The 908,315-nt window shown below is 71.1% G+C and carries 828 protein-coding genes, 9 tRNA genes, 3 rRNA genes, 4 pseudogenes and 3 riboswitches (2 of these 847 only partly in view); of the genes and pseudogenes, 499 read left to right on the top strand and 345 right to left on the bottom strand.

The features are described 5' to 3' along the window. Positions 1 to 369: the final stretch of a tetratricopeptide repeat protein gene (locus STRCI_RS12095; protein ID WP_269658906.1), read on the top strand. 3,039 nt of this gene lie to the left of the window's left edge; the window shows 369 of its 3,408 coding nt (coding positions 3,040-3,408); its start codon lies beyond the left edge, outside the window; the stop codon is at positions 367 to 369. A 163-nt stretch (positions 370 to 532) separates the two neighbouring features. Here STRCI_RS12095 and glnA read toward each other — a convergent pair whose 3' ends face one another. Continuing rightward, positions 533 to 1,942: a type I glutamate--ammonia ligase gene (glnA, locus tag STRCI_RS12090; protein WP_269658905.1), complete on the bottom strand. Its 1,410-nt coding sequence runs from the start codon at positions 1,940 to 1,942 to the stop codon at positions 533 to 535. Between the two features lie 209 nt (positions 1,943 to 2,151). Here glnA and STRCI_RS12085 point away from each other — a divergent pair, with 209 nt between their 5' ends. The 3 genes from STRCI_RS12085 to STRCI_RS12075 all read left to right on the top strand — a co-directional run bounded on the left by STRCI_RS12085 (position 2,152) and on the right by STRCI_RS12075 (position 4,453). Further along, complete coding sequence (locus tag STRCI_RS12085; protein ID WP_269658904.1) at positions 2,152 to 2,619, top strand: RDD family protein; 468 nt, start codon at positions 2,152 to 2,154, stop codon at positions 2,617 to 2,619. A 112-nt stretch (positions 2,620 to 2,731) separates the two neighbouring features. Then, positions 2,732 to 3,883, top strand: a complete 1,152-nt coding sequence (locus STRCI_RS12080; protein ID WP_269658903.1) for an acyl-CoA dehydrogenase family protein — start codon at positions 2,732 to 2,734, stop codon at positions 3,881 to 3,883. 63 nt (positions 3,884 to 3,946) lie between these two features. After that, positions 3,947 to 4,453: a flavin reductase family protein gene (locus STRCI_RS12075; protein ID WP_269658902.1), complete on the top strand. Its 507-nt coding sequence runs from the start codon at positions 3,947 to 3,949 to the stop codon at positions 4,451 to 4,453. Positions 4,454 to 4,457: 4 nt separating this feature from the next. Here STRCI_RS12075 and STRCI_RS12070 read toward each other — a convergent pair whose 3' ends face one another. The 4 genes from STRCI_RS12070 to lipB form a co-directional block, all read right to left on the bottom strand. Further along, entirely contained in the window at positions 4,458 to 5,159 is a 702-nt protein-coding gene (locus STRCI_RS12070) for a DUF4191 domain-containing protein (protein WP_269658901.1), read from the bottom strand. A 69-nt stretch (positions 5,160 to 5,228) separates the two neighbouring features. Next, positions 5,229 to 5,429, bottom strand: coding sequence for an SCO2195 family GlnR-regulated protein (locus STRCI_RS12065; protein WP_269658900.1), 201 nt, complete (start codon positions 5,427 to 5,429; stop codon positions 5,229 to 5,231). Between the two features lie 248 nt (positions 5,430 to 5,677). Then, positions 5,678 to 6,643 (bottom strand): lipoyl synthase, encoded by a 966-nt coding sequence (gene lipA, locus STRCI_RS12060; protein ID WP_269658899.1) that lies wholly within the window; start codon positions 6,641 to 6,643, stop codon positions 5,678 to 5,680. Positions 6,644 to 6,749: 106 nt separating this feature from the next. Next, positions 6,750 to 7,547: a lipoyl(octanoyl) transferase LipB gene (gene lipB / locus STRCI_RS12055; RefSeq protein ID WP_269658898.1), complete on the bottom strand. Its 798-nt coding sequence runs from the start codon at positions 7,545 to 7,547 to the stop codon at positions 6,750 to 6,752. A gap of 234 nt (positions 7,548 to 7,781) precedes the next feature. On the opposite strand from lipB, the gene STRCI_RS12050 reads away from it, so the two are divergent. Next, positions 7,782 to 9,218, top strand: a complete 1,437-nt coding sequence (locus STRCI_RS12050; protein ID WP_269658897.1) for an NsdA family TPR-like regulatory protein — start codon at positions 7,782 to 7,784, stop codon at positions 9,216 to 9,218. A gap of 43 nt (positions 9,219 to 9,261) precedes the next feature. Here STRCI_RS12050 and STRCI_RS12045 read toward each other — a convergent pair whose 3' ends face one another. Both STRCI_RS12045 and STRCI_RS12040 read right to left on the bottom strand, forming a co-directional pair. Continuing rightward, positions 9,262 to 10,608: an NAD(P)/FAD-dependent oxidoreductase gene (locus STRCI_RS12045; RefSeq protein WP_269658896.1), complete on the bottom strand. Its 1,347-nt coding sequence runs from the start codon at positions 10,606 to 10,608 to the stop codon at positions 9,262 to 9,264. A gap of 171 nt (positions 10,609 to 10,779) precedes the next feature. Continuing rightward, the gene (locus STRCI_RS12040) at positions 10,780 to 11,676 is read right to left on the bottom strand and encodes a TIGR01777 family oxidoreductase (protein WP_269658895.1); all 897 of its coding nucleotides are present in this window, start codon (positions 11,674 to 11,676) and stop codon (positions 10,780 to 10,782) included. Between the two features lie 70 nt (positions 11,677 to 11,746). On the opposite strand from STRCI_RS12040, the gene STRCI_RS12035 reads away from it, so the two are divergent. Beyond that, positions 11,747 to 12,247: a GNAT family N-acetyltransferase gene (locus STRCI_RS12035; protein ID WP_269658894.1), complete on the top strand. Its 501-nt coding sequence runs from the start codon at positions 11,747 to 11,749 to the stop codon at positions 12,245 to 12,247. Here the strand turns inward: STRCI_RS12035 and STRCI_RS12030 are convergent. Then, positions 12,228 to 12,350 carry a hypothetical protein gene (locus STRCI_RS12030; RefSeq protein WP_269658893.1) on the bottom strand — a complete coding sequence of 41 codons (123 nt, stop codon included), beginning with the start codon at positions 12,348 to 12,350 and terminating at the stop codon, positions 12,228 to 12,230. The two genes, STRCI_RS12035 and STRCI_RS12030, sit on opposite strands and share 20 nt — an antisense overlap. A 57-nt stretch (positions 12,351 to 12,407) precedes the next feature. Continuing rightward, positions 12,408 to 13,592, bottom strand: coding sequence for a MarP family serine protease (locus STRCI_RS12025; protein WP_269658892.1), 1,185 nt, complete (start codon positions 13,590 to 13,592; stop codon positions 12,408 to 12,410). 187 nt (positions 13,593 to 13,779) lie between these two features. Here STRCI_RS12025 and STRCI_RS12020 point away from each other — a divergent pair, with 187 nt between their 5' ends. Both STRCI_RS12020 and STRCI_RS12015 read left to right on the top strand, forming a co-directional pair. Next, complete coding sequence (locus tag STRCI_RS12020) at positions 13,780 to 14,598, top strand: peptidoglycan recognition protein family protein (RefSeq protein ID WP_269658891.1); 819 nt, start codon at positions 13,780 to 13,782, stop codon at positions 14,596 to 14,598. 91 nt (positions 14,599 to 14,689) lie between these two features. Beyond that, positions 14,690 to 14,878, top strand: coding sequence for a hypothetical protein (locus STRCI_RS12015; protein ID WP_269658890.1), 189 nt, complete (start codon positions 14,690 to 14,692; stop codon positions 14,876 to 14,878). Here the strand turns inward: STRCI_RS12015 and STRCI_RS12010 are convergent. The 7 genes from STRCI_RS12010 to STRCI_RS11980 form a co-directional block, all read right to left on the bottom strand. Then, positions 14,875 to 15,393, bottom strand: coding sequence for a DUF4240 domain-containing protein (locus STRCI_RS12010; RefSeq protein ID WP_269664532.1), 519 nt, complete (start codon positions 15,391 to 15,393; stop codon positions 14,875 to 14,877). The genes STRCI_RS12015 and STRCI_RS12010 overlap by 4 nt on opposite strands. Positions 15,394 to 15,459: 66 nt before the next feature. Next, the gene (locus STRCI_RS12005; RefSeq protein ID WP_269658889.1) at positions 15,460 to 16,455 is read right to left on the bottom strand and encodes a helix-turn-helix transcriptional regulator; all 996 of its coding nucleotides are present in this window, start codon (positions 16,453 to 16,455) and stop codon (positions 15,460 to 15,462) included. Between the two features lie 58 nt (positions 16,456 to 16,513). Continuing rightward, the gene (aceE, locus tag STRCI_RS12000) at positions 16,514 to 19,216 is read right to left on the bottom strand and encodes a pyruvate dehydrogenase (acetyl-transferring), homodimeric type (protein WP_269658888.1); all 2,703 of its coding nucleotides are present in this window, start codon (positions 19,214 to 19,216) and stop codon (positions 16,514 to 16,516) included. Positions 19,217 to 19,542: 326 nt separating this feature from the next. Then, positions 19,543 to 20,172, bottom strand: a complete 630-nt coding sequence (locus tag STRCI_RS11995; protein ID WP_269658887.1) for a GntR family transcriptional regulator — start codon at positions 20,170 to 20,172, stop codon at positions 19,543 to 19,545. A gap of 290 nt (positions 20,173 to 20,462) precedes the next feature. Then, a complete protein-coding gene (gene sucB / locus STRCI_RS11990) occupies positions 20,463 to 22,205 on the bottom strand; it encodes a 2-oxoglutarate dehydrogenase, E2 component, dihydrolipoamide succinyltransferase (protein ID WP_269658886.1) in 1,743 nt (580 codons plus the stop codon). A gap of 60 nt (positions 22,206 to 22,265) precedes the next feature. Beyond that, on the bottom strand, positions 22,266 to 23,654 hold the full coding sequence (lpdA, locus tag STRCI_RS11985; RefSeq protein ID WP_269658885.1) for a dihydrolipoyl dehydrogenase: 1,389 nt from the start codon (positions 23,652 to 23,654) through the stop codon (positions 22,266 to 22,268). Positions 23,655 to 23,937: 283 nt separating this feature from the next. Next, positions 23,938 to 25,461 carry a leucyl aminopeptidase gene (locus STRCI_RS11980; protein ID WP_269658884.1) on the bottom strand — a complete coding sequence of 508 codons (1,524 nt, stop codon included), beginning with the start codon at positions 25,459 to 25,461 and terminating at the stop codon, positions 23,938 to 23,940. A gap of 343 nt (positions 25,462 to 25,804) precedes the next feature. On the opposite strand from STRCI_RS11980, the gene STRCI_RS11975 reads away from it, so the two are divergent. From STRCI_RS11975 to STRCI_RS11955, 5 genes are all read left to right on the top strand, one after another. Then, positions 25,805 to 27,835 carry a hypothetical protein gene (locus STRCI_RS11975; protein ID WP_269658883.1) on the top strand — a complete coding sequence of 677 codons (2,031 nt, stop codon included), beginning with the start codon at positions 25,805 to 25,807 and terminating at the stop codon, positions 27,833 to 27,835. 117 nt (positions 27,836 to 27,952) lie between these two features. After that, positions 27,953 to 29,491: a GT4 family glycosyltransferase PelF gene (gene pelF / locus STRCI_RS11970; protein WP_269658882.1), complete on the top strand. Its 1,539-nt coding sequence runs from the start codon at positions 27,953 to 27,955 to the stop codon at positions 29,489 to 29,491. Next, positions 29,488 to 30,963 carry a hypothetical protein gene (locus tag STRCI_RS11965; protein ID WP_269658881.1) on the top strand — a complete coding sequence of 492 codons (1,476 nt, stop codon included), beginning with the start codon at positions 29,488 to 29,490 and terminating at the stop codon, positions 30,961 to 30,963. Before pelF ends, STRCI_RS11965 begins: the two co-directional genes overlap by 4 nt. Further along, positions 30,960 to 31,610 carry a spherulation-specific family 4 protein gene (locus STRCI_RS11960; protein ID WP_269658880.1) on the top strand — a complete coding sequence of 217 codons (651 nt, stop codon included), beginning with the start codon at positions 30,960 to 30,962 and terminating at the stop codon, positions 31,608 to 31,610. Before STRCI_RS11965 ends, STRCI_RS11960 begins: the two co-directional genes overlap by 4 nt. Beyond that, complete coding sequence (locus STRCI_RS11955) at positions 31,607 to 32,389, top strand: endo alpha-1,4 polygalactosaminidase (protein ID WP_269658879.1); 783 nt, start codon at positions 31,607 to 31,609, stop codon at positions 32,387 to 32,389. The genes STRCI_RS11960 and STRCI_RS11955 overlap by 4 nt, the downstream gene beginning before the upstream one ends. Positions 32,390 to 32,412: 23 nt before the next feature. Here STRCI_RS11955 and STRCI_RS11950 read toward each other — a convergent pair whose 3' ends face one another. After that, entirely contained in the window at positions 32,413 to 33,198 is a 786-nt protein-coding gene (locus STRCI_RS11950; RefSeq protein WP_269658878.1) for an adenosylcobinamide-GDP ribazoletransferase, read from the bottom strand. Between the two features lie 68 nt (positions 33,199 to 33,266). On the opposite strand from STRCI_RS11950, the gene STRCI_RS11945 reads away from it, so the two are divergent. Beyond that, positions 33,267 to 34,025 (top strand): hypothetical protein, encoded by a 759-nt coding sequence (locus STRCI_RS11945; RefSeq protein WP_269658877.1) that lies wholly within the window; start codon positions 33,267 to 33,269, stop codon positions 34,023 to 34,025. A gap of 17 nt (positions 34,026 to 34,042) precedes the next feature. Here STRCI_RS11945 and cobT (STRCI_RS11940) read toward each other — a convergent pair whose 3' ends face one another. Continuing rightward, positions 34,043 to 35,149 (bottom strand): nicotinate-nucleotide--dimethylbenzimidazole phosphoribosyltransferase, encoded by a 1,107-nt coding sequence (cobT, locus tag STRCI_RS11940; RefSeq protein ID WP_269658876.1) that lies wholly within the window; start codon positions 35,147 to 35,149, stop codon positions 34,043 to 34,045. A gap of 140 nt (positions 35,150 to 35,289) precedes the next feature. On the opposite strand from cobT (STRCI_RS11940), the gene STRCI_RS11935 reads away from it, so the two are divergent. After that, a complete protein-coding gene (locus tag STRCI_RS11935) occupies positions 35,290 to 35,988 on the top strand; it encodes a class I SAM-dependent methyltransferase (protein ID WP_269658875.1) in 699 nt (232 codons plus the stop codon). A gap of 3 nt (positions 35,989 to 35,991) precedes the next feature. Here STRCI_RS11935 and STRCI_RS11930 read toward each other — a convergent pair whose 3' ends face one another. Beyond that, entirely contained in the window at positions 35,992 to 37,194 is a 1,203-nt protein-coding gene (locus tag STRCI_RS11930) for a bifunctional adenosylcobinamide kinase/adenosylcobinamide-phosphate guanylyltransferase (RefSeq protein WP_269658874.1), read from the bottom strand. Between the two features lie 81 nt (positions 37,195 to 37,275). Here STRCI_RS11930 and STRCI_RS11925 point away from each other — a divergent pair, with 81 nt between their 5' ends. Continuing rightward, complete coding sequence (locus tag STRCI_RS11925; protein WP_015660978.1) at positions 37,276 to 37,485, top strand: hypothetical protein; 210 nt, start codon at positions 37,276 to 37,278, stop codon at positions 37,483 to 37,485. Positions 37,486 to 37,549: 64 nt separating this feature from the next. On the opposite strand, the gene STRCI_RS11920 is transcribed toward STRCI_RS11925, so the two are convergent. The 3 genes from STRCI_RS11920 to STRCI_RS11910 all read right to left on the bottom strand — a co-directional run bounded on the left by STRCI_RS11920 (position 37,550) and on the right by STRCI_RS11910 (position 40,117). Further along, positions 37,550 to 38,617, bottom strand: a complete 1,068-nt coding sequence (locus STRCI_RS11920) for a S1C family serine protease (RefSeq protein ID WP_269658873.1) — start codon at positions 38,615 to 38,617, stop codon at positions 37,550 to 37,552. An 85-nt stretch (positions 38,618 to 38,702) separates the two neighbouring features. Next, positions 38,703 to 39,404, bottom strand: coding sequence for a class I SAM-dependent methyltransferase (locus STRCI_RS11915; protein ID WP_269658872.1), 702 nt, complete (start codon positions 39,402 to 39,404; stop codon positions 38,703 to 38,705). A gap of 83 nt (positions 39,405 to 39,487) precedes the next feature. Beyond that, positions 39,488 to 40,117: a DUF3043 domain-containing protein gene (locus STRCI_RS11910; protein WP_269658871.1), complete on the bottom strand. Its 630-nt coding sequence runs from the start codon at positions 40,115 to 40,117 to the stop codon at positions 39,488 to 39,490. Between the two features lie 250 nt (positions 40,118 to 40,367). Between STRCI_RS11910 and STRCI_RS11905 the strand changes: the two genes are divergently transcribed. From STRCI_RS11905 to STRCI_RS11880, 6 genes are all read left to right on the top strand, one after another. Further along, positions 40,368 to 41,165: a PspA/IM30 family protein gene (locus tag STRCI_RS11905; RefSeq protein WP_269658870.1), complete on the top strand. Its 798-nt coding sequence runs from the start codon at positions 40,368 to 40,370 to the stop codon at positions 41,163 to 41,165. Positions 41,166 to 41,187: 22 nt separating this feature from the next. After that, on the top strand, positions 41,188 to 41,466 hold the full coding sequence (gene pspAA / locus STRCI_RS11900; RefSeq protein WP_269658869.1) for a PspA-associated protein PspAA: 279 nt from the start codon (positions 41,188 to 41,190) through the stop codon (positions 41,464 to 41,466). A 146-nt stretch (positions 41,467 to 41,612) separates the two neighbouring features. Next, positions 41,613 to 42,833, top strand: a complete 1,221-nt coding sequence (locus STRCI_RS11895; RefSeq protein WP_269658868.1) for a sensor histidine kinase — start codon at positions 41,613 to 41,615, stop codon at positions 42,831 to 42,833. After that, a complete protein-coding gene (locus STRCI_RS11890; protein WP_269658867.1) occupies positions 42,830 to 43,513 on the top strand; it encodes a response regulator in 684 nt (227 codons plus the stop codon). The genes STRCI_RS11895 and STRCI_RS11890 overlap by 4 nt, the downstream gene beginning before the upstream one ends. Positions 43,514 to 43,643: 130 nt before the next feature. After that, positions 43,644 to 46,766 carry an efflux RND transporter permease subunit gene (locus STRCI_RS11885; protein WP_269658866.1) on the top strand — a complete coding sequence of 1,041 codons (3,123 nt, stop codon included), beginning with the start codon at positions 43,644 to 43,646 and terminating at the stop codon, positions 46,764 to 46,766. 94 nt (positions 46,767 to 46,860) lie between these two features. Then, positions 46,861 to 49,104, top strand: a complete 2,244-nt coding sequence (locus tag STRCI_RS11880) for a protein kinase domain-containing protein (protein WP_269658865.1) — start codon at positions 46,861 to 46,863, stop codon at positions 49,102 to 49,104. Positions 49,105 to 49,118: 14 nt separating this feature from the next. Here STRCI_RS11880 and STRCI_RS11875 read toward each other — a convergent pair whose 3' ends face one another. Then, on the bottom strand, positions 49,119 to 49,544 hold the full coding sequence (locus STRCI_RS11875; protein WP_269658864.1) for a hypothetical protein: 426 nt from the start codon (positions 49,542 to 49,544) through the stop codon (positions 49,119 to 49,121). 150 nt (positions 49,545 to 49,694) lie between these two features. After that, the gene (gene nadA / locus STRCI_RS11870; RefSeq protein ID WP_269658863.1) at positions 49,695 to 50,879 is read right to left on the bottom strand and encodes a quinolinate synthase NadA; all 1,185 of its coding nucleotides are present in this window, start codon (positions 50,877 to 50,879) and stop codon (positions 49,695 to 49,697) included. A 324-nt stretch (positions 50,880 to 51,203) separates the two neighbouring features. Between nadA and STRCI_RS11865 the strand changes: the two genes are divergently transcribed. After that, the gene (locus STRCI_RS11865; protein WP_269658862.1) at positions 51,204 to 51,560 is read left to right on the top strand and encodes a HesB/IscA family protein; all 357 of its coding nucleotides are present in this window, start codon (positions 51,204 to 51,206) and stop codon (positions 51,558 to 51,560) included. Between the two features lie 89 nt (positions 51,561 to 51,649). On the opposite strand, the gene STRCI_RS11860 is transcribed toward STRCI_RS11865, so the two are convergent. Further along, the gene (locus STRCI_RS11860; protein ID WP_269658861.1) at positions 51,650 to 53,203 is read right to left on the bottom strand and encodes a flagellar basal body-associated FliL family protein; all 1,554 of its coding nucleotides are present in this window, start codon (positions 53,201 to 53,203) and stop codon (positions 51,650 to 51,652) included. 94 nt (positions 53,204 to 53,297) lie between these two features. Further along, entirely contained in the window at positions 53,298 to 53,507 is a 210-nt protein-coding gene (locus STRCI_RS11855) for a hypothetical protein (RefSeq protein ID WP_269658860.1), read from the bottom strand. Positions 53,508 to 53,642: 135 nt separating this feature from the next. On the opposite strand from STRCI_RS11855, the gene STRCI_RS11850 reads away from it, so the two are divergent. After that, positions 53,643 to 54,617, top strand: coding sequence for a carbohydrate kinase family protein (locus STRCI_RS11850; protein ID WP_269658859.1), 975 nt, complete (start codon positions 53,643 to 53,645; stop codon positions 54,615 to 54,617). A gap of 59 nt (positions 54,618 to 54,676) precedes the next feature. Here the strand turns inward: STRCI_RS11850 and STRCI_RS11845 are convergent, their stop codons facing one another. Continuing rightward, positions 54,677 to 56,053 (bottom strand): cysteine desulfurase/sulfurtransferase TusA family protein, encoded by a 1,377-nt coding sequence (locus STRCI_RS11845; protein WP_269658858.1) that lies wholly within the window; start codon positions 56,051 to 56,053, stop codon positions 54,677 to 54,679. A gap of 242 nt (positions 56,054 to 56,295) precedes the next feature. On the opposite strand from STRCI_RS11845, the gene ctaC reads away from it, so the two are divergent. From ctaC to STRCI_RS11825, 4 genes are all read left to right on the top strand, one after another. Continuing rightward, complete coding sequence (gene ctaC, locus STRCI_RS11840) at positions 56,296 to 57,255, top strand: aa3-type cytochrome oxidase subunit II (RefSeq protein WP_269658857.1); 960 nt, start codon at positions 56,296 to 56,298, stop codon at positions 57,253 to 57,255. Then, entirely contained in the window at positions 57,252 to 58,988 is a 1,737-nt protein-coding gene (gene ctaD, locus STRCI_RS11835) for an aa3-type cytochrome oxidase subunit I (protein WP_269658856.1), read from the top strand. Before ctaC ends, ctaD (STRCI_RS11835) begins: the two co-directional genes overlap by 4 nt. Next, positions 58,985 to 59,383, top strand: coding sequence for a cytochrome c oxidase subunit 4 (locus tag STRCI_RS11830; protein WP_269658855.1), 399 nt, complete (start codon positions 58,985 to 58,987; stop codon positions 59,381 to 59,383). The genes ctaD (STRCI_RS11835) and STRCI_RS11830 overlap by 4 nt, the downstream gene beginning before the upstream one ends. A 130-nt stretch (positions 59,384 to 59,513) precedes the next feature. Further along, on the top strand, positions 59,514 to 60,776 hold the full coding sequence (locus STRCI_RS11825) for a L,D-transpeptidase (protein WP_269658854.1): 1,263 nt from the start codon (positions 59,514 to 59,516) through the stop codon (positions 60,774 to 60,776). A 17-nt stretch (positions 60,777 to 60,793) separates the two neighbouring features. Here STRCI_RS11825 and STRCI_RS11820 read toward each other — a convergent pair whose 3' ends face one another. After that, entirely contained in the window at positions 60,794 to 61,195 is a 402-nt protein-coding gene (locus STRCI_RS11820; RefSeq protein ID WP_269658853.1) for a response regulator, read from the bottom strand. 145 nt (positions 61,196 to 61,340) lie between these two features. Between STRCI_RS11820 and ctaE the strand changes: the two genes are divergently transcribed. From ctaE to STRCI_RS11785, 7 genes are all read left to right on the top strand, one after another. Further along, positions 61,341 to 61,961 (top strand): aa3-type cytochrome oxidase subunit III, encoded by a 621-nt coding sequence (gene ctaE, locus STRCI_RS11815; RefSeq protein WP_269658852.1) that lies wholly within the window; start codon positions 61,341 to 61,343, stop codon positions 61,959 to 61,961. Positions 61,962 to 62,045: 84 nt separating this feature from the next. Then, on the top strand, positions 62,046 to 62,858 hold the full coding sequence (gene qcrC / locus STRCI_RS11810) for a cytochrome bc1 complex diheme cytochrome c subunit (RefSeq protein WP_269658851.1): 813 nt from the start codon (positions 62,046 to 62,048) through the stop codon (positions 62,856 to 62,858). Continuing rightward, positions 62,855 to 63,910 carry a cytochrome bc1 complex Rieske iron-sulfur subunit gene (gene qcrA / locus STRCI_RS11805; RefSeq protein WP_269658850.1) on the top strand — a complete coding sequence of 352 codons (1,056 nt, stop codon included), beginning with the start codon at positions 62,855 to 62,857 and terminating at the stop codon, positions 63,908 to 63,910. Before qcrC ends, qcrA begins: the two co-directional genes overlap by 4 nt. Then, entirely contained in the window at positions 63,907 to 65,544 is a 1,638-nt protein-coding gene (gene qcrB, locus STRCI_RS11800; protein ID WP_269658849.1) for a cytochrome bc1 complex cytochrome b subunit, read from the top strand. Before qcrA ends, qcrB (STRCI_RS11800) begins: the two co-directional genes overlap by 4 nt. Before the next feature lie 122 nt (positions 65,545 to 65,666). Then, a complete protein-coding gene (trpD, locus tag STRCI_RS11795; RefSeq protein ID WP_269658848.1) occupies positions 65,667 to 66,731 on the top strand; it encodes an anthranilate phosphoribosyltransferase in 1,065 nt (354 codons plus the stop codon). A 75-nt stretch (positions 66,732 to 66,806) separates the two neighbouring features. Further along, a riboswitch (SAM riboswitch) is annotated at positions 66,807 to 66,923 on the top strand. Positions 66,924 to 67,027: 104 nt separating this feature from the next. Next, on the top strand, positions 67,028 to 68,389 hold the full coding sequence (locus tag STRCI_RS11790; RefSeq protein WP_269658847.1) for an aminotransferase class V-fold PLP-dependent enzyme: 1,362 nt from the start codon (positions 67,028 to 67,030) through the stop codon (positions 68,387 to 68,389). A 57-nt stretch (positions 68,390 to 68,446) separates the two neighbouring features. After that, positions 68,447 to 70,534: a protein kinase domain-containing protein gene (locus STRCI_RS11785; protein WP_269658846.1), complete on the top strand. Its 2,088-nt coding sequence runs from the start codon at positions 68,447 to 68,449 to the stop codon at positions 70,532 to 70,534. A 155-nt stretch (positions 70,535 to 70,689) separates the two neighbouring features. Here STRCI_RS11785 and STRCI_RS11780 read toward each other — a convergent pair whose 3' ends face one another. Both STRCI_RS11780 and STRCI_RS11775 read right to left on the bottom strand, forming a co-directional pair. After that, entirely contained in the window at positions 70,690 to 70,971 is a 282-nt protein-coding gene (locus STRCI_RS11780; RefSeq protein WP_015661006.1) for an Lrp/AsnC family transcriptional regulator, read from the bottom strand. Next, a complete protein-coding gene (locus tag STRCI_RS11775) occupies positions 70,968 to 71,705 on the bottom strand; it encodes a rhomboid family intramembrane serine protease (protein ID WP_269658845.1) in 738 nt (245 codons plus the stop codon). The genes STRCI_RS11780 and STRCI_RS11775 overlap by 4 nt, the downstream gene beginning before the upstream one ends. A gap of 154 nt (positions 71,706 to 71,859) precedes the next feature. Between STRCI_RS11775 and STRCI_RS11770 the strand changes: the two genes are divergently transcribed. The 5 genes from STRCI_RS11770 (at position 71,860) to STRCI_RS11750 (ending at position 77,269) form a co-directional block, all read left to right on the top strand. After that, positions 71,860 to 72,099 (top strand): hypothetical protein, encoded by a 240-nt coding sequence (locus tag STRCI_RS11770; RefSeq protein WP_055541554.1) that lies wholly within the window; start codon positions 71,860 to 71,862, stop codon positions 72,097 to 72,099. A gap of 69 nt (positions 72,100 to 72,168) precedes the next feature. Then, complete coding sequence (locus STRCI_RS11765; protein ID WP_269658844.1) at positions 72,169 to 73,512, top strand: NYN domain-containing protein; 1,344 nt, start codon at positions 72,169 to 72,171, stop codon at positions 73,510 to 73,512. A gap of 210 nt (positions 73,513 to 73,722) precedes the next feature. Then, a complete protein-coding gene (locus STRCI_RS11760) occupies positions 73,723 to 74,757 on the top strand; it encodes a C40 family peptidase (protein ID WP_269658843.1) in 1,035 nt (344 codons plus the stop codon). 219 nt (positions 74,758 to 74,976) lie between these two features. Then, positions 74,977 to 75,990, top strand: a complete 1,014-nt coding sequence (locus STRCI_RS11755; RefSeq protein WP_269658842.1) for a C40 family peptidase — start codon at positions 74,977 to 74,979, stop codon at positions 75,988 to 75,990. A 94-nt stretch (positions 75,991 to 76,084) separates the two neighbouring features. Further along, a complete protein-coding gene (locus STRCI_RS11750) occupies positions 76,085 to 77,269 on the top strand; it encodes a hypothetical protein (RefSeq protein WP_269658841.1) in 1,185 nt (394 codons plus the stop codon). On the opposite strand, the gene STRCI_RS11745 is transcribed toward STRCI_RS11750, so the two are convergent. Beyond that, the gene (locus tag STRCI_RS11745; RefSeq protein ID WP_269658840.1) at positions 77,257 to 77,802 is read right to left on the bottom strand and encodes a PadR family transcriptional regulator; all 546 of its coding nucleotides are present in this window, start codon (positions 77,800 to 77,802) and stop codon (positions 77,257 to 77,259) included. The genes STRCI_RS11750 and STRCI_RS11745 overlap by 13 nt on opposite strands. 95 nt (positions 77,803 to 77,897) lie before the next feature. Between STRCI_RS11745 and STRCI_RS11740 the strand changes: the two genes are divergently transcribed. Next, the gene (locus STRCI_RS11740) at positions 77,898 to 79,196 is read left to right on the top strand and encodes an MATE family efflux transporter (protein WP_269658839.1); all 1,299 of its coding nucleotides are present in this window, start codon (positions 77,898 to 77,900) and stop codon (positions 79,194 to 79,196) included. Here the strand turns inward: STRCI_RS11740 and STRCI_RS11735 are convergent. Then, positions 79,157 to 80,392 carry a glycosyltransferase family 87 protein gene (locus STRCI_RS11735; protein WP_269658838.1) on the bottom strand — a complete coding sequence of 412 codons (1,236 nt, stop codon included), beginning with the start codon at positions 80,390 to 80,392 and terminating at the stop codon, positions 79,157 to 79,159. The two genes, STRCI_RS11740 and STRCI_RS11735, sit on opposite strands and share 40 nt — an antisense overlap. Before the next feature lie 131 nt (positions 80,393 to 80,523). On the opposite strand from STRCI_RS11735, the gene STRCI_RS11730 reads away from it, so the two are divergent. Together STRCI_RS11730 and STRCI_RS11725 are read left to right on the top strand one after the other, a co-directional pair. After that, positions 80,524 to 81,666 (top strand): glycosyltransferase family 4 protein, encoded by a 1,143-nt coding sequence (locus STRCI_RS11730; protein WP_269658837.1) that lies wholly within the window; start codon positions 80,524 to 80,526, stop codon positions 81,664 to 81,666. Positions 81,667 to 81,731: 65 nt separating this feature from the next. Further along, positions 81,732 to 83,348, top strand: coding sequence for a GMC oxidoreductase (locus STRCI_RS11725; RefSeq protein ID WP_472926756.1), 1,617 nt, complete (start codon positions 81,732 to 81,734; stop codon positions 83,346 to 83,348). A gap of 16 nt (positions 83,349 to 83,364) precedes the next feature. Here the strand turns inward: STRCI_RS11725 and STRCI_RS11720 are convergent, their stop codons facing one another. Further along, positions 83,365 to 85,161 (bottom strand): AMP-dependent synthetase/ligase, encoded by a 1,797-nt coding sequence (locus tag STRCI_RS11720; RefSeq protein ID WP_269658835.1) that lies wholly within the window; start codon positions 85,159 to 85,161, stop codon positions 83,365 to 83,367. 310 nt (positions 85,162 to 85,471) lie between these two features. Between STRCI_RS11720 and STRCI_RS11715 the strand changes: the two genes are divergently transcribed. The 6 genes from STRCI_RS11715 to STRCI_RS11690 all read left to right on the top strand — a co-directional run bounded on the left by STRCI_RS11715 (position 85,472) and on the right by STRCI_RS11690 (position 90,368). Then, positions 85,472 to 86,287, top strand: a complete 816-nt coding sequence (locus STRCI_RS11715) for a metallophosphoesterase family protein (RefSeq protein WP_269658834.1) — start codon at positions 85,472 to 85,474, stop codon at positions 86,285 to 86,287. 66 nt (positions 86,288 to 86,353) lie between these two features. Further along, positions 86,354 to 86,797 carry an SRPBCC family protein gene (locus STRCI_RS11710; RefSeq protein WP_269658833.1) on the top strand — a complete coding sequence of 148 codons (444 nt, stop codon included), beginning with the start codon at positions 86,354 to 86,356 and terminating at the stop codon, positions 86,795 to 86,797. A 29-nt stretch (positions 86,798 to 86,826) separates the two neighbouring features. Next, positions 86,827 to 87,987, top strand: a complete 1,161-nt coding sequence (locus STRCI_RS11705) for an ArsA family ATPase (protein ID WP_269658832.1) — start codon at positions 86,827 to 86,829, stop codon at positions 87,985 to 87,987. Positions 87,988 to 88,044: 57 nt separating this feature from the next. Next, positions 88,045 to 88,524 (top strand): DUF5304 domain-containing protein, encoded by a 480-nt coding sequence (locus STRCI_RS11700; protein WP_269658831.1) that lies wholly within the window; start codon positions 88,045 to 88,047, stop codon positions 88,522 to 88,524. A 54-nt stretch (positions 88,525 to 88,578) separates the two neighbouring features. After that, on the top strand, positions 88,579 to 89,532 hold the full coding sequence (locus tag STRCI_RS11695) for an ROK family glucokinase (protein WP_269658830.1): 954 nt from the start codon (positions 88,579 to 88,581) through the stop codon (positions 89,530 to 89,532). Positions 89,533 to 89,648: 116 nt separating this feature from the next. Beyond that, positions 89,649 to 90,368 (top strand): endonuclease/exonuclease/phosphatase family protein, encoded by a 720-nt coding sequence (locus STRCI_RS11690; protein ID WP_269658829.1) that lies wholly within the window; start codon positions 89,649 to 89,651, stop codon positions 90,366 to 90,368. Here the strand turns inward: STRCI_RS11690 and STRCI_RS11685 are convergent, their stop codons facing one another. From STRCI_RS11685 to STRCI_RS11670, 4 genes are all read right to left on the bottom strand, one after another. Continuing rightward, positions 90,369 to 91,379 (bottom strand): CU044_5270 family protein, encoded by a 1,011-nt coding sequence (locus STRCI_RS11685; RefSeq protein WP_269658828.1) that lies wholly within the window; start codon positions 91,377 to 91,379, stop codon positions 90,369 to 90,371. After that, entirely contained in the window at positions 91,372 to 91,995 is a 624-nt protein-coding gene (locus STRCI_RS11680; protein WP_269658827.1) for an RNA polymerase sigma factor, read from the bottom strand. The genes STRCI_RS11685 and STRCI_RS11680 overlap by 8 nt, the downstream gene beginning before the upstream one ends. Positions 91,996 to 92,186: 191 nt before the next feature. Continuing rightward, complete coding sequence (locus STRCI_RS11675) at positions 92,187 to 92,741, bottom strand: hypothetical protein (RefSeq protein ID WP_269658826.1); 555 nt, start codon at positions 92,739 to 92,741, stop codon at positions 92,187 to 92,189. Next, a complete protein-coding gene (locus STRCI_RS11670) occupies positions 92,734 to 93,513 on the bottom strand; it encodes an alpha/beta hydrolase (RefSeq protein WP_269658825.1) in 780 nt (259 codons plus the stop codon). The genes STRCI_RS11675 and STRCI_RS11670 overlap by 8 nt, the downstream gene beginning before the upstream one ends. A 148-nt stretch (positions 93,514 to 93,661) precedes the next feature. On the opposite strand from STRCI_RS11670, the gene STRCI_RS11665 reads away from it, so the two are divergent. From STRCI_RS11665 to STRCI_RS11645, 5 genes are all read left to right on the top strand, one after another. Next, positions 93,662 to 94,423: a lysophospholipid acyltransferase family protein gene (locus tag STRCI_RS11665; RefSeq protein WP_269658824.1), complete on the top strand. Its 762-nt coding sequence runs from the start codon at positions 93,662 to 93,664 to the stop codon at positions 94,421 to 94,423. A gap of 31 nt (positions 94,424 to 94,454) precedes the next feature. Further along, positions 94,455 to 95,663: a MacS family sensor histidine kinase gene (gene macS / locus STRCI_RS11660; RefSeq protein ID WP_418953325.1), complete on the top strand. Its 1,209-nt coding sequence runs from the start codon at positions 94,455 to 94,457 to the stop codon at positions 95,661 to 95,663. Beyond that, positions 95,663 to 96,346 (top strand): response regulator, encoded by a 684-nt coding sequence (locus STRCI_RS11655; protein ID WP_269658822.1) that lies wholly within the window; start codon positions 95,663 to 95,665, stop codon positions 96,344 to 96,346. The genes macS and STRCI_RS11655 overlap by 1 nt, the downstream gene beginning before the upstream one ends. Before the next feature lie 108 nt (positions 96,347 to 96,454). Then, entirely contained in the window at positions 96,455 to 97,483 is a 1,029-nt protein-coding gene (locus tag STRCI_RS11650) for a 6-phosphofructokinase (protein ID WP_269658821.1), read from the top strand. Positions 97,484 to 97,543: 60 nt separating this feature from the next. Continuing rightward, positions 97,544 to 98,539 carry a 2-hydroxyacid dehydrogenase gene (locus tag STRCI_RS11645; protein WP_269664531.1) on the top strand — a complete coding sequence of 332 codons (996 nt, stop codon included), beginning with the start codon at positions 97,544 to 97,546 and terminating at the stop codon, positions 98,537 to 98,539. Here STRCI_RS11645 and STRCI_RS11640 read toward each other — a convergent pair. From STRCI_RS11640 to STRCI_RS11635, 3 genes are all read right to left on the bottom strand, one after another. Further along, positions 98,491 to 100,371, bottom strand: coding sequence for an anthranilate synthase family protein (locus STRCI_RS11640; protein WP_269658820.1), 1,881 nt, complete (start codon positions 100,369 to 100,371; stop codon positions 98,491 to 98,493). The two genes, STRCI_RS11645 and STRCI_RS11640, sit on opposite strands and share 49 nt — an antisense overlap. A gap of 88 nt (positions 100,372 to 100,459) precedes the next feature. Further along, entirely contained in the window at positions 100,460 to 100,522 is a 63-nt protein-coding gene (locus tag STRCI_RS43545; protein ID WP_106435942.1) for a trp operon leader peptide, read from the bottom strand. 9 nt (positions 100,523 to 100,531) lie between these two features. Then, positions 100,532 to 101,125 (bottom strand): TetR/AcrR family transcriptional regulator, encoded by a 594-nt coding sequence (locus tag STRCI_RS11635; protein ID WP_269658819.1) that lies wholly within the window; start codon positions 101,123 to 101,125, stop codon positions 100,532 to 100,534. A gap of 46 nt (positions 101,126 to 101,171) precedes the next feature. Between STRCI_RS11635 and STRCI_RS11630 the strand changes: the two genes are divergently transcribed. The 3 genes from STRCI_RS11630 to STRCI_RS11620 all read left to right on the top strand — a co-directional run bounded on the left by STRCI_RS11630 (position 101,172) and on the right by STRCI_RS11620 (position 103,838). Continuing rightward, positions 101,172 to 102,056, top strand: a complete 885-nt coding sequence (locus STRCI_RS11630) for a DUF2867 domain-containing protein (protein ID WP_269658818.1) — start codon at positions 101,172 to 101,174, stop codon at positions 102,054 to 102,056. A gap of 38 nt (positions 102,057 to 102,094) precedes the next feature. Further along, a complete protein-coding gene (locus STRCI_RS11625; RefSeq protein ID WP_269658817.1) occupies positions 102,095 to 103,447 on the top strand; it encodes a class II 3-deoxy-7-phosphoheptulonate synthase in 1,353 nt (450 codons plus the stop codon). 145 nt (positions 103,448 to 103,592) lie between these two features. Continuing rightward, positions 103,593 to 103,838: a (2Fe-2S)-binding protein gene (locus STRCI_RS11620; RefSeq protein WP_269658816.1), complete on the top strand. Its 246-nt coding sequence runs from the start codon at positions 103,593 to 103,595 to the stop codon at positions 103,836 to 103,838. 2 nt (positions 103,839 to 103,840) lie between these two features. Here the strand turns inward: STRCI_RS11620 and bfr are convergent, their stop codons facing one another. Continuing rightward, positions 103,841 to 104,317: a bacterioferritin gene (gene bfr / locus STRCI_RS11615; protein ID WP_250070345.1), complete on the bottom strand. Its 477-nt coding sequence runs from the start codon at positions 104,315 to 104,317 to the stop codon at positions 103,841 to 103,843. Between the two features lie 186 nt (positions 104,318 to 104,503). Here bfr and STRCI_RS11610 point away from each other — a divergent pair, with 186 nt between their 5' ends. Next, a complete protein-coding gene (locus STRCI_RS11610; RefSeq protein ID WP_269658815.1) occupies positions 104,504 to 105,136 on the top strand; it encodes a sulfite oxidase-like oxidoreductase in 633 nt (210 codons plus the stop codon). An 11-nt stretch (positions 105,137 to 105,147) separates the two neighbouring features. Here the strand turns inward: STRCI_RS11610 and STRCI_RS11605 are convergent, their stop codons facing one another. The 5 genes from STRCI_RS11605 to thiO form a co-directional block, all read right to left on the bottom strand. Then, on the bottom strand, positions 105,148 to 106,005 hold the full coding sequence (locus STRCI_RS11605; protein ID WP_269658814.1) for a deoxyribonuclease IV: 858 nt from the start codon (positions 106,003 to 106,005) through the stop codon (positions 105,148 to 105,150). Positions 106,006 to 106,022: 17 nt separating this feature from the next. Next, positions 106,023 to 107,963, bottom strand: coding sequence for a Stk1 family PASTA domain-containing Ser/Thr kinase (gene pknB, locus STRCI_RS11600; protein ID WP_269658813.1), 1,941 nt, complete (start codon positions 107,961 to 107,963; stop codon positions 106,023 to 106,025). Positions 107,964 to 108,057: 94 nt separating this feature from the next. Then, a complete protein-coding gene (locus tag STRCI_RS11595; protein ID WP_269658812.1) occupies positions 108,058 to 108,852 on the bottom strand; it encodes a thiazole synthase in 795 nt (264 codons plus the stop codon). 3 nt (positions 108,853 to 108,855) lie between these two features. Beyond that, the gene (thiS, locus tag STRCI_RS11590) at positions 108,856 to 109,056 is read right to left on the bottom strand and encodes a sulfur carrier protein ThiS (protein WP_269664530.1); all 201 of its coding nucleotides are present in this window, start codon (positions 109,054 to 109,056) and stop codon (positions 108,856 to 108,858) included. 44 nt (positions 109,057 to 109,100) lie between these two features. Continuing rightward, positions 109,101 to 110,258, bottom strand: coding sequence for a glycine oxidase ThiO (thiO, locus tag STRCI_RS11585; RefSeq protein ID WP_269658811.1), 1,158 nt, complete (start codon positions 110,256 to 110,258; stop codon positions 109,101 to 109,103). Continuing rightward, positions 110,256 to 110,367: riboswitch (TPP riboswitch) on the bottom strand. Its footprint overlaps the gene before it by 3 nt. Positions 110,368 to 110,419: 52 nt before the next feature. Between thiO and STRCI_RS11580 the strand changes: the two genes are divergently transcribed. The 6 genes from STRCI_RS11580 (at position 110,420) to STRCI_RS11555 (ending at position 115,221) form a co-directional block, all read left to right on the top strand. Then, positions 110,420 to 110,770 (top strand): avidin-fold protein, encoded by a 351-nt coding sequence (locus STRCI_RS11580; RefSeq protein ID WP_269658810.1) that lies wholly within the window; start codon positions 110,420 to 110,422, stop codon positions 110,768 to 110,770. An 86-nt stretch (positions 110,771 to 110,856) separates the two neighbouring features. Then, the gene (locus tag STRCI_RS11575; RefSeq protein ID WP_269664529.1) at positions 110,857 to 112,020 is read left to right on the top strand and encodes an NAD(P)/FAD-dependent oxidoreductase; all 1,164 of its coding nucleotides are present in this window, start codon (positions 110,857 to 110,859) and stop codon (positions 112,018 to 112,020) included. Positions 112,021 to 112,087: 67 nt separating this feature from the next. Beyond that, positions 112,088 to 112,453: an Rv2175c family DNA-binding protein gene (locus tag STRCI_RS11570; protein WP_269658809.1), complete on the top strand. Its 366-nt coding sequence runs from the start codon at positions 112,088 to 112,090 to the stop codon at positions 112,451 to 112,453. A 74-nt stretch (positions 112,454 to 112,527) separates the two neighbouring features. Next, positions 112,528 to 113,175: a thiamine phosphate synthase gene (thiE, locus tag STRCI_RS11565; RefSeq protein WP_269658808.1), complete on the top strand. Its 648-nt coding sequence runs from the start codon at positions 112,528 to 112,530 to the stop codon at positions 113,173 to 113,175. A gap of 109 nt (positions 113,176 to 113,284) precedes the next feature. Further along, positions 113,285 to 114,208, top strand: a complete 924-nt coding sequence (gene metF / locus STRCI_RS11560; protein ID WP_269658807.1) for a methylenetetrahydrofolate reductase [NAD(P)H] — start codon at positions 113,285 to 113,287, stop codon at positions 114,206 to 114,208. Positions 114,209 to 114,264: 56 nt separating this feature from the next. Further along, positions 114,265 to 115,221: an SCO2102 family sporulation regulator gene (locus STRCI_RS11555; RefSeq protein WP_269658806.1), complete on the top strand. Its 957-nt coding sequence runs from the start codon at positions 114,265 to 114,267 to the stop codon at positions 115,219 to 115,221. Positions 115,222 to 115,273: 52 nt separating this feature from the next. Here STRCI_RS11555 and STRCI_RS11550 read toward each other — a convergent pair whose 3' ends face one another. The 5 genes from STRCI_RS11550 to STRCI_RS11530 form a co-directional block, all read right to left on the bottom strand. After that, positions 115,274 to 116,785: a phytoene desaturase family protein gene (locus STRCI_RS11550; protein WP_269658805.1), complete on the bottom strand. Its 1,512-nt coding sequence runs from the start codon at positions 116,783 to 116,785 to the stop codon at positions 115,274 to 115,276. Positions 116,786 to 116,815: 30 nt separating this feature from the next. Next, positions 116,816 to 117,433: a DUF4126 domain-containing protein gene (locus tag STRCI_RS11545; RefSeq protein WP_269658804.1), complete on the bottom strand. Its 618-nt coding sequence runs from the start codon at positions 117,431 to 117,433 to the stop codon at positions 116,816 to 116,818. 380 nt (positions 117,434 to 117,813) lie between these two features. Further along, positions 117,814 to 118,443, bottom strand: a complete 630-nt coding sequence (locus STRCI_RS11540; RefSeq protein ID WP_269658803.1) for a TetR/AcrR family transcriptional regulator — start codon at positions 118,441 to 118,443, stop codon at positions 117,814 to 117,816. A gap of 23 nt (positions 118,444 to 118,466) precedes the next feature. Beyond that, complete coding sequence (locus tag STRCI_RS11535) at positions 118,467 to 120,551, bottom strand: YhgE/Pip domain-containing protein (protein ID WP_269658802.1); 2,085 nt, start codon at positions 120,549 to 120,551, stop codon at positions 118,467 to 118,469. Further along, a complete protein-coding gene (locus STRCI_RS11530; protein ID WP_269658801.1) occupies positions 120,523 to 121,317 on the bottom strand; it encodes an ATP-binding cassette domain-containing protein in 795 nt (264 codons plus the stop codon). The genes STRCI_RS11535 and STRCI_RS11530 overlap by 29 nt, the downstream gene beginning before the upstream one ends. A gap of 176 nt (positions 121,318 to 121,493) precedes the next feature. On the opposite strand from STRCI_RS11530, the gene STRCI_RS11525 reads away from it, so the two are divergent. The 3 genes from STRCI_RS11525 (at position 121,494) to STRCI_RS11515 (ending at position 123,627) form a co-directional block, all read left to right on the top strand. Beyond that, the gene (locus STRCI_RS11525) at positions 121,494 to 122,060 is read left to right on the top strand and encodes an SAV_6107 family HEPN domain-containing protein (RefSeq protein WP_269658800.1); all 567 of its coding nucleotides are present in this window, start codon (positions 121,494 to 121,496) and stop codon (positions 122,058 to 122,060) included. 129 nt (positions 122,061 to 122,189) lie between these two features. Beyond that, on the top strand, positions 122,190 to 122,960 hold the full coding sequence (locus STRCI_RS11520; protein ID WP_269658799.1) for a methyltransferase: 771 nt from the start codon (positions 122,190 to 122,192) through the stop codon (positions 122,958 to 122,960). A gap of 277 nt (positions 122,961 to 123,237) precedes the next feature. Next, positions 123,238 to 123,627, top strand: coding sequence for a DUF3040 domain-containing protein (locus STRCI_RS11515; protein ID WP_269658798.1), 390 nt, complete (start codon positions 123,238 to 123,240; stop codon positions 123,625 to 123,627). Between the two features lie 169 nt (positions 123,628 to 123,796). Here STRCI_RS11515 and STRCI_RS11510 read toward each other — a convergent pair whose 3' ends face one another. The 4 genes from STRCI_RS11510 to STRCI_RS11495 form a co-directional block, all read right to left on the bottom strand. Next, on the bottom strand, positions 123,797 to 126,175 hold the full coding sequence (locus tag STRCI_RS11510; protein WP_269658797.1) for a transglutaminase TgpA family protein: 2,379 nt from the start codon (positions 126,173 to 126,175) through the stop codon (positions 123,797 to 123,799). After that, entirely contained in the window at positions 126,172 to 127,536 is a 1,365-nt protein-coding gene (locus tag STRCI_RS11505) for a DUF58 domain-containing protein (RefSeq protein WP_269658796.1), read from the bottom strand. The genes STRCI_RS11510 and STRCI_RS11505 overlap by 4 nt, the downstream gene beginning before the upstream one ends. Further along, entirely contained in the window at positions 127,536 to 128,573 is a 1,038-nt protein-coding gene (locus STRCI_RS11500) for an AAA family ATPase (protein ID WP_269658795.1), read from the bottom strand. The genes STRCI_RS11505 and STRCI_RS11500 overlap by 1 nt, the downstream gene beginning before the upstream one ends. A 237-nt stretch (positions 128,574 to 128,810) precedes the next feature. Beyond that, a complete protein-coding gene (locus STRCI_RS11495; RefSeq protein WP_269658794.1) occupies positions 128,811 to 129,359 on the bottom strand; it encodes a beta-class carbonic anhydrase in 549 nt (182 codons plus the stop codon). Between the two features lie 419 nt (positions 129,360 to 129,778). Between STRCI_RS11495 and rsmH the strand changes: the two genes are divergently transcribed. From rsmH to STRCI_RS11415, 16 genes are all read left to right on the top strand, one after another. Further along, on the top strand, positions 129,779 to 130,735 hold the full coding sequence (gene rsmH / locus STRCI_RS11490; RefSeq protein WP_269658793.1) for a 16S rRNA (cytosine(1402)-N(4))-methyltransferase RsmH: 957 nt from the start codon (positions 129,779 to 129,781) through the stop codon (positions 130,733 to 130,735). Positions 130,736 to 130,789: 54 nt separating this feature from the next. Then, entirely contained in the window at positions 130,790 to 131,248 is a 459-nt protein-coding gene (gene ftsL, locus STRCI_RS11485; RefSeq protein WP_269658792.1) for a cell division protein FtsL, read from the top strand. Between the two features lie 7 nt (positions 131,249 to 131,255). Continuing rightward, positions 131,256 to 133,211 carry a peptidoglycan D,D-transpeptidase FtsI family protein gene (locus tag STRCI_RS11480; RefSeq protein ID WP_269658791.1) on the top strand — a complete coding sequence of 652 codons (1,956 nt, stop codon included), beginning with the start codon at positions 131,256 to 131,258 and terminating at the stop codon, positions 133,209 to 133,211. A gap of 163 nt (positions 133,212 to 133,374) precedes the next feature. Continuing rightward, the gene (locus tag STRCI_RS11475) at positions 133,375 to 134,895 is read left to right on the top strand and encodes a UDP-N-acetylmuramoyl-L-alanyl-D-glutamate--2,6-diaminopimelate ligase (protein WP_269658790.1); all 1,521 of its coding nucleotides are present in this window, start codon (positions 133,375 to 133,377) and stop codon (positions 134,893 to 134,895) included. A 4-nt stretch (positions 134,896 to 134,899) separates the two neighbouring features. Then, positions 134,900 to 136,315, top strand: a complete 1,416-nt coding sequence (locus STRCI_RS11470; RefSeq protein ID WP_269658789.1) for a UDP-N-acetylmuramoyl-tripeptide--D-alanyl-D-alanine ligase — start codon at positions 134,900 to 134,902, stop codon at positions 136,313 to 136,315. Beyond that, the gene (gene mraY, locus STRCI_RS11465) at positions 136,312 to 137,385 is read left to right on the top strand and encodes a phospho-N-acetylmuramoyl-pentapeptide-transferase (RefSeq protein WP_269658788.1); all 1,074 of its coding nucleotides are present in this window, start codon (positions 136,312 to 136,314) and stop codon (positions 137,383 to 137,385) included. The genes STRCI_RS11470 and mraY overlap by 4 nt, the downstream gene beginning before the upstream one ends. Further along, on the top strand, positions 137,382 to 138,806 hold the full coding sequence (gene murD / locus STRCI_RS11460) for a UDP-N-acetylmuramoyl-L-alanine--D-glutamate ligase (RefSeq protein ID WP_269658787.1): 1,425 nt from the start codon (positions 137,382 to 137,384) through the stop codon (positions 138,804 to 138,806). Before mraY ends, murD begins: the two co-directional genes overlap by 4 nt. A gap of 99 nt (positions 138,807 to 138,905) precedes the next feature. Continuing rightward, entirely contained in the window at positions 138,906 to 140,267 is a 1,362-nt protein-coding gene (ftsW, locus tag STRCI_RS11455) for a putative lipid II flippase FtsW (RefSeq protein WP_269658786.1), read from the top strand. Positions 140,268 to 140,273: 6 nt separating this feature from the next. Next, positions 140,274 to 141,365 carry an undecaprenyldiphospho-muramoylpentapeptide beta-N-acetylglucosaminyltransferase gene (murG, locus tag STRCI_RS11450; RefSeq protein ID WP_269658785.1) on the top strand — a complete coding sequence of 364 codons (1,092 nt, stop codon included), beginning with the start codon at positions 140,274 to 140,276 and terminating at the stop codon, positions 141,363 to 141,365. Between the two features lie 24 nt (positions 141,366 to 141,389). Then, complete coding sequence (locus STRCI_RS11445; protein ID WP_269658784.1) at positions 141,390 to 142,184, top strand: cell division protein FtsQ/DivIB; 795 nt, start codon at positions 141,390 to 141,392, stop codon at positions 142,182 to 142,184. Between the two features lie 287 nt (positions 142,185 to 142,471). Beyond that, a complete protein-coding gene (gene ftsZ / locus STRCI_RS11440; RefSeq protein WP_015661075.1) occupies positions 142,472 to 143,662 on the top strand; it encodes a cell division protein FtsZ in 1,191 nt (396 codons plus the stop codon). Then, positions 143,659 to 144,387 carry a peptidoglycan editing factor PgeF gene (pgeF, locus tag STRCI_RS11435; protein ID WP_269658783.1) on the top strand — a complete coding sequence of 243 codons (729 nt, stop codon included), beginning with the start codon at positions 143,659 to 143,661 and terminating at the stop codon, positions 144,385 to 144,387. The genes ftsZ and pgeF overlap by 4 nt, the downstream gene beginning before the upstream one ends. Positions 144,388 to 144,393: 6 nt before the next feature. Continuing rightward, the gene (locus STRCI_RS11430) at positions 144,394 to 145,113 is read left to right on the top strand and encodes a YggS family pyridoxal phosphate-dependent enzyme (RefSeq protein WP_269658782.1); all 720 of its coding nucleotides are present in this window, start codon (positions 144,394 to 144,396) and stop codon (positions 145,111 to 145,113) included. A gap of 129 nt (positions 145,114 to 145,242) precedes the next feature. After that, positions 145,243 to 145,884, top strand: a complete 642-nt coding sequence (locus STRCI_RS11425) for a cell division protein SepF (RefSeq protein WP_269658781.1) — start codon at positions 145,243 to 145,245, stop codon at positions 145,882 to 145,884. A gap of 85 nt (positions 145,885 to 145,969) precedes the next feature. Beyond that, on the top strand, positions 145,970 to 146,254 hold the full coding sequence (locus STRCI_RS11420) for a YggT family protein (protein WP_007448661.1): 285 nt from the start codon (positions 145,970 to 145,972) through the stop codon (positions 146,252 to 146,254). A 56-nt stretch (positions 146,255 to 146,310) separates the two neighbouring features. Then, positions 146,311 to 147,471 (top strand): DivIVA domain-containing protein, encoded by a 1,161-nt coding sequence (locus STRCI_RS11415; RefSeq protein ID WP_269658780.1) that lies wholly within the window; start codon positions 146,311 to 146,313, stop codon positions 147,469 to 147,471. A 158-nt stretch (positions 147,472 to 147,629) separates the two neighbouring features. Here STRCI_RS11415 and ileS read toward each other — a convergent pair whose 3' ends face one another. Next, positions 147,630 to 150,767: an isoleucine--tRNA ligase gene (gene ileS / locus STRCI_RS11410; RefSeq protein ID WP_269658779.1), complete on the bottom strand. Its 3,138-nt coding sequence runs from the start codon at positions 150,765 to 150,767 to the stop codon at positions 147,630 to 147,632. Between the two features lie 595 nt (positions 150,768 to 151,362). Between ileS and STRCI_RS11405 the strand changes: the two genes are divergently transcribed. The 5 genes from STRCI_RS11405 to STRCI_RS11385 all read left to right on the top strand — a co-directional run bounded on the left by STRCI_RS11405 (position 151,363) and on the right by STRCI_RS11385 (position 155,918). Continuing rightward, positions 151,363 to 152,130, top strand: a complete 768-nt coding sequence (locus STRCI_RS11405; RefSeq protein ID WP_269658778.1) for a TraR/DksA family transcriptional regulator — start codon at positions 151,363 to 151,365, stop codon at positions 152,128 to 152,130. Between the two features lie 61 nt (positions 152,131 to 152,191). Next, positions 152,192 to 152,791 carry a signal peptidase II gene (gene lspA / locus STRCI_RS11400; protein ID WP_269658777.1) on the top strand — a complete coding sequence of 200 codons (600 nt, stop codon included), beginning with the start codon at positions 152,192 to 152,194 and terminating at the stop codon, positions 152,789 to 152,791. Positions 152,792 to 152,843: 52 nt separating this feature from the next. After that, positions 152,844 to 153,788, top strand: coding sequence for an RluA family pseudouridine synthase (locus STRCI_RS11395; RefSeq protein ID WP_269658776.1), 945 nt, complete (start codon positions 152,844 to 152,846; stop codon positions 153,786 to 153,788). Then, positions 153,785 to 154,255, top strand: coding sequence for a GNAT family N-acetyltransferase (locus tag STRCI_RS11390; protein ID WP_269658775.1), 471 nt, complete (start codon positions 153,785 to 153,787; stop codon positions 154,253 to 154,255). Before STRCI_RS11395 ends, STRCI_RS11390 begins: the two co-directional genes overlap by 4 nt. An 88-nt stretch (positions 154,256 to 154,343) precedes the next feature. Further along, entirely contained in the window at positions 154,344 to 155,918 is a 1,575-nt protein-coding gene (locus tag STRCI_RS11385) for a Na+/H+ antiporter (RefSeq protein WP_269658774.1), read from the top strand. A 24-nt stretch (positions 155,919 to 155,942) separates the two neighbouring features. Here the strand turns inward: STRCI_RS11385 and STRCI_RS11380 are convergent, their stop codons facing one another. Next, positions 155,943 to 157,055 carry a mechanosensitive ion channel family protein gene (locus STRCI_RS11380; RefSeq protein WP_269658773.1) on the bottom strand — a complete coding sequence of 371 codons (1,113 nt, stop codon included), beginning with the start codon at positions 157,053 to 157,055 and terminating at the stop codon, positions 155,943 to 155,945. Positions 157,056 to 157,084: 29 nt separating this feature from the next. Here STRCI_RS11380 and STRCI_RS11375 point away from each other — a divergent pair, with 29 nt between their 5' ends. After that, positions 157,085 to 157,678 carry a dienelactone hydrolase family protein gene (locus STRCI_RS11375; RefSeq protein ID WP_269658772.1) on the top strand — a complete coding sequence of 198 codons (594 nt, stop codon included), beginning with the start codon at positions 157,085 to 157,087 and terminating at the stop codon, positions 157,676 to 157,678. Here STRCI_RS11375 and STRCI_RS11370 read toward each other — a convergent pair. From STRCI_RS11370 to STRCI_RS11350, 5 genes are all read right to left on the bottom strand, one after another. Then, a complete protein-coding gene (locus tag STRCI_RS11370; protein ID WP_269658771.1) occupies positions 157,660 to 158,652 on the bottom strand; it encodes a zinc metalloprotease in 993 nt (330 codons plus the stop codon). The two genes, STRCI_RS11375 and STRCI_RS11370, sit on opposite strands and share 19 nt — an antisense overlap. Before the next feature lie 233 nt (positions 158,653 to 158,885). Next, entirely contained in the window at positions 158,886 to 160,547 is a 1,662-nt protein-coding gene (locus STRCI_RS11365; RefSeq protein ID WP_269658770.1) for an alkaline phosphatase D family protein, read from the bottom strand. 95 nt (positions 160,548 to 160,642) lie between these two features. Further along, on the bottom strand, positions 160,643 to 161,482 hold the full coding sequence (locus STRCI_RS11360) for a thioredoxin domain-containing protein (protein ID WP_269658769.1): 840 nt from the start codon (positions 161,480 to 161,482) through the stop codon (positions 160,643 to 160,645). A 68-nt stretch (positions 161,483 to 161,550) separates the two neighbouring features. Beyond that, on the bottom strand, positions 161,551 to 162,246 hold the full coding sequence (locus tag STRCI_RS11355) for a hypothetical protein (protein ID WP_269658768.1): 696 nt from the start codon (positions 162,244 to 162,246) through the stop codon (positions 161,551 to 161,553). A gap of 95 nt (positions 162,247 to 162,341) precedes the next feature. After that, complete coding sequence (locus tag STRCI_RS11350) at positions 162,342 to 163,667, bottom strand: DUF2252 domain-containing protein (protein ID WP_269658767.1); 1,326 nt, start codon at positions 163,665 to 163,667, stop codon at positions 162,342 to 162,344. A gap of 170 nt (positions 163,668 to 163,837) precedes the next feature. Here STRCI_RS11350 and dnaE point away from each other — a divergent pair, with 170 nt between their 5' ends. Then, complete coding sequence (gene dnaE / locus STRCI_RS11345; RefSeq protein WP_269658766.1) at positions 163,838 to 167,377, top strand: DNA polymerase III subunit alpha; 3,540 nt, start codon at positions 163,838 to 163,840, stop codon at positions 167,375 to 167,377. A gap of 91 nt (positions 167,378 to 167,468) precedes the next feature. Here the strand turns inward: dnaE and STRCI_RS11340 are convergent, their stop codons facing one another. Continuing rightward, positions 167,469 to 167,633 carry a hypothetical protein gene (locus STRCI_RS11340; protein ID WP_015661094.1) on the bottom strand — a complete coding sequence of 55 codons (165 nt, stop codon included), beginning with the start codon at positions 167,631 to 167,633 and terminating at the stop codon, positions 167,469 to 167,471. A gap of 224 nt (positions 167,634 to 167,857) precedes the next feature. Here STRCI_RS11340 and STRCI_RS11335 point away from each other — a divergent pair, with 224 nt between their 5' ends. From STRCI_RS11335 to STRCI_RS11320, 4 genes are all read left to right on the top strand, one after another. After that, positions 167,858 to 169,075 carry an NYN domain-containing protein gene (locus STRCI_RS11335; RefSeq protein WP_269658765.1) on the top strand — a complete coding sequence of 406 codons (1,218 nt, stop codon included), beginning with the start codon at positions 167,858 to 167,860 and terminating at the stop codon, positions 169,073 to 169,075. A 106-nt stretch (positions 169,076 to 169,181) separates the two neighbouring features. Further along, a complete protein-coding gene (locus tag STRCI_RS11330; RefSeq protein WP_269658764.1) occupies positions 169,182 to 170,156 on the top strand; it encodes an ABC transporter ATP-binding protein in 975 nt (324 codons plus the stop codon). 85 nt (positions 170,157 to 170,241) lie between these two features. Next, positions 170,242 to 171,066: an ABC transporter permease gene (locus tag STRCI_RS11325; RefSeq protein WP_269658763.1), complete on the top strand. Its 825-nt coding sequence runs from the start codon at positions 170,242 to 170,244 to the stop codon at positions 171,064 to 171,066. A gap of 34 nt (positions 171,067 to 171,100) precedes the next feature. Then, positions 171,101 to 171,793 carry a DUF2567 domain-containing protein gene (locus STRCI_RS11320; RefSeq protein ID WP_269658762.1) on the top strand — a complete coding sequence of 231 codons (693 nt, stop codon included), beginning with the start codon at positions 171,101 to 171,103 and terminating at the stop codon, positions 171,791 to 171,793. A gap of 183 nt (positions 171,794 to 171,976) precedes the next feature. Here the strand turns inward: STRCI_RS11320 and ybaK are convergent, their stop codons facing one another. From ybaK to STRCI_RS11300, 4 genes are all read right to left on the bottom strand, one after another. Then, positions 171,977 to 172,468, bottom strand: coding sequence for a Cys-tRNA(Pro) deacylase (gene ybaK / locus STRCI_RS11315; protein ID WP_269658761.1), 492 nt, complete (start codon positions 172,466 to 172,468; stop codon positions 171,977 to 171,979). A gap of 8 nt (positions 172,469 to 172,476) precedes the next feature. Then, on the bottom strand, positions 172,477 to 173,217 hold the full coding sequence (locus STRCI_RS11310) for an LON peptidase substrate-binding domain-containing protein (protein WP_269658760.1): 741 nt from the start codon (positions 173,215 to 173,217) through the stop codon (positions 172,477 to 172,479). Positions 173,218 to 173,228: 11 nt separating this feature from the next. Next, positions 173,229 to 174,245 carry a hypothetical protein gene (locus STRCI_RS11305; RefSeq protein WP_269658759.1) on the bottom strand — a complete coding sequence of 339 codons (1,017 nt, stop codon included), beginning with the start codon at positions 174,243 to 174,245 and terminating at the stop codon, positions 173,229 to 173,231. 107 nt (positions 174,246 to 174,352) lie between these two features. Beyond that, entirely contained in the window at positions 174,353 to 175,930 is a 1,578-nt protein-coding gene (locus STRCI_RS11300; protein WP_269658758.1) for an oxidoreductase, read from the bottom strand. A gap of 171 nt (positions 175,931 to 176,101) precedes the next feature. On the opposite strand from STRCI_RS11300, the gene hisD reads away from it, so the two are divergent. From hisD to STRCI_RS11250, 10 genes are all read left to right on the top strand, one after another. Continuing rightward, positions 176,102 to 177,427: a histidinol dehydrogenase gene (gene hisD, locus STRCI_RS11295; protein ID WP_269658757.1), complete on the top strand. Its 1,326-nt coding sequence runs from the start codon at positions 176,102 to 176,104 to the stop codon at positions 177,425 to 177,427. Continuing rightward, positions 177,424 to 178,560, top strand: coding sequence for a histidinol-phosphate transaminase (locus STRCI_RS11290; protein WP_269658756.1), 1,137 nt, complete (start codon positions 177,424 to 177,426; stop codon positions 178,558 to 178,560). Before hisD ends, STRCI_RS11290 begins: the two co-directional genes overlap by 4 nt. Continuing rightward, entirely contained in the window at positions 178,557 to 179,150 is a 594-nt protein-coding gene (gene hisB, locus STRCI_RS11285; RefSeq protein WP_030318918.1) for an imidazoleglycerol-phosphate dehydratase HisB, read from the top strand. The genes STRCI_RS11290 and hisB overlap by 4 nt, the downstream gene beginning before the upstream one ends. Further along, positions 179,147 to 179,311 carry a hypothetical protein gene (locus STRCI_RS11280; protein ID WP_269658755.1) on the top strand — a complete coding sequence of 55 codons (165 nt, stop codon included), beginning with the start codon at positions 179,147 to 179,149 and terminating at the stop codon, positions 179,309 to 179,311. The genes hisB and STRCI_RS11280 overlap by 4 nt, the downstream gene beginning before the upstream one ends. After that, positions 179,302 to 179,952 carry an imidazole glycerol phosphate synthase subunit HisH gene (gene hisH / locus STRCI_RS11275; protein ID WP_269658754.1) on the top strand — a complete coding sequence of 217 codons (651 nt, stop codon included), beginning with the start codon at positions 179,302 to 179,304 and terminating at the stop codon, positions 179,950 to 179,952. The genes STRCI_RS11280 and hisH overlap by 10 nt, the downstream gene beginning before the upstream one ends. After that, entirely contained in the window at positions 179,952 to 180,680 is a 729-nt protein-coding gene (gene priA, locus STRCI_RS11270; protein ID WP_269658753.1) for a bifunctional 1-(5-phosphoribosyl)-5-((5-phosphoribosylamino)methylideneamino)imidazole-4-carboxamide isomerase/phosphoribosylanthranilate isomerase PriA, read from the top strand. The genes hisH and priA overlap by 1 nt, the downstream gene beginning before the upstream one ends. Further along, on the top strand, positions 180,677 to 181,081 hold the full coding sequence (locus STRCI_RS11265) for a RidA family protein (RefSeq protein ID WP_269658752.1): 405 nt from the start codon (positions 180,677 to 180,679) through the stop codon (positions 181,079 to 181,081). The genes priA and STRCI_RS11265 overlap by 4 nt, the downstream gene beginning before the upstream one ends. Next, on the top strand, positions 181,078 to 181,833 hold the full coding sequence (hisF, locus tag STRCI_RS11260) for an imidazole glycerol phosphate synthase subunit HisF (protein ID WP_269658751.1): 756 nt from the start codon (positions 181,078 to 181,080) through the stop codon (positions 181,831 to 181,833). The genes STRCI_RS11265 and hisF overlap by 4 nt, the downstream gene beginning before the upstream one ends. A gap of 118 nt (positions 181,834 to 181,951) precedes the next feature. Continuing rightward, positions 181,952 to 182,539, top strand: a complete 588-nt coding sequence (locus STRCI_RS11255; RefSeq protein WP_269658750.1) for a winged helix-turn-helix domain-containing protein — start codon at positions 181,952 to 181,954, stop codon at positions 182,537 to 182,539. Between the two features lie 13 nt (positions 182,540 to 182,552). Beyond that, positions 182,553 to 183,815: an MFS transporter gene (locus tag STRCI_RS11250; RefSeq protein WP_269658749.1), complete on the top strand. Its 1,263-nt coding sequence runs from the start codon at positions 182,553 to 182,555 to the stop codon at positions 183,813 to 183,815. Positions 183,816 to 183,819: 4 nt separating this feature from the next. On the opposite strand, the gene STRCI_RS11245 is transcribed toward STRCI_RS11250, so the two are convergent. Further along, on the bottom strand, positions 183,820 to 184,455 hold the full coding sequence (locus tag STRCI_RS11245; protein ID WP_269658748.1) for a TIGR03085 family metal-binding protein: 636 nt from the start codon (positions 184,453 to 184,455) through the stop codon (positions 183,820 to 183,822). Positions 184,456 to 184,538: 83 nt separating this feature from the next. Between STRCI_RS11245 and hisI the strand changes: the two genes are divergently transcribed. From hisI to lgt, 11 genes are all read left to right on the top strand, one after another. Beyond that, a complete protein-coding gene (gene hisI / locus STRCI_RS11240) occupies positions 184,539 to 184,928 on the top strand; it encodes a phosphoribosyl-AMP cyclohydrolase (protein ID WP_269658747.1) in 390 nt (129 codons plus the stop codon). A gap of 11 nt (positions 184,929 to 184,939) precedes the next feature. Further along, positions 184,940 to 186,418 carry an anthranilate synthase component I gene (locus STRCI_RS11235; RefSeq protein ID WP_269658746.1) on the top strand — a complete coding sequence of 493 codons (1,479 nt, stop codon included), beginning with the start codon at positions 184,940 to 184,942 and terminating at the stop codon, positions 186,416 to 186,418. A gap of 52 nt (positions 186,419 to 186,470) precedes the next feature. Next, positions 186,471 to 187,109 (top strand): TIGR02234 family membrane protein, encoded by a 639-nt coding sequence (locus STRCI_RS11230; RefSeq protein WP_269658745.1) that lies wholly within the window; start codon positions 186,471 to 186,473, stop codon positions 187,107 to 187,109. A 176-nt stretch (positions 187,110 to 187,285) separates the two neighbouring features. Continuing rightward, a complete protein-coding gene (locus STRCI_RS11225; RefSeq protein WP_269658744.1) occupies positions 187,286 to 187,528 on the top strand; it encodes an HGxxPAAW family protein in 243 nt (80 codons plus the stop codon). Positions 187,529 to 187,589: 61 nt separating this feature from the next. Continuing rightward, a complete protein-coding gene (locus STRCI_RS11220) occupies positions 187,590 to 188,036 on the top strand; it encodes a DUF2752 domain-containing protein (RefSeq protein WP_269658743.1) in 447 nt (148 codons plus the stop codon). Between the two features lie 123 nt (positions 188,037 to 188,159). Continuing rightward, positions 188,160 to 188,969: an indole-3-glycerol phosphate synthase TrpC gene (trpC, locus tag STRCI_RS11215; RefSeq protein ID WP_269658742.1), complete on the top strand. Its 810-nt coding sequence runs from the start codon at positions 188,160 to 188,162 to the stop codon at positions 188,967 to 188,969. A 22-nt stretch (positions 188,970 to 188,991) separates the two neighbouring features. Beyond that, positions 188,992 to 189,219, top strand: a complete 228-nt coding sequence (gene trpM / locus STRCI_RS43540; RefSeq protein WP_418953324.1) for a tryptophan biosynthesis modulator TrpM — start codon at positions 188,992 to 188,994, stop codon at positions 189,217 to 189,219. A gap of 79 nt (positions 189,220 to 189,298) precedes the next feature. Then, positions 189,299 to 190,582 carry a tryptophan synthase subunit beta gene (trpB, locus tag STRCI_RS11210; protein WP_269658741.1) on the top strand — a complete coding sequence of 428 codons (1,284 nt, stop codon included), beginning with the start codon at positions 189,299 to 189,301 and terminating at the stop codon, positions 190,580 to 190,582. Then, positions 190,579 to 191,397, top strand: coding sequence for a tryptophan synthase subunit alpha (gene trpA / locus STRCI_RS11205; protein WP_269658740.1), 819 nt, complete (start codon positions 190,579 to 190,581; stop codon positions 191,395 to 191,397). Before trpB ends, trpA begins: the two co-directional genes overlap by 4 nt. A gap of 62 nt (positions 191,398 to 191,459) precedes the next feature. Continuing rightward, positions 191,460 to 192,236 carry a DsbA family protein gene (locus STRCI_RS11200; protein WP_269658739.1) on the top strand — a complete coding sequence of 259 codons (777 nt, stop codon included), beginning with the start codon at positions 191,460 to 191,462 and terminating at the stop codon, positions 192,234 to 192,236. 81 nt (positions 192,237 to 192,317) lie between these two features. Continuing rightward, positions 192,318 to 193,280, top strand: coding sequence for a prolipoprotein diacylglyceryl transferase (gene lgt / locus STRCI_RS11195; protein ID WP_269658738.1), 963 nt, complete (start codon positions 192,318 to 192,320; stop codon positions 193,278 to 193,280). Between the two features lie 73 nt (positions 193,281 to 193,353). Here lgt and STRCI_RS11190 read toward each other — a convergent pair whose 3' ends face one another. From STRCI_RS11190 to STRCI_RS11160, 7 genes are all read right to left on the bottom strand, one after another. After that, positions 193,354 to 194,166: an HpcH/HpaI aldolase/citrate lyase family protein gene (locus tag STRCI_RS11190; RefSeq protein ID WP_269658737.1), complete on the bottom strand. Its 813-nt coding sequence runs from the start codon at positions 194,164 to 194,166 to the stop codon at positions 193,354 to 193,356. Then, the gene (locus STRCI_RS11185; RefSeq protein WP_269658736.1) at positions 194,163 to 195,353 is read right to left on the bottom strand and encodes a CaiB/BaiF CoA transferase family protein; all 1,191 of its coding nucleotides are present in this window, start codon (positions 195,351 to 195,353) and stop codon (positions 194,163 to 194,165) included. The genes STRCI_RS11190 and STRCI_RS11185 overlap by 4 nt, the downstream gene beginning before the upstream one ends. Further along, positions 195,350 to 196,243, bottom strand: a complete 894-nt coding sequence (gene rbsK, locus STRCI_RS11180; RefSeq protein WP_269658735.1) for a ribokinase — start codon at positions 196,241 to 196,243, stop codon at positions 195,350 to 195,352. The genes STRCI_RS11185 and rbsK overlap by 4 nt, the downstream gene beginning before the upstream one ends. Further along, positions 196,240 to 197,601, bottom strand: coding sequence for an ADP-ribosylglycohydrolase family protein (locus STRCI_RS11175; protein WP_269658734.1), 1,362 nt, complete (start codon positions 197,599 to 197,601; stop codon positions 196,240 to 196,242). Before STRCI_RS11175 ends, rbsK begins: the two co-directional genes overlap by 4 nt. Then, complete coding sequence (locus STRCI_RS11170) at positions 197,589 to 198,767, bottom strand: ADP-ribosylglycohydrolase family protein (protein ID WP_269658733.1); 1,179 nt, start codon at positions 198,765 to 198,767, stop codon at positions 197,589 to 197,591. Before STRCI_RS11170 ends, STRCI_RS11175 begins: the two co-directional genes overlap by 13 nt. Before the next feature lie 8 nt (positions 198,768 to 198,775). Then, positions 198,776 to 199,921: an ADP-ribosylglycohydrolase family protein gene (locus tag STRCI_RS11165; protein WP_418953323.1), complete on the bottom strand. Its 1,146-nt coding sequence runs from the start codon at positions 199,919 to 199,921 to the stop codon at positions 198,776 to 198,778. Between the two features lie 353 nt (positions 199,922 to 200,274). After that, positions 200,275 to 201,315 carry an ADP-ribosylglycohydrolase family protein gene (locus STRCI_RS11160; RefSeq protein ID WP_269658732.1) on the bottom strand — a complete coding sequence of 347 codons (1,041 nt, stop codon included), beginning with the start codon at positions 201,313 to 201,315 and terminating at the stop codon, positions 200,275 to 200,277. A 271-nt stretch (positions 201,316 to 201,586) separates the two neighbouring features. On the opposite strand from STRCI_RS11160, the gene STRCI_RS11155 reads away from it, so the two are divergent. From STRCI_RS11155 to STRCI_RS11145, 3 genes are all read left to right on the top strand, one after another. Continuing rightward, positions 201,587 to 202,318 (top strand): VIT1/CCC1 transporter family protein, encoded by a 732-nt coding sequence (locus STRCI_RS11155; protein WP_269658731.1) that lies wholly within the window; start codon positions 201,587 to 201,589, stop codon positions 202,316 to 202,318. Positions 202,319 to 202,729: 411 nt separating this feature from the next. Beyond that, positions 202,730 to 207,322, top strand: coding sequence for a glutamate synthase large subunit (gene gltB / locus STRCI_RS11150; protein WP_269658730.1), 4,593 nt, complete (start codon positions 202,730 to 202,732; stop codon positions 207,320 to 207,322). After that, entirely contained in the window at positions 207,315 to 208,778 is a 1,464-nt protein-coding gene (locus STRCI_RS11145) for a glutamate synthase subunit beta (protein ID WP_269658729.1), read from the top strand. Before gltB ends, STRCI_RS11145 begins: the two co-directional genes overlap by 8 nt. 108 nt (positions 208,779 to 208,886) lie before the next feature. Here STRCI_RS11145 and STRCI_RS11140 read toward each other — a convergent pair whose 3' ends face one another. From STRCI_RS11140 to STRCI_RS11130, 3 genes are all read right to left on the bottom strand, one after another. Continuing rightward, complete coding sequence (locus tag STRCI_RS11140; protein ID WP_269658728.1) at positions 208,887 to 209,540, bottom strand: 3-keto-alpha-glucoside-1,2-lyase-like domain-containing protein; 654 nt, start codon at positions 209,538 to 209,540, stop codon at positions 208,887 to 208,889. 17 nt (positions 209,541 to 209,557) lie between these two features. Next, positions 209,558 to 210,700: a non-hydrolyzing UDP-N-acetylglucosamine 2-epimerase gene (wecB, locus tag STRCI_RS11135; protein WP_269658727.1), complete on the bottom strand. Its 1,143-nt coding sequence runs from the start codon at positions 210,698 to 210,700 to the stop codon at positions 209,558 to 209,560. A 108-nt stretch (positions 210,701 to 210,808) separates the two neighbouring features. Next, positions 210,809 to 212,053, bottom strand: coding sequence for a glycosyltransferase family 2 protein (locus STRCI_RS11130; protein WP_269658726.1), 1,245 nt, complete (start codon positions 212,051 to 212,053; stop codon positions 210,809 to 210,811). 398 nt (positions 212,054 to 212,451) lie between these two features. Between STRCI_RS11130 and STRCI_RS11125 the strand changes: the two genes are divergently transcribed. Then, positions 212,452 to 214,326 carry a polysaccharide deacetylase family protein gene (locus STRCI_RS11125; protein WP_269658725.1) on the top strand — a complete coding sequence of 625 codons (1,875 nt, stop codon included), beginning with the start codon at positions 212,452 to 212,454 and terminating at the stop codon, positions 214,324 to 214,326. Positions 214,327 to 214,333: 7 nt separating this feature from the next. Beyond that, positions 214,334 to 215,338 (top strand): glycoside hydrolase family 113, encoded by a 1,005-nt coding sequence (locus STRCI_RS11120; protein ID WP_269658724.1) that lies wholly within the window; start codon positions 214,334 to 214,336, stop codon positions 215,336 to 215,338. On the opposite strand, the gene STRCI_RS11115 is transcribed toward STRCI_RS11120, so the two are convergent. Both STRCI_RS11115 and STRCI_RS11110 read right to left on the bottom strand, forming a co-directional pair. Then, positions 215,335 to 216,240, bottom strand: coding sequence for a chitosanase (locus STRCI_RS11115; RefSeq protein ID WP_269658723.1), 906 nt, complete (start codon positions 216,238 to 216,240; stop codon positions 215,335 to 215,337). The genes STRCI_RS11120 and STRCI_RS11115 overlap by 4 nt on opposite strands. Then, positions 216,237 to 217,148, bottom strand: a complete 912-nt coding sequence (locus STRCI_RS11110) for a rhomboid family intramembrane serine protease (RefSeq protein WP_269658722.1) — start codon at positions 217,146 to 217,148, stop codon at positions 216,237 to 216,239. Before STRCI_RS11110 ends, STRCI_RS11115 begins: the two co-directional genes overlap by 4 nt. A 164-nt stretch (positions 217,149 to 217,312) precedes the next feature. Between STRCI_RS11110 and STRCI_RS11105 the strand changes: the two genes are divergently transcribed. Beyond that, the gene (locus STRCI_RS11105; protein ID WP_269658721.1) at positions 217,313 to 218,041 is read left to right on the top strand and encodes a vWA domain-containing protein; all 729 of its coding nucleotides are present in this window, start codon (positions 217,313 to 217,315) and stop codon (positions 218,039 to 218,041) included. Positions 218,042 to 218,129: 88 nt separating this feature from the next. Next, on the top strand, positions 218,130 to 219,785 hold the full coding sequence (gene qcrB / locus STRCI_RS11100) for a cytochrome bc1 complex cytochrome b subunit (protein WP_269658720.1): 1,656 nt from the start codon (positions 218,130 to 218,132) through the stop codon (positions 219,783 to 219,785). On the opposite strand, the gene STRCI_RS11095 is transcribed toward qcrB (STRCI_RS11100), so the two are convergent. Together STRCI_RS11095 and STRCI_RS11090 are read right to left on the bottom strand one after the other, a co-directional pair. Continuing rightward, positions 219,760 to 220,689: an acyl-CoA dehydrogenase family protein gene (locus STRCI_RS11095; RefSeq protein ID WP_269658719.1), complete on the bottom strand. Its 930-nt coding sequence runs from the start codon at positions 220,687 to 220,689 to the stop codon at positions 219,760 to 219,762. The two genes, qcrB (STRCI_RS11100) and STRCI_RS11095, sit on opposite strands and share 26 nt — an antisense overlap. Next, complete coding sequence (locus STRCI_RS11090; RefSeq protein ID WP_269658718.1) at positions 220,689 to 221,828, bottom strand: acyl-CoA dehydrogenase family protein; 1,140 nt, start codon at positions 221,826 to 221,828, stop codon at positions 220,689 to 220,691. The genes STRCI_RS11095 and STRCI_RS11090 overlap by 1 nt, the downstream gene beginning before the upstream one ends. A 49-nt stretch (positions 221,829 to 221,877) precedes the next feature. On the opposite strand from STRCI_RS11090, the gene STRCI_RS11085 reads away from it, so the two are divergent. The 3 genes from STRCI_RS11085 to STRCI_RS11075 are packed head-to-tail and all read left to right on the top strand — an operon-like array spanning position 221,878 to position 224,471. Beyond that, positions 221,878 to 222,660 (top strand): SDR family oxidoreductase, encoded by a 783-nt coding sequence (locus tag STRCI_RS11085; protein WP_269658717.1) that lies wholly within the window; start codon positions 221,878 to 221,880, stop codon positions 222,658 to 222,660. A gap of 15 nt (positions 222,661 to 222,675) precedes the next feature. Further along, positions 222,676 to 223,287: a TetR/AcrR family transcriptional regulator gene (locus STRCI_RS11080; protein ID WP_269658716.1), complete on the top strand. Its 612-nt coding sequence runs from the start codon at positions 222,676 to 222,678 to the stop codon at positions 223,285 to 223,287. Positions 223,288 to 223,313: 26 nt separating this feature from the next. Further along, complete coding sequence (locus STRCI_RS11075; RefSeq protein WP_269658715.1) at positions 223,314 to 224,471, top strand: acetyl-CoA C-acetyltransferase; 1,158 nt, start codon at positions 223,314 to 223,316, stop codon at positions 224,469 to 224,471. 28 nt (positions 224,472 to 224,499) lie between these two features. On the opposite strand, the gene STRCI_RS11070 is transcribed toward STRCI_RS11075, so the two are convergent. Genes STRCI_RS11070 through STRCI_RS11050 form a run of 5 tightly spaced genes read right to left on the bottom strand, consistent with a single transcriptional unit; the run spans position 224,500 to position 228,472 of the window. Continuing rightward, entirely contained in the window at positions 224,500 to 225,144 is a 645-nt protein-coding gene (locus tag STRCI_RS11070) for an SIMPL domain-containing protein (protein ID WP_269658714.1), read from the bottom strand. Then, on the bottom strand, positions 225,141 to 226,205 hold the full coding sequence (locus STRCI_RS11065; RefSeq protein WP_269658713.1) for an NAD(P)H-dependent flavin oxidoreductase: 1,065 nt from the start codon (positions 226,203 to 226,205) through the stop codon (positions 225,141 to 225,143). Before STRCI_RS11065 ends, STRCI_RS11070 begins: the two co-directional genes overlap by 4 nt. Further along, entirely contained in the window at positions 226,205 to 226,921 is a 717-nt protein-coding gene (locus tag STRCI_RS11060) for a CoA-transferase subunit beta (RefSeq protein WP_269658712.1), read from the bottom strand. The genes STRCI_RS11065 and STRCI_RS11060 overlap by 1 nt, the downstream gene beginning before the upstream one ends. Beyond that, positions 226,918 to 227,727, bottom strand: a complete 810-nt coding sequence (locus STRCI_RS11055; RefSeq protein ID WP_269658711.1) for a CoA transferase subunit A — start codon at positions 227,725 to 227,727, stop codon at positions 226,918 to 226,920. The genes STRCI_RS11060 and STRCI_RS11055 overlap by 4 nt, the downstream gene beginning before the upstream one ends. Before the next feature lies 1 nt (position 227,728). Next, a complete protein-coding gene (locus STRCI_RS11050) occupies positions 227,729 to 228,472 on the bottom strand; it encodes an enoyl-CoA hydratase family protein (protein WP_269658710.1) in 744 nt (247 codons plus the stop codon). Between the two features lie 53 nt (positions 228,473 to 228,525). On the opposite strand from STRCI_RS11050, the gene STRCI_RS11045 reads away from it, so the two are divergent. Together STRCI_RS11045 and STRCI_RS11040 are read left to right on the top strand one after the other, a co-directional pair. After that, entirely contained in the window at positions 228,526 to 229,278 is a 753-nt protein-coding gene (locus tag STRCI_RS11045; RefSeq protein ID WP_269658709.1) for an SDR family oxidoreductase, read from the top strand. Position 229,279: 1 nt separating this feature from the next. Further along, a complete protein-coding gene (locus tag STRCI_RS11040) occupies positions 229,280 to 230,185 on the top strand; it encodes an SDR family oxidoreductase (RefSeq protein ID WP_269658708.1) in 906 nt (301 codons plus the stop codon). A gap of 4 nt (positions 230,186 to 230,189) precedes the next feature. On the opposite strand, the gene STRCI_RS11035 is transcribed toward STRCI_RS11040, so the two are convergent. Next, positions 230,190 to 231,071, bottom strand: a complete 882-nt coding sequence (locus tag STRCI_RS11035; protein WP_269658707.1) for a hypothetical protein — start codon at positions 231,069 to 231,071, stop codon at positions 230,190 to 230,192. Positions 231,072 to 231,233: 162 nt separating this feature from the next. Between STRCI_RS11035 and STRCI_RS11030 the strand changes: the two genes are divergently transcribed. Continuing rightward, positions 231,234 to 232,034, top strand: coding sequence for a S1 family peptidase (locus STRCI_RS11030; RefSeq protein ID WP_269658706.1), 801 nt, complete (start codon positions 231,234 to 231,236; stop codon positions 232,032 to 232,034). A 41-nt stretch (positions 232,035 to 232,075) separates the two neighbouring features. On the opposite strand, the gene STRCI_RS11025 is transcribed toward STRCI_RS11030, so the two are convergent. Beyond that, entirely contained in the window at positions 232,076 to 233,812 is a 1,737-nt protein-coding gene (locus STRCI_RS11025) for a glycoside hydrolase family 35 protein (protein ID WP_269658705.1), read from the bottom strand. An 86-nt stretch (positions 233,813 to 233,898) separates the two neighbouring features. Here STRCI_RS11025 and STRCI_RS11020 point away from each other — a divergent pair, with 86 nt between their 5' ends. The 6 genes from STRCI_RS11020 (at position 233,899) to STRCI_RS10995 (ending at position 241,303) form a co-directional block, all read left to right on the top strand. Beyond that, positions 233,899 to 234,789, top strand: a complete 891-nt coding sequence (locus STRCI_RS11020; protein WP_269658704.1) for a helix-turn-helix domain-containing protein — start codon at positions 233,899 to 233,901, stop codon at positions 234,787 to 234,789. A gap of 11 nt (positions 234,790 to 234,800) precedes the next feature. Then, on the top strand, positions 234,801 to 235,151 hold the full coding sequence (locus STRCI_RS11015; protein ID WP_269658703.1) for a chorismate mutase: 351 nt from the start codon (positions 234,801 to 234,803) through the stop codon (positions 235,149 to 235,151). A gap of 140 nt (positions 235,152 to 235,291) precedes the next feature. Beyond that, positions 235,292 to 235,825: a response regulator gene (locus STRCI_RS11010; RefSeq protein WP_269658702.1), complete on the top strand. Its 534-nt coding sequence runs from the start codon at positions 235,292 to 235,294 to the stop codon at positions 235,823 to 235,825. A 56-nt stretch (positions 235,826 to 235,881) separates the two neighbouring features. Next, a complete protein-coding gene (gene pepN, locus STRCI_RS11005; protein ID WP_269658701.1) occupies positions 235,882 to 238,377 on the top strand; it encodes an aminopeptidase N in 2,496 nt (831 codons plus the stop codon). 86 nt (positions 238,378 to 238,463) lie between these two features. Then, on the top strand, positions 238,464 to 239,897 hold the full coding sequence (locus tag STRCI_RS11000) for a pyridoxal phosphate-dependent decarboxylase family protein (protein WP_269658700.1): 1,434 nt from the start codon (positions 238,464 to 238,466) through the stop codon (positions 239,895 to 239,897). After that, the gene (locus STRCI_RS10995; protein WP_269658699.1) at positions 239,894 to 241,303 is read left to right on the top strand and encodes a lysine N(6)-hydroxylase/L-ornithine N(5)-oxygenase family protein; all 1,410 of its coding nucleotides are present in this window, start codon (positions 239,894 to 239,896) and stop codon (positions 241,301 to 241,303) included. Before STRCI_RS11000 ends, STRCI_RS10995 begins: the two co-directional genes overlap by 4 nt. A 23-nt stretch (positions 241,304 to 241,326) precedes the next feature. On the opposite strand, the gene STRCI_RS10990 is transcribed toward STRCI_RS10995, so the two are convergent. Next, on the bottom strand, positions 241,327 to 243,132 hold the full coding sequence (locus STRCI_RS10990; protein WP_269658698.1) for a bifunctional metallophosphatase/5'-nucleotidase: 1,806 nt from the start codon (positions 243,130 to 243,132) through the stop codon (positions 241,327 to 241,329). A 179-nt stretch (positions 243,133 to 243,311) separates the two neighbouring features. Here STRCI_RS10990 and STRCI_RS10985 point away from each other — a divergent pair, with 179 nt between their 5' ends. Both STRCI_RS10985 and pyk read left to right on the top strand, forming a co-directional pair. After that, a complete protein-coding gene (locus STRCI_RS10985; protein WP_269658697.1) occupies positions 243,312 to 244,004 on the top strand; it encodes an SIMPL domain-containing protein in 693 nt (230 codons plus the stop codon). A 148-nt stretch (positions 244,005 to 244,152) separates the two neighbouring features. Beyond that, on the top strand, positions 244,153 to 245,589 hold the full coding sequence (pyk, locus tag STRCI_RS10980) for a pyruvate kinase (protein WP_269658696.1): 1,437 nt from the start codon (positions 244,153 to 244,155) through the stop codon (positions 245,587 to 245,589). A gap of 39 nt (positions 245,590 to 245,628) precedes the next feature. On the opposite strand, the gene STRCI_RS10975 is transcribed toward pyk, so the two are convergent. Further along, complete coding sequence (locus tag STRCI_RS10975) at positions 245,629 to 246,405, bottom strand: helix-turn-helix domain-containing protein (RefSeq protein ID WP_269658695.1); 777 nt, start codon at positions 246,403 to 246,405, stop codon at positions 245,629 to 245,631. A 106-nt stretch (positions 246,406 to 246,511) separates the two neighbouring features. Further along, positions 246,512 to 246,584: transfer RNA gene (locus STRCI_RS10970), tRNA-Leu, on the bottom strand. Positions 246,585 to 246,688: 104 nt separating this feature from the next. Here STRCI_RS10970 and STRCI_RS10965 point away from each other — a divergent pair. Then, the gene (locus STRCI_RS10965; protein ID WP_269658694.1) at positions 246,689 to 247,345 is read left to right on the top strand and encodes an ANTAR domain-containing response regulator; all 657 of its coding nucleotides are present in this window, start codon (positions 246,689 to 246,691) and stop codon (positions 247,343 to 247,345) included. A 74-nt stretch (positions 247,346 to 247,419) separates the two neighbouring features. Here STRCI_RS10965 and STRCI_RS10960 read toward each other — a convergent pair whose 3' ends face one another. From STRCI_RS10960 to STRCI_RS10925, 8 genes are all read right to left on the bottom strand, one after another. After that, positions 247,420 to 248,136, bottom strand: a complete 717-nt coding sequence (locus STRCI_RS10960; RefSeq protein ID WP_015661169.1) for an ABC transporter ATP-binding protein — start codon at positions 248,134 to 248,136, stop codon at positions 247,420 to 247,422. Further along, complete coding sequence (locus STRCI_RS10955; protein ID WP_269658692.1) at positions 248,133 to 249,017, bottom strand: ABC transporter ATP-binding protein; 885 nt, start codon at positions 249,015 to 249,017, stop codon at positions 248,133 to 248,135. The genes STRCI_RS10960 and STRCI_RS10955 overlap by 4 nt, the downstream gene beginning before the upstream one ends. A gap of 6 nt (positions 249,018 to 249,023) precedes the next feature. Further along, a complete protein-coding gene (locus STRCI_RS10950) occupies positions 249,024 to 250,832 on the bottom strand; it encodes a branched-chain amino acid ABC transporter permease (protein ID WP_269658691.1) in 1,809 nt (602 codons plus the stop codon). A gap of 4 nt (positions 250,833 to 250,836) precedes the next feature. Continuing rightward, positions 250,837 to 251,766 carry a branched-chain amino acid ABC transporter permease gene (locus STRCI_RS10945; protein WP_269658690.1) on the bottom strand — a complete coding sequence of 310 codons (930 nt, stop codon included), beginning with the start codon at positions 251,764 to 251,766 and terminating at the stop codon, positions 250,837 to 250,839. Positions 251,767 to 251,916: 150 nt separating this feature from the next. Further along, the gene (locus tag STRCI_RS10940) at positions 251,917 to 253,146 is read right to left on the bottom strand and encodes a branched-chain amino acid ABC transporter substrate-binding protein (RefSeq protein WP_269664527.1); all 1,230 of its coding nucleotides are present in this window, start codon (positions 253,144 to 253,146) and stop codon (positions 251,917 to 251,919) included. Positions 253,147 to 253,372: 226 nt separating this feature from the next. Next, positions 253,373 to 254,047 carry a hypothetical protein gene (locus STRCI_RS10935; protein WP_269658689.1) on the bottom strand — a complete coding sequence of 225 codons (675 nt, stop codon included), beginning with the start codon at positions 254,045 to 254,047 and terminating at the stop codon, positions 253,373 to 253,375. Positions 254,048 to 254,137: 90 nt separating this feature from the next. Further along, the gene (locus tag STRCI_RS10930; RefSeq protein WP_269658688.1) at positions 254,138 to 254,626 is read right to left on the bottom strand and encodes a PaaI family thioesterase; all 489 of its coding nucleotides are present in this window, start codon (positions 254,624 to 254,626) and stop codon (positions 254,138 to 254,140) included. 60 nt (positions 254,627 to 254,686) lie between these two features. Continuing rightward, positions 254,687 to 256,966, bottom strand: a complete 2,280-nt coding sequence (locus STRCI_RS10925; protein WP_269658687.1) for an FdhF/YdeP family oxidoreductase — start codon at positions 256,964 to 256,966, stop codon at positions 254,687 to 254,689. Positions 256,967 to 257,144: 178 nt separating this feature from the next. Here STRCI_RS10925 and polA point away from each other — a divergent pair, with 178 nt between their 5' ends. Beyond that, complete coding sequence (gene polA, locus STRCI_RS10920) at positions 257,145 to 259,874, top strand: DNA polymerase I (protein WP_269658686.1); 2,730 nt, start codon at positions 257,145 to 257,147, stop codon at positions 259,872 to 259,874. A gap of 233 nt (positions 259,875 to 260,107) precedes the next feature. Here polA and STRCI_RS10915 read toward each other — a convergent pair whose 3' ends face one another. Next, a complete protein-coding gene (locus STRCI_RS10915; RefSeq protein WP_269658685.1) occupies positions 260,108 to 260,938 on the bottom strand; it encodes a DUF4184 family protein in 831 nt (276 codons plus the stop codon). A 283-nt stretch (positions 260,939 to 261,221) separates the two neighbouring features. On the opposite strand from STRCI_RS10915, the gene STRCI_RS10910 reads away from it, so the two are divergent. The 5 genes from STRCI_RS10910 (at position 261,222) to STRCI_RS10890 (ending at position 269,453) form a co-directional block, all read left to right on the top strand. Then, on the top strand, positions 261,222 to 262,946 hold the full coding sequence (locus STRCI_RS10910; RefSeq protein ID WP_269658684.1) for a lytic transglycosylase domain-containing protein: 1,725 nt from the start codon (positions 261,222 to 261,224) through the stop codon (positions 262,944 to 262,946). 141 nt (positions 262,947 to 263,087) lie between these two features. Beyond that, positions 263,088 to 263,222, top strand: coding sequence for an SPW_0924 family protein (locus STRCI_RS10905; protein ID WP_269658683.1), 135 nt, complete (start codon positions 263,088 to 263,090; stop codon positions 263,220 to 263,222). A 41-nt stretch (positions 263,223 to 263,263) separates the two neighbouring features. Further along, complete coding sequence (gene pgfA, locus STRCI_RS10900) at positions 263,264 to 264,256, top strand: cell envelope lipid trafficking protein PgfA (protein ID WP_269658682.1); 993 nt, start codon at positions 263,264 to 263,266, stop codon at positions 264,254 to 264,256. A gap of 65 nt (positions 264,257 to 264,321) precedes the next feature. After that, a complete protein-coding gene (locus STRCI_RS10895; protein WP_269658681.1) occupies positions 264,322 to 265,173 on the top strand; it encodes an alpha/beta fold hydrolase in 852 nt (283 codons plus the stop codon). Then, positions 265,170 to 269,453 carry a caspase family protein gene (locus STRCI_RS10890; RefSeq protein ID WP_269658680.1) on the top strand — a complete coding sequence of 1,428 codons (4,284 nt, stop codon included), beginning with the start codon at positions 265,170 to 265,172 and terminating at the stop codon, positions 269,451 to 269,453. The genes STRCI_RS10895 and STRCI_RS10890 overlap by 4 nt, the downstream gene beginning before the upstream one ends. Here STRCI_RS10890 and hrpB read toward each other — a convergent pair. Together hrpB and STRCI_RS10880 are read right to left on the bottom strand one after the other, a co-directional pair. Further along, entirely contained in the window at positions 269,435 to 271,930 is a 2,496-nt protein-coding gene (gene hrpB / locus STRCI_RS10885; RefSeq protein WP_269658679.1) for an ATP-dependent helicase HrpB, read from the bottom strand. The two genes, STRCI_RS10890 and hrpB, sit on opposite strands and share 19 nt — an antisense overlap. Positions 271,931 to 271,934: 4 nt before the next feature. Next, positions 271,935 to 272,771 carry a class I SAM-dependent methyltransferase gene (locus STRCI_RS10880; RefSeq protein ID WP_269664526.1) on the bottom strand — a complete coding sequence of 279 codons (837 nt, stop codon included), beginning with the start codon at positions 272,769 to 272,771 and terminating at the stop codon, positions 271,935 to 271,937. Between the two features lie 381 nt (positions 272,772 to 273,152). Here STRCI_RS10880 and rpsA point away from each other — a divergent pair, with 381 nt between their 5' ends. From rpsA to STRCI_RS10860, 4 genes are all read left to right on the top strand, one after another. Then, the gene (gene rpsA, locus STRCI_RS10875) at positions 273,153 to 274,649 is read left to right on the top strand and encodes a 30S ribosomal protein S1 (protein ID WP_015661187.1); all 1,497 of its coding nucleotides are present in this window, start codon (positions 273,153 to 273,155) and stop codon (positions 274,647 to 274,649) included. Positions 274,650 to 274,887: 238 nt separating this feature from the next. Further along, the gene (locus STRCI_RS10870) at positions 274,888 to 275,826 is read left to right on the top strand and encodes a PAC2 family protein (protein ID WP_269658678.1); all 939 of its coding nucleotides are present in this window, start codon (positions 274,888 to 274,890) and stop codon (positions 275,824 to 275,826) included. A 30-nt stretch (positions 275,827 to 275,856) separates the two neighbouring features. Next, a complete protein-coding gene (coaE, locus tag STRCI_RS10865) occupies positions 275,857 to 276,465 on the top strand; it encodes a dephospho-CoA kinase (RefSeq protein ID WP_269658677.1) in 609 nt (202 codons plus the stop codon). 50 nt (positions 276,466 to 276,515) lie between these two features. Further along, positions 276,516 to 276,896, top strand: coding sequence for a tetratricopeptide repeat protein (locus tag STRCI_RS10860; RefSeq protein ID WP_269658676.1), 381 nt, complete (start codon positions 276,516 to 276,518; stop codon positions 276,894 to 276,896). A 3-nt stretch (positions 276,897 to 276,899) separates the two neighbouring features. Here the strand turns inward: STRCI_RS10860 and STRCI_RS10855 are convergent, their stop codons facing one another. Continuing rightward, a complete protein-coding gene (locus tag STRCI_RS10855) occupies positions 276,900 to 277,160 on the bottom strand; it encodes a DUF6343 family protein (RefSeq protein WP_269658675.1) in 261 nt (86 codons plus the stop codon). Between the two features lie 65 nt (positions 277,161 to 277,225). Here STRCI_RS10855 and STRCI_RS10850 point away from each other — a divergent pair, with 65 nt between their 5' ends. Together STRCI_RS10850 and STRCI_RS10845 are read left to right on the top strand one after the other, a co-directional pair. Beyond that, positions 277,226 to 278,143, top strand: a complete 918-nt coding sequence (locus tag STRCI_RS10850) for an acyltransferase domain-containing protein (protein WP_269658674.1) — start codon at positions 277,226 to 277,228, stop codon at positions 278,141 to 278,143. A 75-nt stretch (positions 278,144 to 278,218) separates the two neighbouring features. Next, positions 278,219 to 278,668 (top strand): DoxX family protein, encoded by a 450-nt coding sequence (locus STRCI_RS10845; protein WP_269658673.1) that lies wholly within the window; start codon positions 278,219 to 278,221, stop codon positions 278,666 to 278,668. 87 nt (positions 278,669 to 278,755) lie between these two features. Here STRCI_RS10845 and STRCI_RS10840 read toward each other — a convergent pair whose 3' ends face one another. From STRCI_RS10840 to STRCI_RS10830, 3 genes are read right to left on the bottom strand one after another with little or no spacing between them, the layout of a single operon-like run. After that, a complete protein-coding gene (locus tag STRCI_RS10840; protein ID WP_269658672.1) occupies positions 278,756 to 279,199 on the bottom strand; it encodes an RNA-binding S4 domain-containing protein in 444 nt (147 codons plus the stop codon). A 9-nt stretch (positions 279,200 to 279,208) separates the two neighbouring features. Further along, a complete protein-coding gene (locus tag STRCI_RS10835) occupies positions 279,209 to 279,688 on the bottom strand; it encodes a GNAT family N-acetyltransferase (RefSeq protein ID WP_269658671.1) in 480 nt (159 codons plus the stop codon). Then, positions 279,685 to 280,095: a RidA family protein gene (locus STRCI_RS10830; RefSeq protein WP_269658670.1), complete on the bottom strand. Its 411-nt coding sequence runs from the start codon at positions 280,093 to 280,095 to the stop codon at positions 279,685 to 279,687. The genes STRCI_RS10835 and STRCI_RS10830 overlap by 4 nt, the downstream gene beginning before the upstream one ends. 133 nt (positions 280,096 to 280,228) lie before the next feature. Here STRCI_RS10830 and STRCI_RS10825 point away from each other — a divergent pair, with 133 nt between their 5' ends. The 3 genes from STRCI_RS10825 (at position 280,229) to STRCI_RS10815 (ending at position 283,473) form a co-directional block, all read left to right on the top strand. Next, positions 280,229 to 280,612 carry a hypothetical protein gene (locus STRCI_RS10825; protein WP_269658669.1) on the top strand — a complete coding sequence of 128 codons (384 nt, stop codon included), beginning with the start codon at positions 280,229 to 280,231 and terminating at the stop codon, positions 280,610 to 280,612. A 24-nt stretch (positions 280,613 to 280,636) separates the two neighbouring features. Beyond that, positions 280,637 to 281,407 (top strand): nucleotidyltransferase domain-containing protein, encoded by a 771-nt coding sequence (locus STRCI_RS10820; protein ID WP_269658668.1) that lies wholly within the window; start codon positions 280,637 to 280,639, stop codon positions 281,405 to 281,407. 146 nt (positions 281,408 to 281,553) lie between these two features. After that, positions 281,554 to 283,473 (top strand): FUSC family protein, encoded by a 1,920-nt coding sequence (locus STRCI_RS10815; RefSeq protein WP_269658667.1) that lies wholly within the window; start codon positions 281,554 to 281,556, stop codon positions 283,471 to 283,473. Here the strand turns inward: STRCI_RS10815 and STRCI_RS10810 are convergent. Further along, a complete protein-coding gene (locus STRCI_RS10810) occupies positions 283,466 to 284,416 on the bottom strand; it encodes an endonuclease/exonuclease/phosphatase family protein (protein WP_269658666.1) in 951 nt (316 codons plus the stop codon). The two genes, STRCI_RS10815 and STRCI_RS10810, sit on opposite strands and share 8 nt — an antisense overlap. Positions 284,417 to 284,554: 138 nt before the next feature. Between STRCI_RS10810 and STRCI_RS10805 the strand changes: the two genes are divergently transcribed. The 4 genes from STRCI_RS10805 to STRCI_RS10790 all read left to right on the top strand — a co-directional run bounded on the left by STRCI_RS10805 (position 284,555) and on the right by STRCI_RS10790 (position 288,134). After that, positions 284,555 to 285,907: an amidohydrolase gene (locus tag STRCI_RS10805; RefSeq protein ID WP_269658665.1), complete on the top strand. Its 1,353-nt coding sequence runs from the start codon at positions 284,555 to 284,557 to the stop codon at positions 285,905 to 285,907. A gap of 10 nt (positions 285,908 to 285,917) precedes the next feature. Further along, positions 285,918 to 287,129 (top strand): cytochrome P450 family protein, encoded by a 1,212-nt coding sequence (locus STRCI_RS10800; protein WP_269658664.1) that lies wholly within the window; start codon positions 285,918 to 285,920, stop codon positions 287,127 to 287,129. 57 nt (positions 287,130 to 287,186) lie between these two features. Then, on the top strand, positions 287,187 to 287,828 hold the full coding sequence (locus STRCI_RS10795; RefSeq protein WP_269658663.1) for a DUF899 domain-containing protein: 642 nt from the start codon (positions 287,187 to 287,189) through the stop codon (positions 287,826 to 287,828). Positions 287,829 to 287,951: 123 nt separating this feature from the next. Further along, positions 287,952 to 288,134 carry a hypothetical protein gene (locus STRCI_RS10790; RefSeq protein WP_269658662.1) on the top strand — a complete coding sequence of 61 codons (183 nt, stop codon included), beginning with the start codon at positions 287,952 to 287,954 and terminating at the stop codon, positions 288,132 to 288,134. Between the two features lie 2 nt (positions 288,135 to 288,136). On the opposite strand, the gene STRCI_RS10785 is transcribed toward STRCI_RS10790, so the two are convergent. The 3 genes from STRCI_RS10785 to STRCI_RS10775 all read right to left on the bottom strand — a co-directional run bounded on the left by STRCI_RS10785 (position 288,137) and on the right by STRCI_RS10775 (position 291,245). Next, a complete protein-coding gene (locus STRCI_RS10785; protein ID WP_269658661.1) occupies positions 288,137 to 290,086 on the bottom strand; it encodes an ABC transporter ATP-binding protein in 1,950 nt (649 codons plus the stop codon). A 137-nt stretch (positions 290,087 to 290,223) separates the two neighbouring features. Continuing rightward, positions 290,224 to 290,649, bottom strand: coding sequence for a hypothetical protein (locus tag STRCI_RS10780; RefSeq protein WP_269658660.1), 426 nt, complete (start codon positions 290,647 to 290,649; stop codon positions 290,224 to 290,226). After that, positions 290,646 to 291,245, bottom strand: coding sequence for an ATP-binding protein (locus STRCI_RS10775; RefSeq protein WP_269658659.1), 600 nt, complete (start codon positions 291,243 to 291,245; stop codon positions 290,646 to 290,648). Before STRCI_RS10775 ends, STRCI_RS10780 begins: the two co-directional genes overlap by 4 nt. A gap of 204 nt (positions 291,246 to 291,449) precedes the next feature. Between STRCI_RS10775 and STRCI_RS10770 the strand changes: the two genes are divergently transcribed. Together STRCI_RS10770 and STRCI_RS10765 are read left to right on the top strand one after the other, a co-directional pair. Continuing rightward, the gene (locus tag STRCI_RS10770) at positions 291,450 to 292,310 is read left to right on the top strand and encodes a helix-turn-helix domain-containing protein (RefSeq protein ID WP_269658658.1); all 861 of its coding nucleotides are present in this window, start codon (positions 291,450 to 291,452) and stop codon (positions 292,308 to 292,310) included. Then, positions 292,311 to 292,565 carry a DUF397 domain-containing protein gene (locus STRCI_RS10765; RefSeq protein WP_015661207.1) on the top strand — a complete coding sequence of 85 codons (255 nt, stop codon included), beginning with the start codon at positions 292,311 to 292,313 and terminating at the stop codon, positions 292,563 to 292,565. A 117-nt stretch (positions 292,566 to 292,682) separates the two neighbouring features. Here the strand turns inward: STRCI_RS10765 and STRCI_RS10760 are convergent, their stop codons facing one another. From STRCI_RS10760 to pdxR, 4 genes are all read right to left on the bottom strand, one after another. Next, positions 292,683 to 293,387: a fused DSP-PTPase phosphatase/NAD kinase-like protein gene (locus STRCI_RS10760; RefSeq protein ID WP_269658657.1), complete on the bottom strand. Its 705-nt coding sequence runs from the start codon at positions 293,385 to 293,387 to the stop codon at positions 292,683 to 292,685. Positions 293,388 to 293,511: 124 nt separating this feature from the next. After that, complete coding sequence (locus STRCI_RS10755) at positions 293,512 to 294,441, bottom strand: hypothetical protein (RefSeq protein ID WP_269658656.1); 930 nt, start codon at positions 294,439 to 294,441, stop codon at positions 293,512 to 293,514. Beyond that, complete coding sequence (locus tag STRCI_RS10750) at positions 294,438 to 296,576, bottom strand: PEP/pyruvate-binding domain-containing protein (RefSeq protein WP_269658655.1); 2,139 nt, start codon at positions 296,574 to 296,576, stop codon at positions 294,438 to 294,440. The genes STRCI_RS10755 and STRCI_RS10750 overlap by 4 nt, the downstream gene beginning before the upstream one ends. Positions 296,577 to 296,774: 198 nt before the next feature. Further along, complete coding sequence (gene pdxR, locus STRCI_RS10745) at positions 296,775 to 298,196, bottom strand: MocR-like pyridoxine biosynthesis transcription factor PdxR (protein WP_269658654.1); 1,422 nt, start codon at positions 298,194 to 298,196, stop codon at positions 296,775 to 296,777. Between the two features lie 47 nt (positions 298,197 to 298,243). Here pdxR and STRCI_RS10740 point away from each other — a divergent pair, with 47 nt between their 5' ends. Then, positions 298,244 to 298,726: a carboxymuconolactone decarboxylase family protein gene (locus STRCI_RS10740; RefSeq protein ID WP_269658653.1), complete on the top strand. Its 483-nt coding sequence runs from the start codon at positions 298,244 to 298,246 to the stop codon at positions 298,724 to 298,726. Between the two features lie 34 nt (positions 298,727 to 298,760). Here the strand turns inward: STRCI_RS10740 and STRCI_RS10735 are convergent, their stop codons facing one another. From STRCI_RS10735 to STRCI_RS10725, 3 genes are all read right to left on the bottom strand, one after another. Further along, positions 298,761 to 300,248 (bottom strand): glutamate synthase subunit beta, encoded by a 1,488-nt coding sequence (locus STRCI_RS10735; RefSeq protein WP_269658652.1) that lies wholly within the window; start codon positions 300,246 to 300,248, stop codon positions 298,761 to 298,763. Positions 300,249 to 300,352: 104 nt separating this feature from the next. Further along, positions 300,353 to 300,832: an anthrone oxygenase family protein gene (locus STRCI_RS10730; protein ID WP_269658651.1), complete on the bottom strand. Its 480-nt coding sequence runs from the start codon at positions 300,830 to 300,832 to the stop codon at positions 300,353 to 300,355. A 153-nt stretch (positions 300,833 to 300,985) separates the two neighbouring features. Next, positions 300,986 to 301,681 (bottom strand): DUF2293 domain-containing protein, encoded by a 696-nt coding sequence (locus STRCI_RS10725; RefSeq protein WP_269658650.1) that lies wholly within the window; start codon positions 301,679 to 301,681, stop codon positions 300,986 to 300,988. Between the two features lie 60 nt (positions 301,682 to 301,741). Between STRCI_RS10725 and STRCI_RS10720 the strand changes: the two genes are divergently transcribed. Together STRCI_RS10720 and STRCI_RS10715 are read left to right on the top strand one after the other, a co-directional pair. Further along, complete coding sequence (locus STRCI_RS10720; RefSeq protein ID WP_269658649.1) at positions 301,742 to 302,392, top strand: nucleoside/nucleotide kinase family protein; 651 nt, start codon at positions 301,742 to 301,744, stop codon at positions 302,390 to 302,392. A 135-nt stretch (positions 302,393 to 302,527) separates the two neighbouring features. Further along, the gene (locus STRCI_RS10715; protein WP_269658648.1) at positions 302,528 to 302,956 is read left to right on the top strand and encodes a CBS domain-containing protein; all 429 of its coding nucleotides are present in this window, start codon (positions 302,528 to 302,530) and stop codon (positions 302,954 to 302,956) included. A 52-nt stretch (positions 302,957 to 303,008) separates the two neighbouring features. On the opposite strand, the gene corA (STRCI_RS10710) is transcribed toward STRCI_RS10715, so the two are convergent. After that, the gene (gene corA / locus STRCI_RS10710) at positions 303,009 to 304,136 is read right to left on the bottom strand and encodes a magnesium/cobalt transporter CorA (RefSeq protein WP_269658647.1); all 1,128 of its coding nucleotides are present in this window, start codon (positions 304,134 to 304,136) and stop codon (positions 303,009 to 303,011) included. Positions 304,137 to 304,345: 209 nt separating this feature from the next. Here corA (STRCI_RS10710) and STRCI_RS10705 point away from each other — a divergent pair, with 209 nt between their 5' ends. Then, positions 304,346 to 305,140 (top strand): methyltransferase, encoded by a 795-nt coding sequence (locus STRCI_RS10705; RefSeq protein WP_269658646.1) that lies wholly within the window; start codon positions 304,346 to 304,348, stop codon positions 305,138 to 305,140. A gap of 57 nt (positions 305,141 to 305,197) precedes the next feature. On the opposite strand, the gene STRCI_RS10700 is transcribed toward STRCI_RS10705, so the two are convergent. Further along, positions 305,198 to 306,112: a carbohydrate kinase family protein gene (locus STRCI_RS10700; RefSeq protein WP_269658645.1), complete on the bottom strand. Its 915-nt coding sequence runs from the start codon at positions 306,110 to 306,112 to the stop codon at positions 305,198 to 305,200. Next, positions 306,109 to 307,017 carry a pseudouridine-5'-phosphate glycosidase gene (locus STRCI_RS10695; protein ID WP_269658644.1) on the bottom strand — a complete coding sequence of 303 codons (909 nt, stop codon included), beginning with the start codon at positions 307,015 to 307,017 and terminating at the stop codon, positions 306,109 to 306,111. The genes STRCI_RS10700 and STRCI_RS10695 overlap by 4 nt, the downstream gene beginning before the upstream one ends. 100 nt (positions 307,018 to 307,117) lie before the next feature. Between STRCI_RS10695 and STRCI_RS10690 the strand changes: the two genes are divergently transcribed. After that, positions 307,118 to 307,546 carry a VOC family protein gene (locus tag STRCI_RS10690; protein ID WP_269658643.1) on the top strand — a complete coding sequence of 143 codons (429 nt, stop codon included), beginning with the start codon at positions 307,118 to 307,120 and terminating at the stop codon, positions 307,544 to 307,546. Positions 307,547 to 307,556: 10 nt separating this feature from the next. Here the strand turns inward: STRCI_RS10690 and STRCI_RS10685 are convergent, their stop codons facing one another. Both STRCI_RS10685 and STRCI_RS10680 read right to left on the bottom strand, forming a co-directional pair. Continuing rightward, complete coding sequence (locus STRCI_RS10685) at positions 307,557 to 308,111, bottom strand: methylated-DNA--[protein]-cysteine S-methyltransferase (RefSeq protein WP_269658642.1); 555 nt, start codon at positions 308,109 to 308,111, stop codon at positions 307,557 to 307,559. Positions 308,112 to 308,185: 74 nt separating this feature from the next. Then, positions 308,186 to 309,061, bottom strand: a complete 876-nt coding sequence (locus STRCI_RS10680) for a glycerophosphodiester phosphodiesterase (protein WP_269658641.1) — start codon at positions 309,059 to 309,061, stop codon at positions 308,186 to 308,188. Positions 309,062 to 309,340: 279 nt separating this feature from the next. Here STRCI_RS10680 and STRCI_RS10675 point away from each other — a divergent pair, with 279 nt between their 5' ends. The 7 genes from STRCI_RS10675 (at position 309,341) to STRCI_RS10645 (ending at position 318,040) form a co-directional block, all read left to right on the top strand. Beyond that, positions 309,341 to 310,210, top strand: coding sequence for an MHYT domain-containing protein (locus STRCI_RS10675; protein WP_269658640.1), 870 nt, complete (start codon positions 309,341 to 309,343; stop codon positions 310,208 to 310,210). A gap of 39 nt (positions 310,211 to 310,249) precedes the next feature. After that, entirely contained in the window at positions 310,250 to 312,376 is a 2,127-nt protein-coding gene (uvrB, locus tag STRCI_RS10670; RefSeq protein ID WP_269658639.1) for an excinuclease ABC subunit UvrB, read from the top strand. A gap of 150 nt (positions 312,377 to 312,526) precedes the next feature. Next, positions 312,527 to 313,105: a TerD family protein gene (locus STRCI_RS10665; RefSeq protein ID WP_269658638.1), complete on the top strand. Its 579-nt coding sequence runs from the start codon at positions 312,527 to 312,529 to the stop codon at positions 313,103 to 313,105. 62 nt (positions 313,106 to 313,167) lie between these two features. Beyond that, a complete protein-coding gene (locus STRCI_RS10660; protein WP_269658637.1) occupies positions 313,168 to 315,180 on the top strand; it encodes a TerD family protein in 2,013 nt (670 codons plus the stop codon). A gap of 256 nt (positions 315,181 to 315,436) precedes the next feature. Beyond that, on the top strand, positions 315,437 to 316,438 hold the full coding sequence (locus STRCI_RS10655) for a TerC/Alx family metal homeostasis membrane protein (protein ID WP_269658636.1): 1,002 nt from the start codon (positions 315,437 to 315,439) through the stop codon (positions 316,436 to 316,438). A gap of 129 nt (positions 316,439 to 316,567) precedes the next feature. Continuing rightward, positions 316,568 to 316,870 carry a hypothetical protein gene (locus STRCI_RS10650; protein ID WP_269658635.1) on the top strand — a complete coding sequence of 101 codons (303 nt, stop codon included), beginning with the start codon at positions 316,568 to 316,570 and terminating at the stop codon, positions 316,868 to 316,870. 69 nt (positions 316,871 to 316,939) lie between these two features. Then, positions 316,940 to 318,040, top strand: a complete 1,101-nt coding sequence (locus tag STRCI_RS10645; protein WP_269658634.1) for a calcium:cation antiporter — start codon at positions 316,940 to 316,942, stop codon at positions 318,038 to 318,040. Here STRCI_RS10645 and STRCI_RS10640 read toward each other — a convergent pair. Together STRCI_RS10640 and STRCI_RS10635 are read right to left on the bottom strand one after the other, a co-directional pair. Beyond that, entirely contained in the window at positions 318,030 to 319,301 is a 1,272-nt protein-coding gene (locus STRCI_RS10640) for an MFS transporter (protein WP_269664525.1), read from the bottom strand. The two genes, STRCI_RS10645 and STRCI_RS10640, sit on opposite strands and share 11 nt — an antisense overlap. A gap of 95 nt (positions 319,302 to 319,396) precedes the next feature. Beyond that, positions 319,397 to 320,443, bottom strand: a complete 1,047-nt coding sequence (locus STRCI_RS10635; RefSeq protein WP_269658633.1) for a S66 family peptidase — start codon at positions 320,441 to 320,443, stop codon at positions 319,397 to 319,399. Between the two features lie 102 nt (positions 320,444 to 320,545). Here STRCI_RS10635 and aroQ point away from each other — a divergent pair, with 102 nt between their 5' ends. Next, on the top strand, positions 320,546 to 321,019 hold the full coding sequence (aroQ, locus tag STRCI_RS10630) for a type II 3-dehydroquinate dehydratase (protein WP_269658632.1): 474 nt from the start codon (positions 320,546 to 320,548) through the stop codon (positions 321,017 to 321,019). 273 nt (positions 321,020 to 321,292) lie between these two features. Here the strand turns inward: aroQ and STRCI_RS10625 are convergent. Beyond that, positions 321,293 to 321,484 (bottom strand): annotated as a pseudogene (locus STRCI_RS10625) (MBL fold metallo-hydrolase); the annotation flags it as partial. 362 nt (positions 321,485 to 321,846) lie between these two features. Between STRCI_RS10625 and STRCI_RS10620 the strand changes: the two are divergent. From STRCI_RS10620 to STRCI_RS10610, 3 genes are all read left to right on the top strand, one after another. Then, a complete protein-coding gene (locus tag STRCI_RS10620) occupies positions 321,847 to 322,440 on the top strand; it encodes an RNA polymerase sigma factor (RefSeq protein WP_418953322.1) in 594 nt (197 codons plus the stop codon). Position 322,441: 1 nt separating this feature from the next. After that, positions 322,442 to 323,389, top strand: a complete 948-nt coding sequence (locus STRCI_RS10615; RefSeq protein WP_269658630.1) for a CU044_5270 family protein — start codon at positions 322,442 to 322,444, stop codon at positions 323,387 to 323,389. 720 nt (positions 323,390 to 324,109) lie between these two features. Beyond that, on the top strand, positions 324,110 to 324,475 hold the full coding sequence (locus STRCI_RS10610; RefSeq protein WP_269658629.1) for a DMT family transporter: 366 nt from the start codon (positions 324,110 to 324,112) through the stop codon (positions 324,473 to 324,475). Between the two features lie 198 nt (positions 324,476 to 324,673). On the opposite strand, the gene STRCI_RS10605 is transcribed toward STRCI_RS10610, so the two are convergent. Then, positions 324,674 to 325,876, bottom strand: coding sequence for an IS110 family RNA-guided transposase (locus tag STRCI_RS10605; RefSeq protein ID WP_269658628.1), 1,203 nt, complete (start codon positions 325,874 to 325,876; stop codon positions 324,674 to 324,676). 209 nt (positions 325,877 to 326,085) lie between these two features. On the opposite strand from STRCI_RS10605, the gene STRCI_RS10600 reads away from it, so the two are divergent. Then, positions 326,086 to 326,331 carry a hypothetical protein gene (locus STRCI_RS10600; protein ID WP_269658627.1) on the top strand — a complete coding sequence of 82 codons (246 nt, stop codon included), beginning with the start codon at positions 326,086 to 326,088 and terminating at the stop codon, positions 326,329 to 326,331. A gap of 197 nt (positions 326,332 to 326,528) precedes the next feature. Here the strand turns inward: STRCI_RS10600 and STRCI_RS10595 are convergent, their stop codons facing one another. Both STRCI_RS10595 and STRCI_RS10590 read right to left on the bottom strand, forming a co-directional pair. Further along, positions 326,529 to 327,182: an MBL fold metallo-hydrolase gene (locus tag STRCI_RS10595; RefSeq protein WP_269658626.1), complete on the bottom strand. Its 654-nt coding sequence runs from the start codon at positions 327,180 to 327,182 to the stop codon at positions 326,529 to 326,531. Positions 327,183 to 327,191: 9 nt separating this feature from the next. After that, positions 327,192 to 327,878 (bottom strand): maleylpyruvate isomerase family mycothiol-dependent enzyme, encoded by a 687-nt coding sequence (locus STRCI_RS10590; protein ID WP_269658625.1) that lies wholly within the window; start codon positions 327,876 to 327,878, stop codon positions 327,192 to 327,194. 223 nt (positions 327,879 to 328,101) lie between these two features. On the opposite strand from STRCI_RS10590, the gene uvrA reads away from it, so the two are divergent. After that, positions 328,102 to 331,182, top strand: coding sequence for an excinuclease ABC subunit UvrA (gene uvrA, locus STRCI_RS10585; RefSeq protein ID WP_269658624.1), 3,081 nt, complete (start codon positions 328,102 to 328,104; stop codon positions 331,180 to 331,182). A gap of 62 nt (positions 331,183 to 331,244) precedes the next feature. On the opposite strand, the gene STRCI_RS10580 is transcribed toward uvrA, so the two are convergent. Further along, complete coding sequence (locus STRCI_RS10580; RefSeq protein ID WP_269658623.1) at positions 331,245 to 331,799, bottom strand: YceI family protein; 555 nt, start codon at positions 331,797 to 331,799, stop codon at positions 331,245 to 331,247. Between the two features lie 100 nt (positions 331,800 to 331,899). On the opposite strand from STRCI_RS10580, the gene STRCI_RS10575 reads away from it, so the two are divergent. After that, a complete protein-coding gene (locus STRCI_RS10575) occupies positions 331,900 to 332,754 on the top strand; it encodes a helix-turn-helix domain-containing protein (protein WP_269658622.1) in 855 nt (284 codons plus the stop codon). On the opposite strand, the gene STRCI_RS10570 is transcribed toward STRCI_RS10575, so the two are convergent. Together STRCI_RS10570 and STRCI_RS10565 are read right to left on the bottom strand one after the other, a co-directional pair. Beyond that, a complete protein-coding gene (locus tag STRCI_RS10570) occupies positions 332,744 to 333,667 on the bottom strand; it encodes a carbohydrate kinase family protein (protein WP_269658621.1) in 924 nt (307 codons plus the stop codon). The two genes, STRCI_RS10575 and STRCI_RS10570, sit on opposite strands and share 11 nt — an antisense overlap. Then, entirely contained in the window at positions 333,664 to 334,698 is a 1,035-nt protein-coding gene (locus tag STRCI_RS10565; protein WP_269658620.1) for a LacI family DNA-binding transcriptional regulator, read from the bottom strand. Before STRCI_RS10565 ends, STRCI_RS10570 begins: the two co-directional genes overlap by 4 nt. Positions 334,699 to 334,884: 186 nt before the next feature. Between STRCI_RS10565 and STRCI_RS10560 the strand changes: the two genes are divergently transcribed. Further along, the gene (locus STRCI_RS10560) at positions 334,885 to 335,313 is read left to right on the top strand and encodes a Rieske (2Fe-2S) protein (RefSeq protein ID WP_269658619.1); all 429 of its coding nucleotides are present in this window, start codon (positions 334,885 to 334,887) and stop codon (positions 335,311 to 335,313) included. A gap of 16 nt (positions 335,314 to 335,329) precedes the next feature. Here STRCI_RS10560 and STRCI_RS10555 read toward each other — a convergent pair whose 3' ends face one another. Beyond that, complete coding sequence (locus STRCI_RS10555; protein WP_269658618.1) at positions 335,330 to 336,322, bottom strand: hypothetical protein; 993 nt, start codon at positions 336,320 to 336,322, stop codon at positions 335,330 to 335,332. Positions 336,323 to 336,512: 190 nt separating this feature from the next. Between STRCI_RS10555 and uvrC the strand changes: the two genes are divergently transcribed. The 12 genes from uvrC (at position 336,513) to pgi (ending at position 352,075) form a co-directional block, all read left to right on the top strand. Next, on the top strand, positions 336,513 to 338,576 hold the full coding sequence (uvrC, locus tag STRCI_RS10550; protein WP_269658617.1) for an excinuclease ABC subunit UvrC: 2,064 nt from the start codon (positions 336,513 to 336,515) through the stop codon (positions 338,574 to 338,576). Then, entirely contained in the window at positions 338,573 to 339,577 is a 1,005-nt protein-coding gene (rapZ, locus tag STRCI_RS10545) for an RNase adapter RapZ (RefSeq protein WP_269658616.1), read from the top strand. The genes uvrC and rapZ overlap by 4 nt, the downstream gene beginning before the upstream one ends. Then, complete coding sequence (locus STRCI_RS10540) at positions 339,574 to 340,641, top strand: gluconeogenesis factor YvcK family protein (protein WP_269658615.1); 1,068 nt, start codon at positions 339,574 to 339,576, stop codon at positions 340,639 to 340,641. The genes rapZ and STRCI_RS10540 overlap by 4 nt, the downstream gene beginning before the upstream one ends. After that, positions 340,632 to 341,621, top strand: a complete 990-nt coding sequence (gene whiA / locus STRCI_RS10535) for a DNA-binding protein WhiA (RefSeq protein ID WP_269658614.1) — start codon at positions 340,632 to 340,634, stop codon at positions 341,619 to 341,621. Before STRCI_RS10540 ends, whiA begins: the two co-directional genes overlap by 10 nt. Before the next feature lie 145 nt (positions 341,622 to 341,766). Then, positions 341,767 to 344,721, top strand: a complete 2,955-nt coding sequence (locus tag STRCI_RS10530; protein ID WP_269658613.1) for a M14 family metallopeptidase — start codon at positions 341,767 to 341,769, stop codon at positions 344,719 to 344,721. Between the two features lie 228 nt (positions 344,722 to 344,949). Then, positions 344,950 to 345,957, top strand: a complete 1,008-nt coding sequence (gene gap, locus STRCI_RS10525) for a type I glyceraldehyde-3-phosphate dehydrogenase (protein WP_269658612.1) — start codon at positions 344,950 to 344,952, stop codon at positions 345,955 to 345,957. A gap of 134 nt (positions 345,958 to 346,091) precedes the next feature. Further along, the gene (locus tag STRCI_RS10520) at positions 346,092 to 347,303 is read left to right on the top strand and encodes a phosphoglycerate kinase (protein ID WP_269658611.1); all 1,212 of its coding nucleotides are present in this window, start codon (positions 346,092 to 346,094) and stop codon (positions 347,301 to 347,303) included. A gap of 6 nt (positions 347,304 to 347,309) precedes the next feature. Then, complete coding sequence (gene tpiA, locus STRCI_RS10515) at positions 347,310 to 348,086, top strand: triose-phosphate isomerase (protein WP_269658610.1); 777 nt, start codon at positions 347,310 to 347,312, stop codon at positions 348,084 to 348,086. Between the two features lie 102 nt (positions 348,087 to 348,188). Then, the gene (gene secG / locus STRCI_RS10510; RefSeq protein ID WP_015661252.1) at positions 348,189 to 348,419 is read left to right on the top strand and encodes a preprotein translocase subunit SecG; all 231 of its coding nucleotides are present in this window, start codon (positions 348,189 to 348,191) and stop codon (positions 348,417 to 348,419) included. A gap of 246 nt (positions 348,420 to 348,665) precedes the next feature. Beyond that, complete coding sequence (locus STRCI_RS10505; RefSeq protein WP_004002138.1) at positions 348,666 to 348,953, top strand: RNA polymerase-binding protein RbpA; 288 nt, start codon at positions 348,666 to 348,668, stop codon at positions 348,951 to 348,953. Between the two features lie 147 nt (positions 348,954 to 349,100). Next, positions 349,101 to 350,369 (top strand): MFS transporter, encoded by a 1,269-nt coding sequence (locus tag STRCI_RS10500; RefSeq protein ID WP_269658609.1) that lies wholly within the window; start codon positions 349,101 to 349,103, stop codon positions 350,367 to 350,369. 53 nt (positions 350,370 to 350,422) lie between these two features. Continuing rightward, positions 350,423 to 352,075, top strand: coding sequence for a glucose-6-phosphate isomerase (gene pgi, locus STRCI_RS10495; RefSeq protein ID WP_269658608.1), 1,653 nt, complete (start codon positions 350,423 to 350,425; stop codon positions 352,073 to 352,075). Between the two features lie 54 nt (positions 352,076 to 352,129). Here the strand turns inward: pgi and STRCI_RS10490 are convergent, their stop codons facing one another. The 3 genes from STRCI_RS10490 to STRCI_RS10480 are packed head-to-tail and all read right to left on the bottom strand — an operon-like array spanning position 352,130 to position 355,716. Beyond that, positions 352,130 to 354,412, bottom strand: a complete 2,283-nt coding sequence (locus STRCI_RS10490; RefSeq protein WP_269658607.1) for an ABC transporter permease — start codon at positions 354,410 to 354,412, stop codon at positions 352,130 to 352,132. 39 nt (positions 354,413 to 354,451) lie between these two features. After that, positions 354,452 to 355,204, bottom strand: a complete 753-nt coding sequence (locus tag STRCI_RS10485; protein ID WP_269658606.1) for an ABC transporter ATP-binding protein — start codon at positions 355,202 to 355,204, stop codon at positions 354,452 to 354,454. Next, the gene (locus STRCI_RS10480) at positions 355,201 to 355,716 is read right to left on the bottom strand and encodes a PadR family transcriptional regulator (RefSeq protein ID WP_269658605.1); all 516 of its coding nucleotides are present in this window, start codon (positions 355,714 to 355,716) and stop codon (positions 355,201 to 355,203) included. Before STRCI_RS10480 ends, STRCI_RS10485 begins: the two co-directional genes overlap by 4 nt. 122 nt (positions 355,717 to 355,838) lie before the next feature. Between STRCI_RS10480 and STRCI_RS10475 the strand changes: the two genes are divergently transcribed. The 5 genes from STRCI_RS10475 (at position 355,839) to STRCI_RS10455 (ending at position 362,385) form a co-directional block, all read left to right on the top strand. Then, complete coding sequence (locus STRCI_RS10475) at positions 355,839 to 357,101, top strand: ABC transporter substrate-binding protein (protein WP_269658604.1); 1,263 nt, start codon at positions 355,839 to 355,841, stop codon at positions 357,099 to 357,101. A 91-nt stretch (positions 357,102 to 357,192) separates the two neighbouring features. Then, positions 357,193 to 358,803: a glycoside hydrolase family 13 protein gene (locus STRCI_RS10470; protein ID WP_269658603.1), complete on the top strand. Its 1,611-nt coding sequence runs from the start codon at positions 357,193 to 357,195 to the stop codon at positions 358,801 to 358,803. 67 nt (positions 358,804 to 358,870) lie between these two features. Continuing rightward, positions 358,871 to 360,196 carry an ABC transporter substrate-binding protein gene (locus STRCI_RS10465; RefSeq protein ID WP_269658602.1) on the top strand — a complete coding sequence of 442 codons (1,326 nt, stop codon included), beginning with the start codon at positions 358,871 to 358,873 and terminating at the stop codon, positions 360,194 to 360,196. Positions 360,197 to 360,202: 6 nt separating this feature from the next. Further along, positions 360,203 to 361,549, top strand: a complete 1,347-nt coding sequence (locus STRCI_RS10460; protein ID WP_269658601.1) for a carbohydrate ABC transporter permease — start codon at positions 360,203 to 360,205, stop codon at positions 361,547 to 361,549. Beyond that, on the top strand, positions 361,546 to 362,385 hold the full coding sequence (locus STRCI_RS10455) for a carbohydrate ABC transporter permease (RefSeq protein WP_269658600.1): 840 nt from the start codon (positions 361,546 to 361,548) through the stop codon (positions 362,383 to 362,385). Before STRCI_RS10460 ends, STRCI_RS10455 begins: the two co-directional genes overlap by 4 nt. Before the next feature lie 56 nt (positions 362,386 to 362,441). Here STRCI_RS10455 and pgl read toward each other — a convergent pair whose 3' ends face one another. Genes pgl through tkt form a run of 5 tightly spaced genes read right to left on the bottom strand, consistent with a single transcriptional unit; the run spans position 362,442 to position 369,040 of the window. Then, entirely contained in the window at positions 362,442 to 363,224 is a 783-nt protein-coding gene (pgl, locus tag STRCI_RS10450) for a 6-phosphogluconolactonase (protein ID WP_269658599.1), read from the bottom strand. Continuing rightward, positions 363,221 to 364,276, bottom strand: coding sequence for a glucose-6-phosphate dehydrogenase assembly protein OpcA (opcA, locus tag STRCI_RS10445; protein ID WP_269658598.1), 1,056 nt, complete (start codon positions 364,274 to 364,276; stop codon positions 363,221 to 363,223). Before opcA ends, pgl begins: the two co-directional genes overlap by 4 nt. Beyond that, a complete protein-coding gene (zwf, locus tag STRCI_RS10440) occupies positions 364,273 to 365,799 on the bottom strand; it encodes a glucose-6-phosphate dehydrogenase (RefSeq protein ID WP_418953458.1) in 1,527 nt (508 codons plus the stop codon). The genes opcA and zwf overlap by 4 nt, the downstream gene beginning before the upstream one ends. A 1-nt stretch (position 365,800) precedes the next feature. Next, positions 365,801 to 366,919, bottom strand: coding sequence for a transaldolase (gene tal, locus STRCI_RS10435; RefSeq protein ID WP_269658596.1), 1,119 nt, complete (start codon positions 366,917 to 366,919; stop codon positions 365,801 to 365,803). A gap of 33 nt (positions 366,920 to 366,952) precedes the next feature. Further along, positions 366,953 to 369,040: a transketolase gene (gene tkt / locus STRCI_RS10430; RefSeq protein ID WP_269658595.1), complete on the bottom strand. Its 2,088-nt coding sequence runs from the start codon at positions 369,038 to 369,040 to the stop codon at positions 366,953 to 366,955. 340 nt (positions 369,041 to 369,380) lie between these two features. On the opposite strand from tkt, the gene STRCI_RS10425 reads away from it, so the two are divergent. From STRCI_RS10425 to STRCI_RS10410, 4 genes are all read left to right on the top strand, one after another. Beyond that, entirely contained in the window at positions 369,381 to 370,349 is a 969-nt protein-coding gene (locus STRCI_RS10425) for a heme o synthase (RefSeq protein ID WP_418953321.1), read from the top strand. A gap of 55 nt (positions 370,350 to 370,404) precedes the next feature. Continuing rightward, the gene (locus STRCI_RS10420) at positions 370,405 to 370,737 is read left to right on the top strand and encodes a hypothetical protein (RefSeq protein WP_269658594.1); all 333 of its coding nucleotides are present in this window, start codon (positions 370,405 to 370,407) and stop codon (positions 370,735 to 370,737) included. 74 nt (positions 370,738 to 370,811) lie between these two features. After that, entirely contained in the window at positions 370,812 to 371,918 is a 1,107-nt protein-coding gene (locus STRCI_RS10415; RefSeq protein WP_269658593.1) for an amidohydrolase family protein, read from the top strand. 18 nt (positions 371,919 to 371,936) lie between these two features. Beyond that, positions 371,937 to 372,671: a nucleotidyltransferase domain-containing protein gene (locus STRCI_RS10410; protein ID WP_269658592.1), complete on the top strand. Its 735-nt coding sequence runs from the start codon at positions 371,937 to 371,939 to the stop codon at positions 372,669 to 372,671. On the opposite strand, the gene STRCI_RS10405 is transcribed toward STRCI_RS10410, so the two are convergent. Genes STRCI_RS10405 through STRCI_RS10390 form a run of 4 tightly spaced genes read right to left on the bottom strand, consistent with a single transcriptional unit; the run spans position 372,629 to position 376,225 of the window. Next, positions 372,629 to 373,639 carry a COX15/CtaA family protein gene (locus tag STRCI_RS10405; protein ID WP_418953320.1) on the bottom strand — a complete coding sequence of 337 codons (1,011 nt, stop codon included), beginning with the start codon at positions 373,637 to 373,639 and terminating at the stop codon, positions 372,629 to 372,631. The genes STRCI_RS10410 and STRCI_RS10405 overlap by 43 nt on opposite strands. A 55-nt stretch (positions 373,640 to 373,694) precedes the next feature. Further along, positions 373,695 to 374,411, bottom strand: a complete 717-nt coding sequence (locus STRCI_RS10400) for an ABC transporter permease (RefSeq protein WP_269664522.1) — start codon at positions 374,409 to 374,411, stop codon at positions 373,695 to 373,697. 47 nt (positions 374,412 to 374,458) lie between these two features. Continuing rightward, entirely contained in the window at positions 374,459 to 375,382 is a 924-nt protein-coding gene (locus STRCI_RS10395) for an ABC transporter ATP-binding protein (protein ID WP_269658591.1), read from the bottom strand. Between the two features lie 45 nt (positions 375,383 to 375,427). Next, on the bottom strand, positions 375,428 to 376,225 hold the full coding sequence (locus STRCI_RS10390) for an AAC(3) family N-acetyltransferase (protein WP_269658590.1): 798 nt from the start codon (positions 376,223 to 376,225) through the stop codon (positions 375,428 to 375,430). 172 nt (positions 376,226 to 376,397) lie between these two features. Here STRCI_RS10390 and STRCI_RS10385 point away from each other — a divergent pair, with 172 nt between their 5' ends. From STRCI_RS10385 to STRCI_RS10350, 8 genes are read left to right on the top strand one after another with little or no spacing between them, the layout of a single operon-like run. Next, positions 376,398 to 377,108, top strand: a complete 711-nt coding sequence (locus tag STRCI_RS10385; RefSeq protein WP_269658589.1) for a helix-turn-helix transcriptional regulator — start codon at positions 376,398 to 376,400, stop codon at positions 377,106 to 377,108. Further along, positions 377,105 to 378,526, top strand: a complete 1,422-nt coding sequence (gene sufB / locus STRCI_RS10380) for a Fe-S cluster assembly protein SufB (RefSeq protein WP_269658588.1) — start codon at positions 377,105 to 377,107, stop codon at positions 378,524 to 378,526. Before STRCI_RS10385 ends, sufB begins: the two co-directional genes overlap by 4 nt. Positions 378,527 to 378,584: 58 nt before the next feature. Next, entirely contained in the window at positions 378,585 to 379,772 is a 1,188-nt protein-coding gene (gene sufD, locus STRCI_RS10375) for a Fe-S cluster assembly protein SufD (protein WP_269658587.1), read from the top strand. After that, positions 379,769 to 380,086, top strand: a complete 318-nt coding sequence (locus tag STRCI_RS10370) for a non-heme iron oxygenase ferredoxin subunit (protein ID WP_015661280.1) — start codon at positions 379,769 to 379,771, stop codon at positions 380,084 to 380,086. Before sufD ends, STRCI_RS10370 begins: the two co-directional genes overlap by 4 nt. 7 nt (positions 380,087 to 380,093) lie before the next feature. Next, positions 380,094 to 380,858, top strand: coding sequence for a Fe-S cluster assembly ATPase SufC (gene sufC / locus STRCI_RS10365; RefSeq protein WP_269658586.1), 765 nt, complete (start codon positions 380,094 to 380,096; stop codon positions 380,856 to 380,858). Further along, a complete protein-coding gene (locus STRCI_RS10360) occupies positions 380,855 to 382,111 on the top strand; it encodes a cysteine desulfurase (protein ID WP_269658585.1) in 1,257 nt (418 codons plus the stop codon). The genes sufC and STRCI_RS10360 overlap by 4 nt, the downstream gene beginning before the upstream one ends. Positions 382,112 to 382,127: 16 nt before the next feature. Further along, a complete protein-coding gene (gene sufU / locus STRCI_RS10355; RefSeq protein WP_269658584.1) occupies positions 382,128 to 382,595 on the top strand; it encodes a Fe-S cluster assembly sulfur transfer protein SufU in 468 nt (155 codons plus the stop codon). Further along, positions 382,592 to 382,924, top strand: a complete 333-nt coding sequence (locus STRCI_RS10350) for a metal-sulfur cluster assembly factor (protein WP_269658583.1) — start codon at positions 382,592 to 382,594, stop codon at positions 382,922 to 382,924. The genes sufU and STRCI_RS10350 overlap by 4 nt, the downstream gene beginning before the upstream one ends. A 77-nt stretch (positions 382,925 to 383,001) precedes the next feature. On the opposite strand, the gene STRCI_RS10345 is transcribed toward STRCI_RS10350, so the two are convergent. Continuing rightward, positions 383,002 to 383,790 (bottom strand): AbfB domain-containing protein, encoded by a 789-nt coding sequence (locus STRCI_RS10345; RefSeq protein ID WP_269658582.1) that lies wholly within the window; start codon positions 383,788 to 383,790, stop codon positions 383,002 to 383,004. A gap of 209 nt (positions 383,791 to 383,999) precedes the next feature. Between STRCI_RS10345 and STRCI_RS10340 the strand changes: the two genes are divergently transcribed. The 4 genes from STRCI_RS10340 to dapD are packed head-to-tail and all read left to right on the top strand — an operon-like array spanning position 384,000 to position 386,926. Then, positions 384,000 to 384,989, top strand: a complete 990-nt coding sequence (locus STRCI_RS10340) for a sulfotransferase family protein (protein WP_269658581.1) — start codon at positions 384,000 to 384,002, stop codon at positions 384,987 to 384,989. A gap of 18 nt (positions 384,990 to 385,007) precedes the next feature. Next, entirely contained in the window at positions 385,008 to 385,328 is a 321-nt protein-coding gene (locus STRCI_RS10335) for a DMT family transporter (protein WP_269658580.1), read from the top strand. After that, a complete protein-coding gene (locus tag STRCI_RS10330; protein ID WP_269658579.1) occupies positions 385,328 to 385,882 on the top strand; it encodes a TetR/AcrR family transcriptional regulator in 555 nt (184 codons plus the stop codon). The genes STRCI_RS10335 and STRCI_RS10330 overlap by 1 nt, the downstream gene beginning before the upstream one ends. Before the next feature lie 54 nt (positions 385,883 to 385,936). Beyond that, positions 385,937 to 386,926 (top strand): 2,3,4,5-tetrahydropyridine-2,6-dicarboxylate N-succinyltransferase, encoded by a 990-nt coding sequence (gene dapD, locus STRCI_RS10325; protein ID WP_269658578.1) that lies wholly within the window; start codon positions 385,937 to 385,939, stop codon positions 386,924 to 386,926. 60 nt (positions 386,927 to 386,986) lie between these two features. Here the strand turns inward: dapD and STRCI_RS10320 are convergent, their stop codons facing one another. Further along, positions 386,987 to 387,490 carry an HAD domain-containing protein gene (locus tag STRCI_RS10320; RefSeq protein WP_269658577.1) on the bottom strand — a complete coding sequence of 168 codons (504 nt, stop codon included), beginning with the start codon at positions 387,488 to 387,490 and terminating at the stop codon, positions 386,987 to 386,989. 136 nt (positions 387,491 to 387,626) lie between these two features. Here STRCI_RS10320 and STRCI_RS10315 point away from each other — a divergent pair, with 136 nt between their 5' ends. Beyond that, positions 387,627 to 388,172 carry a SigE family RNA polymerase sigma factor gene (locus tag STRCI_RS10315; protein WP_269658576.1) on the top strand — a complete coding sequence of 182 codons (546 nt, stop codon included), beginning with the start codon at positions 387,627 to 387,629 and terminating at the stop codon, positions 388,170 to 388,172. After that, positions 388,169 to 389,392: a WD40 repeat domain-containing protein gene (locus tag STRCI_RS10310; RefSeq protein ID WP_269658575.1), complete on the top strand. Its 1,224-nt coding sequence runs from the start codon at positions 388,169 to 388,171 to the stop codon at positions 389,390 to 389,392. The genes STRCI_RS10315 and STRCI_RS10310 overlap by 4 nt, the downstream gene beginning before the upstream one ends. On the opposite strand, the gene dapA is transcribed toward STRCI_RS10310, so the two are convergent. Continuing rightward, on the bottom strand, positions 389,393 to 390,289 hold the full coding sequence (dapA, locus tag STRCI_RS10305) for a 4-hydroxy-tetrahydrodipicolinate synthase (RefSeq protein ID WP_269658574.1): 897 nt from the start codon (positions 390,287 to 390,289) through the stop codon (positions 389,393 to 389,395). A gap of 173 nt (positions 390,290 to 390,462) precedes the next feature. On the opposite strand from dapA, the gene STRCI_RS10300 reads away from it, so the two are divergent. Together STRCI_RS10300 and STRCI_RS10295 are read left to right on the top strand one after the other, a co-directional pair. Next, complete coding sequence (locus STRCI_RS10300; RefSeq protein ID WP_269658573.1) at positions 390,463 to 390,612, top strand: hypothetical protein; 150 nt, start codon at positions 390,463 to 390,465, stop codon at positions 390,610 to 390,612. Continuing rightward, positions 390,609 to 391,280: a hypothetical protein gene (locus tag STRCI_RS10295; RefSeq protein WP_269658572.1), complete on the top strand. Its 672-nt coding sequence runs from the start codon at positions 390,609 to 390,611 to the stop codon at positions 391,278 to 391,280. Before STRCI_RS10300 ends, STRCI_RS10295 begins: the two co-directional genes overlap by 4 nt. Positions 391,281 to 391,358: 78 nt before the next feature. Here STRCI_RS10295 and STRCI_RS10290 read toward each other — a convergent pair whose 3' ends face one another. Then, positions 391,359 to 392,090: a helix-turn-helix domain-containing protein gene (locus tag STRCI_RS10290; protein WP_269658571.1), complete on the bottom strand. Its 732-nt coding sequence runs from the start codon at positions 392,088 to 392,090 to the stop codon at positions 391,359 to 391,361. Between the two features lie 260 nt (positions 392,091 to 392,350). On the opposite strand from STRCI_RS10290, the gene STRCI_RS10285 reads away from it, so the two are divergent. The 6 genes from STRCI_RS10285 (at position 392,351) to STRCI_RS10260 (ending at position 397,076) form a co-directional block, all read left to right on the top strand. Then, positions 392,351 to 393,016 carry a DUF4097 family beta strand repeat-containing protein gene (locus STRCI_RS10285; RefSeq protein WP_269658570.1) on the top strand — a complete coding sequence of 222 codons (666 nt, stop codon included), beginning with the start codon at positions 392,351 to 392,353 and terminating at the stop codon, positions 393,014 to 393,016. Positions 393,017 to 393,102: 86 nt separating this feature from the next. Next, positions 393,103 to 394,074, top strand: coding sequence for an ATP-binding cassette domain-containing protein (locus STRCI_RS10280; RefSeq protein WP_269658569.1), 972 nt, complete (start codon positions 393,103 to 393,105; stop codon positions 394,072 to 394,074). Then, the gene (locus STRCI_RS10275) at positions 394,071 to 394,862 is read left to right on the top strand and encodes an ABC transporter permease (RefSeq protein ID WP_269658568.1); all 792 of its coding nucleotides are present in this window, start codon (positions 394,071 to 394,073) and stop codon (positions 394,860 to 394,862) included. Before STRCI_RS10280 ends, STRCI_RS10275 begins: the two co-directional genes overlap by 4 nt. 112 nt (positions 394,863 to 394,974) lie before the next feature. Next, positions 394,975 to 395,655 (top strand): antibiotic biosynthesis monooxygenase, encoded by a 681-nt coding sequence (locus STRCI_RS10270; protein ID WP_269658567.1) that lies wholly within the window; start codon positions 394,975 to 394,977, stop codon positions 395,653 to 395,655. 75 nt (positions 395,656 to 395,730) lie between these two features. Next, entirely contained in the window at positions 395,731 to 396,327 is a 597-nt protein-coding gene (locus STRCI_RS10265; RefSeq protein ID WP_269658566.1) for an ArsR/SmtB family transcription factor, read from the top strand. Between the two features lie 14 nt (positions 396,328 to 396,341). After that, positions 396,342 to 397,076 (top strand): SRPBCC family protein, encoded by a 735-nt coding sequence (locus STRCI_RS10260; protein ID WP_269658565.1) that lies wholly within the window; start codon positions 396,342 to 396,344, stop codon positions 397,074 to 397,076. A gap of 27 nt (positions 397,077 to 397,103) precedes the next feature. Here the strand turns inward: STRCI_RS10260 and STRCI_RS10255 are convergent, their stop codons facing one another. Continuing rightward, positions 397,104 to 398,933 (bottom strand): endonuclease/exonuclease/phosphatase family protein, encoded by a 1,830-nt coding sequence (locus STRCI_RS10255; protein WP_269658564.1) that lies wholly within the window; start codon positions 398,931 to 398,933, stop codon positions 397,104 to 397,106. A gap of 274 nt (positions 398,934 to 399,207) precedes the next feature. Between STRCI_RS10255 and STRCI_RS10250 the strand changes: the two genes are divergently transcribed. The 7 genes from STRCI_RS10250 to STRCI_RS10220 all read left to right on the top strand — a co-directional run bounded on the left by STRCI_RS10250 (position 399,208) and on the right by STRCI_RS10220 (position 407,964). Continuing rightward, positions 399,208 to 400,635, top strand: a complete 1,428-nt coding sequence (locus tag STRCI_RS10250) for a hypothetical protein (protein WP_269658563.1) — start codon at positions 399,208 to 399,210, stop codon at positions 400,633 to 400,635. A gap of 9 nt (positions 400,636 to 400,644) precedes the next feature. Further along, a complete protein-coding gene (locus STRCI_RS10245) occupies positions 400,645 to 401,391 on the top strand; it encodes a Crp/Fnr family transcriptional regulator (RefSeq protein WP_336298795.1) in 747 nt (248 codons plus the stop codon). Between the two features lie 116 nt (positions 401,392 to 401,507). Further along, a complete protein-coding gene (locus STRCI_RS10240) occupies positions 401,508 to 402,860 on the top strand; it encodes an RICIN domain-containing protein (RefSeq protein WP_269658562.1) in 1,353 nt (450 codons plus the stop codon). A 132-nt stretch (positions 402,861 to 402,992) separates the two neighbouring features. Next, a complete protein-coding gene (locus STRCI_RS10235; protein WP_269658561.1) occupies positions 402,993 to 403,475 on the top strand; it encodes a Pycsar system effector family protein in 483 nt (160 codons plus the stop codon). Between the two features lie 113 nt (positions 403,476 to 403,588). After that, entirely contained in the window at positions 403,589 to 405,037 is a 1,449-nt protein-coding gene (locus STRCI_RS10230) for an alkaline phosphatase PhoX (protein ID WP_269658560.1), read from the top strand. Between the two features lie 336 nt (positions 405,038 to 405,373). Beyond that, positions 405,374 to 406,966, top strand: coding sequence for a TROVE domain-containing protein (locus STRCI_RS10225; protein WP_269658559.1), 1,593 nt, complete (start codon positions 405,374 to 405,376; stop codon positions 406,964 to 406,966). Between the two features lie 53 nt (positions 406,967 to 407,019). Then, the gene (locus STRCI_RS10220) at positions 407,020 to 407,964 is read left to right on the top strand and encodes a 1-aminocyclopropane-1-carboxylate deaminase (RefSeq protein ID WP_472926755.1); all 945 of its coding nucleotides are present in this window, start codon (positions 407,020 to 407,022) and stop codon (positions 407,962 to 407,964) included. Positions 407,965 to 408,041: 77 nt separating this feature from the next. On the opposite strand, the gene STRCI_RS10215 is transcribed toward STRCI_RS10220, so the two are convergent. The 8 genes from STRCI_RS10215 to STRCI_RS10180 form a co-directional block, all read right to left on the bottom strand. After that, a complete protein-coding gene (locus STRCI_RS10215; RefSeq protein ID WP_269658558.1) occupies positions 408,042 to 409,244 on the bottom strand; it encodes a TerD family protein in 1,203 nt (400 codons plus the stop codon). 65 nt (positions 409,245 to 409,309) lie between these two features. Further along, positions 409,310 to 409,531 (bottom strand): hypothetical protein, encoded by a 222-nt coding sequence (locus STRCI_RS10210; RefSeq protein WP_269658557.1) that lies wholly within the window; start codon positions 409,529 to 409,531, stop codon positions 409,310 to 409,312. 195 nt (positions 409,532 to 409,726) lie between these two features. After that, the gene (locus tag STRCI_RS10205) at positions 409,727 to 410,716 is read right to left on the bottom strand and encodes a zinc-dependent alcohol dehydrogenase family protein (protein WP_269658556.1); all 990 of its coding nucleotides are present in this window, start codon (positions 410,714 to 410,716) and stop codon (positions 409,727 to 409,729) included. Then, a complete protein-coding gene (locus STRCI_RS10200) occupies positions 410,713 to 411,537 on the bottom strand; it encodes a carbohydrate ABC transporter permease (RefSeq protein ID WP_269658555.1) in 825 nt (274 codons plus the stop codon). Before STRCI_RS10200 ends, STRCI_RS10205 begins: the two co-directional genes overlap by 4 nt. Continuing rightward, positions 411,534 to 412,475, bottom strand: coding sequence for a carbohydrate ABC transporter permease (locus STRCI_RS10195; RefSeq protein ID WP_269658554.1), 942 nt, complete (start codon positions 412,473 to 412,475; stop codon positions 411,534 to 411,536). Before STRCI_RS10195 ends, STRCI_RS10200 begins: the two co-directional genes overlap by 4 nt. Continuing rightward, the gene (locus tag STRCI_RS10190; protein WP_269658553.1) at positions 412,472 to 413,839 is read right to left on the bottom strand and encodes an ABC transporter substrate-binding protein; all 1,368 of its coding nucleotides are present in this window, start codon (positions 413,837 to 413,839) and stop codon (positions 412,472 to 412,474) included. The genes STRCI_RS10195 and STRCI_RS10190 overlap by 4 nt, the downstream gene beginning before the upstream one ends. Positions 413,840 to 413,919: 80 nt before the next feature. Further along, positions 413,920 to 414,687, bottom strand: a complete 768-nt coding sequence (locus tag STRCI_RS10185) for a DeoR/GlpR family DNA-binding transcription regulator (RefSeq protein WP_269658552.1) — start codon at positions 414,685 to 414,687, stop codon at positions 413,920 to 413,922. A 316-nt stretch (positions 414,688 to 415,003) separates the two neighbouring features. Then, positions 415,004 to 415,813 (bottom strand): NAD-dependent epimerase/dehydratase family protein, encoded by an 810-nt coding sequence (locus STRCI_RS10180; RefSeq protein ID WP_269658551.1) that lies wholly within the window; start codon positions 415,811 to 415,813, stop codon positions 415,004 to 415,006. Positions 415,814 to 415,973: 160 nt separating this feature from the next. Here STRCI_RS10180 and STRCI_RS10175 point away from each other — a divergent pair, with 160 nt between their 5' ends. Both STRCI_RS10175 and STRCI_RS10170 read left to right on the top strand, forming a co-directional pair. Then, positions 415,974 to 416,918 carry a 5-dehydro-4-deoxyglucarate dehydratase gene (locus tag STRCI_RS10175; protein WP_269658550.1) on the top strand — a complete coding sequence of 315 codons (945 nt, stop codon included), beginning with the start codon at positions 415,974 to 415,976 and terminating at the stop codon, positions 416,916 to 416,918. Continuing rightward, positions 416,915 to 418,069 (top strand): hypothetical protein, encoded by a 1,155-nt coding sequence (locus STRCI_RS10170; protein WP_269658549.1) that lies wholly within the window; start codon positions 416,915 to 416,917, stop codon positions 418,067 to 418,069. Before STRCI_RS10175 ends, STRCI_RS10170 begins: the two co-directional genes overlap by 4 nt. Here STRCI_RS10170 and STRCI_RS10165 read toward each other — a convergent pair. Continuing rightward, the gene (locus STRCI_RS10165) at positions 418,006 to 419,238 is read right to left on the bottom strand and encodes an MFS transporter (RefSeq protein WP_269658548.1); all 1,233 of its coding nucleotides are present in this window, start codon (positions 419,236 to 419,238) and stop codon (positions 418,006 to 418,008) included. The two genes, STRCI_RS10170 and STRCI_RS10165, sit on opposite strands and share 64 nt — an antisense overlap. A 135-nt stretch (positions 419,239 to 419,373) precedes the next feature. Here STRCI_RS10165 and STRCI_RS10160 point away from each other — a divergent pair, with 135 nt between their 5' ends. From STRCI_RS10160 to STRCI_RS10075, 18 genes and pseudogenes are all read left to right on the top strand, one after another. Next, positions 419,374 to 419,961: a TIGR03086 family metal-binding protein gene (locus tag STRCI_RS10160; RefSeq protein WP_418953457.1), complete on the top strand. Its 588-nt coding sequence runs from the start codon at positions 419,374 to 419,376 to the stop codon at positions 419,959 to 419,961. Between the two features lie 122 nt (positions 419,962 to 420,083). Continuing rightward, positions 420,084 to 420,740, top strand: a complete 657-nt coding sequence (locus STRCI_RS10155; protein WP_269658546.1) for a GntR family transcriptional regulator — start codon at positions 420,084 to 420,086, stop codon at positions 420,738 to 420,740. After that, on the top strand, positions 420,737 to 421,648 hold the full coding sequence (locus STRCI_RS10150) for a dihydrodipicolinate synthase family protein (RefSeq protein WP_269658545.1): 912 nt from the start codon (positions 420,737 to 420,739) through the stop codon (positions 421,646 to 421,648). Before STRCI_RS10155 ends, STRCI_RS10150 begins: the two co-directional genes overlap by 4 nt. Next, on the top strand, positions 421,645 to 423,399 hold the full coding sequence (gene araD / locus STRCI_RS10145) for an L-arabinonate dehydratase (RefSeq protein WP_269658544.1): 1,755 nt from the start codon (positions 421,645 to 421,647) through the stop codon (positions 423,397 to 423,399). The genes STRCI_RS10150 and araD overlap by 4 nt, the downstream gene beginning before the upstream one ends. Positions 423,400 to 423,481: 82 nt before the next feature. Continuing rightward, positions 423,482 to 424,417, top strand: coding sequence for a carbohydrate ABC transporter permease (locus tag STRCI_RS10140; protein WP_015661326.1), 936 nt, complete (start codon positions 423,482 to 423,484; stop codon positions 424,415 to 424,417). Then, positions 424,414 to 425,307 carry a carbohydrate ABC transporter permease gene (locus STRCI_RS10135; RefSeq protein WP_418953319.1) on the top strand — a complete coding sequence of 298 codons (894 nt, stop codon included), beginning with the start codon at positions 424,414 to 424,416 and terminating at the stop codon, positions 425,305 to 425,307. The genes STRCI_RS10140 and STRCI_RS10135 overlap by 4 nt, the downstream gene beginning before the upstream one ends. Continuing rightward, the gene (locus STRCI_RS10130) at positions 425,304 to 426,584 is read left to right on the top strand and encodes a pectate lyase family protein (RefSeq protein ID WP_269658543.1); all 1,281 of its coding nucleotides are present in this window, start codon (positions 425,304 to 425,306) and stop codon (positions 426,582 to 426,584) included. Before STRCI_RS10135 ends, STRCI_RS10130 begins: the two co-directional genes overlap by 4 nt. Next, positions 426,581 to 427,735: a Gfo/Idh/MocA family protein gene (locus STRCI_RS10125; RefSeq protein ID WP_269658542.1), complete on the top strand. Its 1,155-nt coding sequence runs from the start codon at positions 426,581 to 426,583 to the stop codon at positions 427,733 to 427,735. The genes STRCI_RS10130 and STRCI_RS10125 overlap by 4 nt, the downstream gene beginning before the upstream one ends. Next, positions 427,735 to 428,580: a DUF6807 domain-containing protein gene (locus tag STRCI_RS10120; protein WP_269664519.1), complete on the top strand. Its 846-nt coding sequence runs from the start codon at positions 427,735 to 427,737 to the stop codon at positions 428,578 to 428,580. The genes STRCI_RS10125 and STRCI_RS10120 overlap by 1 nt, the downstream gene beginning before the upstream one ends. Beyond that, positions 428,577 to 430,079 carry a glycoside hydrolase family 43 protein gene (locus STRCI_RS10115; RefSeq protein ID WP_269658541.1) on the top strand — a complete coding sequence of 501 codons (1,503 nt, stop codon included), beginning with the start codon at positions 428,577 to 428,579 and terminating at the stop codon, positions 430,077 to 430,079. The genes STRCI_RS10120 and STRCI_RS10115 overlap by 4 nt, the downstream gene beginning before the upstream one ends. Before the next feature lie 45 nt (positions 430,080 to 430,124). Continuing rightward, positions 430,125 to 431,168 (top strand): annotated as a pseudogene (locus tag STRCI_RS10110) (pectate lyase family protein); the annotation flags it as partial. Between the two features lie 79 nt (positions 431,169 to 431,247). After that, a complete protein-coding gene (locus STRCI_RS10105; protein WP_269658539.1) occupies positions 431,248 to 432,591 on the top strand; it encodes an ABC transporter substrate-binding protein in 1,344 nt (447 codons plus the stop codon). 93 nt (positions 432,592 to 432,684) lie between these two features. Next, positions 432,685 to 433,473 (top strand): rhamnogalacturonan acetylesterase, encoded by a 789-nt coding sequence (locus tag STRCI_RS10100; protein WP_269658538.1) that lies wholly within the window; start codon positions 432,685 to 432,687, stop codon positions 433,471 to 433,473. Between the two features lie 36 nt (positions 433,474 to 433,509). Continuing rightward, positions 433,510 to 434,829: a pectate lyase family protein gene (locus tag STRCI_RS10095; RefSeq protein ID WP_269658537.1), complete on the top strand. Its 1,320-nt coding sequence runs from the start codon at positions 433,510 to 433,512 to the stop codon at positions 434,827 to 434,829. A gap of 72 nt (positions 434,830 to 434,901) precedes the next feature. Continuing rightward, a complete protein-coding gene (locus tag STRCI_RS10090; protein WP_269658536.1) occupies positions 434,902 to 436,017 on the top strand; it encodes a pectinesterase family protein in 1,116 nt (371 codons plus the stop codon). A 1-nt stretch (position 436,018) separates the two neighbouring features. Beyond that, the gene (locus STRCI_RS10085; RefSeq protein ID WP_269658535.1) at positions 436,019 to 437,038 is read left to right on the top strand and encodes a pectinesterase family protein; all 1,020 of its coding nucleotides are present in this window, start codon (positions 436,019 to 436,021) and stop codon (positions 437,036 to 437,038) included. Positions 437,039 to 437,078: 40 nt separating this feature from the next. Beyond that, positions 437,079 to 438,191, top strand: coding sequence for a right-handed parallel beta-helix repeat-containing protein (locus STRCI_RS10080; RefSeq protein WP_269658534.1), 1,113 nt, complete (start codon positions 437,079 to 437,081; stop codon positions 438,189 to 438,191). A gap of 385 nt (positions 438,192 to 438,576) precedes the next feature. Next, positions 438,577 to 439,731, top strand: coding sequence for a right-handed parallel beta-helix repeat-containing protein (locus tag STRCI_RS10075; protein WP_269658533.1), 1,155 nt, complete (start codon positions 438,577 to 438,579; stop codon positions 439,729 to 439,731). Between the two features lie 139 nt (positions 439,732 to 439,870). Here the strand turns inward: STRCI_RS10075 and STRCI_RS10070 are convergent, their stop codons facing one another. The 3 genes from STRCI_RS10070 to STRCI_RS10060 form a co-directional block, all read right to left on the bottom strand. Then, on the bottom strand, positions 439,871 to 440,701 hold the full coding sequence (locus STRCI_RS10070; protein ID WP_269658532.1) for a pectate lyase: 831 nt from the start codon (positions 440,699 to 440,701) through the stop codon (positions 439,871 to 439,873). An 86-nt stretch (positions 440,702 to 440,787) separates the two neighbouring features. Further along, positions 440,788 to 441,648 (bottom strand): hypothetical protein, encoded by an 861-nt coding sequence (locus STRCI_RS10065; RefSeq protein ID WP_269658531.1) that lies wholly within the window; start codon positions 441,646 to 441,648, stop codon positions 440,788 to 440,790. Beyond that, on the bottom strand, positions 441,645 to 442,211 hold the full coding sequence (locus tag STRCI_RS10060) for a SigE family RNA polymerase sigma factor (protein WP_269658530.1): 567 nt from the start codon (positions 442,209 to 442,211) through the stop codon (positions 441,645 to 441,647). Before STRCI_RS10060 ends, STRCI_RS10065 begins: the two co-directional genes overlap by 4 nt. A 267-nt stretch (positions 442,212 to 442,478) precedes the next feature. On the opposite strand from STRCI_RS10060, the gene STRCI_RS10055 reads away from it, so the two are divergent. Beyond that, positions 442,479 to 443,879, top strand: coding sequence for an NCS2 family permease (locus STRCI_RS10055; RefSeq protein ID WP_269658529.1), 1,401 nt, complete (start codon positions 442,479 to 442,481; stop codon positions 443,877 to 443,879). A gap of 11 nt (positions 443,880 to 443,890) precedes the next feature. Here the strand turns inward: STRCI_RS10055 and STRCI_RS10050 are convergent, their stop codons facing one another. The 5 genes from STRCI_RS10050 to STRCI_RS10030 all read right to left on the bottom strand — a co-directional run bounded on the left by STRCI_RS10050 (position 443,891) and on the right by STRCI_RS10030 (position 449,137). Beyond that, the gene (locus tag STRCI_RS10050; protein ID WP_269658528.1) at positions 443,891 to 445,348 is read right to left on the bottom strand and encodes a peptidoglycan D,D-transpeptidase FtsI family protein; all 1,458 of its coding nucleotides are present in this window, start codon (positions 445,346 to 445,348) and stop codon (positions 443,891 to 443,893) included. A gap of 92 nt (positions 445,349 to 445,440) precedes the next feature. Continuing rightward, positions 445,441 to 446,103 carry a response regulator transcription factor gene (locus STRCI_RS10045; protein ID WP_269658527.1) on the bottom strand — a complete coding sequence of 221 codons (663 nt, stop codon included), beginning with the start codon at positions 446,101 to 446,103 and terminating at the stop codon, positions 445,441 to 445,443. Continuing rightward, positions 446,100 to 447,353, bottom strand: a complete 1,254-nt coding sequence (locus tag STRCI_RS10040; RefSeq protein ID WP_269658526.1) for a sensor histidine kinase — start codon at positions 447,351 to 447,353, stop codon at positions 446,100 to 446,102. Before STRCI_RS10040 ends, STRCI_RS10045 begins: the two co-directional genes overlap by 4 nt. Beyond that, positions 447,350 to 448,276, bottom strand: coding sequence for a hypothetical protein (locus tag STRCI_RS10035; RefSeq protein ID WP_269658525.1), 927 nt, complete (start codon positions 448,274 to 448,276; stop codon positions 447,350 to 447,352). Before STRCI_RS10035 ends, STRCI_RS10040 begins: the two co-directional genes overlap by 4 nt. An 87-nt stretch (positions 448,277 to 448,363) precedes the next feature. Next, positions 448,364 to 449,137, bottom strand: coding sequence for an IclR family transcriptional regulator (locus tag STRCI_RS10030; RefSeq protein WP_269658524.1), 774 nt, complete (start codon positions 449,135 to 449,137; stop codon positions 448,364 to 448,366). A gap of 132 nt (positions 449,138 to 449,269) precedes the next feature. Between STRCI_RS10030 and STRCI_RS10025 the strand changes: the two genes are divergently transcribed. The 6 genes from STRCI_RS10025 to STRCI_RS10000 all read left to right on the top strand — a co-directional run bounded on the left by STRCI_RS10025 (position 449,270) and on the right by STRCI_RS10000 (position 455,088). Beyond that, a complete protein-coding gene (locus STRCI_RS10025; protein WP_269658523.1) occupies positions 449,270 to 450,799 on the top strand; it encodes an aldehyde dehydrogenase (NADP(+)) in 1,530 nt (509 codons plus the stop codon). 4 nt (positions 450,800 to 450,803) lie between these two features. Beyond that, entirely contained in the window at positions 450,804 to 451,412 is a 609-nt protein-coding gene (locus STRCI_RS10020; RefSeq protein ID WP_269658522.1) for a DUF1349 domain-containing protein, read from the top strand. 93 nt (positions 451,413 to 451,505) lie between these two features. After that, positions 451,506 to 452,219: a DsbA family oxidoreductase gene (locus STRCI_RS10015; RefSeq protein WP_269658521.1), complete on the top strand. Its 714-nt coding sequence runs from the start codon at positions 451,506 to 451,508 to the stop codon at positions 452,217 to 452,219. Between the two features lie 96 nt (positions 452,220 to 452,315). After that, positions 452,316 to 453,368: an aminotransferase class V-fold PLP-dependent enzyme gene (locus STRCI_RS10010; protein ID WP_269658520.1), complete on the top strand. Its 1,053-nt coding sequence runs from the start codon at positions 452,316 to 452,318 to the stop codon at positions 453,366 to 453,368. Positions 453,369 to 453,413: 45 nt separating this feature from the next. Next, a complete protein-coding gene (locus tag STRCI_RS10005) occupies positions 453,414 to 454,031 on the top strand; it encodes an RNA polymerase sigma factor (RefSeq protein WP_015661359.1) in 618 nt (205 codons plus the stop codon). A gap of 40 nt (positions 454,032 to 454,071) precedes the next feature. Beyond that, positions 454,072 to 455,088, top strand: a complete 1,017-nt coding sequence (locus STRCI_RS10000; RefSeq protein WP_269658519.1) for a maleylpyruvate isomerase family mycothiol-dependent enzyme — start codon at positions 454,072 to 454,074, stop codon at positions 455,086 to 455,088. A gap of 3 nt (positions 455,089 to 455,091) precedes the next feature. Here STRCI_RS10000 and thpD read toward each other — a convergent pair whose 3' ends face one another. The 6 genes from thpD to STRCI_RS09970 all read right to left on the bottom strand — a co-directional run bounded on the left by thpD (position 455,092) and on the right by STRCI_RS09970 (position 460,079). After that, positions 455,092 to 455,976: an ectoine hydroxylase gene (thpD, locus tag STRCI_RS09995; protein WP_269658518.1), complete on the bottom strand. Its 885-nt coding sequence runs from the start codon at positions 455,974 to 455,976 to the stop codon at positions 455,092 to 455,094. 6 nt (positions 455,977 to 455,982) lie between these two features. Then, positions 455,983 to 456,387, bottom strand: a complete 405-nt coding sequence (locus STRCI_RS09990) for an ectoine synthase (protein ID WP_269658517.1) — start codon at positions 456,385 to 456,387, stop codon at positions 455,983 to 455,985. Positions 456,388 to 456,407: 20 nt separating this feature from the next. Continuing rightward, positions 456,408 to 457,679 carry a diaminobutyrate--2-oxoglutarate transaminase gene (gene ectB / locus STRCI_RS09985; RefSeq protein ID WP_269658516.1) on the bottom strand — a complete coding sequence of 424 codons (1,272 nt, stop codon included), beginning with the start codon at positions 457,677 to 457,679 and terminating at the stop codon, positions 456,408 to 456,410. A 29-nt stretch (positions 457,680 to 457,708) separates the two neighbouring features. Further along, the gene (gene ectA / locus STRCI_RS09980; RefSeq protein WP_269658515.1) at positions 457,709 to 458,215 is read right to left on the bottom strand and encodes a diaminobutyrate acetyltransferase; all 507 of its coding nucleotides are present in this window, start codon (positions 458,213 to 458,215) and stop codon (positions 457,709 to 457,711) included. 253 nt (positions 458,216 to 458,468) lie between these two features. Next, positions 458,469 to 459,002 carry a DinB family protein gene (locus STRCI_RS09975; protein WP_269658514.1) on the bottom strand — a complete coding sequence of 178 codons (534 nt, stop codon included), beginning with the start codon at positions 459,000 to 459,002 and terminating at the stop codon, positions 458,469 to 458,471. Between the two features lie 18 nt (positions 459,003 to 459,020). Next, positions 459,021 to 460,079, bottom strand: a complete 1,059-nt coding sequence (locus STRCI_RS09970; RefSeq protein ID WP_269664518.1) for a pyridoxal-phosphate-dependent aminotransferase family protein — start codon at positions 460,077 to 460,079, stop codon at positions 459,021 to 459,023. A 171-nt stretch (positions 460,080 to 460,250) separates the two neighbouring features. On the opposite strand from STRCI_RS09970, the gene STRCI_RS09965 reads away from it, so the two are divergent. The 6 genes from STRCI_RS09965 (at position 460,251) to STRCI_RS09940 (ending at position 467,078) form a co-directional block, all read left to right on the top strand. After that, positions 460,251 to 461,096, top strand: a complete 846-nt coding sequence (locus STRCI_RS09965) for a basic amino acid ABC transporter substrate-binding protein (protein WP_269658513.1) — start codon at positions 460,251 to 460,253, stop codon at positions 461,094 to 461,096. A 4-nt stretch (positions 461,097 to 461,100) separates the two neighbouring features. Next, positions 461,101 to 461,934 (top strand): amino acid ABC transporter permease, encoded by an 834-nt coding sequence (locus STRCI_RS09960; protein WP_015661368.1) that lies wholly within the window; start codon positions 461,101 to 461,103, stop codon positions 461,932 to 461,934. Then, positions 461,931 to 462,722 carry an amino acid ABC transporter ATP-binding protein gene (locus STRCI_RS09955; protein ID WP_269658512.1) on the top strand — a complete coding sequence of 264 codons (792 nt, stop codon included), beginning with the start codon at positions 461,931 to 461,933 and terminating at the stop codon, positions 462,720 to 462,722. The genes STRCI_RS09960 and STRCI_RS09955 overlap by 4 nt, the downstream gene beginning before the upstream one ends. Before the next feature lie 20 nt (positions 462,723 to 462,742). Next, entirely contained in the window at positions 462,743 to 463,831 is a 1,089-nt protein-coding gene (locus tag STRCI_RS09950; RefSeq protein WP_269658511.1) for an amidohydrolase family protein, read from the top strand. 159 nt (positions 463,832 to 463,990) lie between these two features. After that, positions 463,991 to 464,884: an SCO1860 family LAETG-anchored protein gene (locus tag STRCI_RS09945; RefSeq protein ID WP_269658510.1), complete on the top strand. Its 894-nt coding sequence runs from the start codon at positions 463,991 to 463,993 to the stop codon at positions 464,882 to 464,884. 91 nt (positions 464,885 to 464,975) lie between these two features. After that, a complete protein-coding gene (locus tag STRCI_RS09940) occupies positions 464,976 to 467,078 on the top strand; it encodes a zinc metalloprotease (protein WP_269658509.1) in 2,103 nt (700 codons plus the stop codon). Here STRCI_RS09940 and cobC read toward each other — a convergent pair. Genes cobC through cobM form a run of 6 tightly spaced genes read right to left on the bottom strand, consistent with a single transcriptional unit; the run spans position 467,070 to position 473,357 of the window. Further along, positions 467,070 to 468,152 carry an Rv2231c family histidinol phosphate aminotransferase CobC gene (gene cobC, locus STRCI_RS09935; RefSeq protein WP_269658508.1) on the bottom strand — a complete coding sequence of 361 codons (1,083 nt, stop codon included), beginning with the start codon at positions 468,150 to 468,152 and terminating at the stop codon, positions 467,070 to 467,072. The genes STRCI_RS09940 and cobC overlap by 9 nt on opposite strands. Next, a complete protein-coding gene (locus tag STRCI_RS09930; protein WP_269658507.1) occupies positions 468,142 to 469,059 on the bottom strand; it encodes a sirohydrochlorin chelatase in 918 nt (305 codons plus the stop codon). The genes cobC and STRCI_RS09930 overlap by 11 nt, the downstream gene beginning before the upstream one ends. Continuing rightward, positions 469,056 to 469,643, bottom strand: coding sequence for a precorrin-8X methylmutase (locus STRCI_RS09925; RefSeq protein ID WP_269658506.1), 588 nt, complete (start codon positions 469,641 to 469,643; stop codon positions 469,056 to 469,058). Before STRCI_RS09925 ends, STRCI_RS09930 begins: the two co-directional genes overlap by 4 nt. Then, positions 469,640 to 471,313, bottom strand: coding sequence for a precorrin-3B C(17)-methyltransferase (gene cobJ / locus STRCI_RS09920; RefSeq protein WP_269658505.1), 1,674 nt, complete (start codon positions 471,311 to 471,313; stop codon positions 469,640 to 469,642). Before cobJ ends, STRCI_RS09925 begins: the two co-directional genes overlap by 4 nt. Further along, positions 471,310 to 472,542 carry a precorrin-6y C5,15-methyltransferase (decarboxylating) subunit CbiE gene (gene cbiE, locus STRCI_RS09915; protein WP_269658504.1) on the bottom strand — a complete coding sequence of 411 codons (1,233 nt, stop codon included), beginning with the start codon at positions 472,540 to 472,542 and terminating at the stop codon, positions 471,310 to 471,312. The genes cobJ and cbiE (STRCI_RS09915) overlap by 4 nt, the downstream gene beginning before the upstream one ends. Then, positions 472,539 to 473,357 (bottom strand): precorrin-4 C(11)-methyltransferase, encoded by an 819-nt coding sequence (gene cobM / locus STRCI_RS09910; RefSeq protein ID WP_269658503.1) that lies wholly within the window; start codon positions 473,355 to 473,357, stop codon positions 472,539 to 472,541. Before cobM ends, cbiE (STRCI_RS09915) begins: the two co-directional genes overlap by 4 nt. Before the next feature lie 123 nt (positions 473,358 to 473,480). On the opposite strand from cobM, the gene STRCI_RS09905 reads away from it, so the two are divergent. Beyond that, positions 473,481 to 474,209 (top strand): ZIP family metal transporter, encoded by a 729-nt coding sequence (locus tag STRCI_RS09905; RefSeq protein ID WP_269658502.1) that lies wholly within the window; start codon positions 473,481 to 473,483, stop codon positions 474,207 to 474,209. Positions 474,210 to 474,229: 20 nt separating this feature from the next. Here the strand turns inward: STRCI_RS09905 and cobI are convergent, their stop codons facing one another. The 7 genes from cobI to STRCI_RS09870 are packed head-to-tail and all read right to left on the bottom strand — an operon-like array spanning position 474,230 to position 485,008. Beyond that, positions 474,230 to 474,976 (bottom strand): precorrin-2 C(20)-methyltransferase, encoded by a 747-nt coding sequence (gene cobI / locus STRCI_RS09900; protein ID WP_269658501.1) that lies wholly within the window; start codon positions 474,974 to 474,976, stop codon positions 474,230 to 474,232. After that, on the bottom strand, positions 474,961 to 476,322 hold the full coding sequence (locus tag STRCI_RS09895) for a cobyrinic acid a,c-diamide synthase CobB (protein WP_269658500.1): 1,362 nt from the start codon (positions 476,320 to 476,322) through the stop codon (positions 474,961 to 474,963). Before STRCI_RS09895 ends, cobI begins: the two co-directional genes overlap by 16 nt. After that, complete coding sequence (gene cobO, locus STRCI_RS09890) at positions 476,322 to 476,921, bottom strand: cob(I)yrinic acid a,c-diamide adenosyltransferase (RefSeq protein WP_269658499.1); 600 nt, start codon at positions 476,919 to 476,921, stop codon at positions 476,322 to 476,324. The genes STRCI_RS09895 and cobO overlap by 1 nt, the downstream gene beginning before the upstream one ends. Beyond that, positions 476,921 to 478,912, bottom strand: coding sequence for a putative cobaltochelatase (locus STRCI_RS09885; RefSeq protein WP_269658498.1), 1,992 nt, complete (start codon positions 478,910 to 478,912; stop codon positions 476,921 to 476,923). The genes cobO and STRCI_RS09885 overlap by 1 nt, the downstream gene beginning before the upstream one ends. After that, positions 478,909 to 482,562, bottom strand: coding sequence for a cobaltochelatase subunit CobN (cobN, locus tag STRCI_RS09880; protein WP_269658497.1), 3,654 nt, complete (start codon positions 482,560 to 482,562; stop codon positions 478,909 to 478,911). Before cobN ends, STRCI_RS09885 begins: the two co-directional genes overlap by 4 nt. Continuing rightward, the gene (locus tag STRCI_RS09875) at positions 482,559 to 484,070 is read right to left on the bottom strand and encodes a cobyric acid synthase (RefSeq protein WP_269658496.1); all 1,512 of its coding nucleotides are present in this window, start codon (positions 484,068 to 484,070) and stop codon (positions 482,559 to 482,561) included. Before STRCI_RS09875 ends, cobN begins: the two co-directional genes overlap by 4 nt. Further along, positions 484,067 to 485,008, bottom strand: coding sequence for a cobalamin biosynthesis protein (locus STRCI_RS09870; protein WP_269658495.1), 942 nt, complete (start codon positions 485,006 to 485,008; stop codon positions 484,067 to 484,069). Before STRCI_RS09870 ends, STRCI_RS09875 begins: the two co-directional genes overlap by 4 nt. A gap of 101 nt (positions 485,009 to 485,109) precedes the next feature. Beyond that, positions 485,110 to 485,249: riboswitch (cobalamin riboswitch) on the bottom strand. 187 nt (positions 485,250 to 485,436) lie between these two features. Between STRCI_RS09870 and STRCI_RS09865 the strand changes: the two genes are divergently transcribed. Continuing rightward, a complete protein-coding gene (locus STRCI_RS09865) occupies positions 485,437 to 485,793 on the top strand; it encodes a CU044_2847 family protein (RefSeq protein ID WP_269658494.1) in 357 nt (118 codons plus the stop codon). Further along, positions 485,774 to 490,039 carry a serine protease gene (locus tag STRCI_RS09860; protein WP_269658493.1) on the top strand — a complete coding sequence of 1,422 codons (4,266 nt, stop codon included), beginning with the start codon at positions 485,774 to 485,776 and terminating at the stop codon, positions 490,037 to 490,039. The genes STRCI_RS09865 and STRCI_RS09860 overlap by 20 nt, the downstream gene beginning before the upstream one ends. Positions 490,040 to 490,077: 38 nt before the next feature. Here STRCI_RS09860 and STRCI_RS09855 read toward each other — a convergent pair whose 3' ends face one another. From STRCI_RS09855 to STRCI_RS09845, 3 genes are all read right to left on the bottom strand, one after another. Continuing rightward, positions 490,078 to 490,299, bottom strand: coding sequence for a hypothetical protein (locus STRCI_RS09855; protein WP_269658492.1), 222 nt, complete (start codon positions 490,297 to 490,299; stop codon positions 490,078 to 490,080). A gap of 28 nt (positions 490,300 to 490,327) precedes the next feature. Continuing rightward, a complete protein-coding gene (locus tag STRCI_RS09850; RefSeq protein WP_269658491.1) occupies positions 490,328 to 491,563 on the bottom strand; it encodes an inorganic phosphate transporter in 1,236 nt (411 codons plus the stop codon). Positions 491,564 to 491,727: 164 nt separating this feature from the next. Next, on the bottom strand, positions 491,728 to 492,477 hold the full coding sequence (locus STRCI_RS09845; protein WP_269658490.1) for a lysozyme: 750 nt from the start codon (positions 492,475 to 492,477) through the stop codon (positions 491,728 to 491,730). 196 nt (positions 492,478 to 492,673) lie between these two features. On the opposite strand from STRCI_RS09845, the gene STRCI_RS09840 reads away from it, so the two are divergent. From STRCI_RS09840 to STRCI_RS09830, 3 genes are all read left to right on the top strand, one after another. Then, on the top strand, positions 492,674 to 493,405 hold the full coding sequence (locus STRCI_RS09840) for a class II aldolase/adducin family protein (protein ID WP_269658489.1): 732 nt from the start codon (positions 492,674 to 492,676) through the stop codon (positions 493,403 to 493,405). Positions 493,406 to 493,532: 127 nt separating this feature from the next. Beyond that, positions 493,533 to 494,660, top strand: coding sequence for an alpha/beta hydrolase family protein (locus STRCI_RS09835; RefSeq protein WP_269658488.1), 1,128 nt, complete (start codon positions 493,533 to 493,535; stop codon positions 494,658 to 494,660). A 172-nt stretch (positions 494,661 to 494,832) separates the two neighbouring features. Beyond that, a complete protein-coding gene (locus STRCI_RS09830) occupies positions 494,833 to 496,233 on the top strand; it encodes a hypothetical protein (RefSeq protein WP_269658487.1) in 1,401 nt (466 codons plus the stop codon). Here the strand turns inward: STRCI_RS09830 and STRCI_RS09825 are convergent. Continuing rightward, complete coding sequence (locus STRCI_RS09825; protein WP_269658486.1) at positions 496,230 to 496,643, bottom strand: VOC family protein; 414 nt, start codon at positions 496,641 to 496,643, stop codon at positions 496,230 to 496,232. The two genes, STRCI_RS09830 and STRCI_RS09825, sit on opposite strands and share 4 nt — an antisense overlap. A 458-nt stretch (positions 496,644 to 497,101) precedes the next feature. Here STRCI_RS09825 and STRCI_RS09820 point away from each other — a divergent pair, with 458 nt between their 5' ends. The 3 genes from STRCI_RS09820 (at position 497,102) to STRCI_RS09810 (ending at position 500,155) form a co-directional block, all read left to right on the top strand. Further along, positions 497,102 to 498,700: an ABC-F family ATP-binding cassette domain-containing protein gene (locus tag STRCI_RS09820; RefSeq protein ID WP_269658485.1), complete on the top strand. Its 1,599-nt coding sequence runs from the start codon at positions 497,102 to 497,104 to the stop codon at positions 498,698 to 498,700. Positions 498,701 to 499,035: 335 nt separating this feature from the next. Beyond that, on the top strand, positions 499,036 to 499,254 hold the full coding sequence (locus tag STRCI_RS09815) for a helix-turn-helix domain-containing protein (protein ID WP_019758351.1): 219 nt from the start codon (positions 499,036 to 499,038) through the stop codon (positions 499,252 to 499,254). Between the two features lie 109 nt (positions 499,255 to 499,363). Next, positions 499,364 to 500,155 (top strand): enoyl-CoA hydratase/isomerase family protein, encoded by a 792-nt coding sequence (locus STRCI_RS09810; protein ID WP_269658484.1) that lies wholly within the window; start codon positions 499,364 to 499,366, stop codon positions 500,153 to 500,155. A 4-nt stretch (positions 500,156 to 500,159) separates the two neighbouring features. On the opposite strand, the gene STRCI_RS09805 is transcribed toward STRCI_RS09810, so the two are convergent. Next, on the bottom strand, positions 500,160 to 500,882 hold the full coding sequence (locus STRCI_RS09805; RefSeq protein WP_269658483.1) for an Asp23/Gls24 family envelope stress response protein: 723 nt from the start codon (positions 500,880 to 500,882) through the stop codon (positions 500,160 to 500,162). Positions 500,883 to 500,970: 88 nt separating this feature from the next. Here STRCI_RS09805 and STRCI_RS09800 point away from each other — a divergent pair, with 88 nt between their 5' ends. The 6 genes from STRCI_RS09800 to STRCI_RS09775 all read left to right on the top strand — a co-directional run bounded on the left by STRCI_RS09800 (position 500,971) and on the right by STRCI_RS09775 (position 505,271). Further along, complete coding sequence (locus STRCI_RS09800; RefSeq protein ID WP_269658482.1) at positions 500,971 to 501,444, top strand: Asp23/Gls24 family envelope stress response protein; 474 nt, start codon at positions 500,971 to 500,973, stop codon at positions 501,442 to 501,444. Positions 501,445 to 501,475: 31 nt separating this feature from the next. After that, positions 501,476 to 501,658, top strand: coding sequence for a hypothetical protein (locus tag STRCI_RS09795; protein ID WP_269658481.1), 183 nt, complete (start codon positions 501,476 to 501,478; stop codon positions 501,656 to 501,658). Positions 501,659 to 501,663: 5 nt separating this feature from the next. Next, positions 501,664 to 502,032 carry an Asp23/Gls24 family envelope stress response protein gene (locus tag STRCI_RS09790; protein ID WP_269658480.1) on the top strand — a complete coding sequence of 123 codons (369 nt, stop codon included), beginning with the start codon at positions 501,664 to 501,666 and terminating at the stop codon, positions 502,030 to 502,032. Next, positions 502,029 to 502,721, top strand: a complete 693-nt coding sequence (locus STRCI_RS09785; RefSeq protein ID WP_269658479.1) for a DUF6286 domain-containing protein — start codon at positions 502,029 to 502,031, stop codon at positions 502,719 to 502,721. The genes STRCI_RS09790 and STRCI_RS09785 overlap by 4 nt, the downstream gene beginning before the upstream one ends. Continuing rightward, the gene (gene amaP, locus STRCI_RS09780) at positions 502,718 to 503,305 is read left to right on the top strand and encodes an alkaline shock response membrane anchor protein AmaP (protein WP_269658478.1); all 588 of its coding nucleotides are present in this window, start codon (positions 502,718 to 502,720) and stop codon (positions 503,303 to 503,305) included. Before STRCI_RS09785 ends, amaP begins: the two co-directional genes overlap by 4 nt. 514 nt (positions 503,306 to 503,819) lie before the next feature. Beyond that, positions 503,820 to 505,271 (top strand): nitronate monooxygenase, encoded by a 1,452-nt coding sequence (locus STRCI_RS09775; protein WP_269658477.1) that lies wholly within the window; start codon positions 503,820 to 503,822, stop codon positions 505,269 to 505,271. Positions 505,272 to 505,524: 253 nt separating this feature from the next. Here STRCI_RS09775 and STRCI_RS09770 read toward each other — a convergent pair whose 3' ends face one another. The 5 genes from STRCI_RS09770 to STRCI_RS09750 form a co-directional block, all read right to left on the bottom strand. Next, positions 505,525 to 506,280 carry an SDR family oxidoreductase gene (locus STRCI_RS09770; RefSeq protein WP_269658476.1) on the bottom strand — a complete coding sequence of 252 codons (756 nt, stop codon included), beginning with the start codon at positions 506,278 to 506,280 and terminating at the stop codon, positions 505,525 to 505,527. Between the two features lie 5 nt (positions 506,281 to 506,285). Beyond that, complete coding sequence (locus tag STRCI_RS09765) at positions 506,286 to 508,070, bottom strand: glycoside hydrolase family 15 protein (RefSeq protein WP_269658475.1); 1,785 nt, start codon at positions 508,068 to 508,070, stop codon at positions 506,286 to 506,288. Between the two features lie 74 nt (positions 508,071 to 508,144). Next, complete coding sequence (locus STRCI_RS09760; protein ID WP_269658474.1) at positions 508,145 to 508,939, bottom strand: SURF1 family cytochrome oxidase biogenesis protein; 795 nt, start codon at positions 508,937 to 508,939, stop codon at positions 508,145 to 508,147. A 49-nt stretch (positions 508,940 to 508,988) separates the two neighbouring features. Continuing rightward, entirely contained in the window at positions 508,989 to 509,222 is a 234-nt protein-coding gene (locus STRCI_RS09755) for a hypothetical protein (protein ID WP_269658473.1), read from the bottom strand. Positions 509,223 to 509,297: 75 nt separating this feature from the next. Further along, the gene (locus STRCI_RS09750) at positions 509,298 to 510,281 is read right to left on the bottom strand and encodes a DEDDh family exonuclease (RefSeq protein WP_269658472.1); all 984 of its coding nucleotides are present in this window, start codon (positions 510,279 to 510,281) and stop codon (positions 509,298 to 509,300) included. A 160-nt stretch (positions 510,282 to 510,441) separates the two neighbouring features. Here STRCI_RS09750 and STRCI_RS09745 point away from each other — a divergent pair, with 160 nt between their 5' ends. Then, positions 510,442 to 511,152: a VIT1/CCC1 transporter family protein gene (locus tag STRCI_RS09745; protein WP_269658471.1), complete on the top strand. Its 711-nt coding sequence runs from the start codon at positions 510,442 to 510,444 to the stop codon at positions 511,150 to 511,152. Between the two features lie 2 nt (positions 511,153 to 511,154). Here STRCI_RS09745 and STRCI_RS09740 read toward each other — a convergent pair whose 3' ends face one another. Then, the gene (locus STRCI_RS09740) at positions 511,155 to 514,220 is read right to left on the bottom strand and encodes an NACHT domain-containing protein (RefSeq protein ID WP_269658470.1); all 3,066 of its coding nucleotides are present in this window, start codon (positions 514,218 to 514,220) and stop codon (positions 511,155 to 511,157) included. Between the two features lie 153 nt (positions 514,221 to 514,373). Between STRCI_RS09740 and STRCI_RS09735 the strand changes: the two genes are divergently transcribed. Genes STRCI_RS09735 through STRCI_RS09725 form a run of 3 tightly spaced genes read left to right on the top strand, consistent with a single transcriptional unit; the run spans position 514,374 to position 516,976 of the window. Further along, on the top strand, positions 514,374 to 515,234 hold the full coding sequence (locus tag STRCI_RS09735; protein WP_269658469.1) for a sterol desaturase family protein: 861 nt from the start codon (positions 514,374 to 514,376) through the stop codon (positions 515,232 to 515,234). Next, positions 515,231 to 515,896, top strand: coding sequence for a lysoplasmalogenase (locus STRCI_RS09730; protein ID WP_269658468.1), 666 nt, complete (start codon positions 515,231 to 515,233; stop codon positions 515,894 to 515,896). Before STRCI_RS09735 ends, STRCI_RS09730 begins: the two co-directional genes overlap by 4 nt. 36 nt (positions 515,897 to 515,932) lie before the next feature. After that, positions 515,933 to 516,976 (top strand): zinc-dependent alcohol dehydrogenase family protein, encoded by a 1,044-nt coding sequence (locus STRCI_RS09725; RefSeq protein WP_269658467.1) that lies wholly within the window; start codon positions 515,933 to 515,935, stop codon positions 516,974 to 516,976. Positions 516,977 to 516,995: 19 nt separating this feature from the next. On the opposite strand, the gene STRCI_RS09720 is transcribed toward STRCI_RS09725, so the two are convergent. From STRCI_RS09720 to STRCI_RS09705, 4 genes are all read right to left on the bottom strand, one after another. Then, positions 516,996 to 517,997: a CopD family protein gene (locus STRCI_RS09720; RefSeq protein ID WP_269658466.1), complete on the bottom strand. Its 1,002-nt coding sequence runs from the start codon at positions 517,995 to 517,997 to the stop codon at positions 516,996 to 516,998. A 100-nt stretch (positions 517,998 to 518,097) separates the two neighbouring features. After that, positions 518,098 to 519,411 carry a CoA transferase gene (locus STRCI_RS09715; RefSeq protein WP_269658465.1) on the bottom strand — a complete coding sequence of 438 codons (1,314 nt, stop codon included), beginning with the start codon at positions 519,409 to 519,411 and terminating at the stop codon, positions 518,098 to 518,100. A gap of 57 nt (positions 519,412 to 519,468) precedes the next feature. Beyond that, positions 519,469 to 520,977 carry a S8 family peptidase gene (locus tag STRCI_RS09710; RefSeq protein ID WP_269658464.1) on the bottom strand — a complete coding sequence of 503 codons (1,509 nt, stop codon included), beginning with the start codon at positions 520,975 to 520,977 and terminating at the stop codon, positions 519,469 to 519,471. A gap of 25 nt (positions 520,978 to 521,002) precedes the next feature. After that, entirely contained in the window at positions 521,003 to 522,526 is a 1,524-nt protein-coding gene (locus STRCI_RS09705) for a S8 family peptidase (RefSeq protein WP_269658463.1), read from the bottom strand. Between the two features lie 321 nt (positions 522,527 to 522,847). Here STRCI_RS09705 and STRCI_RS09700 point away from each other — a divergent pair, with 321 nt between their 5' ends. From STRCI_RS09700 to moaA, 3 genes are all read left to right on the top strand, one after another. After that, positions 522,848 to 523,204 (top strand): DUF485 domain-containing protein, encoded by a 357-nt coding sequence (locus STRCI_RS09700; protein WP_269658462.1) that lies wholly within the window; start codon positions 522,848 to 522,850, stop codon positions 523,202 to 523,204. Then, a complete protein-coding gene (locus STRCI_RS09695) occupies positions 523,201 to 524,823 on the top strand; it encodes a solute symporter family protein (protein WP_269658461.1) in 1,623 nt (540 codons plus the stop codon). Before STRCI_RS09700 ends, STRCI_RS09695 begins: the two co-directional genes overlap by 4 nt. Positions 524,824 to 524,982: 159 nt before the next feature. After that, positions 524,983 to 525,972 carry a GTP 3',8-cyclase MoaA gene (gene moaA, locus STRCI_RS09690; RefSeq protein WP_269658460.1) on the top strand — a complete coding sequence of 330 codons (990 nt, stop codon included), beginning with the start codon at positions 524,983 to 524,985 and terminating at the stop codon, positions 525,970 to 525,972. 36 nt (positions 525,973 to 526,008) lie between these two features. On the opposite strand, the gene STRCI_RS09685 is transcribed toward moaA, so the two are convergent. Then, entirely contained in the window at positions 526,009 to 526,227 is a 219-nt protein-coding gene (locus tag STRCI_RS09685) for a hypothetical protein (RefSeq protein WP_269658459.1), read from the bottom strand. 212 nt (positions 526,228 to 526,439) lie between these two features. Beyond that, a complete protein-coding gene (locus tag STRCI_RS09680) occupies positions 526,440 to 526,838 on the bottom strand; it encodes a DUF3099 domain-containing protein (RefSeq protein WP_269658458.1) in 399 nt (132 codons plus the stop codon). A 246-nt stretch (positions 526,839 to 527,084) separates the two neighbouring features. Between STRCI_RS09680 and STRCI_RS09675 the strand changes: the two genes are divergently transcribed. After that, positions 527,085 to 527,363: a GlsB/YeaQ/YmgE family stress response membrane protein gene (locus tag STRCI_RS09675; RefSeq protein ID WP_269658457.1), complete on the top strand. Its 279-nt coding sequence runs from the start codon at positions 527,085 to 527,087 to the stop codon at positions 527,361 to 527,363. 58 nt (positions 527,364 to 527,421) lie between these two features. Here the strand turns inward: STRCI_RS09675 and tyrS are convergent, their stop codons facing one another. The 3 genes from tyrS to STRCI_RS09660 are packed head-to-tail and all read right to left on the bottom strand — an operon-like array spanning position 527,422 to position 531,636. After that, positions 527,422 to 528,690: a tyrosine--tRNA ligase gene (tyrS, locus tag STRCI_RS09670; protein WP_269658456.1), complete on the bottom strand. Its 1,269-nt coding sequence runs from the start codon at positions 528,688 to 528,690 to the stop codon at positions 527,422 to 527,424. Between the two features lie 43 nt (positions 528,691 to 528,733). Beyond that, positions 528,734 to 530,116, bottom strand: coding sequence for a metallopeptidase TldD-related protein (locus tag STRCI_RS09665; RefSeq protein WP_269658455.1), 1,383 nt, complete (start codon positions 530,114 to 530,116; stop codon positions 528,734 to 528,736). Further along, positions 530,113 to 531,636, bottom strand: a complete 1,524-nt coding sequence (locus STRCI_RS09660; RefSeq protein ID WP_269658454.1) for a TldD/PmbA family protein — start codon at positions 531,634 to 531,636, stop codon at positions 530,113 to 530,115. Before STRCI_RS09660 ends, STRCI_RS09665 begins: the two co-directional genes overlap by 4 nt. Before the next feature lie 244 nt (positions 531,637 to 531,880). Here STRCI_RS09660 and fabG point away from each other — a divergent pair, with 244 nt between their 5' ends. The 3 genes from fabG to STRCI_RS09645 all read left to right on the top strand — a co-directional run bounded on the left by fabG (position 531,881) and on the right by STRCI_RS09645 (position 533,862). Then, positions 531,881 to 532,585 (top strand): 3-oxoacyl-[acyl-carrier-protein] reductase, encoded by a 705-nt coding sequence (gene fabG / locus STRCI_RS09655; protein WP_269658453.1) that lies wholly within the window; start codon positions 531,881 to 531,883, stop codon positions 532,583 to 532,585. Positions 532,586 to 532,590: 5 nt separating this feature from the next. Beyond that, the gene (fabI, locus tag STRCI_RS09650; protein WP_269658452.1) at positions 532,591 to 533,358 is read left to right on the top strand and encodes an enoyl-ACP reductase FabI; all 768 of its coding nucleotides are present in this window, start codon (positions 532,591 to 532,593) and stop codon (positions 533,356 to 533,358) included. Positions 533,359 to 533,523: 165 nt separating this feature from the next. Further along, positions 533,524 to 533,862, top strand: a complete 339-nt coding sequence (locus tag STRCI_RS09645) for a hypothetical protein (protein ID WP_269658451.1) — start codon at positions 533,524 to 533,526, stop codon at positions 533,860 to 533,862. Here the strand turns inward: STRCI_RS09645 and STRCI_RS09640 are convergent. Continuing rightward, positions 533,843 to 534,532: a FadR/GntR family transcriptional regulator gene (locus STRCI_RS09640; RefSeq protein ID WP_269658450.1), complete on the bottom strand. Its 690-nt coding sequence runs from the start codon at positions 534,530 to 534,532 to the stop codon at positions 533,843 to 533,845. The genes STRCI_RS09645 and STRCI_RS09640 overlap by 20 nt on opposite strands. Positions 534,533 to 534,602: 70 nt before the next feature. Between STRCI_RS09640 and STRCI_RS09635 the strand changes: the two genes are divergently transcribed. The 4 genes from STRCI_RS09635 (at position 534,603) to STRCI_RS09620 (ending at position 537,149) form a co-directional block, all read left to right on the top strand. Next, on the top strand, positions 534,603 to 535,895 hold the full coding sequence (locus STRCI_RS09635; RefSeq protein WP_269658449.1) for a CynX/NimT family MFS transporter: 1,293 nt from the start codon (positions 534,603 to 534,605) through the stop codon (positions 535,893 to 535,895). A gap of 111 nt (positions 535,896 to 536,006) precedes the next feature. After that, complete coding sequence (locus tag STRCI_RS09630) at positions 536,007 to 536,123, top strand: SGM_5486 family transporter-associated protein (RefSeq protein ID WP_269658448.1); 117 nt, start codon at positions 536,007 to 536,009, stop codon at positions 536,121 to 536,123. Between the two features lie 235 nt (positions 536,124 to 536,358). Then, on the top strand, positions 536,359 to 536,565 hold the full coding sequence (locus tag STRCI_RS09625; RefSeq protein WP_269658447.1) for a hypothetical protein: 207 nt from the start codon (positions 536,359 to 536,361) through the stop codon (positions 536,563 to 536,565). Positions 536,566 to 536,630: 65 nt separating this feature from the next. Continuing rightward, entirely contained in the window at positions 536,631 to 537,149 is a 519-nt protein-coding gene (locus tag STRCI_RS09620) for a SixA phosphatase family protein (RefSeq protein WP_269658446.1), read from the top strand. Between the two features lie 92 nt (positions 537,150 to 537,241). Here STRCI_RS09620 and serB read toward each other — a convergent pair whose 3' ends face one another. Beyond that, positions 537,242 to 538,450: a phosphoserine phosphatase SerB gene (serB, locus tag STRCI_RS09615; protein ID WP_269658445.1), complete on the bottom strand. Its 1,209-nt coding sequence runs from the start codon at positions 538,448 to 538,450 to the stop codon at positions 537,242 to 537,244. Between the two features lie 176 nt (positions 538,451 to 538,626). Beyond that, complete coding sequence (locus STRCI_RS09610) at positions 538,627 to 540,477, bottom strand: streptophobe family protein (RefSeq protein ID WP_269658444.1); 1,851 nt, start codon at positions 540,475 to 540,477, stop codon at positions 538,627 to 538,629. A gap of 240 nt (positions 540,478 to 540,717) precedes the next feature. On the opposite strand from STRCI_RS09610, the gene STRCI_RS09605 reads away from it, so the two are divergent. Further along, positions 540,718 to 543,234: an ABC transporter ATP-binding protein/permease gene (locus tag STRCI_RS09605; protein ID WP_269658443.1), complete on the top strand. Its 2,517-nt coding sequence runs from the start codon at positions 540,718 to 540,720 to the stop codon at positions 543,232 to 543,234. Between the two features lie 77 nt (positions 543,235 to 543,311). Here STRCI_RS09605 and STRCI_RS09600 read toward each other — a convergent pair whose 3' ends face one another. The 3 genes from STRCI_RS09600 to STRCI_RS09590 all read right to left on the bottom strand — a co-directional run bounded on the left by STRCI_RS09600 (position 543,312) and on the right by STRCI_RS09590 (position 546,137). Further along, positions 543,312 to 544,058 carry a transglycosylase SLT domain-containing protein gene (locus STRCI_RS09600; RefSeq protein ID WP_269658442.1) on the bottom strand — a complete coding sequence of 249 codons (747 nt, stop codon included), beginning with the start codon at positions 544,056 to 544,058 and terminating at the stop codon, positions 543,312 to 543,314. Between the two features lie 298 nt (positions 544,059 to 544,356). Continuing rightward, positions 544,357 to 545,442: an S-adenosylmethionine:tRNA ribosyltransferase-isomerase gene (locus STRCI_RS09595; protein WP_269658441.1), complete on the bottom strand. Its 1,086-nt coding sequence runs from the start codon at positions 545,440 to 545,442 to the stop codon at positions 544,357 to 544,359. Then, a complete protein-coding gene (locus STRCI_RS09590; RefSeq protein ID WP_269658440.1) occupies positions 545,439 to 546,137 on the bottom strand; it encodes an SDR family NAD(P)-dependent oxidoreductase in 699 nt (232 codons plus the stop codon). The genes STRCI_RS09595 and STRCI_RS09590 overlap by 4 nt, the downstream gene beginning before the upstream one ends. Positions 546,138 to 546,337: 200 nt before the next feature. Between STRCI_RS09590 and STRCI_RS09585 the strand changes: the two genes are divergently transcribed. From STRCI_RS09585 to chpE, 3 genes are all read left to right on the top strand, one after another. Further along, positions 546,338 to 547,483, top strand: a complete 1,146-nt coding sequence (locus STRCI_RS09585; RefSeq protein WP_269658439.1) for a GAF domain-containing sensor histidine kinase — start codon at positions 546,338 to 546,340, stop codon at positions 547,481 to 547,483. After that, positions 547,476 to 548,117, top strand: a complete 642-nt coding sequence (locus tag STRCI_RS09580; protein WP_269658438.1) for a response regulator — start codon at positions 547,476 to 547,478, stop codon at positions 548,115 to 548,117. Before STRCI_RS09585 ends, STRCI_RS09580 begins: the two co-directional genes overlap by 8 nt. Positions 548,118 to 548,274: 157 nt before the next feature. Further along, a complete protein-coding gene (chpE, locus tag STRCI_RS09575; RefSeq protein WP_269658437.1) occupies positions 548,275 to 548,517 on the top strand; it encodes a chaplin ChpE in 243 nt (80 codons plus the stop codon). Between the two features lie 92 nt (positions 548,518 to 548,609). Here chpE and STRCI_RS09570 read toward each other — a convergent pair whose 3' ends face one another. Next, entirely contained in the window at positions 548,610 to 549,398 is a 789-nt protein-coding gene (locus STRCI_RS09570; protein ID WP_269658436.1) for a hypothetical protein, read from the bottom strand. Between the two features lie 150 nt (positions 549,399 to 549,548). Between STRCI_RS09570 and STRCI_RS09565 the strand changes: the two genes are divergently transcribed. From STRCI_RS09565 to STRCI_RS09555, 3 genes are all read left to right on the top strand, one after another. Further along, positions 549,549 to 550,340, top strand: coding sequence for an ABC transporter ATP-binding protein (locus STRCI_RS09565; RefSeq protein ID WP_269658435.1), 792 nt, complete (start codon positions 549,549 to 549,551; stop codon positions 550,338 to 550,340). A 54-nt stretch (positions 550,341 to 550,394) separates the two neighbouring features. Beyond that, on the top strand, positions 550,395 to 550,826 hold the full coding sequence (locus STRCI_RS09560; protein WP_269658434.1) for an NfeD family protein: 432 nt from the start codon (positions 550,395 to 550,397) through the stop codon (positions 550,824 to 550,826). A 132-nt stretch (positions 550,827 to 550,958) separates the two neighbouring features. Next, positions 550,959 to 551,900 carry an SPFH domain-containing protein gene (locus STRCI_RS09555; RefSeq protein WP_269658433.1) on the top strand — a complete coding sequence of 314 codons (942 nt, stop codon included), beginning with the start codon at positions 550,959 to 550,961 and terminating at the stop codon, positions 551,898 to 551,900. A 75-nt stretch (positions 551,901 to 551,975) separates the two neighbouring features. Here STRCI_RS09555 and STRCI_RS09550 read toward each other — a convergent pair whose 3' ends face one another. The 3 genes from STRCI_RS09550 to STRCI_RS09540 form a co-directional block, all read right to left on the bottom strand. Further along, positions 551,976 to 552,482 carry an HNH endonuclease gene (locus tag STRCI_RS09550; protein WP_269658432.1) on the bottom strand — a complete coding sequence of 169 codons (507 nt, stop codon included), beginning with the start codon at positions 552,480 to 552,482 and terminating at the stop codon, positions 551,976 to 551,978. A gap of 146 nt (positions 552,483 to 552,628) precedes the next feature. Continuing rightward, entirely contained in the window at positions 552,629 to 553,168 is a 540-nt protein-coding gene (locus STRCI_RS09545; RefSeq protein WP_269658431.1) for a YbhB/YbcL family Raf kinase inhibitor-like protein, read from the bottom strand. Positions 553,169 to 553,209: 41 nt separating this feature from the next. Next, positions 553,210 to 553,992, bottom strand: coding sequence for a sporulation protein (locus tag STRCI_RS09540; protein ID WP_269658430.1), 783 nt, complete (start codon positions 553,990 to 553,992; stop codon positions 553,210 to 553,212). A gap of 143 nt (positions 553,993 to 554,135) precedes the next feature. Between STRCI_RS09540 and STRCI_RS09535 the strand changes: the two genes are divergently transcribed. The 6 genes from STRCI_RS09535 to STRCI_RS09510 all read left to right on the top strand — a co-directional run bounded on the left by STRCI_RS09535 (position 554,136) and on the right by STRCI_RS09510 (position 562,423). Next, the gene (locus tag STRCI_RS09535) at positions 554,136 to 554,786 is read left to right on the top strand and encodes a DNA-3-methyladenine glycosylase (RefSeq protein WP_269658428.1); all 651 of its coding nucleotides are present in this window, start codon (positions 554,136 to 554,138) and stop codon (positions 554,784 to 554,786) included. A gap of 503 nt (positions 554,787 to 555,289) precedes the next feature. Beyond that, positions 555,290 to 556,815: ribosomal RNA gene (locus STRCI_RS09530) — 16S ribosomal RNA — on the top strand. A 313-nt stretch (positions 556,816 to 557,128) separates the two neighbouring features. After that, positions 557,129 to 560,254, top strand: a 23S ribosomal RNA gene (locus tag STRCI_RS09525). A 103-nt stretch (positions 560,255 to 560,357) separates the two neighbouring features. Next, positions 560,358 to 560,474, top strand: a 5S ribosomal RNA gene (gene rrf, locus STRCI_RS09520). Together the 16S, 23S and 5S rRNA genes form the textbook arrangement of a ribosomal RNA operon. 153 nt (positions 560,475 to 560,627) lie before the next feature. Then, positions 560,628 to 561,779, top strand: a complete 1,152-nt coding sequence (locus STRCI_RS09515; protein ID WP_269664517.1) for a hypothetical protein — start codon at positions 560,628 to 560,630, stop codon at positions 561,777 to 561,779. After that, entirely contained in the window at positions 561,671 to 562,423 is a 753-nt protein-coding gene (locus STRCI_RS09510) for a tetratricopeptide repeat protein (RefSeq protein ID WP_269664516.1), read from the top strand. Before STRCI_RS09515 ends, STRCI_RS09510 begins: the two co-directional genes overlap by 109 nt. A gap of 48 nt (positions 562,424 to 562,471) precedes the next feature. Here STRCI_RS09510 and STRCI_RS09505 read toward each other — a convergent pair whose 3' ends face one another. Further along, positions 562,472 to 563,764 (bottom strand): DUF1015 domain-containing protein, encoded by a 1,293-nt coding sequence (locus tag STRCI_RS09505; protein ID WP_269658427.1) that lies wholly within the window; start codon positions 563,762 to 563,764, stop codon positions 562,472 to 562,474. A 72-nt stretch (positions 563,765 to 563,836) separates the two neighbouring features. Between STRCI_RS09505 and STRCI_RS09500 the strand changes: the two genes are divergently transcribed. The 4 genes from STRCI_RS09500 (at position 563,837) to STRCI_RS09485 (ending at position 567,863) form a co-directional block, all read left to right on the top strand. Beyond that, on the top strand, positions 563,837 to 564,865 hold the full coding sequence (locus STRCI_RS09500) for an HAD hydrolase-like protein (RefSeq protein ID WP_269658426.1): 1,029 nt from the start codon (positions 563,837 to 563,839) through the stop codon (positions 564,863 to 564,865). A 61-nt stretch (positions 564,866 to 564,926) separates the two neighbouring features. Further along, positions 564,927 to 565,970 (top strand): FecCD family ABC transporter permease, encoded by a 1,044-nt coding sequence (locus STRCI_RS09495; protein WP_269658425.1) that lies wholly within the window; start codon positions 564,927 to 564,929, stop codon positions 565,968 to 565,970. Continuing rightward, positions 565,967 to 567,004 (top strand): FecCD family ABC transporter permease, encoded by a 1,038-nt coding sequence (locus tag STRCI_RS09490; protein ID WP_269658424.1) that lies wholly within the window; start codon positions 565,967 to 565,969, stop codon positions 567,002 to 567,004. The genes STRCI_RS09495 and STRCI_RS09490 overlap by 4 nt, the downstream gene beginning before the upstream one ends. Before the next feature lie 13 nt (positions 567,005 to 567,017). Beyond that, positions 567,018 to 567,863 carry an ABC transporter ATP-binding protein gene (locus STRCI_RS09485; RefSeq protein ID WP_269658423.1) on the top strand — a complete coding sequence of 282 codons (846 nt, stop codon included), beginning with the start codon at positions 567,018 to 567,020 and terminating at the stop codon, positions 567,861 to 567,863. A gap of 1 nt (position 567,864) precedes the next feature. On the opposite strand, the gene STRCI_RS09480 is transcribed toward STRCI_RS09485, so the two are convergent. After that, on the bottom strand, positions 567,865 to 568,212 hold the full coding sequence (locus STRCI_RS09480; RefSeq protein ID WP_269658422.1) for an SCP2 sterol-binding domain-containing protein: 348 nt from the start codon (positions 568,210 to 568,212) through the stop codon (positions 567,865 to 567,867). Between the two features lie 42 nt (positions 568,213 to 568,254). Here STRCI_RS09480 and STRCI_RS09475 point away from each other — a divergent pair, with 42 nt between their 5' ends. From STRCI_RS09475 to STRCI_RS09450, 6 genes are all read left to right on the top strand, one after another. Then, entirely contained in the window at positions 568,255 to 568,536 is a 282-nt protein-coding gene (locus STRCI_RS09475; RefSeq protein ID WP_269658421.1) for a hypothetical protein, read from the top strand. A gap of 7 nt (positions 568,537 to 568,543) precedes the next feature. Then, positions 568,544 to 569,359 (top strand): TlyA family RNA methyltransferase, encoded by an 816-nt coding sequence (locus STRCI_RS09470; protein WP_269658420.1) that lies wholly within the window; start codon positions 568,544 to 568,546, stop codon positions 569,357 to 569,359. Then, positions 569,356 to 570,261, top strand: a complete 906-nt coding sequence (locus STRCI_RS09465; protein WP_015661465.1) for an NAD kinase — start codon at positions 569,356 to 569,358, stop codon at positions 570,259 to 570,261. Before STRCI_RS09470 ends, STRCI_RS09465 begins: the two co-directional genes overlap by 4 nt. 136 nt (positions 570,262 to 570,397) lie before the next feature. Beyond that, complete coding sequence (gene recN, locus STRCI_RS09460; RefSeq protein ID WP_269658419.1) at positions 570,398 to 572,140, top strand: DNA repair protein RecN; 1,743 nt, start codon at positions 570,398 to 570,400, stop codon at positions 572,138 to 572,140. A 101-nt stretch (positions 572,141 to 572,241) separates the two neighbouring features. Then, complete coding sequence (locus STRCI_RS09455) at positions 572,242 to 572,970, top strand: hypothetical protein (RefSeq protein ID WP_269658418.1); 729 nt, start codon at positions 572,242 to 572,244, stop codon at positions 572,968 to 572,970. Positions 572,971 to 573,234: 264 nt separating this feature from the next. Beyond that, positions 573,235 to 574,377 carry a glycosyltransferase family 4 protein gene (locus STRCI_RS09450; RefSeq protein ID WP_269658417.1) on the top strand — a complete coding sequence of 381 codons (1,143 nt, stop codon included), beginning with the start codon at positions 573,235 to 573,237 and terminating at the stop codon, positions 574,375 to 574,377. 139 nt (positions 574,378 to 574,516) lie between these two features. Here the strand turns inward: STRCI_RS09450 and STRCI_RS09445 are convergent, their stop codons facing one another. Further along, positions 574,517 to 576,166 (bottom strand): PucR family transcriptional regulator, encoded by a 1,650-nt coding sequence (locus tag STRCI_RS09445; RefSeq protein ID WP_269658416.1) that lies wholly within the window; start codon positions 576,164 to 576,166, stop codon positions 574,517 to 574,519. A gap of 92 nt (positions 576,167 to 576,258) precedes the next feature. Between STRCI_RS09445 and STRCI_RS09440 the strand changes: the two genes are divergently transcribed. Beyond that, entirely contained in the window at positions 576,259 to 577,212 is a 954-nt protein-coding gene (locus STRCI_RS09440) for an LLM class F420-dependent oxidoreductase (protein WP_269658415.1), read from the top strand. 61 nt (positions 577,213 to 577,273) lie between these two features. On the opposite strand, the gene STRCI_RS09435 is transcribed toward STRCI_RS09440, so the two are convergent. The 11 genes from STRCI_RS09435 to STRCI_RS09385 all read right to left on the bottom strand — a co-directional run bounded on the left by STRCI_RS09435 (position 577,274) and on the right by STRCI_RS09385 (position 593,611). Further along, positions 577,274 to 578,659 carry an FAD-binding oxidoreductase gene (locus STRCI_RS09435; RefSeq protein WP_269658414.1) on the bottom strand — a complete coding sequence of 462 codons (1,386 nt, stop codon included), beginning with the start codon at positions 578,657 to 578,659 and terminating at the stop codon, positions 577,274 to 577,276. A gap of 88 nt (positions 578,660 to 578,747) precedes the next feature. After that, complete coding sequence (locus STRCI_RS09430) at positions 578,748 to 579,710, bottom strand: TauD/TfdA dioxygenase family protein (RefSeq protein ID WP_269658413.1); 963 nt, start codon at positions 579,708 to 579,710, stop codon at positions 578,748 to 578,750. 30 nt (positions 579,711 to 579,740) lie between these two features. After that, the gene (locus STRCI_RS09425; RefSeq protein WP_269658412.1) at positions 579,741 to 580,691 is read right to left on the bottom strand and encodes an AEC family transporter; all 951 of its coding nucleotides are present in this window, start codon (positions 580,689 to 580,691) and stop codon (positions 579,741 to 579,743) included. A 21-nt stretch (positions 580,692 to 580,712) separates the two neighbouring features. Beyond that, positions 580,713 to 581,612, bottom strand: a complete 900-nt coding sequence (locus tag STRCI_RS09420; RefSeq protein WP_269658411.1) for an aminotransferase class IV — start codon at positions 581,610 to 581,612, stop codon at positions 580,713 to 580,715. A gap of 10 nt (positions 581,613 to 581,622) precedes the next feature. Beyond that, a complete protein-coding gene (locus tag STRCI_RS09415) occupies positions 581,623 to 582,441 on the bottom strand; it encodes a hypothetical protein (RefSeq protein WP_269658410.1) in 819 nt (272 codons plus the stop codon). Then, entirely contained in the window at positions 582,438 to 584,276 is a 1,839-nt protein-coding gene (gene asnB / locus STRCI_RS09410) for an asparagine synthase (glutamine-hydrolyzing) (protein WP_269658409.1), read from the bottom strand. Before asnB ends, STRCI_RS09415 begins: the two co-directional genes overlap by 4 nt. A 3-nt stretch (positions 584,277 to 584,279) precedes the next feature. Further along, the gene (locus tag STRCI_RS09405) at positions 584,280 to 585,230 is read right to left on the bottom strand and encodes a peptidase (RefSeq protein ID WP_269658408.1); all 951 of its coding nucleotides are present in this window, start codon (positions 585,228 to 585,230) and stop codon (positions 584,280 to 584,282) included. After that, positions 585,230 to 586,495 carry an ATP-grasp domain-containing protein gene (locus STRCI_RS09400; protein ID WP_269658407.1) on the bottom strand — a complete coding sequence of 422 codons (1,266 nt, stop codon included), beginning with the start codon at positions 586,493 to 586,495 and terminating at the stop codon, positions 585,230 to 585,232. Before STRCI_RS09400 ends, STRCI_RS09405 begins: the two co-directional genes overlap by 1 nt. Then, positions 586,492 to 590,208: a non-ribosomal peptide synthetase gene (locus tag STRCI_RS09395; protein ID WP_269658406.1), complete on the bottom strand. Its 3,717-nt coding sequence runs from the start codon at positions 590,206 to 590,208 to the stop codon at positions 586,492 to 586,494. Before STRCI_RS09395 ends, STRCI_RS09400 begins: the two co-directional genes overlap by 4 nt. A gap of 113 nt (positions 590,209 to 590,321) precedes the next feature. After that, entirely contained in the window at positions 590,322 to 591,542 is a 1,221-nt protein-coding gene (locus STRCI_RS09390) for an MFS transporter (RefSeq protein WP_269658405.1), read from the bottom strand. A 266-nt stretch (positions 591,543 to 591,808) separates the two neighbouring features. Then, positions 591,809 to 593,611: a glycoside hydrolase family 15 protein gene (locus tag STRCI_RS09385; RefSeq protein ID WP_269664515.1), complete on the bottom strand. Its 1,803-nt coding sequence runs from the start codon at positions 593,609 to 593,611 to the stop codon at positions 591,809 to 591,811. A gap of 509 nt (positions 593,612 to 594,120) precedes the next feature. On the opposite strand from STRCI_RS09385, the gene STRCI_RS09380 reads away from it, so the two are divergent. From STRCI_RS09380 to STRCI_RS09310, 15 genes and pseudogenes are all read left to right on the top strand, one after another. Next, a complete protein-coding gene (locus STRCI_RS09380; protein WP_269658404.1) occupies positions 594,121 to 595,788 on the top strand; it encodes a CTP synthase in 1,668 nt (555 codons plus the stop codon). Between the two features lie 81 nt (positions 595,789 to 595,869). Continuing rightward, a complete protein-coding gene (locus STRCI_RS09375; RefSeq protein WP_269658403.1) occupies positions 595,870 to 596,496 on the top strand; it encodes an NUDIX domain-containing protein in 627 nt (208 codons plus the stop codon). A 162-nt stretch (positions 596,497 to 596,658) separates the two neighbouring features. After that, positions 596,659 to 598,723, top strand: a pseudogene (locus STRCI_RS09370) (tetratricopeptide repeat protein). Positions 598,724 to 598,857: 134 nt separating this feature from the next. Next, entirely contained in the window at positions 598,858 to 599,982 is a 1,125-nt protein-coding gene (ald, locus tag STRCI_RS09365; protein WP_269658401.1) for an alanine dehydrogenase, read from the top strand. A 372-nt stretch (positions 599,983 to 600,354) separates the two neighbouring features. Beyond that, positions 600,355 to 601,533, top strand: a complete 1,179-nt coding sequence (locus tag STRCI_RS09360; protein WP_269658400.1) for a ParA family protein — start codon at positions 600,355 to 600,357, stop codon at positions 601,531 to 601,533. Continuing rightward, positions 601,518 to 602,093, top strand: a complete 576-nt coding sequence (locus STRCI_RS09355; RefSeq protein ID WP_269658399.1) for a hypothetical protein — start codon at positions 601,518 to 601,520, stop codon at positions 602,091 to 602,093. Before STRCI_RS09360 ends, STRCI_RS09355 begins: the two co-directional genes overlap by 16 nt. 18 nt (positions 602,094 to 602,111) lie before the next feature. Further along, positions 602,112 to 603,143 carry a segregation and condensation protein A gene (locus STRCI_RS09350; RefSeq protein ID WP_269658398.1) on the top strand — a complete coding sequence of 344 codons (1,032 nt, stop codon included), beginning with the start codon at positions 602,112 to 602,114 and terminating at the stop codon, positions 603,141 to 603,143. Next, positions 603,140 to 603,784, top strand: a complete 645-nt coding sequence (scpB, locus tag STRCI_RS09345; RefSeq protein ID WP_269658397.1) for an SMC-Scp complex subunit ScpB — start codon at positions 603,140 to 603,142, stop codon at positions 603,782 to 603,784. Before STRCI_RS09350 ends, scpB begins: the two co-directional genes overlap by 4 nt. Then, entirely contained in the window at positions 603,784 to 604,863 is a 1,080-nt protein-coding gene (locus tag STRCI_RS09340; protein WP_269658396.1) for a pseudouridine synthase, read from the top strand. Before scpB ends, STRCI_RS09340 begins: the two co-directional genes overlap by 1 nt. 77 nt (positions 604,864 to 604,940) lie before the next feature. After that, positions 604,941 to 605,900: a sigma-70 family RNA polymerase sigma factor gene (locus STRCI_RS09335; RefSeq protein ID WP_269658395.1), complete on the top strand. Its 960-nt coding sequence runs from the start codon at positions 604,941 to 604,943 to the stop codon at positions 605,898 to 605,900. Continuing rightward, complete coding sequence (locus STRCI_RS09330; protein ID WP_269658394.1) at positions 605,897 to 606,442, top strand: TIGR03086 family metal-binding protein; 546 nt, start codon at positions 605,897 to 605,899, stop codon at positions 606,440 to 606,442. The genes STRCI_RS09335 and STRCI_RS09330 overlap by 4 nt, the downstream gene beginning before the upstream one ends. 51 nt (positions 606,443 to 606,493) lie before the next feature. Continuing rightward, positions 606,494 to 607,921 carry an MFS transporter gene (locus tag STRCI_RS09325; protein ID WP_269658393.1) on the top strand — a complete coding sequence of 476 codons (1,428 nt, stop codon included), beginning with the start codon at positions 606,494 to 606,496 and terminating at the stop codon, positions 607,919 to 607,921. A gap of 63 nt (positions 607,922 to 607,984) precedes the next feature. Continuing rightward, positions 607,985 to 608,701: an NUDIX hydrolase gene (locus STRCI_RS09320; RefSeq protein WP_269658392.1), complete on the top strand. Its 717-nt coding sequence runs from the start codon at positions 607,985 to 607,987 to the stop codon at positions 608,699 to 608,701. After that, entirely contained in the window at positions 608,698 to 609,717 is a 1,020-nt protein-coding gene (locus tag STRCI_RS09315; RefSeq protein WP_269658391.1) for an ADP-ribosylglycohydrolase family protein, read from the top strand. The genes STRCI_RS09320 and STRCI_RS09315 overlap by 4 nt, the downstream gene beginning before the upstream one ends. Positions 609,718 to 609,720: 3 nt before the next feature. After that, entirely contained in the window at positions 609,721 to 610,473 is a 753-nt protein-coding gene (locus tag STRCI_RS09310) for a nucleotidyltransferase domain-containing protein (protein WP_269658390.1), read from the top strand. Here STRCI_RS09310 and STRCI_RS09305 read toward each other — a convergent pair. Further along, positions 610,399 to 611,142, bottom strand: coding sequence for a nucleotidyltransferase domain-containing protein (locus STRCI_RS09305; RefSeq protein ID WP_269658389.1), 744 nt, complete (start codon positions 611,140 to 611,142; stop codon positions 610,399 to 610,401). The two genes, STRCI_RS09310 and STRCI_RS09305, sit on opposite strands and share 75 nt — an antisense overlap. Positions 611,143 to 611,164: 22 nt before the next feature. Beyond that, entirely contained in the window at positions 611,165 to 611,608 is a 444-nt protein-coding gene (locus STRCI_RS09300) for a Rieske (2Fe-2S) protein (RefSeq protein ID WP_269658388.1), read from the bottom strand. Between the two features lie 183 nt (positions 611,609 to 611,791). Here STRCI_RS09300 and aroH point away from each other — a divergent pair, with 183 nt between their 5' ends. The 5 genes from aroH (at position 611,792) to der (ending at position 616,216) form a co-directional block, all read left to right on the top strand. After that, positions 611,792 to 612,154, top strand: a complete 363-nt coding sequence (gene aroH, locus STRCI_RS09295; RefSeq protein ID WP_269658387.1) for a chorismate mutase — start codon at positions 611,792 to 611,794, stop codon at positions 612,152 to 612,154. Next, positions 612,151 to 613,236, top strand: a complete 1,086-nt coding sequence (locus STRCI_RS09290) for a prephenate dehydrogenase (protein ID WP_269658386.1) — start codon at positions 612,151 to 612,153, stop codon at positions 613,234 to 613,236. Before aroH ends, STRCI_RS09290 begins: the two co-directional genes overlap by 4 nt. Before the next feature lie 99 nt (positions 613,237 to 613,335). Continuing rightward, positions 613,336 to 614,022 carry a (d)CMP kinase gene (gene cmk / locus STRCI_RS09285; RefSeq protein WP_269658385.1) on the top strand — a complete coding sequence of 229 codons (687 nt, stop codon included), beginning with the start codon at positions 613,336 to 613,338 and terminating at the stop codon, positions 614,020 to 614,022. Next, positions 614,019 to 614,666, top strand: a complete 648-nt coding sequence (locus tag STRCI_RS09280) for a lysophospholipid acyltransferase family protein (RefSeq protein WP_269658384.1) — start codon at positions 614,019 to 614,021, stop codon at positions 614,664 to 614,666. Before cmk ends, STRCI_RS09280 begins: the two co-directional genes overlap by 4 nt. A 74-nt stretch (positions 614,667 to 614,740) precedes the next feature. Beyond that, positions 614,741 to 616,216, top strand: a complete 1,476-nt coding sequence (gene der / locus STRCI_RS09275) for a ribosome biogenesis GTPase Der (protein ID WP_269658383.1) — start codon at positions 614,741 to 614,743, stop codon at positions 616,214 to 616,216. 59 nt (positions 616,217 to 616,275) lie between these two features. Here the strand turns inward: der and STRCI_RS09270 are convergent, their stop codons facing one another. Together STRCI_RS09270 and STRCI_RS09265 are read right to left on the bottom strand one after the other, a co-directional pair. Beyond that, a complete protein-coding gene (locus tag STRCI_RS09270; protein WP_418953318.1) occupies positions 616,276 to 616,593 on the bottom strand; it encodes a hypothetical protein in 318 nt (105 codons plus the stop codon). 61 nt (positions 616,594 to 616,654) lie between these two features. Further along, positions 616,655 to 617,437, bottom strand: a complete 783-nt coding sequence (locus STRCI_RS09265; RefSeq protein WP_269658381.1) for a hypothetical protein — start codon at positions 617,435 to 617,437, stop codon at positions 616,655 to 616,657. Positions 617,438 to 617,983: 546 nt separating this feature from the next. On the opposite strand from STRCI_RS09265, the gene STRCI_RS09260 reads away from it, so the two are divergent. Next, complete coding sequence (locus tag STRCI_RS09260) at positions 617,984 to 618,613, top strand: LysM peptidoglycan-binding domain-containing protein (protein ID WP_269658380.1); 630 nt, start codon at positions 617,984 to 617,986, stop codon at positions 618,611 to 618,613. Positions 618,614 to 618,733: 120 nt separating this feature from the next. Further along, positions 618,734 to 619,321, top strand: coding sequence for a LysM peptidoglycan-binding domain-containing protein (locus STRCI_RS09255; RefSeq protein WP_269658379.1), 588 nt, complete (start codon positions 618,734 to 618,736; stop codon positions 619,319 to 619,321). On the opposite strand, the gene STRCI_RS09250 is transcribed toward STRCI_RS09255, so the two are convergent. The 3 genes from STRCI_RS09250 to STRCI_RS09240 are packed head-to-tail and all read right to left on the bottom strand — an operon-like array spanning position 619,260 to position 623,091. After that, positions 619,260 to 619,946: an ABC transporter ATP-binding protein gene (locus tag STRCI_RS09250; RefSeq protein WP_269658378.1), complete on the bottom strand. Its 687-nt coding sequence runs from the start codon at positions 619,944 to 619,946 to the stop codon at positions 619,260 to 619,262. The two genes, STRCI_RS09255 and STRCI_RS09250, sit on opposite strands and share 62 nt — an antisense overlap. Beyond that, positions 619,943 to 622,615, bottom strand: coding sequence for a branched-chain amino acid ABC transporter permease/ATP-binding protein (locus STRCI_RS09245; protein ID WP_269658377.1), 2,673 nt, complete (start codon positions 622,613 to 622,615; stop codon positions 619,943 to 619,945). The genes STRCI_RS09250 and STRCI_RS09245 overlap by 4 nt, the downstream gene beginning before the upstream one ends. Further along, the gene (locus STRCI_RS09240; RefSeq protein ID WP_269658376.1) at positions 622,615 to 623,091 is read right to left on the bottom strand and encodes a hypothetical protein; all 477 of its coding nucleotides are present in this window, start codon (positions 623,089 to 623,091) and stop codon (positions 622,615 to 622,617) included. Before STRCI_RS09240 ends, STRCI_RS09245 begins: the two co-directional genes overlap by 1 nt. 131 nt (positions 623,092 to 623,222) lie before the next feature. On the opposite strand from STRCI_RS09240, the gene STRCI_RS09235 reads away from it, so the two are divergent. The 3 genes from STRCI_RS09235 to STRCI_RS09225 all read left to right on the top strand — a co-directional run bounded on the left by STRCI_RS09235 (position 623,223) and on the right by STRCI_RS09225 (position 626,173). Then, positions 623,223 to 623,771: an MTB12 C-terminal domain-containing protein gene (locus tag STRCI_RS09235; protein ID WP_269658375.1), complete on the top strand. Its 549-nt coding sequence runs from the start codon at positions 623,223 to 623,225 to the stop codon at positions 623,769 to 623,771. Continuing rightward, positions 623,740 to 625,032 (top strand): ABC transporter substrate-binding protein, encoded by a 1,293-nt coding sequence (locus STRCI_RS09230; protein WP_269658374.1) that lies wholly within the window; start codon positions 623,740 to 623,742, stop codon positions 625,030 to 625,032. Before STRCI_RS09235 ends, STRCI_RS09230 begins: the two co-directional genes overlap by 32 nt. Before the next feature lie 115 nt (positions 625,033 to 625,147). After that, positions 625,148 to 626,173 (top strand): helix-turn-helix transcriptional regulator, encoded by a 1,026-nt coding sequence (locus tag STRCI_RS09225; protein WP_269658373.1) that lies wholly within the window; start codon positions 625,148 to 625,150, stop codon positions 626,171 to 626,173. On the opposite strand, the gene ctaD (STRCI_RS09220) is transcribed toward STRCI_RS09225, so the two are convergent. After that, entirely contained in the window at positions 626,064 to 627,743 is a 1,680-nt protein-coding gene (ctaD, locus tag STRCI_RS09220; protein WP_269658372.1) for an aa3-type cytochrome oxidase subunit I, read from the bottom strand. The genes STRCI_RS09225 and ctaD (STRCI_RS09220) overlap by 110 nt on opposite strands. A gap of 428 nt (positions 627,744 to 628,171) precedes the next feature. Here ctaD (STRCI_RS09220) and STRCI_RS09215 point away from each other — a divergent pair, with 428 nt between their 5' ends. After that, complete coding sequence (locus tag STRCI_RS09215; protein WP_269658371.1) at positions 628,172 to 628,387, top strand: I78 family peptidase inhibitor; 216 nt, start codon at positions 628,172 to 628,174, stop codon at positions 628,385 to 628,387. Positions 628,388 to 628,497: 110 nt separating this feature from the next. Here the strand turns inward: STRCI_RS09215 and STRCI_RS09210 are convergent, their stop codons facing one another. Beyond that, positions 628,498 to 629,490, bottom strand: coding sequence for a phosphatase PAP2 family protein (locus STRCI_RS09210; protein WP_269658370.1), 993 nt, complete (start codon positions 629,488 to 629,490; stop codon positions 628,498 to 628,500). A 239-nt stretch (positions 629,491 to 629,729) separates the two neighbouring features. Further along, positions 629,730 to 630,962 carry a mannosyltransferase family protein gene (locus STRCI_RS09205; RefSeq protein ID WP_269658369.1) on the bottom strand — a complete coding sequence of 411 codons (1,233 nt, stop codon included), beginning with the start codon at positions 630,960 to 630,962 and terminating at the stop codon, positions 629,730 to 629,732. A 261-nt stretch (positions 630,963 to 631,223) separates the two neighbouring features. On the opposite strand from STRCI_RS09205, the gene STRCI_RS09200 reads away from it, so the two are divergent. Together STRCI_RS09200 and STRCI_RS09195 are read left to right on the top strand one after the other, a co-directional pair. Continuing rightward, the gene (locus STRCI_RS09200; protein WP_269658368.1) at positions 631,224 to 632,822 is read left to right on the top strand and encodes an MFS transporter; all 1,599 of its coding nucleotides are present in this window, start codon (positions 631,224 to 631,226) and stop codon (positions 632,820 to 632,822) included. An 89-nt stretch (positions 632,823 to 632,911) separates the two neighbouring features. Beyond that, positions 632,912 to 634,090 carry an acyl-CoA dehydrogenase family protein gene (locus STRCI_RS09195; RefSeq protein ID WP_269658367.1) on the top strand — a complete coding sequence of 393 codons (1,179 nt, stop codon included), beginning with the start codon at positions 632,912 to 632,914 and terminating at the stop codon, positions 634,088 to 634,090. A 37-nt stretch (positions 634,091 to 634,127) separates the two neighbouring features. On the opposite strand, the gene STRCI_RS09190 is transcribed toward STRCI_RS09195, so the two are convergent. Further along, positions 634,128 to 634,565: a cell division protein SepF gene (locus STRCI_RS09190; protein WP_269658366.1), complete on the bottom strand. Its 438-nt coding sequence runs from the start codon at positions 634,563 to 634,565 to the stop codon at positions 634,128 to 634,130. 314 nt (positions 634,566 to 634,879) lie between these two features. On the opposite strand from STRCI_RS09190, the gene STRCI_RS09185 reads away from it, so the two are divergent. From STRCI_RS09185 to STRCI_RS09170, 4 genes are all read left to right on the top strand, one after another. Beyond that, positions 634,880 to 636,049 carry a DUF5685 family protein gene (locus tag STRCI_RS09185; RefSeq protein WP_269658365.1) on the top strand — a complete coding sequence of 390 codons (1,170 nt, stop codon included), beginning with the start codon at positions 634,880 to 634,882 and terminating at the stop codon, positions 636,047 to 636,049. Between the two features lie 221 nt (positions 636,050 to 636,270). Then, positions 636,271 to 637,179 (top strand): S1 family peptidase, encoded by a 909-nt coding sequence (locus STRCI_RS09180; protein ID WP_269658364.1) that lies wholly within the window; start codon positions 636,271 to 636,273, stop codon positions 637,177 to 637,179. 156 nt (positions 637,180 to 637,335) lie between these two features. Then, positions 637,336 to 638,193 (top strand): slipin family protein, encoded by an 858-nt coding sequence (locus STRCI_RS09175; RefSeq protein ID WP_269664514.1) that lies wholly within the window; start codon positions 637,336 to 637,338, stop codon positions 638,191 to 638,193. A 274-nt stretch (positions 638,194 to 638,467) separates the two neighbouring features. Beyond that, a complete protein-coding gene (locus STRCI_RS09170; RefSeq protein ID WP_269658363.1) occupies positions 638,468 to 639,550 on the top strand; it encodes a S1 family peptidase in 1,083 nt (360 codons plus the stop codon). A gap of 89 nt (positions 639,551 to 639,639) precedes the next feature. Here STRCI_RS09170 and STRCI_RS09165 read toward each other — a convergent pair whose 3' ends face one another. After that, positions 639,640 to 640,674, bottom strand: coding sequence for an ABC-2 transporter permease (locus tag STRCI_RS09165; RefSeq protein WP_269658362.1), 1,035 nt, complete (start codon positions 640,672 to 640,674; stop codon positions 639,640 to 639,642). A 134-nt stretch (positions 640,675 to 640,808) separates the two neighbouring features. Here STRCI_RS09165 and STRCI_RS09160 point away from each other — a divergent pair, with 134 nt between their 5' ends. Genes STRCI_RS09160 through STRCI_RS09150 form a run of 3 tightly spaced genes read left to right on the top strand, consistent with a single transcriptional unit; the run spans position 640,809 to position 646,350 of the window. After that, positions 640,809 to 644,222, top strand: a complete 3,414-nt coding sequence (locus STRCI_RS09160) for a DNA polymerase III subunit alpha (RefSeq protein ID WP_269658361.1) — start codon at positions 640,809 to 640,811, stop codon at positions 644,220 to 644,222. After that, on the top strand, positions 644,219 to 645,193 hold the full coding sequence (locus tag STRCI_RS09155; RefSeq protein ID WP_269658360.1) for a DNA polymerase Y family protein: 975 nt from the start codon (positions 644,219 to 644,221) through the stop codon (positions 645,191 to 645,193). The genes STRCI_RS09160 and STRCI_RS09155 overlap by 4 nt, the downstream gene beginning before the upstream one ends. Before the next feature lie 17 nt (positions 645,194 to 645,210). Further along, entirely contained in the window at positions 645,211 to 646,350 is a 1,140-nt protein-coding gene (locus STRCI_RS09150; protein WP_269658359.1) for an NADAR family protein, read from the top strand. Here the strand turns inward: STRCI_RS09150 and STRCI_RS09145 are convergent. After that, positions 646,328 to 646,702, bottom strand: coding sequence for a cupin domain-containing protein (locus STRCI_RS09145; RefSeq protein WP_269658358.1), 375 nt, complete (start codon positions 646,700 to 646,702; stop codon positions 646,328 to 646,330). The genes STRCI_RS09150 and STRCI_RS09145 overlap by 23 nt on opposite strands. Positions 646,703 to 646,802: 100 nt before the next feature. On the opposite strand from STRCI_RS09145, the gene STRCI_RS09140 reads away from it, so the two are divergent. Both STRCI_RS09140 and STRCI_RS09135 read left to right on the top strand, forming a co-directional pair. Further along, positions 646,803 to 647,246 carry a MarR family winged helix-turn-helix transcriptional regulator gene (locus tag STRCI_RS09140; RefSeq protein ID WP_269658357.1) on the top strand — a complete coding sequence of 148 codons (444 nt, stop codon included), beginning with the start codon at positions 646,803 to 646,805 and terminating at the stop codon, positions 647,244 to 647,246. Positions 647,247 to 647,419: 173 nt separating this feature from the next. Next, entirely contained in the window at positions 647,420 to 648,283 is an 864-nt protein-coding gene (locus STRCI_RS09135) for an esterase/lipase family protein (protein WP_269658356.1), read from the top strand. Between the two features lie 63 nt (positions 648,284 to 648,346). On the opposite strand, the gene STRCI_RS09130 is transcribed toward STRCI_RS09135, so the two are convergent. Both STRCI_RS09130 and STRCI_RS09125 read right to left on the bottom strand, forming a co-directional pair. Further along, the gene (locus STRCI_RS09130) at positions 648,347 to 649,351 is read right to left on the bottom strand and encodes a lytic polysaccharide monooxygenase auxiliary activity family 9 protein (protein WP_269658355.1); all 1,005 of its coding nucleotides are present in this window, start codon (positions 649,349 to 649,351) and stop codon (positions 648,347 to 648,349) included. Between the two features lie 190 nt (positions 649,352 to 649,541). Continuing rightward, the gene (locus STRCI_RS09125; RefSeq protein WP_269658354.1) at positions 649,542 to 649,679 is read right to left on the bottom strand and encodes a hypothetical protein; all 138 of its coding nucleotides are present in this window, start codon (positions 649,677 to 649,679) and stop codon (positions 649,542 to 649,544) included. 140 nt (positions 649,680 to 649,819) lie between these two features. Between STRCI_RS09125 and STRCI_RS09120 the strand changes: the two genes are divergently transcribed. Beyond that, a complete protein-coding gene (locus STRCI_RS09120) occupies positions 649,820 to 650,434 on the top strand; it encodes a class I SAM-dependent methyltransferase (protein ID WP_269658353.1) in 615 nt (204 codons plus the stop codon). On the opposite strand, the gene STRCI_RS09115 is transcribed toward STRCI_RS09120, so the two are convergent. Next, complete coding sequence (locus STRCI_RS09115; protein WP_269658352.1) at positions 650,431 to 650,931, bottom strand: ribonuclease FAU-1 family protein; 501 nt, start codon at positions 650,929 to 650,931, stop codon at positions 650,431 to 650,433. The two genes, STRCI_RS09120 and STRCI_RS09115, sit on opposite strands and share 4 nt — an antisense overlap. Next, complete coding sequence (locus STRCI_RS09110; protein ID WP_269658351.1) at positions 650,912 to 651,841, bottom strand: GNAT family N-acetyltransferase; 930 nt, start codon at positions 651,839 to 651,841, stop codon at positions 650,912 to 650,914. Before STRCI_RS09110 ends, STRCI_RS09115 begins: the two co-directional genes overlap by 20 nt. Positions 651,842 to 651,912: 71 nt before the next feature. Here STRCI_RS09110 and STRCI_RS09105 point away from each other — a divergent pair, with 71 nt between their 5' ends. Next, positions 651,913 to 652,284: a GntR family transcriptional regulator gene (locus STRCI_RS09105; protein ID WP_269658350.1), complete on the top strand. Its 372-nt coding sequence runs from the start codon at positions 651,913 to 651,915 to the stop codon at positions 652,282 to 652,284. A gap of 35 nt (positions 652,285 to 652,319) precedes the next feature. On the opposite strand, the gene STRCI_RS09100 is transcribed toward STRCI_RS09105, so the two are convergent. Both STRCI_RS09100 and STRCI_RS09095 read right to left on the bottom strand, forming a co-directional pair. Beyond that, positions 652,320 to 653,090 carry a DUF72 domain-containing protein gene (locus STRCI_RS09100; RefSeq protein WP_269658349.1) on the bottom strand — a complete coding sequence of 257 codons (771 nt, stop codon included), beginning with the start codon at positions 653,088 to 653,090 and terminating at the stop codon, positions 652,320 to 652,322. A gap of 15 nt (positions 653,091 to 653,105) precedes the next feature. Further along, positions 653,106 to 654,200, bottom strand: a complete 1,095-nt coding sequence (locus tag STRCI_RS09095) for a DUF5925 domain-containing protein (RefSeq protein WP_269658348.1) — start codon at positions 654,198 to 654,200, stop codon at positions 653,106 to 653,108. A 155-nt stretch (positions 654,201 to 654,355) separates the two neighbouring features. Here STRCI_RS09095 and STRCI_RS09090 point away from each other — a divergent pair, with 155 nt between their 5' ends. Further along, complete coding sequence (locus STRCI_RS09090; protein WP_269658347.1) at positions 654,356 to 655,777, top strand: GH39 family glycosyl hydrolase; 1,422 nt, start codon at positions 654,356 to 654,358, stop codon at positions 655,775 to 655,777. Positions 655,778 to 655,790: 13 nt separating this feature from the next. Here the strand turns inward: STRCI_RS09090 and STRCI_RS09085 are convergent, their stop codons facing one another. The 7 genes from STRCI_RS09085 to STRCI_RS09055 form a co-directional block, all read right to left on the bottom strand. Next, the gene (locus STRCI_RS09085; protein WP_269658346.1) at positions 655,791 to 659,471 is read right to left on the bottom strand and encodes a lipopolysaccharide biosynthesis protein; all 3,681 of its coding nucleotides are present in this window, start codon (positions 659,469 to 659,471) and stop codon (positions 655,791 to 655,793) included. Beyond that, positions 659,464 to 660,282, bottom strand: coding sequence for a polysaccharide deacetylase family protein (locus STRCI_RS09080; protein ID WP_269658345.1), 819 nt, complete (start codon positions 660,280 to 660,282; stop codon positions 659,464 to 659,466). Before STRCI_RS09080 ends, STRCI_RS09085 begins: the two co-directional genes overlap by 8 nt. Then, positions 660,275 to 661,264, bottom strand: coding sequence for a glycosyltransferase family 2 protein (locus STRCI_RS09075; protein ID WP_269658344.1), 990 nt, complete (start codon positions 661,262 to 661,264; stop codon positions 660,275 to 660,277). The genes STRCI_RS09080 and STRCI_RS09075 overlap by 8 nt, the downstream gene beginning before the upstream one ends. Further along, complete coding sequence (locus STRCI_RS09070) at positions 661,261 to 662,082, bottom strand: glycosyltransferase family 2 protein (protein WP_269658343.1); 822 nt, start codon at positions 662,080 to 662,082, stop codon at positions 661,261 to 661,263. Before STRCI_RS09070 ends, STRCI_RS09075 begins: the two co-directional genes overlap by 4 nt. A gap of 336 nt (positions 662,083 to 662,418) precedes the next feature. Then, on the bottom strand, positions 662,419 to 663,516 hold the full coding sequence (locus STRCI_RS09065; RefSeq protein ID WP_269658342.1) for a GNAT family N-acetyltransferase: 1,098 nt from the start codon (positions 663,514 to 663,516) through the stop codon (positions 662,419 to 662,421). Position 663,517: 1 nt separating this feature from the next. Then, entirely contained in the window at positions 663,518 to 663,892 is a 375-nt protein-coding gene (locus tag STRCI_RS09060) for a hypothetical protein (protein WP_336298794.1), read from the bottom strand. Positions 663,893 to 664,102: 210 nt separating this feature from the next. Then, complete coding sequence (locus tag STRCI_RS09055; RefSeq protein ID WP_269658340.1) at positions 664,103 to 665,311, bottom strand: S8 family peptidase; 1,209 nt, start codon at positions 665,309 to 665,311, stop codon at positions 664,103 to 664,105. Between the two features lie 260 nt (positions 665,312 to 665,571). On the opposite strand from STRCI_RS09055, the gene STRCI_RS09050 reads away from it, so the two are divergent. Then, positions 665,572 to 666,366: an SGNH/GDSL hydrolase family protein gene (locus STRCI_RS09050; RefSeq protein WP_269658339.1), complete on the top strand. Its 795-nt coding sequence runs from the start codon at positions 665,572 to 665,574 to the stop codon at positions 666,364 to 666,366. A gap of 26 nt (positions 666,367 to 666,392) precedes the next feature. Here STRCI_RS09050 and STRCI_RS09045 read toward each other — a convergent pair whose 3' ends face one another. The 4 genes from STRCI_RS09045 to STRCI_RS09030 all read right to left on the bottom strand — a co-directional run bounded on the left by STRCI_RS09045 (position 666,393) and on the right by STRCI_RS09030 (position 672,560). After that, entirely contained in the window at positions 666,393 to 668,003 is a 1,611-nt protein-coding gene (locus STRCI_RS09045; RefSeq protein ID WP_269658338.1) for a serine/threonine-protein kinase, read from the bottom strand. A 33-nt stretch (positions 668,004 to 668,036) separates the two neighbouring features. Next, positions 668,037 to 669,608 carry a HoxN/HupN/NixA family nickel/cobalt transporter gene (locus STRCI_RS09040; protein ID WP_269658337.1) on the bottom strand — a complete coding sequence of 524 codons (1,572 nt, stop codon included), beginning with the start codon at positions 669,606 to 669,608 and terminating at the stop codon, positions 668,037 to 668,039. Further along, complete coding sequence (locus STRCI_RS09035; RefSeq protein WP_269658336.1) at positions 669,605 to 670,906, bottom strand: tetratricopeptide repeat protein; 1,302 nt, start codon at positions 670,904 to 670,906, stop codon at positions 669,605 to 669,607. Before STRCI_RS09035 ends, STRCI_RS09040 begins: the two co-directional genes overlap by 4 nt. A 118-nt stretch (positions 670,907 to 671,024) precedes the next feature. Continuing rightward, positions 671,025 to 672,560, bottom strand: coding sequence for a DUF4331 domain-containing protein (locus STRCI_RS09030; RefSeq protein ID WP_269658335.1), 1,536 nt, complete (start codon positions 672,558 to 672,560; stop codon positions 671,025 to 671,027). 208 nt (positions 672,561 to 672,768) lie between these two features. Here STRCI_RS09030 and STRCI_RS09025 point away from each other — a divergent pair, with 208 nt between their 5' ends. From STRCI_RS09025 to STRCI_RS09015, 3 genes are all read left to right on the top strand, one after another. After that, the gene (locus STRCI_RS09025; protein ID WP_269658334.1) at positions 672,769 to 673,311 is read left to right on the top strand and encodes a sigma-70 family RNA polymerase sigma factor; all 543 of its coding nucleotides are present in this window, start codon (positions 672,769 to 672,771) and stop codon (positions 673,309 to 673,311) included. After that, the gene (locus STRCI_RS09020; protein WP_269658333.1) at positions 673,308 to 674,096 is read left to right on the top strand and encodes an anti-sigma factor; all 789 of its coding nucleotides are present in this window, start codon (positions 673,308 to 673,310) and stop codon (positions 674,094 to 674,096) included. Before STRCI_RS09025 ends, STRCI_RS09020 begins: the two co-directional genes overlap by 4 nt. A 126-nt stretch (positions 674,097 to 674,222) precedes the next feature. After that, positions 674,223 to 674,492 (top strand): hypothetical protein, encoded by a 270-nt coding sequence (locus STRCI_RS09015; protein ID WP_269658332.1) that lies wholly within the window; start codon positions 674,223 to 674,225, stop codon positions 674,490 to 674,492. Positions 674,493 to 674,523: 31 nt separating this feature from the next. Here the strand turns inward: STRCI_RS09015 and STRCI_RS09010 are convergent, their stop codons facing one another. The 3 genes from STRCI_RS09010 to STRCI_RS09000 all read right to left on the bottom strand — a co-directional run bounded on the left by STRCI_RS09010 (position 674,524) and on the right by STRCI_RS09000 (position 677,533). After that, complete coding sequence (locus tag STRCI_RS09010; RefSeq protein WP_269658331.1) at positions 674,524 to 675,720, bottom strand: CaiB/BaiF CoA transferase family protein; 1,197 nt, start codon at positions 675,718 to 675,720, stop codon at positions 674,524 to 674,526. 65 nt (positions 675,721 to 675,785) lie between these two features. Further along, positions 675,786 to 676,568, bottom strand: coding sequence for an ABC transporter permease (locus STRCI_RS09005; RefSeq protein ID WP_269658330.1), 783 nt, complete (start codon positions 676,566 to 676,568; stop codon positions 675,786 to 675,788). Beyond that, positions 676,565 to 677,533, bottom strand: a complete 969-nt coding sequence (locus tag STRCI_RS09000) for an ATP-binding cassette domain-containing protein (RefSeq protein WP_269658329.1) — start codon at positions 677,531 to 677,533, stop codon at positions 676,565 to 676,567. Before STRCI_RS09000 ends, STRCI_RS09005 begins: the two co-directional genes overlap by 4 nt. A gap of 63 nt (positions 677,534 to 677,596) precedes the next feature. Between STRCI_RS09000 and STRCI_RS08995 the strand changes: the two genes are divergently transcribed. Continuing rightward, entirely contained in the window at positions 677,597 to 678,313 is a 717-nt protein-coding gene (locus STRCI_RS08995) for a TetR/AcrR family transcriptional regulator C-terminal domain-containing protein (RefSeq protein ID WP_269658328.1), read from the top strand. A gap of 7 nt (positions 678,314 to 678,320) precedes the next feature. On the opposite strand, the gene STRCI_RS08990 is transcribed toward STRCI_RS08995, so the two are convergent. From STRCI_RS08990 to hmgA, 3 genes are read right to left on the bottom strand one after another with little or no spacing between them, the layout of a single operon-like run. Next, on the bottom strand, positions 678,321 to 679,469 hold the full coding sequence (locus tag STRCI_RS08990) for a type ISP restriction/modification enzyme (protein WP_269658327.1): 1,149 nt from the start codon (positions 679,467 to 679,469) through the stop codon (positions 678,321 to 678,323). 26 nt (positions 679,470 to 679,495) lie between these two features. Then, positions 679,496 to 680,245, bottom strand: coding sequence for a GntR family transcriptional regulator (locus tag STRCI_RS08985; protein ID WP_269658326.1), 750 nt, complete (start codon positions 680,243 to 680,245; stop codon positions 679,496 to 679,498). A gap of 27 nt (positions 680,246 to 680,272) precedes the next feature. Continuing rightward, complete coding sequence (gene hmgA, locus STRCI_RS08980; RefSeq protein WP_269658325.1) at positions 680,273 to 681,589, bottom strand: homogentisate 1,2-dioxygenase; 1,317 nt, start codon at positions 681,587 to 681,589, stop codon at positions 680,273 to 680,275. A gap of 152 nt (positions 681,590 to 681,741) precedes the next feature. Here hmgA and STRCI_RS08975 point away from each other — a divergent pair, with 152 nt between their 5' ends. The 11 genes from STRCI_RS08975 to STRCI_RS08925 all read left to right on the top strand — a co-directional run bounded on the left by STRCI_RS08975 (position 681,742) and on the right by STRCI_RS08925 (position 694,421). Then, a complete protein-coding gene (locus tag STRCI_RS08975) occupies positions 681,742 to 682,323 on the top strand; it encodes a hypothetical protein (RefSeq protein WP_269658324.1) in 582 nt (193 codons plus the stop codon). Further along, on the top strand, positions 682,320 to 682,937 hold the full coding sequence (locus tag STRCI_RS08970) for a TetR/AcrR family transcriptional regulator (RefSeq protein ID WP_269658323.1): 618 nt from the start codon (positions 682,320 to 682,322) through the stop codon (positions 682,935 to 682,937). The genes STRCI_RS08975 and STRCI_RS08970 overlap by 4 nt, the downstream gene beginning before the upstream one ends. Positions 682,938 to 683,075: 138 nt before the next feature. Next, the gene (locus STRCI_RS08965) at positions 683,076 to 685,307 is read left to right on the top strand and encodes a molybdopterin oxidoreductase family protein (RefSeq protein WP_269658322.1); all 2,232 of its coding nucleotides are present in this window, start codon (positions 683,076 to 683,078) and stop codon (positions 685,305 to 685,307) included. 98 nt (positions 685,308 to 685,405) lie between these two features. Beyond that, positions 685,406 to 686,842 carry a CitMHS family transporter gene (locus STRCI_RS08960; RefSeq protein ID WP_336298793.1) on the top strand — a complete coding sequence of 479 codons (1,437 nt, stop codon included), beginning with the start codon at positions 685,406 to 685,408 and terminating at the stop codon, positions 686,840 to 686,842. Between the two features lie 41 nt (positions 686,843 to 686,883). Continuing rightward, on the top strand, positions 686,884 to 688,140 hold the full coding sequence (locus tag STRCI_RS08955) for an MFS transporter (RefSeq protein ID WP_269658320.1): 1,257 nt from the start codon (positions 686,884 to 686,886) through the stop codon (positions 688,138 to 688,140). A 102-nt stretch (positions 688,141 to 688,242) separates the two neighbouring features. After that, positions 688,243 to 688,854, top strand: a complete 612-nt coding sequence (locus STRCI_RS08950) for a hypothetical protein (protein ID WP_269658319.1) — start codon at positions 688,243 to 688,245, stop codon at positions 688,852 to 688,854. A gap of 118 nt (positions 688,855 to 688,972) precedes the next feature. Next, positions 688,973 to 689,755 (top strand): class F sortase, encoded by a 783-nt coding sequence (locus STRCI_RS08945; RefSeq protein WP_269658318.1) that lies wholly within the window; start codon positions 688,973 to 688,975, stop codon positions 689,753 to 689,755. A gap of 175 nt (positions 689,756 to 689,930) precedes the next feature. Further along, positions 689,931 to 691,280 carry an ABC transporter ATP-binding protein gene (locus STRCI_RS08940; protein WP_269658317.1) on the top strand — a complete coding sequence of 450 codons (1,350 nt, stop codon included), beginning with the start codon at positions 689,931 to 689,933 and terminating at the stop codon, positions 691,278 to 691,280. Positions 691,281 to 691,300: 20 nt separating this feature from the next. Then, a complete protein-coding gene (locus STRCI_RS08935; protein ID WP_269658316.1) occupies positions 691,301 to 691,771 on the top strand; it encodes a DUF3574 domain-containing protein in 471 nt (156 codons plus the stop codon). A 166-nt stretch (positions 691,772 to 691,937) separates the two neighbouring features. Beyond that, complete coding sequence (locus STRCI_RS08930; RefSeq protein ID WP_269658315.1) at positions 691,938 to 693,323, top strand: aldehyde dehydrogenase family protein; 1,386 nt, start codon at positions 691,938 to 691,940, stop codon at positions 693,321 to 693,323. 15 nt (positions 693,324 to 693,338) lie between these two features. Beyond that, positions 693,339 to 694,421, top strand: a complete 1,083-nt coding sequence (locus STRCI_RS08925) for a Zn-dependent alcohol dehydrogenase (protein ID WP_269658314.1) — start codon at positions 693,339 to 693,341, stop codon at positions 694,419 to 694,421. Here STRCI_RS08925 and STRCI_RS08920 read toward each other — a convergent pair. The 3 genes from STRCI_RS08920 to STRCI_RS08910 all read right to left on the bottom strand — a co-directional run bounded on the left by STRCI_RS08920 (position 694,418) and on the right by STRCI_RS08910 (position 696,852). Next, positions 694,418 to 695,374: a DMT family transporter gene (locus STRCI_RS08920; RefSeq protein WP_269658313.1), complete on the bottom strand. Its 957-nt coding sequence runs from the start codon at positions 695,372 to 695,374 to the stop codon at positions 694,418 to 694,420. The two genes, STRCI_RS08925 and STRCI_RS08920, sit on opposite strands and share 4 nt — an antisense overlap. 50 nt (positions 695,375 to 695,424) lie before the next feature. Then, the gene (locus tag STRCI_RS08915) at positions 695,425 to 696,135 is read right to left on the bottom strand and encodes an ArsR/SmtB family transcription factor (RefSeq protein WP_269658312.1); all 711 of its coding nucleotides are present in this window, start codon (positions 696,133 to 696,135) and stop codon (positions 695,425 to 695,427) included. A gap of 75 nt (positions 696,136 to 696,210) precedes the next feature. Further along, positions 696,211 to 696,852 (bottom strand): TetR/AcrR family transcriptional regulator, encoded by a 642-nt coding sequence (locus STRCI_RS08910; RefSeq protein ID WP_269658311.1) that lies wholly within the window; start codon positions 696,850 to 696,852, stop codon positions 696,211 to 696,213. 77 nt (positions 696,853 to 696,929) lie between these two features. On the opposite strand from STRCI_RS08910, the gene STRCI_RS08905 reads away from it, so the two are divergent. From STRCI_RS08905 to STRCI_RS08895, 3 genes are all read left to right on the top strand, one after another. Further along, positions 696,930 to 698,081 (top strand): acyl-CoA dehydrogenase family protein, encoded by a 1,152-nt coding sequence (locus STRCI_RS08905; protein ID WP_269658310.1) that lies wholly within the window; start codon positions 696,930 to 696,932, stop codon positions 698,079 to 698,081. Positions 698,082 to 698,142: 61 nt separating this feature from the next. Continuing rightward, entirely contained in the window at positions 698,143 to 698,388 is a 246-nt protein-coding gene (locus STRCI_RS08900) for a YiaA/YiaB family inner membrane protein (protein WP_269658309.1), read from the top strand. Between the two features lie 73 nt (positions 698,389 to 698,461). Then, complete coding sequence (locus STRCI_RS08895) at positions 698,462 to 699,085, top strand: TetR/AcrR family transcriptional regulator (RefSeq protein WP_269658308.1); 624 nt, start codon at positions 698,462 to 698,464, stop codon at positions 699,083 to 699,085. A gap of 22 nt (positions 699,086 to 699,107) precedes the next feature. On the opposite strand, the gene STRCI_RS08890 is transcribed toward STRCI_RS08895, so the two are convergent. After that, the gene (locus STRCI_RS08890) at positions 699,108 to 699,569 is read right to left on the bottom strand and encodes a MaoC family dehydratase (RefSeq protein ID WP_269658307.1); all 462 of its coding nucleotides are present in this window, start codon (positions 699,567 to 699,569) and stop codon (positions 699,108 to 699,110) included. A gap of 104 nt (positions 699,570 to 699,673) precedes the next feature. On the opposite strand from STRCI_RS08890, the gene soxR reads away from it, so the two are divergent. Continuing rightward, a complete protein-coding gene (gene soxR / locus STRCI_RS08885) occupies positions 699,674 to 700,144 on the top strand; it encodes a redox-sensitive transcriptional activator SoxR (RefSeq protein WP_269658306.1) in 471 nt (156 codons plus the stop codon). A gap of 29 nt (positions 700,145 to 700,173) precedes the next feature. On the opposite strand, the gene STRCI_RS08880 is transcribed toward soxR, so the two are convergent. Together STRCI_RS08880 and STRCI_RS08875 are read right to left on the bottom strand one after the other, a co-directional pair. Continuing rightward, entirely contained in the window at positions 700,174 to 700,893 is a 720-nt protein-coding gene (locus STRCI_RS08880) for a 3-keto-5-aminohexanoate cleavage protein (RefSeq protein WP_269664513.1), read from the bottom strand. 183 nt (positions 700,894 to 701,076) lie between these two features. Next, entirely contained in the window at positions 701,077 to 701,682 is a 606-nt protein-coding gene (locus STRCI_RS08875; protein ID WP_269658305.1) for a hypothetical protein, read from the bottom strand. Positions 701,683 to 701,925: 243 nt separating this feature from the next. Between STRCI_RS08875 and STRCI_RS08870 the strand changes: the two genes are divergently transcribed. Beyond that, on the top strand, positions 701,926 to 704,724 hold the full coding sequence (locus STRCI_RS08870) for a penicillin acylase family protein (protein ID WP_269658304.1): 2,799 nt from the start codon (positions 701,926 to 701,928) through the stop codon (positions 704,722 to 704,724). 33 nt (positions 704,725 to 704,757) lie between these two features. Here STRCI_RS08870 and STRCI_RS08865 read toward each other — a convergent pair whose 3' ends face one another. Together STRCI_RS08865 and STRCI_RS08860 are read right to left on the bottom strand one after the other, a co-directional pair. After that, on the bottom strand, positions 704,758 to 706,080 hold the full coding sequence (locus tag STRCI_RS08865) for a serine-threonine protein kinase (protein WP_269658303.1): 1,323 nt from the start codon (positions 706,078 to 706,080) through the stop codon (positions 704,758 to 704,760). 81 nt (positions 706,081 to 706,161) lie between these two features. Further along, entirely contained in the window at positions 706,162 to 707,397 is a 1,236-nt protein-coding gene (locus STRCI_RS08860) for an exo-beta-N-acetylmuramidase NamZ family protein (RefSeq protein ID WP_269658302.1), read from the bottom strand. Positions 707,398 to 707,562: 165 nt separating this feature from the next. On the opposite strand from STRCI_RS08860, the gene STRCI_RS08855 reads away from it, so the two are divergent. Genes STRCI_RS08855 through STRCI_RS08845 form a run of 3 tightly spaced genes read left to right on the top strand, consistent with a single transcriptional unit; the run spans position 707,563 to position 710,605 of the window. Continuing rightward, positions 707,563 to 708,327, top strand: a complete 765-nt coding sequence (locus STRCI_RS08855) for an SDR family oxidoreductase (RefSeq protein ID WP_269658301.1) — start codon at positions 707,563 to 707,565, stop codon at positions 708,325 to 708,327. Continuing rightward, entirely contained in the window at positions 708,276 to 709,985 is a 1,710-nt protein-coding gene (locus STRCI_RS08850; RefSeq protein WP_269658300.1) for a class I adenylate-forming enzyme family protein, read from the top strand. Before STRCI_RS08855 ends, STRCI_RS08850 begins: the two co-directional genes overlap by 52 nt. 26 nt (positions 709,986 to 710,011) lie before the next feature. Beyond that, positions 710,012 to 710,605: a TetR/AcrR family transcriptional regulator gene (locus STRCI_RS08845; protein ID WP_269658299.1), complete on the top strand. Its 594-nt coding sequence runs from the start codon at positions 710,012 to 710,014 to the stop codon at positions 710,603 to 710,605. On the opposite strand, the gene STRCI_RS08840 is transcribed toward STRCI_RS08845, so the two are convergent. The 7 genes from STRCI_RS08840 to STRCI_RS08810 form a co-directional block, all read right to left on the bottom strand. After that, the gene (locus tag STRCI_RS08840) at positions 710,602 to 711,819 is read right to left on the bottom strand and encodes an acyl-CoA dehydrogenase family protein (RefSeq protein ID WP_269658298.1); all 1,218 of its coding nucleotides are present in this window, start codon (positions 711,817 to 711,819) and stop codon (positions 710,602 to 710,604) included. The two genes, STRCI_RS08845 and STRCI_RS08840, sit on opposite strands and share 4 nt — an antisense overlap. Before the next feature lie 6 nt (positions 711,820 to 711,825). Further along, positions 711,826 to 712,848, bottom strand: coding sequence for a phosphotransferase family protein (locus STRCI_RS08835; protein ID WP_269658297.1), 1,023 nt, complete (start codon positions 712,846 to 712,848; stop codon positions 711,826 to 711,828). A gap of 154 nt (positions 712,849 to 713,002) precedes the next feature. Further along, the gene (locus STRCI_RS08830) at positions 713,003 to 713,299 is read right to left on the bottom strand and encodes a hypothetical protein (protein ID WP_269658295.1); all 297 of its coding nucleotides are present in this window, start codon (positions 713,297 to 713,299) and stop codon (positions 713,003 to 713,005) included. A 137-nt stretch (positions 713,300 to 713,436) separates the two neighbouring features. Beyond that, the gene (locus tag STRCI_RS08825) at positions 713,437 to 713,754 is read right to left on the bottom strand and encodes a DUF202 domain-containing protein (RefSeq protein ID WP_269658294.1); all 318 of its coding nucleotides are present in this window, start codon (positions 713,752 to 713,754) and stop codon (positions 713,437 to 713,439) included. Next, positions 713,751 to 714,143 (bottom strand): YidH family protein, encoded by a 393-nt coding sequence (locus STRCI_RS08820; RefSeq protein ID WP_269658293.1) that lies wholly within the window; start codon positions 714,141 to 714,143, stop codon positions 713,751 to 713,753. The genes STRCI_RS08825 and STRCI_RS08820 overlap by 4 nt, the downstream gene beginning before the upstream one ends. Positions 714,144 to 714,153: 10 nt before the next feature. Further along, on the bottom strand, positions 714,154 to 714,678 hold the full coding sequence (locus tag STRCI_RS08815) for an NUDIX hydrolase (RefSeq protein ID WP_269658292.1): 525 nt from the start codon (positions 714,676 to 714,678) through the stop codon (positions 714,154 to 714,156). A 34-nt stretch (positions 714,679 to 714,712) separates the two neighbouring features. Next, positions 714,713 to 715,606, bottom strand: coding sequence for a DMT family transporter (locus tag STRCI_RS08810; RefSeq protein ID WP_269658291.1), 894 nt, complete (start codon positions 715,604 to 715,606; stop codon positions 714,713 to 714,715). 373 nt (positions 715,607 to 715,979) lie between these two features. Here STRCI_RS08810 and STRCI_RS08805 point away from each other — a divergent pair, with 373 nt between their 5' ends. The 4 genes from STRCI_RS08805 to STRCI_RS08790 all read left to right on the top strand — a co-directional run bounded on the left by STRCI_RS08805 (position 715,980) and on the right by STRCI_RS08790 (position 719,967). Then, positions 715,980 to 716,930 (top strand): hypothetical protein, encoded by a 951-nt coding sequence (locus STRCI_RS08805; protein WP_269658290.1) that lies wholly within the window; start codon positions 715,980 to 715,982, stop codon positions 716,928 to 716,930. Positions 716,931 to 717,000: 70 nt separating this feature from the next. Continuing rightward, a complete protein-coding gene (locus STRCI_RS08800) occupies positions 717,001 to 718,545 on the top strand; it encodes an APC family permease (protein ID WP_269658289.1) in 1,545 nt (514 codons plus the stop codon). 92 nt (positions 718,546 to 718,637) lie between these two features. Beyond that, positions 718,638 to 719,363 (top strand): molybdopterin-dependent oxidoreductase, encoded by a 726-nt coding sequence (locus tag STRCI_RS08795; protein ID WP_269658288.1) that lies wholly within the window; start codon positions 718,638 to 718,640, stop codon positions 719,361 to 719,363. Further along, on the top strand, positions 719,347 to 719,967 hold the full coding sequence (locus STRCI_RS08790) for a cytochrome b/b6 domain-containing protein (RefSeq protein WP_269658286.1): 621 nt from the start codon (positions 719,347 to 719,349) through the stop codon (positions 719,965 to 719,967). The genes STRCI_RS08795 and STRCI_RS08790 overlap by 17 nt, the downstream gene beginning before the upstream one ends. Positions 719,968 to 720,033: 66 nt before the next feature. Here the strand turns inward: STRCI_RS08790 and STRCI_RS08785 are convergent, their stop codons facing one another. Both STRCI_RS08785 and STRCI_RS08780 read right to left on the bottom strand, forming a co-directional pair. Next, entirely contained in the window at positions 720,034 to 721,431 is a 1,398-nt protein-coding gene (locus STRCI_RS08785) for a GntP family permease (protein ID WP_269658285.1), read from the bottom strand. A gap of 47 nt (positions 721,432 to 721,478) precedes the next feature. Further along, positions 721,479 to 722,006 carry a gluconokinase gene (locus STRCI_RS08780; RefSeq protein ID WP_269658284.1) on the bottom strand — a complete coding sequence of 176 codons (528 nt, stop codon included), beginning with the start codon at positions 722,004 to 722,006 and terminating at the stop codon, positions 721,479 to 721,481. Positions 722,007 to 722,152: 146 nt separating this feature from the next. On the opposite strand from STRCI_RS08780, the gene STRCI_RS08775 reads away from it, so the two are divergent. Then, positions 722,153 to 722,854: a FadR/GntR family transcriptional regulator gene (locus tag STRCI_RS08775; protein WP_269658283.1), complete on the top strand. Its 702-nt coding sequence runs from the start codon at positions 722,153 to 722,155 to the stop codon at positions 722,852 to 722,854. Between the two features lie 28 nt (positions 722,855 to 722,882). Here STRCI_RS08775 and STRCI_RS08770 read toward each other — a convergent pair whose 3' ends face one another. The 4 genes from STRCI_RS08770 to STRCI_RS08755 form a co-directional block, all read right to left on the bottom strand. After that, entirely contained in the window at positions 722,883 to 723,248 is a 366-nt protein-coding gene (locus STRCI_RS08770) for a YchJ family protein (protein ID WP_269658282.1), read from the bottom strand. Beyond that, positions 723,245 to 724,624 carry a M1 family metallopeptidase gene (locus STRCI_RS08765; RefSeq protein WP_269658281.1) on the bottom strand — a complete coding sequence of 460 codons (1,380 nt, stop codon included), beginning with the start codon at positions 724,622 to 724,624 and terminating at the stop codon, positions 723,245 to 723,247. The genes STRCI_RS08770 and STRCI_RS08765 overlap by 4 nt, the downstream gene beginning before the upstream one ends. A 68-nt stretch (positions 724,625 to 724,692) precedes the next feature. Continuing rightward, on the bottom strand, positions 724,693 to 728,547 hold the full coding sequence (locus STRCI_RS08760; RefSeq protein ID WP_269658280.1) for a Pls/PosA family non-ribosomal peptide synthetase: 3,855 nt from the start codon (positions 728,545 to 728,547) through the stop codon (positions 724,693 to 724,695). Between the two features lie 360 nt (positions 728,548 to 728,907). Then, a tRNA-Leu gene (locus STRCI_RS08755) sits at positions 728,908 to 728,995 on the bottom strand. A 187-nt stretch (positions 728,996 to 729,182) separates the two neighbouring features. Here STRCI_RS08755 and STRCI_RS08750 point away from each other — a divergent pair. From STRCI_RS08750 to STRCI_RS08740, 3 genes are all read left to right on the top strand, one after another. Continuing rightward, positions 729,183 to 730,508, top strand: a complete 1,326-nt coding sequence (locus tag STRCI_RS08750) for a M20/M25/M40 family metallo-hydrolase (protein ID WP_269658279.1) — start codon at positions 729,183 to 729,185, stop codon at positions 730,506 to 730,508. A gap of 167 nt (positions 730,509 to 730,675) precedes the next feature. Further along, a complete protein-coding gene (chpH, locus tag STRCI_RS08745) occupies positions 730,676 to 730,909 on the top strand; it encodes a chaplin ChpH (protein ID WP_269658278.1) in 234 nt (77 codons plus the stop codon). Between the two features lie 117 nt (positions 730,910 to 731,026). Further along, complete coding sequence (locus STRCI_RS08740) at positions 731,027 to 731,878, top strand: chaplin (RefSeq protein ID WP_269658277.1); 852 nt, start codon at positions 731,027 to 731,029, stop codon at positions 731,876 to 731,878. A gap of 64 nt (positions 731,879 to 731,942) precedes the next feature. Here STRCI_RS08740 and STRCI_RS08735 read toward each other — a convergent pair whose 3' ends face one another. Next, positions 731,943 to 732,131 carry a DUF5703 family protein gene (locus tag STRCI_RS08735; RefSeq protein WP_005485166.1) on the bottom strand — a complete coding sequence of 63 codons (189 nt, stop codon included), beginning with the start codon at positions 732,129 to 732,131 and terminating at the stop codon, positions 731,943 to 731,945. Between the two features lie 47 nt (positions 732,132 to 732,178). Here STRCI_RS08735 and STRCI_RS08730 point away from each other — a divergent pair, with 47 nt between their 5' ends. Then, positions 732,179 to 732,847, top strand: a complete 669-nt coding sequence (locus STRCI_RS08730) for a hypothetical protein (RefSeq protein ID WP_269658276.1) — start codon at positions 732,179 to 732,181, stop codon at positions 732,845 to 732,847. A 115-nt stretch (positions 732,848 to 732,962) separates the two neighbouring features. Here the strand turns inward: STRCI_RS08730 and STRCI_RS08725 are convergent, their stop codons facing one another. Together STRCI_RS08725 and STRCI_RS08720 are read right to left on the bottom strand one after the other, a co-directional pair. After that, positions 732,963 to 735,137 carry a helix-hairpin-helix domain-containing protein gene (locus tag STRCI_RS08725; RefSeq protein ID WP_269658275.1) on the bottom strand — a complete coding sequence of 725 codons (2,175 nt, stop codon included), beginning with the start codon at positions 735,135 to 735,137 and terminating at the stop codon, positions 732,963 to 732,965. Continuing rightward, on the bottom strand, positions 735,134 to 736,120 hold the full coding sequence (locus tag STRCI_RS08720; protein WP_269658274.1) for an aldo/keto reductase: 987 nt from the start codon (positions 736,118 to 736,120) through the stop codon (positions 735,134 to 735,136). The genes STRCI_RS08725 and STRCI_RS08720 overlap by 4 nt, the downstream gene beginning before the upstream one ends. Before the next feature lie 171 nt (positions 736,121 to 736,291). Between STRCI_RS08720 and STRCI_RS08715 the strand changes: the two genes are divergently transcribed. Both STRCI_RS08715 and STRCI_RS08710 read left to right on the top strand, forming a co-directional pair. Beyond that, entirely contained in the window at positions 736,292 to 737,347 is a 1,056-nt protein-coding gene (locus tag STRCI_RS08715; protein WP_269658273.1) for an LLM class F420-dependent oxidoreductase, read from the top strand. Between the two features lie 225 nt (positions 737,348 to 737,572). Continuing rightward, the gene (locus STRCI_RS08710) at positions 737,573 to 738,361 is read left to right on the top strand and encodes a ferritin-like domain-containing protein (protein ID WP_269658272.1); all 789 of its coding nucleotides are present in this window, start codon (positions 737,573 to 737,575) and stop codon (positions 738,359 to 738,361) included. 12 nt (positions 738,362 to 738,373) lie between these two features. Here STRCI_RS08710 and corA (STRCI_RS08705) read toward each other — a convergent pair whose 3' ends face one another. After that, a complete protein-coding gene (gene corA / locus STRCI_RS08705; protein ID WP_269658271.1) occupies positions 738,374 to 739,372 on the bottom strand; it encodes a magnesium/cobalt transporter CorA in 999 nt (332 codons plus the stop codon). Positions 739,373 to 739,434: 62 nt separating this feature from the next. On the opposite strand from corA (STRCI_RS08705), the gene STRCI_RS08700 reads away from it, so the two are divergent. The 4 genes from STRCI_RS08700 (at position 739,435) to mshC (ending at position 742,922) form a co-directional block, all read left to right on the top strand. After that, entirely contained in the window at positions 739,435 to 740,121 is a 687-nt protein-coding gene (locus tag STRCI_RS08700; RefSeq protein WP_269658270.1) for a histidine phosphatase family protein, read from the top strand. 79 nt (positions 740,122 to 740,200) lie between these two features. Further along, a complete protein-coding gene (locus STRCI_RS08695; RefSeq protein WP_269658269.1) occupies positions 740,201 to 740,791 on the top strand; it encodes a DUF3090 domain-containing protein in 591 nt (196 codons plus the stop codon). Further along, on the top strand, positions 740,755 to 741,573 hold the full coding sequence (locus STRCI_RS08690) for an SCO1664 family protein (protein WP_269658268.1): 819 nt from the start codon (positions 740,755 to 740,757) through the stop codon (positions 741,571 to 741,573). The genes STRCI_RS08695 and STRCI_RS08690 overlap by 37 nt, the downstream gene beginning before the upstream one ends. Before the next feature lie 119 nt (positions 741,574 to 741,692). Then, on the top strand, positions 741,693 to 742,922 hold the full coding sequence (mshC, locus tag STRCI_RS08685) for a cysteine--1-D-myo-inosityl 2-amino-2-deoxy-alpha-D-glucopyranoside ligase (protein ID WP_269658267.1): 1,230 nt from the start codon (positions 741,693 to 741,695) through the stop codon (positions 742,920 to 742,922). A gap of 58 nt (positions 742,923 to 742,980) precedes the next feature. Here mshC and STRCI_RS08680 read toward each other — a convergent pair whose 3' ends face one another. Next, positions 742,981 to 743,526: a hypothetical protein gene (locus tag STRCI_RS08680; RefSeq protein ID WP_269658266.1), complete on the bottom strand. Its 546-nt coding sequence runs from the start codon at positions 743,524 to 743,526 to the stop codon at positions 742,981 to 742,983. Positions 743,527 to 743,563: 37 nt separating this feature from the next. Next, positions 743,564 to 745,279, bottom strand: a complete 1,716-nt coding sequence (locus STRCI_RS08675) for a S8 family peptidase (protein WP_269658265.1) — start codon at positions 745,277 to 745,279, stop codon at positions 743,564 to 743,566. A gap of 294 nt (positions 745,280 to 745,573) precedes the next feature. Here STRCI_RS08675 and STRCI_RS08670 point away from each other — a divergent pair, with 294 nt between their 5' ends. Beyond that, the gene (locus tag STRCI_RS08670; protein WP_269658264.1) at positions 745,574 to 746,533 is read left to right on the top strand and encodes an SMP-30/gluconolactonase/LRE family protein; all 960 of its coding nucleotides are present in this window, start codon (positions 745,574 to 745,576) and stop codon (positions 746,531 to 746,533) included. A 57-nt stretch (positions 746,534 to 746,590) separates the two neighbouring features. Here the strand turns inward: STRCI_RS08670 and STRCI_RS08665 are convergent, their stop codons facing one another. The 6 genes from STRCI_RS08665 to STRCI_RS08640 form a co-directional block, all read right to left on the bottom strand. Continuing rightward, positions 746,591 to 747,565 carry a PAC2 family protein gene (locus STRCI_RS08665; RefSeq protein WP_269658263.1) on the bottom strand — a complete coding sequence of 325 codons (975 nt, stop codon included), beginning with the start codon at positions 747,563 to 747,565 and terminating at the stop codon, positions 746,591 to 746,593. A 142-nt stretch (positions 747,566 to 747,707) separates the two neighbouring features. Continuing rightward, positions 747,708 to 748,379, bottom strand: a complete 672-nt coding sequence (locus STRCI_RS08660) for a FadR/GntR family transcriptional regulator (RefSeq protein WP_269658262.1) — start codon at positions 748,377 to 748,379, stop codon at positions 747,708 to 747,710. A 165-nt stretch (positions 748,380 to 748,544) separates the two neighbouring features. Further along, positions 748,545 to 750,161 carry a glycerol-3-phosphate dehydrogenase/oxidase gene (locus STRCI_RS08655; RefSeq protein WP_269658261.1) on the bottom strand — a complete coding sequence of 539 codons (1,617 nt, stop codon included), beginning with the start codon at positions 750,159 to 750,161 and terminating at the stop codon, positions 748,545 to 748,547. A 77-nt stretch (positions 750,162 to 750,238) separates the two neighbouring features. After that, a complete protein-coding gene (gene glpK, locus STRCI_RS08650; RefSeq protein ID WP_269658260.1) occupies positions 750,239 to 751,783 on the bottom strand; it encodes a glycerol kinase GlpK in 1,545 nt (514 codons plus the stop codon). 85 nt (positions 751,784 to 751,868) lie between these two features. Next, a complete protein-coding gene (locus STRCI_RS08645) occupies positions 751,869 to 752,669 on the bottom strand; it encodes an MIP/aquaporin family protein (RefSeq protein ID WP_269658259.1) in 801 nt (266 codons plus the stop codon). A gap of 337 nt (positions 752,670 to 753,006) precedes the next feature. Further along, complete coding sequence (locus STRCI_RS08640; protein WP_269658258.1) at positions 753,007 to 753,771, bottom strand: IclR family transcriptional regulator; 765 nt, start codon at positions 753,769 to 753,771, stop codon at positions 753,007 to 753,009. Positions 753,772 to 754,078: 307 nt separating this feature from the next. Between STRCI_RS08640 and metH the strand changes: the two genes are divergently transcribed. The 4 genes from metH to STRCI_RS08620 all read left to right on the top strand — a co-directional run bounded on the left by metH (position 754,079) and on the right by STRCI_RS08620 (position 762,192). Beyond that, a complete protein-coding gene (gene metH / locus STRCI_RS08635; RefSeq protein ID WP_269658257.1) occupies positions 754,079 to 757,594 on the top strand; it encodes a methionine synthase in 3,516 nt (1,171 codons plus the stop codon). 188 nt (positions 757,595 to 757,782) lie between these two features. Continuing rightward, complete coding sequence (locus STRCI_RS08630; protein WP_269658256.1) at positions 757,783 to 758,484, top strand: HAD family hydrolase; 702 nt, start codon at positions 757,783 to 757,785, stop codon at positions 758,482 to 758,484. 443 nt (positions 758,485 to 758,927) lie between these two features. Next, positions 758,928 to 760,532, top strand: a complete 1,605-nt coding sequence (locus tag STRCI_RS08625) for an ABC transporter substrate-binding protein (RefSeq protein ID WP_269658255.1) — start codon at positions 758,928 to 758,930, stop codon at positions 760,530 to 760,532. 73 nt (positions 760,533 to 760,605) lie between these two features. Beyond that, positions 760,606 to 762,192 carry an ABC transporter substrate-binding protein gene (locus STRCI_RS08620; protein WP_269658254.1) on the top strand — a complete coding sequence of 529 codons (1,587 nt, stop codon included), beginning with the start codon at positions 760,606 to 760,608 and terminating at the stop codon, positions 762,190 to 762,192. A gap of 68 nt (positions 762,193 to 762,260) precedes the next feature. Here STRCI_RS08620 and STRCI_RS08615 read toward each other — a convergent pair whose 3' ends face one another. Further along, positions 762,261 to 762,932, bottom strand: a complete 672-nt coding sequence (locus STRCI_RS08615; protein WP_269658253.1) for a response regulator — start codon at positions 762,930 to 762,932, stop codon at positions 762,261 to 762,263. A gap of 14 nt (positions 762,933 to 762,946) precedes the next feature. Next, entirely contained in the window at positions 762,947 to 763,897 is a 951-nt protein-coding gene (locus tag STRCI_RS08610; RefSeq protein WP_269658252.1) for a RecB family exonuclease, read from the bottom strand. Positions 763,898 to 764,053: 156 nt separating this feature from the next. Here STRCI_RS08610 and STRCI_RS08605 point away from each other — a divergent pair, with 156 nt between their 5' ends. From STRCI_RS08605 to STRCI_RS08595, 3 genes are all read left to right on the top strand, one after another. Continuing rightward, positions 764,054 to 765,595 (top strand): site-2 protease family protein, encoded by a 1,542-nt coding sequence (locus tag STRCI_RS08605; RefSeq protein ID WP_269658251.1) that lies wholly within the window; start codon positions 764,054 to 764,056, stop codon positions 765,593 to 765,595. Between the two features lie 51 nt (positions 765,596 to 765,646). Further along, a complete protein-coding gene (locus STRCI_RS08600; RefSeq protein WP_269658250.1) occupies positions 765,647 to 766,549 on the top strand; it encodes a tRNA (adenine-N1)-methyltransferase in 903 nt (300 codons plus the stop codon). Positions 766,550 to 766,764: 215 nt separating this feature from the next. Beyond that, complete coding sequence (locus tag STRCI_RS08595; RefSeq protein WP_269658249.1) at positions 766,765 to 767,337, top strand: hypothetical protein; 573 nt, start codon at positions 766,765 to 766,767, stop codon at positions 767,335 to 767,337. Between the two features lie 21 nt (positions 767,338 to 767,358). Here the strand turns inward: STRCI_RS08595 and STRCI_RS08590 are convergent, their stop codons facing one another. Beyond that, positions 767,359 to 767,661, bottom strand: coding sequence for a ferredoxin (locus STRCI_RS08590; protein ID WP_269658248.1), 303 nt, complete (start codon positions 767,659 to 767,661; stop codon positions 767,359 to 767,361). Between the two features lie 427 nt (positions 767,662 to 768,088). Here STRCI_RS08590 and arc point away from each other — a divergent pair, with 427 nt between their 5' ends. The 6 genes and pseudogenes from arc to prcA all read left to right on the top strand — a co-directional run bounded on the left by arc (position 768,089) and on the right by prcA (position 774,223). Next, the gene (gene arc, locus STRCI_RS08585; protein ID WP_269658247.1) at positions 768,089 to 769,855 is read left to right on the top strand and encodes a proteasome ATPase; all 1,767 of its coding nucleotides are present in this window, start codon (positions 768,089 to 768,091) and stop codon (positions 769,853 to 769,855) included. 234 nt (positions 769,856 to 770,089) lie between these two features. After that, on the top strand, positions 770,090 to 771,601 hold the full coding sequence (gene dop / locus STRCI_RS08580; protein WP_418953317.1) for a depupylase/deamidase Dop: 1,512 nt from the start codon (positions 770,090 to 770,092) through the stop codon (positions 771,599 to 771,601). A 188-nt stretch (positions 771,602 to 771,789) separates the two neighbouring features. Beyond that, the gene (locus tag STRCI_RS08575) at positions 771,790 to 772,008 is read left to right on the top strand and encodes a ubiquitin-like protein Pup (RefSeq protein WP_019757212.1); all 219 of its coding nucleotides are present in this window, start codon (positions 771,790 to 771,792) and stop codon (positions 772,006 to 772,008) included. Between the two features lie 8 nt (positions 772,009 to 772,016). Continuing rightward, positions 772,017 to 772,615 (top strand): annotated as a pseudogene (locus STRCI_RS08570) (endonuclease VII domain-containing protein). After that, positions 772,567 to 773,412 (top strand): proteasome subunit beta, encoded by an 846-nt coding sequence (gene prcB, locus STRCI_RS08565; protein ID WP_269658246.1) that lies wholly within the window; start codon positions 772,567 to 772,569, stop codon positions 773,410 to 773,412. Before STRCI_RS08570 ends, prcB begins: the two are co-directional and overlap by 49 nt. A gap of 61 nt (positions 773,413 to 773,473) precedes the next feature. Then, positions 773,474 to 774,223: a proteasome subunit alpha gene (prcA, locus tag STRCI_RS08560; RefSeq protein ID WP_269658245.1), complete on the top strand. Its 750-nt coding sequence runs from the start codon at positions 773,474 to 773,476 to the stop codon at positions 774,221 to 774,223. 62 nt (positions 774,224 to 774,285) lie between these two features. Here prcA and STRCI_RS08555 read toward each other — a convergent pair whose 3' ends face one another. Continuing rightward, positions 774,286 to 775,302 carry a LacI family DNA-binding transcriptional regulator gene (locus STRCI_RS08555; RefSeq protein ID WP_269658244.1) on the bottom strand — a complete coding sequence of 339 codons (1,017 nt, stop codon included), beginning with the start codon at positions 775,300 to 775,302 and terminating at the stop codon, positions 774,286 to 774,288. A gap of 110 nt (positions 775,303 to 775,412) precedes the next feature. Here STRCI_RS08555 and STRCI_RS08550 point away from each other — a divergent pair, with 110 nt between their 5' ends. The 17 genes from STRCI_RS08550 to STRCI_RS08470 all read left to right on the top strand — a co-directional run bounded on the left by STRCI_RS08550 (position 775,413) and on the right by STRCI_RS08470 (position 792,608). Continuing rightward, the gene (locus tag STRCI_RS08550) at positions 775,413 to 776,672 is read left to right on the top strand and encodes an MFS transporter (RefSeq protein WP_269658243.1); all 1,260 of its coding nucleotides are present in this window, start codon (positions 775,413 to 775,415) and stop codon (positions 776,670 to 776,672) included. 9 nt (positions 776,673 to 776,681) lie between these two features. Then, positions 776,682 to 778,043: a Pup--protein ligase gene (gene pafA / locus STRCI_RS08545; RefSeq protein ID WP_269658242.1), complete on the top strand. Its 1,362-nt coding sequence runs from the start codon at positions 776,682 to 776,684 to the stop codon at positions 778,041 to 778,043. A gap of 130 nt (positions 778,044 to 778,173) precedes the next feature. Further along, positions 778,174 to 779,175, top strand: a complete 1,002-nt coding sequence (locus STRCI_RS08540) for an FKBP-type peptidyl-prolyl cis-trans isomerase (protein ID WP_269658241.1) — start codon at positions 778,174 to 778,176, stop codon at positions 779,173 to 779,175. Between the two features lie 64 nt (positions 779,176 to 779,239). After that, positions 779,240 to 779,611: an FKBP-type peptidyl-prolyl cis-trans isomerase gene (locus STRCI_RS08535; protein ID WP_015661657.1), complete on the top strand. Its 372-nt coding sequence runs from the start codon at positions 779,240 to 779,242 to the stop codon at positions 779,609 to 779,611. A 145-nt stretch (positions 779,612 to 779,756) separates the two neighbouring features. After that, complete coding sequence (locus STRCI_RS08530) at positions 779,757 to 780,734, top strand: helix-turn-helix transcriptional regulator (RefSeq protein ID WP_269658240.1); 978 nt, start codon at positions 779,757 to 779,759, stop codon at positions 780,732 to 780,734. A 19-nt stretch (positions 780,735 to 780,753) separates the two neighbouring features. Further along, positions 780,754 to 781,773: a helix-turn-helix transcriptional regulator gene (locus tag STRCI_RS08525; protein ID WP_269658239.1), complete on the top strand. Its 1,020-nt coding sequence runs from the start codon at positions 780,754 to 780,756 to the stop codon at positions 781,771 to 781,773. A gap of 85 nt (positions 781,774 to 781,858) precedes the next feature. Further along, complete coding sequence (locus tag STRCI_RS08520; protein WP_269664511.1) at positions 781,859 to 782,128, top strand: hypothetical protein; 270 nt, start codon at positions 781,859 to 781,861, stop codon at positions 782,126 to 782,128. 10 nt (positions 782,129 to 782,138) lie between these two features. Next, the gene (locus tag STRCI_RS08515; RefSeq protein WP_269658238.1) at positions 782,139 to 782,333 is read left to right on the top strand and encodes a hypothetical protein; all 195 of its coding nucleotides are present in this window, start codon (positions 782,139 to 782,141) and stop codon (positions 782,331 to 782,333) included. Between the two features lie 259 nt (positions 782,334 to 782,592). Continuing rightward, on the top strand, positions 782,593 to 782,874 hold the full coding sequence (gene tatA / locus STRCI_RS08510; RefSeq protein WP_015661662.1) for a Sec-independent protein translocase subunit TatA: 282 nt from the start codon (positions 782,593 to 782,595) through the stop codon (positions 782,872 to 782,874). Between the two features lie 47 nt (positions 782,875 to 782,921). After that, positions 782,922 to 783,869: a twin-arginine translocase subunit TatC gene (tatC, locus tag STRCI_RS08505; protein WP_269658237.1), complete on the top strand. Its 948-nt coding sequence runs from the start codon at positions 782,922 to 782,924 to the stop codon at positions 783,867 to 783,869. Positions 783,870 to 783,900: 31 nt separating this feature from the next. Continuing rightward, positions 783,901 to 784,791, top strand: coding sequence for a diacylglycerol kinase (locus tag STRCI_RS08500; RefSeq protein ID WP_269658236.1), 891 nt, complete (start codon positions 783,901 to 783,903; stop codon positions 784,789 to 784,791). Positions 784,792 to 784,831: 40 nt separating this feature from the next. Beyond that, the gene (locus tag STRCI_RS08495) at positions 784,832 to 787,687 is read left to right on the top strand and encodes a DEAD/DEAH box helicase (RefSeq protein ID WP_269658235.1); all 2,856 of its coding nucleotides are present in this window, start codon (positions 784,832 to 784,834) and stop codon (positions 787,685 to 787,687) included. Between the two features lie 362 nt (positions 787,688 to 788,049). Next, complete coding sequence (locus STRCI_RS08490; protein ID WP_269658234.1) at positions 788,050 to 789,666, top strand: sensor histidine kinase; 1,617 nt, start codon at positions 788,050 to 788,052, stop codon at positions 789,664 to 789,666. Next, positions 789,663 to 790,070 (top strand): roadblock/LC7 domain-containing protein, encoded by a 408-nt coding sequence (locus STRCI_RS08485; protein ID WP_015661667.1) that lies wholly within the window; start codon positions 789,663 to 789,665, stop codon positions 790,068 to 790,070. Before STRCI_RS08490 ends, STRCI_RS08485 begins: the two co-directional genes overlap by 4 nt. After that, a complete protein-coding gene (locus tag STRCI_RS08480; RefSeq protein ID WP_269658233.1) occupies positions 790,067 to 790,477 on the top strand; it encodes a DUF742 domain-containing protein in 411 nt (136 codons plus the stop codon). The genes STRCI_RS08485 and STRCI_RS08480 overlap by 4 nt, the downstream gene beginning before the upstream one ends. Further along, on the top strand, positions 790,458 to 791,078 hold the full coding sequence (locus STRCI_RS08475) for a GTP-binding protein (protein WP_269658232.1): 621 nt from the start codon (positions 790,458 to 790,460) through the stop codon (positions 791,076 to 791,078). The genes STRCI_RS08480 and STRCI_RS08475 overlap by 20 nt, the downstream gene beginning before the upstream one ends. A gap of 54 nt (positions 791,079 to 791,132) precedes the next feature. Further along, positions 791,133 to 792,608 carry a cytochrome P450 gene (locus STRCI_RS08470; protein ID WP_269658231.1) on the top strand — a complete coding sequence of 492 codons (1,476 nt, stop codon included), beginning with the start codon at positions 791,133 to 791,135 and terminating at the stop codon, positions 792,606 to 792,608. Here the strand turns inward: STRCI_RS08470 and STRCI_RS08465 are convergent. The 3 genes from STRCI_RS08465 to STRCI_RS08455 form a co-directional block, all read right to left on the bottom strand. Then, positions 792,602 to 793,549, bottom strand: coding sequence for an RluA family pseudouridine synthase (locus tag STRCI_RS08465; RefSeq protein WP_269658230.1), 948 nt, complete (start codon positions 793,547 to 793,549; stop codon positions 792,602 to 792,604). The genes STRCI_RS08470 and STRCI_RS08465 overlap by 7 nt on opposite strands. 37 nt (positions 793,550 to 793,586) lie before the next feature. Then, positions 793,587 to 794,429 (bottom strand): siderophore-interacting protein, encoded by an 843-nt coding sequence (locus STRCI_RS08460; protein ID WP_269658229.1) that lies wholly within the window; start codon positions 794,427 to 794,429, stop codon positions 793,587 to 793,589. A 145-nt stretch (positions 794,430 to 794,574) separates the two neighbouring features. Next, positions 794,575 to 795,504 (bottom strand): 5'-3' exonuclease, encoded by a 930-nt coding sequence (locus STRCI_RS08455; protein WP_269664510.1) that lies wholly within the window; start codon positions 795,502 to 795,504, stop codon positions 794,575 to 794,577. A gap of 190 nt (positions 795,505 to 795,694) precedes the next feature. Between STRCI_RS08455 and STRCI_RS08450 the strand changes: the two genes are divergently transcribed. The 4 genes from STRCI_RS08450 (at position 795,695) to STRCI_RS08435 (ending at position 800,877) form a co-directional block, all read left to right on the top strand. Continuing rightward, positions 795,695 to 796,744 carry a quaternary amine ABC transporter ATP-binding protein gene (locus tag STRCI_RS08450; RefSeq protein WP_269658228.1) on the top strand — a complete coding sequence of 350 codons (1,050 nt, stop codon included), beginning with the start codon at positions 795,695 to 795,697 and terminating at the stop codon, positions 796,742 to 796,744. Continuing rightward, positions 796,737 to 799,346, top strand: coding sequence for an ABC transporter permease/substrate binding protein (locus STRCI_RS08445; RefSeq protein WP_269658227.1), 2,610 nt, complete (start codon positions 796,737 to 796,739; stop codon positions 799,344 to 799,346). The genes STRCI_RS08450 and STRCI_RS08445 overlap by 8 nt, the downstream gene beginning before the upstream one ends. 245 nt (positions 799,347 to 799,591) lie before the next feature. Further along, positions 799,592 to 800,158: a helix-turn-helix domain-containing protein gene (locus STRCI_RS08440; protein ID WP_015661676.1), complete on the top strand. Its 567-nt coding sequence runs from the start codon at positions 799,592 to 799,594 to the stop codon at positions 800,156 to 800,158. Then, entirely contained in the window at positions 800,158 to 800,877 is a 720-nt protein-coding gene (locus STRCI_RS08435) for a helical backbone metal receptor (RefSeq protein ID WP_269658226.1), read from the top strand. The genes STRCI_RS08440 and STRCI_RS08435 overlap by 1 nt, the downstream gene beginning before the upstream one ends. On the opposite strand, the gene STRCI_RS08430 is transcribed toward STRCI_RS08435, so the two are convergent. Next, on the bottom strand, positions 800,789 to 801,934 hold the full coding sequence (locus STRCI_RS08430) for a TDT family transporter (protein ID WP_269658225.1): 1,146 nt from the start codon (positions 801,932 to 801,934) through the stop codon (positions 800,789 to 800,791). The two genes, STRCI_RS08435 and STRCI_RS08430, sit on opposite strands and share 89 nt — an antisense overlap. Before the next feature lie 70 nt (positions 801,935 to 802,004). On the opposite strand from STRCI_RS08430, the gene STRCI_RS08425 reads away from it, so the two are divergent. Beyond that, positions 802,005 to 802,913, top strand: a complete 909-nt coding sequence (locus STRCI_RS08425) for a LysR family transcriptional regulator (RefSeq protein WP_269658224.1) — start codon at positions 802,005 to 802,007, stop codon at positions 802,911 to 802,913. Positions 802,914 to 802,924: 11 nt separating this feature from the next. Here the strand turns inward: STRCI_RS08425 and STRCI_RS08420 are convergent, their stop codons facing one another. From STRCI_RS08420 to STRCI_RS08410, 3 genes are all read right to left on the bottom strand, one after another. Beyond that, on the bottom strand, positions 802,925 to 803,635 hold the full coding sequence (locus STRCI_RS08420; protein WP_269658223.1) for a gamma-glutamyl-gamma-aminobutyrate hydrolase family protein: 711 nt from the start codon (positions 803,633 to 803,635) through the stop codon (positions 802,925 to 802,927). A gap of 35 nt (positions 803,636 to 803,670) precedes the next feature. Next, positions 803,671 to 805,119, bottom strand: coding sequence for an ethanolamine permease (gene eat, locus STRCI_RS08415; RefSeq protein WP_269658222.1), 1,449 nt, complete (start codon positions 805,117 to 805,119; stop codon positions 803,671 to 803,673). A gap of 165 nt (positions 805,120 to 805,284) precedes the next feature. Next, a complete protein-coding gene (locus tag STRCI_RS08410; RefSeq protein WP_269658221.1) occupies positions 805,285 to 806,031 on the bottom strand; it encodes a FadR/GntR family transcriptional regulator in 747 nt (248 codons plus the stop codon). Between the two features lie 86 nt (positions 806,032 to 806,117). On the opposite strand from STRCI_RS08410, the gene STRCI_RS08405 reads away from it, so the two are divergent. From STRCI_RS08405 to STRCI_RS08390, 4 genes are read left to right on the top strand one after another with little or no spacing between them, the layout of a single operon-like run. Continuing rightward, a complete protein-coding gene (locus STRCI_RS08405) occupies positions 806,118 to 807,476 on the top strand; it encodes a glutamine synthetase family protein (protein WP_269658220.1) in 1,359 nt (452 codons plus the stop codon). A gap of 8 nt (positions 807,477 to 807,484) precedes the next feature. Next, positions 807,485 to 808,858, top strand: coding sequence for an aldehyde dehydrogenase family protein (locus tag STRCI_RS08400; protein ID WP_418953316.1), 1,374 nt, complete (start codon positions 807,485 to 807,487; stop codon positions 808,856 to 808,858). Continuing rightward, entirely contained in the window at positions 808,855 to 809,637 is a 783-nt protein-coding gene (locus STRCI_RS08395) for a 3-oxoacyl-ACP reductase (protein ID WP_269658219.1), read from the top strand. Before STRCI_RS08400 ends, STRCI_RS08395 begins: the two co-directional genes overlap by 4 nt. 27 nt (positions 809,638 to 809,664) lie before the next feature. Next, positions 809,665 to 810,567 (top strand): DUF2510 domain-containing protein, encoded by a 903-nt coding sequence (locus STRCI_RS08390; RefSeq protein WP_269664508.1) that lies wholly within the window; start codon positions 809,665 to 809,667, stop codon positions 810,565 to 810,567. Here the strand turns inward: STRCI_RS08390 and STRCI_RS08385 are convergent. Continuing rightward, complete coding sequence (locus tag STRCI_RS08385) at positions 810,564 to 811,766, bottom strand: amino acid deaminase/aldolase (protein WP_269658218.1); 1,203 nt, start codon at positions 811,764 to 811,766, stop codon at positions 810,564 to 810,566. The genes STRCI_RS08390 and STRCI_RS08385 overlap by 4 nt on opposite strands. 227 nt (positions 811,767 to 811,993) lie before the next feature. Between STRCI_RS08385 and STRCI_RS08380 the strand changes: the two genes are divergently transcribed. Next, positions 811,994 to 813,733, top strand: a complete 1,740-nt coding sequence (locus STRCI_RS08380) for a hypothetical protein (protein WP_269658217.1) — start codon at positions 811,994 to 811,996, stop codon at positions 813,731 to 813,733. Next, positions 813,730 to 814,905, top strand: coding sequence for a type VII secretion-associated serine protease mycosin (gene mycP, locus STRCI_RS08375; RefSeq protein ID WP_269658216.1), 1,176 nt, complete (start codon positions 813,730 to 813,732; stop codon positions 814,903 to 814,905). The genes STRCI_RS08380 and mycP overlap by 4 nt, the downstream gene beginning before the upstream one ends. Here mycP and STRCI_RS08370 read toward each other — a convergent pair. Further along, positions 814,902 to 815,831 carry a serine hydrolase gene (locus STRCI_RS08370; protein WP_269658215.1) on the bottom strand — a complete coding sequence of 310 codons (930 nt, stop codon included), beginning with the start codon at positions 815,829 to 815,831 and terminating at the stop codon, positions 814,902 to 814,904. The two genes, mycP and STRCI_RS08370, sit on opposite strands and share 4 nt — an antisense overlap. A 150-nt stretch (positions 815,832 to 815,981) precedes the next feature. Here STRCI_RS08370 and STRCI_RS08365 point away from each other — a divergent pair, with 150 nt between their 5' ends. After that, on the top strand, positions 815,982 to 816,710 hold the full coding sequence (locus tag STRCI_RS08365) for an SseB family protein (protein WP_269658214.1): 729 nt from the start codon (positions 815,982 to 815,984) through the stop codon (positions 816,708 to 816,710). A 4-nt stretch (positions 816,711 to 816,714) separates the two neighbouring features. On the opposite strand, the gene STRCI_RS08360 is transcribed toward STRCI_RS08365, so the two are convergent. Further along, the gene (locus STRCI_RS08360) at positions 816,715 to 817,083 is read right to left on the bottom strand and encodes a DUF1844 domain-containing protein (protein ID WP_269658213.1); all 369 of its coding nucleotides are present in this window, start codon (positions 817,081 to 817,083) and stop codon (positions 816,715 to 816,717) included. 353 nt (positions 817,084 to 817,436) lie between these two features. Here STRCI_RS08360 and infC point away from each other — a divergent pair, with 353 nt between their 5' ends. The 10 genes from infC to STRCI_RS08310 all read left to right on the top strand — a co-directional run bounded on the left by infC (position 817,437) and on the right by STRCI_RS08310 (position 828,300). Next, the gene (infC, locus tag STRCI_RS08355; protein ID WP_269664507.1) at positions 817,437 to 818,117 is read left to right on the top strand and encodes a translation initiation factor IF-3; all 681 of its coding nucleotides are present in this window, start codon (positions 817,437 to 817,439) and stop codon (positions 818,115 to 818,117) included. A gap of 112 nt (positions 818,118 to 818,229) precedes the next feature. Further along, positions 818,230 to 818,424, top strand: coding sequence for a 50S ribosomal protein L35 (gene rpmI / locus STRCI_RS08350; protein ID WP_015661694.1), 195 nt, complete (start codon positions 818,230 to 818,232; stop codon positions 818,422 to 818,424). 95 nt (positions 818,425 to 818,519) lie between these two features. Then, positions 818,520 to 818,903, top strand: a complete 384-nt coding sequence (rplT, locus tag STRCI_RS08345) for a 50S ribosomal protein L20 (protein ID WP_004933571.1) — start codon at positions 818,520 to 818,522, stop codon at positions 818,901 to 818,903. Positions 818,904 to 819,058: 155 nt separating this feature from the next. Continuing rightward, complete coding sequence (locus tag STRCI_RS08340) at positions 819,059 to 819,907, top strand: TrmH family RNA methyltransferase (RefSeq protein ID WP_269658212.1); 849 nt, start codon at positions 819,059 to 819,061, stop codon at positions 819,905 to 819,907. Between the two features lie 51 nt (positions 819,908 to 819,958). After that, the gene (locus STRCI_RS08335) at positions 819,959 to 821,095 is read left to right on the top strand and encodes a sensor histidine kinase (protein ID WP_269658211.1); all 1,137 of its coding nucleotides are present in this window, start codon (positions 819,959 to 819,961) and stop codon (positions 821,093 to 821,095) included. 127 nt (positions 821,096 to 821,222) lie between these two features. Then, positions 821,223 to 822,344: a phenylalanine--tRNA ligase subunit alpha gene (pheS, locus tag STRCI_RS08330; RefSeq protein WP_269658210.1), complete on the top strand. Its 1,122-nt coding sequence runs from the start codon at positions 821,223 to 821,225 to the stop codon at positions 822,342 to 822,344. Further along, positions 822,344 to 824,857, top strand: coding sequence for a phenylalanine--tRNA ligase subunit beta (pheT, locus tag STRCI_RS08325; protein ID WP_269658209.1), 2,514 nt, complete (start codon positions 822,344 to 822,346; stop codon positions 824,855 to 824,857). The genes pheS and pheT overlap by 1 nt, the downstream gene beginning before the upstream one ends. Before the next feature lie 153 nt (positions 824,858 to 825,010). After that, positions 825,011 to 826,045 carry a PP2C family protein-serine/threonine phosphatase gene (locus tag STRCI_RS08320; RefSeq protein ID WP_269664506.1) on the top strand — a complete coding sequence of 345 codons (1,035 nt, stop codon included), beginning with the start codon at positions 825,011 to 825,013 and terminating at the stop codon, positions 826,043 to 826,045. A 276-nt stretch (positions 826,046 to 826,321) separates the two neighbouring features. Continuing rightward, on the top strand, positions 826,322 to 827,662 hold the full coding sequence (locus tag STRCI_RS08315; RefSeq protein WP_269658208.1) for an NsdA family TPR-like regulatory protein: 1,341 nt from the start codon (positions 826,322 to 826,324) through the stop codon (positions 827,660 to 827,662). Positions 827,663 to 827,757: 95 nt separating this feature from the next. Then, complete coding sequence (locus tag STRCI_RS08310) at positions 827,758 to 828,300, top strand: NUDIX domain-containing protein (protein ID WP_269658207.1); 543 nt, start codon at positions 827,758 to 827,760, stop codon at positions 828,298 to 828,300. Positions 828,301 to 828,303: 3 nt separating this feature from the next. Here the strand turns inward: STRCI_RS08310 and STRCI_RS08305 are convergent, their stop codons facing one another. Together STRCI_RS08305 and STRCI_RS08300 are read right to left on the bottom strand one after the other, a co-directional pair. After that, positions 828,304 to 828,561: a hypothetical protein gene (locus STRCI_RS08305; protein ID WP_269658206.1), complete on the bottom strand. Its 258-nt coding sequence runs from the start codon at positions 828,559 to 828,561 to the stop codon at positions 828,304 to 828,306. Positions 828,562 to 828,755: 194 nt separating this feature from the next. Then, positions 828,756 to 829,616: a 3-hydroxybutyryl-CoA dehydrogenase gene (locus tag STRCI_RS08300; protein ID WP_269658205.1), complete on the bottom strand. Its 861-nt coding sequence runs from the start codon at positions 829,614 to 829,616 to the stop codon at positions 828,756 to 828,758. Between the two features lie 174 nt (positions 829,617 to 829,790). Here STRCI_RS08300 and STRCI_RS08295 point away from each other — a divergent pair, with 174 nt between their 5' ends. Next, on the top strand, positions 829,791 to 831,011 hold the full coding sequence (locus STRCI_RS08295) for a glycoside hydrolase family 10-like protein (protein ID WP_269658204.1): 1,221 nt from the start codon (positions 829,791 to 829,793) through the stop codon (positions 831,009 to 831,011). Position 831,012: 1 nt separating this feature from the next. Here STRCI_RS08295 and STRCI_RS08290 read toward each other — a convergent pair whose 3' ends face one another. Both STRCI_RS08290 and STRCI_RS08285 read right to left on the bottom strand, forming a co-directional pair. Further along, positions 831,013 to 831,207 (bottom strand): DUF1918 domain-containing protein, encoded by a 195-nt coding sequence (locus STRCI_RS08290; protein WP_015661705.1) that lies wholly within the window; start codon positions 831,205 to 831,207, stop codon positions 831,013 to 831,015. Between the two features lie 93 nt (positions 831,208 to 831,300). Then, entirely contained in the window at positions 831,301 to 832,239 is a 939-nt protein-coding gene (locus tag STRCI_RS08285) for a DMT family transporter (RefSeq protein ID WP_269658203.1), read from the bottom strand. Here STRCI_RS08285 and STRCI_RS08280 point away from each other — a divergent pair. Both STRCI_RS08280 and STRCI_RS08275 read left to right on the top strand, forming a co-directional pair. Beyond that, positions 832,238 to 833,671, top strand: a complete 1,434-nt coding sequence (locus STRCI_RS08280) for an aminotransferase-like domain-containing protein (RefSeq protein WP_269658202.1) — start codon at positions 832,238 to 832,240, stop codon at positions 833,669 to 833,671. The two genes, STRCI_RS08285 and STRCI_RS08280, sit on opposite strands and share 2 nt — an antisense overlap. Before the next feature lie 129 nt (positions 833,672 to 833,800). Further along, positions 833,801 to 834,394 carry a histidine phosphatase family protein gene (locus STRCI_RS08275; RefSeq protein ID WP_269658201.1) on the top strand — a complete coding sequence of 198 codons (594 nt, stop codon included), beginning with the start codon at positions 833,801 to 833,803 and terminating at the stop codon, positions 834,392 to 834,394. Here STRCI_RS08275 and STRCI_RS08270 read toward each other — a convergent pair. Genes STRCI_RS08270 through STRCI_RS08260 form a run of 3 tightly spaced genes read right to left on the bottom strand, consistent with a single transcriptional unit; the run spans position 834,383 to position 835,933 of the window. Continuing rightward, complete coding sequence (locus STRCI_RS08270; protein WP_269658200.1) at positions 834,383 to 834,919, bottom strand: hypothetical protein; 537 nt, start codon at positions 834,917 to 834,919, stop codon at positions 834,383 to 834,385. The genes STRCI_RS08275 and STRCI_RS08270 overlap by 12 nt on opposite strands. Further along, positions 834,916 to 835,461 (bottom strand): hypothetical protein, encoded by a 546-nt coding sequence (locus STRCI_RS08265; RefSeq protein ID WP_269658199.1) that lies wholly within the window; start codon positions 835,459 to 835,461, stop codon positions 834,916 to 834,918. The genes STRCI_RS08270 and STRCI_RS08265 overlap by 4 nt, the downstream gene beginning before the upstream one ends. 10 nt (positions 835,462 to 835,471) lie before the next feature. Next, the gene (locus STRCI_RS08260; protein ID WP_269658198.1) at positions 835,472 to 835,933 is read right to left on the bottom strand and encodes a DUF6314 family protein; all 462 of its coding nucleotides are present in this window, start codon (positions 835,931 to 835,933) and stop codon (positions 835,472 to 835,474) included. A 127-nt stretch (positions 835,934 to 836,060) separates the two neighbouring features. Between STRCI_RS08260 and STRCI_RS08255 the strand changes: the two genes are divergently transcribed. Then, positions 836,061 to 838,535: an alpha-L-arabinofuranosidase C-terminal domain-containing protein gene (locus STRCI_RS08255; protein ID WP_269658197.1), complete on the top strand. Its 2,475-nt coding sequence runs from the start codon at positions 836,061 to 836,063 to the stop codon at positions 838,533 to 838,535. On the opposite strand, the gene STRCI_RS08250 is transcribed toward STRCI_RS08255, so the two are convergent. Next, a complete protein-coding gene (locus STRCI_RS08250) occupies positions 838,522 to 840,333 on the bottom strand; it encodes a helix-turn-helix domain-containing protein (protein WP_269658196.1) in 1,812 nt (603 codons plus the stop codon). The two genes, STRCI_RS08255 and STRCI_RS08250, sit on opposite strands and share 14 nt — an antisense overlap. A gap of 275 nt (positions 840,334 to 840,608) precedes the next feature. On the opposite strand from STRCI_RS08250, the gene STRCI_RS08245 reads away from it, so the two are divergent. Then, entirely contained in the window at positions 840,609 to 840,899 is a 291-nt protein-coding gene (locus STRCI_RS08245) for a hypothetical protein (protein WP_269658195.1), read from the top strand. On the opposite strand, the gene STRCI_RS08240 is transcribed toward STRCI_RS08245, so the two are convergent. From STRCI_RS08240 to STRCI_RS08230, 3 genes are all read right to left on the bottom strand, one after another. Continuing rightward, entirely contained in the window at positions 840,896 to 841,873 is a 978-nt protein-coding gene (locus STRCI_RS08240) for an MvdC/MvdD family ATP grasp protein (RefSeq protein ID WP_269658194.1), read from the bottom strand. The two genes, STRCI_RS08245 and STRCI_RS08240, sit on opposite strands and share 4 nt — an antisense overlap. Positions 841,874 to 842,021: 148 nt before the next feature. Further along, on the bottom strand, positions 842,022 to 842,201 hold the full coding sequence (locus tag STRCI_RS08235) for a hypothetical protein (RefSeq protein WP_269658193.1): 180 nt from the start codon (positions 842,199 to 842,201) through the stop codon (positions 842,022 to 842,024). Next, positions 842,198 to 842,866 carry a 2OG-Fe(II) oxygenase gene (locus tag STRCI_RS08230; protein ID WP_269658192.1) on the bottom strand — a complete coding sequence of 223 codons (669 nt, stop codon included), beginning with the start codon at positions 842,864 to 842,866 and terminating at the stop codon, positions 842,198 to 842,200. Before STRCI_RS08230 ends, STRCI_RS08235 begins: the two co-directional genes overlap by 4 nt. 147 nt (positions 842,867 to 843,013) lie before the next feature. Here STRCI_RS08230 and STRCI_RS08225 point away from each other — a divergent pair, with 147 nt between their 5' ends. The 8 genes from STRCI_RS08225 (at position 843,014) to STRCI_RS08190 (ending at position 853,416) form a co-directional block, all read left to right on the top strand. Beyond that, positions 843,014 to 844,414: an esterase/lipase family protein gene (locus STRCI_RS08225; RefSeq protein WP_269658191.1), complete on the top strand. Its 1,401-nt coding sequence runs from the start codon at positions 843,014 to 843,016 to the stop codon at positions 844,412 to 844,414. A gap of 8 nt (positions 844,415 to 844,422) precedes the next feature. Next, positions 844,423 to 847,764: an SUMF1/EgtB/PvdO family nonheme iron enzyme gene (locus STRCI_RS08220; protein WP_269658190.1), complete on the top strand. Its 3,342-nt coding sequence runs from the start codon at positions 844,423 to 844,425 to the stop codon at positions 847,762 to 847,764. Next, positions 847,761 to 848,480: a class I SAM-dependent DNA methyltransferase gene (locus STRCI_RS08215; RefSeq protein ID WP_269658189.1), complete on the top strand. Its 720-nt coding sequence runs from the start codon at positions 847,761 to 847,763 to the stop codon at positions 848,478 to 848,480. The genes STRCI_RS08220 and STRCI_RS08215 overlap by 4 nt, the downstream gene beginning before the upstream one ends. Before the next feature lie 78 nt (positions 848,481 to 848,558). Continuing rightward, positions 848,559 to 849,587 (top strand): N-acetyl-gamma-glutamyl-phosphate reductase, encoded by a 1,029-nt coding sequence (argC, locus tag STRCI_RS08210; RefSeq protein WP_269658188.1) that lies wholly within the window; start codon positions 848,559 to 848,561, stop codon positions 849,585 to 849,587. Next, positions 849,584 to 850,759, top strand: a complete 1,176-nt coding sequence (gene argJ / locus STRCI_RS08205; RefSeq protein WP_269658187.1) for a bifunctional glutamate N-acetyltransferase/amino-acid acetyltransferase ArgJ — start codon at positions 849,584 to 849,586, stop codon at positions 850,757 to 850,759. The genes argC and argJ overlap by 4 nt, the downstream gene beginning before the upstream one ends. Continuing rightward, on the top strand, positions 850,756 to 851,667 hold the full coding sequence (gene argB / locus STRCI_RS08200) for an acetylglutamate kinase (RefSeq protein WP_269658186.1): 912 nt from the start codon (positions 850,756 to 850,758) through the stop codon (positions 851,665 to 851,667). The genes argJ and argB overlap by 4 nt, the downstream gene beginning before the upstream one ends. Further along, entirely contained in the window at positions 851,664 to 852,851 is a 1,188-nt protein-coding gene (locus tag STRCI_RS08195) for an acetylornithine transaminase (RefSeq protein WP_269658185.1), read from the top strand. The genes argB and STRCI_RS08195 overlap by 4 nt, the downstream gene beginning before the upstream one ends. A 19-nt stretch (positions 852,852 to 852,870) precedes the next feature. Next, on the top strand, positions 852,871 to 853,416 hold the full coding sequence (locus tag STRCI_RS08190; protein WP_269658184.1) for an arginine repressor: 546 nt from the start codon (positions 852,871 to 852,873) through the stop codon (positions 853,414 to 853,416). A 79-nt stretch (positions 853,417 to 853,495) separates the two neighbouring features. On the opposite strand, the gene STRCI_RS08185 is transcribed toward STRCI_RS08190, so the two are convergent. From STRCI_RS08185 to STRCI_RS08160, 6 genes are all read right to left on the bottom strand, one after another. Continuing rightward, on the bottom strand, positions 853,496 to 854,236 hold the full coding sequence (locus tag STRCI_RS08185; RefSeq protein WP_418953456.1) for an FAD:protein FMN transferase: 741 nt from the start codon (positions 854,234 to 854,236) through the stop codon (positions 853,496 to 853,498). A 55-nt stretch (positions 854,237 to 854,291) separates the two neighbouring features. Beyond that, positions 854,292 to 855,095: an FMN-binding protein gene (locus tag STRCI_RS08180; protein ID WP_269658182.1), complete on the bottom strand. Its 804-nt coding sequence runs from the start codon at positions 855,093 to 855,095 to the stop codon at positions 854,292 to 854,294. Positions 855,096 to 855,124: 29 nt separating this feature from the next. Further along, a complete protein-coding gene (locus STRCI_RS08175; RefSeq protein ID WP_269658181.1) occupies positions 855,125 to 856,507 on the bottom strand; it encodes a ferredoxin reductase family protein in 1,383 nt (460 codons plus the stop codon). A 75-nt stretch (positions 856,508 to 856,582) separates the two neighbouring features. Next, positions 856,583 to 857,278, bottom strand: a complete 696-nt coding sequence (locus STRCI_RS08170) for a L,D-transpeptidase family protein (protein ID WP_269658180.1) — start codon at positions 857,276 to 857,278, stop codon at positions 856,583 to 856,585. Between the two features lie 3 nt (positions 857,279 to 857,281). Then, complete coding sequence (locus STRCI_RS08165; RefSeq protein WP_269658179.1) at positions 857,282 to 857,869, bottom strand: pyridoxamine 5'-phosphate oxidase family protein; 588 nt, start codon at positions 857,867 to 857,869, stop codon at positions 857,282 to 857,284. Positions 857,870 to 857,993: 124 nt separating this feature from the next. After that, on the bottom strand, positions 857,994 to 858,830 hold the full coding sequence (locus STRCI_RS08160) for a hypothetical protein (protein ID WP_269658178.1): 837 nt from the start codon (positions 858,828 to 858,830) through the stop codon (positions 857,994 to 857,996). 191 nt (positions 858,831 to 859,021) lie between these two features. Here STRCI_RS08160 and STRCI_RS08155 point away from each other — a divergent pair, with 191 nt between their 5' ends. From STRCI_RS08155 to STRCI_RS08135, 5 genes are all read left to right on the top strand, one after another. Beyond that, positions 859,022 to 860,377 carry an argininosuccinate synthase gene (locus STRCI_RS08155; RefSeq protein ID WP_269658177.1) on the top strand — a complete coding sequence of 452 codons (1,356 nt, stop codon included), beginning with the start codon at positions 859,022 to 859,024 and terminating at the stop codon, positions 860,375 to 860,377. A gap of 99 nt (positions 860,378 to 860,476) precedes the next feature. Next, positions 860,477 to 861,904, top strand: coding sequence for an argininosuccinate lyase (gene argH, locus STRCI_RS08150; protein WP_269658176.1), 1,428 nt, complete (start codon positions 860,477 to 860,479; stop codon positions 861,902 to 861,904). Between the two features lie 57 nt (positions 861,905 to 861,961). Then, on the top strand, positions 861,962 to 862,933 hold the full coding sequence (locus STRCI_RS08145; RefSeq protein WP_269658175.1) for an aldo/keto reductase: 972 nt from the start codon (positions 861,962 to 861,964) through the stop codon (positions 862,931 to 862,933). 81 nt (positions 862,934 to 863,014) lie between these two features. Beyond that, entirely contained in the window at positions 863,015 to 863,566 is a 552-nt protein-coding gene (locus STRCI_RS08140) for a TetR/AcrR family transcriptional regulator (protein ID WP_269658174.1), read from the top strand. Continuing rightward, positions 863,563 to 865,086 (top strand): MFS transporter, encoded by a 1,524-nt coding sequence (locus STRCI_RS08135; protein ID WP_269658173.1) that lies wholly within the window; start codon positions 863,563 to 863,565, stop codon positions 865,084 to 865,086. Before STRCI_RS08140 ends, STRCI_RS08135 begins: the two co-directional genes overlap by 4 nt. 74 nt (positions 865,087 to 865,160) lie before the next feature. Here STRCI_RS08135 and STRCI_RS08130 read toward each other — a convergent pair whose 3' ends face one another. Continuing rightward, positions 865,161 to 865,835, bottom strand: coding sequence for a lysophospholipid acyltransferase family protein (locus tag STRCI_RS08130; RefSeq protein WP_015661728.1), 675 nt, complete (start codon positions 865,833 to 865,835; stop codon positions 865,161 to 865,163). Positions 865,836 to 866,227: 392 nt separating this feature from the next. On the opposite strand from STRCI_RS08130, the gene STRCI_RS08125 reads away from it, so the two are divergent. The 3 genes from STRCI_RS08125 (at position 866,228) to STRCI_RS08115 (ending at position 868,518) form a co-directional block, all read left to right on the top strand. After that, positions 866,228 to 867,394: a glycerophosphodiester phosphodiesterase gene (locus STRCI_RS08125; RefSeq protein WP_269658172.1), complete on the top strand. Its 1,167-nt coding sequence runs from the start codon at positions 866,228 to 866,230 to the stop codon at positions 867,392 to 867,394. Between the two features lie 74 nt (positions 867,395 to 867,468). Next, the gene (locus tag STRCI_RS08120; protein ID WP_269658171.1) at positions 867,469 to 867,975 is read left to right on the top strand and encodes an RNA polymerase sigma factor; all 507 of its coding nucleotides are present in this window, start codon (positions 867,469 to 867,471) and stop codon (positions 867,973 to 867,975) included. 45 nt (positions 867,976 to 868,020) lie between these two features. After that, a complete protein-coding gene (locus STRCI_RS08115) occupies positions 868,021 to 868,518 on the top strand; it encodes a GNAT family N-acetyltransferase (protein ID WP_269664505.1) in 498 nt (165 codons plus the stop codon). Here the strand turns inward: STRCI_RS08115 and STRCI_RS08110 are convergent. Both STRCI_RS08110 and STRCI_RS08105 read right to left on the bottom strand, forming a co-directional pair. Further along, the gene (locus STRCI_RS08110) at positions 868,508 to 868,924 is read right to left on the bottom strand and encodes a hypothetical protein (RefSeq protein ID WP_269658170.1); all 417 of its coding nucleotides are present in this window, start codon (positions 868,922 to 868,924) and stop codon (positions 868,508 to 868,510) included. The genes STRCI_RS08115 and STRCI_RS08110 overlap by 11 nt on opposite strands. 1 nt (position 868,925) lies before the next feature. Next, positions 868,926 to 869,285: a hypothetical protein gene (locus STRCI_RS08105; RefSeq protein WP_269658169.1), complete on the bottom strand. Its 360-nt coding sequence runs from the start codon at positions 869,283 to 869,285 to the stop codon at positions 868,926 to 868,928. A 69-nt stretch (positions 869,286 to 869,354) separates the two neighbouring features. Between STRCI_RS08105 and STRCI_RS08100 the strand changes: the two genes are divergently transcribed. The 9 genes from STRCI_RS08100 (at position 869,355) to STRCI_RS08060 (ending at position 881,393) form a co-directional block, all read left to right on the top strand. Beyond that, positions 869,355 to 870,005, top strand: coding sequence for an HAD family hydrolase (locus tag STRCI_RS08100; RefSeq protein ID WP_269658168.1), 651 nt, complete (start codon positions 869,355 to 869,357; stop codon positions 870,003 to 870,005). A 333-nt stretch (positions 870,006 to 870,338) separates the two neighbouring features. Next, complete coding sequence (locus STRCI_RS08095) at positions 870,339 to 871,373, top strand: methionine ABC transporter ATP-binding protein (protein ID WP_269658167.1); 1,035 nt, start codon at positions 870,339 to 870,341, stop codon at positions 871,371 to 871,373. Further along, entirely contained in the window at positions 871,370 to 872,095 is a 726-nt protein-coding gene (locus STRCI_RS08090; protein WP_269658166.1) for a methionine ABC transporter permease, read from the top strand. The genes STRCI_RS08095 and STRCI_RS08090 overlap by 4 nt, the downstream gene beginning before the upstream one ends. Before the next feature lie 72 nt (positions 872,096 to 872,167). Then, positions 872,168 to 872,998, top strand: coding sequence for a MetQ/NlpA family ABC transporter substrate-binding protein (locus STRCI_RS08085; protein ID WP_269658165.1), 831 nt, complete (start codon positions 872,168 to 872,170; stop codon positions 872,996 to 872,998). Between the two features lie 204 nt (positions 872,999 to 873,202). Then, positions 873,203 to 873,838, top strand: a complete 636-nt coding sequence (locus STRCI_RS08080; protein ID WP_269658164.1) for a GNAT family N-acetyltransferase — start codon at positions 873,203 to 873,205, stop codon at positions 873,836 to 873,838. A 67-nt stretch (positions 873,839 to 873,905) separates the two neighbouring features. Further along, positions 873,906 to 875,117 carry a precorrin-6y C5,15-methyltransferase (decarboxylating) subunit CbiE gene (gene cbiE / locus STRCI_RS08075; RefSeq protein WP_269658163.1) on the top strand — a complete coding sequence of 404 codons (1,212 nt, stop codon included), beginning with the start codon at positions 873,906 to 873,908 and terminating at the stop codon, positions 875,115 to 875,117. 367 nt (positions 875,118 to 875,484) lie between these two features. Beyond that, a complete protein-coding gene (gene cobT / locus STRCI_RS08070; protein WP_269658162.1) occupies positions 875,485 to 879,090 on the top strand; it encodes a nicotinate-nucleotide--dimethylbenzimidazole phosphoribosyltransferase in 3,606 nt (1,201 codons plus the stop codon). A 187-nt stretch (positions 879,091 to 879,277) separates the two neighbouring features. Continuing rightward, positions 879,278 to 880,510: a uroporphyrinogen-III C-methyltransferase gene (cobA, locus tag STRCI_RS08065; RefSeq protein ID WP_269658161.1), complete on the top strand. Its 1,233-nt coding sequence runs from the start codon at positions 879,278 to 879,280 to the stop codon at positions 880,508 to 880,510. A gap of 64 nt (positions 880,511 to 880,574) precedes the next feature. Next, complete coding sequence (locus STRCI_RS08060; protein ID WP_269658159.1) at positions 880,575 to 881,393, top strand: TrmH family RNA methyltransferase; 819 nt, start codon at positions 880,575 to 880,577, stop codon at positions 881,391 to 881,393. Here STRCI_RS08060 and STRCI_RS08055 read toward each other — a convergent pair. Further along, complete coding sequence (locus STRCI_RS08055; RefSeq protein ID WP_269658158.1) at positions 881,360 to 882,754, bottom strand: serine/threonine-protein kinase; 1,395 nt, start codon at positions 882,752 to 882,754, stop codon at positions 881,360 to 881,362. The genes STRCI_RS08060 and STRCI_RS08055 overlap by 34 nt on opposite strands. A gap of 196 nt (positions 882,755 to 882,950) precedes the next feature. On the opposite strand from STRCI_RS08055, the gene STRCI_RS08050 reads away from it, so the two are divergent. The 4 genes from STRCI_RS08050 to STRCI_RS08035 all read left to right on the top strand — a co-directional run bounded on the left by STRCI_RS08050 (position 882,951) and on the right by STRCI_RS08035 (position 885,116). Further along, positions 882,951 to 883,226 (top strand): hypothetical protein, encoded by a 276-nt coding sequence (locus STRCI_RS08050; protein WP_269658157.1) that lies wholly within the window; start codon positions 882,951 to 882,953, stop codon positions 883,224 to 883,226. A 194-nt stretch (positions 883,227 to 883,420) separates the two neighbouring features. Next, positions 883,421 to 883,600, top strand: coding sequence for a hypothetical protein (locus tag STRCI_RS08045; protein ID WP_015661746.1), 180 nt, complete (start codon positions 883,421 to 883,423; stop codon positions 883,598 to 883,600). A gap of 203 nt (positions 883,601 to 883,803) precedes the next feature. Then, positions 883,804 to 884,745: a phosphotransferase family protein gene (locus tag STRCI_RS08040; RefSeq protein WP_269658156.1), complete on the top strand. Its 942-nt coding sequence runs from the start codon at positions 883,804 to 883,806 to the stop codon at positions 884,743 to 884,745. A gap of 80 nt (positions 884,746 to 884,825) precedes the next feature. After that, entirely contained in the window at positions 884,826 to 885,116 is a 291-nt protein-coding gene (locus STRCI_RS08035) for a TFIIB-type zinc ribbon-containing protein (RefSeq protein ID WP_015661748.1), read from the top strand. A 47-nt stretch (positions 885,117 to 885,163) separates the two neighbouring features. Here STRCI_RS08035 and STRCI_RS08030 read toward each other — a convergent pair. From STRCI_RS08030 to STRCI_RS08010, 5 genes are all read right to left on the bottom strand, one after another. Continuing rightward, a tRNA-Val gene (locus tag STRCI_RS08030) sits at positions 885,164 to 885,235 on the bottom strand. Positions 885,236 to 885,269: 34 nt separating this feature from the next. Next, a tRNA-Val gene (locus tag STRCI_RS08025) sits at positions 885,270 to 885,341 on the bottom strand. A gap of 34 nt (positions 885,342 to 885,375) precedes the next feature. Beyond that, positions 885,376 to 885,447: transfer RNA gene (locus STRCI_RS08020), tRNA-Val, on the bottom strand. 1 nt (position 885,448) lies between these two features. Further along, positions 885,449 to 885,522, bottom strand: a tRNA-Cys gene (locus STRCI_RS08015). A 39-nt stretch (positions 885,523 to 885,561) separates the two neighbouring features. Further along, positions 885,562 to 885,634: transfer RNA gene (locus tag STRCI_RS08010), tRNA-Gly, on the bottom strand. Between the two features lie 178 nt (positions 885,635 to 885,812). Between STRCI_RS08010 and STRCI_RS08005 the strand changes: the two genes are divergently transcribed. The 3 genes from STRCI_RS08005 to STRCI_RS07995 are packed head-to-tail and all read left to right on the top strand — an operon-like array spanning position 885,813 to position 888,555. Then, entirely contained in the window at positions 885,813 to 886,853 is a 1,041-nt protein-coding gene (locus STRCI_RS08005; protein WP_269658155.1) for a chorismate-binding protein, read from the top strand. 3 nt (positions 886,854 to 886,856) lie between these two features. After that, positions 886,857 to 887,678, top strand: a complete 822-nt coding sequence (locus STRCI_RS08000) for an aminotransferase class IV (RefSeq protein ID WP_269658154.1) — start codon at positions 886,857 to 886,859, stop codon at positions 887,676 to 887,678. 52 nt (positions 887,679 to 887,730) lie between these two features. After that, positions 887,731 to 888,555, top strand: coding sequence for a GNAT family N-acetyltransferase (locus STRCI_RS07995; protein WP_269658153.1), 825 nt, complete (start codon positions 887,731 to 887,733; stop codon positions 888,553 to 888,555). A 50-nt stretch (positions 888,556 to 888,605) separates the two neighbouring features. Here the strand turns inward: STRCI_RS07995 and STRCI_RS07990 are convergent, their stop codons facing one another. Next, on the bottom strand, positions 888,606 to 889,133 hold the full coding sequence (locus STRCI_RS07990; RefSeq protein WP_269658152.1) for a DsbA family protein: 528 nt from the start codon (positions 889,131 to 889,133) through the stop codon (positions 888,606 to 888,608). Positions 889,134 to 889,372: 239 nt separating this feature from the next. On the opposite strand from STRCI_RS07990, the gene STRCI_RS07985 reads away from it, so the two are divergent. Together STRCI_RS07985 and STRCI_RS07980 are read left to right on the top strand one after the other, a co-directional pair. Then, complete coding sequence (locus STRCI_RS07985) at positions 889,373 to 889,804, top strand: hypothetical protein (protein ID WP_269658151.1); 432 nt, start codon at positions 889,373 to 889,375, stop codon at positions 889,802 to 889,804. Between the two features lie 154 nt (positions 889,805 to 889,958). Next, complete coding sequence (locus tag STRCI_RS07980; RefSeq protein WP_004002639.1) at positions 889,959 to 890,111, top strand: hypothetical protein; 153 nt, start codon at positions 889,959 to 889,961, stop codon at positions 890,109 to 890,111. Between the two features lie 69 nt (positions 890,112 to 890,180). Here the strand turns inward: STRCI_RS07980 and STRCI_RS07975 are convergent, their stop codons facing one another. Together STRCI_RS07975 and STRCI_RS07970 are read right to left on the bottom strand one after the other, a co-directional pair. Continuing rightward, positions 890,181 to 890,741: a CGNR zinc finger domain-containing protein gene (locus STRCI_RS07975; protein WP_269658150.1), complete on the bottom strand. Its 561-nt coding sequence runs from the start codon at positions 890,739 to 890,741 to the stop codon at positions 890,181 to 890,183. A gap of 291 nt (positions 890,742 to 891,032) precedes the next feature. Beyond that, entirely contained in the window at positions 891,033 to 891,446 is a 414-nt protein-coding gene (locus STRCI_RS07970; RefSeq protein ID WP_004002642.1) for an SsgA family sporulation/cell division regulator, read from the bottom strand. A 191-nt stretch (positions 891,447 to 891,637) separates the two neighbouring features. Between STRCI_RS07970 and STRCI_RS07965 the strand changes: the two genes are divergently transcribed. From STRCI_RS07965 to STRCI_RS07935, 7 genes are all read left to right on the top strand, one after another. Then, positions 891,638 to 892,090: a TIGR02611 family protein gene (locus STRCI_RS07965; RefSeq protein ID WP_269658149.1), complete on the top strand. Its 453-nt coding sequence runs from the start codon at positions 891,638 to 891,640 to the stop codon at positions 892,088 to 892,090. Positions 892,091 to 892,179: 89 nt separating this feature from the next. Beyond that, positions 892,180 to 892,251, top strand: a tRNA-Val gene (locus STRCI_RS07960). 462 nt (positions 892,252 to 892,713) lie between these two features. Next, positions 892,714 to 894,000, top strand: coding sequence for an ABC transporter substrate-binding protein (locus STRCI_RS07955; protein ID WP_269658148.1), 1,287 nt, complete (start codon positions 892,714 to 892,716; stop codon positions 893,998 to 894,000). A gap of 14 nt (positions 894,001 to 894,014) precedes the next feature. Beyond that, a complete protein-coding gene (locus tag STRCI_RS07950; RefSeq protein ID WP_269658147.1) occupies positions 894,015 to 894,971 on the top strand; it encodes a carbohydrate ABC transporter permease in 957 nt (318 codons plus the stop codon). Beyond that, positions 894,968 to 895,843 (top strand): carbohydrate ABC transporter permease, encoded by an 876-nt coding sequence (locus STRCI_RS07945; RefSeq protein ID WP_269658146.1) that lies wholly within the window; start codon positions 894,968 to 894,970, stop codon positions 895,841 to 895,843. The genes STRCI_RS07950 and STRCI_RS07945 overlap by 4 nt, the downstream gene beginning before the upstream one ends. 2 nt (positions 895,844 to 895,845) lie before the next feature. Next, a complete protein-coding gene (locus tag STRCI_RS07940; RefSeq protein ID WP_269658145.1) occupies positions 895,846 to 896,436 on the top strand; it encodes a hypothetical protein in 591 nt (196 codons plus the stop codon). 83 nt (positions 896,437 to 896,519) lie between these two features. Further along, positions 896,520 to 899,258, top strand: a complete 2,739-nt coding sequence (locus tag STRCI_RS07935; RefSeq protein WP_269658144.1) for an exo-rhamnogalacturonan lyase family protein — start codon at positions 896,520 to 896,522, stop codon at positions 899,256 to 899,258. 7 nt (positions 899,259 to 899,265) lie between these two features. Here STRCI_RS07935 and STRCI_RS07930 read toward each other — a convergent pair whose 3' ends face one another. After that, positions 899,266 to 901,647 carry an SCO7613 C-terminal domain-containing membrane protein gene (locus STRCI_RS07930; protein WP_269658143.1) on the bottom strand — a complete coding sequence of 794 codons (2,382 nt, stop codon included), beginning with the start codon at positions 901,645 to 901,647 and terminating at the stop codon, positions 899,266 to 899,268. Between the two features lie 48 nt (positions 901,648 to 901,695). Between STRCI_RS07930 and STRCI_RS07925 the strand changes: the two genes are divergently transcribed. Next, positions 901,696 to 902,142 (top strand): SRPBCC family protein, encoded by a 447-nt coding sequence (locus STRCI_RS07925; RefSeq protein ID WP_269658142.1) that lies wholly within the window; start codon positions 901,696 to 901,698, stop codon positions 902,140 to 902,142. 39 nt (positions 902,143 to 902,181) lie between these two features. Further along, positions 902,182 to 902,253: transfer RNA gene (locus STRCI_RS07920), tRNA-Val, on the top strand. A gap of 66 nt (positions 902,254 to 902,319) precedes the next feature. On the opposite strand, the gene STRCI_RS07915 is transcribed toward STRCI_RS07920, so the two are convergent. After that, entirely contained in the window at positions 902,320 to 903,045 is a 726-nt protein-coding gene (locus STRCI_RS07915) for a 3'-5' exonuclease (RefSeq protein WP_269658141.1), read from the bottom strand. A gap of 168 nt (positions 903,046 to 903,213) precedes the next feature. On the opposite strand from STRCI_RS07915, the gene STRCI_RS07910 reads away from it, so the two are divergent. The 3 genes from STRCI_RS07910 to thrS all read left to right on the top strand — a co-directional run bounded on the left by STRCI_RS07910 (position 903,214) and on the right by thrS (position 907,071). After that, positions 903,214 to 903,780, top strand: a complete 567-nt coding sequence (locus STRCI_RS07910; protein ID WP_269658140.1) for a DUF4365 domain-containing protein — start codon at positions 903,214 to 903,216, stop codon at positions 903,778 to 903,780. Beyond that, the gene (locus STRCI_RS07905; protein ID WP_269658139.1) at positions 903,777 to 905,003 is read left to right on the top strand and encodes a hypothetical protein; all 1,227 of its coding nucleotides are present in this window, start codon (positions 903,777 to 903,779) and stop codon (positions 905,001 to 905,003) included. The genes STRCI_RS07910 and STRCI_RS07905 overlap by 4 nt, the downstream gene beginning before the upstream one ends. A gap of 91 nt (positions 905,004 to 905,094) precedes the next feature. Next, positions 905,095 to 907,071, top strand: a complete 1,977-nt coding sequence (thrS, locus tag STRCI_RS07900) for a threonine--tRNA ligase (protein ID WP_269658138.1) — start codon at positions 905,095 to 905,097, stop codon at positions 907,069 to 907,071. Positions 907,072 to 907,111: 40 nt separating this feature from the next. Here thrS and STRCI_RS07895 read toward each other — a convergent pair whose 3' ends face one another. Then, positions 907,112 to 907,771: a potassium channel family protein gene (locus STRCI_RS07895; RefSeq protein WP_269658137.1), complete on the bottom strand. Its 660-nt coding sequence runs from the start codon at positions 907,769 to 907,771 to the stop codon at positions 907,112 to 907,114. Positions 907,772 to 907,849: 78 nt separating this feature from the next. On the opposite strand from STRCI_RS07895, the gene STRCI_RS07890 reads away from it, so the two are divergent. Continuing rightward, positions 907,850 to 908,315: the 5' portion of an HIT family protein gene (locus tag STRCI_RS07890; protein ID WP_269658136.1), read on the top strand. It continues 83 nt past the right edge of the window; the window shows 466 of its 549 coding nt (coding positions 1-466); its start codon is at positions 907,850 to 907,852; the stop codon falls past the right edge of the window.

The raw sequence follows: 908,315 nt of genomic DNA, 5'->3' as shown, positions 1-908,315 counted from the left end.
GAGCCGCTACTGCCCGACCATGTTCGAGTGCTGGGTGCGGACCACCTCGAAACCCTGAACACTCGCCACGAGCTCGCCTACTGGCGGGGAGAGGCGGGAGACGCAGCCAGTGCCGCCGCCGAGTTCGAGCGGCTACTGCCCGACTATGTCCGGGTGCTGGGTGCGGACCATCCCCGCACCTTGATCACTCGCAGCAACATCGCCTACTGGCGGGGAGAGGCGGGAGACGCCGCCGGCGCCACTGCCGCGTACGAGCAGCTACTGCCCGACCGGATCCGGGTGCTCGGTGCGCACCACCCCGACACCCTGAACACCCGCCAGGGGCTCGCCTACTGGCGACGGAAGGCGGGAGTGCCACCCAGCGCCTGAAGAGCTGGTGCGATCCGACGCTGTCCTCGTGGCGAGCAGGGGTTGGTCCGGAAGTCGGCGGTGACAAGCCGAAGGCCGGCTCTCCCGTGTGCTGGGAGAGCCGGCCGACGGCCCACAGATGGTGGCCCAGGAGCGCGGGAACCCGCTCTGACCTGGGGCGATATCACACGTCGAAGTACAGCTCGAACTCGTGCGGGTGCGGACGCAGCTGGAGCGGGGCGATCTCGTTGGCGCGCTTGAAGTCGATCCACGTCTCGATCAGGTCGGACGTGAAGACGTCACCGGCGAGCAGGAACTCGTGGTCGCGCTCCAGGGAGTCGAGGACGGCCGGGAGCGAGGTCGGGACCTGGGCGACGTTGGCGTGCTCCTCGGGAGCCAGCTCGTAGAGGTCCTTGTCGATCGGCTCGGCCGGCTCGATCTTGTTCTTGATGCCGTCCAGGCCCGCGAGCAGCAGCGCCGAGAAGGCCAGGTACGGGTTGCCGGAGGAGTCGGGCGCGCGGAACTCGACGCGCTTGGCCTTCGGGTTGGAGCCCGTGATCGGGATACGCATGGCCGCGGAGCGGTTGCGCTGCGAGTACACCAGGTTGATCGGCGCCTCGAAGCCCGGCACCAGACGGTGGTAGGAGTTCACCGTCGGGTTGGTGAAGGCCAGCAGCGACGGGGCGTGCCGCAGGATGCCGCCGATGTAGTAGCGGGCCATGTCCGACAGACCCGCGTAGCCGGCCTCGTCGTAGAACAGCGGGTCGCCGTTGCTCCACAGCGACTGGTGCACGTGCATGCCCGAGCCGTTGTCACCGAAGATCGGCTTCGGCATGAAGGTCGCGGTCTTGCCGTTGCGCCAGGCCACGTTCTTCACGATGTACTTGAAGAGCTGGAGGTCGTCGGCCGCGGCGAGCAGCGTGTTGAACTTGTAGTTGATCTCGGCCTGGCCGGCGGTGCCCACCTCGTGGTGCTGGCGCTCGACCTTCAGGCCCTGCTTGTCCAGCTCCAGGGAGATCTCGGCGCGCAGGTCGGCGAAGTGGTCGACCGGCGGGACCGGGAAGTAGCCGCCCTTGTAGCGGACCTTGTAACCACGGTTGTCCTCCAGCGCGCCGGTGTTCCAGGCGCCGGCCTCGGAGTCGATGTGGTAGAAGCTCTCGTTCGCCGAGGTGGCGAAGCGCACGCTGTCGAAGACGTAGAACTCGGCTTCGGGACCGAAGTACGCGGTGTCCGCGATACCGGTCGAGGCGAGGTAGGCCTCCGCCTTCTTCGCCACGTTGCGCGGGTCACGGGAGTACTGCTCGCCCGTGATCGGGTCGTGGATGAAGAAGTTGATGTTCAGCGTCTTGTCGCGGCGGAACGGGTCGACCCGGGCGGTCGACAGGTCCGCGCGCAGCGCCATGTCGGACTCGTGGATGGCCTGGAAGCCGCGGATCGACGAGCCGTCGAACGCGAGCTCCTCGTCCGGGTCGAACGCCTCGACGGGCACCGTGAAGTGCTGCATGACGCCCGGCAGGTCGCAGAACCGGACGTCAACGAACTTGACCTCCTTGTCCGCGATGAACTTCTTGGCCTCGTCGGCGTTCTGGAACATCCAGCTCCTCCTACTCCCGAGCGCCTCGCCGGGGTGGTAGTTCGGTCGTGCGGCCAGTGCGGTGGCACACGCTGTCCACGACCCTAGGGACGCGTGATTTCTCGGGCGTGACCCATTTGTTTCGCACAAGTTAACCGGCCCGGCTTCCACCGTAGCCCCGACGCACCCCACCTGTCCTTGCTCATATCCGGGCGCAGTACCTTGGACGGGTGGACAACAGGCAAGCAATCGGATCGTGGCTTTCCGGGCCCCGCGCGGCCATGGAAGAGGCCGGTGTGGACCTCGGATACCGGGGCGAGCAGCTCGGTCTGCCGGAGCACGGGCCGGGCTCGATCGCCCGCCCGGGTCGGCGGCTCGGCGCCCTGGTCGTGGACTGGGGTCTGTGTCTCTTGATCGCATACGGCCTCATCACGCAGAGCTATAACGAGGCGGCCCAGATCTGGGCGCCGATCCTGCTCTTCGCGCTGATCGTGCTCACCGTCGGCACCCTCGGCTTCACGCCCGGTAAGCGGCTCTTCGGCCTGCGCGTGGTCGCCCTCGACACCGGCCGCGTCCACCCGCTCCGGGTGCTGCTGCGCACGGTCCTGATGTTCCTCGCCGTCCCCGCCCTGATCTGGGACCGCGACGGCCGGGGCCTGCACGACCGGCTGGCGCGCACGGTCGAGGTCCGCGGCTGATTCCCGCCGGGCCGCCGGTCGGGTGACGCCGACCCCGGCCACGGCCCGGGGTCCCGCCCCCGTCGAACCCTGTTCGAAACACTGCCGCCATACCGGCGGAGGTGGTGGAACAGTGGCGTACGAGAACACGTCGACGATCGTGACCCGGGCAGCCGAGGTCGCCGAGCTCGCGGCCCGGCACGCGGAGGAGGCGGAGGCCGCGCGGCGGCTTTCGGCGCAGGTGGTCCACGCGGTGCGGGACGCGGGCTTCGCACGGCACTTCGTGCCCCGGGCCCACGGCGGTACGGCCGGCGGCTTCACCGAGCTGACCTCCGCGGTCTTCCTGGTCGGCGAGGGCTGCACCTCGGCGGCCTGGGCGGCGTCGCTGTCCGCCTACGCCGGCCGGTACGCGGCCTTCCTGCCCGAGGGGGGCCAGGAGGAGATCTGGGCGGACGGCCCGGACGCGCTGCTGGCCGCCGCGCTGATGCCCTCCGGCACGGCGGAGCGGGTGCCCGGGGGCTGGCGGCTGAGCGGTGAGTGGAAGTACATCAGCGGCGTGCACTTCGCCGACTGGGCGCTCGCCTGCGCGGCCGTACCGGACGAGCCGTCCGCCGACCCCGACGGACGGCCCGCGGTGCGGTACTTCGCGGTCCCGGCGGCCGACTTCACGATCAAGGACAGCTGGTACTCCGTGGGGATGCGCGGCACCGGCAGCGACACCCTGGTCCTCGCCGACGTCCTCGTGCCCGAGCACCGGACCCTGGCCCGCTCCGCCGTCCACGCGGGCCGGGCGACCGGCTCGGACGCGCGCTGTCACCTCGTGCCGATGCACGCCGTGAACTCCCTGCCCTTCGCCGCCCCCCTGGTCGGCGCCGTGCGCGGGGCGACGCGGTCCTGGGTCGAGCGCACCGGATCCCGCGTCGACCGGCGCGGCCGGGCCGTGGCGGAGCTGCCCGCCACCCAGGTCTCGCTGGCCCGCTCGGCCGCCGAGGCGGACGCCGCGGAACTCCTCGTACGGCGCACCGCGGCCGTCGCCGACGGCACCGAGACCCCGTCGGAGGGGGAGGCGGCCGTGCGAGGGGCCCGGGATCTGGCGCTCGCGGTGGAGCTGCTGGTCTCGGCGGTCGACCGGGTCTTCCGCACCAGCGGGACCTCCGGACAGTCCTCGACCGACCCGGTGCAGCGCTTCTGGCGCGATGTGAACAGCGCCGCCTCCCATGTGGCGCTCTCCTTCGAGACCACGGGTGCGGCGTACGGCGCCTGGGCGCTGTCCGCCCGGCGGTGACGTCCGGTTGCCGGGCCATGACGGTACGCGCATAGTCGACGTGAACGCGGAGGTGGTGCGGCCGTGAGGACGGAGCAGGACACGGACATACCCGAGGCGACGGTGGCCCCCGAGGAGTTCCGGGCCGCGATGAGCCGCTTCCCCTCGGGCGTCGTGGTGGTCACCACCCGCTGTCAGGACGGCACGCCCCGCGGATTCACCGCCAGCTCGTTCTGCGCGGTGTCGCTGGAGCCGCCGATGGTCCTGGTGTGCCTGGCGAACTCGGCGGACTCGGCGGCGTCGTTCGCCGGCTGCGACCGCTTCGCGGTGAGCGTGCTCTCCCCGGTCCACCGGCCGCTCGCGGAGCGCTTCGCCACCAAGGGCGCCGACAAGTTCGCCTGCGGCGGGCTGCGGCTGAGCCCCGGCGGGCTGCCGACGGTCGAGCGGGCCCTGTCCGAGCTGGACTGCGTGGCACACGCACGTCACCCGGCCGGGGACCATACGGTCCTGATCGGCCGGGTGACGGATGTACGACTGGGTGAAGGAGCCCCGATGGTGTATTACGACCGGTCCTTCAGAACACTGGCCTGAGGGCTCAGCGGGCCTTCGGGCCGCCCTTGGGGAGCTTCATGCCCTTGGGCATCGGACCCTTGGGCAGCGGCATGTTGCTCATCAGGTCGCCCAGGGCGCGCAGCCGGTCGTTGGTGGCGGTCACCTGCGGGCCGGAGAGCACCCGCGGCAGCTTCAGCATGGTCGTGCGCAGCTTCTTCAGCTCGACCTGGCCCTCGCCGACACCGACGATCAGATCGTGCACCGGCACGTCCGCGACGATGCGGTTCATCTTCTTCTTCTCGGCGGCCAGCAGGCTCTTCACCCGGTTCGGGTTGCCCTCGGCGACCAGGACGATGCCGGCCTTGCCGACGGCCCGGTGCACCACGTCCTGGCTGCGGTTCATCGCCACCGCGGGGGTGGTCGTCCAGCCCCGGCCGATGTTGTCCAGCACGGCCGCCGCGGCACCCGGCTGGCCCTCCATCTGCCCGAAGGCGGCCCGCTCGGCCCGGCGCCCGAACACGATCGCCGTGCCGAGGAAGGCAAGGACGACGCCCAGGATGCCGAGGTAGATCGGGTGACCGATCAGGAAGCCGATCGCGAGAAAGACACCGAGGATGAGGAGGAAGACTCCCGCGAGCACAAAGCCGATCGTCTTGTCGGCCCTGCGGGTCATCTTGTACGTCAGGGCGATCTGCTTCAGACGCCCGGGGTTAGCGGCATCCGCCGCGCTGTCACTTCTCGCCATGGCACGAAGTCTACGTGGCCCCGGGAGTGCCGACGACGGCAGTGCCGGTCACCGAACGGTCGGCGACGGTCAGGTGCGGACGGAGTGCGCCCGCTCCAGCACCTGCTGCGCCTCGACCCGGTCCTTGGCGCGGCGGCGGTCCTCCAGGACGGACGTCCAGGCGTTGCGGCGGGCCGTGCGCTGGCCGCCGCTCATCAGCAGCGACTCGACGGCACGGAGTGCAGTGGTGAACGACGGGATGGCGGTGGCGCGAACCGGCGCGGCCTGCATGGTGGAGGTCCCCCCTCGGGAGCGGCTTCGGGTGTACGTGGTGTGAGTCCAGCGTCACTGATTGGTGTTACCAGGGCGTGACCGACCGGTCAAACGCCAATGAAGCCTTGATATGTGGCCCGAAAACACTGACGCGGCCCTGACGGCGCCCCCATCTGCGGGGACGCCCGGGACCGCGTCAATCGGCCACTACCGCCCGGTAGTTGCTTGTGCCCGGATTCACACACATCCGGTGACACTGCGTGCCATCAGACCGCCTGGGAGGCGATGAAGGCACCCCGCTTCTCGATGGCCATCTGGTACAGCCGTCCGGCGCGGTAGGAGGAGCGCACCAGCGGGCCGGACATCACACCGGAGAAGCCGAGCTGCTCGGCCTCCTCCTTCAGCTCCACGAACTCCTGCGGCTTGACCCAGCGCTCGACGGGGTGGTGGCGCACGGAGGGGCGCAGGTACTGCGTGATGGTGATCAGCTCGCAGCCCGCCTCGTGCAGCTGCTTGAGCGCCTCGCTGACCTCCTCGCGGGTCTCGCCCATGCCGAGGATCAGGTTGGACTTGGTCACCAGGCCGAAGTCGCGGGCGTCGGTGATGACCTTCAGCGAGCGGTCGTAGCGGAAGCCGGGGCGGATCCGCTTGAAGATCCGCGGGACCGTCTCCACGTTGTGCGCGAAGACCTCGGGGCGGGACTCGAAGACCTGCTGGAGCAGCTCGGGGACCGCGTTGAAGTCGGGGGCGAGGAGTTCGACCTTGGTGCGGCCGGCCTCGCGGTCGGCGGTCTGCTGGTGGATCTGGCGGACCGTCTCCGCGTACAGCCAGGCGCCGCCGTCCTCCAGGTCGTCGCGGGCGACGCCGGTGATGGTGGCGTAGTTCAGGTCCATGGTGACCACGGACTCACCGACCCGGCGCGGCTCGTCGCGGTCGAGCGCCTCGGGCTTGCCGGTGTCGATCTGGCAGAAGTCACAGCGCCGGGTGCACTGGTCGCCACCGATGAGGAAGGTCGCCTCGCGGTCCTCCCAGCACTCGTAGATGTTGGGACAGCCGGCCTCCTGGCAGACCGTGTGCAGCCCCTCGCTCTTCACGAGCTTCTGCATGGCGGTGTACTCGGGACCCATTTTCGCCCGGGTCTTGATCCACTCGGGCTTGCGCTCGATGGGGGTCTGGCTGTTCCGGACCTCCAGGCGCAGCATCTTGCGTCCGTCGGGTGCGACTGCGGACACATCGGCTCCCTGTAGCTTCGATTCTTCGGCGTACACCAGGGTACGCCCGTGCTTACTCAGCTCTGCTGTGAGGCCAACCCCAACACCGCAGGGCTGATTCCCCGCGTCAGGCGCTGGCCTTCTCGATCTCCCGCGGCTTCAGCTCCGCGTTCTCCAGTACGTCGGTCAAGTGCCGCTCGACGACCGGCAGGACCTCGTCGATCGTGACGTCCCGGCCGAGCTCCGCGGCGATCGAGGCGACGCCCGCGTCCCGGATGCCGCACGGGATGATCCGGTCGAACCACTTGTTGTCCGGGTTCACGTTCAGCGCGAAGCCGTGCATCGTGACGCCCTTGGCGACCCGGATCCCGATCGCCGCGATCTTGCGGTCCTCACGGCGCTGGCCCGCGTTGGACGGGGCGTACTCGGGGCCGTTCATCCGCGGGTCGAACTCCTCGTCCTGGAGACGGGGGTCGAAGTCGAGCGAGAGCCCGCCGATCGCCGGGCGCTGCTCGACCGGATCGCCGAGCACCCACACCCCGCTGCGGCCCTCGACCCGGGTGGTCTCCAGGCCGAACTCCGCGCAGGTGCGGATCAGGGCCTCCTCCAGGCGCCGTACGTGCGCCACTACGTCCACCGGGCGCGGGAGCTTCTGGATCGGGTAGCCGACCAGCTGGCCCGGGCCGTGCCAGGTGATCTTGCCGCCGCGGTCCACGTCGATGACGGGGGTGCCGTCGAGCGGGCGCTCGTTGTCCGCCGTGCGCCGGCCGGCCGTGTAGACCGGCGGGTGTTCGAGCAGCAGCACGGTGTCGGGGACCTCGTCGGCGAACCGCGCCGCGTGCACCCGGCGCTGCTCGTCCCAGGCCTCCTGGTACTCGACGGCGTCGCCGCCGAACCCCATACGGACGAACCGCAACTCACTCACGGCAAGCGCCTCCCTGGACGTCGTAAGGCACGAAGGGTGCCTACGCCACTGTACGACTGCCGGTCGAGCGTCAGTCTGGCGGCCAATCCTCACACGATCGGATGAACGGGTGAGGAAGGGTGCGATCACCTGCTCACTCTCCGCTACATTCGCGCCGTTCGCAGAGGCCATAAGGGCTGCTCACAGGCAATCCGGGCATGTCAAAGGCCTGGAAGGCAGGAGACCGCACCGCAGATGACGGAACGACCCGCGCAGCGCACTCCCAACCGACAGCTCGCCGCGCTCATCGCAGAAGCGGGGTTCTCCAACGCGGGTCTCGCCCGACGCGTGGATCAGCTCGGACTCGAACACGGGCTGGATCTGAGATACGACAAGACATCCGTGACCCGGTGGCTGCGCGGACAGCAGCCCCGCGGCACCACCCCCGCCCTGATCGCCGAGGTCTTCACCCGCCGCCTCGGCCGTCGGCTCAGCGCCCAGGACCTCGGCCTGGACGCCTGCGCTCCCGTCTACGCGGGCCTGGAGTTCGCCGCCACCCCCGAAGAGGCCGTCGACATCGTCAGCGGCCTGTGGCGCAAGGACTCCGGCAGCCATGCCGAGCTGCGCAAGATCGCCTTCACCCCGGCCGGTCTGGTGGTGCCCAGCCGGGACTGGCTGATCGGCCGGGCCGACGACAAGGTCGCGCACGGCGAGTCCACCGCCCGGGTGCCGGTCCAGGGCCGTCCCGCGGTGCCCCGCCAGCGCGGCCAGGCCGAGCGCGGACCCGGCCAGAAGGTCACCGGGGGCGACATCAACGCCCTGCGCTCGGTCGGCGAGCTCTTCCGCACCCTGGACAACATGTACGGCGGCGGCCACGCCCGGCAGGCCCTCGTGCGGTATCTGGAGCACGAGTGCGAGCCGATGCTGCGCGGCACCTACGGCGAGCAGACCGGGCGCCGGCTGTTCGCCGCGGCGGCCGATCTGACCCGGCTCGCGGGCTGGACGTCGTACGACATCGCCGCGCACGGTCTCGCGCAGCGGTACTACGTCCAGTCGCTGCGGCTGGCCCAGGCGGCGGGGGACCGGGCGTACGGCTCCTATGTGCTGGTCACCATGAGCCGCCAGGCGGTGTATCTCGGGCACGGGCGGGAGGCGGTGCAGCTCGCCCGGGTCGCCCAGCAGGGTGTCGGGACCAGTGCCCCGCCCACCGTCCAGGCGCTGCTGCACTCCGCCGAGGCGCGCGGACACGGCGTACTGGGGGAGGTGCGGGCCTGTACGGCGTCCCTGGTGCGGGCCGAGCGTGCGCTGGAGGCGGCGCGGCCCGCCGACGAGGTCCCGCACTGGGCGCGGTTCTTCGACGAGGCGCAGCTCGCGGACGAGTTCGGCCACTGCCACCGGGACCTGCAGCAGTTCCGGGCCGCGGCCCAGCACGCCGAGCGGTCCCTCCAGCTCCGGGCGCCCGCCTTCGCCCGCAGCCGCCTCTTCTGCCGGGTCGTCCTCGCCTCCGCCCGCCTGGGCCTCGGCGAACTCGACCAGGCGTGCGCGCTGGGCGTGGAGGCGGCGGGCCAGGCGGCGGAGATGCGGTCGGTCCGGGCGGCGGAGTACATCCGTGACTTCGAACGCCGCCTGGAGCCTTACAAGGACGCGGCACCTGTGAGGGGGTATCGGGACAAGGTGTCGGCGTTGGGCTGAGGACGGTTCGGCACCGCTGAGCGCGGTGCCGAACCCATGGTCGTCACGCGGCCTTCGACACCGCCGGCAGTGGGTCCGCCCGGTGCAGGGAGCCTGTTGCGCCCAGGTCCGTCAGCAGGGCGTCGGTGGCCCGGTGGGCCGAGCGCAGGGCGCCCTGGACCGGGGTGCCGGTGTCGCGGTGGTCGCCGCAGACGTAGAGGCCCGCCAGGAGGCGTACCGGGCGGGTGGCGTCGTAGGGCGGCCGCATGGCCGGGACCGCGTCCGGGGTGCGGTGGACCGCCAGGGTCTCCCAGCGGGACGTGGAGGTGCCGTAGAGGCGGGACAGGTGTTTGCGGACCGCCGTGTCGAGGTCGGCCGGGGGTGTGCCCAGCACCGTCGAGGACACCAGGGCCCGGCCCGCGGGCGCGCGCGTCGAGTCCACCGCGCTCAGCAGCGCCGTGTGCGCGACCGGACCGCCCCGGTCGGCGTCCAGCAGCAGCGCCCCGCCGGTCGTGGGCGGCTCGTCCGTGGTGTGGTGGACCACCGTCACCGGGTGGAAGTCCGGTACCCGCAGCCCCGGCAGCAGGTCCGCCGCCGTCCGCGCCCCCGTGGCGAGCAGGACCGCCCGGCACCGGAACACCCCGTGCTCCGCGGTGGTCACCGCGGTCGTCGAGACCGAGGTGACGCGCACCCCGGTGTGCACGGTCCCGGGCGGCAGCGACCGGATGAGGAGGTGCGGCAGTGCCTCCGCTCCGCCCTCCGGCAGGCACAGCCGCCCGCTCGCGAAGGAGTGCAGCGCCAGATCCGCGCACCGGCTGGACGACGTCAGCTCCGGATCGCACAGGAGCGCGGCCAGGAGCGGCCGCAGGAAGCCGTCGACCGCGCGCGCCGGCAGGCCGCGCTCGGTCAGCGCCTGCCCGGCCGGTGCCTCGGCGCGGGCCAGCAGCCGCTCGGCCGGCGTCCCCGCGATCCGGACCAGCGCGGCGGCGAGCCGGGCCTGGTCGACCGCCGTACCCAGCGGCGCACGCGGCGCGGCAATGGGCCGGGGGGCGCTCGCCAGGGCGCGCACCGCGTGGAGTGCGCCCCTCGCGCCACCCTGAGCCGCCGGAGCGCCCACCCGATGGCGGTGCCCGTCGCTGTGCAGCAGGACCCCCGGTGCGAAGGTGCACAGGGCGAGCGCGTCGAGTCCCGGGGTCAGCCGTAGTTCGGGATACGACGTGGACATCAACTGCCCGATGCGGTCGAGCCGGAAGCCGTCGACTTTCTCGGTCGACATACGGCCGCCCACGTCATGGGCGGCCTCCAGGACTACGGTCGTCACTCCTGCGCTGGTCAGCCGATGGGCCGCGGCGAGGCCGGCGATCCCGGCTCCCACCACGACGACGTCCGCCTGGTACGCGGGCTCAAGCACGTGCCCCTCCTCGACGTTGCGCGGCCGGTGGAGACGTCATGCCCCCAACAGGCTCCGGGGATACCCGAGTTCGGGTCGAGGTTAGGGCTGTGATCGGTCAAGGGAAGTCGCGCATCGACAGGGCACGGTCGCACAACGGTCGCATACGGACGCGCGGTGGGTCGTACGCCGTCACAGCGCTGCTCGTACCGCCCCCTCGATGTCGGGGAACGCGAAAGTGAACCCCGACTCCAGCAGCCGCTTCGGCACCACCCGCGCACTGCCGAGCACATCCCCGGCCAACTCCCCGAGCACCGTGCGCAGCACCGGCTCCGGCACCGTGAACACCGTCGGCCGGTTCAGCACCCGGCCCATCGCCGCGGTGATCTCACGGTTCGTCAGCGGCTCGGGCGCGGTCACGTTGAACGGCCCCGACAGATCGTCCGAGTCCAGCAGATGCCGGATCGCCGCCACCTCGTCATGCAGCGAGACATACGACCAGTACTGCCGTCCGCTGCCCATCCGCCCGCCGAGCCCCGCCTTGAACACCGGGAACAGCCGCCCCCAGGCCCCGCCGTGCCGGGCCACCACCAGACCGGTGCGCACGAACACCGTCCGCACGCCCACCCGTTCCGCCGGGGACGCCGCGCCCTCCCAGGTCACGCACAGCTCGGGCAGGAAGCCCTCCCCGGGCGGCGCGCTCTCGTCGACCACCCGGTCGCCGGTCTCGCCGTAGTAGCCGATCGCGCTGCCGTTGACGAAGACCCGCGGCGGGGTGTCCATGTTCGCCATGGCCTCCGCGAGCGCCGCCGTGCCCAGCACCCGGCTGCACCGGATCCGCGTCTTGTACGCCTCCGTCCAGCGCCGCGAACCCACCCCGGCCCCCGCCAGGTTGACCACCGCGTCGCACCCGGCGAGATCGGCCACGTCGACGAATCTGGCCTCCGGGTCCCAGCGGATCTCGTCCTTCGTCCGCGGCAGCCGCCGCACCAGGCGCACCACCTCGTGCCCGTCCGCTGTCAGGGACCGGGCCAGCGCGCTCCCGATCAGCCCGGAGGCCCCTGCCACCGCGATTCTCGATCGTTCCATGACCCCATCCTGTGTCGGGCGCCGAAAATGCCTGGTCGGACCGGCCGGTCGGCGCCGTAAGGTGACCCGCATGCCCGAGTCCCGCCAGTCGCCCCACATACGCACCGCTCTGCCCGAGGACGAGCAGGAGCTGGCCCGCCTCGACCGGGACACCTGGTCGACGCTGCACGCGGTCACCCCCCGACCGCAACCGCCGTACAACCCCTTCTTCGACGAGCGCCACCTTCCGGAGGACTATCTCGTCGCCGAGCTGGACCGGAGCCTGGTCGGCTACATCCGGCTCGCCTTCCCCACACCGCTCGCCTCGAACGCGCATGTCCGGCAGATCCAGGGCCTCGCGGTCTCCGACGCGGCGCGCGGACGCGGCGTCGGACGGGCGCTGATCCGGGCCGCCGTCGAGGAGGCCCGCCGGCGCGGCGCCCGCCGGCTCACCCTGCGCGTCCTGGGCCACAACGCCCCGGCCCGGGGGCTGTACGAGTCCGAGGGGTTCGTGGTGGAGGGCGTGCTGCCCGAGGAGTTCCTCCTGGAGGGCGATTTCGTCGACGACGTCGTCATGGGGCTCCGTCTCTGAACCTGGCCTCCTGGTCGAGGGCCGCGGCCGCCCGGCGCCGGCGCACCGCCAGGCCGAGGGCGGCGCCCGCCACGAGCAGGGAGATCAGGAAGAAGACGGCCATGGGAACCTCCTGGAGCCGGGGGCCTGAGAGGTTTCCATGATCGTGGAGCGGGTCGCGCTACGACGTGACCAGCTCGCCCGTGTCCACCGGCGCCGTCGCGTCCGCGGCCCGCTCGGCGTCCTCGGCGACCTCCGCCGCGGTCAGCACATAGCCGGTCTCGGCGTCGGAGGTGGAGCGGGCGAAGACCACGCCGTACACCTTGCCGTCGGTGGTCAGCAGCGGGCCGCCGGAGTTGCCGGGGCGGACGGTGGAGCGGATCGAGTAGATCTCGCGGGTGACGGTCCCGTCGTTGTAGATGTTCTGGCCGTTCGCCCGCACCCGGTTCGCGACCGTGGCCGCCTGGAGGTTCAGGTCGCCGTCCTGCGGATAGCCCGCGACGACCGCGGAGTCCCCGCGCTCGGCACTGTCGTCCCACGCCAGCACCGGCGCGCTCAGCCTGGGCACGTACAGCACCGCCACGTCCTTGTCGGGGTCGAACAGCACTACCCGCGACTCGTACGCCGGTCCCACCCCGCCGACCCGCACGCTCGGCTCGTCCAGCCCGGCCACCACATGGGCGTTGGTCATCACGTGCCGCGGCGCGTACACGAAGCCGCTGCCCTCGCGGCCCTGGGTGCCCGAGACGCCCTCGATCTTGACCGTGCTCCGCTTGGCGGCGCCGGTGGCGGCGGCGGTGACGCTGTCGCCGGTCGGCTTGGCGACCTCGGCGGTGGACTCGTTCTCGAACGGGTTGAACACCTGCGGGAACCCCGCCTCGGTGAGCGCGGAGGTGGCCCGCGAGAACCAGGCCGGCGTGGTCTCCGGCATCGCGTCCTGGACTGTCCCCAGCACCCGGGAGTCCCGGATCGCCGAGGTCAGCAGCGGCGAGGAGGAGGCGGCCAGCACGCTCGCCGCGACCCAGGCCACGATCAGCACGGCCACCGTGTTGGCGACCGCCCCGCCGACCCCGTCGGCCACCCTCAGCGGCCCCTGGTCCAGCTCCCGGCGCAGCCGCAGCGCGAGCCGCCCCGCCAGCTCGTGCCCCACCGCCGCCGGGACCAGCACCGTCAGCACCGCGGTCACCGTCGCCGCGGTGGTCCCCGGCTCCACCAGGTCCATCACCCACGGCAGCACCCACACGCCGATGACCGCGCCGCCCACGAACCCGGCGAGCGAGACACAGCCCGCGACCAGACCGCGCCGGTAGCCGGATGCCGCATAAGCCAGGATCACCAGCAACAACAGGATGTCGAGCAGGTCCACGGAGCCGCCTTTCTCTCGGACCATCCAGTACGCACGGAACGGGCCCAGTGATCAGCCACGCGCGCCTGCCCGCCGGAACCGGTCACGCGTGCGTGTACCCCGGAAAACGCCGCAGACCATGACGATGGTTCCACCAGGTGGCAGAGCACACATCGCGGGCGGAGCCGATCCGTCGGACAGTGGGTCCATGCGTGTCTTCCGACCGGCCTTCCGAAGAACGCGGGCGGCGCGGAGGCGTCGCGCCCCCCGAATACCCGGCGCGGCCCTCGTCGCCCTCGGCTGTCTGCCGGGGCTCGCCGCCGTCACGGCGCTGGCCCTGTGCGCGAGCGGCGTGGAACGCCCCGCCGCGACCGCCGCACAGGCCCTGGCGGCCCGTCCGGCCGCCGCGCACACCGCCGCCCGGCCGCCCATCGTGCCGCGCTCCGCGTGGCTCGACGAGGACACCCGGCGCCATCAGCCGCCGCCGCGCTACGACGACAAGGTCGTCGCCGTCTTCGTCCACCACACCGACTCGCCCAACGCCTACGACTGCGCCGAGGCGCCCCGCATCATCCGCTACCTGTACGCCGGGCAGACCGGCTCCCGGGACTGGGACGACATCGGCTACAACTTCCTCGTCGACCGCTGCGGCACCATCTACGAGGGCCGCGCGGGCGGCGTCACCCGCCCCGTCACCGGCGCCCACACCCAGGGCTTCAACCACCGCACCGCCGGTATCGCCGCCCTCGGCACCTTCACCGCCGGCGCCGAGGTGCCGAAGGCGATGACCGACTCCATCGCCGCCCTGGCCGCCTGGAAACTGGGCCTGTCCGGCACCGACCCGCGCGCCGAGGTACGCCTGGTCTCCAGCAACAACGGCAGCCGCTACGCCCGCGGCACCGCGGCCACCCTGCACGCCCTCGCCCCCCACCAGGAGGGCTACATGACCAGCTGCCCCGGAGCGGCCCTCAGCGCCCGGCTCCCGGAGATCCGCGAACTGGCCGCCCGCCTCCAGGGCCGTCACTGAGGCTCACAGGCACGCCACAGCGCTCCCGCAGGGCAATCCGAACCCGCCGCCCTACCGTCGTGCCCACAAGCCGACCGGAGGGGTGGGGATCATGAGCAGCAGCAACAGCAGTCGGGTGTGGACGGTGGTCTGTGCGGTCGCGACGGTCGTCCTGGGACCGGCCGCCGTCACGGCGTCGGCGCTCGACCAGGCCAACGCGGCACCGCAGCACCGAGCGGTGAAGGCGGCCGAGCCGACGCAGGCGTACATCCCGTCCGACTCGAGCCGGCGGCGCTTCTAGTCCCGGAACCGTTCCCACAGTTTGGGATAACGATCCGCCAGCGCGCCCTCGCTCTCGAAGGCGACCGGCGCCCCCGCCGGTTCCGCCGCGGCGGGCGGGATACCGAGGTCCGGGGCGACCGTGCCGGTGAGCTGCTCGTAGGCCTCGTCCGCCGCGTAGCCGAGCTCCTCGCCGTCGCCGTCGAACTCCTCGTCGAACTCGTCCAGGAGATCGGCGAGCGAGTCCGGATCGTGCACCCCACCCTCGTACACGTCCCGGCCCTGGCCGATCAGCCAGCACCGGAAGAAGTCGAAGGCGTCGTCGCTCGCGCCGTCCAGCAGGACCCAGGCGGCGCCCCACAGGTCCCAGGTGTAGGCGCGGTTGTAGCGGGCCTCGAAGTGACGGGCGAAGTCCAGGACCATCTCGGGGTCCAGCTGGAGGAGCCGGTCCACCAACAGGTCGGCCTGCTCCTCCGGGTCGCCCTCGGCGGTCTCACGGCTGGCGTCCACCAGCTCCCAGAACTCCGTCTCGTCCATCACGGGTCCAGCATCGGCCCTGGACGGGTGGGGCGCACGTGGAGTCTGGTGGAGTGTGGCGGATTGTTATCGGGCGTCCGCGCCGCCGTAGAGGGCGGCCAGCCGTACGGCGTCGGCCACGAACCGCGCCCGCAGCGTCTCCGGCGCCAGCACCTCCACCTCGGGCCCCAGCGAGGCGAGCTGGGTGTGCGCGACCTCCTCCGACTCCACGGGGACCGTCACGGTCACCCAGCCCCGCGCGTCCGGTGCGCCGGCCTCGGCGAGCCGCTCCCGCGCGGACTGCGGATCGAGGGCGTAAGGCAGCCTTCGCACACCGTCCGGGGAGAGCCGTACCACGATCTCGGCGTGCAGCAGGGAACGCGCGAACTCCTCCGCGCGCTCCGCCCAGAAGGCGGGCAGCTCGAACCCCTCGTCCCGGTCGAAGCGCTCCTCACCCGACTCGACGGGCTCGACGGCGGTGAACCGGTCGATGCGGTACACCCGGTAGGTCCCGTGCCCGGCGACCCGCGCGCACAGGTACCAGACCCCGGCCTTCAGCACGAGCCCGTACGGCTCCAGCTCCCGCCGCACCTCGCCCTCGCCGCGCCGGTACGCCGCGACGACCCGCCGGTCGTCCCACACCGCCTCGGCGACCGCGGGCAGCAGCGCGGGCGCCTTCGGCTCCGTGAACCAGTTGGGCGCGTCCAGATGAAAGCGCTGGGACGCGGTGCGCGAGGCGTCCCGGAGCGAGGGCAGCAGGGCGGCGGACACCTTCAGCCGCGCGGCGGAGGCGGCGTCCTCAAGCCCCATCTCGCGCAGCGCCCCCGGAACCCCGCTGAGAAAGAGCGCCTCGGCCTCACTGCGGGCCAGCCCGGTCAGCCGCGTCCGGTACCCCCCGATGAGCCGGTACCCCCCGGCCCGCCCCCGGTCCGCATAGACCGGAACCCCGGCCTCCGACAACGCCTGCGCATCCCGCGTCACCGTCCGCTCGGACACCTCCAGCTCCCGGGCCAGCTCGGCGGCGGTCATGGAGGGCCGGGACTGGAGCAACAGAACCATTTTGATGAGGCGGGCGGCACGCACAGGACCATGATGCAACGAGGCCCCCGCCGGGGGCGGGGGCCTCATCGCACAACCACTACTACAGGCCGTAGCGCTCGCGGGCTTCCTTCACCGCCGTCGCCTTGGCCTCGCCGCGCTTGGCGAGCTGGGCCAGGGCCGCGACGACGATCGACTCGGCGTCGACACCGAAGTGGCGGCGGGCCGCCTCACGGGTGTCGGACAGACCGAAGCCGTCGGCACCGAGCGAGGACCAGTCCTGCTCGACCCACTGCGCGATCTGGTCCGGGACCTGGCGCATGTAGTCGGAGACCGCCAGCACCGGGCCCTCGGCACCCTGGAGCGCCTGCCGCACGTACGGCGTCCGCTCCTCGCCGCGCAGCAGCGCCGCGTCCGCCTCCAGGGCGTCCCGCCGCAGCTCGGTCCAGGACGTCGCCGACCACACGTCGGCCGCGACACCCCACTCCTCGGCGAGCATCCGCTGCGCCTTCAGCGCCCAGTGGATCGCCGTACCGGAGCCCAGCAGCTGGATGCGCGGGGCGTTGGCGGGGACGGTCACGCCCGCGGACTCGGCCGTGTTGAAGCGGTACAGGCCCTTGACGATGCCCTCGTCGACACCGAGCCCGGCCGGCTTCGCGGGCTGCGGCAGCGGCTCGTTGTAGACGGTCAGGTAGTAGAAGACGTCCTGGTCCTCGCCCGGCGCCGCCTCGCCGTACATCCGGCGCAGACCGTCCTTGACGATCGCCGCCACCTCGTAGGCGAAGGCCGGGTCGTACGTCAGCGCGGCCGGGTTCGTCGCGGCGATCACCGGCGAGTGGCCGTCGGCGTGCTGCAGGCCCTCACCCGTCAGCGTCGTACGGCCCGCGGTGGCGCCGACCAGGAAGCCGCGGCCGAGCTGGTCGCCGAGCTGCCACATCTGGTCGGCCGTGCGCTGCCAGCCGAACATCGAGTAGAAGATGTAGAACGGGATCATCGTCTCGCCGTGCGTGGAGTACGCGGTGGACGCGGCGATGAAGTCGGCCATCGAACCGGCCTCGGTGATCCCCTCGTTGAGGATCTGGCCGTTCTTGGCCTCCTTGTAGTACATCAGCTGGTCACGGTCGACCGGCTCGTACGTCTGGCCCTTGGGGGAGTAGATCCCGAGCGACGGGAACAGCGACTCCATACCGAAGGTGCGCGCCTCGTCGGGGACGATCGGCACCCAGCGCTTGCCGGTCTCCTTGTCGCGGACGAGGTCCTTGACGAGCCGGACGAAGGCCATGGTGGTGGCCACGTTCTGCGAGCCGGAACCCTTGTCGAAGGAGGCGAAGGCCTTCTCGGCGGGGGCGGGCAGCGGGGCGACGAGGTGCACCCGCCGCGCGGGGGCCGGACCACCGAGCGCGGCCCGGCGCTCCTGGAGGTAGCGGACCTCGGGGGAGTCGGCGCCGGGGTGGCCGTAGGGGACGACCCCGTCGACGAACTGCGCGTCGGAGATCGGCAGCTCCAGCAGGTCACGCATCGTCTTGAACTCGTCCACCGTCAGCTTCTTCATCTGGTGGTTGGCGTTCTTCGACGCGAAGCCCTCGCCGAGGGTGTGGCCCTTGACCGTCTGGGCCAGGATCACGGTCGGCGCGCCCTTGAACTCGACGGCGGCCTTGTACGCGGCGTACACCTTGCGCGCCTCGTGACCACCGCGGGAGAGGTGGAAGCACTCCAGGATCTTGTCGTCGCTCAGCAGCTTCGCCATCTCGGCGAGCGCCGGGTCCTTGCCGAAGAAGTCGGCGCGGATATAGGCGGCGTCACGGGTCTGGTACGTCTGCACCTGCGCGTCCGGTACCTCGCGCAGCCGCCGTACCAGCGCGCCGGTGGTGTCGAGCTGGAACAGCTCGTCCCAGGCGGAGCCCCACAGCGTCTTGATGACATTCCAGCCGGCGCCGCGGAACTGGGCCTCCAGCTCCTGCACGATCTTGAAGTTGGCGCGAACCGGACCGTCGAGGCGCTGCAGGTTGCAGTTGATGACGAAGGTCAGGTTGTCCAGGCCCTCACGGGAGGCGAGGGCGAGAGCCGCCGTCGACTCGGGCTCGTCCATCTCGCCGTCACCGAGGAACGCCCACACGTGGGAGGCCGAGACGTCCTTGATTTCGCGGTTGGTGAGGTACCGGTTGAAGCGCGCCTGGTAGATCGCGGAGAGCGGGCCGAGACCCATCGACACCGTCGGGAACTCCCACAGCCAGGGCAGCCGGCGCGGGTGCGGGTACGACGGGAGGCCGTTGCCGCCCGACTCCTGACGGAAGTTGTCGAGGTGCTGCTCGCCGAGCCGTCCGTCGAGGAAGGCGCGGGCGTAGATGCCGGGGGAGGCGTGCCCCTGCATGTACAGCTGGTCACCGGAGCCGTCCGCCTCCTTCCCCTTGAAGAAGTGGTTGAAGCCGGTCTCGTACAGCCAGGCCGCGGAGGCGAAGGTGGCGATGTGGCCGCCGACGCCGTATTTGCTGCCCCGGGTCACCATGGCGGCCGCGTTCCAGCGGTTCCAGGCGGTGATCCGCGCCTCCATCGCCGGGTCACCGGGCAGGCCCGGCTCCGCGGCGGTGGGGATGGTGTTGACGTAGTCGGTTTCCAGGAGCTTGGGCAGCGCGATGCCGTTGCCCTCTGCCCTTTCCAGCGTGCGGCGCATCAGATAAGCCGCACGGTGCGGGCCGGCCGCCTTGGCGACCGCGTCCAGCGAGGCCTGCCATTCGGCGGTCTCCTCGGGGTCGCGGTCGTGGAGCTGGTCGAGCTCGCTCGGCTGGATGGCGTTGGGGTCGGTCATGTCGCCGCCTTCCTCAGTCGAAGGGGGTTCCCTCATCGGTAAGGGTTCGGGTGTGCCCTTGGTCTTTGGCAGGACAGGGCGGAGGACCTCGGTGGAGGTCCGTCGGCGACAATAACTCCCTGATCGATGATCGATCAAAGGGTTGAGGGGGAAAACCTCTTGATCACGAGAAAGTCGGCACCGGGTGCCTTGACCGGAGACACCGGGTGCCTTGTTTTCGAACGGTTTTCGCAGGTGAGGGCAACTTTTGAGCGAGGGCGCGCTCAGGGATCGCGGGGCGTGTCTCAGGGGTCGCGGGGCGTGTCTCAGGGGTCGCGGGTCGCGTCTCAGGGTTCGTGACGCGGCGCGCAGCCCAGCACATGGGCCTTCACCAGATCCGCGATCCGCGGATCCCGGCGCCGGAACGCCTGCACCAGCTCCTCGTGCTCCTCCGCGTACGACTGCTGGACCGTCCCCAGCCACCGGATCGACAGCGCCGTGAAGACCTCGATGCCGAGGCCCTCCCAGGTGTGCAGCAGCACGGAGTTCCCGGCCGCCCGCACCATCTCGCGGTGGAAACCGACGGTGTGCCGGACCTGGGCGGTGCCGTCCGCGTTCCGGTCCGCCTCGTACAGCGCCGAGACATGCGGCTCCAGCGCCGAGCAGTCCTGCGCCAGCCGCTCCGCCGCCAGCTCCGCGGCAATGGCCTCCAGGCCGGCCCGGACGGGGTAGCTCTCCTCCAGATCGGCGGCGGTCAGATTCCGCACCCGCACGCCCTTGTTGGGCGCCGACTCGATCAGCCGCAGCGACTCCAGCTCGCGCAGCGCCTCACGCACCGGCGTCTGGCTGACCTCGAGCTCGGTCGCGATCCGCCGCTCCACGATCCGCTCGCCCGGCTGCCAGCGCCCACTGATGATCCCTTCCAGGATGTGCTCGCGGATCTGTTCGCGCAGCGAGTGGACGACGGGCGCGGTCATGAGAGCTCCTTAGGGAGGGGCCGCCCAAGAGGCCGCCCATCGGCCCCGGAGGCGTTTGACGTTTAGACAATAAGGCCGCGGGGCCGTCCCGGAGGGGCGCACAGGGGGGCTTTCGTGCAGGTGAGACGAGACTTACACGTCCGCATGACGGACGCCCCGGCCGCAGACCCGACCCGGCCCGCCGGGCAGCGGCTTCTCGGTCCGGCACCGGCAGGGGAATGCGACGCCCCCGCCCGGAGAACTCCGGACGGGGGCGTCGTACCAGCGAAGCGGCTTGTCGGCGTGGCCTGTTACAGGCCGAGCTCGACCTCGAACTCGCCCGCCTCAAGGATCGCCTTGACCGCGGTCAGGTAACGGGCCGCGTCGGCGCCGTCGACCAGACGGTGGTCGTAGGAGAGCGTCAGGAAGGTCATGTCACGGATGCCGATGACCGAGCCCTCCTCCGTCTCGATGACGGCCGGGCGCTTGACCGTGGCGCCGATGCCGAGGATCGCGACCTGGCCCGGCGGCACGATGATCGTGTCGAAGAGCGCACCGCGCGAACCGGTGTTGGAGATGGTGAAGGTCGCGCCCGACAGCTCGTCCGGCGTGATCTTGTTGGCGCGGACCTTGCCGGCCAGGTCGGCGGTCGCCTTGGCGATACCGGCCAGGTTGAGGTCACCGGCGTTCTTGATGACCGGGGTCATCAGGCCCTTCTCGGAGTCCACCGCGATACCGATGTTCTCGGTGTCGAAGTAGGTGATGGTCCCCTCGGCCTCGTTGATCTTGGCATTGACCGGCGCGTGCGCCTTCAGCGCCTGGGCCGCGGCCTTGACGAAGAACGGCATCGGGGAGAGCTTGACGCCCTCACGCGCCGCGAACGCGTCCTTGGCACGGGCGCGCAGCTTCATCAGACGCGTGACGTCGACCTCGACGACCGACGACAGCTGGGCCTGCTCGTGCAGCGCCTTGACCATGTTGTCGCCGATGACCTTGCGGATGCGCGGCATCTTGACGGTCTGGCCACGCAGCGGGGAGGCCTCCAGGACGGGGGCCTTCTTCGCGGCGGCGGGCGCGGCGGCAGCGGCGGCCGGAGCCGGCGCGGCCTTCGCGGCCTCGGCGGCGGCGAGCACGTCCTGCTTGCGGATACGACCGCCGACGCCGGTGCCCTTGACGGTGGCCAGGTCGACGCCGTTCTCGGCGGCGAGCTTGCGCACCAGCGGGGTGACGTAGGCACCCTCGTCGGTCGCCTGCGCGGCGGCGGGCGCCGGAGCGGCCGGGGCCGGGGTGACCGGAGCCGGCGCAGGGGCGGCGGGGGCCGGGGCGGCGGCGACCGGGGCGGGCGCGGGAGCCGGAGCGGCGGGCGCGGCCGGAGCCGGGGCGGGCGCCGGAGCGGCGGCCGGGGCCGGGGCGGCGGGGGCCGGGGCAGCGGCCGGAGCCGCACCCGGGGCGCCGATGACGGCGAGCTTGGCGCCGACCTCGGCCGTCTCGTCCTCGCCGACCACGATCTCCAGCAGCACGCCACCGGTGGGCGCCGGGATCTCGGTGTCGACCTTGTCGGTGGAGACCTCGAGCAGCGGCTCGTCGGCCTCGACGCTGTCGCCGACCGACTTCAGCCAGCGGGTGACGGTGCCCTCGGTGACGGACTCACCGAGCGCGGGCAGCACCACGTCGGTGCCGACGGCGGCACCGGCCGGGGCGGCGGCGGGCGCGGGGGCGGCGGGGGCCTCGGCCACGGGGGCCGGGGCCTCGGCGACCGGGGCCGGAACCGCGACGGGCTCGGCGGCCGGGGCCGGGGCGGCGGCGGGCGCGCCCGTGCCGTCGTCGATGACGGCCAGCTCGGCGCCGACCTCAACGGTCTCGTCCTCGGCGACCTTGATGGAGGCCAGGATGCCGGCGGCGGGGGAGGGGATCTCGGTGTCGACCTTGTCGGTCGACACCTCGAGCAGGGGCTCGTCGGCCTCGACGCGCTCGCCCTCGGCCTTCAGCCAGCGGGTGACAGTGCCCTCGGTGACGCTCTCGCCGAGCGCCGGAAGGGTTACGGAAACCGCCATGGTTTCGGTTGCTCCTAACGGATTGCGGAAGTCTGTGTCGTCGCGTTCGTCGACCGAGGGTCAGTCGTGCGCGTGCAGCGGCTTGCCGGCCAGGGCCAGGTGGGCCTCGCCGAGCGCCTCGTTCTGCGTCGGGTGGGCGTGGATGAGCTGGGCGACCTCGGCCGGCAGCGCTTCCCAGTTGTAGATCAGCTGGGCCTCGCCGACCTGCTCGCCCATGCGGTCGCCGACCATGTGGACGCCGACCACGGCACCGTCCTTCACCTGGACGAGCTTGATCTCGCCCGCGGTGTTCAGGATCTTGCTCTTGCCGTTGCCCGCCAGGTTGTACTTCAGAGCGACGACCTTGTCCGCACCGTAGATCTCCTTGGCCTTGGCCTCGGTGATGCCCACGGAGGCGACCTCGGGGTGGCAGTAGGTCACCCGCGGGACACCGTCGTAGTCGATCGGCACGGCCTTCAGACCGGCCAGGCGCTCCGCCACCAGGATGCCCTCGGCGAAGCCGACGTGCGCGAGCTGGAGGGTCGGGACGAGGTCACCGACGGCGGAGATGGTGGGCACGTTGGTGCGCATGTACTCGTCGACGAGGACGTAGCCGCGGTCCATCGCGACGCCCTGCTCCTCGTAGCCGAGACCGGCCGAGACCGGGCCGCGGCCGACGGCGACCAGCAGCACCTCGGCCTCGAACTCCTTGCCGTCGGCGAGGGTGACCTTGACACCGTCCTGGGTGTACTCGGCCTTCTGGAAGAAGGTGCCCAGGTTGAACTTGATGCCGCGCTTGCGGAACGCGCGCTCAAGAAGCTTGGAGGAGTTCTCGTCCTCGACCGGGACGAGGTGCTTGAGGCCCTCGATGACGGTGACGTCCGCACCGAAGGACTTCCACGCCGAGGCGAACTCGACGCCGATGACACCGCCGCCGAGGATGATCGCGGACTTGGGCACGCGGTCCAGGACGAGGGCGTGGTCGGAGGAGATGATGCGGTTGCCGTCGATCTCCAGGCCCGGCAGCGACTTCGGCACGGAGCCGGTCGCCAGCAGGACGTGGCGGCCCTGGACGCGCTGGCCGTTCACATCGACGGAGGTGGGGGAGGACAGCCGGCCGGCGCCCTCGATGTACGTCACCTTGCGGGAGGCGACCAGACCCTGCAGGCCCTTGTACAGACCGGCGATCACGCCGTCCTTGTACTTGTGGACCCCGGCGATGTCGATGCCCTCGAAGGTGGCCTTCACACCGAACTGCTCGCTCTCGCGGGCCTGGTCGGCGATCTCACCGGCGTGCAGCAGAGCCTTGGTGGGAATGCAACCCCGGTGCAGGCAGGTGCCGCCGACCTTGTCCTTCTCGATCAGGGCGACGTCCAGGCCCAGCTGCGCCCCGCGCAGGGCCGCGGCGTAACCACCGCTACCACCGCCGAGGATCACTAGGTCGAAAACGGTGCTGGCGTCGTTCGCCACGTCACGTCCTCCATGCATGTGCGCCACCGGTCTCCAGTGACCGGTCGGCGGCTGGTGTCCGGCCGCTCGTTCATTCGGCCCTTGGTGGGGCCCTGTCCTGCCGAGCCCCATCTTCGCACTTGTCGGAGACGAACGAGACGCGGGGCCGACGTGTGAGACACCACACGCTCATAAGGGAGCGCGTCATGAGCAGGGGACGGGGCCTCGCACTACCCGCACGCGAGGCCCCGTCGAGTGGATCAGCCCGGGTTGGGTCGGACCGGGCGGATCAGTGCCGGGCGGATCAGCCCAGCTCCCCGCCGGCCGTCAGCTCGGCGAGCCGGACCAGCGTCCGCACCGCGGAGCCCGTACCGCCCTTGGGCGTGTAACCGAAGGGACCCTGCTCGTTGAAGGCGGGCCCGGCGATGTCAAGGTGCGCCCAGGTGATGCCCTCGCCGACGAACTCCCGCAGGAAGATGCCCGCGACCAGGCCGCCGCCCATCCGCTCGCCCATGTTGGCGATGTCGGCGGTGGGGGAGTCCATGCCCTTGCGCAGGTGGTCGGGGAGCGGCATCGGCCAGGACGCCTCGCCGACCTCCTCCGCGGCCTCCACGATCGCCGTGCGGAACGCGTTGTCGTTGGCCATGACACCGAAGGTCCGGTTGCCCAGCGCGAGCACCATCGCGCCGGTCAGCGTCGCCACGTCCACGATGGCGTCCGGCTTCTCCTCCGACGCGGCCCACAGCGCGTCGGCCAGCACCAGCCGGCCCTCGGCGTCGGTGTTCAGCACCTCGACGGTCTTGCCGCTGTACATGCGCAGCACGTCACCCGGGCGGGTGGCGGTACCGGACGGCATGTTCTCGGCGAGCGCCAGCCAGCCGGTCACGTTGACCTCAAGGCCGAGGCGCGCCGCCGCGACGACGGCCGCGAACACCGCGGCCGCGCCGCTCATGTCGCACTTCATCGTCTCGTTGTGGCCCGCCGGCTTCAGCGAGATGCCGCCCGAGTCGTAGGTGATGCCCTTGCCGACGAACGCGAGGTGCTTGCTGGCCTTGGAGTGCGTGTACGACAGCTTCACCAGCCGCGGCCCCGCCGCGGACCCGGCGCCGACGCCGAGGATGCCGCCGTAGCCGCCCTTGGTGAGGGCCTTCTCGTCGAGCACCTGCACCTTGATGCCGTGCTCCTTGCCCGCCGCCTGCGCGACGGCGGCGAACGCCTCGGGGTAGAGGTCGTTCGGCGGGGTGTTGATCAGGTCACGGGCGCGGTTGAGCTCCTCGGTGACGGCGGTGGCCCGCTCGACCGCGGCCTTGAACGCCTTGTCCCGCGGCTTCCCGCCGAGCAGGGTGATCTCGCCGAGCGGCGCCTTGCCGTTGCCCTTGGCGTTCTTGGCGCTGTCCTTGTAGGCGTCGAAGGAGTACGCGCCCAGCAGCGCGCCCTCGGCGATCGCGCCGGCGTCGGCGGCGTCGGCGAGGGGCAGGGCGAAGGCGGCCTTCTTGGACCCGGCGAGCGCGCGGGCGGCGGCACCGGCGGCCTTGCGCAGCGCCTCCGCGTCGTACTCGGCGTCCTTCTCGGGCTCCGCGCCGAGGCCGACGGCGATCACGAGGGGTGCCTTGAAGCCGGCCGGGGCGGGGAGCTTGGTCACCTCGCCCTCGCCGCCGGAGGCACCGAGGGTCTCCAGGACACCGGCGAGCCTGCCGTCGTAGGCCTTGTCCAGGGCTTCGGCACCCGGGGCGACCACGGGGCCCTTGGCGCCCTTGGCGACACCGATCACGATCGCGTCGGCCCGCAGGCCGGGCGCCGCGGCGGTGCTGAGAGTGAGAGCAGTCACGGTGGTGAATTCTCGCTTCCGATGTGAAGTTGCAGTGGCCGAAATGTGGTGGGTCGACCGGGCCCGACGGCCGACCCTAATTCCGACCTCGGGGTCCTGGCTCAGCGGGGCCTTCCCCGGTGCGGCCTGACACTCGGCATGAGCCTACGCGCGTGTGTCCCGTTCGCTCATTCCTACGGCCGTTCACCTGTCAGTGGCGTCGTGGCCACTTCCCAACCCTCACTCCTGGTGACCTGAGACACACTCATCGCGTTCCGGTGAGCCGACGGCTTGCCGCTTCGCGTAATTTCCAATGATCCCCCCGGATTTACCACAGGGGGATCTTCTGGGGGGAGGACCACACATGGCGCACCGTGCGCACGGATGGAGAAACGCCGCAGCCGCCCTGTCGGCGGCGGGAGTGATGACGCTGGGGCTGGGGGTGCCCGGCGCCTCGGCGGCGGTGGAGCCGCGCGTCGATCTGCGGGTACTGGTGGTGGACGACGGCGGCAGCGCCGTACGCGCCATCGCCGCCCAGCTGACCAGCACCGGCATCCCGTACACCACGATCGATCTGAACGACTCCGCCCGTCCGGCGGTGACCGCGAGTTTCCTCAGCGACACGGTCAACGGCCGGCCGCGGGCGAAGTTCCAGGGCGTGGTGCTGCCCAACGAGGCCCCGTTCGGCTCGGGTTCCACCGAGCAGTCCGCGCTGGAGACCTACGAGCGGACCTACGGCATCCCGCAGGTCGACGCCTACACCTGGGCCCACCCGGGCGTCGGCCTCGACTACACGAGCGAGGGCGGCTGGACCGGCAGCCTCGACGGCCGCGCGGCCTCCGTCACCACCGCCGGGAAGTCCTCGTGGTTCGGGTACCTCGACGGCGCCCTCACCTTCGAGGACAACGCCCCCTCGGTCCAGGAGAGTTACGGCTACGTCGCCCGCCCCCGCGCCGGGTTCACCAGCTATGTCGACCTCCCGGTCCCCGAGGGCACCGGGCGCGGCAGCCTGGTCGGCGAGTACGCCCACGACGGGCGCCGCGAGCTGGTCGTGACCTTCGCCTACAACCAGCACCAGCGGCAGTTCCGGCTGCTCGCCCGGGGCATCGTGGAGTGGCTGACCCAGGGCGTCCATCTGGGCCAGGACCGCAACTACTTCGCGGTCCACATCGACGACGTCTTCGCGCCCGACGCCCGCTGGGACACCGAGCGCAACTGCACGCCCGGCGACATCGACTGCGTCGGTGGCGGCGAGGAGACCAACCCGATCCGGATGACGGCCGAGGACGCGGCCTACGCGGCGCAGTGGCAGCGCACGCAGGGCTTCACCTTCGACATGGTCTTCAACGCCGGTTCCGGCGAGGAGTGGAAGTCCGAGCACGGCGGCACCGACCCGCTCGCCGCCCGGCTGCTCGCGGACCGCGCGCAGTACCGCTGGATCAACCACACCTACACGCACCCCTTCCTCGGCTGCGTCCAGGACACCTCCACGGTGCCGTGGACCTGCGCGAAGAACCCCGACGGCTCGACGAAGTACATGAGCCGCTCCGAGATCGCCGCGCAGATCCGCGACAACCACAACTGGGCAGTCGGCAAGGGCCTCCCGATCGACCGCACCGAGCTGGTCACCGGCGAGCACTCGGGTCTGAGGACGCTGCCGCAGCAGCCGAACGACAACCCGAACCTGGCCGGCGCCCTCGCCGACAACGGCGTGAAGTGGGTCGCCTCGGACAACTCCCGCGAGCCCGAACAGCGCGCGGTGGGAGCCGCCCTGACGGTGCCCCGGCACCCGATGAACGTGTACTACAACGTCGGCACCGAGGCCGAGATGACCGACGAGTACAACTGGATCTACACCTCCGCCGAGGACGGCGGCAGCGGGGTCTGCTCCACCAACCCCGCCTCCACCTGCCTCGACGCACCGCTCGACCCGGCCACCGGCTACGACGACCACATCGTCCCGCAGGAGGCCCGGATCGCCCTCGGGCACGTCGTCAACAACGACCCGCGCCCGCACTACGTCCACCAGTCCAACCTCGCCGAGGACCGCATCCTCTACCCGGTGGTGGACCAGGTCCTGGCCGACTACCGGGCCCTGTTCGCCGACAACACCCCGGTGCAGAACCTCTCGCAAAAGGCGATCGGCACCGAGTTCCAGCGCCGCGCCGCCTGGCGTACGGCGGTGGCGAACAACAAGATCACGGCGTACCGCATCGGCAACACCGTCACCGTCAGCGCACCGTCGGGGACCCAGATCCCGGTGACGGCGCCGGAGGGCACCAGGCAGCAGCAGGTCCTGGGCACGACCACCTTCGGCACGTCCTACGCGGGCCTGCGCTCGGCATGGGCGGCACGCGGCGCGCTCCAGTCGGCGCTCACGCTGAAGCTGCCGTAGGGGGAACGCCCTCAGGGGCGCGGGGAACTGCGCGACCAGCCACGACGATCCCGCAGCCGGGATCCGGGGCCGCAGTTCCCCGCTCATCATCCGCAAACAGGGGGGAACAGCCCAGCCATGCGTTCGGGCCGCCATGTCACCATGCTCACCGAAGGCACCTACCCGCACGTCCACGGCGGCGTCAGCACCTGGTGCGACCAACTCGTCAAGGGCATGCCGGAAGTCGACTTCCACGTGGTCTCACTCACCGGCACCGGCAGAGAACCGGTGACCTGGGAGCTGCCACCCAACGTCCGCCGGCACGTGTCGGTGCCCACCTGGGGACCACGGCCAGGACGCGCCCGCGCCCCTCGCGGCCGGACCCGCCGCCGCTTCCTCGACTCCTACGAGCGGTTCCTGCTCTCCTTCCTGGACCCCGCCACCCAGACCGGCGCCGACACCGGCGCCGACTTCGGGGAGGCACTGTATGAGCTGGCCGAACTCGCCCGCGCCGGACGGCTGTCGGCGGCACTGCGCAGCGAGTCCGCACTGCGATCGCTGATGTGGATCTGGAGCATGCCGCATCTGCCGACGGCCGCCGCCGAGCCCACCGTGCACGACGCGCTCACCGCGACCGACCTGCTGGAACACGCCCTGCGTCCGCTGGGCGTACGGATCCCCGAGGACTCGGTGGCGCACGCGGTGAGCAGCGGCCTGGCGACCCTGCCCGCGCTCGCCGCCCGCAAGCTGGACGGCGTACCGTTCCTGCTCACCGAGCACGGCATCTATCTGCGCGAGCGCTATCTCGGTTACCGCAGCGCCGAACAGCGCTGGCCGGTGAAGGCGTTCATGCTCGGCTTCTACCGTGAACTCAATTCACACGGCTATCGCTCGGCCGATCTGATCACACCGTGCAACCGGTACAACCGCCGCTGGGAGGAGCGCGGCGGCGCCGACGCCGACAAGATCCGCACCGTCTACAACGGCGTCGACCCGCACGCCTTCCCGCACGCCGGACCCGAACCCGACCTCCCCACCCTCACCTGGTGCGGCCGCGTCGACCCCATCAAGGACCTGGAGACCCTGCTCCGCGCCTACGCCATGGTCCGCGCCGAACTCCCCGAGACCCGCCTGCGCCTGTTCGGCCCGGTCCCGCCCGGCGGCGAGGCCTACCGCACCCGCCTGGAGAAGCTCGCCGCCGAACTCGGCGTCACCGACGGCCTCAGCTTCGAGGGCCGCATCACCGAGGTCTGGCGCGCCTACGCCGCCGGCCACGTGGTCATGCTCTCCTCCATCTCCGAAGGCTTCCCGTTCTCCATCATCGAGGCCATGTCCTGCGGCCGTACCACGGTCTCCACGGACGTCGGCGGAGTGCGCGAGGCCGTCGGCGACACCGGCCTCGTGGTCCCGCCCCGCGAGCCGGAGAAGATGGCCGCGGCCGCGCTGACCCTGCTGAAGGACGACGAACGGCGCCTGAGGCTCGGTGAGTTGTCCCGCCAGCGGGTCATCGACCGATTCACCCTGCGCCGCTCGGTGAACGCCTTCCGCACGATCTACCAGGAGCTGGCGGGCCTGCCCGAGGTGTACGAGCCGACCGTCGAGACCGTCGCCGACTGGACCGTGGAACTGCGGGACCCCTGGTACGAGAAGGTCGCCACGGACGGGACCGGCTGGTGAGCGGCGGCCTCTGGATGCCCGCGGGCGCCCGCTCCGACACCCTGCCGACCATCCCCCGGCAGCGCACGCCCAGCTGGGCCGAGCCGGACCCGGTCGACGAACTCGCCGCCCGCCTCGACGACTTCGTCGCCGCCGCGGTCCACCCCGACGAGATCGCCGCGCTCCTGGAGTCCGACGGCCTCTCCGACGACCAGATCCGCGAGCGCTACGGCGTCAAGAACTCCTTCGCGCTCGCCGAGGTGCTGTACGACCGCGTCCCGCGCCGTTACCCGGAGCCCCGGGACCCCGCCCCCGACCCCTGGCGGACGAGCCTGCTCGGCTGCCTCCTCCGCGGCGTGGTCTTCGCCCTCCCCGGCTTCGGCTACGTCCTCGGCGCGCCCCTGCTCGCGGGCCCCCGGGGCGACTTCGGCCTCCCGGCGGGCACGGTCCCGCTGCTGGCCGCGGCCCTGTTCGGGTGGACCTGGAACCAGGGCCTGTCCCATCGGGCGTACACCTGGCTGGGGCTGGCCGACAAGCCCGCGGCCCGCCGCACCCTGCTCCTGGGCGCCCCCACGGGCGCACTGCTGGGCACCCTGACCGCCCTCGCCTGCGCGGGCACGGCCACCCCGGCGGCGGTCCTCTTCGCGGCGGGCCAGTCCTGCTACCTGGCCGCGGCCACGGCCCTGCTGGTCCTGAGCCGTGAACGAGCCCTACTGGCGGCACTGATCCCCTTGACGGCGGGCGCGCTGCTCGCCCTCGTCCACCCGATCCCGGAGACGGCGAGAATCGTGCTCCTGGCGGGCTCACTGCTCGCGGTGGCGGCCCTGGCCCTGCGGGAACTGGTCGGCGGCACCCCGCCGGCGCGGGCGAGCGCACCCGCCCCGACGGTGAGCACCACGCCGGGCAACGTCGCACTCGCCGCCTCTCTCCCGTACGCCCTCTTCGGACTGGGCAGCGGTGCCCTGGTCGTGTACGCGGCCCTCGGCGACGTACTCGCGGGCGCCGAACCCTCCGCCATGGCCGCGCCCGCCGCCGTCGCCCTCACCCTCAGCATGGGCCCGGCGGAATGGCTGCTGTACCGGTTCCGCAGCGGCAGCCTGGCCGGGCTGCGCTCCGCAGGTACCCCGAGGGCGTTCCGCCGCGGCACCGTCCACAGGCTCGCCGGCTGCCTCGCCGCCTACCTGACCGCACTGGCAGCCCTCGCCACCGCCACCGCCGCCCTGTGGCCGCACACCCCCACCCTCGACGGAGTCCGCCTCGCGGGCCTGCTGCTGCTCGGCGTGGTGATCTGGACCGGCCTGTTGCTCCAGTCCTTCGGCGCGGTCGCGGGCGCGGCCCTGGTCTGCGTCCTCGCCGCCCTCGCCCAGACCCTCGCCCTACTCACCCACACCGGCGCGCCGCACACCGTGGGCGTGGCCGTGTACGGCGCGGCGGCCGTCGCCCAGTCGGCCCTGGTCGGCGTCCTCATCGGAAGGGCGACCACCCACCGATGAGCACCCTGCTGGTCCCGTACTACGAACACCCCGCCGTCCGCCCGGCCGAGTGGGACGCGATCATCGCCGCCGCGCCCCGCCTCCACAGCGTCGTCCTCAACCCCGCCAGCGGCCCCGGCGACCGCCCCGACCCGGCCTTCGCCGAACTCGCCGCCCGGCTGCGGGCGGCGGACGTCCGGGTCCTCGGCTACACGGACACGGCGTACGGCCGCCGCCCGACTGCCGACGTCGTCCGCGACCTCACCCGGCACCGCGACTGGTACGGCACGGACGGCGCCTTTCTCGACCAAGTGGCCACGGGACCGGAGGAGTTCGCGCACTACCAGCGGCTGGCGACGGCGGCCTGGGGCCTCGGCTCCGGCACCCTCGTCCTCAACCACGGCGCCCCGCCCCACCCTTCCTACGCCCGCCTCGCCGACGTACTGATCACCTTCGAGGGACCCTGGACGACGTACCAGGCCCTCCCACGGCACCCGCACCCCTACGGCGGCGGAGTGCGGGTGGGCCATCTGCTGTACGGCGTCCCGGCCGGCGCCGACGCGGCGGGAGCGGCGCGGGCGCGCGGGGCCACGGTGCACTGCGCGGTACCCGGAGTGGGAGATCATCCCTGGGGTACGTTGCCGCACGCCCTGGAGCCCACCCGGTGAGACGCCTTCCCGCCCTGGCCGCCCTGTTCACCCTGCTGCTGACGGGCTGCACGGCCTCCTCCGACGGCAAGCCGCCCGCCGAGCGCTGGCGGCCGCGCCCCGGCACGGACTGGCAGTGGCAGCTCAGCGGCCGGCTCGACACCTCCGTGGACGTGCCCGTGTACGACATCGACGGCTTCGACCACCCGAAGGAGACGGTCGACGAACTGCACCGGGACGGGCGCCGGGTGATCTGCTATCTCTCCACCGGCGCCTGGGAGGAGTTCCGGCCCGACGCGAAGGAGTTCCCCGCGTCGGTGCTGGGCCGCGGCAACGGCTGGGAGGGCGAGCGCTGGCTGGACATCCGCCGGGTCGACGTCCTGGAGCCGTTGATGGCGGACCGGCTCGACATGTGCCGGGACAAGGGCTTCGACGCGGTCGAGCCGGACAACATGGACGGCTACCGCAACCGCACGGGCTTCCCGCTGACCGCCCGCGACCAGCTCCGCTACAACCGGCTGATCGCGAAGCTGGCGCATGACCGGGGCCTGGCCGTGGGCCTGAAGAACGACCTGGACCAGATCCCGGAGCTGGTCGGGGACTTCGACTTCGCGGTGAACGAGCAGTGCGCGCAGTACGGGGAGTGCGGGGCGCTGACGCCGTTCATCGAGGCGGACAAGGCGGTGTTCCACGTGGAGTACGAACTGCCGACGAGCCGCTTCTGCCCGGAGTCCCGGCGGCTGGGACTGAGTTCGCTGCTGAAGAAGTACGAGCTGGGGGTGTGGCGGAAGGCCTGCTAGGGCGGTGCTGCCGAAGTCTCTGTTCAGAGGCCCAGCGTCAGAACCACCAGGGCCGTCGTGGCCGCCGTCTCCGCCAGGCCGCCGAACACGTCGCCGGTGACTCCGCCGAAGCGGCGGACGCAGCGGCGCAGGAGGAGTTCCGCGAGCGCGAGGGCGGCCGCGACGGCCAGGGCGGTGCGGACGACGTCGTCGGCGCCGAAGAGGGCGCCGGAGGCCGCCGCGGCCAGCGTGACGCCGATCGCCACGGCCCCCGCCCAGCGCACGGGCACCACACCGGCGACCGCCGCCCCGAGGCCCTCCGGGCGGGCCGGGGGCACCCCCGTGCGGGCGGCGAGGGTGAGGGCGAGGCGGGCGGCGACGGCCGAGACGACGGCGGCGAGGGCACCCCGGGCCCAGGAGTCGTCGTACAGCCGTGTGACGGCGGCGACCTGGGTGAGCAGGACGAACAGGAGGGTGATCACGCCGAACGGCCCGATGTCCGACTGCTTCATGATCCGCAGAGCGTCCTCGGCGGGCTTGCCGCTGCCGAGCCCGTCCGCGGTGTCGGCGATCCCGTCCAGATGCAGACCCCGGGTGAGCAGCGCGGGGACGGCCACGGTGGCCACGGCGGCGAGCAGGGCGCCGGTACCCACGAAGAGCGCGGCCAGTCCGGCCGCCGCGGCGACTCCACCGACGACCAGCCCGACGACGGGCGCACAGAGCATGCCGCCGCGCGCGGCGTCCCGGTCCCATCGCCCGACCTTGACGGGGAGGACGGTGAGGGTGCCGAACGCGAAGCGCAGGCCGTGGTCGAGCGGGGATATGAGCACGGCGGAAGGTTACGTCAGGCAGCCCAACACCAGGCGCGCGCCCGCACCACCACAGTCACACTCAGGACATGGGGCACTGGCTGGAACGCAACATCATCGAACCGGGCAAACTGCCCCTGCTGCTCGCTCTCACGGCCTTCGTGGTGACCTTCCTCGTCACCCGGCTCGTCACCCGCCTCATCCGCGCGGGCAAGGGCCCTTTCGGGAACGTCAGCGCGGGCGGTGTGCACATCCACCACGTGGTCCCGGGCGTCATCCTCACCGTCATCGGCGGCTTCGGCGCGGTGGCGAGCAGCCGCTACGGCTTCGGTGCCGCGGCCTTTGCCGTGGTCTTCGGCATCGGCGTGGGTCTGGTCCTCGACGAGTTCGCCCTGATCCTGCACCTGGCCGACGTCTACTGGACGGAGGAGGGCCGCAAGAGCGTCGAGGCCGTGATCCTGACGGCGGCCCTGGGCGGCCTCCTGCTCTCCGGCTTCTCCCCGTTCGGCGTCAACGACCTGAGCGAGGACGAACTCCAGGACCGCGGCACGGTCATCTGGACGGTGGGGACGAGCTTCCTCTTCTCGCTCATCGCCCTGTTCAAGGGCAAGGTCCGCCTCGCGGTCTTCGGCGTGATCGTCCCGTTCCTCGCCCTGATCGGCGCGATCCGCCTGGCCCGCCCCGACACCCCCTGGGCCCGCCGCTTCTACGTCCGCCGCCCCCGGGCCCGCGCCAGGGCGATCCTGCGCGCCTACCACCACGACCGACGCTGGACGGGCCCCGCCCGAAAATTCCAGGACTGGCTCGGCGGCAAACCGGACCCGGAACGGGCCCTGGAGCACCGCTGACCGACCTGGACGGAGTCCTACTCCGGCTGTGAGACCTCGGCGTCGTCCGTTTCCGCCGCCTTCTCCTCTGACTTCTCCTCCGCCCGCTCCGGCAGTTCCGCCGACAGTGCCGCCGCGGCCTGCACCACCGGCAGTGCGAGCAGCGCGCCCGCCCCTTCACCGACCCGCACGCCCTGCGTGAGCACCGGCTCCAGCGCCATCCGGTCCAGCGCCTTCGCCTGGCCCGGCTCCCCGCTGTCGTGCGCCGCCAGCCACCAGTCCGGCGCCCGGAACGCGACCCGCTGTCCGACCAGCGCGCAGGCCGCCACCACGACCCCGTCCAGGATCACCGGCATCTTCCGCACCGCACTCTGCAACAGGAACCCGGTGATCGCCGCGAGGTCGGCCCCGCCCACCGTCGCGAGCAACTGCAACTGGTCCCCGAGCACCGGCCGGGCCCGCCGCAGGGCGTCCCGGATCGCCGCGCACTTGCGCATCCACGCGAGGTCGTCGATGGCCAGACCACCACGCCCGGTCACCACCGACGCGTCGGTGCCGCACAGCGCGGCGACCAGCACACCCGCCGCCGTCGTACCGCCCACGCTCACATCGCCGAGCACGACCAGATCCGTACCGGAATCGGCCTCCTCGTCGGCCAGCGCGACCCCGGCCCGGAAGGCCGCCTCGGCCTCCTCCGGCGTCAGCGCGTCCTCGATGTCGATCCGCCCGCTGCCGCGCCGCACCCGATGCCGTACGACATCCTCCGGCAGCGTCTCCGGGTCGCAGTCCAGCGCCATGTCCACGACCCGCACCGGCACCCCGAGCCGCCGCGCCAGCACGGACACCGGCCGGGCGCCCTCCAGGACGTCCCGCACCAACTGGCCCGCACTGCCGGCGGGCCGCGCCGAGACACCCAGTTCGGCGATCCCGTGGTCACCGGCGAACAGCACCACCCGCGGCCGTTCCACCGGCCGCACCGGCACGGTGCCCTGTGCCGCGGCCAGCCACTCACCCAGGTCATCGAGGCGGCCCAGCGATCCGGGCGGCACGATCTGACGCTCCCGGCGCGCCTCCGCGTCGCGGCGCACCCCGCCGTCGGGGCGCTCGATCAGATCGGTGAAGTCGTCGAGATTAAGCGAGCTCATTCGCCGAACAGTACCGGCACCGGTCGAACGGAACGCCGCCACATCGCCACCACACGCATGCGACGTCATTGCACCCAAGATCGCGATCCCATACGTTCCGTTTTGCAGTGGAATGTCGTACGTCCTCAGGGGAGCCGCCCATGCCGCCCGCACGCCGCGACGACTGCCCCTGGTGCGGCTCGGAGCACCTGCGCACCCGCATCGCCACCGACGGCTTCACGCTCGACGAGTGCCACGACTGCGCCCACGCCTTCCAGAACCCCGGCACCGAGGACCCGGACGAGCGCCGGCCGGGCCGCCGACGCCTGCTGGCCACCGCCCGGGTGATGCTGCCCTTCCCGGAGCCGGAGAGCTGGCTGGACGTCGGCACCGGCGACGGAGCGTTCCCGGCGGCGGCGAAGGAGCTCTTCCCGTACACGTCCTTCGACGGGGTGGACCCCACGGGCAGGGTGGAGCGGGCACGGGCGGCGGACCGCGTGGAGGAGGCCTACGCGGGCGACCTGACCAACCCCCACCTCATGGCACATCTGCGCGCCCGCTACGACGTGGTCAGCGTCCTGCACCACCTGCCGGACACGCCGAACCCCCGCGAACACCTGCGAGCGGCCCTGACGGCACTCCGTCCGGGCGGCCACCTCCTGCTCGAACTCCCCGACCCCCAGGGCACGTTCGCGCAGCTCCTCGGCCGCTGGTGGCACCCCCGCACCCGGCCCCGCCACCTCGTGCCGCTGGACAACATCCGCGCCGAACTGGACACCCAGTCCTGCACGGTCCTCACCGCGACCCGCCCCCGCCTCGCCCCGACGTACCGGATCATCGCCCGCAGACAGGCCGCCTAGGCCCTACCCCCGCAACGTCACCGCCTGCCCCGCCACCACCAACAGCACGTGCTCGCACTCACCCGCGAACGCCGCGTTCAACCGCCCCAGTTCATCCCGGTACCGCCGCCCCGACGCGGTCGCCGGAACAATCCCCGACCCCACCTCGTTCGACACCGCCACCACGGTCCGCCGAGCGGCACGCACCGCCGACGTCAGCCCCCGCACCCGGTCCCGCAGGGCACGCTCCCCGCCGTCCGCCCACACCGCGTCGTCCCACGCCCCGACGGAGTCCATCGCGTCCGTCAGCCACAGCGACAGACAGTCGATCAGCAACGGCGCCCCGTCCTCCGCCAGCAACGGCACCAGGTCGCACGTCTCCTCCGTACGCCAGGACCCCGGCCGCCGGTCCCGGTGCGCGGTCACCCGGGCCGCCCACTCGGCGTCCCCGCCGCGCAGCCCGCCGGTCGCGACGTACAGCACGTCCGGGAACGCCTCAAGACGACGCTCCGCCTCCACCGACTTCCCGGACCGCGCGCCGCCCAGCACCAGCGTCCGCCGCGGCACGTCCGGCACCTCCCCGTACGCCCCCACCACGAGCGTCGTCCCGTCCGGCACCGCCCGCGCCCCCAGGGACGCCAGCCGACGCCGCAACTCCGCCCCCGGCGGCACGTCATGGTCCAGATGCACGGCGATGACATCCGTCGTCGGCCGAATCGCCCCCACCGCCCGCAACCGGGCCAGCGCGTCCGGCCGCACCGTCACATCGGCGACGACCATGTCGTACGTACCGACGTCGCCGTCCTCGACCCCGGCCGGCGCGCTCCCGGGCGGCAGGTACAGCAGCCGCTGACCGTCGGGCCCGGTCACCGCGTACCCCGTGCCGCCCGCGTCCATCGCCAGCGCCCGCACGCGATGTCCCGTCAGCAGCGCCAACTCCCGCCCGTCCGGCACCCGGCCGGGCGCGGGCAGCCCGGCGGGCACCTCGACAGCAGGTCCGTCGTGCGGATGCGAGAGCAGCACCTGCCGTACGCCGCCCAGGGACTTGCCCGCCCGCGCCGCCGCGAACGCCGCGCCGGGCGTCAGGTCCAGCAGCAGCGCCCCGTCGAGGAGCAGCGCGGTCGCCGCTCGTACGTCGGCCCCGAGGGCGGTCGCGCAGGCCGCACAGGGACAGTCGGGGCGGGGGAGGCCCGCCGGGGCACCGGTGCCGAGCAATGTCAGTTCCACACCATGATTTTCACCGGTCACCGGCCGACGAGCGAGCCCCGATAGTCTGACCTGCACCAGTGCTCACCCAGGGAGGCCTGCATGGCGACATGGACGTGGCGGTTCGAGAAGTCCGACGGGACGGAGACCGCCCCCGCGGTGGAGCCCGAGGAGTTCACGACACAGGGAGACGCCGAGTCCTGGATCGGAGAGGTCTGGAAGGACCTGATGGCCGGAGGCGTGGACCAGGTCCGTCTGTTCGAGGACACCACGGAGATCTACGGGCCGATGAGCCTGCACGCCGACGAGTAGGCCGGGAGCGGAGAGGGGGCGGCCGTACGCGAACGGCCGCCCCTTTCTCATCGCCCGCCTGGGCCTATTGCTCGCCCAGCGTCACGTCCACCGTCTTCTCGCCGCTGCCGCGCGTGTACGTCACCGTCGTCCGGTCGCCCGGTTCCGCCGCGGCCAGCACCTCGGCGAGCGAGGTGATGGTCGTGATGTCCGAGTCGCCCAACCCGGTGATGACGTCCCCCGGCCGGATCCCGGCGTCGTCCGCCGCCCCGCCCTCCCGGACCTCGACCACGGCCACCCCCGCGGCCCGGTAGTCGTCGTTCACCACCGTCCGCCCGGTGATGCCGAGCGCCGCCCGCCCGGAGTCCGTGACCCTGCCGTCCTCGATGATCTGGTCGGCCACCGTCTTCACCATCGACGCCGGGATGGCGAACCCGATCCCGGGCGCCGAGCCCTCCCCGAGACGGGGGTCGACGGCGGCCAGCGTCGGGATGCCGATCACCTCGCCGTCCAGGTCCACCAGCGCGCCCCCGCTGTTGCCGGGGTTGATCGCGGCCGAGGTCTGCACCATGTTGGCGATGGTCGCGCCGATACCGCCCTCGTCGCCGGACTCGGTGACGGTCCGTCCGGTCGCCGAGACGATGCCCTGGGTGACGCTGGAGGACAGACCCAGCGGGGAGCCCATCGCCAGCACGATCTGGCCGACCTCGACCTTCGCGGAGTCCCCGAACCGGGCGGGCTTCAGACCGTCCGGCACCCGGTCCAGCCTGATCACCGCGAGGTCCTGCTCGGGGTAGGAGTACACGAGCCGCGCGGCCAGCTCCTCCTCGCTGTTGGCGGTCGTCACCCGGAAGGTCTTCCCGTCCCCGACGACATGCGCGTTGGTGACGATGTGCCCCCGGTCGTCGTAGACCACCCCCGAGCCCAGATCGCCGGCGGCCTGGATCTGCACGACCGACGGCAGGACGTCCCTGATCACCTTCAGGTAGTCGTCCTGGAGTTCACCGGCCGCGGCGGGCACGGCCGCCTGCGTCGTCGTGGCGCGCGCCGCCGCCCCCGAACCGGACCCGGCGCCGGTGCACCCCGGGACCAGGCCGACCGGACAGACCAGGGCCACGGAACACAGCAGCGCGCGGGCACGGGAGGCACTCATGCCCCCGAGTCTCACTTCGCGAGGTGGCTCCGGCCCCCGCTGAACGCCCGAATGGGGCCCGGCACGGGGGTCGGCACAGGAGGGCTCAGCCCCGGACCCCGCACAGATGCAGCAGCGCCGCGACACCCCGGTACGGATCCGTCCGCCCCGCCCGCTCCTCGGCCGCCAGCAGGGCCGTCAGGCCAGCGGGGATCGGGGCGTCGTCCGGCGCGGTGTCCGTGAAGACCCGCACGCCGTACCAGGAGTGCAGCGGGGCGCCGATACCGGCCAGCGTCGCCGTCAGGGTGGCCAGCCGGTCCGCCCGCACGTCCAGGCCGAGGCGGTTGCGGTAGGCGGTGGTGTCGAAGGCGGCCAGCGCCCCGGTCCAGTCGCCGGACAGACCCGGGCGCATCGCCAGCGCGTCGGCATTGCGGACCAGCAGCGAGAGCAGCCCGCCCGGCGCCAGCATCCGGGCCATGCCCGCCAACAGCGGATCGGGCTCCTCGACGTACATCAGCACGCCATGGCAGAGCACCACGTCGAAGCTGCCCGGCAGGAAGTGCACCCCGGTGTCCCGGCCGTCGCCCTCGATGATCCGCATCCGCTCGCGGATCCCGTCCGGCTCCGACGCCAGCGACCGCCGCGCCTCGGCGATCATCGTCGAGTCCTGCTCCAGGCCGGTCACCTGATGACCGGCCCGAGCGAGCCGCAGCGCCTGGGTGCCCTGACCCATACCGACGTCGAGGATCCGCAGCCGCTGCCCCACCGGGTACCGCCCGGCTATCTGCTCATCGAGCTGCCGGGCCACCAGCTCCTGTCGTACGACGTCCCGCAGTCCGCCCAGCCCGCTCAGCCAGGCATCCGCCGCGCCCCCGGAGAACGGCGTCGTGCTCAGGGCCGCTCTCCGCGCTTGACCTGCGGCTTCGGCAGCCGGAGTCGGCGCATCTGGAGGGAGCGCATCAGGGCGTAGGCGACCGCGCCACGCTTGTTGTCGTCCGGGAAGCGTTCGTTCAGCTGCTTCTTGAGGCGGAAGCCGGTGACGATCGAGTCGAGCACGATCAGCACGATCACGACCAGCCACAGCAGCAGCGCGATTTCTTGCAGGGAGCCCACCCGGACCATGCTCAGCACGAGGATGATCACGGCCATCGGGAGGAAGAACTCCGCGACGTTGAAGCGCGAGTCGACGAAGTCACGGGCATGCCGGCGCACCGGGCCCTTGTCACGAGCGGGCAGATACCGCTCGTCGCCGCTCGCCAGCGCCTCGCGCTGCTTGGACAGCGCCTGTCGGCGCTCCTCGCGGGAACGCTTGGCCGCCTCCTTGCGCGTGGTCGGCGTATTGGCGACGCTGCGGCGCTGGGACTGGGCCTCACTGCGCTTGGGCGTGGGCCTGCCCTTCGGGGCCTGCGGGTCGCGGGTCTGCTTGGAGTCGGTCAGCGGCGCCTTGTCGGCGGCCGATGCCTTCTCTTCCTTGGCACGGCTACGGAACACAAAACCCAAGGGTACGGGGTACCCGCGCATGGACCCCAGTCCGGTGGGGAACGAATCGGCAACACCAGTCGTCAAGTAGGGGACAGAGGGGACGTTGCCAGCGTTTCCGGGAACCCCGGGGAACACCTACTCCCTACGCCGGAGCCCGAGCGTCAGCAGTCGTCCTTGGGGATGAGCGCATCCGTCCCCGAACAGTGCGGTAATGGATGCAGGGCCCGTACTGTGGGTTCTGTCGCAGGAGCTGGAGCTGGAGTCCGTCAGAAGGGGGCGCGCGAAGCCCATGAGCGGTGTCATGAAGCGTATGGGGATGATCTTCCGCGCGAAGGCGAACAAGGCCCTTGACCGGGCCGAGGACCCGCGCGAGACCCTCGATTACTCGTACCAGAAGCAGCTGGAACTGCTCCAGAAGGTGCGCCGCGGCGTCGCGGACGTGGCGACCAGCCGCAAGCGCCTGGAGCTTCAGCTCAACCAGCTTCAGTCGCAGTCGTCCAAGCTGGAGGACCAGGGCCGCAAGGCGCTCGCGCTCGGCCGGGAGGACCTGGCCCGCGAGGCGCTCTCCCGTCGCGCCGCCCTCCAGCAGCAGGTGACCGACCTGGAGACCCAGCACGCCACCCTCCAGGGCGAGGAGGAGAAGCTCACCCTCGCGGCCCAGCGGCTCCAGGCCAAGGTCGACGCCTTCCGTACGAAGAAGGAGACGATCAAGGCCACCTACACCGCGGCCCAGGCGCAGACCCGGATCGGCGAGGCGTTCTCCGGCATCTCCGAGGAGATGGGCGACGTCGGCATGGCGATCCAGCGCGCCGAGGACAAGACCGCGCAGCTCCAGGCGCGGGCCGGCGCCATCGACGAACTGCTCGCCTCCGGTGCCCTCGACGACCCCACCGGCATGCACAAGGACGACATCCAGGCCGAGCTGGACCGGCTCTCCGGTGGTACGGATGTAGAGCTGGAACTGCAGCGCATGAAGGCCGAGCTGGCCGGCGGCACATCGTCGCAGCAGCAGGCCATCGAGGGCGGCAACGGCCAGAACCAGCAGTCCCAGCAGCCGCAGGACACCCCGCGGTTCGACAAGCAGTAGGTCCCACGCCTAGGAGGGCGACATGATCGTACGGATCATGGGGGAGGGGCAGGTGAGGCTGGACGACAGCCACCTCACCGAGCTGAACAAGCTGGACGACGAGCTGCTCGCCGAGATGGAGAACGGCGACGGCCCCGGCTTCCGCCGCACCCTCCAGGCCCTCCTGACGAAGGTCCGCGACCTGGGCGACCCCCTCCCGGACGACGCCCTGGAACCCTCGGACCTGATCCTCCCGTCCCCGGACGCGACCTTGGAAGACGTCCGGGACATGCTGAGCGACGACGGCTTGATTCCGGGCTGAGGATGTCTCCGGTGCGGTGTCGCGCCCCGTCAGGGGCGCGGGGCCGGATCGATGTGCGGCTCCGCCGCGTGGGCGCGACCAGCCCCACCGGTCCGCAGATTCATCACGGTTCTTCCGCCGGAGGCAAGCGGCTACCGTAATCAGCCGTGAACACCCTCGACCGAGCCCGAGCCCACCTCAAGGCCCACCCCCTCGCCCTGGACGCGGCCCTCGCCGCCGCCGTCCTGCTCTGCATGGTGGCCGGCTCGTTCGTGGACCCGCACGGCAAGGACGGCGTCACCTGGGGCGTCCGCACCCCCGACACCCCGAGCCTGGTCCTGATCACCCTCGGCGCCATGGCCCTGGTCTTCCGCCGCATCGCCCCCAGAACCGTGCTCGCCGTCACCGGCGCCTTCACCGTCATCGAGAACATCACCGGCGACCCCCGAGCCCCCGTCGCCATGGCCGCGGTCGTCGCCCTCTACACCGTCGCCTCCGCCACCGACCGCCCCACCACCTGGCGCATCGGCCTGCTCACCATGACCGTGCTGACCGGCTCCGCCATGTTCGTCGGCCCCCTGCCCTGGTACGCCCAGGAGAACCTCGCGATCTTCGCCTGGACCGGTATGGCCGCCACCGCCGGCGACGCCATCCGCAGCCGCCGCGCCTTCGTCGACGCCATCCGGGAACGCGCCGAGAGAGCGGAGCGCACCCGCGAGGAGGAGGCTCGCCGCCGGGTCGCCGAGGAGCGCCTGCGCATCGCCCGGGATCTGCACGACGTCGTCGCCCACCACATCGCCCTGGTCAATGTGCAGGCCGGAGTCGCCGCCCACGTCATGGACAAGCGCCCCGACCAGGCCAAGGAGGCCCTGGCCCACGTACGCGAGGCCAGCCGCTCCGCGCTCAACGAACTGCGCGCCACCGTCGGCCTGCTCCGCCAGTCCGGCGACCCCGAGGCACCCACCGAACCCGCCCCCGGCCTGGAGCGCCTGGACGAACTCGTCGGCACCTTCCGCAGCGCGGGCCTCCAGGTCGAAGTCGCCCGCGCCGACCAGGGCACGACCCTGCCCGCCGCCGTCGATCTCGCCGCCTACCGGGTCATCCAGGAAGCCCTCACCAATGTCCAGAAGCACGCGGGGGGCGAGGCGAAGGCCGAGGTCAGCGTCGTCCGGGTGGGACCCCATGTGGAGATCACGGTCCTCGACGACGGCACCCACGACGAGCCGGCCCCCGCCTCCGGCGGCGGCCACGGACTGCTCGGCATGCGCGAACGCGTCACCGCCCTGCGCGGCACCCTGACCACGGGTCCCCGCTACGGCGGTGGTTTCCGGGTCCATGCGATCCTGCCGGTCAAGGCCCGTACCGCCGCCACGGGGGAGACCGTATGACCATCCGTGTCCTGCTCGCCGACGACCAGGCTCTGCTGCGCAGCGCCTTCCGTGTCCTGGTGGACTCCGAGCCCGACATGGAGGTCGTCGGCGAGGCGTCCGACGGCGCGGAGGCGGTGGTACTGGCGAAGGAGCAGCGCGCCGATGTCGTTCTCATGGACATCCGGATGCCCGGCACCGACGGCCTCGCCGCCACCCGGCTGATCAGCGCGGACCCCTCCCTCGCTCACGTTCGCGTCGTCATACTCACCACCTTCGAGGTCGACGACTACGTCGTGCAGTCGCTGCGCGCCGGGGCCTCCGGCTTCCTCGGCAAGGGCTCCGAGCCCGACGAACTGCTGAACGCCATCCGGGTCGCCGCCGGTGGCGAGGCGCTGCTCTCCCCGGCCGCCACCAAGGGCCTGATCGCCCGCTTCCTCGCCCAGGGCGGCGCCGGGGACGAGGACCACGACCCGGCCCGGGCCGAACGGCTCGACGCGCTGACCGTCCGGGAGCGCGAGGTGCTGGTGCAGGTCGCGGGCGGCCACTCCAACGACGAGATCGCCGAGCGCCTGGAGGTCAGCCCGCTGACGGTGAAGACCCACGTCAACCGGGCCATGGCCAAACTGGGCGCCCGGGACCGGGCCCAGCTCGTGGTGATCGCGTACGAGTCGGGGCTGGTCCGTCCAAGGGTGGACTGAGCGCAGGCCGTGTACTGCGGCCGGAGTATGCGCGGGATAAGGAAACGGGACCTCGGGGCTACGAATGAGGGGTTCCGGATGGCTCAGGGTGTAGAGGCCGCTCGCTCTACGGAAGAGAGACCCTGATCCCATGTCCTGGCTGTCCAGATTCAGCCTCGCGCAACGAGCCCTGATCGGGCTCATGTCGATCATCGCGCTCGCCTTCGGAGCGATCGCGATACCCCAGCTCAAGCAGCAGCTCCTGCCGTCCATAGAGCTGCCCATGGTGTCGGTGCTCGCGCCGTACCAGGGCGCGTCCCCGGACGTGGTGGAGAAGCAGGTCGTCGAGCCCATCGAGGACAGCCTCGAAGGCGTCGACGGCATCACCGGAGTCACCTCGACCGCCAGCGAGGGCAACGCCCTGATCATGGCGTCCTTCGACTACGGCAACGACACCCAGCAGCTCGTCGCCGATGTCCAGCAGGCCGTCAACCGGGCCCGCGTCCAGCTCCCGGACGAGGTCGACCCGCAGGTCGTCGCCGGTTCCACGGACGACATGCCGACCGTGGTGCTCGCCGTCACCGCCGACAAGGACCAGCAGGCCCTGGCCGACCAGCTCGACACCACGGTCGTACCGGAGCTGAAGGACATCGACGGCGTCGGCCAGGTCACCGTCGACGGTGTGCGCGACCTCCAGGTCACCATCACCCCGGACGACAAGAAGCTGGCCAAGGCCGGGCTGACCGCGCAGTCGCTCACTCAGGCCCTCCAGACGGGCGGCGCGACCGTGCCGGCCGGCTCCTTCGACGAGGACGGCGCCAACCGGACCGTCCGGGTCGGCGGCGGCTTCACCACGCTGGAGCAGATCGAGAACCTCCGCATCAAGGGCGACGGCAAGCCGGTCCGCCTCGCCGAGGTCGCCGCGGTCGAGCAGGAGGAGGCCCCGGCCGACTCCCTGACCCGCACCAACGGCGAGCCGAGCCTCGCGGTCATGGTCACCATGGACCGCGACGGCAGCGCGGTCGCCATATCCGACGCGGTGAACGACAAGCTCCCGCAGCTGCGCGCCGACCTCGGCGCCGGTGCCGAGGTGACCGTCGTCAGCGACCAGGGCCCGGCCGTGGCGAAGGCCATCGACGGCCTGACCACCGAGGGCGCGCTGGGCCTGCTCTTCGCGGTCCTGATCATCCTGGTCTTCCTGGCGTCGGTCCGCTCGACACTGGTGACGGCGGTGTCCATCCCGCTGTCGGTCGTCCTCGCGCTGATCGTGCTGTGGACCCGGGACCTGTCCCTGAACATGCTCACCCTGGGCGCCCTGACCATCGCCATCGGCCGGGTCGTGGACGACTCGATCGTGGTGCTGGAGAACATCAAGCGCCACCTCGGCTACGGCGAGGAGCGTGAGCAGGCCATCCTCAAGGCGGTCCGCGAGGTCGCGGGCGCGGTGACGTCCTCGACGCTCACCACGGTCGCCGTCTTCCTCCCGATCGGCCTGGTCGGCGGCATGGTGGGCGAGCTGTTCGGCTCCTTCAGCCTGACCGTGACCGCGGCGCTGCTGGCGTCCCTGCTGGTCTCGCTGACGGTCGTCCCGGTGCTGTCGTACTGGTTCCTGCGCGCCCCGAAGGGCACCCCCGAGGACGCCGAGGAGGCCCGCCGCCGGGCGGAGGAGAAGGAGGCGAAGAGCCGCCTCCAGCGCCTGTACGTCCCCGTCCTGCGGTTCGCCACCCGGCGCCGGCTGACCAGCGTGGCCCTCGCGGTCGTCGTCCTGCTCGGCACCTTCGGCATGGCGCCGCTGCTGAAGACGAACTTCTTCGACCAGGGCGAGCAGGAAGTCCTCACCGTCAAGCAGGAGTTGAAGCCCGGCACCAGCCTGGCGGCGACCGACGCGCAGGCGAAGAAGGTCGAGGAGCTGCTCGGGAGGACCGAGGGCGTCAAGGACTTCCAGGTCACCATCGGCTCGTCCGGCTTCATGGCGGCCTTCGGCGGCGGCACGGACACCAACCAGGCGTCCTACTCGGTGATGCTGGAGGACTCCGCGTCCTCCGCCGACGTCATCGACCGCGTCGAGGACGGCCTGGCCGAGCTCGACGGCATCGGCACGACCACCATCGCGGCCGGTGACGGCTTCGGCAGCCAGGACCTGAGCGTGGTCGTGAAGGCCGCCGACAGGGACGTGCTGCGCGAGGCCGCCGAGGACGTCCGCAAGGCGGTCGCCGGTCTGGACGACGTCACCGACGTCACCAGCGACCTCTCCCAGAGCGTGCCGCGGATCTCGGTCAAGGCCAACGACAAGGCGGCCGCGGCCGGTTTCGACGACGCGACCCTCGGCGCGGCCGTCGCCCAGGCGGTCCGCGGCACCACCGCGGCGCAGGCCACGCTGGACGACGCCGAACGCGACATCGTGATCCGCTCGGCGCAGCCCGCCGAGACCCTCGCCCAGCTCAAGTCGCTGCGCCTGGGCCCGGTGAAGCTGTCCGACGTGGCCACGGTGGAGCTGGTCGACGGACCGGTGTCGATGACCCGGATCGACGGTCAGCGGGCCGCGACCGTCACGGCGAAGCCGACCGGCGAGAACACCGGCGCGGTGAGCGCGGACCTCCAGTCGAAGATCGACGGCCTGGACCTGCCGGCCGGCGCCACCGCCTCCATCGGCGGTGTCTCCGAGGACCAGGACGAGGCGTTCGCCAACCTGGGCCTGGCCATGCTCGCGGCCATCGCGATCGTGTTCATGCTGCTGGTGGCGACCTTCCGCTCGCTGGTCCAGCCGCTGATCCTGCTGGTCTCGATCCCGTTCGCGGCGACGGGCGCGATCGGCCTGCTGATCGTCACCGGCACCCCGATGGGCGTCCCCGCGATGATCGGCATGCTGATGCTGATCGGCATCGTGGTGACCAACGCGATCGTGCTGATCGACCTGATCAACCAGTACCGCAAGCAGGGGTACGGCGTCGTCGAGGCCGTGATCGAGGGCGGCCGCCACCGGCTGCGCCCCATCCTCATGACGGCCCTGGCGACGATCTTCGCCCTGCTCCCGATGGCGCTCGGCGTCACCGGCGAGGGCGGCTTCATCGCCCAGCCGCTGGCGGTGGTCGTGATCGGCGGTCTCATCACCTCGACGCTGCTCACCCTGCTCCTCGTCCCGACGCTCTACGCGATGGTGGAGCTCCGCAAGGAGCGCCGGGCGACGAAGCGCGAGGCGAAGCGGCAGAAGAAGGCGGGCGTCATCGCCCAGCCGAAGGAGAAGTCGGACGAGCCGGAACCCGCGGGCGTCTGACAGCACGACCGGCGGCCGGGTCCCGTACACGCAGGTACGGGACCCGGCCGTATCCTTTGTTCCCAACTGACGTACGGGGGAGAGGGATCGGGGCGTGCCGCTGCACAAGGACGATCCGAAGTCGGTCGGCGGGTACCGACTGGTCGACCGGCTGGGCGCCGGCGGTATGGGCGTCGTCTACCAGGGCAGATCGCGTTCCGGCCGTGAGGTCGCGGTCAAGGTGGTGCACGCGCAGTACGCCTCGGACCCCGTTTTCCGGACCCGGTTCCGGCAGGAGATCGAGGCCGTCCGCAAGGTGAGCGGCGCCTTCACCGCGCCGGTCGTGGACGCCGACCCCGAGGCGGCCCGGCCCTGGATGGCCACGCAGTACGTGCCCGGCCGCTCGCTCGCCTCCCGCATCCGCGAACTGGGCCCGCTGCGCGAGGACGAACTGCGGGGGCTCGCCCTCGGCCTGGTGGAGGCGCTGCGCGACATCCACCGGGCGGGGGTCATCCACCGGGACCTCAAACCCGCCAACGTCCTGCTGGCCGACGACGGCCCCCGCGTCATCGACTTCGGCATCTCCCGGGCGGCGGAGAACAACACCCTCACCGAGACCGGCCAGATGATCGGCACCCCACCGTTCATGTCGCCGGAACAACTCACCGACGCCCGCTCGGTGGGCCCCGCCTCCGACGTCTTCTCACTCGGCGCGCTGCTGGTCTACACCCTCACCGGCCGCGGCCCCTTCGACGCGGACAGCCCCTACCTCACGGCATACCGGGTGGTCCACGACGAACCGGTCCTGGACGGCGTACGACAGCCGCTGCGCACGATCCTGGAGAGCTGCCTGGCCAAGGAGGCGGTGGAGCGGCCCGGACTGGAGGACGTGGCCCAGGAGTTGACGCGGGTGCTCCCCGAGACGGACACCGACGACGCGCAGACGGTGACCCTGCGCGGAGGCATTTCCGTCCTTGCCGACACCGACGGCCCGGACCCGAAGGCAGCCACCTCATCCGGGCGCCGGCGCCGACTGCGCCCGCTGTGGGCGGCGGCCGCCACGATCGGCGCGCTGGCCCTCGGACTGACGGCGTATCTGCTCAGCGGCCCGGGCTGGGCGGACAGCGAGGGAGAGGGCGGCGCGACCCGCGCCCAGGCGGCCGCCTCCCGCTGGACCGAGCAACTCCCGGACGGCTGGCAGCCCTGGCAGACGACGGTGTACGCGACGGCCGAGGAGGGCGTGAAGAAGGGACGCGATCTGGTGGCCGAGGGGGTGGACAGCGGCCCGGAGTGCGAGATGTACGAGGGCTCCGTCTACTGCGCGGGCGACGGGGTGCTGCCCGAGCGTCTCGACGGGCCCACCGGACGGACCGACTGGCGCTCCGACGTGGTGCGGTCCACCAAGGGCAAGGCGTCGTACGTCTACGTGCTGCTCGGCGTCGTGGACGACGCGATGCTCGTCGAGTTCCGGCCCCAGACGGGGCAGGATTCCATGGGCTCGGTCACCGCCTTCGACACGGGGTCCGGGAAGCGGCTCTGGGATCGCGCGGTGAACACCGAATGGACCAGCCCGCACCTCTTCGGCGACCTCGTGATCCTCCCGGACGAGAGCGGCGACGCGGTGACCGCCCGCTCGCCGCGCAGCGGCACCGAACGCTGGACGACGCCGCTGCCGACGGAGCGGTACTGCGATCCGGTGGACAGCGTCGAGGGCTTCTACCTGGAGTGCGTCCCGGACCTCACGAGGCCCGCCGAGGGCATGCTGCTCCTGGGCCTCGACCCGTCCGACGGATCCGGGCGCCGCCTGACGGTGCCCCACCGCGGGACCCTCCTCGGAATGGACGACGGTCACCTGCTCTACCTCGACCCGGCCGAGGACGAGGACGGGAACATCGTCGCGGGCGACGAGGGCCCGTACTCCCGGATCCGGCTGGTGCACCCGGAGACCGGCGCCGGGGCGACGACGAAACTGGCGGAGAACTTCGAGGGCAAGGTGACACTGGCGGACGGCACGCTGTGGTTCACCGGCTCCTCCGGCCAGGTGACCGCGGTGTCGGCCCGGACCGGCCGGCAACTGTGGCAGACGTCGACGAGTCTGGAGCAGCCGAGCGCCGTCACTCACGACCCGCGCACCGGTGTGGTCTACCTGTCCAGCGCCAGCGGCCGAGTCGCCGCCATGGACACCCGGAAGGGCACGCTGCTCTGGGAGACCCTGCCGCGCGCCAAGTGGGTGGCAGGCCAGTCCTCAACGCTGCCCAAGGTGCTGCTCCACCAGGGCGCCCTGGTCGTCCCGACCCCGGCCGGCGACATCTTCACCCTCGACCCGGCCCACCCCGACCGGAAACCCGTGCCGGAGTGAGCGCGCAGTCGAGGTCAGCAGCGGTTGTCCGTGCGAGCCGAGGGGTCTCGCTGCGGGTTGCCGTACCAGATCTGTCCGAAGGCCCGGGTGCACACGGACAGCGTGTTGGTTCCCTCGGACCAGACTTCGCTTCCCGTCGAGCTCCTCGTCCCCAGTAGCTGCGACGACGTCTGGATCGCGGTGCTCACCTTCCATGAGCCCCAGGTGTCACGGAAGCTCTTCCAGACGTAGACGTACGCCCAGTTCTTGCCGCAGCCCGCGAACTGCTTCACAGAGGCGGCGGTCTGGCCGGACGGAGTGGTGATGTACGCGGTCTCCCCGATCTGGGGGACGTCGCCGCAGCCGGGTGCCGATTCGGCGGCCGCCGGGCTTGAGGTGCCTATGACAATGCAGGCTGCAAGTGTGAGTGTGCTGACGGCTGTTGAGAGAAGTCGTCTCATGGTTTCCCCGCTATGAAGCTCGGTTTCCGAGCGTTGGAGACCACATCTCACTACGAGTCGGTGGCGAGCCGCAAGATCAGGAGCGGGGCCCGTGACGCCGCTCACCCCGGCCGGAAACCCGTGCCGGGGTGAGCGCGAGGCAGGTATGACCTACGGCAGTGCCAGCATCCGCTCCAGCGCCAGCTTCGCGAACGCCTCGGTCTCCTTGTCGACCTCGATGCGGTTGACGAGGTTGCCCTCGGCCAGGGACTCCAGGGTCCAGACCAGGTGGGGGAGGTCGATGCGGTTCATGGTGGAGCAGAAGCAGACCGTCTTGTCGAGGAAGACGATCTCCTTGCCCTCCGGCGCGAACCGGTTCGCCAGTCGGCGGACCAGGTTCAGCTCGGTGCCGATGGCCCACTTGGAACCGGCCGGGGCCGCCTCCAGCGCCTTGATGATGTACTCGGTCGAGCCGACGTAGTCCGCCGCGGCCACGACCTCGTGCTTGCACTCCGGGTGGACCAGGACGTTGACGCCCGGGATGCGCTCGCGCACGTCGTTGACCGAGTCCAGCGAGAACCGGCCGTGCACCGAGCAGTGGCCGCGCCACAGGATCATCTTGGCGGCGCGCAGCTCCTCGGCGGTCAGGCCGCCGTTCGGCTTGTGCGGGTTGTAGAGGACGCAGTCCTCCAGGGACATGCCCATGTCGCGGACCGCGGTGTTGCGGCCGAGGTGCTGGTCGGGCAGGAAGAGGACCTTCTCGCCCTGCTCGAACGCCCAGTCCAGGGCCCGCTTGGCGTTGGAGGAGGTACAGATCGTGCCGCCGTGCTTGCCCGTGAACGCCTTGATGTCGGCGGACGAGTTCATGTACGACACCGGCACGACCTGCTCGGCTATCCCGGCCTCGGTCAGCACGTCCCAGCACTCGGCGACCTGCTCGGCGGTGGCCATGTCGGCCATCGAGCACCCGGCGGCGAGGTCGGGCAGGACCACCTTCTGCTCGTCACCGGTCAGGATGTCCGCGGACTCCGCCATGAAGTGCACACCGCAGAAGACGATGTACTCGGCCTCGGGGCGCGCGGCCGCGTCCCGGGCGAGCTTGAAGGAGTCGCCGGTGACGTCCGCGAACTGGATGACCTCGTCGCGCTGGTAGTGGTGGCCGAGCACGAAGACCTTGTCGCCGAGCTTCTCCTTGGCCACGCGGGCGCGCTCGACCAGGTCCGGGTCGGACGGCGAGGGCAGTTCGCCGGGGCACTCCACACCGCGCTCGCTCTTCGGGTCGGCCTCACGGCCGAGGAGCAGCAGGGCGAGGGGCGTCGGCTGTACGTCGAGCTCCTGGGTCTGGGCGGTGGTCACGACACGCACCCTTTCTGTTCTGCGGCTCGCCGGCCGGCGTTCACCGGTCGGCGGGGTCACCATCTGGCTTCTCGTCGAAATGACGCTATCTATCATAACTGCTTCACGTCACTTTGACGATGGGCCATAGCGTCCATGTGACGTGAATCCCTGTGCCCGGCCTTTCATTCCCGAAAGGGCCGTTTTCCGCTTCCCGGCGCGTGTGCGAGCATGAAGAAGGAACCGCACGAACCGGTAAGACAAGCCCCGGCTCGGAATGAATCCGTGGCCCCGCGGGTTGCAACCGTCGGCAAGCAGTCTCCGTACAACCCGGGAGAGATGTAGATGTCCGTATCGGACGAGACCAGCACCGTCACCGACGGCATCGTCCTGACCGACGCCGCCGCGTCCAAGGTCAGGGCCCTGCTCGACCAGGAAGGCCGGGACGACCTCGCCCTGCGCGTCGCCGTCCAGCCCGGCGGCTGCTCCGGCCTGCGCTACCAGCTCTTCTTCGACGAGCGCTCTCTCGACGGCGACGTGGAGAAGGACTTCGACGGCGTCAAGGTCGTCACCGACCGCATGAGCGCGCCGTACCTGGGCGGCGCCACCATCGACTTCGTCGACACGATCGAGAAGCAGGGCTTCACGATCGACAACCCGAACGCCACCGGCTCCTGCGCCTGCGGCGACTCCTTCAGCTGAGCCTGCCTCAGCCTCGCTGAGCCTCGGTTCTACGACGAAGGCGGCGGCCCCCTCCGACGGGGCCGCCGCCTTCGTGCCTTCCGGGGCGCCTACCGGGCCCCGGAGGTCTCCGGCAGCCGGGCGCCCTCCTTCTCCAGCGGTACCGCCTTGCCGTCCGAGCCCACCACCCGACGGTCACCGAGCGGCTGCTCCAGCTGAACCGTGCGGTGGTAGAACTTGGCGATCTGGATGCAGATCTTGTCGGGCCACGGCGTCTCGGTCACCGTGACCCGCACCTCGTCACCGCTCTCGCGCGCCGTCACCTCGTAGTCGGCGCAGACACCCCCGGTGAAGGCGACGGTCAGCTCCTTGCCCTCGGCCGTGTAGCCGTCGACGTTCACGTCCTGGGTGGCGGTGCCGGTGCCCGCGCTCGGCCCGGTCGGCCGCGGGCTCGGCTGCTCGGTCGGGGTGCCGGACGACGCCGGGGAGGCCAGGAACTTCGGGTCGATCGCCGGATGCGTCACCGTGAAGCTGTCCTGCGCGCCCGGCGCCCGCACCTGGAACAGCCACGACGGCACCAGCGCCTGCTGGGCGTCCACGTGGTGCGCGGCCAGCCCGAACACGGCCTTCTCGACCTCGATGGTCTCCTGCTTCGCCGGCTTCCCCGGCTCCGCGCAGGGGTCCTGCTCCTCCAGCGGCACCGGACTGGCACAGCCGCCGATGCCCGCCTGCGGATCGCCGGCGGGCGCCGTGTTCATCAGTGCGAGCGTCTTCTCCGCGCTCAGTACGGGATAGGTGTCGCTCTTCACCAGCGCCTTCAGCTGACCGCTGCCGGCGACCACCTCACCCTGCGCGCTGACGGTCACCCCGGTCGTCCAGCCGTAGGTGGGCAGCCCGCCGACCACCGGCTCGGCGTTCACCACCCGCTGGGCGTCCATGACCTGGCTCGCGTCGAGCTTGGCGTCGTCCTGCCCCACCGCCTTCAGCACCGGCGCCGCGGCCTTCTTCGCCGCCGCCTCGCTCACCGGGTCCACGGTGGCACCGCCGGGCTTCTCGGCGCACCAGGTCGTGCTCTGGCAGTTGTCGGTGCCGGGGGCGTAGCGCTGGAAGGTCCAGGTGCCCGGCGCCTGCTGGTTCACCTGGAGGGACGGACCCGTCCCGTCCTTGCCGCCGATCCGCCAGGCCTGCCCCTGGAGCACCGGCTTCCCGGTCACCCCGAGCGCCTTGGCGAGCCGCGCCACCTCGTCCTCGGTGACCTGACCCCGGGCCCGGTACACGGCGGCCGAGTCGGGCCCGTCGGGCAGCGCGCCGTCCGCCTTGAAGGTGGCGCCGTACGGATTCGGCTCCCCGGGCGCGATTCCGCCGCCGGACCCCTCGGAGTACCCGTCGAGCGCGAGCGGCGGGGGAGTGTCGGCTCCGGGCGCCCCGGAGGACGTACCCCCGTCGGACCCGTCCGAGCCGTCGGACGCGGTGGTGGCGAGGTAGGCCCCGCCGCCGCCGACGAGCAGAACGGCGGCGGCGACGGAGGCGATGATCACAGGGGAACGGCGCCGCCCGGGACCGGAGCCCGCGGCGGGCTCCGTGCTCTCGTCGGCCCCGACGACGTCGGGCTGCGCCGGGTCGGGCTCGGCCGCGTCGTCGTTGTCGGGTCGCTCGGTGTTCACCGCATCGCTCCTTGGGTCGTATCCCGCATCCCCTTCCCAGGGGACGTCGATGGGACGCGGCACACGAGCCTGCGGTTCCCCCGAGCGAGCCGAATCAGTCGCCGTAGTCCGACATGGCGTCCAGCAGCCGTGCGGACGTGCTCGGCACCTTCACTCCGTGGATGAGCGAGGGGGAGACCGGCAGTGCGGCGATCCGGTCCGGGGCGTGCCAGTGGGGAGCCATCCGAGCGCAGTCACCGCGCAGCGTCGCCAGGTCGCCTTCCGCGTCCACCGGGACGGGAACCGGAGCCTTGAGTTTCGTCATAGCGGAACCGTAAGCACGGCATGGCCGGCGAAGAAAGATCTACTATCAGGTAGTTTTGGCTGCTTCTGAGCGGTCCCTCTGACCCGGTAGCGTTAACTGTCAATCCGCCTCCGCATCCGCAGGAGAATCCCAGCCGTGCGCATCGCAGTCACCGGCTCCATCGCCACCGACCACCTCATGACCTTCCCCGGCCGCTTCGCCGACCAGCTCGTCGCGGACCAGCTGCACACGGTCTCGCTGTCCTTCCTGGTCGACAACCTGGACGTCCGCCGGGGCGGCGTCGGCGCGAACATCGCCTTCGGCATGGGCCAGCTCGGCACCCGGCCGATCCTGGCCGGCGCCGCGGGCTTCGACTTCGACGAGTACCGCGCCTGGCTGGACCGCCACGGCGTCGACACCGACTCGGTGCGCATCTCCGAGACCCTGCACACCGCGCGCTTCGTGTGCACCACCGACGCCGACCACAACCAGATCGGCTCCTTCTACACCGGCGCGATGAGCGAGGCCCGCCTCATCGAGCTGAAGACCGTCGCGGACCGGGTCGGCGGCCTCGACCTGGTCCTCATCGGCGCCGACGACCCCGAGGCGATGCTCCGCCACACCGAGGAGTGCCGCTCCCGCGGTATCCCCTTCGCCGCGGACTTCTCCCAGCAGATCGCCCGGATGAACGGCGACGAGATCCGGATACTGCTCGACGGGGCGACGTACCTCTTCTCCAACGAGTACGAGAAGGGCCTCATCGAGACCAAGACCGGCTGGTCGGACGCGGAGATCCTGGCCAAGGTCGGCCACCGTGTCACGACCCTCGGCTCGCGGGGTGTCCGTATCGAGCGGCAGGGCGAGGACCCCATCGAGGTCGGCTGCGCCGAGGAGGAGCGCAAGGCCGACCCCACGGGTGTCGGCGACGCGTTCCGTGCGGGGTTCCTGTCCGGTCTCGCGTGGGGGGTCTCGCTGGAGCGGGCGGCGCAGGTGGGCTGCATGCTGGCGACTCTCGTCATCGAGACCGTGGGTACGCAGGAGTACCAGCTGCGCCGTGGGCACTTCATGGAGCGGTTCACGAAGGCCTATGGCGATGAGGCTGCGGCCGAGGTCAAGGGGTATCTGAGCTGATTCGCCGCCTGCGGGCGCGTGGGAGCTGGTCGCGCAGCTCCCCGCGCCCGTGAGTGGGTTCAGGTCAACCGGCGTACTACATACGCCGTCCCCCGCTCCGCCGGCTCCTCTCCTACGTACTCCTGGTCCCGCATCTCGCACCACGCGGGGATGTCCAGGCGGGCCGCCTCGTCGTCGGAGAGGACCCGGACGGTGCCGCCGATCGGCACCTCTCCGATGACCTTCGCCAGTTCGATGACCGGGATCGGGCACCGCTTGCCCAGGGCGTCGACGACCAGGGTGTCCTCCTGTACGGCGGTCCTCGGCGCCGGTGCGCCCAGCTTCTCCCGTACCGAGGCCACCGCTCCCGGCAGCACCTCCAGGAACCGCGTCACGTCCTCCTCCGGAGTCCCCAACGGCAGGGAGACCCGGACATTCCCCTCGCTCAGTACACCCATCGCCTTCAGCACATGGCTGGGCGTCAGGGTGCTGCTCGTGCAGGACGATCCGGACGAGACGGAGAAACCGGCACGGTCCAGCTCGTGCAGCAGAGTCTCCCCGTCGACATAGAGACAGGAGAAGGTGACGATCCCGGGCAGCCGCCGCACCGGATCGCCCACCACCTCCACGTCCGGCACCAGTTCCGGCACCCGCGCCCGGATCCGCTCCGTCAGCTCCCGCAGCCGCGCCGCCTCCTGGACCGCCTCGGCCCGCACCGCCCGCAGCGAGGCGGCCGCCGCCACGATCGCCGGCAGGTTCTCGAACCCCGGCGCCCGCCCGGACTCCCGCTCGTCCACGGGCCCTTGAGCGGCGAACCGCACCCCTTTACGCACGACGAGCAGCCCGACCCCGGACGGCCCACCCCACTTGTGCGCACTGGCCGCCAGCAACGACCAGTCTCCGCCGACCGCCCCCCACCCCAACGACTGCGCCGCGTCCACCAGCAACGGCACCCCGGCCTCCCGGCACACCCCGGCCACCTCGGCCACCGGCTGCTCGGTCCCCACCTCATGGTTCGCCGTCTGAAGGCAGGCCAGCGCGGTGTCAGGGCGAAGGGCTGCCGCGTAGACGGCGGGATCCGCGGCTCCCGACCGGTCGACGGTCACCCGGGTGACCGAGCCGCCCTCCCTCTCATGGATTTCGGCCGAATGGAGCACGGAAGAGTGTTCAACGGCTGACACGATGAGGTGACGTCCCACCCGCCGCCGCCCGGCCAACGCCCCCGCGATCCCGGCATGCACGGCCTGGGTGCCGGAGGCGGTGAAGCTCAGCTCATCAGGCCGGCATCCCACGGCTTCGGCAGCGGCTTCCCGGGCAGCGTCCAGCAGCATCCGAGCCCGTCGCCCTTCCCGGTACAACCGCGCAGGATCGGCCCACCCTTCATCAAGGGAGGCCAACAGCGCCTGACGAGCGACGGAATGGAGCGGAGCACTGGAAGCAGCATCGAAATAGGACACACGACCACGCTAACTCCGCAGGGCGCGGGGAACTGCGCGACCAGCCACTACGCACCCGCAGCCGCCAATCCAGCGAACCCCCAACCCACTAGGCACCCCTCCCCGCGAACCCTCGGAGAGCGTCGGCTAGGGTTTGGTCCGCATAAACATCCAAACCCCTGCCCGACGCAGGGCGGCGACCGACCACCGAGTAAGGCAGGCCGCAGCCAATCGCGCGGGCGAGACTCTCGGGAAGGCGCTACGTGAGTCCCAACGGCTCCGACCGCTCGCCGCGGCGCCCGATGCGGCGGAAGCTGCTGCAGGCAATGACCGCGGGCCTGGTCCTGGCGACCGCCACCGGTTGCACATACAAGGACTTCCCCCGCCTTGGTATGCCCACCCCGACCACGGAAGAGGCTCCGCGGATCCTCTCCCTGTGGCAGGGATCGTGGGCCGCCGCGCTGGCCACCGGCGTGCTGGTGTGGGGCCTGATTCTGTGGAGCACGATCTTCCACCGGCGCAGCCGGACCAAGGTCGAGGTTCCTCCGCAGACCCGGTACAACATGCCGATCGAGGCGCTGTACACGGTCGTCCCGCTGATCATCGTCTCGGTGCTGTTCTACTTCACGGCCCGCGACGAGTCGAAGCTCCTCGAGCTCAAGGACAATCCCGACGTCACCATCAATGTCGTCGGCTTCCAGTGGAGCTGGTGCTTCAACTACGTCGAGAACGTCGACGGTTCCACTGGTGACGCCACCAAGAGCAAGGAACTGAACGCGATCCCGGACCGCTTCAAGGACGACTTCCCGGCCAACGCCGGCGGCGTCTACGACTGCGGCACCCCGGCCACGCGGAACCCGCAGACCGGCAACCCGGGCCCGACCCTGTGGCTGCCGGAGGGCAAGCGGGTCCGCTTCGTGCTGACCTCGCGTGACGTCATCCACTCCTTCTGGGTGGTGCCGTTCCTGATGAAGCAGGACGTCATCCCGGGCCACACCAACGCCTTCGAGGTGACGCCCAACCAGGAGGGCACCTTCCTGGGCAAGTGCGCCGAGCTCTGCGGCGTCGACCACTCGCGGATGCTGTTCAACGTGAAGGTCGTCTCCCAGGAGCGCTACGAGCAGCACCTTCAGGAACTCGTGAAGAAGGGGCAGACCGGTTACGTTCCCGCCGGCATCGCGCAGACGAGCCACGAGAAGAACCGGGAGACGAACAACCTGTGAGCATCCTCAACGAACCCCAGGGTGCCGCGGCAGCAGAGTCCCACTACGCGGACGAGTTGCCGGTCAGGCGCAAGCAGCCCGGCAACGTCGTGATCAAGTGGCTCACCACCACTGACCACAAGACGATCGGAACGCTGTACCTCGTCACGTCGTTCGCGTTCTTCTGCATCGGTGGCGTCCTGGCGCTGTTCATGCGCGCGGAGCTGGCCCGTCCGGGTCTGCAGATGATGTCGAACGAGCAGTTCAACCAGGCGTTCACGATGCACGGCACGATCATGCTGCTGATGTTCGCGACGCCGCTGTTCGCCGGTTTCGCGAACTGGATCATGCCGCTGCAGATCGGTGCCCCCGATGTGGCGTTCCCGCGGCTGAACATGTTCGCCTACTGGCTGTACCTGTTCGGCTCGCTGATCGCGGTGGGCGGCTTCCTGACCCCCGACGGTGCCGCCGACTTCGGCTGGTTCGCCTACAGCCCGCTCTCGGACGCGGTCCGCAGCCCGGGCATCGGCGCCGACTTGTGGATCATGGGTCTGGCCTTCTCCGGCTTCGGCACCATCCTCGGCTCGGTCAACTTCATCACCACGATCATCTGCATGCGCGCACCCGGCATGACGATGTTCCGCATGCCGATCTTCACCTGGAACGTGCTGCTGACCGGTGTGCTGGTCCTGCTGGCCTTCCCGGTCCTGGCTGCGGCGCTGTTCGCGCTGGAGGCGGACCGCAAGTTCGGCGCCCACATCTTCGACTCCGCCAACGGCGGCGCCTTGCTGTGGCAACACCTCTTCTGGTTCTTCGGACACCCAGAGGTGTACATCATCGCCCTGCCGTTCTTCGGCATCATTTCCGAGGTCATCCCGGTCTTCTCCCGCAAGCCGATGTTCGGCTACATGGGCCTGATCGCGGCGACCATCTCCATCGCCGGCCTGTCCGTGACGGTGTGGGCGCACCACATGTACGTCACCGGCGGAGTCCTGCTGCCGTTCTTCTCCTTCATGACCTTCCTGATCGCGGTCCCGACCGGTGTGAAGTTCTTCAACTGGATCGGCACCATGTGGAAGGGCTCACTGAGCTTCGAGACACCGATGCTCTGGGCCACCGGCTTCCTCATCACCTTCACGTTCGGTGGTCTGACCGGTGTCATCCTGGCCTCGCCGCCGATGGACTTCCACGTCTCCGACTCGTACTTCGTGGTGGCGCACTTCCACTACGTGGTGTTCGGCACCGTGGTGTTCGCGATGTTCTCCGGCTTCCACTTCTGGTGGCCGAAGTTCACCGGCAAGATGCTCGACGAGCGCCTCGGCAAGATCACGTTCTGGACGCTGTTCGTCGGCTTCCACGGCACCTTCCTGGTCCAGCACTGGCTGGGCGCCGAGGGCATGCCGCGGCGTTACGCGGACTACCTCGCGGCCGACGGCTTCACCGCCCTGAACACGATCTCGACGATCAGCTCGTTCGTCCTCGGTCTGTCGATCCTGCCGTTCTTCTACAACGTGTGGAAGACCGCCAAGTACGGCAAGAAGATCGAGGTCGACGACCCGTGGGGCTACGGCCGCTCGCTGGAGTGGGCGACGTCCTGCCCGCCGCCGCGGCACAACTTCCTCACCCTGCCGCGGATCCGCAGTGAATCCCCGGCGTTCGACCTGCATCACCCTGAGATCGCCGCTCTCGACCAGCTCGAGAACGCCCCTCACGGTGACAAGGCCCTGGCTGGTGGCAAGGAGGCCGGCAAGTGAAGATCCAAGGCAGGATGTTCATCTGGCTGAGCGTCTTCGTCCTCGCCATGGCGGTCGTCTATGGCGTGTGGTCGAAGGAGCCGGCCGGTACGACGGCCCTCTTCCTGGCCTTCGGCCTGTGCATCATGATCGGCTTCTACCTGGGCTTCACGGCCCGCCGGGTCGACGCCGGAGCGCAGGACAACAAGAACGCGGACGTGGCGGACGACGCCGGCGAGGTCGGGTTCTTCAGCCCGCACAGCTGGCAGCCGCTCTCGCTGGCCGTGGGTGGCGCGCTCGCCTTCCTCTCGGTCGCCATCGGCTGGTGGCTGATGTACTTCTCGGCCCCGCTGATCCTGGTCGGTATCTACGGCTGGGTCTTCGAGTACTACCGCGGTGAGAACCGCACCCAGTAACACGCGCCGAGCGCTCTGGAGCCCGGACACTCCGTCAGGAGAGTCCGGGCTCCTCCTTTTGCCACGCCTTTGGTCCCTCGTAAGGATTACTCGGCGCGCCGCGCTTGACGTGTCTCCCTAGCGTGAAGTCATGAACACAACTCCGCGCACCCGCACCGTAGTCGGCTGCACGCTGCTGGTGATCGCGCTCGGCGCGAGCGGCACCGCGTGCGGCGGCGACGGCAACCCGCTGTCGGCCGCGCCGTACGACGCGGCGGACCAGATCGCCTTCAACGGCCCCACGGAGGATGGCAAGAAGGCCGACCCCGACAAGCCCCTTGAGGTCACCACGGAGGGCTCGGACGGGCGCATCACGGACGTCACGGCCATGGACGCCACAGGACGCCACGTGAGCGGCGAACTCTCCGCCGACGGCAGCCGGTGGCACAGCACCTCCCCGCTGGCCGCCAACGCCCGCTACACGGTCCGCGTGTCCACCGAGGACGACGACGGCGCCCCCGGCCGCCGGGTCCTGTCCTTCGACACCGGCAAGCCGCTCACCAAGAAGCGCCTGGACGTCACCTTCGGGCCCAAGGCGGGCAAGTACGGCGTCGGACAGCCCGTCACGGCCGAACTGAGCAAGCCCGTCAAGGACGAGGCCCAGCGCGTCATCGTCGAGCGCGCCCTGAGGGTCGACTCCACGCCCGCCGTCGCGGGCGCCTGGCACTGGGTGGACGACAAGAAGCTGCACTACCGCCCCAAGGAGTACTGGCCGACCCACGCCACCGTGCGGGTCCGCAGCAACCTGGACGGGGTCAAGATCAGCGACCGGCTCTGGGGCGGCCGGGCCAAGCCGTTGAAGTTCACCACCGGGGACCGCGTCATCGCCGTCACGGACGCCTCGTCGCACCAGATGACGGTGTACAGGAACGGCAAGGAGATCAACTCCATCCCGGTCACCACCGGCAAGCCCGGCTTCGAGACCCGCAACGGCGTCAAGGTGGTGCTGGGCAAGGAGTACTTCGTACGGATGCGCGGTACCAGCATCGGCATCGCGGAGGGTTCGGCGGAGTCGTACGACCTGCCCGTCTACTACGCCACCCGCGTCACCTGGAGCGGCGAGTACGTGCACGCCGCCCCCTGGTCCGTCGGCTCCCAGGGCTCCGCCAACGTCAGCCACGGCTGCACCGGCATGAGCACCGACAACGCCTCCTGGTTCTTCAAGAACGTCCGCGAGGGCGACCTGGTCAAGGTCGTCAACTCCTACGGCGACACCATGGAACCCTTCGGCAACGGCTTCGGGGACTGGAACGTCGCCTGGCAGAAGTGGCGCAAGGGCAGCGCCCTGGTGGGCGGCGAGCCGGAGACACCGAGGCCGGAAGAGGCGGCACGGCTGAGGCCGGCGGCGGTCTGACCCACCCGGGCGCGGCCCTAGGCGCTCTGAAGCCTCTGCGTACGCAACAGAGAGGCCAGGGCGGCCGCGAACTCAACCGGCTCCACCGGCAACGTCACCGCGCCCTCGGCCCGGCTCCAGGTGGCCAGCCACGCGTCCTGCGGCCGCCCGATGAGCAACAGCACCGGCGGGCAGTTGAACACCTCGTCCTTGACCTGACGGCACAGCCCCATGCCCCCCATGGGCACGGACTCGCCGTCGAACACGCACACATCGATCCCGCCCTTGTCCAGCTCGCTGAGCACGGCCGCGGGTGTCGCGCACTCCACGAACTCGACCAACGGGACATCAGGAGCCGGCCGTCGGCCGGAGGCCAGCCGCACCTGCGCGCGGGTGTTGGAATCGTCGCTGTAGACCAGCACCGTGGCGGTCGGCTGCATTGTTCCTCCGTGACGTCAGCGTCGTAAGGACAGGCCCGTTGGGGCGGATGCTACTCCCTTGAACACCACGTCAACACCGGTATGGAGCAGGGAGACACTCCGAACGGCACCCCCCGGAGTGAGGGCGGGATAAGCGACCGACATAATGTCGGTCGTGGCGACAGCAACGACAGTAGAAACCGGGCACGCGCACCCGTCGGTCAACCGGCCGAACCTCACCAGCGTCGGAACCATCATCTGGTTGAGTTCCGAGCTGATGTTCTTCGCGGCCCTCTTCGCGATGTACTTCACCCTGCGATCGGTGACGGGTCCCGAGTTCTGGAAGGAGAAGGCAGACTTCCTGAACTTCCCCTTCTCGGCGACCAACACCACGATCCTGGTGCTCTCCTCCCTCACCTGCCAGCTCGGCGTGTTCGCCGCCGAGCGCGGTGACGTGAAGAAGCTCCGGATGTGGTTCCAGATCACCTTCGTGATGGGTGCGATCTTCATCGGCGGCCAGGTCTACGAGTACACCGAGCTGGTGAAGAAGGACGGGCTCTCGCTCTCCTCCGACCCGTACGGCTCGGTGTTCTACCTGACCACCGGCTTCCACGGCCTGCACGTGACGGGTGGCCTCATCGCCTTCCTGCTGGTCCTCGGCCGCACCTACGCGGCCAAGAGGTTCACTCACGAGCAGGCGACCGCCGCCATCGTCGTGTCCTACTACTGGCACTTCGTCGATGTCGTCTGGATCGGCCTCTTCGCCACGATCTACATGATCAAGTAGGCGGGCCCGCTCCCGCGCGCTGCACACGAGCAAGCGCACATCCCAGAAGCATCGACGCAGAAGATCCTGACACCGGGGTAATCCGTGAAAAAGCTCTCCGCACGACGACGCCATCCGCTGGCGGCGGTCGTCGTCCTACTCCTCGCGCTGGCGGCCACTGGGGGGCTGTACGCCTTTGTCGCGCCCACGGGCAAGGCGCAGGCAGAAGAAACCGCCCAGTCTCTCGCCATCGACGAGGGTAAGAAGCTCTACGCCGTAGGCTGCGCCAGCTGCCACGGAACCGGCGGTCAGGGCACCACCGACGGTCCGAGCCTCGTGGGCGTCGGCGCCGCGGCCGTGGACTTCCAGGTCGGCACCGGCCGTATGCCGGCCGCGACCTCCCAGATGGCCCAGGCGCCGAAGAAGAAGGTCGTCTACACGCAGGCCGAGATCGACCAGCTCGCGGCGTACATCGCCTCCCTGGGCGCCGGTCCGAACATCCCCACCGAGGCGGAGTACGGCCCCGAGGGTGCCGACATCGCCAAGGGCGGCGACCTGTTCCGCACCAACTGCGCGCAGTGCCACAACTTCACCGGCAAGGGCGGTGCGCTGACGCACGGCAAGTTCGCGCCGGACCTCGAGGACGTGGACCCGAAGCACATCTACGAGGCCATGCAGACCGGCCCGCAGAACATGCCTTCCTTCCCCGACACCACGCTGTCGGAGCAGAACAAGAAGGACATCATCGCGTACCTCGACGCGGTCAACAGCGACGACACCGAGAGCCCCGGTGGTCTTGAGCTGGGCGGACTCGGTCCGGTCAGCGAGGGCCTGTTCGCCTGGGTCTTCGGACTCGGCGCGCTGATCGCGGTCGCCGTCTGGGTCGCCGCTCGGACCGCAAAGGCCAAGAAGTCATGAGTAGCCAAGACATTCCAGAAGAGAACCTGCCCGCAGAGCAGGACGCACACGGCGAGGCGAGCGTCGCCGACGACAAGGATCCCTTCGCGGACCCCGGCCTGCCGCCCCACGAGCACCGGATCCAGGACATCGACGAGCGGGCCGCCAAGCGGTCCGAGCGCGCGGTCGCCTTCCTGTTCACGGTGTCGATGCTGGCCACCGTCGGCTTCATCGCCTCCTACGTGGCGATCGACGCCGACAAGTCGGTCTACATCTTCCCGCTGGGTCACATCAGCGCGCTGAACTTCGCGCTGGGCATGACCCTGGGCGTCTCGCTGTTCTGCATCGGCGCCGGCGCGGTCCACTGGGCCCGCACGCTGATGTCGGACGAAGAGGTCGCCGAGGAGCGGCACGCGGTCCAGTCGCCGCCCGAGGTCAAGGCCAAGGTTCTGGCCGACTTCGCGGACGGCGCCCGGGAGTCCGCGATCGGCCGTCGCAAGCTGGTCCGGAACACGATGTTCGGCGCGCTGGCGCTGTTCCCGCTCTCCGGTGTCATCCTGCTGCGCGACCTCGGCCCGCTGCCCGGGACCAAGCTCCGCCACACGCGGTGGTCCAAGGGCAAGCTGCTGGTCAACATGAACACCAACGAGCCGCTGCGTCCCTCGGACGTCGCGGTCGGCTCCCTCACCTTCTGCAAGCCGGAGGGCCTTGAGGAGCACGACCACGACTTCCAGGTCGAGATCGCCAAGGCCGCCCTGATGATCGTCCGGATCCAGCCGGACAACATCAAGGACAAGCGCGAACTCGAGTGGTCGCACGAGGGCATCGTGGCGTACTCGAAGATCTGCACCCACGTCGGTTGCCCGATCTCCCTGTACGAGCAGCAGACGCACCACGCGCTGTGCCCCTGCCACCAGTCCACCTTCGACCTCTCCGACGGCGCCCGAGTGATCTTCGGTCCCGCCGGTCACGCCCTGCCGCAGCTGCGCATCGGCGTGAACGACGAGGGCTATCTCGAGGCGCTCGGCGACTTCGATGAGCCCGTCGGTCCTGCATTCTGGGAGCGCGGATGAGTACTACCGAGACCACCGAGTCCCGCTCGCGCGGGAAAGCCCCCGCCGGCGAGCGTGTCGCCGACTGGGCGGACGGCCGACTGGGCATCTACGGCCTGGCCAAGGCCAACATGCGCAAGATCTTCCCCGACCACTGGTCGTTCATGCTGGGTGAGGTCTGCCTCTACAGCTTCATCATCATCATCCTCACGGGTGTGTATCTGACGCTGTTCTTCCACCCGTCGATGAACGAGGTGGAGTACCACGGCTCCTACGTCCCGCTCCAGGGACAGCTGATGTCGGAGGCGTTCAGCTCCACGCTGCACATCTCCTTCGACGTCCGCGGTGGTCTGCTCATCCGGCAGATCCACCACTGGGCCGCGCTGATCTTCCTCGCGGGCATGTTCGTGCACATGATGCGCGTGTTCTTCACGGGCGCGTTCCGCAAGCCGCGTGAGATCAACTGGGTCTTCGGCTTCCTGCTGTTCGTCCTCGGCATGTTCACCGGCTTCACCGGTTACTCGCTCCCGGACGACCTGCTCTCCGGAACCGGTGTCCGCTTCATGGAGGGTGCGGTCCTGTCCGTGCCGATCGTCGGCACGTACCTGTCGTTCTTCCTGTTCGGCGGGGAGTTCCCGGGCGGCGACTTCGTGGCCCGCTTCTACTCGGTCCACATCCTGCTGCTGCCGGGCATCATGCTCGGTCTGGTGGTCGGCCACCTGATCCTGGTCGTCTTCCACAAGCACACGCAGTACGCGGGCCCGGGCAAGACCAACAAGAACGTCGTCGGCATGCCGCTGCTGCCGGTCTACATGGCCAAGGCCGGAGGCTTCTTCTTCCTGGTCTTCGGTGTCATCGCGGCCATCTCGGCGATCGCCACGATCAACCCGATCTGGGCGATCGGCCCCTACCGGCCGGACCAGGTGTCCACCGGCGCCCAGCCCGACTGGTACATGGGCTTCTCCGAGGGCCTGATCCGTGTCATGCCGGGCTGGGAGATCAACTTCTGGGGTCACACGCTCGTCCTGGGTGTGTTCATCCCGCTGGTGATCTTCCCGCTGGTCCTGGTCGCGATCGCGGTCTACCCGTTCATCGAGTCCTGGGTCACCGGCGACAAGCGCGAGCACCACATCCTGGACCGCCCGCGCAACGCGCCGACCCGTACCGCCTTCGGTGTCGCCTGGATCACCTGGTACATGGTGCTGCTGATCGGTGGTGGAAACGACCTGTGGGCCACCCACTTCCACCTGTCGATCAACGCCATCACCTGGTTCGTCCGGATCGCGTTCTTCGTCGCCCCGGTCCTGGCGTTCGTCGTCACCAAGCGGATCTGCATGGGCCTGCAGCGCCGGGACAAGGACAAGGTGCTGCACGGCCGCGAGTCGGGCATCATCAAGCGCCTGCCGCACGGTGAGTTCATCGAGGTGCACGAGCCGCTCAGCCAGGACGCGCTGCACACCCTCACCGCGCACGAGCAGTACCAGCCGGCCGAGATCGGCCCGACGGTCGACGAGAACGGTGTCGAGCGCAAGGTGAAGGGCTCCGAGAAGCTGCGCGCCAAGCTCAGCAATGCGTACTACGGCGAGGAATCCCAGATTCCGAAGCCGACCGTCGAGGAGTACAAGGAGATCACGAGCGGCCACGGCCACCACTGATCGCTGCGCACGCCACGCGCACCAGAAGGGCCCCCGTCCGGTCTTCGGACGGGGGCCCTTCTCCGTTCCCTGAGCTGGATAGGGTGGGGTCACACTCTCTTACGACACTCAGGAGCGGCCTTATGAGCGCTGTGACCCCCGCTGGAGGCGACACCGCGGCGGGCCGTTCCTGGCCCCCGCTGCTGAACGGCCTGCTGGAGGGGCGCGACCTGAGCGCCGACGACACGGCCTGGGCGATGGACCTGATCATGCGCGGCGAGGCGACCGACGCGCAGATCGCCGGGTTCGTGGTGGCCCTGCGGGCCAAGGGCGAGACCGTCGAGGAGATCACCGGCTTCGTCCGCACCATGTACGAGCACGCGAACGTGATCGAGGTGGCGGGCGACACCGTCGACATCGTCGGCACCGGCGGCGACGGCGCCAAGACCGTGAACATCTCCACGATGTCCGCGATCGTGGTGGCCGGCGCGGGCGCCAAGGTCGTCAAGCACGGCAACCGGGCGGCGTCCTCCGCCTCCGGCTCCTCGGACGTCCTGGAGAAGCTCGGGGTGAACCTGAACCTGCCGGTGGCCCGGGTGCCGCAGGTGGCCGAGGAGGCCGGGATCACCTTCTGCTTCGCGGCGAAGTTCCATCCGGCGATGCGTCACGCGGGCGCGGCGCGCGGCCAGTTGGGGATCAGGACCGTCTTCAACGTCCTCGGTCCGCTGACCAACCCGGCCCGGGTGCGGGCGCAGGCCGTCGGGGTCGCCGATCCGCGGATGGCGCCCATCGTGGCCGGGGTGTTCGCCGAGCGCGGCAACTCCTCCCTGGTGTTCCGCGGCGACGACGGCCTGGACGAGCTGACCACGACCTCGACCTCCCGGGTCTGGACCGTCCGCGACGGCAAGGTCACCGAGGAGTCCTTCGACCCCCGGGACGTCGGTATCGACCTCGTCCCCGTCGAGGCCCTGCGCGGCGCGGACGCCGCGTACAACGCGGATGTGGCCCGGCGCCTGCTGAACGGCGAGACCGGCCCGGTCCGGGACGCGGTCCTGCTGAACTCGGCTGCGGCCCTGGTCGCCCTGCACCCCACCGGGGCGCCGCTGGCCGAGCAGATCGGCGCCGGCATGGCGAAGGCCGCGGAGTCGATCGACTCGGGCGCCGCCAAGCGGACGCTGGAGCGCTGGGTCGCCGCCAGCAACCAGTAACGAGCGGTGCGGGATGTCCCGCGATCCGGACACGGGTTGCGGGGCATCGATCATTTCGCGTACGTTCCTGTACCAGGTCATGAGTGACAGTCATGAGGCCCCGGCCGACTGTCCGGCAACCCTCCGTCCGTGGCGGGGTGCCCCGGGTGAAGACCAGGCCGTGAACAGCAAGGTTCATGGCAAGCGCGGTCGTCGAGGAGTTTCTTCCGTGAGCAAGCGAATGCGATAGGGCCGCTGAGCCCCGCTTCTGCGTACCCCTTTTCTCTCACACCTCTTCATTCACGGGAGCCCTCGTCATGTCTGTCTCCACCGCTGCCTCCGCCCCGGCCATTTGTTCCCCGCTGCCCGTTCTGGGCCGGGATGTCACCGTCCCGCTGGTCACCGGCGGCGAGACCACCTACGCCGCGCTCGACTACGCGGCCAGCGCCCCCGCCCTCCAGCGCGTCTGGGACGACGTCGCCGCCTACGCGCCGTACTACGGCAGCGTCCACCGGGGTGCCGGGTACCTCTCGCAGCTCTCCACCGACCTCTTCGAGAACGCCCGCAGGACCGTCGCCGAGTTCCTGGACTGCCGCGCCGACGACCAGCTGATCTTCACCCGGTCCACCACGGACTCGCTGAACCTGCTCGCCGCCGCCCTGCCCGCCGACTGCCAGGTCTTCGTCTTCGAGACCGAGCACCACGCCTCGCTGCTGCCCTGGCAGGACGCCGAGGTCACCTACCTCGACGCCCCGCGCACCCCGCAGCAGGCCGTGGCGAACCTGGAGCGCGCCCTCGCCGACCGTGCCCCCCACGGCCCGGCCCTGGTCTGCGTCACCGGCGCCTCCAACGTCACCGGCGAGCTGTGGCCGGTGCGGGAACTGGCCGCCGCCGCGCACGCGCACGGCGCCCGGATCGTCCTCGACGCCGCCCAGCTCGCCCCGCACCACCCGGTCTCCGTCCAGGACCTCGACGTCGACTGGATCGCCTTCTCCGGCCACAAGCTCTACGCCCCCTTCGGCTCTGGTGTCCTGGCCGGACGCGCCGACTGGCTGCGCGCGGCCGAGCCGTATCTCGCGGGCGGCGGCGCCAGCCGCAAGGTCAGCCGCCGCGCGGACGGGGGAGTGGACGTGGAGTGGCACGACAGCGCGGCGCGGCACGAGGCCGGTTCGCCGAACGTCATCGGCGCCTACTCCATCGCGTCGGCCTGCAAGGCCCTGACGGAGGCCGGGTTCGACACCCTGGTGGCCCGTGAGGAGTACCTGATCGAGAAGGTCCGCGCGGGCCTCGCCGAGGTGCCCGAGGTGCGGATCCTCTCCCTCTTCGGCGACGACGCCCCGCGCGTCGGCGTCCTCTCCTTCGTCGTCGACGGCTGGAACAGCTCCCACTTCGCCGCGGCCCTCTCCGCCGAGTACGGCATCGGCGTCCGCGACGGCCTGTTCTGCGCCCACCCCCTGGTCCGCACCCTGCTCGGCAGCGACCCGCAGACCCAGGGGGAGTGCGGCGCCCCCGAGGCGGCGCCGGGTGAGAAGTCCCTCAACGCGATCCGGGTCAGCTTCGGCGCGGGCACGCCGGACGAGCACGTGGAGCGGTTCGTGACCGCGGTGCGCGAGCTGGTCAGCGACGGTGCGAAGTGGAACTACCGCACGGAGGACGGGCGTTGCGTGCCCGCGGTGTGATCCGCTGACGTACGCTCCCCGGGGGGAATCGAACGGGGACGAACGGGGGGCGGCGGGGTGCAGGCGCTGCGGGAGACGGATCCTCGACGGATCGGGCCGTACGAGGTGCTCGGACGGCTGGGTGCCGGAGGGATGGGCGAGGTGTATCTCGCCGAGGCGCGCGGCGGGGTGCGGCTGGCCGTCAAGGTGGTGCGGCCCGAGCACGCCGGGGACCGCACCTTCCGCGCCCGGTTCCGCCAGGAGCTGCGGGCCGCGCGGGACGTGGGCGGGGACGGCACGTACACCGCCCGGGTCGTCGACGCCGATCCCGAGGGCGAACCGCCGTGGATGGCGACCGAGTTCGTCGAGGGGCCGACCCTGCGGGACGCGGTCCTGGACGCCGGTCCGCTGCCCGCGCCCGCCGTACGGCTGCTCGCGGCGGCGCTCGGCCGGGCCCTGACCGCGATCCACGCCAGGGGCCTGGTCCACCGGGACCTCAAGCCCTCCAACATCCTGCTGGCCGCGGACGGACCGCGGGTCATCGACTTCGGCATCGTCCGGGCGCTGGAGGCGACCGCGCTGACGAATCCCGGATCGATCGTCGGCACGGTCGGCTATGTCTCCCCGGAACAGATCCGCAACAGCACCGGAGTGGGCCCGCAGAGCGATGTGTTCGCGCTGGGCGCCGTCCTCGCCCACGCCTCCGGCGGCCGCCCGCCCTTCGGCGAGGGGCACGAGTCGGTGGTGCTGCTGCGCATCCTGAACGGCGACCACGATCTGTCGGCGGTGCCCGGGGAGTTCCGCCCGCTGGTGGAGTCCTGTCTTCGTCAGGACCCGGCCGGGCGGCCGCTGCCGGAGGCCGTCATGGCGGCCGTGGGACACACCGAGGCGTCACTGCGCGCCGCGGCGCGGCCGGGCTGGTTCACCGGGGGCGGCGCGCGGTGGGTGCCGGGGGAGGACGGTGAGCGGGAGAGCGGGGTCGAGTACGTGGCCCCGGTGACGGTGCCGGACGCGGTCGTACCGCCGGCCGGGGCGCCCGTGCCGCCGTCGCGGCGGGGTGTGCTGCGGGCCGTGGCCGGTGGGGCCGTGGTGGCCGCAGCCTCGGGCGTGGGCGGCTGGTGGTGGCTGCGGGAGCCGGAGCGGGGGAAGAAGGACACGCCGTCCGCACCGGCCACCGGGAAGCCGGCCGTGCGCTGGCAGGTCTCCCTGGACCAGGTCATGACACGGCAGCTCGGCGCGCTCTCGCCCAAGGGTGACGTGCTGTACGCCGCCACGTCCTCCGTCGACCTGTACGCGCTCTCCGCCGATGGCGCCGACCTCTGGAAGGCCGACCTCGGGGGCTCCGGTCTCGATCCCGTGGCGACGGCGGACGGCGTGTACTGCACCGTGGTCGAGGGCGACAGCGCGGACGGCTCCCAGCGGCTGCGGCTGTGCCGGTACGACACGGCGGGCAAGCGCGGCTGGAGCAGGGACCTCGGGCCGGAGGGCACCGCCCCCGTCCTCGTCGGCGACACGATCGTGGTGGGCGCCGGGGACGAGGAGATCGGGGAGCTGCGCGCCTACGCGGCGGACGGCAGTGCGCGCTGGCAGCGCGGGCTCAAGGGCGCGCTCACCGAGGCACCGCTGGTGCACCAGGGCGTGGTCTACGCAGGCACCCGCGCGGGGCGGCTGGCCGCCTTCGAGGCCGGGGACGGTACACCGCTGTGGGACGTGGAGGTGGCCACCGACCTCCGGCGGCCCGTGGTGGTGGCGGGCCGGGCCCTGGCCGCGGCCTCCGCCGGCGAGTGGACCTGGCACGGCTACTCGCTCGACGGGAACCGGCTGTGGCGGAGCAAGGAGGCCGACGGCGGGTGGGAGTACCCGGTCACCGCGGCCGGCTCGCTGGCCCTCGTCACGGAGGACCAGGTCCTGAAGGCGTTCACGGCGGACGGCGAACCGGCCTGGACGTACCGCGCCGGGGACGACGACGTCACCGAACCGGCGTTCTCGGGCGGCCGGATCTTCGTCCAGACCCCCGAGGAGATCCACGCCCTGAACCTCAAGGGCGAGCGGATCTGGCGCTTCCCGCTGCCCGCAGGCTACCCGGTCTCGGCCCCGCTGATCCGCGGCAACCGCATCTACGTCACCTCGGCCGAGGGCATCGCAGCCCTCGACCTGACGTCCTAGCTCCCAGGACCTGTCGTTTGGATCAGGCCGGCTGCAAGACGCGGTGCTGCCCGGCCCGAGTCGAGCGGGGTCTGGTGATTGCAGCTGCAAGGCGACAACGCCGCAGATGTGCGTGCCAGGGCCCGCGACGCCGGACTGATCCGAACGGACCGGCCCTAGCCGTCCAGGCCGATCGAGAACGCGGCCTCCAGGTCGTGCTGGGAGTAGGTGCGGAACGCCACGTGGGTGTCCGTGCCCTCCACGCCCGGGATCTTGCTGATGCGGCCGGGGATGACCTCGGCGAGGTCCTCGTGCTCCTTGACCCGGACCATGGCGATCAGGTCGTAGGTGCCGGTGACGGAGAAGACCTCGCTCACGCTGTCCAGCGAGGCGATCTGCTCGGCGATCTCGGGAATCCGGTCCACGCTGGTCTTGATGAGCACGATCGCGGTGATCACGGTTGTTTCTCTCCCTCGGGGGCCGGCGTCGCGGGGACGGCCTTCACTCTAGTCGTACGGCCGAACCGCACCCAGGCGAAGCCGCAGCCCAGGCCGAAGCCCACGAGGTGGGCCAGATACGCCACCCCGGGTCCGTTCGCCGCCCGGCCCGCCGCCAGCCATTGCAGGGCCGCCCAGAAGGGCAGCACCACCCACGCCGGGAAGCGCAGCGGCAGGAAGAACAGGAACGGCAGCAGGCTGGTCACCCGGGCCCGTGGGAACAGCGCCAGGAACGCGCCGAGCACCGCGGAGATCGCGCCGGACGCGCCCACCAGGGACTGCTCGGAGTCGGAGTTGGCGGCCGCGTAGCCGAGCAGGGCGAGATAGCCGCAGCCCAGGTAGAAGAGCGTGAACTGGACACGGCCCATGCGCTCCTCGGTCATCACGCCGAAGACGTAGAGGAAGAGCATGTTGCCCAGCAGGTGCACCCAGCTGCCGTGCACGAACAGCGCCGTGGCCGGGGTGAGGGCGGCCCGCGGCGACCCCTCGAACAGCTCGGCCGGGACCACCCCCCAGCGCCGGAAGTACGCCCGCTGCGCCGCGATCAGCCCGTCCCCGGTGCCGTAGCCGGGATTCAGCCCCGAGGCGGGCCCGATCAGAAAGATCAGCGTGCACAGGCCGATCAGTGCGTAAGTGACGGGCGCGGCGGGCATCCGCATACCCCGGACGGCCGTGCTGGTCCAGTTGCCGATCATGAACACAGAGCATGACGTAACGGGGCCTACTCTCACAGACCGCCTCGCCGCCGTGGACGGCCGAGCGGTGAGTACCCGCCAGGCCGTAGGGTTACGAGCCACACGCACCGGGACACCGGTGAGTCACCGACACTGGAAGGAAAGAACAGTCGCGATGACGGTTCCCCTGCCGACGGCCACCACGCGGTGGCGCTGCACTCTGTGCGGCAACCTCACCCGCTTCGACGTGACCCGCTCGTCGAAGGTCGTCGAGTACGTCCACCTCGACCTCGCCGGTGAGCCGAAGGTCGAGGAGCGCGAGGTGGTCAGTGAGACCATCGAGTCGGTGCGCTGCCGCTGGTGCAACGCCGTGGACCAGGTGGAACTCGTGGACAGGCCGGGCGCCGGCTCCTGAGCGGAGCGGGCCCCGCTCGGGGGATCCCCTCAGCCAGGGGGTCCCGCACAGGTATTGGGGTGACGACGGATGGTGGAGACCGCAGGCGGGGGGCCGGGCGACGGCGCCGCTGAAGTGCTCGACCGTCCGCTGCCCGACGGGGTGCGCAGAAGAGTCGTACAGATCGTCTCGGACGGCTTCGGCGGGCTGACCGTCGGTGAACTGCCCGCCCAGCTACGGCAGTACGCCCGATTCGCCCCGAATCGCCGGGCCAAGTTCGCCGGCAACGCCATGGCCGCCGCGCTGGAGACGGATCCACTCTTCCGTCAGCGCATCGGGGAGAAGCTGAGAGAGGCCCAGCCGGAGATCGCCGGCGCCCTCGACTCCGGCTCGCCGCCCCCGGCCGCGGATCCGCTCGATGTGGCGGCCGCGGCCTACGTGCTGCGGCCCACCGGCTGGGTCAAGCTGGTGACCGCGGCCGGCGAGGAGGCCCAGCGCGCCGACGCCGAGCGCGCCGACGAGGAGAGCCGGGCCGAACTGGAGCGGCTGCGCGCCGAGATCGACCGGTCCAGGGAGCAGACCCGGGCGGAGGCCGAGCGGCTGCGCACCGAGCTGGACGCGGCCAGGAAGGAAGCCGAATCGCTTCACCGCAAGCTGCGCGCCGCCCAGAGCGACGTCAAGCGCGGTGAGGCGGCGCTGCGCAAGGCGCAGGGTGAGATCGAGGCCGTCCGCGCGGAGACGCACGGCCAGGTGTCCGCCGCCGAGAGCGAGTCCCGGCGGCTGAAGTCCCGGCTCGGGGAGGCCGAGGCCGCCCTGGAGGCCACCCGCAGGGCGGCGCGCGAGGGCCGCAGCGTGGAGGACATGCGGGTACGGCTGCTGCTGGACACCCTGCTCGACGCCACCCAAGGGCTGCGCCGGGAACTGGCGTTGCCGCCGGTGTCGGTGCGCCCGGCCGAGACCGTGGACGCGGTCGAACCGGGACGAATGACCCCGAAGGACATCGCCGCGCGGGCGCTGTCCGAGAACGATCCGGCCATCATCGACCAGTTGCTGGCGCTGCCGCAGGCGCATCTGGTCGTCGACGGCTACAACGTCACCAAGACCGGCTATCCCCAGATGCCGCTGGAGAAGCAGCGGCTCCGGCTGCTCGGCCAGCTCTCCCAGCTCGCCGCGCAGACCGGCGCCGAGGTGACCTGTGTCTTCGACGGGGCCGAGCTGGCCGCGCCGGTGCTGCTGGCGCCGCCGCGCGGGGTCCGGGTGCTGTTCTCCAAGCCCGGTGTGACGGCCGACGAGTTGATCCGTCAGCTGGTGCGGGCCGAGCCGCCCGGCCGTCCGGTCATCGTCGTCTCCACCGACCGCGAGGTGGCCGACGGGGTCGCCAGGGCGGGCGCCCGGCCGGTGGCATCTGCGGTGCTTCTGAAGCGACTGTCCTGAAGGTCAACGTACAGCTGCAATGCCCGAATTGACGGAACCGTCACGCAACGTAGCGTCAAGTGGGGATCACTGCACGTGGGTTGATGGTAAAGAATGCGGACCGTAACCGGGATAAATCGCCCAGGGGTTTGAACTGATCACAACTGTGTCACTAGGGTCTGCCTTCGAACCTTCGATCGGAAGATCACTGAGGAGAAGGAGTTCGCCTCCGTGGCGTCCCACCGTCGACCCAAGCAGCCGAGCCGCGCACGTGTGACCGTGCTGACCACCGCCGCTGCTGCCGCCGTTGCCATCAGCTCGCAGGCCGCCAACGCCGCGCCCAGCGAGAAGCCGAGCAAGGACGAGGTCAAGGCCAAGGTCGACAAGCTCTATGAGGAGGCCGAGCAGGCCACCGAGAAGTACAACGGCGCCAAGGAGAAGCAGGAGAAGCTCCAGAAGGAGATCTCCACGATCCAGGACAACGTCGCGCGCGGTCAGGAAGACCTGAACGAGATGCGTGACTCGATAGGTCTGGCGGCCGCCGCCCAGTACCGCACCGGATCCATCGACTCCTCGCTCCAGCTCTTCCTCTCCGCGGACCCGGACGACTACCTCGACAAGGCCTCCACGCTCGACCAGTTGAGCAGCCAGCAGGTCGAGTCGCTGAAGAAGATCCAGGACAAGCAGCGCGAACTCGCCCAGGACCGCGCCGAGGCCACCGAGAAGCTCAAGGACCTCGCCTCCACGCGGACCGAGCTGGGCAAGAAGAAGACCGAGGTCCAGGACAAGCTCGCCGAGGCGCAGAAGCTCCTGAACTCCCTCACCTCCGCCGAGAAGGCCGCCCTCGCCGCCGAGGAGGCACGCGCCACCCGCTCCTCCGCCGACCGCGTGGACCTCGGCAACGCCGCCACCGGTTCGGGCCGGGCCATGGCCGCCTTCCAGGCCGCCCAGAGCAAGATCGGCACGCCTTACGTCTACGGCGCCTCCGGCCCCTCCTCCTTCGACTGCTCGGGCCTGACCTCCTGGGCCTTCGCCCAGGCCGGCGTCGGCATCCCGCGCACCTCGCAGGCCCAGGCCAACTACGGCACCCGCATCTACAGCCAGTCCGACCTCAAGGTCGGCGACCTGGTCATCTTCTACGGCGACCTGCACCACGTCGGCTTCTACGCGGGCAACGGCCAGGTGCTGCACGCCCCGCGCACCGGCGCGGTGGTCCGCTACGAGTCGATCAACAACATGCCGTACCAGTTCGGCGTCCGGATCTGATCAGCCTCAAGATCACGACACCGTGCCGCCCAATCGGGCGAATCACACCGACGTGAACTGACCCCACGCCCCGCCCATGACCTGCGTCATAGGCGGGGCGTCACTGTGCGTGCCCACGACGGTCGTTGGTCGGCGACCCGGCGCGGGGTTACTGTCTGCCGCGTTTCCCCCTCGCCGGGGAACGGTCCTTGTCCGCCAGCGGAAGGGGTGCGGCTTCTCGTGGGGTCTCATCGTCGCCTTGTACCGTCCGGGTTCGACCGGGGCGCGAGCGCCGCGCTCTGCGTCCTGACAGCCGCCGCCGCGGCCTTCGGGGCCGTACCGGCCTCGGCCGTGCCGCACGAGGACACCCGGGCCGAGGTGGACCGCCTCTACGAGGAGGCCGAGAAGGCCACCGAGGCCTACAACAAGGCCGATGAGCGCGCCGACTCGCTGCGCGGGCAGGTCGGTACCGCGCAGGATCGGATCGCCCGGCAGCAGGAGCGCATCAACTCCATGCGGGAGAAGCTCGGTTCGCTGGCCGGGGCGCAGTACCGCTCCGGCGGGCTCGATCCCTCCCTCGCCCTGCTGTTCTCCGACGATCCGGACGACTACCTCGACAAGGCCTCCGTGCTGGACCGGATCACGGCCCGTCAGGCGGGCGAGCTGAAGGACCTCCAGGGCGCGATGCGCGAACTCTCCCAGGAACGCGCCGAGGCCACCCGCAAACTCGGTGAGCTGGAGAAGAGCCGCAAGGCGGTCGCGGCGCACAAGCGGACGGTGGAGAGCAAGCTCGCCAAGGCCCGGGAACTGCTCAACTCGCTGCCCGCCGACGAACGCGCCGCCTACGACCGGGCCTCCCGCTCGGGCCGCTCCGGCATGCCCGACCTGGGCAGCGGCGTCCCCGCCTCGGGCCGTGCCGCCGCCGCGATGGCCGCCGCCCGCTCCGCCCTCGGCAAGCCCTACGTCTGGGGCGCCAACGGCCCCGGCGGCTTCGACTGTTCGGGCCTGATGCAGTGGTCGTACGCGCAGGCCGGTGTCGCCCTCCCGCGTACCTCCCAGGGCCAGCGCTTCGCCGGCCGCCAGGTCCCCCTCTCCCAGGCCCGCCCCGGCGACCTGGTCACCTACCGCTCCGACGCCAGCCACGTCGGGATGTACATGGGCAACGGCCAGGTGATCCACGCCCCTTATCCCGGAGCCCCGGTCCGCTACGACCCGGTGGGGATGATGCCGGGGGCGACCGTCACGCGGGTGTGACGGGGCCGACGGCACCGGTGGCCGGACGGTGGCCGGTGGATCCCGCCGCTGACGGGGTCTGACCTCGGCGGGCTGATCGCCGTACGATCGCGGCATGGCTGGTCGACGGCGGGCGTCCGGGTCCGGGGTGGTGGCGGTGTGTCTGCTGCTGGTCTCGCTCGTCGCGTGCGGCGGGCGGCCCGCCACCGACGCGGCCCGTGACTCCGTGCAGCGGGTGCTCGACCGGCGGGCGGAGGCGATCGTCGAGCACGACGAGTCGGCCTTCGTGCGGACGGGCGTCCAGAGCGGGTACGACGAGCTCAACGCGGTGCCGTTCGCCGAGTGGTCGTATCGCGTGACCGGGGTCAGACGGGCGGGTGACAGCGCCACCGCCGACGTCGAACTGAGTTACCGCATCAAGGGCCACGACCGTGCGCCGGTCACCGCGGGCCGCACCGTGCGGCTCAGCCTGGACGCCGCCGGTGAGTGGTACGTCGAGTCCGAGCGGCCCGCCGAGAAGGCGCCCGAGCAACTGTGGGACCAGGGCCGGGTGGAGGTCGTCCGCGGCGAGCGCGGCATCGTGCTCGGCGTCGGTCAGCCCGCCGGCCGGCTCCGCACCTTCGCCGAGCTCGCCGACCGCGCGGTGCCCGCGGTGACCCGGGCCTGGGGCACCGAGTGGCCGCGCGGCACCGTCATCCTCGTACCGGAGTCGCTGGAGGGCATGGCCGGGCTGCTCGGCTCGCCCGCCTCCTCGTACCGCGGGATCGCGGCCGTGACCACCGGCGAGACCGGCGCCCCCGCGCCCGCGGACCGGATCATCCTCAACCCGGTCGCGTACGGCGTCCTCGGCCAGAGCGGCAAGCAGGTCGTGCTCACCCATGAGACGACCCATGTCGCCACCCGCGCCCACACCAGTGCCGCCACCCCGCTGTGGCTCTCCGAGGGGTACGCCGACTGGGTCGGTTACCTCGGCTCGGGCCGTACGCCCTCCGATGCCGCGCCCGAGCTGTGGCGGGCGGTGACCGAGGGGGAGATCCCGGCGGGGCTGCCCACCGACGAGGACTTCGGGTTCACCGGGGACTCGGCCGGGCTCGCGCAGGCGTACGAGAGCGGCTGGATGGCCTGCCGGATGATCGCGGACCGCTGGGGCGAGGTGCGGCTCGGCGAGTTCTACCGGGCCGTCGGCGCCCACGAGAAGCGGCCGGGCGCGGTCGAGGAGGCGATGGAGAAGGTGCTCGACACGACTGTGGAGGACTTCACCGCGCAGTGGCGGGAGTATCTGCGGGGTCAGTTCGCCTGACCCTCGCCCGCCGGGTCCAGCAGCTCGATCGCCTCGGCCAGCCACGCCCGCTCCGCCGTCCCGGTGGCCCGCGCCACCCGCAGCATGCCCTGCCGGAACAGATCGCCGGCCTGCTCCGCCCGCACCGGCTCGCCCTCCCGGTAGAAGAAGCTCGACGGCGCGTCCAGGAACTCCAGGCGGCGGCGGAGCACGGCGGCCTGTTCGCGCGGTTCGGGCAGGTGCCGCAGGAAGGCGAGCACGGTGTTGAAGCGGACCTGGTCGGTGATCTCGGCCTGCTTCGGCCGGCGCAGGCGTTCCAGCAGGTCGGCGTGGCCCTCCTCGGTCAGTGACAGGATCCGGCGGGGGGCGGCGCTCGCGCCCGGCTCGGTGTGCTGGTCGAGCAGGCCGGCCCGGGTGAGCCGGGTGATCGCGGGGTAGAGCGCCCCGTCGCTGACCGGCCGGACATGGCCGCTGAGCGCCTTGATGCGCTCCTTCAACTCATAGCCGTGCAACGGCTCTTCGGCCAGGAAGCCCAGGATCGACAGCTCCAGCACCGTTCCTCCTTGCGGGTGTCGTGCCCGCCATGCTACCTCTATCCGAGCTACCTCGAATCGAGGTAGCTCGGATGGAGAGGGACACCGGGGGACTCATGAACGCTCACCGCAGACAACTGATCTCGCTCGCCCATCCCGTCTACTTCTCGCTCCTGGCCTCGGTCGCCGCCGGGATCATCAACACCGTCTGGGTCTCCCGGCTCGGCGGTCCGGCCGTCGCCGCCGTGGCCGTCGCCACCACCACCGAGAACGTCCTGCTGGGCATCGCGCTGGTCTTCGGCTCCGGTACGACCGTGCTGGTCGCGCACGCCCGGGGCGCCGGGAACCCGGCGGCCGTACGGGCGGCCGTGCGCGGCGGCTGGGCGCTCTACGCGCTGGTGACACCGGTCGTCATCGCCCTCGGTCTGCTGCTGCGCGAGCCACTGGCCCGCGTGGTCCTCGGCGGCGACGGCCCGGCGGTCCCCCTGGCCACCGCCTACTTCGCGATCGCCCTGCCCGGCATCGCCGTCTTCTTCGCCCAGACCCTGCTCGACGGCATCCTCAAGGGCGCGGGGGACACCCGCACCCCGATGCGCCTGGCCCTCCTCGCCAACGGCCTGATCCTCGTCGCGGACCCCTTCGCCATCCACCTCTACGGCGTCCAGGGCGCCGCCGCCACCACCGTCCTGTGCCGCTGCGTGGCCCTCGGCGCCGGACTCCTCGCCCTGCGCCGCAACGCCCTGCTCCGCGAGGCGGCCCGCTTCCCCGCCCCCTTCTCGCCCCGCCGCACGCTCGCCACCGGCCTGCCCATGGCCGCCGACTTCACCGTCCGGCAGACGGGCGCACTGGCGCTGGTGGCCATCGTGGCCCGGCTCGGCGTGACCGCGGTGGCCGCGTACTCGATCGCCTACAAGGTCCTCTACGTCGCCACCATGGCCTTCTACGCGGTACGCCAGGCCGCCGCCATCCACACCGCGCACACCCGGGGCGCCGGGCACGATGAGCGGCGGGCGATCGGGCGGCAGGCGGTGCTGGTGTCCGGGACGGCGGGGCTCACGGCGGCCGTGCTGCTCGCGGTGAGCGCGCCCTGGGTCATGGCGGCGTTCGGCGCCGGCCCCGAGGTCGCCCACCAGGGCGTGCTCTTCCTGCGCTCCGTCGGGCCCTATCTGGTGCTCATGGCCTGCTTCATCGCGCTCGGCGGGGTCTTCGAGGGCAGCGGCGGGGCACCGCTGCTGCTGCGCGTGACGCTGCTGGGGACGGCCGTACAACTGCCGCTGGCGTACGCGCTGTCCGGGCTCGGGCTGCCGGGGGTGTGTCTGGCGCTGGCGCTCGCCATGGCGCTCCAGTGCGGGCTGCTGGGGTGGCGGGCCGCGCGTCAGGAGGGCAGCGGGGTCTCCCTGGTGCGGGCGGCCTGAGCGGGCAGCGGGGCGGGGGCGGCGGCGGAGACCGTGCCGCGCCACAGGACGCGGGCGGCGAGGAGCGTGGCGAGCACCAGCAGGCCGTTGCGCAGGAAGAGCAGGGTGATCCCGAGGCCGTCGCTGGCCACCACGTGCGCGAACCAGACCGGGAACTCCAGCACCGTCACCAGCGAGGCCGCCAGCACCAGAGCGACCGGCCATCCCATCCGGCTGCCCCGGAAGCACGAGCAGACCGCCGCCAGGCCGATCAGCCACACCAGGTACTGCGGGCTGATCACCCGGCTGGTCGTGGTGAACATCAGCACCGCCACGAACGCCGCGTCGGCGAGCGTGTGCGACAGGAACCGCCTGGCCCGCAGCCGCCACAGCAGCAGCCAGCCGAAGGCCAGCCCGGTCAGCATCAGCGCGGCATTGCTGACCATGTCCACGTACGGGCCGAGGAACTCCACCGAGCCGTAGTTCAGCAGCACCTGTCCGTTCCAGCCGAAGTGCCGGGCCACATGGAAGACCAGGGCGCCCAGCGACTCCACCTCGGTGCCGCGGTCCCGCTGGAAGGTCAGGAACGCGAACGCGCCCGGCATCGCCAGCGCGAACACCCCCGCCAGCAGGGCCGCCGTCACCGCCGCCGACACCCAGGCCGAGCGGCGGCGGGCGGCCACCAGCAGCAGCACCGGCCACACCTTCACCAGCGCCCCGAACGCGGTCAGCGCGCCCATCACCCGGGGGTGCCGGGCGCCCGCGAGCAGCGCGGCCACCGCCACCGCGGTCACCATCACGTCGTACCGGGCGTACACGGTCGGCCCGAGCAGCGGCACGCCCACCGTCCACACCCAGGCGCCGCGCATGCTGCGGCCGGGGCGTGGGCCCGCGTAGTGGAGGAGGAGCAGGACGGCCAGGTCGGCGGTGAAGGCCAGGACGAAGAAGGCGGAGGCGTAGTCGAGCCAGAACAGCAGCGCGGGGGAGAGGATCGCGAGCGCGGCGGCGGGCGGGTACTGCCAGGTGACGTCCTCCTGCGGGAACGTTCCGGTGCGCAGCACGTCGGACCAGCCCTGGTAGATCACGGACACGTCGCTGGTGACGTCCGGGCCGGGGAAGACGTACACCTTGAACACGAAGAGCAGCAGGGCCACCCTGGTCACGGCCCAGAGCCCGAGCAGGCCCGCCAGGGACCACCGTGCGCCCGTCGTCTCCACCTGGTCCCCTGCCGATCGCTTCCGCCTGGACACAGGCGCTGGGGCAACATGATGTCCCGGGAAGCTGTGCGTCGGCCACCAGGGGCGGCTGTGACGTGCTGCGCGCGGCGGCTCCGATAGGGTCGGCCGCGATGCACAAGACGCTCATCGTGACCAACGACTTCCCGCCCCGCCCCGGCGGCATCCAGGCCTTCCTGCACAACATGGCGCTACGGCTGGATCCGGAGCGGCTGGTCGTCTACGCCTCCACCTGGAAGCGCGGCGAGGAGGGCGCCGAGGCGACGGCCGCCTTCGACGCGGAACAGCCCTTCACCGTCGTCCGCGACGCCACGACGATGCTGCTGCCGACCCCGCGGGTCACCCGGCGCGCGGCCGGGCTGCTGCGCGAGCACGGCTGTACGTCGGTGTGGTTCGGGGCGGCGGCGCCGCTCGGCCTGATGGCACCGGCGCTGCGGGCGGCCGGTGCCGAGCGGCTGGTGGCCACGACCCACGGCCACGAGGCGGGCTGGGCCCAGCTGCCCGCCTCGCGTCAGCTGCTGCGCCGGATCGGGGACGCGACGGACACGATCACGTACCTGGGGGAGTACACCCGCTCGCGGATCGCGCCCGCGCTGTCGCCGGAGGCGGCGTCCCGGATGGTGCAGCTGCCTCCCGGCGTCGACGAGAAGACCTTCCACCCGGGCTCCGGCGGCGCCGAGGTCCGGGCCCGGCTCGGGCTGACCGACCGCCCGGTGGTCGTGTGCGTCTCCCGGCTCGTCCCGCGCAAAGGCCAGGACACGCTGATCCTCGCCATGCCCCGGATCCTGGCGAAGGAACCGGAGGCGGTGCTGCTGATCGTCGGCGGCGGCCCGTACGAGAAGGAGCTGCGCAGGCTGGCCCACGCGACCGGGGTCGCCGGCTCGGTCCGCTTCACCGGCACGGTCCCCTGGTCCGAGCTCCCCGCCCACTACGGCGCCGGCGACGTCTTCGCCATGCCCTGCCGCACCCGCCGACGGGGCCTGGACGTGGAGGGCCTCGGCATCGTCTACCTGGAGGCCTCGGCGACGGGCCTCCCGGTGGTCGCGGGCGACTCCGGCGGGGCCCCCGACGCGGTCCTGGACGGCGAGACGGGCTGGGTGGTGCGAGGCGGTTCGCCCGAGCAGACGGCCGACCGCGTCACGACCCTCCTCGGCGACCCCGAACTCCGCCGGAGGATGGGGGAGCGGGGCCGCGAGTGGGTCGAGGAGAAGTGGCGCTGGGATCTGCTGGCGGAGAAGTTGAAGACTCTGCTTTAAAGCATGCTCGTGGCCTAGGCGGAAGCCAATAATCCGCCCATGCTCCGGACATGACAGCACAACTGATGCAGCGTCAGCTGACGAGACGTCAAATCTTGGGCATGGTGGCACTCCAGACCGCCGCCGCGTCCGGTCTCACCCGCATCGGTCTCCAGTCGGCGTCGGCCGTAGAGCCGACCGCCGTGGACAACGCCCCGGCGATCGTGGTCGGTTCGGGCTACGGCAGTTCCGTCGCCGCCCTCCGCCTCGGTCAGGCGGGGATCCGTACGATCGTGATCGAGATGGGCCGGCTCTGGAACACCGCAGGCCCCGACGGAAAGGTCTTCTGCCCCACCACCGCCCCGGACCAGCGCTCCATGTGGTTCCGAACCCGCACCGAGGCCCCCCTCGCCACCTTCCTGTGGCTGGACGTCGTCAACAAGGACATCAGCCGCTACCCCGGCGTCCTGGACCGCGTGCACTTCGCGAACATCTCGGTGTTCGTGGGCCGCGGCGTCGGCGGCGGCTCCCTGGTCAACGGGGGCATGGCGGTCACCCCGCTCAAGTCGTACTTCGAGGAGCAGTTCCCGTCCGTCGACGCGGACGAGATGTACGGCACGTACTACCCGAGGGCCCGCTCCATGCTCGGGGTCAACAGCATCGACCCGGCCTGGTTCGAGTCCACCGAGTGGTACCGCTACACCCGGATCTCCCGCAAGCACGCCGCCAACGCCGGTCTCAGGACCACCTTCGTGCCGAACGTCTACGACTTCGGCCATATGCAGCGCGAGGCGGCCGGCACGGCCACCCGGTCCGCGCTCGCCGGGGAGGTGATGTACGGCAACAACCACGGCAAACGCAGCCTGGACAAGTCCTACCTGGCCGCCGCGCTCGGCACCGGGAACGTCACGATCCACACCCTGGAGCGGGTGACCTCGATCAGCCGGGCCGGGGACGGGACGTACCTGCTCACCGCCCAGCGCATCGACGAGACCGGCGCGGTCGTCGAGACCAAGGAGTACAACTGCACGTACCTCTTCCTCGGCGGCGGCAGTGTCGGCACCACCGAACTCCTGCTGCGGGCGCGGGAGACGGGCACGCTGCCCGCCCTCGACGCCAGCGTCGGCACCGGCTGGGGCACCAACGGCAATGTGATGCTCGGGCGGGCCAACCACCTGTGGGACACGGTCGGGGTGAACCAGTCGACGATGCCGGTGATGGGCATCGACGACTGGGCGAACACCGCCAACCCGGTGTTCGCCGAGATCGCCCCGCTGCCGACCGGCCTGGAGAACTGGGTCAGCCTCTATCTGGCGATCACCAAGAACCAGGAACGGGCGTCCTTCTCCTGGTCGGGCGGCTCGCTGGCGCTGAACTGGACCCCGGCGCAGAGCGCGGTCTCGTCGGCCATGGCCAAGAAGCTGTTCGACCGGATCAACCGGGCCAACGCCACGATCTACCGCTACGACCTGTTCGGCTCGCCCAGCCGGGCCTTCGCCGACGATTTCACGTACCACCCGCTGGGCGGCTGCGTACTGGGGCGGGCGACCGACAACTACGGCCGGGTGAAGGGGTATTCGAAGCTGTACGTCACCGACGGCTCACTCGTGCCCGGGTCGCTCGGGGTGAACCCCTTCGTGACGATCACCGCGCTCGCCGAACGCACGATGGCGCGGGTCCTCGTGGAGGACACCGCGCCATAGCGACCGAACGGTCAGGTCACTTCGCGTAGATCGCCTCGATCTCCTGCGCGAAGTCCTTCGCCACCACGTTCCGCTTGAGCTTCAGCGACGGCGTCAGGTGGCCCGACTCCTCCGAGAACTGGGAGGACAGAATGCGGAACTTCCGCACCGATTCCGCCTTGGACACCGCGGCGTTGCCGTCGTCGATCGCCGACTGGATGGCAGCCATCAGGTCCGCGTCCTCGTGCAGCGACGCCGCGGTGGCATCCGCGGGCTTGCCGTGCTCGGCGGCCCAGCGGCCCAGGAACTCCTCGTCGATGGTGACCAGCGCGCCCACGAACGGCCGCCCGTCACCGACCACCATGCACTCGGCGACCAGCGCGTGCGCGCGGATCCGGTCCTCGATCACGGCCGGGGCGACGTTCTTGCCGCCCGCGGTCACCAGGATCTCCTTCTTGCGGCCGGTGATCCTGAGGTAGCCGTCCTCGTCCAGGGTGCCGATGTCGCCCGAGTGGAACCAGCCGTCGGCCAGCGCCTCCTCGGTGGCGCCCGGGTTGTTCCAGTACTCCCGGAAGATGTGGTCGCCGTGCAGCAGCACCTCGCCGTCGTCGGCGATGCGCACCACCGAACCCGGCAGCGGCTGACCGACCGTGCCGATCTTCTGCCGGTCCCAGGGGTTGAACGTGGTGGCCGCGCAGGTCTCGGTCAGGCCGTAGCCCTCCAGGACCGTGAAGCCGATACCGCGGAAGAAGTGACCGAGGCGCTCACCGAGCGGGGCGCCGCCGGAGATGGCGTACTCGCCCCGGCCGCCGAGGACCGCGCGCAGCTTGCTGTAGACGAGCTTGTCGAACGCCTTGTGCTTGATCTTCAGGCCGATCGACGGGCCGGAGGGGGTGTCCAGCGCCTTGCTGTAGGCGATGGCCGTGTCCGCCGCCTTGTCGAAGATCTTGCCCTTGCCGTCCGCCTGCGCCTTGGCGCGCGCGGAGTTGTAGACCTTCTCGAAGACCCGCGGCACACCGAGGATCAGCGTGGGCCGGAACTCGGCCAGCTCGTCGGTGAGGTTCTTGATGTCCGGCAGACAGCCCAGCTTGATCGGCGCGATCATCGGGGCGATCTGCACCAGCCGCCCGAAGACGTGCGCCAGCGGCAGGAACAGCAGCACCGAGCACTCGCCGGTACGGAACAGCGGGCGCAGCCGCTCGACGATGTTGCCGCACTCGGCGAAGAAGTTGCGGTGGGTCAGCACACAGCCCTTGGGGCGGCCGGTGGTGCCCGAGGTGTAGACGATCGTGGCCGGGTCGTCGGCCTTCGCCAGCGAGCTGCGCTCGTCGACCGCCTGGTCGCTGACGTCCTGTCCGAGTCGGCCCAGCTCCTCCAGCCCGCCGCCGTCGATCTGCCAGACGTGCTTGAGCGCGGGCAGCCGGTCCCGCACCGACTCCACCGCAGCGGTGTGGCCGTCGAGCTCGGTCAGGACCGCCGTTGCGCCGGAGTCACCGAGGATCCACTGCACCTGCTCCGGGGAGCTGGTCTCGTACACCGGTACGGTGATGGCGCCCGCGGACCAGATCGCGAAGTCCAGCAGGGTCCACTCGTAGCGGGTACGGGACATCAGCCCGATCCGGTCGCCCGGTTGCACCCCGGCCGCGATGAGACCCTTGGCGGCGGTGCGCACCTCGGCGAGGAAGGCGGTGGCGGTGACGTCCTGCCAGGCCCCGTTCACCTTGCGGGCGATGACGGCGACGTCGGGATGCTGCGCGGCGTTTCTGCGGACGATGTCGGTCAGATTGCCGTCGGCAGGGACCTCGTACAAAGCCGGAAGGCTGAACTCGCGCAAGACTGCTGCTCCTCATAGGGCGCCGGCGCCACGACATTGTGTGATGCGACGGTGCGGTCCACGGCTCGGGCTGGTGCCCAGCATTTCGGTGGTTGAAATCCTGAGCACGACTGGACTGCCCGGACGTTACCCGCCGGTATGGCTTCTTCGACAGAGGGACCGGCGAGATGTTCGCTGCGTCACACGGATCGGTACCGCATGGATGGCTGCTTCTGCGCGCACAGTAGTCGACCGGTTTGACGACTAGCCAGTAACCGCAGGTCCGGCCGCCACTGTTCACGCATGCCGCACAGGCTTACGCTTGATCGCCATGGCATCCACACCAGCCGGCAACGGCAGGACGCGCGTGCACGTGGTCAGCGACGTACACGGAAACGTCCGTGACCTGGCCAGAGCCGGGGACGGCGCGGACGCCCTGATCTGCCTGGGTGACCTGGTCCTCTTCCTCGACTACGCCGACCACTCCCGCGGCATCTTTCCCGATCTGTTCGGCGCCGAGGCCGCCGACCGCATCGTCGAACTGCGCACCGCCCGCCGCTACGAGGAGGCGCGCGAGTTCGGCGCCCGGCTGTGGGCGGGCATCGGCGCGGAACGCGGCGCGGTCATCGAGAAGGCGGTGCGCAAGCAGTACGCCGAGCTGTTCGCGGCGTTCCCGACACCGACGTACGCGACCTACGGCAATGTCGACATGCCGCCACTGTGGCCGGAGTACGCCGGACCCGGCACCACCGTGCTGGACGGGCAGCGGGTGGAGATCGGCGGCTGGACCTTCGGCTTCGTCGGCGGCGGCCTGCGCACGCCGATGCGCACGCCCTACGAGATCAGCGATGAGGAGTACGCGGCGAAGGTCGAGGCGGTCGGCGAGGTGGACGTGCTGTGCACCCACATCCCGCCGGAGGTGCCGGATCTGGTCTACGACACCGTCGCGCGGCGCTTCGAGCGGGGCAGCCGGGCGCTGCTGGAGGCGATCCGCCGGACCCGGCCCCGGTACTCGCTCTTCGGCCATGTTCATCAGCCCCTGGTGCGCCGGATGCGCATCGGTTCGACGGAGTGCGTGAACGTCGGACACTTCGCGGGGAGCGGGAAGCCATGGGCGCTGGAGTTCGGCGGGTCGGGTGCGCGGTAGCCTTCACGCTGCACACACGTGCGCATGAGGACGCCCTACCGGCCCGCATCTGGAGGAGCCACGGCGATGGCGGAACACACCAGTTCGAGCATCACGATCGAAGCGGCACCGGCCGACGTCATGGGGGTGATCGCCGACTTCGCCCGCTACCCGGACTGGACCGGCGAGGTGAAGGAGGCCGAGGTCCTGGCGTCGGACGGCCAGGGCCGCGCCGAGCAGGTGCGCCTGGTGATGGACGCGGGGGCGATCAAGGACGACCAGGTGCTCGCGTACACCTGGACCGGGGAGCACGAGGTGTCCTGGACCCTGGTGAAGTCCCAGATGCTGCGGTCGCTGGACGGCTCGTACCTTCTGAAGGCGGCCGGCTCCGGCTCGACCGAGGTCACGTACGTCCTGACGGTCGACGTCAAGATCCCTATGCTCGGGATGATCAAGCGCAAGGCCGAGAAGGTCATCATCGACCGGGCGCTGGCCGGGTTGAAGAAGAGGGTTGAGTCGGGTTCCAAGTAGCGGTGGGCAGTGCCCTACCGTTCACCCTCATGCGCACCATCCTGATCACGGGCCCCGGCGGCAGCGGTCGTACGACTGTTGCCGCTGCCACCGCGCTCGCCGCCGCGCGTGACGGTGAGCGAGTACTGCTGCTGAGCGGCGACCGGGGTGACAGCCTCGGAGCCGTGCTCGGTACCGTCACCGGGGCCTCGCCCGTGGTGGCCGGGGAGCGGCTCACCGTCTGGCGGCCCGACGCCGCCGCCGGATTCCGCGACGATCTCGCCGCCTTCCAGGAACGCGCCACCGCCGCCCTCGATCTGCTCGGCGCCTCCCGGCTCGACCCCGAGGAGGTCACCCCGCTCCCGGGCGCCGAAGAGCTGACGCTCCTGCGCGCCCTGCGCGACGCCGCCCTCTCCGAGCTGCACGACCTGCTCGTCGTCGATCTTCCGGCCACCCCGCACGCGCTCGCCCTGCTCGCCCTCCCCGAGGAGCTGCGCCGCTATCTGCGGCGGCTGCTGCCACCGGAGCGCCAGGCGGCGCGGGCGCTGCGGCCCGTGCTCGGGCGGCTGGCCGGGGTCCCCATGCCCGCGGAGTGGCTGTACGAGACCGCCGCCCGCTGGGACGTCGAGCTCGCCGCCGTGGAAGCCGTCGTCGCCGACCGGAACACCGCCGTGCGGCTCGTCGCCGAGCCCGGCCCCGCCGGAGCCGACGCCGTGCGCGCGGCCACGCTCGCCCTCGCCCTGCGCGGACTGCGCCCCGACGTCCTGATCGCCAACCGCGCCGTACCGGAGGACTGGCCCGCCGGACTCGTCGCCCAGCAGCGCAAGACGCTGGAGGAGTGGCGGGAGTCCTACGACGTCCAGGTCGTCCCGCACCTCGGGCACGACCCGCGCGGCGCCGACGACCTGGCCGCGCTCGGGGTGCGGCCCGCCGTCAACGGCCTGCCCTCCTCGGTCGGGTGGCCCGTCACCGACAGCCTCGCCGAGGACGGTGTGCTGGTGTGGACCATTCCGCTGCCCGGCGCCATACGCGACGACCTCGACCTCGTCCGGCGCGGGGACGAACTCGTCGTCACCGCCGGGCCGTTCCGCCGGATCGTCCCGCTGCCCTCGGCGCTGCGCCGGTGCACCGTCGAGGGGGCCGCGCTGCGCGACGGGGAGCTGCGGATCCGGTTCGCCCCCGACCCGGGTCTGTGGCCCGGGACCCGGTGAACCCGGTACGCCCGTTCGGGTAACGTCGTAGGGACGAACCGTAGTCAGGAGTCCGTCATGAGCGAAGAGCTCCAGCCGTCCGACGCCCCCGGTGAGGAGGCGCTCGACGAGGTACGGGCCACCGACGCCGACGCATGGGCGACGGCGTGCGCCGAGGATCTCGCGGCGGAGCGGTCCCGCCGCCGCGAACAGTACGGCCAGCCCCCGGGCTCGGCCGCCGAAGAACTGCGCAAGCTCGTCGACGCGGTCAGCGACAAGCTGTCCTCGCTCCAGTCGCCGCTGCTCGGCGCGGTCGCCGGACCCGCCGCCCAGCAGGTGGTCAAGCAGGTCGTCCAGCAGGCCAAGGCCGCCGTCGAGCCGGTCATCGAGCGCAACCCGGACGTCTTCGACCACCTGGCCGCGGCCGGCAACGAACTCCTCGCCGCCTACCGCTCCGCCGTCCAGGCCCAGGAGCGCCGCTGGACCGCCGGGGACGACCAGGAGCGCCGCGACCGGGGCGACGACCCCGGTCCCGGTGAACGCATCGACTTGGACTAAAGCCCCCTCGGGTACGGTTGGCCATAGCGGGGCTCGACCGAAACTGAGGGATTCATGGGACTCACCATCGGCGTCGACATCGGCGGCACGAAGATTGCGGCCGGCGTGGTCGACGAGGAAGGCAACATCCTCTCGACCCACAAGGTGCCGACCCCGGGCACGGCCGAGGGCATCGTGGACGCCATCGCCTCCGCCGTGGAGGGTGCGCGCGCCGGGCACGAGATCGTCGGCGTGGGTATCGGTGCGGCCGGATACGTCAACCGTCAGCGCTCGACGGTCTACTTCGCTCCGAACATCGACTGGCGCCAGGAGCCGCTGAAGGAGAAGGTCGAGGCCCGCGTGGGTCTCCCGGTCGTCGTGGAGAACGACGCCAACGCCGCGGCCTGGGGCGAGTACAAGTTCGGCGCCGGAAAGGGTCACCGCAACGTCATCTGCATCACCCTGGGCACCGGCCTCGGCGGCGGCATCATCATCGGCAACAAGCTGCGCCGCGGCCACTTCGGCGTGGCCGCCGAGTTCGGCCACATCCGCATGGTCCCGGACGGCCTGCTCTGCGGCTGCGGCTCGCAGGGCTGCTGGGAGCAGTACGCCTCCGGCCGCGCCCTCGTCCGGTACGCCAAGCAGCGCGCCAACGCCACCCCGGAGCTCGCCGACGTCCTGCTCGGCCTCGGCGACGGCACGCCCGACGGCATCGAGGGCAAGCACATCTCCATGGCCGCGCGCCAGGGCTGCCCCGTCGCCGTCGACTCCTACCGTGAGCTGGCCCGCTGGGCCGGTGCCGGTCTCGCCGACCTGGCCTCCCTCTTCGACCCGTCCGCCTTCATCGTCGGCGGCGGCCTATCCGACGAGGGCGAGCTGGTCCTCGACCCGATCCGCAAGTCCTACAAGCGCTGGCTCGTGGGCGGCAACTGGCGCCCGGTGGCCGACGTGATCGCGGCCCAGCTGGGCAACGAGGCGGGCCTGGTCGGGGCAGCGGACCTGGCAAGGGAGCCCGACCCGATCATGTGATCCAGGGGCAGGTGTTCCAACCTTTAGGGGCGCGGGGAACTGCGCGACAAGCCACGACGATCCGGCAGTCGCGCACAACCTTCGCGCCCCTGCCCATTGGGCGTACATTGATCGCCATGCCTGACGGTTCAGCCCCCGTCCGAGTCCTGAGCTACAACATCCGCTCGATGAGAGACGACACCGCGGCCCTGGCCAAGGTGATTCGTGCCGCGGCACCAGACCTCGTCCTCGTCCAGGAAGCCCCCCGCTTCTTCCGCTGGCGCAAGAAACTCGCCCGCCTGGCCCGGGCGTCAGACCTCGTCATCCTCACCGGCGGCGCCACCGCCGCGGGCCCCGCGATCCTCTGCGACCTGCGCACCAAGGTCGAGCGCGCCGAGGACGTCCTCCTCCCGCTGACTCCCGGACAGCACCGCCGCGGCTTCGCCACCGCCGTGGTCCGGCTCGGCGACGCCCGGCTGGGCGTCCTGAGCTGTCACCTCAGCCTCCACAAGGACGAGCGCCACGAGCAGGCCGGAATGCTCCTGGACCGCCTGGCCGGCATGGGTGTGGACCACGCCGTCGCGGGCGGCGACCTGAACGAACGCCCCGGCGGCCGCACCTTCACCCGGCTGTCCGGCACCCTCCGGGACTGCTGGGCCACGGCCCCCGACGGCGGCGAGCACACCTGGACACGGACCGAGCCGCACAGCCGGATCGACGCGATCTTCGCCACCAAGGGCATCGAGGTGATCGGCTGCGGAGTCCCGCTCGGCCTCCCGGGCGTCACGGACACAGACCTGAGGGTGGCCACGGACCACCTCCCGGTCCTGGCCACCCTCAGAATCCCCGCGTCCTAGCTACGGCCGCTGCTTCGCCTTGTCGACGACCGCCCAGCTGTCGAGGTACGAGAGCTGGGTGTACGTCTTCATCGCCGCCCCGTCCCCCGAGGTCCGCGTGTCACGGAAGCCGAGGAACTCGTACGTCCTCGGGTCGAAGATGAAGTAGCCGCCGAAGCCCACCGCTCCCTCGGGGAGCGTGGGGTCGTCGTAGGTGATGGCCACGCCGGTGCGCCCCTTGGCGTCCCGCTGGTTCGGCACGACCTTCACCCCGGGCACCATGCCGAGCGCCTCGTACGCCGCCGGGCGCAGCCCCTCCGGCATCACCGGCACCAGCTTGAGCAGTCCGGCGAGGCTGAAGTGGATGTGCGACCAGTCCTGGTCGCCGAGGTCCTCCAGGGCGTCAGCGCCCCCTCCGACCTGGCCCTGGATCGCGAGGATCAGCTTCTCCGGATCGGTGGGCAGCTCCTTGAGCGTGCCCCAGTCCTGCGGCGGCCAGTGGCCCTCGTCCGGCTTGAGCGGCGGCGACCACCAGCCGTGGCCGATCTCCATGATCCAGGACGCCTTGGACCCGTCCACCGACCGCCAGGTCTCGTCGACATGGCTCTTGGTGACGCCGCTCTTCTGCTCGGTCTCCTTGATGATCTCCTTGGTGTAGATGAACTGGTCGTCACGCGGGGTGACCACCCGCTCGTGCTCGCGTTCGTACGCGGCGGCCCCGTTGAGCACCGTCTGCGCGCTCACGTTCCGCATGGCGGGCGCGCTCGCCGACGGTGACTTCCTGGCCGTGGCGCCGGGTCCCGAGCCGTCGTCGTGCTGGACGGCGACCAGCAGCCCGGCGGCGACCGCGGCGGTGACCACCCCGGTCACAGCGATCCGCAGAACCGGCCGACGGGGCCGTGCGGCGGCCGGAGCGGGCCCGTTCATCGCCTGGAACAGTCGTGCTCGCACCCGGTGCCGGGTGTCGTCGTCGAGCGGGGGTGCCCCCGCCTCGAAGTCCCGCAGTGCGCGGAGTTCATCGGTGTCACGCATGGGCGTCTGCCTCTCGGAAAGCTGTCGGATCGGATCCGCCCAGTGCTTCGCGCAATCTGCTGCGAGCCCGGTGCAGCCGCGATCTGACCGTGCCGACGGGCACGCCGAGGGCCTGGGCCGCCTCCTCGTAGTCGAGGCCGGCCCAGGCCACCAGCAGCACGACATCGCGATGCCGGGCGGACAGCCCGGCCAGCGCAGCTGCCAGTTCCCGGCGCACCCCCGTGGCACCGGCCCTGGAAACCGCCCGGTCCGCGACCGGTTCGTCGTGCTCGACCGGCTCCGGCACGCGCGCCAGCGCCTTGAACCGGCGCGCCTCGGCCCGGCGGTGCCGGCTCACGAGGTTGGTGGCGATGCCGAACAGCCAGGGGCGGGCGTCGTCCCGCCCCAGGTCGTAGGTGTGGCGCCGCTGGAAGGCGGTGATGAAGGTCTCCGCCATCAGATCCTCCGCCGCCTCGGGACCGAGTCGCCGGGCCGCGTAACGGTGCACGGCGTCGGCGTACCGGTCGTAGAGCGCGGCGAACTGCTCGGGCTCGTCCCGGGACCGTGCGATCACGCGGGCATCACTCTCCTCGCGATCCTCGTCGCGGGTGCCGACGCCCGGTGGTGCGACGGTCATCGGGGCTCCTTTCGTCCGTCTGAACGCCTCGAAGGCTTGGGCTTGCTCGGGTTGTTCACCTGTCCTTCGCCGATCGGCGGGATCGAGTTCCGTTTTTGCGCGGACTTTCGCGCGGACACGAGCGGACTTTCGCGCGGACACGAAGAGGGCCCGCCCGGAGCTTGTCCGGACGGGCCCTCACCCACATCTGTTCAGACGACCGCGCCGCGCCCCGGGTCCTGGTCGTCCTCGTCGTCCGTGCGCATCCGCATCACCAGCGTGGCGAAGCCGCCCAGGAAGCCGCCGATGCCGATCGTCGTCAGCCACCAGCTCATCTCCCAGCCGAGCAGCACCGCGAGCAGCAGCAGTATCGGACCGCCGAGCACCGCCAGCCACGCGAACTTCGCCGTGGTGTCCGCCGCGGGCAGCGGCGGCGGCTCCGGCGGGACGAAGTGACCCTCGTCGTCCTCGTCGAGGTCGTCGTCCGAGGGCTCCGGCGCGGTGTAGTCGCGCGGGCCGACGCCGGGCGCGAAGGTGACCGAGCCGCCGAGCGGCGCCGCGGGCTGCTTCTCCTCCGGCTCCTCGTCGTTGGTCTCCGCCTCCAGCAGCGCCAGGTCCTCGACGGATTTGAACGGCTTGGAGCCCGGCGGGTCCGGCGGCTCGTCGCCGTACCCGGCGACGATCGCCTCCCATGCGGCGTCCTCGTCGAAACGGGCGCCCTGGTCGTCCGGCTCGCGATCCTCGCGGTCGGAGTCGTGCTCAGCCACCTACGGCCGTCCCTTCCTTGCCGAGACTGGGTGCGAGCCGGCTCATGAACGCATGGCTCTCCGCGAAGATCCGCTCCGCGTCATGGTCCAACGTCGCCACGTGGTAGCTCTGTTCCAGCACGATCTCCGTCACGTCCGTCGACGACACCCGGCTGAGCACCCGGGCCGAGTCAACGGGCGGCACCACATGGTCCTGGGTGCTGTGCAGCAGCAGCAACGGCTGGGTGACCTGCGGCAGCTCGCCGTCGACCCGGCGGAAGAAGTTCCGCAGGGAGTGCGCGGCGTGCAGCGGCACCCGGTCGTAGCCCACCTCGTCGCTGCCCTCCTTGGCGATGTCGCTGGCGATGCCCTTCGTCGTCCGCACGAGGTGCCGGGCCACCGGGAGGGCGTGCGCGGCCAGGCCGTGCACCTTGTTCGCGGGGTTGACGACCACCACGCCGTCCACCGCGTCGCCGTGCTTCGCCGCCAGCCGGAGCGCCAGGGCGCCGCCCATGGACAGACCGGCCACGAAGAGGTGGGTGGAGCGCTCCCGCAGGGCGCGCAGCTCGCGGTCCACCTCCGCGTACCAGTCCTGCCAGCCGGTCAGCTGGAGGTCCTCCCAGCGGGTGCCGTGCCCAGGCAGCAGCGGCAGCGAGACGGTCAGACCGCGCGCGGCGAGATACTCCGCCCAGGGGCGCAGCGACTGCGGGGAACCGGTGAAGCCGTGGCAGAGGAGGACGGAGATCTCCCCGCCCTCATGGCGGTACGGCTCGGCTCCAGGAAGGACCGGCACTTCGGTCTCCTGTTCATGAGGTCGGTTGCAGGTACTTCACCGTACGCGACCGCACTGACACCGACCAGGGTCGTCGGGGTCTTTGACGGCGCTCCGGGTTAAGGTCTGATCGACAGACACAGGAGGCACTCGGTTGTTGTACGGCGCGATGAAGGTATCCATCGGGGGGCCGCTGAAGCTCGCCTTCAGGCCCTGGGTGGAGGGCCTGGAGAACATTCCCGCCGAGGGCCCCGCGATCCTGGCGAGCAATCACCTCTCGTTCTCGGACTCGTTCTTCCTCCCCGCGGTCCTCGACCGCAAGGTGACCTTCATCGCGAAGGCGGAGTACTTCACCACCCCCGGCGTCAAGGGGCGGCTGACGGCCGCCTTCTTCAAGGGCGTGGGCCAGCTCCCCGTGGACCGCTCCGGCGCGCGCGGCGCGGGTGAGGCCGCCATCAGGAGCGGTATCGATGTGCTGGAGCGCGGTGAGCTGTTCGGTATCTACCCGGAGGGCACGCGCTCGCCCGACGGCCGGCTCTACCGGGGCAAGCCCGGCGGCCTCGCGCGCGTGGCGCTCGCCAGCGGGGCGCCGGTCATCCCGGTCGCCATGATCGACACCGAGAAGATCCAGCCGCCCGGCAAGGTCATGCCCAAGCTGATGCGCCCGGGCATCCGGATCGGCAAGCCCCTCGACTTCGGCCGGTACCAGGGCATGGAGCACGACCGCTTCGTCCTGCGCGCGCTGACCGACGAGGTCATGTACGAGATCATGCAGCTCTCCGGCCAGGAGTACGTCGACATGTACGCGACCGCCGCCAAGCGGCAGATCGCGGAGGCCGCGAAGGCCGAGAAGGAAGCGGAGAAGGCGGCCAGGGCCGCTCTCGCCAAGGCCGACCAGGACCAGGCGGACAAAGAGAAGTCCGAGTCCTAGAGGCGGCAGTCGGGTTCGGGGGGTGGGGGAGTTGGCCAAGCGCGAGAAAGTCCTGAGGATGTCGGTCGAGCAGCCGCTGTGGCGTGCGCTCAGGGGCTACCGGATCCTCACCCTGCTGTACGCGATAGGCCTGTTCATCAGCGCCTACGACGAGTTCGCCCGCCCCTGGGTCGCCATCGCCTACTTCGCCGTACTGACCGTGTGGACCCTCGCCACCCTGCCCAAGGTCGCGAACGCCGCCGCCTGCACCCGGCGCTTCCTCACCGCCGACCTCACCCTCGCGCTCGTCGGCATCCTACTCACCCGGGTCGCCGACTCCACCGCGCACATCGAGTCGGGCAGTCCGACGCTGCCGTCGATATGGACGGCCGGTTCGGTGCTGGCCTTCGCCATCAAGGGCGGCTGGCGGTGGGCGGCCTTCGCCTCCACGCTGGTCGCTGTCGCCAACCTGGTCCACCGCGGCTCCCCGACCCGGGACACCGTCCACGCGGTGATCCTCGTCTGGGTCGCCTCCATCGCCATCGGCTACGTCGTCGAGGTGGCCCGCGCCTCCGAGCGCACCCTCGCGCGCGCCCTGGAGATCGAGGCCGCGACCAGGGAGCGCGAGCGGCTCGCCCGGGACATCCACGACAGCGTGCTCCAGGTGCTCGCCATGGTGCAGCGGCGCGGTGCCGTCATCGGCGGTGAGGCGGCCGAGCTGGGCCGGCTGGCCGGCGAGCAGGAGGTGGCGCTGCGCACCCTGGTCTCCGGCGGCCTGACCCCCGTCTCCCGGGTCTCCTCGGACGCGGCCGAGGGCGCGCTGGTCAGCGTCGTGGACGAGGAGCCGGACGGCGACGGGCCGCTCGATCTGCGGGGGCTCCTCGCGCCCTACGCGAGCTCCCGGGTGAACCTTGCCGAGCCCGGGGCGCCGGTGGTGCTGCCCCCGGCCGCCGCGCGGGAGCTGGCCGCGGCCGTCGGGGCCGCCCTGGACAATGTCCGCAAGCACGTGGGCGAGGACGCGTGCGCGTGGATCCTGGTGGAGGACGAGCCCGACGCGGTCATCGTCACCGTCCGGGACGACGGTCCGGGCATCCCCGAGGGGCGGCTCGCGCAGGCCGAGGGCGAGGGGCGGCTCGGGGTCGCGCTGTCGATCCGGGGCCGGCTGCGGGACATCGGGGGCAGCGCGGAGCTGATCTCGGTGCCCGGGCAGGGCACGGAAGTCGAACTGAAGGTACCGAAGCAGATGTCCCGGGGGACGTGATGAGCGAGCAGCAGGCCGGCCCGATCAAGGTCATGGTGGTCGACGACCACCCCATGTGGCGCGACGCGGTCGCCCGGGACCTGGCCGAGTCCGGGTTCGAGGTGGTCGCCACCGCGGGCGACGGCGAGCAGGCCGTGCGCCGCGCCAAGGCCGCGGGCCCCGACGTCCTGGTCCTCGACCTCAACCTGCCCGCCAAGCCGGGCGTCCAGGTCTGCAAGGAACTCGTCGGCCACAACCCGGCCCTGCGCGTCCTGGTGCTGTCCGCCAGCGGTGAGCACGCCGACGTCCTGGAGGCCGTGAAGTCCGGCGCCACCGGCTATCTGCTGAAGTCGGCGTCCACGGAGGAACTGCTGGACGCGGTCCGCCGTACCGCCGTCGGCGACCCGGTGTTCACCCCGGGCCTGGCCGGACTCGTCCTCGGCGAGTACCGGCGGCTCGCCTCCGAGCCCGCCCCCGCCGACCGGGACGCCGACACCCCGGGCGCCCCGCAGCTCACCGACCGGGAGACCGAGGTGCTGCGGCTGGTCGCCAAGGGCCTGAGCTACAAGCAGATCGCCGAACGCCTCGTCATCTCCCACCGGACGGTGCAGAACCACGTCCAGAACACCCTTGGCAAGCTCCAGTTGCACAACCGAGTGGAACTCGTCCGGTACGCCATAGAGCGCGGACTTGACGACGCGTAAACCAACCGCCCCATGATTCACCGGAATTGCCTCACCGACCCATCCCTGAGTGACCTGGATCACTATTAGCGTGGCCTCACCAGGCAACCGCGGCGAAGGGACAATTCCATGCGGGTCGGAGTACTGACCGGAGGCGGCGACTGCCCCGGACTCAACGCCGTCATCCGGGCCATCGTCCGCAAGGGCGTTCAGGAGTACGGGTACGACTTCACCGGCTTCCGGGACGGCTGGCGCGGTCCGCTCGACGGCGACACCGTACGGCTCGACATCCCCGCCGTACGCGGCATCCTGCCGCGCGGCGGCACCATCCTCGGCTCCTCGCGCACCAACCCCCTCAAGCAGGAGGACGGTATCCGGCGGATCAAGGAGAACCTCGCCAAGCAGGAGGTCGACGCGCTCATCACGATCGGCGGCGAGGACACCCTCGGAGTGGCCGCGCGGCTGTCGGACGAGTACGGCGTGCCCTGCGTGGGCGTCCCCAAGACCATCGACAACGACCTGTCCGCCACCGACTACACCTTCGGTTTCGACACCGCCGTCGGCATCGCGACGGAGGCCATCGACCGGCTGCACACCACCGCCGAGTCCCATATGCGGGTTCTCGTCGTGGAGGTGATGGGCCGTCACGCCGGCTGGATCGCCATCCACTCCGGCCTCGCGGGCGGCGCCAACGTCATCCTCATCCCCGAGCAGCGCTTCGACGTCGAGAAGGTCTGCGGGTGGGTCACCTCCCGTTTCAAGGCGTCGTACGCGCCCATCGTGGTCGTCGCCGAGGGTGCCATGCCCCAGGACGGCGACATGGTGCTCAAGGACGAGTCGCTGGACTCCTTCGGGCATGTGCGCCTGTCGGGCGTCGGCGAGTGGCTGGCCAAGGAGATCGAGAAGCGCACCGGCAAGGAGGCCCGGACGACGGTTCTCGGCCATGTCCAGCGCGGCGGCACGCCCAGCGCCTTCGACCGCTGGCTCGCCACCCGCTTCGGCCTGCACGCCATCGAGGCGGTCCGCGACGGCGACTTCGGCAAGATGGTCGCCCTGCGCGGCACGGACATCGTCCGCGTCCCGATCGCGGAGGCGACGGCCCGGCTGAAGACGGTGGATCCGACGCTCTACGAGGAGGTCGGGGTCTTCTTCGGCTGACCGGCGGCGCTCGGCCGTGGGCCGTATATTCGGCCCATGGCCGAGCTGACGGGAGCAGCCTTGGAGATCCTTGGTTTCGGTGTCCAGGCCGACGAGCGGCCCCTGATCGAGCGGGCCTTCGCCGGGCACCACGAGGTCCGCTGCCTGGACGTGTTCCTCAACGAGGACACCGCCCTGATCGCGGCCGGCCACGAGAGTGTCAGCACCAGCGTCAACTGCGACCTCGGCGCCCGTGTCCTGCAGATCCTCGCGGCGGGCGGCACCCGCATGGTCGCCCAGCGGTCCACCGGCTTCAACAACATCGACCTGGACGTCGCCGAACGGCTCGGCATGACGGTGGCCCGGGTGTCGTACTACTCGCCGTACTCCGTCGCCGAGTTCGCCTGGACCCTCGCCATGGCCGTCAACCGCCGTGTCGTGCGCGCCTCCATCCGCACCCGGGACTTCGACTTCCGGCTCGACGGGCTGATGGGACGCGACCTGCACGGCCGCACCGCGGGCGTCCTCGGCACCGGGAAGATCGGCGAGGCGTTCGCCCGGATCGCCCACGGCTTCGGCATGAAGCTGCTCGGCTGGGACGTCGCCGAGAACCCGGCCTGCCTCGAACTCGGCATGCGCTACGTCTCCAAGGAGCAGCTCCTCGCCGAGTCCGACCTGGTCAGCCTGCATGTCCCGCTGATGCCCGCGACCCAGCGCCTGATCGACGCCGACGCCCTGAAGACGATGCGGGACGACGCGATCCTGGTGAACTCCAGCCGCGGCGGCCTGATCGACACCGCGGCCCTCGTCACCGAACTGCGCGCCGGCCGCTTCACGGGCGTCGGCCTCGATGTGTACGAGGCGGAGGCGGGCCTGTTCTTCCTCGACAAGTCACTGGAGGCGATCGAGGACGACACCCTGGCCCGCCTGGTCACCTTCCCGAATGTCCTGGTCACCTCCCACCAGGCGTACTACACCGTGGACGCCGTCGGCCAGATCGTCGACGCCACGGTGCACAACGTCCTGGACTACAAGGCGGGCCGCCGCTCGGAGAACGTGCTGGTGCCCCGGAGCTGACCCACCAGCTCCCGGACGATCGCGGCGCCGTCGAGCGTCAGCACCGACTCGGGGTGGAACTGCACCCCGGCGAAACCGGGCCCCTTCAGCGCGTGCACCTCGTACGCCGCGCTGCGGCTGACCCGCACGCCGTGGGCGGCCAGTTCCCCGGCCGTCCCGTCGTCGCAGCGGGCCACGAAGCTGTTGTAGAAGCCGACGGTCTCCGGGCGCCCGAACAGGTCGATCTCCGTCTGGGCGCCCTGGTACGGCACCTCCTTGCGGACGATCTCAAGGCCCAGCTCGGCGGCGATCAGCTCGTGCCCGAGGCAGACGCCGAGCACGCCGTGCCGGTGCCCCCGGATCACCTCGGCGGTCAGCTCCCGCAGGAACCGCATCTTGTGGTCGGCGGTGTCCGACGGGTCGCCGGGGCCGGGGCCGAGCACGACCGGACCCTCGTGCGCGACGACGGCCTCCCTCAGCCCCCGCTCGTCGTAGCGCCGGACGGTGACGTCCAGGCCGCTGGAGCGCAGCACATGGGCGAGCATCGCGGTGAAGGTGTCCTCGCCGTCCACGACCAGGGCGTGCCCGGTGAGATCGGCGGACCGCTCCTGCATCCGCAGCCAGAAGGGGGCGAGGGAGGCGCGGCGCCCGTCGAGGGCGGCACGCACGCGCGGGTCGTCGGCCAGGTGCGGGCGTACGGCCTCCTCGCGCGGCCTGCGCGCGGTGACGCCCAGCGCCGCCAGCACCCCCGCCGCCTTGGCGTGGGTCTCCGCGACCTCGCTCTCCGGGTCCGAGCCACGGACGAGCGTGGCGCCGACGGGGACGCACAGCCGACCGTCCGCGTCGATGTCCGCGGTGCGGATGAGGATGGGGGAGTCCAGCGTCTGGGCCCCGCCGGAGTCCCGGCCGAGCAGCGCCAGCGCCCCCGCGTAGTACCGGCGCCCCCCGACCTCGTGCCGCTCGATCACCCGGCAGGCGTTCTGCACCGGTGAGCCGGTGACGGTGGCCGCGAACAGGGTCTCCTTCAGCACGTCCCGCGCGTCCAGCGACGACTTGCCGCGCAGCTCGTACTCGGTGTGCGCGAGATGGGCCATCTCCTTCAGCCGGGGCCCGACCACGACCCCGCCCATGTCGCCGACGGTGCACATCATCTTGAGCTCCTCGTCGACGACCATCGACAGCTCCTCGATCTCCTTGCCGTCGGCGAGGAAGTCCAGCAGATGCTCGGGGGTCGGCCCCTCGGCGGGATAGCGGTACGTCCCGCTGATCGGGTTCATGACGACGGTGCCGCCGGACATCCGCACATGCACCTCGGGGCTGGCCCCGACGAGCGTCCGCTGCCCTGTGTGCACGACGAACGTCCAGTACGCGCCCCGCTCACCCTCCAGCAGCCGCCGGAACAGCGCGAGCGCGTCCCGGCGGGAGAACTCCGGGATCTCGCCCTCGTACGTCCGCCGGATCACGAAGTTCGCGCCCTCGCCGCGTCCGATCTCCTCGTCCAGCACGCGCCCGACGATCCGCGCGTACTCCTCGTCCGCGACATCGAAGCCGCCGTTCTCGACGCGCACGTCATGCGCGGGGAGCTGGGCCAGGGCCTCGGCGAGCGGGATCCCGTACGTCTCCTCGGGGGTGAGCACCGTCAGCGGCGTCCCGTCGTCGCGGACGTCGAAGCCGCGCTCGCGGATCTGCCGGAAGGGCACGAGGGCGAGGCCCTCGTCGGGGAGGTCGGCAAGGCGTTCGTGGTCGGTGACCGGGCCGACGAGGACCTCGACCAGGTCGTGGTCATGACCGGGAGTGCGGCGCCGCAGCAGGGCGAACGGACGACTGTCGTGCAGCAGCTGTGTCAGGTCCATGGTTCCTCTTCTGTCGATGAGGAACGACCCCGGAAAACACCGAAGGCCGCCCCTCGGGCGGCCTTCGCGAAGTCTTGAGTACGCGCAGTCAGCGGGCCGCCGGAGAAGCGGTCCACCACCAGTTCTGGTTCATGGTCGAATGCGCGAACATGCCCCGACCCTAACGCATGAGCAACAGATCGAGGGCGCGGTCGAGATATCGGGTGAGTTCCTCGCCCATGGGGAGGGCGGCGGGGACGGAGTGGGCGAGCTGGGCGTGGCCCAGATAGACGCTGTAGGCGAGCAGCCCGCGCCGCCGAGCCTCGGGCTCGGGGAAACCGGCCTCGGCGAAGAGCTGCGCCACATAGGCGACCCGGCGTTCGGTGACCCGTCCCAGCACCGTCGCGACGCGCGGGTCGTCGGCGGTCGCCAGCAGCCTGACCTCCAGCGGATCGTCCGCGGCCGACCCGATCGCCTCGGCGAACAGCAGCCGCAGCCGCCGCTCGGGGTCGGGCTCCGCCTCCAGCTCGGTGATGAGCGCCTCGGTCTGGGTCTCGGCCCAGCGTTCGAGCGCCGCCGCGATCAGCGCGTCCCGGTTGGCGAAGTGCCAGTAGAAGCTGCCCTTGGTGGTGCCGAGCCGGGTGGCGAGCGGTTCCACGGCCACGGCCGCGAGCCCGCCCTCGCCCATCGCGACGAGCGCGGCGTCGGCCCAGTCGTCGGCGCTCAGCCGGGACTTGGCCGAGGTCTTGCGAGGAGGCCGTTGCACCATGACCATACGGTACCGTACGGTTGACCATACGCCACCGTATGGAGGTGCTCCGATGGGCACTGTACGCAACGTCCACGACCGCGTCCTGGCCGCGCCCGCCGACCGGGTCGGCGCCCTGCTGGACCGGCTCGCCGCGCCGGACGACCCGCTGTTCCCGAGCCCCGCCTGGGCCCCGGTCCGCTTCGACCGGCCGCTGTCCGTCGGCGCCGCCGGAGGGCACGGCCCGGTGCGCTACTCGGTCGCCGAGTACGAGCCGGGCCGCCGGGTCCGCTTCGCCTTCGACCCGCCCGGCACCGGCTTCCACGAACTGTCCGTCGAGCCGCTCGGCCCGGACCGCTGCCGGATCCGGCACCTGCTGGAGCAGGACCAGCCGCTCGGCGAGCGCCTCGGCTGGCTGCTCGCGGTGCGCGCCGTGCACGGCACGGTGATCGAGGAGCTGTTCGACAACGCCGAGCTGGCCGCCACCGGCTCACTCCCCGCCCCGGTCCGCCCCGGGCGCTACGTCCGCCTGCTCCAGCGGCTCACCTGGGACCGCCCGCGGGCCGTCGCCGTACCCGAAGGCGCCGCCCTGCTGCACGCCGCCTTCCCCGAGTCCGACTACACCGACGCCTACGCCCTGGAGCTGCGCCCCGGGATGCCGACCGACCCGGCGGTCTGGGCGGGCGTGCTGCGGGGCACCCCGGTCGTCGCCGGCTCGGCGCGGGAGCTGCTGATGGGTGAGGACGCCGGACATCTGGACTTCCGTGCCTCGCTCCTGGTGGACGAGGAGGGGCACACGGTCACCCTCGGATCAGTGGTCCGGATCCACAACGGACGCGGGCGTCTGTACTGGTCGGTGGTCCGCCACGCCCACCCGTTCATGGCCCGGCTCATGCTCCGCCGCACCCATCGACGGCTCGCTCTGCGGAGCGGCAGAGCGTCTCAATTGGTGAGCTAGGGAATGGACCACGGACACAACCCCGTAATGTTGACGTCGTGACCGTGAACGCTAAGACCAGCGCAAGCGCTGGCAACACCTGGCGAAACCTGCCCGCGGCGCAGCAGCCCGAGTACCCCGACACCGAGGCTCTGCGCGCAGTCGTTGCGGACCTCGAGTCGTATCCGCCGCTCGTCTTCGCGGGCGAGTGCGATCAGCTGCGCGCCCGGTTGGCGGCCGTCGCCAAGGGAGAGGCGTTCCTCCTCCAGGGCGGCGACTGCGCCGAGGCATTCGACGCGGTGTCCGCCGACCACATCCGCAACAAGCTCAAGACCCTGCTCCAGATGGGCGCCGTGCTGACGTACGCCGCCTCGGTGCCGGTCGTGAAGGTCGGCCGGATCGCCGGCCAGTACTCCAAGCCGCGCTCCAAGGGCACCGAGACCCGCGACGGCGTCACGCTGCCCACCTACCGCGGCGACTCGGTCAACGGCTTCGACTTCAACGAGGCCGCCCGGATCCCGGACCCCGAGCGCCTGAAGCGGATGTACAACGCCTCCGCCTCCACGCTCAACCTGGTGCGCGCCTTCACCACCGGCGGTTACGCCGACCTGCGCCAGGTGCACGCCTGGAACCAGGACTTCGTGAAGTCGTCCCCGTCCGGCCAGCGCTACGAGCAGCTCGCCCGCGAGATCGACAACGCGCTCAACTTCATGCACGCCTGCGGGGCCGACCCGGAGGAGTTCAAGACCGTCGAGTTCTACGCCTCCCACGAGGCGCTGCTGCTCGACTACGAGTCCGCCCTGACGCGGGTCGACTCGCGCACCGGCCAGCTCTACGACGTCTCCGGGCACATGGTGTGGATCGGTGAGCGCACCCGGCAGCTGGACGGCGCGCACATCGAGTTCGCCTCGAAGATCCGCAACCCGATCGGCATCAAGCTCGGCCCGACGACGACGGCCGAGGAGGCGCTCCAGTACATCGAGCGTCTGGACCCGGACCGCGAGCCGGGCCGGCTGACCTTCATCGTCCGCATGGGCGCCGACAAGGTCCGCGACAAGCTGCCCGAGCTGATCGAGAAGGTCACCGCCTCCGGTGCGACCGTTGCCTGGGTGACCGACCCGATGCACGGCAACACCTTCGAGGCGGCCTCCGGCCACAAGACCCGCCGCTTCGACGACGTGCTCGACGAGGTCAAGGGCTTCTTCGAGGTCCACAAGTCGCTGGGCACCCACCCGGGCGGCATCCATGTCGAGCTCACCGGTGACGATGTCACCGAGTGCGTGGGCGGCGGCGACGAGATCTTCGTCGACGATCTGCACCAGCGCTACGAGACGGCCTGCGACCCCCGCCTGAACCGCAGCCAGTCCCTTGACCTGGCCTTCCTGGTCGCGGAGATGTACAGGGACCAGTAGCCGGTTCGGCTGTTACAGCTGAGTGACGTGGGGCGCGGATCACATACGATCCGCGCCCCGCACCACTTTTATGACTCCTGCGAGCCGGGTAAGGTTAGGTTAGCCTCACCGATCAAGGGGATGGCACATCGACCCCGTCCGGGAGGTGAACCGCGTGTACGTCTGCAGTTGCTTCGGCATCACCGAGCAGCAGGTCAAGGAGCACGCGGCCGACGGTGCCTGCACTCCCCGCCAGATAGCGTCGTCCTGCAAGGCGGGCACGGACTGCGGGTCGTGCGTACGCCGTATCCAGGCGATCCTGGGCCGGGGCGCGTGCCCCCGCCGTGAGCTGGCCGACCAGGGCAAGCCGGTGCTCACCGAGCTGTCGACCGACCTGGCGGACGTGGCCTAGCGCTAGCTCGGCTGCTCGATCTGCTGCGCGAGGTAGAGCGCCTCGCCGAGCTTGTCGATGAGCTCCAGCTGGGTGTCCAGGTAGTCGATGTGGTGCTCCTCGTCCTCCAGGATGGACTCGAAGAGGTTCGCCGACGTGATGTCGCCCTTGGTGCGCATCACCTCGATCCCGCGCTTGAGGCGGTCGATCGCCTCCACCTCCACCTGCCGGTCCGCCTGGAACATCTCGGTGACGGTCTGGCCGACGCGGACGTGGAACAGCCGCTGGTAGTTCGGCAGGCCGTCCAGCATGAGGATGCGCTCGGTGATCTTGTCCGCGTGCTTCATCTCGTCGATGGATTCTTCACGCGTGTACTTGGCGAGCTTGGTCCAGCCCTTGTTGTCCTGGATCCGGTAGTGCAGCCAGTACTGGTTGATCGCCGTCAGCTCGCCGGTGAGCTGCTCGTTCAGGAATTCGATGACCTCGGGGTCGCCCTGCATCGCAGAGGCTCCTTCCAGGGGAACGGGGGAACTGGCAGGTTGCGCCGCATCCTTGCACCGGTGACGAAGATCGTCCAGTAAGTCTTCACTTACTAAGTAAGGGCATGCTTACTGCTATTTGACCGGTTGGCCCGGATTGATCTCGGGTGGTCAAGGGCACTGCCTCAGGTCTGTCAGGATGGATACATGGGTCAGCCGGTGGAGAGCGCATCTGGAGGAGCGGTGCAGCCGGAGCTCCCGCCGGGGCAGCGCCTGCAGCGCGGCTGGCCGGTCACCCACTACGGGCCGGTCCCCAAGTTCCGCCCCGAGCGCTGGGAGTTCAGGGTCTTCGGCGCCACCGCCGACGGCGAGAAGCACTGCTGGAACCACGAGGAGTTCGCGGCCCTGCCGTACACCTCCGTCGTGGCCGATCTGCACTGCGTCACGAAGTTCAGCATGCTGGGCGCCGAGTGGGGCGGGATCCCCGCCCGGACCATCCTGGAGATCGCCCCGCCCGCCCCGGCCGTCACCCATGTGATGGTGTGGGCCGAGTACGGCTTCAGCTCGAATCTGCGCCTTGAGGACTTCGCCGCCGAGCGCACCATCTTCGCCACCCACAAGGACGGCGAGCTGCTCACCGCCGAACACGGCTTCCCGCTCCGCCTGGTCGTGCCCCACCTCTACGCCTGGAAGGGCCCCAAATGGGTCCGCGGTGTGGAGTACATGACCGCCGACCGCCGCGGCTTCTGGGAGGAGCGCGGCTACCACAACATCGGCGACCCCTGGAAGGAACAGCGCTACTCCTACCAGGAGGAGCCGGGGGACGGCCCCGAGCTCTGACGTCTGACGCCCTAGCCGTCCCTGAGCTTCTTCAGCCGCTCCACGTCCGCCGCGTGCCCTTCCTTGCCGCCGGGCGTCTCGATGATCAGCGGTACGCCCTCGGTGGCCGGGTGGGTCATCAGCGCCCGGAACGGGTCCTCGCCGATATGTCCGGCGCCAATATTGGCGTGCCGGTCCTTGTGGGCGCCGACCACATCCTTGGAGTCATTGGCGTGGATCAGCTTCAGGCGTCCCTCGCCGACCGTCTCCACCAGCAGGTCCAGGGTCTGGTGCATACCGTGCGGGCCGGTCAGATCGTGTCCGGCGGCGAAGATGTGGCAGGTGTCCAGGCAGACGCCGAGCTTGGGGTGGGCGTCCAGCGCCTCGAAGTACGGCCCGAAGTCCCAGGTGCGCGAGCAGATCGAGGAACCCTGGCCCGCGGTGGACTCCAGCAGCAGGAACGGGTCGTCGTCATGGGTCAGCTCGTCCAGCAGCGGCAGCATGTGCTCCCGCACCTGCTTCAGCGCCACCGAGCGGTCCCGGCCGCCGGTCGCGCTGCCCGTGTGCACGACCACACCCAGCGCGCCGATCTCCCGCCCCCGCCGCAGCGAGTGCCGCAGCGACTCCACCGACCGCTCCACGGTCGCCTCGGTGTGCGAGCCGAAGTTGATCAGATACGGGGCATGGACGTACGCCGGTATCGACCCCTGCGCACAGGCCGCGCGGAACTCCTCGTCCTGCCGCGGACTGCCCACCGGGGTGGCCCACCCGCGCGGATTGGCGACGAAGACCTGCACGGTCTCGGCCTTGAGCTCACGGGCGTAGGACAGACCGACCGAGTTCAGGCCGCCGGCCACCGGGACATGGCCGCCGACGGGATTGCGGTTCATCCGTGGTTCGCGTCCCGTCACCGGATCTCGATGGTGATCGTCGAGCCCTTGGGCGCGGTGTCGCCGCCGTCCACCGACTGGCTCTCGACGGTGTCACCGAACAGACCCAGCAGCCCGCGGTCCTCGTCGACCTCGAAGCCCGCGGCCTCCAGCTCGGCCTTGGCGTCGTCGACCTTCTCGCCGACCACGTCCGGGACCTCGACCATCTCGGGGCCCTTGGACAGCGTCAGCGTCACCGTGTCCCCGACGACGACCTCGCTGTCGGCCTCCGGCGACTGCGCCGCGACTGCGCCCTTGTCGAAGTCTGCGGAGGTGACCTGCTCGGCGGCGACCTTCACCTTCAGACCGGCCTCCTCCAGCTCGGCCCTGGCGTCCTCCAGGCTCTCGCCGGTGACGTCCGGGACATCGACCGGACGGCCCTTGCTGACGACCAGCGCGACGGCGGAGCCCGAGCGGCGCTCGGTACCGGCGGTGGGGTCGGTGGAGATCACCGAGCCCCGGGCGACGGAGTCGCTGAACTCCCGGGTCACCATGCCCGGTTCCAGGCCCGCGCCGGTGAGCAGTTCCCGCGCCTTGTCCAGGCGGTAGCCCTCCAGGTCGGGGACCTTCACGACCTCCGGGCCCTTGGAGACGACCAGGTTCACCGAGTCGTTCTGCCGGATCCGGCTGCCGACCTCGGGGTCGGTGCTGATGACCTGGCCGCGCTTGACGGTGTCACTGAAGGCGCGCTCGACCTTGCCGACCTCCAGACCGGCGTCCTCCAGCCGGTCCTCGGCCTTCGCCTCCGGCTGGCTCAGCAGCGCCGGGACCCGGGTGAACTGGCCGGAGTTGATGTACCAGACGCCCGCTCCGACACCGAGCACCAGCAGCACGGCGACGACGAGGGCGAGCGGACCGCGCCTGGACCCCCGGCGTCCGGTGGGCGCGGGCGGCGGTGGCGGCGGGGTCTCGAAGCGGCTCGTGCGGTGGAACCGGTCCGGCCCCTCCTCGGCCTCGTTCACCGGCAGCGGGCGCGGCACCGTCAGCGAACGCGGGATCACGCTCGTACGGTCCTCGGCGTTGTCGTGCTCGCCGGAGAGGGCCTGCGGGGGCAGCGCGTCCAGCTGGTCCGGGCCGAGCGCGGCGCGGGCCCGGCGGGCCTCGGCGAGCAGGGCGACCGCGTCGTGCGGACGCACGTCCGGGGTGCGGGCGGTGGCGGAGGCGACCAGGGCGTCCAGCTCGTAGGCCATTCCCGGCACGACGGCCGAGGGCGGCGGGACGTCCTCGTGGAGATGCTTGTAGAGCACGATTGCGGGGGAGTCGCCGTCGTGCGGCTTCTCGCCGGTGAGCATCTCGTACAGGACGACACCGCACGCGTACACGTCGACGCGGGCGTCGGCGGCGCCGGGCTGGTCGATCTGCTCCGGCGCGAGGTAGGAGACGGTGCCGAGGACGGCACCGGTGGTGCTGGTGACCGTGTCCACGGACCGCACCAGACCGAAGTCGGCGACCTTGACGCGGCCGTCGTCCCCTATGAGGACGTTCTCCGGCTTCATGTCCCGGTGCACGAAACCGGCCCGGTGCGCGGCGCCGAGCGCGGCCAGCACCGGCTCCAGGATGTCCAGCGCGGCCCGCGGCTGGAGCGCGCCCCGGTCGCGCAGCACGTCACGAAGGGTGCAGCCGGCGATGTACTCCATGGCGAGGTAGACATACGACCCGTCGGTGCCCTGGTCGAAGACCTGCACGACGTTGGGGTGCGCGAGCCGGGCGACCGACTTCGCCTCCCGGATGAACCGCTCCACGAAGGTGCCGTCGACCGCGAGTCCCGGGTGCATCACCTTCAGCGCGAGCACACGGTCGAGCCGGGTGTCCACGGCCCGGTAGACCGTGGCCATCCCACCGACGGCGATCCGCGCCTCGACGCGATAACGTCCGTCGAGCACCTGCCCGACCAGCGGGTCCTGAAGGGTCGTATCCACGCAGGCGAGTGTACGAGCAGCGACTGACACGACTGCCGTTCAGTCCGGAACAGGGGCGGTACTGAAGCCGACCTGTGACGCAACCCACGGTCGATCAGAACGCGGGGCGCTCCGGATCCAGCACCGCCCTTCCGGTCACCGGCGAGGACGCCTCCGCGAAGTGGCGGCGCGGGATGCGGCCCGCGCGGTGGGCCAGGCGGCCCGCCTCCACCGCGTGCCGCATCGCGTCGGCCATAAGCACCGGCTCCTTCGCCCGCGTCACCGCCGAGGCGAGCATCACACCCGCGCACCCCAGCTCCATCGCGAGCGCCGCGTCCGAGGCCGTACCGGCACCGGCGTCCAGGATCACCGGCACGCGCGCGTGCTCGACGATCAGCTGGAAGTTGTGCGGGTTGCGGATGCCGAGGCCGGAGCCGATCGGGGAGCCCAGCGGCATGATCGCCGCGCACCCGACGTCCTCCAGCTTGCGCGCGAGCACCGGGTCGTCGTTGGTGTACGGCAGCACCGTGAAGCCGTCGTCGACGAGGATCTCCGCCGCGTCCAGCAGCTCGATCGGGTCCGGCAGCAGGGTCCGCTCGTCGGCGATGACCTCCAGCTTGACCAGATCGGTGCCGAGGGCCTCCCGCGCGAGGCGGGCGGTGAGGACGGCCTCCCCGGCGGTGAAGCAGCCCGCCGTGTTCGGCAGGACCCGGATGCCGAGCTTGTCCAGCACGGACAGGACCGATCCGTGCACCGAGGCGTCCACCCGGCGCATCGCGACCGTCGTCAGCTCCGTGCCGGATGTCACCAGCGCCCGCTCCAGGACCTCCAGGCTGGGCGCCCCGCCCGTCCCCATGATCAGCCGGGACGAGAAGGACATGCCGCCGAGGACAAAGGGATCGTCGGCCATGGGTCAGCCTCCTTGGACGGCGGTGAGGACCTCGACGCGGTCCCCCTCGCTGAGGGACGTCGACGACCACTGCCCGCGCGGGACGACGGTTTCGTTGAGGGCGGCGGCCACTCCGGAGGGCGCCGCGGTGAGGGACCGTACGAGCGTGTCGAGCGCCGTGCCCGGCTCGATGCGACGGGGCTCGCCGTTGACCGAAATGATGATCGAGGCGTCGGCCGAGGCAGGGGCCGAGCTGTTGACCGGGGTGCTCATACGGGCTGCTCCAGGAGTGCGAACCGCTTCGGGCTGAACGGGCGGGCCTCGTCGATGAGCTCACCGGTGGCCAGGGCGTGCGCGAGGGCGTCACCGGTGACCGGGGTGAGCAGCACGCCGTTGCGGTAGTGCCCGGTGGCCAGCAGCAGGCCGTCGAGCTCGGTCGGGCCCAACAGGGGTGCGTTGTCCGGGGACCCGGGGCGCAGCCCCGCGCGGGTCTCCGTGAGCGGCAGCTCGGTGATGCCGGGCACCAGCTCGTGCGCGTCGCGCAGCAGCTCGTACACGCCGCCCGCGGTCACCGTGGTGTCCCAGCCCAGCTCCTCGCTGGTCGCGCCGACTACCAGCTCGCCGTTCTCGCGGGGCACCAGGTAGACCTGGCTGCCGCGCACCACCGCGCGGACGGTCCGGCTCAGGAAGGGCGCGTGCCGGCGCGGCACGGTCAGCCGCAGCACCTGCCCCTTCACGGGCCGTACCGGAGGCAGCGCGTCCGCCGGGATGCCGGTCAGCCGTCCGCTGAGGCTGCCGGCCGCGAGGACCACCTGGTCCGCGCCGAGCACGGCGCCGTCCTCGGTGACACAGCCCGCGGCGCGCCCCCGGACCACGGACAGCCCGGCGGCCCACACCCGGTGGAAGACCACGCCCGCCCGCTCGCAGGCGGTCACCAGGGCCCGTGCCAGGCGCCGCGGGTCGATCTGGTGGTCGCCGTCCACCCGGAGCCCGCCGCGCACCCCGGGCGCCAGCATCGGCTCCAGGCGCCGGCAGTCCCGCCCGGACAGCCACTCGGAGTCGAGGCCCGACTCCCGTTGCAGCGCGTGCAGTTCCCGCAGATGCGCACGGTCGTCGGCGTCCAGCGCGACGGCGAGCGTGCCGCACTGCCGGTAACCGAGGTCCTGGCCGGTGAGATCGGTGAGCTCGGCCGCGAAGTCGGGATAGCGGCGGGCCGAGGCCAGGTTCAGGCCGAGCAGGGTCTGCTCGCCGTAGTGCAGTTCGGTGACGGCGGCCAGCATGCCGGCCGCCACCTGGGCGGCGCCGCCGCCCGGCTCGGGGTCCACCACGGCCGTGGCGAACCCGCGTTGTGCGGCCCGCCACGCCGTGACCAGGCCGATGATTCCGCCCCCGAGGACGAGGACGTCTGACGAACGCGTAGGCGACATGGGCGTCCAGCCCCTCCCTTCGCCGGCATGACCCGGATCAGGTTCGTACGGTCGGAGGCCGCCAGCCTCCCTCTCAGCCCGGTGCGTCCGGGCTCCCGCGAGTGCTTGTACGTTGGCCACCCTAGCCGCTCGTTCCACGCCACTGTAGGGAGCCTCGTCCCATGCCCCGCTCGCTCGACGGCCTCGTCCTCGCCCCTGTCGCCGACCAGGCCCCAGGTCAGGTGGGCACCCGGACCCGGTTCGCCTACCACGAGAAGGACGGTGAGATCTGGGCCGAGTACGCGGGCGGCGATGTCGTACGCGGGCATCTGGTGGGTACCCGGGAGGGCGACCGGCTGGACTTCCGGTACGTGCAGCTCAAGCGGGACGGGACCACCTCGTCCGGGCACTGTGTGTCGACGGTCGTGGAGCTGCCCGACGGGCGGGTGCGGCTGGAGGAGACCTGGGAGTGGGAGTCGCAACCCGGTCGCGGGACCAGTGTTGTGGAGCAGGTCACGCGGCACGACGGCTGACTGACAAATTGTCAGTTGTCTATGGTGATCAGGTGAGCGAGCAGACGACGACGGCACAGCGGCGGGTGGTGGTGGTCGGCGCGGGCATGGCCGGCGTGCAGACCGCGGTCGCCCTGCGGGAACAGGGCTTCACCGGCACGGTCACCCTGATCGGCGCCGAGCCCCATCAGCCCTACGACCGGCCCCCGCTGTCCAAGGCCGTCCTGCTCGGCAAGGCCGAGGGCTCCGCCTTCGACGTGGACTTCGAGGCGCTCGGCATCGACCTGAGCCTGGGCCGCGAGGTGCTGGGCGTGCGCCCCGCCGACCATGAGCTGGACACCGCCGAGGGGCCCGTCGGGTACGACGTGCTGGTCCTGGCCACCGGTGCCGAACCGATTCGGCTGCCGGGCGCCGAGGGCGTGCCCGGGGTGCATCTGCTGCGCACCCTGGACGACGCCGAGCGGCTGCGGCCCGTGCTCGCCCGGCAGCACGACATCGTGGTGGTCGGGGCGGGCTGGATCGGCGCCGAGTTCGCCACCGCCGCGCGCGAGGCGGGCTGCTCGGTGACGGTCGTGGAGGCCGCGGACCGGCCGCTCGCGGGCGCGCTGCCCGCCGAGGTGGCCGCGCCGATGGCCGCCTGGTACGCCGACAGCGGGGCCGAACTGCGCACCCACGCGCGCGTGGCGCGCGTCGAGCCCGGCGCGGTCGTCCTCGACGACGGCTCGACGCTGCCCGCGGGCGCCGTCGTGGTCGGCATCGGTGCCCGTCCCGCCACCGGCTGGCTGGCGGGCTCCGGGATCGAGCTGGGCGCGCAGGGCGAGGTGGTGGCCGACGAGCGGCTGCGCACCTCCGTGCCGGACGTGTACGCGGTGGGCGACTGCGCCTCCTTCCCGTCGGGCCGGTACGGCGAGCGTCTCCTGGTCCACCACTGGGACAACGCCCTCCAGGGTCCCCGCACGGTCGCCGCCGACATCATGGGCGAGGCGCTCGTGGTCTACGACCCGGTGCCGTATTTCTGGTCCGAGCAGTTCGGCCGCTTCGTCCAGTACGCGGGCCACCACACCTCGGCCGACCGCACCCTGTGGCGCGGCGACCCCACCGGCCCCGCCTGGACGGTCTGCTGGCTGCGCGAGGGCCGTCTGATCGCCCTGCTGGCGGTGGGCAGACCCCGGGACCTGGCCCAGGGACGGCGGCTGATCGAGGCCGGGGCGCGGATGGACGAGGTGCTGCTGACGGACCCGGCGAGGCCGCTGAAGGCGGCCGTGGTCTGACGCTCGTCGTGCCTGGTCGGACCGGTCTGACTTCCTCCTGTCAGTGCGGGATGGCAGGCTTGTCGTCGTGACCGAGATTGACGCAAAGATCGATGCTCTCGTCCCCGCCTGGCTCACCCTCCCCGACATCGCCGAGCAGCTCGGCGTCGAGGTGACACGTGTGCGGCAGCTGGTCAAGGAAGGCCAGCTCATCGCCGTACGCCGTGGTGAGAACCGCGCGCTGCACGTCCCCGCCGACTTCATCGACGGAGACAAGGTCGTCAAGGGCCTGTCCGGGACCCTGACGCTGCTGCGGGACGACGGCTTCACCGACGAAGAGATGCTGGAGTGGCTCTTCACCCCGGACGAGAGCCTGCCCGGCACCCCGGCCCAGGCCCTGAGCGAGAATCGCGGCACGGAGGTGAAGCGCCGCGCCCAGGCGCTCGCCGTCTGATCCGAGAGAAAGTCCCGGTGTACGGGCCCCGGCGCGCCCGCGGCCCGTACACCACCGACCACGGGGGAACACGTATGCCCGACACCGCACGCGCCCGGCTCGCCGACGCCCGGCTCTACCTCTGCACGGACGCCCGCAGGCGCCAGGGCGACCTGGCGGAGTTCCTGGACGCGGCCCTGGCGGGCGGCGTCGACATCGTGCAGTTGCGCGACAAGGGCATGGAGGCGGCCGAGGAGCTGGAGCACCTGGCCGTTTTCGCCGAGGCCTGCGCGCGGCACGGCAAGCTGCTCGCGGTCAACGACCGGGCGGACGTCGCCCACGCCGCGGGCGCCGAGGTGCTCCACCTCGGCCAGGGAGACCTTCCGGTCCCGGCCGCGCGGGCGATCCTCGGCGACGACGTCCTCGTCGGCCGCTCCACGCACGCGCCGGAGGAGGCCGAGGCGGCGGCCGTCCAGGAGGGGGTGGACTACTTCTGCACCGGCCCCTGCTGGCCCACCCCGACCAAGCCCGGCCGGTACGCCCCCGGGCTCGACCTGGTCCGGCACACCGCCGCCCTCGGCACGGACCGCCCCTGGTTCGCCATCGGCGGCATCGACCTCGGCAACCTCGACGAGGTGCTCGAAGCGGGCGCCCGCCGGGTCGTGGTCGTCCGGGCGATCACCGAGGCGGACGACCCGGGCGCCGCGGCGGCGGAGTTCGCGAAGCGGCTGCGGCAGGTGTAGCGGCGCCTCAGGGCCGCCTTTTGTCCACGGACTGGACAACAATCCGACAAATCGGGCAAATGTCAGGCATCCGGTTGGGGGACCGACGCCCCCTGGCTAACCTGCGGGTATGGCCCTCGGCACCGCATCCACCAGGTCGGACCACGCTCGTACCGTGCGCGAGATGCTCGCGACCGGAAAGACGACGTACTCCTTCGAGTTCTACGCCCCGAAGACCCCGAAGGGCGAGCGGAACCTGTGGAACGCGCTGCGCCGGGTCGAGGCCGTGGCGCCCGACTTCGTCTCCGTGACCTACGGCGCGGGCGGCACCACCCGGGCCGGCACGGTCAAGGCGACCGAGGCCATCGCCTCCGACACCACGCTCACCCCGATCGCCCACCTCACCGCCGTCGACCACTCGGTGGCCGACCTGCGCAACATCATCGGCCAGTACGCGGACGCGGGGATCCGCAACATGCTGGCGCTGCGCGGCGACCCGCCCGGCGACCCGATGGGCGACTGGGTGCCGCACCCCCGCGGCCTCGCCTACGCCGCCGATCTCGTCGAGCTGATCAAGAACTCGGGCGACTTCTGCGTGGGCGTCGCGGCCTTCCCCGCGATGCACCCGCGCTCCGCCGACTGGGACATGGACGTCCGGCACTTCGTCGACAAGTGCCGGGCCGGCGCGGACTACGCGATCACCCAGATGTTCTTCCAGCCGGAGGACTACCTGCGGCTGCGCGACCGGGTCGCGGCGGCCGGCTGCGAGACCCCGATCATCCCCGAGATCATGCCGATCGCCAGTGTGAAGACCCTGGAGCGCATCCCCTCCCTCACCAACGCGGCCTTCCCGGCGGCCCTGAAAGAGCGGATCCTCACAGCGAAAGACGATCCGGCCGCTGTACGCTCCATTGGCATCGAATTCGCCACGGAGTTCTGCGCGCGGCTGCTTGCCGAGGGAGTGCCCGGTCTGCACTTCATCACGCTCAACAACTCCACGGCGACACTGGAGATCTACGAGAACCTGGGCCTGCACCATCCCCCGCAGGCCTAGACCGGCCGCACCGCTGTACGACACACTGCGTAACGGCCACTGGGAGAGGGGCGTACATGGGCTGGACGGTCCTCTACATCGCGTTCGGCATCGTCGCGCTGTGGCTGCTGGGTGAGGTGCTGCTGCAGTACAAGGCACGCCTGCGCTGGCGGCTGCTCGCCTTCGGCGGCTTCCTGGGCGTCGTGCTCGGGGTGCTGATGCCCTCCGTGATCGTCATCGGTGTCGGCGCGGCCGCCTTCGCGATCGGCCAGACCTACGTCACCCTCTCGTTCCGCCGCGGCTTCGCCGAGGGCTGGGCGGTGAACGCCCCCGCGCTCGGCGGCAGCAAGCGCCGCCGCGACGAGGAGGGCCGCCAGGAGCCGACCCTGGAGGTCTCCGACCTCGAGGACGGCCAGGGTCCCTATGGCGACGACGGCCCCTATCGCGGCGACAGCGCGGGCTACGGTCCGGACGACGCCTACGACCGCGACGACGTCTTCGCGCCCTCCCGCGCGGGCGGGCCCTCGGCCGCCGAGAGCAGCGCGGTCTACGAGCCGCAGCCGATGCCGGACGACACCGGCTCCTACGGCATCTACGGCTCCAACCCCGACCCCTCCTATGCGGGCGCGGCGCAGGCCCAGGACCAGTACGCCACGGCCTCCCAGGGCACGGACCAGGGCTACGGCTACGACGGCTACACCGGCTACGACCAGCAGCAGTACGGCTACGACACCACCGGCCAGCAGCAGTACGCCGCCTACTCGGACCCGTACATCGGCACCCAGACCTACGGCGGCGGCTCGTACGACGCCGGCTATGGCCAGCAGTACGGCCAGCAGGGCTACGCCCAGGACCAGTACGTCACCGGCACCTACACCGGCGAGTCCACCCCGGCCGGCGGGGTGTGGGTCCCGCAGCAGCGCAGCACCGATGACGCCTACGGCGGTGAACTCCCGCCGGAGCAGCAGCAGTATCCGTACCAGGGCGGCCAGGGGCAGCAGGGTGGCGGGTATGACGAGCAGTACCGCTTCTGAGCGATCTTTCGCGCCTCCGCGCTGAGAGCTTCTTCCGCACCGAGCCGCTACCTCACTGAGAGCCCTGGAAGCCGGGTCCCTCCACGATCAGTCCGGCGACCAGCGCGCCCGACATGCCCGCGTGGGCGAGGCCGCCACCGGGGTGCGACCAGCCGCCGACCGTGAACAGGCCCGGCACGCGCGTGCTGTTGGCCGGGAACAGGAACGCCCCCTCAGCCGCGGCCAGCGCGGGCGCGGGCACCCCGCCGCCCTCGGCGCCGGTCTCCGCGTGGGTATGCGCCGGGGTACGGACCTCGCGCCACAGCGTCCGCTCACGCAGTCCCGGTACCGCCCGCTCGGCCGCCTCCACCATGCGGTCGGCGAAGGAGCCGGCGGCACCGGGCGCGGTCCAGTCATACGGCGTGTGCGGGGGCGCCGTCGCCGTGAGCACCACCGACTCGTGCTCCTCGTCGGGCCTGAGCGCGGGATCGTCCGGCCGGTCCACCCGGACCGTCGGCAGCGCGGCCGGCTCGGCGCGCCGGAAGGCGTCCAGTTCGGCCCGCCGGTCCGGGGTGTGCACCACCGTCCGGTGCGCGGCCCCCGCCGCGCGCGCACCGCGCAGCGCCAGACAGACCACGACCCGGCCGGGGGTCAGCGGCTCGGGCCGGGGTCTCACATCCGCAGCGCCGTACAGCTCGCGGCCGTGCGTGAGTCCGCCCAGCCGCCACGGCCCGGAGCCGACCACCAGGTCCGCCTCCGCGACACTGCCGTCGGCCAGCTCCACACCCGCCGCCCGGCCGTCGTTCTCCAGCACCCCGGTCACCTCGGCGCCGAAGTGGAACTCGACCTTGCGGGCCAGGCACCGCTCGTACACCGCGCGCGCCAACTCCCGCAGGCCACCGCGGACATACCAGGTGCCGAAGGCGTGCTCCATGTACGGCAGCACGGCCGCGTTCGCCGGAGCCGCCTCGGGATCCAGGCCGTACGCGAGCGCGTGGCTCTCCAGCAGCGCGGTCAGCCGGGGGTCACGCAGCTCCCAGGCGCCGACCTCGGCGAGCGTGGCGGCGCGGCGGGTGCGCAGCAGGCGCTTGTGCGGGACCGCCGGATAGGGCTCGCGCCCGGCCAGCACGTCCCAGTTGGGCCACAGCGGCTCCTCCAGGAGCGGCCGGCGGCTGCGGTCCCAGGCCTCCCGGGCCCGGACCAGGAAGTCGCCCCAGCGCGCGCCCGCGCCCGCGCCGAGCGCCTCGTCCAGGGCGGCGACGACCCCCGCGCGGGAGGCGTCGGGCAGCGCGACCTCGGTGCCGTCCGCGAACACATGCCGTGCCGAGGGGTCGACCTGGACCAGCTCGACACAGTCCTCCAGCGGCTCCTTGCCGGTCTTGAGGAACAGATCGCGCCAGACCGCGGGCAGCGTCAGCAGACCGGGACCGGTGTCGAAGGCGAAGCCGTCCCGCTCCAGGCGGCGCACCGCACCGCCGTACGTCTCCGTACGCTCGTACACCGCCACCCGGTGGCCCGCGACGGCCAGCCGGGCGGCGGCCGCCAGCGCGCCCGCCCCGGCGCCGATCACCGCAATCCGTGCCATGCCAGGGACTTTATCCGCCACCACTGACAGTCATCGCGGCGGCGGCAGGTCCGGCTCCCGTGCCGGCCGCCGCTCCTCCCGCCGCTGGGCCCGGCGCCGCAGGAACCGCCGGATGCGGGAGACCAGGAAGTACAGCACCGTGAGACCGGCGAGCAGGAGCACTCCGGCGATGATCGCGGCCGCCTCGGGGTTGAATATCGCGAACGTGACGATCCCGGCGACCCCGAGGTCCTCGGCCAGGCTCACGATCACGTTGCTGAAGGGCTCCGGGGAGGTGTTGACCGCCATGCGCGTCCCGGCCTTGACCACGTGGCTGGCGAGCGCGGAGGAGCCGCCGACCAGGCCCGCGGCCATGTCCGACAGCGAGCCGCTCTGCCCCGCGAGCAGCGCGCCCACCCAGGCGCCGGCGACCGGCCGGATCACGGTGTGCACCGAGTCCCACGCCGAGTCGACGTAGGGGATCTTGTCGGCGACGGCCTCGCACAGGAACAGCACGCCCGCGACGATCAGCACCTCGGGGCGCTGGAGCGTCTCGGGGACCTCGTCGCTCAGTCCCGTCGCGCCGAAGACACCGAGCAGGAGCACCACCGCGTAGGCGTTGATGCCGCTGGCCCAGCCGCTCGTGAACACCAGGGGGAGTACGGACACGGACGCGATCGTAGCCAGTGCGCGGCCGGCCGGCGTGGGCACGGGCACACAGGACTGAGTACGGGTACCTAGGCGGTGAGTTGAGTACCCGCGCGGATGGGGGCGGACCTGCGGGAACGAGAGAGTGGAGACACGGAGAAGGGGACCGGCTCCGGCACCGGCGACACGGGGCGCCGGAACGGAGCCGCCCCTGGATCCGCTCCTTCCGCCGGCCCGCGCGTCGGCGGAAGCGAGACACGGGGGAACCCGGGGAAACGACCGCACGGGGGAACCGACGGGGGAACGGAAGTACGGGGGAGCACGGGGGAGTACGGCGGAAGCGCCGGTTCGCGGTGGCACATCGGGGGACGTGCCATGGCGGACCGGCGCTTTCGCAGGCCTCAGCCCCGGCCGCTCACCCGGCCCTGAAGCAGCCTCGACAGCGCGGAGTGGACGTCGTCCAGGGAGCGCTCCGGCTGGAAGGACTGCCAGTCCAGGGCGGCCACCAGCACCATGCCGACCAGGGCCGCCGCGGTCAGCGGGATGTCGATCTCGTCGCTGAACTCGCCGCCCGCGACGCCGTCGCGCAGCACGCCCTCCACCACGGCCACCACGTCCTGCCGCACCACCATGAGCGTGGACTGCCAGGCCCGGTTGGTGCGCCACAGCTCGGCCACGTACAGCTGTGTGAAGGCGGGGTAGGCGGCGATGAAGCCGAGCCCCGCGCGGATCATCGCGTCCAGGGCGTCGACCTTGCTGCCGCCCTCCCGGTCGGTCCGCTCGGCCGCCTCCTTCAGGGAGGCGGTGAGCAGACCCACGCCGTGTCGCAGCAACTCCTCGAAGAGGACGGACTTGCTCGCGAAGTTGTAGTAGACCGTGCCCTTCGCGACCCCGGCCCGCTCGGCGATCTCGTCCACCGTGGTGGCGGAGAAGCCCTGCTCGGCGATGAGCGTGACGGCGGCCTCGTAGAGCTTCTGCCGGGTGGCCTCACGGCGGGTGCTGCCGCCCGACGCGGCGCTGCTGCTTTCCATGACCATGATTGTCCCGCGCCCGGTCACAGGGTCAGCTCCGGGTGCAGCCTGTCGAGCGTCCACACCTGGCGGCGGCGTGCCGACAGCGCGGTCAGCGCGAGGGCGCCCGCGGTGAAGGCGACGAGCACCACGCACGCGTGCCAGACCGGTTCCAGGCCGCCGCCCGTGATGAGCCTCCTGAGGGCCTCGACGACGTAGCTCATCGGCAGGAAGGGGTGCAGCGCGTTGAAGAAGCCCGGACTGGTCTGTACGGGGTAGGTGCCGCCCGCGGAGGTCAGCTGGAGCATCAGCAGGGCGAGGACGAGGATCCGTCCGGCCGCGCCGAAGCGGGCGTTCAGCCACTGCACCAGGGACGCGAAGCACGCCGTCACCAGGAACAGGAAGCCCACCGTCCCGGCCGCGCGGGCCATCTGGAGCCCTACCGCCCAGTGCAGCACCGACATCAGGGCCACGGTCTGGAGCACCCCGATCACCACCACGGGCAGCCAGCCCGCCAGCGCGATGCGCCACGCGGAGGCGCCCGCCGCGAGGGCCCGCCGGTTCATCGGCGCGATCAGCATGTACGCCACCATCGCGCCCACCCACAGGGACAGCGGGATGAAGTACGGGGCGAATCCGGTGCCGTAGTTGGGCGCCTTGTGCAGGTCCTCGGAGACCAGCCGGACCGGGTCCGACATGACCTCGGTGCGCTCGTCGCGGTCCCGCTCGCCGTAGTCGGGGATCTGCCCCGCGCCGTCGTGCAGCCCGTCCGCGAGCTCTCCGGAGCCGTCGACGAGCTTGTACAGGCCCGCCTTGAGGTCCTTGGCGCCGGTCCTGAGGTCGCCGACGCCCTTGTCCAGCTCGGTGGCCCCGGTGTCGGCCGTGCCGAGCCCGGTGTGCAGCTTCTTCGCCCCGGCGGCGACCTTTCCGGCGCCCTCGTTCAGGTCGTTGATCTTGGTGACGGCGTCGTCGAGGTCCTCGGAGAGGCGGGGCGCGCGGTCGGCGAGGGCCTGGGCCTGCTTCTCCAGGGTGGCCAGGTGCTTGTCGAGCTTGTCCAGATCGCCGGTGTGGTCGGTGACCAGGGTGCTGACCTCGTCGGCGACACCGGCCACGACCGCGGCGGCGTCCTTGGCCGTCTTCAGGTCGGCGCAGGCGGTGTCGGCCAGTACGGCGTCCTCGCAGCGCGTCTTGTAGACGTCGCTCAGGTCCTCGGAGGACTTGCGGGCGTCCTCGGCCGCGGTCGGCGCCCGCTCCACCAGGGCGTCGAGGTTGTCGCGGATCGCCCCGGAGGCGTCGGCGACGAGCTGGGCGGTGTCACCGATCGCCTTCTCGTTGTCCTTGAGGAAGGGCCCGACCTTGTCGGCGGTCGCGTTGACCTTGTCGGCGAGCTTCTGGGTGCCCTCGGCGACCTTCGCGGAGCCGTCCTCCAGGTCGCCCGCGCCCTTGTCGAGCTTCTTGAGGCCCTTGGCCAGCTTGCCGCTGCCCGCCTTGGCGTCCTTCAGCCCGTCGGCGAGGTCCCGCGAGCCCTTCTCGGCCTTTCCGACGCCGGTCTCCAGCTTGTCGGCGCCCTTGGCGGCCTCGACGGTCGCGCCGTGGATGTCGGAGAAGGAGATGAAGATCCGGTCCAGGAAGGACCGCGAGGCCTTGGTGGACGCGGCGTCGCGCACCTCGCTGAACACGGTCCGGGAGATCTGCCCGACGATGTAGTTGTTGGCGTCGTTGGTGCGCACGCGGAGCGCGCCGGTCTCCGGGGAGTCGCCCGAGCTGGACGCGATCCGCTCGCTGAAGTCGGCCGGCATGGTCAGCGACAGGTAGTAGCGGCCGTCCTCCACGCCCGCGCGTGCCTCGTCGGCATCGACCTCGTGCCAGTCGAAGACCTCGCTGTCGCGCAGCCCTTGCACAATGTCGTCGCCCGCCGCGATCCTTCTGCCGTCGGCCTTGGCGCCCTGGTCGTCGTTCACGAGCGCCACGGGAATGCGGTCCAGGCGGCTGTACGGGTCCCAGAACGACCACAGGTAGAGGGCGCCGTACAGCAGGGGCAGCACCAGCAGCGCCACCAGCGCGGCACGCGGCAGCTTCCCCCGCCCGAACCGCCGGATCTCAAGCGCGGCCAGCTTCGGCGAGCGCATCGGCGGGCACCTCCTTCGCGTCGGTCTCAGGGTTCGCTTCGTCTTCAGGGGCCGCCTCGTCCTCGGAGCCCGCCTCGTCCTGGTCCGTCGTCGACACGGCCACCGCACCCTCCGGCGCCTCGCTGCACACCGCCACCACCGTCGTCCCCGCCTCGGCGATGGACCTCAGCAGCGCCCAGACCTCGGCCCGTTCGGTGTCGGAGAGCTTGAGGTCGGTGTCGTCGACGCCGAGCAGCCCCGGTGCACCGATCAGCGCCAGCGCCACGGACAGCCGCAGCGCCTCCACCCGCTCCAGATCGCGTACGGCGGTCCGGGAGCCCTTCGGCAGGGCCTCCCGTTCGAGTCCGGCCGCGGTCAGCGCCCGCTCGACGCGCAGCCGGGTCTCCGTGGCCCGTTCCGCCCGCGGGCGCAGCAGCCCGCGCAGCGAGCCGCCGAACCGCCGCTGGAGCAGCGCCCGTTCGTGCAGATGCTCGGCGACGGTGAGCGCCGGGTCGAGGTCGGTGACACCGGGGACATGGGCCAGAGCGCTCACCTGCCGCGCCGCCCCGAGCTGCTTCGGCAGCCCGGCCCCGCCCACCTCCGCCGTGCCCTCGGTCGCCTTCATCCGCCCGGTGAGCGCGAGCAGCAGACAGGTGCGCCCGGATCCGGACGGCCCCTCCACCGCGATCAGTGAGCCCGGGTCCGCCTCGAAGGAGACATCGCGGAACGCCCATCCGCGAGGTCCTTCGAGGCCGAGACCCCGGGCCGTGACGCCGACTCCGGCCACGGCTCCCCCATCCCCTGTTCCATGAACCACTACATTTGAACTGACTGGTCAGTGCAAAAACTAACCCGAACTGTCGATCGAAGCAAAAGCGCAGGTCAGAACGGATTGTCAGTGGCATACCTCACGATGGGCACATACGGCACCTGTGCCGTCACACAGACGACAGGAGGTTCGTCATGGCCAGCTACCACGCAGCCGCCGCGCGCCGGCGCCGCGCCACCGGCCCTGCCCCCTCACTGACCGGCCCGGCGAGCGACGTGCACCCCGTGCTCCGCCGGGCCACGGCCCCGCCCGCCGCCCTCGATCTGCTCGCCCAGGCCCGCGCCGGACTCGACGAGGCCGCCGTCCTGGAAACCCCCAACGAGCGCTACGCGACGGCCCACCTGGCCGCCCTGCGCACCGCCGCCGCCGTCCTCGCCGCGCGAGGGCGCCCGGAACCCGGCCCGCGACGCCGGGCCCGCATCAGGAGCGCCTGGGAAGTGCTCCCCGAGATAGCGCCCGAGCTCTCCGAATGGAGCGCGCTGTTCGCCTCCGGGGCCCGCCGCCGCGCCCGGGCCGAGGCGGGCATCCAGGGCGCGGCCAGCCGCCGGGACGCCGACGACCTGATACGTGACGTGGCGATGTTCCTGCGCCTGGTCGAGCGGATGCTCGTCCTCCAGCCGGTGCTGCCACAACCCCGCCAGGATGCCGACCAGCGGGAAGGGGGAGCGGCCCCTGGCCAGGATTTCCCGGACGCGGGGTGACGCGCGGGCCGGAGGGTCCGCCGGTTGAGACGCGGGGCGGGGCAGGGCACCGCAGGGACCGGGTGCCGGGCCGAAGGCAATAGGGTGGGACCCGCCTGAAAGCCGTCCTGTTCCGAGGAGTCAACTGCCGTGTCGGACCCGAGCCGCCCCCGCGCCTCTCTCCGTACCGCCGTGGTCTGGGAGGTCCTGCAGGACGCCCTCGACCGCCAGGTCAAGGCCACCGGCCGGGAGGCGCTGGACGTCCTCGACGCCGGGGGCGGCAGCGGCAAGTTCGCCGTGGAGGTCGCCCGCCTCGGCCACCGCGTCACCGTGGTCGACCCCAGCCCCAACGCCCTCTTCGCGCTGGAGCGCCGCGCCGCCGAGGCCGGCGTCGCCGACCGCGTCCAGGGCGTCCAGGGCGACGCCCACGGCCTGTTCGACGTGGTCGAGCGCGGCGGCTACGACGCGGTGCTGTGTCACGGCGTCCTGGAGTACGTCGACGACCCGGCCGAGGGCGTCCGCAACGCCGTGGCCGCCCTGCGCCCGGAGGGCGTCCTCAGCCTCCTCGCCGCCGGCCTCGGCGGCGCCGTGCTGGCCCGCGCCCTCGCCGGCCACTTCAAGGAGGCCAAGCAGGCCCTTGAGGACCCGAACGGCCGCTGGGGCGCGGGTGACCCCGTGCCGCACCGCTTCACCGCCGAACAGCTGACCGAACTGGTCGAGGGAGCGGGCCTGAACGTCGGCGCGGTGCACGGCGTGCGGGTCTTCGCCGACCTGGTGCCCGGCGTCCTGGTGGACACCGAGCCCGGGGCCCTGGAGGCGCTGCTGAAGCTGGAGGAGGCGGCGGCCGAACTGCCCGCCTTCCACTCCGTGGCCACGCAGCTTCATGTGCTCGGTGAGACGCGGGGGACTTCCGGGGCCTGAGCCCGCTCCTGGGGTGCGTCGCTGATCAGGGACTTGACTGCACATGGAGTACGCCACAGGCCCCCCGATCGGGCGCTCAGCGCCGTATGATCGAGGGAGACCGTTCCGGCATGACGGGTCGGCCGCTGGGGAATGAAGATCTCAGCGACCGGGACGTACATGCCGGAGCCCGGTTGGCCAATTGGCGTAGAGGGGCGGGTTTCACGGGGGCGATTCCCTGCCTATCCTGAAGGGACCCCCCGGGTCGCCCCGGCGACTGCACGATGAGGAGGACTCCGTGCCGCTCTCGGAGCACGAGCAGCGCATGCTCGAGCAGATGGAGCGAGCGCTGTACGCCGAAGATCCCAAGTTCGCGACAGCGCTTGAGGGAAGCGGGCTGCGCACGTACACCCGTCGCCGGGTGTATCAGGCGGTCGCCGGCTTCCTCGTGGGTATCGCGCTCCTCATGGCTGGAATGGTCGCCAAGCAGGTCTGGCTCAGCGTGGTGGGGTTCCTCGTCATGCTGGCCTGTGCGGTACTCGCCGTGACCGGCTGGCGCAAGGCCCCCAAGCCGGGTGAACAGCCCGCAGGCGGTCAGCAGGCCAGCCGTCAGGGTCGGACCAAGCGCTCCATGATGGACCGGATCGAGCAGCGCTGGCAGCGGCGCCGCGACGAACAGGGCCACTAGCGCAACAAGAGCCGCAGCTCCTGGACATACGTGAGGGGGCGACCACCGCGGGGTGGTCGCCCCCTCACGCACGCCCTCACATCGGTGACGGGAACACGACGAGAACACGAGGAAGGCCCGGGCGGGATCACCCGCCCGGGCCTTCTCGTGCCGTTTCAGCCGTGCTGTGTCAGCCCTGCTGCCCCGACGCCTTCCGCAGCCGCGGCCCGGCCGCGGAGACCCGCGCCTTGACCCCGCTCCACCACTCAGCCGCCGCCCACACCACACGCACGGTCGAACGTGGCATGAAGAGTGCTCGAATCCGGGTGCCCCGGCTGACCGTGGTCCGCAGGGCGGCCACCACCCGGCGGACGTCCTGAGCGAGCCCGGCGGTCGGCCGCGGCCGCGGCGCGTACAGCACCTGCTCCACGGCGTCGGCCAGCCGGTGCACCGAGGCCGCCGCCTCCGGATCGAGATGTCCGAGCCGGACGATCCGGGCGGCCGACTTGCGCGGGGTCTGCGAGTCGTCCGGCGCGATCCCGAAGTCCCAGGCCGTGTCGGTCAGCTCCTGCCAGACCGCCAGGATGTGCGGGGCCGCGTCGGCCTCGCTCCGGCCGTGCGCCCCGAGCCGTACCGCACGGGTCCGCAACCGCCACAGCATCGGTGACAGCGGGATCAGCAGGGCCACCAGACCGGCCAGCGACCAGGCCAGCGCGGTGTACCAGTTCGGGCCGTCGTCGTCCGCGGTCGGCACGGCCGGCGCGGACTCGCCCGCACACAGCTCCGGGTTCCCGCCCGCCGCGCAGCTCTCGCTCTCCGAGGGCGCCTCGCTCGGCGCCGCGCTGGCCGACTGCGTCGGCCGCCCCACGTCCGGCAGAGTGGTGCCGGGCGTGTCCGTCTGCGTGTACGACGGGACGGAGCCGCGGGTCGGGGTGGGCTCGAAGCGGGTCCAGCCGACGCCCTCGAAGTACAGCTCGGGCCAGGCGTGGGCGTCCTTCAGGCCCACCGACACCGACTTGTCGCTCTCCGGGGTGCCCGGCGCGAAGCCCACCGCCACCCGTGCCGGTATGCCCAGCGAGCGGGCCATCGCCGCCATCGAGAAGGAGAAGTGGACGCAGAAGCCCTGCTTGTCCCGCAGGAACCGGACGATCGCGTTGGAGCCGCTGCCGACCTGCACGTCGGTGTCGTACTGGAAGCCGCCGGTGACGGCGAAGTACTCCTGGAGCTTGACGGCCTGCTCGTAGTGGCTGTTGGCGCCGTCGGTGACCTCGCGGGCGGTCTGCGCGACCTCCTCCGGCAGCGACGAGGGCAGCTTGGTGAACTCGCGCTTGATCGCGGCCGACGGTTCCGGCGCCGAGTCGAGCTGCGCCGCCGTGGGCTGCACATCGAGGCTGCGCACGGTGTAGGTCATGCCGCGGGTGTTCTGGCCGTGGTCGCCCACCAGGGTCATGCCGAGCGGTTCGTAGCGCCAGTTGCCCTCGATGTCCACACCGCTCGGCGGGTAGGGCATCGGCAGCCAGTCCTGGGCGTACCAGTTCGCCGCCGAGACCCGGGTCACGATCTCCGTGCGCTTGATGTCGGGGCTCAGCCCCATGGGGGTGGGGAAGTCGTCCGGTACCGCGGTGATGTTCCGCTTGGACGGCTTCCAGGTGGTGCCGTCGAAGTCGTCCAGGGACACGATCCGCAGATACATGTTGGACAGGTCGTTGGTGTTGGTGCGCAGGGAGAGGACCTGGCGGTCCTCGTCCACGTTCAGGCTGTCGCGCAGGGACACCAGCGGGTTCACCGCGGAGATGGTGCCGCCGCTGCCGGACCCCGAGCCCACCCCGGTGCCCGCGCCGTCCAACAGGCCGCCGTTCATCGCGGGCAGCCCGAGCGGCACCACCAGGGCGATGCCGAGCGCGACCACGCCGATCCGCCGTCCGGTGCGCACCGGTGCCACCGCGCCGGGCTCGGCGCCCGGAGTGCGCGGGGCGCCGCCGAAGACGCGGCCCCACTGCGAGAGCCGGTCCCGGCCCTCGGCCAGCAGCAGCATCAGATAGCCGGCCGCCGCGACCAGGAACCACAGCCAGTCGGCGCCGCCCTCGGACAGCCCGGCGGCCACCGAGTACAGCGCCAGCAGCGGCAGGCCCGCCGGGGCCGCGCTGCGGAAGGTGACCGCGAGGGTGTCCACCGCCAGGCCGATTACCAGCACCCCGCCGACGAGCATCAGCCGGATGCCGTCGGACAGCGGGGCCGGGATGGCGTACCGGCTGACGTCGTCGGTGCCCGTCTGGAGCAGGTCGGCGAAGTGGGTGAAGGCCTCCGGGCCCGGTACCAGGACGAACAGCGCCTGCTCCCGCGCGAAGGCGAGGGTCAGCAGCATCAGCGTGACCAGGGCCTGCGCGGCGACGGTCAGCGAGCGGGCCAGTGGCACCCGGCGGGCCGCCAGGCCGACGCCCGTCTGCACGGCCAGCAGGAGCGTCGCCTGGAAGAGCCAGGTGGGCTCGTCGACGAGGGGGAGCAGGGCGCAGGCTGCGGCCAGTGTGGCCACGGCGGCGCACAGTGCCAGTCGTGCCCGCCCGCTCATGCCGGTCCCTCCCCACCACTGGCGGCGACGACGCCCGCGCGCTCACGGTCCGCCTGGCGCCACAACTCGTTCAGCGGGGCGCCGCGCGGCACGCTCAGGGCCGTCCAGCCCGACTCCCGCAGCATCCGCAGCCGCTCCTCGCTCCGGTCGAACGGCTGGGCCGTGTCGGACGGTTCCCGCACCCAGGTCTCGCTGTCCAGCAGGAAGGCGACCGCGCCCCCGCTGCGCTGGCGCATCTTGGCGGCCACCGCGGCCTGCTCCTCGTCGAGGTCGCCGAAGAACGCCACCAGCAGCCCCTCGTTCCCGCCGCGCAGCACGTCGTAGGCGCGGGACAGGCCGGTGCCGTCGGAGTGGTCGATCACCGCGAGGGTGTCCATCATCAGCCCGGCCGCGTCGGCCGACTCCTGGTTGGCCCCGGCGAAACCGTCGGCGCCCTCCCCGGGCACCGAGCTGCCGGTGTCGGTCAGCAGCCGGACCGAGAAGCCCCGCTCCAGCATGTGAACCAGCACGGAGGCGGCGCCCGACACGGCCCACTCGAAGGCGGCGTCCGGGCCCGCGCCCTCGAAGGCCAGGCCCCGGGTGTCCAGCAGCACCGTGCAGCGGGCGCGCTGCGGCTGCTCCTCGCGGCGCACCATCAGCTCGCCGTAGCGGGCGGTGGAGCGCCAGTGCACCCGGCGCAGATCGTCGCCGTAGCGGTAGCCGCGCGGGATGACGTCGTCCTCGCCGGCCAGGGCCAGCGAACGCTGCCGCCCGTCGCCGTACCCCTTGGCCTCGCCGCTGAGGCGGACCGGGGGCAGGGGCTCCACGCGCGGGATGACCGTGAGGGTGTCGTGGGTGGAGAAGGAGCGGGTCAGCTCGCACATGCCGAACGGGTCGTTCAGGCGCAGCTGGAGCGGGCCCAGCGGATAGCGGCCGCGCAGGTCGGAGCGGACGCGGTAGGAGACCTCGCGGCGGCCGCCCGCCTCCACCCGGTCCAGCACGAAGCGGGGGCGCGGGCCGAGGACGTAGGGCACCCGGTCCTGGAGCATCAGCAGGCCGGTGGGCAGCCGCGAGACGTTGTCCATCCGCAGATGGACCCGGGCCTCGCTGCCGGCGGGCACCCGCGCGGGGGAGAGCCGGCGGCTGCCGGCCACCCGGTAGCGGGTGCGGTAGAGGACGCCCGCGCAGACCAGGGGCAGCACCGCGAGCAGCAGGCCCACCCGCAGCAGATCGCTCTGCCCGAGGACGTACGCGCAGATCGCGGCCGCCACTCCGGCGGCCAGGAAGGAGCGGCCGCGGGTGGTCAGACCCGACAGCGCGGTGCGCACGCCGCTTTGCTCACCCCGGTCGGCCTCCGCGTGCCCCGTCCCCCCGGTGCTCATCACAGCCTCCGCGGCGGCTGCTGGGGATACGCCGGGGTGCCGCGGCCGAGGCCGCCCAGGCCGCCCGCCTGGGGAGCGGAGGGCACCGTGGTGCGCTGCAGGATCTCCTGCACCACCTGCTCCGACGTACGGCGGTTGAGCTGGGCCTGGGCGGTGGGCAGCAGCCGGTGGGCCAGTACGGCCACGGCGAGGGCCTGCACATCGTCCGGCAGGGCGTACTCCCGGCCGCTCAGGGCGGCGGACGCCTTCGCCGCGCGCAGCAGATGCAGCGTCGCGCGCGGGGAGGCGCCGAGTCTGAGGTCCGGGTGGTTACGCGTGGCGGCGACCAGCTCGACGGCGTAGCGCCGGACCGGTTCGGCGACATGGACCCCGCGGACGGCGTCGATCAGCTTCACGATGTCGTGCGCGTGGGCCACCGGCTGGAGGTCGTCCAGCGGGTTCACCCCGCCGTGGATGTCGAGCATCTGGAGCTCGGCCTCCGCGCTCGGGTAGCCGATGGAGACCCGGGCCATGAAGCGGTCGCGCTGGGCCTCGGGCAGCGGGTAGGTGCCCTCCATCTCGACCGGGTTCTGGGTGGCCACCACCATGAAGGGGCTGGGCAGCTCATAGGTCTGCCCGTCGATGGTGACCTGCCGCTCCTCCATGGACTCCAGCAGCGCGGACTGGGTCTTGGGCGAGGCGCGGTTGATCTCGTCGCCGATCACGATCTGCGCGAAGATCGCACCCGGCTTGAACTCGAAATCCCGCTGCTGCTGGTCCCAGATGGACACACCGGTGATGTCCGAGGGCAGCAGGTCGGGGGTGAACTGAATTCGCCGCACCGAGCAGTCGATCGACCGTGCCAGCGCTTTGGCCAGCATTGTCTTGCCCACGCCGGGGACGTCCTCGATCAGAAGATGTCCCTCGGCGAGCAGTACGGTCAGCGAAAGCCGTACGACCTCGGGCTTGCCCTCGATCACTCCCTCCACCGAACTGCGGACACGCTCCACGGTGGCAGTCAGATCAGTGAGGCTCGCTCGATCGTCATAGGTCGTCACCCGGCCCTCCTCGGCCCGTTCTTTCCGGGCCGACGCTCTGCGATGCGGACCGGCCCACCCCGAAACACGGACACCACACGTGGAAAGTTCCGTGTGACGCCACACTCGCATTCTTGCTGCCGTTACCGATTCGTGTCACTCGCCTGTGGACAAGTGCCTGCGATATGTCGGGTTTTACTGCCTTTTGGGCGCCCCGGAGTCGGAAATCAACAGCGAAACGACAGGTTCAGGGGGAGGTTACGCGGGGTCGATCTCGCGCAGCAGGCCGGTCCGCACATCGAAGACGAAGCCGCGCACGTCGTCGGTGTGGACCAGGAACGGCGAGGTCCGCACGCGCTGCATGGACTGACGTACGTCCTGGTCGACGTCCCGGAAGGCCTCCACGGCCCAGGCCGGACGCTGGCCGACCTCCATCTCCAGGTCGTGCCGGAACTCCTCGGTGAGGGTCTCCAGACCGCAGCCCGTGTGATGGATCAGCACGACGCTGCGGGTGCCGAGCGCCCGCTGGCTGATGGTGAGGGAGCGGATCACGTCGTCGGTGACGACGCCGCCCGCGTTACGGATGGTGTGACAGTCGCCGAGCTCAAGGCCGAGCGCGGCGTGCAGGTCGAGCCGGGCGTCCATGCAGGCCACGACGGCGACGTGCAGGACCGGGCGGGCGTCCATGCCGGGATCGGTGAACGCCGCGGCGTACTGCCCGTTCGCCTCGACGAGACGGTCGGTGACCGTGCCGCCGTCGGCGATGGCGCCGTGGGGACCTGCGGGAACCGATGCAGAAGTCGTCATAGTCATGACGGTACTGGTCACCTCCGCTCCCGTCCCTGTGTGAGAGGGGACAAAGAACGTCATTGAGCCCTGTTGTGAGCTAACCCACAAGGGGGGTACGAGTGCGCCTGTAGGAGTGAAATTCCCCGGCACCCGGCTTCGCGCCGACCCCGGGCCACGACGCGCAGGCCGGTTGATTGACCGCGAGACAGGGTGGACTAAAGTGACGCGAAGCGGGAGGCGAGGCCTCCCTGCTGGACTGAACTTCCCGTAGGACCCGGCGCGCCCGCCGGAGATCTCCCCACGTGCGCGGCGCGTACGTACGGCTCGGCCTCCTCCCGCTCCCGGCCGGCTGACGCTCTTGGCGCCGGCGGGCCTCCCCTTCACGAGCGGGCGGGGACCCGGCGGTGCGTACCGCCCGCCGGACCTGAGAGGGCCCCTTGAGCAACAGTCGACATGTCCCGGTGATGCTCCAGCGGTGCCTGGACATGTTGGCCCCCGCCCTCCAGGCGCCCGGAGCGGTCGTCGTCGACTGCACGCTCGGCCTCGGCGGCCACAGCGAGGCCCTCCTCCAGCAGTTCCCCGAGGCCCGCCTGGTCGCCCTGGACCGGGACAAGGAGGCCCTGCGCCTGTCCGGCGAGCGGCTCGCCCCCTTCGGCGAGCGGGCCACCCTGGTGCACGCCGTCTACGACGAGCTGCCCGAGGTACTGACCAGACTCGGCATCCCGCGCGTACAGGGCGTGCTGTTCGACCTCGGCGTCTCCTCCATGCAGCTCGACGAGGCCGACCGCGGCTTCGCCTACGCCCAGGACGCCCCCCTCGACATGCGCATGGACCAGACGACCGGCATCAGCGCCGCCGAGGTCCTCAACACCTACCCCGCGGGCGAGCTGGTGCGGATCCTGCGCGCGTACGGCGAGGAGAAGCAGGCCAAGCGGATCGTGGCCGCCGTCGTGCGCGAGCGCGACAAGGAGCCGTTCTCCAACAGCGCGCGGCTCGTGGAGCTCATCCGGGACGCGCTGCCGCAGGCCGCCAAGCGCACCGGCGGCAACCCCGCCAAGCGCACCTTCCAGGCGCTGCGCATCGAGGTCAACGGCGAGCTGTCCGTCCTGGAGCGGGCGATCCCGGGCGCCGTGAAGGCCCTCGCCGTGGGCGGCCGGATCGCCGTGCTGTCGTACCACTCGCTGGAGGACCGGCTGGTCAAGCAGGTGTTCGCGGCCGGCGCCGCCACCACGGCGCCGCCCGGGCTGCCGGTGGTCCCCGAGCAGTACCAGCCGCGGCTCAAGCTGCTCACGCGCGGTGCCGAACTTCCCACCGAGGCAGAGGTCGCCGAGAACCGCCGGGCGGCACCGGCGCGACTGCGCGGGGCGGAGCGCATCAGGGAGGACGTCGAGTGACCCGCACTCACGGGGAGGACGAGTGAGTAGGAAACTCCAACCGAGGCGGGGCCGGTGAGTAGGAAACCCGAACTGAGGGGCAGGGCCGCCCGGCTCGCCCGGCTCCTCCCGGCCGGACCGGGACAGGCCGCCCGCACCCCCTTCGTGCTCCTGGTCGTCCTACTGCTCGGCGGTGGTCTCATCGGGCTGCTGGTGCTGAACTCCGCCCTCAGCGAGGGCGCGTTCCGGCTCGACGACCTCCAGAAGGACACCAAGAGCCTCACCGACGAGGAACAGGGGCTCCAGCGGGACGTCGACGCCTACTCCGCGCCGGACGCCCTCCAGCGCCGGGCCCGTGAGCTGGGCATGGTGCCGGGCGGCGACCCCGTCTTCCTCGACCCCGACGGCACCGTCAAGGGCGTCCCCGCCCCGGCCCCCGCCGGCGCCCGCGGAGGCGTCGTACAGAATCCGCTGGTCCTGGCCCCCGAGGCGTTCGTGACCACGTCCCCGACCCCGACGACCCCCGGCAGGTGACGGAAGAGTGGCCGATTCAGGCAAGCAACCGCCGCGCCGCCGGGTGCCAGGACCCGCCCGGCCCGACCGTCCCGCGAACCGGCGCACCCCTGGCCCCGGCGCCCGCCCGGCCCGCCGCCCGGCGCAGCCCCGGCCCGCGGCCCCCCAAGCCCTCCGGCTCGGCAGCCCCCGCCCCCGGCTGCGCATGGTCAGCCTGGCGCTGACCCTCGTCCTGATCGCCTTCGTCGTACGGCTCCTGCAGGTCCAGGCCGTCGACGCCGGCACCTACGCCGCCAAGGCCGAGAAGAACCGGTACGTCGGCTACACCCTGGCCGCCGAGCGCGGCGGCATCACCGACCGCAACGGCGTGGCGCTCGCCGCCAGCGTGGACGCGTACGACATCACGGCCGACCCCACGATGTTCACGCGCAAGGCCCTCAAGACCTCCGACGGACCGGAGCAGGCCGCAGCGCTGCTCGCGCCGATCCTCGGCCAGGACCAGGCCGCCCTGGCCAAGAAGCTCAGGGCGAAGGGACAGTACGTCCTGCTCGCCCGCCGTCAGACCCCGCAGGTCTGGAAGCAGATCAAGGACCTCAAGAGCGCCCTCGCCACCAAGGCCGAGTCCGACCCGGGCACCGTCAACGCCCTCGCGGGCGTCTTCTCGGTGGCCAGCAGCAAGCGCGTGTACCCCAACGGCGACCTCGCCGCCGGGATACTGGGCTGGGTCAACTACGACGGCAAGGGCGGCGGCGGGGTCGAGCGGCAGCTGGAGCAGGAGCTGGCCGGCCAGGACGGCAAGATCCGCTACGCCCAGTCCGGCGGCCGCCAGGTGCCGACCGCCGGATCCACCGAGACGCCCGCGGTGCCCGGCAGCGATGTCGAGCTCACCATCGACCGCGACATCCAGTGGGCCGCGCAGAACGCCATCAGCGAGCAGGTGAAGGAGTCCAAGGCCGACCGCGGCTATGTGATCGTCCAGGACACCAGGACCGGCGAGATCCTCGCCATGGCCAACTCACCCGGCTTCGACCCCAACGACCTCTCCAAGGCCGACGGCGCCTCCCTGCACAACTGGAGCCTGGAGGACGCCTACGAGCCCGGCTCCACGGCCAAGGTGATGTCGATGGCCGCCGTACTCGAAGAGGGCGCGGCCACCCCCGACACCCATGTCGTGGTGCCCAACCGGCTGCACCGCGGCGACCGGCTCTTCCGGGACGACATCGATCACCCCACCTGGTACCTCACGCTCAACGGCGTGCTCGCCAAGTCCAGCAACATCGGCACCATCCTGGCCACCGGACAGCTCGGCGAGACGCAGCAGGAGGCCAACAAGGTCCTCTACTCCTACCTGCGCAAGTTCGGCCTCGGCAGCCACACCGGTCTCGACTTCCCCGGCGAGACCAAGGGCATCCTCGCGCCGCCCGAGGAGTGGTCGACCTCGCAGCAGTACACGATTCCTTTCGGCCAGGGCGTCTCCATCAACGCGATGCAGGCCGCCTCCGTCTACTCGACGATCGCCAACGGCGGCGTCCGCGTGGACCCCACCCTCGTCCGCGGCACCAAGGGGCCCGACGGACGCTTCACCCCCGCCGAGAAGCCAGGTAAGACACGGGTCGTGAGCGCCGGGACGGCGAAGACCCTCGCCAAGATGCTGGAGTCGGTGGTGGACGACAGGGAGGGCACCGGCACCAAGGCGCGTATCCCCGGCTACCGGGTCGCGGGCAAGACCGGTACGGCCAACCGCGTGGATCCGGCCACCGGCAAGTACCGCGGCTACACCTCCTCGTTCGCCGGGTTCGCGCCCGCCGACCAGCCCCGGGTCACCGTCTACTGCGCCATCCAGAACGCCACCAAGGGCAGCTACTTCGGCGGCCAGATCTGCGGGCCCGTCTACAAGAAGGTCATGGAGTTCGCCCTGAAGACCCTCCAGGTCCCGCCGACCGGGGCCGCGGCCGCCAACCTCCCGGTCACCTTCACACCCTGATCAGTACCGAGCAGCCAGGAACCACCTCGTGACAACGATCACCCCTGATCCCCGGAACCACGGACCGTCCGCCGCCTCGCTTCGCTCCGAGGCGGGTGCGCCCGGTACGCTCACCGCCGTGCCACACGCTGATCAGTCCCAAACCACCCAGAAGGGCGCACCCGTGACATATCCCGGGCCGCCCCGGCCGGTCCAGGTCTCCGCCACACCCCTCGCGGAGCTCGCCGACCAGCTGGGTGCCGCACGGCCGGGCCAGGACGCGGAGGTCACGGGCATCACCCATGACTCGCGCGCCGTCCGCCCCGGCGACCTGTACGCCGCCCTGCCCGGTGCCCGGCTGCACGGCGCCGACTTCGTCACCCAGGCCGCGGGCCTCGGCGCGGTCGCCGTACTGACCGACCCGACCGGCGCCGAACGCGCCGCCGCCACGGGCCTGCCCGTGCTGGTGGTGGACGATCCGCGCGGGCAGATGGGCGAACTGGCGGCCACGATCTACGGTCACCCCGGCCGCGATCTGCTCCAGATCGGGATCACCGGAACCTCCGGCAAGACCACCACCGCCTATCTCGTCGAGGGCGGCCTGAAGACGGTCCGGTCCACCGGACTGATCGGCACGGTCGAGATGCGCATCGGCGACGAGCGCATCAAGTCCGAGCGCACCACGCCCGAGGCCACCGACCTCCAGGCCCTGTTCGCCGTCATGCGCGAGCGCGGGGTCGAGGCGGTCGCCATGGAGGTCTCCAGCCACGCGCTGGTCCTCGGCCGGGTCGACGGCTGCGTCTTCGACATCGCCGTCTTCAACAACCTCAGCCCGGAACACATGGAGTTCCACTCCGACATGGAGGACTACTTCCGGGCCAAGGCGCAGCTGTTCACGCCGGAACGCAGCAGGCTCGGCGTGGTCAACCTCGATGACGAGTACGGCCGCAGGCTCACCAAGGAGGCCACGGTCCCCGTGGTCACCTTCTCCGCCGAGGGCCACCCCGACGCCGACTGGCGCGCCGAGGACGTCCAGGTGGGGCCCATGGACTCGGCGTTCACCGTCATCGGCCCCAAGGGCGAGCGGATCAGCGCCCGCTCGCCGCTGGCCGGACCGTTCAACGTGGCCAACACCCTCGCCTCGATCGTCGCCCTGGCCGTCGCGGGCCTCGACCCGCAGCAAGCCGCCGACGGCATCGCCGCCGTTCCCGGGGTGCCCGGCCGGCTGGAGCGGGTGGACGCGGGCCAGCCCTATCTCGCGGTCGTGGACTACGCCCACAAGACCGACGCCGTCGAATCGGTTCTGCGCGCCCTGCGCAAGGTCACCGAGGGCAAGCTGCACATCGTGCTCGGCTGCGGCGGCGACCGGGACACGACCAAGCGGGCGCCGATGGGCGCCGCCGCGGCCCGGCTCGCCGACACGGCCGTACTGACCTCCGACAACCCCCGCTCCGAGGACCCCCTCGCGATCCTCGCGGCCATGCTCCAGGGCGCGGCCTCGGTGCCCCAGCACGAGCGCGGTGAGGTCCAGGTCTTCGAGGACCGGGCCGCCGCGATCGCCGCCGCCGTCGCCCGGGCACGGCCCGGGGACACCGTGCTGGTCGCGGGCAAGGGCCACGAGCAGGGGCAGGACATCGCCGGGGTGGTGCGTCCCTTCGACGACCGCCAGGTGCTTCGCGAAGCTATCCAGCAGACCCAGGGATGAACTTGTGATCGCCCTCTCTCTCGCCGAGATCGCAGAAGTCGTCGGCGGGCAGACGTACGACATACCGGATCCGTCGGTACGGGTCACCGGACCGGTCGTCCGGGACTCCCGTGAGGCGGGGCCCGGCAGCCTCTTCGTCGCCTTCGTCGGCGAGCGCGTCGACGGCCACGACTTCGCGGCCGCTGTCGTCGAGTCGGGCGCGGCGGCCGTGCTCGCCTCGCGGCCCGTCGGCGTGCCCGCGATCGTCGTGGACGACGTCCAGCGGGCCCTCGGCGCCCTCGCCCGGCACGTCGTCGCCGAACTCGGCACCACTCTCGTCGCCCTCACCGGCTCCGCGGGCAAGACCAGCACCAAGGACCTGATCGCCCAGGTGCTTCAGCGCAAGGCGCCGACCGTGTTCACGCCCGGCTCGCTGAACAACGAGATCGGGCTGCCGCTCACCGCGCTCAGCGCCACCGGGGAGACGAAGTTCCTCGTCCTGGAGATGGGCGCCCGCGGTATCGGCCACATCCGCTACCTCACCGAACTCACCCCGCCCAGGATCGGCCTGGTCCTCAACGTCGGCACCGCCCACATCGGCGAGTTCGGCGGCCGCGAGCAGATCGCCGAGGCCAAGGGCGAACTCGTGGAAGCGCTCCCGTCGGCGGGGGACGGCGGCACCGCGATCCTCAACGCGGACGACCCCCTGGTCCGGGCCATGGCCTCCCGTACGAAGGCGAAGGTGCTCCTTTTCGGAGAGTCCGGCGAAGCGGACGTACGCGCCGAGAACGTGCGACTCACGGACAGCGGACAGCCTTCCTTCATGCTTCACACACCCTCCGGTGCAAGCGAAGTGACCATGCGCCTGTACGGTGAGCACCACGTGTCGAACGCGCTCGCCGCGGCCGCCGTCGCCCACGAGCTGGGCATGTCCGCGGAAGAGATCGCCACCGCGCTCTCCGAGGCGGGCACCCTCTCCCGCTGGCGGATGGAGGTCACCGAGCGCCCGGACGGCGTGACGGTCGTCAACGACGCCTACAACGCGAACCCCGAGTCCATGCGAGCCGCCCTGCGCGCGCTCGCGGCGATGGGCAAGGGACGTCGTACGTGGGCGGTGCTCGGCAAGATGGCCGAGCTCGGGGACGAGGCGCTCGCCGAGCACGACGCGGTCGGACGGCTCGCCGTCCGGCTCAATGTCGGCAAGCTCGTCGCGGTCGGGGGCAGGGAAGCGTCCTGGCTGCAACTGGGCGCATATAACGAGGGTTCGTGGGGTGAGGAGTCGGTGCACGTGTCCGACGCACAGGCGGCGGTCGACCTGTTGCGCAGCGAGTTGCGCCCGGGGGATGTCGTACTCGTGAAGGCGTCCCGTTCGGTCGGCCTCGAGAGCGTGGCGCAGGCGCTCGTCGAGACCGGTGCCGAGGGTGAGGTTGCCGCCCGATGATGAACCAGATCCTGTTCGCGGGAGTCATTGGCCTCTTCCTCACGCTGATCGGCACCCCGCTGCTGATCAAGCTGCTCGCCCGCAAGGGCTACGGCCAGTACATCCGGGACGACGGCCCGCGTGAGCACGCGAGCAAGCGCGGTACGCCGACGATGGGCGGTATCGCCTTCATCCTGGCGACGGTCGCCGCCTACTTCCTGTCGAAGCTCATCACGGGCAAGCCGCCGACCTACTCCGGTGTGCTGGTGCTCGGCCTGATGGTCGGCATGGGTCTGGTCGGCTTCCTCGACGACTACATCAAGATCGTCAAGCGGCGTTCGCTGGGTCTGCGGGCCAAGGCGAAGATGGCCGGACAGCTGCTCGTCGGTGTCTCCTTCGCGGTCCTCGCGCTGCAGTTCGAGGACGCCCGCGGCAACACCCCGGCCTCCACGAAGCTGTCGTTCATCACCGACTTCGGCTGGACGATCGGACCGGTGCTGTTCGTCATCTGGGCGCTGTTCATGATCCTCGCGATGTCGAACGGCGTGAACCTGACGGACGGCCTGGACGGTCTGGCCACCGGCGCCTCCGTGCTCGTCTTCGGCGCCTACACCTTCATCGGCGTCTGGCAGTTCCAGGAGTCCTGCGCCAACGCGCAGATCCTGCCCAGCCCCAACGCCTGTTACGAAGTGCGCGATCCGCTGGATCTCGCCGTCATCTCCGCCGCGCTGATGGGCGCCTGCCTCGGCTTCCTGTGGTGGAACACGTCGCCGGCCAAGATCTTCATGGGTGACACCGGTTCGCTCGCTCTCGGCGGTGTCCTGACGGGTCTGGCCATCTGCTCCCGCACGGAGCTGCTGGTGGCCGTCATGGGCGGTCTGTTCGTGCTGATCACCATGTCGGTGGTCATCCAGGTCGGCTCCTTCCGGCTCACCGGAAAGCGCGTCTTCCGGATGGCGCCGCTCCAGCACCACTTCGAACTCAAGGGCTGGTCCGAAGTGCTCGTGGTGGTCCGTTTCTGGATCATCCAGGGCATCTGCGTGATCGTCGGCCTGGGTCTCTTCTACGCAGGGTGGGCAGCGGAAAAGTGACCTCCTCGGAGCCTCTCCACTGGCAGGGCAAGCACGTCACCGTCGCCGGGCTCGGCGTCTCCGGCATCCCGGCGGCGAAGGTGCTCCACGCGCGCGGGGCGATCGTCACGGTCGTCAACGACGGCGACGACGCACGCGCGCGTGCACAGGCCGCGGAGCTGGAGGCACTGGGCGTCACCGTCCGCCTCGGCGACGGCGCCACCCTGCCCGAGGGCACCGAACTGATCGTCACCGCGCCCGGCTGGAAGCCGGACAAGCCGCTGTTCGAGGCGGCCCGCGCGGCCGGCCTGGAGATCTGGGGCGATGTCGAACTGGCCTGGCGCCTGCGCGGGCCGGACGCGGCGCCCTGGCTCGCCGTCACCGGCACCAACGGCAAGACCACCACGGTCCAGATGCTCGCCGCCATCCTCAAGGCGGCGGGCCTGCGCACGGCGGCGGTCGGCAACATCGGCGTCTCCCTGCTGGACGCGGTCCTCGGGGACGAGGAGTACGACGTCCTGGCGGTCGAACTCTCCAGCTACCAGCTGCACTGGGCGCCCTCGCTGCGCGCCCACTCCGCGGCCGTGCTGAACCTCGCCCCCGACCACCTCGACTGGCACGGCTCGATGGAGGCGTACGCCGCCGACAAGGGCCGTATCTACGAGGGCAATCGCGTCGCCTGTGTCTACAACGCCGCCGACAAGGCGACCGAGGACCTGGTGCGCGCGGCGGACGTCGAGGAGGGCTGCCGGGCCATCGGCTTCACCCTCGGCACCCCGGGCCCGTCCCAACTCGGCGTCGTCGAGGGCATCCTGGTCGACCGCGCCTTCGTGGAGAACCGGCAGAAGAACGCCCAGGAGCTTGCCGAGGTCTCCGACGTCAACCCGCCGGCCCCGCACAACATCGCCAACGCCCTTGCCGCGGCGGCCCTCGCGCGCGCCTTCGGGGTGCCCGCCAGGGCCGTACGGGACGGGCTGCGGGACTTCACCCCGGACGCCCATCGCATCGCGCACGTGGCGGACGTGGACGGAGTCGCCTACATCGACGACTCCAAGGCCACCAACACCCACGCGGCGGAAGCCTCGTTGGCGGCGTACGAGTCCATCGTGTGGATCGCGGGCGGACTGGCGAAGGGCGCCACCTTCGACGAGCTGGTCACCAAGTCGGCCGAGCGACTTCGCGGGGTCGTCCTGATCGGTGCCGACCGGGCGCTGATCCGCGAAGCGCTCGCGCGACACGCCCCGGAAGTGCCCGTCGTCGACCTCGACCGGACCGACACTGGGGCGATGCTCGCGGCGGTCCAGGAGGCCCAGCGGCTGGCCGGCGCGGGAGACACGGTGCTGCTGGCTCCGGCCTGCGCCTCGATGGACATGTTCGCCAACTACAACAAGCGCGGCGACGCGTTCGCGGAAGCGGTCCGCGAACTCGGGACCGACGCCTGACGGCGGGTCCCGGCCATCTGGGGTGCTTCGGGGCCCTTTGGAGGGACGGGGTGACTCGGATGTGGCTCGGGTTCGGCGGTCGGGTGCGAGGAGCCGGTGATGTCCAGTAGCCGTACGGGCCGCCCTCCGGTCCAGCGAGCCGCCCGACGTCCCGCCGCCCCCCGGCGCCCGCGCGAGAACCCCTTCCGGCAGCTCTACCTCCGCGCCAAGAAGGCCTGGGACCGGCCGCTGACCGCCTACTACCTGATCCTCGGCGGCAGTCTGCTGATCACCGTGCTGGGTCTGGTGATGGTCTACTCGGCCTCCCAGATCAAGGCGCTGCAGATGTCGCTGCCGGGGTCGTACTTCTTCCGCAAGCAGTCCCTGGCCGCGCTGATCGGCGCCGGACTGCTGTTCGCCGCCTCCCGGATGCCGGTCAAACTGCACCGGGCACTGGCCTATCCGATCATCGCGGGCGCGGTCTTCCTGATGGCGCTGGTGCAGGTGCCGGGGATAGGGGTCTCGGTCAACGGCAACCAGAACTGGATCTCCGTCGGCGGCCCCTTCCTGCTCCAGCCCAGCGAGTTCGGCAAGCTCGCGCTCGTCCTGTGGGGCGCGGACCTGCTCGCCCGCAAGCAGGACAAGAAGCTGCTGACCCAGTGGAAGCACATGCTGGTGCCGCTGGTCCCGGTCGCCTTCATGCTGCTCGGACTGATCATGCTCGGCGGCGACATGGGTACGGCGATCATCCTCACCGCGATCCTGTTCGGGCTGCTCTGGCTGGCGGGTGCGCCGACCCGGCTGTTCGTGGGGGTCCTGTCGATCGCCGGCCTGATCGGCCTGCTCCTCATCAGGACCAGCCCGAACCGGATGGCCCGCCTCCAGTGCATCGGCGCCACCGACCCCGGTCCCGGGGACAGCTGCTGGCAGGCGGTGCACGGCATCTACGCGCTCGCGTCCGGCGGGATCTTCGGCTCCGGGCTCGGAGCGAGTGTGGAGAAATGGGGACAACTGCCTGAAGCCCACACCGACTTCATTTTCGCCGTCACCGGTGAGGAACTGGGCCTGGCGGGGACGCTGTCGGTGCTCGCCCTCTTCGCGGCTCTAGGCTATGCGGGTATCCGCGTGGCCGGACGCACGGAGGACCCCTTCGTGAGGTACGCCGCGGGAGGTGTGACCACCTGGATCACCGCGCAGGCGGTGATCAACATCGGTGCGGTGCTCGGTCTGCTGCCGATCGCCGGTGTCCCCCTCCCGCTGTTCTCCTACGGAGGGTCCGCCCTGCTGCCGACCATGTTCGCCATCGGGCTGCTGATCGCCTTCGCGCGCGATGAGCCCGCTGCGCGGGCGGCGCTTTCGATGCGGCAACCCCGCTTTGGTAGAAAGCGGGGTGCGCGGGGCTCTGCTGCGACCAGGGAGCCCCGGAGATGGAACACGATGCGACGGCGCGCCTCGGTGGCGCGTTCGTCCGGAGAGCGGTGAATTTCGGTGCATGTCGTACTCGCCGGCGGAGGAACCGCGGGCCACATCGAGCCCGCGCTCGCCCTCGCGGACGCCCTGCGCAGGCAGGACCCGACCGTGGGGATCACGGCCCTGGGCACGGAGCGCGGCCTGGAGACCCAGCTCGTCCCGCAGCGCGGCTACGAGCTGGCGCTGATCCCGGCCGTCCCGCTGCCCCGCAAGCCGACCCCTGAGCTGATCACCGTCCCGGGCCGGCTGCGCGGCACGATCAAGGCCGCCGAGCAGATCCTGGAGCGCACCAAGGCGGACGCCGTGGTCGGCTTCGGCGGCTATGTCGCGCTGCCCGGCTATCTGGCCGCCAAGCGCCTCGGTGTGCCGATCGTGATCCACGAGGCCAACGCCCGCCCCGGGCTCGCCAACAAGATCGGCTCGCGCTACGCGGCCCGGGTCGCCGTCTCCACCCCCGACAGCAAGCTGCGGGACGCCCGGTACATCGGCATCCCGCTGCGCCGCTCCATCGCCACCCTGGACCGGGCCGCGGTGCGTCCCGAGGCCCGCGCGATGTTCGGCCTCGACCCCAACCTGCCGACCCTGCTGGTCTCCGGCGGCTCCCAGGGCGCCCGGCGGCTGAACGAGGTCGTCCAGCAGGTCGCGCCCTGGCTCCAGCAGGCCGGGATCCAGATCCTGCACGCGGTCGGCCCGAAGAACGAACTGCCGCACGTGCAGCAGATGCCGGGAATGCCCCCGTACATCCCGGTAAGTTACCTGGATCGGATGGACCTCGCGTACGCCGCGGCCGACATGATGCTCTGCCGCGCGGGCGCGATGACCGTCGCCGAACTCTCCGCCGTCGGACTCCCGGCCGCCTACGTCCCGCTGCCCATCGGCAACGGCGAACAGCGGCTGAACGCCCAGCCGGTGGTCAAGGCGGGCGGCGGACTGCTGGTCGACGACGCGGAGCTCACCCCCGAGTGGGTGCAGCACAACGTCCTGCCCGTGCTCGCCGACCCGCACCGGCTGTACGAGATGTCCCGCGCCGCCAGCGAGTTCGGCCGCCGGGACGCCGACGAGCTGCTCGTCGGCATGGTGTACGAGGCGATCGCCTCGCACCGACGCTAGGACGTACGACGGAGGGCAGGCAGCGTGGCCGGATCGACGACCGCCGAGCGCGGGGAACGTCAACAGCAGTCGTCCGGCCCGCCCGCTGCCCGGCGGGTGCGGCCACCACGGCTTCGTATGATCATCATCCTCGCCGTCGCGCTGGTGCTCCTCGGGGCGGGCGGCGTCTGGGTGTTGTACGGCTCCGACTGGCTGCGCCTGGAGCGCGTGACGGTGTCCGGGACCCGGGTGCTCACCCCCGAGCAGGTGCGCGAGGCCGCCGACGTACCGGTCGGCTCGCCGCTGGTCTCGGTCGACACCGAAGCCATCGAGGCACGACTGAAGCGGAAACTACCGCGAATTGACGTGGTGGACGTGGGCCGTTCCTGGCCCGATGAAATCGGGCTGAAAGTGACCGAGCGAACCGCGGTTCTGATTGTGCGAAAGGGCGGGAACTTCGTCGAAGTGGACAGAGAAGGTGTCCGTTTCGCCACGGTTTCTGTAGCTCCAAAAGGCGTTCCCGCACTGGAATTGACGCCCTCTTCGTCCGATTCCGCCGCCGCCAGCCTGCGCCGCTTCGGCGAGGACCGGCTGGTGCGCGAGGCGGTCCGGGTCGCCGGCGCCGTTCCGGCCGCCGTCGCGCGGGACACCCGGACCGTCAAGGTCCGTTCCTACGACGAGATCTCGCTGGAGTTGGCCGACGGCCGGACCGTCGACTGGGGCAGCTCCGAGAAGGGTGCGGCGAAGGCTCGCACACTCAGCGCCCTGATGAAAGCCTCCCCGGGTGCGCGGCACTTCGATGTCAGCGTTCCCACCGCCCCCGCGTCAGCGGGGAGTTGACGCACATCCGCGCAGGCCAGCACCCTGGTTGGGCACTGCTACGGCTGATCACATAGGGTGAAAAGAAAAACGGGAGGTTCGGCGTGTTCGTTGAACGGGCGCCACTTGTCGACTTAGTGTCCTGTTCAGAAGACTTCAAGGAACGGACACACTGGTAACCCTAAACTTCAGCGTTAGGGTTCGGGTCGGCGCTACGGACCGGCCCATTCGGCATCAGTCGTCCGGATCACGGGGCAGCACAGCTTCGCAGGTCCGGCGACACGTAATCGAGGCGAGAGGCCTTCGACGTGGCAGCACCGCAGAACTACCTCGCAGTCATCAAAGTCATCGGTGTCGGCGGCGGTGGTGTCAATGCCATCAACCGGATGATCGAGGTCGGTCTCAAGGGTGTCGAGTTCATCGCCATCAACACGGACGCACAGGCGCTGTTGATGAGCGACGCCGACGTCAAGCTCGACGTCGGCCGTGAACTCACCCGCGGACTCGGCGCCGGAGCCAACCCGGCCGTCGGCCGCAAGGCCGCCGAGGACCACCGCGAGGAGATCGAGGAGGTCCTCAAGGGGGCCGACATGGTCTTCGTGACGGCCGGTGAAGGCGGCGGCACCGGCACCGGCGGCGCGCCGGTCGTGGCCAACATCGCCCGCTCGCTGGGCGCCCTCACCATCGGTGTGGTCACCCGCCCGTTCACCTTCGAGGGACGGCGCCGCGCCAACCAGGCCGAGGACGGCATCGCCGAGCTGCGCGAAGAGGTCGACACCCTCATCGTCATCCCGAACGACCGGCTGCTGTCCATCTCGGACCGCCAGGTCTCGGTGCTCGACGCCTTCAAGTCGGCCGACCAGGTCCTGCTCTCCGGTGTCCAGGGCATCACCGACCTCATCACCACGCCCGGCCTGATCAACCTCGACTTCGCCGACGTCAAGTCGGTCATGTCCGAGGCCGGCTCGGCCCTGATGGGCATCGGCTCGGCCCGCGGCGACGACCGCGCGGTGGCCGCGGCCGAGATGGCGATCTCCTCGCCGCTGCTGGAGGCGTCCATCGACGGCGCCCGCGGTGTCCTGCTCTCCATCTCCGGCGGCTCCGACCTCGGCCTGTTCGAGATCAACGAGGCCGCCCAGCTGGTCAGCGAGGCCGCGCACCCCGAGGCCAACATCATCTTCGGCGCGGTGATCGACGACGCCCTCGGCGACGAGGTCCGGGTCACCGTGATCGCGGCCGGCTTCGACGGCGGCCAGCCGCCCGCCAAGCGGGACAACATCCTCGGCTCGTCCTCGGCCAAGCGCGAGGAGCCGACCCCGGTACGGCAGCCCGAGAGCCGCCCGTCCTTCGGCTCGCTCGGCAGCGTCACGCCGAAGGAGGAGCCGGCGCCCGCTCCCGAGCCCGCCGCCGACCTCCCGGTCGCCCCGCCGGTCCCGCCGTCCCGGTCCTACTCGGACAGCGCGGCCGAGGAGCTGGACGTGCCGGACTTCCTGAAGTGATAGGACAGCGCGACACCGTGAGCGGCGCGCACTTCGCCTTCACCGACAGGTGGGGCGGGGTGAGCGCCGTTCCGTACGAGGAGCTCAACCTCGGCGGGGCGGTCGGGGACGACCCCGGCGCGGTGCGCACCAACCGGGAGCTGGCCGCCAAGTCGCTGGGGATCGAGCCGGGCCGGGTGGTCTGGATGAACCAGGTCCACGGCAAGGACGTCGCCGTGGTCGACCGGCCCTGGGGCGAGCGGCCGGTGCCGGAGGTCGACGCGATCGTCACCGCCGAACGCGGACTGGCCCTCGCCGTCCTCACCGCCGACTGCACCCCGGTCCTGCTGGCCGACCCGGTCGCGGGTGTCGTCGCCGCAGCTCACGCGGGTCGTCCCGGCATGATCGCCGGGGTTGTCCCGGCCGCGGTGCGTGCGATGACGGAACTGGGCGCCGAACCGTCCCGGATCGTCGCCCGCACCGGGCCCGCGGTCTGCGGCCGGTGCTACGAGGTACCCGAGGAGATGCGCGCCGAGGTCTCCGCGATCGAGCCGGCGGCCCACGCCGAGACGAGCTGGGGCACGCCCGCGGTGGATGTGACCGCCGGAGTGCACGCGCAGCTCGACCGGCTCGGGGTGCGCGACCGGGAGCAGTCGCCGGTGTGCACCCGCGAATCGGGCGACCACTTCTCGTACCGCCGCGACCGGACCACAGGCCGGCTCGCGGGCTATGTCTGGCTGGACTGATGGGGCATGACGGAACGTAAGGACGAACTCGCCTCGAACCTGGCGAAAGTGGAGAAGCGTATCGCCGCGGCCTGCGCCTCCGCCGGGCGGAAGCGCGAGGAGGTGACCCTGATCGTGGTCACCAAGACCTATCCCGCGAGCGATGTGCGGATCCTGTCGGAGCTCGGTGTGCGTCATGTCGCCGAGAACAAGGACCAGGACGCGGCACCGAAGGCCGCGGAATGCTCGGATCTGCCCCTTACTTGGCATTTTGTGGGGCAGTTGCAGACCAACAAGGTGCGATCCGTGGTCGGTTACGCGGACCATGTGCACTCCGTCGATCGCTCCAAGCTGGTGACGGCCCTCTCCAGGGAGGCCGTGCGGGCCGGGCGCGAGGTGGGGTGTCTGCTCCAGGTCGCGCTCGACGCGGGTGAGCGTGAGCGGGGGGAGCGAGGTGGCGTGGCGCCGGGCGGGGTCGAGGAGTTGGCCGGTCTGGTCGCCGGGTCTCCGGGTTTGCGGCTCGACGGGTTGATGACCGTCGCACCCTTGACCGGAGAGTACGCGGGACGTGAACAGGCGGCGTTCGAGCGGTTGATGGATTTGTCGACCGACCTGCGCCGAGTCCATCCGGCTGCGAACATGGTCTCGGCAGGAATGAGTGCGGACCTCGAACAGGCCGTGGCGGCCGGAGCGACACATGTGCGCGTCGGCAGCGCGGTACTCGGAGTCCGCGCGAGGCTCGGGTAACGTCGCCAGGAAGTCGGACCACAGCAGAAAATATGGTCATTACCGCTGAGCAGCGGGTGTAACGACCTCGTGGATGGCGGGCACTTGGCAGTCGTCAGCCGATCCACCACAGAGCGGAGGACTCAGAGCATGGCCGGCGCGATGCGCAAGATGGCGGTCTACCTCGGCCTCGTGGAGGACGATGGGTACGACGGCCGCGGTTTCGACCCCGATGACGACTTCGAACCGGAACTCGACCCCGAGCCGGAGCGGGACCACCGGCCGCACGAGCGGTCGCACCAGTCCCACAGTGCACACCAGTCCCAAAGGGACGAATCGGTACGAGTGGTGCAACCGTCGGCTCCGCGCGACCCGGTGCCCCATTCCGCTTCGCTAGCCGCGGAATCCGGGCGCCCGGCGCGCATCGCGCCCGTGGCGTCCATCACACAAGAACGTCAGAGCCTGGAGAAGAACGCGCCGGTGATCATGCCCAAGGTCGTGTCGGAACGAGAGCCGTACCGGATCACCACGCTTCACCCACGGACCTACAACGAGGCCCGTACCATCGGGGAACACTTCCGTGAGGGCACCCCGGTGATCATGAATCTGACTGAGATGGATGACACAGACGCGAAGCGACTTGTCGACTTTGCGGCTGGTTTGGTGTTTGGTCTTCACGGCAGCATCGAGCGGGTGACGCAGAAGGTGTTCCTGTTGTCGCCTGCTAACGTCGATGTCACGGCGGAGGACAAGGCCCGCATCGCAGAGGGCGGGTTCTTCAACCAGAGCTGAGACGCACAACCGGAAAAAGCAGTACAAGAGCTACACAACGCGGTACCGCAGCAGCACGGAAACTGGGGAGAGGGAAGCAAGGGTCATGAGCGTGGTCCTGGATGTCGTCTACATCGCGCTGATGTGCTTCCTCATCGTGCTGATCTTCCGGTTGGTCATGGACTATGTCTTCCAGTTCGCCCGCTCATGGCAACCCGGCAAGGCGATGGTGGTCGTTCTGGAGGCCACCTACACTGTCACTGATCCACCGCTCAAGCTTCTGCGGCGGTTTATTCCGCCGTTGCGTCTCGGGGGCGTGGCGCTCGACCTGTCCTTCTTCGTACTGATGATCATCGTCTACATCCTGATCTCGATCGTGAGCCGGCTGTGATGAGCGATGTGACCTACCGTCTTGCCGAATGCCGACGACTACGTTGAGGTGAAGAGATGCCGTTGACCCCCGAGGACGTGCGGAACAAGCAGTTCACGACCGTCCGCCTCCGAGAAGGCTATGACGAGGACGAGGTCGATGCCTTCCTCGATGAGGTCGAAGCCGAGCTGACCCGCCTGCTCCGCGAGAACGAGGACCTGCGCGCCAAACTGGCCGCGGCCACGCGTGCTGCTGCCCAGAATCAGCAGAACATGCGCAAGCCTCCGGAGCAGCCGCAGGACCAGCAGGGTATGCCGCCGCAACAGGGTATGCCCCCGCAGGGTATGCCGCCGCAGGGTATGCCGCCGCAGCAGGGCATGCGAGGCCCGGGCGCCCCGGTGCCGGCCGGCATATCGGGCCCGCCGCAGCAGCAGATGGGTGGCCCCATGGGTGGCCCGCCCCAGCTGCCGAGCGGTGCCCCGCAGCTGCCCGCCGGTCCCGGCGGTCAGGGTGGCCCGCAGGGTCCCGGTCCGATGGGCCAGGGTCCCGGTCCGATGGGTCAGCCCCCGATGCAGCAGATGGGCGGTCCGATGGGCGGCCCCATGGGCGGTCCGATGGGCGGCCCCGGTCAGGGCCCCGGTGGCGACAGCGCCGCCCGTGTCCTCTCGCTGGCCCAGCAGACCGCCGACCAGGCGATCGCCGAGGCCCGTTCCGAGGCCAACAAGATCGTCGGCGAGGCGCGTTCGCGCGCCGAGGGTCTGGAGCGTGACGCCCGAGCCAAGGCCGACGCCCTGGAGCGGGACGCGCAGGAGAAGCACCGCGTCGCGATGGGCTCCCTGGAGTCCGCTCGCGCCACGCTGGAGCGCAAGGTCGAGGACCTGCGCGGCTTCGAGCGCGAGTACCGCACGCGGCTGAAGTCCTACCTGGAGTCGCAGCTGCGTCAGCTGGAGACCCAGGCCGACGACTCGCTGGCCCCGCCGCGCACCCCGGCCACCGCCTCGCTGCCGCCGTCCCCGGCGCCGTCGATGGCCCCGGCCGGTGCGAGTGCCCCGTCCTACGGCGGCAACCCGGGCATGGGTGGCGGTCCCGCTCCGGCGGCCCCCTCCTACGGCGGCCAGCAGCAGATGTCCCCGGCGATGACCCAGCCGATGGCGCCGGTGCGTCCGCAGGGTCCGTCCCCGATGGGTCAGGCTCCCTCGCCGATGCGCGGGTTCCTGATCGACGAGGACGACAACTGACGGCCAGTAGTACGCCTTAGGCGTCGGCAGCGTTCAAAAGGGGCGGGCCCCGGATTTCGATCCGGGGCCCGCCCCTTTTACGCGGGTTGACAGCGAGGGCACGCACGAGGGCCCGGCCTCCGACCTGGAGACCGGGCCCTCTGCGCTCTTCCTCCGGCTTACGCCTTGCGCAGGCGGAAGACCAGGGACAGTCCCTCGTCCGTGAACGGGGCGCCGTAGCCGTCGTCCGCCTCGCCCTGGGCGAAGTCCGTCGCAAGGACCTCGTCGGCGATCAGCTCCGCGTGCTCCGACAGCGCCGCGACCGTCGCCGCATCCGTCGCCGTCCAGCGCAGGGCGATCCGGTCGGCCACGTCGAGGCCGCTGTTCTTGCGCGCCTCCTGGATCAGGCGGATCGCGTCCCGGGCCAGACCGGCTCGGCGCAGCTCCTCCGTGATCTCCAGGTCCAGGGCGACCGTGGCGCCCGCGTCGGACGCCACCGACCAGCCCTCGCGCGGGGTCTCGGTGATGATCACCTCGTCCGGGGCGAGGGTGATCGTCTCACCGTCGACCCCGACCGACGCCGTGCCCTCGCGCAGGGCCAAGGACAGCGCGGCCGCGTCGGCGTTCGCGACGGCCTTCGCCACGTCCTGGACACGCTTGCCGAAACGCTTGCCCAGGGCGCGGAAGTTGGCCTTCGCGGTGGTGTCCACCAGGCTGCCGCCGACATCGGAGAGAGACGCCAGCGACGAGACGTTCAGCTCCTCGGTGATCTGCGTGTGCAGTTCGGGGTCGAGGGTGTCGAAGCCCGTGGCCGCCACCAGGGCCCGGGACAGCGGCTGACGGGTCTTGACGCCCGACTCCGCGCGCGTGGCACGGCCGAGCTCCACCAGACGCCGGACGAGCACCATCTGCTTCGACAGCTCCGGGTCGATGGCGGTCAGGTCCGCCTCCGGCCAGGACGCCAGGTGCACCGACTCCGGGGCGCCCGGCGTCACCGGGACGACCAGGTCCTGCCAGACCCGCTCGGTGATGAACGGGGTCAGCGGGGCCAGCAGCTTGGTGACGGTCTCCACGACCTCGTGCAGCGTGCGCAGCGCGGCCTTGTCGCCCTGCCAGAAGCGGCGGCGCGAGCGGCGGACGTACCAGTTGGACAGGTCGTCGACGAACCCGGACAGCAACTTGCCGGCGCGCTGGGTGTCGTACGCCTCCAGAGCCTGCGTCACCTGGTCGGTGAGCGCGTGGAGTTCGGACAGCAGCCAGCGGTCGATCAGCGGACGGTCGGCCGGGGCCGGGTCGGCCGCGGAGGGCGCCCACTCGGACGTACGGGCGTACAGGGCCTGGAAGGCGACCGTGTTCCAGTACGTCAGCAGGGTCTTGCGGACGACCTCCTGGATCGTGCCGTGGCCGACGCGACGGGCCGCCCACGGGGAGCCGCCGGCCGCCATGAACCAGCGGACCGCGTCGGCGCCGTGCTGGTCCATCAGCGGGATCGGCTGGAGGATGTTGCCCAGGTGCTTGGACATCTTGCGGCCGTCCTCGGCGAGGATGTGGCCGAGGCAGACCACGTTCTCGTAGGAGGACTTGTCGAAGACCAGGGTGCCGACCGCCATCAGCGTGTAGAACCAGCCGCGGGTCTGGTCGATGGCCTCGCTGATGAACTGCGCCGGGTAGCGGGACTCGAACAGTTCCTTGTTCTTGTACGGGTAACCCCACTGCGCGAACGGCATCGAACCCGAGTCGTACCAGGCATCGATGACCTCCGGCACGCGCGTGGCCGTCTTCTCGCACTGCGGGCAGGCGAAGGTGACGTCGTCGATGAACGGGCGGTGCGGGTCGAGGCCCGACTGGTCGGTGCCGGTCAGCTCGGTGAGCTCCGCGCGGGAGCCGACGCAGGTGAGGTGGTCGTCCTCGCAGCGCCAGATCGGCAGCGGGGTGCCCCAGTAGCGGTTGCGGGACAGCGCCCAGTCGATGTTGTTCTGGAGCCAGTCGCCGAAGCGGCCGTGCTTGACCGTGTCCGGGAACCAGTTGGTGTTCTCGTTCTCCTGGAGGAGGCGGTCCTTGATGGCCGTGGTGCGGATGTACCAGGACGGCTGCGCGTAGTAGAGGAGCGCGGTGTGGCAGCGCCAGCAGTGCGGGTAGCTGTGCTCGTACGGGATGTGCCGGAAGAGCAGGCCACGCTGCTGGAGGTCCTCGGTGAGCTTTTCGTCCGCCTTCTTGAAGAAGACGCCGCCGACCAGGGGGACGTCCTCCTCGAACGTGCCGTCCGGACGGACGGGGTTGACGACCGGCAGACCGTAGGAGCGGCAGACCTTGAGGTCGTCCTCACCGAAGGCGGGGGACTGATGGACCAGACCGGTGCCGTCCTCGGTGGTGACGTACTCGGCGTTGACCACGTAGTGGGCGGGCTCCGGGAACTCCACCAGCTCGAAGGGGCGCTGGTAGGTCCAGCGCTCCATCTCGGCGCCGGTGAAGGACTGGCCGGTGGTCTCCCAGCCCTCACCGAGGGCCTTGGCGACCAGCGGTTCGGCGACGACCAGCTTCTCCTCGCCGTCGGTCGCGACGACGTAGGTGACCTCGGGGTGGGCGGCGACCGCGGTGTTGGAGACCAGCGTCCAGGGGGTCGTCGTCCAGACCAGGAGGGCGGCCTCGCCGGCCAGCGGACCGGAGGTGAGCGGGAAACGGACGTAGACGGACGGGTCGACGACCGTCTCGTAGCCCTGGGCCAGTTCGTGGTCGGACAGGCCGGTGCCGCAGCGGGGGCACCAGGGGGCGACGCGGTGGTCCTGGACCAGCAGGCCCTTGCCGAAGATCTCCTTCAGCGACCACCAGACGGACTCGATGTACTCGGGGTCCATCGTGCGGTACGCGTCGTCCAGGTCGACCCAGTAGCCCATGCGGGTCGTCAGCTCGGCGAAGGCGTCGGTGTGCCGGGTCACGGACTGGCGGCACCGGTCGTTGAACTCGGCGATGCCGTACGCCTCGATGTCCTGCTTGCCGGAGAAGCCGAGCTCCTTCTCGACCGCCAGCTCCACCGGCAGGCCGTGGCAGTCCCAGCCGGCCTTGCGGGCCACGTGGTAGCCGCGCATGGTGCGGAAGCGGGGGAAGACGTCCTTGAAGACGCGGGCCTCGATGTGGTGGGCGCCGGGCATGCCGTTCGCGGTGGGCGGGCCCTCGTAGAACACCCACTCGGGGCGGCCCTCGGACTGCTCCAGGCTCTTGGCGAAGATCTTCTGCTCGCGCCAGAAATCGAGCACCGCGTGCTCCAGCGCGGGCAGGTCGACCTGGGCGGGTACCTGGCGGTACGTCGGCTTTGTCATCTGCGGGCTTCCTCCGGCGGACTTGCTGCCTTCCGTCCGGAGGGACGAGAGCTACGTCTTGCGTTGCGCCGGCTGCGGCGCGCTCCCGCGGTACCACCCTCCTTGGCCCGCCGATGGCCCGTGTGCCTCGGTGAGCCCCCTCATTGGGGTCGCGATGCCGGGTCTACCAACCCTGGGAGGGTCTTCTTCCGGCGGCTCCGGGGTGATCTTCACGTCGCGCTCGCCCCCGGGCTCCCACCGTCCCCGGGTCGCTCTGGGCTGCGTACGCCGCTACTCGTCCCCATCCACGCTTCTCGCTCCGCCCAGTGTACGGCGCCGCGGGGACGGTGGCCGACCGGTTTTCCGGGCGCCGCGGGAGGGTGCCGGGTGCGGCTCGCGGTGACCCGAATGGCGTGGCACGGGTGTTCGGATTCCGGGACGGTTCGCCGCGCGGGTTACCGGGCAGGGAGCTGGGCACAACGGATGCATGTCGGCCGTGCGACGTGCGCGAGGCGGGCGAATCGGGCGGTGTGCCCCGTTGCCGCGGGGCTCAAGTCGATTTATCGTCCCAGCACGATTCGCGTGCAAGATCACAATATGTGAAGGGGCCGCGGCCATGGTGGCGAAGAAGACCGCCGTACAGCAGTCGGCGTCCGGCAGGGCCACGAAAGCCTCCGACGATGCGGCCAAGGATGTGAACGGCAAGAAGAGCACCGCGAAGAAGGCGGCGGCGAAGAAGGCGGCGCCCGCCAAGAAGACCACTGCCAAGAAGTCCACAGCCAAGAAAGCCGCGGCCAAGAAAACCGTGGCCAAGAAGGCTGCCGTGAAGAAGAGCGCGGCCAAGAAGAGCACGGCCAAGAAGGCGGGCGCGGCCCAGGCCGCGGAGCAGACGGGAGCCACGACGGTGGTTGCGAAGAAGACTCCTGGCACGGCCACGGCGGCCAAGACCGCCGTTCCCAAGGCGCGCGTCGCCGCGGCGGTGGAACCGGGCGAGCTCGCCGTACGCCCCGGTGAGGACCCCTGGACCCCCGAGGAGGTCGAGGAGGCCCGCGCCGAGCTGCTCTCCGAGGGGGAGCGGCTGCGGAACGAGATCACCTCCTCCGAGCAGTCGGTCGCCGGTCTCATGCGGGACTCGGGGGACGGCGCCGGGGACGACCAGGCCGATACCGGGACGAAGAACATCACGCGGGAGCACGAGCTGGCGCTCGCCGCCAACGCGCGGGAGATGCTCACCCAGACCGAGCGCGCCCTGGAGCGGCTGGACGCGGGCACCTACGGGCTCTGCGAGAACTGTGGCAATCCGATCGGAAAGGCCCGTATGCAGGCCTTTCCGCGCGCGACCCTGTGCGTGGAGTGCAAGCAGAAGCAGGAACGCCGGTACTGAGGGCCCGGTCGGGCGTGCCGTACCCTCGTCCTCAGTCAGGTACCTAGGTTGAGGGACTCACGTGGCAGAGGCGGAGCGCATCATCGGTACGCCGGATTCCCCGGACGGGGCTGAGGCCGAGCCGGAGCAGTCATCCGGCGCCGAGGGGCAGGAGGTCGGCGAGGCGCGGCCCAGGGGCAAGCGCCGGATCGCCGTGCTGTTCGCGGTCGCCGCCTTCGCGTACGTTCTCGACCTGGTCAGCAAGATGCTCGTGGTGGCCAAGCTGGAGCACCACGAGCCGATCGAGATCATCGGGGACTGGCTGAAGTTCGAGGCGATCCGCAACGCGGGCGCGGCCTTCGGCTTCGGTGAGGCCTTCACCGTGATCTTCACGGTGATCGCGGCGGCGGTGATCGTGGTGATCGCCCGGCTCGCCCGCAAGCTCTACAGCCTGCCCTGGGCCATCGCCCTCGGTCTGCTGCTGGGCGGTGCGCTGGGCAATCTCACCGACCGGATCTTCCGTTCGCCGGGCGTCTTCGAGGGCGCTGTCGTGGACTTCATCGCGCCCAAGCACTTCGCCGTGTTCAACCTCGCGGACTCGGCGATCGTGTGCGGCGGCATCCTGATCGTGCTGCTGTCGTTCAAGGGGCTCGACCCGGACGGCACCGTCCACAAGGACTGAGCGCCATCCACAGGCGTTCGGGACTGTCTCACCCGTCCGGCATACTCGACGGGTGAGCACGATTCCCGAGATCCGTACCCTGCCCGTGCCGGACGGCCTGGAGGGCGAGCGCGTCGACGCCGCCATCTCCCGCATGTTCGGCTTCTCCCGTACCAAGGCCGCGGAGCTCGCCGCGGCGGGCAAGGTGCTGGTCGACGGCACGGTGGTCGGCAAGTCCGAGCGCGTGCGCGGCGGCGCCTGGCTGGAGGTCGAGATGCCGACGGCGCCCGCGCCGGTGCAGGTGGTCGCCGAGCCGGTCGAGGGCATGGAGATCGTGCACGACGACGATGACGTGGTCGTGATCGTCAAGCCGGTCGGGGTCGCCGCGCATCCGTCGCCGGGCTGGACCGGGCCGACCGTCATCGGCGGGCTCGCCGCCGCCGGGTACCGGATCTCGACGTCCGGCGCCGCCGAGCGGCAGGGCATCGTGCACCGGCTCGACGTCGGTACCTCGGGTCTGATGGTCGTCGCCAAGTCCGAGTACGCGTACACGTCGCTGAAGCGCCAGTTCAAGGAGCGCACGGTCGACAAGCGGTATCACACGCTCGTCCAGGGGCACCCCGACCCGACCAGCGGCACCATCGACGCGCCGATCGGCCGGCACCCCAACCACGACTACAAGTGGGCGGTCACGGCCGACGGCAAGCCGTCCGTCACGCACTACGACCTCATCGAGGCGTTCCGCGCGGCCTCGCTGCTCGATGTGAAGCTGGAGACCGGGCGCACCCACCAGATCCGCGTCCACATGGCGGCCCACCGGCACCCCTGCGTCGGTGACCTGACGTACGGCGCCGACCCCACCCTCGCCAAGCGGCTGCGGCTGACCCGGCAGTGGCTGCACGCGGTGCGCCTCGGCTTCGAGCACCCCGGGGACGGGCAGTGGGTGGAGTTCTCCTGCGACTACCCGGACGACCTGCAGCAGGCCCTGGACCAGGTGCGTGAGGAGACCTACGGATGACCCTTCCGCCGTATGCGGTGCGGGTCGCGACGGACGCCGCCGACCGTGAGGCGTGCTTCGCGGTGCGCCGCGAGGTCTTCGTCGGCGAGCAGGGCGTGCCCGAGGAGCTGGAGTACGACGCCTACGACGCCGTGGCGGTGCATGTGCTGGCCGTGCGGGAGGACGGCGTACCGCTCGGGGCGGGGCGCCTGCTGTACGGCGAGGCCGCGGCGGCGAAGGTCGGCGACGACCTGACCGTGGGCTCGCTCGGCAGGCTCGCGGTGGCCAAGGCGGCGCGCGGCCTCGGTATCGGCGCCGCCCTGGTGCGGGCCATCGAGGACGCGGCCCGCGCGCGTGGGCTGGCGGCCGTCGATCTGCACGCGCAGACCCAGGCGCTGGGCTTCTACGAGCGGCTCGGGTACCTGGCGTACGGACCGGAGTTCGCCGACGCGGGGATGCCGCATCGGGCGATGCGGCGCGAGGTGTAGCTCAGGGCGCCGAAAGCGCTGGTGGGCGTGGTGCCGTGGCAGGCTTGGGGCCCTGCCCCTGTGAACGCCGACCCCGCCGGAGCTGACCGTGGATCAGTTGGCCCTGTTGTTCGTGCTGCTGCTCGGGGCCGTGGTGAGTGTCCCGGTGGGGGAGCGGTTCGGGCTGCCGGCGCCGGTGCTGATGACCCTGCTCGGGATCGGCCTCGCGCTGCTGGAGTTCGTCCCCAATGTCGAGGTGCCGCCCGATCTGATCCTGCCGCTGCTGCTGCCGCCGTTGCTCTACGCGGCGGTGCGGCGGACCTCCTGGCGGCAGTTCGCCGCCAATGTGCGGCCCATTCTGCTGCTGGCCGTGGCGCTGGTGTTCGTGACGACCTTCTTCGTGGCCGTCACCGCGAACGCGATCATCCCCGGGCTGCCGCTCGCCGCCGCCGTCGCCCTCGGCGCGCTGGTGGCGCCGCCGGACCCGGTGGCCGCGACCGCGGTGGCCGGGCAGTTGGGACTGCCGCGTCGGCTGGTGTCGATCCTGGAGGGTGAGGGGCTCTTCAACGACGTCACCGCGATCGTGCTGTACCACGTGGCCATCACGGCCGTCGTCACCGGTTCGTTCTCCTTCTGGAAGGCCGGCCTCGAACTGGTCCTCTCCGCGGTGGTCGCCCTGATCGTCGGGCTCGGCCTGGGCTGGGGCGCGAACCGGCTGATGGATCTGCTCGGGGACGCCACGCTCCAGATCGGCCTCACCCTGCTGGTGCCGTACGCCGCCTATGTGCTCGCCGAGGAGCTGCACGGGTCCGGCGTGCTGGCCGTGCTGACCACCGCGCTGTTCCTCTCGGAGTACGCCACCGACGCGGACGATGTGATGACCCGGCTCGCCGGGCACACGTTCTGGAACGTCGTCGACACGCTCGTCACCGGGGTCGCCTTCGGGCTGATCGGGCTCGAACTGCACAATGCCGTGCGGACGGCGTCCGGGCGGTGGGGCGAGCTGCTGGGGTGGGCGGCGGCGGTGGTGGGTGTGGTGGTGCTCGTCCGGCTGCTGTGGCTGCTGCCCGCGACCTGGCTGACCAAGCGACTGCATGCCCGGCGCGACCATGACGAGGACATCCCCATGAGTTGGCGGGAGACCGTCGTGATGTGGTGGTCCGGCATGCGGGGCGTGGCCTCCGTCGCGCTCGCCCTGGCGGTTCCCCTCACGGTGGACGACGGGTCCGCGTTCCCCAACCGGGAGGAGATCATCTTCATCGCGTTCGGGGTGATCATGGGGACGCTGGTGCTGCAGGGGCTGACCCTGCCGTCGCTGGTGCGGCTGCTGGGGGTGCGGGCGGACACGGCGCGAGAGAAGGAGTTCGAGAAGGCGCTGGCGGTGCGGGCGGCCAAGGCGGCGAAGCGGCGGCTGCGGGAGATCGAGGCGGTGGAGGAGCTGCCGGAGGAGCTGTCCGAGCAGATGCTGCGGCGGGCCTTCGACATCGGGGTGCGGATCTCGCCCGAGATGGGGGACGAGGAGCGGCGGGAGGCGCACCGGAAGATCAAGCGGGTGCGGCGGATCCAGCGGGAGATGCTGAGCGCCGCGCGGCACGAGGTGCTGGCGGCGCGCAGCGAACCCGGGGCGGACCCGGAGGTGGTGGACCGGGTGCTGCGCCATCTCGACGTACGCAGCCTGCGGTGACCGCCCCCGGGGCCGTGCCCTCGGTCAGCGGCCCGTCCGCGGGGGCTCGTGGGCCCGTCGGGGCGGTGGGCCGTCCGAGGAGCGGACCGGGGCCGGGATGCCCGGCGGCAGGGACGCGTCCGCCGTGTTGACGCGGGGGAGGGCGTAGGGGTGGTTGGTGGCGAGCCAGCCGATCATCTGCTCGCGGACCGTCACGCGCACCTGCCAGATGTCGTCCGCGTCCTTGGCCGTGACCAGGGCCCTGACCTGGAGGGTGCTCGCGGTGGAGTCGGTGACCGAGAGGTCGCAGGCGCGGCCGTCCCAGGCCGGGCACTCCCGCAGGATGTCGCGGAGCCGCTCGCGCATCAGGTCCAGCGGGGCCGAGTGGTCGAGGTGCCAGTAGACGATGCCGGTCATCTGGGCGCCGCCGCGGGACCAGTTCTCGAAGGGCTTCGAGGTGAAGTACGACACCGGCATGGTGATGCGGCGCTCGTCCCAGGTGCGGACGGTCAGGAACGTCAGCGTGATCTCCTCGACGGTGCCCCACTCACCGTCCACCACGACCGTGTCCCCGATGCGCACCATGTCGCCGAAGGCGATCTGGAGCCCCGCGAACATATTGCTCAGCGTCGACTGTGCGGCGACGCCCGCGACGATGCCGAGGATGCCCGCCGAGGCCAGCAGTGAGGCACCGGCGGCCCGCATCGCGGGGAACGTCAGCAGCATCGCCGCGACGGCCACCACACCGACGACCGCCGCGACCACGCGTGTGATCAGCGTCACCTGGGTCCGCACCCGGCGCACCCGCGCCGGATCGCGGTGGACGCGCGCGTAGCGGGTGTAGGTCGTCTCCACGACCGCCGCCGCGATCCGGATCACCAGCCAGGCCGTGGAGCCGATCAGTACCAGCGTCAGGATCTGCCCGATCCCCACGCGGTGTTCCTCCAGCACCTGTGCCGAGTCGTACGACCCTCTCAGCAGGGCCGTGCACAGCACGAGCTGGTAGGGGATCCGGCCGCGGCGCAGCAGACCCCACAGCGGGGTCTCACCGTGCCGGGCGTCTGCCTTGCGCAGCAGCAGGTCCGTGGCCCACCCGATGAGCAGTGTGAGCACGACCGAGCCACCGACGACGATCAGCGGGCGCAGTACGTTCTCCATGGGTTCGACCGTACTGGCACGATGGCTTCATGAACATCATGCTCTTTCACTCGACGTACGGTCTGCGGCCCGCGGTGCACGCGGCGGCGGACCGGCTGCGCGCCGCCGGACACCAGGTGTGGACACCGGACCTCTTCGAGGGGCGCACGTTCGAGACGGTCGAGGAGGGCATGGAGTTCAACGAGCTGACCGGCAAGGACGAACTGCTCAAGCGGGCCGTCCTGGCCGCCGCCCCCTATTCCGAACGGGGCCTGGTCTACGCCGGGTTCTCGCTCGGCGCCTCCATCGCGCAGACCCTCGCCCTCGGCGACGACAAGGCGCGCGGTCTGCTGCTTGTGCACGGCACCTCCGACATCGCCGCCAACGCCTCGGTGGACGAACTGCCGGTGCAACTGCATGTCGCCGAGCCCGATCCGTTCGAGACCGACGACTGGCTGAGCGCGTGGTATCTCCAGATGGGCAGGGCGGGGGCCGATGTGGAGGTCTACCGGTACGCCGGGGCCGGTCATCTGTACACCGACCCCGACCTGCCGGACTACGACGCCGAGGCCGCCGAGGCCACCTGGCGGGTGGCGCTCGGCTTCCTCGACAGCCTTCAGCAGGGTCAGCCGGCCGCGCGGTAGGACGCCCAGTGCTGCTGCATGCGCGTCACCTGGCCCGCGGTGAACTGGTACATGCAGGCGTCGTAGGTGTAGTCCATGAAGTTGTGGATCGGGTCGGTGCCCGCCTTGCGGGTGCAGGTGTCCCGGCCCTCGGGGCACTCGTAGGCGGCGCTCTTCTCGGCGGCGGTGTCGTCGACGTAGTCGCCGTTGCCGTTACAGCCGCCCTGGAAGGTGTGGTAGAGCCCCATCCAGTGGCCGACCTCGTGGGTGCCGGTGTCGCCCTCGTCGTAGTGGGTGGCCGAGCCGCCGGGCAGTGAGGCGTCGAGGAGGACCACGCCGTCCATCGAGGGGCTGGACTTGTAGGAGCTGGGGAAGGTCGCCCAGCCGAGCAGCCCGCCGCCGATGTTGGCGGTGTAGACGTTGAGCGCGTTCGCGCCGCCCTCGCGCAGGGCGGACTTCATCGCCTTCTCCTCCGCCGAGCCGTAACCGACGGTGTACCAGGCGGCGTTGTCGGTGTAGTCGGTGCCGGCCAGCGTGAACTGGAAGCCGGAGTCGGTGTTTCCGCTGCCCTGTCCGGCGAAGGCGGAGTTCAGCACGTTCATCTGGGCGGTGATGTCCGAAGAGCTGAGCTGGCCGGTGGCGCCGTCGTGGATGACGTGGAAGTACACCGGGATCGACGTCGAGGCGGCAGCGGCGAGGCTGCGGTTGCCCGAGGCGGGCAGCTTGTCCAGCTTCTTCTTCAGGTCCGCGTCCATGGCCTGGGCCTTGGCGGCGCTGATCTCGTTGGGCTCGGCGACCGACTCGCCGTGCCCGGGGCGGGCCTCGCGGGCCGCGGCGTGGCCGGTCTCCTCCTCGGCGCAGTCGGCGGCCGGAGTCTGGGCCGCCGCGACACCCGTGGGCGCGGACAAGGGGGAGAACATCAGGGATCCGGCCACCATGGCCGTGCCTATGAGGCGTCTGCGAGTAGTGGGGGTCATCCGGGCGAGCGCACGCATGCTGACTCCTGGCTGCTGCGTTGGGGAGGACGGGCGCAGGGGTCTTCCTGGCCGCCGCCCGGAGATTACGTGTACATGGCCAGATCAGGAGAGAAACGTTTCGGCCAATCGGGAGCTCGTCGGATCTCGAACAAACCGGGTGAACGAAACGCACCGGCGGGTGGCGCGGCCGGGTTCGGGGCCCGGTACGCGCCACCCGCCGGTGGCTGAAAATCGCTGCTGAAACAGGGGTTTTACACGGGGTCGTACGTCCGCTCGACCTTCTGCGTGCCGCTGCGGGTGCGGTACGAGCGGGTCCAGGACGCCGTCGCGTCGGCCTTCGTGCGGTCGGACAGGACGTAGAAGTCCATCTGCGCGCGGCCGGCCGTGATGTCCAGGACACCGAAGCCGTGGCGGTCGGTGTCGACCCAGTGGACGTGCCGGTTGGCGGCCCGGATGACCGGCGAGGCGAGCGCGGAGACCGTGCCCTCGGGGACCTTGACGATGTCGTCGAGGTTGTCGGAGGTCACCGAGGTGACCACGAACTCGGTGGCGGCCGAGGCGGACAGCGGGTACGTACCGGCGTTCACCGGCACGTCGTTGGCCCACGCCATGTGGATGTCGCCGGTCAGGAACACGGTGTTGCGGATGGCGTTGGAGCGCAGGTGGGCGAGGAGCTCTCGGCGGTCGTCCGTGTAGCCGTCCCACTGGTCGGTGTTGAGGGCCAGGCCCTCCTTCGGCAGCCCGAGCAGCTCGGCGAGCGGCTTGAGGAGCTCCGCGGAGAGCGAGCCGATGGCGAACGGCGCGACCATCACCGAGTTGCCGACCAGCCGCCAGGTGGTGTCCGAGGACTTCAGGCCCGCCTTCAGCCAGTCCAGCTGGGCGCGCCCGGTGAGCGTGCGGTCCGGGTCGTCCACGTCGCCGTTGCCGGTGGCGGCCTGCTGGGAGCGGAAGGAGCGCAGGTCCAGCAGGGAGAGGTCGGCCAGCTTGCCGAAGCGGAGCCTGCGGTAGGTGGTGCCGGCGATGGCCGGACGCACCGGCATCCACTCGAAGTAGGCCTGCTTGGCGGCGGCCTGGCGCGCGGCCCAGGCGCCCTCGGCGCCCTCGGTGTGGTTCTCGGCGCCGCCGGACCAGGCGTCGTTGGCGATCTCGTGGTCGTCCCAGATGGCCACGCAGGGCGCGGTCGCGTGCAGCGCCTGGAGGTCGGCGTCGGTCTTGTAACGCCCGTGCCGGGTGCGGTAGTCGGCGAGGGTGAGGATCTCGTGCGCCGGGGCGTGCGGCCGTACGACGGTGTCGCGGGTGCCGTACTCGCCGGTGCCGTACTCGTAGATGTAGTCACCGAGATGCAGCCAGGCGTCCAGGTCGCCACGGGCCGCGAGATGGCGGTACGCGGAGAAGTAGCCGGCCTCCCAGTTGGCGCAGGAGACCACGCCGAAGCGGAGTCCGGCCACGGCGGCGTCCGTCGCCGGCGCGGTGCGGGTGCGCGCCGGAGCGGTGGTGGTACCGCCCGCGGAGAAGCGGAACCAGTAGTCGGTGGCGGGCGCGAGGCCCCGGATGTCCGCCTTGACCGTGTGGTCGGCGGCGGCGGTCGCCTTGGTGGAGCCCTGGGCGACGATGTGCGTGAACGCCTTGTCGGTGGCGACGGTCCAGCTGACCTCGGTGTCCGGGCCGAGCCCGGAACCGGGGGTCGCCTCGGGCGTCGGGGTCACTCGGGTCCACAGCAGGACGCCGTCGGGCAGCGGGTCGCCGGAGGCCACGCCGTGCAGGAAGGCGGGGGCGGCGTTGGCGGCCCCGGCGGGGATCGCGGCGGCGAGCGGTCCGGCGAGGACAGCGGTGGCCGCCGCGGCCTTGACGACCGTACGGCGGCGCGGGGCAAGCGTGTTGAGCGGCTCGGGTGATCTGTATCGACTGGTCACGAGCGATCAGGTTACTGACCGGTATGAACGGGAGCGGGCGAACTCGTAAAAGTTCGCCCGCTCTTCGTCTGTCGGTAGGGCCGTTCGGGCCGTGCTCAGCCCTTCAGCGCCCCGTCGACCAGGGTGTTGAACTCCGCCACCGTCATCGGGGGGTTGCCCTGCTCGGTGGTGAGCGTCTTGCCGTCCATCACGAGGCTCGGGGTGCCGGTGACGTCGTCCTTGTTGGTGTCGAAGGTCTTCGACATGGCCAGCGCCCAGGCGTCGTAGGTGCCGTTCTTCACCGCGTTCTGGAACTTGGTGTTGTTCTTCAGCGCGTCGACGGAGCCGGCGATGTCGATCAGGTAGTCGTCGCTCTTGAGCTTGTCGTCCGACTCCTCCGGGTGCCACTTCGCCGAGTACAGCGCCGCCTTGTACTGGAGGAAGGCCTCGTCGCTGACGTTCAGCGCGGCACCGAGGGCGCTCATCGCGTTCTTGGAGCCCTCGCCGTTGCTGCCGATCTTGTTGTCGCCGAGGGAGTCGCCGTCGAGGAAGGTGCCGCCGACGAACTGGACCTTGTACTTGCCGTCCTCGACGTCCTTCTCGACGGTCGAGCCGACCGCCTGCTCGAAGGAGGCGCAGACCGGGCAGCGCGGGTCCTCGTAGACCTTGAGGGTCTTCTTGGCGCTGTCCTTGCCGATGACGACGGTCGTGCCGTCGGTGCCCGTGGTGTTGGCCGGGGCGACGACCTTCTCGTCGCGCACCGCCTCCCAGTGGCCCGGCTTGTTGGACTGCACGACGGCGTAGCCGATGCCGCCGGCCGCGGCCAGCACACCGACGACCGAACAGGCCACCACGACCTGCCGCTTGACCTTGGCCCGCTTGGCCTCGCGCTCACGCTCGACGCGCAGCCGCTCGCGCGCAGCCGTCTTCGCAGCCTGGCTGTTCCGCTTGCTCATGTGGGTTCTCTCCATGGGGACGCGCGCACGTCATGTGCGCGGAAGACATAGGGGTGGACGTGCTGTGCTCAGGCGAAAGCGGCCGAGCACGGCGGTCCACGCCGTCCCAGGGAGTGCACGAGGAGCCGCTCACGGGCGGCGGTGGTGCGGCGGCCGGGGCGGGGCAGCCGGCGGACCGACCGGGCCGGCCGGACCGTCACGGCGGCGACCGCCAGCAGCAGCGGCCGGAAGGTGGTGGCCGCGACCGCCCGCAGCAGCTGGGCCAGCGCGCGCTCACCGCGGCGCAGCCAGGCGGCGGCGAGCAGGCCGACCGAGACATGGGCGCCGAGCAGCAGCCAGGCGGTCTGCGGATCGGCGTGGGCCAGCAGGTCGGCGAGCCGGTCGGTGCCGGTCCGCTCGGTGACCGCTGTCAGCGCGGTGCCGACCCGGGTGCCGTCACCGCACAGCACGTCCAGGCCGACCGAGCGCAGCGGGCCCGCGACCGGGCCGGCCGCGGTGCCGTAACAGGCGTGCTGGCCGGTGGTGAAGACGGTGTCGGCGGCCAGCTCCAGCGGGATCAGCAGCGCCGCGATCCGCCCGAAGCCGCGCTCGCGCCCGGCCAGCGCGTAGGCGACGACGAACACGGTGGCCGCGACCAGCGCCACCGTGTTGAGCGGCAGCGGGACCCGGGACAGCAGCACGTGCGACGCGGTGCTGAGTGTCACGACGAGTGCCGTGAACAGCGCCGCGCGCAGTGCTCGCAGTCGGATCCCGGATATGTCCATAGCGCAGGAGAGTCTGTCACGGAGGGGTGTAAGGGAGCCCTAAAGGCGCCCTGTGAACGCCCCTTGGGTCACAGGCGGTCGGTCAGGGCGGGCGGTCACAGGCCGGGGATCCGGCCGTTGCGGAACAGGTCCACGAAGACCTGGTGGTCGGCACGCGCGCGGGCGCCGTAGTCGTGCGCGAAGCCCACCAGCAGCTCGGCGAAGCCGTCCTCGTCGGCCGCGATGGCCGCGTCGATGGCCCGCTCGGTGGAGAACGGCACCAGGGACTCACCGGAGGTGTCGTCCGCCGCCGCGTGCATCGTCGCCGTCGCCCGGCCGAGGTCCGCGACGACCGCCGCGATCTCCTCCGGGTCGTCGATGTCGCCCCAGTCGAGGTCCACGGCGTACGGCGAGACCTCCGCGACCAGCTGCCCCGCGCCGTCCAGCTCGGTCCAGCCCAGCCACGGGTCGGCGTGCGCCTGGAGCGCGCGCTGGGAGATCACCGTGCGCTGGCCCTCGTGCTGGAAGTAGTCCCGGATCGCCGCGTCGGTGATGTGCCGGGAGACCGCCGGGGTCTGGGCCTGCTTGATGTAGATCACGACGTCGTTCTCCAGGGCGTCGCTGTTGCCCTCCAGCAGGATGTTGTACGACGGCAGCCCGGCCGACCCGATGCCGATGCCGCGGCGGCCCACGACGTCCTTCACGCGGTAGGAGTCCGGGCGGCTCAGGGAGGACTCCGGCAGCGTCTCCAGATAGCCGTCGAAGGCGGCCAGCACCTTGTAGCGGGTGGCCGCGTCCAGCTCGATGGAGCCGCCGCCCGGGGCGAACCGGCGCTCGAAGTCACGGATCTCGGTCATCGAGTCCAGCAGCCCGAACCGGGTCAGCGCGCGGGCGTCGCGCAGCGCGTCCAGCAGCGGCCCCTGGGCGGTGTCCAGGGTGAACGGCGGGACTTCGTCGCGCTTGGCGCCGGTCGCCAGCGCGTGGATCCGCTCGCGGTACGCGCCCGCGTACACCCGCACCAGCTCGGTGATCTGCTCGTCGCTGAGCGCCTTCGCGTACCCGATCAGCGCGACGGAGGCGGCGAAGCGCTTGAGGTCCCAGGTGAACGGGCCGACATAGGCCTCGTCGAAGTCGTTGACATTGAAGATCAGCCGGCCCGTGGAGTCCATGTACGTGCCGAAGTTCTCCGCGTGCAGATCGCCGTGGATCCACACCCGCGAGGTGCGCTCGTCCAGGAATGGCCCGCCCCGCTTCTCGGGGTCGAGGTCGTGGTAGAAGAGGCACGCCGTACCGCGGTAGAACGCGAACGCCGAGGCCGCCATCTTGCGGAACTTCACGCGGAACGCGGCCGGGTCGGCGGCCAGGAGCTCGCCGAACGCGGTGTCGAATACGGCGAGGATCTCCTCGCCGCGCTGCTCGTCGCTGAGCTTCGGGACCGACATCGCTGGGTGCCTCCTGGTGCAGTGCATGTACGACAGCGTCTCTGCCGTCTCCAACGCACGACCGTACGTCGGAGTGCCCGCCGAGTGTCAGTGCCGCGGCATAGACTTCGACGCTGACCCCAGAACTGTCCGCCAGCCCGTCGCCGAGTGTTTCCCCTGGAGGCCGCACCGTGTCAAAGCCGCCGTTCACGCACCTGCACGTCCACACCCAGTACTCGCTGCTGGACGGTGCCGCGCGGCTGAAGGACATGTTCGACGCGTGCAATGAGATGGGCATGACGCACATCGCCATGTCCGACCACGGCAACCTCCATGGCGCGTACGACTTCTTCCACTCCGCGAAGAAGGCCGGAGTCACCCCGATCATCGGGATCGAGGCCTATGTCGCCCCCGAGTCCCGGCGCAACAAGCGCAAGATCCAGTGGGGTCAGCCGCACCAGAAGCGGGACGACGTCTCCGGCTCGGGCGGTTACACCCACAAGACGATCTGGGCGGCCAGCGCGACGGGCCTGCACAACCTCTTCAAGCTCTCCTCCGACGCCTACGCCGAGGGCTGGCTCCAGAAGTGGCCCCGGATGGACAAGGAGACCATCTCCCAGTGGTCCGAGGGGCTCATCGCCTCCACCGGCTGCCCCTCCGGCGAGCTCCAGACCCGGCTGCGGCTCGGTCAGGAGGAGGAGGCACTCAAGGCGGCGGCCGAGTACCAGGACATCTTCGGCAAGGACCGCTACTTCCTGGAGCTGATGGACCACGGCATCGAGATCGAGCGCCGGGTCCGCGACGGCCTGCTGGAGATCGGCAAGAAGCTCGGCATCCCCCCGCTGGTCACCAATGACTCGCACTACACCTACGCGCACGAGGCGACCGCGCACGACGCCCTGCTGTGCATCCAGACCGGCAAGAACCTCTCCGACCCCGACCGCTTCCGGTTCGACGGCACGGGCTACTACCTGAAGTCCACGGACGAGATGTACGCCGTCGACTCCTCGGACGCCTGGCAGGAGGGCTGCCGCAACACCCTCCTGGTCGCCGAGCAGGTCGACACCACGGGCATGTTCCAGGAGCGGAACCTCATGCCCAAGTTCGACATCCCCGAGGGCTACACCGAGGTCTCCTGGTTCCGCGAGGAGACCATGCGCGGGATGAACCGCCGCTTCCCGGACGGCATTCCGGACGACCGCATGAAGCAGGTCGAGTACGAGATGGACACCATCATCTCGATGGGGTTCCCGGGCTACTTCCTCGTGGTCGCCGACTTCATCATGTGGGCCAAGAAGCAGGGCATCGCGGTCGGCCCCGGCCGAGGCTCGGCGGCCGGCTCGATCGTCGCCTACGCCATGGGCATCACCGACCTCGACCCGATCCCGCACGGTCTGATCTTCGAGCGGTTCCTCAACCCCGAGCGCATCTCCATGCCCGACGTCGACATCGACTTCGACGAGCGTCGGCGCGTCGAGGTGATCAGGTACGTGACGGAGAAGTACGGCTCCGACAAGGTCGCCATGATCGGCACCTACGGCAAGATCAAGGCGAAGAACGCCATCAAGGACTCCGCGCGCGTGCTGGGCTACCCGTACGCGATGGGCGACCGGCTCACCAAGGCCATGCCCGCGGACGTCCTCGGCAAGGGCATCGACCTCGACGGCATCACCAACCCCTCCCACCCGCGCTACAGCGAGGCGGGCGAGATCCGGGCGATGTACGAGAACGAGCCGGACGTGAAGAAGGTCATCGACACCGCCAAGGGCGTCGAGGGCCTGGTCCGGCAGATGGGCGTGCACGCCGCCGGCGTGATCATGTCCAGCGAGCCGATCGTCGACCACGCCCCGATCTGGGTGCGGCACACCGACGGCGTGACCATCACGCAGTGGGACTACCCGCAGTGCGAGTCGCTCGGCCTGCTGAAGATGGACTTCCTCGGCCTGCGCAACCTGACGATCATGGACGACGCCGTCAAGATGGTGAAGTCCAACAAGGGCGTCGACCTCGACCTGCTGGCGCTGCCGCTCGACGACCCGACGACCTTCGAACTGCTCCAGCGCGGTGAGACCCTCGGCGTCTTCCAGTTCGACGGCGGCCCCATGCGCTCGCTGCTGCGCCTGATGAAGCCCGACAACTTCGAAGACATCTCCGCCGTGTCGGCGCTCTACCGTCCGGGCCCGATGGGCATGGACTCGCACACCAACTACGCGCTCCGCAAGAACAAGCTCCAGGAGATCACCCCGATCCACAAGGAGCTGGAGAAGCCCCTGGAGGAGGTCCTGGCCGTCACCTACGGCCTGATCGTCTACCAGGAGCAGGTGCAGAAGGCCGCCCAGATCATCGCCGGGTACTCGCTCGGCGAGGCCGACATCCTCCGCCGCGTGATGGGCAAGAAGAAGCCCGAGGAACTGGCGAAGAACTTCACCATCTTCCAGGCCGGCGCCCGCAAGAACGAATACAGCGACGAGGCCATCCAGGCCCTGTGGGACGTCCTGGTCCCGTTCGCCGGCTACGCCTTCAACAAGGCGCACTCGGCCGCGTACGGACTGGTCTCGTACTGGACGGCCTACCTCAAGGCGAACTACCCGGCCGAGTACATGGCCGCGCTGCTGACCTCCGTCAAGGACGACAAGGACAAGTCGGCGATCTACCTCAACGAATGCCGTCGTATGGGCATCAAGGTGCTGCCGCCTAACGTCAACGAGTCGGTGCACAACTTCGCCGCCCAGGGCGACGACGTGATCCTCTTCGGCCTGGAGGCCGTGCGCAACGTCGGGACCAACGTCGTCGAGTCGATCATCAAGAGCCGCAAGGCCAAGGGCAAGTACGCCTCCTTCCCCGACTACCTCGACAAGGTCGAGGCCGTCGCCTGCAACAAGCGGACCACGGAGTCGCTGATCAAGGCGGGCGCGTTCGACACCATGGGGCACACCCGCAAGGGCCTCACCGCGCACTTCGACTCGATGATCGACAACGTGGTCGCGGTCAAGCGCAAGGAGGCCGAGGGCCAGTTCGACCTCTTCGGCGGCATGGGCGAGGAGGAGAGCAACGAGCCCGGCTTCGGGCTCGACGTGGAGTTCACCACCGACGAGTGGGACAAGACCTATCTGCTCGCCCAGGAGCGGGAGATGCTCGGTCTGTACGTCTCCGACCACCCGCTCTTCGGCCTGGAGCACGTGCTGTCCGACAAGGCGGACGCGGGCATCGCCCAGCTCACCGGAGGTGAGCACGCGGACGGCGCGGTCGTCACCATCGGCGGCATCATCTCCGGCCTCCAGCGCAAGATGACCAAGCAGGGCAACGCCTGGGCCATCGCCACCGTCGAGGACCTGGCCGGTTCCATCGAGTGCATGTTCTTCCCGGCGACCTACCAGCTCGTCTCGACCCAGCTCGTCGAGGACGCGGTGGTCTTCGTCAAGGGACGCCTCGACAAGCGCGAGGACGTGCCGCGGCTGGTCGCCATGGAGCTGATGGTGCCGGACCTGTCGAACGCGGGCACCAACGCCCCGGTCGTCCTCACCATCCCCGCGGTCAAGGTCACCCCTCCGATGGTCAGCCGCCTCGGCGAGATCCTCAGCCACCACAAGGGCGACAGCGAGGTCCGGATCAAGCTCCAGGGCCCGACCCGGACGACCGTGCTGCGTCTGGACCGGCACCGGGTGAAGCCGGACCCGGCGCTCTTCGGCGACCTCAAGGTGCTGCTCGGCCCGTCCTGCCTGGCCGGCTAGCGAGGACAGAGGACAGGCGAGAGGGGCGCATCCGCGTGTCGGATGCGCCCCTCTCCATGTGCCTGGCCTTCAACGGCCCGTTATGAAGATGTCAGTTGTGACCGAACTTCTTCTGCTTGCCCTTGCGCGCGATGTCGCTCGGCGTCACCTGGGACATCCGCTGCTCGGCCTGCGCCTCCATCGAGGACTGCTGGGCCTGCTGCTGTCCGCGCTCGGACTGCGGCTGCTTTCGGTCACGGTTCTTGTTCTTGGCCATGGTGATCTGCCTCCTGTGGGGGATCTAGGGGCCAGGGCCGCGACCAGATTCACATAGGCTGACAAGGGACGCATTTCGGAAGATTACGGTGCGTGACGGCGCTCGTTCGGGCCGCTCACCCCGAAACGCCACGCCGAAGATCGAGTTCCGGCCGTTAACCTTCGCGAGGTCGGGCAGACTCGAAGGAAGCCCGAAGCAAACCTCCCGGAAAGAGGGTGGATCGCGTGGACCGCTGCATCGTCCTGGTGGACGCCGGGTATCTGCTGGGGGCCGCCGCCTCACTCCTCGCCGGAGAGCCCTCCCGCTCCCGGATCACCGTCGATCACACCGCCCTGATCCAGGGTTTGCGCGAGCGAGCCGAGTCGGACACCGAGCGCCCGCTGCTGCGCATCTACTGGTTCGACGGCGCCCCCGACCGCGTCCCGCAGCCCGAGCACCGCAGGCTGCGCGTGATGCCCCGGGTCACCGTGCGCCTCGGCGCGCTGACCCGTAGCGACGGACGCTGGGCCCAGAAGGGCGTGGACGCCGCGATGCACGCCGAGCTGACCGAACTGGCCCGCAACCGGGCCTGCTCCGACATCGTGCTGGTCACCGGCGACGGCGATCTGCTGCCGGGCATGATGGCCGCGAAGGAACACGGCGTCGCCGTGCACCTGTGGGCCGTCCAGGCCGCCGATGGCGACTACAACCAGTCCGAGGACCTGGTCGCCGAGGCCGACGAGCGGCGCGTGCTGGACCGTACGTGGATCAACAAGGCCGTACGCGCCAAGGAGCTCGGCGGGATCTGCGCGCCGCCGCCCGCGCCCCGGCCCGAGATCGCCGCGATCCTCTCCGCGCCACTGCCCGACTCCGCGCTCGCCGCGGCCGAGCGGCCCACCGAGGAGCGCGAGCACCGGGCACCGGCCGCCGCCACGGAGAACGGCACCCAGGACCGGGTGCCCGCGCCGAAGGGCGTGCCCACGCCGAAGGACCTGGCCGCCCTGCGCGGGCCCGGCGCACCGGCCGCCCCGCACCCCGCCAGCGCGACCCTGCGCTGGTCCTCCGACAAGGGCTGGGTGGACCGGCCCGGCGCCACCGCCGAGCCGCCCGAGGTCGCCACCATGCCGACGCTCGCCCAGCTCACCACGGCGGAGCAGCGATGGGCCGACCGCGAGGAGGACATCACCACCGTCGGCGGAGACCCCTACGAGGTCGGACAGGTGTTCGCGCGCCGGTGGATGGAGCGGCTCGGCGACCAGAGCCATCTCCAGAAGCTCTCCGGGATGTACCCGCGGATCCCGCACCGCATCGACGGCGAGCTGCTGCGCTACGCCGCCCGGTTCGGGCTGCTCGCCCACAAGGACGACCAGATCGATGAGCACGACCGGTACGCGATCCGGGCCGGATTCTGGCGGGAGATCGATGTCCGGACGGCCGCGGAGCACGCGTCGGCGGGGGAGTGAAACGGCACATACGCCGCCCCCAGGACGAGCGGAGCCCGCCGACCCCGTAGTCTCATCCCTTGTGAGTAAGCGCGCGGCACCGGCACTTCGGCCCAGTGGGGATGTCGTGTGCGCCGTGCGCGGACTGACCAAGACCTATCCGGCGGTACGGGCCCGGCGCGGCACCCCCGCCACCCCCGAGGTGCGGGCCACCGACGACGTACGGCTGGACATCCGGCGCGGTGAGATCTTCGGGCTGCTCGGCCCGAACGGCGCAGGAAAGACCACCCTCGTACGGCAGCTCACCGGGCTGATGCGGCCCGACCGCGGCAGCGTGGAGATCCTCGGGCACGACATCGTGCGGCACCCGGAGCGCGCCGCGCGGATCCTCGCCTACCTCGGCCAGGAGTCGACCGCCCTCGACGAGCTGACCGTCTCCCTCGCCGCCGAGACCACCGGGCGGCTGCGCGGACTGGACGTGCACACGGCACGCGCCGAGCGGGACGCCGTACTGGCGGAGCTGGGGCTGACCGAGCTCGCCGGGCGGCCCCTGAAGAAGCTGTCCGGGGGCCAGCGCAGGCTCGCCTGTTTCGCCGCCGCTCTCGTGGGCGAGCGGCCGCTGCTGGTGCTCGACGAGCCGACCACCGGGATGGACCCCGTGGCGCGGCGCGCGGTCTGGTCCGCCGTCGACCGGCGGCGGGCCGAGCACGGCACCACCGTCCTGCTCGTCACCCACAACGTCATCGAGGCCGAGACCGTGCTGGACCGGGTCGCCGTGCTGGACCGGGGACAGGTGATCGCCTGTGACACCCCGGGCGGGCTCAAGGAGCAGGTCGCCGGGGAGGTCCGGGTCGACCTGGTGTGGCGGGAGGCGGCGCCGCTGCATGTGCCCGAGGTGGCCGCGCTCCAGGACCGGGTCGTGGAGTCCGGGCGCCGCTGGACCCTGCGGCTCGCGCCCGAGGAGGCCCGCGCGGTCGTCGCCACCGTCACCGGCGGGGCCGCCTTCTCCGCCCTCGACGACTTCACCCTCGCCACGCCCAGCCTGGAGGACGTGTACCTGGCACTGGGCGGGGCCGCGCAGCAAGGGTTGGTGAAGGCTTGAGCACCACTGGGCCGGGGTTGAGTACAAAGAGCGTCGCATTCGTACGGAACGGGACTGCCGCCGCAGCGAAGAGGAGCAGCGCCACGTGAGTGTCGTACCCGCCGAGGTTCTGCCGGCCGGCACGCGGGCCGCGGACGAGTCGCCCGTGACGCGCGCGGCCGAGCTCGCGCCCGCGGCCCGGCTCTGGCCGTCGCTGTGCGCCGTGTACCGGGCGCAGCTGTCGCGTGCGCGGGTCGCGCGTATCCCGCTGCTGTTCGTGGCGACCTTCCAGTCCATCGGGATCATGATCCTGATGCGGGGGGTGGTGGACGGCGGGGACGAGGCGCGGGCCGTGGTGGCCGGATCGTCGGTGCTCGTGGTGGCCTTCGTCGCGCTGAACCTGCTCGCCCAGTACTTCGGGCAGCTGCGGGCCAGCGGGGGGCTCGACCACTACGCGACCCTGCCGGTGCCGCCCGCGGCGGTGGTGCTGGGGGCGGCGGGGGCGTACGCCTCCTTCACCGTGCCCGGGACCGTGGTCACCGCCGTGTTCGGGTGTGTGCTGTTCGGGCTGCCGCTGGCGCATCTGTGGGTGCTGATCGCGGTGATCCCGCTGGCCGGGGCGGCGCTCGCGGGGCTCGGGGCGGCGCTGGGGCTGCTCGCGCCGCGGCCGGAGCTGGCGACCGTGCTCGGGCAGCTGGGCATGTCCGCGGCGCTGCTGCTGGGGGTGCTGCCGGCCGAGCGGATGCCCGAGGTGGTGCGGCTCGCGCGGGATCTGCTGCCGTCGACGTACGGCGTGGAGGCCTTCGCGCGGACCTTCGGGGAGCGGCCCGACTGGGCCTTCGTCCTCGGTGACCTCGCCGTGTGCGGTCTGGTGGGCGTCGTTTCGCTGGCCGCGGCGACCTGGGCGTACCGTCGGGCTGCCGTCCGGTGACGCGGCGCACAGGGCGGCCTGGCACGATGTCAGGGTGACCGCACCATTGACTCCGCCTCCGCCGCCGCGTGACCAGTCCGCCAGTGCCGCGTGGCAGCAGCCGCATGTGCCTTCGGGTGAGCCGGGGCACTACGGGTATGTGCCGCCGCCCTCCTACGGGCAGGACGGGCCCGGGATGAAGGTCGAGGTGCGGGAGGCCGCCGTGGTGACGGCGGCTGTCGCTGTGGCCGGTGCGCTGCTCGGGGTGCTGTGGTGGTGGCTGGCTCCTCGGGTGCCGTTGGTGGGGGACGTGGTCGACGGGGGCTGGGCCGTCTACTTCAAGGACACCGAGGGGGAGCAGGCGGCTGGCGTCGACGGGACGTTCGCGCTGCTGGCGCTGGGGTTCGGGGCGGTCAGTGCGCTTGCCGTGTTTCTGGTGCGGCGGCGTGGGGGTGTGCCGCTGGTGGTCGGTATGGCGGTCGGGGGGTTCCTCGGGTCCTTGCTCGCCTGGCGGGTGGGGGTCTGGCTGGGCCCGGCGCAGGATGTCATCGCGCATGCCAAGGACGTGGGCAAGGGGGTGACGTTCTCGGCGCCGCTGGAGCTTGATGCGAAGGGGGCGTTGCTGGTGTGGTCCATTGCCGCGCTGGTGGTGCATCTGGGGCTGACGGCGCTGTTCGGTCCCCGGGATCCGGATCCGTTCGAGCAGGACCGGGGTCCTCGGGACGGGTACGGCACGCCGCGGGCGTAGTTTCGTCTCGCCCCCGCCGCCCCGACCCGTCCCTCCCCCGGAGGGGGACCAAACGCCGGACGGGCTGCTAAGCCGGGCGCCTGCCGTGGTTTGCTCGGCCCTTTTTCACGCGCCATTTGCGTTTTCGCGTTTTCTTCGACATGTCCTCTCTCACTAGCGGAGAGAGGAGGGGCCGTCGAGGGGCTAAACGCGTCCGATGGGGGCCAGGGTCGCGTTCGTGAGGGTCGCCAAGTCTGTGGGGGAGAGTTCGATCTCCAGGCCTCTGCGGCCTGCTGAGACGCAGATCGTGGCGTGGGTTGTGGCCGAGGCGTCCAGGACCGTGGGGAGTTTCTTGCGTTGGCCCAAGGGGGAGATGCCGCCGCGGACGTAGCCCGTGGTGCGTTCGGCCTGGGTCGGGTCGGCCATGGACGCTCGCTTGCCGCCCACCGCCGTGGCCAGCGCCTTCAGGTCCAGCTGGCCCGCCACCGGGACCACGGCCACCGTCAGGGTGCCGTCCACCTCCGCCACCAGTGTCTTGAAGACGCGGTCGGGGGACACGCTCATGGCCTGCGCCGCCTCCTCGCCGTAGGACGGGTGGGACGGGTCGTGTTCGTAGGCGTGGGTGGTGAAGGGGACCCCGGCCGATGTCAGGGCCACGGTTGCCGGGGTGCCTGCCGACTGTCGCTTCTTCGCCATCGCTTGCCTCAGTTCAGACTGGTCGGCGTGCGCGTCAGGTCCGCCGCCGGGAGTGACGGCAGGTTACGGATGATCGAGGTCTCCGCGCGCAGGAGTTTCAGTTCGTCCCGGAGCCGGGAGGCTGTGTCGGGGGCCTGGAGCAAGCGTTGCTTTGTCGGGGTGTCCAGCATCATCGCTGCTGCCACCAGGTAGGAGACCACCGACGGTTCGTCGGGGAGGTCCGCGCCCGTCGAGAGGGAGCGTTCGCGGGCTCCTGCCAGGCGCTTCTGGTACTGGCGGAACGCCCGCAGCACCCCTTCCGCCAGCGCGCCCGCCTCGTCGCCCTGGTCCTCCTCCAGCTCCTCCAGCTCCGCCATGAGGAAGGGGCCGGTCGCGTCCACCGACAGCAGCCGGACCCGAGTCGTCCCCGTCGCCAGCACCTCGAACGTGCCGTCCGCCCGCTCCCGGATCGTCGCCGCGTCCGCGACACAGCCCGTGGAGTGGAAGGACTTGATGGGCTCGGCACCGAAGCCCGCCGCGGGCCCACGCTGCGGCAGCGCCGTCGGATCGGGCATACCGGGCGCGCTCGGCGCCACCTCGTGGCCGTCGCGGATGGCCACGACGGCGAAGCGGCGCGGTTCGTCGTCGGGGGTTTTCAACAGATCGCGCATCATGGCGCGATAGCGCTCCTCGAACACGTTCAGAGGAAGCACAAGCCCCGGGAACAGCACGGAGTTCAGGGGGAAGAGCGGGAGCCGGACGGTGGTCACGACGGTAGAGCCTAATGGTCGCCGGAGCGTGCGCGTCCGTGGTGCCCGCCCCCCGGACGGTCGGACGCGCCCCGCAGCTCGTCCCGCACCCGCAGACAGTGGCCCAGGGGGTCGTCCGAGAACCGGTCCCAGGGGAAGGACGTGGCGTACGGGCCGGTCAGCCGCACCTGCTCCAGGGCGTCCGCCACCCGGCCCAGGCGTACGAGGACGTAGGTGAGGACGTTGCGCTGCTCCGCCGGCCAGGGGTCCGCCGCCGGGAGGGCCGCCGACAGGGCCATCGCCCGCTCGGCCGCCGCGTGCAGCGGGGCCGGTGCCACCTCGGGGCCGCAGCCGTCGGTGAGGTAGGCGAAGGCCGCCCGCACCGGCAGGGCCTGGACCAGGGAGCCGGGCGGGGCGTCCTGCGCGGCGCGGTCGGCGAAGTCCAGGCACTCGTGGTGCGAGCCGTGGAAGGAGGACGCCAGATAGCGCAGGGCCGCGACATGGCAGCCGTAGTGGTGGGGGGCCCGGCGCATGGCCGCCGACCACAGTTCCTCGACGTACTTCGGGCCCGCCTGGGCGCCGCGCGCGTGGTCCAGGGCGATCCGCCAGGGCACCGGGTCCCGGTCGTCGCCGTGGGCCGCGGCGGTGACCAGCGGGCTCACCTCGCGCAGCAGTTCCGCGCGGGCGGGTGACCGCCAGGCGCGGTCCACCCTCAGCTGGGCGTCGACCACCAGGCGGTCGGGGTCGCGCGGGGCTGCGGCCCGCCAGCTCTCGAACCACTCCGGGCGGGCGTGGGCGAAGGCGGCGAGCCGGGTCGTGTAGCGGTCCCGGTGCTCCCACTCACCGGCCGCGCGGGTCGCGGCGAGCAGTGCGGCGGCCGGTTCGTGCTCGCCGCGCGCGGCGGCGACCAGCGCCGGGCCCAGCCGCGCGTCGGGCACGTCCAGCAGCACCTCGTCGGCGTGGGGACCGGGAGGAGGGGGCGCGGTCCTCGTCATGCGAATCCGCGGCCCGCGGAGGAACGGCAGCAGCAGAGCCATGGTGTCGACCATTGAAAAGCCGCAGGTCGGGGCGGCGCCAGAGGCACCGGGCAACTCACGGAAAGTTGTACGGCCATGGGTCAAGGACGGGTAAAAACGCGCACCACGGGACTCCCGCGTCAACCCCTCCGCAACAGCCGTGTGGCCCCCGCCGCCACCGTCGTCGCCAGTGTCCAGCCCAGCAGCACCATCGCCGCCGCCAGCCACTGCCAGCCGCCCTTCAGCTGCCAGAAGCCGACCTGGCCCAGGTCGATGACCGGGAGGAGCAGATCCAGGGCGAACAGGGTCGGGTTCCACTCCGGATGTTCGCCCCGCTTGATCGGCGGATGACCGGCGTGCGCGAACGCCACCGAGCCCGCCGCCCACAGCACCGCCATCCACACCGCGGCCCGGCCCGGCCGGTACCCGTAGGCGACCGTCCAGTCCTGCACGTACCCCCAGAACTTGGCGGCGACCGGCAGGCTCTCCCGGCGGCGGCGCTGTTTGGCGAGGAGCACCTCACGGGCGTCCTCGTCCTCGCCGCCCGCCCGCAGCACCGTGGCCAGCCGCTCGTACGGCTCCGGGTTGTACTCGGCGGTCGCCGCGGCCACCCAGTCCAACCGCTCGGTCAGCGGGAACGGCCCGCGCGGCACCAGGCTCTCGTAGAAGAAGCCGCCCATGTGCAGGCGTCCGGGGCCCGGCCAGGCGTCGGCGCGGTCCATCAGGTTGACGATCCGCGCCCCGGAGAGCACCACGGTGCCGCGGGCCGGGCGCTCGCCGAGGAAGCGCAGTTCCGGGGTCTGGATCCGGCGCAGCGACAGTTCCTGCTCGTCGGTGAAGGTGAACCGGGCCCGCTCCATGTCGACCGCGTCCCCGAACCGCCCGTCGTCCAGCCGCACCCCGCCCTCGCACGCGAACCGCTGGATCCGGGTCCCGCGGGCCGGGGTCGTGCCGCTGAGCAGCGGGTTCCCCACGCCCGCCGGGGTCAGGTACAGCGAGCGCTCCACGGTCAGCTGGGGCGCGTTCAGCGCCAGCCGGGTGTACGGGTTGGCCAGCCGCGCCCCGCGCAGGCTCAGCGAGACGCCGATCTTCGCGCTGCGCAGGCTCAGCTCGCCGTGCGACTCCAGCAGCTCGGCCTGGAGGTCCTGGCCGACGGTCATGCCGTCCGCGGCGATCGAGCGGCCGCTGCGGTCGCGGTACACGATGGCCTGGGCGAGCAGCAGATCGGTGCCGATCTGGGCGTCGGTGAGCCGAATGCCGTTGTGGAAGCGGCAGCGCGGCAGATGCAGATCGCCCTCGGTGTGCACGCGGGCCGCCTCAAGACGCGGCACCGAGCAGTCCACCAGACGCAGGGTCGTGAACCGTGCCTCCGGCAGCAGCACGTCCCGCTCGAACCGGCAGCCGCGCATCTCGACGTACGGCGTCACCGTGCCGCCCGCCAGGTCCAGGCTGCCGCTGATCTGCACGCCGACGAGTTTCAGGGACGACACCCGGCCGGCCAGCGCAGGCGGTCCGTCCAGCAGCAGCCAGCACACGATACGGGCCCGCACGATCCGCTCGGGCCCCCACGGATGCCCGCCGTGCGGATCGTCGACGACGGTGTCGCCGCTGCTCAGGTCGTACACACTGCCGTTGCGGAAGGCCTGCCACATGCCGGCCTCGGCGGCGGTCAGATCGTCCGGCAGGTCTCCGTCGCGGATGCCGGCCCCCTCGGTCACGGTGTTCCCTTCCTCCCCGGCTACTCATCGGTTTCGTACAACTGTTCATGCCCGCTGAGTGACGGACGGAACGCTAACGGTGAAGGGGATCTTCCGGGTGGCGTATGTGTTCTGTATCAGCCATTGATACGCGCGAACAGTGCTCGATCCCGGTCTGCGAGAATTGACGGCGTGATCTCCCGAATCGATCTGCGCGGCGACGCCCTTCCCGAGGGCCCCGCCCTGCGCGACCTGCTGCCCCGAGCCGACTTCGACGTCGCGGCCGCCCTGGACAAGGTGCGTCCGATCTGCGAGGCCGTGCATCATCGGGGCGACGCGGCGCTGATCGACTTCGCGGAGAAATTCGACGGGGTCAGGCTGGAGCAGGTCCGGGTGCCGGCCGAGGCCCTCGACAAGGCGCTGAAGGAACTCGACCCGGCCGTCCGCGCGGCCCTGGAGGAGTCCATCCGGCGCGCCCGGCTCGTCCACCGCGAGCAGCGCCGTACGACGCACACCACCCAGGTCGTCCCCGGCGGCTCGGTCACCGAGAAGTGGCTGCCGGTCGACCGGGTCGGGCTGTACGCCCCCGGCGGCCGGTCGGTGTACCCGTCGTCCGTGGTGATGAACGTCGTGCCCGCCCAGGAGGCGGGTGTGGAGTCGATCGCGCTCGCCTCGCCCGCCCAGGCCGAGTTCGGGGGCCTGCCGCACCCGACGATCCTCGCCGCCTGCGCGCTGCTCGGCGTGGATGAGGTGTACGCCGCCGGCGGCGCGACCGCCGTCGCGATGTTCGCCTACGGCACTGAGTCCTGCCCGCCCGCCGACATGGTCACCGGACCCGGCAACATCTGGGTCGCCGCCGCCAAGCGCTACTTCACCGGCAAGATCGGCATCGACGCCGAGGCCGGTCCCACCGAGATCGCGGTCCTGGCCGACGAGACCGCCGACCCGGTGCACGTCGCCTCCGACCTGATCAGCCAGGCCGAGCACGACCCGCTGGCCGCCGCCGTCCTGGTCACCGACTCGGTCGCGCTCGCGGACGCGGTGGAGAAGGAGCTTGAGCCGCAGGTCGCGGCCACCAAGCACATCGAGGACCGGATCGTCCCGGCCCTCAAGGGCAGGCAGTCGGCGATCGTCCTCGTCGACGGCATCGACGAGGGCCTGCGGGTCGTCGACGCCTACGGCGCCGAGCACCTGGAGATCCAGACGGCGGACGCCGCCGCGGTGGCCGACCGGGTGCGCAACGCGGGCGCGATCTTCATCGGGCCCTGGGCCCCGGTCTCCCTCGGCGACTACGCCGCCGGGTCCAACCACGTCCTGCCCACCGGCGGCTGCGCCTGCCACTCCTCGGGCCTGTCCGTCCAGTCCTTCCTGCGCGGCATCCACATCGTCGACTACACGCGGGACGCGCTGGCCGAGGTCGCGCATCACGTGGTGACGCTGGCGGAGGCGGAGGATCTGCCGGCCCACGGGGCGGCGATCAAGGCGAGGTTCGGTTGGAAGGTTCCTGAAGGCAAGTGACTGGCATCGACGATCTCCCCGTACGGGACGAGCTGCGCGGCAAGTCCCCTTACGGCGCGCCCCAGCTGGACGTGCCGGTACGGCTGAACACCAATGAGAACCCCTACCCGCTGCCCGAGCCGCTGGTCGAGCGGATCACCGAGCGGGTGCGCGAGGCGGCCCGGAACCTCAACCGGTACCCGGACCGCGACGCCGTGGAGCTGCGCACCCAGCTCGCCAAGTACCTGACGGACACGTCCGGGTACGAGGTCGGCCTGGCCAACGTCTGGGCCGCCAACGGCTCCAACGAGGTCATCCAGCAGCTGCTCCAGACCTTCGGCGGCCCCGGCCGCAGCGCCATCGGCTTCGAGCCGTCGTACTCGATGCACGCGCTCATCTCGCGCGGCACCGGCACGGGCTGGATCTCCGGGCCGCGCAACGACGACTTCACCATCGACGTGGAGGCGGCCCGCCAGGCGATCGCCGAGCACCGGCCCGACGTCGTCTTCATCACCACCCCCAACAACCCCACGGGCAACGCCGTCCCGCCCGAGACGGTCCTCGCGCTGTTCCAGGCCGCGCAGGCGGCGAAGCCGTCGATCGTGGTGGTGGACGAGGCGTACATCGAGTTCAGCCACGGCGACTCGCTGCTGCCCCTGCTCGACGGGCGCCCCAACCTCGTCATCTCCCGGACCATGTCGAAGGCGTTCGGCGCCGCGGGCCTGCGCCTCGGCTACCTCGCCGCGCACCCCGCGGTGGTCGACGCCGTCCAGCTCGTCCGGCTGCCCTACCACCTCTCCGCCGTCACCCAGGCGACCGCGCTGGCCGCCCTGGAGCACACCGACACCCTGCTCGGCTATGTCGAGCAGCTCAAGGCCGAGCGGGACCGGCTGGTCTCCGAACTGCTGGTCATCGGCTACGAGGTCACCGCCTCGGACGCCAACTTCGTTCAGTTCGGCCGGTTCGACGACACCCAGGCCGTCTGGCGGAAGATCCTCGACCGGGGCGTCCTGGTCCGGGACAACGGCGTACCGGGCTGGCTGCGGGTGACCGCGGGAACCCCCGCCGAGAACGACGCGTTCCTCGACGCGGTCCGTGAACTACTGAGTTTTGTGGGGGACACCCCCACACCCCCGGAGGAGCAGAGCGCATGAACCGCGTAGGACGCGTGGAGCGAGTCACCAAGGAGACGTCGGTGCTCGTCGAGATCGATCTCGACGGCAGCGGCAAGGTCGACGTCTCGACGGGCGTCGGCTTCTACGACCACATGCTCGACCAGCTCGGCCGGCACGGTCTGTTCGACCTGACCGTGAAGACCGAGGGCGATCTGCACATCGACTCCCACCACACCATCGAGGACACCGCCCTCGCGCTGGGCGCCGCCTTCAAGCAGGCCCTCGGCGACAAGGTGGGCATCTACCGCTTCGGCAACTGCACGGTCCCGCTGGACGAGTCCCTCGCACAGGTCACCGTCGACCTGTCCGGCCGCCCGTACCTCGTGCACACCGAGCCCGAGAAGATGGCGCCGATGATCGGCGAGTACGACACCACCATGACCCGGCACATCCTGGAGTCCTTCGTGGCCCAGGCGCAGATCGCCCTGCACGTGCACGTGCCGTACGGCCGCAACGCGCACCACATCGTGGAGTGCCAGTTCAAGGCCCTCGCCCGCGCCCTGCGCTACGCCTCCGAGCGTGACCCGCGCGCGGCCGGCATCCTCCCGTCGACGAAGGGCGCCCTGTGAACGGCCTCTCCACCATCCTGATCGTCGTCGGCCTGTTCCTGGCCGGCGGCATCTACTCCTTCGTCAAGCAGGAGATGCCCAAGAGCCTCATCGTGCTGCTCTCCATCGGCGCCGGGATGTGCCTCGTCGCCGGTGTCCTGAGGCTGGAGGTGTGGAGTTGACCGCGTCCTCGAAGAAGGTCGTCGTCTTCGACTACGGCTTCGGCAACGTCCGGTCCGCCGAGCGCGCCCTCGCCCGCACGGGCGCCCAGGTCGAGATAACGCGTGACTTCGACCAGGCCATGAACGCCGATGGACTGCTGGTCCCCGGCGTCGGCGCCTTCGCCGCCTGCATGACCGGTCTGCGCGAGGCCCGTGGCGACTGGATCATCGACCGCCGGCTGTCCGGCGGCCGCCCGGTGATGGGCATCTGCGTCGGCATGCAGATCCTCTTCGCCCGCGGCATCGAGCACGGCGTGGAGACCGAGGGCCTCGACGAGTGGCCCGGCTCGGTCGAGCCGCTCCAGGCCGACATCGTGCCCCACATGGGCTGGAACACCGTCGACGCCCCGGCCGACACCGAGCTGTTCGCCGGCCTGGACGCCGACGCCCGCTTCTACTTCGTGCACTCCTACGCCGTCCACAACTGGACCCTGGAGACGCACAACGCCGCCATACGGGCCCCCAAGGTCACCTGGTCGACGCACGGCGAGCCCTTCGTGGCCGCCGTGGAGAACGGCGCCCTGTGGGCCACGCAGTTCCACCCCGAGAAGTCCGGCGACGCCGGAGCGCAGCTGCTGAACAACTGGATCGGAACCTTCTGATGGCCTCGAAGCTCGAACTCCTCCCGGCCGTTGACGTCCGTGACGGCCAGGCGGTCCGCCTGGTGCACGGCGAGTCCGGCACGGAGACCTCCTACGGCTCCCCCCTGGAGGCCGCCCTCGCCTGGCAGCGCTCCGGCGCCGAGTGGCTGCACCTGGTCGACCTGGACGCCGCCTTCGGCACCGGCGACAACCGGGACCTGATCGCCGAGGTCACCAAGGCGATGGACATCAAGGTCGAGCTGTCCGGCGGCATCCGCGACGACGACACCCTTGCCGCGGCCCTGGCCACCGGCTGCACCCGGGTGAACCTGGGCACGGCCGCGCTGGAGACCCCGGAGTGGGTCGCCAAGGTCATCGCCGAGCACGGCGACAAGATCGCGGTGGGCCTGGACGTACGGGGCACCACGCTCCGCGGCCGCGGCTGGACCCGCGACGGCGGCGACCTCTACGAGACGCTGGAGCGCCTCAACCAGGAGGGCTGCGCCCGCTACGTGGTCACCGACATCGCCAAGGACGGCACCCTCCAGGGCCCCAACCTGGAGCTGCTGCGCAACGTCTGCGCGGCCACGGACCGCCCGGTCGTGGCCTCCGGCGGCGTGTCCTCCCTGGACGACCTGCGCGCCATCGCGGAGCTGGTACCCCTCGGTGTCGAGGGCTCCATCGTCGGGAAGGCCCTGTACGCGAAGGCGTTCACCCTGGAAGAGGCCCTGGAGGCTGTGTCCTCATGACATCGGATGCCGTACGGCGTGTGCAGAGCGGAAGTCCCTGGGAGGAGTCCTTCGGTTTCGCACGCGCCGTCGCGGCGGGCGACCGCGTCCTGGTGGCGGGCACCACGTCCTTCAAGGGCCACGTGCTGTACGGCGAGGGCGACCCGTACGAGCAGGCCAAGGTGGCCTTCACCGGCGCGATCGAGGCGCTCGGCGAGTTCGGGCTCGGGATCGAGTCCGTGATCCGCACGAGGATGTACCTGACCCACGCGCGGGACATAGACGAGGCGGGCCGTGCCCACAAGGACCTCTTCGACGCGGTACGACCGGTGTCGACCCTGCTGGTCGTGGAGGGCTTCGTCGACCCGCGCATCCTGGTCGAAGTAGAAGTAGAAGCATTCAGAGGAGCCGAGCAGTCATGACCCTGGCGGTCCGAGTCATTCCCTGCCTGGACGTGGACAACGGCCGGGTCGTCAAGGGCGTCAACTTCCAGAACCTGCGCGACGCGGGCGACCCCGTCGAGATGGCGAAGGTCTACGACGCCGAGGGCGCCGACGAGCTGACGTTCCTGGACATCACCGCCTCGTCCGGCAACCGCGAGACGACGTACGACGTGGTGCGCCGCACCGCCGAGCAGGTCTTCATCCCGCTGACCGTCGGCGGCGGGGTGCGCACGGCCGAGGACGTGGACAAGCTGCTGCGCGCGGGCGCGGACAAGGTGGGCGTCAACACGGCTGCGATCGCGCGCCCGGAGCTCATCCGGGAGATCGCCGAGCGCTTCGGCCGCCAGGTGCTGGTGCTGTCGGTGGACGCGCGGCGCACGGCCGCCGGCTCCTTCGAGGTGACGACGCACGGTGGCCGCAAGGGCACCGGCATCGACGCGGTGGAGTGGGCGCACCGGGCCGCGGAGCTGGGCGCGGGGGAGATCCTGCTCAACTCGATGGACGCGGACGGCACGAAGGACGGCTACGACATCGAGATGATCGAGGCGGTGCGCAAGCACGTGACGGTGCCGGTCATCGCCTCCGGCGGCGCCGGGAAGCTCGATCACTTCGCCCCGGCGATCGGGGCGGGCGCGGACGCGGTGCTGGCGGCGTCGGTGTTCCACTTCGGCGACCTGCGGATCGGCGAGGTGAAGCAGGCGCTGCGGGAGGCGGGGCATCCCGTTCGGTGAGTGCGGTGTGAGCCCCGGTTGCCCGTGTGGGTGGCCGGGGCTTCCTCTTGGCCGGATGCGAAAGAGAAGTTGCGCAAAAACTATTGCGCAAGATTTCTTTCGTATCTAGGTTGGGGGTATGGCAAGCAAGGAGAACCGCCAGATCTCCGATCTGGGCACGCTCAAGGCCCTCGCGCATCCGCTGCGCATGAAGCTCTACCGGCTGCTGCTGCTCGCCGGTAAGGCCACGGCCTCGCAGCTCGCCGGGCAGGTCGACGAGGCCGTGTCGCTGGTCAGCTACCACCTGCGCAAGCTCGGCGAGCACGGGCTGATCGAGGAGGCCGAGCCGAGCAGCGGGGACGCTCGGGAACGGTGGTGGCAGCCCGCCTCGGACGGCGTCTCCATCCGCAGCACGGACTTCAAGGACGCGCCGGAGAAGGTCGCGGCCCATGTGGCGGCCTCTCGGCTCTTCCAGGAGCAGCGCACCGAGATGTACCGCACCTACCTCGACGAGCGCGCTCACTATGGCGCCGACTGGAACGCCGCCGTCGTCGACTCGGAGTCCCTGCTGAGGCTGACCGCCGGTGAACTGACCGAGTTGAAGCAGGAACTGCTGGACGTACTGAGGAAGTACGACGACCAGGGGCGCGCCCGCGAGGCCGCCGGTGAGACCGAAGGGCGCGAGCACATCGCCCTGCACATGTACGGCTTCCCGTTCCGCCTCTGAGAGGGCCCCCTCCGTGACCGTCACCCTCATAGCCCCGCCCGAGACCACCCCGCGCCCCGCCCACCGCGACCCCAACGTCCTGCGCTGGCTCACCGCCTATGCCAGCTCCATGGTCGGGGACAGCGTCTACTACATCGCCCTGTCCTGGGCGGCCGTCCAGGCGGGCTCGCCCTCGCAGGCCGGGGTGGTCATGGCCGTGAGCGCCGTGCCGCGGGCGCTGCTGATGCTCGGCGGAGGAGTGCTCGCCGACCGGCTCGGGCCGCGCAAGGTCGTCATCGGCAGCGACATCGTGCGCTGCGTGGCGGTGCTCGCGGTGGCGGCGCTGCTGTTCCTGACCAGCCCGGGGCTGTGGCCGCTGGCCGTGCTCGCGCTGGTCTTCGGCACCGTGGACGCGGTGTTCATGCCGGCCGTGGGCGCGCTTCCCGCGCGGGTGGCGTCCCGCGATCAGCTCGCGCGCGTGCAGGGCATGCGGGGCCTGGCGATCCGCTTCGCGAGCGTGGTCGGCGGTCCGCTCGGCGGGCTCGCGGTGGCGGTCGGCGGCGCCACGGCCGCGTTCGCGCTGGCCGGGCTGCTCATCGCGATCTCGGTACCGCTGCTGATGGCCGTACGGGTGCGGGACCTGCCCGCCGACGACAAGGCCGACGACAAGTCGGCCGCATCCGGCGGCACCGCCTCGCGGGACCTGGTCGCCGGGCTCCGCTACATCCGCCGCCACCGGGTGCTCGCCCCGCTGATGCTCGCCATCGCCCTCGGCGACCTCGGTTTCGTCGGCCCCCTCAACGTCGGTCTGACCCTCCTCGCCGACGAGCGCGGCTGGGGCGCCTCCGGGATGGGCTGGGTGCTCGCCGGGTTCGGCGTCGGCGCCGGGGCCGCCTCCCTGCTGCTGACCGTGCGCGGGCGCCTGCCGCACGCCGGGCGGGTGGCCGGGGGCGCCATCATCGCCGGGTCGGTCGCGATCGGCGCGCTGGCCTTCGTCACGAGCGTCGTCGCGGCCGTGGGCGTCGCCCTGCTCATCGGACTGCTCGCGGGGCTCAGCGGCGCGATGTGCGGCGCCCTGCTGCAGACCCAGGCGGACCCCGCCTACCTGGGCCGCGTCACCGCCGTGTCCGGCCTGGTCAGCCTCGGTCTCGCCCCGCTCAGCATGCCGCTGTCGGCCACCGCGATCGGCGCCTGGGGCACCGGGCCGGTCTTCGTGGCCAGCGCGGCGGTGTGCGGGCTCGGCGGGGTGATCGCGCTGGGCGTACGCGGTCTGCGCCGCGCCGAGCTCCCGAAGTGACCCCTCAGATCCCGAGCTGCTTCGCCTCGTGCAGCTTCGCCACGGCGTCCTTGTCGCCCTCCAGCTCCACCTCGGCCGCGTTCTGCCGGCCGTAGAGGAAGAGCAGCAGCTCCGACGGCTCGCCCGTCACCGTCACCACGGGCGTACCGCGATGGGCCACCGAGGTCTGGCCGTTCGGGCGGCGCAGCACCAGTCCGGTCGGCGCGCCGCGGCCCATCAGGCGGGCGGTGCGCTCCAGCCGGGACCACAGGGCGTCCTGGAAGACCGGGTCGAGCTCGCGGGGCGTCCAGTCGGGGCGGGCCCGGCGGACGTCCTCGGTGTGGACGTAGAACTCCGCCGTGTTCGACATCTCCTCGACCTGCTTGAGCGAGAACGGCGAGAAGCGGGGTGGTCCGGTGCGGATGAGCTGGATCAGTTCCTCGTACGGCTTGTCCGTGAACTCGGCCGTCACCCGCTCCAGGCGGCCGGCGAGCTGCTTGATCAGGATGCCGCCGGCGGCATCGGGGCGGCGCTCGCGCACCACGACGTGCGCGGCGAGATCGCGGGTGGTCCAGCCCTCGCACAAGGTCGGGGCCTCCGGACCCTCGGCCTCCAGGAGGTCGGCCAGCAGAAGTCGTTCACGCTTGGCGAAAGTCGACATGCGGCCAGACTACGACCGCCCTGAAGGTCCGCCCAGTGGACATGCGGCCGGAACTGTCGGTCCCGCGCGGCACAATGGCACCCATGACCAGCAAGCCCCGTCAGCCCAGCCGGCTGGACCCCGAGATCGCCGCGCGAATCAAGCGCAGCGCCGACGGGCTCCTCCCCGCCATCGCCCAGCAGTACGACACCGGAGAGGTGCTCATGCTCGGCTGGATGGACGACGAGGCCCTGCATCGCACCCTCACCACCGGCCGCTGCACCTACTGGTCCCGCAGCCGCCAGGAGTACTGGGTCAAGGGCGACACCTCCGGCCACTTCCAATGGGTCAAGTCCGTCGCCCTCGACTGCGACGCCGACACCGTCCTCGTCCAGGTCGACCAGGTCGGCGCCGCCTGCCACACCGGCACCCGCACCTGCTTCGACAGCGACGTCCTGCTCAAGGATTCCGGCACCCCGGCCGGAGATCAGTAAGGTCACCGGCCATGGATCTCGAGACCTTCCGCAAGCTCGCCACCGACCGGCGCGTCATCCCGGTCACGCGCAAGCTCCTCGCCGACGGCGACACCCCGGTCGCGCTCTACCGCAAGCTCGCCGCCGAACGCCCCGGCACCTTCCTGCTGGAGTCCGCGGAGAACGGCCGCTCCTGGTCCCGGTATTCGTTCGTGGGCGTCCGCAGCGCCGCCACCCTCACCGCGCGGGACGGCCAGGCGCACTGGCTCGGCGTCCCGCCCGTCGGCGTGCCCATCGACGGTGACCCGCTCGCCGCCCTGCGCGCCACCATCGAGGCCCTGCACACCCCCCACCAGGAGGGCCTGCCGCCCTTCACCGGCGGCATGGTCGGCTACCTCGGCTACGACATCGTGCGCCGCCTGGAGAAGATCGGCCCCGGCGAGCGCGACGACCTCAAGCTGCCCGAGCTGACCATGCTCCTGACCAGCGACCTCGCCGTGATGGACCACTGGGAGGGCTCGGTCCTGCTGATCGCCAACGCGATCAACCACAACGACCTCGACACCGGCGTGGACGAGGCCTACGCCGACGCGGTCGCCCGCCTGGACGCCATGGAGGCCGACCTCTCCCGCGCGGTCGCCCAGCCCCCGGCCGTCCTGCCGCCCTCCGAACTCCCCGAGTACACCGCCCTGTGGGGCGGCGAGGACTTCCAGCGGGCCGTGGAGGACATCAAGGAGCGCATCCGGGCCGGAGAGGCCTTCCAGGTCGTCCCCTCCCAACGCTTCGAGACCCCGTGCACGGCAAGCGCCCTGGACGTCTACCGGGTCCTGCGGGCCACCAACCCCTCGCCGTACATGTACCTCTTCCGCTTCGACGGCTTCGACGTCGTGGGCTCGTCCCCCGAGGCGCTGGTGAAGGTCGAGGACGGGCGGGCCATGGTGCACCCCATCGCCGGCACCCGCTGGCGCGGGGCCACCCCGCAGGAGGACCAGGCCCTCGCCGACGACCTGCTTGCCGACCCCAAGGAGCGCGCCGAGCACCTCATGCTCGTCGACCTCGGGCGCAACGACCTCGGGCGGGTCTGCGAGCCCGGCTCCGTCGAGGTCGTCGACTTCATGTCCATCGAGCGCTACTCCCACGTGATGCACATCGTCTCCACGGTCACCGGAAAGGTCGCCCAGGGCCGCACCGCCTTCGACGTCCTCACCGCCTGCTTCCCGGCCGGCACCCTCTCCGGCGCGCCCAAGCCCCGGGCGATGCAGATCATCGACGAACTGGAGCCCTCCCGGCGCGGTCTGTACGGCGGCTGCGTGGGCTACCTCGACTTCGCCGGCGACTCCGACACTGCCATCGCCATCCGTACGGCCCTGCTGCGCGACGGCACCGCCTACGTCCAGGCGGGCGCCGGGATCGTCGCCGACTCCGACCCGGTCGCCGAGGACACCGAGTGCCGCAACAAGGCGGCGGCGGTGCTGCGCGCGGTGCACACGGCGAACCGTCTGAAGAAATAGGGCGCTTCTCATATGAACCCCGGGTGACGGTTCGCCCGGGGTTCAGGCGATAGTGGAGTACGTGACTGCTGTTCCTCACCCCCGTTCCGAAGCCGCAGGACCCGCCCGGGCCGGCCGCGTCAGCCTCGCCGTGGCCCTGCTGTCCGGCGCGCTCGGCGCAGCCGTGGCGCTGCTGGCCACCCGCAGGCAGTGGTCGGAGGGCACCGCGACCGTCGCCGGCGGCGACTTCCCGCTGACCGCGAGCGGCAGCGACGTGACGGGCGTGCCCGCCTCGCTCGCCATAGTGGGCCTCGCCGCGCTGGTCGCCGTCTTCGCCGTACGCCGCCTCGGCCGCGTCCTCGTCGCGGGCCTCCTCGCCCTCTCCGGCGCCGGGACCGTCGCCGCCGCCCTGATCGGCGCCGACGACAGCGCCGCGCTCGACGAGAAGGCGGCCCAGGCCACCGGCGACACCGCCGCGACCGTGGCCGCGCTCAGCCACACCGCCTGGCCGTACGTGGCCGCCGCGGGCGGTGCGCTGATGCTGCTCGCCGGGCTGCTGGCCCTGCGGTACGCGCCCGCGTGGCCCGCCATGTCCAGCCGCTACGAGCGCTCCGGCGCACCCCGGCCGCGCAAGGCACCCACCGTGGACCCCGACCGCCCCGAGGACCTCTGGAAGGCCCTGGACCGCGGCGAGGACCCGACCGGGGCGTAAGTCTTTCGGCCGCGGGCCGGTGGGGGCTGGTCGCGCAATTCCCCGCGCCCCTGTCGGGCGCTGACGCGCACCCGACTCGTGAGAGTGACCCCCGAGTACCTGACGCTCATGCATGCGGAACAATGAACGTCGAGCGTCCGGCTCAGAGACTTACACACAGCAACGAGGAGCAAGTCATGGCGGGCAGCAGCCACGGTCACACCCCGGCCGCCTGGACCGGTGTCACAATCGCCTTCATCGGTTTCTGCGCCGCGGGTGCCTTCATGGTCCTGGCCAACCCGGCGGGCTTCTGGGCGAGCATGGGCGTCGTGGCCCTCGGTGGTGTCGTCGGCTGGCTCATGAAGGGCATGGGCCTCGGCCAGTCCAAGGACGCCGGCCGGCCGCTGCGCACGAGCGAGGCGGCGAGCATCGAGAGCTGACGCTCACGATCTTCGTCAGGGGCGGCCCCACAGGCCGCCCCTCACGCGTTCCGGGGGCACAATGCGAGGCGTGAACACCGACAGCCGCAGGGTGACACGACAGGGCACCGGAGCCGTCCTGGCACGTCTCGCGGTACCCACCGGAGTGCTCGCGGCCGTGGTCGGCGCCTTCGCCTACGTCGCCGCCGTCGACCCGAACGAGCCCGGCCACTACCCGGCCTGCCCGCTGCTCCAGCTCACCGGTCTGTACTGCCCCGGCTGCGGCGGACTGCGCAGCGCGCACGCCTTCGCGCACGGCGACCTCGCCGCTGCCCTCCAGAACAACGCGGCGGCCGTACTGGGCTATCTGGCCTTCGCCGCGCTGTGGACCGTCTGGGTGGTCCGCACCGCACGCGGACGCCCGGTGCGGCTCGATCTCGGGCCGGTGCACCTGTGGACGCTCGGCACATTGCTGCTGGTCTTCACGGTTGTCCGGAACCTGCCCTTCGGTGGCTGGCTGCATCCTTGATCAACTGGCGAATGTCCAGGTAGTGGGACCGCCGTCAACCGGATGCGAGGCCTACGCCTTCCTCCGGATACCATCGCAGTGACCACCGGTTTTCGTCATCGCATCGGGAAGGGGGCCGCTCGCGTGAGTGTGCTCGACGAGATCATCGACGGAGTCCGTGCCGACCTCGCGGAGCGGCAGGCGCGCGTCAGCCTCGACGAGCTCAAGGAGCGCGCGGCGAAGGCTCCCGCGGCCAAGGACGGCGTCGCCGCCCTCAAGGGCGACGGCGTCAAGGTGATCTGCGAGGTCAAGCGCTCCAGCCCGTCCAAGGGCGCGCTGGCCGCGATCGCCGACCCGGCCGGACTCGCCGCGGACTACGAGGCGGGCGGCGCGGCCGTCATCTCCGTACTGACCGAGCAGCGCCGCTTCGGCGGCTCGCTCGCCGACCTGGAGGCCGTCCGCGCCCGCGTGGACATCCCGGTCCTGCGCAAGGACTTCATCGTCACGTCGTACCAGCTGTGGGAGGCCCGCGCATACGGCGCCGACCTCGCCCTGCTGATCGTCGCCGCCCTCGACCAGCCGGCCCTGGAGTCGCTGATCGAGCGCGCTGTCTCCATCGGTCTGACCCCGCTGGTCGAGGTGCACGACGAGGACGAGGTCGAGCGTGCCGTGGACGCGGGCGCCAAGATCATCGGCGTCAACGCCCGCAACCTCAAGACCCTGGAGGTCGACCGCGGCACCTTCGAGCGCGTCGCGCCGGAGATCCCCGCGAACATCGTCACGATCGCCGAGTCCGGCATCCGCGGCCCCCACGACCTCATCGCCTACGCCAACGCCGGCGCCGACGCGGTCCTGGTCGGCGAGTCCCTGGTGACGGGCCGCGACCCCAAGTCCGCGGTGGCCGACCTGGTGGCGGCGGGCGAGCACCCGGCTCTGCGGCACGGGCGTAGCTGATCTTTCGATAGGCTTGGCCCCGATGACTCCCACGACGACAGCCACGGACAGGTATGCCCGCCTCGCGCGCGGTTGCCGCCCCCGTGGTTGCCGCGCGCCCGCACGCAGGGTGCACGGCCGCAGAGTGCGGTACGTCATCGGGGACGAACCAGGGCAAGTCAATGGCATGCGATGGCAGCAGCGCCCCGTCAGGGGCGCGGGGCTGTGTTTGATTTGCGGCTACCGCCGCGCGGGCGCGATCAGCCACTGACGGCTCGCAGTCGACACACCATCCCCCGCCCCCACGGCGAACAGTGCTGCTCACACACCACTCACCGTGAGGTATCCGCATGCCCAGCGACTTCTTCATCCCAGACCCCGAGGGTCAAGTCCCCACCCCCGAGGGCTACTTCGGCGCCTTCGGCGGAAAGTTCATCCCCGAGGCCCTCGTCGCGGCAGTCGACGAGGTGGCCGTCGAGTACGAAAAGGCCAAGCACGACCCCGAGTTCGCCCGCGAACTGGACGATCTGCTGGTGCACTACACCGGCCGACCGAGCTCCCTCACCGAGGTGCCGAGGTTCGCCGAACACGCCGGTGGTGCACGTGTCTTCCTCAAGCGGGAAGACCTGAACCACACCGGCTCCCACAAGATCAACAACGTCCTCGGCCAGGCCCTGCTCACCAAGCGCATGGGCAAGACGAGGGTCATCGCCGAGACCGGCGCGGGCCAGCACGGCGTGGCGACGGCGACGGCCTGCGCGCTGTTCGGCCTCGAATGCACCATCTACATGGGCGAGATCGACACCCAGCGCCAGGCCCTCAACGTGGCCCGCATGCGCATGCTCGGCGCCGAGGTCATCGCCGTGAAGTCCGGCAGCCGCACGCTGAAGGACGCGATCAACGAGGCCTTCCGCGACTGGGTCGCCAACGTCGACCACACGCACTACCTGTTCGGCACGGTCGCCGGACCGCACCCCTTCCCCGCGATGGTCCGCGACTTCCACCGTGTCATCGGCGTCGAGGCCCGCCGTCAGATCCTGGAGCGCGCCGGACGCCTGCCCGACGCCGCCATCGCCTGTGTCGGCGGCGGCTCCAACGCCATCGGTCTGTTCCACGCCTTCATCCCGGACGCCGACGTACGCCTCATCGGCTGCGAGCCCGCCGGGCACGGCGTGGAGACCGGCGAGCACGCGGCCACGCTGACCGCGGGCGAGCCCGGCATCCTGCACGGCTCCCGCTCCTACGTCCTCCAGGACGACGAGGGCCAGATCACCGAACCGTACTCGATCTCGGCCGGTCTGGACTACCCGGGCATCGGCCCCGAGCACTCCTACCTCAAGGACAGCGGCCGCGGCGAGTACCGCGCGGTCACCGACGACGCGGCGATGCAGGCCCTGCGCCTGCTGTCGCGCACCGAGGGCATCATCCCCGCCATCGAGAGCGCCCACGCGCTGGCCGGCGCCCTGGAGGTCGGCAAGGAGCTGGGCAAGGACGGGCTGATCATCGTCAACCTGTCCGGTCGCGGTGACAAGGACATGGACACGGCCGCCCGGTACTTCGGCCTGTACGACACCGACGCCGAGGTGGCGGCGAACGCCGCCGACATCGCCGAGATCGAGGGGGACGCCAAGTGAGCGGGAACATCCAGCTGTTGACGGACACCCTCGCCGCCGCCAAGGCCGAGGGCCGCTCCGCGCTCATCGCCTACCTCCCGGCCGGGTTCCCGACCGTGGACGGCGGCATCGAGGCGATCAAGGCCGTCTTCGACGGCGGCGCGGACATCGTCGAGGTCGGTCTGCCGCACAGCGACCCCGTCCTCGACGGTCCCGTCATCCAGACCGCCGACGACATCGCGCTGCGCGGCGGAGTGAAGATCGCCGACGTGATGCGCACGGTCCGCGAGGCCCACGCCGCGACCGGCAAGCCGGTGCTCGTCATGACCTACTGGAACCCGATCGACCGCTACGGCGTCGAGCGGTTCACCGCGGAGCTCGCGGAGGCGGGCGGCGCCGGGTGCATCCTGCCCGACCTGCCCGTGCAGGAGGCGGCGCTGTGGCGGGAGCACGCCGAGAAGCACGGGCTCGCGACGGTCTTCGTCGTCGCCCCGAGCAGCAAGGACGAGCGGCTCGCCCAGATCACCGCGGCGGGCAGCGGCTTCGTCTACGCCGCCTCGCTGATGGGCGTCACCGGAACCCGTGAGTCGGTCGGCGCGCAGGCGCAGGACCTGGTCGAGCGGACCCGGGCCACCGGCAGCGGGCTGCCCGTCTGCGTCGGGCTCGGCGTCTCCAACGCCGCGCAGGCGGCCGAGGTCGCCGGGTTCGCCGACGGGGTCATCGTCGGTTCGGCGTTCGTGAAGCGGATGCTGGACGCGCCCGACCACGCGGCCGGTATCGAGGCCGTCCGCGCCCTCGCCGCCGATCTCGCCGACGGAGTCCGAGGCAAGGTGTAACCCGAACGGGTGGACCTGGGACCGGGGAGGCGCTGCGCGCCTCCCCGGTTCGTTTCCGGGGTGTGAGCGAGAAGAACCGTGAGGGAAAGCGCACCGCCCGGGAGCGGATGGCCATCGAGCGAGAGAAGCAGAAGGCCGCGGAGAGGCGTCGGCGCACGCTGATCGTCGGAGCGAGCGTCGTCTGCGTCCTGGGGCTCGCCGCGGTGATCGGGGTGATCGCCGCCAATGCCGGAAAGGACGACGACGGCGACTCCGCCGGTCCCGTCGTGGCCCCCTCGGGCGCGCAGGGCGAGGACAGCCTGGCGATCCCGGTCGGCGAGGAGGACGCCCCGTCGACCCTCGTGGTCTGGGAGGACTTCCGCTGCCCGGCCTGCAAGTCCTTCGAGGACGCCTACCGCTCGACGATCCATGAGCTGACCGACGCCGGTCAGCTCAGAGTCGAGTACCGCCTCGCGACGATCATCGACGGCAACATGGGCGGCACCGGCTCCCAGAACGCCGCCAACGCCGCGGCCTGCGCCCAGGACGCCGGGAAGTTCGTCGAGTACCACGATGTGCTCTACACGAACCAGCCCGCCGAGACCGACGACGCCTTCGCGGAGAACAGCAAGCTCTTCGAGCTGGCCGCCAAGGTCGACGGACTGGACACGCCCGCCTTCCGCACCTGTGTGGAGGAGGGCACGCACAACGGCTGGGTGGCGAAGTCGAACGAGGCCTTCCGCAGCGGCGGCTTCACCGGCACACCGACCGTGCTGCTGGACGGCAAGAACATCTACCAGGACCAGTCGATGACGCCTCAGAAGCTGAAGGAGCAGGTGCAGGAGGCGGCCAAGGGATAGGGCGCGGGGCCCGCCTGTTATGGAGCCGTAGCCGGGCTGCCCGACGCGTGCGCCGCCCGGCAGGGTAGCGTCGACCTTGCCATGGAACTTGCCTACATTCCCAGCCCGTCGCGCGGGGTGATCCACCTCGGTCCCATTCCGCTGCGAGGCTACGCGTTCTGCATCATCATCGGCGTCTTCGTCGCCGTCTGGCTCGGCAACAAGCGCTGGATCGCCCGCGGCGGCCGGTCCGGCACGGTGGCCGACATCGCGGTGTGGGCCGTCCCCTTCGGACTGGTCGGCGGGCGCCTCTACCACGTGATCACGGACTACCAGCTGTACTTCAGCGAGGGCCGTGACTGGGTGGACGCCTTCAAGATCTGGGAGGGCGGCCTCGGCATCTGGGGTGCCATCGCGTTCGGCGCGCTGGGCGCGTGGATCGGCTGCCGGCGCCGGGGCATCCCGCTGCCGGCGTACGCCGACGCCGTCGCCCCCGGCATCGCCCTCGCGCAGGCCATCGGCCGCTGGGGCAACTGGTTCAACCAGGAGCTGTACGGCAGGGCCACCGACCTGCCCTGGGCCGTCGAGATCACCTCCTCCTCGGACGGCCGGGAGCCGGGCACCTACCACCCGACGTTCCTGTACGAGTCGCTGTGGTGCGTCGGTGTGGCGCTGCTCGTCATCTGGGCCGACCGCCGGTTCAAGCTGGGCCACGGGCGGGCGTTCGCGCTGTACGTCGCGTCCTACTGCGTGGGCCGGTTCTGGATCGAGTACATGCGGGTCGACGAGGCGCACGAGATCCTGGGCCTCCGCCTGAACAACTGGACCGCGCTGGTGGTCTTCCTGCTGGCGGTGCTCTACATCGTCGTCTCCGCCAAGCAGCGGCCGGGCCGGGAGGCCGTGGTCGAGCCGGGCGCGGTCGACGCCGTGGCCCCGGCCGACGAGGACGAAGCGGACGACGCCGAGAAGGCCGAGAAGGCGGACGGCGCCGACACGGCCGACGAGGAGTCCTCCGACCTGAAGGACGATGCCAACGACGGGGCCGGGTCGGCGAAGAAGGGCTGACCGGTCGGACGTACGACGGCGAAGGGCGCCCGGAAGTGTTCCGGGCGCCCTTCGCCGTTGTCGGCCGCCCTTGTCAGCCGCGGCGGGCCGCGAGGGAGAGCGTGCGGTGGGCCGCCGCCACCACTGCCGCGTCGATGAACGTGCCGTCGCGCAGCGCCTGCGCACCACCGTGTGCCGTGGCCGCCTTGATGATCGCCTCCGCCCGTTCCAGGTCCTCCTCCGTGGGGAGGTAGGCCCGTTCGATGACGGGGAGTTGGCGGGGGTGGATGGCCGCGCGGCCCAGGAAGCCCAGGGCGCGGCCGTGGGCGCAGGTCGCCGCCAGGCCCGTCAGGTCACGGGTGTCGGGGTGGACGGACTGGGGCGGGGGTGGCAGGCCCGCCGCCCTGGCCGCGACGATCACCCGGGAGCGCGGCCAGTCCAGGCCCGCGTCGTCGCGTACGGAGAGGTCGGCCTTGAGGTCCGCCTCGCCCAGGGCGATGCCGTGCAGCGCGGGATGGGCCTGGGCGATGGTGAAGGCGTGCTCGATGCCCAGGGCCGATTCCAGCAGGGCGTACAGCGGATGGGGCGTGGACTGCGCGACCCGGCGGATCTGGTCGGGTGAGGTGACCTTGGGCAGCCGGAGGCCCGCCACGCCGACCAGGTGGGCCAGTGCCTTCAGGTCCGCCGCCGCGAAGGGTCCGTCCAGGGCGTTCACACGGACGTGGACCGGGACGGGCCGCGGGTCGGAGAGGAACTCGGCCGTCGCGGCGCGGGCGTACTCCTTGCGGTCGGGGGCGACCGCGTCCTCCAGGTCGATCACCACGACGTCCGCTCCGGACCGCAGCGCCTTGGCCACCGTGTCCTGGCGGTCGCCGGGGACGTACAGCCAGGTGAGCGGGATCGTCATACGGCGCCCTCCGCGCGCAGGGCCGCCACGTCCGCCGGGGTCAGGCCCAGCTCGGTGAGGACCTCGTCGGTGTCGGCGCCGTGCGGGCGGCCGGTCCAGCGGATCGCGCCGGGGGTCGCGGAGAGGCGGAAGAGGACGTTCTGCATACGCAGGGGCCCGAGCTCCGGGTCGTCGACCGTGGTGATCGTGTCGAGCGCCTGGTACTGCGGGTCCGTCATCACCTCGCGCACGTCCTGGATCGGGGCGACGGCCGCCTCCGCCTTCTCGAAGGCCGCGATCACCTCCTCGCGGGTCCGCTCGGCGATCCAGCCGCCGACCGCCGCGTCGAGGACGTCCGCGTGCCGGGCCCGGTCGGCGCCCGTGGCGAACCACGGCTCGTCGATCAGCTCCGGGCGGCCCACCAGCCGCAGAACGCGTTCCGCCACCGACTGGGCCGAGGTGGAGACCGCGACCCAACTGCCGTCCGCGGTGCGGTAGGTGTTGCGCGGCGCGTTGTTCGCCGAGCGGTTGCCGGTGCGCTGCTGGACGTAGCCGAGCTGGTCGTACCAGGTGGGCTGGGGGCCGAGGACCGAGAGCATCGGTTCGATCAGGGAGAGGTCGACGACCTGGCCCTCGCCGGTGCGGTCGCGGGCGGCGAGGGCGGTGAGGACGGCGTACGCCGTGGCCAGGCCCGCGATCGAGTCCGCGAGGCCGAACGGCGGGAGCGTCGGAGGCGCGTCCGGTTCGCCGGTGAGCGCGGCGAAACCGCTGATCGCCTCGGCGAGGGTGCCGAATCCGGGGCGGTGGGCGTAGGGGCCGAACTGGCCGAAGCCGGTGACCCGGGTGAGGACCAGACGGGGGTTGACGGCGGACAGCTCGGGCCAGCCGAGGTCCCACTTCTCCAGGGTGCCGGGGCGGAAGTTCTCGATGATCACGTCCGCGGTGCCGGCGAGCCGCAGGAGGGTGGCGCGGCCGCCCGGGGTCGACAGGTTCAGGGTGATCGTGCGCTTGTTGCGGCCGAGGTGCTTCCACCAGAGCCCGATGCCGTCCTTGGCCGGGCCGTGACCGCGGGACGGGTCGGGCTTGGCCGGGTGCTCGACCTTGATGACCTCGGCGCCGAAGTCGCCGAGCGCCGTGGCGGCGAGCGGCCCGGCGAAGAGGGTGGCGAGGTCCAGGACGCGCAGACCGGTCAGCGGGGCTCGGTTCATGAGGTGTACTGCGCCTCGATCTCGGAGCGGTACGGCATCGACTCCGACGCCCCGGCCCGCTGCACCGACAGCGCCGCCGCGGCGGCCGCCCAGGCCAGCGCGTCCGGCATCGGGCGGCCCTCGGTGAGCGCCACCGCGAGGGTGCCGGCGAAGGTGTCCCCGGCGCCGGTGGTGTCCACGGCGGTGACCTGGGGCGCGGGGACGACGATCGGCTCGGCGCCGCGGGCCGCGTACAGGCTGCCCGCCGCGCCCAGGGTGACGACCACCTCCGGGACCTCCTCCAGCAGGGCGAGCGCCGCCGCACCCGGGTCGGTACGGCCGGTGAGGGTGGTGGCCTCGTGCTCGTTGGGCAGCAACAGGTCGGTGGCGTTGAGGAGTTCGAGGGGCAGCGGCTGGGCGGGCGCCGGGGTGAGGACCGTCCGCACGCCGTGGGCACGGGCCGCCTCGGCGCCCGCGAGGACCGCGGCGAGCGGGATCTCCAGCTGGAGCAGCAGGGCGTCGGCGGAGGCGATGAGGCCCTCGTCGCCCGGGGCGAGGTGGTCGACGGTGCCGTTGGCGGCGGGGATCACCACGATCGCGTTGCCGCCCTCGTCGTCGACGACGATGTGGGCGGTGCCGGAGGAGCCCTCCGTGGTGCGCAGATGGTCGGTCTCGACGCCGGAGTGCTCCAGGGTGGAGCGCAGCCGGGTGCCGAAGGAGTCGTTGCCGACGGCGCCGATCATGGAGACGGTGGCGCCCGCGCGGGCCGCGGCGACGGCCTGGTTGGCGCCCTTGCCGCCGGGGATCGTACGGAACTCGCGGCCCGTGACGGTCTCCCCGTGCTGGGGTGCCTTCGCCACGAAGGCGACGAGATCCATGTTGGTGCTGCCGAGTACGGCGATGTGCGTCATGGGCGGTGCGCCTCCCGGTGGGTGAGGTGGGCCAGGGTGTCGAAGCCGGTGCCGTTGAAGTCACCGACGGAGGTGGACAGCCGGTTCTTGAGCGGGGTCGTCCAGTGGTCGGGGAGGGCGGAGGGGTGGCCGGTGAGGAGTCCGGCGATGCTGCCCGCCGTGGCGCCGTTGGAGTCGGTGTCCCAACCTCCGGACACGGCACGGGAGATGGCGCCGGTGAAGTCGCCGTCGGCGTGAGTGAGGGCGGCGGCGATGAGTGCGGTGTTGGGGATCGCGTGGACCCAGTGGTGGGTTCCGCCGTGGGTGGCGTGGAGTTCGTCCACGACCGTGTCGAAGTCCGCGTGCTCCTGGGCGAGTTGTACGGCGTGGTGGACCGCCCGGGACAGGCGGGAGTGCGGGGGGATCACCCTGAGGCCGGTCGCCAGACAGGTGTGGATGTCGTGGGTGCCGGTGGCCGCCCGGGCGATGGTGGCCGCGATGAACATCGCCGCGTAGACGCCGTTGGCGGTGTGGGTGAGGGTGGCGTCGCGGTGGGCCTGCTCGGCGGCGGCCGCCGGGTCGCCGGGGTTGGTCCAGCCGTGCACGTCGGCGCGGATCAGGGCGCCGATCCATTCGCGGAACGGGTTGCGGTGGCTTGCGGTTCTCGGCGGTTCCAGGCCGGTGAGGAGGTTGCGGTAGGCGATGCGTTCGGCGGTGAAGGTGCGGCCCGCGGGGAGTTCGTCGAGCCAGAGCCTCGCCACGTCCGTGGTGGTGAAGGTTCTGCCGTGGCGCCGGAGGAGGAGCAGGTTGAGGAGGGGGTAGTTGAGATCGTCGTCCTCCGGCATGCCGTCGATGTTCTCGGCGAGGGAGGTGAGGGCCGAGCGGCGGTTCCAGGGGTGGGCGGCGAGGAGGTCCTGGGGGACGCCCTTTGCCGTGAAGTACGTGGTGGGGGGCCAGTTGCCGGTCGATCCGGCCAGTTGGCGGATGGCTTCCAGGGGGAGCTTCTCCACGGGCTTGCCCAGCAGACAGCCGACCGCTCTGCCCAGCCAGGCGGCCTCCAGGCGGGTCTGGGCGGGGACGTCGGCCGGTGCCCGCGACGGCCAGGAGGGGCACATCGCCTTGATTGTGGTCAGGTCGGTCGGCTCGCTGTCCGCCAAGCTGCTCGGCAGGTCCGCCAGTTCGTCCAGCAGGTCCTCCGCCAGTAGCCGGAGGTAGGGGGAGGAGCGGTCCGGGGAGGCGCCTGCTCGTTCTGGCGCGTCGAGGCCGCCCGCCGCTCTCCAGCGGGCCGCGATTCTCGAGGGTTCGCGGCCGTCCTGGGCCGCCTGGCGGAGTTCGTGGCCGATCAGGTCCTCCGGCTGGACCCAGGTCAGTCGGAGCATCCTGGACCTCCGAGCTCGGCGAAGGCCCGCTCGTGGGCGCGGCGGCGGTCCACGTCACGGGCGAAGATCTCGCGCGTCACGGTGGTCAGGGTGCGGGCCGGTTCCCACAGGTCCAGGCGGCTGGCGTCGGCCACCTGCTTCGACCAGTCCTCGGGGACGGGGTGGCCCAGCGCGCCGGACAGGGCGCCGGACATCGTGGCGATGGAGTCGCAGTCCCGGCCGTAGTTCACCGAACCCAGCACCGTGCGGCGGTAGTCGCCGGAGGCCAGCAGCAACATGCCGAGCGCGACGGGGAGTTCCTCGATCGCGTGCAGCCGGGAGGGGCGCCGGGCGCCGAGGGACGGGGCGCGGTAGTCGGGGCCCACCGTGTCGTACGGGGCCACTGCTTCGCGCAGGGGCTTCAGCGCCGACTCGAACTCGGTGTGCCTCGACGCCACTTCGCAGACCTTCTCGATCGCCTCGCGGGTGCCGTCCTTGGCCAGCGCGAGGCAGGCGGCGACGACCGAGTCCGGGGTCGCACCGGGGGCGCAGGCCGCCGCCACCGCCGCCGCGAAGACTCCCGCCGCCTCCCTGCCGTACGACGACTGGTGGGCGCCCGCGATGTCGAGGGCCTCGGCGTAGGCGGCGGACGGGGCGGCGGCGTTGACCAGGCCGACCGGCGCCATGTACATCGCCGCGCCGCAGTTGACGATGTTGCCGGTGCCGGCCTCCCGGGGGTCCACGTGGCCGTAGTGGAGGCGGGTGACCAGCCATTTCTCCGCGAGGAAGATGCGCTGGAGGGGGAGCGCCTCCGACTCGAGTTCCGGGATCCAGCGCGGGTTCGTCATCAGGTCGGGGACCAGGTGGTCGGCGACGGCGTAGGCGTCGAGGTGGTCGCGGACCGTGGCGTAGACCCTGATCAGCGCGTGGGTCATCAAGGTGTCGTCGGTGACGTGGCCGTCGCCCTTGTGGTACGGCGCGAGGGGGCGGGCCGTGCGCCAGGCCTCGCCGTTCCAGGGGCCGACGATGCCGTGCACCCGGCCGCCGTGGCGTTCGACGATCTGCTCGGGGGAGTAGCCCTCGACCGGGCCGCCCAGGGCGTCGCCGACGGCGGCTCCGACGAGCGCTCCGGTGATCCGGTCGTCCAGGCTCGCCTCTGTGGAGTTTTCTGGTGTTTTGGACTTCATGCGCCGAATCATCCTCCTGACCCGGCCGGTTGCGTGGCTTCGAGGAGTTCGGCGAGTTCCACGAGGTCCGTGCCGGTCAGACGGGGGAGGGCGCAGCCGGACAGGACGCGGCAGGCGTTGCGCCAGGCGGCGGGGATCGCGGCGCCGCCGCCGAGGGCGCCGGTGAGGGCGCCGACCAGGGCGGGGGCGGAGTCGGCGACCCGGGAGAGGCAGGCGGCGGCGGGGACCGCTTCGGCGATGCGGCCCCGTGCGGCGGTGGTGAGGGCGAGGGCGACGGGGACGGTCTCGGCGGCGGCGATGCCGTAGCTGTAGACGTGATCGACGATCTGGTGTTCCAGCTGGGGGATGAGGGCGAAGGCGCTGTCGGCGTCGTGGGCGAGGGCGAGGGCGTGGCGGGCGTTGCGGCCGATCTCCGTCTCGGGCGGGAGTTCTGCCAGGGCCGCGGTGACGCAGGTGTCCAGGCGGGCGCCGGAGAGGGCTTGGGCGATGGCGGCGGCCATGGCGCGGGCGCCGTGGACCCCGTCGCCGTCCTGGGTATAGCGGGCGTCGAACTCGGCGAGTTCCGCGGCCAGTTGGGGGTCGCCGGGGTGGGCTGCGGCGAGGACGCAGGCGCGGATGCAGGCCGCGTCGTCGAAGTAGTGGGGGTTGTCGTGGCCGGTGGCGGGTGGGCGTAGGCCCGCTGCCAGGTTGCCCAGGCCCGCTCTTACCGAGATGCGGGCGCGCAGGGGGAGTACGGCGGATTCGATCTCGGGGGCGCGGTCCGCTGCGGCGGCTACCTCGCTGGCTACGGCGTTCCAGGTGAGGTCGATGGCTGCGCGCATGCGGCGGTGTCTGCTGAGGTCGCCCAGGGCGGTGTCGTCGCCTGCTCTCAGTACGGCTTCCGCGGCGAAGGTTGCCCATTCCGCGTCGTCGGAGGGGCCCAGGCGGAGGGGTTCGGGGGGTTGGTTGAGGGCGATGGGGACGGGGAGGGTGGTGGTGGCGTTCTGTTCGGCGAAGGTGTCGAGTTCGCGGGTCAGGCGGCGGGTCCATTCCGGCATGCGGGCGGCTCGGTGGCGGGCGGCGGGCCAGCCGGCGGCGTCGCCTGCGGCGAGGCCGAGGAGGAGTCCCTCGATCCGACGGTCCTTTCTCGCCCCCGCCGCCCTTACCCGTCCCATCCCCAGGGGCGTCGCCCCTTCGACCCCACCAGGGGGCGCTGCCCCCTGGACCCCCAACGGCCCTGAAGGGGCCTCGTCCTCAAACGCCGGACGGGCTGGGGGTGGTTGGGGGTTCGGGAAGGGTTCGGGTTCGGCCTCGGGGGTCGGGTGGGCTGGGGGTGGTTGGGGTGCGTGGGCCTCTGCGGGTGGGTGGGGGGGTGGGATGGTTTCGGGTTCGGCCTCAGATGCCGGACGGGCTGGAGATGGTTGGGGGTTTGGGATGGGTTCGGGCTCGGGCTCGGGCGTGGGGTGGGGTGAGACGTGTGGGCCGGTGGTCGGGTGGCCTGGTCCCTCGTCGAGGAGTGGTTCTGGGGTCATTTCTGGGGCTCCGGGTCCGTCGCGGTCGCTGTCGGTGCGTGGTCGCCCGGGGTCAGCAGGTCTGCTACTTCCAGTACGTGGTGGCCTCGCATCGCCGGGAGGCAGGTGCCCCTTGCCGGGCCGATGGCTGTTGACCAGTCCGGGGGGATGGCCGAGGCGCCCCGCGTCGCGCCCGACAGGGCGCCTGCCACGGCCGCCGTCGTGTCGGCGTCTCTGCCCATGTTCACCGCGGTCAGGACCGCATCGACGAAGTCGCCGTCGGCCGCCGCGTAGGCGCCGAAGGCCAGGGCGACGGCCTCGGGGGCCAGGTCGGTCCAGGGGTAGCCGCCGATCACCACCGCGGAGCGGACGGCCCGTTCGCCTCGGTGGGCCACCGCGACCGCCCGGCGCAGCGAGCGGGCCGTCCAGGAGTCGTCCGGGACCACGGCCAGTGCCGAGGCGATCACCGCGATCGTCGGCGCCCCGGCCATTGCCGCCGCCACACCCGCCGCCACCGCCTGGCCGCCGTAGATGCCCTCCCCGTCATGGCTGACCGAGCCGTCGATGGCCGCGAGGCGGGCCGCTTCGGCGGGGCGGCCCGCGGCGTAGACCCCGAACACCGCCGCCCGCATCGCCAGTCCGTCGCTCCAGGCATGGCGGTGCTGGGCGGAGATGGGGGCCGCCAGGCCGCGGCGGAGGTTCTCCAGGGTGCCGCGTTCGCTGAAGCCCGCGCCCCGGAACGGGCCCTCGTCCCGGTCCGCGATCCACTCGTGCCATGCCGCCTCCACATGCGCGGGCGTCAGTGCCGAGCCGTGGCGGGCCAGGAGGAGCCCGGAGAAGATCGCGTACTCCGTGTCATCCGTGCCGGACGGGTGCTCCGCCACGTAGCCCGTGATGCGGCCCCAGCGGGCCCGGATCTCCGACGGCTTCATGTTCTCCGCGGGGGCGCCCAGCGCGTCGCCCACCGCCAGACCCAGGAGCGCGCCGCGCGCCCGGTCGCGGAGTTCGGCGGCGTCCCCCGGCGCCGGGACCGAGGGGATGCAGGCGATCGATGCCATACGCGGCCTCTCCTCCGGGGGCTCCCAGGGCGCGGAGCCCTTTGCGGATGTGTCCCACGGGAGGGGAACGGGAGAGCCTTCGTGAGCTCAGCGTCACCCGGTCGACATCTGTGCAGAGTCTCAATCGGATGAGCGGAATCATGCAAAACCGCAGGTTAGCCCAGCCTTTCCTTGCTGGCGGGGGCGGAATTCGCGGCGTACATTTGCTGTTGTCGAAGAATAGAACTTGTCCAAACTTAGCCTTTCCTAAGTTCGAGGGGGACCCTGACCCATGGCGATCATCGAGACCGAGGCCGCGCTCCATGAGGCGCACCGTGACAACCACACGCACCGCGACGTCAACGGCGGCTGGCTGCGCCCCGCCGTCTTCGGCGCCATGGACGGGCTCGTCTCCAACCTCGCCCTGATGACCGGTGTCGCCGGCGGTCAGGTCGGTCATCAGGCGGTGGTGCTGACCGGGCTCGCGGGGCTCGCCGCCGGCGCTTTCTCGATGGCCGCGGGCGAGTACACGTCCGTCGCCTCACAGCGGGAGCTGGTCGAGGCCGAGCTGGATGTCGAGCGGCGCGAGCTTCGTAAGCATCCGGAGGACGAGGAGGCCGAGTTGGCCGCTCTGTACCGGGCTCGCGGGGTGGATGCCGAGCTCGCCGACGCGGTCGCCCGGCAGCTCTCCCGGGATCCTGAGCAGGCCCTGGAGATACACGCCCGGGAGGAGCTCGGGATCGACCCGGGTGACCTGCCCTCGCCCACCGTCGCCGCCGTGTCGTCCTTCGGCGCCTTCGCGCTGGGTGCGCTGCTGCCGGTGCTGCCCTATCTGCTCGGGGCGACCGCGCTCTGGCCCGCCGTACTGCTGGCTCTCTTCGGGCTCTTCGCCTGCGGTGCGGTCGTGGCCAAGGTGACCGCGCGGACCTGGTGGTACAGCGGTTTGCGGCAACTTGCCCTGGGTGGCGCCGCGGCCGGTGTGACGTACGCCCTGGGCAGCCTGTTCGGAACGGCCGTAGGATAGTGCGACTGGAACTTATGCGATGGGCCGCATAAGTAGCCGTTACTCGCTGGTTTCGAATGGTTAACCACCGGGCATGAGCCGTAAGCGCTGTGGGCAATGGTGCCTGCCGCGCGCCTGAGTGAGGTGGGCGACGACGCCCCCCTCGCCACCGCCGACTGGCACCGATCTGATCGATCTTGTCCTCGTCGGTCCCCAATACTTTTCGGCCGCTTCGCGCGGCCCCGCCGTCACCCCACGGTGTCCGCATGTTGGAACGGTGTATCCGGTTCCCGAGAACCGCTCCATCATGTAACCTGCACGAAATTTTGATCAGCCAGTGATCACCGCAGATCACACAGCGCGGATCAACGCAGAGGGCCAACGTCGTCCCTCGGCACCAGCTAAATGCCACTGACGACGACGGGAGAGCCGATGCGTACGCCGCGCCAGCCGTCCCAGCATTCCGCGAATGGCCAGAACTGGTCCTTCATGGATGCTCGCCCTGCTGCGCAGGGTATGTACGACCCCCGCAACGAGCACGACGCCTGTGGCGTCGGCTTCGTGGCCACCCTCACCGGCGAGGCGAGCCACGCGCTGGTCGAGCAGGCGCTCACGGTTCTGCGCAACCTGGAGCACCGCGGCGCCACCGGCTCCGAGCCCGACTCGGGTGACGGCGCGGGCATCCTGTCCCAGGTTCCGGACGCCTTCTTCCGTGACGTCGCCGGTTTTGACCTGCCGTCGGCCGGTGCGTACGCCGTCGGTATCGCCTTCCTGCCGGAGGACGGGACCGAGGCCGCTGTCTCACAGATCGAGACGATCGCCGGTGAAGAGGGCCTGACCGTCCTCGGCTGGCGTGAGGTTCCGGTCGCGCCCGAGCTGCTCGGCGCCACCGCCCGTTCGACGATGCCCGCCTTCCGGCAGATCTTCGTCGGCGACGGCGCCTCGGAGGGCATCGACCTCGACCGCAAGGCCTTCGTGCTGCGCAAGCGCGCCGAGCGGGAGGCCGGTGTCTACTTCCCGTCGCTCTCCGCCCGCACGATCGTCTACAAGGGCATGCTGACCACCGGCCAGTTGGAGCCCTTCTTCCCGGACCTGTCCGACCGCCGCTTCGCCTCCGCGATCGCGCTCGTGCACTCCCGGTTCTCCACGAACACCTTCCCGTCGTGGCCGCTCGCCCACCCGTACCGGTTCGTCGCGCACAACGGTGAGATCAACACCGTCAAGGGCAACCGCAACTGGATGCGCGCCCGTGAGTCGCAGCTCGTCTCCGACCTGTTCGGCACCGAGAAGCTCGACCGCGTCTTCCCGGTCTGCACCCCGGACGCCTCCGACTCCGCCTCCTTCGACGAGGTGCTCGAACTCCTCCACCTCGGTGGGCGTTCGCTGCCGCACTCCGTGCTGATGATGATCCCGGAGGCGTGGGAGAACCACGACTCCATGGACCCGGCCCGGCGCGCCTTCTACCAGTTCCACTCCACGATGATGGAGCCCTGGGACGGCCCCGCCTGTGTCACCTTCACCGACGGCAAGCAGGTCGGCGCCGTGCTGGACCGCAACGGTCTGCGCCCCGGCCGCTACTGGGTCACTGACGAGGGCCTGGTCGTCCTCGGCTCCGAGGTCGGCGTCCTCGACATCGACCCCGCCAGGGTCGTCCGCAAGGGCCGGCTCCAGCCGGGCCGGATGTTCCTCGTCGACACCGTCGAGCACCGGATCATCGAGGACGACGAGATCAAGGCCCAGCTCGCCGCGGAGAAGCCGTACGCGGAGTGGCTGGAGGCCGGCGAGATCGAGCTGTCCGACCTGCCCGAGCGCGAGCACATCGTGCACACCCACGCCTCGGTCACCCGCCGTCAGCAGACCTTCGGTTACACCGAGGAGGAGCTGCGGATCATCCTCGCGCCGATGGCCAAGTCCGCCGCCGAGCCGATCGGTTCGATGGGCACCGACTCGCCGATCGCCGCGCTGAGCGAGCGTCCGCGTCTGCTCTTCGACTACTTCACCCAGCTGTTCGCGCAGGTCACCAACCCGCCGCTGGACGCCATCCGCGAAGAGCTCGTCACGTCGCTGCGCAGCTCGCTCGGTCCGCAGGGCAACCTGCTCGACCCGACGGCCGCTTCCTGCCGTAGCGTCACGCTGCCGTTCCCGGTGATCGACAACGACGAGCTGGCCAAGCTCATCCACATCAACGCCGACGGCGACATGCCCGGCTTCAAGGCCGCGACCCTGTCCGGTCTCTACCGGGTCTCCGGCGGCGGTGACTCCCTCGCCGCGCGCATCGAGGAGATCTGCGCCGAGGCCGACGCCGCCATCGAGAACGGCGCCCGGCTGATCGTCCTGTCGGACCGGCACTCCGACGCCGAGCACGCGCCGATCCCCTCGCTGCTGCTCACCGCGGCCGTCCACCACCACCTCATCCGCACCAAGCAGCGCACCCACGTGGGCCTGCTGGTCGAGGCCGGTGACGTCCGCGAGGTCCACCACGTCGCCCTGCTCATCGGCTTCGGCGCCGCGGCGGTCAACCCCTACCTGGCGATGGAGTCGGTCGAGGACCTGGTCCGCGCCGGCACCTTCCTGCCCGGCATCGAGTCCGAGCAGGCCATCCGCAACCTGATCTACGCCCTCGGCAAGGGCGTACTGAAGGTCATGTCGAAGATGGGCATCTCGACCGTCGCCTCCTACCGCGGCGCCCAGGTCTTCGAGGCCGTCGGTCTCGACCAGAGCTTCGTCGAGAAGTACTTCAACGGCACCGCCACCAAGATCGGCGGCGTCGGCATCGACGTCATCGCCAAGGAGGTCGCCGCCCGGCACGCCAAGGCGTACCCCGCCTCCGGCATCGCTCCCGCGCACCGCGCGCTGGAGATCGGCGGCGAGTACCAGTGGCGGCGCGAGGGCGAGCCGCACCTGTTCGACCCGGAGACGGTCTTCCGCCTCCAGCACTCGACCCGCAGCGCGCGCTACGACATCTTCAAGCAGTACACGGACCGGGTGAACGAGCAGTCCGAGCGGCTGATGACGCTCCGCGGCCTGTTCGGCTTCACCTCCGACCGCCCGTCGATCTCCATCGACGAGGTCGAGCCGGTCTCCGAGATCGTCAAGCGCTTCTCCACCGGCGCCATGTCGTACGGCTCCATCTCCAAGGAGGCGCACGAGACCCTCGCCATCGCCATGAACCAGCTGGGCGGCAAGTCCAACACCGGTGAGGGCGGCGAGGACCCGGAGCGGCTGTACGACCCGGCGCGGCGGTCCAGCATCAAGCAGGTCGCCTCCGGCCGCTTCGGTGTGACCTCCGAGTACCTGGTCAACGCGGACGACATCCAGATCAAGATGGCCCAGGGCGCCAAGCCCGGCGAGGGCGGCCAGCTGCCCGGCCACAAGGTCTACCCGTGGGTGGCCAAGACCCGTCACTCGACGCCGGGTGTCGGCCTCATCTCGCCGCCGCCGCACCACGACATCTACTCCATCGAGGACCTGGCTCAGCTGATCCACGACCTCAAGAACGCCAACCCGCAGGCCCGCATCCACGTGAAGCTGGTCTCCGAGGTCGGCGTCGGCACCGTCGCCGCGGGTGTCTCCAAGGCCCACGCGGACGTCGTGCTCATCTCCGGTCACGACGGTGGTACGGGTGCCTCGCCGCTGACGTCGCTCAAGCACGCCGGTGGCCCCTGGGAGCTCGGCCTCGCCGAGACCCAGCAGACCCTGCTGCTCAACGGCCTGCGCGACCGCATCGTCGTGCAGACCGACGGCCAGCTGAAGACCGGCCGTGACGTCGTCATCGCCGCGCTGCTCGGCGCCGAGGAGTTCGGTTTCGCGACCGCGCCGCTCGTCGTCTCCGGCTGCGTCATGATGCGCGTCTGCCACCTGGACACCTGCCCGGTCGGCATCGCCACCCAGAACCCGGTGCTGCGCGACCGGTTCTCCGGCAAGGCCGAGTACATCGTGAACTTCTTCCGGTTCATCGCCGAGGAGGTCCGCGAGATCCTCGCCGAGCTGGGCTTCCGCTCCATCGAGGAGGCCGTCGGCCACGCCGAGGCGCTCGACGTCACCCGTGCCGTCGACCACTGGAAGGCGCAGGGCCTGGACCTGGCCCCGCTGTTCCACGTGCCGACGCTGCCCGAGGGCGCAGTCCGCCACCAGCTGATCGAGCAGGACCACGGCCTGGAGAAGGCGCTCGACAACGAGCTGATCAAGCTCGCCGCCGATGCCCTCGCCGCGGACTCCGCGACCGACGCCCAGCCGGTGCGCGCCCAGGTCGCCATCCGCAACATCAACCGCACGGTCGGCACCATGCTGGGCCACGAGGTGACGAAGAAGTTCGGTGGCGCGGGCCTGCCCGACGACACCGTCGACATCACCTTCACCGGCTCGGCCGGCCAGTCCTTCGGCGCCTTCCTGCCGCGCGGTGTCACGCTGCGCCTGGAGGGCGACGCCAACGACTACGTCGGCAAGGGCCTCTCCGGCGGCCGGGTCGTCGTCCGCCCCGACCGGGGCGCCGACCACCTCGCCGAGTACTCCACCATCGCGGGCAACACCATCGCGTACGGCGCGACCGGCGGCGAGCTGTTCCTGCGGGGCCGGACCGGCGAGCGGTTCTGTGTCCGCAACTCCGGTGCCCTGGTCGTCTCGGAGGGCGTGGGCGACCACGGCTGCGAGTACATGACCGGCGGTCACGCGGTGGTCCTCGGTGAGACGGGCCGCAACTTCGCGGCCGGTATGTCGGGCGGTGTCGCCTACGTCATCGACCTCGACCGGGACAACGTCAACGTCGGCAACCTCGACGCCGTCGAGGCGCTGTCCGACGACGACAAGCAGTGGCTGCACGACGTGGTGCGCCGGCACGCCGAGGAGACCGGCTCCACGGTCGCCGGGAAGCTGCTCGCCGACTGGGACGCCTCCGCGGAGCGCTTCAGCAAGATCATCCCCAGCACGTACAAGGCAGTGCTCGCCGCCAAGGACGCCGCCGAGCGAGCCGGTCTCTCCGAGACCGAGATCACCGAGAAGATGATGGAGGCGGCGATCAATGGCTGACCCGAAGGGCTTTCTGAACCACGGCCGCGAGGTCGCCAAGTCCCGCCCCGTCGACGTGCGCCTGAAGGACTGGAACGAGGTCTACGTCCCCGGCTCCCTGCTGCCGATCATCAGCAAGCAGGCCAGCCGCTGCATGGACTGCGGCATCCCGTTCTGCCACAACGGCTGTCCGCTCGGGAACCTGATCCCGGAGTGGAACGACTTCGCCTATCGCGAGGACTGGGAGGCCGCCTCCGAGCGGCTGCACGCGACCAACAACTTCCCGGAGTTCACCGGTCGCCTCTGCCCCGCTCCCTGTGAGTCGGCGTGTGTGCTCGGCATCAACCAGCCGGCCGTCACCATCAAGAACGTCGAGGTCTCCATCATCGACAAGGCGTGGGAGACCGGTGACGTCGCCCCGCAGGCGCCCGAGCGGCTGTCCGGCAAGACCGTCGCGGTCATCGGCTCGGGCCCGGCCGGCCTCGCCGCCGCCCAGCAGCTGACCCGGGCCGGCCACACGGTCGCCGTCTACGAGCGCGCGGACCGTATCGGCGGCCTGCTGCGCTACGGCATCCCCGAGTTCAAGATGGAGAAGCGGCACATCAACCGCCGTATCGAGCAGATGCGCGCGGAGGGCACCCGCTTCCGTACCGGTATCGAGATCGGCCGCGACCTCAAGGCGACCGACCTCAAGAAGCGGTACGACGCCGTCGTCATCGCCGCCGGTGCCACCACCGCTCGTGATCTCCCCGTCCCCGGGCGCGAGTTGACGGGCATCTACCAGGCGATGGAGTACCTGCCGCTGGCCAACAAGGTCCAGGAGGGCGACTACGTCACCACCCCGATCTCGGCCGAGGGCAAGCACGTCGTCGTCATCGGCGGCGGCGACACCGGCGCCGACTGCGTGGGCACCGCCCACCGTCAGGGCGCGGCCTCGGTGACGCAGCTGGAGATCATGCCCCGCCCGAACGAGGAGCGGAACGCGGTCTCCCAGCCCTGGCCGACCTTCCCGATGCTCTACAAGGTCACCTCGGCGCACGAGGAGGGCGGTGAGCGGGTCTACTCCGTCTCCACCACCCATTTCGAGGGCGACGAGGACGGCAACGTCCAGTGGCTGCACCTCACCGAGGTGGAGTTCATCGACGGCAAGCTGACCCCGAAGCCGGGCAGCGAGCGGAAGATCCCCGCCCAGCTGGTCACCCTCGCCATGGGCTTCACCGGCACCGACCGGGAGAACGGCCTAGTCGAGCAGTTCGGCCTGGACCTCGACGAGCGCGGTAACATCTCCCGCGACGCCGACTTCCAGACCAACGTGCCGGGCGTGTACGTCGCCGGTGACGCGGGCCGCGGCCAGTCGCTGATCGTGTGGGCCATCGCCGAGGGCCGCTCGGCCGCCCGTGGCGTGGACCGCTTCCTGACCGGAGCCAGCGACCTGCCGGCCCCGATCCGCCCGACCGACAGGTCACTGATGGTCTGACGGTCCGTCGAGGACCGTTCAAGAGACGTCCCGTACAAAGGCGTACGGAACACAGACGGCGCCTGCCCTTGTCCCCGACCGGACGACCGGGCAGGCGCCGTCAAATTTTCACCGGGCCCTCAGCCCTTCGAACCGCACCGTGGCGTCCTCGGTGTACGCCCCCACCTTCCCCTCCAGGTAAGGGCGTTCGGAGTCGGTGAACTCCACCAGCCGGTCCCCGTCCACGGTGACCGTGACCGACGCCCCGTCCTGCTCCACCCGCACCTCGTGCCAGTCACCCACCTCGTACCTCTCGTGCCCGGTGGCCAGGAACCGCTGCCCGCCCGGGTAGGCGGGATCCCGCTTGCCCAGCTCCCAGCCGTTGGGCTTGAGGGTGACGTAGTAGAAGTGCTCCGGATCGGTGTACGCCCACACCAGCCACGGCACCTCCCAGGGATTGGGGTCGGGCTCGCGCAGTTGCTCGACCGTGTGCATCCGGGCCTCGAAGCGGACGTCGGTGTACGACGCCGTACTCACCACGAGTCCCGCATGCGTGGTCCCCGGGTCCTCCGCGGGCATCGGCGACAGCGTCAGCGAGTCGTCGTCGCCCGAGTTGGTGCCGTGGCCGTTGAACACCGACAGCCAGCGGCCGTGCACGGAACCGTCGGCCCACGGGGACACCGGCGGTGACGGTTCGCCGGAACCGCACTGGCTCAGGGTGATGGCCAGCACCCCGGCGAGCGTCACCGCCAGCAGGACGCCACGCAGGAGTGAGCGAGTCATACGGACGAGTATGGCTCTCAGACCGTCGCGTCGAGAGGCACATCCGCGGCGAAGTCCTCGGCCAGCTGGGCCAGTACGCGGTCCGCGGCCCGGCCGTCGCCGAACGGATTGCCCGCCCCCGCCATCCGCCGGTACAGCGCCCGGTCGTCCAGCAGCTCCCCGGCCGCCTGCACGATGACCTCCGGATCGGTTCCGATCAGCCGGGCCGCGCCCGCCTCCACCGCCTCCGGGCGCTCGGTCGTGGTCCGCAGCACCAGGGCGGGCTTGCCGAGGCTCGGCGCCTCCTCCTGGATGCCGCCGGAGTCGGTGAGCACCAGATCGCACTCGGCGAGCGTGGCCGCGAAGTCCAGATAGTCCAGCGGCTCCACCAGCGAGATGCCGTCGTGGCCGTCGAGTTCGGGCAGCAGCGCCTCCCGCACCGCCGGGCTCAGATGCAGCGGCAGCACGATCTCCACATCCCCCCGCCCGGCCAGCCGGCGCAGCGCCCGGCCCATCCCGCGCATCCGCTCGCCCTGGTTCTCCCGCCGGTGCAGGGTGACCAGGATCCGCTTGGCCGGGGTGCGGAACGCGGAGGCGCCGGTGCCCTCGGCCAGCACCCACAGCAGGTTGTCGATCACGGTGTTGCCGGTGACGAAGACCTGCTCCTTCGGCACGCCCTCGTCGGTCAGATGCCGGGCCGCGCGCGGGGTCGGGGCGAAGTGCCAGCGGGCGATCCGGCCGATCAGACAGCGGTTGAGCTCCTCCGGGAACGGGTTGTCGATGACGCCGGTGCGCAGTCCGGCCTCCACATGGGCGACCGGGATCTTCTCGTAGAACGCGGCGAGCGCCCCGGCCAGCGCGGTGGTGGTGTCCCCCTGCACCACGACCAGGTCCGGCCGCTGCAGCCGCATCACCTCCCCGAGTTCGGCGACCAGCCGGGCGGTCAGGTCGGAGAGCTGCTGGCGGCTGCGCATCACATCGAGCGCGATCCGGCTGGAGACGCCGAGCAGGCCGAGCATCTGGTGCAGCATCTCGCGGTGCTGGCCGGTGGTGACGACCACCGGTTCGAAATGCGTGCCGACGGCCATGGAGCGGGCCACCGGCGCCAGCTTGATGGCTTCGGGCCGGGTACCGAGCACCAGCATGGCGCGTACGGGCACGGCTGACGGAAGTGTGGACATGGCAAGCCCCCCTTGGGCGCGCGCGGTCGCAGGGCCGCGCGTAAGGGTGAAAGGAGAGATGAGAGAGCGACAGAGCGACGAGCGAGAGCGGGCGGACGGGCGAAGACGTCAGGTGCGCGCGGTCTTCAGCCAGGTCCGTTTGCCGGTGAGCATCCGCCAGAAGCCCCACCATCCGGCGGCGAACCAGATGTAGCCGTAGAAGACGAAGACATGGGCGAGCAGCACCGAGCGCACCAGGCCGAGATCCCGCTCACGCCGCGCGTACACGAAGCCGTAGGCATAGGCGGCCGTGAACGAGAGCAGATACGGGCCGAGCAGCCACATGGGCGACACCAGCGGCTGTCCCTGCTGGACCGAGGCCACGGTGGTGGCGCCCAGGGCGACCAGGAAGGACAGCGGGAGCAGCGAGGTGAGCAGGATCAGCACCGGGCTGGACAGGTGGTAGAGCAGATCCAGCGCCGGCCGGGTCGGCACGTCCCGCAGGATGAGCGGCACGAGTCCGGCCGACTGCAGGTGTCCCTGGAACCAGCGTGAGCGCTGCCGGATCAGCCGCCGCAGGCTGAGCACGGCCTGCTGGGAGACCGAGGCGGTGGTGCAGTGCTGGTTGGTCCAGCCCTTGGCGATCAGCCGGACGCCGAGGTCGAGGTCCTCGGTGAGGCTGTCGCTCCACGGGCCGTCCCCGCCCAGGGTGTCGAGCGCGGACAGCCGCATGAACTGGCCGTTGCCGCCCATGCCGACGCTGCCGATGAAGCGGCGCGCGCTCTGGAACACGTCGCCGTAGACGACGAACTCCATGTCCTGCATGCGGGCGAGCAGCCCCTGGCGACGGTTGTACATACGGACGCAGACCTGAACCGCGCCCGTACGAGGGTCGTCGAAGTAGGGGTCCACCGACTGCACGACATGCGGGTCGAGGCGGCCGTCGGCGTCCACCACGCACAGGACGATGTCATCGGGGTCGCGCCCGCCGAGCAGTCCCGATTCCCTGAGGTGGCGCACTCCGTCGTTGAGCGCGGCGCCTTTGCCCCGGCGTGCGTTCGGCAGCGTGCGCCGGTGCAGCCGGACCCGGTCGGGGTCGGCGGCCAGCGCGATCGCGGAGGTGCGGTCGTCGGAGCCGTCGTCGATGACCAGCGCCATGAAATTCCCGGCGGGCAGCGAGGTGATACGCGCCAGGCTTTCGGAAAGCACACGCTCTTCGTTCAGACAGGCGATCAGGAATACATAGAACCGTTCTCTCCGCTCGGTGCGGGTGCGGCGAATTCTGCGGCGGGAGAGAAGGAAAAGACTCGTGTTGTAGCAGCCGGCCAGCATGATCAGGCTGATGGCCGCCCACAGCAGCACCTCAATGATCATGGCCACCCCCGGCGCTGACCTGCGCTTTCCTGGTCTGTCTGCGCAGTCGCGTCCGGGCTATCAGTATGAGACAGGCGGTCAGGCAGTACAGCAGGAATCCGGCTCCCGCCGTTGCCTGTAGTGCTTTGGCCAAAGGCAGGCCGGGTATCGCTTCCGGCGCGGCCATGGCCCCTGCCAGGGGCAACATTGCCCCCAGCGCGGGTCGTCCATACATTGTCCCCCCACATTTCACAGCGCGTCCCCATCGCGCGAAGGTGAACGTAGCAGACCGCCGGGCCGCCTCAGAAGGGTGTTTGTAAAAAGAGCTGGGCCCATTGACACCCTTCTTGATCGCCAAGAACAATCGGTGACTTCTTGCCGGAAAAACTCTTTGCCAAAAGCTTGGCAAAGTGGGGGGAATGATCGTGAGACCACTCAACCGGCCTCGGAGATGGGGATTTTCGAGGCTTTCCCTGGTTCTGTTACTCGTTGCCGCGCTGTTCAGCGGCACCTTCCTGGCCGCCGGCGCGCAGGCGGCCGGCGGACCGGACCGCGGGCACGGCGAATCGCGCGGCACCCGGACCGGGCTCAACCGCGTCGACCTGAAGGGCTGGGCGAAGGCCCAGGTCAAGGCCGACAGGGCGCGCCACGACCGGGCCCGCGCCAGGACCACGGCGGCCGTCACCCCGGCGACCGCCACCGCATCCGTATCCGCACTCGCCTCCGCCGTGAGCCGCCAGGCGGAGCTGATCTCCCCGGCCGACATCGGCCCCGCCGCCGAACCGACCACCCTCGTCCTGTACGACACCGCGGGCCCCTACGGGCACCTCGGCGAGCTGTACGCCATGGCTGCGGCCAACCTGGCGGGCCACTTCGGCAGCGTGACCACGAAGCCGGTCTCGCAGTACACCGCCGGCCTGGTCGAGTCGTACACGGCCACGATCTACATCGGGTCGACCTACTACTGCTGCGACGTCCCGGACGCGGTCCCGGCCGCCTTCTACCAGGACGCGCTCACCACCACCAAGCCCGTGACCTGGATGGGCGCCAACATCTGGAACATGGCGAACGCCGTGGGCGTCGCCCAGTTCACCCAGAAGTACGGCTGGGACCCGACGACGTCGTACTACGAGGACGGCGGCTCCGTCGGCACCGTCACTCAGGTGACGTACAAGGGCCAGACGCTCACCCGGAAGATCCCGGCCGGGCAGGACGGCGGGGTACTGCGCCCCAACGTCCTGACCGGCGGCGGATATCCGCAGGTCACCCGCGTCGCCGAGGGCCTGGACTCGTCCAACGGGCACACCTTCGGCTGGGCGGTCCGCTCGTCCAACCTCACCTACGTCGGTGAGATCCCCTTCTCCTACGTCTCCGAGAGCGACCGGGTCATCGTCTTCGAGGACCTGCTCTTCGACGCCCTCGCCCCGGCCACCGCCGAACGGCACCGGGCGATCGTGCGCCTGGAGGACATCAGCCCCAACTCCGAACCGTCCGAACTGCGGGCCATCGCGGACTACCTGTACGGACAGCAGATCCCGTACGGCATCAACGTGATCCCCGTCTACACCGATCCGAACGGCACCTACAACAACGGCGTCCCGGAGACGGTCAAACTGACCGACCGGCCCCAACTGGTCAACGCACTGAAGTACATGCTGGCCAGGGGCGCGGTGCTGATGAACCACGGCTACACGCATCAGTACGGCAACGCCGCCAACCCCTACAACGGCGTCAGCGGCGACGACTTCGAGTTCTACCGGGCCCATGTGGACTCCGCGAACAGCGTGATCTACGACGGACCGGTGGCCGGGGACTCCGCCGCCTGGGCACAGGGCCGGGTCGACAGCGCGCTCGCCGAGTTCGCCGCGGCGGGGCTGCCCCGTCCGCAACTGTGGACCACCCCGCACTACGCGGGTTCGGCCACCGACTACCAGGTCTTCAGTTCGAACTATTCGGCCCGCCTCGAACGATCGCTTTATTTCGCCGGAACCCTCAGTGGGGTCTCGTCGGATCCGAACCGATTCATCGGGCAGTTCTTCCCGTACGTGGTGCGTGATGTGTACGGGACGAAGGTGATTCCCGAAAACATCGGGAATTACGAGCCGGAGGAATACAACAACCATCCGCCACGCCTGCCGGCCGATCTGATCGCCTCGGCCAAGGCCAATCTCGCGGTACGGGACGGCTTCGCCAGCTTCTTCTACCACCCGTACTTCCCGGTCCAGCCGTTGCGGGAGACGGTGGAGGGCATCAAGGCCCTGGGCTACACCTTCGTCAGCCCCGCGAGCCTGTGAGGCGGCAGTGAGGGGGAGGACCGCCACCGTACTGGTGGCGGTCCTCCTCGCCGTGTCGGGCTGCCGGTCCGAGCCCGTGGAGGCGCCCGTGATCCGGGGCATCACCCTGCCCTCCTGGTACCGCAGCGACTACGACAGCCGCGCCGCCGACCGCTATCTGCGGGACATCAGGGCCACCGGCGCGGACTGGGTCACCTTCACCCCGACCTGGTACCAGAAGCGCCGGGGCGACTCGGTGATCCGGCGCACCGAGGAGACGGCGGGCGACGCGGGGCTCCGGCGCATCGTCCGACGGGCGCACGCGCACGGTCTGAAGGTGATGATCAAGCCGCATGTCGACCTGCCCGGCGACATCGACCGCGCCGAGATCCGCCCCCGCGACCGCGCCGCCTGGTTCATCTCCTACCGCCGCTTCATCACCCACTACGCCGACCTCGCCGCGGCCACCGGCACCGAACAGTTCGCCGTCGGCACCGAACTCGCGGGCGTCTCCGCCGACCGAGCCGCCTGGACCGGGATCATCACGACGATCCGCGACCGCTACGACGGCACCCTCACCTACGCCGCCAACTACGACGAGTACCGCCGGGTCGCCTTCTGGAGCGAGCTGGACCTGATCGGCATCGACGCCTACTGGCCCCTCGCGGACCGCCCCACCCACTCGGCGGAACGACTCCGCAAGGCATGGCAGCCGATCAGCGACCGCCTCGCCGCGTACTCCCGCGAGCAGAACCGCCGCATCCTGTTCACCGAGGCGGGCTACGTGAGCCAGCGCGGGACGACGACAGCCCCGTACGACTGGACGGTCAGCGACCGCCCCGACCCCGCCGAACAGGCGGCCGCCTACCGAGCGTTGCTGGACACCTTCACCGGCCGCCCCTGGTGGGCCGGCGTCCACTGGTGGATGTGGGACGACTGGCCGGACAGCGCCGAGACCCCGGCGAGGCTGGCCTACACGCCGCACGGGAAGCCGGCGGAGAAGGTGCTGAGGCAGAGATGGGCTGCTGATTAGGGAATCCGGTACGGCTCCCCGTACATCCGCCAGCTCAGCGGTGTGCTCAGCGACAGGTTCCCGTTGTACAGCCACTCCCGCTGAGCCGTCCTGACCCGGCTCGTGTCCGCCGTCGCCTTCTTCCGCTTCATCGCCTGCTCGCGGATGTCGAGGAAGATGTCGAGGTACGCCTTCTCCGAGCCGCCCCGGGACGGCAGCTTCGCCTCGTGCAGGGCGCGTTCGCGCAGGCCGTAGAAGCCGTTCGGGCTCGGGTCGGGGCCGTGCAGCACCATGGCGTCGTAGTAGACGAACTGCCCCAGCGTGCCCAGTCCGTCGAGCTTGGCGAGCCGGACCGCGGGGTTGAAGTACACCTCGTCCCGCTCCTGGTCCTGCGCCTCACGGAAGGCGGGCTTCTTGGCCTCGGCCTTCCAGGCGGCCGGGAACCCGGGATCGAGCCCCTCATGCGAATCCGTGCCGTCGACCTCGCGCAGGGCGGGCAGATACCGGGCCAGACCGTTGTCCGCGTGAGCCTCGGTGTACCGCTCGACCAGGTCGAGCAGGTCATGCGTACCGGTGCAGAAACCGATCGCGCCCGCCGTGTACCCGCAGCCGTCGCCGTTGTCCTCGACGCTGCCGTAGCCCAGGCGCCAGTTCAGACTGGAGAACTCGGCCGTGGCCGTGATCTGGAGGGCCAGCTCCTTCTTGGCGGGGTCGGCGAGCCCCGGCGGCAGGCTCGCGATCATCTTCTCGTCCGCGGCGCGCTCGGACTCGGCCCGCTCCTTGGCCTCCTCGCGGGCCAGCTGGGCGGCCGAGACGGGCGGCGCCTGCGGGCTCTGCGCGGAGTCGGTGGGCATCAGGAAGTACGCCCCCGCCGTCAGCACGACGGGCGCGATCGCGAAGGCCAGGATTCCGGTACGTCTCACTTGAGCCCTCCGACCCGCGCCGCCGCCACGATCAGCAGTACCGCCAGGACGGCCAACCCGACCGCCGCCTGGATCAGGGCCCGGCGCGGCCCGCGCGGCACATAGGCGTACGCCACCGCCAGCGCCCCGCCGGTCAGCAGCCCGCCCAGGTGGCCCTGCCAGGAGGTCAGCCCCGCGGAGAGCAGCAGCCACAGCAGCAGGAAGCCCATGAACCGGTTGACGCCCCGCATGTCGGCGCCGATCCGGCGGGCCACGACGTAGTACGCGGCGCCGAGGCCGAAGATCGCGCCGGACGCGCCCAGAGAGGCCGCACCGGGATCGTCCAGCAGCAGCGCGAAGACCGAGCCGCCGAGCGCCGAGAGCAGGTACAGCGCGAGATAGCGGGACCGGCCCAGCATCGGCTCCACGGCCCGGCCGAGCGTCCACAGCGAGAACATGTTCATCACGACATGCAGCAGCCCGAACGTGCCCTCGGTCGGCTCCAAGTGCAGAAACGCGCTGGTGATCAGCCGCTCCCACTCCCCGGCGACCAGCCCCTCGGCCTCGAAACCGGCCGGGAGGGGCGACTGGTAGACGTACTGGACGCCGTCCGGCCCCACCATCGCCGCCGGGATCATGGAGAACCGGTCCACGATCGACGGCCGCACCACCTCCGCCAGATACGCCAGCACGTTCAGCGCGATCAGGGCGTACGTCACCACCGGCGTGCGCGAGATCCGGCCGCCGACGACCGTGCGCGCCTGCCGCACCGACTTCGCGCCCTCCCGTACGCACTCCACGCACTGGTGGCCCACGGAGGCCTCGCGCATGCAGTCCGGGCAGATGAAGCGCTCGCAGCGGGTGCAGCGGACGTAGCACTCCACCGCGGGATGGCGATAGCAGGTCGTGACGGCGGACTCGGGTTCCACGCCGGCTCCTCGAAGAACGTGCGGATGGTCGGTGAGCCGGTGGGGACGGCGGTGAGCAGGATACGGCGGCGAACAAAATAACGAACACCTGTGGATGCCGGGAGAGGCGGGTCAAGTGTGACGTAATCTCGGCAGCCAGTCGATCGAGCCCAGGGGGGAACCGGATGGCGGCCATCAGTCTGCGCAAGGTGGAGGAGACCGCGCCCGCGCTGGTCAGCCTGTACAAGAGCGCCGGGGTGTCGCTCACCCAGCACGGGCTGGACGGGCTGCGGGCCGCGGTCTACCTGGTGATCGACTACTCCGGTTCGATGAAGCCGTACTACAAGGACGGCAGTGTGCAGGCGCTCGCCGACCGGGTGCTCGGGCTGTCCGCGCATCTCGACGACGACGGCCGGGTGCCGGTGGTGTTCTTCTCCACCGACGTGGACGCCGAGACCGACATCGCCCTCGCCGATCACCAGGGGCGGATCGAGCGGATCGTGGCCGGGCTCGGGCACATGGGCAAGACCAGCTACCACCTCGCCATGGACGCCGTCATCGACCACTACCTCGACAGCGGCTCCCGGGAGCCCGCCCTGGTGATCTTCCAGACCGACGGCGGCCCGATCAACAAGCTCGCGGCCGAGCGGTATCTGTGCAAGGCGGCCCGGCTGCCGCTGTTCTGGCAGTTCATCGGCTTCGGGGACCCGTCCAGCAAGCAGTTCGACTATCTGCGCAAGCTGGACGAGCTGTCCGTGCCGGCCAAGCGGTGCGTCGACAACGCCGGCTTCTTCCACGCCGGGCAGGACCCGCGCAAGGTCTCCGACGCCGAGCTGTACGACCGCCTGGTGGCCGAGTTCCCGAAGTGGCTGGTGGCGGCGCGGGCGCAGGGGATCATCCCGCCGCGCGACTGAACCGCCGCTCACTCGCCTGCGCCGACCTGTGGCCTGGCGGTGACCGCCGTGCCACCCTGAGTGAGATCCGACGGGGAGGCGACGGCGTATGGACGGCGCACGATCGGTGGAGGCGGCGGCGCGGTCCGTCCGCTCCCGTAGGGAGGCTCCCGGCAAGGGCGAGAAGCTGGCCGACTGGGCCGACGGGCGGCTCGGGATCTACACGCTGGCCAAGGCCAACATGCGCAAGCTCTTCCCGGACCACCCGTCCTTCCTGCTGGGCGAGATCGCCCTGTACAGCTTCATCGTCCTGATCGTCACCGGCGTCTGGCTCACCCTGTTCTTCGAGCCGAGCGGCGTCGAGGTCGTCTACAACGGCTCCTACGAGCCCCTCAACGGCGTGATCATGACCAGGGCCTACGAGTCCACACTCGACATCAGCTTCGACGTCCGCGGCGGGCTGCTGATCCGGCAGATCCACCACTGGGCGGCGGTGGTCTTCGTCGCCGGCATGTTCGTGCACATGATGCGGGTCTTCTTCACCGGCGCGTTCCGCAAGCCGCGCGAGCTCAACTGGGTGTTCGGCTGGACGCTGCTGATGCTCGCCATCATCACCGGCCTGACCGGTTACTCGCTCCCTGACGACCTGCTGTCCGGCACCGGCGTGCGCTTCGCGCAGGGCGCGATCCTGTCCGTCCCGGTCGTCGGCACGTATCTGTCGTTCTTCCTTTTCGGCGGGGAGTTCCCGGGCCACGACATCATTTCGAGGTTCTTCCCGATCCACGTCCTGCTGCTGCCAGGGATCATGCTGGGCCTGGTCGTCGCCCATCTGACGCTGGTCTTCTACCACAAGCACACGCAGTATCCGGGGCCCGGCAGGAACAACAAGTCGGTGGTCGGCATGCCCTTCCTGCCGGTCTACATGGCCAAGGCGGGCGGCTTCTTCTTCCTCGTGTTCGGTGTGCTGACCATCATGGGCGGCATCGCCAGCATCAACCCCGTGTGGGCCTTCGGGCCGTATCGCCCGGACCTGGTGACCACGGGTGCGCAACCCGACTGGTATCTGGGCTTCTCCGAGGGACTGATCCGGGTGATGCCGGGATGGGAGATCAACGCCTGGGGCCACACGCTGGCGCTGGGCGTGTTCATCCCCTTCTCGCTCTTCCCGCTGATCCTGCTCGCCCTCGGGGTGTATCCCTTCATCGAGGCGTGGGTCACCGGCGACAAGCGCGAGCATCACATCCTGGACCGGCCGCGCAACGCACCCGTGCGCACCGCACTCGGCGTGGCCTGGCTCAGCCTGTACACGGTGCTGCTGATCGGCGGCGGCAACGACATCGTGGCCACCCATCTGCACCTGTCCATCAACGACATCACGTGGTTCGTGCGGATCGCCGCGTTCGTGGTGCCGGTGCTCGCGTTCTTCGTCACCAACCGGATCTGTCTCGGCCTCCAGCGCCGCGACCGGAACAAGGTGCTGCACGGCAGGGAGACGGGCACCATCAAACGGCTGCCGGACGGCGAGTTCATCGAGGTCCACGAACCCATCACGCAGATGGAGCTGTTCACCCTCACCCAGCATGAGCAGAACCCGCCCTACGAGATCGGCCCGGTGGTCGACGCGGGCGGTGTGCGGCGCCGGGTGAAGCGCTCCGAGCGGCTGCGGGCCTGGCTGGCCCGAGCCATGTTCGGGCCCGACACACAGATCCCGAAGCCGACGGCCGAGGAGTACCGGGAGCTCACCAGCGGCGATCGCCACCACTGAGCACGGCGGCCCGGCACTCCCGTGGGCCGCCCCAAGCGGTGTGCAGGGCCCGGGCCTTGGTCAGCCACAGGGAGAGATCGCACTCCGCCGTGTAACCCATCGCGCCGTGCAGTTGGAGCGCGGTGCGAGCGGTGGCGTACGCCGCCTCACAGGCCGCGAGTTTGGCGGCGGCGAGGTCGGCGGGGGCGAGCGTGAGCGCGGCGCCCAGGACGAGCGGGCGGGCGAATTCCAGGGCGATCTTCGCGTCGGCCAGCCGGTGCTTGACTGCTTGGAACGAGCCTATGGGAGCGCCGAATTGGGTGCGCTGCTTGACGTGGGTGATGGTCTTGTCGAGCAGGGTGAGGCCGACGCCGAGGGCCTGCGCCGCAGTAGTGAGACGGGCCAGGGCGAGGGCCTGCTCGGTGGGCGGGGCCGTGGTGAGGAGTTCGCCCTTCTCCAGGGTGGTGAGGCGGCGGGCGGGGTCGAGGGACGGGCGGACCGGGCCGTGTCCGGGGGAGCGGAACAGGCCTTCGGGGGTGAGGACGAGGCGGAGATCGGCCGCGTCTCCGTCCAGGGCGTACGGGCTGCCGCAGGCCACCGTCGCCATACCGGACACGGTCATTCCGCACTCGGCGAGCAGGACGGCCGCCGTGACGGTCTCGACCAGCGGGCCGGGTACGGCGTACCGGCCCAACTCGACGAAGGCCAGGGCGAGTTCGACGGGCCGCAGCCCATACCCCCCGTACTTCTCCGGTACGGCGAGACCGAACACCCCGGCCTCCTCGATACGGCCCCACAGCGCGCGCCCGCGCGCATGCTCGCCCCGGCTCCACTCCCGGACGACCGCCGGGGTGTCCGCGGAGCCGAGCATCGCGTCCAGGGAGGAGACGAACGCCCGCTGTTCGGCGTCGGGCAGGAGGCGCATCAGCGGCGTCCTTTCGGCAGGCCCAGCAGCCGTTCGGCGATGATGTCCCGCTGGATCTCGTTCGTCCCGGCATAGATCGGGCCCGCGAGGGAGAAGACATACCGCTCGGCCCACTCGGTGTCCGCCAACTCCCCCTCCTCGCCGAGGAGATCGAGCGCCGTCTCGTGCAGCGCGATGTCGTACTCCGACCAGAAGACCTTGTTCATGCTGGACTCGGGGCCGATCCGCTCGCCGTCCAGGAAGCGGGAGGCGGTGGCGAAGGTGAACAGCTGGTAGGCGCGGGCGCCGATCAGGGCGTCCGCGACCCGGTCACGCGCCGACGCAGGGCCCCCCTTGGCCCGCCACAGCCCGGCCAGCCGGTCGGCGGCGGCCAGGAAGCGGCCCGGGGAGCGCAGCGTCAGACCGCGTTCGTTGCCCGCCGTGGACATCGCGATCCGCCAGCCCTGCCCCGGCTCGCCGATCACGTCCTCGTCCGGTACGAACACCTCGTCCAGGAACAGCTCGGCGAAGGCCGGTCTGCCGTCCAGGCGGCGGATCGGGCGGACCGTGACACCGGGGGCGCGCAGGTCGAACATCAGGTAGGTCAGGCCCTGATGGGGCTTCTCCGCTGCCGGGTCGCTGCGGAACAGGCCGAAGGCGCGGTCCGCGAAGGCGGCGCGTGAGGACCACGTCTTCTGCCCGGACAGCAGCCAGCCGCCCTCCGCGCGGGTGGCCCGCGACCGCAGCGACGCCAGGTCCGAACCCGCCTCCGGCTCCGACCACGCCTGCGCCCACACCACCTCGCCGCGGGCCATCGGCGGCAGCACCCGGGCCCGCTGCCCGGCCGTACCGAAGTCGAACAGCGTCGGTGCGAGCAACTGGATGCCGTTCTGGCTCACCCGGCCCGGCGCGCCCGCCGCGTAGTACTCCTCCTCGAACAGCAGCCACTGCACCAGCGAGGCGCCCCGGCCGCCGTACTCCGTCGGCCAGTTGACCACCGACCAGCGGTCCGCGGCCAGCTCGGCCTCCCAGGCGCGGTGCGCCGCGAAGCCCTCCTCGGTCTCCAGAGACGGCAGCGGCTCGGCGGGCACATGGGCGCGCAGCCAGGCGCGGGCCTCGGTGCGCAGTGCCGTCTCGTCCTCGGTGAACGTCAGATCCATCGGCCGCCGCTCCTTCCCTAACAAGTGTTTGGTAGGTTAGCGTGCCCCTATGACAGGCGTCGAGAGCCCGGACTGCCCGCCAGGGCACGGGCTGCTGAAGGGCCGTACCGCCGTCATCACGGCGGCCGCGGGCGCGGGCATCGGCGGGGCCACCGCGCGCCGCTTCCTGGAGGAGGGCGCCCGCGTACTGATCAGCGACGCGCACACCCGGCGCCTGAAGGAGTACGAGGCCGAACTGGGCCGGGAGTTCCCGGGAGCCGTGACGGCCACGCCCTGTGACGTCACCGACGAGGCCCAGGTGACCGCCCTCTTCGACACGGCCGTGCGGCAACACGGCCGGCTCGACGTCGTCGTCAACAACGCCGGGCTCGGCGGGACTTCCGCCCTCGTCGACATGACCGACGAACAGTGGTCGAGGGTGCTGGACGTGACGCTGAACGGCACCTTCCGGTGCACCCGGGCGGCTCTGCGGCGGATGCGGGAGAGCGGCGGGGTGATCGTGAACAACGCGTCCGTGCTGGGCTGGCGGGCGCAGGCCGGGCAGGCGCACTACGCCGCCGCGAAAGCCGGCGTCATGGCCCTCACCAGGTGCGCCGCGCTGGAGGCCGCCGAGTACGGCGTCCGTGTCAACGCCGTGGCCCCGAGCCTCGCCATGCACCCGCACCTGGTCAAGGTGACCTCACCCGAACTGCTCGCGGAACTCACCGCGCGGGAGGCCTTCGGGCGGTACGCGGAGCCCTGGGAGGTGGCCAACGTGATCGTGTTCCTGGCCTCCGGATACTCCTCGTACCTGACCGGCGAGGTCGTCTCCGTCAGCGGACAGCACCCGTAGGACGAGAATGGAACCGTGCCGACCAAGAAGAAGCCCCAGGTGACGGCCGCGCCCGCGCGCCGCCGCGAACTCCTCGACATCGCCGCCGAGGTCTTCGCCGAGCAGGGCTACAACGCCACCACCGTACGCAAGATCGCGGACCACGCGGGCATGCTCGCGGGCAGCCTCTACTACCACTTCGACTCCAAGGAATCGATGCTGGAGGAGATCCTGAGCACCTTCCTCGACGAGCTGTGGGACGGCTACGACACTGTCCTGGGCGCCGAGCTGGGGCCGCGGGAGACCCTCGAAGCGCTGGTCACCGAGTCGTTCCGGGAGATCGACCGGCACCGCGCCGCCGTCGCGATCTACCAGAAGGAGAGCAAGCAGCTGGTGGCACAGGAGCGGTTCGCGTTCCTCGCCGAGTCCCAGCTGCGGTTCGAGAAGGCGTGGCTGTCCACGCTGGAGCGCGGCGTCGCGGACCGGGTCTTCCGGGCCGACCTCGACGTCCGGCTCACCTACCGGTTCGTGCGGGACACGGTGTGGGTCGCCGCGTCCTGGTACCGGCCCGGCGGACACCACAGCCCCGAGGAGATCGCCCGGCAGTACCTGTCGATGGTGCTGGACGGGATCGCCGTACGCACCTAAACCACCGTTCCCGCAGGGGAGTTGCCATGACCGAGGCCTACATCGTCGAAGCGGTCCGTACGCCCGTGGGGCGGCGCGGGGGAGGGCTCGGCCAGGCGCATCCGGCCGACCTCGGCGCCCATGTGCTGCGGGAGCTGATGGCGCGCACCGGCGTCGACCCGGTGGCCGTCGAGGACGTGGTCTTCGGCTGCCTGGACGCCGTGGGACCGCAGGCCGGGGACATCGCGCGGACCTGCTGGCTGGCGGCCGGACTGCCCGAGGAGGTGCCCGGGGTGACCGTCGACCGGCAGTGCGGATCCTCCCAGCAGGCCGTGCACTTCGCCGCGCAGGGTGTGCTCTCCGGCACCCAGGACCTGGTCGTGGCCGGCGGCGTGCAGAACATGTCGATGATCCCGATCGCCTTCGCCACCCGGCAGGCCGCCGAGCCGCTCGGGCTGACCCAGGGGCCCTTCGCGGGCAGCGAGGGCTGGCGGGCGCGGTACGGCAACAAGCCGGTGAACCAGTTCGCCGGCGCCGAGATGATCGCCGCGAAGTGGGGCATCACCCGGCGCGACCAGGAGGAGTTCGCGTTGCGCTCCCACGAGCGGGCGGTGCGCGCGATCGACGAGGGGCGCTTCGACCGGGAACTGGTGGCCTACGGCGACGTCCTGGCCGACGAGGGCCCGCGCCGGGACACCTCGCTGGAGAAGATGGCCGCGCTGAACCCAATCGTCGACGGCGGTACCGTCACCGCCGCCTGCTCCTCCCAGGTCTCCGACGGCGCGGCGGCCATGCTGCTCGCCTCCGCGCGGGCGGTGCGCGAGCACGGGCTGACACCCCGCGCGCGCGTGCACCACCTCTCGGTGCGCGGCGAGGACCCCATCCGGATGCTCACCGCGCCCATACCGGCCACCGCGCACGCCCTGAAGAAGACCGGCCTGTCGATCGACGACATCGACCTCGTGGAGATCAACGAGGCGTTCGCGCCGGTCGTCCTGGCCTGGCTGAAGGAGACCGGCGCGAACCCCGACAAGGTCAACGTCAACGGCGGCGCCATCGCCCTCGGCCACCCCCTGGGCGCCACCGGCGTACGCCTGATGACGACCCTCCTGCACGAACTGGAGCGCACCGGCGGCCGGTTCGGGCTCCAGACCATGTGCGAGGGCGGGGGACAGGCCAATGTGACGATCATCGAGCGGGTGTGAGGTCAGCCGTCGGCCCGCCGGGAGGGCGTCAGCGGCCCAGCGAGAAGCCCAGCACCACCCCGGCGGCCACCTGCACCATCCCCGGCGCGAGGTCATTGGCCGAGGCACCGCCGCCACCGCCACCGTGCCCACGGTACTGACGGAACTCGTACGACTCCGCGTCCACGTCCTGGATGTGCACCACGGGCCCCAGATGCACGCCCGCCGCGTCCGCGTACACCTCGGCCTTGCGGCGGGCGGCGGTCACCGCCCTGCGGCGCGCCTCGTCCCGCAGGGCCGGCTTGTCGTGCACGTCGAACTCGACGCTGTCGATGCTGCGCGCACCGGCCTCCACCACGTCGACCATGAGCTGCTGGAGGTCGTCCAGCGCCTCGGTCTCGATGACGTACTGGGCCTGGCAGTAGTAGCCGAGGAACTTCCGGGTGCCATTGGCATGGCCGTACTCCGAGTTGAGCCGCAGCCGCGAACCCGACACCGAGGCATCCGGTATGCCGTGTCCGCGCAGCACCTCACGCAGCCGGGTCACCGCCGCGCCCGCCTCGTGGAACGCCGCCTCCGGGGCGGGCTCCAGCACCTCCACGCCGAGCTTCACCCGGACCAGCTGAGGCTCCGCCCGCACGTCGCCCGCACCAAAAACACTGAGCCCCCAGGGCTCCTTGATCGTCTCCGTCATGCGCGCATTGAAGCACCGCCCGCCGCCAGCGCGCCCAGGGTTTGCACGGCCTCGGCCATGATCCGGTCCACCAGCTCCGCGCACGAGGGCAGGTCGTCGATGACTCCGGCGACCTGTCCGGACGCCATCACCCCGAGATCCGTACGGCCGTCCACCATCGACGCCTTGAGCAGCATCGGAGTGTTCGCGGCGAGCAGGACCTGGCTCCAGGTCAGGTCCTTGCCGTGGCGCAGCGCCCGCCCGTCCTGGATCATCCGGCGCCAGGAGAGCCCCGACAGCCGCTGGAACCCCGCGGCCCGGCGTACGGCCCCGACCAGGGCTTTCGTACGGCCGGAGCGCTCCAGCGACTCGACCAGTTCCGTACGCAGCATGCGGTGCGGCAGACCGTCGACCGCCGTGGTCACGGTGACGTCCCGGACCGTCGCCGCCAGATAGCGCGCCTTCACGGCGTCCGGGACGGTGGAGTCCGAGGTCAGCAGGAAGCGGGTGCCCATGGCGACGCCCGCCGCCCCGTAGGCGAGCGCGGCGACCAGACCCCGCCCGTCGAAGAAGCCGCCCGCCGCGACGACGGGGATCCGCACCGCGTCCACCACCTGCGGCAGCAGCACGCTCGTCGCCACCTCCCCGGTGTGCCCGCCCCCCTCACCGCCCTGCACGATCACCGCGTCCGCGCCCCAGCCCGCGACCTTCTCGGCATGCCGCCGCGCGCCCACGGTCGGGATCACCACCACGCCCGCCTCCTTCAGCTCGGCGATCAGCCCGGGCGAGGGTGCGAGCGCGAAGGAGGCGACCCGCACACCCTCGTCGACGATGACCCGGACCCGGTCACCGGCGTCCGCCGCATCCGCGCGGAGATTGACCCCGAACGGCGCGTCCGTACGGGACTTGACCTCCCGGACCGCCTCCCGCAGCCGGTCCACGGTCATGGTGGCGGAGGCCAGGATGCCGAGGGCGCCCGCGTTCGCCGTGGCGGAGACCAGCCGGGGACCGGCCACCCAGCCCATCCCGGTCTGCACCAGCGGATGCCGCACCCCGGTCAGCCGGGTCAGCGCGGTCTCCATCAGTGGTCCACCTCCCGCGCGCGGGTGTTCTCCGGGTCGATCACCTCGCGGATCAGACGCAGTTCGGCGGGCGTCGGAGCACGCGTGTACGGCACCTCGTCCGGGACCGTCAGCGCGAAGCCGGTCGCCTCCCGGACCTCCTCGACACTCACCCCGGGATGCACCGAGGCCAGCCGCATCGAGTGGTCCGGCGTGGCGAAGTCGAAGACGCCGAGGTCGGAGACGACCCGCGGGAGGTGGTGGTAGCGGGCGCCGTCGGCATGGTCGTGGCCCACCCCGCACACCATGTCGACGCGGTGGACGAAGACCCGCCGGGAGTGCCGCGGGATCCAGTAACTGGTCGGGTTGTTCAGGGTGTTGACCGGCGCTCCCCGCACCCCGAGCAGCTGCCGCCGCGGCTGCGCCCAGTCCCCGACGCAGGCGATGTTCTGGTTGCCGAAGCGGTCGATCTGACTGGCGCCCATCATCACGTGCCGGCGCCCCCCGGTGACCAGGTCGAGGTGCCGGCGGTACGGCAGCCAGCCCTCGACCGTGCCGTCCGGGCCGACCAGCATCGCCTCGCCGTCGGTGAGCAGCAGGTCGGGGGAGAAGGTCAGCCGGGCGAGGCGGGCCCCGACGGACGGGATCAGGCCCATCGGGCTCGCCAGGATCTCCCCGGCCCCCCGCCACGCCTCGGCGCAGGCGATGACGCAGTGCTCGGCGCGGGTGGCGGTCATGCCGTCCTCCCGTCCTTGAGGTACCGCTCGGCGAACTGCGGCCAGGGCGTGGTCGCGTACTCCCGCTGTGCGGACTCGTCGCGGCCGTAGTCCGGGGCGCAGGAGGTGAAGTGGGCGCCGTTCGGGGCCTCGATCACACCGGTGACCGTGTGCCGTTGGATCAGCAGGGTCTGGGGCGCCGCCTCCTTCGTCAGCTCGGCGGTGTCCACGATCCGCTCGCAGGAGACATACGCGGTGTCGGCCGCCGCGCAGAACAGGTCGTCGAAGTACGGGTCCGGGCCCAGGTACTGGCCGTTGCCCCGCCGGTCGGCGCGGTTGACGTGCACCAGGGCCGCGTCCAGGCGCAGCGCGGGCATCGCGACGAAGGTCTCCTCGTCGTCGTACGGCGAAGTCACCGTGCGCAGGCCCGGGTTGACCCGCATGACGTCCGAGCCGAGTCCCGAGCGCACCGGGAGGAACGGCAGCCGGTGGGCGGCGGCGCGCAGGCCCCACAGGAACATCGCCTCGTCGTACTCCGTGAGCTGGAGGGTGCCCCGCTCGCGGGCCGCGCGGTAGTGCGGTTCGAGCGGGATGGAGTCCAGGGTGACGAAGGGGGCGACCAGTCGGCGGATCCGCCCGGCGGCGGCGAGCATGCCGACGTCGGGGCCGCCGCAGGAGACGACCGTGAGATCGGTGATCTCGGTGCGGAGCAGTGCTCTCACCAGGGCCATGGGCTTGCGGCGGGAGCCCCAGCCGCCGATGCCGAGGGTCATGCCGTCGGCCAGCCGGGAGACGGCCTCCTCGGCGGTCATCGTCTTGTCGGCCATGTCAGTCACCGTCCTGCCCGAACGTGCTCCGCACCCGGTCGCCGACCCCGCTCACGCTCGCCTCGTAGGTGAAGCCCTGCTCGAAGCGGTAGCCGCGGCGCACATCCACCGGATCGATGCCGTTGATGGCCGCCTTGGCGAGACGCAGCAGCTCCCCGTCCTTGGCGGCGATCTCCCGGGCCAACTCCAGTGCGGCCGCCTGGAGTTCCGCGCGCGCTACCACCCGCCACACCGATCCGTGCGCGTGCAGTTCGGCGGCGGTCGCGGTGCGGGAGGTGAAGTACAGGGCGCGCATCAGGTGCTGCGGCACCAGCCGGGCCAGATGCGTGGCCGCCCCCAGCGCGCCCCGGTCCAGCTCGGGCAGACCGAAGGTGGCGTCCTCGCTCGCCACGATCGCGTCGGCGTTCCCGACCAGACCGATGCCCCCGCCCAGACAGAACCCCTGCACCGCCGCGACCACGGGCACCTCGCAGTCGTACACGGCCGAGAAGGCCGCGAAACAGCCCCGGTTGGCCCCGAGCAGCGCACTCCTCCCGCGCCGCTGGAGCTCCTTGACGTCCACGCCCGCGTTGAACCCCCGGCCCGCGGCGGCCAGCACCACGCACCGCACTTCCGGGTCCTGCCCGGCCTTGCGCACGGCATCCGCGAGCGTGAACCAGCCGGACACCGGAAGGGCGTTGACGGGCGGGTGATCGACCGTCACGATCCGGATCCCCTTTTCCGGGGACGAGGTGGAGACACTCATGGGCGCATCAGCTACCTTCCACCTAACGTTTGTTAGGTGGAAGGTAGCAGCGGATGGAGCTGAACGGGAAGCTCGCCGTCGTCACCGGCGGCACGCGCGGCGTCGGCGCCGGCATCGCCCACGCCTTCGTGCGGGCGGGGGCGGAGGTGGTGGTGTGCGCGCGGAAGCCGCCGGAAGTCCCGCTGGAGGGAACGGAATTCAGACACCTTGACGTCCGGGACCCGGCCTCGGTGAGCTGCTTCGTCTCCGGCCTCCCCCGGCTGGACGTCCTGGTGAACAACGCGGGCGGCACCCCGTACCGGCTGCTCGCCGACGCGGACGCCGAGCGGCACGCCCGCGTGCTGGAGCTGAACCTGACGGCGCCCCTGACGGTCTCCCTCGCCGCGTACGGGCTGCTGCGGCGGGCCCGGGGAAGCGTGCTGATGATCGGCAGCGTGAGCGGCACCCGCCCCTCCCCGGGCTCCGCGGCCTACGGCGCGGCCAAGGCGGGCCTGGAGAGCCTCGCCCGCTCGATGGCGGTGGAGTGGGCGCCGGAGGTGCGCGTCAACACACTCGTGGTCGGCATGGTCCGCACCGAGCTCTCGCACCTGCACTACGGGGGCGAGCAGGGCGTGACAGCGGTGTCCCGGACGGTCCCGCTCGGCCGCCTCGCGGAACCGGCGGATGTGGGCGCGGCGGCGGTGTTCCTGGCCTCGGACGCGGCGGCCTATGTGAGCGGGGCGAGCCTTCAGGTGCACGGCGGCGGGGAGCGGCCCGCGTTCCTGGCCGCGGCGACGGCGAACAACGACTCGAAAGCGGGGAGTTGAGATGAGCGGAATCTGCGAGGGCCGGGTGGCCGTCGTCACCGGCGCGGGCCGCGGGCTCGGCCGCGCCCACGCGCTCGCCTTCGCGGCGGAGGGTGCCCGGGTGGTCGTGAACGACCTGGGCGTGGGCCTCGACGGGACGCCGGACGCCGACAGCCCGGCGGCGCGGGTCGCCGAGGAGATCCGCGCTGCGGGCGGCACGGCGGTGGCGCACGGCGGCGACATCGCGACGACCGAGGGCGCGGCCTCCCTGATCCGGACCGCCCTGGAGACGTACGGCCGCCTCGACACCCTCGTCAACAACGCCGGGTTCCTGCGGGACCGGATGCTGGTCAACCTCGCCGAGGAGGAGTGGGACGCCGTGGTGCGCGTCCACCTCAAGGGCCACTTCCTCCCCCTGAAGCATGCGGCGGCCCACTGGCGCACGGAGGCGAAGGCGGGCCGCACCCCGACGGCACGCATCGTCAACACCAGCAGCGGGGCGGGTCTGTTGGGCGCAGTGGGGCAGGGCAACTACAGCGCGGCGAAAGCGGCGATAGTGGCGTTGACCTTGGTGGCGGCCGCCGAACTCGCCCGCTACGGCGTTCAGGTCAACGCCATCGCCCCGGCGGCCCGCACCAGAATGACGGAACAGGCCTTCGCCGACACCATGGCGGCCCCCGAATCAGGCTTCGACGCGATGGCCCCGGAGAACGTGTCCCCGCTGGTCGTATGGCTGGGCTCGGGCGCGAGCACGGGAGTGACAGGCCGGGTCTTCGAGACGGAGGCCGGCCGCATCACGGTCATGGAGGGCTGGCGAAGAGGACCGACCGAGGACAAGGGCGCCCGCCGGACCCCGGAGGAGGCGGGGGAGACGGCACGGAAACTGCTGGGGGAGGCGGAGACGCCGTTGCCGGTGTACGGGGGGTAGGTGCTTACGTATCGCACTCAAGAACCGTCTTGCACAACCCGCACCGCGCCCGCACCCGCCCCTTCACCGGCACCCGAATCCGCTGCCGGCACGTAGGACACGGAAACGACACCCGCAGCCCCCCACCATCCGGACTGAACGCATACGGCACCCCCGGATCCGCCCCACCACCCCCCTGCCGCCGATCCCGCGCATACCGCCGCCGCCCCGCCCACCCCGCAGCGGTCAGCGGCGGCTGCTGCTCATCCTGCCGCGCGGCCGCCAGCCCCTTGCTGTACGCCGTGTACGCCTGCGCACTGGTGAACCACACCGACGGATCCTCACCGAAGACCAGCGCCCGCTTGGCCAGGACGTACCCGAACTCCTCCGGCGTCAGATACCCCAGCTTCTGTGACGACGCCCCGTCCTCCCGGTACGCGTCCAGCAGCAGCCACCCGGCACCCAGATACGTCGTCGCCGTGTCGGTGAGGATCTCGTTGTCCCGCGTGCCCGGGAACGACAGATCCAGCCGGTGCAGATACACATGCATGATCTCGTGCGCCAGCGCCGCGCCGATGTCCCGCCGATGCGTCCGGAACCGGTCGTTCAGCTCCACGAAGTACTCAGGCCCGGCGGCGAGTTCGACGTTCGCCGCATGGGTCATCTCGCGGAAGCTCACAATGATCCGCGCGTCCGGCAGCCGATAGTGCCGCACCAGTTCCCGGGCGACCCGCTGCGCCCCCAGATGGAGATCGTCGGTGTCGCAGAACGCCACATCCGCGGGGACCACACTGCTCGCGAACGTCTGGATCGTGTCGTACGACAAGCGCTTGTACAACGCGGTGATCGCCGCCCGCACCGTCTCCAGGTGTGGGTAGCCGTGCTGGACCGGTCCGCCGTTCGCCACGTCCGAACCCCCAAGACGCCTGAACCCGATTCCACTCTACGGGGATGTGAGGGATATTTCCCCGCTCGGGTTCCCTCCCCGGTACGTGAGATCCGTCCTTGCCACAACCCCTCCTCGATCTTCATACTGCGGGCCGCCCAACCCCCCACGAAAGGACATGCGTTGACCCATAACTCGCCCACGAGAAGCGGCGGTCTGACCCTGGTCAAGCGGGCCGCGGCCGCCGGTGCCGTCGCTCTCGCCGTGGCCTCTCTCCAGCCCGTGAGCGCTGCCCAGGCCGCGGACACCCGTGTCGTAGGAGGAACGCCCGCGGCGCAGAACGAGTTCCCCTTCATGGTCCATCTCTCGATGGGCTGCGGCGGGGCGCTCTACAAGAAGGACGTCGTCCTGACCGCCGCCCACTGCATGGACGGCTCCGGCAACAACACGAGCATCACCGTCACCGCCGGCGTCAGCGACCTCAACTCCGCCTCCGCGATCAAGGTCAAGTCGACCAAGGTCAAGGTGGCCCCGGGCTACGACGGCACCGGCAAGGACTGGGCGCTGATCAAGCTCGCCAAGCCGATCGACAAGCCCACGCTGAAGCTCGCCACGACCGACCGCTACAACCGCGGCATGTTCACGATCGCGGGCTGGGGCGACACCCAGGAGGGTGCCGGCACCGGCACCACCAAGATGCGCAAGGCCACCGTGCCGTTCGTCGCGGACCGGGTGTGCAAGCGGCACTACGGCAACCGTCTGGTCGCCAAGGAGGAGATCTGCGCCGGCTGGACGCGCGGCAGCGTGGACACCTGCCAGGGCGACTCCGGCGGTCCGATGTTCCGCAAGGACGACGCGGGCAAGTGGATCCAGGTCGGCATCGTCAGCTGGGGCGACGGCTGCGCCCGCGCGGGCGTGCCCGGTGTGTACACCCAGGTGAACACCTTCGCCGCCGACATAGCCCGGGCCGCTTCGGCCCTGTAGGCGGGTGAGCCGCGGGCCCCCGAGGCGGCCCGCGGCTCGCTTCACACCGGCCGCAGCACCGGCGCCCGCGTCGACGCCTCCTCGAACTCCAGCACCCGCACCTCGTTCTCCCCCTCGCGCAGCACCGGACCCGGCACGAACAGCGCCCGCTGCGGCCCCGCCGACCAGTACCGGCCGAGGTTGAAGCCGTTCAGCCACACGAACCCCCGGGTCCAGCCCGGCAGTTCGAACAGCGCGTCCCCGGCGCCCCGGACGGTCACCGAACCCCGGTACAGGCCCGGCGCGCCCGCCCCGTCCCGCTCCCGGAACGGCACCGCCGACACCTCGTCCAGCGCGTCGAGCCGCAGCCCACGCGCGCGTACGTCATGCAGATACTGCCGCTCGTGCAGGATCCCCCCGGTGATCCCCTTGGCCTCCCCGCAGCGCGGCCCGTAGTTGACCCGCCCCAGGGACTCCACCCACAGCTCCACGCGCGCGGGCCCGGCGACCGCCTCCTTCAGCCGCTCCTCCGCCTCGGTGAGCACCCCGGCCCGCTCCCCGTCGACGGACACCACCGCGAGGTCCCGCAGCCCGCGCGCGATCAGCGGATACGGCTGCCGCGGCCCCGGCACGGTCACCTCGTAGCGCACCACGCCCCGGTCGACGTCCAGCTCCTCGAACGTCGGCGGCACCGGCCCGGACACCTCCGCCCCGCCGCACGCCTCGAGCACCGCGTCCAGCGGCGCCCAGGCGGTCACCCGGGCCTCGGCGGGGGCGCCCAGCGCGGCGGGCGGGGCAGGGGGCTCGGGGAGCGGGCCCCCGGCGTACTCGGCAAGCACCTCGCGGAAGGCCCAGAACTTCCGCGTGGGGCGCCCGGCCTCGTCGACCGGGGCGTCGTAGTCGTAGGACGTCACATCGGGCTCCAGCGGCCCGTCGTGCAGTGCGCCGCCGCCCCGGTTGGCGCCCGCCCAGCCGGCGAAGCTGGTGCCGCCGTGCGCCATGTACAGATTGACCGAGGCCCCGCACTCCAGGATCTCCCGCAGCACGGCCGCCGCGTCCCCGGGATCCCGGACGACGTGCTCGGCGCCCCAGTGGTCGAACCAGCCGCACCAGAACTCCATGCACATCAGCGGACCGTCCGGCCGGTGCCGGCGCAGCGTCCCGAACGCCTCCCGCGCGTGGGAGCCGAAGTTCACCGTCGCCAACGCCCCCGGCACCGAACCGCCGCTGAGCATGTGGTCCTCCGGGCCGTCCGAGGTGAACAGCGGCACCGTCACACCCTCCGCGCGCAGCAGCCCCGCCAGCGCGTCCAGATAGGGCGCGTCCGAGCCGTAGCTGCCGTACTCGTTCTCGACCTGGACCAGGATCACCGGGCCGCCGCGGTCGATCTGCCGGGACACCACCTCGGGCAGCAGCCGGCGGAACCACGCGCGGACGGGACGCAGAAAACGCTCGTCACGCGTGCGTGCGTGCCCCGGCACCCAGTGCGGCAGCCCGCCGTTCTCCCACTCGGCACAGATGTACGGGCCCGGCCGCACGATCGCCCACAGACCCGCCTCCCGCGCCGCGTCCAGGAACCGGCCGAGCGCCGCCACGTCCCGGAACTCGCCGGGCCGCGGCTCGTGCAGGTTCCACGGCACGTACGTCTCCACGCAGTTGAGGCCCATCGCCCGCAGCATCGCGAGCCGGTGCCCCCACTGCGCCTCGTGCACCCGGAAGTAGTGCAGCGCGCCCGACAGCAGCCGCACCGGCCGCCCGTCCAGCAGGAAATCCGTGTCCCCGACGGTGAACTCGCTCATGCCGCCACCCTCACCCCTGGCGGCGACCGGGTCCATGGACAAAGATCGGCGCTGGTTGGACCGAAGTGACCGCGACAGGAGCGCCGATGCACCACACCTGGATGCGGTTCTTCACGCCCGGCCCCGCCCACCACCGCCTCGGCCTGGTCTGCCTCGGCGTCGGCCTTCAGCACGGCGCCCTGCCCACCGTCGGCCCGCGCACCCTCGACCACCACGTCGCCGTCGTCATCAGCGCCGGCGGCGGCTGGTACCGCGGCCCCGACGGCCGCCGTACCACCGTCACCGCGCCCGCCCTGCTCTGGCTCACCCCCGGCGTCCCGCACCACTACGCCCCCGACCCCGCCACCGGCTGGGACGAGGGCTTCGTCGACTTCACCGGGCCCGTCGCCACGACGTACGCCGAACTCGGCTACATCGAACCGGACCGCCCCGTCGTGCCGCTCTCCGACGCCGCCGCCCCGCGCGGGGTGATCGCCCGCATCGCGCGGGCCGCCCGACGCGACAACCCGCTGCTGGAGGTCGAGACCGCGGCCGCCGTCCATGAACTCCTGGTCGCCCTGCGCCGCGCCCGCGCCGACCTCGCCCCCGACGGCGACCAGGTCCTGGGGGCCCTCGCCCGGGACGCCTGCACCCCGATGACGGTCGCCGACCACGCCGCCCGGCACGGCATGACCGCGGCCGAACTGCGCACCGCCGTCCGCCGCGGCGCCGGCTGCGGCCCCAAGGACTATCTGCTCGGCATCCGCCTCGGCCGCGCCAAGGAACTCCTGGCCGCAACCGAACTGCCCGTCGCCGCCGTCGCCCGCCGCGTCGGATACGACGATCCGGCCTATTTCTCCCGCCTGTTCACCCGCCGCGTCGGCATGCCCCCCGTCCGCTTCCGCGCCCAGCAGGGCCGCACCGTCCCCGGCGGCTGGAGCGAGCAGGTACCGGATCCGGACGATCCGCCGATGATCGACAGGCCCCCGGCATCGTAGGCTTCTCGCCCATGACCACCAGCAACACCGAACCCGGTGAAGTCGACCCCGCCGTCCGCGCGGAGCTGGCGCGGCTGCGCGACAGCATCGACAACATCGACGCGGCCGTCGTCCACATGCTCGCCGAGCGGTTCAAGGCCACCCAGCAGGTCGGCCACCTCAAGGCCGCCCACCAGCTGCCGCCCGCCGACCCGGCCCGCGAGGCCCGGCAGATCGCCCGGCTGCGCACCCTCGCCGAGAACGCCAAACTCGACCCGGCCTTCGCCGAGAAGTTCCTCAACTTCATCATCGCCGAGGTGATCAGACACCACGAGTCCATCGCCGAGGACGCCGTGGGCGGCACTGCGCCGACGGCGAACTGACGCCCCCCGGCCCTCCCGGGGCGTGACACAGCCGCCCGCACGGGGCATGCTGCGCTGTGCACTCCTTGTCAGCCGACGGGCACAGCCCGTCAGCATCACGGACATCAGCTGGTTGTCCCATGCGGGAGGGACGTCGGGCCATGCCCCCGGAAGCGAAGATCCTCATCGTCGACGACCACAAGGACACGCTGTACGCGCTGGAGAGCGCCCTGGCCCCGCTGGGCCACCAGATCAGCCGCGCCACCACCGGCGACGAGGCGCTCAAACAGGTGCTGCGCGGGCAGATCGGACTCCTGCTGCTCGATGTGCGGATGCCCGGCGTCAGCGGTCTGGACGTGGTCCGGTACATGCGCCGTCTGGAACAGACCCAGCACATTCCGGTCATCTTGCTGACCGGCTTCGGCGCCGACCAGGAACTCACCTCCGCCGCCTTCGGCCTCGGCGTCGCCGACCTGGTGATGAAACCCATCGACCCCTGGGCGCTCCGCACCAAGGTCCGCTTCCTCTATGACGCCCACCGCCGCCACCGCGCCCTGGAACAGGAGGTCCGCGAACTGCGCGCCCTCGTCAAAGGCCAGGCCGACACCGGCGAACCCGTGCTGTCCCACCCCGAGGCCAGGGTCCCGCCGCAGCGCGACATCTCCGGCGCGCACCCGGCGCAGGACCGGACATAGGCCGCGTACCCATCCGCCTCTGTGCCTTGCCGGTGCCATCAGGCAGCATGTCCTGCATGTCCGTACTGACGCGCGACGAAGCGCAGACCCGTGCCCGACTCCTCGACGTCCGCAGCTACACGATCGAACTCGATCTGACCACCGGGGACGAGACCTTCGGCTCCCGGACCGGGATCCGGTTCACCACGCGCGCCGCTGCGGACACCTTCGTCGAGCTCAAGCCCGCGGAACTGCTCTCGGTCACCCTCGACGGACAGCCCCTGGACCCGGAGACCCTCGACGGCAACCGGCTGCCCCTGAAGAACCTCACCGCCGGCGAGCACGAACTGCGCGTCGAGGCCACCATGCGCTACTCGCGCACCGGCGAGGGCATGCACCGCTTCACCGACCCCACCGACGGCGAGACCTACGTCTACACCCAGCTGTTCATGGACGACGTCCAGCGCGTCTTCGCCGCCTTCGACCAGCCCGACCTCAAGTCCGTCTTCGAGCTGTCCGTCCGGGCACCCGAGGGCTGGACCGTCCTCGCCAACAGCGTCACCGAACACACCGACGGCGTCTGGCGGGCCGCGCCCACCCCGCTGATCTCCACCTACCTCGTCGCCGTCGCCGCCGGACCCTGGCACTCCGTCACCACCGAACACCGCGGACTGCCCTTCGGCCTCCACTGCCGCCGCTCCCTCGCCCCCCACCTCGACGCCGATGCCGACGAACTGTTCGAGATCACCCGGCAGTGCTACGACCGGTACCACGAGAAGTTCGACGAGCCCTATCCCTTCGACTCCTACGACCAGGCGTTCGTCCCCGAGTTCAACGCCGGCGCCATGGAGAACCCCGGCCTCGTCACCTTCCGCGACGATTTCGTCTACCGCTCCGCCGTCACCGACGTCGAGCGGCAGACCCGCGCCATGGTCATCGCCCACGAGATGGCCCACATGTGGTTCGGCGACCTCGTCACCCTGCGCTGGTGGGACGACATCTGGCTGAACGAGTCCTTCGCCGAGTACATGGGCTACCAGACCCTCACCGAGGCCACCCGCTTCACCGACACCTGGACCGACTTCGGAGTCGTCCGCAAGGGCTGGGGCTACGACGCCGACCAGCGCCCCTCCACCCACCCCGTGGCCCCCGAGGCCGTCGACGACACCGCCTCCGCACTCCTCAACTTCGACGGCATCTCCTACGCCAAGGGCGCCTCCGCACTGCGCCAACTGGTCGCCTGGCTCGGCGAGAAGGACTTCCTCGCCGGCATCAACACCCACTTCGAGCGGCACAAGTTCGCCAACGCCACCCTCGCCGACTTCATCGACTCCCTCGCCGCCCACACCGACCGCGACGTGCACGCCTGGGCCGACGCCTGGCTGCGCACCACCGGCGTCGACACCCTCACCCCGAGCGTGACCCGCGGCACGGACGGCACCTACACCCTCCAGGTGGAGCGCACCGGCAGCCGCCCGCACCGCATCGCCGCCGGCCTCTACGACCTGGACGTCGCCGACGAGGGCCGCCACCTCGTCCTGCGCGAGCGCGTCGACCTCGACGTCCCGCAGACCGAGCCGCAGCCCATCGGCAAGCGCCCCACCCTGCTCCTGCTCAACGACGGCGATCTCTCCTACGCCAAGGTCCGCTTCGACCCCGAGTCCTTCGAAGGCGTCCGTACGGCCCTGTCCGGACTGCCCGAGCCGCTGTCCCGCGCGGTGGTGTGGAACGCCCTCAGGGACGCCGTCCGGGACGGCGAACTCCCCGCCGCCGTCTACCTGGAGACCGCCCGCGCCCACCTTCCGCACGAGACGGACCTGGCCCTGGTCCAGGGCGTCCTGAGCTTCGCCGCCGCCCAGATCGCCGGCCGGTACCTCACCGCCGAGGAACGCCCCGCCGCGCTCGCCACCCTCGCCGCCCTGTGCCGCGACCTCATCCGCCGCACCGAGGACGGCGACCACCCCGGCCTGCGGCTGATCGCCGTACGCCACTTCATCGACGTCGCCGCGCACCCCGAGCCCATCGCCGCCTGGCTCGCCGACGGCACCGTGCCGGGCGGCCCCGAACTCGACCCCGAGCTGCGCTGGCGCGTGCTGTCCCGGCTCGCCGTCCTCGGCGCGACCGACGAGGCAACCATCGCCGCCGAGCTGGAGCGCGACCCGAGCGCCACCGGCCAGGAGGGCGCGGCCCGCTGCCGGGCGGCCCTGCCGGACGCCGAGTCCAAGGCCCGTGCGTGGGACGCGATGTTCGCCGGCGACGACCTCTCCAACTACCTCGTCGCCGCCACCGCCCAGGGCTTCTGGCAGCCCGAACAGACCGATCTCGTAACCCAGTACGTGCCGCGCTTCTACACCGACGCCGTCGCCGTCGCGGCCCGGCGGGGGCCCGCCATCGCGGACGTGGTCGGCCGCTGGGCGTTCCCGGTGTACGCCGTGGACCCCGAGACGCTCCGCCTGGGCGAGGAATGCCTGAGCGACAGCGACCCGATCCCGGCACTGCGCCGCAAGCTGGTGGACCAACTGGACGATCTGGGAAGGGCGTTGCGGGTGAGGCAGGAGAAGCGAGAGAGCTGACAAACATCTAGGGACGTACCCTCTTTCGGGTTCCGAACCCCGGGCTTTTCGGACACGACGCCGCATCGGCGTACAAGCTGGAAGCCATGAGCACGTCGCCTCTCGCCTCGGGCCCCGAAGGCCCGCACGCCCTCGGACCGCTGCTCGACACCGTCCTGGACGCCCTGACCCAGGGCACCCGCTCCCGCGGCGGTCCGCTGCCCGCGGGAGGCCCAAAGGCGGTGGCGGCACGGCTCCGGGCGGCGGTGGGCGACGTACTGCCCGAGCACGGCGACGCGAACGCCCTGCACACCCTGGTGCGGGCGTTCGCGGAGGGCGCCGCCGACCCCGCCCACCCCCTGTGCGCGGCCCACCTCCACTGCCCACCCCTCGCGGTGTCCACAGCGGCCGACTTGGCAGCCAGCGCCCTCAACCCGTCCCTGGACTCCTGGGACCAGGCACCGGCGGCGTCGGAACTGGAAGCCCTGGTGACCAGGGCGCTGGCAGAGCTGACCCTGCCCACGAGCACCGACGCCGCTCAAGCCGCGGGCAGCACCCCGCAAGCACGGGCGAGCGCACCCACCCCCACGCCGGCCCCACCGGACGCCCTGGTCACCACCGGCGGCACCGAGTCCAACCAACTCGCCCTCCTCCTCGCCCGACAAGCCCACCCCGGCACCCGCCTCATCCACGGCGCCAACGCCCACCACTCCCTGCCCAGAGCCGCCTGGCTGCTCGGCATGCCGGACCCCGTAGCCGTCCCCGCCCACGCCGGCACCCTCGACCCCACCGCCCTGGACGAGGCCCTCACCCATCTCCCCGGCCCCTACCTCGTCGCGGCCACCGCAGGCACCACCGACGCCGGCCTCATCGACCCGCTCCAAGAGATCGCCGCCCTCTGCGCCCGCCACCACGCCCGCCTCCACATCGACGCGGCCTACGGCGGCGGCCTCCTCTTCAGCGACCGCCACCGCGCAAAGCTCACCGGCCTGGACGCCGCCGCCACCATCACCCTCGACCTGCACAAACTCGGCTGGCAGCCGGTGGCCGCGGGCCTCCTGGTCGTCAAGAACCCCCACGACCTCACCGCCCTGCACCACCACGCTGACTACCTCAACGCCGACGACGACACCGAGGCCGGACTCCCCGACCTCCTCGGCCGCTCCCTGCGCACCACCCGCCGCCCCGACATCCTCAAGACCGCGGTCACCCTCAAGACCCTCGGCCGCACCGGAATGGGCCGACTCGTCGACCAAGTCTGCGAACGGGCCACGGAGTTCGCCGACCTGGTCGAGCGGCACCCCGCCTTCGAGCTCCACGACCGCCCCACCATCAGCACGGTCCTGTTCCGCCCCGGCACCGCCACCGACGACACCGTCGCCGCCGTACGCCGAACCCTCCTCACCGAAGGCCGCGCCGTCCTCGGCCGGGCCCGGCTCGACGGCCGGCTCTGGCTGAAGGTCACCCTCCTCAACCCCCACACCCGCCCCGACGACCTGGCCGCCCTGCTGCACCTCGTGGAAGGAACCACCCCCCGATGAGCCCCACCCCCGACACCCCACGCGACCTGGTCGGCATCGGCATCGGCCCGTTCAACCTCTCCCTCGCCGCCCTCGCCCACCCCCTCGCCGAACTCGACACCGCCTTCTACGAACAGGGCCCCGCCTTCGACTGGCACCCCGGCCTGCTCATCGACGGCGCCACCATCCAAGTGCCCTTCCTCGCCGACCTGGTCACCCTCGTCGACCCCGCCAGCCCCTGGACGTTCCTCAACTACCTCAGAACCCGCGACCGCCTCTTCCCCTTCTACTTCGCCGAGCGCTTCCACATCCAGCGCGCCGAATACGACGCGTACTGCCGATGGGTGTCCGAGAACCTGCCCGCACTGCACTTCGGTCACCAGGTCGACGCCGTCCGCTTCAACCCCGAACGGGACGTCTTCGAGGTCGACTTCACCCAGCTCGACGCCGACGGGGAGGCCGAAGCCCTGGGCCGCGCCTACACCCGCAACGTCGTCCTCGGCATCGGCACCGAACCCCACGTCCCCGACCCGCTCAGACCCCTCGTCCAGGCCCCCGGCGTACCCGTCTTCCACGCCGCCGACTACCTCGACCACCGCGCGGAACTCCAGACCGCCGAGCACGTCACCGTCGTCGGGTCGGGACAGTCCGGCGCCGAGATCCTCCTCGACCTGCTCCGCGCCCGCCCCGCCGGACGCGAGGGCCTGCACTGGATCGGCCGCACCCCGTCCTTCGCGCCCATGGAGTACTCCAAACTGGGCCTCGAACACTTCACCCCGGACTACACCCGCTACTTCCACGCCCTCGCCGAGCCCGTCCGCGACCGGCTGGTCAGCACCCAGTGGCAACTCCACAAGGGCATCGACGCCGGCACCCTCGCCGCCCTCCACGACGAGCTGTACCGCCGTACCCTGCACGGCGGCTGGCCCGACACCGTGCTCACCCCGGGCGTCCGGGTCCGCACCGCCGGCCGGATCGCCACCACCAAGATCGAACTGCACCTCGAACACATCGAGCAGGGCACCCGCTCAAGGCTCACCACCGACGCGGTCGTCCTCGCCACCGGCTACCGCGAACGCCCCCTCGACCGCATCCTCGCCGGACTCGACCCCTACCTGCGCCGCGACAGCCGCGAACGCCCGCGCGTGGACGAGAAGTTCCGCCTCGTCTTCGACCCCTCGGTCACCGGCTCCGGCTGCCACGTCTACGTCCAGAACGCCGAACGCCACACCCACGGCGTCGGCACCCCCGACCTCGGCCTGTCCGCCTGGCGCAGCGCCACCATCCTCAACTCCGTGACGGACAAGGAGACATACCCCCTCCCCGGCCGCACGGCCTTCACCAGCTTCGGCCTGGAACCACAACAGCCCCAGATCCCGTCCGCACGCCGCCCGAAGGCCCTGACGCCACTGCTGGACGGGATCTGAGGCTCACCCATGGACTTGGGGGACTAGAACACCGGCGTGCCCTCCCGCGTCAGCTTCCAGTCCACCGACGCGAAGTCCTTCGGGTCCAGCACACCCTTCGCGGTGACCCACTCGGCGATCCGGGTCCGGATCTCCGTCGACTCCGACCACAGCTCCTGCGCCGAGGCGACATGCGGGAAGGCACCGCCGCCGTTGGCACGGTAGTTGTTCACCGCGAACACGAACTTCTGCGCGTCGTCCAGCGCGGCCCCGTTGTACGTCAGGTTCCTGATCCGCGAACCCGCCGCCTGGGCGATGTCGATGTCGTACGACAGACCCGACACGTAGTCGTAGTTGTAGTCCGGGCGACCGCCCGCGTTGGTCAGCTTCTCCACGTCCACCGCGGCACTGGCCGCCGTCTGCACGAAGTACTCCGCCGAGTACTCCAGGTACGCCTTCACCTGAGCACCCGTCATCAACTTGGCGACCAGGGTGTTGTCGTACACGTACAGGCTCGACAGGTCCCGGATGGTCACGTTGCCCGCCGGGATCTGCGACGTCCGCGAGAACGGCGAGGCCTGCGAGATCACCGGCAGTTCGGCGTACTCCGTGCCCGCCAGCGCCGCCCGGGCCACATCCTCCTGGACCGTGGTGATCAGGTCGATGATCGGGGCGTCCTTGTAGCGGGCGTCCACCGTCGTCAGCGTCGCCGTCGCGGTGCCGACCACCTGGTTGACGTACTCCACCACGATGTCGTGCTCGTCCTGGAGCAGCTTGGTGATCTCCGGGTCGTCCGCGACCGTCTTCGAGTCACGCACGCTCGCCGCGACCGACTCGACCGTCCAACGGCCCTTGCTGAAGACCAGCTCGATGTCGAACAGCGACAGCCGCTGCGCGTAGCAGAGCGGCTCCGACAGCACGACCGTCTTCCCGGTCGCCTCGTTCGTCACCTTCAACTCGGCGATCTCGGTGTGCGCGTGACCCACCAGGATCGCGTCGATCCCCGGCACCTGCTGGGCCACCAGCGCGGCCGAGTTCTCGATGTACGGCAGCTGGTCACCGTAGGAGGACGTGCCGGAGGAGCCCGAGTGCGCCGACACGACGACCACGTCCGCGCCCATCGACCGCAGCTTCGGCACCCACTTCGCCGCCTGCTCCTCAAGACCTGGGAACGTCAACTTCCCCTGGACATACGCCTTGTCCCAGATCGCGATACCGGGATTGGTGAGCCCGAGCACCGCGACCTTGACCGGCGGCGCACCCTTCACCCGGAACGTCTTCATGAAGTACGGCGGGAACGCGGGCTTCAGGGTTTTCGCGTCCAGCGCGTTTGCACCGAGCAGCGGGAAGTCGCACTGCTCCTCGAACTTGCGCAGCGTCTCGATGCCGTAGTTGAACTCGTGGTTGCCCAGCGCCACCGCGTCGTACCCGATGGCGTTCATCGCCTGCGCCATCGGGTGAACCGGCCCGCCCTTCGCGGTGATCGGGTCGACCTTGGCGTAGTAGTACGTCAGCGGCGTGCCCTGGATCGTGTCACCGGCGTCGATCAACAGCGTGTTGCGGCGGCCCTTCTCCTCACGGACCTGCTCCACCAGCGTGGCGACCCGGGCGAGGCCCTTCGCATTGCCCTTGGCGTCGGTGTACTCCGCGTCCTTGAAGTAGTCCCAGTTGAAGATGTTGCCGTGCAGATCGGTGGTGCCCATCACCGTCAGGGAATACCGCTTGGCGGGCTTCGGGCCCTTCTTCACCTCGGCGGCCTCGGCCGCCGGCGTCGCCACGGCACCGGCCAGCGCGACCCCCGCTCCGGTCACGGCCGACTTCTTCAGGAACTTCCGACGGTTCAGGGGCATTCTCGGTTCTCCTCCGGATGGTTCATGACGCGCGTAGATCCCGGACCGGCCGAGACTGACGCGCGTAGATTCTGACCCGGACATGGCGACGGGCAACAGGTCCAAGACGTTGCGATCTGGTGACCGAACCTGTGAATCGACGGGCCCAGAACCCGCCAACCGGTGACACAGTGGGGCGTATGACCACGCCCGCCGTCCCCTACGGCACCCCCGACGCCCCACGCATCGCCGTCCGCGGCGAGGCCCACCTCGAAGTCGACCCCGAGATCGGCCGCATCGGCATCACCATCGCCTCCCGCGGCAAAGACCGACGCACCGCCCTCGACGACCTCACCCGACGCAACGCCACCGCCCTCGACCTGGTCAAGTCATACGGCGACGCCGTCGAACGACTGGAGACCGGCGCCTTCTCCGTCCGCCCCGAACTCACCAAACGCGGACGCGGTGAACGCGTGCACACCTACCACGGCACCGTCCATCTCACCGCCGAACTCACCGACTTCACCGCCCTCGGCGAACTCACCACCCGCCTCGCCGACCTGGACCTCACCCGCGTCGACGGCCCCTGGTGGGACCTGCGCCCCGACTCACCCGCCCACCGCCGGGCCCGCGAACGCGCCGTCCACGAAGCGGTCCAACGGGCCCGCGAGTACGCCGAGGCGCTGGGCACCTCACTGGCCGCCCTGGTGGAGATCGCCGACATCGGCGCCGAGGACGGCGGACCCCACCCGATGGCGGCCGGCCGCATGCGCTCCATCGCCTTCGCGGAAGCCGCCGAGGACACAGTGACCGCCCTCGACCTCGAACCCCAGCGCCAGCACGTCCACGCCCAGGTGAACGCCCGATTCACCATGCGACCCCCACAGCTGTAGCGCAATGCTCCGAAAACCGCTCACCATTTCGCTCATCAGAGCGACCTCCCGCACAATTCAACACTTGTCAATAGCCCTTCACGCAAAGGTTGTTGAGTAGTCATGCCGGGCCAATTCGCTACCCACTGGTAAGCCCTAGGCTCTAAACATGCGCCGAGCAAAAATCGTCTGCACCCTGGGACCCGCCACCGACTCCTACGACCAGATAAAGGCACTGGTCGACGCCGGAATGGACGTGGCCCGCTTCAACCTCAGCCACGGCAGCCACGCCGACCACGAGGACCGCTACCAGCGCGTGCGCAAGGCCTCCGACGAGACCGGCCGCAGCGTCGGCCTGCTCGCCGACCTTCAAGGCCCGAAGATCCGCCTCGGCCGCTTCACCGAAGGACCCGTACTCCTTGAACGCGGCGACTCCTTCACCATCACCGTGCAGGAGGGCGCGGAGGGCGACCGCGAGAGCTGCGGCACCACTTACGCCGGCCTTGCCGCGGACGTCACTCCGGGCGAGCGCATCCTCGTGGACGACGGCAAGGTCTGCCTCGAAGTCGTTGCGGTCGACGGCCCCCGGGTCCGGACGACGGTGATCGAAGGCGGAATGATCTCCGACCACAAGGGCCTGAACCTCCCCGGCGTCGCCGTCTCCGTCCCCGCCCTCTCCGACAAGGACGAAGCAGACCTCCGCTGGGCCCTGCGCACCGGCTTCGACGTCATCGCCCTCTCCTTCGTCCGCAGCGGCCGCGACATCGACGACGTCCACCGCATCATGGACGAGGAAGGCCGCCGACTCCCCGTCATCGCCAAGGTGGAGAAACCCCAAGCGGTAGAGGCGATCGACGACATCGTCGCCGCCTTCGACGGCATCATGGTCGCTCGCGGCGACCTCGGCGTCGAAATGCCCCTCGAACAAGTCCCGATCGTCCAGAAGCGCGCCATCAAACTCGCCAAGCGCAACGCGAAGCCGGTCATCGTGGCAACCCAGATGCTCGACTCAATGATCGACAACGCCCGCCCGACGCGCGCCGAGGCTTCGGACGTCGCCAACGCGGTCATCGACGGCACGGACGCGGTGATGCTGTCCGGCGAGACAAGCGTCGGCAAGTACGCCATCGAAACGGTCCGCACGATGGCGAAGATCGTCGAGGCGGCCGAAGAGGACCTCCTGGCCAAGGGCCTCCCACCCCTGACGGAACGCAACAAGCCCCGCACCCAAGGCGGAGCGGTGGCCCGCGCCGCCGCGGAAATGGGCGACTTCCTGGGCGCCAAGTTCCTGGTCGCCTTCACCCAGTCCGGCGACACGGCCCGCCGCCTCTCCCGCTACCGCTCCCCGATCCCCCTGCTGGCCTTCACCCCCGAACCGGCCACCCGCTCACAACTGAACCTGACGTGGGGTGTCGAAACGTTCCTGGGCCCGCATGTGGACTCCACGGACGCGATGGTCGACCAGGTCGACGAACTCCTCCTGAAATACGGCCGCTGCCAAAAGGGCGACACGGTCGTCATCACAGCCGGCTCACCTCCCGGCGTCTCGGGCTCGACCAACATGGTCCGCGTCCACCACATCGGCGAGGACGACAGCCCCAAGTAGCAACCAGAGGGCCCCTCTTGAGGAGGGGCCCTTTCGGTGTCAGTACTTGGGGCCTACGTGGGTGTCCATGAGGGCTACGGAGGCCTTCCTGGCGACGGAGATGTTGAACGCGTTGCCGTTGCGGGCGTAGACGGCCCACTCGACGCCGAGCTTGTCGAGGGTGTCGGTGTACAGCGCCCGGATGTCTTCGGACTTGTTGGTGAAGAAGTACCGCGGGTACTCGTAGCGCTTGCGCTCACCGGAGACCATCCGGGCCGTCCAGTTGGTGACGCGGCAGCCGTCCGAGTGGATGAGGCCGCGGATGAACTCCCAGGGGTGGGCGTCGACGATTTGCTGCTGCCAGGGTTCGAGGGTGATGCGGCGCTCGTGCTTCTTGCCGGGGCCGTGCTGGGGGAAGAGGCAGGGCCAGTGCCCGCTGTAGCCGACCACGGAGGTGTATCCGACAGCCTGGACTCGGTATGCCTTCCGACTGGGATTGATCGCTTCGACTGCCGCGGCACACGCTTCGATGAGACCGGGCCATGAGTCGGCGCAGGCGACGCGGAGGAAGTAACCCGTCTTCATGCCTGGGCTGATGCAGCCGTCGCCCAGGTACAGACCGAGCAGGTAGCTGTACGACGCCTTGTCCGATGGCGGCTTCGCCGCTGGGCCGCAAAGAGAGCAACGGGTCTGCTGGATACGGGGCAGCGGATCGATGCGCGTTTGCCATGAGCGGATGGCGGCGCGGGATATGCCGGTCTTCTTGCTGACGGAGTTGAGACTGCGTCCCTCCGCCACCAAGGCCAGAGCTTGCTTGCGTGTGCCGAGGTCGTACATACGGACACCCTGGGGGAGTGATCGAGGCGACACGCACCAAAAAGCGGATGTTCACGAGAATGAGAACATCCGCTTGCTGATGAATTCCTTGGAATCCAAGGAAAAGTGCCCCGAGTCGGATTCGAACCGACGCTGTATGGGTTTTGAATCCATGGCCTCTACCGCTGGGCTACCGGGGCCCACCTTCAATATGAAGGTCGACGGTCACCCGCCGTGCCCTCACCTTATCGCAGCTGGGTAGGCTCTTGTCAGCAGCACCCCTGCCCCTGAACGAGGAGCCCCCGTGACCGCCCCCGAGTCGCCCCAGCCCGTAGACGCGCCCGACGACGACAAGTCGCACGTGCCTCCGCTGACGACCCGTGTCGTCATTGCCGAGGACGAGGCTTTGATCCGGCTCGACCTCAAAGAGATGCTTGAGGAAGAGGGGTACTCGGTTGTCGGTGAGGCCGGTGACGGGGAGCAGGCCATCGAGCTCGCCCGCGAGCATCGGCCCGACCTCGTCATTCTTGACGTGAAGATGCCCAAACTGGACGGCATCTCCGCCGCCGAGAAGATCGCCGAGGAGAGCATCGCGCCGGTGCTCATGCTCACCGCCTTCTCGCAGCGCGACCTCGTCGAGCGGGCCCGGGACGCCGGCGCGATGGCCTACCTCGTCAAGCCGTTCAGTAAGAGTGATGTCGTGCCGGCCATCGAGATGGCCGTCTCGCGGTTCACCGAGCTGCGGGAGCTGGAGAAGGAGGTCGCCGACCTCACCCAGCGACTGGAGACTCGGAAGCTCGTCGACCGGGCGAAGTCGGTTCTGCAGACCGAGTACGGGCTGAGCGAGCCTGCCGCTTTCCGGTGGATCCAGAAGACCTCGATGGACCGGCGGATGTCGATGCAGCAGGTCGCCGAGGCTGTCATTCAGGACGCCGAGGAGAAGAAGGCCGCCAAGGACTGAGGCTCGCGGCGCGCAGACAGAGCGAAGGCCCGCACCCCCCGGCAAGGGGAGTGCGGGCCTTTGCCGTAACTGAATCAGTCCTCGCCGAGGTAGGCCTTGCGGACCGACTCGTCGTGGAGGAGGTCCTGGCCGGTGCCGGACAGGACGATGTTGCCGACCTCCATGACGTGACCCTGGTCGGCGAGCGAGAGCGCCGCCTGGGCGTTCTGCTCGACCAGCAGGATCGTGGTGCCCTGCGACTTCAGCTCGGCGATCGTCGCCATGATCTTCTGCATCATGATCGGCGACAGGCCCATGGAGGGCTCGTCGAGCATCAGCAGCTTCGGCTGGGACATCAGGGCGCGGCCCATTGCCAGCATCTGCTGCTCACCGCCGGAGAGGGTGCCCGCCGCCTGGTTGCGGCGTTCCCCGAGGATGGGGAACAGGTCGTACGCCTTCTGGATGTCCTTCTCGATGCCCTCCTTGTCCTTCCGGAGGAAGGCGCCGAGCTGGAGGTTCTCGAAGATGGTCAGCCGGGGGAAGATGTGCCGGCCCTCGGGGGAGTGGGCCAGGCCCAGCGCGACGATCTTGTGGGCGGCGATGCCGGTGAGCGGCTTGCCGTCGAAGAGGATCTTCCCGGAGGAGGGCTTGAGCAGCCCCGACAGGGTGCGCAGGGTGGTGGTCTTGCCGGCGCCGTTGGTGCCGATCAGGGTGACGACCTGGCCCGCCTCCACGCTGAAGGAGATGCCCTTGACGGCCTCGATCTTGCCGTAGGCGACCCGGAGGTCCTCGACCTCTAGCAGTGCGGTCACTGGGCTTCTCCCTTGGTGCTGGTGGTGCTCCGCTCCTCGGTGTCCGAGGCCGCCTCGGCCCCGGCCCCGGCCTCGGCGGCGGCGACCTCGGCGGCCTCCGCCTCACCGGGGGCGCCCTCGAAGGGCTCACCGAGGTAGGCGGCGATGACGCGCTCGTCGGCCTGGACGACCTCGGAGGTGCCTTCGACGAGCTTCTCGCCCTGGACGAGGACGGCGACGCGGTCGCTCAGATTGAACACGAAGCGCATGTCGTGCTCGATGAGGAGGACGGCGATGCCCTGGTCGCGGATGGCGAAGACCAGTTCCTCGGTCGCCCGCGTCTCCTGCGGGTTCATGCCGGCCGTCGGCTCGTCCAGGAGCAGAAGGCCGGGGTCGGAGGCGAGGGCGCGCGCGATCTCCAGCTTGCGCTGCTCGCCGTAGGGGAGGTTACGGGCGAGGTGGTCCCGCTTGTGGTCGAGGCCGATGAACTCCAGGAGTTCCATGGCCCGTTCCTCGCTGGCCTTCTCCGCCTTCTTGAAGCCGGGTCCGCGCAGCAGCGCCGACCACAGGCCCTCCTTGGTGCGGGTGTGCCGGCCGACGAGGACGTTTTCCAGCACCGTCATGTTGGCGAACAGACGGATGTTCTGGAACGTACGGGCGATGCCCGCCTGCGTCACCAGGTGCGGCTTGGGCGGCAGCACCTTGCCCTTGTAGGAGACCGTGCCCTCGGTGGGGACGTACAGGCCCGTCAGGCAGTTGAAGAAGGTCGTCTTGCCGGCGCCGTTGGGGCCGATCAGGCCGACGATCTCGCCGGAGTTCACCGTGAAGTCGACCGAGCGGACGGCGGTCAGGCCGCCGAAGCGCATGGTGACGCCGCGGGCTTCGAGTACAGGTGTCGTCATGGTTCGTTACGCCCCTGCCTTGGTGACGGCCGGTTCGTCGGTCAGCGTCGCTTGTTCTGGTACGTCGAGTTGGCCGGTCTCGTGGAATTCGAGCTGACGGCGGCGGTTGGCGATGATGCCCTCCGGGCGGAAGCGCATCAGCAGTACCAGTGCGATACCGAAGGCCAGCAGCGACTTGTCCTGGAGGAAGTTGAGCTTCTCCGGGAGCAGGTAGAGCAGCGCCGCGCCGAGCAGCGGGCCCGCGACCGTGCCCATGCCGCCGAGGACGACGGCGGCCAGCAGGAACGCCGAGTTGGGCGGCGTGGAGCCGGCGAACTGGTAGGGCGTGGGCACCACGGAGTACGTGACGTGCGCGCTGACCGTGCCGGCGAGGCCGGCGAGGGCGGCACCGAGGGCGAAGGCGACGAGCTTGACGCGGAAGCCGTTGATGCCCATGGCGGTGGCGGCGGTCTCGTCCTCCCGGATGGCGATCCAGGAGCGGCCGATGCGGGAGTCCGCGGCGCGGGTGTAGACGAGGACCACGATGGCCATGATGAGGACCATCAGCAGGTAGTAGTTGGCGAACCGGCCGAGGGTGAAGCCGGCGATGTCGTGGCTCTCGCCCATGTTGAACCCGAAGAAGCTCAGGTCCGGGATGGACGGGATGCCGTTGGGGCCGTTGGTGATGTCGGGGCCGGAGTCGCCGTCCATGTTGTTCACGGCGATCCGGAAGATCTCACCGAAGCCCAGGGTGACGATGGCGAGGTAGTCGCCGCGCAGCCGCAGGGTCGGGGCGCCGATGAGGACACCGAAGAGCAGGGAGGCGGCGGCGCCGGTCAGTGCAGCGGCCCAGAAGGGGAACTGGACGCCGGAGAACCGGGAGAACTCGGAGCCGGAGACCAGGGCCGCGGTGTAGGCGCCGACGCCGAGGAAGGCGACGTAGCCGAGGTCCAGCAGGCCGGCGAGGCCGACGACGATGTTCAGGCCGAGCGCGACCGTACCGAAGATCAGGATGTTCACGCCGATGTTGGCGTAGTGGTCATCGGTCTGGGTGAAGGGGAATGCGATGGCCGCGGCGAAGCCCATAGCGAGCGTGAAGCTGCGGTTGTGGGCGACGATCCGGGAGAACACGTCGAGCAGACCCGCGGTGTGCAGGGCCCACAGCGAGAAGGTGATCAGGATCAGGTAGCCGATGAACAGCTCGCCGTATTCGGTGTCGATGCCGTAGGTGAAGACGGCCAGGCCGATCGCCGTGACGACGGTGATGATGGCCCGCTCGATCCAGGGGGCGAGGCTCTTCTGGGCGGGGAACCGGTCGGGCTTGGCGACGTACGCCTTGAGGTTCTCCTTGAGGCCGTCGCCGAGCTGCTCGGGCAGGGCGAGGGCGCCGAGCACGGGCAGCAGGGAGGCGATGGCCGCGATGTAGCCGCCGGGCTCCAGGTTCACGATGCCGTTGAGCTCCACGCAGATGGAGATGACGGTGAACCAGGTGGTGGCGAAGCCGCCGAGTGCCACGAGCACCAGCGGCGCGTTGTTCTTGGCGGGCATCAGCCAGCCCAGGCCGCGGATGCCGTAGGACGCCAGCGCGAACAGGGTGGTGAGCAGTCCGGCGACGAAGGTCAGCCACTGCAGGCCGCCGGGGTAGCCGGTGATGGTGAGGTCGCCGGGGAACTCGTCGGTCCAGGTCCAGGCGAGGAAGGCGGAGGCGGCGGTGGCGACACCGCCGGCCAGCAGCAGGGCGCGGGCCGCGGCGAGCGGCAGGGACAGCAGGCCGCGAGCGGCGGGGGCGTCCGGCGTGGTCGCCGTGTCCGTGGTGGTCTTGTTGATCTCGGTCACGTGATCACGCCCTGTCCGCGACGCGTTCGCCGAGCAGACCCTGTGGCCTGACCAGGAGCACGAGGATGAGGAGGCCGAAGGCCCAGACGTTGGCCCAGCTCTGGCCGCCGAGCTGCTGCATGCCGGGGATCTCGTCGATGTACGCGGAGGCCAGGGTCTCGGCGATGCCGAGGACCAGACCACCGAGCATGGCGCCGTAGATGTTGCCGATGCCGCCGAGGACGGCCGCGGTGAAGGCCTTGAGGCCCATCAGGAAGCCCATGCGGTAGTCGATGTTGCCGTACTTCAGGCCGTAGGCGACCGCGGCGACCGCGGCGAAGAAGCCGCCGATCGCGAAGGCGATCACGATGATCCGGTTGGTGTCGATGCCCATGAGCTGGGCGGTGTCCGGGTCCTGGGCGGTGGCCTGCATGGCGCGGCCGGTGCGGGACTTGCGGACGAAGAAGGCGAGGGCGGCCATGCAGATGACGGCGGCCAGGATCAGGAAGATGTCGGCGTCCTTGATGGTGATGGAGCCGATTTCGTGGGTGGCGTCGAGGCCGGGGAAGGCGATGGCTCGGTCGGCGCCGGGGTAGAAGTTGCGGACGACCTCCTGGAGAGCCAGGGAGAGGCCGATTGCGGTGATGAGCGGTGCCAGTCGTGGTGCTCCGCGCAGTGGTCGATAGGCGAACCGTTCCGCGCCGACGGCGATGAGCACGGCCACGAGGCCGCCGCCTATCAGCATCAGCGGGACGGCTACGGCCATCGCCGTGCCGTCGGGGAGGATGTAGAAGTAGACCGTGAAGGCGCCGAAGGCCCCGGTCATGAAGATCTCGCCGTGCGCGAAGTTGATGAGCTGGACGATGCCGTACACCATCGTGTAGCCGATGGCGATCAGCCCGTACATCGAGCCTAGAAGCAGCCCGTTGGCCAGCTGCTGCGGCAGGGTGTTCACCGCATGGCCTCCATGTCGCTGGATGTCGTGTGCACTATTCGCGTGCAGGGGTCTCTATGCACTGAGCGTGTGCAGGGTCTGGGTGTGAGAACGGGCCGCGCGGTCGGGGTCCCCTCCCGCGCGGCCCGCGATGCTGATGCGTTGCCTGGGTCAGCCGAGGTCGGCGGTGCCGGTCTTCACGGCCTTCCACTCACCCTTGACAACCTGGTAGACGGTGAGCTGCTTGTTGGTGGTGTCGCCGTACTCGTCGAAGGCGACCTTGCCGGACAGGCCCTCGAAGTCCGACTTCTGAACGCCCTCGACGACCTGGGCGCGGAGCTCGTTGATGTCGCTGGGGACCTTGCCGTCGTTGGCGTCCACGGCGGCCTTCACGGCCTTGATGATGGCGGTGGTGGCGTCGTAGGAGTACGCGCCGTAGGCGCCGTAGTCGCCCTTGTAGCCCTTGGCCTTGTAGGTCTCGATGAAGGTCTTGGCGGCGGGCAGGGTGTCGGCGGGGACGCCGATCGCGGTGGCGAGGTCACCCTCGGTGGCCTTGCCACCGGCCTCGATGTAGGTGGAGGCGAACATGCCGTCGCCGCCGAACAGCGGGATCTTCACCCCGGCGTCCTTCATCTGCTTGGTGAGCAGCGCGGACTCGTCGTACTGGCCGCCGTAGTAGAGCAGGTCAGCGCCGGAGTTCTTGATCTTGGTGACCAGGGAGCCGAAGTCCTTGTCGCCGGTGTTGACGTGGTCGGTCTCGACGACCGAGCCACCCAGCTTCTTGAACTGCTCGTTGAAGATCTTCGCCAGGCCGGCGCCGTACGTCTGCTTGTCGTCGACGACGAAGGCCTTCTTCTTCTTGAGGCCGTTGAGCGCGTAGTCGGCGGCGAAGCTGCCCTGGAGCTCGTCGGTGGTGGCCGTACGGAAGTACGTGTCGAACGGCCGCTTCTTCTCGGTCTGCCAGTCCTTGCCCTGGGTCAGCTCCGGGGCGGTGTTGGACGGGGAGATCTGGACCATCTTGGCCGAGGCGAAGACCTGCTGCATGGTCTGGGCGACGCCCGAGTTCAGCGGGCCGACGGCGCCGACGGCGGTCTTGTCGCCGGTGATCGCGGTCGCGTTGGTCTGGCCGGTGGCGGGCTGCGCCTTGTCGTCGAACGCCTTCAGCTTGAAGGTGACGCCCGGGACGAGCTTGTTCTTGTTCGCGTCGTCGACAGCGATCTGGGCGCCGTACTGGATGCCGAGGCCGGTGGTGGAGTTCTCACCGGAGAGCGGAGCGTCGACACCAATGGTCAGCGTCGTGGTCTCGCCGCCGTTGCTGTCGCCGCCGCCGTTGTCGTCTCGGGAGCCGCAGGCGGTGAGGGACAGAGCTCCGGTCGCGAGGACGGAGGTAAGTATCACCAAGGAACGTCGCACAATCAGTCCTTTCCGCAGTCACGCCCGCCCCGGTAGGGGCGGCGGGTGCCGCGCTGGTACCGAACTCCCGATGGAGCGGTGACTGGCCGTGACTCTAAGCCCGGTATGTGCGGATGGGCATCGGCGTGAGCTTCCTTGTGACTTTCTTGTTATGACGTGGTGGAGGGCGGGCTTCGGCCGAGGGGGCTCTCAGCCGTTTTGGCGGATTTTCCACTCAGTCCGCATTCTGAGAACCCGCACTTCCGGTTGGCCGTGGGCCCGGTCCAGGAGGTATGGGGTCGCAGGCCGCGTGAAGAAGATCGGATAGGTCCCGCGAGAATGCGCCACCGAAGATGAAGCTGTGGCGCTGTATTGCGTGGGTGTTACGCAGCGTTACGTCGAGATAGTGAAATCCCGCATCCAGGGGCAGTTCCGAACAGTCGGATACGGAAATCTCCACCGTGATACGCCGACTTGTGCCACCCGGCACGGTGAACTCGGGCCGGGGAGTGGTCTGGGTGCGCAGCCCGTCGAAGGCGGCGCCCGTGACTCGCATGGTGACGTCGGGCCCCCGGAGCACGGATACGCGGAATTGGAAACTTCCCCTGGTGGCAACGGAGTTGGGTCGTTCGGCGGGGCCGAGGTAGTCCCATCTGGTGACGTTGGCGGGCCAGGCGGAGAGGTCGAGGGTCTCGGGTGGTTCGGGGTCGTCCGGGGTGAGCAGGAGCGCTCCGGCGGCGCCGAGCGTGACGAGGGCGGCCGCTGCGGCGGCTCTGCGGGTGCGGGGGGAGAGTGCGGCCCAGCGGCGCGCGAGCCGGTCCGTACGGCGCGGCCCATCGGCTCCGATGACCTCGTAACTCTCATCCGGATCAGGGGAGTTGACGGGTTCGACAGGGCCGATGCCGGTCATGACGCGGGCCTCATGGAAAAACGGTACTACCGGGGGCGGGTGCCGCTCTGTCTGCCGTGGCGAGCGGCGCCCGCCCCCGGGCTCAGCCGGTCAGCCGGACACGCCCACGGGCTCGCCGTCCCCCGGTCGCACATCGCGCAGCAGGCAGGTCAGCCGGGCGGTGCACACCCGCTTGCCCTCCTCGTCACTGATCACGATCTCGTACGTCGCGGTCGACCGCCCCCGGTGCACCGGCCTGGCCACCCCGGTCACCATTCCCGACCGCACCCCCCGGTGATGGGTGCAGTTCAGGTCCACACCCACGGCGATCTTCGAGGACCCGCCGTGCAGCATCGACCCGACCGACCCCAGCGTCTCCGCCAGCACCGCGGAAGCGCCTCCGTGCAGCAGCCCGTACGGCTGGGTGTTCCCCTCCACCGGCATGGTGCCGACGACCTCCTCCGCGGACGCCGAGAGGATCTGCACCCCCATCCGCGTCCCCAGATGCCCCGCGGAGAACAGCGCGGGCAGGTCCACGCCGAGCGCGGCGTACTCGTCGATGACCTCTTGCGGGAACTGCACCTGCTGCTGCTCGCCCATGGGGCCGGACTCCGTTCGTCGTCGATCCGCTCCGGCGTCCGCCGGTACCTGAGCAAACGCTCAGTCGGTGGCCGATTGTTCCAGACGCACCACAACGGACTTGCTGGCCGGGGTGTTGCTGGTGTCCGCGGTGGAGTCCAGCGGCACCAGCACATTGGTCTCCGGGTAGTACGCCGCCGCACACCCCCGGGCCGTCGGATAGTGCACGACCCGGAACCCCGGAGCCCGCCGCTCGACGCCGTCCCTCCACTCGCTCACCAGATCCACGTACGAGCCGTCCGCCACCTTGAGCGCCCGCGCGTCCTCGGGGTTCACCAGCACCACGCGCCGGCCGTTCCTGATCCCCCGGTAACGGTCGTCAAGGCCGTAGATCGTGGTGTTGTACTGGTCGTGCGAGCGCAGCGTCTGCAGCAGCAGCCGCCCCTCGGGCAGCTCCGGGTACTCCACCGGCGCCGCCGTGAAGTTGGCCTTGCCCGTCGCCGTCGGGAACCGCCGCTCGTCCCGCGGGGCGTGCGGCAGCGCGAACCCGCCGGGAGCCGCCACGCGCGCGTTGAAGTCCTCGAACCCCGGGATCACCCGCGCGATATGGTCCCGGATCGTGGCGTAGTCCTTCTCGAACTCCTCCCACGGCACCCGGCTGTCCGCGCCGAGCACCCGCCGCGCCAGCCGGCACACGATCGCCGGCTCCGACAGCAGCTGCCCGCTTGCCGGCTCCAGCCGCCCGCGTGAGGCGTGCACCATGCCCATGGAGTCCTCGACGGTCACGAACTGCTCGCCGCCGCCCTGAAGGTCACGCTCCGTGCGGCCCAGCGTCGGCAGGATCAGCGCCCGCGCCCCGGTGACCGCGTGCGATCGGTTCAGCTTGGTCGACACATGCACCGTCAGCCGCGCCCGCCGCATCGCCGCCTCGGTCACCTCGGTGTCGGGCGACGCCGACACGAAGTTGCCGCCCATCGCGAAGAACACCTTCGCCTTGTCGTCCCGCATCGCGCGAATGGCCCGCACGACGTCGTAGCCGTGCTCACGCGGGGGCGCGAAGCCGAACTCCTTCTCCAGGGCGTCCAGGAAGGCCGGGGCGGGCCGCTCGAAGATGCCCATCGTGCGGTCGCCCTGCACATTGGAGTGCCCGCGCACCGGGCACACGCCCGCGCCGGGCCGCCCGATGTTGCCGCGCAGCAGCAGGAAGTTGACCACCTCGCGGATGGTCGGCACGGCGTGCTTGTGCTGGGTGAGGCCCATCGCCCAGCAGACGATCGTCCGCTCGGAGGCCAGGATCATCCCCAGCGCGCGCTCGATCTCCTCCTGGGTGAGCCCGGTCGCGGTGAGCGTCTCGGCCCAGTCGGCGGCCTGCGCGGCGGCGGCGAACTCCTCGTAACCGTGGGTGTGTTCGCGGACGAACTCCTCGTCGACCGCGCCCTCGGTGGCCAGGATCAGCTTGTTCAGCAGCCGGAACAGCGCCTGGTCGCCGCCGATGCGGATCTGGAGGAACAGATCGTTGAGCGCGGCGCCCTTGAGCATGCCCTGCGGGGTCTGCGGGTTCTTGAACCGCTCCATCCCGGCCTCGGGCAGCGGGTTGACGCTGATCACCTTGGCGCCGTTCGCCTTGGCCTTCTCCAGCGCGGACAGCATCCGGGGGTGGTTGGTGCCCGGGTTCTGCCCGGCCACGATGATCAGGTCGGCCCGGTAGAGGTCCTCCAGCAGGACGCTGCCCTTGCCGATGCCGATGGTCTCGCTGAGCGCCGAACCCGAGGACTCGTGGCACATGTTCGAGCAGTCCGGCAGGTTGTTCGTGCCGAACGCGCGGGCGAACAGCTGGTAGAGGAACGCGGCCTCGTTGCTGGTCCGCCCGGAGGTGTAGAAGAGGGCCTCGTCCGGGGAGCCGAGCGCCGTCAGTTCCTCGGCGACGATGTCGAAGGCGCGCTCCCAGGTGACCGGCTCGTAGTGGTCGCCGCCCTCGGGCAGGTACATGGGGTGCGTCAGCCGCCCCTGCTGGCCCAGCCAGTACCCGCTGCGGGTCGCCAGGTCGGCGACGGAGTGCGCGGCGAAGAACTCCGGGGTCACCCGGCGCAGGGTGGCCTCCTCGGCGACCGCCTTCGCGCCGTTCTCGCAGAACTCCGCGGTGTGCCGGTGCTCCGGCTCCGGCCAGGCGCAGCCCGGGCAGTCGAAGCCGTCCTTCTGGTTGACGCGCAGCAGTGTCAGCGCGGTCCGCTTCACGCCCATCTGCTGCTGGGCGATGCGCAGGGTGTGGCCGATGGCGGGCAGACCGGCGGCCGCGTGCTTCGGCTCGGCGACCCGCGGCGCGTCCTGCACCGGATCACCCTTGGGCGGCTTCGTCGCCATCGCACGCTCTCCTTACGACTGCGTATGTGAGGTACATCTCCGATCCTCGCACGTGTCACCGACACCGGTCGGCCCCGGGTTCCGCACCCGTCGAGAGCTTTGGTTGCGCGATCCGCCCGGGCGCCGCCGATCCGGCGGTGGGCCCCCACTGTCAGTGCGGCGTGGCAGGATCGGGGACGTGGCAGAGACAGCATCGAAGAAGACCGAAACGACCTCCGGCGGCGGCCGTCCGCGACTCATGCTCATGGACGGGCATTCCCTGGCCTACCGCGCGTTCTTCGCGTTGCCCGCGGAGAACTTCACGACCGCGACCGGCCAGCCGACGAACGCGATCTACGGCTTCGCGTCGATGCTGGCCAACACCCTGCGCGACGAGGCGCCCACGCACTTCGCGGTCGCCTTCGACGTGTCCCGCAAGACCTGGCGGTCCGAGGAGTTCACGGAGTACAAGGCGAACCGCTCCAAGACCCCGGACGAGTTCAAGGGCCAGGTCGAGCTGATCGGCGAGCTGCTCGACGCGATGCACGTCTCCCGATTCGCGGTGGACGGCTTCGAGGCCGACGACGTGATCGCCACGCTCGCCACCCAGGCCGAGGCCGAGGGCTTCGAGGTGCTGATCGTCACCGGCGACCGCGACTCCTTCCAGCTCGTCAGCGAGCACACGACCGTCCTCTACCCGACGAAGGGCGTCTCCGAGCTGACCCGGTTCACCCCGGAGAAGGTCATCGAGAAGTACGGGTTGACGCCCGCGCAGTACCCCGACTTCGCCGCCCTGCGCGGCGACCCGTCCGACAACCTGCCGGGCATCCCGGGCGTCGGCGAGAAGACCGCCGCGAAGTGGATCAACCAGTTCGGCTCGTTCGCGGAGCTGGTCGAGCGGGTCGAGGAGGTCAAGGGCAAGGCGGGCCAGAACCTCCGCGACCACCTGGAGGCGGTCAAGCTCAACCGCCGCCTCACCGAGATGGTGCGCACCGTCGAGCTGCCGAAGACGGTCACCGACCTGGAGCGGGCCGCGTACGACCGCAAGGGCGTCGCGATGGTCCTGGACACACTGGAGATCCGCAACCCGTCCCTGCGGGAGCGGCTGCTGGCCGTCGACCCCGGCGCCGAGGAGGCCGAGGAGACCCAGGTCGTCGCGGAGGGCGTGGAGCTGGACGGCCAGGTGCTGGCCACCGGCGAGCTGGCCCCCTGGCTGACCGAGCACGCCACCGCACAGCCCCTCGGTGTCGCCACCGTCGACACCTGGGCGCTGGGCACCGGCTCGGTCGCCGAGGTCGCGCTGGCCACGGCCGGCGGCCCCGCCGCCTGGTTCGACCCGTCCGAGCTGGACGAGGCCGACGAGACGGCGTTCACCGGCTGGCTGGCCGACGCCGCCCGCCCCAAGGTCTTCCACAACGCCAAGGGCGCGATGCGGGTCTTCGCCGAGCACGGCTGGAGCGTGGACGGCGTCACCATGGACACCGCCCTCGCCGCCTACCTGGTCAAGCCGGGCCGCCGCTCCTTCGACCTGGACGCGCTGTCCCTGGAGTACCTCCACCGCGAGCTGGCCCCCGCCGCCACGGCCGACGGCCAGCTCGCCTTCGGCGCGGACGACGGCGCCGAGGCCGAGGCGCTGATGGTGCAGGCCCGTGCCGTCCTCGACCTGGGCGAGGCCTTCGAGGCCCGTCTTGAGGAGGTCGGCGCCGCCGATCTGCTGCGCGACATGGAGCTGCCCACCTCCGCCCTGCTGGCCCGGATGGAACGGCACGGCATCGCCGCCGACCGCGCCCACCTGGAAGCCATGGAACAGATGTTCGCCGGTGCGGTGCAGCAGGCCGTGAAGGAGGCCCACGCGGCGGCCGGGCACGAGTTCAACCTCGGCTCGCCCAAGCAGCTCCAGGAGGTCCTCTTCGGCGAGCTGGGCCTGCCCAGGACCAAGAAGACCAAGACCGGCTACACCACCGACGCCGACGCCCTGGCCTGGCTCGCCGGACAGACCGAGAACGAGCTCCCGGTGATCATGCTCCGCCACCGTGAGCAGGCGAAGCTGCGGGTCACCGTCGAGGGCCTGATCAAGACGATCGCCGCGGACGGCCGGATCCACACCACCTTCAACCAGACGGTCGCCGCGACCGGCCGGCTGTCCTCCACGGACCCCAACCTCCAGAACATCCCCGTTCGCACGGACGAGGGCCGCGCGATCCGCCGCGGCTTCGTGGTCGGCGAGGGCTTCGAGTCCCTGATGACGGCCGACTACAGCCAGATCGAGCTGCGCGTGATGGCCCACCTCTCCGCCGACGAGGGCCTCATCCAGGCCTTCACCTCGGGCGAGGACCTGCACACCACGGCCGCCTCGCAGGTCTTCGCGGTCGAGCCCGGCGCGGTCGACGCGGAGATGCGCCGCAAGATCAAGGCGATGTCCTACGGCCTGGCGTACGGCCTCTCGGCCTTCGGTCTCTCCCAGCAGCTGAACATCGAGGCGGGCGAGGCACGCGCCCTCATGGACGCCTACTTCGAGCGCTTCGGCGGTGTGCGGGACTATCTGCGCCGAGCCGTCGACGAGGCCCGCGCGACCGGCTACACGGCGACCCTCTTCGGCCGCCGCCGCTACCTCCCCGACCTCAACAGCGACAACCGCCAGCGCCGTGAGGCGGCCGAGCGCATGGCGCTGAACGCCCCGATCCAGGGCACGGCGGCCGACATCGTCAAGATCGCCATGCTCAAGGTCGACGCGGCGCTCCGCGAGGCCGACCTGAAGACCCGCATGCTCCTCCAGGTCCACGACGAAATCGTCCTGGAGGTGGCCCCGGGCGAGCGGGAGCAGGCGGAGGCCCTGGTCCGGGAGCAGATGTCCAACGCGGTGAGCCTGGACGTACCGCTCGGGGTGTCAGTGGGCGACGGAGGCGACTGGGAGTCGGCAGCGCACTAGGAAACCACCCGCGCCCCTGACCACAACAACAACCAGGCGGACGCGAAGGACCATCACTCGCGTGGCCCCCACAAAGACGCCACCCCATGCCCATGCCCGCCAGGATGCGGGCATGGGCATACGAGCACTCCGCCGGAAACACAGGGCACGCACCTTCGAGCCCGCCGCCGGAACACCCCGCATCCCCGCCGACCCCGCGGCCACCGTCCTCCTCTGGGCGGAGCTCCTCCTCGCTACCGCAGTACGAGCGTCGCGTCCCGCACCGGGGCAGGACGCCACACCCTGACCGCGACGGCGTACCCCAACACTCCCAGGAAGAGCCCCGCCCCGGCCCCGAAGCACAGCGTCGGAATCAGCTCCCACGGCTTCGCGCGTGACCCCCAGTACGCCCACCACCGCACCGCCCGCAGCACCGCGAAGACGACCGGAAACCCGAGCAGCGGCACAGCGGCCAGCCACCGGTCCCGCACCGACAGCACCGGCACCCCGACCGCGGGGACGTCGCCCGGAACCCGCCGTAGCGCCGCCGTCAGGAACACCGCGATGACGGCCGCGGCGACCGCGGAACCGCCGTACTGGAGATACCAGTACAGCGGCGACCCCGCGATCTCCTCGCCGAGGACGGGGAACAGGCGCATGCCCCAGCGGTCGAGGTGGGTGAAGGCGTCCCACACCACATGGGTCAGGGAGCCGAGCACGGCGGAGACGTACCACCACAGCAACAGTTCCGGCCGAACCCGCGCGCGGGGCGCACCGCAGCGCAGCAGGGCGGCCGGAGGGCCCTGGCGGGACGTCGGCAGCAGCGCCACCAACGGCTCGCGCACCAGCAGCCAGAGGCCCACCAGCGCCCAGCTGAGGACGACATCGACCGTGAACACCCCTGCGAAGGAGTGCGTGACATCGCCGAACTCCATCGCGCCGGGCACGCCGCTGGCCGCGTAATAGGTGAGGTCCGGGCCGAAGGAGCCCGCCACGAGGACGGCCGGGACCAGTCGGCCCCGGCCCGTTCCGTCGGTGCGGACGGCGGGCAGGACCGCCGCCGCGTGGCTCAGGGTGAACGGCACCGCGGCTCCTCGCTGGGGGTGTGATCAACGGGCCCAGTATCACGCATGGCCGGACGGTGAATATCGGACGTGAACGGGTGCCCGAGGCGCGGAAGTTGTCGTAGGGTCACTTGGGTCGGCGCGCGGGGAGTGCGTCCGGCGGACGGACAAAAACGGACGGATGCTCGCGGCGCGCCACCGAACGGCGGCACGAGCGCAACCGCCACGGCGGGCCGTTCGTCACAACAGGGCGACGGGACAGACAGAGGCGGGCGCTCGGGCGTCCACGGGAGGGGTTCACTCTATGTCGGCGCAATTCGGCAGGAGGCTGTACAAGGGTGCGGCCACCGCCGCCGTGGCCGCGCTCGCGGTCGCGGCGCTGTCGGGCTCCCAGGCTCCCGGAGCGACGGTCGACGACCAGGGCAGACGGACCACCTCGGACACCACGCCCTCACCCGACGCCCTCGCCGACGACAGCGCGACCGGCAACTCGCCGTACTACACGGACCTGCCGCCCCTGGACAGCCCCAAGCCCTCGCCCAGCGCGGGCGGGACGGGCGGCACCGACTCCGAGTCCGGTATACCGGCCACCGTGCTGGACGCCTACCAGCAGGCCGCCGCCTCGCTCCAGGAGTCCAAGCCCGGCTGCAACCTGCCCTGGGAACTGCTCGCCGCCATCGGCCACGTCGAGTCGGGCCACGCGCGTGGCGGCCGGGTCAACGCCGACGGCACCACCACCTCCCCGATCCTCGGCCCCCAGCTCAACGGCAACGGCTTCGCCAACATCAGCGACACCGACAACGGCGCCTACGACGGGGACAGCTCCTACGACCGTGCCGTGGGGCCGATGCAGTTCATCCCGTCCACCTGGGCGTGGGCGGGCCGCGACGGCAACGGCGACGGCGAGAAGGACCCCAACAACGTCTACGACGCCGCGCTCGCCGCGGGCGGCTATCTGTGCCGCTTCGGCTGGGACCTGTCCGACCCGTCCGACCTCAAGAGCGCCATCCTCAGCTACAACAACTCCACGGACTACCTGAACACGGTCCTGGCGTGGCTGGAGCACTACCGCAAGGGCGTCGACGAGATCCCCGACGGCACCGGCACGATCCCCGACGACCGCAGCGACGACGGCGGCGGGGCGGTGACCTCACCGTCGCCGTCGCCCACGCCCCCGGCCTCCCAGTCGCCGACTCCGCCCGCCAACGGCGGTTCCACGCCTCCGACGCCGCCGGGCACGACACCCCCGCCCACCACGCCGCCGTCGACGACCCCGCCGACGCCCACCGACACGGTGCACCACCTGGAGGACGCCGACACCGCCCTGCTCAAGGCGATGGCGGGCGACGCGTTCGGCGAGCGGATCAGCACCCGCGCGGAGACCTCGGCCGGCAAGGCCGTCGCCAAGGTACGCATCCGCTTCACGATCGTCGGCGACACCGACGCGGCCTTCACCGGCGGCGAGAAGTACGCCACCGCGCTGACGAACAGCAGCGGCACCGCCGTGGCGCCCGCGCTCCAGGCGGGCGAGGAGACCGGCGACTTCATCGTCCGGACCACCGTCGTGGGCCGCTCGATTCCCGGCCTCGACTACACGGCCACGGTCACCGAACGCGCCGCCGACACCCTCGCCCGCACCGGCGAGGAGGCGCTGACCTGCGTCCCCGGCGGCGAGTTCGCCGACCAGGTGGAGGTGAAGGCCACCTACAAGGGCGCCGTCGCCGACAAGGTCGCGGCCACCGCCACCCTGATCAAGTCCGCCGAGGACCCGGCCGAGAACGACAAGGGCCCCTACTTCAAGGACGCCGAGGGCAAGCCCGTACGCACCCTCACCGGCCTGAAGACGGACGCCGACGGCAAGCTCAAGCTGCCGAAGCTGTACGCCGACGACACCACCGGCACCTTCCTGCTCCGCATCAACACCGCGGGCGGCGCGACCCTCACGGTCGAACTGACCGTGGCCGCGGCCGAGTCGACCACGCCGGACACCACGGAGTCCCCCTCGCCGTCCGCGAGCCCCAGCGCGTAGACCCCTTCGGTACGACGACGGCGGCGCCCTCCCCGGCGGAGGGCGCCGCCGTCGTCGTGTGCGACGTGTTCTCATCTCGCCCGCCCGTTGCTACGGTGCCGGACCTGACGACCTATCAGCTCCGGTCCGTGGGGAGGCACCGTGCGCGCCCTGATCGCCGCCGCGACCGGTCTCGCCGTCGCGCTCGCCCTGGTGTTCACCCTCACCGCGCTGGGCGCGCCGACCGGCGAGACCTCCCCGAAGCCGATGCTGACGACGGTGCCCGCACACCCGTAACGGTGCCCACACGCCCGTAACCGCCCGGGAGGGAGGCCGAGATGAGCCGCAAGGCCAGTCTGATCCTGCTCGCTTTCGCCGTGTTCTTCGCCGCGCTGTCCCCGATGCTGCGCTGGTACGCCTTCCCGCGCCTGGCCAAGATCCCCGCGAACCAGTACCAGGACATGGTCCTGGAGGCCAAGGACGCCACCCTCCTCGACTACGGCACGATGAAGGCGCGCAAGGTCTCCAAGGTCACCATCGTGCAGACCCTCAAGGGCAACGTGGAGGCCTCCGAGAAGATCGAGAGGACGGCCGGCCGGGACGTCGTGGTCTGGGACGGGCTGTCCTATGTCGAGGGCCCCGACGGCGAGATGGTCTCCCAGATCCCCGAGCGCTACATCTTCGACGCCCACACCCAGGAACCCGTGCACGCCACCGGCGAGATGGTCGACGGCGACCCCGTGCGCCGCGAGGGCATCGAGTTCAAGTGGCCGTTCCTGACGGAGAAGCGGTCCTACGAGTACTTCGACGCCCAGACCCGCACCTCGGCCCCGATCCACTACAAGGGCACCCAGGACTTCCGCGGCGTCGAGGTCTACTACTTCGAGCAGACCATCCCGTGGACGAAGGTGCCCTACCCCAAGAAGCTCCCCGTCGACGGCGTCTCCCGGGAGTCCCTCGCCGACACCGGCACCACCCGCTGGTACACCACCGTCCGCAAGTTCTGGGTCGAACCCCTCACCGGCGCCCCCGTCTACGGCGAGGAGATCCACAAGGAGGAACTGCGCGGCGGCACGCTCCTCGGCGACCGCGACAAGGTCACCGCGTTCGCCGGGCACGTGAAGATGCGCGAGGACTACATCGACTACACCGTCGACCTGGTCAAGTCCAACCGCACCCTGGTCCTGCTGATGACGTCGTACCTCCCCTGGGGCTTCCTGACCCTCGGCATCCTCCTGCTCTCCCTCGCGCTCTACCTGGAGGCCCGCAACCGCCGGCCCGGGGACCCGGCCCCCACCCGGGCCACGGAGCCGGAACCGGTCAACGCCTGAGCGCCGCGCCCGAGTTGTACGATCCCGCATGACTGGCGCACGCAGCATCGGGGGAGGCCGCAGTCATGGCCAAGGTCGTCGTCGTACACGGCATCGGGAAGCAGTACCTGGGACCGCACACGCTGCACGGGGGAGTGGCGCCGGCGCTGCGGGACGGCATGAGGGCGGCGGCCGCACCGGAGTTGAAGCCCGAGGACATCGAAGTGGCGTTCTACGGCCACTGGTTCCGACCCGCCGGTGCGAAGAGCGACGACTACCCCTGGACGCACCGAGATGTGACCGAGGGCCTGGAAACCGACCTGCTGATGGCGTGGTGGCAGGAGGCGGCCCGCACAGCCCCCGACAGAGTCCCACCACCGTCATCTGCCGCGACGACGAAGGCCACGACCCCGCAGACCGTGCAACGCGCCCTGCACGCGATCAGCCGCCTCCTGCCGTCCCGCTTCACCGACCGCTTCCTCATCGGCATCCTCAAGCAGGTCCGCCGCTACCTCACCGAGGACGAGACCCGTGACCGTGTCCAGTGCAGTGTCGCGGAGGCGGTCACCGACGACACCCGGGTCCTGGTCGCCCACTCCCTCGGCAGCGTCATCGCCTACGAGGCCCTGTGCGCGCACCCCGAGTGGCCGGTGCGCGCCCTGGTGACCCTCGGCTCCCCGCTCGGCATCCCCGGCGTGGTCCTGGACCGCCTGCGCCCGAGCGCGACCTGGCCGCCGGTTCTGCGCGAGTGGACGAACATCTGCGACCGAGCGGACGTAGTGGCCCTGACCAAGGAACTGTCCCCGCTCTTCAAGTCCCCTGACGGCGGCCGTGTGGTGGACGTACTGATCGACAACGGCAGCCACGCCCACGACATCGTCCCCCACCTCACCGCCGCGCCGACCGGAGCCGCCGTAGCAGCCGGACTCCGGCCATGACCCGCCGTACGGTCGTCGTCAGCGGCACCGATTCCTACGACCACGAACTGCCCCCGCTGCCCCGCGCGGCACCGGACATGGACACAGTGGCCGAGGTGTTCCGCAGCCTCGGCTACGAGGACGGCGACCGCCTCCACAACCCCACCGCCGACGGCCTCAGACGCGGCCTCGCCGACTGGGCCCGCCGCGCCGACCGCAGCGAGGACGTCGTCGTCCTCTACTACACCGGCCACGGCGAACGCGACGACAAGGGCCACTTCCTGATGTGCCGCGACAGCGAGTCCGGCCAACTGCGCAGCTCCGCCGTCGAGTCCGAACGGATCGTGGAGATCCTCGCCGAGAACGGCCTGACCCGGATCCTGCTCATCCTCGATACGTGTTACGCCGGTCAGGGCGCCGTGGACGCGCTGCGCGCCCTTGCCGGGAGCCTGGCCGCCCCGGCGGTGGACGCGAGCAGGATGACGGACTTCTCGTACATCGCGGCGGCCGGACCCCAGGACCTGGCGACGGACGGGGCGTTCGCCGGAGCCCTGCGCGAGGCGGTCTCGGACCCCCTCCTCGGCGGCCCGCACCAACGCCACCTCCACCTGAGCGACATCGTCCAGCACATCAACGGCACCCTGCGTACCCGCGGCGAGTTCCAGAAGGCCGTCCACGGCACCCTGATCGCCGACGGCGAGACCCCCTTCTTCCCCAACCCCCGCTACACCCCCGGCACTCCGGCCGGCCTCGACCTCGCGGAACAGCGCGTGTGGCTGCTGAGCGGCGAGGCGCGCCGGCGCCAGGAGGAGCGGGTCAGTCACTTCGACCCACGGGGGCGGGGCAGCGACGTCACGACGGGGACGGCGTCGTACTTCACCGGGCGTGCGGCGGTGCTGGGCGAGCTGACGGCGTGGCTGGACGACGACTCGCCGGACCTCGGGCGGAGCGTGCTGGTCACGGGTGGCGCGGGGGTCGGCAAGTCCTCCTTGCTGGGGCGGCTGTTGCTGCTGTCGGACCCTCGGGCACGGGCGGCGCTGGACGACTTGGACCCCTCGGTCCCCACGCCCGCCTCGGGCATCGACACCGCGATCCACGCCCGGCACAAGCTGCTGGACGACATCGTGGCAGGGGTGGCCGACGCGGCGGGCGTGCCGGGTGCCGGACGGCACGAACTGCTGACGGCGCTGGGCGAGCGCACGGAACGGCTGGTCGTCATGGTGGACGCGCTGGACGAGGCGGGCACGGCAGGGGCGGACGAGGAACCGCAGGCCATCGCCCGGTCGTTCCTGCGTGAACTGGGGGAAGTGCCGTGTGTACGGCTGCTGGTGGGCGCCCGCCCGCACGTGGCGGATGCCCTGGGCCCCTCCTTCACCCGCATCGACCTGGCGGACCCCCGGTGGCTGGGCCCCGGCGACATCGAGCGGTACGCGCGCAAGCTGCTGCTGGCACCGGACGGGGAGGGGTCGAGCGGACCGTACACGGAGAAGACGGCGGCACCGGTGGCGGTGGCGGTGTCCGCGCGGGCCGGGGACAACTACCTGTGCGCCCGCCTGATCGCCCGCCCCCTGGCGCGCAGGCCGCGGCCGCTGGACACGGGATCGGAGGGCTGGGAGAGCCAACTCCCTTCGCTCACCCAGCAGATCGCCCGCCCAGGCGTCGAGGCCGCCTTCAGCTGGGCCCTGCGCGAACGCATGCCCCGCCAGGAGGAACGGGCCCGCGCCCTGCTCACGCCGCTGGCCTTCGCCGAGGGGCAGGGGGTGCCCGCGACGGGGGTGTGGCAGGCGATGGCCTCGGCGGTACTGGGCAGCCCGGTCGGACCCGAGGACATCCGACAGGCGCTGTCGGCGGGCGGCGAGCTGATCGAGCTGATCGTGGAGGACACGGATGCGGCGGGGCGGTCGGTGTACCGGCTGTACCACGAGTCTTTCGCGGACGCGCTGCGGGAACAGGCGGCGGCGGGGACGGGGGAGCGGATCGCGGGGGCGCTGCTGGAGTTGGTGCCGGTGGAGAAGGGCATGCGTGACTGGAGCCTCGCGGACCCCTATCTGAAGGGCCACGCGGCCACGCACGCGGCGGCAGCGGGACTGCTGGACGAACTGGTCCTGGAGCCGCAGTTCTTGCTGACGGCGGAGCCGGTCGCGCTGCGGCGGGCCCTGTCCGTGGTCACCCGCCCGGAGTCCGTCGCCGCACGGGCCGCGTACCTGCGCTGCGCGCCGATCCTCGCGTCCGAGCGGCTGAACGAAGGGGACCGCGCGGCCCAACTCCACATGCGGGCGCTCGAGGAGAACGCGGAGACACTGGTCGCGGCGATCCGGTCCCGTTTCCCCCACCGCCCGTGGGAGGTGCTGTGGGCGCATGCGGCGTCGGCTCCTTACCGGGCGCTGGGGGACTCGGACACGGTTGTGACGGACCTCAGCGTGGTGAAGTGGGAGGGGCGGCAGGTCATCGCGACCGTTGAGGAGGGCCGAATACACCTGTCGGACCCCGAGACGGGGGAGGGGCTGACCGAGCTTTCGCCGCCGACGGACGGGGAGGTGCTCGCCGTGTCCTCATGCGGTGAGACCGAGGAACCGTGGTTGTTGGTAGTGTCCCGGCACCCCGGGACACTCGCTGTATCGGTGGCCGACGTGGTGACCGGGCTGTCGCTCGGACCGGACCTGTGGACACGCGCGGCCGGACCCGAGGCCGTGGCCGCGACCGAGGTGGACGGCGCCTGCGTCGTCGCCCTCGGGGAGTCGCACACGGTACGGCTGGTGGACGTCCGTACAGGGCGGGAGCTCACCCGGATCGACGGCCTCCCGGAACCGAGGCCCGGTGGCTCCTTCCATGTGGCGCTCGGCAGACAGGACGGGCACGTGGTCCTGGCCGCCGCCACAGGGACGAAGGTGTCGGACACCTCGTGGTGGCGACGGCGCAACGCGCAGCTCGCCACCTGGCGGCTCGACCCCCGGCGGGGCTGGTCCGTCGTGGGCGAAGCCCGGTGCAGAGGGCGGGGCAACGAAGTGCAGAGCCTCGGCGTGCTGCGTGGTGAGGTCCATGTCATGACGTCCCACGGGTTGCGGGCGTTCGCCTCCTACCAGGAGCGAGGATTCCGCCACGGCGGCGTGGTCCACGAGTGGCTCCTTCCAGGGGTTCACAGAGGGCTGGGTTTCTTCACCCTGGATGGGGAATCGTGCTGCGCGCTGGACACCGGAACGTCCGTCACAGTGAAGAACTGGGGCATCTGGTCCCGAGCCGAGCTCCCGACGGGCGGAAAGGTCAAGGCGTGGGCGGTGGTTCAGGGCCCAGGCGCGGGTCCGGAACTGGTGACCGCGGGCAACGGCCCGGGCCTACGGGTGTGGGACCTGCTGCCGGACGAGCGGAAGGGGAAGCCTGCGTATCGAACACGTCACGGACTGGGCGAGCACTGCGTCGCCGCCGAGTTCGGCGGAGAGCGCGTGCTGGCGACCAGCAACGGACCCCTCACCCTCTACGACCCGCGCACCGGCGAGCGGCTGGACGAGCTGGACCGTGAGCCGAGCTGGCTCGGGCGGTCCGCTGACGCCGGGCTGCCGCTCGTGCTCTACGACGCGGTGCGGGGCGCGCTCTCCCGACGTACCGCAAGGGTTCTGGACACCGCCCGGGCGCCCGCCGTCCCGCTCGGCTCGAGGATGGCGGTCGTGTCCAATGTGACCGTCGTCCGCCTGGGCGAGCGGCGGATGCTGGCCGGGACGCAAACCGCCATGCGGGACGCGGTGGTGCTCTGGGACCTGACCGGCAAAGAGATCCAGAAACTGCCTTGCGGCGGGGTCTCCACCGACATGAGCCTGCGCACGGTGGATGACGGTGACGTCCTCTGGCTCGGCGTCGGCCAATGGCACCGAGGCACCGGGTCGCAGAGCATCTCGGTCCACCGGTTCGCCCAGGAAGGGGCGGACCGGTCGATGACACCACCGCTGCTGAAGCGCGACGGTTTCGTGTTCGACCTGGGTCGGTGGCAGGGGAGGGCGTCGATCGCGTGCTACAGCCCCGGTGAGCGGTCCCTGTCGGTCGAGAGCCTGGCCGACTCCTGGGACGCCGAGCAATGGGAGCTTCCGTCCGGCACGGACATCCTTGACCTCGTCCTCGTCGGCGCCCGAGACGTCCTCGTCGCCGTCACCTCCGACGAACGGCTCCTCTTCTACGCACCCGGCTCCGCACACCCCGTCGCGAACGTCCATGTGGGCGCCGACATCTGGTCCGTCGCCCCCGTCGACGAACAGATCATCGGCGTAGGCACCGCCAACGCATTGTTCGCCCTTCAGCTGCCCCCGGCCTGACGCCGAGCCCGAGCCGCCGTATGCCGAGTTGGCTCGGCACTCGCCGGATCCTCCGGCCACGGATGCTTCGGATACCGCCCCCGCAGCTCCGCCCGCACACCCTTGTACCCGTCCCTCCAGAAGGACGCGAGGTCGGCCGTGACCGCGGCAGGGCGCCCCGCGGGGGACAGCAGGTGCACCAGAACCGGCACCCCGGCCACCGACGGCGACTCGTGCAGCCCGAACATCTCCTGCAACTTCACCGCGAGGACGGGCTGCTCAGGGTTGGCGTAGTCGATCCGGATTCTGGACCCACTCGGCACAGTGAGCCGCTCGGGCGCCAGCTCGTCCAGGCGCCCCGCCTCCCCCGAGGCCCACGGCAGCATCCGCCCGAGCCCCGCCCCCGCATCGATCCGCGCCAGATCCGCCCGCCGCCGCGCCCGTCCCAGCTCCGGCTCCAGCCACTCGTCCACCCGCGCGTGCAGCGCGTCGTCGGACACATCCGGCCATGGGTCGCCCACATGCATCCGCAGAAACGCCAGCCGCTGCCGCAGTACGACCGCGTCCGGCGACCACCGCAACAGACCGAGCCCCTCCCGCCGTAGCCCTTCAAGCAGCGCGTCGCGTACGAGAGCGGGGGCGGCGTCCCGCAGCGGACGCACCGTCAGCTCGATCGCCCCCAGCCGCTCCACCCGGCGCGCGACCACGTCCCCGTCCGCCCAGTGGACCTCCTCGCCCTCGGAGTAAAGGGGAGCGGCAGCCGACCGGGCCGTCTCCTCGTCCACCACCGCAGCGAGCTGCACACGCGCGTGCCCCTTGCCCACCGGACGGTCCGCCACGGCGACCGCCAGCCAGGGCGCCCCGCGCAGCGGCGAGCCCTCACGCAGCTCGGCCCGGGTCCCGGAGGCCATCAGCACCGACCCGCCCTCGACCCGGCCGACGCGCTCGGGAAACGCCAGCGCCGCCACGGTTCCGGCCAGCGCGTCATCCCCCGCGACGGAGTCCGAAGCCCCGCCGACACCTTTCAGCCGTCGCACCTCCGCCCGCCACCGCCCCGAGTAGCCGTCACCCCCACGCCGAGCCGCCCGCAGCGCCGCCGCCAGGTCGTCGCCGTACTCCCGAGGCGCCTCCTCGGACAGCAGGGCCACCACCTCCGCGCCCCCGGCGGCCGTGTCCAGCAACGCCCGCCCTAGGCGGGGGTGCAGGCCGAGCCTGGCCAGTCGCGCTCCCCGGTCGGTCGCATGCCCCGACTCGTCCACCGCCCCGATCGCCGACAGCACCGCGCGGGCAGCCGCCATCGCGCCCGCGGGAGGCGGGTCCAACAGGGCCAGACCGGCGGCCGAAGGATCTCCCCAGCACGCCGTCTGCAACGCGAACGCCGTCAGGTCCGCCACCTTGATCTCGGGGGACGGGAACCGCGGCAGCCGCGCGTCCTCCGCCTCAGCCCAGCAGCGGTACACCGCTCCCGGCGCCTCACGCCCGGCCCGGCCCGCCCGCTGCTGCCCCGCCGCCTGCGAGGCCCGTACCGTCGTCAGCGCGCTCAGCCCGCGCGCGTGGTCGACGCGCGGCTCCCGCGCCAGACCGGAGTCGACGACCGTCCGGACCCCGGGGACCGTCAGGGACGACTCGGCCACGGAGGTCGCCAGCACCACCCGGCGCCCCGAGCCGGGAGACAGCACCGCGTCCTGCACCGCCGCCGGGGCCCGCCCGTGCACCTGGAGCACTTCCACCCCGCCCAGCTCGCCCAGCTGTCCCGCCACCCGCGCGATCTCGCCGACGCCGGGCAGGAAGCACAGCACGTCCCCGTCCCGCTCGGACAGCGCCCGCCGCACCACCGACGCCACATGCGTCAGCAGCGCCGGATCGACCCGCATGCCGTGCGGCGGCCGTACCGGACGCGCGGGCGGCGACCACTCCACCTCCACCGGATGCGAGACGCCCTCCGCCTCGACCACCGGAGCGTCGCCCAGCAGCCGCGCCCAGCCCGCCGCGTCCGTCGTCGCCGACGCGGCCACCAGACGCAGCTCCGGCCGCAGGGCCTGTCGCACGTCCCAGAGGAAGGCCGCGGCGGTGTCCGCGTCCAGGTGGCGTTCGTGGCACTCGTCGAGGACGACGACGTCCACCCCGGCCAGCTCCTGGTCGCGCTGGAGGCGCTGCACCAGCACACCCGTCGTGACGACCTCCACGCGCGCGTGCCGTCCGACGACCCGCTCTCCGCGCACGGTGTAGCCGACGCTCCCGCCGACCTTCTCGCCCAGCAGCCACGCCATCCGCCGGGCCGCGGCGCGGGCGGCGATCCGGCGCGGCTCCGCGACGACGACCCTCCGCGCGGGCGAGGCGCCGTCCAGCAGGCCCGCGAGCGCCAGCGGGACCAGGGTGGTCTTGCCGGTGCCCGGCGGCGCCACGAGGACCGCCGTGCCGGGCCCCTCCAGAGCGTCGGTCAGCCCCGGAAGGGCACTGCGTACGGGAAGGGCGTCCAGAGCGTCGTAGCGGATCACCCGTTCAGTCTCGTACGCAGACGAAGATCGCCGTCCCTGGGACGAGGCTTCCGCGCAGCGGGGACCAGCCGCCCCACTCCGAGGAATTCCAGGACGGCCACTCTGGCTCGACCAGGTCCACCAGGCGCAGATCGGCCGCCACGATGTCGCGGACGCGGTCGCCGATCGTGCGGTGGTGCTCGACGTAGACCGCCCGGCCCTCCTCGTCCTGCTCGACGTACGGCGTGCGGTCGAAGTACGAGGCGGACACCGACAGGCCCTCGGGGCCCGGCTCGTCCGGGAAGGCCCAGCGGATGGGGTGGGTGACGGAGAAGACGAAGCGGCCACCGGGGCGCAGTACGCGCCGCACCTCGCGCAGGACCAGTACTGGGTCCGCCACGAACGGCAGCGCGCCGTACGCCGAGCACGCCAGGTCGAAGGAGGCGTCGGCGAAGGGGAGCGCGCCCGCGTCCGCGCAGATCAGCGGGAAGGAGGACCCGATGCGCAGGGCGTGCTGGAGCTGGCGGTGGGAGAGGTCCAGGGCGACCGGGTGGGCGCCCTGCGCGGCCAGCCAGCGCGCGCACTGGGCCGCGCCGGCGCCGATCTCCAGGACGGCCTTGCCCTTCAGCTCCTCCGGCGGGCCGAGCAGCTCCGCCTCCACCTCGTCCAGGCCCTCGGGGCCCCAGACGAAGCGGTCGTCGCCGAGGAAGGTGCCGTGCTCGATCTGGTACTCGTCCGCGTTGCGGTCCCACCAGCCGCGGTTGGCCCGGGAACTCTCCGCGACCCCGGCGGCACGCCGAGTGGCCTCCGGCTCGGCTTCGGATCCATGTGCGGTCTCGGTGGATACGGGCTCTTGGATGATCGGCTCCCTCGTCGTACTCTTCCGTGCAACCCGTCACGGCGGCCGTCATGGCGACCGTCATGAATGGGGCGCCATGACGCGCGCGTGGCCTCGTGAGACAGGTTTTGTGCCGGGAATGCGGCGATCCGCCCCGGGTGTGCGCCTTCGCGCATTGACCCTGCCCGGCTGCCCCCGTATGCTACAAGTTGCGCTGCGGGCCTGCGCACCTCAGACGTAGCAGGCTGCGCTCGCATCTGTTGTATGTCCCCTCGGTTTTCGAGGCGCATCACTGGTTTTGGCTGGTGGCGCGCTTCCTTGGCTGTCCGGCTTCTTCAGAGCGATACGGGCTCCCGGCGTAGCAGTACCTACGACTTCAATGTCCGTACCGGAGCCCTTTCCCACATGACGAGCAGCACCGAGACCACCGCCACCACCCCGCAGGTTGCGGTCAACGACATCGGTAACGAGGAAGCCTTCCTCGCCGCTATCGACGAGACGATCAAGTACTTCAACGATGGCGACATCGTCGACGGCGTCATCGTCAAGGTTGACCGGGACGAGGTTCTCCTCGACATCGGTTACAAGACCGAAGGTGTCATCCCGAGCCGCGAGCTCTCGATCAAGCACGACGTCGACCCCAACGAGGTCGTCGCCGTCGGTGACGAGATCGAGGCCCTGGTCCTCCAGAAGGAGGACAAGGAAGGCCGCCTGATCCTCTCGAAGAAGCGTGCCCAGTACGAGCGCGCCTGGGGCACCATCGAGAAGATCAAGGAAGAGGACGGCATCGTCACCGGTACCGTCATCGAGGTCGTCAAGGGTGGTCTCATCCTCGACATCGGCCTCCGCGGCTTCCTCCCGGCCTCCCTGGTCGAGATGCGCCGCGTCCGCGACCTCCAGCCCTACGTGGGCAAGGAGCTCGAGGCGAAGATCATCGAGCTGGACAAGAACCGCAACAACGTGGTCCTGTCCCGCCGTGCCTGGCTGGAGCAGACCCAGTCCGAGGTGCGCCAGACGTTCCTCACCACCCTTCAGAAGGGTCAGGTGCGCTCCGGCGTCGTCTCCTCGATCGTCAACTTCGGTGCCTTCGTGGACCTGGGTGGCGTCGACGGTCTGGTTCACGTCTCCGAGCTGTCCTGGAAGCACATCGACCACCCCTCCGAGGTTGTCGAGGTCGGCCAGGAAGTCACCGTCGAGGTCCTCGACGTCGACATGGACCGCGAGCGTGTCTCCCTGTCGCTGAAGGCGACCCAGGAAGACCCGTGGCAGCAGTTCGCCCGCACCCACCAGATCGGCCAGGTCGTGCCCGGCAAGGTCACGAAGCTGGTTCCGTTCGGTGCGTTCGTCCGCGTGGACGAGGGCATCGAGGGTCTGGTCCACATCTCCGAGCTGGCCGAGCGCCACGTGGAGATCCCGGAGCAGGTCGTCCAGGTCAACGACGAGATCTTCGTCAAGGTCATCGACATCGACCTGGAGCGTCGCCGGATCTCGCTGTCCCTCAAGCAGGCCAACGAGTCCTTCGGTGCCGACCCGGCGTCGGTCGAGTTCGACCCGACCCTGTACGGCATGGCCGCGTCCTACGACGACCAGGGCAACTACATCTACCCCGAGGGCTTCGACCCCGAGACCAACGACTGGCTCGAGGGGTACGAGAAGCAGCGCGAGGAGTGGGAGCGCCAGTACGCCGAGGCGCAGACCCGCTTCGAGCAGCACCAGCAGCAGGTCATCAAGAGCCGCGAGGCCGACGCTGCCGCTGCCGCCGAGGGTGGCGACGCCGCGGGTGCGGCTCCGGCCGCGTCCGGTGGCTCGTACTCCTCCGAGGGCCCGGACAACTCCGGCGCGCTGGCCTCGGACGAGGCGCTTGCGGCTCTCCGCGAGAAGCTGGCCGGTGGTCAGAGCTGACGTCAGCTTCTAGCTGAGGGCAGTTAAGGCTCTTAGGGGTCGTACCTTTCGAGGTGCGGCCCCTTTGGCGTTCTGGCTGCGGGCCGATGGGGGCTTGTCGCGCCCGCGCGGCGGAGCCGCAAATCGATACAGCCCCGCGCCCCTCAGGGAGTTGTTCTTCCCCTTACTTTCAAGATCGGGGGAATGCCCCTGCCCGCCTCCGCGTTGTTCAGTAGGAACACGAGGAGGAGCGGTCACTGTGCTTGATCCGCAGGGTTTGTACGCATGGGAGCCGAAGGGCCTGGCCGTCGTCGACATGGCGCTGGCGCAGGAGTCGGCGGGCCTTGTCATGCTCTACCACTTCGACGGATACATCGACGCGGGCGAGACCGGCGACCAGATCGTCGACCGGCTGCTCGACTCACTGCCCCACCAGCTCGTGGCCCGCTTCGACCACGACCGGCTCGTGGACTACCGAGCCCGCCGCCCACTGCTGACGTTCAAGCGCGACCGCTGGACCGAGTACGAGGTTCCGGCCATCGAGGTACGGCTCGTCCAGGACGCCACCGGCGCCCCCTTCCTGCTGCTGTCCGGCCCCGAGCCGGACGTGGAGTGGGAGCGCTTCGCCGCCGCCGTCCAGCAGATCGTGGAGCGGCTCGGCGTCCGGCTGTCCGTGAACTTCCACGGCATCCCCATGGGCGTCCCGCACACCCGGCCCGTCGGCCTCACCCCGCACGGCAACCGCACCGACCTCGTCCCGGGCCACCGCAGCCCCTTCGACGAGGCGCAGGTGCCGGGCAGCGCCGAGTCGCTGCTGGAGTACCGCCTGATGGAGGCCGGCCATGAGGTGCTCGGTGTCGCCGCGCACGTCCCGCACTACATCGCGCGCTCCCCGTACCCGGACGCGGCCCTGACCGTCCTGGAGGCCATCACCGCCGGCACCGGCCTGGTCCTCCCGGGCATCGCCCACGCCCTGCGCACCGAGGCCCACCGGACCCAGACCGAGATCGACCGCCAGATCCAGGAGGGCGACGAGGAACTGGTGGCGCTGGTGCAGGGCCTTGAGCACCAGTACGACGCGGCGGCGGGCGCGGAGAGCAGGGGCAACATGCTCGCCGAGCCGGTGGACATCCCGTCGGCGGACGAGATCGGGCAGGAGTTCGAGCGGTTCCTGGCGGAACGAGAAGGCGACAACTGACGCCGACGCGGCAGGCCCTAAGCTCGGGCCATGTTGAAAGTTGGCCTGACCGGCGGCATCGGCGCCGGAAAGAGCGAGGTGTCACGACTCCTCGTGGAACACGGCGCCGTACTGATCGACGCGGACCGCATCGCGAGGGAGGTCGTGGCGCCGGGTACCCCCGGCCTCGCCGCGGTCGTCGAGGCCTTCGGCCAGGACGTGCTGGCCGAGGACGGGAGCCTGGACCGGCCCAGGCTCGGCTCCATCGTCTTCGCCGACCCCGAGAAACTCGCCGTTCTGAACTCGATCGTGCACCCACTCGTCGGCGCTCGCTCACGCGAGCTGGAGCAGGCCGCCGCCGAGGACGCCGTGGTCGTGCACGACGTGCCGCTGCTGACGGAGAACGGCCTGGCGCCGCTGTACGACCTCGTGGTCGTCGTCGACGCGAGCCCCGAGACCCAGCTGGACCGGCTGGTGCGGCTGCGCGGGATGACCGAGGAGGACGCCCGCGCCCGGATGGCCGCTCAGGCGTCGCGGGAGAAGCGCCGGGAGATCGCGGACCTCGTCATCGACAACGACGTACCCCTGGACCGGCTTCAGCGCCGGGTGCGGGAGGTGTGGGACGAGCTGGAGCGCCGGGCCGGGGCCGCTCAGGAATAGCCGCCCCTCGTCGGGGCGTTGAAGCCCCTCAGTAAGGGAAGGACTCTGCCGTGCCCGAGACCAGCGGTTCCACCGGACGCACTCCGGAGACGCATGTCATCGACTTCCGTGCCGCCGAGCAGCTGCTCGCCGCGCGGGACCCGCGGGGCGCGGTGAAACTGCTCGATGGTGTCATCGCCGCGCACCCCGAGAACACCGCGGCCCGGCTGCTGCGCGCGCGTGCTTTCTTCGCGGCGGCCCAACTGCGGCCCGCCGAGCTGGAGTTCACCATCGTGCTGGAGCGCGAGCCGGACAACGCGTTCGCCCACTTCGCGCTCGCCCGCACCTATGAGCGGCAGGGGCGTGGCGACCAGGCCGTCCGGCACTTCCGGCTGGCGGCCGCGCTGGACCCCAACCCGCGGTACGTGAAGGCCGCGGGGTTCGAGTCCTGAGGGTCAGCGCCGGTCGGGCGGGTTGTACGGCGGGATGTCGGGGCCCGGCTGGTAGTGCGGGCCCTGGTGGATGTGGCGGACGATGAACCCCATGTCCACGGCGACGACGACCGCCAGGACCCCGCAGGCCACCGCCCAGCCCGTGCGGCCGACCAGTGCGAAGACCGCCGTGCCGAAGAGCGCCCAGACCAGCCCCCACACACTCAGCCAGAACCGCGTCCGCAGGGCACTGCGCGCGGTCAAGGGTTCACTGCCCGTACGCATCGGGATCACCACTCCTCCTTCGGAACGTACTCTTCGAGGAGGCGTTCACCAAAAGGGGGTGTGCGGTGCCGCTGTCGCTGCCGGACGCCGATGAGCTGCCCGAAGTCCTGATCGACCTCGCCGTACCGCACGAGGACATCGAAGTCCTGGTCCGCATGCGCCGCAGGGTCACCGACGATCCGGAACTCAGACGGCTCCTGGAGGCGTCGGTCGAGGAGCTGGTGCGGGACATCGGGCAGGTCGGCGCGCGGGTCGAGCTGCCCGAGCTGGACTGGCCCGCCGGGCCCCTGCAGCGCTGCTTTCCCGTGTACGTCTTCGTCGCGGCGCTGCCCCACACACGCGCGTACCACCGCGAACGCGGTGTCCCCGCCGAGGTGACCCGGCGTACGCTCGCCGACCTCGGCCGGAACATGGCCGTTCACCGCAGGCGGTACGACCGGGCGGGCGTACAGGCGCCGAGGTGGCTCACCCATCACTTCCGGGGCGAGCTGTACCAGCTGGGGCGGCTCCAGTTCGAGCGGACGCGTGCCGGAAAGTGGCTCGACGCGGCCCCGGACACGCCGTGCCTCAACCTCCACATCCCCGATTTCCACGGGCCGTTGACGCCGGCGGCTGTCGACCGCTCCCTGGCGCTGGCCCGGGAGTTCTTCACGCGCCACTTCCCCGAGGAGCGGTACTCGGCCGCGACCTGCCACTCCTGGCTGCTCGATCCGCAGCTCAAGCGGTATCTGCCGGCCGACTCCAACATCGTGCGCTTTCAGGAGCGGTTCCGGGTCGGGCACGAGGACGCCGAGGAGGCGGACACCGAGCCGGTGCAGTTCGTGTTCGGCGACCCGGAGCTGCCGATCGAGGGCTTGCCGCGGCGCACGGCGGTGGAGCGGGCGGTGGGGGACCATCTGCGGGCGGGAGGACACTGGTACATCGGGCACGGCTGGTTCCCCTTCGAGGAACCGGGTGAGTCAACTTCCGCCGTACGGCGATGAGTTTCGCGGCGGGCCGGGGTCTATCCCTGTGACAGCGACACGACACACACCGCCGTACGCACACAGGAGACCCCGATGTCCGAGACCACCGCTCCCGTCCCCGCTTCCGCCCCCGTCATCGCCGAGTCCGCCACCGCCCGTGGGCGCCGCGCCAGGATCGCCCTGCGTGGGCTGCAGATCCTGCTCGCGCTGTTCTTCGCCGTCGCCAGCGCCCTGCCGAAGCTGATCGCGCACTCCACGGCGGTCGAGGCCTTCGACGAGCTGGGCTGGGGCAGCGCGGGCATGTACACCATCGGGGCGCTCGAACTCGCCGGTGCCGTCGCCCTGTTGATCCCGGTGCTCCAGTCGGTGGCGGGGATCGCGCTGAGCGCGCTGATGGTCGGGGCGTTCATCGTCACGCTGACCTCCTTCGACGGGGAGAACGCGGCCACGCCGCTCATCCTGATCATCCCGCTCTCCCTCATCGCCTGGGCGCGGCGCGGCCACAACGCCGAGCTGCTGCGGCTGGTGTCGCGGCGGGCGTGACCCGGGTACGTACGGCGACGGTCGTGTCCGACGGGCCCCGGGCCCGGTGCGGACGCGGCCGCTGCCGTACGTCCGGGTCCGGCGACGTCAGTGCGGGCCGGGGCGGCCGCCCTTCTCCAGAGCCCGCAGGCGTTCCAGATCGCGGCGGTCCCGCTTGGTGGGGCGGCCGGTGCCGCGGTCCCGGATGCCGGCCGGGGCGACGGCCTCGCGGGGCGGGGGCGGCGGGGAGTTGTCGACGTAGCACTGGACCGCGACGGGGGCGCCGACCCGCTTGCGGATCAGGCGCTTGATCACGACGATCCGCTCCCGGTTCTCGTGCCGCAGCCGTACCTCGTCGCCGACGCGCACGGTGTGGGACGGCTTGACCCGCTCGCCGTTCACCCGGACATGGCCGCCCTTGCAGGCGGCGGCGCCCTGCGAACGGGTCTTGATCAGCCGTACCGCCCAGATCCAGCTGTCGACGCGCACGCTCTCACCGGACTGCGGCGCGGCCCGCTCGGCGGCCTTGTCGTCATCTCCGTCGGAAGCCATGTCCCGACCTTAGCTCTTGAGCGGCTGCTCGGACCTGCCCATTTCCCCGGGCTTCCACACGTACCGCATGTCCGGCTCCCGCTCCTCGTTGCCACTGCCGTCGGTGTGCTCGACGGCGACAAAGCCGTGGCGTTCGTAGAAGCGATGGGCGGGCTTGTTGATCTGGAAGGTCCACAGGTTCAGCCCGTGCGGACTGCGCTCCTTGGCGAGCCGCACGAAGCGGTCACCGAGACCGCGCCCGCGCCAGTCGGGGTCGAGGTAGAGCTGCGAGAGCAGCTCGCCGTGCAACACCATGACCCCGACGACCGCACCACCGTTCTCCGCGACCCAGGTCTCCTGCCGGGGCACGACGAACTCCCTGAAGTAGTCGCGCACTTCGTCGTCGGAGTGGGGCCGGACGACGGTCGGCAGCGCGGCGCCGAAGGAGCGCAGCCAGACGTCGGCGGCGGCGAGGGCGTCGTCGGCGGTGGCCCGCCGCAGGGTGCTCACCGGGCCTCCTCCGGTACGACCGCGGTGGCCGTGATCTCCACCAGTTGCCCCGTGTAGCCGAGACAGGCGACGCCGATGAGGGTGGACGAGTGCGGCCCGAGACTGAGCCCCGAAGCCTCGACGACCTCCCACACGGAGGACAGGACGGACGTCTCACTGCTCACGACGTACACATCCGTAGCGACGACATGCTCCAAGTCGCTCCCTACGGCGACCAGTTGCTCCCTCAGATTGGCGACCACCTGCTCGGCCTGCCGCACCGGATCCTCCTCACCCACGATCTTCCCCTCCGCGTCCAGCGGCACGGCCCCCGCGAGAAACGCGAGCTTGGTACCGGCCTCGACGACCGAGACGTGCGAGTACGTCGGCGGAGGAAAGAGCACAGGGCTGGTGACACGCTGAATCACGACAACTCCCGGAACGAACGACGGGCAACCTACTGATCCTCGGCCGCGAACGCCGCCAACGCACCCGATTTTCCCGCCCTCACAGATATCCACTTGTACGCTCGCCCGCACCCCGCGAACCTTGATCCCACTCATGTCACGAACCGCCCACCACACCCCGCCCCGCCACCGCACGGCCCCGCCCTACTGGCCGTACGGCGTGACGGGCCCGTGCACGGCCCACTCGCTGCCCGAACTCCGTTACACCCACCGGGAGCTGGCGCGAGCCGAACGCGAGGGCCGCCGACCCCGCCCCATGCCGGTGCGGCGCAGCTTCGCCGCGTACACCTACCCCAGGACCCTCGGCACGCTATCGGCCGGCCCGTACGAGAGGCGGGCGAGGGCGGCGCTTCAGTCGTTCCGCAGGGCGGCCGTGAAGGACCTCGCAGCGGTGCTGCCGGGCATGCTTCAGGACGCGTCCCAAGCCCTCGATCACGCGCCCACCCGCCACCGCCACCGAGACCTGTGGGAAGCCTGACCCTCACCTCGCCGGGAGATGACCATGACCGACTTTCTCGAGAATGCCGCCGATCGTCTGGCTGCCCTGCCCGCCGTGTGCGCGGTTGCTCTGGGTGGATCTCGGGCTCAGGGGACCGAGCGGCCTGACAGTGACTGGGATCTGGCTGTCTACTACCGCGGTTCGTTCGATCCTGATGATCTTCGGGCGGTTGGCTGGCCGGGGGAGGTTTCCGAGATCGGGGGCTGGGGCGGAGGTGTGTTCAACGGTGGGGCCTGGCTGACGATCGACGGTCATCGGGTGGACGTTCATTACCGGGATCTCGACGTCGTCGAGCATGAGCTGGCGGAGGCGGAGGAGGGGCGGTTCCGGGTGGAGCCGTTGCTCTTCCATCTGGCGGGGATTCCCAGCTACTTGGTCGTTGCGGAGCTGGCCATCAATCGGGTGTTGAGGGGCGAGCTGCCGCGTCCGGCGGCCTATCCGGAGAAGCTCCGGCACTCCGCCTCGGAGCGGTGGTACGGCACAGCCGGGGCGACGCTCGTGTATGCCGAGGCCAACCATGTCCCGGCAGGCCGTCTCACCGAGTTCACCGGCGCGCTGGCCACGGCGGCCACGCAGGCCGGGCACGGGGTGCTGGCGGCGCGGGGGGAGTGGGTGACGAACGAGAAGCGGTTGCTGGAGCGGGCGGGGCTGCGTGGCGTCGATGATCTCATCAGGGGTCTTGGGGCCGGGCGGGTGTCGCTGAGCCGGGCGGCCGCCGACGCGGCGCTGCTGTTCGAGCAGGCGATGGCGGACGCAGAGCCATTGCGTTCATAAAGAACGTGGCATTGGCACGTATCGTCACACGCAGGTAATACGTCCGTTCCGCAATCTCCAAGTTCGCGATCTAGCGTCGGACCCGTACCCGAGCCCGGTCATCGTCGCCCGAAGGCATCCCCCGCCCTCCTGCCGACTGGAGCCCCGTGTACCGCCCCGCGCATGTCCTGCCGCCCTGGATCGCCCACGCGCTTCGCGCTCAACGCGGACCCGTGCCGTGGAGTGGCGTCGTGCGGGGCGGGCTCGGGGCCGGGGTGCTGGTGCTGGCGGCTGTGGCCGCCGGGCGGGCTTCCCTGGGAGTCGTCGCCGCCATCGCCGCCATGCTCGCGGGGGTTGCCGACCGGCCCGGCGGCCGACGGGCCGCCGTGCGGCGGCTGGGGGTGCCCGGCCTGGCCGGGGCGGGCGGGATGGTGCTCGGGAGTTATGGCGGGGACGCCCTCGGCGCTGTCGGGTTGACCGTCCTGCTGACGGTCGTCGGGCTGCTCGCGGGGAGCGTCAGTGCCGTGGGGCCGGTCGCCTCCGGTGCCGGGACGCAGGTGCTCGTCGCCGCCGCGGTCGGGGCCGGGATGCCGTTGCCGGAGGTGGGGTGGCAGCGGGGGCTCGCCTACGCGGCGGGGGCCGGGTGGCTGATCCTGCTGCGGTTGGTCCTGCCCGGGCCGGGGGCCTTCGCCGGGGCCTTTGCCGGGGGCTTCCGGCTCGACGCCCCGTTCCGCGCCCCGTTCCGCGCCCGGTTCCAGGCCCGGTTCGACTCCCGCGTCGACTCCCGGCTCGGCTCCTCGTTCGACTTCCGGTTCGACGGGGAGCGGGACGCCGTCGGCGCGGTCTACGACGCCGTCGCCTCGCTCCTCGAAGCCGTGGGGACCGACCTCGCCACCTCGCGGCGGGCCGCGCTCACCGCCGCGCTCGATCATGCGCAGGACGCCCTCGCCGGACCCCGGCTGCGGCGGTACGCCTCCTCCGCCGAGCGGCGGCTGCACGCGCAGTACGCCGCCGCGCTGCCCCTCGCCGAGGCCGCCACCGCGCTCGCCTGGGCGGGGCAGGCCGTACCGGCCCGGGCCGCGGAAGGGCCCCGGCGGCTCGCCTCCGCCGTACGCGCGAACACGCCCACCGGGCCGCTGCCCGCGCCCTCCCGGGCAGTGCCCGCGCTGCGCGCTCTCGATGACGCCCTGCTGCGGGCCGCCGAGGCCTTTGACCGGGCCGACGGGGCGGATCTGCACACCCGTCCGCGGTCGCTCGCCATGCGGATTCGTGTCGTCCTCGGGTCGGGTGGGCGGGAGTACGGGCTGCGGGTCGCTCTGTGCTTCGGGGCCAGTGCCGCCGTCGCGCAGGCGCTTCACCACACCCACTGGTACTGGCTGCCCGCCACCGCCGTGTTCCTGGTGAAGCCCGATCTCGGGCCGCTGCTGTCACGGGTGCTGTGCCGGGCCGCCGGGACCGTGCTCGGGGCGCTGCTCTTCGCCGGGTTCGCCGCCGTGCTGCCCCGCCCGGAAGGACTGATCGCGCTCGTCGCTGTGTGCGGGGCCCTCATTCCCGTCGCCACCCGGCACTTCGCCGCCCAGACCGGTGTCGTGACGGTGCTCGTCCTCGCCCTGGTGATGATCGGGGGCGAGCCGCAGGCATCCGTCAGCCGGATCGGGGAGACCCTGCTGGCCTGCGTGATCGTCCTGGTCGTGGGGCATCTGCCGATGCCCGGGCAGCGCGGTGGGGGAGTGCTGGCCCGGCTCGGGGCCGCGGAGAGCGCCGCGCACCGCTATCTCGGGCACGTCCTGCACGCGTCCCACGACCGTGCCGGGCGCTGGGTCCTGCGGCGCGAGGCGTACCGCAGTCTCGCCGAGGCGCGGGCCGCCATCGCCCTGGCCGCCGCCGAGCTGCCCACGCTCGCCCGGCACTCGGCGGGCACCGAGGAAGTGGCCGGCACGCTCGAACGGCTCGTCGACGCCACCACCGCCTGCGCCGTCCACCTCGACGACTCCGGCAGCCTGGCACCCCGGTACGCCCAGCAGCTCACCGGGCTCCTGGACGAGCTGGCGGCGCTGCGGGACCGCGGCTACGCGCGCGTCAGCTGAGCCGCACCCACACCGGAGCGTGGTCCGACCCCGGCTCTCCCCGTCGCTTCTCCGGGTCCGGGCCGATGGACGGCAGGTGCGGGGCGGCGGTGCCGGGCAGGCCGGTGCCCGCCGCCGTGACCCGGTGGATCATGCGGTGGCTCAGCAGGATGTGGTCGATCAGCTCGCGTCGGCCCGAGTTGACACGGGAGAAGCGCTGCTCGGCGGGGATCAGGGGAGCGATGTTCCACAGGCGCGCCGCGTCGCCCTTGTCGGGGGGGCCGAAGCCGCCCGTGCCGACCTCGGAGCCGGGCGGGCCCAGCAGGATCTGGGTGGTGGCCGCCTGGACCTCGTCGTTCAGGTCGCCCAGGACCGCCACGTCGCGCTCCCGGCCGTCGCCCGCCAGCAGCTCGTCCGCCAGGGCCCGCAGCGCCGCCGCCTCCGCCGCCCGCCGGTAGAGGGCGTACGCCCCGAAACGGGCCCGCTCACCCTCGTCACGCGGCTGGAAACGGCCCCCCGGATAGGACAGCAGCTTCGACTTCAGATGGCATACGGCCACCCGCACCGGCCCGGAGTCGGTGTCCGCCTCCACCGCCAGGAGCCCCCGGCCCGTCTGCCCGGTCTCCCCGCCCGTGTCGTCCACCTGCACCGGCCGCAGCTTCGGCGGGAGCGCCGTGGTGTCGGCCAGCACCCGCAACGGCACCCTGCTGATGAAGCCGACCCGGATCTCCCGGCCGTCGGGATGCTCGGAGACGGCCGTGTGCCAGTCACCGCCCACCATCCCGAGCAGGTCCCGCAGCGCGGCGACATCGCCGACCTCCTGGACGCCGAGCAGCGTCGGGTCCAGCTCGGTGATCACGGCGGCCAGGGAGGCCAGCTTGGTCTCGTAGGCGGCCTTGTCCTTGGGGCCCGACGGGCGGCCGGGCAGAAACAGGTTCTCCAGGTTCCAGGTACCGAGGAGCATGCGGGGCCCCTTTCCGGAAGGCCGTCGCGGCGGCGTTGGTGAGGCCAGGGTGCTGGAACGGCGCGGGCCGTGACAGAGCCAGGACGACATGCGCGGATCGGCTCACACGGCACCCGTACGCCGCCGTACGTTGGCCGTATGACGCCGACCGTCGCGGATCTCATCATCACCGGATGCACCGTCCTCGTGCACGACGATCAAGAACGGACCGGGTTCCGGGAGGATGCGGCGATCGTCGTACGGGACGGCGTCGTCGAGGGCGTCACGGATGCCGGAGAGGTGGTGGACAGAGCTGCGGTGGAGCGGATCGACGCTCGCGGGCAGGTCGCGATGCCGGGGCTGATCAACTGCCACACCCACGCTCCGATGGTCGCGCTGCGCGGGATCGCCGAGGACCTGCCCATCGAGGAGTGGTTCAACGACGTGGTCTGGCCCGTCGAGTCCAACCTCGTGGAGCGGGACGTCGAGTTGGGGGCGCGGCTCGCCTGCGCCGAGATGATCCGGGCCGGGGTGACCTGCTTCGCCGACCACTACTTCGCGATGGACGCCGTCGCCGCCGTGGTCGCCGAGTGCGGGCTGCGGGCCCAGCTCGGCGAGGCGTTCTTCTCCTCCCAGGGGCCTCAAGGACGCGAGCGGTCACTGGAGTTCGCGCTCCGGCACCGGGGCGCGGCGGACGGCCGTATCACCACCGCCCTCGCCCCGCACGCCCCCTACACCGTCACCGACGCCGACCTCGCCGCCACCGCCGAACTCGCCCGTGAACACGGGCTGCCGGTGCATCTGCACGCTGCCGAGAACCGCGACCAGTCCGAGGCGTCCCTAGCCCGGCACGGCGTCACGCCCATCGGGGTCCTGGAGCGCACCGGGATCCTCGGCACGGACGTCCTCATCGCGCACGGCACCGGGATCCTGGACGACGACCTGCCCCTGCTCCGCGACGCACCGGGCCGTGTCGCCGTCGCCACCGCGCCCCGCGGCTACCTCAGGTTCGCCTGGCCCGACACCACCCCGGTGCGCGCCCTGCACGAACTCGGCATCCCCGTCGGACTCGCCACCGACGGCGCCGCCTCCAACAACTCCCTCGACGTCTGGGAGTCCATGGCGCTCACCGCGCTCATCCAGAAGTCGACCACGGGCGACCCGCGTTGGCTGACGTCCCGTCAAGCCCTGCACCACGCCACTCTCCAGAGCGCGAGCGCCGTCGGCCTCGGCGACCGCCTCGGCTCCCTCGCGCCCGGCCGCCGCGCCGACATCATCCTCGTCGACCTCGGCGGACCGCACACCCAGCCCGTGCACGACCTCGCCGCGACCCTCGTGCACAGCGCCCGCTCCTCCGACGTGCGCACCACGATCGTCGACGGGCGGATCCTGATGCGCGACCGCGAGCTGCTCACTCTCGATGTCGCCGCCGTGGCAGGGGAGTTGGGGCAGCGGCTGCCCGGGCTCCTCGACCAGTGTCACGGCAGGCGGATCCAGGAGTACGACGCATAGGCTGACGTCCATGGATCTCGCCGACGGCCTCATCGACCAGCCCCACGACGTCAACCGGCGCCTCAGGGAGAGCGCGCCGGTACACCGGATCGCGGGGACCGACGGCAACCCCGCCTGGCTCGTCACCCGGTACGAGGACGTCCGCGCGGCGCTCAACGATCCGCGTCTTTCGCTGGACAAGAGGCATGCGGCGCCCGGGAACTACCGGGGCTTCGCGCTGCCGCCCGCCCTCGACGCCAACCTCCTCAACATGGACCCGCCCGACCACACCCGCATCCGCCGGCTGGTCGTGCGCGCGTTCACCGCACGGCGCGTGGAGGGACTGCGGGCGCCGATCAGACAGACCGCCGACCGGCTCCTCGACGCCCTCGGCAGCGAGGGCAGCACCGACCTCGTCGCCGCCTACGCCGCCCCGCTCCCCATCACCGTCATCTGCGATCTGCTCGGCGTCCCGGACGGGCGGCGGCGCGACTTCCGGACCTGGACCGACAGCCTCGTCGTCCCCGACCCGGCACGGCCCGGCGCCGCCAAGGAGGCGGTGGCGGCGATGCTCGCCTTCTTCACCGGGCTCCTCGCCGACAAGCGCCGCCGCCCCGCCGACGACCTCCTCTCCGACCTGATCGCGGTACGCGACGAGGGCGACCGGCTCACCGAGGACGAGCTGATGTCGCTCGCCTTCCTCATCCTCTTCGCGGGCTACGAGAACACCGTGCAGCTCATCGGCAACGCCGTCCTCGGCCTGCTGCGCCACCCCGAGCAGCTCGCCGCCCTTCGCGCGGTCCCCTCCCGGATCCCGGCCGCCGTCGAGGAGTTCACCCGCCACGAAGGGCCCGCCCTGCTCGCCATCCGGCGGTTCCCGACCGAGGACGTCACGATCGGCGCAGTGACCGTCCCCGCCGGAGAGACCGTCCTGCTCTCCCTCGCCGCCGCCAACCGCGACCCCGCCCGCTTCCCCGACCCCGACCGCCTCGACCTCGGCCGCGACGCCTCCGGCCATCTCGCCCTCGGACACGGCATCCATCACTGCCTCGGCGCCCCGCTGGCCCGCGCCGAGACCGAGATCGCCCTGGCCGCGCTCCTGGAACGGTTCCCCCGGCTGGAACTCGCGGAGGCCGACGTACGGTGGCGGCCCTCCCTGCGCGCCCGCGGGCTGGTCGCGCTGGACGTGACGTACGGGACGAACCCTGGAACTCGGGGAGAAAATCTTCTGTCCGAGCGATGAGTTCCGCCCCTCCCGCCGGTCAGCACCCAGAACGGACCGTCGTAGCAGGAGGGGCCCATGTCGCTTCCGGAGATCGTCTCGCGTGCTCAATGGCGCGCGGCGCGCGAGGAGTTACTGCTCAGGGAGGAGGCAGCGACCCGCGCGCGTGATGCGCTGAACGCCGAGCGGCGTCGGCTGCCCATGGTCGAGATCGAAACGGAGTACGTCTTCGAGGGCGGTGACGGCAAGGCCACGCTGCTCGACCTCTTCGAGGGACGGCACCAACTCGTCGTCCACCACTTCATGTTCGCCCCCGAGTGGGAGGCAGGCTGCCGCAACTGTGCGGCCTTCCTCGACCAGGTCGGCCATCTCGCCCATCTACGGGCCCGCGGCACCTCGTTCGTGGCCGTCTCCCGGGCGCCGTACACGAGGATCCTGCCCTTCAAGGCGCGGATGGGCTGGAGCCTGCCCTGGTTCTCGTCCTACGGGACCGACTTCAACCGTGACTTCGAGGTGACCCGGGAGCACGAGGGGGAACTGGTGGAGCGGCCCGGCGTGAGCTGCTTCCTCAGGGACCGCGACCGGGTGTTCCACACCTACTCGGCCTTCGAGCGGGGACTGGACGGCCTGGGCTCGACCACCAGTTTCCTGGAACTGACGGCGCTGGGGGCGGTCCCGGGGAGCGAACGCCCGCGCTATCACGATGAGTACGAGGACTGACGCGGAAAGTAACCGAAAACAGGGCAAGGCTGTCAGCTTTGTCTCAGTACCGTCACTTCGCGAGGCGTTCACCCCGCCGTTGGCGTTTAACTCTTCGAGTACAGCGCTACAGGGAGGTGCAGGGTGAACGGGCGAACAGTGCTCGAACGCTTTCCCGCCGGCGGTCCGCGAGGCTCGTGGCCGGCGGAGGAGTTCGCACAGGCGCGGCGCCGCGAAGGCCTGGCCGCCGAGGTCGTGATGGACCTGGCGACGGACGCCTTCCTGGTGATCGTGCGCGGTGACGCGGTCGTCGACGCGGCGGCCTGAGTTCAGCCCGCCTTCGGGGCGGCGGCAGGTGACCGGCCCGACTTTTGGGTGGGCAGCCGGGTGGTGAACTGTTCCGCCTGGAGCGCGTACAGCTCCGCGTAGAGACCGCCACCGGCCAGCAGTTCGTCGGGGCTGCCGGACTCCACCAGACGGCCCTGGTCGAGCACATGCACCAGATCGGCGTGGCGCACGGACGCCAGCCGGTGGGTGATCAGGACGACCGTCTGCCCGGCCGAGGCGAGGGCGCGGATCTTGTCGAAGACCTCCAGCTCGGCCCGCGCGTCCAGGGCGGCCGTCGGCTCGTCCACGATCAGGATCCGGCCCCGCCGGTAGGCGGCCCGCGCGATCCCCAGCCGCTGCCACTGCCCGCCGGACAGCTCGTGTCCGCCGTTGAACTCCCGGGCCAGCAGGGTGTCCAGGCCGCGCGGCAGATCGGCCACCACCTCCTCGGCCCCGGCCGCGGCGACCGCCTCGGCGAGCCGCTCCTCGGTCAGCGGCGCCGCGGACCGTCCCACGGCGACATTGACCCGCGCGGTGAACGGCCACCGCTTGAAGTCCTGGGCCACCATCGCGATGCGCTCGGCGAGCTGGTGCCGGTCGGCCGAGGCCGCGTCGACCTCGTCCCACAGGATCCGGCCCCGGTCCGGGAGGTACAGGCCCGCGAGCAGTTTGACCAGGGTGGTCTTGCCGGAGCCGTTCTCCCCGACCAGCGCCACGATCCGGCCCAGCGGCAGGCTGAGCGTGACCTCGTCCAGGGCGGGCCGGGTGGCCTCACCCGGATAGCTGAAGCTGACGTTCTCGAAGCGGATCTCCCGCGGCTCCTCGGGCAGCGGCTCACCGCCGACCGGGATCGCCCGTTCGGCCGCCTCGACGTACAGCCGTTGCAGATCGCCCACGAACAGGGCCTCCTCGTGCAACTGGTTGATCTCCAGCACCAGGCTGTCCAGGCTCGCCGAGCCGGTCCGGATGGCGATCACCGCGGTTCCGGCCACGGCCAGCGCCATCGCCCCGGCCAGCAGCAGCCCGCCGAGCGTCGCGTACGTCGCCACCGTGGCGAGGCCGGTCCAGGCGGCCGCGATCAGGCCGGTGCGGGCCGCGAGCCGGGCCAGGCGCGCCTGTTCCGCCTCGGCCGTCTCCGACATGGCCCGGTAGTGCCGGAGCAGGAACGGGCCGACGCCGTGCACCCGGATCTCCGGGGCGGCGGCCGGTTCGGTGAGCAGTCCGCTGATCAGATGGCCGGCGCGGGCGTGCTGCACCCAGGTGTGGAAGGACTCGTAGCGGCGCCGGGCGTTCGTCAGGGCGCTCCAGGCGCTGGGCAGCGTCATCGTGGCGAGCAGCGGGAGCAGCGCCGGATGCAGCACGGTCAGCACGCCGGCCGCCGCGATCAGCGAGATCATCGCGTTCACCACGCGGGCGCTGTAGGCGATCATGCGCCGGGCCGAGGAGGCGCCGTACTGCGCGGTGTCCAGCAGCTTGTGGAAGGCGTGGTCCTCGATCGCGGCCAGCTCCACGGCCGCCGCCCGCTCCAGATACAGCTCGGTGGCCACCCGCTCCACCTTCGGTTCGAGCCGCCCGGTGGCGTAGGTCGAAGCCGCCCCCAGCAGCGCTCCGACCAGCATGACGGCGGCCATGACGATCAGCGCCGGTGCGGCCTCCCGCAGCCGGTCCTCGATCTCCCCGGCGCCGATCAGCCGCCCCAGCACACTGTTCACGGCGAGCAGTCCCACGGCCTGGGCGAGCCCCCGCCCGACCTCGGCCGCCAGCACGGTCCGCGCGGCATTCCGATCGGCCTGCCAGGCGAGCCGAAAACTGGAGGTCAGCAGCCCGGGCAACCGCCGGACCATGGACCGGAAGTTCAACTCCAGAAACGCGTCACGGTGCTGATTCCACCCGGTGTCGTACCGCAGCGGCCCCCCGAAGAGCAGCTGTTCGGACTCGGATACCTCGGCCACATGGCCTCCCCCGATAGCCGGAGGGCCACTATCGCGGTCGAGAGGGCTGGGGACCAGGGCGCAAACAGGGGGAAGCGAAGCGAACCTGCAGGGGCGCGGGGAACTGCGCGACCAGCCCCCACCGCGCCGCAGACGAACTATGCGCTGACTTGCCGAGTCCAGGAAGGCGTCGTACCCGTAAGCCGACAGAGAGCCAAGTAAAAGGGAATCGGCGGCGTATACGGCACCGTCCCGTCCGGCCGATGAATCAACCGCACCGCATCCGGAACCACAGCCCCCGTCACATACCGAGTCGGTGAGGGCCACTCCAGCGCGTAATCGGAGTCAGCCGGAACGATCCACCACCAGTACGCGTCATCGGCGTAGACGCACCCCACCTGAGGCAGCCGAGGCAGAATCAACGGCCCGAGACGAGCGGGCACGGCCACCGCGTCGAATCCCAGCGGCGCGGTCATCCCGTCGGGCACTGCCAACTTCGCGGGCTCAACCCGCGTAGCGAACCCCCGATGCAGCCTGACCAGCGTGTCCAGACTCAGCACCTGCCCGCCGGACATGACGCTCACGCCGGACCCCCGTCCTCGTCGTCACCGTCGGAACCCCCGGCGGGACCTGGCTTCGGCCGGGCCCCCCAGCCCAGGTCATTGCGCGGTCCCGTGTCCTCGCGAGGCGTGTCCGCCTTGCGCGGCAGTTCCGCCCAGACGAGCAGTCCGGGCCCGTGCTCATGGGCACCCCACGCATGGCAGACGGCATCGACCAGGAGCAATCCCCTCCCGTGCTCCTCGTCGCCGCGCTGGGCCGCGGGATGGGGCTCACCCGGTGCGCAGCCCTGATCGCGCACGGCTATGCGCACCAGGTCGTCGCCGTCGTGCAGCTCGCAGACGATATGCCTGCTCGCGGTGTGCACGATGGCGTTGGTGACCAGTTCGGAGACGACCAGGGCCGCCGTGTCGCACGTGTCCTCGCAGACCGACCAGCCGGTCAGCCGGGCTCTCGTCAGGCGTCTGGCCTGCGCGGGGGAACCCGGATGTGCGGCCAGCTCGAAACGGAACCGGCGCTCGACAGGGCCCCGCTGGGGGCCTACGACCGTGGCGGCGCCGAGGCCGAGCGGGCCTGCGGCGGCGTCTGTTCCTAAGGGCGCGGACGGAATCACGCTTGCCACTATCGCCCCGCCGTGAACACTTGGCAAGTGTCACTCTGAAAATTGCAGAGTGCTGTGTGACGGTGTGGAAGGCCGTGGCACACTGCTTCGCAACAGCATGTCGAGCGGCGCCAATTGAGATCGACGGAGACCCGCCCAGGTCTTCGAATAGGTCTTCGAATGGCGCCGCAGGGCTGTCAGCAATTCATTGGTGGAGGTGGGAGCGTGAGCGAGCCGCGGTCCGCGCCGACGGTCGGCCAGGTCGTCCTCGGCCGGCGCCTGCTGGACCTGCGGGAACGCGCCGGGCTCAAGCGTGAGGAGGCCGCCCGCGTCCTGCGTGTCGCCCCCGCCACCATCCGCCGTATGGAGATGGCCGAGGTCGCCCTCAAGATCCCGTACCTCCAGCTGCTGCTGAAGGCCTACGGGGTCGGTGACGAGGAGGCCGACGCCTTTGTGCGGCTGGCCGAGGAGGCCAATCAGCCGGGCTGGTGGCAGCGGTTCCACGACATCCTGCCGGGCTGGTTCTCGATGTACGTCAGCCTGGAGGGGGCCGCCAGCCTCATCCGGTCCTACGAGCCCCACTTCGTGCCCGGACTGCTCCAGACCGAGGACTACGCGCGCGGGGTGCTGCGCTCGGGCGCTATCGGCCAGACCAAGCCCGACGACATCGAGCGCCATGTCGCGCTGCGCATGAACCGCCAGGAACTGCTCACCCGTCCCGACGCGCCCCGGCTGTGGTTCGTCATGGACGAGACCGTGCTGCGCCGCCAGGTCGGCGGCCCGGAGGTGATGCGAGCCCAGATCGACCGGCTGCTCGAAGTGACGAAGCTGCCCAATGTGACGTTGCAGGTCGCCGCCTTCGAGAGCGGACCGCACCCCGGCACGTACGGGCCCTTCGTGCTGTTCCGATTCGCCATGTCAGAACTGCCGGACATGGTCTACAGCGAGTACCTGACCGGTGCCGTCTACCTCGACGCGCGCCCCGAGGTGGCGACCCACCTGGAGGTCATGGACCGCATGGCGGCGCAGGCCGCTACGGCACATCGCACGAAGGAGATCCTCCGGGATCTCCGCAAGGAGCTGTGAATGGATCGCATCAAGCCACGCATACCCGTCTACAACGGCATGCCCGCGCGGGAGTTGGGCAGCGAGGGCTGGCACAAGCCGTGGAGCGGCGGCAACGGCGGGAACTGCCTGGAGGCGATGAAGCTGGCCGACGGCCGGATCGCCGTCCGTCAGTCGACCGACCCGGACGGGCCGGCGCTGATCTACACCACCGACGAGATGACGGCCTTCATCGAAGGCGCCAAGGCGGGGGTGGCCGACTTCCTGCTCTCCTGAGGCCTGTGCCCTTTTACGCTGATCTTGCTTTGACCTTGCCGCGACCTTGCTACGACCTTGAGTTGATGAACCACCGCTGATGGAGGCCGATATGACGGGGCCTCGCAATCGTGTGTCTCAGAACCAGGAGGCGATCCGCCGCGGGGCGTCCACCAGCCGGCTGACCACCACGACCGGCAGCGGCGGCTGCTCGACCTCGCTGGGGCTGAGGTTCAGCCCGTAGTAGATCTGCTCGATCGAGGGCGGTCCGACCGCGAGGTTGCGCCGGACCGCCTGGGCGGACGACTCCTCACCGGTCTGCACCAGATAGGCCGCGGCCATCGCGCCGGTACGGCCGACTCCCGCGCCGCAGTGCACGAACACCGGGCCGGAGGCGTTCTTGACCGTGTCCAGCAGCTTCTGGACCTGCTGCGACGTCGGCGTCTGGCCGTCCCTGATGGGCAGCCGGACGACGTCGAGTCCGGCCTTGCCGGGTCCGGCGAGCTGGTTGGCGCTCAGGTCCTCGGCCCGCAGGTCGACCACGGTGGTGATGCCCATGCTCGCCAGCGCGCGGTAACCGGCGGGCGAGGGGGCGGCACCGCGCCAGAGCTTGCCGTCGGAGCTGACGGGCTGGAAGTTGTGCACACCCTGGACGGTGCGGGTTCCGGCAGGTGCCGGGGTTTCTGCCTTGGCCCAGAACGAGAGGCCGAGAATGCCTCCCGCGCCGATGGCCCACAGGACGAGGTATCCGATGAGGATGCCGGTCAGGGCTCGTATCGCGCGCTGTGGCAGCGGACGCTTCTGGAGGGCAGGGCGGGGCAGAGTTGCAGTGAGGACAGCCATGAGCGACCCGGGGGGCTAGGGGACGTGGGCGCTTCAGCAGACTACCCCGGGATTGATGATCATCTATTCCTTATGTCCGTTTTGTGGTCTAGGTCTCATTTGTCATGCGCAGCAGGTGCCGGGCCTATCGCCGGTCCGCCTCCGCGTCCCCGATGCCCACCACCCGGAGGTGGACGCGCTCCAGCGTCGCGTCCTCCAGGCAGCCGCGCAGCCGCATCCGGTCGTGCTCGGTGAGGGCGGGCCGCACCACCCCGGCGTACAGTCCGTCCCCCAGATCGCCGAGGGAGGCGTGGTTCAGCGGCACGGACGTGGAGTCCCGGCAGCGCTCCCACATCTGCCTCGCGGCCAGTGCCCTCCGTGCCTCGGTCATGCTCGTGTCACGAAGATCGACCTGGACGAGCACCGAGGTCGCCTCGCTCTCGTCCGCCCGCTCGTCCCGGGTCTGGGTGAGGTTCGCGAGCCCCACGATCAGCGCGGCCAGCAGCGCGGCGCCCACGACGCCGACGGCGGCGACCCGTGCGGTACGGCCCCGGGAGGGCGGGGCGCCGACCGGTGGCAGGTCCTCCAGATCGCCGGGGGCGGCCGGATCGGGCGCGGTGAGCACGGCCAGCCGACCGGCGAGACGGCGCTCGGCGGGTCTCGCCGTGGCCTTCGCGATCCGCTGGACGACCCAGGCGATCCCGGACAGGGCGACCCCGGCGACCATGAGCACCGGCACGAAGACGTACGTTCGCTCGGCCGGCTCGTCCAGCCACCGGAACCGGCCGTTGCCGTTTCCGCCGGGTTCCGGCTCGGGAGCCGCGCGCAGCCGGGCGAGGACGTCGTCCTGCCGCGCGGCCAGCTCGCGCTGCCGTCGGTCGCTGTCGCGCTGCCGCTCCTCGATCCGCGCCAGGCGTCCCAGAATCACCAGGCCGAACAGCATCACCTCGACCACCAGCAGCAGCACCCCGCAGATCATGGCCCGCTGCCACTGCCACCGGTACAGATAGATCACGAGGTAGGTGCCCGCCCCGGCCGCGGCGAGCCCACCGAAGACGTACGCGATCCTCCTCATGACCCGTCCCCCAGCCGTACGTCACCCGCCGTTCCGTCGACGGTGAGGCGGGCGCCGGCCGGGAAGCGGCGGACCGCGTCCGCGGCGCCGACGACCGCGGGGAGGCGGAACTCCCTGGCCAGTACGGCCAGATGGGACAGCGGGCTGCCGGTCTGCGCGACCAGTCCGGTCAGTCCCGGCAGCAGCGGGGCGAGGGCGGGGTCGAGGGTGCGGACGACGAGCACCGGGTCCGGCGGCCGCGGTGCGCTGCCGTCCCACGCCGTGCCGACCGCGCGCCCGCCGGAGACCCCGCGCAGCCCGTCGCCCCGGCCGCTGGTCCGGTCGGCGACGACGACTCCGCCCTCCGCGAGCCGGAAGGCGTCGGGGAGCGGGGGAGTGGCGGGGGGCGGTGTGCGCCGGGCGAGATCGGCGGGGAGCCCTTCGCCCTGGAGCGCGTCGACCAGCTCCGGCCAGCGGAGCAGCCCGATCCGGTCCGCGCCCTGACCGGCCCGCCGCGCGACCTCCCGCACCAGGCGGATCTGAAGCTCCTGCACCCAGCGGATACGCAGACGCAGGGCTTCTCTGGGCGGGAGGGCGGCGGGGGAGGTCCGGGTGGGGAGGCGGTCCGGGGCGGGGGAGGGGGTGGGGGCGGAGTGGGAGCCGGAGCCGCGGCGCGTGCCCGTGTCGTCCTGGTCGGGGATCGCCGTCGGCAGGTGGACGTCGTGCAGCAGGCTCGGTGCCGTCAGCGCCAGGACCACCGGGTCCGTGGCGACGATCCGCTCGTCGGGCACCCCGCGCGCGCGAGCCGCCGCGAGGGCGGCCAGGGCCGTGCCCGCGGCCGTGCGGCCCGCCGGGGACTCGCGCAGGAGCGCGCCCGCGAGGGCCTCCTGGGCGTGCAGCGAGACCAGGACACGGCGGGTCCAGCGCAGCTCGTCGGTGAGAGCGGCCGAGGAGAGGCCGGCCGGTGCCGGTACCTCGGCCAGCCGCCGGTCCACGTCCGCCACCAGGTCCGTCGCCAGTCCGGGCAGCGCGGCGCCGAGGCGGCCCACCCGCCAGGCCGCCGCCAGCCGGCGCGCCCCCGGCGCCGGGTTCAGCAGCGCCAGCCACCGGTGCCTCGGCCGCACCGCGCCGAGCAGCTGCAGATCACCGGCCGCGCGCCCGCCGACGGCTGTGACCACGGGCGCCGCCCGCAGCAGCCGGCGCGGCGCGGTGCCGCCGATGTCCAGCGCGGCGGCGAGACCGCGGGTCATCGGCGCCAGCCACAGGTCCTCCTCCAGCGGCTGGAGCTGGTCCGGCAGCGTCTCCGCGACCGGTCCGGGCCCCAGCAGCCGCGCCCGGCGGACCGGCCGTGCCGCCATCGCGGTGATCGGGCGGCTCTGGAAGAGCCACAGCCGGCCGTCCGCGTCGAAGCCGAACTCGATGTCCTGCGGCCCGCCGAACACCCGCCGGGCCCGCCGCGCGAGCCGGGCCAGCCGGAACAGCTCGCCCCGGGTGAGCAGCGCGTCCGCCCCCGCGGGCTCGGTGCGCAGCACCCGCCCGTGTCCGCCGAGCCAGTAGTTGGTGCCCGCCTGGGCACCGCTGACCAGGCTGTCCGGCCCACCGCGGACCGCGCTGACCAGCATCCGGTCGGCCCGTCCCTCGACGGGATCGGCACCGAACATCACCCCGCCGACCCGGGCGGCGAGCATCGGCTGGACCAGCACCGCCATCGGCGCGACCGACCCGTCCGGCCCGCGCGCCGAGTCCAGTACAGTCCGCACGGCCGTACGGAAGCCCTGCCAGCCCCGTACATCGAGCACCGAGGCGAACTGGCCCGCGAGCGAGGACTCCTCCGTGTCCTCCCGCGGCGAGGAGGAGCGCACGACCAGCGGACGGCTGCCGCCGTCGGACAGCGCCTGCCAGGCCCGGCGCAGGGAATGCGGGTCGCCGGCCGCTCTGTAGGGGATCACGAAGCCGGGGAGCACCGGCAGCCCGGCCCCGGCCGCGCGGGCGAGATTCGCGGCCTTGGACCCGGCCCTGGCCGGCACGGCGGCAAGAGGCTGTTCCAGCGGGACGGTGGCCGGGCCGTACGTCTGCGTCAGGCCGAGGGCCACCTCGCCCCGGGGCTCTTCCCCGTCGCGTGCGCCTTCTCCGTGACGTTCATCCAGCGTCGTCATCGAGCACCCTCCAGGACCGACCGCCAACAGGGGGGACGCGCGGGGTGGGCCCTGCGCCTGACGGCGGAACGAAGGATGGGACGGACCACCGCCGGGACTGTGTGGACACGACAGCGGTACGCCACCTCCTCCGATGATCCCACTGCTGTTCCGATCCATGTAGCCCGGAAGCCACTTTTCGGACACTTCGGAGAAGATTTACGGATCCGGAAAGGTTCCGCAGAGGGCGTCCAGCGCCGCCGTATAGGCGTGCTCGGACGGGGTCGCGTAGCCCACGACCAACCCGTCATAGGCCGGTACGGCGGCCTCCGCGGCCTCCGGGTGCCGGAACGCGGCGAGCCCGTCCAGGGCCACCCCGGTCCGTTCGGCCCGCGCGACGGTGGCCGCCTCGGTGCCGGGCGGCAGCCGCAGCACCGCGTGCAGCCCGGCCGCCACCCCGGTGACCTCGATGTGCGGCGCCCGCTCGGCCAGCGCGGCGACCAGCCGGTCCCGGCGGCCGCGGTACCGCTGCCGCATCCGCCGCACATGACGGTCGTACGACCCGCGCGTGAGGAAGTCGGCGAGGCTCAGCTGGTCCAGCACGCTCGCCCAGGCCTCCCGCTCGCCCTTGGCCGCGAGCACGCCCTCGACGTACCGCTCGGGCAGGACCATCCAGCCCAGCCGCACCGCCGGGGACAGGCTCTTGCTCACCGAGCCGACGAAGATCACCCGCTCGGGATCGAGTCCCTGGACGGCTCCCACGGGCTTGCGGTCGTAGCGGAACTCCCCGTCGTAGTCGTCCTCCACGATCACCGCGTCACGCGCGCGTGCCCAGTCGACCACGGCGGCGCGGCGGACGGCGTGCAGCGGGCCGCCGGTCGGGAACTGGTGCGCGGGGGTGAGCAGGACGCCCCGCTCGCGGCCCAGCCGCGCGACCTGAGCGCCGTGCTCGTCCAGGGGCAGCGGCACGGTCCGCACCCCCGCGCGGGTGAGCAGCTCCCGGTGGAAGGGCAGCCCGTACGCCTCCACGGCCAGCGGACCGCGCAGCACCCGCCCCTCGAACAGCAGCCGCATCGCGTGTGCGAAGCCGGAGCAGATCACGATCCGCGCCGGGTCGCAGCGGACGCCACGCGCGCGCGGGAGGTACTCCGCGAGCGCCTCCCTCAGCTCCACGCGCCCGGCCGGATCGCCGGGCCCGAACACCTCGTTCGGCGCCTGCTGAAGGGCCCGCCGGTAGGAGGCGAGCCAGTCCGCGCGCGGGAAGCCCGAGACGTCCGGGGTGCCCTGGCGCAGGTCGTGCCGCGGGCCACGCGCGCGTGGCGGGGTCTTCCCGGGCGCTTTCCCGGCGTGTCGTGGCGGCTCCGCCCGTTCCGCGACGCGTGTGCCCGAGCCCTGGCGGGCGGTGAGCCAGCCCTCGGCGACGAGCTCGGCGTACGCGTCGGCCACCGTGTTCCGGGCGACGCCCAGGTCGGCGGCGAGCGAACGGTAGGGCGGCAGCCGGGTGCCGGGGGCGAGTCTGCCGCCGCGCACGGCGTCGCGCAGGGCACGGATGAGAGCGGCCCGTCTGCCGCCCGGCCCGGACAGCTCCAGATGCAGATCCGCGCCGATGCGCTCCGCGGAATTGACCCATGATTCGGACACGAAAATGCACCCTACAGGGGGTCTTTCGGAGCCGTAGATTATGAGGCATGACGATGAACACGCAGATCGACGCCAAGGCCCCCCGGATGAACTTCGCCAAGACCGCCCCGAAGATCAACCGGGCGATCGTCGCCTTCGACGCCGCCGCCCGCGAGGGCCTGGACCCGACGCTGGTCGAGCTCATCCAGATCCGCGCCTCGCTGCTCAACAACTGCGCGTACTGCCTGCACATGCACACCAACGACGCCCGCAAGGCCGGTGAGACCGAGGACCGGCTGCACCTGGTCGCGGTCTGGCGGGAGGCCCGCCACTTCTTCACCGAGAAGGAGCAGGCGGCCCTGGCCCTGACCGAGGCGGTCACCCTGGTCTCCGACGCTGGCGTCCCGGACGCCGTCTACGCCGAGGCGGCAGCCCGGTTCGACGAGGCCGAACTGGCCCACGTGCTGGCCCTGATCCTCACCATCAACACCTGGAACCGCATGGCCCTGGCGGTGGGCAAGGTGGCGGGAACGGACGAGCGGCAGGGCTGACCCGCCCGGACCGTGTCCTCAGGCAGTGAGACCGTCAGACCGTCATGGGGCGGTCGTACGGCGAGATCGGCGCCGGCAGTCGTGAGCTTCCCGTCAGCCGGCGGTCGACGGCGGCCGCCACCGCCCGGCCCTCGGCTATCGCCCACACGACGAGCGACTGCCCCCGGGCCGCGTCCCCGGCCGCGAACACGCCGGGGACGTTCGTGGCGAACTCGGCGTCCCGGGCGATCGTGCCCCGGGGCTCCAGCTCGACCCCCAGCTGTCCGAGCAGCCCGTCCTCCTGGTCGGGCCCGCTGAACCCGAGCGCGAGCAGCACGAGTTCGGCCGGAATCGCCCGGCCAGTGCCGGGCCTGGGCCGCCGGTTCGAGTCGACCTCGACCAGGTGCAGCCACCGTACCCGCCCGCTCTCGTCCCCCGTGAAGCGCAGCGTGGACGCCGCGAACAGCCGCGCGTCCGCGTCCGCGGCGGGCGCCGTCCCCAGCTGCCCCGCCTCCTCATGGGCCGCCGAGAGCCGGTAGACCTTCGGGTACGTCGGCCAGGGCTCGGTGTCCTCGTCGCGCTCGGCGCCGGGCTGGGCGTAGATGTCGAGCTGGGTCACCGACGCGGCGCCCTCCCGGACGGCCGTGCCCAGACAGTCGGCGCCGGTGTCACCGCCGCCCACGATGACCACGTGCTTCCCGGCGGCGGACATCGGCGAGCTCTCGATGTCCCCCTCGCACACCCGGTTGGCCAGCGGCAGGTACTCCATCGCCTGGTGGATCCCGGTCAGCTCCCGCCCCGGCACCTCCAGCTCACGCCACGTGGTCGCCCCCGTGGCGATCACGATCGCGTCATGGCGAGCGCGCAGCTCCACGGCGCCGAGATCCCGCCCGACCGCCGTGGACGTACGGAACTTGGTCCCCTCGGCCCTCATCTGCCCTACGCGCCGCTCCAGTTGCCCCTTCTCCATCTTGAACTCGGGGATGCCGTACCGCAGCAGTCCGCCGATCCGGTCGTCCTTCTCGTACACCGCGACCGTGTGCCCGGCCCGGGTCAGCTGCTGGGCCGCCGCGAGCCCCGTGGGCCCCGAGCCGATCACCGCGACCGTCCGTCCCGACAGCCGGTCCGGCGGCCGGGGCGGGGCGAAACCCAGCTCCCAGGCGCGGTCGGCGATGGCGCACTCGACGTTCTTGATGGTGACCGCGGGCTGGTTGATAGCGAGCACACACCCCGCCTCGCACGGCGCCGGGCACAACCGCCCGGTGAACTCGGGGAAGTTGTTGGTGGCGTGCAGCCGGTCGGCGGCGGCCCGCCAGTCCTCCCGGGACACCAGGTCGTTCCACTCGGGGATCAGATTGCCGAGCGGACAGGCGTCGTGGCAGAACGGTATGCCGCAGTCCATGCACCGGTCGGCCTGTTTGCTCACGATGGGCAGCAGCGCCCCGGGGACATAGACCTCGTCCCAGTCCCGGACCCGCTCCTCGACCGGCCGCCGGGGCCAGTCCTGGCGAGGAGTGGTCATGAATCCCTTGGGATCGGCCATGGCCGTCTCCCTTGCGTGCGGAGCGGGGGCGCGCGTCGTCGGACGCGACGTCGGGCGGCACTCTTTCGGCCACGATACGTCTCATTCGCCCCTTGCGCTTTCCCTCAGGTGAGCGCCAGCACGTAGCAGACGGCGGCGGCCGACGAGGCGATCATGCGCACGTGGTTCCAGGCCGTCCACTCCCGCACATACCTGGTCCAGTACGCGCTCGCCTCCGACGTACCCGGCTCCAGCTTCATCAGCGCGTCGTTGCGGGGCACGTTGGCGACCATGGTCACGCCGAACGAACCGAACAGATACAGCGCGCTGCCCAGCAGCAGCTCCACGGTCCCCTCGTCGGGCCACAGCACGAACGTCACCACGGCGAGCACCGCGCACAGCACCGCGGAACCGAGGAACACCATCATGAACGCGGGGGTCACCGCGGCCACGTTGATCGCCTGCATCGCCGCGACGCCCTGCGCGGGCGGCAGCGCGGCGAGCCCCCTCATCACGAAGGTCGAGAACGCGCAGAACACCCCCGCCACCAGACCGGTCCCCAGCACACCCAGCACGGTCAGTACGAAGTACGGCCCATCGATCATCAGAACCTCAACTCCCCATCGCCGCCGGAGATCCTTCCCGGCACCACCTGACACCACAAGTGAATTCCCCTGAGCGGCTCCGTCCCATGGCCCATCGGCGCGGGGACATAAGCGAGAGTCCAGCCCGGAGCGGGTGGGGCGGCAGGCGCGCGCTCAGCCCGCCTCTGCCACCGGTGCACGCCAGCCCCTCAGCACCGCCTCCACCGCCGCCGCGACCCTCCGCCGGGCCTCGCGCCGCGGCACCCCGCTCATCAGCAGGTGGTCGTACGGCGTGTCCAGATGCCGTACGGAGGCCGCCACCGCCGACGTCACGGCCGTCTCGGACAGGGCGCGCCCCGCCGCGCTGCGGCCGACCCGTCCGCTGCCCCGCACCGAGGCGTGCGCTGCGGTCGCGGCGGCCCGGTCCGCCGGGCAGCCCGGGAACAGCCGCCGTATCTCCGCCGCGAACGCCTCCGTGAACCGCGCGTCCTCGGCGGCCCGGCGCCGCGCGTCCCGCTGGCGTCGGCGCCGTCTGGCCTCGGCGTCCGCCAGACACCGCGCCTCGGCGCGGGCCAGCCCCGCCTCCTCGACGAGGACGCCCTGCCGCTCGTAGCGCCCCTTGCGCCGGTTGAACCGCACCACCACCGCCGACAGCCCGCTCTCCTCCCGGGAGCGGCGAGTCAGCGCGGTGTCGCCGCGCGGCAGGAACACCAGATGCCCGAGGTCCGCGCAGTCCAGGCACCGCGGCGCCCCGTCCTCCAGCACGAGCAGCGACAGCGGACCGCCCCGGCACCCGGCACAGTGCCGCCGCCGCAGCGGCTGGATGGCGAGAAGTCCCGCGCGGTGCGGGGGAGTTGCCGGCTGTGCCATACCCGGTTCATTCCCCCCGACGTGCCCGGGCACCATCCCCGCGGTCGGCTCTGACGCATCATGGGCCCTGTGCGACTCGAAGCGATCACCTGGGACCGGCTCGGCGACCTCCTCGCCGAGCGGCTGCTCGACCTGAAGCCCGCCGACGGCGGTCCCTGGCCGCGCATCGCCTTCGACGGCGCCCCGGCCGCCCGCCCGGGAGACCTCGCGGAACGCGTCGGCGAAGCGCTGCGGACCCGTGGCCGCCCCTCGCTGGCCGTCGGCGCCGAGGGCTTCCTGCGCCCCGCCTCGCTCCGCCTGGAACACGGCCGCCGGGACGTCGAGGCCTACTACGACGGCTGGCTGGACACCGGCGCCCTGTGGCGCGAGGTCTTCGGCCCCCTCGAACCCGGCGGCGACGGCCGCGTCCTGCCCGACCTGTGGGACCCGGTCACCGACCGGGCCACCCGCAGCCCCTACGTCCGGCTCCCGCCCGGCGGCGCCCTGTTGCTGCACGGCCCACTCCTCCTCCGGCACTGGTTCCCCTTCGACCTGACCGTCCATGTCCGTCTCTCTCCGGGCGCCCTGCGTCGCCGTACCCCCGAGGCCGAGCACTGGACCCTGCCCGCCTTCGAGCGCTACGAGGACGAGACCGACCCGGCCGCCACCGCCGATGTCCTGGTCCGCGCCGACGACCCCCGCCACCCCGCCTGGAGCGGATGGACCGGCTGACCGCGCCGACCGGCCGGCCCAGGGGGCCGCCCTCCTCTGAGGTGCGGTCGCCCTTCGGCGCGGCGAGAATGTAGGGCGCCGGGACTAGCGGTGCGTCCTGCGCCGCGCCGGCCGTCCGGCATCAGGAGGTACTTCATGACCACTGCCGGAGACATCATGCACCGCGGCGCCCAGTGGATCCCGGCGCACGAGACCCTGGACCGTGCCGCTCAGCTGATGCGTGACCTCGGCGTCGGCGCCCTGCCCATCGGTGACTCGAACGACCGGCTCTGCGGCATCCTCACCGACCGCGACATCGTCGTCGGCTGCGTGGCCATGGGACACGACCCGGCCAAGGTCACCGCGGGCGAGATGGCCCAGGGCACCCCGCGCTGGGTCGCCTCGGAGGCCGATGTCGGCGAGGTGCTCCAGGTGATGCAGGAGCACCAGATCCGCCGGCTCCCCGTCATCGAGAACAAGCGCCTGGTCGGCATGATCAGCGAGGCCGACCTGGCCCAGCACCTGACGGAGGACCAGATCGCCTCCTGGGTCGAGAGCGTCTACGCCAGGACCGCCGCGCACTGAGCGGCACGGATCGTGCGGAGCGCGTCCTCGCCACGGCGGCGGGGACGCCCCGTCACAGCCAGCCGTTGCGCCTGAAGCCGCGGTACAGGCTCAGACACGCCACGGCGATCACGCCTATGACCAGCGGATACCCGAACTTCCAGTGCAGCTCCGGCATGTGCTCGAAGTTCATGCCGTAGACCCCGCAGACCATCGTCGGCACCGCGACCAGCGCGGCCCAGGCCGTGATCTTCCGCATGTCCTCGTTCTGCGCGACGGTGACCTGCGCGAGGTGCGCCTGGAGGATCGAGTTGATCAGTTCGTCGAAGGAGGCGATCTGCTCCCTGACCCGCAGGAGGTGGTCGGAGACATCACGGAAGTACGCCTGTATCTCCGGGTCGATCACCCGCAGCGGCTTGGTGGCCAGCTCGTCCAGCGGTCGGGCCAGCGGGGCCACCGCCCGCTTCAGTTCGAGGAGTTCCCGCTTGAGCTGGTAGATCCGGCCGGGGTCGACCCGCGCGCCCGCCTCGGCGAACACATCCGTCTCCACCTGGTCGATATCGGCCTGCACCGAGTCGGTGACGCTCAGATAGTCGTCGACCACATGGTCCGCGATGGCGTGCAGCACCGCCGCCGGGCCCTTGGCGAGCTGTTCGGGCTGCGACTCCAGCTCCTCGCGCAGCGGACCCAGCGAGCCGTGCCGGCCGTGCCGCACGGTGATCACGAAGTCCTCGCCGGTGAAGACCATGATCTCGCCGGTGTCCACCACCTCGCTGGTCGCCGTCAGCTCCTCGTGCTCGACGTAGCAGACCGTCTTGAACACCGCGAACAGCGTCTCGTCGTAGCGCTCCAGCTTGGGACGCTGATGGGCCTCGACCGCGTCCTCGACGGCCAGCGGATGCAGCTCGAACAGCTCGGCGATGCCCGCGAACTCCTCGTCCGTCGGCTCGTGCAGGCCGAGCCAGACGAAACCGTCGCCGCGCTTGCGCACCCGCTCCACTATGTCGACCAGATCACCGCTCGCGGGGACGCGTGCGCCCTCGCGGTAGCTCACGCAGTTCACCACGGAGGAACCCAGCGGGGAGCGGGCCGGGTGGCTCAGGTCGACTCGGGGGCGCCGCCGGGCCAGCCGGGCAACCTTGCGCAGGCCGCCGACCGTGCCGAGGCTCGTGACCTTCCGCAGATTTCCTGCCATGGACATCTGGATCTCCTCGCGTGGATCTCCTCGCGCCGTCTTCCGCGCTGGTCGCGCCAGTCTGCCAGGTCGGTGTGAGAGCCGGGTAAGCCTGTGGGAGCAGGTCATTCCGCTTGGTTCCCGGCTGTGGACAACCTGCCTCGGCGGGGTCGTGAACGCGTTCCCGGTGCGCGTCGACCACTCCGGACAAGATGGATAAATGGGATGATCGCGGCATGACGCGAACCGACGGGTATCTCCTGGACAACCGGCAGAGTGAAGCCGGCGAGCGTTTCGACGCCTTCGCCGCCCTCTTCGATCCCACGACCTTCCGGCACTTCGAAGCCCTGGGCGTAGGCGCCGGTTGGCGCTGCTGGGAGGTCGGCGCGGGCGGCACCTCCGTGGTGTCCTGGCTCGCCAAGAAGGTCGGGCCGACCGGACGGGTGGTGGCGACCGACATCGACACCTCACGGGTCGCGGCGGCCGCCCGGCCGCCGGTCGAGGTGCGCGTCCACGACGTGGGAACCGAGGAGCCGCCGGGGGAGGGCTTCGACCTGGTGCATGCCCGGCTCGTCCTCGTTCATGTCCCGGACCGGGAACGGGCGTTGCGCTCGATGGTCGACGCACTGCGGCCCGGCGGACGGCTCATCGTCGAGGAAGCCGACCCCGGCCTCCAGCCCCTGGCCTGCCCCGACGAACACGGCCCCGAGCAGCAGTTGGCCAACCGGCTGCGGCAGGGCTTCCGCAAGCTCCTCGCCGACCGGGGCGCTGACCTCTCCTACGGGCGCCGGCTCCCGCGACTGCTGCGGCAGGCCGGGTTGCAGCGGATCGAGGCCGACGGCTACTTCCCGGTCGCCTCGCCCGCCTGCGCGGCCCTGGAGTCGGCGACGATCCGTCAGATCCGTGACCAGCTCGTCGCCGCGGACCTCGCCACCGACCAGGACATCGACCGCCACCTCGCCAACGTCGCGTCAGGACGCGTGGACCTGGCCACGGCCCCGATGATCTCGGCGTGGGGGCGGAAGGGCTGAGGCGGGCGGGGCCGACGATGGGCCTTGTCCCTCGGCAGCTTCCCCGCGTGGCCTTGCTCAGTCCGCCCCCGGCGGTCTCCCGCCCACCCGCTCCACCGCCGACGCGCCCGCCCGGCACCCCTCCCGCGCCGCCTCCTCGGATCCCGCGCCCCTGAGCAGCGCGGCGAGGAAGGCGCCCGTGAAGGCGTCGCCCGCGCCGGTCGTGTCGGTCGGGGTCGCCGGTGCCGCCGGGATGCGGGCACGCACCGTCCCGCCCTCGGCGACCAGCGCACCGGCCGCGCCCTGCTTGACGACTACCAGAGGGACGTGGTGGCTCAGCTTGGCCGCCGCGTCCGCCGCGTCGGGCAGCCCCGTCAGCAGGCAGGCCTCGTCCCGGCTGGGCAGCAGGATCTCGACGCCGTCGACGAGGGCGAGGAAGCGGTCCACGCCCAGGTCCACCAGGAACCCGGCCGACGCCGGATCCAGGCTCACCGGCACCCCACGCGCGCGGGCCGACCCAAGGGCCGCCGCCACCAGCGCCCGGCTCGACTCGGCGAACAGCAGATAGCCCGACAGATGCAGCCGGGCCACCCCGTCCAGCAGCGCCTCCGACCAGTCGTCGGCGTCCAGCCGGAGCGCGGCGCCGCTGTCGGTCAGGAACGTCCGCTCGGCCGCCGCACCCGCGTCGACCAGGCAGACCACCGTCCCGGTCGGCGCGTGGGCATCGACGACGAGCTGTGGCCGTACTCCGCAGGCCGTGAGTTCCCGCTCGTGCCAGGCCGCCGCCTCCGCGCCCACCCGTCCGAGCAGCCGTACCTCCGCCGCCGCGGAGTACGCCGCCCAGCAGGCCACGTTGGCGCCCGCGCCGCCCGGCACGGTCCGGATCGCTGCGGCCGTGTCCGTGCCCGGGGCGAGCGGGCCCGAGTGCCGGGCGATGACGTCCGTGACGACATCGCCGACGACCAGCAGGGCACCGTCCGGCGCGGTCGTCACGCCCGGGCCCAGGCCGCCGCGATCCGCGCCGCCAGCCCTACGTTGCCGCGCACCGCCGCCAGATTGGCGTCGAGCGAGGCGCCGTCGGTGTGCCGCACCAGGTAGTCGAGCAGGAACGGCGTGACGGCCTGGCCGGTGACCCCCTCCTCCTCGCACGCGTGCAGCGCCTCGGCGAGCACACGCGCGTGCAGCCCGGGATCCAGCTGCTCCGACTCCGGTACGGGATTGGCGACGATCAGCGCCGACTCCGGTCCGTCCAGAGCGTCCTGAGCCCGCATCACCTCCGCCACCGCCTCCGGGGAGCGCAGCGTCCAGTCCACCGGGTGCCCGGAGTCCGACAGATAGAAGCCCGGGAAGCGGTCGGTGTCGTACCCGGCGACCGCGACCCCCAGCGTCTCCAGCCGCTGGAGCGTGGCCGGCACGTCCAGGATCGACTTCACGCCTGCGCAGACCACCGTGATCCGGGTGCGCGCCAGCAGCCCCAGGTCGGCCGACTCGTCCTGGGTCACCGTCCACTCCCGGTGCACCCCGCCGAGCCCGCCGGTCGCGAACACCCGGACGCCCGCCCGCGCCGCCAGCAGGGCCGTCGCCGACACCGTGGTCGCCCCGCTCGCCCCGGCCGCCACCGCGAGCGGCAGATCGCGGTGCCCGAGCTTGCGGATGCCGTCCTCGTTGGCGACCCGCTCCAACTGCTCCTTGTCCAGGCCGACATGGGGTCGCCCGTCGAGCACGGCGATCGTCGCGGGCACGGCACCGGCACGCCGTACGACGTCCTCCAGCTCCAGGGCCACCTGGAGGTTGCGCGGGCGGGGCAGCCCGTGCGCGATGATCGTGGACTCCAGGGCCACCACGGGTCGACGCGCGTCGATCGCGTCCCGTACCTCTTCCGACACCACCAGCACCACGTGCCCGCCTCCTGTCGTTCGGTCCTCCCTCATCCCTGGCGAGCCCCGCGACCGGTCAAACCACTTGCGGCCTGTGGGGGACGACACCAGCCTGGGACGCATGACCGACCACACCGCACGACTCGACCATGTCGTCCTCTGGGTGAGCGACCCGATCGCGTCGACCGAGTTCTACGAGAAGACGCTCGGCACGGAGCCCGTGCGGCTCACCGAGTTCGCCGAGGGGCGGGTGCCGTTCCCCTCGGTGCGGCTCAACGAGGAGACCATCATCGACCTGATGCCGCAGACCATGGCGGCACGGATGAAGATGCTCCCCAGCGCCGTGAAGAGCGCGGGACACCCGGTCAACCACGTCTGTGTCGCCCTCCCGGCGGACGCCTTCGACGCGCTGCTCGGCCGCCTGGAGGGCAGCGGGGTGCCGGTCTCGGAGATCTCCCACGACTCCTTCGGCGCCCGCGGCCCGGCCAAGCGCAGCTTCTACTTCCGCGACCCGGACGGCAACGTCTTCGAGGCACGGCACTACGACTAGACCGGCCAGGTCAGAACAGCGGCTCCGGCAGTACGCCCTCCAGTGCGAGCAGCTTTCGCTTGGTCTCCAGGCCGCCGCCGAAGCCGCCGATGCCGCCGTCGCTCTCCACGACCCGGTGGCACGGCACGACCACGGGCAGCGGATTGGCACCCATCGCCGTGCCCACCGCCTGCGCGGCGCCCGGCTGGCCGACCCGCCCGGCCAGATCGCCGTAGCCGACGACCGAGCCGAAGGGCACGCCGGTGGCCAGCTCGCGCAGCACCTGCCGGTTGAAGCCCGAGATCAGCGACCAGTCCAGGGGCAGCTCGAAGTCGTGCCGCTCGCCCGCGAAGTACGCCTTCACCTGGCGTATCGCCTCGGCGAGCAACGGGGAGCCGGGCGCCTCGACCGGTGTGCGGCCCAGCCGGGACCCGAGCCGGTCAAGGGCCCGGTCGCGCACCGCGTCGGTGGCGTGGAAGACGACATTGACCAGGCCCTCGCGGGTCGCGGCCAGCAGCAGCGGGCCGATGTCGGTGCCGACGACGGCCCACACGACCTGCTGCTCGTTCTGCCCATGGCTGTCCATGCGCCCCACCGTACGGCCCGGCACTGACAACGCCCCGGGGAACCGGCACCGCACCGGCTCCCCGGGCCGCCCCGTCACCCCCCTTGCACGGCGTCGCGCACCACGTCCGGCTTGTTGGTGATGATCCCGTCGACGCCGTACCCGGCGACCCGCCGGGCGTCGGCCGCGGTGTCGACGGTCCAGGTGAAGACCTCCAGCGGCGTGCCGTGCGGTCCGGTGAAGGCGTGCACGGCGGCGACATAGCCTGTGGAGATCGAGCCGTGGGCGGGGTTGATCTGGTCGGTGAACTCGGCGTACTCGGGCAGGTCCGCCACGTTCGGGGTGCCGAGGAACCCGGTTCTGACGGCCGGCTTGAGGTCGTGGACGGTCCGTACGGTGTCCGCGCCGAAGCTTTGCACGATCAAGCGCCCGGTCACATGCTCCCGGTCGAGCCAGCCCTCGTTGGCCAGCACCTTCAGGGTCTGCCGCTCGATGCCCGGGTACAGGACGGGGTTCTTGATCTCCAGGAGCAGCTTCTGGTGGTTGCGCTCGACGCGGCGCAGGTACCGCTCCAGCGTCGGCACGCGCGCGCCCGCGTAGGCGGGGCCGAACCAGCTACCGGCGTCCAGGCGCGCGATCTCCGCGGCGGTGAAGTCCTTCACCTTCCAGGGCGCGCGGTCCGGGAAGACCTCCTCCACGTCGGTGGTGCGCATCAGGTTGTCGTCGTGGAGGACGACCAGCGCACCGTCCTTGGTGCGCTGGACGTCGTTCTCGACCCACTGGATGCCCAGCTCGGCGGCCTTGTCGACGGCGGCCAGGGTGTTCTCGGGCGCGTAGGCCGAAGCGCCCCGGTGGGCGAGGACCACCGGCGGCTCGCCGGTGCTGCCCGCCTGGGCGTGGGATGTCGGCAGCAGGAAGGCGGCGGTCCCCAGGAGCGCGGAGGTCGTGGCGGCAACAGCGCGCGCGTGCATGCGTTCTCCTTCTGTCGAGCGTCACGGTCAGCACCACTGTGACAGCAGAGCGTCAACAGCAAGGGGTTGCATCATGGCCATGGATTGAATGGTGTTGCCCAAGACCGTTCACCACTGCCGCACAACTGGGGCAGGGCCGTGTTTCTTTGCCGGAAAATCGTTCGACCATTCCGGTGGGAGTCATACTCTCTGCACTCGACCCTGACCGCCCGGGCGGTCCTGGGAGGGGGCGCATATCAGTACATTCCGGGATGTAGGACGGCGGAAGGACAGCCGCGCATGCAGGGCACGGTCGACGGATTCAGCTACGGCCTCGTCACACCGCTGGTGGCCTACCTCATGGCCTGCCTCGGTGGCGCCCTCGGTCTCCGCTGCACCACCAGAGCCATGCTCGTCACCCGCTCCTGGCGCCCCGGCTGGCTGGCCCTCGGCTCGGCGGTCATCGGTTCCGGCATATGGACCATGCACTTCGTCGCGATGATGGGGTTCACCGTCGAGGAGACCCCGATCCACTACGACAAGCCCATGACGTTCGCGAGCCTCGCCGTCGCCGTCGTCATGGTCGGCGTCGGGATCTTCATAGTCGGCTACAAGGGCGCCCGCGGCACGGCCCTGTTCACCGGCGGAACCATCACCGGGCTCGGCATAGCCTCCATGCACTACCTGGGCATGGCCGGCCTTCAGCTCAACGGCAAGCTGGAGTACAACACGCTCACCGTCGCCGCCTCCGTCGCCATAGCGATGGCCGCGGCCACCGCCGCCCTGTGGGCCGCCGGACAGGTCCGGGGCTTCCTGTGGAGCGTGGGCGCCAGCCTCGTCATGGGCCTCGCCGTGAGCGGAATGCACTACACCGGCATGGCCGCCCTCAGCGTCCATCTCCACAGCACCCAGAGCGCCACTCCCGGCGACTCGTCCGCGGCCGTGCTCGCGCCCATGATGATCGGCCCGCTCGCCTTCCTGCTGCTGGCCGGAATCGTCGTGATGTTCGACCCGCTGATGGTCATGGGCAAGCCCGACCCGGCCGTCGCCGACGACGGCAAGCCCGGCGTCCCCGCCCACAGCGCCCGCTCGCACACCGTCCGCCACCCCCGGCTCCGGGCCCGCCGCACCGTCGACGAACGCCGCTCCCGCACCCCGCAGAACCGGTGACCGGACCGCGTTGTCAGTGGGTGGCCGTACGGTGGATCCATGCGGCCCGTTTCCAGCATCGAACGCACGGTGGCGCCCTTCGAGGTCGTCAGCCCCTACCAGCCCAGCGGCGACCAGCCGCAGGCCATCGCCGACCTCGCCCGGCGCATCCAGGCAGGTGAGAAGGACGTCGTCCTGCTCGGCGCGACCGGCACCGGCAAGTCCGCCACCACCGCGTGGATGATCGAGCAGCTCCAGCGCCCCACCCTGGTCATGGCGCCGAACAAGACCCTGGCCGCGCAGCTGGCGAACGAGTTCCGGGAGCTGCTGCCGAACAACGCCGTCGAGTACTTCGTCTCGTACTACGACTACTACCAGCCCGAGGCCTACGTCCCGCAGTCGGACACCTACATCGAGAAGGACTCCTCCATCAACGAGGAGGTCGAGCGGCTGCGCCACTCCGCCACCAACTCGCTGCTCACCCGCCGCGACGTCGTCGTGGTCGCCTCGGTGTCCTGCATCTACGGCCTCGGCACCCCGCAGGAGTACGTGGACCGGATGGTCCCCCTCAAGGTCGGCGAGGAGATCGACCGCGACCAGCTGCTGCGCCGCTTCGTGGACATCCAGTACACGCGCAACGACGCGGCCTTCACCCGCGGCACCTTCCGGGTGCGCGGCGACACCATCGAGATCTTCCCGGTCTACGAGGAGCTGGCCGTCCGCATCGAGATGTTCGGTGACGAGATCGAGGCGCTGTCCACGCTGCACCCCCTCACCGGCGAGATCATCAGCGACGACGAGCAGCTGTACGTCTTCCCGGCCTCCCACTACGTTGCGGGCCCCGAGCGCCTGGAGCGCGCGGTCAACGACATCGAGAAGGAGCTGGGCGAGCGCCTGGCCGAGCTGGAGAAGCAGGGCAAGCTCCTGGAGGCCCAGCGGCTGCGCATGCGCACCACCTACGACATCGAGATGCTCCGCCAGATCGGCAGCTGCTCCGGCGTGGAGAACTACTCGATGCACTTCGACGGCCGACTGCCCGGCTCCCCGCCCAACACCCTTCTCGACTACTTCCCGGACGACTTCCTGCTCGTCATCGACGAGTCGCATGTGACCGTGCCGCAGATCGGCGCCATGTACGAGGGCGACGCCTCCCGCAAGCGCACCCTGGTCGACCACGGCTTCCGGCTGCCCTCCGCGCTCGACAACCGCCCCCTGAAGTGGGAGGAGTTCCAGGAGCGCATCGGCCAGAGCGTCTATCTGTCGGCCACCCCGGGCCAGTACGAGCTCTCGCGCTCGGACGGCGCGGTCGAGCAGATCATCCGCCCCACCGGCCTGGTCGACCCGGAGGTCGTGGTCAAGCCCACCGAGGGCCAGATCGACGACCTGGTGCACGAGATCCGGGCGCGCACCGAGAAGGACGAGCGGGTCCTGGTCACCACCCTCACCAAGAAGATGGCCGAGGACCTCACCGACTACTTCCTGGAGCTGGGCATCCAGGTGCGCTATCTGCACAGCGACGTCGACACCCTGCGCCGGGTGGAACTGCTGCGCGAACTGCGCGCCGGTGAGTACGACGTCCTGGTCGGCATCAACCTCCTGCGCGAGGGCCTGGACCTGCCCGAGGTCTCCCTGGTGGCCATCCTCGACGCGGACAAGGAGGGCTTCCTGCGCTCGGGCACCTCCCTGATCCAGACCATCGGCCGCGCCGCGCGCAACGTCTCCGGCCAGGTCCACATGTACGCCGACAAGATCACCGCGGCGATGGAGAAGGCCATCGACGAGACCAACCGCCGCCGGGAGAAGCAGGTCGCGTACAACAGGGCCAACGGCATCGACCCGCAGCCACTGCGCAAGAAGATCAACGACATCGTCGCGCAGATCGCCCGCGAGGACGTCGACACCGAGCAACTCCTCGGCTCCGGCTACCGCAAGACCAAGGACGGCAAGGGCGCCAAGGCTCCCGTGCCCTCCCTGAGTGCGAAGTCGGCCAAGAGCAAGGGCAAGTCCAAGGAGACCGTGCCCACCGACCGGCCCGCCGCTGAGCTCACCGAGCAGATCGAGGAGATGACCGCGCGGATGCGTGCCGCGGCGGCCGACCTCCAGTTCGAGATCGCGGCCCGGCTGCGCGACGAGGTCTCCGAGATGAAGAAGGAACTGCGCCAGATGAAGGAGGCGGGCCTGGCCTGAGGGGACAGGGGGACCGCGCGGGGCGCGCAGTGTTGCAAGACCGACACAAAGTGCGGACCTGGGTTAGGCACTGTCAGTGCCCCTGCGTAGGGTTCTCGTCATCCGCGGACTCCGCGGAAACAGGGGACAGTTCGAGAGGGGATTCAGCACGTGACCGTCAACATGACCAAGGGTCAGGCCATCAGTCTGCAGAAGAACGACGGCGGCAGCCTGACCGCGGTGCGCATGGGTCTCGGCTGGCAGGCGGCCCCCCGGCGTGGCCTGTTCGGCTCGCGCACCCGTGAGGTCGACCTGGACGCCTCCGCCGTTCTGTTCGCCGACAAGCAGCCGGTCGACGTGGTCTTCTTCCGTCACCTGGTGAGCGACGACGGCTCGGTCCGGCACACCGGTGACAACCTGGTCGGCGGTGTCGGCCAGGGTGGCGACGACGAGGCAGTCCTCGTCGACCTGGCCCGCGTCCCGGTCCACATCGACCAGATCGTCTTCACCGTGAACTCCTTCACGGGCCAGACCTTCCAGGAGGTGCAGAACGCCTTCTGCCGTCTGGTCGACGAGACCAACGGCCAGGAGCTCGCCCGCTACACGCTCGCGGGCGGCGGCGCCTACACGGCCCAGATCATGGCCAAGGTGCACCGCACCGGCCCCGGCTGGACGATGACGGCCCTCGGCACTCCCGCCAACGGCCGTACCTTCCAGGACCTGATGCCGGCGATCCTGCCGCACCTGTAGGTCCCACCGGCGAGCAGCACACTTCACGACACGAGACACAGCGACACAGGGGGACGAAGGCGATGACGGCCGAGCTGGTGCGGGGACAGAACCACCCGCTCTCCCAGGCCCGTCTTGAGATCCGGGTCTCGGCCGGCGCGCCGATCGTGGCGGGCGCCACGCTCAGCGACGACAACGGCAAGGTCCACGGCACGGAGTGGGTGGCCCATCCGGGCACGCCCGTCCTGCCGGGCCTGGAGGTCTCCCGGCAGGCGGCAGCCGACCATCGTCTAGCGGTGGACCTGGACGCCGTGCCCGAAGCCGTGCACCGGGTCAGTGTGCTGCTCGCCCTGCCCACCGGCGTGGGGGGCCCGGTCCGCTTCGGCGCGATCGCCGCCCCCTTCATCGCGGTCACCGGCCTCGACGGCACCGAGGTGGCCAGCTACACCATCACCGGCCTGGACGCCGAGTCGGCCGTCGTCGCCCTGGAGCTCTACCGCCGCCAGGACGCCTGGAAGGTGCGCGCCATCGGCCAGGGCTACGCGGGCGGGCTCGCCGAGCTGCTCGCCGACCAGAACCTGCCCGAGGCCGGCACGCTGGCGAACAGCATCAACGAAGCGGTGGCCCAGGGCGTGGCCCGCTCGGTCCCGGCACCCCCGCCCCGTACGGCGGACACCGACCGGCACCGGCCGCAGACCGCGCCCGCCGTGGGCCCCGACCAGACCGGACCCACCCCCACCTCGCCGTACGGCACCCAGGGCGCCTCCGGCGCCGTACCGCCGTCGCCCGCGACGCCTCCGTACGGCGGGCAGCCGCCGCAGAACACGCCCGCGTCCGGCTATCCGGCCGCGGCCGGCGAACCGCCCGCCACCAACGGCGGCGTCAACTACAGCCACCCGCGCCGGCAGAACACCGCCCCGCCGCCCGCACCGCCCGCGCCCCCGGCCCAGCCGGGTCAGCCCGGACAGCCCGTCGCGGGCGACGCCACCGGCTGGTCCATGGACGAGCGGCTGTACAACCAGGTCTGGGGCATGTTCGAGGACCTGGCGCGGACGACGGCCGCGTACCGCAGTGCCGTCGACTTCGCCGACTCGCGCATGGAGAAGGAGTTGGACCACGTCCTGTCCGATCCGCGCAGCCGGATCGGCGGCCAGGGCGACGCCGCCCGCGAGGCGGCCCAGGCCAAGCACGCCCAGCTCGTGGACCAGGCCAGGGCCACCCTCGACCGTGATCTCGCCCAGCTCACCGCCGAGGCGGACGTCGTCGAGCCCGCGCTGCCCCCGCCCTACGCCCGCTGGGACAACCCGGTCTGGCACGCCTACCGCGTGCCGATGGAGACGCCCATGGCAGTGCGCCTGGGCGATCTGCACCTGCCCGAGAGCGATCCGCTGCGGATCCCGATGCTGGTCCGGCTGCCGCTGGAGCGCGGACTGTGGATCGACAGCGGTGCGTCCGGATCGCTGGACGGCGCGTTCCACGACTCGCACGATCTGCGCCGGCTCGCCCTGGAGACGGCCGTGGCGCACGCGGCCCGGCTGCTCGCGGTCTATCCGGCGGGCGACTTCACGGTCCATGTCATCGACCCGGCCGGTTCCGGAGCCCAGCCGCTCGCGCCGCTGGTGCAGACCGGTGTGCTCGCGGCCCCGCCCGCTGTCGGCGCGGCGGGGGTGACGGAGCTCCTTGGCCGCCTGACCCAGCGCGTCGACCTGGTGCAGATGGCGGTGCGCGGCGGAGCGCCCGAGTCGCTCCCGCAGGGCTTCGACACCTCCGAGCAGTTGCTGATCGTCAATGACTTCCCGCACGGCTTCGACGACCGGGCCGTGAACCAGCTGCGCTATCTCGCGGACGAGGGCCCGTCCGTCGGCGTCCATCTGATGATGGTCGCCGACCGCGAGGAGGCCTCCGCCTACGGCCCGTTGCTGGACCCGCTGTGGCGTTCGCTGCTGCGACTGACGCCGGTGCCCGAGGACCACCTCGCCGACCCCTGGGTGGGCCATGCCTGGACGTACGAGCCCCCGCTCGCGCCGCCCGGCAGCCAGGTGCTCCAGCAGGTGCTGACCCAGGTCGCGGCGGCCCGCCGCTCCTGGAACCGATGACCCTGATCTGACCTTTACAAAGCATCCGTAAAGCCACTCTGACCTGGGCTTTTGGTTATTCTTTTACTTCCCTCTTTACCTTTCCTTGGTGATTGGGGTACTCTCTTTCGTGCGGAGGGGAGTACTCCCTGTCTACTGCGGCGTACCCGTCAATACGGATCAGGCCAGATCCCGGGGCGTCGGCCCGTGCGCGGGTGGAAGAGACCTCCGGCAGCGAGACGCTGACATTTGCCAGTTACGTACTGCCGGAGGCGCAGTGGATGTTTCCGTGACCCTTTGGGTCCTGACGATCGTGGGCCTCGCCGCCCTCATCGCGGTCGACTTCTTCATCGGCCGCAAGCCGCACGACGTGTCCATCAAGGAAGCCGGTATCTGGACCGTCGTCTGGATCGCCCTGGCCGGACTCTTCGGCCTCGGCCTGCTGATCTTCGGCGGCGGCCAGCCTGCCGGTGAGTTCTTCGCCGGCTTCATCACCGAGAAGTCGCTGAGCGTCGACAACCTCTTCGTCTTCGTCCTGATCATGGCGAAGTTCGCGGTGCCCTCGCAGTACCAGCAGCGCGTGCTGCTCGTCGGCGTGCTGATAGCCCTGGTGCTGCGCGCGATCTTCATCGCCGCCGGTGCCGCGATCCTCGCCAGCTTCGCCTGGGTGTTCTACCTCTTCGGCGCCTTCCTGATCTGGACCGCCTGGAAGCTCATCCAGGAGGCCCGCGCCGACGAGGAGGACGAGGAGTTCGAGGAGAACAAGCTCCTGAAGGCCGCCGAGCGCCGCTTCGGTGTCGCCGACCGCTACCACGGCACCAAGCTGTGGATCGAGCAGAACGGCAAGCGGGTCATGACCCCGATGCTCGTCGTGATGCTCGCGATCGGTACGACGGACGTCCTGTTCGCCCTCGACTCCATCCCCGCGATCTTCGGCCTGACCCAGGACCCGTACATCGTCTTCACCGCCAACGCCTTCGCCCTGATGGGCCTGCGGCAGCTGTACTTCCTCATCGGCGGCCTGCTGAAGAAGCTGGTCCACCTGAGCTACGGCCTGTCGGTGATCCTCGGCTTCATCGGCGTCAAGCTGGTGCTGCACGCCCTGCACGAGTCCGGGGTGCACGTCCCGGAGATCAGCATCCCGGTCTCGCTCGGCGTGATCTGCTCCGTCCTGATCGTCACCACGATCACCAGCCTCCGTGCCTCCAAGAAGCAGGCGGCGGCCGAGGCGGCGCAGAAGGAGAGCGAAGGCGCTCCGAAGGACAGCATCGAGGCCTGACGGCTTCGGACGTAGAAACAACCATCACCGGGAGTGGCGCGTGGCGATTGCCGCGTGCCGCTCCCGGTGATTGCTTTGTTCTGAGCGCGTTCCCCGGCCCGGGGGCGCAGTGGCCGGCGGAGGTAATCCGTGAAGTTCGTGCAGATCATCGACTTCGAGACCGATCGGTTCGAGGAAATGGAAGAGCTGCTGCAAGAGGCGCGGCAGCGCAACGCGGACCGGGAGGGCGGCCCCACCCACCGCATCCTCCTGAAGGACCGTGACACTCCGGGGCGCTACCTCTCACTGATCGAGTTCGACTCGTACGAGGAGGCCATGCGCAACAGCGAGGACCCCGAGACGACCAAGATGGCCGAGCAACTGGGTGCCCTGTGCAGCCGTGCGCCCCGCTTCACCAACTGCGATCTGCTGGACTCCAGCGACCTGAAGTAGCCCGGTAGCGGGCGACGGGCCCCCCATGGCCGACATGCGGGGCCCGCCCCCCTTTGCGACCATCGCTGCATGATCACTCGGCTGAGGTCGCTCACCACCCGGTGGACGGCCTTCGTGCCGGTGCTCGCGGTCATCATGCTGGCCCTCACCTGGAGCCGGGATCTGCCCGGCGCGGTCGTGGCCGTGGTGACCCTGGTGCTCGCCGGAGCCGTCCTGGCCGCCGTCCACCACGCCGAGGTCGTCGCCCACCGGGTGGGGGAGCCCTTCGGCTCCCTGGTCCTCGCGGTCGCGGTCACGGTCATCGAGGTCGCCCTGATCGTCACCCTGATGGCGGACGGCGGCGACAAGAGCGCCACCCTCGCCCGGGACACCGTCTTCGCGGCCGTGATGATCACCTGCAACGGCATCGTCGGCCTGTGCCTCCTGGTCGCGTCCCTGCGGCACGGCACCGCCGTCTTCAACCCCGAGGGCACCGGCGCGGCCCTGGCGACCGTCGCCACCCTCGCCACCCTCAGCCTGGTCCTGCCGACGTTCACCACCAGCAAGCCGGGCCCGGAGTTCTCCACCGTCCAACTGACCTTCGCCGCGCTCTCCTCACTCATCCTCTACGGCCTGTTCGTCGCGACCCAGACCGTGCGACACCGCGACTACTTCCTGCCCATCACCCGGCAGGGCGAGGTGATCACCGCGGACGACCACGCCGACGCGCCCTCCGCCCGCACCGCGCTGATCAGCCTCGGCCTGCTGGGCCTGGCCCTGATCGGCGTCGTGGGGCTCGCCAAGGCGGTCTCACCCACCATCGAGTCCGGGGTCGAGTCGGCCGGACTCGGGCACGCCGTCGTCGGTGTGATCATCGCGCTGCTGGTCCTGCTGCCCGAGACGATCGCCGCGCTGCGCTCCGCCCGCCGCGACCGCGTGCAGACCAGCCTCAACCTCGCGCTCGGCTCGGCGATGGCCAGCATCGGCCTGACCATCCCCGCGGTCGCCCTGGCGACGATCTGGCTCTCCGGACCACTCGTCCTCGGCCTCGGCGCCACCCACATGCTGCTGCTCGCCCTGACCATCGTGGTGAGCTCCCTGACCGTGGTGCCGGGCCGCGCCACACCCCTCCAGGGCGGGGTGCACCTGGTGATCTTCGCCGCCTACCTGGAGCTGGCGATCAATCCATGACCGGCGCCGGCGCCACCACCCGCGCCGGACGGGTCTCCGGCAGCAGCGCGAAGCAGCCGAGGCTGAGCAGCGCGATCCCGGTCAGATACGCCCCCACCCCCCACGGCACCCGCCCGCCCTGCTCGGCGAGCGCGGTCGCGGCGAGCGGCGTCAGCGCGCCGCCCAGGACCCCGCCGAGGTTGTAGCCGACCGCGGCACCGGTGCAGCGCACCCGCGGTTCGTACAACTCGGGCAGATACGCGGCAATGACGGCGAACATCGTGATGAACGCCAGCATCGCGCCCAGAAAGCCGAGGAACATCAGCAGCGGCGCGCCGGTGGCCAGCAGGGCGACCATCGGGAACATCCACACCGCGGCCGCCGCGCACCCGGCCAGGCACAGCGGCCGGCGCCCGTACCGGTCCCCGAGCAGCGCCACCAGCGGGGTCAGCGCCCCCTTCACCAGGACCGCACCCATGATGCAGACCAGCATCACCGTACGGCTCACCCCGAGCCGTTCCGTCCCGTAGGCGAGGGACCAGGTCGTGACCGCGTAGAAGATCGCGTACCCGATGGCCAGCGCACCGGCGGTCAGCAGGACGAGCCTCCAGTGGTCGCGCACCACCTCGACGAGCGGCACGTGCGCGTGGTCGTCGATCTCCAGGAACCGCGGGCTCTCCGCGAGCGACGACCGCAGCCACAGCCCGGCCACGGCGAGCACCCCAGCCGCCCAGAACGGCACCCGCCATCCCCACTGAGCGAACTGCGCCTCGGACAGCGAGGCCGCCAGCAGCAGCGTCACACCGTTCGCCAGCAGAAAGCCGACCGCAGGGCCCACCTGCGGAAAGCTCGACCACAGCCCGCGCCGCTCGGCAGGCGCGTGCTCCGCCGTCAACAGCACGGCACCGCCCCACTCCCCGCCGAGCCCGAGCCCCTGCAGAAAGCGCAGAACGAGCAGCAGGACCGGAGCGGCCACCCCGATCGTGTCGTACGTCGGCACACAGCCGACCGCGACCGTGGAGGCGCCGGTCAGCAGCAGCGAGGCGACCAGGACCGGCCGTCTTCCGTGCCGGTCCCCGATGTGCCCGAACAGCACGGAGCCGAGCGGCCGCGCCACGAACCCCACGCCGAACGTCCCGAACGCGGCCAGTGTCCCCGCCACCGGCGAGAACGTGGGGAAGAACAGCGGCCCCAGGACCAGCGCGGCCGCGGTCCCGTAGACGAAGAAGTCGTAGAACTCGATGGCCGTCCCGGCGAGCGAGGCGGCCGCGAGCCGCAGCATGGAGGGTGCCCTTACGGTGCGTACGTCGTGCATGCCGCGTCAACTACCCACAGTGACCGAGAGTTACGGGGGCGCGTGGACGCGGGCGCCGAGGCTCAGTACGTGACGGTGATGCGCCGCTCCGGCCCGTCGACCCGGACGAGACCGCCGTAGGGGATCACGAGTTGTGGGTCGGTGTGGCCGAAGTCCACGTCGAAGACGATCGGTGTGGTGGGTGCATACATACGCATGGCCCGCAGTACGGCCTCGCGCTGATCGGCGGCGTAACGCGCGGCCTGCTCCGGGTCGTTGGGGTGCTCGAAGGACCAGGTCCTGGCGCGGCCCATGAGCAGCGCGGAGAAGCGCTGGAGCAGTCCGCGCTCGCCCATGTTGCGCAGGGTCCAGAAGACCTCGTTGGCGCTCGGCAGTTCCTCCGACGTCTCCAGCAGCAGCACACCGCCGTCGAACTCCGCCAGGTCGCGCGGGATCTCCCGGTCGGCCATCAGCAGCCAGCCGACGATCTCCAGACAGCCGCCCCAACTGCGGCCCTCCACCACGCGGTCGGCGTTCACCCAGGTCCAGCCGGTGGCCGGACGCGTCTCCGGCTCCGCCTCGAAGGTGGCGGGGTCCGCCCAGTCGCGGTTGATGTCGTTCCAGTGCTCGGCGGGCTTGAGTTCATAGGCCCCGGAGGTGAACAGCGCCGCGCGCAGCGAGTCGGCGGTCTGCGGGTGCATGGCGCCGGGGCGGCCCAGCTCGCACATCACGGTGGCGCCGTGATAGGCGACGATCCCGGTGTTGCGCAGGAACGCGAGCAGGTTGGTGTTGTCGCTCATCCCGAAGAACGGCTTGGGGTTGGCGCGGATCAACTCCCGGTCCAGGAACGGCAGTACGGTGATCTGGTCGTCGCCGCCGATGGAGGCGATCACCGCCTTGATGTCCGGGGCGGCGAAGGCGGCGTGGATGTCGGCGGCCCGCTCCTGGGGTGTGGAGCCCATCTTGCGGGTCGCCGGGTACTCCACCGGTTCGAGATCGTATTCCTTGCGCAGCCGCTCCAGGCCCAGTTCGAAGGGGCGCGGGAGGAGTCCAGGCAGGCCCGCGCCGGGGGAGATGACGGCTATGCGGTCGCCGGGGGAGGGCTTGGGGGGATACGAGATCGTCGTCATGCCGGGCAGGGTACGGGCCGCCGCTACGCACTCGCACCGTGATAAACCGGGTCTGAGCAGCGGTCCTCCACGGGCCGCCCCGTCGAACGGACCGGAGGAACCGTGCCCCGCACCCTGGCCAACGCCCCGATCATGATCCTCAACGGCCCCAACCTGAACCTGCTCGGCCAGCGTCAGCCCGAGATCTACGGCTCCGACACCCTCGCCGACGTCGAGGCGATGTGCGCCAAGGCGGCGGCCGCGCACGGCGGGACGGTGGACTTCCGCCAGTCCAACCACGAGGGCAAGCTGGTCGACTGGATCCATGAGGCGCGGCTGAGCCACTGCGGCATCGTGATCAACCCGGGCGCCTACTCGCACACGTCCGTCGCGATCCTGGACGCGCTCAACACCTGTGACGGCCTGCCGGTGTTGGAAGTCCACATCTCCAACATCCACCAGCGCGAGTCCTTCCGCCACCACTCCTATGTCTCGCTGCGCGCCGACGGGGTCATCGCCGGCTGCGGGGTGCAGGGCTACGTGTTCGGCGTCGAGCGCGTCGCGGCACTGGTGGGGGCGGCGCAGGCCGAGGCGTAACACCCGCTGCCCATGGGCGCGTGACCCTTACCGGCGGACGCGCTCCCGGGCCGCCGGTCGAGGGCGGGGAATGAGACCGGCGGCCCGTACCGCGCAGGAGCCGTCATCCTGCCGCGGGCTGCTTCCAGTTGACTGCGCGACGGCACAGGCGCGGGAGCGCGCGCGACGCGCGGGTGCGGGTGAAGGGTTCACACGGGGCGTGCGGGCAGCGGTGCGCAACAGGCGCGCGGAAGAGAGCGCGCGCCCCGCGTGCACCTCGCCGCTCACCACCCCCGCGCGCCACTCCGGCAGGTGCGGACGCTCCGCGCCCAGCGACGTGTCGTTGCCGTGCCCCGGATAGACCCAGGTCTCGTCCGGGAGGACGTCGAAGATCTTCGTCTCGACATCGTGGATCAGACTGGCGAACGCCTCCGGATCCTTACGGGTGTTGCCCACACCGCCCGGGAACCCGATGTCGCCGGAGAAGGTCGCGCTGTCGAACCAGCGCCCTGGAAGGTCACGGAACCGAACTCGGCGTCGCCCTGGAAGGTTGCCGAATCGAACCTGAACAGCTGTCGTGTCTCAGTCCAGAGTGCCCGACTCTCCCGGTAGGGCCTGGTGTTGGCACCTGGGTGAGTGCTCCTGAGCATGACCATGTCTTAAGCCTCCGGAGTGGAGTGCCGCTGTCACGGATTCTGGTGACGACAGCTCGTGGGCTGTCCGGGCACACGAGCTGCCGCATCTCCGTGCGAGCGGTTTCAACACCTGTGCGTGAACCCTCCTGGCCGCTTCGGACAACAGGGGGTGGAATGCAATCCACTCCTACTGCACGAAGAAGCGAGGGCCTCGTGGGGGAGCCACCCACCGACGACGCGCTGGTCATCCAGGAATCCCTGGAGCGGCCGGAGATATTCGCCAGGCTTTACGACAGACACGCCGCCGAGATCCACCGGTATGTGATGCGCCGGCTGGGCGACAGCCACGCCGACGACATCACGGCGCAGACCTTCCTCATCGCCTTCCGCAACCGCGCCCGCTTCGACGTCGCGCGCGCCAGTGCCCGGCCGTGGCTCTACGGCATCGCGGGCAACCTCATCGGCAGCCACCGCCGCTCCGAGGTGCGGGCGCTGCGGGCGCTGGCCCGTACCGGCGTCGACCCGGTGGCCGAGTCCTGGTCGGAACGGGCCGACGAGCGGGTGACGGCCGAGGCCTCGCAGCAGGCGCTGGCCGGGGCGATCGCGGCCTTGCCCGGGAAGGACCGGCATGTGCTGCTGCTGGTCGCCTGGGCGGACCTCACCTACCAGGAGTGTGCCGACGCCCTCGGGGTGCCGGTAGGCACGGTCCGCTCCCGGCTGAACCGGGCGCGGCGCAAGATGCGGAAGGCGCTCGGCGCCGACCCCACCCTCGTAAGCGACCACAACGGGGCGGTAACCCATGGATGACATGACCAAGCTGCACGAGTGGCGCGCCGATGCGCCGACGCCGGACCGGGCGCGGTTGGTTCCCGGCCGCCAGAAGCTGCTGGGAGCAGCGCAGCAGGGCTCTGCCCGCAGGATGCGGCTGGACTGGCGCGTGACGGCTGCGGGAGGTGCCGCGACGGTGATCACCATCGCGGTGCTGGTGGCCATGCTCGTCGGTGGCGGTGGACCCGAGCGCGGCGTGCAGCCTGCCGGCCCCGACCTGACGTCCGCGACGGCACTCCTGGAGCAGGCGGCGGAAGTGGTATCGCAGCAGCCGGATCTGCATCCGCGCGACGGCCAGTGGGTCTACCTGAAGACCGCGCAGTGCCGAAACGGAGCGTCGGACGCGGCGCCCGATGCCAAGCCCGAGGTGAGTGAGGAGTGGGTCCAGTACGACAGCCCCGTGAGGGAGGACGACAAGGACGGCGACACCGAGCCCTCGCAGCGGCGGCTGTATCGCCTGCTCGCCTCGCTGCCGGACGACCCCGCCGAGATCCGGAAGCAGGCGGCGGACATGTTCCCCATGGGCAAGGACACCGGCTTGACGCGTGAGCAGGTCGAGACCTTCGCGCTCCTGGCGACCCTCGACGAGGCCTATCCCGTGCATCCGCAGGGGATGGCCAAGCTGTACCGGGCCCTGGCCGCGGACCCCGGGATCGAGGTGGTCCCGCACCTGGTGAAGGACCCCATGGGGCATGACACCATCGCCATATACCCGGACCTGGGCAGCAAGGCCGTTCAGCGCCGGGAGTACCTCCTCGACCCCGACACCTTCCAGTACCAGGGAAACCAGTCGGTCGCGGTGCGCGACTACGAGGAGAAGTATGAGGACGGCTCGTCGGCCGGGCGCTCGTACAAGAAGGGCGAGGTCACATTCTGCGAGATGAAGATGACCCAGTCCCTCGTCGACCGGGACGGCGAGAAGCCCTGAACCGACCGGGCGGAAGCGGCCCAGTGCCCGTGAGCCTTGCGGCGGGCCGACCCGGCGGCGCCGAGCGGCACAGCCGCTGCGCAGAGGCGGAGGGGCCGCCTGGCCCGGCCCGCTCCGCCATCGCGAGCTCGCTGACCGGGCTGAAACCCCGGCGGCAGTCAGACACCTGCTCGTTGTTCTGGTCTTTGTCCAGCGCGCCGTCATGGAGCGGCGGCCCATGGCCACCAGCGCGTGCGGCCCGCCGTGGACGGGCCGCTGTGTTGGTGGGTGTATGGGGGGCGTTCCCCTGCGTTCATGGGCGGCGGGCCACGGCGCTGGGATCCGCTCCAGGTCTCGGTTGGTGCTCAATGAGACGGAAGCGTCCCCGACGGCCCACTTCGCGTCCGTGCAGCAGGCCGGGCTGACCGTGGCCACGGCGGTGACCCTGGGCTCGGGTCCGGTACTGGTCACCATCGGAGCCCGGCTCACACTGGGCGAGCGCAGCGGCGCCGCCGGAACCGTCGCGGTGGCGAGCGGCGTCGCCGGTCTGGTGCTGCTGATGGGGGTGCGGACGGGAGCACCGGCCCGCTCCCCTCCTGGGTATCGGATACGCGCTGCTCTCCGTCGCCGGCTACGCGGGCGTGACGTTGCTGGGCCGCTTCGCCGGCCGAGAGAACGCGGGTGGCGCGTTCGAGTCCAGGGTGACCGGCTTCGCGGTGGGCACGGTGTGCCTTCTTGCCGATGGCTCTGCTGGAAGGCCTCCTGCCCGACATGGAGCGTCCGACATGGACCGCGGGCCTGATCCTCTACCTGGGGGCCGTGCAGACGGCGCTGGCGTACCCGTTGTTCTTCGTCGGCCTCTGCGTCGTACGGGCGACCACGGCCTCCGTCGTCGCCATGGTGGAACCGCTCACCGCGGCGGTCGTCGGCAGCCTGGTCTTCGGCGAGCGGCTCAACGCGATCGTTCTCACCGGCAGGGTTCTTCTGCCGCTCGCCGTGCTGTTCCGCGCCGCCGACGAGCGGGTCGGCCGAGCGGCTTCCCGAAGGGTGCCGAGTGCTGACCACGGCCAGCGCACGTGGCCTCCGGCCATACGGGCCGGGGACTGACGTCGAAGTGCCATGCACAGGGCGGGCGATGGGCCAGCGGCTTCTCGTGATCGCGCAAACCGGTGCGGATGCGCTCTGCCTCTGCCGGGGTGAGGCTGGCGGCATGGCTTCCGCCCGCGTTCGTACCCGCCCGACGAGGACGGCGGGCGGCGGGCCGGAAGAGCGGGGCTACCACCAGGGAGAATCTCAATGATCGTGTCAAGGCGCCTGTGTGACCGGCGGGGCGGAGGTGAACAGCCTCTTGTCACGCAGCATCGCCCACAGCACGTTGACCCGACGGCGGGCGAGTGCGAGGAGTGCCTGGGTGTGCAGCAGCCCCTCGGCACGCTTCTTGAGGCAGTAGTCCCTCGACGGTCCCGGTCGCATCATCGAGGACTGCGCGGACATATAGAACAGCCAGCGCAGACGCCGGTTGTAGCGTTTGGGCCGGTGGTAATTGCCGGTGCGGCGCCCGGAGTCGCGGGGCACCGGTGCCAGGCCGGCGTGCGAGGCCAGGCGTCCGGCGTCGCGGTAGCCGGACAGGTCGCCGACGATGGCGACGAACTCGGCGCCCAGGATCGGGCCCATGCCGGGCATGGACTCGATGATCTCGGCGCGCTCGTCGGTGCGGAAGGTCTCGCGGATCTCCCGGTCGTTGTCCTTGATCCGTTCGTCCAGGACGAGGAGTTGGTGGGCAAGGTCGCGCACCAGCCTGGCCGCCCGAGGTTCCCCGGGCAGGGCGGTGGTCTGGGACTGGGCGGCCCCGACGGCCTTGGCCGCGACGGTGTCGGCGCCGCGGACTTTGCGGCGTTCCAGCCAGGTGGTCAGCCGCTTCACGCCGATACGGCGCAGGGCCGTCGGGGTCTGGTACTCGGTCAGCATGACGACCGGGCCCTTGGCCGCGGAGTAGTCGAAGGCCCGCTCCAGCGCGGGGCAGATGCCGACCAGCAGGTCACGGAGGCGGTTGATGAGCCGGACCCGGTCGGCGATCAGGTCACGCCGGTAGCCGGTCAGCAGCTGGAGCGTGGAGACCAGTTCCGGTGGGGTCTCGATCGAGGCGAAGTCCCGGCGCATGCGGGCCTGATCCGCGATGACCAGGGCGTCCTTAGCGTCGGTCTTGCCTTCGCCCCGGTAGGCGCCGGTCATCCGGTTGACGGTGCGGCCAGGCACGTAGACGACCTGCTGGCCGTGCGCGATCAGCAGGGCCAGCAGCAGAGCAGAGGCCCGGCCGGAGATGTCCACCGCCCACCGCACCTCGCAGGCCTTCACCCGGGCCGTGTCGATCATTGCCAGGATCTGAGTCTCGTCGTTGATCACCTTCGTCGAGAACAGCGTCTCGCCGTCGGCGTTCACCGCCACCGCCCAGTGATGCCCCTTGCCGGCGTCGACGCCGACCCGTATCCGCGCCTGCCGCGTGTTCAAGCCCGTCGCTCCGTTCCACCGTGACCAGCACTTCTACGGCCCGAGGAACACTCCGCCGACGTGTCCTTAACCAGCGATTCCCGCAGTTCTCAATCAGCAGTCGGAGCGTCCCGGAGGACGGGGCGGCCATTCTCCGAAAGCCATCAACGGCAGACAACCATCAGCCACACCCGGTCCTCCCGGACCGCCTCACGTTCCTAAGGACAACCATGACTATCCGTACCTACGTCTCGACGACTGTGCGGAACGACCGTGTCGACGACGTTCTCCACGCGCTGGAGGATGTGGATCCGGATGCGATCGTAGCCTCTGTCAACCGATCGGACGCTCCTGACGTCCCCGCCGGCGTATCGGTCTCGCTGACCGGCGATGTCCGTGAGGCGGTGAAGAAGCAGCTCGATGTTATTCCCGATCTGGAGTGCGAGATTGACGTGCGGGACACCACGGATCTGTGAGCCGGACATGCGGATGGCCCCCGCCCGGTCTTGGTGACCAAGCGGGGGCCATCCATCTGTGCGCCCGCCGGCAGACCCGGAGCCGGAGCTCTGGACGCAACCGTCCGTGGAGCATGGCGCTCATCGAGCGCCGACGGGCCTGAACGCGCGACCGCCCCCGCTTCGGTTTCGAAACGGGGGCGGTCGTCGTGGGACGGCTACCAGCCTCGTGCGCGCCACTCCGCGAGGTGGGGCCGCTCCGTGCCGATGGTGGTGTCGTTGCCGTGGCCGGGGTAGACCCACGTCTCGTCGGGCAGGACGTCGAAGACCTTGGTCTCCAGGCCGTCCATGAGGGAGTTGAACTCTTCCGGACGTGTTGTCCTGCCGGGACCGCCCGGGAACAGACAGTCCCCGGTGAACACATGAGGGTGCCCGTGCGGGTCGTCGTAGACCAGGGCGATCGAACCCGGCGTGTGCCCGACCAGGTGGCGCGCGGTGAGTTCCACGCGCCCCACGCGGATAACGTCCCCGTCGTCGACCAGGACGTCGGTCGGCACCGGGATGCCCTCGGCGTCCGCGCGCCCCGCGTACGTGCGCGCGCCGGTGGCCTCGACGACCTGTGCCAGCGCCTGCCAGTGGTCGCCGTGCTGGTGGGTGGTGACTACGGATCTGATGCCGTCGTCACCGATCATGCCGATCAGCGCCTGCCCGTCGTTCGCCGCGTCGATCAGCAGCTGCTCGTCCGTGGCCCGGCAGCGCAGCAGATAGGAGTTGTTGTTCATCGGGCCGACCGCGATCTTGGTGATCATCAGGTCCTTGAGCTCGTGCACGTCCGCCGGGCCGCCGACCGTCACCTCTCCGCTGTACGTCATGGCGGCAGCCTATAGCGGCGGGAGCGTCGGCAGGGGTCCGCCGACGGCCGTCAGGGCCGAGCCGTCGCGGCGGCCGCAGAGCCAGCCGAGCAGGTCGGCCTGGCGGCCGCTGACGGTGACGGTGTCTCCCTCGCGACAGCCGGTGGGAATCCGTCGGCCGTCGTCCTGCGTGATCATCACGGCGGGTACGTCGGCGTTGCCCCGGAACCGCTCCGTCAGGAAGTTGATCTCCCGCTGGACGAACTCCTCCGGGAGGTCCTCCAGCTCGTACCCGATGCCGAGGTCCACATGGTGCAGATCCACCTCGGCCCACCGCCGGAACGGCACCCGGGACGCGGAGTCGGTGACGCCGTTGCGCAGCTCCACGGTCCGGGCCCAGTCCGCGGGCGCCTCCCCGGTCCGCGCGAACCGGGCCGCGCTCTCGCGCACATCCGTGAGCTGGACGTCCAGGGGGCGCGGTGCGTCCCGCTCGATGTCGGCGTCCCGGGCCTCGCCGGAGGCGTACATGGGGCGCCCTTCGAGCACGTTCACGAGAGCGTCCGCGTTGCGGGCGAGGTGGGCGAGGACATGGCCGCGGGTCCAGCCGGGCAGCCGTGACGGCTCGGCGACCGAGGCGTTGTCCAGTTTGGCGGCAGCGGTGAGCAGCCGTTCGGTCGCGTCACGTACAGACGCCAGGTCATGAGCGTGATCAATCATGCTGCTGACCTTAGCCCCGCCACACCTTTGGGTGAAGGTGGTGAAGCAGGGCCGTAAATCGAATGCACGTGCTATAGGGTCGGAACCGGCGTCGGGCATGCTGGATGGGCCGGGGATTGTTACGCATCCAGGAATCCGACCGGCGTTGTCAGTGGCTCCCCCTAGTCTGAGAAGGACGGGGGCCCCGCCCCTGTCACCACTCTCAAGAAAGGTGCGGACCGGCGTGGCCGACCGTCTCATCGTCCGTGGCGCGCGCGAGCACAACCTCAAGAATGTCTCGCTCGATCTGCCGCGCGACTCGCTCATCGTCTTCACGGGCCTGTCGGGGTCGGGCAAGTCCTCGCTGGCCTTCGACACCATCTTCGCGGAGGGCCAGCGGCGCTACGTGGAGTCGCTGTCCTCGTACGCCCGCCAGTTCCTCGGCCAGATGGACAAGCCGGACGTCGACTTCATCGAGGGACTCTCGCCCGCGGTCTCCATCGACCAGAAGTCGACCTCGCGCAACCCGCGCTCCACGGTCGGCACCATCACCGAGGTCTACGACTACCTGCGCCTGCTCTTCGCCCGTATCGGCAAGCCGCACTGCCCCGAGTGCGGCCGCCCGATCTCGCGCCAGTCGCCGCAGGCCATCGTGGACAAGGTGCTGGAGCTGCCGGAGGGCAGCCGCTTCCAGGTGCTGTCCCCGCTGGTGCGCGAGCGCAAGGGCGAGTTCGTCGACCTCTTCGCGGACCTTCAGACCAAGGGCTACTCCCGCGCGCGGGTGGACGGCGAGACCGTCCAGCTCTCCAACCCGCCCACGCTGAAGAAGCAGGAGAAGCACACCATCGAGGTGGTCATCGACCGCCTCACGGTGAAGGACTCCGCCAAGCGCCGTCTCACCGACTCCGTGGAGACCGCCCTGGGCCTGTCCGGCGGCATGGTCGTGCTGGACTTCGTCGACCTCCCCGAGGACGACCCCGAGCGCGAGCGCATGTACTCGGAGCACCTGTACTGCCCGTACGACGACCTCTCCTTCGAGGAACTGGAGCCGCGCTCCTTCTCCTTCAACTCGCCCTTCGGCGCCTGCCCCGAGTGCACCGGCATCGGCACGCGCATGGAGGTCGACCCCGAGCTGATCGTCCCGGACGAGGACAAGAGCCTCGACGAGGGCGCCATCCACCCCTGGTCGCACGGCCACACCAAGGACTACTTCGGCCGCCTCATCAACGCCCTCGCGGAGGCGTTGGGATTCCGGACCGACATCCCCTTCGCGGGTCTGCCGCAGCGCGCCAGGAAGGCCCTGCTGTACGGCCACAAGACGCAGATCGAGGTGAGGTACCGCAACCGGTACGGTCGTGAGCGCGTCTACACCACGCCGTTCGAGGGCGCGGTGCCCTTCGTCAAGCGCCGGCACAGCGAGGCCGAGTCCGACGCCAGCCGGGAGCGCTTCGAGGGCTATATGCGCGAGGTGCCCTGCCCCACCTGTGAGGGCACCCGCCTGAAGCCGATCGTCCTCGCCGTCACGATCATGGAGAAGTCGATCGCCGAGGTCTCGGCGATGTCGATCAGCGACTGCGCGGAGTTCCTCGGCGAGCTGAAGCTCAACGCCCGCGACAAGAAGATCGCCGAGCGGGTGCTGAAGGAGGTCAACGAACGGCTGCGCTTCCTGGTCGACGTCGGCCTGGACTACCTCTCGCTGAACCGCGCGGCCGGCACCCTCTCCGGCGGCGAGGCCCAGCGCATCCGCCTGGCCACCCAGATCGGCTCCGGCCTCGTCGGCGTGCTCTACGTCCTCGACGAGCCGTCCATCGGTCTGCACCAGCGCGACAACCACCGGCTGATCGAGACCCTGGTCCGGCTGCGGGACATGGGCAACACCCTCATCGTCGTCGAGCACGACGAGGACACCATCAAGGTCGCCGACTGGGTCGTCGACATCGGCCCCGGCGCGGGTGAGCACGGCGGCAAGGTCGTGCACAGCGGCTCCCTGAAGGAACTGCTCGCCAACGCCGAGTCGCAGACCGGTCAGTACCTGTCCGGCAAGAAGTCGATCCCGCTGCCCGACATCCGCCGCCCGCAGGACCCGACCCGGCACCTCACGGTGCACGGCGCCCGCGAGAACAACCTGCAGGACATCGACGTCTCCTTCCCGCTCGGTGTCTTCACCGCGGTCACCGGAGTCTCCGGCTCGGGCAAGTCGACGCTGGTCAATGACATCCTGTACACGCACCTGGCCCGCGAGCTGAACGGCGCCCGGAGCGTCCCGGGGCGGCACACGCGCGTGGACGGCGACGACCTCGTCGACAAGGTCGTCCACGTCGACCAGTCGCCCATCGGCCGCACCCCGCGCTCCAACCCGGCGACGTACACCGGCGTCTTCGACCACATCCGCAAGCTCTTCGCGGAGACCACCGAGGCGAAGGTCCGCGGCTATCTGCCCGGCCGCTTCTCCTTCAACGTCAAGGGCGGCCGCTGCGAGAACTGCGCGGGCGACGGCACCATCAAGATCGAGATGAACTTCCTCCCGGACGTCTACGTCCCGTGCGAGGTCTGCCACGGCGCCCGGTACAACCGGGAGACCCTGGAGGTCCACTACAAGGGCAAGTCCATCTCCGAGGTCCTGAACATGCCGATCGAGGAAGCCATGGACTTCTTCGAGGCGGTCCCGGCGATCAACCGCCACCTCAGGACGCTCAACGACGTCGGCCTCGGCTATGTCCGGCTCGGCCAGTCCGCCACCACCCTGTCCGGCGGTGAGGCCCAGCGTGTGAAGCTCGCCAGCGAGCTCCAGAAGCGCTCCACCGGACGCACGGTCTACGTCCTCGACGAGCCGACCACCGGTCTGCACTTCGAGGACATCAGCAAGCTGCTGACGGTCCTCGGGGGCCTGGTCGACAAGGGCAACACGGTCATCGTCATCGAGCACAACCTCGATGTGATCAAGACCGCCGACTGGGTCGTCGACATGGGCCCCGAGGGCGGCGCCGGCGGCGGTCTGGTCGTCGCCGAGGGCACGCCCGAGGAGGTCGCCGCGGTCCCGGCCAGCCACACCGGCAAGTTCCTGCGGGAGATCCTCGGCGACCGGATCAGCGACGCGGCCTCGGTGAAGGCCCCGCGCGGGGCGGCGGCGAAGAAGACGGCGGCGAAGAAGACGGTCGCGGCCAAGTCGACGACGAAGAAGACGGCCACCGCGCGGACCACTAAGACCGCCAGGACTGCCAAGACCACTACGACCGCCAACAGCACGGCCACCAAGAAGGCAGCCGGAGCCACCAAGAAGGCGGCCCCGGCGAAGAAGGCGACGACGCGGGCCCGCAAGGCCTGAGCCCGTCCCGCCGTACACAGCGAAGCGCCCCCGCGGAGAACTCCCGCGGGGGCGCTCGGCGTTCACTTGCCCTCGGGCTCCATGAACTCCATGTCCAGCTGGATCTTCACCACATCGCTGAGCATCCCGCGGCCGAAGTCGAGCCCGAAGTCGCTGCGCCGGATCTCGCCCGTCGCCTCGAACCCGGCGTGCCGCCTGCCGTCGAAGTCGCCCACCCCGCCGAACTCCACGGCCAGCGTCACCGGACGGGTCACCTCCCCGATGGTCAGCTCACCCTCCATCGACCAGTCCTCGCCCGAGCCCGTCACCCGGGTCGAGCGGAAGGTCATCGTCGGCCGCTTCTCCACGTCCAGCAGATCCGCGGCGCGGGTGTGCGCGTCACGATCGGAGTTCCCGGTGTCGATCGAGGCGAGCGCGATCTCGGCGGTCACCTGGATCTCCTCGGCCCGCTCGCCGACGTACAGCTCGGCGGTCACCTCGCGGAAGCGGCCGCGCACCTTGGCGATCCCGAGATGGCGGATGGTGAAGTTGACGGCCGAGTGCAGCGGGTCGAAGGGCCACTGGCCGGGGGCGAGCGGCAGGGTCACGGTGGTGGTCGGGGCGTTGTCCTGAGTCATGCCTCCACCCTGCGGCGGCCGCGGCGGGGGAGGGAGGCCGCGTCGAGGGTGGTAGTGGGAGGGCCACGATCCGGTGCGGGCCGCGCGGTACGTTGCCAGGGTGAGCGAGAACGAACTGGGAGCCTTCCTGCGCAGCCGCCGCGAGGCCGTGGAGCCCGCCGCGGTCGGGCTGCCCACCGGACCGCGCCGCCGCACCCCGGGCCTGCGCCGCGCCGAGCTGGCCACCCTCGCGGGTGTCAGCGTCGAGTACGTCACCCGCCTCGAACAGGGCCGTGACCGCAACCCCTCGCCGCAGGTCCTCGGCGCCCTCGGGGACGCCCTCCAGCTCACCGTGCCGGACCGGGTCCTGCTGCGCCGCCTCGCCAAGGAGGCCGCCGGCGGCCGTCCGTCCTGCGCCCAGGCCGTCCCGCCCACACTGACCGTCCGGCCCGGTTTGCGGGCCATGCTCGACCGCCTGGAACCCACCCCGGCCGTGCTGCTCAACTGGATCGGCGACATCATCGCGTTCACGCGGGGCTACGAACGGCTCGTCCGCCCGCTCGGCCTGCTCGACCCTGACCAGCCCAACCTGCTGCGGTACGTCTTCACCGACGCGCGCGCCCGCACCGCGTTCCCCGGCTGGCAGGGGCTGGCCGACGAACAGGTCGCCCATCTGCGCGACCAGGCCGCCCTGAAGGACCCGTACGTGGCCGCGCTCGCCGACGAGCTGACGATCACCGCGGGCGCCGCCTTCAGCGACCGCCTCGCCGCGGCGCCCGCCATGCCCCGGCGCACCGGATCCGATGTCGTCGTCCACCCCGAGGCGGGCACCCTGCGGCTGACCTTCGAGACGCTCGCGCTCCCCGACGACGGGCAGCGCATGGTCGTCCACCTGCCCGCCGACGAGGCCACCGCCGCCGCGCTCGACCGCCTCAACGGCCGCACCCCGGGGGGATTGCGCGCGGTCAGCGGGTGAGGGGTACGTCGGCCAGTTCGGCGGCGTACGGCGGTTCCGCGCCCGCGCGTGAGCAGGTGATCGCCGCCGCGCGTGCCGCGAAGCGCAGCAGGCCGGTCCAGTCGTCCGTGCCGAGCCGCGCCACCGCCTGAGGGGACAGCGCGTCGCGGACGGCGAGACCGTGCAGCAGGGCCGCGTTCACGGTGTCCCCGGCCCCGATGGTGTCCACGACCTCGACCTTCTCGCCCGGTACGGAGTGCTCCGCGCCGTCGCGGGTGAAGACGCTGAGCCCGTCACCGCCGTGGGTGACCACCACGGCCGCGGGGCCCTCGGCCAGCCACGCGCGCGGGGTGCCGCCGAGCCACTCGGCGTCCTCCTCGGACAGCTTCAGCAGCGACACCGAGGGCAGCCAGCCGCGGAAGCGGGCCCGGTAGGCGTCCGGGTCGGGGATCAGCCCCGGGCGGATGTTGGGGTCGAGGGCCGTGAACACGCCCCGCGCGGAGGCGGCACGCAGCAGCTCCTCGTAGGCGGTGGCGCCCGGTTCCAGGACCAGCGAACAGGTCCCGAAGGACACCGCGCGGGTGCCCTCGGGCAGCGCGGCGGGCGCACTGAACAGGCGGTCGGCGGTGCCGTCGACGTAGAAGGAGTAGGCGGCCGAGCCGCCCTCGTCGACGGTGGCGACCGCGAGCGTCGTCGGCTCGGACCCACGCTGCACGTGCGACACGTCGACCCCGGCCCGCCGCAGCCCGTCGAGCAGGGCCTCGCCGAAGGCGTCGTGGGAGGTGCGAGAGCAGAAGGCGGTGGGGGAGCCGAGGCGGCCGAGGGCGACGGCCGTGTTGAAGGGGCCGCCGCCTAGCGCCGGGCGCAGGCTCGCGAGGGCACCCGTGCCCTGCGCCACCAGGTCGATCAGGGCCTCACCGGCGACGACGATCACGGGACGGTTCCTTTCGCCGGCGGCTGTTCGGGGCAGCCGCACGAGGTGCGGTGGACGAAGGCGCAGTCGAGCCGCACGGTCCGGGCGGGCCGGTCGGGCTCGGCGAGCCGGTCCAGGAGGACGCGCACGGCGCGGGCGCCGAGTTCCTTGCTGGGCTGGGCGATCGCGGTGAGCCGGGGTTCGAAGAGGTCGGCCCAGTCGAAGTCGTCGAAGCAGCACAGGGCGATGTCGCCGGGCACGGACAGGCCGCGGGCGCGCAGGGCACGCAGGGCGCCGATGGTCATCGCGTTGTTGGCGGTCACCAGGGCCGTGGGCGGCGCGGCGAGGGAGAGCAGGGCCGCGGTGGCGCGTTCGGCTCCGGCGGACTCCGAGTCGCCGTGCACGACCAGCCGCTCGTCGTGGGCGAGTCCGGCGTGCGCGAGCCCGTGCCGGTAGCCGGTGATCCGCTCGCGGGTGGTGCTGAGCCCGGGGAGTCCCGCGACCAGTCCGATCCGCCGGTGGCCCAGCTCCGCGAGATGGGTGACCAGCCGGGTCGTCGGCTCGGCGCTCTCCGCGCAGACCTGGTCCACGTGCGGTCCCGCGTCCTGCACCAGCCGGTCCAGGAACACGGAGGGGACGGAGTGCCGGCGCAGGTAGGCCAGGAGGCCGCCCGGGTCGGCGGAGGGAGCGACGATCATGCCGTCCACGCGCCGCTCGTGCAGCAGCTGGACGACCTTGCGCTCGTGCTCGGGATCGTCGTGCGGATCGGCGATGAGCAGGCTGTAGCCGTGCTCCAGGGCACCGGCCTCGACGCCCTGGAGGATCTCCGTGAAGTACGGATTGCTGATCGCCGACACCGCAAGGCCGATCGAGCGGGTGCGCGCGGTCACCAGGGAGCGGGCCAGGGAGTTCGGGGTGTAGCCGAGCCGGTCGATGGCGTCCAGGACGGCCTGGCGGGTGTGCGGGAGCACCGGGCGGGTGTCGTTGAGGACGTGCGAGACGGTCGCCACGGAGACGCCCGCGTCCCGGGCCACGTCGGCCATGGTCGCCATCGCGCATCTCCCTCTCCGGGCGGTGTCCGTCGCTGCTTCTGGCCGGGAAGGTATCGCATCCGGCCGTGGACGTAAACGCTTGCGCAAACGTTTACGTCCTCATCTCTCGGAGCCGCCCCCCGCCCGGCCTCGCCGTCCCCGGCCGGTATCGTCGCCGTGCCCGCCCTCTGACCTGTGGAGATCCGCATGCCCGGCCGCCCGACCCCGTCCCGTCGAACCGTGCTGCGCGGAGCGGCCCTCACCCCCGTCGCCGGGCTGGGCCTCGCCGCGTGCTCACCGGGTGGGGAGACGACGGACGCCGAACCGACCGCACCGGTCGACCTGGGCGCGGAGAGCGAGGTCACCAAGGGCGGCGCGAAGCTGTACCGGGATCACAACGTGGTCGTCAGCCGGGACGCGAACGGCACCCTGAAGGCGTACAGCACGATCTGCACGCACGCGCTGTGCCCCATCAACAAGCTGGAGGGGACCAGGCTCATCTGCCCCTGCCACGGCAGCGAGTTCGACGCCACGAACGGCGAGGTGCTGCACGAGCCGGCCAGCGTGCCCCTGAAGGAGCTGCCGGTGGAGGCGAAGAACGGGCGGATCGTGGCGGGACCGGCGACCACCGCCTGAGCGGCCTTCGGGGCGCTCAGTCCCAGTCCCACCCGATTCCCACGATCCCGGTCCGCAGCCGTGGCTCGACGAGGTGGGCAGAGTGGTGCAGCGGGCTGAGCGGGAGCGCCTGACGGCCGCTGCGCGGGGCCGCCGCCGAGTGCTGCACGAACCGGTGACAGCGCACCGGGAGCCGGCTCCCCTCGAAGCCGACCTGGAGCGCGTACTGGCCGCCCGCGAGACCGAACCCGCGCGCGTACTCGCGGGACACCCCGGCCGTGCCGTCCTCGACGGCGTGCCGGAAGAGGAAGGTGTCGCCGGAGCGCAGCCGGGTGTCGAAGAGCAGCTCGGCGACGAGGACACCAGTGTCGTGGTGCAGCCGGACCCGGCCCGTGCGGCAGTTCTCCAGGGCCTGTACACGCATGAGCTCTGGCGTGCAGCCGGGGTCGCCGTGGTAGACGGCAAGGAAGCGGTCGACGCCGTCCCGGTGGGCGCGCACGATGTGGTGCGCCTCGCGGTCCACGAGCTCGCGCCGGGCGCCGATCCGTACCCGCTCGTGCAGTCCGAGGGTGTGCAGCCCGCCGTCGGCCGGGGCGTCCAGCTCGGCGAGCAGCCCCGCCAGGACGCCGTCGGCCTCGACGAGGGAGCGGTAGGAGCGGGCCGCGGGCCGACGCTCCGCGGTGCCTTCGTCGACGTCGGCGAGGAGCCGGATCAGGGACTCCTCCGGCAGCTGGAGGATCTCCTCCAGCGCGCGCACCGCGCGGAGCGACTCGGGTCGCTGTGGTCTGCGGGCGCCCTGCTGCCAGTAACTCAGGCTGGTGACGCCGACCTTGACCCCGCGGCGCGACAGATGGTGCTGCACGCGTTGCAGCGGCAGCCCGCGCGCGGCGATGGCGGCCCGCAGGGCGACGTGGAAGGGGCCGCCGTTGAGCACCGAGTCGAGTTCCGGGTCCGGTATCGCGTCCCCGGCCACGTCCGGCTCCGCGGTGGCGACGGCGGCGACGTCCGCGTGCTGAGGGGCGTGCGGCATGCAGGGGCCTTTCTGTGAAGCGTTCACGACGGCTGGTCGGGCCGTGCGTGCGGGCGCGGTGGGCGCCCGCCCCGAGTTCCCCCGCATTGAAGCGTGTTGACCAAGCCCCGACAACACCTGAAGCGGTGCCTTCCCCGCCGTTGTCCACAGCCCCGTCGCGCTGTCACCCCTCGCCAGTAGGGTGTGAAACATGGCCGACCCCTCCAGCTACCGCCCCAGGCCGGGACAGATCCCGGACTCCCCCGGGGTCTATCGCTTCCGCGACGAGCACCGCCGGGTGATCTACGTCGGAAAGGCGAAGAGCCTGCGCCAGCGCCTGGCGAACTACTTCCAGGACCTGGCCGGACTGCATCCGCGCACCCGGACGATGGTCACTACGGCCGCGTCCGTGGAGTGGACGGTGGTGTCCACGGAGGTCGAGGCGCTCCAGCTGGAGTACTCCTGGATCAAGGAGTACGACCCCCGGTTCAACGTCAAGTACCGCGATGACAAGAGCTACCCCTACCTCGCGGTGACGCTGAACGAGGAGTTCCCGCGCGTGCAGGTGATGCGCGGTCACAAGAAGAAGGGCGTGCGCTACTTCGGGCCGTACGGCCACGCGTGGGCGATCCGCGACACTGTCGACCTCCTGCTCCGCGTCTTCCCGGTGCGCACCTGCTCGGCCGGGGTCTTCAAGAACGCCGCCCGCACCGACCGCCCCTGTCTGCTCGGCTACATCGGCAAGTGCTCCGCGCCCTGCGTGGGCCGTGTCTCGCCCGGGGAACACCGGGAACTCGCCGAGGAGTTCTGCGACTTCATGGCCGGGCGCACCGGCACCTATCTGCGCCGCCTGGAGAAGCAGATGATGCTGGCGGCCGACGAGCTGGAGTACGAGCGGGCCGCCCGGCTGCGCGACGACATCGGGGCCCTGAAGAAGGCCATGGAGAAGAGCGCGGTCGTGCTCGCCGACGCGACCGACGCCGACCTGATCGCCGTCGCCGAGGACGAGCTGGAGGCGGCCGTGCAGATCTTCCACGTCCGCGGCGGACGCGTGCGCGGCCAGCGCGGCTGGGTCACCGACAAGGTCGAGGAGATCACCACCGGCGCCCTCGTCGAACACGCCCTCCAGCAGCTCTACGGCGAGGAGAGCGGGGATTCCGTGCCGAAGGAGGTCCTCGTCCCGGCCCTGCCCGAGCCGGTGGAGCCGGTCCAGCAGTGGCTCACCGAGCGCCGCGGGTCGAACGTCTCGCTGCGCATTCCGCAGCGCGGCGACAAGAAGGCGCTGATGGAGACCGTCGAGCGCAACGCCCAGCAGGCCCTCGTCCTGCACAAGACCAAGCGGGCCTCCGACCTGACCACGCGCTCGCGCGCGCTGGAGGAGATCGCCGACGCCCTCGGCCTGGACAGCGCCCCGCTGCGCATCGAGTGCTACGACATCTCCCATCTCCAGGGCGACGACGTCGTGGCCTCCATGGTCGTCTTCGAGGACGGCCTGCAGCGCAAGGGCGAGTACCGCCGCTTCCAGATCAAGGGCTTCGCCGGCCAGGACGACGTGCGGTCCATGCACGAGGTGATCTCCCGCCGCTTCAAGCGGTACATCGCCGAGAAGGAGAAGACCGGCGAGTGGGTGGACGAGGAGTCCGCGGAGGTCCTGGACAACGGCCTCAAGGACGACGACGGCCGCCCCAGGAAGTTCGCCTACCCGCCCCAGCTCGTCGTCGTCGACGGCGGGCAGCCCCAGGTCGCCGCCGCCAAGAAGGCCCTGGACGAGCTGGGCATCGACGACATCGCCGTATGCGGGCTGGCCAAGCGGCTGGAGGAGGTCTGGCTGCCCGGCGAGGACGACCCCGTGGTCCTGCCCCGCACCAGCGAGGGCCTGTATCTGCTCCAGCGGGTCCGTGACGAGGCCCACCGCTTCGCGATCACCTATCAGCGCGCCAAGCGCGCCAAGCGCTTCCGGTCCAGCCCGCTGGACGACGTCCCCGGGCTCGGCGAGACCCGCAAACAGGCGCTGATCAAGCACTTCGGTTCGGTGAAGAGGCTTCGATCGGCGACAATCGACCAGATCTGTGAGGTTCCGGGCATAGGCCGTAAAACGGCCGAGACCATTGCCGCGGCCTTCGCCCAGGCGGCCCCGGCCGCGCCCGCCGTGAACACGGCGACTGGAGAGATCATGGAAGACATGGAGGACGGGGCGCCCGAGACGACCGCGGGCACCCCGGGGGAGTCCGTGACCGCGGGCACCCCGGACGAACGACGGGGGCAGGAGACATGACCGAGCAGGACAAGCAACCAGCGGCGGAGCGAGATCAGGCCCATCAGGACATGGGCGATGATGGCACCGCACAGCAGTCACCCGAGGAAAACGGAGCACAGGTGAGTACGGCCGGCGAGGCAGCCGCGGTCCCCGAGGCCGCCATCCCCGAACTGGTGATCATCTCCGGCATGTCCGGAGCGGGCCGCTCGACCGCCGCGAAGTGTCTGGAGGACCTCGGCTGGTTCGTCGTCGACAACCTGCCGCCGGCGCTGATCCCCACCATGGTGGAGCTCGGCGCCCGCTCCCAGGGCAACGTGGCCCGGATCGCGGTCGTCGTCGACGTCCGTGGCCGCCGCTTCTTCGACAACCTCCGCGAGTCGCTCGCCGACCTCGACACCCGGGGCGTCACCCGGCGCATCGTCTTCCTGGAGTCCTCCGACGACGCCCTGGTGCGCCGCTTCGAGTCGGTGCGGCGCCCGCACCCCCTCCAGGGCGACGGCCGGATCGTCGACGGCATCGCCGCCGAGCGCGAGCTGCTGCGCGAGCTGCGCGGCGACGCCGACCTGGTCATCGACACCTCCAGCCTCAACGTGCACGAGCTGCGCGCCAAGATGGACGCCCAGTTCGCGGGCGAGGAGGAGCCCGAGCTGCGGGCCACCGTGATGTCCTTCGGCTTCAAGTACGGCCTGCCCGTCGACGCCGACCTCGTCGTCGACATGCGCTTCCTGCCCAACCCGCACTGGGTCCCGGAGCTGCGCCCGTACACCGGCCTGAACGAGGAGGTGGCGGCGTACGTCCTCAACCAGCCCGGCGCCAAGGAGTTCCTCGACCGGTACACCGAGCTGCTCCAGCTGATTGCCGCGGGCTACCGTCGTGAGGGCAAGCGCTATGTGACCATCGCGGTCGGCTGCACCGGTGGCAAGCACCGTTCGGTGGCCACCTCTGAGAAGCTCGCCGCGCGGCTCGCCGCGCAGGGTGTGGAGACGGTGGTCGTACACCGGGACATGGGACGCGAATGACAGGACGTACACCCCGGCTGATCAGGGTGGGCCGGGGGGCGCCGGAGAGCCGGATCGGCCGCCCCGGCACGGCCCGCGGCGGCCGGCCGCGCCGCCGGGGCACCCAGCCCAAGGTCGTCGCCCTCGGCGGCGGCATGGGGCTGTCCGCCTCGCTCGCCGCGCTGCGCCGGATCACCGGCGACCTCACCGCCGTGGTCACCGTGGCCGACGACGGCGGCTCCAGCGGGCGCCTGCGCGACGAGCTGGGCGTCCTGCCGCCCGGCGACCTGCGCAAGGCGCTGGCCGCGCTGTGCGGCGACGACGACTGGGGACAGACCTGGTCCCGGGTGATCCAGCACCGCTTCCACTCCAAGGGCGACCTGCACGACCACGCGGTCGGCAACCTGCTGATCGTCGCCCTGTGGGAACAGCTCGGCGACCATGTCCAGGCCCTGGACCTGGTCGGCAAGCTGCTCGGCGCGCACGGGCGCGTGCTGCCCATGTCCGCCGTACCGCTTGAGCTCCAGGCGCTGGTCAAGGGGCACGATCCGGAGCGGCCCGAGGACGTGGACACCGTGCTCGGCCAGGCCACCGTGGCGCTCACCCCCGGTGAGGTGCAGTCCGTGCACCTCGTGCCGCACGGCCCGCCCGCCGTCCCCGAGGCCGTCGCGGCGGTCCTCGACGCCGACTGGGTGGTACTGGGTCCCGGGTCCTGGTTCTCCTCGGTCATCCCGCACCTCCTCGTGCCCGAGCTGCTGGACGCGCTGACCGAGACCAAGGCGCGCCGGGTACTCTCGCTGAACCTCGCCCCGCAGCCCGGAGAAACCGAAGGCTTCTCCCCGCAGCGTCATTTGGAGGTTTTGGGACGACACGCCCCTAAACTCGCCCTGGACGTGGTGCTGGCCGACGAGGCCGCCGTGCCCGACCGCGAGGTGCTCACCGAGGCCGCCAAACGGTTCGGGGCCGCGGTCGAGCTGGCTCCGGTCGCCCGGAGGGACGGAACTCCGCGGCACGACCCGGAGCTGCTGGCCGCCGCGTACGACCGTATTTTTCGGATGCATGGAAGGATCGGCCCATGGCGATGACGGCAGCGGTGAAGGACGAGATCTCCCGGCTCCCCGTCACCCGTACCTGCTGCAGGAAGGCGGAGGTCTCCGCCATTCTGCGGTTCGCCGGCGGCCTCCACCTGGTCAGCGGGCGGATCGTGATCGAGGCGGAGCTGGACACCGCGATGGCGGCCCGCCGGCTCAAGCGGGACATCCTGGAGATCTTCGGCCACAGCTCCGAGCTGATCGTGATGGCACCGGGCGGACTGCGCCGCGGCTCGCGTTACGTCGTCCGGGTCGTGGCCGGCGGTGACCAGCTGGCCCGGCAGACCGGCCTGGTCGACGGGCGGGGCCGCCCGATCCGCGGTCTGCCCCCGCAGGTCGTCTCCGGCGCCACCTGTGACGCCGAGGCCGCCTGGCGCGGTGCCTTCCTGGCCCACGGCTCGCTCACCGAGCCCGGCCGCTCCTCCTCCCTGGAGGTGACCTGCCCGGGTCCCGAGGCAGCGCTCGCGCTCGTCGGTGCCGCGCGCCGGCTGTCCATCGCCGCGAAGGCCCGCGAGGTGCGCGGCGTGGACCGCGTGGTCGTCCGCGACGGCGACGCGATCGGCGCTCTGCTGACCCGGCTCGGCGCGCATGAGTCCGTGCTGGCCTGGGAGGAGCGGCGGATGCGCCGCGAGGTCCGGGCCACGGCGAACCGGCTCGCCAACTTCGACGACGCCAACCTCCGCCGCTCCGCGCGCGCGGCCGTCGCCGCCGGTGCCCGCGTCCAGCGCGCCCTGGAGATCCTCGGCGAGGAGGTCCCCGAGCACCTCGCCGCCGCCGGACGCCTGCGCATGGAGCACAAGCAGGCCTCCCTGGAGGAGCTGGGCGCGCTCGCCGACCCGCCGCTCACCAAGGACGCCGTGGCCGGCCGGATCCGCAGGCTGCTCGCGATGGCCGACAAGCGCGCCCAGGACCTCGGCGTCCCGGGCACCGAGTCCAGCCTCACCGAGGAGATGGCCGACAACCTCGTCGGCTGACGCCCGCTCACCACGCCGGTGGCCGCGCCCACTTGGGCGACGGCCACCGGCGTTTTCGTGTCTTGAGGCACCCTTGACTCGATCATGGAGTGTCATGAGCCTGGCATCTGTTCGCTGACGTGGCGAACCCACACCAGGGGGGTTCATGAGACACAGAGCGAGATCGATCCTCGCTGTCGGCGCGCTCCTGATCGGCGGAGCGAGCTTCGCACCCATCGCCCAGGCACAGAACGGCAGTTCGGACACCGCAGACCCGGACGAGGTCAAGGTGTTCCGCGCCGAGGTCACCAAGCAGCAGATCCCGCTGTTGCTGGCCGCCGGACAGGACGGCCATGAACTCAGTGCGCAGGCGCCCGAGAAGGGCACCGCCACGATCGAGGTCTACCTCACCGACACCCAGGCCGAGAAGCTGGAGAAACAGGGCGTCGAGCTCACCGAGCACACCCTCTCCGCCAAGGCCGAGCAGCGCGTCGAGGCGGCCGCCGAGGGCGTGTTCCGTCCCTACAGCGGCAGCGGTGGCCTGAAGGAGGAGATCCTCCGGGCCGGCCAGGAGAACCCCGGCCTCACCAAGGTCGTCTCCATCGGGAAGACCGTCACCGGCCAGGACATCCTCGCGCTGAAGCTCACCAAGAACGCCAAGAGGTCCGAGGACGGCGCCAAGCCCGCCGTGCTGTACATGTCCAACCAGCACGCGCGTGAGTGGATCACCCCGGAGATGACCCGGCGGCTGATGCACCACTACCTGGACAACTACCGGACCGACCGGCGCGTCAAGAAGATCGTCGACAGCACCGAGCTGTGGTTCGTGCTCTCGGCCAACCCCGACGGCTACGACTACACCTTCCAGGACGACGGCGACCGCCAGTGGCGCAAGAACCTGAAGGACGTCAACGCCGACGGCGTCATCGGCACCGGCGACGGAGTCGACCTCAACCGCAACTTCTCCTACAAGTGGGGCTACGACGACGAGGGTTCGTCCCCCAACCCCACCAGCCAGACCTACCGCGGCGACGCCCCGGGCTCGGAGCCGGAGACCAAGGCGATCGACGCCCTCCAGAAGCGCATCGGCTTCGCACTCGGCATCAACTACCACTCGGCCGCCGAACTCCTCCTCTACGGCGTCGGCTGGCAGGTGGCCACCAGCACCCCGGACGATGTCCTCTACCAGGCACTCGCCGGAACCCCCGACGACTCCGCGATCCCGGGTTACCACCCGCAGGTCTCCTCGGAGCTGTACACCACCAACGGCGAGGCGGACGGACACGCCGCCAACGTCAACGGCCTGGCGATGTTCACCCCCGAGATGTCGACCTGCCAGACTGCCTCGAACGTCGACCCGAACGACGCCTGGCTCCCCGGCGACTGCCGGTCGATCTTCACCTTCCCGGACGACGAGAAGCTGATCCAGCAGGAGTTCACCAAGAACGTCCCGTTCGCGCTCTCCGTCGCCGAGTCCGCCGCCCACCCCGACCAGCCGGTCTCCTCCGTCGGCCGGCAGGCCGCCGACTTCACCCCGGCGCCGTTCACCACGTCGTACTCCCGCGGCGCCGACCAGGAGATCTCCGTCGTCGCACGCAAGGCGCTGCGCGACAAGGAGCTCAAGTACCGCGTCAACGGCGGCCGCACGCACGACATGGCGCTGCGGCCCTGGAAGGGCGGGGAGACCTACGGCGGTGAGGACAACCTCTACTTCGACGAGTACCGCGCCAAGGCCGCCGACGGCGACCAGGGCGACCGGGTCGAGGTCTGGTTCACCGGCGAGACCAGGAGCGGCAAGAAGGTCTCCAGCGAGCACTTCACCTACACCGTCGCCGAACGGCCGCGCGCGGACGTCCTCGTCGTGGCCGAGGAAGGCGTGGCCGCGACCCAGGCGCGGACCTACGTCGACGCGCTCAAGGCCAACGGCCACAAGGCGGTCGTCTGGGACGTCGCCACGCAGGGAGCGCCGGACGCGCTCGGCGTGCTCGGCCACTTCGACACCGTCGTCCACTACACCGGCGCCGGAGTCCCCGGCAACGCCACCCAGCTCCAGCTGCGCGCCTTCCTCAACGAGGGCGGCAAGCTGATCGAGGCCGGCGAGCAGGCGGGCGGCAGCGTCGACCTCGGCGGCGGCAACCCGTCCAACGACTTCAGCCAGTACTACCTCGGCGCCTACAGCCGTACGTCGCTGCCCGGGGCCACCGCCTTCGAGGGCTCCGGCGAACTCGCGGGCGCCCAGGGCGCGCTGGCCGGGGCGCCGGGCAACCCGCTGAACGCGGCCGGGTCCTACAGCGTCACCTCAGAGACCCTGCCCGCGGACAGGTTCCCGCAGTTCGCGAGCGCCGGAGCGGGAGGCTACCCGGGCACGGTCAACCCGTACGGCCCGTACGAGGGCAGCTTCATGGCGGCCGTCACCCACAGCGACTACGCCTGGAACCGCCTCACCCGCACCGTCGACCTCACCTCGGTGACCGCCGCGGACGCGCCCAAGCTGCGCACCCGCATGCTGTGGAGCACCGAGCCGGGCTACGACCACGCCGTACTGGAGGCCCGTACCGCGGGTGGTGACGACTGGACCACGCTGCCGGACCTGGGCGGCGCGACCAGCACCGCGGTGCCCGAGGAGTGCTCGGCCGGGTACTTCATCCAGGCACACCCCGCGCTCAAGCGGTACCTGACGCTCGGCGCCGGGGCCTGCACCCCGTCCGGCACCAGCGGCTCCTGGAACAGCTTCACCGGCGCCTCGGCCGGCTGGCAGGAGGTCTCCTTCGATCTGTCCGCCTACGCGGGCCGGACCGTGGAGCTCTCGCTCGGCTACATCACCGACCCCGGCTCCGGCGGCCGCGGTGTCCTCGTCGACAACGCCTCCGTCGTGATCGCCGGCAGCGCGACCCAGACCGAGGGCTTCGAGACGTCGCTCGGCGCCTGGAGCACCCCCGGCCCGCCCGCGGGCAGCCCCGCGGTCGTCAAGGACTGGGCCCGCGTGGGCCGGCTCTTCCAGACGTACGGCGCGGTCACCACACACGACACCGTGCTGCTGGGCTTCGGCCTGGAGCACGTGGTCGCCCCGGCCGACCGGGCGGCCCTGATCGGCAAGGCGCTCGACGCCCTCGACGGGTGAGATCTGGACTCCGGCCGTCCGAACTCTCCGTAAGGCAACGGTGACAGGACGGTGAAGGCCGGGGGCGGTCCGTACCCCTACTGGCGGGTACGGACCGCCTGCCCGTGTATGCGGCATCTCGATGTCACCACGGGGCCTTCAGGGAGGTAGGGTCGTAGGCGGTCGGGGACATCCCAAATACAGCTCGCCGGCACCGCATGGCCGGCGTACCAACGAGGAGATCGGTTCGTGACGATCCGCGTAGGCATCAACGGCTTCGGCCGCATCGGTCGTAACTACTTCCGCGCGCTCCTGGAGCAGGGTGCTGACATCGAGATCGTGGCTGTCAACGACCTGGGTGACACCGCGACCACTGCGCATCTGCTGAAGTACGACACGATCCTGGGCCGCCTCAAGGCAGAGGTCACCCACACCGCCGACACGATCACGGTCGACGGCCACACCATCAAGGTGCTGTCCGAGCGCAACCCCGCCGACATCCCGTGGGGCGAGCTGGGCGTCGACATCGTCATCGAGTCGACGGGCATCTTCACGAAGAAGGCCGACGCCGAGAAGCACATCGCCGGCGGCGCCAAGAAGGTCCTCATCTCGGCTCCGGCCTCCGACGAGGACATCACCATCGTGATGGGCGTCAACCAGGACAAGTACGACGCGGCCAACCACCACGTCATCTCCAACGCCTCCTGCACCACCAACTGTGTGGCGCCGATGGCGAAGGTCCTCGACGAGAACTTCGGCATCGTCAAGGGTCTGATGACCACGGTCCACGCGTACACCAACGACCAGCGCATCCTGGACTTCCCGCACAAGGACCTGCGTCGCGCCCGCGCCGCCGCGGAGAACATCATTCCGACCACGACGGGTGCCGCCAAGGCCACCGCCCTGGTCCTCCCGCAGCTCAAGGGCAAGCTGGACGGCATCGCCATGCGCGTGCCGGTCCCGACGGGTTCCGCCACCGACCTGGTCGTGGAGCTCGAGCGCGAGGTCACCAAGGACGAGGTCAACGCCGCGTTCAAGAAGGCCTCCGAGGGCGAGCTTCAGGGCTACCTGTCCTACACGGAGGACGCGATCGTCTCCTCCGACATCGTCAGCGACCCGGCCTCCTGCACCTTCGACTCCTCCCTGACCATGGTCCAGGAGGGCAAGTCGGTGAAGATCCTCGGCTGGTACGACAACGAGTGGGGCTACTCCAACCGCCTCGTCGACCTCACGGTCTTCGTCGGCAACCAGCTCTGATCCCCGGAGCAGGCACCTCGATGTGACAGCAGGGCTCGGGCGGCGCAGGGACGCGCCGCCCGGGCCCTGACTCACGTACGGACCAGCTCTCTTAGGATCACGAGCATCACGCACACTTCTCGGGAGCCCTCTCAATGAAGACGATCGACGAACTTCTCGCCGAAGGCGTCGCAGGCAAGCGGGTCTTCGTCCGCGCCGACCTGAACGTGCCGCTGGATGGCACCACGATCACCGACGACGGCCGTATCCGCGCCGTCCTGCCCACCGTCAAGGCCCTCGCCGAGGCGGGCGCCCGCGTGGTCGTGGCCTCCCACCTGGGCCGCCCCAAGGGCGCCCCGGACCCGGCCTTCACTCTTGCCCCGGCCGCCGCGCGGCTCGGTGAACTCCTCGGCGCCGAGGTGGCCTTCGCGACCGACACGGTCGGGGAGTCCGCCACCGCCACGGTCGCCGGACTCGCCGACGGCCGCGTCGCGGTCATCGAGAACCTGCGCTTCAACGCCGGCGAGACCAGCAAGGACGACGCCGAGCGCGACGCCTTCGCCGGGCAGCTCGCCGCCCTCGCCGACATCTACGTCGGTGACGGCTTCGGCGCGGTGCACCGCAAGCACGCCTCGGTGTACGACCTCCCCGGCAAGCTGCCGCACTACGCCGGCTACCTCATCGCCACCGAGGTCGGTGTGCTGAAGAAGCTCACCGACGAGGTCCAGCGGCCCTACGCCGTGGCCCTCGGCGGCTCCAAGGTCTCCGACAAGCTGGCCGTCATCGACCAGCTGCTCGGCAAGGCCGACCGCATCCTCATCGGCGGCGGCATGGCCTTCACCTTCCTCAAGGCCAAGGGCTACGAGGTCGGCACCTCGCTGCTCCAGGAGGACCAGATCCCGGCCGTCACCGAGTACCTGGAGCGCGCCGAGAAGCTGGGCGTCGAGCTGGTGCTCCCGGTCGACGTCGTGGTCTCCCCGGGCTTCCCGGACCTGAAGGCCAAGGCGCCCACCGAGCACTCGGCCGTCGACGCGGACAAGATGCCCGAGGGCCAGCTCGGCCTGGACATCGGCCCGAGGACCGGCGAGCTGTACGCCGCCAAGCTCACCGACGCCGCGACCGTCTTCTGGAACGGTCCCATGGGCGTCTTCGAGCACCCCGACTACGCCGAGGGCACCAGGGCGGTCGCCCAGGCCCTCGTCGACTCGGACGGATTCACCGTCGTCGGCGGCGGAGACTCCGCCGCAGCCGTGCGCACGCTCGGCTTCGACGAGAACGCATTCGGCCACATCTCGACCGGTGGCGGCGCCTCCCTCGAATACCTCGAGGGCAAGACGCTCCCCGGCCTCGCCGCACTGGAGGACTGACCCTCAATGAGCACCCGTACGCCGCTGATGGCGGGCAACTGGAAGATGAACCTCAACCACCTTGAGGCCATCGCCCACGTCCAGAAGCTCGCCTTCGCCCTCGCGGACAAGGACTACGAGGCCGTCGAGGTCGCCGTCCTGCCGCCCTTCACCGACCTGCGCTCCGTGCAGACCCTGGTCGACGGCGACAAGCTGAAGATCAAGTACGGCGCCCAGGACATCTCGGCGCAGGACTCCGGCGCCTACACCGGCGAGATCTCCGGCCCGATGCTGGCCAAGCTGAAGTGCACGTACGTGGCCATCGGCCACTCCGAGCGCCGCCAGTACCACAACGAGACCGACGAGATCGTCAACGCCAAGGTCAAGGCCGCCTACAAGCACGGCCTGACCCCGATCCTGTGCGTCGGCGAGGAGCTGGACGTCCGCGAGGCGGGCAACCACGTCTCCCACACCCTCGCCCAGGTCGAGGGCGGTCTGAAGGACCTCCCGGCCGAGCAGGCCGAGACCATCGTGATCGCCTACGAGCCCGTCTGGGCCATCGGTACCGGCAAGGTCTGCGGCGCCGGGGACGCCCAGGAGGTCTGCGCGGCCATTCGCGGCAAGCTCGCCGAGCTGTACTCGCAGGGCGTGGCCGACAAGATCCGCATCCAGTACGGCGGCTCGGTGAAGTCCGGCAACGTCGCCGAGATCATGGCGCAGGCCGACATCGACGGCGCCCTGGTCGGCGGTGCCTCGCTCGACGCCGACGAGTTCGTCAAGATCGTGCGCTTCCGCGACCAGTGAGTATGCGGTAGCGGCGATCCGTCGTACCCTTGCGGGGGCACAGCCTGGAGGCTGTGCCCCTGTCGTCCATCCAGATCCGAGGAAGTTGGTCCAGCCGTGGTTATGGGGTTCTCGATCGCCCTGATCGTGTTCAGCGGGCTGCTGATGCTGCTGGTGCTGATGCACAAGGGCAAGGGCGGCGGCCTCTCCGACATGTTCGGTGGCGGCATGCAGTCGTCCGTCGGCGGCTCCTCGGTCGCCGAGCGCAACCTCGACCGGATCACCGTCGTGGTCGGTCTGCTCTGGTTCGCCTGCATTGTCGTGCTCGGCCTTCTGATGAAGGTGAACAACTGACCGGCACGCACAATCCGTACGTAAGGCCCCATGTTCGGTACGCGCAGCTGAGCGCGGCCTATCATGGGGCTTGCGTCTTGATATGGGGCCTGTAACTCCAATCACTGGACGCGCGTTGGGCCTTACGTAGACTGAGGCGCTCGCAACGAAGCGAAACGCCGACTCGCTTCGCGGCACCATCACGCAGGGAGTTACACCGTGGCAAGTGGCAACGCGATCCGAGGAAGCCGGGTCGGGGCGGGGCCGATGGGCGAGGCCGAGCGCGGCGAGTCCGCGCCCCGGTTGCGCATCTCCTTCTGGTGCTCCAACGGGCACGAGACCCAGCCCAGCTTCGCCAGCGACGCGCAGGTCCCCGACACCTGGGACTGCCCGCGCTGCGGCTTCCCCGCCGGGCAGGACCGGGACAACCCGCCGGACCCGCCGCGCACCGAGCCCTACAAGACGCACCTGGCGTATGTACGGGAGCGGCGCAGCGACGCGGACGGCGAGGCGATCCTCGCCGAGGCGCTCGCCAAACTGCGCGGCGAGATCTAGAACTTCAGGACCGGCCAGGCGCCTCACGGTGCCTGGCCGGAGCTGTATCGCGGGGCCACCGCTCCCCGGGCCCCGGCCGATTGTCAGTGGTGCCCTCTACGGTTTGTGCATCGATCTTGTGCATCGGGAGCATCGTGAGGGGGAGACGTGGCGGCGGTCGAGACGGGGGACGCGCGCGCACCGGCGTGGCGCGGTGGTTTCGGACGACTGTGGAGCGCCGCCGTGCTCTCCAGCTTCGGCGACGCGCTGCGTACGGCCGCGCTGCCGCTGCTCGCCGCGACCCTGACGGACCGGCCCCTGCTCATCGCCGCGGTGACCGCCTGCGGCTATCTGCCCTGGATCGTCTTCGGACTGCTGGGCGGCGCCGTCGCCGACCGGGTGGACCAGCGGCGCGCGATGTGGACCGTGGACGCGGTACGCGGACTGCTGGTCGCCGCGTTTGCCCTGGCCGTCGCGCTCGGACACGCCTCGATCGGCCTGCTGATCGCGCTGGCCTTCGCCCTGACCACACTCCAGACCCTGTTCGACAACGCCTCGACGGCCCTGCTGCCCGCACTGGTGGACCGCGCCGAACTGGGCGGCGCCAACGCCCGGCTGATGACCGGACAGCGGGTCGCCGGCGGACTGCTGGGCGCCCCCGTGGTGCCGCTGCTGCTCGCGGCCGGGGCGGCGGTGCCCTTCGCGGCCGACGCGGTCACCTTCCTGGTGGCCGCCGCGCTGATGGCCTCGCTGCGCACCGCGCCGCCGTCGCGCAAGCCCGGACCCGCGGGCAGCACCTTGCGCCGGGAGATCGCCGAAGGACTGCGCGCCCTGTGGCGGGACCGGGCCCTGCGCGGCCTGTGCGCCGCGACCGCCCTGTGCAACATCGGCATGGGCGCCCTCATCGCAACGCTGGTCCTCCTGGTGACGGGCTGGCTGGACGCCGGCAACACCGGATACGCGGTCGCCATGACGGCGTACACGGTCGGCAGCCTGACCGGCGGTCTCGCCGGGGGCGCGCTCGTCACCCGGGTCGGGCGGGTGCGGGCGGTGCTGCTCGCCGGGACGGTGCAGATCGGCGCGCTCCTGGCGATGGGTTCGATACGTCATCCGGCCGCCCTGGCCGTCGCCTTGGCCGTGTTCGGGTTCATGGGGATGGTGTGGAACGTCAACACCATGACCCTGATGCAGCAGCGCACCCCGGCCGACCTGCTGGGCCGGGTGAGCTCGGCGTTCAGAACGCTCGGGGTCGCCGGGGCCCCGCTGGGCGCGCTGCTCGGCGGAGCGGCCGCCACCGCCTGGGGACTCAACAGTCCCGCCCTGCTCGCGGCCGCGTTCTTCGTCCTGTCCGTCCTCGCGCTGATACCTGTGCTCAAGGTGGACGTACTTGTTGTTGCCCCGCACGACGACAGCACGACAGCTCACGTCACCCGCTGATCAACTAGGTTGGGAGCAGCGGGGACAGGTACGAAAGAAGGCTGAAGTCCGAGATGAACCAAGACGGCCGTACCCGGCTCAACCAGACGCCCGAATGGACCGCACTGGCCAAGCATCGCGAGCAGCTCGGCGAGGTGAGGCTACGCGAGCTGTTCGCCGCCGAGCCCGGCCGCGGCTCCGGGTACACGCTGCAGGTCGGCGACCTGCACATCGACTACTCCAAGCACCTCGTCACCGACGAGACGCTGCGCCTGCTGCGCGAGCTGGCCGTCGCCACCGATGTGTTCGGGCTGCGCGACGCCATGTTCCGCGGTGACCGCATCAACATCACCGAGGACCGGGCGGTCCTGCACACCGCGCTGCGCGCTCCGCGCGAGGCGGTCGTCGAGGTCGACGGCGAGAACGTGGTGCCTGGTGTGCACGCGGTCCTCGACAAGATGAGCGGCTTCGCCGACCGGGTCCGCTCCGGCGCCTGGACCGGCCACACCGGCAAGCGCATCAAGAACATCGTCAACATCGGCATCGGCGGCTCCGACCTCGGCCCCGCCATGGCCTATGAGGTGCTGCGGTCCTTCACCGACCGCGAGCTGACGGTCCGTTTCGTCTCCAATGTGGACGGCGCCGATCTGCACGAGGCCACCCGCGACCTGGACGCGGCGGAGACGCTGTTCATCATCGCCTCCAAGACCTTCACCACCATCGAGACCATCACCAACGCGACCTCGGCGCGCAACTGGCTGCTGGGGGAGCTGAAGGCCGGCCAGGAAGCCGTCGCCCGGCACTTCGTGGCGCTGTCCACGAACACCGAGAAGGTGACGGAGTTCGGTATCGACCCGGCGAACATGTTCGAGTTCTGGGACTGGGTCGGCGGCCGCTACTCCTACGACTCGGCGATCGGCCTCTCCCTGATGATCGCCATCGGCCCGGACCGCTTCCGTGAGATGCTCGACGGCTTCCGGCTGGTCGACGAGCACTTCAGGACCGCCCCCGCCGAGTCCAATGTGCCGCTGCTGCTGGGCCTGCTGGGCATCTGGTACGGCAACTTCCACGACGCCCAGTCGCACGCGGTGCTGCCGTACAGCCACTACCTGTCGAAGTTCACGGCGTATCTCCAGCAGCTCGACATGGAGTCCAACGGCAAGTACGTCGGGCGGGACGGGCTGCCGGTGGAATGGCAGACCGGGCCGGTGGTGTGGGGCACTCCGGGCACCAACGGGCAGCACGCGTACTACCAGTTGATCCATCAGGGCACCAAGCTGATCCCGGCGGACTTCATCGGGTTCGCTGAGCCGGTCGCCGAGATGAGCGAGGAACTCAAGGCGCAGCACGACCTGCTGATGGCGAACTTCTTCGCCCAGACCCAGGCGCTGGCCTTCGGCAAGACACCGGAGGAGGTCCGCGCGGAGGGAGTGCCGGACGAACTGGTCGCCCACAAGACGTTCCAGGGCAACCACCCGACGACCACGATTCTCGCCCGTGAGCTGACGCCGTCCGTGCTCGGCCAGCTCGTCGCGCTCTACGAGCACAAGGTGTTCGTCCAGGGCGCCGTCTGGAACATCGACTCCTTCGACCAGTGGGGCGTGGAGCTCGGCAAGGTCCTCGCCAAGCGCGTCGAGCCCGCGCTGACCGAGGGCGCCGAGGTACCGGGCCTCGACGCCTCCACCAAGGCGCTGGTCGCCAAGTACCGCGAGCTGCGCGGGCGGTGACCCGGAAGCGGGCGGCGCGGAGCCGCCCGCTTCACGTGGCCACACAGCCATGCCTCAGGCCACGGCGCTCAGCGTGTCCGCCAGTCTGCGTCTTGCCGCCCTGGTCGCCGGTACGGCTGCCACCGCTGCCGCACCCGCTACCGCCGCCGCGCCGAACAGCAGGAGGAGTGCGGCGGACGGGCCGTCCGCTATCCCCGACCCGATGCCGCTCGATCTGCCCTGTGCGTCTATCAGCCACTGCCCCAGGGGCGCCCCCAGCGCCGTGGCCGCCGTTACCGCCGCCAGTGCCGTGCAGGCCGTCGCCGTGACCGTGATGCCGGTGATCTGGCGGGGGGAGAGGCCGATCGCCTTCAGGGCCAGCAGGTCGCGTTCGCCCTCGCGGACCGTGCCGCCGATCGCCGTCAGGAGTTCGATCAGGCCGATCAGGGCCAGGATCGTGATGAGGCCGACGACCACCCCGCGCAGCGGTGAGAGGCCGTCGGCCGGGTTGGGGACGGTGTGGATGTCGAGGTGGCCGTGGCCGGCCGAGGTCAGTCGGGCCGCGACCGTGGAGGCGTCGGCGCCGGGGCGGAGCTGGAGTTCGTAGCGGCTCGGGACGAGCGCGGGGTCGTTCTCGCGGAGGGTGTCGAGCGAGGTGGAGATGGTGCGCCCGGCGTTCTCCGGCTCGATGCTGCGGCCGACGATGTGCAGGATCTGCGGCTGGTCGCCGACGGTCATCCGGACCCAGTCGCCGACCTCGGCGTTCAGCAGGTTCAGCAGGCCCTGTCCGGCGACCGCCTCGTCCGGTCCGTCCGCCGGGCGGCCCTCGGCGAGGGCATGCGGGTAGGGGGCCTCGTGGGTGCCGAGGCCGCGCAGCGCGATCGTGGAGGTCTGGCCCGGGACCAGTGCCGCGACCTCGACGCTCGGGTAGACGGCGGTTACCTGTGGGTCGTCCGCCAGCAGCGTGCGGGCGTCCCGGGCGCCGATGCCGGAGTCGGTGTGCACGGTCAGCGCGGTGGGCAGGCCGATCTGCTCGGGGCGGCTCTGGAACCGGTCGATGGTGCTCCAGGCGCTGAGCGCGACGACGATCAGCAGCAGCGGCAGGGCGAGCCGGGCGACGGTGGCGAGGGTGCGCGGGCGGCGGGCGAACGCGGTGTGCCAGCCCAGCACCAGCGCGGGGGACAGCCGTACCCCCAGCAGCCGCCGGACCGGACCCGACAGACCGGCGCCCGCCGAGGAGGCCGGCCGGGGCACCGGCACCGGAGACACCCGGCCCGCCCGCCAGGCCGCGAGGCCGGTCGTCGCGGCGATGAACAGCACCGCGCACACCGGGACGGCGAACAGCACCACCGCGTGCCCGGGCAGCCCCTGCCACACGCCGACCGCGTCGCCGAGCCGCCCCGGGAACCGGCTGCCCAGCGCTTCGGTGAGGGCGGCCGCGGACACGGCGCCCAGCAGGGCGTAGGCGAGATGCTGGAGCAGATAGACGCGGACCACCTGGCTCGGGGTGAAGCCGATGGCCTTGAGGATGGAGATGTCTCTGAGGTGGCCGCGGATGCGGGTGGCGATCGCGCCGTGCACGGCGAGTCCGGCGGCGATCAGCGCGCCCAGGCCGAACAGGCCCAGCACCTGGCCGAGCAGCCGGTCGTCGCCCTGTTCCTCGGCGCGCGCCTGCTTCCAGGTGGTGACCTCGCCGACCGCGCCGGCGCCCAGCTCGGTGACCGCGCGCTGCACGGCGTAGTCGGTGTCCTCGGGGTCGGCCAGGCGCAATCCGGTGACCTGGCCGTTTGGGTCCCGTACGGCGGAGGGCAGGGCCCAGACCAGTCCGAAGCGCTCGCCGGGCTGGTAGCGGGGTTCGGCGCTGTCGGCGACGCCGAGCACGGTCAGGGTGCGGGCCGTGCCGGGGAGGGTGAGGGTGTCGCCGGGGGCGGCGAGCAGGGTGCGGGCGAGGCGGGACTCCAGGACGACTCCGTCGGGGGTCGCCGGGTCCAGCCAGTGGCCGGAGGTGAGCAGCGGGCGGCCGATGGCGGGCCGGTCCGGGGTGCCGCGGAGTTCGACCGTGGCGCGGGCGCCCCGGGAGGCGAGGGTGGTGGCGGCGGTGGGGTAGGGGCCGGCGACGGCGGTGACGCCGTCCAGCGCGTTCAGTCTGCCCGCGTCGGCGGTGTCGGCCGTGTGCAGCCAGACATGGGCGCCGTGGGACTGGGTGAAGACGCGCTGCCAGGGGTTGGTGGCGTAGCCGAACAGGGCCGTGGCCAGCAGCAGGGAGACGACGACGCCCGCGGTGGCGAGGACCAGGAACAGCGCCTCGCCGCGGTGCGTGCGCAGATCGGAGTGCGCCCAGCGCAGAGTGGCTCGCATCCGGCTCAGGCCCCCCGGGGATCGTCGTAGGCCCGCATGTCAGTCCCTGAGCTCCAGTACGCCGGAGATGCCGGTGCGGCGCGGCGGGGTGGTGTCGGCGAGGGTCGCGTCGTCGGCTATTCGGCCGTCGAAGAAGCTGATCACGCGGTCCGCCGCGCTCGCCAGCCGGGCGTCATGGGTGACCAGCAGGATCGTCTGGCCGCGCTGGTGGAAGCGGGACAGCAGCCGCATCACCTCGCGGGTGCCCTTGCTGTCGAGGCTGCCCGCGGGCTCGTCGGCCAGCAGCAGCGGGGGATGGTTGACCAGGGCGCGGGCCAGGGCGACGCGCTGCTGCTCGCCGCCGGACAGCTCGCCCGGCATGCTGCGCTCCTTGCCGTCCAGACCCAGCTCGGCCAGCAGCTCCTCGCGCTCCGCGCGGGCCTTCTTCGGCGGGACTCCGGCGAGCAGGGCGGGCAGCTCGACGTTGTCGGCGACCGACAGGTTCGAGACCAGGTTGAAGAACTGGAAGACGATGCCGATGCGCTTTCTGCGCTCCACCGCCCAGCGCGCCTCGCTCCAGGTGTCGGTGGGCACCCCGTCCAGGCGGATGCTGCCGCTGTCCGGCCGCTGGAGCCCGCCCAGCAGATGCAGCAGCGTCGACTTCCCGGCACCGGACGGGCCGGTGATCGCGACGAACTCGCCGCCCGCCACCCGCAGGTCGACGCCGCGCACGGCGTGGGCCGGGGCGCCCTCGCCGTGGTGCGTCTTGACCAGGCGCTCGGCATGCAGCACGGGAGCGGGACCCTCGCTCATTCCAGCTCCTCCAGCTCTTCCTGGCAGCGCTCCAGCCAGTCGAGGTCGGCCTGGAGATGCAGCATCGCGCCCTCTATCAGGAGATGGGCGATGCGGTTGTCGCGGTCTTCGGTGGCGGCCAGCTTGGAGAGGGTGCGCATGGTGGTGAGGTACTGGCGCCGTTGTCGGTTGATGAGGGCGATCTGGTCGGCGAGGCCGGACTGGGGAGCGAGGGCCAGTTTCATGAAGAACTCGTCCCGCACCCGCGGCTCGTCCTCGGTCTCCTCGAACCAGGCGCTCAGCGCCTCGCGCCCGGCGTCGGTGAGGTGGTAGACCTTCTTGTTGGGTCGGCTGGACTGCTCCACGTCCTCGCCCTCGATCAGTCCCGTCTTCTCGAGGCGGCCGAGGGTGACGTAGATCTGGCCGACGTTCGGCTGAGGGTACGCCGAGCCCAGCATCTGCTCAAGGTCCTGCTTGAGCTCGTAGCCGTGAGCGGGGCCGCGCGCGAGGAGTGCCAGGAGGGGCAGGCGCACTCGTGCAGTCCTCCTAGGTCCTCGGTAATGTGCGACGGACCCTAGTATCGCGCATACCTAACGGGTATACATGGCCTCTGACCCGGGCGACGACGCCCGTGCCGGTGTACAGGGAGGAACCTATGCGGTGGATACACGCCGCCGGTAGGGGCCTCCTCGCACTGCTGGTGGTTCTGACCGGATACGCGGCCTCCGGAGTGCAGGCCGGCGAGGCGGCCGGGCGCGGTCCGCTGACCCTCGCCACCGCCGGTGACCTCACCGGCTATCTCGGCCCGCTGCTGGAGGGCTGGAACCGTACGCATCCCGGTGAGCGGGTCACCCTCGTCGAGCTGCCGGACTCCGCCGACGAGACCCACGCCCAGATGACCACCGACCTGCGGGACGGCGGGCGCGGCCGGTTCGACCTCCTCAACATCGACGTCAGCTGGACCTCGGAGTTCGCGGCGGCGGGCTGGATACGGCCACTGCCGCGCGAGAGCTTCCCGCTGGACTCCTTCCTGCCCCCGGTCGTGGACACGGCGACCTACGACGGGCGGCTGTACGCCGTCCCCTATGTCACCAATGCCGGGCTGCTCCTCTACCGCAAGGACGTCCTCGCCGCGGAGGGCCTCGATCCGCCGCGCACCTGGGCCGAGTTGGAGCACCTGGCGAAGACCGTCGCCCCGGAACACGGGCTCGACGGATACGCGGGCCAGTTCCTGCCGTACGAGGGGCTCACCGTCAACGCCGCCGAGGCCGTCTACTCGGCGGGCGGCTCCATCCTGGGCGGTGAGGGCGAGCGCGTCACCGTCGACTCGGCCGCCGCGCGGGAGGGCATCGGGTTCCTGGCGCGCGGAGTGCGCGAGGGCTGGATCCCGGAGCGGGCGCTGGCCTACAAGGAGGAGGAGTCCAAGCAGGCCTTCCAGGACGGCCGGCTGCTCTTCCTGCGCAACTGGCCCTACGCCTATGCCGTCACCGACGCCGAGGGCTCACCGGTCGCCGGGAAGGTCGGCGCGGTGCCACTGCCGGGTCCGGACGGGCCGGGCACCAGTGTGCTCGGCGGCTCCAACCTGGCCGTCTCCACGCACGCCCGGCACCCCGAGTCCGCCGCGCGGCTGATGGCGTACCTGACCAGTGAACCCGTACAGCGCCAGGTGCTGACGCGGGGCGCGCTGCCGCCGGTGCGGTCGGACCTCTACGAGGATCCTGAACTCATCAGGGAGTTCCCGTACCTTCCGACCCTGCGCGAGAGCGTGCTCACGGCCGCCCCGCGCCCCAAGAGCCCGCGCTACGACCAGGTCAGCCTGGTGGTGCAGGCGGTGGTGCGGGACGCGATGACCGGGCATGTCACGCCCGAGGCGGCGGTCCGGCGACTGGCGCGGGAGCTGGCCGCGATCTCCCAGTAGTTACATGTTAGGTAACGCGGACGTCTCATTAGGGCCCTACGGGGCCCTTTTTCATTGACACCCTTACCTCCCTGATACCTAACATGCATACATGTTGAGTAAGTACCTCTGGTGGCGGGACGCGGTGATCTACCAGGTCTACGTCCGCAGCTTTCTGGACAGCACCGGTGACGGCATAGGCGATCTCGCCGGCGTCCGGGCCGGGCTGCCGTACCTGAAGAAGCTGGGCGTCGACGGGATCTGGCTGAGCCCCTGCTACCCCTCGCCGCAGCACGATCACGGCTACGACGTCGCCGACTACCGCGACGTCGACCCCCTCTTCGGCGACCTCGCCGAGTTCGACCTGCTGATGGCGGCCGCCCGCCGACTCGGCATCAAGGTGCTGCTGGACATCGTCCCCAACCACTGCTCCAGCGAGCACCCGGCGTTCCGCGCCGCGCTCGCCGCGGCTCCCGGGAGCGCGGCCCGCGCCCGCTTTCACTTCGCCGACGGCCGGGGCCCGGAGGGCGCCGAGCCGCCCAACAACTGGCACGCCATGTTCGGCGGCCCGGCCTGGACCCGCGTCGAGGACGGCCAGTGGTACCTGCACATGTTCACGCCCGAGCAGCCCGACTGGAACTGGCGCGACCCCGAGGTCGGCGCCGACTTCGAGGAGACGCTCCGCTTCTGGCTCGACCGGGGTGTCGACGGCTTCCGCATCGACGTCGCCGCCGGTCTCTTCAAGCACCCGGACCTGCCCGACTCCGACGACCCGGAGGCCGACGCCCGCACCCGCGACTCGGTCAACCCGCTCGCCTGGAACCAGCCCGAGGTGCACGAGGTGTGGCGGCACTGGCGCGCCATCTGCGAGGAGTACACCGCCCGCGACGGCCGCGAACGGCTCCTGGTCGGCGAGGTGTCCGTGCCGACGGCCCGCGAACACGCCCACTACGTCCGCGAGGACGAACTCCACCAGGCCTTCTTCTTCGACCTGCTCGGCGCGGCCTGGGACGCGGACGCCTTCCGCAAGGTCATCTCCGAGGCCATGCAGGACATAGCCGGTACGGGCTCCACCGTCACCTGGGTCCTCAACAACCACGACCAGGTCCGCACGGTCACCCGCTACGGCGAACCCGCGCCCGAGAGCAGCGGCCTCGGCCCCGCCCGCGCCCGCGCCGCCGCGCTGCTGATGCTGGCGCTGCCCGGGGCCGCGTACATCTACCAGGGCGAGGAGCTGGGGCTGCCCGAGGTCGTGGACCTGCCCGACGACGTGCTCACCGACCCGATCTTCCGGCGCACCGGCAGCCGGGCCCGGATCCGGGACGGCTGCCGGGTGCCGCTGCCCTGGTCGGGACAGGCCTCGCCGTTCGGCTTCACCTCCGGGGTCGAGGGCGCCAAGCCCTGGCTGCCGCAGCCGGAGTGGTTCGCCGAGCACGCCACCGACCGGGCCCTCGCCGACACCCGCTCCTTCTGGCACCTGTACCGCGACGGCCTCCAACTGCGCTCCTCGCTACCTCAGTTGGGCGAGGGCGAACTGCACTGGCTGGACGGCACACCGGGCGTCCTCGCCTTCTCCCGGGGGGACGGGCTCGTCTGCGCCGTCAACTTCGGCACCGCCCCCGCCCCCGCGCCGGTCTCCGGCACCCCGCTGCTGTCCAGCGGCCCCTGCCCGGCCGGGGTACTGCCCGGCTCCACCGCCGCCTGGTGGCTCGGCGACCACTGATTCCCGTCAACCACAACCGATGTTCTGATCCTCCGTCAGTTACCCATCCCCTGAAGGGACATCAACGATGATGCGACGACGCTCCACCCTGCTCATGAGCTGCACCGCCCTCGCCCTGGCGCTGGGCGCCACCGCCTGCGGCGGCGAGCCCGTCTCGGCCGGCGGCGGCGACCAGTCGCTCGACGGCCAGACGGTCACCGTCGCCGGTGTCTGGTCCGGCAGCGAGCAGAAGAACTTCCAGAAGGTGCTCGACGCCTTCGCCGAGAAGACCGGTGCCAAGACCCAGTTCGTCTCCACCGGCGACAACGTCTCCACCGTCGTCGGCAGCAAGATCGAGGGCGGTAACGCCCCCGACGTCGTCATGGTCCCGCAGGTGGGCGTCCTCAAGCAGTTCGCCCAGCAGGGCTGGCTCCAGCCCCTGTCGAAGAAGACCGAGAGCGCCGTCGACGCCAACTTCGCCAGCGTCTGGAAGAGTTACGGCAGCGTCGACGGCAAGTTCTACGGCCTCTACTTCAAGGCCGCCCACAAGTCGACCGTGTGGTACAGCCCCGAGGCCCTCGAACAGGCCGGGGTCGAGCCGCCGCGCACCTTCGACGCGATGCTCGAAGCGGGCCGCACGGTCTCCGACTCCGGGCTCGCCGCCTTCTCCGTCGCCGGACAGGACGGCTGGACCCTCACCGACTGGTTCGAGAACGTCTATCTCTCCCAGGCCGGACCCGAGAAGTACGACGCGCTCGCCGCGCACGAGCTGAAGTGGACCGACGCCAGCGTGGTGAAGGCGCTCACCACCCTCGGCACGCTGTTCAAGGACGAGCAGCTCATAGCGGGCGGCCGGGACGGCGCCCTGAACACCGACTTCCCGGGTTCGGTCGAGCAGGTCTTCGGACCGGAGGCGGAGGCCGGCCTGGTCTACGAGGGCGACTTCGTCGCGGGTGTCGCCAAGGACCAGTTCGGCCGGTCCATCGGCGACGACGCCAACTTCTTCCCCTTCCCGGCGGTCGGGGACGGCGAGGCACCGGTCGTCAGCGGCGGTGACGCGGCCGTCGTCCTGAAGGACGGCAAGAACCACAAGGCCGCCCAGGCGCTGGTGGAGTTCCTGGCCACGCCTGAGGCCGCCGCGGTGTGGGCCGACGCGGGCGGTTTCCTCTCCCCGAACAAGGCGCTGGACCCGTCCGCGTACAGCGACGCGGTGACCCGGGCCACCGCCAAGTCCCTGATCGCGGCCGGAGGTTCGGTCCGCTTCGACATGTCCGACCAGGCACCCGCGGCCTTCGGCGGCACCAAGGGCGCCGGCGAGTGGAAGATCCTCCAGGACTTCCTGCGCGACCCCTCGAACCCGAAGGAGACCGCGGCGAAGCTGGAGGCCGCCGCGGCCAAGGCGTACAAGGGCTGACCATCCATGACCGCGACCCTCGTGAAGCCGACGAGCCCCCCGCCGCATGTGTCGTTGCCCCAACGGGCCCGGCGCCTGCGGCGGCGGGGGCGGATCGTCGCTCTCCTCTTCGTCCTCCCCGCGCTGCTGCTGCTCGGCGCGCTCGTCGTCTACCCCGTGCTCTTCTCCGTCGGCCGCAGCTTCTTCGACGCCTCCGGCACCGAGTTCGTGGGCGGCGAGAACTACTCCGAGATGTTCCGCGACCCGGCCACCCTCAAGGCCGTCCGCAACACCGCGATCTGGGTGGTGGTGGCCCCGGCCCTGCTCACCGGACTGGGCCTGATCCTCGCCGTACTGGTGGAGAAGGTCCGCTGGGCCACCGCTTTCAAGCTGCTGCTGTTCATGCCGATGGCGGTGTCCTTCCTGGCGGCCGGGATCATCTTCCGGCTCGCCTACGACGAGGACCCCGACAAGGGCGTCCTCAACGCCGCGGTCGTCTCCGTCCACGACGCGGTCAAGGGCACCTCCGCCTACCCGACGGCCCGCGCCCGCGACGGCCAGGGACTGACCAAGGACGCGGACGGCTCGTACCGCGCCGCCGCCTCGACCGGGGAGCCGGTGGCACTCGGCCTGGTCGGCGTCCCGCCCAAGGAACTGCCCGCGGGCACCGAGCCCGCCCGGGAGGCGGCCGCCGTCCCCGGTGAACTGAGCGGAGTCGTCTACCTGGACTTCACCCCCGGCGGGGGCGGGGAGCAGGGCAAGGTCGACCCGGGCGAGAGCGGCCTGCCGCGGATCGAGGTCGAGGCGGTCCGCGACGGACATACGGCCGCCACCACGACCACCGCCTCCGACGGCTCCTTCCGCTTCGCCGGCCTGGACCGGGGGGAGTACGAACTACGGCTGCCCGCCTCGAACTTCGCCGCTCCCTACGAGGGGATCTCCTGGCTCGGACCGGTGCTCGTCACCCCGGCGATCATCGGTGCGTACCTGTGGATCTGGACCGGGTTCGCGATGGTGCTGATCGGCGCCGGGCTCGCCACGCTGCCGCGGGACGCGCTAGAGGCGGCGCGGATGGACGGCGCCAACGAGTGGCAGATCTTCCGGAAGATCACCGTGCCCCTGCTCGCGCCCGTGCTGACCGTGGTCTTCGTGACCCTCGTGATCAATGTGATGAAGGTCTTCGATCTCGTCTACATCATCGCGCCGGGACCGGTGCAGGAGGACGCCACCGTGCTCGCCACCCAGATGTGGCTGGTGTCGTTCGGCGGCGGCAACAACCAGGGCCTCGGCAGCGCCCTCGGGGTGCTTCTGCTCCTCCTCGTGGTGCCCGCCATGGTCTTCAACCTCCGCCGCTTCCGAAGGAGTCAGCGATGAACGCCGTCCGCCGTACCCTCGGCAGCAGTGCGGTGCAGGTCTTCCTCGTCCTGGTCTCACTGGTCTGGGTCACCCCGCTGGCCGGGCTGCTGATGTCCTCGCTGAGGTCGGCCGAGGACACCGCGCGGGGCGGCTGGTGGACGGTGTTCACCAGCCCCGGCCAGCTCTCCGTGGACAACTACTCGGCTCTGCTGGAGAACGCCGGGATCACCCGGGCGTTCTGGAACACCGTGCTGATCTCGGTGCCGACGACCGTGCTGGTCGTGGTCCTCGCCGCGCTCGCCGGATACGCCTTCGCCTGGCTGGACTTCCCCGGCCGGGACACGATCTTCCTGGTCGTGGTGGCGCTGCTGGTGGTGCCGGTGCAGGTCGGACTGCTCCCGGTGGCCAAACTCTTCGGCCAGCTCGGGCTGTTCGGCACGATCCCCGGAGTGGTGCTCTTCCACGTCGCCTACGGGCTGCCGTTCGCGGTGTTCCTGCTGCGCAACTACTTCGCCGAGCTGCCGAAGGAGATGCTGGAGGCCGCGCGCATGGACGGCGGCGGGGAGTGGCGGATCTTCACCCGGCTCGTGCTGCCGGTCGGCCGGCCGGCCATCGCCAGCCTCGCCATCTTCCAGTTCCTGTGGGTGTGGAACGACATGCTGGTCGCCCTGCTCTTCGCGGACAGCGCGTCCCAGCCGCTGACCGTGGAACTCCAGTCCCAGATACGGCAGTTCGGCAGCAACATCGATGTGCTGGCACCCGGCGCCTTCGTGTCGCTGATCGTGCCGGTGGCCGTCTTCTTCGCGTTCCAGCGGCACTTCGTGCAGGGCGTGATGGCCGGGTCGGTCAAGTAGACGGCAGGGGGCTTCCCTGGATCCACGGGGGGATCCAGGGAAGCCCCCTGCTGTCGTTACGGCGACGCCGGCGGGTACAGCGACCGGGGCAGCTGGGAGGCCGCCGCCGCGTCCAGCAGCCACAGGGTGCGCTGCCTGCCCTGCGCGCCCGCCGCCGGGGCCTGGATCTCGCCCGCGCCCGAGAGGGCGATCGCGGCGGCCTGGGCCTTGTCCGCACCGGCCGCGAGCAGCCACACCTCACGGGCCGCCCGGATCGCCGGGAGGGTGAGGGTGACCCGGGTGGGCGGCGGCTTCGGCGCGCCGTGCACCCCCACCACCGTCCGCTCGGTCTCGCGGACCGCGGGGAGCTCCGGGAACAGCGACGCCACATGCGTGTCCGGACCGACGCCCAGCATCAGGACGTCGAACACGGGCACGGCGCCGTGGTTCTCGGGGCCCGCCGCCTGGGCCAGTTCATCGGCGTAGGCGGCCGCGGCGGCGTCCGCGTCGCCGCCGTACGGGCCGTCCGAGGCGGGCATCGCGTGCACCCGCTTGGGGTCCAGGGGCACCGCGTCCAGCAGGGCCTCGCGGGCCTGCGTGACATTGCGCTCCGGGTCCCCCTCGGGCAGGAACCGCTCATCGCCCCACCACAGGTCGAGCCGCGCCCAGTCGATGGCGTCCCGGGCCGGGGCGGCGGCCAGCGCGGCCAGCAGGCCGTTGCCGTTGCGGCCGCCGGTGAGGACCACGGACGCGTGGCCCCGGGAGGCCTGGGCGTCCACGATCTTCGTGATCAGCCGGGCCGCCGCGGCCTGCGCCATCAGCTCCTTGTCGCGGTGCACGACCAGCTGCGGGGTGCTCACTTCGCCGCCGCCTTCTTGGCCGGGGCCTTCTTCGCGGCCTTCTTGGCCGGCGCCTGCGCGGCCTCCGGCGCGGCGACCGGATCCTCGACGGCCACCGGATCAGCGGCCGGAACGGGCGCCTCGGTGCCCGTGTTCAGCCGCTCCACCCCGAACCGCAGCGCGGAGGCGTAGGTGTCGTCCGGGTCGAGCCGGCGCAGCTCCTCCGCGATCAGCTCGGCGGTCTCCCGCCGCTTGAGCGCCACGGCACGGTCCGGCTGGCCCTCGATGGACAGGGTCGCCAGCGAACCGTCCGCCCGGTCCAGGACGATCGGACCGCAGTCGGTGGCCATCCGGACCGCCGTCAGGCCGGGGCCCGACGACAGCGACCGCTTCACGGGGACGTCCAGCCGGTCCGCGAGCCACATCGCCAGCAGCTCACAGCTCGGGTTGAACTCCTCGCCCTCCACCTCCACGCCCCTGACCTCGCACACGACCTGGTCCAGGGCCGCGGCCAGCATCGAACGCCAGGGCGTGATGCGGGTCCACGACAGGTCCGTGTCGCCGGGGGTGTAACTGCCGGCCCGGGACTCCAGCTCCCGCACCGGCTGCTCGCAGGCGTAGGTGTCGGTCACCCGGCGCTGGGCCAGCGCGCCCAGCGGGTCGCTGGCCGGGTCCAGCGGCGCGTTCACCGGCCACCAGACCACGACCGGCGCGTCCGGCAGCAGCAGCGGCAGCACCACCGACTGGGCGTGGTCCACCACCTCGCCGTACAGGCGCAGCACGATCGTCTCGCCGGTGCCCGCGTCCGCGCCCACCCGCACCTCGGCGTCGAGGCGGGACTTCGTACGGTCGCGGGGCGAGCGCGAGACGCGCTTGATGACCACGAGCGTGCGCGAGGGGTGCTCGCGCGAGGCGTCGTTCGCGGCCTTGAGCGCGTCGTACGCGTTCTCCTCGTCCGTCACGATGACCAGCGTGAGCACCATGCCGACGGCAGGGGTGCCGATGGCCCGGCGGCCCTGCACCAGGGCCTTGTTGATCTTGCTGGACGTGGTGTCGGTCAGGTCTATCTTCATGGGCGGCGCCAGCTCCGTCCGTCTCGCTCCAGCATGTCGTCCGCCTCGACGGGACCCCAGGTGCCGGCCGGGTACTGGGCCGGTGCGCCGTGCTTGTCCCAGTACTGCTCGATCGGGTCGAGGATCTTCCAGGACAGCTCGACCTCCTCGGTACGCGGGAAGAGGTTCGAGTCGCCGAGCAGGACGTCCAGGATGAGGCGCTCGTACGCCTCGGGGCTGGACTCGGTGAAGGACTCGCCGTAGGCGAAGTCCATGGAAACGTCCCGGATCTCCATCGAGGTGCCGGGCACCTTGGAGCCGAAGCGGACCGTGACGCCCTCGTCCGGCTGGACGCGGATCACGATCGCGTTCTTGCCCAGCTCCTCCGTCGCCGTGTGGTCGAAGGGGGAGTGCGGCGCCCGCTGGAGGACCACCGCGATCTCGGTGACCCGGCGCCCGAGGCGCTTTCCGGTGCGCAGATAGAAGGGGACGCCCGCCCAGCGGCGGTTGTCCACCGACAGTTTGATCGCGGCGTAGGTGTCGGTCTTCGACGCGGGGTCGATGCCCTCCTCCTGGAGGTAGCCGACCGCCTTCTCGCCGCCCTGCCAGCCGGCCGCGTACTGCGCGAACACGGTGTCCCGGCCCAGGTCCTTCGGCAGCCGTACGGCACCGAGCACCTTGGTCTTCTCCGCGGCCAGCGCGTCCGCGTCGAAGGAGGCGGGCTCCTCCATGGCGGTCAGGGCCATCAGCTGGAGCAGGTGGTTCTGGATGACGTCACGGGCGGCGCCGATGCCGTCGTAGTAGCCCGCCCGGCCGCCGATGCCGATGTCCTCGGCCATCGTGATCTGGACGTGGTCCACGAAGGACCGGTTCCAGATCGGCTCGAACATCGTGTTGGCGAAGCGCAGCGCCAGGATGTTCTGGACGGTCTCCTTGCCCAGGTAGTGGTCGATCCGGAAGACCTGGTCCGGGGCGAACACCTCGTGGACGACCTTGTTGAGCTCCTCGGCCGAGGCCAGGTCGTGCCCGAACGGCTTCTCGATGACCGCGCGCCGCCAGGAGCCGCTCGACTGGTCGGCGAGCCCGTGCTTCTTCAGCTGCTGGATGACCACCGGGAAGGAGCGCGGCGGCACGGACAGGTAGAAGGCGAAGTTGCCGCCCGTGCCCTGTGCCTTGTCCAGCTCCTCGATGGTGTCGCGCAGCCGGTCGAAGGCCTCGTCGTCGTCGAAGGTGCCCTGGACGAACCGCATGCCCTGGATGAGCTGGTGCCAGACCTCCTCGCGGAACGGGGTGCGGGAGTGCTCCTTGACCGCGTCGTGGACCTCCTGGGCGAAGTCCTCGTTCTGCCACTCACGCCGGGCGAAGCCGACCAGCGAGAAACCCGGCGGCAGCAGGCCCCGGTTCGCGAGGTCGTACACGGCGGGCATGAGCTTCTTTCGTGACAAATCGCCCGTGACGCCGAAGATGACCAGGCCCGACGGCCCCGCGATACGCGGGAGCCGTCGGTCGGCGGGGTCACGCAGCGGGTTGCTGCTTGACAAGATTTCAGCCCTCCGAGGGGGCGAGGCGCTCCAGCTCCGCCTCGGTCGACTTGAGCAGGTCGTTCCAGGACGCCTCGAACTTCTCGACGCCCTCGTCCTCCAGCAGCTGCACGACGTCGTCGTACGAGATCCCGAGCTTCTCGACCGCGTCGAGTTCGGCGCGGGCCTGCTCGTAGGTGCCGGTCACGGCGTTGCCGCGGATCTGGCCACCCTCCTCGGTGGCCTGGAGCGTGGCCTCCGGCATGGTGTTCACCGTGTTCGGCGCCACCAGCTCGTCGACGTACAGGGTCGCCTTGTAGGCCGGGTCCTTCACGCCGGTGGACGCCCACAGCGGACGCTGCTTGTTGGCGCCCGCCTTCTCCAGCGCGCTCCAGCGGTCGGTGGAGAACACCTCCTCGTACGCCTGGTAGGCGAGGCGCGCGTTGGCGACGCCGGCCTTGCCGCGGGCGGCCTTGGCCTCGTCGGTGCCGAGCGCGTCGATCCGCTTGTCGATCTCGGTGTCCACGCGGGACACGAAGAAGGACGCGACGGAGTGGATCAGGGAGAGGTCGAGACCCTTCTCCCTGGCCTTCTCCAGGCCCGCCTGGTAGGCGTCCATGACCTCGCGGTAGCGCTCCAGCGAGAAGATCAGCGTGACGTTGACGCTGATGCCGTTGCCGATCACCTCGGTGATGGCCGGCAGGCCCGCCTTGGTGGCCGGGATCTTGATCAGCGTGTTGGGGCGGTCCACCAGCCAGGCCAGCTGCTTGGCCTCGGCGACCGTCGCCTTGGTGTTGTGCGCGAGCCGCGGGTCGACCTCGATCGACACCCGGCCGTCCTGGCCGTCAGTCGCCTCGAAGACCGGGTGCAGGATGTCGGCGGCGTCCCGGACGTCCGCCGTGGTGATCATGCGGACCGCCTCGTCGACGGTGACCTTGCGGGCGGCGAGGTCGGTGAGCTGCTGCTCGTAACCGTCGCCCGACGAGATCGCCTTCTGGAAGATGGTCGGGTTGGTGGTGACGCCCACGACGTGCTGCTGGTCGATCAGCTCGGCGAGGTTGCCGGACGTGATCCGCTTGCGCGACAGGTCGTCCAGCCAGATCGCGACGCCTTCCTCGGAGAGGCGCTTGAGTGCGTCTGTCATGGAATTACATCTCCTACGTGTCGTATATGAGCGTCAGCGCTGGGCGGCGGCGACGGATTCCCGCGCCTTCGCGGCCACGTTCTCCGCAGTGAAGCCGTACTCCTGGAAGAGGACCTTGCCGTCGGCGGAAGCACCGAAGTGCTCCAGGGAAACGATGCGGCCGGCGTCCCCGACGTACTTGTGCCAGGTGAGCCCGATGCCGGCCTCCACCGCGACCCGGGCCTTGACCGCGGGCGGCAGGACGCTGTCCCGGTACCCCTGGTCCTGCTCCTCGAACCACTCCACGGACGGCATGGACACGACGCGCGTGGGCACGCCGTCGGCCTCCAGCTGCTCGCGCGCGGCGACCGCGACGTGCACCTCGGAACCGGTGGCGATCAGGATCACCTCGGGGGTCCCCGTCGAGGCCTCGAACAGGACGTAACCACCCTTGGCGGCATCCTCGTTGGGCTCGTACGTCGGCACGCCCTGGCGGGTCAGCGCCAGACCGTGCGGCTGGCCCTTGCCGAAGACCTTCGTCCAGCGCTTGAGGATCTCGCGCCAGGCGATCGCGGTCTCGTTGGCGTCGGCCGGGCGGACCACGTTCAGGCCCGGGATCGCGCGCAGCGTGGCGAGGTGCTCGACCGGCTGGTGGGTCGGGCCGTCCTCACCGAGACCGATGGAGTCGTGTGTCCACACGTACGTCACCGGCAGGTGCATCAGGGCCGACAGGCGCACGGCGTTGCGCATGTAGTCGGAGAACACCAGGAACGTGCCGCCGTAGACCCGGGTGTTGCCGTGCAGCGTGATGCCGTTCATCTCCGCGGCCATGGAGTGCTCGCGGATACCGAAGTGGATCGTGCGGCCGTACGGGTTCGCCTCCGGCAGCGGGTTGTCCGCGGGGAGGAACGACGACGTCTTGTCGATCGTCGTGTTGTTGGAGCCGGCCAGGTCGGCCGAGCCGCCCCACAGCTCCGGGATGACCGGGCCGAGGGCCTGGAGCACCTTGCCGGACGCGGCGCGGGTGGCGACGCCCTTGCCGGGCTCGAAGACGGGGATCGCCGACTCCCAGTCCTTGGGCAGCTCACCGGCGTTGATCCGGTCGAACTCGGCGGCGCGCTCCGCGTTGTTGTTGCGCCACTCCTGGAAGGACTTCTCCCACTCCGCCTTGGCCTGACGGCCGCGCTCCAGCGCCTGGCGGGTGTGGTCGATGACCTCGTCGGCGACCTCGAAGGACTGCTCCGGGTCGAAGCCGAGGACCCGCTTGGTGGCCGCGACCTCGTCGTCGCCGAGCGCCGAGCCGTGCGCGGCCTCGGTGTTCTGGGCGTTCGGGGCCGGCCAGGCGATGATCGAGCGCATCGCGATGAAGGACGGCCGGTCCGTCACCTGCTTGGCGGCCTCGATGGCGTTGTAGATGGCGTGCGGGTCCAGGTCGCCGTCCGGCTTCGGGGCGATGCGCTGCACATGCCAGCCGTACGCCTCGTACCGCTTGGTGACGTCCTCGGAGACGGCCGTCTCGGTGTCGCCCTCGATCGAGATGTGGTTGTCGTCCCACAGCAGGACCAGGTTGCCGAGCTTCTGGTGACCGGCGAGCGAGGACGCCTCGGCGGAGATGCCCTCCTGGAGGCAGCCGTCACCGGCGATGCAGTAGACGAAGTGGTCGAACGGCGACTCACCGACGGGAGCCTCCGGGTCGAACAGACCGCGCTCGTAGCGGGCCGCCATCGCCATGCCCACCGCGTTGGCGACACCCTGGCCGAGCGGGCCCGTCGTGGTCTCCACGCCCGTGGTGTGGCCGTACTCCGGGTGACCCGGGGTCTTCGAGCCCCAGGTGCGGAACGACTTCAGGTCGTCCAGCTCCAGGCCGAAGCCGGCCAGGTACAGCTGGGTGTACAGGGTCAGGGACGAGTGGCCCGCGGACAGCACGAAGCGGTCCCGGGCGACCCAGTCGGCATCCGCCGGGTCATGCCGCATCACCTTCTGGAAGAGGGTGTACGCGGCGGGCGCAAGGCTCATCGCCGTACCGGGATGGCCGTTGCCGACCTTCTGTACGGCGTCGGCGGCCAGGACGCGGGCGGTGTCCACGGCCCGCTGGTCCAGTTCGGTCCACTCGAGGTCTGTGGTGGTCGGCTTGGTGCTCACCCTGGGTCAGGGCTCCTCTCCACATGTCACGCATTGTCGAATGCCGGTGCACGGGGCGCCCCGGACGTTGTCGAGCCTACCCCCGTATGTACGTGCGTTTTTTCGAGTCATTCCAGACTGCCGGGACTCGTCGGCATCCGCCTCCCGACTGGCCCGATCCGTGTTCGGCAAGTGAATACGAGAGCGCTCGAACGAGTGCTCAATCGAGTGTCGATCGGCTCTTCCAGCGGAGCTCCCCAACACGAGGCCACCCCCGCGAATGTCCGGGTCTGGGCAACGTCTACAGTGGCGTGGTACGCGCGAGCCTTTACCCGGACTTCACACGGGGAGGCTTGCTGGGATGTCTCTGTCAGGGGTGTGCGTGACGGCCGTTGAATCCCGTCCAGCGGGGATTGTCGGGACGAGCCAGAGCCCGAGCCGGCGGCCGATCGGGGCCCGGGCCATGGCGTTCGTCGCGCTGACCAAGCCGCGGATCATCGAGCTACTGCTGATCACCACCGTTCCGGTGATGTTCCTGGCGCAGCAGGGCGTGCCCGACCTGAAGCTCGTGCTGCTCACCTGCCTCGGCGGCTACCTCTCCGCGGGCGGCGCCAACGCGCTGAACATGTACATCGACCGGGACATCGACGCGCTGATGGACCGCACCTCGCAGCGCCCGCTGGTCACCGGAATGGTCAGCCCGCGCGAGTGCCTCGCCTTCGGCATCACCCTGGCGGTCGTCTCCACGCTGCTGTTCGGCCTGACCGTCAACTGGCTGTCGGCCTGGCTGGCCCTCGGCGCGCTCCTCTTCTACGTCGTCGTCTACACGATGATCCTCAAGCGCCGTACCTCGCAGAACATCGTCTGGGGCGGTATCGCGGGCTGCATGCCGGTGCTGATCGGCTGGTCCGCGGTCACGAACTCGCTGTCGTGGGCGCCGGTCATCCTCTTCCTGGTGATGTTCTTCTGGACGCCGCCGCACTACTGGCCGCTGTCCATGAAGGTCAGGGAGGACTACGCGCGCGTGGGCGTGCCGATGCTCCCGGTCGTCGCCTCCAACAAGACCGTCGCCAAGCAGATCGTGCTCTACAGCTGGGTCATGGTCGCCGTCTCGCTGCTGCTGACCCCGCTCGGCTACACCGGCTGGTTCTACACGCTGGTCGCGCTGGTGGCGGGCGGCTGGTGGCTGTGGGAGGCGCACGCCCTGCAGAACCGGGCGAAGACCGAGGTCACGGGCGCGAAGCTGAAGGAGATGCGGCTCTTCCACTGGTCCATCACCTATGTCTCGCTGCTGTTCGTCGCGGTGGCAGTGGACCCCTTCCTGAGGTAAGGGTCACTCCGCCCCGCCGTCGCGGATCGATCTACCCGTCGGTAGCATCCTGGCCATGGCAGACACGCAAGAGGTTGACGCGAAGGCCGAGCGCCGGGCGGCCAAGCTGGCCAAGCAGATCAGCGCCTTCTCCAAGGCACACGGCGGCGCCGAGGCACAGGTGGCCTACATCGGGCAGCGCGGTGCCCGGATCGCCCTCGTCGGCGAGGACGGCAACTGGGGCAACCTGGTCGCCCCGACCCTCCAGGTCGCCGAACAGGCGGTGGCCAAGGCGGGCATCACTGTTCACGAAGAGTTCGACGGCGAGTTCGCGTCGAAGGTGAGGACCGGGCCGTACGAGTGGTCCCGGATGGCCGGAATCCAGGTCGGCGGACCGAAGAACGGCTGACGCCTCCCGACCGCACCCCCAACCCCGGTTCACCCGTTAAGCCGTGCAAGCCAAGCGCACGCGGGGAGTCCGGGATGATCGAAACGCCGTCCCTCGTGGACCAGTACTGCCACGGAGTGCTGCGTACGGAGCTGGGCCTCGGCACCTTCGAGGCCCGGCTCGCCCGAACCGAGGGCCCGCCCGCGCCGGGCACCACCCTCTTCGACACCCAGACCGGCTTCGCCGTACGGCGCTGGTGCCCGCCGCTGCTCGGTCTGGAACCGCACTGCCCACCCGCCCGCTATCTCGCCCGGCGTCGTGAACTCGGCGTACTGGAAGCGGGCCGGCGGCTGCTGCGCGGCAGTGGCATCACGACGTACCTGGTCGACACCGGGCTGCCCGGGGACCTCACCGGCCCCGAGGAACTGGCCTGCACCGGGGCCGCGCAGGCGCATGAGATCGTCCGCCTGGAACTCCTCGCGGAACAGGTCGCCGACACCTCCGGCACCGTCGACTCCTTCCTCGCCAACCTCGCCGAGTCCGTCCACGGCGCCGCCGCGCACGCGGTCGCCTTCACCTCGGTCGCGGGCGTCCGGCACGGACTGGCGCTGGCGCCGGAACCACCGGGCCCCGGTGAGGTGCGCGGCGCGGCCGGGCGCTGGCTGGCCGGACGCCGGGTCGGCGGCGAGCTGACCGACCCGGTGCTGTTGCGGCATCTGCTGTGGAGCGCGGTCGCCTCGGGGCTGCCGCTGCAACTGCACGCGGGCCTCGGCGAACCGGGAGTGCGCATCGACCGTACGGACCCGGTCCTGCTCACGGACTTCGTCCGGGCCACGGCGGGCCTCGGCACCGACCTGATCCTGCTGCACGGCTACCCGTACCACCGTCACGCCGCCCATCTCGCGGGCGTCTTCCCGCATGTCTACGCCGACTCCGGCGCCGCTCTGGTCCGCACCGGCGCCCGCGCCGCGACGGTGCTGGCGGAGATCCTGGAACTCGCCCCCTTCGGCAAGATCCTCTTCTCCAGCGGCGGCCAGGAACTCCCCGAACTCCACGTCGTGGGCGCCCGCCTCTTCCGCGAGGCCCTCGGCCGGGTGCTCGGCACCTGGGTGGCGGAGGACGCCTGGTCCCTGGCGGACGCGCAACGCGTGGCCGGGCTGATCGCGGCGGGCAACGCCCGGCGGGTGTACGGGCTGGGGTGAGGTGTACAGACTGGGCGGATGGAGACCGAGGAGTTACTCGACCGCTTCGTCCGCGCTCTGACGGCTCTGGCCCCGGAGGCCGTCTGGGCCCATGGCTCGCTCGCCGGCGGCGACTACCAGGAGGGCCGCAGCGACCTGGATCTGATCGCGGTGCTGCCCCGTCCCGTGACACCGGGCGTCGTATGGAAGCTCGCCGTACTGCACGCCCGGCTGCGTGCCGAGCCGCTCGCGGCGAAGCTGCACTGCACCTATCTCACGCCGGACACGGCGGACGATGTCGGGCGCAGTCATCTGACCTGGGCGCACCAACAGCTCTTCAGACGACCGGTCACCCCCGTGACCCGGCGCGAGCTGCACGCCTTCGGACGGGTCCTGCACGGGCGCGGCCCCGCCGGGCTGCTGCCGACGGTGCCGGATCGTGAGCTGAGCGCCTTCGTCGTACGCGATCAGCGGGAGTACTGGCGGCCGGCCCTCGACAACGCCCTGCTGTGGACGCAGGACGTCTATGTCGATCTGGGCATGGTCACCTTCGCCCGCGCCACCGTCACCGCGCGCGAAGGGCGGCTGATCTCCAAGCGTGAGGCCCTGGACCTGCTGCCCGGCCTCGGCGCCCCGGTCGAGGTCGTCGACGACATCCGACGACGCCGCTACGGCGATCCCGCGCCGCCCACCGAGGAGTGGACGGCGCGCCGGGCTCTGCTGACCCGGAACTACCTGGGGCCCGCCATCGACGCGCTCATCGCGTCGGCCTGAGCGGGGACCTCGGGGAGCTGGGTCTCCGGCCGCTCGCGGAGTGACAGCAGCACCCGTACCGTCGCGATCCACACCAGGCAGGAGCCGAACATATGGGCTCCCACCAGGACCTCGGGGAGGTCGGTGAAGTACTGGACGTAGCCGATGAGGCCCTGCGCGAGGAGGACCAGGAAGAGGTCGCGGGTGCGGGAGAGGGGGCCGCGGGGGGCGTCGACCGCCTTGAGGACGAACCACAGGGCGAAGGTGAGGGTGACCACGATCCAGGCCAGGACCGCGTGCAGCTTGGTCACGTTCTCCCAGTCCAGTGGCATCCGCTCGACCTCGCTGGAGTCACCCGCGTGCGGACCGGCGCCGGTGACCACGGTGCCGACCGCGATCAGCAGCACGGTGACCCCGGTCAGCACCCAGACCAGCTGCTGCACCGACTTGCCGACCAGCGGGCGGGGCGCGTCGTCGCCCTCCCGGGTGCGCTGCCACATCACCGTGGCGACCGCGATCAGCACCGAGGAGAGCAGGAAGTGCGCGGCGACCGTGTACGGGTTCAGGCCGACGAGCACGACGATGCCACCGAGGATCGCGTTGCCCATCACCACCCAGAACTGCGTCCAGCCCAGCCGGGTCAGGCTGCGCCGGTACGGCTTCTCGGAGCGGGCGGCGATGATCGCCCAGCCGACGGCGGCGCACAGCACGTACGTCAGCATGCGGTTGCCGAACTCGATGTAGCCGTGCAGGCCCATCTCGCTGGTCGTGGTCAGCGAGTCCTCGGTGCACTTGGGCCAGGTCGGGCAGCCGAGCCCGGAGCCGGTCAGTCGCACCGCCCCGCCGGTGACCACGATGACCACCGACATGACGAGTGCGGCGAGGGCCGCCCGCTGAACCGTCTTCGGATCCGGGGTCCAGCGTGCGGCGATGAAGGCGAGCGGGTTGCGCACGGCCGCTACGGCGTCGGCGCGGGTCAGGTTTGGCACGCGCCCTATCGTAGGCCCGGGCTTGTGCACGCTTTCACGAGGGTCCCGGACCGGGTCACTCCCAGCGGAAGAACTTCCCGGCGGCGGCGAGTCCGGCCACCGCCCACACCGCGAGGATCCCCAGGTCGGCCCACGGCATCCCGGCGCCGTGCTGCAGCACGTCCCGCAGGCCCTCGGACAGCGCCGAGATGGGCAGCAGGCCGAGCACGTCCTGGGCCGCGTCCGGGAACTTGTCCAGCGGCACGACGACCCCGCCGCCCATGAGCAGCAGCAGGAAGACCAGGTTGGCGGCGGCCAGGGTGGCCTCCGCCTTCAGGGTGCCCGCCATCAGCAGGCCGAGGCCCGAGAAGGCGGCCGTGCCGAGGACCAGGAGCAGGACCACGGCCAGCGGGTTGCCCTGCGGGTCCCAGCCGAGCGCGAGGGCGATCACCGTCACCAGAAGCACCTGGAGGACCTCGGTGACCAGGACCGACAGGGTCTTCGCGGTCATCAGGCCCCAGCGCGGGAGCGGGGAGGAGGCGAGGCGCTTGAGCACGCCGTAGCGGCGCTCGAAGCCGGTGGCGATGGCCTGGCCGGTGAACGCCGTGGACATCACCGCGAGCGCGAGGATGCCGGGCGCGAGGAAGTCGACCGCCTCGCCCTCGCCGGTGTCGACGATGTCCACGGTGCTGAACAGCACCAGCAGCAGCGTCGGGATCACCACCGTCAGCAGCAGCTGCTCGCCGTTGCGCAGGAGCATCTTCGTCTCCAGCGCCGCCTGCGCCATGACCATGCGGGGGAGCGGTGCGGCCCCGGGCCTCGGGGTGTAGGTACCCGTACTCACGAACGCAGCTCCTTGCCGGTCATCTCCAGGAACACGTCTTCGAGGGTGTGCCGCTCGACCGAGATCCTCTCCGGCATCACCCCGTGCTGGGCGCACCAGGACGTCACCGTCGCGAGCAGCTGCGGGTCGACCTTGCCGGCCACCCGGTACGAGCCAGGGGTCAGCTCCGCGGCCGTGCAGTCGGCGGGCAGCGCCTTGAGCAGGGAGCTGACGTCGAGGCCGGGGCGGCCGATGAAGCGGAGGGTGTTCTCGGCGCCGCCGCGGCACAGCTCCTCGGGGGAGCCCTGGGCGATGACCCGGCCCGCGTCGATGATCGCCACGTCGTCGGCGAGCTGCTCGGCCTCGTCCATGTAGTGCGTGGTGAGGATCACCGAGACCCCGTCGGTGCGCAGATCGCGGACCAGGTCCCAGGTCGCGCGGCGGGCCTGCGGGTCGAGGCCCGCGGTCGGCTCGTCCAGGAACACCAGCTCGGGGCGGCCCACGACGGCCATCGCGAGCGCGAGGCGCTGCTGCTGGCCGCCGGACAGCCGACGGTAGGAGGTACGGCCGCAGCTGCCGAGGCCGAGCCGCTCGATCAGGGCGTCCACGTCCAGCGGGTGGGCGTGCAGCTTCGCCACATGACGCAGCATCTCGTCGGCGCGGGCGCCCGAGTAGACGCCCCCGGACTGGAGCATGACGCCGATCCGGGGACGCAGTTCGCTCGACTGTCTCACCGGGTCGAGGCCCAGGACGCGGACCGTCCCGGAGTCCGGCTTCCGGTACCCCTCGCAGGTCTCGACCGTGGTGGTCTTGCCCGCGCCGTTGGGTCCGAGCACGGCGGTCACCCCGGCCCGGGCCACCAGGTCGAGGCCGTCCACCGCGGTCTTCGTGCCGTACCGCTTCACCAGGGCCCGGACCTGGACCACGGGGTCAGTTCGCATGGCTCAAGAGTCTAGGTAGCCCGTGGCCCGCCCGGAGCGGCGGGTTCAGATCTCCTCCGCCGAGGGCCGGTGGATCTCCAGCCAGCGGCGCGCGTAGGCCACCGCGTCCGCCACCGGGAACAGTCGCGCGTCAGCCGCGCCCACCTTGCCGCGCACGACTGGGCGGTCGCGTTCGAAGTCGTGGCCCAGCTCGTCGAAACGCTCGGAGCTGATCGACACCTCGGTGACGGTCTCCCAGCCCATGGGACCGGGCCGGCCCACCTTCACGAGCGGAGCGGGGATGCGGTACTCGGCCAGATGGAAGCTGGTGCAGGCGTCGTAGCCGGCCCCGAGCAGCAGTACGCGCGCGTGCAGCGCCTCCAGCCTCGCCAGCGGGCTGTGCTCACCGAGCCGGCAGTCGGTGGCGTGTCCGTCGAGCACCTCCGCCGCGCGCGGACCGACGGCGGCGAACGAGGTCTGCGGGTGCGCGCTGCGCAGGGCGCCCGGCCAGGTCCGTACGGTCTCCGGGATCACGCCGACCCCGCGGGTGGGCGTGACGCGGGGGTCGTAGGCGGGCATCGTGGCGCGGATCGGCTCCCACCACTCCTCGGGCACCGGCGGATTGCCCCACACCGCCGGGTCGGACAGGTCGGCGGACTGGGCGGGGACCACGAGGGTGCCCTTTTGGCCGAGCGCGTCCAGCAGTCCCTGGACGACCGCGACCGCGGCTCCGCAGACCCACCCGAGCGAGCTGAGCGAGGAGTGCACCAGGAGCGTTTCGCCGGGTTTGACGCCGAGCCCGGCGAGGCCGTCGGCGAGGGTCGCCCGAGTGACAAGTGGGCCGGTCGGAGGGGGTGTCGGCATGCCCGGGAGTGTGACCGAAGGGCCCTTGCGGCGCCACCGAATTGCGTGCTCGTTTGATCGATCAAAGATCGTTTCTGCAGGTCAGATTAGGTAAACCTAAGTGACGCAGGGCACCGTCCACGGGTTCGAACGCCGCTTGCCCGACTCTGAGGAATTACGCAACAATGGCGTTGTGAAAAACGTCGGCGAGGCCCATGAGGAGCTCGCGACCGGTGAGCGGTCCACCCGCAACCGGGTCGCGCGGTCCATCCTGGACCACGGCCCGTCGACCGTCGCCGAGCTGGCCGGACGGCTGGGCCTGACCCAGGCCGCCGTACGACGGCATCTGGACGCGCTCGTCGCCGACGACGTGGTGGCACCGCGCGAGCAGCGGGTGTACGGCGCCCGGACCCGGGGCCGCCCCGCCAAGGTCTTCGCGCTCACCGACTGCGGACGCGACGCCTTCGATCAGTCCTACGACAAGCTCGCCGCCGACGCCCTGCGCTGGATCGCGGAGCGGTTCGGCGGGGACGAGGCCGTCGTCGCCTTCGCCCGCGCGCGCATCGCCGAACAGGCGACCGCGTACCGCGAGGCCATCGAGGCCGCCGCCCCCGAGGAGCGCACCGAGGCCCTGGCCAGGGCCTTGAGCGCGGACGGGTACGCTGCTACGGCGCGCAGCGCACCGGTCGGCGAGCAGCTCTGCCAGCACCACTGCCCGGTGGCTCATGTCGCGGAAAAGTTCCCGCAGCTCTGCGAGGCGGAGACCGAGATCTTCTCCCAGCTGCTCGGCACCCACGTCCAGCGACTGGCGACCATCGCGCACGGCGACGGCGTCTGCACGACGTTCATCCCCAAGATTTCCCACAACGCATCCGCAAGCACGGCCGGGAGGAACCCCGCATGACTCTCCCCACGGAGACCGCCCACCCTGAGCTGGAAGGCCTGGGCAAGTACGAATACGGCTGGGCCGACTCCGACGAAGCCGGCGCCTCTGCGAAGCGCGGTCTGAGCGAGGATGTCGTCAACGACATCTCCGCGAAGAAGTCCGAGCCGGAGTGGATGACCAAGCTTCGTCTCAAGGGTCTGCGCCTGTTCGACAAGAAGCCCATGCCGAACTGGGGCTCGGACCTCTCCGGCATCGACTTCGACAACATCAAGTACTTCGTACGCTCCACGGAGAAGCAGGCGGAGTCCTGGGAGGACCTGCCCGAGGACATCAAGAACACGTACGACAAGCTCGGCATCCCCGAGGCGGAGAAGCAGCGCCTCGTCGCCGGTGTCGCGGCCCAGTACGAGTCCGAGGTCGTCTACCACCAGATCCGCGAGGACCTGGAGGAGCAGGGCGTCATCTTCCTCGACACCGACACCGCGCTGAAGGAGCACCCGGAGCTCTTCAAGGAGTACTTCGGCACCGTCATCCCCGTCGGTGACAACAAGTTCGCCTCCCTGAACACCGCCGTGTGGTCGGGCGGATCCTTCATCTACGTCCCGCCGGGCGTCCACGTGGAGATCCCGCTCCAGGCCTACTTCCGGATCAACACCGAGAACATGGGCCAGTTCGAGCGGACCCTGATCATCGTCGACGAGGGTGCCTACGTGCACTACGTCGAGGGCTGCACCGCCCCGATCTACAAGTCGGACTCGCTGCACTCCGCGGTCGTCGAGATCATCGTCAAGAAGAACGCCCGCTGCCGCTACACGACCATCCAGAACTGGTCGAACAACGTCTACAACCTGGTCACCAAGCGCGCCGTGGCGTACGAGGGCGCGACCATGGAGTGGATCGACGGCAACATCGGCTCCAAGGTGACGATGAAGTACCCGGCCGTCTACCTGATGGGCGAGCACGCCAAGGGCGAGACCCTGTCCATCGCCTTCGCGGGCGAGGGCCAGCACCAGGACGCCGGCTCCAAGATGGTCCACATGGCGCCGAACACCTCCTCCAACATCGTCTCGAAGTCCGTGGCGCGCGGTGGCGGCCGTACGTCCTACCGCGGTCTCGTCGAGATCGGTGAGGGCGCCGCCGGATCCAAGTCGAACGTGCTGTGCGACGCGCTGCTCGTCGACACCATCTCCCGCTCCGACACGTACCCCTACGTGGACGTCCGCGAGGACGACGTGTCCATGGGCCACGAGGCGACCGTCTCCAAGGTCTCCGAGGACCAGCTCTTCTACCTGATGAGCCGCGGTCTGAGCGAGTTCGAGGCGATGGCGATGATCGTGCGCGGCTTCGTCGAGCCCATCGCCAAGGAGCTGCCCATGGAGTACGCCCTTGAACTCAACCGGCTGATCGAGCTCCAGATGGAAGGCGCGGTCGGCTAACCACCACCCGCCGTACCCATCAAGCCACTCACGCAAGAAAGCGAGCAGACCGACAGCCATGGCTGAGGCTCAGAACACCCCGGTGGGCAGCAGCACCACCGCCGGCGCCATCGCGGTGGCCGCCGAGTCCACCGTCGCCACGCGCATGAGCGCGCCCCCGTCCTTCGACGTGGCCGACTTCCCGGTCCCGCACGGACGCGAGGAGGAGTGGCGCTTCACTCCGCTGGAGCGCCTGCGCGGCCTGCACGACGGCACCGCCGTCGCCACCGGCGACGGCGTGAAGGTCACCGTCGAGGCGCCCGAGGGTGTCGTCGTCGAGACCGTCGGCCGGGACGACGCGCGGCTCGCCAGGGCGGGCACCCCGGTGGACCGCGTCGCGGCCCAGGCGTACTCCGCCTTCGAGCAGGCCTCGGTCGTGACCGTGCCGAAGGAGACCGTGCTCACCGAGCCGATCCGCATCGCGGTGCACGGCGAGGGCGGCACCGCCTTCGGCCACCAGGTCGTCGAGCTGGGCGCGTTCGCCGAGGCCGTCGTGGTCATCGACCACACCGGTGACGCGGTGCTCGCCGCCAACGTCGACTACCTCCTGGGCGACGGCGCCAAGCTGACTGTCGTCTCCGTCCAGGACTGGGACGACAAGGCCGTGCACGTCGGCCAGCACAACGCCCTGGTCGGCCGGGACGCCAGCTTCAAGTCGGTCGTGGTGACCTTCGGCGGCGACGTCGTACGCCTGCACCCGCGCGTCAACTACGCGGGCACCGGCGGCGAGGCCGAGCTGTTCGGCCTGTACTTCACCGACGCCGGCCAGCACCAGGAGCACCGCCTCCTGGTCGACCACGACACCCCGCACTGCAAGTCCAACGTCGTCTACAAGGGCGCCCTCCAGGGCGAGCAGGCGCACGCGGTGTGGATCGGTGACGTGCTCATCGAGGCCAAGGCCGAGGGCACCGACACCTACGAGATGAACCGCAACCTGGTCCTCACCGACGGCGCCCGCGTCGACTCGGTGCCGAACCTGGAGATCGAGACCGGCGAGATCGTCGGCGCCGGCCACGCCTCCGCGACCGGCCGCTTCGACGACGAGCAGCTCTTCTACCTGATGGCCCGCGGCATCCCGCAGCACGAGGCCCGCCGCCTCGTCGTCCGCGGCTTCTTCGCCGAGCTGGTCCAGCAGATCGGTGTCGCCGACATCGAGGAGCGGCTCATCGCGAAGATCGAGGAGGAGCTGGAGGCGTCCGTCGCATGACGTACGTACGCGCCTGTGGGCTGAGCGAGCTGGAGGAGGACACCCCGAAGCGGGTGGAACTCGACGGCACGCCGGTCTCGGTCGTCCGAACCGAGGGTGAGGTGTTCGCGATCCATGACATCTGCTCCCACGCGAACGTCTCGCTCTCCGAGGGCGAGGTGGAGGACTGCCAGATCGAGTGCTGGCTGCACGGCTCCGCGTTCGACCTCCGCACCGGCAAGCCGTCCGGCCTTCCCGCGACGCGCCCCGTCCCCGTTTACCCCGTAAAGATCGAAGGGGACGACGTGCTCGTCTCCCTCACCCAGGAGTCCTGAGGCACCCATGGCTACGCTTGAAATCCGAGACCTGCACGTCACCGTCGAGGCCGACAACGCCACGAAGGAGATCCTCAAGGGCGTCGACCTCACCGTGAAGCAGGGCGAGACGCACGCCATCATGGGCCCCAACGGCTCCGGCAAGTCGACCCTCGCCTACTCCCTCGCGGGTCACCCGAAGTACACGATCACCGGCGGCACCGTCACCCTCGACGGCGAGGACGTCCTGGAGATGTCCGTCGACGAGCGCGCCCGCGCCGGCCTGTTCCTGGCGATGCAGTACCCGGTCGAGGTCCCCGGCGTCTCGGTCTCCAACTTCCTGCGCACCTCCGCCACCGCCGTCCGCGGCGAGGCCCCCAAGCTGCGCACCTGGGTGAAGGAGGTCAAGGAGGCCATGGAGCGCCTCAACATGGACCCCTCCTTCGCCGAGCGCAACGTCAACGAGGGCTTCTCCGGCGGTGAGAAGAAGCGCCACGAGATCCTTCAGCTGGAGCTGATCAAGCCGAAGGTCGCGATCCTCGACGAGACCGACTCCGGCCTGGACGTCGACGCGCTGCGCGTCGTCTCCGAGGGCGTCAACCGGGTCCGCGAGACCGGCGAGGTCGGCACCCTGCTGATCACGCACTACACGCGCATCCTGCGCTACATCAAGCCCGACCACGTCCACGTGTTCGCGGGCGGCAGGATCGTCGAGTCCGGTGGCCCCGAGCTCGCCGACAAGCTCGAGGCCGAGGGCTACGAGGCCTACACGAAGGGTGGCGTATCAGCGTGACGCAGCTGCCGGGCCTCCTCGACACAGAGGCGCTCCGCAAGGACTTCCCGATCCTGGACCGGGTGCTCCACGACGGCAAGAAGCTCGTGTACCTGGACAACGCGGCGACCTCGCAGACGCCGCGCCAGGTGCTCGACGTGCTCTCCGAGTACTACGAGCAGCACAACGCCAACGTCCACCGTGGCGTGCATGTCCTCGCCGAGGAGGCCACGGCGCTCTACGAGGGCGCGCGGGACAAGGTCGCGGAGTTCATCAACGCGCCCAGCCGCGACGAGGTGATCTTCACCAAGAACGCCTCGGAGTCCCTCAACCTCGTGGCGAACATGCTGGGCTGGGCCGATGAGCCCTACCGCGTGGACGCCGAGACCGAGATCGTCATCACGGAGATGGAGCACCACTCCAACATCGTGCCGTGGCAGCTGCTCGCGCAGCGCACGGGCGCGAAGCTGAAGTGGTTCGGCCTCACCGACGACGGCCGTCTCGACCTGTCGAACATCGACGAGATCATCACCGAGAAGACGAAGATCGTCTCCTTCGTGCTGGTGTCGAACATCCTCGGCACGGTCAACCCGGTCGAGGCGATAGTCCGCCGGGCGCAGGAGGTCGGTGCGCTGGTCTGCATCGACGCCTCGCAGGCCGCCCCGCACATGCCGCTGGACGTGCAGGCGCTCCAGGCCGACTTCGTGGCCTTCACCGGGCACAAGATGTGCGGCCCGACCGGCATCGGCGTCCTGTGGGGCCGTCAGGAGCTGCTGGAGGACCTGCCGCCGTTCCTGGGCGGCGGCGAGATGATCGAGACCGTGTCGATGCACTCGTCGACCTACGCTCCCGCCCCGCACAAGTTCGAGGCGGGCACCCCGCCGATCTCGCAGGCCATCGGCCTGGGCGCGGCGATCGACTACCTCAACTCCATCGGCATGGACAAGATCCTCGCCCATGAGCACGCGCTCACGGAGTACGCGGTACGACGGCTCCAGGAGGTGCCCGACCTCCGGATCATCGGCCCGACCACGGCCGAGGACCGGGGCGCCGCGATCTCCTTCACGCTGGGCGACATCCACCCGCACGACGTGGGCCAGGTGCTGGACGAGCAGGGCATCGCGGTCCGGGTGGGCCACCACTGCGCCCGGCCGGTCTGCCTGCGGTACGGAATTCCTGCGACCACGCGAGCGTCGTTCTATCTGTACTCCACGCCCGCCGAGATCGACGCTCTGGTGGACGGCCTGGAGCACGTCCGGAACTTCTTCGGCTGACGGGACGAGCAATCGCATGAAGCTGGACTCGATGTACCAGGAAGTCATCCTGGACCACTACAAGAACCCGCACGGGCGGGGCTTGCGGGACGGCGACGCCGAGGTGCACCACGTCAACCCGACGTGCGGTGACGAGATCACCCTCCGTGTGAAGTACGACGGCTCGACGATCGAGGACGTCTCGTACGAGGGGCAGGGCTGCTCGATCAGCCAGGCCTCGGCCTCCGTGCTGAACGAGCTGCTGGTCGGCAAGGAGCTGGCCGACGCCCGGCGGATCCAGGAGACCTTCCTGGAGCTGATGCAGTCCAAGGGGAAGATCGAGCCCGACGACGCCATGGAGGAGGTCCTGGAGGACGCGGTCGCGTTCGCCGGTGTCTCCAAGTACCCGGCGCGAGTGAAGTGCGCTCTCCTGAGCTGGATGGCGTGGAAGGACGCGACGGCCCAGGCCCTGGGCGGAGCCGACGCCGAAAGGAAGACGGCATGACCGATACCGTTGAGATGAAGCCGGCCTCGGAGGAGGAGATCCGCGAGGCGCTGTACGACGTCGTTGACCCCGAGCTGGGCATCGACGTGGTCAACCTCGGCCTGATCTACGGCATCCACATCGACGACGCGAACATCGCGACGATCGACATGACCCTGACCTCGGCGGCCTGTCCGCTGACCGATGTCATCGAGGACCAGGCCAAGTCCGCCACGGACGGCCTCGTCAACGAGCTGCGCATCAACTGGGTCTGGATGCCGCCGTGGGGCCCGGACAAGATCACGGACGACGGCCGCGAGCAGCTTCGGGCGCTCGGGTTCAACGTCTGAGACCCGCTGGTCCTCTGGTACCTGGAAGCGGCGACGCCCTTGGTGGGCGTCGCCGCTTCCGTGTTCCCACCGGTTGGCTACGGGCTCACCAGCCGGAACGCCGCGTCCGCGCGGTAGAGCTCGCCCGACTGGTAGGGATCCAGCCGGAGTTGGAAGTCGCGGTGGCGCAGATAGCGGCCCGGGTAGTTCACCGACTCCAGCATGACCGCGCCGGAGTGGGACGAGGCACGCGGGCAGAAGGTGGCGTCCCGGGCGAAGAGCGTGGATCCGTCGTCGCGTTCGGCGCGCAGCAGGAACTCACGGTGGCGCAGATAGCTGCCGTCCGCCGTGGCGAAGGAGTAACAGGACGGCTCGGCCAGGCCCTTGAGCAGCTTGAAGGAGCCGGCGGAGGCGGTGAGCCGGACCAGGCCGCCGCTCACCTGCCACGCGCGGTCGGGGTAGTTGACCGAGCGGACCGAGCGCCAGGCGGTGACGGGCTTCGGGTCGGCCGGTTCACCGGCCGACGGTTCGGCGTGGCCGCGGGACGGGGTGGGCGTCGCGGTGGTGCGGGGCGGCCGCGCCCTCGAGTGCGCGGACGGGCGGCGGTCCGGCTCAGCCGACGGGGCGGGGGAGGCCGTACTCGCCGACGGGGTCGCGAAGGAGATCAGGCCGGGTGGGGAGGCGCTCGTCGACGGGGACGCCGAGTGTGACAGGTCGTCAGCGGGCCGTTGGGTCACGGCTATCGCCGTCACGCACGCGCCGATAGTGGCCAGCGCCAGGGCGCCGGCCAGCCAGAGACGGCGCGTGCCCGGCGTCCGGGAGGTGTCCGGTGCCCAGCCGCTCTCCCAGGGACGGTCCTGAGGGGGCCGGGACTTCTTCTGTGGCATGCGCGTTCCTTCGGCGGCGGGCCCGGAGGACGGCCGCGGCAGCGATGGCCCGGTGTGAACGGTGAAACAGTAGTGGAGGGTGGGGCGCTTCGAGCAGGCGTTTGAGAAATTGAAGCGAGCGCTTTCCACACCGAGTCCCCGTGGCGTTCCACATCGCATTCTCAGCGCCGTCCCAGGGCCGTCTCATCCGCCGACGGCAGCGTGGCGGCGTGGAAACCAGCGCTCGCCCCGTGTTCGTCCTCGGGTGCCCCAGGTCCGGCACCACCCTCCTCCAGCTCATGCTGCACGCGCATCCACGGATAGCGCTTCCGCCCGAGACACGGTTCGTGCTGCCCGCCTACGAGGGACGGCTGGGCTTCGGCGACCTCCGGGACGCGGGGAACCGCGCCGCGCTCGCCCGCTGGATCACCGGGCGGAAGGCGACCCGCTTCCATGAACTGGGCCTGGACGCGGGCGGCGTGGCGGAGCGGATCGCGGACGGCCCGCCGACCCTCGGCTCGGCACTCGCCGTCCCGCTCAAGGCGTACGCCGAGCAGCACGGCAAGGCCCGCTGGGGCGACAAGCGGCCCGCGTACGCCCTGCACGTCGAGGAGATCCATCGGCTCTTCCCGGACGCGCAGTTCGTGCATCTGGTCCGCGACGGACGTGACTGTGTGGCCTCGCTGCTCGGGATGCCCTGGTGGCACCGCGGCTTCCACGAGGCCGTCGCCACCTGGGCGCAGGTGATGGACGTGACCCGCCGGTACGCGAGCCGACTCGGCCCGGACTGCTGGCACGAGCTGAGATACGAGGACCTTCTCGCCCACCCCGAGCGCCAACTGCGCTCGCTCTGCACCTACTTGGGTGAGGAGTACGCCCCCGGGACGACCGAGCCGCACCGGCTGGCGGGCCTGGCCGTACCCGCCCGCAAGACCTGGCACCGGCGCACTCACGGCACCCTGGACGCCTCGCGGGCGGGCAGTTGGCGGCAGCGGCTGACGCCGGATCAGATCAGGCTGTGCGACGCGGTGCTGGGGGAGCGGCTGGAGAGCCACGGCTACGCGCTCAGCGGCGCCGTACGCCCCGATCCGGCCGAGCTGCTGCGGTACCGGAAGGTGTCGGCGCTGCGGCGTGCGGCCCGTGCCAAGCGGCGGGCGCTCGACCGCCTGGCGCGGGTGCGGGAGCCGGGACCCGTCGCATATGTACGCCCGTACATATAGCTGTGTACGCTTGTACGCATGGGATACCTGACGCTCGCCGGCGCCATCGCCGCCGAGGTGGCCGCCACCACCGCCATGAAGTACAGCGCCGGCTTCAGCAGGCTCTGGCCGTCGCTGCTGACGGCGCTCGGTTACGTCGTCTCCTTCGCGCTGCTCGCCCAGACCCTGAAGACCGTCGGTATCGGCGCCGCCTACGCGATCTGGGCCGGGGTCGGCACCGCGAGCATCGCCGTCATCGGACTCGTGGCGTTCGGCGAGGCACTGACCTTCACCAAGGTCACCGGGATCCTGCTGATAGTCGCGGGGGTCGTGGTCCTGAACCTGGGCGGCGCGCACTGATGGCCCGGCGCTACGACCCGGAGCGACGGCAGCGGATCATCGACGCCGCCATCCGGGTCGTGGGCGGGAAGGGCCTCGCGGGTCTGACCCACCGCTCGGTCGCGGCGGAGGCCGATGTCCCGCTCGGCTCGACGACGTACCACTTCGCCACCCTCGACGAGCTGATGGTCGCCGCCCTGCGCCAGGCCAACGAGGGTTTCGCCAAGGTGATCGCCGCGCGCGGGGCGCTGACCGACCCGGCGGCGGATCTCGCGGCGGAGCTGGCCGGGTGGATCGGCGAGTGGCTCGGGGGCGACCGCACGGGTGTGGAACTGGAGTACGAGCTGTATCTCGCCGCCCTGCGCCGCCCCGCGCTGCGCCCCGTCGCCGCCGAGTGGGCGACCGACCTCGCGCGGCTGCTCGGCCGCCGCACGGATCCCGTCACCGCGCGGGCGCTGGTGGCGCTGATGGACGGGATCTGTCTTCAGGTGCTGCTCACGGGGGTGCCGTATGACGAGGAGTACGCCCGGGAGATCCTGACCAGGGTCATCGGCGCACCGGCGCCCGGCACGTGAGATGCCGGAGGCACCGGTTCGCCCCGGTGGCCCCCGCCAAGTTAGGTTGCCCTCATGACCGACACGACCGCACCCCGCACCACCGGCGCCGTTGCCGCCGGCCTCGCCACGATCGCCGCCGACGGCACCGTCCTCGACACCTGGTTCCCCGCGCCCGAGCTCGCCGTCGAGCCCGGCCCCTCCGGCACCGAGCGGCTCTCCGCCGAGCGGGCCGTGGAGCTGCTCGGTGAGGGCGCGGCGAAGGCGATCGGCCCGGACGCCCGCCGGGGCGTGGAGGTCGTCGCGGTGCGCACGGTCATCGCGTCGCTCGACGCCAAGCCCATCGACGCCCACGACGTCTACCTGCGGCTGCACCTCCTCTCCCACCGCCTGGTCAAGCCGCACGGCCAGAGCCTGGACGGCATGTTCGGCTTCCTCGCCAACGTCGCCTGGACCTCGCTCGGCCCGGTCGCGGTGGACGACATCGAGAAGGTGCGGCTGAACGCCCGTGCCGAGGGGCTGCACCTCCAGGTGACCTCGATCGACAAGTTCCCGCGGATGACGGACTACGTGGCGCCGAAGGGCGTCCGCATCGCCGACGCCGACCGGGTCCGCCTGGGCGCGCACCTCTCCGAGGGCACGACGGTCATGCACGAGGGCTTCGTCAACTTCAACGCGGGCACGCTCGGCACGTCCATGGTCGAGGGCCGGATCTCCGCGGGCGTCGTCGTCGGGGACGGCTCGGACATCGGTGGCGGCGCCTCGACGATGGGCACCCTGTCGGGCGGCGGCAACGTCATCATCGCCATCGGCGAGCGGTGCCTGATCGGCGCGGAGGCGGGTGTCGGGATCGCGCTGGGCGATGAGTGCGTGGTCGAGGCCGGCCTGTACGTCACGGCCGGCACCCGCGTCACCATGCCGGACGGGGAGGTCGTGAAGGCCCGCGATCTGTCCGGCGCGTCCAACATCCTGTTCCGCCGCAACTCGGTGACCGGCACGGTTGAGGCGCGGCCGAACAATGCGGTGTGGGGCGGGCTGAACGAGATTCTGCACAGTCACAACTGAGCAGTCGGGTGGTGGGGAGCTGCGGGCCGGTGGGGGCTGGTCGCGCAGTTCCCCGCGCCCCTAAAAGACGGCTGCCTCCCTGAACTTCCTCAGTGCCGTGAAGTCCGGCTCCCTCAGGCCGATCCTTGGGTTCACGTGGTGCAGCAGCGCCGCGGTCGGGTGGTGGTCGGCCACGTACGCCTCGTCCGCCTCGCTCTGTTCGTCGTCCACCCAGGCGAAGGGACGGCCCTTTGCGTACTCCACGATCGTCGCCGTCTTCCAGTGGACGCCGTCGGGGCGTTCCGCGAACAGGTTGTCGCCGAAGTCGACGTACGGGAGTTCGGGGAGGCCGATGACCGGGGCGATCCAGCGGTTGGCGGCGGACATCCAGGTCGTGGCCCAGCAGAGGTCGTAGTCGAGGGCCAGGAGCGACCGGCCGTGGGACGGGTTGAGCCAGACGCGCAGCGGGCGGCCCGGGCGGAGGGCGACGCGGATCGTGGTGTAGCCCTCGGGGCGGCGTTCGGGCTGTGCGGCCCAGGGGTTCAGGGGGCCGTCGACGTCCAGGAAGAGCAGGGGGCGGCTCACGGGGTCACCGTACGGGAGCGGTGCTTCGGTGACGTGGGATCTTTTCCGTGGGAGTGGCATAGCGGGGCGTGGTCGTGCGCGTCATCACCGGTGGAGGGGCGGGCAGTGGGCTCGCCCGGTGCCGATGAAGGTGACGATGGATGGCGAGGGGCATGAGCGGTTCCGGGAGTTCGTGGAGAACCGGTCGTCCGCGCTGTTGAGGACTGCCGTGCTGCTGAGCGGCGGGGACCGGCACGCAGCCGAGGATCTGTTGCAGAACGCGTTGGTCAAGGCGGCCGGGCGGTGGCACCGGATCGATGAGCCCGAGGCGTATGTACGGCAGATCCTGTACCGGCAGCAGATCAGCCGCTGGCGCCTGAAGTGGCGGCGGCGCGAGCTGAGTGTCGCCGAGCCGCCCGACACCGGCGCCGCCGCGGACGACTCCGGCGCCACCGAGCTGCGGCTCGTCATCCGTGGCGCGCTCGCCCGGCTCACCGCGCGCCAGCGGACCGTGCTGGTGCTGCGCTACTTCGAGGACCTGCCCGAGGCCGAGGTGGCCCGGATCCTCGGCTGTTCCGTCGGGACCGTCCGGTCCACCACCCATCGCTCCCTGGCCCGGCTGCGCACCCTCGCGCCCGAGCTGGCCGCCCTCACGACGGCGGAGCGACTGCCCGACTTCTCTCCCGTGGAGGTACGTCCGTGAACGTCGAGGAACTCGTGCGTGACGCGCTGCGGGAGACCGCCGAGGCGCAGGCACCGGCCGCGCCCGGCCTCGCCGACCGGGTCCTGGCCGTACGGCGCCGCCGCCGCTCCCGCAGGATCGCCGCCGCGGCCGTGGGCACCGTGGCCGTCGTCGCCCTCGCGGTGGGCGTGCCGCAACTGGACTTTGGCAAGGACGACATACGGCCCGCGGGCCTCCTGGACGGCGGCAGCCGGACGTATGCGCACCCGGACCAGTCACCGCCCCGCGAGCTGATCGCCGCGGGCCAGGTGGCGCTGGCCGCCTACTGCACGACGGAGACGCGGGCGGAGGGTGATCACGGTCGCCTCGTCCGCACCTACTGGCTGCTCGACCCGGCGACCGGCCGGTACGAGAAGGACCCCCGATGGTCCTACGTCGCCGTCGCCCCCGGGATGCGGACCGCGGCCGTACTGGAGCGGACCCTGCCCACCCGGCGGATCGGGCTGCTCGACCTCGCGACGGGGGAGGTCGAGCGGTGGATCCCGGTCGGGCACGGGGTGGGCGGGCTGGCGTACTCCCGCGACGGCACGCGGCTCGTCGCGACGACGTACGAGAAGGACCCCGATCTGATGCCCGAGCGGGGTACCGACGACGAGGGTGAGCCGCTCTATTTCCCCGGCCCCGAGCGGTCCACGCGGACCGGCTTCATCGTCCTGGACCCGACGGCGCCCGACGAGGCCGGGAACGCCTGGAGCAGCGCGCCGGACGACCAGCGCTTCAACACCCGGGCCGATTTCGCGTTCAGCCGCGACGGACGGCTGGTGTACGCGCAGTTCATCGGCGAGCGGGACGGGTTGCAGCAGTTCTACGACCTCGCGGGCAACAAGGTCGCCGTGCCGGCGAACGAACGGCACCTGCGGTGGGACGTCGGCGCCCGGCTCTCCCCGGACGGCACGCTGGCCGCGCACGGGCTGACCAAGGAGGTGCGGGACAAGGCGTACTCCTCGATCCGCGATCCCCGTACCGGCAAGGAGATCACCAAGGTGCGCGGCGGCGAGCTGATCGCCTGGGTGGACGACCGGCGGCTCATCGCCTGGGAGCGGTCGCCGGGTGAGGAGGCGTACCGGCCGCGGCTCGCGCTGGTCACGATCGGCAGCGACAAGGTGACGTGGCTGAGCGGGGCGCGGGAGCAGCGGGCGGATACGCGGTGGACGTGGGAGCCGGTGTTCGCGCGGCGGTGATCACCCGGCCGCGGTGAGCGTCCGGTACGCGCTCAGCAGCCCGTCGGTCGTCTCGCGGCCGGCGGGCCGGAGCGGGGGGCGGACCGGGCCCGCGGGAAGGCCGAGTTCAGCCAGCAGGGCCTTGGTGGTCACGGTGCCGGGCAGATCCGCCGACATCATCAACTCGATGAGCGGGGTGGCCTGTTGCTGGAGGGCGGCGGCCTCCGTGGTGCGGCCGGTGTCGAACGCGTCCAGTACGGCCCGGAGCCGGGCCGGGGCCGCGTTCGCCACCGTACTGATGTAGCCCGCGCCGCCCACCGCGTACAGCGCGAGGTTGTGCTCGTCGCAGCCCGCGTAGTACGCCAACTCCGTGCGGGAGATGACCTTCTGGGCGGCGAGGAAGTCGTAGGAACAGTCCTTCACCGCCACGATCCTCGGGTGCTCGGCGAGGCGGAGCATGGTGTCCGGCTCGATCCGGACGCCGGTGCGGCCCGGGATGTCGTACACCGTGACCGGGAGGCCGGACGCGTCGGCGATCTCCCGGAAGTGGGCCTCCAGTGCGTCCTGCGGGGGCCTGCTGTAGTACGGCGCCACCACCAACAGGCCGTCCGCGCCCGCCTTTTCGGCCGCCAGCGCCAGTTCGATCGTGTGCCGGGTGTCGGACGTGCCCACGCCCGCGACCACCGACGCCCGCTCGCCCACTGCCTCGCGCACCGCGCGCACCAGCCGGGTCTTCTCCTCGTCCGTCGTGGTCGGGGACTCGCCCGTGGTGCCGGACAGCACCAGGCCGTCACACCCCTGCGACACCAGCTGCTCGGCGAGCCGCTGGGCTCCGGGGAGGTCGAGCGCGCCCTCGTCGGTGAAGGGCGTGATCATGGCGCAGAGGGCGCGGCCGAAGGGAGCGTCGGTGGTCGTCATGGTTGTAGTCTCGGCAGCGCGACGATGAAGCTCCACTTAAATCTTCTACGAGGTAACGCTAAGCATCGCTGTGGTGTTGGGGTGGGTGACGTGAGGCAGGCCCTATGTCCGAGCCGGGGTCTTGTGGGTCACTATGGGGCGGACGGTCAACGACCACTGGTCCTGGAGGCGTCATGAAGCTCGGCAAGGCACTCGCCACCGGAGTCGCTGAAGAGCGGCCGCTGATCCCTGAGGAAGCGCCCGAACTCCCCGATCGCGTCGAGGAGATCAAGGAGCTGACGGCCCCCGAAGAGGTACAGGCACAGGTGCCGGTCGCGCGATGAGGCTGCGGCTTCCGGAGGAACACCCGACGGAGCCGCCGACCGGATACAAGATCGCCCACCCGGTGCTGTCGCACGACGGTACGAGGGCCGGGTTCACCGGTGTGTCGCTCGGCGGCGCGCTGCCGTACGGAGTGCTGGCCGACGCGTCGTGTGTGTACGGGCTGCGGCATCGGGCGCCGCATCGGCGGTGCGACTGCGGCTTCCACTGCGTGCATGAACGGGCGGCGGCGGAGGCGTTGTTGTGCACGGCGGAGCATCGGGCGGCGGTGCTGCTCGAGGTGACGGTGCTCGGGCGGTACCTCCGCTTCGAGCTCGGGTTCCGGTATGCGCGTCAGCGGGTGCGTACGGCGACTGTCGGGCCGTGTTCCTGTGGTGCGGGGGCGGTTGTGCTGGCGGACGCGGGGTGGGGGAGGCCGGGGTGGCGGGGGCTGGCACCTTCCTGTGCGGGGTGCCTGCGCGGCCGTACGTCGGTCTCGCTGTCCTCGTTCGCGCGGCTGGCGGGCGAGGGGTTGCGGGTGCTGGCGGGTGGTGCTGCGGTGCCTGTCCCCGTCGAGGACCTGGGGGTACGCGAACTCGAGGCGGAGGCCGCGCTGTTGCAGGCCCGCCTGGACTGGTTCCAGACACAGCTGGCGGCCCTGGGGGAACGGGACGACGACTCCCGACCGTAGCGATTTTCGCCCCCGCCGCCCCTACCCGTCCCGTCCCAGGGGGCGGAACCACCTGGGACGGCGAGGAGTTGGCGTTGGTCAGGCGTCCCGGTCCGGAGGGTCCGGCTTCGTGGACAGGATGGCTCTTGCCTGGTCCGCCGCTCGGGTGATGCTCTCCGTGACGAAGTCCAGGAAGCGGGCGATGTTCTCCAGGCGGATGGCGGCCGGGGTGTCGGGCCCGAGGACGCCGACGCCCTGCCGCGCCGTCTCCACTATCTGAGCCGTCGAACGGGCACTGGCGATCATCGACTGGTACCAGACGTCATCGTCGACGACATACCGCTCACGCCGCCGCTCGTCCCGCTCCCGCCGCACCAGCCCCTGCGTCTCCAGAAACGCCACCGCCTTGGAGATGGACGCCGGGCTGACCTGAAGCCGTTGGACGAGTTCCGCCGCGGTGTGGCTGCCCGAGTCACTGATGCACAGACAGGCCATCACCCGCGCCATCATCTTGGGCGTGCCCGACTGCATGAAGACGGTCGTCAACGTCTCCTCGTACGCGCGCACCGCCTCGGCGTCCCGCCCGTACGCCTGCGGCGCGTCCTCCGTCCCCCGCGGCGCCGCCTGCTTGCGCCGATGCGCGCGCTGCTCCGTCGCGCGGTGGGCCAGCTCGGCGCGGTACCCGGCGGGACCGCCGTTGCGCATCACCTCACGTGTGATCGTCGAGGTCGGCCGCTCCAGCCGCCTGGCGATCTCGGCGTAGGCCAGACCGTCGGCCAGCCCCAGCGCGATCTGCTGACGTTCCGACTGAGTGAGTCGGCCTCCCGGCATCGCGGTCCCGTCCTGTTCTTCCGTCTGCTCGTGCGTCGTGCGTCGTGCGTCGTGTTGTGCAGCATAGCGTTCATTTTCTATCCATTGCAACGGCTGGCGTGGCGACGTTGCATTCAATCTCGCTGCCATTGCAATGATTTCCCGTAATCTACCTGCTGTTATTGCGATTTCGCGCAACGAAGCTGTTGCTCGATCCATGAACGCAACGTAGCTTTTCCTTCATCGGAAACAGCGCGACAACGCAACCGCAGGAGCCCACGATGCAGAAGTTCGACACCCCCTCCGCCATCTCCACCGTCCTGAACATCCCCGCCGGCCGTATCCAGCTCATCGCCGCCGACCGCACCGACACCACCGTCGAGATCCGCCCCGCCGACCCGTCCAAGAACCGCGACGTGAAGGCGGCCGAGCTGGTCGAGGTCGGCTACAGCGAGGGCGTGCTGACGGTCCAGGTCCCGGAGAGCAAGAACCGCCTCCTCGGCCCGAGCGGGTCCGTCGAGATCACCGTCCAGCTGCCCGCCGGCTCCCGTATCCGGGCCAAGACCGCCGCCGCCGAACTGCGGGGCGTGGGGCAGCTGGGTGACGTCAGCTACGACAGCGCCCAGGGCCCGGTCAAGCTCGACGAGGCCGCCACCGCCCAACTCACCCTCGCCGACGGCGACATCACCATCGGCCGCCTCAACGGCCCCGCCGAACTCCGCACCCAGCGCGGCGACCTCCGTATCGCCGAGGCCGCCACCGGCAACGTCAACCTCCGCACCGAGCAGGGCGACATCACCGTCGGCGCCGCGCGAGGCGTTTCCGCCGCGCTCGACGCCGGGACCGGATACGGCCGTATCAGCAACTCGCTGAAGAACAGCGGTGACGCCGGACTCGCCATCCATGCCACCACCAGCTACGGCGACATCACCGCCACCAGCCTCTGAACGCGATCGATCAAGCAGATCAAGCAGATCAAGCAGATCAAGCAGATCAAGCAGATCAAGCCGATTAATCCGACAGGAGTCATCTCATGACCGAACTGGCCATCGCGGCCGACGGGCTGCGCAAGTCCTACGGCGACAAGACCGTCCTCGACGGTGTCGACATCGCCGTTCCGGACGGCACGATCTTCTCCCTGCTCGGCCCGAACGGCGCGGGCAAGACCACCGCCGTCAAGATTCTCTCCACGCTCATCTCCGCCGACCGGGACAGCGGTCAGGTCCGGGTCGGCGGGCACGATCTCGCCACCGAGGCGCAGGCGATCCGCGCGGCGATCGGTGTCACGGGGCAGTTCTCCGCCGTGGACGGGCTGATCACGGGGGAGGAGAACATGCTCCTCATGGCCGACCTGCACCACCTCGGCAAGCGGGAAGGGCGGGCCGTGGCCGCCGAGTTGCTGGAGCGGTTCGATCTCACCGAGGCCGCGCACAAGCCCGCCTCCACCTACTCGGGCGGGATGAAGCGGCGGCTCGACATCGCCATGACCCTGGTCGGCAGTCCGCGGATCATCTTCCTCGACGAACCCACCACCGGCCTGGACCCGCGCTCCCGGCACACCATGTGGCAGATCATCCGGGAGCTGGTCACGGGCGGTGTGACCGTCTTCCTCACCACCCAGTACCTGGAGGAGGCCGACCAGCTCGCCGACCGCATCGCGGTGCTGAACAACGGCCGTATCGCCGCCGAAGGCACCGCCGAGGAGCTCAAGCGGCTCATCCCCGGCGGGCATGTCCGCCTCCGCTTCACCGACCCCGGCGCCTACCAGGCCGCGGCCACCGCGCTGCGCGAGGCATCCCGCGACGACGACGCGCTCGCGCTCCAGATCCCCAGCGACGGCAGCCAGCGCGAACTGCGCTCCCTGCTCGACTGGCTGGACGCCACCGGCGTCGAGGCCGACGAGCTGAGCGTGCACACCCCGGACCTCGACGACGTCTTCTTCGCCCTTACCGACACCACCGACGGAACCAGCGTTCCCGCCCAGTCCAAGGAGACTGCCCGATGAGCACCTTGTCCCTCGCCTTGCGCGACTCCTCCACCATGCTGCGGCGCAACCTGCTGCACGCCCGGCGCTACCCCTCCCTGACGCTGAACCTGCTGCTCACACCGATCATGCTGTTGCTGCTCTTCGTCTACGTCTTCGGCGACACCATGAGCGCGGGCATCAGCGGCGGCGGCCCCGATCGCTCCGAGTACATCGCCTACCTCGTCCCGGGACTGCTGCTGATGACCATCGGCAGCACCACGATCGGTACCGCGGTCTCGGTCTCCAACGACATGACCGAGGGCATCATCGCCCGCTTCCGGACCATGGCCATCCACCGGCCCTCGGTGCTCATCGGGCACGTCGTGGGCAGCGTGCTCCAGTGCGTGGTGAGCGTCGTCCTCGTCGGGGCCGTCGCGGCCGGCATCGGATTCCGCTCCACTGACGCCAACCTCATCGAGTGGATCGCGGCCTTCGGACTGCTCGTTCTCTTCGCCACCGCGCTCACCTGGATCGCCGTCGGCATGGGCCTGATCAGCCCGAACGCCGAGGCCGCCAGCAACAACGCGGTGCCCCTGATCCTGCTGCCGCTGCTGTCCAGCGCCTTCGTCCCGCTCAACGCGATGCCGGGCTGGTTCCAGCCCATCGCCGAGTACCAGCCCTTCACCCCGGCCATCGAGACCCTGCGCGGACTCCTGCTCGGCACCGAGATCGGCCACGACGGCTGGCTCGCCGTCGCCTGGTGCCTGGGGCTCACCGTCCTCGGCTACTTCTGGTCCACCTCGAAGTTCGACGACGACCCGAAGTGACGGCCGCAGCACCCTCCAACCGGGCCCGTACAGCGATCACTTGACCTCAACCGAGCTTGAGGTCGGAGGGTGATCGGTGTACGGGCCCATCATCCATGTGCAGGAGGCCGCCATGACCCGCCGTACCCACGCCCACCCCGACCTCACCCGCCCCGAGACGGGCGCCCCCTTCTTCAGCACCTGGCGGGTGGGCACCCCCGAGCGGCAGGCCGCGGCCGTCGAGGCCATCGCCCGCACCTGGGAGCGCCGCCCCTGGGGCAGTGCCGATGTGCTCGGCTACCACGTCTACGCCGGCCACGACGGCACCACCTTGATGCACTACTCCCAGTGGCGGTCCGAGCAGGGCTACGAGGCCTACTTCAAGACCCTCCGGCAGGAGCGCAACGACGAGATCGACACCGCCGTGCCCGGGATCGAGCGGGTCCGGCTGGACCGGTACCGGCTCTACCGGAGCAAGGTCCGCGCCGCCGGTGACACCCGGGTGCCGGGGCTCGTCGTGACCGTGCGGATCGAGTTCGAGGCGGATGCCGCCGAGCGGCGGGGCACATGGGTGGACACCGTTCTCGCCTCGCTGGGGGGACCGGCCGGCGACCCGGGGCTGATCTCCGCCCACTTCCATCTGAGCACCGACGGCAGCCATGTCCTCAACTACGCCGAGTGGGAGAGCGATCAGGCCTACGACGCCGCCGTCGACGCCCCCGAGACACCGGAGTGGGAGCGGGTGCGGACGTACCCGGGGATCAAGGGGTTCACCGGCAGCCGGTACCGCCACAGCCTCGGGCTGGTGCCGTAAGGGCCACTCGGGTACTCACTCGCCGACAATTCCATCCTCCTGGACAAAAAAAGTTTTCGGTGAGACGGTGGATCCATGTTGGACGTGACCGTGATCGAGGACCCCGAGGCGGCGGCCGTCTCCCTGGACCCCATACGGGCCCGGCTGCTCGCCGAACTAGCGGCCGGCCCCGCGTCGGCGGCCATGCTGGCCGGACAGGTCGGACTGCCCCGGCAGAAGGTGAACTACCACCTGAAGGCGCTGGAGCGGCACGGCCTGGTCGAGCTGGCCGGGGAGCGCCGCAAGGGCAATGTCACCGAGCGGCTGATGCGGGCGACCGCCGCGTCGTACGTCATCTCGCCGCTCGCCCTCGCCGCCGTACAGCCCGACCCGGAGCGCTTCCGGGACCAGCTGTCGGCGCGCTGGCTGCTGGCGCTCGGCGCCCGTCTTGTGCGTGACGTCGGCTCGCTGATCACCGGTGCCGCCAAGGCGCGGCAGCGGCTGGCGACCTACGCCCTGGACGGTGAGGTGCGCTTCGCCTCGGCGGCCGAACGAGCCGCGTTCATCGAGGAGTTGACGGCCGGGGTCACCGCCCTGATCCAGAAGTACGACGTCCCGGACGCCGAGGGCGGCCGTGACCACCGGATCGTCGTCGCCGTCCATCCCACGCTCAAGAAAACCGAGTTGGAATAGATCAGGAGTGCATCATGCCCAAGGAATTCGAGATCGCCCGGGAATTCGAGGTCGACGCCACGCCTCAGGAGGTCTTCGAGGCGGTCACCGCCGGGACCGGAGGGTATCTGTGGCCCATGGAGCCGCCGGAGCCCCGCGTCGGAGGCAAGGGGCCCTTCGGGTCCAAGGTCACCGCCTGGGATCCCCCGCACCGCTACACCAACCTCGTGGAGAACGTCGAGGGCATCTCCGAGCAGACCCGTAACCAGCTCGACTACACCATCGAGCCGCGCGACGAGGGCAAGCGGGCCTGGGTGCGGTACGTGCACAGCGGGATCTTCGTCGACGACTGGGACAACCAGTACGACGGCGCCGCCAAGCACACCGACTTCTATCTGCACACCCTGCGCGAGTACCTCACCCACTTCGCGCCCCGCCCGGCCGCCTTTGCCACCTTCGACGGACCCGAGGCGTCCAAGGCCCCGGACGCCCTCGACGTCGTGGCGCGGGCCCTCGGTGTCGGCGCCGAGGCGGGCGCGCGGGTACGGGTGCACGGGCCCGACGACTTCGACGCCGTCGTGGACTTCCGCAACCCCTACTTCATCGGGCTGCGCACCGACCGGAGCCTCACCCGCATCTTCGGGCGCAACCACTGGGGCCACCCGGTCGGCATCTCCCTGCACGACTTCGCGCCGGACGCGGGCAGCAGCATCGCGGAGTGCGAGGCCGAATGGCAGGGCTGGCTGAACAAGGTGTTCAGCCAGCCCTGACCGTAAGGCGGCCGCTACTGCCGGGAGTTACGGCCTGAAGCGCAGGACTTGCGGGTCGTGGTCGCTGATCTGGTCGTTGAACTCCGCGTTGATGTGCACGCTGTCGAACTCCAGGTCACAGCCGCGCCGGATCGACGGGCTGACCAGGATCTGGTCCAGGACCTGGGCGTTGCCCTGGTAGACGTACGAGTAACGCTCGTTCTTCGGCAGCGACTTCACCGCCGACCACAGGGCGCCGTCGCTCTCCAGGATCCTGGTGGTCTCGGAGAACTCGAAGTCGTTGATGTCGCCGAGCGTGACGACACGCGCGTTCTTCTGGGTGTCGAGGATGTCCTTGACGAAGGAGTTCACCAGGGTCGCCTGCTGGTGCCGCTGGGTCTCCGAGCTGCGCGCCACCGGCTGGTACTGCGAGGTCAGACTGTGGTCGCCACCCTTGGAGTTGAAGTGGTTGGCGATCACGAAGACCGTGCGGCCCCGGAAGACGAACTCGCCCACCAGCGGCTTGCGGCTGCTGGTGAACGCCGTGTTCGTCGGGTCGATACGGCCCGGGGAGACCGTCAGCGCGGCCTTGTCGTCCACCTCGGTGACCCCGACGGCCGTCGTGGCGTCGCCGCCCGCGCGGTCCATGAAGGAGACCCGCTCCGGGTTGAACAGGAACACCTGGCGGATGTTGCCGCCCGGCTCGCCGCCGTCGGTGTTGTTCGCCGGGTCCACCGAACGCCAGTCGTACGCCGGGCCACCCGCGGCGGTGATCGCGTCGATCAGCTTCTGGACCGTCTGGTCCGCGGCCACCGTGCCGTCGTTCGTCGCGCCGTTGTTGTCCTGGATCTCCTCCAGGGACACGATGTCGGGCGACTGGAGGTTGTTCACGATCGCGGCGGCGTGCTCCTCGAACGTGGCGTCGGACGGGTCGAGGTTCTCGACGTTGTACGTCGCGACCGCCAGCTCGCCGTTCCGCTGCTTCTCCGTGGTCTCCCGCTTCAGCCCGGCGCTCTTCAGGGTGCCGAGCTGACTGGCGATCAGCGTGTAGCCGCCGAACTGGTTGTAGTCCAGCGGGCCGGCGGTGGTGCCGGTGAGGGTGTCACCGACGTTCGCCTTCGGGAAGTCGGCGACCGCGCCCAGCGACTGGATCTGGAGCCGGCCGGTGTTCTGCGACTCGTAGGAGCCGTAGACCGTGGCGCCGCGCCAGCTGCGGTTCTCCCACGGCTTCACCGTGACCCACAGCTCGGTGTACGGGTCGGTGGCGCCGACCACCCGGGTGTCGGAGACCTGGACGTTCATGCCCTCCAGGGACTCGTACAGGTCCAGGGCGTACTTCGACGGCTGGAGCGTCAGGCCGTTGACCGAGTTGCCCGCGGCGCTGTCACCCGCCGGGACATAGGCGCTCGGCACCGACTTGGCGTCGATGACCGTCGCGGCCGGAACGGCGTTGCCGCTGGAGACCACGGTGGTCACCGGCTTGGTGATCTCGGTCAGCGCCTGGTTGCCGGAGGAGGTGCCGCCGGGGACGTACTCCGTGACCGTGCCGGAGACCTTCACCAGGTCGCCGACCGCCACGCCCTTCGGCGTGGAGCTGGTGAAGACGAAGACGCCCTCGCTGGTGGCCGGGTCGGCGTCCGCGTCCGGGTCCTGGATCCAGAAGCCGCGGGACGAGCCGTAGGTGCGCAGCGCGGTGACGATGCCGGTCACATCGGTGACCTGCTTTCCGGCGTACGGGGATATGCGGGTGGTGCCCTGGATGTCATGGACGCGCACCGAGTCGGCGTGCGCGGGCGTGGTCAGGGCGATGGTGGACGCCGCGGAACAGACAGCGGCGACGGTCAGCGCGGCGAGGCGCGTGGACGACTTGCTCGGCAACGGGATCCCTCCGGGGACATACGTGGGTGCCGGGACGAGGGTGACGTGTGACTGTGGGAGCCGCGACCGGGGTGGGCGGTTGCGACGCGCGTAGAGATTCGGTGAACAGGTGTCCTATGAATTTCTACGCGCGTAATCTCCTGCCTGGTCAGGCCACTTGTCAAGGTTTCGGCCATGTACACCGGTCAACGGGTAGATGAACCGGGCGGCATGGGGCCAAAGCGGTCTAGGCTGAGCGGCCGAGTGGTACGACGCGCCCTAGGAGAACCAGCCGATGTCAGACAGCTCCCCCTTGCCGCCGGTACGGCTGCGCCCCGAAGCGGAGCTGGCGCGGGACGCGCTGTCCACGCCGTTGCTCGCCCGGGCCGCCCGGCTCGCCCGCTGGGCCGGTCCCGACACCCGCGTCGACGCCGGCGGCGGACTGGCCGAGGAACAGCTCCCGGCGGCGGCCGAACTCCTCGGCCTGACCGGCGACGACGCCGCGGCCTACGCCTCCGAGGCCTGGCGGGTCGCCGTCGACGCCGGGCTCGTCGAGATCGTCGACGAAGAGGAGGGCACCGTCGCTGCGGGCGAGGACCTCGCCCTGCTCACCGGCGGCTCCCCGCACGACGTGCTCGCGGTCTGGCTGTCCGCGCTGGAGACGGTGCTCGCGGACGCCTCGGTGCCCGACCTCGATGACCTCGTCGACGCCATGAGCCTCGAAGACGGCGCCGAGATCGACCTCTCCCAGCTGGACTGGGACCCCGAGGCCGAGGCGGAGTTCCTCGACGGCGTGCTCGGCAACCTTTACCTCCTCACCGTCAGCGAGGACGGCCCCGGCGAGGCCCCCGTGCCGCTGCCCGCGCTGGCCGCGTCGGTCATCGTGCCCAGCGACATGGGGGAGCCCACCAACGACGTGCTGGAACAGGTCTCCGACGCGATGATGCGCCTCGACGACCAGTTCCGGATGCTGGAGCCGGTCGGTCTGGTGGCGTACCGGCCGGTCGACGAGGCGCTGATGGCGGACGCCGACGAGGAGCCGGCCGCGCCGGTCGACGACACCGACGTCTCCCGGTACGGCATGGTCCGGCTGACCCCGCTCGGGCTGTACGGCCTGCGGGCACGGCTGTTGGAGGCCGGGTTCTCGGCGCCGGCCGTCGGTGACCTCGCCGACAAGGGCGCCGACGCGCTGCTCGACGGTACGGCCGTGTTCCCGCCCGGTGCCGCGCAGGCGGAGACCGAGCAGTGGCTCACCCGGCGTGAAGTGCTGTCCGCCGCACGGGAGTTGCTGGCCGCAGCCCGAGGGGCCGACTCGGGGGCGCCGTTGCGCCGGCTGCGCTGCCAGCAGGCGCTGTCGCTGGTGGGGGTCGAGGCGGAGCCCGCGCTGCGGGAGGTGCTGGACGATCCCGAGCTGGGTGGGCTCGCCCGGGTCTGGCTGACCGAGCGGGGTGCCGCGGATGTGCCGGTGCCCACCGAGGCGATGGTGTTCTGGCTGACCATCGACACGGTTGCCGCGCAGCTGGCGGCGGAGGGGAACTCCGAGGAGCTGCTCGCTCTTGTCGAGGGGCTCGCTCAGCAGCACAGTGGGTTCTTCGCGGCTGCCTGGCGGGTGGAGCATCCGGCCACCGCGGAGGTGTTGGAGGCGATGGGGCGGTTGCATCCGGACAAGCGGATCGCGAAGGAAGCGCGGAAGGCTGCGTTCAAGGCTCGGTCGCAGGCCTGATGGGGTGGGGTGTGTGGTGCGTTGGCGGCCGCGGGTCCGTGGTGGCCGGTCGCGCAGTTCCTCGCGCCCCTTTGGGGAGTTGGGGTGCGGGTTCGTAGTTTCCTCGGGGAGTTGAGTCCTGGGGCTCGGAGTGCACTTGTCTCCGGAGGGGAGTCTGTTTCCTTCCCCCGCGGCTCTCTGCTCATCTCTGAAGGTGCTGTCGATTCCGATGTCTTCGTGCTGCTCTCCTCCTATGTGAAGGTGACCGCTTCGCTGGCCGACGGAGGGTGGACCCTGGTTGCCGTTCGGATGTCCGGGGACCTCGTCGGGGAGCTGGCCGGGATGAGCGGGGCTCCTCGCAGTGCCTCCGTCATTGCCTGCGGGAGTGAACCCGTCACCGCGCTTCGGATGTCATGGGCGGAATTCGAACAGATCAAGTCCGAACACCCCGAGGTGCTGGCGCGGTTGCAGGAGTCCGTGAGCCGGAAACTGGCCGCGGCCACCCGGCGGCGGGTCGACTACCGTCGGCGCAGTCCCACTGTCCGGCTTGCCCGGGTTCTGGTGGAGATGGCCGATGACTTCGGGCAATCGGTGCGCGGACGGGAGGTAATCCTTCCGATGGACCTCAAGCACCTGGAGTGGGGTGAGCTGATCGGGGTCTCGGAGAGCACCGCGTACCGCGCTCTGCGGGAGCTGCGTGATCTCGTGGACGCTCATCACCGGCGCGTCATCGTCACGGATCTGACGGGGCTTCGGGCCGTGGCCGACCGCGAGTGAACGCGGGGGCGTGAAGCGGACGGGAAGCAGGTGGCGACCCTTCGTTCGGGTGTGATATTCACCTGCTGTCACCACGGCAAGGACGTCGTCCTCCGTCAGGAGAGGTCACACCTACTTTGCAAGGCAACGCCTCCGATTCCGGTGACGGACTCGGTTCCGATCCCGTCGACAATCTCTTCGAAGCGGTATTCGTACGAGCCGATCTGGGCGACTACAGCAGATTCCTCGGCCCCGAGATGGTCGAGGCGCAGGCTGATCTCTACGGGGCCTACCAAGAGGCCCTCGCACAAATGCCCGACGTGTTGCGCGCGGAATGGCGGGGCTTCCAGAAGGACGGTGACGGCTTTCTCGTCCTGTGGCCCAGCGCGCGGATGAATCTGGTGGTCGCCCGGTTCGTCGCCGCCTTCCAGGACACCCTCGCCAAGAAGAACGTCGGCCGGGAACCCGCCAAGCTGCTGCGGGTCCGCCTCTCCGTCGTCACCGGCCTCGCGGTGCCCAGTGCCCTCGGCACCGCGGGCCCGGGGGCCATCGAGGCCAAGCGGCTGGTCGACTGCCAGCAGGCCAAGTGGCTCCAGCGGGAGTTCGCCGAACAGCAGCTCGTGGTGATCGTCAGTGAGTACGTGCACGAGCAGACCGTGGACGGCGGCTGGTCGGGCGTCGACCCGGCGAGCTTCCAGCCGGTCCAGGTGGTCGACAAGCACAAGAAGAAGCGCGGGGCCTATCTCACCGCCCCCGGACGCACCGCGGAAGAGGTGCGCAGGGCGGTCAACTCCTCGGTGTTCGCCTGGCTGCGGCGCCGGGTCGGAAGAACCGTTGCACCCCGCGCCCGCCGTCTCCTGCGGGCCGTCAAATGGACGCCGAGGCTGGTGCTGGCCTCCCTGGCGGCACCGGCCCTGGCGGCGCTGACGGCGGCGGCCCTGGTCGGCTCGCTGACCTTCAGCTGGCCGGGCGGCGGTGCCGGGACCGTCGACGCCTCGGTCTGGTCGGCGGAGACGGCGTCCCCCGCGCCCGAACGCCCGGGGCCCGCGACCTCCCGCTCCGAGGTCGGGCGGCCCTCGCTGAACATCCCGTCGGCGACCGCGGGGGACGAGCGCGGCACCGTCGGCAATGTGGGCGACGGCTCGGTCCTCGTCGCCGACGGGACCGGCGTCCGGCTCGTGGACGACCGGGAGGGCACGGGACGGACCTGGCGCTGGAGCCCGGTGGGCGGCGGACGGCTGCGGCTGACGACCGGACAGGCCCAGGCGCTCACGCTGGACCCCGGCACCGGCCGGGTCTCGCTGGACGCGTACGCCGGCCTCCCGGGCCAGCAGTGGTGGGCCGTGCCCGTGCCCGGTGGCAGGGGCTCCTTCCGCCTGCACAACGGCGCCCGCCCGGACGACTGCCTCACCGCCCGGGGCGACGGGCTCGGACCGGACATGGACAGGTGCCGCCCCGGGGACCGCATACAGGAATGGACGGCGGGCTGACGTCCGCCCCCGAACGCGCGTCCGCGTCCTCCCCCGCACCCCGGCGCCACCCCGTCACCTGACGGGCGGTGCCCACCCGCCCGGCCGGGCCACCGCACCCTGGAGACACGGGAGTCGGGGCAGGGGGCGTCGATGTCGGATTACGGGGGCGGCCGGGCGACGGAGATCGCCGTGGCCGCGGGGCTCGGGGCGCTGTCGGCCTTCCAGGGGTACGTTCAGGAGGCCGACGCGAAGATCAACAGCATGCTGGTGGTGCACACGGGGGCCGTCGTCGCGGTGGTGACCACCCTCGGCAACGGCGAGCGGCAGCGGCACGGTTCGCTCACCGATGCCGCCCTCGCCCTGTTCGCCGTCACCTTCCTGGTCTCCGGCTACCACCTCGCACGGGCCATGCGGCCCCGGCTGCACCTACCGCTGCCGCTGAGCCCCTTCGGCTTCATGGGCCTGGACATACCGCCCTCCGCCGACCCGCGCGAACTGTGCGCCCAGCTCTGGGACATGGCACGGCTGCTGGGCGTCATCGCCCACGCCAAGAACCGCCATCTGCTGCGGGCCATGCCCTGGACCGGGGTGATGCTCTGCTGCGGGGTCGCGGTGGCGGTGTCCGGCAGGTAAGTCATGGTTCCGCGGCCGCCCGGAGTTCAACTCCCGTTCAGCCACGGGCGGGACGGTGTCGCCGACCGAGGTCCGCCACCCTCCACGGCACACCCACCGTCACAGGAGACAGCATGTCGCTCACCCGCAGGGACTTCGCCAGGAAATCCGCCGTCACCGGAGCCGGTGTGGCGCTGGCGGGCAGTGTCGGCGCCCTCGCCACCGCTCCGAACGCCCTCGCCGCCACCGAGACCGTGACCGAGGGAGCGGACCCGGTGCACGCGCACCTCAGCCTCGGGTACGGGCCGCTGCTCCCCGACCCCGACGGCATCCTCGCGCTGCCGGCCGGATTCTCGTACCGCATCCTGACGCACGTGGGCAGGACCAAGCTGGAGTCCGGCGAGGGCACGCCGTCCAACCACGACGGCACCGCCGCCTTCGACGGCCCGCGCGGCACCACGCTGCTGGTCAACAACCACGAGATCGGCGGCGCCTACGCCGACGCCGACCACCCCGTCCCGCTCGCCGAGGGCCTGGTCTACGACCCGGCCGCGGCCGGCGGCTGCACGGTCGTCGAGGTCCGCCCCGGCGGCAAGGTCGCCGAGTGGGTCGGCATCGCCGGCACCTCCACCAACTGCGCGGGCGGCACCACCCCTTGGGACACCTGGCTCACCTGCGAGGAGACCGAGGACAAGGCCGGCACCAAGGGCATGACCAAGGACCACGGCTATGTCTTCGAGGTCGACCCCGCCGACCGGCGCGCCAACCGGAACCCCAAGCCCATCAAGGCGCTCGGCCGCTACGCCCACGAGGCCGTCGTCATCGACCCCAAGCGCGGCCACGCCTATCTGACCGAGGACGCCTCCAACCCCAACGGTCTGCTGTTCCGCTGGACCCCGCCCGAGGGCTACCGGCACGGCCGCGGCAGCTTCCGCACCCTCGCCGACGACGCGGGCCGCCTCCAGGCCTTCAAGTGCTTCGACTCCGGCGGCCAGTTCATCGACGACCTCTCCCGCGCCGGCAAGATCGGCACGGTGTACGGCGTGGACTGGACCGACGTGCCCGACCGGGACGCGCGGACCACCTCCGTGCGCAAGCAGTTCACCGCCGGCCAGGTCACCCGCTGCCGCAAGCTGGAGGGCATGTGGTGGGGCGACGGCGGCGCCTACATCGTCTCCTCCTACGCCCGCGCGGAGAGCCCGGGCCAGGCGCACGACGGCCAGGTCTGGTTCTACGACCCCAAGCGCCGCACCCTCACCCTGAAGGTCCTGCTCGGCGTGAACGCCGACCCGTCCGAGGACGGCGCCTTCGACGGCCCCGACAACATCACCGTCTCCCCGTACGGCGGCCTGATCATCGCCGAGGACGGCGAGGGCATCCAGCACCTGTTCGGCGCCACCGACCGCGGCCGCACCTACCCGATCGCCCGCAACGACCTGAACATCGGCACCGAGGAGGAGCCGGAGTACAGCGAGTTCACCGGCGTCACCTTCTCGCCCAACGGCCGCACCCTGTACGCCAACATCCAGGACCCGGGCATCATGCTCGCGATCACCGGGCCGTGGAAGCGCCAGGGCCGGTAATTAATTCGGTCGCCCGCCGAAAGCTGCGCCTCCTACAGTGAGATCACGACGTCACGCACCTCCCGGTGCGATGGCAGCGGCTACTTCTTTTTCCAAGAATCCGACGCCGCAGCCGACTTGATCTCGGGAGGCGCAGCTCATGGTGGGTGCCCGGTGCGCAGGCAACGGTTACTTCATTGGATCGGAAGGTTGCGGGTTCGAATCCCGTCATCGACTCAGGGTCGATGTAGCTCAATCGGACAGAGCATCTGACTAGTCCGTCGCCGACTCCTGATCTCGGGCATCCACCATCGCGCGCCTTCCTCCGAAACCGCTTTGAATTCGGGGGAATTCAGCATGTCCCGCTTCAACATCCGGAACATCCGGACCGCCAAGTCCCAGCCGACCTCGCGAGTGACCTCCACCGGCCGTGTCCTGCGCACCTACGAGGGCGGCCGCGGCCGTGAGCGCGACGCGCGCTCCGAGCTCTTCCTGCTCGCGGTCGCCAACTTCGTCTCCCAGCAGACCTTCTACGAGTCCGGCGAGGACCGCGACGACCGCTTCCGGAAGCTGGTGCGCGAACTCGCCGTCAGCGACCCGGAGTGGACGGCCGGCCTGCTCGGCTGGCTGCGCGGCGAGGGCAACCTCCGTACCGCCGCCGTCGTGGGCGCCGCCGAGTACGTCAAGGCGCGACTGGACGCGGGTGTCACCGAGGGACCCTCGAACCGGCGGGTCGTGGACTCCGTGCTCCAGCGGCCCGACGAGCCCGGCGAACTGCTGGCGTACTGGACCGCGTGCTACGGCCGCAACGTCCCCAAGCCCGTCAAGCGGGGGATCGCCGACGCCGTACGGCGGCTCTACGGCGGCAAGGCGCTGCTGAAGTACGACACCGCGTCCAAGGGTTACCGCTTCGGCGACATCCTCAACCTCGTGCACGCGGCGCCCGACCCGGCGAAGGCATGGCAGGGCGAGCTGTTCCAGTACGCGCTCGACCGGCGGCACAACCCCGACACCGCGGTGCCGCCCGCGTCGAACCGGACGCTGGTCGCCCACCGCGAGCTGATGGCGCTGTCCGTCGAGGAGCGGCGTGCGGTGGTGACATCGGAGGGCGGCGCCGAGCGGCTCGCCGCGGCCGGGATGACCTGGGAGGCGCTCGCGGGCTGGCTCCAGGGGCCGATGGACAAGGCGGCCTGGGAGGCCGTCATCCCGTCCATGGGAGCGATGGCGCTGGTGCGCAACCTGCGCAACTTCGACGAGGCGGGAGTCTCGGACGAGGTCGCCGCGCGGGTCGCCGCCAAGATCAGCGACCCGGCGGAGGTCGCGCGCTCGCGGCAGTTCCCGTTCCGGTACCTGGCGGCCTACCAGCACGCGCCCTCGCTGCGCTGGTCGTACCCGCTGGAGCGGGCGCTGGGCCACTCGCTGGCGAACGTGCCCGCGCTGCCCGGACGGACGCTGGTGCTCGTCGACCGCTCGGGTTCGATGTTCTACTCCCGGCTGTCGGACCGCTCCGAGCTCAACCGGGCCGACGCGGCGGCGATCTTCGGTACGGCGCTCGCGCTGCGGGCGGCGGACGCGGATCTCGTCGAGTTCGGCACGACGAGCCGGCGGCTGACGTTCGGTGCGGGCGAGTCGGTGCTCAAGGTCCTGGAGCGGTTCAGCGACCTGGGCGGCACCGACACCACCTCGGCGGTCCGCGCGCACTACCGCGGCCAGGACCGCGTACTGATCGTCACGGACGAGCAGTACGCGTACCACCGCCACGGCAACCCGACCGAGCAGATCCCGGCGGACATCCCGGTCTACACCTGGAACCTGGCAGGGTACCGCGCGGGCCACGGCCCGTCGGGCAGCGGGAACCGGCATGTATTCGCGGGTCTTTCGGACGCAGCTTTCCGGATGGTTTCGCTGATTGAGAAGGGTTGCGACGGCCGTTGGCCATGGCTTGCTTGATCGGCTGGTATTTCGGCAGCATGTCGCTGTGAAATCCAGGCTATGTGAAGTCGATGACTGCGTGCGGCCGCACAAGGGGCGGGGATACTGCAATCTCCACTAACTCCGGGATCGCGTACGGCGGGAACAAGACGCGCAAGCTGGAGTACCTGGTCGCCGACGCCCTCGCCCAGGGCTGCGACACCTTGGTCTCGATCGGCGGGGTGCAGTCCAACCACACCCGTCAGGTCGCCGCCGTCGCCGCCCGTGCAGGGCTCAAGTGCGTTTTGGTGCAGGAGAGTTGGGTGGACTGGCCGGACGCGGTCTACGACAAGGTCGGCAACATCCTTGTCAGCCGGCTCACCGGAGCCGATGTCCGGCTGGTGCGGGCCGGGTTCGGGATCGGATTCAAGGAGAGCTGGGAGCAGGCGCTGAGGGAGGTCGAGGAGAGCGGCGGCAAGCCGTACGCCATTCCCGCCGGTGCCTCCGACCATCCGCTCGGCGGGCTGGGCTTCGCGGGCTGGGCCTACGAAGTCGCCGAGCAGGAACGGGAGCTGGGCGTCTTCTTCGACACGGTGATCGTCTGCTCGGTGACCGGGTCGACGCAGGCCGGGATGGTCGCCGGGTTCCGGGCGCTGGAGGAGGCCGGGGGCCGTACGCGGCGCGTCATCGGGGTGGACGCCTCGGCCGCGCCCGCCCGGACCCGGGAGCAGATCGCGCGGATCGCGCACGGCACGGGGCGGCTGATCGGCGTACGCGAGGAGCTGACCGTGGCCGACGTCGAGCTGGACGAGCGGTACCACGCGGGGACGTACGGGATACCCGACGAGGCGACGCTGGCCGCGATGCGGCTGGCGGCGCGGACCGAGGGGATGGTCACGGACCCGGTGTACGAGGGGAAGTCGATGGCCGGGCTGATCGACCTGGTGACGCGCGGGGAGATCGGGCGGGAGGCGACGGTGCTGTACGCGCATCTGGGCGGGCAGCCGGCGCTGAACGCGTACAGCGCGCTGTTCTGAGATCTGGGTGGACCGACGCGGTTCGGGCGCCCCCGGATGGGGGTTGGGGGGCGCCGTGGAGCTTCTGTGGCGGCCGGCTACAGAGCCTGGGCGGCGGGCTTCACCATCCCTCGCACCGTGCGGGACTTCACGAAGTCGCCCATCGCCGTCATCTCCCACTCGCCGGTGAACTGGCGGATGAGCTTCGCCATCATCACGCCGGTCTGGGGTTCGGCGGACGTCAGGTCGAAGCGGGCGAGCTCCTCGCCGGTCAGTCCGTCCAGGAGGCGGCAGTAGGCCTTGGCCACCTCGGTGAACTTCTGGCCCGAGAAGGAGTTCACGGTGAAGACCAGACCGGTGACGTCCTGCGGCAGTCGGCCGAGGTCCACGGTGATGACCTCGTCGTCGCCTCCGCCCTCGCCGGTGAGGTTGTCGCCGGAGTGGCGGATGGCGCCGTTCACGATCTGGAGCTTGCCGAAATAGCAGCTGTCGATGTGATTGCGCTGCGGGCCGTAGGCGATGACCGAGGCGTCCAGGTCGATGTCCTTGCCGCGGTACGCGGGCTCCCAGCCGAGGCCCATCTTGACCTGGGAGAGCAGGGGGCGGCCGCCCTTGATGAGGGAGACGGTCTGGTTCTTCTGGAGGCTGACCCGGCCCTTGTCGAGGTTGATCTTTCCGGTGCCGGGCGCGGCGGCCGGGGCGGGGGGTGCGGCCGGGGGCATCTGGGGGGCGGGCGGGGTGACCGGGGGCGCCATGGTGGGCTGGGGCGGGGCGACCGGGGCCGGTGTCGGAGTGGGCGCCGGGGTGGGCTCCTCGACCGTGACGCCGAAGTCGGTGGCGATGCCGGCGAGGCCATTGGCGTAGCCCTGGCCCACGGCTCGGGCCTTCCAGGCGCCGTTGCGGAGGTAGATCTCCACGATGACCAGGGCGGTCTCGTTGCCGAGCTGCGGGGGTGTGAAGGTGGCGAGGGCGGAGTTGTCGTCGGCGTTGCGGATGGTCGCCGTCGGTTCGATGCCCTGGAAGGTCTGGCCGGCGGCGTCCGGGCTGGCGGTGACGACGATCTTCTCGATACCGGGGGGTACGGCCGAGGTGTCGACCGTGATCGCGTCGGGGGCCGAGCCGCCGCCGGAGCGGTACGTCACGCCGGGGCCTGTCGGCTGGTTGTAGAAGATGAAGTCGTCGTCCGAGCGCACCTTGCCGTCGGCGGTGAGCAGCAGGCTCGATACGTCGAGCCGCACCGGGGCGGTGACGTCCACCGTCACGCGGGCGACGGGCAGAGGGATGTTCGAGCCGGGGGTCATAGCTGTCATGTCCCTCTGAACGACCGAGGCCGCTTTACCGTTCCCTTACCAGGGGCCCGATCGGGTCAACGGCGGTTTCGGGGGTGGTTGCGGGCGGTGCGCTCATTGCCGTGCTTGTAGTTTCCGGTCCACCGGGCCATGACAAGCTGCGCATCACCGAGGCCGACTTCCTCGATGAACTCCTGAGCCCGAGCCCCACGCAGGGTCCCCGCGGCGCGCCCAGCATGCGTAATCCGGACGGTCCCGTCCCCCAGCACCACGTACTCAAACCCACTCGGTCTCGACATGCCGGCGATCCTACGACCGCCCCTGGCCGCCCTCCGAACCCTTTTCCTCGCCCCCGCCGCCCCTACCCGTCCCATCCCGGGGCTCCGCCCCGGACCCCGCTCCTCAAACGCCGGAGGGGCTGAATTTGCCGCGAGCGGCACTTCCAGCCCGTCCGGCGTTTGAGGACGAGGCCCTTCAGGGCCGAAGCGGGGGCCTTACGGGACCACGACTATCTTGCGGCCCACTCCCGACGCGAACTGGGTCAACGCCTCCGGGTAGTTCGTCAGGGGGATTCGGTCGCTGATGAAGACTTCGGGGTTCAAGGCGCCCGTGGCGAAGAGTTCCGCCGCCCGTTCGAAGCTGTGGAGGACCGCCATGGAGCCGGTGATGGTGATCTCTTGGTTGTAGATGCGGTACGGGTCGATCTCGACGCGGGTCGCGTAGTCCGCCACGCCGAACTGGAGGAACGTGCCCGCCTTGGAGACCCGGTTCAGGCCGTCCTGGATCGCGGATGCGTTCCCCGTCGCGTCCACCACCACGTCCCAGCCCTGGGGGCGGTCCAGTTCGTCCGCGTTCGCCGCCGATGACGAGACGCCTAGCTGCCGTGCTGTTTCCAGGCGAGCCGCGTTCACGTCCACCACGTCCACACGGGCCGCCCCCGTCCGCTTCGCCAGCTCCAGCATCATCAGGCCCATCGTCCCCGAGCCGTAGATCAGGACATGGGCGCCCAGACGGGAGCGCAGGACGTCGTAGCCGCGTACCGCGCAGGACAGGGGTTCCACCAAGGCCGCGTCCTGGGTGCGGACGTGGTCCGGCAGGCGGACGCAGTTCGCCACCGGGGCCACCGCGTACTGGGCCGCGCCTCCCGCCGTCGTCACGCCGATCGCCGCCCAGCGCTCGCAGAGGTTGTTGTGGCCGGTACGGCAGTAGCGGCATTCGTAGCAGTAGAGGGAGGGGTCCACCGCCACCCTGTCGCCGATCGAGAGCTCCGTGACCTCCCGGCCCACGCCCACCACCTCGCCCGCGAACTCGTGCCCCGGCACGATCGGCAGCTTCGGTGCGAACTCGCCCTGAAGGATGTGCAGATCCGTGCCGCACAGCCCGCACGCCGCCACCTCCACCACGACCTCCCGCGGGCCCGGCGTCGGGTCGGGGACCTCGGTGACGACGGCCCTGCCCACGGACTCGATGACGGCGGCCTTCATTTCACTGCTCCCAACGACAGGCCCTGGACCAGCTTGTCCTGGGCGGCGAACCCCGCGGCGAGCACCGGCAGGGAGATGACGAGCGACGCGGCGCACACCTTCGCCAGGAACAGGCCCTGGCTGGTGATGAAGCCGGTCAGGAAGACGGGGGCCGTTTCCGCCACGACTCCCGTCAGGACCCTGGCGAACAGCAGCTCGTTCCAGCTGAAGATGAAGCAGATCAGGGCCGTCGCCGCGATTCCGGGGAGGGCTATCGGGGCCACCACCCTCGCCAGGATGGTGGGTAGCTTCGCGCCGTCCACCCGCGCCGCCTCGATCACCGCCACCGGCACCTCGGACAGGAAGGACTGCATCATCCAGACCGCGATCGGCAGGTTCATCGAGGTGTAGAGGATGACCAGCAGCCAGATGTTGTCCAGCATGTCTGTGTTCTTCGCGAAGAGGTAGATCGGGAGCAGGCCCGCCACCACCGGGAGCATCTTCGTCGACAGGAAGAAGAACAGGACGTCCGTCCACTTCTTCACCGGGCGGATCGACAGGGCATAGGCCGCGGGGAGGGCCAGGAGGAGGACCAGCAGTGTCGATGCCACTGACGCCACCGTCGAGTTGATCAGCGACGGCCACGGGCTCGCCCCGCCGCCGGTGCCGAAGAACTCCCGGTAGCCGTCCAGCACGAGCGCGGCCCCGAAGGACGGCGGGTTGGTCGCCGCGTCCTCCTCGGAGTGGAAGGAGGTCAGGGCCATCCAGGCGATGGGCAGGAAGAACAGGATCCCGACGAACCAGGCCAGCAGGCCGAGGCCGTTGCGGCGTACGGCGTTCATGCGCGGGACACCTCCTCGCGGAACAGGGACGAGACGACCCGCAGCGCGAAGGTCGCGATGATGATCGAGCCGATGACGACCAGGACGCCGGCCGCCGAGGCGAGGCCGTTCTCATGGGCCTGGTAGAAGCTCTGGTAGACGGTGTAGGGGAGGTTTGCCGTGCCCAGGCCGCCCGAGGTGATCGTGAAGACCGCGTCGAAGTTCTGGACGATGTAGATCGAGCCCAGGAGCGCGCCCAGTTCGAGGTAGCGGCGCAGGTGCGGGAGCGTCAGGTGGCGGAAGATCTGCCAGTCGCTTGCGCCGTCCACCCGGGCCGCCTCGATCTGCTGCTGGTCGCGGCTCTGCAGGCCCGCCAGCAGGATCAGCATCATGAACGGGGTCCACTGCCAGACCAGGGCGGCTTCCACCGCGAGCAGCGGGGTGTTGGAGATCCAGTCCGGCTGTGGACCGCCGACGTAGTGCAACAGGCCGTTGAACAGGCCGTATTCGGGGTTGTACAGGACGTGCTTCCAGAGCAGGGCCGCCGCCACCGGGACCACCAGGAACGGGGCGATCAGCAGGGTGCGGACCACGCCACGGCCCTTGAACTTCCGGTCCAGCAGCAGCGCCAGGGCCAGGCCGAGGACCAGGCTGGCCAGCACCACGGCCGCCGTGAGCAGGACCGTCGTCCACACCGAGCGGCGCAGATCGGGGTCGGTGAGGACCTCCGAGTAGTTCGAGAGGCCCGTGAAGCTGCGGGCGTCGGGGTAGAGGGAGTTCCAGTCGAAGAAGGAGATCACCAGCGTGGCCACGAACGGCAGCTGGGTCACCGCGATCATGAAGATCAGGGCGGGCAGGAGCGGGGCGCGGGTCGCCCAGGCGCGCAGTCGGTCCGAGGGGGGACGCTTCTCCGCGCGTACGGAGGGTGCGGCGATCGGAGCGGTGGTCGTGGCGGTCATCGTCCCTCGTACTCCTCGGAGATCTTCTCGGCGAGCGACTGCGACTTCTCCAGGGCCGACTCGACGGACTGCCGTCCGGCGATGGCCGCGCTGATCTCCTGGGAGACCTTGGTGCCGAGATCGGTGAACTCGGGGATGCCGACGAACTGGATGCCGGGTGCCGGACGCGGCTGCACCCCCGGGTCGTTCGGGCGGGCGCCCTCGATGGCCTCCTTGGTCATCTCCTGGAAGGCGGCGGCCTCCGCGCGGTAGTCGGGGTTGGCGTAGGTGGAGGCGCGCTTGCCCGCCGGGACGCTGGACCAGCCGATCTCGTCGCCGACCAGTTGCTCGTACTGCTTGCTCGACGCCCAGGAGACGAACTGCCAGGCCTTGTCGGGGTTGCGGGACGCCTCCTGGATGCCCCAGGCCCAGGTGTAGAGCCAGCCGGAGGACTCGGTCTCCTCGACCGGCGCGGGCGCGTAGCCGACCTTGCCCTTGACCGGGGAGTCGGCGGACTCCAGGGAACCGGCGGCGGAGGTGGCGTCGTACCACATGGCGACATTGCCCTGGGTCATGTTGTTCAGGCACTCGGCGAAGCCGGACTGGGCGGCGCCGGACTCGCCGTGCTCACGGACCAGGTCGACATAGAACTTCGTCGCCTTTTCCCATTCCGGGGAGTCGAGCCGGGCGTTCCAGTCCTCGTCGAACCAGGTGCCGCCGAAGGTGTTCACGACGGTGGTGAGCGGTGCCATGACCTCGCCCCAGCCGGGCAGTCCGCGCAGGCAGATGCCCTTCATGTCCGGCTCGGCCCCGTCGATCCGCGCGGCGAGGTCCGCCACCTGCTGCCAGGTGGGGTGCGCGGGCATCGTCAGGCCCTCCTTCTCGAAGACGTCCTTGCGGTACATCAGGAAGGACGACTCGCCGTAGAAGGGCTGGCCGTAGAGCTTGCCGTCGTCGCCGGTCAGGGACTCGCGCATCGGGCCGAGGACGTCCTGCTCGTCGTACGCCGGGTCCTCGGCGACGTAGGAGTCCATCTCCTTCAGCCAGTCGTTGCGGGCGTAGATCGGTATCTCGTAGTTGGAGAGCGTGGCTACGTCGTACTGGCCGGCCTGGTTGGCGAAGTCCTGGCTGATCTTGTCGCGGACGTCGTTCTCGGGCAGCACCGTGAAGTTGACCTTGATGCCGGTCTCTTCGGTGAAGCGGGGGGCCAGCTTCTGGAGCTCCACCATCTGGGGGTTGTTGACCATGAGGACGTTGATCGAGTCGCCGCCCGATCCGGCCCCGCCCGCTCCGACCCAGCAGCCGGAGAGCAGCGGGGCGAGCAGCGTCCCTGCGGCGGCCGCGGCGAGCGTGGCTCGCGGCCTCCGTCGGCTCTGGGTTCGCATGGATCGCTCCTGGACGTATGGGGGGATAAGGGGTGCGGGCGGGTGTGGGTGTGCCCCGCGCGGGACGAGTCGGGGGAGGGTCAGACGCGGATGATCTGTGGGCCGAGCAACGAGTAGCGGTGTGCCTCGGCCGCCGGGAGCAGGGTGCTCGTCACGATCGCCTCCAGCGCGCCGACCTCCGCGAACCGGCAGAAGCTGACGGCGCCGAACTTGGTGTGCACGCCCGCGAACACGGTGCGCCGCGAGGCGCGTACGGCCTGTGCCTTGACCTCGCTGACGGCGGGGTCGGGGGTGGTCAGGCCGTGCTCGCGGGAGATGCCGTTGGCGCCGATGAAGGCGAGGTCGATGACGAAGCCGGCCAGCATCTTCGTCGTCCAGTGGTCGACGGTGGCCAGCGTGCCGGCCCGGACCCGGCCGCCGAGCAGCAGTACGGAGATGTGCTCCGCCTCCGCCAGCGTGCCCGCGACCGGCAGGGACGCGGTGACGACGGTCAGCGGGCGGTCCCTGGGGAGCGCCTCGGCGATGAGCTGGGGGGTGAAGCCCTCGTCGACGAAGACGGTCTCGGCGTCCCCGAGCAGCTCGGCCGCGGCGGCCGCGATCCTGCGCTTCTCGGGTACGTGGCTGGTGGCGCGGAAGGCGAGCGTGGTCTCGAAACCGGCGCTCTCCACGGGGTAGGCGCCGCCGTGGGTGCGGCGGACGAGGCCGTGGTCCTCCAGGGCGCGGAGGTCTCGGCGTACGGTCTCCTTGGCCACGCCCAGCTGGTCGGCCAGCGCGTTGACGTCGACGGCGCCGGTGGCGCGGGCCGCGCGGATGATCTCGCGTTGGCGTTCTTCCGCGGTCTTGTTCATCTACGTCACCCGCCCTTCCGCTGCGCTGCCCGTTCGGGCTCTTGCAGGACTTTCTACAGCGGGTGTGTGGCGGTGACCAGGTTTGTTACCAGTGTGATGCTGACCGTTGTGTGCCCGTTCGGGCGTCGGGGGTGGGGTGTGGCGGCCGTCTGCCGTCTGCGGGTGCGTTATGGCTGGTCGCGCAGTTCCCCGCGCCCCTCCAGGTCGGCTTCTGTGCCGCTTCCCGGCCTGTTCGGGATGTCATGGCCGGGTGCCCGAATGCGGGGGCGAACGGGCCCGTTCTCTGCCCGTTCGCCTCGCGCGCGGTCCTGATCGGTCAGTACGGCCAGATCGGCGGGTCGTTCACGAAGTGGCCGCCGAGGTAGGCGTGAGCCTCGTTCGCGGGGTCCAGGTCGCCCTGTTCGGCGATCAGTTTCTCGGCGTAGGGCTCGGAGTCGTCCTGGGGGGTGTAGCCGAGGGCGCGGGCCGAGGCGAGGTCCCACCACAGGCGGGTGTTGGCGGAGGAGCCGTGCACGACCGTGTGGCCGACGTCCTCGGCGGTCAGGGCCGCGTGCAGCAGACGGGCGCCGTCGCCGGGGCTCATCCAGACCGACAGCATGCGCACGCTGGTCGGCTCCGGGAAGCAGGAGCCGATGCGCACCGACACCGTCTCCAGGCCGTACTTGTCCCAGTAGAACTGGGCGAGGTCCTCGCCGAAGGACTTGGACAGGCCGTAGAAGGTGTCCGGGCGGCGCGGGGTGTCGATCGGGATCAGGGGGTCGTCGCCCTGGGGGCGGGGGGTGAAGCCGACCGCGTGGTTGGAGGAGGCGAACACGATGCGGGCGACGCCCTCCTCGCGGGCGGCCTCGTACAGGTTGTAGGTGCCCTCGATGTTCGCCTTGAGGATCTTCTCGAACGGGGCTTCCAGGGAGATCCCCGCGAGGTGGATGATCGCGTCGACGCCCCGGACGGCCTCGCGCAGGGCCTCCTTGTCGGCGAGGTCGGCGACGATCGCGTCCGGTTCGCCCTCGACGGGCCGCAGATCCAGCAGGCGCAGCCGGTAGCCGTACTCCGGGAGCAGGTCCCGCATCAGGGTGCCGAGGCCGCCGGCGGCGCCGGTGAGCAGGACGGTGCGGGGCGCTGGCATCCTCGGGTCTCCTTGAGTGAACGGTTGTATGACTGCGCGGTATTCACATTCGTGGACAAGCTATGGATCATCGCCACGTCCCGTCAAGGGTGGCGAAGCGTGTGTTCATAAACATAAACTTCGATCAGAAACCTGCACGCACCCGTTCTAGGGAGAGCCTGTGACGCCAGCCGACCTCGCCGCTCGACTCGGCATCCCCAGCGGGCCGCTGTTCTTCCCGGTCACCGCCTACGACCCCGACGGCGCCGTCGATCACGACGTCTTCCGCGAGCATGTGCGCCGCGGTGTGGACGCCGGGGCCGCCGCGGTCTTCGCCTGCTGCGGCACCGGGGAGTTCCACGCGCTGACGCCCGAGGAGTACCAGGAGTGCGTCCGGGTGGCCGTGGCGGAGACGGCGGGCCGGGTGCCCGTCGTCGCGGGCGCCGGATACGGCACCGCGCTCGCCGTGCGCTATGCCCGGCTCGCCGAGGCGGCCGGCGCCGACGGACTGCTCGCCATGCCGCCGTACCTGGTGCTCGCCGGGCAGGAGGGGCTGCTGCGGCACTACCGCGAGGTCGCCTCGGCCACCGCGCTCCCCGTCATCGTCTACCAGCGCGACAACGCCGTGTTCACCCCGCAGACGGTCGTCGAACTGGCCCGTACGGACGGCATCATCGGGCTCAAGGACGGCATCGGCGACCTGGACCTCATGCAGCGGATCGTCAGCGCCGTACGCAGCGAAGTTCCCGGCGATTTCCTGTACTTCAACGGACTGCCGACCGCCGAGCAGACCCAGCTCGCCTACCGCGCCCTCGGCATCACGCTCTACTCCTCGGCCGTGTTCTGCTTCGCCCCCGAGATCGCCCTCGCCTTCCACCGGGCGCTGCGCACCGGCGACGACGCCACCGTGCGGCGTCTGCTGGACGGCTTCTACCGGCCGTTCGTCGAACTGCGCGCCCAGGGCCGCGGTTACGCCGTCGCGCTCGTCAAGGCGGGTGTGCGGCTGCGTGGTCTCGACGTGGGGGAGGTCCGGCCGCCGCTGACCGAGCCGGCCGAGGATCATGTCAAGCAGCTCGCGCTGCTGATCGAGCGTGGGTACGCACTCCTTGAGGAGGACGGCAAGTGACGGCGTCGGCATTCGTCTACCCCTGGGACGTCAACGGCGACCCGGAGGCGGCCGGGCGGATCGCCGCCCTCGGTGTGTCCCGGGTGACCCTCGCCTCGGCCTACCACTCCACGCGCGCGTTGACCCCCCGCCACCCGCGCCACCGCATCGTCACCGCCGAACACGCGGCCGTGCTCTACCCGACGGACGACCGCTGGCAGGGCAGGGAACTGCGGCCCTGCGCGGCCGGTGACTGGGCGCCCGGCGACGCCTACGGCGAGGCGGCCCACGCCCTCGCGGAGGCCGGTCTCGACGTGCACACCTGGGTCGTGCTCGCGCACAACTCCCGCCTGGGTGCCGAGCATCCGGACACCTCCGTCGTCAACGCCTACGGCGACCGCTACCCCTGGGCCCCCTGCATCGCGCAGCCCGCCACGCGCGTGTACCTGACCGACCTGGCCGCCGAGGCGGCGGTACGGCCCGGCGCGCGCGGCACCGAGCTGGAGTCCCTCGGCTGGTACGGCCTCGCCCATCTGCACGCCCACGACAAGACCGGCGGGGTCGGCCTCGGCGAGGCCGGGCAGTACCTGATGTCCCTCTGCTTCTGCCCCACCTGCCGTGCGGGTTACGGCGCCCAGGGCCTGGACGCCGACGAGTTGGCGACGGTCGTACGGGCCGCCCTGGAGCCGCTGTGGCGGGGAGAGGCCGCCGACGAGGGCTGGGCGGACGTGGAGAAGCTGCTCGGGGAGGACAACGCGGCCGCCACGCGCGCATGGCGCGACGGGACCGCCCGTACGCTCCAGGAGGCGGCCGTAGCCGCGGTCCGCGCCGCCGCCCCGGCCGGGTTCCAGGTGCTGCTGCACGCCGACCCGGTGCCGTACCACTGCGGGGCGAATGCCGGGGTGGATGCCGCGCACATTCTCTCGGTCGCCGATGGTGTGGTCGTGCCCTGTACGGGCGGTGCGGGGCTGCTGACGCCCTTCGCGGAGCGAGGGGGTGTCCTCGCCGCCAACTTCACCATCGTCTCCGGGATGGGCGGCAGCCCCGGCACCCTCGCCGATGACATCGCCCGCGCGCGGGCCTTCGGCGCCACGGAAGTGCGGCTGTATCACGCGGGGTTGGCGTCCGACGGCGATCTGGAGCTGGTGCGCTCGGCACTCGCCGGGGACTGAAGCAGGGCCGCGGCGGTCGCGAGCAGCCCGAGTCCGGTGACGGCCAGCAGCGGCCGGTGACCGACCGACTCGACCAGGGCCGCGCCCGCGCCGAGACCGATCACGTTCGGGGCGAACATCAGCGTGTTCGCGGTGGCGGTGACCCGGCCCAGCAGCGGGTCCGGCGTGCGCCGCTGGACCTGGGTGAGCGCGGCGATCAGTACGGCGGGCAGTCCCGCGCCGATCGCCGCGCTGCACGCCAGGGCCACGGCGTCGGAGGGCACGGCCCGCAGTGCCGCCGCTGTCCCGAACAGGGCGATCCCGTACGCGGCGAACCGCCGGGCGCCCAGGCGGCGCAGGGCGGGCCCGGAGAGCAGGCCCACCGCCACCGATCCGGCGCCCTGGACGGCGTAGAGCACACCCGCGTAGGCGGGGGAGTGGCCGAGGTCCTCGACGACCGGGTAGATCAGGGAGCCGCTGATTCCAGCGAAGAGCATGGTGGTGCCGCCCGCCAGGGTCAGGGGGCGGAGCATGGGGTGGGACCACACATAGCGGGCGCCCTCGGCGGTCCGGGTCCGCCAGGGGGTGGTGGGCGGCTCCGGCCTGTGCTCCTGGACTCGCAGGAGGGCGTAGAGACCGGCGGCCGCGAGGAAGGTCAGCGCGTCCAGGAGGGCGACGCTCGCGCCGCCGTGGAGCGTGTAGAGGGCGGCGCCCGCGGGCGGGGCCAGGATCTTCATGCCCTCGCCCGCCGTCATGCGCAGTCCGTTGAAGTCGCCGAGCAGCGGCTTGGGGACGGCGGCGGCGACCAGGGCCGACTCGGCCGCGTCATGGACGACGCCCGCGGCGCCGTACACGAACAGGACCGCGAGGAGGAGCCACAGGCCGGCCGGGGAGTCGACCGTGAGCAGGGTCAGCAGGAGCGCCGCGAGCAGGAGGTTCGTGGCGATCAGCAGGGGTACTCGGCGGGTGCGGTCGGCGAGCGTGCCGAGCAGGGGGCCCGCCAGGGTGGGCGCCCACATCGCCAGCATGCACAGGGCGGCGAGAGCGTCGGAGCCGGTGAGGTCCTTCACCCACACGCCCGCCACCAGCCACAGCGCCGAGGTGCCGAACCCGGAGATCACGACCCCGGTGAGACAGCGCCCCGCCGTGCGGTCGCGCAGCACGCGGAGCAAGGTCCATTTCGTCGTCATGCCTGGCCATCGTGGGTCTAAGGACGTGGCGCTGGGATCGGGCAGGTGCCTTAGACGCGGCGCGGCGATGAGTTTTCGGGGGTCCGGCGGTCAACCCTTTACGACCACTCCGGGAGTGTGGAGGAACAGCCAATGATGGATCCGATCATCGACCTCGGGCCCCAGACCCAGATCCTGGCCCGTCTCGTCGAGGGCGTGCGCGACGAGCAGCTGACGGACGAGACGCCGTGCCCTGACCTGCGGGCCCGCAACCTGCTCGGGCACCTGCTGGGCCTGACCGTCGCCTTCCGCGACGCCGGTCGCAAGAGCCTGGGCGGCACGACCGACACCAACCCCTTCGACGCCGTTCCCGACATCGGCCCCGGCTGGCGCGAGGAGTTCCCGAAGGCCCTCGACGAGCTCGCCGACGCCTGGCGCGACCCGGGCGCCTGGACCGGGATGACCCGGGCGGGCGGCTTCGACCTGCCCGGCGGGGTCGCCGGCGCCGTGGCCATCGACGAGCTGGTCATCCACGGCTGGGACCTGGCCCGGGCCACGGGGCAGCCGTACACGCCCGACCCGACCGCCCTCCAGGCCACCTACGACTTCCAGCTCGCGTCGAAGGACGACCCGAGCCGCGGCGAGATCTTCGGTCCGGTCGTCCCCGTACCGGACAGCGCGCCCCTGCTGGACCGGGCTGTGGGGCTGAGCGGGCGGAATCCGGGGTGGACACCGGGGTCATAACCACGCAACCTCACTTTCCTTTGTCAGAAGCATTGACGAAACACGGAGGCGCTCCTACCTTCATCGCGTCGTACTTCGTACGTCATATATGAGACGCGATATGTGAGATCCGAGAGGCGCGCATGACCTCTGTGCCCACGCCGATCCCCTCCCGCACGCAGTACGTGCTGGAGGAGATCAAACGCCGTATCCTCACCGGCCGGCTGACGCCGGGGCAGGCTCTGGTGGAGACCGAGCTCGCCGCGCAGTTCGGGGTGTCCAAGACCCCGGTGCGCGAGGCGCTCAAGACGCTCGCCGGGACCGGGCTCGTGGTGATGAGCCAGTACAAGGGCGTCACGGTGCGCATGGTGGACGCGGACATGGCGCGCGAGGTCTACGACGTGCGGCTGCTCCTCGAACCCGAGGCGCTGAAGCGGGCGGTGCGCCGGGGCGCCTCCCTCGACGACGCACGCGACGCGCTGACCCGCGCCGACCGGGCCACCGACACCGCCGAACGCTCCCTGGCCAACCGGGAGTTCCACCGCGCGCTGTACCTGCCCTGCGGCAACCCGCTGCTCGGCCGGATGCTCGACGAGGTCCGTGACCAGGCCGCCCTCGTCTCCGCCGTCGCCTGGGCCGCCTCGCCCTCCTGGGAGCGGGAGGCCGGAGAGCACCGCGAGATCCTGCGGCTCGCCCTGGACGGCGACGCGGACGGCGCGGGCCGCGCCCTGCACGCCCATATCGCGTCGTTCGTCGAGCGGGCGTTCCCCGACGCCTCGGACCAGGAAGGTCAGGAATGAGCAGCGAGACGTTCGAGACCCAGCGGGCGGCCCTGGCCGACGTGGTGTCGATCCCGGTGACCCCCTTCGCCGAGGACGGCAGCGTCGACCAGGACGTCCACCGGGCCCTGCTGCGTCGACTGCTCGACGGGGGGATCCGCACCCTCACCCCCAATGGCAACACCGGCGAGTTCTACGCCCTCGGCCCGCAGGAGCGGCAGCTCGTCACCGAGATCACCCTCGACGAGGCCGGCGACCGTGGAGTGATCCTCGTCGGCGTCGGCCATGACGTGCCCACCGCCGTCGCCTCCGCCCGGCACGCCCGGGAGCGGGGCGCGGCGATGGTGATGGTCCACCAGCCCGTCCACCCCTACGTCTCGCAGGGCGGCTGGGTCGACTACCACCGCGCCATCGCCGAGGCGGTCCCCGAGCTGGGGGTCGTGCCGTACATCCGCAACGACCGGCTGAGCGGCGAACGGCTCGCCGAGCTCGCCGACTCCTGCCCGAACGTGATCGGCGTGAAGTACGCCGTCCCGGACGCCGCCAGGTTCGCCGCCTTCGCCCGGGACGCGGGCCTGGACCGCTTCGTCTGGGTCGCCGGGCTCGCCGAGCCCTACGCGCCCTCCTACTTCTCCGCGGGCGCCACCGGCTTCACCTCGGGACTGGTGAACGTCGCCCCGGCCATTTCGCTGAACATGATCGAAGCGCTTCGATCCGGTGACTACCCGGCCGCCATGAAGGTCTGGGAGCAGATCCGCCGCTTCGAGGAACTGCGCGCCGCGAGCGGCTCCGCCAACAACGTCACCGTGGTCAAGGAGGCCCTCGCCTCCCTCGGGCTGTGCCGCCGCGAGGTCCGCCCGCCGAGCAAGCCGCTGCCCGAGAGCGAGCGCGCCGAGGTCGCCGCGATAGCCGCCGGATGGTCCGTATGACCGGCAGCGAACGCCCCGAGCCGACCGGGCGCAAGCGCCCCGAAGACCTCAGAAGCCACCAGTGGTACGGCACCGAGGGCCAGTTGCGCACCTGGTCGCACAACGCCCGGATGAGGCAGCTCGGTTACGAGGCGGAGGAGTACCGGGGCCGCCCGGTGATCGCCGTCCTCAACACCTGGTCCGACATCAACCCCTGCCACGTCCATCTGCGCGAGCGCGCCGAGGCGGTCAAGCGGGGCGTGTGGCAGGCCGGCGGTTTCCCGCTGGAGTTCCCGGTCTCCACGCTCTCCGAGACCTACCAGAAGCCGACCCCGATGCTCTACCGCAACCTGCTGTCGATGGAGACGGAGGAGCTGCTGCGCTCCTACCCCGTCGACGCGGCGGTCCTGCTCGGCGGCTGCGACAAGTCGACGCCCGCGCTGCTGATGGGCGCGGCCTCGGCCGATGTGCCCTCCCTCTTCGTGCCCGCGGGGCCGATGCTGCCGGGGCACTGGCGCGGCGAGACCCTCGGGTCCGGCACCGACATGTGGAAGTACTGGGACGAGCACCGCGCGGGCAATCTCACCGACTGCGAACTGCGGGAGCTGCAAGGCGGACTGGCGCGGTCGCCCGGTCACTGCATGACCATGGGCACCGCGTCCACGATGACCGCGGCGGCGGAGGCCCTCGGGATGACCCTGCCGGGCGCCTCCTCGATCCCCGCCGTCGATTCCGCGCACGAGCGGATGGCCGCCGCCTCCGGGCGCCGCGCCGTGGAACTCGCCTGGACCGGGCTCACACCGTCCCGGATCCTGACCCGTGAGGCCTTCGAGGACGCCGTCACCACGGTGCTCGGACTCGGTGGCTCCACCAACGCGGTCATCCACCTGATCGCGCTCGCCGGACGCTGCCAAGTGCCGCTCACCCTCGACGACTTCGACCGCGTCGCGCGCACCGTGCCGGTGCTGGCGAACGTCCGCCCCGGCGGACAGACGCACCTGATGGAGGACTTCTACTTCGCGGGCGGCCTGCCGGGCTTCCTCTCGCGCATCACCGACCTGCTGCACCTGGACCGGCCCACGGTGACCGGCACCCTGGGCGAGCAGCTCGCGGACGCCCAGGTGCACGACGACGACGTCATCCGGACCCGCGACAACCCGGTCGCGAGCGAGGGCGGGGTCGCCGTGCTGCGCGGCAACCTCTGCCCGGACGGCGCCGTCATCAAGCACATCTCCGCCGAGCCGCGGCTCCTCAAGCACACCGGGTCCGCGGTCGTCTTCGACGACTACAAGACCATGCAGCGCACCATCGACGACCCGGCGCTGAACATCACCGCCGACAGCGTGCTGGTGCTGCGCGGCTCCGGTCCCAAGGGCGGTCCGGGCATGCCCGAGTACGGCATGCTCCCCATCCCCGACCACCTGCTCAAGCAGGGCGTACGGGACATGGTGCGGATCTCCGACGCCCGGATGAGCGGCACCAGTTACGGCGCCTGTGTGCTGCACGTGGCGCCGGAGTCGTACATCGGCGGACCGCTCGCCCTGGTCCGCACCGGTGACTCCATCACCCTCGACGTCAGCGCCCGCACCCTCCATCTCCACGTGGACGACGAGGAGTTGGCGCGCCGCAGGACCGAGTGGACGCCTCCGCCCGCCCGTTACGAGCGGGGTTACGGCGCCCTCTACAACGAACAGATCGGCCAGGCCGACACCGGCTGCGACTTCGAGTTCCTGGCCCGGCCGGGCCAGGTGCAGGACCCGTACGCCGGCTGAACCACCGCTCGACCACCGCACTCTTTGGTCGAGATATCGAACAGTGATCGGAAAGCGCTTCACCGAGAACGGAGAAACAGTCATGGCCCAAGCCGCTGCCGTGGCGAAACCGCCCGCGCCACCGAGGCGGCGCCGTGCCTCCGCGACCCCGCGCAGGCTCCCCTACCTGCTGATCGCCCCGGCCGCCCTGCTCATGCTGGGCTTCATCGCCTACCCGGTCATCAGCGTCTTCTACTACAGCCTCCAGAACTACAACCCCACCAAGCCCTGGCGGAACGGCTACGCGGGCTTCGACAACTTCGTCCACGCCTTCACCGACGACCCGCTGTTCTGGGACACCCTGACCTTCAGCGCCAAGTGGGTCTTCGTCGAGGTCGGACTCCAGCTGCTGTTCGGACTTGCGCTGGCCCTCATCGTCAACCAGACCTTCGTCGGGCGGGCCATGGGCCGCGCGCTGGTCTTCTCGCCGTGGGCCGTCTCCGGTGTGCTGACCTCCGCGATCTGGGTGCTGCTCTACAACTCCCAGACGGGCATCACCCGTTACCTCGCGGACATGGGCATCGGCTCCTACGGCACCAGCTGGCTGTCGGACACCTCCACCGTCTTCCCGGCGGCGATCGTCGCCGACCTGTGGCGCGGGGTGCCCTTCTTCGCGATCCTCATCCTCGCCGACCTCCAGTCCGTCTCCAAGGACCTCTACGAGGCCGCCGAGGTCGACGGGGCCAGCCGGTTCAAGCAGTTCTGGCACATCACGCTGCCCCATCTGAAGGACGCCATCATCCTCTCCACGCTGCTGCGCGCGGTCTGGGAGTTCAACAACGTCGATCTGCTCTACACCCTCACCGGCGGCGGACCCGCGGGCGAGACGACGACCCTCCCGCTGTACATCGCCAACACCAGCGTCGACGCCCACAACTTCGGCTACGCGTCGGCCCTGACGACCGTCGCGTTCGTGATCCTGCTCTTCTGCTCGATGGTCTATCTGCGGCTGAGCAAGTTCGGAGGTGAGAGCAAGTGAGCCTCAAGGAAGCCACCCCGGCCATGGACACCGCCCGCAAGTCCCCGCCGCCGCCCCGCCCTTCCGGCAAGCACCGCGCCTGGGACGAGGTTCCGCGCTGGCAGATCTACCTCCCGCTCGGCATCTACCTGCTCTTCACCCTGATCCCCTTCTACTGGATCCTGCTCTTCGCGCTCCGCCCGGCCGGCTCCACCTCCCTGGTGCCCTGGCCGATGACCTTCGACCACTTCGACAAGGTCTGGAACGAACGCAGCTTCGGCACCTACTTCCAGAACAGCGTCTACGTCGGCCTCGCCACCCTGGTGATGACGACGGTGGTCGCCCTGGCCGGCGGCTACGCCCTCGCCCGCTTCGACTTCAAGATCAAGCAGGCGTTCATGCTGGCCCTGCTCTGCTCCCAGTTCGTGCCGGGCGCGCTGCTGCTGGTGCCGCTGTTCGAGATCTTCGCCGAACTCCAGATGATCAACTCGCTGGGCAGCGTCATCCTCGCCGAGACCGTCTTCCAGCTGCCGCTGTCGATGATCCTGATCAGCAACTTCATCAAGAACGTGCCGTACTCACTGGAGGAGGCCGCCTGGGTGGACGGCTGCGGCCGGCTGCGGGCCTTCCGGGTCGTCGTGCTCCCGCTGCTGCGGCCCGGTCTGATCGCCGTCGGCTCCTTCGCCTTCGTGCACTCCTGGAACCACTTCCTGTTCGCCCTGATGTTCCTCAACAACCAGGAGAAGCAGACCATCCCGGTCGGCCTCAACACCCTGATGAGCGCGGACAGCGTCGACCTCGGCGCGCTCGCCGCGGGCGGCATCGTCGCCGCCGTACCCGTGGTGATCGTGTTCGCCTTCATCCAGAAGTGGCTGATCACCGGCTTCAGTGCAGGGGCGGTGAAGGGGTGAGACGGCACCGGTTCATCGTCCCGCTGGCCTTGCTGGGCGTGTTCAGCTTCCCCGCGCACGCCGAAGGCCGCGACATCAGCCGCGACACCCTGCCGGCCAGCGACGGCTGGGCCTCCTACGGCACCGGCACGACCGGCGGCTCGGCGGCCGACGACGCCCATGTCTTCACGGTCACCGACCGCGCCGGACTCGTCCGCGCCCTCGACGGCGGCAGCGCCACCCCGAAGATCATCAAGATCGCCGGGACGATCGACGCCAACACCGACGACGACGGCGACCACCTGGACTGCGCCGACTACGCCACCAACGGCTACGACCTGAAGAGCTACCTCACCGCCTACGACCCCCGCACCTGGGGCGCCGCCAAACCCAGCGGCCCCCAGGAGTCGGCCCGCCAGGCCTCGGCCGCCCGCCAGGCCGAACGCGTCGAGCTGACCGTCGGCTCCAACACCACGATCGTCGGCCTGAAGGGCGCTGTCCTGAAAGGCGCGAGCCTCCAGGTCAGGGACGCCTCCAACGTCATCGTCCGCAACCTCGAACTCCGCGACGCCTACGACTGCTTCCCCGTCTGGCAGCCCAACTCCGGTGGCCTCGGCGACTGGAAGACGGCCTACGACAACCTCTGGCTGCGCGGCGCCTCCCATGTCTGGGTCGACCACGTGACGTTCAGCGACAAGGGCCACCCGGACGAGGAGGAGCCCACCCACTTCGGCCGCAACTTCCTGCGCCACGACGGACTGCTCGACATCACCAACGCCTCCGACCTGGTCACCGTCTCCTGGAGCCGGTTCGCCGGACACGACAAGGCGATGCTCATCGGCAACGGCGACACTGCCACCGGCGACCGCGGCAGGCTCCGCGTCACCCTGCACCACAACCAGTTCGAGTCAGTCGTCCAGCGCGCCCCGCGTGTCCGCTTCGGACAGGTGCACGTCTACAACAACCGGTACGTCGTCGAGGACGGCCACCGCTACTCGCTGGGCATCGGGACCGAGTCCGCCCTGTACGTCCAGAACAACGCCTTCACCGCCCCCGGCCACATCGAGGTCGCCGACCTGGTCAAGGGCTGGAACGGCAGCGCCCTGCACGACGAGGGCACCCTCTTCAACGGCTTCCCCGTCGATCTGCGCACCATCTACAACGCCTACAACTCCGGCAGCGAGCGTGACCTCACGGCCGACGTGGGCTGGACACCTACCCTGCACACAAAGATCGACAGCGCCGCGGCGGCCGACCGAGCGGTGGCCCGTGGCGCGGGCGCAGGGAGGATCCCATGAGCGTGGACATCGTTCTGGCGGGCGCGCGCGGGCACGGCCGCTGGCACCTGGACAACATCCGACGGCTCCAGGACAAGGGCGTCGTCCGGCTGGCGGGCATCTGCGAGCTGACGCCGCTGACCGGGGAGGAGATCCCCGAGGGGCTCGGCACGCCCGAGCAGTCCGCCGACTTCGGCGCGCTGCTGGACTCCACCGGCGCCCGGGTCGCGGTGATCTGCACCCCGATCCCCACCCACACCGACCTGGCGCTCGAAGCGGCCCGGCGCGGCGTGCACCTCCTCCTGGAGAAGCCGCCCGCCCCCTCCTACGCGGAGTTCCGGCGCATGGCCGACGGAGTCGCCGCGGCGGGCGTCGCCTGTCAGATCGGCTTCCAGTCGCTCGGCTCGCACGCGGTGCCCGCGATCCGTCGGATGATCGCCGACGGCACCATCGGCGAACTCGTCGGCATCGGCGGCGCCGGCGCCTGGGCCCGCCCCGAGTCCTACTACCGCCGCGCCCCCTGGGCCGGGAAGCGGCGCCTGAACGGCGTCGACGTGATCGACGGGGCGCTCACCAACCCGCTCGCGCACGCCGTCGCCACCGCCCTCGTCCTCGGCGGCGCCGACCGCGCCGAGGACGTCACCGACGTCGAGACCGAGCTGCTGCGCGCCAACGACATCGAGTCCGACGACACCTCCTGTGTCCGGGTCGCCACCGCCCAGGGCCACCCGGTCACCGTCGCCGCCACCCTGTGCGCCGAGCAACCCGACGAGCCGTATGTCGTGGTGCACGGCAGCAGCGGCCGGATCACCTTCTGGTACAAGCAGGACCGGGTGCTGCTCCAGCGCGCGGGCCACGGCCCCCAGGAGTCCGAGTACGGCCGCACCGACCTGCTGGAGAACCTCGTCGCGCATCTCACCGACGGCGACGAACTCCTCGTCACCCCCGAACTGACCGGTGCCTTCATGAAGGTCGTCGAGGCGATCCGGCTGGCCCCCGACCCCGCCCCGCTGCCCGAGGGGGCCTGGCAGCTGCTCCCCGGTGAACAGCGCCGGGTCGTGCCCGGCGTGGACGGACTGGTCGCGGCCGCCGCCGACACCCTCGCCCTCTACTCCGAGCTGGGTGCCCCCTGGGCGCTTCCCCACGGTCTCCGCAAAGAGGTGAGCACATGATGACGTCCAGCGACACCCCGGTCCTGCGCGTCGCGGGCCGTCCGGTCGGCCGGTACGTCACCCGGCCCGAACTCCCGGACCGGCTCTCCCCTCGCCCGTATCTGCACCCGGTCACCACCCTGTCCGGTACGGCGGTCACCGAGCTCCAGCCCGCCGACCACCTCCATCACCTCGGCGTCGGTGTCGCCGTTCCCGACGTCGAGGGGCACAACTTCTGGGGCGGGCGCACCTACGTCCGCGACCAGGGACCGACCGAGCTGGACAACCACGGCGCCCAGCGCCACTCGGGCTTCCAGCTCCGCGACCCCGACGGGTTCGTCCAGGAGCTGCGCTGGATGGCGTCCGGTGCCGAGCTGCTGCGCGAGCGCCGTACCGTCGCCGCGACCGAACTCACCGACTCCGCCTGGGCGTTGGACTTCACCTTCTCGCTCACCAACGTCACCGCGGGCGCGCTGTCCATCGGCAGCCCCGCCACCAACGGTCGCCCCGGCGCGGCCTACGGCGGATTCTTCTGGCGGGCCCGCAAGGAGGACACGCCCGCGGACGTCCTCACCCCGGACGCGGAGGGCGAGGAGCGGGCGCACGGCAGCCGGGCCGGGTGGGTCGCGCTGGTCGGCTCGACCTGGACGCTGGTCTTCGCGGGCGCCACCGAACGCACCCGCCAGGACCCCTGGTTCGTGCGCGCCGACGAGTTCCCGGGCGTCGGTTCCTCCCTCGCCCACGACCAGCGGCTGCCGGTGCCGCCCGGCGACACCGTGGTCCGGCGCGTGGTCACCGTCGTGGCGGACGGCCGCCTCGACCGCGCCGCTGCCGCCGCCCTGGTCCGCAAGGCGGTGAGCCCGTGACCACGTACACCAACCCCATCCTGAACGCCGACTGGTCCGACCCGGACGTCCTGCGCGTCGGGGACGACTTCTACCTCACCGCCTCCAGCTTCGGCCGAGTCCCGGGACTGCCGCTGCTGCACTCCCGCGACCTCGTCAACTGGACCCTCATCGGCCATGCCCTCGAACGCCTCGAACCGGCCGCCGAGTTCCGCACCCCACGGCACGACTGCGGTGTCTGGGCGCCCTCCCTGCGCCATCACGCCGACCGTTTCTGGATCTTCTGGGGCGACCCCGACCAGGGCGTCTACCAGGTCAACGCCCCCTCGATCCGGGGCCCTTGGACCCGGCCGCACCTGGTCAAGGCGGGCAAGGGCCTGATCGACCCGTGCCCGCTGTGGGACGAGGAGACCGGCGAGGCCTATCTGGTGCACGCCTGGGCCAAGTCACGCTCCGGCGTCAAGAACCGTCTCACCGGGCACCGGATGCACCCCGACGGCACCGAACTCCTCGACGAGGGCAAGGTGATCGTCGACGGCGACCGGATCCCCGGCTGGTTCACCCTGGAGGGCCCCAAGCTCTACCGGCACGACGGCTGGTTCTGGATCCTCGCCCCCGCCGGGGGAGTGGAGACCGGCTGGCAGGGCGCCTTCCGCTCGCGCGCCTTCTTCGGCCCCTACGAGGAGCGGATCGTCCTCGAACAGCGGGACACCGACATCAACGGCCCCCACCAGGGCGGCTGGGTGCGCACCCCGGCCGGCGAGGACTGGTTCGTCCACTTCCAGCAGCGGGGTGCCTACGGCCGGGTCGTGCACCTCCAGCCGATGCGCTGGGCCGCCGACGGCTGGCCGGCGCTCGGGGCCGACGGCGCCCCCGTCGCCGTACACCGCAAGCCCGCGCTGCCGCCGCAGCCGCCCGCCGCGCCCGCCACCGACGACGACTTCCCCGGCGGCCGGTACGGCAGGCAGTGGCAGTGGACGGCCAATCCGCGCGAGGGCTGGTCCACCCAGCACTCCGCAGACGGGCTCCGGCTCACCTGCGTCCGCTCGGACGACGCGCACGACCTGCGCAGACTGGCCAACGTCCTCACCCAGCGCTTGCCCGGAACACCGGCCACCGTCGAGGTCGAACTGCGCCTGGACAGCGAGGAGCCGGGGGCGCGGGCCGGACTCGCGGTGCTCGGGGACGCGTTCGGCTGGATCGGGCTCCAGCGGGACGGCGACGGCGCCGTCCACCTCGTCCACCGCTTCGCCGAGCCCGTCGCCGAGCGGGAACGCGACGCCAGTCGGCCATGCCCGGCCCCCGCTGGCCGCGCCCGGCTCCGCGTCGAGATCACCCCCGGTGCCCGCTGTCACTTCTCCTACGACGTCGGCGACGGCTGGACGCCCTCCGGTCCCGTGTTCGCCGCCACCCCCTGGCGCTGGGTCGGTGCCCTGCTCGGTCTGTTCGCCCTCGCGCCCACCGGTCAGGGACACGCCGGCGCGGCAACCTTCACGCACTTCAGGGTCACTACCTCGTAACCCACCTTCTCCGTAAGCCTGTCGAAGCCTGTTGGGAGAGCCGCAATGACGCACCTCCGTGGCAAGCGCTTGCCGGGAGCGGGCAGAACCATGGCCGCCGTCGTGGGACTGATCGCCGCCCTCGGTCTGGGGCCGGTTGTCGAGGCGGACGCCGCCGCGGCCGGACCCGGGGTGACGGCCGACCGCTTCGGTGACCGTCCGCACGGGTTCGCCTCCCTGGCCGGGGGCACCACCGGCGGCGCCGGCGGCAAGGTCGTCACGGTCACCGACCAGGCTGCACTGGTCAAGTACGCGGCGGCGGCCGAGCCGTACGTCATCCGGGTCCAGGGCACGATCACCGCCGAGCCGTTCGGGGCGAGCGTCGAGGTCGCCTCGGACAAGACGATCGTCGGGGTCGGGGACAGCGGTGAGCTGGTGCAGGGCGAGTTCCATCTGAGCCCCGGCACCCACAACGTGATCATCCGCAACATGACGATCCGCGACTCGGCGATCGAGGGCAACTGGGACTGCAAGGACACCGACTTCGACGGCATCCAGATGGACACCGTCCAGCACGTCTGGGTCGACCACAACCGCTTCTCGAACATCTGCGACGGACAGCTCGACGTCCGCAAGGACAGCGAGTACATCACCGTCTCCTACAACCGGTTCGAGCACAACAACAAGACCTTCGGGCTCGGTTGGACCACCAATGTCAAGACGCAGATCACCATCGACCACAACTGGTTCGCGAACACCAAACAGCGCAACCCGTCCGTGGACAACGCGGCTTACGCGCACCTGTACAACAACTACCTGACCGCGCAGGTGGATCCGGGCGACCCCGTGTGGACCTACGGGAACTGGTCGCGGGGCCGCACCAGGATGGTCATCGAGAACAGCTACTACCAGGACGTCCAGCACCCCTACCAGGCCGACGCCACGGCCGAGTTGGTGCAGCACGGCTCGATCCTGAAGAACACCACCGGCCGCCACGACGCCTGGGGCACCGCCTTCGACCCGCGGGACTTCTACGACTACCGCCTCGACCCGGCCGCCGCCGTCCCCGCCCTGGTCGAGCGGTTCTCCGGCCCGCAGAAGGCGATCGGCCGGGCGCCGTACGCCCGTCACTGACCCCCACAACTGCATAGCTCGCATCTCGCACGATCCAGAAGAAGAGAGCCGACCAATGAAGATCAGCATCCGTAGAAGCAGGCGCGCCGCCATGGCCGTCGCCCTGGGCTCCGTGCTCGCCCTCACCGCCACCGCCTGCGGCGACGACGGCAGTGGCGGCGGCGGGGACAAGGGATCCGAGGGATCCGGCAAGGGCGAGATCGTCTTCTGGGACAACAACGGAGGTGTGCGCACCGACATCTGGAAGGAGATCATCGCCGACTTCGAGAAGGCGAACCCGGACATCAAGGTCCAGTACGTGCCGATCGCCGCCACAGAGGTGCAGTCGAAGTACGACACCGCCATCCAGGGCGGCGGACTGCCCGACGTCGGCGGTGTCGGCGCCGCGATGCTCGCCGGGATCTCCGCCCAGGACGCGCTGGAGCCCGTCGAGGACCGCTTCGCCAAGTCCTCCCTGTCCGGGAAGCTCAACGAGGACATGGTCGAGTCGGTCAAGGTGGCCGGCGGTTCCGACGAGCACATGTACTCGATCCCCACCTCCGCCAACAACGGTGTCCTCTACTACCGCACCGACCTGTTCAAGAAGGCGGGCCTGGAGGAGCCGACCACCTGGGACGCCTTCTACACGGCCGCCGAGAAGCTCACCGACTCCGGCAAGAACGAGTTCGGGTACACGATCCGCGGCGGTGCGGGCTCGATCGCGCAGGCCCTGGACGCGATGTACGGGCAGAGCGGGATCACCACGTTCTGGGACGGTGACAAGACCACCGTCAACGACCCGAAGAACGTCGAGGCGCTGGAGAAGTACGCGGCGCTGTTCAAGAAGGTCACTCCGGCCGCCGACCTCAACAACGACTTCACCAAGATGGTCGCGCAGTGGGACTCCGGCACGATCGGGATGCTCAACCACAACCTCGGGTCGTACCAGGACCACGTGAAGGCCCTCGGCGTCGAGAAGTTCCGGGGCATCCCGCAGCCGGTCGGTTCCACCGGCAAGCGGGTCCAGGTGTCCAACCCCGTCGACGGGCTCGGGCTGTTCAAGAGCTCCAAGAACAAGGACGCGGCCTGGAAGTTCATCGAGTTCGCGGCGTCGCACGAGGCCAACTCGAAGTGGAACGAGTCGGCGGGGGCGATTCCGTCGAACACGGAGGCCGCGGGGGATGCGTGGATCGGTGAGGCCGAGCCGACCAAGCTGGCCGCCGCGGCGTTGAACGACGGTTCCACGACCATCGTTCAGCTCCCCTACTACCTGCCTGACTGGAACACGATTTCCAAGGCGGACAACGAGCCGAACTTCCAGAAGGTGTTGCTCGGGAAGATGAGTGCGCAGGACTTCCTGGACACGGTTGCTGAGCAGCTGAATGAGGCTCAGGCCGAGTGGAGTGAGCAGAAGTCCTGAGGAATCGGGGGGTTGTTGATCGTGGGGGGCTGCGAGGTCGTTGTGGCTGGTCGCGCAGTTCCCCGCGCCCCTAGGGAAGAAGGGTCACGTCAGTTGTCACTTTCCCGTAGACAGGTTGCCGGTGCCGCCTTTGCGGCTGCCGTGCCGCTTACCTTCGGTACCGCTCAAGCCGGAGAGCAGCGGGCTCGTACGCTGTTCATCGCCGGAGATTCCACCGCCGCCCAGAAATACGCGGACGCCGCGCCCGAGACCGGGTGGGGGATGGCCATCCCTTTCTTTCTCCGGAAAGGGCTCGTCGTCTCCAATCACGCTGTGAACGGGCGCAGTTCCAAGAGCTTTGTCGACGAAGGGCGGCTGGAGGTCATCCTCGGGGCCATTCGGCCCGGGGACCTTCTGGTCATCCAGTTCGCGCACAACGACGAGAAGACCACCGACGCGGTTCGGTACACCGAGCCCTGGAGCACGTACCAGGACTATCTGCGGCTGTACATCGAGGGCGCCCGAGCCCGTGGGGCCCGGCCCGTGCTCGCGACCGCTGTCGAGCGGCGGCGGTTCGATGCCGCGGGCAACGCCCAGCCCAGTCACGGTGATTATCCGGCGGCGATGCGCGCGCTCGCCGAGGAGGAGCGGGTCTCTCTGCTCGACGTTCAGGCGCTGTCGCTTCAGCTGTGGCAGTCGCTGGGGGTCGAGGAGACCAAGAAGTACTTCAACTGGACCGACGTCGAGCAGGACAACACGCACTTCAACCCGCCCGGCGCCATCGAGGTGGCGCGGCTCGTGGCGCGGGAGCTGCTGCGGACGCGGGTGCTGAGCCCGCGGGACCTTCGGCGGCTGGACGAGGCGATCCCGGAGTCGTGGATCACCTGGCCGGAAGCTGTCTGACCCCAACCACGTAGACGTAGAGAAGAGAGCCCCATCATGAACCAGGTATGGCATGGGCATGCCATTGGAAGAACCGCCGTGCTGGCCGGCTGTGTCTCGCTCGTCCTCGGTGTCACCGGAGCCGGTGTCGGTGTCGCCCAGGCCGGGTCGGCCCGTGACCTCGCGCGGGAAGTGCTCGCCGCCGGGGACGGCTGGGCAGCGGAGGGCACCGGGACCACCGGCGGTTCGGCCGCCGACGACGCGCATGTGTACACCGTGTCCACCTGGGCGGAGTTCAAGGCCGCGCTCGCGGAAGGTGGTACCGCGCCCCGGATCATCAAGGTCAAGGGCATGATCGACGCCGTCTCCGAGGGCTGTGACGCGCTCGCGGCGGAGGGGTACGACTTCCAGCGGTACCTCGCCGACTACGACCCCGCGGTGTGGGGGCACGACACCCCCGTCAGTGGTGAGCAGGAGGACCTGCGGGCCGCGTCCGCCGCCAACCAGGACAAGATGATCAAGGCCAATGTGCCGGCCAACACCACCATCGTGGGCGTGGGCCGGGACTCCGGGATCCGGGGCGGCAGCCTGCAGATCAAGGCCGTCGACAATGTGATCCTCCGGAACCTCACCATCGAGGCCCCGGTCGACTGCTTCCCGCAGTGGGACCCGACCGACGACAACAAGACCGGCGCCTGGAACTCCGAGTACGACGGTGTCGTGGTCTACGGCTCCACCCATGTGTGGATCGACCACAACACGCTTACCGACGGCCGCTATCCCGACAGCGCGCTGCCGGAGTACTTCGGCAAGGTCTACCAGCAGCACGACGGCCTGGTGGACGTGGTCCGCGGCGGCAACTTCGTGACCGTGTCGTGGAATTCGTTCAACGACCACGACAAGACCATGCTGATCGGCAACAGCGACAGCGCGGGCTCGACCGACACCGGCAAGCTCAAGGTCACCCTCCACCACAACCGCTTCGAGGGCATCGTGGAGCGGGCGCCGCGCGTCCGGTTCGGGCAGGTCGACTCGTACAACAACCACTTCGTGGTGACCGGCGGGCAGAAGTTCGGCTACGTCTTCGGCATCGGCGCCTCCTCCCGGCTCCACGCCACCGACAACGCCTTCACTCTGGCGTCCGGGGTGAGCACCGGCAAGGTGCTGAAGAAGTGGAGCGAGGCTCCGCTCACCGCCGAGAACAACTACGTCAACGGCAAGCGGACGGATCTGATCGCCGTGCACAACGCGGAGATCCCCGCCGAGACCCTCCAGTCCGGAGCGGGCTGGACGCCCACCCTGCGCACCAAGGTCGACCACCCGCGGGCGGTCCCGGGCATCGTCGACCACCGTGCGGGCGCCGGCCGTATCTGCTGAATCCGCTGACTCGCGCCACGCGGCCGGGGCGGCGCCGTCGCCCCGGCCGCCATCCGGAAAGGAGAGCACCGCATGCAACTTCCCCTGTCCAGACGGGGATTCCTGGTGGCGAGCGCGGGAGCGGCCGCCGCCCTCGGCGCGGCAGCCCCCGCACAGGCCGCCCCCGGCCCCCGCCCGTTCGGCCGGTACGGCTCACCCGCCGCCCGGCTCACCCCGACCACCCTCTACGTCGACCCGCGCGGCCGAGGCGACCACACCACCGTGCAGTCCGCCGTGACCGCCGCCACCGGCAGAGGCTGGACGCTGGTCCTCGCGCCCGGCACCTACCGGGAGACCGTCGCCGTCGACCCCACCCGCACCGACATGACCTGGCTAGGCGCCGGCGACGACCCGCGGGACGTCGTCATCGTCTACGACAACGCCGCCGGCACCCCGAAGCCCGACGGCTCCGGCACCTACGGCACCACCGGCTCGGCCACCACCACCGTGCGCGCCGACGGATTCACCGCCCGCCGGATCACCTTCGCCAACGACTGGCTGCGCGCCGACCACCCCGGCGTCAGCGGCACCCAGGCCGTCGCCATCAAGGTGACGGGCGACCGCTCCGCCTTCCACCACTGCCGCTTCCTCGGCCACCAGGACACCCTGTACGCCGACACCAACTCGCTCACCGTCTTCGCCCGCCAGTACTTCGCGCACTGCTACGCCGAGGGCGACGTCGACTTCGTCTTCGGCCGGGCCACCGCAGTCTTCGAGCACTGCCACTTCCGTACGCTGACCCGCACCGACCTGGGCTCGGCGCCGTACGGCTTCGTGTTCGCGCCCTCGACTGCGGGCGTCAACCCGCTCGGCTATCTGGTCACCAGGAGCCGGGTGAGCAGCGAGGCCCCGGACGCCTACTACAAGCTGGCCCGCCCCTGGGTCCCCAGCTCCGACCGTACGGCCCGTCCGATGCTCACCGTCCGGGACAGCGTCCTCGGCCCCGGCATCGACGCGGTCGCGCCCTACGCCAACATGTCGAACGACTACCCGTGGCAGAGCCAGCGGTTCGCGGAGTACCGCAACACCGGCCCCGGCGCGACGATCTCCGTCCCCGAGAACCGGCCCCAACTCACCCCCGAACAGGCCGCTTCGGCGACCCGTGCCGCGCACCTCGGGGACTGGGAGCCGTGGAAGGAGGACTGCTGAGATGCGCCGGCGCACCGTCCTCGCGGGACTGACCGCGGGCCTCGTGGCGACCGGCGCGGGATCGGCACTTGCCGGTGAGCGGCGGGTCCTGCACGTCCGGCCGGGTGAATCCGTCCAGGCGGCCGTGGACGCGGTGACTGGAACCGGCGGGACGATAGTCGTCCACCCGGGGATTTATCGAGAAGTCGTCAAAATCCCTCCCCAAGCGGCCGAGTTGACCCTGCGCGGCGCCACCCGCGATTCGCGGGACGTCGTCATCGTCTACGACAACGCCAACGGCACCCAGAAGCCCGACGGTTCGGGCACCTACGGCACCGCGGGTTCGGCGACCTTCACCTCGGCCGCCCCCGGACTCACCGTCCGCGACCTCACCCTGGCCAACGACTGGCTGCGCGCCGACCACCCCGAGATCACCGGCACCCAGGCGGTCGCGGCCTGCATCTACGGCGACCGCACTCACTTCGACAACGTCCGCCTCCTGGCCCACCAGGACACCCTCTTCGTCGAGACGACCGCCCTGGACGTCTTCGATCGGCAGTACTTCCACCGCTGCTACATCGAAGGCGATGTCGACTTCGTCTTCGGCCGGGCCACCGCAGTCTTCGAGCACTGCCGCTTCCACACCCTCCAACGGGACGTGAACTTCATCCCCAAGGGCATGGTCTTCGCCCCCTCCACGGCCCGCGCCAACCCCCACGGCATCCTCGCGCTCCGCTCCCGCATCACCTCCGGAGCCGAGGACGCGGCGTACAAACTGGCGCGGCCCTGGGTGCCGTCGTACGAGACGACCGCCTGGCCCTCGCTGGTGGTGCGGGACACCTGGATCGGGCCCGGTGTCGATCCCGTCGCGCCGTACACGAACATGCGGGACGCCTACCCCTGGCAGACCATGCGGTTCAGGGAGTACGCCAACTCCGGCCCCGGCGCGGTGATTTCCATCCCCGAGAACCGTCCGCAACTGGCCCCCGCGGAAGCCGAGGCGCACACCAAGCGCGCCTACTTGGGCGATTGGCGGCCGTAGAACACATCCCCCCACCGGCACGACGAAAGGACCGCTCCATATGTCTCGTCGCACCGCTCTCCCCCTCACTACCGCCCTCGCGCTCGGCGTCGGACTGGCCGTCCTCCCCACCCAGGCCCAGGCCGCGACCGTGGTTGTCGACACCACCGCCGAGCTGACCAGCGCGATCTCCGGAGCCACCGCCGGAACCGTCATCCAGGTCCGAGGCGGCACCTACTACCCGACGGCCACCCTCCAATCGACCGCCAACGGCAGCTCCTCGAACCGCATCTACCTCCAGGCGTACGGCAGCGAGACCGTGAGGATCGACGGCTCCTCGCTGCCCGACGGGGACTGGATCTTCAAGCTGACGGCCGACTACTGGAACGTCTCCAACCTCACCTTCCAGAACTCCCCGGACAGCGCCGTCGTCTGCCAGTCCTGCACGGGCACCGTCTGGAGCAACGTCAAGACCATCAACGGCGGCGACTCCGGCTTCACGCTCACCGGCGACGGAACCACGAACAACACCGTCAAGAACCTTGATTCCTACGGCCATTACGACTCCGCCAACCACGGGGAGAACGCCGACGGGATCGCCGTGAAGTACGGCTCCGGCAGCGGAAATCTGATCACGGGAGTCCGCCTCTACAACAACTCCGACGACGGGCTGGACTTCTGGTCCTTCTCCTCGCCGGTCACCGTCGAACACACCTGGGCCTTCGGCAACGGCGTCAACCGCTGGTCCGACTCCGCCTTCGCGGGCGACGGCAACGGTTACAAGCTGGGCGGCGACGGAGAGGTCGTCGCGCACGTCGTCAACAACTCCGCGGCCTGGGGCAACGCGGGCAACGGCTTCACCGAGAACTCCAACACCGGCGCGATCGTCCTCAACCGCACCACGTCCTACGCGAACTCCAAGTGGGGCTACTACTTCGCCACCGGCGCGGGCAAGCTCGGCCGCAACCTGGCCGTCTCCAACGGCAGCGGCTCGGTGAACAAGGGCTCCTCGGTCACCTCGTACCTGAACAACTGGGACTCCGGAGTGGCCACCCCGTCCTTCGTCTCCACCAACTCCGCCACCACCTACAACACCCGCCAGTCCGACGGCTCACTGCCCGCGACCACGTTCCTGACCACGGGCAGCACCACCATCGGCGCGACGATGGACTGAGCGCTGTACTGACATTGGGGACGGAGTTCAACGGGTACTGCGTCACCAGAACTCAGGACAGTCGACCGATTTGCCATCGTCCATGCGGCCGCCAGTAGTTGGCACATCCTTGCTGCGGGATGCTCTCCCTCTTCCAGAATCACTGGGAATCTCGCGTTCCACAGCCGGTTGTCCTTCCAGTACTTCTTGCTTTCCGCCTCGCCCAGCGTCAGTGGGAACTCGCGGACAACCCTGGCCGTGAGGCGGCCAGGAAACTGATTGCAGTAAATCCGTCAATCAGCAGCTGTCGTGCGAAAGTTTCGCCGGTTTTCGCCGGGGCACGGCAACCTCCCCGGGGCCGGTGACGACTGCTGGGCGTCCCCATCCCCTAGGAAAGGAACGCCCCGTGCGTCACAGCACCGGACGCCACCGCAGGACCCGTACCCTCTCCATCGCCGCCGCCGTGGCCGTCGCCGCGGGGGCGGGCGGCGTCTGTCTCGGCCTCTCCGAAGGCGGTGCCGAGGCCGCCTCGACGACGGTCACCGTATCCTCCACCGCACAGCTCCAGTCGGCCGTCGCGAGCGCGGTCGCCGGGACCACGATCCAGGTCCGGGCCGGCACCTACACCCCGACGGCCACGCTTAAGTCGACGGCGAACGGCACGAGTTCGGCACGGATCACGCTGAAGGCGTACAGCGGCGAGGAGGTGAAGGTCGACGGCTCCAAGCTGCCCGACGGCTCCTGGCTGGCCGGGATCTACGGCGACTACTGGACCGTGGAGAACCTCACCTTCCAGAACTCCCCGGCCCAGGGCTTCGTCGCCACCTCCTCCGTGGGCGGCGTCTTCAAGAACCTCGTCACCGCCGACAACGGCGACTCCGGGTTCACCCTGCGCGGCGACGGCACCAGCGGCAACCTCGTGCAGAACCTGGACAGCCACGGCAACTACGACCCGGCCGGGCACGGGCAGAACGCCGACGGCATCGCGGTGAAGTTCGGCTCCGGGACGGGCAACCGGATCACCGGGGCGCGGCTGTACAACAACTCGGACGACGGCCTCGACCTGTGGCAGTTCTCCTCGCCGGTCACCATCGACCACTCCTGGGCCTTCGGCAACGGCAAGAACCGCTGGGGCGACAGCGCCTTCGAGGGCAACGGCAACGGGTACAAGCTGGGCGGCGGGGGCGTCACGGTCGCGCATGTCGTCAACAACAACGCGGCCTGGGACAACACCCTGAACGGCTTCACCGAGAACTCCAACCCGGGCGCGATCGTGCTGAACCGGAACACCGCGTACGCCAACACCGAGGCCGGCTTCTACTTCGCCACGGGCAAGGCGCGGCTCGCGCGGAACCTGGCGGTGAGCAACAAGGGCGGGTTGTCGAAGCTGGGTTCGGGGACGGTGTCCGCCGCGAACAACTGGGACAGCGGGGTGGCTACGCCGGGTTTCAAGTCGGTCGATGCGGCCAGCGCGTACGGCTCCCGCCGGGCTGATGGGTCGCTGCCGAACACGACGTTTCTCACCACCGGGTCCACGACTATCGGGGCGACCATGAACTGAGTTGTCGGCCGCGGGTCGTCCGTGGCTGGTCGCGCAGTTCCCCGCGCCCCTTGGGGCGCAAAGCGCCCCCCGCGGTCGTCACCGTGGGGGGCGCTTCTTCTGCTGACCGAGGGGGGCTCAGGCCAGCAGGCCCTAGGGGTTACTGGTACGTGATGTCAGACGCCGTGAAGAGGCACGACGTTCCGTCGGGGCCGACGCCGATCTGGGTCGGCTCGGCGCCGGTGTTGTTGCCCTTGAAGCGGACGCACGTCTTGATCTTCTTGGAGCTGTCGCCGTGGATCCGGACCTTGCGCAGCGAGGCCGTGTCCCCGTAGTTGGCGTTGATGCCCACGATCGAGTTCATCGGCGCGGTGACGTCCACGTCGTTGATGATGACCGTGCGCTTGTACTGCGTGGAGCAGTTGCCGCACGTGCGCACCAGCTTGCCGGAGTTGGCGACCTGGAACTTGCTCACGACCAGCTTGCCCGCGCCGTTGAACTGCAGGACCTTGTCCGAGCCGTTCTTCGCGCCGCCGCCGTAGACGGTGTAGACCGACGAGGCGGACTTGCCCTTGAAGGTCGCCGCGTCCTCGCCGACGTCCAGCCACCACACGTTCTGCAGCGTGCACGAGCCCATGCAGTGCACACCGTCGGCGGCCGGGGTACCGATGATCACGTTCTTCAGGACCGCGCCGTCGGCCAGCTGGAAGACCGGGTCCTGGCCCTCGTCCTGGCTGTCGCCGCCGAGCGCGCCGCTGCCGTAGAACTTCTTGTAGCCGCCGTCATACGTGCCCGAGACCTTGATGGTGCTGCTCACGGCCTGGCTGCCCTTGGCCGTCGGCCAAGTGGACGCGGCGCCCGCGGAGGACAGCATCGTCGTGGTGACGATCGCCGCGCCGGTGATGCCGAGCGCCGAGGCCCCGGCGATCACCGCCCGCCGCCTGGTGACCTTGCGGCGGTGGCGGACGCGCTGTTCAGCTGGTGCAGTCATGCCCATTCCTTGCGTGGGGAGTTGTTCCTTGCGCTCCCTGGTCGCCGCCGGTCGGGAATGGGTTGCCGCGTTGCGCGGAAAATTCTTCAGGAGTCGCCTTCGGCGGCCGTGTCGTCGTCCTCGTGCGGCGCGAAGTCGCCCGTCACGGACAGCTCTTCGTCGCCCGCGCGGGCCGTCGCCGCGTAGCCGTCGGCCTGCGCGTCCCGGCCGCCGCGCTCATGGTCGTACTGGCCCGCGAACACCCACTCGCCCGCCGCGACCGTACGGCCCTCCTTGAGTGTCCAGGTGTAGACGAGGAAGCCGTCCCGCTCGCCGACGGCCAGCTCGAAGTCGTCCTCGGGCAGCGAGCGCCAGGCGCCGGTGGAGGTCACCCCGCCGGTCTGCGCCACCTTCAACTCGACTGTCAGCTCGGTCAGTTGCTCCTCGGTCTTCAGGGTCACATTGCTCTGCGCCCAGAAGTCGTTGCTGTGCGGGTCGACCGAGCCGTCCGACCACAGCGGGCCGTCCTCCTCACCGGCGGCCGGGGGCGACGCGGACCGCGTCGGCGGCGTGCCGGCCGGCGGGGAACTCGGCTCGCGGGACTCCTTCGAGGACTCCGGCGTCGGGTCGGCGGGGGTCGCCGGGGGGACGGGGGCGCGGCTGGTGGCGTCCGGGGACGGGGTGGGCGTCGGCGAGGTGGCCACCGTCTGCTGCGGGGTGTCCTCCTTCACCGCCGACGCCACCGCGTAACCGCCGATGGCGAGCACGCCCGCGACCGCCGCGGTGGCGCTGACCACCCGTACCCAGCCGAACACCGGTGGGCGGGTGGCCCGGTGGTCGGGGCGGACCTCCTCGGACATGCCGCGCTCGATCCGGGCGAGGATGCGCTCGCGGTTCGGCTCGTGCGCCTCGGCCGCCTCGTGCAGCCGGGCGCGCAGCTCGTCGTGCACGTCCCGCTGCATCGTCATCGGTCCCTTCCCGCGGCGTCACCGGTGCGCGCCATCGCCGCATGCATCCTGAGCGGTGCCGCCTTGGGGCCGAGCAGTCGCTGGAGTTCCGCCATCCCCTTCGAGGTCTGGCTCTTCACGGTACCGACCGAGACGCCCAGGGCGAGCGCGGTGTCCTTCTCCGAGAGGTCGAAGGCGTGCCGCAGCACCACACAGGCCCGCTTGCGGAACGGCAGTCTACGCAGCGCCTCCTGCACGTCGACGACACCGGCCACGTCCGGGTTCTCGGTCTTCTCCTCGCGCTGCGACCAGAACAGGGCGATCCGGCGCCGCTCGCGCACCGCGCTGCGGATCCGGGTGCGGGCGAGGTTGGCGACCACGCCTCGGGCGTAGGCGACGGGGTGGTCGGCCGCGCGGACCCGGTCCCAGCGGTGCCACAGGGCGAGCAGGGCATCCGCCGCGAGGTCGTCGGCGGCGTCCGCCTCACCCGTCAGCAGATGGGCCAGGCGCGAGAGTTCGGCGTAGTGGCGCTCGAAGAAGGCATGGAACTCCACCGAGGCTGCGTCGTCGACGACTGTGCCCACGGGCGACCTCTCCTGCCTGTGAGTGTGCCTATGAGCGGCATGTGAATGACATGTGTGCGTCCGGCGCGCGTTCCGCGATCTTCCGGTTGAGGTGCGGAAGCGTAGCAGTGATCGAACACCTGGCTCGTACGGGGTCTCGAACAGCGTGTGGCGGATCGTACGTGAACCGCGCTGATTCCGTAACACGGGGAAAACCTGAACCCGGTTCAACAGGGGAACAATCCAGCCAGCATCCGCACACCGATCATTCAGGCAGCAAGGAGCCACATGAGCAGCGTCGATCGCTTCTTCAGGATCTCCGAACGGGGGTCCACGTTCAGCCGGGAGATACGTGGCGGGTTCGCCACGTTCTTCACGATGGCGTACATCCTTGTCCTGAATCCCATCATCCTGGGCAGTGCGAAGGACAAGTTCGGCGACACCCTCGACCCGGTCCAACTCACCACCGCCACCGCCCTGGTGGCCGCGGTCATGACGGTCATCATGGGCGTCGGCGGCAATCTGCCGCTCGCGCTCGCCGCCGGCCTCGGCCTGAACGCCGTCGTCGCCTTCCAGATCGCCCCACTGATGAGCTGGGACGACGCGATGGGTCTGGTCGTCCTCGAAGGACTGCTGATCTGCGTCCTCGTCGTCACCGGACTGCGCGAGGCCGTCATGCACGCCATCCCGCAGCCGCTCAAGCAGGCGATCAGCGTGGGCATCGGCCTGTTCATCGCCTTCATCGGCTTCGTCGACGCGGGCTTCGTCACCCGGATCCCGGACGCGGCGAACACCACGGTTCCGGTGCAGCTCGGGAGCACCGGCAACCTCACCGGCTGGCCGATCCTGGTGTTCTGCCTGGGAGTTCTGCTGACCATCGGGCTGCTCGCCCGCCGGGTCAAGGGCGCGATCCTGATCAGCATCGTCGTGATGACCGCCGTCGCGCTCCTCATCAACTCCCTTGCCGACATCAAGACCTGGGGCCTGACCACGCCCGAGTGGCCCGAAAAGCTGGTCGACACCCCCGACTTCGGACTCATCGGCCAGTTCAGCCTGTTCGGCGCGTTCGGCGAGACCACCGTCATCACCGTCGTCCTGCTCGTCTTCACCCTGGTGCTGTCCGACTTCTTCGACACCATGGGCACGGTCGTCGGCGTCAGCGCCGAGGCGGGGCTGCTGGACGAAGAAGGCAAGGTCCCGGGCCTCGGCCGGGTGCTGCTGATCGACGGCGCGGCGGCGGTCGCGGGCGGCGCCTCCTCCTCGTCCTCCGCGACCTCCTACATCGAGTCGGCGGCCGGTGTCGGCGAGGGCGCGCGCACCGGCTTCTCGAACCTGGTCACCGGCGGCCTGTTCGCCCTCGCCCTGTTCCTCGGCCCGCTGCTCACCATCGTCCCGCTGCAGGCGGCGGCGCCCGCCCTCGTCGCGGTCGGCTTCCTGATGATGACCCAGGTCAAGCACATCGACTGGGACAAGTACGAGATCGCCATCCCGGCCTTCCTGACCATCGCCGTGATGCCGTTCACGTACTCCATCACCAACGGCATCGGGGCCGGCTTCGTCGCCTATGTCCTTATCAAGACGGTGCTGGGCAAGGCGAAGGAGGTCCACTGGCTGCTGTGGGGGACCTCGGCGCTGTTCCTGATCTACTTCGCCATCGACCCGATCGAGCAGCTCTTCGGCGTCAAGTAGCCGGACGGCCCTCAGTCCTTGAGGGCCGCCTGCATCATCGCCTTCGCCACCGGCGCGGCGAGGCCGTTGCCGCTCACCTCGGAGCGGGCGGCGCCGGACTCCTCGACGATCACCGCGACCGCGACCTCCTGGTCGCCGGAGCCGGACTTCGCGTACGAGGTGAACCAGGCGTACGGCGTCTTGCTGTTGTTCTCGCCGTGCTGGGCCGTACCCGTCTTGCCGCCCACTGTCGCACCCGAGATCCGCGCGTTCGTCCCCGTGCCCTCGGAAACCACCGTCTCCATCGCCGACTGCAACTGCTCGGCGGTGTCGGAGCTGACGATCTCCTCGGTGTCCGCGTCGGAGTCGTAGTCCTGAAGGACGTCACCGCCGCCGTCGGTCACCTGCGACACCATGTGCGGCGACACCAGTTTGCCGCCGTTGGCGATGGCCGCCGACACCATGGCCATCTGCAACGGCGTCGCCGTCACATCGAATTGCCCGATGCCGGTCAGCGCGGTCTGCGCCTCGTCCATGCCGGAGGGGTACACGCTGGCGTAGGCGCGGACCGGCACATCCTGCTCGTCGTCGTTGAAGCCGAACTTCTCGGCCATCGCCTTCACCTTGTCCTGGCCCAGGTCGTAGGCCATCTTCGCGAAGACGTTGTTGCAGGAGTACTGGAGCGCGACCCGGATCGAGGCGTTCTCGCAGGGCGCCGACTTGTTCTCGTTCTCCAGCACCGTGGAGGTGCCCGGCAGCGTGTAGGGATCGGGGCTCTTGGTCTTCTCGTCCACCGACGAGTACAGCCCGTCCTCCAGCGCCGCCGCGGCCACGACCAGCTTGAACGTGGAGCCCGGCGCCACCGGCTGGCGCAGCGCGCGGTTGGTCAGCGGCTTGTCGGAGTCCTTGGTGAGCTGCTTCCAGGCCGTCCCCGCGGTGTTGGCGTCCGTCAGCGAGGACGGGTCGTACGACGGGGTCGAGACGACCGCGAGGATACGGCCGGTGGCCGGGTCGATCGCGACGGCCGCGCCCTTCTTGTCACCGAGCGCCTCGTACGCCGCCTTCTGCACATCGGGATCGATCGTCGTGATCACGTTGCCCGGCTCGGCCCGCTCGTCGGTGACCGTGTCCAACACAGTCCGCAGCTTGCTGTCCGTGCCGTTGAGGACGTCCTGGTAGATGCCCTCCAACTGGGTCGGCGCATACGCCTGCGAGGCATAGCCCGTCACCGCCGCGTACAGCTCGCCGTCGGTGTACGTGCGCTTGTACGCGAGATCGCCGCCCTTCGTCCGTGCGGAGCCGGTGACCGACTCCCCGGCCACGATGATGTTCCCGAGCGGTGCCGCGTACGTCTGTATCGCGTTGCGCCGGTTGTCCTTGTCGTCCGCGAGTGCCTGGCCCTCGTAGAACTGCACCCAGGTCGCCCTCACCAGCAGGGCCAACACCAGGAGCAGCGAGAAGACCGATGCGCGCCTGATCGTCTTGTTCATCCCACCGTCAGGACGAGGGCGCGGGGCGAATCGTTCCCTCGCGTGGCTTTTCTCATGGAGTGCTCATGAAAATTCAGCGAGTGGTCATGAAGTCAGCGAGGGTTCATGAAGCCCGCCTCGTACGCGGCGATCACGGCCTGGGTGCGGTCCCGGGTGCCGGTCTTCGCCAGCACCGCCGCCACATGCGACTTCACGGTGGCCGGACCGACCTCCATCCGCTCGGCGATCTCCGCGTTGGTCAGCCCGCCCGCCATCAGCCGCAGCACCTCGCTCTCCCGCCCGGTGAGCCGCGCCACCCAGGGCGGCGGCGCGGGGTGGGCACGCGCGTGCTCGGCGGCGAGGGTGCGTACGGCCGCGGGGAACAGCAGGGTGTCGCTGCGCGCGACCAGCCGCACGGCCTGCACGAGGGCGTCGGCGTCGGCCCGTTTGAGCAGGAAACCGGCGGCTCCGGCGCGCAGGGCGTCGTGCACATAGGAGTCGTTCTCGAAGGTGGTGACGACGACGATCCGGGGCGGCTCGGTGACGGTGGCGAGGATCTGCTCGGTGGCCCGGATGCCGTCGACCTCCGGCATCCGGACGTCCATGAGGACGACGTCCGGGGTCCGCTCCCGGACGACGGAGACCGCCTCGGCGCCGTTCGCCGCCTCGCCGACGACCTCCAGGTCCGGCTCGGCGGAGAGGATGGCGCGCAGCGCGCTGCGCACCATGAGCTCGTCGTCGGCGAGAACGATCCGGACGGGGGGACGGGCGTTCATACGGGTCCTTTCACGGGGAGGCGGACTCTCAGCCGCCAGGTGCCGGACTCGGCGCCCGCCTCGACCGTGCCGCCCAGCAGCCGGGCCCGGTCCGCGATGCCGCGCAGGCCGTGGCCGCCGCCGGGGCGGCAGGGGGAGGCGGAGCCCAGGGGGTTCTCCAGGGTGATCTCCAGCAGGCCGCCCGCGACCCCGATCCGCAGGACCATCGTGACCTGGTCGCCCGCGTGTTTGAGGGCGTTGCTCAGCCCCTCCTGCACGATCCGGTACGCCTCCCGGGACAGCACAGCGGGCAGCGCCTCGGGGTCGGCGTCGACGGACGCCACGACGCGCAGTCCGCCCGCCCGGGTGCGGCGCAGCAGCCCGTCGAGGTCGGCGGCCAGCGTCGGCGCGGGCGCCGTGCCGGGCGCGTCGCCCTCCCGCAGCACCCCGAGGACGGCGTCGAGTTCACCGACCGTGCGCCGGGTGGTGTCCTCGATCGCGGCGAGCGCCTCCCGGACGAACTCCGGGTCGCTGTCGAGCAGTCGGCGGGCCGCGCTCGCCTGGAGGGTGACGGCGCTCAGGGCGTGCCCGACGGAGTCGTGCAGCTCGCGGGCGAGCCGGTTGCGTACGGCGAGATCGGCGGCGCGGGCCTCGGCCGCCGCGAGCCGGTCCCCGGGCGTCGGGCCGAGCAGCGCCGGGGCCCAGCGGGCGAGCAGGGCGCCCGCCCCGGCCGCGCACGCGGCGAGCCCCACCAGCAGGGCCACGCCCACCAGCGGGGTGAGCGCCAGCACCCAGGGCCGGTCCCAGGCCGCGGGGAAGCCCCACAGGCCGTCGCTGAACACGGCGACCACGGGCAGCGCCATGAGGACGACGGCGAGTGGCGGCACCGCCAGCGTCATCCCGGCGACGATCCCGCCGAAGCCGAGGTGCAGCGTGAACCAGGCCGCGGTGCGCTCCTTGGCGGTCCGGCCGCGGGCGGGGGCGTGGGAGAGCAGGTCCGCGCCGACCCCGCACAGCGAGCGCACCGCGTTCGCCTCCAGCGAGCGGGTCAGCGGGAACAGCGCGGCGGTGAGCGCGGCCAGCGGCAGGCCAACGGCGAACGACAGGAGCTTGCCGGTGAGATCGCCGAAGACATAGCGGGCGTGGGCGGCCGGGCCGACGATGATCTCGCCGACGAAGACGTACGGCATGGCGAGGGCGCCGCCGAGGATCAGATGGATCCAGCGCCGGCGCGTCCCCCGCCCGAAAAGGAACCGGGCGATCCGCCTCACGCGCGGTGCCGGGGGAGGGCGGCGGACCGACGCGCGAGGAAGCGGAGCCCTACGGCGGCCACCAGGGCGCCGGTGATCATCTGGCCGGAGTAGGTGAGGTGCCGCCCCGCGGAGTGCTCGTCGACGACGAGCGAGGCCAGCGACATCCAGGCTCCCCAGCAGGCCGCGGCGCCGGAGCCGACCCAGACGAGGGCCAGCGGGACCCGGACCGGCAGCACCGGGGCGCGGCCGAAGGCGAGGATCAGGGCGCCGCCGACGGCCGCGAGGAGGAAGAGGGCGTCCATGGCCCGGAGAACCTCGCCTCCGAAGGCGGAGCGCAGTTGGAGGGTGAGCGGGACCACGGCGACCACCGCGGCGGTGACGGCGCCGGTGCGCTGAGAGGGGCCGAGGCAGGAGCGGGGCAGCTCCCATATCCGGCCCTGCCACAGGTGGCCCCAGCGGTCCCGTGCGTACAGGGCGAACAGGGTGCCGAGGGCGAGTCCCTGCACGATGAAACCGCCGTACACGACGCTGAACACCCAATCGTGGAGGAAGGGTTCGGAGGAGCTGTCGTCGGAGGTGGTGCCCGTCAGGAGCTGGAGCGGGAAGCCGGTCATGATCGGTGCGAGCAGTCCGGTGGCGACCCACACGGGCGCCGCCAGCAGCCAGGCCGGCACCCGCATCCCCCAGGGCCGGGTCAGCACCAGCGCGAGCACGATGACGCAGGCGTCCATCAGTACGGTCACGCCGTTGGCGACGGCCACCGCGCCCCGGTGCTCCAGCAGCGAACTCCCCTCGGGGATCCCGGCCTCGCTGCCCGAGAGCCAGGCGACCTTCAGCCCGAGATACGGCAGACAGGAGACGACCGCGACCGCGCGCAGGAGTGCACGGGGGCGGGAGGGGGCGAAGGTGCCGCCGGGGTGGGCGAGGAGTGACTGCGTCATGGGTTCACGCTCTCGCGGCGGCGGCCCCGCCCGCGTCCTGCACGGTGACGATCCCGCTCCGCCTGGCGGGGGAGAAGGGGGTCGGCCTCAGAGTCGGCGGGTGGCCAGCGTCAGCCGGTCCCGCGCGTCGAACAGGGCGTCCTTCACGAGCTGTTCGTGGGCCGGGGTCAGCCGGGCCACCGGCACCGAGCAGCTGATGGCGTCGCGGGCCGGGGTGCGGTACGGGATCGCCACGCCGAAGCAGCGCAGGCCCAGGGTGTTCTCCTCGCGGTCCACGGCGAAGCCCTGCTCGCGGACCTGGTGGAGCTCCTCGATCAGCCGCTCGCGGTCGGTGATGGTGTTCTCGGTCAGCGCCGGGAGCGTCTCCGGGAGCATCTTGCGGACCTGCTCGTCCGTGTACGTGCTGAGCAGCGCCTTACCGAGGGACGTCGAGTGCGCGGGCAGCCGACGGCCCACCCGCGTGAAGGGGCGCAGATAGTGCTGGGACTGACGCGTGGCCAGGTACACCACGTTCGTGCCGTCCAGACGCGCCAGGTGGATGGTCTCGGTGGTGTCGTCCGACAGCCGGTCCAGCGTGGGACGCGCGGCGGCCACCACCTCGTCGCCGTCGATGTAGGAGGTGCCGACCAGCAGCGCCCGCACCCCGATGCCGTACCGCGTGCCGGTCGCGTCGGTCTCCACCCAGCCCAGCTCCACGAGCGTGCGCAGCAGCATGTACAGACTGGACTTGGGGTAACCGACCGCCTCCTGGACGGCCGCGAGGGAGTGCATTCCGGGGCGTCCGGCGAAGTATTCGAGCAGTTCAACCGTCCGCACGGCGGACTTGACCTGCGCCCCGCCCCCCGTCTCGCCTGCCGACATCGCGCTTGACCCCTTCGTTCGACGGGAAATAGTCTCCAACAGCATATTCACCATGAGAGACAGCGTTCAGCATATCGAACAACCCTGGTGAATGACCCAGTACTGCGGCAATACAGTGTGGAGGGACCCGCGGTGGCAGCAGCACCAGTCTGGAGTGTCGACCCCCGAACCGGGAAGCAGCGCGAACAGGTTGCGGTGGAGGCCACAGCCCAGGAGGTGGACGCCGCCGTCCGCGCCGCGCAGGAGGCGCGCGGCTCCCTCGCCGACCGGACGGTCCGCGCGACCTTCCTGCGCACCGCGGCGCAGCGCCTCGAAGCCGCCAAGGACCAGCTCGTCGAGGCCGCCGACGCCGAGACCGCGCTCGGCCCGGTCCGGCTGACCGGCGAACTCGCCCGCACCTGCTACCAGCTGCGCGCCTTCGCGGACATCGTCGACGAGGGCGCCTTCCTGGACGTCGTCGTCAACCACCCCGACGACACCGCGACCCCGCCGATCCCGGACCTGCGCCGCTACAAGGTGCCGCTCGGTGTGGTCGCCGTCTACTCCGCCTCCAACTTCCCCTTCGCCTTCTCGGTCGCGGGCGGCGACACCGCGAGCGCGCTCGCCGCGGGCTGCCCCGTCGTCGTCAAGGCCCACCCCGACCACCCGGCCCTGTCCGAGCTGGTCGCCAAGGTCGTGCGCACGGCCGCCCACGAGCACGGCATCCCCGAGGGCGTCCTCGGCCTGGTGCACGGCTTCGAGGCGGGCGTCGGCCTGATCGAGCACCCGCTGGTCGCGGCGGCCGGTTTCACCGGTTCGGTACGCGGCGGGCGGGCCCTCTTCGACGCGGCGGCGGCGCGGCCGGTGCCGATCCCCTTCCACGGCGAGCTGGGCTCGCTGAACCCGGTCCTCATCACCGAGGCGGCGGCCGCCGAGCGCGCGGAGGCCATCGGCACCGGGCTCGCGGGCTCCATGACGCTCGGCGTCGGACAGTTCTGTGTGAAGCCGGGCCTGGTGCTGGCGCCGGCCGGGGCCTCCGGTGACCGGCTGCTGAAGTCCCTGACGGACGCCGTCAGCGACACCGACGCGGGTGTGCTGCTGGACCACCGGATGCGGGACAACTTCGTCGCCGGGGTCGCCGAGCGCGCCGCGCTGCCCGACGTGGACTCGCCCGTGACCCCGGGCGCGGGCGGCGAGCACACGGTCAGCCCGGGCTTCTTGACCGTACCGGCGCAGAAGCTCGCCGCGGAGGGCGCGCACGACCTGCTGCTGGAGGAGTGCTTCGGTCCGGTCACCGTCGTGGTGCGCTACGAGGACGAGGACGAGGCCAAGGCGGTGCTGTCGCGGCTGCCCGGCAACCTCACGGCGACGGTTCACCTCTCCACCGAGGAGGCCGCGGGGCAGGGCCGCGGCCCCGAGCTCCTCGCCGAGCTGACGCCCCTGGCGGGGCGGGTCCTGGTGAACGGCTGGCCGACCGGTGTCGCGGTGGCCCCGGCCCAGCACCACGGCGGCCCGTACCCGGCGACCACGTCGACGTCGACCTCGGTGGGCGGTACGGCCATCGAGCGGTGGCTGCGGCCGGTGGTGTACCAGGGCGCCCCCGAGGCGCTGCTGCCCGCGGAACTGAGGGACGACAATCCGTTGGGTCTCCCGCGCAGGTTCAACGGTCGTCTGGAACGCTAGGTCGATGGACCTGGAACTCCCCGAACTCCCCTTCCCTCTCCGCACCTACGGCCCCGACGGCCACTGGTCCTACGAGGACGGTGTGCTCGCCGGGTGGGCCGGGGCCCGCCAGGACCGGTTCGTGTCGCCCACCGGGGAGGCGTTGGACCCCGCCTCCGACGCGCCCCGGCTGCTCGGGGCGCCGGAGGGGGAGTTCCAGCTGATCGCGCGGGTCACCGTGGGGTTCGCCGGGGCCTTCGACGCCGGGGTGCTCTATGTGCATGTGGGGGAGCGGGCCTGGGCGAAGCTCTGTCTGGAGTACTCCCCGGATGTGCCCACCGTCTGCACGGTGGTCACCCGGGGACACTCCGACGACGCCAACTCCTTCACTGTGGAGGGCAGTTCGGTGTGGCTGCGGGTCAGCCGCACCGGGCGGGCCTTCGCCTTCCACGCCTCCCGGGACGGCGAGCGGTGGATCTTCATCCGGCTGTTCACCCTGGGTGACGAGAAGGAGACGGACGCGGCCCTCATCGGCTTCATGACCCAGTCCCCGCTCGGCGAGGGCTGCGTCGTGACCTACGACCACCTGGAGTTCCGGCCCAGCTGGCCCCTCGACCTGCGCGACGGCAGCTGAAGGCCGTAGGGGAATGAACCCGGCAGCTTGAACGTTCACCCATATTTGCGGAGGGAGTCTCCGTATACGTTCGAGCGGGAGAGCCGAGAAACCATGCGCGTCGAGATCTGGAGCGACATCGCCTGCCCCTGGTGCTATGTGGGCAAGGCCCGCTTCGAGAAGGCGCTCGCGGCCTTCCCGCACCACGACCAGGTCGAGGTCGTGCACCGCTCCTTCGAGCTGGACCCGGGGCGCGCCAAGGACGACACCGGTCCGGTGATCCCGATGCTCGCCAAGAAGTACGGCATCAGCGAGGCCCAGGCCCAGGCCGCCGAGGACAACCTCGGCACCCAGGCCGCCGCCGAGGGCCTCGACTACCGCACCCGGGACCGCGACCACGGCAACACCTTCGACATGCACCGCCTGCTGCACTTCGCCAAGGAGCACGGCCGCCAGGGCGAGCTGATCCAGGCCCTGTACGAGGCGAACTTCGCCGAGGAGGCGTCCGTCTTCGCCGACGACGAGCGGCTGGTCGCGCTGGCCGCCGCCGCGGGCCTGGACGCGGACGGCGCCCGCAAGGTGCTCGCCGACCCCACCGCCTACGCCGAGGAGGTCCGCGCCGACGAGCGCGAGGCCGCCCAGCTCGGCGCGACCGGCGTGCCGTTCTTCGTCATCGATCGCAAGTACGGCGTCTCCGGCGCCCAGCCCGCCGATGTCTTCACCCAGGCCCTGACCCAGGCCTGGGGTGACCGCTCCCCGCTGACCCTGATCGAGCAGGGCGCGGGCGAGGCCTGCGGTCCCGACGGGTGCGCGGTGCCGCAGAGCTGAAAGCCGCTGGTCGGGGCCGACCTATAAGGGTTGCTTAGCGAAACCACGTAAAAAATCGCAATGGACGGGGAGTTCCCGGGACCGCAGAGTGGTCCCATGGAGACCTTCGAGAGCCTCGTCCGTGCCGAGTTCGCCCCGGAGCACACCTACCTCAACACCGCGAGCAACGGCCTCCTGCCGGCCCGCACCGTCAGCGCCGTACAGGAGGCCGTGCGGCTGCGGGCCGAAGGGCGGCCGATCGGCTCCCTCTACGAGGACGTGGAGGGCGTCCGCGCCGCCTTCGGACGGCTGGCCGGGGTGCCGGCCGAGCGGGTCGCGATGGGGGCCTCGGTCGCCGAGTACGGCGGTCTGATCGCCGCCGCGCTGCCCGCCGGGGCCGAAGTGCTCACCGCCGAGGCCGACTTCTCCTCCCTGGTCAACCCCTTCCACATGCGCGGCGACCTCAAGGTGCGGGCCGTCCCGCTGGAGCGGCTCGCTGAGTCGGTCCGCCCGGAGACCGCGCTGGTCGCGGTCAGCGTCGTCCAGTCCGCCGACGGCCGGATCGCCGATCTGCCCGGGGTGCGCGAGGCGGCCCGCGCGCACGGCGCCCGGACCTATCTCGACGCCTCCCAGTCGGCGGGCTGGCTGCCCCTGGAGGCGGACTCCTACGACTTCCTCGCCGCCGTCGGCTTCAAGTGGCTCATGGGCCCGCACGGCAACGCCTTCTTCGTCGCCCCCGAGGACTTCGGCGGCCTGACCCCGCTGCTGGCGGGCTGGGTCGCGGGCGAGCTCCCCTGGGAGAGCTGCTACGGCCCGGTCCAGGAACTCGCCCACTCCGTACGGCGGTTCGACGTGAGCCCCTCGCTCCTCACCTACGCCGGACTGCGCGCCTCCCTCGCCCTGATCGAGGAGCTCGGCATCGACGCCGTCCACGCCCATGACCTCGCCCTCGCCGACCGCTTCCGCGCCGGACTGACCCGCCTCGGCCACGAGCCCGTCCCGTCCCCCGGCTCGGCGATCGTCTCCGTCCCGCGCCTCGGCCGGCGCCAGTCCGAGCTGAGCGAGGCGGGCATCGAGGTGTCCGACCGCGCGGGCAACCTGCGCGCCGCCTTCCACCTGTACAACACAGCCACCGACGTCGACCGGCTGTTGGACGTCCTGTCCTCCTGAACCACTGGCGCGGGCCCCGCCGGGACGCTAGGAAGGGCACCAGGGGTGGTGGTGCCGGTGGAGTCCACGGGCGAGACGTCCGTAAACCCGGCCGCCGACACGGAGCTGCACCGGCGGCTGGTGTACGGCGACGAGTCCGCGCTGGCCGAGGTGTACGCGGCCTACGGGCCGCTGGTGCGGCGGATCGCGGTGCGGGTCACCCGCGCCCCGGCCGCCGCCGAGGACGTGGCGCAGGAGGTCTTCGCGCACCTGTGGAGCAGGCCGTACAGCTTCGACGCGGGCCGCGGCTCGCTGCGCACCTGGCTGTCCATGCTCGCCCACCGGCGGGCCGTGGACTGGGTGCGCGGCGAGGCCCGGCACCGCAAGCACACCCACGCCGACGACGACGTCCTGCACACCATCCCGGAACCCGGCCCCGGCCCGGACGAGACGGTCGTCGACCGGGAGCGCTCCCTGCTGCTGCACTCGGCCCTCGCCGAACTCCCCGAGCCGCAGCGGGAGGTGGTGCACCTCGCCTATTTCGCGGGCCGCACCTACCGGCAGGCCGCCGTGGAACTCGGCATTCCCGAGGGCACCGCCAAGACCAGACTGCGCACCGCCCTGCGCTCGCTGGCCGAAACCCTGGCCGACCCACCCGACCCCGCGCTGGAAAGAGGCGCATGATGGCGGTAGGGGTCCGTGCTCCCCAGGAAGGAGGCCCCCGGTGACCGAGCACGAGGACGTACGCGAGCTGCTGGCCGCCTGGGCCTTCGGCGCCCTGGACGCGGCCGAGGCCGAGCGGGTCCGGCCGCACCTCGCCGGATGCAAGAGCTGCGCCGCGGAGGCGGCCCGGCTGCGCGAGACGGTACGGCTGCTCGACGGCCCGCCGATCGGCGGACTGCCCGCCCGGCCCGCCACCGGACTCCCGCCCGCCCTGCTCGCCCGCCGCCCGTCGGCACCCCGCACCGCCGTGCACGCCGCGCCCTACGCCGCCGCCGTCCAGGGACTGCGGGCGCTGCTGCCGGAGGCGGCGGGCCGCTGGACCACTCCGGTGGTGCACGACTGGGACGTGCACGCGACCGTCGCCCATCTGCTGGCCGCCGACGAGGCGCTGGCCGGGCGGCTCGGCATCCCCGCGCGGGTCCCGGCGACCGTGCTCCCGCAGACGGTGCTTCCTCAGGACATGCGCTGGGAGGACGCCTGGGACCGCCGTACCGCCGATGTCATCGCCCATGAGCACGGCCGTACGCCCGAGCAGACGGTCGCCGCCTGGGGTGGGCAGGCCGACGCGCTGCTCGCCACGCCCGAGGCGCGGGACGCCGAACTCGCGGCGCGCGCCGAGCTGTTGATGGGGATCCGGCTGCCGGTGGCCGATCACTTCGTGGTGCGGGCCTTCGAGGCGTGGATCCACACCGACGACATCGGCCGGGCCCTCGGCCTGGTCGTACCGCCGCCGCCCGCCGAGCACCTGGGGCAGCTGGTGCGGCTCGCGGTCCGGGTCCTCGGTCTCGCGCTCGGGCCGGACGCGGCGCCGGTGTTGTTCTCCGTCAGCGACGGCGAGCAGTGGGTGCTGGGCTCCGAGGACGAGCCCGTCGCGGCCGAACTCGCCCTGGACCCCGTCGACTTCTGCCTCCTGGTGGGCGGACGGTGCACGCCCGCGGAGGTGCCGAGGGGAGCGAGCGGCGACGCGGCCGCCGTACGGAACGTACTGGAGACGGCCGCGTCGCTGGCGTGGCTGTGAGTGCTACTTCACCGGGGTGAAGTCCCGCGCGCCGATGAACTCCGGCCGCCGTACCGGAGCCGCGAAGGGGTCGACCGCCGCGTTCTCCACGCTGTTGAAGACGATGAAGACGTTGCTGCGCGGGAACGGCGTGATGTTGTCGCCGGAGCCGTGCATGCAGTTGCAGTCGAACCAGGTCGCCGAACCGGCCCGGCCGGTGAACAGCCGGATGCCGTGCCTGGTGGCCAGCGAGGTCAGCGCCTCGTCCGAGGGCGTGCCCGCGTCCTGCATCTGCAACGACTTCTTGTAGTTGTCCTTCGGTGTCGCGCCCGCACAGCCGAGGAACGTCTTGTGCGACCCCGGCATGATCATGAGCCCGCCGTTGGTGTCGTAGTTCTCGGTCAGCGCGATCGAGACGGACACCGTCCGCATGTTCGGCAGCCCGTCCTCGGCGTGCCAGGTCTCGAAGTCGGAGTGCCAGTAGAAGCCGCTGGCCCCGAACCCGGGCTTGACGTTGATCCGGGACTGGTGGACGTACACGTCCGAGCCGAGGAGCTGCCGGGCCCGGCCGACGACGCGCTCGTCGCGCACCAGCGCGGCGAACACCTCGCTGATCCGGTGCACTTCGAACACCGAGCGGATCTCCTTGGACTGCGGCTCGATGATGGAGCGTTCGTCCATGCGGATCGCCGGGTCGGCGACCAGCCGCTCCAGCTCCTGCCGGTAGACGGCCACCTCGTCGTCGGTGATGAGCTGCTCGACGGGGAGGAAGCCGTCGCGCTCGTACGACTGGAGCTCCGGGACGGAGATCGGGCCGGGCGCGCCGGGCGGGGACCAGACCACCGGGTCCTGGCGTGGGGTCGACACCTCGGTGGCGCCCCGGCTCGGGTACAGATCAGTCATCGTCATGATGCGTCACACCTCCTCGGGTTCGGTGAGCAGCGGATACACGCCGTTCTCGTCGTGGTCCTCCCGGCCGGTCACGGGCGGGTTGAAGACACAGATGCAGCGGAAGTCCCGCTTCACGCGCAGCGTGTGCCTCTCGTGGCCGTCCAGGAGGTACATGGTCCCGGGCGTGATCGTGTGGGTCAGCCCGGACTCGTGATCGGTCAGTTCGGCCTCGCCCTCGACGCAGACGACCGCCTCGATGTGGTTCGCGTACCACATCGACGTCTCCGTACCCGCGTACAGAATCGTCTCGTGCAGCGAGAACCCGACCCGCTCCTTGGCGAGGACGATGCGTTTGCTCTCCCAGGTGCCGGACGCCGCCTTCACATGCCGGTCGGTGCCTTCGATGTCCTTGAACGAACGGACGATCACGTGCTGAACAGCTCCTTCTCTCAGACGGTTTCGCGGACGGCACGGGCGAGGACGCTGAGGCCCTCGTCCAGCTCTTCGGGGGTGATGGTCAGCGCCGGCAGCAGCTTCACGACCTCGCTCTCCGGACCGGACGTCTCGATGAGCAGCCCGAGTTCGAAGGCGCGCCGCGCGATCCGCTCGGCACGGGACTTGTCGTGGAACTCCAGGCCCCACACCAGACCGCGGCCGCGGTACTCCTTCACATCGGCGAGGTTCTCCTCCGTGATGGAGATCAGCGCCTGCTCCACCTGCTCACCGCGGGCCCGGGTCTGCTTCTCCATCGCCGAGCCGTCGGCCCAGTACGTCTCCAGGGCCGCGGTGGCGGTGACGAAGGCGGGGTTGTTGCCGCGGAAGGTGCCGTTGTGCTCGCCCGGCTCCCAGATGTCCAGCTCCGGCTTGAACAGGCAGAGCGACATGGGCAGTCCGTAGCCGCTGATGGACTTGGAGACGGTGACGATGTCGGGCGTGATGCCCGCCTCCTCGAACGAGAAGAAGGCCCCCGTCCGTCCGCAGCCCATCTGGATGTCGTCGACGATGAGCAGCATGTCCTGCCGCTCGCACAGGTCGGCGAGCGCGCGCAGCCACTCCGGACGCGCGGCGTTGATGCCGCCCTCGCCCTGCACGGTCTCCACGATCACCGCGGCGGGCTTGTTCAGGCCGGAGCCCTGGTCCTCCAGCAGCCGCTCGAACCACAGGAAGTCCGGGACCTGGCCGTCGAAGTAGTTGTCGAACGGCATCGGCGTGCCGTGCACCAGCGGGATGCCGGCGCCGGCCCGCTTGAAGGCGTTGCCGGTGACGGCCAGCGACCCCAGCGACATGCCGTGGAAGGCGTTGGTGAACGAGACGATCGCCTCGCGCCCCTTCACCTTCCGCGCCAGCTTCAGCGCGGACTCCACGGCGTTGGTGCCCGTCGGGCCCGGGAACATGACCTTGTACGGCAGATCGCGCGGCCGCAGCACCAGGTCCTGGAAGGTCTGCAGGAAGGTGCGCTTGGCGGTGGTCGACATGTCGAGCCCGTGCGTGACGCCGTCCCGCTCCAGGTAGTCGAGCAACGCCCGTTTCAGCACAGGGTTGTTGTGCCCGTAGTTCAGTGAGCCGGCCCCGGCGAAGAAGTCCAGGTACTCGTGGCCGTCCTCGTCGTACATGCGGCTGCCCCGCGCACGGTCGAAGACGGTGGGCCAGCCTCGGCAGTAGCTGCGCACCTCGGACTCCAGGGTCTGGAAGACGCTGAGGTCGGGCTGGGTGATGGTCACGACGAATCGCTCCTCGTTGCGTGGGGAGGTCAGTGGGGGAGGGGACCGATGCGGTAGAGGACCTCGGGGTCGTGCGGCCCGTCGGGGAACAGGCTCGTCTCGAACAGCACCTCGCGCTCCAGGGCGGCGCCGTGCCGCTCGGCGAACGAGGTGAACAGCCGCTCGGAGGCGGTGTTGCCGGGTGTGATGGTGGTCTCCACACCCGTGACGCCGTACGCGTCGCCGACCCGTGCGACCAGCCCGTCGAGCAGTGCGGCGGCGATGCCGCGGCCGCGCTGGGCGCCGTCCACCGCCACCTGCCAGACGAGCAGGGTGTGCGGACGGTCCGGCCGTACGTAGCCGGTGACGAAGCCGACCGGCTCCCCGTGCTCGTCGCGGGCGACCGCCGAAGTGCCGGCGAAGTCCCGGCACCACAGCAGATAGCTGTAGGACGAGTTCAGGTCGAGGGCCTCGGAGTCTTTGGCGATCCGCCACAGTGCGGCGCCGTCGGCCACCGTCGGCCGGTCGATTTGCAGGTCTGCTTGTGCGGCAGTCATGCGAATTGAACTTACCGAGGTAAATTCGAAATTGCATGGCGGTCAGGGGTTACGCGAGCGGACGTGATCGTGTTATCCGCGCGAGGGGAGGAATGTCCGGGTATTCCCGGCCTATAAGCCGCAAAACGGTCGCGATGTGGAACGCATCACAACCTTGTAATCCGCTTGGAAATCTTAGCGTTTAGGTCGAGAAAAAGCGGGCAGAAGAGAACGGGAAGCTGTCGCCGAAAAGAATTCCAGAATTACGCGGAATTCAGGCCCCGGTAACTCCGTCGATACGCTCGCGCAGGATGTCGGCGTGACCGTTGTGCCGGGCGTACTCCTCGATCATGTGCAGCAGCACCCAGCGCAGACTGACCTCCGCCCCGCCGAGCGGCCCGCCGCCGGGGATGTGGCCGACGTCGTCCAGCGAGAGCCCGGCACACACCTCGCGCCCCCGGTCGATCTCCCGCCGCCACACCTCCAGTGCCGTGTCGAGCCCTCGCTCGTCGGCGAGCCGGTACCCGGTCGCCTCCTCGAACACCGGCTCGGGACCGGCCGCGCCGAACGCCCGCTGGAACCAGTTCCGTTCCACCTCCGCCATGTGCTGCACCAGTCCCAGCAAGGTGAGTTCGGACGGCTCGGCCGACGCGATCCGCACCTGCTTGTCGTCCAGGGCGGCGCACTTCACCGCCAGCGTGCCCCGATGAAAGTCCAACCAGCTCTCCAGCATGGGCCGTTCGGGGGCGGTGAGCAGGGGGATGGGACGGCCGTCAGGGAGCGTGGTGGGGGTCCCGGTGGAAGTCATGCGGCCAGCTTGGCACCCTCACCGGGGCCGCGACAGCTCCGTCAGCGCCGAACCCAGCGCCGCCAGACACCGCCGTACCGTCTCCGGTGTCGCGTCCGCGCCGTAGTGGTTCACCCGGACCATCTCCTTGGCCAGCGCGCCGCCGCCCGCCGCCAGCGGCAGGGACGGGTCGGTGGCCAGGGCTCGCGCCACCAGCTCCGAGGCCGTGACGCCCGCCGGAGTCCGCAGGGTCGTGGCGACCGGGGCCGCCTCGTGGGCCTCGTGGACATATGGCTCAAGACCGCCGTCCAGGGCCGCCGCGCCCTCGCGGGTCGCCGCCGCGGCCGAGGCGTGCCGGGCCATCACCGTGTCCAGGCCCTCCGCCTCGATCCGCGCCACGCACGCGTCCAGCGCCAGCATCTCCAGCTGGGCCGGGGCGTGCAGCAGCGCGCGGCGGCCGCCGTCGAGCCAGCGGGTCTTCCAGTCCAGAAGGGAGAGATAGGAGCGGCGCGGGGCGCGCGGGTTCGCCGCCATCCGGGTCCACGCCCGCTCGCTCACCGACACCGCCGACACGCCCGCCGGGCCGCCCATCGCCTTCTGCGCGCCGATCACGCACAGGTCCACGCCCCAGGCGTCCGGCAGCACCGGCTCCGCACCGATGGAGGCGACGGCGTCCAGGTAGAAGAGGGCGCCGTGCTCCCGTACCACCTCGCCGATCTCCGCCACCGGGTTGGTGTTGCCGGTCGCCGCCTCCGCGTGCACCAGGGAGACGAAGTCGATCTCCGGGTGCTCGGCGAGGGCCGCGCGGATCTGCGCGGCCGTGACCGCCGTGTGGAAGGGCACCGCCAGATCGATCACCGTGGCACCGCAGTCCCGCAGCCAGTCGCCGAAGGTCTGCCCGTACGGGCCGGTGATCACGTTCAGGGCCGTCGTGCCGGGACCCGCCGTGCCGCGGATCGCGCCCTCCAGCGGCAGCAGCGCCTCGCCCTGCATGATCACGACGTCCTGCCGGGTGTCCAGCAGCCGTGCCACCCGGTCCTCGATCGCGGCGAACTGTGCTGCGCCCATCGGGGCGAGGTCCAGGAAGGGGTGGGTCACGGCGCTGCTCTCTTCACTCACGGCGGTCGACCCGTCGAGGGTAGCCGCCGCGATCACCCCTTCCACTCCCGACTTCTTAGGCCGAACGCCGTCAGAACCATGGGTTTGGTTTGAGGCGCTCAAACTTCTCCTTATAATCGGAACGCACAGTTCCCATACAGGAGGCCCCCCGTGAAGACGACCCTCGGGCGCCGGACCCGCATTCTGGCCGCAACCACCGCGACGGCCGGGCTGGTGCTCGTGGCCGGCTGCTCATCGGACGACGACGGCGGCAGCGGCAGCAAGACCGCCGCCGGTGGTGTCGAACTCGTCAAGGCGGGCCAGCTCACCACCTGCACCCACCTGCCCTATCCGCCCTTCCAGTCGGAGATCGACGGCAAGGTTCAGGGCTTCGACGTCTCCCTGATCGACCTGGTCGCCGACGACCTGGGCGTCGAGCAGGAGATCCTCGACACGCCGTTCGAGAACTTCAAGACCGGCGCGTTCCTCAACTCCGGCGAGTGCGACCTGGCCGCCGCCGGTATGACCATCACCGAGGAGCGCAAGAAGAACGTCGACTTCTCCGACCCGTACTTCGAGGCCACCCAGGCCGTGCTGGCCGACAAGGACAGCGGCATCGCGTCCTTCGCGGACCTCAAGGGCAAGAAGGTCGGCGCCCAGGCGCAGACCACCGGCGAGGACTACGCCAAGAGCCAGGGCCTGGACCCGGTCTCCTTCGAGTCCTCCGACGCCGTCCTCAACGGACTGCGCACCGGCCAGGTCGACGCCGTCGTCATCGACTACCCCGTCGTCCAGGGCTGGCTCAAGGACAAGGCCAACGCCGACGCCTTCGAGGTCGCCGAGCAGATCAACACCGGTGAGCAGTACGGCATCACGGTGAAGAAGGGCAACACCAAGCTGCTCGCCGCCATCAACAAGGCGCTCGCCGACGCCAAGGCGGACGGCACGTACAAGGAGATCTACGAGAAGTGGATCGGCCCGTACGACGAGTCCGCCGCCTCGCCGGCCGCGTCCTGACCCCATGGCCGACACCGACACAGCACTCCAGCCGAAGAAGAAGGGCCTGACCAGGCGGCAGAAGCGCAAGCTGTCCCGGGGCATCCAGTACGTCGTCTTCGCCGCGGCCGTGATCGCCTTCGCGGTCGCGGCCGACTGGGACCGGCTCCAGAACCAGTTCGCGCAGGCGGACATCGCCGAGCAGATGTTCCCGGACATCATCACGCTGGCGCTGAAGAACACCGTGCTGTACACCCTGTCCGGCTTCGCCTTCGGACTGGTCCTCGGCATGGCGATCGCCCTGATGCGGCTGTCGTCCGTGGGCCCGTACCGCTGGTTCGCCGGGGTGTACATCGAGATCTTCCGCGGTCTGCCCGCCCTGCTGATCTTCATCTTCATCGGCGTCGCCGTCCCGCTGGCCTTCCCCGGCACGGAGATCCCCGGCGGCACCTACGGCAAGGTCGCGCTCGCGCTCGGCCTGGTGGCGGCCGCGTACATGGCCGAGACGATCCGCGCGGGCATCCAGGCGGTGCCCAAGGGGCAGCTGGAGGCGGCCCGTTCGCTGGGCTTCTCGCCCGCCCGCGCGATGGTCTCGATCATCATCCCGCAGGCGTTCCGGATCATCCTGCCGCCGCTGACCAACGAACTCGTCCTGCTCTTCAAGGACTCCTCGCTGGTGCTCTTCCTCGGTGTCACCCTGGAGGAGCGCGAACTGTCCAAGTACGGCCGTGACCTGGCCAGCACGACCGCCAACTCGACGCCGATCCTGGTCGCGGGCCTGTGCTACCTGCTGGTCACGATCCCGCTCGGCTTCGTCGTGCGCCGTATGGAGGCCAAGGCCCAGGAGGCCGTCAAGTGAGCCGTCCCGAGATCCACGTCAAGGACCTGCACAAGTCCTTCGGCGACAACGAGGTCCTCAAGGGCATCGACCTGGAGATCCGCCAGGGCGAGGTCGTCTGCGTCATCGGCCCGTCCGGCTCCGGCAAGTCGACGCTGCTGCGCTGTGTGAACCTGCTGGAGGAACCCAGCAAGGGCCAGGTCTTCGTCGGCGGCACCGAACTCACCGACCCGGACGTCGACATCGACGCCGTACGGCGCCGGATCGGCATGGTCTTCCAGCAGTTCAACCTCTTCCCGCATCTGACGGTGACCGAGAACCTCACGCTGCCGCAGCGGCGGGTCCTCAGGCGGAGCAAGGCGCAGGCGGCGCAGGTGGCCGCCGAGAACCTGGAGCGGGTGGGCCTCGCGGAGAAGGCGTCCGCCTACCCGTCCTCCCTCTCCGGCGGCCAGCAGCAGCGGGTGGCCATCGCCCGCGCGCTGGCGATGGGCCCCGAGGTGATGCTCTTCGACGAGCCGACCTCCGCCCTGGACCCGGAACTGGTCGGCGATGTCCTCGCGGTCATGCGCATGCTGGCCAATGAGGGCATGACGATGATGGTCGTCACCCATGAGATGACCTTCGCGCGCGAGGTCGCCGACCGGGTCGTCTTCATGGACGGCGGAGTGATCGTCGAGGACGGCGCCCCGGCCCAGGTCATCGGCAACCCGAGCCACGAGCGCACCCGCCACTTCCTCTCCCGCCTGCTGGACCCGGCGATGGCCGAGGTGGAGGAGGAGACCTCGGACCAGGTGGGCAAGGCCGAGTAGCTCCTGGCTAGGGTGCGTGCATGAGCGATCACGCGGTGCTGCACGTGAAGGGCCGGATCCTGGTCGGGCCCGAGGACGTCCGGGACGAGCTGTGGGTCGTCGACGGCCGGATCTCCTACGACCGTCCCACGGCCGCCCAGGACATCCGTACCGTCGACGGCTGGGCCCTGCCGGGCCTGGTCGACGCGCACTGCCATGTCGGCCTCGGCGCCCATGGCCCCGTGGACCGGGACGTCGCGGAGAAGCAGGCGCTGACCGACCGCGAGGCCGGCACCCTGCTGATCCGGGACGCCGGCTCGCCCTCCGACACCCGCTGGGCCGACGACCGCGAGGACCTCCCGAAGATCATCCGTGCGGGCCGGCACATCGCCCGCACCCGCCGCTACATCCGCGGCTACGCCCATGAGATCGAGCCCGAGGACCTCGTCGCGTACGTCTCCCAGGAGGCCCGGCGCGGCGACGGCTGGGTCAAGCTGGTCGGCGACTGGATCGACCGCGAGGTCGGCGACCTCGCCCCGAGCTGGCCGCGCGCGGAGGTCGAGGCCGCCATCGCCGAGGCCCACCGGCTGGGCGCCCGGGTCACCGCGCACTGCTTCGCCGAGAACTCCCTGCGGGACCTCGTCGAGGCGGGCATCGACTGCATCGAGCACGCCACCGGACTGACCGAGGACCTCATCCCGCTCTTCGTCGAGCGCGGCGTCGCGATCGTGCCGACCCTGGTCAACATCGCGACCTTCCCCCGGCTCGCCGCGGGCGGCGAGGACAAGTTCCCGCGCTGGTCGGCCCATATGCGCCGACTCCACGAACGCCGCTACGACACCGTCCGGGGCGCCTACGACGCCGGCGTCCCGGTCTTCGTCGGCACCGATGCGGGCGGCACCCTGCCGCACGGCCTGGTCGCCGCCGAGGTCGGGGAACTGGTCACCGCGGGCATCCCCGCCACGGAGGCGCTCTCGGCGACCACTTGGGGCGCGCGGCGCTGGCTCGGGCGCCCCGGTCTGGACGAGGGCGCGCCGGCGGACCTGGTGGTCTACGAGAGCGACCCGAGGGCCGATGTGCGGGTGCTGGCGGCGCCGCGGCGGATCGTGCTGAACGGCACCGCGTCATGAGTTGACCGGGTGACTGTGGAGAACGTGCGTGCCCAGGGATTCGAAGATGTGCACGGAACGGTCACGTAGGAGTGAACCCTCGTCAGCTTGCTGACGACCACCTGTCCGCGCGCCATCCTTACGGGGTCCCAAGCATGTCTCTCTGGGGGTCCCACCACCTTGAACGGCAACCACTTCCGCATGCCCGCACGCCGTCTCGCCACCGTCGCGGCGGCCACGGCCCTCGCCGCCGGACCCGCGGCACTGGCCGGTGCGGGCACCGCACACGCGACCGACGGCCAAGGTCGCGCGAGCGCCGTAGTACTGCGCACCGGACTCGATGTGTCCCTGCTCAACAAGACCGTGAACGTCCCGCTCGCGGTCTCCCTCAACGAGGTCCAGGCACCGCAGAGCGCCGAGAAGACCGCGCTCACCGCCGAGTTGGACGGGGTGAACGGCGGACAGCCGTTCAGCGTCCTCGCCGCGGAGGTGGCCTCGGCGAAGGCCACGGTAACCGACGCCAGGGCCGAGGGACACACCAACCTCGCCCACGCCAAGGTCCATGTCCCAGGCCTGCCTTTGCTCTCCCTGATCGAGCTGGAGGGCGTCACCTCCAAGGCGACCTGCGAGTCCGGGAAGGCCCCGGCCGCCAGCTCCAACCTGCTGGGCGCGGTGACCGTCCTCGGCAAGAAGGTCACCGTCACCACCGGCGGCCCCACCGACGTCCAGGTGCCGGGGGTCGGCGAGGTCCGCCTCGACCTGTCGAAGACGGAGACCACCTCCCGCACGGCGGCCGCCACCGCCCTCGAACTCACCGTCTCCGTCAACCCGTTGAAGCTGAACGTGGCCGAGGTGACCGGCACGGTCACGCTGGCGAGGGCCACCTGCGAGGCACCGGTCGCGGCGAGCGCGGAACCGGCGCCCGCGGTCGAACCGCAGGGCGGCCCGGTCGGCGAGGCGGGCCTCGCCGAGACCGGCGGCAGCTCGCTGACCCCGTATCTCGCGGGCGGTGCGGCCGTGCTGCTCGTCGCGGGCGGGGGTGCGGTCGCGCTGGCTCGCCGCGGCCGGGCGTGAGCGCGAGCCCGTCAATGCGTATTTCTGCGCATTGACGGGCACTTCGCCCGGCAGGACGGTGTGCCCCACCAGAACTCCGGGGGAGGCACACATGAGCATCGACGACATCGAGGGCACGAGGGAAGCCGCGGCGGCCGACGACGCCGAGCCGTCCGCGATCCCCATCCCGTTCCAGCGCCGCAGCGGCGTCTACGGCCTGGAACTGCCCCGGCCCACCGTCCCCGCCACGAGCGGCCCCGGCCTGCTCGTGCTGGAGGAACTCCGCGTCGACGTCGACGGCCTGATGCCCACCATGACCGTCAGCGGCACCAGGACCCAGCTCTTCGGCGGCCAGGCCACCTGGATCGCCAGGGTGGCCTGGGACGACGGACAACAGGCGTACACGGGAACGGTCTTCTACCGCGACGGCAACGCGTCCCTCGTCCCGCACACGGACGTACGGGTGAAGCTCTTCGGCGGCTTCCCGTTCGGCGGGCAGCGCAGGGCACGGGTGACGTTCACCGGCGGACCGGCGGCGGTGAACCGCACCTTCGTCTTCCGGCGGGCCGCCTTCCGCGAGGTGGGCATCGAGTACGACTGCGCCAGCGACGCCACCGCGGTCACCGACTACCGGCTGCACGCCCACCCGAACCGGCCCGCCGACCTGCCCGACACCCACCTGACCATCGAGAGCGCCTTCACCCGCCTCGGCATCGCCGTCACCAAGACCGGCGGCGACGACGTCGTCCCGGTCATCAAGGCGGGCTCGGACGGCCTGTGGACCGACATCGAGATGCACGACGCCATGCAGGTGCACTGGTCCAAGTGGGCCGACGCCCCGCAGTGGCAGGTGTGGACCCTGTTCGCCGGACGGAGCGTGCGGGGCCACGGGCTCGGCGGCATCATGTTCGACGACATCGGCACCGCCCAGCGCCAGGGCTGCGCCGTCTTCAGCAACTCCTTCATCTCCGACCCCCACCCGGGCGACCCGCACTCCGACCAGGCGGTCCAGCGGCTGCGCTTCTGGACGGCCGTGCACGAGATCGGGCACACCTTCAACCTCGCGCACTCCTGGGACAAGGACGAGATGACCCGGTGGATCCCGCTGGCGGAGGAACCGCACGCCTTCAGCTACATGAACTACCCGTTCCGCTTCCCCGCCGGCGAGGCCGCCTTCTGGGCCGGATTCCGGTACGGGTTCAGCGAGAACGAACTGCTCTTCCTGCGCCACGCCCCGGAACGCGTCGTCAAGCAGGGCGCCGCCCCCTGGTTCGACGAGCACGCCTTCGAACAGATCCGGCAGGCCACCGCGAACGCCCTGGAACTCTCCCTGCGCGTCAACCGGCCCACCACCCGCTTCGAGGCACTGGAGCCCGTGGTCGCCGAGGTGAAGCTGAAGAACACCTCGTTCGTGCCCGTCGTGGTGGACCGCAACGCCCTGCTCGGCGAGCGGCTGACCGTGATCGTCTCCGCCGACGGCCGGGACGCCCGCCGCTGGGTGCCGTACGCCCGGCACTGCTACCTGGACGATCCGTACATCCTCAAGCCCGGTGAATCCCTCTACGCGCCGGTGTTCCTGAGCGCCGGGCTCAACGGCTTCGATCTCGCCGAACCCGGGCACTACCGGATCCGCGCGATGCTGGACACCGCCTCCGGCGAGATCCTCTCCGCGCCGCTCGCCATCGACGTCCGGCCGCCCAGGAGCCGCGAGGAGGAACTGCTGGCCCCGGACGTGTACACGGACGAGGTCGGCCGGGTGCTCGCCTTCGGCGGCAGCCGCGGCCACACCCCGGCCCTGGACCACGCCAACGACGTCCTGCGCGAGGCGGTCGAGCGGCTCCCGGACAGCGCCCTCGCCGTGCACGCCGCCGCGGCCCTCAGCAACACCGCGGCCGTGCCGGGCCGGGTCCTGGTCCAGGACTCCACGGATCCCCGCGACCGCGAGTTCAAGGACGTCGTACCCGACCCGGAGCAGGCGCTGCCGCTGATCGAGAAGGCCTACGGCAACCCCGCCGCGGCGGCCGACACCCTCGGGCACATCGGACTGACCCGGCAGGTCGAACAGGTCGCCGTCGCCCTGGCCGCCGGCGGCCTCGGCAACTCCCGGGAAGCGGCCCGGCTCACCAACGACCTCGCCGACACTCTGGACGCCCGCAACGTCCTGCCCGCGGTGGTGGAGTCGGTACGGGCCACCGCGGCCGAACTGTCAGGCTGACGCCGCCAGCGCTTGGTCCAGCGCCTGGAGAAAGGAGTTCACCGTCGCCCGGTCCCGCACGGCCAGCCGCAGCCACTCATCGTCAAGACCGGGGAAGGTGTCCCCGCGCCGCACCGCGAACCCCAGGTCACGCAAGCGGCGCCGGACACGTGCCGCGTTCGGCAGCCGGACCAGAACGAAGGGGCCCTCGGCCGGTTCCGCCACCGTCAGGCCCTCCGGGGCGAACTCCCGGAGCCCGGCGACGAGATGGGCCCGGTCGGCGGCGATACGGTGCGCCGCGTGCCCCGCCTCCGCCAGCGCCCGCGGCTCCACGCAGGCCTCGGCGGCGGCGAGCGCCGGGGTGGACACCGGCCACAGCGGCTGGGCCCGCTCCAGTTCCGCGATCGTCTCCGGGGCGGCGAGAACGTAGCCGATGCGCAGCCCGGCCAGACCCCAGGTCTTGGTCAGGCTGCGCAGCACCACGAGTCCGGGCACGTCCGTGCGCCCGGCCAGCGCCTCCCGCTCACCCGGCACCGCGTCCATGAACGCCTCGTCCACGACCAACGTCCGCCCGGGGCGGGCCAGTTGCGCGATGGCGTCGGCCGGGTGCAGGACCGAGGTCGGGTTCGTCGGGTTGCCGATCACCACCAGATCCGCGTCCTCGGGGACGGCCGCCGGATCGAGCCGGAACCCGTCCGCCGCGCTCAGCAGCACCCGGTCAACCGTGTGCCCGGCATCCCGCAGCGCGGCCTCCGGCTCGGTGAACTGCGGGTGCACGACCACCGGCTGACGGACCTTCAGAGCGCGCGCCAGCAGCACGAACGCCTCCGCGGCACCCGCCGTCAGCAGCACCCGCTCCACCGGCAGCCCGTGCCGCGCCGCCACCGCCGCCCGCGCCGCCCGCCCGTCGGGGTAGGCGGCGAGACCGGTGAGCGAGTCGGCGATCCTGGCCCGCAGCCAGCGCGGCGGGGTGTCCGCGCGGACGTTCACCGCGAGGTCGACCAGCGCCGAACCGTCGTCGCGGACCTCGGCGTCCCCGTGGTGGCGCAGATCATGGCGCAGGTCATGGCCCAGGCCATGGTCCTCAGTGCGCATGGGAGTGCGCCCCGTGGTGGTGTCCGTGGTGATGGTGGCCGTCGTCGTCGGGGTGGAAGTGCGGCTGCTGCGGCAGGCCCACCTTGTCCTCGAACCCGGGCAGCGCGATCCGGTACACGCACGAGTCGCAGTTCATCCGCAGATCGCCCTTGACGGCCTCCTCGTACCGCTCCATGACCAGATCCAGCAGCTCCGGCTCCGGACCGATCACCTCCGCCGAGCGCACCTCCACCTCCGGGTGCGCGGCCGCCCAGCCCTCGGTCTGCTGCTTGACCCGGTCCGGCAGGATCCCGGTGAACAGGAAGTACGGCAGCACCACGATCCGCTGGGCGCCCAGCTTCACGCACCGGTCCAGGCCGCTCGGCACGTCCGGCGCGGCCAGCGACACGAACGCCGTCTCCACGCCCGCGTAGCCGCGCCCCTCCCACAGCAGCCGGGCCGCCTTGTGCACCTCGGCGTTGGCGTCCGGGTCCGTCGAACCACGGCCCACCAGCAGCACCGTGACATCCCCCCGGCCCTGCACGTCGTGCCCGCCCAGCGCCTCGTCGAGCCGCCGCTCCAGCACGTTCAGCAGCGAGGGGTGCGGGCCCAGCGGGCGGCCGTAGGTGTAGGAGATCCCGGGGTGGCGCTCCTTCTCGCGGGCCAGCGCCGCCGGGATGTCGCCCTTGGCGTGCCCGGCGGACACCAGCATCAGCGGCACCGCGGCGAACCGGCGCACGCCACGCTCCACCAGTTCGGTGACGGCGTCGCCGAGCGGCGGCGGGGACAGCTCGATGAAACCGCCCGCGACGGGCAGTTCGGGGTGGCGGCGGCCCAACTCCCGTACGAAGTCGCGGAACGCCTCGGCCCCGGCGTCGTCCCGGGTGCCATGGCCGGCGATGAGCAGCGCGGGCGCAGGGGTGGTCACGGTTTCTCCTCGGGTGAAGTGGGGTGGTACAGCAGGGCGTTGAGCGCGGCCGAGGCGACCGCCGAGCCGCCCTTCTCGGACACGTTGCTCACGGCGGGCAGACCGCTCTCGCGCAGCGCGGCCTTGGACTCGACCGCGCCGACGAAGCCGACGGGCAGCCCGATGACGAGCGCGGGGTCGGCGTCCAGCGTCAGCAGCTCCTCCAGCGCGGTCGGCGCGTTGCCGATCACCCAGAGGGCGCCGGGGCCGACCTGCTCGTAGGCGAGCCGGATGCCATCGGCGGAGCGGGTCAGCCCCGGCCCGGCCACCCCGTCTTTCAGACGGCAGACGGTCTCGCGCCGGGTGATCCCGGCCCCGACCATCTCCACGTCCACGACCACGGGCGCGCCCGCGTGCAGGGCGGCATGGGCCTTCTCCAGGGAGCCCTCGTCCATGACGAGATCGGCCGCGTACTCCAGATCCGCCGCGGAGTGGATGACCCGCTCCACCACCGCCCGGGTCAGCGGCGGGAAGTGCGAGGTGTCCAGGCGGGCGCGCAGCCGCCGGTAGGACTCCACCTCGATCGGGTGGACGACTCGGTTCACTTCGGGTCCTCCTGCGATCCCTGCCAGCGGTAGCCGCGCGGCGTCACCATGCGCCCGGCGATGTCCCGGGTCGCGGTGTTGCCGACGGTCACGACCGTCATCATGTCCACCCACGCGGGGTTGATCGCGCCCAGTGTGGTGAGCCGGCTGGACTCGTCCGGCCGGGAGGCGTTGCGGACGATGCCGACCGGCGTCGTCGGCTCACGGTGCTCGGAGAGGATCGCCAGCGCCTTCGGCAGCTGCCAGTCACGGCCGCGTGAACGGGGGTTGTAGAAGGTGACCACGATGTCCGCCTCGGCCGCCGCCCGCACCCGGCGCTCGATGACCTCCCACGGCGTGTGCAGGTCGGACAGGCTGATCGACACATGGTCGTGGCCCAGCGGAGCACCGAGGATCGCCCCGGCGGCCAGCGCCGCGGTGACCCCGGGCACCCCGACCACCTCGATGTCGTCGCTCGCCTCCGCCAGCGCGGGGGAGGCCATGGCGTACACCCCGGCGTCCCCGCTGCCGATCAGCGCGACGGCATGACCCTCACGGGCCTCCGCCACGGCCGTGCGGGCCCGCTCCTCCTCCGCGCCGAGCCCGGACTCCAGCACCCGGGTGCCGGGGCGCAGCAGATCGCGGATCTGGTCGACGTACTGGTCGAGACCCACCAGCACCGAGGCGCGCCGCAGTTCGGCCTTCGCGCGCGGGGTGAGCAGATCACGGGCGCCGGGTCCGAGCCCGACCACCGCGAGGCGGCCGCGCGCGGGACGCCGTACGACCGCGCAGGTCGCCATCGCCGACTTCCGCTTGGGGACGAGGAGCTCACCGCCGTCCCGGAGCGCCGACGCCTCGGCGACGGACGGGGTGCCGACGGCGGCGAGGGGATGGGCGGAGGGGTTGGGGACCTCGATGTCCGCGAGTTCCGCGGCGGGATACGTCACCAGCGGCACCCCGAGCCGCCGCGCGGCCTCGACGATGCCGGGCTCCTCGGCCTTGGCGTCGACGGTGGCGAGATGGGCCACCGAACGGACCGAAAGCCCCTCCAGCGAGCCATGGACGAGATCGAGGATCTCCTCGGCCAGCGCCCCCTTCGAGGCCCCGACACCGACGACCAGGGACGGCGGCCGCAGCACGACCTCCCGCTCACCGGCCTCGACGGCACGATCGGACAGCCGGACCGTGTACACACCCTCCTCGGCGACCTTCAGCGCGGGCAGCGGCCACACCAACTCGGCCTTCAGCGACACGGGTTCACCGTCCAGCAGCGCCCGGGAGACCCCGGCGACATCGCCCTCCACGGGGAGGCCCAGGGTGTCCAGACCGGGCAGCCCGACGGCATCGGTCGCCGTCGTCACCACGGGCCGCGCCCCCAGCAACTCCGCCACCTCGCCCGCGAGTTCATTGGCGCCGCCGCCGTGCCCGCCGACCAGCGACACGGCGAACCGCCCGCCCTCGTCGACACAGACGACGCCCGGGTCGGTCCGCTTGTCCCCGAGCAGCGGCGCGACCAGACGCACCACGGCCCCCGTAGCCAGGAAGCACACGAGCTGCTCGCACTCCGCGAACGCGGCCCGTACGGCGTCCGCCACGGGACCCTCGTACACGCGCGTACGGTCCGGCCACGCCGCGGCCAGCCGGTCCCGCGCAGCCGCCCCCGCCGCGGTGGCGGAAATCAGGCCGATCACTGAGCAACTCCTTCGTGAGAAAGGGGAGTTCGCACACCCCAGAGCAGAAACACCGGATTGGTCGCCGCCAGCCGGGACACATCCCCCGGCAGCGGCGCGAGCCGCGAGGACTGCAACAGCACCCCGTCGCAGGCGAACCCGGCGCCGGTGAGCGCCGCCCGCACGGCAGGCACCCGGTCCAGCGCCGCCAGGGCGACGACCACGGTCCGCCGGGCGCGCCGCGCGCACGCCGTCACAATGGCGGGCAGCTCGGCCCCGCCCCCGCCGATGAACACGGCATCGGGCTCGTCGAGATCGGACAGCACCGTCGGAGCCGACCCGTGCACGGTCCGTACGTCGACCCCGTGCGCGGCGGCGTTGGCGCGGATCCGCTCCACACCGTCGAGGGTCTTCTCCACCGCCGTGACAGCGGCGCCGAGCCGCGCGCACTCCACGGCCACCGAGCCCGAGCCCGCGCCGACGTCCCAGACCAGGTCGCCGAGCCGGGGCCCGAGCCGGGCCAGGGCCAGCGCCCGCACCTCGAACTTGGTGATCATCGAGTCCCGGTGGGCGAACTCCGCCTCGTCCAGCGCCCATCCGTCCGGCCCGGCAGGCGGCCCGGCGACCGTGCGCACCGGCCCCAGCAGCCGCGTCTCGTCCAGGCACAGGACGACACTCACCGCCGTACCCCAGTCCCGGGCCGCGGCCTCGGCGGGCGTGACCCGCTCGACGCGCTCCTCGGCGGTACCCAGCGCGCAGGCGACGAGCAGCACGCGCGCCTCGCTCTGCAGTGCCGCCCCCAGCTCGGCGGGACCGGACCCCGGCCCGGTCAGCACCGCCACCTTCGGCCGTGCCCGGCACACGTTGACGGCGGTGCGCAACTCCCGCCCGTGCGCGCTGACCACGACCGCGTCGTCCCAGGGCACGCCGACGCGCGCGAAGGCGGTCGCGACGGAGGAGACACCCGGCCGCACGTCCAGCTCCCGCGCGCCGAACCGCTCGGCCAGCACCCGCACGATCCCGAAGAACCCCGGGTCGCCGGAGGCCAGCACGACCACCCGGTGCGCCTTGTCCAGATGCCGCTCGATGACGTCGAGGGCCGGAGCGAGCGGACCGAGGACGACGCGCTCGGCATCGGCGGGGACGGGCGCCGCGTCGAGGTGCCGCTGCCCGCCGACGACGAGCCGTGCACCGGCCAGCGCCCCGGCGTCGAGCGGCGCCCCCGTCCCCGTACCGACGACGGTGATCACGTGCTCGCCCCTCGCTCCCGCAGCGCCCGACGGGCCTCCGGGTCGGCCTTGCGGAAGCCGTGGAAGTGACCGGGGTGGTAGAGGTGCGAACGGGTCCCCTCCGCGGACAGAGCGGGTCCCACCAGGAAGAGGGTGTGCTTCCAGAGCTTGTGCTCCTTGACGGTCTCCTCCAGCGTGCCGACCGTGCACCGCACGATCAGCTCCTCCGGCCAGGTGGCCTGATAGGCGACCACGACGGGGGTGTCGGTCGGATAGCCGCCCTCCAGCAGCTCCCGCACCAGCTGCCCGCTCCGGGCCGCCGACAGGAAGATCGCCATGGTGGTGCCGTGCTTGGCGAACTCCCGCACCTCCTCCCCGGGCGGCATGGGTGTCTTGCCCCCGCCGAGCCGGGTCAGGACGACCGACTGCGCGACCTCCGGGATGGTCAGCTCGCGCTGGGCCAGCGCGGCGACGGCGGAGAAGGCGGAGACGCCGGGGATCACCTCGGTCGCGATCCCGATCCGGGCACACCGGTCGAGCTGCTCCTGGGTGCCGCCCCACAGGGCGGGGTCGCCGGAGTGGATCCGGGCGACGTGCAGGCCCTCGGCGCGGGCCCGCTCGTAGACGGCGACGACGTCCTCCAGGGACATGGTCGCCGAGTCGAGGATCTCGGCGTCCTCCCGCGCGTGCTGGAGGACCTCCGCCTGAACCAGGCTGGCCGCCCAGATCACCACGTCGGCCTCGGCGATGGCACGCGCGGCACGGAACGTCAGCAGATCGGCGGCGCCGGGGCCGGCACCGACGAAGGTCACCTTGCCGGTGGGGGCATCGGCCATGGGGATCGGGTCCTCTCCTGAAGAGCGGTGGAGCTTTTTCGGGGCGAAAGTCGGTGTCGAAAGTCAGTGGATACGCGGGCGTCGGACACGCGCACACGCGCCGCGATCCGATAGCAAGGCCCTATGGCGGTCTTCGTAGCGTTCGGCGCGTTCCTGATGACGCTGGCCGGCGGCTGGACGGCGCAACGCGTGACGGACCGCCGCCACCTCGTGCTGGGCCTGGCCGGCGGACTGATGCTCGGCGTGGTCGGCCTCGACCTGCTGCCCGAGGCCCTGGAGGCGGCGGGCGAGGAGGTCTACGGCGTACCGGCCGCGCTCCTGCTCTTCGTCGCCGGATTCCTCCTGGCCCACCTGGTGGAACGGCTGCTCGCCGCCCGCCAGGCCGCGCACGGCGCGGAGGAGACGGACGGCCGCGCCCCCGAGGTGGGTCTCACGGCCGCCGCGGCGATGGTCGGCCACAGCGCGATGGACGGCGTCGCGATCGGCGCGGCCTTCCAGGTCGGCGAGGGCATGGGTGCGGCGGTCGCCGTCGCGGTCATCGCCCACGACTTCGCCGACGGCTTCAACACGTACACGATCACGAGCCTGTACGGGAACGCCCGCCGCCGCGCACTCGCCATGCTGTTCGCCGACGCGGCGGCGCCCGTGGTGGGCGCCGCGTGCACGACGCTCGTGACGATCCCCGAGGGCCTGCTCGGCGGCTATCTCGGCCTGTTCGGCGGCGCGCTGCTCTACCTCGCGGCGGCGGAGATCCTCCCCGAGGCCCACCACGAACACCCGGCCCGCTCGACGGTGTTGTGCACGATCGCCGGGGCGACGTTCATCTGGCTGGTGGTGGGAATGGCGAGTTGACGGTCCGGCCTTCGGTGCGCTCACAACTTCCCGCCCCGCCCGCCGTCACGCCGGGCGGGCGCGATGAGCGTGGAGAGATACGGCAGCGGCGCCCCGTCGAGCTCGTCGGCGGGGTGGATGGACTCCTCGGGCAGCCCGAGCGCGGCACCCCACACGGCGTCCCCGATCCGCCCGGTCTCCCGCAGCGCCTCGGCCACCTCGGCGGCCTGCCGCCCGAACTTGTAGGCGACGACGGTCCCGGGCCCGGCGAGGGCGTCCTTGAGCACGGCGGCCCCGGCGGTGACGGGCACGAGGGTGAGCGGCTCGGTGCCCTCGGTCAGCACGGCACCGGAACGGGCGGCGAGATCCTGCATGGCGGTGATACCCGGGACGGTCTCGACGACGGTCGCGGGCAGCACCTCCCCGATGGTCTGGGCGAGATAGGTGAAGGTGGAGTACACATTCGGATCGCCGATGGTGGCGAAGGCGACGACGGAGTGCTCCCGCAGCAGCTCGGCGACACGGGTGCCGGCGGCGTCCCAGGCGTCCTCACGCCGCTGCCGGTCGCTCCGCTCGTTGAGGGCGAAGACGACCCGTACGACCTTCTCCTCGCCGACATAGTGCAGAACGGTCGCCTCGGCCCGCCCCCGCTCACCGGTGTCCATCACGGGCACGACGACGACATCGGCGCCCTGGAGAGCGCGCACACCCTTGACGGTCACCAGCTCCGGATCCCCGGGACCCACCCCGACGCCGATCAACCTGCTGCTGCTCATGACGTCCGGCACCTCTCCACGAACCGACGGGCGACACCGGGCCGGGAGGCCCAGTGCGTGTGCAGATAGCTCGCGTGCACACCACGCTGTACAAAACCTTCGACACGCCGGTGAGGCGTACGCACTCCCCAAGCGGCAGCGGCCCCCGCCCCCGGCTCCACGACGGTCCGGTGAAACTCGTGCCCCCGCATACGCGTGCCCGCGACGGCCAGCGAACTGTCCTCGACGGCCACGGCATCCCGGTACCCGAGGGTGAGCCGCTCGGTCATCCGCGCGGTCGCGTCGAGCACGCCGCACATGGGCAGCCCGTCGAGCTCACGGCACAGGTAGAGCAGCCCGGCACACTCAGCGGCAATGGGCCCACCACTGAACGCCAACTCCGCAACGGCCTTGCGCAGCGGCTCGTTGGCGGACAGCTCAGAGGCATAGACCTCGGGGAAACCCCCACCGATGACCAACCCCTGGGTTCCATCGGGCAGTTGCTCGTCGCGCAGGGGATCGAAGGGGACGACTTCAGCCCCGGCGGCGGCAAGCAGCTCAGCATGCTCCGCGTAGGAGAACGTGAACGCTGATCCGCCGGCGACAGCAACCCTCGCAGCCCGTCCGGCGTCCGAGGACGAGGCCGCCTCGGCCGGCGACCAAGCCTCACAAGGCAACGGCCCGGCACTTCGCGCCAGTGCCAGCAACCCCTCCAGGTCACACCCCGCGGCGACCTGCGCCCCCATCGCGGCCACCGCCTCGACAGCCGCAGAACGCCGCTCGGCAACCGGCACCAGCCCCAGGTGCCGAGAAGGCGTGTCCACCTGAACAGCCCGCCGCAACACCCCCAGCACCGGCACCCCGACCGACTCCAGCGCCTCCCGCAGCAACTCCTCATGCCGATCCGAGGCGACCTTGTTCAGGATCACCCCGCCGACCCGAACCTCCGGATCCCACGACACGAACCCGTGCACCAGCGCCGCCACCGACCGCGACTGCGAGGACGCGTCCACGACCAGCACCACCGGCGCCCGCAACACCTTCGCCACCTGAGCGGTGGACGCCAGTTCACCCTCCCCCGCGGCCCCGTCGTACAGCCCCATCACACCCTCGACGACAGCGAGATCGCACCCCCGCGCCCCATGCAGGAACAACGGCCCCACCAACTCGGGCCCGCACAGATACGCGTCGAGGTTCCGCCCCACCCGCCCGCTCGCGAGCGCGTGATACCCGGGATCGATGTAGTCCGGCCCCACCTTGTGCGGAGACACGGCAAGCCCCCGCGCGGCGAACGCGGCCATCAACCCGGTCGCGACGGTCGTCTTCCCGCTCCCCGAGGAGGGCGCGGCGACGACCAGCCGAGGGACGGACGAGGACATCACCACTCGATGCCCCTCTGCCCCTTCTGACCCGCGTCCATCGGATGCTTCACCTTGGACATGTCGGTCACGAGATCCGCGAAGTCGACCAGCTTCTCGGGCGCGTTCCGCCCGGTGATCACGACATGCTGCGTCCCCGGCCGGTCCCGCAGCACGGAGATCACCTCATCGGTGTCGATCCACCCCCAGTGCATGGGATAGGCGAACTCGTCGAGCACGTACAGCCGGTACGTCTCCGCGGCGAGGTCCCGCTTGACCTGCTCCCAGCCCTCCCGGGCCTTCTCCTCGTTGTCCATCTGCTGATCGCGCTGCACCCACGACCAGCCCTCACCCATCTTGTGCCAGTCGACGGACCCGCCCTCACCACTGGCGCCGAGCACCCGCAGCGCGTTCTCCTCGCCGACCTTCCACTTCGCCGACTTGACGAACTGGAACACCCCGATCGGCCACCCCTGGTTCCAGGCCCGAAGAGCGAGCCCGAAAGCAGCGGTCGACTTGCCCTTCCCCACTCCCGTATGCACGACCACCAGCGGCCGATTACGCCGCTGACGAGTCGTCAGCCCATCGTCCGGAACCACACTCGGCTGTCCCTGAGGCATTACGCGGCCCTCCTCTGTACGTCCTTCACAAGCCCGGCGATCGAGTCGGCCCGCAGCTCGTCGAGCGTCACGGCCGTGCCCCCGAGTTCACCGGCCAACTGCCCGGCGAGCCCCAGCCGCACGGGCCCGGACTCACAGTCGACGACGACCGACGCGACCCCCTCGGCGGCGAACAGCCGGGCCGCCCGCCCGGCCAGGGCGACCGGCTCGGGCCCACCGGTGGCCCGCCCATCGGTCACCACCACGACCAGCGCCCGCCGCGCCGGATCCCGAAGCCGCTCCACCCGCAGCACGTCGTGCGCCTTGAGCAGCCCGGCGGCGAGCGGCGTACGCCCACCCGTCGGCAACGACTCCAGCCGGGCCGCGGCCGCGTCCACGGACGACGTGGGCGGCAGCGCCACCTCGGCCGCCGCCCCGCGAAACGTCACCAGCCCCACCTTGTCCCGCCGCTGATACGCGTCCAGCAGCAGGGACAGCACGGCCCCCTTCACGGCGCTCATCCGCTGCCGCGCCGCCATCGACCCGGAGGCGTCGACCACGAACAGCACGAGGTTGCCCTCACGCCCCTCCCGGGCCGCCTGCCGCAGATCGTCCCGCCGTACGACCAGCCCCGGACCCGACCGGCCCCGCGCCCGCTGATGCGGCGCCGCCGCCTGCACGGTCGCCGCCAGGTGCAGCTTGGTCAGCGCCCCCCGAGGCCGCCGCGCCCCCGTGGTCCGCCCGTGCTCGGTCCGCGCCCGAGAGCGCCGACCCGCGGCACCCTCACCGATCCCCGGCACGCTCAGCACCTTGGTGCGGAAGGGCTCGGCGGCCCGTACGGCGGACTGCTCGCCCGAGCCCGCACCGGACGGCTGCGGCTGACCGCCCTCGCCCTCCTCGGGCCGCGCACCGGCGTCCTCGCCCTGCGGACCGGAGTCGGGCTCAGGCGCCCCGCCCCCGCCACCGCCGGGCCCGTCCGGACCCGGGTCGGGATCGTCGTCCCCGGAGTACTCCTCCAGGGTCTGGTCCAGCTTGTCCTCGTCGAGTCCCGGCGCGTCGAAGGGGTTGCGCCGCCGCCGGTGCGGCAGCGCGAGCAGCGCCGCCTGGCGGACATCCTCCGCCAGCACCTCGGTACGCCCGGCCCAGGCGGCCAGCGCGGTCGCGGTGCGGGCCATCACGATGTCGGCGCGCATGCCGTCCACCTCGAAGGCGGCACAGGTCGCCGCGATCTGCCGCAGCGCCCCGTCCCCGAGCCGCACCGACGCCAGCAACTCCCGTGCGGCGACGATCCGTTGCCGTACCGTCGCCTCCTCGTCCGCCCAACGGGCCGCGAACCCCGACGGATCGTCGTCGTGGGCGAGCCGCCGCCGGACGACCTCCACCCGCTGGTCGGGCTCCCGGGAGGCGGCCACCTCGACGGTCAGCCCGAACCGGTCGAGCAACTGCGGGCGCAGCTCGCCCTCTTCGGGGTTCATCGTCCCGACGAGCAGGAACTTCGAGGCGTGCCGCACGGACACGCCCTCGCGCTCGACGTAGGACGCGCCCATCGCGGCCGCGTCCAGCAGCAGATCGACCAAGTGGTCGTGCAGCAGGTTCACTTCGTCGACGTAGAGGATCCCGCGGTGCGCGTCGGCCAGCAGCCCCGGCTCGAACGCCTTGACGCCCTCGGCGAGCGCCCGCTCGATGTCGAGCGCCCCGACCAGCCGGTCCTCGGAGGCGCCGACGGGAAGTTCGACCATCCGGGAAGGCCGCGCCCCGGCGGGACCGGCCTCGTGCGGCCCGTCCGGACACGCCGGGTCCGGCTCGGCCGGATCGCACGAGAACCGGCAGCCGGGAACGACGTCCACCTCGGGCAGCAGCGCCGAAAGCGCCCGTACGGCGGTCGACTTGGCGGTGCCCTTCTCGCCCCGCACCAGCACGCCGCCCACCGCGGGCGAGACCGCGTTCAGCAGCAGCGCCAGCCGCAGGTCGTCCTGGCCGACGACGGCCGTGAAGGGGAAGGGGGTGGTCACTGGTCGTCCTCCAAGTCGCCTTCCAGCTCCAGATAGGTGGCCCGCAGCCGCTCCAGCGTGTCCGCGTCCGGCTCGGCCCACAGACCACGCTCCGCCGCCTCCAGCAGCCGCTCGGTGATCCCGCGCAGCGCCCAGGGGTTGGACTCCTTCATGAAGTCCCGGTTCTCCGGATCGAAGACGTACTCGGCGCTGAGCTTCTCGTACATCCAGTCATCGACCACGCCCGCCGTGGCGTCGTAGCCGAAGAGGTAGTCCACGGTCGCCGCCATCTCGAAGGCGCCCTTGTAGCCGTGCCGGCGCATCGCCGCCATCCAGCGCGGGTTGACCACCCGCGCCCGGAACACACGGTGCGTCTCCTCGCCCAGCGTCCGGGTCTTGATCTGGTCGGGGGTGGCGGAGTCACCGACGTACGCCTCGGGGGAGGCGCCCGTCAGATGGCGCACCATGGCGACCATGCCGCCGTGGTACTGGAAGTAGTCGTCGGCGTCGACGAGATCGTGCTCGCGGGTGTCGACGTTCTTCGCCGCGACGTTGATCCGCCGGAACGCCGTCTCCATGTCCCCGCGCGCCGCCCGCCCGTCGAGCCCGCGCCCGTAGGCGTACCCGCCCCACACCGCGTACACCTCGGCGAGGTCGGCGTCGGAGCGCCAGTTCCGCGCGTCGATCAGCGGCAGCAGGCCCGCGCCGTACGCACCCGGCTTGGAGCCGAACACACGGGCCGTGGCCCGCCGGCGGTCCCCGTGCTCGGCGGTGTCCTCGTCGGCGTGCGCCTTGACGAAGTTCTGCGCGGCGGGCTCGTCCAGCTCCGCCACCGCCCGCACCGCGTCGTCGATCAGCCCGACCACATGCGGGAACGCGTCCCGGAAGAACCCGGAGATCCGGACGGTGACGTCGATGCGCGGGCGCCCCAGCTCCGCCAGAGCTACCACCTCGAACCCGGTCACCCGGCGCGAGGCCTCGTCCCACACCGGACGGCAGCCCAGCAGCGCCAGGATCTCCGCGATGTCGTCGCCCTGGGTGCGCATCGCCGAGGTGCCCCAGACCGTGAGCCCCACGGACTTCGGGTACTCGCCGGTGTCCTGGAGATACCGGGCGACCAGCGAGTCCGCGAGGGACTGGCCGACCTCCCAACTGAGCCGGGAGGGAATGGCCTTGGGGTCGACCGAGTAGAAGTTCCGGCCGGTCGGCAGGACGTTGACCAGTCCGCGTGTCGGCGAACCGGACGGGCCCGCCGGGACGTAACCGCCGTTCAGGGCCCGCAGGATGTGCCCGATCTCGTCCGTCGTCCGCGCCAGCCGCGGCACGACCTCGTCGCAGGCGAACTCCAGCACCGCCACCGCTTCGGGCAGTTCGATGCCGATGACCTCACGCACCAGCGCCGGGACCGCGGCGGACCGCCAGTCCCGCTCCTCCATGCCCTCCGCGACCCGTCGGCACAGCTGCTCCAGCAGGTCGATCGCGTCGGCCGCCGTCCGTGCCGGACCCTCGACGAGGTCCGACAGCTCGACCGGCACCTTCACCGGTGTGCCCGGCTCGGCCAGCAACTCCTTCTCGCTGAGCCCGAAATGGGCCGCGAACGCCGACCGCAGCCCCGGCAGGGCGTTCGCCTGCCCGCCCCACACCTGCGCGGCCCGCAACACGGCGAGCACCAGGTTCACCCGCGGCTCGCCGACCGGACCGCCGCCGAGGATGTGCAGCCCGTCGCGGATCTGCACGTCCTTGATCTCGCAGAGGTAGCCGTCGATGTGCATGACGAACTCGTCGAACTCCGCGTCGTCCGGCTGCTCGTCGACATGCAGGTCGTGGTGGAGCTCGGCCGCCTTCACCAGCGTCCAGATCTGCGCCCGCACGGCCGGCGCCTTCGCCGGGTCCAGGTCGGAGACGAGCGCGTACTCGTCGAGGAGCTGCTCCAGTTTGGCCAGGTCGCCGTAGGTGTCCGCGCGGGCCATCGGCGGGACCAGGTGATCGACGACCGTGGCGTGCCCGCGCCGCTTGGCCTGGGTGCCCTCGCCGGGGTCGTTGACGATGAAGGGGTAGATCAGCGGGAGTTCACCGAGCACCGCGTCCGGCGCGCAGCCACCGCTGAGCCCGAGCCCCTTGCCGGGCAGCCACTCCATCGTGCCGTGCTTGCCCATGTGCACGATCGCGTCGGCGCCGAAACTGTTCTCCAGCCAGCGGTAGGCGGCCATGTAGTGGTGGGACGGCGGCATGTCCGGGTCGTGGTAGATCGCGATCGGGTTCTCCCCGAAGCCGCGCGGCGGCTGGATCATCACGACGACATTGCCGAACTGGAGGGAGGCGAGCACGATGTCGTCCCCGTCGACGTACAGCGAACCCGGCGGCTCGCCCCACGCCTCCAGCATGGCGTCGCGCAGCTCCTCGTCGAGCTTGTCGAACCACGCCCGATAGTCGGCGAGCGGCACCCGCGCGGGCGCGGCGGCGAGCTGGTCCTCCGTCAGCCACTCGACGTCGTGGCCACCGGCCTCGATGAGCCGGTGGATCAACTCGTCGCCCCCGGAGGGGTATTCGGTGAGCGAATAACCGGCGTCCCGGAGCGCGTCCAGCACCCGCACCGCCGACGCGGGCGTGTCCAGACCGACCGCGTTGCCGACGCGTGAGTGCTTCGTCGGGTAGGCGGTGAAGACCAGCGCCAGCTTCTTCTCGGCGTTCGGCTTGTGCTTCAACCGCGCGTGCCGTACGGCGATCCCGGCGACCCGTGCGGCTCGCTCCGGGTCGGCGACGTACACCGGCACCTCGTCCGGTCCCTGCTCCTTGAAGGAGAACGGCACGGTGATCAGACGGCCGTCGAACTCCGGGATCGCGACCTGCATCGCCGCGTCCATGGGGGAGAGGGCGGCGTCGGACTCGTCCCAGGTCTTGCGCGAGGAGGTCAGGCAGAGCCCTTGCAGCACCGGGATGTCGAGGTCGGCGAGGGCTCCGATGTCCCACGCCTCCTCGTCACCGCCCGCCGAGGCCTGCGAGGCATGCGTGCCGCCCGCGGCCAGCACCGTGGCGACGAGCGCGTCGGCCCTGCCGAGGATCTCGTACAGCTCCGGGTCCGCGCCGCGCAGCGAACCGCAGTACACGGGAAGGGCGTTGGCGCCCCGTGCCTCGACCGCGTCGCACAGGGTGGCCACGAAGGCGGTGTTGCCGCTCAGCTGATGGGCCCGGTAGAAGAGCACGCCGACCGTCGGGCGGCCCTCGATGAAGGGACGCTCACCATGGACGCCGTACTCCGGCATCTGCTGCGGCTCGACGAAGCCCTCGCCCGTGAGCAGCACGGTGTCGGAGAGGAACCGGGCGAGCTCGGTGAGGTTGGCGGGCCCGCCCTCGACGAGGTACCGCAGCGCCTCGGCGACGACACCGGCGGGCACCGACGACTCGGCCATCAACTCCGCGTCCGGCACGGACTCCCCGCCCAGCAGCACGGTCGGGATCCCGGACGCCTTCAGCGCGGCGAGCCCGTCCTCCCAGGCCCGCTTGCCGCCGAGCAGCCGTACGACGGCGATGTCCGCGCCCTCGATCAGGCCGGGGAGCTCCTGGCCGACGTCCACGCGGGTCGGGTTGCCGATCCGGTAGGAGGCGCCGGACGCGGCCCTGGCCGCCAGCAGATCCGTGTCGGCGGTGGACAACAACAACACTGTGCTCATGCGGGCGCTCCCGGTGGAATGAAAGGCAGTCCTTGTGGCGCGCCCGACTCGATGAGCCGCCAGAGCGCGTCGGTGTCCGCGTGCTGTTCGATCAGATCGCCGAGCCGGTCGAGCTGCTCCTCGCGCAGCGCGGCGAAGGAGGTGTCGGCGGCCGGCACGAAACGACGGCCCGCGGCGGCCGCCACCTCGCGCAGGAAGGCGCGCCGGAAGCCGTCCGACTCCAGCGAGCCGTGCCAGTGGGTGCCCCAGGTCTGACCGACCCGGCAGCCGTCCAAGAAGGTTTCCCCGCCCGTGACTTCGGCGACCCCGTGGTGGATCTCGTACCCCTCGACCGGCTCGCCGAGGGCTTCACCCACCGGCCGGGTGAGGGTCTTCTCGCGCGCGAACCGCACCCGTACGGGCAGCAGTCCGAGCCCGTCGACCGCGCCCCTGCGGCTCTCCACGTCGTCCTCGATGTGCTCGCCGAGGATCTGGAAGCCACCGCAGATGCCGAGCACGGGCCGCTGTTCGGCGGCCCGGCGCGCGATGGCCTCCGCGAGGCCCCGTTCCCGCAGCCACTCCAGCGCCTTCACGGTCCCGCGGGTGCCCGGGATCACCACGAGGTCGGCGTCGGCCAGTTCCTCCGGCCGGTCCACGAACCGCACGACGACGCCCGGTTCGGCGGCGAGCGCGTCCACATCGGTGAAGTTGGACATCAGCGGGATCGCGCAGACGGCGACCCGCAGCACGTCCGCGCCGACCGGCGGCGCGACCACGGACTCGCGGACCGTGCCGCGCAGCGACACCCGCAGCCCGTCCTCCTCGTCGATGCCGAGCCCGTGCCGGAAGGGCAGGACGCCGTAGGTGTGCCGTCCGGTGAGCCCGTGCAGCATGTCCAGGCCCGGCTCCAGCAGCGAGACGTCGCCGCGGAACTTGTTGACGAGGAACCCGGCGACGAGCTTCTGGTCCTCGGGCGAGAGCAGTGCCACCGTCCCGAAGAAGGAGGCGAAGACGCCCCCGCGGTCGATGTCACCGACCACCACCACCGGCAGCCCGGCATTCCGGGCGATCCCCATGTTGACGATGTCGGTCCGCCGCAGATTGATCTCGGCCGGACTGCCCGCCCCCTCGCAGATCACCGCGTCATACGTGCCCCGCAACTCCGCGAGACAGTCCAGCACCGTGCCGAGCAGCCGCTGCTGCCGCCCGCCGTGATAGCCGCGCGCGCTCATCTCGCCGACCGGCTTGCCCATGAGCACGACCTGGCTGCTCTGGTCCCCGCCAGGCTTGAGCAGCACGGGGTTCATCAGCGCGGTCGGTTCGACCCGGCAGGCCTGCGCCTGCATGGCCTGCGCCCGCCCGATCTCGGCGCCCTCGCGCGTGACGAACGAATTGAGGGACATGTTCTGTGCCTTGAACGGCGCGACCTTGACCCCCTGCCGCACCAGCCACCGGCAGATCCCGGCGGTGACGACACTCTTCCCGGCGTCGGAGGTGGTCCCGGCGACCAGCAGCCCCCCGCCGGTCATGACCGCGCTCCCTTCACCAGACCGCGCGCGACGGCACTCACGCCGAGCGCCAGCCAACCGACCCGCCGAGACAGCCGTACGGCCCGCTCGATGTCCCCGACGTCCACCGCACGCCCCTCCCCGTTCAGCACCGGCCGGTGCTCGATGCGTCCGCCGTACGACAAGGTCCCGCCGAGCCGCACCCCGAGCGCCCCCGCGAACGACGCCTCCACGGGCCCGGCGTTGGGGCTCGGGTGCTTCACCGCGTCGGCGCGCCAGGCGCGTACCGCACCCTGGGCGTTCCCCCCGGCGGCGGCGGCGAGTACGGCGGTCAGCCGCGCCCCCGGCCAGCCGGCGACGTCGTCGAGCCGGGCCGAGGCCCACCCGTACCGCCGATAGCGGGGCGACTTGTGACCGACCATGGCATCGAGCGTGTTCACGGCCCGGAACCCGAGCAGCCCCGGAACCCCGCCCAAGGCCCCCCAGACCAGCGCCCCCACCACCGCGTCGGAGGTGTTCTCGGCGACGGACTCCACGACCGCCCGCGCGATCCCGTCGGCGTCCAGCGCCTGCGGATCCCGCCCGCACAGATGCGGCAGCCGCGCCCGAGCCGCCCCGACGTCCCCCGCCTCCAGGGCCCGCCCGATCACCCGGGCCTCCCGGGCCAGCGAAGTCCCCCCGACCACCGCCCAGGTGGCGACGCCGGTCAGCGCGATGGAGGCGGCGGGGGACCGGCGTACCGCACGAGAGGCGAGCGCCCCCATGGCGACGGCGCCACCGGCGCACACACCGGCGTGCAGCGCGCCCCGGCCCCGGTCGTCACGCCACAACTGACGTTCCACGGCGCCCGCGGCCCGCCCGAACACGGCGACCGGATGCCCACGGCGCGGATCGCCGAGGAGCAGGTCACCCAGGAGGCCGGCGGCGGCGCCGTACGCGAAGACGCGATCGGCCCGCATCGGCTCAGCCGATCGCGGAGTCAGTTACGGGTCTGGTGCTGGATGTCGATCGGCAGGCGAGCATCGCGATATGTCCTCACTCAGGGTGTCCACGCCCTGGTACGACGAGACCGGTGGCGAGAGTTCCTGGCTCCCGGGGGTTCCTACCCCGGTGACAGTGGCGGGACCGCGCCGGACTCGCACCGGCTTCCTCTTCTGCCGCCGTAATTGGCTCCGGAAGTCCACCACGGCCCCGGAAGGGCCGTCAACTTGCCGTTGACCTGCGAGGGGAGAGTGTGCTGAGGCCCACATCGGGTCCGGCGGGGCGGGTTTGGCTCGCGGGGTCACCCACACGAGGTGACTACCCGGGAGCGCCTTGCGACTGCGGTCCGTGACGAACTGGAATACCGGGGACCGATCGAGCGCAGCCGAGGTGGAGGGCCGGGTCCATGGCGTACGTGGGCGAAATGGTGCTGGACGACGGGCAGGTCGTCCTGCTGGAGGTGACGGGCGAGGGGCCCGCCGGAGTGCAGCGCGTGTCGCGCGGCGGCGCGGTCGCCGGGGCGGCCGAGACCCTCCAGCAGGCGCTCGCCCGGGTGCGCCCCGCGCTGGGCGCGGTCCTGGAGGGCGCCCGGGAACTGCCCAGACCGCCCGAATCGGTCACGGTCGAGTTCGGCATCACGCTGAGCGCGGAGGCGGGGGTCGTGGTGGCCAGGGGCTCCACCGAGGCGCACTTCACAGTGACCATGAACTGGGCGAACGAACCGGCGCTTCCCGGGCAGCGCGATGCCGACGCCCGCACCTGACGACGAACTCGCGCGCGGTATCGCCCGGTTCTGGAGCCACGACGGCCAGGTAACCGGCAGCGGCTTCCTCATCGCCGAGGACACCCTGTGCACCTGCGCCCACGTGGTGGCGAACGCGCTGGGCGTCCCCGACACGGACCCGCTCCCGCCGACGGGCGCGGTGACGGTCGACTTCCCCCTCCTCAACCCGCCGTCCGCCCGCCTGCCCGCGACGGTCACGCACTGGCGCCCGGTGGCCGGGGACGGCGGCGGCGACATCGCCCTGCTGCGGCTGTCGGCCGCCCCCGGCACCACCCCCGTCCGCCTCGCGGGCGGCACGGCGGTCTGGGACCACCCCTTCCGCGTCCTCGGCTTCCCCCTCCGCACCGACGACCACGGCGTGTGGGTGGACGGCCGGTTGCGGGCGCCGGTGGGCAAGGGCTGGACGTCGATGGAACCGCGCGGCCGGACCATCGGCCGCGGCTTCAGCGGCGGCCCGGTCTGGGACACGGCGCAGGGCGGCGTCGTCGGCATGACGGTGGCGGCGGACACGGGAACGGGCGCGAGCACGGCGTACCTCATCCCGGCCGCCCACCTCCTGGGCCTGGAACCGGGCCTGTGCTCCTCCCCCTTCCGGGGCCTGGAACCTTTCCGCGAACAGGACGCGACTCTCTTCTTCGCCCGCCGGGCGGACAGCGAACGCATCGCGGAGGCACTGCGCGAACACCCCTTCGTCCCGGTGGCGGGAGCATCGGGAGTGGGCAAGTCGTCGCTGGTACGAGCGGGAGTGCTCCCGTTGCTGCGCGCGGCGGGCCACACGGTGACGGACTTCGCGGGCCAGCCGGACACGGACCCGGTCCGGACCCTGGCGGAGGCGCTGGGCGCACAGTTCCCGCCGGTACGGGAGCCGGCCCGCGCCCTCGGCCAGGACTGCTCGGCGGCGACCCTGCTGGGCGCCCGCATCCTGGCGGAGTCGGGCCCGGCGGGCCATGTCATCCTGCTGGACCAGTTCGAGGAGACGGTGGGAGCACGCCCGGCGGACGCGAGGGCGTTGCTGGACGTGCTGCTGCCGATGGCCAGGGCGGTTCACCCGGAGGGCCGCCGCCTGCGTGTCCTCGCGACCCTGCGCTCGGCCTCCCTGGAGGAGTTGGTCACCGGCGGCCGGGCGGAGGCGCTGAGTGGCACGGTCCAGATGGTGGCCCCGATGACCCCGTCCCAACTGGACGAGGTGGTCCGCCGCCCGGTGGCCGCCATCCCCGGCGTCGCGTTCGAACCGGGCCTGCCGGAACTCCTGGTGTCGGATGCGGGCGGCGAACCAGGAGCGTTGCCCCTGGTCGAATTTGCCCTGGCGGAACTCTGGGACCGCCGCGAACACGGCCGTCTGACCCACACGGCCTACCGCGAGATCGGCGGCGTCGAAGGCGCCCTCTCCCGGTACGCCGACCACCAACTGGCCCAGGTCTGCAAGCCCCCGGACGGCCCCGACGAGCCGACGGCCCGCCGCCTGTTCGAGCGCCTGGCCCGCCCGGTCAGGGGCAAGGAGTACGCCCGAGTGGCCAGGGCCTTCGCCCATCTCCCACCCGAACTCCGCACAGCAGCCCAGGCATTGGCCGCAACCCGCCTCCTGGTCATCTCCCGGGACAGCTCCGGGCGGGAGACGGTGGCCCTGGCACATGAGGCGCTGGTCCGCCAATGGCCCACATTGCGGCGGTGGTTGGACGAGTCACGAGCGTTCCTGACCTGGCACGAGAAGCTGCGGGGCCGGCTGCGGGAGTGGGAGGACAGTGGCTGCAATGACGATCTGCTGCTGCGGGGGCAGGAGTTGGCGACGGCACGGACGACGGCGGCCCTGCGACCCGCCGAACTGTCCTTGTCGGAGAGCGAGTTCATCCGCCGCAGCAAGACTTTCCAACGGCGGTCGGTGCGACGCGGGCGTACGGGGGTGGCGCTGGTGGCGGCGCTGGCCGTGCTCGCGGCGACCCTGACCTACTTCGTCACGCAGGCGGGCCGGGACGCGGACCGCAGGGACAGGGAGACCGCGGCGAACGAACTGGCGGCCCTGGCGCGGGACCGGTTCACCGACGACCCCGTCGAGGGGGCCGCGCTCGCGGTGCTGGCGCATCGGACGGAGCCGACCGAGGAGACGTACCGGGCGCTGCTGGAGGTGTATCCGGGCATGGCCATGGCGCGGAACGTCGAGGAGGGGTTCCTGGGAGGGCGGGTCACCGCGCTGGCCGCCTCGGCGGACGGCAGCCGCGTGGCGGTGCTGACGGAGGATGACGAGGGTGGGGTTCGCGGTGATGTGATCACCGGGCTGTCCGTCGGGAAGCCCGAGAAGCACGGCTTGGACGGGGTGCCCGAGGGGGCCGACTCCGTGGCGGTGAGCGATGACGGGGCCCGGGTGGTGGCAGCGGGTCCCGAGGGTCAGGGCAAGGTGTGGCGGTCGGCCGACCGCGCGGCGGTGGACGAGTGGGCGCGGCGTGATGCTCGGGTCGAGGGCGAGAGCCTCGCCCTGGACTTCTCGGCGGACGGCCGGATCGTGCTGCACGTGGCGAGCAAGGACGTGGACGCCTCCGGGACGTGTCTCACCGGCACACGCCAGGACGGAGTGCGGTTGTACCTCCGCGACACAGGCCGGGGAGACACGAAGAGTGTTCCGCCGGGTCTGCTCCGAGCAGGCGCCTGCCTGACGGAAGCCGCTCTGGCGGGCGCACCGGGGAAGGACACGCCACTGGTCCTCCTGGGCGAGGAAGCCTCGACGGGTGACGTCAGGGATCCCGAGTCGGTGCGCGCGCTCGCGCTGGACTCCGGTGCGCGGCAATGGCAGGAAGGACCCCTCGACGCCGTGTTGATCGGAGCCGGAGGCCGGACGTTGGGGGTCAGGGGGCAGCGGGACTTCGACGGAAGCTTTCGGGATCCGGCGACCGGCGAGCGGCTCGCGGCGGCAGGGAGATACGGATCGCAGCCGGTCTCGGACGTGACCGGCCGCTTCGTCACCGATGACGCGTCGGGCGACATCCTCTGGCATGACGTCGAGACGGGTGCGGACTACGTGACCACCCGCCCCCTGGCCTACGCGGACATCCGGCTGGAATGCCCCGACAACCCCCTCGATCTCGTCACGTCGCGGCCTGGACGCGACCCGGTCCTGCATGTCCTGTGCAACCGGGACCTGGTGACCTTCCGGCTGGATCGGGTACGGCATCCGCCGTTGCGGGGCTGGAAGGAGTCGGCCGAGTTCGCTCCGTCCGGCCAGAAGCTGGCCGTGGTCGGAACCGTCGACGCGTCGGGACTGCCGGAGGGCCGCCTGGTGCTCTCGGTGCTCAGCGGGAATCACTGGCGGGAAGTGCGCGCCGACTGGGGTGAGTTCGGTGAGCAGTCCACCGACTCCGCGATCTTCAGCAGAAGCGGCCGCTCTCTTGTCGTCTGGGGGGACAGGGGGTGGGCGCTCTACGAGGTGCGTACCACTGGGCCGCGGCTGGTGAAGAGGACCCCGAGAGCGAGCCCTGCGGAAGACGCTGCGGAGGATCCGCTCGTGCTGGACGTCCGTGCCTTGGGCAGCGATGACTTCCTCCTGCTCGGTGCTGACGGTGTGCGGCGGCTCGACGCGGACGGCGACCTCACGTCCGCGCACGCGCCCGACTGCAGAGACGCACGAGAGATGAGGCGGTCCGACTGTGTGGCGATCGAGGTCTCGCCGAAGAACGGAACGGCCTGGATGCTCAGACGGGACGGGACGGTCACCATCTGGGACCCGGAGGACGAGCACGGGCGCGGTACGACACGGCGCCTGGGGCTTCTCTCGGACGACTTCCAGCCGCTGGGGTTGCGTTTCCGGGACGACGGTGAGCGCGTGGCGGTGGTGCTCCGTGACGAACTGGTGGTGGCGAACCCTGCCACGGGGGTGAGAGATCACCGGCTACCCGTCCGTGGGCACACCATGATCGGCGCCTACGGCAGTGACGGGCGGATCGTGCTGGCATCGGGCTTCGGGCACGGTTCGTCCTCCGACACCGAGCTCTGGTCCGAGCACGGGGAGGAGCCCATCGCCGCTCTGGGCCTCCTCTGGCCGGAAGGCGCCTGGCGCACCGCCGGCAACGCGCTGCACTACGGCACGGACTGGGGGATCGGGAAGATCCCGCTGGACAAGGACACGCTCGTCAAGACCCTGTGCGGTCCGCTCGGCGACTACGACCCGCGCGCCCTCAGGGAGAACCTCCCACCCGCGTCGTACGCGAAAGCGCCCTGCTCCGCGGACCTCCGTTAGGAGATCCCGGAACAGGGCGCGAGTCCGTGCGGTGGGCGTCAGGCCACGATCAGATAGATCCCGTAGCCGACCGCCGCGGCGCACGCCGCGAAGCACGCGTACGCGCCCGTGACCGCCGCCGTCGCGGTACCGCCCTGCTCCGCAGCCCGCTCGCGGCGCGCGAGGCCCGCGATGCCGAGGGTGAACAGGGCCACCAGGGCCACGGTGACCACGAGGCTGACGCCGAAGACGGAACCGAGAGCCGCCCAGTCGATCTTCATGGTGATGTTTCCTTCGCTGGGTGGGGGGTCAGACGGTGGCCTGCGACGGGGCCGGCTCGCCCGCGGGGGCCGGGATCGTCGCCGAGAGGTCCTCGGTCACCGTGCCCGCCGGGGGCGGGGTCACGGCGGCCATCGCCGTCGTCACGACACCCGCGGGCTCCTCGGTCCCGTTGACGTTCGTGTGGTCGACGACCTCACGCCGCGAGATCTTCCAGATCGCCGCGCTGGAGGCGATCAGGAACACCGCGACCACGCCGGTGCCCCAGCTGCCGAAGCCGGTGACCCACTCCGCGATCGCGGCGACCAGGGCCGCGGCCGGCAGGGTCAGACCCCAGGCGACGAACATCCGCGTCGCGGTGGACCAGCGGACCACACCGCCCTTGCGGCCGAGCCCCGCGCCCATCACCGAGCCGGAGACGGAGTGCGTGGTGGAGAGGGAGAAGCCGAGGTGGGAGGAGGCGAGGATGACCGTCGCCGCGCTGGTCTGGGCGGCGAAGCCCTGCTGCGGCTGGAGGTCGGTGAGGCCCTTGCCCATGGTGCGGATGATCCGCCAGCCGCCGAGGTAGGTGCCGAGCGCGATGGCCAGGCCCGCGGAGAGGATGACCCACATGGGCGGGTCGGAGTCGGGGGCGAGGGTGCCGCCGGCGACCAGGGCGAGGGTGATGATGCCCATCGTCTTCTGGGCGTCGTTGGTGCCGTGGGCGAGGGAGACCAGACCGGCGGAGGCGATCTGCCCGGCGCGGTAGCCCTTCTCGGAGGACTTGCTGCCCTCCGCCATCTTGCCGAGTGAGTACATCAGCTTCGTCGCCAGCATCGCGGCGATACCCGCGACCAGCGGGGCGGCGATGGCCGGGATCAGGACCTTGGTGACGAGCACGTCGCCGTGGACCGCGCCGACGCCCGCCGAGGCGATGGTGGCGCCGATCAGACCGCCCATGAGGGCGTGCGAGGAGCTGGAGGGCAGGCCCACCAGCCAGGTCAGCAGGTTCCAGAGGATCGCGCCGACCAGGGCGGCGAAGATGACCTCGGGACGGATGCCGGTCTCGTCGACGAGACCTTTGGAGATCGTGTTGGCGACCTCCACGGAGAGAAAGGCGCCGACAAGGTTCAGCACGGCGGACATGGCCACCGCGACCTTGGGCTTGAGCGCACCGGTCGAGATGGTGGTGGCCATCGCGTTGGCGGTGTCGTGGAAACCGTTCGTGAAATCGAACGCGAGTGCGGTTACCACCACAATCGCGAGGATCAGCGAGAAGCTTTCCATTTACCCAGGCAATCGTTCGAGGTCATTGGTCGGATGAACGTAGGTAACCTGGATGAACGGAAGGTGAACTGGGGCAGGCCGCACGGTGTCCGGAGGCGAGTTTTGGCCTTCCGTTTACACCGCGCGACACCGCACGGGATCACGGGCCTCAGTCGCCCCAAGGGTCAGGTGCCCCGGGCGAACTTCCTGAGCTGGCTCAGGGACCCGTTGAAGAGATTCTGGTCACCCGGCAGGCTGCCGCCGTTGTCGTACTGCCAGAAGGTCCACATCGACCAGCCGGCCGGCAGGGTGCCCGCGCTGGTGGAGTTGTAGCGGGCCACCCACAGCGCGTGGTCGGAGGCGAAGGCCCGGCTGCCGCCCGTGCAGGTGTTCCACCAGTGGGCGGTCGTGTAGATCACCGGCCGACGGCCGGTCAGCCGCTTCACCTCGCCGCTGAACGCCTTGATCCAGCCGACCATCCTCGACCGGGTCAGGCCGTAGCACTTGTGGTCCTTGTCGTACGGGTTGTATTCGATGTCCAGCGCGGGCGGCAGCGTCCAGCCGTCCGCCGTCCAGCCGCCGCCGTTGCGCACGAAGTGCGCGGCCTGGGCCTTCCCCGACGACTTGTTCGGCAGCGCGAAGTGGTACGCCCCGCGGATCAGGCCCGCGCCGCGGGAGCCGTCGTACTGCTGGCGGAAGTAGGGGTTGCGATAGGTGTGGGATTCGGTCGCCTTGACGTAGACGAACCTGGCGCCCCTGGACTTCGCCCGCTGCCAGTCGACGTTCTTCTGGTGGGACGAGACGTCGTGCCCCTTGGGGCGGCTCGCCGCGCCGGCCGGAGTCTCGGCCAGCGCGGTTCCCCCGACGGTGAGTGCCGCCACGGACGCCGCGAGAACGCGGGCGCGACGGCGGAACGGTTTGCGATCACGGGCCATGTTTCCCCCCGGAATGGCTGCGTGCACAACAAATCAGCCAGAGAGTACTGGAAGTTCGGGGAATGCTCGTCGATCTCCGGCCAAGCACTGAGAAGTATCCTTTCGTCCCGCTGTGCGCCCTTCCGGACGCCTGACTTCCGGCCTAAAGTGCCCCGGCCCGACGGCCGTCCGGGGGCGGGGCTGGCAGGATCGCGGCATGGCTGAGCAGCGAGGGAAGCGGCGGGGCGCGGGGGAAGCGGGGGAGGGCGCACAGGAAGTGCGGGAGCCGTGGCGGGAGGGTGTGCGTCCCGAGGAGACGCGGGCCTGGGCGGACCTGGTCGCCACCGCCCGCCGGACGGTCTCCGAGGGGCTGGTCGTGGGCACCTCGGGCAATGTCTCGGTGCGCATCGGGGACACGGTCCTGGTCACACCGTCGGGAGTGCCCTACGACCGGCTCGCGCCCGAGGACATCACGGGCGTCGACCTCTCCGGCCGCCAGGTGCTCGGAACGCTCCGGCCGACCAGCGAGCTGCCGATGCATCTCGCCGTCTACGGCGCCACCGGCGCCCGCGCCGTCGTCCACACCCACGCGGTGCACGCCACGGCCGTCTCGACGCTGGTCCAGGAGGTCCCGGCGATCCACTACATCACCGCGGACCTCGGCGGCCCCGCCCGGGTTGCCCCGTATGCGACATACGGCACCGAGGAGTTGGCCGAGAACATGCTCCGAGCCCTGACCGGCCGAACCGCCTGCCTCCTCCAGAACCACGGCACGATGGCGTACGGCACGACCCTCGCCCAGGCCTACGACCGCACGGCCCAACTGGAGTGGATGTGCCGGGTGTGGCTCACGGCATCCTCGGTACCGGGCCGGACACCGTCACTGCTGTCGGGGGAGCAGCTGGCAGAGGTCGGCGAGAAGCTACGGGGCTACGGCCAGCCGGGGTAGCCGACCCTGGCTGACCTGGCTGCGGGCAAGCGAAACCTACCCCCCCACGGCACCCCCGCTCCGCCGACCGTCACCCCCACCCGCCCTCCCACTGGCCGCCGACCGGGTCCCCCAGGACACTGGACTGGTGCGCACTGTCACAGCGACGGCCGCTGCCGTCACCATGGCCCTGGCCGCCGGCGCGGCAAGCGTGGCCGCCGGCCGCCTCGCCAGCGACGCCGCGCTCAAGGCGCCCCCCGGCAGACCCCTGCCCACCGAACCCCGGCTCACCGTGCACGGCACGGCCGCCGGCCAGATCACGCTCACCCGCGACCTGGCCTCCCTGCGCCCCGGCACCTACGGCCTCGGCGGCGACGGCTCGCACGCGGTCGTCGGCCCCGTCCTCCCCACGGCGACCCACACCGCCGACACCGCGGTCCGCCGCCTGGAACGCGTCACCCACGGCACCCTCGCCCCCGGCGACCGGGTCTGGCTCACCCCCAACCTCCACATCGGCGACCCCGCCGCCGCCCTGGGCCTCGACCACGCCGACATCGACATCCCCGGCGAACTCGGCTCCCTGCCCGCGTGGTTCGTCCCCGGCACCCGCACCACCTGGGTCATCGCGGTGCACGGCCTCGGCACCACCCGCGAACTGTCCATGAACGTCATGGAGTTCCTCGCCGCCCGCCAGTTCCCGGTCCTCGCCCTCGCCTACCGCGGCGACCTCGGCGCGCCCCGCTCCCCGGACGGCCTCAACCACCTCGGCGAGACCGAGTGGCGCGACCTGGACGCGGCGATCCGCTACGCCGTGCGCTACGGCGCCGAACAGGTCGTCCTGCTCGGCTGGTCCATCGGCGCCACCATGGCCCTGCGCGCCGCCGCCCGCTCCGGACTGCGCGACCGAGTCTCCGGGCTGGTCCTGGACTCCCCGGTGCTCAACTGGGAGGCGACCCTGCGCGCCCTGGCGGCGGCCCGCCGCACCCCGGGCGCCCTGCTCCCGCTCGCCGTCCGCGCCGCCCAGGGCCGCACGGGCCTGTACGGCGACCACGCCACCTCGGGCGGCACCCCGGAGGCGGTCACCGTGCCGACCCTGATCTTCCACGGCCCCGACGACACCGTCGCCCCCTGGACCTTCTCCCGCCGCCTCGCGGCCGCCCGCCCCAACCTGGTCAACCTCCACACCGTCAAGCGCGCTCCCCACGGCGCGATGTGGAACGCCGACCCCAAGTCCTACGAGGAATCCCTGCGCCGCTTCCTGACCCCCCTGATGTGAACGCCCTGTCCCGCGCCCCCTCGGGACCGGTCGCACACGTTCCGTTTAACCCCGTACGACTGGCCTGTTATCGGCCCCCCGCCGCTCGCGGGACCCCGTGCGTTGGCCATCCCCGTCGCCCCTCGTGACATTCCGTTTGGGTTTTCGGACCGTCAACCGGAAGACTGCACCCGTGACGTCCCGTATCCCGCGCGACTCCAGGCTTCGACTCGTCCGCCCGCGACCCCTGGCCGCCGCCCCCAGAGCCGTGAACCAGCGGCGCCCCCGCCGCGCCGCACCACGCCCTCCGGAGGGCACCCCGGCCCCCGCGGAACTGGCCGGAATGGCACGTACCGGTCTGGCCGCCGCGGCCCGCGTCGCCCACTGGGCCGACGCCGCCCTGCGCCCCGGCCGCGACGGCGCGCACTCCGACGGCAAGGGCGCCCTGTCCGACGCGACCGCCGAACGGGCCGCCGCCGATCTGCACCTGACCGCAGTTCAGGTCCGCGCCGACTGGGACATCGCCCGCCTCGCCGGCCTCATCGAGGTGCACGGCGACAGCGCCCGCCCGGGGTGGCGGCTGCGCGCCTGGCACCGCGACGACAGCGCCGTGCTGCGCGGCTGGGTCGCCCTCTTCGACGCCTGGTCGCTCGCCTACCCGGAGCCCGTCGACCACGAGCCCGCCGCCGTCGCCGAGGTCGTCTCGGCCATGCCCCAGGTGCTCTCCTTCCTCCAGCTGTCCGCCGGCCCCGTGCCGGTGGCGCAACTCCTCGACCTGCTGGAGCAGCGCGTCACCGAACTGCGCACCGAGCGCTGCGAGATCCCCTTCGGCCCGCAGCCCGAGCCGGACCCCGAAGCCCGTACCGAGGACACCCCGCTCGCCCCCCTCCTCGACTGGGCCCTGCACGCCCTCGCCTCGGTCGGCGCCCTCACCTGCGGCGACGGCCAGGCCACCCTCACCCCGCTGGGCAGCTGGGCGGTCTGGGTCAAGCTGGAGCAGATCTGCGTCGCCGCGCAGAGCCCCGCCGGGAACATCGAGCAGGCCGCCGAGGGCATGCTCCGCGGCTGCGCCCAGCTCCGCCCCAACGCCGCCCGTGCCGAGTACCGCGCCTGGCTCGCCGCCCGCCCCGTCGGCAGCGCCGTCACCGAGCTGATCCACGCCGCCCGCGGCGAGGACGCCCTGCTGCGCGGCCTCGCCTTCGAGGCGCTGCGCGTCGTCGGCGCCCCCGCCGAGCCCGACGTACGGTCCGTGGCCGAGGAGGCCGCCCTGCGGCCGTACGCCCTGCTGTGGCTGGCCGAGCACGACGGGGTCGACCCCGAGGACGCCCATGAGGTGCTCACCCGGGAAGAGGCCACCTGGCTCTGGGTCGACACCGCCGCGGCCGTCGCCGACCACGGCGAGGCCCCGATGCTCGTCCGCCACCTGGAGTCCGCGCTTCAGCCCACGGTCCCCGCCCTGCTGGACGAGGTCCGCTCGGTGGGCCACCCGCGCACCGTGCAGGTCCTGGTCGCCCTGGCCGCCGCACACCCCGACCCGGCCCTGGCCAAGGCCGTCCGCCGGGCCGCCTTCCAGGTGCACACGGGCGGGAACTAGCCGCCGGTCTCCGGCGCATAGGTGCCGAAGCTCCAGATGTTGCCCTCGGCGTCCCGGGCCATGTAGTCCCGGGAGCCGTAGTCCTGGTCCGTCGGGGGCATCAGGATCTCCACGCCGTGCTCCACGGCGCGCCGGTGGTGTTCGTCCACGTCGTCCACGACGACGTACACCCCCACCGGGCCCGCGCCCTTCATCGCCGTGTCGAAGACACCACCGCGGCCCTTCGAACCGACCATCACCGCGCCGTTGCCCTGGGCCAGTTCGGCGTGGAACACCGAGCCGTCCGCGCCCTCGTACACCGTCAGCTCGGTGAAGCCGAGGCCCTCCGTGAGCTGCCTGATCGCGGCGCGCGCGTCCGCGTACAACACCGTCGGATAGATGCTCGGACGCCCGCTCTCCGTGCCCGCCATGCCGATCACTCCCTCGCCGTCCGCCTGAAAAGCCGTAGTCCGCCCGGGAATCCCACTGCCGTCAGTGTCGCAGCGACCACCGACAACGCCTCCTGCCCGGGGTGCCGCCCCGCAGGCGGTGCCGACCCGTTGGCTGAAGAACGCCGTCGGGGACCGCCCGTACGCGCCGCCCCGTCCGGCACGACTGCCGGACCTGGTCCGGCCGCCCCCCCGCAGCGCGCGTGCCGAACGTCACGTGCGGCCGCCCACCGCCCCCCAAGGCGTCGCGGACGTCCCAGCTCACCGCGGTGCCCGGATCACCCCGTGCCCCCGGCCCCTCCCCGGTAAGGGTCCCAGCGGCCGAAAACCGCTTGCACAGCCCCGTTAGACTGGCCGCATGGCCATTCTCCTCGCGCATTAGACGGCGGGAACGTCCTCAGCCGCCCATTCCGCCAACGACCCCGCCTTGGAGTCTGACCGTGATCTCCGCCACCGGCATCGAGCTGCGCGCCGGCGCCCGTGTCCTCATCGAGTCCGCCACCTTCCGTGTCGCCAAGGGCGACCGCATCGGCCTGGTCGGCCGCAACGGCGCCGGCAAGACCACTCTGACCAAGTGCCTGGCGGGCGAGGGCCTCCCCGCCGGCGGTGCCATCACCCGCTCCGGAGAGGTCGGCTACCTCCCGCAGGACCCGCGCACCGGCGACCTCGACGTGCTCGCCCGCGACCGCGTCCTGTCCGCGCGCGGCCTGGACGTCCTGATCCGCAAGATGCGCGAGAACGAGGAGCGCATCGCCAACGGCAAGGGCAGCACCCGCGACAAGGCGATGAAGCAGTACGAGCGCCAGGAGACGGAGTTCCTCACCAAGGGCGGTTACGCCGCCGAGGCCGAGGCCGCCACCATCGCCGCCGCGCTGAACCTCCCCGACCGGGTGCTCGGCCAGCCGCTGCACACCCTCTCCGGTGGTCAGCGCCGCCGTATCGAGCTCGCCCGGATCCTGTTCTCGGACGCCGACACCCTGCTGCTCGACGAGCCGACCAACCACCTCGACGCCGACTCGATCATCTGGCTGCGCGACTACCTCAAGACCTACCGCGGCGGCTTCATCGTGATCTCCCACGATGTCGACCTGGTCGAGACGGTCGTCAACAAGGTGTTCTACCTGGACGCCAACCGCGCCCAGATCGACGTCTACAACATGGGCTGGAAGCTCTACCAGCAGCAGCGCGAGGCCGACGAGAAGCGCCGCAAGCGCGAGCGCGCCAACGCCGAGAAGAAGGCCGCCGCGCTGCACTCGCAGGCCGACAAGATGCGCGCCAAGGCCACCAAGACGGTGGCCGCGCAGAACATGGCGCGCCGCGCGGACAAGCTGCTCGCCGGCCTGGAGGCGGTGCGCGTCTCCGACAAGGTCGCCAAGCTGCGCTTCCCCGAGCCCGCGCCCTGCGGCAAGACCCCGCTGACCGCCGAGGGCCTGTCGAAGTCGTACGGCTCGCTGGAGATCTTCACCGACGTCGACCTGGCCATCGACAAGGGGTCCCGGGTCGTCATCCTCGGCCTCAACGGCGCCGGCAAGACCACGCTGCTCCGGCTGCTCGGCGGTGTGGAGAAGCCCGACACCGGCGAGGTCGTCGAGGGCCACGGACTCAAGCTCGGCTACTACGCCCAGGAGCACGAGACCCTCGACCCGGAGCGCACGGTCCTGGAGAACATGCGCTCCGCCGCGCCCGACATGGACCTGGTCGAGGTCCGCAAGGTGCTGGGCTCGTTCCTGTTCTCCGGTGACGACGTCGACAAGCCGGCCCGGGTCCTCTCCGGCGGTGAGAAGACCCGTCTCGCGCTCGCGACCCTGGTGGTCAGCTCGGCGAACGTGCTGCTGCTCGACGAGCCGACCAACAACCTCGACCCGGCCAGCCGCGAGGAGATCCTCGGCGCGCTGCGCACCTACAAGGGCGCCGTCGTTCTGGTCACCCATGACGAGGGCGCCGTCGAGGCGCTCCAGCCGGAGCGGATCATTCTGCTGCCGGACGGCGTCGAGGACCTGTGGGGCGCGGACTACGCGGATCTCGTCGCCCTCGCTTGATCGAATGGTTGATCCACTGCGTATGGATCATTCGGCCGATCCGTGATCCATCATCTGTGTGAGATCTCCTCGTACCGAGGTGTGTCCTACATCCATTTCACGGCCGAGCCCTTTGTCGACAAGGGCTCGGCCGTCGTGCGTCCCTGACCTGGAGCTTCGCGGAACAACCCGTTCAGCGGTACGCGAGAGGCCGTGCGGAATCAGGCATTCCTCTTGTGTGGACCTGCTCCTGTCGTCAAATCCGTGTCTCACGGACCTTGCCGAATGGGTGGCCATGAAGCCCAGGAGGGGTGATCATGAGGAGACCAGAGCGCACTTCCCATGAGGAGGCACGGGTGGCCGAGACTCTGAAGAAGGGCAGCCGGGTTACCGGCGCCGCGCGCGACAAGCTCGCGGCAGACCTGAAGAAGAAGTACGACTCCGGTGCGAGCATCCGGGCGCTGGCCGAGGAGACCGGCCGCTCGTATGGCTTCGTACACCGGATGCTCAGCGAGTCGGGCGTCACGCTGCGTGGGCGTGGCGGGGCGACACGCGGCAAAAAAGCCGCGGGCTGACCTCGGGCGGCCCATCGGCTTCGATGGTGGCCACCCGGTCGTTCAGTCTGACCGGCCGGGTGGTTACTGTGCAGTCACTTAGCTGACCGCACAGCATCGGAGGCGCTCCATGGCTTCGCTCGACCCGGTTCTCGACAAGGACGGCGTACGACTCACCGTCGACGACGCAGTCGCCACGGTGACGCTGACCAACCCCGACAAGCGCAACGCGCAGAGCCCCGCTCTGTGGCGGGCGCTCACCGAGGCCGGTCGGCTGCTGCCCGGATCCGTCCGGGTCGTCGTGCTGCGGGCCGAGGGCAAGTCCTTCTCGGCCGGACTCGACCGGCAGGCGTTCACGCCGGAGGGTTTCGACGGCGAACCGTCGTTCATCGATCTCGCGCGCGGCAGCGACGCCGAGCTCGACGCGACCATCGCCGAGTACCAGGAGGCGTTCACCTGGTGGCGGCGCAGTGACCTCGTGTCCATCGCCGCCGTCCAGGGGCACGCCATCGGGGCGGGCTTCCAGCTCGCTCTCGCCTGCGATCTGCGCGTCGTCGCGGACGACGTGCAGTTCGCCATGCGTGAGACCAGCCTCGGCCTGGTCCCCGACCTGACGGGCACCCACCCCCTGGTGGGCCTCGTCGGCTACGCCCGGGCGCTGGAGATCTGCGCCACCGGGCGCTTCGTCACGGCCGAGGAGTCGGTCAGCACCGGCCTGGCCAATGTCGCCGTGCCCGCGGACCAGCTCGACGACGCCGTACGCGACCTCGCCGGCGCCCTGCTGGCGGCGCCCCGGGACGCGGTCATCGAGACCAAGGCCCTGCTGCGCGGCGCCACGGACCGCACCTACGAGGACCAGCGCGTCGCCGAGCGCGCCGCCCAGGCGCGCCGTCTGCGGGACCTGGCCGGCGTAGGGGAGTGAGCCCTCACCCGACGACGGCGGTGACCAGGACCGCCACCGTCGGGTGATCCGACAGCGCCTTCGCCACCTCGGCGCGGACCGCGCGGGCCACCTCCACGGCCCGATGGTCCGCGGCCATGGCGAGCTCCAGCCGGACATGCCGTGCGGGCAGCGCGGCCCCGGCGGGCCGTTCCTCGATGTGCACCGGCCGGCCGAGGCCGACCGGCGCCCCGGCGAGACCGGCCACGCCCGGCACCGCGAGCGCGGCCCGCGCGGCGCGGGACTCGTCGCCGTCCGCGGGCTCCCGCGCCGACGGCGGCTCCTGCGGCCGTACCGGGGCGGGCTCCGGAGCATCCTCCAGCAGGGCCGTCACCCGCAGGTCCACCTCCGTGACCGTCAGCCCGAGCCGCTCGTCCGCGGCCCTGGCCAGCGCCGCCCGCAGCCGGTCCGCCACCGCGGGCAGCGGCTTCGCCGCCGTCGCCGCGAACTCCGCCGTCACCCGCAGCGCACCGGGCGACAGCGCGCTCGGCGGCGGCGGTACGACGGACTCCCGCACCCGCTCGGGGTCCGCGAGGCCGATCCGCAGCGCGCCCAGGCGCACCCCCGGCATGCCGTGCGCCGCGCGCTCCAGCACCGCCACGGCCGCCTGTTCCGCGATCCACGCGCCGTCCCGCGCCCCGCCCAGGGGCAGCAGTCTGCCCAGACCCAGCTGATGCCGAACCGCCCGCGTCCATCCGTCCGCCGTCATTACCCCAGCCTGCCGCATCCCCGGGGCGCGATGGGGCATCCGCACTTACGGTGGTCGAAGGACGACGAACCGAAAGGGACGTACGGCGATGAGCGACACGACACAGAAGTCCCAGGTCGAGCAGGAGCCGACCGTACAGACCCGTAAGGCCGTCAAGCGCGGCGGCGGTGACCCCTCGACCCGCGGGCGGACCACCATCGCCGACGGCGTCGTGGAGAAGATCGCGGGCCTCGCCGCGCGCGACGTCCTCGGCGTGCACGCGATGGGCAGCGGCCTGAGCCGGACCTTCGGCGCGGTGCGGGACCGGGTGCCGGGCGGCGGCTCGAAGTCCGTCACCCGCGGGGTGAAGGCCGAGGTCGGCGAGGTGCAGACCGCGCTCGACCTGGAGATCGTCGTCGACTACGGCGTGTCCATCGCCGACGTCGCACGGGCGGTCCGGGAGAACGTGGTCTCCGCGGTGGAGCGCATGACCGGCCTGGAAGTGGTCGAGGTCAATATCGCGGTGAGCGATGTGAAGCTGCCCGACGAGGAGGAAGAGGAACTGGAGCCCAGGATCCAGTGACCGGCCGACGCACCGCTGAGGGGAGCGCACCATGAGCATGGCCGTGGTCGGCATGATCGCCGGCATGGCGCTGGGCTTCGCCGGGTACTTCGGCGGGTTCGGCGCCTTCCTGCTGGTGGCCGCGCTGGGCGCCATCGGTTTCGTCGTCGGCCGGTTCCTCGAAGGGGATCTGGAGCTCGGTGACTTCTTCCGCAGCCGCAACGACCGGCGGTGACGTAGGTGAGCGCCGACCCCGGTGAGGTCCGCCTGCCGCGGGCCGCCGTGCCGCCCGGTGAGCGCGGCTCCACCCGGATCGCCGACCGGGTCGTGGCGAAGATCGCCTCCCAGGCCGCCCGCGAGGCCCTCGGCCCCCTGCCCGGGGACGCGGCACCCCCGCACGCGGGCGTCGTGGTTCACCACGACATTGCGCGCGTGCGGGTCCATCTCGAACTCGACTACCCCACCGACATCGGCGCCCGCTGCGCCGCCGTGCGTCGTCATGTCACCGAGCGGGTAGGCGCGTTGGTGGGCATGGAGGTGCCGGAGGTAGCCGTTCAGGTGGAGCGGCTGCACTCGGCACATGGCGCGGCACAGGGGAGGACGCGATGAGCGAGCCCCAGGGCTCGGAGGGCTCCGAGGGCACCACACAACCCATGCCGGTCGTCGAGAAGGCGGCCAGCACCGGCACACTCGACCAGAACGCCTCCGCGGCCGCCTACGACCCCCCGCCGCCCGTCCTGGACGGTGAGAACGGCGCCAACGGCCGCTTCTGGTCCGCCCGTCGGGTCCCGGCCGCCGTGGTCGCCGTGCTCCTGCTGGTCCTCGCGGGCGCGTTCCTCTACGACGTCGTCGCCGTGCGCACCGACCGGTCCGCGATGGAGTGGCGGCGCGAACTGGCCCGGCAGCTCGCCGAACGCCCCCTCGACGACACCTGGGTGCTGGTCGGCGCGGGCGTTGCCGTCGCGCTCGGCCTGTGGCTGGTCGTCCTGGCCACCACCCCCGGCCTGCGCGCCGTGCTGCCGATGACCCGCACCCACCCCGATGTCCGTGCCGGACTCGACCGCGAGGCCGCCGCCCTGACCCTGCGCGACCGGGCCATGGAGATCGCGGGCGTGCAGTCGGTACGGGTCCGGATGGGCCGCAAGCGGGCCGACGTCCGCGCGGTCTCCCACTTCCGCGACCTGGACGACGTTCGCGCCGACCTGGACGACGTCCTCGCCGACGCGATCCGCGGCCTCGGCCTGTCCCGGCCGCCCGCGCTCTCGGTGCATGTACGACGGCCCGGACGGAAGGGGTGAGCGCCGTGCTGAGGACCGTCAACCGTGTCCTGCTCGCCGTCATCGGCGTCGTCCTGGTCCTGCTCGGCGGCTCCGTGCTCGCCGTCGGCCTCGGCCTGGACCCGCCGTCCTGGTGGATCCACCACAGCAAGCACGACGTCCTGCTCAGCGACGCCGAGCGCACCCGCTGGCGCGCCGAGGGCTGGTGGTGGCCGACCGTCATCGCGGTGCTCGTGGTCCTGGTGCTGCTCGCCCTGTGGTGGCTGACCGCGGTCCTGCGGCGCCGCCGCCTCACCGAGGTCCTGGTCGAGACCGGCGACGGCGAGGGCGCGCTGCTGCGGGGCCGCGCCCTGGAGACGGTACTGACCGACGAGGCGGCGTCGGCGGACGGTGTCCACCGGGCGCGGACCCACTTGACCGGCCGCAGAAACGCCCCCGAGGCCCGCGTACGGCTGCTGCTGGAGCCGCATGTGGACCCGGGGGCGGCGCTGACGGAGCTGACCGATCAGGCGCTGACCCATGCGCGGGAGTCGGCCGGACTGGCGGCGCTGCCCGCGGAGGTCAGGATGCGGGCGGCCAAGCACCGGGCGGAGCGGGTCGGTTGAGCCCCGGGGAGCCTTCCGGAAGGTGGCTGGGGCGAGCGCACCGGAGCCTTTCGGTTTGATCCTTGCCCGGAGCCTTCCGCCCCGCCGTCCACGAGGCCGGCGTCGTCCACGGGAGCACGGTGGGGGACGTGCCCGAACCGGGCTCCGGGCACGTCAGCGACGCACGGTGCGTCGCCCGCGAAGGGCTTCGCCGACCGGGATCCTGGCCACCGGCCTCAGCGTCGCCGGCCCGGACGAACCGCGCCAAGCCGCCTGCGCCCGCGGCGTGGCCGGCCGAGTCACCGCAGTCACGCACGACATCTGTGAGCCCCTGCCGCTCCGGGAGGTCCGCCGGGACACCGCGGCCCGGCGGATGTTCCTCTGCGCGGTCGCACGGTCCGCCGCACCGGCGACAGCCACGGACGCCCGCTGCTGAACCCGGGGGGGTGGAGGGCGCGAATTCTGGTTACGGTACCGTAGGTTACGGAACCGTAAGTACGTGTTCCGGACCCGGCTACCATCCTTGCGAGGACCGATGAGCACACCCCGGACGAGGGCCGACCTGCCCTGGCTGATCCAAGGCGGAATGGGGGTGGGCGTGTCCGGCTGGCGCCTGGCTCGCGCCGTCGCGCGTACCGGGCAGTTGGGTGTCGTCTCCGGTACCGCCCTGGACACCCTGCTGATCCGGGTGCTGCAGGGCGGTGACCCCGGCGGCCACCTGAGACGGGCGCTGGCAGCCTTCCCGGTACCGGAACTTGCCGATTCCATACGGGAGCGCTACTTCGTCGAGGGCGGGATCGGTGCCGGCGAGCGGTTCGCGGCCACACCCCGGCTGACGGCCGAGGAAGCGTGCCCGGCCCGGTCGCTGACCGTCGTGGCCAACTTCTGCGAGGTGTGGCTCGCCCGGGAGGGCCACGAAGGCCCGGTCGGCGTCAACTACCTGGAGAAGGTCCAGCTCGCCACGGTCCCCGCGATGTTCGGCGCGATCCTGGCCGGTGTGGACCATGTGCTGGTCGGCGCGGGCATTCCCGCACAGATCCCGGGCATCGCGACCCAGCTCGCCCAACTGCAGCCCGTCACCGCGCGACTGGACGTCGACGGTGACGACAAGCCCGTGGACCTGCACTTCGACCCGGCCTCGGTGCTGCGCGGAGCGCAGCCGGGGCCCCTGCGTCGCCCCGGCGTCCTGGCCATCGTCTCGCTGCCGGCCCTGGCGTCGTATCTGAACCGATCCGACCAGACCACCCCGGACGGCTTCGTCGTCGAGGGGCACCGCGCCGGCGGGCACAGCGCGCCCCCGCGCGGGCCGATGCGTCTGGACGAGCAGGGCGATCCTCTCTACGGCCCCCGGGACACCCCTGATCTCGCGAAGATGGCCGCCCTCGGCCTGCCCTTCTGGATCGCCGGCGGCCAGTGCGGACCGGACCAACTTCGCCGGGCGAGGGCAGCGGGCGCGGCCGGCGTCCAGGTCGGCAGTGTCTTCGCGCTCTGCGAGGAGTCAGGCCTTGACCCGCGGTTGCGGCGGGAGCTGGTCGAGCGCGAGCTTCGCTCCGAACTGACGGTGCGCAACGATCCCGCGGCCTCTCCGACCACTTTTCCGTTCAAGGTCGCCGACCTGCCGGGCACGTTGGCCGACCCCGGCGTGAGCTCGGCGCGCTCCCGGGTCTGCGACCTCGGCTATCTGCGCACCCCCTACCGTACCGAGTACGGCGCGATCGGATATCGCTGCCCGGCGGAGCCCGCCGCGATGTACGTCCGCAAGGGCGGTACGGCCGAGCAGACCGAGGGCCGGCAGTGCCTGTGCAATGGGCTGCTGGCGGCCGTCGGGCTCGGGCAGCGCCGTCCGCAGGGCATGGTGGAGCCTCCTGTCGTCACGATCGGCCAGGACCTCGGCTTCCTGCGGCAGATCGCCCCCGAGGGGCGGCCGTACAGCGCGGAGTCGGTGGTGCGATGGCTGTCAGCGGGCCTGGTGGAAGCGCCGGTGTGAGCGTCGCGTCGGTGTCACCCGCCGCCGCACCCTGACCGGCGGCGGCACACTGAGGTTCGTCCACGCCGCGACGCACGCGGTCGGCACCACGGACGGTCCTCGGGTACGTCACATCAACCAGGCCCTGCCACCGGAATGCGTGGGCCCGTCTCGTCGCCGCCCGGCGGGCGGGCGCCACCGAGCGGCAATTGCGGGCCGTCCTGGCGGAGGGGCTGGGGAAGAGTGACCCGCCAGGTCGAACGCCGAGCTCGGATCAGAACCCGTGCCGGAACCCGCCGTCCACCGGGACCATGATTCCGGTGAGGTAGGAGGCCGCCGGGGACAGCAGGAACGCTCCGGCGCGGCCGAACTCCTCCGGCGCCCCGTACCGGCGCAGCGGGATCCGCGACTCGGCGGCCGCGCGGGTGGCCTCCGGGTCCGCGGACAGGCCGTCCAGCTCGCGCACCCGGTCCGTGTCGATGCGCCCCGGCAGCAGTCCCACGACCCGGATCCCGCGCGGCCCCAGCTCGTCCGCGAGGGATTTGGCGAACCCGGCGAGCCCGGGCCGCAGCCCGTTGGAGATCGTCAGCCCCGGAATCGGCTCGTGCACGGACCCGGACAGCACGAACCCGATGACCCCGCCCGCCTCCAGTTCCGCCGCGGCCGCCCGCGCCAGGCGCACCGCGCCCAGGAACACCGACTCGAACGCCGACTGCCACTGCTCGTCGGTGTTGTCCGCGACGAAGCCCGGCGCCGGACCGCCCACGCTCACCAGCACACCGTCGAAGCCGCCGAAGTGCTCCCGCGCGGCGGCGATCAGCCGCGCGGGCGTCTCCGGGTCGGCGTTGCCCGCGGCCACCCCGACCGCGTTCGGGCCGAGCGCGGCGGCGGCCTCGGCGACCGTTTTCTCGTCCCGCCCCGAGATGATCACTTTGGCGCCGTCGGCGACCAGTTCACGCGCGGTGGCGTTGCCGAGCCCGCGGGTGGCACCCGTGACGACGAACACCCGGTCCTTCAGTCCAAGATCCATGGCCCCTATCCTGCATCGTCCGGCCCGAACAGGGCGAGGGCGGTGTTCACCAGGCCGATATGGCTGAACGCCTGCGGGAAGTTGCCGAGCTGACGGCCCGCGGCGGCGTCGTACTCCTCGGCGAGCAGCCCCACGTCGTTGCCGAGCCCGACGAGCCGTTCGAACAGCTCCCGGGCCTCCTCGGTGCGGCCCGTCAGGTGCAGGGCGTCCACGAGCCAGAACGAGCAGACCAGGAAGGTGCCCTCGCCGCCGGGCAGCCCGTCGACGTCCGTCTTCTCGGCGCTGTAGCGGCGCAGAAAGCCGTCATGGCTCAGTTCGTCGCGGACCGCGTCGACGGTGCCGATCACGCGGGGGTCGTCCGGCGGCAGGAACCCCACGCGCGGGATGAGCAGCAACGAGGCGTCCAGCTCGCGCGATCCGTAGTACTGGGTGAAGGTGTTCCGCGCGGGGTCGTAGCCCCGCTCGCACACCTCCTGGTGCACCTCGTCGCGCATCGCGCGCCAGGCGTCCACGTCGCCGTCCAGATCCGGTTGGCTCTCCACGGTGCGCACCGCGCGGTCCGCGGCCACCCACACCATCACCTTGGAGTGCACGAACTGCTTGCGGCCCCCGCGCACCTCCCACAGCCCCTCGTCGGGCTGGCGCCACGCCGTGCACAGGAAGTCCATCAGGGCGACCTGGAGCGCCCACATGGGCGGCTCGGAGGGCAGGCCCGAACTGCGGGCCAGCGACAGCGAGTCCATGACCTCGCCGTAGACGTCCAACTGGAGCTGGTTCACCGCGTCGTTGCCGATCCGGACGGGGCCGCTGGTGGCGAAGCCGGGCAGCCACGGCAGCTCCGTCTCGGGCAGCCGACGCTCGCCCGCCAGGCCGTACATGATCTGGAGGTCCGCGGGGTCGCCCGCGACCGCGCGCAGCAGCCAGTTCCGCCAGGCCTCGGCCTCCTCCTGGTATCCGGCGGCCAGCAGCGCGCCGAGGGTGAGGGTCGAGTCGCGCAGCCAGCAGTAGCGGTAGTCCCAGTTGCGCACGCCGCCCAGCTCCTCGGGGAGCGAGGTGGTGGGGGCGGCGACGATGCCGCCGGTCGGGGAGTAGGTGAGCGCCTTCAGGGTGATCAGAGAGCGGACCACGGCGTCCCGGTGCGGGCCGTCGTAGCGGCAGCGGGCCGCCCACGCCTGCCAGTCGGCGACGCTGGCGCGCAGCGACTTGTGGGGGTGGACGAGCGGCGGGCGGGGCTCGTGCGAGGGGTGCCAGGTCAGGACGAACGCCACCGACTCGCCCTCGGCGACGGTGAACTCCGAGTATGTGCACCGGTCCTCGCCCCAGGTGCGCACCGCCGGCTCGCTGCGCAGCCACACCGAGTCCGGCCCGGCCACCGCAACCCGGTGCCCGCGGGAGCGGCGCAGCCACGGAGTGATCGAGCCGTAGTCGAAGCGCAGCCGGAGCATGCTGCGGACGGTCACCTCGCCGCGCAGGCCCTCGACGATCCGGACGACATCCGGGGCGCGGTCCCGCTGCGGCATCAGATCGGTGACCCGGACCGCCCCGTCCTCGGTCTCCCACTCGGTGTCCAGGACAAGGGTGTCCGGGCGGTAGGCGCGCCGGGCGCACCGGTCGCCGCCGACGGGGGCGATCCGCCAGCTGCCGTTGTCCTCGTCGCCGAGCAGCCGGGCGAAACAGGCGGCCGAGTCGAACCGGGGCAGGCACAGCCAGTCGATGGAGCCGTCGCGTCCGACCAGAGCGGCGGTCTGCTCGTCGCCGATGAGCGCGTAGTCCTCGATACGGGGGTGCACGGGGTGCGGGTTCCCGGGCGGACGGCAGGGCAATCCGGCCGCGGAGGCAATCCGGCCGTACGGCTCACACGGCCTTACACAGCCGCGGGCTCGGCCTCGTCGGCGGAGTCCGTGGCCGCCTGCTCGCGCCGGTCGCGTACCTCGCGGCGGACCAGGATCACCCAGCCGACCGGGACGCCGACCGCGAACAGCCACCACTGGATGGCGTACGCGTAGTTCAGCGCGGCGTTCTCGTCGCCCGGACTGCCGAGCTGCTCCGGGGTGTCGCCCTTCGGCTCGGGCCCGGTCTGCGCGACGTAGCCGCCGAGCACCTCGGCGCCGAGGCGCGCGGCCTCGTGCTCGCTGTTGATCAGCATGATCTGCCGTTCGGGCAGGCCCTTGAGGTTCTTGATGCCGCTCGCCTCGGTCGTCTCGTCCGGCATCAGCCGGCCGGTGACGGTGAGCTCACCGCGGGGCGGGGCCGGGACCTTCGGGAACGCGGTCTGGCTGGTGCGGTCGCCGGGGATCCAGCCCCGGTTGACCAGCAGCACCTTGCCGTCGTTCAGCACGAACGGGGTCAGGACGTGATAGCCGACCTCGTCGTCGGCGTTGGTGCGGCGGCGGACGACGACTTCGTCGTCGGTGTCGAAGTGCCCCTCGGCGGTGACGGTGCGGTACCGCTCCTCGGTGGTGATCGTGCGCCCGGGGGCGGTGAGCTCCTCCACGGGGACCGGCTTCGCGGACAGCGCGTCGGAGACCAGCTGATTGCGGGCGGCGCGCTCGTCGTGGCGGTGCATCTGCCAGATGCCCAGCCTGATCATCGTGGGGATGAGCAGCAGGGCGACCAGCGTGAGGATCACCCACTGCCGGGTCAACAGGAAGCGGTACACCCCACGACCGTACAACTCGGTCGTGGGGTGGATTCACGCGGGTACCGGGTCACACCTTGTCGATGATTCCCACCTTTCCCTCCGCGCGGGCGCAGTGGCCACCGCAGTACCAGTGGCCGTCGACCTCCACGCCCTGCCCGATGATCTGGACGCGGCAGTGCTCACAGATGGGGGCCATGCGGTGGATCGCACAGGAGAAGCAGTCGAAGACATGCACGGCGCCCTGCGCGTGCACCTCGAAGGACATCCCATAGTCATTTCCGCAAACTTCGCATCTCGCCATGCGCCACAGGGTGGGCCGTCGGTGCGGCGCGGGCGAGCGGGCGCCGGGCGAGTCGCCTGCCAATCACCCATACGGTCACTGCTCGGACGCGGGTTCCACATCCCCGAGGAGCTGTCCGAACGCCGCCTCGTCGACGACCGGGGTGCCGTACTGCCGGGCCTTGACCACCTTGGAGGTGCCCGAGTCCGGGTCGTTGGTGACGAGCAGGCTGGTCAGCCGGGAAATGCTGGTCGCGACATGCAGTCCGGCCTCGATCGCCCGGTCCTCCAGGAGGTCGCGCTCGACGGAGGTGTCACCGGAGAAGGCGATCCGCATGCCCTGCTTGAGCCTTTTGTCCTCTTCGTAACGACCCGGGTTGGGATACGGGCATGCGGGCCTTTTGCGGGACGGGCGCCAAGTGGTCGGCCGGTAGGCGCCGTACGCCGACGGCTGCCGCGGCACGGCCCGGTCCGTCCACTCCGTCAGTGGCAGGCACTCGTGCAGGGGCAGTCGTACGCCGCCCTCGGCCGCGGCCTTGAGGCTCGGCCGGAACGCCTCCGCCAGCACCCGCGCGTCGTCGAGCGCGTGGTGCGCGCGCCGCTGGACGACCCCGAAGTGCGCGGCCAGCGACTCCAGCTTGTGGTTGGGCAGCGGCAGGCCCAGCTCCTTGGAGAGCGCGATGGTGCACAGCCGCTGCCGCACCGGCGCCTCGCACCGGGCACGCGCGTACTCGCGGGCGATCATCTGCCAGTCGAAGACGGCGTTGTGCGCGACGAGCACCCGGTCCGCCAGCCGCGCGGAGAACTCCTCGGCGATGTCCGGGAAGAGGGGCGCGCCCTCCAGCACCTCGCTCGTCAGACCGTGGATCCACACCGGCCCCGGATCGCGCTCCGGGTTGACCAGCGTGTACCAGTGGTCCTCGACCTCACCGCGCGCGTCCAGCCGGTAGACGGCCGCCGAGATTATCCGGTCGTCCCGGGCCAGTCCGGTGGTCTCCACGTCAACGACCGCGTATCCCTTCGGATACGCGGCCGGCCACGCTGTGCGGGAGGACGCTTCGGTCGTACGGTCTTCGAGCATGGTCACTGAGGATACGGGCCGGGACTGACAGTGCCGTCCCAAGGCCCCGGATCGCCGCCCCGTCAGGTACCCTCCCGCGCCCGTCCGTTCGAGTGTCGGTCCCGGGAACGGGCCAAGTCCCCTCCCGCGCGGGGGTGTCCGCAATGCCATCCTCCGGGGTGTGACGGAACCTGCGCATGACGAGGCCCACGGCGGCTCGCTCGGAGAACGGCTGAACTGGCTGCGGGCCGCGGTGCTCGGCGCGAACGACGGCATCGTGTCCACCGCCGGGCTGGTGGTCGGTGTCGCGGGCGCGACCGACGACCGCTCGGCCCTGCTGACGGCCGGTATGGCGGGGCTGCTGGCGGGCTCCCTGTCGATGGCGGCGGGCGAGTACGTGTCCGTCTCCACCCAGCGCGACTCGGAGAAGGCCGCGCTGGCCGCGGAGAAGCGGGAGCTGCGCGAACGCCCCGAGGAGGAGCTGGCGGAGCTCGCGGAACTCCTCCGGCGGCGCGGACTGTCGGGCGACGTGGCCCAGGAGGCGGCCGTGCAGCTCACCGAACGGGACGCCCTGCGCGCCCACGCGCGCGTGGAGCTCGGTATCGACCCCGACCGCCTGACGAACCCCTGGCACGCGGCCTGGGCGAGCTTCCTGGCCTTCACGGTGGGCGCGCTGCTCCCGCTCGTCGCCATCGTCCTGCCTCCGGCTTCCGCCCGGGTCCCGGTCACGGTCGCCTCGGTGCTCGCGGCCCTGGTCCTGACCGGGTGGAGCAGCGCGCGGCTGGGGGCGGCGGCGCCGGGGAGGGCGGTGGTGCGGAATGTGGTGGGTGGGGCGTTGGCTATGGGGATCACGTATGCGGTGGGGAATCTGTTGGGGGCGGCGGGGGTGTGAGGTCAGTCGATGGTCAGGCGGTCCGGAGGGAAGAGCTCGGTGCCGGTGACCCGGTCGCAGTCGTGGAGGATGACGTGGAGGCGGGGCGTCCGGGCCAGGGGGGTCAGGTCGATCGGGCCGCAGCGGGCGAGTTCGACGGCTTCCAGCGAGGGCAGCTCCGTGAGGGCTGCGATGTTGTCCACCTGCGGGCACGGACCGAGGTAGATCCTGGTCAGGGTCTGGTGGGGCAGCACGTCGGCGAGGTCGACGCGCGGGACGTCCAGGATTTGGAGGGTCTCCAGCGGGGCGAAGGTCCCGGCCGAGACGAGGGCCCGCCACTGGTGCTCCTCGTTGACGGTGAGCCATTCCAGGGACGTCAGGGCTTCGAGTCCGTCGAGGTTCGTGACGCAGCCCTGCCGGAAGAAGCCGACGCCGGTGAGCCGGGGAGCGAAGGCCCACGCGTCGAGCCTCGTCTCCACGGGCGCGAAGTCGACCGTCAGATGCCTGAGGTCGGGCAGGTCGGACAGGGGCGCCAGCGACAGCCGGTCGCCGGGCTCGTACAGGAAGAGCTTGGTCAGCGGGAGACCGGCGAGGGAACCCAGGTCCGTGAGGGACGCGCAGCGGTTCAGCGACAGCCTGCGCAGGTGCGGCAGCGCTCGCAGCGGTGACAGATCACTGACCAGGTCGTTGTCGGTGATCCCCAGGAACCTCAGGGGCGTGTGCGCGAGGACGGCGGGAGGGATCCCGTGGTCGCCGTACAGCTGGAGGTCGGTGAGCCGGGGCAGACGCGGCAGGAGAGCCAGCTTCTCGGCGGTGTCCATGGTGAGGATCTGTCCGGCCTTCACGGTGCCTTCGAGGATCGCCTCGAAGTATTCGATGGTGTCGAACGTCGGCCAGGCGAGGCTGAGTTCGGAGCGCACCAGCCGCCGCCGATCGGCACGGAACCGTCTGATGACCTCCAAGGCGGCGTCACCCCCGAGCAGGTGGGCCGTCCGGACCACCGCCGCCGCCTCCCATCTGGTCAGTCCGTCCGGCCCCGGCAGCAGCTCCAGCACCAACTCCCCGGCCTTGGCCAGAGCGTCCGCCTGCCTTTCGTTCCTCGGCGGCAACAACTCCTCTGTCCGCTCCTCCACCTCCCTCCGCACCCCAGGATCCAACTCCGGCGCATGCTCCAGACTCGCCGCCGCAAGCAACACCAACCGGTCCCGATACCTCCGCACCTTGTCGGCCCGCCGCAGCAACTGCCGTAACAGCCGCGTCCGTTCCTCCACACGCGCGTGGCCCATCGCCATGCGCACCACGTCGTCCCACTGGTCGTCGTGGGCGTTGCGGACGAGGACGCCGAAGTCGCGGGCCTCGACGGCGGCCTTGGCGCCCAGGTAGTCCTGGAAGGTGCGGTGGACGAAGTCCACGTATCCCGGCACCGGTTCGCGCAGCAGTCCGCTGCGGATCAGGAGGTGGGCGAAGACCTGTTCGGCGTCGCCCTGTTCGCGGACCTGGGGCATGGCCGTCAGCCACTCGTCGAGCATGGCGACCACGTCCTGCCGGTCCGCCTCGACCTGTTGGTTGCGGATCATCCAGTAGGCGAGCCGCTGGAGCAGGGCCGTCTGCTCGTCCCTCGACAGGGAGACCCCTTCCACGGGCGCGATCTCCCGCTCCGTGTCCCGCCGCACCAGCAGCATGTCCAGGGCCGCGTCGTACAACTCCTTCCGCGCGCGGGGGAGGTGCATGCGCCGGTCCCGGTGCAGGGCGCACAGCAGGGCGCACATGAGCGGGTTCGTCGCCAGGCGGCCCAGGTCGCGGCGGGTGGTCAAGGCCTCGCTCAGGCTTGCCTCGTAGCGGTGCAGTTCCGACTGTTCCGCCTCCGGTGCGCCCTCCAGGCGGGCCGCGTCGTGCCAGTGCCGGACGAACGCCCTGATGTCGTCCCGTTCCATCGGCAGCAGGGTCTGTGCCGTGAAGTCCTGCGGGGCCAGCCAGCCCTCCGGAACCGCGGCGGGGCGGGTCGTGATCACGTACCGGGCCTTGGGGAACGCCGCGAGCAGCGACCTGACCCATTTCTCCGTGCGCTCGCGCTGCCGTACCGGCACCTCGTCGACGCCGTCCACCAGCACCAACGCCCGTCCACTGGCGAGGAGTCCCTCCACCCAGCCGTCCGGGGCGCGCAACGGTACGCCCGCGGCGGGGAGGAAGTCCTCGGGCAGCGGCAGCGCGTCCGCCGTGCGGAAGGAGCGCAGGCGCAGCACGAACGGCACACACCGGTTCCAGTCGGCCAGTTGCGGACCGAAATTCTGCCGGGCGGCGTTCAGCGCCAGCCACTGGAGCAGCGTCGACTTGCCCGAGCCGGCCGGGCCGCGCAGCAGCAGCCGGTGGCCTGCCGTGGCGAGCGCCTGCTCGACCCGCATGGGCGTCGGCGGCTCCTGGGGCATGCCGTCGCGCTGCGGCTCATGGCGCCGGGCGCCGCTCACCGCGAGGCTCAGATACGCCGTGTCCAACGCCCATTCGGCCCGGCGTCGACCACCCAGGGTGAGCCCGAACAGCTCCAGGCGGGAGTGTGTGCCGGTGATGAACTCCGCGTACCGGCCCTCGAAGTCCGGTGTCTCCGCCTGCGGGCGGCTCCGGAGCAGTTCGCCGGAGCGCCGCGTCTGCTCCACCGCCGCCCGCGCGGGGAACGACGGCTGCGCGGTGAGCTGCTCGATCAGATGCTCGCAGCACAGCCCGAGCAGTTCCCCGTACAGCTCCCGGGCCCGTTCGGTCAGGTCGGTCACGGGCCGCCGCAGCTCCTGCGCCAGCCGCCCCGGATCCAGGTCCACCGCGAAGAGCCGGTCCGCGTCGAGGGTGCCCGCCGCAGCGAGGGTGTCCTGCACGGCTGCCACCGCCGCCAGACGCTCGTGCTCCGGCAGCGTGGCGTACGCCCCCGCGATCCGCTCGCCCAGCACGCGCGCGAGCCGGTCCGGACTCGCCGGTCTCGGCAGCGGCCGTAACGGGTCCGGCACCAGGCCCGCTCCCGGCCGGGGAGTGAGTGCGGACTTCGCGATCGTCTGGACCACCGTCGCGGCGAGCCGCACCAGTACAACCTCAAGACCCTGCATCCCCCGCCCCCTCCCTGCCCGCATCGTAGGTGCGGGCACCGACATCTCGGACGGCTCTTGGCGGAGATCACCAACAAGTAAGCGCGTACCGCTGGTAATACTTGTGAGTAACAACCCCTAGCCTTCGCCGACCAGCGGTTCTACGGTGCCCACATGCCGAACCTGCCCGATGTCGTGCTGTGGTCGATACCCGCCTTCGTGCTGCTCACCGTGGTCGAGATGATCAGCGTCCGTCTGCACCCCGACGAGGAGGCCGCGGGCTATGAGTCGAAGGACGCCGCGACCAGCCTCGGCATGGGGCTCGGCAGTCTGTTCTTCGACTTCCTGTGGAAGATCCCGATCGTCGCGATCTACACGGCGATCTACGAACTGACGCCCCTCCGGGTTCCTGTCCTGCTGTGGACGGTCCCCTTGATGCTGCTCGCCCAGGACTTCTTCTACTACTGGTCCCACCGCGGCCACCACGTCGTACGCGTCCTGTGGGCCTGCCATGTGGTGCACCACTCCAGCCGCAAGTTCAACCTCACCACCGCACTGCGCCAGCCCTGGACCTCGCTGACCGTCTGGCCGTTCTACGTCCCCCTCATCGCCTGCGGAGTGCACCCGGCCGCGCTCGCCTTCTGCTCCTCGGCGAACCTCGTGTACCAGTTCTGGATCCACACCGAGCGCATCGACAAGATGCCCCGGTGGTTCGAGTTCGTGTTCAACACGCCTTCCCACCATCGCGTCCACCACGCCTCCCAGGGCGGCTACCTCGACCGCAACTTCGGCGGCATCCTCATCGTCTGGGACCGGCTGTTCCGCTCCTTCGTCGCCGAGACCGAGCGCCCGGTGTTCGGGCTGACCAAGAACATCGACACGTACAACCCGGTCAAGGTCGCCACCCACGAGTACGTCTCCATCGCCAAGGACCTGAAGAAGGCCCGCACTTGGCGTGACCGGGCCGGGCACCTCTTCCGCGGGCCCGGCTGGCAGCCCGCCCCGGAACCCGCGCGGGAGAGTGTCTCCGCGTGACCCCCAAGCGCCTGCTGCTCCTCGCCTTCGGCCTGGCCGCCGCCGTTGACCTCGGCTCCCTCGCGGCCGGGTTCGACCCCGGGCACACCGTCGCCAAGCCGCTGCTGATGCCCCTGCTCGCCGGGTACGCCGCCCTGTCCGGGGCGCCCCGGCTGCTCATCGCTGCCCTGCTGTTCGGCTGGGGCGGAGACGTCCTGCTGCTGTCCGACGCCGAGCCGGCCTTCCTCGCCGGAATGGGCTCCTTCGCGGCCGGGCACATCTGCTACCTGCTGCTGTTCAAGGCGCGCGGGTCCCATCAGCCGTTCCTGCTCGCCGGGTACGGCGTCGCCCTGACGACCACTGTCGCCTCCCTCTGGCCGGACCTCCCCGCCGACCTGCGGGTCCCGGTCGCCGGGTACAGCCTGCTGCTCACCGCCATGGCCTATCGGGCCGGCAGCCGGTTCGGCCTGACCGCCGGGCTCGGCGGCGCGCTCTTCATGCTGTCCGACACCCTCATCGCGACCGGCGTCGCCGAGTGGCCCCAGCCGCCCCGCCCCGACCTGTGGATCATGCTCACGTATATCGCCGCGCAGTTCCTGCTCGCCACTGGCACACTCAGAGCCCTCGAAGCGCGCCCCTTCCCTGCCGCGACGTACGGTGAGGTGCGCTCGACCACCCCCTGAGCGCATCTCACCACCTCGCAGCAGAAGGACCCTGCCATGCGCGCGACCACCATCCACGCCCCGTACGACATGCGCGTGGCGGACGTACCCGACCCCGTCGTCCAGCTGCCCACCGACGCCGTGGTCCGGGTGCTGCGGGCCTGCATCTGCGGCAGCGACCTGTGGGCGTACCGCGGGGAGGCGGCCCGGCAGCCGGGGCAGCGGATCGGGCACGAGTTCCTCGGCGTCGTCGAGGAGACCGGCTCCGAGGTCTCCGGCATCCGCACCGGCGACCTGGTCGTCGCGCCCTTCATGTGGTCCGACGGCACCTGCGACTACTGCCGCGAGGGCCTGACCACCTCCTGCGAGCACGGCGGCTTCTGGGGCACGGTCGGCTACGACGGCGGCCAGGGCGAGGCCGTGCGGGTGCCCTTCGCCGACGGCACCCTCGTCCGGCTGCCGAAGGAGGCCGCCTCGGACGAGCGGCTGCTGACCGCGCTGCTGACCCTGTCCGATGTCATGGGCACCGGCCACCACGCCGCGCTCGCCGCGGGCGCCCGGCCGGGCGCCACGGTCGCCGTCGTCGGCGACGGAGCCGTCGGCCTGTGCGCGGTCCTCGCCGCCAAGCGGCTCGGCGCCGAACGCGTCATCGCGCTCGGCCGCCACCAGGTCCGCACCGACATCGCCCGCCGCTTCGGCGCCACCGACGTCGTCGCCGAGCGCGGCGAGGCCGCCGTAGAGGCCGTCCGCGAACTCACCCGCGGTCAGGGCGCGCACGCCGTCGTCGAGGCGGTCGGCACCGAGCAGTCCATGCGTACGGCGGTGAACATCACCCGCGACGGCGGCGGCATCGGCTTCGTCGGCGTGCCGCACGGCAGCGGCACGGGGCTCGACCTGGGCGTCATGTTCGACCGGAACATAGCCCTGCGGGGCGGGGTCGCGCCGGTCCGCGCGTACCTTCCCGAGCTGCTGCCGGATGTCCTGGACGGGACCATCGACCCCTCGCCGGTGTTCGACATGACGGTGGGCCTGGAGGGCGTTCCGGACGGCTACAAGGCGATGGACGAGCGCGTCGCCCTCAAGGTGATGGTCACCATCTGAATCGGCACGATCCGACGGGTCACCATCTGATCGGCACCGGCAGCGCCGTCAGCAGCCCCGACACCGCCACGACCACGCCCAGCGCGGCGACCTCCACGCGCGCGGGCGAGCAGGCCGTGAGCGGGTCGGCGGCCCGGCGCAGCCGGATCCGCGCCCACAGGGCGAGGGCGGCCACGGCGGCCACCAGCAGCACCTTGGCGAGCAGCACCCGCCCGTACGCCGTCGTCGTGAGCTGATCGAGGATCGTCCCCGACGGCATGCGCCGCAGTGAACTGCACACCCCGGTCGCCGTGATGGCGGCGAGCAGCACGGCCGCCACGCGCGCGTAGAGCCCCAGCAGGGCCGCGCCCGACGGGGTCCCGCCCCGCAGGCTCCGCAGCACGTGCAGCAGACCGCCCGCCCACAGCGCCGCGCAGGTGAGGTGCACCAGCGTCAGCCCGGAGCCGATCATCGGGGAGTGCTCGGTGGGCGGGTGGGCGCGCAGCGCCTCGGCCACGACCACCGCGGCCAGCGGCCAGAGCTGGGTGCCGGGCCGCCGGGACAGCGCGCACAGCCCGGCCGCGGCGAACGCGTTCACCTCCAGCAGCGCGAGCTTCCCGTCGCGGGTGGCGTACAGACCGCCGACGTCCAGGTCGGAGAGGCTGTCCGGCACCAGGTTGCCGGTCGACACGACCGAGGCCAGCCCGAGGGCGGCGAGGAAACCGGCGCCGGCCGCGTAGGGCGCCCAACTGCGGGGCGGGGCCGGGGGAGCGCCGGGTACGGAACGGGCCAGCCGGTTCACGAACAGCTCGCCCACCGGGACGCACAGCGCCGCGACCAGCACCGTCCGCAGCAGCGCGATGCCCCCGTCGCCGGGTGCGGCGGCCTCCCCGGTGCCGCGCAGCGCGGCGGACGGCCCGAGCAGCGGTATCAGCGCCCCGAGGGCCACCAGCACCAGTACGGCGACGGCCCGGCCGGTGCCGGCCCGGCGCAGGGGCTCGTTCGCGTCGGCCGCCTCCGGCGTGGGTCTTATCAAGGTCACCTCATGATCTTCACCAGTCGCCCCAGAACCGGGCAAGCGCAGGAAAACAACTGGCGGTACGGCAGTCCGCCCATGGGTACGCCTTCGGACGCCCCGCGGCTCAGACAGGATCCCACCGCGCGGGATCGTTTCCCCAGACCCCGGGCGGCCGGACCCAGTCCACCGGCCCGCCCGCGAAGGCCACCGGCGGCAGGGCGTACCGCAGCCGTCCCAGCGCGCTGTCCGTCTCGGCCAGCCAGGGTCCCGGCCCCTCGTACGCCGGTCCGCTCTCCGCACCCGCGTCGATCCCGTCCGTCAGCCACAGCGCCGTCCGCGCCAGCGCCAGCCGTACGACCCGGCTGTAGCCCTCCTGGAGCCGCTCGGTCAGCTCTCGCAGGACCGCCGCCGCCAGCAGGTACCCGGTGCCGTGGTCGAGGGCCTGGGCGGGCAGTGCCCCGGGCTGTTCCGGCGTCCCCGTCACCGCCGCGATCCCGGTGGCCGCCTGCACCAGGCTGTCGAAGCCGCGCCGCTCGCCCCACGGCCCGTACGCGCCCCATGCCGACAGCTGCGCCACGACCAGTCCGGGCCGCCGCTCCACCAGCGCCTCGGGCGAGAGACCGAACCGGTCCAGGGCGCCCGGCCGGTACCCGGTGACGACCACGTCGGCCGTCGCGAGCAGCTCCTCGAAGGCCCGCCGGTCCCGCGTCAGGTCCAAGGTCGCGGACCGCTTCCCGAACCCCGTGTCGGCGTGCTGGTCGGGGAGTTCGGGGCTACCCGGGGGATCGACGCGCAGGACGTCGGCGCCCAGCAGGGCGAGGGTGCGGGTGGCGACCGGGCCCGCGATGACCCGGGTCAGGTCCAGGACCCGTACCCCGGCGGCGGGCAACAGGGGAGCGGGCTGCAACGGCGGCAGCGCACGCGCGCGTGCCGTGTCCAGGCGCTCGCGCTCGACCAAGGGCCGCCGAGCCACCGCGACCGCCTGCGGATGGGCCGCCCACTCCTCGGGCGTGCGCACCGCCACGGCGAGTCCTCCGGCCGCGTACACGGCCTCCTCGACGTCCAGGGCCGACCGCTCGGCCAGCGCCCGTTCCACCCCGGCCTCGGGCACGCCCAGCGCGCTCAGCAACCGCTCGCGGTGGTGGGGATAGTTCGCGTGGGTCCGCACCCACCCGTCCGCCGTCCGCCAGAACCGCGACAGCGGGGCGAAGGTGACCGGAGCGCGTCCGTCGATCAACAGATGCCGTTCGCTCACGAACGCCGTGGCGACGGCACCGTCGTCCACCACGACCTCCGGCACCTCCCGCAACCCGGCCCGCACCGCCCCCAGTTCGGCGCCGGCCAGCGCGCACGCGCTCACACACGCGCGTGCCAACTCCCGCACGGGAAGGCGCCCCGGAAGAGCGCCCTCCCGCACCACCACCTTGATGTCGGTCATGACTGCACTATGCAGTATTGACCGAATCAAGATATGGAGAGGACTACATGGACGGGACTACCTGGTCACCGCGTCCAGCGCGTCCGCGGTCCCCCACCCGTAGAACCCGTTCCGGTTCTTCGAGCCCTCGCACACCGCGTCGACCTTGCCGTCGCCGTCGATGTCGTACGGGTCCGTGCACGCCGTGGCGTCGGCCTGGGCGTACAGCAGGGCCTTCACCGCGGTCGGCGGGAGGTACGGACGCGTCGACTTGATCAGCGCGGCGACACCCGCGACATGCGGGGACGCCATCGACGTACCGGCCATGTAGCCCCATTTGCCGCCGGGCAGCGTGCCGAGGATCAGGCCGCTGGTGGCCGGCGGGGCCGGGGTCTGGAAGCGGGTCGAGTCGCCGCCGGGCGCGGCGATGTCGACAACTCCCAGGCCGTGGTTGGAGAAGGACGACTTGATGCCCTTCGCCCCGGTCGACGCGACCGTCACGACACCCGGCAACTGGGTCGGGATGTCAAGGCACTCGGACGGGTCGACGACCCGGTCGGAGGGCGTGCCGTCGTTCGGCGAGACCGGGTCGGTGATCTCGTCGGCCGCGAGGTCGTAGTTCTCGTTGCCGGCCGCCGCGACGTTGACCGCGCCCTTCTTCTCCGCGTACCGCGAGGCCCGGGAGACGGCCTCGACGAGCGCCTTCTGGTCCGGTTCGTTCTTGCAGTTGAAGTACCAGGGATCGGTGTAATAGCTGTTGTTCGTCACGTCGACGTCGTGCTCGGCCGCCCACATGAAGCCGCACACCACGGCCTCGGTGTAGAAGTACCCCGCGGTCGTCGACACCTTGATGCCGGAGACCTTCACCCCGGGCGCGACGCCGGTCATGCCGACGCCGTTCTTGGCCGCCGCGATCTCGCCGGCCACATGCGTGCCGTGCGGGCTCTCCGTCGGCCCGGGGCGCCAGGCGCCCTCGGTGGTGTCCGGCTTGCCCGTCACGCAGTTGACCGACGCGTCCCGGTCGAAGTTCGGCGCGAGATCGGGGTGGGTGTCGTCGACGCCGGTGTCGATCACCGCGACGGTGACGTCCGGGCTGCCCAGCGACTTCTCGTGCGCCCGGTCCGCCTTGATGGCGGGCAGGTCCCACTGGAGCGGCTGCAAGGGGTCCTGCCCCTCGGCGGCCTCGACGGCGGCGGCCTCCGCGGCGCTGAGCACCTTCGGGGTACCGACCTCCGTCGTCGACTGCGCGGGCAGCGGCGCGTTGCGGGTGTTGCCCGCCGAGGACACCCCGGGCACCTCGCGCAGGATCTTGGCGAAGTCGGGGTTCGCCGAGTGGACGACGATCACGCCGATCCGGTCGTACGAGGCCACGACGGTGCCGCCGGCCTCGGCGATGGCCCGCTCCACGCGCGGTGAAGGGCCGTGCCCGGCACGGACGTTGACGACATAGCTGAGCGAGGTCGCCTCCGCCCCCGTCTCCGCCTCGGCTGCCGCCGACACGTTCGGCAGCAGGGCGAGCGCCGTCGCCATGGCCATCCCGGCGGGGACGGCCAGCACACGGCGAGAGCGCCTGAATTGCGCTGTCATGGTGTCAGTCTCTCCCGTCCGTCGCCTACTTGACCGCGCGCAGCGCGTTGACGATGCCGAAGCCGTAGAAGCCGTTGACGCGCGAGCCGCCCTCGCACACCGCGTCCTGCGTGCCGTCGCCGTTCTGGTCGTAGGACTCCGGGCAACCGGGGTTGTCCGCCTGCGCCTTGAGCAGCGCCTGGAGCTGCGCAGGGGACGCCCACGGGTGCTTGGACTTCAGCAGCGCGGCCACGCCCGCGGCGTGCGGCGAGGCCATCGAGGTGCCCTGCAGGAAGGCGTACGCCCCGTTCGGCATGGTCGACAGGATGCGGCCGTTCTTGGAGGGGGTGTCGGGTATCTGGTACAGCCGGTCACCGCCCGGCGCCGCGACGTCGACGACGCCCTTGCCGTAGGAGGAGTAGTACGACTTGAGGTTCTGCACGCCCGTCGCGCTGACGGTGACGATCCCGGGCAGCTGGGTGGGCACGTCGAAGCACTCGTGCGGGTCGATCGTGCGCTCCACGGGCGTGGAGTCGTCGGGGCTGGTGGCGTCGACGATGGCGTCCGAGTCCAGGTCGTGGTTGGAGTTGCCCGCCGAGGCCAGGTGCAGCGTGCCCTTCTTCTGGGCGTACAGCTGCGCCCGGTTGACCGCGTCGACGATCGCCTTCTGGTCCGGGTCGTCCATGCAGTTGTAGAGCCACGGGTCCACGTAATAGCTGTTGTTCGTGATCTCGACGCCGCGGTCGGCGGCGAACACGAAGGCGCACACGACGCTCTCCGGGTAGAAGAGGCCGTTGTCCGGGTCGCTCACCTTGATGCCGGAGACCTTGACGCCGGGCGCGACACCCGCGACCCCGATGCCGTTGCGGGCCGCGGCGATCTCGCCCGCCACATGCGTGCCGTGGTAGTCGTCCGCGGTGTACGGCCGCCAGGCGCCCTCGCTGGTGTCGGCGACACCGCCCACACAGTTGGCGGACTGGGACTTGGAGAAGTTCGGCGCGAGGTCCGGGTGGGTGTCGTCGACGCCGGTGTCGATCACGGCGACGGTCACCTTGGAGCTGCCCGGGTTGATCTTCGCGGCCTTGTCGGCGCCGATCGCGCGCAGGTCCCACTGGTCGGCCTCGAGAGGCTCGCTGTCCGGGGTCGCGGCGCTCGCGGCATTCGCCGCCTGGGCGTCGGTCAGGAACTGTGCGGCGCCCTGGTCCGTGGTGCCCGCGGCGGTCAGCGGCGCCGTACGCGTCGCACCCGCCGACTGGACGCCGCGCACCTGGCGCATCTGCTTGCCGAAGTCCGGGTTGGCCGAGTGAGCGACGATGACGCCAATCTTCTCGTACGTCGTCACGACGGTCCCGCCCGCCGTGACGACGGCCTTCTCCACCGACTCGATGGTCCGCCGGTCCGTCTTGGTGTTGACGACGTACGCCAGCTTCGGCGCGTCCGCCGACTGCGCCACGGGCTCCGCGAGCGGGGCGGCCGTGGCGGCGGTCGGCAGGAAGCCGAGCGAGGCGGTCAGCGACAGCACGACGGGGACGGCCAGAGCGAGCCGGCGTCTGGAAGGCAGATGAGCCATGGGATCTCCACATCATCCGGAAACGAAACAGCCCGAGACACAGGTGGTGCTCGGGCAGGTACATGACGGGCGTGCAGGGTGAAGCTATCTCCCCGCTTCACCGGCCAGCAATGACCCACAGGAGGTGAGTTCGGAAAGAGTTGAGTCGCGTTGAACCGGTTCTCGCGTGGCGCCGTGACGTTGGACAGGGGACCCGAGCACGATCGAGCCCCCTGGCCCTGTGAGGTATGACCCGCTATGTCCGTCGTTTCGAACCCGTCCCCGCACCCCGAACCAGCCCCGTCCACCGTCGCAACAGCGGCCGCAACGCGAGGAGACTCCGTGGCTACCGACGCACCGCCCCCCTCGAAGGAGCAACACCGGCTCCCCACCACCGAGGAGTTCACCGAGGTGCAGGAGAGTGCGGAGTTCGGTGAACTGCGCCGTTCCTACCGCTCCTTCGCCTTCCCGCTGACCGTCGGCTTCATCGTCTGGTACCTGCTCTACGTCCTGCTGTCGATCTACGCCGGCGACTTCATGGGCATCGAGCTGTTCGGCAATATCAACATGGCCCTCGTCCTCGGCCTCGCCCAGTTCCTCACCACGTTCCTCATCGCCTGGTGGTACGCGCGGCACGCCGCCGCGCAGCTCGACCCCAAGGCCGATGCCATCAAGTCCCGGATGGAGGGCGGCGCATGAGCACCGCGCACACGTTTCTGGCGGCCGACGCGGCGAGCGAGCACCGCACGCTGATCATCAGCCTGTTCGGTGTCTTCGTCCTCGCCACCCTCGTCATCACGGTGTGGGCGGGCCGCCAGACCAAGGACGCGGCCGACTTCTACGCGGGCGGCCGCCAGTTCACCGGATTCCAGAACGGCCTCGCCGTCTCCGGTGACTACATGTCCGCCGCGTCCTTCCTCGGTATCGCGGGCGCCATCGCCCTGTTCGGTTACGACGGCTTCCTGTACTCCATCGGCTTCCTGGTCGCCTGGCTCGTCGCCCTGCTGCTGGTTGCCGAGCCGCTGCGCAACTCCGGCCGCTACACGATGGGCGACGTCCTCGCCTACCGGATGCGCCAGCGCCCGGTCCGCACCGCGGCCGGCACCTCCACCATCGTCGTGTCGATCTTCTACCTGCTGGCCCAGATGGCCGGCGCGGGCGTCCTGGTCTCCCTGCTGCTCGGCATCAGCAGCGACGCCGGAAAGATCGGCATCGTCGCCCTGGTCGGCATCCTGATGATCATGTACGTCAGCATCGGCGGCATGAAGGGCACCACCTGGGTGCAGATGGTCAAGGCCGTCCTGCTGATGACCGGCGCCCTGCTGCTGACCTTCCTGGTGCTGCTGAAGTTCGACTTCAACGTCTCCGACCTGCTCGGCACCGCCGCCGACCAGAGCGGCCACGGCGCGGCCTTCCTGGAGCCCGGCCTGAAGTACGGCGCCACCGGCACCAGCAAGCTGGACTTCATCTCGCTCGGCATCGCCCTGATTCTGGGCACCGCCGGTCTGCCGCACATCCTGATCCGCTTCTACACGGTGCCCACCGCCAAGGCCGCCCGTAAGTCCGTGATCTGGGCGATCGGCCTGATCGGCTCCTTCTACCTGATGACCCTCGCGCTCGGCTTCGGCGCCGCCGCGCTGATCACCCCGGAGGAGATCACCACCTCCAACAAGGCGGGCAACACGGCGGCCCCGCTGCTCGCCCTCCATCTGGGCGGCGTCGAATCCAGCTGGGGCGCCATCCTGCTGGCCACCATCTCCGCGGTCGCCTTCGCGACGATCCTCGCGGTGGTCGCGGGCCTGACCCTGGCGTCCTCCTCGTCCTTCGCGCACGACATCTACGCCAATGTCATCAAGAAGGGCCAGGCCAGCGAGAAGCAGGAGGTCAGCGCCGCCCGCTGGGCGACCGTCGGCATCGGCGTCGTCTCCATCGGCCTCGGCGCCCTGGCCCGCGACCTGAACGTGGCCGGCCTGGTCGCCCTCGCCTTCGCGGTCGCCGCCTCCGCCAACCTGCCGACGATCCTCTACAGCCTCTTCTGGAAGCGCTTCACCACCCAGGGCGCCCTGTGGTCGATCTACGGCGGTCTGACCACCGCGGTCGGCCTGGTGCTGTTCTCGCCGGTCGTCTCCGGCAAGCCCACCTCGATGTTCCCGGACGTCGACTTCCACTGGTTCCCGCTGGAGAACCCCGGCATCATCTCGATCCCGGTCGGCTTCCTGCTGGGCATCCTCGGCACCTACCTCTCCAAGGAGGAGCCGGACAAGGGCAAGTACGCCGAGCTGGAGGTCCGGTCCCTGACCGGCACCGGCGCCCACTGAGCCCGCCCCCGGGACACGGCCGCGTCGTAGGGACCTACGACGCGGCCGTGTCTTACCTCGTGGGATCGGGCTCTGTCGTTGTCAGTGGAGTCACGTAGGCTCACAAGTGACGGAAAATGACTGCTCCAGCACTGATCCGCGACAAGGGAGGGGGCCCACGTGCTCATCGACACCTACGGCCGGGTGGCCACCGACCTGAGAGTCTCACTGACCGACCGGTGCAACCTGCGCTGTACGTACTGCATGCCCGAGGAGGGCCTGCAGTGGCTGGCCAAGCCCGACCTGCTCACGGACGACGAGATCGTCCGCCTGATCGACATCGCGGTCACCACCCTCGGTATCGAGGAGGTCCGCTTCACCGGCGGTGAGCCCCTGCTCCGGCCCGGCCTGGTCGGCATCGTCGAGCGCGTCGCGGCCCTCACCCCCCGCCCCCAGATGTCGCTGACCACCAACGGCATCGGCCTCAAGCGCACCGCGGCCGCCCTGAAGGCCGCCGGCCTGGACCGGGTCAACGTCTCCCTGGACACCCTCCGCCCGGACGTCTTCAAGACCCTCACCCGCCGCGACCGCCACAAGGACGTCATCGAGGGCCTCGACGCCGCCCGCGCCGCCGGGCTCACCCCGGTCAAGGTCAACTCCGTACTGATGCCGGGCCTGAACGAGGACGAGGCCCCCGACCTCCTCGCCTGGGCCGTCGAGCACGCTTACGAACTGCGCTTCATCGAGCAGATGCCGCTGGACGCCCAGCACGGCTGGAAGCGCGACGGCATGATCACCGCGGGCGACATCCTGACCTCCCTGCGCACCCGCTTCGAGCTGACCCCCGAGGGCTCCGAGGAGCGCGGCTCGGCCCCCGCCGAGCGCTGGATCGTGGACGGCGGCCCGCACCGCGTGGGCGTCATCGCCTCCGTCACCCGGCCGTTCTGCTCGGCCTGCGACCGCACCCGCCTCACGGCCGACGGCCAGGTCCGCACCTGTCTGTTCGCCCGCGAGGAGACCGACCTGCGCGCCGCGCTGCGCTCCGGCGCCCCCGACGAGGAGATAGCCCGGATCTGGCGCCTGGCGATGTGGGGCAAGAAGGCCGGAGCGGGCCTGGACGACCCGAGCTTCGTCCAGCCGGACCGCCCGATGTCCGCGATCGGCGGCTGAAAGGTACGGCTGAAACCGTACGGCCGGCGATCTGGGCTACGGCGTGCTCGGCTCTTCCCACTCCGAGAACTTCACGACGTCCTTCAAGAAGCCCCGGACACCCAGGAATTGGGAGAGATGTTCCCGGTGTGCCTCGCAGGCCAGCCAGGTCTTCCGCCGCTCCGGCGTGTGGATCTTGGGGTTGTTCCAGGCCAGCACCCACTCGGCGGCGGTCCGGCAGCCCTTGGCGGAACAGATCGGCGTCTCGTCACTCACGGATTCGTCTCACAGGGTCAACAAAAAGGCGACGCCGAGCAGCCACGGGGGGAGCTGCCCGGCGTCGGTCCGTCGCTCCGACGGGGGATGCGGAGCGCCTACGAAGTATGTCATGGGTCACCCGCCGCCCGGCACCGGAACAACACTATTGATCTGAGCTTTTCTTGAGCTTGGTGCGGAGGTGGATTCCGTTTGCTACGGCCCCGCCAAGGTCATTTCCGGTCATGTGTTTCACCGGCGGCACGCGCCGCCGGATCGGCCTCCGCGTCTTCCGGGACGGGTTCCGCGAAGGGCTCCTCGGCCCCGGGTCCGGTGATCATCGGGCGGGTCGGCGCGGCGACGAAAGTGGAAGGAAGGCCCGGTGCGTTCTCCCGCCCGGCGTTGGCGACCACGACCGCGATGTACGGCAGGACCGCGCCGAGCACCAATGCCACGATGGCCACGTGCCGTTCGACGTTCCACAGGGTCGCGGCGAGGATCACCGAGAGCGTGCGGACCGACATCGAGATGACGTACCGGCGCTGGCGCGCGCGTACATCCTCCTGGAGGCCCGTCCTGGCTCCGGTGATCCGGAATACCTGGGCGTTGCCCGAGTCGTGCTGCTTCCGCATCACATTCCACCATCCGCCCGCATCGGACTCTCCCCTGCCCGCACCCGGACCGCCCCCGGTCGGGGAGCCGGGCCCGGACACCCTCCACGTTACGCCTGGCCTGCGCCGCCTACGAGACCGGGGCACCTTCCGCGCGGGCGACCGGACCTCGGCCGTCCCGCGTACGGCCGCACCCGGCATGCGACGTAGGAGAAGCGGCCGGAGACTGGGCCTACTGCTCACGCGGAGCCGTACAAGGAGGCAGCCATGGGCTGGTTGTGGGCGATCATCGTGGGATTCGTGCTCGGTCTGATCGCCAAGGCGATCCTGCCCGGCAGGCAGCACAGCCCCCTCTGGCTGACCACCATCTTCGGCATGCTCGGCGCCATCGTCGGCAACGCCCTCGCCCGCGCGCTCGGGGTCGAGGAGACCGCCGGCATCGACTGGAGCCGGCACGTCTTCCAGCTCATCGCGGCGATCATCATCGTGGGAGTGGGGGACATGGCGTACATGGCGACGCTGGGCAAGAAGAAGCAGCAGACCTGAGCGCGGGTACGACGAAGGGGGCGGCCCTCCCGGTGGAGAGCCGCCCCCTTCGGTGCGCTCAGCTGCCGGTGACCTCGACCGCCGCCAGGTTCTTCTTGCCCCGGCGCAGCACCAGCCAGCGGCCGTGCAGCAGGTCCTCCGCGGCGGGGACGGCGTCCTCGGCGGCGACCTTCACGTTGTTCACGTAGGCCCCGCCCTCCTTGATCGTCCGGCGTGCGGCCGACTTGCTCGCCACCAGCTCCACCTCGGCGAACAGATCGACCACCGGGCCCAGCTCGGCGACCTGGATGTGCGGCACCTCGGACAGGGCCGCCCGCAGCGTCCGGTCGTCCAGCTCCGCCAGCTCGCCCTGCCCGAACAGGGCACGGCTCGCGGCGATCACCGCGGCCGTCTGGTCGGCGCCGTGCACCAGCGTCGTCAGCTCCTCGGCCAGCGCCCGCTGCGCGGCCCGCGCCTGCGGCCGCTCCTCGGTCTGCTTCTCCAGCTCCTCAAGCTCCGCGCGGGACTTGAAGGACAGGATGCGCATGTACGTGGAGATGTCCCGGTCGTCCACGTTCAGCCAGAACTGGTAGAACGCGTACGGCGTGGTCATCTCCGGGTCGAGCCAGACGGCGCCGCCCTCGGTCTTGCCGAACTTGGTGCCGTCCGCCTTCACCATCAGCGGCGTCGCCAGACAGTGCACCGAGGCATGCGGCTCCAGCCGGTGGATCAGGTCGAGACCCGCCGTGAGGTTGCCCCACTGGTCGCTGCCGCCCTGCTGGAGCGTGCAGCCGTACCGGCGGTACAGCTCCAGGAAGTCCATGCCCTGGAGCAGCTGGTAGCTGAACTCCGTGTAGCTGATGCCCTCCTGGGACTCCAGACGCCGGGCGACGGAGTCCTTGGTCAGCATCTTGTTGACGCGGAAGTGCTTGCCGATGTCCCGCAGGAACTCGATGGCCGACATCCCGGCCGTCCAGTCCAGGTTGTTGACCATGACCGCCGCGTTCTCGCCCTCGAAGGACAGGAACGGCTCGATCTGCGCGCGCAGCCGGGTCACCCAGTTCGCGACCGTCTCCGGGTCGTTCAGGGTGCGCTCGGCGGTCGGGCGCGGGTCGCCGATCTGGCCGGTGGCGCCGCCGACCAGGGCCAGCGGGCGCAGGCCCGCCTGCTGGAGCCGGCGCATGGTCAGGACCTGCACCAGATGACCGACGTGCAGACTGGCCGCGGTCGGGTCGAAACCGCAATAGAACGTGACGGGACCGTCCGCGAGCGCCTTGCGCAAAGCGTCCTCGTCAGTGGACAGGGCCCACAGGCCGCGCCACTTCAGCTCGTCGACGATGTCCGTCACGGTTCTCGTATCTCCTTAGAAGTGCTCCGGGTCAGGTACGAGGTTATACGCCCTGACTGACAGAGCTCATATTGAAGTCCGGCACCCGCAGCGCCGGCATCGCGGCCCTAGTGAACCAGTCGCTCCACTCCCGGGGCAGCGTCTTTTCGGTGCGCCCGGCCTCGGTGGCCCGGCCCAGCAGATCCACCGGCGACTCGTTGAACCGGAAGTTGTTGACCTCGCCGGTCACCTCGCCGTTCTCCACCAGGTACACGCCGTCCCGGGTCAGCCCCGTCAGCAGCAGCGTCGCCGGGTCCACCTCGCGGATGTACCACAGGCAGGTCAGCAGCAGCCCGCGCTCGGTGTTCGCCACCATCTCGTCCAGGCCGCGCTCGCCGCCGCCGTCCAGCACCAGGTTGTCGATGCCCGGCGCCACCGGAAGACCGGTCAGACCGGCGCTGTGCCGGCTGGTCAGCAGATGCTGGAGCTCGCCCTCGCGGATCCACTCGGTGGCGGTCAGCGGCAGACCGTTGTCGAACACCGACGAGTCGCCCCCGGAGGCGTGCGCCAGCACGAACGGCGCGGACTCCAGACCCGGCTCGCTCGGGTCGCTGCGCAGGGTCAGCGGCAGCTCGGTCAGCCGGTCGCCGACCCGGGTGCCACCGCCCGGCTTGGAGAACACGGTGCGGCCCTCGGCCGCGTCCCGGCCCGACGCCGACCACATCTGGTAGATCAGCAGGTCCGCCACTGCGGTCGGCGGCAGCAGCGTCTCGTAGCGCCCGGCGGGCAGCTCGATCCGGCGCTCGGCCCAGCCGAGGCGTACGGCCAGCTCGGCGTCGAGCGCGGCGGGGTCGACGTCCTTGAAGTCGCGGGTGGAACGGCCGGCCCAGGCCGAGCGGGTGCGGTCGGGGGACTTGGCGTTCAGCTCCAGCGTCCCGTTCGGCTGGTCGTGGCGCAGACGCAGCCCCGTCGACGTACCGATGTAGGACGAGACCAGCTCGTGGTTGGCGAAGCCGTACAGCTCGCGTCCGCCCGCACGCGCGCGTGCGAAGGCCTCGCCGAGCGCCGGGGCGAAGTCGGCGAACACCGCGGAGGACGTCTCGGCCGGCGCCTCGGTGAACTCCGGCGACACCACCACGTCGGCCACCAGCGGCTGCGCGTCCTCGGCGGGCCCGGCACCGCGCGCCGCCGCCTCGGCGGCCCGCACCAGGGGCTCCAGCTCGTCCGCGGTGACCGCGGCACGGGTGACGACCCCGGAGGCGGTGCCCTCCTTGCCGTCGACGGTGGCGACGACGGTGAGCGTGCGCCCGCGCGTGACGCCGTTGGTGGTCAGCGCGTTGCCGGCCCAGCGCAGGTTGGCCGTGGACTGCTCGTCGGCGATGACGACACAGCCGTCCGCACGGGACAGCTCCAGGGCCCGCTCGACGATCTCGTACGGCTTGTTCATCGACCGGCCTCCTGGGTGGTGTTGAGGATGTTGACGCCCCGGAACAGGGCGGACGGGCAGCCGTGCGAGACCGCCGCGACCTGGCCCGGCTGGGCCTTGCCGCAGTTGAAGGCGCCGCCCAGGACGTAGGTCCCCGGCCCGCCGACGGCCGCCATGGAGCCCCAGAAGTCGGTGGTGGTCGCCTGGTAGGCGACGTCCCGCAGCTGACCGGCGATCCGGCCGTTCTCGATCCGGAAGAACCGCTGGCCGGTGAACTGGAAGTTGTAGCGCTGCATGTCGATGGACCAGGACCGGTCACCGACGACGTAGATGCCGCGCTCGACGCCCCCGATGAGGTCCTCGGTGGACATCCCGGCCGGATCCGGCTGAAGGGAGACGTTCGCCATGCGCTGGACGGGCACGTGGCCGGGGGAGTCGGCGAACGCGCAGCCGTTGGACCGCTCGAACCCGGTCAGCTTCGCGATCCGCCGGTCCAGCTGGTAGCCGACCAGCGTGCCGTCCTTCACCAGGTCCCAGGTCTGGCCCTGGACGCCCTCGTCGTCGTAGCCGATGGTCGCCAGGCCGTGCTCGGCGGTGCGGTCGCCGGTGACGTTCATCAGCTCGGAGCCGTACCTGAGCTTGCCGAGCTGGTCGAAGGTGGCGAAGGAGGTCCCCGCGTAGGCGGCCTCGTAGCCGAGCGCGCGGTCCAGCTCGGTGGCGTGCCCGATGGACTCGTGGATGGTCAGCCACAGGTTGGAGGGGTCCACGACCAGGTCGTAGACGCCCGCCTCGACGCTCGGCGCGCGCATCTTCTCGGCCAGCAGCTCCGGCATCCGCGCCAGCTCGCCGTCCCAGTCCCAGCCGGTGCCGCGCAGATACTCCCAGCCGCGTCCGACGGGCGGCGCGATGGTGCGCATGGAGTCGAACTCACCGCTGGACTCGTCGACCGACACGGCGGTCAGCTGCGGGTGCAGCCGGACCCGCTGCTGCGTCGTCACGGTCCCGGCGGTGTCGGCGTAGAACTTGTTCTCGTGCACGGTGAGCAGCGAGGCGTCGACATGGTTCACCCCGTCCGCCGCCAGCAGCCGCGCGCTCCAGTCGGCGAGCAGCCCCGCCTTCTCCTCGTCAGGCACGGTGAACGGGTCGATCTCGTACGACGAGATCCACGTCTTCTCCGCGTGCACCGGCTCGTCGGCCAGCTCCACCCGCTCCTCGGACCCGGCTGCCTTGATGACCTGCGCGGACAGCTTCGCCATCGCCACGGCCTGGGAGGCCACCTTGGCCGCCGCGTCCATGGTCAGATCCACACCCGAGGCGAAGCCCCAGGTCCCGCCGTGCACGACACGCACCGCGTAGCCGAGGTCCGTGGTGTCCGAGGAGCCCGCGGGCTTGGCGTCTCTGAGCCGCCAGGACGCGCTGCGCACCCGCTCGAACCGGAAGTCGGCGTGCTCGGCGCCGAGCGCACGCGCGCGTGCCAGCGCGGCGTCCGCCAGGGCGCGTAGGGGGAGTGCCGTGAAGGACTCGTCGATGGTATGAGGCACCTGGATCTCTTCCTGTCGCCGTTACCGTGGTCGCTCTGATCATGTCGCGAGGGCAGGGCCGCGGACCACACGTTTGCGAGGTGCGGCCGGTTCGGTTCTGTAGGGACCCGACAGTGACTCCCGCGAGCCACTGTCGGTGCCCGCTTCTCCGCGTGAGCCCCGGGCCCGATAGATTTTCGGGGAAGCCGCCTGTCATCCAGGTGTTCGGGCGGGTGTGTCAGACCGCTATCGAAAGGGTGATCCGTTGAGCCGCTCGGTTCTCGTCACCGGAGGCAACCGGGGCATCGGCCTCGCCATCGCCCGCGCATTCGCCGACGCCGGCGACAAGGTCGCCATCACATACCGCTCGGGTGAGCCGCCGGCCGGCTTCCTCGCCGTCAAGTGCGACATCACCGACACCGAGCAGGTGGAGCAGGCCTACAAGGAGATCGAGGCCGAGCACGGCCCGGTCGAGGTCCTCGTCGCCAACGCCGGCGTCACCAAGGACCAGCTCCTGATGCGCATGTCCGAGGAGGACTTCACCTCGGTCGTCGACACCAACCTCACGGGCACCTTCCGCGTCGTCAAGCGCGCCAACCGCGGCATGCTGCGCGCCAAGAAGGGCCGTGTCGTCCTGATCTCGTCCGTGGTCGGCCTGCTCGGCTCCGCGGGCCAGGCGAACTACTCCGCCTCCAAGGCCGCGCTGGTCGGCTTCGCGCGCTCCCTCGCCCGTGAGCTGGGTTCGCGCAACATCACTTTCAACGTCGTCGCGCCCGGCTTCGTCGACACCGACATGACCAAGGTGCTCACCGACGAGCAGCGCGCGAACATCGTGTCGCAGGTCCCGCTCGGCCGTTACGCGCAGCCGCAGGAGATCGCCGCGACGGTGCGGTTCCTCGCCTCCGACGACGCCTCGTACATCACTGGAGCCGTCATCCCCGTTGACGGCGGACTGGGAATGGGTCACTGATCACCATGAGCGGAATTCTCGAGGGCAAGCGCGTCCTGATCAGCGGTGTGCTGATGGAGTCCTCCATCGCCTTCCACGCCGCGAAGCTGGCCCAGGAGCAGGGTGCCGAGATCATCCTGACCGCCTGGCCCCGGCCCACGCTGACCGAGCGCATCGCCAAGAAGCTGCCGAAGCCCACCAAGGTCATCGAGCTCGACGTCACCAACGACGAGCACCTGGGCCGGCTGGCCGACCTGGTCGGCGAGGAGCTCGGCGGCCTCGACGGCGTCGTGCACTCCATCGGCTTCGCCCCGCAGGACGCCCTCGGCGGCAACTTCCTGAACACGCCGTTCGAGTCCGTGGCCACGGCCATGCACGTCTCGGCGTACTCCCTGAAGTCGCTGACCACGGCCTGCCTGCCGCTGATGCAGAACGGCGGCTCGGTCGTCGGCCTCACCTTCGACGCCCAGTTCGCCTGGCCGCAGTACGACTGGATGGGCCCGGCCAAGGCCGCCCTGGAGGCCACCAGCCGTTACATCGCCCGTGACCTGGGCAAGCAGAACATCCGCTGCAACCTGATCTCCGCCGGCCCGCTCGGCTCCATGGCCGCCAAGTCCATCCCGGGCTTCGACGAGCTGGCCTCCGTGTGGGACAACCGCTCCCCGCTGGAGTGGGACCTGAAGGACCCGGAGCCGGCCGGCAAGGGCGTCGTCGCCCTGCTGAGCGACTGGTTCCCGAAGACCACGGGCGAGATCATCCACGTCGACGGCGGTCTGCACGCCATCGGCGCCTGATCCCCGCACCGCGCCACAAGGCCCGCGTCCCGAGTCGGACGCGGGCCTTCGGCATGTCCCCCGTTCGGCCTATCCGGCCGGGCGGGGAGCAGGGACAACTGGGCACCCTGGACTAGGCGTTCACCGCGCCGTTTCCCTCCCCAGCACGGCCGAGGAGGTCCCCTTGTGCGTCTGCCCCGCAGCCTCGCCCCAGTGACCGTCGCCGTCGCTCTCATGATGTGCCTGCCGTACCAGGCGAGCCCGCACGCGCGCGTGGAGGCCGCCACGCCGGACCCCTTCGGCTCCGAGTGCCGCACACGCGTGCAGGGCTCCCATGTGGTCGCCCACTGCCACAACCCCTACGCCGACATGGACCGCGTACGCCTCCACATCGAGTGCGACCGGTGGTGGGACCTCGACACCGACAGCCCCCCGGTCGACACCGGCCCGGCGGCGACCGTACGGCTCACCGGGCGTTGCTGGAAGGAGGTCCGCTCGGTGTGGGTCAGCCACCAGAGGGGCTGAACTTCCCCGGGCGGCACTGGAAGGGATAGCCGGCCGCCTCCTCGGCGGCCGTGGCCGCGTCGCCCGCGCGGATGGCGTCCAGCAGCCGCGCGTGGTCCATGTACGTCTCCGGCGTCAGCTCCTCGCCGACATCCTCGCGCAGCCAGTCCCGCAGCACCTCGCCCAGGTCCGCGTACATCGCCGTCATCGCGTCGTTGTGGGACGCGGCCACCACCGCCAGATGGAAGGTGGCGTCGGCCGCCACGAACGCCTCCGCGTCACCCGAGGCCCAGGCCTCCTCCCGCCGCACCAGGAGTGCGTCGAGCTGCTTGAGGTCCTTCTCCGTGCGCCGCTCGGCGGCCAGCTTCGCGGCGCCCGACTCCAGCGTGGCGCGCAGCTCCGCTATGTGCCGGGGGTCGGCGTCGGCGAAACGGCGGTGCATCACCCCGGCCAGCTCACTGGTGGCCACGACGTAGGTGCCCGAGCCCTGGCGGATGTCCAGCAGCCCGTTGTGGGCGAGGGCCCGGACGGCCTCCCGGACCGTGTTGCGGGCGACACCCAGCTGCTCGACCAGCTCCGGCTCGGTCGGGATGCGGGCGCCGACCGGCCACTCGCCCGAGGTGATCTGGTTCCGCAGCGCCGCGATGACCTGCTCGGACAGTGCCGAACGGCGTGGATGGCTCAGGGGCATGCCACACCTTCGCACGGGACGGGCCGCCCGGCGAAGCCGGAGGATGGACAAGCATTCATCCCATGATTCTATGATGGGCCTCATGGTGAGCGAGGAAACCCGGACAACGAGTCCCACGACCGTCGGCGGCCCGGCCCCGGCGGTCGGCACGTCCCCGGTGTCCGGGACGCGCGCGTGGACGGCACGTCTGATCGTCCTCGGCATCGTGCTGGCCGCGCTGAACCTGCGCCCCGCCATCACCAGCCTCGGCGCCCTCCTGGAGGAGGTCCGGGCCGGCCTCGGCATGAGCGGCAGCGTCGCCGGCGTGCTCACCTCCGTGCCCCCGCTCTGCTTCGCCGTCTTCGGCGTCATGGCACCCCGGCTGGCCCGCCGCTTCGGACCGGGCGCCGTCGTCTGCGCGGGCATGGCCGCCATCACGGCCGGACTGCTGATCCGCCCCTACGCGGGCTCCACGCCCGCCTTCCTGGTCGCCAGCGCCCTCGCCCTGATGGGCATCGCGGTCAGCAACGTCCTGATGCCGGTCATCGTCAAGCGCTGGTTCCCCGACCGCGTCGGCTCCATGACCGGCCTGTACTCGATGGCCCTGGCCCTCGGCACCTCGACCGCGGCGGCCGTCACCGTGCCGCTGACGGACGCCCTCGGCGGGAACTGGCAGTCCGGGCTCGCGGTCTGGGCGGCCCTGGCCGCGGCGGCCGTACTGCCGTGGATCCCGTTCGTACGGGACCGGCGGGCCACGTCCGCCGAGGCGCCCGCGCGGGAGCGGGAGGAGGCGCCCGCGCTGCGGATCACCCGTAGCCGTACGGCGTGGGCGCTCGCCGTGTTCTTCGGGCTCCAGGCCACCGCCGCCTACATCACGATGGGCTGGATGGCGCAGATCTTCCGGGACGCGGGCGTGCCCGCGAGCACCGCCGGGCTGCTGCTCGCGGTCACCATGGTGATGGGCGTGCCGCTCGCCTTCGTCATCCCGCGCGTGGCCACCCGGCTGCCCCACCAGGGCCCGATCGCCCTCGTCCTCGGCGTCTGCGGCCTCGCCGGGTACGCCGGTCTGTATGTCGCGCCCGCCTCCGGGGCCTGGGCCTGGGCCGTGCTGCTCGGCATCTCCAACTGCGCCTTCCCGCTGGCGCTGACCATGGTCGGGATGCGGGCCAGGACCGGGGTGGGCGTCGCCCAGCTGTCCGCGTTCGCGCAGAGCACCGGGTATCTGATCTCCATCCCGGGCCCGCTCCTGGTCGGTGTGCTCTACCAGCACAGCGGCGGCTGGGGCCTGCCGATCGCGCTCATGGCCGCGCTGATGATCCCGCAGATGGCGGTGGGCGTCCTGGCGGGCCGCAACCGCACAGTCGAGGAGGAGGCGGCCCGCTAGGGCCTGTCGTCACATTCCCGTCTGCGCTTCGGGCGACGACGGGAATGTGACGACAGGCCCTAGAGCCCCCCCGGCGGGTCCGGCACGGGTCCGGGGTGCGAGACTTGCCGCATGCCAGTGCTCGACCCGAACCCGCAGAACGGCCAGAAGAAGATGCTGCTCGTCTTCGGCGCGTTCTTCGCCATCTTCGTGATCATCGCCGTCATCGCGACGATCGCCTCGCCGTGATCCGTCGCCGGGCCCTCTGCCCGGCCTTCCGTCCGGCTTTCCGCCCGGACCCGCCCCGCTGACCCTCCGCGCCGACCCGGCGATGGTGGGGCTAGCACCACCATCCCCTAGGGGGTGAGTGTCAGGGTCAACTGGGTGGATCACCGGATGGGTTGGGGCTCACGAAGTCCGTACCTTCGAGATGTGGCCGCGATCGGGCGGACCACCGGCCCACTCGAAGACCGCGGAGGCACCCATGTCGGCCCCTACGCACACCCCGCCTCCCTCGGCACACCGGGGCGGCGTCGACATCCGGCTCCCGTGGTGGGCGCTGGCCCTGCCCGTGCTCGCCTTCGTCACCCTGCTGGTGCTGATACTCGACCCGGCCGAGGCCCATGCCGCGACCGCCGACCCGGCGATCACCCAGCTCCTTGAGCGTGTGCAGCAGCTGATGGCCCGCTGAGCAGCCGTGCAGCCGCCCGTCAACTACCCGCGCCCCGTGGCCTGTTTCATGCGAAGCTGGGACGTATGAGCGTCGCAGAACCCCGCAGGATTGTCCTCTTCCGGCATGCGAAAGCCGACTGGCCACAGGTGACCGACCATGAGCGGCCGCTCGCCGACCGGGGCCGCATGGACGCCGCTGTCGCCGGACGCAAGCTCGCCGACACCGGTATCGCCTTCGATCTGGCCCTGTGCTCCACCGCGACCCGGACCCGGGAGACCTGGAAGCTCGCCGTCCACGAGTTCCAGCACCGGCCGAAAACCGTCTACGAGGAGCGGATCTACGAGGCCTCGCCCGGCGAGCTGATCGCCGTCCTCAACGAGACCCCGGACGACGTCCGGGACGTCGTGCTGATCGGCCACAACCCCGGTGTCCACGGCCTCACCGACATCCTCTCCGGAGAAGCCGAGGGCGACGCCCAGGTACGCCTCAACCGCCGAGGCTTCCCGGCCGCCGCCTTCGCGCTCCTGACCCACTCGGGCTCCTGGAAGTCCCTGGAGCCCGGGGTGGCCACGCTGGTCGATTACTGGGCGCCCTCGGAGTGACCCCACTCGTGTGAGGCGTGAAAGCGAAAGGGGCCCGGTGCGGTGCCGGGCCCCATTTTCGCCTGCGCGGGATCTTCTCCGCCTGCGCGGGATCAGCCCTCGTCGTGCGTGTCGGCGGCCTCGACCTCTTCGCGGGTGACGCCCAGCAGATACAGCACCGTGTCCAGGAAGGGCACGTTCACCGCGGTGTGCGCGGCCTCCCGGACCACCGGCTTGGCGTTGAAGGCGACCCCGAGACCGGCCGCGTTCAGCATGTCCAGATCGTTGGCACCGTCACCGATCGCCACCGTCTGCGCCAGCGGTACGCCCGCCTCGGCGGCGAACCGGCGCAGCAGCCGTGCCTTGCCCGCCCGGTCCACGATCTCGCCGGTGACCTTGCCGGTCAGCCTGCCGTCGATGATCTCCAGCGTGTTGGCCTGGGCGAAGTCCAGCCCGAGCCGCTCCTTCAGATCGTCCGTGACCTGGGTGAACCCGCCCGAGACGACGCCGACTTGGTAGCCGAGCCGCTTCAGCGTACGGATCAGCGTGCGCGCGCCCGGCGTCAGCCGTACCTCGCTGCGCACCTTGTCCACGACCGAGGCGTCCAGGCCCTCCAGCAGGGCCACACGCGCGTGCAGCGACTGCTCGAAGTCCAGCTCCCCGCGCATCGCCGCCGCCGTCACCTCGGCGACCTTGTCCTCGCACCCGGCGTGCGCGGCGAACAGTTCGATCACCTCGTCCTGGATGAGCGTGGAGTCCACGTCCATCACGACCAGGCGCTGGGCCCGCCGGTGCAGACCGGCCGCGACGACCGCGACATCGACGCCCAGCTTCGCCGCGTCGGTCACCAGCGCCGTGCGCAGCGGCTCGGTCTCCACGCCGGACACCGCGAACTCGACCGCCGTCACGGGGTACTTGGCGAGCCGGAAAATACGGTCGATGTTGCCGCCCGCATGGGTGATCTTCGCGGCGATGGCGGCCGTGGCCTCCGCGGTGAGCGGGTGGCCGAGCACGGTGACCAGGGAACGGCCGAGCCCGCGCGGACGGTTGTCGCCCAGGCCGGAGATGATCTCGGCCTGCATCTTCATGGACTCCGCCCAACTGTGGACGGTGGCCCGCAGATCCCCTTCCATGCCGCGCGGTGGCTCGGTCACCAGCGCGCACAGCACGATCCGGCCACGGGTGACGACCTGCTCGATGTCGACCACGTCGACGGAGTAGGCGGCGAGGGTGTCGAAGAGTCCGGCCGTGATGCCCGGCCTGTCCTTCCCGAAGATCTTGACGAGAAGAGTGGGGACGTCGGAGGTCTGCGAAGCGCTCATGGTGCCTCCACCGTATCCGGCACCCAGTGCCTACCGCCCCTGAGGTCCGCCTAGCGGACAGGGAACACTGGGTGTCGGCCCGGTGGCGCGGGCCTTACGGGACGATCACGATGCCCCGCGTGTCCCGGTCGGGTGCCTCGGCCGGGTGCCTCGGCCGGGTGCCTCGGCCGGGTGCCTCAGCCGCGCCCCTTGGGGCCCCGCGACGGAGCGGGAGGCGGTGGGGGCGGGGGCGGCGGCGGCCCCTCGCCCGGCCCCTCCGAAGCCCCGCGACCGGCCCCGCGACCGGGCCGCGCACCCGGTGACCTGCGCGGCGACCGGGGCGGCGGGTCCATCGGCCGGACCATGGTGGGAGCCCCGTACACATCGCTGTCGTCGCGGCCCGGTTCATCGGCGGACGACGCCTCCGAGCCCGGCGACCGCGCGTCCTCCGGCTCGCGCAACTCCTCGGGCACCCGGAGGTAGGGGTTCGTATCGGGATTGGGCGGCCGGTACGGCGTACCGGGGGCGTAGGGGCCGGATCCGCGCGCCGCCGGCCGGCCGGGAACCCCGGGAGGCCGCGAAGGAAGCCCACCCGCCTCCGCGGCACCGGCCTCCGCAACACCGGTCTCCCGGCGCGCACCGTCCGCCCGTGCGGCCCCCCTCGCCACGTCACCCAGTGCCAAGGCCGCCGCCCCCTGCCCCGCCGCCCCGGTCGTCCTGGCGAGGAGCGCGCCCGCGGCTCCCGCGGCCGCACCCCACAGGGCGCCGAGGACCAGCGCCATCCCGAGCTGCCCGTGCAACTCGACGCCCGCGTCGAACGCGTCGACCCCGAGGACCGCGAGGGAGGCGTCCACCGACACCTCCGTCAGCCACCCCAGCAGCGGCAGCGCGAGCGCGGTCACGATGCCCAGCCGCAGCGCGCACCGCCCGGCGAAGCCGAGGGTGCCGGACTCCACCGGGGTCCGTACGGCCGTGAGGACGCCCGCCAGCAGCATCATCACCGCCGCCGCGACCCCCAGCAGCCACACCCGGCCGTCCAGCTCCGCTAGCCGCCCCAGCGTCACGGCACGGTCGGAGTCGACCAGCAGGTCGTCCAGCGGATCGGGCAGGAACTGCGTCAGCGGACCGCTCGCCTCGCCGTCCCACGGCACGAACAGGCCGATCGGGATACCGAGCCAGACCCCGTTCGGCGCCCCCAGCAGCGCGGCGCCCGCGATGCGCTTGGGGTTGTCGTCGCCGATCAGCGCGTACGCCGCCGCCGCGAACCCCGCGAGGACCGCCATCAGCAGCACGCCGACGAGGGCGGACACGGCGGGCCGCACCACGCGGTGCACGGCCGTCCAGCCGGCCGGCAGGGGAGTGCGCCGCGAGGCCAGCAGGGCGATCAGCAGGATCCCGGCCGACCAGCACAGCCCGCCGAGCAGCGTCGCCGCCGTGTCGACGGTGAAGCCGACCGCCGCCTCGGCGTCGATCAGGTCGCCGATCTGGTCGGGCAGCAGCCCCCCGATGTCCCCGATGTCACCGAGCCCCGGGATCTCGACGCCGCCGCCCCCGCCGCCTCCGCCGGGCAGGTCGTCGAGCCCGAGCGAGCCGCCGTCGATGGTGATGACGTCGTGCCCCGCCCAGGCCAGACCGCCGAGCATCGCCACGAACAGCGCGACCACCGCGCCCGCCCGCGCGAGGAGTTCGGCCGGCGCGATGACAACTCCCGCCGTGCGCAGGGACCGTAGGAAGAACCACGACAGCAGCAGCGCGCCGACCAGGCTCACGCCCAGTGGCGTGATCTCGATGGCCGTCGTCGCCTCCGCGCCCGTGAGTCCAAAAGCGGACACGTCGCCCGACGGGGTGACCGAACCACCCGCCCCGAGCGCCACCACCGCCGCGGTCATCGGGCCGAGTGAGCCCGCCGAGTCGGCCGCCAGCAGATGCAGGCCCAGCGCGGCCGTGCCCGCCATGCCGATCAGCGCCCAACTCACCGCGGCGACCGCGGACAGCAGGACATCGACCCATGGCACCTTCGTACGCTCGATGTTCCCGGACGCCCTCATGGCAGACCCCCCGATCCGCGAGCGGCGAACTCGCCGCGCATGTCCCCCTCGCGTGGATTACCACTCTCCGGGCCGGTTTCAACCCCGTCAACGGAACCAGTCGACGCGTGTGCGCGTGGTCTTCACAAGGCCCGACTTTCGGTCAGGGGGCCGAGCCTGAAATAGTTCCCGACGATGTTCGACATCCCTAGACTCCCTGTGATGGGGCGTAACTCGGGGGACTACTCAGTGGGGCATGGAGTGCCGGAACTCGTACTGGAATTGAATGGACAAACCTGGACGCTCGATCCGTCCAGGACATACACCCTCGGTCGTGATCCGCAGGGTGACATCGTGCTGGACGACGCCAGGGTCTCGTGGCGGCACGCCACGATCAGCTGGAGCGGCCACAGTTGGGCCATCGAGGACCACGGCTCGACGAACGGCACGTTCGTGGCGGGCCAGCGGATCCACCACCTGGAGATCGGCCCCGGCTCGGCCGTGCACCTGGGCAACGCGACCGACGGCCCGCGCGTGAGCCTCTCGGGCTCCGCGGCCTCCGTCACGAAGCAGCAGCAGCCCCAGCAGCAGCCGTACGCCGCGCAGGGCGCGAACCCGGGCTGGGCCCAGCAGGCGCCGCAACAGCAGGCCCCGCACCAGCAGGCCGAATGGCAGCAGCCGCAGCAGGCCGCGCACAACATCCCCCAGCAACAGGGCCCCGGCGTCGGCGCGGGGGCGCCGCCGGTCTACGGCGACCGCAGCCCGACCACGTTCCACCAGTTCGCCATCGGCCGCGTCATGCGCATCGGCCGTGCCCTGGAGAACGAGCTGGTCGTCTCCGACCTCCAGGTCTCCCGGCACCACGCCGAGTTCCACTCGACGCCCGACGGCCGTATGGAGATCCGCGACCTCGGCTCGCACAACGGCACGTACGTCAACGGCCAGCCGATCGCCAAGGGCGGCTCGCAGCTGCTCGGCCCCGCCGACATCGTCGGCGTCGGTCACTCCACCTTCCGGATCGTCGGCGACCGGCTCGAGGAGTTCGTCGACACCGGTGAGGTCTCCTTCTCGGCCCGCCATCTGACCGTCACGGTCGACGGCGGCAAGCAGATCCTCAAGGACGTCTCCTTCGGGGTCCCCGAGAAGTCCCTGATCGCGGTCATCGGCCCGTCCGGCTCCGGAAAGTCGACGCTGCTCAAGGCGCTCACCGGCTACCGCCCCGCCAACCAGGGCGATGTCCTCTACGACAACCGGAACCTGTACAAGCAGTTCGCCGAGCTGCGGCAGCGCATCGGTCTGGTCCCGCAGGACGACATCCTGCACAAGGAGCTGACCGTCAAGAAGGCCCTCAAGTACGCGGCCAAGCTGCGCTTCCCCGCCGACACCACGGCACAGGAGCGCGAGGCCCGCATCGACGAGGTGCTGCGCGAGCTGAAGCTGGACATCCACAAGGAGAAGAAGGTCACCTCCCTCTCCGGTGGCCAGCGCAAGCGTGTCTCGGTCGCCCTGGAGCTGCTCACCAAGCCGTCGCTGATCTTCCTGGACGAGCCCACCTCCGGCCTCGACCCGGGCATGGACCGCGATGTCATGCAGCTGCTGCGCGGCCTCGCCGACGACGGCCGTACGGTCCTCGTCGTCACCCACTCGGTGGCCGAGCTGGCGATCTGCGACAAGCTCCTGGTGATGGCGCCGGGCGGCGCCGTGGCGTACTTCGGTCCGCCGGAGGAGGCGCTGAACTTCTTCGGCTACGACACCTGGGCCGATGTCTTCTCCGCCTTCGAGAACTACCGCGACTACGACTGGGCCGGGCGCTGGAAGGGCTCCCAGCACTACCAGATGTACGCCGCGGACATCGACGCGATCGCTCCGCAGTCCGTACAGATGCCGCCCATGCAGGCGATGAGGCCGCCCAAGCCACAGGGCTGGATGTCGCAGTTCGGCACGCTGGTGCGCCGCTATGTCTCGGTCATCGCGTCCGACAAGGGCTTCCTGGCCCTGTCGATCATCCTGCCGCTGGTCCTCGGCTCGGTGAGCCTGCTCATCGACTCGGGCAAGGATCTCCTGGTCAACACGGAGATCAACCCGAGCACCGGCCAGCCGGTCGCCAACGGCACGGCGCTCACGGTCCTGCTGATCCTCGCGGTGGGCGCATGTTTCGCCGGTGCCGCCAACTCCGTCCGTGAGTTGATCAAGGAACGGGTCATCTACGAGCGGGAGCGCGCGACCGGCCTGTCCCGGTCCGCCTACCTGATGTCCAAGGTGTTCGTGCTCGGCCTGATCACCGTGCTCCAGGGCCTGATGGTCGGTGTCATCGGCTTCTCCAGCCGCACCATCCCGGACGAGGGCCTGGTCCTCGGCAGCCAGATCCTGCTGGAGCTGTGCATTCCGATCATGGCGCTGGGCTTCACCGCGATGATGTTCGGCCTGATCATCTCGGCCCTGGTGAAGACCGCCGAGAAGACCATGCCGCTGCTGGTCATGTTCGCGATCGTCCAGGTCGTCTTCACCGGCTGCCTGTTCCCCCTGGCCAACTCGGTCGGCGTGAACGAGCTGTCGTACCTGATGCCGTCGCGCTGGGCGGTCGCCGCCGCGGGTGCCACGCTCGACTTCAACAAGATCAGTCCGCCGGCCAAGGGCGACAGCAACGACCCGCTGTGGGAGCACACGGTCGGCGCCTGGGGCATGGACATGGCCGCCCTGATCGTGCTCGGCGTGATCTGCGGCATCTTCGTGGCCCGCTTCCTGCGCCGCCACGAGCCCGAGGTCATGCGCAAGTAGGTCCCGGACACCCCGAAGGGCGGCACCCGTCAGGAGGTGCCGCCCTTCGGCGTTCGTACGAGGTCCGCGCCAGGCCCTCAGTACGCGCTGTTGACGTTGTCGATCGAGCCGTACCGGTCGGCCGCGTAGTTGGCGGCGGCGGTCAGGTTGGCGACCGGGTCGTACTGGCTCCAGGCGGTGCCCGCGACGTGGTACGCGTTGAAGGTCGGCTTGATGACCTGGAGCAGACCGATCGACGGGACGCCGTTCTGGGCGTTGATGTCCCAGTTGTTGATGGCGTTCGGGTTGCCCGAGGACTCACGCATGATGTTCCGGTACAGGCCGTTGTAGGTGCCCGGAATGTTGTGCTTGTCCATGATGTCGAGGGCTTCCTTGATCCAGCCGTCGAGGTTGTTCGCGTAGGTCTTCTTCACGACCTTCTTGACCTGGGCGCGGGCGGCGGAGCGGCTCGCGGCCTCCTTGGCCTTGCGCGCCTGCTCGGCCTTCTTCTTCGCGGCGGCCTGGGCGGCGGCCTTCTTCGCGGCCTCGGCCTTCTTCTGCGCGGCGGCCTTCGCGGCGGCCTCGGCGGCGGCCTTCTTCTTGGCCGCGACGGCCTCGGCCTTGAGGCTGGCGCTCGCGAGCTGGTCGGTGACGCTGGCCTTGACGTCCTTGATCTGCTGCGAGCTGTAGGCGACCTTGCCCGTGGCGGGCTCGGCAGTGGTGGTCTGCGCGTTGCCCGGAACGGCGGAGAAGGCGATGGCGGCGGCGCCGAGCGCGGCTACACCGGTGATCGCGATCTTGTGGTGCTTGGTCAGCGTGCGGCGATAACGGCTGTTCTGGGGCATGGCGGGGTGGACCTCTTTGATTGGCGCGGAGGTCGCTCGCTGTCCCGGGGGACACGGGTGCTTCCGGCACAAACGCCGCGGGGGGAACCCGCGGCGCTGAGCGACGAGAGCCATTCTTAGCGGCCGCAAAATTGCCAGGCAAAGATGTGACGTACGATCCCCGATAGTGGAGCGGGTGAGGGCAAATCGGGACAGACAGGAAGGTCTTTCCCGCTCACATAGGGACTCTTTATCTCCTATGCACCTTCGTACGTGACCTGGGTCCTATGCGCGGCCTCACATCGGCCCCCCTGCGGCCTTACCAGCAGTTGCTGGAGCAATGCTCTGTGTGAGGGCCCTCCGCCGGAAGGAGGAGATGCAGGTCCCCGAACTCGTGCCACAGGTAGCGCCCGCGCAGCGCCTCCTCGTACCCACGGCCGACCGCCGCCCGCCCCGCCACCGCCTCCAGCATCAGCAGATGCGAGGCCTCCGGCTCGTGCAGCCCGGTCAGCAGCCCGTCCACCACCCGCACCCCGCGCCCGGGCGTCACCACCAGATCCGTCCACCCCGCACGCGCGCGTACCGTCCCGTCGGCACCGGCCGCCGACTCCACGGCCCGCACGGCCGTCGTCCCCACCGCGATCACCCGGCCGTCACCCGCCCTGACGGCGTTGATCAGCCGCGCCGAGACCTCCGGCACTGCGAACCGCTCCGGATACGGCGGCTCGTGCGCCTCCGCCGAGGCCACCCCGGTGTGCAGCGTGACCGGCGCGAACTGCACCCCCCGGCTCACCAGCTCCGCCACCATCCGCGCCGTGAAGGGCCGCGCCGCGCTCGGCATCTCCGCACTGCCCGCCCCGTCCGCCGACTCCAGCGCGAACACCGTTTGGTACGCCGACAGCGGCTGATCGCGCTCCGTATAGGAGTAGCGGATGGGCCGCCCGTACTCCCGCAGCATCCCCAGCACCGCCGGCCCGGACGCCCGAGCCCACCACAGCCGCTCACCGCCCGCACTCAGCGGCTCCTCCAGCTCCAGCCGTACACCACCGGGCAACCGCACCCCTGTACCGGCGGGCCCGCCCGCACGCGCGCGTGTGGTGCCCCTCCCGTCCGGGTCCCGCAGCTCCACCGCCCACCGCCCGTCGTCCCCGCGCGTGGAGAAGTGCACCACCACACGCGCGTGCCCGATCTCCCCGTCCACGGCGGCCGCCAGCGTCGGCGAGGTGTTCACCACCAGCAGGTCCCCGGCCCGCAGCAACCCGGGCAGCTCCCGGAACGCGTGATGCGCCACCTCCGTCCCCCGCGACACCAGCAGCCGTACGGAGTCCCGCCCGAGCCCCGGCCCACGCTGCTCGGCCGGCACCCGGGCCGACAGCTCCTCGGGCACCCGCAGCGCCAGCGTCATCGCCCTCCCTCCGACAGCGCCGGCGCCCCGTACCGCCCGCTCGCGGGCCGCTCCGCCAGCAACCGCAGGAACCCCGGCACCACACTCCCCGGCGTCGGCCGCGGCCCGTCGTCCTCCGGTACGGCGGCGGCGTACAGGTCCGTGGCCATGTCCCCCGGGTCCACCGCCCAGACCCGCAGCCCCGGCTCCTCCACACCCAGTACCGCCGCCAGCTGGTCCAGGGCCGCCTTGGAGGCCCCGTACCCGCCCCACGTCCCGTACGCCTCGGCCGCCGCGTCCGAACTGACGGTGACGACCGCCCCGGCCGGGGCCGCCCGCAGCAGCGGCAGCGCCTCCTGGACCAGGCCCAGCGCGGCGACCGCGTTCACCTCCAGCGCCCGCCGCAGCCCCTCCAGCGGCAGCTCCTCCAGGCGTACGAGCGGCTCGGCGCCCAGCGCACTCGCGTTGTGCACCAGCAGATCGACGCCGCCCAGCTTCCAGGCCGCCGCCACCAGCGCGGCCCGGTGCCCGGGGTCCGTGACATCGCCGGGCAGCGCCTCCACGCGCGTGCCGTGCCCGGAGACCGCCGCTGCCGCCTCCTTCAGTACCTCCTCGGTCCTGGCGTCCAGCACCAGATCCCAGCCCCGCGCGGCCAGCGCCTCGGCCAGCGCCCGCCCCAGCCCCTTCGAGGCCCCCGTGATGATCGCTACCGGCATGACACGTTCTCCCTCGTCCTCGATGTGCCTTCAACGTAGGAACGGGCCCGCCGGCCCCGCCTCGGACGGGAGTCCCGAAGCGCCGGGTCCCTTCGGCGGGGGGCCTGCGCCCGGGGACCTCAGCCCTAGGCCCACGGGCCTAGGCGGGGGCGGCCACAGGTCCGATCCGCGCTGTCACACCCCGCCGGTACCGTGAGCACATGAATCAAGATCGAGGGTCCGGTCTGGCGGCGGTGAGCTCCGCGCTGCTGGCCATGAGCAGGCATCTGGAGGTGCGCGACGTCCTCAAGACGATCGTCGCCTCGGCCCGCGAGCTGCTTGACGCGCAGTACGCCGCCCTCGGCGTCCCGGACGACCACGGCGGCTTCGCCCAGTTCGTGGTCGACGGTGTCAGCGACGAGCAGTGGAAGGCCATCGGTCCGCTCCCGCGCCAGCACGGCATCCTCGCGGCCATGCTCCACGAGGCCAGGCCCGAGCGGCTCGCCGACGTCCGCAAGGACCCCCGCTTCGAGGGCTGGCCGTCGGCCCACCCCGAGATGTCCGACTTCCTGGGCCTGCCGATCCGCGACGGCGACGAGATCATCGGCGCGCTGTTCCTCGCCAACAAGAACTGCTCCAAGCCGGAAGGCACCTGCGGCTTCGACCAGCAGGACGAGGAGCTGCTCGCGCTCCTCGCCCAGCACGCGGCCATCGCCCTGACCAACGCCCGCCTGTACGAGCGCAGCCGGGAGCTGACCATCGCCGAGGAGCGCTCCCGGCTGGCCCATGAACTGCACGACGCGGTCAGCCAGAAGCTGTTCTCGCTGCGCCTGACCGCACAGGCCGCCGCCGCCCTCGTCGACCGCGACCCGTCCCGCGCCAAGGGCGAGCTCCAGCAGGTCGCGGTGCTCGCCGCGGAGGCCGCGGACGAACTGCGCGCCGCCGTCGTCGAGCTGCGCCCCGCGGCTCTCGACGAGGACGGTCTGGTCGCCACCCTGCGCACCCACGTCCAGGTCCTCGACCGCGCCCACGGCGCGCGCGTGTCCTTCGACGGCCGGGGAGTGCGGGCGCTGCCCGCAGCCCAGGAGGAAGCCCTGCTGCGCGTCGCCCAGGAGGCCCTGCACAACGCGCTGCGCCACTCCGGCGCGGACGCCGTCGACGTGGCCCTGCACCGCAGCGGCACCGGAGCCGTGCTGCGGGTCATGGACAACGGCTGCGGCTTCGACCCGAAGACCGTGCGCCGCGCCGGACGCCATCTCGGCCTCGTCTCCATGCGGGACCGGGCCGACGGGGTCGGCGGCACACTGACCGTGGAATCGGCGCCCGGCAAGGGCACCACGATCGAGATGGAGGTTCCCGGTGGCTGACCCGATCAAGGTGCTGCTCGTCGACGACCACCAGGTCGTCCGCCGGGGCCTGCGCACCTTCCTCGAAGTGCAGGACGACATCGAGGTGGTGGGCGAGGCGGCCGACGGCACGGAGGGAGTCGCCCGCACCGAGGAACTCAAGCCGGACGTCGTGCTGATGGACATCAAGATGCCCGGCATGGACGGCGTCGACGCCCTGCGCAGGCTCCGCGAGCTGAACAACCCCGCGCGGGTGCTGATCGTCACCAGCTTCACCGAACAGCGCACCGTCGTCCCGGCCCTGCGCGCGGGCGCCGCCGGTTACGTCTACAAGGACGTCGACCCGGACGCCCTGGCCGGTGCCATCCGCTCCGTGCACGCCGGGCACATCCTGCTCCAGCCCGAGGTCGCGGGCGCGCTGCTGTCCCAGGAGGAGTCGGGGCCCAGCCAGGGCAGAGCCGGTTCGCTGACCGAGCGGGAGCGCGAGGTGCTCGGGCTGATAGCCGACGGCCGCTCCAACCGGGAGATCGCCCGCGCGCTGGTCCTCTCCGAGAAGACGGTGAAGACCCATGTCTCGAACATCCTGATGAAGCTCGACCTGGCGGACCGCACCCAGGCGGCGCTGTGGGCGGTGCGGCACGGTATGGCCGGATAAGAGCGAAGCGCTCGGCAATACGGAGGGTTCCGCTCCGGACTGAGATTCATACCGTCGTGGGAATGTCCCCCGGATGGCGCATCCTCCGCGGATCTCCGGCGTTCTCCAGTGCGTGCTGCGGCGAGTGCCGCGGCAGACGCTAGGGAGGGCTCAGAAAGTGAAGAACCTGAAGAAGGCAGCGGCTGTGACGATGGTGGCCGGCGGACTGATCGCCGCCGGTGCCGGGATGGCCTCCGCCACCGACGCGCACGCCGACGGCCAGGCCGTCGGCTCGCCGGGTGTCGTCTCGGGCAACCTCGTCCAGGCCCCGATCCACGTCCCGGTCAACGCGGTCGGCAACAGCGTGAACGTCGTGGGCATCCTGAACCCGGCCTTCGGCAACCTGGGCGTCAACCACTGACCCAGGTCGCTCTACGACTTCCGGCCTCCCGGGTTCACCCGGGAGGCCGGTCAGGCACGTTCACGCCGACTCCGGTCACCTGGCACCGAAGTTCAACGAACCCCCCGCTCCCCTTCCTCCACATACGCGTTGTACGCAGCCACCTGCGCCCGCCGAGCCGTCCGCTCCACCGGCCGCAGCGCGGAGGCCCGCGCCGCCATCTCGCCGGACGTCACCGCGGCCCCATGCCCGTTCTCGGACGCCAGCGACACCAGCATCCCCACCCGCTGCGCCAACTCCAGCACCCGCACCGCCCGAGGCGGATACCCCGGCGCCAGCACCTCCCGCCCCCGCTCGGCCCGCGCCCGGTACGCGTCGATCGCCGCCTCGGCCACCGGCCCCGACCCGGCCACATCCAACCGGGACAACACCTCGGTCGCCTCCCGCAGGGCCTCCGCCAGTTCCCGCTCAGCCTCCCCGAGCGACGGCACATCCGCGGGCGGCGCCTCCCGCACCGGCAGCGCATGCCAGACGACCTCGACATGCTCATCACCCTCGGGCCCGGCCGAGTACACCTCGGGCACCAACCCGAGCGCGGCCCCATGGCAGACGACGGCCTCCTCCGCCTCCATCGCCCGCGCATTGAACTCCGGCGGCCCGCTCAGCCCCAGCGGATGCCCCGGCGCCGGCAACGCGACCCGCAGCCCTGTCACGCCGAGCGCCCGCAGCCGCCCGAGCCCCAACGTGAGCCCCACCGGCCCGGACTCGCCCGGCAGTCCCTCCACCCGGTGCACGGCATCAGCGCCGACGATCGCGTGCACACAGTCATCCGGCGACACAAGTCCGGCCAAAAGGGCGTTTCCCCAAGCGGCGAGGCGTCCTGAACGCGGTTCCGAGAGCATGCCTCCACCCTAAGGACCGGACCGATGGAATGAAGCGCCCGACCGGTGGCGTAGATTTCGTGGAGGGGTGCGCCCATGCGTGCGCCCCGACGCGCACGCGACCACCGAGACGCCGAGACCGGTCACACTGCAAGGGGAGACAACGCGCTCATGAGCGATGTTCTGGAGCTTCAGGACGTATCCGTGGTCCGTGAGGGCCGGGCTCTGGTGGACCAGGTCTCCTGGTCGGTCAAGGAGGGCGAGCGCTGGGTGATCCTCGGCCCCAACGGCGCCGGCAAGACCACCCTCCTCAACGTCGCCTCCAGCTACCTCTTCCCGAGCAAGGGCACCGCCACCATCCTCGGCGACACCCTCGGCAAGGTCGACGTCTTCGACCTGCGCCCGCGCATCGGCATGGCCGGCATCGCCATCGCCGACAAGCTCCCCAAGCGCCAGTCCGTCCTGGAGACGGTGCTCACCGCCGCGTACGGCATGACCGCGACCTGGCACGAGGACTACGACGAGGTCGACGAGCAGCGCGCCCGCGCCTTCCTCGACCGCCTCGGCATGAGCGAGTACCTCGACCGCAAGTTCGGCACCCTCTCCGAGGGCGAGCGCAAGCGCACCCTCATCGCCCGCGCCCTGATGACCGACCCCGAGCTGCTCCTCCTCGACGAGCCCGCCGCCGGCCTCGACCTCGGTGGCCGCGAGGACCTCGTACGCCGTCTCGGCCGCCTCGCCCGCGACCCCATCGCCCCGTCGATGATCATGGTCACCCACCATGTCGAGGAGATCGCCCCCGGCTTCACCCACGTCCTGATGATCCGTCAGGGCAAGGTCCTCGCCGCCGGTCCGCTGGAGCTCGAACTCACCTCCCGCAACCTCTCCATGTGCTTCGGCCTCCCCCTCGTCGTCGAGCAGGTCGGCGAGCGCTGGACCGCCCAGGGCCTGCCGCTGTCCTGATCCACCCGAAGTGCGCCCTGTCCCAGGCAGGTTGTGCGGTCCTACCATGACCATGTGAACGACATCGACGCATGGGTGTGGTGGCTCATCGGCGCGGCCGCACTCGGAATCCCGCTCGTCATCACCGCGATGCCCGAACTCGGCATGCTCGCAGTCGGCGCCCTGGCCGCCGCGGGCGTGGCCGGACTCGGTGCCGGAATCGTCATTCAGGTCCTGGTCTTCGCCGCCGTCTCGGTCGCGCTGATCCTCGCCGTACGCCCCCTCGCCGCCCGGCACCGCGCCCAGCGGCCCCAACTCGTCTCCGGGGTCGAGGCGTTGAAGGGCAAGCAGGCGGTCGTCCTGGAGCGGGTGGACGCCTCAGGCGGCCGGATCAAGCTCGCCGGGGAGGTCTGGTCGGCCCGTGCCCTCGACGGCGGCCAGGCATATGAAGTGGGGCAGGCAGTGGACGTGGTGGACATCGAAGGGGCCACGGCGATCGTCATGTGACCTCGCACGACGTAAGTGGGGGGAACAGCCCCCGAGGCGCACGACGGTCTGTCAGACTCGACCGGCAAGATCTTCAACAAGCATAAGATCTGCCGAAGTTGCCGCAGCGGAGAAGGGGTACGGGGAACGACGATGGAACCGGTCATCATCGTCCTGATCATTCTGGTGGTGTTGGTCTTCATCGCCCTGATCAAGACGATCCAGGTCATCCCGCAGGCGAGCGCGGCCATCGTCGAGCGCTTCGGCCGCTACACGCGGACTCTCAACGCGGGCCTCAACATCGTGGTCCCGTTCATCGACACCATCCGCAACCGCATCGACCTGCGCGAGCAGGTCGTGCCCTTCCCGCCCCAGCCGGTGATCACCCAGGACAACCTGGTCGTGAACATCGACACGGTCATCTACTACCAGGTGACCGACGCCCGCGCCGCCACCTACGAAGTCGCCAGCTACATCCAGGCGATCGAGCAGCTCACGGTCACCACGCTCCGCAACATCATCGGCGGCATGGACCTGGAGCGCACCCTGACCTCCCGCGAGGAGATCAACGCGGCCCTGCGCGGCGTCCTCGACGAGGCGACGGGCAAGTGGGGCATCCGCGTCAACCGAGTCGAACTCAAGGCGATCGAACCGCCCACCTCCATCCAGGACTCGATGGAGAAGCAGATGCGCGCCGACCGCGACAAGCGCGCCGCGATCCTCACGGCGGAAGGTACGCGCCAGGCGGCCATCCTCACCGCCGAGGGCGAGAAGCAGTCCCAGATCCTGCGCGCCGAGGGCGAGGCCAAGGCAGCGGCCCTGCGCGCCGAGGGCGAGGCCCAGGCGGTCCGCACGGTCTTCGAGGCGATCCACGCAGGCGACCCGGACCAGAAGCTCCTCTCCTACCAGTACCTCCAGATGCTCCCCAAGATCGCCGAGGGCGACGCCAACAAGCTCTGGATCGTCCCCAGCGAAATCGGCGACGCCCTCAAGGGCCTCTCCGGCGCGATGGGCAACTTCGGCCCCCTGGGCGGCGGTTCGGGAGGCGGCGGCAACTCCGGCACAGAGCGCCGGGAGAAGCCGAGCATCGACTAGTTACGACAACGGGGTCCGCCTTCCAAGAAGGCGGACCCCAACTTCCTCAGAGGCGCGGGGAACTGCGCGACAAGCCTAGGCCGCGTCCCGAGCCAACCAATCAGGCAGCGCAGAAAACTCCTCCGCGCCCAACGACAGCAACATCGCATCAGCCGGCGTCGGCTCAAACGGCTCCCGCAGCAACGGCATCCCCGCCTCAACAGGCGTCCGATTCGCTTTGCGGTGATTGTCCTCCGCACAAGAGGCCACCGTGTTCAACCAGGTGTCCTGACCACCCTGCGACCGCGGCACCACATGGTCCACGGTCGTCGCCCGACGACCGCAGTACGCGCACCGGTGCCGGTCCCTGACCAGCACACCCCGCCTCGACCACGGCGCTCGTCTTCGGAACGGCACCCGTACGTACCTGCACAACCTGATCACCCGGGGCGCCGGTATATCGACCGCGGCTCCGCGCATACGCAGTTCGGGGTGGGACTGCTCGACGACGGCCTTGTCCTGAAGCACCAGAACGACGGCTCGGTTCAAAGTCACCGTCGACAGCGGCTCAAAGCTCGCGTTCAGTACCAGCGTGTCCCGCATGACCAGCCCACCTCCTATGTGCAGCGGCCCACCCCCTGGCGGGCTGGGATCAACTCTGGCCGGGCACGCCGAGATGGACAACGAAATAAAAAATGCCCGCCCCTGATCACTTCCATGACCGGGGGCGGGCAAACGTTCAATGAACGTCAGGCTTCGGCGGGCACTTCGTACTCACCGATGAGCTGGGCGCGCGCCAGCGCGTGGAATCGCAGATTGAATCCGACCACCGCCGGCGAGGCGTCCGAGTCCGGACCGAGCCTGTCCTGGTCCACGGCGTACACCGTGAACACATAGCGGTGCGGACCGTCCCCGGCGGGCGGCGCCGCACCACCGAAGTCCTTCGACCCGTAGTCGTTGCGCGCCTGCACCGCACCCTCCGGCAGCCCCTCGAACTTGCCGCTGCCCGCACCCACCGGCAGCTCGGTCACCGAGGCCGGGATGTCGAACAGGACCCAGTGCCAGAACCCGCTGCCCGTAGGGGCGTCCGGGTCGTAGCAGGTCACGGCGAAGCTCTTGGTCCCCGGCGGGAAGCCCTCCCACCGCAGCTGCGGCGAGGTGTTCCCGGCCGCGTAGACCTGAGCGTCCTTGAGGGTCGCGCCCTCCGAGACGTCCTCACTCGTGACCGTGAACGACGGCACGGGCGGATGGAAGTCGTGGGGGAGCGGCCGCCTCTTGAGCTCGGTCACCTCGGTACCTCCTGATCGGGATCGTTCAGTGGATTCCGAGCCTAGAACCAGTTGCGCTTGCTGCCGACTTCGGACAGCCACTGGTTGAGGTACGCCGCCCAGTCGGTGCCCTGGAAGTCGTTCAGGCCCACCTGGAAGGAGCGGAAGGTGTCGCTGCCCTCGCTGAACAGACCCGGCTTCTTGTCCATCTCCAGCACGACGTCCATCGCGTTCTGGTCCGCCACGAAGCTCAGCTCGACCTGGTTGATCCCGCGGTACTGCTGCGGCGGGAAGAACTCGATCTCCTGGTAGAACGGCAGCTTCTGGCGCGTACCGCGGATCAGCCCGCGCTCCATGTCCGCGCTCTTGAAGCGGAAGCCCAGCTGGATGAACGCGTCCAGGATCGCCTTCTGCGCCGGCAGCGGGTGCACATTGATCGGGTCCAGGTCACCGGAGTCCACCGCACGCGCGATCTCCAGCTCGGTGGTCACACCGATGTGCATCCCGCGCAGCGTCTGCCCGTCGATCGTCGTGACCGGCGTCTCCCACGGGATCTCAAGCCCGAACGGCACCGCGTGCACGGCGTTGGCCTGGAGCTCGAAGGCGCCGCCGAGCCGCACCTTGGTGAACTCGATGTCCTGCTTGTACTCCTCCTCGCCGCTCTCGACCTCGACCTTGGCCTGGAGCCCGACCGAGAGCGCCTCGATCTGCTGGCTGACGGACCCGCCCTGGATCCGCACCTCACCCTGGACCACACCGCCCGGAACGACGTTGATCTCGGTCAGCACGGTCTCGACCGAAGCCCCGCCGGCACCCAGACTCGCGAGCAGCTTCTTGAACCCCATGACTCTCCCTCTACGACTGCACTGCCTCTTTGATCCCTACAAACGCGATCCGGACGTGGCCGGTTCCGCGCCCTCACCCTTGCAAGGGGAAGGGCCGCTGACCACCCCGTGACCGCCACCCGTCTGGACTACCCTCGGACGGCATGATCGCGACCCCCGACCGTACGCCGCTCCCCAGGAACTTCTTCGACCGCCCCGTCCTAGAAGTAGCCCCCGACCTCCTGGGCCGCCTCCTCGTACGGACCACCCCGGACGGTCCGATCTCCCTCCGCCTCACGGAGGTGGAGGCGTACGACGGCCAGAACGACCCCGGCTCCCATGCCTATCGCGGCCGAACGACCCGCAACAGCGTGATGTTCGGTCCGCCCGGACATGTATACGTCTACTTCACCTACGGCATGTGGCACTGCATGAACCTGGTGTGCGGCCCCGACGGCACGGCGAGCGGGGTCCTGCTGCGCGCCGGCGAGATCGTGGAGGGCGCCGAGCTCGCGCGTAAACGTCGACTCTCGGCCCGAAATGACAAGGAACTGGCCAAAGGCCCGGCCCGCCTGGCGACCGCTCTCGGCGTGGACCGCGCCCTCGACGGCACGGACGCCTGCTCCACCGGAGAGACCCCGTTGAGGATGCTGACCGGCACCCCGGTCCCCGCTGACCAGGTACGGAACGGTCCACGCACCGGAGTGTCCGGAGACGGGGGCGACGGCGACGCCCATCCCTGGCGTTACTGGATCTCCAACGACCCCACCGTGAGCCCCTATCGGGCCCATGCCCCTAGGCGCCGCTCAAGTTGACGCGCCCATGGGAGGCGCGTAACGTAGCCCGAGCCGCTGAACCGGGTACGGCAATCGCCAGCAGCCGGAGCGGCCAACCCACTACCTACGATTTCCCTTCGCGGGAACGAATTTGGCGTGCCTGCATGCCTGAATTCGGAAGCGCAGCGACTCGATTATGAGTTGAGCGGGGAATCGGCTAGCGTGGTGAATGTCGAAAGGCCGAGAGGCCAAAAGACAAATCCCGCCGACCGGGAATCGGAACCGAAAGGATCTGATAGAGTCGGAGACACCGAAGGGAAGCCCGGAGGAAAGCCCGAGAGGGTGAGTACAAAGGAAGCGACCGTTCCTTGAGAACTCAACAGCGTGCCAAAAATCAACGCCAGATATGTTGATACCCCGTCTCCGGTCATCGCGACCGGGACGAGGTTCCTTTGAAATAACACAGCGAGGACGCTGTGAACGGTCGGATTATTCCTCCGACTGTTCCGCTCTCGTGGTGTCGTCCCGATTACGGGAAAACATTCACGGAGAGTTTGATCCTGGCTCAGGACGAACGCTGGCGGCGTGCTTAACACATGCAAGTCGAACGATGAAGCCCTTCGGGGTGGATTAGTGGCGAACGGGTGAGTAACACGTGGGCAATCTGCCCTTCACTCTGGGACAAGCCCTGGAAACGGGGTCTAATACCGGATATCACTCTCGCAGGCATCTGTGAGGGTCGAAAGCTCCGGCGGTGAAGGATGAGCCCGCGGCCTATCAGCTTGTTGGTGAGGTAATGGCTCACCAAGGCGACGACGGGTAGCCGGCCTGAGAGGGCGACCGGCCACACTGGGACTGAGACACGGCCCAGACTCCTACGGGAGGCAGCAGTGGGGAATATTGCACAATGGGCGAAAGCCTGATGCAGCGACGCCGCGTGAGGGATGACGGCCTTCGGGTTGTAAACCTCTTTCAGCAGGGAAGAAGCGAAAGTGACGGTACCTGCAGAAGAAGCGCCGGCTAACTACGTGCCAGCAGCCGCGGTAATACGTAGGGCGCAAGCGTTGTCCGGAATTATTGGGCGTAAAGAGCTCGTAGGCGGCTTGTCACGTCGGGTGTGAAAGCTCGGGGCTTAACCCCGAGTCTGCATTCGATACGGGCTAGCTAGAGTGTGGTAGGGGAGATCGGAATTCCTGGTGTAGCGGTGAAATGCGCAGATATCAGGAGGAACACCGGTGGCGAAGGCGGATCTCTGGGCCATTACTGACGCTGAGGAGCGAAAGCGTGGGGAGCGAACAGGATTAGATACCCTGGTAGTCCACGCCGTAAACGGTGGGAACTAGGTGTTGGCGACATTCCACGTCGTCGGTGCCGCAGCTAACGCATTAAGTTCCCCGCCTGGGGAGTACGGCCGCAAGGCTAAAACTCAAAGGAATTGACGGGGGCCCGCACAAGCAGCGGAGCATGTGGCTTAATTCGACGCAACGCGAAGAACCTTACCAAGGCTTGACATACACCGGAAACGTCCAGAGATGGGCGCCCCCTTGTGGTCGGTGTACAGGTGGTGCATGGCTGTCGTCAGCTCGTGTCGTGAGATGTTGGGTTAAGTCCCGCAACGAGCGCAACCCTTGTTCTGTGTTGCCAGCATGCCCTTCGGGGTGATGGGGACTCACAGGAGACCGCCGGGGTCAACTCGGAGGAAGGTGGGGACGACGTCAAGTCATCATGCCCCTTATGTCTTGGGCTGCACACGTGCTACAATGGCCGATACAATGAGCTGCGATACCGCAAGGTGGAGCGAATCTCAAAAAGTCGGTCTCAGTTCGGATTGGGGTCTGCAACTCGACCCCATGAAGTTGGAGTTGCTAGTAATCGCAGATCAGCATTGCTGCGGTGAATACGTTCCCGGGCCTTGTACACACCGCCCGTCACGTCACGAAAGTCGGTAACACCCGAAGCCGGTGGCCCAACCCCTTGTGGGAGGGAGCTGTCGAAGGTGGGACTGGCGATTGGGACGAAGTCGTAACAAGGTAGCCGTACCGGAAGGTGCGGCTGGATCACCTCCTTTCTAAGGAGCACTTCTAGGCTGCCTCGGCAGTCCAGAGGCCAGTACATCGGCGAATGTCCGGTGCTGGTTGCTCATGGGTGGAACGTTGATTATTCGGCACACTTGACCGTCTTCTCCTTCCAGTACTGCTCTTCGGAGCGTGGAACGTTGAGGGAAGCGGGGAGTGTGCCGGGCACGCTGTTGGGTGTCTGAGGGCACGGCCGTAAAGGTCTGTCTTCGGATGCCGGCCCCAGTGCACTCGGACCGTTAAGGGTTCGGGGTGATGGGTGGCTGGTCGTTGTTTGAGAACTGCACAGTGGACGCGAGCATCTGTGGCCAAGTTTTTAAGGGCGCACGGTGGATGCCTTGGCACCAGGAACCGATGAAGGACGTGGGAGGCCACGATAGTCCCCGGGGAGTCGTCAACCAGGCTTTGATCCGGGGGTTTCCGAATGGGGAAACCCGGCAGTCGTCATGGGCTGTCACCCGCTGCTGAACACATAGGCAGTGTGGAGGGAACGCGGGGAAGTGAAACATCTCAGTACCCGCAGGAAGAGAAAACAACCGTGATTCCGGGAGTAGTGGCGAGCGAAACTGGATGAGGCCAAACCTACGACGTGTGAGACCCGGCAGGGGTTGCGTCGTGGGGGTTGTGGGATCTCTCTTTCACAGTCTGCCGGCTGTGAGGCGAGTCAGAAACCGTTGATGTAGGCGAAGGACATGCGAAAGGTCCGGCGTAGAGGGTAAGACCCCCGTAGTCGAAACGTCAGCGGCTTGCTTGAGAGACACCCAAGTAGCACGGGGCCCGAGAAATCCCGTGTGAATCTGGCGGGACCACCCGCTAAGCCTAAATATTCCCTGGTGACCGATAGCGGATAGTACCGTGAGGGAATGGTGAAAAGTACCGCGGGAGCGGAGTGAAATAGTACCTGAAACCGTGTGCCTACAAGCCGTGGGAGCGTCGGACGGAGAGCTTGCTCTTCGTCTCGTGACTGCGTGCCTTTTGAAGAATGAGCCTGCGAGTTTGCGGTGTGTTGCGAGGTTAACCCGTGTGGGGAAGCCGTAGCGAAAGCGAGTCCGAATAGGGCGACATAGTAGCGCGCTCAAGACCCGAAGCGGAGTGATCTAGCCATGGGCAGGTTGAAGCGGAGGTAAGACTTCGTGGAGGACCGAACCCACCAGGGTTGAAAACCTGGGGGATGACCTGTGGTTAGGGGTGAAAGGCCAATCAAACTCCGTGATAGCTGGTTCTCCCCGAAATGCATTTAGGTGCAGCGTCGTGTGTTTCTTGCCGGAGGTAGAGCACTGGATAGGCGATGGGCCCTACCGGGTTACTGACCTTAGCCAAACTCCGAATGCCGGTAAGTGAGAGCGCGGCAGTGAGACTGTGGGGGATAAGCTCCATGGTCGAGAGGGAAACAGCCCAGAGCATCGACTAAGGCCCCTAAGCGTACGCTAAGTGGGAAAGGATGTGGAGTCGCAGAGACAACCAGGAGGTTGGCTTAGAAGCAGCCACCCTTGAAAGAGTGCGTAATAGCTCACTGGTCTAGTGATTCCGCGCCGACAATGTAGCGGGGCTCAAGCGTACCGCCGAAGTCGTGTCATTGCGATATGTACCCCCAACGGGGATCGTGATGGGTAGGGGAGCGTCGTGTGCCGGGTGAAGCAGCCGCGGAAGCGAGTTGTGGACGGTTCACGAGTGAGAATGCAGGCATGAGTAGCGATACAAACGTGAGAAACGTTTGCGCCGATTGACTAAGGGTTCCTGGGTCAAGCTGATCTGCCCAGGGTAAGTCGGGACCTAAGGCGAGGCCGACAGGCGTAGTCGATGGATAACCGGTTGATATTCCGGTACCCGCTGTGAAGCGTCAAACATCGAATCCAGTGATGCTAAGCCCGTGAAGCCGCCTGCCCCCAGCTTTGCTGTGGGTGGGAGTGGTGGAGCCGGTGACCCGAGCTGGTAGTAGGTGAGTGATGGGGTGACGCAGGAAGGTAGTCCATCCCGGGCGGTGGTTGTCCCGGGGTAAGGGTGTAGGCCGTGCGATAGGCAAATCCGTCGCACATGAGGCTGAGACCTGATGCCGAGCCGATTGTGGTGAAGTGGATGATCCTATGCTGTCGAGAAAAGCCTCTAGCGAGTTTCATGGCGGCCCGTACCCTAAACCGACTCAGGTGGTCAGGTAGAGAATACCGAGGCGTTCGGGTGAACTATGGTTAAGGAACTCGGCAAAATGCCCCCGTAACTTCGGGAGAAGGGGGGCCATGTCTGGTGAGAGGACTTGCTCCTCGAGCTGGGTGTGGCCGCAGAGACCAGCGAGAAGCGACTGTTTACTAAAAACACAGGTCCGTGCGAAGCCGTAAGGCGATGTATACGGACTGACGCCTGCCCGGTGCTGGAACGTTAAGGGGACCGGTTAGTCCGACTTCGGTCGGGCGAAGCTGAGAACTTAAGCGCCAGTAAACGGCGGTGGTAACTATAACCATCCTAAGGTAGCGAAATTCCTTGTCGGGTAAGTTCCGACCTGCACGAATGGCGTAACGACTTCTCGACTGTCTCAACCATAGGCCCGGTGAAATTGCACTACGAGTAAAGATGCTCGTTTCGCGCAGCAGGACGGAAAGACCCCGGGACCTTTACTACAGTTTGATATTGGTGTTCGGTTCGGCTTGTGTAGGATAGCTGGGAGACTTTGAAACGCGGACGCCAGTTCGCGGTGAGTCGTCGTTGAAATACCAGTCTGGTCGTGCTGGATGTCTAACCTGGGTCCGTGATCCGGATCAGGGACAGTGTCTGATGGGTAGTTTAACTGGGGCGGTTGCCTCCTAAAGAGTAACGGAGGCGCCCAAAGGTTCCCTCAGCCTGGTTGGCAATCAGGTGTTGAGTGTAAGTGCACAAGGGAGCTTGACTGTGAGACCGACGGGTCGAGCAGGGACGAAAGTCGGGACTAGTGATCCGGCGGTGGCTTGTGGAAGCGCCGTCGCTCAACGGATAAAAGGTACCCCGGGGATAACAGGCTGATCTTCCCCAAGAGTCCATATCGACGGGATGGTTTGGCACCTCGATGTCGGCTCGTCGCATCCTGGGGCTGGAGTCGGTCCCAAGGGTTGGGCTGTTCGCCCATTAAAGCGGTACGCGAGCTGGGTTTAGAACGTCGTGAGACAGTTCGGTCCCTATCCGCTGCGCGCGCAGGAATATTGAGAAGGGCTGTCCCTAGTACGAGAGGACCGGGACGGACGAACCTCTGGTGTGCCAGTTGTTCTGCCAAGGGCATGGCTGGTTGGCTACGTTCGGGAGGGATAACCGCTGAAAGCATCTAAGCGGGAAGCCTGCTTCGAGATGAGTATTCCCACCCACTTGATGGGGTAAGGCTCCCAGTAGACGACTGGGTTGATAGGCCGGATCTGGAAGCCCAGTAATGGGTGGAGGTGACCGGTACTAATAGGCCGAGGGCTTGTCCTCAGTTGCTCGCGTCCACTGTGTTAGTTCTGAGGCAACGACCGTTGCCGGTTTGAGCAGAACGCATAACTACAGAGTGTGCTTGTTCGCTCGAAACCATTAGGGTTTCGGTGGTCATAGCGTGAGGGAAACGCCCGGTTACATTTCGAACCCGGAAGCTAAGCCTCACAGCGCCGATGGTACTGCAGGGGGGACCCTGTGGGAGAGTAGGACGCCGCCGAACAATCTTTGGGAAGGACCCCTGGTCACCAGCGTTCAGCTGGGACCAGGGGTCCTTTTGTTTTTACAATGTTTGCAGTACCGAGACAGGAGTCACCGATGTCCACCAACTCTCCCGACGATCGACCGGAGCGCGACCAGCGGCGACGGGACAGTGGTGACCGCGGCGATCGTGGCGGTTACCGCGGTGGCGACCGTGGTGACCGTGGCGGCTTCCGTCGGGACGACCGTCGCAGCGACGACCGCCGCGACGGTGGTCGGGGCGGTGACCGTGGCGGCTACGGCCGGCGTGACGACCGTCGCGATGACCGCCGTGGCGACAACCGTGGCGACAACCGTGGTGCTGACAACCGCGGTGGCGGCTACGGCCGTCGCGATGACCGCCGCCCGGACGACCGTGACCGCGGTGGCTACGGCCGTCGGGACGACCGCCGCGACGACCGTCGCGACGACCGTGGACCGCGTCCGCCGTTCCGCCGGGACGACCGTCCGAGCGGTCCGCGCCGCGACGACCGCGACCGTGGCTTCCGGCGCGATGACCGCGGCGACCGCCCTGCCTTCCGCCGTGACGACGACCGTGGTGGCTTCCGCCGCGACGACCGGCGTGATGACAACCGCAGTGGTGACAACCGCAGTGGTGACAACCGTGGTGGTGGCTACGGCCGTCGCGATGACCGCCGCCCCGATGACCGTGACCGCGGTGGCTACGGCCGTCGGGACGACCGCCGTGATGACCGGCGCGACGATCGTCGTGACAGCGACCGTGGCGGGTTCCGCCGCGACGACCGCGATCGTGGTGGCGACCGTGACCGTGGCTTCCGCCGCGATGACCGCGGCGACCGCGGCGACCGCGGTGGCTTCCGTCGGGACGACCGCGGCGACCGTGGCGGGTTCCGCCGCGACGACCGTCCGGGCGGTTCGCGCCGTGACGACAGGCGTGACGACCGGCGGGATGACCGGCGCGACGACCGCCGTGACAGCGACCGTCGTGACGGCGACCGCGGTGGCTTCCGTGGCCGTGACGACCGTGGGTTCCGTAGGGACGACCGCGGCCCCCGTCGTGACGACCGCGGTGGGCGTCCGGGTGGGTTCCGGGGACGGGACGACCGGGGTGGTCGGGACGACCGGCGTGGTGGCGGTTTTGGGCGCCGTGACGACCGGGACCGGGACCGCGACAGGGACCGCGAGCCGATCAAGCGGCTGCCGATCCCCGAGGACGTCACGGGCGACGAGATCGACAAGGACGTACGGCAGGAGCTTCAGAGTCTGCCGAAGACGCTCGCTGAGGATGTCGCCAAGAACCTGGTGATGGTCGCGCGGCTGATCGACGAGGACCCCGAGGGCGCGTACGGCTACTCCAAGGTGGCTCTGCGGCTGGCGTCGCGGGTCGCCGCCGTACGGGAGGCCGGCGGGTTCGCCGCGTACGCGAACCAGAAGTACTCCGAGGCCCTGGCGGAGTTCCGGGCCGCTCGGCGGATGACCGGGAACGCGGAGCTGTGGCCGCTCATGGCCGACTGCGAGCGTGGGCTCGGGCGGCCGGAGAAGGCGCTGGAGATGGCCGGGGCGCCCGAGGTGCACAAGCTGGACAAGGCCGGGCAGGTCGAGATGCGGCTCGTCGCGGCCGGTGCCCGGCGTGACCTGGGGCAGCTGGACGCGGCGATCGTGACGCTGCAGAGCCCCGAGCTGGCCTCCAGCTCCGTACACCCGTGGACGGCGCGGCTGCGGTACGCCTATGCCGACGCGCTGCTGGCGGCCGGGCGGGAGAGCGAGGCCCGGGAGTGGTTCGCGAAGGCCGTGGAGTCCGACAAGGACGGCAGCACGGACGCCTCGGACCGGCTCGCGGAGCTCGACGGTGTCGAGTTCGTGGACGCGTTCACCGATGACGACGAGGGCGAGACGCCGGACGACTCCGAGAAGGCTGAGAAGGACGAGAAGGGCGAGACGGACGAGTAGGGCGTAGTGGAGAGGGGCGGATCCCGATGGGGTCCGCCCCTTTCGCGTTCACAGGTCCAGTGCGCGCAGGACCAGGCCGGAGGCCGGTTTCGGGCCGAACGACGTCGACTTGCGGGGCATGGTGACGCCCTGGCGGGCCAGGTCGCGGACGACCTCCTCGCGGACCGGGTGCATCAGTACGGCCGTACCGCCGTGGCGTTCCGCCTTGCGGACGGTGGCCGCCGCGTCGTGGATGTAGGCGATGCGGGTCGGGTCGTCCTCGGGGATGTGCCAGATGTGGTCGAGGAGGGTGGCGTGCAGGACCGTGGCGTCCAGGGTGCGCCAGGCCTGCGGGCGGTCGGTGGGGACGGTGCGGGCCAGCAGGCCGGGGTCGGGCCGGTCGAGTAGGTGGAAGGAGCCGTCGCCCGCCAGGAGGAAGGCGTTCCCCGCGCGGGCTGCCTCGGCGAGGGATTCCAGGGCCGCCGTGAGGGGGGCCTCCAGGCGCTGGACGCGGAGGTGGCCCTCCAGGGCGGCCACGGCGTCCGCGACCGGCAGGCCGTGCAGGAGGCGGTGGATGGCGCGGACGCGCAGCGGGTAGCGGGCCGTGTCGACCAGGAGGACCAGGCCGTAGTCCCAGGGGCTGGGGGAGGGGTGCTCGGAGCGCAGTCTGCGGTAGGTGGCCCAGCGATGGTGGCCGTCGGCGATGAGGGCCTGGTGGCGGGCCAGGTCGGTCTGGATCCGGTCCAGGTCCTCGGGGGCGGTGATCGCCCACAGGCGGTGGCGGAAGCCGTCCTCGGTGGTCGTGGCGAGCAGCGGGGGCTGCTCGATGACGCGCTCGAGTACGGCCGAGGTGTCGGCGGCCGAGCCGTTGCCCCGGTAGGTGAGCAGCAGGGGTTCGAGGTTCGCCGAGGTGGCGCGCATCAGGGCCGCACGGTCGGCGACTACATGAGGCATGACGTCCTCATGGGGCAGCACCACATGCTCCGAGGGGTCCGACAGGCGCAGGGCGCCGATGACTCCGCGCTGGAGCGTGCCGTCGGTGTCGCACTGCTCGTAGACGTAGAGGCAGGGTTCGTCGTCGGCGGTCAGGACGCCCTCGGAGAGCCAGCGGCGCAGGGTCTGGGCCGCCTGTTCGTTGCGGGTACTGGGGGTGCCGGCCTGGGGGAGGATCAGCCGGACGATGTTGTGCGGGTCCGCGTCCTGGAGGTGGTGCAGGCCGTCGGGGCGGACCACGACGTCGTACGGAGGGGACGTCACGGCGGCCAGACTGCCGACCCGGTCGGGGTCGTAGCGAAGTCCTCGGAACGGGGTGAGTTCGAGGCCTCGGCGCGCCGTTGCTTCCGAGTGACCTGCTGTGTTCATCCCGGCATCGTACGTGTGTCAGTGGCATGCGGGATGATCGGGGGAAAGCCGTCGAACGAGGAGCGATGCGGAATGAGCCAGAGCGTCAGGACGAGCCCGGCGGGCAGTGGCCGGGCCCTGAGCGAGGCGTACGACACGGCGCTGCTCGATCTGGACGGGGTGGTGTACGCGGGCGGGAACGCGATCGTGCACGCGGTCGATTCGCTGGCCGTGGCTCGTGCGGGCGGGATGCATCTGGCGTACGTCACCAACAACGCTCTGAGGACGCCGGACACGGTGGCCGGGCATCTGACGGAGCTGGGGATACCGACCGGCGCGGGGGATGTGATCACCTCGGCGCAGGCGGTGGCCCGGCTGATCAGTGAGCAGGTGCCGGAGGGTGCCCGGGTGCTCGTGATCGGTGGCGAGGGGCTGCGGGTGGCGCTGCGTGAGCGGGGGCTCGTACCCGTGGAGTCGGCGGAGGACGATCCGGCGGCGGTCGTGCAGGGGTACGGCGGGCCGGACCTGGCGTGGGCGCGGTTCGCCGAGGCGTCGTACGCCGTCGCGCGGGGTGTGCCGTGGTTCGCGTCCAACACCGATCTGACGATCCCGAGCGGGCGGGGGATCGCGCCCGGTAACGGCGCGGCGGTGGAGGTCGTGCGGATCGCGACCGGTGCCGAGCCTCAGGTGGCGGGCAAGCCGTTGCCTCCCATGCACCGGGAGACGATTCTGCGCACCGGCGCCGAGCGGCCGCTGGTGGTCGGGGACCGGCTGGACACGGACATCGAGGGGGCGTTCAACGGCGAGGTGGACTCGCTGCTGGTGCTGACCGGTGTGACCGACGGCGCCCAGTTGCTGGCGGCGCCGCCGCAGCACCGGCCGACGTATGTGGACGCGGATCTGCGGGGGTTGCTGACCGGGCAGCCGGAGGTCAGGGCCGAGGCGGACGGCTTCCGGTGCGGTGGCTGGAAAGCGACGGCCGGTGCGGAGCGGCTGGAGTTGGACGGCGACGGGGAGGCGCTGGACGGGCTGCGCGCGCTGTGTGCGGCGGCCTGGACCGCGGCGGGCGCGGGGTCGTGTGCGCTGGACGCGGGGAAGGCGCTGGCCAGACTGGGTTTGTGAGCCCTCGTTCGATACCGACTCGGCATCGTAAGCAGATGGGAGGGTAGGCTAACCTAACCGGGTGTTGGTCGACAGTCCTCCCGAACAGCGCGCGGAGACCGCCCCCGCGCCCCCAACCCGCCGGGCGATCCGTTCCCTTGGGCTTCTCCTTTCCGTCGTCATCCTGGTGCTCGTCGCGCTGGCGAGCATCGCGGTCGGAGCGAAGGACCTCTCCCTGGCCCAGGTCTGGCACGGCCTGTTCCAGGACACGGGGACGTACGGCGACGTCGTCGTCGACGAGCGGATCTCCCGGACCGTGCTCGGCCTGCTGGCCGGTGCCGCGCTGGGTCTGGCGGGGGGTGTCCTCCAGGCGCTCACCCGCAATCCGCTGGCCGATCCCGGACTGCTCGGCCTCAACGCCGGTGCCTCCGCCGCCGTCGTCACCGCCATCACCTTCTTCGGCGTCACCTCGCTGAACGGCTATATCTGGTTCGCCTTCTCCGGCGCGGCCGCGGTCGGGGCGCTGGTCTGGTTCCTCGGCGGCAGCCGGGGTGCCACCCCGGTGCGGCTCGCGCTCGCCGGTACGGCGATCAGCGCCGCGCTCTACGGCTATCTCCAGGCCGTCATGATCATGGACGAGGCGGCGCTCGGCCGGATGCGCTTCTGGACGGTGGGTTCGCTGTCCTCGGCGACCGACTCGACCATCAAGCAGGTCGTGCCGTTCCTCGTGCTCGGCATGATCCTGGCGCTGGCGCTGGCCCGGCCGCTCAACGCCATGTCGATGGGCGACGACACCGCCAAGGCGCTCGGCGCCCATCTCAACCGCACCCGGGCGCTGTCGATGCTCGCCGCCACCGTGCTGTGCGGCGCCGCGACCGCCGCCTGCGGCCCGATCGTCTTCGTCGGCCTGATGGTGCCGCACGTGGTGCGCTCCTTCACCGGCCCCGACCTGCGCTGGATCCTGCCGTACGCGGGCATCCTGTCGCCCGTGCTGCTGCTCGGCGCCGATGTGATCGGCCGGGTCGTCGCGCGGCCCGCGGAGCTTCAGGTCGGCATCATCACCGCGATCATCGGCGGCCCGGTGTTCATCTATCTCGTACGACGGCGGAGGACGGCGCAGCTGTGAAGAGCAACCGTGCGGTGCGGACCCCGGGCGGGCTCTCCGTCCGGCTGGACGTCCGTGCCTTCACCGTCGTCGTCCTGCTGCTGCTCGCCGCGCTGACCGCGAGCGTGGTGCTGATCGGCACCGGTGACTTCCCGATCCCGGCCGGCGATGTGGTCAAGACGCTGTTCGGGGAGGGCGATCCGGGACAGGAGTTCATCATCCAGGAGCTGCGGCTGCCGCGTGTCGTGGTCGGTCTGCTGGTCGGCGCCTCGCTCGGGCTCGGCGGCGCGCTGTTCCAGGCGGTCTCCCGCAACCCGCTGGGCAGCCCGGACGTCCTCGGCCTCGGACAGGGCGCCACGGCCGGCGCGCTCACCATGATCGTGCTGTTCTCCGGCAGCGCCACCCAGGTCACGATCGGCGCCCTCGTCGGCGGCCTGCTGACCGGTCTGGCCATCTACCTGCTCGCCTGGAAGCAGGGCGTGCACGGCTATCGGCTGGTCCTGGTCGGTATCGGTGTCTCCGCGATCGTCACTGCCATCAACGGCTATCTGCTCACCATGTCCGACATCATCGACGCCGCCCGCGCGGTGGTGTGGATGACCGGCTCCCTCAGCGGCCGGGACTGGGAGCAGGTGTGGCCGCTGCTCGCACTGTGCGCCGTACTCGTCCCGCTGGTCCTCGCCAACGCGCGCGGGCTGCGGATGATGGAGATGGGCGACGACGTCTCCCACGCCCTCGGGGTACGCGTGGAGCGCGTACGGGCGTTCCTGATGGTGGCCGCCGTCCTGCTGACCGCGACCGCCACGGCCGCCGCCGGCCCCGTCAGCTTCGTCGCGCTCACCGCCCCCCAGCTGGCCCGGCGGCTGACCCGCGCCCCCGGCCCCAACCTGCTGCCCTCCCTGTGCATGGGAGCTGCCCTGCTGGTCACCGCCGACTGGGTCTCGCAGCGCCTGTTCGGGGCCGACCAGCTGCCCGTCGGCGTGGTCACCGGAGTGCTCGGCGGCGTCTATCTGCTGTGGCTGCTGGTCACCGAACGCCGGGCGGGCCGGATATGAGCGGCACCCGGACATGAGCGGTACCGCGAACAAGAACACCCGAAGGAGCACTGTGAACCGCCTGTCCGCCGAGAACGTCACCCTCGCCTATGACCAGCGGGTCATCGCCGAGCAGCTGTCGGTGGAGATCCCCGACAACTCCTTCACGGTGATCGTCGGCCCCAACGCCTGCGGCAAGTCCACGCTCCTGCGGGCGCTGTCGCGGATGCTCAAGCCGAACCAGGGCCGGGTGCTGCTGGACGGACAGGTCATCCAGTCGATGCCGGCGAAGAAGGTCGCCCGGACCCTCGGGCTGCTGCCGCAGTCCTCGATCGCGCCGGACGGCATCACCGTCGCCGACCTGGTCGGCCGCGGCCGCTACCCGCACCAGGGCATCCTGCGCCAGTGGTCCGCCGAGGACGAGCGCGTGGTCCAGGAGTCGATGCGGCAGACCGGGGTGGCCGAACTCGCCGAGCGCTACGTCGACGAACTCTCCGGCGGCCAGCGCCAGCGCGTCTGGATCGCGATGGCGCTCGCCCAGCAGACCCCGCTGCTGCTCCTCGACGAGCCGACCACCTACCTGGACATCCAGCACCAGATCGATGTCCTGGACCTGTGCGCGGAGCTGCACGAGGAGCAGGGCCGCACGCTGGTCGCCGTGCTGCACGACCTCAACCACGCCGCCCGGTACGCCACCCACCTCATCGCCCTCAAGGGCGGCGAGGTCATCGCGGAGGGCGCGCCGAACGACATCGTCACGGCCGGGCTGGTCGAGGAGGTCTTCGGGCTGCGCTGCCAGATCATCGACGACCCCGAGACGGGCACGCCGCTGGTGGTACCGGCCGCGCGCAAGGTCCGCACGGTGAAGGCGTCCGCCTGAGCTAGAGAAGCTTGCGCAGGACGAGAAGGTCGCGCACGCCCGCGTGCAGCTTCACCCGCCCCGAGCCCCAGGCCTTGGCGAAGTGCAGCTCGCCGTCGACCAGCGCGACCAGGTCGTCGCCGGTCATGGCCAGCCTGATCTGGGCCTTCTCCGCGGGCGGACCCTGGACCGTGTCGTGCACGTGGATCCGGCCGCCCTGGAGGCGGCCGGCGAAGGTGACGTCCAGGTCGGTGATGTGGCAGCTCACCGAGCGGTCCAGGGCGGCCGCAGAGCGGACGTCCCCCTCGGCGTGCTGCATGTTGTCCGAGAGCTTTTCGAGTGCGGCGCGGCACTCTTCGATCGTGGCCATCGCGAACGACGGTACCGCAGCGCTTCGGGGTAGCGTCTGGGCATGAGCGACGCAGTCCCGGAGACGGAGACTCCCCAGGAGGCGGTGGAGCCGGAGCACGACCCCGCCGCCCCCGCCCCTTTGAACGTGCCCCGCACACCCACCGGCAACGCCGAGGTCGACGCCCAGCTGGAACGGCTGGCCGACGCCGACCACCTCGCCACGGACGGACATGTCGAGGTGTACGAGGATGTACACCGGGGGCTGCGCGACGCGCTCACCGCGCTCGACGCCCGCCCGGGACCTCCGGTGCCCCCTTCTCCGTCGTATGGCAGTAGGAGCTGAACCGAACGTGGCAGGAGTCGCACGTCGCCGTCTTGACGCCGAGCTGGTCCGGCGGAAGCTCGCGCGCTCGCGCGAGCACGCCAGCCAGTTGATCGCCGCCGGGCGGGTCAGCGTCGGCAAGACCGTCGCGACCAAGCCGGCCACCCAGGTGGAGACCGCCGCCGCGATCGTCGTCTCCTCCGACGACAGCGATCCCGAGTACGTCTCACGCGGCGGGCACAAGCTCGCCGGCGCGTTGGCCGCCTTCGTCCCGCAGGGGCTCCTCGTCGAGGGGCGGCGGGCGCTGGACGCGGGGGCGTCCACCGGCGGTTTCACGGACGTACTGCTGCGGGCCGGGGCCGCCCACGTGGTCGCCGTGGATGTCGGATACGGCCAACTCGCCTGGACTCTGCAGAGTGATGAACGCGTCACCGTCAAGGACCGTACGAACGTACGCGAGTTGACGCTCGAAGCGATCGATGGGGAGCCAGTGGATCTTGTGGTCGGGGATCTGTCCTTCATCCCGCTCGGACTGGTGCTGCCCGCCCTCGCGCGGTGCGTGAAGCCGGACGCCGATCTGGTGATGATGGTCAAGCCGCAGTTCGAGGTGGGCAAGGAGCGGCTGGGCAGTGGGGGTGTGGTGCGCAGTCCGGAACTGCGCGCCGAGGCGGTACGGGGTGTGGCACAGCGGGCCTGGGAACTGGGGCTCGGGGTGCGGGGGGTCACGGCGAGTCCACTGCCGGGGCCGTCCGGGAATGTCGAGTACTTTCTCTGGCTGCGGTCCGGGGCACCGGCACTGGACCCGGCCGACGTTGACCGTGCAGTGGCGGAGGGGCCGCGTTGACACAGAACCGAGCTCGTACTGTTTTCCTGCTGGCCCACACCGGTCGCCCCGCGGCGATCCGCAGCGCGGAGCTGGTGGTGAAGGGGCTGCTGCGGTCCGGTATCGGGGTACGTGTGCTGGAGGCGGAGGCCGCCGATCTGCCGCTGCCGGAGAGCGTGGAGCTGGTCAAGGAGGCGACTCCGCAGTGCCTGGACGGCTGCGAGCTGCTGATCGTGCTCGGGGGCGACGGGACGCTGCTGCGCGGCGCGGAGTTCGCTCGGGCGTCCGGGGTGCCGATGCTGGGCGTGAACCTGGGGCGGGTCGGGTTTCTCGCGGAGGCCGAGCGGGACGACCTGGACAAGGTTGTCGACCGGGTGGTCACCAAGGCGTACGAGGTCGAGGAGCGGATGACGGTCGATGTCGTCGTCCATCAGAACGGCGACATCGTGCACACGGACTGGGCGCTGAACGAGGCCGCGGTGCAGAAGGCCGGCGCCGAGAAGCTGCTGGAAGTCGTGCTGGAGATCGACGGGCGGCCGGTCACGGGGTTCGGGTGTGACGGGATCGTGCTGTCCACGCCCACCGGTTCCACCGCGTATGCCTTCTCCGCCGGTGGGCCGGTGGTGTGGCCCGAGGTCGAGGCGTTGCTGATGGTGCCCATCTCCGCGCACGCGCTGTTCGCCAAGCCGCTGGTCACCTCGCCGGACTCGGTGCTGGCGGTCGAGGTGCTGCCTCATATTCCGCCGGGGGTCCTGTGGTGCGACGGGCGGCGGACCGTCGAGCTGCCGCCGGGGGCGCGGGTGGAGGTGCGCCGGGGGGCGGTGCCGGTACGGCTGGCCCGGCTGCATCACGCTTCGTTCACGGATCGCCTTGTTGCGAAGTTTGCGCTGCCTGTCTCCGGGTGGCGGGGGGCGCCGCACTAGCCCACTGGGGAGGGTGGCTTCGGAGCGTCGGCGGGTGCGGGTTTGTGGGGGTTTCTCGCGCAGTTCCCCGCGCCCTTGAGGTACGTACACTCCCCCGGGTGACAGGGTGCCTCGCGTCCTGGGCGGCCTACCTCGTATGGTCTTGTCCGTGCTGGAAGAGATGCGGATACGGTCGCTCGGAGTCATCGACGACGCGGTCGTCGAGCTGTCGCCCGGGTTCACCGCGGTCACGGGTGAGACGGGTGCGGGCAAGACCATGGTGGTCACCAGCCTCGGGTTGCTGCTCGGTGGGCGCGCGGATGCGGCGTTGGTGCGGATCGGTGCCGAGAAGGCGGTGGTCGAGGGGCGGATCACCGTGCCCGAGGGCACCTCGGCCGTGGTCCGGGCCGAGGAGGCCGGGGCCGAACTCGACGACGGGGCGCTGCTGATCAGCCGTACCGTTTCCGCCGAGGGACGGTCGCGGGCCCACGTGGGTGGGCGCAGCGTGCCGGTCGGGCTGCTCGCCGAGCTGGCCGACGATCTGGTGGCCGTGCACGGGCAGACCGACCAGCAGGGGCTGTTGAAGCTGTCCCGGCAGCGGCAGGCGCTCGACCGGTACGCGGGCGACGCCGTCGCGGTGCCGCTCGCCAAGTACGGCGAGGCGTACCGGCGGCTGCGGGCCGTCGCCACCGAACTGGACGAGATCACCACGCGCGCGCGTGAGCGGGCCCAGGAAGCCGACATGCTGCGCTTCGGGCTCGACGAGATCGCGGGCGTCGAGCCGCGCGCCGGTGAGGACGTGGAGCTGGCGGAGGAGGCGGAGCGGCTCGGGCACGCCGAGGCCCTGTCGTCCGCCGCCACGGCCGCGCACGCGGCCCTCGCCGGGAATCCCGAGGATCCCGAGGGCATCGACGCCGCCACGCTCGTCGCGGGCGCGCAGCGGGCGCTGGACGCCGTACGGTCGCACGATCCGGCGCTGGCGGCGCTCGCCGACCGGATCGGGGAGATCGGGATCCTGCTCGGCGATGTGGCGGGCGAGTTGGCGGGATACGCCGACGATCTCGACGCGGATCCGCTGCGGCTGGCGGCTGTCGAGGAACGGCGGGCGGCGCTGACGGCTCTGACCCGGAAGTACGGCACTGATGTCGCCGCCGTGCTCACCTGGGCCGAGCAGGGCGCGGCGCGGCTGACCGACCTGGACGGCGACGACGAGCGGATCGACGAGCTGACCGCCGAGCGGGACGCGCTGCGGGTCGAACTGGGCGGGCTCGCACAGGCCCTGACGGATGCGCGCACCGAGGCCGCCGAGCGGTTCGCGGCCGCGGTGACCGCCGAGCTGGCCTCGCTGGCGATGCCGCACGCGCGTGTGTCGTTCGACATCCGGCAGAGCGAGGATCCGGAGGGCGTCGAGGTCGGCGGGCGCGCGGTCGCGTACGGGCCGGCCGGTGCGGACGAGGTCGAGCTGCTGCTCGCCCCCCATCCTGGGGCGCCGCCCCGCCCCATCGCCAAGGGTGCGTCCGGTGGTGAGCTGTCCCGCGTGATGCTGGCCGTGGAGGTCGTGTTCGCGGGGACGGACCCGGTGCCGACGTATCTCTTCGACGAGGTCGACGCGGGCGTCGGCGGCAAGGCCGCGGTCGAGATCGGGCGGCGGCTGGCGAAGTTGGCGAAGACGGCGCAGGTGGTTGTCGTGACGCATCTTCCGCAGGTCGCGGCGTTTGCCGACCGGCAGTTGCTGGTGGAGAAGACCAACGACGGTTCGGTGACGCGGTCCGGTGTGAAGGTGCTGGAGGGGGAGGACCGGGTTCGGGAGCTGTCGCGCATGCTGGCGGGGCAGGAGGATTCGGAGACTGCTCGGGCGCATGCGGAGGAGCTTTTGGCGACGGCTCGGGGGGATTCGTAGCGCCTGTTGGGGGCTGCGGATTGGTCGTTCGGCGTCTTGCGGGGGTGTGGGGGCTGGTCGCGCAGTTCCCCGCGCCCCTGAAGGTCTGATTAGGTTGCTGGATGATCAAACGTGCTGTCCTCACGGGTCTCCTCACCCGCGCCGGTCTTTCCGCTGTCCGCGCCCAAGCCCCGAGCCGTGGTCGGCGCGTCAACCACGCCGGACGGACCGTTGATCTGCACGCCGGGCCTGCTGGTGCCGTGGCCAGTGCCATCGGTATCGGGCAACTGAAGCCCGGTGTCGGGGCTGCCGTGCTCGTCGCCGGGGCCTGTGGGGCGTACGACGATGTCGTTGGTGCCGGGGATCCGCGACGTGGGTTCCGGGCGCATCTGTCCGCGCTCCGGGACGGTGAAGTCACCAGCGGTGCCGTCAAGTTGTTCGGGGTCGGGGCGGCCGGGATGTTCGCGGGGGCGCTGCTCAAGGAGCGGGCCGTGGACAGGCTGCTCGCCGGGGTGGTTGTCGCCGGTACCGCTCATTTCGTCAACCTGGTGGACGTACGGCCGGGGCGGGCCGTGGGTGCGGTGCTCGTCCTCGGGGTGCCGGGGCTGCTCCGGGGCGGTGCCGCGCGGGAGCTGAGCGCCGCCGCGATGGGGGCCGCCGCTGCCGTGCTCCCGGACGACCTCGGTGAGCGGTCCATGCTCGGCGACACGGGGGCGCACGCGCTGGGCGCGGCCCTGGGCGCCGCGATCGTCGCGGGCAACGGGCGGGCCGGGCTGGTGGCGCACGCGGCGGCCGTGGTGGGCGCGGCGGTGTGCGGGAGCGCGGTGAGCCGGGCGGCGCGGTACGCCTGAGACGGGTGCCCCCGGGGCTCGCACCGTGCACCCGTGCGCCGCGAACATGCGTGCCGTTGCTCACCCGTGTGGGTGACCAGGGGCTGTCCCTGTCCGTGTCGGTCGTCGATCCTGGAGACCTCGGCGTTCCCGGAACGCCCGTGCGTGCTGGCATCCTTGGCAGTGCATGTCGTACGCGCAGGGATCCTCGCGGTTCACCCCCTCCGCACGATCCTTCTGTACTTTCTTCGTGACCGCCCGACCCCGAACCAGGAGCCCGGCCACGTGACCCCCGTGAGCAGCCACTCACCGCACGGCCAGTCGCCGCTGCGCACCGTGCAGGTGCTGGGCGGAGGCAACGCCGGCAGCAGCGTGCATGTGCGATCGCTGGCCTCGGGGCTCGTGGCGAGAGGCGTGCGGGTCACCGTGTGCGCCCCCGCGGAGGCCGATCACCTCTACGGCTTCAGCGGGGTCGGCGCCGAACACGTGGAGGTGCCGCGCAGCAGCGACCCCGGCTCCGTCGCCGCGCTCCGGGCGGCCTGCGCGGACGCCGACCTGGTGCACGCGCACGGGCTGCACGCCTCCTTCCGCGCAGTCCTCGCGCTCAGCGGGCGCCGCACGCCCCTCGTGGTCACCTGGCACGACCGGGCGTATGCCGAGGGCGCCCGCGCCCATCTCGTACGACTGCTGGAGCGGCGGGTGGCGAAAGCGGCGTCCGTCGTGCTCGGGACCACCTCCGCGCTGGTGGACCGGGCCCGGCGCACCGGTGCGCGGGACGCCCGGCTGGCCGCCGTGTCGCTGCCCGGGCCCCGCCGTACCGTCGAGCACGAGCACGACGAGGCCGAGCGGCTCAGCCCCAAGGTGCGGGCCGAACTCGGGGCCACCGGACGCCCGTTGCTGATCGCCGTCGGCTCCCTGGACCGTCATCGCGGCTATGAGGTCCTGCTGGACGCCGCGCGCGTATGGCGGCGCCTGGATCCCCTGCCGCTCGTCGTCATCGCGGGCGAGGGTCCGCTGCGGGGCGAACTCCAGCGCCGTATCGAGGAAGAGGGGCTGCCCGTCCGGCTCATCGGGCGGCGCGACGACGTACGCGAACTGCTCGCCGCCGCCGATCTCGCCCTGCTGCCCAGTCGCTGGGAGGCGCGGTCCGTGCTCGCCCAGGAAGCGCTCCACGCGCGCGTGCCGCTCATCGCGACCGATGTCGGGGGGCTGCCCGAACTCGTCGGCGACGCCGCCGAACTCGTCCCGTACGGCCACCCGCAGGCGCTCGCCGAGGCCGTCGTACGCCTGCTCGCTGACGCCGAGCGGTGCGAGGTGCTTCGCGAGCGGGGGCTGCGGCAGGCGGCGACCTGGCCGACCGAGGACGAGACGGTGGCCCAAGTGCTCAGCGTGTACGACGAGTTGACCCAGCCCCGGCCGCTGATCTAGGTCCTGTCCTGGTCCCCCGCACGCCGATCGCACGCTCCCCCACCCTCGAACCGCGCTTCGTACGGCTCGGGCGGGAGGTGCCCCCACTCCGCCGCTGCGCCCGCGCTCCGCGCGAACGACGGGGAACTCCAGACAGGCCCTAGGGCACGTGGCGGCGGGCGCGCAGGGCGAGGCTCAGGGCCAGTACCGTCTGGGGGTCGTCCAGGTCCGTGCCGAGCAACTCGCCGATGCGGGCCAGGCGGTTGTAGAGGGTCTGGCGGTTCAAGTGCAGTTCGCGGGCCGTTTCCGCCTTGCGGCCCGCGTGGGCCAGGTAGGTCTGGAGCGTCGGCAGCAGCGGGGGCTTGGAGCGGGCGTCGTGGTCGCGCAGCGGGCCGATCGCGCGGTCCACGAAGGCCGCGAGGTCGGGGTGGTCGCGCAGCCGCCACAGGAGCAGGTCGATGTCGAGGCGGCGGGCGTCGTACCAGGGGCGGTCGGTCAGGCCCTGGGCCGCCGTGGCCGTCTCCGCCGCGTGCCGCAGGCTGGCCGAGGCCGCCGCCCAGCCGCCCGCGACGCCCACCACCACGACCGGCGGCTGCGCCCCGGGCCGCTGTATCCCGGCCCGCTCCACCCCGGCCCGCAGCGCCGCCGCGACCCGGTCCGCGACCGCCGAGCGCTCCGACTCCGAGCGCAGGCCCAGCAGAAGGGGGACGCGGCCCTCCACCGGACGTACGCCCAGCAGCACCGGAACCCCCACCGAGGCCAGCTCCTCGGCGACCGCGCGGGCCAGCACCGCCCAGCCGCCGCCCGGGGACAGCGCGTCGCCGAGGCGCATCACCACCGGCAGCAGCGGGCTGTCACCCGGCTTGAAGCCCAGCACGCGCGCCTGCGCGGGCGCGTCCTCCGCGGCGATCCGCCCCTCGGCGAGGTCGGTCAGGAAGTCGCCGCGGCCCCGGGCCGCCAGCTCCTCCTCCTGACGGGCCTGCATCAGGACCACCGCGAGGATGCCCGCCGCCCGTTCCGCCGCGATCCGGTGTACGGGCGCCAGGGGTGTCCGTACGGGGAGAAGGGCCAAGCGGGCCCGGACCGAACCCGTACCCGGCCCGCCGCCCGGCACGTCCACCAGCACCGAGCCCGCGGGCGCCTCCTTGTGCTGGCCGCGCAGGCCCTCCCACACCTGGAGCGGATCGGCGTTCTCCGGTCCCGACCCGGCCGCGTACAGGAGCTGGCCGTCGGTGGTCTCCAGGAACACCGGGTTGTCGCTGAAGTCGGCGAGGATGCCCAGCACCTGGGGGATCCCGCCACCGCCCAGCAGGGCCTCGGTACAGCGGCGGTGCACCTCCTCGGCGCGCTGGAGGAGCGCGTAGTGGCCGTTGACGATCTCGGTGTGGATCTCCTCGGTGACCGTCACGAACGGCACCTCGCGGTGCAGTTGGACGAGCGGGAGGCCGGCCGACCGTGCCGTGTCGACGAGGGCCGCGGGCAGCCGGGCGAAGCGCGGGCCCAGCTCCACCACCAGGGCGGCGATGCCCCGCTCGGCCAGCGTGCGGACGAACGCGCGCTGTTCGGCCGGACGGGTGCCGAGGCCGTAGCCGGTGGTCAGCAGCAGCTCGCCGCCCTTGAGCAGGGATGCGATGTTGGGCACCTCGCCCGCGTGCACCCAGCGCACGGTGCGCCCCAGCCGGTCGGCGCCCGCCAGGATCTCCGGGAGCCCGCCGCGCAGGCCGGGCAGCTCCAGTGCCCGCCGCACGGTGATGCCGGCGCCCTGGGTGTCGAATCTGCCGGTCCCGCCGCTGTCCTTGCCGCTGTCCATAGGCGGACGCTACCTGGGCCCCTGCCTCCGGGACATCTCCGGGCGATGCGGCAGGCAGGTTGGGGTGCCCGTGGCGGGGTAGCCGCTCCGCCATGGACTTCAGTGTGGTCGCCGTGGCGCGGGAGGACGACAGCGCGGTCGAGGAGCCGTTGCGGGTGGCGGTCGCCGCCGACCGGCTCGGCTACCGGGAGGTGTGGGCGGGGGAGGGGCCGACCTGGGACGCCTTCGTCCTCGCCACGGCGATCGGACGCAGCACCGAGAGCGTCGCGCTGACGGCGGGCCCGGTGCCGGTGTCGGTACGCGATCCGCTCACGATCGTGCGGGGCGCGGCCTCCTGCGCGGCCGTGACGGGGCGCCCGGTCGGGGTGGCGCTGGGTACGTCGAGCAAGCGGGTCGTGGAGGGGGTGCACGGGCGGGCCCGGGTGCGCCCGGCGGCCGTACTGGAGGAGTCGGCTGCGGCGGTGCGGGCGCTGCTGCCCGTGGCGCCGGGTGAGCCGGTGGTCCCCGGCAGCGGCTTCCGGCGCCGGCACCGGGCGCCCGGCGGCCCGCTCACCGTGGCGGCCTTCGGTGACCGGGCCGTCGGCACGGCCGCCCGGCACGCCGACCGCATGCTCCTCGACATGGTCTCCCCGGACCAGGTCCGCGAACTGCGCGCCAAGCTGCACGCCGCCGCTGACCGGGCGGGCCGTACCCCTCCCACGCTGGCCGCCTGGCTGCCCGCCGCGGTCGACCCCGGCCCCGCCTCACTCGCCCAGATCCTGCGCGGCATCGCCGGATACCTGACGGTGCCGGGCTACCGCGAGGTGTTCGCCGCCGCGGGCTTCGGCGAGGCCGTGCGGCGGGCGGCGGCGGGGGAGGACCCGCGGGTGCCCGAGGCGGCGGCGGGCGTCATGGGGCTGGTCGGCGACCTGGACGCCGTACGCGCACGGGTGGAGGCCTACGCGGAGGCGGGCCTGGACGAGATCGCGCTGGTCCCGGCGACGGCCGGGGATCCGGGCGGGGAGCGGACGCTGCGGGCCTTCGCCCGCTTGCCGGGGTGGGCCTGAGAGCACGGAGCTGTGCCGCACGGGCGCGATCACCCTCACCTGCCCGCCGCCACCGGACCGTTCACCTCGGCCTGATGTTGTGGTTGAAGCGGAACACGTTGTCCGGGTCGTACTGGCGCTTGACCTCCTCCATGCGCCGGTAGTTGTCCGCGCCGATTCCGGCGATCACCCGGTCCGGGCCCTCCGCGCCGATGAAGTTGAGGTAGACCGCGCCGGTGCTCCAGGGCCGCGCGTCGGCCCGGACGTCCCGGACCCACTGGATGCCCCGCTCGTCGTCGGCCGCGTCCTCCCACATGCCGAAGGGATGCGTGGCCCAGGGCGCGTCCCGGTAGGGCACCGGGAACTCGTGCGGACCCTCGGCGATGGCGCCGCCCTGCGGGAACACCACATGGATGGTCCCCGACGGCACGGGCATCGACTCCGCGCCCGCGCAGAACACGTCGACGTAGTCGTCCGGCAGCCCCGTCAGATACTCCGCCGACCAGTAGTTCCGCATGCCCGGCGGATCGTCGATCATGCACTGCGCGTCGACGTACGGCATCGCCCCGACGGCGACCTCCACCTCGTGCGGCAGCGCCAGCAGCGGCTCGGCCACCTTGCGCATGTCCGCCTCGCCCCCGGCGTACGTCAGGAGCATCGCGCACAGCAGCGTGCCCTGGAGGTGCGGCGGGCAGAACTCCTCGGGCGGGCCGGTGAGATAGAGGACGCCGCCGCCCGCCTCGTTCGGGGCCACGGCGAGCACATCGCGGTAGGTGCGCACGACCTCGGGGCCGTGCTCCGGGAGGTACAGCAGGAACGCGAGGGAGAACTCGGGCAGTTCGTACAGGTTCAGGGTGAGTGAGGTCGCCACGCCGAAGTTGCCGCCCCCGCCGTGCAGCGCCCAGAACAGCTCCGGGTTCTCGTCGGCGCTCGCGTGGACCTGACGGCCGTCGGCGGTGACCAGCTCCACGGCGATCAGGTTGTCGACGGCCAGCCCGCTCCAGCGGTCCAGCCAGCCCGAGCCGCCGCCGAGCACGAAGCCGCCGACACCGGTGGTGGAGACCCGGCCGCCGGTCGTGACCAGTCCGTGTGCCTGGGTCGCGTGGTCCAGGTCGCTCATCGTGGCGCCGCCCGCGACCCGTACCGCCTCGGCCGCCGGGTCGACGGTGACCCCGCGCATATGGCGCAGGTCGATGACGAGACCGCCGTCGTTGAGTGCCGAGCCCGCCACGCTGTGGCCGCCGCCGCGCACCGCGATGTTCAGGTCCAGGTCCCGGGCGAAGCGCACCGAGCGCATGACGTCGGCCTCGTCCACGCACTGGGCGATGACGGCCGGACGCTTGTCGATCATCGCGTTGAAGACGATGCGGGCGTCGTCGTAGCCGGGGTCCCCCGGGGCGAACACATCACCGCTGAGATCCTCGCGCAGCGCGGAGAGAGCCGCGCCCGCCTTCGAAGGGGAAGCCATGGCCGCCCCCTTTCCGGAAGGGGGGAATTGTCCGCTTCCAGCGTAGGCGGGCCCCGCCGTCCGGGCGCGTTCAGCCGCTGCTCCCCGGCTACCAGGCGTGCATCGGTTCCCCGCTCACCGACTGCGAGACGAATCCGTCGGGCCCCTGCGCGGGCTCGCCGAGGACGGTGACGCGGTGCATCACCCGGTCGACGTCGAGGTGCGCGAAGTCGGTGGGGGCGAGATGGCAGGTGCTGCGGTTGTCCCAGAAGGCGAGGGAGCCGGGCTCCCAGCGGAAGCGGACGGTGTACTCGGCGCTGGTCAGGTGCTGGAAGAGCAGCTCCAGCAGATGCCGGCTCTCCAGCTCGGTGAACCCGGTGATCCGGGTGGTCGAGCCGGGGCTGACGAAGAGCGCCTTCTCGCCGGTCTCGGGGTGGACGCGCACCACCGGGTGGACGGCGACCTGCGGGTCCTCGCAGTAGATCTTGAGGATCTCGCGGTCCCGCTCGTCGGAGTGGCGCAGATGGACGGCGGTGAAGAAGGCGTGCTCCGCCGTCAGCCCGTCCACGAACTCCCGCAGCGGCGCCGACAGGCCCTCGTAGGCGGCGACGGTGTTGGTCCACTGGGTGTCGCCGCCGAACTCCGGGGTCCGCTCGGCGCGCAGGATCGACAGGCTGGGCGGGTTGACCGCCTGGCTGAGATCGCTGTGCCAGCCCGCGAGCGGGGAGAGCCACTTGCGGCGGTAGTGCTCCTCGAAGTCGGCGCCGTACCGCTCGGTGTCCCGCCTGGGGTCGACCGTGAGGATCTCCGGGTGGCCCTCGGGGTGCACGCCGTGCTTCTTGCCGGGGCGCCGGGTCAGCGCGCCGAAGCGGCGGCCGAAGGCGATGTGCTGGGCGTGGGTGAGGTCCTGGTCCCGGAAGAACACGACGCGGTGGGTCAGCACGGCCTGGCGGATCTCCGCCACCGTGGACTCGTCGAGCTCCTCGCGGAGGTCGACGCCGGAGATCTCGGCGCCGATGCGGCCGGCGACCTGCCGGACGGTGATGCGGGTGAGCTGTGCGCTGGTGGTCACGGAACTGCCTTTCGTGATCGGTCGGATGCCTCAGGACGTCTGCGCCGCCCACTGCGTCCACAGCGGGAGCAGGAGCAGCGCGACCAGCGAGCTCTTGACGACGAGGGCGGCGGACATGTCGACCCCGACGTCGTAGCGCTGGGCGAAGATGAACAGGTTCTGCGGCGCGGGCATGGCCGCGATCAGCACGAGGTAGCCGAGCCACTCGCCGCCGACGCCGAAGAGGTGGTGACAGACCCCGTAGGTGATCAGGGGCAGGGCGACGCACTTGAAGGCGATGATCCACATCTCCTCCCGGGTGGTGCCGCGCAGGTTCAGGCCGCTGCCGCCGAGGTGCAGCCCGAGCGCGAACAGCGCCACCGGCGAGGCACTGTCGCCGACGAACGCGAAGCTGTCGAGCACCACCCCGGGCACCGTCACGGGCACCAGGTTGAGCAGGATGCCGGCGTTGCAGGCGATGACCACCGGGGTCAGCAGCGAGGCGGTGACGGCCGAGCCGAGCCGTCGCGCGGGGCTGCCGACCCGGTCCGGGCGCCCCAGCTCCATGATCGAGATGATCACCAGGGACAGCACGCAGACCTGGAACAGCAGCACCGGGAAGATCGGCGCCGCGTTCCCGAACAGCATGATGAACACCGGCACCGCGAAATAGGCGGTGTTGACCTGGACGGCCGCCATGATGCGCAGCGCCACCCCGCGCGGGTCGCGTACGCCGGTGGCCCGCGCCACCACTCCGGTGAGCACGGCGGCGGCGCCGGCCGCGGTCGCGTAGCCGGTGATGGCCCGCCAGTCGAACAGCGCCCCCAGATCGCTGCGGTAGATGTTCCCGAACAGGAAGCAGGGCACGGCGAAGAGGAAGGCGTAGTCCGCGAAGACCTTCGAGCTCTCGGCCGGCACCACCTTCCGCCGGGCGAGGACGACCCCGCAGCCGAAGGCCAGCACCACCGGTACCAGCTTCTCCAGAGCCTCTACCGCTCCCATTGCACGTGCCCCTGCTCGTCGTTACCGGATGCGCGCCTCGGCGCGTCCCTCGGTCAGCTCCCGGTATCCGGTGACGATCCTGCGCAGTACGTCATTGCCGCCGAGGGCGTAGTAGTGATCATCGATGCGGGCGACCGGCAGAATCTCGCAGGCGGTGCCGCACAGGAACGCGCCGTCCGCCGCGCCCGCGAACGCCGGCGGCAGATCGCCGACCGTGCACTCGATGCCCTCGCGCCCGGCGATCGCCAGCACGCACGCCCGGGTGATGCCCTCGATGGTGCAGCGGGTCGTCGGGGTGTGCAGCGCGCCGTCCTTGGTGAAGAACAGGTGCGCCCCGGTCGCCTCGACGAAGTTGCCGCGGTCGTCCAGGAGCAGCGCGTCGTCGAAACCGGCCCGCAGCGCCTCGTTCTTGCTGACCGTGCCGATCATGTAGTTGCCGGCCGCCTTGCTCTTGACCGGCGCGAACTCGGGCGAGGGCCGCCGGTAGCGGCCGGTGACCAGGGAGATGCCCTTCTCCAGGGCGTCCGCTGCGGCGTAGTAGCCCTCCGGGAGTTCCCAGGCGGCCACCGAGGTGTGGATCGAGGTCTTCAGCGCCGCGGTCTGGATGATCTCCGAGCCGCGCCAGGCGTTCATCCGGACGTAGCCCTCGGTGATGCCCGCCTCGGCGACGACCGCGAGGGTCGCCTCGTACAGTTCCTCCTCGCCGTGTTCGAGGTCGAAGTCGAGGACGCGTGCCGAGGAGCCCAGCCGGGCGATGTGCTCCTTCAGCAGGAACGGTGTGCCGCCGTAGACGCGGATGCCCTCGAAGATGCTGGACGCGTAGTGCAGTCCGTGGCTGAGCACATGGAGTCTGGCGTCGGCCCAGTCCACGAGGGCGCCGTCGTACCAGATCTTCCCGGTGCGCTGGTCGAAGGGGAGCACGGGGTGCCTCTCAGAGCGCGAGGTCGAAGAGCGGGTGCTGGAGATCGCCGACGAGGGCGACGAAGCGGCGCTGGTGCCGGGTCAGGCTCCGCACCGAGACCCCGTGCAGGGCAAGGCGGTTGATGGGGTACATCACCAGCGTGTTGCTGCGGTACGGGACGGTGGTGACCTCCTCGACATAGCTCGGATCGATGTCGAAGCGGTTGTCGCCGTACTCGGATGCGCTGGTGTGGAACTTGTGCGCGCCGGGCCGGTACTTGTACAGGATCAGGTCGCCGCCGACCGCGTCGTCCTCGGGCCGCCGCATGTAGAACAGTCCGCCGAAGAGCTTGTACGGCTTGTCCACGTGCGGTCCGCGGTAGCTGGACGGCTTGCCGGTGACGGCCGAGTTGATGACGGCGGTGCAGTCCAGCAGGATGTCGTGGGTCTCGAAGCCGTCCCGGTTGCGGCGGCCCACGCGCAGCTCCCGCAGCGGGCCCGTCTGCTTCTCGGCGTCGGGCAGGTTGGCGAGCAGATCCTCCTGGAACAGGTCGAGGAACTCCTCGTAGAAGGCGGGCGAGGCGTGGTAGTCGACGAAGTCCTTCCACACCTGTGCCGTCGCCGGATCGCCCAGGATCATCTCGGACATGTAGTTGTAGCGCTCGTTCGAGGTGATCGGTTTGCCGATCCGCTCGCCGATGTACTCGGCGGTCGGCATCGAGGCGGCCAGCGCGTCGTAGAGGTCCTGCGGCAGGGCGTCGCTGATGACGATGTGCGGGAAGGGATCGCGGCGTATGTCGTCCTTGGTGACGCCGGCGAGCACGGACGTCACACGGGGTGAGGTGGTCATCGGAGTATGCCTTCCGGGACGGGGGCGGGTGTGAGACTGCGTGCGGAGAGCCAGGTCTCCAGCATCAGAAGGGACCAGAGCAGCTCGGCGGCGTGGGCCGCGGGGCTCTCGGTCTGGGTGCGGAAGACGTCCTGGACGGTGTCCCGCCGGACGTAGTCGCGGCAGCGTGCGCCGGGGCGAAGGAGCAGGTCGCCGATCATGTCGTACAGCGCCTCACCCGGCTTGATCATCGCGGTGACGGGCAGGGTGAACGGCTGCTTGGGCCGCTCCACGACGCTGCGCGGCACCCAGCGCCGGGCGGCCTCGGCCACCGGTGCCTTCACGGTGTCGCCGGCCACCTTGACGTGCGCGGGCAGTGCGTGGGCCAGGCGCATCACGGACGGCTGGAGGAAGGGGATCCGGGCCTCCACCGAGTGGGCCATGCTCAAGTGGTCGACGCGGCGCAGGATGTAGTACGGGAACCGCTCGTACTGGTCGTAGCGCAGCAGCGTCTCCAGCTTGCCCCGTCGTCCCGAGCGCACCCGGCGGTCGAGTTCATCGCCGCTGCGGTCGCCGAAGTACCCGCCCGTGGCCCTGACATGGGCCAGGTAGTCGGGCGTGTAGAGCCGGTCCAGGGCAGCCGTGTCGGCCGCGGCCATGGTGCCCTGGTAGGTGCGGTGCCAGGAGGCGGCGCCGTCCCGGTCGGCCTTGACGAACCGCGCGTACCCGGCGAAGAGTTCGTCGGCGCCGTCGCCGGTCAGGGCCACCTTGAAACCGGCCTGGTGGACGGCCTCGAACAGGGCGAACGTACTGAGGCTGTGCGGGGCGTTGTTGGGCTGGTCGAGATGGCGGACGAACCGCTCGACCAGTTCGGGGAATCCGGCCGGGTCCAGGAGCACCTGGTGATGGGCGGTGCCGCAGTGCCGGGCCACCGCCGCGGCGTGGTGCCGTTCGTCGGCCGGCCAGTCGCCGTGGTAGGCGATGTTGAACGAGGCCACGTCGGACACCAGATGGGCGGCGAGGGCCGTGGTGTAGCTGGAATCGAGCCCGCCGCTGGTGATGACGCAGACCGGCACATCGGCTTCGACCATCCGGCCCACCTCGGTGCGCAGCAGCTCGTCCAGCAGCTCCGCCGCGGCGGCGACGGTCGGCTCGCCGTCCGGCCAATGCGGATCGGCGGGCTCCAGCGGGGTGTGCGTGACGGTCGTCCGCCCGTTCGCGAAGCGCAGGGTGGAGCCGGGTTCCAGGGTGTGGACCCGGGTGTGGACCGTGCCGGGTCCCCAGACGGCCTTGCCGCCGAGGTAGCGGTCGACGGCGAGCGGGTCGAGCTCGTCGGGGAAGTCGGGGAACCTGCTGAGGGCCTGGAGTTCGGAGGCGAAGCGCAGCCGGCGGCCGTCGGCGGACAGGTAGTAGTAGAGCGACTTCATGCCCGCGTGGTCGGTGAAGAGCTTCAGCGTGGGCTCCGCGCGCTCGTCGACCAGCGCGATCGCGAACATGCCCTCAAGGCGTGCGGTGAACGCGTCCCCGTACAGCTCGTACAGCGGCAGCAGCACGTCCCCGTCGCAGTGACCGTCGTCGAAGGCATGGCCCCGGGCGGTGAGTTCGGTCCGCAGCTGCCGGTGGTTGTAGATCTCGCCATTGAAGACGCAGGTCAACTGCCCGCGCACGAAAGGCTGGTGGCCGGAGCCGACGCCCTGGATGGCCAGCCGGTTGGTGCCGAGGGTCCAGCCGTCGCCGTCGCGGCGGGTCTGTTCGTCCGGCCCGCCCGGAAGCATCGCCGCCGCAACCGCGTCCAGTACGTCAGGTTCGGCGCGCTCGCCTCTTTCGCCGCCGAAGCAGCCGTAGATGCGGCACACGGGTCAGGACTCCTTCCCGGGGAGCCCGGAGACGGCTCCCGCGAGGTCGGCGGAGCGGGCGCCGCTCTGGCGGGCCTGCGGATAGTGCCGGGCGAGGAACTCGGTGACGATCTCGACCTGCCGCAGGATGTCGTCGAGCTGGGCGGGGGTGGGGCTGACGCCGTGGCCGTCGAGGGCGCTGTTGCCCGTCTTGAGATGGACCGGCGCGGCGGCTCGGACGATGTCGGGTGCCTCGTAGGTGCGGATGAACCCGCCGGACATCCGGGGGTTGTCCACATGGCAGTCCAGGGGGATCCGGACCGCCTGCCGCAGCGCCGCGATCATCGGCAGCGTCAGATCGCGCACCGGATTGAAGCTGTTCGCGCCGAGCATCTCCAGCATCTGCGCCGAGGCCGGGTTGCCCTGGCCGCAGTGCGCGGAGACCTTCAGATGGATGTCGGCGGGCAGTTCACCGGAGCTGCGCAGCCGCCCGAGCACCCACAGCAGCCCCTCGTCGTAGACGACGAAGCCGCGGACGCCGAGGCCGATGCCGCGCTTGACGTCCTCCACGGCCCGGACGACCTGGTCCTGGCCGCGCAGCCGGTAGCCGATGCGCGAACCTTCGGGGGTCTGCACGCCGCCGCCGATGTCGTACGTGGCGCGCGGGCCGACCGACATCAGGATCTCGGTGCCGTACTCCTTGCCGAGCGCGACATACGTGGCGATCTCGCGGGCCGTGTGCCGGTACATGCCGCGGGTCTCGGTGATCCGGTTGATGGTGAAGCCCCGGCGGCGGCTCTCCCCGAGCAGGGTCTCGGCGGCCTGGACGGTGTTCACCGTGGGCACCTCGATACGGAAGTGCCCCCCGTCGGGGAACGTCCCGTCGGAGCGCGGAATGCGCTCCAGGTCGCCCAAGGGCAGTCCCAGCCGGGCGAGTTGCCTGCGGGTCTGGTCGTAGAAGGCGGTCGGGGCCATTACCTGGTCACCTCAAAACCGAGTCGGTCGGCCATGCCCGCGACGATGTCCTCGGCGATCCGGATCGAGGTCGCGCGGTCGGCGTGCACGACCTGGACCTCGCCGAAGTTGCCGAGGTTTCCCCGGCAGGGCAGGAGCGTGTCGCCGTCGGGGAAGCGGACGGTGAAGGAGTGCAGGGTGTCGCCGTGCTCGGCGGCGGCCCAGTCGAGGTCCGGTACGCGGCGGGGCCTCGGCACGGTGTCGGCGGCGCCGAACCAGCGGACGGTCGCGTAGTGGGTGAAGGCGCTCGGGCCGCGCTCGATCCGCTCGCCGAGGTGGATCCGGACGAGGAGTTCGAAGATGTCCCCGCCGCCGGCCAGTCGGAACAGGTTCGGCAGACAGGACCCCATCAGGCGCGGATTGACCTCGATGAGCCGGGGCGTGCCGTCCGCGCCGAGCATGATCTCGACGTGGAAGATGCCGAGCCGCAGCCCGAGCGCGCCGACGACGGCCTCGGCGAACTCCATCACCCGGTCGTGGTCGGCGGCGCTGATCCCGGCGGGGATCGTGGTGCCGGTCTCCAGCGCCTCGTGGCGGCGCCAGGTGGAACGCTCGCTGACGGCCAGCCGCAGGAACCGGCCGTGGGTGAGGCCGATCTCCGCGGAGAGGAAGCGTCCGCTCAGATACTCCTCGACGAGGATGCCCGCCGCGTAGACGCCCGCGTCGGCCCGGCCGAGGATCTCGGCCAACTCCCGCTCGTCGGCGATGACATGGGCGCCCTCGCTGCCGGAGCCCCGGGCCGGTTTGACGACGACCGGGTAGCCGGTGGCGGCGGCGAAGGCGGCGGCCTCCTCGAATCCGTCGACGACGGCGTGCCGGGTGCTGTCGACGCCGGCCGCCGCGAGGACGTCCCGGCAGCGGTCCTTCTGCTTGGCGGTCACGGCCGCGGCGGCGTCGGTGAACGGGATCCCGAGCTCCTCGGCGATCCGCGCGACGGGAACCACCAGCGCGTCCACGGTGGCGACGAACCCGTCCACCGGCCGCTCCCGGTGCACCGCTCGGACACATGAGCGCAGGGCGTCCAGGTCGGTGGCGTCCTTCAGGACGTGGACCTCGTCGACGAACCGGCCGTAGGGGGAGGTGTCGAAGTCGATGTTCTGGGACTGCTCCATCAACTGGGAGCGGATGAGCGTCACATGGTGACCGAGCCGCTTGGCCGCCTCGAACGCCGGGGCGTTGCCGGCCTTCCAGGTCACGAAGACCACATGCCGTGCTGTCGGGGTCATCGGGTTCTCCTCGCGAACCGCTGGCCGATCCGGACGTAGCCCGGAGTGGCGGTACCGGGTGTGGGAATGAAGGAGATGGAACCGGCGAGGATGTTCTTCTCGGACATGGAGCTGAACCCGCCCGCGCCGGACAGGACGAGGTCGCCCTCGTCGAGGCACCGCCACGCGCCGTCCGGCTGCCGCTCGGAGTAGGCGTAGCGCAGATGCTCGGCGCCGCGCTCCACCTGGAGCCGGTAGCCGTCTGAGGCGTACAGCCCGGCGCAGTCGTCGAGTTCCATCTCGAACGGGCGCCCGGTGCGGATCAGTCCCTCGCCGGTGAGGGACCGCAGCAGGTCCTCGTAGAGGCCGAACGCCGGATAGGCGTTGGCGAGCAGGAGGAGGAAGGAGCGCTCCTCGGGGAAGATCTGGATGAAGTTGTGGTGGCCGCTGCCGTTGGAGTTGAAGCCGAAGGCGGTCGGGCCGAACATCAGCCAGCCCAGACCCCAGGCGTGCATGAAGTGATGCCCGGGGACGGGGACTTGGGGCGTGCGCATCTGCCGCGCCAGCTCCGCCGACAGCAGCCGCTCACCGTCGGGCGTGACTCCGTCGTCGACGGCGAGCCGGGCGATCCTCGCCAGTTCGGCCAGGGTCAGGCAGACGGAGAAGGACCCGGCGGCGTCGTCGGCGATGGTCTGCCTCGGCGGATCATGCCGTACGTACTGCTTGACGTTCTCGGTCCAGACATAGCCGGTGGAGATGGCGCGCCCGTAGTGTCCGCCCTCGGTGCGGGTCTCCGGGATCTCCTTGATGCCGAGCGGGGTGAGCATCAGCTCGTTGACCGCGCGGCGCCAGGGAATCCCGAGGAGCCGCTCGATCAGCGCGGCGACGATCGAGGTGCCGACCGCCGAGTACGCGAACACCTCGCCGGGCTCGAAGAGCTGGCCGTAACCGGCCAGGGAGTCCAGATAGGTGTCCAGGTCGGGCAGGTCGGTGTCGTGCCAGACCTCGTAGGAGTCATCGACGCCGCTGGTGTGCGACAGCAGGTGGCGCAGGGTGACCTCGACCGTACGGCCGTCGCTGCGCCGGAAGGCCCGCGGCAGCAGCTCGTTCAGCGGCTGGTCCAGGCCGATCAGGCCGCGGTCGACGAGCCGGAGCGCGACGAAGGCCAGCATCGCCTTGCTGATGCAGGTGACGCGCTGCCGGGTCCGGGGGCCGTAGGGGGTGCGCGCGTCGGTGTCGGTGACGCCGTAGTACGTCAGATCCAGTCGCCCGTCCAGGAAGACCGCCGTACCCGCGCCCGGCACACCGTGGCCACGGGCCGACTCACGGAGCGTCTCGGCGACGGCACGCAGCCGCGCGGGAGCGTCCACGGGCGCCTCGGCGGCGACCTGTTCGCGGGTACGCCGCAACAGCTCCGCCTGTTCCGCCAGGGTGCGGTGGCCGTAGATCTCGGCCACCCGCACCGGCCGCCCGGCGGCGTCGGAGAGGCGGGCCGCGAGTAGCGTGGCCAGCAGGGAGTGCCCGCCCACGGAGAAGAAGTCCAGGTCGGGCGAGATCCCGGACAGACCGAGGAGTTCGGACCACACCCGGGCCACGCTCGCCTCGTCGGGGTCGTCGCCGGTGAAGGCCGTGGCGGCGTCGGTGCCCCAGTCGATCGGACGGGCGGCGAGGGCCTTGCGGTCGACCTTGCCGTTGGGCAGCCGGGGCAGCCGCTCCTCGACGACGATCTTGGCGGGCTGCATGTAGTGAGGCAGCTTGGCCCGCAGATGGGCGGCCATCGCCTCGGTCGTCACCTCGGCGCCGTCCAGGCCCACCCAGCAGACCAGCCGGGTGTCCGCGCCGCCGCCCACGGCCAGCGCCGCGATGTCGCGCAGGCCCACGACCTCGCGCAGCACCGACTCGATCTCGCCGAGCTCGATCCGGAAGCCGCGCACCTTGACCTGGTTGTCCTTGCGGCCGAGGAAGCGCAGTTCGCCGTCCTCGGTCCAGCGGGCCAGATCGCCCGTACGGTACAGCCGGCCGCCCGGCACCGGGCCGAGGCGGTCCGGGGCGGGCACGAACGCGGCGCCGGTGCGCTCGGGGTCGTTGATGTAACCGTCGGCCAGCCCGTCGCCGCCGAGGTGGAGTTCGCCGGTGGCGCCGTGCGGAACGGGCCTGCCGTCGGCGTCGAGCAGATACGCGACGGTGTTGTGGACCGGGACGCCGATCGTGGGAGCCTGGTCGGTGGGGCCGGTGAAGCACTTCCAGGTCGAGTACGTGGTGTCCTCGGAGGGCCCGTACAGGTTGTACAGCCGCTCCACACCCGTGCTCGCGAACGCGGCGTTCACCAGCTCCTTGGAGAGCGGCTCACCGGCCACGTTGAGCACCCGCGTCGAGGCGGGCACGCTCCCGCGCTGGAGCAGGACGTTGAGGGCGCTCGGCACGGTGTTGACCAGGGTCGGGTGCAGCCCGGGGTCCTCCGTGAGCGCGAGGACGTTGTCCACGACGACGACACAGCCGCCGCGGGTGAGCGGGGCCCACAGCTCGTACACCGACAGGTCGAAGTTGAGGGACGTGGAGAACAGCACGCGGGCCAGGTCCTCGGCGCCGTAGGTGGCCTCGGACCAGGCCAGGAGCGCGACGACGCCGCGATGGCTGATCACCACGCCCTTGGGTATGCCGGTCGAGCCGGAGGTGTAGATGAGATGGGTGGTGTCCCGCGGGCCGACGACGACGTCCGGCGATGTGTCGTCCTCGGCGGATGCCTTCTCCCACAGCTCCGGCCACGACAGCGCGGTCGCGGACACCCCGGCGAGCCAGTCCGGGGCCGTGTCCCGGTCGTGGACGACGGCGGCCATGTCGGCGCTCGCGGCGATGGCGGTCAGCCGGTCGGCCGGATAGGCCGGGTCGAGGGGGACGTAGGCGCAGCCCGCCTTGTGCACCGCGAGCAGCAGCGCGACCCCGTGGTGGGTGCGCGGCAGGGAGAGCCCGATCCGGGAGCCCGGACCGATCCCCCCGGAGGCGAGCGCACGCGCCAACCGGTTCGCCTCCCGGTCGAGTTGGCGGTACGTCAGGATGGTGCCGTCGCATTCGACGGCCGGGGCGTCGGGGGTACGGGCCGCCTGGGCCTCGACGAGGGCGTGCACGGTGGTGCCGCGGTCGTAGGGGAGCGCGGTGTCGTTGAACTCCCGCAACAGGCGCCCGCTCTCTCCCTCGGAGAGCAGGGCCAGCTCCGCGACGGGCGCCAGCGGGCGCCGTACGGCGTCGTGCAGCAGGGTGTCGAGGTTGGCGGCCATGCGCCGGATCAGCTCGGGGGTGAAGAGCGCGCGGTCGTGGTGCAGGGTGAGTCCGGTGCCGGAGATCTCCAGGAGGAGCGCGAAACCCTCCGGGTCGGGAGCGGGGCCGCCGGTGTGGACGGTGCCGACCCGCAGACCGTCGCCGAGGTCGGCGGGTCCGCCGGTGCGGGCCGCTTCGTCGTACCGGTCGCCGAGCGCGGAGGCCAGGCCGGTGAGCGTCAGACCCGGTACGTCGTAGGACCGCACGGCCAGGCCCGCCCGCGCCAGCACGATGTCGTCCTGCCCGCTGTACCGGTGGACGAGCACGGTGAAGGCGGCATGGACCAGGTCCGCGGGCCAGGACCCGGAGGACCAGGAATACGTCCCGGTGCCCGTCGTCGGTGCGGCGTCGTCACATATGGGCAATTGCAATGCCGGTGCCGCAATGGATGAGTCGGCGGAGATATCGCCCACTGTCATGGTGGTCCTCTCCTCTTTATCGGTTCTCGGGCCGTGCGGCATGCGCCCATAATCGAGACGAGCCGAATTACGGTCAGGAAGAAGTGTCGGGAGAATGCCGGAATTCGGACGGCTCAGACCGCGACGTAATCGGCCGCGGCCTTTCCGCTGCGCAGCGCCCATTTCGTCACGGCCGGCACGGCGGCCCCGACCAGCGCGAAGCCGGCGGCCATGACGATCCAGCCGAGGGTTCCGTGCTCGATCACGAGCCAGGTCAGCAGGGCGGGAGCGATCATCTTGCCCAGATCGGCGCCCATGGCGTAGGTGCCCTGGTACTGGCCCTGGGCGTGCTCGGGCGCCAGACCGAACGACAGGCCCCAGCTTCCGGCGGACTGCCGGATCTCGCCCAGCACATGGGCGAGCGCGCCCAGCAGGAGCAGCGCGCCGGCCACCCGGGCCGAGGCGTCGCCGGTCAGGGAGAACACCAGACAGGCGACCGCGATGCACCACGACCCCGAGCGCGAGGCGCGGGCCGCCGCAGATGGTTCGTCCGTCCCGCGCGCGGCCCTGACCTGGAGCAGCACCACGGCGACGGTGTTGGTGAGCAGGATGGCCGCGATCATCCACCGCGGGGCGTCGGTGCGGTCCAGCACCCACAGCGGAAGGACGACGTCGAGCAGCAGATTGTGCATGGACAGCAGCCCGTCCAGCACGATGAAGGTCAGATACGGCCGGTCCCGCAGCACGATCAGCGCGGGCCCCGGCCGGGCCGGCTGGGCGGGGACGGCGGGCAGCAGCAGGGTGAGCAGCCCGGTGGCCAGATAGGTGGCGGCGTTGAAGACGACGGCGCCCTGGTACGCCGCGACCGAGTCGACGGCCAGCAGCAGACCGGCCAGCGCCGCGCCCACGGAGACGCTGACATTGCTCGTGGCCCGCAGATAGGCGCGTACCGTGACGCGTTCCTCGGGCGGCACGAGGCCCGCCACCATGGCCATCCGGGCGCTGCGGCTCGCGCTGTAGGCGACGGCCTGCACGCTGACCACGGCCACGTACATGGCGAAGCCGTCCACCGCGAGCAGCGCCGCGGTCAGCGGCCCGAGGGCGATGAAGGACCAGATCTGGACGGAACGCGGTCCGACCCGGTCGGCCAGATGGCCGGTCGGGGTGCTGACCGCCAGTGCCACGCCGGCCGCGATGCCGACGCCGACGCCGAACTGGCCGGGCGTCAGGTTCAGGACGGTGATCGCGTAGATGGCGTTGAGCGCCATCCACAGGCCCTGGCCCAGGGTGTGGACCAGGGTGATTCCGGTGAGGACGCGCGCGGGACCCTGTGCCGGGAGCAGCCTGCTCAGCATGGCCGCGCCGCGCTCTCTTCTTTCTCCGCGCACGTCAGGATCGCCAACATGCCCCACCCCTCTCGTCCAGCGCCATTGCCAGCGACAAGATTCGGGTATTTCCCCGTTGATTCGCGGCCGAGATTGTCGGCCTCGCGGGATCTATCGAAACGGGGTTTCCGCGCGGCTGTCCAGGAATACACCTGTGGTGCGGGTCACATTCGAGCAACTCTATAGACAGGCTGAAGCCCGGGGAAAGGAATTGTGGTTCGGCCGCCGTACGCCCTTCAGCCTCCGTATGCTCCGGAGGCCGTCAGACGCAGGGCGGTGTCGATCAGCGGGACGTGACTGAACGCCTGCGGGAAGTTGCCGACCTGGCGCTGGAGGTGCGGGTCCCATTCCTCGGCCAGCAGCCCGAGGTCGTTGCGCAGCGACAGCAGCTTCTCGAAGAGCTTGCGGGCCTCGTCGACCCGGCCGATCATCGCCAGGTCGTCGGCCATCCAGAACGAGCAGGCGAGGAAGGCGCCCTCGTCGCCGGGCAGACCGTCGACGCCCTCGTCCTCACCCTGCGTCGGATAGCGCAGGATGAAGCCGTCCGGCGTGGACAGCTCGCGCTGGATCGCCTCGATGGTCCCGATGACCCGCTTGTCGTCCGGCGGCAGAAAGCCCATCTGCGGGATCAGCAGCAGGGAGGCGTCCAGCTCCTTGGAGCCGTAGGACTGGGTGAAGGTGTTGCGCTCCTTGTCGTAGCCCCGCTCGCACACGTCCCGGTGGATGTCGTCGCGCAGTTCGCGCCAGCGGTCCAGGGGACCGTCCGCGTCACCGGACTCGATGAGCTTGATGGTGCGGTCGACCGCGACCCAGGCCATGACCTTGGAGTGCACGAAGTGGCGGCGCGGTCCGCGCACCTCCCAGATGCCCTCGTCCGGCTCCTGCCAGTGGTCCTCCAGATAGCGGATCAGCTTCAGCTGGAGCAGTGAGGCGTAGTCGTTGCGCGCCAGACCCGTCATATGGCCCAGGTGCAGCGCCTCGGTGACCTCGCCGTACACATCCAGCTGGAGCTGGTGCGCGGCGCCGTTGCCGACCCGGACCGGCGCGGAGTTCTCGTAGCCGGGCAGCCAGTCCAGCTCCGCCTCGCCCAGCTCGCGCTCGCCGGCGATGCCGTACATGATCTGGAGGTTCTCCGGGTCGCCCGCGACCGCCCGCAGCAGCCACTCGCGCCAGGCACGGGCCTCCTCGCGGTAGCCGGTGCGCAGCAGCGAGGACAGGGTGATCGCCGCGTCCCGCAGCCAGGTGTAGCGGTAGTCCCAGTTGCGGACGCCGCCGATCTCCTCGGGCAGCGAGGTGGTCGGCGCGGCGACGATGCCGCCGGTCGGGGCGTAGGTGAGGGCCTTCAGCGTGATCAGCGAGCGGATCACGGCCTCGCGGTAGGGGCCGTGGTACGTGCAGTGCTCGACCCACTCCCGCCAGAACTCCTCGGTGGCCTCCAGCGACTGCTCGGGCTCGGGCAGCGGCGGCGGCTGATGGTGCGAGGGCTGCCAGGAGATGGTGAAGGCGATCCGGTCGCCCGGGGCGACGGTGAAGTCGGAGTACGTCGTCAGGGACTTGCCGTAGGTCTCCCGGTCGGTGTCGAACCAGACCGAGTCCGGACCCGCGACGGCCACCGTACGGCCCTCGTGCTTGTGCACCCACGGCACGACCCGGCCGTAGGAGAACCGCATCCGCAGGGCCGAGCGCATCCGGACCCGGCCGGAGACGCCCTCCACGATCCGGATCAGCTGCGGGGCGCCGTCGCGCGGGGGCATGAAGTCGGTCACCCGGACCGTCCCGCGCGGGGTGTCCCACTCGGACTCCAGGATCAGCGAGTCCCCGCGGTAACTGCGCCGGGCCGCCACCGGCGGCTTCGCGTCCGCCGCGTGCGCGGGCCCGAGCCGCCAGAAACCGTGCTCCTCGGTGCCCAGCAGACCGGCGAAGATGGCGTGCGAGTCGAAGCGGGGCAGGCACAGCCAGTCCACTGTGCCGTCCCGGCAGACCAGCGCCGCGGTCTGCATGTCTCCGATGAGTGCGTAGTCTTCGATGCGCCCGGCCACGTGCAACTCCAGTCGAACGGCCACGTCACCCCCCAAGGCAGAAGGGGGCGGTCGCTAGTGCGGTCAAGGGGTCGTTGTAATGCGTCGTCGAGCGGTGAAGCAAAGCAGCCGCTCCGCCGTGAGGCAAAACGTCAATCGTTGCTCAACGAACTGACGAGCTCGCGTTGTTCCGGTGGTACGGGCGGGGGTGGTGCCGTCTTGCCGGTCCGGCTCGGCAGTGAATGTCCGAGCAGGATACGACGCACGTAGATGATCTGCGTGCCGCTCCGGGCAACGTGGATGGGCCGAACGGGTGAGCAACGGGTGAGAAACCCGTGCACCCGAGTGGCTCCGTGTCGGCGCGTACGCAGAGCGTGGCCGGAAGCCATCGCCCCGCGGCGCTGATACCCTGGTAGCCCGTGGACCGGTGGGAGACAAACCCCCGAACCGCAGCGACGGCAACTCCGGAATCTCCGGTGGAAACGCCGCACCGCACCCCAGACCGCGACCACGGGAGCCCCCCTTTGGCCATGCCGCCCGCTGCTTTTCGACACAGTGCAGCCACGACGACCAAGCACATCTTCGTCACCGGGGGTGTCGCCTCCTCGCTGGGCAAGGGCCTCACCGCCTCCAGCCTGGGCATGCTGCTCAAGGCGCGGGGCCTGCGCGTCGTCATGCAGAAGCTCGACCCGTATCTCAACGTCGACCCCGGGACGATGAACCCCTTCCAGCACGGAGAGGTCTTCGTCACCAACGACGGCGCCGAGACGGACCTGGACATCGGACATTACGAGCGCTTCCTCGACCGTGACTTGGACGGCTCCGCCAATGTCACTACAGGACAGGTCTACTCGACGGTGATCGCCAAGGAGCGGCGCGGCGAGTACCTGGGCGACACCGTGCAGGTCATCCCGCACATCACCAACGAGATCAAGCACCGCATCCGGCGTATGGCGACCGACGAGGTCGATGTCGTCATCACCGAGGTCGGCGGCACCGTCGGTGACATCGAGTCGCTGCCGTTCCTGGAGACCGTCCGCCAGGTCCGGCACGAGGTCGGCCGTGACAACGTCTTCGTCGTCCATATCTCGCTCCTGCCGTACATCGGCCCCTCGGGAGAGCTGAAGACGAAGCCGACCCAGCACTCGGTTGCGGCCCTGCGGAACATCGGTATCCAGCCGGACGCGATCGTGCTGCGCTGCGACCGCGAGGTGCCCACCGCGATCAAGCGCAAGATCTCGCTGATGTGCGACGTCGACGAGGCCGCCGTGGTCGCCTGCCCCGACGCCCGCTCGATCTACGACATCCCGAAGACCGTGCACGGCGAGGGCCTGGACGCCTATGTCGTCCGCAAGCTGGACCTGCCGTTCCGCGACGTGGACTGGACGACCTGGGACGACCTGCTCGACCGCGTCCACAACCCCGACCACGAGATCACCCTCGCCCTGGTCGGCAAGTACATCGACCTGCCCGACGCCTACCTCTCGGTCACCGAGGCGCTGCGCGCGGGCGGCTTCGCCAACAAGGCCCGGGTGAAGATCAAGTGGGTCACCTCCGACGACTGCAAGACCCCGGCCGGCGCCAAGGCGCAGCTCGGTGACGTCGACGGCATCTGCATCCCCGGCGGCTTCGGCGACCGCGGTGTGCTCGGCAAGGTCGGCGCGATCAAGTTCGCCCGCGAGAACAAGATCCCGCTGCTCGGCCTCTGCCTGGGCCTGCAGTGCATCGTGATCGAGGCGGCCCGCAGCCTCGCCGACATCGGCGACGCCAACTCCACCGAGTTCGACCCCGCGACCGGTCACCCGGTCATCTCCACGATGGCCGAGCAGCTGGACATCGTCGCCGGTGAGGGCGACATGGGCGGCACGATGCGGCTCGGCATGTACCCGGCCAAGCTGGCCGAGGGCTCCATCGTGCGCGAGGTCTACGACGGCAAGGAGTACGTCGAGGAGCGGCACCGGCACCGCTACGAGGTGAACAACGCCTACCGCGCGGAGCTGGAGAAGAAGGCCGGGATCCTGTTCTCCGGCACCTCGCCGGACGGCAAGCTCGTGGAGTACGTCGAGTACCCGCGCGACGTCCACCCCTACCTGGTGGCGACGCAGGCGCACCCCGAGCTGCGCTCGCGCCCGACCCGCCCCCACCCGCTGTTCGCGGGCCTGGTGAAGGCGGCTGTCGAGCGCAAGACGGGTAAGTGACACAAGGGTTGTTACGGTGACCGGGGTGTGCGCGTTCAGGACGCGCGCACCCCGGTTGTCACAGGTGCGGAAGGGCAAGGCATGACGATCAAGGACACCCCGGCGGAGTGGGAGATCCGGGCGACGGAGACCCCGTTCGTCGGCAACAAGACCTCCGTCCGCACGGACGACGTGGTCATGCCCGACGGCGGCGTGGCCCACCGTGACTACCAGGTCCACCCGGGTTCGGTCGCCGTCCTCGCCCTCGACGACGAGGACCGGGTACTGCTCATCAAGCAGTACCGGCACCCCGTACGGCACAAGCTGTGGGAGATCCCGGCCGGGCTGCTCGACATCCCCGGCGAGAACCCGCTGCACGCGGCCCAGCGCGAGCTGTACGAGGAGGCGCACGTCAAGGCGGAGGACTGGCGGGTGCTGACGGATGTCTTCACGACGCCGGGCGGTTGCGACGAGGCGGTACGGGTCTTCCTCGCCCGCGATCTGTCCGAGGCGGAGGGCGAGCGGTTCTCCGTCGAGGACGAGGAGGCGGACATGGAGCACGCGCGCGTGCCGCTCACGGAGCTGGTCCGGGGCGTGCTCGCGGGGGAGTTGCACAACAACTGCCTTGTGGTGGGCGTGTTGTCGCTGGTCGCGGCGCGGGCGGGCGACGGCCTTGAGGCACTGCGCCCGGCGGATGCGCCGTGGCCGGCCCGGCCCTTCGAAGCCTGATCACGCACCGGCACTCCAAGGTGTGACCATCGGCTGATCCGATCGGGCGACGTCACCGCCGCGCTCCACACGGCTCGTTGCAGAGCGTGAACTAGGCTCTGAAACACGCCCGTACCGGAATCCCGGCGGGCTTGCGCGTGCGGTGGGACGGGAGTGTGGCCCGTGACGGATCAGGCGGTGGACACCGGTGGCGTCCGGGTGTCGGTCGACGGGCAATTCCTGGGTCGGACACGGGAGTTGAAGGAGCTGCTCGCCGACATCGAGCGGGCGGGTCTGGACACCATCTCCGGTAAGAAGGCACCCCGCGCGCGGGTGCTGCTCATCGCCGGCCGCCCCGGGTCCGGCCGCACCTCCCTCGCCGAGGAACTCGTACGGCAGGTGGCGGACCGTTACGGCGACGGCGTGCTGCGCGCCCGGCTCAGCGAACCCGACGGCGCCCCCGTCCCCGTCGACTCCGTCGCCCGCGATCTGCTCACCGCCCTGGAGCTGCCGACCCCGGCCGGTGCCGCCGAGGACGATCTCACCGCGGCGCTGCGCGAGGCGCTCGCCGACCGCAAGGTCCTGCTGCTGCTCGACGACGCGGCCACCGCCGAGCAGGTCGACGCACTGCTCCCCGAGACCCCGGACTGTCTGGTCGTCGCCGTCTCCGCCGGGCCGCTCACCGGGATCTCCGACGTCCGCCCGTGCACGCTCGGCGGACTGGACACCAAGTCGGCGGTGGAAGTGCTGTCCCGGCACGCGGGCTCGGTCCGGATCACCGTCGACCCGCGCGCCGCCGAAGGGCTGGTCGAGGAGTGCCAGGCGCAGCCCGCCGCGCTGATGCTGGCCGGCGGCTGGCTCGCGGCCCGCCCCAAGGCCGCCGTCGCCGACCTCGCCAAGCAGCTGCACGCCGAACTCGACGAGGACACCCCGGGCACCCCGCTCGCCCGGGTCTTCCGGCTCGTCCACGCCGCCCTGCCCGCCCCGGCCGCCCGGATACTGCGACTGCTCAGCCTCGCCCCGGCCGGCCTGGTCGACCCGCACACCGCCTCCGCCCTGGCCGGCTGCTCGGTCAGCGGCGCCCGCACCACCCTGGACGACCTCGTCGCCCTCGGCCTGCTGCGGGGCGTGGACTCCCCGCTGCCCCAGTACGAGGTGCCCGGCTGTCTGTACCCCCTGCTCAGGGCGCTCACCGAGGTCCACGACCGGGCCGCCGAGCTCCAGCTGGCCCGCGCCCGGATGCTGGAGCGCACGGTGCGGCTGCTCCAGTCGTGCCGGGCGATCACCGAGACCGACAGTGCGCAGGCCCGCGAGAAGCTCCTCGGCATGCCGCGCTCACTGCGCTTCCCCAACCCCCGCGCGGCGGCCGACTGGCTGCTCATCCGCAGGCCCGCCCTGCTCGCCTCGGCCCGTCTGGCGGTCGCCGACGGGGAGCTGGACACCCTGGCCCGACGGCTGATGTCCCAGCTGGTGCGGGCCATGGTCGCCCACTTCGGCACCCAGGCCGCGGCCGGGGACCTGTACGGCATCCACAGAATGGTGCTGGACGTGGCCGAGCGCCGGAACCTGCCCCGGGAGCAGTCCGCTGCGCTGCTGAACCTCGGTGACCTCGACGCCCGCACCGGGCGGACCCGGGAGGCGCTGGCCCGCTACCGGGCCGCCCTGGACGCCGGACGTGCGGCGAACGACCCGTACGCGACCGGCCGGGCGATGGAATCCGTAGGCGGCGCCCATCTGGAGCTCGGGGACTACGACCGGGCCGCCGACTGGTTCGGCCGGGCGCTGGCCCAGCGGCTGGCCCGGGACGAGCGCGCCGACGCGGCCCGGCTGTACGGCCGGATCGGCGCCGCGCACACCTTCGCGGGCCGCTACGGCGAGGCGCAGCGCAACTGGCGCGCGGCGGTCGCCGGGCACCGCCGCGTGGGCGATGTCGGCGCCCACGCCCGGGCGTTGAGCGAGCTCGCCCGGGTCCAGGAGTACGCGGGCCGGCCCGAGGAGTCGCTGCACACCTGCCAGGAGGCGGTGGAGTGGGCGCGGCGCGCCGACGACGTACGGCTGCAGGCCGCGCTGCATCTGCGGCTGGCCGACACGCTGGAGCACCTCGGGGACTCCGCCGCGGCTCGACTGCACCGCGGGGCCGCCGAGCGCATGCTGGGTGAGGAGCTCCCGGAGGGGGAACCCGAGCCGGAAGAGGTACCCACAGAGCGGTAGGGCCTGCGAAATCCGTAGTGCATCCGCTGAAGATTGATGCAATGAAAGGCTAGACAGCAGGAACACCTTCATTAGACTGGCTCTGCCGCACCTTCTCCGCGGTGTCTCCCGGTGTGCCCGAGCATGCCTGGGTATGTCTAGTAATGCCCCACACTCTCTGAGCCAAGGACCGTGATCGACGTGAAGGTCGGCATCCCCCGCGAGGTCAAGAACAACGAGTTCCGGGTGGCCATCACCCCCGCCGGTGTGCACGAGCTGGTGCGCAACGGCCACCAGGTCGTCATCGAGCGCGGCGCCGGTCTCGGCTCCTCGATTCCGGACGAGGAGTACGTGGCGGCCGGCGGCCGGATCCTGGACACCGCCGACGAGGTGTGGGCCACCGCCGACCTGCTGCTGAAGGTCAAGGAGCCCATCGCCGAGGAGTACCACCGCCTCCGCAAGGACCAGACGCTCTTCACCTACCTGCACCTGGCCGCCTCCAAGGAGTGCACGGACGCCCTGATCGAGTCCGGCACCACCGCCATCGCCTACGAGACGGTCGAGCTGCCCTCCCGCGCCCTGCCGCTGCTCGCCCCGATGTCCGAGGTCGCGGGCCGGCTGGCCCCGCAGGTCGGCGCCTACCACCTGATGCGCTCGGCCGGCGGCCGCGGTGTGCTGCCCGGCGGTGTCCCCGGCACCCAGCCCGCGAAGGCCGTCGTCATCGGCGGCGGTGTCTCCGGCTGGAACGCCACCCAGATCGCCGTCGGCATGGGCTTCCACGTCACGCTGCTCGACCGGGACATCAACAAGCTGCGCGAGGCCGACAAGGTCTTCGGCACCAAGGTGCGGGCGATCATGTCCAACACCTTCGAGCTGGAGAAGGCCGTCCTCGACGCCGACCTCGTGATCGGCGCGGTGCTGATCCCGGGCGCCAAGGCCCCGAAGCTGGTCACCAACGAGCTCGTCTCGCGCATGAAGCCGGGAAGTGTCCTTGTCGACATCGCGATCGACCAGGGCGGCTGCTTCGAGGACTCGCGTCCCACCACGCACGCCGAGCCGACCTTCAAGGTCCACAACTCGGTCTTCTACTGCGTCGCCAACATGCCGGGCGCGGTGCCCAACACCTCCACCTACGCGCTCACCAACGCCACGCTGCCGTACATCGTCTCGCTGGCCAACAACGGCTGGGTGGAGGCGCTGCGCCGGGACGCCGCGCTCGCCAAGGGTCTCAACACCCATGACGGCAAGGTCGTTTACCGCGAGGTCGCCGAGGCGCACGGCCTGGAGCACGTGGAGCTGGAGACCCTGCTCGGCTGAGCCGGCCCACCTCGGCGAACGGCTAAGTCACCTTTTCGTAAAGGCGATACGTCAACACGAATCGTCAACGTCGCCCACCCGGCCGGACCTTGCCCGACAAGGTCCGGCCGGATGTGTGTATGGTCACTTTGCGACGCTCGGTCAACTCGCCTCGAACGTAACGCTTCGACCGATTCGCACACCGGTGAAACCTACCGTGCGACGGCCGTACGCCCTTGACAGAGGGATGTTTCATTGCCGACACATCCTGCCGGGTCCGGCGGATTGTGTTGCTGCGGACGCCCGACACGCCATAGAGTCGCCGACTGTCGGCATGGTGCCACGCTGACCTTGTCTAGAAGTTTCCTGGTCACCAAGGAGGTAAGACGACTTGTGAATGAGTCGACATTTTCTCCCGGGGGTGGTCAACCAGGAAGCCCTGCGCGGGGCCAGGCTCCCGCGGGGTTCGAGGCTGTCGGCTCCGTCGCGGTGCGCACCTTCGCAGCCCACCAGAGTCACCAGCAGACCGGCGTGACTCTGTCAGCACACCAGAGCATGGATGGCCATCACGTGAACGCCATGGCCGGCGACGGAAGTGGCGCGCCCCACAACCACTTCGCCGACTACGACGAACTGCCCGACGGGCACTTCTACGATCCCGATGCGGAGTACGAGCCGGACCCCGAGTACGCGGCCACGCTCGCGCCCGACGCCGCACGCCAGCGTCGCGAGCGCGTCGGCCCGACCGGACGCCCGCTGCCGTACTTCCCGATCCCGGGTCCCCTCACCGACCACGGACCGGCGAAGATCATCGCGATGTGCAACCAGAAGGGCGGCGTGGGCAAGACGACGTCGACCATCAACCTGGGTGCCGCGCTCGCGGAGTACGGACGCCGGGTCCTGCTCGTGGACTTCGACCCGCAGGGCGCGCTGTCGGTCGGACTCGGTGTCAACCCGATGGAGCTCGACCTCACGGTCTACAACCTGCTCATGGAGCGGGGCATGTCGGCCGACGAGGTCCTGCTGAAGACCGCGGTCCCGAACATGGACCTGCTGCCGAGCAATATCGACTTGTCGGCGGCGGAGGTCCAGCTGGTCTCCGAGGTCGCGCGCGAGTCGACGCTCCAGCGCGCCCTGAAGCCGCTGATGGCGGACTACGACTACATCGTGATCGACTGTCAGCCCTCGCTCGGCCTGCTCACGGTCAACGCCCTGACGGCCGCGCACAAGGTGATCGTGCCCCTGGAGTGCGAGTTCTTCGCCCTCCGCGGTGTCGCGCTGCTGACGGAGACCATCGAGAAGGTCCAGGAGCGGCTCAACCCGGATCTGGAGCTCGACGGGATCCTCGCCACGATGTACGACTCGCGCACCGTGCACAGCCGTGAGGTGCTCGCGCGGGTCGTCGAGGCGTTCGACGATCACGTCTACCACACGGTCATCGGGCGCACGGTCCGCTTCCCGGAGACCACGGTCGCCGGTGAGCCGATCACCACGTACGCCTCCAACTCCGTCGGTGCAGCCGCCTACCGCCAGCTCGCCAGGGAGGTGCTCGCCCGGTGTCACGCCGAGTGAGTCTGCCGGGGGCCGACGAACTGTTCCGTACGACAGGGGGGATGGCGCTCCAGGCGTCCACTCCCCGGCGAGGGGCCAACGGCGAGGCCCGGGTGCCGGCTCCCGCGGGAGAGAGCGACGGCGTCGCCGCGGAGGACGCGCCGCAGTCCGTGCCCGCACAGGGCGGGGACGGCGAGGGCCCGGAACATGTCGCGGCGGACGCGGAACCGGCGGAGTCCGGGGAGTCCCGCAGCCGCTCCGCCACGGCGGAGCGGTCCGGGCGGCGGCAGGGAGCGCAGGAAGGTTCTGGCGACGCCGCGGGCCCGGCGGCCCCGCGCAAGCGCGGACGGGCCGCCGCGCGGCGGCCCAGCGGGCGTGAGCGGCACGACGAGAAGATCACCGTGTACGTGTCCGCCGAGGAGCTGATGGACCTGGAGCACGCCCGTCTTGTGCTCCGTGGCGAGCACGGCCTCGCGGTCGACCGCGGGCGGATCGTCCGGGAGGCGGTGGCCGTGGTGCTCGCCGATCTGGAGAGCCGCGGGGACGCGAGCATCCTCGTACGACGGCTCCGCGGGCGGTAGCGGTAGCCTGCGGAGGCTATGACCTCGAACGATGCTCCCGCCTCCGGCGCCGGTGCCTCCGGCGGTCGGCGGCGCGCCCTCGGGAGGGGGCCGGGGGGCGTCGCGCCGGTCGAACCGGTGCCGGAGGCCGTGCTTCCTGAACCGGAGCCCGAGCCGGAGCCCGAGCCTGAGGTCGTCGAGCCCGAGCCCGAAGAGGCAGACGGCTCCGCCGACTCCGCCGACTCTGAGGAATCCGACGGCGGAGTCTTCAAGGTCCGCCTCTCCAACTTCGAGGGCCCCTTCGACCTGCTGCTCCAGCTGATCTCCAAGCACAAGCTGGACGTCACCGAGGTCGCGCTGTCCAAAGTGACCGACGAGTTCATGGCGTACATCCGGGCCATGGGTCCGGACTGGGACCTGGACGAGACGACCGAGTTCCTCGTGGTCGCCGCGACTCTGCTGGACCTCAAGGCGGCCCGGCTGCTGCCCGCCGCCGAGGTCGAGGACGAGGGCGACCTCGCCCTGCTCGAAGCGCGGGACCTGCTCTTCGCGCGGCTGCTCCAGTACCGCGCGTACAAACAGATCGCCGAGATCTTCAACCGGCGGCTGGAGGAGGAGGCCCGGCGCTACCCCCGTACCGTCGGCCTCGAACCGCACCACGCCGAGCTGCTGCCCGAGGTGGTCATCAGCATCGGGGCGGAAGGATTCGCCAGGCTCGCGGTCAAGGCGATGCAGCCCAAGCCCAAGCCGCAGGTCTACGTCGACCACATCCACGCCCCGCTGGTCAGCGTGCAGGAGCAGGCCGGGATCGTGGTGGCGCGGCTGAAGGAGCTGGGCGAGGCCAGCTTCCGCGCGCTCGTCGAGGACACCGACGACACGCTCACCGTCGTGGCCCGCTTCCTGGCCCTGCTGGAGCTGTACCGCGAGAAGGCCGTGGCCCTGGACCAGGAGACCGCCCTCGGCGAGCTGACCGTGCGCTGGACCGGCGGGGAGGGGGACACCGAGCCCGTGGTCACCGACGAGTTCGACCGCCCGCCCGAGCTGCCCAAGGACGAGGAGAAGAAGAAGTGAGCGAGGAGATCAGCGGTCTCGGCGCCGTCGCCGACCTCGATCTCAAGCCCGCCCTGGAGGCCGTCCTCATGGTCGTGGACGAGCCCGCGACCGAGGAGCATCTCGCCAAGATCCTCCAGCGGCCCCGGCGGCAGATCGCGGACGCGCTGCGCGCGCTGGCCGACGAGTACACCGTCCAGGGCCGCGGCTTCGAGCTGCGGCTGATCGCGGGCGGCTGGCGTTTCTACTCGCGGCCCGAGTACGCGCCGGCCGTCGAGGGCTTCGTGCTGGACGGCCAGCAGGCCCGGCTCACCCAGGCCGCGCTGGAGACCCTCGCGGTGGTGGCGTACCGGCAGCCGGTCAGCCGCAGCCGGGTCTCGGCGGTGCGCGGAGTCAACTGCGACGGTGTGATGCGCACCCTGCTCCAGCGCGGTCTGGTCGAGGAGGCGGGCACGGAACCCGAAACAGGTGCGATCCTGTACACGACGACGAACTACTTCCTGGAACGGATGGGCCTGCGCGGCCTGGACGAGCTCCCGGAGCTCGCGCCCTTCCTCCCCGAGGCGGAGGCGATCGAGGCCGAGACCCAGGAGGCCGTACCGTCGTTCGATCCGGACGCTCCGGATTCCGAGGACGCAGACGACAAGACGACGGAACTTTGATGCGAAGCAGCGGCAGCGGCAAGAGTGGCGGCACCGGCGGACGCGGTAACCACCGCGGGGCCGGCAACAACCGGGACCAGAAGCAGGGCGGCCAGGGCGGCCGGCCCCGCAAGCCCCGCCCCGAGGAGCGCCGCTACGACGTCGGCCCCGGCGCCTCCCCGGACGGCCCGAAGTCGGGTCGCGGCGGCGCGGCGCGCGGTGGCGCGAAGGGCGGCCCGAAGAAGCCCCAGCCGCAGCGCGGGCGGACGGCTCCGGCACAGTCCCGGGAGTTCGAGACGCGCGCCGAGGAGCGCAACCGCGAGCGGTACGCGGGCAAGAAGGACATCAAGCTGCCCAAGACCTTCCCGGGCGCCGAGCAGGAGGGCGAGCGGCTCCAGAAGGTCCTCGCGCGCGCGGGCTACGGCTCCCGGCGGGCCTGCGAGGAGCTGATCGAGCAGGCGCGGGTCGAGGTCAACGGCGAGATCGTGCTGGAGCAGGGCAAGCGGGTCGACCCGGAGAAGGACGAGGTCAGGGTCGACGGCCTGACCGTGGCGACGCAGTCGTACCAGTTCTTCTCGCTGAACAAGCCCGCCGGTGTCGTCTCCACCATGGAGGACCCCGAGGGTCGTCAGTGCCTCGGTGACTACGTCACCAACCGGGAGACGCGGCTCTTCCACGTCGGCCGTCTCGACACCGAGACCGAGGGCGTCATCCTGCTCACCAACCACGGCGAGCTGGCGCACCGGCTGGCGCACCCCAAGTACGGCGTGAAGAAGACCTACCTCGCGGCCATCGTCGGCCCGATCCCGCGCGACCTGGGCAAGCAGCTCAAGGACGGCATCCAGCTGGAGGACGGCTACGCGCGTGCGGACCACTTCCGGGTGGTCGAGCAGATCGGCAAGAACTACCTCGTCGAGGTGACCCTGCACGAGGGCCGCAAGCACATCGTGCGCCGGATGCTGGCCGAGGCCGGCTTCCCGGTCGAGAAGCTGGTGCGCACCTCCTTCGGGCCGATCACCCTGGGCGACCAGAAGTCGGGCTGGCTGCGCCGTCTGTCGAACACCGAGGTCGGCATGCTGATGAAGGAAGTCGACCTGTAGGTCGCGTTCGCGGGCGGTCACCGATGCCTTTTCGTCCTCTCGCCGGTCTGTACTCATGACCGGCGAGAGGAAGGGCCATGGTGGCGACGACGGACCGCGACGAGTTCGTACGGCTGACCGACCCGTACCGGCGCGAGCTGCTCGCGCACTGCTACCGCATGCTGGGCTCGGCCGACGAGGCCGAGGACCTGGTGCAGGAGACCTATCTGCGGGCCTGGCGGTCCTACGACGGCTACGAGGGCCGCGCGTCCCTGCGGACCTGGCTGCACAGGATCGCCACCAACACGTGTCTGACGGCGCTGGAGGGCCGCGCGCGCCGTCCGCTGCCCACGGGGCTCGGCGAGCCCTCCCAGACGCCTGAGGAGCCGCTGAGGGCCCCCGCGACGGACGTTCCCTGGCTCCAGCCGCTGCCCGACGCGCTGCTCGACCCGGCGTGGGTCGTGGCCGCCCGGGGAAGCCTGCGGCTCGCGCTCGTCGCCGCGCTCCAGCATCTGCCCGCGCGGCAGCGGGCGGTGCTCATCCTGCGGGACGTGCTCGCCTGGCGGGCGCCCGAGGTCGCCGCCGTGCTCGGGACCTCCACTGCTGCCGTCAAGAGCAGCCTGCAACGCGCGCGTGCCCGGCTGGCGGAGCTGGCCCCCGAGGAGGACCTCGTGACCGAGCCCTCGGGCGCCGCCGACCGGGAGGTCCTCGACCGGTACGTGGCCGCCTTCGAGAACGCCGACATGGACGCCCTGCTCACCCTCCTGCGGGACGGCGTCGAGCTGGAGATGCCGCCCCACCTGGAGTGGTTCCGGGGCGCCAAGGAGGTGCACCGCTTCCTGGTGGCGCGCCGTCACGAGACGGGCACCCTGCGGATGCTGCCCACGCGTGCGAACGGACAGCCCGCGGTGGCGATGTACGTCCGCGGGACGGACGGCGTGCTGCGCCCGCACTCCCTCCAGGTGCTCACCGTCGAGGACGGTGCCCTCGCCCGCATCACCGCCTTCCTGGACACCGACGTGTTCGGCCGGTTCGGGCTGCCCGGGGAGCTCGTATGAACCCCGGGGAGCTGCTGGAGCGTTCGCTGGCCTACGCCCTGGGCAGCGTCGCGGAGGTCCGGGCGGAGACCCTCACGCGGGGCACGCCGTGCGCCGAGTGGGACCTCGCGGAGCTGCTGGGGCATCTGGACGACTCCGTGGACGCGCTGTACGAGGGGCTGACCGGCGGGCGGATCGGCCTGGTGCCGCGGGACGACCGCGCCTGCCGCTTCCGTACGCGCGCGTGCGCGGTGCTGGGCGCCTGGGCCGCGGGGCCGCCGGACCGGGTGCTGGTGGGTGAACGGCCGCTGGAGGTACGGGTGCTGGCGGCGGTCGGCGCCGTCGAGATCGCCGTGCACGGCTGGGACGTGGCCCAGGCGAGCGGGCGGCCCCGGCCGATCCCGGAGGCCCTCGCGGCCGAGCTGCTGCCGGTCGTGCGGTGCGTGGTGGCGGGGGAGGACCGGGGGGTGCGGTTCGCGGCGCCGGTCGCCGTGCCCGAGGGAGCGGGGCCGCAGGCCCGGCTGCTGGGCTTCCTGGGGCGGCGCGATTCCTTTCCGGGGTGAGCCCGGTCTGCCTTCCGTGAGTGACCTCAACAGCTCACGGAAGGCACGGACATGACCGAGACCCTCAAGGCCCCCCTCAGCACCTCGCGCCCCGACCGGGCGTCACCACCGCGCGCGTGGACGGTGATTCTGGCCGGACTCGGCGCGCTGCTGTGCTCCCTGGACGTCGTGGTCGTCGCCACCGCGCTGCCCGCGCTGCGCGCCGACTTCGGGGCGAGCCTGTCCGAGCTGGAATGGACGATCAACGCCTACAACCTGGCCTTCGCCTGTCTCACCCTGACCGGCGCCGCGCTCGGCGACCGCTTCGGACGGCGACGCATGTACGTCGTCGGGCTCGCCGTGTTCACGCTCGCCTCCGCCGCCGCTGCCCTCGCCGGCGGCACCGGCCAGCTCATCGGGGCGCGTCTGGTGCAGGGCGCCGGGGCCGCCGTACTGCTGCCGCTCACCCTGACCCTGATCAGCGAGGCGTTCCCGGCCGAGAAGCGGGGCGTGGCGATCGGGGTGTGGGGCGGGGTGACCGGCCTCGGGGTGGCGGCCGGGCCGGTGCTGGGCGGGGCCGTGACCGAGGGCCTGTCCTGGCAGTGGATCTTCTGGCTGAACGTCCCGATCGGGCTGGTGATGATTCCCCTCGCGGCCAGGAAACTGCACGAGAGCCACGGCACCCGGCCCCAGCTCGACATCGTCGGCCTGGTGCTGGCGGCCGTCGGGCTGACCGGTCTTGCCTGGGCGCCGGTGCGGGCGCCGGAGGCGGGCTGGGGGAGCGCCGAGGCGCTGGCCGCGCTGGCGGCCGGGATCGTGTTCGTGGCCGCGTTCCTGGAGTGGGAGCGCCGGGGCGCCCGGTATCCGATGCTGCCGCTCGGCCACTTCCGCAACCGGGGCTTCTCCACCGCCAACGCGGCCGCCTTCCTGCTCTTCGCCTCGCTGCTCGGCGCGCTCTTCATGATCACGCAGCTGTTCCAGTTCGGGCTCGGCTACTCGCCCCTGGAGGCGGGCGTACGGATCCTCGTCTGGAACGCCATGCCCCTGCTGGTCGCGCCGGTCGCCGGCGCGCTCGCGGACCGGTACGGCACCCGGCCCTTCATGCTCGCGGGCCTGGCCCTCATGGGCCTCGGCCTCGGCCTGCTGGCCTGGCAGGTCGAACCCGGTGTCGGCTACGGCAGCCTCGTCGTCCCGCTGATCGTCGCGGGCGTCGGCATCTCGCTCACCTTCCCGAGCGTCGCCAACGCCGTCACCTCCTCGGTGCCGCTGACCGAGGCGGGCGTCGCGGCCGGCGTCAACAACGCCCTGCGGGAACTCGGCGGGGTCTTCGGCGTCGCCACCGTCGCGGCGGTCTTCACGACGTACGGCGGCTACGGCTCACCGGCCGCCTTCCTGGACGGGGCCGCGCCCGCGCTGTGGGTGTCGGCGGGGATCGCGGCGGCCGGGGCCGCGGTGTCGCTGTTCGCACCCTCGCGGCGGCCGGCGGAGCTCGATTCCTAGGCGGGGCTTGCCAGTTCGCATCCACCTGCTTTATGGTCGTACTGACTATTAAAGGAGGTGGGTGTGGAGTACGACAAGCACGCCTACGAACCCTTCGCCGTCACCGTCGACCTCGCCGTCCTCACGCTCCGTTCCGGCGCCCTGCACGTGCTGCTCGTCGAGCGCGGACAGGAGCCCTACGCCGGGCGCTGGGCGCTGCCCGGTGGCTTCGTGCAGCCCGACGAGTCCGCGGAGACGGCGGCCCGGCGTGAACTTGCCGAGGAGACCGGCCTGTCGGATGTCTCCGGGCTCCATCTGGAACAGCTGCGGACCTACAGCGAGCCCGGCCGCGACCCCCGGATGCGGGTCGTCTCGGTCGCCTTCGCCGCCCTCCTGCCCGACGCGCCCGACGTGCACGGCGGCAGCGACGCGGCGGACGCCCGCTGGGTGCCGTACGACGGAGCCGGGCCCCTCGCCTTCGATCACGACCGGATCCTGGCCGACGCCCATGAACGCGTCGGCGCCAAGCTGGAGTACAGCTGCCTCGCCACCGCGTTCTGCCCGCCCGAGTTCACCCTCGGCGAGCTGCAACAGGTCTACGAGGCCGTGTGGGGCACGCCCCTCGACCGGCCCAACTTCCGCCGCAAGGTGCTCGCCACGCCCGGCTTCGTCGAGGCCGTCCCCGGTGCCTCCCGGCTCACCGGCGGCCGCGGCAAGCCCGCCGCGCTGTACCGCGCGGGCACCGCCACCGCCCTCCATCCACCGCTGCTCCGGCCGACCCCGGAAGGACCCTCCGCATGACCGCCCTCGTGAAGAAGCGCGCCGCCACCGGTGCCCTGATCGGCCTCGCCCTCGGGGACGCGATGGGGTTCCCCACCGAGTTCAACGACGTGCCGTCGATCCTGGCCATGTTCGGGCCGTGGCGGGAGCTGGACCTGCCGAAGCGGGCGATCGTCAGCGACGACACCCAGATGACGCTGGCGCTGGGCAAGGGGCTGCGCACGGCCATGGACCGGGGCGTGCTCGCGCCCAAGCGGCTGGAGCGGCCGGTCCGGGAGGAGTTCGTGAACTGGTACCAGTCGCCCGAGAACAACCGGGCGCCGGGCCGGACCTGCCTTGTCGCCTGCAACCTCCTGAAGACCGAGGGCCGCCCCTGGCAGGAGGCCGGCCAGATCGACTCCAAGGGCTGCGGCGCCAACATGCGCGTCGCGCCCATCGGCCTCGCCCCCGGACTGAGCGACGAACAACGCGCGGGCGCCGCCCAGTTGCAGTCCGCGCTCACCCACGGCCACCCCACCGCGCTCGCCGCCTCCGACCTCACCGCCCACGCCGTACGGCTGCTCGCCCAGGGCGCCGAGCCGACCGGACTCGTCGGACTGCTGCGGTCGTACGCCTACGACAACCGCACCCGCTACCACCACACCTGGCTCGGCGACCTGTGGGCCCGCAGCCACGACCCGAGCCCCGAGCACTTCATCGCGCGCGGCTGGGACGAGTGCCTGGGCGTCCTGGAGCGGCTCCAGGAGGCCGTGCGGGAGGGCTCGGTCGAGACCGATCCGTGCCTGGCCACCGGAGAGGGCTGGATCGCCGAGGAGGCCATGGCCACCGGACTGCTGTGCTTCCTGCTCCTCGTCGACGAACCGGTCACGGCGCTGCGCCGGGCCGCCTGCACCTCAGGCGACTCCGACTCCATCGCGTGCCTCACGGGCGCCTTCGCGGGGGCGTACCTCGGCGCCGATGCATGGCCCAGGGAGTGGGCGGACCGGATCGAGTACCGGGGCGACCTGCTCACCCTCGGCGCCCTCTGGGACGCTTAGCGGATGATCGACGCCCTGGACATCGACCTCGCGCCCGTCGTCGCCGAACAGCCCGACCCGGTGCTCTTCGCGACCGTCTCGGGCGCCCATCTGTACGGCTTCCCGTCCCGGGACTCCGACGTGGACCTGCGGGGCGTGCACCTGCTGCCCGCCGCCGACCTGCTCGGGCTGCGTGAGCCCGCCGAGACCCGGTCCCGGATGTGGGACCGGGACGGCGCGGAGATGGACCTGGTCACCCATGACCTGCGCAAGTTCGTCCGGCTGATGCTCCGCCGCAACGGCTACGTCCTGGAGCAGCTGCTCTCCCCGCTCGTCGTGCACACCACCGACGCGCACCGCGAGCTGGCCGCGCTCGCCCCCGGCGTCCTCACCGGCCACCACGCGCATCACTACCGGGGCTTCGCCAACACCCAGTGGCGGCTCTTCACCAAGACCAGGGAGCTCAAGCCGCTGCTCTACACCTTCCGGGTGCTGCTCACCGGCATCCATCTGATGCGCGGCGGCGAGGTGCAGGCCCATCTGCCGACCCTCCTCGGGGAGGTCACCGAGGCACCGGGCTACCTGCCGGAGCTGATCGCGGCCAAGACGGAACGGGAGCACGGGGCGGCCGAGGTCGACCACGCGCGCGTGGAGGGTGATGTGGAGCGGCTGCACGCCCTGCTGGACGAGGCCCAGGCCGCGTCAGCCCTGCCCGACGCCCCTACCGTCTACGACGCGCTGCACGACCTCGTCGTACGGGTCCGGCTGGAGGGCTGAGGCACGGCGGACGCGCACGAGGAAGTCCTCCACGCGCCGCCGGTCCGGCTCGGCGGGCAGCGGGCTCCGCTCGGCGGCCCGCTCGGTCTCCTCCGCCAGAGCGGTCATCCACGACTCGACCCGCGGCCACGGGACCTCGCCGCGCTTCACGCTCAGCAGCGGCTCGCGCTGATCACCGACGTCGATGGTCAGCTCGCCGGTGCGCAGCAGATCGCGGACGCTCATCAGCAGCCGCAGCAGATGCATGGCGTGCTTCCAGCGCGGGGCGCCGTGGTTGCGGACGTCCGCTTCGAGCTTCTTGCGCTGCCCGACGGCATAGCGCGCGAACGTGTCGTGGGTCTGCCGGGACAGGAAGGCGCCGCGCAGCTCGATCAGCTCGCGGCCGGTGTCGTCGACGTACTCCACGAGCGGGGAGTGCAGACACTCCAGGATGTTGGGGTTCGCACGCAGCGCCAGCTCGCAGAAGCGCTCCAGCTCCCAGCTGAACTGCTCCTCGGCCGGGCCCTCGATGTGCGTGGGCGGCTTGTCGAAGCGCCAGAACAGGGGAGTGGGGGCGAGGAAGACGCCCCGGCGGTCGGTGTCGCTGCCGTCCGTGGCCAGACCGAAGGCACGCGAACCCATGACACAGGCGTAGACGGTGTGGTCGCGGACCAGGATCTCGGGGCGCATGATCCGGAGCGTACGGGGCTCCTCACACCAGGCGGATCGAATTTCCCTCCACCGCGATCTCTTCCGCGGGCAGCGGCCTGGTCGCCGGCGGGTTCTCCACCGCGCCGTCCGTGATGCTGAACTTGCTGCCGTGGCAGGTGCAGTTGATCGTGCCGCCCTCGACGTTCGCGACGATGCACTGCTGGTGGGTGCAGATCGCCGAGAAGGCCTTGAACTCGCCTTCCTCCGGCTGGGTCACCACGACCTTCTCGTCCTTGAAGATCTTGCCGCCGCCGACCGGGATGTCGTCCGTCGTGGTCAGCTCCTGGCCGGCCGCGTCGGGGGACTCACCGGTCCCGGGGGTCTCCGTGATCTCGGCGGTCTGCTCGGTGGATCCGCCGTCGTCGCCTGAGTCGCCACAACCCGCGACGAGTGCCGCCGCTCCGGTGGCGAGAAGGATGGTGCGCCGCTTCGGCCGGGAGGTCATGTCGTCATCTTGACACTGAAAGCACCGAAGACGAAGCAACTCTGGAGGCACCGGAACAAATCGGGTTGTTCGGACGTCTCAACGGGCGGGCGTCGCGTACCCGTCCGGCGGGCGCTGACTAGGCTGGATGCGCACAGAACCGATCCGTGCAGTCGATCCGTACAGCAGCAAGGGAGCCAAGCCGTGGCGGTACGAGCGGTCCGGGGCGCCGTCCAACTCGACGTGGACGAGGCCGGCCACATGGACGAGCGGGTCGGGGCCCTGCTCACCGCCGTCCTCGAGCGCAACGGCCTGACCACCGACGACCTGATCAGCATCTGGTTCACGGCCACGCCCGATCTGCACAGCGACTTCCCGGCCGCCGCGGCCCGCAAGCTCGGCATCGTGGACGTGCCCCTGATCTGCGCGCAGGAACTGGACATCGAGGGTGCCATGCCCCGGGTGGTCCGGGTGCTCGCGCACATCGAGTCCGAGCTGCCCCGGGCCGAGGTCGCGCATGTCTACCTCGGTGCCGCGGCCGCCCTGCGCAAGGACATCGCCCAGTGAGAACCGCACTCGTCATCGGCACCGGCCTGATCGGTACCTCCGCCGCGCTCGCCCTGGTGAGCCGGGGCGTCGTCGTCCACCTCGCCGACCACGACCCGGAGCAGGCCCGCACCGCGGCCGCGCTCGGAGCAGGGACGGACGAGGCGCCCGAGGGGCCCGTGGACCTCGCGATCGTCGCCGCGCCGCCCGCCCATGTGGCCGGGGTGCTCGCCGACGCCATGCGGCGCGGTGCGGCGCGCGGCTACCTGGACGTGGCCAGCGTCAAGGGCGGGCCGCGGCGCGAGCTCCAGGCGCTGGGCCTCGATCTGTCGGCCTACCTCGGCACCCATCCGATGTCGGGCCGGGAGAAGTCCGGACCGCTGGCCGCGAGCGCCGACCTCTTCGAGGGCCGCCCCTGGGTGCTCACGCCCACCCGGGACACCGACACCGAGGTCCTGAACCTTGCCCTGGAGCTGGTCTCGCACTGCCGGGCCGTTCCGGTCGTCATGGACGCGGACGCCCACGACCGGGCCGTGGCGCTCGTCTCCCACATGCCGCATCTGGTCTCCAGCATGGTCGCCGCCCGCCTGGAGCACGCGGAGGAGGCGGCCGTACGGCTGTGCGGGCAGGGGATCCGGGATGTGACCCGGATCGCCGCGTCCGACCCCCGGATGTGGATCGACATCCTCTCCGCCAACCCGGGACCGGTCGCCGACCTCCTCGCGGACGTCTCCGCTGACCTCGACGAGACGGTGCAGGCGCTGCGGGCCCTGCAGTCCTCGGACGAGTCGAAGCGCCGCGCGGGCTCGGCCGGGATCGAGGACGTGCTGCGGCGCGGCAACGCGGGACAGGTCCGGGTCCCCGGCAAGCACGGCTCCGCGCCGAGGCTCTACGAGACGGTCGCGGTCCTGATCGACGACCAGCCCGGACAGCTGGCCCGTATCTTCGCCGACGCCGGCCGGGCCGGGGTCAACATCGAGGACGTCCGCATCGAGCACGCGACCGGGCAGCAGGCCGGTCTGGTGCAGCTGATGGTCGAGCCGAACGCGGTGCCGATGCTGACGGCGGCGCTGCGGGAGCGGGGCTGGGCGATCCGCCAGTGACGCGCGCGTCCGGACGAGTGATGCGCACCCAGTAACCTTGTGCGGGGCGCGATCGCGCCCCGCACACCCCTCCGAAGCGCACCAGGAAGGTGTCCCCCCGTGGAAAACGGCGCCGCCCAGCCCGTGATTGTCGCCATCGACGGCCCCTCCGGCACGGGCAAGTCGAGCACGTCGAAGGCCGTCGCGGCGCAGCTCGGCCTGAGCTACCTCGACACCGGCGCCCAGTACCGGGCGATCACCTGGTGGATGGTGACCAACGGCATCGACATAGACGACCCGCACGCCATCGCCGCCGCGGCCGGCAAGCCGGACATCGTCTCCGGCACCGACCCGGCGAACCCCACCATCGTCGTCGACGGCACCGACGTCGCCGCCCCGATCCGCACCCAGGAGGTCACCTCCCAGGTCAGCGCGGTCAGCGCGGTGCCCGAGGTGCGGGCCCGGATCACCGAGCTGCAGCGCTCCATCGCGTCCGGCGCCGAGGGCGGCATCGTCGTCGAGGGCCGGGACATCGGCACGACCGTGCTGCCCGACGCCGATCTGAAGATCTTCCTCACCGCCTCCCCGGAGGCCCGTGCCGCCCGCCGCAGCGGTGAGCTGAAGGGCGCCGACGTCCACGCCACCCGCGAGGCCCTGATCAAGCGGGATGCCGCCGACTCCTCCCGGAAGACCTCGCCGCTGGCCAAGGCCGGGGACGCGGTCGAGGTGGACACCACCGAGCTCACCCTCACGCAGGTCATCGAGTGCGTCGTGACGCTCGTCGAGGAGAAGCGGGCCGGGAAGTGACCGAGCTGCCTTCGGCGCGGGGTGCCGAGGTCGGGCGGCGCATCGGCGTCGGCCTGATGTACGGGCTGTTCAAGCCGCGGGTGCTGGGCGCCTGGCGGGTGCCCGCGAGCGGTCCGGCGATCCTCGCCGTCAACCACTCCCACAACATCGACGGCCCCATGGTCATGGGCGTCGCGCCCCGGCCCACGCACTTCCTGATCAAGAAGGAGGCGTTCGTCGGGCCGCTCGACCCCTTCCTGACCCGCATCGGCCAGCTGAAGGTGGACCGCACGACCACCGACCGCACCGCGATCACCCGGGCGCTCGGCGTCCTGGAGAGCGGTGGCGTCCTCGGGATATTCCCCGAGGGCACGCGTGGCGAGGGCGACTTCGCCTCCCTGCGCGCCGGGCTCGCCTACTTCGCGGTGCGCAGCGGCGCGCCGATTGTGCCGGTCGCCGTGCTGGGAAGCACCGAGCGGCCCAGCCGGTTGACGAAGGGGCTGCCCGCGCTGCGCTCCCGCGTCGACGTCGTCTTCGGCGACCCGTTCGACGCGGGCGACGGCAGCGCCCGGCGCACCCGCCGGGCGCTGGACGAGGCGACCGAGCGCATCCAGAAGCAGCTGACCGAGCACCTGGAAAACGCCAGGCGGCTCACCGGCCGCTAGGCGACACTTGAGTAGTGGATCACCCGAAATCCGGGCGTTCCACCGATCACCACACTGAACGAGGTACGGACTTCATGAACGACCAGATCCACTCCGAGGGCTCGGGCGAGGCGCACGACCACGGAGCACTTGGCGATGCCGAGTACGCGGAGTTCATGGAGCTCGCCGCGGAAGAGGGCTTCGACATCGAGGACGTCGAGGGCGCCATCGAGGCGGCGGGCCACGGTCCGCTGCCCGTCCTCGCCGTCGTCGGCCGCCCCAACGTGGGCAAGTCGACCCTCGTCAACCGCATCATCGGGCGCCGCGAGGCCGTCGTCGAGGACAAGCCCGGCGTCACCCGTGACCGCGTGACGTACGAGGCCGAGTGGGCCGGACGCCGCTTCAAGGTCGTCGACACCGGCGGCTGGGAGCAGGACGTCCTCGGCATCGACGCCTCCGTGGCCGCGCAGGCCGAGTACGCCATCGAGGCCGCCGACGCCGTCGTCTTCGTCGTCGACGCCAAGGTCGGCGCGACCGACACCGACGAGGCCGTCGTACGACTGCTGCGCAAGGCCGGTAAGCCCGTCGTGCTGTGCGCCAACAAGGTGGACGGCCCGAGCGGCGAGGCGGACGCCACCTATCTGTGGTCCCTCGGCCTCGGCGAGCCGCACCCCGTCTCCGCGCTGCACGGCCGCGGCACCGGCGACATGCTGGACGCCGTCCTGGAAGTGCTGCCGGACGCGCCCGAGCAGACCTTCGGCACCGGGGTCGGCGGCCCCCGCCGGATCGCCCTGATCGGCCGCCCGAACGTCGGCAAGTCCTCGCTGCTGAACAAGGTGGCGGGCGAGGAGCGCGTCGTCGTCAACGAACTCGCGGGCACCACCCGGGACCCGGTCGACGAGCTGATCGAACTCGGCGGTGTCACCTGGAAGTTCGTCGACACGGCCGGTATCCGCAAGCGGGTCCACCTCCAGCAGGGCGCCGACTACTATGCCTCGCTGCGCACCGCGGCGGCCGTGGAGAAGGCCGAGGTGGCGGTCGTCCTGATCGACGCCTCGGAGAACATCTCCGTCCAGGACCAGCGCATCGTGACGATGGCCGTCGAGGCGGGCCGCGCCATGGTCATCGCCTACAACAAGTGGGACACCCTCGACGAGGAGCGCCGCTACTACCTGGAGCGGGAGATCGAGACCGAGCTCGCCCAGGTCGCCTGGGCGCCCCGGGTGAACGTCTCGGCGCAGACCGGCCGGCACATGGAGAAGCTGGTCCCGGCGATCGAGACGGCCCTCGCGGGCTGGGAGACCCGGGTCCCCACCGGACGGCTCAACGCCTTCCTCGGTGAGCTGGTCGCCGCCCACCCGCACCCGATCCGGGGCGGCAAGCAGCCGCGCATCCTCTTCGGCACCCAGGCCGGTACCAAGCCCCCGCGGTTCGTGCTCTTCGCCTCCGGCTTCATCGAGGCGGGCTACCGGCGCTTCATCGAGCGCCGGCTGCGTGAGGAGTTCGGCTTCGAGGGAACCCCGATCCATATCTCGGTCCGGGTCCGCGAGAAGCGCGGCCGGAAGAAGTAACCGCAGGACGCGGTACGACGAAGAGGGCGGCCCCTGACCGGGGCCGCCCTCTTCGTCGTTCAGATGTTTCTGCGGGGGACGGGCTGCAGGGCCGACGGAGTGCCGGTCGCCTGCGGCCCGATGTGTCCGACGCGCTGCCACTGCGACTGCCGGGCGCTGTGCGCGCCCGCGCTGTAGGCGCTGTACGAGCTGCTGAAGGACCCCGGCCGGTGGCCGCCGTAGGAGCCCGTACTGTGCGGGATGTTCCCGAAGGCGGTGAACCCCAGCTCCTCCTCGCCACTGCGGTCACCCGGCAGTGTGCGGAAGGATTTGACGTACTCGGCATAGAGCGCGTCGTAGATCGGCGTTGCCGATGGAGAAACATCGTATGCGTGCACGTATGTCCAAACGACCGGGCACATCAAGGGATGCGGCCGGAGGACCTACGTCATGGGGCGCTCACGTCCCCGCGAGAGGCAGCGCGGAGGCGACCAACTTCCCATTGGCCGCAGCCTTGTCGAGGGCGTCCCGCAGCAGATCCTCCCGAGGCTGCCGCCCGATGGACCCCACTGGCGCCGCGAACATCAGTACCTGCTGGTGCTTGTTGGCCGCGGCCCGCCACCCCTCGGTCACCTGGAGCGGCTGGTGCGCCTGCCACCAGGCCACCGGCTGACCGCCGTTGGTGCCCGGCTGGAGCACCGCGTGCAGCTGGCCCATGGCGAGCAGCACCGACCAGCCGTGCAGCACGGGCGGCACCGAGTCGATCGCCGTGACCGGCATGAAGCCCTGCTCGATCAGCAGCGGCAGGAAGTCGTCGCCGAGGGCGGTGGAGCCGGGCCGGACGATGGGCCCGGTCGGCTCCACGACCAGCGCCGGGTGCAACTCCCCGGCGATCAGCACCAGTCCGCTGGTCACGCCGAGCACCGCCTGCTCGGGAACGACCTTGTCCGGCTCCAGGTCGACGGAGTCGCCGGTGATGGAGCGCACCGCCCCCTGGAGCTGCTCCTCGGTGACCTGGACGACCTGCGAGGGCAGGCAGGTGGCGTGGGCGAAGGCGAGGACGGCGGTCTCGTCGCCGATGAACAGCACGGTGCTGGTGCGCTCCTGGCCGGAGTCGCCCGGAGTGCGGCAGGAGGTGCAGTCGTAACTGCCGGGGGCGTTGTCGCCGGCGAGCAGCCGGTCGGCTTCATCGTCGCCGATCTCGGCGCGTACCTCGTCGCTGACGTCGAGCATGCGCGGCACGGGGGGCTCCCTCGGGATGTGGTACGTGGCGCGGCCGGGTGGCTCCCGGCCCGTGATCCGGGTGGGCCCCGGGCTCATGAAGATGACAACGGCTGATCTGTGGCGGGAGTCACGCATCAGGGCGAACGGAATCGAACCATCCGTCGCGGACGGTCACCGTGGGTGCGGAATCGCGCACTCCTGGTCAAGTCCTTGCTGGGTCAAGGTAGTTGGTTCGGTGAAGTGAGTCACAGATCGACGAGCTGACTGGTCGACAAATCAGGAAATCGGCGAATGAAGTGGGTGGCCGGAAATCGCCGATACCTGCGGTAACGATGAACTGGCCAGGAATGACAAGGAGTTGGTTGATAGCGGGCAGCCCTTCTCCCTACATTCCTCGGCCGTGTGCACAGAGCACCGCTCGGGTACGTCCGTCGGCCGCACCACCGTCAGTTCAGCTCGTGAGTTCGACCCCACCGGCGGACGGGGCGGAGCGCGACCACCGCGACCCAGTTCGCGGAACGCGCGCCGCCTTGGGGGAGCCCGGGTCAGTCGGGAGGGAACTCCATGTCCGAATGTGCCGATACCACTCGCGACAACGCCCGTAGGGCACGTACGACGGCGGTCCTCGCCGGGGCGGCCCTGCTCGCCCCGCTCGGACTGCTGGCCGCGACCGGCAACGCCGCCGCGGCGGACGGCGGAGTGTGGGACCGCATCGCCCAGTGCGAGAGCGGCGGCAACTGGCACATCAGCACAGGCAACGGCTACTACGGAGGACTCCAGTTCTCCGCGAGCACCTGGAGCGCGTACGGCGGCACGGCGTACGCGGCCACCGCCGACCAGGCGAGCAAGGACCAGCAGATCGCCGTCGCCACCAAGGTCCAGCGGGCCCAGGGATGGGGCGCCTGGCCCACCTGCTCGGCGCGCGCCGGGGCGTACGGCAGCGCACCCGCGGCCGCCGCGCCCGCGGCCGGACCGGCGACGACCAAGGCGGCTCCGCCGAAGGCGCCGGAGCGCTCCTCGGGCCACACCGACCGCGGCTTCTCCCGCGGCGACTACGTCGTACGGCAGGGCGACACCCTGAGCGGCATCGCCGCCCGGTACGGGACCAGCTGGCAGCGGCTGCACGCCGCCAACAAGGCCGTCATCGGCGCCGATCCCGATGTGATCGTGCCCGGCCAGCGCCTCGACATCTAGGCGCGGCTCCCCCTCGGCCGGGCGCAGGGCCCCACCCGTCGGTCCGCCGACCGGGTGGGGCCCCTCGGCGCACCGACGCGCCGGGACGGGCCCGCGCGCCGCGCTGCTTAGCGTGGGCCGATGTACCGCACGCCGATCACCCTCGCCGTCACGGCCACCCTGCTCGCCCTCGCCCCCGGCGGCGCCCACGCCGCGCCACCACCGCCCGCACCCGGAACGCCGTCCACGCGCGCGCCGTACGCCTGTGCCAAGGACCAGTGGCCCTGGGGCTGTGTCGCCGAGTGCGAGAGCAGCGGCCGCTGGCACATCAACACCGGCAACGGCTTCTACGGCGGACTCCAGTTCTGGCAGCCCACCTGGAAGGAGTTCGGCGGCCTGAAGTACGCCCGGCGCGCGGACCTCGCCACGCGCGGGGAGCAGATCCTGGTCGCGCAGGAGGTGCTGGCCGTGCAGGGCTGGGGGGCCTGGCCCGTGTGTGCGAAGCGGTACGGGCTCAAGGGCCGGATGCACACGGTGAAATCCGGTGACACGCTCTCCGCGATCGCCCGCAAGTACCAGGTCAAGGGCGGCTGGCCGGCCTTCCACAAGGCCAACAAGAAGACGATCGGCGCCGATCCGGACCGTCTGAAGCCCGGCATGCTGCTCGTCATTCCGAAGACTTCGACCCGGTCCTCGGCGGCCTTCGGGCTGCCTCTGACGAACGCCTGAGCTCGGCCGCCTCGCCGCTGAACACGACGGCGCCCCGGCGCAGTTCGTACACCAGCACCGGGTGGTCGCGCAGGACCGGCGGCAGCCGTTGTTCGGCGAGGACCACGCAGGCGTCCAGTGCGGCGAGGAGTCCGTACGTACGGGTCGCCACCGCCGGGGACATGCCCTGCGTCGGTTCGTCGACGAGCACGACGCGCGGGCGGGCCAGCAGGGCCCGGGACAGGGCCAGCATGCGCTGCTCGCCGCCGGAGAGGGTGCCCGCCCGGCGTGGGAGCAGGGGTTCCAGGTGGGGGTAGGCGTCCAGGGCGCGGTCGTGGGCGGGGGCGGTGAGTTCGAGGTTCTCGCGAACCGTGAGCGAGCCGAAGACCGCCTGGCGTTCCGGGACCAGGCACAGGCCGCGGCGGGCGCGTTCGTACGCCGGTACGCGGGTCACGTCGACGCCGTCCCACACCACCGCGCCCGCGGCCAGGGGGACGGTCCCGGCCAGGGCCCGCAGCGCGGTCGTACGGCCCGATCCGTTGCGGCCCAGCAGGACCGTCAGGCCGGGGGCGGCGGCGAGGGTGACGCCGTGCAGCGCTTCCAGCGGGCCGTAGCGCACGCGCGCGTGGCGCAGGGAGATGGTCATACGGGGGTCTCCTGGGCGCCGAGGGTGTCCAGGACGTGGTCCGGGGGGCCGGAGGCGATGACCCGGCCCGCGGTCATGACGTGCACGACGTCCGCGAGGTCGGCGACGAGGTCGAGGTCGTGCTCGACCACGAGGAGTGCGGTGCCGTCGGCCGCGAGGGCCTTGAGGACCCGCGCCAGTGCGGTGATCTCCGTCGTGTCCAGGCCCGCGGCGGGTTCGTCCAGGAGGAGGACCCGGGGGTTTCCGGCGAGGGCTCTTGCGAGTTCGACGCGGCGGAGGGTGCCGGTGGGGAGGTCGGCGGCGGGGGCGTCCCGCAGGTCGTCGAGTCCGAGGAGGCGGAGGGTTCTCGCTACGGCTGCGGGGTCGGGGGTGTGGCCTTGCTCCGCGCCTACCCGGATGTTTTCGGCCACTGTGAGGGAGGGGAAGACGGCGAGTTGCTGGAAGGTGCGGGCGATGCCGAGGCGGGTGCGGGTGTGGGCGGGGAGGTGGGTGATGTTCCGGTCGCCGTAGTGGATGTGGCCCTGGGTGGGGTGGAGGGTGCCCGCGAGGCAGTGGAAGAGGGTGCTCTTTCCGGCGCCGTTGGGGCCGACGACGGCGGTGATCCGGGCGGCGGGTACATGGAGGTCGACTCCGTCGAGGGCTTTGAATCCGCCATAGGTTGCCTCCAGCGCGCGGGCTTCGAGGGTGGGCACCCGGCCTCCGGCCGGGTGGTGTTTCCCACGCGCACCGCCCGTGCGGCTTTCGTGGACAGGCGCTGGTGGCCCTGGTGGGGGCTCAGCGCCGTCGGCGGCTGCCGGTGGTTCGGACTTGGATTGCCGCCGGAACCGGCCCCGCACCGCCGCCCCCCGCCCCGTCAGCTTCGCCCTTCGCCGGAGCCGTAGTCGGGTCGCCGCCCCGCGCAGGGCCTCGTATGGGCCGCCGGGGAAGCGGCCCACCAGGACTGCCAGTACGCCGATCAGGGCCGCTGCCACGCCTCCTCGGGCTCCCGCGTCGAGGCCCACCAGGAGGGCCGCCGCGGCCAGGGCGCCGAGGGTGCTGTCGGCGCCCAGGACCATGACCGCGGCGAACCAGAGGAGGCCGCGGACGGGGTCGTAGGCGGCGGGGTCGAAGGCGCGCAGGCCCATGCCGAGCATGCCGCCGCCCAGGGCGGCCAGCGCCGCGCCCGAGACGAAGGCCAGCAGTTTCAGGGACGGGACCCGTACGCCGGAGGCCGCCGCGCCCGCTTCGTGGTCGCGCATCGCCGCCAGGGCGCGGCCCGTTCGGCCCGTGCGCAGGGCTCTGGTCGCCACAAGGGCCGCGCCGAGCAGGAGCAACTCCAGTACGTAGTACGCGCGGTCTCCCTCGAAGCCCGCCGGGCGGCCGAGCGAGAGGCCCGACGTCGCGTAAGGCTGGGCGAAGACGAAGCGGCTCACTCCGACGCCCACCGCGAACGTCGCCAGGGCCAGGGCCAGACCTCTGCGGGTGATCGCGGGCCAGCCCGTCAGGAGGCCCAGCGGGGCCACCAGGAGAACCGCCACGGCCAGCGCCGCCAGCTCCGGCAGGCGTGGCAGGCCCGGGAAGCGGCCCGCCGCCAGAAGCGCCGTGAAGAGGGCGCCCAGGCCCGCGTAGGCCGCCTGGCCCAGGGAGATCTGGCCGCCCCGGCCGGTGACCACGACCAGGGACAGCAGGATCACTCCCAGGGCCGGGACCTGCACCGACGTATGCAGGTCCGTGCCCGCGAAGCCCAGTGGCAGCAGGAACAGCATGACCGCCACGATCCAGGCGCCCGGCGGGGTCGGCACGCGCGCGGTCGCCGTGCGGGGGAGCGCGTCGCGGATGCCGATGCGGGGGAGGGCCAGCGCGGCGATCAGCAGGGCCACCACGAACAGATTCGCGCCGACCGCCTGGAGCAGCGGCTCGCCCCAGCCCGACGGGTGCAGCCGCGTCAACTGGCTCTGCGCCACGCCGATACCCAGGGCTGTCAGCACCGCCACCGGCAGGCTGCGCATCCGGGCCGCCACCGCTACCGCCACCACCTCCATCACCAGCAGCGGCAGCCCGTACGGGTCCAGCCGGACGTACGGCGCCAGCAGTACGCCCGTCAGGCCCGCCGTGAACGAGCCGAACGCCCAGCCCGCCGCGGCCACCCGGTCCGCGTCGATCCCGCCCAGCACGGCGAGTTGCCGGTCGTCCACGACCGCCCGCAGTTCCCGCCCGAACCGCGTCCACCGGATGACCGCCCCGACCGCCGCGGCCAGCACCAGGGCGACCGCGAGCTGTCCCCAGGGGTCCGCCGACATGAGTACCTCGGGTGCGTCGTCCCGCGCCCCCTGCCCCCACAGCAGCGCCGCCCCGCCCACCAGCAGCACGAACACCCCGATGGACGCCACCAGCGTCTGCGCGGGGTCGCTGCCGAGGACGGACAGCGGGCGGAAGACGAAGCGTTCCAGCGCCATGCCGATCGCGGGTGCCAGGACCAGCAGGGTCACCGCGGCCCCCGCCCACAGCGGCCAGCCCCACTCCACCACACACTGCCGCAGCGCGTACGCGCACACCATGGCGATGGCGCCGTGCGCGAAGTTGAGCACGCCGGTCGCGCGGTAGGTCACGACCAGACCGATCCCGGTGAGCGCGGCGGCGCTGCCGACCGAGAGACCGGCCAGGGTGAGGTCGTACGTGAGGGAGGACATCAGTCGTCCGCTTCGGCGGGCTCACAGATCGGGCACGGGCCCAGTTCGCCGCTCCTCACCAGCCTCGCGTCGACCGGCACCGCCTCCGCCTTCCCGGCCACCAGCGGACAGTCCGCGCGGTGCCAGAGCGTGCCGCCCGGCACCATCAGCAGATCCGCACTGACCGCGAGCGGTGTCGTCGGCGCCTGCCCCGGTCCCTCGGCGTCGACCGGTTCGGCGGCCACGAGCAGGCCGTACAGCTCCTCCACGCGCGCGGCGGCGAGCGCGTTGCGGCCCTGGGTGAGCAGCACCGCCCCGGCGACGATCAGCGCGGCGCCGGGGACCGTGCAGGACGCCAGGTAGGGCAGCTGCCGCTCGGCGAACCGCTCGCCCGAGACGCCGTACCAGCCGAGCACGCACAGCACGGCGCCCGCGGCGAGGGCGGCCCAGCCGGCCCACAGGACGGGGTGCACGGTCCGCAGTCGGGCTGTCCGCATCTCAGGCTCCTCTGGCTTCACACGTCATATGTCTGTCCATGTCAGCCGATGGCTTGCACTATGCCTCCTGTGAGCTGACCCTGAAAGCACCGGGCGCACCCGGCCCGGACCGACACCCGGTGGTGAGCCAGATGGTTCTCGGGAGCGACCTCAGTCGGCGGAACACGGGACGCGGTACGGCGCTGGCGGCCGCCCTGCTGCTCTTCCTCGCCCCCGCCCTCGCGGCCTGCAGTGACGACGAGGGAGGCGGCGGCGACACACCCCCGCCCTCGCCGTCGATCGAGCGCACGACGAGCGCCCCCGCCACGGCACCGGCCGACGCGGCCGCCGCCGAGCAGGAGGTCGAGGAGAACTGGCAGAAGTTCTTCGACCCGAAGACCTCCATGGCGGACAAGCAGACCGTCCTGGAGAACGGCGAGCAGATGGCGCCCGTGCTCCAGGCGTTCAGCGGCGACGAGCGCGGCGGACAGGTCGGCGCCCAGGTCACCGAGGTGGCCTTCACCTCCGCGACCGAGGCGGACGTGACCTACACGCTCACCCTGAACGGCGCCACCGCCCTGCCGGACGCCGCCGGGACGGCCGTCGAGCAGGACGGCACCTGGAAGGTGTCCGCCAAGACGCTGTGCGCGCTGGTGCAACTGAGCGGCAATGGCTCGGCCTCGCCGGTCCCGGGCTGCTGAGGCGGTAGCCGCGCTGCTGCTGCTCGCGCTGAGCGCGGCCTGCGGCAGCCGGCTGCCGGAGAGCGACTTCGAGGGCGGCGGCCGTACGACGCCGTCCGCTGCCGCCGAGCCGATCCGGGTCGGCATCATCACCAGCGCCACCAGCCCCGTCGGCGGCGACGCCTTCACCGGCCCGCGCGACGGCGCCAAGGCGTACTTCGAGTGGCTCAACGCGCGCGGGGGCGTCGACGGGCGGCCGGTCGAGGTGCGGCTGTGCGACGACGGCGGCAGCGGGGTGGGCAACAACGAGTGCGTGCACCGGCTCATCGACGAGGACGAGGTGGTCGCCCTGGTCGCCACCACGGCCCTCGACTACGCGGGCGCCTCCCTCGTCTCCCGCGCGCGCGTGCCCGACATCGGCGGCCAGCCCATCGGCGCCGCGTACGACACCTGGCCGCATCTGTACGGCATCTACGGCAGCCTCGCCCCGCGCGAGGGCACGGTCGGCTGGGACGGCGAGCTGTACGGCGGCACCGAGGTCTACCGCTACTTCAAGCGCGAGCACGGTGCCCGCACCGCCGCCGTCGTCTCCTACAACCAGTCCGCGTCCGCCGCCTACGCGCGGCTCGTCGAGCGGGGCCTGAAGGCCGAGGGGTACGAGGTGATCACCGAGCAGGTCGACTTCGCGCTGCCCAACTTCCGCGCCGTCGCCGCCGATCTGAAGGAACAGGGCGCCGACCTCGTCTTCGACGCCATCGACAGCCACGGCAACGCCCGGCTGTGCGCGGCCATGGACGACGCCGGCGTCGAACTCACCGCCAAGGTGACGAACGTACAGAACTGGACGTCCACCGTCGCCGAGGACTACAAGGACGCCCCGCGCTGCCGCAACGCCCTGTGGGCGACCGGATCCAGCCGTAACTTCGAGGACACCGGGCACCCGGCCGTACAGGAGTTCCGGGACGCGACCGAGGGTCTGAAGACGCACTCGCAGTGGCAGTTGGAGGGGTGGGCGGCCGCGCAATGGTTCACGGAGGCGGCGCGGGACTGCGCCGAGGAGGGCGTCACGCGCGCGTGCGTCGACGGCTGGATGAGCCGCAGCCAGGGCTACACCGCCGACGGCCTGCTGCTTCCCGTCCGCTTCGAGCAGCTGCCCGAGCCGCCGGCCACCCGCCGGGCATGTCTGTCGGTGGCCCGCTGGGAGGACGGACGGGGCTGGGTGTCCCAGGGCGACATGGACCACACCTGCTTCGACGTACCGCAGTTGGCCTACAAGCCCTGAGCCCGGGACGGCTATGACCGCAGTGACATCGGTGTGTCCATTTCTGTCACCCCAGTGCGCGTGAGTTGAGCATTGCGGACCGTTACTGTCCGGTTGCGCTGGCAGACTCGGCGCCATGTTGGAGACCTCGGCACGACTGCTGCGCCTGCTCTCGCTCCTCCAGGCCCACCGGGAATGGTCCGGCGCCCAGCTCGCCGACCGCCTCGGTGTCACCCCCCGCACCGTGCGGCGGGACGTGGAGCGGCTGCGCGAGCTGGGCTACCCCGTCAACGCCAGTCCCGGCACCGGCGGCGGGTACCAGCTGGGCGCGGGCGCCGAGTTGCCGCCGCTGCTGCTCGACGACGACGAGGCGGTCGCCGTCGCCGTCGGACTGCGCACCGCCGCCGGACAGGGCATCGAGGGCATCGGCGAGACCTCCGTACGGGCCCTGACCAAGCTGGAACAGGTCCTGCCCAACCGGCTGCGCCGCCGGGTCAGCGCCCTGAACGCCTTCACCGTGCCGATGCTGCGCGACCAGCCCTCCGCCGTGGACCCCGGAGTCCTCACCGAACTGGCCCATCTGTGCCGGGACTCCGAGCAACTGCGCTTCGAGTACCGCGGCCACGACGGCACGCTCAGCCGCCGCCGGGCCGAACCGCACCGCCTGGTGTGCACCGAGCGGCGCTGGTACCTGGTCGCCTGGGACCTCGACCGGGACGACTGGCGCATCTTCCGGGTCGACCGCATCGCGCCCAGACCGCCGCACGGCCCCCGCTTCACCCCGCGCCGCCCACCCGCCGACGACCTGGCCGCCTATGTCTCCCAGGGCGTCTCCACGCGCGCGTACGCCGCACACGCCCTGGTCCGGCTGCTGGTGCCGCTCAGAGAGGCCGCCGAGCACATCTCGCCCTCCGCCGGGGTGCTGGAGCCCGAGGGCCCGCGCAGCTGCCTGCTGCGCACCGGCGCCGGCAACCTGGACGTGATGGTGATCCATGTGATGCTGCTGGGCTTCGAGTTCGAGGTGCTGGAGCCGGTCGAGCTGACCGACGCCATCAGGACCGCTCGGGACCGGCTTTCGCGGGCTCTGGAGCGAGCTCCGCGAACGTGGGGTGGTGCAGGTCGAATGCCGGGGACTCCGAGCGGATCCGGGGCAGAGTGGTGAAGTTGTGCCGGGGCGGCGGGCAGGAGGTCGCCCACTCCAGCGAACGGCCGTAGCCCCAGGGGTCGTCGACCTCGACCTTCTCGCCGTACTTCGCCGTCTTCCAGACGTTGTAGAGGAACGGCAGGGTCGACAGGCCGAGCAGGAAGGCGCCGATGGTGGAGACGGTGTTCAGCGCGGTGAAGCCGTCGGCGGCCAGATAGTCGGCGTACCGGCGCGGCATGCCCTCCGCGCCCAGCCAGTGCTGCACCAGGAACGTGGTGTGGAAGCCGATGAACAGCGTCCAGAACTGGATCTTGCCGAGCCGTTCGTCGAGCATCTTCCCGGTGAACTTCGGCCACCAGAAGAAGAACCCGGCGAAGATCGCGAAGACGACGGTGCCGAAGACGACGTAGTGGAAGTGCGCGACCACGAAGTAGGTGTCCGTGACGTGGAAGTCCATCGGCGGGGACGCCAGGATCACCCCGGTCAGGCCGCCGAACAGGAAGGTCACCAGGAAGCCCACCGACCACAGCATGGGTGTCTCGAAGGACAGCGAGCCCTTGAGCATGGTGCCGGTCCAGTTGAAGAACTTCACTCCCGTCGGCACCGCGATCAGGAAGCTCATGAACGAGAAGAACGGCAGCAACACCGCGCCGGTGGCGAACATGTGGTGCGCCCACACCACCACCGACAGTCCGGTGATCGCCATCGTCGCCCCGATCAGGGTCAGATAGCCGAACATCGGCTTCCGTGCGAAGACCGGGATGATCTCGCTGATGATCCCGAAGAACGGCAGCGCGATGATGTACACCTCGGGATGGCCGAAGAACCAGAACAGGTGCTGCCACAGCAGCGCGCCGCCGCTGGCCGCCTCGAAGATGTGCGAGCCGAAGCGCCGGTCGGCCTCCAGGCACAGCAGCGCCGCGGCCAGCACCGGGAACGCCATCAGGATCAGGATCGACGTGAACAGCGTGTTCCACACGAAGATCGGCATCCGGAACATCGTCATGCCGGGCGCGCGCATCCCGATGATCGTGGTGATGAAGTTGACCGCGCCGAGGATCGTGCCGAACCCGGACAGCGCGAGCCCCATGATCCACAGATCGCCCCCGATGCCCGGGGAACGCTCCAGGCTGTTGAGCGGCGCGTAGGCGAACCAGCCGAAGTCGGCGGGCCCGGACGGCACCGCCAGCGAGCTGATCACGATCAGGCCGCCGAACAGGTAGAACCAGTACGACAGCATGTTCAGCCGGGGGAAGGCGACATCGGGTGAGCCGATCTGCAACGGCATCAGCTCGTTGGCGAAGCCCGCGAACGCCGGGGTCGCGAAGAGCAGCAGCATGATCGTGCCGTGCAGCGTGAACAGCTGGTTGAACTGCTGGTTGTTGATGAGCTGGAGCCCCGGCCGGGCCAGCTCGGCCCGCATCAGCAGCGCCATCAGACCACCGAGCAGGAAGAACGCGAACGACGTGATCAGGTACAGGTGACCGATCTTCTTGTGGTCGGTGGTGGTCAGCCAGTCGACGATCACCCGCCCCTTGTGCTTGGTCCGCACGGGTCGTACCGGCGTCTGCACGGTCTGAGTGCCCATCGCTCGCTCGCCCCTTCGCTCGCCTGCCCCGGGCCCGCTGAAGCCCGCGCCGCGCGTGCCCGCGAGCCCACGCCATCATGCTCGCGCCGCCGCACGCTCCGACAGGGGGCGTACGCGGGGTCCGTGCCGCGGTGACGCAATTCCGGTGCGGCGTCAGTTCCCTGGAACCGTTGCGGAATCGGGGGGAGAAAGGAGTCCGGGGGGAGTTCTTCCGGCACTTTCCGACGGCCTATTGGGGGAGCCGTCGCGACACGCGGGAATTACGTTCGAATGCCCGCGAAAGGCGTACGGAACCGCTCGTACGTGTGACGCAGTTAGGGCGAAACGCGTGTCGTGATCCTGTGACAGAAGTGTGACCGGAGGGGGATGAGTCCCCAAGGTGCGGGCTTCCCTGGCCCGAGCCGCCGGACAGGGCCTAGCGTGGCGGCATGGCACCGATTCCGAAACCCCCCGCAGAGCCCCAGGACCAGCCCGACAGCTATCTCGGCCTGCCGGCCGACCGAGCCGAGCGGCTGGCCCGCGAACGGGGCTGGACCACCGTACGGTCGCTGCCGCCGGGCGCGATCATCACCATGGAATACCTGAGCGGCCGCCTGAACTTCGAGGTGCGGGACGGCGTGGTGACCAGGGCCTGGAAGGGCTGAGCCGAGCGACGACGACGGCCCCGGTTCCTCACGGAGAGGAACCGGGGCCGTCGCTGCGGGGACTGGTTGTGCGTACCGAGCCCCGCCGTCCCGCGTCGGCCAACCGCCCGTCAGGGGCGTGCCGCCGAAGGCGTACCGCGGGTGCCGCGGTCGGTCTGGGGTGGTCTGCGGCTGCCGACCGGAGTGACCGGGGTGCGCTCCGAACGGGCCGTGTGCGGGCCGGGTGCCAGATAGACCGGCGCCCTCGGCGTACGGGCCGTGGGGGAGACGTCCTGCGCCGACTCACGCGGCTTGAGCAGCACCGGGACCTCGACGGGGGCGGTCGGCGCGGGCGCCGTACCGGCGCGGCGGGCCCGCCAGCGGTCGCGCAGCTCGAAGATCCCGGCCTCGGCGCGGGCGATCAGCGGCTCGAACCAGGGCAGCGCGAGCAGGATCAGCAGCCCCGCGGCCCAGCCGAGCAGCACATCGCTCAGCCAGTGCGTACCGAGGTAGACGGTGGACAGGCCGACGCCCAGCGAGGTCACCGCCGACAGCGCGGACAGCCAGCGGCGGGCCGCCGGGGTGGAGGCCAGATACGCCAGGATTCCCCAGGTCACCACGGCGTTGGCGGTGTGGCCGCTGGGAAATATATCGCCGCCGAGCCACATCTCGTTGGAGCCGACGGTGGTCGCGTAGTGCGGTCCGAGCCGGCCCATGCCGATCTTGGCGGCACCGACCGTGACGTTCAGCAGCAGCAGTGAGGTGGCCAGCGCCAGCAGCGGCCGCAGCGTGTGCTGCCGCCAGGAGCGCCAGCCCAGCCAGGCCGCGATCATCACCGCGGTGGGGCCGCGCTGGCCGAGCACCACGTAGTAGTCGACGAATGCGTGGATCTCCGACCACTGCTGGTACGGCCGGAAGAACATGACCTGCCAGTCGAGTCGGACCAGCCACGAGGTGATGACCACGGCCCACACGATGGCGCCGTAGAAGGCCAGGGTCGCCGAGAAAAGGGCGACCCGGTGCCTGCTCATCTTCGGCACATCGATGTGGGCCGGCCGTTCCGGCTCACGGTCCAGCCTCGCGAACACCCGGTCCAGACGGGTGAGGTTTCGTTCGGTACGCACCCAATCGACGTTACAGCGAGTGAGCTCAGAACCCCGTCCATACCGCCGGTTTGTGATGACGATGTGATGTGGGATTCCTCTCAGGGAGCGGCCAATTTCCTACGACTTCGCAATCAGCGGCAGCCGCGCCCTTCAATTCCTTTGATCATTCCAGCGCACGGTTTTATCTGGTTTATGAATTCGTTCACCGAAAGCTGGCCTTGAATTCTCCTGGCGATCATCGAGCGCCCGAGAAGGGATCACGGCGGACCGGAGCCGTTCAGCCAGAACGCCCCGTAGACCGCCGACGCCACCGCGATCAGCGCCAGGATCGGGGCCGACCTGCGCGTTCGTGTCCGGGCCAGCGCCAGGGCGAGCGGCAGCAGCAGCGGGAAGGCGGGCATCAGCAGGCGCGGCTTGGAGCCGAAGTAGCTCGACGCGCACAGCGCGAGCGCGGTGACGACACCCGCGTACACCAGCAGCGGGAGCGGCTGGCTCTGGCGCACACAGACGACGTACAGCCAGACCACGAGACCGACTCCGGCGATCAGGGCGAGTCCGGCGAGCGCCGAGGGAATCGACGTGAACTTGTCGGCGACGAAACGGGCGAAGGCGTAGCCGCCGTCGAAGCCGTTGCGCCAGCCGGCCTGGACGTCGAGATAGCCGAGCGGGCCCTTGCCCGTGTCGTGGCCGACCCACAGGACGTAGCCGGCGGCGCCCAGGGGCGCGAGCAGCATGCCGAGGGCGCGCCGGGTGACGGACGCGCCCGGCGGCGTTGTACCGCCGGTGGGGGAGGGGGCGCGTCCGGGGTCCCGCGCGCCGCCGGAGGGCGCCGCGCCTCGGTCCCGCACGAACGAGGCAATGGCGCCCGCCCACACCGCCGCCACCACGGCCAGCCCGACCGGCCGGGTCAGCCCCGCCAGCAGGGCCAGGGAGCCCGCCGTCACCCAGCGCCCGGTCAGCACCGCGTACAGCGACCAGGCCGCCAGCGCCGTGAACAGTGACTCGCTGTACGCCATCGACTGCACGATCCCGACCGGCAGCACCGCCCACAGCAGCACCGCGCAGACCGCGGCCCGGTCGCCGTACACGTGCTCGGCGACCGCGAAGATCCCCCAGGCGGCGGCGAGCGAGGCGAAGACCGCGACCAGGAACCCGGCGTCCGCCGCCGACAGCGGGCTGACCGCCGCGCCCAGCCGCTCCAGCCACGGCAGCAGCGGGAAGAACGCCAGGTTCGAGTGGACGTCGCCGTTCGGCAGCCGCACCTCGTAGCCGTATCCCAGCTCGGCGACCCTGGTGTACCAGAGCGAGTCCCAGCGGGCGGTCAGCAGCGTCCAGGCGCTCTTGTCGCGCGCCGCGCTCCACAGCGCCAGCGTGAGCAGTCCGAGGGCGCGCACGGCCGCGTACCCCAGCAGGGCCGGAGCCACCTGGCGTACGCGCGGGGAGAGCCGCTGGGACGGACGTGGAGCGGGGCGGGCGGAAAGATCGGTCACGGGCTCGATTATCTGTGCGGCAGGGAACCGGAAGGCCCGCCGGGGCGTGCTCGGCAGGGGGCGGGAAAGTGGCGTACGCCACACGTGTTCCGTCCGGAGTCTGAGAGGTCCGCCACTCGGCACCGGCGCGGACTGGCGTACGCTGACGAGTCACTCGCTTCGTTGCGCGGGCCGGGGACCACCGCTCCTCTCCGGCCGAGTCACGGGGAGTCCCCACCCCGTGAGCCCGCCGAAGCGAGGGAACATCTGGGAGGTACGTACATGTCCGGGACGACCACGGCCGCCGCGCTGCGCCGTCGGGCGGCCGGGGCCGGTGCCAACCGCTGGGTCGTCCTCGTGGTCCTGTGCGCCAGTCTGCTGCTGGTCGCCGTCGACGCCACCGTGCTGCACGTGGCGGTGCCCGCCGTCACCGAGGACCTCAGGCCCGGCGGCATAGAACTGCTCTGGATCGTCGATGCCTACCCGCTCGTCTGCGCCTCGCTGCTGATCCTCTTCGGCACGCTCGGCGACCGGGTGGGCCGCAGACGGATCCTGCTCCTCGGATACGGCCTGTTCGGCGTCGCCTCCGCGCTGGCCGCCCTCGCCGACACCGCCCAGATGCTGATCGTGGCGCGGGCGCTGCTCGGCGTCGGCGGCGCCATGATCATGCCGGCCACGCTGTCGATCCTCCGCCAGGTCTTCCCCGACCGGCGCGAGCGGGCGCTCGCCATCGGTATCTGGAGCGCGGTGGCCGCGGTCGGCGCGGCCGTCGGACCGCTGCTCGGCGGCTTCCTGCTGGAGCACTTCTGGTGGGGCTCGGTCTTCCTCGTCAACATTCCGTTGATGCTGGTCAGCCTGCCGGTGGGCCGACTGCTGCTGCCCGAGTCCAAGGGCGCGGCCGACGGCCCCTGGGACGTGGTCGGCGCGCTGATGGCGGCAGCCGGACTGTTCGGGGTCGTGCTGGGCGTCAAGCGGCTCGGCAGCGGCGAGATCGAGGGCGCCACGGCGGTGCCCCTGCTGGTGGGCGCGGCGCTGCTGTTCCTCTTCGTACGACGCCAGCGGCGCCGTAAGCACCCCCTGGTCGACCTGCGGATGTTCGCGCGTCCCGCGTTCAGCACCTCGGTGGGCTGCATCGTGCTGGCGATGCTCGCGCTGGTCGGCCTGGAGCTGATCGCGGCGCAGTATCTGCAACTGGTCCTCGGCCTCTCCCCGCTGGAGACGGGCCTGAGGCTGCTGCCGCTGACTTTCGCGGCGATGGCCGCGGGACTCGCCGGAGCACGCATGCTGCGCCGGTTCGGGCCGCGCCGGATGGTGTGCGCCGGGTTCTGTCTGACGGCGTTCGCGGTGGTGCTGCTGACGGCGATGGGCGGCACCGACGACCCCGCGCTGATGCTCTCCGGGTTCGTGCTGCTGGGCTTCGGCCTGGAGACCACGCTGTTCGGGGCGTACGAGTCGATGCTGAGCGAGGCCCCGCCGGAGCAGGCGGGCGGCGCCGCGGCGATCGGCGAGACGTCCTACCAGCTCGGCGCCGGCCTCGGTATCGCGCTGCTGGGCAGCGTGATGAACGCCGCCTACACGCCCGGTCTGTCGTCCGTGCCCGGCGTGCCCGCCTCGGCGTCCGTGGCGGCCGGGCACTCGCTGGGCGAGGCCTACGAGGTGGCCGGGCAGCTCGGCGGCGGCGCCGGGGAGACCCTGCGCGAGGCCGCGCGGAACTGCTTTGTCCACGGACTGCATGTGACGCTGCTGGTCAGCGCCGGACTGCTGCTGCTCGGCGCGGCGATCGCGCTCCGCCTGCCGCGGACCATGAACTGCGAGGCAGTGGCCCCCGCGGTGGAGGTCCCGGCGCCGCGGGAGGTCGCTGAGTCCCGGGTGACGGCCTGAGGACCCTGGACGTGGTGGAGACTGCGTCGTAACGTCGGCCTTCACCATGTGACTAGCACTGCTAGTTTTGAGCTGCCGGAGGGTCTCCCATGCCGTTGCCCCCGTTCGATCCCGCCGATCCGCTCGGGATCGACGATCTGCTGGAGCCCGAGGACCTCGCGGTCCGCGACACCGTCCGCCGCTGGGCCGCCGACCGCGTCCTGCCCCAGGTCGCCGAGTGGTACGAGTCCGGCGAGCTGCCCGTCATCCGTGAACTGGCCCGTGAGCTGGGCGGGATCGGCGCGCTCGGCATGTCCCTGAGCGGCTACGGCTGCGCGGGCGCCACCGCCGTCCAGTACGGGCTGGCCTGTCTGGAGCTGGAGGCCGCCGACTCCGGGATCCGGTCCCTGGTCTCGGTGCAGGGCTCCCTCGCCATGTACGCCATCCACCGCTACGGCAGCGAGGAGCAGAAGCAGAACTGGCTGCCCCGGATGGCCTCCGGCGAGGTCATCGGCTGCTTCGGGCTGACCGAGCCGGACATCGGCTCCGACCCCGCGGCCATGCGGACCTACGCCAAGCGCGACGGCTCCGACTGGGTGCTGACGGGCCGCAAGATGTGGATCACCAACGGTTCCGTCGCCGGGGTCGCCGTGGTCTGGGCCCAGACCGAGGACGGCATCCGCGGCTTCGTGGTGCCCACCGAAAGGCCCGGCTTCGCCGCCCCCGAGATCAAGCACAAGATGTCCCTGCGCGCCTCGGTCACCAGTGAGCTGGTGATGGACGAGGTACGGCTGCCCGCCGACGCCGTACTCCCCGGGGGCACCGGGCTGCGCGGACCGCTCAGCTGTCTCTCGCACGCCCGCTACGGCATCGTCTGGGGCTCCATGGGCGCGGCCCGCTCGTGCTTCGAGACGGCGGTCGACTACGCGAAGTCGCGGGAGCAGTTCGGGCGGCCCATCGGTGGCTTCCAGCTCACCCAGGCCAAGCTCGCCGACATGGCGGTCGAACTGCACAAGGGGATTCTGCTCGCCCACCATCTGGGGCGGCGGATGGACGCCGGCCGCCTGCGTCCCGAGCAGGTCAGCTTCGGCAAGCTCAACAACGTCCGCGAGGCCATCGACATCTGCCGTACGGCGCGGACGATCCTCGGCGCCAACGGGATCTCCCTGGAGTACCCGATCATGCGGCACGCGACGAACCTCGAATCGGTGCTGACGTACGAGGGCACCGTCGAGATGCACCAGCTGGTGCTGGGCAAGGCGCTCACCGGGCTCGACGCCTTCCGGTGAACCCCCGAGGGGGCAGGGCCGTGTCGGCGGCCCTGCCTCAGCTCTGGTTGAAGAAGCCGTCCGTCCGGTGCGCGGCCGGCTCGCCGTTGATGATCTCGGTGTCGGCCGGGGTCAGCAGGAACACCCGGGTGGACACCCGCTCGATCGAGCCGCGCAGACCGAAGATCAGGCCCGCGGCGAAGTCGACGACGCGCTTGGCGTCGGTGGCCTCCATGGCGGTGAGGTTCATGATGACCGGGACACCGTCCCGGAACAGCTCGCCGATCGCGCGGGCGTCCCGGAAGCTGTCCGGGGTGACCGTGCCGATCCGGCGGCCCCGCTCCTCGGCGACGTCCGCGGCCACCTTGACCCGCGGGTCGGTGACCCAGGCCTCCCCGGACTCGGTCCCTTCGGAGTAGTCGTCATCGTAGTAACGCTCGTCATCGTTGTCGTCAACGAGGCCCAGCCAGGCACTCGCCTTGCGCACCGATCCCATGGACGCCTCCTCTCACAGCGGTCTTTCTTGCTTTCCGCATCCCTATGGTCATCCATGATGCGGACGGCGCGCCAAGTGGATAGACGCCGCGCGGGGGGTTTGTGACGGTACTGGTGCACAGCGCATACGTCGAGAGCCCAGGTGTGCCAAGGGCCTTGACCCACACGGCTGCTGACTGTGAGTGAAATATGATTCTTCGCGGCGTATGGGTGATGTGCGGTGCGTACGGGTGAAGCGGGAGGGCCCGGAAGGGGCCGCGGAGACGGCCGGTACGATGCGCCCGCTCCATGTCGTACGAACCTCGGGGGAACGTCGTGTTCGGAATAGTGAGGCCCTGCCGCCATCGGCTCGGGGAGCGGTTCGCCGGTCAGTGGCTGGCTCATCTGTGCGGTCTGTGCCTGGCGTTGCGCGGGGACCACGGTCAGTTCGCGCGGGTGGTGACGAACTACGACGGGCTGCTGATCTCGGTTCTGACGGAGGCTCAGTCCGTCGGGACCGACGGACTGCGGCGCACGGCCGGCCCGTGTCCGCTGCGCGGGATGCGCACGGCGTCCGTGGCGCAGGGCGAGGGGGCGCGGCTCGCGGCGGCGGTCTCGCTGGTGCTGGCCTCGGCGAAGGTGCGGGACCATCTCGCCGACGGGGACGGGCTGCTGGCGCGCAAGCCGGTGGCGCTCGCCGCGCGCCGGGTCGCGTCGAGCTGGGGAGCCGCGGGGGCGCGCAGCGGTTCCGCGGTGGGGTTCGACACCGGGCTGCTGGTCGACGCGGTGGACCGGCAGGTGGGGATCGAGGCGCTGGCGGGGCCGGGGACCTCGTTGCTGGTGGTGACCGAGCCGACGGAGACCGCGACGGCGGCGGCCTTCGCGCATACGGCGGTGCTGGCCGGGCGGCCCGCGAACGCCGAGCCGCTCGCCGAGGCGGGGCGCCTGTTCGGGCGGCTGGCCCATCTGCTGGACGCCGTGGAGGACCAGGCGGCCGACGCGGCCGCGGGGGCGTGGAATCCGCTGACGGCGACCGGGGCGTCCCTGACGGAGGCGCGGCGGCTGGCCGACGACGCGGTGCACGGCATCCGGCTGGCGTTGCGGGAGGCCGAGTTCACCGATCCGAAGCTGGTGCATGTGCTGCTGGTGCACGAGCTGCGGCGGTCGGTGGACCGGGCGTTCGGCACGGCGTCCTGCTCGCACATGGCGGGGCCGTACGCGCCGCCCGGTGGGCCGGGGGGTCCCGGGTTCCCTCCGGAGCCGCCTCGGCGGGATCGGCGCGGGTTGCTCGCGGGGTGCGCGGTATGGCTCGGATTGGCTTGTACCTGTCAGATGTGCTGCGGGGAGTTCGAGGACCCCTGGAGCGGGCAGCGGCGCGAGGGCCTGTGCGCCAATTGCGATTGCAGTGGGTGCGGGGACTGCTGCAGCTGCTGTGACTGCTGCGGGAATTGCTGCGGCGATGACGGCTGCGGCTGTGACGGCTGTGACTGCGGGTGCAGCTGCTGAGGTGAATCGAGGGTGTCCGGCGCTTGTTGCGCGTGAGGTCGTTCAAAGCTTGACGGCCGAAAGGCGCTCTTGCGCCCATCAGGCGTGCCGCCGAATACTCCCCCACAGCGCTTGTCAGGGGCACGGCATGTTCGGAATCCGGATGAACCCGGCTCCTGGCTGCGCCTCACGGGCCCGAAACCCCACGAGGGCCCCCGACTTCCCATGTGGAGGAACGAAAAGTGAGGATCAAGCGCACCACCCCCCGCAGCGGCATCGCGAGACGGACCCGGCTGATCGCCGTGTCGACCGGCCTCGTGGCCGCCGCAGCCATCGCGATCCCCAGCGCGAACGCGGCCGACACCCCCACCACCTTCAGCTCCACCGAGCTGAAGAGCGCGAGCGGCTCTGTGCTCAAGGCCGATGTGCCGGGTACCGCCTGGGCCGTCGACAGCAAGACCAACCGCGTCGTCGTGACCGTCGACAGCACCGTCTCCAAGGCCGAGATCGCCAAGATCCGGCAGCAGGCGGGCAGCAACGCCGACGCCCTCACCATCAAGCACACCCCGGGCAAGTTCCAGAAGTACATCGCGGGCGGCGACGCCATCTATGCGAGTAGCTGGCGCTGTTCCCTCGGCTTCAACGTCCGCAACAGCGCGGGCGCCTACTACTTCCTGACCGCCGGTCACTGCACCGACGGCGCGGGTACGTGGTACTCGAACTCCGGACGGACGACGGTCCTCGGCCCGACCTCCGGCTCCAGCTTCCCGACGAACGACTACGGTCTGGTGCGCTACACCAACACCTCGATCACCAAGTCGGGCACCGCCGGCAACACGGACATCGTCCGGGCGGCCAACCCGACCGTGGGCACCAGCGTCATCCGTGACGGCTCCACCACCGGCATCCACACCGGCAGCGTCACCGGCCTGAACGCGACCGTCAACTACGGCGGCGGTGACATCGTCTACGGCATGATCCAGACCAACGTCTGTGCCGAGCCCGGCGACTCCGGTGGCCCGCTCTACGGCAGCAACGGCACCGCGTACGGTCTGACCTCGGGCGGCAGCGGCAACTGCTCCTCGGGCGGCACGACCTTCTTCCAGCCCGTCGTGGAGGCCCTGAACGCCTACGGGATGAGCGTCTTCTAGAGCCACCCGGCACGCAGCCGGCAGCAGCAAAGAGCCCCCGTACGCAACTGTCGTGCGGGGGCTCGCCCTTGTCCGGACCGCGGAGTTACGGTCGAAGGAGACACCAGGTGAGCACCTGACAACCTGATGCGTCCACTTCGGACCCTGGGGGCCGTGATGGTCGAGGAGCTGGTGGCGGCGGGAGCGGCGCTCGCGTCGGTCGGAGCGGTGTACCTGATGGCCGCGGCGCGGGTCGTCAAACAGTACGAACGCGGAGTCGTCTTCCGGCTCGGCAGACTCCGTCCCCAGGTGCGCGAGCCGGGGTTCACCCTGGTCGTCCCCGTGGTGGACCGGCTGCACAAGGTGAACATGCAGATCGTGACGATGCCGGTGCCGGCCCAGGAGGGCATCACCCGGGACAACGTCACGGTGCGCGTCGACGCGGTCGTCTACTTCAAGGTCGTCGACGCGGCCGACGCCCTGGTGCGGGTCGAGGACTACCGGTTCGCGGTCTCCCAGATGGCCCAGACCTCGCTGCGGTCGATCATCGGCAAGAGCGATCTGGACGATCTGCTGTCGGACCGGGAGAAGCTGAACCAGGGTCTTGAGCTGATGATCGACAGCCCCGCCATCGGCTGGGGCGTGCAGATCGACCGGGTCGAGATCAAGGACGTCTCCCTGCCCGAGACCATGAAGCGGTCGATGGCCCGGCAGGCCGAGGCAGCGCGTGACCGGCGGGCCCGGGTCATCAACGCCGACGCCGAGCTCCAGGCGTCGAAGAAGCTCGCCGAGGCGGCGCAGCAGATGGAGGCCACTCCCGCCGCGCTCCAACTGAGGCTGCTCCAGACCGTGGTGGCGGTCGCGGCCGAGAAGAACTCGACGCTGGTGCTGCCGTTCCCGGTGGAGTTGCTGAGGTTCCTGGAGCGGGCGGCGCAGCCGGGGGTGGTCGCCGCGGCGCCGCCCACTTCACAACCTCCGGCTGTCGAGCCCCTCTTGGAGCCGAGCCCTGATGGGTCGGATTCAAGACAGGAGTAGACCTTACGCACTGCTTATCAGTTACTCGCGCGTAGTATTTGCAGTGCGAACCTGCCTGGGTGACCGTGCACGGTCAAGGGTGCGGGGATGCGGTGTGACGGCCGTGTGTACGTCCTGAAGTCGACCTTGTGTGCCCCCTGTGAGGGTCGGAATAGTAGGCGCCGATCAACCGGCACGGACGCGGCTTTTTGCTGTGCGCCACCTCTGTGTCCGTACGCCTTCCGGTCCGAGGCCCCCACAGCCTCCGGACCGACCCCCCACAGGAGGACGTGAGTTGAAGCACCGACGCATACCCAAGCGGCGGGCCGCCGCGGTAGGTGCGGGCATCGCCGCACTGGTGGCCGCGGGAGTTACCTTCCAGACTGCGAACGCCAGCGAGCCCACGACGACCGCCACGCCCGAGACCCTGTCGGTCACGGCGGCCGGAAAGCTCGCCTCGACGCTGGTCCAGGATCTCGGCAACGCCGCCGCCGGCACGTACTACGACGCACAGAGCAAGAACCTCGTCGTGAACGTGCTCGACAAGGACACCGCGGCAGCGGTCGAGCAGGCCGGGGCCAAGGCCCGGGTCGTGGCGAACTCGCTGGCCGAGCTGAAGAGCGCGCGCGGCACGCTCAAGCAGGACGCGACGATTCCGGGCACCTCCTGGGTGACCGACCCGACGACCAACAGAATCGTCGTCACGGCCGACCGTACGGTCTCCGACGCCGAGTGGGCGAAGCTCGGATCGGTCGTCGACGGACTCGGAGCCACGGCGGAACTCCAGCGCACGAAGGGGGAGTTCAAGCCGTTCATCGCCGGCGGTGACGCCATCACCGATGGCAGCGGCCGCTGTTCGCTCGGGTTCAACGTGGTCAAGGGCGGGGAACCGTTCTTCCTGACCGCGGGGCACTGCACCGAGGGCATCACCAACTGGCAGGACTCGAACGGGAACGCGCTCGGCGCCAACGAGGTGTCCAGCTTCCCGGACAACGACTACGGGCTGGTGAAGTACACGGCCGAGGTCGAGCACCCGAGCGAGGTCAACCTCTACAACGGGTCCACGCAGGCGATCTCCGGTGCGGCCGACGCCACGGTCGGCATGGAGGTCACCCGGAGCGGTTCGACCACGCAGGTGCACTCCGGCAAGGTCACCGGGCTCGACGCCACCGTGAACTACGGCAACGGTGACATCGTCAACGGCCTGATCCAGACCGATGTCTGCGCCGAGCCCGGGGACAGCGGTGGTTCGCTGTTCTCCGGTGACAAGGCGGTCGGGCTGACGTCCGGTGGCAGTGGTGACTGCACCTCCGGCGGGGAGACGTTCTTCCAGCCGGTGACCGAGGCGCTGTCGGCGACGGGCACGGAGATCGGCTGACCGGTACCTGCTCGCTTCGCGAAGTCCCGTCCCGCGTCTGCGGGGCGGGACTTTCGTGTGCGGGAGTGTGCGGATGGCCCCTGTGGGGGTTATCCCGTCTCCGCCGGCAAGCGTTCGCCCTCGCGTCTTCTGCGCAGTTCCGACGCCAGCAAGGTGATGACGATGCCGCCCGCCGCCCAGGCCGACAGGACCAGCAGGGCGTCTGTCGTGTCGTTGCCGTCGAAGTAGGCGATCGAGCGGGCCACCCAGGTGCCGGCGCCCGGGGGGAGGGCGGGGCCGATCGCCTGCCAGAACGGGGGGAGCATGGGAAGGGGGAAGGCGCCGCCCGCGCTGGGGTTGCCCGCGATCACCACCAGGAGGATCGCCAGGCCGATCCCCACGATGCCGAACATGCCCTGGAGGGCCAGCGTGGCCGCGCCCACCGCGAAGGTGACCAGGGCGCCCAGGCCCCAGAGGGCCACCACGCTGCCGGGCAGCGCGTTCAGGATCGGGCCCACGATCACCGCGCCGCCGAGCCCGCCGACGATCGCCACCAGGGCCATCACCGCCAGCCGGATCACCGCGCGGCGCGGGTTGGCGGGGCGGGCGCCGCTGCTGATCGCCAGGATCGAGGCGCACAGATAGCCGCCGACGCACCAGCCGACGACGACGTAGAAGGACGACAGGCCGTCGAAGTCCTGGGGTGAGGCCGGGGCCACGTCCACCGTTCTGAGGGTCCGCTGCTGGGAGGTCTCCAGGGCGGTCAGGTATTTCTCCAGGGTGGTGGCCAGGACCGTGCCGCCGCCGCTCGCCACCAGGAGCGTGTCGGTCGTCCGGGCCGGGTTGATGATCAGCGCCCCGTCGATGTCCCGGTTCATGATCTGGTCCCGGGCCGTCGCCTCGTCGGCCACCACGCGCGGGTCCAGCGGGGAGCCGGGCAGCCGGTCGAGTCGGTTCACCGCCTGCTCGGCCGCGGCCTGCGGCGCGACCACCCCGAACGGCACGTCCTTCGGCTTCGGGTCGTGCAGCGCCCCCACGTAGGACGCGATGAACAGCAGCTGGAGCGCGACCACGCCGAGGACGAGCAGCGTGGCGCGGGGGGTGACCGCGTCCTTCACCTCGGCCAGAAAGCTGTTCTGTGTCATGTCCCCCACGGTCCGAGTGGACGGACGTTTCCGCAGGTGGGAGAGGGCCGAACGGTTGTCGTACAGATGTTCGAGTTTTGGTCTATGGTGGGGGTGAGGCAGTCGGGAACTGATGTTCGATATCGGAGGTGTGGATGCCCGGTTTCACGCATCTGCACACCGTCTCCGGGTTCTCCCTGCGCTACGGCGCCTCGCACCCGGAGCGGCTGGCCGAGCGCGCCGCCGAGCGGGACATGGACGCCCTCGCCCTCACCGACCGCGACACCCTCGCCGGTACGGTCCGCTTCGCCAAGGCCTGCGCCAAGGCAGGGGTACGCCCGCTCTTCGGCGCGGAGCTGGCGGTGGAGCGCTTCGAGCCGGTGCGAGAGGAAAAGCGCCGCGCTCCCGTCCGTGGCGGTGCCTTCATCGACGAGTCGACACCCCGGGTCGCCTTCCTCGCCCGGGACGGCGCCCGCGGCTGGGCCGACCTCTGCGGAATCGTTACGGCGGCACACGCCGGCGAGGGCTCACCGCTGCTGCCCTGGGACGCCAACCGGGGCGACGGACTCACCGTCCTGCTCGGCCCCGGCTCCGACGTCGGCCGCGCCCTCGCCGCCGGCCGCCCCGACCGCGCGGCCCGGCTGCTGGCCCCCTGGCGGGAGGTCTACGGCGACGCGCTGCGCCTGGAAGCCGTCTGGCACGGCCGCAAGGGCACCGGCCCCGGCTCGCTGCGGCTGGCCGCCCGTACCGTCGGCTTCGCCGCCGAGCAGCGGATCCGGCCGGTGCTCAGCAACGCCGTCCGCTACGCCGACCCCGGGCTGGGCCCGGTCGCCGACGTCCTGGACGCCGCCCGTCGGCTCGTCCCCGTCGACCCCAGCAAGGAACTGGACTCCGGCGAGGCCTGGCTCAAGGGCGCCGACGCCATGCTGGACGCCGCCGAGCGGATTGTGGAGGCCGCGGGCTTCCGGCGGGACACCGCGCACCGGCTGCTGGAGCAGACGCGGGCGACGGCCGCCGAGTGCCTGGTGGATCCCGAGGACGACCTCGGCATCGGCACCGTCCACTTCCCCGAGCCGCGGCTGGTCGGCGCGGGACGCCGCAGTGCCCAGCGGGTGCTCGCCTCGCGGGCGGCGGCGGGGATGGTGGTCAAGGGGTACGCCGGGAAGCGCTCCTACTGGGAGCGGATGCATCGCGAGCTGGACATCATCGCCCATCACGGGTTCGCCTCCTACTTCCTGACGGTCGCTCAAGTCGTGGACGACGTACGGGAGATGGGCATCCGGGTGGCGGCGCGCGGCTCCGGAGCGGGCTCGCTCGTCAATCACCTCCTCGGCATCGCGCACGCCGACCCCGTCGAGCACGGGCTGCTGATGGAGCGGTTCCTGTCCAAGCGGCGGCTGGTGCTGCCCGACATCGACATCGACGTGGAGTCCGCCCGCCGTCTTGAGGTCTACCGCGCGATCATCGACCGGTTCGGCACCGAGCGGGTGGCCACGGTCTCGATGCCGGAGACGTACCGGGTGCGCCACGCGATCCGGGACGTGGGCGCGGCCCTGTCCATGGACCCCGCCGACATCGACCGCATCGCCAAGTCCTTCCCGCACATCCGGGCCCGCGACGCCCGCGCCGCGCTGGAGGAACTGCCCGAACTGCGCGAGCTGGCGGGGGAGAAGGAGAAGTACGGGCGGCTCTGGGAGCTGACGGAGGCGCTGGACGCCCTGCCGCGCGGCGTCGCCATGCACCCCTGCGGAGTGCTCCTCTCCGACGCCTCCCTGCTCCGCCGTACGCCGGTCATGCCGACCAGTGGCGAGGGCTTTCCCATGTCGCAGTTCGACAAGGACGACGTGGAGGACCTCGGGCTGCTCAAGCTGGATGTGCTGGGTGTGCGGATGCAGTCGGCGATGGCGCACGCGGTCGCGGAGGTGGAGCGGGCGACGGGGGAGAAGGTCGACCTGGACGCCGTACCGCCCGGCGATCCGGCGACGTACGCGCTCATCCGCTCCACCGAGACCCTGGGCTGCTTCCAGATCGAGTCTCCGGGGCAGCGGGACCTGGTCGGGCGGCTGCAGCCGGCCACCTTCCACGACCTGGTCGTCGACATCTCGCTCTTCCGGCCCGGTCCGGTCGCCGCCGACATGGTGCGGCCGTTCATCGAGGCCCGGCACGGGCGGGCGCCGGTCCGCTATCCGCATCCGGATCTTCAGGAGCCGCTGAAGGGGACGTACGGAGTCGTCGTCTTCCATGAGCAGATCATCGACATCGTCGACATCATGACCGGCTGCGGACGGGCCGAGGCGGACCGGGTGCGGCGCGGTCTGTCCGATCCGGAGTCGCAGGGGCGGATCAGGTTCTGGTTCGCGCAGCACGCGGCGGCCCGGGGGTACGACGCGGAGACGATCCAGCGGACCTGGGAGATCGTCGAGGCCTTCGGGTCGTACGGCTTCTGCAAGGCGCACGCGGTCGCCTTCGCCGTGCCGACGTACCAGTCGGCGTGGCTGAAGGCGCATCACCCGGCTGCCTTCTACGCCGGGCTGCTCACCCACGATCCCGGGATGTACCCGAAGCGGCTGCTGCTGGCGGACGCGCGGCGGCGGGGGGTGCCGGTCCTGCCGTTGGACGTGAACCGGTCGGCGGTCGCCCACCGTATCGAACTGGTGTCTGAATCCCCTTCGGTGTGGGGACTGCGGCTCGCCCTCTCCGATGTGCACGGCATCAGCGAGGCCGAGGCGGCGCGGATCGCGGACGGGCAGCCGTACGCCTCGCTGCTGGACTTCTGGGAGCGGGCGCGCCCGAGCCGTCCCCTGGCTCAACGGCTGGCACAGGTGGGTGCGTTGGATTCCTTTGGTGCCAATCGGCGTGATCTGCAACTGCACTTGACCGAGCTGCACCGGGGTGCGCGGGGTGCGGGCGGCGGCCAACTGCCGCTGGCGGGCGGGCGGAAGACCGCGTCCGCCGGGCTGCCCGATCTGTCCTCCGCCGAGCGGCTCAGCGCCGAGCTGGGGGTGCTGTCGATGGATGCCTCGCGCCATCTGATGGACGATCACCGGGAGTTCCTGGACGAGCTGGGCGTGGTCAGCGCGCGCCGGCTGCGCGAGGCGCGGCACGGGGAGACGGTACTGGTCGCGGGCGCCAAGGCGGCCACCCAGACGCCGCCGATCCGGTCCGGCAAGCGGGTCATCTTCTCCACCCTCGACGACGGCACCGGCCTGGTCGACCTCGCCTTCTTCGACGACTCCCACGACGCCTGCGCGCACACCGTCTTCCACTCCTGGCTGCTGCTGGTGCGGGGCGTCGTGCAGCGGCGCGGGCCGCGCAGCCTCAGCGTGGTGGGCGCCGCCGCCTGGAACCTCGCCGAACTGGTCGAACTGCGCGCGGAGGGCGGGCTCGACGTGGTCGCGGCGCGGCTCGCGGAGCCGGTGCCCGAGGCGGGCGAGGACTCGACCGGCGGCCGGCGCATCCATATGCCGACCGGATACGAAATGCATCCGTGGGCCGATCTGCGTCCCGCGGGTCAGGAGCCCTCGCAGACAAGGAAGTTGTGGCATCAGAGTCCGGGGAGTGCGGGATGACCATCCTCTGCGTACGTTTTCAGCTGCCGCCGATGTACGAGGCGGCCCTGCCCGGACTGCTCGGGTTGCTGGAGGAGTTCTCGCCCGTCGTCGAGGCGCTGCCGCCGGACGGCGCGCTGGTCGATCTGCGGGGCGCCGAGCGGTACTTCGGGCGCAGCGCGGTGGAGCTGGCCTCCGTGATCCGGGTGCGGGCGCTGGCGCGGTACGGCGTGGACTGCGCGATCGGGGCCGGACCGGGGACGATGCTGGCCCGGATGGCGCTGCGGGAGGCCCGGCCCGGGGTCACCTGTGTCGTGCCCGAAGCGCGGGACGGCATCGTGGAGTTCCTCGCGGACAAGCCGGTCACGGCGTTGCCGGGGGTCGGTACGGCGACCGCTCGCGTCCTGTGCGAGTACGGCCTGGACAGCCTCGGCCGGGTCGCCGCCGCGCCGCTGTCCACGCTGCAACGGCTGGTCGGGGCGAAGGCGGGGCGGGAGCTGCGGGAGAAGGCGAACGGGGTGGACCGGGGGCGGGTGGTGCCGAACGGCGTGGCTCGGTCGCTGATCACCGAACGTCCCTTCGACCGCGACGAGTTGGACACCGACCGGCATCGACGCGCCCTGCTCTCCGCCGCGGAGGAACTGGGGGCGCGGCTGCGGGCGGTGGACAAGGTGTGCGGGACGCTGACGCTCACCGTGCGGTACGCGGACCGGTCGGCGACTTCGCGGAGCCGTTCACTGAAGGAGCCGACCGCCCACTCCGCCGCGCTGACGCGGGTGGCGTACGGCATGTACGAGGCGCTGGGTCTGCAACGGGCCCGGGTACGGGCCATGGTCCTCCGGGCGGAGGGCCTCGACCCCGCCGAACAGGCCTCCTACCAGCTCAGCTTCGACCCGGTCGACGAGAAGGTACGCCGCATCGAGGAGGTCGCGGACCGGGTACGGGCGAAGTTCGGACCGCGGGCGGTGGTGCCGGGGTCGTTGGCGGCGTGAACGGTTAGGGTGCGTTCATGAGCTGGCGGGGGCCGACCTATCGGGTCGTTGACGGGGAGAAGATCTACGGGGCCTGGTGTCATGTGTGGCGGTGGGTTCCGTACAGCGAGGAGTTCGCCGTCGAGGACCTGTACGTCTTCGCGGACGGTGCCGTTCGCTGTCAGGAGCGGATGGATCTGGAGGAGCTGGCGGAGCAGCTCGGGTCCGGGTGGATCTCGGCCCGGGACCCCGCTGCCCCCGACCGCCCGGCGGACGCGCCCAAGTGGGGCTCGCGCAGTCCCGAGGTGTGCACACCGGACAGCTTCTTTCTCGAAGTCGCCGACAAGATCGAGGAGTTGAGCGGGCGCCCGACCGCCCGGGACCGGCTCCACGAGGCGATCCGGCAGTATCAGCAGGACCGGTCCGAGCCCCGCCGCGAGCTGCTGCGCGAGGCGTATCTGGGCGTGCCCGCGCATCTGCGGATCTACATCCTCGGCGACATGGACCTCCAGGACCGGCCGCTGCGGATCCTGCTCACCGACCTCGGTGAAGCCGTCGACGGGGACGGGCCCGTGGCCACCGCCGAGATGCACCGGGACGCCCTGGACTACTTCGACCGCGGTGACGAGGGTGTCCGGGCGGAGAAGGAACGTCTCGCCGTACTGCACGCCGACGACCAGGACGGGCCCGGCCGGCCGACCCTGGTGTCCAACGAGGTCGTCTATCCCCGGGGCTGGCCCGAGACACCCGGGCTGTTCGTGCTGCGCAACGACTACCCCGTGCCGATCGAGTTCGGCGGCCGGACCTACGCCTCCGTCCTGCACGCCTACTGGGCCCTGGCCGCCGCCGACCCCGCCGACCACGACCGCATCCGTGCCGCCGCCACCCCCCGGGACGCCCACGAGCTGGGCGGACGGGCGGCGCGGCGGGACGGCTGGGCGGACTTGCGGGTCGGTGTGATGGGCGCGCTGCTGCGGGCCAAGTTCGGTCAGCATCCCGAACTGGCCGACGTACTGCTGTCCACCGAGGACGCGCGGATCAGTTACACCGGCTACGACGAGGCGCCCTACTGGAAGGACCAACGCGACGGCCGGGGGCGCAACTGGGCCGGGCGGCTGCTGGAGCTGGTGCGCTCCGAACTGCTGGTGGCGCGGGTCAGTTGGCCCACGGGGGAGTGATCCGGGTGCCGTCGGCCAGGTCCGCGGTCAGGCCGACGGACGTGGTCACCCAGGTCAGCGCGGTCTGATCGGTCGGGTTCTCGAGCGCGAGCGTCGAGCCCGCGTTGATGATCAGGGTGTCGCCCGCCGAGATGTCGGTGGTGTCGGCGTCCAGGGTGATGCGCAGGGCGCCGATGAGGACATGCAGGATCTCCTCCTTGCTGACGGTGTGCGCCGGGCCCTTCATGCCCGGCGGGACCTCGCCGCGCCAGGCGCACAGCTCCTTGCTGCCGGTGAGCGGGGTGGCGTACGAGACGAAACGGGCACCGTGGATCTCGTGGGTCACGGCGTCGGACGAGCGGATTACGGGCATGGCTGTCCCCCAGAGGAAAATGGTCAAGCTGCTTGACTAGTTGTGCCGCCCCTATGGTCAAGCTGCTTGACCGGATCGTCAAGGGTGTTTGAATGCCCCCGTGCAGAACTCCGAGGCCCTCTCCCTGTCCTTCGCGCTCCTCGCCACCGCGGGTGAGCTGGTGCGACGCATCAACGACGGCGTGGCCGCGCGCGGTCATGAGGGGAAGTCCGCCTACGGCTTCGCGTTCACGCGGATCGCGGCGGGCGGGGCCACCGTCTCCGACGTCGCCGCGCATCTCGGGGTCACCAAGCAGGCCGCGAGCCAGCTCGTGGACGAGCTCGTGCGCAAGGGGTACGTCGAGCGGCGGCCCCATCCGCGGGACGCGCGCGCCCGGCTGCTCGTGCTGACCGAGCTCGGGTGGGCCAGTACGCGGGCCGCGGAGGAGGCGGCGGCGGAGGTCGTGCGGGAGTGGGGCGCGGTGCTGGGGGAGGCGGAAGTGCGGGAATTGGGGCGGCAGTTGCTGCGGATCGCGCCCAAGGGGCCCATTCGCCCCTCTTGGTGACGGTTCGCCGACGCACTACACCAGTAGCCGACTATCACTGGAAGTTTTTACTGACGCGTAACTTCCCCCTTGAGCTACTGGTCCGTAACTTGACAAGTGAACCAGTATCCCGTGATCCGGATCACAGGGCGTAAGGCCATCGCAACTCCCTTGATCTGCAAGGAGATCACCCGATGCTGCCCTGGAAACGACTGCTCAGACCCGTGACCGCGCTGCTGCTGACTGCCGCGGTCGCCGTCGTCCCCGCCGCCACCGGTGCCCACGCCGCCGAGGCGTCAAGCTCCGGCTGGAACGACTACTCCTGCAAGCCGTCCGCCGCCCACCCCCGCCCCGTCGTCCTGGTGCACGGCACCTTGGGCAACAAGGTCGACAACTGGCTGGGCCTCGCGCCCTACTTGACCAAGCGCGGCTACTGCGTCTTCTCGCTCGACTACGGCCAGCTGCCCGGAGTGCCGTTCTTCTACGGCCTCGGACCGATCGACAAGTCGGCGGAGCAACTGGACGCCTTCGTCGACAAGGTGCTCGCCGCGACCGGCGCCGCCGAGGCGGACCTCGTCGGTCACTCGCAGGGCGGGATGATGCCCCGCTACTACCTGAAGTTCCTCGGCGGAGCGGCCGAGGTGAAGGCCCTGGTCGGCATCGCACCGGACAACCACGGCACCAACCTGTCCGGACTGACCAACCTGCTGCCGTACTTCCCGGGCGCCGAGGACCTGATCTCCGCGGCCACACCCGGACTCGCCGACCAGATCGTCGGCTCCGCGTTCCTCACCAAGCTGAACGCGGGCGGCGACACCGTGCCCGGGGTCAAGTACACGGTGATCGCGACCAAGTACGACGAGGTGGTCACGCCGTACCGCAGCCAGTTCCTGGACGGTGCGGACGTACGCAATGTGCTGCTGCAGGATCTGTGCCCGGTCGATCTGTCCGAGCATCTGGCGATCGGGCTGCTGGACCGGATCGCCTTCCACGAGGTGGCCAACGCCCTCGATCCGGCGAAGGCCACCCGCACCACCTGCGCGTCGGTGTTCAGTTGACGCACCGCCGGGGTCTGACCAGCCTGAGCCGCCGGTCAGACCCCGGAGTTCGGGGAGCCGGGGTCAGCGGCCGTGCCGGGTACCGCCGACGGCGCGCCGCCGGACCGACATGAACAAGGCCGCCGCGCCGAGCGCCAGCGCCGCGGCGCCGCCCATCGCGATGTACGAGGTGCTGCTGTCGCCGCCGGTCTCGGCGAGGTTCTCGGTGGCACCTGCCGCCTTGGGCCGGTTGGCCGCGGCGGCGGTGGGCTCGTCCTCGGCCTCCTTCGCGACCGGCTCCGCCGAGGTGCTCGCGTCCTGGTCGCCGTGGCCGTTGTGCTCGACCGACGACTCGTCGGCGCCGTCCTCGATCTGCTCCTCGGAGGGGGCGGAGGCGGAGGGCGCGGGCGACGTCCCGGTCGTGGCGCCACCGCCGCTGCCGGAACCGCCGAAGGTCACGTCCGAGCAGGAGTAGAACGCCTCCGGGCTGTCCGAGCGCTGCCAGACCGCGTACAGGACCTGCTTGCCGGAACGCTTCGGCAGGGAGCCGGAGAAGGTGTAGAAGCCGCCGGACGCGGCCGGGTCGGTGACCGTCGCCACCGGGTTCTGAAGATCCAGGTCGCCCCAGGCCAGCGACTTGGCCGGGTCGAAGCCCTGCTTGGTGATGTACACCTTGAAGGTGCCCTTGTGCGGGGCGGTCACCCGGTACTTGAAGGTGTGCGACCCACTGCTGACGGCCGTGGCCGGCCAGTCGGCGCGGGCCAGGTCCAGGCCCTTGAAGGCGTCGCTGCCCGCGCTGCACAGCTTGCCGTCGGGGATCAGCTCCTGGTGCCGGCCGGCGGCGTCGCCGATCCGGATGCCGTTCCAGTCGTAGAGCGCCTGGGTGCCGCCGGCCGCGACGGCCGCCTTGCAGGCGTCGGACTTGGGGCTCTCCGGGCCCTCCGCGTAGCACTGCGAGACCCGGCTGACGGGGTCGCCCATCGAGCCGTGCGCCGCCGCGGGGGCGGCGGCGAGCGCGGTCAGGACGAGCGGCGCGACGCCGGCGAAGGCGACGGAGGCAGCGGTGGCGACCCTGCGGCGTGCGGGCATGAGGAACTCCTGGGAAACGGTCGTCGGTTGCTTGGCCGACCCGGTGGGGGGCGATCAGCAAGCTAGCCCGAGAAAACCGTGAAATCGCCTGCTGGGAGCGGGCGATGGAGATCCTTATGGTGGCGTTAAGGGAGTGCTGAGACTGAGATCAGGTAGCCGCGGCGCACGTCCGGAACGAGGGGGTCGGACGTCAGCCGTCCGGCCACCAGGTTCTTGCGATGTCCTTGCGGACCTCCGGGCGTCCCGATGGACGCTCGTCCGTCTCCTCGCGGGACGTCCGGCGCGAGTCCGTCTTCCTCAGGGGCTTCTGCACGGTGACGCGGCGCATGGCTGCCTCCTTCAGTGCCTACCGGAATCCGCGCTGTCACGGAGGTAGACCCTTTGGGTGAGGATTCCTCATCGGCGGGCGTTCTGTCAGTGGCCACTGTCACGATTCGACTGTCAGTGGTGCGTGCCACCCTCGGGCACATGGCGAAAAACGGTGACGACGCGATCGCACCGCGTACCGACTGGGACGCGGCGGCGGCTTCCTTCGACGACGAACCCGACCATGGACTGCGCGACCCCGAGGTGCGCGGGGCCTGGGCCGCACGGCTGCGCGACTGGCTGCCCGGACGGCCGAGCGACATCCTCGACCTCGGCTGCGGCACCGGCAGCATGGCGCTGCTCGCGGCCGAACAGGGACACCGGGTCACCGGGGTGGACAGCTCCCCGGCCATGGTCGGCCTCGCCCGCGCCAAGCTCGCCGGGCGTGACGCCGCGTTCCTGGTCGGTGACGCGACGTCGCCGCCCGTGGGCGAGCAGCGCTACGACGTCCTCCTCGTCCGGCATGTGCTGTGGGCGTTGCCCGACCCCGGGCGCGTGCTGCGGCAGTGGCGGGGGCTGCTGCGGCCGGGCGGACGGCTCGTCCTGGTCGAGGGCGTGTGGGGCACGGTCAGCCCGGTCGGCCTACCCGCCGACCTGCTCACCGGGCTGCTCGCCCCCATCGCCGGGGACCTGCGGGTGGAGCGGCTGTCGGACGACGAGCGACTGTGGGGGCGGGCCGTGGACGACGAGCGGTATGCGGTGGTGGCGTCGGTCTAGGCGAGGAGCGACGTGAAGTCGCCGGTCAGGGCCAGTGCCTCCAGTTCGTCGAGGGCGGCCACGGCCGATGCCGCCGCCCGCGGGTCCCGCTCCGCCAGGCCGCTCTCCTCGAACTCGTCCTCGTCCAGCCGCCGTACGTCCGTGCCGTCGGCCGAGCGCCACAGGTCCAGGTCGAGGTCCTCCACGATCAGTTCCGTGCCGGAGCGGGTCGCGGGGCGGGTGATGTCGCAGTACCAGCCCTTCAGGGTGCCCGTGGCGGTGCGCACCTCCTTCACCGAGTACCAGCGGTCCCGCCAGTAGTACTCCGTGAAGACATCGCCCGCCTCGAAGCGCACGAAGCCGAAGTCACGGACCCCGTCGCCCGCCCAGGGCGCGCGCACCGCGATCCGGTCACCGTCGTCGGCGAGCAGCTCCGCCGAGTAACTGATCTTCGTACGCCCGCCCTTGACCAGGACGACTTCCAGCCGCGTCCCCGGTTCAGCCGAGTTCACGGACATACCGCACCTCCGTCGCGCACACCTCGTACCCGAACCACTTGTTGATCGCGAGCATCGGCTCGTTCCCGGTGTCGTTGCCGGTGAAAGCCTCCGTGTACCCCGCCGCGCGCGCCCGGTGCAGGGAGTCGTTCTTGGCGAGTTTGGCCAGGCCCCGGCCGCGGAAGGCGCGGGCCGTGCCGGTCATGCCGGACGCGTAGCGGGTGGCGCCGTCGGTGCGGGCGAGGCTGAAGGCGGCGGGCCTGCCGTCGACCACGGCGACCGTGGTGAGCTCGTGGTCGATGAGCGGGTGCCGCCAGGTCTCGTCCAGCCAGGCCTCGTAGTCCGTGAGCTCGGCGCCGGCGTCGCTGGGCTCGTCGGCCACCGTCTCCGCGTCCAGCTCGAACACCGGGCGCGGATCGTCCGCGAAGTCGGCGGCGGGGCGCAGTTCGACGCCGGGCGGCGGGGTTCCGAGCGGCGGGAGCGCGCGGTTCGCGAGGTCCAGGCGCAGGAAGTGCGCGGAACGGCTCGCCCGGTAGCCGTGCGCCTCGGCGAAGACGCGGTTGCCGGGCTCGTCCAGGACCCAGGCGAGCAGCCGGGTGGCGCCCTGGGCGGCCAGGTACTCCTCGGCGGCGCGGACCAGTTGCGTACCGGCGCCGCGGTGGGTGTGCTCCGGGTGCACATACACATTGACGAAGGCCTGGCCGGGCTCCGGGCTCTCGTGGAGCAGACCGACCTGCGCGGTGCCGATGATCTCGCCGTCCTCCTCGGCGACCAGCGGCCGATAGCGGGCGTCGGCATGCATGTGGGCCAGATCGTAGGCCAGGGAGTCCCTGGTGATGAGGAAGAAGGGGAGGGCGCTGTGCCGTACGGCGGCGAAACCCTCCAGGTCAGCCCGGACTTCGGAGCCGAGCTCGCGAACGATGATGGTCATATGGCCGCACGTTACGGGCGGGCCGTGTCCCCGTGCCTCTCATTTTCCCGCGGGTACGGGACAATCGGTCCGTGACCTTGAAGATCCACATCGATGACAGCGCGGCGCCGTACGAGCAGGTGCGGGCGCAGATCTCCGAGCAGGCCCGCGCCGGGGTGCTGCCGGTGGGGTACCGGCTGCCGACGGTGCGCGGGCTCGCCGAGTCGCTCGGGCTCGCCGCGAACACGGTCGCCAAGGCGTACCGGGCGCTGGAGACGGACGGGGTGATCGAGACCCGGGGGCGCAACGGCACGTTCGTCGCCGCCGCGGGCTCCGCCGCGGAACGGGAAGCGGCGGCCGCGGCGCAGGCGTACGCGGAGCGGGTGCAGCGGCTCGGGTTGGGCGAGGCGGACGCCCTGGCCGCCGTACGGGATGCTCTGCGGGCGGCGTACGAGGACGAGTGAGGGCAGTTCGGCGCCGGCGGAAGGAAGTTGACCGGCTAGGAGGTCGGAACCCGGTCGGGTGTTCTCGTCACCGTCAGCCCCGCCTTCGTCGCCACCCGTGCGAACTCCGTCGCGTCCCTCACCGCCGCGCCGCCCGGGTCGTTGTTGAAGTACGCGTACACATCCCGGCCGGACGGCCATGTCTGCGCGATGCGGGTCGCCCACGTCGACAGGGACTGTCGGCCGTAGCGCGGCCAGGGCCGGGCCGCGCCCTCGTGGAAGCGGACGTAGCCCCAGTCCGCCGTGCGCCACAACGGGGTCGCCGGGCGGGACGCGATGTCCGCCCAGCACAGGGCCGCGCCGTGGGACCGCAGGACCTCCTGGACCGTCCGTGTCCACCACGAGTCGTGGCGCGGCTCCACCGCCACCCGTGTGCCGGACGGGAAGCAGGCCAGGCACGCGTCCAGGAGAGCGGCGTCGGCGTGCAGGGTCGGGGGGAGCTGGAGGAGGACCGGGCCCAGGTGGCGGCCGAGGCCCTGGGCGTGGGTCATGAGGCGGGTCACCGGTTCCCCGGGGTCCCGCAGGCGCTTGATGTGGGTCAGGTAGCGGCTCGCCTTCACCGCGATCACGAAGTCCCCGGGTACCCGCTCCCGCCACGCCTCGAAGTTCTCCCGCGTCGGCAGCCGGTAGAAGGCGTTGTTGAGCTCTACCGTCGCGAAGTGAGCCGCGTACTCCTCCAGCCACAGGCGCATCGGGCACCCGGAGGGGTACAGGACCTCCCGCCAGTCCTTGTACTGCCACCCCGAGGTGCCGATGAACAGGGGCATAGGACCATCAAAGCACTACAGGTACAGCCCCGCGTCCGCCCCGCCCCGCGGCTCCGGCAGCGACGTCGGGGACGTGCCCCGGCGCAGTGCGTACAGCTCCGCCAGCGTGGCGCCCTCGCGGCCCACACCCTCCTCCGCGCCCAGCCAGCCCACCGCTTCCGACCTGGTCAGCGGGCCAACCTCGATGCGAGCCAGACAGCGGCCGGGGCGGACCACGGCCGGGTGCAGGCGCTCCAGGTCCTCGTTGGTGGTGACGCCGACCAGGACGTTGCGGCCCTGGCCCAGCAGTCCGTCGGTGAGGTTCAGCAGCCGGGACAGCGCCTGCCCCGCGGTGTGCTTGGCCTCGCCGCGGATCAGCTCGTCGCAGTCCTCCAGGAGCAGCAGCCGCCAGCGGCCCTTGCCGGACGAGTCGTCCTCGCCGATCGCGATGTCCATCAGATAGCCCACGTCGGAGAAGAGCCGCTCGGGGTCCAGGACGCAGTCCACCTGGCACCAGTCCCGCCAGGAGCGGGCGAGGGTGCGCAGCGCGGAGGTCTTGCCGGTGCCCGGCGGGCCGTGCAGCAGGAGGAGGCGGCCCGCGATGTCCTCGGGGGTCGTCTTCATCAGGCCGTCCATCGCGTCCGCCACCGGCGCGGTGTAGTTGGCCCGTACCTCCTCCCAGGTGCCCGCGGAGATCTGGCGGGTGGTGCGGTGCGGGCCGCGCCTGGGGGAGACGTACCAGAAGCCCATGGTCACGTTCTCCGGCTGTGGCTCGGGTTCGTCCGCCGCGCCGTCGGTGGCCTGGTCGAGGACCTTCTTCGCCAGTTCCGCGGTGGTCGCGGTGACCGTGACGTCGGCGCCGCGGTTCCAGCGGGAGATCAGCACGGTCCAGCCGTCGCCCTCCGCCAGCGTCGCGCTGCGGTCGTCGTCGCGGGCGACGCGCAGCACCCGCGCGCCCGGCGGCAGCAGGGTGGCGCCGGAGCGTACCCGGTCGATGTTCGCCGCGTGCGAGTAAGGCTGCTCGCCCGTCGCGAAGCGGCCGAGGAACAGCGCGTCGACGACGTCGGACGGGGAGTCGCTGTCGTCGACGTTGAGCCGGATCGGCAGAGCGTCGTGTGGGTTCGCAGACATGTCGCCATGATCCGGCACGAAGGCCCGCCGCGCACTGGATTTCCCCCGTAGGTCGTGCCCCGGGAACGAGAGGGACCGTTCACCGGGAACGAGACGGGACTGTTCACCGCAGAAACCTGCCCCCGTGCCCGTCACCCCGGTTACCGTTGCCCTCGATGGGACGACATGGGTGGAATTCGGGGGCACGGCGGTGGCGGCTCACCGCGCTGCTCGGTGTGGGCGTGGCCGCTCTGGCCCTGGTGGTGACCCTGCTCAACACGCTGCCCGGCAACGGCGCGAGCACCGAGGGCACCTCACGCGACGGCGACAAGGTGCACGGCACCCCGGCCCCCACGACCGGCGCGGCGAAACCCGAGGTGGGCTGGGGGTTCACCCATACCCAGTTCAGCGCCGACGAGGGCAGCGCGGCCGCGACGAAGCGGGTCGAGGAGCGCATCGCCGACAGCGGCGGGCTGCCGCAGATCCAGCACATCATGGGCTGGGGCGCCGACAACCCCGAGCCGGTGCGGGGGCGTTACGACTTCGAGGCCATGGACCGCCGGATCGACTTCGTCCGCGCCTCGGGCGGCACCCCGGTCGTCACCCTGTGCTGCGCCCCGGACTGGATGAAGGGCGGCGAGGCCGGGGTCGACAACACCGACTGGAGCCAGGCGGCTCTGGAGACCGCCCCGGACCCCGAGCACTTCGACGACTTCGCGGCGCTCGCGGCGACGGTCGCCAAACGCTATCCGGACGTACGGCACTTCATCGTGTGGAACGAGTTCAAGGGCTTCTGGAACGACGCCGAGGCCCGCTGGGACCATGAGGGGTACACCCAGCTGTACAACCGGGTCTACCGGGCGCTGAAGAAGGTCAACCCCGAGATCATGGTCGGCGGCCCGTATCTGGTGATGGACAGCCTCGATCCGCGCGAGGAGCACGCCTCCCCGAGCCTCAAGGGCCGTTGGGGCGCGATGGACCGGCGGGTGCTGGACGCGTTCTCCTACTGGAACCAGCACAAGGCGGGCGCGGACTTCGTCGTCGTCGACGGCTCCAGCTACACCCGGGACGACGAACTGCTCCCCGACGAGTTCGCGGCGACCGACAAGTTCACCGCCGTCGGCGAGTGGGTGCGCCGGCAGACCGGTGACGAACTGCCCCTGTGGTGGGCCGAGTACTACGTCGAGCCCGCCGACGGCGACGACAACCGGCACGGCTGGTCGGAGACCCGCCGGACCGCCGTGCACGCCGCCGGACTGATCGCCATGGCCAAGGGCGGCGCGGGATCCGGCTTCTACTGGAACCCGGAGGCCGAGAAGGGCACCGAGTGCCCGGGCTGCCTGTGGACGCCCACCAGCGGCGCCGACGGCGGGCGGAAACTGCCCATGTACGACCTGCTGGCCCGGTTCACGGCCGAGTTCCCGCCGGGCACCGAGTACCGGGACCTGACCGCCGCGCCCCAGGTGCGGGTGCTGGCGACGGACCGGACCGCCCTGGTGGTGAACACCCTCGACCGGTCCACGGAGGCGACCGTCGACGACAAGAAGATCAAGTTGCAGGCCTACGAGGTCAGATGGCTCGGCCGAGGAGCCACCTGAGCCTCGAACAGGCCTACTCGATCGTCAGGAACCGCTGCACCAGCGACGCCAGCAGCACCGCCAGCAACGGCAGCGAGAACCAGAACGTGCTCTGAAGCCACCGCAGTTGGCGCACGCTCGGCCGGACCGCGACCCGCACCACCTCGCGCGCCGTCAGCAGCACGATCAGCGCGAGCGCCGCCAGCGCCCCGACCACCGACCACGGCGTCCAGGTCACCTGCGGCCCGATCGGCCCGGGATCGGCCTTCGGGACCTCGCCGGCGGGCTGCTTGCGCAGCGCGTACATCGTCACGTCCTCGTTGACGAAGACCTTCTTCAGCTCCTGGCGCCGGTCCAGGTTCTGGATCAGCCGCGGCTCCCAGCTGTCCGAGTAGCCGACATCGAGCCGCAGATAGGTGACCTGACTGCGGTTGATCATCAGATACGAGTTCGGACCCGCGTCCTTGAGCGCCTTGACCAGGCCTGACACCAGCACCGGATCGACCGGCGCCAGTGTCGGCAGATACTCCACCTTCTCCATGTCCCGCGCGCCCCACGGCATCGACGGCGTCACGACGTTGACCGTGTCGTTGCTCAGCCACAGCAGCCGCAGACTCGGATCGTCATGGGCGTAGACGTACTCCATGGCCGCGACCTCGCCCGGCCTGACCCGCTCGAACGGCTCATTGCCCCAACGGGTCACCAGGAAGCCGCCCATGAGGACCAGGCCCGCCAGGAACGCGGCCAGCGGAGCGAGGCTCACCCGGTCCTTGTCGCGCTCCTTCGCGGTGACGCCGGTACGCGGGAACAGCGCGAGCCCGGCCAGCAGAGCCGCGCCCGGCAGCGCGAACATGAAGACGCGCAGCGCCATCTCGCCGCCGTAGCTCTGCATGCCGAAGCCGAGGAACGGGACGAAGGTGAGGACCAGCAGGGAGCGTTCGCGGTACTGGTGATCGCGGCGGCGCCACCAGCCCCAGCAGGCCATCGCCATCACCCCGCCGGCCAGCAGCACCCGGGTGTACAGCACCAGCTTGTGGGTGGAGCTGCCGCCCTCGATCCGGCCGGAGACCGACGAGGAGACATTGGAGCCGACGCCGCCGACACCGCCGAACAGCTCGTCGAAGTGCCCGGACCAGTACGGCTCCGCCATGAAGCCGATCCAGGAGATCACCAGCACCCCGAACAGGATGGGCAGCCCGCGCAGTTCGCTGCGGCCGACGAGCACGAGCCCCGCCAGCACGCCCAGCATCACGAACGGAGTGAGCTGGTGGGCCGGGACGCTGGCCGCGAACAGCCCGATCACGACCAGCAGCAGCACCGCCCGCTGCCGCCGGTTCGTCGGCTCCACCTCCAGCTCGCCCGGCCGCACCCTCGTCCAGATCACCCGCGGCGCCCGGAACCAGACCAGCAGGATCGCCGCGAACACCAGATAGAGGAGATAGGTGAAGCCCTGCGGCGAGAAGTAGTCCTGCCCGACCCAGCCGCTGAGCACGAACACCCAGATCCCGGTCCAGCGGGCCCGCCAGCTCGCCCGCATCGAACGGGTCAGCAGGAACATCGGGACCAGGTACAGCAGTTGCATCGTCAGCGGCCACCAGCGGATGACCTCGGTCAGATCCGAGATCCCGCACGCCTGCGCCACGAACGCGGCCACCGCGAAGAAACCCGGCCAGCTCCAGCGCGCGTCCAGGTCCGGTACGGCGGACCCGGTGCGGTCGATGTGGTCCAGGAAGCCCAGATGCTGCCAGGCCGTGGCGAACCGCGGCTCGGTCTCGATCAGCGCGGGCAGGGCGTGCAGCGAGACCACGGTCGCCAGCAGCGTCACCAGCAGCAGCGCCCGGTGCTCGCGGCCCAGCCAGAGCAGCGAGGCGAACACGGTGACCAGCAGCCCGGCGCCGATCAGCGTGGACATGGGCAGCACCGAGATCAGCCCGAGCCCGCCCATCTCGTCCAGATCGGCCTCGCCGAGCCGGAGCGCGGGCACCCAGTACAGCAGCAGCGCGGCGGTCAGCAGACAGCCGAGGACCACGCCGAGCCGGGTCGGCAGCAGCCCCGCCGCCACGGGCTCCTCCTCGGGCTCGCGCGGCTCCTCCTCCCGTACCGCCTCCGGAACGTCCGGTACGACCGCCTTCTCCTCCGCCTCGAACGGTGCGTCCACCTCCGGCTCGCGCTTCTCGACCGGGAGTCCCACGGCCCACGTGGGCCGCCGCACCGCGGGCAGTCCGGTCGGCGGGGTGCCGGGGCCCGGCCGGACGTCGGGCCGGCGTTCCAGGTGGTCGAAGTCGACATGGATGCCGAGGCCGAGGGTGTCGGAGTCCAGCGCCCAGGCGGGCCTGCGCGCGGTCGTCCCCTCCTTCGTCCCCAGGTCCGCGAGGTCACCGTCGGGCGCCGCGCCCGCGGGGACCTCGGGCGGCGCGGTCAGCACCGTCCGGTACAGCTTGGGCGCGGCGATCGCCACGATCACCGCGAGCGAGACGATCTCGGCGACACCCGCGCCGGTCAGCCCCATCCGCGGCAGGAGCGCCAGCGTCAGACCCAGCACCAGCGCGCACAACAGGCCCTGGAGCCAGGCCAGTCCGGCGGTGCGGCTCTGCGCCCGCAGCACCGCGAAGTAGGTCTCCATCACGACCCGCAGCAGCCCGCCGACCGCGAACCAGCGCAGCAGCGGGGTGGCCGCGTCCGCGTAGCCCGCGCCGAACACACCGAGGATCCACGGCGCCCCGAAGAACAGGACCGCCGCGACCGGGACCATGATTTTCGCCATCCGCTTCAACGCGGCCCGGGTGTTGGCGGCGAGTCGGCTCGGGTCGTGCGAGCCCTCCACGGTGAGCGAGGCGCCCATGTTGATGGCGAGGAGGTTGACCGTGCCGCCTATGGTGGCGGTGATGTAGAAGTAGGCGTTGTCCTCGGAGCTGACCTGCGCGGCCACGATCACGGGGATCAGGTAGACCACGGCGAGCGAGAACAGCGAGCCGGTGTAGTCGCCCGCGAGGAACTTGCCGATCTCCTTCAGGGACGGCTGTTTCGTGTGCTCCGCGGTCGACTTCACATGCCGTGGCACCAGCCGCCGGAACACCAGCCAGCCGAGCGGCAGCACCGAGATCGCGATGGCCGCGACCCAGGAGACGAACACCCCGGTGGTCGGGACCGCCGCCGCGAACGCCACCAGCAGGCCCAGCTTCACCGCCGAGAACGCGGTGTTGCCGACCGGCACCCACAGCGCGCTGCGCAGCCCGGTCAGCACCCCGTCCTGGAGCGTCAGCAGATTCCACGCGACGACGGCGACCACGAAACCGACCCCGGCCACCGGCGTGTCCAGGAAGCGGTACGACGGCCCCCACACGTCCAGCGTCAGCAGGAAGACCCCCGCCGCCAGCGCCACGATCACCGAACTGCCCGCGTACGTACGGAAGATCAGCCGCCCGGTGGCGCGGCCCGCGATCGGGATGAACCGCGCCAGCGCGCCGGTCAGGGCCACCGCGGTCAGCCCCGCGAGGAACTTCATCGCGGCGATGGCGGCGGAGCCCTGGCCGACGGCCGACTCGGAGTAGTAGCGGGCCGCGGCCAGCCAGAAACCGAGACCGAGCACCGCGGAGATACCGGTGTTGAGCATCAGGGCGTAGGCGTTGCGGAACAGCTGACTGCCGCGCCCCGACTGCTCGGGCGCCTGGGCGGCGGGCTGCGCGGCCTCGGTCGTGGTCGTCGTGTCAGACACGGGTTCGGCCGGCCTTCCGGCGTACCTGTCGGGCTCTGCGGACCATGGCGTAGCCCTTGGTGAGGGCGAGGTCCCGGGCGAACGTACGGGTGATCGCGCGGCCCTCGACCAGCCGCTGGAACTCCTCGGCGCCGGTACTGCGGCGCACGGTGACCCGGCGCAGCGCGTACGGGCCCTGCCGGCGGCGGGCGAGGCCGTTGCCGACGGCGAGCGCCTGGGCGTACCCCGTCTCGCGCACCGCCTCGCGGACCCGGCGGCTGGAGTAGCCGTACGGGTAGGCGAACGAGGCGGGGACGGTACCGAGCTGGTCCGAGACGATCTCCTTGCACAGGATCAGCTCCCGGCGCAGCGCGTCGTCCGGGAGCTGGTCGAGCTGCGGGTGGGTGTGGCTGTGGCCGCCGATCTCCACTCCGGCCGCGGCGAGTTCGCGGACCTGGTCCCAGTCCAGCATGGTGTCCAGGGCCCCGCCGGTGTCGTACGGGCCGCGCAGCCAGCCGGTGGAGACGAAGAGCGTGGCCGGGAAGCCGTGTTTGGCGAGCACGGGCAGGGCGTGCCGGTGCACGCCCTCATAGCCGTCGTCGAAGGTCACCAGCACCGGCCGCGCGGGCAGCGGGCGTCCGTGCCGCCAGCGGGCCGCCAGCTCGGCCGTGCCGACCGGGCTGAGGCCCAGACCGGCGATGACCGCCATCTGCTCGGCGAACGCCTCCGGCGACACCGAGAGCCCACGGGTGGCGTCGTTCGGCTCGGACGACACCGCGTGGTACATGAGGATCGGCACGGCGACGTCGGTCGTCTCGGCCCGGTCAGTCATCCTCCGCCCCCTCGATCGCCGCCACCGCATACGTGGCGCCGCCCCTGCGTGCCCGAACGCTGCCGATCACATACCCACCGGCCGCGGTGAGCACCCCGGCGACGATCGCGCCCGCGCGGCCCGCGCCCCCCGGCCGGGCCAGCACCGCGTCCCGCAGCCCGCGGACCACCCCGGCCGGGAGGACCCGGGTGGTGTACCGGCGCTCCGACTCAAGTCCCTTGTCCGCGCCGACACTCCGCGCCACCAGCGCCTTGGACAGGCCCTCGGCGTAGGCGCGCGTGCGGAAGTACCCGAAGTGCTCACGCGCCTCGGGCACCCGGTGGTGGATCACCGCACGGTCGTCGATCAGCAGCAGCGCGTCGGGTCTGGCCCGGGTGAGGCGGATGCACAGCTCCGTCTCCTCGCAGCCCAGGGGCAGCCGGTCGCCGTCGCGGCCGATGCCGGTGGCGAAGCCGCCCGCCGCGTCGAACGCGGTACGCCGGAAGGAGGCGTTGCCGCCGAGGACGTTGCGCACCCGGACCCGGCCCGGCGGCAGGCCGCGGTAGGTGCAGCCGACCACCCAGTCGAACTCCTCCGGGAACCAGGCCGGACGGCGGCCCGAGGCCCAGATGGGCTCGGTGCGCCCGCCGACCGCCATCACCCGCGGGTCGGTGTAGCCCTCGGCGAAGTGCCGCAGCCAGTCCCGCTCGGCCACGGCGTCGTCGTCGAGGAAGGCGATCACCTCGCCGTAGGAGGCGGCGATGCCGGTGTTCCGGCCGGCGGACAGTCCGCGGGGGCCCGCGTTGGCGAGCACCCGGACGTCCCCGGCCTCCTTGTACTCCTTGGCCAGGCGCTCCCGGAGCGGGTCGTTGTGGTCGACGACCAGCAGTGTCTCCAGGGCCGGGCGGGACTGCGCCCGCACCGAGGCGACCGCCGCGAGGATGTCCTCCCAGCGGTCCTCGGTGTAGGCGCAGATCACGACGGAGATGTCGGGACCGCTCAAGACACCTCTCCCCGGACCGAGTCGAGCATCGGGGAGCGCTCGGCGCGGCGGCGCAGATCGCGCCGGTTGGAGCGTTCCTTCAGGATCACGTTGAGCACCCGGAACCCGTCCCGCACGGCGCGCAGATTGCTGGTGCCGTAGATCCGGAGGTACTCGTGGCTGGGTATCTCCTGCACCTTCAGACCCGCCTTGACCACCCGGATGTTCATCAGCGTCTCCACCTCGAAGCCCGTGCAGTCGAGGTCGATCTTGTCCAGGCAGTGCCGCCAGAAGGCGTTGTAGCCGTAGCACAGGTCCGTGTAGCGCGCGCCGAACTTGCGGTTCACGATGGTGCACAGCGCCCAGTTGCCGAGCTTGCGGATGAAGGTCATGTCGTCGGTGCCGCCGCCGTTGGCGAAGCGCGACCCCTTGGCGAAGTCGGCGCCGGAGACCAGCGCCGAGACATAGCTGACGATCTCCTGCCCGTCGGCCGAGCCGTCCGCGTCGACCATCACGATGATGTCGCCGGAGCACGCCTCGAACCCGGTGATCAGGGCGTCCCCCTTGCCCTTGCCACGCTGCTCCACGACCTTCACCTCCGGCCACAGCTCGCGGGCCACTTCGACGGTGTTGTCCGTGGAGTTGCCGTCGACCAGCACCACTTCGTGGATCCAGTCCGGCAGTGTCTTGAAGACGTACGGAAGATTCTCCGCCTCGTTCATGGCCGGGATGACGACGCTCACCGGCGGCGCTATCGCCAGATGCGAGGAGACGGGCCGGTACGCCCCGGCCGTGCGGTACTTGTCACCCGAGGCCGCCGGGCGCAGAACTGAGCTCATGAGTCTGGTCCCTCTCGTCCGGTGGACCGCCCGCCCCTGGGGCGGCCCGGCTGTGTGTCCGGTTCGAAAGGGGGGTTATTCACTGGCATAACTCACCGGCTCCCGCCAAGGCGACAGCCGATTGCGCGGCACGCCCCGGTCATGCGTACCTCCAGTACGCCGACCGAGTGCGGCACCCCCCTACCGCGCCCCGCGCCGGGTGCCACCGCGGCCCTGAGCCCTCCCCTGGTCCGCGTAAGTGGTGGTCCGATGCGGGTGAGATGTATGACGGTATTGACTATTGCGTCCGTATGGCAAGACCTGGAACCAGGCCTCACGTTTTTGTTGGTTTATCCGTTACTTCCGACCTGAGCGGATCTTGCCCACCCGCTTCAGCAGCCGGTCCGCGGGCTCGAACAGCTCCGGGCGGGACACCACGACATTGCGCAGGGCCCGCACCGGGGCACGCCGTGCCCGATGCCCGAACGCCACCGGATGACTCCGGGTCACCCACCCCTCGGCCACGCTGAGCTCGCGCGACTTCAGGGAGTCCTTGTATTCCTTCTGGCCCCGGCCGAGGTCCAGATAGGCGATGCCGTCGGCGGCGGCCGCCTCGGCCATCCGCAGGTGCAGCACCAGACCGGGGGAGTACTTCGAGAACGCCGGGTCGTACGCCGGGAACCAGCAGGCCAGCACCCGTTCGGTCCGCAGCCCGAAGTGCGCGGCGATCGGCTTGTCGCCGGTGTACAGCACCGACAGCACCCCGGCGAACGACTCGGTCCGGGTGTGGAAGAGCTGCTCCACCAGCCGCGTGATCCAGTCGGACGCGAAGCGGTCGCTGCGCCCGGTCCTGCGGTACTGCGCCGACTTCCACTCCATCAGGGTGCGCAGCGCGGCCGGGTCCCGCTCGTCGTGCACATACCGCACGTCCGGGTGGTCGCGGCCCAGCTTGCGCTCTTTGGCAAGCGTGGTCCTGGTGAACTTGGGGGAGCGCTCCCGGAGTTGGCCGAGATACACCTCGTAGCCCTGGTCCACGTCCATGACCGGTGAGGGGAAGGTGCCGGTGGCCTCGGCCGCGAACGCGGACTGCCCCTCGACGAGATGGTCGAACTCCCACACCGCGAGCCCGCAGGCGCGCAGCAGCTCCCGGGTGTCCCAGCCGAACCCGGGCCGGTGGACCAGGCCCTGGGCGTCAGAGACCCCGAGCCCGACGGCCCGGCCGACACCGGCCGCGGTGCGCTGGTACGGGAAGAACGCGGCGGGCTCGCCGGACTCCCGGACGACCGCTATCCGCACCCCGGGCCGGCAGCGGCCGACCGCGAGCGCGAACTCGGGTGAAAGGAAAGGGTTCGCCAGCTCGGGCGACCCGTGCAGATGGGCCTTGGACTGCATCGCCGTCCACGCCGTCCGGTCGGCGGCGGTCAGCTCGCCGGGGCGGTACACGCTGATGTCCACGTCAGGGAGTCCGCCTTCTTTCCGTACGGCCGCGCAGCCGCCGTACCGACACGAGCAGGAGCAGCAGGGAGCTGATCGCGGTCACGGCGACGATGCCGCCCTCGGCGGACCACCGGTGCACGGCCAGCATTCCCTGGGCCACCAGCATGTTGACGACGACCGCGCCCGCCAGTGCGGCGATGGTCCGGCCGAAGGGTTCGAGCCCGCGCAGGGCGGCGGCGATGGCCGCGGCCGGTGCGGCGAGCAGGAAGAACAGCGTGAGCGGGCCGCGCAGCGGCGAGTCACTGTCGGCGAACGTGAGCAGCGCGCCGGCCGCCCCCACGGCCGTCGCGGCGCCCGCCAGCAGTGGCGCCAGGTCCCCCGGTCCTGGTCGCACGCGCTGGGCGCCGTCCGATGAGGATGTCTTGAGCCTTAACGTCTGCATTGGCGACTTTGCCCCCCGAAGCGCCGGATGCCGGGCTTCAATGTGGCGCAGGCCCGCGGGGGCCGTCAAGACGGCGACGGCTCGGACAAGCCGGTTCCCCGGAGGCGAGTGGGGCACCTCCGGGGAACGGGTGGTTCAGGTGTGACGGGGGTTGCGCACGCGCTACGGAACGAGCTTCAGGAGCCGGTTCGGGGAGCCGGTGCCCGCGCTGGTGACCTTGCCGGTGGTCGCGCCGCCGGTCAGGGCCGAGGCGACCTGGGCCGGGGTGGACGAGGTGTGGTTCGCGAGGTAGACCGCCGCGGCGCCCGCGACATGCGGGGTCGCCATCGACGTACCGGAGATGGTGTTGGTCGCGGTGTCGCTGGTGTACCACCCGGCCGTGATGGAGGAGCCGGGGGCGAAGATGTCCAGGACCGAGCCGTAGTTGGAGTAGCCGGCCTTGGCGTCGGTGCTGGTCGTGGCGCCGACCGTGATCGCCGAGGCGACCCGGGCCGGGGAGTACGAGGAGGCGTTGGCGCTGCTGTTGCCCGCCGCGACCGCGTAGGTCACGCCGCTCGCGATGGAGTTGGCGACCGCCGTGTCCAGTGAGGTGGAGGCGGAGCCGCCGAGCGACATGTTGGCGACCGAGGGCCCGGAGTGGTTGGCCGTCACCCAGTCGATGCCCGCGATCACGCCCGCGGTGGTGCCGGAGCCGCTGTTGTTCAGCACCCGGACCGCGACGATGTTCGCCTTCTTGGCGACACCGTAGGTCGAGCCCGCGATCGTGGTGGCCACATGGGTGCCGTGGCCGTTGCCGTCGCCGGCGGAGGTGTCGCCGTCGACCGCGTCGTAGCCGTAGGAGGCACGGCCGCTGATCTGGGTGTGGGTGATGCGGACGCCGGTGTCGATGACGTAGACCGTCACGCCGCTGCCCGCGGAGTCCGGGTAGGTGTAGGTGCCGGACAGCGGCAGGGAGGTCTGGTCGATGCGGTCCAGGCCCCAGGGCGCGCTGGACTGGGTGGTGTCGGCGAGCTGTACGCGCTGGTTCTGCTCGACGGAGGCCACCGACGGGTCGGCGGCGAGCCTTCTGGCCTCGGCCGCGGAGAGGGTGGCCGAGTAGCCGTTGAGGACCTTGCCGAAGGTCTTCCCGACGGCGCCGCCGTACTCCTTGATCAGGCTTTTGCCCTCGCTGGAGGACGCCTTGAAGCCGGCGCCCTTCTTCAGCGTGACGATGTAGCTGTCCTTGATCGCCGTGGGGGAGTCGGCGGCCAGGACCCGGCCCTCGGCCGGGGCGGCCTGGGCGGGCAGGGATGTGAGTCCGCCGACGAGTGCCGCGGTCGCCAGGCTGGTTATCGCGGCGAACCGGAGCTTCTTGCTACGCAGTTGTGCCATCCGAGGGAGTCCTCCTCATTGGCGACGCGCGCTTGGGGGGCACGCGTCTGTGGGGTGGATAAAGACTCGGTGGTCTACATGCGTAGAACAAGAGAGTTGAGGGGCTGTCAACAAATCTGTCATGAGCACGTAATCAAACCCACAGTGAACCCATAGGGTCCCGGTCGATTCATGGTTGAAAATCTTGACATGGACACTTCCTGTCAATACGCGTAGCTGCTACGACAGTTGTGGCAGAGATCCTGCTAAAGGGAGGTTCCATGAGACGTTCCCGAATTGCCGCTTACGTCAGCTCGCTCCTCCTCGCCGTCGGCGCCGTCCTCGCGGGCGCCGGCTCCGCACAGGCCGCCACCGGGCCCTATGTGGCGCTCGGCGACTCCTACGCCTCGGGCGTCGGCGCCGGCAGCTACATCGGCTCCAGCGGCGACTGCAAGCGCAGCACGAAGGCCCACCCCTACCTGTGGGCGGCCGCCAACTCACCCTCGTCGTTCGCCTTCACCGCCTGCTCGGGCGCCCGAACGGGTGATGTTCTCAACAACCAGCTGGGCCCGCTCAACTCCTCCACCGCGCTGGTCTCCATCAGCATCGGCGGCAATGACGCCGGGTTCGCCGACGTCATGACGACCTGTGTGCTCCAGTCCGACAGCTCCTGCGTCTCCCGGATCAACACCGCCAGGGCGTACGTCGACTCGACGCTGCCCGGCCAGCTCAACAACGTCTACTCGGCGATCCGCACCAAGGCACCCAACGCCCATGTCGTCGTCATCGGCTACCCGCGCTTCTACAAGCTCGGCCAGTCCTGCCTCGGCCTGTCCGAGACCAAGCGCAAGGCCATCAACGACGCCTCCGACTACCTGAACGCCGCCGTCGCCCGCCGCGCCGCCGCGTACTCCTTCACCTTCGGCGACGTCCGCTCCACCTTCACCGGCCACGAGATCTGCTCCGGCAGCTCCTGGCTGCACAGCGTCAACTGGCTCAACATCGGTGAGTCGTACCACCCGACCGCGGCCGGACAGTCCGGCGGCTATCTGCCGGTCCTGAACGGCGCGGCCTGATCCTTCAGCGGTTCCTCGCGAGCCGCTCAGTAACTCGCTGAAGGCGAAGGGGAGACCCCGTCCGTCGGGGTCTCCGTCCCACAGGTCACCGAGAAGGCCACCGAGTTGGACTTGGTCTCCACCGGGTCCCGGACCTCCACGCTGATCTCGTTCTCGAAGGACCCGCTGTCGTCGTTCGTCGTCACGAACGCCCGGTCCTGTTTGGTGCGCGAGCCGCCCTCGGGGAACGACAGCGTCTTCCACCCCGAGTCCATGACATCGCCGTCCCGCGACACCCAGCGATAGCTGACCTCGGCGGGCAGCTGCCCCACCGTGAACGTCGCCGTGAACGCCGGGGCCTCCTCCTGCGGCGGCGGACAGGCGCCCTCGTACTCCGTGTTCGCCCCGGCCAGGGAGACCTGCACGGACTGCGGCGGCGGGGTCGTCCCGGTCGGCGTCTCGCTCGGCGTCGGTTCCGGGGTGTCGTCGTCCTCGGTCTCGGACGGTGTCGTCTCCGCCGTCGTCTCCGGCTCGCTGGTCGTGCCGCCCTCGGCCTTGTCGCCGTTGTCGTCCCGGTTCAGCAGCGCGTACGTCAGACCGCCCGCCGCCAGCGCCAGCGCGGCCAGACCCGCGACCAGGACGACGGCGGCCCGCCGGTTGCGTTCCGGGCGCTCCGGGCCGGTCCGGGTCGGCGTGGTGGTCGCGGCGGTCGGCGCGCCCCGGTACGGCGTGGGCGGGGTCGGCGGCGGCTGCTGGTGCGCCGCGACCGTCGGGGCGTACGGCGTCGCCCGGACCGTGCCCGCGCGAGGCGTGCCGCCCGCGCCGACGAGCCGCAGGTCCTGCTCGGCCTGCGCCGCCGGGAGCCGGTCGGCGGGGTCCTTGCGCAGCAGCCCCTCGATCACCGGGGCGAGCGGCCCGGCCCGGAGCGGCGGCGGCAGCTCCTCGTCGACGATCGCCCGCAGCGTGCTGAGCGGGGTGTCCTGGCGGAACGGGGAGTTGCCCTCGACCGCCGCGTACAGCAGCACACCCAGCGACCACAGGTCGGACTCGGGGCCGGGCGTGCGGCCCAGCGCCCGCTCCGGGGCGAGGAACTCGGGCGAGCCGATCACCTCACCGGTCATCGTGAGGGCGGAACTGCCCTCCACCATGGCGATCCCGAAGTCGGTGAGCACCACCCGGCCGTCGTTGGCCAGCAGCACGTTGGCCGGCTTCACGTCCCGGTGTAGCACCCCGGCCTCGTGCGCCGCCCGCAGCGCCGACAGCACCTCGGCGCCGATGTGCGCCGCGCGCTGCGGTGGCAACGGGCCCTCCGCGTCCAGGAGTTCGGCGAGCGAGATGCCGCGCACCAGCTCCATCACGATCCACGGGCGGCCGTCCTGCGTGGCCACGTCGTACACCGTCACCACATTGTGGTTCGCCACCCGCGCCGCCGCCCACGCCTCGCGCTCCAGGCGGGCGTACATCCGCTCCACCTCGCTCGCCGGGAGGCCGTGCGGGGCACGCACCTCCTTCACGGCGACCTCGCGGTTCAGCACTTCGTCCCGGGCGCGCCAGACCGTCCCCATGCCGCCCTCGCCAAGCGGGGACAGGAGACGGTAGCGACCCGCGATCACTCGTTCACTGCCCGTCGCGTCGGACACGGGCGCCCCCATTCGCATGCGCGCGAAATCTCCTTTTCCTCACAAAGTAGCTCAACCGAGTGCTGATGCCGCCCCCTTGAGCACCAATCCGGCCCCAAGAGCGACGACGACCAACGCGGACACCAGCGGTGCGGTGCGGCGGACCAGGCCCGCCACGGGGTGGACGGCCCAGCGCGGACGCCGCTCCACCCACCGGCTCGCCCCGGCGCCGAGCCGTACGACGGCGTAGCCCGCCGCGGTCAGGGTGAGGGCGAGACCGACCCCGTAGGCCACGACGAGCAGCAGTCCGAACCAGGCGTGCCCGAGCGCGGCGGCACCGACCAGGACGACGACGGCGGAGGGACTGGGCACGAGCCCGCCGGCGAACCCGAGCAGGATCGTGCCGCGCACGGTGGGGGCGGTGGCGTGGGTGTGGGTGGTGCCGCCGTGGGTGTGGGTGTGTTCTTTGGGGTGCTCGTGCTCGTGGCTGTGGTCGTGGTCATGACCGTGGTCGTGGTCGTGGGAGTGACTGTGCTCGTGCCCATGACTGTGCGCGCCGACCAGCACAGGCGTGCGTTCCGGCACCGGGGAGTGCGGGTGGTGATGGTGGCCGCGCTGGTGCCAGGCCCGTCGTACGAGGGTCGCGCCCGCGGCCATGACCAGGGCGCCGCTGGCGACGCCCAGCCAGGTGATGACGGACGGCGCGGCGGCCGAGCCCGCGGTGACCAGCAGGCCCAGGGCGACCACACCCAGGGTGTGGGTGATGGTCACCGAGGCGGCGAGCGGCAGGACGTCCTTCATCCGGGCGCGCCCGCCGCGGGCGGTAGCCACCGCCGCCATGAGCGTCTTGCCGTGCCCCGGGGCGACGGCGTGCAGCGCGCCCAGGCCGATCGCGATGAACAGGGCGAGTGCGGCGAAGCCGACGGTGAGGTCGTTGCGGGCGACCAGGGAGTCCAGGGCCCGGGTCCAGCGGTCGGCGCCGCGCGGCAGCACCGAGGCGGCGGGCGCGTCCCGCTCCTCCTCGACCAGCGCGGGCCCGCCGGGCCGCACGGTCAGCGCGGCCGACAAGGTGTCGGCCGGGGAGGAGAGCAACTCCTCCGGGTACTCGCTCAGCTCACCGGACAGCGACTCCTTCGGTACGTCGGACTCGGTCAGCGTCATCCGGTCGCCGCGCGCGGTGACCTCACGCCACCCGGGCCCGGACTCCGCGCCGGCGGCCCGGAAGCCGACCGCCAGACTCGCACCGTCGGGCAGCGGAGCACTCAGCGCGCACTCCACCCGCAGGGTGTCGAGCCCGGCCTGCCCGGGCCGCACGCGCGCGTGACTGCTCTTGACGGTGAGGGCAACGCTCCGGCCCTCCACGGTGACTTCGCTGTCCCGGGCGGCACTCGCGCACCGCCGCCCGGCCCACTGGTCAAGGCCCAGCCGCTCGATGTCCGGCTTCGCCTGCGTCGCCGGGATCTCGGCGAGGTCCTCCACGTGGTTCACGCGCAGGGCACCCGATGCGACGACGAGCCCGTCGTACCGGTTGACGGTGAAGTTCCCGAGGGGATGCGCGCTCGCGACCGGGGAGGGGACCAGCACGAGCGCGCCGGCGGCCGCGAACACGGCCGCACCGGAGGCGAGCAGACGACGGGGGGTCACTCGCCCGCCTCCAGGTTCTTCAGGGCGGTACGGGCCTCGCGGGCGCCGAGAGGCGAGAAGCCGGGGTTCAGGCGCAGGGCGGCCGACAGGTGCTTGCGCGCGTCCTCCTCCTCGCCCGCGCCGAGTTCGATCATGCCGCGGTGATACAGGAAGGTCGCGTTGCGGTACCCGGTGGCCGTGGCCCGGCGGGCGTAGGGCAGCGCCTCCTTGTCGCGTCCGTTCGCGTGCAGGGCCCAGGCCAGGGCGTCCGCGGTGTGCACGGTACGGCGCCGGTCCCACTCGGCGCGGGCCGCGCGCAGCGCCGCCCCGGCATCGCCGTGGTCGGCCGCGGCGAGCGCGGTGTCGAGGTCGGCGTTGACGCCGTTGGCGCGGGCCAGCGCGGTCCACGCGTCGACCAGGGCGTACTGGTCGGCGGCCCGCTCCCGGTCACCGTCGGCCTCGTACAGCTCACCGAGCACGACCAGCGGCCCCGGCAGCGGGGACCGCGCGACGACGGCCTCCATGCCCTTCACGGCCGCTTCCGGATCCCCGGCGGCGGCCTGCGCCCGCGCCCGGCCCTCCAGCGCGGGCAGATAGCCGTCGTCCGCGGCGAGCGCCCGCGCGTAGTGCAGCAGCGCCTCCTCGTAGTCGCCCTGGTTCCAGGCGAGCTGGCCGAGCTGCGTGGCCACGTACGCCACGTCCGGGGGCGAGACGGCGGAGGCGAGGGCCTGCTCCAGCACCCGCCGCGCGGTCCTCACCTCGCCCCGCAGCTCGTGCACGTACGCGTACCGCGTGAACACCGGTATCCCCGGCCGCCGTTCGTCTGCGAGGTCGGCGGCCTCGGCGGCCTCGTCGTACCGCCCGAGCTCCACCAGCGCGTCGACCCGGCTGGCCAGCGCCCGCTCGCTGTAGGGATTGGCCTTCAGCGCCCGGTCCGCGTGGGCGAGGGCATCCGGGAAGTCGTGCCGGGCGGCGGCCAGCGCGGCCTGTCCGGCGAGGGCCTGGTCGTTACCGGCCTGCAGCGACAGAGACCGCTTCAGCGCCCGCTCGGCCTGCGGATAGCGGGAGGCGTCACCGCTCGTGCGCGCCTGCTCCACATACGCGAGCCCCAGGGTGGCCCAGCCGCTGAAGTCCCGCGGCTGCTCCCGCAGATGGGCCTGCAGCGCCCCGACGTCCCCGGACCGCAACGCCACCGCCGACACGGACGACACGTCGTCCTGCCGGGGAGCGTCCTTCCCACCCCCGAGGGCCACGGCCCCGCCGGTGAGCGCAACAGCCAACAACCCGGCACACAACCCAAGTTGGGCGCGCGATTTCATGGCCCTCTCCTAGATCACTGACGAAGAAACGGTGGAACAGTCCGGTCAGGGGTGCGGGGAACGGCGCGACCAGCCACACACGAGCCGCGGCCGCGGAATCCCCGCACCCCAACGGCGCCTAGTACGCCCGCTCCCGCATCCGCCGCCACCACAGCAGCCCGGCCCCGACCAGCAGGACACCGATGGCCCCCGCACCCGCGGAAGCCGCGATCAGCGTGGTGTCCGTGGAACCCTCGGAGGAACCCGCGGGCGACAGCGCGTCACCGAGCTGGTTCCGCACGTCGTTCCCACCGGACGTACCCTTCGCCAGCGGCCCCCGAGACCCCTCGGTCGGCAGCGCGACGTACGGGAACGCCTTCTCGAAGGACTTGTCGTTCTTGTCGACCGCGTCCCCGAGGTCGTTCTTCGCGCCGACCAGCTCACCCTCGACAACCTGGAGCGCGGCGTCGAGAACGTCATCGCTCAGCCGTCGCCCGTTGGGGAACCCGGCGTTGTCCCCGTCCAGCACACCCAGCCGCTTCGGCTTGGCAGCCGGCTTGATGGACGTGTTGAGCCGCAGCTCCTCCGCGGGCCGCACGTGCGGCGGCTGGTTGAGCCCCTCCACGCCCTTGAGGAAGACGTCGACGAGGTCGTTGCGCGGCTCCTTCGGCGCCGGGATCTTGTAGATCCCCTCGATGAGCTTCGGCAGCTCGGGGTTGGTGACGTTCTTCAGGAACTGCCCGTCGTTCCAGGGCGCGCTCGCGTTGAACTTGTCCTTGTCCTTGATCGGGTTGACGACCTCGTTCACCAGCGGCATGCCCAGGCGCGAGACCTGCGCGAACTGCCCCTGCGCGTTCTTGCGCTGGGTCGTCGACCAGATCCCCACGATCGGCTGCTCCGCCGACTCCGTGATCATGTGCGTGGGCACCTGGAGCGCGATGGAGTTGACGTTGTAGCCCTTGAGCGTGTCGTTCCCGACCTCGCTGAGGTTCCCGCCGTACAGCAGATCGAAGACCCGCAGATCGAGGAAGAACGGGTCGTCGGCCTGACCGGCGAACGACGAGGCGCCGCCCGCGAGTTCGTGCACGGCCTGCGAGCGCAGCTTCGCGTAGTCCGGCATGGACGCCTTGCCCACGTTCGACGGCGCCACCGGCACATCGTTGGCGATCTTCGTCTTCGCCACCAGGTGCTGGTTCTTCAGCTTCAGCAGATCGATGTCGTAGGACTGCGTGACGTTCAGGTCGGGGTCGTCGAGGCTCTCGACGGGCCCGGTGTTGTACAGGAACGTCTTCTCGTTCTTCGTGTGCGTCTTGAAGGTGAAGCGGTACAGCAGCTCGCCCTGCGCGTCACCGTTGTTGTCGATGTGGATGTCGTACTGCGCGTCCTCGGCGAACGTGAAGAAGTTCGGTCCGCCGGCCGGCTCCTCGAAGGGGATCCAGTTCGCGACGATCGTCGTCGTGTCCGGCTTGTCCGGGCTGACGAACGCGTACACGTCCGTGTTGTCGTACTGCGGGGTCCCCGAGATCAACGGGGCCTCCCGGTGGCTGGAGGCGGAGGCCGCCCCCGGTTCCAGCGCGGTCACGCCGGCGGCTGCGAGCCCCCCGGCGGCCAGCGCACCACAGATGAGGGTCGCGACACTCGCGCGTCCCGCGCCGCTCCTGGAGATAGGTGTCATGCCGTCCGTCCTCGGTTCAACTTGCCTGACGCACCGGGATTCGGAGCAGGGCGCGGGGCGGATTGGTCGAACCTGAAAACTTATTTCGCGCCCCGCCGACCCGCGTTTTCGGCCTTCTGATCCGTAACCCCATCCGGAGGTGGGTGCGTTGCGAATACCTCGTGGGACGGGACGGCCCAGATGCGGTCTCGCGGGAGGGGGAGACGAGTTGGAGGCGGACGAGCTACTGGTGCTCGTGGCTGGTGGGGACCAGAAGGCATTCGAGGAGTTGTACGGGATCGTGTCCGGGCCGGTGTTCGGACTGGTGCGGCGGGTCGTGCGGGACCCCGCCCAGTCGGAGGAGGTTGCGCAGGAAGTGCTGCTGGAGACCTGGCGGTCCGCGGGGCGGTTCGACCCCGGCCGGGGCAGCGCCCTGTCCTGGATCCTCACCCTCGCCCACCGACGGGCCGTGGACCGGGTGCGCAGCGCCCGCGCGGCCGGCGAACGCGAGCAGCGCGAGGCACGCCGGGCCCATCACCCCGCCTTCGACCAGGTGTCCGAGGAGGTCGAGGCGGGCCTGGAACGCGAGTGGGTGCGCCGCTGCCTGGACCGGCTCACCGCGCTCCAGCGCCAGTCCGTCACCCTCGCCTACTACGAGGGGTACACCTACCGTGAGGTCGCCGAGCGGCTCTCCTGCCCGCTGGGCACGGTGAAGACCCGGATGCGGGACGGGCTGACCCGGCTGCGCGAGTGCCTGGGAGGTGCCGCATGAGCCTCTTCCGCCGGGGGGACCTCCACTCCCTCGCCGCCCCCTATGCCCTCGACGCCCTGGAGCCCGCCGAGCGGGTCCGCTTCGAGAAGCACCTGCGCAAGTGCGAGCGCTGCGCCGCCGAGGTGCGGACCCTGTCCGAGGACGCGGTACGGCTGGCCTGGTCCACCTCGGCCCCGCCGCCGGCCGCGATGCGCGAACGGGTCCTGGCCGCCGTACGGGCCACTCCGCAGGACGGCGTGCGGGTGGCCCGGGAGCCGCAGTTGCCGGCGCATGTGTGGGGGGCCGGGCCGCCGCCCAGGGCGCGGGAGCGGCGGCCGCTGTTCGTGCCCTTCGCCACCGCGACCGCCGCCGCGGCGCTGGTGGTCGCCTCCCTGTTCGCCGTGCAGGCGAACGACACGCAGGAGAAGCTGGACGCGGAGCGGGCGCAGGCGCGTGAGATCGCCCACGTTCTCGCCGCTCCCGACGCGCGTGCGAGCACCGGACGGGACGCCGAGGGCGGAAGTATCGGAGTGATCGCTTCCGCATCGGAGGGGCGCGCGGTCGTCACCCTCGGGGGCTACGACGACCTTCCGGGCGACCGCGTGCACCAGTTGTGGGTCATGCGCCCCGGCGCACAACCGCGCTCCCTCGGGCTCTTCGAGGGTGACGCGCCCTTGGTCGCGTCCGGTCTGGACACCTCCGCGACGTCACTGGCTGTAACCGTCGAGCCGGACGGCGGCTCGGCTCAGCCCACGACTCGGCCGGTGGTCCAACTCGCCCTGAAATCGGTCGGATTCGGAGAGTAATCAACGACGGGTCGTCAACACCCTTACGGGGAAGGTGAATCCTGTGACCGCGATACACGAGTGCCCCAAGGGGGCGATAGGGTTACCCTGCCCGGGCCGGGTGGACTCGTACGGGTGGGGAGTGACATGGAACAGATAACAGTGCGCAGCAGGGCGAGGGTCCCTGCGATCACCTGCGGGAGCAGCGCGACCAGTTCGCGCCTCGACCGCCATCTCTCGGTGCTGGCGGGTCCCGCCGTGCCGCAGCAGAAGACGGCCGAGGCGACCTCGCTGATGCGTGAGCTGACCGCGCGTGACACCGCGCGCGACCGCAGTGGCACGAGTGCGCGAGTCCGTCGGGTCTCGCTCTTCGCACCGCTGCGCCGACTGCGCCGTTCGCTGTTCGGCGGGCGCTGAGCTTCACCGGCAACCCCGAGGAGGCCCGCGCTCAGGCGGCCACGCCGTCCCGGCGCAGCGCTGCGATCTCGTCTACCGTCATCCCCACGGCTCGCAGCAGCGTCTCGGTGTGCTCCCCGAGCGCGGGCACGTCCCCCATCCTTGCCGTCTCCCCGTCCGGCAGCGTGATGGGCGGCAGCAGCGCCTTCAACGGCCCCACCGGCGAACCCACCTCCCGCCACCGCTTCCGGGCCGCCAGCTGCGGATGGTCCGCCACCTCGTGCAGATCCCTCAGACGCGCACAGGCGATCCCCGCGCCCTCCAGCCGCGCCAGCGCCTCGTCGGCGTCGAGCGCGCCCAGCGCCTTCGCGACGAACTCGTCCGTGCGCTCCCGGTTCGCCACCCGGGCCGCGTTCGTCGCGTACGCCGGATCCGTGCCCAACTCCGGTCGCTGAAGCACCTGTTCGGCCAGGCGCCGCCACTCCCGGTCGTTCTGCACCGACAGCAGCACCCGCCCGCCGTCGGCCGTCGGATAGGCGTCGTACGGCGCGATCACGGAGTGTGCGAGCCCGGTCCGGGCCGGGGGATTGCCCCCGTGCATCGCGTGATGCAGCGGATGCCCCATCCACTCCGCCAGCGACTCCAGCATCGACACCTCGACCGGCCCGCCCCGCCCGGTCACGCCCCGGCGCACCAGCGCCGCGAGCACCCCCGAGAAGGCGTACATGGCCGCCGCGATGTCGGCCGCCGGGATCCCGGCCTTCACCGGCTGCTCCGGCGTCCCGGTCACCGACACCAGACCCGCCTCGCACTGCACGAGCATGTCGTAGGCCCGCTTGTCCGCGTACGGGCCGCCGGCGCCGTAGCCGGAGATGTCCACGGCGATCAGCCGCGGGTGCGCCGCGCACAGGGTGGCCGCGTCCAGGCCCAGCCGCGCCGCCGCCCCCTGCGCGAGGTTCTGCACGAAGACGTCCGCCTCGCCGACGAGCCGCCGTACGACGTCCAGGCCGCGCGGGTCCTTCAGGTCCAGGGCGAGGGACTCCTTGCCGCGGTTGCACCACACGAAGTGCGAGGCGAGGCCCGCGGCGGCGGTGTCGTAGCCGCGCGCGAAGTCGCCGCCGTCGATCCGCTCGACCTTGATCACCCGGGCGCCGAGATCGGCGAGCTGCCGGGTGGCGAAGGGGGCGGCGACAGCCTGTTCGACGGCGACGACGGTGATACCGGTGAGCGGCAGCGGCTGCGATTCCATGCGGGCGATCATGCCCCGTGACGGTCAGCCTTGGCCACGGGTGTCTCAGCCCTGACCACGGTGACTCAGCTCCGGCCACGCGTGTAGCGGCGTACGGCCTGCGGCGCGGCGAGCGCGATCAGCACCGCGCTCCAGGCCAGCGACCCGGCGACGGGGTGCGCCATCGGCCATGCCGCGTCGGGCGGCACGGGAGCGTTGCCGGACAGGTCCCGCAGGGCCGTGGTGACCGCGCTGATCGGGTTCCACTCGGCGACCGTGCGCAGCCAGCCCGCCAGGTTCTCCGTGGGGATGTACGCGCTGGACAGCAGCGGCAGGACGATGGTGGCGCTGCCGAGCTGTCCGGCCGCCTCCTCGCTCCGGCTGGCCAGGCCCAGCACGATCCCGACCCAGGTGCACGCGAACCGGAACAGCAGGAACAGCCCGAGTGCGGCGACGGCGTCCACCGCCGACCCCTCGAACCGCCAGCCCACCGCCAGCCCGACCAGCAGGAACGGCACCAGGCCAACGGCCGTGACGGCCAGGTCGGCCATCGCCTGCCCGAGCGGTACGGCGGCCCGGCTCACCGGCAGGGTGCGCAGCCGGTCCGTCACGCCCCGGTGGGTGTCCTGGGCCGCCTGGAACATCCCCGTCATGATCCCGCCGGCCGCCGTCGCCGCCAGCAGGCCCGGCACCAGGAAGGTGCGGTACTCCGCACCCGGCATGGCGACCGCGCTGCCGAAGACATAGCCGAAGAACAGCAGCATCGTGATCGGCGTGGTCTGGGTCAGGATCAGCAGCCCCGGACTGTTCCGGATCCGCCTGAGCTGGCGGCCCATCAGCGCCGTGCCGTCGTACGCCAGCGTGCTCATGCCGCGCGCTCCTTGTCGTCCAGAGTGGGGTCCTGTGTGTCCGCGGTGAGCCGGAGGAAGACGTCGTCGAGGGTGGGCGGCCGCAGGCTCGCGTCGAGCAACGGCACTCCGGCGGCGTCGAGTTCGCGCACCAGCCGGGGGAGGGTGAGCGTGGTGTCCCGGGTGACGGCGGCCACCGCCTGACGGTCGTGGTCGAAGGTCGGCCGCGCTCCGGTGAGCTGATCCAGTACCGCCGCCGCCCGGGTCAGGGCGTCGGCGTGGGCGACGACCACCTCGGCCTGGGACCCGATCAGCGCCTTGAGCTCCCGCGGGGACCCGGTGTGCGCGACCCGGCCCCGGTCCACCAGGGCGATGTCGTCGGCGAGTTGATCGGCCTCCTCCAGATACTGCGTGGTCAGCAGCACGGTCGTGCCCTCCGCCGTGAGGGCGCGCACGGCGTCCCAAATCTGGTTGCGGCTCGCGGGGTCGAGACCCGTCGTCGGCTCGTCCAGGAAAAGGATCTCGGGGCGCCGGACCAGGCTCGCGGCCAGGTCGAGGCGGCGCCGCATGCCGCCCGACCAGGTGGACACCGGCCGGTCGGCGGCCTCGGTCAGCCCGAAGCGGTCCAGCAGCTCGGTGCCGCGCGCGGCCGCGTCCCGGAGCCGGTGCAGCCGGGCGAAGAGCAGCAGGTTCTGGCGGCCCGTGAGATCGCCGTCGACCGAGGCGTACTGCCCGGTGACGCCGATCCTGCGGCGTATCGCCGCCGCCTCCCGCGTCAGGTCGTGACCGGCCACCCGGGCCGAACCGGCGTCCGGGCGCAGCAGCGTGGTCAGCAGCCGGACCGCCGTCGTCTTGCCCGCGCCGTTGGGGCCGAGGATCCCGCAGACCGTGCCCTGAGCCACGGCCAGATCCAGTCCGCGCACCGCGTGGACATCACCGAAGCGCTTCTCCAGACCTTCACTAAGTACAGCGTACGTAGTAGTCATGCCGCGACCATAGCGCATTACGTACGGTGTACGTAACTACGATGGTGGGCGAGGTGGTGATCCATGGCGGGCCGAAGCGGCGAACCCGAGGTGATCTGGGCGCGCCCGGAGCGGACGGGGCGCGGGCCCAGGCCCGCTTACAGCCGTGCCGACATCGCGGCGGCAGCGGTGCGCATCGCCGACGCGGACGGACTCGACGCGGTCTCGATGCGCCGGGTGGCGGCCGAGATCGGCTGCGGCACGATGTCGCTGTACAACTACGTGCCCCGCAAGGTCGACCTGTACGAGCTGATGGTCGACCTGGTCAGCGGCGAGTACGAGCTGTCCCGCGCCCCCGCCGGGGACTGGCGCGCGGACATGACGGACCTCGCCCACCAGGCCCGCGGCATCATGCGGCGGCACCCCTGGGTGATCCGCGTGATGTCCACCGTCTACAGCATCAGCCCCAACGCCCTGCGCGTCCTGGACTGGACCCTGGCCGCCCTGGAGGGGCTCGATGTGCCGCCGGGCACCAAGCTGGAGCTGTTCGGGATGGTCAACGGCTCGGTGATGACGTTCGTCGCCAATGAGCAGGCCGTGGCCGAGCGGACCCGCTCCGAGTCGTGGTCGGCGGAGCGGGAACAGGCAGTGCGCGGGACGTACATGATGAGCCAGGTGATGACGGGCGCGTATCCGCACCTGGCCGCGCTGTTCGCGCAGGGAGTGGCCCCGGCGGACGATCCGGACGCGGCCTTCGACCGGATGCTGCGCCGGCTGCTGGACAGCTTCGCGCCCCAGTAGGCCGGGTTCAGATCAGCGCGAACTGACCCTCCGGGCCTTCCTCGTGATGGTCCAGGACTGACGCCGGCCGGCGGGCGGAGTCCGGGACCGGGAGAACTCCCGCCCGGCGCAGCTCCGTTGCCGTGATCGGCGCGATCACGGCCAACTCCGCCTGCCGCGGGCGCAGTTCGGCCAGCAGAGCCAATACGGTGATCAGTTCGAGGAGTTCGGAGGTCCAGGTCTGTGGCCACGTCGGCGGGCGGACCGCCGCGAGCGTGCCCGGTTCCGCCGTCTCCGCCGTGCGTGCCGTGAACCACTGCTCCAGCACCTGGACGCCGTCCACCGCGTACTCCCAGGCCGCGGGCGGCACCGGGGAGATACGGCCCTCGTCCAGGTGCAGGGTCTCCTCCTCAGCGTCGTAGAGGAGCGTCAGCGGGCGACCGGGGAGCGGGGCGCGGACGTACGGACGGCGCCCGCCCGGGAGTTTGGGCCGGTCGCCGTCGCGACGCATCAGCCACAGCAGACGGTGCCCCAACTCCACACCCTTCGCCCAGAGTTCGGGGTCCGAGGTGAGCGGGACCGTGAGATCCGGGCGGGCTGTCGCCAGCGTCCAGGCGAGGAGGTCGCCCGGGTCGGGGGCCAGCCCCAGACGGCCGGCCAGGTGGTCCAACAGGCCCGGGGCGAGGTTCGGTTCCGTGCCGCCGGGGCGGCGGTAGAGGGGGCGGACGCGCCCCGGACGCAGGAGAGGGAGGAGGGAAGTGGCGATCAGCTCGCCGGGTGCCTCGACCACGAACGTCTGCCGCTCGTCGGCCACCCGCCACAGCTCGGGGCGGGCCGAGTCGATCAGCCGGTGGTCCGGGATCAGCCACTGCTCGTCGAAGGGCGCGCACAGCACCCGCACCGGCTCCGGGCACGGCCCCGAGGCGCGGACCAGCTTCTCCGTACCGCCGGTCCGCCCGGGCAGTTGACCCACGGCCGAATGCAGCGTCCGCGACCGGCTCGGCTCCAGCAGCGCCTCCCGGTCCGCCCCCTCGGCCTTCACCAAGGCGTCCCAGCGCGCCTTCAGACAGCCCGCGTCGGGCCCCGTCGGCCACCCCCGGCCCACCCGAACCGGTGCGACGGACCACGGCATGAGGTCCGCGAGCGGCGGAGCGTCGTCGTGCGTCACGGTGGGCATGGTACGTCGTGGCGGCGGCACGTCGACTAGTTGGCTTCCAACGTCACCGTGAAGGAGAATCGATCCCCCCGATAGTGGATGACAGCCACATCCAGCACCCGACCGCCCGAATCGTACGTAACCCCCGTGTAGTGCAGGATCGGACTCAGCAGAGGCACCTCCAACAGCCGGGCGGTCTCCGGATCCGCCAGTCTCGCCTCCACCGTGTCCGTGATCCGGCTGATGTCCGCCCCCACGACATCCCGCAGCACCTTCGTCATCGGCCACCGCGCCAGATCCGCCGGCTCGACCCGCTCGGCGAGTTCGGGCCGGACGAAGTTGCGGGCATGGTTCGTCGGCTCGCCCGTCTTCTCGTCGGACCGAAGGCGGTGATACGTCGCCACCTCGTCCAGATCCGGGAAGTACTCCACCAGTTCCGCCGGCACCGGAGCCTTCCCGTGATCCAGCATCCGGGCCGCCATCCCCGACTGCTGGGCCACGATCGCGTCCACCGAGCCCAGCAGCCGCACCGGCGCCCCGCGCTGCACATGCGGCTCGATGAACGTGCCCCGGCGCCGGTGGCGGGTGATCAGCCCCTCGTCCTCCAGCTCCTTCAGCGCCTGCCGCATGGTCAGCACACTCACGCCGTAGTGCCCGGCCAGCTGCTCCTCGGTGGGCAGGCGCAGCGGGTCCTGGGGCCGGCGGCCGAGTATCGAGGCCCGCAGCGACTGCGAGACCTGGTACCAGAGCGGCAGCTTGCGGTTGAGGACGATGGAGTCCGGGGCGAAGGAGGTCACGGGGCCATCCGTACCGGCAGGAGTTGATCAGTGCAAGGGGCGGAAGTGACGTTCGAGGCCCTGCCACACGTCGTCGTAGCCGTGCTGGAGGTGATCCGCCCCCGCCGCGTGTGCGGTCAGCGTCACCGGCCACCGCGTCTCGAACATGAACGCGAGTCCGTCGTCGATCTTCTGCGGCCGCAGCTCCGCCGCGCTCGCCCTGTCGAACGTCTCCCGGTCCGGACCGTGCGCCGACATCATGTTGTGCAGCGAGCCGCCGCCCGGCACGAAGCCCTCCGCCTTCGCGTCGTAGGCGCCCTCGATCAGGCCCATGTACTCGCTCATCACGTTCCGGTGGAAGTACGGCGGCCGGAAGGTGTCCTCGCCGACCAGCCAGCGCGGCGCGAAGACCACGAAGTCGACACCGGCGAGGCCGGGGGTGTCCGAGGGGGAGGTGAGCACCGTGAAGATCGACGGGTCGGGGTGGTCGTACGAGATCGTCCCGATGACGTTGAAGCGGCGCAGGTCGTACACGTACGGCACATGGTTGCCGTGCCAGGCGACCACGTCGAGCGGGGAGTGGCCGTACGTCGCCCGCCAGAGGTTGCCGCAGTACTTGTTGACGACCTCCACCGGGCCCTCGACGTCCTCGTACGCGGCGACCGGCGCCTGGAAGTCCCGCGCGTTGGCGAGGCCGTTGGCGCCGATCGGGCCGAGGTCGGGGAGCTGGAAGGGGGCGCCGTAGTTCTCGCAGACGTAGCCGCGGGCGGTCGCGTCCAGCAGCTCCACCCGGAAGCGCACCCCGCGCGGGATGAGTGCCACGTGTCCCGGCTCCGCGTGCAGGAGCCCGAACTCGGTGCGCAGCAGCAGTCCGCCCTGCTCCGGGACGATCAGCAGCTCGCCGTCGGCGTCGCTGAGGACGCGGTCCATGGAGGCGTTGGCGCTGTAGAGGTGGACGGCCATGCCGGCGCGCTGGGCCGCGTCGCCGTTGCCGCCGAGGGTCCACAGGCCCGCGAGGAAGTCGGTGCCGGGGGCGGGGTCGGGCAGGGGGTTCCAGCGCAGCCGGTTCGGGTCCGGCACCGACTCGGTGAAGGGCGCGGTGCGCAGCGCGCCGTTGTCCATGCGGGTGAAGGCGGGGTGGGCCGCCGAGGGGCGGATCCGGTACAGCCAGGAGCGGCGGTTGTGGGACCGCGGCTCGGTGAACGCCGATCCGCTGAGCTGCTCGGCGTAGAGCCCGAGGGGCGCGCGCTGCGGTGAGTTGCGGCCCTCGGGAAGGGCGCCGGGCACCGCCTCGGAGGTGTGCTCGTTGCCGAAACCGAGGAGGTACGACAGCCCCTCCGCGGTCTTCCGCGCGTCCCCGCTCATGCCAGCTCCCTCGATCAATTGGAATCCTATGTATCACCGTAGGATTCCGGCTGGATGGACGCAAGAGGTACACCCCTCCTCATCACTGCGGACGACTCGAACCCGACTCCAGGGGGATCCGAGTGTCGGACCTGTGTTCTAGGCTCCAGGGCATGTCGTGGACGCGGGGGCCGCTTGCCGCGCTCGCGGTCTGTGTCCTGGTACTGACCGGATCCGCGGGCTGCGGTACCAGTGGCGCACAGGACGGGAAGAACGGCGGGGTGTCGCCCGCGCCGGTCGGCGAGCTGCTCGACGACTCCGACGAGGAGGGCAGGCTCTACCGCGAGGTCGACAAGGACCAGGCGCCCGAGGTCGGCGTCGAGGTGCAGCCCAACCCCGACGACAGCTGGGACGTCCGGCTCACCGTCAGCGGCTTCCGCTTCTCGCCCGCCGGTACGAAGGAGACGCCGGTGGCCGGACGGGGCCTGGCGCACCTCTATGTCGACGGCCGGCTGGTCGCCCGGCTGCGCACCGACCGGTACCGCCTCCCCGCCGAGCTGGTCCCGCGCGGTACGCACCACCTCACCGCCCGGCTGTACGCGGACGACGGCACGGTGTGGGCCGCGGACGGCGAACCGATCGAGAGCACGACCGACCTCACGGCGTCCGAGGCCGAGCCGACGATGAGTGCAGGGGCCACCCGGGTCCGTACTGGAGGGCAAGGTTCACCGGACCGCGCCGGAAAGGCATCATGAAGCCCGTGCCCCAAGCGACCTCGCTCCGCCGCGCGCCCGTACAGCGGCGCAGTGCCGAACGGCTCACCAGGATCCTCGACGCCTGCGCCGACCTCCTCGACGAGGTCGGCTACGACGCCCTGAGCACCCGCGCGGTCGCCCAGCGCGCCGGCGTCCCGATCGGCTCGGTCTACCGCTTCTTCGGCAACAAGCGGCAGATGGCCGACGCCCTGGCCCAGCGCAACCTGGAGCGGTACGCCGAGCGCGTCACCGAGCGTCTGGCGAGCGGCGGTGTCCGTGACTGGCGCACCGCCATGGACGCCGTACTCGACGAGTACCTGCTGATGAAGCGGACCGCGCCCGGATTCTCCCTGGTCGACTTCGGCAACCAGATACCCGTCGGCGCCCGCCGCGCCGAGCCCAACCACCGCGTGGCGGACCGCCTCACCGAACTGCTGTCCACCTATGTGGGCCGGGCCCCCGACGAAGAGCTCCGCCGCGTCTTCCTCGTCGCCGTGGAGACCGCCGACACCCTGGTCCACCTCGCCTTCCGCGTCTCCCCGGAGGGCGACGAACGCATCATCGAGGAGGCACGCGAGCTGCTCCGCGCCTATCTCGCACGCGTCCTGGACTGAACGGGTCCGCCCCCGAGGGGGGTCGTGCTCGGCACCCGCAACGGCCCGATCCTCTTCGATCGGCTCTGACCCCTCGCCTCCATGCATACCGGTCGGTATGCTCACTCGGGACAGGCACCGCTGCCCCCGGGAGGACCCGTGTCCCGCACCGCCCTGCGCATCTGCCCCCTCTGCGAGGCCACCTGCGGGCTGACGCTGACCATCGAAGGCACCCGGGTGACCGGAGCCCGAGGTGATCGGGAGGATGTGTTCAGCAAGGGGTTCATCTGCCCCAAGGGGGCTTCGTTCGGAGCCGTGGACGGGGATCCCGACCGGCTGCGCGCGCCCCTCGTGCGCAAGGACGGCGTGCTCCGCGAGGCCACCTGGGAGGAGGCCTTCGACGCCGTCGCCGCGGGGATCCGGCCCGTCGTCGAGCGGTACGGCGCGAACTCCGTCGGTGTCGTCCTCGGTAATCCCAATGTGCACACCATGGCCGGCGCGCTCTACCCGCCGCTGCTGCTCGGCGGCCTCGGCACCCGCAGCGTCTTCTCCGCCTCCACGGTCGACCAGATGCCCAAGCACGTCTCCAGCGGTCTGCTCTTCGGCGACGCCAACGCCATCCCGGTGCCCGACCTGGACCACACCGACCACCTGCTGCTCATCGGGGCCAACCCCCTTGAGTCCAACGGCAGCCTGTGCACCGCACCCGACTTCCCCGGCAAGCTCAGGGCCCTCAAGTCCCGAGGCGGCACCCTCACCGTCATCGACCCGCGCCGCACCCGCACCGCCAAGCTCGCCGACCGGCACATCCCGATCCGCCCCGGCGCCGACGCGCTGCTGCTGGCGGCGATGGCGCACGTTCTTTTCGAGGAAGACCTCGTGGAGCTCGGGGAGTTGGCGCCCCATGTCACGGGGCTCGACGAACTCCGGGCGCGGCTCGGCGACTTCACCCCCGACGCCGTGGCGGACGCCTGCGACGTCGACGCCGACACCATCCGCACCCTCGCCCGCGAACTCGCCGCCGCCCCCACCGCCGCCGTCTACGCCCGCATCGGCAGCTGCACCGTCCCGCACGGCACCCTCGCCAGCTGGCTCGTCGACGTGCTCAACATCCTCACCGGCAATCTCGACCGCCCCGGCGGCGCCCTGTTCCCGCAGGCGGCCACCGACCGGACGCCCCGGCCCGCCGGGCCCAGCCACGGCTTCGCGCTCGGGCGCTGGCACTCCCGGGTGAGCCGATACCCCGAGGCCAAGGCCGAGCTGCCGATCTCCGCGCTCGCCGAGGAGATCGACACCGCCACCGACGAGGGCGAGCCCGTCCGGGCACTCATCTCCATCGCCGCCAACCCCGTGCTCTCCACCCCCAACGGCGACCGGCTCGACAAGGCGCTGGACTCCCTGGACTTCATGGTCAGCGTCGACCCGTACCTCAACGAGACCTCGCGCCACGCCCATGTCGTCCTGCCGCCGCCCCCGCCCTCCCAGAGCCCGCACCACGACTTCGCCTTCAACACCCTCGCGGTGCGCAACCAGGTCCGCTACAACCGCCCGGCCGTCCCCCTGGAGCCCGGTCGGATGGCGGAGACCGAGATCCTGGCCAGGCTGGTCCTCGCCGCGACCGGGATGCACGGCGCCGACCCGTCGGCCGTCGACGACATGGTCATCGGCCAGACCCTCGGCAAGGCGGTCAAGGAGACGCACTCCCCGGTGCACGGCCGGGACCCGCAGGACCTCGCCGCGCAGCTTTTCGGCGACACCGGCCCCGAGCGCCGGCTCGACATGATGCTCCGCCTCGGCCCCTACGGCGACGGCTTCGGCGTACGCCCCGACGGGTTGAGTCTGGAGAAGCTGCTCGCGCATCCGCACGGCATCGACCTCGGGCCGCTCAAGCCCCGGCTGCCGCAGCCGCTCAAGACCCGCAGCGGACAGGTGGAACTCCTTCCGAAGCCGATCGCCGACGATCTGCCGCGCCTCCGGCAAACCCTCCACGAGCGGTCCGACGGGCTGGTCCTCGTCGGCCGTCGCCATCTGCGCTCCAACAACAGCTGGATGCACAACGTGCCCGCCCTCACCGGGGGCACCAACCGCTGCACCGTGCACATCCACCCCGACGACGCCGAGAAGCTCGGTGTGCGGGACGGCGCGGCCGTACGGCTGAAGGGGGCCGGGGGAGAGGTCACCGCGCCCGTGGAGGTCACCGACGCCGTGCGCGCCGGAGTCGTCAGCCTGCCGCACGGCTGGGGCCACGACCGGCCGGGCACCCGGATGAGCCACGCGCTGAAGGACCCCGGAGTCAACGTCAACCAGCTCCTCGACGGCACCCTGCTCGACCCGCTGTCCGGCAACGCGGTCCTCAACGGAGTCCCCGTCGAGCTCACCCCGCTGACCTGAGCAAAGCCCTGACCTGGAGTTTTGCGCTTATTGCTCGCACGTCAACGTCTTGTTAACGCTCCTCACGGAGACCTAACGTCATCGCACCGCCGGCCCTGGTGGGATGTTCAAGGGCGAACGTTAGGTATCCACTCATGCTGACCATCCTCGGCTTCGCCATGATCGCGACCTTCCTGGTCCTGATCATGATGAAGAAGATGTCGCCGATCGCGGCGCTCGTGCTGATCCCGGCACTGTTCTGCGTCTTCGTCGGGAAGGGCGCCCACCTCGGTGACTACGTCATCGAAGGCGTCACCAGCCTCGCCCCCACCGCGGCGATGCTCATGTTCGCGATCGTCTACTTCGGTGTGATGATCGACGTCGGCCTCTTCGACCCGATCGTGCGCGGGATCCTGAAGTTCGCGAAGGCCGACCCGATGCGGATCGTCGTCGGTACGGCCGTCCTCGCGGCGATCGTCTCCCTCGACGGCGACGGCTCCACCACCTTCATGATCACCGTCTCGGCCATGTACCCGCTGTACAAGCGCCTGAAGATGAGCCTGGTCGTGCTGACCGGTGTCGCCGCCATGGCCAACGGCGTGATGAACACGCTGCCCTGGGGCGGCCCCACCGCCCGCGCCGCGACCGCGCTGAAGCTCGACGCCAGCGACATCTTCGTCCCGATGATCCCGGCGCTCCTGGTCGGCCTGCTCTTCGTGTTCGTCCTCTCGTACGCCCTCGGCCTGCGCGAGCGCAAGCGGCTCGGCGTGCTCACGCTGGACGAGGTGCTGGAGCCCCAGGAGGCGGAGACGGTTCTGGTCGGCGCGGGCGGCTCCGATGACGGCAAGGTCTCCATGACCAAGGCGACCGGTGGCGCGGGCTCCGGCACCGACGCCGAGGACACCGACGACGACTTCCAGGGCCTCGACCCGAACCGGGACACCCTTCGCCCCCGGCTCTACTGGTTCAACGCGCTGCTCACGGTCTCCCTGCTGACCGCCATGATCATGGAGTGGCTGCCGATCCCGGTGCTGTTCCTGCTCGGCGCCGCGCTCGCCCTCACCGTCAACTTCCCGCGCATCCCCGACCAGCGGGCCCGGCTCGCCGCCCACGCCGACAACGTCCTCAACGTCTCCGGCATGGTCTTCGCCGCCGCGGTCTTCACCGGCGTCCTCCAGGGCACCGGCATGGTCGACAGCATGGCCAAGTGGATGGTGGACGTCATCCCCGAGGGCATGGGCCCGCACATGGCCCTGGTCACCGGTCTGCTGAGCCTCCCGCTCACCTACTTCATGTCCAATGACGGCTTCTACTTCGGCGTCCTGCCGGTCCTCGCCGAGGCCGGTGCCGCGCACGGCGTCTCGCCGCTGGAGATGGCCCGCGCCTCGCTGGTCGGCCAGCCGCTGCACATGTCGAGCCCGCTCGTCCCGGCCGTCTACGTCCTGGTCGGCATGGCCAAGGTCGAGTTCGGCGACCACACCCGGTTCGTGGTCAAGTGGGCCGCCGCCACCTGCCTCGTCATCCTCGGCGCGGGCATTCTCTTCGGGATCATCTGACTCCCCGGACTCAACTGACCTTCCCACGGAGGACATCGCACATGGTGCCCGGCAGGAACCGCGGCTGGCTGCTCCGTCTCGTCATCGCCTTCAGCTTCGCGCAGGCGGCGGTGTCGATGGCCCGGCCCGCCGTCTCCTACCGGGCCCTCGCGCTGGGCGCCGACGAGCGGGCGGTCGGCGTCATCGCCGGTGCCTACGCCCTGCTCCCGCTGTTCGCCGCGGTCCCTCTCGGCCGCCGTACCGACCACGGCCGCTGCGCGCCCCTCCTGCCCGTCGGAGTCGTCCTGATCTCCGGCGGCTGCGCGCTGAGCGGACTCGCCGGCTCCCTCTGGACGATGGCCCTGTGGAGCGGAGTGATGGGCCTCGGTCATCTCTCCTTCGTCATCGGCGCCCAGTCCCTCGTCGCCCGCCAGTCCGCCCCGCACGAACAGGACCGCAACTTCGGCCACTTCACCATCGGCGCCTCGCTCGGCCAGCTCATCGGCCCGGTCGCGGCGGGCGCGCTGATCGGCGGCCACGACATGGCGGGCACCAGCGCGCTGGCCCTGCTGGTGGCGGGGGCGGTCGCGGCGGTCGCGGTCAGCTCGCTGTGGCGCATCGAGGACCGTCGTACGACGCCCAAGTCCCGTACCGGGCAGGGCGACCGTGTCCCCGTCCACCGCATCCTGCGCACCCGGGGCGTGCCCGCGGGAATGCTCATCAGCCTCTCCGTGCTGTCCGCGACCGACGTCCTCACCGCCTACCTCCCGGTGGTCGGCGAGCACCGGGGCATCGCGCCCTCGGTGATCGGCCTGCTGCTGAGCCTGCGCGCGGCGGCCACCATCGCCTGCCGGCTGGTCCTCACCCCGCTGCTGCGGCTGCTCAGCCGCTCCGCCCTGCTGACCGTGACCTGTCTGCTGGCGGCCGTGCTGTGCGCCGGGGTGGCGCTGCCGGTGCCGGTGTGGGCGCTGGCCGTGATGCTCGCCGCGCTCGGCTTCTGCCTCGGGGTCGGCCAGCCGCTGTCCATGACGACGGTCGTCCAGGCGGCCCCCGACGACGCCCGCTCCACCGCCCTCGCCCTGCGGCTGACCGGCAACCGCCTGGGCCAGGTCGCCGCGCCCGCGACGGCGGGCCTGGTCGCGGGCGTCGCGGGCGTGGCGGCGCCGTTCGTCATGCTGGGGGTCCTGCTGCTGGCCTCCGCGGGCGTGGCGGCACGGACCCCGGCCAGGGCGGAGGGCGGGGGAGGGGAGGCCCGGAAGCCCCGCCGGTCCCGGGCCGCTGTGAGCCGTAGGGCTGTGAGCCGTAAGGGCGACGGCTGACGGGTCGTAGGGCGCGGCTTCCCCCGTTACGGGGCAGTGTGTGACAAAGAGTCAGGTGAAGTGCGACTTGTACGACAATCATCCTGACTCGGAGGATCCCGTATGCCCGCCACCTCTCTGCCAAGCCGTGCCGGAGCGCGTACCGCCGCTCTCGCGGCCCTGACCCTCGTCGGCACCGGCCTCGCCGGGGTGCCCGCCGCCTTCGCCCAGCCGGGCGGTGACAACGGGGACGTCAAGATCCACAAGGTGGGGACCCCCTTCGACGACCAGCGCAACGAGCCCAAGGTCTGCGACTTCTACCTCGCCGCGTTCAACTTCGACGCGGGGGAGCACGTGACCTGGACGGTCGAGCCGCAGCCTCGGGCGGTGGGCGGGGCCCGGCTGCCCAACTCCGCCTACCCCGACAACACCATCACCATCGAGCAGGACGGCTCGGCTCAGACCATCCCGCTCGGGCTGCCCAACGGGCAGTACAAGCTCACCTGGAAGACCGACCTCGGTCACGGTGCGGGCAAGCACAAGGTGTTCAGGGTCGACTGCCCGATCTCCAAGCCGACGGCCCCTCCCGGGCCGAACGGTGGGCCGCCCGCGGGTGGGGGCGGACTCGCGCGTGACGACGCGTTCGGGCCGGTCGCGGGTGCGGCGGCGGTGGGTCTTGCGGCCGTTACCGGGGTGGTGTGGTTCCGCGTGCGTCGGCGGGCGCATGGGGCGTAGCGGGTCGACCGGCAGTCGTTTGTCTGCGGCGCCGTCGTGGCCGGTCGCGCCCCGCGGCGGAGCCGCACATCGATACAGCCCCGCGCCCCTGAAGGGAGTTGCGGGACCGCATCCGGCCTTGTCCCGTCGGCGTCGGCCCTGGCATCGGACGCGCGCCTATCGGCTGACGCGGACCGGGCTGGCCGTGCTGGCCCTGGTGACCGGTGGGCTCTGGTGGGGGCAGGACGAGGAGTCCGGTGGGACGGTCGAGGCCGTCCTGCCGGACCCTCCGGCCGCCGCCCGGCCGACGTACGACGGCCGCCCTCGCGGGACGGACCCGCAAGGGCTCAGGGGGCGCCCGGAGCCCTTCGGGGTCGCCGGTCGGTCGAAGGCCGGCGCCAAGCCCACCCCGAGGCCCACCAGAAAAGCCGCCCCCCTCCCGCGCTCCCGCGCCACCCGCCTCACCATCGACTTCCTGGACGTCGACGCGCCCGTCGTCGACCTCCGCCTGGACCGCGAGGGCCGTCTCCCCGCACCCCCCGACGACAACCCCAACCTCGTCGGCTGGTACGCCGAAGGGCCCTCGCCCGGTGAGCCGGGCACCGCCGTCGCCGTGGGGCATCTGGACACGGACACCGGGTCCGCCGTCTTCGCCGGGCTCGCCGAACTGGACCGTGGACGGCGGGTCGAGATCCGGCGCGCCGACGGGCGGACCGCCGTCTACGCCGTCGACGCGGTGAAGTCGTACGAGAAGGACCGGTTCCCGAACCGTGAGGTGTACGGGCCCCGGGGCCGTCCGGAGCTGCGGCTGATCACCTGTGGTGGAAAGTACGACCGCAGAACCGGCTATTCGGGCAATGTGGTGGTCTTTGCCCACCTCGTCGAGGTCCGCAAGGCCCGAACTCCCGCCGAGCAACGCTGAATTCGGCCGTCCGCTTTCTCAATTGCTGGACGTCGGAGCCGGATCCCGCCCGTTCTCTTCCCCCGGCCGCCTACATTCCGTTAACTTCCGTGACCCACAGGCCCCGTACGACCCGCACGGGGTCTCCAGCCGCGGAGCACCAGGGCCGCCGACGTAGCCCCCGGGGGCACCCCTCATGACACGCGCCATCTCTCTGCACGACGTGAGCAAGAGCTACGCGAAGGGCGTCCGCGTGGTGGACCGGCTCTCGTTGGACATCGGGCCCGGCGAGTTCCTCGTCCTGCTCGGCCCCTCGGGCTGCGGCAAGTCGACGGTGCTGAGAATGATCGCCGGGCTGGAGGAGATCGACGAGGGCGAGCTGCACCTCGACGGCGAGTGGGCCAACGATCTGCCGCCGTCCGGCCGGGACATGGCGATGGTCTTCCAGAACTTCGCCCTCTACCCGAGCATGACCAGCCGCGACAACATCGGCTTCCCGCTGCGCATCGAGACACCCGGCGAGGACCCGCGCCCGCGGGTGGACGCCACCGCCCGGATGCTCGGCATCGAGGACCTGCTCGACCGGCTGCCCGCCCAGCTCTCCGGCGGTGAGCGCCAGCGCGTCGCCATGGGCCGGGCCATCGCCCGCCACCCCTCCGCCTTCCTGATGGACGAGCCGCTGTCCAACCTCGACGCCAAGCTCCGCAACCACCTGCGCGCCGAGATCACCAAGCTCACCCGGGAGTTGGGCGTCACCACGGTCTACGTCACCCATGACCAGGCCGAGGCCATGTCGCTCGGCGACCGGGTCGCCGTACTGCGCGGCGGAGTCCTCCAGCAGGTCGGCACCCCGCGCGACGTCTACGCCCTGCCCCGCAACGTCTTCGTCGCCGCCTTCATCGGCACCCCGCGCATCAACCTGCTGCGCGGCGTGGTGCGCGCCCCGCTCGACGGGGCGATGACCATCAGCCTCGGCAAGCAGTATCTGCGGCTGCCCGAACCGCTCTCCCTGGACCATCAGCTGCTCCGGGTCCAGCAGGGCCGCGAGGTCATCGTGGGCCTGCGCTCGGAGGCCGTACGGATCGCCAAACCGGCCTCCGCGCGGCCGGGAGAAGTGCTGATCACCGGTCTCGTCGAGCATGTCGAGTTCCAGGGGCACGAGGTGCTCGTCCACTTCAACACCGGCTCCCGGCCCGCCGTCGTGCCCGAGCTGGAGTCCCCGCGCCCGCTGCGCCGGGTCCGGCGGCGCAGACGGGAGGGCGGCACGGTCCTGGACCGGATCCGGGAGCGGGCGGGCGCGCTGCGGGCGGGGCCCGTGGTGGTCCTGGAGGACCCGGCCGACGTCGGACCCGACCCGTCCGCGGAGCCGGTCCCGCCGGAGGGGCGGCTGCCCGGCGACCTCATCGTCCGCACCACCCCCGACATCGACCTCCGGCAGGGGATGCAGGTGCCGCTGCTCGTCGACATCGGCCATCTGTTCGTCTTCGACCAGCACGGCGAACGGATCTGCCCGGCTCCGGCGCGGCTTCCCGATCTCGAGGAGTAGGGCCCGTAAGTGATGGGGGCATGAGACTCCTCACGACGCCGACCAGCCTGACCCGTGGCCGAGCCGTTCTGATGACCGCCGGCCTCCTGCTCGCCGTGGCCGCGCCGACCGCGTACGCCACCCTCGACGACGGCGAGACCGCCACGGTCCCGCGGCGCGGCGAGCCCTACATCGAGACCCAGCTCTTCTTCGGCACCGAACGCCCCGACGGCGGACCGGCCGTCACCGACGAGCAGTTCATGACCTTCGTCGACGAGGAGGTCACTCCCGGCTTCCCGGACGGCCTCACCGTCCAGACCGGCCGCGGCCAGTGGCGCGACGCGAGCGGCACGATCGAGAAGGAGCGGTCCTACGAGCTGATCCTGCTGTACCCGGTCGCCGAGGCCGCTGCGAACGACCGCGAGATCGAGGAGATCCGCCGGGCCTACGAGAAGGAGTTCGCCCAGGAGTCGGTGGGCAGGGTGGACGACCGGGCGAGAGTCGACTTCTGAGAAGCTGCTTACGGGCAAGGTGAGCTGCGCCATGCGGGCGGAGCCTGGTGCCCTAAAACTAACGGCGCTAGTTTAGGGGGCGGTTCGACCACGCCGTTCAGGGGCGCGGGGAACTGCGCGACAAGCCCCCACGCACCCGCAGACGCACGACGCCCGGAGGAACCCGATGAAGGCACACGGCGGCTTCTACATCGACGGAGCCTGGCACCCGGCCGACGACCGGGACACGATCGACGTCGTGAACCCGGTCGACGAGCAGGTGATCGGCCAAGTACCCGCAGGTACCGCCGCAGACATGGACACCGCCGTACGCGCCGCGCGCAGCGCACTGGGTGGGTGGGCCGCAACCCCACCCACCGAACGCGCCGCCCGCCTCACCGCACTGCACGACGTCCTCACCGCCCGGAAGGACGAGATCGCCGAGACGATCACCGCGGAACTCGGCTCACCCCTCGCCTTCTCCCAGGCCGTCCACGCCTCCGTGCCGATCGCGGTCGCCGCCTCCTACGCCGAACTCGCCGCGACGTACTCCTTCGAGGAGAAGGTCGGCAACTCCACCGTCCTGCACGAGCCGATCGGTGTGGTCGGCGCGATCACCCCCTGGAACTACCCGCTCCACCAGATCGTCGCCAAGGTCGGCCCCGCGCTCGCGGCCGGCTGCACGATCGTGCTGAAGCCCGCCGAGGACACCCCGCTCACCGCCCAGCTCTTCGCCGAGGCGGTCCACGAGGCCGGGATCCCGGCGGGCGTCTTCAACCTGGTCACCGGCCTCGGCCGGATTGCGGGCCAGGCCCTCGTCGAGCACCCGGGCGTCGACCTGGTCTCCTTCACCGGCTCCACCGCCGTCGGCCGGCAGATCGCCGCCGTGGCCGGTGCCGCCGTCAAGAAGGTCGCCCTGGAGCTCGGCGGCAAGTCCGCCAATGTGATCCTCCCGAGTGCCGACCTCGCCAAGGCGGTCAACGTCGGCGTCGCCAACGTCATGTCCAACTCCGGGCAGACGTGCAGCGCCTGGACCCGCATGCTCGTGCACACCTCCCAGTACGACGAGGCCGTCGCCCTCGCCCAGGCCGCCGCCGCGAAGTACGGCGAGCGCATCGGCCCGGTGGTGAACGCCCGGCAGCGGGAGCGAGTGCGCGGCTACATCGACAAGGGCGTCGCCGAGGGCGCCCGCCTGGTCGCGGGCGGCACCGAAGCCCCGCGCGAGCAGGGCTACTTCGTCAGCCCGACGGTCTTCGCCGACGTCACCCCCGAGATGACGATCGCGCAGGAGGAGATCTTCGGCCCGGTCCTGTCGATCCTGCGCTACGAGGACGAGGACGACGCCCTGCGCATCGCCAACGGCACCGTCTACGGCCTGGCCGGCGCCGTCTGGGGCGCCGAGCCCGAGGCGGTCGCCTTCGCGCGCCGGATGGAGACCGGCCAGGTCGACATCAACGGCGGCCGCTTCAACCCCCGCGCGCCCTTCGGCGGTTACAAGCAGTCCGGCGTCGGCCGGGAACTCGGCGCGCACGGGCTCGCCGAGTACCTCCAGACCAAGTCCCTCCAGTTCTAGAGGAGTTCACCACCCATGGTTCGCGCCGCTGTCCTGCCCGCCGTGGGCGCACCGCTGGAGATCGCCGAGATCGACCTCCCGGACCCCGGACCCGGCCAGGTCCGGGTCCGGCTCGCCGCCGCGGGCGTCTGCCATTCCGACCTGTCCCTGTCCAACGGCACCATGCGGGTGCCGGTCCCGGCCGTCCTCGGCCACGAGGGCGCGGGCACGGTGACCGCGGTCGGTGAGGGCGTCACCCACATCGCCCCCGGCGCCGAGGTCGTCCTCAACTGGGCCCCGTCCTGCGGCAGTTGCCCCGCCTGCGCGCTCGGCGAGGTGTGGCTGTGCGCCAACGCCATGAACGGCGCCGCCGACGTCTACGCCCACCGCGCCTCCGACGGCACCGACCTCCACCCCGGCCTGAACGTCGCCGCGTTCGCCGAGGAGACCGTGGTCTCCGCGTCCTGCGTCCTGCCTGCCCCCGACGGCGTCCCGCTCACCGAGGCGGCCCTCCTGGGCTGCGCCGTCCTCACCGGCTACGGCGCCGTCCACCACTCGGCACAGGTCCGCGAGGGCGAGACGGTCGCCGTCTACGGCGTCGGCGGAGTCGGCCTCGCCGCGCTCCAGTCGGCCCGCATCGCGGGCGCCTCGCGGATCGTCGCGGTGGACGTCTCCCCGGCCAAGGAGGAGCTGGCCCGCGCGGCCGGCGCCACGGACTACGTGATCGCCTCGGAGGACACGGCCCGGGAGATCCGCGCGCTCACCGGCAAGCAGGGCGTGGACGTGGCGATCGAGTGCGTGGGCCGCGCCACCACCATCCGTACCGCTTGGGACTCCACCCGCCGCGGCGGCCGTACGACGGTCGTCGGCATCGGCGGCAAGGACCAGCAGGTCACCTTCAACGCCCTGGAGATCTTCCACTGGGGCCGCACCCTGTCCGGCTGCGTCTACGGCAACACCGACCCCGCCCGCGATGTCCCGATCCTCGCGGAACACGTCCGCGCGGGCCGCCTGGACCTGGCGATGCTGGTGACGGAGCGGATCGGCCTCGAAGGGATCCCGGCCGCGTTCGAGAACATGCTGGCGGGCAAGGGCGGCCGGGCGCTGGTGACGTTCTAGTCGGCGCGCCCGGCGCCGGAGGACGCGGCACGTTCAGCGGGAGGGATGGGGGATCCGCCCCCGTCCCCACCCGCCTTCGCCGACGGCCGGGACCGCGACACCGCCACCCCCAGCAGACACAGGGCGCCGCCCGCCAGGGTCAGCACCCCCGGCACCTCACCCAGCGCCAGCCAGGACATCAGCACCACCAGCGCGGGCACCGCGTACGTCGTCGCCCCCATCCGGCTGGCGGTCGTCCGGGCCAGCGCGTACGCCCATGTCGTGAAGGCCAGCGCGGTCGGGAAGACGCCCAGGTAGACCATGTTGAGCGTGGCCGACACCGGCGCCTTCGCCGCCTCCGTGACCAGCTGACCGGCGAACGGCAGACAGGCCACCGCACCCACCAGGCATCCGAAGGTCGTCACCTGAAGCGCGCTCGCGTGGGCCAGCGCGGGCTTCTGCGCCACGACACCCCCGGCGTACCCGACCGCGGCCAGCAGGCACAGCACCACACCGAGCAGCGAGGCCCCGCCCTCGCCGGACATCGACAGTCCCACGGCCACCGCACCCGCGAACGACACCGCCATGCCCGCGAGCAGCCGCGGCGGCATCGAGTCCCCCAGCAGCCGCGCGCCGAGCAGCGCGACGAGGATCGGCCCGATGTTCACCACCAGGGCCGCCGTACCCGCGTCGACCTGCTGCTCGCCCCAGTTCAAGGCGACCATGTAGAACCCGAACCACAGCAGCCCGGATATCAGGATCCCGCGCCACGCCGACCGCGGTGGCCACCCCTCCCGCCGTACGACACAGATGACCCCGAGCACCAGTACCCCGGCCAGCAGCCGCCCCAGCGCCAGCGCGCCCGGCGAGTACTCGGCACCCGCGCTGCGGATCGAGACGAAGGCGGAGGCCCACAGCACGACGCTGACGGTGGCGGCGCCCGCGGCGAGCAGATCGGTACGGCGGTTCATCATGCTCCAGAGGCTAGGAAGGTCAGGACCTGAGGGCTCGCGGATTCCGGACGTCATGCAACGGCCTCGGGCCGGATGCCGAGCAGCTCGGACAGCGCCCGTTCCCCGGCCGCCGTCACCTTCACCGCCCGCTCGGACCCGATCCGCACACACCACCCGGCGTCCAGCGCGTGCCGGCACACCGCCGCGCCCGCGACCCCGGCCAGATGCGGCCGCCGCTCGGTCCAGTCCAGACAGGCACGCGCCAACGGCCGCCGCCCGCCCCGGTCCAGCCGGATCCCGACGGACTCGAACCACGCCACCCCCGCGTCGGTCAGCGCGAACCCGGTGTCCTGCCGCAACAGCCCGCGCTCGGCAAACGCATCAGTCACCGCGATCCCGAGCCGCCCGGCGAGATGGTCGTAACAGGTCCGCCCCCGGGCCATGGCGGCTCCGGCACTGGACTGCCGCAGCCCCCGAGGCCGTACGACCGCCGTGGGCGCCACCTGGGCGGCCAGATCCTCGATCAACTGCGCGGCCCGAGCATCGGCGAGCCGCACATACCGATGCCGCCCCTGCCGCTCCTCGACAAGCAGCCCACCGGCGACGAGCTTCCCCAGATGCTCACTGAGCGTCGAGGCGGCAACCCCGGCATGCCGAGCCAACTCGCCGGCGGTCCAGGCCCGCCCGTCGAGCAAGGCGAGCAGGCAGACGGCCCGAGTCTCATCAGCAATGAGCGCGGCAAGCCGGGCGAGATGGGGTGCGCGAGGATCGCGAAGTGTCATAGGGCCCAGGATGGCCCCCAAACACTTCGGTCACGGCCGAACAGTCGTGGGCTGGGGTTTCCCCCGGCCCGCACATCAGGACGACCGAACAACCCCTTCGTACTGCCGCTCCAGCCCATCCAGCAACGCGGCAAGCCCCGTCTCGAAGGCCCGCTCATCAATCTTCTCCTGCCGCTCGGCAAGAAGATGCGCCTGTCCCAGATGCGGATAGTCCGCAGGGTCATACGCACTCACATCGTCGACAAATCCCCCCGCGAACGACCCCAACGCGGACCCCATGATGAAGTACCGCATCAAAGCGCCAATGGACGTGGCCTGGGCCGGAGGCCACCCCGCCGCCACCATCGCCCCGTACACCGCGTCAGCGAGCCGCAGCGCGGCAGGCCGCCGCCCGGGCCCACGGGCGAGCACCGGCACGATGTTCGGATGGTCCCGCAGGGCCGCCCGATAGGACACCGCCCAGTCGTGCAGCGCGGTACGCCAGTCCCGCCCGTCCTCGAACATCGACAGATCGACCTGCGCGCTCACCGAGTCCGCGACCGCCTCCAGGATCTGGTCCTTGGTCCGGAAGTGGTTGTAGAGCGACGGCCCGCTGACCCCCAACTCCGCCGCGAGACGCCGGGTGGAGACGGCCGCGAGGCCCTCCGTGTCCACGAGCACCCGCGCCGTCTCGACGATCCGGTCGGTGCTGAGCAAGGGCTTGCGCGGTCGGGCCATGGCGCACATAGTAGGGCTGCGACTTGAAACTAGCAGTGCTAATTTAAATGTACGGCATTCAATTGGGGTGACTCGGTATGAACCTGGAGCTCAGCGAGGAGCAGACCGCCGTACGGCAGCTCGCCCGGGATTTCGTGGCCCGCGAGATCGCCCCGCACGTCGTCGCCTGGGACCGCGCCGAGGAGGTCGACCGGAGCATCGTGAAGAAGCTCGGCGAGGTCGGCTTCCTGGGCCTGACCGTGGACGAGGAGTACGGCGGCTCCGGCGGCGACCACCTCGCGTACTGCCTGGTGACCGAGGAACTCGGCCGCGGTGACTCCTCGGTGCGGGGCATCGTCTCCGTCTCGCTCGGGCTCGTCGCCAAGACCGTCGCCGCCTGGGGCAGCGAGGAGCAGAAGCGGCAGTGGCTGCCGGGGCTGACGGCCGGGGAGCTCGTCGGCTGCTTCGGGCTCACCGAGCCGGGCACCGGCTCCGACGCGGGCAACCTCGCCACCCGCGCGGTCCGCGACGGCGGTGACTACGTCATCAACGGCACCAAGATGTTCATCACCAACGGCACTTGGGCCGACGTCGTCCTCCTCTTCGCCCGCTCCACCGACGCCCCGGGCCACAAGGGCGTCTCCGCCTTCCTGGTCCCCACCGACACCGCCGGCCTGACCCGCCGTACGATCCACGGCAAGCTCGGCCTGCGCGGCCAGGCCACCGCCGAACTCGTCCTGGAGGACGTGCGCGTGCCCGCCTCCGCGCTGCTCGGCGAGGAGGGCAGGGGCTTCTCCGTCGCCATGTCGGCGCTGGCCAAGGGGCGGATGTCGGTGGCGGCGGGCTGTGTGGGCCTGGCCCAGGCCGCGCTGGACGTCGCCGTGCGGTACGCGGGGGAGCGGGAGCAGTTCGGGAAGACCATCGCCCACCACCAGCTCGTACAGGAGCTGATCAGCGACATCGCCGTGGACGTCGACGCGGCGCGGCTGCTGACCTGGCGGGTAGCCGATCTGATCGACCGCGGGCAGCCGTTCGCCACCGAGTCCTCCAAGGCCAAGCTGTTCGCCTCCGAGGCCGCCGTCCGGGCCGCCAACAACGCCCTCCAGGTCTTCGGCGGCTACGGCTACATCGACGAGTACCCGGCGGGCAAGCTGCTGCGCGACGCCCGCGTGATGACCCTCTACGAGGGCACGAGCCAGATCCAGAAGCTCGTCATCGGCCGCGCGCTGACCGGGGTCTCGGCGTTCTGAGTACGACGGCTGAGTACGTTGACGGATGTGGCGCGGCCCACGTCCGCCGAATCATGTCCCCATGAGTGACACACCCAAGCAGCAGAACACGGCCGCCTTCTACGGCCAGTCCGTCGCCTCCTTCGCGGTCGCCATGGCAGCCACCGCGATCGGCATCTACCAGCTGGAGGCCGACCCCTGGGTCCGCGCTTTCCTCGGCGTCGCCGTCCTCTACCTGGTCACCTCCGCCTTCACCCTCGCCAAGGTCATCCGCGACCGCCAGGACGCGGCGTCGGCACGCTCCTACAGCCCCTTCGAGAAGCTCTGAGCGGCCGCCCTAAGCGCTCGCTCACTGTCGGCGGTATGGTGGTGACCCTGTCATCGGAAGGGGCGAGCAAGCGATGAGTACGGCGGAGGAGACGGCCGGCGGCGAGGGGTCGGCGTGGGGCGAGGTCACGCCCGACGCGGCCCGGCGATTGCTGATCGCCGCGGTGGAGGCCTTCGCCGAGCGCGGCTACCACGCCACGACGACCCGTGACATCGCGGGCCGGGCCGGGATGAGCCCGGCCGCGCTCTACATCCACTACAAGACCAAGGAAGAGCTGCTCCACCGCATCAGCCGGATCGGCCACGAAAAGGCGCTGGAGATCCTGCGTGCGGCGTCCGCGCGCGAGGGCAGCGCGGCCGAGCGGCTCGCGGACGCGGTGAGCTCCTTCGTCCGCTGGCACGCGGGGGGCCGCACCACCGCGCGGGTCGTGCAGTACGAGCTGGACTCGCTGGGGCCCGAGGCGCGGGCCGAGATCGTCGGGCTCAGGCGGCAGGTCGACGCCGTGGTGCGCGGGATCATCGAGGACGGGGTGGCGTCCGGCGAGTTCGAGGTGCGGGACGTCCAGGGCACCACCCTCGCCGTGCTGTCGCTCTGCGTCGACGTGGCCCGCTGGTTCAGCGTCGACGGCCCCTGGACGCCGGACGAGGTCGGCGAGCTGTACGCCGACCTCGTACTGCGGATGGTCGCGGCGAAGTAGTCCCGCCGCGCCCTGCGGCGTCCTACAGGTAGTAGCGCGAGACGGACTCGGCGACGCACACGGGCTTGTCGCCGCCCTCGCGCTCCACGGTGAAGGCGACCGTCACCTGCACACCGCCGGTGACGTCGTCCACGCCCGTGATCGTGCCGGTGGCGCGCAGTCGTGAGCCGACCGGGACCGGGGCCGGGAAACGGACCTTGTTCGAGCCGTAGTTGACGCCCATCGACACGCCCTCGACGCTGATCAGCTGCGGTCCGAAGAGGGGCAGCAGCGACAGGGTGAGATAACCGTGGGCGATCGTCGTCCCGAACGGTCCGGCGGCGGCCTTCTCCGGGTCGACGTGGATCCACTGGTGGTCCCCGGTCGCCTCGGCGAACAGATCGATCCGCTTCTGGTCGACCTCCAGCCAGTCGGTGTGGCCCAGCTGCTCGCCGACCGCCGCCTTCAGCTCGTCGACGGAGGTGAAGCTCCTCGGTTCTGCCATGTCCCTGGCTCCTCCCAAACTCTAAGCGACTGCTTAGCATGGTCGGATGAGGGCCCGCTGTCAACGGACCCTGGACGCCGATCGGGGTGGGTAGGCTTCGAGGGGTGCCCAAGATTCCCGAGAAGATCCATGAGCTCACGGTCGGCCAGCTCGCCGCGCGTAGCGGTGCCGCCGTCTCCGCACTGCACTTCTACGAGGCGAAGGGCCTGATCGGCAGCCGCCGCACGGCGGGCAACCAGCGCCGGTACGGCAGGGACACGCTGCGGCGGGTCGCCTTCATCCGGGCCGCTCAGCGCGTGGGCATCCCCCTGGCCACGATCCGCGAGGCGTTGGCCGAGCTCCCCGAGGAGCGCACGCCCACCCACGAGGACTGGGCCCGCCTCTCGGAGGCGTGGCGGGCCGAACTGGACGAACGCATCACCCAGTTGAACCGCCTGCGCGACCACCTCACCGACTGCATCGGCTGCGGCTGCCTCTCCCTGGACACCTGCGTCCTGTCCAACCCCGACGACGCCTTCGGCGAACGCCTCACCGGCTCCCGCCTCCTGGTGGAGCGCAAACGCCCGACCGGCTGACGGCTGGGGTCTGTCGTTTGGATCAGGCCCTAGGCGGGTTCCCGCCGCATCAGCAGTGCCGTCGCCACCAACTGGGCGTTCGACAGGGCCCGTTCGCCGCCGGGCAGGAACAGTGTGTCCTCCAGGCCCACCCTGGTGGGCAGGCACAGGCGTCCCGCCAGCCGTAGCACCGGCCAGGCCCCGCCGTCCTCGCCGTGCAGCAGCACCGGGCGGCCGAAGGCCCGGCCCAGGTCGGTCAGCAGGACGCGCGCGGTGCGCTCGGCCGTGTCGGGCGCGGTGTCCGTCACCTCCGCCAGGACCCGGAGCACCTGGGGGCCGAGCGGGGACCGGGCGAACCGCGCCGCTCCGTCCGTGCCCGACCGGATCCCGGCCTCGACGCCCACACCCCGCTCGATCAGCACGGCGGCCACGTCCTCCGCGCCGGGCTCGTGCCAGTTGACCGAGGCGTGGTCCGGGAGCACGGTCCACTCACGGATGCGGGACACCCGTACCGCCGGATCCGGCTCGGCCCGGGCGCCCGTGGTCACTCCGACCGGCACCGGGACCCGGGCCCGGATCGCCTCCAACGTCGCCGCCACCACGCGCGGGGAGAGACTGTCCTGACCGCAGGGCGTCCTGGGATGAACATGAACGTCCGTAGCACCGGCCGCCACGGCTTCCGCCGCGGACTCGGCCAGCGCCTCAGGAGTGAGCGGAACCACCGCACCGTCAACGGCCCCTCGGGCCCCGTTCAGACAGACCTGCACCATGCGTCGATACTGCCAGTCACAGGTCATGAGGGGGTGCGGCATCCCCATCGCACCCCCGGCCGTACAAGCGGCGCTTTGAAGCCCCGCCGCGCGCCAACTCCCTGCAAGGGGCGCGAGGCTGTATTGATTTGCGGCTCCGCCGCGCGGGCGCGACCAGCCCCCATCGCCGGCAGGGCAAAAGCGCTACGCGGACACCAGTAGCCGCCGCTCACGCCGCGCAGCGGCCAGCGCCTCCGGCGTCAGCACAGGCCGCGGCACCACAATCCCGCAGTCCGCGCAGACAGGCCCCGAGGACGGCTCATGGGCCAGGTCGTACTTCCAGGTCAGCCGAGCCCCATCACACACAGGGCACCCCGAACCCGGTTCACGCTCCAAGGCGGAGATCAGCCTGCGCAGCACCTCGGCCAGCGGCTCACGGGGGTGTACCCGCGGGTCGTCGCACCACGCCACTCCGAATCCGCCCCAGGTCAGCCGGTGCCAGTCGTCGACACTCCCCGGCCGGCGCAACCCGTCGTGCTTCTCCTTCTTTCGGCGGTGGGCGAACTCCACCTCATAGGCGAGCCAGACCGACCGGGCCTCCTCCAGCTCGTCCAACGCGGCCACGAGCCGCGCCGGATCGGGGGAGCGGTCCTCCGGCCCGAACCCCGCCCGGGAGCACAAGTGGTCCCAGGTCGCCCTGTGCCCATAGGGGGCGAACCGCTCAAGGCACTTGCGCAGCGAATAGCGCCGCAGCGCCAGATCGCAGCGCGGGTCGCGCACCTGTCTCGCCAGACTCCGGAAACCGGCCATCGCCCTGCACCTCCGTCACACCTGCACCTGTACTTCGGTCACTTCGGCGAACACCGTGCGGACTTCGCACGACGTTGACGAATAGACGTATCGACACGCGATTCGGCTCCATCCGTTTTCCGATGGCCCCTATCAGCCGGTGCACCCACCTCCCTCAAGGTCCTTGAAAGTGACGCATGTTCACCTTCGATCCCGGGGATACCGGCGGTAACGTCCGGCCCACCCCCGTCGGTAGGAGCTGCCATGCCACGGCGCATCCCCCGCACCGCGCTCGACAGACTGAGAACTCCCGGCAGATTCCCCGGGTTCCTGAAGACGGCATCCGTATGCGCGCTCATTGCCGGTCTTTTGTCTCCGCTTTCCCCGGCGGTCGCCGCCCAGGCGGCCGACACGGGGACCGCGGCGGTGACCGATCACTGCGGAAACCAGTGCTCCGACATCCTGCCGCCTGGCGAGAACGGCAACGCCACCCTGGCCCAGATCCTGCTCAACCAGGCTTTTGGATCGATGCCCGCGCACGCCTCCGACCAGCTCGGACCGTACGCCGGCCTCGCCACGGGCCACCCGACGCTGACCAACGCCACGATCAACAACTTCTTCAACGACGCCTCGTTCGGGGTGCCCGCCGATCAGGTCGCCTCCACCGTCCGGCCGGCCGGCCGCAGCGATGTGACGATCGTCCGGGACAAGAAGACGGGTGTGCCGCACATCACGGGCACCACGCGCTACGGCACCGAGTTCGGCGCCGGGTACGCGGCGGCCGAGGACCGGCTGTGGCTCATGGACGTCTTCCGGCACGTCGGCCGCGGACAGCTCACCTCCTTCGCCGGCGGCGACCCCGCCAACCAGGGCCTGGAGCAGGAGTTCTGGCGCCACGCGCCGTACACCGAGGCCGACCTCCAGGCCCAGATCGACAGCGCGGTCGCCAAGAACGGCGCCCGCGGACAGCAGGCCCTCGCCGACGTCAACGCCTACGTCGCCGGCATCAACGCCTACATCGACGCCTCCGACAGCGGCCGCTACTTCCCCGGCGAGTACGTCCTGACCGGCCACAAGGACTCCGTCACCAACGCGGGCACCATCGCGCACTTCAAGCCCACCGACCTGGTCGCCCTCGCCTCCGTCATCGGCGCCCTGTTCGGCTCCGGGGGCGGCGGCGAGGTGAACAACGCGATCTCCCTGATCGCCGCCCAGGAGAGGTACGGCGTCGCCGCGGGCACCGAGGTCTGGGAGTCCTTCCGGATGCGCAACGACCCCGAGGCCGTCGTCACGGTCCGGGACGAGAGCTTCCCGTACGCCGAGAAGCCCGCGGACCCGCAGGGCACCGCGCTGCCCGACGACGGTTCCGTGAGCGGCGAACCCCTGGTGTACGACCGTACGGGCAGCGCGGCCGGCGAGACCGCGGCAGCCACCTCGGCCACGGCGACCAAGGCGGCCATGAGCTCGGCCAGGCGGGGAATGTCCAACGCGCTGGTGGTCAGCGGTGAGCACACCGCGAGCGGCCACCCGGTCGCCGTCTTCGGTCCGCAGACCGGCTACTTCGCACCCCAGTTGCTTCTCCTCCAGGAGATCCAGGGCCCGGGCATCAGCGCCCGCGGCGCCTCCTTCGCGGGACTGAGCATGTACGTCGAACTCGGCCGCGGCCAGGACTACTCCTGGAGCGCGACCACTTCAGGACAGGACATCATCGACACCTACGCCGTCGAGCTGTGCCAGGACGACCACCACTATCTGTACCGGGGCACCTGCACCGCGATGGAGAAGATCGAGCAGAAGAACGCCTGGAAACCGACCACGGCCGACGACACCCCGGCCGGTTCGTACACGATGCGGGTCTGGCGGACCAAGTACGGACCCGTCTCGCACCGCGCGACCGTCGACGGCAAACGCGTCGCCTACACCACGCTGCGCTCGTCCTTCCTGCACGAGGCCGACTCGATCATCGGCTTCCAGATGCTCAATGACCCCGACTACCTCAAGAGCCCCGAGACCTTCCGGACGGCGGTGCAGCACATCAACTTCACCTTCAACTGGTTCTACGTCGACTCCGAGCACACCGCCTACTACAACAGCGGCGACAACCCGGTGCGGGCGACCGGCGTCGACGCCGAGTTCCCGGTATGGGCGCAGCCGTCGTACGAGTGGCGGAACTGGAACCCGGCGACGAACACCGCCGACTACACCCCGCCCTCGGCCCACCCCAACTCGACGGACCAGGACTACTACATCTCCTGGAACAACAAGCAGGCCGAGGACTACACCACCGCCCCCTGGGGCGACGGCTCGGTCCACCGCGGGAACCTCCTCGACGACCGGGTGAGGAGGCTGGTCACCCAGGGCGGGGTGACCCGGGCGGCGCTGGTGAGGGCGATGGCCGAGGCCGGGCTCGCCGATCTGCGCGCCGAGGACGTCCTGCCGGACCTGCTGAAGGTCGTCAACAGCGCCCCGGTGACCGATACGGCGGCGAAGGCGGCCGTCGACAAGCTGTCCGCGTGGGTCACCGCGGGCGCCCGGCGCACGGAGACCTCGGCCGGATCGAAGATGTACGCCCACGCCGACGCCATCCGCGTCCTGGACGCCTGGTGGCCGCTGCTGGTGCGGGCCGCGTTCGAACCGGGCCTGGGCAGCGAGCTGTTCACCGCCGTCACCGGCAACCTGCCCGTCGACGAGGCCCCTTCGGCCGCGCACGGACCGACCGGCGCCCACGCGGGCAGCTCCTTCCAGTACGGCTGGTGGAGCTATGTCGACAAGGACCTGCGGTCGGTGCTCGGTGAGCCGGTGCAGGGGCCGCTGGCCCGCGAGTACTGCGGCGGCGGCAGCCTGAGCGCCTGCCGGGACAGTCTGATCAGCACGCTGAGGACGGCGGCGGGCAGGACGGCCGCCCAGGTCTACCCGGGCGACGCCGGCGGCTGCTCGGCGGGGGACCAGTGGTGCGCGGACTCGATCGTGCAGCGCCCGCTCGGCGGCATCAACCACGCCAGGATCAGCTGGCAGAACCGGCCGACCTATCAGCAGGTCGTGGAGTTCACCTCACACCGGTGACCGTCCTTGACCGACAGGGGAGTTGGCGGCGGATCAGTGCACCCGGCCCGCCGCCAGCACCAGTTGGGCCAGCTCCCGGTGCAGGATGTCGCTGTGTGCCCCGGCGGGCGGCCCGCCGCGCCGCACCACCGCCGCCGCGTCGACGTTCACGCACCCCTTCGCGGGCAGCGGCCCGCGCAGCGCGTCGGCCAACTTCAGCTTCTTGGTACCGGGCACCGCCTGCACCCCGTCGAAGCCCATCGCACCCCACTTGGTGCCCAGCGCCCCGCCGATGCTCAGCTCGTGGAACTCCCGGTCATGGCCCGCCATCCGGGACGCCAGCGGATAGATGGTGCCCAGGGCGTCGTCGTGCTTGGAGAAGCAGCACACCAGCGGCCCGTCGATCCGGTTGTGCTGCCCCTGGAGCACCCCGCCCGCGCGCGGGTCGTGCGGCAGCCGCGCGGAGAACGCGTAGTGCGAGAAGGCCCCTTGGAGCAGCGTCACGGACTTCACCGTGTGCACTCCCTCGGGCAGACCGCGCAGCGCGAACGACACCAGCCGCCCGCCGAAGCTGTGCCCGAGCAGATGCACCCGCATCTTCGGGGCGCGTGCCGCGAGCTGCCCGATCACCCGCCCGAGCCCCCGCTCGCCCACCGTGCCCGCGCGCCGCTTCATCGCGTAGTACGTGGCCTGGCGCAGCAGTTCGTGCGCCCCCTCCCAGGGATTCGGCAGCGAGAAGGAGGCGTCCGGAACGTCGTCCGGTGACTGGAGCCGGGCCAGCGCCCGCCCGAACTCCGCGCAGATCTCGCCCGCCGTCCCCTGGAACATCTCCGGATCGTCCTGCGGCACCCCCTCCGCCAGGGTGTCCGCCGCGAACAGGGCCTGCGGGCCCGGCGGCACCAGGTCCACCAGCAGCCGCACCAGCCGCCCGAACTCCTCCAGCTCCGCCTCCTCGCGCGACTGCTGGTCCAGCAGCCGGGCGAGCTGGTCGACCACCGTGGCCCGCCCCGGGAACGTCTCCAGCAGCGCGTGCCGGGTGTCCTTGTCCAGCGCCGGACGGGCGGGCCCGTCGGCCGCGACGGAGCGCGGGAAGTCGGGGATCGGCTCGTCCGAGAACCGCATCGACGGCCACACCACGCCCACGTATCCGATGGGGGCGCCGGGGGCGAGCTGGGGGACCGGGGCGAAGAAGCGGTCGTAGAGCCGGGTCGCGCCGGAGCGGTCGCTGTTCCAGCCGTGCGCGAAGACGAGCAGGTCCTGCACGCCGCGCCGGGTCACCCCGGCGAGCAGCCGGTCCCGGGAGCGGGTGTCCGGGTCACCGTCCGCGTCGAAGGTCAGCTCCCAGTACGGAGATACGCTCAACTCCGGTCGTGCCATGACAGGCCCCCTCGTCCCCCGTAGCGGTGCGATGTGGGCGTATCGTCCCGCCACGGGGCAGAGTTGGCCATACGACGCGGGTCATCTGTAGAGCAGGTATTCCTTTCGAATCCGCCGGAACGCGGCGAGTTCGTCCTGCCAGCCCTCGACCACCTCGTCGGTGCTCGCGCCCGCGTCGATCGCCGTGCGGACCTGGGTGGACCCGGTGAGCTTGTCGATCCAGTTGTCGGAGCGCCAAGTGAAGCCGGGGAAGGTCCGCTTGGCGGTGACGAGCAGACCGACGCCGGTGCGTACGGGGTCGTAGGCCGCCTTGTCGTGGACGTGGATCTGGACGCCGCCGACGGTCTTGCCCTGGAACTTGGAGAAGGTGGGCGTGAAGTACGCCTCCCTGAAGTGGACCCCGGGCAGCCCCAGCCGGTTGGCCTCGGCGGCCCAGCGGTTGTCGATGCCCTCCGCGCCGAGGAGTTCGAAGGGGCGGGTGGTGCCCCGGCCCTCGGAGAGGTTCGTGCCCTCGAAGAGACAGGTGCCCGAGTAGACCAGCGCGGTGTCCGGGGTCGGCATGTTCGGGCTGGGCGGCACCCAGGGCAGGTTCGCGGCGTCGTAGAACTCCGAGCGCCGCCAGCCCGACATCGTGACCGTGTCCAGGCCGACGGGCATGGTGAGGAACTCCCCGTTGAACAGCAGGGCCAGCTCGGCGACCGTCATCCCGTGCGCCTGCGAGATCGGTTGCCGGCCGACGAAGGTGGCGAACTCCTTGTGCAGGACGGGCCCTTGGGCGGAGCGGCCGGTCACCGGGTTGGGCCGGTCCAGTACGACCACGCGCTTCCCGGCGAGCTGGGCCGCCTCCATGCAGTCGTAGAGCGTCCAGATGTACGTGTAGAAGCGGGCCCCGACGTCCTGGATGTCGAAGACGATCGTGTCCACGGCTGAGGCGGTGAAGATGTCGGCGAGGGGCTGACCGCTCTTCAGATACGTGTCGTAGACGGGGAGGCCGGTGGCCGGGTCGTCGTAGCGGCCCTCGGAGCCGCCTGCCTGGGCGGTGCCCCGGAAGCCGTGTTCCGGTCCGAAGACGGCCCTGAGATCCACCCTGTCGTCAGCGTGCATGACGTCGACGATGTGGCGGGCGGTGCGGGTGATGCCGGTGGGGTTGGTGACGATTCCTACGCGCCGGCCGGCGAGTGGGGCGTAGCCGGATGCCTGGAGGCGCTCGAAGCCGGTCTGCGATCGGCGTCCGCCGGAGCCTGCGGCGGCTGCGGGGGTTGTGGTGGCCGCGAGGGCCGGGGTTGCGGCTAGGAGAGTTCGTCTCGTAAAGCGCATGAAGGGCACGGTAGGGGGTGTTGCGGTGGTTCGTAAGCTGCTGGTCGTCTGTGGCTTGTCGCGCCGTTCCCCGCGCGCCTGGGTATGCCTTCCGCGCCCTTCCTCTGATACATACCGACCGGTTAGTCTGGCCGTGCTCGCCTGAGCCGCGATCGAAGGAGACCGATGGTGGAAGCCCTGCAGGACGCCGGAGTCGTTGTCACCGGAGCGGGTGGGGGGATCGGGGCCGCGCTTGCCCGGCGGTTCGCCTCCGCCGGGGCCCGGGTCGTCGTCAATGATCTCGACGTCGCCAAGGCCGAAGCCGTCGCAGCGGAGATCGGGGGGATCGCCCTGCCCGGGGACGCCTCCGGGATCGTGGGACCCGCCCGGGACGCGCTCGGTGCGGACATCGATGTGTACTGCGCCAACGCCGGCGTCGGTTCCGGGGGGTCCGAGGCCGCCGGGGAGGACGTCTGGGCGCTGGCCTGGGACGTCAACGTGATGGCCCATGTGCGGGCCGCTCAGGAGCTGCTCCCGGGGTGGCTGGAGCGGGGGAGCGGGCGGTTCGTGTCCACCGTGTCCGCCGCCGGGCTGCTCACCATGATCGGTGCCGCGCCCTACAGCGTCACCAAGCACGGGGCGTACGCCTTCGCCGAGTGGCTGTCGCTGACCTACCGGCACCGGGGCGTCCAGGTGCACGCGATCTGTCCCCAGGGCGTGCGCACCGACATGCTCGCCGCCACCGGGACCGCCGGGGACCTGGTGCTCAAGCCCACCGCCATCGAGCCGGACGACGTGGCCGACGCCCTGTTCAAGGGGATGGCGGAGGACCGGTTCCTGATCCTGCCGCATCCCGAGGTCGCCGGGTTCTACCAGGCGCGGGCCGGGGATCCCGACCGATGGCTCGGCACCATGAACCACATCCAGCAGAAGTGGGAGACCGCGCGGTGAGCGGGTACGCGGCCAAGCCCTGGCTCGCCCTGCTCGACGACGCCCAGCGGGCTCCCATCGACCCCGCCGACTCCCTGGTGCACGCCCTGCGCCGGGCCGCCGCCGCGGTGCCGGACCGGGTCTTCCTCGCCTACTTCGACGGGCGGCTGAGCTACCGCGAGGTCGATGAGCTGAGCGACTCCGTCGCCGGGCACCTGGCGGCGCGGGGGCTGGCGCGCGGTGAGCGGGTGGCGGTGCTGCTGCAGAACTCCCCGCTCTTCGTGGTCGCCGTGCTCGGCGCCTGGAAGGCGGGCGCGACCGTGGTGCCGGTCAACCCCATGTACAAGTCGGGGGAGATGGCGCACGTCCTGCGGGACGGCGAGGTGGCCGCGCTGATCTGCTCGGACCGCGCCTGGGAGACGTATCTGCGCGAGACGGCCGCCGACTCGCCGGTGCGGATCGTGCTCACGGGCTGCGAGCTGGACTTCCAGACCCGGGACGACGAACGCGTGCTCGCCTTCGAGCGGCTCCCGCAGGCCCCGGACGCGGAGGATCTGACCGCCGTGGCCGGTGCCGGGCACCAAGCCCCCGAGGGACGCGATCCGGCGCCGTCCGACATCGCGCTGATCAGCTACACCTCCGGCACCAGCGGCACCCCCAAGGGGGCCACCAACACGCACGGCAACATCATGCACAACGCCGAGCGGCAGCGGACCGGACTGCCGCTGCCCGCGGCGCCGGTCTACTTCGCCATGGCCCCGCTGTTCCACATCACCGGCATGGTCTGCCAGCTCGGCGCCTGTCTGAACAGCGCGGGCACGCTCGTGCTGGCGTACCGCTTCGAGGCCGGGGCCGTGCTGGACGCGTTCGCCGAGCACAAGCCGCACTACACCGTCGGCCCGTCGACCGCCTTCATGGCGCTGGCCGCGCACCCCTCCGTCACCCGGGACCACTTCGCCTCCTTCCGGATCATCTCCTCGGGCGGCGCCCCGCTGCCGCCCGCGCTGGTGGAGAAGTTCCGGGCCGGATTCGGGCCGTACATCCGCAACGGCTACGGGCTCACCGAGTGCACCGCGCCCTGCGCCGCCGTGCCGCCGCAGTGGGAGGCGCCCGTCGACCCGGCCTCCGGGACGCTCGCGGTGGGCGTGCCGGGCCCGGACACGGTGGTGCGGATCGTCGACGACGAGGGCGCCGAGGTGCCCTTCGGCGAGCCGGGCGAGATCGTGGTCAGCGGGCCGCAGGTGGTGCCCGGCTACTGGCGGCGCCCCGAGGCCACCGCGGAGACCTTCCCCGGCGGCGAGCTGCGCACCGGCGACATCGGGTTCATGGACGCCGAGGGCTGGCTGTACGTCGTCGACCGTAAGAAGGACATGATCAACGCGTCCGGCTTCAAGGTGTGGCCGCGCGAGGTCGAGGACGTGCTGTACACCCATCCGGCGGTGCGCGAGGCGGCCGTCGTCGGGGTGCCCGACGGGTACCGCGGGGAGACCGTCAAGGCGTACATCAGCCTGCGTCCGGGTGCCGGGACGGACCCGGATGAACTCGCGGTGTACTGCAAGGAGAGACTGGCCGCCTACAAATACCCGCGCCAGGTGGAGATCCTGCCCGACTTGCCGAAGACGGCGAGTGGGAAGATCCTCCGGCGGGAACTTCGTTCCCGCGCGCACGACAGCCAGTGAGAACCCGAAAGGCAGGTGGCGGCAGAGTGCCCAGAACGACGGACGCGGACGGCACCCCCGTCCCCCAGCGGCTGCTCGCCGCCGCCACCCGGCTCTTCGCCGAGCGAGGCTACGACCGTACCTCGGTGCAGGAGATCGTGGAGGCGGCCGGCGTCACCAAGGGAGCGCTGTACCACTACTTCGGCTCCAAGGACGATCTGCTGCACGAGGTGTACGCGCGCGTGCTCCGCGTCCAGCAGGAGCGCCTGGACGCCTTCGCGGACGCCGACGAGCCGGTGGAGAAGCGGCTGCGGGCCGCGGCGGCCGATGTGGTGGTCACCACCATCGAGAACCTCGACGACGCCTCGATCTTCTTCCGCTCGATGCACCATCTGAGCCCCGAGAAGAACAAGCAGGTGCGCTCCGAGCGGCGGCGCTACCACGAGCGTTTCCGCGCGCTCATCGAGGAGGGCCAGCGGGCCGGGGTCTTCTCCACCGCCACCCCGGCCGACCTGGTGGTGGACTACCACTTCGGCTCCGTCCACCACCTGTCGACGTGGTACCGCCCCGACGGCCCGATGAGCCCCCAGGAGCTGGCCGACCATCTGGCCGACCTGCTCCTGAGGGCCCTGCGCCCCTAGGGCAGGTACTTCTTCAGTTCCCGGCGGGCGAGCGAGCGCTGGTGCACCTCGTCCGGACCGTCGGCGATCATCAGCGTCCGCGCGCTCGCGTACAGCTCGGCCAGCGGGAAGTCCTGGCTCACGCCGCCCGCGCCGTGCAGCTGGATCGCGCGGTCGATGATGTCGACGACCGCACGCGGCGTCGCGATCTTGATGGCCTGGATCTCGGCGTGGGCGCCCTTGTTGCCGACGGTGTCCATCAGCCAGGCCGTCTTCAGCACCAGCAGCCGCAGCTGCTCGACGGTCACCCGCGCGTCGGCGATCCAGTTGTGCACCACGCCCTGCTGCGCCAGCGCCTTGCCGAAGGCCGTCCGGGACACCGCCCGGCGGCACATCAGCTCGATGGCCCGCTCGGCCATGCCGATCAGCCGCATGCAGTGGTGGATCCGGCCGGGGCCGAGCCGGGCCTGGGCGATGGCGAAGCCGCCGCCCTCCTCGCCGATGAGGTTCGACGCGGGCACGCGCGCCCGGTCGAAGACCACCTCGGCGTGGCCGCCGTGGGAGTGGTCCTCGTAGCCGAAGACCTGCATGGCCCGCGTGACGGTGACGCCGGGGGTGTCCCGGGGGACCAGGATCATGGACTGCTGGCGGCGGATGTCGGTGCCGTCCGGGTCCGTCTTGCCCATCACGATGAAGATCTTGCAGTCCGGGTTCATCGCCCCGGAGATGTACCACTTGCGGCCCGAGATGACGTAGTCGTCGCCGTCCCGCTCGATGTACGTGGTGATGTTGGTGGCGTCGGAGGAGGCCACCTCCGGCTCGGTCATCGCGAACGCCGAGCGGATCTCACCGGCGAGCAGCGGCTCCAGCCACTGCTTGCGCTGCCGCTCGTCGCCGAACTGGTGCAGCACCTCCATGTTCCCGGTGTCCGGCGCCGCGCAGTTCAGCGCGGTCGGCGCCAAGTGCGGGGAGCGGCCGGTGATCTCGGCGAGCGGGGCGTACTGGAGGTTGGTGAGCCCGGCACCGTACTCGGAGTCCGGCAGGAAGAGGTTCCACAGGCCCTGCCTGCGCGCCTCGGCCTTCAGCTCCTCGACCACCGCCGGGGTGTCCCAGGGCGAGGCCAGCGCGGCCCGCTGCTCCTCCGCCACCGCCTCGGCCGGGTAGACGTACTCGTCCATGAAAGCGAGCAGCTTGCCGCGCAGCTCCTCGGTGCGTGCGTCGAACGCGAAGTCCATGTCCCGTCAGCCTTCCTGAAGAGTGGTCAGACCGTGCTCGATGAAGACCGGCACCAGCTCGCCGATGCGGTCGAAACCGCGTCCGACCGTCTGGCCCAGCGTGTAGCGGTAGTGGATGCCCTCCAGGATCACGGCGAGCTTGAACCAGGCGAACGCCGTGTACCAGGAGACCGCGGAGACGTCGCGCCCCGAGCGCGCGGCGTACCGTTCGATCAGTTCGGCCGGATCGGGGTGACCCGGCGCCTCGGCGGTGGTGGAGACGGGGGAGTGGGGCATCCCGAGCGGCAGGCTGTACATGACCAGCAGGCCGAGGTCGGTGAGCGGGTCGCCGAGGGTCGACATCTCCCAGTCGAGGACGGCCTTGATCTCGTCGTCGCTCCCGATCAGGACGTTGTCCAGCCGGTAGTCGCCGTGGATCACCGTCGGCGTGGGGGAGACCGGCAGCCGTCGGCCGAGGGTCGCGTGCAGTTCGTCGATGCCGGCCAGCTCACGGTTGCGGGAGGCGTCCAGCTGCTTGCCCCAGCGCCGCAGCTGGCGGTCCAGGAAGCCCTCCGGGCGGCCGAAGTCGGCCAGGCCCACCTCGGCGGGGTCGACCGCGTGCAGCTCGACGAGGGTGTCCACCAGCGACAGCACCGCCTGGCGGGTGCGCTCCGGGCCGAGCGGGACCAGCTGGTCGGCGGTGCGGTACGGGGTGCCCTCGACGAACTCCATCACGTAGAAGGGCGCCCCGAGCACCTCCTCGTCCTCGCACAGCAGCACCGGCTTCGGCACCGGCACCCGCGTCGGGTGCAGCGCGCTGATCACCCGGTGCTCGCGCTTCATGTCGTGCGCGGTGGCGAGGACATGGCCGAGCGGAGGCCGTCGTACGACCCAGCGGGCGGTGCCGTCGGAGACGGAGTAGGTGAGGTTCGACCGTCCACCCTCGATCAGCCGGCCGGTCAGCGGGCCGTGCACCAGTCCGGGGTGCTCACGGTCCAGCAGGGCGCGCAGCCGGTCGAGATCGAGTCCGGGCGGGTGGTCGGGGCTCATCGAAGCTCCTACGGGCAGGTGAACGGGACCCGACCAATGATGCCGACCGGTCGGTATGTCGTCCAGTGCGCGAGCCCAACGTGATCGGAGCCACGATAGGCCGACAGCTCCTCGCATGGGGAGTGAGGAGCTGTCGGGCGGGTTCTTCCGGCCGTCAGTGGTCGTCCCAGTGTCCGGCGTGGGCCGCGTGCCGGTGGCCGTCGTGCAGATAGTCGACGTGGTCCCCGTGCAGCACGCTCTCGTGTCCGCAGTCCTCGCCGTGCTGGTGGTCGTGGCCCTCGTGGGTGAGATGGCCCCCCGGTTCGCATTCGTCCCAGTGCCCGCCGTGCTCACGGTGCAGATGCCCGCCGTGCGCGTAGTCGACGTGGTCGCCGTGCGGCACCTCGGTGTGTCCGCAGTCGGGTCCGTGGGTGTGGGCGTGGGAGGCGTGTTCCGTGTGCAGGGTGGTCATGGTGCTCACCTTCGTCTTCGTCGGGCGGGGTGATGACGACGGACAGGCTGCCATGCGAATGGTACATATCCGGCGATTCACCCTCCGTGGCGCCCGCTGCCCCGTTGCCCCGCCGCCCCGCTGCCCCGCGGGACCGGCTAAAGAACCAGCACCGCCCCGCACACCGCAAGACCCACCGTGCACAGCACCGCCGCCGTCGCGTGCCGGGGCGCGAGGGCCCTCGGCTCCGGGCTCGCGGCCAGGGTGTGGATACGGCGGTTGGCGATCGCGAGGAAGCCCAGCCACAGCAGGCCGCACAGCGCGCACACGACGATCCGGGGCGCCGAGACCCCGGCGTGCAGCGCCGCCCGCCCGGCCAGCACCGCGGCCACGGTGCCTGCCAGCGTCGTACGGCGCCAGGCGAGCCGGGTCCGTTCGGGCTGGAGCCCGGGGTCCCGCACCGGCTCCGCGCTCACCCCTCCCACCCGACGAGCACGACCACGACCATCGCCAGGGCCACCACCGCGACCACCACGCTCAGCAGCGCAGGGAACCGGGAGACCGGCAGATCCTCGCCTCGGCGCATCGCCTGTTCGCACCGCACCCAGTGGTTGACCGCGCGCAGGGAACACAGCACGCCCGCCGCGAGCAGCGCGAGGGCGAGCCCGACCCGCCAGCCCCAGCGCAGGTCCGGCAGGAACTGGTCCACCGCGAAACCGCCGCCGATCAGCGCCAGCGCGGTGCGCAGCCAGGCCAGGAAGGTGCGCTCATTGGCCAGCGAGAACCGGTAGTCCGGCGTCCCGCCCTCCCGGCGGACCTCCTCGGGCGCGAACCACAGCCGGACGTTCCGTACGAATTCGATCACGCCCCGGACCCTACCGGGAGCCCTCAGCGGCCCGGTGCGCCCGGAGCCGGTGGTAGGCGTCGAGCCCGTCCGGCACCCACTCCCAGTCGGCGAGGCGGGCGACGACCTCCTCCTCCGGCAGGAAGGCGTGCCAGGCCACCTCCTCCACCTGCGGGCTGACCGGCAGCTCGCAGCGCACCTCGTACACGGCCGACCACCAGCTGTGCCCGGCGCCGTCCTCGTAGCGGAACTTGAAGAGGAACTCCGGCTGCGGCAGCCCCGAGACCCCGAGTTCCTCCTCGGCCTCCCGCAGGGCCGCCAGTTCGTAGGGCTCGCCCGCGCCGACGACGCCGCCGACGAACATGTCGTACAGCGACGGGAAGACCAGCTTGGTCGGGGTGCGGCGATGGACGAAGAGGCGGCCCTCGGCGTCCCGGGCCTGGATGAACACGCACCGGTGGCGCAGGCCCTCGGCGTAGACGCGCCCGCGCGGGGCCTGCCCGATGACCTGGTCGTTCTCGTCGACGATGTCGAGGATCTCGTCAGCTGCGCTCATGGGGCCCATCCAAGCAGGGCCCGGGCCCCGGGGGTCAGCTCGGCTGGAGCTTGCGCGCCGGTTCGCGGACCGGCGCGCCGCTCGGCATCGCCGGGTGCAGGCCGAGCAGGACGATGCCCACCACGATCGCGGCGAGCCCGGCGAACTCCCAGGCCAGGGCTCCGGCGTCGGTGCGCAGCCGGTCGCCGAGGAAGCCGACCCCGCAGGCGATCCCGGCCAGCGGCTGGGCCGCGGTCAGGGCGGGCAGCGACATCCGCAGCGACGCGGTCTCGAACGCGCTCTGCACCAGCACCAGACCGGTCACCCCGAGCGCCAGCACGGCGTACGGCTGCCAGCCGGTGAACACCTCGACCAGGCCGCCCTCGGCGAAGCGCTCGCCGGTGACCCGGGTGAGGGCGTCCTGGACGCCGTAGAGGAGACCGGCGGCGGTGGCGAGGAGCACCGGGCCCCCGCTCAGCCGGGAGCGCTTGGCGTAGCCGGTGAGGAACACGGCCGTGCCGACCATGACACCGATGATCAGCCACTGCCTGAACGGGTCGCTGAGTGCGCTGCCGCCGGTCGGCTCACCGGCCACGATGAACGCGGTCACCCCGCCCGCGAGCAGCAGCAGCCCGGTCCAGCCCTGGCGGCCGAGCGGCTGCCGGGTCTGGCGCCGGGACAGCGCCATGGCGAACAGCAGATTGGTCGCGAGCAGGGGTTCCACCAGGGACAGCTGTCCCTGGCCGAGCGCGATGGCGCCCAGCACCATGCCGGCCACCATCAGGCCGATACCGCCGAGCCAGCGCGGCACCTTCACCAGGTCCAGCAGGATCCTGGGGGAGAGAAAGTCGCTGAGGGGCGCCTTCTGGGCCGCGTTCTGCTGGAGGACGAATCCGAAGCCCAGGCAGCAGGCGGCGCACACGGCGAGTATCAGAACCTGAAGCGACACGCGACGTTCCTCGATCGTTGGGCCGGGGCTCGGGGTGCGTACTGCGTAAGGGCCGACTCTAGCGGCCCGGGGACCGGAGCGCCCCTGGGAGGTTTGGAGGGGCGATGGGCTTCACGCCATGGTCCGCGCCAGGTGAGGGAACCGCTATGACGAACGCCACAGGTACGGTCCAATCCCGGGCAAAAGCTCCTCCGAACTCTTCACAACTACCCCACCAGTCACACAAGTTGACGCGTGTAACGCGCCTGCGGCCCTTGACGTGAAGTGTTGGCTGGGGGTTGGCTGTGCGTGATCGCTCGATGGCAAACCGAATTCAACAGTAGACCCGCAGTGACTGAGCGAGCACAACGATCTGCGTGAGGATGTTCCCGAGGTGTCTCCACCCCCGCCACCCCTCGGTCGTGGCCGCAAGCGCGCGGCCCAGACCCTGGACGGTGCCCTCGACGATCTCGAACTCACCGCCGCCCGCGCGGCGTTGGCCCAGGGCCGGTGGCAGAGCGCCCGCTCGCTGCTCAATCGCACCGGCGACGACTGGGACTGCCGCGGACACCGGGTCGCCGTGCTCTCCCAGGAGCCCTACAGCGCCCCCTGGGCCCGGGAGTGGCTGCTCGCCGAACCCGAGTCCGCCGACGCCCGCGTCCTGCTGGCCCTCGCCCAGGTGCGGCGCGCCCTGCGCGGCAAGGAGAAGCCGGACCGGGCCCGCGACGCCTGCCATGCGGCCGCCGCGCACGCCCCGGCCGACCCCACCCCCTGGCTCGGCCTGCTCATGCTCACCCGCGGCACGGGCACCGAGGACGAGGCGCTGAAGCTCTTCGAGGAGGTCCGCCACCGGCACCCCGACCACCATCACGCCCACCATCTGATGGTCGCCCGGCTCGCCGAACGCCACGCCGCCGTCGGCCCGGACCCGCTGCACGAGGTCTACGACTTCGCCAACGGCGCCGCCGAGCGGGCCCCCGCGGACTCCCCGCTCGCGATCCTCCCGGTGATCGCGCACGCCGAGCGCTACCGGGTGCTGGCCGCCGCCGGACACGAGCCCCCCGACCCGGCCGCCTCCGGGCACTGGATCGGCCGCCGGGCCCGCCAGGTGATGAAGGCCGCCTTCGACTGGTGGCTGGAGTGGGAGCACGAGGGCCACCCCCGGCGCCTGGTGGACCTGAACTTCCTCGCCCACGCCAAGTACTGCGAGGGCCGCGGCGCCGAGGCCGCCGCCCTCTTCCACCGCATCGGCGAGCACGTCACCCCCGCGCCCTGGTCCTACCCGGACCGCGATCCCTACCCCGCCTTCCGTGCCGCCCGCGACAGCGCGCTCGGCACGGTGTGAAGCGCCACCCCCGAAGAAGACCCGAAGAAGACCCGAAGACCTCCGAACACCCCCGAAAGGACCACCCGCGATGACGACGGGCAGTTCGAGAACGAGCAGTCCCCCCGCCGACGGCGGCATCAGCACCTTCAAGGGCCAGGACCGCGCCCTGCGCGCCGACCGGCTCGGGACGACAGGGCTGCTGCTGTCGGTGCTGGCCGCGACGGCCCCCCTCATGGTCGTCGCGGGTGTCATGCCCACGACGTTCGGGGTGATGGGCATCGTCGGGCAGCCGCTGCTGTTCGTGATCCTCGGCGTCGTGCTCGCCCTCTTCAGCGTCGGGTACGCCGAGATGAGCCGGCACGTCCACAACGCCGGAGCCTTCTACGCCTACATCTCCCGCGGCCTCGGCGGCACCGCGGGCTCCGGCGCGGCCATGGTCGCCCTCGTCGCCTACAACGCCCTCCAGGTCGGCATCTACGGCATCTTCGGCTTCGAGGTCTCCGGCCTGTTCGCCACTTACCTGGAGATCGAACTCGCCTGGTGGATCCCGGCGCTGCTGGCCGTGCTGCTCACCGGCGCGCTCGGCTGGCTGAAGATCGACCTCAACGCGCGCGTGCTCGGCGTCCTGCTCCTCATCGAGGTGGCCCTCGTCGTCATCTTCGACGTGGCCGCCCTCGGCGACCCCGGCCCCGAGGGCCTGTCCCTGCACGCCTTCAACCCGGACACCCTCAGCGGCGCCGGCATCGGCACCGCCCTGTGCTTCTGCGTCGCCGCCTTCCTCGGCTTCGAGCAGGCACCCGTCTACGCCGAGGAGACCAGCCGCCCGCACGTCCTCGTGCCCCGCGTGATGTTCCTGGCCATCGGCGGCATCGCCGTCTTCTACACCGTCACCTGCTGGGCGATCACCGTCGCCACCGGCCCCGACGCCGTCGTCGGCACCGCCCAGGAACAGAGCGCCGGACTGCTGTTCTTCCTCACCGAGGGACTGCTCGGGGAGACCTTCACCGACGTCCTGCACGTGCTCTTCGTGACCGGCATGTTCGCCGCGATGGTCAGCTTCCACAACGTCGTCGCCCGCTACGCCTTCGCCATGGGCCGCGAGGGCCTGCTGCCCTCCGCCTTCGGCCGCACCACCAGCGCCAGCGGCGCCCCCGGCACCGGCTCGCTGCTCCAGACCGGCATCGCCCTGGTCGTCGTGGCCGCCTTCGCGCTCGCCGACGACAAGCCCACCGGCGACCCGACCGCGCCGGTGCTGCACCTGTTCACCTGGATGGGCAACGTCGGCGCGCTCGGCGTCGCGCTGCTGATGTCCATCGCCTCGGTGTCCGTGGTGGCCTTCTTCGTCCGCCGGGGCGCCGCGGGCACCCAGTTCTGGCGGCTGTCCGCCGCCGGGCTCGCCACCGTCGCGCCGCTGTTCATCGTCGTCTACACGGTGAAGGACTTCGACGTCCTCGTGGGCTCGGGACCGGGCTCCTCGCTCAACTGGATCCTGCCCGGCATCATCGCCCTCGCCCTGGTCATCGGCCTGGTCCAGGGACTCGTCCTGCGCGCCCGCAACCCCGAGGCGCACGCCCGCATCGGCCTCGGCAACGAAGCCTTCCAGCTGGAGAAGGCGGCGGAGACCGAGCACTGAGGTCCGCGGGGACCGAGCACCGGGATTACGGAAATCTGACGGGCACCCGCAGCCCCTGGCCCATCCCGGGTCGCGGGTGCTCGAATGAATGGGTGAACTCCGAACATCCCGAGGAACGCGGGACGCCGGTCGGCCGCCGTATCTTCCTCGGCACCCTGGGCCTCGGCGCCCTCGGCGTGGCCACCGCGCCCGTGCTCCAGCGGGGCCTTGAGTCCTTCCTCGCCGGGGCCGCCGAGAAGGACCCCACCGGACTGACCGGCCTGCTCCCCAACGGCGGCGGCTTCCGCTACTACTCGGTCGCCTCCTCGGTGCCGCGCAAGAACGCGGAGAACTACCGCCTCACCATCGACGGCCTGGTCGAGCGCCCGATGTCGTACACCCTCGCCGAGCTGCGCGCCCTGCCCCAGACCCGCATGGTCCGCGACGTCCAGTGCGTCACCGGCTGGCGGGTCCCCGACACCCCCTTCGAGGGCGTGCGCCTGTCCCGGCTCCTGGACGCCGCGGGAGTGCGCCCCTCGGCCGGGGCGGTGCGCTTCACCTGCTTCGATGGCGTCTACACCGAGAGCCTCACCCTCGACCAGGCCCGCCGCTCCGACGTCCTGGTGGCCCTGCGCATGCAGGACAAGGACCTCGGCCACAGCCACGGCGGCCCGGCCCGCCTCTACGTGGCCCCCATGTACTTCTACAAGTCCGCCAAGTGGCTCTCGGGCATCACCGTCACCGAGGACGTCCGCCCGGGCTACTGGGAGGAGCGCGGCTACGACGTGGACGCCTGGGTCGGCCGTTCGAACGGACGCGACGATGAGCCTACGAGCTGACGCCCCGCCCGCCACGAGGCTCCGCCGCTTCGGCCGGGCGACGAGGTGGGTCCACCGCACGACGGCCGCGCTGATGCTCACCTGCGTGGCGACCGCCGCCTGCCTCTACGTCCCCCAGCTCGCCGAACTCGTCGGGCGGCGCGAGCTGATGGTCCGCATCCACGAATGGGCGGGCCTCGCCCTGCCCGTCCCGCTCCTCGCCGGTCTCGCCTCCCGCGCCCTGCGCGCCGACCTCGGTCACCTCAACCGCTTCGGCCCGCACGACCGGCGCTGGCTGCGCGCGGCCCGGCGCCGTGACCGGAGCCCGGGGGCCCGGCCCGCCGCGAAGTTCAACGCGGGCCAGAAGATCTACGCGGCCTGGATCGCGGGCGCCACGCTGGTCATGCTCGGCACCGGCCTGCTGATGTGGTTCACCCACCTCACCCCGCTGGTGTGGCGCACCAGCGCGACCTTCGTCCACGACTGGCTGGCCCTGACCATCGGCATCGTCCTGGCGGGACACATCGGCATGGCCCTGGCCGACCCGGAGGCCCGCCGCGGCATGCGCACGGGGTCGGTGAGCCGGGAGTGGGCGGAGCGCGAGCATCCGCTGTGGCGGCCCTGAGCACAAGAGGGCCCGCCCTCTCCTCGGTGTCGAGGAGAGGGCGGGCCCAGTGGGGTCGTACGGCCGCTACAGGAACAAGGACAACAGGAGCACCACGCCGCCCGCGACCACCGAGATGATCGTCTCCATCACCGACCAGGTCTTGATGGTCTGTCCGACGCTCAGCCCGAAGTACTCCTTCACCAGCCAGAAGCCGGCGTCGTTGACATGGCTGAAGAAGAGCGAGCCGGCGCCGATGGCGAGGACCAGCAGAGCCGTCTCCGTGGTGGACATGCCCGCCGCGAGCGGCGCGACCAGGCCCGCCGCCGAGACCGTCGCCACCGTCGCCGAACCGGTGGCGAGCCGGATCGCGACCGCGATCAGCCAGGCCAGCAGCAGCGCCGGTATCGACCAGTCCTCGGAGATCTCCAGGATCATCTGACCCACACCGGAGTCGATCAGCGTCTGCTTGAAGCCACCGCCCGCACCGACGATCAGCAGGATGCCGGCGATCGGCGCGAGGCCCTTCTCCACCAGACCGGAGACCCGCTCCTTGCCGAACCCGGCGGGGCGCAGCAGCGTGAAGATACCGACCAGCACGGACGCGAGCAGGGCGATCAGCGGGGAGCCGATGACGTCGAAGACGCGCTGCGTGGCGTTCTCGGGGTCGTCGATGATGATGTCGACGAGCGCCTTGGAGAGCATCAGCACGACCGGCAGCATGATCGTGGCCAGCGTGGCGCCGAAGCTGGGGCGCCGCTCCAGCGTCTCGGAGGCGCGCTGCGGGATCATCTTGTCCGGCGCCTGGACGTCCACCCAGCGGGCGGCGTACCGGGAGAACAGCGGACCGGCGATGATCACCGTCGGGATGGCGACCAGGACACCGAGCGCCAGCGTGACACCCAGGTTGGCCTGCACCGCGTCGATCGCGACCAGCGGACCGGGGTGCGGCGGGACCAGGCCGTGCATCACCGACAGACCGGCGAGCGCCGGGATGCCGATCCGCATCAGCGAGTAGTTGCCGCGCTTGGCGACCATCAGCACGACCGGGATCAGCAGCACCACGCCGACCTCGAAGAACAGCGGCAGACCGATCACCGAGGCGATCAGCACCATCGCCCACGGCATCGAGCGGCCGCTCGCCTTGGCGAGGATCGTGTCGACGACCTCGTCCGCGCCGCCGGAGTCGGCGAGCATCTTGCCGAGGATCGCGCCTAGGGCGATCAGCACACCGACACCGGCCACGGTGGCGCCCAGGCCGGTGGTGAAGCTGGCTATGGCCTTGTCCAGCGGCGCCCCGGCGAACGCGCCCAGCGCCAGCGACCCGATGGTCAGCGACAGGAAGGCGTGGAGCTTGAACTTGGTGATCAGCAGGACGATGACGGCGATGCCCAGCAGGACGGCGATGCCCAACTGGGCATGACCGGCCGAGGTGATGGGCTCGACGGGGTCCGCTGCCAGCAGCTCGACATTGAGTCTGGTCACGGGATTTCCTTGCGGTTACAGGGGTGGGGAGGGGAGTGCGTGGGGGGCTACGGCGTCGGGGCCGACGGCGTGTCGAGGGCGTCCAGCGCGGCGATGGCGCGTGCGGTGATCTCCTCGGGGCCGCCCGAGACGTCCACCGCGACGCCCGCCTCGTCCGCCTGAAGCGGCTGGAGCGTGGCGAACTGGGAGTCCAGCAGGGCCGTCGGCATGAAGTGGCCCTGCCGCTGCCGCATCCGGTTCGCGATCAGCTCGCGGTCGCCCGCGAGATGCACGAAGACCACTCCGGGAGCTGCGGCCCGGAGCCGGTCGCGGTACGACCGCTTCAGCGCGGAGCTGCTCACCACCCCACCCAGCCCGGTCCGCCCGTGGGCCCAGGCGCCGATGGCGTCGAGCCAGGGCCACCTGTCCTCGTCGTCGAGCGGGGTGCCCGCCGACATCTTGGCGATGTTGGCCTGCGGGTGGAAGTCGTCGCCCTCGGCGTAGGGGACACCGAGCCGGGCGGCGAGCAGGGGACCGATCGTGGTCTTGCCCGTTCCGGCAACGCCCATCACGACGACGACGTGGGGGGTACGCATCACTGCCTCGCTGTCTTCCTCGACAAACGACGTCGACTGCTGACGTCGGCCGGGATACTGAAACTCATTAGGTACGACGAATTCAAGAGTGCGTGACAAATAAGTCTGACTTTTTGTTCTCGTGGCCTCCCCCGTAGGCTGTGGGGATGAGCACAACGGGCCGGGGGCTGCACGGCCATGTACTGGAAACCCTCGGTCCCGCGATCACCGCGGGCGAGTATCCGCCCGGCAGTGTGTTGCGCACCGACGAGCTGGCCCAGCAGTTCGACGTCTCACGCTCCGTGATGCGCGAGGCGGTGCGCGTCCTGGAGTCCATGTATCTGGTGGAGTCCCGCCGCCGCGTGGGCGTGACGGTCCGCCCGAAGTCCGAGTGGAACGTCTACGACCCCCAGGTCATCCGCTGGCGCCTGGCCGGTGCCGACCGCCCGCACCAGCTGCGCTCGCTGACCGTGCTGCGCTCGGCGATCGAGCCGGCCGCCGCGGCCCTCGCCGCGAAGCACGCCTCCGCCGAACAGTGCGCCGAACTCACCGAGTGCGCCCTCGGCATGGTGTCCAACTCCCGGGGCCACCAGCTGGAGGGCTACCTCTTCCACGACATCGCCTTCCACCGGGTCATCCTCAACGCCTCCGGCAACGAGATGTTCGCCCGGCTCGGCGATGTCGTCGCCGAGGTCCTCGCCGGCCGCACCCATCACGAGGTCATGTTCGAGGACCCCGACCCCGCCGCCGTCACCCTGCACGTCCAGGTCGCGGAGGCGGTCCGGGCCCGCGACGCCGCCCGCGCCGAGCACCTGGTCCGCGAGATCACCGTCGGTGCCCTTCAGGAGCTGGACATCCTCGCGCCCTGAAACCGGCGCGCGGGCGGGCCGAGGCCGCTCAGTCCAGGAACTCCCCGTCCACGTACACCCACGCCCCGTCCACCCGCTCGAACCGGCTCCGCTCATGCAGCGAACCGCCCCGGAAGGACGCCCGGAACGTCACGGTCCCGGTGGCGTGGAACGCGCTCCCGGCCTCCGTGCCGAGGATCTCCAGACCCGTCCACCGCATCCCGGGGTCGAGGTCGAGCCGGGCCGGCCGGGTCCGCGGATGCCAGGTCCGCAGCAGATACGGCACGTCGCCCTTCACGAAGGCGCTGTACCGGGACCGCATCAGCGCCTCGGCGGTGGGTGCCGCCGTACCGGAGTGGTAGCGGCCGCAGCACTTCTCGTACGGCTCGGACAGGCCGCAGGGGCAGGCGCTCACGCGGACGCTCCCGCGCTCGGCGGATACGGCGGCTTCACCGGCAACGCCGTCACCTGGCTCGGCAGCGGCGGCAGCGAAGTGCGGAACACCCACGCCTCGAACAGCTCGTCCAGCGGCTCGCTCGCGAACCGGGCCGCGTGCGCGCTGAACGTCGCGGTGCTCACCGCCCCGCCCCGGTGCAGCGCCGCCCAGCCGCGCAGCATCCGGAAAAAGGCATCGTCGCCCAGCGCGCAGCGCAGCGCGTGCACGGTCAGCCCGCCGCGTTCGTAGAGGCGATCGTCGAACATGAGCTTGCGGCCCGGGTCGGCCAGCTTCAGCACCTGCGGCTGAGCGGCGACCAACCGGTGGGCGGAGGCGGCGAGTTGCTGCGCCGTCCGGCCGCCGGACCGCTCCGACCACAGCCACTCCGCGTACTTGGCGAGCCCCTCGTTCAGCCAGATGTGCCGCCAGTCGGCGATCGAGACGCTGTTGCCGAACCACTGATGCGCCAGCTCGTGCGCGATCAGCCGCTCCGAACCCCGCGCCCCGTCCACATGGTTGGCGCCGAACAGCGACAACCCCTGTGCCTCGACGGGCACATCGAGCTCCTCCTCGGTCACCACGACCGCGTACTCGTCGAACGGGTACGGCCCGAACAGCTCCTGGAACAGCTCCATCATCTGCGGCTGGCGCGCGAAGTCCCGCGAGAACTGCGGCAGCAGATGCGCCGGGATGTGCCCGTGCTGCGGCACCCCGCCGGGACCGGGGTCGCCCAGCAGCACGGTCTGGTACTTGCCGATCGACAGCCCGACCAGATAGCTGGACGTCGGCGCGGACTGCTCGTACACCCAGGTCGTCGTCGACGCCTTCGTCGTACGCGTCAGCAGCCGGCCGCCCGCGACCACCGAGTACGCCGACGGCGTGGTGATCGAGATCTGGTACGACGCCTTGTCCGCCGGACGGTCGTTGCACGGGTACCAGGACGGCGCCCCGACCGGCTGGCTCGCCACCAGCGCCCCGTCCTCCAGCTCCTCCCAGCCGAGCCCGCCCCACGGGCTGTTCACCGGCTTGGGGTTGCCCGACCAGTGCACCTCGACCGTGAAGGCGGCCCCCGGCCGGATCGCCTTGGCGGGCTTCACCCGCAGCCGCCCGCCGCGATGCGAGTAGTGCGGCTGCCGCCCGTCCACCCGCACCCGGCCGATCTTGAAGTCCGCGAGGTTCAACTGGAACTCGGCGAGCGGCGACCGGCCCGCTATGGCGTTGATCCGCGCCGTCCCCGACAGCCGGTTCGGCCCCGGCCGGTAGTCCAGCGCGAGCTCGTACCGGTGCACCCGGTAACGGGAATCACCGTGATCGGGGAAGTACGGATCCGCACCCACGGACTGCTGAACGGCCACTGCTGTGTCTGCTCCCTGCGCTGTGCTCGTACGACGTGCCTCGTCCTCTCCCGACGTCGTACGACCGCTCAGCGCCGCCATGCCTCGATCGGGTTGCCCAGCCAGCGCGTGTCGTCGGGGACCGACTCCGCGGCCATCACCAGCGACGCGGGACCCAGCGTGGTGCGGGCCCCGACCGTGCTGCCGGGCAGGACGATTCCGCCAGGACCCAGCGTCGCGCCCTCACGGAGGACCACAGTATCCGTCCGCAAGATCCGGTCGTGGAAGAGGTGCGTCTGGAGCACACAGCCACGGTTCACCGTCGCCGCGTCCTCCAGGGTCACCAGATCCGTCTCCGGCAGCCAGTAACTCTCCACCCACACGCCCTCGCCGATCCGTGCGCCGAGCCCGCGCAGCCACGCCGTCATCAGCGGCGTGCCCGGCACGGATCCGGCCAGCCACGGCACGGCCAGCACCTCCACGAAGGTGTCGGCCAGCTCGTTGCGCCACACGAACCCGCTCCACAGCGGATGCTCCCCGCTGCGGTGCCGCCCCACGAGTGCCCACTTGGCGAGGATCGAGACCAGCCCCGCGAGCACGCCCGCCGCGAGCAGCGCCAGCCCGCCCAGCAACCAGGCCCAGCCGCCCAGCACGCACAGCGCGGCCACCGTCAGCACGGCCACCGCCGCCGAGCAGAACACCGGCACGATCCGGCACAGCTCCACCAGACCCCGCGCCCACAGCAGCCGGGCCGGCGGGTCGTACGTCCGGCTCCGGTCGCCGTCGCTCGCGCTGCGCGGCAGCTTCACCGGCGGCAGACCCAGATACGAGGTGCCCTTCTTGGCCTTCTTCGGCGTCGCCGACAGCACCCCCACCAGTCCGTCGTCCGGCACGCTCCGCCCCGGCGCGGTCATCCCCGAGTTGCCGAGGAACGCCCGCCGCCCGATCTCCGCGCGCCCGATCCGCACCCAGCCCCCGCCCAGCTCGTACGGCGCGGTCAGGGTGTCGTCGGCCAGGAAGGCACCCTCACCGACCGTGGTCAGGCTCGGCAGCGCCAGCACCGTGGACACCTCGGCGCCCTTGCCGATCCGCATCCCGAGCAGCCGCAGCCACAGCGGTGTGACCAGACCGGCGTACAGCGGGAACAGCGTCTCGCGGGCGTTGTCCATCAGCTGTGTGACCGTCCAGGCCTGCCAGCCGACCCGGCTGTGCGTGGCGTACGTGCCCTCGGCGAGCCCCAGGCTGAGCAGCCGCACGGCGACCAGGATCAGCAGCGCGTAGGCCAGACCGAAGGCCAACGTCGCCGGGACCAGCGCGAGCGCGGCCCCCTGCAGGGGAGCGTCGGCGTCGACCAGCGGGTACGCCACGGCCAGCGCCGCCGCCCCGGCCAGCACCGGAAGCGCGCTGAGCGCGAGCCCGCTCACGCCGTACATGCCCCGCCAGAAGGTGCCCCGGACCGGCCGCTCCTTCGGCCAGTTCCGCTTCGCCTTGCCCAGCTTCACCGCGGGCGCCCCCGCCCAGCGCTGCCCGGTGGGAATCTGCCCGGTCACCGCCGAGCCCGGCGCCACCTCGGCCCGCTTGCCGACCTTGGCGCCCGGGAAGAGCATGCTGCGGGTGCCGACGACGGCGTGCGCGCCCACCTTGACCGGTCCGATCACCAGCCGGTCACCGTCCAGCCAGTACCCCGACAGATCCACCTCGGACTCGACGGCCGCGCCCCGGCCGAGCCGCAGCATGCCGGTGACCGGCGGCAGCGAGTGCAGATCGACGTCCTGCCCCACCTTCGCGCCCAGCGCCCGCGCGTACCGCTCCAGCCAGGACCCGGTCAGCGAGGCCGCCCCGCTGAACTCCGCGAGCCGCTCGGCCGTCCACAGCCGCAGATGCACGCTCCCACCGCGCGGGTACCGGCCCGGCCGCACCCCGCGCAACAGCAGCCGGGCGCCGCCCGCGGCGATCCCGAGCCGCCCCGGCGGGCTGAACAGCACCAGCGCCCCGGCCACGAGCAGCCACCAGGGCGCGGTCGGCAGCCAGGCGTACGCGGGCAGGACGTTGCCCAGCGCGGCCAGCGGCACCATCCAGCGCAGCCCCAGCAGCGTGAACAGCGGCACCAGCGCCAGCACCTGGACCGCCTGCGCGCGCCTCGGTACCGGTGCCACCGTCCGCTGAGCGCCGTCGTCCTGCGCGGACTCCTCCAGATGCCGCGCCAGCTTCCGCAGGGTCGGCTGCTGGTAGATGTCGAGGACGGCCGCACTGGGGTAGCGCGTGCGCAGCTTCGTGGTGAGCTGGGCGGCGGCCAGACTGCCGCCGCCGATCGCGAAGAAGTCGTCGCGGGCGCCGGTCACCGGGATGCCCAGGACCTCCGTCCACTGCTCGGCGAGCCACGCCTCGGTGCCGTAGAGCTGCTCGGCCCTGCCGCCCGTCTCCACGCCCTCCAGCGGCCACGGCAGCGCGCCCCGGTCCACCTTGCCGCTGGTCCGGGTCGGCAGGTCCGCCACGGGCGCCAGCAGCGGCACCAGCGCCGCGGGCAGCTCGGCGCGCAGCTTCTCCACGGCCACCGCCTGGTCCCAGCCGTCCTGGGTGACGACGTACCCGACGAGGAGCTGGTTGCCGCTGCGGGCGGTGCGCACGGCGGCCGCGGCGCCCGCGACCCCGGGCAGCGCCTGGAGCGCCGCGTCCACCTCGCCCAGCTCGATCCGCCGCCCGCCGAGCTTGATCTGCTCATCGGCCCGCCCGAGGAAGATCAGCCCCTCCGGCTCCGCCTTGACCAGGTCACCGCTGCGGTACGCCCGCTCCCAGCCCAAGGACTCCAGGGGCGCGTACTTCTCCGCGTCCTTCTCGGCGTCCAGGTACCGGGCCAGCCCGACCCCGCCGATCACCAGCTGACCGCTGGCGCCCATCGCCACCGGCTCCCCGGCCTCGTCGACGACGGCCAGCTCCCAGCCGTTCAGCGGCAGCCCGATCCGGATCGGCTCCGCGCCGCTCATCAGCGAGGCACAGGCCACCACGGTCGCCTCGGTCGGCCCGTAGGTGTTCCAGACCTCACGGCCCTCGGTCACCAGACGCTGCGCCAGCTCCGGCGGGCAGGCCTCACCGCCGAAGATCAGCAGCCGTACGTCGTTGAGGGTCTCCGGCTCCCACAGCGCGGCCAGCGTGGGCACGGTCGAGACGACCGTGATCTCCTGCTCCACCAGCCACGGCCCGAGATCGGCGCCGCTCCGGACCTGCGACCGGGGCACCGGCACCAGACAGGCGCCGTACCGCCAGGCCAGCCACATCTCCTCGCAGGACGCGTCGAAGGCCACCGACAGCCCGGCCATGACCCGGTCACCGGGCCCGATCGGGTCCTCGGTGAGGAACAGCGCGGCCTCGGCGTCCACGAACGCGGCGGCGCTCTCGTGACTGACCGCTACGCCCTTGGGCTTACCGGTGGAACCGGAGGTGAAGATGATCCAGGCGTCGTGCTCCACACCGGGCCGCCCGGCGGGGACATCGGCCCTGCTGTGCGTGGTGATCTCGTGCCCGGCCCCGATGACGGCCCGGACGTCCGCCTCCCCGAACACCAGCTCGGCCCGCTCGTCGGGGTCCTCCGCGTCGACCGGCACATAGGCGGCACCGGCCGCGAGCACGGCCAGGACGGCGACGTAGAGGTCATTGGTCCCGGACGGCACCCGCACGCCCACCCGGTCCCCGAGTCCGACCCCCGCGTCCGCGAGCAGCCGCCGCACCCGGGCCACCTCGACGGCCAGCGCCCGGTAGGTCAGCCGGGTCGTGCCGTCGTCCAGGGCGAACTCGTCCGGGTACGACCGTACGGCAGCGTCGAGGATGTCGACGAGGGTGCGGGGAGAGGCCGCCGGGCCTCCGGAGAAGCGTGCCGTATCACCGAATCGCTCGCGGATCTCTTCGTCGAGCAGACCGAGAGCACTGCTCTCGTGTATGGCTGCCATCGGGTCCTCGCGTCTCGATCCCGGAAGCCTCCGGGGCGCTGGCGGGCCCGCAGGTCTGCCTGGGGTTGTCCGTCTCCAGCTCCGTAACAAGCCGGAAATTTTAGTACGACGCTAGGCGCGACCCCTTCGTACTGCCACTCGGGATGGATCTTCCGGGCCGTCCGGGTGCCGTGAGTACGGCGGTGACCTGCTGTTTTGCGCGGGCGCGAGAGATGCCCCACACAGAGCGCCGGTTCGACTCCGGAGCGTGTCAACGGGCGTACCGCCTGATGAACGTCAGCGCCGGACGGGGGGAGCGTGCCGTGAAACGCGAAGTGCCGGTCGGGATCGCTCCCGGCCGGCACTCGACGGTGTAACCACTGGTGTCCGAGGGGGGACTTGAACCCCCACGCCCGATAAAGGGCACTAGCACCTCAAGCTAGCGCGTCTGCCATTCCGCCACCCGGACAAGGTGTCTGTCGTGCGGGGTTTCCCCCGCGGCGACAGAGGAAACATTACCAGGCTTTCGGAGGTGGCCGATCACCCCCTGTTCCGGCGTGAACCGCGTGTGACGGGGCAGGGGCGGTCTTGGGTCCGGACCGGTCCCAGGAGGAGGATGTGGGGGACCACCAGCAGTGACAGCGGGAGGAAGCAGCGTGAGCGGGACCGACACGGCCAAGGGCGTCACCGGCGAGGACGAGGTCGTGGACCTCTGCCGCGAGCTGATCCAGATCGACACGAGCAACTACGGCGACCACTCCGGTCCCGGGGAGCGCAAGGCCGCCGAGTACGTGGCCGAGAAGCTCGCCGAAGTCGGCCTGGAGCCGCGGATCATCGAGTCGCACCAGGGGCGCGCCTCCACCGTGGCCCGCATCGAGGGCGAGGACCCCTCCCGGCCCGCGCTCCTCATCCACGGCCACACCGACGTCGTCCCGGCCAACGCCGCCGACTGGACCCACCACCCCTTCTCCGGCGAGATCGCGGACGGCTGTGTGTGGGGACGCGGGGCCGTCGACATGAAGGACATGGACGCGATGACGCTGGCCGTCGTGCGCGACCGGCTGCGCAGCGGCCGCAAGCCGCCGCGGGACATCGTCCTCGCGTTCCTCGCCGACGAGGAGGCGGGCGGCACCTACGGCGCCAAGTACCTGGTCCGGAAGCACCCGGAGCTCTTCGAGGGGGTCACCGAGGCGATCGGCGAGGTCGGCGGCTTCTCCTTCACCGTCAACGAGAAGCTGCGGCTGTACCTGGTGGAGACCGCCCAGAAGGGCATGCACTGGATGCGGCTCACCGTCGACGGCACCGCCGGCCACGGCTCGATGACCAACGACGACAACGCCATCACCGAGCTGTGCGAGGCCGTCGGCCGGCTCGGGCGGCACAAGTGGCCGGTCCGGGTCACCAAGACCGTGCGGTCCTTCCTCGACGAGCTCTCCGACGCGCTCGGCACCGAACTCGACCCCGAGAACATGGACGAGACGCTCGCCAAGCTCGGCGGCATCGCCAAGATGGTCGGCGCGACCCTGAAGAACTCGGCGGCGCCCACCATGCTCGGTGCCGGCTACAAGGTCAACGTCATCCCCGGCCAGGCCACCGCGCACGTCGACGGCCGCTTCCTGCCCGGCTACGAGGAGGAGTTCCTCGCCGACCTCGACCGGCTGCTCGGCCCGCGCGTGCGGCGCGAGGACGTGCACGCCGACAAGGCGCTGGAGACCGACTTCGACGGCCGGCTCGTCGACGCCATGCAGACCGCGCTGAGCGCCGAGGACCCGATCGCGCGCGCCGTGCCGTACATGCTCTCCGGCGGCACCGACGCCAAGTCCTTCGATGACCTCGGCATCCGCTGCTTCGGCTTCGCGCCGCTTCAGCTGCCGCCGGAGCTGGACTTCGCGGGCATGTTCCACGGGGTCGACGAGCGGGTGCCCGTGGACGGTCTCAAGTTCGGTGTGCGGGTGCTCGACCGGTTCCTCGACGCGTCCTGAAGTCGTCCCGAATTGGTCCACTGAAACGAAACTTCACTAATCGGCCGCCCGTGCGGAATTGACTGAGAAGAGTGAATGCGACGATAAGCTCGTAGCTCCATTACTCCCTCCTCGTTACTGCTGATGCGATCCGCTACTTGGGATCGCATTGCCAACAAGGAGGAATAATGATCAAGAAGATCGTCGCCGCTGCGGCTGCCACCGGTGGTCTGGTTCTCGCGGGTGCCGGCCTGGCCGTCGCCGACTCCGGTGCCCAGGGTGCCGCCGTGCACTCCCCGGGTGTCCTGTCCGGCAACGTGGTCCAGGTTCCTGTGCACATCCCGGTGAACGTGTGCGGCAACACGATCTCCGTGATCGGGCTGCTGAACCCCGCCTTCGGCAACACCTGCGTGAACAAGTGACGCTGCCTTTCTGAGGTTTCGTTCCACGCCGTCGGTCCCGGAGCGCGTGCCATGCGCTCCGGGACCGACCGGTCTTTTCGTGTGGGTCAGTTGTGGGGGAAGGCAGGGAATTCAGCAATGCGACAGGTCACCCGCAAGGGCCTGATGACCGTGGCGGCCGCGACCGGCGTGATCGCCGCCGCGGGAGGGGCCGCCCAGGCCGACTCCGGCGCGAGCGGATCCAGCTCGAACTCGCCCGGAGTGCTGTCGGGCAACACGGTCCAGGCGCCGGTGCACGCGCCGGTCAACGCCTGCGGCAACACGGTCGACGTCGTCGGGGTGCTCAACCCGGCGGTCGGCAACACGTGCGTCAATCACTCGGTGCGCTCCGGGGGCGCCGGGGCTTCCGGAGGCTCCGGGAGCTCTGGGGGCGCGCACTCCGGCGGGTACGCCTCGGACTCGCCCGGTGTGGCATCCGGCAACCATGTCCAGGTGCCCGTCCATGCGCCGGTCAATGTCTGCGGCAACAGCGTCAATGTTGTCGGGGTGGGCAATGGGGCCACCGGCAATGACTGCGGGAACGGAGGCGGATCCGGGGACGACGGCGACGGGTACGGGAATCCTCCGGGGGCGCCGGAACAGCCCGGCAGTCCGGGAGGGCCGGAGCACCCGGGCGGTCCCGGCGGCCCGGAGCACCCGGGCGACTCCGGGAGCCATCCGGGTAACCCGAACAACCCGAGTGATCGCGACAATCCGGACGGCACGTCTCGTCCCGGAACCCCGGGCACCCCGTCCACCTCGGGCGATGTGACACCCGACGGCACCCCGCGGGCCGACCTGCCGGGAGCCGGGTCCGTCACCGAGCCCGACGGTCTCGGCCGGCTCGCCGCCACCGGCAGTGAGCTTCCGCTGGGCCTCGTCCTCCCCGCGGGCGCGGGGGCGCTGCTGGCGGGCGCGGTGCTGTACCGCAAGGCGCGGGCCTCGGCCTGAGACACCGCGTACAACGGAGCGGGCCCCGCCGTGGTGGCGGGGCCCGCTCCGTCTTTGTCTGCTTTCACCAAGTGGCGCGCACCTGGCGGATGATCCTGCGGCGCAGCCGCACCCTGCGGCTTCCGTCGCGCAGCAGGCTCAGTCGGTCCAACTCCCAGTGTCCGTACTCGGCATGGTCCGTCAGCAGGCGTGTGGCGTCCTTGCGGGAAACCCCGCGCGGTACATACACGTCGACAAATTCGTATTCCGGCATCGCATCTATTGTGCGGGCTGGGGCCCGGTACGGATAGCGTCTGCACTATGTCTGATGCTGCGCAGCCCACCGCTGCCGAGGTACGCGCCGCCGCCGAGGCGGTCAAGACCGCGCTCGACCGCCATCTCGCCGCGGTCGAACGCCGGTCGGGGGAGGACGACCCGGCCGTCTACGAGGCGTTCAACCAGCTGGCCACGGCCGCCGAGGCGTACGACGAGCTGCTCTACGACCGCTACGACGAGGTCACACCCTTCGAGATCCCCGGCACCGACGACGGCCTGCCGCCGTACGCGGGTCCCGAGGAGCCGAACGCGGTGAGCGTGCTGATCCGGCGCGACTACGCCGTGGTGGAACCGCAGCGGCTGCTGGCGCAGGCGGAGCGGGTCGAGGCCGCGGACTACGACACGGACGGGGAGGCGTCGGGCACGGTCCACGGCGCGCTGGGCATTCTGTTCGGCGAGTTCGAGCCGGACGAGATCGCCTCCCGGCACAAGGAGTTCGGCCTGGAGGAGGGCGACTCCACGCTGTGGGTGACCGCCGCCGACGAACCGGCCGACCCCGGCGACTGGCTGGAGGCGCCGTTCGAGCAGATCGATCCGCAGCGGGTGGTCTGCCGCTTCGACGTCAGCGCGGTCTTCGACGACGAGCTGGACGCGGAGGACGTGGCGGAGGACGACGAGGACGAGGATCTGGAGCCGCTGGACGCGGAACGCTAGCGCTGGGCTCGGGCGACGGCGCTCACGGAGTTCTCCGTGAGCGCCGTCGCCTTTTGCACGGTTGCGCCGTCGTGCGCGGGTTTCGTTGTGGCTGGTCGCGCAGTTCCCCGGGCCCCTAGGCGGGTTGGCCCGGCTGCGGGATCAGCAGTGCTGGGAGGCGGGTCGTCCTGGGCTTGGCCGGGACCTCGGCCACGGCCCGGGGCAGCGCCTGCTCCACGCCGTGCACCACGGACAGATGCCGCTCCGCCCGGCCGAACGCCGTGTACACCCACGGCCGGCTGAGCGCCCCCGCCGCGTCACCGGGCAGCACGACCACGGCCGCGGGCCAGCGTCCGCCGACGGCCTGATGCGCGGTGAGCGCCCACCCGTGCCGCACGCACTGCTCCACCCGCTCCTTCGGTACGACGACGGCCTCGCCCGCACAGGACAGGTGCAGCCCGTCGGCGTCGGCCTTCACGACCCGGCCCGGCAGCGTACGGCCAGGTGCGGGGGAGTAGGCGATCCGGTCCCCGGGGTCGAAGCCGGCGAAGCGGCCGGGGCCGGGATTGAGCCGTTCCTTCAGCGCCGCGTTGAGCGCACGGGTACCGGCCGCACCGCCGTGTCCCGGCGTGATGACCTGGGTGTCCTCGGGCCGCACCCCGATCGCGCGCGGCACCGAGTCGGCGACGAGCTGCACGGTCCGGTGCACGGCCTCGCCCGCGTCCCGCACCGGCACGATCACGACCTCCTTGCCGGGCGCCTCGACCTGGTTCAGCTCACCGATGCCGATGCCGGAGATCAGCTCGCCGATGGGTCCGGGATCCGGCCGCCGGGACGCGACCTGCGGACAGACCCGGGCCGCCAGCAGATCCGCGAACACCCGCCCGGCCCCCGCCGACCACAGCACCCCAGGATCCCCGGCCAGCACCAGCCGCGCCCCGTCCGCCAGCGACTCCACGACCAGAGCGGCCGCCTCGACGTCCAGCTGCGGTGCGTCGACCACGACCAGCAGATCGAGATCCAGCGCCCCGTCCACGTCCCGCCCCGGCCCTTCGGCACCGGAGAGCAGGCCGGCGAGGGTGACGGTTCCGATGCCGGACAGCGGACCGGTCGGCGGGCTGTCGCCCGCGTCCACCTCCAGGAGCTTCGCGAAGTCGCTCCGGCCCAGCGGGCTGTGGGCCGCGGCCCAGGCGCGCAGGCCCATGCCGTGCGCCGCGCGCAGCAGTGCCGCCGGTTCGGCAAGCGAAGCCGCGCCGCCGGTGTGCAGGACCAGGGCGTGCCCGGCGACCGCGCGGATCAGCTCGCCCGCGGAACCCCCGGCCGAGGCGGCGGCCTCGTCCCAGGCGCCCGCCGAACCGTCCTGCTTGGGCACGGAGTTGATCAGTCGCCCCAGACCGTCGGCGAGGCTCTCCTCCGCGAGGGCGTACCGCTCGAGCCCGACGAGCACCCGGACGGGCCGCTCCTCACCCTCCTCGCCCCCTGCGTCGCCCGCCGCCGGAGCGTCATCCAGCGCGTCCTGGAAGGCCAGCGCCTCGCCCTCCGCGAGCGTGTGCTCGACGGCGGCGTCCGCGTCGGGCACCCCCTGGCGGGCCAGCGCGGCGGTGAGCGTCGGCAGTTCCAGCGCCGTATGCCCCGCCACGGCCGCCTGTTCCAGCAGCCAGACGGTCAGCGCCCGGCCCCGCCGCTCGTCGTCCGGACCGCACTCGGCGCCCAGCAGCGCCCGCGCGAACCCGTCGGCCTGCTCCGGCCGTACCCCGCCGACCCGCAGCAACTGCCAGGGATCCGCCCGCAACTGTTCGTCCGCGCCCTCACCGAGCGCGGCGGCGACCTGGGGCGCCAGCGTGCCCGGGGCGCCGCCCTCGGCCAGTACCTGCGCCACACCCGCCACGGCCTCGGCCGCGGGCGCCGCCGGTGCCTCGGCCACCACGGGCTGCGCCCGGCGCCCCGGCTCTTGGGCGGACCGCCGGGGTGCGGGCTCGGGCTCGGCGAAGACGGTGGCCGCGGGCTTGGCGCCGCCCTCCACGGCCCGTACGGCGGCCAGCAGATCCGCGGCCGTCCCGCTGAGCTTGCCCCCGGCCTCGACCGGCCCCGCCTTCTCGGCCTTCCGCCGCGCGATCCGCTCCCGCTCGACCCGCTGCGCCGCCAGCTCGGCCCCGGCCTCGGACAACTGAGCGCCCTCACCGGAAGCGCCGCCCTCGGCCCCCTGGGCGCCCTCGGACGCGGGGCCCTCGTCACCCTCGGACGCGCCCGGTGCCCCCGGTTCGGGGTTCCCCGTGATCTCCGGCTCCGTGGTCTCGGGCTCCGTGCTCACAGCGTGCTCCAGTCGTGATCGGGATAGCGGTGCACGGGCGCCGACACATCGTCGAGCGCCCGGCAGATCTCGTCAGGAAGACTAAGGGCCTCCACTGACAATGCCGCCGTGAGCTGCTGCGCGTTGCGCGCGCCGATGATGGGCGCGGTCACCCCCGGCCGGTCGCGCACCCAGGCGAGGGCCACCTGGAGCGGGGTCACCGCGAGTCCGTCCGCCGCGGTCTGCACCGCGTCCACGATCCGGCTCGCGGTGTCGTCGAGATACGGCGCGACGAAGGGCGCCAAGTGCTCGGACGCGCCCCGGGAGTCGGGTGGCGCAGCGGCGGCCCGGTACTTGCCGGTGAGCACGCCCCGCCCGAGCGGTGAGGACGGCAGCAGCCCGATGCCGAGGTCCAGCGCGGCGGGCAGCACCTCGCGCTCCACGCCCCGCTGGAGCAGCGAGTACTCCAGCTGCGTACTGGCCAGCCGGGTCCGTATGCCCGGCGCCGCCAGCTGCCAGGTCGCGGCCTTGGCGAGCTGCCAGCCGCAGAAGTTGGAGACGCCCGCGTACCGCGCCCGGCCGCTGCTGACCGCGATGTCGAGGGCCTGGAGGGTCTCCTCCAGCGGGGTGTCCGGGTCGAAGGCGTGGATGTGCCACAGGTCGACGTACTCGGTGCCGAGCCGGGCCAGCGAGGCGTCCAGGGCGGCGAGCAGATGCCCCCGGGAGCCGTCGAACCGGCGGTCCGGGTCGGGCACGCTGCCCGCCTTGGTCGAGATGACCAGGTCCCGGCGCGGCACCAGCCCTTCCATGAGCTGCCCGAGCAGATACTCGGCCTCCCCGTCGCCGTACACGTCCGCCGTGTCGATGAGCGTCCCGCCGGCTTCCCAGAACGTCTTCAAGAGGTCCGCGGCGTCGTGCTCGTCGGTGTCCCTGCCCCAGGTGAGGGTGCCGAGTCCGATACGGGACACACGAAGGCCGGTCCGGCCGAGATGCCTCTGCTCCATGAACGCCGAGATTACTGGCCAGAGCCTTCCGCGTGGGTGCCTGTGGATAACCAGTTTCCCGGTCAACGAAATGAGCGCTCGCGCCGCACCCCGCCACCCTCCCCGCCAGGGCCGTCACCGCGCTAAGGTCTCGGGAACAGGGACGTTACTGATCAGTAAGGGGAATCGGCCATGCAGCTCGGGATCAACCTCGGCTACTGGGGTGCCGGAATGGACGGCGACAACCTCGCCGTCGCCCAGGAGGCCGACCGCCTCGGCTACGCCGTCTGCTGGGCCGCCGAGGCCTACGGCTCGGACGCCGCCACCGTGCTCAGCTGGGTCGCCGCCAAGACCGAGCGCATCGACGTCGGCTCGGCCATCTTCCAGATCCCGGCCCGCCAGCCGGCGATGACCGCGATGACCGCCGCCACCCTCGACTCCCTCTCCGGCGGCCGCTTCCGCCTCGGCCTCGGCGTCTCCGGACCGCAGGTCTCCGAGGGCTGGTACGGCGTCAAGTTCGACAAGCCGCTCTCCCGCACCCGCGAGTACGTCGAGATCGTCCGCAAGGCGATGAGCCGCGAGCGCCTCAGTCACGACGGTGAGCACTGGACGCTGCCGCTGCCCGGCGGCCCCGGCAAGCCCATCAAGCTCACCGTGCACCCCACCCGCGAGCACATCCCGCTGTACATCGCCGCGATCGGCCCGAAGAACCTCGAACAGACCGGCGAGATCGCCGACGGCGCGCTGCTGATCTTCCCCTCCGCCGAGCACCTGGAGGACACGGCGATCAAGTACCTGCGCGCGGGCCGGGAGAAGGCCGGCAAGACCCTCGACGGATTCGACGTCTGCCCCACCGTGCCGCTCGCCCTGGGCGACGACAAGGACGTGACGGCACTCGCCGACACCTTCCGCCCCTACACCGCCCTGTACGTCGGCGGCATGGGCAGCCGCAAGCAGAACTTCTACAACCAGCTCGCCCAGCGCATGGGGTACGAGAAGGAAGCCGCGGAGATCCAGGACAAGTACCTCTCCGGCGACAAGCAGGGCGCCGCCGCGGCCGTACCGCACGACCTGATCGACTCCACCACCCTGCTCGGTTCCGTGGACCGGATCGCCGACCGGATGAAGGCCTACGCGGCGGCCGGGGTCACCAGCCTCACGCTCGCCCCCGCGGGCTTCACCCTCGACGAGCGCCTCGCCTCGCTGCGGGCCGGCACCGAGGCCCTGGAGCGGGCCGGACTCGCGTAACCACCGGAAGAAGTTTCCGCGGCCGTGGTGGGGGCTCGGGGGTCTTCCCCGCCACGGCCGTCACGCAGAACAACGCGCCCACGCCCGTGCGGTTACGCCCCCGTCGTGACACCGCCGGTCCTCCTTTTGGCGGAGTTGTCCGACACAACTGTTGCAGCACCCCTCACGCCGCATTTGACTCGTTCTTTGCGGAGTCCCGCGGAGGCCCGCAGAGAGGTGCTCACGATGCTTTCGGCCAAGAGTCTGTTCACGGAGATCCTCGACAACGACGAGTCCTTCGCCCTGTTCTGCTCCATCGCCGCGAGCGGGGAGTCCCAGGGCGGCTGGGAGAACGCCCGCATCGCCGCGCTCGTCCCGGACGGCGAGCGCGCGCTCGCCCCCAAGATCACCCGCCATGGCGCCGACGAGGACAAGCACGGGCGGATCTTCAACGCCCTGCTGAAGAAGCGCGGTCTGGAGCCCGTCCCCGTCCCGCACGAGACCGACTACACGATGCTCCTGGAGAAGAACGGCATCGGCCTCGCCCACGAGAAGCTCAAGGGCGAGGAGCGGCTCACCGTGCCGGACATCGTCACCTACCTCGCCCACAGCAGGGTCACCGAACAGCGCGCCTCGGAGGAGATGGAGCTGCTGCGCAAGCACTTCTCCGACCATCCCGACCTCGGCCGCGCGGTCAAGATGATCTCCAACGACGAGGACAACCACCTCGCCTACTGCCACGAGGAACTGCTGCGCTTCGCCTACGCCGGACACGGCCGCGTGATCCAGCGGACCCTCCGCGAGTGCGCGCTCGCGGAGATCCGGATCTACCGCGACGTCAGCCTCGCCGTCATGGCCCACATGGGCCGCATCCTCGACTGGCCGCGCCCCAAGTCGGCGGTGCTCGCCGCCGGCATCCACGCGGTGTACGCCTGGGAACGGGCCGCGGGCTGGCGGCGGATGGTCTCCCTGAAGATGCCCGAGCGCCGTGACGCCCTGGGCGGCCCGGCCACCTCCGCCCCCGAGTTCGCCTAGCGGCCGGCCCGGCTACAACCACCCCCGGCTCTTGAAGAGCCGGTACAGCATGACCTCCAGGGCGGCCATGCCCGCGATCACGGCCGGATACGACCACAGCCAGTGCAGCTCGGGCATGTGGTCGAAGTTCATGCCGTAGATCCCCGCGATCATCGTGGGGACCGCGGCCATGGCCGCCCACGCGGAGATCTTCCGCATGTCGTCGTTCTGCCGGACGCTCATCTGCGCCAGATGCGCCGAGAGCATGTCCGACACCAGCCGGTCCAGGGCCTCCACCGACTCGTTCACCCGCGTGAGATGGTCGTTGACGTCACGGAAGAACGGCTGCGCCTTGGCGTGCACGAAGGGCACCCGGACGCCGAACACGCCACCGCCCGCGAGCCGGTCCAGCGGCTGGGCCAACGGGCCGGTGGCGCGGCGGAACTCCAGGATCTGCCGCTTGAAGTTGTAGATCCGGGACGCCGTGTGCCGGGAGCCACCGCCGGTCGGCGAGAACACGTCGGCCTCCAGCTCCTCCAGGTCGGTGCTCAGTTCGCCCGCCACGTCCACGTAGTGGTCGACGACCGCGTCGGCGATCGAGTACAGCACCGCCGTGGGACCGTGCCGCAGCATCTCCGGCTCGGCCTCCAGACGGCTGCGTACGGCGGCCAGCGGCGCCTCCTCGCCGTGCCGCACCGTCACCACGAACGAGTCGCCGATGAAGACCATGACCTCGCCGGCCGAGACGACGTCGTGCTTCGGTTCGTAGCCGACCGGTTTGAGGACCATGAACAGCGAGTCGTCGTAGACCTCCAGCTTGGGGCGCTGGTGGGCGGTGAGGGCGTCCTCGACGGCCAGCGGATGCAGCCCGAACTCCTGCGCGACCCGGTCGAACTCGCCCTCCGTGGGCTCGTACAGCCCGATCCAGACGAAGGCGTCACCGCCCCTGCGGCACTGCGCCAGCGCGAGGGAGAAGTCCTTGGGCCCCTCCGTCCGCGTGCCGTCACGGTAGATGGCGCAGTCGACGATCACGGAGCGTATTCTCCCGCCTGCTCCCGGCCGGTGCACCCCGAGGTGCGCCTACCCTGGGCCGCATGCCCACCCTGATCCTGGTCCGGCACGGACGTTCCACCGCCAACACCGAGGGACTGCTCGCCGGGTGGACGCCCGGCGTCGCCCTCGACGAACGCGGCGCCGCGCAGGCCGCCGCCCTGCCCGGACGCCTCGCCGGGCTGCCGGTCTCCGAGGTCGTCACCAGCCCCCTGCAGCGCTGCGAGGAGACCGTACGGCCGCTCCTCGACGCCCGGCCCGGGCTGCGGGCGCACACCGACGAGCGGATCGGGGAGTGCGACTACGGCGACTGGTCCGGCCGCAAGCTCGCCGAGCTCAAGGACGAACCCCTGATGGAGATCGTCCAGGCGCACCCCTCGGCGGCCGCGTTCCCCGGCGGCGAGTCGATGCGGGCGATGCAGACCCGCGCCGCCGAGGCCGTACGCGAGTGGAACGCGCGCGTGGAGCGCGAGCACGGCTCCGACGCCGTGTATCTGATGTGCTCGCACGGCGACATCATCAAGTCCCTGGTGGCGGAGGCACTCGGACTTCATCTGGACCTCTTCCAGCGGATCGCTGTCGAACCGTGTTCCATCACCGCGATCCGTTACACACGTCTGCGGCCGTTCCTTCTCCGCCTCGGTGACACCGGGGACTTCGCCTCCCTGGCGCCCCGGGAGGAGCCGCCGGCCGGCGACGCCCCGGTCGGGGGTGGTGCGGGCGCACCGTGATCGCCAAGCGCAGTAGGGTGAAGCGGTCGCGGTAGCGGCCCGATCCCGAGTCCGTTCACGATTCCCATGGAGACAGGACGTGTCCCGTCAGGTGTTCCTCTACGACCCCCCGGAGCGTTTCGTGGCCGGCACGGTCGGACTGCCCGGACGCCGTACGTTCTTCCTCCAGGCGTCCGCAGGGGGTCGGGTGACCAGCGTGGCCCTGGAGAAGACGCAGGTGGCCGCGCTCGCCGAGCGCATGGACGAACTGCTCGACGAGGTCGTACGGCGCAGCGGCGGCAGCGCCGCGGTGCCCGCCATGGCCCCCACCGAGGTCTCCGACACCGCACCCCTCGACGCCCCGGTCGAGGAGGAGTTCCGGGTCGGCACCATGGCGCTGGCCTGGGACGGCGAGGAACAGCGCATGATCGTCGAGGCGCAGGCCCTGGTCGAGCTGGAGGCGGAGTCCGACGAGGACCTCGCCGAGGCCGAGGAGCGGCTGCTCCAGGACGAGGAGAACGGCCCCCCGATGCTGCGGGTCCGGCTCACCGGCGCGCAGGCCCGGGCCTTCGCCAAGCGCGCCCTGGACGTCGTCAACGCCGGGCGGCCGCCGTGCCCGCTGTGCAGCCTGCCCCTGGACCCGGAGGGACACGTATGTCCGCGCCAGAACGGATACCGCCGCGGAGCGTGACCCCGCTGGATCTGCTCACCGAAGGGGAGCTCACCGTCCGCGGCCGGATCCGCGAGGCGTCGAACGCGGCCCTGTTCTGCACGGTGTCCCACGCGGGCCAGGAGGCGTCCTGCGTCTACAAGCCGATCGCCGGCGAGCGCCCGCTGTGGGACTTCCCCGACGGCACCCTCGCCGAGCGGGAGGTCGCCGCGTACGCGGTCTCCGAGGCGACCGGCTGGGACCTCGTACCGCCCACCGTGCTGCGGGACGGCCCCCACGGCGAGGGCATGTGCCAGCTGTGGATCGACCTCGTGCCCGGCAGCGAACTGCTCGCGCTGGTGGACCGGGAGGAGCCCGGGCCGGGCTGGAAGGCCGTCGGGTTCGCCGAGGTGGGTGAGGGGCGCACCGCCCTGCTGGTGCACGCCGACGACGAGCGGCTGCGCCGGCTCGCCGTCCTGGACGCCGTGATCAACAACGCCGACCGCAAGGGCGGTCATCTGCTGCCCGCCGCCGAGGAGCGGCTCTACGGCATCGATCACGGGGTCACCTTCAACGTCGAGAACAAGCTGCGCACCCTGCTGTGGGGCTGGGCGGGCGAGGCCCTCACCGGGGAGGCCGTCGACGTCCTCAAGGGCCTGAAGGCGGCACTGGAGCCCCGCGGGGCACTCACGGCGACCCTCACCCCCCTGATCACCGCGGCGGAGATCGACGCCACCCGCGCGCGGGTCGAGGCGATGCTCACCACGGGCGTCCACCCCGAGCCGAGCGGGGAGTGGCCCGCGATCCCCTGGCCGCCGGTCTAGCCCTACGGCACCGGGTACCGCCGTACCGCATACGGGCGGGTGACGCGCAAGAGCGCCTTACCGGCCATCCGGCCCGATCCGGTTCGTATATGGAACGCCGGTCCGGTTACGCTCATGACATGTATGCCTGGCCCGCTTCTGAGGTCCCCGCCCTGCCCGGCAAGGGCCGCGACCTCCGGATCCACGACACCGCGACCGGTGGACTCGTCACCCTCGAGCCCGGTCCCGTCGCCCGTATCTACGTCTGCGGCATCACCCCGTACGACGCGACCCACATGGGTCACGCGGCGACCTACAACGCGTTCGACCTCGTGCAGCGCGTGTGGCTCGACACCAAGCGGCAGGTCCACTACGTGCAGAACGTCACCGACGTCGACGACCCGCTGCTGGAGCGGGCCGAGCGCGACGGCGTCGACTGGGTGGCCCTCGCCGAGAAGGAGACCGCCCTCTTCCGCGAGGACATGACCGCCCTGCGCATGCTGCCCCCGCGGCATTACATCGGCGCCGTCGAGGCGATACCCGGCATCGTGCCGCTCGTCGAACGCCTGCGTGCGGCGGGCGCCGCCTACGATCTCGACGGCGACATCTACTTCTCCGTCGAGGCCGACCCCGACTTCGGCAAGGTCTCGGGCCTCGACGCCGCCGCGATGCGGCTGCTGTCCGCCGAGCGCGGCGGTGACCCGGACCGTCCGGGCAAGAAGAACCCGCTCGACCCGATGCTTTGGATGGCCGCCCGCGAGGGCGAGCCGAGCTGGGACGGCGCCTCGCTCGGCCGGGGCCGCCCCGGCTGGCACATCGAGTGCGTGGCCATCGCCCTGGACCACCTCGGCATGGGCTTCGACGTCCAGGGCGGGGGCTCCGACCTCGCCTTCCCGCACCACGAGATGGGCGCCTCGCACGCCCAGGTGCTCACCGGCGAGTTCCCCATGGCCAAGGCCTACGTCCACGCGGGCATGGTCGCCCTGCACGGCGAGAAGATGTCCAAGTCCAAGGGCAACCTGGTCTTCGTCTCCGCGCTGCGCCGGGACGGCGTCGACCCCGTCGCCATCCGGCTCGCGCTCCTCGCCCACCACTACCGGGCCGACTGGGAGTGGACCGACCAGGTGCTCCGGGACGCCGAGACCCGCCTGGCCCGCTGGCGCGCGGCCGTCTCCCGGCCCGACGGCCCGGGCGCCGAGGCACTGGTCGAGGAGATCCGCGAGGCTCTCGCGAACGACCTCGACGCCCCGGCCGCCCTCGCCGCGGTCGACCGCTGGGCGGCGCTCCAGCAGGAGCGGGGCGGCGCGGACGAGAGCGCCCCCGGCGTCGTGTCCCGATCGGTGGACGCGCTGCTCGGCGTCGCGCTGTAGGAACGGGAGAGGGCGCTTCCCCGCGCGGGGAAGCGCCCTCGGTCAGGTCAAGTGCCCGTCACAGGCGCTGGATCCGCACGCTGCGCAGGACGCTCGGCGACTGCGTGTCCCAGACGGCGATCACCTGGTGCCCACAGGCGAAGGCCTGCTGGATCTGCTGGTGGACCTGCGGGTTCGGGTTGTTGAGGACCCGGAACTGCTGGTTGACGCGCAGGAAGATCTGATGCGGCTGCCCCTGGAGCGGGTGGACGCAGTCGATGAAGCCGGTCGCCACGCCGGCCGCGAGGGCCTGCGTCTGCACCTGCTGCGCCAGCTGCTGTACGGCGGCCAGCGCGATCTGCTGCAACTGCTGCTGCATCTGCTGCTCGGCCTGCTGCGCCTGCTGGTCCTGCTGCTGGGGCGCCATCTGCTGCACCAACTGCTGGTAGGGCTGCTGCTGGCCGAGCTGCTGGAGCTGCTCCAGCGAGCCGCCGGTCATGCCGATGCCGCCGCTGATGCCGCCGCCCATGCCGCCGAACGGCTGCTGCTGGTAGGGCTGTTGCTGGTACGGAGCGGTGCTTGGGTACTGCTGTGCCAGTTGACCCATCTGCGGGGTGGTGCTCATACCTGTGCCACCTTCCCTTGCTGGTATGGGCTGTCCGTCAGCCGGTGATCACCAGGCCGACGATTTCGTCGTCCGAGAACCACACCCGGACGTCGGGCCGTCCCCCCGCGAACGCGGCGTGCACCGCCTGGCGGAGCTCGGGGGACGGACGGTTCAGGTTCCGCCAGGCACCGGCCACGTACAGCCGGAGCCTCGGCGGGAGTTCACGCGGGTACGGCAGGAGCTCGTCCCAGTAACGCTCGGCCCGGCCCGAGTCGACCGCGTGCGGCAGCAGCTGCGTCACCGCCGCCCTGATGTCGGGCCGGCCGCCGATCCGCTGCGAGGCCGGCCGGCCCGGCGCGTCCTGTTGCGGGGAACCGCTCGCCCGCAGCACCGCGCGGGCGCGTTCGGCGGACATCGGGGCCTGGCCTGCCGCCTTGAGCATGCCCTGGAGCGCGGCCAGCGCGCCGACCACCACCGGTGCGGCGGCGGAGGTCCCCGAGAACGTGTCGGTGTACCAGGCGATCTCCTCGGGCCCGCCCTGGAGATCCCCGGGCCGGTCCCAGAAGCCGCCGGTGGTCGTGACCTCGTGCCCCCAGCCCTGCGCGTCCACGCGTGAGCCGTAGTTGGAGAACGCCAGCCTCGACCGGTCCGGGCCGTGATCCCGGCCGTGCGTACCGGGCGGCGGGGCGCCCGCGCCGACCAGGACGGCACCGGAGGAGGGATTGGACGGGTTGAACGGGTTGCGCCAGCCGCGCGGGAATTCGTCCGGGCGGCGCTCGTAGACCGCATCGTCCAGCGACTCGGCGCCGTTGCCCGCGGCCGCTACCACGAGCACGCCCTTGGCGGAGGCGTGCCGCACGGCCGCGAAGTCGTCCGGCCACCACTCCAGAGCCAGGTAGCCCCGCTGGTCGTCGCGCTCGGCGTACTCGAACCGCGGTCCCGGCCGGTGGAGTTCGACCAGCACGATGTCGCCGGGGCCGAGCCGCTCCGCCGCCGCGTGGATCGCAGCCGCGGTGCCGACGCCCTGGAAGGACGCGGCCGCGGTCACCGCGTCCGGCGCGGCGCCCTGGACGCCGTACTCATTGCGGTCGCCGCCGATCACGCCGATCACGGCGGTGCCGTGGTTGCGCCAGGCGAGATCGTCGACCGGGGTGCCGACGACGACACCGGCCAGCCGGGCGGCCAGATCCTCGTGGCCGAGCTGCCAGGCGCCCTCCACATCGATCACCGTCACGCCCTGACCGGTGCCGCCGGGCCGCTGCCAGGCCCAGTGGGCGTCGATGCCCTCGGGCGCGGGCCGCAGATAGCCCTGGCGGCTGCCGAAGTCGGGTGTGACGGCGGCGCCCTCCTTCAGCCTGCGGTCCTCCTCGCTGTGCAGGGTCGCGGGCACGGCGCCCGGTTTCACGTACGCCGTGTCCACGCCCGGCAGCGCGGCGATCCGTGAGCGCAGCTCCGCCGCGCGGCCCTCCCCGCCACGCACCCGGTAGAACACCGCGAGGTCGTTCTCCGGGTCCGCCGACGGCGACTGCCGCAGCCGCTCCTCGCTGCCGAACAGCGGCTCCAGGGCCAGCTGTTCGTCGTCGAGGAACATGTTCAGCGCCGACACATCGGCGCCCGCCGCCGACCGTACGCCCTCGGCCCCGGCCCGCAGCCCGGCCTCCGGGCGGGCGACGACGATCAGTTCCCGCTCCGCTCCTCGATAGGTGAATCCCGCTCCGTCGGGCCCCGGTCCGGACGCCCCCGGGCCCTGCGGCTGTACCTGATCGGTCATCGGGTACCGCTCCCTTCGGTCAGCGCGGGTGTCGCCTTCGGGGGACAACCAAGCACTCCGACGGCGACTCGTAAAGGCTGTTTTCGCCAACTCGGTTTGAAAACAAGTTGAATTGGGCAACGTGTGCAATCCGGCCGGAAACAGATGTCACGCCATAATCCGGCCGGATGCTGTCGAGGCGCTGTCAAACGACTGTCGCATGCTGTGGTGGGCGCGGCCCATGTGATGGGGTGGAGCGGTCAGTTGACCGCTGGACCGGTTCAACTGCCGGTCCCTTTCGTGGAAGGGCTCCCCGTGGCTCCCACACACGGTTCCTTCGCACATCCCCTCAGCCGCCGCGGACTGCTCACCGTCGGCGCGGCGGCCACCGGTGCCGCGCTCGTCGGCACGCCCGCGCACGCCACCGCCGGTCCGGCCGTGATCCCGCTGCCCGACGGCTTCCGCCCGGAGGGCATCACGATCGGCGGCGGCCCGTACGCCTACCTCGGCTCGCTCGGCGACGGCTCCCTCTACCGCGCCGACCTGCGCACCGGCACCGGCAAGATCGTCTCGGCCGGACCCGGCACGCCGTCGGTCGGCCTCAAACTCGACGACCGGGGACGGCTGTTCGTGGCCGGCCGCGGCCAGGGCGCCCGTGTGGTGGACGCCCGCAGCGGCGAGATCCTCGCCTCCTACGTCCTCTCGACCACCACGCCCACCTTCGCCAACGACGTCTTCCTGACCCCGCGCGCGGCCTGGTTCACCGACTCCTACCAGCCGGCCCTGTACGCCCTCCCGCTCGGCCGGCACGGCCGGCTGCCGGACCAGGACGAGGTCGTACGGATCACCCTCGGCGGCGACTGGAACCAGGTGCCCGGCGAGGTCGTGAACGCCAACGGCATCACCCGCACTCCCGACGGCTCGGCGCTGCTCGTGGTGCAGTCCGGGGTCGGCGCCCTGCACCGGGTCGACCCGCGCACCGGCGTCACCACCCGCGTCGACCTCGGCGACGCGGCCCCCCTCTCCAACGGCGACGGCCTGCTGCTGACCGGGCGGACGCTGTACGTCGTGCAGAACCGGCAGAACGCCATCGACGTCTTCACCCTGGCCGCCGACGGCCGCGGCGGAGTCTTCCGTCGCCGGATCACCGACCCCGCCTTCGACGTGCCGACGACGGTGGCCGCGTTCCGGGGGCGGCTCTACCTGCCCAACGCGCGGTTCACCACCACGCCGGCACCCGAGACGGCGTACGCGATCGTCTCCGTGCCGAAGTGACGGCGAAGGGCGGTGCGCACCCGGCGCACCGCCCTTCGGCCGATCGCTCCCGGAGCCTCAGTCCTCCGACGACTCGTCGTCCTCGGGGTTCGGCTTCGGAGGCTTCGGCGGGCGGGCCCGGCCGCTCGGGTTGTCCCGCAGATAGGTGCCTTCACCGCCGTCCGCCGTGGCGTGTCCGCCCGCCGACGGGCCGCCGTCCCGGCGCCGCAGATACCGCTCGAACTCCCGCGCGATCGCCTCGCCGGACGCCTCCGGCAGCTCGGCGGTGTCCCGGGCCTCCTCCAGCGTCTGCACGTACTCGGCGACCTCGGTGTCCTCGGCGGCCAGCTGATCCACGCCCACCTGCCAGGCACGCGCGTCCTCGGGCAGCTCGCCCAGCGGGATGCGCACGTCGATCAGGTCCTCAAGGCGGTTCAGCAGTGCCAGCGTCGCCTTCGGATTCGGCGGCTGCGACACGTAGTGCGGTACGGCCGCCCAGAGGCTGACGGCCGGCACGCCCGCGTGCGTGCACGCCTCCTGCAGGACACCGACGATGCCCGTGGGGCCCTCGTACTTGGTCTCCTCCAGGTCCATCCGGCGGGCCAGATCGGCGTCCGAGGTGGTCCCGGAGATCGGGACGGGGCGCGTGTGCGGGGTGTCGCCGAGCAGGGCGCCCAGGATGACCACCAGCTCCACGCCCAGTTCGTGCGCGAAGCCGAGCAGCTCGTTGCAGAACGAGCGCCAGCGCATGGACGGCTCGATACCCCGGACGAGCACGAGATCGCGCGGCTTCTCACCGCCGACCCGGACCACGGACAGCCTGGTCGTGGGCCACGTGATCTTCCGCACTCCCGCGTCCATCCACACCGTGGGGCGGTTGACCTGGAAGTCGTAGTAGTCCTCGGCGTCCAGCGCCGCGAACACCTCGCCCTTCCACTCCCGGTCCAGATGAGCGACCGCGGTGGAGGCGGCGTCGCCGGCATCGTTCCAGCCTTCGAACGCGGCCACCATGACTGGGTCGATCAGCTCGGGAACTCCCTCCAGCTCGATCACCCAGCGCCTCCTTCCGACGTGCCCTCGCCTGACGACCCAACCTTACGGCGTGCGGCGGGGGCGCCCGCAGCCCCCTTGCACGGGGGAGTGAACGGATCACTGCCCCGATCGCCAGTCCCGAACACCCCCCACCCGCCGGTCCTCACAACGTGGTGCGCAACCACTGTTCGACGCTAGCGATGTGCACGGTCGCCCAGGCGCGTGCCGCCTCCGCGTCCCTCTCGCGCAGGGCGGCGAGGATCGCGCGGTGCTCCTGCAGGGTGCGGCTGACCGCGTCCTCCTGGGTCAGGCCGCGCCAGATCCGGGCCCGGGTGGTGGGCCCGGACAGACCGTCCAGCAGCGAGCAGAGCACCGAGTTGCCGGATGCCCCCACGATCGACCGGTGGAAGCGGAGATCGGCGGCGACCAGCTCCTCCACCGAGGGCGCGGTGCCGAGCCGGTCCAACTGCTCGGACAGCTCGTCCAGTTGCCGCTCGTCGAGGTGTGCGGCCGCCAGTGCGGTGGCGGCCGGCTCCAGGATGCGCCGTACCGCGAGGAACTCCAGCACGGTGTCGTCGCGGTGGAAGTCGACGACGAAACTCATGGCCTCCAGGAGCAGTTGCGGATCGAGGCTGGTCACATAGGTGCCGTCGCCCTGCCGCACGTCCAGGATCCGGATCAGCGACAGGGCGCGCACCGCCTCGCGCAGGGAGTTGCGGGACAGGCCGAGTTCGGCGGCGAGTTCGCTCTCCTTGGGCAGCCGGTCACCGGGACCCAGCGCACCGGAGACGATCATGCCCTTGATCTTCTCGATCGCCTCGTCGGTGACTGCCATGGGGCCTCCTGCGCGCTCAGACATCCGAGGTCTGAGCACATTATGCGGGCATGCGAAAGGGGCGGCTCCGTCGGCAGGGAGCCGCCCCGATCGCGTGCCGGCCCCAGGGGAGAGGGCCGTCCCGGTGTCACCGGCCCCGCCAGGTGTCGGGGCCGGGACCGAGGTCTACTTCTTGTCGAGCAGGTCCTGGACCTTGGCGCGGACGTCGTCCGTGGCCAGGCCGCGGATCGTCAGCGTCGTACGGCGGCGCAGCACGTCGTCCGCGGTCTCGGCCCACTCGTTGTCGCGGGCATAGACGACCTGGGCCCAGATCTCCGGGGCGTCGGGGTGGACGCGCTCGGCGAGCTCGGGGTTGTCATTGGCCAGGCGGGCGATGTCGAAGGCCAGCGAACCGTAGTGGGTGGACAGGTGCCTGGCGGTGTCGGCGCCCATACGGGGGCCGGGAGCCGGACGGTCCACCAGGAGGCGGTGCGCGACCGCGCGCGGGTTGGCGACACCCGGCAGCGGGACCTTCTTCGGCAGCGAGCTGATCGGCTCGAAGTCCTCGCCCAGCGGGTGGCCCGGCAGCTGCTCCAGCTTCTGCATGACCGTACGGCCGATGTGCCGGAAGGTGGTCCACTTGCCGCCCGCGACCGACAGCATGCCGCCGCGGCCCTCGGTGACGACCGTCTCGCGCTTGGCCTTCGCGGTGTCGCCGGGACCGCCAGGGAGTACCCGAAGACCCGCGAAGGAGTAGGTGATCAGATCCCGGGACAGCTGCTGGTCGCGGATGGAGAACGCGGCCTCGTCCAGGATCTGGGTTATGTCCTTGTCGTTGACGGACACGTCCGCCGGGTCACCCTCGAACTCCTCGTCGGTGGTGCCGAGCAGCAGCATGTCCTCCCACGGCAGGGCGAAGGTGATGCGGTACTTGTCGATCGGCGTGGCCAGCGCGGCCTTCCAGGGCGCGGTCCGCTTCAGGACCAGATGCGCGCCCTTCGACAGCCGGATCGACGGCGCGGCATTGGGGTCCTCCATCTTGCGCAGGTGGTCCACCCACGGCCCGGTCGCGTTGAGCACCAGGCGGGCGGTGACGCCGAACTCGTCGCCGGTGACCCGGTCGCGCAGCTCGGCGCCGGTGACCCGGCCCTTGGTGAAGCGCAGGCCGGTGACCTCGGCGTGGTTCAGCACGGCCGCACCCGCCTCGACGGCCGCGCGGACCGTCATCAGCGCCATGCGGGCGTCGTTCATCTGGTCGTCGCCGTACACGGCCACGGCCTTGAGGTTGTCGGTGCGCAGCTCGGGCACGTCCTGCGCCGCCTTGGCGGGGGAGAGGAGGTGGCCGACGCCGTCACCGAACGCGGAGAGCGCGGAGTAGGCGAAGACGCCCGCGCCGAGCTTCGCCGCGCCGTGCGGACCCCCCTTGTACACGGGGAGGTAGAAGGTGAGCGGGTTCGCCAGGTGGGGGGCCACCTGACGGGAGACCGCACGGCGCTCGAAGTGGTTCTCCGCCACCAGCTTCACCGCGCCGGTCTGCAGGTAGCGCAGACCGCCGTGGAGCAGTTTGGAGGAGGCGGAGGAGGTGGCGCCGGCGAAGTCGCCGGCGTCGACCAGAGCCACCCTGAGGCCGGACTGCGCGGCGTGCCAGGCGGTGGAGATGCCCAGGATGCCGCCGCCGATCACGAGAAGGTCGAACGACGCCTTGGAGAGCTGCTCCCGGGTCTCGGCGCGGCTCGGGTTGGAGCCGGAGGCCGGGCGCGTCCCCAGGGCAGGCACGGACTGCAGGGTGGTCTGACTGGTCATTTCTGGTTCTTACTCCTCATCAGAGCGTGGGGCAGAGCTCGCCGGGGAGCTCGACGCTGAGCTCCCCGCGGCTCTTGTCAGTGCTCGTCGTCGTCGTCGATCCAGCCCATGGTCCGCTCGACGGCCTTGAGCCAGTTCTTGTACTCGCGATCGCGGGTCTCCGCGTCCATGTGCGGGGTCCACTCGGCGGCCCGGCGCCAGTTGGCGCGCAGTTCGTCCGTGCTGGACCAGAAGCCGACGGCGAGACCGGCGGCGTAGGCGGCACCGAGGCAGGTGGTCTCGGCGACCATGGGGCGCACCACGGGGGCGTCCAGGACGTCCGAGAGGGTCTGCATCAGCAGGTTGTTGGAGGTCATGCCGCCGTCGACCTTCAGGGCCACCAGCTCGTCGCCGGAGTCCTTGACCATCGCGTCGGCGATCTCCCGGGTCTGCCAGGCGGTCGCCTCCAGGACGGCGCGCGCCAGGTGCGCCTTGGTGACGTACCGGGTCAGACCGGCGATCACACCGCGGGCGTCGGAGCGCCAGTGCGGGGCGAACAGGCCGGAGAAGGCCGGCACGAAGTAGGCGCCGCCGTTGTCCTCGACCGAGAGCGCGAGCGTCTCGATCTCGGCCGCGGTGGAGACCAGGCCCATCTGGTCGCGCATCCACTGCACCAGCGAGCCGGTGACGGCGATCGAGCCCTCCAGCGCGAACACGGTCGGCTGGTCGCCGATCTTGTAGCCGACCGTGGTCAGCAGGCCCGCGTAGGAGTTGATGATCTTGTCACCGGTGTTCATCACCATGAAGGTGCCGGTGCCGTAGGTGGACTTGGTCTCGCCCTCGGAGAAGCAGGTCTGGCCGAACAGGGCCGCCTGCTGGTCGCCGAGCGCCGAGGCGACCGGGATGCCGCCGAGCAGGTCGCCCAGCTTGCCGCCGGTGACCTCGCCGTAGACCTCGGCGGAGGAGCGGATCTCCGGGAGGATCCCCAGCGGGACGCCGATGGACTCGGCGATCTTGTCGTCCCACTCCATGGTGTGGAGGTTCATCAGCATGGTGCGGGACGCGTTGGTGACGTCGGTGACGTGCTTGCCGCCGTTGACGCCGCCGGTCAGGTTCCAGATGACCCAGGTGTCCATGGTGCCGAAGAGGATGTCGCCGGCCTCGGCGCGCTCCCGCAGGCCCTCGACGTTGTCGAGCAGCCAGCGGGCCTTCGGACCGGAGAAGTAGGACGCGAGCGGCAGGCCCGTCTCCCGGCGGAAGCGGTCCTGGCCGACGTTGCGGCCGAGCTCCTTGCAGAGCGAGTCGGTGCGGGTGTCCTGCCAGACGAGGGCGTTGTGGACGGGCTCACCGGTGTTCTTGTCCCACAGCACGGTGGTCTCGCGCTGGTTGGTGATGCCGATGGCCTTGATGTCGTCGCGGGTGATGCCCGCCTTCTGGATGGCTCCGGCGACGACTTCCTGGACGTTGGTCCAGATCTCGTTGGCGTTGTGCTCGACCCAGCCCGGCTTGGGGAAGATCTGCTCGTGCTCCTTCTGGTCGACGGAGACGATACGGCCGTCGCGGTCGAAGACGATGCAGCGGGACGAGGTGGTGCCCTGGTCGATGGCGGCGATGAAGGGGCCGGCGGTGTGGGCGTCGGTCACTGTGTGCTCCTGAAGATCCGTGGATTAAGAGGACGTGTCTACTGGTGCTTCAGACGAAAGCCGGGTGCTGGGGAAGGTGCCCGGTTTAGACGAAAGCGACGTTGTAGATGCCTGCGGCGATCGCCGCGCCGAGCAGCGGACCGACCACCGGGACCCAGGCATAGCCCCAGTCGGAACCGCCCTTGTTGGGCAGGGGCAGGAGGGCGTGCACGATCCGCGGACCGAGGTCACGGGCCGGGTTGATCGCGTACCCGGTCGGGCCACCGAGGGAGAGGCCGATACCGACCACCACGAGCGCGGTGACGAGTCCGCCCAGGATGCCGAGGCCGTCGCCCGCGGCGTTCAGGCCCTGCGTGAGGACGGCGAGCACCAGCACGACGGTGCCGAGGACCTCAGTGGCCACGTTCTGCCAGGCGACCCGGATCTCCGGACCGGTGGAGAAGACGCCGAGGACCGGGCCCGCGCCCTTCTCCTGGGCCTCCACGGCCTTGGTGCCGGTGGCCTGGGCGCCGGGGCCGCCCACGATCTCCTTGTCGGTGAGGTGGGCGTGGAACTGGCCGTAGTAGGCGATCCAGACCAGGGCCGCGCCGATCATCGCGCCGAGCATCTGTCCACCGATGTAGGTGGGGACGTCGCTCCACTCGATGCCGTTGTCCTTGATCGCGAGCGCGAACGTCACGGCCGGGTTCAGGTGTGCGCCGGACAGCGGCGCCGAGGTGTAGACCGCCGTGAGTACCGCGAAGCCCCACCCGAAGGTGATGGCGAGCCAGCCGGCGTTGCGGGCCTTGGAGGCCTTCAGGGTGACAGCGGCGCAGACGCCGCCGCCGAGCAGGATGAGTATGGCGGTACCGATGGTCTCGCCGAGGAAGATGTCGGAGCTGGACACCCGCGACTCCTTTGTCATTCGTCCAGGGGAAGCCGAACCCCGGGTCCCACCGGTGGTTCGCGCCCTCGGGGGTGAGAGCAGTGCCGGCCCTTGGCGTTGTCACACCTTAGCGCGTATTGCCGGTAGGTGTTCGACAATGCCGACCGATGGACGGGAGTCTTGCTCCGGCGTGAGGTGTGCGTCAAGGGTTCTGTTATCGAAAGCGCGATCGTTATTGATCGCCTTGTGTTATGGATCGACGGAGGTGATCTATACCCGATCATCCGCATTTGTCCGTATCAGGGTATGGCGAAGTCCGGAACGCCGTGTGGCGTCCCGGTGTTGATGTGCCCTGTTGTCAGAAGCGCCCGGCGCCCAGATCCCGTGACACCGCGCGGGCGCAGTCCCGTACCGCGGCGATCACCTCGGGGCGTACCTCTCCGTCCTGGCACAGGCGCTCCACGGCGCCCGTGACGCCCACCGCGCCGACCGGCATGCGGCGCCGGTCGTGGATGGGGGCGGCCAGGGAGGCGACACCCTCCCAGGTCTCCTCGACATCGGCCGCGTAGCCACGCGCGCGGGTGATGTCGAGGATGCGCTCGAAGTCCTCCAGCTCGCACACGGTCCGGTCGGTGAAGGCCTTGCGGTCGGCCTCCAGTACCTCGCTGTGCGCGACCGGGTCGTACGCCGACAGCACCTTGCCGAGACCGGTGGAGTGCAGCGGCTGCATCGCCCCTATCTCCAGCACTTGACGGCTGTCGTCCGGCCGGAAGACGTGGTGCACGATCAGGACGCCCTGCTGGTGCAGGACGCCCAGGTACACGCTCTCCCCGCTGGAGCGGGCCAGGTCGTCGGTCCAGACGAGGGCGCGAGCCCGCAGCTCGTGCACGTCCAGATAGGTGGTGCCCAGGCGCAGCAGCTCCGCGCCCAGCTGATAGCGCCCGGAGGTCTCGTCCTGTTCGACGAAGCCCTCCTGCTGGAGCGTGCGCAATATGCCGTGTGCCGTGCCCTTGGCGAGCCCCAGCGAGGACGCGATGTCCGACAGGCCGAGCCGACGCTCGCCACCCGCGAGCAGCCGCAGCATCGCGGCCGCCCGTTCGAGCGACTGGATGTTCCGTGCCATCGCCGTCCTGCCCTCCGTCCCCATCGATCGTCGACCCTGGGACCCGTCCGGAGTTCCCAGACGATGTCTGTGCCGCTGTTCGGCAATGTCGAACACTACCGGTCCATGCCGACCAATCGCCAATGCCCGGCCGGGATCTGTTGCGTCACACGTATCCCGGACGCGACCCGCCCGTCATCCTCGTCCGTCCCGTGGACGCCCTGACCATCAGGTCCCGGTCCCGGCTACGCTGGCGGCGTGCGCCCACCGCGGAACCGAATCGCAAGGGCGCAAAGCCGACAGCCGTCGCACCTCAGGGAGCCCTTACATGGCCTCGTTGCCACAGACCCCTTCCGCCGACAGCCGGACCCGTGTGTCCGCCCTCCGCGAGGCGCTCGCCACCCGGGTGGTGGTCGCCGACGGAGCCATGGGCACCATGCTCCAGGCCCAGGACCCCACTCTCGAGGACTTTGAGAACCTCGAGGGCTGCAACGAGATCCTGAACCTGACCCGGCCCGACATCGTCCGCTCCGTCCACGAGGCGTACTTCGACGCCGGCGTGGACTGCGTCGAGACCAACACCTTCGGCGCCAACTACGCGGCGATGGCCGAGTACGACATCCCCGAGCGCGTCTTCGAGCTGTCCGAGCTGGGCGCCCGTATCGCCCGTGAGACGGCCGACGCCTTCGCCGCCCGGGACGGCCGGCAGCGCTGGGTCCTCGGCTCCATCGGCCCCGGCACCAAGCTGCCCACGCTCGGCCACATCGGCTACACCACGATCCGGGACGCCTTCCAGCAGAACGCCGAGGGCCTGATCACCGGCGGCGCGGACGCGCTGATCGTGGAGACCACCCAGGACCTGCTGCAGACCAAGGCGGCCGTGATCGGCGCCCAGCGCGCCCGCCGGCTCTCCGGCCTCGACCTGCCGATCATCGTCTCCGTCACCGTCGAGACCACCGGCACCATGCTGCTCGGCTCCGAGATCGGCGCTGCGCTCACCGCGCTGGAGCCGCTCGGCATCGACATGATCGGCATGAACTGCGCGACCGGCCCCGCGGAGATGAGCGAGCACCTGCGCTATCTCGCCCGGCACTCCCGCATCCCGCTGTCCTGCATGCCGAACGCCGGCCTCCCGGTCCTCGGCAAGGACGGCGCCAGCTACCCGCTGACCGCGCCGGAGCTGGCCGACGCCCACGAGACCTTCGTCCGCGACTACGGCCTCTCCCTGATCGGCGGCTGCTGCGGCACCACCCCCGAGCATCTGCGCCAGCTGGTCGAGCGGGTCCGCGACCTCGCCCCCGTCGAGCGCGACCCCCGCCCCGAGCCCGGCGCCGCCTCCCTCTACCAGACCGTCCCCTTCCGCCAGGACACCTCCTACCTGGCGATCGGCGAGCGGACCAACGCCAACGGCTCCAAGAAGTTCCGCGAGGCCATGCTCCAGGCCCGCTGGGACGACTGCGTCGAGATGGCCCGCGAGCAGATCCGCGAGGGCGCGCACATGCTCGACCTGTGCGTGGACTACGTCGGCCGCGACGGCGTCGCCGACATGGAGGAGCTGGCCGGCCGCTTCGCCACCGCCTCCACGCTGCCGATCGTGCTGGACTCCACCGAGGTCGACGTCATCCGGGCGGGTCTGGAGAAGCTCGGCGGACGCGCGGTCATCAACTCCGTCAACTACGAGGACGGCGACGGGCCCGAGTCCCGGTTCGCGAAGGTCACCGAGCTCGCCCAGGAGCACGGCGCCGCGCTGATCGCGCTGACCATCGACGAGGAGGGCCAGGCCCGCACCCCCGAGAAGAAGGTCGAGATCGCCGAGCGGCTGATCGAGGACCTGACCGGGAACTGGGGCATCCACGAGTCGGACATCCTCATCGACACCCTGACCTTCACCATCTGCACCGGTCAGGAGGAGTCCCGAGGGGACGGCATCGCCACCATCGAGGCGATCCGCGAGCTCAAGCGCCGCCACCCGGACGTCCAGACCACCCTCGGTCTGTCCAACATCTCCTTCGGCCTCAACCCGGCCGCCCGCATCCTGCTGAACTCCGTCTTCCTCGACGAGTGCGTCAAGGCCGGCCTGGACTCGGCGATCGTGCACGCCTCCAAGATCCTGCCGATCGCCCGCTTCAACGAGGAAGAGGTGCAGACCGCCCTCGACCTCATCCACGACCGCCGCACGGAGGGCTACGACCCGCTCCAGAAGTTGATGGCCCTGTTCGAGGGCGCCACCGCGAAGTCCCTCAAGGCGGGCAGGGCCGAGGAGCTGGCCGCGCTGCCCCTGGAGGAGCGCCTCAAGCGCCGCATCATCGACGGCGAGCGCAACGGCCTGGAGGCCGACCTCGACGAGGCCCTGAAGTCCCGGCCCGCCCTCGACATCGTCAACGAGACCCTCCTGGACGGCATGAAGGTGGTCGGCGAGCTGTTCGGCTCCGGCCAGATGCAGCTGCCGTTCGTCCTGCAGTCCGCCGAGGTGATGAAGGCCGCCGTCGCCCATCTCGAACCGCACATGGAGAAGTCCGACGCCGAGGGCAAGGGCACCATCGTGCTGGCCACGGTCCGCGGCGACGTCCATGACATCGGCAAGAACCTCGTCGACATCATCCTGTCCAACAACGGCTACAACGTCGTCAACCTCGGCATCAAGCAGCCGGTCTCCGCGATCCTGGACGCCGCCGAGGAGCACAAGGCCGATGTCATCGGCATGTCCGGGCTCCTGGTCAAGTCCACGGTGATCATGAAGGAGAACCTGGAGGAGCTCAACCAGCGCGGCCTCGCGACGGATTACCCCGTCATCCTCGGCGGCGCCGCCCTCACCCGGGCCTACGTCGAGCAGGACCTGCACGAGCTGTACGAGGGCGAAGTCCGTTACGCCCGCGACGCGTTCGAGGGCCTGCGCCTGATGGACGCCCTCATCGGCGTCAAGCGGGGCGTGCCCGGCGCGAAGCTGCCCGAGCTGAAGCAGCGCCGGGTCAGGGCCACCGCGCAGACGGCGGTCGAGGAGCACCCGGAGGAGGGCCACGTCCGCTCCGACGTCGCCACCGACAACCCCGTGCCCAAGCCGCCCTTCTGGGGCACCCGCGTCATCAAGGGCATCCAGCTCAAGGAGTACGCCTCCTGGCTGGACGAGGGCGCCCTGTTCAAGGGCCAGTGGGGGCTGAAGCAGGCCCGCACCGGCGACGGACCCACCTACGAGGAGCTGGTGGAGACCGAGGGCCGTCCGCGACTGCGCGGCCTGCTGGACCGCCTCCAGACGGAGAACCTCCTCGAAGCGGCCGTCGTCCACGGCTACTTCCCCTGTGTCTCCAAGGACGACGACCTGATCATCCTGGACGAGCAGGGCAACGAGCGCACCCGCTTCACCTTCCCCCGCCAGCGCCGCGGCCGCCGGCTCTGCCTGGCCGACTTCTTCCGCCCGGAGGAGTCGGGCGAGACCGACGTCGTCGGCCTCCAGGTCGTCACCGTCGGCTCCCGCATCGGCGAGGAGACGGCGAAGCTCTTCGAGTCCAACTCCTACCGCGACTACCTGGAACTGCACGGCCTGTCCGTGCAGTTGGCGGAGGCGCTCGCCGAGTACTGGCACGCGCGCGTCCGTTCGGAGCTGGGCTTCGCCGGTGAGGACCCCGCCGACGTCGAGGACATGTTCGCCCTGAAGTACCGGGGCGCCCGCTTCTCCCTCGGCTACGGCGCCTGCCCCGACCTGGAGGACCGCGCCAAGATCGCCGAGCTGCTCCGGCCCGAGCGCATCGGGGTCCACCTGTCCGAGGAGTTCCAGCTGCACCCCGAGCAGTCCACGGACGCCATCGTGATCCACCACCCGGAGGCGAAGTACTTCAACGCGCGCTGAGGCGCCGAGGCGGCCATGAGGCCCTGGCGCAGGTCAGGGCCGCCCCTCGACCGGGTCTCCGGTGTTCCCCGGGCCACATCGGTTAAACAGGGCATCGCAGCGCCGCACGACGTACACTGGTCGGTCCACTGCAGGCCGGTTCCCCATGTGGGAACCGGCCTGATCGTCCCTCAAGGAGGTGCGCCCGGATGACCAGCACGGTCCCCGCGCCCGTAACCCGTACGGCAGAAGGCTCAGCCCTCCAGGCCGTACTCCTCGACATGGACGGAACCCTGGTGGACACCGAGGGGTTCTGGTGGGACGTCGAGGTCGAGATCTTCGCCGGCCTCGGCCACACCCTCGACGACTCATGGCGCCATGTCGTGGTCGGCGGTCCCATGAGCCGCAGCGCGGGGTTCCTGATCGAGGCCACCGGCGCCGACATCACCTTCGCCGAACTCAGCGGGCTCCTCAACCAGGGGTTCGAGGAGCGCATCGGACGGGCCCTGCCGCTGATGCCGGGCGCCGCCCGGCTGCTGGCGGAACTGGCCGAGTACGAGATCCCCACGGCCCTCGTCTCCGCCTCGCACCGGCGCATCATCGACCGCGTCCTGACCTCGCTGGGCCCGCAGCACTTCGCGCTGACGGTGGCCGGTGACGAGGTGCCGCGCACCAAGCCGTACCCCGACCCGTATCTGACCGCCGCGGCCGGACTCGGCGTGGATCCGGTCAGATGCGCCGTGGTCGAGGACACCGCGACCGGAGTGGCGGCGGCCGAGGCGGCCGGCTGCCATGTGGTGGCGGTGCCCTCGGTGGCCGGCATCGCCCCGGCCCACCGGCGGACCGTGGTCGGCTCGCTGGAAGAGGTGGACCTGGCATTTCTGCGCGGCCTGATGACGGAAATGCGCTAGCCGTTCACCGAGCGTGCAACTGCGATACAGGGAATTTCCAACCGGCTGCGCGGGGTGCAAGAACAGGGTGCGCACCCGGAATTCGGGCCCGGCGGACGGCCGAATTCCGCCGACCGCCCGACCTCGATTCATATGTGACGTTCGCCACTCCGGGCGGTCTCGACAGGCTGCGTGCCATGTGCTGTTCACCCCCTTTCGGACGCCAACTGCGTGCCCTTGTGTCCCGATTGGGGAGATGCTGCACTAATCCTTCCCGTGTCGGTTTTTCGGTGTGTCCACGCCCGGTTTCACTGCGTGATGGGGGCCCAACTCCGGTGGCCGCGAAGCGTCCTGCGGACGCCGACTAATCTCGTCGCGAGGACATCAACCCCTACCCCCGTGATCCGCCGCGACACCCATGCATGCCGGATACACGGACGTGACAGCTCTGGAGAAACTCGCCCATGAACCGCAAGACTTTGGTGCTGCCGGCCGTCATAGGTCTGCTCGCCCCGGTTCTCGCCGCCTGCGGCGGTGCCGACGGCGGCAGTGACGGTGGGGACGCGATCGTCGTCGGTACCACGGACGAGTTCACCACCACCAGCGACGACCCCGCCCCGCTGGACCCCGCGTCCGCCTACGACGTCGGCACCTGGAACATCCTGCGCCAGACCGTGCAGACCCTGATGATCCAGCCCCGCGGACAGGGCGAGCCGGTCCCCGAGGCCGCCGAGAGCTGCGGATTCACCGACACCGGCAACGAGCGCTACTCCTGCACCCTGCGCGAGGGCCTGAAGTTCGCCAACGGCGACTCCGTCACTGCGGCCGATGTGAAGTACTCCATCGACCGCGCCCTCAAGATCAAGGCCCCCAGCGGCGTGTTCGGCCTGCTGTCCACCGTCGACACCGTCGAGACCAAGGGCGAGCGCGAGGTGATCTTCCACCTGAAGACCGCCGACGCCACCTTCCCGTACAAGCTGTCCACCCCGGTCGCCGGCATCGTCGACCCGGACGACTACGCCAAGAACCAGCTGCGCGACGGCTTCGAGATCAACGGCTCGGGCCCCTACACCTTCCAGGCCGAGGAATCGGACGACAAGCTGGTCAAGGCCGTGTTCACCAAGAACCCCAACTACCAGGGCGCTCTTGAGGTGAACAACAGCAAGGTCGAGCTGCGCTCCTTCCCCGACGCCGACGCCATGAGCAGCGCCATCGACGACGGCGACATCGACCTGATGACCCGCACCATGACGCCCGAGCAGATCCAGCGGCTGTCCACCGCCGCCGACACCCAGGTCGACCTCGTCGAGATGTCCGGCCTGGAGATCCGCTACCTGGCCTTCAACACCGAGGCCCCGGCCGTCAAGAGCCGGGCCGTCCGCCAGGCGATGGCCCAGGTCATCAACCGCGGCGAACTGGTCTCCAAGGTCTACGGCACCCAGGCCGAGCCGCTGTACTCGCTGGTCCCGGCCAGCCTCACCGGCCACTCCAACGCGTTCTTCAACAAGTACGGCGAGCCCAGCGTCAGCAAGGCCAGGGCGGTACTGGAGAAGGCGGGCATCACCACCCCGGTGACGCTGACCCTGCACTACACCACCGACCACTACGGCGCGGCCACCGAGAAGGAGTTCGAGCTGCTGAAGGAGCAGCTCAACTCCAGCGGCCTGTTCGAGGTCACCACCAAGGGCACCGCCTGGGACGAGTTCCGCCCCGCCGAGCAGAAGGGCGAGTACGAGGTCTACGGCATGGGCTGGTTCCCCGACTTCCCGGACGCCGACAACTACCTCGCGCCCTTCCTCGACAAGGACAACTTCCTCGGCTCGCCGTACGCGAACAGCGAGATCCGCAACTCCCTGATCCCGGAGTCCCGGCGCGAGGCCGACCGGCAGTCCGCGGTCGGCAGCCTGACCGACATCCAGGACATCGTTGCCGAGGACGTCCCCGTGATCCCGCTGTGGCAGGGCAAGCAGTACGTCGCCGCGCGCGACGACGTCACGGGCACCGCGTACGCGCTCAACTCGTCCTCCACCCTTCAGCTGTGGGAGCTCGGCCGTGGCGTGAGCGGCTGACGTCTCCCGTGCCCGGGGCGCCGGGGACGGCGTCCCGCGACGACAACCGAAACCGACGACAAGGCACTTGCACGTGAACATGCGCAACCAGTGGCCGGTCCTGCCCGTAGTGGCGGGGCTGGCCTCCGGCCTGCTGACCGGCTGCGGCACGGAGACCGGCAACTCCGCGAGCGACGGATCCTCCGTGGTGGTGGGGATGTCCGACGACGTACTCGCCACCGACCCGGCATCCGGATACGACCCGGGCTCGTGGCTGTTGTTCAACAACGTCTTCCAGTCCCTGCTCAGCTTCCCCAAGGGCGGCACCGACCCCGAGCCGGACGCCGCCGAGTCCTGCGCGTTCACCGACACCCGGACCAAGGTGTACAAGTGCACGCTGAAGGACGGCCTCAAGTTCAGCAGCGGTGACTCGCTCACCTCGGAGGACGTGAAGTTCTCCTTCGACCGCATGCTGGAGATCAACGACGACGACGGTCCCGCGATCATGTTCCCGATGCTGGACAAGGTCGAGACCCCGGACGAGAAGACGGTCGTCTTCAAGCTGAACACCCCGGACGCCACCTTCCCGAGCAAGATCGCCTCGGGTGCCGGCTCCATCGTCGACCACCGTCAGTACGACGCGAACGGTCTGCGCAAGGACGGCAAGGCGGTCGGCTCCGGCCCCTACAAGCTGGACTCCTTCGGCGACGACGAGGCCGTCTTCTCCGTCAACGAGCACTACAAGGGCACCGCCGACGTCCAGAACTCCGGCGTGACCATGAAGTTCTTCCACGGCGACCGCACCGCCCTGAAGACCGCGCTGCTCGACAGCGAGGTGGACATCGCCTACCGCGGCCTGAGCGCCGCCGACATCGCCGAGACCGAGCGGGCCGACGACAGCTCCAGTTCCGGCATCGAGATCGTCGACGGCACCGGCGCCGAGGTGCAGCACCTGGTCTTCAACATGGACGACCCGGTGGCCGGACAGCTCGGCGTCCGCAAGGCCATCGCTTACCTCGTCGACCGCGAAGCCCTGATCGAGGACGTCTACAAGGGCACCGCGACCCCGCTGTACTCGATCATCCCGGCGGGCATCGGCGGCCACAACACCGCCTTCTTCGACACCTACGGCGCCCGCCCCTCCGCCGCCAAGGCGGAGGCGGCCCTGCGCGCCGACGGCATCACCGACAAGGTGAAGCTGACGCTCTGGTCCACCCCGTCGCGCTACGGCCCGGCCACCGACCAGGAGCTGAAGGCCATCGCCGGCCAGCTCAACGACAGCGGCCTGTTCGACGCCGATGTGAAGTCGGTCGACTACGAGCAGTACGAGCAGGACATCGCCGCGGGCAAGTACGGCGTGTACGTGAAGGGCTGGATCCCGGACTACCCGGACGCCGACAACTTCACCTCACCCTTCTTCGGCGAGGGCAACGTGCTGGGGAACAACTACAGCAACGACACCATCACCGGCACGCTGATCCCGCGCACGGCCGCCCAGAGCGACCGCACCGCCACGGACGACGACTACGGCCGGCTCCAGGACACCGTGGCCGAGGAATTGCCGATACTGCCGATCTGGCAGGCCAAGCAGTACGCGGTCGTCCGGGACGACGTCTACGGCCTGGAATACTGCCTCGACGCCTCGACGGTCTTCCGGTTCTGGGAGCTCAGCAAGGGCTGAGCCACCGCAGCCGAAAGGGCGCCCGCTTCCCCCCGGGGAAGCGGGCGCCCTCTGCGTATCCGTACGCCCTACTGCGCGCCGGGGCGCACCAGCCCGCTCTCGTACGCGTACACCGCGGCCTGCACCCGGTCCCGCAGCCCCAGCTTGGTCAGCACATGGCCCACATGCGTCTTGACGGTGGTCTCGCTGACGAACAGGTCGGCGGCGATCTCCGCGTTGGACAGCCCGCGCGCCACCAGCTTCAGCACCTCCACCTCGCGGTCGGTGAGGGTGTGCAGGGTGTCCGGGACCGGCTCCTCGCCGGAGGGCAGATGGGTGGCGTACTTGTCGAGCAGCCTGCGGGTGATGCTGGGCGCCAGCATCGCCTCGCCGCCGGCCACCACACGGATGGCCTGCACCAGTTCATTGGCGGGGGCGTCCTTCAGCAGGAAGCCACTGGCGCCCGCCTTGAGCGCCTCCACCACGTACTCGTCGAGGTCGAAGGTGGTCAGCACCAGCACCTTCGCCGGGCCGTCCCGGCCGGGCCCGGTGATCTGCCGGGTCGCCTCCACACCGTCCATCCGCGGCATGCGGATGTCCATCAGAACAACATCGGGCTGCAGGGCCCGCACCTGATCGAGAGCCTGAAGGCCGTCTCCGGCCTCGCCCACGACCGCGATGTCCTGCTCCGCCTCCAGGATCATCCGGAAGCCGGTACGCAGCAGCGGCTGGTCGTCGACCAGTAGGACGCGGATGGCCACGTAAGTCTCCTTCGCTAGTCCGGCCCCATTCTGCCCTGCGCGCCTTCGCTCGACTCCGGCGCCCTGACCGGCAACGGATAGGGCGGGGGAGTGCCGCCGAATTCCGGGCAGTGGGCCTGGTGGTCGCACCAGCCGCACAACTTGGTCGGACGGGGCCGCCAGTCGCCCGTCTCGGTCGCCGAGCGGATCGCCTCCCACAGCGCCAGCAGCTTGCGCTCGACCCGCTCCAGATCGGCCAGGACGGGGTCGTAGGTCAGGACGTCACCGCTGCCGAGGTAGACGAGCTGCAGGCGGCGCGGCACCACCTGCTTCAGCCGCCAGACCACCAGGGCGTAGAACTTCATCTGGAACAGCGCGCCCTCGGCGTACTCGGGCCGGGGCGCCTTGCCCGTCTTGTAGTCGACGATCCGCACCTCACCGGTGGGCGCGACGTCGACCCGGTCGATGATCCCGCGCAGCCGCAGCCCGGAGTCCAGCTCGGCCTCGACGAACAGCTCGCGCTCGGCCGGTTCCAGCCGGGTCGGGTCCTCCAGCGTGAACCACCGCTCCACCAGCTGCTCGGCCTGGGTCAGCCAACCCGCGAGCCGCTCGCCCTCGGGATCGTCGGCGAACAGCTCCTGGATCTCAGGCCGGGACTCGCGCAGCCGGTCCCACTGGCCGGGGATCAGGGACTTGGCGCGGGGCGCGGTCCGCTCGGCGGCCGGGGCGTCGAAGAGCCGCTCCAGCACGGCGTGCACCAGCGTGCCCCGGGTCGCCGCCTCACTGGGCTTCTCCGGCAGCCGGTCGATCACCCGGAACCGGTACAGCAACGGGCACTGCATGAAGTCACCGGCGCGCGACGGGGACAGCGAGGCGGGCGGTATGGCGGTGGGCACGGCAGGGGTCGCCGCCGCCCCGTCCGCCGGCTGTGCCGTCGCGCCCTCGGCCGCCACCGACGGCTCCACGTCCTCCGTGCTCGTCTCCATGCCCAAGACCTTACGGCCCACCACTGACAGTCACCCCGCCGTCAGCGGGCGAACACCAGGGGTGCCGGGGCGGAACGCATCGCGACGGCCGCATACCATCGACCCGAGACCCTTCCGCCCGGCAGGCGCGGAAGACGCTGCGAACGAGGGGACACCGTGGACGAGAGCGGCGGGAGCGGGAAGCCGCGGTCCGGCACCGAGGAGCCGGCCCAGCACCACGCACCACCAACGACCCCGCCCACAGAAACCACACCCCCCGAGGCCCGGACCGAGCCCGTGAACCCGGAGGACCGGGCCCCCGAGGACACGACCGAGTCCGCGCCGCCGGCTCCCGCAGCCCCCGAGAACAAGCCCGACCCCGCGCCCTCCGAGCCCGCGACTCCCGAGAACCCGGCCGAACCCGCGCCCAAGCCCGCCGACACCCACGCGCACGCGCACGCCCACACCCCCAGCGACGAGCCCACCACCCAGCCCCTCCCCACCCACCCCGGCGACCGCGCCCTCGCGCACTCCGACACCGGCAAGGGCCGCCCGCCCAAAGCCCCGGAGCCGCGCGGCGGGCTGCTCATGGGGCGGCCGTTCGGTGTGCCGGTGTACGTCGCGCCCAGCTGGTTCCTGGTCGCCGCCCTCATCACCTGGGTGTTCGGCGGCCAGCTCGACCGCGTCCTGCCCGAACTCGGCGCCGCCCGCTACCTCGTCTCCCTCTTCTTCGCGGTCGCCTTCTACGCCTCCGTGCTCGTGCACGAGCTCGCCCACACCGTCGCCGCCCTCCGCTTCAAGCTCCCGGTCCGCCGCATCCAGCTCCAGTTCTTCGGCGGCGTCTCCGAGATCGAGAAGGAGTCCGACACCCCCGGCCGCGAGTTCGTGCTGGCCTTCGTCGGCCCCCTGCTCTCCCTGATCCTCGCGGGCATCTTCTACGCCGCCGTGCAGACCGTGGAGCCCGGCACCGTACCCGGCGTCCTGCTGGCCGGCCTGATGATCTCCAACCTGATCGTCGCCGTCTTCAACCTCCTGCCCGGCCTGCCCCTCGACGGCGGCCGGATGCTCCGCGCCGTCGTCTGGAAGATCACCGGCAAGCCCATGACCGGCACCATCGCCGCCGCCTGGGTCGGCCGCGCGCTCGCGGTCTCCGTGCTCATCGGGCTCCCGCTGCTCACCCAGTCCGGCGCCCTCGGTGCCAACGCCGAGGACAACGTCGGCATGGACACCGTCATGGACGCCCTGCTGGCCGCGATCCTCGCCGCGATCATCTGGACCGGCGCCGGCAACAGCCTGCGCATGGCCCGGCTGCGCGAGCACCTCCCCGAACTGCGCGCCCGCACCCTTACCCGGCGCGCGGTCCCGGTGGAGACGGACACCCCGCTCTCCGAGGCCCTGCGCCGCGCCAACGCCGCCGGAGCCCGCGCCCTGGTCGTCGTCGACGCCGACGGCGCCCCCCTCTCCCTGGTCCGCGAGGCCGCCATCGTCGGCGTCCCCGAACACCGCCGCCCCTGGGTCGCCGTCAGCGGCCTAGCCCAGGAGCTGACCGACGGCATGCGCGTCTCGGCGGAACTGGCGGGCGAGGACCTCCTGGACGCCCTGCGCGCCAGCCCCGCCACCGAGTACCTGGTGGTCGAGGACACCGGCGAGATCTACGGCGTGCTCTCCGCGGCGGACGTGGAGCGCGCCTTCGTGAAGGCCATGGCCCGCCCGTCCTAGCGACCGGCGGCCGTGGTCGGCGGCCTCCCCAAACCCCGGTAGGCTGTTCACATGTCCGAACCGACCGGTGCCGCCCGCAGGCGCGGGCCCTTCAAGGTCGGGGACCAGGTTCAGCTGACCGATCCCAAGGGCCGCCACTACACGTTCACGCTCGAAGCCGGGAAGAACTTCCACACCCACAAGGGTTCCTTCCCGCACGACGAACTGATCGGCGCTCCCGAGGGCAGCGTTGTCCGCACCACTGGGAACGTCGCCTATCTCGCGCTGCGCCCCCTGCTCCCCGACTACGTCCTGTCCATGCCCCGCGGGGCAGCCGTCGTGTACCCGAAGGACGCGGGGCAGATCCTCGCCTTCGCCGACATCTTCCCCGGCGCGCGCGTCGTCGAAGCCGGCGTCGGCTCCGGCTCGCTCAGCAGCTTCCTGCTGCGCGCCATCGGCGACCAGGGCATGCTGCACTCCTACGAGCGCCGCGAGGACTTCGCGGAGATCGCCCAGCAGAACGTGGAGCGCTACTTCGGCGGCCCGCACCCCGCCTGGCAGCTCACCGTCGGCGACCTCCAGGACAACCTGTCCGACACCGACGTCGACCGCGTCATCCTCGACATGCTCGCCCCCTGGGAGTGCCTGGAGGCCGTCTCCAAGGCGCTCGTGCCGGGCGGCATCCTGTGCTGCTACGTCGCCACCACCACCCAGCTCGCCCGGACCGTGGAGTCCATCCGTGAGATCGGCTGCTTCAACGAGCCGACCGCCTGGGAGTCGATGATCCGCAACTGGCACATCGAGGGTCTGGCGGTCCGCCCGGACCACCGGATGATCGGCCACACCGGCTTCCTGCTCACCGCCCGCCGCCTCGCGGACGGCGTGGAGCCGCCCATGCGCCGCCGCCGCCCCGCCAAGGGCGCCTACGGCGAGGACTACGCGGGCCCGAACGCCGACGGCGGCTCCGGCCGCTGAGGCGGTCTCCTGCCGCGTACAACGCAACGGCGCTGTGGCCGAGTTCCCCGGGACGACCGGGAACTCGGCCACAGCGCCTTTCCGCTGACGGCGTGCCACCCGACCGCGTCCACTTCGGCACCGGAACTGCACACCCCCGCCGTTCCCCCCGGGTGTGACGTGTGGCACGATGCCTGGCACCCCCACCGGCACAGCCCTCACAGGAGACACTCCTAGTGCAGCAATCCGCCGTCCCGGAACTGGCACACACGCACACCCGTCCGATCCACTGGGTCGCGACGGCCACCGCGGTGGCCGGAGTCGTGGCGCTCTCCTCGGTCCTGCAACCGCACTCCGCCACCGCGGCCCAGGCGGGCCCGGAGTCGAAGACCGCTACGGCGGCCCTCGCGCCCGATCCCGAGGACGTCGACTTCCCGCTCGAATGCGGCCCGGTGAAGGCGATCGTGGTCAAGAAGGCATCGGGGGACCTCGATGGCGACGGCCGCCCCGAGACGGTGGCCGTCGTGCACTGCGACGCCCCCATGGGCACCCCGCCGGACGGCGTGTACGTCCTCACGCGCGGGGCGGACACCGAGCGCCCCCGGGTGGTGGCGACCCTCGTCGACCCCAAGGACCGGCAGACCGTCAGCGAGTTCGCGGTACGCGACGGGGTCGTGGCGGCGACCCTGCTCGGCTACTCGTCGTCCGACGTGCCCAGTTGCTGCCCCGACGTCACCGACCGCGCGAAGTGGGCGTGGGACAACGGCGCGTTCGTCCGCTCCACGCCCGCCGGGGCGCGCAGCGTCTGACGACCCTCCGCGCCCGGCGCGTCACTGCGCGTCGGGCCCGTACACCTCGACCCGGTCCGCGACCCGGCGCACATGGATGCACTCGCCGGGGCACTCCTTCGCCGAGTCCACGACATCGGTGAGCAGCGGCAGCGGCACCCGGGTCGTGGCGCCCTTGTCCTGAAGCAGCTCGTCGTCCGCGCTCTTGACGTAGGCGAGCCCGTCGATGTCCAGCTCGAACACCTCGGGGGCGTACTGGACGCAGATGCCGTCGCCGGTGCAGAGGTCCTGATCGATCCAGACCTCCAGCGCCTCGCCGACCGCGGCCTCCTCCTGCACGCTCATCTCTCCTGCCGTCCTCCCGTGTCGAGCGATCTTTCCTCGACCCTACCTCCGCCGACGTTCCACCCGAGGCCGACGGGGACTCCTCCCGGCCGCGAGTGAGGCTCCACCACCAGAACGCACAGTGTGTGACCGGAACCTCAGCGTCATGACAGCAGAGTGCGGACGCGACGGTTCCGATGCCTGCTCCTGACCGGCCAACACCCTCCCGTCAGCTGCAACTCCGGCCAAAAGTGACGGTGTTTGACCACTCCGGCCAGGAACAGGCCGCTTCTGAAACGCGTTGAGTGGGTATCCACACGGCGTACGGAAGGGTGCGAGGTGTGGCTGACGACACACCTTGACAGTCTTTGTGATCTAGGGGTTTCAATCGACACCCACCCAGGTAGGGTCTGGAAGCGTCCAGCTCCCCTTGGAGGAGGTGAGGACCGTGGCAGCCCACGACGACGACATGAACCGCGGCATCCGCCCGGGACGAGGGTCCGAAGACCCTGCCGGACAGATCGCCTACCTTGAGCAGGAGATCGCCGTCCTGCGACGTAAGCTCGCCGACTCTCCGCGACACACGAGGATTCTCGAAGAGCGGATCGTCGAGCTGCAGACCAACCTGGCCGGAGTGTCCGCCCAGAACGAGCGACTCGCGAACACGCTCCGTGAGGCCCGCGACCAGATCGTGGCCCTCAAGGAAGAAGTCGACCGGCTCGCACAGCCGCCGGCCGGCTTCGGTGTCTTCCTCCAGGCGAACGAGGACGGCACCGCCGACATCTTCACCGGAGGACGCAAACTCCGCGTGAACGTCAGCCCCAGCGTCGAACTCGACGACCTGCGCCGCGGCCAGGAACTCATGCTCAACGAAGCGCTCAACGTGGTCGAGGCCATGGAATTCGAGCGCGTCGGCGACATCGTCACCCTCAAGGAGATCCTGGAGGACGGCGAACGCGCCCTGGTGCTCGGGCACACCGACGAGGAGCGGGTGGTGCGGCTCGCCGAGCCGCTGCTGGGCGTGACCATCCGCCCCGGCGACGCCCTGCTGCTCGAACCCCGCTCCGGCTACGTCTACGAGATCGTGCCCAAGAGCGAGGTCGAGGAACTCGTCCTCGAAGAGGTCCCGGACATCGGCTACGAGCAGATCGGCGGCCTGGGCAACCAGATCGAGATGATCCGCGACGCCGTCGAGCTCCCGTACCTCTACCCGGACCTGTTCAAGGAGCACGAACTGCGGCCGCCCAAGGGCGTCCTGCTCTACGGCCCGCCCGGATGCGGCAAGACGCTCATCGCCAAGGCCGTCGCCAACTCGCTGGCCAAGAAGGTCGCCGAGGTCACCGGCCAGGCCCAGGGCAAGAGCTTCTTCCTCAACATCAAGGGCCCCGAACTCCTCAACAAGTACGTCGGCGAGACCGAGCGGCAGATCCGCCTCGTCTTCCAGCGTGCACGGGAGAAGGCATCCGAGGGCACCCCCGTCATCGTCTTCTTCGACGAGATGGAGTCCCTCTTCCGCACCCGCGGCTCCGGTGTCAGCTCGGACGTGGAGAACACCATCGTCCCCCAGCTGCTCGCCGAGATCGACGGTGTGGAGGGCCTGCAGAACGTGGTCGTGATCGGCGCCTCCAACCGCGAGGACATGATCGACCCCGCCATCCTGCGCCCCGGCCGCCTGGACGTGAAGATCAAGATCGAGCGTCCCGACGCCGAGGCCGCCAAGGACATCTTCGGCAAGTACCTCACCGAACGCCTCCCCCTCCACCCCGAGGACGTCGGTGAGCACGGCGGCGACAAGGGCTCCACGGTCCAGGGCATGATCCAGACCGCGGTGGAGCAGATGTACGCCGAATCCGAGGAGAACCGCTTCCTGGAAGTCACCTACGCCAATGGAGACAAGGAAGTCCTCTATTTCAAGGACTTCAACTCCGGCGCCATGATCGAGAACATCGTCGGGCGCGCCAAGAAAATGGCGATCAAGGACTTCCTGGAGCACAACCAGAAGGGCCTGCGCGTCTCCCACCTCCTCCAGGCTTGCGTGGACGAGTTCAAGGAGAACGAGGACCTGCCGAACACCACCAACCCGGACGACTGGGCCCGGATCTCCGGAAAGAAGGGCGAGCGGATCGTGTACATCCGCACCCTGATCACCGGAAAGCAGGGCGCCGACACCGGACGCTCCATCGACACGGTGGCGAACACCGGTCAGTACCTGTAAAAGCCAGGGCGGCTGCGGGTGCCCTCAGCGGGTACCCGCAGCCGACTGTTTTTGCGCCGACGACCGGACCAAGGCAAAGACGCAAATGATCTCCCCACCAGCGCAAAGGCGTTCTAGGCTCTTCCGTACCGCCGAGTCGCGCAGTGCGGGGACGGGCACCGCACACGCACCGGAGCGCCAGCGGTACTTGAGCGCCGCCCCCGACCGAGGGCGCCGCCGGGCAAGGAGGGCCGCATGACCGTACGGCGAGTAATGGGTATCGAGACGGAGTACGGGATCTCCGTCCCCGGTCATCCCAACGCCAATGCCATGCTCACCTCATCCCAGATCGTCAACGCCTACGCGGCGGCGATGCACCGGGCCCGGCGGGCCCGCTGGGACTTCGAGGAGGAGAACCCGCTGCGGGACGCGCGAGGCTTCGACCTCGCCCGCGAGGCCGCCGACTCCAGCCAGCTCACCGACGAGGACATCGGCCTCGCCAACGTCATCCTCACCAACGGCGCGCGGCTGTACGTCGACCACGCCCACCCCGAATACAGCGCCCCCGAGGTCACCAACCCCCGGGACGCCGTCCTGTGGGACAAGGCCGGCGAGCGGATCATGGCCGAGGCGGCGGAACGCGCCGCCCAGCTCCCCGGCGCCCAGCCGATCCACCTCTACAAGAACAACACCGACAACAAGGGCGCCTCCTACGGCACGCACGAGAACTACCTGATGAAGCGGGAGACCCCGTTCTCGGACATCGTGCGCCACCTCACGCCCTTCTTCGTCTCCCGCCAGGTCTTCGCCGGAGCGGGCCGCGTCGGCATCGGCCAGGACGGCCATGAGCACGGCTTCCAGCTCAGCCAGCGGGCGGACTACTTCGAGGTCGAGGTCGGCCTGGAGACCACCCTCAAGCGCCCCATCATCAACACCCGCGACGAACCGCACGCCGACGCGGAGAAGTACCGCCGACTGCACGTGATCATCGGCGACGCCAACCTCTCCGAGATCTCGACGTACCTCAAACTGGGCACGACAGCCCTGGTGCTGTCCATGATCGAAGACGGCTTCATCGCCGTGGACCTGGCCGTGGACCAGCCCGTCCGCACCTTGCACCAGGTCTCCCACGACCCGACCCTCAAGCGCCTGGTCACGCTCCGCAGCGGCCGGACACTCACCGCGGTCCAGCTCCAGATGGAGTACTTCGAGCTGTCCCGCAAGTACGTCGAGGAACGCTTCGGCGCCGACGCCGACGAACAGACCAAGGACGTCCTGACCAGGTGGGAGGACACCCTCAACCGCCTGGAGAACGACCCCATGAGCCTGGCCGGCGAGCTGGACTGGGTCGCCAAGCGAGAGCTGATGGAGGGCTACCGGCGCCGCGACGGCCTCGACTGGGACGCCGCCCGGCTGCACCTGGTGGACCTCCAGTACGCCGACGTACGCGCCGAGAAGGGCCTGTACAACCGTCTCGTGGCCCGCGGACGGATGAAGCGGCTCCTGGAGGAGTCCGACGTCGACCGGGCGCGTACGAAGCCACCGGAGGACACCCGCGCCTACTTCCGCGGCCGCTGCCTGGAGCAGTACGCCGACGATGTCGCGGCCGCGTCCTGGGACTCGGTGATCTTCGATCTGCCGGGCCGGGACTCCCTCCAGCGCGTTCCAACCCTCGAACCGCTTCGCGGAACGCGAAATCATGTCAAGGAGCTCCTGGACCGCTGCCGAACCGCGGAAGACCTGGTCAGGGTCCTGTCCGGCGGCTGAGCGGGCATCCGGGGGCCGGGTACCGGGCAGAGTGGAAAATCCGCCGCCCGGGAATCATCGAGGTGGCCCCCGCACGTTGAGAAAGTGCGGGGCCGATGTCAGACCGGGCTTGTAGGGTCTGATCATCACCGATCGGCAGGAATGTCGACCTGGCGACCATGTCGGGCGAACTGAGCGGGGTGAGGGTTATGGCAACCAAGGACACCGGCGGCGGACAGCAGAAGGCCACACGCTCCACCGAGGAGGTCGAGGAGCAGGCAGCGGAGACGCAGGCTTCCGAGGACCTCAAGGAGCGACAGGAGAAGCTGAGCGACGACGTGGACTCGGTTCTGGACGAAATCGACGATGTCTTGGAGGAGAACGCCGAGGACTTCGTTCGATCATTCGTTCAGAAGGGCGGCCAATAGCCTTCGAAATGAAGGCTACGGGGGAGTTCGAGTTGGGAAATGGAGAGGGTGTGAAGCGCTGTGTGCGGTGCGGTGAGGACAAGCCGCACGCAGCCTTCGCTAGCAAGCGGTCCAACCTCCCCGGCGGGGTCGTGCTCGCCGGTGACCGGCGGGCCACCAGAGTCTCGGTCGGAAGGTTCGGCCCAAGGCCGAGGTGTCCGAGGGGCACAAGCTCTGTCTGAAATGCGGCGAGGTAAAGCCGTGGAGCGAGTGGCACCGGAACGCAACGGCCTCGGACGGACTCTCGACAGGTTGCAAGGCGTGCCGGGCGGCAGATGGTCGTGCGGGTCACCTGAAGCGCCACTACGGCCTCACCGAAGCCGAGCGTGACGCGATGATCGCCTCTCAGATGGGGCTCTGTGTGATCTGTCTGAAGGCTCCGGCCGTACATGTGGATCACTGCCACAAGACGGGTAGGGTCCGTGGCGTACTGTGCTTCAACTGCAATTCGGCCATCGGCAAGTTGGGAGACGATCCCGACGCCGTTCGCCGGGCCGCCGCTTACTTGGAAGGAAACGCGTGGAAGCCAACACTCGTAGCACCGGGCGTCTACCAGCTGCCTTCCTGACGCCTGGGTCGTCCTCGTTCATGGACTTTCTCTCCGAGCATCAGCCCGAGATGCTGCCGGGCAAGCGTCAACTCCCGCCCGTGCAGGGTGTGATCGAGGCGCCGCACGGCACCACCATCGTGGCCGTGACGTTCCCCGGCGGGGTCGTGCTCGCCGGTGACCGGCGGGCCACCATGGGGAATGTCATCGCTCAGCGGGACATCGAGAAGGTGTTCCCGGCCGATGAGTACTCGGCCGTCGGTATCGCCGGTACCGCGGGGCTCGCCGTGGAGATGGTGAAGCTCTTCCAGCTGGAGCTGGAGCACTTCGAGAAGGTCGAGGGTGCTCAGTTGTCGCTGGAGGGCAAGGCCAACCGGCTGTCGACCATGATCAGGTCGAACCTGGGCATGGCGATGCAGGGGCTGGCCGTGGTGCCGCTCTTCGCGGGGTACGACGTGGACCGTGAGAAGGGGCGCATCTTCTCCTACGACGTCACGGGCGGCCGTTCCGAGGAGCAGGGCTACGCCGCCACCGGCTCCGGTTCGATCTTCGCGCGCGGTGCCATGAAGAAGCTGTTCCGTAGCGACCTGACCGAGGACGAAGCCACGACCCTCGTGGTGCAGGCCCTGTACGACGCGGCAGACGACGACTCGGCGACCGGGGGTCCCGATGTCGCCCGCCGGATCTACCCGATCGTCACCGTGATCACCGATGACGGCTTCCGTCGGCTCACCGACGAGGAGTCCTCCGAGATCGCCCGCTCGATCCTGGAGCGGCGCCTGGAGCAGCCGGACGGGCCGCGGGCCGCGCTGCTGTAGCGGTCCGCGCGGTTCTTGCTAGGTGATCGCAGTGACTTCCACAGAAAGGGACGGATAACCGGTGTCGACGCCGTTCTATGTCTCCCCCCAGCAGGCGATGGCCGACCGGGCGGAGTACGCCCGTAAGGGCATCGCCCGTGGTCGCAGCCTGGTCGTGCTCCAGTACGCCGACGGCATTGTGTTCGTCGGCGAGAACCCGTCCCGCGCGCTGCACAAGTTCAGCGAGATCTATGACCGGATCGGCTTCGCGGCCGCCGGCAAGTACAACGAGTACGAGAATCTGCGGATCGGTGGTGTCCGCTATGCCGATCTGCGTGGGTACACCTACGACCGCGACGATGTGACCGCCCGCGGTCTGGCCAACGTCTACGCCCAGACGCTGGGCACGATCTTCTCCTCCGCGGCCGAGAAGCCGTACGAGGTGGAGCTGGTCGTCGCCGAGGTCGGGGAGACGCCCGAGGGTGATCAGATCTACCGGCTGCCGCATGACGGTTCGATCGTGGACGAGCACGGCTCGGTCGCGGTCGGCGGCAACGCCGAGCTGATCAGCACCTATCTGGACCAGCGTCACCAGGACGGCATGACGCTGGCCGAGGCGCTGAAGCTGGCCGTGCAGGCCCTGTCCCGTGAGTCCAATGGCAGTCAGCGGGAGATTCCCGCCGAGCGCCTGGAGGTCGCGGTGCTGGACCGGACGCGTCCGCAGCAGCGCAAGTTCAAGCGGATCGTCGGCCGTCAGCTCGGCCGGCTGCTGGAGGCCGACGGCGCGGCCACCGAGGCGGAGAGCGCCGACGGCGCCGACGAGGAGGAGTAACCACCCCGCATCACCTCACCCCGCTGTGCCCCGGCCGACCTCTCGGCCGGGGCGCAGGGCGTTCAGGAGGCGCTGGGTGGCGCTGTGGAGCCCCGTACGACCAGTTCGACGGGAATGTCCCCCGCGTCGGGTGTACGGCCCTCCAGGACCGCCAGCAGGGCTCGCATGCCGCGTTCCCCGAACAGCTCCGCGTCCAGGCGTACGGTCGTGAGCTCCGGGTCGATGGCGGTGGCGAGGGCGAGGTCGTCCAGGCCGGTGACGGAGAGGTCCTCGGGGACGGCCAAGCCCAGGCGGCGGGCGGCCTTGTAGGCGCCTGCCGCGAGTTTGTCGTCGTCGCAGATCAGCGCCGTGGGCCGGGGTCCGGGTGAGGCGAGGGCCGCTTCGGCGGCGCGCTGGGCGCCCTCGATGGAGAACGGGGCGCGTGCGGTGGCGAGCGTGGTGCCGGGGACGGCGGTCAGGCGTGTGTGCAGTTCGCGGGCGCGCACCTCGAAGGTCCAGGACGCCACGTCGGCGGCCAGGTGCAGGAAGCGGCGGTGCCCGAGCCCCAGCAGGTGCTCGGTGATCTGGCGTACGCCGTCGGCGATGTCCAGGTTGACGGTGGCCGCGCCGAGGCTGCCCGCCGGGTCGCTGTCCAGCATCACCAGGGGCAGCTGGTCGCCGCGGATGGCGGTGAGGGCGTCGGCGGCCATGGAGGAGGCGATCACGCCGTCCAGGGCGGCCTGGGCGGAGGCGAAGGGGTCCCGCGCGGGGCCGATGCCTTCGGGGGAGGGGTACAGGACGACGCCGAAGCCGTGGGCGGCGGCGACGCGGGCCGCGCCGGTGTAGACGCCGGCGAAGAACTCCGTGGTGAGCGCGGGGACGACGAGCAGGACCGTGCGGGTGCGGCCGAGCCGCAGGTTGCGGGCGGCGAGGTTGGGCCGGTAGCCCAGTTCGCGGGCGGCCTGCCGGACCCGCTCGGCGGTGGCCTCGGAGACCCGGCCGCGCCATTTGTCGCCGAGCACCAGGGAGACCGCGGCCTGGGAGACGCCCGCGGCCTGTGCGACGTCCCGGCTGGTGGGGCGGGTGCTGCCTCGGACCACCGTGGTGCCTGCGCTTTCGTCTGGACGCCTGAACAGCGCACATGGTACGTATGACAGAGGACGTTATACGTAACACTTGATGGGTCACGGCTGAGGAGCGGGGACGGGACATGGCCGCGGGATACCTGGAGATCCTCAGGGCGAGGCACGCCGCACGGCTGCTCGTCGGCACGCTGGTGGGCCGGCTGCCGAACGCCACCGCCGCCATCGCGATCGTGCTCTTCGTCCGCGCCGAGGGCGGCACGTACAGCCTCGCCGGGGCGCTGGCGGCCGTCTACGGCGTCGCCAACGCCGTGGGGCAGCCGCTGCTGGGGCGGCTGGTCGATCTGCACGGGCAGCCGCGGGTGCAGTTGCCCTCGGCGGTGGTGTCCGCGCTCGGCATGGCCGTCTTCGCCTTCACCGGCATCGGGCCGCTCGCGCTCGCCTACGCGTCCGTGGTGGTCGCCGGACTGTTCACGCCGCCGCTGGAGGGCGGTCTGCGGGCGCTGTGGCCGTCGGTGCTCGGCAAGGAGGGCCAGGTGCACACGGCGTACGCGATGGACGCCGTGGCGCAGGAAGTCATGTTCACCGTCGGACCGTTGCTGGTGACGCTGTGCACCTCGCTGTGGTCGGCGCAGGCGGCGCTGCTCGTGCTGAACGTCATAGGCGTCCTCGGCGCGCTCTCCGTGGTGGTGTCGGCGCCCTCGCGTGCGTGGCGGTCGGCGCCGCGTGAGGCGCACTGGCTGGGCGCGCTGCGCTCGCCCGGACTGCTGGCGCTGCTCGGCGCGTTCGTCTTCGTCGGCATCGCGCTCGGCTCCATCACCGTCGCCTCCGTGCCGTACGCGGACGAGCACGGCGGTGACGCGGTGTACGGCTGGCTGATGGCGGCCCTGGGGCTCGGTGCGCTCATCGGCGGCACGGTGTACGGGGCGCGGCAGTGGTCCGGGGAGCCGGGGCGGCGACTGACGGTGCTGGTGGCCCTTCTGGCGGTGTGTTACCTGCCGCTGATGCTGATGCCGGGCGTGGTCCCCATGGTGCTGCTGACCGTGCTGTCGGGTGTGTTCCTCGCCCCCTGCATCGCTTGTGCCTTTGTGCTCGTGGACCGGCACGCCCCGCGCGGGACGGTCACCGAGGCTTTCTCCTGGCTTGTGACGACGTTCACCGTCGGCGCGTCGGTCGGAACGGGGCTCGCGGGCCCGGTCGTCGAGGCCGGTGGCGCCCTGTGGGGCTTCGCCGTTCCGGGCGTCGCGGGGGCCGTGTCGCTGCTGGTCCTGCTGGCCACGGGGCGGGTCCTCGCAGCGTCCGGGCAGGGAGCGGTCGTTGCGGCTTCATCGGAAAATGATCCAAACCGTGCCGTCGAACCCCGTTTCAGCACCGGGGATCGGGCGTAATGTTCAGTCATGGACCGCCGCATTTTCGGGCTGGAGAACGAGTACGGCGTCACGTGCACGTTCAGGGGACAGCGCCGTCTGTCGCCTGACGAGGTGGCGCGGTACCTCTTCCGCCGTGTCGTGTCATGGGGCCGCAGCAGCAATGTCTTTCTGCGGAACGGCGCCCGCCTGTATCTCGACGTGGGGTCACATCCGGAATACGCCACACCCGAATGTGACAACGTGATCGAACTGGTCACGCACGACAAGGCAGGCGAGCGCATTCTGGAAGGGCTACTGGTGGACGCCGAACGACGCCTGCACGAGGAAGGAATCGCGGGCGACGTCTACCTCTTCAAGAACAACACCGACTCGGCGGGCAACTCCTACGGTTGCCACGAGAACTATCTGGTGGCGCGGCACGGGGAGTTCTCCCGGCTCGCGGACATTCTCATTCCGTTCCTTGTCACCCGCCAGCTCCTGTGCGGCGCGGGCAAGGTGCTCCAGACCCCGCGCGGGGCCGTGTACTGCGTGAGCCAGCGGGCGGAGCACATCTGGGAGGGCGTCTCCTCGGCGACGACCCGCTCCCGGCCCATCATCAACACCCGGGACGAACCCCACGCGGACGCCGAGCGCTATCGCCGGCTGCATGTCATCGTGGGCGACTCCAACATGTCCGAGACGACCATGCTGCTCAAGGTCGGCGCCACCGACCTGGTGCTGCGCATGATCGAGGCGGGCACGGTGATGCGGGACCTCACCCTGGAGAACCCGATCCGGGCGATCCGCGAGGTCAGCCATGACATCACCGGCCGGCGCAAGGTGCGCCTGGCCAGCGGCCGTGAGGCCTCCGCGCTGGAGGTGCAGCGGGAGTACTACGAGAAGGCCGTGGACTTCTGCGAGCGCCGCGGTATCCGCACCGGCACCGTGGAGCAGGTGCTGGAGCTGTGGGGCCGCACGCTGGACTCGATCGAGTCCGAGGACCTCGACCGCATCGGCACCGAGATCGACTGGGTCATGAAGTACAAGCTCATCGAGCGCTACCGCGCCAAGCACAACATGACCATGTCGCACCCGCGGGTCGCGCAGATAGACCTCGCCTACCACGACATCCACCGCCGTCGTGGGCTGTACTACCTGCTGGAGAGGAAGGGTCAAGCAGCGCGGATCTGCAACGACTTGAAGATCTTCGAAGGCAAGTCCGTTCCGCCGCAGACCACTCGGGCCCGGCTGCGCGGCGACTTCATCCGCAGGGCCCAGGAACAACGCCGGGACTTCACCGTCGACTGGGTCCATCTCAAGCTCAACGACCAGGCCCAGCGCACGGTGTTGTGCAAGGACCCGTTCCGTTCCGTGGACGACCGGGTGGAGAAACTGATCGCCGGTATGTGAGCGACGAGTTCCGGCCCACTGGTGCCGGAACGCAACACGGGCGCCGTACGTTTCCCGTACGGCGCCCTTCTCACGTCGTAGAGTTGCGCGCACGCCATCCACAAGATCGACCGATTACGAGGCCCCCACCGTGCGCCGACGCTCACTCCTCATTGCCGTACCCGCCGGACTGGCCACGCTCGCCGCGTGCGGCGACGACAAGGCCGACTCCAGCGAGGCCAGCGACAGCGCGTCGCCGTCGGCCCCCGAGACGTCGGCCGCACCGTCGCCGAAGATCGTGGACGGTCCGCTCCCGGCGATCACCGCGGGCACGAAGTTCGACGAGAAGCCGACCGTGGCCAAGGGCAGCGGTGACCCCTCCAAGGATCTGGCCGTGAAGACGGTGATCGCGGGCAACGGCCAGACGATCGCGGAGAACGACTACATCCAGGCCAACTACCTGGGCCAGATCTGGGCCACGGCGAAGGTCTTCGATAACTCCTACGACCGCAAGACCCCGCTGGTCATCCAGCTCGCCCAGGGCAGCATCATCGACGGCTGGCGCTACGCCCTGCCCGGCAAGAAGGCCGGCAGCCGGGTCCAGATGGCCGTCCCCCCGACCTGGGGCTACGGCACCCAGGGCAACAGCCAGGCGGGCATCAAGGGCACCGACACGCTGGTGTTCGTGGTGGATGTGCAGGGCACCTTCAACTCCAAGAGCTCCGCGAAGGGCACCGAGGTCGCCCAGGACAACGTGGACCTGCCCAAGGTCGGCACCAACACCGACGGCAAGGCGCCCTCCATCGAGATCCCGGACGCCGACGCGCCGACCAAGCTGGTGGCGAACTACATCCTGGAGGGTGACGGCGCGGAGGTCGGCGCCGAGGACAGCGTGCTGGTGCAGTACAAGGGCGTGCTGTGGGACGACGGCAAGGAGTTCGATGCCACGTACACCAACAAGCAGCTCGCCTCTTTCTCCCTCCAGCAGGTCGTCAAGGGCTGGGCGCAGGGTCTGACCGGCAAGAAGGTGGGCAGCCGCGTCCTCATCGTCATCCCGCCGGACCTCGGCTACGGCGACAACCCCCCGCAGGGCAGCGGCATCAAGAAGGACTCCACGCTGGTCTTCTCGGTCGACATCCTGGCGAAGATGTGACCCCGCGGGGGATGCAAGACTGTGACGTTGCCTTTCTTTCCACCACAAGCATGGAGCTGAACACGTGAGCATCGACAAGCCCGAGATCGACTTCCCGGGTGGCGAGCCGCCGGCGGACCTGGAGATCAAGGACATCTGGGAGGGCGACGGAGAGGTGGCCCAGGCGGGCCAGACCGTGACCGTGCACTACGTCGGTGTCGCCTTCAGCACCGGCGAGGAGTTCGACGCCAGCTGGAACCGCGGCACGCCGTTCCGCTTCCCGCTGGGCGGCGGCCGGGTCATCAAGGGCTGGGACCAGGGCGTGCAGGGCATGAAGGTCGGCGGCCGCCGCCAGCTGACCATCCCGGCCCACCTCGCCTACGGCAACCAGAGCCCGACGCCGGCCATTCAGCCCGGTGAGACCCTGATCTTCGTGGTCGACCTCCTCGGCGTCTGATCATTTGGGGTCTGATCGTCGTGCGACCGGACCCGATCACCTGGGGCCCATGCCTGTCCGGGCATGGGCCCTCGGCTTTTGCCGCGCCACCCGGGGGCGGTACGGTCGTCGATCGTAAGCACCATAAGGAAGGCGAAGGGCGTCGATGGCCATTGCCAAGGCCGAGCGGCTCATGAATCTGGCGCTGTGTCTGCTCGGGACGCGGCGGCCGCTGAGCAAGCGCGAGCTGCGTGACTCCATCGAGGCGTACGTCGAAGCCTTCGGACCGGGCAACGGCGCGGCGGGGAGCGACGACTCCTTCAACCGCATGTTCGAGCGCGACAAGGACGATCTGCGCGAACTCGGCCTGGTCATCGAGACCGTCGAGAGCCTCGAGGGCGAGGTCGGCTATCTCGCCCGCCGCGACAGCAACCGGCTGCCCCCGATCACCCTCGACGCCGAGGAGGCCGCCGCTCTGGGCCTGGCCGCCAAGGTCTGGCAGCAGGCCCGGCTCGCCGGGGCGGCCAGCGGCGCCCTGCAGAAGCTGCGCGCGGCCGGTCTGCCCGAGGACGTCGACCCCTACGAGGCCCATGGCGCGCTGGAACCGCGGATCCCCGTCCACGAGGCCGCGTTCGAGCCGCTGATGCTGGCCTGCCGGGACCGCCGGACGGTCGGCTTCGAGTACCGCAAGGCCACCGCCGCCCACCCCGAGCCCCGGCATGTCGAGCCGTGGGCGCTGGAGTGCTGGCGCGGCCACTGGTATCTGGCGGGCTGGGACCGCGACCGGGGTGCCGAGCGGGTCTTCCGGCTCTCCCGGATCACCGGCAAGGTCCGCTCGCGCGGCGGGAAGTTCACCGCGCCCGTGCCGGACGTCGTCACCGTGCGGGAGACCGTCGCGGGCTGGGCGGGGGAGACCGCCGACCGCTCCGCGCTGATCCGGCTGCGCTCCGGCGCCGGGTACCCCTTGCGGGCGAAAGCCACCCGGGTCAGGGAACTCGGTGACGGGTGGGACGAGTTGGAGATTCCGTACGGCCATGGCCTGGACGCCTGGCTGGTGGAGTTCGGGCCGGACGTGGTGGTGCTGGAGCCCGCCGAGCTGCGGGCCGATGTGATGGACCGGCTGCGTGCCGTGGCCAAGGGCTGAGGGGGAGCGGACGAAGACAGTGGCAGGCAAACCGGTCAGGCCCGTGAACGCCATCGACCAGACCCGGCGGATGCTCTCCCTGGTGACATATCTGAGGGAGCGCCCCGGCGCCCGGGTCGAGGACGTCGCGCGCGCCTTCGGCATCACCGAGGACGAGCTGGTCTCGGACCTCGATGTGCTGCCCATGTGCGGCACCAGCTTCCGCGGTGGCGACCTGCTGGACATCGACACCGACGGTGAGCGGATCTGGTGGCACAACCCGGCCGCCCTCGCGGCGGAGGCCGCCGAGCCGCTGCGGCTGGCCTCCGACGAGGCGACCGCCCTGCTGGTGGCGGCCCGCGCGGTGGCCACCCTGCCCGGACTGCGCGAGGGCGACCGGCAGGCCCTGCTGCGGGCCACCGCCAAGGTGGAGGCCGCGGCCGGTGAGGCGGCGGGCGCCAGCGCCCGGCTGTCGGTGACCTTCGAGTCCGAGGGCGGGGTCTTCGCCGACGTCGACCGGGCGATCTCCGAGCGCCGCCGGCTGTGGATCCGCTACTACTCCCCGGCCCGCGACGAGGTCACCGCGCGTGAGATCGACCCGATCCGGCTGGTCAGCGTGGGGCACACCTATGTCGAGGCCTGGTGCCGCCGCTCCGAGGCGCGCCGCACCTTCCGGCTCGACCGGGTCGCCGAGATCAAGATCCTCGACGAGCCGTCGGCGCCGCCCGAGATCGAGCCCCGGGACCTTTCCGAGGGGCTGGTGCAGCCCGCCGCCGAGGACCCCGAGGTGATCGTCGAGGTCGGTCCCGGCGGGCGCTGGGTCGCCGAGTACTACCCGCACGACAGTGCGGATGAGCTTCCCGACGGCGGGCTGCGTATCACTCTGCGTACGCCCGACCCGGCATCGCTGCGGCGCCTGGCGCTCCGGCTCGGCCGCGACGGCCGTATCGTCGCGCCGCCCGAGCTGGCCGAGAGCGCCCGCCGGGCGGCCCGGGAGGCACTCGCGGCGTACGACGGGATCGAGGCGCAGGACGCGCCGGACAACGGCATCCGGGAGTGAGCCGGAGGGCGCTCCGGACACCGGCACGAAGCGCCCGCAGGCGAACGACCGATGAAAAGGGAGCGGTGCGTTGACTGAATCGGTGATGGCTGGGGTCTCGGTGGCGTCCGCGTTCGCGGGGATGAGAAGTGCGTCCCCCGTGCTGTTCAAGGCGGGCTGCCCGGACTGCCGGGGCCGGTTCGAACTCGCCGCGAGCGCCCTCAGGCTGGCCATCGGCGCCAGCAGCCGTACCACCTTCTACTCCTTCACCTGCCCCGAGTGCGGTGTCCCGGTGCGCAAGCCGGCGGGGGAGCGGATCGTGGAGCTGCTCACCGGGGGCGGGGTCCGCACCCTGCGGCTCCACTCGACCCTCTAGCATCGGCGTCATGTTCTGGCCGATGTTCGCGGTAGCTGTGGGTTTCCTGGGTCTCGTCGTCCTCGGCGTGCTCGCGGTGCGGGTCTTCCTGGAGGCGCAGCGCCTCGGCAGGCAGGTCTCGGAGTCCGCGCGGCGCATCAGCAGGGCCGCGGAGGACCTGGAGCGGGCGGCCGTCAGTACGGCGCGGACCGTGGACTCCCTGTGAGCCCGGCTGAGAACCGGGTGTGAGTCCTGGGCCGCAAGCGTTTTGGGCCACTTCGCCCTGTCACCCAGGTGCCTGTGCCAGGTACGCTGCTGGTCGCGGCCCGAGAACGAGGCCCGGACCGCGGACCGGGAGTATGCACGGGGATTGCCGGACGTTTACCCCTGAGCGTTACGATCGCTGTCAGCACGGTCGTTCGGACACCTGTCCGACCGGTCGGACAGGCACACACCCGCCCGCCTCGGTGAGAAGGTAAAGACTTATGGGACGGCTCGGACCTACCGAGATCATTCTGATCCTCGTCGTCATCATCCTGCTGTTCGGTGCGAAGAAGCTTCCGGACATGGCTCGTTCGCTCGGCAAGTCCGCGCGCATCCTGAAGAGCGAGGCCAAGGCGATGAAGGAGGAGGACAAGTCCTCCGCGCCGGCCGACCCGCCGCACCAGGCCGACGAGCAGCCCGCGCAGCGCATCATCCAGGCCGCTCCCGGCGACGTGACCAGCTCGCGCCCGGTCACCGAGCCGACGGACACGACCAAGCGCTGACGCAGGGCCGGTGACCTCCGGCCCGCCGCACGAGATGGGAACGTGGGTTGCTGAAGCCTGCCCGCAACAAGGAGAAGGATCCAGAGGGGCGGATGCCCCTCGCGGAACACCTTCGTGAGCTCCGCAACCGGCTCGCGAAGGCGCTGCTGGCCATCGTCGTCGTGACGATCGTCGCCGCCTTCTTCTACATGGACATCATCAGCTTCTTCACGGAGCCGATCCTGAAGTCGGTCGGCTGCAAGGAGAGCTTCGAGCAGCTGGCGAACACCTCCACCGAGAAGACCTGTGCGCAGATCACGATCAACGGTCTGCTCACCCCCTTCACGCTGGCGCTGAAGGTGTCGCTGATGGCCGGCGTGGTCCTGGCCTCGCCGATCTGGCTCTACCAGCTCTGGGCCTTCGTCGCCCCGGGCCTGCACCGGCACGAGAAGAAGTACGCCTACGCGTTCGTCGCCACCGGCTTCCCGCTGTTCCTGATGGGCGCCTTCTTCGCGTACAAGGTGCTGCCCGCCACCGCGAAGGTGCTGATCGAGTTCACCCCGTTCGGCGTGGACAACCTGCTGCCGCTGGACGATCTGCTCGACCTCGTCACGCGCATGGTGATCGTCTTCGGTCTCTCCTTCGAGCTGCCGCTGCTGCTGGTCATGCTCAACTTCAGCGGTGCCATCACCGGCAAGCGGATGCTGGGCTGGTGGCGCGGCATGATCATGGGCATCACGGTGTTCGCGGCCGTGGCGACCCCGAGCACCGACCCGCTGACCATGATGGCGCTGGCCGGACCGATCTGGGTGCTGTACTTCCTCGCGGTCGCCGTCTCGCTGATCAACGACCGCCGCAGGCGCCTGCGTGAGGCGATGGGCCCCGACGACGACGAGGCCTCCGACCTCGACCTCACTCCCGAGGACATCGGCGAGGTGGAGGCCGTCGCCGCCAGCCGGGCCCTGCCCGAGCAGGCGTCCAGGGACCGGGTCAACGGTTATGACGACGTGACCTGAAGATCGGCAAGCAGCTCATAGGGTCTCTCCCGTGAGCAGCGAGATCACCCTCTTCGTCAACCCCACCGCGGGACGCGGCCGGGGCGCCGGTGCGGCGCAGCCGGCCGCTTCCGCTTTGCGGGCGGCCGGATTCACCGTGCGGACGGTCATCGGCGAGGACGCCCGGGACGCCCTCGTCCGCGCGCGTGCCACCGTTGCGGACGGCACCGGGGCGCTGGTCGCCGTCGGCGGTGACGGCATGGCGAACCTCGCGCTCCAGGCCGTGGCCGGCACCCGTACCCCGCTCGGCCTGGTCGCCGTGGGCACCGGCAACGACTTCGCCCGCGCGCTCGGCCTGCCCGTACGGGACCCGGCGGCCGCGGGCCGGGTGATCGCCGAGGCCCTCAAGGGCGCCCGGCTGCGCGACATCGACCTCGGACAGATCGGTGACCGCTGGTTCGGCACCGTCCTCGCCTCCGGCTTCGACTCCCGGGTCAACGATCGCGGCAACCGCATGCGATGGCCCGCCGGCCGCCTCAAGTACGACCTGGCGATGCTCGCCGAACTGGCCTCCTTCCGGCCCTACCCGTACCGGATCACGCTCGACGACGGCGAGGTCCGCGAGACCGAGGCCACCCTGGTCGCTGTCGGCAACGGCTCCTCCTACGGCGGCGGGATGCGGATCTGTCCCGGCGCCGATCTCGGCGACGGGCTGTTCGACATCACGATCGTCGGGGACTGCTCCCGCGCCACCCTGCTCAGGGTCTTCCCGAGCGTCTACCGGGGCGGGCACGTCGACCACCCCAAGGTCACCGTGGTCCGGGCCGCGCGGATCGAGATCGCCGCCGAGAACATCACCGGGTACGCCGACGGCGAGCCGCTCGGCCCGCTGCCGCTGACGGCACGCTGCGTGCCCGGAGCGGTACGCGTCGTAGGGCCGTGAGCTGCGGGGATCCAGGGTTTACGGGACCTGGATCCGGATATTGATCGTCCTGTTGTCAGTGGGGCCCGGTACGCTCGAAAGCACGATGACAGAGGACCTCTCACCGGCCGAGCGGTATGCGGCTGCCCGGGTGCGGGCTGCCGAGCAGGCCACCGCGCTCGCCTCCTTCCGCGAGATGTACGACTTCGGCCTCGACCCCTTCCAGATCGAGGCCTGCCAGGCACTCGAAGCGGGGAAGGGCGTGCTGGTGGCCGCCCCCACCGGCTCGGGCAAGACGATCGTGGGCGAGTTCGCCGTCCACCTCGCCCTGCTGCAGGGCAAGAAGTGCTTCTACACGACGCCCATCAAGGCGCTGTCGAACCAGAAGTACTCCGACCTGTGCCGCCGTTACGGCAGCGACAAGGTCGGCCTGCTGACCGGCGACAACAGCGTCAACTCCGACGCCCCGGTGGTCGTGATGACCACCGAGGTGCTGCGGAACATGCTGTACGCGGGCTCGCAGACCCTCATCGGCCTGGGCTACGTGGTCATGGACGAGGTGCACTACCTCTCCGACCGGTTCCGCGGCGCCGTATGGGAAGAGGTGATCATCCACCTCCAGGAGTCGGTGACCCTGGTGTCGCTGTCGGCCACCGTGTCCAACGCCGAGGAGTTCGGCGACTGGCTCGACACCGTCCGCGGGGACACCGAGGTGATCGTCTCCGAGCACCGGCCCGTCCCGCTGTTCCAGCATGTGCTGGCCGGACGGCGCATGTACGACCTGTTCGAGGAGGGCGAGGGCAGCAAGAAGGCCGTCAACCCCGATCTGACGCGGCTGGCCCGCATGGAGGCCCAGCGGCCCTCGTACCAGGACCGCAGACGCGGGCGCGCGATGCGCGAGGCGGACCGTGAGCGGGAGCGCAGACAGCGCTCCCGCGTGTGGACGCCGGGCCGGCCCGAGGTCATCGAGCGGCTCGACGCCGAGGGCCTGCTGCCCGCCATCACCTTCATCTTCAGCCGCGCCGCCTGCGAGGCCGCCGTACAGCAGTGTCTGTACGCCGGACTCCGGCTCAACGACGACGAGGCGCGGCACAAGGTGCGTGCCCTGGTCGAGGAGCGCACGGCGTCCATTCCCACCGAGGACCTGCACGTCCTCGGCTACTACGAGTGGCTGGAGGGTCTGGAGCGCGGGATCGCCGCCCATCACGCGGGCATGCTGCCGACGTTCAAGGAGGTTGTCGAGGAGCTGTTCGTGCGCGGTCTGGTGAAGGCCGTGTTCGCCACCGAGACCCTCGCGCTCGGCATCAACATGCCCGCCCGCTCGGTGGTGTTGGAGAAGCTCGTCAAGTGGAACGGCGAGCAGCACGCCGACATCACCCCGGGTGAGTACACCCAGCTCACCGGCCGAGCGGGCCGTCGCGGCATCGACGTCGAGGGCCACGCCGTGGTGCTGTGGCAGCGCGGGATGAGCCCGGAGCACCTCGCGGGGCTCGCGGGCACACGGACGTACCCGCTGCGCTCCAGCTTCAAGCCGTCGTACAACATGGCGGTCAACCTCGTCGAGCAGTTCGGGCGGCATCGCTCGCGTGAGCTGCTGGAGACGTCGTTCGCGCAGTTCCAGGCCGACAAGTCGGTCGTCGGGATCTCCCGGCAGGTGCAGCGCAACGAGGAGGGGCTCGAGGGCTACAAGGAGTCCATGACCTGCCACCTCGGCGACTTCGACGAATACGCGCGCCTGCGGCGGGATTTGAAGGACCGGGAGACCGAGCTGGCCCGGCAGGGCGCCAACCAGCGGAGGGCCGAGGCCGCCGTCGCGCTGGAGAAGCTCAAGCCCGGCGATGTCATCCATGTGCCGACCGGGAAGTACGCCGGTCTCGCGCTGGTGCTGGACCCGGGGCTGCCCGCCGGGCGGTCCAACGGCCACCGCGGCTTCGACCACCACGACGGGCCGCGCCCCCTGGTGCTGACCGCCGAGCGGCAGGTCAAGCGGCTCGCCTCGATGGACTTCCCGGTGCCGGTCGAGGCGCTGGAGCGGATGCGGATCCCCAAGTCCTTCAACCCCCGCTCCCCGCAGTCCCGTCGGGACCTCGCCTCCGCGCTGCGCACCAAGGCGGGGCACATTCCGCCGGAGCGGGCGCGCAAGAAGCGCTCGCAGGCCGCCGACGACCGGGAGATCGCCCGGCTGCGCACGGCGATCCGCGCGCACCCCTGCCATGGCTGCGACGACCGTGAGGACCACGCCCGTTGGGCCGAGCGGTACCACCGGCTGCTGCGGGACACCTCGCAGCTGGAGCGCCGGATCGAGGGCCGCACCAACACCATCGCGCGGACCTTCGACCGGATCGTGGCGCTGCTGACCGAGCTGGACTATCTGCGCGGCGACGAGGTCACCGAGCACGGCAAGCGGCTCGCGCGGCTGTACGGCGAGCTGGACCTGCTGGCCAGTGAGTGTCTGCGGGCGGGCGTCTGGGAGGGCCTCGCCCCCGCGGAACTCGCCGCGTGCGTCTCCGCCTTGGTGTACGAGGCGCGGGTCGGCGACGACGCGATGGCGCCGAAGCTGCCGTCCGGGAAGGCCAAGGCCGCGCTGGGCGAGATGGTCCGGATCTGGGGGCGTCTCGACGCCCTTGAGGAGGACTTCCGCATCAACCAGACCGAAGGGGTCGGACAGCGGGAGCCCGATCTGGGGTTCGCCTGGGCCGCGTACATGTGGGCCGAGGGCAAGGGGCTCGACGAGGTGCTGCGGGAGGCGGAGATGCCTGCCGGGGACTTCGTGCGCTGGTGCAAGCAGGTGATCGATGTGCTGGGGCAGATCTCGGCGGCGGCACCCTCCCGGGAGGGCTCGTCCGTGGCGAAGGCCGCGCGCAAGGCTGTCGACCAGCTGCTGCGGGGAGTGGTCGCCTACTCGTCGGTGGGTTGATTCACCGACCGTGCCGAAGGCGGGCGCGGGGTGGTGCGCGGTGGTTCGCGCACGGCCCCGCGCCTTCTTTTTTCACTCATCACGGTGAGTGTTCTCGCACCGCCGTGCACCGTGACGCGCTGTGTGCGAATGATCTCCCTGCGTGCAAATGGAGTTGAGGGTACTCCTGCCGCTGGGGTGATTTCAGGTGCTTGCTGAATATGACACGGCGATGATCCGGTCGGACTAAGCTCGCCCGCGGCGCACCGAGTTGAGGCGTATTCGTGCGCTTGTTCCAAAACCTCCCTGTAGATCCAGAACGTTCCATGACGTACCCCCCTGCAAGTCCCCCGACTCCCAGCCGATTCCTTCAGAGGGCCCACATGGTGAGTGTTCAACCCCCTCCCGCCTCCCAGCCCCGGCGCCGTGAACTGCCGTACGCGCGCGTGCTGTTGCCGCCCGCCATACTGATGGCCGCGGCGACCGGAGCCGCCGCCGCCCTGGTGACGGGCCCGGCCCGGGCGGCCGTCGGCTGGTGCGGCGCCGTCGCCACGGTCCTGGTGATCGCGACCGCCGCCGAAGTCGTGCGCCGCGGCCGCGCCCTGCGCAGCGCGCGCGAGGAGAACGCCCGTAACACCGCGTATCTGGAACGGCGCGTCGCCGCCCACCAGGAGGAGATGGACCGGCTCGCCCGGGAGGTCGTGCCCGTCGCGATCGACTACATGCACCGCGGCAATTCGCCCGCGGAGGTGATTCGCCACCTCGGTGAGCTCGACCCCGGCTATCGCGAACTCTCCGTCCCCCAGCTGTGGTTGGTCGAGCGCGTCCTCGAGATCCTCGACGAGGAGGAGGCGCTGCGGGACTCCGCCCAGCGCTCCTTCGTCAACATCGCCCGCCGGGTCCAGGCGATCGTGCACCAGCAGAACAAGGAACTCCTCGAAATGGAGGAGGACCACGGCCGCAACCCCGAGGTCTTCGACGACCTGCTGCGCATCGACCACGGCACCGCGCTGATCGGCCGGCTCGCCGACTCCATCTCCGTCCTCGGCGGCGGCCGCCCCGGCCGCCAGTGGCCCGAGCCCGTCGCGCTCTACAGCGTGCTGCGCGGCGCCATGTCGCGCATCCTGGACTACCGGCGGATCTCGCTGGACAACATCGCCAAGGTCAACATCCGCGGTATCTCCGTCGAGCCGGTCATCCACGCCGCCGCCGAGCTCCTCGACAACGCCACCCGCTACTCGCCGCCGCAGACCAAGGTGCATGTCACCGCCACCGAGGTGCAGACCGGCGTCGCCATCGAGATCGAGGACGCCGGCGTCAGCCTCAGCGAGGAGGCCCGCGCCAAGGTCGAGGGCATGCTGGAGGCCGCCAAGGCCGGCATCGACCTCCAGGAGCTCGGTGACACCCCCCGCCTGGGCCTCGCCGTCGTGGGCCGCCTGTGCACCGCCTTCGACATGCAGGTCAGCCTGCGCAGTTCGGCGTACGGCGGCGTCCGCGCCGTGCTCATCGTGCCGCGCGAGATGATCACCAGCGACCCCGCGCCCGGCTACGCCCACGGCATCGGCGCCACCGCCGCGCCCAAGCCCGAACTCGGCGCCCTCGAAGGCCCCAAGCGCAAGCCGAAGAAGCGCCGCCCCACCAACCCGCGCATCCCGGCCGGACTCTCCATGGAGGACGACGTCCCCGTGGTGACCGAGTGGACCCCCAACGGTCTGCCCCAGCGCCGCAGCCGGGTCACCACGCCGCTGAGCGAGCGGATCGCCCAGCAGGCCAAGATCGAGCGCGAGGACCAGGAGCGCGTCGCGCGGGGCGAGAAGCCCCGGTGGGGCGATGCCATCAAGCCCGCTCCCGAGCCGGAGCCCGAGGACGACACCCCGCCCGGCCTGTGGGTCGAGGCCTTCTGGGAGGGCCTCAAGCGTGACCCCGATCCCAGCGCAGTCCGCCAGCCGACCAACGAACCGGCCCACGCCCCGGCCGATGACGAGGGGGACCTCAAGTGATCCAGCAGCGAGCCAACTTCGACTGGATGCTCAAGGATCTTGCCGATGGCGTACCCGGCATCGAGATGATCGTGGTGCTGTCCGCCGACGGTCTGCGCATTGCCCGGCACGGCGGCGACCCCGACGCCGCCGACCGGGTCGCCGCGGCCTGCGCGGGCCTGCAGAGCCTGGCCGGCGCCGTCGCGCACGAGATCCCGGACAGCGACGGCAAGATGAAGCTGGTCATCATCGAGATCAACCGCGGCTATTTCTATCTGATGGCCGCGGGGCCCAACGCCTATCTCGCGGTCCTCTCCGACACGTTCGCCGAGCCCGGACTGATGAGCAACCGGATGCGTGACCTGGTCGACCGGATCGGACCGCATCTGACCAGCCCGCCCCGGCGCAATGGGCAGACCGTATGACTCCTCCGCAACGCCAGAGGCGGTTCCCCAGCCCGCAGCCGCAGCCCGCCCCGCCGCCGCCCAGGGAGCCCAAGGAGGGGGAGCGCAAGAACCCCGAGCGGATGTTCGTGGTCGGCGGTGACGGCGAGGCGCGCGCCGATCTCGACCTCGTCACCTTAATCGTGGCGCGCGCCGAGCCACCGCCCTCCGCCACGCCCGAGCAGTCGGCGCTGCTCCGGCTCTGCACGGCCCCGCTGTCGGTGGCCGAGCTGTCCGCATATCTCAGCCTCCCGTTCAGCGTGGTGACCGTCGTGCTCACCGACATGCTGGCGGACGAACTGGTAGAGGCGCACAAGCCGCTCGTGCGGCAGTCGGTCGCCGACCGTTCCCTCCTCGAAGCGGTGATGCATGGACTTCAAAAACTCTGACACCATCCCGGGCCCACGCAGCGAGGACCGGCTGCCGCAGACCGCCCAGGCCGCGGTGAAGATCGTCATCGTAGGCGGGTTCGGCGTCGGGAAGACGACCATGGTCGGCTCGGTCAGCGAGATCCGCCCGCTGACCACCGAGGAGACCATGACGCAGGCGGGCATCGGCGTCGACGACAACTTCGGCTCCGACACCAAGACCGCCACCACCGTCGCCATGGACTTCGGCCGGATCAGCATCACCGAGAAGCTCGTGCTCTACCTGTTCGGCACCCCCGGCCAGGAGCGCTTCTGGTTCCTGTGGAACGGCCTGTTCGAGGGCGCGCTGGGCGCGGTGGTGCTGATCGACACCCGCCGCCTGGAGGTCAGCTTCGATGTCATAGGGCGCCTGGAGGAGCGCGGTGTGCCGTTCGTGGTGGCCGTCAACTCCTTCCCGGACGCGCCCCGTTACCCCATCGAGGAGCTGCGGCAGGCGCTCGACCTGCCGCCGGAGATCCCCATCGTCGAGTGCGACGCCCGGCGCCGCGCCTCCAGCCGGGACACCCTGATGACCCTGATGCGCTTCCTGCATTCGCTCGCCATGACGGGCGCGCTCACCTGACCGACGTATCCGACCCGAACTCCCCCGACACCGGATCCACTTCGGAGCAACCACGTGACGCCTGAATCCCACTCCCCGACCGGCACGGACGACCCCCGTTCCGGGCCGCCGCCCGGCTGCCCCGCCCATGGCCTCGGGCCGGGCGGACTGCGCCGGCTCTACGGCCCCGACGCGGAGGACCTGGACGACCTGTACGAGGAACTGCGCGACGAGCACGGGCCGGTGGCGCCCGTGCTGCTCCATGAGGACGTGCCGATGTGGGTGGTCCTCGGGCACGCCGAGAACCTCCACGTGCTCCGTACGCCCTCGATGTACTGCCGGGACAGCCGCATCTGGTCCCCGCTGCTGGAGGGCATGGTCAAGCCCGACCATCCGCTGATGCCGCACATCGCCTGGGAGCCGATCTGCTCCTACGCCGAGGGCGACGAGCACCTCAGGCTGCGCGGCGCGGTCACCGGCGCCATGTCCACCATCGACTACCGCGGCATCCGGCGCTACATCAACCGCTCCACCCAGCGCCTGGTGAACCAGTTCTGCGAGCAGGGCAAGGCCGATCTGGTCGGCCAGTTCGCCGAGCATCTGCCGATGGCGGTGATGTGCGAGATCCTCGGCATGCCCGAGGAGTACAACGACCGGATGGTGCAGGCCACCCGGGACATGCTGCGCGGCACCGAGACCGCCATCGCCAGCCACGCCTACGTCATGGGCGCGCTGCAGGGGCTCACCGAGCGCCGCCGGGCCGAGCCCGCCGCGGACTTCGCGAGCCAGCTGATGAGCCACCCGGCCCGGCTCACCGACGACGAGGTCACCAAGCACCTCTGGGTCGTGCTGATGGCGGCCTACGAGGCCACCGCCAACCTCATCGCCAACGTCCTGCGCATGGTCCTCACCGACCCGCGGTTCCGCGCCCAGCTCAACGGCGGCCAGATGACGGTGCCCGAGGCGGTCGAGCAGTCCCTGTGGAACGAGCCGCCGTTCAGCACGGTCTTCGCCTACTACGCCAAGCAGGACACGGAGTTGGGCGGCAAGCGCATCCGCAAGGGCGACGGTCTGCTGTTCGGGATCGCGCCGGGCAACGTGGACCCGCGGGTGCGGCCCGACCTCGCCGCGAACATGCAGGGCAACCGCTCCCATCTCGCCTTCGGCGGTGGTCCGCACGAGTGCCCCGGCCAGGACATCGCCCGTGGCATCGCCGACGTCGGCGTGGACGCGCTGCTGATGCGGCTGCCGGACGTCCGGCTCGACTGCGACGAGGAGGATCTGACCTGGCGTCAGTCGATCTCCTCCCGGCACCTGGTGGAGCTCCCGGTCCGCTTCGAGCCGAAGGCGCAGCAGGACGTGACGCTGCGGCCGGGCCTCAACCAGGTACCGGCCCAGCGCCCGGCCTGGCAGGTCAGCTCCGCGCCGCGCCCGCAGCCCCGGCCGGCCCCGCAGCCCGAACCCGCGCCCGCCGCCGCGCCGCCGGCGCCGGAACCACAGCGCAGGCCGGGCGCCTGGCGCCGCTTCGTGAGCTGGTGGCGGGGCTACTGACCGACCCAGGTGTCGTACGACGCCCAGGAGCCGAGCACCCGGCCGCTGCGGAAGCGGTGCTCGGCCCCGGTGACCGGGTCGGTGAACTCCAGCGCCCGCGCCAGCAGTTGCAGCGGGCGCCGGAAGTCACCGGCCGGCACGGGGTCGGTGACCACGGGATAGAGCGGGTCGCCGAGGATCGGCACGCCGAGGGCGGTCATATGGACCCGCAGCTGATGGGTCTGTCCGGTGGCGGGCAGCAGCCGGTAGCGGCCGAGCCCGTCGGCGCGGTGCTCGACGAGTTCGACCCGGCTCACGGCGTTGGGCTCGCCCGGCACCTCGCGTGCGGCCAGCTCCCCGCGCTCCTTGACGATCCGGCTGCGCACGGTCGCGGGCAGCCGGAGCGCGGGATCGTACGGCGCGACCGCCTCGTACTCCTTGCGCACCAGCTTGTCGCGGAACAGCGTCTGGTACGCCCCGCGCTCCTCGGGCCGCACGGTGAACAGCACGAGCCCGGCGGTGAGCCGGTCGAGCCGGTGGGCGGCGCCGAGGGTGGGCAGGCCGAGTTCCCGGCGCAGGCGGGCGAGCGCGGTCTGCGTGACATGGCTGCCGCGCGGGGTGGTGGCCAGGAAGTGCGGCTTGTCGACGACGACGATGTGTTCGTCGCGATGGAGGATCTCCAGCGGGAACGGTACGCGGACCTCGTCCGCCAACTCCCGGTGGAACCACACGAACATCCCTGGCACGTAGGCCGTATCGGCCGTGAGAGCCTGTCCGTCGGCCCCGAAGAACAGCCCCTCCTCGAACATTCGCTCGACGACCCCGTCCCCTGCGGAGAGCCGCTCGACGAGATGCTCTCTTGCGGTTTCCCACTGCCCTTCGCCCGGCAGCCGTACCCGCACCGGGTCGACACCGTCACGCTGGGGCAGCGGGGAAGGCGGGGGAGGGGTCCTGCGTCTCACCCGATCAAGGGTACGGCGGTGGCCCCGACCCTCCGATTCACGCCGTCGGCGTGCTCTCCTGCTCCGCCTCGATGCGGGCGTTCCACTCCCGCTTGGACGCCTGCCAGCCGTCCTCGTTGTGGCCGAGGCGCCAGTAGCCGGAGATCGAGAGGTCCTCGCGAGGGATCTCGCGCTCGACGCGCAGCAGGCGGCGGAGGTCCTTCACGAAGGCGGCCTCGCCGTGGACGAAGGCGTGCAGTCGGCCCTCAGGGAAGGAGAGGGCGCGGACCGCCTCGGAGACGGCCTGGCCGACCGGACGGTCGCCGCGGTGCAGCCAACTCACGTCCACGTCGGAGTCGATCTTCTGCTCCTCCTGCGGGCCCGCGACCTCCACGAAGGCGAACGCCCGCGCACCGGCGGGCAGCGCCTCCAGGGAACAGGCGATGGCGGGCAGCGCGCTCTCGTCGCCGACGAGGAGGTGCCAGTCCGCGGCGGGGTCGGGGGTGTAGGCGCCGCCGGGGCCCATGAACCGCACGGTCTCACCCGGCTCGGCCCGCAGCGCCCAGGGCCCGGCGATGCCCTCGTCGCCGTGGATCACGAAGTCCAGCGTCAGCTCCCGGTGCTCGGCGTCCCACGCCCGCACCGTGTAGGTCCGGGTCACCGGCCACTGCTCGCGCGGGAACTCCTCCCGGATCCGCTCCAGGTCGAAGGGCTCGGGATAGGTGACGCCCTCGGGGCCGAAGAGCAGCTTCACATAGTGGTCCGTGCAGGTGTCCGCCGAGAAGTCGGCCAGCCCCTCCCCGCCGAGCACCACGCGCTGCATGTGCGGGGTCAGCCGCTCGGTGCGGACGACCTGCGCGGAGTGGGGCCTGCGCGGCTTGCGGGCAGGGCGTTCTGCCATGACGGCCTCCCTCGGATAAGCTTAGGTTTACCTAAGTTAGCACCTTCGCTCGGCTTTTGACTCCTACGGCAAAGGGCGTGAAGGAGAATTTAAGGGACGAATTCCCTTCTCAACGAACCTCATTCACTCGATGGGGAACGTTCCTTCACATCGCCAGCGTCGTCAGCAGCCGCTGCAAAGATCCCCCGAGCCCCCAGCGCTCCGCCAGCCCCTGGAGCGCAGCCTCATCGTGCGGAGTGCGGGGGAGTGCGGTGTCCACGTCCGGCAGCGGTACGTCGTCCGCGACCCGCACGACCGTCGGCGCCACCGCCACATACGGCCGCGACTCGTCCAGCCTCTTGCGCTGCGTCGGCGTGAGCTTCGCCCTCGGGTCGTCCAGCGCCGCCATGATCCCGCCCAGGTCGCCGAACTCGGCCAGCAGCTTGGCCGCCGTCTTCTCGCCGATCCCCGGCACCCCCGGCAGCCCGTCGCTCGGGTCGCCGCGCAGCAGCGCCAGGTCCGCGTACCCCCGGCCGTCCACGCCGTACTTCTCGCGCAGCCATGCCTCGTCGGTCATCTGGAGCGTGCCCACGCCCTTGAGCGGGTACAGCACCCGGATCCCGCGCGCGTCGTCCACCAGCTGGTACAGGTCGCGGTCGCCGGTGACGATGTCCACCGGGCCCTTCGCCCGCGCGGTGAAGGTGCCGATCACATCGTCCGCCTCGTAGCCCGCGACGCCCACGCGCGCGATGCCCAGCGCGTCGAGCACCGCCTCGATGACCGGGACCTGGGGCGAGAGGGTGTCCGGCACCTCCTCCTCGTCCGGGCCGGTCTCGCGCTCCTCCGCGACGCGGTGTGCCTTGTACGAGGGGATCAGGTCGACCCGCCACTGCGGGCGCCAGTCGGCGTCCATGCACGCCACCAGGGCGTCCGGACGGTGGTCCTTGACCAGTCGGTCGATGAAGTCCAGCAGACCGCGCACGGCGTTCACCGGGGTGCCGTCCGGGGCCTTCACGGAGTCCGGCACGCCGAAGTAGGCGCGGAAGTAGAGCGAGGCGGTGTCGAGGAGCATCAGTCGTCCGGTCACGCCTCGCATCATGCCGTACCCCACTGACAGCGGCTTCCCGGCGCAACAAGTTGCGTCCTGCGCATTGGCTGTGGGCTGGACCACTTGTCCGTTTGTGCCCGGGGAACAGGGGCAGACGCGCCTCGGAGCGGTGTCGTTTCTGTATTCAACTGTTGCGCGACGCGCTCCGTTTTCCTTGCCGTCGAAACAAGAGGTACGCGTGTCAGCGAGACTAGAGGCCGAACATCTCTACAAGGTGTTCGGCAGGCGAGAAGAGCAGGCGGTCGAGCGGCTCCGCGCCGGAGCCGACCGGGAGGAGCTGCGCGCCGACGGCACCACCGCCGCCGTCATCGACGCCTCCTTCACCGTGGAGCCCGGCCAGATCTTCGTCGTCATGGGCCTGTCCGGCTCGGGCAAGTCCACGCTGCTGCGCATGCTGAACGGTCTGCTGGAGCCGACCGCCGGACACGTCCGCTTCGACGGCCAGGACCTCACCACGCTCGGCGCGCGCGAACTGCGCGAGGTCCGCGCCCACAAGATCAGCATGGTCTTCCAGCACTTCGCGCTCTTCCCGCACCGCAGCGTCGTCGAGAACGCCGCCTACGGCCTGGAGGTCCAGGGCGTCGCCAAGGCCGAACGCCTCGCGCGGGCCACCGAGGCGCTGGAGCTGTGCGGCCTGAAGGGGTGGGAGAAGTCCTGGCCCGACGAGCTGTCCGGCGGTATGCAGCAGCGCGTCGGCCTCGCCCGCGCCCTCGCCACCGACGCCGACCTGCTGCTGATGGACGAGTCCTTCAGCGCGCTCGACCCGCTGATCCGCCGCGACATGCAGGACCAGCTGCTCGAACTGCAGACGAAGCTGAAGAAGACCATCGTCTTCATCACCCACGACCTCAACGAGGCCATGCGCCTCGGTGACCGCGTCGCCGTGATGCGCGACGGCCGGATCGTCCAGATCGGCACCGCCGAGGACATCCTGGTGCGCCCCGCCGACGACTACGTCGCCTCCTTCACCCAGGACGTCGACCGCTCCCGGGTGCTCACCGCGGCCGCCGTGATGGACCGGGACGTGCGCGGGGACGAGGCCGACTGCGGTTGCGAGAGCGGCTGCGAGACCGCGACGCCCGACACGTCGTTCACCGAACTCTGCGCGATCAGCGCCCGGTTGAGCCACCCCGTGGCGGTCCTGGACGAGCGGCGCAAACTCGTCGGCGTGGTCCCCAACCGGCGATTGATCAGCTTCCTCGGTGAGCAGGAGGCCGCCCGTGCCTAGGATCGAGTTCGGTGAGTGGGTCAACGACGGGGTCGAGTGGCTCACCACCCACATGGGCTGGCTGTTCGACTTCTTCGAGCAGGTCTTCCGCGGCGCCTACGACGGCGTCGACGCCGTCCTCCAGGCCCCCGAACCCCTTTTGCTGGTGGGCATCTTCGCGGTGATCGCGTGCTGGCTGCGCGGCACGCTCGCCGGTGTGCTCACCTTCGTGGGCTTCGCCTTCGTCATCTCCCTCGACCTGTGGGAGGACGCGATGGTGACCCTGTCGCTGGTCCTCGTCGCCACGGTCATCGCGCTGGTGATCTCGGTGCCGCTCGGCATCTGGGCGGCGCGCTCCAGCCGCGTCAGCGCGATCGTGCGGCCCGGCCTGGACCTGATGCAGACGCTGCCGGCGATGGTCTATCTGATCCCGGCGATCCTCTTCTTCGGCAGCGGCGCCGCCGCGGGCATCGTCGCCACCCTCGTCTTCGCGCTCGCCCCCGGCGTGCGCATGACCGAGCTGGGCATCCGCCAGGTCGACAAGGAACTGGTCGAGGCCGCCGAGGCGTTCGGCACGACCCCGCGCGACACCCTGCTGCGCGTCCAGCTCCCGCTCGCCCTGCCCACCGTGATGGCCGGTGTCAACCAGGTCATCATGCTCGGCCTGTCCATGGCGGCCATCGCCGGCATGGTCGGCACCGGCGGTCTCGGCGGCGACGTCAACGAGGCCATCGGCCAGCTCAACATCGGCCTCGGCGCCGAGGCGGGCATCGCCATCGTGATCCTCGCGATCTACCTGGACCGGATGACCAGCGCGCTGGGCACCCAGGTCTCCCCGCTCGGCCGCCGCGCCGCCGCCCGGCTGCGCGCCGCGCAGGGCCTGAAGATCTGGTCGTACCGCCCCCGCGCCTCCGTCGCCGTGGTCGGCGTCGTGGTGCTCGCGCTCGTCGCGGGCGGCATGGGCGTCTTCGGCGGCGACAAGACCGAGCCGGTCGCGGGCGGCACCGACGTCGGCCAGGGCAAGAAGATCAGCATCGGCTACATCCCCTGGGACGAGGGCGTCGCCTCCACCTTCCTGTGGAAGGAGATCCTGGAGCGGCGCGGCTACGAGGTCGAGGCCAAGCAGTTCGACGCGGGCCCCCTCTACACCTCGCTCGCCCAGGGCGACATCGACTTCCAGACCGACTCCTGGCTGCCCGTCACCCACGAGCAGTACTGGAAGAAGTACGGCGACCGGCTCGACGACCTGGGCTCCTGGTACGGCCCGACCTCCCTCGAACTGAGCGTGCCCGCCTACATGAAGGACGTCGACTCCCTCGACGACCTCAAGGGCAAGGCCGGACAGTTCGACGGGAAGATCACCGGCATCGAGTCCAGCGCCGGAATGATGAGCCTGCTCAAGAGCAAGGTCCTCAAGGAGTACGGCCTTGACCAGGAGTTCAAGGTCGTCGACAGCTCCACGCCCGCCATGCTGGCCGAACTGAAGCGGGCGTACGACAAGCAGGAGCCGATCGTCGTCACGCTGTGGTCGCCGCACTGGGCGTACAGCGACTACAAGCTGAAGAAGCTCAAGGACCCCAAGGGCGCCTGGGGCAAGGGCGACGGCGTGCATACGCTGTCCCGCAAGGGCTTCGCCGGGGAGAACCCGGTCGTCGGGCAGTGGCTGAAGGACTTCGAGCTCACCGAGGACCAGCTCACCGGCCTGGAGTCGGAGATCGTCAAGGCCGGAAAGGGCCGCCAGCAGGACGCGGTGCGCACCTGGCTGAAGAGCCGGCCCGGGCTGGTCGACAAGCTCGCCCCGGTCCAGGACGACCAGACCCCGGCCGAGGCGAAGCGTCCGCTGGACGTGGCCTGGTTCCCCTGGGACGAGGACATCGCCGTCACCTACCTCTGGAAGAACGTCCTGGAGCGGCGCGGCTACAAGCTGAACCTCAAGCAGATGGACGTCGGCCCCGTCTACACGGGCCTGGCCTCCGGCGACCTGGATCTCAACTTCGACGCCTGGCTGCCGTATGCCCAGAAGAACTACTGGGACAAGAGCAAGGACAAGCTGCACGACCTGGGGACCTGGTACGAGCCGACCTCGCTGGAGCTCGCCGTGCCCTCCTATGTGAAGGGCGTGGACTCGCTGGAGGACCTCAAGGGCAAGGGGGACACCTTCGACGGGAAGATCGTCGGGATCGAGCCGGGCACCGGGGAGATGAACCTCCTCAAGACCGAGGTGCTGCCCGGCTACGGCCTGGACGAGGAGTACGAGGTCGTCGACGGCTCCACCCCGGCGATGCTGGCCGAGCTGAAGCGGGCCTACGCCAAGAAGGAGCCCATCGCCGTCACGCTGTGGTCGCCGCACTGGGCGTACAGCGAGTACGAGCTGACCAAGCTCAAGGACCCGAAGAAGCACTTCGGTGAGGGCAACACGATCCGGACGATCTCCAACCAGGAGTTCCCCGAGCTTTACCCCCAGCTCACCCGGTGGATCAAGGACTTCCGGATGAGCGAGGACGAACTGGGCACTCTGGAACAGGAGATCAAGGACCGCGGCCAGGGCCATGAGGAAGAGGCCGTCGCCGCGTGGCTCAAGGAGCACCCGGAGATGGTCGAGCGGATGACGCCGGCCGCCTAGGTCCGCGCGAGCCCCGATTCCGGCGGGCGTCCGGCACACCTGACCGTGCCGGACGCCCGCCTTCCGTATGCCCGCGAAATCCGGCCAACCAGGGCGACCGGACGCCGTACACCGGTCAGGGATGTGCCGGGCGCATGAAACGGTTTGCCGAACATGCGTAGGGTGCAGAGAACTGTTCAGAGGAGTCGGCACCCCGGACAGAGGGCTCGGCACCGCGACGACGGGCGAAGGAGGGAGCCGGAGCGATGGGCGACCACAAAGAGCAGCCCCTGCGGGTGGGCGCGGCCGTGCGGCGGCGCCGTCGCGCGCTGGAGCTCACCCTCGCCGTCGTGGCCGAGCGCAGCGGCCTGTCGGTGCCCTTCCTCAGCCAGGTCGAGAACGACCGGGCCCGCCCCTCCAGAAGCTCCCTGGAGAAGCTCGCCGACGCCCTGCGCACCACGGCCGTCGAACTCCTCGCCGCGGCCGACCCGGCGTGCAGCGTCGACGTCGTACGCGCCGAGTGCGCCGAGCCGCCGCCCGAGCCCCGGACGCGCTCCCTGGTGCGCGGCCACCACCAGATGCACGCCTCCGAGTTCACCGGGGACCACGAGGCGGGCCGCGAGATCCAGTACCGCAACGACCAGCTGATGTACGTCGCCGACGGCGCCGTCGAGATCGAGGCGGAGGGCCGCGCCTACCGCCTCGGCCGCGGGGACACCCTCTACCTCACCGGCGGGGTCCGCCACCGCTGGCGGGCCACCGTGCCGGACACCCGGGTGGTGGTCGTGGCGGTGGCCGAGCACATCGAGGCGGTCCAGGACCGGCCGCGCTGATGCGGGTCGTCTCCCTGGTGCCGTCCCTGACGGAGGCCGTGGCCGTCTCGGTCCCCGGCGTCCTCGTCGGCGCCACGGACTGGTGCACGCACCCGGCCGGTCTCGACGTGACCCGGATCGGCGGCACCAAGAACCCGAAGGTGGAGCGGATCCTCGAACTCGTCCCCGACCTGGTGATCGCCAACGAGGAGGAGAACCGCGCCCCCGACCTCGCGGCCCTGCGGGCGGCGGGCGTCGAGGTGCTGGTCACCGAGGTCCGCGAGGTGCCGCAGGCCCTGCGGGAACTGGACCGGGTGCTGACCGCGTGCGGCGTCCGCACGCGCCCGCGCTGGCTGGACGAGGCGGAGGAGACCTGGTCGGCGCCGCTCGCCCCGGACCGCCGTACGACGGCCGTGGTGCCGATCTGGCGGCGGCCCTGGATGGTGCTGGGCCGCGACACCTTCGCCGGTGACGTCCTGGCCCGCCTCGGTGTGGACCACGCCTACGCGGCCCACGAGGACCGCTACCCGCGCGTCCCGCTGGAGGAGCTGCAGGCGGCGGCCCCCGATGTGGTCGTCCTCCCGGACGAGCCCTACCGCTTCACGGCCGACGACGGTCCGGAGGCCTTCCCCGGACTGCCCTGCGCGCTCGTCAGCGGACGGCACCTGACGTGGTACGGACCGTCACTGGCCAAGGCGCCGGAAGTGCTGGGCGCGGCCCTGCGAGCAGCGCTCCGCTGAGCAGCCCGCGCGCGGTCCGCGCGGCGGCGACCAGCCAGGCGGCCACGAGCAGCGCGTACAGGCCGACCGCGAGCCCGTCGTACACGACGAGCCCGGTGTGCCGGGCCAGGGCCTCGGCGCCGGTGACACAGGTGCCGACCGGGAAGGTGAACGCCCACCAGGTCATCGCGAAGCGCATGCCCCGGCGCCGGGCGCGCACCACATGGGCGGCGGCGAACCCCAGCCACAGCACCGCGAAACCCATCACCGGCACGCCGTAGAGCACGGCCAGCACATCGAAGCCCTGGCTGTACGGGTCCGGTACGACGCCGGGCGCGTACTCCGCGAACTTGCCGACGGCGGTGGTCGACTGGCCGAGCGGACCCAGCACCAGGAACAGGGTCGGGGTCAGCGCGAGCGGCAGCGGCCCCACGGTGACCAGCCGGGCGAAGACCAGCGGCAGCATCAGCAGGGTGGCGATCAGGCTCAGCCCGAACAACGCGAAGCAGCCGAGCAGCAGTGTCTCCCGCGCCTGCCCGGCGGGCAGATACGGCACCAGCAGCGGACCGAGGGCCGCGGACACCATGGGCGCGACGAGCGGCAGCAGCCACACGGGCGTGGCCTGACCGGGCTGCACCCGGTGGCGTACGGCCATCAGGTACGGGACGGCGACGGCGGCCGCGAGTCCCACGGCCGTACCGGCGCCGAACAGCACGATGTCGAGGGCCACCGCCGCCCCGGTGCCGATCCAGTCCCGGCCGACGGTCAGGGCGCCGCCGCCGACCGCGAGCAGGGCCATGGAGAGGCAGCCGTAGAAGGGTGCCGTCGCGGGGTCCAGGAGGTGGGCGCGGGCCTGGTCGCGGTGGTGGGTCCAGTGCAGGGCGCGGGCGGCCAGGAGCGTGCCGAGCAGGGCCAGGGACAGGGCCCAGACGGCGGTGAGCACACTGCGGGGGATCGGGACCGGGAGCGCGGCGCCGGCGGTGGCGACGATGGCGGTTCCCATGACGCAGGCGTACCAGTTCGGTCCGAGGTGGCGGACCGCCGGGGCACGGCGATGGGGCTGGGCGGCGGTGACCATGCGTCCACGGTCGCGCCCGAGGAGGGCCACCACCAGGGAGTACGCCTCTATGAGGACATAAGCTGGGCTTATGAGCAGTGCGGTGACGACATCCCTGGCCCACCGGGTGCCCGACCTCGGGGCGCTGGAACTGCTGCTGGCCGTGGCCCGGCTCGGCAGTCTCGGCGGGGCGGCGCGTGAGCTGGGCATCACCCAGCCCGCGGCCAGCAGCCGGATCCGGTCGATGGAACGGCAGCTCGGGGTGGCGCTGGTGGACCGGTCGCCGCGAGGCTCACGGCTGACGGACGCCGGTGCGCTGGTGACCGACTGGGCCCGGCGGATCGTGGAGGCGGCGGAGGCCTTCGACGTGGGCGCGCAGGCGCTGCGGGACCGGCGGGACTCGCGGCTGCGGGTGGCGGCGAGCATGACGATCGCCGAGTACCTGCTGCCCGGGTGGCTGCTGGCGCTGCGCGCGGGGCGCCCGGACACGGCGGTGTCGCTGCTCGCGGGCAACTCGACGGCGGTGGCCGAGCGGCTGCTCGCGGACGAGGCGGATCTGGGGTTCGTGGAGGGGCTCACCGTCCCCACCGGGCTGGACTCGGTGGTGATCGCCCGTGACCGGCTGATCGTGGTGACGGCGCCGGGCCACGCCTGGTCGCGCAGGCGGCGGCCGCTGACGGCCGAGGAGCTGGCGGTGACGCCGCTGATCCTCCGGGAGAAGGGCTCCGGCACGCGGCAGGTCCTGGACACGGCGCTGGGTGGTCTGGCCCGGCCGTTGATCGAGCTGTCCTCCACCACGGCGGTGAAGGCGGCGGCGGTGAGCGGGGCGGGGCCGGCGGTCCTGAGCGAGCTCGCGGTGCGTGAGGAGCTGTCGCTGCGGCGGCTGGTGAGCATCCCGGTCGCGGACGTCTCCCTCGCCCGCGACCTGCGGGCGGTGTGGCCGACGGGGCATCGGCCGGTGGGGCCGGCTCGGGATCTGCTGCAACTGACGCGTTCCTGAGTGCCGCGCCCTCAGGGGGCCGGCGGCTCCGGCCGCCTTCTCCGACCCGCCTCCACCAGTGCTGACATCACCCTCACGTCCTCGCCCATCTCCGGATGCCACTGCACCCCCAGCACCCAGCCCGCCGTGGACGGCAGTTCCAGTGCCTCCACCGTGCCGTCCGTGGCGTGCGCGGACGGCACGAGGCCCGTGCCGAGGCGGTCCACCGACTGGTGGTGGTACGTCGGTACCGCCGTCTCCTCCGGCACGAGTCCGGCGTAGCGCGTGCCCGGCACCGGCTTGACCGGGTGGCGGCCGAAGACGCCGACCACCTCGGCATGGCCCTCCAGATGCTGGACCAGGGTGCCGCCGAGCGCGACGTTCAGCAGCTGCATGCCCCGGCAGATCCCCAGCAGCGGCAGGCGCACCGCCAGCGCCGCCTCGATCAGCGCCAGTTCCCACGCGTCCCGCTCCCGCGCCGGAGGCCCCGTCCGCAGCTCCCGCTCGGCGCCGTAGCGCACCGGCTCCACATCGGGCCCGCCCGCGACGACCAGCCCGTCCAGCCGGGCGACGGCCGCCGCCGCGTGCTCCGGGTCGTCCGGCGGCAGCATCGCGGCCAGGCCGCCCGCCCGCTGCACCAGCCGCGGATAACCGGCCGGCAGCAGCGCCGCGTCCAGCTCCCACACGCCCCAGCGCGCACCCTTCTCCAGATAGGTGCTGACCCCGATCAGCGGCCTGGCCACAGCGGCTCCCTCACTCGTAGCTCATGACTCGACGCTCAGTCCCGTGCCAACTCTGCCTCCGCCGCCGCCAGCGCCGCGAACTCCTCCTCCGGCGCCTTGGCCACCAGATGCCCACGGCTGTACAGGCCGAAGTAGGCGATCGCCACCCCGTACACCACCAGCGCGATCACCGCCGCCGTCACGTCCACCAGGAACGTGGCCACCAGCGCGGCGCACGCCAGTACCAGCGCGACCGATGACGTCAGTACCCCGCCCGGTGTGCGGTAGGGCCGGTTCAGCTCCGGTTCCCGCCGGCGCAGCACGATGTGCGACAGGGACATCAGCGCGTAGGAGATGGTCGCGCCGAAGACGGCGATGTTCAGCATGCGCGCGCCGTCGCCGGACACCGCGGCCAGCAGGAAGCCGATCGTGCCGGGCACCAGCAGACCCAGGTACGGCGCCTTGCGGCGGCTCGTGAGCGAGAGGAAGCGGGGCAGATAGCCCGCGCGGGACAGCGCGAAGAGCTGGCGCGAGCCCGCGTAGATCAGGGAGAAGAAGGAGGCGACCAGTCCGGCCAGGCCCGCGTAGTTCACGATCCGGCTCAGTGTCGTGGCCTCGCCGTCCGGCTGGAGCGCCTCCACCAGCGGGTTGCCCGCCTCCTGGATCGCCGCCGAGCCGCGTGCCCCGGCCGCCGCGAAGAAGGTCACCACGGCCAGGACCACCAGGATCGCCATGGACCAGCGGATCGCCTTCGGCAGCGTACGGGCCGGCTCCTTGGTCTCCTCGGCGGCCAGCGGCACGCCCTCGACGCCGAGGAAGAACCACATGCCGAAGGGGAATGCCGCCCAGATGCCGAGCAGGCCGAACGGAAGCCAGGAGTTCGAGCCCGCCGCCGAGGTGTCGACGGGGATGTCGTCCAGCGTGCCGAAGGAGAAGTCGGGCAGCGCCGCCAGCACGAACACGATCAGGGCCACGACCGCGATGCCGGTGACCACGAAGCTGAAGCGCAGCGCCTCGCCGACGCCCCAGAGGTGGATGCCGAGGAAGATCGCGAAGCAGACCAGATACACCGGCCAACCGGACTCCAGGCCGAACAGACCCAGCGACTCGACGTAGTCGCCGATGAAGATGACGATGGCGGCGGGCGCGAGGACGTACTCGATGAGGATCGCCGTGCCGGTCAGGAACCCGCCCCAGGGGCCGAGGGCGCGCCGGGCGAAGCCGTAGCCGCCGCCCGCGGTCGGCAGGATCGAGGACAGCTCGGCCAGGGCGAAGACCATGCAGGCGTACATGGTGCCCATGAGCACCATGGCGATCGCCAGGCCGCCGAAGCCGCCCTCGGCCAGACCGAAGTTCCAGCCCGAGTAGTCGCCGGAGACGACGTACGCGACGCCGAGTCCGGTCAGCAGCACCCAGCCGGCGCTGCCGCGGCGCAGGGCCCTGCGTTCCAGGTAGTCGTCCGCCTCCGGGGCGCCGGGTGGTGTGCTGGTGGATTCCAGGGACATGGCCTACTCCCCACGGGTGGCGGACACCGGGCATTTCCGGGCACGGTGGAGTCGACCGGGCTCCGGCTCAATGGAATGGATCCATACCTTTGTCGGGTTGACGGCTCGATGGCAAGACCCGTGCGTTAATCGCGGGTAAATCCATCCGGAGAGCGGTCGCGCCGCTCAGCCGAGGAAGCCGCGCAGCAGTGCCGCCGTACCCCCGCAGTGCTCGCGCATGATCTCCCGCGCGCCCTCCGCGTCGCCCTCGATCACGGCCTCCACCAACGCCGTGTGCTGGCGCTGGGAGTGCTCCAGGTTGCGCACCAGCAGCGGGATGCAGTCGAGCAGGTCGTTCACGCTCGCGCGCACCGCCGCGTACTGGGCGGCGAGCGTGGGGGAGCCGGACAGCTCGGCGAGGGTCAGGTGCAGCAGGGTGTCCAGGCGGCGGTACTCGTCGAGCGGGGCGTCGTGCGTGCGCGCCAGGGCCTCGCGCAGCCGCGCGGTCCGCTCCTCGTCGAGGCCGTGCGCCGCGCACAGTCCGGCCGCGCCCACCTCCAGCACCTCGCGGAAGCGGAGGGTGTCCTCGACGTCGACGTTCTTCAGGCGGCGGCGCAGCTCCTCCTGGCCGGGGGTGACCGGGCGCGGCAGGACGAACGTTCCGCCGTAACGGCCGCGCCGCGCCTCCACCAGGCCCTGGTCCTGGAGCACCTTCAGCACCTCGCGCAGCGTCACCCGGCTGATCCCCAGGCGGTCGGCCAGCTCCCGCTCCGCGGGCAGCCGTTCGCCGCCCGCCACCAGGCCGAGCCGGACGACCTGGAGGATCTGCTCCAGGGCCTCCTCGAAGCCGTTGCCGGCCCGCACCGGCCGCAGCACCGATGTCAGCCGGTCGTCGGCACCCGGCACCCCGTGCCCCGTGTCCGCCCGCGACATTTGCCCGGACCCCCTTCCCAATCAATGGTCCTGCGCAATACCTTATGGCTCCCGGCTGACCGAAGAAGCCTTAAGGAGGCTTTCCCGTGGCAGACCGCACACCGCCGCTCGGCGTAGAGGAGCTGCACGCCCTCGTCGCCGGCGGTGAGATCGACACTGTCGTCCTGGCCTTCCCGGACATGCAAGGGCGGCTCCAGGGCAAGCGGTTCGCCGCCCGGTTCTTCCTCGACGAGGTACTGCACCACGGCACCGAGGGCTGCAACTACCTCCTCGCCGTCGACACCGAGATGAACACCGTGGACGGCTACGCCATGTCCTCCTGGGACCGCGGCTACGGTGACTTCGCCATGCACCCGGACCTGTCCACCCTGCGCCGCGTCCCGTGGAACGCCGGTACGGCCATGCTGATCGCCGACCTCGCCTGGAACGACGGCTCGCCCGTGGTGGCCGCGCCCCGCCAGATCCTGCGCCGCCAGCTGGAGCGCCTCGCCGAGCACGGATACACCGCGAACGTCGGCACCGAGCTGGAGTTCATCGTCTTCAAGGACACCTACGAACAGGCGTGGGACGCGAACTACCGCGGGCTCACCCCCGCCAACCAGTACAACATCGACTACTCGGTCCTCGGCACCGGCCGCATCGAGCCCCTGCTGCGCCGCATCCGCAACGAGATGGCGGGCGCCGGGCTCACCGTGGAGTCCGCCAAGGGCGAGTGCAACCCCGGGCAGCACGAGATCGCCTTCCGCTACGACGAGGCCCTCGTCACCTGCGACCAGCACGCCGTGTACAAGACCGGCGCCAAGGAGATCGCCGCGCAGGAGGGCGTGTCCCTGACCTTCATGGCCAAGTACAACGAGCGCGAGGGCAACTCCTGCCACATCCATCTCTCCCTCGCGGACGCGGCCGGGAACAACGCGATGGCCGGGCCCGACGGGATGTCCGACGTGATGCGGCACTTCCTCGCGGGACAACTCGCGGCACTGCGCGACTTCGCGCTGCTGTACGCCCCCAACATCAACTCCTACAAGCGTTTCCAGCCCGGCTCCTTCGCGCCGACCGCCGTCGCCTGGGGCCACGACAACCGCACCTGCGCCCTGCGCGTGGTCGGCCACGGCCGCTCCCTGCGCTTCGAGAACCGCCTCCCCGGCGGCGACGTCAACCCGCACCTGGCGGTGGCCGGCATGGTCGCCGCCGGCCTGTACGGCATCGAGCAGAAGCTCGAACTGCCCGAGGCCTGCCCCGGCAACGCCTACAGCGCCGACTACGCGCACGTCCCGACCACCCTGCGCGAGGCCGCCGAACTCTGGGAGAACAGCCCGATCGCCAAGGCCGCCTTCGGCGACGAGGTCGTCGCCCACTACCGGAACATGGCGCGCGTCGAGACCGACGCCTACGACGCCGCGGTCACCGACTGGGAGCTGCGCCGCTCCTTCGAACGCATGTGAGGCTCCTGTTGTCCGACCAGCTCCAGGTACTGAACCCGGCCACGGAAGAGCTCGTCGCCACCGTCCCGGCCGCCACCGCGGCCGACGTGGACGCGGCGGTCGTACGGGCCACGAAGGCGCAGGCCGTGTGGTCCGCCCTGGCACCCGGCGAACGCGCCCGGCTGCTGCGCCGGTTCGCCGTGGCCGTCGACGAACACCTCGAAGAACTGGCCCGGTTGGAGGTCCGCGAGGCCGGGCACACCATCGGCAACGCCCGCTGGGAGGCGGGCAACGTCCGCGATCTCCTCGACTACGCGGCCGGGGGAGTCGAGCGGCTGACCGGCCGCCAGATTCCCGTCGCGGGCGGCCTGAACGTCACCATCCTCGAACCGTTGGGCGTCGTGGGCGTGATCGCCCCCTGGAACTTCCCGATGCCGATCGCGGCGTGGGGCACGGCCCCGGCACTCGCCGCGGGCAACGCGGTCCTCCTCAAGCCCGCCGAGACCACCCCGCTGACGGCTCTGCGGCTGGCGGAGCTGGCCCTGGAGGCGGGGCTCCCCGAGGGTGTGTTCCAGGTCCTGCCCGGCCACGGCCCCGTTGCGGGCAACGCCCTCGTCGAGCACCCCGGCGTCGCGAAGATCGTCTTCACCGGGTCGACGGCCGTGGGCAAACAGGTGCTGGCGAAGGGCTCCGCACTCCTGAAGCGGGTCACCCTCGAACTCGGCGGCAAGAGCCCCAACATCGTCTTCGCCGACGCCGACCTCGAAGCCGCCGCCCAGGCCGCCCCCATGTCCTTCCTCGACAACGCCGGCCAGGACTGCTGCGCCCGCACCCGCGTCCTCGTCCAGCGCGGCGCCTACGACCGCTTCCTGGAACTGCTCGCCCCGGCCATCGAGGCCGTACGCGTCGGCGACCCGGCCGACGAGACCACCGACATGGGCCCGCTGATCTCCAGGACCCAACTGGACCGCGTCCGTTCCTACGTCGGCCCGGACGCGGCCGGCATCCGCGGCAAGGCCCCCGAGGGCCCCGGCTTCTGGTTCCCGCCGACCGTCCTCACCGGCGTCGACCCGCACGCACGCGTGGCCGTCGAGGAGGTCTTCGGCCCCGTGGCCGTCGTCCTCCCCTTCGACGACGAGGCGGACGCGGTCCGGCTCGCCAACGCCACCGACTACGGCCTCTCCGGCTCCATCTGGACCCGGGACGTCGGCCGCGCGCTGCGCGTCTCGCAGGCCGTCCGCGCGGGCAACCTGTCCGTCAACTCCCACTCCAGCGTCCGCTACTGGACCCCGTTCGGCGGGTTCAAGCAGTCCGGCATCGGACGCGAGCTGGGTCCGGACGCCCTGACCGCCTTCACCGAAACCAAGAACGTCTTCATCAGCACGGAGGGCCCCGCACAGTGACCGCAGACAACATTTGCCGGCGTCTCGTCGGCCGTACCGCCGTCATCACCGGCGCCGGCAGCGGCATCGGTCTCGCCACCGCCCGCCGGCTCGCCTCCGAGGGCGCCCACGTCGTCTGCGGTGACGTCGACGAGCAGCGCGGCAAGGCGGCCGCCGAGGAGGTCGGCGGGATCTTCGTGAAGGTCGACGTCACCGACCCCGAGCAGGTCGAGGCGCTGTTCAGGACGGCGTTCGACACCTACGGCAGCGTCGACATCGCCTTCAACAACGCGGGCATCTCCCCGCCCGACGACGACTCCATCCTGGAGACCGGCCTGGAGGCCTGGAAGCGCGTCCAGGAGGTCAACCTCACCTCCGTCTACCTGTGCTGCAAGGCCGCGATCCCCTACATGCGGCAGCAGGGCAGGGGCTCCATCATCAACACGGCGTCGTTCGTGGCGAGGATGGGCGCCGCCACGTCCCAGATCTCGTACACGGCCTCCAAGGGCGGCGTCCTCGCCATGTCCCGCGAGCTGGGTGTGCAGTTCGCCCGTGACGGCATCCGGGTCAACGCCCTGTGCCCGGGACCGGTCAACACCCCGCTGCTCCAGGAGCTGTTCGCCAAGGACCCCGAGCGCGCCGCTCGCCGCCTCGTGCACATTCCGGTCGGCCGGTTCGCCGAGGCCGAGGAGATCGCGGCCGCGGTTGCCTTCCTGGCCAGCGACGACTCCTCGTTCGTCAACGCCACCGACTTCCTGGTGGACGGGGGAATCTCCGGGGCCTATGTCACGCCTCTGTAGGCATCGTCCTACAGTGCCCGCATGAGCATGACGCCTTCACCCGGCTGGTACCCCGACCCGCACGCCCCGCATCTGGAGCGCTGGTGGGACGGAACGGCCTGGACCGAGCACCGGCGCACACCCGAGGTGACCGCGCCGGTGCCGACGGCCCCCGGTGCCTCCGGGCGGGCCAAGGCGATCGCCGTCACCTCGGCGGCGGTCGTGCTCGTCGCGGCGATCGTCACGGGCGCGGTGGTGCTGCGGCAGGGCGACGACGAGGGCACGGAGATCGAGACCGGCCCGACCCACTACACCGAGGCGCCACCGTCCCCGACCCAGACCCCGAGCCCGACCCCGACGGAACCCTCCGCCGACGACCCGGCCGTCGTGACCGACGAACTCAACGGCATCACCCTGCCGTTGCCCGACGGCTGGGTCCGGCCGAAGTACGTCTCCGAGGACGATGTCGTCATGACCACGGACGGCACCTACGACTGCCCCGGCGACGGAGGCGTCTGCCGCCGCGGCCTCGTCATGTCGAGGACGATCACCTCGAACGACGAGCGGTCCCCCGCGGCGCTGGCCAAGGAGGACGTCAAGGAGGCGGCCGAGAACACCTACGACCGCGACCCGATCGGCCGGCGCCCCTACGGCGGCATGGAGTCCCACGAGGTCGTGAAGTCGGGACCGGTGGCGGTCGCCGGACGGGCCGGCTACTTCGTGCGCTGGAAGGTCACCACGGCCAAGGGCCCCGGCGGCTACGTCCAGTCGACCGTCTTCCCGTCCCGCGTCGGCACCGAGTCACCGGTCTGCGTCCGGTTCCTCTTCGACGCGGGGGAGGACGGACCGCCCCTGGCCGACATGGACCGGATCACCAAGGGCATCCGGTCCGTCGACGACCCGGCGGGCGGCGGGGGAGTGGGCAGCAGCGTGGGGCCCGGCGACGGCTAGAGGAACGTGTGCCCCTCGCCCCGGTACGTCGGCACGGTCGCCGTCACCGCGTCGCCCGCCACCAGGTGCAACTGCTCGAAGCGCTCGCACATCTCACCGGCCTTGGCGTGCCGGAACCACACCTTGTCACCGATCAGCAGATCGTCCGCGGGCGAGCCGAGCAGCGGCGTCTGCACCTCGCCGGGACCCTCCTGGGGGTCGTAGCGCAGCCCCTCCGGGAGATACGGCACCGGCAGCCGGTCGGGTCCCGCGGCGCCGGACGCCGGGTAGCCGCCGCCCAGCACCGTCACCACGCCCACGCCGGGGCGCCGGACCACGGGGTGGGCGAACAGGGCGGCCGGACGCCCGCTGAAGGAGGTGTAGTTGTCGAACAGGCGCGGTACGTAGAGCCCCGACCCGGCGCCGATCTCCGTCACGCAGTCCTCGGCGGCCGTGAACTGCACACTGCCGGTGCCGCCGCCGTTGACGAACTGAAGCCCCGGCGCCACCGCCCGCAGCTCCCGCACCACCTCGGCCCGGCGCTGGGCGAGCTCCCGGCGCGCGGTGGCCTGCATCAGCCGTACGGCACGCGAACGCAGGGGGTGCCCGGCCACGGAGTCCCCGACTCCGGCGATGTGCCCCTCGTACGCCATGATCCCGACGACCTCGAACCCCGGCCGCCGGGCCACGATCCGGGCCAGGTCGGCGACCTGGGCGGGGGAGTGCAGCGGGGAGCGCCGGGCGCCGACCCGGACCCGGCCGCCCAGCAGCTTCAGCGAGGTGTCCAACTCCAGGCAGATCCGGACGACTTCGCGACCGCCGTCCCGGGCGTCGTCGATCAGCCGGAGCTGCGCCGGGTCGTCGATCATCACGGTGATCGCGGAGGCGAGCTTGGGGTCGGCGGTCAGCTCGGCGTAACCGGCGCGGTCGGCGGAGGGGTAGGCGAGCAGGATGTCGTCGAATCCGGAGCGGGCCAGCCACAGGGACTCGGCGAGGGTGAACGACATGATCCCGGCGAAGCCGTCGCGGGCGAGGACGCGTTCCAGCAGGGCCCGGCAGCGCACGGACTTGCTGGCGACGCGGACGGGCTTGCCCCCCGCACGCCGGACGAGATCGTCGGCGTTGGCGTCGAAGGCGTCCAGATCCACGATCGCGAGAGGGGCGTCGAGATGGGCGGTGGCCCGGTCGTAACGGGCCCGGTCGGCGGCGCGCGCAGTCATGAACGAAGCCTGCCAGACTGGATTACCGCAGGGTAGGGGGACGTTCCGGGCTAAAGCCCCGGGCTCGTGGACTGGTTCCCGCCGGGCCGGGGGCAACCCGTAGAGTGACGCGCACGCATGCGAGGGCGGTGGATGCCGACCCGCCCGTGCGGGTAGAAGTTGCCCGGAACACCGGGCCCGGGCGGACGTACGGTGCCCGAGCACCACCAAGAGGAGACGGGGGGCGCATGACCACGGAACCACGCGCCCCACTCCCGCCACGGCCACCCCATCCCCCGCGCCCCCACCAGCCCCCGGCGCCGGACGCGGCAGCGCGGGAGGAGGCCGAGCGTCCGTCTTCGCCGAAGTCCTCGGCCGGAGCGGGTGAGTCTCGGCCGACGGCTACGCGCGTCTCCTCCGCGAGCGACGACGCCGGGCGTACGGACGCGTTCCGCCGCACCGCCGCGGACGCCGACGCCCCACCCCGCTTCCCGCGCCTGCGCACTCCGGCCGAAGCCCCACCCCCGCCCAGGGCCTCGGCCCGCTTCCCGGACACGGCACCTCCGGCGTCCCCCGAACCGCGCCGCGAACCCCTGAGCCGCCGCACACCACCGCAGCCGACGGGCCCGAGCGGCACGCCTCCGCGCCCGAGGACGAGCCCGACGGACTCCAACGACACGTTCGCCCGCCCGACGACGAGCCGGACGGGCCCCGCGAGCGCACCCGCGCGCCCCGCGACCACCCCGCCGGGCCCCGCGAGCGCACCGGCGCGTCCCACGTCCAGCCCGCCGGGCCCCGCGAGCGCGCCCGCGCGTCCCACGACCACCCCGACCGGCTCCCCGAGCGCGCCCGCGCGTCCCACGACCACCCCGCCGGGTACCAACGGCCCGCCCGCGCGCCCGGGTGCCTCCGGGCCCGCGGCCCGGCGGCCCGCCTCCCCGTCCGGAGTCCCGCCGCGCCCGGCCGGTTCGCCCGTGGCGTCGCCCCGCTCGGGCGGCTCCGTGGAAGCCCCCTCGCGTCCCGCCGTGCCCCCGGCTTCCCCGGGCCCGGCCGCTCGGGCTGGCGCGCCGGTGGAGACGCCCTCCGAGACGACCAGGCGGCTGCGGCCCGTCGGTCCGGACGCGGGCGCTGTGCGGGCCCCCGATCCGGCCCTCTCCTGGAGCGCTCCGCCGAGTCCCGCCGCCGGGCGGCCCGTCGTGTCGTTCGGGGAGCCCGAGGTGCGGCATGACGAGGGCCGGTGGTCCAGGGGACGGAACGGGGCCCGGGTCGCCGCCGTCGCCGCGTGCCTGGTGCTCGGGCTGGGGCTCGTCGGCGGCGCCGTCACCGGAAGCTGGCTGGTGGGCGACTCCGAGGCCGCCGGGGCCCGGGACAGCTTCGTCGCCGCCCGGAGCCTGTGGCACAGCGTGCCCGTCGACCAGCTGTTCCCCACACGCGTGGCCGGGCAGGGCGCCGGACCGGGCGGCGCCGACCGCGCCTGGACGCGGATAGCCGTCGCCCCGGACAGCGGCTGCAAGAACGCCTTCGACCCGCTCCTGCGCAAGGCCCTCGCCCCCGTCGGCTGCCAGCGGCTGCTCCGCGCCACCTACACCGACGCCACCCAGACCTACGTCACCACCGTCGGCCTGCTCTTCACCAAGGCCGACGCCACCGCCATGGCCTCCCTCGCCAAGCGCTTCACCGACGAGGAACTGGACCGCCGTACCGACCTGATGCCCCGCCCGTACGGCCCCGGCCTCGCCAACGACCAGCGCGCCACCTGGACCGTCTCCGTCCTCACCGACGCCCCGGTCGTCGTCTACTCCGTCTCCGGCTGGGCCGACGGCCGCACCGTCGACGAGCCGCAATCCGCCGAGGACGCCATGGAGTCCGGCGCCACCACGGCCCCCGCCCAGGCCGGCCTCGGCCACGAGGCGAAGGGCCTCGCCGACCGGATCGAACGCGCCCTGCGCAAACAGGTCGGCCCCTACGCCACGGAGCAGGCCTCGTGACCGCCCGTCGCACCCGCCGTGCCGGACTGATCAGCGTTCTGCTCGCCGCCTCGCTCGCCCTCGTCCCCACCACCGCGCACGCCGACGGCATCCGTGGCCGGCAGTGGGCCCTCGAAGCCATGCACACCCAGGAGGCCTGGCAGACCACCAAGGGCGAGGGAATCACCGTCGCCGTCCTCGACACCGGCGTCGACGACGAACACCCCGACCTCGCCGGGAACGTCCTCAAGGGCAAGGACCTGGTCGGCTTCGGCGCCGGCCGCGGCGACCGCGCCTGGGCCCGGCACGGCACCGCGATGGCCGGCATCATCGCGGGCCACGGACACGGCTACGACAACGCCGACGGCGTCATGGGCATCGCCCCCGAGGCGAAGATCCTCCCCGTCCGCGTGATCCTGGAGGACGGCGACTCCGCCCGCGCCAAGGCCCGCACCACCCGCGGCAACGCCCTCGCCGAAGGCATCCGCTGGGCCGCCGACCACGGCGCCGACGTCATCAACCTCTCCCTGGGCGACGACTCCAAGTCCGCCCACCCCGAACCCGCCGAGGACGAGGCCGTCCAGTACGCCCTCAAGAAGGGCGCCGTCGTCGTCGCCTCGGCCGGCAACGGCGGCGAGAAGGGCGACCACATCTCCTACCCGGCCGCCTACCCGGGCGTCATCGCCGCCACCGCCGTGGACAAGTTCGGCACCCGCGCCTCCTTCTCCACCCGCCGCTGGTACGCCACCGTCAGCGCCCCCGGCGTGGACGTGATCATTGCCGACCCGGACCGCAAGTACTACGAGGGCTGGGGCACGAGCGCCGCCGCGGCCTTCGTCTCCGGGGCCGTGGCCCTGGTCAAGGCCGCCCACCCGGGCCTGACCCCGGCCCAGATCAAGAAGCTGCTGGAGGACACCGCCCGCAACGCCCCCGCCGGCGGCCGCGACGACTCCCGCGGCTACGGTTTTATCGACCCCGCCGCCGCCATCGAGAAGGCGGCCGGCCTCAAGCCCGGCGGCCTGCGCTCGAAGGCGTACGGCGACGAGTACTTCGGCTCCGGCCCCGACACCGCGAAGGCGGCGGACGACGCCACCAGCTGGGCCGCGCCGCTCGCGGGCACCGCCGGAGCAGCCCTGCTGGTGACCGCCGTGCTCCTCTGGCGCGGCCGCCGCACCCGCCCCGACGACTTCTAGTCCCCGGCGAACACCGACACGGCGGCCCGCGCCGCCGCCTCCACCAGCGCGACCCCCTCCGCCTTCGTCGCGTTCCCGTCCGACAGCACCGCCACCAGGCAGTCCCGTCCGTCCACGGTCACCCGCCCGATGCTGTTGATGTCCCACAGCCCGGTCGTGCTCCGCGGCAGCCAGCCGTTCTTCAGCGCCCACTGCGAGCCGTCCGCCACGGCCGAGACACCCCACCGCTGATCCACGGCGATCCGCCCCATCAGCCCCCGCAGATACGCCCGCGACGCCTCACTCAGCTCCGAATCGTCCCCGAACACCTGCTGAAGCAGGGTGAGTTGATCCGCCGCGGTGGTCTGCGTCAGCCCCCACAACATCCCCTCGCCGCCCTCGGTGGCCGTCAGCCCCAGGCGCTCATTGGCCGCGGCCAGCCCCTCGGCCCTGCCGATCGTCTCCCACAGCGCCGAAGTGGACGCGTTGTCGCTGTTCTCGATCATCGCGGTGGCGTACGTCTTCTCCGCCGACGTCAGCTCCCGCCCCGCGTCCTGCGCCTGGAGCAGCAGCGCCGCGAGGACGTCGACCTTCACGATGCTCGCGGTGTCGAAGGAGCCGTCCCCGAACGCGGCGCTCTCCCCGGACTCCATGTCCAGGACCGCCACCGACAGCTCCGCGCCGTCCGGGACGCTCACCGACTCCATGGCGTCCGCCAGCAGCGCCGCCCGGTCCACCGTCGGCCGCGTCACCGGTTCCACGCTCGCCTCCCCGCTCGCCGCCACCTCCGACGGCGTCGCCGACGACGACGATACGGCCGCCTCCCGGGGGTGCGCCTGCGCCTGTACGTACACCGTCCCCGCGGCCGTACCGCCCACCACGACCAGGGCGGCGAGGGCGATGCAGAGCAGCGGAACACGGCGCCTGCGCGCTCTGGAGGACTCCATGCCCGCGATGCTCGGGCCGGCGACTGTGCCCGGAGTTAGACGGACGTTAGATCTGGGTCAGGGAAATCTGAGATTCCGGTGAACTGCGTCACGGCCGTGTTTCCGGGCCCGCACAAGCGCGGCAGCAGCCCCCCGATAGGGTCGGTGACCGTGGCGAACAAGAACATTCCCGACTCCCCCTTCTCCGACGACGACGGCTCCGTCGACCCCGCCCTGAGCGCGGCGCTCGCGGCCTGGTCCGAGGACCGCACCGCCGTGGCACCGGTGCTGGCGGCGCTCAGGGGCGCCCGGCTGCTGGTCCCGGTGGTGGCCGTCCTCGGCGAGGTGGAGGAGGACGAGAACGGTCTGCGCCGCGAGAAGACCAGCGACATGGCCGTACCGACGCTGCGGGCCGGTGACCGCAAGGCGCTGCCCGCCTTCACCTCCATCGACTCCCTCGCCCGCTGGGACCCCGCGGCCCGCCCGGTCGCCGTGGCCCTGCACCAGGCCCTGGAGGCCGCCGCGCACGAGAAGGCGGACACCGTCGTGCTGGACATGTCGGGACCGGTGACCTTCGAGCTGACCGGACCGGCGCTGCTCGCCCTCGCCGAGGGCCGTACGTCCGCCGACCCGCTCGCCGACCCGGCGGTGGTGGCGGCGGTACGGGCCGCGGTGGCCGCCGAGCCGGCCGTGCTCCGCGCCCACCTCGGGCCCGGACAGGCCGACGGCACCCTGGCCCTCGTACTCGACCCGGCCGCCGCCCCCGCCCAGGCCGCCCGCGCGGTCGCCGAGCGCATCGCCGCCGACGAAACACTGAGGGCCCGCCTGGTACGCGGACTCGACCTGGCACTGCTGCCGGCCGAGGCCACGCCACCGGGCGAGCCCCTTTACGTCAGGTGACGGACTAGCCGTAGACCGGGCCGGTGTACTTCTCGCCCGGGCCCTGGCCCGGCTCGTCCGGGACGAGCGACGCCTCGCGGAAGGCGAGCTGGAGCGACTTCAGGCCGTCCTTGAGCGGGGCGGCGTGGAAGGAGCTGATCTCGGTGGTGCTCGCGTCGAGCAGACCGGCGAGGGCGCTGATCAGCTTGCGGGCCTCGTCCAGGTCCTTGTACTTGTCGCCCTCCTCGGTCAGACCGAGCTTCACGGCGGCGGCGCTCATCAGGTTCACGGCGACCGTCACGATCACCTCGACGGCGGGGACCTCGGCGATGTCGCGGGTCATCTCGTCGAAGTCGGGCGTCTCGGGGCTGTCCGAGGGGGAGGTGTCACTCATGACGCCCACGATAGGCGTACGGCGGGGCCGGGCCGGACAGTGCCTCGGTTAGCTCTGTCCGGTGGGAGCTGCTAACCTTGGGTGACGACCGGCCGAACACCTATGTGTCCGGCCCACAAGTGGAGGCTCCGAACTCCCACCTGACTGCCCTCCGGGGCGGCGGGTCACCGGTCAGGCGGCCACCACCGTTCCGTACGGACGGTGGAGTCGCCCGAAATTGCGCCCCGCGGCGGACCGCGGCGGTGCTCCGGATTCTTTGGAGCCCCGCCTGTGTCCCGTCCGGGGCATTTTTCATGGCCTCCGATGGTTGGTCCTATGTCAACCAGACATACGCGGCTGTCCGCCAGACCGCCGTGTGGTGCTACCGAGGAGGATCCATCAGCGCCGAGCCCCGCATCAACGACCGGATTCGCGTTCCCGAGGTGCGACTTGTCGGTCCCAGTGGCGAGCAGGTGGGCATCGTCCCGCTGGCCAAGGCACTGGAGCTTGCGCAGGAGTACGACCTGGACCTGGTCGAGGTCGCGGCGAACGCCCGTCCGCCCGTGTGCAAGCTCATGGACTACGGGAAGTTCAAGTACGAGTCGGCCATGAAGGCCCGTGAGGCGCGCAAGAACCAGGCGCACACGGTCATCAAGGAGATGAAGCTCCGGCCGAAGATCGACCCGCACGACTATGACACCAAGAAGGGTCACGTCGTCCGGTTCCTCAAGCAGGGCGACAAGGTCAAGATCACGATCATGTTCCGTGGTCGCGAGCAGTCCCGGCCCGAGCTGGGCTACCGACTGCTCCAGCGTCTCGCGGAGGACGTCCAGGACCTCGGTTTCGTCGAGTCGAACCCGAAGCAGGACGGCCGAAACATGATCATGGTCCTCGGTCCGCACAAGAAGAAGACCGAGGCGATGGCCGAGGCCCGCCAGGCGCAGGAAGCCCGCAAGGCAGACGCGAAGGCCAACCCCGGCAAGTCGCAGAACGCCGCGGACTCCGAGAGCGCCGTGGAGACCGAGGCGCCTGCCGAGGCTTCCGCCGAGGCGTGATCCCCGGGGGCGCGAGTCCCCAGGATCGAAACGACAACGAAGAGCGACGTTCCACCGTGCCCGGTTTTGCGACCGGGCACCGGAACGCCACTGACGAGGAGAGAACGGCGCTATGCCGAAGAACAAGTCGCACAGCGGTGCCAGCAAGCGCTTCAAGGTCACCGGCTCCGGCAAGGTGCTCCGTGAGCGCGCCGGCAAGCGCCACCTGCTTGAGCACAAGTCGTCCCGCGTGACGCGTCGCCTCACCGGCAACGCCGAGATGGCCCCGGGCGACGCCAAGAAGATCAAGAAGCTTCTCGGCAAGTGACGCACCGGCGCCTCGGCGCCGTACGTCAGGACCGGGACCCAATCGAATTCGGGCCGTGTGAGGACAACCACGGCCCCGCTACAAGGAGTTAACAAGTGGCACGCGTCAAGCGGGCAGTCAACGCCCACAAGAAGCGCCGGGCGATCCTGGAGCAGGCCTCCGGCTACCGCGGTCAGCGTTCGCGCCTGTACCGCAAGGCCAAGGAGCAGGTCACCCACTCGCTGGTCTACAACTACAACGACCGCAAGAAGCGCAAGGGCGACTTCCGTCAGCTGTGGATCCAGCGCATCAACGCCGCTGCCCGCGCCAACGGCATCACGTACAACCGCTTCATCCAGGGCCTGAAGGCCGCCAACGTCGAGGTCGACCGCAAGATCCTCGCCGAGCTGGCCGTCAACGACGCCACCGCGTTCGCCGCGCTGGTCGAGGTCGCGCAGAAGGCCCTGCCGGCGGACGTCAACGCGCCGAAGGCTGCGTGACGCTGCGCTCGGCTTGAGCCGATGTGATTCGGACCCGTGGGTTTCTGCCTGCGGGTCCGTTGCATGTCAGGGTGTGGGTGGGTTCGGCACCGCCGTAATCCGCCGTTGTGGTTGATCGCCGTTGCGGCGGAAAATTGGTACCGAAGGTGAGTTGGATGCCCCCTGTTGCCCCCGAGCTGATTTCCCCCCGTTCCCCTCGCGTTGCCGCCGCCCGGCGGCTCGCCAAGCGGAACTTCCGGGGGAAGGAGCGGCTGTTCCTGGCCGAGGGGCCGCAGGCGGTGCGGGAGGCGGCCGGGTTCGAGGACACCCTCGTCGAGCTGTTCGCCACCGTCGAGGCCGCGGAGCGGTACGCCGACATCATCGGCGAGGCCCGTGCTGTGGGCGCCTGGGTGCATCTGGCGTCCGAGCAGGTCATCGCCGATATCTCGACCACCGTCACGCCCCAGGGGCTGGTTGGGATCTGCCGGTTCCTGGACACCCCCTTCGAGGAGATCCTCGCCGCCCGGCCGAGGCTCGTCGCCGTACTCGCCCATGTGCGCGACCCGGGGAACGCGGGGACCGTGCTCCGGTGCGCCGACGCCGCCGGTGCCGAGGCCGTCGTCCTGACCGACGCCTCCGTCGATCTCTACAACCCCAAGGCCGTCCGCGCCTCCGTCGGATCGCTGTTCCATCTGCCCGTGGCCGTGGGCGTGCCCGTCGAGCAGGCGGTCGCCGGGCTGAAGGACGCCGGGGTGCGGATCCTCGCCGCCGACGGCGCCGGGGACGACGATCTCGACGACGAGCTGGACAAGGGAACCATGGGCGGGCCGACCGCCTGGGTGTTCGGCAACGAGGCATGGGGGCTTCCGGAGGAGACCCGCGCGCTCGCGGACGCCGTCGTGCGCGTACCGATCCACGGGAAGGCCGAGAGTCTGAACCTCGCCACCGCCGCGGCCGTATGTCTCTACGCGTCGGCCCGTGCACAGCGCGCCTCCGGAGGGTGCCGCTCCGTCACCGAGAGCTAGTAGGGTGACCAGCTCGGGACCCCTCGGTCGGCTGAGAGGTGGGGTACGGGGATGAGTGTCGGCACGAGCAGCGCACCGGGAGCACGGGATGTGCGTCGCCCGCCCGCGCCCCGGTCCGGTGAGCTCGCCGAGCTCGGTCTCGACCCCGACGACCTGCCCGACGGACTCGTCGTCGCCGACGAGCAGGGCCGTGTCGTCTGCTTCAACGCCGCCGCCGAGCGCATCACCGCCGTCTCCGCCGCCGAGGCCCTCGGCCAACGGCTGGAGAAGGCCCTGCCGTTAGAGGATCTGGAAGGCCGCCGCTGGTGGCAGCTGACCGATCCGTACGGCGGCCTTGCCATCCGGGTGCGCCAGCCCGAGCGGAATCTGCTGCTGCCGGGCGGTCGGGAAGTGCTGGTGTCCGTGCGGTACGTCCGCGCCGAGCCCACCGGCCCGGTCCGCCGTGTCGTCGTCTCCCTGCGGGACACCGAGGCCCGGCGCCGCACCGAGCGCAGCCACGCCGAGCTGATCGCCACCGTCGCCCACGAGCTGCGCTCGCCGCTCACCTCCGTCAAGGGCTTCACCGCGACCCTGCTCGCCAAGTGGGAGAGGTTCACCGACGACCAGAAGCGGCTGATGCTGGAGACCGTCGACGCCGACGCCGACCGCGTCACCCGGCTCATCGCCGAACTGCTGGACATCTCCCGCATCGACTCCGGCCGCCTGGAGGTCAGGCGCCAGCCCGTCGACATCGGCGCGGCCGTCGGACGGCACATCCAGGCCTACGTCGCCGCGGGCCAGCCCGCCGACCGCTTCCTGCTGCGCCTGGAGCAGCCGCTGCCCGATCTGTGGGCCGACCCCGACAAGGTCGACCAGGTGCTCAGCAACCTGCTGGAAAATGCGGTGCGGCACGGCGAGGGAACCGTCACGATTGACGTCACGCCCACGGCGTCCCCCCGCGAGGGCGAGGACACCGGCACGTCGGTCACGGTGAGCGACGAGGGGTCCGGCATCCCGGAGGAGTCCATGAACCGCGTCTTCACCCGCTTCTGGCGGGGCAGCAAGCGCGGCGGCACCGGGCTCGGGCTCTACATCGTCAAGGGCATCGTCGAGGCCCACGGCGGCACCATCACGGTCGGCCGCGCCGCCAGTGGCGGCGCCGAGTTCCGATTTACGTTGCCCGTGGCCGCACCGGCGTATCTCGCCTGACGGCCACGGGCGCATTCGTACACCCTCACCCCGTTAGACTCGGCCTTTGGCACCTTTGTGTCCTGCTCACGGCCCACCGCGCCGGTCACGGGGACCATCCGCCAGCCAATCGGAAGCACGGGAAGAGATGTCGGCACCGAATAAGTCGTACGACCCTGTCGAGGTCGAGGCGTTGAAACCGGAAGAGATCGAGCGCATGCGGGACGAGGCGCTCGCCGCCTTCGCCGCCGCGGACTCCCTCGACGCGCTCCAGGAGGCCAAGGTCGCCCACACCGGTGGCACCTCCCCGCTGGCCCTCGCCAACCGCGAGATCGGCGCCCTGCCCCCGCACGCCAAGGCCGCCGCGGGCAAGCTCGTCGGCCAGGCCCGAGGCGCCGTGAACAAGGCGCTCACCGGCCGTCAGACCGAGCTGGAGGCGGAGCGCGACGCGCGCGTGCTGGTCGAGGAGGCGGTGGACGTCACGCTGCCCCACGACCGGGTACCGGCCGGCGCCCGCCACCCGCTGACCACGCTCTCGGAGCGCATCGAGGACATCTTCGTGGCCATGGGCTACGAGGTCGCCGAGGGCCCCCAGGTCGAGGCCGAGTGGTTCAACTTCGACGCCCTCAACATCGGCCCGGACCACCCGGCGCGCGGCGAGGCCGACACCTTCTTCGTCGAGGGCCCGAAGGGCGGCACCGAGTCCGGTGTCGTGCTGCGCACCCACACCTCGCCGGTGCAGATCCGCTCCCTGCTCGACCGCGAGCTGCCGGTCTACGTCATCTGCCCGGGCCGCGTGTACCGCACCGACGAGCTGGACGCCACCCACACCCCGGTCTTCCACCAGGTCGAGCTGCTCGCCGTGGACGAGGGCCTGACCATGAGCGACCTCAAGGGCACCCTGGACCACATGGTCCAGTCCCTGTTCGGCGAGGGCATGAAGACCCGGCTGCGGCCGAACTTCTTCCCGTTCACCGAGCCGTCCGCCGAGATGGACATGCTCTGCTACGTGTGCAAGGGCGAGTCCGTCGGCAACCCCGACCGGCCCTGCCGCACCTGCTCCAGCGAAGGCTGGATCGAGCTGGGCGGCTGCGGCATGGTCAACCCGCGGGTGCTCACCGCCTGCGGCGTCGACCCGGAGAAGTACAGCGGCTTCGCCTTCGGGTTCGGCATCGAGCGGATGCTGATGTTCCGCCACAACGTCGAGGACATGCGAGACATGGTCGAGGGTGACATCCGGTTCACCCGGCCGTTCGGGATGGAGATCTGATGCGGATCCCGCTTTCTTGGCTGCGGGAGTACGTCGACCTGCCGGCCACCGAGACCGGCCGCGATGTGCAGGCCAAGCTCATTTCGGCCGGACTCGAGGTCGAGACCGTCGAGCAGCTCGGCGACGGCCTCAAGGGCCCGCTGGTCGTCGGACAGGTGCTGACCATCGAGGAGTTGACGGAGTTCAAGAAGCCGATCCGCTTCTGCACCGTCGACGTCGGCCAGGCCAACGGCACGGGTGAGCCCCAGGAGATCGTCTGCGGCGCCCGGAACTTCCAGGCTGGCGACAAGGTCGTCGTGGTCCTCCCGGGCGCGGTGCTGCCCGGCGGCTTCGCGATCTCCGCGCGCAAGACCTACGGCCGCAACTCGCACGGCATGATCTGCTCCAGCGACGAGCTGGGCATGGGCGACGACGGCACCAAGGGCATCATCGTGCTGCCCCCGGAGACCGAGGTCGGCAAGGACGCCGTCGAGCTGCTCGAACTGGTCGACGAGGTCCTGGACATCGCCGTCACCGCCAACCGCGGCGACTGCCTGTCCATCCGCGGCGTCGCCCGCGAGACCGCCATCGCCTACGGTCTGCCGCTGCGCGACCCGGCGCTGCTCGACGTGCCCGCGCCGAACGCCTTCGGGTACCCGGTGCAGGTCTCCGACCCGATGGGCTGCGACCGCTTCACCGCCCGCACCGTCACCGGTCTGAGCCCCGAGGCGCGGTCCCCGATCTGGCTCCGGCGCCGGCTCCAGAAGGTCGGCATGCGCCCGATCTCGCTCGCCGTCGACGTCACCAACTACGTGATGATGGAGCTCGGTCAGCCGCTGCACGCCTACGACCGTGGCCTCGTCCAGGGCACGATCGGCGTCCGGCGTGCCGAGGAGGGCGAGAAGATCGTCACCCTCGACGGCGTCGAGCGCAAGCTGCACTCCGAGGACCTGGTCATCACCGACGACCGTGGTCCCATCGGCCTCGCGGGTGTCATGGGCGGCGCCAACACGGAGATCGCCGACCACGAGGACCTGGAGAACGCCACGTCCGACGTGGTCATCGAGGCCGCTCACTTCGACCAGGTAGCCATCGCGCGTACGGCCCGCCGCCACAAGCTGTCCTCCGAGGCGTCCCGTCGCTTCGAGCGCGGCGTCGACCCGGCTGCCGCCGCCGCTGCGGCCCAGCGCACGGTCGACCTGCTGGTGCTGCTGGCGGGCGGCACCGCCGAGGCCGGGGTCACCGAGGTCGTCGCGCCCTCCGCGCCGCACACCATCACCGTCCCGGCGAACCACCCCGACAAGGTCGCGGGCGTCGTCTACGGCCGTGAGACCGTCGTCCGCCGCCTCCAGGAGGTCGGCTGCGATGTGTACGGGCAGGACGAGCTGATCGTCACCGTCCCGTCCTGGCGGCCCGACCTGCTGGAGCAGAACGACCTCGCCGAGGAGGTCATTCGTCTGGAGGGCTACGAGAACCTGCCCTCCACGCTGCCCAAGCCGCCGTCCGGCCGTGGCCTGACGCACCGCCAGCGGCTGCACCGCCGGGTCGGCCGCGCGCTGGCCGGTGCCGGGTACGTCGAGGCGCCGAACTACCCGTTCATCAGCGAGCAGGTCTTCGACCAGCTCGGTCTGGACGCCGAGGACCCGGCCCGCCGGGTCGTGAAGCTCACCAACCCGCTCAACGACGAGGAGCCCGCGCTCCGTACGTCGCTGCTGCCGGGTCTGCTCGGCGCGCTGCGGCGCAATGACGGACGGGGCTCGCACGACCTGGCCCTGTTCGAGACCGGACTGGTCTTCCAGCCGCGCGAGGAGCAGCGGTCCGCCGCCCATCTGCCGGTGGACCGGCGGCCGACGGACGAGGAGATCGCCGAGGTCAACTCGGTGCTGCCCGAGCAGCCGCGCCATGTCGCCGTCGTCCTCGCGGGCGCCCGCGAGCAGGCCGGCTGGTGGGGCGCGGGCCGTCCGGCGGGCTGGGCCGACGCGGTGCAGGCCGCGCGGACCGTCGCCGCCGAGTCGGGCGCCGAACTGATCGTGCGGTCCGGGCAGTACGGGCCGTGGCACCCGGGCCGGTGCGCCGAGCTGGCGGTCGCCGTCGACGGCGCCGAGCGGGTCGTCGGTCACGCCGGTGAGCTGCACCCGCGGGTGCTCAAGGCGCTGGGGCTGCCCGCGCGCACCTGCGCGACGGAGCTGGACCTGGACGCGCTGGAGCAGGCCGGGGACGGGGTGCCGCAGGCGCCCAGCATCTCCGCCTTCCCGGTCGCCACGCAGGATGTCGCCCTCGTGGTCGACAAGTTCGTGCCGCACACCGACGTGGAGTCCGCGCTGCGTGAAGGCGCGGGGGCTCTGCTGGAGGCCATCCGGCTGTTCGACGTGTACGAGAACGCGGAGCAGCTGGGTGACGGCAAGAAGTCGCTGGCGTACGCGCTCCGCTTCCGCGCGGGCGACCGGACGCTGACGGTCGACGAGGCATCGGCCGCCCGGGACGCGGCGGTTGCCCTCGCGGGCGAGCGGACCGGGGCGGTGCTTCGGGGCTAGCACCCACCTCACAGTCACCTCACTCAATCGGGTGAGGTTTCTGGGCGAACTGGTCCTTCCGGGCCATGCGGTCGACAGAATCGGACCGGCCTTTCGGGGTCGGTCCGATTCTGCGTTGACTGGGCCTACATGGGGGGCCACCGCATGATTCGCATGATCCGCATCAGGGCTGCGATTCCCCGTCGGCTGCTCGCGCTGGGGCTGCCCACCGCCTGGGGCGCGATGGCGATCACCTACAAGCTCGCCTGCCCGCTCGCCCAGTCGGACGCCCTCGGGGCGCGCGTGGTGACCAGCGCCGTGTTCTTCGCGGTCGGCACCGGCCTGATACTCCATGTCCGCCAGGCCCTGCTCCGTGAGCTGCGGCAGATCCGCCGGGTCGCCGGAGTCGCGCAGAGCGTGCTGCTGCGGCCACTGCCCCCGCGTATCGACGGACTGAACATCGCCGCCGCCCAGCTCTCCGCCGACCGAGGGGCCAGTGTGGGCGGCGACCTGTACGAGGTCATCGCCACCGAGCACGGTGTGCGGGTGGTGATGGGCGACGTCCGCGGCCATGGAATCGCCGCCGTCGGTACGGCCGCCGCCCTGCTCGGCAGCTTCCGCGAGGCGGTCCATGACGAGCCCGACCTGGACCGGGTGCTGCGCCGGCTGGAGCGGGCCCTGGACCGGCACCTTCGCGCGCGCTCCCGGGACGAACACCCCGCGGCGGAGGAGTTCGCGACCGTCCTGTTGCTGGAGATCGCAACGGAGGGCGACGTACGGGTCCTCAACTGCGGTCATCCATGGCCGTACTTGATCAGAGGTACGCGGGTCGAGCAGCTGGACCGGGCGGACCCGCTGCCCCCGCTCGGCTCCTTCCCGCTGCCGCCGGAACTCCCGGTCGCCGTCTGCGGCGTTCTGTTGCCCGGCGACACCCTGAGCCTCCATACGGACGGTGTCGAAGACGCCCGTGACGGACATGGCCGGTTCTTTTCCCTGCAAGCAGCGTTAGTGGGAGCAGTCCATGCCCAGCCGTCGTCACCACAATTGATGCTGCGCACGGTGCTCAGAGCACTGATGCACCACACAGGAGGCACACCGGCAGACGATGTCGCGTTGCTGATCCTGCGGAACGACCGAACCCACCCTTTAGGGGCACGGGGAACCGCGCGACCAGCCACAACGCGCCCGCAGCCGACAACGCACCTTTAGCGCAACGGCGTTCAGCCGTACCGTTCGGCCGGCGGCAGCCGTCCGCCCCGCCACGGAGTGTCGGGCAGGCAGCTGGGCGGACGGCGCGGATGCGGGCCGCCGCACTGTACGAGGGGGAGCCGGCGGCCCGGCCGGCCTCTTGCGAGGCAATTCAGTCAACCGGTTGGAAACTCTCCGCGACAGTGCGCACACAGCCCGGATTCGAGCACTCCGTTCACACCCCGTGTGAAGGCGGAACCACTACTCTGACGGCACCGAGCGATCCGGGGGGCATATATGCAGCCCAACACTCTGCTCGACGCGATCCTGGACGAGGCCGGGATCTCGCACGCGGGGCTGGCGGCACACGTGAACCAGGCGGGCCGGGCACGCGGCCTCGCGCTCCGATACGAACACACCGCCGTGGCACGGTGGTTGAAGGGGCAGCGCCCGCGCGGTCAGGTCCCCGACCTGATCTGCGAGGTGCTGGCGGGCCGGCTCCAACGGCCCGTCACCCTCGACGACATCGGGCTCGGCGTTCCCGGTGAGCCCTCCGCCCCGCACGGCACCTCGCTGTCCGGGTTCGTCGAGCGGGCCACCGCGCTGTGGCGCTCCGACGAGCAGCAGCGCCCGCACATACTCGGCGCCCCCGCGGTCACCGGCACCCCCGCGGTGATGCCGGTGTGGGAGTGGGAGAACCCGCCCGAGGACGTGGATGTCTCCCGGGGCGGCCGGCACCGGGTCACCCCGGCCGACATCCAGATGCTGCGGGCCGCCCGCACCCACTACGAGCAGATGTACCGCAAGGCCGGCGGTGTCGCGACCCGCACCCGGATCGTCGGCTTCCTGAACGCCGAGGCCGCCCCGCTGCTGCGCGGCAGCTACACCGACGCCACCGGCCGCCAACTCCACCGCGCCACCGGCGGATTGGTCGCCATCGCCGGGATCTGCGCCTACGACTCCGACGCGCACGGACTGGCCCAGCGCTACTTCCACCAGGCGCTGCGGCTGGCGAAGGCCAGCGGCGACCGGGGCCTCGGCGCCTATGTGATCGCCCTGTTGGTCAACCAGGCGCTGTTCATGCGGGAGTTCCGGCAGGCCGTCGCCTTCGCGGAGGCCGCGCTGCGCGCCGCCGGCAAGCACATCACCCCCGCGCTCGCCTCCGATCTGTACGCGATGCAGGCCAAGGCGTACGCCCACCTCGGCGACGGCACGAGCGCCCTGTCCTGCATCCGGCGTGCCGAGCAGGCCGCCGAACGCATCCGGCGCGGATACGAACCCGATGAGACGGGCTATGTCCAGCCGGGCCTGGTCAATGTCCAGGTGGCGGAGGCGCTGTTGAGCCTCGGCGAGCTGGCGGCGGCCGGGGAGCACGCGGCCGCGGCTGTCGACAATCCCGCCCATGACCGGGGCCGGGTGCACCGGCTCGCCATGCTCAGCACGATCGAACTGCGCCAGGGCCACGCGGACAAGGCCGTGGCCACCGCCGTGCAGATGGCCGAACAGGCCAGGGGAATGGAGTCGCAGCGGCTGCGCGACAGACTCCGGGCGGTGCGCGATCACCTGGCGCGCAGCGGCTGTGCCGGTACCTCCGAAGCCGCCGAACTCATCGACGGCGCACTGCGCGTACCGCTCTAGGCCGGTTCAGGCCGCCGTGCGCCGGTACTCGAACACCGACAGCTCATAGTCCCTGCTGCGATATTGCCACTTACTCGACGGAAGGTGGCAGAACCGTGCAGTGGACGAAACAGAACGAACAAACTGTGTATGAAAACCGCTGGTTCACCGTCAACCTGGCAGATGTGGAGCTGCCCGACGGCCGACACCTGGATCACTTCCTCATCCGGCTCCGCCCGGTCGCCGTGGCCACAGTGGTCAACGAGGCCAACGAGGTCCTCCTGCTGTGGCGCCACCGTTTCATCACCAACAGCTGGGGGTGGGAACTCGCGGCCGGAGTGGTCGAGGACGGCGAGGACATCGCCGAGGCGGCCGCCAGGGAACTGGAGGAGGAGACCGGCTGGCGGCCGGGACCTCTGCACCACCTCATGAGCGTGGAGCCGTCCAACGGACTCACCGACGCCCGGCACCACATCTACTGGGCCGACCGGGGCGAGTACGTCGGACACCCCGTGGACGACTTCGAATCGGACCGTCGGGAATGGGTGCCCCTCAAACTCGTCCCCGACATGGTCGCCCGTGGGGAGGTCCCGGCCGCCAACATGGCGGCCGCGTTACTCCTGCTGCACCACCTCAGGCTCGGGCAGGACGTGCCCTGATCTTCAGCGCCCCAGTGCCTGCCATACCGCCACGGCGAGGGCACCCAGGGCACAGAGGGCGGCGACCGCGGGCAGCGGCCACCGTGAGTGCTCCAGCGTGCAGACCCGGGTGATCAGTTCGTCCAGTTCCCTGGCGGTCTCTTCGGTGCGGTGTGTGAGCAGAGCCAGCCCTCCCTCGACTCGGGCGTGGCCCACGTCGAGGCGGCGTCGTAACTCTGCGACTTCTCCGTGAACGACGGGATGCTCGGGATCGGCGGTCACGTGTCCGCTCCCTTCCGTAGTCGTGTCTCATCCCTTGCATGCGCAGCAAAAGTGAACTCGCCTGGTGAGCGCGTGGGGAGAGTGTGCGACGGGCATATGCGGGCTTGGCGCGCACACGGTGTGTGAATGCGACGGGCCCGGCACCCACTGGGGTGCCGGGCCCGGACGGCTGGCCAGAATCTGACCGTCCGTAATCAGCCGTAGGTGTAGAAGCCCGAGCCGGACTTCCGGCCCAGGCGGCCGGCGTCGACCATGCGCTGGAGCAGCGGGGGAGCGGCGTACAGCGGCTCCTTGTACTCCTCGTACATCGAGAACGCGACCGAGGCGACGGTGTCCAGGCCGATCAGGTCGGACAGCTTCAGCGGGCCCATCGGGTGGGCGCAGCCCAGCTCCATGCCGTTGTCGATGTCCTCGCGGCTGGCGATGCCCGACTCGAACATCCGGATCGCGGAGAGCAGATAGGGGATCAGCAGCGCGTTCACCACGAAGCCCGAGCGGTCCTGGGCGCGGATGGCGTGCTTGCCGAGCAGCTTCTCGGCGAAGCCCTGGGCGCGGCTGAGGGTGCCCTCGGAGGTGGTGAGCGCCGGGATCAGCTCGACCAGCTTCTGCACCGGGGCCGGGTTGAAGAAGTGGATGCCGATGACCTGGTCGGGCCGCGAGGTGGCGACCGCCAGCTTCACCAGCGGGATGGAGGAGGTGTTGGAGGCCAGGATGGCGTCCGGCCGGGTCACGACCTGGTCGAGCACCTGGAAGATCTCGGTCTTGACCTGCTCGTTCTCCACGACGGCCTCGATCACCAGATCGCGGTCCGCGAACTCGCCGAGATCGGTGGTGAAGCTGAGCCGCGCCTGCGTGGCCGCCAGCTCCTCGGCGCTGATCTTGCCGCGCTCGGCAGCCTTGGTCAGGGAGTTGAACAGCCGGGTGCGGCCGATCTCCAGGGCCTCGCCGGTGGTCTCGGCGACCTTCACATCCAGACCGGAGCGGGCGCAGACTTCGGCGATGCCGGCTCCCATCTGGCCGCAGCCCACCACTCCGACGCGTTCGATGTCGCTCACATCGTCCCTTTCGCTGTCTTTCGGCTGTGGGCAGGTCCGCCGGGTCTCGGTGCCCTGCTCCGTTCGTGCACGTTACTCCCAAGTATCGATGATCGATCGTCGGGGTCGGGCATCCTGGGGCGCGGAGACGGTCCGTGACGGTGCGGATCCGCTGTGCACTTGGGGGTGCTGAGGATGGGCCGAGTCACGCGCAGGGCCTTCGCCCTGGCCGCGCTGGCGACCCTCTCGACGGGATCGGGAGCGTCGGCCGCCAAGGAAAGGCGGCACCTGCCCGCCGAGATGCGGGGCATGTGGCTGGCGACCGTGGCCAACCGGGACTGGCCCTCCAGGCCGGGGCTGACCGCGGCGCAGCAGCGCGCCGAGCTGATCGCCCACCTGGACACGGCGGTACGGCGCCGGCTGAACACGGTGATCTTCCAGGTGCGGCCGACGGCCGACGCGCTGTGGCCCTCGCCGTACGAGCCCTGGTCGGCCGTGCTCACCGGTACCCAGGGCAAGGCGCCCGGCTGGGACCCGCTCGGGACGGTGGTGAAGGAGGCGCACGCGCGCGGCCTGGAGCTGCACGCCTGGTTCAACCCGTACCGGATCGCCAACCACACGGACCTGAACAAGCTGGCCGCCTCGCACCCCGCCCGCCGCCACCGGGACTGGGCAGTCGGCTACGGCGGGAGGCTCTACTACAACCCCGGGCTGCCCGAGGTCCGCGCCTTCGTGCAGGACGCGATGCTGGACGCGGTGCGCAAGTACCCCGTGGACGCCGTCCACTTCGACGACTACTTCTATCCGTATCCGCTGGCCGGCCAGACCTTCGACGACGACGCGGCCTATGACCGCTACGGCGGCGGCTTCGCGACCCGGGCCGCCTGGCGGCGCGACAACATCGACCGGCTCGTCGCCGAGACGGCGGCCCGCATCAAGCAGGTCCGGCCGGGCACCCGCTTCGGGATCAGCCCGTTCGGGGTGTGGCGCAACGCGAGCACCGACCCGCGCGGCTCCGACACCCGGGCGCTCCAGGCGTACGACGACCTCTTCGCCGACACCCGCAAATGGGTCCGGAAGAACTGGATCGACTACATCTGCCCGCAGCTCTACTGGCACATCGGCTTCGCCGCCGCCGACTATCGCGTACTGCTGCCCTGGTGGGCCGAGGCCACACGGGGCACCAGGACGAAGCTGTACGTCGGTGAGGCGCTGTACCGGGCCGGGGACCCGGCGCAAGCCGCGGCCTGGCAGGACCCGGCCGAGCTGTCCCGGCATCTCACGCTGGCCAAGGACCATCCGGAGGCGCGGGGACATGTCTTCTTCGCCGCCAAGGAGGTGGCGGCGGACCGGATCGGGGCCATGGCGCGGGTGGTCGCCGACCACTATCAGCAGCCGGCGTCGCCCCCGCGCTGACCTATCGCGCGGTGTCCTTGTGCCGGATCTCGGTGTCGGGGCCGGGGGAGCACAGACCCTCGTGCCCGTCCTCGAAGCGGACGCGGTACGGGGGATGGCCCTCCTGGCCGAGGATTTCGACGATCTCGCCGACCTTGTCGTGCTGTCCGACCACCCTGCCGTGCTGGACAAGCTGGTCGCCCACGGTTGCACGCATCTGGAGGCCTCCTCAGCGAAAGCGGGAGCAGCGGTCCGTGGCCATGAGTCTACGGCCCGCGGCGGCGGTGGGAAGTGGGTCGTACGGGCTCACTCAGCCGCGGGCCCGTTGGGTGACGGCGATGCAGACGAGCACCGCCGCGGCCGTCAGGGGGGCGGCCACGGTGAGCTGCTCGCCGAGCAGCAGCACCGACCACACCAGTGTGAGCAGCGGCTGCGCCAACTGCAACTGGCTGGCCTTCGGGACGCCGATGACTGCCATGCCCCGGTACCAGACGACCAGGCCGAGGAACTGCGAACCGGCCGCCACCCACAGCAGGCCGGTGACGCTGTGCGCGGTGAGCGCGACGGGCTCGTAGGACAGGGCCAGCGCGGCGGCGGGGAGGGTGAGCGGCAGGCACAGCACCAGTGCCCAGCCGACGACCTGCCAGCCGGGCATCACCCGGGCCAGCCGGCCGCCCTCGGTGTATCCGGCCGCGCACACCAGCAGCGCGCCGAAGAGATACAGATCGGCGGAGGTGAGGGCGCCGCCGCTCTGCTGCACGGTGAAGGCGGCCACCGCGGCGGCACCGGCCAGCGCGGCCGTCCAGAACGTGCGCGAGGGGCGGGTGCCCATCCGCAGGGCTGAGAACAGGGCGGTGGTCAGCGGGAGCAGGCCGACCACGACGGCCGCGTGCGCGGTGGTGGACGTCCGGAGCGCGAGCGTGGTCAGCAGCGGGAAGCCGATGACCACCCCGGCGACCACGATCGCGAGCCCCGGCCAGTGCCTGCGGTCCGGCAGTGGTACGCGCAGCGCCAGCAGACAGGCGCCGGCGATCAGGGCGGCGAGGGCGCTGCGCACGGCCACCAGGGACCAGGGGCCGAAGCCCTCCAGGCCCCAGGCGGTGGCGGGGAAGGTGAGGGAGAAGGCGGTCACACCGAGCGCGGCCAGGAGGGTGCCGGTGGCGGTGGCCGGCGGGGTGGTGGCGGGGGACGGCCCCTGGGTGTCGACCGCTATCCCGCTCGATGCAGTAGCGCTACTCTGTGCTCTCATGCAAGAGCGTAGCAGTGTCGGTGAACTGGCGGATCAGCTGCGGCGGGAACTCGACCGCTACTCATATGGTGGAAAGCTCCCGTCGAGCCGGGCTCTCGTCGAGCGGTTCCGGGTGAGCCCGGTGACGGTCTCGCGGGCACTCGCGCAGCTCGCCGCCGAGGGTCTTGTGGTGACCCGGCCCGGCGCCGGGGCCTTCCGGGCCCGGCCGCGCGCCGAGGCGGCGCCCGCCGGGGACACCTCCTGGCAGGAGGTCGCGCTGAGCGCCGACAGTGCCGCGGAATCCGTGCCGCGCTCGGTGGACGCCTCCGGTGTGCTGGTCTCGCTCGCCGCCCCGCCGCCGGGCGTGATCGAGTTCAACGGGGGCTATCTGCATCCCTCCCTCCAGCCGGAACGGGCGATGGCCGCGGCGCTCTCCCGGGCCGGCCGGCGCCCCGGCGCCTGGGGCAGGCCGCCCATGGAGGGGCTGCCGGAGCTGCGCGAGTGGTTCGCCCGCAGCATCGGCGGCGCGGTCACCGCGGCGGAGGTGCTGGTCACCTCCGGCGGTCAGTCGGCGCTCACCACCGCCCTGCGCGCCCTGGCGCCGCCCGGCGCCCCGGTGCTGGTGGAGTCGCCGACCTACCCCGGCATGCTGGCCATCGCCCGCGCGGCGGGCCTGCGCCCGGTGCCGGTCCCGGTGGATCCGGACGGGGTGCGCCCCGCCTTGCTCGCCGACGCCTTCCGGGCCACCGGCGCCCGGGTCCTCGTGTGCCAGCCGCTCTTCCAGAACCCGACCGGCGCCGTGCTCGCCCCCGACCGCCGCGCCGAGGTGCTGCGCATCGCCCGTGAGGCCGGTGCCTTCGTGATCGAGGACGACTTCGTACGGCGGCTGGTGCACGAGGACGCGGGGCCGTTGCCGCGTCCGCTCGCCGCCGACGACCCGGACGGGGTCGTGGTGCACGTCGGCTCCCTCACCAAGGCCACCTCGCCGAGCTTCCGGGTCAGCGCGCTGGCCGCCCGCGGACCGGTGCTGGAGCGGCTGCGCGCGATCCAGGTCGTCGACACCTTCTTCGTGCCCCGCCCGCTCCAGGAGGCCGCCCTCGAACTCGTCGGATCGCCCGCCTGGCCCCGGCATCTGCGGGCGATCTCGGCGGAGTTGCGACTGCGCCGGGACGCGATGACGGCCGCGCTCCTGGGCGAGCTGCCCGAACTGGCCCTGCCGCACATCCCGTCCGGCGGCTACCACCTGTGGGCCCGCCTGCCGGACGGCGTCGACGAGACCGCCCTGACCGCCGCCGCCCTGCGCGCGGGCGTCGCGATCACACCCGGCCGCCCGTACTTCAGCGCCGAACCCCCGGCAGCCCATCTGCGCCTGAGCTTCGCCGCGGTCGCCGGAACCGGGGAGATCGCCGAGGGCGTACGGCGGCTGCGGGCGGCGTACGAGGAGGTCGGCTGAGGCACTTCCCTCTCGCTTTCGGGTGGTTCGTCCGGCTGGTCCTGACCTGGAAGTAAGGTTTCGCGCACCCTGGGTAACCGCCTGGTAACGCCTCTTGACCTGCGGACTTTCCCGAATCACCATCGCGGCATGTCACTTCGGGTCACGTTCGTCGCCGCTGGGCGCAGCTCATCGCTGCTCGCCGAGCGCTTCCAGGACGACCGGCCGCTCGACGAGGCCGGCTGGTACGAGGTGCAGCGCTTCGCCCATGATCTGATGCCGCTTTCGGTGGCCGATCTGCGCTGCTGCTCACCCACCCCGCGCAGCCGTGCCACCGGCGACGCTCTCGGCTATGCCCCACTGGTGCAACTCGCACTGCGCGACTGCGACATGGGCCGCTGGCGCGGGTTGACGCTGGGCGAGGCGATGGCCCGCGAGCCGCAGGCGGTGGACGCCTGGCTCGCGGACCCCCGGGCCACCCCGCACGGCGGTGAGTCCCTGCTCGCGTTCATCGGCCGGGTCGGCGGCTGGCTCGACACCCGGCCGGTGGACGACGGCAGCCGCGTGGTCGCCGTGGCCGAGCCGTCGGTGATCCGCGCCGCCCTGGTGTACGCCCTGAAGGCGCCGCCCGCGACCTACTGGAACCTCGACGTCCGCCCGCTGTCCACGACGACCGTCACCGGCCGTGCGGGCCGCTGGAACCTCCGCTTCGACGGGATGCCGCCGCAGCCCTCACGGACGTAGGCCCGTGGTGGGCAGGGCGTAGTGCGCCGCGATGATGCTCAGGGTGTGCGCGCCGTCCGCGTTGAAGTCGGGGTCGGCGTCGTAGCGGGAGGTGTCCCGGCCGACGATCCGCGCGTCCAGCAGCTCGCGCACCAGCAGATCCGGCATGCCGCCGCCGCGCCGGGACTCGCGGCGCCGTCCGAGGTTGAACAGCGTCCCCTCGAAACCGCCCCGGCTGTGCACGAACTGGAAGGGGTGCTCGGGGCAGTGCGGAACCATGTAGTTCTGCCCGTGCGGGCACGCGCACGCGGGTGTGGAGGCCAGGAACACGCTCTCCGCGCCGTCCGCCCGGGTGAGGTCGCGCGCCCGCTCCCAGGCGCCGTGCTCCGCAGGGGTGGCGTAGGCGTCGTGCGCTGCCCAGACCCAGCCGGACGACTCCCCGGTGGCCGCGGGCGGGCGGCCCGCCCCGGTGAAGTACCCGGCGACCGCCGTCACGTCCAGGCCCTTGCAGAAGGTGACGAAGGAGTCCGCCGGCAGCCAGGTCATCGGGCCGTCCATTCGGTGGCCAGCGGCGGGGAGGGCAGCGCGAAGTGGCCGACGAGGGTCTTCATGAGCCGCCCCCGGTCGTCCTCGGTGTGCTCCCAGCAGTCGTGGTCGAAGTCGTCGTCGTGCGGGCAGTACGAGTCGGGGCCTATGAGGTTCGCCGCCAGCAGCTCGGGGGAGAGGTGGTCGGGGTCGTCGCCCATCCGCTGGCCCAGGTCCTCGAAGCTGAACCTCAGGATCAGCCGGCCGTCGCGGTAGTACTCGAAGTCCGGCGGGAAGCCCTTGGCGCTGCACGGCTCGGTGACGAACACGACCAGCTCGGAGCCGTCCGGGCACACGCGCCGGTAGTCGACGAGGTCGTAGTCCTCGATCTCCGCGTTGACCATCTCATGCACCGCCCAGCTCCAGCCCCCGTCCTCGCCCCGGTCGAGCGGGTCCCGGTCGAGGCCGCGCAGTCCGTCGGTGAGCGCGTCGAGTGAACTGCCGCGCGCGAAGACGACGTTCACCTCGTGGTGGGCGTAGGAGCGGTGTGTCCACTGGGTCATGGTGAGCACCCTAGAGGCCGCCACTGACAGCGCCCTGCCGGGTGTAGTCGGTGGTGAGGACGAGATCCTTCGTGGGCCCGCGCACCCGCCACTCCGTCCGCCAGCGGTCCGCGTCGAGGACGGTGAACTCGCCCCGGTACAGATCGGCCGCGCAGGGGTGGTCGGCGACGTACCGGCCCGCGGTCAGGTCCAGGACGTGGAAGGGGCGGCCGTCGGCGAAGCGGACGTCGGCCGTGCCGGGCGTGCTCCCGGGCAGGAAGCGCAGCGTCCGCTCGGCGGGCCGGGCCACTCCCTGCCAGACGAAGGTGCCGGTTTCCCGGTGCAGCAGCCCACCCTCCGTCAGCCGGCCGAAAACCGTTGTACCGGTGAACTCGCCCCGCTCGCAGCTCACTTGATCCCGCACGGTCCGCCGTACCCGCCACGAGCCGGTCAGAAATGCCAGCGCGTCGCGCACTGGCCAGAACTCGCCCACAGCGACCCCGACTCCGTCCCGTCCGTTCCTGCGCGACCCATTGACGCGTTCCTGCCCCCTCCCTATCTTGCCGTTCGAAGTGCTGATCAGCGTCTGACATTTCGAACAATCGAGCCGCGGAGTATCCATGTCACGCACCCGCTGGAGATACGGCCTGACGGCCACCGCCTGTCTGTTGGCGGCCGGCCTCGTCCCCGCTCCCGCCCATGCCGAGGACGTCACCGACTACGCGATCACCGTCGACCCGACGGCCCAGGGCGCGAAGATCGATGACACCATGTACGGCGTCTTCTTCGAGGACATCAACCGGGCCGCCGACGGCGGACTGTACGCCGAGCTCGTGCAGAACCGGTCCTTCGAGTACTCCACCGCCGACAACGGCTCGTACACCCCGCTCACCTCCTGGGCGGTCTCCGGCACGGCCCAGGTGCAGAACGACTCCGGCCGCCTGAACGAGCGCAACCGCAACTACCTCTCGCTGGCCGCCGGTTCGGCCGTCACCAACGCCGGATACAACACCGGTGTCCGCGTCGAGCAGGGCAAGCGGTACGACTTCTCGGTATGGGCCCGCGCCGAGGCCGGGTCCACCCTCACCGTCGGTCTGAAGGACGCGGCGGGCACCCTCGCGACGGCCCGTCAGGTCGCCGTCTCGGGCGGCTGGAAGAAATACACCGCCACCTTCACCGCGAACCGCACCAGCTCCCACGGCCGCCTCGCCGTCGCCTCCTCGGGCGCCGCCGCGCTCGACATGGTCTCGCTGTTCCCGCGCGACACCTACAAGCAGCAGGCGAACGGACTGCGCAAGGACCTCGCCGAGAAGATCGAGGCGCTCGACCCGGGCTTCGTCCGCTTCCCCGGCGGCTGTCTGGTCAACACCGGCTCCATGCAGGACTACAGCGAGTCCTCGGGCTGGCAGCGCAAGCGCTCCTACCAGTGGAAGGACACCATCGGCCCGGTCGAGGAGCGCGCCACCAACGCCAACTTCTGGGGCTACAACCAGAGTTACGGCCTCGGCTACTACGAGTACTTCCGCTTCTCTGAGGACATCGGCGCCATGCCGCTGCCCGTCGTGCCCGCCCTGGTCACCGGCTGCGGCCAGAACCGCGCCACCGACGACGAGGCCCTGCTCCAGCGGCACATCCAGGACACCCTCGACCTCATCGAGTTCGCCAACGGACCGGTCACCAGCACCTGGGGCAAGAAGCGCGCCCGGATGGGCCACCCGAAGCCCTTCGGCCTGACCCACCTGGCCGTCGGCAACGAGGAGAACCTCCCCAACGAGTACTTCGCCCGCTTCCTGAAGTTCCGCACCGCCATCGAGGCCGAGTACCCGGACATCACCGTCGTCTCCAACTCCGGCCCCGACGACTCCGGTTCGACCTTCGACACCGCCTGGAAGCTCAACCGCGAGGCCAACGTCGACCTGGTCGATGAGCACTACTACAACAGCCCGCAGTGGTTCCTGCAGAACAACGACCGCTACGACAGCTACGACCGCTCAGGACCCAAGGTCTTCCTCGGCGAGTACGCCTCCCAGGGCAACGCCCTCAAGAACGCCCTCTCCGAAGCCGCGTTCATGACCGGCCTGGAGCGCAACGCCGACGTCGTCAAGCTCGCCTCGTACGCCCCGCTCCTCGCCAACGAGGACTATGTGCAGTGGCGGCCCGACCTGATCTGGTTCAACAACCACGCCTCCTGGAACTCCGCCAACTACGAGGTCCAGAAGCTGTTCATGAACAACGTCGGCGACCGCGTCGTCCCCTCCACCGCGACCGGCACCCCCACCGTCAGCGGCCCGATCACCGGCGCCGTCGGCCTGTCGACCTGGGCGACCAGCGCGGCGTACGACGATGTGCAGGTGACCGCGGCGGACGGGACGTCACTGCTCAGCGACGACTTCTCCGGTGACGCCTCGAAGTGGACGCACAACGGCACCGGCAGCTGGAGCATCCAGGACGGGGCCTACGTCCAGAGCGACGCCGCCGCCGAGAACACCCTGGTGACCGCGGGCGACCCGGGCTGGCAGGACTACGACCTGCACGTGAAGGCCACCAAGGAGTCCGGCAAGGAGGGCTTCCTGGTCGCCTTCGGCGTCAAGGACACCGGCAACTACTACTGGTGGAACCTGGGCGGCTGGAACAACACCTCCTCCGCGGTCGAACAGGCCACGGACGGCGGCAAGTCGACGCTGATCTCCAAGGCCGGGTCGATCGAGACGGGCCGCGCCTACGACATCGACATCAAGGTGCGCGGCCGCCAGGTCACCCTCTACCTCGACGGCCAGGAGTGGGGCAGCTTCACCGACGACAAGCCGGCCGAGCCCTTCCGCCAGGTCGTCACCAAGGACGCGGCCACCGGCGACCTGATCGTCAAGGTCGTCAACGCCCAGTCCGCGGACGCCCGTACGGCTGTCGACCTGGGCGGCGCGAAGGTCGCCTCCCGGGCCCGGGTGACCACCCTGGCGGGCGAGCCGGACTCGGTGAACAGCGAGACGAACACCCCGGTCACGCCCGTGACATCGACCGTCTCGGGGATCGCCGCCAAGTTCACCTACACCTTCCCGGCGAACTCGGTCACCTTCCTGCGGATCAAGCAGAGGTAGCCGCGGGCCGGTCCGGGCCCTGCTCCAGCAGGGCCCGGCACTGGACGGCCAGGGACTCCATGCCGAGCGACTCGGCGGTCGCCAGCGCCGACCGCAGCAGCGGCGCCGGATCGGTGTCCCGGCGGCCGGGCGACAACCTCAGCAGGGCGCGCGCCTGTTCGGCGCGCGCCCGTGCCGTGTGCGGCGCCGAGGAGCCGACGACCAGCCGCTCCGCCTGCCGGAACCGGCCCAGCGCCGCCACCGGTTCGCCCGCCACGAGATCCAGCAGCCCCATCGCCCGGTCCGTCGGGCCCAGCAGCACCACCGGCCAGCCCGCCAGCGCCAGCCCCTGCGGCACCCGCGCCAGCCGGGTGCGCAGCGCGGGCACCGCCTCGGCCAGCGCCGCCTCATGGCCGCCCCGGGCGTCGAGCGCCGCGCACACCTCGGCGAGCAGGAACAGCGCGGGCACCGTCCAGCCGTCCGGCGGCATCCGCGTGAAGCCCTCGCTCTCCCGGGCCAGCGCCAGCAGCCGGTCCGCCGCCTGTCCGTGCTCGCCCACCTCGCACAGCGCGAAGGCGAGACCCGCCCGCCAGACCGGGAAGTAGCCGTGCTGCTCCACCCCGCCGGCCAGCTCGGAGCTGAACAGATCCGCCATCCGGCCGCGCTCGCGCAGCAGCCAGTACGCCTGTCCGAGCCGGGTCTGGGAGAGCGTGTCGGCCGGGACCGAGAGATCGGCCTCCAGACCGGCCACGATGGTCCGCGACTCACCGAAGATCCAGTCGCTCGCCGAGTCGAACCGGCCGGACCACAGGTCGAACAGGGTGCCCAGGGTGCACTGCTGCCAGCGGGCCAGGGTGGAGCGGGTGCGGGCCGCGTGCCGGGCGTGCTGGGCACGGGTACCGGAGGCGCCGTGCACCCGGCCCACCCGCAACTGGTCGATGGCCAGCGCGATCAGGGCCTCGCCGCGGAAGTACGGCGGGACGTCGCGCATGGAGCAGTCCAGCAACTGCAAGGACAGCGACAGGCACTTGGCGGCCGGGGCGAAGTCGTACAGGCCCCAGCGGCACTCGGTCAGCACCTCGCAGCGGGTGTCGTCGTCGACTGTCGGGGTGAGGCCGTCCAGGGTGCGGCGGGCGAGTTCCGCGCCGCGGCTCGGACCGGCGGGCGGCCAGGCGGTGTCCTCGCTGATGCCCATGGACAGCTTCTTCGCCAGGTGCGCGTTGAGCTGGAGCCGCAGTCCGGCGGCGAGCGGGCCCTCGGCGCCCGCGAGCGCCGCGAGGCTGCCGTTGAGCAGATGCAGCAGTTCGTGGTCGACGCGGCCGGGGTCCGACCAGCGCCGGGCCAGCCGTACCGCGGCCGTGGCGCGCGCCTCGGGGTCGCCCTCCGCCAGCCGGTGGGCGGTGCGATAGTGCTCGTCGGCCTCCTCCATACGCCCCGCCAGATAGCGCTGGTCGCCGCGGTCCAGGAGCCGCTGGAACTCCGCGCCGAACCGGCCGGCCCCGGCCCCGGAGGCGGGCGCCGGCCTGCGCGCCGGGCCGCCGGACGGCGGGCGCCTGCGGGCCGCGTCCCGGGGTTTGCGGGGGGTGTCCTGGCCGGGATCCGTCGCCAGGGCGGCCAGTTCGCCGTGGGCGTCCAGCACGGTGTCGCACAGCTCGGCCAGGTCCCGGGAGACCCGGCGATGGCCGTTCTCGATCCGGCTGAGGAAGCCCCGGCTGAAATGGACCAGGCTCGCCAGATCGGCCAGGGACAGCCCCGCCCGCGTCCGGCGCTCGTGTAACGCGCGGCCGAAGACCTGCGCGTCCTGCTCCCCGTCGGTCATGGTGCCCCCCAAACCCGCTCCGTGCCCTGGCTGTTGCCAAATATGCCCTGGCAACACCGCATCGCTCCCGGCCTGTGCCGGATCGGGGGAAGCTGGCCGGAAAGGCGCACCGACCGCGCCGAGAGGATGTACGGGGGCGGGCAATGGGGTTCAGGGACGGACACGACCGACCGGCCGGCCGGACACAGCGGGGGCTGCCGACGGACCGGTCGGACGACCGAGGGGAAGCCGGTTCCCGGAACCCCATTGCCCCGTCTATTCAGCGAGTGAACGGAGTGGCTCGCCCACCACACCGAGATCTCGAATTCTCCGACCTCTCACTGCGCGAGCAGAAGAAATGTCTGCGCATTTATGCGGCGGAAATCGAAAGCGACAAGTTCCGCAAAGCAAATGACTTCGCGCGGTACGGCTACATCCTGTGGGGGCCGTACTTCTTCATGTCCTACGACGCCTCGGTCATGGCGCGCGCCGCGCTGACCGGCCTGCGCAGGGCGTGGTTCCTGCGCCGGGTCGCGGCACGCCACGGCGGAGCCCGGCTGTCCTGGCCGCCCGACCTCGACGGCTAGTCGATCAGAGCCCGCGCCAGGGTCTCGGACACCGGGGCCCCGGTCAGCTGTTCCACGAACAAGAACGAGCCCTGCGGGTTGATCTCCAGGAAGACGTACTCGCCCTCGGGCGTCAGCCGCAGATCGGCGGCGCCGTAGACCAGGCCGAGGCGCTCGCGCAGGGCGTGCAGGCCGGTCAGGACCTCGGGCGGGAGGTCGTACGGGGTGAAGCGGACCGTCTGGTCCAGCCGCCAGTCGAGCGGGCTGGCGCCCTCCTGGCTGTGGATCGCGGTGCCGAAGGTCCGGTCGCCGACCATCGTGACGCGCAGGTCGAGGCGGGCCTGGACCAGCCGCTGGAAGAGGGTGGGCAGTGGCACGCCCTCGCGCAACGCGGCCAGGTCGGCCCGGTGTACCCGGCGGGTGGGCAGTGGGGTGCCGAGGGTGAGCGCGGGCCGGGCGGCGATCGCCTTCACGATGACCTGCCCGTCCTGCCGGTCCCAGAACTCCGCCAGCTCCCCGGGATCGCTGCTCACCAGGGTCGGCGGCACGGTCAGCCCGGCCGCGTGCGCGAGGGCGAGCTGCTGCGTCTTGTGGTCGGCGGCCGCCTCAGCGACGGGGGAGTTGACCCATCGCGCGTCGCTGCCGAGCAGGGCGCCCACGAGGGGCGCCTCGGCCTCGGCCCGGCCGAAGTCGGCGTACCGGTCGCCGAGCGCCTCGGGCGGTCGTAGCAGCGTCTCCACGATCCGGCCGTCCGGGGTGCGGCGCATGCCCGGGCGGTACAGCACCGCGCCCACGTCCCGCACCGCGAAACGGGTATCGCCCCAGCTCATCCCGGGGTCGCCGGGGTCGGTGAGGTCCCACGCCAGCCGGAGCCCGCGGCGCAGTCCGTCGTCGTCGACGAAGACCACGCGGTCGTCGGGGAGGTGCCGGCGCACCGCCAGGGCTTCGGCGTGGTCGCTGCGGCTGAGGATCAGGATGCGGGCGCTGCTGCCCATGTCCCCTCGATTCTGCGGGCTGCCGGGCGGTGATGTCCGGGGCCTCTGGTCTCCGGGCCGTCGGGCTCCGGGGCTTCCGTCCCCGGGCCTCCGGCGTGCGTACCCCCGTCGAGTCGCACGCCGGAGGCCCGGTCGGCCGATGGCCTGCTCACAAGGTCAGGCCCTCGAAGGTGAAGCCCGACGCGCCGTCGGCGAGTCCGGCGTCCGTCAGCGTCTCCGCGTCGATCTCGGTGCCGGCGTGCCGGGACTGGGTGCCCTGGGGCAGCCGGACCGTCGGCGAACCGGACATCAGCACCACGAAGGGCTGCGCCTGAAACGATTCGTTCATCCTTCCGTTCCTCCTCTCCGCTGCTCGGTGTCCTCTTCCTTCAGCCACCCGGACGAGAGCACCATGCGCTCTCCCCGGGTGACTTCCGTGACCGCGTGCCAGGCGTCCCAGGGGAACAGCACGACGTCCCCCGGGAGCGTGTCCACGGTCTGCTCGGTGGGTGTGCGGACCAGGAAGGAGCCGCCCTCGAAGTCGATCCCGCGCCTCGACAGATGCAGTACGGCGATCAGGGGCGGCGAGCCCGGCCCGACGTCCTGGTGCCAGTCGATGCGACGGCCCCGCGGAATGCTGATCAGCGAGGTGCACAGCCGGTCCCGCGACCCGCGCTGGAGCGCTCCCCCCGGGAGCCGTCCCGCCACCCGGCCGCGGAAGTCGGTGAACCGCCGCACCAGTGGCGCGTGCGGCATCACGTCATGGCACCGCGCCACATACGTCAGTGACCGCACGCCCGCGCTCGGCCCCCGCGCCTCCGTGTAGAACACGGGCCTGCCCGACCACACGGTCGACCCCTCCGGCGCGGGCGTGCGTTCCTGGGAGATCTCCCGCTCCAGCGCCTGCCGCAGGACGGACGTCTCCTCGTTGGAGAAGAGTCCCCGTACGACACTGAATCCGCGCCGCTCCCAGGAGTCGACAGTATCCTCGATTTTGCTCTCGTAAAGATCCATGGAGTCGTTCCCCCCTATTACCCGAAGACGGTATCGCCGGAAAATGCGGGCCACAAGTCCTCTCTGGAATATGGCGCCCGGAACATTACCGTGGCTATTCTGAGGGCGGTGCCGTTGGATTCAGTGGGGGGAATCATGCGCTGTCCGGTGAGGCATCCCGTCGTCCTGGTCCCGGGACTTCTGGGCAGTGTCCTGGAGGGGCCCGCGGGGCCGTTGTGGGCGCCGGGGCTGCCGGTGCTCAGGGCGCTCGGCGCGTTGCGCGACCCGGAGGCCGCCGGGCACCCGTTGACGCCCGCCGCGGAAGGGCCGCCCGTCACGGCGTCAAGACTCTTTCCCGACGTGGCCGTTCTGCCCGGCCTGATGCGGATCAAGGGGTACTCCCAGACCGAGGCCTGGGTGCGCCGGCACTTCGCGGTCCACGACGGTCCGGGCGGCGGGCTGCTGACGTTCCCGTACGACTGGCGGCTCGACAACCGGGTGCACGCCCACCGGCTCGCCAAGGAGGTCGACGCCCACCTGCGCGCCTTCCGCGAGCGCACCGGGGCCGACGAGGCCCAAGTGGTCATCGTGGCCCACAGCATGGGCGGCCTGATCGCCCGCTACTACCTGGAAGTCCTCCAGGGCTGGCGCGACTGCCGGGCCCTCATCACGCTGGGCACCCCGCACCGCGGCTCGCCCCGCGCCCTGGACGCGCTGGCCAACGGCTTCCGCCACCTGCCCGGAGTCGGCGCGCTGACCCGCCGGCTGCCGTCGGTCCATCAACTCCTGCCGGTCTACCCGGTGCTGGACTCCGGAGCCGGGCACCTCCGGCTCGCCGAGTCCGGACCCCTGCCCGGTCTGCGTCCCGAACTCGTCGCGGACGGGCTTCAGTTCCACCGCGAGATAGAGACCGCGGCCCGCGACTCCGCCGCCGCGCACCGGGTGCTCGTGCCCGTCGTCGGTACCCGCCAGCGCACCACCCTCCAGTCGGCCCGGTTCGACGGCCGCGTGGTGCGCTGCTCCACCGATCCACCCGGGCCCCGGGTCCCTGCCGAACTCGCCGACGGCGACGGCACGGTGCCCCGGCTCTCCGCCATGCCCGCCCGTCTGCCGGAGCACCAGTGCCGGTTCGTCCCGGAGGCGCACAGCGCGCTCCAGTTGCCCCGCGTCCTGACCGGACAGCTCCTGGAACTGCTGCGCCACCTCCAACTGCCCGGACTCAAGGACGTCCTGGGGCCGGCGGCGCCGGCGGCGGCGCCACCACCGGCGGCGATCAGCAGCGAGCTGGAGGACGCGTACCCGGGCACGGGACCGGCGCGACTGCGGGCCCGGGTGGTGGGCGGCAACCGGCCGCCGGACCGGCTGCGCGCGTCGCTGACCGGGGACGACGGGGCGACGTACGAGGTGGAGCTGCTCGCGGCGGGGGACGAGCGGGAGGCCCGCTTCGAGGCCGCGCCCACCCTGCCCCCGGGCCTGTACGACGTGCGGATCTCCGCCGACTCCGGGACACCGGCGCCGGAACCCGTCCAGGACTGCTTCGCCGTCCTCACCGACGGCGCGGCCCCCTAGGCGGCGCCATGCGGGACCTGCTCTGGCTCCGGGCGTCCGACACCTCGCTCGCCACCCTGGTCAGCGCCGACGCCCGGCATCTCCTCGGCGATCTGGGCACCGGCCCCGACCCCGGCACGCCGGACCATGTCCTGCCGTTGGTGCGCGCGCTGTACGAGAAGCTGTCCCGGCACGGGGTGAGCTGGTCGCCGAAGCCGTTCCGGGTCTCCGACGTCGAGCACGGCGTGCGCTCGGCGACCGCCGTCCTCCAGGGCGACCGCCGGGCGTCCTGCCTGGACATCTCCCTGCTCTTCGCCGGCTGCTGCCTGGGCTACGGCCTGGTGCCGCTGCTCATCGTCATGGACGGACACGCGCTGGTGGCGGTGTCGCTGCGGCACCGCATCACCACCACGGCCCTGGAGGAGCGCATCGTCCGCAATCCGAGCGGGCGGTGGCGCGAACACGAGGAGCCCGATCTCCGCAGGCTGCTGGGGGACGCCGACGCCGGGCACTATCTGCTCGTCGAGTGCACCGGCGCGGTGCGCATGACCGGCCGCGAGAGCCCGGACCACCCCGAGACCGAGGGCCGCCGCGACGGGCTGCTCTCCTTCGAGGCCGCCCTCCTGGCGGGCCGCCGCCAACTGGACGTGCGCGACCGGACGTTCCGGTTCGCCCTCGACCTGTTCGTGCTGCGCGACTACTGGCGGGTCGGTGACCGGCCCGTGCTCGGCAGCTACCCCGGCGAGCCACTGGTCATCACCGAGGCGGTCCAGGCACTGGCCGCGGCGGGGGAGCCCGGCCTCGCCCCGGGACAGCTGGACTCCCTCGCGAGCCAGCACGCGAGCACGGTCCCCGGATACCAGGCGTACGGCTACGCCGACTGGCGCGTGAAGCGGTCCGCCCAGTTCGACGCCGCGCTGCCGAGGATGACCGTCACCTCGGAGAGCGAGTACGGCACCCGGCTCGGCGCCGCCCCCACCCAGACCTTCCACAGCCTGACCGACGTGCTCGACGCCGACCCCGCCGAGGTGTCCGTGCTGCTCGGCCCGCCGGGCAGCGGCAAGACGACCCTGCTCCAGCACGCGCAGGCCGAGTACGGGCTGCGTGCCCTGCGCCGGCGCGACGGCGCCGTGGCGGTCCTCGCCCCGCTCAAGAACCATCTGTCCGGCGAGCCCCCGCTCACCTGGCTCGACGCCGATCTGCACCGGCCGCACCCCGGGCTGCCGCCGCTCGCCGACCTGCTGGCCCAGGGCCGGGTGCTGGTCCTCCTCGACGGCCTCAACGAACTCACCGGTTCCGCCGCCGTACCCCGCGAGGACCTGCTGCTGCGCTGGCGGCACGCCGTCGAGGAGATCATCGGCAGCGGTCCCGGCAACCGGGTCATCGCCTCCTGCCGCACCCTCGACTACGACATCGGCCTGGGCGGGGAGGACCACCGCACCAACCATGTGCTCCTCCATCCGCCCGCGCCGGAGGACGTCGTACGGTCGCTGCGGGGTACCCTGCCCGGCCTCGGGCTCACCGAGCCATGGCTCCGTCAGGCGGTCGGCCTGGTCGGCACGCCGTACACCCTGCGGCTGCTGACCGAACTCCTGCGGGGCGGCGAGGGGATGGTCTCCGACCGGACCCAGCTGTTCGGCGGCATGCTGCGGGCGGCCCTGCGCCGGGAGTACCAGCGGGACAACCGGGTCCTGCTGCTCGGCAGCCTGATCACCCACGTGGACCGCCGGCAGCTGGCCCGCCCCGGCCCCGTGCGGCCGTACGAACTGCCCGGCCGGGAGGGCCTGTTCCCCGCCTTTGAGAATCTCGCGTTCGCCATGCAGCGGCAGGTGGCCTCGGGCGCCGGGGCACCCGCCGTCGTGCTGGAGCGGCGGGAGGCGGAACGGCTGCTCGGCCCGCACGCCCAGGCGCTGGTGCAGCTCGGCTTCGACCTCGGAGTGCTCGACGAGGATCTGGCCACCGGCTGCCTCGGCTTCACCCACCCCTCGCTCCAGGACTTCTTCTCCGCCCGCGCGCTCGTCCGCCGCGGTGAGGTGCCCGGCGTGCTCGGCACCGCCCGGACGGCCGACCCCGCCGCACCGGGCGAGCCCGCGCCCTGGGAACCGCTGATGCCGCAACCGGCCGACCCGTGGAGCGAACCGGTCGTGCTGGCGACGGTGATGAGCGACGGCCAGGAGGAACTGCTGGCCCGGATCATGGACACCGATCCGCTCACGGCGGCCCGCTGCGTCCTGGAACCCGGGGTCCACGCGGGCGAACCCCTCAAGGACGAGCTCCGCCGCCGGTTGCTGGCCACCCTCACCTCCGAGGCGGACCTCCGCCTGCGCCGGGCCTCGGGCCTTCTCCTCGGCCAGCTCGGCGACCCCAGACTGGCGATCCGCCGGGGTCCACTGGGGCCGTACGTCGAACCGTCGATGGTCCTCGTCCCGGGCGGCCCGTGTCCCATCGGCTGGGCCGGCGAGGAGGAGTCGAGCCCGGTCACGACCGTCGACCTGGCCCCGTTCGCGCTGGGCCGCCATGCCGTGACCAACGCGGAATACGCCTGCTTCCTGGACTCCGGCGGCTACGACGACCCGCGCTGGTGGCCGACCACGGCCGCGCGGCGCTGGCTGCGCGGCCTGGACACCCGGCACGGGCACCGCGCCCACCTGGAGCTCCTGGCCCGCATGCTGACCGAGCAGGACCTCCTCGACCGGCAGCTGGAGGGCGTGCTCTCACCGGCCGAGCGGGACGAACTGCTGGAGTACTGCGGCGCCGACCCCGGCCGACGCGCCCGCCTGGCCGCCCAGCGCTATCCCGACGAGAAGCTGCGCACCCCCGAACACTGGACCGACCCCCGCCTGAACGGGCCCAACCAGCCGGTGGTCGGCGTCTCCCAGTACGAGGCCACCGCCTACACGCTGTGGCTGGCCGAGCAGACCGGCACCCCGTACCGGCTGCCCACCGAGGCCGAGTGGGAGGCCGCCGCCCGCGGACCGGAGGGCCGGGACCGGCCCTGCCCCGACCACACCCGGCCCGGTCACGCCAACACCCTCGACCTGCGCCTGCGGTGCACCTCCCCGGTGGGCATGTTCCCGGGCAGCGCCGCCGCCTGCGGCGCGCTGGACCTGTGCGGCAACACCAACGACCGGACGAGCAGCATCTACGGCCCGCTCTTCACCGACCCGCCCTGGAGCGGCTACGCCTTCCCCTACGACCCGGCCGACGGCCGCGAGGCCGCGGACACACCGGTCACGCTCTGGCGCGTGGTGCGCGGCAACAACTGGCGCAACAGCGACCTGGTCGCGGGCTACCGGGTCTCGAGCAACCCGTCCAGCCGGGGCATGGCCACGGGCCTGCGCCTCGCCGCCCCCGCGGAGGCCGCCCGATGAGCGAGTTCGACACCCTCGCCTGGTTCTACGACCGCCACTGGGGCCCCGACTACGCCGCCGTGGTGATCCGCCCCCTGCGCGAGCTGCTGCTGGAGCACCTCCCGCGCGACCGTCCGCTGCTGGACGCCTGCTGCGGCACCGGGCACGCCACCGCGCTGTTCGCCGAGTGGGGATTCCGTACGGCCGGGTTCGATCTGTCGCCCGCGATGCTGGCCCGGGCCCGCGTCAACGCACCCTCGGCCCGGCTGTGGGCCGCCGACGTGCGCCGGTGCGGGGCCCGCTCCGGGGCGTTCGGCGCGGTGGTGTCGACGTACAACAGCCTCGACCATCTGCCCCGTGGCGGCGACGCACTGGGGCGGGCACTCGGGGAGCTGGGGCGGGTGCTGGCGCCCGGGGGCGTGCTCTTCTTCGATCTGAACACCGTCGAGTCCGCCGCACGGACCTGGCACGGCTCCTTCGTCGTCCGCCGCGCCGGCGCCGAATGCCGTACGGATTCGGACTTCGACCTCGCGACCGGCACCGGCCGGGCCCGATTGCGGATCACCCGCGCCGGGAAGTGCGAGGAGGCGATGATCACGCTGTCGGTGCACCCTCTCGCCGAGGTGACCGCCGCGCTGGAGCGCGCGGGCCTGCGCCGCCGCCGTGTCCTCACGGCAGCGGAGCTGGGCCTGGGCGCACTGGCCGGACGGCTCTTCGTGCTGGCCGAGCGAGTCTGAGGACGACCCGGGCCGGAGAACGAGATTGCATAAACGTGCAGCGATACGTATAGTCATGCCATCTAGGAGGAGGTATCCATGGCGGTACGTGCGGCGGTGGCCGGAGCGAGCGGTTATGCGGGCGGGGAACTCCTGCGTCTGCTCCTGGCCCATCCGCAGGTCGAGATCGGCGCCCTGACCGGCAACTCCAACGCGGGTCAGCGGCTCGGCGCGCTGCAACCGCACCTGCTGCCGCTGGCCGACCGCGTCCTGGAGCCCACCACCACCGAAGTGCTCGCCGGGCACGACGTCGTCTTCCTCGCGCTGCCGCACGGCCAGTCCGCCGCCGTCGCCGAGCAGCTCGGCCCGGAGGTGCTCGTCGTCGACATGGGCGCCGACTTCCGCCTGACGGACCCGGCCGACTGGGAGAGGTTCTACGGCTCCCCGCACGCCGGCACCTGGCCCTACGGCCTGCCCGAACTGCCGGGTGCCCGCGCCGCGCTGGAGGGGTCCAAGCGCGTCGCGGTGCCCGGTTGCTACCCGACCGCCGTCTCCCTCGCCCTCTTCCCGGCCTACGCCGCCTCCCTCGCCGAGCCCGAGGCCGTGATCGTCGCCGCGTCCGGCACCTCCGGCGCGGGCAAGACCCCCAAGGCCCATCTGCTGGGCAGCGAGGTCATGGGCTCCATGACGCCGTACGGCGTCGGCGGCGGCCACCGGCACACCCCCGAGATGAGCCAGAACCTCAGCGCGGCCGCGGGGGAGCAGGTCTCCGTCTCCTTCACCCCCACCCTCGCGCCGATGCCCCGCGGCATCCTCGCCACCTGCACCGCGAAGGCCAAGCCCGGTGTCACCGCCGAGTCCGTCCGCGCCGCCTACGAGAAGGCCTTCGCCGACGAGCCCTTCGTCCATCTGCTCCCCGAGGGACAGTGGCCCGCCACGGCGTCCGTCTACGGTTCCAACGCCGTTCAGGTGCAGGTCGCGTACGACGAGGCCGCCGGACGCATCATCGCGATCAGCGCCATCGACAACCTGACCAAGGGCACCGCCGGTGGTGCCGTCCAGAGCATGAACCTCGCCCTGGGGCTCGACGAGAGCACGGGGCTGACCACGATCGGAGTTGCGCCGTGAGCGTGACGGCAGCCAAGGGATTCACGGCGGCGGGGATCGCCGCCGGGATCAAGGAGAACGGCAACCCGGACCTGGCCCTCGTGGTCAACAACGGTCCGCGCCGCGCCGCCGCGGGCGTCTTCACCTCCAACCGTGTGAAGGCCGCGCCGGTCCTGTGGTCCGAGCAGGTCCTCAAGGCCGGTCAGCTCACCGCGGTCGTCCTCAACTCCGGCGGCGCCAACGCCTGCACCGGACCCAAGGGCTTCCAGGACACCCACGCCACCGCCGAGAAGGTGGCCGAGGCGCTGGACATCGGCGCGGGCGAGGTCGCCGTCTGCTCCACCGGCCTGATCGGCGTCCTGCTCCCCATGGACAAGCTGCTGCCCGGCGTCGAGACCGCCGCCGCCCAGCTCTCCGAGCACGGCGGCGAGAAGGCCGCCATCGCCATCAAGACCACCGACACCGTGCACAAGACGTCCGTCGTCACCGGGGGGTCCCCCCGGACGGAGTCTGGGGGAGGCTGGACCGTCGGCGGCATGGCCAAGGGCGCGGGCATGCTCGCCCCCGGCCTCGCCACCATGCTCGTCGTCCTCACCACCGACGCGGACCTCGACAGCGACGCGCTGGACAAGGCCCTCAGGGCCGCCACCCGCACCACCTTCGACCGCGTCGACTCCGACGGCTGCATGTCCACCAACGACACCGTGCTGCTGCTCGCCTCCGGCGCCGCCGAGGTCACCCCGTCCTACGACGAGTTCGCCGAGGCCGTCCGCACCGTCTGCGACGACCTCGGACAGCAGCTCATCCGGGACGCCGAGGGCGCCAGCAAGGACATCAGGGTCGAGGTGGTCAACGCCGCGACCGAGGACGACGCCGTCGAGGTGGGCCGCTCCATCGCCCGCAACAACCTCCTCAAGTGCGCCATCCACGGCGAGGACCCCAACTGGGGCCGCGTCCTGTCCGCGATCGGCACGACCAAGGCGGCCTTCGAGCCGGACCGGCTCAACGTCGCCATCAACGGCGTCTGGGTCTGCAAGAACGGCGGGGTCGGCGAGGACCGCGACCAGGTGGACATGCGCTACCGCGAGGTGCACATCGTCGCCGACCTGGCCGCCGGTTCCGAGACCGCGACGATCTGGACCAACGACCTCACCGCCGACTACGTCCACGAGAACAGCGCCTACTCCTCATGACGAACACGACGCGCAAGCACACCGCGCTCCCCAAGGCGCAGATCCTCATCGAGGCCCTGCCCTGGCTGGTCCGCCACAACGGCAAGACGGTCGTCATCAAGTTCGGCGGCAACGCCATGATCGACGAGGACCTCAAGGCCGCGTTCGCCCAGGACGTCGTGTTCCTGCACCACGCCGGGCTCAAGCCGGTCGTCGTGCACGGCGGCGGCCCCCAGATCAGCGCCGCCCTCGACAAGCACGGCATCGTCAGCGAGTTCAAGGCGGGCCTGCGCGTCACCACCGAGGACGCCATGGACGTCGTACGGATGGTGCTCGCCGGACAGGTCCAGCGCGAGCTGGTCAACCTGCTCAACGAACACGGGCCGCTCGCCGTCGGGTTGACCGGCGAGGACGCGCACACCATCACCGCGACCAAGCACCAGCCCGAGATCGACGGCGAGTTGGTCGACATCGGACGGGTCGGCGAGATCACCGCGATCGACACGGGCGCGATCGAGGCCCTGCTCGCCGACGGCCGGATCCCGGTCGTCTCGTCCATCGCCCGCAGCCAGGACGACGGACACGTCTACAACGTCAATGCCGATACGGCGGCCGCGGCACTCGCCGCCGCGCTGGGCGCCGAGACTCTCATGGTCCTCACGGACGTCGAGGGCCTCTACGAGGACTGGCCCGACAGCGACGAGGTGATCAGCCGCCTCACCGCCGCCCAACTGGAGAAGCTGCTGCCGGAGTTGTCCTCCGGGATGGTGCCGAAGATGGAGGGCTGTCTGCACGCCGTCCGCAACGGCGTGCAGACCGCGCGCGTCATCGACGGCCGCGTCCAGCACTCGATCCTGCTGGAGATCTTCACGGACTCGGGCATCGGCACGATGGTCGTGCCCGACGGACTCGACGAGGGGGAGTCTTGAGCAACCAGGAGCTGACCGCCCGCTGGCAGGGCGCGCTCATGAACAACTACGGCACTCCCCAGCTGGCCCTCGTGCGCGGGGACGGCACCGAGCTGTGGGACGCCGACGGCAAGCGGTACCTCGACTTCGTCGGCGGCATCGCAGTGAACGCGCTCGGCCACGCCCACCCCGCGATCGTCGAGGCGGTGAGCCGGCAGATCGCCTCGCTGGGCCATGTCTCCAACCTGTTCGTCGCCGAACCTCCGGTCGCCCTCGCCGAACGGCTGCTCCAGCACTTCGGCCGGGACGGCAAGGTCTACTTCTGCAACTCGGGGGCCGAGGCCAACGAGGGCGCCTTCAAGATCGGGCGGCTGACCGGGCGCGGCCACATCGTCGCCACCCGGGGCGGCTTCCACGGCCGCACCATGGGCGCCCTGGCGCTGACCGGGCAGCCCGCCAAGCAGACCCCGTTCCTGCCGCTGCCCGGCGACGTCACCCACGTCCCCTACGGTGACGCGCAGGCCCTCGCGGCGGCGGTCACCGAGGACACCGCGATGGTCGTGATCGAGCCGATCCAGGGCGAGAACGGCGTGGTCGTGCCGCCCCCCGGCTACCTCAAGGCCGCGCGGGCGATCACCGCGGCGACCGGTTCGCTGCTCGTCCTGGACGAGGTGCAGACCGGCGTCGGGCGGACCGGGCACTGGTTCGAGTACCAGGCCCACGAGGGTGTGCTGCCCGATGTGGTCACTCTGGCCAAGGGCCTCGGCGGCGGGCTGCCGCTGGGCGCGACGGTCGCCTTCGGGCGCGCCGCGGAGCTGCTTCAGCCGGGTCAGCACGGGACGACCTTCGGCGGAAACCCCGTCGCGTGCGCGGCCGGACTAGCCGTGCTGGACACCATCGCGAACGACGGGTTGCTGGAGAACGTCAAGCAGCAGGGCGAGAAGTTGCGGGACGGAATCGAGTCACTCGGGCATCCGCTGGTCTCGCATGTCCGGGGCGCGGGGCTCCTGCTGGGTATCGTGCTCACCGAGCCGCTCGCACCGAGGGTGCAGCAGGCGGCTCAGGACGCCGGTTTCCTGGTGAACGCGCCTGCCCCCGATGTCGTACGGCTGATGCCGCCGCTGAATCTCGGCGACGACGAGGTGGACGCGTTCCTCCGGGCGCTGCCCGGTGTTCTCGACGCGGTCCAAGGGGAGGACGGATGATCCGGAGAATGAGACGACGATGAGTCAGGCGCAGGATCACGAGCACGCGGGAGGCATCGGGCCTGCCGTACCGCAGACCCGTACCGCCCGCCACCGCCGGATCGTGGACATCCTCAACCGGCAACCGGTGCGGTCGCAGAGTCAGCTGGCGAAACTGCTGGCGGACGACGGGCTGACGGTGACGCAGGCGACGCTGTCCCGGGATCTCGACGAGCTGAACGCGGTGAAGATCCGCAACACCGACGGTGACTTGATCTACGCGGTGCCCAGTGAAGGGGGTTTCCGGACCCCCAGGGCGCCGTTGGGCGAGTCGGCGAAGGAGGAACGGATGCGGCGGCTCTCCCAGGAGCTGCTGATCTCCGCGGAGGCCTCGGCGAACCTCGTGGTCCTGCGTACGCCTCCGGGGGCGGCCCAGTTCCTGGCCTCGGCCATCGACCAGGCCGAGCTCCACGACATCCTGGGCACGATTGCGGGCGACGACACGTTGCTGCTGATCAGCCGTGAGCCGACGGGGGGCCAGGCGCTGGCGGAACATCTGCTGCGGTTGGCCCAGAACGGCCACTGAGGTCTTCGCCTGGTGCATGGCCGCCGGCGGGCGCGTGGGGGCTGGTCGCGCAGCTCCCCGCGCCCCTGGGTGGGTGCACTCAGCCGAGTCGGGATGCCAAGCCGCCCGTGCAGCGGACCTCGTCGCCTGCCGTGATCAGCAGGGCCTCCACGCCGGGCAGTGCCTCCAGCCAGCGCAGGCCCTCCCGGGACCCCATCGCGAAGGCCGCCGTCGCCCAGCAGTCCGCCCAGGTGATCGTGGGGGCCACCACCGTCACCGCGACCAGGTCCGTCACCGCCGTATGGCCGGTGCGGGGGTCGACGATGTGCGCCCCCCGCTCCGCCGTCCCGGACGTGGCCACCGCCAGCTCCGTCGTGCCCGCCGCCGAGATCACCGCGGCCAGCCCACCCGGACGCAGCGGATCCGCGATCCCCACCCGCCACGGTCGCTCGGTACCCGGCACGCCCAGCAGCTGCACATCGCCGCCGCCGTTGACGCTCACGCCGGTGACCCCGGCCGTCGCCGCCAGCAGCCGTGCCGCCCGCTCGATCGCCCAGCCCTTCACGATGCCCGTGGGGTCCAGGCGCCCCTCGTAGGTGGTCGAGAACCACCCGTCGCTGATCCGGGCCGCCTCCTCGCCGAGGGCCAGCACCGCCGCCACATCGGGATCGCACTCCTCGACGGTCAGCTCCCCCCGGCCCAGCCGTGAGATCTCGCTGTCGTCGCGGTAGGTGCTGAACACCTCGTCGACCCGGTGCAGCCCGGCCACCGCCTCGGTCAGCGCCGCCCGTACCGTCTCCGGATCCCCGCCGCGGATGTCGAAGGAGAAGACGGTTCCCATGACCTCCTCCACCTGACGCACCGCGGCGGGAGCTTCCGCCGACTCGGCCACCGCCTCAGCCACCGGCCTGGTCCAGGGCCGACTGCAACGACTGCTTGTAGCCGGTGCTGGTGTACGTCGCCCCCGACACCGCGTCGATGTCGGCACTGCCCGCCGCCACCGCGGCGGCGTTGAGCTTCGGCACGGCGTTGCCGTTGATCTGCGTGGACTGGCCGCCGGTCGGCTGCTGCACGGCCTCCGCGGCGGTGATCTTCCCGCCGGTGACGGTGATCCGTACCTGCACCGGCCCGTACTGCGTCTTGACCGTCTCCCCGGTGACCGTACGAGCCTGCGCCGCGCCCCCGGCCCCGGCATCCGAACCGGCCCCGTCACCGGCCCCGTCACCGGCCCCGGCGCCGCCCGCGGCCTTCTCCATCTGGTCCAGGGCCGACTGCAAGGACTTCTTGTACCCGGTGCTCGTGTACGTCGCCCCCGACACCGTGTCGATCTCCGCGCTCTGCGTCGCGAGCGCAGCCTGGTTCAGCCGGGGCACCGCGGTGTTGGTGACCTCCGTACTGCGCCCGCCACTGGGCGTCTGCACGGCCTCCACCTTGGTGACCTTGCCGCCGCTGACCGTCAGCCGCACCTGTACCGGCCCGTACTCCGTCTGCACCGCGTCCCCGGTGACCGTGCCGGTCTGCCCGGAGTTGCCGCCCTGCGCCGACTCCTGTGCCGCCGCGGTCTGTTGCGGCGCCGCGCCGCCCGCCGCCTGCGCGGACCCGGGATCCGACGCCGGCTTCAGCGACAGCAGCAGCACGATCCCGGACACGGTGGCGGCGCCCGCCAGCACGACACGCCGGATGGGGTGAGTCTTCCTCATCGCTCCAACAGCTCCTGAAGTCCCGTCGCTCACATCTCGAACGACTCGTGATGGATGCGGCGGGCGGGCACTCCCGCGCCGCGCAGTGCTTCGTACACGGACTGCGCGAAGCCGGGCGGCCCGCACATGAAGACGTCGTGCTTGTCGATGTCCGGCAGCTTCTGCTGCAACCGCTCCGCCGAGATGTCCGGCCGCTCCCCGTCGGGGCTGTTGACCGCGTACATCAGCCGCGCGCCCCGCTCCTCGGCGATCGCGGACAGCTCGTCCCACAGCGCCAGATCCTGCGTGCTGTTGGCGCGGTAGAGGAGCGTGATGTCGCCGGAGGCGCCGGGCAGCGTCTCGAACAGCGCGCGCATCGGCGTGATCCCGACGCCGCCCGCCACCAGCAGCACCTTGCCCCGGCTGCGCCGCTGGGCGGTGAGCGCGCCGTACGGGCCCTCCGCCCACACCTTGGTGCCGGGCTCCAGCTCGCGCAGCCGCTCACTGTGGTCGCCGATCGCCTTGACGGTGATCCGCAGCATGTCGGGGCGGGGCGCCGCCGAGAGCGAGTACGGGTGGGAGCTGAACCGCATGCCCGGCGCCAGGAACCGCCACCGGAAGAACTGCCCGGCCTCCGCGCCCATGCGGTGCAGCTTGCGCCCGCCGATCAGCACGGACACCACACCCGGCGTCTCCTCGATGACCGCCTCGACATACATCCGGTGCCGGAGGTTGAGGCGGATCGGGGTGAGGATCCGGTACCAGACCACCAGCGCGGTGACGATGCCGTAGAGCCCGTACCAGAAGGTCTTGGCGGAGGGCTCGACGGCGAACTCGTTGCCGGTGGTGATCTGGTGCCAGAAGGTCAGGTACACGGCCGCGTAGGTCAGCAGGTGGACGTGATACCAGGTGTCGTACGGCACCCGGCGGCGGACCCCGCCGATGGAGAGGAAGGCGATCAGGAACAGCAGCCCGGTGCCGATGGCCGCCTTGCCCATGTCCGGCAGCGTGTTGATGGAGTCCGTCGTCTGCTGGACGATGTCGCCGAGCGTCTTGCCCGCCTGGAGCGCGTACGCCCACATGGTGAGGAAGACATGGGCGATGACCAGGCAGATCGTGTAGCGGCCGCTCATCGCGTGCCAGCGCGCCACCCGGTCGGAGCCCACCCGCCGCTCCAGCGCGGGCACCCGGGCCATCTGGAGCACGACGAGCGCCATCAGATACCCGGCGAGCAGTCCGGTGATCCGGCCCGCGGCCAGGATCTTCGCGGTGTTGTCGGCCAGCGACGGCGTGTTGTCCCACCACAGCCACAGCACCGCCGCAGCGCCGGCCCACAGGGCGATCACCAACGGGACGGCCGGGGAGCGGCGCGGACGGATGCGGCGCATCGTCTGGCGGCGGGCGGCGCGCCCGCCTGCGAGCGTGGTGGTCACAGTTCCTCCGGGAACGGACAAGGGGGAGTGGCGTGGTCCCTCGGCCCAGAGGTACGTGCGGGGCGGCCTTTGTGTTCAGTAGCGCGTGACGGCTGTTGGACCGTCCGTGGTTCCGATGGCGATGTGCGGCTTTCGGGCGGGATCGGCCCAGCGCAGGATCCGCCGCATCCCGGCGGCCGGCACCGACACACAACCGGCCGTCGCCCCGGACCCGTTGACATGCAGGAAGATCCCGGCGCCCCGGCCGCGCACCGGCTCGGCGTAGTTGAAGCCGATGACGAGCGCGTGCGCGTACTGGGCGGTGTAGGAGATCAGCCGCTCCGACTCGGCGGCCCGGCAGTCCGCCGCGCGCGGCTCGGTCCAGCGGTTGTAGAAGCGCGAGTCGTTGTCCTGGCACCACCACGAATCCCGGCGCACCGGACGGTACTTGTACGCCGTACCGCGCGGCGCCGCCTTGATGCCGAAGGCGTACGGCAGGTCATAGAGCCCCGTGGGGGTGGTGCTGGTGCCCTGCTCGCGCGCGGCGCCCTCGACGAGGCCGTTCGCCCCGAAGCGGGCCGGCGCGGTACCGGTCCGCACCCAGTGGCCGTCGCGCAGGTCCCACCAGATGACCGTGCCCTCGGTGGCGCCGGTGCGGGCGGCGACGGCGGTGATCAGCTGGGTGCCGCCGCCGGTGTCCGCCATCCGGGCCGGCAGCGGCGCGGGGCCGGGCGGCGCGGCACCGAGCAGCACGAGGGAGGCGGAGGCGAGGGCGACGACACCGGGGCGCATGGCTCAGACCGTGGACGGGGGCAGGGGCAACGGCAGCCCGGGTAGGCCGTCCAGGCTCGACGCGATGTGCTCCTTCTTGGTGAAGTAGGCGTTCAGCGACGCGTCGTCCTCCCGCGCGAACCGCTTCTGGTGCAGATCGCGTTCCTCGTCGTACGACATGAAGGGCACCGCGTATCCGCAGGTGTCCCGGACGAGTTCGGCCGTCACGACGATGACGGCGCGCAGTCCGTGCGGACCGGGGTCGATGCCGGGGAAGTGCGCGAGCAGCTCCGCGAAGCGCGGGTCGTCCCGGAAGACCGGCTCGCCGCGGCCGTGCACCCGGACGATGGTCGGCGGGCCCTGGAAGGCGCACCACATCAGGGTGATCCGCCCGTTCTCCCGCAGATGCGCGATGGTCTCGGCGTTGGATCCGGCGAAGTCCAGGTAGGCCACGGTCAGTTCGTCCAGCACCGCGAAGGAGCCCTTGAGGCCCTTGGGGGAGAGGTTGACCGTGCCGTCCCCGGACAGGGGCGCGGTCGCGGTGAAGAAGAGGGGCTGTGCCTCGATGAAGGAGCGGAGGCGGCCGTCTATGCGCTCATAGGTCTTTCCCATGGCTCATGATTATGCTCGCTAATCTTTCGCCTGTCTAAAGAGATTTCCGGCTTCGCGGGCTCCGCACATGGCCGTGACCGCCCCGGCCGGCGCATAGCCGGGGCGGCCGCGACTGCCTGCTACGTCACTGGTCGAGCGTGCAGGCGGCCAGGGTGCCAAGTCCCTGGGGCTTCTCGGCGGTGCGGCCGATGGAGATGGCGATGCGGTCGATGGCGGCGGTGCGCTTGCCGGCGAGTGGGCCGAGGATGGCGTTCTGGACGAAGTTGGGGCCGCCTTGGCCGACGGTGTCGACGAGGCGCTTGTTGGCTTCGTCGATCTGGGTCTGCAGGAGTGCGAGGTTCCGGTCGACCTCGGCCTGTGCGGTGGCCGGGATGGCGGGGAGCTGCGAGGCGACGTCCGGGCAGCTGATGGTGCCGACGCCGGTGTTGCCCTCCTCCTCCGGAGCGGCGGCACTGGCCGTGGCCTCGACTTCCTCGCCGGCGCCCGCACCGGCATCGGCCTCCCCGCCGGTGTCGGCGGCCCCTTCCGCGTTCAGCGTGCAGGCGGCCAGGGTGCCGAGGCCCTGGGGCTTCTCGGCGGTGCGGCCGATGGAGATGGCGATGCGGTCGATGGTGGCGGTGCGCTTGCCGGCGAGTGGGCCGAGGATGGCGTTCTGGACGAAGTTGGGGCCGCCTTGGCCGACGGTGTCGACGAGGCGCTTGTTGGCTTCGTCGATCTGGGTCTGCAGGAGTGCGAGGTTCCGGTCGACCTCGGCCTGTGCGGTGGCCGGGATGGCGGGGAGCTGCGAGGCGACGTCCGGGCAGCTGATGGTGCCGGGACCGGCCAGTGTTCTGGCGTCGCTCTTGGGCGTCTCCCCGGCGAGCGCGGAGTTGACGATGACCGCCCCGGACAGCGCCAGCGCGGCGGCGCCGCCGATCAGCGCGACGCGACGCTTGTTGTACTTCGGAAGTGCCCTGGACATGCGGAAGCCTCACTCGGGTCGGGGGGTGTTCGCTGTGCTCTCTCGGTACGAACGCGGCGCCTGCGTCCGGCGAGGAGTACGAGAAAGCGGTTTCTCGCGTTCAGATCCCGAGTGAATCCACCCAGATTGACGAATCATGCAGAGTTCTGCATACTCATGCATGACAGCGGGGCGGAGAGGAGGAGAGAGCCGTGACCGAGCGCGTCGTACTCGCCTACTCGGGCGGTCTGGACACCTCCGTCGCCATCGGCTGGATCGCGGAGGAGACCAGCGCCGAGGTCGTCGCCGTCGCGGTCGACGTCGGCCAGGGCGGCGAGGGCCTAGGGGGTGCCGCGGGAGTCCCGCACAGCACTCGCGGCGCCCAGCACGCACCCTCGCGGCACCGGCCAAAGGCCCAAGTAGCTCGGCTACGAGGACCTTCGTCCGGCACGCCGAGGGCACGCACCGGACACCGCGAGCACCGCACAGGACTCCCGCGGCACCCCCTCGTCATCCGCAAGCGCGCCCTCGCCTGCGGCGCGGTGGAGGCCGAAGTCGCCGACGCGCGCGACGAGTTCGCCGACGGGTACTGCCTTCCGGCGATCAAGGCCAACGCCTTGTACATGGACCGCTATCCGCTGGTCTCCGCGCTCTCCCGCCCGGCGATCGTCAAGCACCTGGTCGCCGCCGCCCGCAAGCACGGCGCCACCATCGTCGCCCACGGCTGCACCGGCAAGGGCAACGACCAGGTCCGCTTCGAGGCCGGCATCGTCGCCCTCGCCCCCGACCTGAGGTGCGTCGTCCCGGTCCGCGACTACGCGATGACCCGGGACAAGGCCATCGCCTTCTGCGAGGCCCGGCGGCTCCCGATCGCGACCACCAAGAAGTCCCCGTACTCCATCGACCAGAACGTCTTCGGACGCGCCGTCGAGACGGGCTTCCTGGAGGACATCTGGAACGCGCCGACCGAGGACATCTACGAGTACACCCGGAACCCGGCGATCCCGCGCGAGGCCGACGAGGTGGTCATCACCTTCGAGGCGGGCGCCCCCGTCGCCCTCGACGGCAGGCCCGTCACCGTCCTCCAGGCGATCAAGCAGCTCAACGAGCGGGCCGGCGCCCAGGGCATCGGCCGGATCGACATGGTCGAGGACCGGCTCGTCGGCATCAAGTCCCGCGAGGTCTACGAGGCCCCGGGCGCCATCGCCCTGATCACCGCCCACCAGGAGCTGGAGAACGTCACCGTCGAACGCGAACTCGCCCGCTACAAGCGCCAGGTCGAACAGCGCTGGGGCGAACTCGTCTACGACGGCCAGTGGTTCTCCCCGCTCAAGCGCGCCCTGGACGGCTTCATCGACGAGGCGAACGGCCACGTCACCGGTGACATCCGGATGACCCTGCACGGCGGACGCGCGGTGGTGACCGGCCGTCGCTCGCAGTCCTCGCTGTACGACTTCGACCTCGCCACCTACGACACCGGCGACACCTTCGACCAGGCCGCGGCCAAGGGCTTCATCGACCTCTACAGTCTGTCGTCGAAGATCGCCGCCCGGCGTGACCTGGCGTGACCGGCCCGGGTGCCTGACCGGCGCCCCCCTGACGGCCGCCTCCCCGTTCACGCCACGGGGAGGCGGTGCCACATCCAGATCCTCCAAGGAGCGCAGCAAGTGAGCAGCAACAGCGGTGACGTCCGGCTCTGGGGCGCACGTTTCGCGGACGGCCCCGCCGAGGCACTGGCCAGGCTGTCCGCTTCGGTCCACTTCGACTGGCGGCTCGCGCCGTACGACATCGCCGGTTCGCGCGCCCACGCGCGCGTGCTGCACAAGGCGGGCCTGCTCAGCGACGACGAGCTGAACCGGATGATCGCGGGTCTGGACCAGCTGGCCGTGGACGTCGCCGACGGCACCTTCGTCGGCACGATCGCCGACGAGGACGTGCACACCGCCCTGGAGCGCGGCCTGCTGGAGCGCCTCGGCGCCGACCTCGGCGGCAAGCTGCGCGCCGGACGCTCCCGCAACGACCAGGTCGCGACCCTCTTCCGGATGTACCTGCGGGACCAGGCCCGCAACATCGCCGGTCTCATCGCCGACCTCCAGGACGCCCTCGTCGGCCTGGCCGAGGCCCACCCGGACGTGGCGATGCCCGGCCGCACCCACCTCCAGCACGCCCAGCCCGTGCTCTTCGCCCACCATGTCCTCGCCCATGCGCAGGCCATGTCCCGGGACGCGGAGCGGCTGCGCCAGTGGGACGAGCGGACGGCGGTCTCCCCGTACGGCTCGGGCGCCCTGGCCGGCTCCTCCCTCGGCCTGGACCCGGAGGCGGTGGCCAAGGACCTCGGCTTCGAGCACGGCTCGGCCGCCAACTCCATCGACGGCACGGCCTCGCGTGACTTCGTCGCCGAGTTCGCCTTCATCACCGCGATGATCGGGATCAACGTCTCCCGGATCGCCGAGGAGATCATCATCTGGAACACGAAGGAGTTCTCCTTCGTGACCCTGCACGACGCGTTCTCCACTGGCTCGTCGATCATGCCGCAGAAGAAGAACCCGGACATCGCGGAGCTGGCGCGCGGCAAGAGCGGCCGTCTGATCGGCAACCTGACGGGCCTCATGGCCACGCTCAAGGCCCTGCCGCTGGCGTACAACCGCGACCTCCAGGAGGACAAGGAGCCGGTCTTCGACTCCTGTGACCAGCTGGACGTGCTGCTCCCCGCCTTCACCGGCATGATCGCCACCCTCACCGTCCACCGCGACCGCATGGAGGAACTGGCCCCGGCCGGCTTCTCCCTGGCCACCGACATCGCCGAGTGGCTGGTCAAGCAGGGTGTCCCGTTCCGGGTCGCGCACGAGGTCGCCGGTGCCTGTGTGAAGGTCGCGGAGTCCGAGAACAAGGAACTGGACGACCTGACGGACGACCAGTTCGCGAAGATCTCCGAGCACCTGACCCCGGAGGTCCGCTCGGTCCTGAACGTCCAGGGCGCCCTGGCCTCCCGCAACGGACGGGGTGGTACGGCGCCGAGCGCGGTCGCCATCCAGCTGGCAGAGGTGAAGGCGGACGTGGCGGCACAGCACGAGTGGGCGAACGCGAAGAAGTGACCTGAGGGCATCGCGAGTTACGTTGGTCGCACGTACGCCGACCGAACGGAGCCCGCGATGCCCTTCGCCCGACTGGCCAACGCGACCACCCCCACCTGCCACATCGGCCTGGGCCTCGCCGCCGTCGGCCGCCCCGGTTACATCAATCTGGGCCGGGACGAGGACCTCGGGGAGTCCCGGAGCGTCGACGCCCTGCGAGACCGTACGCACGAACTGCTCGATGCCGCCTACGCCCAGGGCGTCCGCTACTTCGACGTGGCCCGCTCCTACGGCCGCTCCGAGGAGTTCCTCGCCGACTGGCTGAACGCCCGCCCGGACATCGACGACGTGGTCATCGGCAGCAAGTGGGGCTACACCTACACGGCCGACTGGACCGCGGACGCCGAGACGCACGAGGTCAAGGACCACGGCCTGGCCACCTACGAGCGCCAGCGCGCCGAGACCGACGCTCTGCTCGGCGACCGGCTCGACCTCTACCAGATCCACTCGGTGACCCCGGACAGCCCCGCCCTCACCGACAAGGACCTGCACGCCAGGCTGGCCGAGGCGGCAGCCCAGGGTCTCACCGTCGGCTTCTCCACCAGCGGCCCCGCCCAGGCCGACGCGATCCGCGCCGCCCTCGCGGTGACGGTCGACGGTGAGCCCCTCTTCCGTACCGTCCAGTCGACGTACAACGTCCTGGAGACCTCCGCCGCCCCGGCCCTCGCCGAGGCCCACGACGCGGGGCTCACCGTGATCGTCAAGGAGGGCATGGCCAACGGCAGGCTCGCCGAGCCGTACGCCCCGGACGCGCTGAAGGCCGTGGCCGCGCAGGCGTCACTGGGCACCGACGCCGTGGCTCTCGCCCTCGTCCTGCGTCAGCCCTGGGCCGGTGTCGTCCTCTCCGGCGCGGCCACCGTCGTCCAGCTCGCGTCCAACCTGCACGCGCCCGTGGTCGACCTCGACGAGGACCAGCTGACCCGGCTGGCGGATCTGACGGAGGAGCCCGGCGCGTACTGGGAGCGGCGCGGCCGGCTGCCCTGGCACTGAAAGATCACCACGATCGCCCAGCCGTGAGACATACATGCCTGCCATGAGACATCAGTGTCTCATGTGGTCTATGATTGTCTCATGGCTGTCGATCGTGACCACGTGCTGCGCAGCGCAGCTGCCCTGCTCACCCGGAAATCCACGTCCACGATGGACGAGGTCGCCAAGGCGGCCGGGATCAGCCGGGCCACGCTGCACCGCCACTTCGCCGGGCGCGACGCGCTCGTCCGGGCGCTGGAGGCGCTCGGCATCGCGGAGTGCGAGGCCGCGCTGGACGCGGCCCGGCTCGACGAGGGCAGCGCGAGCGACGCCGTACGCCGGCTCGTCCGCGACATAGAGCCCGCCGCCGGCCTGCTCGCCTTCCTCTACACCGAGAACCAGCTGTTCGAGGGCGAGGGGCAGAACGAGGGCTGGGCCAGGATCGACGCCCGTATCGCCGCACTGTTCCGGCGCGGCCAGCAGTCCGGCGAGTTCCGCATCGACCTCACCCCGGCCTGGCTCACCGAGGCCCTGTACGGCCTGATGGCGTCCGGCGCCTGGGCGGTCCAGGAGGGCCGGGTCGCGGCCAACGACTTCACGCACATGATCGTCGAGCTGCTGCTCGGCGGCGCACTACGGAGAGAGGAATCATGACCAGCACCCTGCAGCCGGCGACCACGACCGAGGCGGTGAAGCGTCCGGGCCGCTGGCTCGCGCTGTCCGTCCTGGTGCTCGCCGTGCTGCTGGTGGCCGTCGACGCGACCGTCCTCGGTCTGGCGACCCCCTACATCAGCGAGGACCTCAACCCCTCGGGCACCCAGCTGCTGTGGATCGGTGACGTCTACTCCTTCGTCATCGCCGGTCTGCTGGTCTCCATGGGCAGCCTCGGCGACCGAATAGGCCGCAAGCGGATCCTGCTTGTGGGTGCGACGGCGTTCGGCGCGATCTCCGTGCTGAACGCGTATGCGACGACTCCCGAGACGATGATCCTGGCCCGCGCGCTCCTCGGTGTCGCCGGTGCGACCCTGATGCCGGCCACGCTCGCCCTGATCCGCAACCTCTTCCACGACCCGCGCGAACGCAGCCTCGCCGTGGGCATCTGGGGCGCCACCGCCTCCGCGGGTACCGCGGTCGGCCCGATCGTCGGCGGCTTCCTGCTCGAACACTTCTGGTGGGGCTCGGTCTTCCTGATCAACCTGCCCGTGATGGCGGTGCTGGTCGTGGTCGGCATCAAGACGCTCCCGGAGTCCCGCAACCCGAACCCCGGCCCCTGGGACCTGCTCAGCGTCCTCCTGTCACTGACCGGCATGGTCGGTGTCGTCTACGCGGTCAAGGAGTTCGCCGCGCACGGCCTGGCCTGGGAGCCGGTCGCCGTGGGTCTGTTGGGTGCCGCCGCGCTGTACGGCTTCGTCCGCCGCCAGCTCACCCTCCCGGCCCCGCTGCTGGACATGCGGCTGTTCCGCAACCGCGGCTTCAGCGGCGCGGTCCTCGCCGACCTGCTGACCATCCTCGGCATGTCCGGCCTGGTGTTCTTCCTCTCCCAGTACCTCCAGCTCGTCCAGGGCCGCGGCCCCTTCGAGGCGGGCCTGGCCGAACTCCCCGCCGCGGTGGGCGCGGTGGCGGCGGGCCTGGTCGCGGGCAGGGCCGCCCGTCGCTACTCGGTACGCGCCGTGGTCTCCGGCGGCCTCGCGGCGGTCGGCATCTCCCTGGCCGCCCTGACGGTCCTGGACCAGTCGACCGGTTACCCCCTGCTGGGCGCGGCCCTGCTGATCGTCGGCATCGGCGCCGGCTTCTCCTTCACGGTGACCGCCGACGTGATCCTGTCCTCCGTACCGAAGGACCAGGCAGGCTCAGCATCGGCCGTATCGGAAACGGCGTACGAACTGGGCGCGGCCCTGGGCATCGCGGTACTGGGCTCGATCGTGACAGGCGTCTACCGAGACTTCACAGGCCCCGCGGGCACTCCGGAAGGCGCCCACGAGTCACTGGGCGGCGCGGTGGAGGCAGCGGCGGGAATGCCGACGGAAACAGCACAGACAATGCTGGACGCGGCGAGGCAGTCTTTCGTGGACGGCCTGACGGTGGCATCGGGCGCAGGCGCGCTAGTCCTGCTCCTGGCGTCAGCAGCGGCATGGCTCATGCTGCGAAACGAACAACTGGACAGCAGGCCTTAAGGGGCGCGGGGCTGTGTCGATTTGCGGCTCCGCCGCGTGGGCGCGACAAGCCCCCACCGGCCCGCAGCCAAAAACTAAGCCGCTTCCTTCGCCTTGGTCGCATACATGTCCACGTACTCCTGCCCGGACAGCCGCATGACCTCAGCCATCACGGAATCGGTAACGGCCCGCAGCACATACCGATCCCGATCCATCCCCTCGTACCGGGAGAACTCCATGGCCGGACCAAACCGAACCGTGACCCGGCTAGGCCGGGGCATCCCCGCACCACCAGGCTGAATCTTGTCCGTGCCGATCATCGCGAACGGCACCACCGGCGCCCCGGTCATCAAAGTCAGCCGCGCGATACCGGTCCGCCCGCGGTACAGCCGCCCGTCGGGCGACCGCGTGCCCTCGGGGTAGATCCCGAAGAGCTTGCCCTCCTCCAGGACCCGGCGTCCGGTCATCAGCGCCGCGACGCCGCCCCGGCCGCCGTCCCGGTCCACCGGGATCATGCCGACGCCGGTGAAGAACCAGGCCATCAGCCGGCCCTTGAACCCCTTGCCGGTGACGTACTCGTCCTTGCCGATGAAGAAGACCTGCCGGTCGCAGACGAGCGGAAGGATCATCGAGTCGATGAACGTGAGGTGGTTGCCCGCGAGGATCACGGGACCGTCGCCCGGGATGTGCTCCGCGCCCTCCACCCGTGGGCGGAACATCAGGCGCATGATCGGTCCGAGCACTGCCTTGATGAGCGCGAAGCGGGACAACGGGCCCTCCGGTGTCAAGGTGTTCCTATAAGTCTGTGCAGGTGAGGACGATACTCGCGGTTCCCGGGGTCGCGCACATCGGGTGCGGCGGGTTCACCGAGGTATTACGCATTGTTGACGCGGGTTTACCTGCGGTGCTGTGCCGTCGCCCGCCGGAAACCTCCCCGGAACGGTGTGACGGACGTCGCGCCGATCCGGGCGAGGGCATCCGAACCACGCCTACCCTTAGACATGCGTTCGATGCCGACGGATCGTCAGAAGTCCATTCCCACAAGACATCCGGAGTCACCCGTGTGTTCGGTCCGGGGTCTCCCGCCGGTCATGGACGGGCACCTACCATCGGCCCGCACTTGCCGAATGAGGAGTGCGGAGTCGAGGGCAGGAGGCCGCTCATGGGAACGCAGGAGTCGGACGAGCAGGCGCGGGGGACCGGGCGCCGGGCGCTGCTGGGCGCGGCGGTACTGGGCGCGGGCGGCGCGGTCCTCGGGCTGTCCGGCACGGCTCGGGCCGCGGGCGGCGGGCACGGGGGCGGCGGGGTGAAGAGCCTGCCCAAGCCGACGATCATCGGCCACCGCGGTGCCAGCGGCTACCGCCCCGAGCACACTCTCGCCGCCTACCAGCTCGCCCTCGACATGGGCGCCGACATCGTCGAGGCCGGTGACCTGGTCCCCACCAAGGACGGCCACCTGGTCTGCCGCCACGAGCCGGAGATCGGCGGGACCACGGACGTCGCCGACCACCCCGAGTTCGCGGGCCGCAGGACCACCAAGCTGCTCGACGGTGTCTCCGTCACCGGCTGGTTCACCGAGGACTTCACGCTCGCCGAGCTGAAGACGCTCCAGGCGATCGAGCGCATCCCGGGCAACCGCCCGCACAACACCCTCTACAACGGCCGCTTCGCGATCCCCACCTTCGAAGAGGTGCTCCGCTGGCAGGAGGAGCAGACCCGCAAGCGCGGCAAGCAGGTCTGGATCTACCCCGAGCTCAAGCACCCCACCTACTTCCGCAAGCTGGGCCTCGGCCTGGAGGAGCGGATCGCGAAGGTGCTGCGCAAGTACGGCAAGCACAAGTGGAACTCGCCGGTCATCGTCCAGTCCTTCGAGCCGACCAGCATTCAGCGCCTGAACAAGCTCATCGACAATCCGCTGGTGGTGCTGCTGTCCGGCCCGGCCACCCGGCCGTACGACTTCGTCGAGACCGGTGACCCGCGGACCGTCGCCGATCTGGTCAAGCCCGCCGGGCTGCGGGAGATCGCCTCCTACGCCCAGGGCATCGGCCCGACCCTCGACCTGGTCATCCCGAAGGACGCGAGCGGCAACCTCACCCAGCCGACCACCCTGGTCGCCGACGCGCACAAGGTGGGCCTGGTCCTGCACCCCTGGACGCTGCGCAACGAGAACCCCTTCCTGCCCGCGAACTTCCGCAAGGGCACCGACGCCGACGCCTACGGCGATGTCTTCGGCGCCTACAAGGTGTACTTCGCCACCGGCATCGACGGCGTCTTCACCGACCAGCCCGACACCGGCCTGCTGGCCCGCGAGGAGTTCGTCAACGGCTGAGCCCCGCACCCCGGTTGGGGTGACAAACGGCCGCCCGGGCAACCTGTCGCCCGGGCGGCCGCGTCGTCCCGCATATGACATACGACCTTGTCCTGGAGCTGCGCCCGCTGCTCACCGCCGAGGCCTCCGCGGAGGCGCACGCCGCCGGGACCGAGCCCGGCGACCTGGAGCAGGCGGTCTGGCTGCGCCTGCTGGAGCTGCTCGACGTCCAGGGCCCGCCGCCCGACCCCGAGCGCTGGCTCCGCTCGGCCGTCCGCTCCGAGGTCCGCCGCACCCGCCGCACCAACCGCCTCGAACGGCCGTACGACGATGAACCCGTGGACGAGTTCGGCCGCGACCCTGAGCACCTCGCCCTCAGGGCGGCCCGCCACCGCGCCCTGCGTGAGGCCGTCCGCCGGCTGCCCGGCCGCTGCCCCCGCCTGGTCGAGGCCCTGCTCTCGCCGCGGGACCTGACATACCGGGAGATCGCGGGGGAGTTGGGTATCTCACAGGGCAGTCTTGGCCCGGAACGCTCCAGATGTCTGGGTTGTCTTCGGCGATTGCTTGCGCCGGAGGTTGCGGCTCACACGGCGCGGGGATAGGAGTGAGGGACAACAGGTGATCAGGTGAGCGGGAGGCGTGCGCACATGGGCATGAGCGTGACCATCTCTGCGGCGACCGAGCAGGACGCGGAGCAGATCTTCAAGTTGCAGTACCTCTGCTTCCAGAGCGAGGCGGCCCTGTACGGCAACTACCGCATCGACCCGCTCGTCCAGACACTGGACTCGGTGCGCGAGGAGGTCGCCGCGGACTGCGTCTTCGTGGCCCGGCTCGGCGACGAAGTGGTCGGTTCGGTCCGTGGCTCGGTCACCGAGGACGGCGCCGCAGCCATCGGCAAGCTCTGCGTCCACCCCCGCCTCCAGGGCCACGGCATCGGCGCCCGGCTCCTCCGGGCGGCCGAATCCGCCCTCGCCGAGGAGCGCGGCGCCAAGCGCTTCCGCCTGCACACCGGCCACCGCAGCGAAAGCAGCCTCGGCCTGTACCGCAAGGTCGGCTACATCGCGGTCGGCACCTCGGAGGGCACGGACGGCGTACCGATGATCGTCCTGGAGAAGGCGGCCGGCACGTACGCGGCTACGGCTTGACCATTCCCGCTCTGCGGAGCCAGTGGATCGCGGACAACGGCAGCAGTACGGGAATGAACAGATATCCCATGCCGTAGTCGGACCAGACCGTCGCGTCGGGGAACGCCGAGGGGTCCAGCAGGGTCCAGGTGCCGACGACCAGGACTCCCGCGAGTTCGGCGGCGCAGCAGTACAGCGCCGCCTTCCGGGCCGTTTCGCCGCCCCTGACCAGGGTGTACGTGATGAAGCCGTAGACCAGCCCCGCCATCGCCGACAGCGAGTAGGCGAGCGGGGCCCGGTCGAACTCGGTGGCGATCTGGTACGCCGAGCGGGACACGGCGCCCACGACCATCACGCCGTACAGCCAGACGAGCAGGATCCCCGGCCCGCTGATCAGCCGGGTCCGCTTTCCCTCCACGGCCGTCATCTCAGCCTCCCCAGATGTCATAGAGCCGCACCTCCAGCACGGCCAGCACCACGGCACCGGCCGCGACCGTGAGCGAACCCCACTTCGTGCGCTCGGCCAGCGACATGAACCCCGCCGCCGGGATGCACGCGGCCGCGCCCAGCAGATACGCGACGAAGATCGTCGTCCCCTGCTCCGGATCCTCCCCACGCGCCAGCTGCACGATCCCGACCACCAGCTGGACCAGTGCCAGCAGGGTCACCACGGCCATCCCGATGAAGTGCCAGTCCTTGGTCGCCTCGTCGCGGTACGCGGCGAAGCCGCACCACGCGGCGAGCAGCAGGGCGGCGACGCCGGTCACGAGCGTCAGGGCATCAAGCATGGGGCGACCCTATTACGGGCCAAAAGGCCTGGTGCGGCCGACCCCGGCGGGCACCGTAGGGTCGAGGGCATGCACATCCACGCCGAAGCCCTGCTGTTCGACAACGACGGCACCCTCGTCTCCTCGCTCGCCTCCGTCGACCGCTGCTGGACCCGCTGGGCGGGGGAGTACGGCATCACCGCCGAGCAGTTCGGCCGGATCGAACTGCACGGGCGGCCGGCCGTGGAGATAGCCGCCGACCTGCTGCCCGCCGCCGTCGTGCCGGAGGCCGTCGCGCGGATCGAGACGCTGGAGGTCGAGGACGTGCCGAACGGCGGCGTGGAACTGCTGCCCGGCACCCGGGCCTTCCTCGACGCGCTGCCCGCCGACCGTTGGGCCGTCGTCACCTCCGCCACCCGCCGGCTCGCGGAGGCCCGCCTGGACGCCGTCGGCATCCTGCCCAAGACACTGATCTCCGCCGACGACATCACCCGCGGCAAGCCCGACCCCGAGCCCTACCTCCTCGCCGCCCGACAGTTGGGCGTCGACCCGGCCCGCTGTGTCGTCTTCGAGGACGCTCCCGCCGGGCTCCAGGCCGGCCGCGCCGCCGGCATGACCACCGTGGCCTTGGCCACAACCCACCAGGCCCATGAACTCGACGCCGACTTGGTGGTCAAGGACCTCTCGGCCTTGTCCGCGCTGGTCACGGCCACGGGCATCGAGATCTCCGTCCGCGGCTGAACACTGTCCGACCCCCGTCCATCGCTGTCCGCAATGCGGACAGCGGTTCTTGGTTGCGTTCTTCCGTCTGCTTTACTGATCGCATGACCACGACGAGCACCCGCATCCTTGCGACCGAGGCGACCATGACGCCCGGTGCTCGCTGTATGTGTCGAATGTGCGCCTTCTAGAGGGCCCCCGCACCACTTCCCCCTGAGCCTCGCGCCCCGAAGCGAGCTGCCACGGCGTGTCCGTACGCCTTCAGCCGTACGTGACCCCCCTGCCCCGCGCACACATTCCCTCCCGTACCAGGGCACACCCACGCCCGCGTACTCGACAGTGACGGAAACCCCTGTGATCACCACATCGGGCCTGACCAAGGTCTACCGCACCCGCGGTCGAGAGGTCACCGCCCTCGACGGCGTCGACCTGCACGTCCGCGAAGGCGAGGTGTACGGCGTCATCGGCCAGTCCGGCGCCGGAAAGTCCTCGCTCATCCGCTGCGTCAACCTCCTGGAGCGCCCCACCGCCGGCACGGTCACCGTCGCCGGCCAGGACCTCACCGCCCTCGCCGGTCGCGGACCGCGCGCCGGCAAGGAGCTGCGGCGGGCGCGCAGCCGGATCGGCATGGTCTTCCAGCACTTCAACCTGCTGTCCTCGCGGACCGTGCAGGACAACGTCGAGCTGCCGCTGGAGATCCTCGGCACGTCGGGCAAGGAGCGCTCCCGCAAGGCGCTCGAACTGCTCGACCTGGTCGGTCTCGGCGACAAGGCCAAGGTCTACCCGGCCCAGCTCTCCGGCGGCCAGAAGCAGCGCGTCGGCATCGCCCGCGCCCTGGCCGGCGACCCCAAGGTGCTGCTCTCCGACGAGGCGACCAGCGCCCTGGACCCCGAGACCACCCGCTCCATCCTCCAGCTGCTGCGCGACCTGAACCGGCAGCTGGGCCTCACGGTCCTGCTCATCACGCACGAGATGGACGTCGTGAAGTCCATCTGCGACTCCGCCGCGCTCATGGAACAGGGCCGCATCGTCGAGTCCGGCACCGTCAGCGAGTTGCTCGCCACCCCGGGCTCCCAGCTCGCCACCGCGCTGTTCCCGGTGAGCGGCGAGGCCGGCGACGCCGAGCGCACCGTCGTCGACGTCACCTTCCACGGCGAGGCCGCCACCCAGCCCGTCATCTCCCAGCTGGCGCGCACCTACAACGTCGACATCTCGATCCTCGGCGCCGCCATCGACACCGTCGGCGGCCTCCAGGTCGGCCGGATGCGCATCGAACTGCCCGGCCGCTACGAGGACAACGTCGTGCCGATCGGCTTCCTGCGCGAGCAGGGTCTCCAGATCGACGTCCTGGGCCAGGAGCCCGTTCTGCTGAAGGAAGGTGCCAAGTGACCTGGTCCGAGATGCAGCCGCTGCTGGAGCAGGCGTGTTGGGACACCCTCTACATGGTCGGCTGGTCCACGGTCATCGCCATCGTGGGCGGACTCCCGCTCGGCGTCCTCCTCGTCCTCACCGACAAGGGCGGACTGCTCCAGAACGTCGTCGCCAACAAGGTCATCGGGCAGGTCGTGAACGTCGCCCGCTCGATGCCGTTCATCATCCTGATGGTCGCGCTGATGGGCTTCACCCGCTCCATCACCGGCACCACGATCGGCCGTGAGGCCGCCATCGTGCCGCTCGCCATCGGCGCCATCCCGTTCTTCGCGCGGCTGGTCGAGACGGCTGTCCGCGAAGTGGACGGCGGGCTTGTCGAGGCCGTGCAGTCGATGGGCGGCAACACCTGGACGATCGTCCGCAAGGTCCTCGTACCGGAGTCCCTGCCCTCGCTGATCGCCTCCACCACGACCACGATCGTCGCCCTCATCGGCTACTCCGCGATGGCCGGCACGGTCGGCGCCGGCGGCCTCGGCGACATCGCCATCCGCTACGGCTACCAGCGCTTCGAGACCGAGCTGATGTGGATCACCGTGGCGATCCTCGCCGTGGTCATCTCCCTCATCCAGTTCGCCGGCGACTACGCGGCCCGCTCCCTGCACCGCCGCGGCGGCCGCTCGGGCGCCGCGCCCAAGCTCCGGCTGCTGAAGGCGGCGACGGCCACCAGCAAGACCGTCTGAGCCTCCTCCCCCCAAGACTCCCCGTCACACCCTCGACGGGGCTGCACCACCCCTTCAGGAAAGGCACTTTTCGTGCGTAACACCGCCAAGATCACCACCGCCGTCCTCGCCGCCGGAACCCTCACCTTCGGGCTCACCGCCTGCGGCTCCTCCGACAGCGACGCCGCCTCCGACACCAGCGGACCGCTGGTCGTCGCCGCGAGCCCCGTCCCGCACGCCGAGATCCTCACCTACGTCAAGGACAACCTGGCGAAGGACGCCGGACTCGACCTGGAGGTCAAGGAGTTCACCGACTACGTCACGCCGAACACGGCGACGGAGGACGGATCGGTCGGCGCCAACTACTTCCAGAACCAGCCGTACCTCGACGACTTCAACAAGAAGAACGGCACCCACATCGTGCCCGTCGTCACGGTTCACCTGGAGCCGCTCGGCCTGTACTCCAACAAGGTCAAGAGCGCCGACGACCTCAAGAGCGGTGCCACCGTCGCCGTCCCGAACGACAGCGTCAACGAGGCCCGTGCCCTCAAACTCCTCGACGCCAACGGGATCATCACGCTGAAGGACGGCGCGGGCAACGAGGCGACGCCCGCGGACATCGTCAAGAACCCCAAGAACCTCAAGTTCAAGGAGCTGGAGGCGGCCCAGACCCCGCGCTCCCTGAACGACGTCGACGCCGCGGTCATCAACGGCAACTACGCCATCGAGGCCGACCTCAAGCCCGCCGAGGAGGCCCTCGTCCTGGAGTCCGCGACGGACAACCCGTACGGCAACTTCCTCGCCGTCAAGGAGGGCCAGGAGAACGACCCGCGGGTGAAGAAGCTGGCGAAGCTCCTGACCTCCCCCGAGGTCAAGAAGTTCATCGAGGACAAGTACGCCGGTTCCGTCATCGCGTCCTTCTGAGCGTCCTTCTGACGTCCTTCCGGACGTCCTCCGGCTTCTGAAGGATCGATTGATCGACTGATCGACTTCTCCTCGGCTCCATCGCACCGCACCACGGTTCCGCCCTCGTCGAACAGGCGTACCCCGTGGTGCGGTTCGGTGCTTTCATGCTGCATGCTGGGCAGTTCAGCAGGCCTGACATTCTCGAAGGTTACGGAGCCGAGCATGACGAGCACCTTCCCCAACATCTCCATCAGCACGGAGCGGTTGGTGCTGCGTCCCCTCGACGAGGACGACGTGCCCGCCCTGACCGAGATGATGAACGACGAGCAGGTCGCCGCCTGGACCCACGTGCCCCAGCCGTTCACCAAGGCCGGCGCGCACAGTTGGATCACCCAGTACGCCCCCGGTGAGCGGGCGGCGGGCCGCGGCCTCGACCTCGCCGTCACCGAGTTCCTCACCCAGCGCCTGGTCGGCATCGTCCAACTCTCCAAGACCAACTGGCACATCCGCTCCACCGAGCTGTCGTACATCGTCGCGCCCTGGGCCCGCGGTGAGGGCTACGCCTCCGAGGCCGCCCTCGCCACCGCCCAATGGCTGTTCAGCGACCGGAAGTTCGAGCGCATCGAGCTGCGCACGGCCGCCGACAACACCGCCTCCCAGCAGGTCGCCCAGAAGATCGGCTGCATCAGCGAGGGCGTCCTGCGCAACGCGTGCATAGCGCACGTCCGCACCGAGGACGGCACCTGGACCGATGTGCGCACCGACTTCATCGTCTGGAGTCTGCTGCCGGAGGACCTGGAGGGCGCGGGGGAGCTGGCCGACAACGGCGGTTTCCCCACCTATTCCGACTGGAACTGATCCCGGTCGGACGGGATACGCTCAGGTTGCCCCGTCCACCTGCGTAAACCCCTGGAGACTGACGACGATGGCCGACCGGGTCACGGTGATCGGCTGGGACGGCTCGCCGCTGACCGCGGCGGCGCGCGCCGCCCTCGGCGCCGCCACGCTGGTGGCCGGCGCCGCCCACCATCTGGCGTTGCCCGAGGTGCCGCCCGGCGCCGAGCGCATCCGCCTCGGCAGTGTCGCCCTCGCCGCCCGCCGGATCGCCGGCCACCGCGGCACCGCGGTGGTGCTCGCCGACGGCGACCCCGGCTTCTTCGGCGTCGTACGGACCCTGCGCGCCCCCGAGTTCGGCCTGGAGGTCGAGGTCGTCCCCGCGGTCTCCTCGGTCGCCGCCGCCTTCGCCCGCGCCGGCATGCCCTGGGACGACGCACAAGTGGTCGTCGCACACCGTCGCACCCTGCGACGCGCGGTGAATGTGTGCCGCGCCCACACCAAGGTCGCCGTCCTCACCTCACCCGGCGCGGGCCCCGCCGAGCTCGGACTGCTCCTGGAGGGCGTCCACCGCACCTTCGTCATCTGTGAGGAACTGGGCACCGAGCGAGAACAGGTCACCGTCGTCACCTCCGACAAGGCCCCCGACCACACCTGGCGCGACCCCAACGTCGTCATCGTCATCGGCGGCCCGGCGGGGGGCGCGGAGGGCGGCGGCTGGCTGGCGGGCCGCGATCCGTCCGCGGGCCCGCGCGGCTGGACCCTGCCCGCAGCGGCGTACGGCGGCCTGATGGGCGAAGGCGAGCTGGAACCGCTGCGCGCGGCCCAACTGGCCCGGCTCGGACCGCGCGTCGGCGACCTGGTGTGGGACATCGGCTGCGGCAGCGGCGCCTTCGCCACCGAGGCCGCCCGGGCCGGGGCCGCCGTGATCGCCGTCGACCGCGACCCGCGGGCCTGTGATCGCACCGACGCCAACGCCCGCACCCTCGGCGTCCAGCTCCAGACCGTGCACGGCACCGCCCCGCACGTCCTGGAGAACCTCCCCGAACCGGATGTCGTCCGGGTCGGCGGCGGGGGAGCGGCCGTCGTCTCCGCGGTCGCGGACCGCCGTCCGCAGCGCATCGTCACCCACGCGGCCACCCGCGACGAAGCCGAACTCATCGGCCGTGATCTGACCGAACACGGCTACCGCGTCGAGTGTGCGCTGCTCCAGTCCGTCGAACTCGACACGCGCGCCTGGACGGAGCGGGAACGGAGCGTCGCGTTCCTGCTCAGCGGCCTGCTGCCGGACAGAACGACCTGATGTGGATCCCGTCCCCGTGATCCTGTTGTCGTACCGCGCGCGGTAGGCTGGCCGATCGTTGCACCGCACTTCGGACGCCCGGCCCTTCGTCGGTCAATGTCCGGAAAACGCGCCCGTTTTGGGGTGGGTGTGGTACGGCAGAACCTGAGGACGCGCAACGTGGCGCAGTCCACAGCGGTCTCGTCGCGGATGAAGCTGTCGTGACGGGGGAACGGCCGCGACAATGCCAGTTAATGGCTTTGTCGTCTTTGTGGACGGGTCGTTCGTGCCGCTGGGCGCGCCCGCTCGTTCTTCACTACGGGGCGGTCGGTGCGCCGCTCCGGGTGAGCTGGTCGTAGGAGCACTAACCGATGGGCGAGGGGTACGCATGACCGACACCGGCCAGGTCCCGGGCGAGGGGCTGCCGGAGAACGCAGGCATGGTGGAACAGCCGGGCGTCCCCGCGCCGGGTGCGTACACCTACCTCTCCGAGACCACCGCCGAGGACGAAGACCTGTTGCTGCTGCCCGGCGCCCAGAGCGCCTGGGGCAACGAGGTCGCCCCGCCCGCGCCGGAACCGGTCGTGGAGGCCCTGCACGAACCCGGTGCGCACGAGATGTCCGGCCGCGACAGCGGCGCCGTCGACCTCACCGCGGTCCGTACACCGGGAGCGGCGCCGATCCCGCCGACGGCCCCGCGCCGCCCGCTGCACCTCGGCCCGCCGACCCCCGACGCCTCCGCCAGCCCGGTCCGCTCCCTCGCCGACCGCGGCGCCGTGGGCGCACCGGTACGGCAGCCGGGGCCGGCCACCAGTGGTCCCGAGTACCTGGACGTGCCCCAGCCTCAGCCGCAGGCCGCGGCGCCCTGGGGTGCGCAGATGCCGGCTCCCGTACAGGCGCCCGTGCCCGTCACCGTACCCGCGCCGGTGAGCGCCGAGGTGTCGGCTGCCGAAACGGTTGTTCCGCAGCCGGCGCCCGCTCCCGAACCGACGGACCCGGCCCAGGCCGCGATGGCCCGCCTCACCACCGAGGCGGTCGCGCAGCAGGTACCGGCCGCCGAGGAGCCGCAGCTCACGCCCACCGCCCAGGAGCCGCAGACTGCCGAGCCGGTGCCGGTGCCAGTGCCCACGGCGGAGGAGACGGCCGGGCAGGTCCCGGTGGCCGGGGGTGATTCCGGTACCGGCGCCGCCGAGGCCGTCCCCGCGGTGGAGCCGGTCGCCGAACCGGCGCCGGTCGTCGAACCGGCGCCGGTCGTCGAAGCGACGGAGGCTGTCGAGGCGGCGCAGGTTGTCGAGACGGTGCAGGTCGTCGAGCCCGCTGCGGCGCCCGAGACGGTCCAGGTCGCCGAGACGGTCCAGGACGCCGAGGTGATCCCGGTCGCCGAGGTGCCCCAGGACGCCGAGGTCGCCGCGCCGACGGAGGTCCAGGTCGAGGGCGTCGACGCCGTTCCGGCCGCCGCCGAGGCCGTGACGCCCGAGCCGGAGACGATCGTGGCCGAGGAGGCCGCGCCGCAGGCTCCGGTGGTCGTCGAGGCCGCGGCGCACGAGGCGCTTCCGGTCGCGGAGGCCGTCGTAGCCGAGCCCGCCGAGCCGGTGCTCGCCGAGCCCGCCCCCGCACAGCCGATCGCCGTGGAGCCCCTTGCCGCGGAGCCCATTGCTCCCGAGCCGGTCGCTCCCGAGCCGATCCCGGTCGTGGCCGAGGAGCCGTCCGCCCCCGGGGCTCCGCTGCCCGAGCCGGTGCCCGTGGCCGAGGCTCCCGCGGACGAGTTCGCCCAGGCCCCGGCCGCCGTCGCACCGGAGGCCCCCGAAGCCCCGGTCCAGCCCCCGGCCGACGATGCCGCCGTCGTCGTGGCGGAGGCGCCCGCGATGGCCCCCGAGTCGGAGGCGTCCGTGGAGGAGGAGCCGGTTCCTGTGCCGCAGCCGTATGTCGCCGAGCCCGCCGGGCCGCAGATCCAGCCGTCGGACGCCGGGCCGCAGATCCAGCTGTCCGACGCCGGTACGCCCGCCGCCGGCGTACCCCTGGAGCCCCGCCCCGACCTGCCGCTCGGCCAGTTCGTGCCGGTGGAAGGGCAGGTGCCGACGACTCCGCACCTCGCGCCGACCCCGCCGCAGCCGATCGTGCTGCCCACCGAGGACGCACCGGCGGTGCCCGCACCGCGCGCGGGTGACCCCGAGCCCGTACAGCACGCGGAGGACCTGGACACCAGGGCCGCCGACCAGGAAGAGAGCACGGCCCCCGTGGCAGAACCACGCCGGCCCACCGGTCCGGCCGCGCCCGCCTACGAGGACGCCGAGCGCGAGGCCGTGCTGAAGGTCATGCGCGAGCGCCGGGACATCCGCAACGGCTTCCGCGGCGACCCCATCCCGCACGAGGTGCTGCTCCGCGTCCTGGAGGCCGCCCACACGGCCCCCTCCGTCGGCCACTCGCAGCCCTGGGACTTCGTCGTCATCCGCTCCGCCGAGACCCGGCGCACCATGCACGAGCTGGCGATGCGGCAGCGCGACGCCTACGCCAAGTCGCTGCCCAAGGGCCGGGCGAAGCAGTTCAAGGAACTGAAGATCGAGGCCATCCTCGACACCCCGGTGAACATCGTGGTCACCGCCGACCCGACCCGCGGCGGCCGGCACACCCTCGGCCGGCACACCCAGCCGCAGATGGCGCCGTACTCCTCCGCGCTCGCCGTCGAGAACCTCTGGCTCGCCGCCCGCGCCGAGGGCCTCGGCGTCGGCTGGGTCAGCTTCTTCGACGAGCGCGAGATGGTCCGCACCCTCGGTCTGCCCGAGCACCTGGAGGTCGTCGCCTACCTGTGCGTCGGGTACGTCGACGAGTTCCCGGACGAGCCCGAGCTGATGCAGGCCGGCTGGTCCAAGCGCCGCCCGCTGTCGTGGGTCGTGCACGAGGAGACGTACGGCCGTCGTGCCCTGCCCGGCGAGGACCCGCACGACCTGCTCGCCGAGACCGTCGCCCAGATCCGCCCGCTGGACGCCAAGGCGCTCGGCGAGGCGTGGGAGCGGCAGAAGCGCATGACCAAGCCCGCCGGGGCGCTCGGCATGCTGGAGATCATCTCCGCGCAGCTGTCCGGCCTGTCCCGCCAGTGCCCGCCGCCGATCCCGGAGCCCGCGGCCGTCGCGATCTTCGCGGGCGACCACGGCGTGCACGCCCAGGGCGTCACCCCCTGGCCGCAGGAGGTGACGGCCCAGATGGTCGCCAACTTCCTCGGCGGGGGAGCGGTCTGCAACGCCTTCGCCGGACAGGTGGGCGCCGAGGTCTGCGTCGTGGACGTCGGTGTGGCCGCCGACCTCCCGGCCACGCCCGGCCTGCTGCCCCGCAAGGTCCGCGCGGGCACGTCCGACATGACCACCGGCGCCGCGATGAGCCGCGAGGAGTGCAAGCAGGCCATCGAGGTCGGCATCGAGACGGCCCGCGACCTGGTGGCGGCCGGCAACAAGGCCCTGCTGACCGGTGAGATGGGCATCGCGAACACCACCGCGTCCGCCGCCCTGATCTCGGTCTTCACCGGCGCCGACCCGGCCGAGGTGACGGGCCGCGGCACCGGCATCAACGACGAGACCCTCGCCCGCAAGACCGAGGTCGTACGCCGGGCCCTGGAAGTCCACCAGCCGGACCCGGCCGACCCCATCGGCGTCCTGGCGGCGATCGGCGGCTTCGAGCACGCCGCGATGGTCGGCCTGCTGCTGGGCGGCGCGTCCCTGCGCACCCCGGTCATCCTGGACGGCGTCAGCGCGGGCGCGGCGGCCCTGGTCGCCCGGGCCATCGCCCCCGAGGTCCTCGCGGCCTGCATCGCGGGCCACCGCAGCGCGGAGCCGGGCCATGTGGCCGCCCTGAACAAGCTGGGCCTGCGCCCCCTGGTCGACCTCGACCTCCGCCTCGGCGAGGGCACGGGCGCACTGCTGGCCCTGCCGCTGGTGCAGAGCACGGCGAGGGCGATGCACGAGGTGGCGACCTTCGACTCGGCCGGGGTCACCGAGAAGTAGGCCACGGACCGCACGTCAGGAGGGCCGGGGGCGGAGCCCCCGGTTTCGGGACGGGGCGGGCTGGGGGAAGGAAAACCCACCCGCCCGAGCCACCCACCCCGCACGCGCCGTAAAATCCGCACGTCAGGGCCGCTTCAACGCCGCAGCACGCCCGCCGCACCGCCGCCTGTACGAGGAGCGCACCCTCATGGCCGAAAACCCCGCCTACCCCGTAGGCCTCCGCCTCACCGGCCGCCGCGTCGTCGTCATCGGCGGCGGCCAGGTGGCCCAGCGCCGCCTCCCCGCCCTCATCGCGTCCGGCGCCGACATCCACCTCGTGTCCCCCGAGGCGACCCCCTCCGTCGAGGCCATCGCCGACGCCGGTGAGATCACCTGGCACCGGCGCCCCTACGAGGACGGCGACCTCGCGGACGCCTGGTACGCCCTCATCGCCACCAGCGACACGGAAGCGAACACCCGGGCCTCCGCCGAGGCGGAGCGCCACCGCGTCTGGTGCGTCCGCGCCGACGACGCCGACCAGGCCACCGCCTGGACCCCCGCCACCGGCCACAGCGAGGGCGTCACCGTCGCGATCCTCACCACCGACACCAAGTCCCGCGACCCCCGCCACACCGCCGCCATCCGCGACGCGGTCGTGGAGGGCCTGCGCGACGGCAGCCTCGTCGCCCCCCACCACCGCACCCGCACCCCCGGCGTCGCCCTGGTCGGCGGCGGCCCCGGCGACCCGGACCTGATCACCGTCCGCGGACGCCGCCTGCTCGCCGAGGCCGACGTCGTCATCACCGACCACCTCGGCCCGCGCGACCTCCTCGCCGAACTGCCCACCAGCGTCGAGGTCATCGACGCGGCGAAGCTCCCGTACGGCCGGTTCATGGCCCAGGAGGCCATCAACAACGCCCTGATCGAACACGCCAAGCAGGGCAGGTCGGTGGTCCGCCTCAAGGGCGGCGACCCCTTCGTCTACGGCCGTGGCATGGAGGAGGTCAAGGCGCTCGCCGAGGCCGGCATCCCGTGCACCGTCGTCCCCGGCATCTCCAGCTCGATCTCGGTCCCGGGCGCCGCGGGCATCCCCGTCACCCACCGCGGCGTGGCCCACGAGTTCACGGTCGTCAGCGGCCACATCGCCCCCGACGACGAGCGCTCCCTGGTCGACTGGCCCTCCCTCGCCAAGCTGACCGGCACGCTGGTGATCCTCATGGGCGTCGGCACGATCGGGAAGGTCGCCGAGACGCTCATCGCACACGGCAAGTCCCCGGACACCCCCGTCGCCCTGATCCAGGAGGGCACGACCGCCGCCCAGCGCCGCGTCGACGCGACCCTCGCCACGGCCGCCGAGGCGGTCGTCACGCAGGAGGTCAAGCCGCCGGCGGTGATCGTCATCGGCGAGGTCGTCAGGGTCGGCCCGGCCACCCAGGCGTAACCCGAGGTAACTCACCCGCTTCCGGGCCGTTGGCACCGCACGCACGACAAGGCAGTATCACTCTGTGGCCGATCTCATCACCGTCGAGGATCCCGACGACCCGCGCCTGCGCGACTACACGGGTCTGACCGACGTAGAACTGCGGCGCAAGCGCGAACCCGCCGAGGGCCTGTTCATCGCCGAGGGCGAGAAGGTCATCCGCAGAGCGAAGGACGCGGGCTACGAGATGCGCTCGATGCTTCTGTCCGCCAAGTGGGTCGACGTCATGCGCGACGTCATCGACGAACTCCCGGCCCCCGTCTACGCGGTGAGCCCGGAGCTCGCCGAGCGGGTCACCGGGTACCACGTGCACCGCGGCGCGCTCGCCTCCATGCAGCGCAAGCCGCTGCCCACGGCCGCCGACCTGCTCCAGACCGCCCGCCGGGTGGTCGTCATGGAGTCGGTCAACGACCACACGAACATCGGCGCCATCTTCCGGTCCGCGGCGGCGCTCGGCATGGACGCGGTCCTGCTCTCACCGGACTGCGCGGACCCGCTGTACCGCCGTAGCGTGAAGGTCTCGATGGGCGCGGTCTTCTCCGTCCCCTACGCCCGTCTCGACACCTGGCCCAAGAGCCTGGAGTCGGTCCGCGAGGCCGGATTCACGCTGCTCGCCCTCACCCCGGACGAGAAGGCCAAGTCCCTCGACGAGGCCGCCCCGCACAAGATGGACCGCGTCGCCCTGATGCTCGGCGCCGAGGGCGACGGCCTCTCCCGCCAGGCCCTGATCGCCGCGGACGAGTGGGTCCGCATCCCCATGGCCCACGGCGTCGACTCCCTCAACGTGGGCGCGGCGGCCGCGGTCGCCTTCTACGCGGTGGCGACGGGCCGCCCGGAGACATAGCCGGCGACTCCGGCGCCCGGCTCCGCACCGGGCGTCGGAGCGGCCGACCGCTCCTGCCGTACGACACCCCGCTCGCCGCCGCTGCCCCGGCTCGGGCCCTGACAGCCCTGGGCGGCCGCGATGCCGAGCGCGACCAGCAGGGTCACCACGACGAACACGAACAGCCGCTGACGCAGCAACTGCGGATTGGCGGGCCGACGGCCCGTGCCGGTGTTCCGCGGGGCCGGACGTCCGGTGCCACTGCCCGGCGCGGTCCTGCCGCCGTTGCCCGTGCGCCCGGTGTTCCGCGACGGGGGCGTGGGCCGCGGCCCGGACCGGCCGGACGAGGAGGCCGGTCCGCCACCGCGCGAGGCGCTGCCGCCCCGGGCCGGAGCGGGACCGCGCGAGGACGAGCCGGTGCCACGGGGGGCCGGTCTCCCCTGTGTGCCCTGCGGGCGCCGCTGGCCGCGCTCCGGGTAGGTCTCGGCGAGCCGGCCGGTCGGCCGGTCCGTCTCGCCGGTGCGTGGCGCGGGCGGTCGCAGCTCCGTGAGCCCCTGCGCCTCACGGGCCGCGATCTCCTTCAGCCGCAGCGACAGCTGGAGCGTGGTCGGCCGCTCCTCGGGATCCTTGGCGAGACAGGCCCGCACCAGCGGCGCCAGCGCGTCGGGCACGCCGTGCAACTGCGGCTCCTCGTGCACCACGCGGTACAGCATCACCTCGGAACTGCCGTGCCCGAAGGGCGAGTCGCCCATCGAGGCGTACGCCAGGGTCGCCCCGAGAGAGAACACGTCCGTGGCCGGTGTGACCGCCGCGCCGCGCACCTGCTCCGGCGCGAGGAAGCCGGGGGAGCCCACCGCCGTACCGACATGAGTGAGCGTGGAGGCCCCGGTGGCCCAGGCGATGCCGAAGTCGATGATCCGCGGGCCCTTCGGGGACAGCAGGATGTTGGACGGCTTCAGATCCCGGTGCACGACCCCGGCCTCGTGGACCGCGACCAGCCCCTCCGACAGGGCGGCCCCGATCGCGGCGACCTCGGCGGCGACCAGCGAACCCTCGTCGACGACCTTGTCGTGCAGGGACGGTCCCGGCACGTACTGCGTGGCGAACCACGGCCGGTCGGCGTCGAGATCCGCGGCGACGAGGCGCGCGGTGCAACCGCCCCTGATCCGGCGGGCGGCGGACACCTCACGCGCGAACCGCGACCGGAACTCCTGGTCCTCGGCCAGATCCGGCCGGATGACCTTCAGCGCGACCCGCTGCCCCTTCTTGTCGGAGCCCAGGTAGACCACGCCCATACCGCCCGCGCCGAGCCGCCTGTGAAGCCTGAACGAGCCGACGACGCGCGGGTCCTCGCGCCTCAGGCGCATCATCGCCATGTTCATCCCCGCTGCCCGGTCCCTGTGACGAGCCACAGCTTACGTTTCCCCGGCCGCCCGCGCGCAGAGGCCGCGCCCTCTCGGCCCGATGGATTGTCAGTGCCCGGTGCGAGAATTGAGGAGTGGTCAGAGGGCGGACAGACAGCCGCACTTAGTAGGTGCGCCCTCGCCAACCACCCACCGACGAAGGGGGATTGAACCCGTGAAGGGTGATCGCGTGGAGATAGTCGTGGACGCGGGGGACACGACCCGCACCTACGAGATGGTGGCGAGCAGAGCGGGCCGCAGGGTGGAGACGGCGGTCCGTCGAGGCGTGGTGGAAGTGAGCGAAGTCACCCGCAACGGATCAGTCGTGCGTACGGCCCGCTTCATGGCGAACCGGGTCCTGGCGCTGGTGGAGCAGCCGGTGCCGCGCGAGGACGCCTCCGAGAAACCGGGGCACACCGGGCGCCCCCTCCGGGAAGACCCCGAGTCCTAGGACCTCGTCTCCACCCAGGGGAGTACTCCCCGGCTGATGGCTCATCCTCCGGGAGGCCAGGCAATCGGTACGAGGGCATGACGTGCGGTGGGGGCCGCGCCCGTAGATTTGAGGTCAAGCGGCGGGTGCAGCACTCGTCCCCCGAGGTCAGACACCCGCCGCTCCACGACAACCGAACGGTCAGGAGAGGGACCATGGCCTACACGGCACCGCGGACCCGCACGGCGCTCCGCCCCCGCCGCGACGGCCGTCGCCACCCGCTGGTGGCGACGCTGATGGCCCTTCCCCTGGCGGCCCTGCTTCTCCTCGTCTTCGACGGCTGGGAGACAGTGGCCACACAGGCGTCGTCCGTGGGCGTGATGCTGGGGCGCTGAGCGGCGACCCCAGGCCCGGAAGAGCGGTCCGGGCGGGGACATCCACCCATGAAACCCCGTGGGGACGGGGGTGCGGCGGACGGCAACAATGCCGGCGCAGCTGGGGAGCTGCGCCGGCATTACCTTTTCCTCACCGAGTCCTGGACGAGGACCACGGCCCCGCCGGCGCGGGTGAGCGCGGACCCACCCCCGCAGGGAGCCAAGTGACAGCCAACAGTCTCGTGCCGGAGCTGACCCGCACCGCCACGGCAACCGCCCACGCCCGCCGCCGTACCGCCTGCCCCTGCGGAGCAACCGGCACGCTCGCCGACCGCCCCGACGCCACGGTCGTCCGCCACGCGGACACCGTCGCGAAGGCGCACCCGCCCCGCACCGACCCCACCGAGCTCACCCTCCGCCTCGCCACAGCCTCCGCCCTCCCCGACGTCCTCCTGCCCCCGCTCACCCCCACCCCCGCCCCCCTCCACGACCGCCTCGTCACCTGCTGGCCCTACGGCACACCCGTGGACCCGAACAACCCCGACACCGCCCCCTGGGAAGCCGCCGCCGCCCTTCTCGCCCGCCTCCACCTGCACCCACCCCTCCCGGGTACACCCCCCATGCGCGGCCCCGCCAAGGCCGCCCGAGCCGTCGAGCGGCTGAGGGCCACGGAGACCACCGCCGCCAGGCCCGTCCTCCGCGCCTGGCACGCCCTCCCGGCCTGGGCCCGAGCCGAGGCGCAGTTGCCGGACATCACCCCCGCCCTCTGCCACGGCGACTTCCATCTCGGCCAGCTCGTCCGCCACCCTGCCGACCACGGAACCTGGCGACTCATCGACGTCGACGACCTCGGCACCGGCACCCCGACCTGGGACCTGGCCCGCCCCGCCGCCTGGTACGCCTGCGGCCTCCTGGCCCCCGACGAGTGGACCCGCTTCCTCACCGCCTACCGCGCGGCGGGCGGCCCTGCGGTCCCCCCGCACGGTGACCCCTGGCCCGCCCTCGACATCGCGGCCCGCGCTCTGACCGTCCAGACCGCCGCCACCGCGCTCACCAAGGCGACCCAGGCCGCCCGTCCCCTCGACGACATCGAGCGGTCCCTTGTCGACGCCTGTGACCGAATGGCATCCACCCCGCCCGAGTTGACGTGCGAATCCGCCAAGTAGGGTGCAACCGACCGCAGCCGGACAGAGTCTGTCCTGGCGATACCCGAAGCAGGACCGACCGGCGAGGAGTTGAGCCGACCATGCAGTGTCCGAAATGCCGTGCACCGATGCACACCTACAACCGCAACGGCGTCCAGATCGAGCAGTGCAGCGGCTGCCGGGGGATATTCCTCGACTACGGCGAGCTGGAGGCCCTGACCCGCCTGGAGTCCCAGTGGTCCCAGCCGGCCGCGCCGCCGGCACCGCCCGCCCCGCAGGCCTACCCGGCCGCCCCCGCCCCCGCGGCTCCCGCCTGGGGTGCCCCGCAGCACGGCGGCCACTACGGCCACAAGCGCCACAAGAGCTTCGGCCACATGCTGTTCTCCAGCTGACCGAGAACGATGAAGCCCCCGGCCGCAGGGCCGGGGGCTTCGGTGTGTGCGCGATACTGGGATTGAACCAGTGACCTCTTCCGTGTCAGGGAAGCGCTCTCCCGCTGAGCTAATCGCGCGGGGTGTCACAGCCCGAGAGCTGTGGATCTTGCGTGCGCGATACTGGGATTGAACCAGTGACCTCTTCCGTGTCAGGGAAGCGCTCTCCCGCTGAGCTAATCGCGCGGGTCAGACCTTCGATGATCTCTCGAAGATCCAGTGGACGATACTGGGATTGAACCAGTGACCTCTTCCGTGTCAGGGAAGCGCTCTCCCGCTGAGCTAATCGTCCTTGGAGGTGGAGACGGGATTTGAACCCGTGTAGACGGCTTTGCAGGCCGTTGCCTCGCCTCTCGGCCACTCCACCAGGAGTGTAGGGGGTCGGGAAGATCCCCTTGCTCTTTCGAGCGAACGACGAGGTTCGAACTCGCGACCTCAACCTTGGCAAGGTTGCGCTCTACCAACTGAGCTACGTTCGCCTGTCTTTCCGATCCGCTTGCGCGTCCCGGCGACGTGTTGAACTCTAGCGGATTCCTGGGCCAGTACAAAAACGCGTTTGTGCAGCGTGCTGCGTCTCACCTGCCCGGCGACCAGGTCAGGGCTCCCGCGGGGACATGCCCAGGTCACCCGGAGGACACCGGCCATAGACTCGACAACGTGCTCGACCTCCCTCCCCTGGCCCGCTTCGGCGACCGTCTCGCCACCGGCCTCCTCGACGTCACCAGCGACCCCGAGGCCCTCGACTCCACCGGCTTCTGGGCCGTCGCCGCGGACTTCGAGGGCCGTCTGACCTGCGCCCGCTTCCGGGACGTACGGGAGTCGCCCGTGCCCGCGCCGGTGCCGGGCGCATGGCGGGGACCGGCGGAGACGGACTGGACCACCTCCCTCGACCGCGCCGCGTACATCGACGGCGTGCGCCGGATCCGGGAGTACATCGCGGCCGGGGAGGTCTACCAGGCGAACCTCTGCCGGGTGCTCTCCGCTCCAGTCGCCCCCGACGCCGACGTCGACGCGCTCACCGCGCTGCTGGCCCGCGGCAACCCGGCGCCGTACGCAGGAACGATCCGGCTGCCCGGTCACGGCGTGGAGATCGCCACCGCCTCGCCGGAGCTGTTCCTGCGCCGGGACGGCCGGACCGTTCAGTCCGGGCCGATCAAGGGCACCGGGCGCACCGAGGCGGACCTGCTGGAGAAGGACTACGCCGAGAACGTGATGATCGTGGACCTGGTCCGCAACGACATCGGCCGCGTCTGCGCCACCGGTACCGTCACCGTCCCCGACCTGTGCGCCGTCGAGAAGCACCCGGGGCTCGTGCACCTCGTCTCCACGGTGCGCGGCGAACTGCGCCCCGACGCCGGCTGGCCCGAGCTGCTCGCCGCCGCCTTCCCGCCGGGCTCGGTCACCGGCGCCCCCAAGTCCAGCGCGCTGCGGATCATCGACGCGCTGGAGACGGCGCCCCGGGGCCCGTACTGCGGCGGTATCGGCTGGGTCGACGCGGACCGGGGGACCGGCGAGCTCGCGGTCGGCATCCGCACCTTCTGGATCGACCGCGCGGAAGGCGTCCTGCGCTTCGGCACCGGCGCCGGGATCACCTGGGGCTCGGACCCCGAGGGGGAGTGGCGGGAGACCGAGCTGAAGGCATCCCGGCTGCTCGCGGTAGCGTCGGGGACGTACGAGGTGAGTGGAGAGGGGCTCTAGGAAGTGAAGATCTGGCTCGACGGCGGCTTGCAGGACATCGAGTCCGCCCGCGTCTCCGTCTTCGATCACGGGCTGACCGTGGGCGACGGCATCTTCGAGACGGTGAAGGCGACCGACGGCAGGCTGTTCGGCCTCACCCGGCACCTGAACCGCCTGACCCGCTCCGCGCGCGGCCTCGGCCTGCCCGACCCCGACCACGACGAGGTCCGCCGCGCCTGTACGGCCGTACTCGACGCCAATCCGATGCCGCTCGGCCGGCTGCGGATCACCTACACCGGTGGCCACGGCCCCCTCGGCTCCGACCGCGGCGAGCACGGCCCGACCCTGGTCGTCGCCGTCGGCGAGACCACCCGCCGCCCGGACTCCACGGCCGTGATCACGGTGCCCTGGACCCGTAACGAGCGCGGCGCGCTCACCGGACTGAAGACGACCTCGTACGCGGAGAACGTCGTCGCCCTTTCCCGCGCCCACCAACACGGCTGCTCCGAGGCGCTGTTCGCCAACACGGTCGGCCAACTCTGCGAGGGCACGGGCTCGAACGTCTTCGTCGTCCTGGACGGCGAGATCCATACCCCGCCGGTCGCCTCCGGCTGTCTGGCGGGCATCACCCGTGAGTTGGTGGTGGAGTGGACGGGCGCCAAGGAGACCGATCTGCCGCTGGATGTCCTCCAGCGGGCCGACGAGGTGTTCCTGACCTCCACGCTGCGCGACGTCCAGGCCGTGCACCGCGTCGACGAGCGCGAACTGCCCGGCGCCCCGGGGCCGGTCACCGCCAAGGCCATGCGGGTCTTCGACGAGCGGTCCGGCGACGACCAAGATCCGTGAGTTCACGGAAAAGAAGCTGACGTGGACCTCCATCGCGGGTAGAACACCCGTGATGACCACGACCCTGCGGCCGACCGAGCCGCTCCAGCGAGACCCCGACGGGGTGCTGTCGCGCCACTTCCAGGTGTGTGTCAACAGCCGTCCCGTCGGCGCGATAAGCCTGGCGACGGACCCCCTCTTCGGACCGACCGTCGCGCGCATCGTCGACCTGAGCATCGAGGAGCCGGACCGCGGGCGCGGCCGTGGCGCCGTCGCCGCGCTCGCCGCCGAGGAGGTGGCCCGCGGCTGGGGCTGCACCCGCATCGAGACCAGGGTGCCCGGCGGCGCGGGACCCGCGCTGCGCCTCGCCGCCGCGCTGGGCTACGTGCACCGCAACCGCGGCATGGAGAAGCGGCTCCCCGCCACCGCGCCCGAACTGCCCGCGGGCAGCCGCGCCCGGCCCATGACGGAGGCCGAGTACGGGCCCTGGATGGAGGCGAGCGAGGCGCACTACGCGCAGAGCTGGATCGACCGCGGGGTGCCCGAGGCCCAGGCCCGGGCCAAGGCCGTCACTGACATGACCAGGCTGCTCCCGCAGGGCCTCGCCACCGAGCAGGTGCTGCTCAGCGTCCTGGAACACGAGGGCACCCGCGTCGGCACCCTGTGGCTGTCGGTCGCGGGGGAGGGGGCGTTCGTCTACGACGTCGAGGCCGACGCGCGCTTCCGCGGCCGGGGGCACGGCCGCTCGCTGATGCTGCTGGCCGAGGCCCAGGCGATGGCCGCCGGGCAGCGCACCATCGGCCTCAACGTCTTCGCCGACAATGCCCCGGCCGAGCGGCTGTACGAGTCGCTGGGCTATGTGCCGGTGGGTTACTCGATGTACAAGAACCTGCTCTGAAGCAGGTACGCGGCCCTGTTCCCGGGCCGGGGCGAGAGCCTGCCGCGGGTTCAGCCCTGCCCGGCCTCGGCCAGCAGCCGGTCCGCGATCTCCTCGATCCGCTCGCGCAGCCCTTCCTGGCTCTTGCCGCCGTCCAGCCGCTCGCCGCCGATCACATATGTCGGGGTGCCGGTGACGCCGATCGCCTTGCCCTCGGCCTGGTCGGCGTCCACGATCAGGATGTGCCGGCCGTCGATCAGCGCCGTGTCGAACTCCTCGGCGTCCAGACAGAGTTCCCGGGCCACCTCGACCAGGAAGGGTTCGCCCTTACGGTCCAGCTCCTCGGCCCGCCCCAGCACCGCCTCCACGTACGGCCACCCCTGCCCCTGCTCCAGCGCCTCCTCGGCGGCCTGCGCGGCGGCGAAGGAGTGCTTGTGCTTCTCCAGCGGGAAGTGCCGCAGCCGCAGTTCCAGCCGGTCGCCGTAGCGGGCGCGCAGGGCGCGCAGATCGTCGAGGGCGGTACGGCAGTCCGCGCACTGGAGTTCGCACCAGACGTCCAGGACGGGGGCGGCGGGACGGGCGGGGGAGGAGTCGCTCATGCGGTCAGTCTCCCAGCCCACGGCCCGCCCGGCCCAATCCGGGAGCCGCGAGGGATCATGACCGGACCGGCACCTCGGGATGAGCCGACCCGGAGATGTCCCTGATGTCCGCCGGGACCATGGCCCGGCGGGGTGTCGCAGGTGCAGGATGGAAGGGACGAAGCGGCCGTGGACCGGAGTCCGTGGGGACCCGTGGCCCGGATGACCCGTGCCTGACCGAATCCTGTCTGGAGGACCGGATGATTGCCGAGACCGTCTGTTCCGCCGTCGCCGCGGCCGGCCTGGGCATCGCGGCTGTCACGGCGTACCGCAAGCGTTATCTCTCCGCCGCCAGAATCGCCGCGTACGCGCTGGTCCCGCTCGGGCTGGTGATGACCGGTGTCGTCGAGTGGCTGGCGGACACCGCGTTCAGCCCGACCGCGTGGGCGGGCTTCGGCGTGCTCGGTGCCGCCTGGCTGCTGCTCGCGAGCACCCGGGCCGTGGAGCGCCGTCGTGGCGTCGGCACCCGCAAGGAGCGCAAGGAGGCCCGGTCCGCCCAGGGCGGGGCGGTGGCCCCGGCGGCCTCGGCGCCCTCCCTCGGCTCCGCCTCCCGCCCCGCGGGCAAGCCCGCGGCGGGGCCCCAGGAGGACTTCAGCGACATCGAGGCGATCCTCAAGAAGCACGGCATATGACGGCCGCATGACGGCTGAAACGACACAGTGGGTCGCTGCCAGTCCGTAAGCGATCACGACCTGTGCCGGACATCGCGGATTATGGCGAACTCCCGCTTTTTCCGAGCGTGTTGATCGCGCGGGGAGCGTCCTCTGCGCCATCATCGCCCGCGAGATGCTGGACACGACACAGAGCGAGGCCGCGCCGCCGCAGGACGAGCCGCGCGGATGCCTCTTCGCCCTTTCCCAGCCACCGCTGATGATCTTCCTTGCGGTGATCGGGTGTCTGCTGCTCATGGCTGCGCTGCACGACCTGCTGCTGCTCTGAGCCGTACCCGCGGCCCCCGGCGCCACCCGCCGGGGCCCGCGTCGACGCCGGTGTCCGGCACCCGCGGGTTCAGCCCGCCGCCTCCTTGCGGCGCGCCCGGTAGGCGGCCACGTGCAGTCGGTTGCCGCAGGTGCGGCTGTCGCAGTACCGGCGCGAGCGGTTGCGGGACAGGTCCACGAAGGCGCGCCGGCAGTCGGGCGCCTCGCAGCGGCGCAGCCGCTCCTGTTCCCCGGCGACCACGAAGAACGCCAGCGCCATGCCGCAGTCGGCCGCGAGATGGTCGGCGACGGAGGCACCGGGCGCGAAGTAGTGCACATGCCAGTCGTAGCCGTCGTGATCGGTGAGCCGGGGGGTGGTGCCCGCGGCGGCGACCAGCTCGTTGATCAGACCCGCGGCGACCCGGGCGTCCGGCGCCGCGAAGACGCGGGCGAACTTCTCCCGGACCTTGCGCACCGCGGACAGGTCCAGCTCCGAGAGCACGCCGACATCGCTGATGTCGTTCCGGCGCACGAAATCGGCGAGCGCCGCGACGTCCGCCAGCGTGTCCTGCGCCGTGTCGTCCTCCGGTGCGGTGTTCACCAGATCCACGACGGCGTCGAGGGCGCACCGGGTGTCGTGGGTGATCAGCACGTTTCGCTCCCTGGCCTGAGGGTCGGGCGCACCGCGCCCGCCGATGCTGGCCGATGGTAGTAGCTTCGCCGACGGCGGGACGGAAGCGCCAGGTGCCTGGTAGCCGCGGGCAACCGGATCGCGGGCCGAGCGGCGGGATCCGGCCGCGGGGGAGCGGAGCGATCGCACGACGACGCCGCCCCGCGAGTGACTCACGGTGACGGCGTCGGCGCATACCGTATGCGATTGTTTGTCCTGGCCCGAGCCGTCACCCCGAGTCGACGGCGCCGGGCGGCTTCATGGCGCCCCGTTTCAGCTCTCCGCCAGGATGTGTGAGAGCTCCTGATCGAGATCGAAGTGCCGGTGTTCCGTGCCGGGGGGCACGGCGGCGTCTGTGCGCTTCAGGAAGGACTCCAGGGCGCGTGCGGGGGCCTCCAGGAGGGCTTCGCCCTCCGGGGAGCTCAGGGCGATGCACACGACTCCCTGGCCGTGGCTGCGCGACGGCCAGACTCGGACGTCGCCGGTGCCGGTGGGCCGGTGCAGGCCCTCAGCCAGGAGGTCGCGGGCGAACACCCACTCGACGGTCTCCTCGGCTCCGGTGTGGAAGGTGGCGTGCACGGCGTAGGGGTCGGCCGTGTCGTACCGCAGGCCTGCGGGGACAGGCAGGGAGGACTCGCTCGACACAACGAGGCGCAGGTGCAGCTCGCAGCTGACCGTGGTGTTCATAAGCGCCAGGGCCTTTCGCTCAGTGTGCGCTCGGGGATTCGCACGTCGGCGAAATCGACATGCCACCTACGGTGCCGTTGTAAACCCCTCTGAGTGTTTTGCGTGTCTTTACGTAACTCTTCCGGCCGACGACCCGTTCGCGAGGTACGACCATTCCGGTGACTGGTTTCTCTCCGGTAGGGTTTGGCCGTATGAACACGGGGAGTAGCGAGCCTGGCGAGGTGGCCATGGCCTCGAACGAGACCGAACTGGACGGTGCGAAGAGCGAGCGGGGGCTCGGTTCGAGAGCGCCGGAATTCATCAAGGCGCGCCGCATGCTGCACCTCAGCTGGCAGGTGGGTGTCTTCATCATCGGCCTGGCGGTTGTGGTGCTCGGCATCATCATGCTGCCGCTGCCGGGACCCGGCTGGGTCGTGATCTTCGGCGGCATGGCGATCTGGGCGACCGAGTTCGTCTGGGCCCAGCTGGTGCTGCGCTGGACCAAGCGCAAGGTCACCGAGGCGGCCCAGCGCGCTCTTGATCCCAAGGTGCGCCGCCGCAACATCATCCTGACGTCGATCGGGCTCGTGATCGTGGCCGTGCTGGTCGGCTTCTACCTCTGGAAGTTCGGCATCGTCATGCCCTGGAAGATCAAGGACCAGTAGCTCCCCCGAGGGGGTGCGAGGGCCGGCCTGCCGCTGTTCGTGCTGGTCACAAGCACCCCCTGACATGGGGTAATGTTCTTCCTGCGCCCGGGCGATTAGCTCAGTGGGAGAGCGCTTCGTTCACACCGAAGAGGTCACTGGTTCGAACCCAGTATCGCCCACCCGGGATCACGGCCCGTCTGCTGAGGAGCAGGCGGGCCGTAGTCGTTCGCGAGGGTCGCCGTCACCGGCGCGCGGGGATGCGGCCATCGATCTGCCGGGGGATTGACCGGCTCACCGCCGTGGTGTCCCGCATGCGCCGCCGGACGCCGCTGCGCCTCCTCCGCTCCGAGTGGGCGAGCCCTGTCGCGCCCCGCCCTCCCGGACGACTTTCGGCCGACCGGCCATCGCGTCCGGCGGCCCACATCCCGTTCGACCGGCCGACCTCGCCCATCTCACCTGCGACGACGCCCCGCCGTGCGCGGCGATCCGCCCTGACTCGCGGCCGCCCCGCCGACCTGCCCCGCAAGAAATTCCTGTCCGAATCATTGACGCACCCCGAGGCCCTCCGTAACTTGTGCCAGCAAGCGCTTACTTGAAACGATTCATGCAACCGGCGACGACGCCGCGGGGAGGGCCCGACTGTGGGAACCAGCAGGAATGTTGAGAGGCGTACGATCCTGAAGGTGGCCGGTGCTTCGGCTGCCACGCTCGGGCTGGCGGCGACGACCGGCTGTGGGGGCGACAGCGGTTCCGGCGACGGGACGGTCACACTCCGTTACGCCTGGTGGGGCGGCGAGCCGCGGACCATCGCCATCAAGAAGACCATCGCGCTCTTCGAGAAGAAGTACCCGAAGATCAAGATCAAGCCGGAATTCACCGACTACGCCGCCTTCTGGGAGAAGTTCCAGACGCAGGCCTCCGGTGGAAATCCGCCGGACGTTTTCCAGAATGCCGTCGGCTTCCTGCGCAAGTACGACAAGCGCGGTGTTCTGATGGATCTCAAGACCCAGGCGGACGCCGGGAATCTGAGCCTGGAGAGCTTCCGTAACGGCGTTCTGGCGAACGGTCAGGTCGGCGACAAGCAGCTCGGCATACCGGTCGGCGCCAACACGATGGCGCTCGTCATCGACCTCAAGGCCTTCGAGAAGGCAGGCGTGGAGGCGAAGTTCGGCTGGACCTGGGACGAGTACTTCGACGCGCTCCAGACGGTCCAGGACAAACTGAAGATCTCCGGTGACACCGGCTACTTCGGCATCATGTACCTCTACGACCTGTACCTCCGTCAGAACGGCAAGGCCTTCTTCACCGACTCCGATCTCGGCTTCACCGAGGACGATCTGACGCAGTGGTGGGAGGACGGCTACAAGCGCGTGCGCTCCGGGCTGGTCGCCGACCCCAAGAAGATCGAGCAGGTCGCGCCCAAGTCCGGTCTGTCGGCGGGCCTCGCCGCCTCCGAGTTCACCTGGGACAACTTCTCCATCCGTTACGAGGGCGAGGGCGAGTCGGACTACGGGCTCGCGCCGATCCCCACCACCGACGGCAAGCAGACCGGCCAGTACCTCGGTTCGCTGATGCTCAGCGCCTTCTCCGGCACCAAGCACCCCAAGGAAGTGGCCCAGTTCATCGACTTCATGGTCCACGACCCCGAGGTCGGCAAGATCATGGGCTACGACCGCGGCATCCTCGCCACCACCGAGCAGTACGAGGCGTTCACGCCCGCCGACGACAACAACAAGGGCGTCAAGGCGTACGAGGAGGAGGTCGCCGCCGCCGGTGTGCTCGGGAAGATCACCCCGCACCCGTCCGGCGCCGATGTCATCGAGGCCGCGTTCCTGCGCCTCGGCGGTGAGGTCGCCCAGGGCAAGACCAAGCCGGCCGACGCCGCCAAGGCGCTGTTCAGCGAGGCCAAGGCCGCGTTCGCGGGCTGAGGGGACGTACCACCATGACGCTCGTCAAGGAAGCGCCCGCGCGCCCGGCCGGGAAGCGGTCCGCCGCTCCCACCGCCGGGCGGCGCGGGCGGCGCCGCGAGAACCTCGCCGGCTATCTGTTCATGTCGCCGTGGATCGCGGGGTTCCTGCTGCTCACGGCGGGGCCGATGATCGCGTCGCTGTACTACGCGTTCACCAGCTACAACCTGTTCACCCCGCCCAAGTGGGTGGGCCTGGACAACTTCACGACGATGTTCCAGGACCCGCGCTGGCAGAAGTCGGTCGAGGTCACGCTGAAGTACGTCGTGGTGGCCACCCCGCTGAAGCTGCTGCTCGCGCTGGGCGTCGCGCTGCTGCTCGCGCAGAGCCGGCGCGGACAGGGCCTGTACCGGGCCGCGTTCTACATGCCCTCGCTGATCGGCGCCAGCGTCTCGGTGGGCTTCGTGTGGCGGGCGCTGTTCTCCGACGACGCGGTGGTGGACCGTACGCAGAAGGTCTTCGGCCTTGACGTGGGCGGCTGGATCGGCAACCCGGACTACGTCATCTACGCGCTGGTCGCCCTGAGCATCTGGCAGTTCGGCGCGCCGATGGTCATCTTCCTGGCCGGTCTCAAGCAGGTCCCGCGAGAGCTGTACGAGGCAGCCGAGGTGGACGGGGCCGGGCCGCTGAGGCGGTTCTGGAACATCACCCTGCCGATGATTTCCCCGGTGCTGTTCTTCAACGTCCTGCTGGAGTCCATCCACGCGTTCCAGGTGTTCGGCTCCGCCTACGTCGTCTCCGACACCCGGTGCGGGCCCGCCGACGCGACCCTCGTCTACACCTGTTACCTCTACCAGAAGGGCTTCAAGGAGGCCCAGATGGGCTTCGCCTCCGCGATGGCCTGGACGCTGGTGGTCGCGGTGGCGCTGGTCACGGCGGTCCTGTTCTGGTCGCAGAAGAAGTGGGTGCACTACGAGGAGGCCGCCAAGTGACCACCGCCACCAGCCCAGTCGTGCGCTCCGCCAGGCAGCGGCGGCGCACCGGGTCCATCGCCTGGCACGTGGGCGCCCTGCTCGTCCTCGCGGTCGTGCTGTACCCCGTGATCTGGGTCGTCGGCGCCTCGTTCAAGCCGAGCAAGGACATCATCGCCAGCCTCGACCTGCTGCCCACCGAGCCGGTCTGGGCGAACTTCTCAGGGCTCGCAGACGGGATATCCGGCATCTCCATCAGCAGCTTCTTCTGGAACTCGCTGATGTACGCGGGCCTCGCCGTGGTCGGTGTCGTGGTGTCCAGCTCGCTGACCGCGTACGCCTTCGCCAAGATCGGGTTCGCCGGGCGGAACCTGCTGTTCACGCTGATGATCGGCACCCTGCTGCTGCCGTACCACGTGCTGCTCATCCCGCAGTACGTGCTCTTCCGCAACCTCGAACTCGTCGACACGCTGGTGCCGTTGGTCGCGGGGAAGTTCCTGGCCACGGAGGCGTTCTTCGTCTTCCTGATGGTGCAGTTCATGCGCGGGCTGCCGCGCGAGCTGGACGAGGCCGCCAAGCTCGACGGCTGCGGGCACTTCAGGACCTACTGGTCCATCGTGCTGCCGCTGAGCCGCCCCGCCATCATCACCAGCGCCATCTTCACCTTCATCAACGCCTGGAACGACTTCATGGGGCCGCTGATCTACCTCAACACCCCCGAGAAGTACACGGTCTCGCTCGGCCTGATGATGTTCCGCGACCAGGAGGGCATCTCCAACTACGGCAGCATGATCGCGATGTCGCTGGTGGCGCTGGTGCCGGTCATCGCCTTCTTCATGGCCTTCCAGCGGTATCTGATCGACGGCATGGCGACCTCCGGACTGAAGGGGTGACCATGGCCGTGGCCCGCCCGAAGGCACGCAAGGAGTCCATGTTCGGCGAGCGCTTCGGGCTCTTCGCCGAGTCCCTGCTCACCGGTGTGTGGATCGCCGTGGCCTCCCTCGGGGTCGTCACCTACCCGGCGGCCTTCGCCGCCGGTGCCCGGCATCTGCGCCGCCGTGCCGCTCATGAGGCCGGTGGGTGGCGGGAGTTCGTCGCCGACTTCCGGGCAGGCGTGCGCCGAGGGTGGGCCGTCGGGCTGGCCGGCTGGGCGGCGGCCGCGGCGGTCTGGGTGGATGTCCAGGCCGCCCGGTCCGGGCTGCCCGGCGGGACCTTCGCCGGGGCCGTCGGGCTGTTCGCGCTGATCGGGCTCGCCGTGGCCCTGCTGCGGGCCACGGCCGTCTGGGCGCCCGGGGACTCCTGGCGGGCGCTGCTCGCCGAAGCCGTACGCCGGACCGTGCTCGACCCCGCCGGATCCTTCCTGATCGTCGCCGGTCTCGCCGTCGTGGCCCTGTCCGCCGGGTTCGTCGCACCGCTGGCGGTTCCCGTCCTGGGAGCCGTCGCGGCGGCGGCCGTCGCCGTGGAGGCGCGGCGCCAACACCGCTGACCTCGCATCAAGTCGGTGCCCCTGGGCGCCGCACCTCTCTCTGTCATGCCCCTGCCCAATCCACTCGCACGGAAGGAAAGGCCATGTCCCCCATCCCTCGCAGGTCCCTGCTCAAAGCGGCCGCCGTCGCCGGAGCCGCCGCGCAGTTCAGCTGGGCACTAGGGGCGAAGGACGCGCAGGCCGCGCCCGGAGCCGCCGCCGGTGACGGCGATCCCGTCACCCTGGACTGGCTGGAGGACGGCGGTCTCGGCGCCGCGCCCGGCTCGACCGTCGGTGTGCCCTGGCCGAGGGGCGCCTTCCAGGAGGACCAGACGTTCGCGCTGACGGACGCCGATGGCAAGGCGGTGCCCGTACAGACCTGGCCGCTCGCCTACTGGCCCGACGGATCCCTCAAGTGGACCGCACACGCGGTAAGTTCGGGCGGCTCCGGCGAGCTCACCCTCGCCGCGGGCGAGGCCGCCGCCCCCGAGCAGAAGGTCACCGTCGACAAGAGCGGCGGGACGATCGATGTGTCGACCGGCGTCATCACCGCGAGGATCGGCAAGTCCGGCGCCACGCTCATCAAGTCGGTGACCCGGGGATCCACGGAGATCGCCCGCAACGGCCGCCTCGTCCTGATACGCCAGCCCGAGATCGAGGACGAGGACCAGGGCGCGGTCAAGACCGAGCGCTTCGACGGCGCCATCTCCGAGGTCACCGTCGAACAGGACGGCCCGGTCCGCGCGGTCGTCCGCATCGACGGCAAGCACCGCAAGGGCACCCGCAGTTGGCTCCCCTTCTCCCTCCGCCTCTACTTCTACGCGGGCGCCGACTCCTTCCGCATGGTGCACACCGTCACCTTCGACGGCACCCAGGAACCCGGCAAGGCGAGCGGCGACTTCATCCGCGGCCTCGGTGTCCGCTTCACCGTCCCCATGCGCGATCAGTCCTACGACCGCCACATCCGCATCGGCGGCGAGGGCACCGGCCTCCTCCGGGAGGCCGTCAAGGGCATCACCGGACTGCGCCGCGACCCGGGCGCCGCCGTCCAGGCTGCCCAGTTCGAGGGCAAGAAGCTGCCCGATCCGGCGACTTGGGACCAGCGGGTCACCACCCGTCTTCAGTACATCCCCGAGTGGGGCGACTACACCCTCTCCCAGCTCTCCGCCGACGGCTTCACCCTGCGCAAGCGCACCAAGAAGGGCCACGGCTGGGTCGGCGCCGGCGGGGGCGGCCGCGCGAACGGCTTCGGGTACGTCGGTGGCGTCAGCGGCGGACTCTCCTTCGGCCTGCGGGACTTCTGGGAGAAGTTCCCCGCCCAGCTCGACATCCGCGACGCCCAGACCGACGAGGCCGAGGTCACCCTCTGGCTCTGGTCGCCCGAGGCGCAGCCCATGGACCTGCGCTTCTACCACGACGGCATGGGCCAGGACGCCTTCCCCGAGCAGCTCGAAGGCCTCAACATCACCTACGAGGACTACGAGCCCGGCTTCGGCACCCCCTACGGCATCGCCCGCACCTCCGAACTCCTCTTCTGGGCCAACGAGTCGACCCCGTCGGCCGACCAACTGGCCCAGCAGATAGAGGCCGTACGCGTACTGCCGCAACTCGCCGCCCCGCCCAGGCAGCTCATCAAGGCCGGAGTCTTCGGCCCCGGCCTGTACTCCGAGCCCGACCGCTCCACCCCTGCCAAGGCCAAGATCGAGGACCACCTCGACTTCCTCTTCACCTATTACAAGGACCAGGTGGAGATGCGCCGTTGGTACGGCTTCTGGGACTACGGCGACATCATGCACACCTACGACACCGTCCGGCACCAGTGGCGCTACGACATCGGCGGCTACGCCTGGGACAACTCCGAACTGTCGCCGGACCTCTGGCTCTGGTTCGCGTATCTGCGCTCCGGCCGTGCGGACATCTTCCGCTTCGCCGAGGCGATGACCCGGCACACCGGCGAGGTCGACGTCTACCACCTGGGCGAATGGGCGGGCCTGGGCACCCGGCACGGAGTGCAGCACTACGCCGACAGCGCCAAGCAGCAGCGCATCGCCAACACCACCTACCGGCGCTACTACTACTTCCTCACCGGCGACGAGCGGGTCGGCGACCTCATGCACGCCAACGTCGACTCCGACGAGACCTTCCTCGTCCTCGACCCCATCCGCAAGATTCGCACCGAGCCGTACACGCCCGACCGGCACGCGCTGTCGATCGGCTTCGGCACGGACTGGAGCGGTCTGGTCTCCGCCTGGCTGACCGAGTGGGAGCGCAAGGGGCCCAAGTGGGAGAAGGCCAAGGCGCGCGTCCTGTCCACGATGGAGACGATCGCCGCCCAGCCCAACGGGTTCGTCCAGGGCACCGGCCTCTACGACCTGGACACCGGGAAGTTCGCCGTCGCCGACAAGCCCGTGGTCGGGGTCTCGCACCTGTCCGCCGTGTTCGGCCTCAACGAACTGTGCGCCGAGCTCATCGACCTCGTCGACATGCCCAAGTTCAACGAGGCGTACTTCGACTACTGCCGCTACTTCAACTCCACCAAGGCCGAGCAGGCGGCGCGCTACGGCTCCAACTTCGGGACGCTGCTGCTGTTCCAGGGCCACTCCCGGCTGGACGCCTACGCGGCCGTCAAGACCGGGGACGAGAAGCTCGCCAAGCGGGCGTGGGAGAAGTTCTACAACTCCGACGGATACAAGGAGTCCGCGCCCTGGAAGACGGAGAAGCTGAGCGGTCCGGTCACCTTGGTCCCCGGCAGCGAGGCCACCTGGGTGTCCACGAACGACACCGCGCTGTACGGCCTCGCCGCCATCGAGAACCTGGCCCTGCTCGGGGACAAGATGCCGTAGCGACCGCCTAGTTCATCCTGCCCAGCGCTTCCCGCATCCGTCGCACATCCCTGATCCGCTGCTCGTAGGTCGCGCCCAGTACGAGCAGCAGGAGTCCGGCGAGTGCGGGAAGGGCCCAGCGGGGGAGGGCGTCGGTCACCTGGACGATGTACGGGGACAGTTCGTGCAGGGCGTCCAGGGCGAGCACCGCGCCGCCGAGCAGCAGCGGTGCCTGGAGCTGGTGGCCGCCGCCCAGCAGGGTGAGCGACAGGGCCGCCAGGCCCAGCAGCAGGGGGCGCGTCCAGTGCGGGTCGGCCCAGGCCGCGATCAGGCTCGGCAGGAGGGTCGTGGCCAGGCCCGGCCCGTACGCCGTCCAGGACGAGGTCCGCGGCTCGCGGCGCCTGCGCAGGGCGCCGACGAGCAGGGCCGGGATCGTCACCGGCAGCGTGTACGCCTCGGGTGTGCCGACCTCCCAGGCGGCCAGGCGGACCCAGGTGGCCAGGACGAAGAGGGCGGCGGACGCGTAGCCGACGACGCGGCGGTCAGGGCGTAGCGCCGTGGCCGCGGTGATCACTCCGCACAGGGCGAGGACGAGGGCGAGCATCGGGGGGTCGGTGACCGTGAGGCCGATGGCGAGCAGGGCCGCCGCGGCGCCGGTCGCCTCGATCGGGAGCGTCGCCCGGTGCGCGCTGCCGAGGCGGTGGGCGAGCAGGGCGGCGGTCACCGGGACCGTCAGCACCAGCAGCGCCGTGTGCTGCGGCTGCCAGTCGGCGGCGGCGCCGATCGCGCAGGCCAGGGCGGTGGCGTAGGCCAGGGCCGCCGGCGCGGCGAGCTGCGGCAGGCGCCGGGTCGCCACCGCGAAGAGGACGGTCAGCGTCGTGAGCACGGCCAGGGTCGCGGACTGTGCGGCCAGGGCGAGGAGCGCGGCGTGAGCGGAGGTGACGCCGGCGAGGACCGCGGCGGTCAGGGCGGTGGGGGCGGTGGGCAGCAAGGAGGCGGTCGGCGCGATCGGCAGCAGGGCGGTCGCGGTGAGCGCCAGCGCCACCAACAGGCCTGCCTCGTAAGGCAGTTCCAGCACCGTCGGGAACACCAGCGCCGTCGCCCAGGCCAGACCCAGAGCCGTCGGCCTCGCCCAGGGGCGGCCGGAGAACGCCAGGACCGCCGCGACGGCGGCCAGGACCAGCGGGGCCGTCTCCGTGTACGGAGGCCAGGGCACCTCGGCCGTCACCGCGGCCCTGATGTCCGACGGCGCGCCCGACCAGGGGCGCTCGATCCAGGCGAGCGGTCCCAGCAGCGTGACGGCGACGAGCTGCGCCGCCCACAGCGCGGCCAGCGCCTGGACACCGGCGGACGCCAGGGCCAGGCCCCGCCGGACCGGTTCAGGGACGCTCGGGACGCGCAACACCGCCAACAGGGCGATGGCGCAGGCGAGATACGCCGGAACCGTCCACACCTCAGGCAGCACCACGCGCGGGACACCGCCCAGCGCGGCGACCAGCAGCACACCGCCGACCGGGGCGGTCAGCCTCGCCGTACGCCAGGCCGCCGTCAGCGCGATCGCCGCGCCCAGGAGGAGGAGCGCCGCCGCACGGGCGGCGGCGCTCGGACCGGTGGCCGTCAGGGACAGACCCCCGGCCGTCAGCACGCCCCAGGAGCCCATCCCGCACGCCGCGACGACGGCCGCGACCCGTACGGAGCGGGCGGGCACCCGGAGCGCCACAGCCGTGTTGAAACCGGCCGTCACCAGCAGCGCGGCGGCGAACTCGAAGAGCCCGGCATCCGCCGCCAACGCCCACAGCGGCAGCGGGAGTTGGGCCGCCGCCAGCGCGGAGGGCAGTGGCAGCCGCAGCTCGGCCGTCCGCGGCAGCAGACCGTACGCCGTCCAGAGCACCGCCAGCGCCGCCGCCGACACCGCCGTATATCCGACGCCGTCCACCTCGCCCAGCGCGACCTCGTGGAGCGCGTACGCGTCCAGCACCGTCAGCGCCAGACCGAGCCCCGTCACCGCCTCCGCCGTCGAGCGCAGCCCACGGGCCAGCAGCGGGAGCGGTGCGGCGAGCGCCGCCACCGTGATCGCGCCCAGCACCGCGGCCCGGCCGACGATGCCCAGGTGGCCCCAGCCGACCAGGGTGAACGCCAGCGCGGCGATCGTGAGCAGGGTGCCGCCGAGGATCAGCAGCACGTTCTGCACACGCGGCGGCGCCGCCTCGGGGCGCTGGGCCGCCGGCGGTGTCACCGCCCTCGGCCGGGCAGCGTCCAACGTGGCGACCAGCCAGCCGCGGCGGGCGAGCAACTGGGACCGCCGGGCGTCCAGTTGTCGCAGCTCCGCGTCGAGGAGCCGCAACTCCTCGGCGGGGGAGGGAATGTGCGTCATACCTCGGAGTGTGGTCCGGGTCACGGCGTACGACATGAGTGCGGGTACTCAGTACGTACTCAGATCCGGTGCCACACTCGGCCCATGGACTGGTCCCATTACCGATTCCGCAGCCGGTGGACCCTGCCCGCGCCGCCCGCCGCCGTCTACGCCGCCCTGGAGCGCGCGGAGGACTATCCGCACTGGTGGCCCCAGGTGCGCGAGGTGAACCGGCTCGACGACACCAGCGGGGTGATCCGCATCCGCTCGGTCCTGCCGTACGACCTGACCTTCACCGCGCGCGAGGTGCGGCGCGATCCGGCCGCCGGGGTGCTGGAGATCGCCATGGCCGGTGACCTGGAGGGCTGGGCGCGCTGGACCATCACCCCGGCCGGCACCGGCAGCCTGGCCCGCTACGACCAGGTCGTCGAGGTGCGCAAGCCACTGATGCGCCGGCTCGCCGTCCCCGGACGGCCCCTCTTCCGCGCCAACCACTGGCTGATGATGCGGGCCGGACGACGCGGTCTGGCCGCCCACTTGGAAGCGGTTTGAAGGAAACCCGCGAGGGCCTGTATTGTTCGGTGCGTTCCCGGGCGATTAGCTCAGTGGGAGAGCGCTTCGTTCACACCGAAGAGGTCACTGGTTCGAACCCAGTATCGCCCACCGGGAAAGGCCGGTCCGCATCAGCGGACCGGCCTTCTTCATGCCGCTGCGCTCATGCCGCCGTGCTCATGCCGCCGCCGGAAGATCCGGACGCAGCGGCCACGCCGGGTCCACCGCCTCCTCCGATCCGCTGCGCGCGAACCACGCCTGAAGTCCCCGCGCCTGCGCCGCGTGCCACACCGCTTGCAGCGGGTGCAGTTCGGCGGGCGAGAGCCGCTCCAGACGCGCCGCGAAACGATTCCCCACCGCCCGTACGACTTCCAGCGCCGCCAGCGCGTCCGCGCCCGCGTCATGCGCGCCGTCCAGCGCGACGCCGTAGTGCGCGCACAGGTCGGTCAGGGTGCGCCTGCCCTTGCGATAGCGGTCCAGATGCTTGTCCAGGACCCTCGGATCGAGCACCAGCAGCGGGGACGTCTCGAACCAGTGGTCCAGGGACGACGCCCGATGGCGGCGCAGTTCACGATCGAGCAGGGTCAGGTCGAACGGCGCGTTCATCACCACCAGCGGGCGGCCCGCGACGGCCTGTTCGGCCAGTACCTCGGCTATCTCCTGCATCACCGGCGCCGGCCAGCGGCCCTGGCGCTGAAGATGCTCCTCCGTCAGTCCGTGCACCGCCGTGGCCGCCTCCGGCACCGGCACGCCCGGGTTCACCAGCCACCGGGTCACCCGTGGCCGGGTGCCCGGGGCGTCCTGGACGACGACGGCCGCCGAGACGATCCGGTCGGTCTCGACGTCCACGCCAGTCGTCTCCGTGTCGAATGCCGCCAGCGGGCCCTCATACCAGCTCGCCATATCTGCACAACCCCTCGTTCACCCACGGCAGCTGACGCACCGTCTTCTGCCTGTTTGGTGATACCCGGGCTGTTTGCGTCGTACGCCGGAAGGACACAACAGGAGTGCGGGTCTTTGCAGTTCAGCGGCCCGCCACGCGGACTGGCTCGGTTGGAAAGGCTGTTGGTCATGGCGATAGCGCAGCCCGAGCGGGGCGGGCTGCTGCCCGAACGCACGGGCACTCATCGCGGCACGCTCGCCACCACCGCCTGCATGGAGACCCTGCAGGTGGGCTATCTGCACGCCGTCGCGGCCGCGGCCGGCTGCTCGCTGTCGCAGCCCTTCCCGGACAACGGCATCGACTGGCACGTCAGCCACAGCGCCCCCGGACATACGGTCGACGACGAGGTCACCATCAAGGTGCAGCTCAAGGCCACCTATCAGATCGCGCCGAACCCCCCGGGACGGTTCTTCTCCTTCACGCTCGACAACGACCATCTGCGCAAGCTCGCCCGCACCCCGGTCTCGGTGCACAAGATCCTCGTGGTCATGCTCGTGCCGAGGTCCCAGGACGACTGGCTGCGCGCCAGCCACGACCGGCTCGACCTCAGGCACTGCTGCTACTGGGTCAACCTCGCCGGCCACCCGATCACGGGCCGCAACCGGACCACCGTGCGGATCCCCACCTCACGCATCTTCGACGACCGGGCGCTGTGCGAGATCATGACGCGCGTCGGGACCGGAGGCAGGCCATGACCCACCGCCCCGTCCAGGACGTGCTGCGCCCAGTGCGCCCGCACCCCGGCGACGACATCTGGGACCGCGCCCCGCAGCCCACCGAGGTCGACCCCGCCGTCCTCGGCGCCCTGCTGCACCGGCACGGCTGGCAGCGGCGCGGCGGCGCCCCGGGGCGCTACGGCCGCTGGACCCCGCCGGGACCGGGCACCGGCGGCACGAGCCTGCTGGTGCCCGAGAGCCGCGCCTTCCCCGACAGCGACGACCTGCTCGGCGAGGCGCTCGACGCCCTCGCCCGCAGCGGCACCCCCTCCGCGCGGGAGGTCCTCGTCGGCCTCGCCGTGCCCAGCGACGAGATCCGCTGGTGGCGCGACGTGCCCAGCGGCCCGGCCGGGGCCGCCCCCTGGGCCGTGGAGGAACAACTGCGCGCCGCCGCCCGGCAGACGCTGCTCGCCGGCGCCCTCGCCACCCGCGCGCGTGCCGGGTACTACGGCGCCCGGCACCGCCGGTCCGCCACCGCCCTGCTGGACAGCGTGCTCGTCGGCAGTGCGACCGGCGGCCGGCTCACCTCCTTCGTGCCCGTCGGCCCCGGACGCGCCCTCGCCGTACGCCTGCACCAGGCCGTCCACGCCACCCGGGAGGCCATCGACTACCAGCGGGCCACCGGCGGCATGGACGCCTTCGACGGGGCCGTCGAGGCGGGCGTCAGCCGAGAGCTCACCGAGGCCCTGGTCGCGCTGGTGCGCGGGACCGAGGGCGCGCGCATCGCCGTCGAATGGGCGCCGGCGGCCGGAGTGCCCGACGGCTGCGCGGGCTCCGGGGAGCCGGTCGAGTTCTCGCCGGGCGATCTGACCGTGCTGCGCGAGGCCGGGGCCCGCTATCTGCGCGAGGAGCCGTCCGTGCCGGTGCGGATCACCGGCGCGGTGGTGCGGATGCGCCGCTCGGGGCCGCGCGGCGAGGGCAGCGTACGGCTGCGGGTCATCGCCGGGGCCGAGGTCCCGCACGTCCGGCTCACCCTCGACGAGGAGGTGTACCGCATCGCCGGCCACGCCCACCTGGTCGGACTGCCGGTGCGGGTGACCGGGCGGCTGGAGAGCCGGGGCGGGTTCCGTCGGCTCACCGGGGCCTCCGAGGTCGTACCCGTCCAGGTGGACGAGGCGGAGCGGGACCGGCTGATGAAGTCGCTCCAGGAGAACGTGGACTTCTTCGAGGAGGCCTGCGGCGGGGAGTACGACGGGGACTGATTTCGCCCTCCGAGGGTGCGGGTCGGTACGATCCCGTAATGCGCGCGCTCCCGGTATGGCGCCGCACCCCACCTTCAGTCAGGAGAGACCGGTGTCAGACGTCCGTGTGATCATCCAACGCGATTCCGAGCGGGAAGAGCGCGTGGTGACGACGGGCACATCGGCGGCCGACCTCTTCGCCGGCGAGCGCTCGATCATCGCCGCGCGCGTGGGGGGCGAGCTCAAGGACCTGTCGTACGTCGTGGCCGACGGCGAGGAGGTCGAGGGCGTCGAGATCTCCTCCGAGGACGGTCTGAACATCCTGCGCCACTCCACCGCGCACGTCATGGCGCAGGCCGTGCAGGAGCTGTTCCCCGAGGCCAAGCTGGGCATCGGCCCGCCGGTGAAGGACGGCTTCTACTACGACTTCGACGTCGAGAAGCCGTTCACGCCCGAGGATCTCAAGGCCATCGAGAAGAAGATGCAGGAGATCCAGAAGCGCGGGCAGAAGTTCGCCCGCCGTGTCGTCACCGACGAGGCCGCCCGTGAGGAGCTCGCGGGCGAGCCGTACAAGCTGGAGCTGATCGGCCTCAAGGGCTCGGCCTCCTCCGACGACGGCGCGGACGTCGAGGTCGGCGCCGGTGAGCTGACGATCTACGACAACCTGGACGCCAGGACCGGCGACCTGTGCTGGAAGGACCTCTGCCGCGGTCCGCACCTGCCCTCGACCCGGCTGATCCCCGCGTTCAAGCTGATGCGCAACGCCGCCGCGTACTGGCGCGGCAGCGAGAAGAACCCGATGCTCCAGCGCATCTACGGCACCGCCTGGCCGTCCAAGGACGAGCTGAAGGCGTACCTGGACTTCCTCGCCGAGGCCGAGAAGCGCGACCACCGCAAGCTGGGCAACGAGCTGGACCTGTTCTCCATCCCGGAGCAGATCGGTTCCGGCCTCGCCGTGTTCCACCCCAAGGGCGGCGTCGTCCGCCGGGTGATGGAGGACTACTCGCGCCGCCGGCACGAGGAGGAGGGCTACGAGTTCGTCTACACCCCGCACGCCACAAAGGGGAAGCTCTTCGAGACGTCCGGGCACCTCGACTGGTACGCCGAGGGCATGTACCCGCCCATGCAGCTCGACGAGGGCGTGGACTACTACCTCAAGCCCATGAACTGCCCGATGCACAACCTGATCTTCGACGCGCGCGGCCGGTCGTACCGTGAACTGCCGCTGCGGCTGTTCGAGTTCGGCACGGTGTACCGCTACGAGAAGTCGGGCGTCGTGCACGGCCTGACCCGAGCGCGGGGCTTCACGCAGGACGACGCGCACATCTACTGCACCCGTGAGCAGATGTCGGAGGAGCTCGACAAGACGCTCACCTTCGTCCTGGGCCTGCTGCGCGACTACGGTCTGACCGACTTCTACCTGGAGCTGTCGACCAAGGACCCGGAGAAGTTCGTCGGCTCCGACGACGTCTGGGAGGAGGCGACCGAGACGCTGCGCCAAGTCGCCGAGAAGCAGGGCCTGCCCCTGGTCCCGGACCCGGGCGGCGCCGCCTTCTACGGCCCGAAGATCTCCGTGCAGACCAAGGACGCCATCGGCCGTACCTGGCAGATGTCGACCATCCAGCTCGACTTCAACCTGCCCGAGCGCTTCGATCTGGAGTACACCTCGGCGGACGGCTCCAAGCAGCGCCCGGTCATGATCCACCGCGCGCTGTTCGGCTCCATCGAGCGGTTCTTCGCGGTGCTGCTGGAGCACTACGCGGGCGCCTTCCCGGCGTGGCTGGCCCCGGTCCAGGCGATCGGCATCCCGATCGGCGACGGGCACGTGGACTACCTGGCGAAGTTCGCCGCGGCCGCGAAGAAGAAGGGACTGCGGGTCGAGGTGGACTCCTCCTCCGACCGGATGCAGAAGAAGATCCGCAACGCCCAGAAGCAGAAGGTGCCCTTCATGGTCATCGCGGGCGACGAGGACATGGCCAACAACGCCGTCTCCTTCCGCTACCGCGACGGCTCGCAGGAGAACGGCATCCCCTTCGACGAGGCCATCGCGAAGATCGCGCGGGTCGTCGAGGAGCGGACGCAGGTCTGATCCGGTGATGTGAGGCCCTGACGACAGGCCCCCGGGGAGTTCAGCTCCCCGGGGGCCTGCGGTCGCTCTCCCGGGAGAAGATCTGCAGGAGCCAGGACGAGAACGATCCGGTCACCGCGCCGAGCAGGGCCAGACCGCCGGCCATCATCGCGATCGCGATCGTCCTGCCTCGCGTGGTGACCGGGGTGATGTCGCCGTAGCCGACCGTGCTGAGCGTCGCGGCGGCCCACCACAGCGCGTCTCCGAAGGTTCGCATGTCGGCTCCCGGCGCTCCGCGTTCCGCCTGGTAGACGGCGAGTGAGCCGGCGAAGCCGAGCAACAGGGTCGCCAGACTCGCGTACGCGATCACGCGCGCGTGCAGGGAGAGCCGGGGCTCCCCCTGCCGGCGCTGGATGACGTCGTACAGCGGCACGATCCGCAGCGGCCGCAGGAGCGGCAGGACGACCACGCACGTGTGCAGGAAGTGCGTCCTGGCGAAGTGCAGCAGGTGCCCCCCGAGGAGTCGCCAGCGCACCACGTAGTCCACGGCGAAAAGCACCCACAGAGCGACCATCGTGTACCCGCACACGTTCGCCCACACATCCGGCATGCCCACCGCCAGGACGCGGGCGGCGTAGGCGGCCAGGAACAGCAGCGACGCCAGGAACAGCGGGATTTCGGTGCGCTGCTCCCAGCGCGTATAAGGGCTGTCGTCGTCCACTGGCCCAGCTTGGCCGGTGGCGGCCCTCCCGTCGCCCCGGCGACACGCCGCGAACGGACGAAGCCATATGCTGCACGCATGACGAGTGAGCCGGAGCAGCAGTGGGGAGTGGGGATCCAGGACGCGTTCCAGCGCCTGTGGACGCCCCATCGGATGGCGTACATCCAGGGCGAGAACAAACCGACCGGCCCCGGAGCCGACGACGGTTGCCCCTTCTGCTCGATCCCGGCCAAGTCCGACGAGGACGGCCTGGTCGTCCGGCGCGGCGAGCAGGTGTACGCGGTCCTCAATCTGTACCCGTACAACGGCGGCCATCTGATGGTCGTGCCCTACCGTCATGTCGCGGACTACACCGACCTCACCGAGCCCGAGACGATCGAGCTGGCGGCGCTGACCAAGCAGGCGATGACGGCTCTGCGCACGGCCTCGGGGGCGCACGGCTTCAACATCGGCATGAACCAGGGCACGGTCGCGGGTGCGGGCATCGCGGCCCATCTGCACCAGCACATCGTCCCGCGCTGGGGCGGCGACACGAACTTCATGC

This window comes from Streptomyces cinnabarinus, from assembly GCF_027270315.1.
In the GTDB taxonomy this organism is placed as follows: domain Bacteria; phylum Actinomycetota; class Actinomycetes; order Streptomycetales; family Streptomycetaceae; genus Streptomyces; species Streptomyces cinnabarinus.
The sequence above is the reverse complement of the archived record's forward strand: the minus strand, read 5'-3'. Positions and strand labels throughout refer to the sequence as shown.

What these genes read in the sequence shown, in the direction of transcription:
- glnA (WP_269658905.1), bottom strand. Translation starts at nt 1,942, where the DNA reads ATGTTCCAGAACGCCGACGAGGCCAAGAAGTTCATCGCGGACAAGGAG.
- STRCI_RS12070 (WP_269658901.1), bottom strand. Translation starts at nt 5,159, where the DNA reads ATGGCGAGAAGTGACAGCGCGGCGGATGCCGCTAACCCCGGGCGTCTG.
- STRCI_RS12065 (WP_269658900.1), bottom strand. Translation starts at nt 5,429, where the DNA reads ATGCAGGCCGCGCCGGTTCGCGCCACCGCCATCCCGTCGTTCACCACT.
- STRCI_RS12050 (WP_269658897.1), top strand. Translation starts at nt 7,782, where the DNA reads ATGACGGAACGACCCGCGCAGCGCACTCCCAACCGACAGCTCGCCGCG.
- STRCI_RS12040 (WP_269658895.1), bottom strand. Translation starts at nt 11,676, where the DNA reads ATGGAACGATCGAGAATCGCGGTGGCAGGGGCCTCCGGGCTGATCGGG.
- STRCI_RS12035 (WP_269658894.1), top strand. Translation starts at nt 11,747, where the DNA reads ATGCCCGAGTCCCGCCAGTCGCCCCACATACGCACCGCTCTGCCCGAG.
- STRCI_RS12030 (WP_269658893.1), bottom strand. Translation starts at nt 12,350, where the DNA reads ATGGCCGTCTTCTTCCTGATCTCCCTGCTCGTGGCGGGCGCCGCCCTC.
- STRCI_RS12020 (WP_269658891.1), top strand. Translation starts at nt 13,780, where the DNA reads ATGCGTGTCTTCCGACCGGCCTTCCGAAGAACGCGGGCGGCGCGGAGG.
- STRCI_RS12015 (WP_269658890.1), top strand. Translation starts at nt 14,690, where the DNA reads ATGAGCAGCAGCAACAGCAGTCGGGTGTGGACGGTGGTCTGTGCGGTC.
- STRCI_RS12010 (WP_269664532.1), bottom strand. Translation starts at nt 15,393, where the DNA reads ATGGACGAGACGGAGTTCTGGGAGCTGGTGGACGCCAGCCGTGAGACC.
- aceE (WP_269658888.1), bottom strand. Translation starts at nt 19,216, where the DNA reads ATGACCGACCCCAACGCCATCCAGCCGAGCGAGCTCGACCAGCTCCAC.
- STRCI_RS11995 (WP_269658887.1), bottom strand. Translation starts at nt 20,172, where the DNA reads ATGACCGCGCCCGTCGTCCACTCGCTGCGCGAACAGATCCGCGAGCAC.
- sucB (WP_269658886.1), bottom strand. Translation starts at nt 22,205, where the DNA reads ATGGCGGTTTCCGTAACCCTTCCGGCGCTCGGCGAGAGCGTCACCGAG.
- STRCI_RS11975 (WP_269658883.1), top strand. Translation starts at nt 25,805, where the DNA reads ATGGCGCACCGTGCGCACGGATGGAGAAACGCCGCAGCCGCCCTGTCG.
- pelF (WP_269658882.1), top strand. Translation starts at nt 27,953, where the DNA reads ATGCGTTCGGGCCGCCATGTCACCATGCTCACCGAAGGCACCTACCCG.
- STRCI_RS11960 (WP_269658880.1), top strand. Translation starts at nt 30,960, where the DNA reads ATGAGCACCCTGCTGGTCCCGTACTACGAACACCCCGCCGTCCGCCCG.
- STRCI_RS11945 (WP_269658877.1), top strand. Translation starts at nt 33,267, where the DNA reads ATGGGGCACTGGCTGGAACGCAACATCATCGAACCGGGCAAACTGCCC.
- cobT (WP_269658876.1), bottom strand. Translation starts at nt 35,149, where the DNA reads ATGAGCTCGCTTAATCTCGACGACTTCACCGATCTGATCGAGCGCCCC.
- STRCI_RS11935 (WP_269658875.1), top strand. Translation starts at nt 35,290, where the DNA reads ATGCCGCCCGCACGCCGCGACGACTGCCCCTGGTGCGGCTCGGAGCAC.
- STRCI_RS11925 (WP_015660978.1), top strand. Translation starts at nt 37,276, where the DNA reads ATGGCGACATGGACGTGGCGGTTCGAGAAGTCCGACGGGACGGAGACC.
- STRCI_RS11920 (WP_269658873.1), bottom strand. Translation starts at nt 38,617, where the DNA reads ATGAGTGCCTCCCGTGCCCGCGCGCTGCTGTGTTCCGTGGCCCTGGTC.
- STRCI_RS11910 (WP_269658871.1), bottom strand. Translation starts at nt 40,117, where the DNA reads ATGCGCGGGTACCCCGTACCCTTGGGTTTTGTGTTCCGTAGCCGTGCC.
- STRCI_RS11905 (WP_269658870.1), top strand. Translation starts at nt 40,368, where the DNA reads ATGAGCGGTGTCATGAAGCGTATGGGGATGATCTTCCGCGCGAAGGCG.
- pspAA (WP_269658869.1), top strand. Translation starts at nt 41,188, where the DNA reads ATGATCGTACGGATCATGGGGGAGGGGCAGGTGAGGCTGGACGACAGC.
- STRCI_RS11890 (WP_269658867.1), top strand. Translation starts at nt 42,830, where the DNA reads ATGACCATCCGTGTCCTGCTCGCCGACGACCAGGCTCTGCTGCGCAGC.
- STRCI_RS11885 (WP_269658866.1), top strand. Translation starts at nt 43,644, where the DNA reads ATGTCCTGGCTGTCCAGATTCAGCCTCGCGCAACGAGCCCTGATCGGG.
- STRCI_RS11875 (WP_269658864.1), bottom strand. Translation starts at nt 49,544, where the DNA reads ATGAGACGACTTCTCTCAACAGCCGTCAGCACACTCACACTTGCAGCC.
- STRCI_RS11865 (WP_269658862.1), top strand. Translation starts at nt 51,204, where the DNA reads ATGTCCGTATCGGACGAGACCAGCACCGTCACCGACGGCATCGTCCTG.
- STRCI_RS11855 (WP_269658860.1), bottom strand. Translation starts at nt 53,507, where the DNA reads ATGACGAAACTCAAGGCTCCGGTTCCCGTCCCGGTGGACGCGGAAGGC.
- STRCI_RS11825 (WP_269658854.1), top strand. Translation starts at nt 59,514, where the DNA reads ATGAACACAACTCCGCGCACCCGCACCGTAGTCGGCTGCACGCTGCTG.
- STRCI_RS11820 (WP_269658853.1), bottom strand. Translation starts at nt 61,195, where the DNA reads ATGCAGCCGACCGCCACGGTGCTGGTCTACAGCGACGATTCCAACACC.
- ctaE (WP_269658852.1), top strand. Translation starts at nt 61,341, where the DNA reads ATGTCGGTCGTGGCGACAGCAACGACAGTAGAAACCGGGCACGCGCAC.
- qcrA (WP_269658850.1), top strand. Translation starts at nt 62,855, where the DNA reads ATGAGTAGCCAAGACATTCCAGAAGAGAACCTGCCCGCAGAGCAGGAC.
- qcrB (WP_269658849.1), top strand. Translation starts at nt 63,907, where the DNA reads ATGAGTACTACCGAGACCACCGAGTCCCGCTCGCGCGGGAAAGCCCCC.
- trpD (WP_269658848.1), top strand. Translation starts at nt 65,667, where the DNA reads ATGAGCGCTGTGACCCCCGCTGGAGGCGACACCGCGGCGGGCCGTTCC.
- STRCI_RS11790 (WP_269658847.1), top strand. Translation starts at nt 67,028, where the DNA reads ATGTCTGTCTCCACCGCTGCCTCCGCCCCGGCCATTTGTTCCCCGCTG.
- STRCI_RS11775 (WP_269658845.1), bottom strand. Translation starts at nt 71,705, where the DNA reads ATGATCGGCAACTGGACCAGCACGGCCGTCCGGGGTATGCGGATGCCC.
- STRCI_RS11770 (WP_055541554.1), top strand. Translation starts at nt 71,860, where the DNA reads ATGACGGTTCCCCTGCCGACGGCCACCACGCGGTGGCGCTGCACTCTG.
- STRCI_RS11765 (WP_269658844.1), top strand. Translation starts at nt 72,169, where the DNA reads ATGGTGGAGACCGCAGGCGGGGGGCCGGGCGACGGCGCCGCTGAAGTG.
- STRCI_RS11750 (WP_269658841.1), top strand. Translation starts at nt 76,085, where the DNA reads ATGGCTGGTCGACGGCGGGCGTCCGGGTCCGGGGTGGTGGCGGTGTGT.
- STRCI_RS11740 (WP_269658839.1), top strand. Translation starts at nt 77,898, where the DNA reads ATGAACGCTCACCGCAGACAACTGATCTCGCTCGCCCATCCCGTCTAC.
- STRCI_RS11730 (WP_269658837.1), top strand. Translation starts at nt 80,524, where the DNA reads ATGCACAAGACGCTCATCGTGACCAACGACTTCCCGCCCCGCCCCGGC.
- STRCI_RS11725 (WP_472926756.1), top strand. Translation starts at nt 81,732, where the DNA reads ATGCAGCGTCAGCTGACGAGACGTCAAATCTTGGGCATGGTGGCACTC.
- STRCI_RS11715 (WP_269658834.1), top strand. Translation starts at nt 85,472, where the DNA reads ATGGCATCCACACCAGCCGGCAACGGCAGGACGCGCGTGCACGTGGTC.
- STRCI_RS11710 (WP_269658833.1), top strand. Translation starts at nt 86,354, where the DNA reads ATGGCGGAACACACCAGTTCGAGCATCACGATCGAAGCGGCACCGGCC.
- STRCI_RS11705 (WP_269658832.1), top strand. Translation starts at nt 86,827, where the DNA reads ATGCGCACCATCCTGATCACGGGCCCCGGCGGCAGCGGTCGTACGACT.
- STRCI_RS11700 (WP_269658831.1), top strand. Translation starts at nt 88,045, where the DNA reads ATGAGCGAAGAGCTCCAGCCGTCCGACGCCCCCGGTGAGGAGGCGCTC.
- STRCI_RS11695 (WP_269658830.1), top strand. Translation starts at nt 88,579, where the DNA reads ATGGGACTCACCATCGGCGTCGACATCGGCGGCACGAAGATTGCGGCC.
- STRCI_RS11690 (WP_269658829.1), top strand. Translation starts at nt 89,649, where the DNA reads ATGCCTGACGGTTCAGCCCCCGTCCGAGTCCTGAGCTACAACATCCGC.
- STRCI_RS11685 (WP_269658828.1), bottom strand. Translation starts at nt 91,379, where the DNA reads ATGCGTGACACCGATGAACTCCGCGCACTGCGGGACTTCGAGGCGGGG.
- STRCI_RS11680 (WP_269658827.1), bottom strand. Translation starts at nt 91,995, where the DNA reads ATGACCGTCGCACCACCGGGCGTCGGCACCCGCGACGAGGATCGCGAG.
- STRCI_RS11665 (WP_269658824.1), top strand. Translation starts at nt 93,662, where the DNA reads ATGAAGGTATCCATCGGGGGGCCGCTGAAGCTCGCCTTCAGGCCCTGG.
- STRCI_RS11655 (WP_269658822.1), top strand. Translation starts at nt 95,663, where the DNA reads ATGAGCGAGCAGCAGGCCGGCCCGATCAAGGTCATGGTGGTCGACGAC.
- STRCI_RS11650 (WP_269658821.1), top strand. Translation starts at nt 96,455, where the DNA reads ATGCGGGTCGGAGTACTGACCGGAGGCGGCGACTGCCCCGGACTCAAC.
- STRCI_RS11640 (WP_269658820.1), bottom strand. Translation starts at nt 100,371, where the DNA reads ATGGACCTGACACAGCTGCTGCACGACAGTCGTCCGTTCGCCCTGCTG.
- STRCI_RS11635 (WP_269658819.1), bottom strand. Translation starts at nt 101,125, where the DNA reads ATGGTCATGGTGCAACGGCCTCCTCGCAAGACCTCGGCCAAGTCCCGG.
- STRCI_RS11630 (WP_269658818.1), top strand. Translation starts at nt 101,172, where the DNA reads ATGGGCACTGTACGCAACGTCCACGACCGCGTCCTGGCCGCGCCCGCC.
- bfr (WP_250070345.1), bottom strand. Translation starts at nt 104,317, where the DNA reads ATGCAGGGCGACCCCGAGGTCATCGAATTCCTGAACGAGCAGCTCACC.
- STRCI_RS11610 (WP_269658815.1), top strand. Translation starts at nt 104,504, where the DNA reads ATGGGTCAGCCGGTGGAGAGCGCATCTGGAGGAGCGGTGCAGCCGGAG.
- STRCI_RS11605 (WP_269658814.1), bottom strand. Translation starts at nt 106,005, where the DNA reads ATGAACCGCAATCCCGTCGGCGGCCATGTCCCGGTGGCCGGCGGCCTG.
- STRCI_RS11595 (WP_269658812.1), bottom strand. Translation starts at nt 108,852, where the DNA reads ATGGCCGACGATCCCTTTGTCCTCGGCGGCATGTCCTTCTCGTCCCGG.
- thiO (WP_269658811.1), bottom strand. Translation starts at nt 110,258, where the DNA reads ATGTCGCCTACGCGTTCGTCAGACGTCCTCGTCCTCGGGGGCGGAATC.
- STRCI_RS11580 (WP_269658810.1), top strand. Translation starts at nt 110,420, where the DNA reads ATGCCCCGCTCGCTCGACGGCCTCGTCCTCGCCCCTGTCGCCGACCAG.
- STRCI_RS11575 (WP_269664529.1), top strand. Translation starts at nt 110,857, where the DNA reads ATGGCCGGCGTGCAGACCGCGGTCGCCCTGCGGGAACAGGGCTTCACC.
- thiE (WP_269658808.1), top strand. Translation starts at nt 112,528, where the DNA reads ATGCCCGACACCGCACGCGCCCGGCTCGCCGACGCCCGGCTCTACCTC.
- metF (WP_269658807.1), top strand. Translation starts at nt 113,285, where the DNA reads ATGGCCCTCGGCACCGCATCCACCAGGTCGGACCACGCTCGTACCGTG.
- STRCI_RS11555 (WP_269658806.1), top strand. Translation starts at nt 114,265, where the DNA reads ATGGGCTGGACGGTCCTCTACATCGCGTTCGGCATCGTCGCGCTGTGG.
- STRCI_RS11550 (WP_269658805.1), bottom strand. Translation starts at nt 116,785, where the DNA reads ATGGCACGGATTGCGGTGATCGGCGCCGGGGCGGGCGCGCTGGCGGCC.
- STRCI_RS11540 (WP_269658803.1), bottom strand. Translation starts at nt 118,443, where the DNA reads ATGGAAAGCAGCAGCGCCGCGTCGGGCGGCAGCACCCGCCGTGAGGCC.
- STRCI_RS11535 (WP_269658802.1), bottom strand. Translation starts at nt 120,551, where the DNA reads ATGCGCTCGCCGAAGCTGGCCGCGCTTGAGATCCGGCGGTTCGGGCGG.
- STRCI_RS11525 (WP_269658800.1), top strand. Translation starts at nt 121,494, where the DNA reads ATGGCCAGCTACCACGCAGCCGCCGCGCGCCGGCGCCGCGCCACCGGC.
- STRCI_RS11510 (WP_269658797.1), bottom strand. Translation starts at nt 126,175, where the DNA reads ATGAGCGGGCGGGCACGACTGGCACTGTGCGCCGCCGTGGCCACACTG.
- STRCI_RS11505 (WP_269658796.1), bottom strand. Translation starts at nt 127,536, where the DNA reads ATGAGCACCGGGGGGACGGGGCACGCGGAGGCCGACCGGGGTGAGCAA.
- STRCI_RS11495 (WP_269658794.1), bottom strand. Translation starts at nt 129,359, where the DNA reads ATGACGACTTCTGCATCGGTTCCCGCAGGTCCCCACGGCGCCATCGCC.
- mraY (WP_269658788.1), top strand. Translation starts at nt 136,312, where the DNA reads ATGATGAACCAGATCCTGTTCGCGGGAGTCATTGGCCTCTTCCTCACG.
- ftsW (WP_269658786.1), top strand. Translation starts at nt 138,906, where the DNA reads ATGTCCAGTAGCCGTACGGGCCGCCCTCCGGTCCAGCGAGCCGCCCGA.
- STRCI_RS11430 (WP_269658782.1), top strand. Translation starts at nt 144,394, where the DNA reads ATGACGGAACGTAAGGACGAACTCGCCTCGAACCTGGCGAAAGTGGAG.
- STRCI_RS11425 (WP_269658781.1), top strand. Translation starts at nt 145,243, where the DNA reads ATGGCCGGCGCGATGCGCAAGATGGCGGTCTACCTCGGCCTCGTGGAG.
- STRCI_RS11420 (WP_007448661.1), top strand. Translation starts at nt 145,970, where the DNA reads ATGAGCGTGGTCCTGGATGTCGTCTACATCGCGCTGATGTGCTTCCTC.
- STRCI_RS11415 (WP_269658780.1), top strand. Translation starts at nt 146,311, where the DNA reads ATGCCGTTGACCCCCGAGGACGTGCGGAACAAGCAGTTCACGACCGTC.
- ileS (WP_269658779.1), bottom strand. Translation starts at nt 150,767, where the DNA reads ATGACAAAGCCGACGTACCGCCAGGTACCCGCCCAGGTCGACCTGCCC.
- STRCI_RS11405 (WP_269658778.1), top strand. Translation starts at nt 151,363, where the DNA reads ATGGTGGCGAAGAAGACCGCCGTACAGCAGTCGGCGTCCGGCAGGGCC.
- STRCI_RS11390 (WP_269658775.1), top strand. Translation starts at nt 153,785, where the DNA reads ATGACCCTTCCGCCGTATGCGGTGCGGGTCGCGACGGACGCCGCCGAC.
- STRCI_RS11380 (WP_269658773.1), bottom strand. Translation starts at nt 157,055, where the DNA reads ATGGAGAACGTACTGCGCCCGCTGATCGTCGTCGGTGGCTCGGTCGTG.
- STRCI_RS11375 (WP_269658772.1), top strand. Translation starts at nt 157,085, where the DNA reads ATGAACATCATGCTCTTTCACTCGACGTACGGTCTGCGGCCCGCGGTG.
- STRCI_RS11370 (WP_269658771.1), bottom strand. Translation starts at nt 158,652, where the DNA reads ATGCGTGCGCTCGCCCGGATGACCCCCACTACTCGCAGACGCCTCATA.
- STRCI_RS11360 (WP_269658769.1), bottom strand. Translation starts at nt 161,482, where the DNA reads ATGAGCAAGCGGAACAGCCAGGCTGCGAAGACGGCTGCGCGCGAGCGG.
- STRCI_RS11355 (WP_269658768.1), bottom strand. Translation starts at nt 162,246, where the DNA reads ATGGACATATCCGGGATCCGACTGCGAGCACTGCGCGCGGCGCTGTTC.
- STRCI_RS11350 (WP_269658767.1), bottom strand. Translation starts at nt 163,667, where the DNA reads ATGTCGGTCCCGAAGCTCAGCGACGAGCAGCGCGGCGAGGAGATCCTC.
- STRCI_RS11340 (WP_015661094.1), bottom strand. Translation starts at nt 167,633, where the DNA reads ATGGCCAAGAACAAGAACCGTGACCGAAAGCAGCCGCAGTCCGAGCGC.
- ybaK (WP_269658761.1), bottom strand. Translation starts at nt 172,468, where the DNA reads ATGGCGAAGAAGCGACAGTCGGCAGGCACCCCGGCAACCGTGGCCCTG.
- STRCI_RS11305 (WP_269658759.1), bottom strand. Translation starts at nt 174,245, where the DNA reads ATGGTCGACACCATGGCTCTGCTGCTGCCGTTCCTCCGCGGGCCGCGG.
- hisB (WP_030318918.1), top strand. Translation starts at nt 178,557, where the DNA reads ATGAACCGCGTAGGACGCGTGGAGCGAGTCACCAAGGAGACGTCGGTG.
- priA (WP_269658753.1), top strand. Translation starts at nt 179,952, where the DNA reads ATGGCCTCGAAGCTCGAACTCCTCCCGGCCGTTGACGTCCGTGACGGC.
- STRCI_RS11265 (WP_269658752.1), top strand. Translation starts at nt 180,677, where the DNA reads ATGACATCGGATGCCGTACGGCGTGTGCAGAGCGGAAGTCCCTGGGAG.
- hisF (WP_269658751.1), top strand. Translation starts at nt 181,078, where the DNA reads ATGACCCTGGCGGTCCGAGTCATTCCCTGCCTGGACGTGGACAACGGC.
- STRCI_RS11255 (WP_269658750.1), top strand. Translation starts at nt 181,952, where the DNA reads ATGGCAAGCAAGGAGAACCGCCAGATCTCCGATCTGGGCACGCTCAAG.
- STRCI_RS11245 (WP_269658748.1), bottom strand. Translation starts at nt 184,455, where the DNA reads ATGTCGACTTTCGCCAAGCGTGAACGACTTCTGCTGGCCGACCTCCTG.
- hisI (WP_269658747.1), top strand. Translation starts at nt 184,539, where the DNA reads ATGACCAGCAAGCCCCGTCAGCCCAGCCGGCTGGACCCCGAGATCGCC.
- STRCI_RS11235 (WP_269658746.1), top strand. Translation starts at nt 184,940, where the DNA reads ATGGATCTCGAGACCTTCCGCAAGCTCGCCACCGACCGGCGCGTCATC.
- STRCI_RS11225 (WP_269658744.1), top strand. Translation starts at nt 187,286, where the DNA reads ATGGCGGGCAGCAGCCACGGTCACACCCCGGCCGCCTGGACCGGTGTC.
- STRCI_RS11220 (WP_269658743.1), top strand. Translation starts at nt 187,590, where the DNA reads ATGCGAGGCGTGAACACCGACAGCCGCAGGGTGACACGACAGGGCACC.
- trpM (WP_418953324.1), top strand. Translation starts at nt 188,992, where the DNA reads ATGACTCCCACGACGACAGCCACGGACAGGTATGCCCGCCTCGCGCGC.
- trpB (WP_269658741.1), top strand. Translation starts at nt 189,299, where the DNA reads ATGCCCAGCGACTTCTTCATCCCAGACCCCGAGGGTCAAGTCCCCACC.
- lgt (WP_269658738.1), top strand. Translation starts at nt 192,318, where the DNA reads ATGGAACTTGCCTACATTCCCAGCCCGTCGCGCGGGGTGATCCACCTC.
- STRCI_RS11190 (WP_269658737.1), bottom strand. Translation starts at nt 194,166, where the DNA reads ATGACGATCCCGCTCACCTGGCTGTACGTCCCCGGCGACCGCCAGGAC.
- STRCI_RS11185 (WP_269658736.1), bottom strand. Translation starts at nt 195,353, where the DNA reads ATGAACCGAGCCCCGCTGACCGGTCTGCGCGTCCTGGACCTCGCCACC.
- rbsK (WP_269658735.1), bottom strand. Translation starts at nt 196,243, where the DNA reads ATGACGCACATCGCCGTACTCGGCAGCACCAACATGGATCTCGTCGCC.
- STRCI_RS11175 (WP_269658734.1), bottom strand. Translation starts at nt 197,601, where the DNA reads ATGCTCCGACTGACCTGGGTCCAGCCGGAGGACCTGATCGGCCACGAA.
- STRCI_RS11170 (WP_269658733.1), bottom strand. Translation starts at nt 198,767, where the DNA reads ATGAAGTCCAAAACACCAGAAAACTCCACAGAGGCGAGCCTGGACGAC.
- STRCI_RS11165 (WP_418953323.1), bottom strand. Translation starts at nt 199,921, where the DNA reads ATGGGACGGGTAAGGGCGGCGGGGGCGAGAAAGGACCGTCGGATCGAG.
- STRCI_RS11160 (WP_269658732.1), bottom strand. Translation starts at nt 201,315, where the DNA reads ATGGCATCGATCGCCTGCATCCCCTCGGTCCCGGCGCCGGGGGACGCC.
- STRCI_RS11155 (WP_269658731.1), top strand. Translation starts at nt 201,587, where the DNA reads ATGGCGATCATCGAGACCGAGGCCGCGCTCCATGAGGCGCACCGTGAC.
- gltB (WP_269658730.1), top strand. Translation starts at nt 202,730, where the DNA reads ATGCGTACGCCGCGCCAGCCGTCCCAGCATTCCGCGAATGGCCAGAAC.
- STRCI_RS11145 (WP_269658729.1), top strand. Translation starts at nt 207,315, where the DNA reads ATGGCTGACCCGAAGGGCTTTCTGAACCACGGCCGCGAGGTCGCCAAG.
- STRCI_RS11140 (WP_269658728.1), bottom strand. Translation starts at nt 209,540, where the DNA reads ATGACTCGCTCACTCCTGCGTGGCGTCCTGCTGGCGGTGACGCTCGCC.
- wecB (WP_269658727.1), bottom strand. Translation starts at nt 210,700, where the DNA reads ATGTCCACACTTCCGTCAGCCGTGCCCGTACGCGCCATGCTGGTGCTC.
- STRCI_RS11130 (WP_269658726.1), bottom strand. Translation starts at nt 212,053, where the DNA reads ATGATCATTGAGGTGCTGCTGTGGGCGGCCATCAGCCTGATCATGCTG.
- STRCI_RS11125 (WP_269658725.1), top strand. Translation starts at nt 212,452, where the DNA reads ATGATCGTGAGACCACTCAACCGGCCTCGGAGATGGGGATTTTCGAGG.
- STRCI_RS11105 (WP_269658721.1), top strand. Translation starts at nt 217,313, where the DNA reads ATGGCGGCCATCAGTCTGCGCAAGGTGGAGGAGACCGCGCCCGCGCTG.
- qcrB (WP_269658720.1), top strand. Translation starts at nt 218,130, where the DNA reads ATGGACGGCGCACGATCGGTGGAGGCGGCGGCGCGGTCCGTCCGCTCC.
- STRCI_RS11095 (WP_269658719.1), bottom strand. Translation starts at nt 220,689, where the DNA reads ATGCGCCTCCTGCCCGACGCCGAACAGCGGGCGTTCGTCTCCTCCCTG.
- STRCI_RS11090 (WP_269658718.1), bottom strand. Translation starts at nt 221,828, where the DNA reads ATGGATCTGACGTTCACCGAGGACGAGACGGCACTGCGCACCGAGGCC.
- STRCI_RS11085 (WP_269658717.1), top strand. Translation starts at nt 221,878, where the DNA reads ATGACAGGCGTCGAGAGCCCGGACTGCCCGCCAGGGCACGGGCTGCTG.
- STRCI_RS11075 (WP_269658715.1), top strand. Translation starts at nt 223,314, where the DNA reads ATGACCGAGGCCTACATCGTCGAAGCGGTCCGTACGCCCGTGGGGCGG.
- STRCI_RS11070 (WP_269658714.1), bottom strand. Translation starts at nt 225,144, where the DNA reads ATGACGGAGACGATCAAGGAGCCCTGGGGGCTCAGTGTTTTTGGTGCG.
- STRCI_RS11065 (WP_269658713.1), bottom strand. Translation starts at nt 226,205, where the DNA reads ATGGAGACCGCGCTGACCCGGCTGACCGGGGTGCGGCATCCGCTGGTG.
- STRCI_RS11060 (WP_269658712.1), bottom strand. Translation starts at nt 226,921, where the DNA reads ATGACCGCCACCCGCGCCGAGCACTGCGTCATCGCCTGCGCCGAGGCG.
- STRCI_RS11055 (WP_269658711.1), bottom strand. Translation starts at nt 227,727, where the DNA reads ATGGCCGACAAGACGATGACCGCCGAGGAGGCCGTCTCCCGGCTGGCC.
- STRCI_RS11050 (WP_269658710.1), bottom strand. Translation starts at nt 228,472, where the DNA reads ATGAGTGTCTCCACCTCGTCCCCGGAAAAGGGGATCCGGATCGTGACG.
- STRCI_RS11045 (WP_269658709.1), top strand. Translation starts at nt 228,526, where the DNA reads ATGGAGCTGAACGGGAAGCTCGCCGTCGTCACCGGCGGCACGCGCGGC.
- STRCI_RS11040 (WP_269658708.1), top strand. Translation starts at nt 229,280, where the DNA reads ATGAGCGGAATCTGCGAGGGCCGGGTGGCCGTCGTCACCGGCGCGGGC.
- STRCI_RS11025 (WP_269658705.1), bottom strand. Translation starts at nt 233,812, where the DNA reads ATGAGCGAGTTCACCGTCGGGGACACGGATTTCCTGCTGGACGGGCGG.
- STRCI_RS11020 (WP_269658704.1), top strand. Translation starts at nt 233,899, where the DNA reads ATGCACCACACCTGGATGCGGTTCTTCACGCCCGGCCCCGCCCACCAC.
- STRCI_RS11015 (WP_269658703.1), top strand. Translation starts at nt 234,801, where the DNA reads ATGACCACCAGCAACACCGAACCCGGTGAAGTCGACCCCGCCGTCCGC.
- STRCI_RS11010 (WP_269658702.1), top strand. Translation starts at nt 235,292, where the DNA reads ATGCCCCCGGAAGCGAAGATCCTCATCGTCGACGACCACAAGGACACG.
- pepN (WP_269658701.1), top strand. Translation starts at nt 235,882, where the DNA reads ATGTCCGTACTGACGCGCGACGAAGCGCAGACCCGTGCCCGACTCCTC.
- STRCI_RS11000 (WP_269658700.1), top strand. Translation starts at nt 238,464, where the DNA reads ATGAGCACGTCGCCTCTCGCCTCGGGCCCCGAAGGCCCGCACGCCCTC.
- STRCI_RS10995 (WP_269658699.1), top strand. Translation starts at nt 239,894, where the DNA reads ATGAGCCCCACCCCCGACACCCCACGCGACCTGGTCGGCATCGGCATC.
- STRCI_RS10990 (WP_269658698.1), bottom strand. Translation starts at nt 243,132, where the DNA reads ATGCCCCTGAACCGTCGGAAGTTCCTGAAGAAGTCGGCCGTGACCGGA.
- STRCI_RS10985 (WP_269658697.1), top strand. Translation starts at nt 243,312, where the DNA reads ATGACCACGCCCGCCGTCCCCTACGGCACCCCCGACGCCCCACGCATC.
- pyk (WP_269658696.1), top strand. Translation starts at nt 244,153, where the DNA reads ATGCGCCGAGCAAAAATCGTCTGCACCCTGGGACCCGCCACCGACTCC.
- STRCI_RS10975 (WP_269658695.1), bottom strand. Translation starts at nt 246,405, where the DNA reads ATGTACGACCTCGGCACACGCAAGCAAGCTCTGGCCTTGGTGGCGGAG.
- STRCI_RS10955 (WP_269658692.1), bottom strand. Translation starts at nt 249,017, where the DNA reads ATGACGACACCTGTACTCGAAGCCCGCGGCGTCACCATGCGCTTCGGC.
- STRCI_RS10935 (WP_269658689.1), bottom strand. Translation starts at nt 254,047, where the DNA reads ATGACCGGCATCGGCCCTGTCGAACCCGTCAACTCCCCTGATCCGGAT.
- STRCI_RS10930 (WP_269658688.1), bottom strand. Translation starts at nt 254,626, where the DNA reads ATGGGCGAGCAGCAGCAGGTGCAGTTCCCGCAAGAGGTCATCGACGAG.
- STRCI_RS10925 (WP_269658687.1), bottom strand. Translation starts at nt 256,966, where the DNA reads ATGGCGACGAAGCCGCCCAAGGGTGATCCGGTGCAGGACGCGCCGCGG.
- STRCI_RS10910 (WP_269658684.1), top strand. Translation starts at nt 261,222, where the DNA reads ATGTCGGCGCAATTCGGCAGGAGGCTGTACAAGGGTGCGGCCACCGCC.
- pgfA (WP_269658682.1), top strand. Translation starts at nt 263,264, where the DNA reads ATGAGCCGCAAGGCCAGTCTGATCCTGCTCGCTTTCGCCGTGTTCTTC.
- STRCI_RS10895 (WP_269658681.1), top strand. Translation starts at nt 264,322, where the DNA reads ATGGCCAAGGTCGTCGTCGTACACGGCATCGGGAAGCAGTACCTGGGA.
- STRCI_RS10890 (WP_269658680.1), top strand. Translation starts at nt 265,170, where the DNA reads ATGACCCGCCGTACGGTCGTCGTCAGCGGCACCGATTCCTACGACCAC.
- rpsA (WP_015661187.1), top strand. Translation starts at nt 273,153, where the DNA reads ATGACGAGCAGCACCGAGACCACCGCCACCACCCCGCAGGTTGCGGTC.
- coaE (WP_269658677.1), top strand. Translation starts at nt 275,857, where the DNA reads ATGTTGAAAGTTGGCCTGACCGGCGGCATCGGCGCCGGAAAGAGCGAG.
- STRCI_RS10855 (WP_269658675.1), bottom strand. Translation starts at nt 277,160, where the DNA reads ATGCGTACGGGCAGTGAACCCTTGACCGCGCGCAGTGCCCTGCGGACG.
- STRCI_RS10845 (WP_269658673.1), top strand. Translation starts at nt 278,219, where the DNA reads ATGTCCGAGACCACCGCTCCCGTCCCCGCTTCCGCCCCCGTCATCGCC.
- STRCI_RS10840 (WP_269658672.1), bottom strand. Translation starts at nt 279,199, where the DNA reads ATGGCTTCCGACGGAGATGACGACAAGGCCGCCGAGCGGGCCGCGCCG.
- STRCI_RS10825 (WP_269658669.1), top strand. Translation starts at nt 280,229, where the DNA reads ATGTCACGAACCGCCCACCACACCCCGCCCCGCCACCGCACGGCCCCG.
- STRCI_RS10820 (WP_269658668.1), top strand. Translation starts at nt 280,637, where the DNA reads ATGACCGACTTTCTCGAGAATGCCGCCGATCGTCTGGCTGCCCTGCCC.
- STRCI_RS10810 (WP_269658666.1), bottom strand. Translation starts at nt 284,416, where the DNA reads ATGCTCCTCGGTACCTGGAACCTGGAGAACCTGTTTCTGCCCGGCCGC.
- STRCI_RS10805 (WP_269658665.1), top strand. Translation starts at nt 284,555, where the DNA reads ATGACGCCGACCGTCGCGGATCTCATCATCACCGGATGCACCGTCCTC.
- STRCI_RS10800 (WP_269658664.1), top strand. Translation starts at nt 285,918, where the DNA reads ATGGATCTCGCCGACGGCCTCATCGACCAGCCCCACGACGTCAACCGG.
- STRCI_RS10795 (WP_269658663.1), top strand. Translation starts at nt 287,187, where the DNA reads ATGTCGCTTCCGGAGATCGTCTCGCGTGCTCAATGGCGCGCGGCGCGC.
- STRCI_RS10765 (WP_015661207.1), top strand. Translation starts at nt 292,311, where the DNA reads ATGGATCGCATCAAGCCACGCATACCCGTCTACAACGGCATGCCCGCG.
- STRCI_RS10760 (WP_269658657.1), bottom strand. Translation starts at nt 293,387, where the DNA reads ATGGCTGTCCTCACTGCAACTCTGCCCCGCCCTGCCCTCCAGAAGCGT.
- STRCI_RS10755 (WP_269658656.1), bottom strand. Translation starts at nt 294,441, where the DNA reads ATGAGGAGGATCGCGTACGTCTTCGGTGGGCTCGCCGCGGCCGGGGCG.
- STRCI_RS10750 (WP_269658655.1), bottom strand. Translation starts at nt 296,576, where the DNA reads ATGACGACGCTGGATGAACGTCACGGAGAAGGCGCACGCGACGGGGAA.
- STRCI_RS10740 (WP_269658653.1), top strand. Translation starts at nt 298,244, where the DNA reads ATGACGATGAACACGCAGATCGACGCCAAGGCCCCCCGGATGAACTTC.
- STRCI_RS10735 (WP_269658652.1), bottom strand. Translation starts at nt 300,248, where the DNA reads ATGGCCGATCCCAAGGGATTCATGACCACTCCTCGCCAGGACTGGCCC.
- STRCI_RS10730 (WP_269658651.1), bottom strand. Translation starts at nt 300,832, where the DNA reads ATGATCGATGGGCCGTACTTCGTACTGACCGTGCTGGGTGTGCTGGGG.
- STRCI_RS10725 (WP_269658650.1), bottom strand. Translation starts at nt 301,681, where the DNA reads ATGGCACAGCCGGCAACTCCCCCGCACCGCGCGGGACTTCTCGCCATC.
- STRCI_RS10720 (WP_269658649.1), top strand. Translation starts at nt 301,742, where the DNA reads ATGGGCCCTGTGCGACTCGAAGCGATCACCTGGGACCGGCTCGGCGAC.
- STRCI_RS10715 (WP_269658648.1), top strand. Translation starts at nt 302,528, where the DNA reads ATGACCACTGCCGGAGACATCATGCACCGCGGCGCCCAGTGGATCCCG.
- corA (WP_269658647.1), bottom strand. Translation starts at nt 304,136, where the DNA reads ATGTCCATGGCAGGAAATCTGCGGAAGGTCACGAGCCTCGGCACGGTC.
- STRCI_RS10705 (WP_269658646.1), top strand. Translation starts at nt 304,346, where the DNA reads ATGACGCGAACCGACGGGTATCTCCTGGACAACCGGCAGAGTGAAGCC.
- STRCI_RS10690 (WP_269658643.1), top strand. Translation starts at nt 307,118, where the DNA reads ATGACCGACCACACCGCACGACTCGACCATGTCGTCCTCTGGGTGAGC.
- STRCI_RS10685 (WP_269658642.1), bottom strand. Translation starts at nt 308,111, where the DNA reads ATGGACAGCCATGGGCAGAACGAGCAGCAGGTCGTGTGGGCCGTCGTC.
- STRCI_RS10680 (WP_269658641.1), bottom strand. Translation starts at nt 309,061, where the DNA reads ATGCACGCGCGCGCTGTTGCCGCCACGACCTCCGCGCTCCTGGGGACC.
- STRCI_RS10675 (WP_269658640.1), top strand. Translation starts at nt 309,341, where the DNA reads ATGCAGGGCACGGTCGACGGATTCAGCTACGGCCTCGTCACACCGCTG.
- uvrB (WP_269658639.1), top strand. Translation starts at nt 310,250, where the DNA reads ATGCGGCCCGTTTCCAGCATCGAACGCACGGTGGCGCCCTTCGAGGTC.
- STRCI_RS10660 (WP_269658637.1), top strand. Translation starts at nt 313,168, where the DNA reads ATGACGGCCGAGCTGGTGCGGGGACAGAACCACCCGCTCTCCCAGGCC.
- STRCI_RS10645 (WP_269658634.1), top strand. Translation starts at nt 316,940, where the DNA reads ATGATCACTCGGCTGAGGTCGCTCACCACCCGGTGGACGGCCTTCGTG.
- STRCI_RS10640 (WP_269664525.1), bottom strand. Translation starts at nt 319,301, where the DNA reads ATGCTGCGGCTCGCGGCCGCCTCGCTCGCCGGGACGGCCATCGAGTTC.
- STRCI_RS10635 (WP_269658633.1), bottom strand. Translation starts at nt 320,443, where the DNA reads ATGACGACGATCTCGTATCCCCCCAAGCCCTCCCCCGGCGACCGCATA.
- STRCI_RS10615 (WP_269658630.1), top strand. Translation starts at nt 322,442, where the DNA reads ATGACCAAGCTGCACGAGTGGCGCGCCGATGCGCCGACGCCGGACCGG.
- STRCI_RS10610 (WP_269658629.1), top strand. Translation starts at nt 324,110, where the DNA reads ATGGCTCTGCTGGAAGGCCTCCTGCCCGACATGGAGCGTCCGACATGG.
- STRCI_RS10600 (WP_269658627.1), top strand. Translation starts at nt 326,086, where the DNA reads ATGACTATCCGTACCTACGTCTCGACGACTGTGCGGAACGACCGTGTC.
- STRCI_RS10595 (WP_269658626.1), bottom strand. Translation starts at nt 327,182, where the DNA reads ATGACGTACAGCGGAGAGGTGACGGTCGGCGGCCCGGCGGACGTGCAC.
- STRCI_RS10590 (WP_269658625.1), bottom strand. Translation starts at nt 327,878, where the DNA reads ATGATTGATCACGCTCATGACCTGGCGTCTGTACGTGACGCGACCGAA.
- STRCI_RS10580 (WP_269658623.1), bottom strand. Translation starts at nt 331,799, where the DNA reads ATGACTCAGGACAACGCCCCGACCACCACCGTGACCCTGCCGCTCGCC.
- STRCI_RS10565 (WP_269658620.1), bottom strand. Translation starts at nt 334,698, where the DNA reads ATGGCGACCATGGCCGACGTGGCCCGGGACGCGGGCGTCTCCGTGGCG.
- STRCI_RS10560 (WP_269658619.1), top strand. Translation starts at nt 334,885, where the DNA reads ATGCCCGGCCGCCCGACCCCGTCCCGTCGAACCGTGCTGCGCGGAGCG.
- STRCI_RS10555 (WP_269658618.1), bottom strand. Translation starts at nt 336,322, where the DNA reads ATGCCGCACGCCCCTCAGCACGCGGACGTCGCCGCCGTCGCCACCGCG.
- uvrC (WP_269658617.1), top strand. Translation starts at nt 336,513, where the DNA reads ATGGCCGACCCCTCCAGCTACCGCCCCAGGCCGGGACAGATCCCGGAC.
- rapZ (WP_269658616.1), top strand. Translation starts at nt 338,573, where the DNA reads ATGACCGAGCAGGACAAGCAACCAGCGGCGGAGCGAGATCAGGCCCAT.
- STRCI_RS10540 (WP_269658615.1), top strand. Translation starts at nt 339,574, where the DNA reads ATGACAGGACGTACACCCCGGCTGATCAGGGTGGGCCGGGGGGCGCCG.
- whiA (WP_269658614.1), top strand. Translation starts at nt 340,632, where the DNA reads ATGGCGATGACGGCAGCGGTGAAGGACGAGATCTCCCGGCTCCCCGTC.
- STRCI_RS10530 (WP_269658613.1), top strand. Translation starts at nt 341,767, where the DNA reads ATGAGACACAGAGCGAGATCGATCCTCGCTGTCGGCGCGCTCCTGATC.
- STRCI_RS10520 (WP_269658611.1), top strand. Translation starts at nt 346,092, where the DNA reads ATGAAGACGATCGACGAACTTCTCGCCGAAGGCGTCGCAGGCAAGCGG.
- tpiA (WP_269658610.1), top strand. Translation starts at nt 347,310, where the DNA reads ATGAGCACCCGTACGCCGCTGATGGCGGGCAACTGGAAGATGAACCTC.
- secG (WP_015661252.1), top strand. Translation starts at nt 348,189, where the DNA reads ATGGGGTTCTCGATCGCCCTGATCGTGTTCAGCGGGCTGCTGATGCTG.
- STRCI_RS10505 (WP_004002138.1), top strand. Translation starts at nt 348,666, where the DNA reads ATGGGCGAGGCCGAGCGCGGCGAGTCCGCGCCCCGGTTGCGCATCTCC.
- pgi (WP_269658608.1), top strand. Translation starts at nt 350,423, where the DNA reads ATGAACCAAGACGGCCGTACCCGGCTCAACCAGACGCCCGAATGGACC.
- STRCI_RS10490 (WP_269658607.1), bottom strand. Translation starts at nt 354,412, where the DNA reads ATGCGAGCCACTCTGCGCTGGGCGCACTCCGATCTGCGCACGCACCGC.
- STRCI_RS10485 (WP_269658606.1), bottom strand. Translation starts at nt 355,204, where the DNA reads ATGAGCGAGGGTCCCGCTCCCGTGCTGCATGCCGAGCGCCTGGTCAAG.
- STRCI_RS10475 (WP_269658604.1), top strand. Translation starts at nt 355,839, where the DNA reads ATGCGGTGGATACACGCCGCCGGTAGGGGCCTCCTCGCACTGCTGGTG.
- STRCI_RS10470 (WP_269658603.1), top strand. Translation starts at nt 357,193, where the DNA reads ATGTTGAGTAAGTACCTCTGGTGGCGGGACGCGGTGATCTACCAGGTC.
- STRCI_RS10465 (WP_269658602.1), top strand. Translation starts at nt 358,871, where the DNA reads ATGATGCGACGACGCTCCACCCTGCTCATGAGCTGCACCGCCCTCGCC.
- STRCI_RS10460 (WP_269658601.1), top strand. Translation starts at nt 360,203, where the DNA reads ATGACCGCGACCCTCGTGAAGCCGACGAGCCCCCCGCCGCATGTGTCG.
- STRCI_RS10455 (WP_269658600.1), top strand. Translation starts at nt 361,546, where the DNA reads ATGAACGCCGTCCGCCGTACCCTCGGCAGCAGTGCGGTGCAGGTCTTC.
- opcA (WP_269658598.1), bottom strand. Translation starts at nt 364,276, where the DNA reads ATGAAGATAGACCTGACCGACACCACGTCCAGCAAGATCAACAAGGCC.
- tal (WP_269658596.1), bottom strand. Translation starts at nt 366,919, where the DNA reads ATGACAGACGCACTCAAGCGCCTCTCCGAGGAAGGCGTCGCGATCTGG.
- STRCI_RS10425 (WP_418953321.1), top strand. Translation starts at nt 369,381, where the DNA reads ATGTCTCTGTCAGGGGTGTGCGTGACGGCCGTTGAATCCCGTCCAGCG.
- STRCI_RS10420 (WP_269658594.1), top strand. Translation starts at nt 370,405, where the DNA reads ATGGCAGACACGCAAGAGGTTGACGCGAAGGCCGAGCGCCGGGCGGCC.
- STRCI_RS10415 (WP_269658593.1), top strand. Translation starts at nt 370,812, where the DNA reads ATGATCGAAACGCCGTCCCTCGTGGACCAGTACTGCCACGGAGTGCTG.
- STRCI_RS10410 (WP_269658592.1), top strand. Translation starts at nt 371,937, where the DNA reads ATGGAGACCGAGGAGTTACTCGACCGCTTCGTCCGCGCTCTGACGGCT.
- STRCI_RS10400 (WP_269664522.1), bottom strand. Translation starts at nt 374,411, where the DNA reads ATGGTCATGGCGCAGGCGGCGCTGGAGACGAAGATGCTCCTGCGCAAC.
- STRCI_RS10395 (WP_269658591.1), bottom strand. Translation starts at nt 375,382, where the DNA reads ATGCGAACTGACCCCGTGGTCCAGGTCCGGGCCCTGGTGAAGCGGTAC.
- STRCI_RS10390 (WP_269658590.1), bottom strand. Translation starts at nt 376,225, where the DNA reads ATGCCGACACCCCCTCCGACCGGCCCACTTGTCACTCGGGCGACCCTC.
- sufB (WP_269658588.1), top strand. Translation starts at nt 377,105, where the DNA reads ATGACTCTCCCCACGGAGACCGCCCACCCTGAGCTGGAAGGCCTGGGC.
- sufD (WP_269658587.1), top strand. Translation starts at nt 378,585, where the DNA reads ATGGCTGAGGCTCAGAACACCCCGGTGGGCAGCAGCACCACCGCCGGC.
- STRCI_RS10370 (WP_015661280.1), top strand. Translation starts at nt 379,769, where the DNA reads ATGACGTACGTACGCGCCTGTGGGCTGAGCGAGCTGGAGGAGGACACC.
- sufC (WP_269658586.1), top strand. Translation starts at nt 380,094, where the DNA reads ATGGCTACGCTTGAAATCCGAGACCTGCACGTCACCGTCGAGGCCGAC.
- sufU (WP_269658584.1), top strand. Translation starts at nt 382,128, where the DNA reads ATGAAGCTGGACTCGATGTACCAGGAAGTCATCCTGGACCACTACAAG.
- STRCI_RS10350 (WP_269658583.1), top strand. Translation starts at nt 382,592, where the DNA reads ATGACCGATACCGTTGAGATGAAGCCGGCCTCGGAGGAGGAGATCCGC.
- STRCI_RS10345 (WP_269658582.1), bottom strand. Translation starts at nt 383,790, where the DNA reads ATGCCACAGAAGAAGTCCCGGCCCCCTCAGGACCGTCCCTGGGAGAGC.
- STRCI_RS10335 (WP_269658580.1), top strand. Translation starts at nt 385,008, where the DNA reads ATGGGATACCTGACGCTCGCCGGCGCCATCGCCGCCGAGGTGGCCGCC.
- STRCI_RS10330 (WP_269658579.1), top strand. Translation starts at nt 385,328, where the DNA reads ATGGCCCGGCGCTACGACCCGGAGCGACGGCAGCGGATCATCGACGCC.
- dapD (WP_269658578.1), top strand. Translation starts at nt 385,937, where the DNA reads ATGACCGACACGACCGCACCCCGCACCACCGGCGCCGTTGCCGCCGGC.
- STRCI_RS10315 (WP_269658576.1), top strand. Translation starts at nt 387,627, where the DNA reads ATGGATGGCGAGGGGCATGAGCGGTTCCGGGAGTTCGTGGAGAACCGG.
- dapA (WP_269658574.1), bottom strand. Translation starts at nt 390,289, where the DNA reads ATGACGACCACCGACGCTCCCTTCGGCCGCGCCCTCTGCGCCATGATC.
- STRCI_RS10300 (WP_269658573.1), top strand. Translation starts at nt 390,463, where the DNA reads ATGAAGCTCGGCAAGGCACTCGCCACCGGAGTCGCTGAAGAGCGGCCG.
- STRCI_RS10295 (WP_269658572.1), top strand. Translation starts at nt 390,609, where the DNA reads ATGAGGCTGCGGCTTCCGGAGGAACACCCGACGGAGCCGCCGACCGGA.
- STRCI_RS10290 (WP_269658571.1), bottom strand. Translation starts at nt 392,090, where the DNA reads ATGCCGGGAGGCCGACTCACTCAGTCGGAACGTCAGCAGATCGCGCTG.
- STRCI_RS10285 (WP_269658570.1), top strand. Translation starts at nt 392,351, where the DNA reads ATGCAGAAGTTCGACACCCCCTCCGCCATCTCCACCGTCCTGAACATC.
- STRCI_RS10280 (WP_269658569.1), top strand. Translation starts at nt 393,103, where the DNA reads ATGACCGAACTGGCCATCGCGGCCGACGGGCTGCGCAAGTCCTACGGC.
- STRCI_RS10275 (WP_269658568.1), top strand. Translation starts at nt 394,071, where the DNA reads ATGAGCACCTTGTCCCTCGCCTTGCGCGACTCCTCCACCATGCTGCGG.
- STRCI_RS10270 (WP_269658567.1), top strand. Translation starts at nt 394,975, where the DNA reads ATGACCCGCCGTACCCACGCCCACCCCGACCTCACCCGCCCCGAGACG.
- STRCI_RS10265 (WP_269658566.1), top strand. Translation starts at nt 395,731, where the DNA reads ATGTTGGACGTGACCGTGATCGAGGACCCCGAGGCGGCGGCCGTCTCC.
- STRCI_RS10260 (WP_269658565.1), top strand. Translation starts at nt 396,342, where the DNA reads ATGCCCAAGGAATTCGAGATCGCCCGGGAATTCGAGGTCGACGCCACG.
- STRCI_RS10250 (WP_269658563.1), top strand. Translation starts at nt 399,208, where the DNA reads ATGTCAGACAGCTCCCCCTTGCCGCCGGTACGGCTGCGCCCCGAAGCG.
- STRCI_RS10235 (WP_269658561.1), top strand. Translation starts at nt 402,993, where the DNA reads ATGTCGGATTACGGGGGCGGCCGGGCGACGGAGATCGCCGTGGCCGCG.
- STRCI_RS10230 (WP_269658560.1), top strand. Translation starts at nt 403,589, where the DNA reads ATGTCGCTCACCCGCAGGGACTTCGCCAGGAAATCCGCCGTCACCGGA.
- STRCI_RS10225 (WP_269658559.1), top strand. Translation starts at nt 405,374, where the DNA reads ATGTCCCGCTTCAACATCCGGAACATCCGGACCGCCAAGTCCCAGCCG.
- STRCI_RS10220 (WP_472926755.1), top strand. Translation starts at nt 407,020, where the DNA reads ATGACTGCGTGCGGCCGCACAAGGGGCGGGGATACTGCAATCTCCACT.
- STRCI_RS10215 (WP_269658558.1), bottom strand. Translation starts at nt 409,244, where the DNA reads ATGACCCCCGGCTCGAACATCCCTCTGCCCGTCGCCCGCGTGACGGTG.
- STRCI_RS10210 (WP_269658557.1), bottom strand. Translation starts at nt 409,531, where the DNA reads ATGTCGAGACCGAGTGGGTTTGAGTACGTGGTGCTGGGGGACGGGACC.
- STRCI_RS10205 (WP_269658556.1), bottom strand. Translation starts at nt 410,716, where the DNA reads ATGAAGGCCGCCGTCATCGAGTCCGTGGGCAGGGCCGTCGTCACCGAG.
- STRCI_RS10200 (WP_269658555.1), bottom strand. Translation starts at nt 411,537, where the DNA reads ATGAACGCCGTACGCCGCAACGGCCTCGGCCTGCTGGCCTGGTTCGTC.
- STRCI_RS10195 (WP_269658554.1), bottom strand. Translation starts at nt 412,475, where the DNA reads ATGACCGCCACGACCACCGCTCCGATCGCCGCACCCTCCGTACGCGCG.
- STRCI_RS10190 (WP_269658553.1), bottom strand. Translation starts at nt 413,839, where the DNA reads ATGCGAACCCAGAGCCGACGGAGGCCGCGAGCCACGCTCGCCGCGGCC.
- STRCI_RS10185 (WP_269658552.1), bottom strand. Translation starts at nt 414,687, where the DNA reads ATGAACAAGACCGCGGAAGAACGCCAACGCGAGATCATCCGCGCGGCC.
- STRCI_RS10180 (WP_269658551.1), bottom strand. Translation starts at nt 415,813, where the DNA reads ATGCCAGCGCCCCGCACCGTCCTGCTCACCGGCGCCGCCGGCGGCCTC.
- STRCI_RS10165 (WP_269658548.1), bottom strand. Translation starts at nt 419,238, where the DNA reads ATGACGACGAAATGGACCTTGCTCCGCGTGCTGCGCGACCGCACGGCG.
- STRCI_RS10160 (WP_418953457.1), top strand. Translation starts at nt 419,374, where the DNA reads ATGGATCCGATCATCGACCTCGGGCCCCAGACCCAGATCCTGGCCCGT.
- STRCI_RS10155 (WP_269658546.1), top strand. Translation starts at nt 420,084, where the DNA reads ATGACCTCTGTGCCCACGCCGATCCCCTCCCGCACGCAGTACGTGCTG.
- STRCI_RS10150 (WP_269658545.1), top strand. Translation starts at nt 420,737, where the DNA reads ATGAGCAGCGAGACGTTCGAGACCCAGCGGGCGGCCCTGGCCGACGTG.
- araD (WP_269658544.1), top strand. Translation starts at nt 421,645, where the DNA reads ATGACCGGCAGCGAACGCCCCGAGCCGACCGGGCGCAAGCGCCCCGAA.
- STRCI_RS10140 (WP_015661326.1), top strand. Translation starts at nt 423,482, where the DNA reads ATGGCCCAAGCCGCTGCCGTGGCGAAACCGCCCGCGCCACCGAGGCGG.
- STRCI_RS10125 (WP_269658542.1), top strand. Translation starts at nt 426,581, where the DNA reads ATGAGCGTGGACATCGTTCTGGCGGGCGCGCGCGGGCACGGCCGCTGG.
- STRCI_RS10120 (WP_269664519.1), top strand. Translation starts at nt 427,735, where the DNA reads ATGACGTCCAGCGACACCCCGGTCCTGCGCGTCGCGGGCCGTCCGGTC.
- STRCI_RS10105 (WP_269658539.1), top strand. Translation starts at nt 431,248, where the DNA reads ATGAAGATCAGCATCCGTAGAAGCAGGCGCGCCGCCATGGCCGTCGCC.
- STRCI_RS10095 (WP_269658537.1), top strand. Translation starts at nt 433,510, where the DNA reads ATGAACCAGGTATGGCATGGGCATGCCATTGGAAGAACCGCCGTGCTG.
- STRCI_RS10090 (WP_269658536.1), top strand. Translation starts at nt 434,902, where the DNA reads ATGCAACTTCCCCTGTCCAGACGGGGATTCCTGGTGGCGAGCGCGGGA.
- STRCI_RS10085 (WP_269658535.1), top strand. Translation starts at nt 436,019, where the DNA reads ATGCGCCGGCGCACCGTCCTCGCGGGACTGACCGCGGGCCTCGTGGCG.
- STRCI_RS10080 (WP_269658534.1), top strand. Translation starts at nt 437,079, where the DNA reads ATGTCTCGTCGCACCGCTCTCCCCCTCACTACCGCCCTCGCGCTCGGC.
- STRCI_RS10070 (WP_269658532.1), bottom strand. Translation starts at nt 440,701, where the DNA reads ATGACTGCACCAGCTGAACAGCGCGTCCGCCACCGCCGCAAGGTCACC.
- STRCI_RS10065 (WP_269658531.1), bottom strand. Translation starts at nt 441,648, where the DNA reads ATGACGATGCAGCGGGACGTGCACGACGAGCTGCGCGCCCGGCTGCAC.
- STRCI_RS10055 (WP_269658529.1), top strand. Translation starts at nt 442,479, where the DNA reads ATGAGCAGCGTCGATCGCTTCTTCAGGATCTCCGAACGGGGGTCCACG.
- STRCI_RS10050 (WP_269658528.1), bottom strand. Translation starts at nt 445,348, where the DNA reads ATGAACAAGACGATCAGGCGCGCATCGGTCTTCTCGCTGCTCCTGGTG.
- STRCI_RS10045 (WP_269658527.1), bottom strand. Translation starts at nt 446,103, where the DNA reads ATGAACGCCCGTCCCCCCGTCCGGATCGTTCTCGCCGACGACGAGCTC.
- STRCI_RS10035 (WP_269658525.1), bottom strand. Translation starts at nt 448,276, where the DNA reads ATGACGCAGTCACTCCTCGCCCACCCCGGCGGCACCTTCGCCCCCTCC.
- STRCI_RS10030 (WP_269658524.1), bottom strand. Translation starts at nt 449,137, where the DNA reads ATGTCGGCAGGCGAGACGGGGGGCGGGGCGCAGGTCAAGTCCGCCGTG.
- STRCI_RS10020 (WP_269658522.1), top strand. Translation starts at nt 450,804, where the DNA reads ATGGACCTGGAACTCCCCGAACTCCCCTTCCCTCTCCGCACCTACGGC.
- STRCI_RS10015 (WP_269658521.1), top strand. Translation starts at nt 451,506, where the DNA reads ATGCGCGTCGAGATCTGGAGCGACATCGCCTGCCCCTGGTGCTATGTG.
- STRCI_RS10010 (WP_269658520.1), top strand. Translation starts at nt 452,316, where the DNA reads ATGGAGACCTTCGAGAGCCTCGTCCGTGCCGAGTTCGCCCCGGAGCAC.
- thpD (WP_269658518.1), bottom strand. Translation starts at nt 455,976, where the DNA reads ATGACGATGACTGATCTGTACCCGAGCCGGGGCGCCACCGAGGTGTCG.
- ectA (WP_269658515.1), bottom strand. Translation starts at nt 458,215, where the DNA reads ATGACTGCCGCACAAGCAGACCTGCAAATCGACCGGCCGACGGTGGCC.
- STRCI_RS09975 (WP_269658514.1), bottom strand. Translation starts at nt 459,002, where the DNA reads ATGACTTCCACCGGGACCCCCACCACGCTCCCTGACGGCCGTCCCATC.
- STRCI_RS09960 (WP_015661368.1), top strand. Translation starts at nt 461,101, where the DNA reads ATGGCCGACACCGACACAGCACTCCAGCCGAAGAAGAAGGGCCTGACC.
- STRCI_RS09950 (WP_269658511.1), top strand. Translation starts at nt 462,743, where the DNA reads ATGAGCGATCACGCGGTGCTGCACGTGAAGGGCCGGATCCTGGTCGGG.
- STRCI_RS09940 (WP_269658509.1), top strand. Translation starts at nt 464,976, where the DNA reads ATGAGCATCGACGACATCGAGGGCACGAGGGAAGCCGCGGCGGCCGAC.
- cobC (WP_269658508.1), bottom strand. Translation starts at nt 468,152, where the DNA reads ATGCGCACTGAGGACCATGGCCTGGGCCATGACCTGCGCCATGATCTG.
- cobM (WP_269658503.1), bottom strand. Translation starts at nt 473,357, where the DNA reads ATGGCCGATGCCCCCACCGGCAAGGTGACCTTCGTCGGTGCCGGCCCC.
- STRCI_RS09905 (WP_269658502.1), top strand. Translation starts at nt 473,481, where the DNA reads ATGGCGGTCTTCGTAGCGTTCGGCGCGTTCCTGATGACGCTGGCCGGC.
- STRCI_RS09895 (WP_269658500.1), bottom strand. Translation starts at nt 476,322, where the DNA reads ATGTCCTCGTCCGTCCCTCGGCTGGTCGTCGCCGCGCCCTCCTCGGGG.
- cobO (WP_269658499.1), bottom strand. Translation starts at nt 476,921, where the DNA reads ATGCCTCAGGGACAGCCGAGTGTGGTTCCGGACGATGGGCTGACGACT.
- cobN (WP_269658497.1), bottom strand. Translation starts at nt 482,562, where the DNA reads ATGAGCACAGTGTTGTTGTTGTCCACCGCCGACACGGATCTGCTGGCG.
- STRCI_RS09875 (WP_269658496.1), bottom strand. Translation starts at nt 484,070, where the DNA reads ATGACCGGCGGGGGGCTGCTGGTCGCCGGGACCACCTCCGACGCCGGG.
- STRCI_RS09870 (WP_269658495.1), bottom strand. Translation starts at nt 485,008, where the DNA reads ATGCGGGCCGATCGCGTCTTCGCGTACGGCGCCGCCGCCGGCCTCCTG.
- STRCI_RS09865 (WP_269658494.1), top strand. Translation starts at nt 485,437, where the DNA reads ATGGCGTACGTGGGCGAAATGGTGCTGGACGACGGGCAGGTCGTCCTG.
- STRCI_RS09860 (WP_269658493.1), top strand. Translation starts at nt 485,774, where the DNA reads ATGCCGACGCCCGCACCTGACGACGAACTCGCGCGCGGTATCGCCCGG.
- STRCI_RS09855 (WP_269658492.1), bottom strand. Translation starts at nt 490,299, where the DNA reads ATGAAGATCGACTGGGCGGCTCTCGGTTCCGTCTTCGGCGTCAGCCTC.
- STRCI_RS09850 (WP_269658491.1), bottom strand. Translation starts at nt 491,563, where the DNA reads ATGGAAAGCTTCTCGCTGATCCTCGCGATTGTGGTGGTAACCGCACTC.
- STRCI_RS09845 (WP_269658490.1), bottom strand. Translation starts at nt 492,477, where the DNA reads ATGGCCCGTGATCGCAAACCGTTCCGCCGTCGCGCCCGCGTTCTCGCG.
- STRCI_RS09840 (WP_269658489.1), top strand. Translation starts at nt 492,674, where the DNA reads ATGGCTGAGCAGCGAGGGAAGCGGCGGGGCGCGGGGGAAGCGGGGGAG.
- STRCI_RS09825 (WP_269658486.1), bottom strand. Translation starts at nt 496,643, where the DNA reads ATGGCGGGCACGGAGAGCGGGCGTCCGAGCATCTATCCGACGGTGTTG.
- STRCI_RS09810 (WP_269658484.1), top strand. Translation starts at nt 499,364, where the DNA reads ATGGCTTCGCTCGACCCGGTTCTCGACAAGGACGGCGTACGACTCACC.
- STRCI_RS09805 (WP_269658483.1), bottom strand. Translation starts at nt 500,882, where the DNA reads ATGACGGCGGACGGATGGACGCGGGCGGTTCGGCATCAGCTGGGTCTG.
- STRCI_RS09800 (WP_269658482.1), top strand. Translation starts at nt 500,971, where the DNA reads ATGAGCGACACGACACAGAAGTCCCAGGTCGAGCAGGAGCCGACCGTA.
- STRCI_RS09795 (WP_269658481.1), top strand. Translation starts at nt 501,476, where the DNA reads ATGAGCATGGCCGTGGTCGGCATGATCGCCGGCATGGCGCTGGGCTTC.
- STRCI_RS09785 (WP_269658479.1), top strand. Translation starts at nt 502,029, where the DNA reads ATGAGCGAGCCCCAGGGCTCGGAGGGCTCCGAGGGCACCACACAACCC.
- STRCI_RS09775 (WP_269658477.1), top strand. Translation starts at nt 503,820, where the DNA reads ATGAGCACACCCCGGACGAGGGCCGACCTGCCCTGGCTGATCCAAGGC.
- STRCI_RS09770 (WP_269658476.1), bottom strand. Translation starts at nt 506,280, where the DNA reads ATGGATCTTGGACTGAAGGACCGGGTGTTCGTCGTCACGGGTGCCACC.
- STRCI_RS09755 (WP_269658473.1), bottom strand. Translation starts at nt 509,222, where the DNA reads ATGGCGAGATGCGAAGTTTGCGGAAATGACTATGGGATGTCCTTCGAG.
- STRCI_RS09750 (WP_269658472.1), bottom strand. Translation starts at nt 510,281, where the DNA reads ATGCTCGAAGACCGTACGACCGAAGCGTCCTCCCGCACAGCGTGGCCG.
- STRCI_RS09740 (WP_269658470.1), bottom strand. Translation starts at nt 514,220, where the DNA reads ATGCAGGGTCTTGAGGTTGTACTGGTGCGGCTCGCCGCGACGGTGGTC.
- STRCI_RS09735 (WP_269658469.1), top strand. Translation starts at nt 514,374, where the DNA reads ATGCCGAACCTGCCCGATGTCGTGCTGTGGTCGATACCCGCCTTCGTG.
- STRCI_RS09725 (WP_269658467.1), top strand. Translation starts at nt 515,933, where the DNA reads ATGCGCGCGACCACCATCCACGCCCCGTACGACATGCGCGTGGCGGAC.
- STRCI_RS09715 (WP_269658465.1), bottom strand. Translation starts at nt 519,411, where the DNA reads ATGACCGACATCAAGGTGGTGGTGCGGGAGGGCGCTCTTCCGGGGCGC.
- STRCI_RS09710 (WP_269658464.1), bottom strand. Translation starts at nt 520,977, where the DNA reads ATGACAGCGCAATTCAGGCGCTCTCGCCGTGTGCTGGCCGTCCCCGCC.
- STRCI_RS09705 (WP_269658463.1), bottom strand. Translation starts at nt 522,526, where the DNA reads ATGGCTCATCTGCCTTCCAGACGCCGGCTCGCTCTGGCCGTCCCCGTC.
- STRCI_RS09695 (WP_269658461.1), top strand. Translation starts at nt 523,201, where the DNA reads ATGAGCACCGCGCACACGTTTCTGGCGGCCGACGCGGCGAGCGAGCAC.
- STRCI_RS09680 (WP_269658458.1), bottom strand. Translation starts at nt 526,838, where the DNA reads ATGCGGAAGCAGCACGACTCGGGCAACGCCCAGGTATTCCGGATCACC.
- STRCI_RS09675 (WP_269658457.1), top strand. Translation starts at nt 527,085, where the DNA reads ATGGGCTGGTTGTGGGCGATCATCGTGGGATTCGTGCTCGGTCTGATC.
- STRCI_RS09665 (WP_269658455.1), bottom strand. Translation starts at nt 530,116, where the DNA reads ATGAACAAGCCGTACGAGATCGTCGAGCGGGCCCTGGAGCTGTCCCGT.
- fabI (WP_269658452.1), top strand. Translation starts at nt 532,591, where the DNA reads ATGAGCGGAATTCTCGAGGGCAAGCGCGTCCTGATCAGCGGTGTGCTG.
- STRCI_RS09640 (WP_269658450.1), bottom strand. Translation starts at nt 534,532, where the DNA reads ATGCCCCTGAGCCATCCACGCCGTTCGGCACTGTCCGAGCAGGTCATC.
- STRCI_RS09635 (WP_269658449.1), top strand. Translation starts at nt 534,603, where the DNA reads ATGATGGGCCTCATGGTGAGCGAGGAAACCCGGACAACGAGTCCCACG.
- STRCI_RS09630 (WP_269658448.1), top strand. Translation starts at nt 536,007, where the DNA reads ATGCCAGTGCTCGACCCGAACCCGCAGAACGGCCAGAAGAAGATGCTG.
- STRCI_RS09625 (WP_269658447.1), top strand. Translation starts at nt 536,359, where the DNA reads ATGTCGGCCCCTACGCACACCCCGCCTCCCTCGGCACACCGGGGCGGC.
- STRCI_RS09620 (WP_269658446.1), top strand. Translation starts at nt 536,631, where the DNA reads ATGAGCGTCGCAGAACCCCGCAGGATTGTCCTCTTCCGGCATGCGAAA.
- serB (WP_269658445.1), bottom strand. Translation starts at nt 538,450, where the DNA reads ATGAGCGCTTCGCAGACCTCCGACGTCCCCACTCTTCTCGTCAAGATC.
- STRCI_RS09610 (WP_269658444.1), bottom strand. Translation starts at nt 540,477, where the DNA reads ATGAGGGCGTCCGGGAACATCGAGCGTACGAAGGTGCCATGGGTCGAT.
- STRCI_RS09600 (WP_269658442.1), bottom strand. Translation starts at nt 544,058, where the DNA reads ATGCCCCAGAACAGCCGTTATCGCCGCACGCTGACCAAGCACCACAAG.
- STRCI_RS09595 (WP_269658441.1), bottom strand. Translation starts at nt 545,442, where the DNA reads ATGACGCTGGCGCTGCGGGTGCCCGAGGAGCTGTCGGCCCGGGTGCCG.
- STRCI_RS09590 (WP_269658440.1), bottom strand. Translation starts at nt 546,137, where the DNA reads ATGCCGGTAGCGATCATCACGGGGGCCTCGAAGGGGCTGGGGCGGGCG.
- STRCI_RS09585 (WP_269658439.1), top strand. Translation starts at nt 546,338, where the DNA reads ATGAATCAAGATCGAGGGTCCGGTCTGGCGGCGGTGAGCTCCGCGCTG.
- STRCI_RS09570 (WP_269658436.1), bottom strand. Translation starts at nt 549,398, where the DNA reads ATGCTCTCGGAACCGCGTTCAGGACGCCTCGCCGCTTGGGGAAACGCC.
- STRCI_RS09565 (WP_269658435.1), top strand. Translation starts at nt 549,549, where the DNA reads ATGAGCGATGTTCTGGAGCTTCAGGACGTATCCGTGGTCCGTGAGGGC.
- STRCI_RS09555 (WP_269658433.1), top strand. Translation starts at nt 550,959, where the DNA reads ATGGAACCGGTCATCATCGTCCTGATCATTCTGGTGGTGTTGGTCTTC.
- STRCI_RS09550 (WP_269658432.1), bottom strand. Translation starts at nt 552,482, where the DNA reads ATGCGGGACACGCTGGTACTGAACGCGAGCTTTGAGCCGCTGTCGACG.
- STRCI_RS09540 (WP_269658430.1), bottom strand. Translation starts at nt 553,992, where the DNA reads ATGGGGTTCAAGAAGCTGCTCGCGAGTCTGGGTGCCGGCGGGGCTTCG.
- STRCI_RS09535 (WP_269658428.1), top strand. Translation starts at nt 554,136, where the DNA reads ATGATCGCGACCCCCGACCGTACGCCGCTCCCCAGGAACTTCTTCGAC.
- STRCI_RS09505 (WP_269658427.1), bottom strand. Translation starts at nt 563,764, where the DNA reads ATGAACACAGCAGGTCACTCGGAAGCAACGGCGCGCCGAGGCCTCGAA.
- STRCI_RS09500 (WP_269658426.1), top strand. Translation starts at nt 563,837, where the DNA reads ATGAGCCAGAGCGTCAGGACGAGCCCGGCGGGCAGTGGCCGGGCCCTG.
- STRCI_RS09485 (WP_269658423.1), top strand. Translation starts at nt 567,018, where the DNA reads ATGAGCGGTACCGCGAACAAGAACACCCGAAGGAGCACTGTGAACCGC.
- STRCI_RS09480 (WP_269658422.1), bottom strand. Translation starts at nt 568,212, where the DNA reads ATGGCCACGATCGAAGAGTGCCGCGCCGCACTCGAAAAGCTCTCGGAC.
- STRCI_RS09475 (WP_269658421.1), top strand. Translation starts at nt 568,255, where the DNA reads ATGAGCGACGCAGTCCCGGAGACGGAGACTCCCCAGGAGGCGGTGGAG.
- recN (WP_269658419.1), top strand. Translation starts at nt 570,398, where the DNA reads ATGGTCTTGTCCGTGCTGGAAGAGATGCGGATACGGTCGCTCGGAGTC.
- STRCI_RS09455 (WP_269658418.1), top strand. Translation starts at nt 572,242, where the DNA reads ATGATCAAACGTGCTGTCCTCACGGGTCTCCTCACCCGCGCCGGTCTT.
- STRCI_RS09445 (WP_269658416.1), bottom strand. Translation starts at nt 576,166, where the DNA reads ATGGACAGCGGCAAGGACAGCGGCGGGACCGGCAGATTCGACACCCAG.
- STRCI_RS09440 (WP_269658415.1), top strand. Translation starts at nt 576,259, where the DNA reads ATGGACTTCAGTGTGGTCGCCGTGGCGCGGGAGGACGACAGCGCGGTC.
- STRCI_RS09435 (WP_269658414.1), bottom strand. Translation starts at nt 578,659, where the DNA reads ATGGCTTCCCCTTCGAAGGCGGGCGCGGCTCTCTCCGCGCTGCGCGAG.
- STRCI_RS09425 (WP_269658412.1), bottom strand. Translation starts at nt 580,691, where the DNA reads ATGGGAGCGGTAGAGGCTCTGGAGAAGCTGGTACCGGTGGTGCTGGCC.
- STRCI_RS09415 (WP_269658410.1), bottom strand. Translation starts at nt 582,441, where the DNA reads ATGACCACCTCACCCCGTGTGACGTCCGTGCTCGCCGGCGTCACCAAG.
- STRCI_RS09405 (WP_269658408.1), bottom strand. Translation starts at nt 585,230, where the DNA reads ATGGCCCCGACCGCCTTCTACGACCAGACCCGCAGGCAACTCGCCCGG.
- STRCI_RS09400 (WP_269658407.1), bottom strand. Translation starts at nt 586,495, where the DNA reads ATGACCCCGACAGCACGGCATGTGGTCTTCGTGACCTGGAAGGCCGGC.
- STRCI_RS09395 (WP_269658406.1), bottom strand. Translation starts at nt 590,208, where the DNA reads ATGACAGTGGGCGATATCTCCGCCGACTCATCCATTGCGGCACCGGCA.
- STRCI_RS09390 (WP_269658405.1), bottom strand. Translation starts at nt 591,542, where the DNA reads ATGCTGAGCAGGCTGCTCCCGGCACAGGGTCCCGCGCGCGTCCTCACC.
- STRCI_RS09380 (WP_269658404.1), top strand. Translation starts at nt 594,121, where the DNA reads ATGCCGCCCGCTGCTTTTCGACACAGTGCAGCCACGACGACCAAGCAC.
- STRCI_RS09375 (WP_269658403.1), top strand. Translation starts at nt 595,870, where the DNA reads ATGACGATCAAGGACACCCCGGCGGAGTGGGAGATCCGGGCGACGGAG.
- STRCI_RS09350 (WP_269658398.1), top strand. Translation starts at nt 602,112, where the DNA reads ATGACCTCGAACGATGCTCCCGCCTCCGGCGCCGGTGCCTCCGGCGGT.
- STRCI_RS09340 (WP_269658396.1), top strand. Translation starts at nt 603,784, where the DNA reads ATGCGAAGCAGCGGCAGCGGCAAGAGTGGCGGCACCGGCGGACGCGGT.
- STRCI_RS09335 (WP_269658395.1), top strand. Translation starts at nt 604,941, where the DNA reads ATGGTGGCGACGACGGACCGCGACGAGTTCGTACGGCTGACCGACCCG.
- STRCI_RS09330 (WP_269658394.1), top strand. Translation starts at nt 605,897, where the DNA reads ATGAACCCCGGGGAGCTGCTGGAGCGTTCGCTGGCCTACGCCCTGGGC.
- STRCI_RS09325 (WP_269658393.1), top strand. Translation starts at nt 606,494, where the DNA reads ATGACCGAGACCCTCAAGGCCCCCCTCAGCACCTCGCGCCCCGACCGG.
- STRCI_RS09315 (WP_269658391.1), top strand. Translation starts at nt 608,698, where the DNA reads ATGACCGCCCTCGTGAAGAAGCGCGCCGCCACCGGTGCCCTGATCGGC.
- STRCI_RS09310 (WP_269658390.1), top strand. Translation starts at nt 609,721, where the DNA reads ATGATCGACGCCCTGGACATCGACCTCGCGCCCGTCGTCGCCGAACAG.
- STRCI_RS09305 (WP_269658389.1), bottom strand. Translation starts at nt 611,142, where the DNA reads ATGCGCCCCGAGATCCTGGTCCGCGACCACACCGTCTACGCCTGTGTC.
- STRCI_RS09300 (WP_269658388.1), bottom strand. Translation starts at nt 611,608, where the DNA reads ATGACCTCCCGGCCGAAGCGGCGCACCATCCTTCTCGCCACCGGAGCG.
- der (WP_269658383.1), top strand. Translation starts at nt 614,741, where the DNA reads ATGAACGACCAGATCCACTCCGAGGGCTCGGGCGAGGCGCACGACCAC.
- STRCI_RS09260 (WP_269658380.1), top strand. Translation starts at nt 617,984, where the DNA reads ATGTCCGAATGTGCCGATACCACTCGCGACAACGCCCGTAGGGCACGT.
- STRCI_RS09255 (WP_269658379.1), top strand. Translation starts at nt 618,734, where the DNA reads ATGTACCGCACGCCGATCACCCTCGCCGTCACGGCCACCCTGCTCGCC.
- STRCI_RS09250 (WP_269658378.1), bottom strand. Translation starts at nt 619,946, where the DNA reads ATGACCATCTCCCTGCGCCACGCGCGCGTGCGCTACGGCCCGCTGGAA.
- STRCI_RS09245 (WP_269658377.1), bottom strand. Translation starts at nt 622,615, where the DNA reads ATGTCCTCCCTCACGTACGACCTCACCCTGGCCGGTCTCTCGGTCGGC.
- STRCI_RS09240 (WP_269658376.1), bottom strand. Translation starts at nt 623,091, where the DNA reads ATGCGGACAGCCCGACTGCGGACCGTGCACCCCGTCCTGTGGGCCGGC.
- STRCI_RS09235 (WP_269658375.1), top strand. Translation starts at nt 623,223, where the DNA reads ATGGTTCTCGGGAGCGACCTCAGTCGGCGGAACACGGGACGCGGTACG.
- STRCI_RS09230 (WP_269658374.1), top strand. Translation starts at nt 623,740, where the DNA reads ATGGCTCGGCCTCGCCGGTCCCGGGCTGCTGAGGCGGTAGCCGCGCTG.
- STRCI_RS09225 (WP_269658373.1), top strand. Translation starts at nt 625,148, where the DNA reads ATGTTGGAGACCTCGGCACGACTGCTGCGCCTGCTCTCGCTCCTCCAG.
- ctaD (WP_269658372.1), bottom strand. Translation starts at nt 627,743, where the DNA reads ATGGGCACTCAGACCGTGCAGACGCCGGTACGACCCGTGCGGACCAAG.
- STRCI_RS09215 (WP_269658371.1), top strand. Translation starts at nt 628,172, where the DNA reads ATGGCACCGATTCCGAAACCCCCCGCAGAGCCCCAGGACCAGCCCGAC.
- STRCI_RS09200 (WP_269658368.1), top strand. Translation starts at nt 631,224, where the DNA reads ATGTCCGGGACGACCACGGCCGCCGCGCTGCGCCGTCGGGCGGCCGGG.
- STRCI_RS09195 (WP_269658367.1), top strand. Translation starts at nt 632,912, where the DNA reads ATGCCGTTGCCCCCGTTCGATCCCGCCGATCCGCTCGGGATCGACGAT.
- STRCI_RS09190 (WP_269658366.1), bottom strand. Translation starts at nt 634,565, where the DNA reads ATGGGATCGGTGCGCAAGGCGAGTGCCTGGCTGGGCCTCGTTGACGAC.
- STRCI_RS09175 (WP_269664514.1), top strand. Translation starts at nt 637,336, where the DNA reads ATGGTCGAGGAGCTGGTGGCGGCGGGAGCGGCGCTCGCGTCGGTCGGA.
- STRCI_RS09165 (WP_269658362.1), bottom strand. Translation starts at nt 640,674, where the DNA reads ATGACACAGAACAGCTTTCTGGCCGAGGTGAAGGACGCGGTCACCCCC.
- STRCI_RS09160 (WP_269658361.1), top strand. Translation starts at nt 640,809, where the DNA reads ATGCCCGGTTTCACGCATCTGCACACCGTCTCCGGGTTCTCCCTGCGC.
- STRCI_RS09155 (WP_269658360.1), top strand. Translation starts at nt 644,219, where the DNA reads ATGACCATCCTCTGCGTACGTTTTCAGCTGCCGCCGATGTACGAGGCG.
- STRCI_RS09150 (WP_269658359.1), top strand. Translation starts at nt 645,211, where the DNA reads ATGAGCTGGCGGGGGCCGACCTATCGGGTCGTTGACGGGGAGAAGATC.
- STRCI_RS09145 (WP_269658358.1), bottom strand. Translation starts at nt 646,702, where the DNA reads ATGCCCGTAATCCGCTCGTCCGACGCCGTGACCCACGAGATCCACGGT.
- STRCI_RS09135 (WP_269658356.1), top strand. Translation starts at nt 647,420, where the DNA reads ATGCTGCCCTGGAAACGACTGCTCAGACCCGTGACCGCGCTGCTGCTG.
- STRCI_RS09130 (WP_269658355.1), bottom strand. Translation starts at nt 649,351, where the DNA reads ATGCCCGCACGCCGCAGGGTCGCCACCGCTGCCTCCGTCGCCTTCGCC.
- STRCI_RS09125 (WP_269658354.1), bottom strand. Translation starts at nt 649,679, where the DNA reads ATGCGCCGCGTCACCGTGCAGAAGCCCCTGAGGAAGACGGACTCGCGC.
- STRCI_RS09120 (WP_269658353.1), top strand. Translation starts at nt 649,820, where the DNA reads ATGGCGAAAAACGGTGACGACGCGATCGCACCGCGTACCGACTGGGAC.
- STRCI_RS09115 (WP_269658352.1), bottom strand. Translation starts at nt 650,931, where the DNA reads ATGTCCGTGAACTCGGCTGAACCGGGGACGCGGCTGGAAGTCGTCCTG.
- STRCI_RS09110 (WP_269658351.1), bottom strand. Translation starts at nt 651,841, where the DNA reads ATGACCATCATCGTTCGCGAGCTCGGCTCCGAAGTCCGGGCTGACCTG.
- STRCI_RS09100 (WP_269658349.1), bottom strand. Translation starts at nt 653,090, where the DNA reads ATGCCCCTGTTCATCGGCACCTCGGGGTGGCAGTACAAGGACTGGCGG.
- STRCI_RS09095 (WP_269658348.1), bottom strand. Translation starts at nt 654,200, where the DNA reads ATGTCTGCGAACCCACACGACGCTCTGCCGATCCGGCTCAACGTCGAC.
- STRCI_RS09090 (WP_269658347.1), top strand. Translation starts at nt 654,356, where the DNA reads ATGGGACGACATGGGTGGAATTCGGGGGCACGGCGGTGGCGGCTCACC.
- STRCI_RS09080 (WP_269658345.1), bottom strand. Translation starts at nt 660,282, where the DNA reads ATGACTGACCGGGCCGAGACGACCGACGTCGCCGTGCCGATCCTCATG.
- STRCI_RS09070 (WP_269658343.1), bottom strand. Translation starts at nt 662,082, where the DNA reads ATGAGCTCAGTTCTGCGCCCGGCGGCCTCGGGTGACAAGTACCGCACG.
- STRCI_RS09055 (WP_269658340.1), bottom strand. Translation starts at nt 665,311, where the DNA reads ATGGCACAACTGCGTAGCAAGAAGCTCCGGTTCGCCGCGATAACCAGC.
- STRCI_RS09050 (WP_269658339.1), top strand. Translation starts at nt 665,572, where the DNA reads ATGAGACGTTCCCGAATTGCCGCTTACGTCAGCTCGCTCCTCCTCGCC.
- STRCI_RS09045 (WP_269658338.1), bottom strand. Translation starts at nt 668,003, where the DNA reads ATGCGAATGGGGGCGCCCGTGTCCGACGCGACGGGCAGTGAACGAGTG.
- STRCI_RS09035 (WP_269658336.1), bottom strand. Translation starts at nt 670,906, where the DNA reads ATGAAATCGCGCGCCCAACTTGGGTTGTGTGCCGGGTTGTTGGCTGTT.
- STRCI_RS09030 (WP_269658335.1), bottom strand. Translation starts at nt 672,560, where the DNA reads ATGACACCTATCTCCAGGAGCGGCGCGGGACGCGCGAGTGTCGCGACC.
- STRCI_RS09020 (WP_269658333.1), top strand. Translation starts at nt 673,308, where the DNA reads ATGAGCCTCTTCCGCCGGGGGGACCTCCACTCCCTCGCCGCCCCCTAT.
- STRCI_RS09015 (WP_269658332.1), top strand. Translation starts at nt 674,223, where the DNA reads ATGGAACAGATAACAGTGCGCAGCAGGGCGAGGGTCCCTGCGATCACC.
- STRCI_RS09010 (WP_269658331.1), bottom strand. Translation starts at nt 675,720, where the DNA reads ATGGAATCGCAGCCGCTGCCGCTCACCGGTATCACCGTCGTCGCCGTC.
- STRCI_RS09005 (WP_269658330.1), bottom strand. Translation starts at nt 676,568, where the DNA reads ATGAGCACGCTGGCGTACGACGGCACGGCGCTGATGGGCCGCCAGCTC.
- STRCI_RS09000 (WP_269658329.1), bottom strand. Translation starts at nt 677,533, where the DNA reads ATGACTACTACGTACGCTGTACTTAGTGAAGGTCTGGAGAAGCGCTTC.
- STRCI_RS08995 (WP_269658328.1), top strand. Translation starts at nt 677,597, where the DNA reads ATGGCGGGCCGAAGCGGCGAACCCGAGGTGATCTGGGCGCGCCCGGAG.
- STRCI_RS08990 (WP_269658327.1), bottom strand. Translation starts at nt 679,469, where the DNA reads ATGCCCACCGTGACGCACGACGACGCTCCGCCGCTCGCGGACCTCATG.
- hmgA (WP_269658325.1), bottom strand. Translation starts at nt 681,589, where the DNA reads ATGAGCGGGGACGCGCGGAAGACCGCGGAGGGGCTGTCGTACCTCCTC.
- STRCI_RS08975 (WP_269658324.1), top strand. Translation starts at nt 681,742, where the DNA reads ATGTCGTGGACGCGGGGGCCGCTTGCCGCGCTCGCGGTCTGTGTCCTG.
- STRCI_RS08970 (WP_269658323.1), top strand. Translation starts at nt 682,320, where the DNA reads ATGAAGCCCGTGCCCCAAGCGACCTCGCTCCGCCGCGCGCCCGTACAG.
- STRCI_RS08955 (WP_269658320.1), top strand. Translation starts at nt 686,884, where the DNA reads ATGGTGCCCGGCAGGAACCGCGGCTGGCTGCTCCGTCTCGTCATCGCC.
- STRCI_RS08950 (WP_269658319.1), top strand. Translation starts at nt 688,243, where the DNA reads ATGCCCGCCACCTCTCTGCCAAGCCGTGCCGGAGCGCGTACCGCCGCT.
- STRCI_RS08940 (WP_269658317.1), top strand. Translation starts at nt 689,931, where the DNA reads ATGACACGCGCCATCTCTCTGCACGACGTGAGCAAGAGCTACGCGAAG.
- STRCI_RS08935 (WP_269658316.1), top strand. Translation starts at nt 691,301, where the DNA reads ATGAGACTCCTCACGACGCCGACCAGCCTGACCCGTGGCCGAGCCGTT.
- STRCI_RS08930 (WP_269658315.1), top strand. Translation starts at nt 691,938, where the DNA reads ATGAAGGCACACGGCGGCTTCTACATCGACGGAGCCTGGCACCCGGCC.
- STRCI_RS08925 (WP_269658314.1), top strand. Translation starts at nt 693,339, where the DNA reads ATGGTTCGCGCCGCTGTCCTGCCCGCCGTGGGCGCACCGCTGGAGATC.
- STRCI_RS08920 (WP_269658313.1), bottom strand. Translation starts at nt 695,374, where the DNA reads ATGATGAACCGCCGTACCGATCTGCTCGCCGCGGGCGCCGCCACCGTC.
- STRCI_RS08915 (WP_269658312.1), bottom strand. Translation starts at nt 696,135, where the DNA reads ATGACACTTCGCGATCCTCGCGCACCCCATCTCGCCCGGCTTGCCGCG.
- STRCI_RS08910 (WP_269658311.1), bottom strand. Translation starts at nt 696,852, where the DNA reads ATGGCCCGACCGCGCAAGCCCTTGCTCAGCACCGACCGGATCGTCGAG.
- STRCI_RS08905 (WP_269658310.1), top strand. Translation starts at nt 696,930, where the DNA reads ATGAACCTGGAGCTCAGCGAGGAGCAGACCGCCGTACGGCAGCTCGCC.
- STRCI_RS08900 (WP_269658309.1), top strand. Translation starts at nt 698,143, where the DNA reads ATGAGTGACACACCCAAGCAGCAGAACACGGCCGCCTTCTACGGCCAG.
- STRCI_RS08895 (WP_269658308.1), top strand. Translation starts at nt 698,462, where the DNA reads ATGAGTACGGCGGAGGAGACGGCCGGCGGCGAGGGGTCGGCGTGGGGC.
- STRCI_RS08890 (WP_269658307.1), bottom strand. Translation starts at nt 699,569, where the DNA reads ATGGCAGAACCGAGGAGCTTCACCTCCGTCGACGAGCTGAAGGCGGCG.
- STRCI_RS08880 (WP_269664513.1), bottom strand. Translation starts at nt 700,893, where the DNA reads ATGGTGCAGGTCTGTCTGAACGGGGCCCGAGGGGCCGTTGACGGTGCG.
- STRCI_RS08875 (WP_269658305.1), bottom strand. Translation starts at nt 701,682, where the DNA reads ATGGCCGGTTTCCGGAGTCTGGCGAGACAGGTGCGCGACCCGCGCTGC.
- STRCI_RS08870 (WP_269658304.1), top strand. Translation starts at nt 701,926, where the DNA reads ATGCCACGGCGCATCCCCCGCACCGCGCTCGACAGACTGAGAACTCCC.
- STRCI_RS08865 (WP_269658303.1), bottom strand. Translation starts at nt 706,080, where the DNA reads ATGGCACGACCGGAGTTGAGCGTATCTCCGTACTGGGAGCTGACCTTC.
- STRCI_RS08860 (WP_269658302.1), bottom strand. Translation starts at nt 707,397, where the DNA reads ATGCGCTTTACGAGACGAACTCTCCTAGCCGCAACCCCGGCCCTCGCG.
- STRCI_RS08855 (WP_269658301.1), top strand. Translation starts at nt 707,563, where the DNA reads ATGGTGGAAGCCCTGCAGGACGCCGGAGTCGTTGTCACCGGAGCGGGT.
- STRCI_RS08850 (WP_269658300.1), top strand. Translation starts at nt 708,276, where the DNA reads ATGGCTCGGCACCATGAACCACATCCAGCAGAAGTGGGAGACCGCGCG.
- STRCI_RS08840 (WP_269658298.1), bottom strand. Translation starts at nt 711,819, where the DNA reads ATGGACTTCGCGTTCGACGCACGCACCGAGGAGCTGCGCGGCAAGCTG.
- STRCI_RS08835 (WP_269658297.1), bottom strand. Translation starts at nt 712,848, where the DNA reads ATGAGCCCCGACCACCCGCCCGGACTCGATCTCGACCGGCTGCGCGCC.
- STRCI_RS08830 (WP_269658295.1), bottom strand. Translation starts at nt 713,299, where the DNA reads ATGACCACCCTGCACACGGAACACGCCTCCCACGCCCACACCCACGGA.
- STRCI_RS08815 (WP_269658292.1), bottom strand. Translation starts at nt 714,678, where the DNA reads ATGAGCGCAGCTGACGAGATCCTCGACATCGTCGACGAGAACGACCAG.
- STRCI_RS08800 (WP_269658289.1), top strand. Translation starts at nt 717,001, where the DNA reads ATGACGACGGGCAGTTCGAGAACGAGCAGTCCCCCCGCCGACGGCGGC.
- STRCI_RS08790 (WP_269658286.1), top strand. Translation starts at nt 719,347, where the DNA reads ATGAGCCTACGAGCTGACGCCCCGCCCGCCACGAGGCTCCGCCGCTTC.
- STRCI_RS08780 (WP_269658284.1), bottom strand. Translation starts at nt 722,006, where the DNA reads ATGCGTACCCCCCACGTCGTCGTCGTGATGGGCGTTGCCGGAACGGGC.
- STRCI_RS08775 (WP_269658283.1), top strand. Translation starts at nt 722,153, where the DNA reads ATGAGCACAACGGGCCGGGGGCTGCACGGCCATGTACTGGAAACCCTC.
- STRCI_RS08760 (WP_269658280.1), bottom strand. Translation starts at nt 728,547, where the DNA reads ATGGCAGCCATACACGAGAGCAGTGCTCTCGGTCTGCTCGACGAAGAG.
- chpH (WP_269658278.1), top strand. Translation starts at nt 730,676, where the DNA reads ATGATCAAGAAGATCGTCGCCGCTGCGGCTGCCACCGGTGGTCTGGTT.
- STRCI_RS08740 (WP_269658277.1), top strand. Translation starts at nt 731,027, where the DNA reads ATGCGACAGGTCACCCGCAAGGGCCTGATGACCGTGGCGGCCGCGACC.
- STRCI_RS08735 (WP_005485166.1), bottom strand. Translation starts at nt 732,131, where the DNA reads ATGCCGGAATACGAATTTGTCGACGTGTATGTACCGCGCGGGGTTTCC.
- STRCI_RS08730 (WP_269658276.1), top strand. Translation starts at nt 732,179, where the DNA reads ATGTCTGATGCTGCGCAGCCCACCGCTGCCGAGGTACGCGCCGCCGCC.
- STRCI_RS08720 (WP_269658274.1), bottom strand. Translation starts at nt 736,120, where the DNA reads ATGGAGCAGAGGCATCTCGGCCGGACCGGCCTTCGTGTGTCCCGTATC.
- STRCI_RS08715 (WP_269658273.1), top strand. Translation starts at nt 736,292, where the DNA reads ATGCAGCTCGGGATCAACCTCGGCTACTGGGGTGCCGGAATGGACGGC.
- STRCI_RS08710 (WP_269658272.1), top strand. Translation starts at nt 737,573, where the DNA reads ATGCTTTCGGCCAAGAGTCTGTTCACGGAGATCCTCGACAACGACGAG.
- STRCI_RS08700 (WP_269658270.1), top strand. Translation starts at nt 739,435, where the DNA reads ATGCCCACCCTGATCCTGGTCCGGCACGGACGTTCCACCGCCAACACC.
- STRCI_RS08690 (WP_269658268.1), top strand. Translation starts at nt 740,755, where the DNA reads ATGTCCGCGCCAGAACGGATACCGCCGCGGAGCGTGACCCCGCTGGAT.
- mshC (WP_269658267.1), top strand. Translation starts at nt 741,693, where the DNA reads ATGTATGCCTGGCCCGCTTCTGAGGTCCCCGCCCTGCCCGGCAAGGGC.
- STRCI_RS08680 (WP_269658266.1), bottom strand. Translation starts at nt 743,526, where the DNA reads ATGAGCACCACCCCGCAGATGGGTCAACTGGCACAGCAGTACCCAAGC.
- STRCI_RS08675 (WP_269658265.1), bottom strand. Translation starts at nt 745,279, where the DNA reads ATGACCGATCAGGTACAGCCGCAGGGCCCGGGGGCGTCCGGACCGGGG.
- STRCI_RS08660 (WP_269658262.1), bottom strand. Translation starts at nt 748,379, where the DNA reads ATGGCAGTCACCGACGAGGCGATCGAGAAGATCAAGGGCATGATCGTC.
- STRCI_RS08655 (WP_269658261.1), bottom strand. Translation starts at nt 750,161, where the DNA reads ATGACCAGTCAGACCACCCTGCAGTCCGTGCCTGCCCTGGGGACGCGC.
- STRCI_RS08640 (WP_269658258.1), bottom strand. Translation starts at nt 753,771, where the DNA reads ATGGCACGGAACATCCAGTCGCTCGAACGGGCGGCCGCGATGCTGCGG.
- metH (WP_269658257.1), top strand. Translation starts at nt 754,079, where the DNA reads ATGGCCTCGTTGCCACAGACCCCTTCCGCCGACAGCCGGACCCGTGTG.
- STRCI_RS08630 (WP_269658256.1), top strand. Translation starts at nt 757,783, where the DNA reads ATGACCAGCACGGTCCCCGCGCCCGTAACCCGTACGGCAGAAGGCTCA.
- STRCI_RS08625 (WP_269658255.1), top strand. Translation starts at nt 758,928, where the DNA reads ATGAACCGCAAGACTTTGGTGCTGCCGGCCGTCATAGGTCTGCTCGCC.
- STRCI_RS08610 (WP_269658252.1), bottom strand. Translation starts at nt 763,897, where the DNA reads ATGGAGACGAGCACGGAGGACGTGGAGCCGTCGGTGGCGGCCGAGGGC.
- STRCI_RS08600 (WP_269658250.1), top strand. Translation starts at nt 765,647, where the DNA reads ATGTCCGAACCGACCGGTGCCGCCCGCAGGCGCGGGCCCTTCAAGGTC.
- STRCI_RS08590 (WP_269658248.1), bottom strand. Translation starts at nt 767,661, where the DNA reads ATGAGCGTGCAGGAGGAGGCCGCGGTCGGCGAGGCGCTGGAGGTCTGG.
- dop (WP_418953317.1), top strand. Translation starts at nt 770,090, where the DNA reads ATGACCGTACGGCGAGTAATGGGTATCGAGACGGAGTACGGGATCTCC.
- STRCI_RS08575 (WP_019757212.1), top strand. Translation starts at nt 771,790, where the DNA reads ATGGCAACCAAGGACACCGGCGGCGGACAGCAGAAGGCCACACGCTCC.
- STRCI_RS08550 (WP_269658243.1), top strand. Translation starts at nt 775,413, where the DNA reads ATGGCCGCGGGATACCTGGAGATCCTCAGGGCGAGGCACGCCGCACGG.
- pafA (WP_269658242.1), top strand. Translation starts at nt 776,682, where the DNA reads ATGGACCGCCGCATTTTCGGGCTGGAGAACGAGTACGGCGTCACGTGC.
- STRCI_RS08530 (WP_269658240.1), top strand. Translation starts at nt 779,757, where the DNA reads ATGGCCATTGCCAAGGCCGAGCGGCTCATGAATCTGGCGCTGTGTCTG.
- STRCI_RS08520 (WP_269664511.1), top strand. Translation starts at nt 781,859, where the DNA reads ATGGCTGGGGTCTCGGTGGCGTCCGCGTTCGCGGGGATGAGAAGTGCG.
- STRCI_RS08515 (WP_269658238.1), top strand. Translation starts at nt 782,139, where the DNA reads ATGTTCTGGCCGATGTTCGCGGTAGCTGTGGGTTTCCTGGGTCTCGTC.
- tatA (WP_015661662.1), top strand. Translation starts at nt 782,593, where the DNA reads ATGGGACGGCTCGGACCTACCGAGATCATTCTGATCCTCGTCGTCATC.
- STRCI_RS08490 (WP_269658234.1), top strand. Translation starts at nt 788,050, where the DNA reads ATGGTGAGTGTTCAACCCCCTCCCGCCTCCCAGCCCCGGCGCCGTGAA.
- STRCI_RS08480 (WP_269658233.1), top strand. Translation starts at nt 790,067, where the DNA reads ATGACTCCTCCGCAACGCCAGAGGCGGTTCCCCAGCCCGCAGCCGCAG.
- STRCI_RS08475 (WP_269658232.1), top strand. Translation starts at nt 790,458, where the DNA reads ATGGACTTCAAAAACTCTGACACCATCCCGGGCCCACGCAGCGAGGAC.
- STRCI_RS08460 (WP_269658229.1), bottom strand. Translation starts at nt 794,429, where the DNA reads ATGGCAGAACGCCCTGCCCGCAAGCCGCGCAGGCCCCACTCCGCGCAG.
- STRCI_RS08455 (WP_269664510.1), bottom strand. Translation starts at nt 795,504, where the DNA reads ATGCGAGGCGTGACCGGACGACTGATGCTCCTCGACACCGCCTCGCTC.
- STRCI_RS08440 (WP_015661676.1), top strand. Translation starts at nt 799,592, where the DNA reads ATGGGCGACCACAAAGAGCAGCCCCTGCGGGTGGGCGCGGCCGTGCGG.
- STRCI_RS08435 (WP_269658226.1), top strand. Translation starts at nt 800,158, where the DNA reads ATGCGGGTCGTCTCCCTGGTGCCGTCCCTGACGGAGGCCGTGGCCGTC.
- STRCI_RS08430 (WP_269658225.1), bottom strand. Translation starts at nt 801,934, where the DNA reads ATGGTCACCGCCGCCCAGCCCCATCGCCGTGCCCCGGCGGTCCGCCAC.
- STRCI_RS08425 (WP_269658224.1), top strand. Translation starts at nt 802,005, where the DNA reads ATGAGCAGTGCGGTGACGACATCCCTGGCCCACCGGGTGCCCGACCTC.
- eat (WP_269658222.1), bottom strand. Translation starts at nt 805,119, where the DNA reads ATGTCCCTGGAATCCACCAGCACACCACCCGGCGCCCCGGAGGCGGAC.
- STRCI_RS08410 (WP_269658221.1), bottom strand. Translation starts at nt 806,031, where the DNA reads ATGTCGCGGGCGGACACGGGGCACGGGGTGCCGGGTGCCGACGACCGG.
- STRCI_RS08390 (WP_269664508.1), top strand. Translation starts at nt 809,665, where the DNA reads ATGACGCCTTCACCCGGCTGGTACCCCGACCCGCACGCCCCGCATCTG.
- STRCI_RS08385 (WP_269658218.1), bottom strand. Translation starts at nt 811,766, where the DNA reads ATGACTGCGCGCGCCGCCGACCGGGCCCGTTACGACCGGGCCACCGCC.
- STRCI_RS08380 (WP_269658217.1), top strand. Translation starts at nt 811,994, where the DNA reads ATGACCACGGAACCACGCGCCCCACTCCCGCCACGGCCACCCCATCCC.
- STRCI_RS08370 (WP_269658215.1), bottom strand. Translation starts at nt 815,831, where the DNA reads ATGGAGTCCTCCAGAGCGCGCAGGCGCCGTGTTCCGCTGCTCTGCATC.
- STRCI_RS08360 (WP_269658213.1), bottom strand. Translation starts at nt 817,083, where the DNA reads ATGAGTGACACCTCCCCCTCGGACAGCCCCGAGACGCCCGACTTCGAC.
- rpmI (WP_015661694.1), top strand. Translation starts at nt 818,230, where the DNA reads ATGCCGAAGAACAAGTCGCACAGCGGTGCCAGCAAGCGCTTCAAGGTC.
- STRCI_RS08340 (WP_269658212.1), top strand. Translation starts at nt 819,059, where the DNA reads ATGCCCCCTGTTGCCCCCGAGCTGATTTCCCCCCGTTCCCCTCGCGTT.
- STRCI_RS08335 (WP_269658211.1), top strand. Translation starts at nt 819,959, where the DNA reads ATGAGTGTCGGCACGAGCAGCGCACCGGGAGCACGGGATGTGCGTCGC.
- pheS (WP_269658210.1), top strand. Translation starts at nt 821,223, where the DNA reads ATGTCGGCACCGAATAAGTCGTACGACCCTGTCGAGGTCGAGGCGTTG.
- pheT (WP_269658209.1), top strand. Translation starts at nt 822,344, where the DNA reads ATGCGGATCCCGCTTTCTTGGCTGCGGGAGTACGTCGACCTGCCGGCC.
- STRCI_RS08320 (WP_269664506.1), top strand. Translation starts at nt 825,011, where the DNA reads ATGATCCGCATCAGGGCTGCGATTCCCCGTCGGCTGCTCGCGCTGGGG.
- STRCI_RS08315 (WP_269658208.1), top strand. Translation starts at nt 826,322, where the DNA reads ATGCAGCCCAACACTCTGCTCGACGCGATCCTGGACGAGGCCGGGATC.
- STRCI_RS08295 (WP_269658204.1), top strand. Translation starts at nt 829,791, where the DNA reads ATGGGCCGAGTCACGCGCAGGGCCTTCGCCCTGGCCGCGCTGGCGACC.
- STRCI_RS08290 (WP_015661705.1), bottom strand. Translation starts at nt 831,207, where the DNA reads ATGCGTGCAACCGTGGGCGACCAGCTTGTCCAGCACGGCAGGGTGGTC.
- STRCI_RS08280 (WP_269658202.1), top strand. Translation starts at nt 832,238, where the DNA reads ATGCAAGAGCGTAGCAGTGTCGGTGAACTGGCGGATCAGCTGCGGCGG.
- STRCI_RS08285 (WP_269658203.1), bottom strand. Translation starts at nt 832,239, where the DNA reads ATGAGAGCACAGAGTAGCGCTACTGCATCGAGCGGGATAGCGGTCGAC.
- STRCI_RS08275 (WP_269658201.1), top strand. Translation starts at nt 833,801, where the DNA reads ATGTCACTTCGGGTCACGTTCGTCGCCGCTGGGCGCAGCTCATCGCTG.
- STRCI_RS08270 (WP_269658200.1), bottom strand. Translation starts at nt 834,919, where the DNA reads ATGACCTGGCTGCCGGCGGACTCCTTCGTCACCTTCTGCAAGGGCCTG.
- STRCI_RS08265 (WP_269658199.1), bottom strand. Translation starts at nt 835,461, where the DNA reads ATGACCCAGTGGACACACCGCTCCTACGCCCACCACGAGGTGAACGTC.
- STRCI_RS08255 (WP_269658197.1), top strand. Translation starts at nt 836,061, where the DNA reads ATGTCACGCACCCGCTGGAGATACGGCCTGACGGCCACCGCCTGTCTG.
- STRCI_RS08250 (WP_269658196.1), bottom strand. Translation starts at nt 840,333, where the DNA reads ATGACCGACGGGGAGCAGGACGCGCAGGTCTTCGGCCGCGCGTTACAC.
- STRCI_RS08240 (WP_269658194.1), bottom strand. Translation starts at nt 841,873, where the DNA reads ATGGGCAGCAGCGCCCGCATCCTGATCCTCAGCCGCAGCGACCACGCC.
- STRCI_RS08235 (WP_269658193.1), bottom strand. Translation starts at nt 842,201, where the DNA reads ATGAACGAATCGTTTCAGGCGCAGCCCTTCGTGGTGCTGATGTCCGGT.
- STRCI_RS08230 (WP_269658192.1), bottom strand. Translation starts at nt 842,866, where the DNA reads ATGGATCTTTACGAGAGCAAAATCGAGGATACTGTCGACTCCTGGGAG.
- STRCI_RS08220 (WP_269658190.1), top strand. Translation starts at nt 844,423, where the DNA reads ATGCGGGACCTGCTCTGGCTCCGGGCGTCCGACACCTCGCTCGCCACC.
- STRCI_RS08215 (WP_269658189.1), top strand. Translation starts at nt 847,761, where the DNA reads ATGAGCGAGTTCGACACCCTCGCCTGGTTCTACGACCGCCACTGGGGC.
- argC (WP_269658188.1), top strand. Translation starts at nt 848,559, where the DNA reads ATGGCGGTACGTGCGGCGGTGGCCGGAGCGAGCGGTTATGCGGGCGGG.
- argB (WP_269658186.1), top strand. Translation starts at nt 850,756, where the DNA reads ATGACGAACACGACGCGCAAGCACACCGCGCTCCCCAAGGCGCAGATC.
- STRCI_RS08190 (WP_269658184.1), top strand. Translation starts at nt 852,871, where the DNA reads ATGAGTCAGGCGCAGGATCACGAGCACGCGGGAGGCATCGGGCCTGCC.
- STRCI_RS08185 (WP_418953456.1), bottom strand. Translation starts at nt 854,236, where the DNA reads ATGGGAACCGTCTTCTCCTTCGACATCCGCGGCGGGGATCCGGAGACG.
- STRCI_RS08180 (WP_269658182.1), bottom strand. Translation starts at nt 855,095, where the DNA reads ATGAGGAAGACTCACCCCATCCGGCGTGTCGTGCTGGCGGGCGCCGCC.
- STRCI_RS08170 (WP_269658180.1), bottom strand. Translation starts at nt 857,278, where the DNA reads ATGCGCCCCGGTGTCGTCGCCCTCGCCTCCGCCTCCCTCGTGCTGCTC.
- STRCI_RS08165 (WP_269658179.1), bottom strand. Translation starts at nt 857,869, where the DNA reads ATGGGAAAGACCTATGAGCGCATAGACGGCCGCCTCCGCTCCTTCATC.
- STRCI_RS08160 (WP_269658178.1), bottom strand. Translation starts at nt 858,830, where the DNA reads ATGTCCAGGGCACTTCCGAAGTACAACAAGCGTCGCGTCGCGCTGATC.
- STRCI_RS08145 (WP_269658175.1), top strand. Translation starts at nt 861,962, where the DNA reads ATGCCCTTCGCCCGACTGGCCAACGCGACCACCCCCACCTGCCACATC.
- STRCI_RS08140 (WP_269658174.1), top strand. Translation starts at nt 863,015, where the DNA reads ATGGCTGTCGATCGTGACCACGTGCTGCGCAGCGCAGCTGCCCTGCTC.
- STRCI_RS08135 (WP_269658173.1), top strand. Translation starts at nt 863,563, where the DNA reads ATGACCAGCACCCTGCAGCCGGCGACCACGACCGAGGCGGTGAAGCGT.
- STRCI_RS08125 (WP_269658172.1), top strand. Translation starts at nt 866,228, where the DNA reads ATGGGAACGCAGGAGTCGGACGAGCAGGCGCGGGGGACCGGGCGCCGG.
- STRCI_RS08120 (WP_269658171.1), top strand. Translation starts at nt 867,469, where the DNA reads ATGACATACGACCTTGTCCTGGAGCTGCGCCCGCTGCTCACCGCCGAG.
- STRCI_RS08115 (WP_269664505.1), top strand. Translation starts at nt 868,021, where the DNA reads ATGGGCATGAGCGTGACCATCTCTGCGGCGACCGAGCAGGACGCGGAG.
- STRCI_RS08110 (WP_269658170.1), bottom strand. Translation starts at nt 868,924, where the DNA reads ATGACGGCCGTGGAGGGAAAGCGGACCCGGCTGATCAGCGGGCCGGGG.
- STRCI_RS08105 (WP_269658169.1), bottom strand. Translation starts at nt 869,285, where the DNA reads ATGCTTGATGCCCTGACGCTCGTGACCGGCGTCGCCGCCCTGCTGCTC.
- STRCI_RS08100 (WP_269658168.1), top strand. Translation starts at nt 869,355, where the DNA reads ATGCACATCCACGCCGAAGCCCTGCTGTTCGACAACGACGGCACCCTC.
- STRCI_RS08080 (WP_269658164.1), top strand. Translation starts at nt 873,203, where the DNA reads ATGACGAGCACCTTCCCCAACATCTCCATCAGCACGGAGCGGTTGGTG.
- cbiE (WP_269658163.1), top strand. Translation starts at nt 873,906, where the DNA reads ATGGCCGACCGGGTCACGGTGATCGGCTGGGACGGCTCGCCGCTGACC.
- cobT (WP_269658162.1), top strand. Translation starts at nt 875,485, where the DNA reads ATGACCGACACCGGCCAGGTCCCGGGCGAGGGGCTGCCGGAGAACGCA.
- cobA (WP_269658161.1), top strand. Translation starts at nt 879,278, where the DNA reads ATGGCCGAAAACCCCGCCTACCCCGTAGGCCTCCGCCTCACCGGCCGC.
- STRCI_RS08055 (WP_269658158.1), bottom strand. Translation starts at nt 882,754, where the DNA reads ATGAACATGGCGATGATGCGCCTGAGGCGCGAGGACCCGCGCGTCGTC.
- STRCI_RS08045 (WP_015661746.1), top strand. Translation starts at nt 883,421, where the DNA reads ATGGCCTACACGGCACCGCGGACCCGCACGGCGCTCCGCCCCCGCCGC.
- STRCI_RS08035 (WP_015661748.1), top strand. Translation starts at nt 884,826, where the DNA reads ATGCAGTGTCCGAAATGCCGTGCACCGATGCACACCTACAACCGCAAC.
- STRCI_RS07995 (WP_269658153.1), top strand. Translation starts at nt 887,731, where the DNA reads ATGACCACGACCCTGCGGCCGACCGAGCCGCTCCAGCGAGACCCCGAC.
- STRCI_RS07990 (WP_269658152.1), bottom strand. Translation starts at nt 889,133, where the DNA reads ATGAGCGACTCCTCCCCCGCCCGTCCCGCCGCCCCCGTCCTGGACGTC.
- STRCI_RS07985 (WP_269658151.1), top strand. Translation starts at nt 889,373, where the DNA reads ATGATTGCCGAGACCGTCTGTTCCGCCGTCGCCGCGGCCGGCCTGGGC.
- STRCI_RS07980 (WP_004002639.1), top strand. Translation starts at nt 889,959, where the DNA reads ATGCTGGACACGACACAGAGCGAGGCCGCGCCGCCGCAGGACGAGCCG.
- STRCI_RS07970 (WP_004002642.1), bottom strand. Translation starts at nt 891,446, where the DNA reads ATGAACACCACGGTCAGCTGCGAGCTGCACCTGCGCCTCGTTGTGTCG.
- STRCI_RS07965 (WP_269658149.1), top strand. Translation starts at nt 891,638, where the DNA reads ATGAACACGGGGAGTAGCGAGCCTGGCGAGGTGGCCATGGCCTCGAAC.
- STRCI_RS07950 (WP_269658147.1), top strand. Translation starts at nt 894,015, where the DNA reads ATGACGCTCGTCAAGGAAGCGCCCGCGCGCCCGGCCGGGAAGCGGTCC.
- STRCI_RS07940 (WP_269658145.1), top strand. Translation starts at nt 895,846, where the DNA reads ATGGCCGTGGCCCGCCCGAAGGCACGCAAGGAGTCCATGTTCGGCGAG.
- STRCI_RS07935 (WP_269658144.1), top strand. Translation starts at nt 896,520, where the DNA reads ATGTCCCCCATCCCTCGCAGGTCCCTGCTCAAAGCGGCCGCCGTCGCC.
- STRCI_RS07930 (WP_269658143.1), bottom strand. Translation starts at nt 901,647, where the DNA reads ATGTCGTACGCCGTGACCCGGACCACACTCCGAGGTATGACGCACATT.
- STRCI_RS07925 (WP_269658142.1), top strand. Translation starts at nt 901,696, where the DNA reads ATGGACTGGTCCCATTACCGATTCCGCAGCCGGTGGACCCTGCCCGCG.
- STRCI_RS07915 (WP_269658141.1), bottom strand. Translation starts at nt 903,045, where the DNA reads ATGGCGAGCTGGTATGAGGGCCCGCTGGCGGCATTCGACACGGAGACG.
- STRCI_RS07910 (WP_269658140.1), top strand. Translation starts at nt 903,214, where the DNA reads ATGGCGATAGCGCAGCCCGAGCGGGGCGGGCTGCTGCCCGAACGCACG.
- STRCI_RS07905 (WP_269658139.1), top strand. Translation starts at nt 903,777, where the DNA reads ATGACCCACCGCCCCGTCCAGGACGTGCTGCGCCCAGTGCGCCCGCAC.